Source organism: Pectobacterium wasabiae CFBP 3304, from assembly GCF_001742185.1.
GTDB lineage: Bacteria > Pseudomonadota > Gammaproteobacteria > Enterobacterales > Enterobacteriaceae > Pectobacterium > Pectobacterium wasabiae.
The window spans coordinates 1,727,423-2,650,168 of the sequence record NZ_CP015750.1; the positions used below are offsets into that span (position 1 = coordinate 1,727,423).

A 922,746-nucleotide genomic window follows, 5' to 3' on the forward strand; every position below is an offset into this window, starting at 1 on the left:
TGCGGTACGAATACCACCGGACAGTTTTTTCATGATCTTGGTCTGTGCTGCACCACCCACACGGGATACGGAGATCCCTGGGTTAACCGCAGGACGAATACCGGCGTTAAACAGGTTGGATTCCAGGAAGATCTGACCATCGGTAATCGAAATTACGTTGGTCGGAACGAACGCAGAAACGTCACCCGCTTGCGTTTCGATGATTGGCAGAGCCGTCAACGAACCGGTTTTCCCTTTCACTTCACCCTTGGTGAATGCTTCAACGTAATCGGCGTTAACACGCGATGCACGCTCCAGCAAACGGGAGTGGAGATAGAAAACGTCACCAGGATAAGCTTCACGACCTGGCGGACGACGGAGCAGCAGAGAAATCTGACGATAAGCAACGGCCTGTTTAGACAGGTCATCATAAATAATCAGCGCATCTTCACCACGGTCACGGAAGTACTCACCCATCGCACAACCGGCATACGGTGCCAGATATTGCAGAGCGGCAGACTCGGACGCAGTAGCGACGACGACAATGGTGTTTTCCAGTGCGCCATGCTCTTCCAGTTTACGCACCACGTTAGAAATCGTGGAGGCTTTCTGGCCGATAGCAACGTACACACATTTGATACCGGAATCACGCTGGTTGATGATGGCGTCGATGGCCAGTGCGGTTTTACCCGTCTGACGGTCACCGATAATCAGCTCACGCTGACCACGACCAATTGGAATCATGGCATCAACGGACTTATAGCCCGTTTGTACCGGCTCATCAACGGACTGACGTTCGATAACGCCAGGCGCTATCGCTTCAACCGCAGAGAAACCGTCATGATCCAGTGCGCCTTTACCGTCAATCGGTGCGCCCAGCGTGTTGACCACGCGACCCAACAGGCCACGGCCAACCGGAACTTCAAGAATACGGCCGGTGCATTTTACTTTCATGCCTTCAGCCAGATCCGCATACGGCCCCATGACTACCGCACCAACGGAGTCGCGCTCCAGGTTTAGTGCGATCGCATAACGGTTACCCGGCAGAGAGATCATCTCCCCCTGCATCACGTCTGCCAGACCGTGGACGCGGATGATTCCGTCACTGACGGAAACAATAGTACCTTCATTGTGAGCTTCGCTCACCACATTGAACTGAGCAATGCGCTGCTTGATCAGTTCGCTGATTTCGGTGGAATTCAGTTGCATGCTCCAGTCCCCTTAAGACTGCAAGACGTCTGCCAGACGTTCCAGACGACCGCGAATGCTGCCATCTATCACCATATCGCCCGCGCGAATAACCACGCCGGCCATGACAGACTTATCAATTTTGCAATTCAGCTTCACTTTGCGTGACAGACGTTTTTCCATAGCGACAGCGATTTTTGATAGCTGCTGCTCATTCAACGTGTTGGCAGAAATCACATCGACGTCAACCGTCGATTCTAGTGCTGCCCGCAGTTGAATAAATTGCTCCAGTACTTCAGTAAGCACCGGTAAACGTCCGTTCTCGGCCATCACCTTAATCAGGTTCTGACCGGCTTCATCAAGTTGATCACCACAAACGGCAATGAACGTTTTCGACAGCTCAATCGGTGCTACTGCACCAGAAAGCAATTCGGCAATTTGTTCATTGCGCGCTACTTCGGCCGAAAACGCCAGCATGTTCTGCCAGCGATCCAAGGCCTGATTCTCAACCGCAAAGTCAAAAGCTGCTTTGGCGTAGGGGCGAGCTACCGTGACAAATTCAGACATCAGCCCCTCCCTCCTTACAGTTCAGCGACCAGTTTATCAACGATGTCGCTGTTAGCAGCTTCATCCACGGAACGTTCAATAATTTTCTCGGCACCGGCAATCGCCAATACGGCAACTTGCTTACGCAACTCTTCACGAGCACGCTTACGTTCGGCTTCGATTTCAGCCTGCGCCTGCGCCACAATCTTGTTACGTTCAGCTTCCGCTTCAACTTTCGCCTCATCCAGGATCTGAGCACGGCGTTTGTTCGCCTGCTCAATGATAACCTGAGCATCCGCTTTGGCTTTTTTCAGTTGATCTGTCGCATTGGCCTGAGCCAAGTTCAAATCTTTTTTGGCACGTTCAGCAGAAGCAAGACCGTCAGCAATTTCTTTTTGACGTTTCTCGATGGCTGCCATCATCGGCGGCCATACAAACTTCATGCAGAACCAGACAAACAGGACGAACGCAATGGCCTGGCCGAGGATTGTTGCATTAATATTCACAGCACAATGCCTCTTTCAAAGTTAAATAAGTTGATGTTTTAACCTCAGCAGAAAACATTCCGCTTAGGCCACCGCAAACATCACATACAGCCCCAGACCAACAGCGATCATTGGGATGGCGTCAACCAGACCCATGACGATAAAGAACTGTGTACGCAGTAAAGGAATCAGGTCAGGCTGACGAGCAGCACCTTCCAAGAATTTACCACCCAGAATGCCGATACCGATCGCAGCACCGATTGCCGCCAAACCCATCATTAACGCGGCAGCCATGTACAGCAGATCCACACTCAGGTTTTCCATGACAGTCTCCAGTTTGTTTCAGTTAAAAACGTTATTTGTTGAAAGAAAATCAATGCTCTTCAGATGCCATCGAGAGATAAACAACCGTCAGAACCATGAAAATAAAAGCCTGAAGCGTAATAATCAAAATGTGGAAAATAGCCCAAGGCACATTTAACAACCATTGTGACCACCACGGCAACAGACCGGCAATCAGGATGAAGATCAACTCACCCGCATACATATTGCCAAACAGTCGCAAGCCTAAGGAAATAGGTTTGGACAGCAGGCTGACACCTTCAAGAATCAGGTTGATAGGAATAAATACTGGATGGTTGAACGGCTGCATGGTCAGTTCTTTAACAAAACCACCGAGACCTTTCATTTTGATGCTGTAGAACAACACCAGGATAAACACCCCAAGCGCCATAGACAACGTGATGTTCACGTCAGCCGTCGGCACTGCGCGCAGATAAGCATGCGCCGGATCGTATCCTAGCAGGCTGTAGACCCCAGCCCAGATTTGTGGCAACAGATCGATAGGCAGCAGATCCATCATATTCATCAGGAAAACCCAGACGAAAATGGTCAGTGCCAGAGGAGCAATCAGTTTGCTTTTGCCATGGAACATATCGCGCACGGTACCGTCAACGAAACCGATAACCAGTTCGACGGCCGTTTGCAGCTTACCTGGCACACCGCTGGTCGCACGTTTAGCTACGCGGTGGAAGATAACCAGAAAGAGGATCCCAAGAGTGATGGAGAAAAACATCGAATCGACGTTGATCGACCAAAAGCCCGTCCCTACCTGCAAATGGTGCAAGTGGTGACCGATATACTCTTGCGGAGTAGAGATTTCTCCAGCAGCCATGATGTCTCTTACCCTTTTGTTGTTAATTACGGTAACGATTAATTACGACGGGTGCCACGATCTGCATAACCAGCACCGATAAATAAGTCAGGCCAAGCGGAAAAAATGCCGCTTTAAACACGCCTAACGCCACCACTAACAGTGCAATGGTGATAAATACCTTAAGCGCCTCGCCAATCGCGAACGACCAAGCCACACGTCCATCAGCAGGTTTGTGTGATTGATGACGCAAGGCAAACAGCACAAACAAGACATTCGGTAACCAGGCTGCCAATCCTCCGCCTAATGCAGAAACGGCAGCGTTGACGCTATTGAGGCTGAAAACAGCACTCAACAAAGCAAAAGTCACTAACTGTAACAACAGCAGCCTTAAGGCCGCTTTTCCGCTGTAAAGGGATACAGGCATGACGTTTGCTCTCTCCGTACCTTTTCAGAGGTATACCGAATGACGTATAGAACTGCCTTTACACCACTGAGTCAAGCAGCAAAAAACGAGCAAATTATACGGGTCACACCTGCGAATTCAATCGATAAGTAGCCAAAAGGTGAACAATTATTTAAATTTCTTTCTGAAGCCCCATTTTTGCTAACAATCCCCCCAGTTCATCTCTGATGCAATTAATGCCTAAAGGCCTCTAATCTGTGATATGACTCACATAAAGGGATTTACGACCATTTATAACAGAACAGTTTTTTTTTTGTCTTTAGCAAAAAAAATCATTTATTTAATTTAACTTCAATAACTTACAAAGACATCTATTCAAAAAACGCAACAAACAAGCTTTAAACTATCTATTGACATTATTGATATCTTTTTTTTACTCAATTAACACAAAAATAACCAAATTTTGATGCCAATGATTTATTTTCTCTCGTTATTATTCAGTGCGAAAGTAAAAGGCCGACGCTGAAAAAACGAAGATGTAAAATTTCAGTGATCGCAATGCATTCTGGAATGATGCCACCGATAAACAAGGTGGCAACCTGACACGCAATATTTAGTTATAATTTTTTTGATAAAAAACAAAATTAGTTTGGTTTAAGCACGACCAAATGGCGCTCACCTTCCAGATCGGGGACAGATAAGCGAACGACCTGATCCAATAGGACACCTTGTGGCAATGATGACAATTCATCCTCTGGAAGTACGCCTTTCAGGGCATAAAACCGTCCTGTTGGTCTGGCGGGAAGATGACCACACCAGCTAATCATGTCCTGCAAAGAGGCAAATGCGCGGCTTATCACGCCATCAAAAGGCGGCTCTGCCGGAAATGCCTCAACGCGACTCTGCACTGGCGTGATGTTCTCAAGCTGTAGCTCATGCTGTACCTGACGCAGGAAGCGCACACGCTTACCGAGGCTATCCAGTAAGGTAAAATGCGACTCAGGGCGAACAATCGCTAGCGGGATCCCCGGTAATCCAGGGCCCGTCCCCACATCGATAAAACGTTGTCCGCTTAAATGTGGCTCAACCACGATACTGTCCATGATGTGGCGGACCAGCATTTGCTGCGGATCGCGTACAGACGTCAGGTTATAAGCTTTGTTCCACTTATTCAGCATGTCAACATACTGTATCAGAAGATTTTTTTGCTTGTCTGAAATCACAATGCCAGCCGCATTTAGCAGATTATCGAGTGTGTTGCGCACAATAAGATCCCGATGAAAAATATAAGGTTAATAATAAAAATAGCCGGATAACCGGCTATTTAGGGGATAAGTTTATCTTAAATCAGGCGCTGCGGCGCAGCAGACCCTGTTTTTTAAGCCAGATAAGCAGAATTGAGATCGCCGCTGGCGTAATGCCAGAAATACGCGAGGCTTGACCGATAGACGACGGTTTGTGATCGTTCAGCTTGGCAATAACCTCGTTGGATAATCCATTTACCTGCTTGTAATCCAGATCGACAGGTAGAAGCGCATTTTCATTGCGTAACTGTTTCTCAATTTCATCCTGCTGACGAGCAATATACCCTTCATATTTGACTTGGATTTCAACCTGTTCTGCAGCCTGCTCATCGGCTAACCCTGGGGCAAACAGCGGTAGCGCAGTGAGCTGAAGGTAATCCACTTCTGGGCGACGTAGCAGTTCTTCACCGTTCGCTTCACGCGACAACGGCGTTTTCAGCAACGAATTGATTTGGTCTAACTGCTCAGATTGAGGATGAACGTGAATGTCACGCAGGCGCTGGCGCTCTTTCTCAATACTTTCAAGCTTCTCGTTGAAATGTGCCCAGCGACGATCGTCGACCATCCCTAACTCACGACCTATTTCAGTCAAACGCAGATCGGCGTTATCTTCACGCAGCATCAGACGATATTCAGCGCGCGATGTAAACATACGGTAAGGTTCTTTGGTACCCAGCGTACAGAGATCGTCAACCAGCACGCCAAGATAGGCTTGATCGCGACGTGGTGACCAGCCTTCTTTATCGGCAGCTAATCGCGCTGCATTCAGCCCTGCCAGCATGCCCTGTGCCGCCGCTTCTTCATACCCTGTTGTCCCGTTGATTTGCCCTGCAAAGAACAGGCCATGGACGTGTTTATTTTCCAGCGTAGGCTTCAGATCGCGAGGATCAAAGAAATCGTACTCAATGGCATAGCCAGGACGAACGATGCGCGCATTTTCCATCCCTGTCATTGAGCGAACAATTTGCCACTGGACGTCAAACGGTAAACTGGTAGAGATCCCGTTGGGATAAATTTCGTTGCTCGTCAGCCCTTCAGGTTCAAGAAAGATCTGATGGGTGTTTCGATCGGCAAAACGCATGACTTTGTCTTCGATCGAGGGGCAATAGCGAGGACCGATCCCTTCGATGATCCCGGCATACATCGGGCTACGATCCAGATTATTACGGATCACATCATGGGTTTTCTCATTGGTATGCGTGATGTAACACGGCATTTGCGCTGGATGCTGGCTTGCGTTACCTAGGAATGAAAAAACCGGCATTGGGTTGTCACCGTGCTGTTGCGCCAGCACGCTAAAATCGATCGTTCTGGCGTCAATACGTGGTGGTGTACCGGTTTTCAGGCGGTTGACGCGCAGAGGTAGTTCACGCAAGCGGCGTGCAAGAGGAATAGACGGCGGATCGCCTGCTCGTCCACCGCTGTAGTTATCTAGTCCGATGTGGATCTTGCCGTCAAGGAAAGTACCTACGGTTAGTACCACGGCTTTCGCACGAAATTTTAGCCCCATCTGGGTAACCGCACCAACGACGCGATCGTTTTCGACAATCAGATCGTCAACAGCCTGCTGGAAGATCGTCAGGTTTGGCTGATTCTCCAGAGCGGTGCGAACCGCTTGACGATAGAGCACGCGATCCGCTTGTGCGCGCGTCGCTCTGACTGCTGGGCCTTTACTGCTGTTTAGTATCCTAAACTGTATACCTGCCTGGTCGACAGCACGCGCCATCAACCCTCCCATGGCATCGATCTCTTTAACCAGATGACCTTTTCCAATACCGCCGATCGCCGGGTTACAAGACATTTGTCCCAGCGTATCAATATTGTGTGTGAGTAAAAGCGTCTGTTGGCCCATTCGGGCAGAAGCCATCGCAGCTTCTGTTCCGGCATGACCGCCACCGATCACGATGACGTCAAATGGATCTGGATAAAACATGGTACTGCTCCTCGCATTATTGCGAATGATGAGTGGTGAACGATCGTTATTTGCCCTGGGGTGGAGGATTCTACTCAACTTTGAGCCAAGGACCAAGTCCGTTGGATCCTCGTTAATTAAAGAAAGATCTTTTTATTTAAAGATCTCTTTATTAGATCTCTTATTAGGATCGTCATGTTGTGTGGATAAGTGATTATTCATATTAAAGATCAAGAGAATGGCGATGATCCTTACCTGTGAATGATCGGTGATCCTAGCCAGTATAAGCTGGGATCTTAATGCGGGTTTATGCACAGGACAAAAAACATACTCGGGTTGTTATTGGGATAACTACTGCTTTTACACCTGAATTAAGCATAGTTATCCACATTCAACTGCTGAATATTTCATCTCATTTGAGTAAATTAACCCACGATCCTAGCCATTCTTCTGCTGGATCTTCTGGAATCTGATGCTGGGTGATGTCGATCTCGAGGATTTCACCGATCCGTTTAGCACCTAATTGAACGAGTACACGATCCGTCGTTTGGATCGCGCCACAAAAAGTATCGTACTCTTTACTACCGATCCCGACTGCACCAAAACTCACCTGAGAAAGATCGGGCTTTTGCTGTTCCAACTGTTCAAATAGTGGTTTCAGGTTGTCAGGGAACTCCCCTGCACCATGCGTAGACGTCACCACTAGCCATATACCGCTTTCAGGTAGTGCATCGAGCATAGGACCATGGAGAATTTCAGTGGAAAAATCATCCTTTTCCAGCAGTTCAGCCAAATGCTCTGCTACATATTCGGCGCTGCCAAGGGTACTGCCACTGATTAAGGTAATATCTGCCATAGCGATCCCATCCGATAAAAGACGGGACATTGTACGCTGTGATCTGGCTGGGATCTACCTGTGGATAATATGGGTATAGGAAAAAAATATTATGGTGCGATCGTCCGCATGATGGGGTTTTGCAAGGAGATGAGTGTTTCAGTGGACTGAATTTCATCAATTGTTTGGATCTTGTTGATAAGTACATGTTGCAGTGCTTCGATCGAACGACACATGACTTTAATAAAGATGCTGTAATGCCCAGTCGTGTAGTAGGCCTCGACCACTTCTTCCAGATTATTCAGTCTTTCCAGCGCTGAGGGATAGTCTTTAGCACTTTTTAGAATGATGCCGATAAAGCAACAGACGTCATAGCCCAGTTGTTTTGGATTCACGTCCAGACGTGTGCCGATAATGATGCCCGCCTGTTTCATTTTTTCGACCCTAACGTGGATCGTGCCCGGACTAACGGAAAACTGTTTTGCCAATTCTGCGTAAGGCGTGCGCGCATTTTCCATTAAAGCTGAAAGAATGCCGCGATCGAGATTATCGATCTGATAAATTTCTGCCACTTTGAGCCTCCTATTTTAGCGAATAATGATTTTATACCGCTATAAAATGACGGATTAAAAGCACAAGTGCAATTTATCCATAAGATTATTGAATGACTGGCGGTTTATATTGCTTAATGAATAACTAAATACGATAAATAAGAGACGCGGCAATGAAAAAGCAGTACATCGAAAAGCAGCAGCAAATCAGCTTCGTTAAATCTTTCTTCTCCAGCCAACTGGAGCAGCTTCTGGGATTGATTGAAGTCCAGGCACCGATTCTCAGCCGTATCGGCGATGGCACGCAGGATAACCTGTCTGGTACGGAAAAAGCAGTGCAGGTTAAGGTTAAAGCCCTGCCAGATGCCACATTTGAAGTGGTGCACTCGCTGGCGAAATGGAAACGTAAAACGCTGGGCGCGTATGATTTTAGCTTCGGGGAAGGCATTTATACCCACATGAAGGCGCTGCGCCCGGACGAAGATCGCCTGAGCCCGATCCATTCCGTTTATGTCGATCAATGGGATTGGGAGCGCGTGATGGGGGATGGTGAACGCAATGCCGAATATCTGAAATCGACGGTCACGCGTATTTATCAAGGCATTAAAGCGACTGAAGCGGCAGTACATCAGGCGTTTGGTATTCAACCTTTCCTGCCAGAGCAGATTCATTTTGTGCATACCGAAACGTTGCTGAAGCGCTATCCCGATCTGGATGCCAAAGGGCGTGAGCGAGCCATTGCTAAAGAGTTGGGTGCCGTCTTCTTGATTGGTATTGGCGGTAAGCTGTCCAGCGGACACTCTCACGATGTACGTGCGCCAGATTATGATGACTGGACGACACCAGGCGAGCAGGAATTGCCCGGTTTGAACGGCGATATCGTCGTGTGGAACCCGGTTCTGAATGATGCATTTGAGATTTCATCAATGGGGATCCGCGTGGATGCCGAGGCATTAACACGCCAGTTAGCGCTGACGCAGGATGAAGAACGTCTGAAGCTGGAATGGCATCAGGCGCTGCTGCGTGGTGAGATGCCACAAACGATTGGTGGGGGAATCGGTCAGTCTCGCTTGGTCATGCTGTTACTGCAATTGTCCCATATTGGTCAGGTTCAGTGCGGTGTGTGGCCACAGCCGTTGCGTGAATCGGTTTCCGGCCTGCTTTAATAAGCCTTATTGCTCTGCCAACGACGCATTAAGCGGCTTTTTAACCCGGTATCAAAGCGCCAGATATGGTCAAAGATGTGCATGATGCCGGGTTTGCCATGATCGGACATCGCTACAGCATGAAAACGATGCTGTAGCTGCTTCTGACGGCTTTTCACCTTATTCACTACTTCATCCGGTAACCGCTGGGCGATAAAATCCGAAATTACCACGGCATCGGCATCATGCCAGAGTGCATCGTCCATCTTATCCAACAACGCTGACAAGCAGGCGCTCATATCTGTGCCGCCGCGGAAGGACTGGCTGAGAAAGCGTATTGCCTGTTCTAATCCGTCTTCAGACGTCAGTTCATACTTCACCACGCCAGTGGAAAACAGCATGATGTAGCAACGGCGATTGTCGGCGAGTGCGATGCGCATCAGCGCCAGACAGAAAGCTTTGGCACAGCGTTCGTTAAAGCCGCCCATCGATCCTGAAGTATCAACGCAGACAATAAACGGACCACGCGGCTGCTGTTCATTTTGTTGATGGACAACAGGGCGCTCGGTGATTTTCTCGCGCCAGCTCTCACCTTGTAAGCGATAGGTCAGCAGCCGGTGTTCCAACAGACGACGATAAAATTCGTATTCCAGTTCACTGATGCCCAGCGTTGCCAACTCAGTGGGCATCAGACGCAAAATATCATCGCTCTGATGCACGCCGCTCACCTGCTCGGGCACGGTGGCCGGTTCTCGTACTCTTACTCGGAAGGCTTCTTGTGGCGCTTCCTGCGTAAGGATAGATTTGGTCTCCCGGCTGCGCCCCAGACGTTCCGCCAACTTCTGTAATGCTGGCTGGCGTTGCAGGAAAGCACCGAAATCCAGTAATGGACGGGGATCGGTGTGAATACGCTGTGCGGCGCTGAGATCCCAGAGCCGTCCGGCCGCGTTTTCATTTTCCGCCAAAATCGGTTCGAGTTTGCCGCTAAGGGTCAGACGTTGTTGCAATTCATCCAGCAGAATTTCCCGCTCCTGATCCATCAATTGCTGATGCAGTGAAATGGTTTGCAGTGTCAGACTCAGCCGCCAGCGCTGAAGAAAGAGCGCATGGAGCCCACTCGTTACCTTCTGCCCTAATGTTCTCTCTGGAGAGGTAATAAGCTGTGAGGCCTGCGTCAAAAACGGTGATTCCACGTTGTTCAGCGTATCCATAATCGCGGGCAGGCGTGTCTGAAAGGCCTGGTTGTCGATTGATTGTGAACGTTGGTAGCAGCTAAATTCTCTTTCCAGCTCTGGCGGCACCTGCGTGGTGCGCAAGCGCTGCTTTAAGGTTTCTTTCCAGTGAGGGAGATCGTTGAGTAACGCGGATTTCAGGCTGGGATACTTTTCAAAGAAGAAAGCGAACTGCGGTGTCGCCAGTAGTGTGACGACAAGATCGTCCAATAGCTCGTTTTCATCAATAGACAGCAGCATTTCCAGTGATTCCAGCGTGATCATCGGCGTTAGTCCTGCTGCTCTGATTGCTGGATTTGCTCGGCAACCTGTTGCAGGCTGGCTTCTATTTTAGCCAGCCACTCACTAGGGACGAACAGGCAAGGCTGATGTTGGCTGAACAAGCGACGCTGCTCGCGTAGTTGCATGTTCAGTTTTTCATACTCATCGGTAATTTCGGCAGGAAGTGTACAGTCGCGTTTTTCCGGCAGAGAAAGAATAGAGGATTGCAGGCTGATATCGCGGAGAGTCAGGTGCTGGCGATCGTCCACCAGCAGATCGAGACGTTGGGTAAAACCAATACCGTTGAGCTTACCCCGGATTTCGCCTCCTTTTTGCAGCCAGCCTTGTAGAGCATTCTTCTCGATGATCAGGTGGTTGACTTCAATATCGTGCAGGATCAGCGGGCGTTGTAGCACCAGATCCAATGTTTCAGCGACGATCGTGTCAGGTAAGGTGTAATGGAATTTTCGGCCCAGAAAGTGCCCCTGTTTCTCTACCGAAAATGCCTGTAATTCACTTTGTTCACGCTGGTACTGTTGACGCCTGGTATTCACCTGCTGAAGACGGAACAGCAGGCTTTTTTGTTGATAGGCGTGCTCGGTAATCAATAACTCAAGCTGGCGTTCGATGAGCGTCAGCGTGCTTTGGTCATGCCAGAGACAGTCCTTCAGCAGAATAATATCAACCGGTGTGATGGCATCCCGATCGCAGAAAAAAGCGCTGGCCTGAAGCAGGCGCAGGGCTTTCTTCCAGCGTCGATCGGAAATGTAGGGCGCTTGTTCCAGCGTATCTAACTGTTGACGCAGCGTGTAAATCAGTTCGAAACCCGCTTCCGGCAATGCGACGTGCTCAATGTCTTTCTGCCACTGTTGATATTCTTCATTGCTGACGCTGAGCGCTGGTGGTACGGGGTTATCGCGATCGCTGCCGGTATTCACGAGCAGCGCCCGGAAATTTTGCTTTTCCTGCACGCGATCGAGCCATAAACGGATGAGCATTCGATCGTAAAGCGCTTCCAAACCGCCATCTGCCTCCGGCAGTTCATTCGAGGCTGCGACCAGCAGGCGCATGGGGATAGTGTCTTCGCTGTTGCCATTACGGAAACGTCGTTCGTTAATGGCCGTCAGTAGGGTATTCAAAATAGCGGGGCCCGCTTTCCAGATTTCGTCCAGAAATACGATTTCAGCTTCTGGTAGATAACCCGCTGTCAGGCGCTGGTAGCGGCCTTCATCTTTTAGTGCCTGAATGGACAGGGGGCCAAATACTTCTTCCGGGGTGGAGAAGCGGGTCATCAGGTACTCAAATGCGTTCGCATGACGAAAAGCGAATTTAAGACGCCGGGCGATCATACTTTTGGCTATACCTGGTGGCCCCAGCAGAAAAACACTTTCTCCGCTTAGCGCGGCCAGCAGACAGAGGCGAATAGCGTGCTGTCTTTCGTATAGGCCGTGTTCTAGCGCATGGCTGAGACGAGAAATTCTTTCAGCTAATGCCGCAGCTTGACGCATAATTAATCCGTTAGTCCCATGATGTGATGTACTGAAATCGTTTATTTTTGAATCCGACTGCTTTATTGAAAGTGGATCATCAGAAAAACCCTACTTTCAGAAAGACAATAGTAATAATAAACGGCAGATCACAGATTTTTATTAGAATACTTTTACGGATTATTACACCCTAACGGGGTAGGTAAGCAATAAACGACCTTTTACAGGATGTTTCGTGTACGAGTGCTCGCACAATAAAAATGGGTTTTTACCCTGATTTGTGCATACTGTGCGCTTTTGGACGAGTTGCTGTGAATGACGCGCTTCGCGGACTGATTAATAACAGAAGATAGGTTTATGAGCTCAGAACATAAACGTTCGCTTCCGGCTGTCACGCTGGCGGCTATCGGGGTGGTTTATGGAGATATAGGAACCAGCCCTCTTTATACGTTAAGGGAATGTTTATCCGGGCAGTTTGGTTTTGGGGTCGAGCCTGATTCGGTCTTTGGCTTTCTTTCACTGATCTTTTGGCTGTTAGTCCTCGTGGTTTCGCTGAAATACCTGACCTATGTGATGCGTGCCGACAACGCGGGTGAGGGGGGTATTCTCACATTAATGTCGCTGGCCGGGCGTAATACCTCCGATCGCATGACGTCCGTGTTGGTCATTATGGGGTTGATTGGCGGCAGTTTCTTTTATGGTGAAGTGGTCATCACGCCAGCCATCTCGGTGATGTCGGCGATGGAAGGGCTGGAAATCGCCGCTCCGTCGATGGACAGTTATATCGTCCCGCTCTCGATTGTCGTTCTGACATTACTGTTTATCATTCAAAAACACGGTACGGGTAGCGTCGGTAAACTGTTTGCGCCCGTGATGCTGATTTGGTTTTTGACGCTCGGCGTACTGGGTACGCGCAGCATTATCGCTAACCCCGACGTTTTGCAGGCGTTGAATCCGATGTACGCCGTTCGCTTCTTTATCGAATATAAAGCGGTGTCGTTCTTCGCGCTGGGCGCGGTGGTGCTGGCGATTACTGGTGTCGAGGCGCTGTATGCCGATATGGGCCACTTTGGTAAATTCCCGATTCGTTTGGCCTGGTTTACGGTGGTGCTGCCATCGCTGGTATTAAATTACTTCGGGCAGGGCGCGTTGCTGCTAAAAAATCCTGAGGCGATCAAAAACCCATTCTTCCTGTTGGCACCTGATTGGGCGCTAATTCCACTAATGGTGCTGGCGACTCTGGCGACGATTATTGCCTCGCAGGCCGTGATTTCCGGCGTTTTTTCCCTGACGCGTCAGGCGGTGCGGTTGGGCTATTTGCCGCCGATGCGTATCGTACACACGTCAGATATGGAATCTGGTCAGATTTATATTCCTGCCATTAACTGGATGCTGTATATCGCGGTTGTCATCGTTATTGTTAGCTTTGAGCATTCGAGCAGCCTGGCTGCGGCTTACGGTATTGCGGTAACGGGCACGATGGTGATTACCAGCATTCTGTTCTGTACGGTCGCGGTGAAGAACTGGCTTTGGAACCGCTATCTGGCATGGGTTTTGTTGGCAGGTTTGCTGATGATCGACCTGCCAATGTTTTTGGCAAACGTGGTCAAGATCCTCTCCGGCGGCTGGTTGCCGCTGGCGCTGGGCATGGTGATGTTTATTATCATGACGACGTGGAAAAGTGAGCGTTTCAGGTTACTGCGCCGATTGCATGAGCATGGTAATTCGCTGGATGCCATGATTGCCTCGCTGGAGAAATCCCCACCGACGCGGGTTCCTGGTACGGCGGTGTATTTCTCACGTGCGACTCGCGTGATCCCGTTCGCGCTACTGCATAATCTCAAACACAACAAGATCCTGCACGAGCGCGTGGTGCTGTTGACCATGCGAACGGAGGATGCTCCTTATGTGCTGAATGCCCGCCGCGTGACGGTTGAACAGCTTTCGCCAACGTTCTGGCGGGTGATCGCCAGCTATGGTTGGCGTGAAACACCGGATGTAGAAGAGGTCTTTCAGCGCTGTTGGCAGGAAGGATTAACCTGCCAAATGATGGAAACGTCTTTCTTTATGTCCAATGAATCGCTGATTATCGGTGAACGACCGTGGTATCTGCGCTTGCGCGGTAAGCTGTTTATGATGCTTAGCCGTAATGCGCTACGGGCGGCAGATCAGTTTGAAATACCGCCGAACAGGCTGATTGAGCTGGGGATACAGGTCGAGATTTAAGTTATCCAATATAGGAAGTTATGTTGGGATGATATCGAGATATACGGTCGACCACGGGGCGAGGCGTCCCTGCGGGAACCTCATCCCCGTGTTTCCCTAATAACACGCAGCGAGTTGCTGCCGTTATGTTAACGATAGAGATTTACCAACTCACCGACACGATCAGCCCGCCTTCGGGCTGGTTGGTGAATGTAACCTGCATGTGATGCAGAGTAGCGATGTTGTTCACGATGGAAATCCCCAGACCGCTGCCGGATTTTTCCTGCCCTGGTGGGCGATAAAAACGCTCGCCGATTCTTGCCAACGCTTCATCGCTGATGCCCGGTCCGCTATCGGCTACCTTAAATCCACGTTCCGTCAGCGTCAGATTTACCGTTCCCCCTTCATGGCTGTAGCGAATAGCATTATCCAGCAGATTGCGTACCAGCAGAGTCAGCAGCAGTGGATGGCCCTGCCGGATAACGGGGGTATCCGGTAAGTCCAGTGTTAGTTCGATACCTGCGGTTTGTGCGATGTGGTACTGCGCGATCGCTGCTTGTTGCAGCAGTTCATTGAACTGAACGGGCTGCATCCCTTCGGGATGTGATTCTGCATCCAGTCGCGACAGCGTCAAGAGCTGATCCACCAGTCGGGTAGCGCGATCGATGCCTTTATCCAGATTCATTAATGCATGGCGACGCATGGCCTCATCGTCATGCGCTAACTGTGCGACTTCGGTTTGAACTTTCAGCGCCGCCAGCGGGCTACGCAGTTCGTGAGCGGCATCGGAGGTAAAGCGGCGCTCGCGAATCAACATATCACTGATACGGGAAAACAGGAGGTTCAACGCGTTGACCAGCGGGCGGACTTCCTGTGGAATGCGCTGTGTCGCCAGCGGTGTGCTGTCGTCGGGTGATCGCTGCTGAAGTTCGGCAGTAATGCGTTTTAGCGGTGAGAGCTCACGTGTCACCAGCCAGAAAAGCAGTGCCAGCATGATTGGCAGGGTGAACAGCCAGGGCATCAGGTTGGTTTTTACAATATCCAGCGTCATATCCTGACGGTATTCCCATTCCTGACCCACCGCAATCACGTAACGATCATCCTGCGTCGTCAGCCAGACGATACGCCACGCGTCGTTGTCATCGCGCAGTTTGCCGTCGGTGAAGCCGTTATGTTTATAGTCAAAAATGAAATCTTTGCCGTTCTCTCCATCGTTCAACACCATTTTCCCGTCGCGGGTAAAAATGGCGAAGGCCAGCGCATCATCATCCTGCTTGCCTCGGTTTTTATGTACCAGATTTTTGGTTTTAGGTAGAGAAGCTGACTGGATCCGCAATTCATCGGGATTCATGGTGGCCAGACGCTTGGCAAACAGCATTTGCTGGGTATCAAATAGTTCATTGATGTTATGGCGTGTTTGAGACCACGCAAGCAGACTGGCGGCACTCCAGCACATTACTGTCAGCAGCGCAAAACCTACAATCAGACGTAAACGCAGGCTGAGTCGGCTCATGGTGCGTCCCCCAGAATATAGCCAATGCCATGCACGGTACGGATAAACGCACTGCCTAGCTTTTTGCGCAGGTGGTGGATATGCACTTCGACAGCATTGCTGGAGACGTCATCGTCCCAGCCGTAGAGCTTTTCTTCCAACTGCGCACGTGTGAGCACGCGGTTTGGATTGAGTAAAAACAGTTCCAGCAGAGCCAGCTCGCGTGATTTTAGTATCAACGGTTCACCGTTAAGCGTGGCGATCCGCGAGCCCGGTTCAAGGGAAACCGCGCCGTGTATTAATGCAGGTTGGAGCTGACCATGACGGCGGCGAATTAGTGCCTGTAGGCGAGCAGCAACTTCTGTCAGCGCAAAGGGTTTACATAAATAATCATCGGCCCCCTGCTGCAATCCTTCCACGCGTTGTTCCAGTGCATCGCGGGCGGTCAGAATCAGCACCGGTTCGTCATGTCCAGCCTGACGCCACTGGCGCAGAATATCCATCCCATCCATACCCGGCAGGCTGAGATCGAGCACCACGGCGTCATAAGGGGCGGCCTTCAATGCGGTGGCACCCGCTTTACCTTCCGTAAACCAGTCAATAGTAAAGCCCAGTTTGGTCAACCCAGCTTTTAGACCATCACCGATCAGGCGATCGTCTTCGACTAACAATATTCTCATGGCCGCCTCGCAGGGAATGTACCGCTGTCGCATTTACGCCTTTCCCGGTTTTATACGAAATCGTGGGGTGATGTGTACAGGACAAATCGCTGAAACCGGGCGATTTCAGCAATATAAAAAAATAAAAATGTAAAGGATGACTCCTTAAGATTCTGTTAAGAACGGTTTGTTTTAATCCTTCCCGAAGACCGATTACTCCCGCAGGTTGACTGCGAAACAGTTAACTTTGAAAAAACAGGCAAAATAAGGAAGGAATACGATGAAAAAAGTCGCTGCGTTATTCGCTATTACCGCTCTGGTTTCTGCACCCGTATTTGCTGCACAAAGCGGCGGTGGTTTCGTCAACCCAGAAACGCCGGCGGTTGGCACACATAAAGGGGGATTTATCGATCCACAGAATTCCCTCACGACGGTAGCTAAGGCTAAAGATCTGCGTGATGATAGTTGGGTTACGCTGAGCGGTAATATTGAAAAACGGATCGGTGATGAGAACTACCTGTTCCGCGATGCGACGGGCACGATAGAAGTTGAAATCGATCACAAGCGTTGGAATGGCCAGATGGTTTCGCCCACGGATAAAGTGGAAATCCAGGGGGAGTTGGATAAAGACTTCAACTCTGTCGAACTGGATGTGAAGCAGATCCGTAAACTCTAATCCGTTATCTTCAATTCTCAAGTGGTGGGCTGTTGTCCGCCATTTCCCTATTTATCAATCATCTATACCTGTCATTTTTCACGTTGGCTATATTGATTCACCCAAGTAATCGACGTGATCAAGCTCACCAAGACGCCTTTCTTTGCCATCTTCCTGAAACTTGAATCATCTAGAGTCAGTAACCACATCATGTTGTCTTTATTTTTTGTTAGCGAAACGTTTCGATGGTGATCACATTTTTTTTATTTCTTCGTTGCCTTTCTCTCTTCTTTTTCTAGAATATTATCAGCGAAACGTTTCGCTGGTGGGGTGAGAGATGAAAAAAGCAGCACTATTGAATTCAGATATTTCTTCCGTGATTGCTCGACTGGGGCACACCGATAGCCTTGTTATTGGTGATGCTGGTTTACCAATTCCAGAAACGACGACTCGTATCGATCTGGCGCTGACGCACAATGTGCCGACGTTTTTGCAGGTGGTTAATATTGTCACCAGTGAAATGCAGGTCGAGGCCGCTATTCTGGCGGAAGAGATGATTGAAAAGAACCCCGCGGTCCATGACGCATTACTCGATCAATTGAAGCAACTTGAACAACATCAGGGAAACTCAATTGCATTGCACTATGTCAGCCATGAAGAATTTAAAACCCAAAGCGGCAAAAGCCGGGCCATCATTCGCAGCGGAGAGTGCTCCCCGTATGCCAATGTCATCCTTTGTGCTGGCGTAACGTTCTGAGGCATCAATGCAACCTTTACTGCAACTGCAAGGCATCATGAAATCTTTTCCCGGCGTTAAAGCGCTTTCCGGTGCGGCACTCAATGTCTATCCAGGAAAAGTGATGGCGCTGGTGGGCGAGAACGGTGCGGGCAAGTCCACCATGATGAAAGTCCTGACCGGGATCTATCGTAAAGATGCCGGCAGCATCCATTTTCTAGGGCAAGAGGTGGATTTCAATGGACCGAAAGCGTCTCAGGAAGCAGGTATCGGTATTATCCATCAGGAACTTAACCTGATTCCCCAGCTTACGATTGCCGAGAATATCTTCCTCGGTCGTGAATTTACCAATCGCTTCGGTCGTATTGATTGGAACAAGATGTATGCGGAAGCCGATAAGCTGCTGAAACGCCTTAATTTGCGCTACGACAGTCGCCGTATGGTGGGGGATTTATCGATTGGCGATCAGCAAATGGTGGAAATTGCCAAGGTTCTGAGCTTTGAATCGAAAGTCATCATCATGGATGAACCGACCGATGCCCTGACCGACACCGAAACTGCGTCGTTATTCAGTGTGATCAAAGAGCTGCAATCTCAGGGATGCGGCATCGTTTATATTTCCCACCGTTTGAAAGAAATCTTCGAAATCTGCGATGACATTACCGTTTTCCGCGATGGTCAGTTTATCGGCGAGCGTCCGGTAAGCGACTTACAGGAAGATACGCTGATTGAAATGATGGTGGGCCGCAAGCTGGAAGATCAGTACCCACGTTCGAATAAAGCGCCGGGAGAGGTTCGCCTTAAGGTGCAGAACCTGTCTGGGCCTGGTGTAGACAGCGTCAGCTTTACGGTACGGAAAGGTGAAATCCTGGGTGTCGCAGGGTTGATGGGCGCGGGCCGTACTGAACTTATGAAAATTATCTACGGCGCGCTGCCGCGTACTGGCGGCAATGTGACGCTGGATGGTCGAGACGTAGTGACCCGTAAACCGCAGGATGGTTTGGCCAACGGCATCGTTTATATCTCTGAAGATCGCAAGCGAGATGGTCTGGTGCTGGGCATGTCGGTAAAGGAAAATATGTCGTTAACCGCACTGCGCTATTTCAGCCATGCTGGCGGTCGTCTCAAACATGCTGAAGAACAGTTGGCGGTCGCTGACTTTATTCGCCTGTTCAACGTTAAAACGCCTTCTATGACGCAGCCTATCGGCCTGCTTTCCGGTGGTAATCAGCAAAAAGTGGCGATTGCCCGTGGCCTGATGACGCGCCCCAATGTCCTGATCCTTGATGAGCCGACGCGTGGCGTCGATGTGGGGGCGAAGAAAGAAATTTATCAGTTAATCAATCAATTCAAAGAAGAAGGGCTGAGCATCATATTGGTGTCATCCGAAATGCCTGAAGTCTTGGGAATGAGCGATCGCATCATTGTGATGCATGAGGGGCGCTTGAGCGGTGATTTCTCGATTGAGCAAGCAACCCAGGAAGTACTGATGGCTGCGGCCGTTGGTAAGCAATACGGCGCAAAGCAGGAGTAAGTCAGACATGAGTTCTCAATCTATCGCGGCAAAACGCTGGTTCAGCAAAGAGTGGTTACTGGAGCAGAAATCGCTGATCGCGCTCCTGATCCTGATTGCGGTTGTTTCTGCCATGAGCCCTAACTTTTTCACCCTGAATAACCTGTTCAATATTCTCCAGCAGACATCGGTTAACGCCATTATGGCCGTCGGTATGACGCTGGTGATTCTGACCTCGGGAATCGACTTATCGGTGGGTTCACTGTTGGCACTCACCGGTGCTGTCGCGGCTTCCATCGTTGGGCTTGAAGTGAATGCGCTGGTGGCAGTATTTGGTGCACTGGCACTGGGCGCGCTGATTGGCGCCGGCACGGGTGTCATCGTTTCCAAAGGCAAAGTGCAGGCATTTATCGCTACGCTGGTCATGATGCTGTTACTGCGTGGTGTAACGATGGTTTATACCAACGGTAGCCCGGTTAATACCGGTTTTTCCGATGTGGCAGATGCTTTTGGCTGGTTCGGTATCGGTCGCCCGTTGGGTATTCCGACGCCAATCTGGATCATGGCTATCGTCTTCGCTGCAACCTGGTACATGCTGCACCACACGCGCCTGGGGCGCTATATCTATGCGCTGGGCGGTAATGAATCCGCGACCCGTTTGTCCGGTATCAGCGTGGATAAAATCAAGATTATTGTCTATTCCCTGTGTGGGCTGCTGTCTGCTCTTGCGGGAATTATCGAAGTTGCACGTTTGTCCTCTGCACAGCCTACCGCGGGTACAGGGTATGAACTGGATGCCATCGCCGCGGTGGTATTGGGCGGCACCAGTCTGGCAGGAGGCAAGGGGCGTATTGTAGGCACGTTGATCGGCGCACTGATCCTTGGTTTCCTCAACAACGGACTGAATTTATTAGGTGTTTCTTCTTACTACCAAATGATCGTCAAAGCAGTCGTCATTTTGCTGGCGGTTCTGGTAGATAACAAAAGCAGTAAATAACCTTCATTCACACAGGAATTGAGTTATGAATATGAAAAAGCTGGCTACTCTGGTTTCCGCTGTTGCGCTGAGCGCGACTGTCAGTGCTAATGCCTTGGCCAAAGATACGGTTGCTCTGGTGGTTTCTACGCTGAATAACCCGTTCTTTGTTTCCATGAAAGAGGGGGCACAGAAAGAAGCTGACAAACTGGGCTATGAGTTGATTGTGCTGGATTCTCAGAATAACCCTGCGAAAGAACTGGCTAACGTTCAGGATTTAACGGTACGCGGCACCAAAGTGTTGCTGATCAACCCGACTGACTCTGATGCAGTAGGCAATGCAATCAAAATGGCCAATCAGGCCAAGATCCCGGTTATTACGCTGGACCGTGTCGCTAGCAGTGGTGAAGTTGTCAGCCACGTTGCTTCTGATAACGCTTTCGGCGGTAAAGTTGCCGGTGATTTCATTGCCAAAAAATTGGGTGAAGGTGCCAAGGTGATTCAGTTAGAAGGGATCGCAGGAACTTCTGCCGCACGTGAGCGTGGGGCGGGTTTCATGAAATCTGCTGAGAAAAATAAATTCGCTATGCTGGCAAGCCAACCGGCTGACTTCGATCGTACTAAAGGGTTGAACGTGATGCAGAACCTGCTGACTGCACACCCTGACGTTCAGGCGGTATTTGCACAGAACGACGAAATGGCGTTAGGCGCACTGCGTGCACTGCAAACCGCAGGCAAAACCGATGTGCTGGTTGTGGGCTTTGACGGTACTCAAGACGGCGTGAAAGCCGTTGAGTCAGGCAAGCTGGCTGCTACGGTGGCTCAGCGTCCAGACCAGATCGGTGTAATTGGTATCGAAACGGCTGCGAAAGTGCTGAAAGGTGAAAAAACGCAGGCCATCATTCCAGTTGACCTGAAGCTGGTAGCTAAATAAGTAGAAATATACCCTAAATAATTCGAGTTGCATGACAAAACGTTAAGCGTTTTGAACAACGCTCTGCGTTGACCCTTTAGGGCAAGGCCCATTTATGGCCTTGTAACGCGGTAACCGCACGACAAATCAGTCTTATAACGATTTGAACAGCGCTAGCGCTGGCCCGAAGGGTGAGGCTCATAAATGAGGCTCATTAATCCCCAGGAGCTTACACAAGTAAGTGACTGGGGTGAGTAAGGGCAAACAACGCACAAACAACTTGAAGTATGACGGGTATAAAGCAGGGCTCGCGCCACCCGTTTGTGGTGGCGCATTATTAACGTAGCGGGATTCGACATAATGAAAACGGGTAAGCTGGTGGTGCTGGGCAGTATTAATGCTGACCATATTCTCAATCTTGAGCAATTTCCCCGCCCGGGCGAAACGGTGATCGGTGAACAATATAGTGTCGCTTTCGGCGGGAAAGGGGCTAACCAGGCGGTTGCTGCTGGCCGAAGTGGTGCGGATATCGCTTTTATTGCCAGCGTAGGAAACGATGATATTGGTGCTCGCATTTGTCAGCAGCTATCCAAGGATAACATTGATGTTTCCGCCGTTGAGGCTATCTCTGGGGAAACGACTGGCGTTGCGCTGATTTTTGTTAACGCTGACGCTGAGAACATGATCGCAATTAACGCTGGCGCGAATGCGGCGGTGACGCCTGATTATCTTCATCGTCATCAGCAACACATTATTGATGCTTCTGCCTTGCTTATGCAGCTTGAATCGCCGTTGGAAACGGTTATCGAGGCAGCTAAACTGGCGCATGAACACCAAACTAAAGTGATTCTTAATCCCGCCCCTGCCCGTGAACTGCCTGATGAACTGTTATCGCTGGTCAATATGATCACGCCGAATGAAACTGAAGCACAGTTCCTGACTGGAATTACTATTGAGACGGAAGAGGACGCCGCTCGCGCAGCTCGAGTTCTGCATGAGAAAGGTATCGAAACGGTTCTCATCACGCTGGGTAGCCGCGGCGTATGGTTGAGTGAAGGTGGTCAAGGGCAGCGTATTCCGGGGTATCGCGTAAAAGCCGTGGATACTATTGCTGCCGGAGACACTTTTAATGGTGCGTTAGTTACCGCCTTACTGGAAAACCGACCAATGTCTTCTGCTGTGAAATTCGCTCATGCGGCGGCAGCGATTGCGGTAACTCGCCGGGGCGCTCAACCTTCTGTTCCATGGCGTGAAGAGATCGACGCATTTTTGCAAGCTCAGGAGTGATCTTTGGCCACCATGAAAGATGTCGCCCGTTTGGCGGGCGTTTCTACTTCTACTGTATCTCACGTCATTAATAACAATCGCTTTGTCAGCGATACCATCCGCGAAAAGGTGATGAAGGCCGTTGATGATCTCAACTATGCGCCGTCTGCGCTGGCCAGAAGTCTGAAAATAAACCAGACCCGCACCATCGGCATGTTGCTCACGGCCAGTAGTAACCCATTTTATGCTGAAGTCGTGCGTGGCGTTGAACGCTGTTGTTATGAGCGGGGCTATAGCCTGATTCTATGTAACACCGAAGGCGATCGCGACAGAATGAGTCATAGCCTCGAAACGCTGCTGCAAAAGCGGGTCGACGGCGTATTGCTGATGTGCACTGAAAGCCATCGCCCCTTGCCTGAAATGATGAGTCGCTATCCTTCCGTTCCTATGGTCATGATGGATTGGGCACCTTTTGAAGGTGTCATGGATGTCATTAAAGATAACTCTTTGCTCGGCGGAGAGATCGCGACCAATTACCTCATTTCTCGCGGATATAAAAAGATAGCCTGCATTGCGGGTCCGAAAGATAAAACGACAGCCTATAACCGACTGGAGGGCTATCGGCAGGCGATGCAACTCGCTGGGCTATCCGTTCCCGCGGATTATGAGATTTTTGGTGATTTTGAATTTGAAACGGGCTATCGCGCGATGCAACAATTATTAGCGCTGGAAGATAAACCCGACGCGGTGTTCACCAGTAACGATGCAATGGCGGTTGGTGTTTACCACGCACTTTATCAGGCTGGGCTTTCAATCCCTCAAGACATGGCGGTTATTGGTTACGATGATATTGAACTGGCCCGCTATATGTCTCCGCCTCTTACTACGGTTCACCAACCAAAGGGTGAACTCGGCGAATTAGCGATTGATACGCTGCTTTATCGTCTGGAACATCCAAATACTGAACCTAATGTGTTGGTGCTGACACCGGAATTAATGGTGCGTCAGTCTGTTCGATAATATTTTGGCTAATAAAACGCTGAAAAATCCCGCATAACGCCGTCTTTTACTGCGCTTTGCTGAAAAAATCCTCACTCGGAAATTATTTTGCATTTAGCGCTTGTCAGCCGCCGAGAAGTCCCTATAATGCGCCTCCACTGACACGGCAACAGCGACACGCGGTTGTAGTGACAGGAAAAAGATTTACTAAAGGCGGTCAGTAATGACTTGACTTTAAAGCGGATTAGCATAGTATATGCAGCCCGCGCCACCGAAGAAGTGGCACTGCTCTTTAACAATATAATCAGACAATCTGTGTGGGCACTCACAAGACCGTATCTTAACGATATAAAAAAGTCTTGAAGAGTGAACAACAGTAAATTCATTACGAATGAACAGTAACTAATTCTTTGAGCATCGCTGACGAGTTCAGCAAATCAAACAAATCTTAAATTGAAGAGTTTGATCATGGCTCAGATTGAACGCTGGCGGCAGGCCTAACACATGCAAGTCGAGCGGTAGCACAGGAGAGCTTGCTCTCTGGGTGACGAGCGGCGGACGGGTGAGTAATGTCTGGGAAACTGCCTGATGGAGGGGGATAACTACTGGAAACGGTAGCTAATACCGCATAACGTCTTCGGACCAAAGAGGGGGACCTTCGGGCCTCTTGCCATCGGATGTGCCCAGATGGGATTAGCTAGTAGGTGAGGTAATGGCTCACCTAGGCGACGATCCCTAGCTGGTCTGAGAGGATGACCAGCCACACTGGAACTGAGACACGGTCCAGACTCCTACGGGAGGCAGCAGTGGGGAATATTGCACAATGGGCGCAAGCCTGATGCAGCCATGCCGCGTGTGTGAAGAAGGCCTTCGGGTTGTAAAGCACTTTCAGCGGGGAGGAAGGCAGTAAGGTTAATAACCTTGCTGATTGACGTTACCCGCAGAAGAAGCACCGGCTAACTCCGTGCCAGCAGCCGCGGTAATACGGAGGGTGCAAGCGTTAATCGGAATGACTGGGCGTAAAGCGCACGCAGGCGGTCTGTTAAGTTGGATGTGAAATCCCCGGGCTTAACCTGGGAACTGCATTCAAAACTGACAGGCTAGAGTCTTGTAGAGGGGGGTAGAATTCCAGGTGTAGCGGTGAAATGCGTAGAGATCTGGAGGAATACCGGTGGCGAAGGCGGCCCCCTGGACAAAGACTGACGCTCAGGTGCGAAAGCGTGGGGAGCAAACAGGATTAGATACCCTGGTAGTCCACGCTGTAAACGATGTCGACTTGGAGGTTGTGCCCTTGAGGCGTGGCTTCCGGAGCTAACGCGTTAAGTCGACCGCCTGGGGAGTACGGCCGCAAGGTTAAAACTCAAATGAATTGACGGGGGCCCGCACAAGCGGTGGAGCATGTGGTTTAATTCGATGCAACGCGAAGAACCTTACCTACTCTTGACATCCACAGAATTCGGTAGAGATACCTTAGTGCCTTCGGGAACTGTGAGACAGGTGCTGCATGGCTGTCGTCAGCTCGTGTTGTGAAATGTTGGGTTAAGTCCCGCAACGAGCGCAACCCTTATCCTTTGTTGCCAGCACGTAATGGTGGGAACTCAAAGGAGACTGCCGGTGATAAACCGGAGGAAGGTGGGGATGACGTCAAGTCATCATGGCCCTTACGAGTAGGGCTACACACGTGCTACAATGGCGTATACAAAGAGAAGCGACCTCGCGAGAGCAAGCGGACCTCATAAAGTACGTCGTAGTCCGGATTGGAGTCTGCAACTCGACTCCATGAAGTCGGAATCGCTAGTAATCGTAGATCAGAATGCTACGGTGAATACGTTCCCGGGCCTTGTACACACCGCCCGTCACACCATGGGAGTGGGTTGCAAAAGAAGTAGGTAGCTTAACCTTCGGGAGGGCGCTTACCACTTTGTGATTCATGACTGGGGTGAAGTCGTAACAAGGTAACCGTAGGGGAACCTGCGGTTGGATCACCTCCTTACCAAAAAAGATGTGTGTTACGTGAAGTGCTCACACAGATTGTCTGATGAAAATACTGAGCAAGCGCACCTGTTGATGTCATGAGTGTAGACTCATGCTGACGCGATAGTACCGGATTTCTGATTCGGTACGGATTTATCGTGTCCCCATCGTCTAGAGGCCTAGGACACTGCCCTTTCACGGCTGTAACAGGGGTTCGAATCCCCTTGGGGACGCCAATCCGATAATGAGTGAAAGACATTATCACCGAATATCTTAAAGATGATTCTTCGGAGTCATGTTTACGATATTGCTCTTTAACAATCTGGAACAAGCTGAAAATTGAAACATGACAGCTGAACATACAGGACTGCCTTCGGGTAGGTCGTGATGCATCAGTCTGTCAATGAGTCTCTCAAATAATCGCAGCGCGATGGTGAATCGAAAGAAACATCTTCGGGTTGTGAGGTTAAGCGACTAAGCGTACACGGTGGATGCCTAGGCAGTCAGAGGCGATGAAGGGCGTGCTAATCTGCGATAAGCGTCGGTAAGCTGATATGAAGCGTTATACCCGACGATACCCGAATGGGGAAACCCAATGTGTTTCGACACATTATCATGACATGAATACATAGTGTCATGAGGCGAACCGGGGGAACTGAAACATCTCAGTACCCCGAGGAAAAGAAATCAACCGAGATTCCCCTAGTAGCGGCGAGCGAACGGGGAGGAGCCCAGAACCTGAATCAGTTTGTGTGTTAGTGGAAGCGTCTGGAAAGTCGCACAGTAAAGGGTGATAGTCCCGTACACAAAAATGCACAAGTTGTGAGTTCGATGAGTAGGGCGGGACACGTGACATCCTGTCTGAATATGGGGGGACCATCCTCCAAGGCTAAATACTCCTGACTGACCGATAGTGAACCAGTACCGTGAGGGAAAGGCGAAAAGAACCCCGGCGAGGGGAGTGAAATAGAACCTGAAACCGTGTACGTACAAGCAGTGGGAGCCTACTTGTTAGGTGACTGCGTACCTTTTGTATAATGGGTCAGCGACTTATATTCTGTAGCAAGGTTAACCGTATAGGGGAGCCGCAGGGAAACCGAGTCTTAACTGGGCGTTAAGTTGCAGGGTATAGACCCGAAACCCGGTGATCTAGCCATGGGCAGGTTGAAGGTTGGGTAACACTAACTGGAGGACCGAACCGACTAATGTTGAAAAATTAGCGGATGACTTGTGGCTGGGGGTGAAAGGCCAATCAAACCGGGAGATAGCTGGTTCTCCCCGAAAGCTATTTAGGTAGCGCCTCGTGAACTCATCTTCGGGGGTAGAGCACTGTTTCGGCTAGGGGGTCATCCCGACTTACCAACCCGATGCAAACTACGAATACCGAAGAATGTTATCACGGGAGACACACGGCGGGTGCTAACGTTCGTCGTGAAGAGGGAAACAACCCAGACCGCCAGCTAAGGTCCCAAAGTCATGGTTAAGTGGGAAACGATGTGGGAAGGCACAGACAGCCAGGATGTTGGCTTAGAAGCAGCCATCATTTAAAGAAAGCGTAATAGCTCACTGGTCGAGTCGGCCTGCGCGGAAGATGTAACGGGGCTAAACCATGCACCGAAGCTGCGGCAGCGACACTTAGGTGTTGTTGGGTAGGGGAGCGTTCTGTAAGCCGTCGAAGGTGGCCTGTGAGGGCTGCTGGAGGTATCAGAAGTGCGAATGCTGACATAAGTAACGATAATGCGGGTGAAAAACCCGCACGCCGGAAGACCAAGGGTTCCTGTCCAACGTTAATCGGGGCAGGGTGAGTCGACCCCTAAGGCGAGGCTGAAAAGCGTAGTCGATGGGAAACAGGTTAATATTCCTGTACTCGGTGTTACTGCGAAGGGGGGACGGAGAAAGCTAGGTTATCCGGGCGACGGTTGTCCCGGTTTAAGCGTGAAGGTGGGTGACTTAGGTAAATCCGGGTCATCGTTAACACTGAGGCGTGATGACGAGTCACTACGGTGATGAAGTAACCAATGCTACGCTTCCAGGAAAAGCCTCTAAGCTCCAGGTAACATCAAATCGTACCCCAAACCGACACAGGTGGTCAGGTAGAGAATACTCAGGCGCTTGAGAGAACTCGGGTGAAGGAACTAGGCAAAATGGTGCCGTAACTTCGGGAGAAGGCACGCTGGCGTGTAGGTGAAGTCCCTTGCGGATGGAGCTGAAGCCAGTCGCAGATACCAGCTGGCTGCAACTGTTTAATAAAAACACAGCACTGTGCAAACACGAAAGTGGACGTATACGGTGTGACGCCTGCCCGGTGCCGGAAGGTTAATTGATGGGGTCAGCCGCAAGGCGAAGCTCTTGATCGAAGCCCCGGTAAACGGCGGCCGTAACTATAACGGTCCTAAGGTAGCGAAATTCCTTGTCGGGTAAGTTCCGACCTGCACGAATGGCGTAATGATGGCCAGGCTGTCTCCACCCGAGACTCAGTGAAATTGAACTCGCTGTGAAGATGCAGTGTACCCGCGGCAAGACGGAAAGACCCCGTGAACCTTTACTATAGCTTGACACTGAACCTTGAGCCTTGATGTGTAGGATAGGTGGGAGGCTTTGAAGTGTGGACGCCAGTCTGCATGGAGCCAACCTTGAAATACCACCCTTTAATGTTTGATGTTCTAACGTAGGCCCGTAATCCGGGTTGCGGACAGTGTCTGGTGGGTAGTTTGACTGGGGCGGTCTCCTCCCAAAGCGTAACGGAGGAGCACGAAGGTTAGCTAATCCTGGTCGGACATCAGGAGGTTAGTGCAAAGGCATAAGCTAGCTTGACTGCGAGAGTGACAGCTCGAGCAGGTGCGAAAGCAGGTCTTAGTGATCCGGTGGTTCTGAATGGAAGGGCCATCGCTCAACGGATAAAAGGTACTCCGGGGATAACAGGCTGATACCGCCCAAGAGTTCATATCGACGGCGGTGTTTGGCACCTCGATGTCGGCTCATCACATCCTGGGGCTGAAGTAGGTCCCAAGGGTATGGCTGTTCGCCATTTAAAGTGGTACGCGAGCTGGGTTTAGAACGTCGTGAGACAGTTCGGTCCCTATCTGCCGTGGGCGTTGGAAGATTGAGAGGGGTTGCTCCTAGTACGAGAGGACCGGAGTGAACGCACCACTGGTGTACGGGTTGTGATGCCAATTGCATTGCCCGGTAGCTAAGTGCGGAAGAGATAACCGCTGAAAGCATCTAAGCGGGAAACTTGCCTCGAGATGAGTCTTCCCTGGACACTAGATGTCCCTGAAGGGCCGTTGAAGACGACGACGTAGATAGGCTGGGTGTGTAAGCGTAGCGATACGTTGAGCTAACCAGTACTAATGACCCGAGAGGCTTAACCTTACAACACCGAAGGTGTTTTGTGAGATGACTCATAAGAACGATATTCAGCTTGTTCAAAGATTGGTTCTGATGGTTGTGCGATACAAAAGAGTAAAGCATAACGGTTAGAATGAAACAGAATTTGCCTGGCGGCGATAGCGCGGTGGTCCCACCTGACCCCATGCCGAACTCAGAAGTGAAACGCCGTAGCGCCGATGGTAGTGTGGGGCTTCCCCATGTGAGAGTAGGGAACTGCCAGGCATCAACTACATGGAAAGCCTCTGTCGAAAGACAGGGGCTTTTTGCTATGGGAATTTTGGCAAAATTTAATGGCGGTAATCCTGTGGCTATCCGTATAGCATAGTGATTATGCAGCGCAGGGACGATCTTGGGGGGCAGAAATCCATTGTTTACCCGGAAGACCCACCATGTTGGTGTAAATGGCAGATTTCCCGGCGTTTATAGATGGCTATTTTGAAGCCATTGGTGGATAAAATTAACCACCAGCTCTGGTTGATTGATATCAAGCACTGGAAGTATGGTCTCTATCTCAGAATCTGCTGCAATCGCGATGACATATTCATCGATCAAATCATGCAACTCTCTGCCCAACGATTGACGAAATAGGGCTATTTTAGCGATTTTTTCGTGTTTAAAACCCTCAACCAGAACCAAATCGAGAGTTGATGCATCCATTTTTCCTGCCAGATCGTAAATATTGGGTTCTTCCTGGTTAGGTGTTTCCGTCATCAACGCCCACCTTTCGCTGCTGGCAACAATGGTTTGTGCCGCACCCGCCTTACGCAGTTCGTAACTATCTTTGCCCGGTGTATCAATATCCATCTGATGATGCGTATGTTTTATTAATCCGACTCGAATACCCTGATTAGCCAGCAGGGGGATGACGTGCTTAAGTAACGTTGTTTTACCTGTACCGCTATAGGCGACAATAGCGAGCAAGGGTAAATGATTAGAATTCACGGTGTTGATCCTCCCAGTTGGATAAATCTTCAGGCGAATTTAAATTGTGAAAGGTTTCAGGTTTATCGTTGAATAAAACAGCTTTTGCTCCGACCTGTTCCATAAATAGCATTAACTTACGGTTTCCGAGATGCAGATAAACTTCCAACGGCTCGATAAGGTTTTTATTGATTAAGAGTAATGTGGGATGTGAACGTTCTCCGTTTGTGGCATAAGCTGCACTTGCTTCCTCACGTTCTTGCCACAAGCGCTGTACCAGATCAAGGGGAAGTGCTGGAACATCGCAGGGGACGAATACGACCCATTCGGACGCAGATGCATGTAACCCACTTAGAATACCTGCCAACGGGCCTAAAAAATTAGTATCAAAGTCACTAATAATGCGGTACCCGCTTTGTGCATACACATCCTGGTTGCGGTTAGCGCTGATGATGACCTCGTCGACCTGTGTTTTAAGCCTAGATAAGACGTGCAGATATAGCGGCACACCGTTTAGCGCTATCAGACCTTTATCATGCCCGCCCATGCGTGTTGCACGCCCGCCCGCGAGAATAACGCCTGTAATTATTTCAATTGCCAATTATCTATGCCCACTTTTCTCTGTATCGAAAGTTTGTAAGGGAGAAACCATACATTATTCTCTGAAAACTTTCATAGAAGACCAAGTTCTTTCCTCATGTGCGCAAGGCTGTTATTTTTATCGCTATATGCTCAACATTGTTCAAGCTGTTTTCTACTTCTTGAAATTTATTGAGTACAAATCGTTTTTAAGGAGAAAAAAATGAAATGCCATCGTGTTAATGAGCTGATCGAGTTGCTGCATCCAGCCTGGCAAAAAGAGCCCGATTTAAACCTGGTACAATTTTTACAAAACCTTGCACAGGAGGCGGGGTTCGAGGGGCAGTTAAATGAACTGACTGATGATATCCTTATTTACCATCTGAAGATGCGTGATGCAGATAAAGAACAAGTCATTCCCGGTTTGAAGAAAGACTACGAGGAAGATTTCAAAACAGCATTGCTTCGTGCCCGTGGGGTTATTAAAGACTAGTGGAAAGGAATAACACGTTCATGATGCTAACTATTGCACGCCTATATCTTATGTCGCCTCTGACCATTTGTGGCCGCAATGAATAGTTCGGTATTTAATTTCCAGACACTATTCCCAGATCTGATCATGGATGCTTTGCTGGATGTTGGGTTGCGCGTTGATTCCGGCCTGACGGCATTAAACAGCTATGAAAACCGGGTGTATCAGTTTGCGGATGAAGATCGTAAACGATTTGTGGTGAAATTTTATCGCCCGGAACGGTGGAGCGCGGCGCAGATCCAGGAAGAGCATATTTTTGCCCAGCAATTAGCAGAAGATGAAGTTCCTATTGTCGCGCCCATTTTACTTAATAGGCAGACTCTGAACCTCTATGAAGGATTTCACTTTGCCGTATTCCCCAGTGTGGGTGGTCGGCAGTATGAAATGGATAATGAAGACCAGCTAGAGTGGGTCGGACGTTTTCTTGGACGAATTCATCAGACGGGGCAGAAATCGTTATTCTCCGAGCGCCCGACGATTGGGGTAAATGAATATTTGCATGAACCTTATCGTCTGTTGGAGACATGCTCGCTAATACCGAAAATACATCGACATGATTTTTTACAGGCAACCCGTCAACTGATTGATACAGTTGAGACTTATTGGCACAGCGACTGGCGTCCATTGCGTCTGCATGGGGATTGTCACTCAGGAAATATTTTGTGGCGTGACGGCCCGCTATTTGTGGATTTGGATGATGCTCGCAATGGCCCGGCAATACAGGATTTATGGATGCTGTTGCATGGCGATCGTCGTGAACAACGCATTCAACTGGATATCTTGTTAGAAGCCTATAGTGAATTTGCAGATTTTCAGGAGAAAGAGCTCGCGCTGATTGAGCCTCTTCGTGCGATGCGGCAGGTTTATTATCTGGCTTGGGTTGCGCGTCGTTGGGAAGACCCTGCTTTTCCGAAAAGCTTCCCTTGGATGACGGATGCCGATTTTTGGTTGAAGCAGACGGCAATATTTATTGGGCAAACTCGGCTGTTGCAGGAGCCTCCTCTACAGCTAATGCCAATGTACTGAAATTAAATGGAGAGAGTTAAATTTATGAAAAGATTATGGCTTGCGCTGATTGGCGTCGTTCTGGCATTTAGTGCTTCTGCTGCAGAATTTTCTGATGGTAAGCAATATGTAGAATTAGATAAACCAGCAACTCAAGAGCCTCAGGTTCTCGAGTTTTTCTCATTCTATTGCCCGCATTGTTATCAGTTTGAACAGGTTTATCACGTTCCGGATGCAGTAAAAAAAGCACTGCCAGAAGGGACGAAGATGACACGTTATCACGTGGACTTCTTGGGCCCATTGGGTAAAAACCTGACTCAGGCTTGGGCTGTTGCCATGGCGCTGGGTGTAGAAGATAAAGTTACTCCGCTGATGTTTGACGCTGTTCAGAAAACACAGACCGTACAAAAACCAGAAGATATTCGCGCAGTCTTTGTTAACGCCGGTGTGACTGCGGAAGAATTTGATAGTGCTCTGAATAGCTTTGTTGTGAAATCTCTGGTTGCTCAGCAGGAAAAAGCGGCGGCAGATTTACAATTACGCGGCGTTCCAGCGATGTTCGTTAATGGTAAATATATGATCAAGAACGATGGTCTTGATACTAGCTCAATGGACGCTTACGTAAAACAGTATGCTGATGTGGTGAAATTTCTCATTACTAAGAAGTAATCACTTATGAGCCATGCGGGTTAACCGCATGGCTTTATACCTTCAAGACGTTCACTCTCTTATCTTTTATATCTCACCGTCTACAATCTCTATTTATCTTTTTGTTTATATCCACAAACTGGATGACGGTTTATCATTCCTCAAAAATAAATGATTTATATTATAACCTAATGAAATTAATGAATATAAAATAAATCCATTAGATAAAAGGAGAAATTAATAATTACGCGAATAAAACTACTCACAAACTTATCCACAGGAAGATCTTGCGAAGATCCATGCAAAATCAACCAATATCTTACGTTAAGGATCGTCTCTTCCTTCGACCTATGGCATGCTTAGTGCTATGACAGACTAACAACGATCACGGCAGGTTATGGCTCAGATTGCAGAAAATCCCTTAATACTGGTAGACGGTTCATCTTATTTGTATCGCGCCTATCACGCTTTTCCACCGTTAACAAACAGTGCGGGGGAAGCAACCGGTGCAATGTATGGCGTATTGAATATGCTACGCAGTTTATTGCAGCAATATAGCCCCAGCCATGTTGCCGTTGTTTTTGATGCAAAAGGGAAAACGTTTCGCGATGAGTTGTTTGAAAACTATAAAGCTCACCGCCCACCTATGCCAGAGGATCTACGCGAACAGATAGAGCCTCTGCATAATATGGTGAAAGCGATGGGGCTACCGCTTCTGGCGGTTTCTGGCGTAGAAGCGGACGATGTGATTGGTACACTCGCAGTGCAGGCGGAAAAAGCGGGTAAGTCGGTGCTGATTAGCACCGGCGATAAAGATATGGCACAACTGGTGACACCGAGCGTGACGCTCATTAATACTATGAACAACACGATTCTTGGCCCACAGGAAGTGTGTGATAAATACGGTATTCCTCCAGAGCTGATTATCGATTTCCTCGCGCTGATGGGAGATGCCTCGGATAACATTCCTGGTGTACCTGGCGTTGGGGAGAAAACCGCCCAGGCGCTACTGCAAGGGCTCGGCGGGCTGGATTCGCTGTATGCAAATCTCGATAAAATTGCTGAGCTTTCTTTCCGTGGTGCGAAAACCATGGCGCCGAAGCTGGAACAGCATAAAGAAGTGGCGTACCTCTCTTATCAGCTTGCCACTATTAAAACGGATGTTGAGCTTGAACTCAGTTGCGATCAACTCACTGTTAACGAGCTGGATGTGGATGAACTGCATCGCCTCTTTTCCCGTTATGAATTTAAACGCTGGTTATCAGATATTGAGTCAGGCACCTGGATGCAGGGTAAAAAGAGCAACCAGCCTGTTCAGCCTGTGAGTAACGCTGCGGTCGAACAAGCTGATGAAGAAGATAACGCACCTACGCTTTTTGCCGATGGCTATGTCACGATCCTTGATGAAAAAACGCTGCTGGATTGGGTTGAACGTTTAAAACTAGCTGACGTTTTCGCTTTTGATACGGAAACCGACGGGCTGGATACGCTCACTGCCAATCTGATTGGTCTGTCATTCGCGATTAAGCCTGGTGAAGCGGCTTATTTACCGTTGGCGCATGATTATCTGGATGCGCCGGAGCAGTTGGATCGTGCCACGGTATTGGCCTTGTTCAAACCGCTGCTGGAAGATGAGACGCTGCTTAAGATTGGTCAGAATCTCAAGTTTGATAAAGGCGTGATGCAGCGGTATGACATCGATTTACGCGGCATCGCGTTTGATACCATGTTGGAATCTTACGTGCTCGACAGCGTGGCGGGTCGTCACGATATGGACAGCTTGGCCGAGCGCTATCTGAAACACAAAACCATTACCTTTGAGGAGATCGCGGGTAAAGGCAAAAATCAACTGACGTTCAATCAGGTTGCATTGGAACAGGCCGGGCCGTATGCGGCCGAGGATGCGGACGTTACGCTGCATTTGCACCAGACGCTGTGGGGGAAACTTCAGCCGCATGCCGATCTGTGTCAGGTCTTCCAAACTATCGATATGCCGCTGGTTCCGGTTTTATCCCGCATCGAGCGTACTGGCGTGCTGATCGATCCTGCAATTCTGGCGGAACACTCAAAAGAGCTAACAACCCGTCTGGCGGAGTTGGAAATACAAGCCTATGAGTTGGCGGGCGAAGAGTTCAATCTCTCATCGACCAAGCAGCTACAGGGAATTCTGTATGAAAAACAAAAGCTGCCGATTCTGAAAAAAACGCCAAAAGGTGCACCGTCAACCAATGAGGAAGTGCTGGCTGAGCTGGCGCTGGATTACCCTCTGCCGAAGCTGATCCTCGAATATCGGGGCTTGGCCAAGCTGAAATCGACTTACACCGATAAGTTGCCTCTGATGATCAATCCGGCGACGAAGCGTGTTCATACGTCTTATCATCAGGCTGTTACTGCAACCGGACGTTTGTCTTCCAGCGACCCTAACCTGCAAAATATCCCAGTGCGTAACGATGAAGGGCGTCGTATTCGTCAGGCATTCATTGCGCCTAAGGGCTATAGCATTGTTGCGGCTGACTACTCGCAAATTGAACTGCGTATTATGGCGCACCTATCGGGTGATGAAGGGCTGTTGAATGCATTTGCAAACGGGCTGGATATCCACCGGGCAACGGCGTCAGAAGTGTTCGGCATCGCGTTGGATAAGGTGACATCAGAACAGCGTCGTAGTGCGAAAGCGATCAACTTCGGTCTGATCTACGGCATGAGCGCGTTTGGTTTGTCGCGTCAGTTGAATATTCCCCGTAGCGAATCACAGAAATACATGAACCTGTATTTTGAGCGTTATCCTGGTGTGCAGGATTACATGGAGCGGACGCGTCAACAGGCCGCGGAGCATGGCTATGTGTCTACATTGGATGGTCGTCGTCTCTATCTGCCAGATATCCATTCGCGTAATGCCATGGCGCGTAAAGGCGCGGAACGTGCGGCGATTAACGCCCCGATGCAGGGCACCGCTGCTGATATTATTAAGAAAGCGATGATCGCGATTGACGATTGGCTACAGAAAGACGCGCCAAAGGTGAAGATGATCATGCAGGTTCACGATGAGTTGGTTTTCGAGATCCACGGCTCGGTTATTGAAGAATCCATTAGTAAAATCAAGATATTAATGGAAGGCTGTATGCAATTGAATGTACCGTTGCAGGTAGACATCGGTACAGGCATGAACTGGGATCAAGCACATTAATGGCCGATTCTTGCGCTATTTATGTAATTAAATAACAGTATTGTGTGACCTGGTTTAACTTTGTGTAATCGATAACCATTTTCTATGAAAGTAAACAACAAAAAAGCCTTTGTTCCCGTGAAAAAATAGGGTAGAGTTAAAGACGTAGGGTACAGAGGTAAGATGTTCTATCTTTCAGACCTTTTACTTCACGTAATCGGATTTGGCTGAATATTAGCCGCCCCGCTCAGTTTTGAGCGGGGCGTTTTTTATGGGCTTTATCCAGGATTTTCCCTCAAAACGCCAATAACTGCCTGATAGACGGCAGCGGGACAGCACGGTTTCGAGTGTGAAAAGAACATCTCTAGTGGGCGATCATTGCGGGAAAGTGGGTACGTGATGCGAGTCGTGACACTCTGCACCACGCGAAAGGATTATTCAGCGTCTTGCTCTTCTTCAACGTGTTGCAAGGTGTTGAACCAGTTATCTAATTTCTGCTGTAGTTTATCGACGCCAAGTTTTTTCAGTGATGAAAATGCCTCGACCTGAATGTCACCCATAAATGGCACGACAGCCTCGCGAACCATATGCAATTGTGTCTTACGTGCACCTGAAGCCAGCTTATCGGCTTTGGTCAGCAGTACTAAGACCGGAAGCTCGACATCGACAGCCCACTGAATCATTTGCTGATCGAGATCTTTCAGCGGATGACGAATATCCATCAGCACGACCAGACCCTTCAGGCTGTTACGCTTTTGCAGGTATTCACCGAGCGCACGTTGCCATTTGATCTTCATTTGCTCTGGTACTTCGGCATAACCATAGCCAGGGAGATCGACTAAACGCACGCCGTCTGCCACCTGGAACAGGTTAATCAACTGAGTACGGCCCGGCGTTTTACTGGTTCGTGCCAGGTTCTTCTGGTTGGTCAGCGTGTTTAGTGCGCTGGATTTTCCGGCGTTAGAACGCCCAGCAAAGGCCACTTCAATACCGCTATCTGTTTCTAGGTGGCGAATATCCGGGGCGCTGATGATAAAACGCGTCATGTGGTAGTTATATTGCTGGGTCACGATCGTTATCTCTGTCTGGATCTCTGTCTGGTTGGGGATTATACCTGTAACTGACAATAAAGGCGGTTTTATCTGCCTTAAAGTGCAGCAGACTGATATGAAAAGAAAAGCTCATCCGCCTGATGTGAGCGCTTTTTTATTACCCAGCTTTCTGCTAGATTCCGCCGCACTTCCCTTATATCTGTGTACCTGAGAACAACATTATGAACCAACCTGTCAAAGGGGCTGCCGATAAGGCAGGAAAACCTAAAGTAAAAAGAAAAACCCGCGAAGAACTGGAGCGCGAAGCGCGTGAGCGGAAAAGAGATAAAAAACGTCGTGGCCATGCAGCGGGTAGCCGAACGCAGGAAAAATCGTCTACTGACCAGAATTCTGGCCAACGTAAAGTCGCCGATCCGCGTATTGGTAGTAAAAAGCCTGTACAGCTTGGCGTGTTGGATAGCGCCATCGCTAAACCGAAGTCTAAGCCAAAGTCTTCTGAGCCCGTGGAGAAAGTCGTTGCTGCCAAGCCGACAATGTCTCCAGAAGAAGAACTGACAATGCTAGAAAATGATACGCGTCTGGATGCCTTGTTGGATCGTCTGGATAGCGGCGAAACGCTGAGCGCCAAAGATCAGTCATGGGTTGACGAAACACTAGATCGTATCGATATCCTGATGGAAGAGCTTGGAATTGAGCTGGGTGATGATGATGACGAAGAAGAGCAACAGGAAGACATGTTGCAGCTTTTAAAACGTAATAACCCGAAAGACGCGTTCTAATCAATGAAATGGCTGTTTCTGTTCCTGATATTGCTGGTTGCGTTTTATCTGCTCTGTCTGTTCAGTAAACTATGGTTATTGTCGAAGCGTAAGCATCGGTTGCATCGCGCCCTGTTTAACGGGCGCGTGAATCAGGTGCGACGTCCAAGACAAGAACATAGGAAACGTTTTTGAAGCCACCCTTTAGGGCTGCGAGTCATCGGGATGAGGCGAGTAGCAAAATGCGGGAGCGCTTTTGAACGCCGTTTTTTGGTGATCTGAAGGAGGGGAAGGATAACCCGCCGAGTAAAAACTGGAAGGAGTGAGCGAATATGTCGATACCGTCCGTTGACTGGGATCTGGCCCTGATTCAAAAATATAACTATTCTGGGCCGCGTTATACGTCTTATCCCACAGCGTTAGAATTCAGCGAAGCTTATGATGAGCCTGCGTTTCAGCATGCCATTGCCCGTTATCCGCAGCGGCCTCTGTCGCTGTATATTCACATCCCTTTTTGCCATCGGCTGTGCTATTTCTGTGGCTGTAATAAGCTGGTTACGCGTCAGCAGCATAAAGCGGATGAATACCTTGATGTGCTGGAACTGGAAATTCGCCAGCGTGCGCCGCTATTTGTCGGACGCACGGTGACGCAATTGCATTGGGGCGGCGGTACGCCGACCTACCTGAATAAAGTACAAATCAGCCGACTGATGTCGTTACTACGCGAACTGTTCTCTTTTTCCGAGCAGGCTGAGTTGTCGCTTGAAGTTGACCCGCGGGAAATTGAACTGGACGTTCTCGACCATCTGCGTGCTGAAGGGTTTAACCGCCTAAGCATGGGGGTGCAGGATTTTAATAAAGACGTTCAGAAGCTGGTCAATCGTGAGCAGGATGAAGACTTTATTTTTGCCCTTATTGAACGGGCAAAGGCGCTTGGCTTCACCTCAACCAATATTGATTTGATTTACGGCCTGCCGAAACAAACGCCGGAAAGTTTCGCTTTTACGCTACAGCGCGTTGCTGAATTAAGTCCACATCGACTTAGTGTTTTTAACTATGCGCATTTGCCTAGCCTATTCGCGGCACAGCGTAAAATTAAAGACGCGGATTTACCGAGCGCAGAACAAAAGCTGGATATTCTGCAACAGACGATTGGATCGTTGACGCAATCGGGTTACCAGTTTATCGGTATGGATCACTTTGCCCGCCCGGATGATGAGCTGGCAGTGGCGCAGCGGGAAGGGAAGTTACATCGCAATTTCCAGGGCTATACGACACAGGGCGATAGCGATCTGCTTGGTATGGGCGTTTCGGCGATTAGTATGATCGGTGATAGCTATGCCCAGAACCAGAAAGAGCTGAAACAGTATTATGCGCAGGTCAAAGACAAAGGAAATGGCCTGTGGCGTGGATTACAGCTGACGCGTGATGATTGTCTCCGCCGCGATGTGATTAAGACGCTGATCTGTAATTTCCAACTCAGCTATGCGCCGATTGAAGCGGAATACGCTATCGATTTTAAAACCTACTTTGAGCAGGATTTAGCGTTATTGGCACCGCTGGTGGCCGATGGGCTGGTCGATAGTCTGGAAGATGGGCTGGTGGTGACGCCGAAGGGACGTTTGCTGATCCGCAATATCTGTATGTGTTTTGATGTCTATTTACGTAGCAAGCTCAGGACACAGCAATTTTCCCGTGTGATTTAACCAAAAAAACAGCCAGTCGATGTTATCTTCGACTGGCTGTCCTCTAATTTTCGATGATCAACTAAAGAAGCTAATCAGTGCAGCACACAAAACGGCGGCAATAGCCGTCTGCGGTGAATGGCTTGCCACAGAACCAATTTCAGCGCTATGTGTCGCCGCAGAAATCAATGAGTCCAGCATGGTATTCCTCCCGAATCAGCGACACGATCATACTGCTGACTCAAGGCAAGTAAAGGACAAATTAGTGACAATTTCGTGCGCCAGATTGTATTTTTTATCACCAGATTGCTTATTAACAATTGAGTAATAAAAAAGCAATCTTGCTACTCCATTCCCAGCTCTTTTAATTTACGCGTCAGGGTATTTCTGCCCCATCCCAGCAATCTTGCCGCTTCCTGTTTATGCCCCTGAGTATGCCGCAGTGCCGTTGTCAGTAACGTTCTTTCCATTTCGGGTTGGGCTTCCGCCAGCAGATTCTGATGACCGGAACGCAGCGCGCGGTCGGCCCATTGTGCCAATAGCGTGGCCCAACTGTCTGGCAGAATATGCACGGTGGAATCGGGCGCGGTGGTCTCGAACAGTTCAGGCGGCAGATCTTGAATCAGCACTTCTTGACCCGCGGCCATGACCGTCAGCCAGCGGCAGGTATTTTCCAATTGGCGAACGTTGCCGGGCCATGGTAAACGAGTTAGCGCCGTTTCCGCTTCCTGGTGCAAATTCTTCGGCTCGACGCCCAACTCTTTGGCCGTGGCCTGCAAGAAATAACGTGCCAGACGGGGGATATCTTCCCGACGCTCACGCAGCGGCGGCAGATGAACGCGGATCACATTCAGGCGGTGAAACAGGTCATCACGGAATTTGCCTTCCTGCACGCGCTGTTCAAGATTTTGGTGCGTTGCCGCAATAATGCGGACATCCACTTTCACTGCTGCATAGCCGCCAACGCGATAAAATTGCCCGTCTGCCAATACGCGCAATAGGCGTGTTTGTACGTCTAGCGGCATATCGCCGATTTCATCCAGAAACAGTGTACCGCCATCGGCCTGCTCAAAGCGGCCCTGACGGATCTGGTTTGCACCTGTAAACGCGCCTTTTTCATGGCCGAATAGTTCTGATTCGATCAGATCTTTAGGAATAGCGGCCATATTCAGGGCGATAAAAGGGGCTTTGGTGCGCGGGCTATGGCGATGCAGGGCGTGCGCCACCAGCTCTTTACCCGTTCCTGATTCGCCGTTAATCAGCACGCTGATCGATGAGCGAGACAGACGACCGATAATGCGAAAGACATCCTGCATCGCAGGAGCTTCGCCGATAATGTCCGTTGTCGGGCCATTGATCGGTTGGTTGCGTACCGGCTGCTGCTGCTCAAGATAATGGCTGATTGCACGTTCAACTAGCGCAACGGCCTCATCAATATCAAACGGTTTCGGCAAATAGTCGAACGCACCTTGTTGATAAGCACTGACGGCGGCATCCAGATCGGAATGTGCCGTCATAATGATGACCGGGAGCATCGGGTGGCGCTGCTTGATTTGTTGTAAGAGCGCTAATCCATCCATCCCAGGCATGCGGATGTCGGACAGTAGCACGTCAGGCGTTTGTGTCGCCAGCGCATGCAGTACTTGGTTTCCGTTCTCAAATGTTGCGCAGGTTAAGCCCGCACCAGCAAGCGCGCGCTCAAGCACCCAACGGATGGAGCTATCGTCATCAACAATCCAGACTATCCCTCGTTGCATTGTGAACCTCACTGGCGAATGGGCAGGTAAACCGAAAATTCGGTGTGTCCCGGCCAACTGTTAAATTCAATTTTACCGGAGTGCTGATCGATAAGACTGCGGGCGATGGAAAGCCCTAAACCGGTTCCACCCTCGCGTCCGCTCACCATCGGGTAAAACAGGGTGTCCTGTAGTTGAGCAGGTACGCCGGGACCGTCATCTTCCACGTCAATACGGGCAGCGAGACGATAGCGCACGCCGTGCAAAGTGAGCTGAAAAGCTGTACGGGTGCGTATCGTAATGGTTCCGCCTTCCTCACCCAGCGCCTGTAGCGCATTGCGGGTAATATTCAGCAGTACCTGTTCAATCTGGTCGGGGTCGTGCGTTAACTCTGGCAGGCTGGGATCATAATCTTTTACCAGCGTCACGTTATCTGGCTTTTCCAGCGAGACAAGCTGGCAAACGCGTTCGGCGACCTGATGGATGCTTTGGGTAACGTGCAGGCCGGGCTGCTGTGGCCCGAGCAGGCGATCAACCAGATTACGCAGGCGATCCGCCTGTTCAATAATGACCTTGGTGTATTCCGTCAGCGCGGGATCGGGCAGTGCCTTGGCAAGCAGTTGTGCGGCTCCGCGCAATCCGCCAAGCGGATTTTTTATCTCATGCGCCAGACCTCGGACCAAATCACGAGCGGCCTGCTGTTGTGCATGTTGAAGCTGTTCCTGACTGAGACGGCGCTGGTTATCCATCGGCGCCATTTCCAGTAAGATAAAATCGTTCTGTACCCGCTGAGCTGTGAGCGACATGATGTGCGCTTTGCCATCCACGACGAGGGTGACTTCGTTATCTGTAAAACCTTGGCCTGAATCCAGACTTTCACGCAGTAAATCGATATTCAGAGAAAAATATCCCAGCAAATCGGGCAGCGGTGTGCCGGATAATTTACGCGAGCTTTGTGCCAGTAATTGCTGTGCTGCCGGGTTGGAATAGTGAATCGCCAGATCGTTATCCAGCAATAAGATGCTGTTTATCAGGGAATTTAGGATCTGCCCAGCATCGGGCAGCGTGCCTGTTGCCATAACGCAGACTCCCGCACCAGCATGGTGCATTTAGTGTGGATGATGGATGTTACGTCGCAACGGCCAATGCCGGTGGTGAAAAAAGCCCATCCGAAGATGGGCTGAAGCGTTTCCACGGCAACAAGAACAAACTTCTTAGTATTCTGTTGTTTATCGGTCATGGTTGGGTATCAGCACACCCAACCACACCGAGCTATACCCGTCATACTTCAAGCTGCTTGTGCGTTGGCAGCCCTTACTCACCCCAGTCACTTACTTGTGTAAGCTCCTGGGGATTCGTGCGGTTGCCACCTTCACGCAACTCGAATTATTTAGGGTATAAATATTAGATATTTTCGTTATTAAACGCTGTAGTACAGTTCGAACTCAACTGGGTGCGGCGTCATACGAACGCGGTCAAGCTCAGGTTTGCGCAGTTCGATATACGCTTCGATAGCGTCATCAGTGAACACGCCACCACGGGTCAGGAACTCACGATCTTCGTTCAGTGCTGCCAAGGCCTCGTCCAGAGAACCTGCAACTTTTGGAATCTCTGCCTCTTCTTCCGGCGGCAGGTCGTACAGGTTTTTGTCCATCGCATCGCCAGGATGGATTTTGTTGATGATGCCGTCGAGGCCAGCCATCAGCAGTGCAGCGAAGCACAGGTACGGGTTAGCTGCTGGGTCAGGGAAGCGCGCTTCGATACGACGAGCTTTCGGGCTAGCAACCACTGGGATACGGATTGAAGCAGAACGGTTACGGGCAGAATAAGCCAGCATAACTGGGGCTTCATAGCCTGGGACCAGACGCTTGTATGAGTTGGTGGTTGGGTTCGCCAAGGCGTTGATGGCTTTAGCGTGCTTGATAACACCGCCGATGTAGAACAGAGCCAGTTCAGACAGGCCGCCGTATTTGTCGCCAGCGAACAGGTTAGTACCGTCTTTAGACAGAGACATGTGGCAGTGCATACCAGAACCGTTATCACCGAACATAGGTTTTGGCATAAAGGTTGCTGTTTTACCGTAGGCGTGAGCCACGTTATGCACGACATATTTGTAGATCTGAATTTCGTCCGCTTTTTTGGTCATGGTGTTGAAGCGGGTAGCCACTTCGTTCTGACCAGCAGTAGCCACTTCGTGGTGGTGAGCTTCAACAACCAGACCCATCTGCTCCATGGTCAAACACATAGCAGAACGAATGTCCTGTGCTGAGTCGACAGGTGGAACTGGGAAGTAGCCGCCTTTCAGACCTGGACGGTGACCTTTGTTACCGCCTTCGTATTTTGTACCGGAGTTCCAGCAGGCTTCGATATCGTCGATAGCAACGTGGGAGCCGGACGTGCTGCTGCCGAAACGAATGTCATCAAACAGGAAGAACTCTGGCTCTGGCCCGAACAGTACGGTGTCGGCGATGCCTGAAGAACGCAGGAAATCTTCCGCACGTTTCGCGATAGAACGCGGGTCGCGGTCATAGCCTTGCATGGTGCCTGGCTCAAGGATGTCACAACGAATGATCAGCGTGGAATCTTCGAAGAACGGATCGATCATCGCGGTGCTGGCATCAGGCATCAGAACCATGTCTGACTCGTTAATACCTTTCCAGCCGCCAATCGAGGAACCATCAAACATTTTACCTTCTTCGAAGAAGTCGGCATTGACTTGATGAGCCGGAATGGTGACGTGCTGCTCTTTACCTTTGGTATCCGTGAAGCGTAAATCAACAAACTTCACTTCGTGCTCATTCAGCATCGTCAAAACATGTTCTGCGGACATACTTGGTTCTCCCGATTGGTCATTTATCGTCGTGGAACGAATATCGTTGTGGATTGATGTTGTTGCCGTGAGTAGACTAAAGCTAAAAGTGTGCCAACTTTTTAAATTCGTGCAATGTGTTGCCCCTTGGGGCTTTCTTACGTAAACCCACTGCACCATTATAGTCTAAAGCACCAAAATGGTGCTCCGTATGTGAATTATTGCACTTATTTGGTGCATTCATGTTCGCTTGTAGCGCTTTTGCACCGTGAAAGGGATCACAAAGCAGGCAGCTCTAGGTTGTTTATCATAGATGCTTGTGATCTTGTTTAGTCCCTCGATTAATACGTGTACAATAGCGCGCTATTTCTAAATGCCTGAGGCAAAGCTGTGATCGAAAATTTGCGTAACATCGCCATTATTGCGCACGTTGACCATGGGAAAACCACCCTGGTTGACAAGCTGTTGCAACAATCCGGAACGTTCGGTGAACGTGTCGAAGCAACTGAGCGTGTAATGGACTCCAACGATTTGGAGAAAGAGCGTGGAATTACCATCCTCGCAAAAAATACCGCCATTAATTGGAAAGACTACCGTATTAACATCGTAGATACCCCGGGACACGCCGACTTCGGCGGCGAGGTTGAGCGTGTAATGTCGATGGTTGACTCGGTACTGCTGGTTGTTGATGCGATGGATGGCCCGATGCCGCAAACGCGTTTCGTGACCAAAAAAGCATTTGCCAACGGTCTGAAACCAATTGTGGTTATCAACAAAGTTGACCGTCCTGGTGCGCGTCCTGACTGGGTTGTCGATCAGGTATTCGACCTGTTCGTGAACCTGGATGCGACCGACGAGCAACTGGATTTCCCGATCATTTATGCCTCTGCGCTGAATGGTATCGCGGGTCTTGACCATAACGAGATGGCGGAAGATATGACTCCGCTGTATCAAGCTATTGTCGATCACGTTTCTCCGCCTCAGGTTGAGATGGATGCGCCGTTCCAGATGCAGATTTCTCAACTGGACTACAACAACTATGTTGGCGTTATCGGTATCGGCCGTATCAAGCGCGGTAAAGTGAAGCCTAACCAACAAATCACTATTGTTGATAGCGAAGGCAAAACCCGTAACGGTAAAGTGGGTAAAGTTCTGACTCACCTGGGTCTGGAGCGTATCGACGCAACTGAAGCGGAAGCGGGCGATATCATCGCGATTACCGGTCTGGGCGAGTTGAACATTTCCGACACTATCTGCGATCCGCAGAATGTCGAAGCACTGCCAGCACTGAGCGTCGATGAACCTACCGTTACCATGTTCTTCAACGTCAATACTTCACCATTCTGCGGTAAAGAAGGTAAGTATGTGACCTCGCGCCAGATTCTGGAGCGTCTGAACAAAGAGCTGGTGCACAACGTTGCCCTGCGCGTTGACGAAACCGAAGACGCTGATGCGTTCCGCGTTTCTGGCCGTGGTGAATTGCACCTGTCAGTTCTGATCGAAAACATGCGTCGTGAAGGTTTTGAACTGGCCGTATCACGTCCGAAGGTTATTAACCGTGTTATCGACGGTCGTAACCAAGAGCCGTTTGAAAACGTGACGCTGGACATCGAAGAACAGCACCAAGGTTCAGTCATGCAAGCCATGGGTGAGCGTAAAGGTGATGTGAAAGACATGATCCCAGATGGCAAGGGTCGTATCCGTCTGGATTACCTGATCCCTGCTCGTGGTCTGATCGGTTTCCGTACCGAATTCATGACTATGACGTCTGGTACGGGTCTGCTGTACTCCACGTTCAGCCACTACGATGACGTGCGTCAGGGCGAAATCGGCCAGCGTCAGAACGGTGTACTGGTCTCTAACGGTCAGGGTAAAGCCGTTGCGTTTGCACTGTTCAGCCTGCAAGATCGCGGTAAGCTGTTCCTCGGACACGGTGCCGAAGTGTATGAAGGCCAGATCATCGGTATTCACTCACGTTCTAACGATCTGACCGTAAACTGTCTGACCGGTAAGAAACTGACCAACATGCGTGCATCAGGTACTGATGAAGCCACCACGCTGGTTCCAGCTATCAAAATGTCTCTGGAGCAAGCGCTGGAGTTCATTGATGATGACGAATTGGTTGAAGTTACGCCGCAGTCTGTTCGTATTCGTAAGCGTCACCTGACCGAAAACGATCGTAAGCGCGCGAGCCGCGGCAGCAAAGACGTCTAATTTCAGACCGATTTGTATTGTCACGCAACAGGGCACCTTCGGGTGCCCTGAATTTTATGCGCTTTCTTCCACTTTAACCTTTCCTTATATTTCCTCCCTGTTCAGTTTCTCCATTTCCCGCTACAGTGAAAATCCTACGATTACGTCAGGAGGTGGCTACCATGCTGTATATCTTTGATTTGGGTAATGTTGTCATTGATATTGATTTCAAAAGAGTATTGGGCGTCTGGAGTAATCTGAGCAGCGCGCCGCTCGCAACGTTGCAAGAGCGTTTTGTGATGGGTGAGGCGTTTGAACAGCATGAGCGGGGCGAAATTAGCGACGAGGAATTTGCCACCAGACTGTGTCAGGAAATGGGTATTGCACTGAGTTTCGAGCAATTCACCGCTGGCTGGCAGGCTATTTTTGTCGCACTGCGTCCTGAGGTTATCGACGTCATGCAGCGCCTGCGTCAGGAAGGCCACCGCGTGGTGATTCTGTCGAATACCAATCGCCTCCATTGTTCACACTGGCCTGCGTTATTTCCAGAAGTGGGAACGGCTGCCGACAGACTTTATTTGTCGCAAGACATTGGGCTACGTAAGCCTGAATTGGCGATTTATCAACATGTTCTGACGCAAGAAGGCGTTACGCCAGCGCAGGCCGTGTTTTTTGACGATAATGCCGCGAATGTCGATGCTGCGCAAAGCTTGGGAATTCACAGCATTCTGGTGACCGATCGTCAGGTGGTGCCAGACTTTTTCGCTATGCAGACAACGACGGCCAAAGCATGATTTATATCGCAGGGGCGGGTGCCGCCCCTATTGGGAATGATAACATCAGGAGTAGTTGGGTTTTATGATTGCGCTAATTCAGCGGGTTTCCAGCGCCAGCGTTACGGTAGAAGGCAATGTCATTGGGGAAATCGATAAGGGTTTGCTGATCTTGTTGGGCGTTGAGCAGGGTGATGACGAACAAAAAGCCACACGACTTTGCGAGCGCGTGTTGGGCTACCGGATATTCGGTGACGATGACGGGAAAATGAACCTCAATGTGCGTCAGGCTGGTGGTAATGTGCTGGTGGTTTCCCAGTTTACGCTGGTGGCCGATACGCAGCGTGGTATGCGACCTGGATTTTCTCGCGGTGCGCATCCCTCTGAGGCCGATCGCCTCTATCAGTATTTTGTCGAGCAGTGTCGTGAGCAAGGCGTTCACACAGAAACGGGGCAGTTTGCGGCGGATATGAAAGTCGCATTGGTGAATGACGGTCCAGTGACGTTTTGGCTACAGACATAACGCTGTCGTTCCGTTTATCCGTTTGTAGCCGTTTGAGATCTTATGAACCATGGTGCAATAAAGCATCATCGGCATAGAGGAAGAGCTATGTATCATCTGAGAGTACCTGAAAGCGCGGAAGAACTGGATGCGTACTATCAATTTCGCTGGGAAATGCTGCGTAAACCTCTACACCAACCGCTAGGTTCCGAGCGCGACGCCTATGATGCGCTGGCACATCACCAAACGGTGGTTGATGAACAGGGGAAGCTGGTCGCGATTGGGCGTCTTTCTATCAATGCGGATAATGAGGCAGCAATCCGCTTTCTAGCCGTTCATCCCGATCTGCGAGGGAAAGGGCTCGGTACGTTGCTTGCGATTACTCTGGAGTCTGTCGCGCGTCAGGAAGGTGTTAAACGCGTGGTGTGTAGCGCCCGTGAAGATGCAATGGGTTTCTTCTCCAAGCTAGGCTTTGCTAATCAGGGGGAGATCACTGCGCCACAAACGACGCCAGTTAGGCACTTCCTGATGATTAAGCCGGTGGCGACGCTGGATGATATTTTGCACCGTCCTGACTGGTGCGGGCAGTTGCAACAGGCTTGGTATGATCACATCCCTTTGAGTGAAAAAATGGGGGTGCGGATAAGTCAGTACACCGGGAAAAAATTTATCACCACCATGCCTGAAGCGGGTAACCAGAATCCGCATCACACGCTTTTTGCTGGCAGTATGTTTTCTCTCGCAACGCTCACTGGTTGGGGGCTGATCTGGCTATTGCTGCGAGAGCGGCACCTTGGCGGAACCATTATTCTGGCTGATGCGCATATTCGTTACAGTACACCAGTGAGTGGCCGACCGAGTGCCATTGCCGATTTAGGGTCACTGAGTGGCGATCTGGATCGTCTCGCGCGTGGGCGCAAAGCGCGCGTGCAGCTAAATGTTGAACTCTTCGGTGATGACAATAAAGGGGCGTTATTTGAAGGGGTGTATATCGTGCTGCCAGCTCAGCCTGATGCGCCATTGGAAGAGGGGGGCTCGGAAGTTGATTAACCCGCAGATGAGCATTATGACGTTCTTCCCATCCGTACATCATTCTTCGCGCTAACCCGCAGTACCCCGTGATTTTCACTGGGTTTACCCTAATACCGATCATTTAAGGATCGAGATACCGGGTGCTACCACGGTGCGAGGCATCCCTGCGGGAGCCTCATCACCGTGTTTCCCCCTAAAACTCTAGCATGAGGGGTTACCCTGTTCTCTCTGCACGCTATGACACTGTGGATGTTTTGCTCGTCCGTATTTCGAAAACGTAATATTTATGGCGTTTCCGTCACCGTTCCCTGATGCATTTGCTGCCTGATGGGATGGTCGTTGCTATCCACGCCTTGCAGCGTACCGCTTAGGGTCGGCTTCAACGGTGTATCAGCAGCAAGCCGCCCATTCAACTGCAATTGCAGATTCGTGTTGCCTGTCGGTGCCGTTGCAGGTTCTGGCCATCCCCAACGCGTCAGAACGTCCGGCGGTACGGCGCGTCCTGTCAGCGATAGGGAAAAGTTGCGTGCGGGTTGCTGATTGATGGTTGCTTTAGCATCCAGCATGCCATTTTGCGTAAATGCGCTGAGTTCGTTAATAGCGAGCTGGTTATCGTCAGCGACTAACGCCAGAGAAGGGCGGCGAACATCGACTTTATTGAACGTCGCGTCACTGGCATTAAGATTCAACGATCCTGTCCACATTCCCCACTGGTGGTTACGAGCCAGTAGTAAATCACTGCCGTAGCCATCCAATGCGGTTAGCTGGAAGGGGAAATCTGGGTTGATATCGATCAGCAGGTTGCGATTGGCCGTGAATTTTCTCACATTCACTTCTGCCAGCCATGATGGCAGCGTTGTTTGCCAGCGTTGACGCCAGTCACCGGGGAGCGTGTACTCCATCCCGGCAACAACAAATTCATTGAGCTGTAAACGGCGATTGCTCCGCTGCCAATTACCGTTGGTTCGCAATAAACCGCCTTCCCAGCGTGTAGAGAATTGCTTGATGTTAACGCCTGCTGGTGACAAATCCAGGTTCACAATCGGGTCAATAAGGTGCATGTTGCCGTTCACAATGTCTGTCGCATTGAACGACAGCGTTCCACCTTCACTCTGCCAGTCATTCTGCTTAAACGTGACATTTTGCAGGGCGACATCAAGGTCGATAAACGCCCATCCCGGCCCTTCAATCCGGGCATCAATTAGGTCAAAGCGGTTAACCGTAACAGAAGGCAGTTCGGTGACCGGCTGCCAGAAGGCTTCTGGCGTCCTTTGGGTTTGCAAACGGACATTACTGAGTCGCAGATTATCGATCTGCCAACTGCCGTCTTCCGCGCGGCTGGCATTGCCCGTTAGTTGCCCCTGAGCGACATCCGCACCGAAATTGTTCAAAATCAACTGGTGGTGATTGATTTCGCCCTGCACCAATACCTGACTGGCAGGAATATCGTTGAGTTCGAGCGAACGGGCACTGAGCTGGAACTGCCCCTGTTTACCCAATAGATAACCCGCTTCGGGCTGCCACGGCATAATTCCGCCGTTGATCTGTTGACCATTCAGACGCCAATCGCCGTCCTTTGCCTGCATTGCCATCGTGCGCAACTGTAATACATCTGCTTCGATAGGGAGTGTGGCTGCTTGTGGGGAAAGGTTCAGCGTACCGCCTTGCAATTCCAGACTGGCAAAATGACGCGGTTCGGTAATTTGGCGCACGCTAAACCCTGCGGAAACCTGCTTTGCAGTGAGGGTTGGTGGCTGGTTTTTCTGACCAAAACTGACGTCAGTGAGTTGGATATGATCGGCGGTTGACCAGTCATGATTAATTTTTCCCAGTGATAACTGGTAGTCGGTGTTCTGGTTTACCCAATTGCTCACCCAGCCTGCTGCCCAACTAGTTTGCAGTAATACATATACGACCACGAGCGCTAAAAAGGCTATCAGCAGTAGGGTCAGCAATAATTTCCCGATAAATTTCATCGTGTCAGTCCATGCCAATCGTCAGGGAGAACTGTTCTTATGCCGCAATTTCGCTGAAGGCTCAATAGGTAATGCTGTTACAGACAGTAAAAAGCGAGCGGTGTTGCATCACCGCTCGCTTTTACATGAACTGAACAGAAATTATTGCGTGCTGGCGCTATTTTTCTTCGTGTGGGAAGACCATATTCAGCACGATTGCCGTAATCCCGCCAGCGGCAATACCGGAAGACAGCAATGTTTTAATCCAGTCTGGTGCGAATTGTAGAATTAACGGCTGCTGCGATACACCAAGACCGACAGCCAGTGACAGTGCAATGATCATGATCGCACGGCGGTTCAGCGGCTCACGAGAGACAATGCGCACACCAGAGGCGGCGATCGTACCAAACATCACGATGGTTGCGCCGCCCAGAACCGGCTCCGGAATATGCTGTACAAATCCGCTAACAGCAGGGAATAGCCCTAGAGCGATCAGCATCAGTGAAACCACGAAACCGACATAGCGGCTGGCAACACCGGTAAGCTGGATGACACCGTTATTCTGGCCGAAGCACGAGTTAGGGAAGGTATTGAACACGGCGGAAAGGCATGAGTTCAGGCCGTTTGCCAGCACGCCGCCTTTCAAGCGTTTCATGTACAGTGGGCCTTTGACCGGCTGCTCTGAAACGTCGGAAGTCGCGGTGATGTCACCGATGGTTTCTAACGATGTCACCATGAAGACCAACATCAGCGGGATCAACAGATTCCAGTCAAAACCTAAACCGTAATACAGCGGCGTGGGCACCATGATGACCGTATCGTGTGGCGCTGGCGTGCTTTCCGGCAGCATGCCCATCAACCAGGCACCCAGATAACCTACCGCCATGGCAATCACCAGCGACGCGACGCGCAGGTAAGGGTTACGCTGGCGGTTAAGCAGAATAATCACCAGCAATACCACACCCGCTAATAATAAGTTTTTGGGCGCGCCGAAGGTGTTATTACCCATTGCGGCATAGCCGCCACCGATGGAGGTCAGGCCGACCTGGATCAGCGACAGACCAATGATCATCACCACAATGCCGGAAACCAGCGGGGTAATGATACGGCGGGTTAAATGCAGGAAGCGTGAAAGAATGATTTCGGTGAAGGAAGCAACCATCAACGTACCGAATAGTGCCGCCATCATGGTGGGAACGTCTGCCCCACCGTTCTTCAGCGCCAGCCCACCCATAATCAGCGGCGTTACGAAGTTAAAGCTGGTGCCCTGAATAGACAACAGACCAGAGCCGACAGGGCCCCAGGTTTTAATTTGTAGAATAGAGGCCAGACCGGAAGCGAAAAGCGACATGCTGATGATGCGCTGTGTGTCCTGAGCGGGTAAACCCAGTGCCTGACAGATCAGTAGCGCGGGGGTGATCACCGCAACAAACATGGCCAACAGATGCTGGCTGGCGGCGAACAGCGTTTGCGGCAGCGGCGGTCTGTCTTCAAGACGATAGATGAGTTCACTGCGCTGAGGTGCGGCAGCGGCTTCTGTTTGGGACGTTTCCGTGGTGGTAGTCATGATGTAAGTTGGCGTTCCTGAAACGACAAAGAGCGCATTTTAATGATCTCTTTGTCGAAAGCAAACGTTTGCCAACTCATCTTTTTGATATGAATTTCGTCTAATTCACAAAACTCTATTATTTAAGAGGATATTTTTTAGGGGAAATGAAGAATGCGCTGCTGCGATCAGGCGTTGGTGTAGCGTGCGCGCTCAGGTAGCCAGCGTTCAATTAGCGCGATGGCATGCTCGGGATAGTGCTCATGCAGATGACGAGCAACGCGGTGTACCTGCGGAATCAAATCCCGATCGCGCAGGAGATCGGCTACTTTGAACTCGGCATTACCCGTCTGCCGTGTACCTAACAATTCCCCCGGCCCACGAATTTCCAGATCGCGCTGGGCGATGACAAAGCCGTCATTGCTATCGCGTAGTACCTGGAGCCGTTTCTGTGCGGTTTTGCTCATCGGTGTTTTATAGAGTAGTACGCAGTGAGAAGCCACCGCACCACGCCCGACGCGCCCGCGCAATTGGTGCAGTTGCGCCAGACCCAGACGCTCCGGGTTCTCAATGATCATCAGGCTGGCATTGGGGACATCGACACCGACCTCGATAACGGTAGTTGCCACCAGCAGTTGCAACTCCCCCTGTTTAAAGGACTGCATCACCGCCTGCTTTTCCTGCGCTTTCATGCGGCCGTGAACCAATCCAACCTTGAGATTCGGCAAAGCAGCCTTCAGCTCTTCGCTGGTGGCTTCTGCTGCCTGTGCTTCCAAGAGGTCGGATTCTTCAATCAGCGTGCAGACCCAGTAAGCCTGTCGGCCTTCCTGCTGACAGGCACTATTCACCCGTTCGATGATGTCGCTGCGGCGTGAATCCGGTATAGCGACGGTGGTGACAGGGGTTCTGCCTGGTGGCAGTTCATCAATGACGGATGTATCCAGATCGGCATAGGCCGTCATCGCCAGCGTGCGGGGAATCGGTGTGGCGGTCATAATCAATTGATGGGGATGAAAACCCTGTTCTTCGCCTTTTTCCCACAGCGCAAGGCGTTGATGAACGCCAAAGCGATGCTGTTCATCAATGATCACTAATGCCAGCCCGTTGAATTTTACCTGTTGCTGGAAAATGGCGTGCGTCCCAACAACCATGGAAACCTGACCGCTGGCGATGGCATCCTGCTGTGCCTGACGCGCTTTTCCTTTTTGTTTGCCAGCCAGCCAGCCGACTTCAAGTCCTAATGGTTCAAACCACTGACGGAAGTTATGAGCGTGCTGTTCGGCCAATAGCTCTGTTGGTGCCATTAGCGCGACCTGTTTGCCGCTGGCAATTGCACGTAATGCGGCCAGCGCGGCGACCAGCGTTTTTCCTGAACCTACATCACCCTGTACCAGACGCATCATCGGAAAATCTTTCGCCATATCCGCTTCTATTTCAGCCACGACACGCTCTTGTGCCTGCGTGGGGGTGAACGGTAGGGCGGCAAGTAGTTGCTGTTTCAGGCTGTCTTTAATCGGTAGCGGTGAGGCTTTATGCCGCTGTTCCCCTGCCCGCACAGCGAGCATACTCAGGTTATGTGCCAGCAGCTCTTCCATAATCAGCCGCTGCTGCGCCGGGTGTTTCCCGTGCTCAAGCTCGCTGAGCTGCATATCCGGTGGGGGACGATGTAACGTGCGCAGCGCATCTGGCAGGCTAATTAGCGACTGACTCAGGGATTCAGGCAGTAGTTCATCGATGTGGTTTGCGGCGAGTAGCTCCAATGCCTGATCGGTAAGCTTGCGCAGGGTCGCCTGACGAACCCCCTCTGTAGAGGGGTAAACCGGGGTGAGCGACTCCTGTAGCTCAACCTGCGTATTATCCCCCTGAACACGATATTCAGGATGGATGATTTCCGCGCCAATTTTGCCACGCTTGATCTCGCCATAAGCGGTAACGCGCTGTCCCGGCGCGAGGCTGTTTTTCATCGCGGCGCTGAAATTGAAGAAGCGCATGGTTAGCATGCCGCTGCCGTCGCTGATTTGACAGGTCAACATACGACGGCTGCCAAAGGTGATGTCATTGCGTAGGATTTCACCTTCCACGGTGGCATACATACCGGGAAGGAGGTCGCCGATGGGGTACAGGTGTGTGCGGTCTTCATAGCGCAGGGGTAAGTGCAGCAGGAGATCCTGCACGGTTTCCAGCCCGAGTCGTGCGAGCTTAGCTGCCTGACTTGCACCCACGCCAGCGAGTGTGCTCAGCGGTTGGGTGTTTAGCAGGCGGCCTTTCATCAGCACTCCGACGATTGCATCGCGGCCCACCACGGGGTATCCGCTACAATCTGACCCTGATGGTCAATATAAGGGCGAGGCAACCCTTTACGTTTTGCGACGCGCGCCAGTACCGGATAGCCCCCTTCAAACAGCAGACGCTGCTGCTCTTCTTCATCCAACGGGCTGTCTTCACGCTGATACATGCCAGCGTTCTGGCGCTGGCGCTGTGCTTCATACAAGATCAACGCCGAGGCCACGGAGACATTCAGCGACTGTACCATGCCCGTCATCGGAATGATGATATCCCGATCGGCCAGTTTGAGCGCTTCGGCAGTAATTCCGGTTTTTTCTTGTCCGAGCAGAATACAGGTCGGTAGGGTGTAATCAATTTCCCGAAAATCGACCGCATGTTCAGACAAATTGGTCGCCAGAACCTGCATCCCCTCATCCTTCAGATGGCCGACTGCATCACGGATGGTGCGATGGGTTTTAACTTCGACCCAGCTATTACTGCCCGCAGCGGAGGAAACCAGCGTTTTCATTCGGCTGGTGGGCCAAATTGCATGAACCTGATGTACGCCGACAGCATCCGCCGTGCGGATCACGGCAGAAATATTATGCGGTTTATGCACCTGCTCCATGCAAATCGTCAGGTCGGGCTGACGACAGTTCAGCATTTCTTTTATGCGTGCATAACGTTGAGGAGTCATGACGATTAATTTCGGTTACGGTTAACTTTGATGACATCCGGCATTACGCGAATTTTACGCATAATATTGGCCAGATGAACGCGGTCAAGGGTGGTGAGGCGGATAAAGGCGCTGTATACGCGGCCGTCTCTCTCTTCCGTGTTGATGCTCTGAATATTGGAGTTCGCGGCGTTGATCGCTGCCGTCAGATTCGCTAGTGCGCCCTGATGGTTGAACATATCTACTTTGATTTCGGCGATGAACTCTTGTTCTGTCACCTTATCCCATTCTACCGCCATGAATTTTTCCGGTTCTTTCTGATAACCGCGTATGTTGCGACAGGATTCATGGTGGATGACCAGCCCTTTGCCAGGGCTGACGTGGGCAATGATCGGATCGCCGGGGATGGGGCGACAGCATTTGGCAAAGGAGAGCATTACGCCGTCTGCACCTTTGATCGGCAACTTGCGCAGCCCGGTGGTTCCCAGTTCAGATTGCTCGTTCAGCAGATTCCTCGCCACAACAACGCTCATGGCATTACCCATACCAACTTCTGCCATCAGATCGTCCAGCGTAGCGAGCTTCATGCGCTCAAGCTCCAACTGAATCGACTTTTCAGGGATATCGGAGAGTTTGCGGCCATTACCCAATGCGTGATTCAGTAAACGGCGACCGAGGCTCACAGAATCGTCACGCTTGAGGTTTTTCAGCATCTGACGGATTTTGGAACGCGCTCTGGAGCTAACTACAAAGTTAAGCCACGCGGCATTCGGTCTGGCACCCGGCGCGGTAATAATTTCAACGGTTTGGCCGCTGGAGAGTGACTGAGACAGCGGATAAGGCTGACGGTCAACGCGTGCGCCGACGCAGGCATGGCCGATATCGGTGTGTACTGCGTAGGCGAAATCGACGGGCGTCGCGCCAGCGGGAAGTTCCACAATGCGGCCTTCCGGCGTAAAGACGTACATCTCGTCAGGGAAGAGGTCGGATTTAACGCTTTCGATAAATTCGAATGAGCTACCGGCGCTTTGCTGGAGTTCCAGTAGACTTTGCATCCAGCGTTGGGCGCGTACCTGTGCCGTCGTGCTGCTCTCGCCTTCTTTATAGGCCCAATGCGCGGCGACACCCATTTCCGCCATTTGATCCATGTCATCGGTGCGAATTTGCACTTCGACCGGAACGCCATGCGGGCCAATCAGAGACGTATGCAGTGATTGATAGCCGTTAGCTTTGGGAATAGCGATATAATCTTTCACCCGGCCTGGGCGTGGCTTATACAGGCTGTGAACCTGACCGAGCACGCGATAGCACGTGTCCAACTCTTTGACGATGACCCGAAACGCGTAGATATCCATGATGGAGTGAAAACGCTGCTCTTTCAGATGCATTTTGCAGTAGATGGAGTACAGATGCTTTTCGCGACCGCTGACGCGGCAGGCAATCCCGGCTTCAGTCAAACGCCCTTCGATTTCCGACAGGATTTTCTGAATCATTTCCTTACGGTTACCGCGTGCGGCCTTAACGACCTCTTTAATTACGCGATAACGGTTTGGATACAGCGCCTCAAAACCCAGTTCTTCCAACTCGGTTTTGAGGTGATGAATACCCAGTCTATGTGCCAGCGGGCTGTATATTTCCAGCGTTTCGCGGGCAATGCGGCGGCGTTTGTCCGGGCGTAATGAGCCCAACGTGCGCATGTTATGGGTACGGTCTGCAAGCTTGATCAGGATGACGCGAATATCTTGCACCATCGCCATGATCATTTTGCGGAAGTTTTCAGCTTGCGCTTCTTTCTTATCGCGGAACTTCAGTTTGTCCAGCTTGGAAACGCCCTCTACCAGTTCAGCAACGCTTTTACCAAAAAGCTGTTCCATGTCCTGATAGGTGGCGGGGGTGTCCTCTATAACATCATGCAGCAGTGCTGCCATCAGCGTTTCGTAATCGAGACGCATCTCCGCCAGAATACAGGCGACGGCAACAGGGTGTGTGATATAGGGTTCACCGCTGGAGCGAGTCTGCCCCTCGTGAGCATCACGTGCAACCAAATAAGCCTGCTGTAAACGTTTGATCTGATCTTCGGGCAGATAACGTTGAATCAGCAGATTAAGGCTTTCAAAAATGTACAAGGGCGACTCGTGGTGTGATTAACGGCGGCCTTCAGCAATTGCGGTAACCGCTTGGATCTCTGCGGCTTCCTGCTCTTGCTGTTCCTGGCGGTCACGAACATCCAGAATCTGGTTGTTGATCAGACCTTCCTCGATCTCACGCAGTGCGATCACGGTGTACTTATCGTTTTCTTCAGGAACTAACGGATCTTTGCCGCCAGTCTGGATTTGACGGGCGCGACGAGCAGCGACCAACACCAGGTCAAAACGGTTACCAATTTTCTCTACAGCGTCTTGAACAGTTACGCGTGCCATAATGTGCTACTCCACAGGAAATAAAATGACTGGGCATCATACTGAAAGAGGCGTCAGTCTGCCAATAGTTTGGTGATTAATGCATCATGCCGAACCTGTTGTCTGCTCAAACGCAGACGTTCGGCGCGAATAATGGTTTTCAGATCGAGCAGCGCCAGATCGAAATCATCATTCACAATCAGGTAATCATACTCGCCGTAGTGCGTCATTTCAGCCACAGCTTGCGACATACGACGGGCAATGACCTCATCGCTGTCTTGTCCACGGCCTCGTAGGCGGCGAGCGAGTTCTTCTTTTGACGGCGGCAGAATGAAAATGCTGCGCGCGCGCGGCATTTGGGCGCGGATTTGCTTGGCACCTTGCCAGTCGATATCCAGAAATACATCAACGCCTGTTGCTAATACCTGCTCAATTGCCGGTCGGGATGTACCGTAGTAATTACCGAAGACTTCAGCGTGTTCCAGAAACTCGTTATCCTGAATCATACGCTTAAATTCATCGACTTCGACGAAGAAGTAGTGCTCGCCGTGGTTTTCTCCCGGCCGTTTTGCCCGCGTGGTATGCGAAATCGATACCTGCGTGTCGTAAAGCGGTTGAGTTTTTAATAGAGCCTGAATCAGGCTGGATTTCCCGGCTCCACTGGGAGCAGAAACGATATATAACGTGCCTTGAGCCATAATGAAGTTTATTTACGTTACGATGGTGGATGTTGATATGCAGCAGGAACATGCGCATATCCCCGCATTATACACGCCAATATGTCATCAGTCGCGCTGTGATAAATTCTCCACTGACTGTTTTTTCGTTATGCCATCGGGCAAATCTTTTGCCAACGTATCTTTTTTAGATTGCGACGCGCGTTCCTGTGTTTTTTACCGGTGTTGTAAACGATAAATTATCTTGCGGCACGTTTGGCATTTCCACTTTTTTCACTTCGTATTTTCCCCCTGATTGCTATGTACTGCGCTCATTCGCTACTGGATGGCAGGAGGGACTATGTGGCTCAGGATTTGCACTTTTTTGATCATCAGCGTTGTTGGGGGCATTAGTGGTTTTTCGGCTGCGGCCGAAGTCTGCCCCGACTGGGAGAACGCGCGTTCGAACAAAGAAATTGCTGCATTACGTCAGCAGCTAGAACGGTGGGATGACGTGTATTACACCGAAGGGAAAAGTCCGATAGAGGATGATGTTTATGATCAACTGCGAGAACAGTTAAACCAGTGGCTGGGCTGTTTTCAGCCCCAAAACGCAATTCCTGTCCGGTTACCTGATAATGGCAAGCTGGTTCACCCTGTTGCCCATACGGGGTTGAAAAAAGTGTCCGATCGCGGGCAGTTGGTGCAATGGATCGTACAGCGTGAGGATTTATGGATTCAGCCAAAAGTCGATGGTGTAGCCATCACGCTGGTCTATCAGCACGGTAAGCTTGTGTCTGCGGTGAGTAGAGGAAACGGTCTGCAAGGCGAAGATTGGACGGAAAAAGTCCGTCTGATTCCGGGAATTCCTCACCTATTAACCGGTGCACCTTCCTCATTAGTATTACAAGGGGAGCTTTTCCTGAAGATGACCGATCATCGGCAACATACTCAGGGCGGTGTTAATGCACGTTCGGTCGTGGCTGGCGAAATGCGTCGCCATCAGCCGTCTCCCGTGTTGTCGCAGATTGGCCTGTTTGTCTGGGAATGGCCGGATGGCCCAAAAGCGATGCCCGAACGTCTGGATAAATTGAAGAACATGGGGTTTGCCATGACGGCAGACTATACCCATGCGATTGGGTCATTCGCCGACGCCGAGAAATGGCGTCACCACTGGCATCACAGCCCGCTGCCCTTCGTGACAGATGGCGTGGTCATCCGCCAGACTAAAGAACCGCAGGGACGCTATTGGCGTAACACATCGGCTGACTGGGCGATTGCGTGGAAATATCCTCCCGTTCATCAAGTTGCAGAAGTGACGGATGTGGCGTTCTCTGTCGGGCGGACGGGTAAAATTGCTGTGGTGTTGAAGCTTAGTCCTTTGAAATTGGATGATAAATCGGTCAGTCGAGTGAATGTGGGTTCGCTGTCCCGTTGGAAACAATGGGACGTGCTGCCCGGCGATCGCGTGAGTGTCAGCCTAGCGGGACAAGGGATTCCGCGTCTGGATAATGTCGCATGGCGTGGGGCTGAACGGCCTGCTATCGTTCCACCCAATGAATATGATTTCCATGCTTTTAGCTGTTTTCGCTATAGCGCGGTGTGCCAGCAGCAATTTCTGGCGCGCTTAGTTTGGCTGAGTGGGGAGCACGGTTTAAATCTGGCGGGAATGCGTGACGGGATGTGGCTGCGCTTGATGCAACATGATTTACTGGGCGATGTGCTGGCATGGCTATCTCTGACCGAGGCACAGCTTAGCGCTGTTAATGGCATGGGCGATAAGCGGGCGCGAGATATCTATACGAGCTTGCAGTCGGCACGGCAGGTACCGTTATCTCGCTGGTTACTTGCATTAGGTATTCCTGTTCCCCGCTCAGCGAGTAGCGCATTGGATCATGTGGATTGGCTGGCATTACGGCAACGCACGGCGCAGCAGTGGCGACAGTTTTCGGGCATTGGGGAGAGGCGCGCAGAAGAAATTATGGCGTTCCTGAACCATCCCATCGTCGTGGAGTTTATTGCCCGATTAGAGCGCGAAGGGATACATTGATAAGCAGTGGTAATTTCTCAGAAAACGATGGAATTGCACTTGTTATTTTTTTACACGAATTCACTCACATAAAAGGACAATTTTTTCCTGTTTCCTTCACTTAATTATAAGTAAAATTTACTAATTAACGGTCTACGCCTATTGTGCTGTTTTGCGATATAAAAAACCTGAGCGTCTGATTATTTCTGTTGAACTCAGGCATAGGGATGTTGTCGTATAGCTTCAGATAATAAGAAAGGTTTGTTGGAGCACTTGTCATAATGAAGTTTGTAACATCTTTTTCGCAACCCAAGTTATCGTTTGTCCTGGCAGTTTATATTGGTCTTTTTCTCAATGTTTCAGTGTATTATCGTCGATTTGATTATTTTTCACTCTCTGCTGGTAGCCAAATTCCAACATTTATTCCCGCTCTTGTTGAATTGACCGCAAGTGTCTTATTCACCTTTTTCCTGATGAGAATTATTTCACTTGGGGGACGCCGTTTTTATCGGATTATCGCTTCTCTTTTGGTGTTGATTTCCGTTGCTGCTAGTTATTACATGACGTTTTTTAATGTCGTTATTGGCTATGGCATTATTGCAGCGGTCATGACCACCGATATTGATCTTTCTAAAGAAGTTATTGGTTTTCGTTTTTTCCTGTGGATGCTCGTGGTGAGTGCGCTGCCATTATTTTTGATTTGGAAAAACTCGCTGCGTCATACATTGATCGAACAGCTTAAATCGCCAGGGAAGCGTTTGATGCCTCTTTTGGTTCTTGCCGCTGTCGTCGCGCTGGTTTGGATGCCACTTCGCTATATGGATAAGGCTCAGTCGGTATCTGAACGAGAATCCAATGTGGATTTACCCAGCTATGGCGGTGTTGTGGCTCACTCGTATCTGCCTTCTAACTGGTTATCCGCATTAGGGTTATTTGCGTACACCAAGTATGACGAGAGCCAGGATTCCTCTAATCTTTTCGATCCCGCTCAGCATTTCACTTATGTCCCGCCGAAAGGCATTGACGATACCTACGTGGTTTTCATTATTGGTGAAACAACCCGCTGGGATCATATGGGGCTATTAGGTTACGAGAGAGATACGACGCCGAAGCTATCAAAAGAAAAGAATCTGGTCGCATTCCGTGGCCAATCGTGTGATACCTCAACCAAGCTTTCCATGCGCTGTATGTTTGTGCGAGAAGGCGGTACGGAAGACAACCCGCAGCGAACCCTGAAAGAACAGAATGTCTTTGCTGTAATGAAAGAATTGGGCTTCACCTCTGAGCTGTTTGCGATGCAAAGTGAGGTGTGGTTTTACAATAGCATTGAAGCGAACAACTATTCCTTCCGCGAAATGATTGCGTCAGAGAAGCACAATGATGGCAAATCAGTGCAGGATATGTTGCTGGTTAATGAGGTCAAGGAATCGCTTGAACGCTACCCTCAAGGTAAGCATCTGATTGTGCTGCATACTAAAGGCTCTCACTATCTGTATTCCATGCGGTATCCCCGCAGCTATGCGCGTTATCAGCCGGAGTGTATGGGTGTTGATGCCTCTTGTTCGCGTGAGCAGTTGATTAATGCTTTTGATAATAGCGTGCTCTATACCGATAGCTTTATTGATAGCGTGATCGATCAGGTTCGGGACAAGAAAGCGATCGTGTTTTATGCCTCCGATCATGGTGAGTCCATCGATGATAACTACCATTTGCACGGCACGCCGCGTCAGATGGCACCGCCTGAACAGTTCCGTTCGCCGATGATGGTGTGGACATCAGATAAATTTCTGGCTGATGCTGATAATTTACAGGCGTTTGAGCAGTTGAAAGCTCAGCAACTCGTTGGCAAAACACATCGCCATGAAGAGTTGTTTGACACGATCCTTGGATGTTTGGGATACACATCGCCTGACGGCGGCATTAACCCTAAAAACAACTGGTGTCAGAAACCTGCCATACCCTAAATAATTCGAGTTTCAGGCAAGCAGCGACCCCAACGGGGCGAGGTCCACGTGAGTGGGCCGAGTAGTGCCGCCAACGCACATGCAACTTGAAGTATGACGGATATAATTGACATGAATCACGGACAAGGACGTCGGTTTCAGGCTGTAAATACAAGGGATGGATACTTTAACGGCAGATGGAATCCTTTTGTTAAAAAGGGATTGACGCTTCAATAAGGTAGCAGTAATATGCGCCCGCATTCGGCGAGTAGCGCAGCTTGGTAGCGCAACTGGTTTGGGACCAGTGGGTCGGAGGTTCGAATCCTCTCTCGCCGACCACTTTATTTCCTCGTAGATCACTTTTCTGTTTTTTCCGTATTCCAACGCTTCCTAATCTCACCTTGTTTCTTTTTAAAAAATAGTTTTTCTATCAGCACTCTTTAGCATTGATAATTGCTTTATCTTCCTTGTTTTTAGTTCGGAATTTTCCCAAAAATAGAGCGAAAAAGCATGCGTTAATCTTCCTGAATAATATCTATCATTTTGTTTTTTAATGATTAAATCAAAAACCACTCCATGTGTTTAAAAATAATACAGACTTTACCTCGCCGTATTTAAATGTAAGTTTGTGTGCGGTCAGCATTCCGCGATAGTTATATATTCGCTTTGTTGAAACTGTCTTTTTATTCAAACATGGAAGATGTTTCTATCATGAAAAAAACAACACTGCTGCTTTCCACTCTGATTGCTTGCACCATGGGAATCACTGTTGCTCAGGCGACACAAACGGTATCACTGGGTTATGCTCAGGCGAAATTCGAAGATTTTAAAGATCTGAAAGGAATTACGGCCAAATACCATTATCAGGGAGATTCCTCTCTTGGCATTATCGGTTCTTTCACTTATGTGAGTGCAGAACAAACTGAGTATTATCAGAATGCAAGCAGTGATTTTTATAAACTAAAATACTATTCACTGATGGCTGGCCCATCTTACCGTTTTAATGAATATGTCAGTGTTTATGGTTTGGCTGGTATTGGTCACGGTAAATCCAGTTGGGAAAAAGGTGATGCTGTACGTGAATCTAGCAGTGGGAAAAAATCCAGTTTTGCTTACGGCGCAGGTATTCAAATCACACCGGTAGCAAACTGGGCGATTGATATTGGCTATGAAGGCACGAAACTTGATGATGAGCGTGTAGACGGTTTTAATATTGGCGTCGGTTATCGTTTCTGATTTGTTTAATATAGAAAACCGGTGGACGAGTTTCTGCCGGTTATTATTCTTTCCTCCCTTCTTTATTGTTAATCATAAAGCTCTCTATCGATTTATCACTATGATAGTGCAACCAGACCAGCAATGATTCATTGTCCATCGGTTTAGCATAAAGAAATCCCTGTATATATTTTACGCCATGCTGTTGTAAATACAGGAGTTGTTGCACGGTTTCCACGCCTTCTGCTATCGATTGAAGTTTGATGCGATGACTCAAATTAATAATGGCATCAAGAATGGGGGCTTCTTCATCCGGTGATGAAATCGCACTGACGAATCCCTGATCAATTTTCAGGCAGTCCAGCGGGAAATTTTGTAGATAGGAGAGTGAACAGTGGCCGGTGCCGAAGTCATCGATGGCGATCATAAAGCCATCTTCACGTAGTTGATGCAGGCGCTGTATGATTTCAGGGCCGTTGCTAATGAGGTTACGTTCAGTCAGCTCCAGCGTAATGCTTAATGAATGAGTGGCGACTTTTTCTGCGAAGCGGTGTACGTCTGAAACGAAACTTGGATGATGCAGGTGCTCGGCTGCAACGTTGAGGCTCAGGTGGAATCCGGGTTTTACCTGCCAACTGGCGATATCGTTTGCGACCAGATCAAATAAATGCCGGGTGATGGGAATAATCATACTCTCTGCTTCGGCAGCGGAGATAAATATATCAGGCCTGATCCACTGCCCATTGCTGCGTCGCCAGCGCAGTAAGGTTTCAACGCCGGTGCAGGATTGTGATTCTGCATCATAAATGGGCTGGTAATAGACGGAAAATTCGCCCTTAGCGATGCCTTTACGGAGCTCGTCGCGGAATAATAATTTACGTTTTTGCCAGTACCACACCGTCGCAAGGAAGAGCAGGGAGAGAATCATTGCCAGCGGCAAGAACGTAAAGAATGCCTGCTTCCAGTTTGCTACAGATTGAGAGGTTGGTGCAGTAACTGTGAGGGTTATCGGGAAATAGCTCGATTTTATTTCAAGCGTTGAGGTAGAAAATAAACCAGAGCGGTGCGTAATTGTTGGGCCAATTTGAATGAGATGACCGTCGCCCGCTTTCAGTGCGAGTTGATAGCCGCGGGTTTGGCTAATCGCAATCATAAGATCAATCAGGTATTGCGCATCAACCATAGTATAAGCGCCGTAACCCGTTAGGGGCATCTGGACGAAGATTATCGCTGGGCGTGCTTTTACGTTGTCTGAGCCTGCAATTGACAGGCTCCAGCGTTCAGAATAGGTATCCGGTAATGGCTGCTGAATAACGCGGCTTATCGGTGTCAATGCGTTGCCAAACGTTGAAGAGCAGTAGACGTTAGTATTATGGATAACACCGATCGCGCGAAAGTAAGGAAAAACGGAGCCGAGGCGTTTCAGTTCATCGCTGATGGTGTTGCAGGGTTGACCATGAAAGTGCTGGAGGCGATCCACCATCTTCCATGCCTGTATCGAAATGTTCTCAGCATGATTCATTGCGATTTGCGCAGTGGCTTCCAAATCGCGTTTTACCATTAATCTGGACTCTACAAACGTGAGCAGTAACCCCAGCAGCAGTGGCAGCATGCCTGCAACCAGTAACTGCAACATGTTGATTTTACGTTCACTACGTCTGGGGCTCATTCACATCTCCTTTCTGGCAGCAGAGGCCGATGTAGAGACGTCCTTTTCTCCATTAGCTAAAGGAGAGCGCTGAATAGAGGTTATTATAGTGCCTATTTGCTGAAAGGTAGCGCCTGCGCACAGGCCCATGCCGAACTCCATGCCCATTGGAAATTATAGCCGCCGAGCCAGCCGGTTACATCGACCACTTCACCGATGAAATATAGCCCTGGCACCGAATTGGCCTCCATGGTTTTGGAAGATAGCGCGCGGGTGTCAACGCCGCCGATGGTCACTTCGGCTGTGCGATAACCTTCGGTACCGTTTGGCTGTACGTGCCACTGTTGCAGGCTTTGTTCAATTTGTAGCTGCTGTGCGCTGTTGAGTTGTTTCAACGTCACATCCGGCAGTTGCCCGAGTGTTTGCAGGCATTCAACCAGTCGTTTAGGTAGCCACTGTGCCAACGTGTTTTTCAGGCTTTGGTTTGGATGGGCACTGCGTTCATCATTGATAAGCTGGGTGAGGTCGTGGCCGGGTAGCAGATTAATGGTGACAAATTCACCCGCTTGCCAGTAGCTGGAAATTTGCAAAATAGCGGGGCCAGAGAGCCCGCGGTGCGTGAACAGGATATTTTCACGGAATATCACGCCGTTTTCTGCGGTGACGACGGTAGGCACAGAGACGCCGGAGAGCGTTTGCAACTGTTCGAGCAGCGGCTTGTGCAGCGTAAAGGGTACCAGCGCGGCGCGGGTTGGGAGTACGTTAATTCCGAACTGTGCGGCGAGCTGATAGCCGAACGGCGTTGCGCCCAGACCAGGCATCGACAGGCCGCCGCAGGCAACGACCAGCGATGCGCTTTGGAACGATGTACCGCTGCTCAGGTGGACGGTGAACCGATCGTCTGACTTCTCCACCGCAGTGACTTCACTACGCAGACGGAGAATGACGTTAGCCTGCTCGCACTCTGTTACCAGCATATCCACGATTTGCTGTGCGGAATCATCGCAGAATAGCTGGCCGAGCGTTTTTTCGTGATAAGCGATGCGGTGGCTGTTGACCAGGCTAATGAAATCCCATTGGGTATAACGTGCCAGTGCCGATTTACAAAAGTGAGGGTTGTGGGACAGATACGCGGCCGGTTCCGCATACATATTGGTAAAGTTGCAGCGCCCTCCGCCGGACATCAATATTTTACGCCCTGCCTTCTTGCCGTTATCGAGCAGTAGAACACGCAGCCCGCGCTGTCCTGCCTGTGCGGCACAAAACATGCCTGCTGCACCAGCACCGATGATGACAACGTCAAACTGTTCCACAATGCATTTCTCCGATGAGTGAGTGATTGCCGCAGGCAAGTGAGCCATTGGGGCGGCAAATTGTAGTGTTGGTTTTTGTTCGATACCAGCGTAACAATTTGCATGTTTTAGTAAAAATATATAATTTATTGATTTATATTGATTAAGTGGTTTTCTTGTCGATGTCCGTCACATATTAAGTCAAAAAAATGTCATATTTTCCTTTTCCCCACCCCTGCTTGTCGCCGATAATGCGCCGCGTTCATGACCACTAAATGGCCTAACGTTTATGCTACATTTATTTGCCGGACTGGATTACTACACCGGCCTGATGTTGATATTGGCTTTGTTGTTTGTACTGATGTACGAAGCCATTAACGGTTTTCACGATACTGCGAATGCCGTTGCTACTGTTATTTATACCCGAGCCATGCGTGCAGAGTTTGCCGTTGTTATGGCCGGCGTCTTTAATTTCTTCGGTGTACTGCTGGGCGGCCTGAGCGTGGCCTATGCGATTGTTCACCTTCTCCCCACAGATTTATTGCTGAACGTGAGTTCGGCGCATGGTCTGGCGATGGTCTTTTCGATGCTGCTGGCCGCTATTATCTGGAATCTGGGTACCTGGTATTTTGGTATCCCTGCCTCCAGCTCCCACACGCTGATTGGCTCCATTATCGGTATTGGTTTGACCAACGCGCTGCTGACGAATAGCTCCGTCGTGGATGCGTTGAATGTGCCGAAAATGATCAGCATTTTCTTGTCACTACTGCTATCGCCGATTGTGGGGATGGTGCTTGCAGGCCTGCTGCTGCTGGTATTGCGTCGGTTCTGGAACAACAGTAAAAAACGTAAACGCGTGCATCTGACGCCCGTCGATCGCGAAAAGCAGGACGGCAAACGTAAGCCGCCGTTCTGGACGCGTACCGCGCTGATTCTATCGGCGATTGGGGTGAGTTTCTCTCACGGTGCAAACGACGGTCAGAAAGGTATCGGCTTGATTATGTTGGTGCTGATTGGTGTCGCGCCGGCTGGTTTTATTGTCAACATGAACGCGTCTGGCTATGACATCAGCCGGACCCGTGATGCCGTTGTCAATTTGCAGGAATATTACAAGCAGCACGGCGACGCGTTGACACACGTCATCGACCTGTCTCCGCCTGTGATCCCTGCGTCAGAAAACACCATTCCCGGTAACGGTCAGAAAGAGTTCCACTGTGACAGTTCACGCGTGATGATTGCGATTGAGCGCACACAGGGCTTGCTGAATAACCTGAAAAGCTATGACCAGTTGAACCCTGACGATCGTAGCAGAGTGCGCCGCCTGCTGATGTGCATCTCGGACACGATGGATCGGGTGGTCAAGCTGCCAGAAACGTCGGGCGAAGATAAGCGTTACCTGAGCAACCTGCGTAAAGACATGCTGCAGACGGTTGAATATGCGCCTCTTTGGATCATTGTTGCCGTCGCGCTGGCGCTGTCTTTGGGCACCATGGTGGGCTGGAAACGCGTTGCTGTCACCATCGGCGAGAAGATTGGCAAGAAAGGCATGACCTACGCACAGGGCGTTTCGGCGCAGGTGACGGCGGCCTTGTCGATTGGCGTTGCCAGCTACACCGGTATGCCGGTTTCCACTACGCACGTATTATCCTCGGCGGTTGCCGGGACGATGATTGCGGACGGTGGGGGCGTACAGGGCAAAACGATAAGAAGCATTCTGCTGGCCTGGGTATTGACGCTGCCTGTCTCAATGCTGATGTCTGGGGCGCTGTACTGGCTGGCTCTGAAGCTGATTTGATTTTGGTAACCGGTTAAGCATAAAAAAAGGCGATTCTGTGGGGAATCGCCTTTTTATTTTTTATCGACGTTCATTGCGTAAGTACCCGCGTATTAATACCACACCATCATGGCAATCAGGCTGATGACGATGAGGCCACACAAGGCGGTCGTGAGCAGAAATTGCCCTCGTACCCGCTCACAGCGGCGAATAAATTCAGGATCGTGATGATCAAGATAGCGTTGTGCGTAGATGTATCCTACCAGCCGGATTTGCTTGCTTGGCTGCCCGTGCGATGTGAAAAAACCTCCTCCGTCAACGTATTGGTAAAGCAGTGGATCACAGTCACGCAAAATCAGCAGTAACACGCGTAATGAAGAGTAATACCTCGCCATATTGATGATGCAGACGATACATAAAGCCCAGAAAAGCGCAAATGTACTAATCATGCTTCCCTCCCGGTCGTTCTATTCGTCAGAGGTGGTGGCGATACCTTCCCGTTTCCACCTGTGGTCGATGATAAGCGTAGCTATTTATCTACGACGTTTTTCTACGATATTTTTCTACGACGAATAGTTATGCCACGCGCTTACGCACGATTTTATTGTCATTTGGGTTAGCCAACAGCACCACGGCTAGCCCCCTTCTCGATCTCCATCCCAGAGCGCAGTGGATAGTCTCACCAGCCCCTACTTGTAGTGTAGAAGAAGAATGTTCGTTTGTGCCAGAGAGGTAGGTGCAATCGGCATGAAGGATGATTTTTGACGAGAGAATACGTTTTCTGAAAGGAGAAGCTACGCGATTTGACTGTGAAAAGGAGCAGTTTCTACTACACTTATCAATAGAATTAACAGATTTGAAAACGGGTTGTGATCGACTGAACAGTCCGATAGCGCCGACGAATGTTATTCTGTAATCCGCCGTTAAGTATCAGATTGGCAGGAGAAATAGCTGCTAACCCTTAATTAGTCTTTACGGAAGGAGTCTCATTATGGCTTACAAACACATCCTTATTGCTGTTGACCTTTCTCCAGAAAGCAAAGTGTTAGTGGAAAAAGCGGTATCAATGGCAAGACCGTACAATGCGAAAGTCTCGTTAATCCACGTCGATGTGAATTACTCCGATCTCTACACGGGGCTTATTGACGTCAATCTGGGTGACATGCAACAGCGTATCTCCGAAGAAACCCAGAATGCGTTGACTGAACTATCCCAAAATGCGGGCTATCCTATCAGCGAAACGCTGAGCGGCAGCGGCGATTTAGGGCAGGTTCTGGTGGATGCGATCAAAAAATACGACGCCGATCTCGTGCTGTGCGGGCACCATCAGGACTTCTGGAGCAAACTGATGTCTTCTGCACGTCAACTGATTAATACCGTCCATGTCGACATGCTCATCGTGCCGTTGCGTGATGAGGAAGACGAATAAAAATTAGCTTTTTTTGCATTTTTTTTCAGTGGCGAAAGGCACGGCTTCTTAGCTGTGCCTTTTGTTATATAACAAAAACTTATGTCTAATTTCCTTCCCAAAACATCCGAAAAACCCTTCCTATCTCATTGGATTGTAACGTTTATCTGAAAAGAAAACGCTTGCTTAAATATCCATCGCCAGTGTTATAGTCCAGAGGACACAACATCATTTTCACCGATCCCACAAGCTTCTGCGTGTCTAAAAATTAAAGAAGCAGAAGGGAACTTATTCGTTCAATCAGGAGCTGTTCATGGCACAAATCGTATCTCTGGCAAGTTTTCTTGACTCTGTTCAACAACGCGATCCGCATCAGCCTGAATTTCTACAGGCCGTTAATGAAGTGCTTTCCACGCTGTGGCCTTTTCTGGAGCAGAACCCTCACTATGCGGATTACAGCCTGCTGGAACGATTGGTTGAACCGGAACGTGTAATTCAGTTTCGCGTGGCGTGGACGGATGACAAAGGTCAGGTACAGGTAAACCGTGCTTGGCGCGTCCAGTTCAGCTCTGCGATCGGCCCGTACAAAGGTGGGATGCGCTTCCACCCATCCGTTAACCTGTCGATTCTAAAATTCCTTGGATTCGAGCAAACGTTCAAAAATGCGCTGACGACGCTGCCAATGGGCGGCGGTAAAGGTGGTTCGGACTTTAACCCGAAAGGGAAAAGTCAGGGGGAAGTCATGCGTTTCTGTCAGGCGCTGATGACGGAACTGTACCGTCATTTGGGCGCGGATACGGACGTTCCGGCGGGTGACATCGGTGTGGGTGGCCGCGAAGTTGGCTTCATGACCGGCATGATGAAGAAGTTGACCAACAACACTGCGTGCGTCTTCACTGGCAAAGGGCTGTCTTTCGGCGGTAGTCTGATTCGCCCTGAAGCGACGGGCTACGGCCTGGTTTACTTCACCGAAGCGATGCTGAAACGCCACGGTCTGGGTTTCGAAGGTATGCGCGTTGCGGTGTCCGGCTCCGGTAATGTGGCGCAGTACGCGATTGAAAAAGCGATGGAGTTGGGGGCTCGCGTGGTCACGGCATCCGATTCCAACGGCACGGTGGTGGATGAAGAAGGCTTTACTCCAGAGAAACTGGCGCTGCTGGAAGAGATCAAAAATAAACGCTATGGCCGCGTGGAAGATTACGCGCGTGAAGCGAAGCTGACCTATTTGGCAGGCAAGACGCCGTGGGACGTGCCGGTAGATATCGCGCTGCCGTGTGCGACGCAGAATGAGCTGGATCTGCCTGCGGCGCAGACGCTGATTGCTAGCGGTGTGAAAGCCGTGGCAGAAGGTGCCAATATGCCAACCACCATCCCAGCGACCGATGCGTTCCTCGATGCTGGCGTACTGTTTGCACCGGGTAAAGCGGCTAACGCAGGCGGCGTAGCGACATCCGGGCTGGAAATGGCGCAGAATGCGGCACGTTTGGGCTGGAAAGCAGAGAAAGTGGACGCGCGTTTGCATCACATCATGCTGGATATTCACAATGCGTGTGTGCAGTACGGTGGTGAAGATAGCCAGACGAACTATGTGCGCGGTGCCAACGTGGCGGGCTTTGTCAAAGTGGCCGACGCGATGCTGGCGCAGGGCGTTGTGTAACGGATGATTCCCCCTGAGCGCCTGTATTCGCAGGCGCTTTGATTTTTCACTTATTTATCTAAATCTTAGCGACATTTCTTGCTGGACACCGCTTCCTGCCTTTCTTTATCTTAATCCGTATTGCGTATCGTCGGTATTGTGCGCCTGCCTTCCGGTACAACCTGTTCTCTTCAAGGCTTACACCATTGTGGCCTTTTACGCCGGAACCCGGATTTTTCCGTTATATTGCCTTTTTGGTGTTATGATGCGTCTAAAAGGCCGTGTTTATTACACGGCACTTGACGCGGGGTATTTATGGCTAAAACACAACGAGCAACGCAAAGCGTTACCATGACCGTAGAACGATCCTTACTCAGCCGTGCGCGTGAGGCTGGAATTAATCTCAGTGCCACCCTGACCGCAGCCCTTGATGCTGAACTACGCCAGTACGAAGCGAAAAAGTGGCAGGAGGAAAATAGCGAAGCGCTGGAAGCGCTTAACCGGTTTCACGATGAACACGGTTGTTTCAGCGATGAGTACAGGACATTTTAAGAATGCAGTTCACTGTATACAGCAACACCGGGAAGAGCGCCGTCTATCCCCTGCTGCTTGATGTAACCAGCGATATTATCGGCCAACTGAACCGCAGGATTGTGATCCCCCTGCTGCCTGTTGAAAAGTACCCAGGCAGCACGCGTCCCGAGCGGTTGGTTCCGCTTGTCAGACTGACCGACGATAAAGAATATGCAGTTATGACGCATGAGATGGCGAGCATTCCCGTTTGTTCTCTGGGGGCGGTGTTCTGCGATGCGTCCCTTTATCGTACTCAGATCAAAGCCGCGATTGATTTTCTTCTCGACGGTATTTAATCCTTCTCCGAGGCTACCATTTTTGTTTTGGTCAGCCCCAAAATTTTTTCTATCCGCTTATTATCTACGATGGACTTCTGGTCAACGCAGGCCTGTTTGTCGAACGCCCGATACGACAGCGTCCTGTGGGCATATTTGAACGCAAGTGTGCAGTCTGGATAGTCAAAAACTTGATTAGCGATATGCAATCGCTCGGACAGGCAAACTACCTGCCGCCACGCCTTTTCCTGGATGTCGGCGTGAACGGCTACCTGACGAGCGAACGCTGGAAAGCCCGCAGCGAGAGATAACGCCTGTCAGTTAATCGCCGCGATAATCGTCAGTTGATCGTTCAGCCGCTGCTTGGTCAACGCATTGGTGGTGCTGTCGCGCTGTTGCGTCAGTTCCGCCACGCGCTTTTCCCTTTGCGCGGCATCCGGCAGCAGCAACGACTTCACGTTGATGGATTGCACGTTGCTGTAGCGACCATCGTCTGAGGTTGGTACGCTGATTTTCCCGCTGTTGAGCAGTGATTCGATAATTTTGCGTTCACGCTCATAGCCCTGCAATCCAGTCAGTTTCCAGCGCTGTGGTACGGTGCCCTCGTATTGGCCTTTTTTCACCTCAGTTAAATAGCGGATGGTCAGGTTACGAATCGTGCCTGCCTCTTCGCCATATTCTACTTTGGTATCCGACAGCACTGGGAACTGCATGCCTTCCAGCACGCCGCCTTTCTGCGTCAGGTGACCCATACGGTAGCTGTTCATGCCCAGACGGATCGGCATGTCGTCGGTAACTGGCGTTCCGTTATTCATTTTCAGGTCGGTTATGCGTTGCCCGGCGGATTTCGTGAGATCGATGGTGTACGTCACGCCGTCGAAGAAATCATTAGTAGAATACTTGGACGCGCGACGCTGAGGATTGAAACTGTAAGTCACATCGCCGTCTTGCAGTTGGTTGAAGTAATCCGCTGACCACTCCATGTATTTCTTCAGTTCTTTTCCGGTTAGCTGATAAACCGTGATTTCACCGCCAGCGTATTGGTAGTTAAAGGCAATGTCTTTTGCGGAAATGGTGCCGACGTTCAGCTTAGGTCGATCGTTATCAATTTGCAGCGCGATAACCTGCGCTTTGGGGGCGTAATGATGGCTGGCTTCCTGGAATAGGGCGCTGATGCCCGTGTCCTGCACGTGTACTTGAGGAATCCCTTTCACGGCATCTTGCGGTACCAGATCGTGCCCAAGAAGCTGTGCAATCGGACGGTTGGCGTTGGCGCGCAGGGTATTGTGATAAGGCTCGTAAATATCTTCCATCTTCCGGTCGGAATCTACGCCTTTAATCGAATAGGTATAGCTGTCTTTATTAATCAGCACGTATTTGCCGTTCTGCTGCTCAAACTGTAAATCAATGCGCGACAGCGCGCGGCCATACCTGTCCGGTTCGGTGACGATCACGCCATTAATCACCTCTTTATCCACTTTTACGTGCATATGACCCGCGACGATGGCGGCTAATTCTGGATTAGCGCGAGCAATATCACCCACGCCAGTACCCGGTCGTTGGTTTTCGTTATCGATCCCCATATGGGCGACTAACACGATGGCATCCACTTTGCCGTGGATTTGTTGGATAACGGTTTTTACCGCCCCGACGGGATCGATAAAGTTCAGCCCTTTCACGCGGTCAGTACCTTTGGCGAATTCAGCGGTCATCGGCGTATCCATGCCGATGATGCCAATCTTCACGCCTTGGCGTTCGACAATTTTATAGGCAGGTAGGTAAGGTTTACCGCTCTCCCAAAAAATGTTGCCCGCCAGCGCGGTGCCTTTGAACTGATTAAGCGAGGTGGAAAGCACGTTCAGTCCGAAATCAAACTCGTGGTTACCCATCACCCAGACGTCATAGTTCATGGCGTTGAAACCAAGCATCATTGGGCTTACTTTGTCATTCTTGAAGGTTTCGACAAAGTTGCCCTGAATGGTGTCGCCCGCATCAACCAGAATGACATTCGGCTGCTGTGCGCGAACTTTATGCACCTGCGTCGCGATCTGGCTCAGGCTGCCAGCCATGTTGGCGGTATCGGTAGCGTAATCCCAGGGAACAAAAGTGCCGTGCAGATCGGATGTCCCCAGAATCGTAATATTTATCGGATCTTGAGCGGCCATAGCAGAAGTACTCAAACAAAGCAGAAGTGACAAAAGCGTTTTTTTCATGATGTCATCTTAGTGTCATAAAAAGTGATAGCGTGAAATTATGCGATTTGCTTCTCATCTGTGCCACAGACTTTGCAAAAGCGGCATAGGAAATGCGAAGCAGGATGGGTTTTTAGCCGCCAACACGTTTATCGGTGCAGCGGCAAGGGATTCAAGCGGGAAGATAGAAGTCGAAGCGGTGGCTTTTGGTTTCCAACATGGACTGTGCTGGTACGCCCGCCAGCGGTGGTGCATAGTCAGGTCGCTTCACCACGACGCGTTTCTTTGCCAGCGCACGTGCGGGTTCCAGCAGCGCATCGGCATCATCATCCGCACCTACCAGCGACTGAAACACTCGCATCTCTTTCTTTACCAGCGCACTCTTTTGTTTGTGTGGAAACATCGGATCGAGATAAACCACATCCGGCGGCGGCGTGATGTCACGCAGCGCCGTCATGCTCGACGCGTGTAGCAGCGTGAGTCGTTCCCGCAGCCACGGGCCGATTTCTGCATCCTGATAGCCACGTTGCAACCCGTCATCCAGCAGTGCGGCAACGACCGGATTGCGTTCCACCATGCGTACCCGACAGCCTAATGCTGCCAGCACAAAGGCATCACGCCCCAGCCCGGCGGTCGCATCTACGACATCTGGCAGATAATCTTTTTTGATACCTACGGCTTTAGCAACGGCTTCACCGCGTCCGCCGCCAAAGCGACGACGGTGCGCCATCGTCCCGGCAACGAAATCGACGAAGATAGCGCCGAGTTTCGGCTCATCCTGCTTGCGCAGTTCCAGACGTTCCGCCGTTAGCACTAGCGCCATTACCGCATCAGGATCGGAAACCAACCCCCAGCGCTTGGCTAAAGAAGATAAGGCGCCACTATCGGCGCCTTCTTCTGCGATTAAGCAGATGCTCATCCTTTGATGCCGTAATGCGCGAGCATGGCATCAAGCTGAGGTTCACGACCACGGAAGCGTTTGAACAGCTCCATTGGCTCTTCGGAACCGCCACGGGTCAGGATGTTATCCAGGAATGACTGACCGGTTTCGCGGTTGAAGATCCCTTCTTCCTCAAAGCGAGAGTAGGCATCGGCTGCCAGCACGTCGGCCCAGAGGTAGCTGTAATAGCCTGCGGCATAGCCGCCCGCAAAGATGTGGCTGAATGCATGCGGGAAACGGCCCCAGCTTGGGCTTGGCACTACGGCTACCTGCGCTTTGATCTCCGCCAGCGTTGGCAGAATCTGTGCACCTTTTGCAGGATCGAACTCGGCATGCAGACGGAAATCGAACAGGCCAAACTCCAACTGACGCAGAATGAACAGCGCAGCCTGATAGTTCTTCGCCGCTAGCATTTTATCCAGCAGTGCCTGCGGCAGTGGTTCTCCGCTTTCGTAGTGGCCGGAAATAAAGGCCAGTGCTTCCGGTTCCCAGCACCAGTTTTCCATGAACTGGCTTGGCAGCTCGACCGCATCCCACGGTACACCGTTGATGCCCGCGACACCGGCGGTATCGATCTGGGTCAGCATATGGTGCAGGCCGTGACCGAACTCGTGGAATAGGGTGGTAACCTCGTCGTGGGTGAACAACGCCGGTTTGCCGTTGACTGGACGGTTGAAGTTACAGACCAGATAGGCGACGGGTTTTTGCAGCTCGCCGTTGCCTTTGCGTAGTTTACCTGCGCAGTCGTCCATCCAGGCTCCACCGCGTTTGTGTTCACGAGCGTATAAATCGAGGTAGAAGCTGCCGCGCAGTTCACCGCTTTCATCGAACAGATCGAAGAAGCGAACGTCCGGGTGCCACACATCGACATCTTTGCGCTCTTTGGCGGTGATGCCGTAGATGCGTTTAACCACCTCAAACAGGCCGTTTACCGCGCGGTTTTCCGGGAAGTACGGACGTAACTGCTCATCGCTGATGGAATACCGATGCTGCTTCTGTTGTTCGCTGTAGTAGGTGATATCCCAGGCCTGCAATTCCTCCACGCCGAAGTGTTCTTTGGCGAAGGCACGTAACTGGGCGAGTTCTTCTTCCGCCTGTGGACGGGCGCGTTTCGCCAAATCTGTCAGGAAATCGAGCACCTGCTGCGGGTTTTCCGCCATTTTGGTTGCCAGTGACTTGTGCGCGTAGCTGTCGAAACCCAGCAGTTGTGCCAGTTCGTGGCGCAGCGCTAGCTCTTCCGCCATAATTTCGCTGTTGTCCCACTTGCCCGCGTTGGGTCCCTGATCGGACGCGCGGGTGCCGAATGCGCGGTACATCTCTTCACGTAGTGCCTGATTGGTGCAGTAGGTCAGCACCGGCAGGTAACTCGGGATATCCAGCGTCAGCAGCCAGCCATCTTGCTCTTTGGCTTCCGCCTGCGCTTTGGCGGCTGCCAGCGCGCTTTCCGGCATACCATCCAGTTCGGCGACGTCGGTAATCAGTTTGCTCCAGCCCATCGTGGCGTCCAGCACGTTGTTGCTGTACTGCGAGCCGAGTTCAGACAGACGAGCGGAAATTTCGCCGTAGCGTTTCTGTTTTTCTGGCGACAGGCCAATACCGGACAGTTCAAAATCGCGCAGCGCGTTATCAACGGATTTCTTCTGCGCCAGACTCAGCGTGGTGTAGTGTTCGCCGTCACGCAGGCTGCGATAGGCCTGATACAGCCCGGCATGTTGGCCAACCCAGGTACTGTGTTCGGATAACAGCGGCAGACATTGTTCATAAGCACCGCGCAGCTCCGGGCTGTTTTTTACCGCATTCAGATGGCTAATGGGGGAAAAGATGCGGCTAAGGCGATCGTCGCTGTCTGCCAGCGTCTGACACAGATTATCCCACGTAAACGGCCCCGCTTGCGCGACCACACGCTCTACCGTCTCGCGGCATTCATCCAACGCGGATTTTACTGCCGGGACAATATCTTCCGTTTTAATGCTGGAGAACGGGGGCAGGGTAAATGAGGTCAGTAATGGATTCGTCATGGTGCCGTCCTGATAATTGTGGGTGATCTCGTTGCCAGTAAGTGGAATCTGTTGAAGAGAGACCAGCAAGGCGGATATCTACTGCGGATTAATTACTAAGATGAGGTCAAGTGCCGTGAAAATCAATGGTGGATTACCTACTCATAACGAAAGGGGATGTCAGTGGTTAATGCTTTGCCACACCCTGCTTTTTATCTGCCAGATAAAGATCGATATTTTTCTGTACCCCTTTCAACGGTAATTTCCCGTATTCAGTAATAAAAGCATTGATAAATGCAACCGCGCCTGCCCGGTGATAAGCGATGTGGTGTTTGGCTAATAATTGGACAATGGCCCAAGCTTTTTTATTATGCTTGGGCGGGGGCTGAAACAGATATCCCATGTCTGACGTTATTGCTTCACATGTCGGGCAGCGCACAGCCTGCTGCTGACTTTGGAAACGGACAAAAGCGGTACGGCAGTGAAAACAGGCCCATTTACTTCGATATTGTAAATGTTCAGGCTGCTCTTCTGCGATTTGCAAATGTTCATTCCATTCTTTGCGGATCATAAAATCAGATGCCTTTTACCCATTATTATTACGCGTTTTATTAAGGATGTTATGTCGTTTTTCATCATAGTAAAAAGGCAACTGCGGTGAATCAAAATCCCCGTTATCAAATTTTTCGTCAATATGTAACGGAAACATACCGCTCATTTTTTTATATACGGCAGTACTGAGTATCTGAAAGCCAGCATTGTCTTTATTCGACCCTAGAAACGCAATCACATCATCCAATGTTTGGTAATGTTCCGGTTGATGGAAAAAACGCATGTACTCCTGTAATACGCCGTAGACATACAGCAGGTCTTTTAGGTTTACCTCAGTTTTTTCATCTGGATCAATGGTTTCAAAACCATGAGTGATAATCTCTTCAAGATGGTGGGTATATTTTGCATCGGTCATAATCTGTTATTCCAGGTTTATACTCGTCGAACTTCAAGCGGTTAGCAGTATGACGAGTATAGGTAACCCTATCTTTGGTTAACACTGGATTATCGACGGTAGCATAGTGGGATCAACAGCGGTAACGCGCAGCTCGCCATCACGATCCCCATTAACTTCGATTTACGCGAAGCACACCGCTAACTGGCATCAACTAGCGCGGCGTGTGCGCATCATAGCCAGCATAAAAAAACCGAATCGCGTAAGGGTTGCCTTGTTCGGTAAAGAACTCAGCGACTCTCTCTCGTTCCAGACCGTAGCGGCGTGATAACAGCCCGGCTTCGAAGGCGGCCTGCTGGCGGTCGCCTTTGGTTTCCGCCAGATTGTGAGCATAGCCACAGATATAGCCACGCCGATAATCGTAGCAATAAGGATTAATGTCGTTGGTGGATTTTGGGTTAGCGGATCTCAGCCCCGCGAGGACGCCTCGCTCAAAATGGTTTCCCATGGTAATGCTCCGTGAATGATCGTTATATACTTAATGATATAACGCTTATTTATCACTCACCAGATCTGTTGAAAAATATTCCTGAATCCGTTGTGCGCGGTCTTTTCCTGACCAAGATGTATATACTATTGCCCTGCTTGCTGAACGGGCCAGTTGTTGGCGCCTGATAGGCACTCTGGGAATATGCAGTGTACGGAATAGTTAATTAAGGAATAACAGCATGACGCACCCGCAAGCCGCTTCTCTGGCCATTGGTATCGATCTGGGCACGACAAATAGCCTGATTAGCGTTTGGCAAAATGGTGAGGCCCGCCTGATACCGAATGCGCTGAATGACAACTTCACCCCCTCGGCCATCAGCATTGATGAAGACGGCAGTATTCTGGTGGGTAAACCTGCGATTTCCCGTTTGACGACGCATCCGCAGGTGTCGGCGTCGCTGTTTAAGCGCTACATGGGGAGCAAGAAAACCTTCAGACTCGGGGATAAAACATTCTCTCCCGCTGAGCTGTCGGCCATGGTGCTGAAATCGCTCAAGGCCGATGCAGAAAGTTACCTTGGGCATCCCATCAAAGATGTGGTGATCTCCGTGCCCGCCTATTTTAGCGATGAACAGCGTAAGCAGACGCGTTTTGCGGCGGAACTGGCAGAGTTGAATGCGGTTCGCTTAATCAATGAGCCCACTGCCGCCTCTATGGCCTACGGCTTACACACGCAGGAACTGGGGCGCACGCTGGTCTTCGACTTAGGTGGTGGTACTTTCGACGTCAGCGTGTTGGAATACGCCTTTCCGTTGATCGAAGTGCATAGCTCGGCGGGCGACAACTATCTGGGGGGCGAAGATTTCACACAGGCTGTGGTGAAAACCTGCCTGAACGCGTGGAAACTTGAAGATGCGGTGATTCCTGCGACCGATCTGGCGCGCCTTTACAGCCATGCTGAAGCGCTGAAATGTCAGCCCGGTTTTCCTTCTCAATCGAATGAACTGCTATGGCACTGGCGTGAAGAAGACTGGCGCATCGTGCTGGATAATGACGCGATTGAAGCCGCATGGCTGCCGTTGATGAACCGTATTCGCGCGCCGATAGAGCAGGCATTGCACGATGCTCGTCTGAAGCCAGAGCAGCTAGACCACGTGGTACTGGTCGGCGGGGCATCAAAGATGTCGATTATCCAGAAACTGGTGGTCAGGCTGTTTGGCAAATTGCCTTATCAGCATCTGGATGCGGATACCGTTGTTGCCAAAGGCGCGGCGGTACAGGCCGCCTGCCGGCTACGTGAGCAGGACATTGAAGAAGTGATCCTGACAGACGTTTGCCCGTACACCCTCGGTATTAAAACCGCCAACGATCGGCAAAACGGCCTGTTTTCCCCGATACTGGAGCGCAATACGGTGGTGCCGACCTCGCGGGTAGAAACATTTTCCACGGGTTCACCCGGACAGGACAATATCTGCATCGCGATCTATCAGGGGGAAAGCCCTTATGTCGATAACAACGTGTTTATCGATGAATTCACCATGCCGATAAAAGCGAAATCCTATAAGCAATCTATTGAGGTGCGTTTCAGCTATGACATCAATGGGTTGCTGGAAGTGGATGTTAACCTGCCGGACAGCGGTGATAATTTCACGAAAGTGATCGACCGTAGCCCGACGGGGCTCAGCGCCGAGCAACAGCAGAAAAGCCATCAGAAACTGCAAACGTTGAAGATCCACCCCAGAGACAATCTGATGAATCGTAATCTGCTGGCGCGACTGGAAAAAGCCTGGGCGCAGACGCGTCTGGAAGAACGGGAACAGATCGGCTTCTGGTTGCGTGACTTTGAACAGGTGCTGGCGGAGCAATACGCCCCAGCTATTGACGAAACACGGCAGCGTATTGAGCAATATCTAGATGAGGTTTCTCATTGATATTCTGGCGGCACGTGCAGTGCCGCCAGAATCATTTTCGTCAGGCAAGTGTGGTATCGGTGTCGGCTTTCTTGCCGTGCGGCGGTGGGCCGAATTTATTCCAGCGGTTAAGGCTCGGCGCCAGCAATGGGATCAGCAAACATATCGGTATGAGTATGCTGAAGAAACTCATACCCCATGGTGCACGAACGCCGACATCGTTATAGCGGCGACGCACGGCACTCAGTAAATTGCAGACCATTAGCACCATCAGTAGCCCTTCAATATACGGCGGTGGCGACCCTAGCCAGTCGCTTGCTCGGTAGAGACAATAACTCCCCAATCCACCTTGTATCAGGAAACCGATGCGACCAATGCGTGTGTTGGTGCGCCAAAATTGCCACCAGTTGCTTTTTCTGGCCTGCAGTAGGCTGAACTGACGTTCGCGCCGATCGGTGCATTGCAGCAACACTTTTGCGATCAATTTCAGCGTGATGTCTTCATGCGGATAGAACAGGTGCTCGGTTAAAAAGCGTTGATCGCTATTATCAAATAAGTATTCGTGATTCTTCGCGTAGCTTTGAATCAACTGGCCGACGAGCGTGATGCGTTTGTCGTCAGAGAGCTGTTTTAATGGTTTTTCCAGATCATCCGATTCTTCAATAAAGGCGGCACGAATATCATCTTCCTGCTGTGTTTCAACGGGCAGCGCTGCCAGCCGCTCACGGTGTTGCCCTGCTTGTTCTTCGTCTCCCGACAGGGTGTAAAACGCGTGGAAAAAGATCTGATAGATGAGGGGGGATTTCGCTAGCTCTGCTTGCCAGTGGTCATTGGTAAGATAAAAATGGCTGGCGGCGGACTCGCCATAAATTTCCCCGCTGGTGAGATATTCCTCGATAGAGACAGGGAAATTCATCCAACAGTGATAGTGCAGCGGGTCAGTGAGCACTAGCTGTTTTTTCAGCGGCGTGACCGCATCGCCATCGCGGCATTCCGCCTTGCGAAAGAGTCGAGAAAGTGAATGCGCTGGGTGGGTTAAAGCCAGTTCGGGCAGCACCGACTGGCGCGGTAAACCCAGACAGGATAGTGGATCGGTCATCATTAATGTAATCAGGATAGCCTGCCTCAGTTCCTCTCTGGCGCTGAGATCCTGTGGCTTATTTCTCCCTTGTGGTGTCAGAGAGGCATCACACGCGTAACGTGCGGACAGTTCGACCAGACAATCGTTGATCGGGTCGATTTCTTCCGTGTGGATGCTGCTGCTGTACAGCTTGTTAAGCTGGTTCAGCGACAGCGGGCGCCATTGCCGTAACCAGGTTTGCACTTGCAGCCAGGCGGACGATTTCTGATCGCTACACGCGCTCGGCAATTCTTCTTCTGACTCTGAATACAGCCATTGTGTGAAGGTGTGAATCGCCCCGGAGGTTTTCAGCCAGGATAAGCGCTGCCTCGCCTGAAACTGTAACCCCTGTAAGATCAACGCATACAGCGGTTCATCGGGTAACGGCTGCGCCAGAATATCCTGTAACAAGTGCTCATTACCCACGGTTAACATACAGGCGTGCCAGTACAGGCGATCCTGAATCGTGTCCCCGTTATGTAGCAGCAAGTGCTGATAGATGTTTCGCAGCTCCTGTTTTCCCAGCTTCCAGCGCGCGTAGCTTTCCGCCATGGGTGACAGCGGCAATTTCAGCGCTTCTCCCCAGCGAATCAGCATGTGGGTGTTGTGCTGTGAAATGAAGAAACGCTGGCGTGGATCGTCCAGCGCTAGCTCTGTCAGATCGGGCGCTGGGGTATCATTGAGCGACTGAATCAGCAAGGGAAGGGCGTCCGGCTGATGTTGCTGACACCAGCCGATCAGCCATTGTTCAGCCTGTGCGTGATGGGTTTGCTGATAAAGCGTCAACCACAGCGTGAAGGCCTGCTTGTCCTCTCCGGTAAGGGAACAGAGATTGGCGCTGAGTGCGAGCCATTCGGCGTCGTTCGGCGCTGCGTCCAACTGCTGTAGGCAGTAATCACGTAGTATGGCGCTGGGAACACCCGCGTGAGTGTGCCAGCGCGCGAGCTTTTGCATCAGCTCTGGGATGTCAGGCCAATAAATGGCTGTTGGATTACGCAGCAGCATGCTCAGCATAAATGCCGGGCGGTTCCAGTATGTGCTATTAGCCTGATGAAAATAGAAGATGGTTTCGAGCTGTGCGGGCAAGCTCAGGTGTGACAGTAAGGAAAAGTCGAACAGATCCTCATAACCGAGCGAGTCGAGGAAGTTATGGATTTCTTCCATGCCATCGCCAGATAGTTCTCCCTGCCGCTGCTGCCAGCGTAGGCGTTCGGCCAGTACGCGGACACAGTGGATTGAGATGCAAGATTCACGCATGAGGCGTTGGAGCAGCGGCCAGCGAATACGATCGATCACATCGAAAGCCTGCTGATTCAGCAACTGAATGTAACGTTCCCAATACAGCGGGACGACGCGTTCGGCTGGGTTGCTTAACAGCCGATCAAACGCGCTAACCAGTGCTTCTGCCTGGGGATCGGCGTTATCAGTAGCGGTATTCTCGGTTGGCGAGGCCGTGTCGCGCGATTCAGTATTAGCGTGTTCTTCATCACCCAACAGCACCGGTTTTTTTGCCAGCTTGCAGGCAGTATCATATGCCTCGCGCAACTGTTTAAAGCCATCGGGATCGGTTTCTGGGTGAAACTGCGGCACTTTCTGACGATAAGCCTGACGGATAACATCCAGATCTTGAGTCGGTTCAATGCCTAGCCGCTGCCAGCACAGTGTGTCCATTATATTTCCGCTTCTGGTAAGGACTCGGGCTTATCCATTTCTATTGGATCAACATCCCAGTCGAGGTCATGAATCGGGCAATCTGGATGGGTATAGAGCGTGCCGATTTGGTCGATGTAGTCAGGAATCTGGCTACAGTTGCTGAAAATGTAGCGCTGGCACTCTGGATCGTCTTCATCTGAGGCGAGCCAGTAAGTGCGGCCGATTAAGAATGCAGCGTAATAATTCTCCCAACTGCGGTAATAATAACGTGCTCTGCCAGCCAGTCGGGTGTGGATCCACAGGTTCTCTTTTTCGTTAATCCAGCCGTTGAGTAATCCGATGCGGCTCAGGAAACTCATGCGGCCCAGATCCCAGGCTCGGATCCCACCGGCACCGCATAGTGCAGCCGTTTCGGCTATCAGCGCGAGTGTACCCTGTGCTTCTTCAGATTGACTGGTGCAATGCCGCTGCCATTCGGATGCCGTCAGATGGTGCCAAAGATGATAGTCATACGCCAGGCGTTCGGCATGGCCGCCGTCTGTCATATCGTTAATCATTGAGATCAGCCCCTCTCGGGACGTAATGCCCCAACTGTTGCTCAGGCTGATGGTTTCACCGGGTTCATAAAAGGTCGGGTCGCTGAAGCGGGCGCCGTACTTGATATTGAGTGCGGCCATCGGGGCGGAAAGCGCCATCAGCCAGCGCTGATATTCAGGTTCCATCAGAATAACGTCCAATTCCATCATGGTTAGCGTGCGATCGTACTTTATGTGTCTGAATAGCGGTAGCTTTCAATCGAATGAAAAACGGTTATGTTTCACAATTTACTGATTTAAGACGATAAAAATGGCTGGTTTGCGGGGCCGTTCGCAAGGTGGGGCGTTGTTTCGGTATTGAAGGGATATTTTCCGCCGCAGACGGTTATACTGTCGGTTAATCGACGTTATTTATAAAAACTTCACCGGAAGCAAGCATGCTAAGTTACCGCCACAGTTTCCACATCCTGTTTTCATGCTTACCTCTGTTTTAATAAAATCATTATTTATCAATAAATTAATTAAAAATTCACCTGTATATTGTTCCAGTGTTTTTTGACGTTTGCGCGGTTATGCGGCAAACTGTGGGGTAATCCGTGGGGTAACAAAACAGGTTTTTTATGGCCACCTCGATCAATCGTCTGACAGATAAGAAGCTACGGGCAATGCTCGGCGTTCCCCGCGAGAAGTTAACAAAGCTGTCTGACGGTGCCGGGTTGATGGTGCGTATCACAAAAACAGGTTCTATCACCTGGCTGTACAAATACAGGTTGGGGGGACGTGAAACAGAAGCCACCCTTGCCACGCTGGGCAAATATCCCGATCTGACGTTGGCAAAAGCCCGTGAAATGCGTGACCAGTGCCGCCGATGGCTGGCAGAAGGGCGAGACCCACAAAGAATGATGAAACTGGATCGGGAAACGACGCTTAAACCGATTACAGTGAAGGACGCGATAGATTACTGGCTGGCTGAATACGTTGATGGCAACTTAGTTAATGATGCCAGGTATCGGGAACGGTTTAATAACCATGTGTTTCCGTTGATTGGCGATATGGCGCTATCAGACTGCGAAACACACCATTGGCTAACTTGCCTTACCAGAGCGAAAAAGAAAGCGCCTAGCGTCGCTGGGATGCTGCTGCAAATGTCACAACAAGCATTTAAATTTTGCCGTGTGCGCCGCTTTGCTGTGTGCCATGCTCTCGATGGTTTAACGATGCAGGATATCGGCGTTAAGATAAATAAACGTAAACGGGTTCTTTCAAACACGGAGCTAACGGAATTATTACAGGCGTTAAACAGTGATTTTTTCTCACCCTATTATGAGAACCTTATTTATCTGCTGGTGGTTTTTGGTTCGCGTACCGTAGAGGTTCGATTATCGAATGTTGATGAGTGGGATTTAAAATCGCGTTTATGGACTGTTCCCGAAAAGCACAGCAAGACGGGTGAAAAAATAATAAGGCCGATCCCTGATAGGATATATCCGCTTATTGAGAGACTGATAGAGCAGAATAAAAAAACGGGCTATTTGCTCGGTGAGTTAAAAGAGAATACGGCGGTGAGTTCCACTGGTGGCAGGGTTTGCCAACGATTAAAGCATTCTGAGCCGTGGACGCTTCACGATCTGCGCCGAACGTTCTCAACGGACATGAATGATTTGGGCATACCGCCCCACATTGTTGAACTGCTTCTTGGTCACTCGCTGGGTGGCGTCATGGCGGTATACAACCGCAGCCTATACCTACCGGAAAAGCTGGATGCACTGAATAAGTGGGTAGAGCGGCTGGATGTATTGGCTGGTGGACATGAGAATGTTGTTTTGCTTCCGGGGAGCAGAACGGCTTAAACTGATTAGGCAAGGCTAGGTCGGCCAACCGAAAAGCGGGAAACCCTACCCGCCTGCCTTGCTAACTTATTTAGGGGCGTTGAGGGTGACGACATGGGTATGCCATTACGCGAATATTATCCCGTTAAGCGTGCGGCTGAATTATTAGGTTGCGAAGTCGGCGATTTATTTCATTGGGCATCGATTGGCGCGATTAAGCTATATGTTTCTTTTGAAAATGGTACGGGCTTTGTTCGTTTTTTCGGTGATGGAATAAAAAATGAAGATAGAGATTTAGACCGGTTTACAGAAGAGCAATTTGAATCTGCGGCGATTTTGAAAAATGAGCTATGTACACGGGGTTTTGTATCTGATTCTTTTTCTCGTGTACTTGATTTATTTATTAAAGATGAAGAGGGTAATATAGATAACTCCATTGAAAAGGATGGTGGATATCCATGTTCTTTCAGTGGGTTATGGGCATTGCCGCACACGGCTTTTGGCGTTGGCGTATTATATGATTTTCAACCAAGTTTGTACGACCTTTTTTTATCGATAAATAATAAGATGTTTGTCTCTTTTGAGTTGGATGAATTTATTAATTTAGAACTTGACGGGATTTATGTAATTAAAAGTGATTTCTTAACTATAAAAAATTGCAGTGACGGGGAGGAACTTCCAAATTACATTAATGGTGGTAAGGAAAAAATAGTTCTGCCAAAAAATCCCGATCATACTTATCCTCTTTATGCAGATGATGCTCACTCAACAAAAACTATAAATCTGCGTACTCAGTTCATAAAATCGCTTTTGCGCATTCATTATGGAAACGAGGTGGCGGAAAAACCGCGCCGATTTCTTGATGGAAATGACAGTGATATAAGAAAAGATTTTAAAAATCTTAATATCATAGCCCCATCAGGAAAGACTGTTCAGGGATGGGTTAATGAGGTTGATATCCCTTTCTCTGTCGATGAGTGATCTCTGGAAATTCCGTTAACTTTCCGGAATATTCCAGACAAGTTTTTTTTGATTGATAACAATACCCTCCACAAACCTAGAAACAGTGGAGGCAGCATGAGCAATATTATCTTTACCCCACCTAACCCCGAGCAACGCCGTAACCTTCTTGAAGAGTACGGCTTCAAGTTTGATCGCCGGATTCGTGAAGATGAATGCGGTGAAATCACCAGCCTTTCCCGTTCCAGTCGCTGGAAGATGGAGCAAGAGGGGCGCTTCCCGCCTCGTTGCCATTTTGGCCGTAATAGTTGTGCCTGGCTTCTTAGTGATGTGCTCTGGTGGGTTCGCAATCCGCCATCTGTAGAGAACGTTAATAACCCATATAGCCGTAAATCGGCCTAACAGAATCAATATGCAATTACTCGCAAGATCGCCTGATCAGCGAAAAGAAAATTAATTGCGGTACATTGCGCTAAGTAAATTGCAGCATCCTTAACGCTGTCGCGGCGGCTCTGAATAACAACTTTTTGGAGCGATAGAAATGACTCAGAAAAAAATTACGGCCTTAACTGGCTGCGGCCAAACTCAGCCAGAAACCAGCCAAACGGGTAATTCCGGCAATAACTTTGCTGCGCGAATCCCTGTAACCATAAGCAATATCGGCGGGAAAGAAATTCAGTCAGTTCGTGGGCGAAAACTTCATGAGTTTTTAAAAGTTGGGCGTGACTTCACTAACTGGATTAAAGGCCGAATCAAGCAATACGGATTTGTTGAAGGGGTTGATTATGTAATTGTTGAAAATTTGACCTCGCCAAAACGGGCGAGTTCAAAATCTCGCCAGCGCATCGAACACGATTACATTCTCAGCCTGAATATGGCGAAAGAGCTTTCGATGGTCGAACGTAACGATCAGGGAAAGTTGGCTCGTCAGTATTTCATCGACTGCGAAGAACGTTTACGCCGTGTAGCACCGGAGGAACATCAAGCCGCCCTGCTGAACTGGCGAAAGAATCGCGTAGCGGCCTGTGAAGATCACAAAAGCATGGCCGACGCAATGAAGGGCTATATCGAGCGTACCGGAGACAAACAGCACGGCTTTGCCTACAGCAATGAATGTTCGTTCCTGAATGACCTTGTGTTGGGCGTACACCCGCGAATCTGGGCGAAACAGAAAGGTATCGCAGTTAAGCAGGTACGTGACCATATGAACGCTGATCAACTGGCGTTATTAGCTTATTTGGGAAACCGTGATTGTGCGTTGTTGGATTTGGATACGCCGACAATTGCCCGCAAGGCGAAATTAACTGAACTGGCTCAGCGCTGGCTGGCTAAACGTTTGCTGGGGGTATCTGATGCTAAATAAAACAAAAGCGGCCATGCCGGGCCGCTCGTGTCACTGCACAAAACTAAAGCATGTCCAGAATAACACGCTGATCGATCAGGTCAATTATTTACGCCTAATTCCAGCATATTGTGAACACGAACAATATTCGAGTTTGCCTGAACATAAACAGTATTTAGATTTACTTAACCAGCTCAAAATTGAGTCCGCTGATTTCATTCAATTTTTAGCTTTTGAGATAGCTAGTGTATTCTTGGTCGAAAATAACTTTTATTTCTTTGATGCTTTTATCAAGTCTTTCGGTGGTCTGGTATCCAATTATTGGTATTGTTGGGAGGTTGAGCCATGCAATTCCGTGCTCATCAAAGAAAACCCGTGTTCTGATCGCGATAGAATCATCTTCGATAAAATCTACACGAAACCCAACAAAAGCTTGGCGTATTTCTTCCATGGCTATTGCTTTGGTGATTTTCATAATTCGCCCTCATTGCTTGTATCTTTGGCTTTCTTGCGCTGGCGGCGTTTGATTTCTCCCTGCATTGCCATAACGATAAATTGTCCAGTGCTTTCCCCTGGTTCTTTCACTTCTTCCATCGCATCAACTACTTCATGTGGTGCGCGGGCCTGCACCTTTTGGGATTTTTCATTCTTTGTACCAGTTGCCATTACCGCCCCTCCTGTTATGTGGTGGAGTACAGTATACCGAAAGGAATATTTTTTAAAACACTTGATGTGGAGTCCACTTAATGATTATAGTGGAGTCCACCTTGATGGTTTTATATCTCAGGGGGAAGCGAAGCCCATAAGTGCTACCAACACCTACGGGCCTCTAACCACAAACGTTATGGAGACTAACGCTATGGCTATGCCGAAGTGTACCCAAACTCACCCTAAATTTACATGGCGCTTTCTTGCTCTTAACCGCCACGACAAGAAGGCCAAGCCTTGTCGCCTGTCTGTTGAGGCTGCAACTGAACGTGAAGCCCGCCTTATTCTGGCCCCTCACTTCATCCTCTCTTTTGCTGCACGCCTTCCATTGGTGGATATGGTGGAAATCGTCATGCCTACCTGTGTTGTTGAAACCGAAACGCAGGAGGTGCGCCATGTTTGATAACACGCCTTTGGAATTGGAAGAGGTTATCGATCAGTGCCGTGCTTTGGCCTATGCCATTGTTGAACTGAGTAACCCCGAAGCTAAAGAGATTTTAACTTTCGTGTTAGCGGAGCGGCTGAATAGCCTTCACCAAGCCTTCCATACATCGGAAACCACGGTTCAAGGGGAGGTTGGCCATGCTTAAGAAACACATCAATCATGCGGACGAGGCGCACACTCAAATTGTTCACGCCAAGGCCATTATTACGCTGATAGCGTCCCATGACATTAACAACCCCGCTGTAGAAAATGCACTTGAAGCCGTCGCTGAAATGCTGGAAAGGGCAGAAGCTGAGCTGGTGGAGGTGACACATGGTTAACTCTATCGCTCCGCATGTTGTCAGCGGGAAATTACTTTCCCCTGAAAAGACGCCACAAGAGGCGCTTACCACGTTACGCACTTACTTTGATGAACTGGCTAAACACCAAGAATTCATCGCAATGGCATGGTGTAAGCAGTACGACACCAGACGCGATCTGGAATGGATACGCGACCCTGTTAACGCCAGAATGCGCAGCGCCATGAGCCAGGTATCTGTAATGGTGATGCTGGTGGAAGACAACCTACAGGTGATTGAAAGCCACTTTAAGCCAACACCTTCTACTTCTACGGAGGTGCGTCATGCGTGAGCTAATTTCTGTGGGCGCTCGTTTCATCGAGAACAATAGTGAAGTGTCGGTGGTTATCCAGGAGCAAACAGTTGATCGCGTTGTGTTCTCCTATGAGCAATACCCGCAAGCCAGGCATCACTACCAGCGGGATGCGTTTATCCGTGACTTTTCTCCAGTAAAGGCGAACGAAATCAATCTGGATGCTTACTACGACGATCAGCGGCGTGTTAACGCCCTGATTGGCTCAACTTGTGCGCCAGTACCCGCTACGCCGGAAAACATATCGCGTAATCGTCTTTTACGCGCTCAGGTGGGATTACGGCACCTACTGACTGAGGTCATTCCCCAAATCACCGACGAACAGCAACGCCGTGAGGTTTATTTGTGGGTTGATGGCATTTACGCCATTACGTGCTTTGAGGAAGTAGATGCGGGGATTCAGCCATGAACAGACAACATCTTGAAGTCGTTACGTGCGTCGAACATGCCAATGCAATGAACAAGCAGGCCAGGGCGGTTCTCTCTATGTGGCTTGATTCCTTATCAAATGAGGAACGGGAAGAAGAGGACGCTAACCTTGTTGCCGCCGTTCTGTCGCTGGTAGCTGGTGCCATTAATCATCTTGATAAAGCGATGGAGGTACGCAATGCGCCAACCTCAACCAAATGATCTCTATCAGGACAAGAACGGCCAATGCGTCACTGTCAGAGCGACTGCCTTTAACCGCGTAACGTTTGTGCGTGATGGCTATTCAGCGGAGTGTGTTTATCCCGATAACCGCTTTCTTGCCGAGTTTGTTTTTATGGAAGGGGCCAAACATGATCAGCCAAGTAACGTTTAACGGATTGGTGAAGCGCGTAGAAGCGCTGGAGCTTGCCCTTGCAGCGATGCAGCAAAAAGGCAACGTACCGGACGGTATGGCTCCGCTAACGACGCTGGCGGCTGAAATGGGGCTATCCACCAATAAGGCGGAGGAACTGGCGCGTAACAGTGGCGTAATGATTGTGAAGCAGGGCAACGGCCACATCGTGCATGAAGAGAAATTCCGTAAAGCGGCTCTGATCGTTATCAAGGGTGCCAAACGTAAATATGGCAGTAAATACTGGTTCCACCCGTTGATCGGCAAGTTCCAGATGGTAGGGAGGCCACAGGTATGACGGCAGAGACAAAAGCACGGGAAACCATATCTGATGCGCTATTTTCCTGTCTGTATCGTTGGGTGAATGGTCATATCGTTGATCGGGCTGATACGGCCATAGCAGCTATACGCCACCCGGACGATGCAACCAGTTACGGAATGCTGGCTAAGGAGCTGAACCGGCTAGTGGATTCCAGCCAAACCACCTATGAGTGGCTATGTGATGAGGGACTGATAGCGACTGATCCAAAGAAACAGCGTGAAGCCCGTATGGTGCTGGTAGCAGGCATCATCGGTAAGGAGGACGTGAAAGCCCAGCTTTGTGACGATGAGCGGATTAATCGCGTGTTCCCGTTACCCCTACCAAAGAAGAAGACTCAGGATATAGGAGTAACTGACCTTTCCCGCATGGGAGCCAGCCAGCGCGGTGAAGTGTTACGGGCGCATTATGGTGGTGATTTAGCGGTTCATGGTGATTCTGACACCGTTCACCACTACAACGGCGTGATATGGGAGCCAGTGGCCGATAAGGATTTACAGCGGGAAATGGCCCAAATTTTTATCGAGGAGGAGATTGCCTACTCGCAGAACGCCATTAAATCCGCTGTGGAAACCATGAAGCTGAGTTTGCCTGTCATGGGGGCGACTGCCCGTAATCTTATCGGGTTCAGTAATGGAGTATTTGATACCCGTACCGGGCAATTCCGTGACCATAGTCAGGAAGATTGGTTACTGATAGCCAGTGAATTGCCATTCAGCGCCCCGGCAGAGGGGGAAACGCTGGCGACCCATGCGCCCAGCTTCTGGAAGTGGTTGAGCCGTTCCGTTGGCAACAATAAACGGAAAGCGGATCGTGTTCTGTCAGCGTTGTTTATGGTGCTGGCTAACCGCTATGACTGGCAGTTGTTCCTTGAAGTTACGGGACCAGGGGGAAGCGGTAAAAGCGTTTTTGCGGAAATCTGCACCATGCTGGCGGGTAAAGCCAATACCGTATCGGCCAGTATGAAGGCACTGGAAGACCCGCGAGATCGTGCGTTGGTGGTTGGCTATTCACTCATCATCATGCCGGATATGACCCGCTACGCTGGCGACGGCGCAGGGATTAAGGCGATAACGGGCGGGGATAAGGTATCCATCGACCCCAAACACAAAGCGCCTTACTCAACACGTATTCCTGCGGTGGTGCTGGCCGTGAACAACAACGCCATGACGTTCAGTGACCGAAGCGGCGGCATATCCCGGCGACGGGTAATTTTTAACTTCTCCGAAGTGGTGCCGGAAAACGAACGTGATCCAATGCTACCGGAAAAGATTGAAGGTGAACTGGCCGTCATCATGCGTCACCTGTTAAGCCGCTTTCCCAGCAATGACGGGGACGAGGCAAAACGTTTGTTGCATGAACAGCAGAAATCCGAAGAGGCGCTGGCTATCAAGCGTGAAGGGGATTCGCTGGTGGACTTCTGCGGCTATCTGATGGCGTTGGTAGAATGCGAGGGCATGATTGTGGGGAATGCCGAAATGGTTCCGTTTAGCCCACGGCGCTATTTGTATCACTCTTATCTTTCATATATGTCCGCACATGGCCTTGGCAGGCCCGTCTCGTTAACCCGGTTCGGTACGGATATGCCGGGGGCAATGGCGGAGTATGGGAAAGAGTACAAGCGCAAACAATGTACCAAAGGGGCGGATAAGGGACGGACGATATCAAATGTTCTGTTGGCTGAAGCTGCTGAGGGGTGGCTACCTGCGGCAATAGGCGTAACCGAAGGTGAAGGAAAAACTAAATAATTGATTTAAGTGTCTACCGTGTCTACTCGATTATAAATATATTTAATTATCAGTATTTTAATTGAGTAGACAGTTGGTAGACACTCAGGGTTAAACTGTCTACCGTGTCTACTTTTAAGGTGTTTTTTGCTCAAAAGTAGAGAGTCTGGTAGACAGTAGTAGACACTTTAAGGGGAGACTCTCTACCAGTTAACTAACTGAAAATGTTTATTAATTTATGCAGAGTAGACAGGTAGACAGTCTGAGCAGTAAATTTTAATTTTTATAACAGATGAGGTGAGTTGTGTTTCATTTTAACCGTATAGATGGTGTTGAGGTTGTCAGCATGATTGCAGCAAATCCCGGCTGGTATCTGCGGGTAAAAGAAAATGGCAGTGATGAGGAATGGTGGTATATGCCCGTCGCATGTTGGGCATTGTGCCGTTCAGAAGATGGCGACATGATGTTGCCTTGCGTTCCTGATGACAGAGGGACTTTGACCCCAAACGATCCAGACGCTAACCCTTGCGATTTGGTCTACCTTCCAGATGCAAAACCTGTAGAAAGCAAAAGATTTGGTGACTTAGGGTGCGATATTGTGCAGCCGGATATTGAATGATTTTAGCAAGGTGACTGAAGGGCGTTCCGGCGCGTTATCTTTTGGTGTTATCCAGTGTCTGGCCGTAGCAGTTTCTATCACCAAGCTGGATAAGGTTATGGGGCTTGAATTCTATCTGACGTTTACCGTCGCTGTGGTTGCGACTCTTGGATTTTTTCTATGCATTTTTAGTGTAGGTAAGGTGATCTGAGGTTTCCGCAGAGAGTAAAGTGAGGCAAATGTTGTTGTTCACGCTCCCACAATAATTAAGAGTGATATCTGTCTTACTCAAATTTGAGTTGTTCGTCACGCTTGATTTGAGATGTATATAAACATAATGTTTACTCAATGATATGTTATAAAACAGTTTTTACTGTTATTTTCGAGATATGATAAAACCACTGGTTAAGATAGGTTAACTTGATGCCACAATTTACACACTTTGATCTCGTGCTGCTCAATCCAAGCTTTGATTCTCCCTTAGTTGATGTCTTGACAGAGCTTGAGGTGTTACGACACCTACGGCTTGAAACGGAGGTTCATCCCTTGTTATTTGCTCAACTCAAAGATGTTTTCCATATGCTGGAAAGTTTGGGTTCAGCACGTATTGAAGGAAACCATACAACACTGGCTGACTACGTTGAAAGTAAGGTCGACGGCACGACATCATCCAGTGACCAGCTCAAAGAAATTGGTAACATCGAGAACGCAATGGGGTACATTGATGAGTGCCTGAAATCAGGGGATAGCATTACTGAGTATTTTGTCCGCGAGTTACATGCTATCGCTGTGGCTGGACTTGAGCGGGAAGGGGATCGAACGCCTGGTGCATATAGGGAACATGGTGTAAGTATTGCGCAATCAGAGCATTTACCGCCAGATTTTATTCATGTTGCTGGGTATATGCAGGAGTTGACTGAATTTATCAATCGACAGGATCGTCCCAAATACGACCTGATGAAGATAGCTCTTGCACATCATCGTTTTGGCTGGATTCACCCATTTGGCAATGGGAACGGCAGAACCGTACGACTTTTGACCTATGCACTACTGATTAAGTATGGCTTCAATGTTCAGGCTGGTGGCCGAGTGCTGAATCCTACCGCGGTGTTTTGCAATAATAGAGAGCAGTATTATGCGATGCTTGCAGAAGCGGATACAGGTACGGAGCAAGGTTTAGAAAATTGGTGTCTATATGTATTGGCGGGAATTTCATCTGAATTGAAGAAGGTTGACCAACTGACGAATCGTAATTTCTTGAATTCAAAAATCCTATATCCTGCTATCGATTTCTCGCAAGGTAGAGGACTTATCAATGAAGTTGAGACACAAATGTTAAAACGTACCGTCGGTATGGGAACTGTCAGAGCTGGTGATTTAAGAGAAACATTATCAGGTATGAAACCTGCTCAGATCACTTATCAAATCGGCAAGCTAGTTGATCGCGGACTTCTTCAACCTGTTGAGGCTGGGGCTCGAACGTATACAGCTAAATTCTCAAACTCTTATCTTATTCGTGGAGTGATAAATTCTCTAAAGCAAGAGGGATTCATACCTGAATTGTGATGACACTTGTGTAACTATAACAGCACCTGAATTTCAATTATTTGCTGTTATAGTTTTTTAACTTAAACGACTACGGATATAATTATTGGTTTTATATGGCGTGGCACGCTAACCCCCGGTGCAGATGATATATATTTCATTTGGGATGAATTTGGTAAGTTGATTGCTTCGTTTTTTCTGATTCTTACGTTTTCAGAGTTAACTATATTACTGTTAAATACAGTTGTATTCTGCTCTTCTGCAAACGTGCTTATAACAATTTCTTTTGGTGTGCCTTTCTCATAATAACTTCTCAGCGTGTAATTTAGTTTACAATCTTTGTTTTGGCTTAATTTAGAAAGCTTTTGACATGCGACTGTCGCTCTTTCTCTGTATTGCGATGCGTATGCTACATCTAACTCTTCAACTTTTTGTTTCATCTCCTCTGCTGCCCTATATGGTGATGCTCCAAACAGCCAATTTGTCACATAGTCAAAACTAAATGACTTAGCAACATTATCTGAGTCCTCTGAGAATAAACTACCAACCAATATATGGAAGTTGATTTCGCTTTCTATTTCTTGTGGGGAATTACCGTCCAGATTAATTAATTTAGTGCTGAATCCTGCATTTCTTACATTATCTATTGCTTGTTGTGCTAAAAATTCATTAGCCTCGATAGCTACAATAGAACAACCTTTTTTTAGCATTGCAATGCATCCTAACCCATTGCCACAACCTACGTCTAATATCATTGCATTATCGGGAATGAAACCTGCCATCCAGCTATAATCACTTAGCCTGTTATGTTTTTCACTTTCAATGCCCCAATGTTCTGCATATTGTTCATCAGTCATTGGTGTTCCTAAACTTTGAGCTTTATTCATTTTGATTTCCGTTCGAAACTAATAAGTTGTTAATAATTCTTTTTGTATTCATTTGGCTTTGACTACTATTTATAATACTGCAAATCGTCGGCAGTTTTATAGCAATATATACGTTATATTCCGAGTGGTAATTAGAACTATTTAGCAGTCCGAACATGTGAATAATTTTTTATCTTCTAAATAGCAGTATCAAATACCTCTACAACTATCATGTATTGGCATGTGGCAATTGCGTAATGCCAATACATCGCCAGCTCTGTGTAACGCAGTCAGGCAAAGAAAAGATCTTCAACACTTTGTCCCACAAGGTTAGTCAAAAGCGGGGAACTATTCCACGTAGCTAGTTAGCTTGAACCATTTTCTTAGACGCATTTCTTTGCCCTATTAGTCCCCTTTGCTGCAAAAAACATCTTCCCTGATTGCCTTTCCCGTTCTGGCAAGCGCCGTAAGTTGGCGTTTTGCATTGGAATGACGAGTCTAATTAAATCCCTTTATTTGCAATAATTGTTTGTATTGTTGCATTTATTGCAATATTATTTAACTGTATAAATAATCAGGTAAGGCCATCATATGAATCGTAAACCCAACACACAGGCTGTACTGCTTACACGGAAACAAGTGGAGGCACTACAACGTTTACGGGAGCAAGAGAGTAAGCGCTCTGAGCTTGGTATCACACCGTCAATCCATGAAGTTGCCCGCCGCCTGATGGACAAGGTGTTAAACAAAATAGTGGGGTAACGGCACAGCGCTTCTAATTTTTTGGTTTTTGGCGAATTCAGAGAGGCCATCAACGACCATCAACACGTTTCTACAGGAAAAGATATCCATGTTTAATTTTCAGCATCTTCTCGGTGGCTCCAAAGCCAAAGGCTCAAACGGCAATGATGTTATTCAATCTGACGATGAAAAAGAGCCGATTAAGGTTGCTCGTCCCAGTCAGCATAGCCGTGAACATAATGTCGCTATTTCTGATGAAGCTAAGGAAAACCCTATCCTTGCTATTCGTCTGCTGAAAGAGACTGATCTGTCATCCAAGAAAATCAAGGCGAAGCTGGTATCTGCACCACAGGCATTATCCGTATTTACCCAAAAGTTCATGGAAGAGAACGATCCCACCTGGGAATTTCAGGACGATGAAGAAAAGGCACGGACAGCGCTGACTTACTCTGTCCAGAACGGTGATAAAAACGGTTTTAGCGCGGCCCGTAACAGTGCCACAAAAGCGTTGAAGAAAATGGAAGAGCCTTTGACTGATGATGAGCTTCAGGCGCTGGCAGCACGCTCCACCCAAATGATAAATGATTCCGATCCTAACTCGATAGACAACCTTAATGCACGCCGTAAGGCCGATGAAGAGTACAAAGAGACGCTGGCTCAAGCAGCCGCACGTCGCAATCAGCAATTCCGAGCAACGGGTGCTGTTTTGCCCGGAGACAGTCGGTTAGTCAGCGGTAAAGCCGCCAATCCAGTGAACGAAGCTGCAAAGATTAAATCTCGACTGGATGCAGGATTGCCGATCATTGATATGCCGCCTCGTTAACTGGATGAATGCTTATGAGAACGTTCAGCCATTTAAATCTTGGGGTACAGGATAGCGGCTTAATAGCCAGAAGTGCGTTAAGCCTCTATTCTCCGGTACGGCATCGGGGTGGGGCTTTTGCTGGTGGTGAAGATCAGCAAATAGATGAACAGGAGAGGCAACCACAGCATTCCAACGCACATTGGATAGCGGTTAGCCAGGAAGCAAAAAGTAACCCCATATTCGCACTCAAGCTGATTAAACGGGGTAAGCCGTACCAGCAGGCTATCGATATTCTGTCAGTAAGCCATCGGCACCTCAGCCATTACACCAAACGTAAAATGATTGCGGCTTATCCTGGCTGGGAATGTCTGGATACGGAAGATCGTAATATGGCGGCGTTTATATACAGTTCTCTGAATAATGATGCCAATGGATATCGTGCTGGTTTTAACGCTGCGCTGGTGGCATTAGAGAAATGTGTCGAGCCACTCACCGCTGAGGATTTTATTTCAATATCATCTTTGAGACAGGGGCAGTAAGTGGGTAATTCCTTTGATTTTGAGCTTAAAGCTAATGAGCAGGTTAGCGCTTCTATCGCCCGCATTGAAGCGGCGGCCCGGCAATTAGAGCCAGTTCTTGATGATGCCCGCGATAAACTTAAGTTAGGTGGCGATACGTCACGGCAAGAGTTGGATGAACTTGGCGGTAAATTCGAGAAACTATCCCGTCACGCTAGAGACGGTGTTCAGTTTGTTGGCGATCTGGTCCCCCCACTGAAAATGGTGGGGGGGTTAACGCTTGGGCTGGGGGGGGCCGCTACGGTTATCAATGTTATTAAAAATAACCTGAAAGAGTTTGCAGATTACGGTTACCGGATTGATACCACCGCGAAGAATGTCAGTATGACTGCCCACGCCTTTCAGGAGCTTACCGGAGCCATGATTGAAAATGGCAGCACTCGTGAGGCATCCGAAGGGGCAATAAACGATTTATTCACAAAAGCAACTGATGGCTTATGGGGGGATAACAACGCTTTTAAGTCAAATTTGATGCAAATGGGCATTGACATACATAAAACAAAAGAGGGGCTAGCAGATGTAGGGCGCTTGGCAGATGATCTTAACCGAGTGCTGCAATCAATGCCCCCCGGACTTCAGGCGTTATATATCAATAAACTTGGGTTGTCTCCAGAACTATTAAGTTTATTCCGAAACTCAGCGGATGAGGTGCAGCGACTTAAAGATCAGGCGCAGCGTGATGGGCTAATTCTTAGTGATAAAGAAATCCAGAACGCCGTAGCGTTCAAGCAGCAACTTAACCAAATAGGTGCTCGGTTTGATGGGTTAATCCTCAAGTCTCAGGCTTTACTTGGCGGAAGTGGTGAATCACCCGCAGCAAAAGCACTAAAGGAAAGTAAAAAGTACGAAAAAGACAGTGAAAATAATTTTTATCATGGTGATAAGCAACAGGATATTTTACATCGAGCACGACGTGATGAGGAGTTTAAGAACTCCTTAACATTCAAAGAAGGGCTTGAATTAGCGCTCGGTAGGCCTGGGGATGTTTTACAGGACAAGTTAAACCGTAAATATTCTGAAAGTTGGCAGTCTCAACATGAAAAGATAATTAACCCAACAGATAGAGCGCTAGGAAATACACCAGAACAAAAACATCTTTCAACGTTGGAAGCTAAACACAAACTCCCTTCAGGTATTCTTGATAATGTGTGGGATGCTGAATCTTCTCGTGGAAAAAATCTGTTATCGCCCAAAGGCGCTCAAGGCCCATTCCAGTTTATGCCAGCTACTGGCAGAGATTATGGGCTTAATTCGTCAGGTGATCGAATGGATTTTCACAAATCGAGTGAGGCCGCAGCACGCTACTTGTCAGATTTACTCAAAATGTTCGATGGCGATGTGAAGAAGGCCCTTGCCGCATATAACTGGGGACCTGGGCGGGTTCGTGATTATGGCTTGGGGCGTGCGCCAAAGGAAACCAGAGATTATCTGCATAAAACAATGCCGGGCTTGCCATCATATTTCTATCAACAAGATGGTGATTTGGAAATGGATGGCAGCGTTAACCGAAATTCATCATCAATATTCAGTAATCAGTCCTCTCAAGGTAATAGTGATGTTGCTGATGCCAGTAAGGATTTGATCTCAGCGCTATCTACACTTAATCAAACTTTGCAAGATGGCCCAATGCAGATCGAAATATCAATGATTGATAACAAAACAGGAGAACGGCGAACGTTATCCAGTGGTAATGGCGGGAGAATAACAACACCGCTGCAATTTTCGTAAATACATAAATCATTATGGGTAATGACGAAATTTAATTACTTTTAGGTGGTGATATGTCTGGCTTGAAAGAGTTATCGGCTCAACTGCAAAGAATAAAGAAACAGATTCCATTCGCTACCGCTCAGGCATTGACGAGCGTTGCCCGAAAGATAGCGGACGCACAAAAAACGGCGATAAAGCGGAATTTAAACAACCCCACTCCATTCACTATTAACTCTGTGCGATCAACCGGCGCTCGAAAAAATAACCTCACAGCAAAGGTGCTCGTGATGGATACCGCAGCCAATTATATTGAGCCGTTTGAATTCGGTGGTAAGCATAAGTTAAATAGTCAGGCGTTGCTTAACCCTAAGAACATCAAACTGAATCAGTACGGAAACCTGCCGCGCAACAAAATGTCGCAACTCAAAGCCAAGCCTGATGTGTTCATTGGTGAAGTAACAACAAGGTATGGCGAAAAGGTTAATGGTGTCTGGCAACGAAAAAAAGCCCAAAAGCTCAAAAAGGGAAAGGTGAAGCGTCGTAAGCGCTCTGCTAACGGTACAAGGCAGGCGCGTCTACAGCAACGGTCACCGAAGTTATTAATTCGTTTTGGTGATGCTTTGTCGGTTAAACCTACGTTGGGTTACATGGACAGAGCTAACACGATGGCGGCAGCATTGATGCCGGGTGAGTTGAGTCGGGCGATAGCAGAAGCGATGAGGACGGCGAAATGATGGCATCAAATGACAACAGTTATCATCTAGAAAAAATGGGTCCTTCCTGGCACTTTTGTAAAGCACGGGCATTGCGCGCCGCGTTGTTTCACTAGCTATCAACTTTTGAATTTGATTCACACTTTACACTTCACAGTTTTGTTGATGGATTGTTGCAAGTCCTTGGTGGCAAGGCGTAGCGGGGAAATAGAACAGTATTTGCTTCACAGTTTGATTCACACTTTTCATTAAAAAGTGTGAATCCTTCACAGATTTTAGTGTGCACAAGTGTGAAGGGTTCACACTCTGCCTGTCAGAGGGAATATTTTTATGTTGATGTCAGTAAGCCAGTACGCCGAACATGCCGGGATGAGTCGCCGGGCATTCTATAACTGGGAGGGCAAAACGGGCTTTCCCGTGCGGGTTAGCGGTAAGGTTGATTCGGATGCCTGTGACGCTTATCTGTCTCGGTATCGTGACAGTCATGATCCGCGAGCACAGAACGCCAAGAGCAAGTCTGTGCTGGCCAGAAAGAAGAAAAAAGCAGGTAACGATCTGGTGGAAATGAGCGTCACTGAGATTAAGCGGCACCTGGCGGATTGTGTTGGTCAGGCGGTTGGCATGGATGGGCATGAACGTGCTGCACTGTCTGCTAAGGCTGTAGGCCTCTATTTGAGTGAAGGGCCGGATAACCCGCCTGTAACGTTCGGCGGCTATCGGCTGTCTATCGTCGAAACGCCGGCGTGTGAAATTGGGGAGATTATTGCTGGCGGCGCTTTTGGCCTGTCAGCTTACGATGTGGTTTACGAGTGCCGGGATTACACTCTGACTCTCATGAGCGATGAAATAGAGGCAACGGCGATACGTGAGGTAGTTCCTTCACTGCTTTATGTTTTGGCTGATGATAATTAGATAGTCATCAATACTTGTTCTCAAATTCCTTCATTGCTTGTTTGCTTTTCTTCAACTGAATAATACGGTGATGCCATCGTTTCTTTCGTACTTCACGGAGCACCTGAAACATACCATCCTTACGTTTCAGATCATCTGTATCTGGTAGTCCTGCAAGTCGTCGCAGACGGGCTGCAAGAATGAAGGCGTTCAGCCCCACGTTGTAGCCCCGGAGCTGTAATTCCCAAAAAACAGTCGGATAATCGGGGTGTTTTTCATTAGTTAATGATGACATCAGCGCTGCGTGAATTGTTTCAAGTGAACGAAGTTTGAAGATCAGCCCAACAGGCAAATTTCGCCAGTCACCAGTCGCGCTTGATAAGTCCAGTTCAGGAAGTGGTTTTCTGCCAGCATTCATATCTATCAGCAACTGTAGTGGTAAGGAAATAAAAGCTGATGCATAGAGTTCCAGCTTAAACGCCAGCTCAGTCGCTAGATAATGAAGCTCTTTTTTTCTCTTGTCTTCCGACGCTATTTTTTCACGGCGCAGAGTAAAATGGTGCGTAAGTGCAACACCCGCAATTGCAATACATCCAGTGATAAGGCCAGTGGCAACACTACCCCATATCCCCGGCCCGTTATTGAATACCTGCACCGTAACTGGGTGTGACGCCGTTGCCGCCACGCCGCTTGCAACCTGATTTGCCAGCATATTGACTTGTTCTTCCCTTCAGTTTGCTCTTCACATTACAGATTTAGAGTGCTCATCTGGAATAAATTTTCCCCCGATGAGTAACCCAAAACGTTAGACATTGCGAACAAGCGGAGCGTCATCGCCTTCATTCTCCCCCAGATCTTACCGGGATCATTTCGGATAGCAAGAACGTAGTCGTATTTGCTGGTAACGCTAAATTGTTTCTCATATTGATGCTTTATTTCTCATAGTATGTGGCCATAACTGGCGGGTGCAATCTCCAGTAACTGTAGCGTTAGTATGCAAAGCTAAGTCGATCGTAAAACTCTATGCCTGTCTTTTTCCACTTGCCCATTACTGGGGAGCCCTAAGCGCTCACGCGGCCTTTTTTGTTCGTGGCGTTTCTGCCGTATACTCTCCTTATCCGTTCCCCTGCTTTCATGTCTGTGCAAAAAGTGGTGGGGTAATCTGTGGGGTAATAAATGAATTTTCATATGTCTATCACAGGTTAAAATCATTATAAATCAATATGGTATGTGAAATATGCTAAGTTACCGCCACAGTTTCCATGCCGGCAATCACGCCGATGTGCTGAAACACACCGTTCAGAGCCTGATCATCACAGCCCTGAAAGAGAAAGAAAAACCTTTCCTGTATCTGGATACCCATGCAGGTGCCGGACGTTATCAGCTTAGCGGCCCACACGCCGAGCGCACAGGCGAGTATCTGGATGGCATCGCGAAGATCTGGCAGCGTGACGATATTCCGGCTGAACTCGAACCTTACATGCAGGCGGTGCACACCTATAACCACAACGGACAACTGCGCTATTACCCCGGTTCTCCGCTGATTGCGCGCCAGCTACTACGCGAGTATGACAAACTCCACCTGACCGAACTGCACCCCAGCGATTTCCCACTGCTGCGCAATGAATTTCAGAAAGATGCGCGTACCAAAGTGTTGCGTGACGATGGCTATCAGCAGTTGAAATCACAGTTGCCGCCGCTTTCTCGTCGCGGATTTGTGCTGATCGACCCGCCTTATGAGCTGAAGACGGACTATCAGGCCGTGGTCAAAGGCATTAAGGAAGGACATAAACGCTTTGGCACGGGCGTATTTGCACTGTGGTATCCCGTGGTGCTACGTCAGCATATCAAGCGCATGCTGAAAGAGCTGGAAGCCACGGGTATTCGCAACATTCTGCAAATTGAGCTGGCGGTGCTGCCGGACAGCGATCGCTACGGCATGACGGCGTCGGGCATGATTGTGATTAACCCGCCGTGGAAGCTGGCGGCGCAGATGAAGAGCGTGCTGCCGTGGCTGCATAGCGTGTTGGTGCCAGAAGGCACCGGACATACGCTGGTGGAGCAAATCGTCCCGGAATAATACGCGGCGATTGCTGTGGGCGACGCGGTCGGTTTTTCCTATTGTAACCATAGGTATAACCTTTATTGGTCACGTGGCTCTGGCGTTACACTCTAGGCAAATTTTATTCACTTAAGCATGGATACACTGATGACCAAACACTATGACTATCTTGCTATTGGCGGCGGCAGCGGCGGTATCGCGTCTATCAACCGCGCGGCGATGCATGGACAAAAATGTGCGTTGATCGAAGCGAAATATCTGGGCGGCACCTGCGTCAATGTCGGCTGTGTGCCGAAGAAAGTGATGTGGCATGCGGCACAGATTGCCGAAGCGATCCATCAGTACGGGCCGGATTATGGGTTCGATACCACGGTGAATCAGTTTAACTGGGGCACGCTGGTCAAGAACCGTAGCGCTTACATCGATCGCATTCACCAGTCCTACGATAACGTGCTAGGCAAGAATAAGGTTGATGTCATCCACGGTTTTGCCCGTTTTGTTGACGCGCACACGGTGGAAGTGAACGGCGAGAAAATTACGGCTGACCATATTCTGATTGCGACGGGCGGACGCCCGGTTCACCCTAACATTCCGGGTGCGGAATACGGTATTGATTCCGACGGCTTCTTTGAACTGGATGCGCTGCCGAAGCGCACCGCTATCGTCGGTGCAGGCTATATCGCAGTGGAGATTGCTGGCGTGCTGAACGGGTTGGGCTCTGAAACCCACCTGTTTGTGCGTAAACATGCACCGCTGCGCAGCTTTGATCCGCTGATTGTCGATACGCTGGTGGAAGTGATGAACACCGAAGGGCCGACGCTGCATACTGAGTCGATCCCGAAGGCAATTGTGAAGAATGCCGATGGTAGCCTGACGCTGGAACTGGAAAACGGGCAGTCACAAACCGTCGATTGCCTGATTTGGGCGATTGGTCGTGAACCGGCGACGGATAACCTGAACCTGAGCGTTACCGGTGTGGAACTGAACGACAAAGGCTACATCAATGTCGATAAATTCCAGAACACCACCGTTCCTGGCATTTACGCTGTCGGCGATAACACGGGAGCCGTCGAGCTAACGCCGGTTGCCGTTGCCGCGGGGCGTCGTTTGTCCGAGCGTCTGTTTAACAACAAGCCGGACGAGCATCTGGACTACAGCAACATCCCGACCGTCGTCTTCAGCCACCCACCGATTGGCACCGTCGGGCTGACCGAACCGCAGGCGCGTGAGCAGTATGGCGACGAACAGGTGAAAGTGTATAAATCTGCCTTCACCGCGATGTATACCGCCGTTACGCAGCACCGCCAGCCGTGCCGCATGAAGCTGGTCTGCGTGGGTAAAGAGGAAAGAATCGTCGGTATCCACGGTATCGGCTTTGGTATGGATGAGATGCTGCAAGGCTTCGCGGTTGCCGTCAAAATGGGCGCAACCAAGAAAGACTTCGACAACACCGTGGCTATCCACCCAACGGCGTCGGAAGAGTTTGTGACGATGCGGTAATCGTGCCTTACTGCTTTTCTGGAAGATGAAAATATGCTGGTTGAATAGTGAGCTATTTGGCCGGCATTTTTTATGAGGGTAATAACCTGGCCTAACTGATTTTTTCAAATGGTACGTGCTCCGTTAGCGCAGTGAGCCGATCCAATCCTCGATTTTTCGCCAATAAATAGAGGGTGAATCGTTTTGAAAGTAGTTGGATAGATGACAAATAGATGCAGGCAAAATAATTTATTTAATTATTTAATTTGGTGCTAATTAATATGTCTATCTTACAATGCTTATTGTATTTTTTTCCTCTGCGGAAATATGATGCCTTATCATTTTTTCTACTAATGGAGTCTATGGGTAGGTTGCTTGTCTTAAATCTGAAAATAATCTATAGCATGAATTGTTTCCCTATCGTTTGCGCGTTGTAAATGTGATGTCATCGAAATTACAGGAACAACACAAGGAATGGTTCTATGAGCTATAAAGAAAGTGCGGCACATAATGATTTTTTCTATGGGCTTGATATAAATAAATTACCTGATCAATTTCAGGAGTTAATTAATATCATGGGGTTGGAGGATGCCTATATTTTTTCAAAAATATTTGGTGGGCAATGTAAATATATCCCTAAATCACCGAAGTGTTTTTGCTCAGATATCAATGGGGATTCTGTAGCACGGTTATGCCAGGAATTTGGTGGTTTAAGTATCGATGTTCCCCATGCTAAAAATATTGATAGGCAGTTACGTAATCGTGAAATAATAAATTTATTAGATAGGGGGAAATCGCGGACGGAAGTTGCTAAAATATATAATCTCGGAGTAAGGCAAGTGGCTAATATCAAGAAGACCGTGTATAAATAAATCTTATGAATAGCATTGATAAATAAAAAGCATCCAAGACAACGTGGATGCTTTTTATTTGTTTATTTTTTAAATTGAAATGGTTTTACCGAATTTGAAATCTCCAGATTTTTGTCCAAAGTCGGTTAACAGGTAGGTTGTTGGTGTTATATGTTCTCCCATTGCGATCAGGTAATCACTTGTTTCGGTATGGTAGAAAAATATACTCACGCTTTTTTGACTATTACCAGAAGAGGCATGTAGCACAGGGTGGTCATCATAGGTGTAGCTGCCTGTCGCTTTCCCTCTTCCAGAGGTAACATCATTCATTGCTTGTTTCATGTTGGCGTAGCGATTTTTCTCAAGGTAGCCTGCTAATTCATTTTCTGCCTGCGTTTGGTTGAAAGGACCGCTTTGTACACCTTGATCAATGATATAAATATCAGACATATTATTTCTCCAAAAGAAAATATAGGGAATGAGGAAGGCAGGAACTCTCCTGCCTTCCGATTGCTGGATCAGGAAACCGTCCAGGTATTGTTTTGTTGCAGTGTAGCGGCAACGCTGTAAATGTTTGGTTCGAACACTAATTCAACGGCATCGCTGATTTGCTCAATATCCAAAATTTCACCTTCTTCATAGTTACCGAATACAATCCAGTAAGAAGGATGTGGGATAAACTCAATATGTAAATTTGGCTGTGCTGCCTGTACGAAAGTTCCTGCATTGCTCATTCCAATACCGACAGCAGCCTGCTTGAGTGGAACATTGCCGCTTTCATCAATATAGAGTGAACCCGCTTGGCCAGTGAATGATGTCGGGCCAAAGAGATACCCTCCATTGTAGTCCAATGTGATGGTATTTGCGGACTGAAGGTTGGCAGGAATTTCTTCCCCGCCTTCAAAAATGACACCAGGTTTAACTTCACCTGTATCTGACCAAACGAAAGAATAATCAATGTTCCAGCGGAAGGTTTCATGCACGTTCGGATTCACGAACTTGCTAAACCATGCCAGTGAGAAAATATTCCGTGCCTTCTGGTCCGGTGCTTTTTGAAAGATTGCTACATTGCCTGAATTACTTGATTTGTTGATAAACTCAACGCTGTATTGATTAGACATAGTGTATTCCTCTTTATTATGAACCCAATATTAGGTTCAAACACTATTATCCATATGCCTATATTAAAAATAATAGGGAAGTAAGTCCTGTTAATTATTATTATGGTTTTTTGGATCTGTAAGTGATTTTTTATTGATATAGTTAGATGGCTCAGTAGTTCCAGTGGGAGAAAATGAAAAATTAACAATTTTTATCGCACAGATATTTATTGTGAATAATTTAGCTTAATGTTAATTCCTTCGCCTTCTTGGGCATAGTGCATCGTAGAGTTAAAAACAGAATTTATAGGGTGATGTCAGATTGGCACGACTGGGAGCAACACTTTGCCTGTCTTGGGTTTCCTATTTTTCTATAATGTCTATGTGTTGCAGTATTTTGGGATGGCAGAGTGATAATGATTATCGTTAGTGTTTTGTTTATGATAAGTTGCGGTGAATGGGTTTTATCCCGCGGACTGATTTTTCTCTTACAAAACATATCGGCTTTCTCACTATGTCTTTAGCTAATCGCACGACGTCTTCAGCCTATCGGTTGTTCAATTTACGCTTAGAGAGCAAGACGTTGCTCTCACCTTCGCTTGTTCGCTGTGTGTTCACCGGCCCGGAAGTGCGCCAGATGAAACTGGACGCGCCGGATCAGCGCATCAAACTGCTGTTCGCCAGTGAAAGCGGGGAGCAGGTGCCTATGGCCGTGAGCGATACATGGTATCAGGACTATCTGGCGCTGCCGCGTGAGCACCGTCCTATTTTACGCACCTATACGCTGCGTTCTGTCTCACGTGAATCACAGCAGGCGGCGATCGATTTTGTGCTGCATGGTGATACCGGGCCAGCCTCAAGCTGGGCGAACCACGCCAAGCCAGGCGATGAGTTACAGATCGTTGCACCCAACGCGGAAGCCGATGGCGACAGCGGAGGCTATGAATGGGCTCCGCACGATGGTGTGGAGCAGGTGCTGTTGATTGCGGATGAAACGGCGCTGCCAGCAGTCATGGGAATTCTTGAACAACTGGCTGACCAACCTTCTCCGCCATCGGTACAGGCTTTTCTTGAAGTGCCGAAAGCGGCCGACTGCGTGACGTCGGGCGACTTCCCTTTTGCCGAGATTCACTGGCTGCCGCGTGAGGAAACTGGCAGCACAATATGGGGCGAACGCCTGCTAGCTGCGGTACAACAGGATGTGAAAATTCCCGCCGGCGCCTGCACAAACTATGATGAAACGGCACAGGAAACGCCGGAAGACGCGCTACTGTGGGAGCGGGCAACGGCGCATCGCCCGTTTTATGCCTGGGCGGCGGGAGAATCTTCTGCCATCAAACGGCTGCGCCGCTATCTGCTCGACGAATGCCATCTTGATAAAGCGACAATCAACTTTATGGCTTACTGGTCGCATCGCTGAGAAAAGTGTCTATGTGTCTGGCTGAAGAGATTTATTTGGTATAGCCAGACTCTGCCGTATATTACGTACAGTTTAATTAGGATAGCTTACTGGCTGCGTGGAGCGCTCATCTCATGAATACACCTTTCCCTTCTTTCCGTTATCACCCTAATCCGTTATCGACCGGGAGTATCAAAGCGGCTGATGATGTCTGCCTATGCTGCAATCAGGCGCGTGGCTATGTTTATACTGCCTCGTGCTATACCGCGCATAAGCTGCCTGAAAAGAAATTTTGCCCTTGGTGTATTGCAGATGGCAGTGCGGCAGCACGCTATGACATGAGCTTTTCTGACGAGTATCCACTGTGCAGTGAAGGTATAGCTGTGGAGATCATCGATGAGGTATGCAGCCGTACACCGGGTTATTCTTCCTGGCAACAGGAAATCTGGCTCTCGTGCTGCGACGATGCCTGTGCATTTGCGGGGGATGCCAGCCGCGAAGAGCTTGTCGCATTGGGGGCTGAGGCGTTAGCGGTGCAATTTGCGGATTTTTCGTGGCCGTTGGAAACGTGGAAGAACGTGGTTGAGTCCTATCAGCCCGGTGGCGAAACGGCGTTTTACCGTTTTGAATGCCTGCACTGTCAGAAGGTACATTACGGAATTGATTTCTCCTGAGTGTGGCGGTGCAGTGCTGACATCAGTAGGGATGCGGTGAAAACCGATGATTACGACGCATTAAATCTGTTTTGTAATAAGATTAAGATGGTGTCGATAGCGCCGTAGCGTCGTATCAATCGTGTCCGCAGGTGTAAAGGAACCCCGATAGGGTTGATTCAACGCACTCATGCAGGAACGTTCATAAATGGACTCTATGTTGTCATTTAATCCATTTATAGTCCGTGAAGTTTTCACTTTTAAGGAGAACTATCATGCCGTCATTTAATCAGCACGACCTGAGTCATTTTGTAGGGAAACATTTGGTATATACCTATGATAATGGCTGGAATTATGAGCTGTATGTCAAAAATGCCAACACAATAGACTACCGCATTCACAGTGGGATTGTGGGTAACCGTTGGGTGAAGGACCAGCAGGTGTATATCGTGCAGGTCGCCCGTGAGGTTTATAAGATTTCATGGACAGAGCCGACAGGAACGGACGTCAGCCTGATTGCGAATATTGCCGATAAGGTCTTCCACGGCACCATCTTCTTCCCGCGTTGGGTCATCAACAACCCAGAGAAAACAGTGTGTTTCCAGAACGAACATATAGCTGAAATGGAAGCATATCGCGATGCTGGCCCTGCGTACCCGACTGAAGTGATCGATGAGTTTGCCACCATCACGTTCATCCGAGACTGTGGTGAAAATGACCACGATGTCATCAATTGCCCTGCCAGCGAACTGCCTGCGGATTTCCCTGCTTACCTGAAAAAATAAAGAGTAACAGGCGACATGGATGTTGTGTCGCCTGATTCGCGATAGTAGATTCTTAGTGAATGTTTTTTTATTAATAAATTAATCAAGCCACTGTGACGCAGTTATAGAATAAGTGAAAAATTTTAATTTTAAATGATTCAGTTGCCATCAACACAGGTTTTGACAGGACCATGAAGCTCCAAAAGCCACCTTGTTTTAAATAAGATGGCCTTTTAACGGATATAATATATTGTGCGTATCAGTTAAGTTTATTCACTAACTGATGCAAATACCCTATCAATAGGTACGAATTTCCATTGCTGAGCGATTGATCCATTAAATTCAAATAGCTGAACACGCGTGCCCGCACCACCGCGAGTTTGATCGTCGATAACATAGGATTTATTCGCTTGGCTAAAAATAAATCCAGGTTTGCTCGCAAAATCCCACTTTTGAGTTGATTCATTCTGATTGGTTAACTGCAAAACGAGATCTGTACCGCTGGCAATATTTTTGTTTTTAATTGCCAGCGCTAGAGCCCCGTCACTTATCGATAGTGAAATTACTCCTGTTCTAGGATCCAAATTCCACAGGATTTTATCGAGAGAAGAGTCTGCGCGGAGAAGAACAGCTGTGGCGTCTTTTTGCTGGTCGGAGACACCCAATGCCAAGTCTTGATTTCCTGCATATTTTAAAATACCAATCATAATAATTTCCTTGCTATTAGTGTTAGTCGGTAGTTTCTGGCTGATTTAATTTTGCCAGTGATTAAACTGTAGTTGTGTTTATTTTTTTTGCCATTTACTTATTAGGGTTAAAATAACAAACCATTGGTTTTATATTTATTTAATAAGTATTTTTATTTTTCAATTAATTCTGTATTTAGTGTAAATTAAATATTAAGCATTTTAGGTTGTATAATGATTTTTTTAATTATGCGTGTGGTAATTGTTTTTATATTGGTATATTCTACGAAATAACATCTATTATTTAAAATAATCCAATCTATTCCGTTATTTAGGGTGCAAGAATGTCATCAAACTCGGATTTAATTCAGAATGGGAGCGATCTGTTCAAGATAATGAAACAGACCGCTTGAGGATTAATGCTCTGGCCAGAACGGTTCGCCTAGCGTGAGCATCAGTCGGTTGGCCCATGAGAAGAAGGCGGCTGACTGCACCACATCGACAATTTCCAGAGTATCCAATCCCTGTTCTTGTAGCTGTTTTACGTCATTTGCATTGACCTGTGCGGGCGTGGCGGAAAGGCGTGCTGAAAAATCGATAATTGCCTGCCAGCGTGGGCTTTGGCCGATACTTAAATCACCGCCGGGAACGACGTCCAGCAGTCGTTGCACGTCGCTATCCTGCTTGGAGAGCTGACTGGCTTTGCGTGCGTGCACTGAGGCGCAATAAATGCAGCCGTTGACCTTGCTGGTGACGGCGGCGATGAGTTCGCGTTCTTTGCGCGGCAGGCCGCCGGAGGTATAGAAAATCCCTTTATCTGTCAGCGTGCGCTGTTCCAGCACTGGGAGATTACGTCCTAACAAACGGAAATAGTCGGAATCGGTGTGGCCAAAGCGCGCCAGAATCGCCTGCTCATCCGCATTGAATGCTGCCAGCGGTTTGGAAGCAACCCACGGTTCCCAGCTTAGTTCCGCTTGGGTGAACGTTTGCGGTGCGGATTTGCCGCTGTACGTCTGCTGCTGGGTATGCCACTGACCCGCAACGGCGGCCTGTGAATGAGGCTGGCTAACACGATGACCCGCAATAAGGCGATAGCCGCGCAGCAAGCGACTTTGAAAATTCACAAACGCGATGAGCTGCGACAGCGTCACGATATCGTCTACCGACCAGCCCGCCTGCTCCAGCGCGCTGACGTGGGATGGTGCGGCCTGCGCGGGAGTCTTCGTCAGGCGCTCAGCGTGATCCAACGCTAACTGTAGCGCGGGTGTCAGCGTCGGTTCCGGGAAGTCCGCCAGTCGCTCGGCATAAAAATGCTGTAGCAGCTCATCCTGCTGCCAGCCGCTGATCTTTGTCGCAAACCAAAAGCGCAGCGATAACGGTAATGTCGCGTTGTCATGTGCCGCGGCGTTAAACAGCGCGTCGTAGCTACCTTGGGTGTGACGGGTTGCCGCTTCACGGGTTTTTCTGGCTTCTGCGAGGGCGGAATCCGGGCTGATGTCGGCCAGCGTATCCAATACGTCATGGGTGTGTAAGGTGTTAGCGTGCGTCATGCAATCTCCTGCCCTAGCGGGCTTTTCTGTTTGACGGCGGGCTTCCAGCCCAAAGCGGGAGCCACCTGAGTAGCAATCAATTCAAGTGAGCGAAGGATCAGCGCGTGTGGTGGGTCGATGGAATGCACCTGGAATGTCACATCCGTCGCCCGTTCTAGCGAACTGTCTGCCCGAAGTGATGCAATCACATCCTGTGCGGTGCCGACATGGCTATCGAAGGCGGCGATCAGTGCTTCTATCGAGTCGTGAGGGATCGCGCGGAACGTGCCGGAACGGGCGGCAGAACGATTAAGCCCTTTCTCTGCCAGACTCAGTGCCAGTTGACGATCGTCAGCCACGAAAACGCTGCGTGAGCTGAGGATACGCGGGGCGATGCCTGCGGGTAGAGCAGCCAGATAGGCGTCGATCATCGGGTTTTGCAAGTCGGCGAGCGTGGCGTCTGGAAAGTGTTCCGGGCGCGGCTGGGTGCGAGAGAGCATCAGGCCATCGCCCGCTTTGCCTGCTCGCTCTGCACCTTCGAGGGAAAACGTAGCCTGCCAGACGCGCTTGTCCAAATGCGGGGCGGCAGGGTAGAGCTGATTGCCGTCTTCACTCAATGCCTCTCCTCGCCACGCGGCGCGCAGTTTCTCTAGATGGCGTCCGAGGATCTGCCCGCGCTGCGCGCTGTCGTGACCGAATGCGGCAAATGAGGACGGCGTGCCGCCAGAACCCACGCCGACTTCCAGCCTGCCGTTGCTGAGTAAATCGAGTACGGCGGTGTCTTCCGCCACGCGCAGCGGTTCTTCCATTGGCAGCGTAATCACGCCGGTGCCGAGTTGGATACATTGGGTACGGGCGGCGACCAGCGCCAGAAACACCAGCGGTGACGGTAATCCGCCTTCATCTGCGTGAAAGTGGTGTTGTGCAACCCAGGCACTGTCGAATCCTAGTTGTTCGGCTTTGACGATTTGCTCCGTCGCCAGTCGGTAGCGCTGCTGAGCGGAAACGTCATCCAGCAACCGTGTGAAAAATCCCAGACGTTTCGTTGCCATTTTACAGTCCTTGGTTGAGTGCGAATGTGGGTTCAGTATGAATTGGCGGTTGGTGTGAACGGGCAAACGCCGGGTGTTGCTGTCCGGGGATAGCCTCGATGAGTTCACGGGTATAGCGATGTTTGGGCTGAGCGAAGATGTGCTCCACTGGGCCGGATTCAAGCTGCTTACCGTGGTACAGCACGGAAACGGTATCGGCGATCTGGCGTACTACCGCCAAATCGTGCGAGATGAACACGTATGTCAGCCCTAGCGACTCCTGTAACTCGGTCAGCAAACGCAGGATCTGTGCCTGCACGGTGACATCCAGTGCAGAAACGGCTTCGTCCAATACCAGCACCTGCGGTTCCAATACCAGCGCCCGAGCGATGGCGACGCGTTGGCGCTGGCCGCCGGACAGCTCACGTGGTTTGCGCGACAGCAGTGCTACCGGCAGGGCGACGCGCTCGAACATTTCATGAATTTTTCGCTCCCGCTGTGCGGAGGTATGGCGATTAAAATTACGCAGCGGCTCCTCGACGATGTCGTACAGCCGCTGCGACGGATCGAGTGAGCCAAAGGGATTTTGATACACCAACTGAATCTTTTGACGGAACTGGCGCAGCGCTTCGCCTTTCAGGTGGGTGATGTCGGTGCCATCGATCAGAATGCGTCCGGAACTGGGATGATGAAACCCGAGCAGGCTGCGCGCCGTGGTGGTTTTACCGGAGCCAGATTCGCCGACAATGGCGTGCGTTGTACCGCGTGCCACGCTGAAAGAAACGTCATCCACAGCGCGAAAATGCTCGTCTTTACGGCCCGACAGAGGAAAGGTCTGCACCAGATTTTCGACCGAAACAATAATCTCGGATGCATGGTTGCGCGGTGGGCGTGGTATCGGGTTGAGTGACGGGACATTCGCCAGCAGCGTGCGGGCATAGTGGCTTGAGGGGGAGCTGAGCACGTCAAGCGTCGGCCCTTGCTCCTGAATGTAGCCGTTCTGGAAAACCAGCAGACGATCGGCACGCTCGGCGGCGACGCCCAGATCGTGAGTGACGAATAGCACCGCCGTGCCATTTTCCCGCCGCAGTTCATCGAGCAGGTCGAGAATACGTTTCTGCACCGTGACATCCAGCGCGCTGGTGGGCTCATCGGCAATAATCAGCGCGGGTTTTAGCGCAATGGCAATTGCTATCAATACGCGCTGTTTCATGCCGCCGGACAGCTCGTGCGGGTACTGCTTCGCCCGCAGCTCTGGCTGATTTAGCCCAACGCGTTCCAGCAGCGCCAGCGTTTTCTGGCGGATAGTCTGGCGATCTTTCCGTTGATGAATACGCAGAATCTCGTCTACCTGCTCGCCGATAGTCTGTACGGGATTCAGGGAACTGGTGGGATCTTGTGGGATCAGGCTGATCTGTGCGCCGCGCACGCTGTCCAACCGCTTCTGCGACCAGCCGCTGATATCTACACCGTTTAGCCGAATAGCGCCGCGTGTGAGCCTACCATTCTCGGCCAGTAAGCCGATGACGGCCTGTGCGGTGGTGGTCTTGCCTGAACCGGATTCCCCTACCAGTGCGACGACTTCGCCGGGCTGAATATGGAAAGAGACGCCTTCCACGACGGTCTGCTCGCGATCGTCGCTGCGGTAGGCAATCGTGACATTTTCCAGGGCCAATACGGGGACTGCCGCGCTGGTTTGTAAGCTGGCTGACAGGCTCATCGTTCTGTTCTCCTGATCGACTGGCTGATGCGGTTGGCGGACAGCACAACAAGTACGACGATCAAGCCGGGGAAGGTGGTCAGCCACCAGGCGGTTGAGATGTAGTTGCGGCCTTCGGCGATGAGCAATCCCCATTCCGGCGTGGGCGGCGGTGCGCCGTAGCCGAGGAAGCTCAGCGTGGAGATAGCCAGAATCGCGCTGCCGAATTGCAGCGCGGCGAAAGCGAAAACGGTGGTCAGTGAATTCGGTAAAATGTGTCGCCACAGCACGCTGAAAAAGGTGCCACCGCTGCCATAGGCGGCTTCGACGTAGTCGCTGTGGCGCACGCGCAGCACTTCTGAACGCACCAGTCGGGTAAAGCTGGCGACGGAAGTGACGCCCACCGCAATTGCAGCGTTGACCGTGCCGAAACCCAGCAGAATGATGACACTCAGCGCCAGCAGCAGACCGGGGATTGCCAGCAAGACATCGATGCTGCGCATGATGACGCTATCCAGCCAGCCGCCAACGGCACCGGCCAAGAGGCCGAACAGGCTACCGAGTAACAGACCTACTCCGACGGCGATAAATGCGCCAGACAGCGAGTGCACTGCGCCATAAACGATGCGTGCGTAGAGATCGCGCCCAAGCTGGTCGGTGCCGAGCCAGTAGCCTGCGTCGGGTGCCAGTCGTTGTGCACCCGCGACGCCTTCTATCGGGCTATAGCTGGTAAACCAGCTAGGGAACAGTGCCCAGAGTGCGACAGTCAGTATGACCAGCCAGGCCAGCAGCAGCCCCGGCTGAAAGGCGTAACGACGCAGAAGCGGTCGCTTGCCCAGAAGGGGAAAGGTGATTTTTTCCAGTTGTACGGTAGTCATAGCGTGGCTCCTGGCGCTCTTTTCAGGCGCGGATCGAGCAGAGGATAGAGCAGGTCGACGGCCAGATTGACGACAACAAAGGCGGTGGCAGAAATCAGCACGATAGCCTGTAATACGCTGCTGTCCTGATAATTCACGGCTTCCTGCGTCAACTGGCCAAGCCCGTTACGGCCAAAAACGGTTTCGGTAATCAGCGCGCCCGCAATCAACTCACCCAGCAGCAAACCGGCGATGGTTAGCGTGGGCAGCATGGCGTTACGGGCGATATGTCGCCAGAGCACCCCGCTGCGGCTAGCCCCTTTCGCGCGGGCAACAGCAACAAACGGCTGGGTTTGCACCTGATCGATGCTACGCATCAGCACCTGAGCCAGTGGGGCGGAGATCGGCAGTGCCAGCGTGAGAACGGGCAAAATCAGCCCTTCCCATTCGCCGGGGTTAATGATGGGAATCAGTCCCAGACGGAAAGAGAAGATCTGAATTAGCACGATGCCCAGCCAGAATGTTGGCACGGAAATAAACAACGACGGCAGGGATTGCAGCACGGTTCGTAGCCACTGAAACGGCGTCAGCGTCGATAAGAACGCAAGGGCAAGCGCCAACAACCCCGCGGCGATGAAGCCCAGTACCGCGAGCAACAGCGTAGGTGGCAGATTCGCCGTGATGAGCTCGGTGACTGGCACGCCAGCCTGAATGGACAGGCCAAGATCGCCACGCAGTATCTGAGCTAGCGCATGAAAATATTGCGTAAGCACTGGTGTGTCGGCACCGTAGGATAAACGCAACTGTGCGATCTGCTCGGCACTGAGGCCGAGATCTGGGTTTTGAAACTTAATCAGTATGGCATCACCCGGCATCGCCTGAAGCAGAATAAAAGATAGGGTGAACGCAGCCCACAGTACGAGCAGTGCCTGGCCGACGCGCAGCACCAGATAGCGGTTCATGATGCTCTCCTCCCTTTTCTTCGGTGTTATTTATCTAGCCAGGTGTTGTAAAAGCTAGGGCGTCCCACGGCTTCAAACGCGATGCCTTTTGTTGTGGGCGCGCCTGCAAACACCTGCGGTTCTTCAAAAATGGGAATGACATAAGCCTGATCGATCAGGTAATTTTGCACCTCTCCCACTAGCGCTAGCCGTTTGTTATGGTCAGTTTCTGTGGCGATGCCATCCAGCAGCGTATTCAGATGGGGGTCAACAAACTCCTTCACCTTGTCGCTGGAGCCACCTTTTTGCAGCAGGACGTTACGCACGGTCGGGTAATACTGACTTTTCAGTACATCCGGGTCGGCGCGGCCGACCATCGACGGTGCGACTCCCGTTTTCAGCGGATCGAGGTTATCCACGGTTTTACTGCCGGCATCGCCCGCCAGTACCGTCAGTTTCACGCCCGCTTTTGCCCACTGTTGAGAAACCAGTTGCAGGGTTTCTTTGTTCTGAGGGTGCTGTACTGATTCATAGGCGGTCAGTTCCAGCGTTTTGCCGTCTTTCTGTCGTAACCCGTGGGGGCCGGTTTTCCAACCGGCTTCATCTAACAGCTTGTTGGCCTGTGCGGGATCGAAGGCTAATTTACTGGAAAGATCGGCATAGCCTGCGGCGGTTTTGGCCAGCGGTGACGTGGCTAACGGATAGTTGTCAGAAAATAGCGTATCAAGAATTTCTTTGGTGTTGGTGGCGTGCAGTAGTGCTTTACGCACGCGGATATCCGCTACCAGCGGGTTATCCGGGCGGAAGACCACGCTGTTATTGACACCGCGCGTGGGTGGGGCATAAAGGTTGAAGCCCTGACTTTGTACCCGCTTTTCATCATAGGCTTGGATCTGACGAATGAAATCCGCCTGACCGGAGACCAACGCGCCGATACGCACACTGTCTTCTGGAGTGACCAGATAAGTAATGCCGTCCAGATAGGCACGCCCCTGATGCTTCGATTTAACCGGAGCCCAGTTGTAATCCTTACGTGCGGTCAGTTTCAGTTCGCGTCCCAGCTTTTCGCTGCTGACCACGAATGGGCCGGAGCCAATAACATTTTTGGCATTACCTAATTGATTGAAGTTACGCTCAAGCGTACTGAGAGAGACCAAACCGGAACCAATTGCCGAGGTGCCTTGTAAAAAACCCGGTGAGGGTTTCTTAAAGTAAAATTTCACCGTCAGCGGGTCGATGACTTCACTACGCAGATAGTTATTGATGACTTCCGAAACCGGCTGGCTGAGCGCGGTGTTTCCTAAGCCATAAGTATCGAGATTTTTCGCTACCGCGTTGGCGTCCAGCGGGGTGCCGTCAGAAAAGCTGATACCGGGGCGGATCTTGAACGTGTATTCCGTGTTATCCGCGTTGATGGTCCAGGATTCTGCAACCCACGGTTCGATCTCCAGCGTTTCCGGGTTCTGGTACGTCAGTTTATCGGTAATCTGGTTGAGAATGCCGCCGTTCGGGTAAAACCCGCCTGCGGGCGTATAGAGATTGGTGTGTGCCTGTTGCTCCAGATAAATCAGCGTGCCGCCAATTTTTGGAGCGTCATTCGCGGCTTGTGCATTCAGTGCGCCGCCCATAAGGAGCAATGAGGAAAAAATAGTGAGTTTCTGATGAGGATGTAAAAAAGTCGCCACGATGATTGTCCCTACATGTGATTATTTTTATTAAATTTATTGGTTTATACCCCAAATAATTCGAGTTGCAGGAAGGCGGCAAGAGAGGGTCAAATTCGTCGGGAACGAATTTGACCAGCCAACGGCTGGCCTCCGGTGAGAGATAGGATGTCTCTCATTTCATCCCGATGAGCTTACCCAAGTAAGTGATTCGGGTGAGCGACAAATCTGCCAGAGGTAGATTTGAACGCTGCTTGCAGCGGCCCCATCGGGGCGAGGTCCACGTAAGTGGGCCGAGTAGCGCGCCAACGCACATGCAGCTTGAAGTATTACGGGTATATCAGGTGAATAGGCGGATCGATTACGTCCTGAAACGGGATAAAGCAGGAAACGTTAACCGCTCGTTAAGGCCGATATTTCCATAGGTGGTAGGAAACAGCAAAGAACAATACCGGTATTGGTTATCCAATTTTGGGTAGAAAGAAAGGGAATAACATTAATGTATTGGGATATATCTAAGCGTGATAAATATATTGATAGTGCTTTTTGAGCAGACCTTTTAATATCGGAAAAATTTAACGTCCGTCTCTTTAATTTAAGACATTTTTATTATGCGTTTACGCTTTCGACTTGTACTAAGTACGGCAGCATTATTGATGCTTTCAGGGTGTGGCGCATTATCAAACATGTCTATTGATGAATCGAATGCTGATGTTTCGCGGCTTGCCTGCTACCAAGATTTAACCGCTGAAGTCGATCGTCTGGCTGTCCCTTTTCTTAAACAAAAAGCGATACCGGGCCTTGTTGTTGGGGTGTTAACGGCTGACGGAAATAGGCGTAGTTGGGGATATGGCTTTACAGATAGCCATCACGGTTATCCTATTACGGGAGATACCCTGTTTGCCGTTGGGTCGGTGAGCAAAGGGTTTATGGCGGAAACCACGGGTATTCTGGTGAAACGAGGTATATTTCGCTGGGAAAATACGCTTGAAGAACTCCTGCCTCGTCAGATCCCCTTAAGTGATAGCGCAAAAAAGATCACGTTACTACAACTGGTTACTCATACTTCCGGTTTACCTCGTCAGATGATGGATATGCAGATGCTGGGGCTTTTTGCCGAGTATCTATTCACCGGAAATAATTTCTATACGCTATTGGATGACGATCGGGTATTGGATTATCTGGCTGACTTTACGGTGCCGGCCCATCCAACGCCGACGTATTCGAATCTTGGCTATGCCATTCTGGGGTATATCTTACAGTTGAAGACGGGGCAATCCATTGATCAGTTGGTGAATGAAACGATTATCGAGCCACTAAGACTGGAAAGTACCAGTTTTACCCCACAAAAATTAACGCGCTTTCCTTATCGAGCGATTGGCCACGCTGGCGATCAGCCCAAATTCATTATGCGTGGCAAGCCGATACCTGACTGGCACTTTTCTTCCAATATGGTAGGTGCAGCCAGTTTGTACACCAGTGCCAACGATCTGTTGAAATTTGCCCGTGCACATCTCTATCCGACAGGCCATCACGCGCTGGACGAAGCCATAAATGATTCAATGAAGACCTATTACAACCGTACCAAACAGGCTGCCAATATTGCTTGGATCACCGATGAGGTAGGCACACAATATATTACCTATCAGGTGGGGTACATCGGCGGCTATTCAAGTTATATCGGGTTAGATCGCCACAACCGCATTGCCGTCGTCGTACTGCAAAATAGCTTCAATTGGGACAATAACCTCGGACATACACTTATTTCGCGCATTGGACAGGCAATGCATTATCAGGGCGTGTGTAAGGTTTAAAAAATCACGTCGACCCCGCACGTCTCCAGCAATATAGCTGGAGCGTGACGGACGTTTTGCAAGCAAACGGTTATGCCATAGATGATTGAGGGCTATTTCAAAACCTGCGGATTCACGCAGTTTTCTTTTACCTGACCGCTCAGAGCGGCAATCAGGTTGTCAACGGCACAGGCGGCCATACCGTAACGGGTTTCATGCGTAGCAGAACCGATATGCGGCAGTGCCACCACATTGGGTAAATCCAGCAGTGGAGAATCGACAGGCAGCGGTTCTTTGACAAAAACGTCCAGACCTGCGCCCTGAATGGTTCCTTTTACCAATGCTTCCGTCAGTGCTTCTTCATCCACGACGGCACCCCGGCCGATATTAATCAAAATGGCGCTGGGTTTCATTTTTGCCAACTGCTCGCGCCCAATAAGATGATGAGTTTCCGCCGTTAGCGGTAGCGTGATACAGAGGAAATCAGATTCGGCCAATAGCGTATCGAGATCGCAGTGACGGGCGCTAAAGCGCTGCTCTGCTTCAGCATGATGGCGACGGGCGTTGTACAGCACCGGCATGCTGAAACCAAAGTGGGCGCGTTGTGCGACGGCCAGACCGATACGCCCCATCCCCAGAATACCGATGGTTTTATGGTGAACGTCGCTCCCAAACCAGTCGCTGCCGACCCCCCCTTTCCATTCTCCCGCTTTGACTCGCTCAGCCACTTCCACGACTCGACGTGCGCTGGCGAGCATGAGTGCCAGAACCGTATCCGCCACGGTTTCCGTTAGCACGGTTGGGGTGTGCATGAGAATGACCCCTTTTTCATTCAGCGCGTCGACGTTGAAGGTGTCGTAACCGACAGAAATGGTGGAGGCCGCACGTAAACGCGGTGCGTGTTGCAGGAAATCTTTATCGACTTTACCGCCGGAACCAATGATGCCTTCGGCTGTTGCCAGAGCAGGGTGGTCGAGGGCGGGAAAGGCGTCAAGTTCAGTGACCGTGAAGTGTTGGTCTAAACGAGCGCGTAGGTCGTCAGCAATTGTTTTATACAGGATAACGCTAGGTTTCATCACAAACTCCAGCAGATTAAGGAAGTTAACGTAGAAATCGCTCATCGAATAATCGCGTAGCTGGCGAGAGACTGCAAGTGATACCGCCCCCGCATTTGCCCAAGGTTAACCGCGATTAATGGGGGATTTGCACGATTTGCGCAAGAAGGGGTGGCATGACAGCCGCACCAAGCGTACAGAATGCGCCTACGGCATGAACGATGCATTAGCTGCATCGTTTTTGATTAAAATAATTCCTTTGTGATTGCTATCACTCATTTTCTTGTAAAGCATTGCTGCAAAAAACCGATAACTCTATTTACGGGTAGGGATGTTTTAGAAATGGTGCGGTTATTTAACACAGTGTTGTTAACGGGGGCATAAATGCATTTTTTTACCAGGATTATGAGTAATCTCAAGGTTTCTCATAAGCTGTATGGCGGGTTTGGTATTGTCCTGCTGTTAGTGATGATGGCGTCCGGCGTTGGCGCTATACGGTTTTTTATCATCCATGATCTGTATGTTAAAACGACCATTTTGAATGAAATGAATCATTACCTCGATCAGTCAAAAATGGCGAGAGTCAAATATTCATTCACCTTTGCAGATGACAATATCAAGAATCTTAATACCTACATCAATCAGGCAAGTCAGCAAAAAGAAAAAGCGAAAGCGCTAACATGGGAAGACGATTATCTCTCTGATTTTAATAAGCTTGATCAGGATTTCGTAGATTATGATACCGATCTGAATACCATGAAATCAGCCGCGAGCGCGGTGGTCGATACGGCAAAGAAAATCAACCAGATGAATGCCTCCGATGCGTTAACGGCATTTATGACCCAACTCTCTGTCGATGCGGATGAAAATACGCTGGCTGTGCAGAAGGAAGCCCTCTCACTGCAGTTTCTGAAACTGGTTAATAGCACCTATATCTTACAAAGAGAGAACAGCGAAGCTGCGTTTAATGTGCAGAAACAGGTCTATGCCGAATCGAAGGCATCTTATGATGCACTGGCATCATCGGTCAGTGACGATCGTCGTCGTGTCGTAGATTCTTTTTGGCAAATATTTGAAAAATATCATCAAACGGCAGAACAATATTACAAGCAACTGGGGCTACTGAAAACCACAGATGTCAAATTCCGGGCAACCGGAGACAAAATGACGAGCGATATCGGCAGCATTCTGCAAAAGCTCGGCGCGAGGAATGATGACATTATCAATAGCTCTGTACTGCAAACGCTGATTTTAGGGGCGATCGCCATCGTCTTTGGATTGCTGATTGCATGGTCTGTCACCCGACAAATCACTCGGCCTATTATCACCAACCTGAAGCTGGCGGAGCGGATAGCGGGCGGCGATCTCTCTGCAAATGTCACGGTGGAACGGCATGACGAGCTGGGGCAATTAACGACGGCGATGATGGTGATGACGGAGAAATTACGTCATTTAATGACTGATATTCGTCAGAGTGTGTACAGCGTTGAGAGTGCTTCTTCTGACATTGCATCAGGCAATAATGATTTGTCATCACGTACCGAGCAGCAATCGGCGGCGATTGTAGAAACGGCAGCCAGCATGGAAGAGTTAACGGCGACCGTGAAGAACAACGCCGATAATGCCCGACATGCCAGCCAGATTGCCGGAGAAGCGTCAACTAATGCCAATCGCGGCGGGGATATTATTAACCGCGTGATTAGTACCATGAGCGATATTTCAGGCAGTTCGAAGAAGATCTCTGATATCACGAGCGTTATTAACAGCATCGCTTTCCAGACCAATATTTTGGCATTGAATGCGGCAGTGGAAGCGGCGCGGGCCGGTGAACAAGGGCGGGGATTTGCAGTGGTCGCCAGCGAGGTTCGCAGTCTTGCTCAGCGCAGTTCACAGGCGGCAAAAGAGATCGAAAGCCTGATTTCAGAGTCGGTTTCTCGCGTGGATACAGGAACGGATCTGGTTTCTCAGGCGGGAGCGACGATGGATGACATTGTGGCTTCCGTAAGCCGCGTGAATGACATCATGGGGGAAATCGCCTCAGCATCGGATGAGCAGAGCCGTGGTATTGCACAAATTGGCAGTGCGGTGGCTGAAATGGATACCACTATCCAGCAGAATGCCTCAATGGTGAGCGAATCCTCCGTTGCGGCGAATTCGTTGCAGGAGCAGGCCTCGAAGTTGGCAAAAATAATGTCGGTTTTCCGCATATCCGATGCGGATGTCGCCAGGTTGCCAAGACTGCAAGGGGGTAACGCCGGTAATGGGCATTCGGGCAATCAGGCTACGGCTCGTCTATCGACGCTTGCGTCACGGGATAATGGTAACGATAACTGGACAACGTTCTGATATCTCGTTAAGCCGATGGCTCAGAGGTAACTGATTGAACTGGAGGGAGCGGTATTTACTGCTCCTTCACTCGTTCCACCCACTGCATGATCAGCGCTGTTGCCTGTGTATCCTGATTGACGTTTTCCTCAACAACGACAAACCCCTGCTTATGGTAGAACCGGCAGGCGCGAGTATTCTGCTGATACACTTCCAGACTGAGTAAGGGGAACCGCGCCTGAACATGCTGGATTAACGCTGCACCAACCTGTTTGCCATAATAGGCTTGTTCCACAAACAGCGCGCCGATAAACCGTGCTTCTAATACGCTGATAAAACCAATAAGGCTTCCTTGTTCTTCATAAACCCAGGTTTGCGATTGGGGAATATAGATCTCACGTACCGCACTGGCGCTTTCTCGCCAGTAATCTTCACGGATAAAGGGATGTGCCAGAATGGTGCTCGTTAGCCAAAGCGGCATCAGCAGCTCGAGATCGCGGTCGCAGTAAGGGCGGATCATGACGCGCTTTCCTGATGACAAAAACAGTCAACGACATGGTCGTTGACCAATCCACCCGCTTGCATGAAGGCATAGCAGATAGTCGAACCGATAAATTTGAAGCCGCGTTTCTTCAAAGCTTTGGACATGGCATCTGAAACGTCCGTTTTGGCGGGAACGTCTGCGAGTGAAACGGGATGATTGAGACGCGGCTGGTGTTCGACAAAAGACCAAATGAAATCCGCGAAGCTCTCTCCCTGACTCTCCATCGCCACCCACACTTTTGCATTGGTGATAATCGCTTCGATTTTCCCGCGATGGCGGATAATACCGCTGTCCTGCACTAACCGATCTACGTCATCCTGCGTCATTTTCGCCACTTTCTCAGGATGGAACTGGTGGAAGCAACGGCGATAGTTTTCGCGTTTCTTCAGGACAGTGATCCAGGAAAGGCCCGCCTGCTGGCCCTCCAGACACAGTAGTTCAAACAGTTTCTGGCTATCAGTGCAGGGTTTTCCCCACTCGTTATCGTGGTAATCCTGATATAAGGTGTCTTGTGTAACCCAGCCGCAGCGTTGCATTCCTCTCTCCTGATTCGGTTGTGCCGTTGGTGTTTGAACACACCGTTCATTGTAATGCGGTCTGCCGCAATGTGGGGCGATCATGACATTCATAATGCTGTATATGCAACCAGCATTTTGCGGGCGTGCTCGCAGATATGAAAGGTTGTGTGCGGATGGGGCGGAAAGTCGTCGTGGAATCGTGAATAATGCTTTGCCAACAGCTCAACGCTGTTCATTGAACATAAGAAAAACATAAACAGAGATAGGGGTACAGGGAATGGCAGTGGAGTGGGTAGCAGCCTATCTGGCACTAGGTGCGGTGGTTGGCTTTATGGCGGGATTATTAGGTATTGGGGGCGGCGGCATTATGGTGCCGGTGCTGACGGCGCTGTTTGCCGCACAGGGCGTGGATAATACACATCTGGTACATCTGGCATTGGGAACGTCAATGGCGGCGATTGTTGTTACGGCAATTTCCAGTCTGCGCACTCACCATCAGCATCAGGCGGTGCTTTGGCCTGTCGTGATGAGGATTACGCCTGCCATTCTGATCGGGACATTTACCGCTACCTGGCTGGCAACGCTGTTGCCGACGCGGACGCTGGCGATCTTTTTTTCCTGCTTTATGGCCTACGTTTCGCTGCAAATGGTGTTGAATATCAAGCCAAAACCGCAGCGCCAGTTACCTGGTACGGCCGGTGTTTCGTTCGCAGGGCTGGTGATTGGCAGTATTTCGGCGCTGGTGGCCATCGGCGGTGGGTCGCTTACGGTGCCGTTCCTGACGTGGTGCAATGTGCGTATCCAGCAGGCGATCGGTACATCGGCGGCAGTCGGGTTACCGATTGCCCTTTCCGGTGCGTTGGGCTACATGATCAACGGTTGGTCGGCAAACGGGCTGCCTGATTACAGCGTCGGTTATGTTTCTCTGCCTGCTGTTCTCTTGATTTCTGCCGTCAGCTTCTTCACTGCGCCTGTCGGCGCTCGTTTGGCGCACCGTCTGCCGGTTGCGACGCTGAAAAAGGCCTTTGCGGCATTGTTACTACTGCTGAGCCTGAAGATGTTGCAGACCGTTTTTTACGGCTGATCCCGGAATTTGAAAGATGATAACGGGGATTTGCACTTGTTGCCGCATTCTGGCTGTATATCTTGCGGTCAGAGGGTATACTGGCGCATTCCTTATAAATCCACTTGTATCGTGCGCGAATCCAACATGCAAAAGTTTGATACCAAGACCTTCCAGGGCCTGATCCTGACATTACAGGATTATTGGGCTCGCCAGGGCTGCACCATTGTTCAACCATTGGACATGGAAGTCGGCGCAGGCACTTCACATCCTATGACCTGCCTGCGGGCACTGGGGCCGGAGCCGATGGCAACCGCCTATGTGCAGCCTTCTCGTCGTCCGACTGACGGGCGCTATGGCGAGAACCCGAACCGCTTACAGCACTATTACCAGTTTCAGGTCGTCATTAAGCCATCACCGGAGAATATTCAGGAGCTGTACCTCGGTTCTCTGAAAGAGCTGGGTATGGATCCGACCATTCACGATATCCGCTTCGTGGAAGACAACTGGGAAAACCCAACGCTGGGCGCATGGGGCCTGGGCTGGGAAGTCTGGTTGAACGGTATGGAAGTGACGCAGTTTACCTACTTCCAGCAGGTTGGCGGCTTGGAATGTAAACCCGTGACCGGTGAGATTACCTACGGTCTGGAACGTCTGGCGATGTACATTCAGGGCGTGGATAGCGTTTACGATCTGGTGTGGAGCGATGGCCCGTTAGGTAAAACCACCTACGGCGACGTGTTCCATCAAAACGAAGTCGAGCAGTCGACTTACAACTTTGAACACGCTGATGTCGATTTCCTGTTCAGTTGTTTCGAGCAATATGAGAAAGAAGCGCAGCACCTGCTCGCGCTGGAAAAACCGCTGCCTTTGCCAGCTTACGAACGTATTCTGAAAGCGGCGCACAGCTTTAACCTGCTGGACGCGCGTAAAGCGATCTCGGTTACCGAGCGCCAGCGCTATATTCTGCGTATTCGTACCCTGACCAAAGCGGTTGCGGAAGCCTACTATGCCTCTCGTGAGGCGCTGGGTTTCCCCATGTGTCACAAAAACGTGTGCAATAAGAAAGAGAGCTAAGAGGCAGCCATGACTGACAAGACTTTTCTGGTGGAAATTGGCACGGAAGAGCTGCCGCCGAAGGCTCTCCGTAATCTGGCAGAATCCTTTGCCGCTAATTTCACGGCGGAGCTGGATGCCGCTAATCTGGTGCACGGGGACGTAAGCTGGTTTGCTGCGCCGCGCCGTCTGGCGCTGAAGGTTGCACGCTTAAACGCTTCTCAGCCCGATCGTGAAGTAGAAAAACGTGGCCCGGCGATTTCCCAAGCGTTTGATGCGGAAGGCAAGCCGACCAAAGCGGCAGAAGGCTGGGCGCGTGGCTGTGGTATCACCGTTGAGCAAGCTGAACGTTTGACGACCGACAAAGGCGAATGGCTGCTGTATCGTGCCCACGCTAAAGGTGAACAGGCGCAGGCGCTGCTGGCGGGTATGGTAAGCACCGCATTATCGAAGTTGCCGATCCCAAAATTGATGCGCTGGAGCGACAAAGAGACGCAGTTTGTGCGTCCGGTACACACCGTAACCATGCTGTTGGGTGAAGAATTGATCCCCGGTCAGGTATTGGGTATCGATTCCGCTCGTACTATTCGCGGCCACCGCTTTATGGGTGAAGCTGAATTTACGATCGACAATGCAGAGCAGTATCCACAGATTCTGCTGGAACGCGGTAAAGTCGTTGCCGACTACGATGCGCGTAAAGCCAAAATCAAAGCCGATGCGGAGGACGCCGCACGCAAGATTGGCGGTAATGCCGATCTGAGCGACAGCCTGCTGGAGGAAGTCACCTCGCTGGTGGAATGGCCGGTGGTACTGACCGCGAAATTTGAAGAAAAATTCCTTGCTGTGCCGTCCGAAGCGCTGGTTTACACCATGAAAGGTGACCAGAAGTATTTCCCGGTTTACGACAACAGCGGCAATCTGCTGCCGAACTTCATCTTTGTTGCCAATATCGAATCCAAAGATCCACAACAGATTATCTCCGGTAACGAAAAAGTGGTGCGCCCGCGCTTAGCTGACGCCGAATTCTTTTTTAATACCGACCGCAAGAAGCGTTTGGAAGATCACCTGCCGCGTCTGGAAACCGTGTTGTTCCAGCAACAGTTGGGTTCGTTGCGCGACAAAACTGACCGAATTCAGGCGCTGGCAGGCTGGATTGCTGGTCAAATTGGCGCTGACGTGAATCACGCAACGCGTGCGGGTCTGTTGTCCAAGTGTGACCTGATGACCAACATGGTGTTCGAATTCACCGACACGCAGGGCGTGATGGGAATGCACTATGCGCGTCATGATGGCGAAGCCGAAGATGTTGCGGTCGCGTTGAATGAGCAATATCAGCCGCGCTTTGCGGGTGATGAACTGCCGTCTTCTGCGGTGGCCTGTGCGCTGGCGATTGCTGACAAAATGGACTCGCTGGCAGGAATTTTTGGCATCGGTCAACATCCAAAAGGCGACAAAGACCCATTTGCGCTGCGTCGTGCCGCCCTCGGTGTGTTGCGCATCATCGTCGAAAAACGTCTGCCGCTCGATTTGCAGACGCTGACCGAAGAAGCGGTGCGCCTGTATGGCACCAAGCTGACTAATGCCAAGGTTGTGGATGACGTGATTGAGTTTATGCTCGGTCGCTTCCGCGCCTGGTATCAGGAAGAAGGTCACAGCGTGGATACCATTCAGGCGGTATTGGCGCGTCGTCCAACCCGTCCGGCCGATTTCGATGCCCGCGTGAAAGCGGTCAGCCACTTCCGCTCTCTGGATGCAGCAGCGGCGCTGGCAGCGGCTAACAAGCGTGTCTCCAACATTCTGGCGAAGTCTACCGACACGCTGAATGAGAGCGTTAATGCTGCCGTATTGAAAGACGCGGCAGAAATTACGTTGGCAACGCACCTTGTCGTGTTGCGTGACAAACTGACACCGCTGTTTGCTGAAGGTCGCTACCAGGAAGCGTTGGTTGAGCTGGCCTCACTGCGTGAACCGGTCGATGCATTCTTCGATCAGGTCATGGTTATGGCGGAAGATGAGCAGGTTCGAGTGAACCGCTTGACGCTGCTAAGCCAACTGCGTGAGTTGTTCTTGCAGGTTGCGGATATTTCCGTTCTGCAATAACGACAATAGCATTATCGTCATCTCAACCCCCGAATAGGTTCTCCTGTTCGGGGGTTCTTTTTTCCGCATTCCAGAACATCTCCATCCTACTGTTACGACCCGCATCGACGGACTACGCTGTGGGTAAAAACCCTGCGATCGTCCCGTGTATCTCAATGCTTAAACGATGGGTGTTAGTTGTCAGGTCTGGCCTTTTTCTACACAGCCAGCCTGATTCGACTATGCTTATATCGTAGAAAATCTTGTCATGGAAAGCGTGTTTTTATCTGAATAAAGCACGGCTGGCGGGGCAGTAAGCATAACAGGAGTAGGGAATGAGAAGGCTGATGACATACCGTTCACGCTGGCTGCTGCCAGTTCTGGTTATTCTGGCGGCATTGCAGCTTGCTGCCTGTGGTGACAGCGAAGCCGACCAGCGCAAGGCATTCATTGCGTTCCTGCAAAGTGTACAGTCGCAGCAGGATGGGAGATTGCCAGCCTTAACGGAGGAGCAGAAGAAGGATTTTGGTAATTTCACCAACGATTACGCCATTTTAACCACCTTTTCTCAGCAGTTTAATCAGGCGGTGTCCGTCAGTTTGACGCCGATGCTGGTGCAAATTTCCCGTATTCGCGTCCCTAAAGACTATCTGACGCAGCGTGATGCGCTAAGGCAATCTGTCGGAACCATGAGCCTGTTAGCGCAGCATGTTCAGGCGGCAAAAACACAGGCCGACAATGCCCACAGTACGTTAAAGCAGCCTGAAGAGGTGCAAATTCCTTATGAGCGGCTCTATGCGCGCACGGTAATACAGCCGACGAATGCGCTGCTACCTGCTATTCCGAATGCCACGTCGTTTGCACAAAGCCTGATCCAGGTTGGGGATTTCCTTCAGGCTCAGGGCGATCAGCCGATATTTAACGGCGCGTCGGTGCAATTCCGTACGCCACAGCAGGCTGCGCAATATAACAGTATGGTGGCGGCACTACCTGTGCAACAGCGGAATGTAATGAATGCACTCAGAGGGGTAAATGGCGTGAATTATCCCTAATAACCTCCTTTAGCGAGTCAATATGAGCGGGGCGGTATTCTGGATAAGATGAGTTTGGCAGGCGAGAGAGGAAAATAAATTGTGATACATATCACATAAATAAAACAAATGCCGACCTTTAAAGTGTGATTTAAATCACATTTAAGGTGCTGTATTTGTCTACAAATCTGTTTAGTTTTTCATTTTTAACGGTTTTTTGTGAAGTAAATCACCTATTTGTATCGTTGATGTAGGGTGGTTGTGTGATTTTTGTCACGTTGCTGCCATGAGGTTGCGGTATGAAAACAGCGTGTTAGAGTCCGCGCTGCATACAGTAATAATGACGGAAATATTCTTGTGGCAATCGGTGTTTTTATAGCCACGCCGTCTCACGATAATTACCACGCGCTCTTATTGTCAGCGCGTTTCAATAGGGGTGTGTTTTTATGCTTTCACCAGATATTAAGATCAAGGTGCAAAACTTTGGTCGCTTCCTGAGTAATATGGTGATGCCCAATATTGGCGCATTTATCGCCTGGGGTATCATTACCGCGCTGTTTATCCCAACGGGCTGGATTCCCAATGACACGTTGGCGAAGCTCGTTGGCCCGATGATCACGTATTTGCTGCCATTGCTGATTGGTTATACCGGCGGACGCTTGGTATTTGGTGAGCGTGGTGGTGTAGTGGGTGCAATTACGACGATGGGTGTGATCGTCGGGACCGATATCCCGATGTTCCTCGGCGCGATGATCGTCGGTCCGTTAGGCGGCTGGACGATCAAGCGTTTTGACCGCATGGTTGACGGTAAAATCAAAAGCGGCTTTGAAATGCTGGTCAACAACTTCTCTGCCGGTATTATCGGTATGTTGTTGGCAATTCTGTCGTTTTTGGCGATTGGCCCGCTGGTTGAAGTCTTCTCTCAGGTGCTGGCTTCCGGCGTTAACCTGATGGTACAGAACAACCTGCTGCCGTTTACGTCCATCTTCGTTGAACCCGCGAAAATTCTGTTCCTGAATAACGCCATCAACCACGGTATCTTCTCACCGCTGGGCATTCAACAGGCGACAGAAACCGGCAAATCTATTTTCTTCCTGATCGAAGCGAACCCAGGCCCGGGTATGGGCGTGCTGATGGCTTACATGTTCTTCGGTCGTGGTAATGCGAAAGAATCAGCTCCGGGCGCGGCAATTATTCACTTCCTAGGCGGGATCCACGAAATCTACTTCCCTTATGTATTGATGAATCCGCGCCTGATTATCGCGGTGATTCTGGGCGGGATGACTGGCGTATTTACGCTGAGCGTGTTGGGTGGCGGTTTGGTTTCTCCTGCCTCTCCGGGGTCTATTCTGGCCGTGTTAGCGATGACGCCAAAAGGCGCTTACTTCGCTAACCTCGCGGCCATCGCAGCCGCTTTCGCGGTGTCCTTCATTGTGTCAGCGATTTTGCTGAAAAGTACCAAGCAAAAAGAAGAAGACCTGGGCGACGCGACACGCCGCGTGCAGGAAATGAAAGCCTCTTCCAAAGGTGCGGCGACTAACACGGGTGTCAGCGGCGACATGAGCACCGTGCGTAAAATCATCGTAGCCTGTGACGCCGGTATGGGTTCCAGCGCGATGGGGGCTGGTGTGCTGCGTAAGAAAGTTCAGGATGCCGGGCTGACCAACATTTCGGTGACCAACAGCGCGATCAATAGCTTGCCGGACGATGTCGATCTGGTGATTACGCACCGCGACCTGACCGAACGGGCGATGCGCCATGCGCCGCAGGCACAGCACATTTCGCTGACCAACTTCCTTGATAGTGGCTTGTATAGTGACTTGGCAGCCCGTCTTGTTGCAGCGCAGGGTGCTGCGAAACCTGAAACGGTAGCGACACCAGCACCAGCCGTAGCCGATGCGCAGACGAACCTGTTCCAACTGGGTGCGGGTAATGTCTTCCTGAATCAGCATGCGACACATAAAGAGCAGGCAATCCGTTTTGCCGGTGAGCAACTGGTAAAAGGCGGTTACGTCGAGCCTGAGTATGTTGAAGCGATGCTGGAGCGCGAAAAGCTGACTTCTACCTATCTGGGCGAATCAATTGCCGTACCACACGGTACGATTGAAGCGAAAGACCGCGTGCTGAAAACGGGCGTTGTCTTCTGCCAATATCCTGAAGGTGTTCGCTTTGGCGATGAAGAAGACGAGGTGGCGCGCCTGGTTATCGGTATTGCTGCCCGTAACAACGAACATATTCAGGTCATCACCAGCCTGACTAACGCGCTGGATGATGATGCCGTCATTGAACGTCTGGCGCATACCCAAGATGTTCAGGAAGTACTCGACTTACTCTCTGGTAAAAAGAGTGCCTAATTGATGTGGCTAGTGCCGCCTTCGGGCGGCCTCTTTTTATGTCTTTTTAAGGTTATGTCTCATGAAAGCATTACATTTTGGCGCAGGTAACATTGGCCGTGGATTTATTGGTAAATTGCTGGCGGATGCCAACGTCGAACTGACATTCGCTGACGTCAATCAGCCGCTGTTGGATGCACTCAACAGCCGTAAAAGCTATTCCGTACGGATTGTTGGTGATAACACTCAGGTCGATACCGTCAGTAACGTCAGCGCCGTTCACAGCGGCAGTCAGGATGCCGTTGCGCTTATTGCCGTCGCCGATCTGGTGACGACCGCTGTGGGGCCGCAGATTCTGGAAAAAATCGCCGGAACTATCGCTCAGGGGCTGGTTAAACGTCATGACGACGGTAATACCCGGCCGTTGAACATTATCGCCTGTGAAAATATGGTGCGTGGCACCAGCCAGTTAAAACAGCATGTGCTGAAACTGCTGCCGGAAGGTCATCAGGAATGGGTGGTCGAGCATGTGGGATTCGTGGATTCCGCTGTGGACCGTATCGTGCCGCCTTCCGAAGCGGGCAGCGATGATGTGCTGGCGGTGACGGTAGAAACCTTCAGCGAATGGATCGTCGATAAAACCCAGTTCTGTGGCGAGTTGCCAGCGATCCCCGGTATGGAACTGACCGACAACCTGATGGCGTTCGTTGAGCGTAAGCTGTTCACACTCAATACCGGCCATGCGATTACGGCTTACCTCGGCCAGCAGGCACGCCATCAAACGATCCGCGATGCGATTCTTGACCCGAAAGTTAGAGCCGTGGTCAAAGGCGCAATGGAAGAGAGCGGTGCAGTACTCATCAAACGCTATGGTTTTGATGCAGATAAACACGCCGCCTATATTAACAAGATTCTCAGCCGCTTTGAAAACCCCCATCTGCATGATGATGTAGAGCGCGTTGGCCGTCAGCCGCTGCGCAAGCTGAGTGCTGGTGACCGTCTAATCAAGCCGCTGCTCGGAACACTGGAATACCATTTGCCGCATGACAACCTGATTACCGGCATTGCTGCCGCGATGCATTATCGCAGTGAACAAGATCCGCAAGTGCTGGAGCTGGCCGAGTTAATCCACACACAGGGTGTGCAGGCGGCGCTGGTGCAGATTTCTGGCCTGGATGCTGACAGCGAGGTTGTCGCGCAAGCAGTGAATGTGTATAACGCCATGCAGTAATCGGCGCGTCTCGTCACCAGGCAGGTGTGGTCTTTTCGACACGGTGTAAAGGTATACGGGCGACGTCGGGAATGCGATGTCGCCACACCTGCCGGTAAGCATGCTACCGAGATGGGTATGCTGTGTGCGGGTTTAAAGGGTCGAGAAGTGACGATGGAAGAAACACAGGCGTTTGAAAACCGGGTTCTGGAAGCGCTGAACTCAGGGAAGACCGTGCGCGATTTTATGCTCTGCGCCGTTGAATTGCTGGCTGAAGCGGCTAGCATCCTGATGTTGCAGGTGTTCCGTAAAGATGACTATGCGGTGAAATATGCCGTTGAACCCCTGATGACGGGAACGGGGCCACTGGGCGACCTTTCCGTGCGCCTGAAACTGATTTATGGCCTGGGGATGATCAGCCGTAAAGAGTATGAAGATGCGGAATTATTAATGGCGCTGGGCGAAGAGCTAGCACATGACGATCGGCACTATCGTTTTACCGATGATGAAATTCTGGGGCCTATCGGCGAGTTGCACTGCGTTGCGGCATTGCCCGCAGAGCCGGCTTTGCCTCTGGGGGCTGATGCCGATCCGCTTCTGGTGAGTATGCAACAGCAGCGTTATCAGCAGATGGTGCGTTCCACGCTGGTTTTATCCTTAACCACATTGATTGCGCAAATCAGTCTGAAAAAGGCGTTTTAACCCCATTCTGCAACATTACCCTACTACGCCGTCAGGCGTTTATACTCGTCATACTTCACGCTGTTTGTGCGTTGGCTACTCTTCCAACAACTCGAATTATTTAGCGTATAGTGTATGCTGTGCCCCGCATTATTCTCCCGTTATATAGGTTATCTTTTATGAAAGAGCAGGAAAAAGCAGAGATCAAACGCCTTAGCGACCAATTGGATAAGCTGACGCATAAGCAGACCACGCTGCTGGCACAAGGTGATGCCGAAGCAATCGCCCTCAATCTGGAAGCCTGCGAGAAGCTAACGGCTGAGATTGAGCGCCTGCGTAACGTGAGAGAACAAAAACTTAGCAAAGAAGCGCAGAAACTGGCGGACCTACCTTTCAACCGTGCGATTACGAAAAAAGAGCAGGCTGATATGGGGACGTTGAAGAAGAGCGTTCGCGGTTTGGTGATTGTGCACCCGATGACCGCACTCGGGCGCGAAATGGGCTTAAAAGAGATGACAGGCTACGCGCCGAAATCGTTCTGAAGCTTTTTCTCTGCGTAGACAGAGGATAAGTGATGGATGCTTGATAGTACTGATTAACTGACAAAGCCCCTAATTAAATAGGGGCTTTGTCATTTTTGCCGTTTTTGATTTTAGCTCGGCGCGTGCAGACGATGCGTTTGGTTGTTAAACGCGATACCGGCGGGGGTATCATCATGCTGTGCGTTGGCCAGACGGAAGACGGAAACGGCCTGCTTCAACAGTCTCGCCTGCTCTTCCAGCGAGTCGGCGGCGGCAGAGGATTGTTCGACCAGTGCGGCGTTCTGCTGCGTGGTGCTATCCATCTCAACAATCGCCTGGCTAACCTGAGTAATGCCCCGGCTTTGTTCATCCGATGCGGTGGCAATTTCCCCCATAATGTCATGCACCTGCGTGATGGAAGTGACGATATCGTTCATCGTTTTGCCCGCATTGCCGACCAGCGTCGCACCGTGTGATACCTGACTAACGGATTCAGAGATCAGGCCTTCAATTTCCTTCGCAGCCTGAGAACTACGCTGAGCAAGACTACGGACTTCGCTGGCGACAACAGCAAAGCCACGGCCTTGCTCACCAGCGCGGGCGGCTTCTACAGCGGCGTTCAATGCCAGAATGTTAGTCTGGAAAGCGATACTGTTGATGACGGATGTGATTTCCGCGATACGTTTGGAGCTGTTCTCAATCGCGGTCATGGTTTGCACCACGTTATTCACCTGCTCGCCACCCTGTTTTGCGGTTTGGGACGCGCTAATAGCCAACTTGTTGGCATGGTGTGCGTTGTCTGCGTTTTGCTTAACCGTTGCGGTGAGCTGCTCCATGCTGGCGGCGGTTTGTTCAACGGCAGCGGCCTGTTGCTCGGTACGTGAAGATAAGTCTGTGTTGCCTGCTACGATTTCGCCAGACGCGTTAGAAATCTGGCTGACGCCGACGCGAATGTCATCGATCATATTGTGTAGGTTGTCATTCATTTTCGACATCGCACTCATCAACTGGCCCAGTTCATCTTTACGGGTGGTATTGATGGACATGGTGAGGTCGCCTGTTGCAATTTTTTCAGCCATGCTCAATGTGCTACCCAGTGGCGTGGTGATTTGACGCGAAATAAACCAGGAGATTAGCAGGCCAAGCAGTAGCGTAACCAGTGCCGCGATGCTCATTTGTAGCGTGGCGTTGTAAATATCGGCCTGTGAGGCGGCAAGCTGATCGCTGGCGAGGGATTTGATAACGACATTCAACTGATCGGCAACAACTCGCATTTGCCCGGCCTGTGCCATTTCGTCCTGATAGGCTGGCATATAGGCCAAGATCTGCTCTTCATAGTTGTTCACGATCGTCATAACTGGCGCCAGTGTGTCACGCTGTTCGGCAGACAGACTCTGATAAAGGAAAGTCAGTGACGTTTGTGCGGCGTTGATAGCATCCGTCAACTTTTCTTCGGATTCTTTATCCGTTGAGAGTAATAAACCGCGAACATGGTAACGAACGGAAATCAGCTTTTGATTTAAGTCAGAAAGTAATAATTGAAGATTAGCACTATTGTTGTCTATCTTTAATTGGTCGTTGAGCTGTTCCAGAGGTTTTTCCGTTGTTGAAATATTCCAACTTTTTCTAACGGCATCTTTGGTGTTCACTGCATTAATATAATTTTTTTGTTTTTCCTGATAACTGGCAATTAATGTAGGAATACTGACTATTTTCTCTGCATCATTTTCCGGCCAGCTAAACATTTTTGCTTTTTCGGCGAGTGTACTGATGTTTGAAATATGCTCAATGTTCTTTTTTATATCATCAGGATTATAATTGGCCCCGTATAATGCGCGATAATACTTAGCCTGGTTGATCTCATCATTGATATTGTTGCTTAAATTAACTTTATCAATACTGTCTTTTAGCGAGCCTATATGCATAATGCCGGCACCAGCAATTACCATGGTCATCAGCAGGATCAGGAAAAAGCCCAATCCTAATTTTTTACCGACTTTTAGATTGTCAAAATTTATAGCCATCACATTTCACCACTATCTCGTATTGAGCCAAATTCATTATCCTGATGCACACTTGATTAGCGGTGTTAGCATCTCGGATTACCACGCGCCAAGCCAATCCTGCAAAACAGCATGATAAAAACCCGCAGTAGATATCGGCACTCTACTCTGAAACTTTACGCGTTGCCTTTTTTTCGGGCTTGAAGCCTATGCACTAACAGGGATGCGTAAACTGTGCGAGATCGTGGCGATTGGGTTGTGTGTGGCGGTGGGGAATTGTGAGGAAAGCCAGGGTATATGTGGTTTGAAGTATGAAAGGGATAATAAAAAGCTGGAATAACACGTTGTTATCCCAGCCTTGATTCAAACGCAGAAGTCACCTGATCGTATCAGGCATCCAGCGGTTTTATTTTTTCGCGCCAGCGAAGCGAGCAGATGCTTCGTCCCAGTTCAGCACGTTCCAGAATGCTTTAGCGTAATCTGGGCGACGGTTCTGGTATTTCAGGTAGTAAGCGTGTTCCCACACATCCAGACCGACGATCGGGTAGCCAGATGCGCCAGAAACCGCTTCACCCATCAGTGGGCTGTCTTGGTTTGCGGTAGAAACCACAGCCAGCTTGCCGTCGTCTTTCAGAACCAGCCAGGCCCAGCCAGAACCGAAACGGGTTGCTGCTGCCTGCTCAAATTTCTCTTTAAACGCATCAACGCTGCCGAAATCACGTTCGATTGCTGCTTTCAGATCGCCAGTCAGCGTAGTGCCTAATTTCAGGCCTTTCCAGAACAGGCTGTGGTTAGCGTGGCCGCCGGCGTTGTTACGCAGTGCTGCTTTTTTCTCAGCAGGGACCTTATCCAGTTGAGCAATCAGCTCTTCAACCGATAATTTAGCCAGCTCAGGCAGGGATTCCAGCGCGGCATTAGCATTATTGACGTAAGCCTGATGGTGTTTGGAATGGTGAATTTCCATCGTTTCTTTGTCGAAATGCGGTTCCAGTGCGTCATAAGCATAAGGCAGCGATGGCAGTGAATAACTCATGTTTAGCATCTCCATGGTAAAAAAAATGTTACGGCACTGTTCTGTTAGTACCGCGTAAGCAATACGTTCATTATAGTTAATTAAATGATATTGAAAATGATTATTCTCGATCTGGTGCGATGAACCATATTGCTTTACCTCATGATAACAAACGGTTATGTCGTTATTGCATTATGTAAAAACAAATTAATCTATACCGTCATGCTTCAAATAGCTTGTGTGCCTGTGGAGAGCTATCGTGATTCTGACGGCAATAGCTTACTCGCTCAGGCGTTGCGGATGCGTGTAAATTGTCGCATGTCCTGGTCGACAAAAACCCACCAGCGTCAGGTTGCAGCGCTGTGCAACGTCAACGGCCAGCGAAGTGGCTGCCGAGACAGCAAACAGGATTTCCACGCCACACATGGCAGATTTTTGTACCATTTCATAGCTGGCTCGGCTGGAAACCAGTGCCGCCCCTTGCTGCCACCCTTGCTTTGCTCGAGTGCCAAGCAATTTATCCAGCGCGACATGGCGGCCGACATCTTCACTCCCCCCGCACAGCGTGCCGTCTGGTGCTACCCAGCTTGCGGCATGAGTGCAACCGGTCATCTGGCCGATCTTCTGCACATCGCGCAGTCGCGCCAGCGCATTTTCAAGTTTGCTGAGGGAAAATGTCTGAGTGAAAGGCAGAGGCACCACCGGTTTGCCGATTTCCGCAAGCTGCTCTACGCCACATACGCCGCAGCCTGTGCGCCCATCCATCGATCTGCGTCGTTCTTTTAGCCCGGCAAAGCGTCGGCTAGAAAGCTCAATATGAACTTCAATACCGTTACAGGCGGGTTGCACATCAATACCGTAGATATCTGCTGGTGATTGGATAATACCTTCAGATAAGGAAAATCCGAGAGCGAATGGTTCCAACTCTTTCGGTGAAGCCATCATCACAACATGTGAGATGCCGTTATAAACCAGCGCCACGGGCACCTCTTCCGCCAGCCAGTCAGACTGTGGCTGATGCAGCGAATCGGGATGATAGACCGAATGTTGCGTTGCGCCTTCAAGGGCGGCATCTGCTCGTAAATGAACCTCTTCCACCTGAAATACCTGCATGTTAGTAACCCTGGAAATTAAAAGTATTATTTCACCGAGCCTGAAGGGATGCGAATTTTTCTCCAGGAACAGCGAGTGTGCTCGCATAGCAATGTGTATTTTTCCTGCAACAGGAAAGAAACTGTGCGTCAACTCGAAGAGTTGCCTTCTTCTCTGGCCGAATCCTGTCGCTAACGTCATACCCCGTATAGGCTTTATGTAGCGGCTTACTGCTTGCCTCTTTTTTTCACTGCGGCATGGCCGCTCACCCGGAAATGAAAAGGAGACTGAAATGGCGCACGATAATCTCGAAGGCCGATCTGCATCTGGTGATGTCGGCTCTCTTAATCTGAAAAAACGCTATGACAATTTTATCGGCGGAGCTTGGGTTCCACCTGATGCGGGTCAGTATTTTGTCAATTTGACGCCAGTAACGGGTCAACCTATGTGTGAAGTAGCCAGTTCGACAACGCGAGATATTGACCATGCGTTGGATGCGGCTCATAACGCAAAAGCGAAATGGGGTGGTCTGTCGGTGCAGGAGCGGGCGCTGGTGCTTAATCGTATTGCCGACCGGATGGAACAAAACCTTGAACGGCTGGCGCAGGTGGAAACCTGGGATAACGGTAAACCGATACGTGAAACCAGCGGGGCGGATGTGCCGCTGGCGATTGACCACTTCCGCTATTTCGCGGCCTGTATCCGTGCGCAAGAGGGGGCGATTAGCGAAATTGACGGCGATACCGTGGCCTATCATTTTCATGAGCCTCTCGGCGTTGTTGCGCAGATTATTCCCTGGAACTTCCCGCTGCTGATGGCCTGTTGGAAGATGGCACCAGCACTGGCTGCCGGTAACTGTATTGTGCTGAAGCCTGCCAAGCTGACGCCGATGTCGGTGCTAATTTTGATGGAGTTGATTCAGGATCTACTCCCCGCGGGGGTCATTAATGTCGTCAATGGGTCGGGGAGCGAGATTGGCGAGTATCTGGCAACATCGAAACGCGTTGCGAAAGTCGCGTTCACCGGGTCGACCGAAGTGGGCCAGCAGATCATGAGCTATGCGGCGCAGAACGTGACGCCAGTGACGCTGGAGTTGGGCGGAAAATCGCCGAACATCTTCTTTGCCGATGTGATGGATAAGGAAGACAGCTTCTTTGACAAAGCACTCGAAGGTTTCACGCTGTTTGCCTTCAATCAGGGAGAGGTTTGTACCTGCCCGAGCCGCGCGCTGGTGCAGGAATCGATCTACGATCGCTTTATGGAGCGGGCAATCAAGCGCGTTGAGGCTATCCGTACCGGTAACCCGCTGGACAGCAAAACCATGATGGGCGCACAGGTGTCAGCCGGCCAGCTTGACACCATCCTTAACTATATTGATATCGGTAAGAAAGAGGGCGCGCGGGTGCTCACGGGCGGCCAGCGTAAGGCGATGCCTGGTGGGCTGGCAGAAGGTTACTATCTGGAGCCAACGATATTGTTCGGTAAAAACAGTATGCGCGTCTTCCAGGAGGAAATTTTCGGCCCGGTGCTGGCGGTAACGACGTTCAAGACGATGGAAGATGCGCTGGAGATTGCCAACGATACAGAATACGGCCTGGGCGCTGGCGTGTGGAGCCGTAACGGCAACATCGCTTACCGAATGGGGCGCGGCATTCAGGCTGGTCGAGTCTGGACCAACTGCTATCACGCCTACCCGGCGCATGCGGCATTTGGGGGCTACAAGCAGTCTGGTATCGGGCGTGAAAACCATAAAATGATGTTGGAACACTATCAACAAACCAAATGCCTGCTGGTGAGTTACTCTGATAAGCCGATGGGATTGTTCTAACAGCATACTTCCTTAAAACCCTGCGCGCCTGCCACTGCGGGTGGGTGCGCATGCGTAGCCTAAATCGATGTGGATTTTCTGCGTTAATTCGTCCTAAGCACTCAGATTTGCCCGATGGTTAGTCGCTGATCGTTGATAGTAGATTGTGTCAGCGCTTAACAACGGCTACGCTGTTTTGAATAGCGCTTTGCTTTCAAGAGGTTGTGCATGACAGATAAGATCGGCTGGATTGATAACCTGCGGGCGCTGGCCTGCATGATGGTCGTTCTGATTCATAGCACAACCTACTATATTACTGCGGGCGGCATACCGGGCGACGGGCACTGGGATGTGGCGAATGTCCTGAACTCTGCTTCACGCGTCTGCGTCCCGCTGTTTTTCATGATCTCGGGCTACTTATTTTTTGGTGAGCGTAGTGCGGGGAAAAAACATTTTCTGCGTATCGGCTTATGTCTGCTTTTTTATAGTACGGTCGCGCTGATCTATATTGCGACACTCACACCGATTAATGGCCTGAATTCATTGCACCATGCGCTACAAAAACCGGTCTTTTATCACTTATGGTTTTTCTACGCCATTGTAGTGATTTATCTGCTCTCTCCACTTATTACAATCAAGCCAGTATCGGGCAAATATTTGGCGGTCTTGATTATCTTATTAGCTGTTGTCGCCAACCCCAATACGGGGCGAGTGGGGTTTGAAGGGTTTAAATTACTACCCGTTAATCTCTATATTTACGGCGATACGTTTTACTACGTGCTGTATGCCGCGCTGGGGCGAGCGTTGGGCATGTTGGACGTGCCAAAGAAAGTCGTGCTGGCCGCTATCCCTTTCTTCATTGCGTGTGTCGCGCTGATTGCGATGGGGACGAAGCATCACACATTATTGAATGACACGTTCACTCAGACGTTTTATATCTACTGTGGCCCGTTAGTTTTCCTGGCTGCGGTCAGCCTGTTGATCGTGTTTAAGCAGTATTTTAGCCAGCGGGTTCTACCCGGTTTTGCTATCATTTCGCGCCATTCGCTGGCGATTTACGGTTTCCATGCGTTGATTATTCACTATCTGCGAACGCATGATGTCGCGTTACCATCTCACCCGGTTCTCGATATTTTTTATGTTTTTTCCATCGCGCTGGCGGGTAGCCTGCTGCTTTCGATGGCGCTACAGAAGATTGATGCGCGGCGCTGGGTGAGTTGATGAACTGTCCAGTACATTGGACGAACAGTGTTACATCAACGGACTAAGCTGTTGGTAGAGCGCTTTAAATGTGCGCCGCCGTTCGGCATAGTCGGCATGACGCTGAGGATCCGGCTGATGAACCTGTTCCAGCGGTAGCGGTGGTAAGATCTCCGCCAGTGGCGTATGGGGATGCATAGCGATTTGTGCCAGACGTGCAGCACCTAGCGCTGGGCCGACATCCCCTCCTGTACGGTACTTCAGCGTTTGACCACTGATATCCGCCAGCATTTGCCGCCAGTAGGCGCTGCGCGCACCACCACCAATCAGCGTGATGCTATCGGGTTTGAGCCCCGTCATATGCAGTGCATCCATCCCGTCAGCAAGCGCAAACCCCACGCCTTCCAGTACCGCTTTTGCCAGTTCTGGGCGGCCGTGTTGATGGGTAAGTCCCCAGAATGCCCCTTTGGCATCGGGATTATTGTGCGGTGTGCGTTCACCGGATAAATAGGGCAAGAACCACACCGGTGTGATGGCATTATCGGCTGGCGTTGAGGCGACCTCCTGCAACAGTGCAGATACGCTCTCGGCGTGTGTCAGGCGGGCGACCCAATCCAGGCAGGATGCTGCGCTTAACATCACGGACATCAGGTGCCAGGTATTTGGCAGTGCATGGCAGAAACTGTGGACGGCATGCTGTGGATTGCTGAGAAAGCCGTCACTGACGGCGAAGTAAACGCCGGATGTGCCGAGAGACAGCATTGCCTGACCGGTTTGATACAGCCCGACGCCAATCGCGCCGGCTGCGTTATCTCCACCGCCAGCAATAACAGGGATGGTATCCATACCCCAGCGACTGGCAATGTCCGGTCGCAGATAACCGGTAATTTGGCTGCCTTCATACAGTGTGGGCATGTGTTCACGGGTCAGCGAACAGGCTTCCAGCAGAGCGTCGCTCCAGTCCCGTTTGGCGACGTCTAGCCAAAGGGTTCCGGCCGCATCGGACATATCACTGGCGAATTCCCCTGTCAGACGCCAGCGGAGGTAGTCTTTTGGCAGCAGAACCTTGTCGATTTGACGAAAGATAGCGTTTTCATTTTCCTGCACCCATTTTAGTTTGGGGGCGGTAAAGCCTGGCATCATCAGGTTGCCAGTAATCTGGCGTGATGTAGGTACTAACTGTTCCAGCGTTCGACATTGCGCTGCGCTACGTCCGTCATTCCAGAGAATCGCAGGGCGCAGCACGTTCTGGCGGGCGTCCAATAAGGTGGCTCCGTGCATTTGTCCTGTCAGCCCTAGCGCCTTCACCGCACGGAGGCTATGCGTTGCCGCCAGCGCCTGTAGTGTCTGGTCGGTTGCCTGCCACCAGTCTTCAGGCGCTTGTTCCGACCAGAGCGGGTGCGGACGCGAAATGCTCAACGCGGCGCTATGGCTGGCAATCACCTCTCCAGCTTCATCCAGCAGGATGGCTTTAACGCCAGACGTACCCAGATCAATACCGATATACATAGTGGCTCCTGATAACCTCGTGTTACGGCAGTTTTTTAACCTGCCGTAGCAGGCAAGCGTACCGCTCTAGCCAAATATACCCGTCATACTTCAAGTTGCATGTGCGTTGGCTACGTCCAAATACTCGGCCCGTCGTGGCCTCGCCCTGAAGGGCCGCTGCAAGCAGCGTTCAAATCTGCTCCCGGCAGATTTGTCACCCGAATCACTTACCTGAGTAAGCTCATCGGGATACCTTCGCTTGCCATGTTACGATGCTCATTGATGAGCATCGCCCTAAAGGGCTAACGCTTCGCGTTATTCAAAACGAATACGTTTTGTCCTGAAACTCGAATTATTTAGGGTATAGGTGGCGGTTAACCAGATTTTCCAGCAATTCTTGCTGGCCGCTCTGGTGCTGTGGTGCCAGTTGGTGGTTTTCCGCGTAGTGGGCGAGCGATTCCAGCGATGAATTACCCTGTAGAATTTGCTGACCCAGTTCTCCGTTCCAGCCCGCATAGCGCTTGGCGACCAGTTGATTGAGCTTATCATCTTCAATCATTCTGGCAGCAGCCTTGAGCGCCAGCGCCATCGTATCCATCGCGCCGATATGCGCATGGAAAAGGTCATAGCGATCGGTGCTCTGGCGACGAACTTTGGCGTCAAAGTTCAGGCCACCCGTCGTAAAGCCGCCCGCTTTGAGAATCTCATACATGATCAGCGCGTTCTCTTCCACGCTGTTAGGGAACTGATCGGTGTCCCAGCCAAGCTGCGGGTCGCCGCGATTCGCATCGACCGATCCGAAAACGCCCAGCGCGACAGCGGTGGCGATTTCATGGTGGAACGAGTGGCCAGCCAGTGTCGCGTGGTTGGCTTCCACGTTAACTTTAATCTCTTTTTCCAGCCCAAACTGTTTGAGGAAGCCATAAACGGTGGCGACATCGTAATCGTACTGGTGTTTGGTCGGTTCCTGCGGCTTTGGCTCGATGAGCAGTGTGCCCTGAAAACCGATTTTGTGTTTATGCTCGACAACCATCTGCATGAAGCGGCCGATCTGTTCACGTTCCTGACGCAGATCGGTATTGAGCAGCGTTTCATATCCTTCACGCCCGCCCCACAGTACATAGTTTTCACCGCCCAGTTTTTGGGTTGCGTTCATCGCGGTGAACACCTGTGTTGCCGCCCAGGCAAACACATCAGGGTCAGGGTTGGTGGCTGCACCAGCGCCATAACGGGGATTGGTGAAGCAGTTGGCGGTGCCCCACAGCAGCTTTACACCGCTAGCCTGCTGCTTTTCCGCCAGCACATCGGTGATCACGGCAAAGTTGTGTAAATACTCTTTCAGTGAGTTCCCTTCTGGAGCGACATCGACGTCATGAAAGCAGTAGTAAGGCACGCTCAGTTTTTGAAAGAATTCGAATGCGATGTCCGCCTTGCGCTTCGCTAACTCCAGTGCCTCTCCCGACTGCTGCCACGGACGGGCAAAGGAGCCGACGCCAAACATGTCCGCTCCGTTCCAGCAGAATGTGTGCCAATAAGCGACGGCAAAACGCAAATGGTCCGCCATACGTTTACCGAGAATTTCCTGATCGGGATTGTAGTGACGAAAGGCGAAGGGATTGTTGCTTTGGCTACCTTCATAACGGACTTTTTCGATCTGTTCAAAATAGGCTTGCATCGTTGACTCCTTAGAAACCACCCAGACGGAAGAGACGGTAATGCGATTAATTTTCGGAGCGGATGAGCATTTCCTCAATTACGTTATTTCACACTGAAATTCAGAGAATTATTAAATGTGTGCTGTGTCGCAAAAATGACGGTATTTTAATCTGAATACGCTCCGCAATAAGTAACAACATGAATATGTCGTTCAACAATAAAATATGACCCGTATCAAAAAACGGAAATTAAACCAAAAAACATAATTGGAGGATAAAAATCTGTAATTGATGGGGGGGTATTTAGCGACAATACTCATCTGGCTATTGGAGTCCTCAGCCCTGCATTTTAAATAAAAAGGTACGCTATGATGAAAGTTAAACATTTTTTACTCTCAGCTTGTGCCGTATTCACTTTAGCCTGTCAGCCCGGCTTCGCGAAGGATGTTAAAATAGGCATGGCGATTGATGATTTACGTCTTGAACGCTGGCAGAAAGATCGCGATCTTTTTGTTGAACAAGCCAAAAAACAGGGCGCGGATGTTTTTGTCCAATCGGCAAACGGCAATGAAGCCACGCAAATTTCTCAAATAGAAAACATGATCAATCGCGGTGTCGATGTATTAGTTATTATTCCTTATAACGGACAGGTGCTTGGCAATGTTATTGCAGAAGCAAAACGTGAGGGAATAAAAGTGCTTGCTTACGATCGCATGATTAATAATGCGGATGTGGATTTTTATATTTCATTTGATAATGAAAAGGTTGGCGAGCTACAGGCGAAATATCTCGTCGATAAGGTGCCAGGCGGGAACTACTTCTTAATGGGCGGTTCACCAGTCGATAATAACGCGAAGCTGTTTCGTCAGGGGCAAATGAAAGTGCTCACGCCGTTGATCGAGAGTGGGAAGATCAAGGTGGTTGGCGATCAGTGGGTCGATGCCTGGCTACCGGAGAACGCGCTGAAAATTATGGAAAATGCGCTAACGGCGAACAGCAATAAGATTGATGCTGTCGTCGCGTCGAATGATGCCACGGCGGGTGGGGCGATTCAGGCGCTGGCCGCACAGGGATTAGCGGGGAAAGTGGCTATTTCCGGTCAGGATGCCGATCTGGCGGCGATCAAACGTATTGTCGCTGGGACACAGACCATGACGGTCTATAAACCGATCAGCAAACTGGCGAAAGATGCCGCAGATATCGCAGTGGCACTGGGGTCAGGTAAAGCGCCGGAGTCTAACGCTAAACTAAACAATGGGTTGAAAGATATCCCTTCCTTCTTACTGACGCCGATTCCCGTCGATAAGTCCAATATCGATTCCACCATCATTGTCGATGGCTTCCACAAAAAGGCGGATGTGTATTAACACATTTCGCGGCCAATAGATTTCAGGATGTAGGAAAGAGGTTACCGGGCCACGACATGAGGTTGTGGCTCGCCACTGTCGCTGACGTTAGGTCTGATACACCTGAATCATGGAGGTCATGATGCCGCATCTGTTAGAAATGAAAAACATCACGAAGGCGTTTGGTACGGTGAAAGCCGTCGATAACGTCAGCCTGATGCTGGAGGCCGGTCAGGTTTTGTCGCTGTGCGGTGAGAATGGCTCAGGGAAATCGACCTTAATGAAGGTGCTGTGTGCCATCTACCCACATGGCAGCTATGACGGGCAGATTATCTTCTCCGGTGATGAACTGCGTGCCAACCATATCCGCGATACGGAGCAAAAAGGCATCGCGATTATTCATCAGGAGCTGGCGCTGGTGAAAGAGATGACGGTGCTGGAGAACATGTTCCTGGGCAATGAGTGGACGCGTTTTGGCGTGATGGATTACGACAATATGTATCTACGCTGCCAGCGCATGTTGGAACAGGTCAAGCTGGCTGTCGACCCGAATACCAAAGTGGGAGAACTCGGATTAGGTCAGCAGCAACTGGTGGAAATCGCCAAGGCGCTCAACAAGCAGGTGCGTCTGCTGGTGCTGGATGAACCTACCGCCTCATTGACTGAACGGGAAACGGGCATCCTGCTTGAGATCATTCAGGATCTGCGCGATCACGGTATCGCCTGCATCTATATTTCGCACAAGCTCAACGAAGTTAAAGCCATTTCTGATGTGATTTGCGTCATTCGCGATGGGAAGCATATCGGCACGCGTCCGGCGGCTGAGCTGAGTGAGGATCAGATCATTGCCATGATGGTGGGGCGAGAACTGACAGAGCTTTACCCCAATGAACCGCATGTCATTGGTGAAGAAGTGCTGCGTGTAGAACACCTTACCGCCTGGCACCCGGTCAATCGCCACATTCGCCGGGTGGATGATGTCTCGTTCTCGCTACATCGGGGAGAAATTCTGGGTATCGCTGGGCTGGTCGGGTCAGGGCGGACAGAGACGGTGCAGTGCCTGTTCGGTGCCTATCACGGCCGCTGGCAGGGCAACGTAGTTATCGACGGCAAGCGGGTGACTATCAGCAACTGCCAGCAGGCTATGGCACAAGGCATTGCAATGGTGCCAGAGGATCGTAAGAAGGACGGCATCGTCCCAGTGATGAGCGTAGCGCAGAATATGACGCTGGCGGCGCTCGATCAATTCACAGGGGCACTTTCCACGCTGGATGATGCGCGTGAGCAGGACATCATCCGGCAGTCGCTAGTAAATCTGAAAGTGAAAACCTCCAGCCCAGAACTGGCGATCGCCCGCTTAAGCGGCGGTAACCAGCAAAAAGCGGTGTTGGCGAAATGCCTGCTGCTGAATCCTCGTATTCTCATCCTTGATGAACCCACGCGTGGCATCGATATCGGTGCCAAATATGAAATCTATAAACTCATTAATGCGCTGGTAAAACAGCACATTGCCGTCATTGTCATTTCTTCCGAACTGCCCGAAGTGCTGGGGTTGAGCGATCGGGTGCTGGTGATGCATCAGGGGCGTATCAAAGCGGATTTGATCAATCGTGATTTAACCCAGGAACAGGTTATGGAAGCTGCATTAAGGAGTGAACACCGTGCTGAAAACATCGCAGTCTGAACAACAACATATCGCCGGATCTGTCTCGATGCTGCAACGGCTGAAAAGCATCAACCTTCAGGTCTACGTGATGATTGCCGCCATCATCGCCATCATGCTCTTTTTCACCTACATGACCGATGGGGCGTACCTTAGTGCGCGCAATCTCTCCAACCTGCTGAGGCAAACGGCGATCACCGGCATTCTGGCGGTCGGTATGGTGTTCGTCATTATCTCTGCTGAGATTGACCTGTCGGTTGGCTCGATGATGGGGCTATTAGGGGGCGCGGCGGCTATTTTTGATGTTTGGTTTGGCTGGCCTTTGCCGTTGACCATCGTTGTGACACTTGCGCTGGGATTATTGCTTGGTGCCTGGAACGGCTGGTGGATCGCCTACCGGAAAGTCCCTTCTTTTATCGTGACGCTGGCGGGAATGCTGGCTTTTCGCGGCATTCTGATCGGCATTACCAATGGGACGACGGTTTCCCCGACCAGTGAGGCAATGTCGCAGATCGGACAGAGCTATCTGCCTTCCGGCATCGGTTTTATGTTCGGTGCCATCGGGCTGATGGTGTTTATTGGCTGGCAGTGGCGCCGGCGCAGTCGCCGTGCTCGGTTAGGATTACCGATAAATCCACCTTCTGGCGACATTGGCCGTCAGACAGTGACGGCACTGGTCGTACTGGGGGCCATCTATCTGCTAAATGACTACCGTGGCGTGCCAACGCCGGTTCTGGTGCTGACGCTGTTGATGTTGGGCGGTATTTTTCTGGCGACGCGAACCGCGTTTGGTCGCCGTATCTATGCGGTGGGCGGGAACATCGATGCTGCACGTTTATCGGGAGTGAATGTCGAACGCACCAAAATGGCGGTGTTTGCGATTAACGGCCTGATGGTCGCGGTCGCTGGGTTGATTCTCAGTTCACGATTGGGGGCGGGGTCGCCATCCGCCGGGAATATTGCCGAGCTGGATGCGATTGCGGCCTGCGTGATTGGCGGAACCAGTCTGGCGGGCGGTATTGGCAGCGTGGCGGGTGCGGTGATGGGGGCATTTATCATGGCGTCGCTGGATAATGGGATGAGCATGCTGGATGTGCCGACGTTCTGGCAATACGTCGTGAAAGGCGGGATCCTGCTGCTGGCGGTGTGGATGGATACTGCCACAAAACGGCGAGTATGATGTGATGCGGGGTCTGTGGAGGAAACACGTGGCGGCTCGCAATAATCAGCAAATTATTTTGGCCTCTGGGGGCGCTGTGCTATTCAAGAAAGAGGGTTTTATTCAAGGAACTTGCGATTAATGAGCACCAATAACCATGTTTGAAAAACGCTATCGCATCACGCTGCTGTTTAATGCCAACAAAGTGTATGACCGTCAGGTGGTTGAGGGAGTTGGCGAATATTTACAGGCTTCTCAGTGTGATTGGGACATCTTCATTGAAGAGGACTTCCGTTGCCGTATTGATAACATCAAAGAATGGCTAGGCGATGGCGTGATTGCTGATTTTGACGATAGCCAGATCAAACAGCTATTACAGGATGTGAACGTGCCATTGGTGGGAGTTGGTGGTTCCTACCATCAGCCCGAGGATTACCCACCAGTGCATTACATCGCTACAGATAATTATGCACTGGTGGAAAGCGCGTTTATGCATCTCAAAGAGAAAGGGCTGAACCGCTTTGCTTTTTATGGCCTGCCAGCATCGGGTGGGAAAGGCTGGGCACAGGAGCGGGAGCATGCTTTCCGGCAGTTGGTGGCGGCAGAAAAGTATCAGGGCGTGGTGTATCAGGGAATGGAAACCTCACCGGATAACTGGCAATACGCACAAAATCGGCTGGCCGACTGGGTACAAGGGCTGCCGCCGCAGACGGGAATTATCGCGGTGACGGATTCCCGCGCGCGCCACCTGTTACAGGTCTGCGAGCATTTGAATATTGCCGTACCAGAAAAGCTGTGCGTCATCGGGATCGATAACGAAGATCTGATTCGCTATCTTTCACGCGTGGCGTTGTCATCAGTGGCGCAAGGTACGCGCCAAATGGGATATCGTGCTGCGAAACTGCTGCATCAGCTATTGCTGAATCAGGCCGATTTGCCGCTGCAACGTATTCTGGTGCCGCCGGTTCGAGTGGTCGAGCGTCGCTCTACGGACTATCGCTCCGTGCACGATCCTGCCGTTATTCAGGCGATGCACTTTATCCGCTATCACGCCTGTAAAGGCATTAAGGTCGAGCAGGTGCTGGATGCGGTAGGGATTTCCCGCTCAAATTTAGAAAAGCGCTTCAAAGATGAGGTTGGTCAGACGATCCACGGTGTGATTCACGCGGAGAAGTTGGATCGGGCGCGAAATTTGCTGATCTCGACCTCGCTCTCGATTAGTGAGATCTCGTTGATGTGTGGCTACCCTTCATTGCCTTACTTTTACGCTGTCTTTAAGAAAGGGTATGACATCACGCCGAAAGAGTACCGAGAGCGCTATGGGGAAGGCTATTAAGACTATTCAGTTTATTCAAGTAGGAAGGTCAAGCAGGAAGGCGCGATGGTGCGCGCCTTATCATTAGGCTGGTGAACGGTTACGCTGGCACGCGCCAGTAATCGTAATCGATGTGCTCAACCTGGAAGTTGGCGTCTTCCTTGTCACCGGTCAGACGGGTGGCGATGGTAAAGGCAAAATCAAATGACACGCCCAGCCCTTTGCCGCTGATCAGATTGCCGTCTTCCACGACTTTCTCGTTGACATAAACGCCATCGGTCACGTCTTGCCATAAATCCCCGGAGCAGACGTAGCGACGGCCTTTAAGCAGTTTGTTGCCACCCAGTACGCGTGCGGCTGCGGAGCACAGTGGGCAGATCAGCTTGCCCGCCTCGTCATGGCGGCGGATGAACTCGACAACCATCGGGTTTGCGGCCAGGTTCACTGTACCCTGCGGGCCGCCAGGAATAACCACGGCATCAAACAGCGTGTCCTGGTTTCTTTCCAGCAGCGCATCGGCAAACATGCGAATATTGTGATAACTGTGTAACTCCAGTCTGTCATAGCATGACAGCATGGTGACTTCTATCTTCATACGGTGCAGTACATCAATCACCATAATCGCTTCCGCTTCTTCAAACCCAGGGGCTAGCAGAACGGCGACTTTCTTAGACATAGCATCTCCAGCAATATGCAAGGGAAGGTGTTAACCGCCAGAGGATAGCAAAGAAATGTCGTAAAAATGAAACGATGTTTTATTAGTGTCGAGTGAGTCGCGTAAACGATTTTTGCTGCTTAGCCTAAAGAGAAGATGGCGCTATACTCGCTAACTTGGTCGTGAATTAGCCACGAATTTTTTTGCACGAAAGCATGACTCTTCTCTTCCTGTCCCGCCAAAAAGATGTTTAAATTATCACTCACTTATTTTGCATAAATATGCATTTGTGAGCGTGTCAATTTTGGTCATCGACCGGCCCGTTTGGTGTAGTGATGTACACAGGGCATGAACGCTCAGGAATGTATGGCGTAACATAATGGTGTGAGCGACTACGCTTCTATCCATAGATCTTTCGAGCAGGGATTACATTTATGACAACGATTCTCAAGCATCTTCCGGTTGGTCAGCGTATTGGTATTGCGTTCTCGGGTGGTCTGGATACCAGCGCTGCGCTGCTTTGGATGCGTCAAAAGGGCGCGGTTCCTTATGCGTATACCGCAAATCTGGGACAGCCAGACGAGGATGACTACGAGGAAATCCCACGTCGGGCTATGGAATATGGCGCAGAAAATGCTCGCCTTATCGATTGCCGTAAACAGTTGGTCGCCGAAGGTATCGCTGCCATTCAGTGTGGCGCATTCCATAACACAACGGCAGGCGTGACCTATTTCAACACCACACCGCTGGGCCGTGCCGTGACCGGTACGATGCTGGTTGCCGCGATGAAAGAAGACGGCGTGAACATCTGGGGCGACGGCAGTACTTACAAAGGAAACGATATTGAGCGTTTCTATCGCTACGGCCTGCTGACCAATGCTGAACTGAAGATTTACAAGCCGTGGCTGGATACCGATTTTATTGATGAGTTGGGCGGCCGTCAGGAAATGTCCGAGTTTATGTCACAGGCAGGGTTCGGCTATAAAATGTCGGCTGAAAAAGCCTATTCGACTGACTCCAACATTCTGGGTGCGACGCACGAAGCGAAGGATCTGGAATTCCTGAATTCCAGCGTCAAAATCGTTAACCCGATTATGGGCGTGAAATTCTGGGATGAGAACGTCAAAGTCCCGGCAGAAGAAGTGACCATCCGCTTTGAGCGTGGCCATCCGGTTGCGCTGAACGGCAAGACCTTTACCGATGATGTTGAACTGATGCTGGAAGCGAACCGCATCGGCGGTCGTCACGGTCTGGGCATGAGCGACCAGATCGAAAACCGGATCATCGAAGCAAAAAGCCGCGGCATCTATGAAGCGCCGGGAATGGCACTGCTGCACATTGCCTATGAGCGTCTGGTTACTGGTATCCACAACGAAGACACCATCGAGCAATATCACGCGAATGGCCGTCAACTGGGTCGTTTCCTGTATCAGGGGCGCTGGTTTGACTCTCAGGCGTTGATGCTGCGTGATTCTTCTCAGCGTTGGATTGCCAGTGCTATCACTGGCGAAGTGACGCTGGAACTGCGTCGTGGCAATGATTACTCCATCATGAACACGGTGTCTGACAATCTGACCTATAAACCAGAACGTCTGACGATGGAGAAAGGCGACTCGGTCTTCTCACCGGATGACCGTATTGGTCAGTTGACCATGCGCAATCTGGATATCACGGACACGCGTGAAAAACTGTTTAACTATGCTGAGACAGGTTTGCTTTCTTCTTCTGCCAGCACTGGTTTGCCGCAAGTCGGGCAGTTGCAGGATAAAACAGAGAAGTAACGCACAGATTAGATTATATAAAAATCCGGAACCGCCTCGCGTTCCGGATTTTTTTTATCTGTTTACCCTATGTTTATGTTTGATTTTCTCGCAATGTTTTTTCGTGTGTGAACTCTTGCTGACAATGCAGGTTGCATCTGTACAACTATCGTGGAAAGCGACAGAATACAATAACAATAAGCCTAGGTTTTTGTTAAAAGGCGAAAGAGTCTATTGGATGGTCTATCTGTTTTTTTGATGTCTAGCTGCAAATTTTTAATGGAGGAAAAATGTTAGAAATATTCGATGTAAGCTACACACTACTGTCGGAAAAAAAATCGGAAGAATTGTTTACGCTTAGGAAAGAAACGTTCAAGGATAGGCTGAATTGGGCGGTAAAATGTATTAACGGGATGGAGTTCGATCAGTATGATGATGATAATGCGACTTATCTTTTCGGCGTAGAGGATGATCAGGTTATTTGCAGTTCTCGGCTAATTGAAACGAAATATCCTAATATGATCACCGGAACATTTTTTCCGTATTTTGAAAAAATAGATATTCCAGAGGGAAAATATATTGAGTCGAGTCGGTTTTTTGTAGATAAAGCGCGGTCGAAAACTATTCTAGGAAATTCTTATCCCGTTAGTACGATGTTCTTCTTGGCAACGGTGAATTACTCAAAGAGTAAAGGATATGATGGTGTTTACACGATTGTCAGCCATCCTATGCTTACAATACTGAAACGTTCTGGTTGGAAAATTTCGATTGTTGAACAGGGTATGTCAGAAAAACACGAAAGGGTTTATCTACTTTTTTTACCTGTCGATAATGAAAGCCAGGATGTGCTAGTTCGCCGTATAAATCACAATCAGGAATTTGTTGAAAGTAAGTTGCGAGAGTGGCCACTGTCTTTCGAGCCTATGACTGAACCGGTCGGATGAGTTGTAGCTCGATGCCAAGTCTGATTGCATGTTTGGCATTTAATACGCCGAGTTTTTTCACAACATTGCCGATGTGAAATTTAACGGTGCCTGTTTTAATATCTAATATCAGTGCTATCTCCTGATAGGTTTTACCCATGCTGGCCCAATAAAGAATTTCATTTTCCCGTTGAGAAAAAATATCTTTATCATTTGATCTCTCATCTTCCTTGTTTCTAATCATCTCTCTGTAAAGAGAGATGGTTTCTGCATGAATAGTCATCAACGTCATTTGTAACTTATCTTTATTACTCTCGATTACGTCATCGATGTTATTCACATTAGATTCATCAATCATGATTGACAGCATAACCAGATTGTTATTGTGGTCATGAAGAACAAAAGTGTAACCGTTGGTGATGTTATGCTCTCTGGATAAGTTAAATATCTTTGACATCTTCAGTTGTGAACTAACCAGTAAGTCTTCATCCCAGGGGAAAGGTGTGATTTTATTAAGGGCTGCAATGACCACAGGATCAATGTGTTGGTAGTTATTTGCTCGGTATATCTCTCGCCATTCGTCATGGTGATTGGAAATGATCAAAATCTCTGTTGGCTTCTTTTTATTTAACACCATGTAGGCATATTTGATATCACCGTAGTGGCTTAATGCCATATCGAATTGACTTTTTATTATCCTGCTTATAGTTTCATTGTCGTAGAATAATTGCGACATCTCATGACCTCTGCCTGAAAATTCAACATCCTGTAATAGAAAAAGTATATACCCATCCCTATACGTATATCCATAGTAACCTATATAGACAGCCGTAACTATACTTTAGTATAGCTTTTCTTTGAGGTGAAAAAACATAAAATCTTACGACATTGTTAAGGGCGTAAAGCAAAAGAAATAAACATCGCTCAGGATAAGCGTGATGATTGGCTGACATCAGGGAATGCTAATTAAGCGAGATTTATCAGTAATATAATAAAAAATAATTTTTCTTTTCTATGGCCTGTATTGTTTTACAGGCCGATCAAATTCCAATGGCATGAGTTATATCAATGTGGTGTTTTCACGAGCCGCATCCACCTTGAATATTATGTCCTCCTTCGCTGCGCATCACACCTCATCGATATTGTTGTATTCCCACAGTCGATTGAAGTGTACATCGTCCAGATTGCGGGCTGAATCCGCGTTACCAGCAAAGGGTCGCGCGGTAGTTGCCGCGGCTCCCCAAGGTTGTTCTCTGTCATAGCTGGCGTCAATCGTGCTGTCGCGAATGACTAGTTGGCCGTTTGCCGTCTGGCCGGGCTGGTATCCTGTCTGCCTTGCCCCCTGATCCCAGGCGCGGCCTAGTTTGGCCTTTCTTTCTCCATTGAAGCCTTCGTCTCCCGTAAAGCGGCAACTTACCGCCAGAAAACCGTATTGCGTCCACGGTATGCTGTCAGGTGCGAAGACATGAATATCTTTCGCCTCACGGCTTGAGACCGTGTGAAAGTGGACGCGATCGAAGACTGCGGTCGCCCGTCCAAAAACATAATCGACATCACCTTCAATGTAGCTGTCTTTAATGTAGGCGCGGCTGTAGCGGTCTGTGACGTACTCGTTGCGGAGGTTACTGGTATTGACGAAAAACGTATCCTGACGCCCGATCAGACGAACCCTTTCAAGCTGCATTTTGTCACCGTCGGTGCGTAGTGCCACGGCCTGATGTGCTCGGCCATCGACTGAATCCAGCAATGAATTGACCACCGTCAGGTTTTTTATCTGGAAATTGTCGCTCTGCGACCAGACCACGGCGGCACAGATAGTATCAATCGTCGCGTTCTGCTTTGACGCACAGAGATCGTACATGTACCAGGCTGGATCGCCGGGCTGATACTCGCCGTGCGGGTTCACCGTTTCTCGGTAGGTTGCTGGTGAGAACATCGAATCCAGCGTGAGTTGAATCACCACATCATCCGGCTGTTTTCCTGCCCCAAATAGCGTGAGCGGTGGTGCATCGGCGGGGAGGTAGACCGTGCCGGTATAGGTGCCTGGCAGCAATTTAATATCAATACGCGCTCGATCCTGCTGCGTTCGCAGCGCGGCGTTGACCGCTTGTTGCACCGTACCGTGCGTTGCGCCGTCTACCCCGACCTGTGGTCCGACAATCCAGGGCGTCGTCGGATCTATCTCAATCGGCGTAGGTTGCCAAACGTCAGTGTCAGAATGACCATTGTGCCTACGCAACGTAAAATAGTGCGATAGCGTGAAGCGATCCGCTTCTTGCTCAGAGAGAATGGGGCGGTAAGCGGTGCCGGGGTACGTCGTTTTTGTCATTGCGCTACCTTAATAAAAGAAGTCAGAAGCTAATTTCCCTGATACCACGTCCAGATTTTGATCAGCAGTGCCGCTGATACACTCCAGCATACGACCGCCGCGAGCAGCGCCTGTGGCAACTTCATCCATGCGGTAAAGTAATAAAGTGAGATGAGATAAGCCAGATAAGGAATGACGGACCAGATGCCAAACAGGATTGTGGTGCGTAGCGCGTCCAGCCCGCGTTCACTGCCAACAATGTAATGGGCGATCAGGGCGAACGTGGGGAATAGCGGCACGAGCCCGGCAATGTAATAGTTTCGGCTTTTCGCCAATACGCTGATGAGCAATACGATCAGCGCGCCAATAACAGATTTGATAAACAATGACATAAGTATGACTTCTGGCTTAATAACGCAGCGAATAAATAGAGAATACTGAAAAAAAAGCGGTAGGGAAGCGTGGGAGTACATAGGTAAAGATTTAAATTTGTGGTGATTTCGTTATTCTTAGCAGCAGAATGAATAAATACTGTACGGTATGACATGATCCGTACAGATAAAACGCTAATAAATCTGAAAAGGATTGATGTTGAAGACGCAAAGTCATGCATTTACTCAGGGATTGGTTCCACTCAAGATTATTTCTACCGGCAGCGCGCTTCCTGCGCAGCGGGTGACCTCGGCTGAATTAGATGTGCGGTTTAATAAACCCGCAGGCTATGTCGAAAGCCGTTCAGGCATTATCTATCGTCACCATGCGGATAATCATGCCAGCCAGGCTGAACTTGGTGTGGCGGCGTTAAATGACGCGCTGACTCGGAGTGTTATTCCACCCGCATCCATCGATCTACTGTTGTTTGCTTCCGCGATCCCGATTCAGGCGCTGCCTTATAGCGCCAGTCATTTATTAAAAGTATCGTCCCTGCCGAAAGGGACGGCCTGTTTTGATATTAACAGCAGTTGCGTCAGCTTTATTTCTGCCCTTCAGGTAGCCGCAGGGTTGTTAAATACCGGTGCCTATCGGCGCATTGCCATTGTCTCTACCGAATTGGCCTCACGCGGTATTGACTGGGATGACGAAGAATCGTCGCTGATTTTTGGTGATGGTGCCGCTTGTGCCATTGTTGAACGTGGTGATGGTCGCAGCGGGATTGCGGCGTGTCTGCTGGAAACCTACCCGAAGGGCAATGAGCTGTGTCAGATCCGCGCAGGCGGTACGTTGCGTAATCCGCGAGCGGGGATGGAACTGCATGATTTTCTGTTCCATATGCAGGGAAAACGGTTGTTCAGGCAGGCTTCTGCCTTGATTGAGGGTTATCTGCAACGGTTGCTGGATGCCAGTGGCTTCACGCTTGAGCAGATGGCGGCAGTGGTTCCGCATCAGGCCAGCCACCTGTCGCTGGAGCATATGCGTAAGAGGCTGGCGATCCCGACAGACAGATTGATTGATATTTACCGTTACCACGGTAATCAGGTGGCGGCCTCGATTCCGACAGCGCTGCACCATGCCATCGTGACGCAACGCCTGCCAGAAGGTGAACCCGCGATGCTGGTCGGTACGGCAGCCGGGTTGACGCTGGGCGGAATGGTACTGATTCCATGAAGGTCTTCGTCACTGGCGCCACCAGCGGGTTGGGGCGTAACGCGGTGGAATGGTTGCTTCAGGCTGGGCATCAGGTGTTGGCCTGTGGGCGCGATCGCACGGTGGGGCAACAGCTTGAAGCACTGGGTGTACAGTTTGCCTATATTGATTTGGTCGAAACGTCGCTAGAGCAGTATCGATCGCTGATGAAAGGCTGCGATGCCGTCTGGCACTGTGCGGCGAAGTCGTCGCCGTGGGGTCAATATGATGACTTCTATCAGAATAATACCGAGGTAACGGCGCGGCTGGCCGATGCGGCTGGCCAGTTGGGTATCCCGCGCTTTGTCCATATCTCTACGCCAGCGATTTACTTCGATTATCAGCATCACCTGAACATTGACGAAAGCTACCGCGCGACGCGTTTTGCCAATCATTATGCGCAGACCAAATTTCTGGCGGAAGAACGGCTTCGTGTGCTGACGTCGCGTTATCCGCAAACGACTTATGTGATCCTGCGTCCGCGTGGTCTGTTCGGCCCGCACGACCGTGTGATCCTGCCGCGCATTCTGGAACAGATCGCGGTAGGCGGCGGCGTGCTGCGCCTTCCGCGCGGCGGCGAGGCGCTGCTGGATCTGACGTTTGTCGGCAACGTAGTAGAAGCGATGGCGCTTGCCAGCCAGCGAACGGGATTAGTTTCTGGCTCGACGTACAACATCACCAACCATGAGCCCGCACGCCTTGCAGACATGCTTGCTCAACTGCTGGCGGGGCAACTGGGGATGAATTATCGCATTAAGGCGGTGCCGTATCCGTTGCTGCATGCGGTGGCGGGTGGGATGGAGCTGTTCTCGTGGTGTAGCCGGAAAGAGCCGCTGCTGACGCGCTACAGCGCGGGCGCGGTGAATTTCGATATGACGCTCAGCGCCGAAAAAGCGCAGCAAGAGCTGGGCTATCAGCCGCGTTTCTCCCTTCAACAGGGCATCGAATTAACCGGTAACTGGTTCAACGCACAGCTTGCGCAGCGGAGTACTGACGGACATGGCTAATATTTCGACGTTTGAAGTAGGGTACTGCCTGCATCCGGGCTGCATGGCGCTGCGCGGTGCGGGGTGGAAGGTGTGCCGTTTTCCGGCGCGAGTCTGGATGCTGGAAAGCCAGGGCAAGCGCTGGCTGTGGGATACCGGTTATGCGCAGCATTTCACCGATGCCACGCGATCCGGCCTGTTTCAACTGTACCGTAGAATGACGCCGGTGCATTTCGAGACGAAAGACGCGCTGATTCACCAGCTACACGGGCAGGGGATTCAACCTGCGGACATCGACGGCCTGATTATCTCCCATTTTCACGGTGACCATATCGCAGGGCTGCGGGATTTTCCCGCCGTGCCATTTATCTGTTCTGCGCTGGGCTGGCAACAGACGCGGAATCTGCGTGGTTTCGCGGCGTTGAAGCGGGCGTTTGTGCCTGCGCTGATACCTGAACATTTTGAGCAGGCACTCCAGTTTGTCGAAAATTTCCCGCTTACCGACCTGCCTGCTGAGCTGGCACCGTTTACGCAAGGCTATGCGTTGCCGGGTAGCGATAAAGAGATCGTGCTGGTGCCGTTGCCCGGACACGCAGTCGGACACCTCGGCGCGTTTGTGTTGACGGAAAACGGCTGGGTGCTGCTGGCAAGCGATGCCGCCTGGTCGCCGCACAGCTATCGCGAAGGTCGCGGGCCGTCGCGCTTGGCGAATCTGGTGATGGACGATCCAACAGCCTATTACCAAACGTTAGACCAACTGCATCGGTTGCATCTGAACGGGCAGGTTGAGATTCGGCTGTGTCACGAGGGCGACCTATGATTCCGCTGATGACGATCTGGCATTATTTGCGTGCCAGACGCCTGAGTTTTTCCACTCGTCAGGCGCTTGAACGCCATCAGCAGCGCCAGCTTTCTCGTTTTGCGCGGCGGGTATTGGCGCGTAGTCCTTATTTTCAACCTTACTGTCAGCTACCGATCGCGTTCTGGCCGATGATGGATAAAGCCGTGATGATGGCCGAATTCGATCGGATGAATACCGCCGGGCTTAAGCGGGACGACCTGCTCGCCTGTGCACGTCGCAGTGAGGACGATCGCGACTTCACGCCAAATGTGAATGGGTTTAGCGTCGGGTTGTCGTCCGGCACCTCGGGTCAACGCGGTCTGTTTGTCGTCAGCCCACGCGAACAGCAGATTTGGGCCGGAGGCATGCTGGCAAAAATGCTGCCGGACGGCTTACGCGCGGGTGAACGGGTGGCGCTGTTCCTGCGGGCGGATAACAATCTCTATCACAGCGTCGATAACCGCTGGCTCAGCCTGTCGTTCTACGATCTCTTCGCGCCGTTTACTGAACATTTTTCGCGTCTGGAAATGTGGTCACCGTCGATTATTGTCGCACCCGCGCAGGTGCTGCGCGAGCTGGCGCTGGCGGTACAGCGCGGTGAACTGCGTCTGTCTGTCAAGAAGGTGATTTCCGTGGCTGAGGTGCTGGAGCCGCAGGATAAGCAACTGTTGCAGCAGGTGTTCGGGCAGGTTGGGGAAGTGTATCAGGCGACGGAAGGCTTTCTGGCATCGACCTGTGAGCAGGGTACGTTACACCTCAACGAAGAATTTATTCACATCGAGCCGCAGTGGCTGGATGATGAACGCTTTACGCCCATCATTACCGATTTCACCCGCAGCACGCAGCCAATTGTGCGCTATCGACTGGATGATGTGTTGGTGAAGCACAAAGCGCCTTGCGCCTGTGGTCGGGTGACGATGGCGATAGCCCGTATTGAAGGGCGCAGCGATGACAGCCTACGTCTGCCGGACAGCAGCGGTGAACCTCAAACCGTGTTTGCGGATCTCTGTAGCCGGGTGATTGCCAATGCGTTGCCGCTACATGCCGACTATCGGTTGGTACAGCAGGGAGACGCGACGCTGCATTTATCCGCCGCGTGTAGCCTGCCGGAGCTGGAAGCCTGTCGGGACAGTCTGTCGCAGCAGTTTGCATTGCAGGGCATTGAGGCATCGCGGCTACGGTGGCAGTTAACCGTCGGAGAGATCGCACCAGAATTCACGCAAAAGCGCAGACGCATTACCCGCCTGAAGGAGGAAGCATGATGCGACTTCCTCAAACAACGATGCTATTGCGGCTGAAAGCGCTGCTCTTCGGCTGGGGATCGGTTGGGGTCGTGTATCAACTGAGCGCACAGTTTCAGGGACAGGGAACGGTGTTACCCCCCTCGATTGTTGATGAATGGATTCCTTTTAGCGCCTCGGCTATCTGGCTGTATCTCTCCTTTTTCATCATCATTCCACTGTCTTACTTATCCTGCCCGATTACGCGCTTGGCTGGATTACGTCGGGCAACGCAGCTTACGGCGTTGGTTGCGGGCGCGGTGTACCTGATTTTTCCAACCACGATGACTTATCCGCAGGTCATCGGGGACGATCTCCCTGCCCGTCTGCTACAGCTTTTGCAGCGTATCGATTCGCCGCAAAACTGCCTGCCGTCGCTGCACATTGCGCTAACGGTGCTGGCGGTGTGGGCGATGAGCGATAGTCAGCAGAAAGTGAAAACGGGCTTGTATCTTCTATGGGGGGCGGCGATTGCCTTTTCCATCCTGCAACTGCGCCGACACCTGTTCATCGATCTGGTGACCGGGGCGATGCTGGCGGGGATCGTCGGATGGGTCTTTCTGCGTAGTCGGGAGGCGGTGAAGACTATTGCCCCAACGGCTACGTTACACAACGATAAGCGCCATCAGGAATGACATCATGATCGATTTGGCATTACCAATCGTCTTTATGCTGGTTGTGGTGATTGGCGAAGCGCTGGTTTTACAGTGGATGCAGCGCGAGAAGGTGAACTGGCATGACGTCGTGTTCAACCTGAATTCAGGGCATATCATGCTGTGGCTCTTTCGCAGCGTGGAAATTTTTTGCTATGGCTATGTCGCGGCGCACTTCAGTTTGGGCTGGGTAGAAAGCTGGCCGACAGTGCTGATATGGCTGTTCGCGATACTCGCCTGGGATTTCGGTTTCTATTGGCTACATCGCCTGCACCATACTTTTGGCGTACTGTGGGCGGTGCATGTGGTTCATCATCAGGGTGAACATTTCAATCTGTCGCTGGGCGTGCGTAACTCGTGGTATTCCTCGCTGACCTCAATTCCGTTCTTCCTGATTCTGGCGCTGCTTGGCGTTCCGCTGTATGTGTTCGTTACCGTTTCTATCCTGCATTACAGCGTCCAACTCTTTAACCATAACGCGATGACGCCCAAACTGGGCTGGCTTGAAAAGGTGTTGGTAACGCCAGCACACCATCGGGTACACCACGTGAACGACCGCGCTTACGCCGATAAGAACTTCGGCGGCACCTTTATTTTTTGGGACAAACTGTTCGGCAGCTTTTGCCCACAACTGCCCGATACGCCTTTCCGCTATGGCGCAGGCAGAGAAATACCATCGGAAAACCCGTTTTGGGCCAGTAACCTGCCTTTTATGTCGTACCTGAAATTGCCGGTGCGTCGCACGCGTCAGGCGACGTTTCACTGTACGCCGATAGCATTGATTGCTGGGGCGATGCTGCTATTTGCACTCGTGGTGGGCTATGTTTACCTGTATGGCTACGGTTATGACTCCGCCAACGTGTCGCAGGTGGCTCTCTTCCTGCTGCTAGTGGCAGGTGCGGTTGCGCTGGGCGGCATTTCCGAAGGTCGGCGGTGGGGCATTTACGTCTGGCTGCTGGTGGTGTTGCTATTCCCTGCCGTGTTTCTTGTCTATCTGGGCTGGGAAGCGCTCTATTGGAAGATAGCCATGCTGGCACTAGCGCTGCACGGGCTGGCGATGGCGGTCGGCTGGGGTCGACGCTCCCTTACAGAGGAGCATGGAAATGGCTAATGTGCTTCCCGCCAAGCGGTATCCTGCGAGGGGCGAACAGGCTTTTCATCGGGCATTACAGCGAGAAACGTCGGCCTATCTCCGTGCTAACCACGATCATCGCTTTGCCGATGGCGGCCAGTTTATTAAGGCTGGATTACTCTTGTTATGCTGCATTGCCTGTTATGCCTTGTGCCTGATGCAGCAGACGTCATGGGCGTTCTTCCTGAGCTATTTTTCTTTCATCATGCTGTCGATGGTATTGAACATCATCGTTAATCATGACGCGTCCCATAATACGTTTTTCCGCAACCGAACGCTCAATCGCGTGGTCGGGCGCATAGTGACGCTGCCATTAGGCATCGATCCTGACTATTGGCGTTTGCGTCACGTGGACTTCCACCATCTTTATCCGAATGTGGAGCATTACGATCTGGATACGGAAGAGAACGGTGTTTTCCGCCAAACGCCTTTTCAGCGCCACCGTTCCTACATGCGCTATCAGCATCTTTACTGGCCGCTGGTGGCTGCGTTCTCGCTCCCCTATATCGCCTGGATCTTCGATTGGGCCGATCGTTTGGGTAAAACTCCCGTCAACGCCCGCTCAGCGCAATCAGGCCGTGATGGATGGTTGATTTTTATCGCCAGTAAAATCGGTCATCTCCTGCTGTTACTGGTGATTCCCATCATGGTGGGATCGGCACACGGCATTAGCCCCGGCATCGTGCTGCTAAGCTATTTACTAGGCCAGATGTTGGCCTCGCTGCTGGTGGTATTTTTACTGCTGGGTACGCACTGGGCAGAGGCTGAGTTCTATGCCGTTACTGAAGCTGAGGCGATGCCTCAAGGCTGGTATCAGCATAACTTTGCGACCGCCTGTGACTGGTTGCCGACGCCGCGCTGGCTTGAGCACTGGACGGGAGGGCTGCATTTACACCTGACGCATCATCTTTTCCCAGGATGGCATCATCGGCACTACCCCGCGCTCGCCGCTATTTTACGCCGCGTTGCCGCCGAGCATGGTATGAACTACCGCTGCATTACCTATCGTGAGCTATTGGCTAGCCAGCGTCGGTTTTTAAAATCGATGGGTGAAGGTCACGATCGGCATCCTGTGCCACATACCGTAGAACATAAATCAGAGGAAGAATGATGCTCGCACCGTTGAAACCTCTACGTTATGAACAAGGACGCGATCTGGCGTTGCATCGGGCGCTGATGAAGGCCGCGAATGCGTATCTGGCAGAGACGGGCGACCACCGTTTTGCCAACGCGGGGTTTATCGGCAAGATGCTGTTTCTGGTGGCGCTGTGCCTGACGTTTTATGGTTTCAGCCTCCAGCAAACGACGCTGTTGGGTTTTGCTAGCTGCTACTTTGCCTTTATTTTTACCGCCATGTTTCTGGCGGTGAACGTGGTGCATGATGCCTCCCATAACGTCTTTTTCCGGCGGCCGTGGGCGAATCGCCTGCTCAATATTGTGGTGAGTATTCCGCTTGGCATGGATTCTGACTGTTGGCGAGTGCGGCATGTAATTTTTCATCATGCGCACGTGAATGTGCAGCACTACGATCTGGATATCGAAGAAAACGGCGTCTTGCGGCAGTCGCCCTACCATCGGTTTCGTTTTTTTATGCGCGCTCAGCGCTACTACTGGCCAATGGTGGCGTCGCTGACATTTCCCTGCATCATCTGGTTTTTTGACTGGCTCGATCGGGCGGGGAAAACGCAGGTGACGCGCAATATGACGCTTCAGGGTGCTAAAGGCTGGGGTGTGTTCCTGCTATCAAAAGCGCTGCATGCCATGCTGGCGCTGGCGATCCCCTATTGGCTGTTGTCGCCGACCATCATTAGCGTTGGATCGCTGTTGCTGGTTTATTTGCTGAGCCAGATGCTATCGTCGCTGATTTTTGTTGTGCTGATTCTGGGGTCGCATTGGGCAAAAGGGACGTTCTATCAGGCACCGGAAGACGGCCTATTCAAGCATGGTCGCTACCAGCACGTTTTTTCCACCACGGTAGATTGGACTACCCATCCCGAATGGCTGGGTTACTGGTTGGGGCAGCTCAATATGCACCTGACCCACCATATTTTCCCCAACTGGAATCATCGACACTATCCCGCGCTATCAAAAATTATTGCGGACGTTGCCCCGCGTCACGGCATTGATTATCAGTGCATTACGCTGAAAGTGATTTTGGCTGAGCAGCAGCGCTTTCTTAAAAAGATGGGAAAAGGTCGCTAAAAACAGTTTGTTCTCCATTTTTATCAATATTTTAGGTTTTTATCTGTATTCAAGGAGCGATACTTCATGCGTTATTTATCTCTGGTCGTTTCATCCCTGCTGTTCTTTTTCACCTCGTCCGTCTGGGCGATGGATTGCAGCAAGGCCAGCACAGACACCGAGAAAATGATTTGCGCCAGCATCCGCCTACAGCAGCTCGATGCAGTATTAAATCAGGCGTCTCAGGGTTACGTGAAAAAGGCAGACAAAGCACAGACGCGCCAAGAGCAGAGCGCCTGGCTGGCCGAACGTGACCGCTGTAAGGATGACATTTGTCTGGGAAATGTGATGGTTTCTCGTATTCAGGCGCTGTCCAGTAGTGAGAATATCTCCCTGATTACACAGGCATCAGACCAGTGGGACTTCGTTCTCAGCGTGGCGACGTGCACGCTCGACCCTTCTTATTCAACCTGCGAAGGCCCCGGCACGCTGGATATTTTTAAGAAAGGACGTGGCGATCTGTTCCAGCGTATCACGATGGAAAATATGTTTATCTTACTGAACACGAAGGGCGAAGTGACGGCGAATCTGGTTGAAGCCGGCGGTGAAAACAACAGCGGGCTGATGATTGATGACGCTAACTTCGATCATCATGCGGATATCCTGTTGCGCACTGGTATTAACGAGGCTTCTGGCGGGTCGTCTTACGATGTGTACCTGTTTGATGTGGAAAAGCAGCAGTTCGCCCTGAATGCACCGCTGACCGAGTTAGCCAGTTCCGATCTCAGCCTGTTCGATATCGATGAGAAAAGTAAGACCATCACGACGGTTGCCAAAAGCCCCTGCTGCTGGTTCCAGTCGTTTACCTACCAGGTGGTCAATAATAAGCCTGTCCTGATTGTCGAAACCACGGAAGCCTACTCTGAAGAGAAGCAGGCGACGGTAGTCACCACTCGCGAGCTGGTGGGCGGCAAATGGAAAGTGACGGAAGAGGTCGCGGAAAGCGACGAACCGTAATATTTCCCTGCTTTACAGACAGACGCCGTAGCTGAATGCGGCGTCTGTCACTACCTCGTTCATCCCCACACTGCCGTTATTCCCCGTCGTTCTCCGATACTTTGCAAAAGTGTTACGTCAGGCATTCTCTGCATGACTTTTTTGCCACTTGCTAGACTGAGATGGCAGCCATGAAAAGGTAAATGCAGCGCAGAACGCGCAGCATGGCAAAACTTCACAAAAAAGACGTGTTTTTTTAACAACTCGTTTATGCGTTGTATTCCCTTACCCTACTTTGGAGACGCCTTGTATGAGCACTACCCAAAAACATATGTATATCAACGGTGAGTTTGTTGAAAACAGAAGCGGGAAGTGGATTGATGTGGTGAACCCGGCCACAGAACAGGTCATTTCGCAGATCCCTGAAGGCTCCGCTGAAGATGCGAAGAGAGCGATTGATGCAGCAGAAGCCGCACAGCCGGGCTGGGAAGCGCTGCCCGCAGTTGAGCGCGGCGTCTGGTTACACAAAATAGCCGCCGGTATTCGCGAGCGAGAAGCCGAACTGACCGATACCATCATTGCGGAAGGCGGTAAAACCCACGGTCTGGCGCAGACGGAGGTGCTGTTCACCGCCGACTATCTCGACTATATGGCAGAGTGGGCACGCCGTTACGAAGGCGAAATCATTCAGAGCGACCGCCCGAATGAAAATATCTTCGTTTTCCGTAAAGCGATTGGCGTCACGACCGGCATTCTGCCGTGGAATTTCCCCTTCTTCCTGATTGCGCGTAAGGCAGCCCCCGCGCTGATTACCGGCAATACCATCGTCATCAAACCGAGCGAGATCACACCGAATAATGCGGTGATTTTCGCCGAAATCATTCACAAAATTGGTCTGCCGAAAGGCGTCATCAATTTCGTTACCGGCTACGGCCCGACGGTCGGGCAAGAGCTGGCCGCTAACCCAAAAGTCGGCATGGTCAGCCTGACCGGCAGCGTGGCGGCGGGGATTGCCACCATGACGGCAGCGGCGCAAAACGTGACCAAAGTGTCATTGGAGCTGGGTGGTAAAGCGCCTGCCATCGTGATGGATGACGCCGACCTCGATCTGGCCGTTAAAGCGATTGTCAGCTCTCGCATCATCAACAGCGGGCAGGTATGTAACTGCGCCGAGCGCGTTTATGTGCAGAAAGGCATTTACGATGACTTTATCACGCGTATTAAAGCCGCGATGGAGCAGGTGACCTTCGGCAATACGGCAGAGAAAAAAGCGCTGGATATGGGGCCGTTGATCAGTGCAGCGGCGCTACAACGTGTGGAAGACAAAGTTGCCAAAGCGGTGTCGCAGGGCGCGAAAGTGCTGCTCGGCGGTAAGCCTGAAAGCGGTACGGGCTATTTCTACCCGCCAACGCTGCTGGTGGACGTCAAACAGGAGATGCCGATCATGCACGAAGAAGTGTTTGGTCCGGTGCTGCCGGTAGCAACCTTCGACACGTTAGAAGAGGCAATTGCGATGGCGAACGACAGCGAATATGGCCTGACGTCGTCGATCTATACTCAAAACATCAACACGGCGATGAAAGCGCTGAAAGGGCTGAAGTTCGGCGAAACCTACATCAACCGCGAAAACTTCGAAGCGATGCAGGGCTTCCATGCGGGCTGGCGTAAATCCGGTGTGGGTGGGGCGGATGGCAAGCACGGCTTGCAGGAATATCTGCAAACGCATGTCGCGTACCTGCAATTTCATTAACAGGCAATGATGCTTGCCTAAGTATGGATTTACTCGCCCAGTTCCTGTGCTCGCCCTTACGGGCTGCCACAAGTGGCATTTAAAATGCGTTTGCATTTTATAGGGGGAAACACGGTGATGAGGTTCCCGCAGGGATACCTCGCACCGTGGTAGCCCCCGGTATCTCGCTCTTTAAACGATCAACATTAGCTCCAGTGACGGTTATTCCACTTACCGTGACAGCGGCACCAACAAGAAGAAGGATGGGGAAGGACGATGATCATCTCTGCTTCAACGGACTACCGAGCGGCGGCGCAGCGCAGGCTGCCGCCGTTTCTTTTTCACTATATTGACGGTGGGGCGTACAACGAGCACACGCTCAGGCGTAATACTGCCGATCTGGCAGATATCGCGCTGCGTCAGCGCATTCTGAAAAATATGTCCGATCTGAGTCTGGAAACGCAGCTGTTCGGTGAAAAGCTGGCGATGCCGGTGGTGCTGGCACCCGTTGGCCTGACCGGTATGTATGCCAGACGCGGTGAGGTACAGGCTGCTCGTGCGGCAGCACAGAAAGGGATTCCGTTTACCTTATCCACGGTTTCAGTCTGCCCGATTGAGGAAGTGGCTCCTGCCATCGATCGCCCGATGTGGTTTCAGCTCTACGTGCTAAAAGATCGTGGTTTCATGCGTAATGCGTTGGAGCGTGCGCAGGCGGCGGGGGTGAAGACGCTGGTGTTTACCGTGGATATGCCGACGCCGGGCGCACGCTATCGTGATGCGCATTCTGGCATGAGTGGGCCGAATGCGGCGGCACGTCGTATGTTACAGGCCGTAACTCATCCACAATGGGCGTGGGATGTCGGCCTGAACGGTAAGCCGCACGATTTGGGGAATGTTTCTGCCTATCGCGGTACGCCGACGACGCTGGAAAACTATATCGGTTGGCTGGCGGAGAATTTCGATCCCTCTATTTCGTGGCAGGACTTGGCGTGGATCCGCGAGATGTGGAAAGGGTCGATGATCATCAAAGGCATCCTCGACCCGGAAGATGCTAAAGAGGCAGTGAGGTTCGGCGCAGACGGGATTGTGGTTTCCAATCACGGCGGTCGCCAGTTGGATGGCGTGTTGTCGACGGCACGTGCGCTGCCAGCGATAGCCGATGCGGTGAAAGGCGATATCACCATTCTGGCGGATTCCGGTATTCGTACCGGGCTAGATGTGGTGCGCATGATTGCACTGGGCGCGGATGGCGTGATGCTCGGGCGTGCGTTTGTCTACGCACTGGCGGCGGCAGGTGAAGTGGGCGTGGTTAACCTGCTGAACCTGATCGAAAAAGAGATGCGTGTGGCGATGACGCTCACTGGGGCCAAATCCATTGCCGATATTACCGCAGATTCGTTGGTGCAGGCCGATTGAATGGCCTGTAAGCGCTAATCAGCGCGGCGAGAATCATACTCTCGCCGCGTTTCCTGATGGCTTTTGAACCTTCCCCTAAACGTTGATAACCTTTACGCGATAAGACCGTGTTGGGGATACGCGAATGAGTGAACGAACCATAGCCGTGGTGGATTACGATCCACATTGGGCGACGAATTACGCAACGGCGGCGAGGGCGTTAACGCAGGCGCTCGACGAGGTTGCGGTGAGAGTGCATCACATCGGCAGTACGGCCGTGCCGGGGCTACCCGCTAAGCCAGTGATTGATATGCTGCTGGAAGTGGTTTCGCTGTCCGATTTGGACCGGTTGGATCAGGTCATGGTCGATTTGGGCTATCGTCCGCGCGGAGAAAATGGGATAGCAGGACGTCGTTACTACACCAAAGGTGGCGACGAGCGTACTCACCATCTTCACGCTTTTGTGGTGGGTGACGCGCATGTTCAGCGGCACCTGGTTTTTCGTGATTATCTACGGGCAAACCCTTCCGTATGTGCGGAATACGCGGCAATAAAGCGTGCCGCGGCACTGACGTGTGACAACGATGCTACTGTGTATAGTCAGTTAAAAAATGACTTTATTGCAACTCATGAGGCGCGTGCATAGCTATTTCCTCAGCACTATGCGCTTTTTCCTGTATGGCAAATGTCCGACTTCGTTCTATATTTCGGGGATAGATTGAACGAAGGGGAAATCGTTGTGAATATTAAAGGGCTTACGAAGGGATTCTTCATCCTGATCCTATTTGCCGTCACGCTGGCGTTTTTTGACGTACTCGCGCCGTATTATTCCGCCATTTTATGGGCGGCAGTGTTGGCCATTATCTTCCATCCGCTGAAAAGCAAGATTCGGCAAAAACTGAATGACCGCAACGGCATTGCCTCGCTGCTGACCGTCCTGATTATCTTCCTGATCGTCTTTATTCCATTAGGGATCATTGTTTCTTCGCTGGTGGTGGAAATTAATGGGGTTTACACCCGATTGCAGGGTAGCAATACGCAATTTCCTGTTGTGCTGGCGGAGTTGTTTCAGCATCTGCCCAAATGGGCACGACATTTCCTGACGGAACACAATCTGGATAATGCTGCCAAAATACAGCAAGAGCTTTCTCAGGTGGCGCTGAAAGGGGGGCAATATCTGGCGGGGAGCGTGCTCCTGATCGGCAAAGGGACATTCACCTTCTTCATTGGCTTTGGGGTGATGCTCTACCTGCTCTTTTTCCTTCTGAAAGATGGTTCCTATCTGGTGAACCTGATTCTGGAATCGTTGCCGCTTTCCACCCATGTTAAACACCACCTGCTGGTAAAATTTGCTGCGGTATCGCGGGCGACGGTGAAAGGCACGGCCGTTGTGGCGATTGTGCAGGGAACGCTAGGCGGTATTGCGTTCTCCATCGCAGGAATAGAGGGTAGCCTGCTGTGGGGGTCGTTGATGGCGTTTCTGTCTCTGATTCCTGCCGTGGGTTCGGCGATTATCTGGGTACCTGCCGCTGTCTTCCTGTTCGCTACAGGTATGCTTTGGCAAGCCATCTTCATTGTTGCATTCTTTGTGCTGGTGATTGGTCTGGTAGACAACATTCTGCGTCCGCTGCTGGTGGGGAAAGACACCAAAATGCCGGATTACCTGATTCTGATCGCTACGCTGGGCGGCATGGAAATCTACGGTATCAACGGTTTTGTGATTGGTCCGCTGATTGCTGCGTTGTTCATCGCCTGTTGGAATATTCTGTCTGGACGTGATAATCAGGAAAATATTGAAGGTATCGATGAAGATTTTATCGAAGAAGGGCGTCAGCACCCGAATGTGGCAAAACCGGAAGAGAGCGAGGTGCTAGAAGGTCAGGCCGCTGAACGTAAGACCACGGAGTAAGCGCGCTGTTCTGAGCGTGAGTCGGAGGGATTGGCTCTTAGAGTTGATCCCTCTTACGTCCAACCCGTATGCGCCGAGCGCGATAGCGTCGTAGAGGCCGTTGTCGTCCATATTCGCTTCCCTCTTCAGCATGCTTTGCCAGAGACACGGGCTTCAGCGCGTTGGGCTGTAAGCTTTTGCCTCGGCGTCCCACGGTATGCTGTGATCCTCAATGGTGACGCGCCACTCACAGTGAGTCAGGGCGGTGCGTATCTCGGATAAGCACTGGCACCAGTACTGCACGCCAATCCAGGACGCGTTTTCATCGCTATCGGGGAGTTGAGTCGAGCCAGAGAGCACGATCCCCTTCCTAAAAACATTACCGGTTTTCACGTTGAGGCTGAAATCAAATGACGCCCAATTCAGACCTTCACCGGTCATCAGATATTTCTCAATTTGTTCATTAACGGAATAGCGTTGGACAATATGCTGCACGGCAGATATCTCTTTTTGATCCAGGTTTTTTTTGCGTCGTGCGGTGTAATAGAGAGAAATTGCCACGTTGCCTCTTAGCGTTATAGTGTTAAGGTAAAGATATATTCGCTTTTATTCTTGAATAAAAAATGCAGTAAAATAATCAGGAAGTTCTGATTTTATAAACGTAAGGGATGGTTATGTTGGGGAAAATTCTTCTGATTGGGGTGAGTGCAGTATTACTCAGTGGGTGCTCGGTCGCAACGTACAGCAATAAGCTGGAGGACTACCAGGGAACGGATCGCGTTGGCATGACGTTTGATAACCGTAACCTCGACTATATTCGCGTTTATCCGAATACTGATCGATGTATTAATATCGATGCGCCAGAAAATGGCTACACCAATAACGCGATTGGGTTCCAAACTAAACTCAATAATAAAGAACTCGGCTTCCCTGAAATTCCCGAAACGCCAACGATGATTCGTGAGTTTTGGGTCAGTGCGAAAAACAATATCGCGGTCAGAATGATTGCAGGTAATGGCGGGTTTAGAACCGTGACGTTTAAGCCCGTGGTCGGGAATTACTACTATATCACTGGTGAGTTTGCCGGACCTTATTCGGCACGACGCCTTGAAGTCTATGAAGTGTTCAAGACCGAAAAAGGCTACTACGACCGCCGACTTGTCAAAGATTTGATGCTGAAAAACTGCGGCCAATTTTCTTCCAGAATGCAGAAATTTTAATTATTAGGTTGCGGCCAGATACCCATGTTATCTGGCCGCTTCTACCGCATTTACGTCAGTTGCTTTCCTGAGAACGTACCGGCATACCAGGCATCCATCACTGATAGCAGATTTTTCACTTCTTCGACGGTCAGGCCGTAAGAATTCGCATTTTCATGAGGTTTAACGACGAGCAGCGGAGCATCGGCACGCGTGTGCAGATAATCGAACTGATATTCCACCTCCGTGTTGTAAAACAGACTTCCGCCAACGTTTCCGGCCTTACGTAATTGCTTGATCTGCTTGTCTTGCGCATTCGGATTTTCCGCCCAGATCAGGAAATCACGCAGCGGCTGCGTCTGGCGCGAAAAATCATCACGCGTGAAGCCGAAATAGGCGTATTCGGTTCTTACCACTAACGCAATTTTGCTCTTATCGTCAGTAATTCTGACGTTAAACGATCGCTTATCCACAGTACAGTCACGAAACTGCGGTTTGTAATCACAGGCAGAAAGGTTGTCGGTTTCATAGACTTCGTAGAGACGCATCGTGGCGTATTTATCGAAGGTGGTGATCGCCTGACAGCCTGTTAGCGTGAGGAGGAGGGGGAGAATGAAGTAACGCATGTCTGTTTTTCCCTGTTTTGCAGCAAGTGAGGATGTGTTGGAAAGGATGTTGAGAAGCGTTGTTCCGATTAAAGACTCGCCGTTTATTTGGAATCAGGCAGTTATGAAAACATTGGTTTTGAAAAAATTCAACTGTGTTGGAAAGCATCAATGATTGGGCCACCGATGTGGCCCCGCGATATGTTAGAACGACGTCCAGTCCTGTGAATCATTTTTTGGCTTTGCTGAAGATGCGATCGCTAGCTTGCCCGCTGCTTCGAAGGCCAACTCTGGCTGTAGAGACAGCCGCCTCACGGTCGCCTGCCGTTATCGCAGAGATAATTTTATTGCTTGAATCGATGAAATCGTTTTTTATCAATAGCATGTCAGACATGATTGTGCTGAGATTGGGATCGTTAGTCTCCAGAGTGTCCTGATCGATCTTTTTTAATAAGACTCCACCATTCTTACGAATATCCTCGATGGTGTTTAGTACATCACGTAACTGTTTCTCGTCGGAAGCCAGTAATAAACCTTCATAGGCAATCACGATTTTATTAACGTTATATTTTTTGGATCGCTAAATTGGCATTAAGCGTGGATGAATGGTGCTGTTAGCAGTGGTAGATCATCATTTTTTGAGAACCGAACGAAATGATAAAGACATTTTTTAACAATGCGATAGGCCATTTTACTTGCTACATTAATAGCATCGATTTTTTACCATCGATACACTAACCTTGTCACCGCATGGATTATCGGACAGTGAAATAAAATCTTCATCAAATTGATCGTTTATAGCATTTAAAAAATAATGAAAAGGCGAGCTCTGTTAATATAAAACATCGATCGTTAAAATAAACTGAAGTGTAAAAATAGTAGCTTAACGATTTATTAAAATAAGAAACGGAAACTTTACAATGTAAGAATATAATTAATGTTGCTCTTTTTTTAAGAAAAATGAAACGATACTATTAAATTTAATTCTAAAAAATATTTTATAAACTGCAATTAATTTGCAAAAAAATAAGCATAAAACAATAACAGCTACGCTGTGCTTCTTCATTTTAATCACATCATGGTATTGGATAGCGCGATCTTATCCTGCCAGAATGGATGTAGTCTAAGCTCGGCACTATCTCTCAAACAGTGGCTTTCTGAGGACAGGCACACGATGGTTAGCGGTTAAGGGAAACTAACGCACATGCGCCTGGGATATGGCAGGAATCTATCTTATATCGTACTTACCACCAACCAAAGTGGCTACCTAAGCCGACGATGACGGCAACGACGATAAAAACAACCGTTGGTTTACTCATTTTCACTCCATTTGGCGTTATATCAGGCTTAAAAGCGGTTAATTGGGCTGCGCGTGAGAATAAGGCAAATAGCGGGAGTGGTCTACTGGCATCCATCGCGCAGGCTTTTTGGCTCTGTAAATCTTGAGTAACTTCTTAACAGCTTTGTTGCCGCTCTATGCTTGCCAGTCTATGTCGGACTGATTCTGCTCCCGGAACTGATGCAGGACATGGAGAGCATGGCACCGATGGTGACGTTGGGCCTTCCCAAGAATGGTAAAGGAAAGACCACATCAATACGAAAAGGCCTGGAAAAAAACAGCCAGTCAATTAAGAAATTGACTGGCGTTAGCCGGATATACAGGTTTTGTTTTATTGCCCCTTTTTTTAAAACCATGGTTCAAGATCTTAAAATGGAGAATAATTCCCACTTAAAACCAGTATGTAACACCCACAGGAACAGACCTGTCACGATTCAAGCGGTTACGTATCTCTTCTTCAGGCCCGCCAAATAGGGATTCCTCTCCGCTTCTGATAACACAGTTGCTTAATGGATAAGCTGAGCACAATAATATGAAATCCTGTTTTTGTTCCTCTGTTAGAAACGAGGCGTCACTTTGATCAACTTTCCCCCAAATGCGTAATGCTACGCATGAGGAACATGAGCCGGCTCTGCATGAATAGGGTGAATCAATTCCTGCATTTTCGGCGGCATCCAGTATATAAGTATCATCAGTACATTCAAATTCAACATTAGTAGTTAAATCTTTTATTATATATGTAGCCATAGTGGTTTTCCTTTATTATTGAAGTGAGATTGTTTATCGAACGCAATAACAATTCTTTCTATTGCACCCCTTTTCCCTTTTGACGCTATCGACAGGGGTATTTACAGATTCAATTTTTTTTTCATTTACACTTTCTTTTTTAGTGTCCTGCGGTAACTGAACGTTTTTATCTTTTTTTTCTGACATATTTACTTCCCCTTTTTATAAGAACATCGCTACTGCGAGGTCTGGTTTAATTTTGTTTTTCGTATGCCACCCAATTGCTTATTAACCTTTGCAACCACCGGCACGCGCTGGCGGCCAACTGGAGTGCATTTGACAATTATCCTGTAAACGATCGGTTTTTAATTTAAATTCACTTTAGTATTGATGCTGTGCTGATTGACCTGATGAGCAATACCATCGACGAGCCATAAATTCTGGCACCTGTCGCGGCGTGGTAATATTTTATTTCTCAATTTAGAACGTGCGATATCCAATATGGCATACATCGGTTTGAGGTGATTTTCAGTGGTTAATTCGGCAATGTTATTACTGAAAATATTTCTCAGACTATTTTCAAGGTGAGCGCCTTCCTAGCCGTTAAGACCATTATTTTTTGAAGTTATAAAGTTAGATTCCGTTAGTTGGCGGCATAATCCGGGTGTGGATCCATTCCAACTGGGTAGGCGATTGGTGGTCGTTAATGTCTACGCTGTTATTTATGAGTAGGATTGCGTGGGGAATATCATTACGTTTAGCAAACCGATATCTGGACATTTACTAATTAGGTGTACTTAAATCGCCGAGCAATGGGTACACCTAGGTGTACACGATAATCATGCGCTTTGTTGCTTCTCTATGATAGCCAATAAAAAAATAACGCCCTGAAACAAGGCGTTATGTGAGTAATTTAAGCGATTCGAAAATCACTCAATATTTTGAATCTGTTCCCGCATTTGCTCAATCAGCACCTTCAACTCAATGGCTGACGCGGTGACGTCGGCGTTGATGGATTTCGAGGCCAGCGTGTTCGATTCGCGGTTGAATTCCTGCATCATGAAGTCGAGGCGGCGGCCGACGGCTTCTTCTTTTTTCAGGATTTTATAGGTTTCTTTGACGTGTGCGTCGAGGCGATCGAGTTCTTCAGCAACATCGACACGCTGCGCCATCAGCACCAGTTCCTGTTCCAGGCGGTTATTTTCCAACTGTACCTGCGCATCTTCCAGCTTGCTTTGCAGGCGCTCGCGCTGCCATAGCAGGACGTTCGGCATCTGGGCACGGACTTTGATGACCTCAGCGCTGACGCCTGCCAGACGCTGTTCGATCAGGGCTTTCAATGCATTACCTTCGCTTTCACGGGCAATAATGAAGTCATCCAGCGCACCTTCCAATGCTTTCAGCAGTTCGGTGCTGATGGCGTCCAGATCCTGCTCTTCTGCCGACATCACGCCCGGCCAGCGCAAAATATCGACTGGGTTGATTTCGCCCTCGTCGCTCTGCATTTTGACCCAGTTGGCAGCATTAACTAGCTGCTTCGCCAGCTTTTCGTTCAGGATCAGCGCACTTTGCGCACTAGGGTCGAGTTCAAACCGCAGGTTGCATTCGATTTTTCCACGAGTTAAACGGGCGCGGATACGCTCGCGAGCCACGGGTTCGAGGCTGCGGAACTGTTCCGGTAAACGAAGATAGGTTTCCAGATAGCGCTGGTTAACGGAACGGAGTTCCCAGGCTGCGCTTCCCCAGTTGCCCTTGATTTCTCGGCGGGCGTAAGCGGTCATGCTGCGAATCATTGGTGCATACCTGTAAAGCAAATGATGGGAAGGATTATAGCGTTGAGTCCCTCGCAGGGGATAGGAAAAACCGTCCGTGGCGTGGCGTCTGTCGAGAATCAGACGGTGTAAAGCAGAGTCTCGTGCTGTCTGGCGATGTCGCGACAGCGGTTTTTCATCATCTGTTTCAACTGTAGCGTTGCCTGCGATTGCGGGTTGTCACGGCGACTAATCAGCGTGACTTCAAAGGGCAGAGGCTGGTCGATGGGAACGATTTTGAGTTGGTCGGCATAGCGGCAGGCGGTGAAGAGATCGACGATGCCCGCGCCGCCACCCGCCAGCACAATATCGGCAATTACCGAGTAAGTCTTGATGTAGAGCGAAGCCGTCGGCTGTAGCGCCTTGTCGCGCAGTGCACGGTGTACCACCTGACCGAGCGGGTCCTGATGCTGCATCATCAGCAGGTTATTGTTGCACAGCCATTCCAGTGATACCGGGCCGTTCACTGGGCTGTTTTTCGGCAAAAGGGCGACCATCGTGGACTGGAACAGCGGCTCTGCCAGCAGCTCGGACGGTACCTGTTGGCCAAAGATCAGCGCGAAATCGAGCTGATTTTGCAGGATGTTCTGGCACAACGTACTGAAGTGCTCGGTCACCAACTCGACGTTAACCGAGGCTGCCTGCTTATGAAATTCGACCAGCGTTGGTGCGACGATCATCTGCCCGAACGCGTGTGCCGCGCCCAGCCGCACGGAGTGTGCTTTGCTGGTTTTGATTTGTTCGGTGAGTGAACTGATGCTTTGCAGGTGACTGAAAAGCTCCTGCACTTTCGGGATCAACCGCAGCCCCTCTTCGGTGGCGACCATCCCCTGTGTGCGCCGCTCAAACAAGGAAAATCCAAGCTGTTGTTCCGCATGATTCAATACCCGGCTGACATTGGGCTGCGAGACGTTGAGCAAACGGGCCGCGCCACTGATGGTGCCTGCTTGAACAATGGCCTGGAAGATTTCAATATGGCGTAATCGCATGAATGCAGGCTCCGGCTGACGCTTTCTGATGAACGTCGTATGAGTAATAACCAAAATGCCTGCAAGTATTACGCCAGGTTATAAGGCCGTGATTAATGGCACATCAACCCTTGATGAGAACAATTTTTGCACTATTTTGACGCACAACATTGGTGCAGTGCACCAATGTTGTGCGTTTTATCCCGTTAGCGACGGCCAACTTAACGATAGATATCGGCGACGGGTTCTTCTCCCACGTAGCCATAGCCGCGGTACATTCCTTCACTGTTGAACGGCAGGGCGATGTTGCCCGCTTTGTCGACGGCAATCATCCCGCCGCTGCCGTCCATCCGCAGTAATTTTTCCATCACTACTCGGTCGCTGGCTTGTTGTAGCGTCAACCCGGCGTATTCCATCAGCGCCGAGACATCATAAGCAGCGACGGCGCGCATAAAGACTTCGCCCGTACCCGTGCAGGAAACCGCGACCGTCTGGTTATTGGCGTAGCAGCCTGCGCCGATGATTGGGCTATCGCCTACGCGCCCAGCCTGTTTGTTGGTCATGCCGCCCGTCGAGGTGGCCGCAGCGAGATTACCTGCACTGTCGAGAGCGACTGCGCCTACGGTGCCGAACTTACGGTCAGGATCGATAGGGTCGCTCTGGCCGTCATGATCGAGGATGACGCGGCCTGATCCTGCCTGCGCATTATGGAGTTGCTGGCGGCGTTCGTCGGTGGAGAAGAACGCGGGATCAACCCTTTCCAGTCCGTGCTGCTGGGCAAACGCTTCCGCACCATCGGCGGTAAACATCACATGCGGACTGGCTTCGAGTACGGTACGCGCTGCCAGAATTGGGTTACGGATATGGCTGACGCAACTGACGGCTCCGGCATCCAACGAGCGTCCATCCATAATGCTGGCATCAAGTTCGTGGGTTTCCGCGTGGGTGAAGACTGAGCCGTGTCCGGCATTGAACAACGGGCACTCTTCCAGCAGACGGACGGCTTCCGTCACGGCATCCAGCGCGCTGCCGTTTTCAGCGAGAATGCGTTGTCCACTGGCGACAATCTCAGACAACGCTGCCAGATAGCGTTGCTCTTTTTCAGCGCTCATGGCTGAGCGGGTCAGCGCGCCTGCGCCACCGTGGATCACAATCACGGGTTTCGTCATGCGATAAATTCTCTTTTCAATCGGTTTTCGCGCCGCGAATAGACCGGAATCAGTTTTGCGTTGTCGCCAGATAGGAAAATGCACCCAGCAGGCTGGTGATTTCGCGCATGCTTTGCGCCGTATAACCTACGGTTATGGCATCCAAACGTTCAACGTTCGGCAGCAGACAGAATAGATCGGCCAGCACCGGCCTTGCCACCATCAGTTCGAGACGGTAAGGAGCCTGAATTCGCGAATTCAGTGTACGGTGTGCTTTTTCCACGGCTGCCTTTGCTGCATCACGAATCACCTTGCGCGCCTGTTCGGTGCTGAGGGATTCCGCCGCGTGCTGTGAGATAGCGCGTTTGACACAGGCGTAGTCAGTGGCGGGGTAGTAGCGGGCAATCCAACTCTGGAGCGTGTCGTCGCCGCTGACCAGCCAGAGCGGTGTCTTTTGTTCCACGCCCGCAGCGGCGTAGATGTCGCTTTCGCCCATGATTTCACCGTTGATGCGCACGCGGTAGAAGGCGCGGCCGTTGATGGTGTGCGACAGTACGCCGAACTCACCCGCTGCGCTGTGGTAACCGATAAACATCAGGCCGTCGAACTGCTGCTGCTCCAGTCCTTCGACCATTGAGTAGCCGCGCGGCTTGCCCTGTACCAGTCGGGCGCGGGCGTCGATATTCTCAGCGCGCAGGTTAACCATTGCGGCATGGCTGTCGGCGACCACCACTTCTGTTGCACCACCCGCGAATGCGCCGTCAATGGCGGCATTCACTTCCTGTTCCATCAGGCCGCGTGCCAGTTGGTATTCCGCAGTGCCGGGGCTGCACTGCTCTGGGCGCATTACGCCTGCGATCCCTTCAATATCGGCGGAGATAAAAATTTTCATGATCAATTTCCTACGGGAGAATGTCCTACGGAAGAGAGAGCTGCGGCTAGCTTATCCAACGCCTGTGACAGCGTCGGGCGATGATGGCCGCGAAAACCGGTAACGGCGTCAGCCTGAAGCATGGCGTCGAGCACCGCGTGTTCGGTCGCGTCGGCGGCAGCGCTTAGCAGCGGTTCAAGCTGTGCGTCCTCCGGCGGTTGTGGTTGTGGGCAGGTGGAGAACGCCACGGCGATGTCGCCGGAACCGTGCCCCCAGTAGCTGCCGAGTCTTCCCAGCCCCGCACCCGCACGTTTAGCGATGCGTTTGAGCTGGCGAGCATCGAGCGGTGCATCCGTCGCCATGATAATGATGATCGATCCGGCGTCCTGCTGTGGTGCGAGCCCCGGCAGAAGGGGCTCGATGGCGTCTCCCATCTGCACGCCGTCCAGCGTCAGCGCGGAAAGCGTGCCGAAGTTTGCCAGCACCAGTACGCCGAGCGTGGCATTCAATTCAGGGATCAGGCGCGATGCGGTGCCGATGCCACCTTTCAGGCTAAAGCAGCTCATGCCGCGTCCTGCACCGACGCTGCCGCGTGCAAAGCTATCAGATGCACTCTCCAGCGCGTGCTGCGCCATCGGTTCCGTCACCGCCAGCGCCTGAATATCGTTCAGCCAGCCGTCGTTGCACTCCAGCGCCAGCGGGTTAACCGTCGGCAGTGTGCGACCTAGTTCGGGATTGCGGGAAATAGCGTCGCGCACCAGTGCGGTAAACAGCGTACCCGTTGCCAGCGTGTTGCTGAGTAAGATAGGCGTTTGCAGCAGCCCCAACTCCTCAATCTGCACCAGTCCAACAGGTTTGGCGAAGCCGTTCAGCACCGCCGCGCCGCAGGGCAGGGGTTGGGTGAATAGGTTCTCGCCGGGCGGCACAATCGCGGTCACGCCAGTTTGCACTTCCCCCGCTGCCAGCGTGCAGTGGCCGACGCGCACGCCTGCCACATCGCTAATGCTGTTATACGGTCCACTGGCCGAGCGCGGCGTACCCAACTGCCGCGCCGTTTTCCAGCGTTGTAGCAACAGCGCTTGCTGCTGCTGGTGATAGTCGTTCATCTGATGATCGCCGTGCATCGCCTTCCTCAGCTTTTCAGTTTGGGATCGAGCGTATCACGCAGCGCATCCCCCAGCAGGTTAAACGCCAGCACGGTGAAGAAAATCGCCAGACCAGGGAACACGCTAACGTGCCACGCGCCTGCCATCATTAAGCTACGGCTCATCGCCAGAATATTGCCCCATTCCGGCACGTCCGGCTCTGGGCCAAGGCCGATGAAGCTCAGCCCCGCTGCGGTCAGGATGCTGGTGCCGATACGCATAGTGAAATAGACGATCACGTTAGGCAGCGTGCCGGGCAAGATGTGGCGCATGAGTATGATGCGATCCGGCGCACCAGCACAGCGTACCGCTTCTACATAGGCCGCCTGTTTCAGCGATAGCGTGGAGGCGCGCACGATACGGGCGAAGACTGGCACGCTGAAGACTGCCACGGCGATAATCACGTTATTCAGGCCGGGGCCGAGGATCGCGACGACCGCAATCGCCAGCAGCATGCCGGGGAACGCAAATAGCACGTCGGAACCGCGCATGATCAGCGTATCCACCCAACGGCCGTAGTACCCTGCCAATAGGCCGAGCACGATGCCAGCTAGCATCCCCAGCGTGACGGAGAAAATGCCGATGTATAACGAGATACGTGCGCCGTAGATGATACGGCTCATCACATCGCGCCCCAGATCGTCGGTGCCCATCCAGTGTGCTGCCGAAGGGGGGGACGCCAGCTCTGCCCAGTCGGGCTCCATCGGGTTCCACGGCGCTAGCCAAGGGGCGAAAATGGCGACCAGCACCAGCAGCAGGACGAAGCCGCTGGAAACCAGCGCCATCGGGTTACGGATAAAGACCTGAACGAAATCGCGCCACGGCGAACGTATCGTTTCTTCATCAAGCGTGGCAACGGCCACGACGGGGTCGGAAGGGAGGTTCATCGTGTCTCCTAACGTAGGCGAATCGCCGGATTGACCACCGCGTACAGCAGGTCCACCAACAGATTAATGACAATAAATTCAAACACGAACAGCATCACGAGTGCCTGAATGACCGGCTGATCCTGCGTCTTGATTGACTCAATCAATAGCCAGCCCAGTCCCGGCCAGCTAAACACGCTTTCGACCACGATGGAGCCACCGAGCAGGAAGCCGAATTGCAGCCCAAGCATGGTGATGACTGGGATCAATGCGTTACGCATCACATGCTTCCAGGTGACCAACCGATTGCGTAGTCCCTTGGAACGCGCGGTGCGCACGTAATCTTCCTGTGCGACTTCCAGAAACGCGGATCGGGTAAAGCGCGCCATCACAGCGGCTACTGATGCCCCGAGCGTCAGCGCCGGCAGAATGATATCGCTGGGCTGATTAAAGCCGCTGACGGAAAAGACGCCGAACGGCATGGCCACAAACTGAATCAGCAACAGGCCGAGCCAGAACGGCGGCATGGAAATCCCACCGACCGCGAAACTCATTAATGTCCAGTCCTGCCATTTCCCCCGCTTGAGCGCGGAAACCACGCCGATCAGCAGGCCAAGCAGCACCGACCAGACAAAACCCGCCAGCGCCAGCCACATGGTGGGCATAAAGCTCTTGCTGATGACGTCGATGACCGGCTGCTGCGTGCGGTATGTCACCCCCAGATCGCCGCTGAACAAGCCGCCGAGCCAGCGGACATACTGCTGTGGCAGCGGATCGTTCAACCCTAGCTGCTGACGGGCGGCTTCCACCGCCTCAATGGTCGCGTCAGCGCCAGCGTAAATACGTGCCGGGTCACCCGGCAGCAGTTTGATAAAACCGAACACTAACAGGGAGACCACCAGCAGAACCGGGATCATTTCCAGCAAACGTCGGACGATATAAGCAAACATGGCGTTCTCCCTGACCGATTACTTAAATTCAGCTTGATCGAAGATCAGTGAGCCATCAGCCAGCATGTACACGCCGTCGAGGTTCTTGGTTTTACCGACGATATTGTCCGGTGAACCCAGGAAGACCACAGGCGCATCCTGCCAAATCTGACGCTGGGCATCAGCATAAGCAGCGGCACGTTTGTCGGTATCGGCAGTCGCTAATCCAGCAGTAATTGCTTTATCCGTGACCGGATTGCTGTAGTAGGAGACGTTATAAGCAACTGGAACCCAGGATTCAGTCGCAAACAGTGGACGTAGCGCCCAGTCGGCATCACCGGTAGATGGAGACCAACCGTTGTAGAACAGGTCAAATTCGGCCTCTTTCGGGTCTTTTACGCCAAACAGTTTGGCGTTACGCATCCCTGAATCCATCGGGGTGACGGTGACTTTGATGCCGACCTGCTCTAACTGCTGTTTGAAAAACTGTGCGCTGCGGATGTAGTCGGTGCGGTTCGTCGTCCACAGTTTCAAGCTCAGGCCGTTGGCGTAGCCCGCTTCTTTCAGCAGTGCCTTGGCTTTTTCTGGGTTATAGGTGTAGTTCGGCGAGGTCTGGCGTGCGAAGAACTGTACGTCCGGTGCCATCGCAGAGGAGGCAGGAACGCCCATGCCAGCAAAGCCCACTTTCAGCCAGATGTCGCGGTTGATGGCGTAGTTGAGCGCCTGACGCACGCGGATATCGTTAAGTGGCGGACGCAGGTTATTCATCGCCAGCCAGAACTGATAAATACTTGGGTCGCGCTGAATCGCCAGCTTGCTGTCGTTTTGTACGGTGCTAATCAGGTCAGAAGGCAACGGATAGATCGCATCGACCTGGCCAGATTTCAGTGATGCTACGCGGGTGGAATCTTCCGGCGTAGGGTAGAAGGTGACGCTGTCGACTTTCGGCCAGCCTTTCTGCCAGTAGTTGTCGAATTTCACCAGCTTCACGTCTTTACCCTGCTGCCATTCGGTGAATTTGAATGGGCCAGTCCCGACTGGGTGTACGCGCAACTGTGCTTCATCTGGATATTTCTTCAGCGCTTCCGGGCTGTGCATCACGGCAGACGGGTGCGCCAGCGTGTTCACAAAGGCACCGAAGGATTTGTTCAGCTCGATTTTAACCTGCGTTGGCGACAGCACGGTGACAGTTTGCACCATGTTAAACAGGCTGTTGCGCTTTAAGCCCTTGCTCTGATCCGCCAGACGGTCGAGGTTGGCTTTAACGGCATCGGCGTTGAACGGTGCGCCGTCCTGGAAGGTGATGCCTTCGCGCAGCGTCACGACAAACTCGGTGGCGGTATCGTTGCTGGTATAGCCCGTCGCCAGACGTGGTACCAGCTTCATTTTATTATCGAACTGGAACAGACGCTCGAAGATGCCACTCTGAATGGAGTAGCTCAGCGTGTCTGAGGTGTCGTGCGGGTCAAGTCCGGTGATATCGGCATAAATGGAAATACGAAGGTCTTGCGCCTGGGCAACAGCCGCCAGACACAGTGAGAGCCCGAGGGCAACGGCAGAGCGGCGAACGAATGGCTTCATGGTTATCTCTCCTGGTCAGCAATGAACGTGTGTTGTGTTTTATTAATACGTTGTGTTTTATGGCTATTTTTTGTCGCTATTTTTTGTAACTACATCGTGTTTCAGGCCGCCGATTCGTTGTCGGCAACCCAGTGCTGCGGCGCAACCTCGCGGTAGCGCGTTTTGGCGACGACCTCACCTGCTTTACGCAAGGGGGAGGGGATTTCGCTGTCGTCAAACTGGCGTGTACCACGACGGGTTGGGTCGGCAATCGGGACCGAGGCCAACAGGCGGCGGGTATACGGATGTTGTGGATCGTTAAATACCGACTGGCGCGGGCCGATCTCCACAATTTGGCCGAGGTACATCACCGCGACGCGGTTGGCGATGCGTTCGACCACCGCCATATCGTGTGAGATGAAAATCCACGACACGCCGGTTTTCTTCTGGAGATCCATCATCAGGTTGACAACCTGCGCCTGAATTGACACATCGAGCGCCGAAACGGCTTCATCAGCGATGATGACCTGCGGCTGTAGCGCCATCGCGCGGGCAATCGCGATACGCTGGCGCTGTCCGCCGGAAAATTCGTGTGGATAGCGGCGAGCGTGCTCAGGCAGCAGACCGACGCTTTTGAGCAGCGCCTGCACCTGCGGCGTCGCCTCTTCCAGCGATTTCACCAACCCGTGCAGCAGCAGCGGTTCGGCGATGGTGAAACCGACCGTCAGGCGCGGGTTGAGCGAGGCATACGGGTCTTGAAACACCATCTGCATTTCCCGGCGTAGCGGCTGGAAATCACGCTCTTTCATCTGAGAAATTTCGTTGCCCTGAAAATGAATGCTCTCGGCTTTGCTCTGTACCAGACGCAGCAAGGCACGTCCGGTGGTGGATTTGCCACAGCCACTTTCGCCGACGATCGCCAGCGTTTCGCCCGGCCAGACGTTGAAATCGATCTGCTCTACCGCGTGAACGTGGTGGGTCACCTTAGATAATATCCCGCTGCGTATCGGGTAATAGACGCGCAGCCCGCGAATATCTAACAGCGGCTCGGCATCATAGCGGGCGGTGACCTGTTCAATATTGTCTGGGTCGGCGGCCTGCCCCAACAGTGGGAAGCGTTTCGGCCACAGGCTCTCGCGCATGTCGCCCAGTTTGGGTACGGCGGCCAGCAGCGATTGGGTGTATGGGTGCTGCGGTGCAGCGAAAATCTGTTCGACAGTGCCTTGCTCTACGATTTCGCCACGATACATCACCACGACGCGGTCAGCGATTTCTGCGACTACGCCCATATCGTGGGTAATAAACAGTACTGCCATGTCGCTCTGTTGTTGCAGGTCGCGCAGGATTTGCAGAATGCGTGCCTGCACGGTGACATCCAATGCGGTGGTCGGTTCATCAGCTATCAACAGTTGCGGATCGCAGGCCAGCGCCTGTGCAATCATCACGCGCTGGCGCATCCCGCCGGACAGCGAGTGCGGGTAGCTTTTCATCACGCGATCGACGTCTGCAATGCGCACTTTACGCAGCAGTTCACGGGCTTTTTTGTCTGCACTGGCGGCATCGCAAATTTTGTGATCAAGCAGGGCTTCGGTGAGCTGGTCGCCGACTTTCAGTACCGGATTCAGTGAGGTCATCGGTTCCTGAAAAATCATGGCGAGATCGCGGCCACGCAGCTTACGGCGCGCTTCTGCTTTCATGCTTAACAGGTCATGCTGTTGGCCGTCGTGTGCGGTAAAACGGATTGCACCGCGCTCGATGTTGGCAGAATCGGCTAGCAATCCCATCACAGTGAGTGATGTCACGGACTTGCCTGAACCACTTTCACCCACCACGGCGACCACTTCACCTTTATTGACGGTAAAGGAAATGCCTTTTAATGCCTGATGCGTGCCGGAACGGCCGCTAAAGCTAACGTTCAGATCGTCGATTTCCAGTACAGGCCTGGGGGCGTTACCGGGTGCTGTGGCGGCACCCGCGTGCATGATATCCGTCATGGTCACTCCGGTTGAGGGTTTTAGGGTTGCTTTAGTTGAGAGCGTCATAGCCAGATTCGGCCAAGGTTATAGGTCAGATAAGGTGAGCTATCGGCAGCCAGCCAGATTGGGCCATCGAGATCGACATGGTCGGCGTCCGCCGCGATCGGCAGCGCGGCTTCCATTGCCATTGACGAGCCCAACATGCAGCCGACCATAATGCGCAGGCCGTGGAATCTTGCTTCGCGTACCATCGCCAGCGCCTCAGTCAGTCCGCCACACTTGTCCAGCTTGATGTTGATCATGTCATAACGACGGCGCAGCCCGACGATGTCACCGCTGTGGCGGCAGCTTTCATCCGCGCAGATGGGAATCGGATGGGCAAAGCGCTGTAAATCGTCGTCCTTGCCGACAGGAAGCGGTTGTTCGATCATCGCAACCTGATAAGGCAGCAGAGCCTTGGATAGGCTGTGTAAATCCAGCCCGCTCCAGCTTGCTCTCGCGTCAATAATCAATCTGGCATCAGGCGCGGCGGCACGAATGGCTGCAACCCGCTCCAGAATCAGCTCACGATCCAACTTGATTTTCAGCAGCAGTGCGCCGTGGGAAATAGCATTTGAGGCCGCGGCGGCCATTCTTTCCACGCTGTCGAGCGCCAACGTTTGCGCACAGACCACGGATGCGGGTGGACGAATGTCGAGGTGTTGCCACAGCGTCTGTTTTTTCAATGCGGTGTTGAGCCGCCACAGCGCACAGTCCAGTGCATTTCTGGCCGCGCCTGCCGATAACGCCTGCTGGAGTTGTTCAATGGTGAGGCCGTTTTCTATCGCCTCACGGATCGCAGAAAGTTGGTGGCATACGCTGTCGGCAGACTCGCCATAATAGGCGGCAGGCGTGCATTCGCCTTGTCCAATAAATCCTTTTTCTTCCAGCGAGACGCGGATAACGCTGACTACATGACGCGTGCCGTTATCGGCCGTGATGGGACGGGCCAGTGGCAGATTGACGGTTTCAATGTGCATATGCCGCATCATGATTTTTTCTCATTCACGCTCAAGGGATGAACGGACTATTTCATGATGCATCATCACTGACGAATACTTGTTTATGAGTAGGGTATAACCTCAGGTTATACCATAAGGATAAGGTATGACTGATGAAGAATTAACCGCTAATCTTGCAAATTTATCGGTGCTGGCGCAGGGTAAGATTAGGCAGCGCGTCACGAAAACCGTATATACTCGTCATACTTCAAGCTGCATGTGCGTTGGCTTCTCTTACTCACCCCAGTCACTTACTCATGTAAGCTCCTGGGGACTCGTGCGATTGCCATCTTCCTGCAACTCGAATTATTTAGTGTATAATGCGCGCCAGTTTTCATTGACCCACCGGAGATGAGCCATGCGCCCAACAGGCCGAAGTGCACAGCAAGTACGCCCCCTTACATTCACCCGTCATTACACGAAACACGCCGAAGGTTCCGTTTTGGTCGAGTTTGGCGACACCAAAGTGTTATGCAATGCCACGGTAGAAGAGGGTGTTCCGCGCTTTCTGAAAGGTCAGGGCCAAGGATGGGTCACTGCCGAATACGGTATGCTGCCACGTGCTACGCACAGCCGTAACGCACGTGAAGCCGCTAAAGGCAAGCAGGGTGGGCGGACGCTGGAAATTCAGCGCCTGATCGCACGTTCCCTGCGTGCGGCTATCGACCTGAAAGTGCTCGGTGAATACACCATTACGCTCGACTGTGATGTGTTGCAAGCGGATGGCGGCACACGTACGGCGTCTATCACCGGTGCTTGTGTGGCGTTGGCTGATGCGTTGAACCAGATGGTCGCCAACGGCAAGCTGAAAAAGAACCCGATGAAAGGCATGGTCGCAGCAGTTTCCGTCGGCATCGTTAACGGCGAAGCGCTGTGCGATTTGGAATACGTGGAAGATTCTGCTGCCGAAACCGATATGAATGTGGTCATGACTGAAGATGGCCGTATGGTTGAAGTGCAGGGAACGGCCGAAGGCGAGCCGTTCAGCCACGAAGAATTACTTACCCTGCTGGCACTAGCCCGAGGGGGAATCGATACCATCGTTCAGGCGCAGAAAGCTGCCTTAATCGATTGATTTTTAAAGCGACCAATTGGTCGCTTTTTTATACCCGTCATACTTCAAGCTGCATGTGCGTTGGCTTTCCTCGCTCACCCCAGTCACTTACTTGTGTAAGCTCCTGGGGACTCACTGCGTCGCCGCCTTCCTGCAACTCGAATTATTTAGGGTATATATAAATTACTCAATAACATGATTAATCCGTAAGACGAGGAGATGCAGTAATGAAAGCCTACCAGCGCCAGTTTATTGAGTTTGCACTCAGCAAGCAGGTATTGAAGTTCGGCGAGTTTACGCTGAAATCCGGGCGTATCAGTCCCTATTTCTTTAACGCCGGGCTGTTTAATACCGGGCGCGATTTGGCCTTACTGGGGCGTTTTTATGCCGAAGCTTTGGTTGATTCTGGTGTGGAGTTCGATCTGCTGTTCGGGCCGGCTTACAAAGGTATTCCTATTGCCACCACCGCAGCGGTAGCGCTGGCAGAACACCACGATCGCGACCTGCCTTACTGCTTTAATCGCAAAGAAGCCAAAGACCACGGTGAGGGCGGCAGCCTGGTCGGTAGCCCGTTGCAGGGGCGCGTGATGTTGGTGGATGACGTGATTACAGCAGGTACAGCGATTCGTGAATCGATGGAAATCATCGGTGCGCACGGTGCGACGCTGGCGGGTGTGATGATTGCGCTGGATCGTCAGGAGCGCGGTCGTGCCGATCTGTCTGCGATTCAGGAAGTTGAGCGTGACTATCAGTGCAAGGTGATTTCGATTATTACGCTGACGGATTTGATCACCTATCTGGCAGAAAAACCAGAGATGGCGGCGCATCTGGATGCGGTGAAAGCTTATCGTGAGCAGTACGGAATTTAATGTTGTGAGTCAGGAGCCCGCCAGAGATGTCTGGCGGGTTCTTAATCGCGGCGTTTAGTTCAATTGTGCGGCTAACAGCGGCCAGCGAGTATCGAATTCCTGCGTCGGACGATAGCGGAATTCAGAGCGAATAAAGCGCGACAGCATCCCTTCGCAAAACGCTAATAGCTGGCTAGCCAGCAGCGTTTCATCATGTTGGAAACCTTTGCCATCGCGTAGCTTATGTTCGCGCAATACCTGACGCAACTGCGATTCAATACGTTCAAACAGTTGGTTAATGCGCCCCTGTAAGCGATCCTGCTCAAACATCAGCGCGTGACCTGTCATGATACGAGTCAGACCAGGATTCCGTTCCGCAAACCCTAAAATCAGCAGCAAAATCAGACGAAGACGATTAAACGTTTCTTTTTCGTCTTGCAGAATCAGGTTAATGCGGGTGGTCAGGCTATCCTCAATAAATTCAATCAGGCTATCAAACATCCGCGTTTTACTGGGGAAATGCCGGTAGAGCGCCGCTTCGGACACGCCAACGTTCGCAGCCAGTTTTGCCGTGGTGATGCGTTGGCTACCGTCGCTGGATTCCAGCATTTGCGCCAGCGCCTGCAAAATTTCCTCGCGGCGATTCCTTTTCGTATTTTCTTTTTCTGCCATGTCTGAAAAGACCCTTGCTAAATATTTGACTGACAAGCACCCAGTAGCGCCACAGTCGCCATTTCCTTTTGGATAGGCGCTGTGGCTTATATGAATTTTTTACACTATGGGGTGGCTAGAGCGCGTTAGCTACGGCCGGAGTGGCCGAAGCCGCCTTCTCCACGTTCGCTGCCGACGAAATCTTCGACCAGATTGAATTCAGCCTGAACGACGGGCACAAAAACCATCTGCGCGATGCGCTCGCCCGGTTCAACCGTAAACGATTGTTGACCCCGGTTCCAGACGGAAACCATCAGTTGTCCCTGATAGTCTGAATCGATCAGACCAACCAGATTCCCTAGCACTACGCCGTGCTTATGGCCCAGCCCGGAGCGAGGTAGGATAACGGCTGCCAACCCGGTATCGGCAATGTGAATCGCCAGCCCGGTTGGAATCAGAGTGGTTTCTCCGGCTTTGAGTTCAATCGCTTGATCCAGACAGGCACGCAGATCGAGCCCGGCAGAACCCGGTGTGGCATAGGTTGGTAACGGAAATTGCTGCCCAACGCGTGGGTCAACAATCTTAACGTCGATTTTTTTCATCATAACGGCTGATAATCTCGTCGATTAATTTTTGGCCAAGAAGACGCTTGTCGCACTGCGGCAACGGCGTGTTTCCACCTTGCCAGAAAAGGTGTAACGCATTGGTTTCACTGTTAAAACCATGCCCGGAAAGAGAGACGTTGTTCGCGCAAATCAGGTCCAGTTTTTTACGCGCCAGTTTCTGCCGGGCGTATTCTTCCACATTCTGGGTTTCGGCAGCAAACCCGACAACATAAGGACGATTTTTCGTCATCGCGGCGACACCAGCGATAATATCTGGATTTTTGACCAGAGTGAGAGTCATTTCATCACCCTGCTGATTCTGTTTTTTAATCTTCTCATCGGCGATATGTTTGGCACGATAGTCTGCAACGGCAGCACAACCGATAACAATGTGCTGCTGCGCTGCGTGCTCCATCACCGCGTGTTCCATCTCCAGCGCGCTGCCGACATCAATACGCGTGACGCCGTGCGGTGTAGCAAGCGAAACTGGGCCGCTCACCAGTGTGACGTTAGCGCCACGAGCGGCAGCAGCCTGTGCGATAGCAAAGCCCATTTTTCCAGAGCTGTGATTGGTGATAAAGCGAACCGGATCCAGCGCCTCTCTTGTCGGCCCAGCGGTGACCAGAATGCTCAGATGTTGCAGATCGTTGATGGCAGAAAAATGACGCTGCGCCAGCCCAACAATGTCCATCGGGTCGATCATGCGACCCGGCCCAACATCGCCACACGCCTGACTGCCGCTATCTGGCCCCCAGATCGGCAAGCCTCGTGCGGCTAGCGTGCGCAGGTTGTCCTGCGTGGGCTCTGCGCGATACATCTGCTGATTCATCGCAGGGACAACGGCGATAGGTGCAGATGTTGCCAGACAAATAGTGGTCAGGAGGTCGTTCGCCATACCAGCGGCGACGCGGGCAATCAGGTCGGCGGTGGCTGGGGCAAGAATGACTAAATCAGCCCATTTCCCTAACTCGATGTGGCCCATTGAGGCTTCCGCTGCGGGGTCGAGCAGGTCGTCTGATACGGGATAACCAGAGACGGCTTGTAGCGTCAGTGGAGTGATGAAAGCTTTAGCGGCAGAGGTCATGACAACCCGAACGTCGGCCCCGCCATCGCGCAGGCGTCGTACCAGTTCCGGGCACTTATAAGCAGCAATGCCGCCGCTGATACCCAGCACGATTCGTTTGCCGGAGAGTGCGTTCAGGCTGGAAAATTCCGTCATCATCATGGTCCGATTAAAAGTCCGAAGATACGCCATTTTACCATAACCTTGCGATCAGATAAGAATCTTAAGGTCGTTGTCAGGGGTTTCCTAAGAAGATTGCGAGGCGCTTCGCAGCCTTTTATCAGCGATATCGTCCTGTTTTTGCCAGCGTGACATGATGTTGTCGAGCGGTACAGGGAGAGGCTGATGGGTTGGGAAAAGGGGTTGGCACCGCGTGAAAAACTGGTGCGTTTAGGTGCGGAATCGCTGACGGATGCCGAACTGCTGGCGATTTTTCTACGCACAGGGCTACCCGGTGTGCATGTGATGCAGTTGGCAGAGGGATTACTGGCGCAGTTTGGGTCGCTCTATCAACTGATGATGGCCGATCAGTCTGCGTTTCACAGCGCCAGAGGTGTAGGAATATCAAAATATACGCAGCTTAAGGCGATCGCAGAGCTGTCGCGGCGGTTGTTTTTCTCTCGCTTGGCGAAAGAGGATGCGATGCTAAACCCAGAAGCGACCGGTCAATATTTGCAGTTGCTACTGTCACGACGTGAGCGCGAAGTTTTTTTAGTCCTGTTTTTGGATAATCAGCATCATGTTATTCGCCATCAGGAGATGTTTGTTGGTACGATTAGCAGCGTGGAAGTACACCCGCGTGAAATTGTGCGTGAAGCGCTAAAGGCGAATGCCGCCGCGCTGATTTTGGCGCATAATCACCCGTCGGGAAAAGCGGAGCCGAGTCAGGCTGACCGTGCGATAACCGAACAGATTGTCAAAGCGTGCCTGTTAATGGAGATCCGCGTGCTCGATCATTTAGTCATTGGGCATGGTGAATACGTTTCTTTTGCCGAGCGTGGCTGGATTTAACAGATATTTCCACGATCCAGTGGGATCTTTAGCTGTTCGGGACTTGAGCACTTACGCTTCAGAGCGTATACTACGCCACCTTTGAGAATCTTGGGTGTGGCGTTAAGAGCCTATCTCAGCAGGTTTATCCTGATGACAGAGTCTTTTCAGTGAAGTTGCTGAGATGGGCTCTAAAGCCTGACGAGGCGGCCAAACCCTATACGAAGCTCGAGCTGATTTGATTTTTGGAGAATAGACATGTCCCGAGTCTGCCAAGTTACTGGCAAGCGTCCGGTGGCCGGGAACAACCGTTCCCACGCACTGAATGCGACCAAACGCCGTTTTCTGCCGAACCTGCATTCACACCGTTTTTGGGTTGAAGGCGAGAAGCGCTTTGTAACACTGCGTGTATCTGCTAAAGGTATGCGTGTTATTGACAAGAAGGGTATTGAGACGGTTTTGGCCGATCTGCGTGCCCGTGGTGAAAAGTATTAAGGAACTGAATCATGGCTAAGGGTGTTCGCGAGAAGATCAAGCTTGTTTCTTCTGCTGGTACTGGTCACTTCTATACCACTACGAAGAACAAACGTACTAAGCCGGAAAAATTGGAACTGAAGAAATTCGATCCAGTTGTCCGTCAACACGTTCTGTACAAAGAAGCTAAAATTAAGTAATTTTTGCTCCTTTATAAAAAACCCAGCTAAGGCTGGGTTTTTTTTTGGCAGTTGCCTGTCAGGCACGTGTCGACTTGTCTTCACTGATTTGTTTTAACTGCTGTGGGTAAAATATGTCAGTGGTGGCTTTGTTTCCCGCCACACCCTCTGTCTTGCGGGTCGTCACTGATGATATCCTGTTGTTTATGCGAATGTAGCCACCTTTATCAGGAGACACACATGCCTGAATTGCCTGAGGTTGAAACCAGTCGTCGGGGAATTTCACCGTATCTTGTCGGTCACGCCATTCTTTATGCGGAAGTGAGGAACGCGCGCCTGCGCTGGCCGGTATCGGCTGAGATCCTCTCACTGAGCGATGAGCCAGTGCTCAGTGTGCGTCGGCGGGCAAAATATCTGCTGATTGAACTCACGCGTGGCTGGATTATCGTGCACCTCGGTATGTCTGGCAGCCTGCGGGTGTTGCCAGAATATGCCGAACCTGAAAAGCACGATCATGTTGATTTGGTGATGGATAGCGGCAAGGTATTGCGTTACACCGATCCCCGGCGTTTTGGCGCTTGGCTGTGGACGGATAATCTAGAAACCTGCTCGGTATTGGCGCATCTGGGGCCCGAGCCGTTAGAGGCGGAATTCTCTGCAGATTATCTCTATCAGGCGTCACGCGGTAAAAAAACAGCAATCAAGCAGTGGATTATGGATAACAAAGTGGTGGTTGGCGTAGGTAATATTTACGCGAGTGAATCGCTGTTCGCTGCTGGCATCCATCCTGACAGAACCGCCGGATCGTTAAATGAAAACGATGCAGCCGTATTGGTTCGTGTGATTAAGCAGGTGTTACAGCTTTCGATTGAGCAGGGTGGTACGACGCTGCGTGACTTTTTGCAATCAGATGGCAAGCCAGGTTATTTCGCGCAGGAGTTACGGGTCTATGGCCGCAGCGGTGAACCTTGCCGGACCTGTGGGACACCAATAGAAACCGCGAAACATGGGCAGCGTAGCACGTTCTTTTGCCGCCGTTGTCAGAAGTGATTTTGGATAAAAATAACGCCAGACTTGCCGTTTTAAGGGCGAATCTGGAAAAGCATCAACAAGATTACAAAACTGAGGATTTTATCGGTGAACCATAAGTACTCTACTGCTGCACGGTATTCGCTTGATAAGCAGCATATAAAGTTAACCTACGTTACGCACTTTTACTGCAATCAGGACAATATGGATTCCGTATTTTCATTGCTGCGGCTGTATGAGCAGTTGCCGGAAGATATCAGAACTGCGGTAGAGTTCGTGATTGTCGATGACGGTTCACCGATTAAGTACGACATTGGCTCGTTTGATCTGAACATCACCTGGCTGCGTATTAATGAAGATATTCCATGGAATCAGGCTGGTGCGCGCAATTTAGGGGTGACCTACGCCAAGTCTGACAAAATATTCATCACCGATCTTGACCACGAGTTGCCGGAGTCCTCATTCCGCTATCTGATCAATTGCCGTAACCCTAGCCGTAATTTCTACAAAATCTATCGGGAAAGTCGTGAAAACGGCATCAAAAAACGCGGGAAAGTGTGTAACGTTGGCGACAGGTATTATGGTCATCCGAACACGTTCTTTATGTCGCGTGCACGCTTTATGCGTTTCTTTGGCTACGATGAGGAATTTTCCGGAAATTATGGCTCAGAAGATTTCCGCTTCGTTAAGTACCAAAAGTACCAGGGTTCGCGCCAACATTATTTACCGAAGAGCATCCGTTGTTTTGAACGGGAAGTGGATCGGGAAGAGAGTTACCATACGTTACAGCGCGACCTTTCCGCCAATACGCCGATTGATAAGCGTAAGAAGCAAGAGTGTAGCTTGTTCGGTTATGAGTATGGGCAGAGCCGTATTTTCCTCAACTTTACCTGGGAAATTAAATACCGTAACAACGTAATGCCAGCGACATTGCCTCCACTAAATACATGGTGGCGTCCACTGTGGTGGTTTCGTTATCTATGCGGTACATTGGCGCGTTAATCACACTGCTTTTTCCGGCGGAGGAACGTTACCCATCCGCCGGATTATCGATTACTTACCCTGCGCCAGTTTTTGCTTAAGCGCCGAGCCAACCGCATCGGGAAGAAAATGCGATACGTCACCACCGTGACGAGCCACTTCTTTGACCAGAGAAGATGAAATAAACGACCACTCTTCTGATGGCATCAGGAACACGCTTTCGAGAGTAGGCATCAGGTGGTGATTCATTTTTGCGAGCTGGAGTTCATATTCGAAATCGGCAACGGCTCGCAAACCACGCACAAGAATATTGGCTTTTTGCTGTTGTGCGAAGTGCACCATAAGATCGCTGAAACCGACTACGTCGACGCTGGATAAATGCTGCGTCGCACCCTTTGCCAGCGCCACGCGTTCATCCAGAGTGAAAAGTGTATGTTTGCTCGGGCTGGCAGCGATGGCCAGCACCACATGGTCGAACAGTCGTGATGCACGCGTCAGCAGATCCAAATGACCATTGGTTAGCGGATCGAACGTTCCGGGATAAATCGCTTTGGTTGTCATCATATCAGCCCTTTATTCACAATCTCGATAACGGCTTCACTGTGTCCGCTGGGGCAAATAAGGCTCCAATAGCGTTAGCAGCATCTGTAGTGCACCCTGATTTTGGTGTAATACTTCTACGGCGTGTCGACCATAGTAGAGGCGATAATCTTCGTCAGCGAGCAGTTTTCCTACTTCTTTTCCAAGTGAGTCTGCATCGGTGACGGTAATCAGCCCGTCAGCCTGGTCTAGTTTGTTGCAGATATCTTTGAAATTGAACGTGTGTGGCCCCATTAATACCGGGATAGCATGCGCTGCCGCCTCTAACGGATTATGCCCGCCTCGCTCAACCAAACTTCCACCGACAAAAGCCAGATCGGCGATGCCGTACAACAGCATCAGTTCGCCCATTGTGTCACCAATTACCACTTGAGTGTTCGCCGGAGGCTGTTCACCACTGCTGCGCAGCGTGTAGGTGAATCCCAAATTTTCTGCTAACACCTGTGTGGTAGAGAAACGTTCCGGGTGGCGAGGAACAAGAATCAGTAATAAGTCGGGGTAAGTGCCAAGCAACTGTCGGTGAGCGGCCAGAACGATTTCTTCTTCACCTTCATGTGTACTGGTCGCTATCCATACTGGACGGTGTGGTGCCCATTGTCGGCGTAATGTAACCGCTCTAGCAGCCAATTCCGGCGTAACAGAGATATCAAACTTGAGACTTCCGGTCACTTTCAGGCTGGAGCGTTTCAGCCCAAGATCGATAAATCGATTCCCATCTTCCTGATTCTGTGCAGCGACGAGTGTGATTCGCTGCAAAATATGGCGCATGAGCTTGCCGATCTTTTTGTAACCCGTCGCAGAGCGTTCTGATAACCGAGCATTTGCAATGACCAGGGGAATTTCGCGTTTATGCAGTTCCGCGATCAAATTTGGCCATAGTTCGGTTTCCATAATGATGACGATTTTCGGACGAACCTGATTAAAAAAACGCTTTAGGGCACAGGGTAAATCATAAGGCAGATAAACATGATAGACCGTATCGCCAAAAGCGGAACGCACACGCTCAGAGCCAGTAGGTGTCATTGTTGTTACTGTGATCGGTAGATTGGGATAGCGATGACGCAGCGCTCTAACTAAAGGAATAGCGGCCAACGTTTCACCCACCGAGACCGAATGCAGCATGATACCGTCTGGTTTGACCTTCTCAGCACAAAAACCGTAGCGTTCACCCCAACGCCGACGATAAGCAGGCGCTTTGCGGCCACGAAGCCACAGGCGAAGCCAAATCAACGGCTGGATGAGGTACAGGATAATGGTGTAGAGAGTTTGTAACATAATACCTACTATTATTGATCTCTGGAGTAATTTTGTCGAGTTCATGGAGGTAAGATTATAAGTAATAACCATAACTATCCAATTAAATAGAAAGGTATAGGCCTTTTCTATTTAACTACTTCAAGATTAGAGTTTTTTTGGATAGAACGTTAATTTATTAAGATTGTTATAAAAATCATTTATTATTAATGAGGGTCATGTACTCATTATTTAATATGTGTAAGTGCTCTTTCAGTGAAATAGGTGTAAGTGAGTTTTCAAAGTAATTTAAATCAATATTATTGAAGTTGGAAAGCAAAAATATTAATTTTTCGTTGAAAGAGGATGCATCCCCAGAACGAAACGTAAAATATTTATTTCTATTATGTAATTCACTTGCTCCGCCAAGATCACTCGTCAATATTGGAATGTGACGACAATGCATTTCTATTGCAACTTGTGGTAAGTTATCTTCCCAAATAGGAGGAACTATTCCGAGATCAACATTTTTTAAAATATCAGACAGATTGTCATGAGTGTAACCATCGTGGTATTCAATTTTATTAAATGACTTAGCTACTTCATAGAGCATTGGTAAATATTCATTATCCTTTTTTGCAGCGATGACCAAGTTAATGTTTTTAGCAATACGCTGATCAAGTTTCCCTAAAGCTTCTAAAAGAAAAGGGAAACCTTTAGATTTCCTCATGTATCCTAAATAACATAAGGTAATCTTCTTGTTTTTTGAAAAATCAAGAAAAGCTCTTTCTTTACTGTTATTGAAAAAACTACTATGTGCTGTCCCGATGTAAATGACTTTACTTTTTTTTCCGTTAATTCCGTGCCTTATAAATATCTCTTCTACTCTTTTAGAAACAGGAATGATAAGATCAACGTATTTATTTATAGAGTCTATGAAGTAATCTCTACGTTGAGAATTCATTTCATTTTCTGTAATTCCTCTCTCGTTTCTTACTTTTTTCTTGAATAATGTGCTTACTGTTTTTCTTGTGATTTTATGTATTATTCGGGATGCAATATCATTTTCCTTAATGTTGAATTTATCTAATACCCCCCCTACATAATAATGACTTTTTACTAATGTGGCGCTTTTTCGTTTGGCGCACTTAAGGCATCTTTTTCCGTTATCGTAATTAATACAATTTTGATCGTTAGCAAAAAAGAGGTCTACTTGAGGGCAGAGAGTATAATAGTTATGTAAGGATAATACGATTTTTATTTTTGGGAATTTTTCTTTTATTATTTTTAGCGTTCTAACAGGAATGCCTTCTAGGTTGTTAAAGTGTAAAATATCAATTTTTCCAAAAGAGGCTAAGGTAGAAATAAATACCTTCTCTGTGTCTGGTGCTTCAAGTTGTTCCGGAGAAGCGAAAGCGAAAGATGCTGGCGCAATAGTATTTGAATTATAAATTACTGCACAGTTTCCATCCTTGACGAAAAAAGGTTTTTTAAAAGGGGGGGTGAATGAGCACCCTGAGGAAATAAAAAAAACCTCACCATCAATTAATGATGAATTCTTGAGGATATTTCTTTGGTAAACATCTACTCCACCACCACGAATGTTTCTTTCTCTGACGTTGCTCCAGTTGTAATAACAAATATTCATAATATATATAAAACATCCTGATAAATGGTAATTGCTTTTTGTAAAAAATAGTTATAGATAAATAACTGCGCCGAATAGCATTACACTTTTTCCTTTCCATGGCTGGAGTCGGGAAAGGGATTTACTGTTCCTATAAAATGGCGAATTTTGTCCAGTAACTACCACATGAAACGGCTGATCCTACCCACGTAATGTGGACACAGCCCTAAGCGAGGTTCTGGTTTTCAAATTGTTCCGGGCTGAGACTGCCACAAGCACTGTGACGTCGCCACCGATTGTAATCGCTCTCGATATAATTAAACACTGTTGTTCGCATTATTTCCCGGCTGATAAAGCGTTCCCCGTGGATGCATTCCACTTTCAGTGAATGGAAAAAACTTTCCACACAGGAGTTATCGTAGCAACAACCCTTTGCACTCATGCTGCCATGCAGATTATGCCGTTTCAGCAGGATCTGGTAATCCGCTGAACAGTACTGTCCGCCACAGTCGGTATGGACAATAACGTTTTTCGGTCGCTTACGACGCCAGAGCGCCATCTGTAACGCAACTGGCCAATAGCGGCTCGTGACCACAGGTCAATGACCACCGCGAGATACAGCCAGCCCTCATCCGTGCGAAGATACGTGATATCACCTGCCCACTTCTGGTTCGAGCCGCTGGCGATGAAGTCCTGCTTCAGCAGGTTTTCCGATACCGGCAGGCCATGTTCACGGTAGCTGACCGGACTGAATTTACGGCTGGCTTTCGCCCGCAACCCCTGACGGCGCAGGCTCGCAGCAATGGTTTTGATGCTGAACTCTGCCTGATGCTTTTCGATAAAGATATACTTTATTTCAGGCGCTTCGCGAAGTATGTCGCGGCCTTTTTGGAGACTAGCCAGTTCTTCATCGCGCTCCTCCAGTTGGCGCTTCAGGCGCGCATTTTCGGCAGCCAGTTCATTCTCGCGCAGTGATGAGTTCATCTGCTGGTGTTGTTTACTCCGTCAGTTGTAGAGTTGGGATTCATACAGGCTGAGTTCACGGGCAGCAGCAGCGATTCCAATACGCTCAGCCAATTTAAGGGCTTCATCGCGGAATTCGGGCGTGTACTGTTTACGGGGCGTTTTACTGATTGGTACTGGTTTTGTCATGAGTAATCACCTCTGATTGAGAGTTTACTCACTTAGCCGCGTGTCCACTATTGCTGGGTAGGATCAGTTTTTGACGATTGATCAGATCGCAAAAATAGAACTGAGTTTCTTTCAAAGTGATCTACTATTCAACGCAGTTATTTATATAAAACTTATTCCACTACTATATTAGTATGTATTCTGTAAAGAGCGGCAGCAATGACTTGATGCATGTCATAATACTTATATTCAGCTAATCGGCCACCAAAAATTACTTTTTCTTCCTTTTTAGATAATTCTCTATATTTTTTAAAAATTTCCATGTTCATTTCATCATTCACAGGGTAGTAGGGTATATCCTTAGGTGTACATTCAGAAGGAAATTCTTTAGTAATTATCGTGTGTTTAGTATTGACTCCATCAAAATGCTTATGTTCGATAATTCGAGTAAATTTTACAGAGTCATCAGTATAGTTGATTACCGCATTACCTTGAAAGTTCTCTTTATTATGATTTTCATGTTGAAAATGAAGTGTACGGTATGCCAATCTACCATATTGGTAATTATAATATTCATCTATAGGACCAGTATAGATGATTTTTTTTGCTATATTAATGTAATGTTCTTTTTCTTTAAGGAAATCTGTATTAAGTACTACTTTTGAATTGGCCAGCATTTTTTCTATGATAGAGGTATAACCCCCAATAGGAATTCCCTGGTACCGATCAGAAAAGTAGTTATTATCATAAGTGAATCTAACAGGTAAGCGATTGATTATGAATGCAGGAAGCTCTTTTGCACTACGACCCCATTGTTTTTCTGTGTATGATTTTATGAGAATCTCATAGATATCTCTACCGACCAAAGATATTGCTTGTTCTTCGAGGTTTTTAGGTTCGATATGAGAAATTTCTTTCCTTTGTTGTTCTATTTTATTTTTTGCTTCTTCTGGTGTAATTGTGCCCCAAATTTGATAAAAAGTATTCATGTTAAAAGGGAGGTTATACAATTTCCCTTTATATGAAGCGAGCGGTGAATTAGTGAAACGATTGAATTCTGCGAATTGATTTATATAATCCCAAATCTTTTTTTCATTAGTATGAAAGATATGTGCTCCGTATTTATGGATGTTTATCCCATTATTTTGTTCAGTATAAATATTCCCTCCCAAATGTTGTCTTTTTTCTAAAACAAGTACTTTTTTACCTAACTTTGTTAGTTCATAAGCACAAACTGCACCATAAAGTCCAGAACCAACAATTAAATAGTCATATTCATAGTCGATTTTCTTCACTTTTTAACCTCCGATTTTATATTCCAAATTTTATTTTTATTTTCAAATTTCTATCAATGATGGAAATTTCATTGATTAAATTATTTTATGCGGTTAGCAATCGAATTTATATTATTTATCAACCTAGAAATCATTCATGGTCTCCAGCGTGGATTATATATTTCATCGATTCCTTTTTTGTTTTCTTGCACGGAATATAGAACTGATTTTAATAATTCTTTCTCATGTGAAATATTTGATTTACTTATTCTTTTTCTCAATTGGAATAGCATTTTTAGGTAGGTGAGGTAAGCATGTTTCTTGTACATGAAAAGTTTATTCCGTTCGCCATAAAATGTTTTCCATGTGATTTCGTTAGTTAGGTTCGGAGTGTCGTGATATATTTTTGCTTTAGGTATGCATATTATTTTCCCTATTTTACTTAATCGCCATGAATGCTCCGTATCATCATTCCAGATAAAGTAATCTTTATCTGTTAGGCCTGCTTTTTTTATTTTATCTGCATTAATAACAGTACCTACGTAGGAAAACAGATCTAATTCAAATTCTGGTTTATTATACTCAATGAGTGGAACACTCCTCTCTTTTTTGAATATAACCTTATGGTTTAGAATTCTTCTTCTATGTGCTTTATCAATATATCCATTGTTGATAACGGAACAACATATAGCGGAATAATTATCAATTTTAATTTTTTTAATTTTATCTCTAATTAATGAGAAACAATTTTTATCTGGAAATGCGTCATCATCAGATAACCAGATCCATTCCGCATTCAAATTTAATGCATACTTAATCCCTTCATAAAAACCACCGCTCCCACCTATATTTTCACTTAAATTAATATGGTGTACATTAGTATATTTTGTTTTTTTATTCCAAGTTTTTATTACATCCTCTGTTCCATCTGTAGAGTTGTTGTTTACTATAATAATACTTTCAGGTGGAGATGTTAATTCATCAAAGTATTGTAATGTTTTAATTAATGATTCTTTTCTGTTATAGGTGACAATAACTGCAGAAATATTCATTAATTCAATCCTTGAAATTGCTGGAAATACTTTTTTCATTAGCAATATGGAACCGTGTTCTTGGATGTTTCTTCGTTATGGCACATTGAATTAACTTTATAAAACCTAAGAGACTTATTTTATACTTAATCTTTAAATTGATGCAGTATATAATATTTTTTAAAAGTATTTTTTTTCTATTGTAGATCCGTGATAATAATTTATCATATCCTACTTCTAATTTTTTTGATTCATGCATCTTCTGCGGGTCATCTTTTTCAGAAAGATGGTGTAGAGTCTTACCAACACAAATTCCCTTGAGTGAATTAAATTTCTTTATGTTATTAAAAAATTCGGTATCTACACGATAAAAAGCATATCTTTCATCAAAACATTTAGTTCCTGTAGATTTTATTAATGAAACTAAATGAGATGAGAATGATATACATGAACCTATAGCATAACAGTCTCCTAAATTAAATTCTCCATAATGAAAAGGCTTGTGGTCAGGATATGAAGGGCTTTTTATTTTCGTTTCATCATTGGGTGAATAAATTAATGGTAATATCACATGGTAATTTTTATTATCATAAATATTTTTGAAAAAATCTTTGCTTATCAGTGTATCTTGATCAAATATTGTATAATAATCATTGTCAGGATTGTTTTCTATAAAAAAGTTGTAAATCATACTTAGTGAAATATTTCGGCAGTCTTGATATATTTCACTTTTTATATTCTGCTCTTTACATCTTTCAAGATACTGTTGTATATCTTCTTTTTCCAATGTTGATGGGCCGTTATTCCATATTACTATGGTCAGTTCAATATCATTTTTTAGTGATTTAAATAAATTTGTTATTGTCTCGGAATTAAGAATTTTTGAATTATAGAGAACTACAACAGCAGCAATTTTCAATTATATTTCCTTGTCATTTTACTACGATTGATACCAGTTTCTTATAAAAATATTTTATTATTTTTATAAGAAATAAGGAATATTTTTTTTTCTTTAAATAATGTTTTGCACTATATCTTAGTTGACTAGGTGTGGTTGGCTTCTCAAGAGAAATGGAATCCCAAGGAGAACATTCTTTAGCAAGATAGAAAAACTTGGTACTAGGATATTCAGCCCATTCATGCCATGGCTTTGTTGGGCCAATATAATGAATGAAAACTGTATTATCCGTTATAGGATGAGGATAGTGTTCACCAAATTTACATTTTAACTCGTAATTAATGCTGAATTGAGTGTTGTATTTTTTATCAAGAAAAAGAATATGACCTGGTAGTAATATATTAAGAATATCCTGATCTGGGTAAGAGATCTTTCCTGTGATGTCTTTATCCATCAGCATAGTTATCGTTTTTGTTGTGATATTATTTTGGTGCCAGTTTTTTAAATTGATCAATAAGAAGCCTGAATTGAAATAACCATTCTTGATGGCCGGTGTTCCCAAGCGGTCGGCACACTTTTTCCACCAAAGATTGTCGCCTTCCGCTACGGCGGCGACAATGTGCTGGCTGATATCTAGTGCGGCAAGTTCTTGCAGCGAACCGTTACACACAATGTCTGAATCAAGGTAGATGATCTTATCAAGTTGTTGATAAAAATAGTCAGTAACGAGAAAGCGAAAATAAATAGCGTATGACCAATTCTTAGTACTAGGCAGGCGTTTGAGCCATTCACAGTTAACGTTATATAAGGTAATGGTGGTGTGGTATTGCTCGGCGAGTGTTTGAAAACGTTTTTTGCTATCTTCGTTTAATGTGTCGGTAAATATGTGAAATGCCAGCGACTGCTCTGGGTTTTTAAGCAGTATTGAAGTAATCGCAATCGCACAACCAAATAGAAAATTTTTATCGGTGCCAAATGCAATATTCAACGGATTTTTATCGGGGGCCACCGGAATATATGAGAAACAGAGTGTTTCCGTTATGACATCTTCTTTTTTGAAATACATAAGAAATCCAGTAGGTGATTATTCCATCACTTGGTGGTGAATGGCGGCATTGATAACTGCTTTCAGTTCTTTGTAATAGGTTTCACCATAGAAACGGTGAATGGATACTGAAATTTGTTTCGCATCCAGTAAAAGCTGCTGATCGACCACGTCCTGCAAACCACTCCTTAGTGCAGCCGTATCTCCGGGTGGGTAAAGCTGTCCATTTACGCCATTCTTAATAATATCCTCAGGCCCCGATGGACAATCACTGCTAACACAGTAAATTCCATAAGACATTGCTTCGAGCAACGTCATCGGCAGCCCCTCAAAAGCAGAGCTCATAACAAAAGCCGAGACATGTTTGATTTTATCCTGAATATATTCCCACGGCTTTTCTTGCCAGCCGTGCCAGTGCAAATGATCCGTAATACCCAGTTGTTGCGCGTAGGACTGGCACACTTTTGCGTCAGAGCCATCACCGATAAAATGGCATTCCCAGTTACCTTCGAGCCCAGAAAAAGCATCTAGCATATCTTTGAGACGCTTTTGTCCTTCAAACTTAAGCCGCCCTACATAGATAAAGACGGTTTTATTTGCCGGACGCGGGATGACGATGCTCTGTGGCGTGACCGGATTAAAAATGACAGAGATTCGTTCGGAAGGTACGCCACGCTTTATTAATTGCTGCTTGATACCTGAACTGATGGCTAAGTGATAATCCGCAACCAGTACCTGCTCGGCATGTTTTTTATGATCGAGGGAGTAATGCAACCATGAAATCAGAGGCAGCGTTTTTTTACTATAACGGATCGCTTGTGCTGCAACTCGACAGGATGGTGCATCAAAAGCAATAACAGCATCGGGTTGGTTTTGCTTAATGAAACGAGTGAGCGCACAGGAGTGATTCATTCGACGCAGAAACGAGATCTTAATGCTGGAGCGATGGCAAACAAACCGCTTCCCTGCCAGCCACGCTTTATCCATACGATCGTCGCGGCACAGAAAGTACAGGGTGTAGTCGTTTTTTGTCTCGACGTCATTTTCAAGAAAGCTGGTCACTTTTTTCAGCACGGTTTCTATACCGCCGAACCCGGAAGTGGCCTCACCAACAAAGAGTATATTCATAAGTTTTATCAGATTAAGGCGTTACAATGCCTTGCGCTCCGTTCGCACGCGAATCTTTTCTGCCTTTACACGTGCTTGTTGAAATAGAGACTGCTCGTGTTGCAATGTGCTGTGCAACGTTTGTCGATCAAAGTAGATCTTTAAAAACCACAGTAAATCTTTTTTTGTTAGCCCAATGCCAAGCGATGAAAAATAGAGGCCGATAATATCTTTATTACGCCAGCGCAGAGGTACACGATCGCGAATTTGTGCTCGGTGTAGGTCAATAACTGAAATTTTAAATTGTGTATCCGTTGGTTGATACGGCAAATGCAGTAAGAAATGGCAAATATAACAATCTCTATGATTAACGCCGCCAGCATGCATCTTTCTAACCATCTCTGCGAGCCGTTGGATTAGGCGTCGCTTCTCTTTTACGGAGGGTGGGGATTCCTGCCAAGTGGCGCAGTAGTCTTCCAAACTGATGGTTGGGTTTAGATCTTCAGTGATAATGAAGGAATGCCGGTTTAGCGGATTGATGCCACGTTGCCCAAACCCAACTCCTTTCATTGTATCCACCCCTTGTTCCGTGAGGCGGTGGATCGCTTGCCATTCCCGATCGGCACCAAGTACTGGCAACCTGAATGATACCAAATTCTTTAGCGCTTCTTTGAGTGCCGTACCACGATGTATTTTAATAAAATATGAGTTTTCTTTTAGCGTAAAACGCAGTGTTCGACGACTCTCCAGTGCACGAAATACTTCACCGTCTAATTTTTCAACTTCGACAAAGGGATCTTTGTGTTTCCATAACGAGGCGAAAGGTTCGCATAGTTCAATCATCTTTATTCACCCGTAATCAGTGCGGCGGCTTTTTCCGGCAAACTGTAAATGTCTTCAGTATCCGCGAAATTGCGAGCATTTCTTGCCCAACGCGGTAATGTTTCGGGCTTGTTCAGAGCGTCATGTAAGGCGCTATTCAGTGAAGCCTGATGGTAAGGTGAGGAGATAACAGCCCCTGCCTGAGCCCTATCGATATAGAAGGCGTAGCCACATACATCGGTAACTATTATTGGTAATCCGGCCGCAATAGCCTCAAGCAATACAATGCCAGCCGCTTCCTGATAAGCCGGGTGCATCAGTAGGTCGGCTGCCGCCATGAAATATGGAATGTCGTCGCGGCCTGCAAAGAAATGTACGTTATCTCCGATGCCCAACTGGTTGGCCAATGACTGGTAGCGCCTAGGCTTATCTTGCCCGACGACGAGAAAAATGACTTTTTGGCGTAGGGCATCAGGTAGGTTGGCAATAGCTCGAATACTGCGTTCCACACCCTTGCGTTTAAAGTCTGAGCCGACCTGAAGCAAAACGATGGCATTGTCATCAATGCCTTGTGCGCGACGAAAGGTCTTTCGAATATCGGATGCTTGACGATCGTATTTCCGGTCAGGCGTAATGCCCGGTGGCAGTATGTAGAAACGCTCGTCTTGTGTGCTGTAATGCTTTTTGAAATCCGCGATTTGGCGCTGCGTCAACATCAGCATTTTTGTGCGGCTATCGCGTTTAAACACTGCTTTTTCAAAGGCTGCATAATGCCTGTAACGTGGCATTAAGCGGTAGATAATCCCTTTCTCTTGCTCGACTTTCTCTGCATAACAGACATCGGCAGCATAGTAGAAATCCAGTCCTGGCATTTTGTTAAAACCAACTACTCGATCGACAGGATGTTGTTGGAGATGATGCTGAACCCACTCACTATAACGTTGATTACGAAGGTTATTGCTCATGCCAACAGCAGGTACAAGGATAATCTCAAGGTTATCTGGTCTTTCACCTTGCCATGATAAAACATAGACGCGAACATGGTGGCCTAGCTTTACACAAGCCTGGGCAATACTGTAAAAATCGCGTTGCAGTCCGCCGAAAGGGAAATACTTATACAGGCAGATGGCAATATTCATTGCGCTTTCTCGTTTGTAGAACGACCCGCCAATAGGTTATCCGTTGCGTGAATGACATCTTGCGCAGGGATGCAGGAAAGGTATTTCTGATTTCTATCGAGATTTTTCCTTTCCGGCATCGGTTGATAGTCTCCGGCCCAAATAACAACGCTGTTGCCAGACCATGGTCGCCATTTTTTATGATCTGTCGGCCCAAACAAGCATACTAGCGGGGTATCGAGTGCGGCGGCCATGTGCATCGGCGCAGAATCGACACCAATGTAAAGCGCAGCGTTATCGATCAGCGCAGCCAGTTCTAAAAAGCTGGTTTTACCGGCTAATAAGGTATTCGGCTTATGGATGCATTGAGCATGAATATCTTGCACAACACAAAGATCCTCCGGAGAGGGGCCACAGGTCAGGACAACCTCTAACCCTTTCTCTTTCAAATAATCAATGACGGCTGCAAATTTATCGTTGTCCCAGCACTTGAAATCCTGCCTTGCTGTCGGTTGGATGACGATGTAGGCCTGTTCGCGTAGTCGTGGGGCAAGGCTGAACACGCGTTTTGTATCCTCAGTTTTATAATAGAGTGACATGCGATCTTTTGGCTGAGGTATTGATAGATGAAGTGGTGAAAGTACAGAGCGATTTTGCTCAACAATATGCGTGCCTATTGGCGGAACGCAATCACTGAAAAATGAACGCCACATCTTTCCTTTCAGGTCATTGCCCCGATCGAGAGCAATACTGCGACATCCCAATGATTTGGCCAATAGGGCAATGGGCCACTGGTCAGCCAGATTGACGATCAGATCGTAATTATTCTGCTTAAGCGCCTGTCTGATTTCTGTGAAATTCCGGACTTTTTCCAAAAGTGTGCTGGTCTTTCTTTTGAGCCCATAAAGCTGATGTATCTCTGGGTTTGCGGAGAGAATCGGCATCGTATCCTGATACAGTAATACGTCGATTTTAGCGTCAGGATAATTTGCTTTCAGCGTGCTGATGAGCGGAGTGGTCAGCAGCATATCGCCATGATATCTGAGCTTTACCACAAGAATCCGGTGATAAGGGATGATGCGTTGACTCACTCGTTTTCCTTCATATAATCAAAAGGGTATTGTTTTATTGTGGGCACGCTACCGCCCCTGGCTCGACAGCTACCAGTTAACTGAGATGATCCAAAATTTCACGGCGATTTGCAGTACGCAAATGTATCGCGCTATGTTGCTACAGCACATATTCTGCTAAACCACCATATGGTACTAGAACCCACATTCCTCTCACAGTAGTAATTAAGAGTATACCGTTATCTTGAAGCTGCGCAGATGTGGCCTGAACCTGTTGCTTCTACAACTTCTCTATTTTCTCAACGTGTTTAGGGCCTATTTCACTGGGATTGGTTTTCTTGCGCACTCATTAAAAGAGATCGTCAATAGGGACTAAGAGCCCGATATCGTTTGTCGAAATAGGTCTGACGCAGTAAACTGACCATGTTATCAACTCACTTGTACAATTTAATTGATATCAATTTAAAGCTGCTTAAAGGAGTTGCTTATGTTAACCCTGACTTTCTCTGATGTGCGGCAGAAATTTGCTAGTGTACTGGACACTGCCGTCAAGCAACCCGTGACGATTACCCGCCGTTCAGCGCCGGATATGGTAGTCATTACCGCGGAACAATTCGCGGAGTTGCAGCAGGCTAAATTTGAGGCTTCTCTTGCCAAGGTAATGAGTAAGCCAAAGAATCAGGCGTTGTTCAAGGAACTTGCTGATAAATGATCTTCTTCTTAACAGTTGAGCAGGTCATAGCAATTCACGACTGTCAGTTAGAAATATATGGTGGTTTGGCAGGGTTTAGGGATATTGGTCTGGTGGAGGGCATGGTTGCTCGCGTTGAGAATCTTCACACATACCAGGATGAGAATGATCTGTATGTGCTTGCCGCATCTCTGTTGCTTTCGATAGCGCGTGGTCATGGTTTTAATGATGCCAACAAAAGGACTTCAGCCGCGTCGGCTATGGTGTTTCTCGATATGAATGGCGCGTCAATCACGCCATCAGAAGATTTTGCTGATTTTGTGGTCATGGCGGCACAAGGTCTTCACGACGTGCATTCCGTCGCAGAAAAATTGAAAAAGCTCGCCGATTAGAACCCGCAGGTAGCTCTGCGAATTTTTACCATCATTGCGGCGGCTTTAGCCATTTTCCAGTCAGCGTTGTGCCGAGGCAAAACGTCATTAGCCATGCAATGAGCATATCCCGTGAATAAAGGATGACATCGCTAAGCCCATACATAATCAGGGCAAAAAGCAGTGCGGCGGAGAGGTGGCTGCGTAGAACAAAAAATGAAAAATAAAATAAGGAGGCATAGAGCAATATTAGCAATATTGCTCCTGGTAACCCTTTAAGAGAAAAGGCATCAACCACTTCGTTATGTAGATGAACATTCAGAAACCCGACTGCACCGGCTAAGCTCGGTTTTTGTTCCGCTTGTGCAATGATCCGAGCGGCGCGCTGTTCGGCAGATTGCCCCAATAATGCGTCTTCCCCTGCTTCGACACCAGATTGGTACATGGCGATTCGTGCACCCACTGATGTTTTGCTGTTATTCATGTTGTAGCTGTGTACGTCATTGAATAGGTCGTTGACGCGTTGATGAATCGTATCCTGAAACAGGAATAAGCACAGAAGCAGCGTTGCCGCTGAACCGACGAATGCCTTTATGAACAAACGTTTATTGTGCCTGACTTCTGACAGTAAAATGGTCGCGCCAACAATAGGATAGACAAATATGGCTGCCCGGGTTTCTGTCAGTAGAATGGCTACAGTGACTAACAGAAAATGCCCCAAATAGAGATAATACTTATAGGTTGAATCGAGCTTCAGCAGCGCCTGTGCGCTTAACGCACCAATAAAAGTAAGAAAATAGGCGGCGCTGGTTGCTGTACCAAATGCCAACCCAATGCGATGCATTCCACTGAACAGTGACTGATAGAACGCATAACTCAGCGCTAACATACAGATTGCTATGATGTAGAAGAGCGACTGTTTTTGCTGTTGTTGCGCGATATGTAGGGCCGTCAGCAGGATAAATGCGCCCAAAATACCTGCATGTGCAGATGTCCTGTAGGCGTTATACACATAAGAGAAAAGGCTGTCGGGCTGATAATAGTGGTAGTACCAAATGAGATTGGTTATGCCGATAGCCAGCAGGCACAGTGGAATCAGTAAGCGTCGTTTAGCGACTATGACGGTTCTTAGGTGTGTCACGACATAGAAAACGGATAGCGAACCCGTGAGATAAAAAAGCCATCCGGCAAGAATGCTACTAAATGGCATAATGGCTAATGTAAGTAAACAGCCGGGGAAGACGGCGTTAAGTGCGACAGCCGAACTTATACTGGGCGTTTTGCCCAGTTCGTACCTTAATTCATTAAGCATGTATTTGTTCACAGTCGGGAGCGATATCACTCGCCTGATACAGGTAATACTATCAGCTTCTCTAATTTCTGATGGACGAGGCTAGCGGGAATTGTCACCATTTTCTGGCTTTCAGACATTTCCACCACCTGATTCATCCCGTAGCCGCCAATCAGCCCTGGATCGGTTGGTCCATATAGCGTGATATTTGGGCGATCCAGTGCCGCCGTCAGGTGGCTAAGCCCGGTATCAACGGAGACGACAGCGTTAGCGCCCGCGAGCACCTCGGCGACCTGTTGCAGCGTCAGGCGTGGTAAGACCTCTACGTGTGGAAAGCCTTCCGCCAGCCGTAGTGCGCGCTGGTGCTCATGCTCCGCTCCCCAGGGGAGTTTGATGCGCAGCCCACTCGGAGCCAATAGGGCAATCAGTTCACGCCAGTGTGCTTCCGGCCAATGCTTTTCATCACGCGTTGTAGCATGGAGAAACACCAGATAGCGGTTGGCATCTACGGGTAATTGGGCGAGGAAGCGCTGGGCAATCGCATAATCACCGCGTTCGGTCGGTTTCTTATAGCCCAGACTGGAGGCCAGTAGCTCCCGCACGCGTTCTACGGCATGTTGTTGACGGCTTATCGGGTGGCGATAGTTATAAAACCAGCTTGCCAGCGGCTCACGCGCACTCTTGCAATCCAATCCGTGTTTCTTCCCGTTGGCGAGCCGCGTCACCAGCAGTGCGCTTTTAATCAGCCCCTGTGCGTCGATAACCGCATCGTAGCGGTATTGGCGTAATTGGCGTGTAAACTCTGCACGTTCCTGACGTATCGGGGCACTGAACCAACTTTTGCGCCAGCGGCGTATCGCCACCGGAATAACACGGGAAACCGCAGGGTGCCAACTGGGAATTTGTGCAAAGCCTTCTTCAACCACCCAGTCGAACTGGATACCGGGAATAGCCTGCATCGCGTCGGTCAAGGCTGGCAACGTATGCAGCACATCACCCATCGACGACGTTTTTACGATCAGCACTCTCATGCATTTGCTCCCGGAATGAGACTTCCTTCCGAAATGAGATACTTATCCAGCGCGCTGAGCACGCGTTCGGGCTGAATGTCGATCAAACTCTGATGATAACCTTGTTCGGCATCCCCTTTACGCACTCGGTGATAACCGGTAATCAGGCGAATCACCTCGGCTTGATGAGATAACGGCGGGGTGAAGTCGGGGCTACTCGGGCCATAAAGCGCGACAAGTGGGCGATGGAGCGCGGCGGCAACGTGCATGAGCCCTGAATCATTGCTGACAACGGCATGGCAGGCGGCAATGAGCACCACCGCCTGTTCCAGCGAGGTTTTCCCCGCCAGATTGGCGCAATGCTGCCGGGCGTCTTCCGTCAGCCCTTGAAGGATGTCGTCACAGGCTGCACGATCGTTGGCCGAACCGAACAACGTTATCTGGTAGCCGCGTTCAATCAGCGCTTGCGCCAATGCTGCATAGTGATAATGCGGCCAGCGTTTGGCGGGTCCGAACTCGGCACCGGGGCAAAAACCGATGATGGGGCGCGTATCGCTGAGATCAAAGGCTTGCGTCATGTCCGCAATTTCGGCCTGATTGACCTGTAGCTGTGGCCAAAGCAGCGGCTGCGGTAGGTCCTCAGCACGACGGATACGGCTACGATCATAGGCTAATGCGGTGTAGCGCTGGACCATCAGCGGAAAGGCGGCTTTATCCAGCACGCGTAAGTCGTTCAACAGCCCGTAACGCATTTCGCCGCGCCAGCCTGTGCGCTGCGGAATGTTGGCAAAGAACGGCACCAGCGCAGACTTAAAGGAGTTGGGCAGCACGTAAGCGCGATCATAGCCCGCATCACGCAGCGATACGCCAAGACGGCGACGTTCGCCCAGTTCAAGTGCGCCGTGACCTAGCGGCATGGCTAACGCCTGATTGACTTCCGGCATCCGTGCCAGCAGCGGACGGCACCAGGCTGGTGCCATCACGTCAATGACCGCTTCCGGGTGTTCAGCCTTCAATGTGCGATAAAGGCTGTGCGACATCATCATATCGCCGACCCAGGAAGGGCCGATGACCAAAATTTTCATACCGCTTATGAATCCTTATCCGATTAAACGGTACGGTTCAGCCAGGCCATATATTCCGCTACGCCTTCGGCGACGGTTTTGAACGGCTTATCGTAGCCCGCAGCACGTAAGTTAGTGAGGTCGGCCTGCGTATAGGCTTGATAACGGCCTTTCAGCTTCTCAGGGAATTCGATGTATTCCACGTTGCCTTTGTTATGGAAGGCCAGTGTGGCGTCAGCGACAGCCTGGAAGGATTCGGCACGACCCGTACCGCAGTTGAAGATGCCGGAAACACCATTTTGCCAGAACCACAGGTTGACGGCGGCGACATCACCGACGTAAATGAAGTCACGCTTGAAACTCTCACTACCGGAGAACAGCTTCGGATTTTCACCCTGATTAATCTGGTTGTTCAGGTGGAACGCGACGCTCGCCATGTTGCCTTTGTGGCCTTCACGCGGTCCGTAGACGTTGAAATAGCGGAAACCGCAGATCTGAGATTCCGCTTCCGGCAGAATCTCACGCACGTACTGATCGAACAGAAATTTGGAGTAGCCATAGACGTTCAGCGGCTGTTCGTATTGACGGTCTTCGATGAAGTTATCGTTGCGGCCGCCGTAAGTCGCAGCAGAAGAGGCATACAGGAACGGAATACTGCGATCGAGACAGTAGTGCAGCACGTCTTTGGAATACTGATAATTGTTATCCATCATGTATTTGCCATCCCACTCGGTGGTGGAAGAGCAAGCACCTTCATGGAATACGGCATCGATATCGCCCAGATCGTCACCCGCTACGATGCTGGCGATGAAATCTTCTTTATCCACGTAATCTGCGATGTCCAGATCGACCAGATTGACGAACTTGGTGCCGTCTTTCAGGTTATCGACAACCAGAATGTCTCGGTAGCCGATGTTATTCAGAGCTTTTACGATATTGCTGCCGATAAAACCGGCTCCGCCAGTAACGATAATCATGGACGCGACCTTTGTTAATCTTGCCAGTGAGGCACCGCGCCCCACGCTGTTTATGACCGCTATAATAGCATTTCATTTTACTGCTAGCAGCCAGAGGTTAATTTATCCCGTGTTGCTCCCGTTTTTTTAAGATGATTCAGGCCGTGACGACGCCAGCATTTTCAGACTGTTTACCCCGCATTTCTGCCCATATCCGCTAGCTTAAAAACCATAAAGCGATCTTTTTATGGGAGAGTGACGCGATGCCTGCTGCCTTTTATCAACGACTTACTGCACAAATCATGGCTGCACGTACCGAGGGTGTATTCAAGGAAGAACGCATCATTACCTCTGCGCAGCGAGCTGAAATCGAGGTGATGGACAGTGACCGCCTGCTCAATTTCTGTGCCAATAATTATCTTGGCCTGGCGGACAGCCCCGAGCTGATTACCGCCGCAAAAGCGGGATTGGACAGCCACGGCTTCGGCATGGCATCGGTGCGCTTTATCTGTGGAACGCAGGATATCCACAAACAACTGGAGCGTAAGCTGGCGGATTTTCTGGGAATGGAGGACGTGATTCTCTATTCCTCCTGCTTTGATGCCAATGGCGGGCTGTTTGAAACGCTGGTGGGCCCGGAGGATGCGATTATTTCCGATGCGCTTAACCATGCCTCGATCATTGACGGTGTTCGGCTATCGAAGGCGCGACGCTACCGTTACGCCAATAACGATATGAACCAACTGGAAGCACAACTGCAACTAGCCAGAGCGGAAGGGGCGAAACACATCATGATTGCCACCGACGGCGTTTTCTCAATGGATGGCGTGATTGCGGATTTGCAGGGGATTTGCGATCTGGCCGATCGTTATGATGCGCTCGTGATGGTTGATGATTCCCATGCCGTGGGATTTGTCGGTGAACATGGGCGCGGGACGCATGAACATCGTGGGGTAATGGGCCGCGTCGATATTATCACCGGCACGTTAGGCAAGGCATTGGGCGGTGCATCGGGCGGTTATACGGCGGGCAAACGCGAGGTGATCGACTGGCTGCGCCAGCGTTCTCGTCCCTATCTGTTTTCCAACTCGCTCGCGCCTGCCATTGTCACCGCATCACTCAAGGTGCTGGATCTGCTGGAACATGGCGGAGAGCGACGTGGGCGCCTGTGGGCAAACGCCTGTTTGTTCCGTGAAAAGATGACCGCCGCGGGGTTCACGCTGGCGGGAGCCGATCACGCCATTATTCCCGTAATGCTAGGCGAGGCGCAGTTGGCACAGAATTTTGCGCAGGCGCTACAGCGGGAAGGTGTTTATGTCGCGGGTTTTTTCTATCCTGTTGTTCCCCTTGGTCAGGCGCGTATTCGTACTCAAATGTCGGCTGCTCATACACCGCAGCAAATCCAATTCGCCGTCGAGGCTTTTATCCGCGTGGGCAAGCGCTTGGGTGTGATCATCTGAGGATACCGTCATGAAAGCATTGGCAAAATTGCGGCCGGAAGAAGGTATCTGGATGATGGATGCCCCCACGCCGGAGCTTGGACATAACGATATTATGATTAAAATCCGCAAAAGCGCGATATGCGGAACGGATGTGCATATCTATAACTGGGATGAGTGGTCGCAGAAGACTATTCCGGTTCCGATGGTTGTCGGGCATGAGTACGTGGGCGAAATCGTTGCTATCGGTCAGGAAGTTAACGGTTTTCATATTGGCGATCGGGTTTCTGGTGAGGGGCATATTACCTGTGGCTACTGCCGTAACTGCCGTGCCGGGCGGCGTCATTTATGCCGTAATGCGATTGGCGTCGGGGTAAACCGCCCCGGTTCATTCGCGGAGTATCTGGTGATCCCTGCCTACAACGCGTTTCGCATTCCCGACAATATTTCTGATGAGCTGGCCGCCATTTTCGATCCCTTCGGCAACGCGGTGCATACCGCACTGTCCTTCGATTTAGTGGGGGAAGATGTGTTGATTGCCGGAGCGGGGCCGATTGGCATGATGGCGGCGGCGGTGTGCTGTCACGTTGGTGCAAGGAATGTCGTGATTACCGATGTGAATGCGTATCGTCTGGAGTTGGCTAGTAAAATGGGGGCAACGCGCGCCGTCAATGTGGCTCAGGAAAATCTGGCTGATGTGATGATAGAACTGGGCATGACCGAGGGGTTTGATATTGGGTTGGAGATGTCGGGCGCGCCATCGGCTTTTCGTGCGATGTTGAAAGCGATGAATCACGGTGGGCGTATCGCCATGCTGGGTATTCCGCACGAACCAATGTCGATTGACTGGGGAGAGGTGATTTTTAAAGGGCTGTTCATCAAAGGGATCTACGGACGGGAAATGTTCGAAACCTGGTACAAAATGTCGGCACTGATTCAGTCTGGGCTGGATTTGTCCCCGATTATCACCCACCGCTTTCATATTGATGAGTTTCAGAAAGGGTTCGATGCCATGCGCTCGGGTCAATCGGGCAAGGTGATTCTCAATTGGGATGAGACATAACCCTGCCGTGGATAACCCGTGCGAACACGCGTCTGACGTTACGGTTGCCTGTGCGTTTCGGCGTTGGTGGGAGCAATCCAGGTCTGCCAGCGGTGCTTGATAAACAGCACGGGGGCGCTTTCCCGAATGCTGCTACTCACCAACCTGAAGAACACATCGTTCTTCACCGGTTCCGGTGGCTGTTTGACCTGACACTGCGGTATGCCACGGAACGGATTACGCGGTTTGGCTGGCGGCTGTGGCTGAGACTCATATTGCCGCGTTGGTTCATTCAGCAACTGGCTAGGACGCACTAAGACAATATCGGCATCCAGCGTGGGCAGCATCTGCTGTAAGACACGGATGGTTGAAGGATGAGGATGCCCAATCGCGATAGCGGAACCGCTACGACGAGCGATTTGCACCGCACGGGTAAACTGTTTACGAATCTCGGCTTCGTTTTGCGAATCATCCAGAAAGACTTTGCGTTTGATGACTTTGACGCCGGTTCCTGCTGCGGCCTGGCTCGATTGGCTACTGCCAATGGTCATGCTATCGAGGAAATAGAGCTGATAGGCGCTCAACGCCTGCATGACTTTTTGCATGCCGGGCAGGCTGGCGGTCATCGCGCTGCCCATATGGTTATTCAACCCCACAGCGTAAGGCACGTTATTGACCGATTGGCGAATAATGCGCTGAATTTCATCACTGCTCATGTCTGGGCGTAACGTGTCACGCTCCAGCGGTTGCTTGCTCATCGGTGCCATCGGTAGATGGATTAGCACTTCGCGCCCTTGCTGGTGGGCTTTGGTTGCCATTTCACGGGCATAGGGCGCATTAGGTAATACTGCGACGGAAATCGCCGTAGGCATCGCCAGAATCTGGTTCTCATTATGCGGCCGATAGCCGAAATCATCGATGACGATAGAAAGTTTTCCGGCCAGTGCCAAAGGAGAAAGCGCGAACAGACTCAATGCTAATAACGGTGCTTTGGTTAAATAAGACAAGACTATCTTCCCAGCCAAGGTTGTGGATTGACCGCCTGACCCTGGCGACGGATTTCAAAATACAGTCCAGGCTGGCTCTGCCCGCCGCTGGTGCCGACCAATGCGATGGGTTGACCAGCCTTGACCTGAGCACCAACGGAGACCAATGCGCTTTGGTTATAGCCGTACAGGCTCATATCACCTTTACCATGTTGCACAACCACCACCAGTCCGTAGCCCTGTAGCCAGTCAGCCATCAACACCGTACCATCAGCGATGGCTTTCACTTCAGTCCCCTCTGGTGCGGTAATCACCAGACCTTTCCAGCGTAGCTCACCCTGTAGCGGCTCGCCGAAACGGTGCTCAATACGTCCGTTAACCGGCCAGATGGCTTGACCGGAAGGTCGCCCTAAACCGCCGGTGCGCGCCATAAGTGAGCGTTCACCTTCAGTCGGTTTGTAGCTGCTACCGCTGCGTTTGGCCTGCTCTTCTTTGGCGCGAACTTTAGCGGCTTCACGCGCTTCTCGTTCGGCGCGGGCTTTCGCTTCCCGCTCGGCGCGTGCGATTTGATCGCGCAATCGGGTTTCATTCTGGCGCAGCTCCGTCAACTGCTGCTGATCTTTTTCCAACGAGCTTTCCAGCGTTGATAGCGTTTTCTTCCGGTCGGACTGCGCCTGCTCCAGTGTCTGCTGTTGCTGCTGTTGGTCACTTAACAGCGTTTTTTGCTGCGTCTGTTTTTGTTCCAACTGACGTTTTTGGTTAGCCAGTTCCACGCGGGTTTGCTGCAAGTCGTTGATGGATTTCTGTCGCGCTTCATTCAGGTAGCCGAAGTAAGCGAGAATGCGCTCATTGCGCTGGCTTTCCTCTCCGCTCAGCATGAGTTGCAGCGCGCTGTGCTGGCCTTGTCGAAAGGCGGCATCCAACTGGCGGGAGAGGAGCGTTTGTTGCTTATTCTGCTGAGATTGCAGTTTTGCGATAGAGGCACTGAGGCTGGTTAATTCTTTATTGAGCGTAGACAGCGTATTGCGTGTTTCATGCAGTTGGCGACTGGCCTGAGAGATGGACTGCTCCTGCTTTTTCAACTGCTGAACTAAGGTACTGCGCTGTTGCTGCTGCTGCTGGACGCTTTTTTCTTTCGCGGCGATATCTTGTTGCAGGGTTTTAAGCTGTGCCTGATTATCTTCCGCCTGGCCGAGCGCGGGCAACAGCAAAACGCCAACGCAGAGCGCGCTGGCGCAGCGGGTGAGTAGCCTGTGTAATGCGGATAACTGGCGATCGGCGCTACATGCTACTCGACTCTGTACAAATAACGCGTTTTTACTCATATCGATAAATTATTCCACGATGAACAGCGGCTTACCAGTTGTCTCTTGTCTGATTTCTATTTCCAGACGTGACAAGCATGGCACAAAGGCGCGTGTCTATGCGTATCAATAATAGATAAATGGAAAGCGCGCCGCAGATTCGATACGCTATATTGGCTTACTGGCTGTAATTGCCGTATCGCGCAGGTATACTCAGGAACCTTATATTTTTGTTGCTTAACTGATCCGGGAGCCGTTACACCCCATGCAAGAGATTATGCCATTCGTTAGCAAGAACCCTATTTTGAGCATCGCCTGGGTTGCGTTGTTGGTTGCGGTAATTGTACTTACTGTGAAGAGTAAATTGTCGAACGTGAAAGACGTAGTTCGCGGTGAAGCGATCCGACTGATTAATAAAGAAGATGCTGTCATTGTTGATATCCGTAACCGTGACGACTATCGCCGTGGCCATATTGCCAGCGCATTTAACCTGTTGCCGAACGACATTAAAAACGGCAGCGTGGGTGAACTTGAAAAACATAAGTCGCAGCCGATTATCGTAGTCTGCGCCAACGGCCTCTCTTCACGCGAAGCGGCCGAGAATTTGCACAAAGCCGGTTTTGAGCGTGTGCAGGTACTGAAAGATGGTTTGGCTGGCTGGACCGGTGAGAATCTGCCTTTAGTCCGCGGCAAATAAAACGGTTTGTGGTAAAACTATCCGCATCGTGCCATGAGTATCAGCCGTACACAGCGAAAATGGCAACGACTTGGCAGGATAACTGACAGGCTGATTGCAGTACGATAATGACAGAAATGTGCTGACGTCCGCCCACTTATGACGACGGAAGACGTCAAGAAAATCTAACAAAAGGGTATTACTTAACATGTCTGAACAAAACAACACAGAAATGGCTTTCCAAATCCAGCGTATCTACACTAAAGATATCTCTTTTGAAGCGCCGAATGCGCCTCAGGTGTTTCAGCAGGAATGGCAGCCAGAAGTAAAACTGGATCTGGATACAGCTTCTAGCCAACTGGCTGATGACATCTATGAAGTTGTACTGCGCGTGACCGTAACAGCTTCTCTGGGTGAAGAAACTGCGTTTCTGTGTGAAGTTCAGCAAGGTGGTATCTTTACCGTTGGCGGTATCGAAGGAACCCAACTGGCGCACTGCCTGGGTGCATACTGCCCGAACATTCTGTTCCCTTATGCGCGTGAGTGCATCACCAGCCTGGTTTCTCGCGGTACTTTCCCGCAATTGAACCTGGCACCGGTTAACTTCGATGCGCTGTTCATGAATTACCTGCAGCAGCAAACCGAGGGTGAAGGTGAAGGCGCTGTGCAGCATCAGGATGCCTGATGAACGCGTCTGACGCTTCCATGACTGTCATCGGTGCCGGTTCATACGGCACCGCATTAGCCATTACGCTGGCGCGTAATGGCCATCGAGTTGTGCTGTGGGGCCACAACTCTACGCACATTCAGGCGTTACAGGCTGCTCGCTGTAATCAGGCATTCCTGCCTGATGTGCCTTTCCCTGATTCGCTACAGTTGGAAACTAATTTGGCGCAAGCGCTCGCTGCCAGCAGAAATGTGTTGGTTGTCGTGCCGAGCCATGTGTTTGGTGATGTCTTACGTCAGTTGAAACCTCATTTGCGCGCCGATGCGCGTATCGTGTGGGCGACCAAAGGGCTGGAAGCGGAAACAGGGCGTCTGTTGCAGGATGTCGCACGCGAAGCGTTGGGTGAAACCATCCCGCTTGCGGTGGTGTCCGGCCCGACATTTGCCAAAGAATTAGCCGCTGGCATGCCGACGGCGATTGCGCTGGCATCAACGGACAGTGAGTTTGCTGACGATCTACAACGACTGCTGCATTGTGGGAAGAGCTTCCGTGTTTACAGCAACCCGGATTTTATCGGTGTACAGTTGGGCGGTGCGGTGAAAAACGTCATTGCTATCGGTGCCGGTATGTCTGACGGCATTGGGTTTGGTGCTAACGCACGAACCGCCTTGATCACTCGCGGATTGGCGGAAATGACCCGGCTTGGCGCGGCACTGGGGGCGGACCCTACCACCTTTATGGGGATGGCTGGACTTGGCGATCTGGTGCTGACCTGTACTGATAATCAGTCCCGTAACCGACGCTTTGGCATGATGCTGGGGCAGGGAATGGATGTGCAGAGCGCGCAGGATAGCATTGGTCAGGTTGTTGAAGGATACCGCAATACGAAAGAGGTTCTGGCATTAGCGCAGCGCTACGGCGTTGAAATGCCGATTACCGAACAACTCTGGCAGGTTCTGTATTGTGGGAAAGACGCCCGAGAGGCAGCGCTGAGCCTGTTGGGGCGCACGCGTAAAGACGAAACCGCCAAATTGTAAAACACGTCGTTCTATGCTCTAACTCATTCGAGTTTCAGGACAAAACGTTAACGTTTTGGGCAACGTAAAGCGTTGACTCTTTGGGTAAGGCATGTGTAGGTGTGCCGCGTAGCGCAGCCAGCGCACATGCAACTTGAAGAAGTATGGCAAGTCTATGCTGGGCTTCCTAATCCTGGAAGCTCATAGTATCTTCATTTTCTTGTATACGAACGATGGGCTATAAGCCTGTCGTTTGAGAACAGATATACGTTGTGGTGTGTGGTATCTCGGAGAGTAAGGCAATGTCAACAGAAGAACTGAAACTGGTCTGGGCCAATATCAAAACAGAAGCGCGTAATCTTGCGGACTGTGAACCGATGCTGGCCAGCTTTTTTCATGCCACATTGCTGAAGCACGAGAATTTAGGTAGCGCACTGAGCTACATGTTGGCGAACAAGCTCGCCAATTCGATTATGCCCGCGATTGCGATCCGTGAGGTGGTGGAAGAGGCGTACCACGCCGAGCCGCAGATGATCGTTTCTGCCGCGCGTGATATTCAGGCCGTCTGCCTGCGCGATCCGGCGGTGGACAAATACTCGACACCACTGCTTTACCTGAAAGGGTTTCATGCATTACAGGCTTACCGCATTGGTCACTGGCTTTGGTCGCAGGATCGTAAAGCGCTGGCGGTCTATTTCCAGAACCAGATCTCGGTTTCTTTCGGCGTTGATATCCACCCGGCGGCGAGAATCGGCTGTGGGATCATGCTCGATCATGCAACAGGTATTGTGATCGGTGAAACGGCCGTGGTTGAAAATGATGTCTCTATTCTGCAATCTGTGACGCTGGGTGGTACGGGTAAAACCAGCGGCGATCGTCACCCTAAAATTCGTGAAGGTGTGATGATTGGCGCAGGCGCTAAAATTCTGGGGAACATTGAGGTCGGCTGTGGCGCAAAAATTGGTGCCGGCTCTGTCGTGCTGCAATCCGTTCCTCCACACACGACGGCGGCAGGGGTTCCGGCTCGCATCGTCGGTCGCCCGGAAAGCGATAAACCTGCGATGGATATGGATCAGTATTTCAACGGTATCAACCGTGGCTTTGAATACGGCGACGGCATCTAACCCTGCTACGTCAGTGGTTCTATCCAATCTGAGATTGATGCTGCGTTTTACCTCCATCAGAATATAAACCACCGACAAATAAGGTGGTTTCTTGTTATTGCAGCTAAGAAACGTCTGAAACCCACTCTTAGTTCACTATCTATTTAAGCACAATTGCTGTTTATCCCTTCATAATAGGCTGTTTTAGTTTTCCTCTTATCTTATATAGGCAGATTACGTAAGTTGAACTATATATTTTGGTAACGATCAGAATAGCTTTGTTGGGATCACCTTTGTTTGAATGGAATCGTGACGCTGTTACAGAGAACCTTATATGCATTTGAAGCGAACTTTAATCACGTTGAGTTTGATTACACTACCCATCATCCCTTTTTCGAGTTACGCAGTAGAAAGCATAAATAATACGGGCAGCATGGAAAACCCTGCGTCCGTCGCGGTGGATTCTACGTCGAATAAGCAGGATGAAAGTTGGTGGCAGAGAAGTAAAAATAACCTGTCTACGACCTGGAATGCGCCGCAGAGTCACGATATTTATGTCCCTGCTATCACCTGGCATAACCGCTGGACGTACGACAAAGAAAAGACTGACAGATATAATGAAAGGCCGTGGGGCGCAGGTTATGGGGTTTCCCGCTTGGATCAGGATGGGGATTGGCACGGGCTTTATCTCATGGCATTCAAAGACTCCTATAATAAATGGGAGCCTATTGGTGGCTACGGTTATGAAAAGCGCTGGCGGCCGACCCGCGATCAGGATTTTCAACTGGGTCTGGGATTTACGGCGGGTTTCACGATGCGTGATAATTGGAACTATATCCCGATCCCTGTATTGTTGCCTTTGGCGTCAATAAGTTATAGCAAACTTTCTTTCCAGGCGACGTATATTCCCGGAACGTATAATAACGGTAATGTTTTCTTTGCCTGGTTCAGATGGCAGATTTAATTATTAAGTTAGCGAGCCTCTTTTTTCACAAAACGAGGCTCTATTTATTCAGTAGCGTGCGGTATTGATGAAATATATTGAACCGTGTGTGTTATCTGGATAAGGGTATTTAACGTCACATCTTTTCTTCGCTGAGCTTATTTTTCAATTGATTGTTATTTGCTCTGATGTAAACCACTTTGCCTGAAATCCATTCAGCCATCTCCGCTACAATGGCGATACTTTTTTCTCAGTGGATGCTGTCGTGCCATTACTTATTATCACCACGATCTTGTGGGCATTTTCATTCAGCCTGATTGGCGAATATCTGGCGGGTCAGGTCGATAGCTGGTTTTCTGCGATGTTCCGCCTGACGGCGGCGGCGGTAGTCTTTTTGCCATTCTTACGTTGGCGGGGCTACACGCCGCGCGTTATTTTTTTGTATATGTTAGTGGGTGCTTGCCAACTTGGTATCATGTACCTGTTCGTGTTCCAGGCTTACCTGTACCTGACCGTACCTGAGTTTTTACTCTTCACAGTGATGACGCCGTTGTACGTCACGCTAATTTACGATCTGCTTGCTCGGCAGCGCTTGCGCTGGGGCTATGCGATGAGTGCGCTGCTGGCAGTATTCGGCGCAGCCGTGATCCACTATCACGGTGTGAGTGAGCATTTCTGGTGGGGATTCCTGCTGGTGCAGGTGGCTAACGTGTGTTTTGCCGCAGGCCAAGTTGGCTATAAGCGCCTGATGGAGATTCATCCTGTGCCGCAGCACTGCGCGTTTTCCTGGTTTTATCTGGGAGCGGCAATCGTGACGATAGTCGCGTGGCTGCTCTTCGGCAATATGGCTAAGCTACCCACCACAACCTTGCAGTGGGGTGTACTGGCCTGGCTGGGGATTGGCGCTTCAGGCCTGGGTTATTTTATGTGGAACTATGGCGCAACCCAGGTGGATGCCGGAACGCTCAGCATAATGAATAACTTTCACGTGCCGGCTGGGCTACTGGTCAACTTCGCCATCTGGCACAAAACGCCAGACTGGCTGAGCTTTATCGTGGGGACAGCAATCATTACGTCCTCGCTGTGGGTACACCAGCATTGGGTCGTGAAGCGTCCTTCACGAACGGTAAATGATCACAAGCGTGCTGACGCGCCGAACGAATAAATGCATCAAGCACTGGTTGGCGCTGTTCTCCATCGCGGACGGCGGCGTACAACCGGCTCCAAAGCCCATCACCCAGCGATTTGGTCACAATGAGTCCTTGGCGTTCAAAACTTTCCACCACCCAGTGCGGTAGCGCGGCGATGCCCATACGGGCGGCGACCATCTGAATCAACAGCAGTGTGTTATCCACGCTTTTCAGCGCAGGGCTGACGCCGGCTGGCTGTAAAAAGTGACGCCAGACGTCCAACCGCTGCCGCTGTACCGGATAGATCATCAGAGTTTCTGTGCTGAAATCCTCCGGTTCGATCTTCTCTTTTTTTGCCAGTGGATGCTCGGGAGCAAGCACCAGCCTGACCTCAAAATCAAACAGAGGCGAATAGTGCAGGCCGCTGCGCGGCATGATGTCGGAGGTCATGACCAGATCCAATTCGCCTTGCTGGAGCGCTGGCTGAGGGTCGAATGTCACACCCGATTTAAAATCCATTACGACCTGCGGCCAGTGCTGATGAAACTCGTCTAGCGCAGGCGTCAGCCACTGAATACAGCTATGACACTCGATGGCCAGACGCAGTGTGGTTTGGTGCGGCTCGTGGCAGGCCTGCAATGCCTGCTGGATCTGCGGTAACACCTGCTCTGCCAACTGCAACAGAATTTCTCCCTGAGGCGTAAAACGTAGCGGCTGGCTTTTACGCACGAATAGCCTGAACCCAAGGCGTTGTTCCAGATCGCTGAACTGGTGGGACAACGCCGATTGGGTTTGGTGAAGTGCAGCGGCAGCGGCGGCTAACGATCCGGTATTGCGCAGTGCTTGCAGCGTTCGCAGGTGTTTGAATTCGATCATGAGAGTCCTTCACAGTGACAGTGAATAAATTGCGCTTGTGCTTACTACACTACCTGCGGATTATGGATGTGTAAACATCTGGACGGCTAAATGAGGAATTAACGATGGCGATTGTGAATCACACACTGGGTTTTCCGCGCGTTGGACTACGCCGTGAACTGAAAAAAGCGCAGGAAAGCTACTGGGCAGGTAACGCGACACAGGAAGAGTTGCTGACCGTCGGACGTGAGCTGCGTGCGCGTCATTGGCAACAACAGAAGGATGCTGGCGTTGATCTGCTGCCGGTGGGTGATTTCGCCTGGTACGACCATGTGCTGACCACGAGTCTGCTGCTGGGTAACGTACCTGCGCGTCATCAGAATGAAGACGGCTCGGTCGATCTGGACACGCTGTTCCGTATTGGTCGTGGACGTGCGCCAACCGGTCAGCCTGCCGCTGCGGCAGAAATGACCAAATGGTTTAACACGAACTATCACTACATGGTGCCAGAATTCACTCAGGGGCAGCAGTTTAAGTTGACCTGGACGCAACTGCTGGATGAGGTGGATGAAGCATTGGCGTTGGGCCATAAAGTGAAGCCTGTTCTGCTAGGCCCGGTGACCTACCTGTGGCTGGGCAAAGTGAAAGGCGAACAGTTTGACCGCCTGTCGCTGCTGCAAGACATTCTGCCGGTTTACCAGCAGGTGCTGGCTGAATTGGCGAAGCGCGGCATTGAGTGGGTGCAGATCGATGAGCCTGCACTGGCGCTGGAACTGCCGCAAGAGTGGCTGGCCGCGTTTAAACCGGCTTACGATGCGCTGCAAGGTCAGGTGAAATTGCTGCTGACGACCTATTTCGATAGCGTTAGCCAGAATCTGGAAACGATCAAAGCGCTGCCGGTTCAGGGGCTGCATATCGATCTGGTTCACGGTAAGGACGATGCGGCTACGCTGAGCGCCCAACTGCCTGCTAATTGGGTGCTGTCTCTGGGGGTGATTAACGGCCGTAACGTATGGCGTGCTGACCTGAGTAGCTGGTTTGAGCGCCTGCAACCGCTGGTGGGGACGCGTGATCTGTGGCTGGGCAGTTCATGCTCTTTGCTGCATAGCCCTATCGACCTGAGTGTTGAAGTGCGTCTGGATGATGAAGTGAAGAGCTGGTTTGCCTTTGCGATTCAGAAATGTGCGGAATTGTCACTGCTGTCTCAGGCGCTGAACAGCGGGAACGGTCAGGCACTGGAAGCCTACAGCGCGCCGATTCGCGCTCGCCGCACTTCTACCCGTGTGAATAACGCCGCTGTTGCGCAGCGTCTGGCGGCCATCACCGCACAGGACAGCCAGCGTCAGAATGTGTATTCCGTGCGTGCCGATGCTCAGCGCGAGCGCTTTAATCTGCCAGCATGGCCGACTACTACGATTGGTTCTTTCCCACAAACCACCGAAATTCGCGGCCTGCGTCTGGATTTCAAACAGGGTCGTTTGGACGGGAATAACTACCGCACTGGTATTGCCGAGCACATCAAGCAAGCTGTGGTTGAGCAAGAGCGTCTGGGTCTAGACGTACTGGTGCACGGTGAAGCCGAGCGTAACGACATGGTCGAGTATTTCGGTGAGCATCTGGATGGCTTTGTCTTTACCCAGAACGGCTGGGTGCAGAGCTACGGTTCTCGCTGCGTGAAGCCGCCGGTCATCATTGGTGATGTGAGTCGTCCAGAAGCAATCACCGTTGAATGGGCGAAATACGCACAGTCTCTGACTGACAAGCCGATGAAAGGCATGCTGACAGGTCCGGTGACGATCCTGTGCTGGTCTTTCCCGCGTGAAGACGTCACACGTGAAACCATCGCTAAGCAGATTGCGCTGGCGCTGCGTGATGAAGTCGCCGATTTGGAAGCCGCAGGCATTGGCATCATCCAGATTGACGAACCGGCGCTGCGTGAAGGTCTGCCGCTGCACCGCTCGGATTGGGATGCTTATCTGACCTGGGCTGTGGATGCCTTCCGTCTGAATGCTGCGGTGGCGAAAGACGATACGCAGATCCATACCCACATGTGTTATTGCGAGTTCAACGACATCATGGATTCCATTGCCGCGCTGGATGCGGACGTGATTACCATTGAAACCTCTCGCTCCGATATGGAGTTGTTGGAATCGTTTGAAGAGTTCGAATACCCGAATGAAATCGGTCCAGGCGTCTACGATATTCACTCTCCAAACGTACCGAGCGTGGAATGGATGGAAGCTCTGCTGAAGAAAGCGGCACAGCGTATTCCTGCTGAACGCCTGTGGGTGAACCCGGATTGTGGTCTGAAAACCCGTGGCTGGCCGGAAACACGTCAGGCTCTGGCAAATATGGTTCAGGCAGCACAGCGTCTGCGTGAAGCTCAATAAGCGTTAATTATCGATGATATCAGGGAGTCTATTGGCTCCCTGATTTTTCATGTATAAGTGGTAAATAAAATACATGTTTTGTTTTTTAATTCTACGTAAAATTGCTATTTCCTTCTTCGGTTTTTTCCCTTCTTCATATTAAATATAGTGTTTTTACTTTAATAAAATTGCCACGCGATCGCGCTTTATTTTTTGTTTTTGATGGGATTTTATTCGTGATAAATGAATATTTTTTCGCTGAATTAACCTGTCTTGTTTTGAATATTTAAATGACCTAATCATAAAGCTAAGAAATCTTGTGCCGATAAGGTAAACGGCATAGATGCAGGTCAGGATGCACGAACAAGGAGGGGTTGTTTATATTTTTGATAGATTGGTTATGTTGAAAATATACCGCCAATTATACTTTATAGGTAGCAACTATATACCTATAAAGAGAGTTTATTTTTCCGAAAAGCCATTATTTTCCATCCTGCAACATTATTAGGCAATAACTCTGCGTCATCGACATTATTATACTTTACCTAAAAGGAGTGAGATGTGAATTTAGCGAATTGGCGTATCGGCTATCGATTGGGAGGCGGGTTTGCCGTCCTGATTCTGATGTTATTTGCTGTGAGTCTATTTTCTCTGTCTAAACTATCCGGTTTTCAGGATGGTGCCAGAGACATCGTCAAAGAGGTTTATCCACAAACGGTAGATGCTAATGAGCTCATCGATAACGTGAATGGGCATTTTGTCGCTTATTTGCAGATGATGCTGGTATCCGGTCAGGAACAGCGTCAGGGATATGTCGATCGGATTATGGCGTACCGCAAGGAAATTAGCCGTCTGCTTGATAATCTGGAAAGCAATGCCTCAGGAGAGCGTTCCCGCAAGCAGGTGGGGGTTGTCCGCGGGTTTCGTGCCGAGTTCATCAAGTCCGGCGATAAAATAATCAGTGATGCGTTGGCGGGTAATAACGACGTCGCCATAGCGGAATTCAATGACACCCTGAACGTGATTCAGCGCAATTACCGTGACTCGGTGAAACAGTTGGTGAATTACCAGGATGAGGCGATGAATACGTCTGTCGAAACCATGGCAGACGTATACAGCAGTACGCGTCTCATTTTACTGCTTATTTTGGTGCTCGGCGCGGCTGCTGGCGCACTGATTGCCTGGTTGATCACCCGTAGCGTTACCCGTCCGATAGAGCAGGCTTTACACGTTGCAGACCGAGTGGCACAGGGCGATCTGACCTCACACATCACGGTGACCAGCAAGGATGAAACTGGGCTGCTGCTACAATCGTTGGATCGTATGAATACTAGCCTGAGCTCGATTGTCGGCCAGGTCCGTGACGGCGCGGAAACGATTTCGACGGCGGCGTCGCAAATCACGGCAGGGAATCAGGATCTGTCATCGCGTACAGAGGAACAGGCCAGCTCGCTGGAAGAAACGGCAGCCTCAATGGAGCAACTGGCATCCACCATTAAAAATACCGCGGAAAACACCCAACAGGCGACGGAGATTGCGAATAAAGCCACGGGTGCGGCGAAACAAAGCGGTGAGGTGATGCTTTCCGTGACGCAGAAAATGCGTGGGATACACGATTCATCCCAGCGTATGGCAGAGATCATCGGTGTGATCGACGGCATTGCGTTCCAGACCAACATTCTGGCGCTGAACGCGGCGGTTGAAGCGGCGCGTGCCGGTGAGCAGGGGCGCGGCTTTGCGGTGGTGGCAGGAGAAGTTCGCTCGCTGGCGCAGCGCAGTGCGACAGCAGCACGAGAAATCAAGGCTCTAATTGATGATTCCGTGGGCAAAATCCGTGAAGGTATGGGGCTTGTCGATACCGCTGAAGAGACAATGGGGGGATTAACGGCTCACGTCAGAGATGTACACGACATTATCAGTGAGATTTCACAGGCCAGTCGCGAACAGAGTGATGGCATTAACCAGATGAATCTGGCAATTGGACAAATTGATACCACGACACAACAGAACGCGGCCCTGGTTGAAGAATCGGCTTCTGCGGCACAGTCCCTGCAATCACAGGCAACAGTGCTGGCGGAAGCGGTGAGTGCGTTTAAAATACAGTCGCATAGCCGCGGTAATGCCGAGTCTTATGCAGCGAGGCCGATGAGCACACCTATGCTGGCGCTGGCAAATAAAGAGTAAATTTACCGCCATAATTTGCCCGCGTTGCATCGCGACGTCTGCTTCATCAGGGGGGTAATGGCCTCCCTGATTCCGTTATCTCGCGATACCCGTCATACTTCAAGTTGCATGTGCGTTGGCTGCGCTACTCGGTACACTTACGTGCACCTCGCCCCGTTGGGGCCGCTGCCAGCAGCGTTCAAATCTGCCTTTGGCAGATTTGTCACTCACCCGAATCACTTACCCGAGTAAGCTCATCGGGATGAAATGAGAGACATCCTGTCTCTCACCGGATGCCAGCCGTTGGCTGGTCAAATTCGTTCCCGACGAATTTGTCCTTCCCTTGCCGCGTTATTCGGCCTTATGGCCTCACCCCTTCGGGGTCAGCGCAAGCGCTGCTCAAAAACGCCTTGCCGTTTTTGTCCTGAAACTCGAATTATTTAGGGTATATAGAGTAAATACGTTTTTTTCCCCTGCTTATTCAGTTTGTTGTCCTTTTTTAAGAAATATTCCATCTATTTATTTTTAATATCAAATATGTCTGACTATCATTTGATGTGGTTGAGGCGTTATTTTTGTTAATTATTGTTGAATTAACCTGTGATTTTTCCGATCGAAACTTAATTTTTGATAGTTACAATCTATTTATTGTCTGTTTTTGAATGATTTAAACGATCAATTTGTAAAGTTCAGAAACAAGTTGCCGATAAAACGAATAACACAGGAACGGCTATGGATGCACGAATACGGAGAGGGAAGGTCATCATTTCACCTCGATAACGTCTCCGCGGTCTTATCAACCGTATTTGTACCACTGTTAGATTTATTGCCACTTTTGCACCTCAACACCTGAGGAAAACTATTTGATTTTCGATCGCGCCTCTCATGCTGAGAACGTGCGTAAAAATGCCTGCCTCAAGGTATCTCTGGTATATCAGAAGGAAACCGCTTTTTCCTTCGGACAGCCAGCCATTCTCCGCCCTGTGGTCTATCACGCTGCGACATGTGCGCAACTGACCTTGCTATGCATTACCTAAAAGGAGTGAGACATGAATTTAGCAAACTGGCGTATTGGTTATCGATTGGGGGCTGGATTTTCCATCCTGATTCTGATGTTGTTTGCCGTAAGTATTTTTTCCCTGTCTAAGTTATCCGGCTTTCAGGACGGTGCCAGAGGCATTGTCAAAGACGTCTATCCACAAACGATGGATGCTAATAATCTCATCGACAATGTCACGAGTATTCTGGTGGCGTATCAGCGGCTGATGCTGGTTTCGGGTGAGGAACAGATCCAGACAAACGTGACTCGCGTGAATGAATTCCGTCAGGAAATTGGTCGTCTACTGGACAAGCTAGAAAGTCAAACTGTTGAAGAACGTTCGGTCACCCAGCTACGTGCGATTCGCGCGATTCGTACTGAGTTTCTGAAGTCTGGCGATAAAATCATTAGCGAAGTAGTCGCGGGCAATAGGGAAGCGGCGATCGAGGAGTTCAACAACAACCTGAACGTGGTTCAACGCCAATACCGTGATGCGGTGAAGCAATTAGTGAACTACCAGGATGATGCGATGGACACCTCTATTGAAGCCATGGCTGAGGTATACAGCGAGACACGTATTATTCTGCTGCTCATTCTGGCGTTAGGTGCCGTATTTGGGGCATTGATTGCCTGGTCGATCACGCGCAGCGTAACCCGGCCGATACAGCAGGCTTTGCAAGTAGCAGACAGAGTAGCGCAGGGCGACCTGACCTCACGCATCACTGTTACCAGCAAAGATGAAACGGGATTGCTGCTGCAATCGTTGGATCACATGAACACCAGCCTGAGCACGATTGTCGGACAGGTACGTGACGGAGCGGAAACGATCTCGACGGCGGCTTCACAGATTGCCGCAGGTAATCAGGATCTGTCATCGCGCACTGAAGAGCAGGCCAGCTCACTGGAAGAAACGGCGGCCTCGATGGAACAACTGACCTCCACCATTAAAAATACGGCGGAAAACACCCAACAGGCGACAGACATTGCGAATAAAGCCTCTGGTGCCGCCAAACAAAGCGGTGATGTCATGGTGTCCGTGACGCAGAAAATGCGCGGTATTCGTGATTCATCCCAACGTATGGCCGAGATTATTGGTGTGATCGACGGCATTGCCTTCCAGACCAATATTCTGGCACTGAACGCGGCGGTTGAAGCGGCGCGTGCGGGTGAGCAAGGACGTGGCTTTGCGGTGGTGGCAGGCGAAGTACGTTCTCTGGCACAGCGCAGTGCGACGGCCGCGCGTGAGATTAAGGACTTGATCGACGATTCTGTGAACAAAATTCAGGAAGGTATGTCGCTGGTGGATACTGCTGAAGAAACCATGGGCGGATTAACCGGCTATGTTCGGGATGTGAATGAGATCATCAGCGAAATCTCACAGGCCAGTCGTGAACAGAGCGACGGGATTAACCAGATGAATCTGGCGGTGGGACAAATTGATACCACGACTCAGCAGAATGCGGCTCTGGTTGAAGAATCTGCCTCTGCGGCACTTTCCCTGCAAGCACAGGCTTCCGTTCTGGCGGAAGCGGTGAGCGCGTTTAAACTGCTGCCGTATGGCAATGGCAAAGCCGCTTCTTATGCATCGACCCCAACACGAACCCCAACGCTGTCTTTAGCACCCGTGACGCCTGCGAAAGATCAAGGCAACAATGGTGACTGGACGACGTTCTAAGGTTGCTGGTGTAAAACGCTGAAACACAAACGCCGCCGTTGTTCGGTGGCGTTTTAGATCGTAGGTAAGAACATACGTGTGATGGTGCTACGCTACACCGTTTTTCTGGAACCATGCCAGCATCCGTTGCCAGCCGTCGCGTGCGGATTCTTCATGATAGCTAGGGCGATAATCGGCATGAAAAGCATGCCCGGCATCGGGGTAGACGATGATTTCTGCCGTCGCGTTCGCAGCGCGTAGCGCCTGTCGCATGATATCCACTTTTTCCAGCGGAATACTCTCGTCTTTCGCTCCGTATAATCCCAACACGGGCGCTTCCAATTCCGTTGCAATATCGACCGGATGTTTGGGGCTATTCAGCGTTTTCTCACCGGTGAATTTGCCGTACCAGGCTACGGCCGCTTTGAGTTGTGGATTGTGCGCGGCGTAGAGCCAGGTGATGCGTCCGCCCCAACAGAACCCCGTTATTGCTAGCTTGCTGGCATCGCCGCCCTGCTTAATCGCCCAGTTGGCGCTGTGATCGAGATCGGACAGCACCTGTGAATCGGGAACCTTATGCACCAGCTCAGTCAGGATTTGTTGAATGTCGTTATATTGGCTGGGGTCGCCCTGACGGAAATACAGCTCTGGGGCGATGGCCATATAGCCCTGTTTAGCCAGCCTGCGACAAACATCCTGAATGTGTTGATGAACGCCGAAAATTTCCTGCACCACCAGAACGATAGGGAGTGGTCCATCATGGTTCGTTGGCTTGGCGATATAGGCGGGTAGCTGCTCACCCTGAGAAGGGATGGTGGTTTCACTGGCAACGATACCGACAGAATCCGTGGTAATGATGGAGAAGCCCTGCGGTTTTACCGCCGGGGATAACCCTTGAGGAAGATGTTTGAAGGTCGTCTGTTCATCAGTCTTCATTACGCGCTCTCCTGTTATCGGTCTGCCGGGTTTCATGTGAAAGAGGGATGTCATGATAAATACTATCAATGATTAAAGAATCTACACTAGAAGACAATTAATCGGCAAAAATGAATTCCTTACCCAATAAAAAGTGATTTATGTCACGTTTTTTATGTATGTTGACTATTGTTTCTTTTTTATAGGTGACTGGCGTCACTCAAAAAGACGTAATGATGCGCTAAAGTCTTTTATTAGACGGATGCTTACAGACTGCGACAAGCGGGTTCGATGAGGCATTCGGCGCGATTTCTCTGAATACCCAATTGATTGCCCGGGAGGCAGTTATGTCTACATCTGATGTGTTCCATCTTGGTCTGGTCAAGAACGATTTACAGGGCGCGACGCTGGCTATCGTGCCCGGCGATCCTGAACGTGTCGAAAAAATTGCTCGCCTGATGGATAACCCGGTACATCTGGCATCACACCGTGAATTTACCTCCTGGCGTGCAGAGCTGGACGGTAAGGCAATCATTGTCTGCTCGACCGGTATCGGTGGGCCGTCAACGTCAATCGCGGTAGAAGAGCTGGCGCAGCTCGGCATCCGCACTTTCCTGCGCGTCGGTACAACGGGGGCGATTCAACCCGGTATCAATGTCGGTGATGTTCTGGTCACTACCGCCGCTGTTCGTCTTGATGGCGCGAGTCTGCACTTCGCACCAATGGAATTCCCCGCCGTCGCTGATTTCGGCTGTACCACGGCGCTGGTGGATGCGGCGAAGGCGTCAGGTATCGCGTTGCACGTGGGCATTACGGCGTCTTCCGATACGTTCTATCCCGGCCAGGAACGCTATGACACGTTCTCTGGACGTGTGGTGCGTCGCTTCCGTGGATCGATGGAAGAGTGGCAGAGCATGGGGGTGCTGAACTATGAAATGGAATCCGCCACGCTGCTGACTATGTGTGCCAGTCAGGGGCTAAAAGCCGGTATGATCGCTGGGATTATCGTGAATCGTACCCAACAGGAAATTCCTGATGTTGCCACCATGAAGCTGGCCGAGACGAATGTGATCAAGGTGCTGTTGGATGCGACACGCCGTTTGTTAGCGGCTGAATAAACACAAAAGTTGATGTTATTTTGGGCTGGTCATCGCAGAGGCCAGCCTTTATCTTAATAACTTGTTCTGGTTTATTGGGTTAACCTGCGACGCGCTCTGTGTGTGTAATACGGTTGCCTTGCTCGCCTTTCAACCTCGCAAGGAGATGTATGACCGAATCAACGTTGCTTCATCCCTCTTTATTACCGCTGGACGGCGGGATCAACTTCCGTGATTTAGGTGGTAACCGGGCTGCTGACGGGCGGCTTATCCGACACGGTAAACTTTTTCGCTCCGGTTCGCTGGATCTGCTGAGTCCGGCGGATTGTGAACACCTTGCTGGTGTGCCGATTTCTCACGTGGTGGACTATCGAGATACCGATGAAATTGCGCAGAAACCCGATGTACTGTGGACTGGGGCCAATTATCACGCTTATCCGGCCAATCCATTACGCCACGAGGTGACGGCCAACCTGGATTCGTTGGGGTCCGATGTACTGGCGGCATTTGATTCCCGCGCGTTTATGTTAGAACTCTACCGCCGTTTGCCCTTCAATAATTCCGCCTATAAGCAACTGGTGTCGCTACTATTACGGCCAGATGAGGGCGGGCTGGTACAGCACTGCGCGGTGGGGAAAGATCGCACAGGTATCGGTTCGGCACTGGTGATGTTTGCATTGGGAGCCGATGAACAGACCGTGATGGAAGATTACCTGCTCACAGATACCACGCTGACGCCATTCCGTCAGCAGTTGCTGGCGCATTTATCGGAAACGCTGAATGAGAAAGCGCTAGGGCAGTTCTCTTATGTGCTCTCCGTGCAGGAAGAGTTCATCGTGACGGCGTTGCAGGCGATCTATGAACGACATGGTTCGATCGATAGCTGGCTTGAAGTGGAATATGGGCTGGATAATCGTGCGAGGAATTATTTGCAGGATAAGTATTTGGCGTAGGGTATGTGTTTTAGGCCGGTCAACTGACCGGCCTTTATTTTTGCTTCTGTATAGCTTTTACTGCCGGGGTGATTAACCCGTATTACGCATACCCGCTGCGACACCCGCGATGGTGACCATCAACGCCAGTTCCAGATCGGCGTCCGGTTGTTCCTGTCGACGTGAACGATGCAGCAGTTCTGCCTGCAACACGTTCAGGGGATCGGTGTAGACGTTACGCAGTGCGATGGATTCAGCGATCCACGGTAGGTCTGCCATCAGGTGATCGTCGTTGGAGATCGCCAGCACAATGCTGATATCGGCGGCCAACTGATCGCGTAGTTGCTTCCCTAATGGCCATAGCTTTTCTTCTACCAGACGCTGATCGTAATACTCCGCCAGCCACAGGTCGGCTTTGGCAAACACCATCTCCAGCATGCCGATACGCGTCGAGAAGAACGGCCAGTTGCGGCACATTTCTTCCAACTGCCCCTGCTTGCCGTCATCCACCACTTTCTGCAACGCGGCACCTGCACCGAGCCATGCGGGCAGCATCAGACGGTTCTGCGTCCAGGCGAAAATCCACGGGATCGCGCGCAGGCTTTCCACTCCGCCGTTCGGACGACGTTTGGCCGGGCGTGAGCCCAACGGCAGTTTACCCAGCTCCAGCTCCGGCGTAGCGGCGCGGAAGTACGGAACGAAATCTGGGTTTTCGCGCACGTAGCCACGGTACATATCGCAGGACACGCGGGACAGTTCGTCCATTACCTGATGCCATTCTTGTTTTGGCTCCGGCGGTGGCAGCAGGTTCGCTTCCAGAATCGCACCGGTATACAGCGCCAGGCTGCTGATGGTGACTTCTGGCAGGCCGTATTTAAAGCGGATCATCTCGCCCTGTTCCGTCACGCGCAGGCCGCCTTTCAGGCTACCCGGCGGTTGTGACAACAGCGCGGCATGAGCTGGCGCACCACCGCGACCGATGGAACCCCCGCGTCCGTGGAATAGCGTCAGGGCGATGCCCGCTTTCTCACAGGTTTTGATCAGCGCGTCTTGCGCACGGTACTGCGCCCAGGATGCGGCCATCACGCCTGCGTCTTTCGCAGAGTCGGAATAGCCGATCATGACCATCTGCTTGCCTTGAATAAAGCCGCGATACCAGTCAATGCTTAGCAACTGCGTCATGACATCGTCGGCGTTGTTCAGGTCATCCAGTGTTTCAAACAGCGGCGCGACGGGCAGAGCAAACGGGCAGCCGGCTTCTTTGAGCAGCAGTTGAACGGCCAGCACGTCGGAAGGCGTGCGCGCCATTGAAATAACGTAAGCAGCAATAGAACCCTGTGGCGCTTTCGCGATCACCCGGCAGGTATCCAGCACTTCTTTGGTATCTGCACTGGGTTCCCAGTAGCGCGGCAGCAGCGGACGCTTGGAGCTGAGTTCGCGGATCAGGAAGGCTTGCTTATCGGATTCTGACCAGCTTTCATAATCGCCCAGACCCAGATAGCGGGTAATTTCGGCCAGTGCGTCGGTGTGGCGAGTACTCTCCTGACGGACATCAATGCGCACCAACGGTACACCGAAGCAGCGCACGCGGCGCAGCGTATCCAGCAGGCGACCATCGGCGATGATACCCATGCCGCAGGTTTTCAGAGACTGATAGCAGGCGTGGAGCGGTTCCCATAGCTGCTCGTTGGTAACTAGCAGGTCTTTAGGGGGCAGACGTTCTTCACCCGTCAGGCGTGCTTCGAGATAGCTCAGCGTGCTGCTCAACTGCGAACGCAGTGACTTCATGATGGCGCGGTACGGCTCCTGTACCTCGCTGCCACCGGCCAGCTCTAACAGATCTGGTGTACATTCGGACATCGACAGCTCGGAAACCAGTACCTGAATATCACGCAGGAACAGATCGGCGGCTTTCCAGCGGCTGAGTAACAGCACATGACGCGTCACTTCTGCTGTGACGTTCGGGTTACCGTCGCGGTCGCCGCCCATCCAGGAGGTAAAGCGTACCGGTACGGCGTCAACTGGCAGACGGTAGCCGAAAGCCTGTTCCAACTGCTCATCGAGCTCACGTAAAAATGCAGGTACGCCTTCCCACAGACTGTTTTCCACTACGGCGAAACCCCATTTGGCTTCATCTACCGGGGTAGGGCGAATTTTGCGGATCTCATCGGTATGCCAGGACTGTGCGATCAACTGGCGCAGACGGCGCATGATCTGATTGCGCTCATAATCAGCCAAATCGTTGTGGTCGAGCTGCTTAAGGCAGGTGTTCACTTCTACCAGTTTGTGGATCAGCGTCCGGCGGGTGATCTCGGTCGGGTGTGCGGTCAGTACCAGCTCGATCGACAGCGATTCTACCGCGTCGCGGATATCGCGTTCGGTCAGATCTTTATTTTCTTTTAGACGCTCAAAGGCGTTGGAAAGCTGCGCTGGGTTACTCGCTGCTTCGCCGTGTGGTGAAATCGTATGATATTGCTCAGCGGTATTGGTCAGGTTAAGGAACTGGCTAAATGCGCGGGCCACGGGCAACAGCTCATCGTTAGACAGGTTTTGCAGTGTAGTCAGCAGTTCCTGACGATGTTTTTCATTACCTGCACGGGATGACTTTGACAACTTGCGGATTGTTTCGACTTTATCAAGGATGTTTTCACCCAGTGCTTCCTTGATAGTATCGCCGAGTAGTTTGCCGAGCATACTGACGTTACTGCGCATTGCGGAATATTGTTCGTTCATAGTTACCCTGACCCACCCCTACCATTTTTGTAAGTTTATTTCACTTGACATATTTTTACGCACTGCCTCCATCTAGCCACGATAAGGCGTGTTCGTCAATTGACGATTCTTTCTTCTCCCTATTCTTTGTACTTGCATTGATGCGGACTTGGCAATTTGTGAAATTTAATTACAGCGGCGCGGATATTAGGTGAACTTATACACTCGCCATCCTTACGCGTAGCGTCGGCGTTGACAGCCTTTGGTCGCCTGAGGGAACTGGCAGTGTTTGTCTCTGTACCGCAACGAACTGAGGCTGGCGTAAGCAAAAAACCAGAGGCAATCTTATGATCCTTCCGATTTTTATTTATAAGCAAGACCAAAAAAACTTATCTTCACTTCCGACTAACCCCTCTACATCAGTAGGGTTTACTTTATTTAAAAACGTGGTTCCGACACCTCTAAAGAAAAAACAAAAATCAAAAGAGATGGGTTTAATGTTATTTAAGTCGGATTCATTTGTAATCGCATAAATACGACCAGAATCTACTTCCAATAAAATAGAATAAGGATCGTTATAGGCAACAAGAAGTAAGTTTTTAGGGCGGTCAGCCTTCCCCCACCACTGAACTAAATCATTTTTACTATTTAATTCAAAAAGCTTATCAAGATAATTACCACCATCCCCAAACATAAAACTACCTAGGGAAAAATCATCCAGACTGTAATTTAAGACAAATTTTTTAAATTCATCATGTAATTTAATATCTAACCGTTTTTCTAACGCATGAACTTCATCAATAGAAAAACCACCTTTTTTCATCATTAGATCATCCATCTCCCCTTCAAAAATAGAAAATTTCTCATGCAGCTTAGATTCTATTTCCGTTAACTCCAGTAACATAATAACCTCGTTTTTAAGGGCTTTATAATGAACATATTCCAAAAAACTAAATATCACTCCAAAAAATCAATTAACCTCACTATTTTTTGATATTCAGCGTTATCAAACTCCCCATGAGCTAAATATCCGCAAAAATTTCTATGTAAACTCTTTAATTCGGATTTTTTTGAATTTTCACTTCTCAATACACGCATGGCGGATTTATAAAAATCAATACCTTGCTCTCGATTATTGTGTTCTGAATCAGTTATGATGTCAGCTAATAGAACCATCGCACTATCTATATTCATATTGCTATATTCATATTGGCCTTAGACCTTTACGCTATCAGATCCTCTGCATCATAGTAACGATGCCGGTGACCGTTACGGTAGAGTGGGGCAGGAACATTATTAAAACCGAGGTCAATGTGTAGTGACTAATCAATGGAATAAATCACAACATTTCTTTTAATTTTATTAGATCTTCTCTTTCTAGATTTTTATACTCATCATCGAAATCAGTATGACAAATAAAAATTTTATCACTACCAACTGCCGCGTATACCCCTTCGGACATTTCATTCGGATCAAACAACCCCGGCGGCTCTGAAAAACAACCGTCTAACCCACACCAACTCACTACTGACAGATTTTCAATAAAATATAATAATGTTTTCTCTGTGTTATCAAGCCAGTCATGCGGATGAGCGTTGAATTTAACATCCCACAACCATACAACCCAATCGTCACCAACTATTTTTTGAGATTTTAACTCCACATCGTGCCAAATAGCTGAAGGGAATTCTGGTGGAGAATAATTCACATCATTAGAATATGAATAAAAAGTTTGCCCATTAACATCGCCAGTCATACTGTCCCAGTAAACACCTAATACTTCCTTGAGTTTCATCATTTCAATCTCTAATTAGCACCTTGTTGCACACCTGTAACTATCTGTGTAGCTATTTCCCCTTGGTTTTGACCTGTTTTATTGACCATATAAGTAACCCGTTTTTCATCCATAATCCTTTCGATTTAATTAAGCGGTTAATTTAATATTGCAGTCACCTCTGTGGGATTTGAAATTTTAACTTCCAACCACATTCCTGTAGTTAAACCAAATCCGCGTAAAAAAACATCATCATCAATCAATAGCTCACAGACATCCTTTAATACCTCTCCCACGATGTCATCCACCCATTTTCCTTCTTCATGATAATATCGGCTAATTTTTATCTCATTAGGGGATGCTATGATTAACTCGCAACACCTAAAGATATCTTTCACCTCCTTCATAGAAAAAAGAGTAGCACCATCAGTATGTAAAACAACAGTTTTGCGATCCTCTGATAACGTCATGCTTGAAATAGAATAATCAGAGAGAGACAAATTACATAGCTCTGTTTTCGTTAACTTAATCATTATACTCATCAATGGAAAAATAATTATACCGTAATATATTAAAATCAATGTCAGTCCACTCTACCTTAGGAGGTCATTGAATTTCTTGAATGACTTTATTATTTCGGCTATGTCAGAAAGTTCCGCTCTTTCATTTATAATGTATTTTTCCGTGTCAATAGTCATGATTTCCAACATACATGATTTATCATCCCATACCGTAAATTTGGCGATCTTATTTTCACCTTCGAAATCAACGACCAAGCTACTCGTGTACTCATTTCTATTAATTTCAACGTGGTGGGTAGTGTTAGATAGGATCCAGTCCTTTATTTCACTTAACATTTTCCTCTCTTTCTTTTGTCTATGTTTTTTAATCCAATAAAAATTCCATTCCAATCATATTTCCATTACTATCAAAGTCTAAATATATTTCTGGTCCCTGATAATTTTCTATTATTGTTCGCAAAGCAATATGTTTAACAGCTACTCCGGCCTTTCCCTTCCCCGGATGATTTGGTAGAACGAGGTAAGCCATATCGCCATCACCACTGACTTCTAAATTAATTTTATTTTTTTTCATGTCATGTTCTACAGTTAATTTTATGCTTATTTATAATGACTTTAAGACGTTAGTCAAACGCTTTGAATATATTACATTATCAGCTTTATTTACAACCTCGACAACATAATCATCAGTGATATTGAATTTATTAAGATGGTAATAAAAAACAAAATCATTGGGGTGATCCGTTACGACGTTTTCTTCATAGACAACCTTGTCTTCATTAATAATTTGGAAGTCCATGAAAAAATTATCTAAAGTTAATCGGCATTTAAGCAAACCTGTCAATTTATAACCTTTTAATTTCTTTCGCTTAAAAACCCACTCATTTATAAAACCCGAACTTTCAAACTCATCGATCGCATTAACGATAAGATCCTTGGGCAAAGAGTATCGACCATCAACCTTATCTAGCCCATTAATGACAAGCTTAGCGAAATATTTATTTAATTCACTCTTTAATGTATGGCGATATTCATTTTCATCAATAAATATCTCAACACCAAGGACATTACATGAATTAACGTATGATTCACCAATCGGATCTTTTTTACCAATAAAACAGACCCTATTAAATCCAGCAGTGTCATATTTAGCTTGTTTTACCCTTCTGCCAAGATAATTACATAATGATCTGGTTAACTCTTTGAACGGATATGTTAATTCCTCTCCGTAATCCAAAACCTCTGGATAAAGATATATGTCTTTTAATATCATGACACGTTATACCTCATAGGGTCTACTCTTCATCTCTATTTATTCCTACATCGTTACTATATTTCCCGTATCGATAATCTCATCTTGTCGCCTAATCAGTGAATTATTAATACAGATTAAATTTAAAAACATCCTCTTTAAATTCAGAGAATTCATCTATTCTATTAAAGACCGACAACAATCTTACAAATTCATCTGGGTAATTTTTCTTAAAAACAGAACTATTACGCCATTCTACTATTAAGGGTTTATCTTCATGATCTATGGGGATCATAAAATCATATAAAGCATCTGAATTTCTTCCAAAGTAGGGGCCAAAGTCAAATTTCTGTGAAAAATAATCATAAATATCAGTTGGCGTTTTTTGTTTCTCGCCATCGAGAGTAATTAACTTCATGTTATTAACCTTTGCATTTATTTCTGCGGTGTACCGTTGTCCCTGATAGCGTAACTCGCTGTTCGCTTCCCCACTTGCCTAATCCCCAGATAACGCTGTGGTAGGATAGGGTATGGTTCTTCGCGATGGTCTACCAATTAGTATATTTTCTCTATATATTCAATTTTTTATAATATAAATTTATAACGTTTTTAATTGAGAGTTGATCATCTTAATAAGATCACTCAGCATATTTTCTTCATAATAAGAAAAGTTGGCGTATTGAGCCATTGCTCTACACCGCGACAGTTCTTCCATTGTTTTTATCTTATTGTTAAGTGATAAATTCATATCTTTTAATTTAACTAATTTATCGATAAAAAAACTGGCGTTTTCATTTTTCCCATTATTATTTAATTCAATTATCAAATTTTCAAAAGATATAATTAATTCGTTAGATATTTTCACCAATTAACCCTCGTTGTTTTTATTATCCATGGTTGAGGTAAGTTTGAAGGAAAATAGCCGGAATGGTCGTTTCGGTTGCTTCTGGCCGACCATATTAAAATATTTCTTTATCTTCCACTTCCCCTAAAAATATATCCTGTAAATCACCCTGTATCTCATCTTCATCCGAAATAAGTTTGAAATCATTATCAATACCAGGAGGGAAGTGAGTGCCATCAATAGTACCCAATATTAAAGATGCTGTATCTATAGATACTATTTTAAAAAAATCAAACACGGATTTTTTTTCTTCTTCATCAAGGGATGACAATGTTATACTTATTTTTCTATATGCATCGTTACCATTGCTTTTATTTTCACTTATCGTTTTTTCATAGCGAGGTAAATTGTCATTAAATATTTCTTCGAATATTCCGTTAACGAATTTTTCGTCCTTTTTCATTCTATTCATCATCTTGTTTTGGCTCATTTCCCTGTTCCTTACGTGGGGGGGATAACGAGGAACTGACATCGACGGGCGATCGACTGACGTAAAGCAGGTTAACTTGTCAGTCGCTAATACTGGGTAATATCACCATTCAGACAGAACGTGGGAATATGCTGGTTGCATAAAATAAAAAATTTGAAGGGTTGTTGCGATCGCTTTAGGCTTTTTTTATAAAAATGCTATCTCTGAACTTCCTATTTTTTTAACTGATAGACCTGAGAATTTAATACCTATTCCGTGCTCTGTATCGCCACGCCATCTAAATAAAAAACCAAATTCATTTTCAATGTCAGGATAAATATAAATCTTCATCAATTTAAACGATACATCCTTATTTTTGTAAATGCTATAAACATATGAAGCTATTTTTTCTTCTGATAATTTAAAAAATGCATCTTGATTTTTTAGTATGAAATTAATGTCACTTACCATTTTTTCATCACTAGAATTTGATTCTAGATAAATCACTGTAACCTTATTTTCATTAAAAATGTCAAAAACGATATTTGCTGAGATACCCTCATCATCTTCATAAAAATCAAAAACCTCACTGTCCATTTAAACCTCTCTGTTTCTGTTTATAAATCTTAGGTAGTTTAGATCTATTTATTCTTCCCTTATATTATATTCTGTGCGACTTATCCAAGATATAACTTTGTATTTTCCAGAATAAACGCCATTACACTTATAATAAGCCATAACCTCTGAAGGATACCAACCATATCCGAATGAAAATAAAGCATCCATCTTAACCAATTCACTTATGATGGTTATTTTTTCTTTTTCATCCACAACTGTTTTTACCATAAGCTCTTTAAAACAGGTAAAACCAAGTGATTTTAAATTTTCTTTTAGATTATCCCCAGATACTTTAATTTTCAATGTGTTGTTTGAAATGTCAATAACAACAATAGCGTTGTTTGGCATTACGTTCATAATATATTTTTCTTCAAGAAGGAGTGTTTATATAGTAAGAGATTAAAATAATCCACTTATGAAGAATCGCATTCAATTATTACCTTACAATAAAATCCCTTCATTTTTTCATTGGCGGTGATTAATTCATAAATAATCTTGTCATCAATAACATTGTTTATATAACAGGTTAGGTACGAATATTGAATGAAATTGACAAATGAAAAAATCATGTTGTTATAAGATTTTCTATCGCCTTCTCCCTTCAATAAAACATTATATCTATCTTCAATGATGTTTATTTCACAGGCAGAGATAGTGTCTTGTGAAAGAAAAAAGTCTCTTATTTCAAAATAAATTCCTGAATCAACAATCAACGTTACGTCATTTAATTTCTCATAAAACATAACTCACCTTAATTTAGGCTTATAGGTACTACTGCTAGCACTCTTAGGATGAGAATAGACAGTGACGATTGGTTCGGCGACGGTTCTGCTGCTGGCGTAATCACACTGATTGTTCAATGTTTATATACTCTCTGTTTTTCTTATCAAAAAACACATATAGAAATGAAACGTCATTTTTTAAATTAGAGATATCAATCTGGCCAATAAATAACAACGGACTGTTGTTATTTATTGGCCAATCAGGAGATTGCAACCATTTTGGTTTTGTCTTTAGAAATTTAAAGGATGAGTGTATTTCATTTTTCAATAATCCCTCTAATTCCCTTCCTTGAACACCTTTGAATTTATCGACAAGATGTTTTAAATAATTGCCACTAATATTAATCCATGATGGCTTCGTTTTCAGAATAGCATCGTATATTTTTTCATGTTCCTCATTGAATTTAAAATCAACCCCTTTGATCTTAAGGAACTGTGAAAGCAAATCTTTTGCATTTATTTCACCAGATAGTGATAATAAATCAACTTCAAGAAGATAAATATATATGCTTCCAGAAGTGGTATATGGAGGTATGTTTATTTCTTCAGATAAAACTAACTCAATATCTTTATTGTAATAAATCTCATTTTTAAAATCTTTTGATGAAATATTTCCTTCAAGATAATTTTTGATGATGTCAAATTCACTCATTTCATTCCTCTTATAAATGCCGATACGGTTCGAGAACCGTATGTTGTTCTCGAGTTACTTTCTTAAAATTAATTGAGTTGTCAACATTATCACCTTCATTTCGCTGAGAAATATGATGGCGTCATTCATATGATTTTTCATTTGAATCAAGAGGGGAGTTTTCGTTTTTTATCTGTTCTAAATTCTTGTCGGTAAATCCACCAGAGCCCTTAGGATCATAGGTGTGATCCCAGTGCTGTCGAGCCTTTTATCGTGCTCTTCTATTGGATACACGGCCTTTTTAGGAAGCATTTTCGGCCTGTTTAGTACGTCCGTAACCCGAACATCCCGCCGCCCCCTTTTGCCCTTGGACACGCTACCGCCGCGCTATGACTTCCTTGTCTGCCTGTCCCGTATCATAGCAGCGGCGATAGTTGCTGGCATTATCGTTTTGCTGCTATGGCAAGCCCAACCGCCCTCTGTTATCAATCTTAGACGCCGCTGTGGCTTTATTACCGGCATGCCAGTGATTGTCACTAACTACGGCGTTATTAGATAGCGAGGTGCCTGGAACAACTCAATTTTTACGGATATTCCCACCTATCAGGCCTGATGCAGTGCTTGGCTGACCGCTTGCCGTTGTTCCAATAACGCGGTGCTGGTTCGGTCGCGGGGATAAGCCAAATTGACTGGCAGAATCGCGCTAATTCGACCGGGTCGGGGTGACATCACCACCACCCTGTCGGCCAGAAAAACGGCTTCTTCCACGTCATGCGTCACCAGCAATATTGTCAAATCCGTTTGTCGGCGAATCTCCGCCAGACGTTCCTGCAACTGCTGTTTGGTCAGTGCATCCAGCGCGCCGAAAGGTTCATCCAGCAAGAGAATTCGTGGCGTCGACACCAGCCCACGAGCGATCGCTACGCGCTGCGCCATCCCGCCTGATAGCTGATGCGGCCATGCGTCGGCAAAGCCTTCCAGCCCCATCATCTGAAGATAGTGAGTAATACGTTGTGTAGCGTCCGCAGAGGAAAGGTTGAGGTTAAGCATGCCGAGGCGAATATTGTCCGTCACGGTGAGCCACGGAAACAGGCGCGGCTCCTGAAACACCAGGCTGACATCGTCGGGAATTCCGCGCACAGACCGATCGCCAATCAGAATACGCCCACGCTCGGTGGTATCAATCCCGGCGGCCAAACGCAGCAGCGTCGATTTACCGCAGCCGCTGGCCCCGATGACTGCAACCAGTTCGCCCGTGAGCAGCGACAGATCGATGTCCTGTAACACCGTCAGCGGTGCGCCGTTGACGGTAAAATACTTGGTAATATGCTGAAAATGCAGGGACATAGAGCCTCCGTTAACGGTCACGCAAAGCGCCAGCGGGTCAACCGCCGTTCAGATAAGGTCATCAAGCGGGAAAAGAGCGCGGCCACGATCGCAATCAGTACGACCCCGGCCATGATGCGATCGGATTCAAGTAACTGCTGTGCACGGATCATCATGCCGCCCAGTCCTTCTCCCGACGGCATGAAATACTCTGCGCCAATGGCTCCGGTCCACGCATGCATTAAGGCCAGCCGTAAACCGGAAAACAGTGGTGGCAATACGCTGGGAAACACCAGCGTGCGCAGCGTCTGCGTGGAGGTAAGGCGCAGAACCTGCGCGACTTCCAACAGCGCGGGGGGAAGCTGGGCAATGCCCTGACGGGTTGCCAGCATCACGGGAAAGAACGCGGCCACGGCGATAAATACGATTTTGGCGCTCTCCCCTAAACCGAACCAGGCCGTGATCAGCGGCAGCCAAGCGAATAGTGCCACGCAGCGCAGTGCAGATAGCGCCGGATTAAACAGCCTGTCGGCGATGCGCCAGTTGCCGAGTAATGCCCCCACCAGCGCACCGATCCCGCTCCCCAGCAGAAAGCCCTGTAACGCACGCAGCAGGCTGGCATTCAGGTCGGCCAGCAGCCCACCCTGAACCAGCCCTGACCACAGCGCACCAATCACATCACTCGGCGCAGGAAGAAAAGCCACATTCACCCACTCGCGTGTGCCGCTAACCTGCCACAGCGCAACCAGAACCAATGGCGCAAGCCAAGGCGTCAGCGACAAACTCGGTAGCGCAGAGCTCAGGCTATCGCGCCCCAGTACCGGTGCAGGCCAGTGAATCCAACGACGCTCAAGCTTCAGCAGCACGCGTTCCCCGGCAAACCCTAGTATCCCGATGATCAAAATGCAGACAAACACCAGATCCAACATGAACAGTTGGCGGCTTTGTACCAGCAGGTAGCCCAGCCCTTCGCTGGATGCCAGCAACTCAACTGCAATCAGCGCCACCCATCCGGTGGAAAACGCCAGCCGAACCCCCGTCATGACATACGGCAGCATTGCGGGCAGGATCAGGTAACGCAGAAAGGCGATAGGCGGTAAACGCAGGCTACGCGCCATTTCATGCAACTTTTGTGGCGTCTGTTGAATACCGGCGCAGGTGTAAAGCGTCACCGGCACCGTCACTGATTTCACCAATACCACCAGTTTCAGCGCTTCACCAATACCGAGTGACAGCATCAAAAGCGGTATCCAGGCTAACGTTGGAATCTGTGCGATGACGGTGAAGAGTGGCATAAACAGCGCATTCAGGCGTCGATTCAGGCCGAACAGACTACCAAGCACCAGACCCAGCGCGATGCCGCCGCTAAAACCAATCGCAAGCCGCATCAGACTAATTGGCAACTGGTGAATCAGTTCTTCGGGAACAAAATCCCGCGCACTGTCGATGACCGCCAGCGGCGAAGGCAATATCTGCTCAGACATCCACCCGTGCCGACTGGCAAGCCACCATCCGGCTAATACCAGCACTGGCACGAGCAGTGACGTGATCAACGACGTGGCCAGCGCAGAATATCCCGCCGATAGCGCACCCGTGGACAGCGAAGCATCAGAAGCGGAACGTATTCGCAGTGTGTATTTGGGCATCATGAGCGTCAGTATCCGGCTAGGTTATTTCTGCGTCAGCAGAGATAAACGCGTAATCCCCGCCTGCTCAACATCGGCTAGCAGCGCCGCTACCGTGCCGTAGTTGGCCTCTTTGTCCGCTTGTACCTGCACCACCAAATCGGTGTTACCCGCTTTCGCCTGCTGCAAGCGTGGCACCAGTTGCTCGCGTGCCAGGTTTTCTTTATTGATGAAGACGCGCTGCTCGGCATCAATACTAATAACAATCGGATCGGCGCGATCGACCGGAGCCACCGCTGCTGTTTTCGGTAGCTGAATAGGAATGGCATTGGTCAGCATCGGCGCAGTAACAATGAACACCACCAGCAATACCAGCATGACATCCACGAGCGGTGTGATATTCATTTCACTCATGACATCGTCATCATTACGCGAGGTAAACGCCATCTCACACTACCTCTCTCAGATTCTTTACCGAGAAAGCCGCAGAGGATGGCTCCTCGCTAGCCTGAAATGTACTGACGTGAAAATCGTTCGCCTGCATCACGCTGTAGACGTCATGGGCGAAGTCATCCATATCTGCGACGGCCAGCTTGAGACGACGTAAAAAGTAGTTGTAGATCAGCACCGCAGGCACCGCGACCGCAATCCCGATCCCGGTGGCGATCAGCGCGTTGCCAATCGGCCCCGCCACAGTGTCGAGACTGGCAGAACCAGAAAGCCCGATCTCCTGCAACGCCGCCATAATGCCCCAAACGGTGCCAAACAGGCCGATAAACGGCGACGTACTGCCGATACTCGCCAACACCGCCAGCCCGCTTTCCAGCGAGCGGCGTTCGCGCTGAATCTGCTGTTGCAGTGCGCGTTCGACCCGATCGGGAAGATGAATATTCAAAGCAAGCTGGCCGCTAATCCGCTCCGGCGCTTTAACGGCGGCCAGTGCCAAATTAGCCAGTGAGCCGGGCTGTTTCGCGCTAGTTTCTGGCGTTTGGCTCACGTCATCCTGCTGCCAGAAAGCTGCACGGAAACGCCGATCGCGTCGCTGCGACAGCCGGTATTGAATGAACTTCAGCAACCCCAGTCCCCAGGTGACGAGAGAAAACAGCAGCAGTAACAGAACCACTGCGCCTTCAGCAGAAAAGAGTTCAATGTGTCCGAGCGTCATAACCAATACCTCATGAGTTCAGCGAAAAATCGACAGGAACCACCACCCAACCGCTAACTGGCTGATTGCCGCGCCGCGCTGGAACGAAAGACCAACGCACCACGGTGTCTCTGGCAGCCTCGTCCAGCGACGGATAGCCGCTTGATTGATGAATCCGAATGGTTTGTACCTTGCCGTCAGCACGGACCTGCACATTTAGCAGCACCGTGCCTTCATAGCCGCGGCTAATCGCCACGTCGGGATAAGATGGCGAAGGGTTATGCAGGTAGTCGGCATTGGCCAGCGGCGGCGTTAGCGGCGCGTCGACGGGTTGTACCGCCGCCTTTTGCGCTACTGGCGCAGGCGTTATCGGTGCCACTGCCGATGCAGTTTCCGTCTGGGGCTGCGGCGTCGGTTTAGGCGCGGGCGTGCTCTTTTTCACCGGCGTCTTTTTCAGTACAGGTTCAGGTTTTTTCTCCGGCATTTTTTTCTCCGGGGCAGGGGGCAGCAATGCACTTTCATCCACCAGCGGCTCGGTTATCGTTGGCTCTTCCTGCGGTTGTGGCGTCGGCGTCTCAGGTTCGGCAACCGGAACGACCTCTTGCTGCACGGGCTCTGCAACCATCGAAACCAGTTCAACGCTGACAGGCTGCGGCCGAGCGGGCACCGTAACCGGCGGTGTCGCCGCGCCGTTGAACAACGCCAGCACCGCCGCATGCAATAGCAACGTCGCCATCACCGCCAGCCAGCGCTCCGGCCGGGATGAAACCGCTGTATTTAGCTGTGATAAGCGCTGCTGCACTACGCCGTTCACTTGCTTAGCGTTGGCATGCGGCGTTGGCTCCGGTGAATAGGACTGAGGTATCGGCGCGGCTCCCGCATAGAGTAATTCCGTCATGATGGGTTGCTCCTGACAATATATCTTTATCGCCCTATTTTACGTTGCAGGCGTCAATGACTATTTCACCTGAAATAGCGATTGGGATAATCAATTTTTCCCAACCATTTAATAAAGTCAACGTATGTATCTGCATATCGATATTCATTCCATTCTTTATTTAATAAGGCGATGGCGTTAATAATCGATACCCAGACTAAAGGAGAAAATTGCTGTCAGGCTAATGCATAGTTGGAATAGTTTTTTTTCGTTCGCTGCATAGCGGTGAAATAGACGATGGATACTGATTTAGCTATTTATTAAGAATAATAATGCTTTTTTTGTATTAGTCAGTTTATTGCCAAGCCTTTAAATGTGGTTCTGCAACGATATGACGCCGTTCGAAACAGGCGCAATAACACAATTTCTATTCATCGATTTCATTACTGGCGGGTAAAAATAATGACGACATCAGGACGAAAATGGTTAGTGACCAGCATATTGGCAATGGGTATGGCCTGGTCAGGTATCGCGTCAGCGATCACTGAAATTCGTATTGCCGCGCCAGACATTGGCGCGGGCACAAAACCCAGCGGCGGTGGCCTGCTCGACGTCATCCACAGTCAGAAACTGCTGGAGCGCGAGTTTAGCAAAGATGGGATCAACGTGCGTTGGACGTTCATCAAAGGTGCCGGCCCCGTCATCAACGAGGCGTTTGGTAACCATCAGGTCGATGTGGCCTATCTGGGTGATTTGGCCAGCATTATCGGCCGTTCACGCGGTCTGGATACCCGGGTGATCGCCGTGGCGTCACGCGGTATCAATCACTATCTGGCCGTGGCAAAAGGCTCTGGTATCGAGAAAATTGCCGACCTAAAAGGCAAACGCATCGGGATCTTTCGTGGAACGGCAGGTGAACTTTCCTTTGTCAGCGCGCTTGATTCACAAGGCCTGAAACCGTCTGACGTTAAGCTGATCAATCTCGATTTCGCAGCAGCCAGCGCGGCGTTAGCTGCCGGGCAAATTGATGCCACCTGGGGCGGTAGCAATACGCTTTCATTGCGGGATAAAGGGCTGGCCGATATTCCACTCTCCAGTCGCGATTTGAACGGGGCAGGCCAACTCAGCGGCTTCCTGCTGGTGGATGAGAAATTTGCCAAAGGCAACGAGGATATTCTACGACGCTTAGTCAAAGTTCAGCGAGAAGCAGCAAATTGGGCTAGCGATAATAAGAATAAAGATGAATTTATTCGCTTATTAGCGACTCAATCAGGTTACCCGGAAAATATATTACGCGTCGAATGGGATACATTACCGCCATTAACTGAGCGCCTTTCACCCGAATTGGATGCTGCTTTCGTGGCAAAATTAAAACGCGCGGTCACATTGGCCGACGAATCGCGTCTTATTCGGCAGCCGTTTGATGTCGATAAATGGCTGGATGATTCTTATCTAAAAGCAACGCAGTAATTTATTTCCCCTAAAAATTATAACCCACGTATTGCCGTGACATTCACGGCAATCGGCAGCATATTGACGACATTCGGAAGAAGCCATGTATTTAAAAAAGCACCAACAGTATTTAAAAAAACATCAGCACAAAATAACGTCAGGCATTTTAATGAGCTGCGTTTTAACGCTCCCCGTCACGACGCAAGCAGCCGATCCGCAAACCGCAACGGATAATGTTCCTCGAACCGAGGCGACAACCGCTGCCCCCGTCCAACTAAAACGCGTGAAAGTGAACGCCCAGCGCGCCCCCATTCAGCCACCGACCACGCTGGCATCGGTAATCGACGGCAAAACGCTCGAAGAAGAGCGGATATATCGCTTTGAGGAGCTGTCACAGCTAGTGACGGGGCTGGATGTCGATACCGTCGATGTGATGGACACTACCGTGACCATTCGTGGGATTGGCGATGGTGGCGAGAGCGGCACCAACATCGGTATGTCGGGCAGCGTGGGCCTGTTTGTTGATGGTGTCTATTTGTCCCGCCCCGGCGTTATCTCTAACGATTTGCTGGATATTGACAGCACCCGCGTATTGAAAGGTCCGCAGGGCGCAGCCTATGGCTTTAATACCACTGGCGGTGCGATTGATATTCGCACCCGCAAACCGACGTTCACCCCCGAATACTCACTGGAGCAATCGTTCGGACAACGCGGCTATCTGCAATCCAAACTGATGGCATCCGGGCCGCTCAGCGACCACTGGGCGGGGCGCATCAACCTGTCACGAACCGAACGCGGCGGAAACGTCACGAATATCGAAAACGGCCATAAGCTCGGTGGCAGCACCAATAACGGCGTGCGCGGCCAGTTACTGTATCAGCCCAATGACAGCTTTAACCTCAGAATCACTGGCGACTATAGCGATTCCACCCAGCGCCCCGTTTCGGTTCTGGTGAGTGCAACCGACGCCTTTCGCACTCGCGCAGAACAAACCGGCCTCAAGGTCGTCGGTGGTCGTCAGGTCGCTATGGATGACGAGAACGTCATTCGTGTCGCACAAGGTGGCGGCTCGGTAGAAGCCAACTGGAGACTGAAGAGTGGATTTAGCCTGAATTCTCTCTCCTCGTTGCGCTATTTCCGTGTCTTGCCCAGTACGGCGGATAACTGGAACATTCCGCTCTATCACGACAGCGGTGCCGATGTACGCGATCGCGTCTGGTCGCAAAGCTTTTGGCTGGATTCGCCCAAAGGCAATAAGGTCGATTACTCACTCGGCGTCGATTACTGGGGAGAGAATCTCGATACCGAGGCAAACAGTCGCTACTACAACGACAATCGCGTGCGAACGTGGGTAGGGAATGGCTATCAGGGCATTAACGTTCAGCGCTTTGGTACGTTAGATGACACCGTTTATTCCGTCTATGGTCGTGGAACCTGGCACGCTGCCGATAAGCTGGACGTCATTGTCGGCCTGCGCCACACCTACGAGAAAAAAGAGGGAACGTTTGTCCGCAGGAACCGTGCGACCTTCGACTCTGGTCCACTCTCGCAAACCAACCACCTGCCTTCGGGCTCCATTAGCCTGAACTGGTTTGCCGCACCCAACGCCACCCCTTACCTCACGCTGGGCTACGGGGAAAAGTCCGGCGGCCTGAATGTGTCATCCGGGGCTGCAAGGCAACTGGGGATCGACTCGCTGTACGTCGATCCAGAGAAAACCCGCTCGGCGGAGTTGGGGATCAAAACACACTGGCTACAGCGCAAAGTGGAATGGAATACTGCGCTGTTCTGGAGTGTCGTCGAAGATTTCCAGAATAACGCCTATGACGAAGAAACGGATACCAGCTACCTGATTAATGCCGGGAAATTCCGCTCACGCGGCGGGGAATCTCAGTTGACGCTGCGCCCGCTTGATGGCCTGAGCATCAGTCTGGCCGGTACGCTGCTGGATGCCAGCTATCTGAATTTCCCTAACGCCCGCTGCCCGGCAGAAATCTCCGCCGTCTCGTGCGATATGTCAGGAAAACGCGTCTTCAAATCCCCCACGCTGAGTTACAACACGCGTGTGCGTTATCAGTGGGATACGCCAAACAATCTGCAAGCCTCGGTTTCCGGGCAATGGTCATGGCGGAGTTGGGCCTATGGCACGCTCGATGATTCCGAGAGCAATCGTATTCCGGCCTATGGTGTCCTGAACCTGTCTAGCGGGCTGAGCGGCAAGCAGGGCGACAACCGTTGGAACGTGTCGCTGTGGGTGAAAAACGCGCTGGATAAGAACTACTACCGCTCCGTCAGAGGCTCCAGCGCCACAACGGGCGTGATTGGCGAACCGCGCATGGTCGGAATATCGGTCGGTTACGACTTCAAGGGGTAATGTCATGAAGCAGATGACGTATTCACGCCGACGCTTCCTGCGTGACAGTACACTGCTGGCGCTGTCGGCACCGTTCTGGACCTCTGCCGCTGCGCCTCTGGCGGAGGCTTCCAACCGCACTGACGAGGCCGCACCGCAGGCCAGCCTGCGCTGGTTGGACGGGCAGATCCCCCGCTCGTTTACGGGCGTCACCTGGGGCGTTCCCTGGCCGCAGGGGGCGGTGCGCAGCGATAGCGATTTCCAGTTACACGGCACTCAGCAGCAGGTTTACGACCTACAAAGCTGGCCGCTCGCCCGTTGGCCAGACGGTTCGATTAAATGGTCGGCACATGCCCTGGGCGGCGATACCGCGCCAGAAAACGACCTGACGCTGCGGCCGACCCTTGCTAAGGATGTGCCGACGGGCTCAGAGATGGTTAGCGAGCATGAGCGCGGCTGGACAATCGATACTGGTTCTATTCGTTGCGTGATTCCACGCTCAGGCGCTCGCCTGATCGAAGAAATTTGGCGAGATGGTCGGCTAGCGTTAACCAACGGCAGGCTGGTGCTGCGCATGCAGCGCGGCGCCGAAACGGACAGTACGCTGACGCAGGACGCGTATCAGGGGGTGATCGACACGGTCACCGTAGAACAAAGCGGGCCGCAGCGAACGGTGATTGCGCTACGTGGCACGCATCACGCCGAACCACAGGGGGTTACGCACATCCCCTTTATTATCCGGCTGTATAGCTATGCGAATACCGATTCGCTGCGCGTGGTACACACCCTCCTCTATGACAACGATGACGATCAGCTTAGCCTGAAAGGACTTGGGCTGGCGTTCGACGTTCCGCTACAGGGAGAGCTACACGATCGCCATGTACGCTTTGCCTCGGATCAGGGGGGGCTCTTTCGTGAAGCGGTACGCGGCCTGAGTGGATTACGTCGCGATCCCGGTGCAGCCGTTATCGCAGCGCAGCTAGCCGGGCAGGGCACGCCACCGATCGCAGATTTTTCACCGGAGGTCGGCAAACGGCTGGATTACATCCCCGCGTTTGGCAGTTACCGCCTGACCCAGCACCATCCCGACGGTTTCCAGATCCACAAACGCACAGCGGCCGGACAGGGTTGGCTGCTGTCCGCCACGGGTGAACGGGCGGCAGGTGTCGGCTATCTCGGCACGCCAACAGGCGGCGTGGCGTTCGGCCTGCGCAATTTCTGGCAGAGTTACCCCGCCTGTCTGGAAATCGACAAGGCTCACACCGACGTGGCAACCGTCACGCTCTGGCTATGGTCACCGTTGGCGGAACCGATGGATATGCGTTTTTATCATGATGGCTTGGGTCAGGATACCCATGACAAACAGCGTGAAGGGCTGGCAATCACCTATGAGGATTACGAACCGGGCTTCGGCTCCGCAGTTGGCGTAGCGCGCACCAGCGAACTGTTTATCGATGTGCTGCCCGCGACGCCCGACGCGGAAAATCTGGTGAATCGGGCACGGCGTATGCAGCAACCACCGCTGCTGGTGGCGAACTCACAGGATTTGTACCGCGCACAGGCGTTTGGATCGATGTGGTCTCCTGCCTCTGCCGCAACACCTGCCCGTACCAGTCTAGAGAAGCAGTTGGGGGCGTATTTCGACGCCTACCAGCAGGAAGTTGAACAGCGAAAATGGTACGGCTTCTGGGATTTCGGCGATGTCATGCACACCTATGACAGCGACCGTCACGTCTGGCGCTACGATGTGGGCGGCTATGCGTGGGATAACTCAGAACTGAGCACCGATCTGTGGCTCTGGTATTACTTCCTGCACAGCGGACGCGCCGACGTGTTTCGTATGGCGGAAGCCATGACGCGCCACACTGGTGAAGTTGACGTGCATCATCTGGGGCGCTTTAGTCCGCTAGGCTCCCGGCACAATGTCCGCCACTGGGGCGACAGCGCCAAACAGTTGCGGATTTCTACCGTCGCCAACCGCCGTTTTCTCTACTACCTCACTGCCGATGAACGCATCGGTGAACTGATGGATGAACAGGTTGAGGCGCTGCGCACGCTAAGCGCGGTGCTGCCTGGCCGCAAAATCGGCCAGACGCATCCCGACAGCCCCAATCATATCAGTCTGGGTTTCGGCACCGACTGGGGGGCGGTCGCAGCCGCCTGGCTCACCGCCTGGGAACGCCACGGCAATCCGGCAATGCGCGAACGCTTGCTCAACAGCATGCAAACGCTGGCGGCCCAGCCACACGGTTTTTTCACCGGTAGCGCCGCCATCGACCCCGATACCGGCAGATTCCTTCCCGCACCTGCGGATCAGGTAGAAATTTCTCATTTGAGTGCAGTCTTTGGTCTGACAGAAATCTGTAGCGAGTTGGTTGAGGTGCTGCCCGATCCGGCCTTTACGCGCGCGTGGCTCGACTACTGTCGGCTGTATAACGATCCGGTCGCGTTAAGCGCACGGGTTGGCAAGACGGTGAAAAAGCTCAATCTGGCTCAAGGGCATGCCCGGCTGACCGCTTTTGCCGCACGGCAACTGAATGACCGCGCGTTGGCGCAGCGCGCGTGGGCAGAATTTACCGCTGGCAGCGGCGGCATTGCCAACCCGACGCTCACGCAGCGACGCCTTACGCCCCCTGACGTGCTCTACTCCATCAACGAACCGGTGATCAATTCCACCATTGATAAACAGTCCGGCAGTACCGCGACAACCAATCTGGCGACCAACGCCGTCGCCCAATGGGGATTAACCGCCATCGCCCTGCTGGCCTTGCTGGATGACATTCCCGCTTCTTCTTAATGCTGCCACTCGGCGGCACGTTACAGGACATCATCATGATTGACCCTAGCTGTACTGAAAACACGCTCTTCCTGTCGCCGCAGACAAGCGACACACATGACATTATTGCTTCGCTCCACCGTTCAGCGCTTATCTGGTCCACCGATTCAGAGGGGCAGCCGCTACGCTGGCAGGTAGAGCAGGAAGATCCCGATCGCACGGCGATCCAGAGTACGTCCGAACGTCTAACGTTGGAGAGCGCTGCCGGGTTGACGATCTGGCTGGATGCGCCGCTCTCAGGCACCTATCGCATCGCCTTCACGCGGGAGGTTCTGGTCGCGGATCGTCCTTACGACCGCGTGTCTGACCTTAACCAATTTTGGGCCGCGCGCGACCTGCATAATCCGAAGCTGTTTACCCGGCACGGCAAACTCAACGAATACGACAGCTTGAACCTGTACTATGTCGGCATAGGCGGCAATTGGAACAGTACTACGCGTTTTCGTTACTACGACGGTCACGGCGAGCGCCTGCTACTTGGCGAATACACGGATGCCGCGCATTTACTGCGTCCTAATCATCGCTATCGCATCGTGATTGACGTGGATCGGCGAGAAACGCGTCTCTGGGTCGATGATGTGCTCTATTTCCGCGCCAGCTACCCGAACACGCCCGCTCCGGGCTATTTCGGCTTTAGGACGGTATTTTCACGTCAAGAAATCAGCGAGTTCAGCATCACACCGCTGTAAGCGCCGCTGGCGTACCATGCAGGTCGCTATCGACCTGCACGAAAGCGTCGATCAGTTTACGCGCCAGCAGAGACAGACGGGCGTCCGCCAAATAAATGATGCCGTAGTGGGTATAAAATTCATCGGTATTGTCGTCTAAGCCTGCAATCTTCAACATATGAATGCCGTGCCGATCGGGCTCATTGAAATGATTGGTCGTCCCGATAGCATCTGAATGGCGTACCACGTCCAGCAGACTGTAGCCATTTTCACACTCAATATTGGTGCGGATATCCAGCTTACCGCTCAGTTGCACCAGCGCACGGTGCAGGTTGGGTGGACGAATCGTTGCCGCCAGCGGGTAGGAAAAGAATTGCTCGACGGTAATCGCTTCCTGCGCCGCCAACGGGTGCCCGCTGCGGCAGCAAAATCCCCAACGATGCTGGCTCAGCGGCTGTACCCGATAGCGGGTATCGAATTCAAAATTACGCATATCTGCCACAATGAAATCCAGTTCTTCGGCCATGAGTCGATGGCCCAGCGCCTGCCAGTTATCAACGCGAAAGACCATCCGCACTTTAGGGTACAGCCGGGAGAACGCCCCAATCACCTGTGGCATCAGCCAGGCGGCGGGTGCTGGGCCGCAGCCAAAATTTACTTCGCCCGCTTCTTTCTCATTAAATTGCTGAATATCGTTAAATAGATCGTGCGTCTGATTAATCAGGCGGCGCGCATGTTCCAGCACCACCAACCCTTTCGGTGTGGGTTCCAACTGGTTCATGCGATCGATCAGACGGGTGCCGATGGTTTGTTCCAGCGATTGGATGCTGCGGCTAAAGGCAGATTGGGACAGTTTCATCGCCTGTGCCGCCGACGTAAAATTGCGATGCTCAATCAGGGCAATAAAGTGACGCAGTTGGCGAAGATCGATATTCATAGCGCGGCGTGTAATCAGGACGGGAGGAGTTTTCAGGCTAACAGGTCTGGCCGTGAAGAAAAAAGAATAAAACCGTTTTTTATATGCTCGGTAGTTATATGTACAAGGGCGCTGGCTGGAAGCATCGAGCTTTATGACTGGAATGCCAGCGATCGTCACGGTGGAACGCGGCAGGCTGATTATTGAGACCGAGATTACTCTGTAGTGACTAACCAGAGCATAGAGTAAAAAGGTAGAAGGATCGTTGTCATCGCTTCCGGCTATTTTTAGCGTGGTCCCGTTAGCTTTTATCACTTTTTATCAATGCGATTCCTTTGGGATTACTCCAATCTAAACTTTCTTTTATAATCGAGAGTGCATCTGTATTATTATCAATGTTATAAAATTCATCAAATTTATCACAATCAATTAAAGTTAACGCCACCCAATAATTTATTTGGTTTAAAAAATCATTAAATAATAAATGAATTGGATTGTTAGTTGTATCCATGTGTTTGTTGATGCACCATTCAAAATCAGAAATGGCGCTCCCCTTCAAAACGTATGCAGAATAGCTATTCAAACAGATATGCTTACCTAGTAATCTTTCATAAGATTGAATGTTCTTATCTAATTCAAATGAAATTAAATCATTCCATTTATATAACTGAGGATCCTGAGAGTATTTTTCCTCACCCCATTCAATATAAACCTCCTTCCAGTTAAGAATATTAATATCTATATTATTTGGCAAAAAAATTGCAAATGAAACATCCATAAAATCACCTATCTGAATTTCCATTAGTGGGATGAAAAATGACTGAATTCATCGCTTATTCTCTGCTGACAAACCGCTTTGCTGTCCCACAGGTAAGCTGCGGAACGGCAAAGCGCCACGATAAACCCCGGTTCAGCAACAAACGAGTACTGGCAGCGGCGTCAGTCGCTGCTATGATATGGTGCAGGCAGACAGGGACGTCACAGCATGGCGGTAGCGTGTCTGGGTGCAAACATGCGCGTCGGAAGTTGTGGGTTATAACGTTGTTTAATAGGCCGAAAGCGCAGCCAGAAAAGGCAATGATTTCAATAGCAAGGCACTAAAACTAAAAATGGCGGAGTAAACTTCTCCAGGCAATAAAAGTACTAAACAGTGATATGTTCATATTTATAATCGGAAATATCAACTATGAATAACGATGCAAAAATAAACTTTAACTTTGATTGTTCTCAACTTGTTTCTTTCAAATTTAGTGATGTAGATAGGAATCAACTCAAAGGATTAACGTTGATTGAAAATATGGGGTTCAAGGTGTTAATTGATCATAATATTAAAGAGGTAAAGAAAGAATATTTTAGATCTAGTGATGATGAGTTTTTTATTGAATTTGAAGATAAAGAGTTTGTTGGTGATATTGAGGATTGGAGTGATTTCGATAATCCTCCTGAACGAATTGTAGATTTTGCAAACAATATATTGAAACTAAAGGAATTAAATGGATTGCGAAGTGTTAGTATATTCATTTCTATTTTTTCTGAATTGGGTAAAACATCCAATTGCATTATTGATATAAGTCCAGAGGAACTGATGAAAACTCTCTATTTTATGTCAAGAAGCAATTTTGATGTTTGGGTTGATAATTTAACCATGCATTTAATTGACTAGCCTTTATTTCACTTTCGCTCTGACCTCAAATTAATACAAAAATCATAAAATGATGGGGATATAATTACCACATTATTAGGATTGTCATCGCTTTCCCATCTAATATACTTAACGAAACCGTTTTTAATATCAATCCAGTAATCATTATCACCGGCATCGGCTGCAAAAGGAAAGTGAGACAAACAAAAGTCATTTATTTCATTAGAGTATTTCCTTCTACGTTTCCAGACATCAATCAAAGATAAAATATAAGGGCTGTCATCATCAAGATGCTGGGGGATGAAATTAAATCCCTCAACTTCCATTAAGTTATGATCACCATCATGAATGTGATAAAAAACATCTCTGTAATAAAATGCCCCACCTTCAAGGTAGCCGCCGTTATTAGTCATGTAAAAATCAACAAAAAAATCTTTACCGGGAAAAGAATAAGGGACTAAAGAGTTAATGGTTTGTTCTGATAGTCCATTCAAACAGTATTTAAGTTTTATATTTGGATCAGAAAAAAAATTAATATTAGACATATTACCCCCTGTTTTTTAACTTCACATATATCGAACCGATAGATTCTTTTTGCAGATTCATTTATAGCCTCTTGATATCCATATGTAACCCAGTATCAGTCTCAAATTTGTGCGTACCACCTACATGCGGGTAACGGTGATATTCGGGATTAACAAGCTGTATGGTCATTTCATTCGTTTGAGGATTTTTCCCTCAGATACGTTACCGGCCATTATCTTAATATCACTCAGATAAAATTAACCTAGATATATCATCAATCATTTTACTCTTAAAGAAATCATCGTTATATAATAACTTAAGATATGATAAATCAAAAAAAAGGTTTATAATATTAATACCATTTCTTTCTAAGAAAACAATCATTTCCGAGAAAAGAAATGCATTGTCAGAATCTAAATCAAGAGCACCATCTATATTAATTTTATCAAAACCAGGTATTTTATTTAATCTAAACGAAATTCCACATGCATAATACGTTAATTTATCAATATCTCTTGATTGATCAACGCAAATCCCAACTTCAAAGGTAAAGTTATTACTATATCTCGATTTTTGCAATGCAATTATTATTGCAACATCCTTTTCACTCTTTCGCCAGGAATTTCCTTTTTTAATAAAACCATTACGTTTAAAAATTAAGTTAATCTCTGAAATTACACTCTTCCTGTCCATCATTTTCGCCACTAGTTAATATTTATGGATTATAATTATCTAATGTTCCAGCCCATCCATTGTTATGGTTTTTATAAATATTTACTAATTTATCTTCAATCTAAAAAATATGTTATCTGGTTCACTATGTAATTTTGTTGTTACTATCACCTCACTATTATTTATAAGAATATCTTTAAATTTATAATGATATGATAATTCATCAGGTGGAGTAATTAATATAACCTCATTAAAAATGATATCATCTGCACGCATGATTTTTAATGAAAGCTGAAAATCCTCAATCGAATGATTACAAACAAGAGAACACGTTATATTCTGCTTTTTAAAAAACCTCTTTTTATGCACCCATTCATTTACATATCCGCTGTTCTCAAATTCATGAAGAGCAGAAGTTATTTCAGTAATTGGCAATATGTCTCCACATTTACTCAACCCTGATTTGATAATTTCAATAAAATAACTATTTAAATAATCAATGCTTGTGATTTTATATCTATTCTCATCGATATAAACATCAATATTAAGAACATTTGATGAATTTACAAAAACATCTTTAGATGGATGTTTTTTACCCACAAAGCAAACTGCTCTAAATCCTTCGGAACTGTATTTTAAATCCTTTATTTTCCTTTCAAGAAAATTACATATAGACCTACTCTGTTCCTTAAAAGAATATGTTATTTCCTTTCCATAGTCGTCTAATTCAGGAAAAAGATAAATATGCTTCAATATCATGGTCTATGATGTTTCCTTTGATATAACATACTGCTATGTTTATCAGCATTTTTAAGTTCCCAATCCAATGTTTTTTCCTGGCTCCTGGATCACTGCTTCCTGATGAACAACGCTGACATTATACTTCTTTCTTCCTACTTCGATAATCTCATAACCATGTTGGGCTTTCTGCTAATTATTAGGGCTACCATGCAGTGTCTCCCCCTCATAGCGGTTGCGTAAATAAAAGTGATGATGCTTTGTTAGCGATCATTTTTAAGGCGTTGTCAGGTTTTTTTGCATTACCTGCGATCTCTCGATAATATTAATGGCTCTCAAGACAAATTTAAATAAGAATTTAACTTATTCCAAAAATAAAAATCAAACGTGCTTTTTTTATTTAAACCAAGAAGAATTCCAATTCTTATATACTGTGGGATATCGATATTATCAGGATTGAAACCTATAAGCATGAGATCTATAAACATTCCTTCATACGCCATTTCATATTCACCATGCGCTAAGAAATGATTAACAGAATTAATGGTTTCCGCGTCAAGATCTTTTCCATAAGTATCAATCAGTTTTGAAATTGAGTTCTTTACTTCGATGTAAAATGTCATCTCATCATTAATTTTCATATCACATTATGGTTTTTAGGGGGAGGTGGAACATTGGTTGGATACGTCGTTGATATTTTCCCTGAAAGTGTCAGATGCGTTGAAGGGTAGAAATCCACTCTAATTTTTATCCCAGACCTCATTTCTGTTACATACGGTGAGTCCCATTTACTTACATCAGAAGTTGATGAGGGATCAGTAGCAATGTTTGATACGTGATGCAATATATCATCATTGCTCCAATGAGAAGGAAATTCTGTTTTATCTGGTTTATTTTCTTCGTTATGATGTATGCTTAGTATATGCGCTTTTCCATATTTGGTTAAATCAGCCTTGCCTCCTTTCTCTGCTGTATCTTTTACCTTTCTTATTTTTTTTCGCATCTTCTGGCTTTGCCAACCCCCTGCGGGTTATGTACGTATCTCTGCGGCCTCAACCCACCAAGTAATCCTACCGGATCATAAGAACAACGTTGGTGCAGTCGTACTTCTTAGTGTACTCACCTATTGAAATAACCGGCTTTTTAGTTAATGTTTTCGCCCAGTTTAACAGGCCTGTAACCCAGGCCCCCCGACGCGCGCTTTTGCCTCGGGCACGCTACCGCATGCTGTGACGTCCCTGTCTGCCTGTGTCACATCATAGCAGCAGCGTCAGTCGCTGCCATTACTCGTTTTGTTGCTGAACCGGCGTTTATCGTGGCGCTCGCCGATAAAACTAACTATTTAGAAGAGACGTTACTTTTATAGAGATTAATGGCTTCCACATAATTTCTATCTTTGTATTTAGATCCGAGGAAACAACCTCAATAAAAATATATTCACCGCTCTTATCCTTTCTTAATAAAATATCAGTAACACCCTCTGTCAGATATTGATTTATTACGTGCTCACCAGAGAATAACTTTACTTGAACCCAACCTTCCGTAACATTATATGAAAACTCAACAGTTGTTCCATGGTTAGAGACCGTATAAGCGACACATTGCAAGTCAGAAGATATGTATGATTGTTCCGATTCAAAAAATGATAAAAAATCAATATCATCAGGGTAGTTAACTATATGTCTCACAATCCACCTCATGATTTAGGAATAGTAGTAAGAAAATGCCGTGCACCACTAAGTGATCGCTTCTGGATTTTTATATATCCACAAAAAAATCAAATCAGCGATTCTTTTATTTCACTCAATAAAAAATCTACAAAATTTTGTGCAACCACTACTTTAGTATTATCTCTCTTGAATGAAAGAGGGGTTTCTACAACGACCGCTTCTCCCGTATCACCCAATATCGACGTATCTATGGAAAAAACTGGGCCATAGCCAGATGATTTTATTTGCACCATGTTATTATCAATATCACCTAGCTTTCTGGCCTCTATCGTCACGTATCTCACATCGGGTGCGGAAGTAGCTGAAAGCCCTTTTTTTGATATTCCGTAAAAAGATTCTCCATTAAATGTTAATGTGCCGTATTTTCTAAGAAAAACCTTATACGACTCGGGAAATGAAATCCTCAATTCCGATTCATAGTTAATAATATCCTCTTCCGAAGCAGGACCACTACCATAGTAAGATTCTTCGCTATTAACCATTACTTTTTCAATTTTAAAAAATAATTCATCAATCATCGATTTCTCCTTAAAAATAAAATAATATTTTTTTAATATTATTTTTTCCATCTTTTAAAAGATCTTAACTCATAGGTAGAGGAGCATTATTATATATTCGCCTTACTCCCTCAGCCGTTAATCATTTACTATTTACACGTAACAACAGTTTTTTCCAACCTTCTAGATATATTTTAAATCCCTCAATTGAGGATATATTTATTTCCTCTTCTGTATACTCATTGTATATGCTAACTTCAGCGATATTAATGGTGACTGTATGAGCATTTCCAGTGCCTTCCCATTTAGGTATTTTCCCTGAAATAACATCATCACAAACAGAAATATATTCATTCACACCATACAAGCTACTTTGGACATCAGACTGTAAAAAATCAGCAATAACATGGAAATTATGTTCAATTTCAAGAGCAGGATACCCATCAGTATCATAGTAATATTTCATAAACTCCCACCTAATATTTTTTATAGGCTGTATTAATATCCTAAAACCTATCCAATTATCCTTCAATTTTCACTCTACTAGGAGAAAAATCTAACCATTTATCCCCTAGAGAAACGGCACCGATATTATAAGTCCATCTTATTTCTGATATAACTTTCTTTCTATTCCAAGAATTAGGGAAGAACGATAAGTCACGATCTTTAGTACCCAAGTGCCAGATGATTTATCGGACACGCTACCGCCATGCTGTGACTTCCCTGTCTGCCTGTGCCACATCATAGCAGCAGTGTCAGTCGCTGGCATTACTCGTTTTGTTGCTGAACCGCGGTTTATCATGGGCGCGAGTCGTTCTGCAGTTTGCCTGTGGGACGGAGGCGTTTGCCGGGCGCAGGTTGGCGAGATCCGCAAGACAAGATGTTAAGCAGGGAGACCCCGGGTGGGTTGCGCAGGACGGAGATGGCGAGCAGAGTTGGGAAATGTGCTGGCGTAATAGTACCAACAGCTAAAAATAAAAAACCGGAAGGATCGTGTGATCGCTTCCGGCTATTATTTAAAAATCAAATTTGTTCTATTGCTTCTTCTATTTGATTAAGGAAAAAATCGCCGAAATTATCTGCAATAATAGTTTTTTCACCATACATTTTAAAAGCCAGAGATGTTTCTACTACTACAGGTTCACCTATGTTTCCCGTAATATCGGTATCTATAGAATAAGAAGGGCCATAGCCCGATGATTTTATCTTTATCATCGAGCTACTGATATCGCCTTGCTCCCTTGCATCTGTTGTTGAAAAATAAACACAAGGAACTTCATTCGCATCTTTACCATCTTGGGTGATTCCATAATATGTATCACCACAAAACGATAATGCCCCATATTTTTTCAAAAAAAGCTTATAACTTTCAGGAACGCAAACATTAAGCAAAACTTCAAACTCTTTTATTTTTTCCTCGCCAACACCGCCAGTAAACCGAGTTCGTTCACCGCTCTCTTTCATTTTTTCTTCTGCCTCATCAATAAAATTCATGTATTCCTCCTGAAAATAAAGCGATCTTTTTTCCTGTATTGTTTTTCCCTTTATTAAAAGGAACATGATTCATTGACGGAGGATAACTATTATTGTTTCGCCTTACTCCGTCAGAATAAACCCAATTTTTATCCCACTGATTTGAATACATGTGAAGGGCTCGATCATTTTTACTATGGAAAGTACTTGATACTTCGATCATAGGCTCTGGCTCATCTTATGTAAGGTAGTGCAAGTTTATTTTTTACTGTCATGTCCCATTGGGGCATTATCCTGCCGCATATCTTTCGATATTACTATATCAAAATTTGTTGACACGGTCTGGATCAAAAAGATCATCGTGCTGATAAAATTTTCGGCCATTAAAATAATCACTTTTTGTAGATTTAAAGAATTCATGTAATCACATGAAATTTTCTATTTCCACTAATAGAACTTAAAAAAGACTGACAGAAAGTATCATCTTCATCAAAAGATATTATACCAAATCCGAGATCGTTATGAGGGTATATAGCCAGGTTTAATTTTAAATTAATCATGAAAAAAACCTGACCTAAGACACCTCCGTGCCCCATGATTAATTTACAAATGTCCATAAATCTATTATTATAAAAATGTAGACTTAGAGAAGAAACTGGCAATGAAGTATCACCGTATAAATAACTTTCAAAATCATTGTTAAGTGGCTTTAAATAATTGTTATCTTTAGCGTAATTATATATCTCATCATATTTATTTATTATGACCTCATCAATTTCCCTTTCATCATCAAAGGATAAAGCTGACAGAGCAAAAAAATCTTCCCAATACGGAGAAAAAAAACTACTCACTATCTCTATTGATTCATCAATTAATGATGGCGTGAATGGTATGCTTTTTTCAAAATAACCAACCCATTTACTTGATGAGCTAAAAGAATCAAAGTTAATTTTTTCAAAATGAAAAGAATTATTTGTCAATTTTAATAGTTTTTCCATCACTCATTCCCACTGTAATTTTTTTATTCAGGGTAGGAGCATCCCAACCTTCCACTCCCTAGTTTATCACTATCAGTTGTATTATTTTTACGATATATCTCCTGTATTTTTATAATCGCCTCCCCTTATCTTTGTAAGCTTGTCAGGATGTGGTGATGGAGTTCGCACCATATCGCCAACCTCAGCGGATTAACCCACGTCAGCGGACAAAAACTGTCCGGCTCGCATACCCATTGCACTTCCTGCGTTGCCGACCCGTCCGGCAGGCTCAACCCGCACTAACCGGTCCTGCACGTCCCAGCCAAAGTGCGTTTTCTGCGGCCTGAACCTAAAAGAAGCCGGATTTACCACTGGGCAATCGCTCAAGCTGCGCATTATGCCAGGCTGCATTGTCATTACCACGTTGGATATCCATGAACTCTGGGGCCACCTGCAAGCCCTGAGCGTCGCGCCGTTTGATGAACGCGCCGCGACCTACTGGCTGAACCACTTTCCCGGCGGGCTGGATGTGGAGGGGGCCGATGAGTATCCGATACGCTTTCCAGTGCGATGACCTGCCGAAACTGACTCTGACGGGTGACAGGCTGACGCAGGGCGGGTTATTCGGCTAGCCGTTAATCATTGACGTGTTGATGGTAAAATCACGATTCGGGCAGAGTAGTATGCTGGCGTAATAATACCAATAGCTAAAATAAAAAACGGAAGGATCTCAGCGATCATTTCCAGATTTTATTTAAAATTAATTAATCAGGAAATAACCCATAATCTTTCAACTTAGTTAATTTAAATTTAACTAGCTCGTCATTGACTGTATTATGAAGTTTATTAATATCCATTTGTGATCTTACATCTTGCTCCCAAGCATCATCCCCATTAAAACGCCGCTTAGCTTCATTAGGCCAAGATTTAATAATCTCTTTATAACGTAAAATAAGTTGCTGACTCTTTTCTGTATATCCGAACCAGAATGCCAGTAATACATGTTCTTTCATAGTATGAGCTGGATATATCACAGAAGTATTAACATCATCTTCGTAAAGCTTATCAAACTGACTGAAGGATAACTCACCACAGAATGCGATAGGGCATTGTTCTCTAAAATTATCGATCAGTTCTTGTAAATTCCCTTTATGTCTTTTAAAACTAATAGATTCACCAACACCTTTCTTATTCAATAAACTATGTGATGTACATATGGTCACCGCAGGGAAAATGCTCAATATTGAGTGAGTATGAAAGACTGGGATATAATGTTCACCACCGTATACAGGTTTCAAATAAACACCACATAAAACGGGGCCATTTCGCTTAATTAAATATAGCGTTTTATATTTATAATAAACACCTAGAGCATTTTTCCAATCATTAAAAATACTCTTCTTTTCAGTTGTAGTTAATGCTTTCATATCATTATCTCGAGTGTATTTCAGTTTGCTACTGACCTTAGTGAAATTATTAATATTATGTTGCTGTTGTCGCTGCCATTACTCGTTTTGTTGCTGAATCGGGGACGAGCACTTCTGCAGCTTGCTTGTGGGACGGTGAAGCATCTGCCGGGCGCTGAGCGGGTTATTCGGCTAGCCATTAATCATTGACGTGCTGCTGGTAAAATCACGATTCTGGCAGAGTAGTTTGCTGGCGTAAAAATAAAATAGCCGGAAGGATCGTGTGATCGATTTCGGCTATTTATTATTTAATAAAATATGCTAGACGCTCACCTGGTTTTAAATCTTCTCTTTTATAATAGAAAACAGTATCAAAGTTAATGGATATATATTTCCCTATTGCCTTAAATGTAAATTCATCATCCGAATAGAACTCAATAATAAATTCATCTTCTAAATGGTTTTTAGATATTTTAATAAAGTTATGATTCACATCACATGGCCAGTCCAATATTCCTTGAACAAATGATGGTAATTCAATAATTATTTCCAACGTATGGTAGTATGATAAATCTTCACTCCCAACAATAATTAGACGTTCTCGGTCATATAAAAAAACAGAGAAATCTAACCAGCTTTGCTTCCAATCATGCTCTTTTATAGCAGATACTAAATCTTGTTCTTCCATGGAATTACTCCATTAGGTAAAGGAATATGCGTGCTATTTGCCACGACAGAATCCTCATTTGGATTGGGAAATTTCTGATTTGTTATTCAAAACAAAAGTATGGTACCACGTACCATCAGATGATGCATATTTCCATCCATGGCATTGATTAGTAGAAGGATTCATACCACTTTGGCTTCTACCTATCCGATATGTAGGGCTATTTGCGGAATTACTTCCTAACGGAGCATTAGGAATTATATCATGGACCCTTACTTCGTATTTATAATTTCCCGCTGAGAATTTCTCTTTAAAAGTGGTCGGATAATGTTGTCCCAACAAACCTTGTCTGTGTAATGAATAATCAAGGATTTTCTGAGGTGACGTATTCTTAATTGCGGCATGGGCCTCAGATGCATTCATTCCTTTACACCACCTACACCACCCGCGCGACGTCCCAGCCAAAGTGTATTTCCTTCGGCCTGAACCCTGGACGCGTTTCCCGTTTTACCGCCAGTCGCCCGCAGTTGTCATACTGATATTGCGTATGACCTTACCCCACTACGCGGCTGGCTGCATCATACCGTGCCGACGATTGCACTACCGCGTCCTGCACCTTCAGCGTCTCAGCGAGGTCCGGTGCTATCTGTGACATCTCGCATAGATTCTGTTCGCCCCAGTGGCTGTCGCTGATACCTGTTAGACGTTCCAGCACGTCATAAGTCAGGCGTCACCGTTAATAAAGCAACCAAAATAGAACGTTACTACATCGTGGGATACGCTTCGCACAACGGCAAGTCCAACCGGTTCTCGGCCATCAACCTGAAAGGCCATCGGCTGGAAAAGTGTGGCTTTATTAACAGGATGCCCGTTACCGTTACCGTTACCGTTACCGTTACCGTTACCGTTACCGTTACCGTGACGGTGGCGCGGGCAGGGCAGGGCAGGGTTATTATTGAGACGCAGATTAATCTGTAGCGGTTAACCAACAGCTAAAAATAAAAAAGCTGAAAGGATCGTGTGATTGCTTCCGGCCATTAAAATTAGATATTAATTTGGAAGTAGTATTTCTTCTGCAACGACTTCTATAACATCACCTGATTGAATTTCAATTTTCATTCTTTCAAACCCATCGGAATTTCTATCTAACCCAATAAGCTCATTAACACTTACACTCTCTCCCCATTCATCACCTTTAGGTATATTAATCAACTTAACACCATTAGCTTTTATGACAACTGGTTCAGAGTTACTGTTCAATAATTTGATAATAAGTGCCCCTTTTCCCCAATCAATTAATAAAGAAAGCAATATCCAATCGTGCATATTTATATTCATCATAGATCCATATCTAAGAGTAAATTAGCTTCAGGAGGAACTAAATTTCCATTCTCTCCTTCTGGATTATTAACATGCCAATGAGGGCCACAAGATGCATCAGGATGAATTGTGACAGGATCTAAATAAGCCCCTTTGCCCTCTATTGGATTTGACCCTTTAGGCCGAAGACCTGCATCTCTTGCTACTTTATCTGTTTCAGCAGGTTTTTTACCCGTTACATCGTTAGGATCGATATAGGGAGAAGTTGGCTCTTTGGCTATATCCAGCTTCGGCGATAAATACTGCCCGCTCGCCGCATCATAGTAACGATGCTGGCAGACCCAATCCGTCCCCCTCCATCAACCATAAAGGCCGCTGGCTGGAAGAGTGCGGCTTTATCTCCGAGATGCCTGTCATCGTGACGGTGGAGCGAGGCAAGATTATTATTGAGACGTAGATTAATTTATAGCGGCTAACCAGCATATAAAATAAAAATCGGGAAGGATCGTGAGATCGTTTCCTGCTTTTATTTATTTTTTCGTTCTGGATGATATGTCGATATCGAGAAGGCTTTATCTATTGCAGTGCCTATATCATCGATCGTTGCATCAATAGGAAGAGCGATAATGTCATCATTCATCATACTTTCCCACGCTTTGATATTATGATTATCAAAAGGAATGATTTTTATTTTTTCCTCGTCAAAATTTTTATAAAGGAGGACGATCCGGCAGTTTTTTATTAACCCCGTATAAGATCTTGCTCCTACCCATCCACAAAGCTGTTTCCGTAACTCTTTAAGCTCCCACGGTTTATAGGCAGGATCGACTACACCATAATTATCTATCGCCGTCAGCGCTTCGTTACCCAACGTAGTGATATCAGTGTTTATCGGCAATGCGGCGGCCAATGCGACATTCTCACTTGGACTCTCTGCTTGACGTTTATCTTGCTTCGAACGTTGAACAATAAAATATTTATCACCAAACTCATAAATAATCGAACTATGCTTTTGCATATAAACCTCTATAAATCACTAATGCTTGACGGGTCTATTCTTTGAACATTTTTCGGAGAAAGTATGGTTCCTTTCATTGAACCACTTTCTATAATCCCACTGTGCTGCTCGATAAGCGGATAACTTTTCTTCTAGTTTTTGGTAAAGCCTGCTGTCGATGGTGTGTTGGCATCAACCAGTTTTAGGGAGTCGTCGAGGGTTTTTATTGCATTGTTCACGAACACTCGATAATCCGCAGACTTACTCGATGCATTTTCCATTAATAAAAATAGATAATTACTATATTTTTTGGATACGGTTTGAATAATGGCAGGTTCAACCGGCTCTCGGCCATCAACCTGAAAGGCCACCAACTGAAAAAGTGTGGCTTTATCACCAGGGTACCCGTTACCGTGACGGTGGAGTGGAACTGGATTATTATTGAGACACAAATTAATTTGTAGCAACTGACCAGACCATAAAATAAAAATCTGGAAGGATCGCGTGATCTCTTTCGGATTTTATTAAAGATGTTCTTTTATTATTTTTTTATCACCACCAACATTTACTATGATGGAGCCATAAAACTCAGAAAAACTATCGGACAATTTATAAACATTCCCTTCTTCGCCCGTTTCTTGATAGTCAAAGTTATTATCAAAATGTATATGTGTTCTATCCCAATAATAAACAGCACTATCGCTTTTTTCACAATTAATCAAAAATGGATTACCACCAGGATCAGCACCAATGATAAATGGATTATCAAGAACCACTACTTCATTTCTAATTTCATTAGCCCTAAGCAAATCGAATGAAGGATTTATGGCATTAATCCCATACATTTCCTGAAAATCTATCTCTCCATCATCCACTTTTGAGAAAGGTATAGTGCAATAAGATCCTGTACCGATATAAATACCATTATATTTCTTTAAAAAATCAATATAGCCAGAAGGTAAAATAATCCCATATTTATATTCAACACTCTTTACATCCAAGTGGTCAATACCAATTGATAATTTTATTGCCATTTATCCTCTCCTGAATTAACCACATTTATTATTTATAATATTAGATGCGCCTTCCTTGTGGATGAACTCTGAGTGAACATCTTTCGGTACTTCTTACATCGTGGTGCCATTCTGATGATGGTGTCATGTATTCTTAGCATAATCAGCAGCCCCATTTGGAGTTGACGCATCTGCTTTTCCGAAGTATCCAGAAGGTCCTCGCCCATGGTTCACTTTAAGGTCAGGTTCATCAATTTTCTGAATTTCATAAGGATAAAAGTTGGGATATCCATTTGGATAACGAACTGTTGTACCGGATGAATTCTGATACACCCATGTACCATCAAGTTTATTCCAGACTGTCCCTTCTTTATTAACCCATTTGGTCGGGTCTGGTGAGTTGAGTGGTTTTGTAAGCACACCTGTTTTAGTTCCACACAATTTTTGAGATTTCCGGTTTTTCAGTCATCAGCAGGTATTCTTCCGGCGTCAGGTTATTCAGGGATTCATGAGGCCGCTGGCTGGAAGAGTCCGGCTTTATCACCGGGATGCCCGTTACCGTCACGGTGGAGCGGGGCTAGATTATTATTGAGGCGCAGATTAATTTATAGTGACTAAAAAACATATAAAATAAAAATTTGGAAGGATCGTGAGATCGTTTCCTGCTTTTAAAAATTCAAGGGAATGTCAATTTAAAATGATCTGGTTGGAATGCTTTATCTATAACAAAATCGAAAAATTTTTTTTCCATAGATATCGGTGATTCATTCGATGAAGAATCATAAAAATAAACATTGTTTGAATAGCGACCATTATCTTTTAAAAATCCATAATATCCCCCAGTCTCATCGTCACTGAAAGATAAAAAGCATTCAGGAATAGACTGATATTCTCTATTTTTAATTAAAATGTACCATTCGCTGTTTGGACTTAATGAATATATATTTAAGAAGGCAAAATATCCGGCTTTATATTTCAATGAGAAAAATACAAACTCATTAGGAAGAGAGCCATTAACCTCTCTCTCAACCACTATAACATCTTCTTTTTTAGCCAAAAAATCATCTTCCGTCAAAAACCAATTAGGCTTTTTGTTTCTGACGTAATCAACTGTTTTTACAAATTTTTCAGTATTCATATAAACTCCCGCCGCATATAATAATATGTCAGATCTGGATATATTTGATCAGCACCTTGCTCCCTTTTACGATACAACCAATGAAATTTTCTATCAGCGTCTCGTATAGCAGGAGTAACATTTTGATTAAATTTATTTGGATGTAATGCAGTGTTTCCTCTATGAGAACCAGGTAGGATTTCATGAATACCAGCCCCTTGCGTTTGTCCTGCATGGTGAAGGTCAGGTGAACCTAATTCTTTAGGGCTTCTGCCATGTAGTCCGTTATATATCTTGTTTACTCCAATCCACCTGAAGTCTTACAGGTTTGTCATTAACTCTATATCCAATACCTGTTTTAGGCTCTGGCATTTTAGATAATTTTGCAGCCTCTTCCGCTGAGTGTCCCTGCGAGCGATAGTCCTTATATCTTTCATACCGAGCCTGACAAACAGAATCTGCCAATCCTAGCGGATCATGCACATAACCCTGTGGCTTTATCCAGACAGCCCTATCGGCCCGGCGATAAATATTGCCCGTTCTCTGCATCATAGTAACGATGCTGGTTGTAGTAAAGCCTCGTTTCTGCATCGTACAACTGACCCTAATAGCGTAGTTCGCAGTACACCTTCTCGTTTGCCACATCCCCCAGATAACGCAACAGCGGGATAGGGCTGCGCTCTTCGTGGTGCGCGTGCCACAGACCCTGTCCTTCGCGCACCTTGTTGATTCTTCGGCTAAATGCATCGTAACCAAACTGTGTCTCGCTGCCGTTTTCTTGAAAATAAACGACCAAGACAGAGTGTTACTACACTGTGGGATACGCCTCGCATAATGGCAGGCCAAACCAGCCCTCGACAATTATCCTGAAAGGCCGTCGGCTGGAAGCGTCGGGCTTTATCTCCGGGATGCCCGTCACCGTGACGGTGGAACGGGACAGAACTATTATTGAGGCTGAGATTAATCTGTAGCGGATAATCAGACTATAAAACAATAGCCGGAAGGATCTTTGCGATCACTTCCGGATTTTATTTATTTCTCTTCAATATTGTAATGGTTTGAATTTGACCACCATATAACTTTATACTTACCTATATAAGCATCTTTTTCTTTATAAAAATCCATAACCTCTGATGGATACCATCCATAACCAAATGCAAACAAGGCATCAATTTTAACTAAGTATTTAATGAGATCTAATTTCTCACTTTCATCTTTTATAGTTTTAATCATGTACTGTTCAGAAGCCGAAAAACCAATATTTTCTACTTCCTTCACTGAATTATCGCCTTTAACTCTGAGCTTTACTGTATTAGTTGCAATATCACTTACAACGATAGAGTTATCAGGAATTACGTTCATAATATACTCACCCTTAACATAACTGGAGCTGATGTAGGAACAGAGTTTATAACCATTTCGGGTGATCCTCCAGACAGACGCTGTCCCGGATCAAGGGAGTATTCATTCCCACCTAATTAGCCTCGGGGCTGCATATTTGTTATCCATTATATTTTCCTGACATTAAATCGATCTTTCAAAGATCCAGGGTTTAACCCCATATCTTTTTCAATCCTTTCCGACATAGATCTGGAAATAGAAGTTTCACTTCCTTGAACACCGTAAAAATATTTCAGTGCACCTTCTTTATCCGTAATGAAAGTTCCATCTCTTCCTATTGAAGGATGTTGCTCCCAACTTATCGGACTAATATCATCCTCTAACATCTTAGATCGCCGAACTCTCGCATTATTAATTCTTGACGAGCTTTTTTTCGGTGTCAACCCTAAATAGCTTCGCCAAATAGTAGATCACTTGAAGGGAACTCAGTCCGAGTTATGCGATCTGATCAATCGCCAAATCAAAACAAATCACCAACCGGACTGAGCGATGCCGATCATAGCAGCAATCCCTGATGAAGAACGACGACTAATGCGTAAAGAAGCCCAGCAGACTCGCGATAAAAACCATTCCAGACGACTCATCGCCATACTGATGCTGCATCGGGGAATGACCGTCACCGACGTCGCAAGACTGCTCTGTGCCGCTCGCTCATCCGTCGGAAGATGGATAAATTGGTTTACTTTACATGGCGTTGAAGGATTAAAGAGCCTCAGGTCTGGACGAGAACCACGTTGGCCAGTCGCGGATATCCTGCATATTTTGCCGCTTCTGGTTCAGCGTTCCCCTCAGGACTTTGGCTGGCTGCGTTCCCGCTGGAGCACTGAGTTATTGGCACTTATCGTTAATCGGCTTTTTAATGTAGCGCTTCATCCCGCCACGTTGCACCGCTACCTGAGACGAGCGGGTATTGTCTGGCGCAGAGCCGCACCGACACTGAAAATCAAAGACCCGCACTATGAGGAAAAGCGACTCGCTATCGAACACGCTGTCGCCCGGAAGCAGACAGACCATCCGGTATTCTATCAGGATGAAGTCGATATCGACCTGAACCCGAAAATCGGCGCGGACTGGATGCTCAAAGGACAACAGAAGCGTATTACTACGCCGGGACATAACCAAAAACATTATCTGGCAGGTGCACTGCATTCGGACACGGGGCGAGTCCATTATGTCGGCGGTAACAGCAAGTGCACTGATTTATTTATCAACCTGTTAGAGGCATTACGGCGCACATACCGGCGAGCAAAAACGCTCACGATAGTGGTAGATAACTACATTATCCATAAAAGCCACAAGGTGGAGCGCTGGCTGGAGAAAAATAAGAAGTTCCGGTTGTTGTTCCTGCCAACGTATTCGCCGTGGCTGAATCCAATAGAATTGCTGTGGCTGTCGTTGCACGAAACCATAACGCGTAACCATCAGTGCCGATATATGTGGCAATTGCTGGGTCGGGTAAATCAATTTATGAATGCGGCCTCACCGTTCCCCGGCAATCATCATGGTCTGGCTAAAGTGGAGCGATAATATGCAAAGTTATTTAGAGGATCTACCCAACTGAGCAGATTTTTTACATAACCATATACCCTTCTACCACCCAGCCCTATCGGGTCGGGCGATAAATACTGTCCGCTTTCTGTATCATAGTAACGATGCTGGCAGATCCAACCCGCCCTCCGCCATCAACCTTAACGGCTGCTGGCTGGAAGAGTGTGGCTTTATCACCGGGATGCCTGTCACCGTCGCGGTGGAGCGGGGTAGGATTATTATTGAGACGCAGATTAATCTGTAGTTGCTGACTAACAGCTAAAAATAAAATAGCAAGAAGGATCGTGAGATCGCTTCCGGTCTTTCATTAAAAATAAATCACGCATTAAATGGAGTTAATATTGTTTTATCAGGAGACGAATAAAACATTACGAAACATCCAACGCTAACATCCTCAATACCGAAAACTTCAATAAATATGACGTTTTTACCTAACTGTATAGTAACTACATCTTCTTCAATAGCGATAATTTTAGAGAAGACTTTATTCATTCCATTCTCAAAGGAAATTTTTTCACATAGGCGGTCAGAGTAAAGAATATTTACCCCCCATATATATTCAGAGTCAAAATCAATTTCAACATCATAATACTCTGATATACAAAATTCGCCTCCATACCATTTAGCGACTCCATTACCAAATGAAGTAGAAAATGCAATTTTATCAACAACCTCTTCAATCAGTTTAATTTTCATAAAATTTATTTCTTAAATGGCACTCTGACCACAAGGTTATCAACGTTCATGACATTGTTCTCAGTATCATGAGTCCATGTCTCTTCATGATAATGATGTTTTGTGGATTTGCTTCCCATTTCATGATTTCCATATCTTATGCTCCGCTTTCCATCTGCAGAAACTATTCTGTCTGGATCTGGTTCACCAGTACGAGGATGTATATTTGTATGTGGGCCTGGTCCTAAAAAGTCACCCCATTTATCAACAGCATCCTCAGGTTTAACCGGTTTCGGTGCATAGGTTTCATTATGATAACCACGCTCTGGAATTTCTTTTCCATCTTTTTCCGTCAGCCCCAGCGGATCAACCCACTCCAATGGATTATGCACATAACCCTGCGGCCTTATCCCTCCCGCCAGCCCTATCGGGTCATAGGGACAACTCCGGTGCAGTCGTACTTTTTAACGCACTTAATTAATTGAATTTAATTCCTTTTTGTGTGGTCTTCGACTTGTTTAACAACACCGTAACCCGAGCACCCCGACGCGCACTTTTACCCTCAGACACGCTACCGCCATGCTGTGACGTCCCTGTCTGCCTGCGCAACATCATAGCAGTGGCGTCAGCCGCTGCCATTACTCGTTTTGTTGTTGAACCGAGGTTTATCGTGGCGCGAGCCGTTCCGCAGCTTGCCTGTGGGACGGTGAAACGTCTGCCGGGCGTGGACTGGGTGGGTGACAACGGAGCACTGACGCTGGCAGGGGACTGGCTGATGCAGAGCGAGTTACTTGGCCAGCCGTTAATGATTGAGGTGCTGTCCGGTAAAATAACCATTCGGGCAGAACAGGGAAGTATGCTGGCGTAATAACACCGACCGCTAAAAATAAAAAGCCGGAAGAACCATGAAGATCGCTTCCGGCTTTATTTGACAAAAAATGACTACCTAACTAATTTTCGCGCCTCACAAAAACCCACCCCTTATAAGGGTTTAATGTCCCAATGGGGTCACATGATTTAACCAAATTTATTTCTTGGTATTCTAAATTAGGACATGAAGACATTATTTCGCTTATAGCTATATCGATAGCTTCATAATCGTCATCATCAGGTTCCGCATCCAAATACCCGTATATAATTATTTTATTATGATAATAATCATACGCTAATGACCTAACCTTCTTATTAACATTTCCGAGCAACGAGTTAAATATTATCAATTTAAGGTTTTGCATATTCATTTGACGATTAACCTAAAGAGTATCGGGTATAGCTGGAACAATGTGAGCGCCATTTTTCCCACAATGAATGATCCCCCATGATGTGGGCGTACCTGTCCCATTCATATCTTTATGAGTACCGGTCACGTCACCAAAATCTACTTTTAATTTATTATCATTAATTACCCTAGTCGTATTAATATTTCCGGAATGATAATTGTCTAACAACTCCTGAGGTTTAGCATTTATAACACTCTTACCATCAACATAGTTACTATGACCAGGTATATGTTTACCTTGTGCGCCATCGTGAATTTTTGTCGAAATATGAGGATTTTTAACTACTGGTTTTTGGCTATTTTCTGGTAAATTACCATTTGGATCCTTTGTAGTAAACCCCTGCGGGTCAACCCATTCCAGCGGATTCGTTACATAACCCTGCGGTCTAAAGCCGCCGTGTAACCCTATCGGATCGGGCGATAAATACTGTCAGCTTTCCGCATCATAGTAACGATGCCGGTAGGCCCAACTCGCCCTCGGCCATCAACCTTAAAGGCCGCTGGCTGGACGAGTGTGGCTTTATCACACCGTCACGGTGGAGCGGGGCAGGATTATTATTGAGACACAGATCAATTTATAGCAACTGACTACTAATAAAATAAAAAAGCCGGAAGGATCTTTGCGATCGACTCCGGCTTTTTATTATTTAATAAAATATGCTAAGCGCTCACCGGGCTTCAAATCCTCTCTCTTATAATAGAAAACAGTATCAAAGTTAATAGATATATCTTTTCCTATCACCTTAAAAGTAAATTCATTATCAGAATAGAATTCAACAATAAATTCATCTTCTAAATGGCTTTTAGATACTTTAATAAATTCATCATTCACATCACATGACCAATCCATCACCCCGCTAATAAAAGATGGTGACGTTATGATTATTTCAAAATTATGATAATACGATAGATCATGGCTACCAGATATGATCAAACTGTCTCGTTCATATAAAAAGACAGAGAAATCCAACCAACTTTGGTTCCAATCATGCTCTCTTATGCCAGATACTACATCTTGTTCTTTCATGGGATTATTCCATTAGGTAAAGGAATATGGGTGCTATTTGCTGCGGCAGGATTATATGTTGCACTGGTCGGTTTTAGGACAGATGTATGATACCAATTACCGTCAGGTGAAGCATATTCCCAACCATATCCTTGGTTATTCTTAGGGTTCACACCACTTTGACTTCTTCCGACCCTATATATAGAGCCACTTGCAGAATTACTTCCTGAAGGTGCAGTAGAGTCAGAACCATGAGCCCTCACTTCGTATTTATAATTTCCTGCTGTAAATTTTTCTTTAAAATTAGCTGGGTAATTTTACCCTGACAAACCTTGTCTATGTAATGAATAATCAAATATTTCCTGAGGTGATGCGTTCTTAATTGCCGCATGAGCCTCAGATGCATTCATGCCTTTAGAACGATTGTATTTATACCAATCATATAAATCGGGGCAAGCAGCTAAACCCAGCGGATCAACCCATTCTAATGGGTTGTGTACATATCCCTGCGGCCTTATTCCCCCACCCAGCCCTATCGGGTCCGGCGACAGATACTGTCCGCTCTCTGCATCATAGTAACGATGCCGGTTGTAGTAAAGCCCCGTTTCCGCATCGTACAACTGCCCCTGATAGCGCAGTTCGCAGTAGACTTCCTTGTTCGCCGCGCCAGTGAACGTCGCCTTCCTCGCGATTGTCTTCATGGGAATAAATCCACCAAAACAGAGCGTTACTACATCGTGGGATACGCCCCGCACAAACCTGTTATAAACAGGTTTGAACAGCTTTAGCTGGCCCGCAGGGCGAGCCTCAAAATGAGACGAGTAAAATGGTAAATCCAATCCGCCCTCCGCCATCAACCTTAAAGGCCGCTGGCTGGAAGAGTGCGGCTTTATCACCGGGATGCCCGTCACCGTCACGGTGGAAAGAGGCAGGATTGTTATCGAGACGCAGATTAATTTATAGCGGCTGACCAGACTATAAAATAAAATAGCCGGAAGGATCGCGAGATCGCTTCCGGCTTTTATTTTTTAATTATTTTTACTTAACAACAGTTCTTTCCAATCTTCTAAATATTTTCTAAACTCATCAGTCGAAGATATATCGATTTCCTCTTCAGAGTATTCGTTATATATATTCACCCCAGTTTTTCTAACAGTAAGAGTATGTGCATTACCAGTAGTTTCCCAGACAGGAATTTTTCCTGAAATGACATCATCACAGGCTAATATACACTCATTAACTCCAGGCAAACTACTTTGTATATCTCCTTGAAGAAAGTCAGAAATAACATGTAAATCCCATTCGGTTTCACATACAGGATACCCGTCACTGCCATAGTAATATTTCATATACTCTCACTCATGAATAGGATATGCGGTATTAATATTCCCGGTTTTATCCAACCATCCCTCTATTTTCACGCCACTAGGAGAAATTCCAGACCATTTACCATCTGATGAAACAGTACCATTATTATAAGCTCCTCTTATTTCCGACATAACTTTCTGTCTATTCCAAGAATCAGGGAAAAACGATGAGTCTCGACCTTTAGCTACCCAAGTACCAGAGGATTTATCGAACACTTCAACCTTAGCTGTATACACACCATGTTGATTCGGAGCATTAGTTATTTTACCTATTCTAGCTTTTCCTTCATGTCCAATACTAAATAACTTTGCATATTATCGCTCCACTTTAGCCAGACCATGATGATTGCCGGGGAACGGTGAGGCCGCATTCATAAATTGATTTACCCGACCCAGCAATTGCCACATATATCGGCACTGATGGTTACGCGTTATGGTTTCGTGCAACGACAGCCACAGCAATTCTATTGGATTCAGCCACGGCGAATACGTTGGCAGGAACAACAACCGGAACTTCTTATTTTTCTCCAGCCAGCGCTCCACCTTGTGGCTTTTATGGATAATGTAGTTATCTACCACTATCGTGAGCGTTTTTGCTCGCCGGTATGTGCGCCGTAATGCCTCTAACAGGTTGATAAATAAATCAGTGCACTTGCTGTTACCGCCGACATAATGGACTCGCCCCGTGTCCGAATGCAGTGCACCTGCCAGATAATGTTTTTGGTTATGTCCCGGCGTAGTAATACGCTTCTGTTGTCCTTTGAGCATCCAGTCCGCGCCGATTTTCGGGTTCAGGTCGATATCGACTTCATCCTGATAGAATACCGGATGGTCTGTCTGCTTCCGGGCGACAGCGTGTTCGATAGCGAGTCGCTTTTCCTCATAGTGCGGGTCTTTGATTTTCAGTGTCGGTGCGGCTCTGCGCCAGACAATACCCGCTCGTCTCAGGTAGCGGTGCAACGTGGCGGGATGAAGCGCTACATTAAAAAGCCGATTAACGATAAGTGCCAATAACTCAGTGCTCCAGCGGGAACGCAGCCAGCCAAAGTCCTGAGGGGAACGCTGAACCAGAAGCGGCAAAATATGCAGGATATCCGCGACTGGCCAACGTGGTTCTCGTCCAGACCTGAGGCTCTTTAATCCTTCAACGCCATGTAAAGTAAACCAATTTATCCATCTTCCGACGGATGAGCGAGCGGCACAGAGCAGTCTTGCGACGTCGGTGACGGTCATTCCCCGATGCAGCATCAGTATGGCGATGAGTCGTCTGGAATGGTTTTTATCGCGAGTCTGCTGGGCTTCTTTACGCATTAGTCGTCGTTCTTCATCAGGGATTGCTGCTATGATCGGCATCGCTCAGTCCGGTTGGTGATTTGTTTTGATTTGGCGATTGATCAGATCGCATAACTCGGACTGAGTTCCCTTCAAGTGATCTACTATTTGGCGAAGCTATTTAGCTCGGTGATGAAAACCTACGGCTTTACGATTCTTATTTATTTCACCATGAAACACATGTTCCGCATTGATTTTAGGATCACGCTTATCCAGCCCCAGCGGATCAACCCACTCCAATGGATTATGCACATAACCCTGCGGCCTTATCCCCCCACCCAGTCCTATCGGGTCATAGGGACAACTCCGGTGCAGTCGTACTTTTTAGCGCACTCAACCTATTGAAGCAACAGCCTTTTTAAGTCACGTTTTTTGCCAGCTTAACAACGTTTTAACCCCAACACCCCGACGCGCACTTTTGCCCGCAGACACGCTACCGCCACGCTGTGACGCCCCTGTCTGCCTGCGTCACATCATGGCAGCGGCGTCAGCCGCTGCCATTAGTCGTTTCCTGTTGAACCGGGGTTTATCGCGGCGCTTCCCCGTTCCGCAGCTTGCTGTGGGACGGGGAAGCGTCTGCCGGGTGCGGGCTGGCGAGGCCCGCAAGACAAGCCGTTAAGCAGGGTTGGGGCGGGGGCGAGGTGAAACCCTTCAGCGGAGGCCGTCAGGCCGACAACCCCTTGTTCTGTTGACGTTGATGTTTGCTGAAGGCTGACGCCGGAACCAATGCCGCTAGGGAGGGCGGCCACACCGTGGGAGCCAGGGAAGGAACACCAGGGCTGACAGCAGAGGGCGCAGCCCTGTGCGCCACACCGCACCACAGAGCTGAACCCCGGCGGCCAGCCGTTAAGCATTGAGGTGCTGCCCGGTAGGATAACTATTCGGGCAGAGCAGGGAAGTATGCTGGCGTAATAATACCAACAGCTAAAAACAAAAATAGCCGGAAGGATCTTTTCGATCACTTCCGGCTATAATTTATTTTACTTTACCAATAACAATTGCATTAATTTGATCATATATATATTCGCAGGCTTCATCTTCTGTCGGGAAACTTACCATCCCAGTTCTAATCCCTCTTTCTGAGTAATAAACAATCCAACAGCCATTTTCATGATCGAGACATAACTTTTCACTTGGTAAACGGCCATCCAAAGAATATAACGTTCTCGATACTTTCTCTTTGATAAGTCTTTCTTTCAGCTCTTTTTTATTCATAAATATCACCGTCTCTTTAACGAACCATCCTCCACCAGATTTATTATCTTATCTGGTAAGTCGTACTGAGTTCCGCCACCCTCATATCCGAACCAACCTTTAATATCGCCGACATCAACAGTAATCGGTCTAGTGACTTCATAAACACTATAAGGTCTACCATCCGACCCCGGTTTCAAGGCTCTATCTCTATACGGAACTCCTTCAGGAGAGGCGAATGTTCCATATTCAGTACCATACCTATCAATTGTAGAACCGGGTAATAATGTAAATTTAGATGAGTCGCCATCGAAGCCTCTATTTGGCGGCCACTCATTACGAGTTGAATAATCTAAGAAATTAGATGATTCCCTGGCTCTCCGGCTTGCCTCAATATTATCAAGCACTCTCTGCCGCTGTTCACATGCAGATTCAGCCAACCCCATCGGATCTACACGGGTCAGAGGATTATGAACATAGGCTTGCGGCCTTATTCCTCCCAGCAGCCCTATCGGGTCATAGGACAACTCCGGTGCAGTCGTACTTTTTAGCGCACTCAACTTATTGAAGCAACAGCCTTTTTAAGTCACGTTTTTTGCCAGCTTAACAACGTTTTAACCCCAACACCCCGACGCGCACTTTTGCCCGCAGACACGCTACCGCCACGCTGTGACTTCCCTGTCTGCATAAGCCACATTATGGCAGCGGCGTCAGCCGCTGCCATTACTCGTTTTGTTGCTGAACCGGGGTTTATCGTGGCGCGAGCCGTTCCTCAGCTTGCCTGTGGGACGGTAAAGCGTCTGCCGGGCGCAGCCAGTGCAGCGGGGTTGGGGCAGGGGGGTTATGGGTGGTGCACGATGAGTATTCATTACACATTCCAGCGCGGCGACCTGCCGGAACTCACGCTGACGGGCCACGCACTGCAACAGGCGGGATTTGTCGCCGGGACGTTGTTTCGTATTAACCTCTACCGTAACGGCTTAATACTGACGCGACTGGATGAGGACACCGATATTGCGGCGCTGATGGCTGAACTGGACGGCAGCGAGACCGAAGGCGCGGACTGGGTGGGTGATGACGGGGAACTGACGCTGGCAGGGGACTGGCTGACGCAGAGTGGGTTACTCAGCCAGCCGTTAATGATTGACGTGCAACCCGGTGAGATAACTATTCGGGCTGAGCAGGGGACTATGCTGGCGTAATAACACCAACCGCTAAAAATAAAAGCCGGAAGGATCGTGAGATCGCTTCCGGCTTCATTTCAATAGAATAATTTAATATCTAGACATATTTATCAAGAGTACTCATTATTTTAACCAAGAAGCTTTTTTTATTCGTAATTTCATAATCAAAAACAAAATCTACCTGATTAAATACATCCTCGAAATCACTATTATTAATCGCTAGTTCTAAGGATTGAATCACCTTACGTTTAGCCTCAATGGTATAGGATTGAAACCAAGGAACAACAATTAATTCTATTATATCCTCTTGTTCAAGAACGTCATTAATATTTCTATTTTTTATTAACTCATAATTCTCATCGGTAACAACATTGTCATCAAGTGATGACAGCAACCCGACTAGAGCTGCATATTTTAAATTAATATTACTCATTATCTCCCCCATTGAGGAAAAACAGTTATTGGTTGTCCGTTAGGATTTAATATCACTTTTGAGGTAGTAGACGTCCCATATGCTAAGCTACCTTTTTTATATCCTTCACCAATAATTTTTCCATGCTCTACTTCAGCCTTGAGGATGGAACCTCCTGACTGCCTATATACCGTCTGAGCCCTCTGAATCGCATTTAATTGATCTCTGTGACTATAAAAACGAGTTGCTGCTGGCGGTATACGTTGTCGAGCACCTGTTGTTGGATTCGTACCATTCGTTGCTCGTTCAAGCTGTGATTCTAAGGATGTTTGAGCTCCGTGTCTTTCTAGGAAATGTCCATCAGGCGTTGCATTTTCTATTTCCTGTAATCGTCGGTGTGCATTTGCTTCAGCAAGCTCATTAATTCTTGCCTGCCGTTCTGCCCTCGACATTTTCTTCGGATCAGTCTTACATCCAGATTCAGCTAATCCTAGCGGGTCAACATATGTTAGCGGATTGTGAACATACCCCTGCGGTCTTATCCCGCCGTGTAACCCTATCGGGTCCGGCGACAGATATTGCCCGCTCTCCGCATCATAGTAACGATGGCGGTTGTAGTAAAGTCCTGTTTCTGCATCGTACAACTGGCCCTGATAGCGTAGTTCGCAGTATACCTCCTCGTTTGCCGCATCCCCGAGATAGCGCCTTAGCGGGATAGGGCGGCGCTCTTCGCGGTGCGCCCCCCACAGACCCTGTTCGCCGCGCCAGCGAACTTCCCCCTCCTCGCTGCACAACTCTCTGGCGGTTCCTGTCAGGTCGGTGACGATGTAGTGCAGTTGCGTGCTGCCGCTCTGTGCCTCGACCTGTGCCAGTGGCCGGAAGCTGCCCGGCTCGTACACCCATTGCACTTCCCGTGCCGCTGACCCGTCCGCCCGGTACTGCTGCTGGCCGATAAGTTGGTCACCATCCCAGCGGTACGCCACCCGTGCTACCGCCTGCGCCGACGGGGTCTGCCCCTCGCGCACCTTGTTGATCCTGCGACCAAATGCATCGTAACGATAGCGCCATCGCGCGCCGTCCGGCAGGCTTACTCGCACCAGCCGGTCCTGCACGTCCCAGTCAAAGTGCGTTTCCTTCGGCCTGAACCCCGGACGCGTTTCCCGTTTTATCGCCAGTCGCCCGCAGTCGTCATACTGGTACTGCGTATGGCCACGCTCTACCACGCGGCCGGCCGCATCATACCGTGCCGACGATTGCACTACCGCGTCCTGCACCTTCAGCGTCTCAGCCAGACCCGGCGCTATCTGTGACACTTCACACAGGTTCTGTTCGCTGTCGTAGCCAAACAGGCGGGCCTGACGCCGACGGCCTTCATCACGGCGTTCCGCCGTCACTTGTCCCGCCCCGTTCAGCCGGAAGGCCTGCTCACCCCAGTGACTGTCACTGATACCGGTCAGACGGTCCAGCACATCGTACTGGTAGCGGCGCTCCAGTACGTCATTGACCCGGCCATCGGCCCCTTCCAGCGCCTGACGCTGCAGCAACCCCGTCGGGCTCCATTCATGGCGTAATGCAAACCCGCTGCCGTTGCTGCGCAGGTGCTCTTCGCCCGCTGCCGTGTGGCTGAATTGCAACGGCTGGTGTGAACCGATACCCAGCGACGACAGGCGTCCCGACTGCCACGCCAACTGCAGCGGTGCCAGAATTCCCTCCACGACTGCACGCTGGCCACTGGCATCGTAACCGCTTTGTACCGCCTCGCCGTTGACCGTTTCTGATGTCACCTGACCGGCCCGGTTATAGGCGTATTCCACCACCGCATCGGGGCTGGCGGCTTTGGTGAGCCGTCCCGCGACGTCATAGGCCAACTCGGTGATGCCGTCCGTTTCCCCGTCGGCTTGTCGTGCGGTGATACACGAGATGCGTCCCGCCGCATCATGTTCGTACTGCAGTGTGCTGCCATCCGGCGCGGTGCGCTGTACCAGACGGTCTGCCACATCGTAGTAATAGCGGTACACCCGGCCGTCGTAATGCCGCTCCTCACTCAGTCGTCCGCAGTGGTCAAAGCTGTACGTCCAGTCCCGTCCCTGGCTGTTTGTTACGCCAGCGAACTCGGCTTCCGCATTGTAGTGGTAGTGTACCGTGGCCCCCAGTGGGTCGGTTGCTTCCAGCAGGTTATCGAACGCGCCATAGCGGAACTGGTAGCGCTGCCCCAGCGCATCCGTCACGGCCGTCAGGTTGCCTTCCACATCGTAACCAAACCGTGTCTCGCTGCCGTCTTCATACACCACTGTCGACGGTGACTCGCGCACGCCATCATACTCCCAGCGTCGGACCTGCACGCCCGCCTCATGCCCAATGTGCCGCTCCGTCAGACGGTCAAGATCGTCGTACCGGAACGTCACGGGTGGTGCATTATCCCGCTCAAGGCTACTCAGCAGGCCACGGCGGTTGTAGTGATAACGCTGCAATACGCCGTCCGGCGCTATCACGGTCGACAGTTGCCCCGTTTCGCCATAACGGTACAGCCACTCGCGTCCTTCCGGATCGTTCACTTCGATAACCTGACCGGCTTCGTTACGGTGGTAACGCCATTCGCTGCCGAGTGGGTCGGTATAGGCCAGCAGTTGCCCGTTGTCGTCATACGTATATTGATGTGTGGCCCCATCAGGCAGAGCTACCTCGGTCATCTGCCCCCAGTCATTGCGCTGGTATACCGTGCGGCCACCCAGCGGGTCAGTCTCCGCCACCAGTTGGTTGTTGACCCACTCAAACCGGGTCTCACCCCCGTCAGGCGCGCGTTTGAGCAGAATATTGTTGCGTTCGTCGCGCACATAGCTGAATACCCCGCCAAACCCGCTGTGGTAATGGCTGGTCAGGGTATCATCGTCATATTCAAAGTGACCCGGCCAGTAGCCTTCCGAGGTTCTGTCCCGGATTGCACGGCCTTTTTTATCGTAATCGTGCTCAACCCTGGTCGAGCCTAAATCTGACCAGCGCAGCAGCCAGCCTTCCGGCGAATAGCGATAATCGAAGTTACGGCCATCATCTGCACGCACGCTTAGCAAATGTCCGTGGTCATCATAGGTATAGTTGGCCAGCGTTTTTAATGGCTGACGCTGCGACGTACACAGCGTGAGTGCCGTAATTCTTCGGTGTTCTGTGGTGACATGAATCAAGCGCCCGTCCGACAGCGTAACCCAGCGCAGCTCGCCCAGTACCCATTCGAAAGCCACCCGATTGCCCGCCGCATATAGCTACGAAATAGTGCTCTTGTACCGTCAGGCCAGAGACAGAAAATGCGTTGCTGCCAAAAATCAGTCATTTGCTGTAATGTCAGTTCGCCATGTATGAGGATCACGCTACCGTGTCGCTCTGGCTGTGTATCGGTCAGCCAATGCAGCAATGTTTCTCCTGGCTTGCCTTCTTCTACTTTCACCACAATAGGGGCCCACATCTGCCAGTTTTTGGCATCCTTGCCAAAATGCAACTGTTGCCATATATCCGCCGCCGCAGGTTGAAAAACCTGCCAATATTCAGGTAGTTTGGGATAACTCAGCGGTGAAATAATCGCATACAAAGGCGCATCAAACTGGCTGATTTCAAACAGAGTATAACCGTTTGTCATCATCGTTATTTGCCTGTAAATAAATGAGATAATTTTAATTAAATGAACGTGTGTTAAGCTCCACAGCAACGAGCAGATAATCAGCCTGATTATCTGCTCGGGATTTTTATGACGTGAAACGAATAATAAAAACCGTACATCGAAAGGATATTACAACGGTAGCCCTTTTTCCCAACGCGCCCTAACTTCAGCAGGCTGCAACGGTGGGAATTTAACGTTGCGATCTAGCAATTGCTGTTTTACTTTCAGCGCCCAGGGATAATGAGGAGATTTAGGAGACATAATCGATAAACTGTCTTCAACGGTAAAAGCGAGATTACTACCCGTCTCATCATAAATATGGATATCTGCGCCTTGTTCTATCAGCCAATAGGTAATCTCATATTTATTCAGATAAGCAGCATAGTGGGCACTATTTCTTTTGGGACCATCGACTAAATTCAAATCAGCCCCTCGTTCTACGAGCAATTTTATATCAGCCCAACGTTCCTCACCAATAGCGCTAAATATTGCTGGCTGACCACGACGGTCAATCGCATTCGGATCGCCCCCTGCATCCAGAATAATGCGAAGCCAGTCTGGATCTTTAGCTCCAGCGACTGAATTGACCGCACTGTCACCAAAGCCGTCTTTATAGTTCGGATCGACACCCAGTTTAAGCGCCAGCCTGACCGCTTTTTTATCCTGCGTTTCATAAATTAGCCACAGCAGCGGTGTTACACCTTCTTTTCCCTGAATATTCAGGTTAAGGCCTTGTGACAGTTGATGACGGGCCGCTGTTTCATCGCCTTTCTGAATGCTTTGCAATACTGCCACCACTGCTGGTTCAAAAAGTTCACTCGCCCGCATACCGTGTCCTCCTGCCTGACAAGCGGTAAATAGTGGCAGGCACGCAAACAGCCAATACCACCATTTCAAAGAAGTTCTCCTTTTTCCCAATGCTCCCGAACTTCAGTAGGCGACAGCGGTGGGAATTTAACGCCGCGATCCAGCAATTGCTGTTTTACCTTCAGCGCCCAAGGGTAATGAGGAGATTTAGGCGACATGATCGATAGGCTGTCATGTACTCGCCACGCCAAGCTACTTCCGGTAGCCGAATACGTATCGAATTTTGCACCTTGTTCAATCAACCAATAAACGATTTCGTATTCGTTTACATAAGCCGCATAAAGGGCGCTATTTCTTTTATTTTGATCGGCTAAATTCAGATCCGCACCTTTCTCAACGAGTAATTTAATATCAGCCCACCGTTTTTCATTAATGGCACTAAATATCGCGGGCTGACCGCGACGGCCAATCGCATTCGGATCGCCCCCTGCATCCAGAATAATGCGAAGCCAGTCTGGATCTTTAGCTCCAGCGACGGAATTGACCGCACTGTCGCCAAAGCCGTCTTTATAGTTCGGATCGACACCCAGTTTAAGTGCCAGTCTGACCGCTTTTTTATCCTGCGTTTCATAAATTAGCCACAGCAGCGGTGTTACGCCTTCTTTTCCCTGAATATTCAGATTAAGGCCTTGTGACAACTGATAACGAGCTGCTGTTTCATCGCCTTTCTGAATGCTCTGCAATACCGCCACGACAGATGGCTCAAAAACCTCACTCGCCCGCATACTGTGTCCTCCTGCCTGACAAGCGGTTAACAGTGGCAGGCAGGCAAGCAGCCAATACCACCATTTCAAAGAGGTAGTCCTTTTTCCCAACGTTCCCTCACTTCAGCAGGCTGCAACGGTGGGAATTCGACACCGCGATCCAGCAATAGCTGTTTTACTTTCAGCGCCCAAGGATGATGAGGCGATTTAGGTGACATGATGGATAAGCTGTCTTCAACACTCCAGGCTAAGCTAGCCCCCGTAGCCGAATAGGTATTAACATTAGCGCCTTGCTCAATCAGCCAATATGAGATTTCATACTGGTTAAGATAAGCAGCATAGTGAGCGCTATGGGTTTTTTGCCCGTCAGTTAAATTTACGTCAGCCCCACGTGCCACCAGTAATTTTATGTTGGCCCAGCGTTCTTCGTTAATGGCGCTAAATATTGCTGGTTGCTCAAGGCGTCCAATGGCATTCGGATCGCCTCCCGCATCCAGAATAATACGAAGCCAGTCAGGATCTTTAACACCAGATACTCGGTTCACCGCACTATCACCAGATCCATCTTTATAATTTGGATCGATACCCAGTTTAAGCGCCAGTGTGACCGCTTTTTTATCCTGTGTTTCATAAATCAGCCATAACAGTGGCGTCACGCCTTCTTTTCCCTGAATATTCAGGTTAACACCCTGCGACAACTGATAACGAGCTGCTGTTTCATCGCCTTTCCGAATGTCCTGCAATACTGCCACCACCGGTGGCTCAAAAAATTCGCTCGCCCGCATACTGTGCCCTCCTGCCTGACAAGCGGTTAATAGTGGCAGGCACGCAAGCAGCCAATACCACCATCTCAAAGAGGTTCTCCTTTTTCCCTACGTTCCCTCACTTCAGCAGGCTGCAGCGGTGGGAATTTAACGCCGCGATCCAGCAGTTGCTGTTTTACCTTCAGCGCCCAAGGATGATGAGGAGATTTAGGGGACATGAGCGATAGGCTGTCTTCAACAGTAAAAGCGAGATTACTACCCGTCTCATCGTAAATATGGATATCTGCACCTTGTTCTATCAGCCAATAGGTCACCTCATATTTGTTCAGATAAGCAGCATAGTGGGCGCTGTTTACCTTGGTGCCATCAACGAGATTCAAATCAGCGCCTCTCTCAACGAGCAATTTAATATCGGCCCAACGTTCCTCACCGATAGCACTAAATATTGCTGGCTGACCACGACGCCCAATGGCATTCGGATTGCCTCCTGCATCCAGAATAATGCGAAGCCAGTCCGGGTCTTTAGCTCCAGCGACTGAATTGACCGCACTGTCACCAAAGCCATCTTTATAATTTGGATCGACACCCAGTTTAAGCGCTAACGTGACGGCTTTTTTATCCTGCGTTTCGTAAATCAGCCATAATAGCGGTGTTACACCTTCTTTTCCCTGAATATTCAGGTTAACACCCTGTGACAGTTGATAACGTGCCGCTGTTTCATCACCTTGTTGAATACTCTGTAATACTGCCACGACAGATGGCTCAAAAAGCTCACTCGCCCGCATACTGTGTCCTCCTGCCTGACAAGCGGTTAATAATCCCAGAATAATGACGCTCAACCATTTTATACGTGCCAACCATCGCATTATATTCCCCTGAATGTATTGGTTATCTTCCCGATATCTTCCTTTTTCTGGCTTTCAATACCTGCAATCACTTGATCCATACCGTGGCGAGCAATCGGCGAGCCTCCTACTGCAGGAAGTGCCATCATATCACCGCTTGCTTTTGGTAGACCCCCCTCTAACAGTTTTGCTACGCCGACAATGCCACCCAGTGCCGCACCAGCGACTCCGCCAATCAATGCTCCCGCACCGGATAGCAAGCCGGGAATCAAGGCTTTACCATAAGTTTGTGCCATGGTTAACACTTCGCCATCCACCGCCTGCGTCTTTATTAATGACGCTGTTTTCGCCAGGTCAGCGCCACCAACGCGCTCCACAGTATTGGTATGCAAGCCAGCAGCGTTAAAGGTATAACCTGGTAACCCAGTCACACCGACGCCAGCGGATGCTAAACCACCACCTAATGAATGCCCTACGATGACAGGAGGGGGAGAGAGGACGTTTTTTACCCGCTTTGCCAAATACATCGCTTGATTATATTGATCCGTCTCCAATCCCATACCTTGCCCGGCATTAGTCAACCAATCTTTAACCCCCGTTACCGCATTATTCGTTCCCCGATAGGTCAACATTGTTTCGCCATTAATAGCTGACTTGAACAAGGCAGAGCCAAATCCTGTTTTCTTATCCATAAAATCATTGTCTGTTAGGCCTGGAAGCTGATTCGTATCCAGAAGTTCAAGGCCAACCGGTGCTTTCGGCAACTTATCGAGCACGCCTCGTCGGAATTCATCGACCGAATAAACATACTGGGCTGCCTCGGCGCGTAAGATGCTGTCGTTGTTAAACGCCAACCGTTTTGCCGCATCGGCTAACCCTGGCAGCGTTGCCGCTTCGGTTGCCAATTTTGCACGCGCCAGATAGCGATCTTTACGTTGGGCGATAGTGAGCAGGTCATCAAGAATGGGTAACTCGGCGACCGAAGCCCATTCGATTAACGTCGGCAACAACATCGGCGCCAATGCTAGTAGGGGAGCGCGGCTTTTCGCCGATTGTTCGGCACATGCTTTCACCGGGGACTGATAGGGGGTATCACCAATGATCACGTTCCCACTGCCTGCGGCGACCGAGCCGCCACAGCCAATTGCATCACCGATACGCGCTGCCAGCTTCCCATTGATGATGACCGTACCGGAACCTGCGGATATCGCCCGATCGTGTATACCGTGAGGCATATTCGGACAAGGGCAGGCATGGAGTAAAACGCCATCGCCTTTACGGGCCGCCGGTTTGCCATTGATGATGACATCACCGCTGCCTTCAATAATTGGGGTAGCAGGGAAACAACCGTGACCCGCGCAACTGTCCCCTAAACGTGCAGCACCTGGCATAGTTCCTCCTTATCGTCTGTCTGGCGCATCGGGCAGGGTGGGCTTCGTGGGATCTTCTGGCGTAACCGACACGGGCGCTGTCCCCACGCCAGCCGCACCGCCATCGTTGATTTTCACAATCGTCCCGGAAATTGTGACACCCGCGCTATCAATCTTGATAAAACCGCCAGGCGCTTTAATCGTCAGCGCTTGTCCCGCTTCCAGCACAATGTCTGCGGCTTTCAGGTAGCTGTCCGTATTCACCAGAACATGCTGGTGTGCGCCGATCAGTGTCTCTTCAGACCCGGACATCGTGGTCTGACGGCTCCCTTCGATTTGGGTAACTTCTCCCCCGCCGATGAAGCGCTTGAACGAAGAACCTATCTTCTGAATAAAACTCCGACCAATTTCCTGATGATGATCCTGACCGATGTTTTCAAAATCATCCTTGCCTATCGTGCGGTGACGGTGGCGTTCTACGCGTTGGAACTGATCCTGAGCCACGGTGAGATGCTGATCGCGCCCTACGCTCTGTCGGTGGATGTTGTTGATGACACCATCCATATCTTTCTGCGCGTGGTAATAAATTTGTTCGCGCGTCGCCTCATCTTCAAAGCGCAGTTCGTTGAAACCGCTGCCTTTATGCGTATCGGTACGAAGTGTTGTACGCGTTTTATGTGCCGGTAAAACATACGGCGTTGGATTAGTCGCATGAAAGGTCCTGCCGGTGACAATCGGCTGGTCCGGGTCGCCTTCGAGGAAGCTGACAATCACCTCATGGCCGATGCGCGGGATGGCTATCATGCCGTACTGGCCGCCGGCCCAGCCCTGACTCACTCGTACCCAGCAGGAGCTTTGGTCATCACTTGCGCCGTAGCGGTCCCACGGGAATTGCAGTTTGATCCTGCCATACTGGTCGCAGTAGATTTCTTCACCGGCCGGCCCTACCACCGTTGCAATCTGCGGGCCATCCACCATGGGTTTGTACGGCATGACGGCTCGCCAGTTTTTTTTCGCACTGATAACTTCAAAACTGTTGCTCATCGTCGTCGGTTCGCCACCGCTTTCCTCTTCCAACGCCTGTGGCTGCTGCCCGATATGCGTCACGCTCACCGTTTGCCACACCGTATTCAGCGTCGCATTCGGATGTTCGGTTAACGTGAAACGACGGCCCGGCATCAGCCCCGCGCAGTTTGATTCGCCTTCGCTCGTTACCGCCTCTGAACGCAGTGCATCCAACCGGTAGCTGCTGAACGCTTTGCCGCTCGGATCTTGTTTATAACGCCCTGGATAGTCGTAATGCTGATAGCTTTCACGTTGGTGTTCCAGTTCGCTGCTCATCTTCTTGTGTGACAGCCCGTAAGCCGGCGTCTTGAAGCTGTAATCCTTCAACTCCACTTCTGCCGTACTCACCCGCTCCGCATAGTGGAAACGCCGGACATATTCGCCTTCACTCAGCCCCTGCGTCGCCAGATTGAAGAACAGTTCGGGGCCTTTCGCCAGAGCCCCGGCATCATCGGCAAAGACCACCCGGTGTTTGCCTTCCTCAAACTCATGGAAGAAGTACAGCCCTTCCTCGGCTGCTAGTCGGGTGACAAACGCCAAATCACTTTCGCGGTACTGCACGCAGTACTCACGCGGGGAATGGTCATGGCGTAACGAGAAGGCGTAGTCGGTAATCCCGGCTTCTTCCAGCAGGGTGCTGATAATGGCGTCTGGCTTCTGCGCCTGAAAGATGCGGGCGTTGGTGCGTAAACCCAGCCGCCACAGCGCCGGACGCACTTCTGCCCGATAGCGGGTGCGGCGAAAACCGGTGTCGCCCTGTGTGAAACCACTGATAATCCCGCTGACCCGGCGTTTTAGCTCGCCCTCATACCAAATCATCAGCTCGCACGGCTGGTCCAGCACCGCGCCAAAATCCACATCCGACGATGCGCTCGCCAAACTCAGCGATAGGCTGAAAGGCCGGTTAAGCGCCTCGCTGAGCTGAAAATCCACCACTGCAAAGGTGCTTTCCGGCAACGCGCCGACCTTTACAGTGAACTGCAATCCTGTACTGTTGGCCATCCGTTCTCTCCTCCATCCTTCGCTGCCGACATGGCTACCGCACGCACTGGATCTCCCCAGAGCGGCACGTCGCTATTGTGATTGCTGAAATACCCGATTACTGAAATACCTGAGTGGGGGTCTGCGTCTGCCCACACCGCCGCTCAGGCAAAAAACCCGGCACGGTGGCCGGGTTGGAGACAGAACGATTAAGCTTCGACCGGCGCGCGCCAGTCGTCGGAACCAGAGGTTCCCGCGACGGTGTGCTCCCAGTCGATTTTGCGGTAGGCCAGCGAGACTTCAATCAGTTGGGTGTAGTCCAGCTTGGCCGGGTCCTGGCAGTGTGGCATCTGGCAGTTAACATCCACGATGGTGGCATCGGTCAGCACGGTAGAGAAGAAGTGCTCCTGTTTGCCTTCCACCGAGGTGCGATACCACTTCAGGGTGACGGTTGGCAGCATTTCACCGGAGGCGAGGGCGTTGTACATCAGCGGCACCGCTTTGTTCAGTGCGACGGTGAATTTAAACGGCTTGTGTACACGCTGACCGGATGGCTGACCGGACTGCGGGTCGGTTGGTACGGTAACGACGTGCTTGAATTCCTGCACCAGCATTTCGTCTTCGTGGCCTTCCACGTAGATGTTGCCGACAGAGTCAGAGGTGAAAGCACCCGCAGTAATGTTGCCCTGAGTTTTTCCTTCGATGCTGATATAGCATGGAGTTGGCATGGTATTGCTCCTTGTTGTTGAACGAGTTGAATAACTTCACGTTCTGTATAGCAATTCGCATGCCAATTTTTATCCTGTTGTTTTTGCTGATGAATCACTTAAGTCATGTTTTCCTTAAGCCAAATTTGAGCAAGAAGTTGCGCAGAATGCGCAGTGATGCTGAAAGTTTCCCTTAGTGCTGAATTAATCAAAGGAATAACCAATTTAAATGTGTCGTATTGATAGGTTAATGACAAATAAGGTGATAATTTGTACACCTTTGTGATGGGTGTAAGTAAGTGATTACTAACATTGATTATGCAAAATATGCATGAGAAAACTTAAATGCCCGTAACACGAGCAAAAAACGGGTACTGCTATCACGCAACACCCGTCTGTTTTATTGCCATGTGGATCAGGGCATTGCGGCCTGTCTGGAGGCTCTGACAACCAGAATGTAGGTCAGAGTAAAGGAAAGCACGACGGCGATAGCCATACCGGAGATGGCATAGCTAAAGTACGGGCCGATATAAGCTGGCAGGCTGAAAATACTCGACAGAATGTAGCCATACAGCCGGACACCAAAGTACGCGATAAAAGCCGAGGCGATGGAGCTGGCAACGGTGGCGGAGATAAACGCTTTTTTATACTTGGTCAGCACGCCGAAGAGCGCGGGCTCCGTAATACCGAGTAGCGCAGAAACCCCAGCAGACAGCACGACCGATTTGTCCTGACGGGTTTTGGCATGGAAGTAGATGGCAAACGTCGCACCTGCAATGGCCATATTCGCCATACACATCATTGGCATCAGCATATCGAAACCTTGATTGCTGAAGTTTTGCAGCGCAATCGGCGTCATCGCGTGATGCATTCCCGTCAGGATCGCGACAGGTCGAATCGCACCGACCACGAAACCCGCAAAGATAGACGACACATCGAACAGGCTCTGAATAAACAGTGCCAGCAGTTTACCGAGATAGATCCCGAATGGCCCGATAATCGTGAGGGACACCAGTGCGGCGATAAACAGCGTCAGCGTTGGCGTAAATACGGTTTTCAGGATCGAAGGCATGATACGGTCGACCCAACGATGGATATAGCTCAACGCCAGCACGGAGAAAATCACTGGAATGACGCTAGCCGCATAGTTGAACACGGGGATGGGGAGTACGCCCATGAAGTAAAAGGCGCTGACCGCATTAGGGCTATTGCTGGCGAGTGCCTTCGCCGCTTCTATCAACGACGGGTACATCAGGCAGGCGGCGACAGCCGCTGCCAGATATTCGCTGGTTTTAAATATCCTGGCTGCGGAGATGGCGAGGAAGAAAGGTAAGAAATAGAACACACCGCTGGCGATCAGGTCGAGAACGATAACGGTATCGGTTTTGGCAGAGACCACTTTCAAGGCAATCAGCCCAGCCAGCAGCCCTTTGATCATCCCGGCACCTGCGATAGCAGGTACGATCGGACCAAATACGCCAGAAACCGTATCCATGAACAGTGAAATCAGCCCTTTTTTCTGCTTTTTCGCGTCTGGCTGCGCCGTGGCGGTAGGAGAAAGCTGCGCGTTCAACAGTTCGTAGTATTCATTGACCTGTGGCCCGATAATAATCTGAAATTGTTCACTCTGGTGTTGTGCACCTAATATCCCAGGCAGGTTTTTTATTGCGTCGGTTTGTACTTTACTTTCATCAATTAAATCAAACCGAAGCCGCGTCATACAGTGCCAGGCTTTATTTATATTATCGTTTCCGCCAACCAGTTTAATGATTGACTGAATAACCTCATTTTTTCCCATGGAATAAACTCCCCAAATCGCCTTATGTTATTTCTGGCCGAATTATTTCCTAAGATAGTAGGAAATTAAAAAATAAAAAACAAACCAATAAAACATGAGATTCATCACATGATTAGCCTTAAAGGGGGTGTTTGTTGTTGTTATTCTGTAATTGGTCTGGTTTTTTAATAAATTTAGCCAGTTTTCCAAACCAAAATAATTCTTTTAAAGAATAGGTTTACAATAAAAGAAAAAATAAGTAGAAAACAAAAAAAGAAACTGATTTTAGACTGTGTTTTTTACCGGATATGGCTATTTCGGTAAGCGCACCGGAGGATATTTTTGTGTTGCCGACAATCATCACTGACATTGAATGTCTCGTTACCCGCCCCGACCGTCATAATTTAGTGACGGTGGTGGTTCATACGGATAAAGGCGTTACGGGTTATGGGTGTGCGACTTTCCAGCAACGTCCGCTAGCCGTAAAGGCGATGGTGGACGAGTACCTCAAGCCGCTTTTAGTGGGAAGAGATGCTAACCATATCGAAGATCTGTGGCACATGATGATGGTCAACGCCTATTGGCGTAATGGGCCGGTTATCAACAATGCCGTTGCAGGCGTTGATATGGCGCTGTGGGACATCAAGGGTAAGCTGGCGGATATGCCGCTCTATCATCTGTTTGGTGGGAAATCTCGCGATGCGATTGCCGCTTACAGCCATGCTGCCAGCGATACGCTGGACGTACTGTATCAGGAAGTAGAGCGGCTTTATGCGCAGGGCTATCGCCATATCCGCTGCCAGTTAGGGTTCTATGGCGGTAATCCCGATACGCTGCACAGCACGCGGCAGCCAACGGAGGGAGCCTATTACGACCAGGATCAGTACATGGCTAACACGCTCGCCATGTTCCGTGCCTTACGGGAGAAATACAGCGATCGTTTTCACATCCTACATGATGTTCATGAGCGCTTGTTCCCGAATCAGGCCGTGCAGTTCGCCAAAGCAGTAGAAGTTTATCGTCCCTATTTTATCGAAGATATTTTGCCGCCTGCACAAAACGAGTGGCTGGCGCAGATCCGCAGTCAGAGCGCGGTGCCGCTGGCTACGGGAGAGCTGTTTAACAACCCGGCCGAGTGGCAAAATCTGGTGATTAACCGCCAGGTTGATTTCATTCGCTGTCATGTCTCACAGATTGGCGGGATTACGCCAGCGCTGAAACTGGGCGCGTTCTGTCAGAACTTTGGCGTTCGGCTGGCGTGGCATTGCCCACCGGATATGACGCCTATCGGCGCGGCGGTCAATATTCACCTCAATATCCACCTGCATAACGCCGCGATTCAGGAGTTTGTCGCTTACCCGGAAAACACCCGCAAGGTTTTCCCGCAGGCGGTGGAACCAGAGAATGGTTATCTGTATCCGATTGAACGCCCCGGTATCGGCGTTGGGATCGATCTGGACGCGGCACGGCAGTTCCCCGTCGTCTATCGTCCGCACGAGTGGACGCAAAGCCGCCTGCCGGATGGCACGATGCATACGCCTTGAGTCTTACGGTGACTGGCGGAAGGTCAGGTTATCGCGGTTGAAGGGGATGACGTAGGTACAGGCGTAGTTAATGTCGATGATGTCGCTCGATTCGTACACGCGACCACCCTGTAAAATACCGCGATTAAGGATATGCATCGCTGCCGTACCTTTCTTGCAACCCAGTAGCTCAGCCTGTGCTTTGGTGATGTTAACCGCCTGATAATGTGTCAGATAGTGTGAAATCGCATAGCCCTTGCTGAGCACATACTGCTGAATAGAACCTTCAATAATCTTCTGACTCATCTCCGGGAAGTCTGCGGCAGGCATTTTCGAGATCTCGATCTGTACTTTGCGGTTATCGACATAACGTAACCGACTGAATTCCCAGATGAACGAATTTTCGCCGATAGCAAATACCTGCTGCTCCTCTCGGTTCGGTAGCCGTTTATGTAGGCTAAGCAGGCGAGATGAAATCTGAGTAAATTTCTTTTCGGTAATCGAGTTATAAACCAGCGGGTTACTGCGCACGCCCTGATTAATAAAGTTACCCGATCCTTGCACCATATGGATCGCGCCGATACTGGCAAGCTTTTCCAGCGCCTGACGAATAGTGAAGCGCGACACGCCGTATTCTTCCGCTAACTGGCGCTCCGGCGGTAACTTTTCTGGCAGCGGATCGGTGTGCTGATAGATTTTGCTCAGTAAATCCTGCGCAATGAAATCTTTCTTTTTCATGTGCTGTCTCAAAATAGCCCTACCAGCGTGACTGACAGGGCCGTTTGCGTCGGATCAGTGGTGGCAGAAGTGATGAATAACCTGCGAAATCAGTTCCCGTGTCGGTTTGATAAACGCGGTATCAATATATTCATCCGGCTGGTGCGCCTGCTCGATCGAGCCCGGCCCCAGGACCAGTGTCGGACATAGCGTCTGAATAAACGGTGCTTCGGTGCAGTAGTTCACAATCTCCGTTTTCGTTCCCAACAGATTCTCCACGACTGATATCAGACGGTGATCGGGCGGACACTCATAGCCAGGGATCGGCGGATGCAGTTCGCTGACGGTCAACCGACCCGGCCAGCGCTGGCTAACAGGCTCAAGCGCTTCAGACAGCAGTCCATCGAGATCGTTAAGCGTAATACCCGGCAGCGGACGAATATCCATATGCAGTTCACAGCAGCCACAGATACGGTTGGCGGCATCGCCACCGTGAATATGACCAAGGTTCATCGTGGGATAAGGAATGTGGAAAATTGGATTGTGATAGCGTTCCTGTAGCGTGTTACGCAACACCAGCAAGTGAGAAATCGCCTCGTGCATCAGCTCAATGGCGTTCACGCCGCGCGAAGGATCGCTGGAGTGGCCGGACTGTCCCTGAATACGGATCGCGTTGGACATGTGGCCTTTGTGCGCCCGCACCGGTTGCAGCGAGGTCGGTTCGCCGATGATGGCGCAGTCTGGGCGAATCTGCGTGGATTCGGAGAAATACTTTGCGCCTGCCATGGTCGTCTCTTCATCGGCGGTTGCCAGCACATAGAGCGGCTTCGTGAGCTTGGTGGGATCGATATCGCGCAAGGCATCCAGAATAAAGGCAAAGAAGCCTTTCATATCCGCTGTACCTAAACCGTACAGCTTGTTGTCGTGCTCGGTCAGTGTGAATGGGTCGCGCGTCCAGCGGCCATCGTCGAACGGGACGGTGTCGGTGTGCCCTGTCAACAACAGGCCACCTTTTCCTTCACCAATCCGCGCCAGCATATTAAATTTATTGAGGGTGCCGGGGACCGGTTGGACTTCTACGTGGAAGCCGAGATCGCCGAACCAGCCTGCCAGCAGGTTGATTAAGGTATGATTACTTTGATCGAGCGCGCTGTCGGTGGCACTGATGGACGGTGTGGCGATCAATGCCCGATATAGCTCAATAAAAGGGGGTAAATTCATCTTCACTGTTGACAGCCTCTGGTTAGGATAGTATCAATATTCATGCATTTATTTTGAATAAAAATACAATATTGCTCGGCGAAAGGAAACCCAAAGGTGCGGCGATGACGATTCGTCACTTTCACTGAGTTTCTCGGGTGAACAGCGTATCGACGCTGGTGAACCCTGTTACCTGTTCCATAGATAAATAAGAAGGTATACGGATCCCATGCTGAATACGCTGATTGTTGGTGCAAGTGGTTATACCGGCGCTGAGCTTGCGCTCTACCTGAACCGTCACCCACAGATGAACATAACCGCTTTGATGGTTTCTGCGCAAAGTGTCGATGCAGGAAAATTGATTTCTGATTTACATCCGCAGCTCAAAGGCATCATCGATGTACCGGTAAAACCGCTGACCGATGTTGAAGAAGCGGCGAAAGGCGTGGATGTCGTTTTTCTGGCGACCGACCATAAAGTCAGCCACGATCTGGCCCCGGTTTTTCTGGCGGCAGGCTGTACTGTTTTTGATTTATCCGGCGCGTTCCGCGTACAGGATGCCGAATTTTATCGCCGCTATTATGGCTTTGAACATCAGCACACTGACTGGCTGGCAAAAGCGGTTTACGGGCTGGCCGAATGGCGCGCTGAAAGCGTAAAACAGGCACAACTGATTGCCGTGCCGGGTTGTTATCCAACGGCTGCACAGTTGGCGCTGAAACCACTGCTGGATGCGCAACTGTTGAATCCGGCCCAGTGGCCAGTGATTAATGCCGTCAGCGGCGTGAGTGGGGCAGGACGTAAAGCATCGATGACCAACAGTTTCTGTGAAGTCAGCCTGCAACCATACGGTATTTTCAACCACCGTCATGAGCCTGAAATTTCAACGCACCTCGGCACGCCAGTGATCTTCACGCCACATTTGGGCAACTTTGCCCGCGGCATTCTGGAAACTATCACCTGTCGCCTGCAACCGGGCATCACCCAGCAGGATGTCGCCGAAGCCTATCACAATGCTTATCACGATAAGCCGCTGGTTCGTTTGTATGATAAGGGCGTCCCGGCGCTGAAATCCGTTGTTGGCCTGCCGTTCTGCGATATTGGCTTCTCGGTTGACGGTGAGCACCTCATCGTCGTGGCAACCGAAGATAACTTATTGAAAGGCGCGGCGGCACAGGCTGTGCAATGCATGAACATTCGTTTTGGTTTCCCTGAAACCCAATCGTTAATTTAATCACTACTGGTCCCGACATTTCGAGGCGTGAAGCATAATGAATCCGTTAATTATCAAGTTAGGTGGCGTTTTACTGGATAGCGAAGAAGCACTGGAGCGTCTGTTCACCGCGCTGGTGGCTTACCGTCAGGAGCATCAGCGCCCGCTGGTGATTGTGCACGGTGGTGGCTGCCTGGTGGATGACCTAATGAAGAAACTGTCGCTGCCTGTCGTGAAGAAAAACGGCCTGCGCGTCACGCCAGCCGATCAGATCGACATCATCACCGGGGCGTTGGCCGGTTCTGCCAACAAAACCCTGCTGTCATGGGCGAAGAAGCACGATATCAACGCAGTGGGCTTGTGCCTGGGCGACGGTGGTAGTACGACGGTAACGCAGTTAGATGAGTCCCTGGGCTTTGTCGGTAAAGCGGAAGCGGGATCGCCTGCGTTACTGAATACGCTGCTCTCCGCGGGCTATCTGCCCGTCGTCAGCTCCATCGGTATTACGGCGCAGGGTGATCTGATGAACGTCAACGCCGATCAGGCGGCGACGGCGCTGGCGCAAACGCTGGGCGCGGATTTAATCCTGCTGTCTGACGTGAGCGGCATTCTGGACGGTAAAGGCCAGCGTATTGCCGAAATGACGGCAGAGAAAGCCGAGCAGTTGATTGCTCAAGGCATCATCACCGATGGCATGATTGTTAAGGTCAATGCCGCGCTGGATGCTGCTCGTGCGCTGGGTCGTCCGGTTGATATCGCTAGCTGGCGTCATGCGGAGCAACTGCCTGCGCTGTTTAACGGCGTGGCGATTGGTACACGTATTCTGGCGTAAGTCGTTTCTGGGTATGGCATGATGCCATACCAACATGAATTAAATTTTTGGGAGTAAGGGTTATGGCTTTGTGGGGCGGTCGGTTTAGTCAGGCAGCAGATCAGCGTTTTAAACAATTTAATGACTCACTGCGGTTTGATTACCGTCTGGCGGAACAGGACATCGTTGGCTCGATCGGCTGGTCGAAAGCGCTGGTGACGGTCAATGTGCTCAGCGAGCAGGAACAGCAACAACTGGAACAGGCGCTGAATGCGCTGCTAGTTGAGGTACAAGCCGATCCTGAGATCATCCTGCAAAGCGATGCAGAAGACATTCACAGTTGGGTTGAGCTGCGCCTGATTGAGAAAGTCGGTGATTTGGGTAAAAAACTGCATACCGGCCGTAGCCGTAACGATCAGGTCGCAACCGACCTGAAGCTGTGGTGCAAGGCGCAGGTTGCAGAGCTGCTGCTGTCAGTACGCCAGTTGCGTCAGGCGCTGGTCACGACGGCAGAAGCGAATCAAGATGCCGTAATGCCGGGTTACACCCACTTGCAGCGTGCACAGCCGGTGACGTTTGCACACTGGTGTCTGGCTTATCATGAAATGCTGGTGCGCGATGAAAGCCGTCTGGAAGATACGCTGAAGCGTCTGGATGTCAGCCCGCTGGGCTGTGGCGCGCTGGCAGGAACGGCCTATCCGATTGACCGTGAACAGTTGGCAGGCTGGCTGGGATTCGCCTCGGCGACGCGCAACAGTCTGGATACGGTTTCCGATCGCGATCATGTACTGGAACTGCTGTCCGACGCCTCGATCGGCATGATCCATCTGTCACGTTTTGCCGAAGATCTGATCTTCTTCAACAGCGGTGAAGCGGCGTTCGTCGAGCTGTCTGACCGTGTGACATCGGGTTCCTCCCTGATGCCACAGAAGAAAAACCCAGATGCGCTGGAGCTGATTCGCGGTAAATGTGGCCGCGTACAGGGGGCATTGACCGGCATGATGATGACGCTCAAAGGCCTGCCGCTGGCGTATAACAAAGACATGCAGGAAGACAAAGAAGGGCTGTTTGACGCGCTGGATACCTGGCACGGTTGCCTGATGATGGCGGGTCTGGTGCTGGAAGGCATTCAGGTTAAACGTCCGCGCTGCAAAGAGGCGGCTGAGCAAGGCTACGCCAACTCGACAGAGCTGGCTGACTATCTGGTCGCGAAAGGCGTTCCGTTCCGTGAAGCGCACCATATCGTGGGTGAAGCGGTAGTTGAAGCCATTCGTCAGGGCAAAGCGTTGGAAGCACTGCCGCTGGCAGACCTGCAAAAATTCAGCGCCGTGATTGGCGATGATGTGTACCCGATTCTGGCGTTGCAATCCTGTCTGGATAAGCGTGCTGCACAAGGTGGCGTATCACCACAGCAGGTTGCCAAAGCCATTAGCGATGCGAAGCAGCGCTTAGGCTAAATACTACTGGAGTAGGTCTAGCTATACCTTAAGTTCCCTCAACGTTGGTGCTTCGCGTTGGGGGATTTCTTTGTTACCGCCCTGATTCTTCTGCAAATTATCGTATGCTCATATTCATATGGAATGCGGCTCGCATTTTTCTGCTCAGCCTACTCCCCGGCAAAATTGTTTCTGGACATCCATACAGTATCATTTTACCTTGGCCGACAGCGTGAAAGGCCTGCGGAGGCACAGTGGATATCAGCATATTTTATGGTTTAGGCGGCGGTGTAGTGGGTCTTCTGGTCGGGTGGTTGATTGTCAGCCTGATTCATCAGCAGAAGCTGTCGCAGCATGACACCGAACAGCGGTTATTGGCACAGACATTACAGCAGGCTCAACAGTCGCTCAGCGAACAACAGCAGGTAAAGCAGCAGGATGAACAACGGCTGCGGCAAAACGAGCTGGAATTGCGCACGGTTCACGTACAACTCTCTGCCAGCCATGAAAAGCTGCAACAGCTTGGTGAACTTCGCACTGAGTGTGCGCAGTTAAATCAGGAACTGCGGGCGTTGCGTGAAATCAATAGTGCGCAGGAGGCCGAGCTGCGTGAAGTCACCATTCGGCTGGAAGAAACCCGGATGGCGGCGGAAGAGAAACAGCGGCTGCTGGCAAGCAGCGAACAGCGGTTGACGACGCAATTTGAGAATCTGGCGAACCGCATTTTCGAACACAGCGGCCGCAAGGTGGACGAGCAAAATAAACAGAGTCTGGATAAGCTGTTGATGCCGCTGCGTGAGCAACTTGATGGATTTCGCCGTCAGGTGCAGGACAGCTTTGGCGCGGAAGCGCGTGAGCGCCACACGCTGGCGCACGAGATCCGCAATCTGCAACAACTGAACGCGCAGATGGCACACGAGGCCATCAACCTGACGAAAGCGCTGAAAGGCGATAATAAGACGCAGGGTAACTGGGGCGAAGTGGTGTTAAGCCGCGTGCTGGAAGCCTCTGGCCTGCGAGAAGGGTATGAGTATCAAACTCAGGTCAGTGTGCAAACGGGGACAAATAGCCGTTTGCAACCGGATGTCATCGTGCGTTTACCGCAGGGCAAAGATGTCGTGATCGATGCCAAGATGTCGTTGGTGGCCTACGAGCGCTATTTCAATAGTGACGATGACGTAGAGCGTAGTACGGCGCTGAACGAACATTTGCTCTCGGTGCGCAGCCATATTCGGCAGTTGAGCAGCAAAGATTACCAACAGCTTCCGGGGTTGCGTTCGTTAGACTACGTGCTGATGTTTATTCCCGTCGAGCCCGCCTTTCTGGTCGCTATCGACCGCCAGCCCGAGTTGATCAATGAGGCGTTAAAGCACAATATTATGCTGGTCAGCCCGACCACGCTGCTGGTGGCATTGCGCACCATCAACAATTTATGGCGCTATGAGCAACAGAGCCGCAATGCACAGCAGATCGCCGAAAAAGCCTCACGGCTATACGATAAACTGCGGCTGTTTGTCGATGATATGGAATCTCTGGGGCAGAGTCTGGATAAAGCGCAGGGCACTTATCGTCAGGCGATGAATAAACTTTCTTCTGGGCGTGGTAACCTTATTGGTCAGGCTGAAGGGTTCCGCGCGCTGGGTGTAGAAATTAAACGCACGATCAGCCCGTCATTGGCAGAAAAAGCAATGGCTCATGAGCACACTGATCACGATGAATTATTGGGCTCCGCCGCGCCTGACTCTGGCTCTCCAACCGTAAAAACGGAAGGTGAAGAAGGGCCGCCAACGCACAAGCAGCTTGAAATATGACAGCATAAATAGGTATGAATTTCGCGGGTTTGGCACTCATGCTATGTGAAATTAGTGCAGTGGGGTTTTTATCCGGGTCTGGTACACTCTCACCATTAATGGGTAGACCCGAAATTTGACTGAAATAGTAGGCGGATAAGATGGCAAGTGAGCAGGAGAATACGGCCGACTTTGGTTTCCGGACTGTCGCCAGGGATGAAAAAGAAGTCATGGTGGCTGAGGTTTTTCATTCTGTAGCAGCAAAGTATGACCTGATGAATGACCTGATGTCCTTTGGTATCCACCGTATTTGGAAGCGTTTCACCATTGAATGCAGTGGGGTAAGACGTAACCAGCGCGTTCTGGATCTTGCCGGGGGAACTGGGGATTTAACCGCCAAATTCTCTCGCATGGTGGGCGAAGGGGGTGAGGTTATTCTGGCGGATATCAACGCATCAATGCTGAAAGTGGGCCGCGAAAAACTGCGTAACAAAGGCATTATCGACAACATCAACTACGTGCAGGCAAATGCAGAAGCGCTGCCGTTCCCCGATGATTTCTTCGACTGCATTACTATCTCCTTTGGTCTGCGCAACGTGACGGACAAAAACAAAGCGCTGCGCTCCATGTACCGTGTTCTAAAGCCGGGGGGGCGGTTACTGGTGTTGGAGTTTTCCAAACCGGTGATTAAACAGTTGAGTACCGTTTACGATGCGTATTCATTCCATATCCTACCGAGAATTGGCGAAGCTGTGGCAAGTGATGCCGGGAGCTACCGCTATCTGGCGGAATCCATCCGCATGCACCCCGATCAGGAAACGCTGAAAGGGATGATGAGTGATGCCGGTTTTGACAGCGTTAACTATTTCAACCTCACCGGTGGAATCGTTGCGCTGCATCGTGGATTTAAATTCTGATTGGAAACGCCAATGCTGATAACGTCTTTTCTGACTGCTACGCTGGAAACCGCGCTGAATCAGCTGCTTTTTCACGACACGGTTTCTTGTGATCGGAGCATGAAGTCAGCCCGTCAGCGCTTACAGGGAAAAACACTCCAGATCGTGCTGGCTGAACTGGATGTTCCTTTGGTGCTGGTGTTTAACGAACAGCGGCTGGACGTTGTTAGCCAGTGGGGCGAATTGGCTGACTGTCGTCTGAATACACGCGTTCCGGTTCTGATGAAATTACGCGATCGTCAACAGCTATCGTCACTGATGCGTAGCGGTGAACTGGTTATTGAAGGTGATATTCAAGTCGTTCAACAGTTCATCGTGCTGTGCGATCTGGCGGAGTTCGATCCGGCGGAATGGCTATCCCCTTATCTGGGCGATATCGTTGCTCAGGGCCTTAGCCAGACGGCGCAGAAAACACTGGGGTTCCTGAAACGGTCATTACATCAGCAGCAACATTTTCTTTCCGAGACGTTAACGGAAGAGTGGCGACTGGCACCGGGAAAACTGGAAAACGCCTGGTTCCTCGAGGAAATTGTTGCGCTGGATAAATCCGTTGATGTGTTGTCCGAACGGCTGGCGAAACTGGAGACCTTACGATGACGCCCAGTGAATTACGCCGCCTTTACAGCATTGTGCGTGTGTTGTTGAGCTATGGTCTGGACGAACTCATTCCTAAAATGCGTCTGACGTTTCCACTGCGCGCGGGCCGTCGCTTGCTGTTCTGGTTACCTAATCGCCACCGCAACATGCCTTTAGGGGAACGTCTGCGTTTAGCGCTTCAGGAACTGGGGCCGGTGTGGATTAAGTTCGGGCAAATGATGTCGACGCGCCGCGATCTGTTCCCACCCGCTATCGCCGATCAGTTAGCAATGTTGCAGGATAAGGTTGAGCCGTTTGATGGCAAACTGGCGCGTGAGCAGATTGAGCTGTCAATGGGGGGATCCCTCTTGAAGAGTGGTTTGACGATTTTGATATCAAACCGTTGGCTTCTGCTTCGATTGCACAGGTTCATACCGCCCGGCTGAAAAGTACGGGAAAAGAGATTGTTATCAAGGTGATCCGCCCGGATATTTTACCTGTCATCAGGGCAGATATGCGCCTGATGAAACGGCTGGCTGGCTGGTTGCCTCGCTTGTTGCCGGATGGTCGCCGTCTGCGCCCGCGCGAAGTGGTGCTGGAATATGAAAAAACACTGCTCGATGAGCTGAACTTGCTGCGAGAAGCGGCAAATGCCATCCAACTGCGGCGTAACTTTGAGAACAGCCCGATGCTGTATGTGCCGGAAATTTATTCGGACTATTGCAGAGAAAGCATGTTGGTCATGGAACGTATCTACGGCATTCCTGTTTCTGATGTTGACGCGCTGCAAGCCAATGGAACGGATATGAAATTGCTGGCAGAGCGCGGTGTTCAGGTTTTCTTTACGCAGGTATTTCGCGATAGTTTCTTCCATGCGGACATGCATCCCGGCAATATCTTTATCAGCTATGATCACCCGGAAGACCCGCAATATATTGGAATTGATTGCGGTATCGTCGGTTCGTTGAATAAAGAAGACAAACGCTATCTGGCCGAGAATTTCATCGCTTTTTTCAACCGTGATTATCGCAAAGTTGCCGAACTGCATGTAGATTCGGGCTGGGTGCCCGCAGATACCAACGTTGCAGATTTTGAGTTTGCTATTCGTACTGTCTGTGAGCCGATTTTCGAGAAGCCGTTGGCGGAAATTTCGTTCGGCCATGTATTGTTGAATTTGTTTAATACGGCGCGTCGCTTCAATATGGAAGTACAGCCTCAGTTGGTGTTACTGCAAAAAACGCTGCTGTATATTGAAGGTGTTGGTCGGCAGCTTTATCCGCAGCTCGATCTGTGGAAAACCGCTAAGCCTTTCCTGGAGAGCTGGCTGAAGCAACAGGTCGGTTTACCTGCGGTTTTCCGGGCGCTAAAAGAAAAGGCGCCGTTCTGGGCAGAGAAACTGCCGGAGCTTCCTGAACTCTTTTATGATGGGCTGCGTCAACATAAGATGTTAAAGCAAAGCGTCGATAAGCTGGCACATGAGCTGAAAACGCAGCAGGCTCGTCAAGGACAGTCGCGATATCTTTTGGGTATTGGCGCAACCCTGCTAATCAGTGGTACGGTGTTACTGGTCAGCCGTGTTGAAGCTGATATGATTCCCGCAGGGTTGATGGCAGCAGGAATTGTTGCCTGGATTATCGGTTGGCGTCGAACTCGTTGAAGCAGATCATGATGCACGCCAGAATTACCCGATATAATAACGAAAATTCTGTCGTTCCCCTTTTTGAAAAGAGGTAAATGTTATGGGTGGTATTAGTCTCTGGAACCTGTTGATTATCGCAGTTATCGTCATTTTACTTTTCGGAACCAACAAGTTGAGAACGTTGGGTTCTGATTTGGGTGCGTCAATCAAAGGCTTTAAGAAAGCCATGGGTGACGAACAGCCGTCCACGAGCGCAGACAAAACGCCGCCAGATGCTGATTTCTCTACCAAGTCTATTGCTGATAACCAGGCAGACGTCAAGCAGGGCGATACGAAGAGCCAGCATAAAGAGCAGGTGTAATCTGTGTTCGATATCGGTTTTGGTGAATTGCTATTGGTGATGGTTCTCGGCCTGATTGTTCTCGGGCCGGAGCGTCTCCCCGTGGCAGTCAGAACGGTTGCAAGTTGGATCAGGACGCTGCGTTCGCTGGCGTCTACGGTTCAGAATGAACTGGCTCAGGAACTGAAACTCCAGGAGTTTCAGGAAAGCTTGAAGAAAGTCGAAAATGCCAGTTTGCAGAATCTGTCGCCTGAGTTGAAAGCCTCAATGGATGAACTCAAAGAGGCGGCAGAGGCGATGAAACGTGGCTATACCGGAACATCGTTACCGCAAACGTCAGAGGGTCTCGTAAAATCAGATGATCCCAAAAAATCAGACGTTCACAGTGCGGCGATGGAACCGCAGCGCCACATCCCACTGAGCGATCCCGAAGCCGCTTACGATGGGGTGATTGAAACGGAAACCACGGTACGTTCGGCAGTCAGCCAGCCTGAGCCTGAAAACAGTGTTGCTTCTGAACATCACCATGATGGCCGTAACGCTACACGTGATGAAGTTGTCGGCAACGATAATGTCAAACCTGAGCAGTCCCAGTCTTCTGCTGTCTCTGCCCGCCAACCGAGCGATAGTCTTTAGTTTATGGCCGATGAAGATACTCAACCGCTAATTAGCCACCTTATTGAGCTACGTAAGCGACTACTCAACAGCATTATCTGTGTGCTGGCGGTATTTATTGCGCTGGTGTACTTTGCCAATGACATTTACCAACTGGTTTCTGCACCACTCATCGAGCAATTGCCTGCCGGCGCCAATATGATCGCGACTGATGTTGCTTCACCGTTCTTCGCGCCGATAAAGCTGACGGTAATTGTCTCTGTGTTTATTGCCGCGCCACTGGTGCTGTATCAGGTGTGGGCGTTTGTCGCTCCTGCCCTGTATAAACACGAACGTCGCTTAATGATGCCGTTGCTGGTATCCAGCAGCCTGCTATTTTATTCGGGTATGGCGTTTGCGTACTTTGTGGTGTTCCCGCTAGCGTTTGGTTTTTTTGCGAAAACTGCGCCTGTTGGCGTGGTGATTGCAACAGACATCAATAACTACCTCGATTTTGTTATGGCGCTGTTCATGGCGTTCGGCGTATCGTTTGAGGTGCCAGTTGCCATTGTGTTGCTCTGCTGGAGTGGTGTGGTGACGCCAGAAGATCTGAAGAAAAAGCGCCCTTATATTTTGGTGGGTGCATTTGTTGTCGGGATGCTGCTAACGCCGCCGGACGTTTTCTCACAGACACTGTTGGCTATTCCGATGTACCTGCTGTTTGAAATCGGCGTCTTCTTCGCGCGGTTTTATGTTGGTAAAGGCCGAAGAACCGAAACCGAAGAGCTATCGTAGTCACTCACGGTTACCTGCGGTAGGACGGTAAAATGGCCTCTCTTTGAGAGGTCTTATTTTTTTATTCGCCAGAGTGAAAGTCATGTTTGATATTGGTGTCAACTTAACCAGTTCCCAGTTTGAAAAAGACAGGGAACAGGTCGTCATCCGGGCACAGCAAGCGGGTGTCAGTGGCATCTTGATCACGGGAACCAATGCCCAGGAAAGCCATCAGGCAATGTTACTGGCGCAAGCTTATCCCGATTATTGCTGGTCAACGGCGGGTGTTCATCCGCATGATGCAAGCCAGTGGAATGGTGATATCGCCGAACAGATTCATCACATGGCAAATGCTGCCTGTGTGGTTGCCATTGGCGAATGCGGGTTGGATTTCAACCGTAACTTTTCGACGCCAGAAGAACAGGAGCGGGCGTTCAGCGCACAATTGGCGATTGCTGCTGAGCTGTCCATGCCAGTTTTCCTTCACTGCCGCGACGCACATCCCCGTTTTATCTCTCTGCTGACGCCGTGGTTGAATCAGTTACCTGCTGCTGTGGTTCACTGCTTTACTGGTAATCGCCAAGAGTTGGATGCGTGTCTGGCGGCGGGTTTGACGATTGGCATTACCGGCTGGGTTTGTGATGAGCGTCGTGGGCTTGAACTACGCGCTTTACTGCCACATATCCCTGCCGATCGGCTGTTGGTGGAAACCGACGCACCTTATCTGTTACCCCGGGATTTACGCCCTAAACCAGCATCCCGCCGTAACGAACCCTGTTATCTGCCCCATATTATTCGCCAGATTGCGGAGTGGCGTGGAGAAGATGCCACATGGTTGGGGCAGATTACAGATGAAAATGCCCGCCGGATTTTCCGGCTGGCCTGATTCAGGAGAATAATGACATGAGCAATGCTTTTCCCGGCACGTTTCCTGGCCGACGTATGCGTCGTATCCGCCGCCATGATTTCAGCCGTCGTCTTGTTGCTGAAAATCAACTGACGGTGAATGATTTGATTTATCCCGTTTTCGTGATGGAAGGGACAAATCATCGTCAGGAAGTTCCCTCAATGCCGGGGGTATACCGGATGACTGTCGACGTGCTTCTGAAAGAAGCCGAAGAGATCGCTAAGCTTGGCGTCCCGGTGCTGTCACTGTTTCCCGTTGTTGAAGCGGATAAAAAATCACTCTATGCCGAAGAGGCCTATAACCCGAATGGCTTGGTTCCGCGCACGATCCGCGCGTTGAAAGATGCTGTCCCTGAACTAGGTTTGCTGACGGATGTGGCGCTCGATCCCTATACCACACATGGGCAGGATGGAATTATTGATGAAGAGGGGTATGTGATTAATGACGTCACCAAAGAGATTTTGGTGCGTCAGGCGTTGTCTCACGCCGAGGCTGGAGCCGAAATTATTGCCCCTAGCGACATGATGGATGGTCGTATCGGTGCTATCCGCGACACCCTTGAAGCGCAAAACCTGATCAATACCCAGATCATGGCGTATTCAGCTAAATATGCATCGTGTTATTACGGGCCTTTCCGTGATGCCGTGGGTTCAGCGAGTAATTTGAAAGGCGGCAACAAGAAAACCTACCAGATGGACCCGGCCAATAGCGATGAAGCCTTGCAGGAAATTGCACAGGATTTGCAGGAAGGCGCGGATATGGTGATGGTCAAACCGGGGATGCCTTACCTAGATGTGGTTCGTCGCGTCAAGGAGACGTTCGGCGTGCCGACGTTTGCTTATCAAGTCTCTGGTGAGTATGCAATGCACATGGCAGCGATTCAGAACGGTTGGTTGCAGGAGCAGCCGGTGGTGATGGAGTCTCTGTTGTGCTTTAAACGCGCGGGTGCAGATGGTGTGCTGACCTATTTCGCTAAGCGTGTCGCACAGTGGCTGCACGATCAGCATATGCAACGCTAAGCCTGTTCTCACCCGGCGTAGTACAAACGCGCCGGGTAGAGCGAAGAAGGTGGCGTGCTGGACTAGGTTTTACGAAATTCTCGGTTATCTATGCTGTGTTTGACCTGCTTGTTTAGCATACACAGCAATAACATTGAGCGGGCTTCACCATCAGGTTCGGTGTAGATAGCCTGAAGACCAGAGAAGACACCATCGGTGATCACTACGTTATCACCGGGCTGTGGCGTCAACGGGTCGATGATCTTCTGTATGGGGCGAAGTGATAGTTCATCAATAACCTGCTGCGGAATGGTCGCTGGCAGTGCACCAAATCGCACAAAGCTGTTCACCCCACGCGTCGCGCTGATGGTGGTGGTGTGGATGCGCTCGGGGTCGAATTCCACAAACAGATAGTTCGGGAATAGCGGCTCACATACTTCCGTTCGCTTACCACGAACAATTTTGTCTAGCGTGATCATCGGACTCACGCAGGTGACATCCTGACGTTCCAGATGCTCTTTCGCTCGCAGCAGTTGACCACGTTTACAATACAGTAAGTACCAAGCTTCCATAATTTCGCAGACTTATGATTCCGACGTGCAAGCATAACAAAAGCGAGCAAGGATAAAAAATTTTCGGTAGATATTTTTGTTATCACACGATGGCGAGCGGATTCTTGATGGTGATTGGATTCTTGACATAAATAGGCATTGCGGGAAGCGACAGGCTGGCTAAGAGACTTTATAATAGCCAGAACGATAGACTGCCCCCGATGAATAGCATGAAATACCGTGACTTACGCGAATTCCTCTCACTGCTGGAAGAGAGAGGGGAGTTGAAACGCATTACCCAGCCCATCGATCCCTACCTTGAAATGACGGAAATTGCCGACCGGACGCTGCGTGCGGAAGGTCCAGCCCTCCTGTTTGAGAACCCCAAAGGCTATGACATGCCGGTGCTGTGCAATTTATTTGGCACGCCGAAGCGTGTTGCATTGGGAATGGGGCAGGAAGAGGTCAGCGCATTGCGAGACGTTGGCAGGCTGCTGGCATTTTTGAAAGAGCCTGAGCCGCCTAAGGGGTTCCGCGATCTGGTCGATAAAATGCCGAAATTCCGTCAGGTACTGAATATGCCGACAAAACGGCTGTCTTCTGCGCCGTGTCAGGAGCAGGTCTGGAAAGGCGATGATGTTGATCTGCGACGCATTCCAGTGATGCAGTGCTGGCCGGAAGATGCCGCGCCGCTTATTACCTGGGGACTCACCGTGACGCGCGGGCCGCATAAAGAACGGCAGAACCTGGGGATCTATCGCCAGCAGGTGCTGGGTAAAAACAAACTGATCATGCGCTGGCTATCTCATCGCGGCGGCGCACTGGATTTTCAGGAGTGGTGTCAGGAAAATCCGGGGCAACGTTTTCCAGTCGCTGTCGCGCTGGGGGCTGACCCAGCGACGATCCTCGGTGCTGTGACGCCAGTGCCTGACACGTTGTCAGAATATGCCTTTGCGGGCTTATTACGTGGGCATAAGACGGAAGTGGTTAAATGTCTGTCGAGCGATTTGGAAGTCCCTGCCAGTGCGGAAATTGTTCTTGAAGGCTATATTGAGCCCGGGGAAATGGCGGCAGAAGGGCCGTATGGTGACCATACCGGCTATTACAATGAAGTCGATCACTTTCCGGTCTTTACCGTTACGCATATTACTCAACGCCAGAATGCTATTTATCACTCGACTTACACGGGGCGGCCGCCGGATGAGCCTGCGGTACTGGGCGTGGCGTTGAATGAAGTTTTCGTACCGATCCTGCAAAAGCAGTTTCCTGAGATTGTCGATTTTTATTTGCCGCCGGAGGGTTGCTCTTACCGTCTGGCGGTCGTTACCATGAAGAAACAGTACGCGGGCCATGCCAAACGCGTCATGATGGGCGTCTGGTCTTTTTTACGCCAGTTCATGTATACGAAATTTGTCATTGTCTGCGATGATGACGTCAACGCGCGTGATTGGAAAGACGTGATATGGGCGATTACCACGCGTATGGATCCGGCTCGCGATACGGTATTAGTGGAAAATACGCCGATAGACTATCTCGATTTCGCTTCTCCGGTTTCTGGTCTGGGCTCAAAAATGGGTCTGGATGCGACCAATAAATGGCCTGGTGAAACGCAGCGTGAATGGGGACACCCCATCAAGAAAGACCCGCAGGTTTGCGCCCGTATTGATGAAATATGGGACGAATTGGCCATTTTTAGTGACAGAGAGCCTCGGCGCTAACGGCTGCTGCTCTGTTCTCAGTTTTGCTTTTATGACCCTATAGAGGGAATGCATGACAACATTGAGCTGTAAAGTGACTTCGGTCGAAGCCATAACCGATACGGTTTATCGCGTTCGTTTGTTACCTGAAGCGCCTTTTTCCTTTCGGGCTGGCCAATATTTGATGGTAGTGATGGGCGATCGAGATAAACGTCCTTTCTCACTGGCATCGACCCCGATGGATAAAGGTTTTATTGAGTTGCATATTGGGGCGTCCGAACTGAACCTTTACGCGATGGCCGTGATGGAACGCATTCACAAGGAAAAAAACCTGACGGTAGATATCCCGCATGGCGAGGCCTGGCTGCGAGAAGAGAGTACGCGCCCGCTGGTGTTGATTGCGGGTGGAACCGGATTTTCGTATGTGCGTTCTATCCTGCTGACCGCACTAGCGCAGCAACCCGATCGCAATATCTCCATTTACTGGGGGGGACGTGAATCCCAGCATCTGTACGATTTAACAGAGCTTGAAGGTTTTGTGGCCAAGCACCCTAATCTGCGTGTAGTGCCCGTCGTCGAGCAGCCAGAAGAAGGGTGGACTGGTAGAACGGGCACGGTTCTGAGCGCGGTCTTGCAGGATTACGGTTCACTGGCGGAACAGGATATTTATATCGCAGGGCGTTTTGAGATGGCGAAAATTGCGCGTGAGCGTTTTTGTAACGAGCGCGGTGCGCTGGCAGCTCATATGTTCAGCGATGCATTTTCGTTTATTTGACGGATTGGTATTTACTGCCTGCTCGTGTTTTTTATTCACTCTTGAGCGGAAGTGAAGGTCGCTGCCATCCTTATCGATGGCAGCGTGGTTTATCTGTTTTGTTTCTATGTAATATCTCTTCTGTTAATGTTATCAATAACTTAATGTCATATCGGCTGTGGATGGTTTCTTTGCTTTATTCATCCTCTGCCAATGGCATTCTGTTGTGTTTTATATCAAAAGGAAATTGAGTTGAACGTAAAAATAATAAGTAATCTATTCTTAACTATCAGTTTTTTGGGGGGGATGGGAGCAGCATTCGGCTACCCTTTAAGTGATAAAGATTTATCTGAAGCCCGTAAAGGATTTCACACGCAGTTAGTGATGGATACGTTGGAGCCTGATGGAAAAGCGGATGTTCCGCCGAAGGAGATCTTCAATACCGTTCACTACCCTTCTGCGGTCGGCCCACTCGTTGCCTATATTTCTCCCGATCCTAAGGATGAGAAGCGCCATCCCGCAGTTGTCTGGGCACATGGTGGGTATGGTGGTATCGGTGATTTTTTCTGGGAGCCTCAGGATGAGGATAACGATCAAAGTGCGCGAGCCTTTCGGGAAGCGGGAATTATTATGATGGTCCCGAGTTGGCGCGGTGAGAATGATAACCCCGGCAAGTTTGAAATGTTTTATGGGGAAGTTGACGATCTGCACGCTGCGCGGGAATATCTGGCTAAACTGCCTTATGTCGACCCTAAACGTATTTATGTTGCGGGTCACAGCACGGGTGGAACCATGGCCTTATTAGCTAATGAATATCGTTCCGGTTTCCGAGCCGCTTTTTCATTGGGAGGTATTCCTGATTTGAAAGTACGACTCGATGCGGGTCCGACAGCGGTTGGTCCTTCATTTAATACACGTAACCCTCAAGAATTCTATTTACGCTCGCCGCGAACCTTTATTACCCATATAAAATCCCCAACCTTTTATTTTGAAGGCGAAGAATCTTATTGGGATGAAGAATTAGAGACGATGCAGGATAATGCGTCAGGTGCACACGTTCCTTTTTATGCCCACAGCATACCTTATGGCGATCACTTTACTATTATATTGCCGATTACCCGCCTGATTGCTCAGAAAATTTTGCAGGATACGGGTGAGAGCGTGAGTATTGGTTTTAGTCAGAGTGAGATTAAAAAAATCGGTCAGGATATAAAGTTGTAAAATAGCGAGAGCGATAGAATGTTCTATCGCTCTTGTTTATAGACGATGCAGTGTCACCGTCAGTCGGTTGCGTTGTGAAATTCCTATGGATTACCGTGGTATCGTTAGCAATTAATTTGCTCAAATGCGTTCAAACACGGTTGCAATACCTTGCCCCAACCCGATGCACATCGTCGCTACGCCAAACTGAACGTCACGGTTTTCCATCAGATTAATCAACGTGGTGGAGATACGCGCCCCCGAGCAGCCGAGCGGGTGACCCAGCGCGATGGCTCCACCGTTTAGGTTGACCTTTTCATCGAGCTGTTCCAGTAGACCCAGATCTTTAATGCAGGGCAGCGTTTGGGCGGCGAATGCCTCATTCAGTTCAAAGATGCCAATATCAGCCAGACTCAAGCCTGCTCGTTTCAGCGCCAGTTTGGTGGCAGGGACGGGACCGTACCCCATAATTGAAGGATCGCAGCCCACCACGGCCATAGCCCGAATACGTGCCCGCACCGGTAAGCCTAACGATGCGGCGCGGGATTCGCTCATGATCAACATGGCCGATGCGCCATCGGATAAGGCGGAGGACGACCCGGCTGTCACCGTGCCGTTAACCGGATCGAATGCCGGCTTGAGTGCGGCAAGGCTATCGACGGTAGTCTCCGGGCGAATCACTTCATCATAATCGAAACGTTGCAGTGCACCGTCTGCATCATGGCCTGCCGTGGGGACGATTTCATGACGAAATGCACCAGATTGGGTGGCGTTGTAAGCTCGCTGGTGTGAGCGGGCGGCGAATTGATCCTGCATCTGACGACTAATATTGTGCATACGTGCTAGCATTTCTGCCGTCAGCCCCATCATTCCCGCTGCTTTAGCGATAGTGCGGCTCAATCCCGGATGAAAATCGACGCCATGATTCATCGGCACATGCCCCATATGCTCAACGCCGCCGATTAAACAGACGTTCGCATCGCCAACCATAATCGCACGGGCGGCATCGTGGAGCGCCTGCATAGAAGAACCACAGAGTCGGTTAACGGTCGTAGCGGGTACGCTCACAGGGATTTCAGCCAACAAAGCCGCGTTGCGAGCCACGTTGAAACCTTGTTCGAGCGTTTGCTGCACACATCCCCAATAGATATCGTCGATCTCATGGGCGTCTAGCGCGGCGTTACGGCTCAATAGGCTACGCATCAGGTGCGCGGACAGATCTTCGGCTCTCACCTGACGGAAAGCGCCGCCTTTGGAGCGGCCCATCGGTGTACGAACGGCATCAACAATCACTACCTTTTCCATATTTCCTGCCCTCATACCGGTTGACCGTAAGAAACGTCCGCGTGCGGCGCGACCGATGGATAATAGCCTTCATTGCTTCTGGCTTTTTGCTGCAAGCCATCAGGCACCTGATAGATTGCGCCGAGGTGTGCCAGTTGCTGCGCCATCGCGACATAACGTTCGCTACCTAATGTATCCAGATAGCGGCACGCTCCGCCGTGGAAGGGAGGGAAACCTAAGCCGTATACCAGCGCCATGTCCGCTTCAGCAGGGCTGGCGACAATACCTTCTTCCAGACAACGCGCGACTTCATTAATCATCGGGATCATCATCCGAGCGATAATCTCTTCTGCGCTGAACGCTTTTTTCGGTTGGCTGATGTCTTTAAGGAGTGCATCTACGGCGTCATCCTGTTCTTTACGCTGTTTCCCTTTGCTATCGGTTTGATAACGATAGAAGCCCTGACCATTTTTCTGCCCAAAGCGTTGATGTTCAAACAACACGTCGATCGCATCGCGATAGTCTTTTGCCATCCGTTGTGGAAAGCCTTCTGCCATAACGGCTTGAGCATGGTGAGCGGTATCAATGCCGACAACGTCCAGCAGATAAGCCGGGCCCATCGGCCAACCGAATTTCTTTTCCATGGCATTATCGATCTCGCGGAAATCGGCCCCGTCTCTGAGCAGTAAGCTGAATGCTGCAAAGTAGGGGAACAGGACGCGATTCACGAAGAATCCTGGGCAGTCGTTCACGACGATCGGTGTCTTGCCCATTTTGCTGGCGTAAGCCACCACGCTAGCGATGGTGCTGTCACTGGTTTTAGGGCCACGAATAATTTCGACCAGCGGCATGCGGTGTACTGGGTTAAAGAAGTGCATACCGCAGAAATTTTGCGGTCGTTTTAACGTCGCAGCCAGCACAGCAATTGGAATCGTTGAGGTATTCGAAGCCAGAATCGTACTCTCACTAATGTGCGATTCGGTTTCTGCTAGTACGCTGGCTTTGATTTTCGGGTTTTCTACCACGGCTTCAACGACGATATCGGTACGCTCGAACCCAGCGTAATCCAGCGTTGGGTGAATACTGGCCAGAATCGCCGCCATTTTCATCCCGTCCAGTTTCCCTCGTTCCATCTGTTTATTCAGGAGTTTGGCTGCCTCATTCATCCCCAGCGCGAGCGGTTTCTCGTTGATGTCTTTCATCCGAATTGGCACGCCCTTGAACGCGGATTGATAGGCAATCCCGCCGCCCATAATGCCCGCACCTAGTACGGCGGCTTGTTGTGGCACAGGCGTATCGCCAATCAGCTTCTTCGCTTTTCCTTTAACATATTGATCGTTGAGGAAAATGCCGACAAGTGCGCGCGCTTCATTTGAGCGTGCCAGTTGGACGAAGTGCTGCGTTTCGAGCTGCAATGCCTCATCACGCGTCATGGTCGCGGCGGCTTCGATGGTTTTTACCGCTAGCATCGGTGCTGGGTAATGCTTCCCAGCGGTTTGTAGCACCATCGCTTTGGCGGTGGTGAAGCTCATCATGGCTTCAATTTTATTGAGTTTCAGCGCCTCAAATTTTGGGCGTCGATAACCCTGCCAGTCCAGTTCGCCCTTTATGGCCTGTTTTAGCATTTTGATTGCGGCGGGAATCAGCTTTTCGTTGGCGACAACGGCCTGTACCAGCCCCACTTTTAAAGCATCGGCTGCGCTGACATCTTTACCGGCGGCGATAATCTCCAGCGCGCTGTCAGCACCCAGCAGGCGCGGTAGCCTGACCGTGCCACCAAAACCCGGCATGATCCCGAGTTTAGTCTCAGGCAACCCGATTCGAGCATCTGGTGTGGCTAAGCGAAAATCAGTTGCCAGCACGCATTCACATCCGCCACCCAACGCATAGCTATTAATCGCGGACAGCGTGGGAACGGATAAATCTTCAAGACGGTTGAAAATACGGTTGGCGAAGACCAGCCACTCATGCAGCTTTTCTGCCGGTGCGGCAAAAAGAGAAAGGAATTCCGTGATATCGGCGCCGACAATAAATGCAGGTTTGTCCGAACGTAGCAGTAAGCCTTTCAGGTTCGGCTGTTCTGCCAGAACGTCGAGCGCTTTACCTAGGCTGGCAACCGTGCGGGTATCTAGCGTATTTACGGAGCCAGGGGCTGAAAATACCAGCTCGGCAATGCCGTCCTCAAGCCAGTTAAGGTAGAGGGATTCACCTTGATAAAGCATGTTTATCTCCGCTGTTTATGTGAGTGATCTGGTATGACCAGATAATCGAATTGTGGTTTTAATGTTAATTTTTTGCAAACGATAGATTAATTTTTTGCCGAATCGATCACAAAGCGCGGACGCTGCCCTTGGGGAATGCCTGTGTTAAAATGGAGGGATCATGTCGTGACGTACAAGGATACTCATGGAAAAGCTGGCTTCTTTATATCATCACCATCTGGCTACGCTGCAAACGCGTGCTCAGGCGGTTTTAGCGCGCCATCAGCTTGACGCATTACTGATTCACTCTGGTGAGCTGTTGACCGTTTTTTTGGACGATCACGACTATCCTTTTAAAGTTAACCCGCAGTTTAAAGCGTGGGTGCCGGTCACGCAGGTGCCGAACTGCTGGCTATGGGTTGACGGCGTTAATCCGCCTAAACTGTGGTTCTATTCGCCGGTTGATTACTGGCATAACGTAGCGCCGGTTCCTGAGAGCTTCTGGACCGAAGAGATTGAGATTACCGTATTGCGGAATGCCGATGATATCGGACAATTACTTCCATCGCAGCGTGAGCGTGTTGCCTATATCGGCTATGCGCCACAACGTGCGCAGGATTTGGGTATTCGCGCGGACAATATCAATCCTCAGGGCGTGTTGGATTATCTGCACTATTATCGCGCTTACAAAACAGACTACGAGCTGGCCTGCATGCGTGAAGCACAGAAGACAGCAGTTATCGGCCATCGTGCAGCGCATGAAGCATTTCTTTCCGGCATGAGCGAATTCGATATTAATCTGGCGTATCTGACGGCAACGGGTCATCGGGATATCGATGTGCCTTACGGCAATATCATCGCGCTCAATGAACATGCGGCGGTGTTGCACTATACCCAGCTCGATCATCAGGTGCCATCCGATGTTCGCAGCTTCCTGATTGATGCAGGGGCTGAATATAACGGATATGCCGCTGACCTCACGCGAACCTATTCTGCACAGAGCGATGGGGCTTTTACTCAACTGATTAAAGGCCTCAATCAGGAAATGCTTGCGCTGATTGATACCGTTCAGGCGGGAGTGCGCTATACCGATTACCATCTTCAGATGCATCAGCGAATTGCGAAACTACTGAAATCACATCAACTGGTGCGGGACATCAGCGAAGAAGCGATGGTGGAGCAGGGGCTTACGTCGCTTTTCCTGCCGCACGGTCTTGGTCATCCGCTGGGTTTGCAGGTGCATGATGTCGCTGGGTTTATGCAAGACGATCGCGGTACACATCTGGCAGCGCCTGCGCAGCATCCTTATCTGCGTTGTACCCGTGTGCTCGAACCTGGCATGGTCATGACGATCGAACCGGGCATCTATTTCATCGAATCCTTGCTTGCTCCGTGGCGTGAGGGCGAATTGAGTCAACACGTTGACTGGCAAAAAATCGATGCGCTGAAACCGTTTGGTGGTATTCGTATTGAGGATAATATTGTCATTCATGACGGTCGTGTGGAGAACATGACGCGCGACTTGAATCTGGCCTGATGCAAGCGTATCCCATTCCTACTGCGCCCGTGAGCTTCAGTGAGGAAATCAAGAAAAGCCGCTTTACTACGATCCTGGCGGCAACGCCGGGAATCGACGCGGCAAAAGCGTTTATCCAGCATGTCAGGGAAGAACATGCCTCGGCGGGGCACCACTGCTGGGCGTTTGTTGCGGGTGCGCCTGACGATTCTCAGCAGCTTGGCTTTTCTGACGATGGTGAGCCATCCGGCACCGCGGGTAAACCGATGCTGTCGCAACTGATGGGAAGCGGTATCGGTGAGATTACCGCCGTGGTGGTACGTTACTATGGCGGAATCCCGCTAGGCACTGGCGGGTTAGTAAAGGCTTATGGCGGTGGCGTCCAGCAAGCGCTGAAGCTGGTATCGCAGCAAGAGAAAGTCTTGCAAAAAGAGTATGGCTTACAGTGTGACTATGCGCTGTTGCCCCAGGTGGAATCACTGATCTTTCAACTTGGCGGAAAAGTGCTGCATAGCGAGTATGGCGTGGACGTCGTATTGCGGTTCTCTCTCCCTATCAGGGAAACCGAGGAAGCGGCAACGAAATTGCGTGATTTAAGTCGCGGTGCGTTGCATTTATTGCCGATTCTATAATAATCCCAGCGCTTTTTTATGAATCATTAAGGAATTCCCTGCGATGCACTTGCGCGCCATAACCCGTATTGTCGGCCAGTTGGTTATCCTTTTTTCCGGGACGATGGTTATTCCCGGGCTGGTGGCGTTAATTTACCGTGATGGCGCAGGCCGGGCATTTACGCAGACATTTATTGTCGCGTTGGCAATCGGCATCATGCTATGGCTACCAAACCGGAAACAGAAGCATGAGCTGAAGTCTCGAGAAGGGTTCTTGATTGTTGTCCTCTTCTGGACGGTGCTGGGAAGCGTTGGGGCACTGCCTTTCCTGTTTGCTGAACATCCTAATCTGGGCGTAACGGATGCTTTTTTTGAATCGTTTTCAGGGTTAACGACAACGGGAGCAACCACGCTGGTTGGGCTGGATTCATTGCCTAAAGCCATCCTGTTTTATCGGCAAATGCTGCAATGGTTTGGTGGGATGGGGATCATCGTACTCGCGGTTGCTATCCTGCCGATTCTTGGTGTCGGTGGGATGCAGCTTTATCGTGCGGAAATGCCGGGGCCGTTGAAGGAAAACAAAATGCGCCCGCGTATTGCCGATACGGCGAAAACGCTGTGGTTGATTTACCTCTTACTCACGATTGCCTGTGCAGTTGCGTTGTGGCTGGCTGGCATGCCGATATTTGATGCAATTGGGCACAGCTTCTCTACGGTATCGGTCGGCGGGTTCTCTACCCACGATGCGAGCATTGGCTACTTCAACAGCCCAACGATTAACACCATCATCGCGATATTCTTGCTGATTTCCGGCTGTAACTTTGGTTTGCACTTTGCTCTGCTGAGCGGCCGTAGCCTGAAGGTATACTGGCGTGATCCAGAATTCCGCATGTTCATTTTTGTTCAACTGTCGCTGGTGGCCGTGTGTACGATCGTTCTGTGGTTCCACCATGTTTATGACAGCGGAATGCAGACGATCAATCAGGCATTTTTTCAGGTTGTCTCCATGGCGACAACGGCAGGGTTTACGACGGATAGCATTGCATCATGGCCACTTTTCCTGCCGGTTTTGCTCCTGTGCTCCGCGTTTATTGGCGGGTGTGCAGGCTCAACTGGGGGCGGCTTGAAAGTGATTCGTATCCTGCTGCTTTTCCTACAAGGGTCACGTGAGCTTAAACGGTTGGTGCATCCGAATGCGGTTTATACGATTAAGCTGGGTCATCGGGCGTTGCCTGAACGCATCCTTGAGGCCGTGTGGGGATTCTTCTCCGCGTATGCGCTGGTTTTTATTGTCAGCATGCTGGCCGTCATTGCGACAGGCGTTGATGATTTCTCTGCGTTTGCTGCGGTTGCTGCCACATTAAATAATCTGGGGCCGGGCCTGGGCGTCGTCGCTGAGAATTTTACGTCAATGAATGATACGGCGAAATGGATTCTGATACTGACAATGCTGTTTGGTCGTTTGGAAGTCTTCACGCTTTTAGTGCTGTTTACGCCAACCTTCTGGCGGGAATAGCCCCCATAAGGATAAAGAACAATGAAAGCTTTGATCGTGTTTTCGAGTCGGGATGGGCAAACCAGAGCGATTGCCTCCTCTATTGCGAATACGCTGAAAGGGATTCTGGAGTGTGATGTTGTTAATGTACTCAATGCGAATGATATCGATCTGGGCGCATACGATCAGGTCCTGATTGGGGCGTCGATCCGGTACGGGCGCTTTCATCCAGCGGTAAATCAGTTTATCCATAAGCATCTGACTTCTCTGCAACAGATGCCCAGCGCATTCTTCTCAGTAAACCTGACTGCACGTAAACCAGAAAAGCGCACAATACAAACCAATGCCTATACGCGTAAGTTCCTGCTGAATTCCCCTTGGCAGCCAGATCTGTGTTGTGTGTTCGCGGGTGCTCTGCGTTATCCGCGTTATCGTTGGTTCGATCGGGTAATGATTCAACTCATTATGCGTATGACGGGCGGCGAAACGGATAGCACGAAAGAAATTGAATATACGGACTGGCAGCAGGTTGCCCGTTTCGCGCAGGATTTCGCTCAGTTAGCGGCGAAAAATCCCGCATAACGCCGTCTTTTACTGCGCTTTGCTGAAAAAATCCTCACTCGGAAATTATTTTGCATTTAGCGCTTGTCAGCCGCCGAGAAGTCCCTATAATGCGCCTCCACTGACACGGCAACAGCGACACGCGGTTGTAGTGACAGGAAAAAGATTTACTAAAGGCGGTCAGTAATGACTTGACTTTAAAGCGGATTAGCATAGTATATGCAGCCCGCGCCACCGAAGAAGTGGCACTGCTCTTTAACAATATAATCAGACAATCTGTGTGGGCACTCACAAGACCGTATCTTAATGATATAAAAAGTCTTGAAGAGTGAACAACAGTAAATTCATTACGAATGAACAGTAACTAATTCTTTGAGCATCGCTGACGAGTTCAGCAAATCAAACAAATCTTAAATTGAAGAGTTTGATCATGGCTCAGATTGAACGCTGGCGGCAGGCCTAACACATGCAAGTCGAGCGGTAGCACAGGAGAGCTTGCTCTCTGGGTGACGAGCGGCGGACGGGTGAGTAATGTCTGGGAAACTGCCTGATGGAGGGGGATAACTACTGGAAACGGTAGCTAATACCGCATAACGTCTTCGGACCAAAGAGGGGGACCTTCGGGCCTCTTGCCATCGGATGTGCCCAGATGGGATTAGCTAGTAGGTGAGGTAATGGCTCACCTAGGCGACGATCCCTAGCTGGTCTGAGAGGATGACCAGCCACACTGGAACTGAGACACGGTCCAGACTCCTACGGGAGGCAGCAGTGGGGAATATTGCACAATGGGCGCAAGCCTGATGCAGCCATGCCGCGTGTGTGAAGAAGGCCTTCGGGTTGTAAAGCACTTTCAGCGGGGAGGAAGGCAGTAAGGTTAATAACCTTGCTGATTGACGTTACCCGCAGAAGAAGCACCGGCTAACTCCGTGCCAGCAGCCGCGGTAATACGGAGGGTGCAAGCGTTAATCGGAATGACTGGGCGTAAAGCGCACGCAGGCGGTCTGTTAAGTTGGATGTGAAATCCCCGGGCTTAACCTGGGAACTGCATTCAAAACTGACAGGCTAGAGTCTTGTAGAGGGGGGTAGAATTCCAGGTGTAGCGGTGAAATGCGTAGAGATCTGGAGGAATACCGGTGGCGAAGGCGGCCCCCTGGACAAAGACTGACGCTCAGGTGCGAAAGCGTGGGGAGCAAACAGGATTAGATACCCTGGTAGTCCACGCTGTAAACGATGTCGACTTGGAGGTTGTGCCCTTGAGGCGTGGCTTCCGGAGCTAACGCGTTAAGTCGACCGCCTGGGGAGTACGGCCGCAAGGTTAAAACTCAAATGAATTGACGGGGGCCCGCACAAGCGGTGGAGCATGTGGTTTAATTCGATGCAACGCGAAGAACCTTACCTACTCTTGACATCCACAGAATTCGGTAGAGATACCTTAGTGCCTTCGGGAACTGTGAGACAGGTGCTGCATGGCTGTCGTCAGCTCGTGTTGTGAAATGTTGGGTTAAGTCCCGCAACGAGCGCAACCCTTATCCTTTGTTGCCAGCGAGTAATGTCGGGAACTCAAAGGAGACTGCCGGTGATAAACCGGAGGAAGGTGGGGATGACGTCAAGTCATCATGGCCCTTACGAGTAGGGCTACACACGTGCTACAATGGCGTATACAAAGAGAAGCGACCTCGCGAGAGCAAGCGGACCTCATAAAGTACGTCGTAGTCCGGATTGGAGTCTGCAACTCGACTCCATGAAGTCGGAATCGCTAGTAATCGTAGATCAGAATGCTACGGTGAATACGTTCCCGGGCCTTGTACACACCGCCCGTCACACCATGGGAGTGGGTTGCAAAAGAAGTAGGTAGCTTAACCTTCGGGAGGGCGCTTACCACTTTGTGATTCATGACTGGGGTGAAGTCGTAACAAGGTAACCGTAGGGGAACCTGCGGTTGGATCACCTCCTTACCAAAAAAGATGTGTGTTGAGTGAAGTGCTCACACAGATTGTCTGATGAAAATAACGAGCAGAAATACCTTAATAGGCTTGTAGCTCAGGTGGTTAGAGCGCACCCCTGATAAGGGTGAGGTCGGTGGTTCAAGTCCACTCAGGCCTACCAACTCTTCCATGAGTGGTATCTAAGGTAACTGTAAGTAGAGACGGGGTTATAGCTCAGCTGGGAGAGCGCCTGCCTTGCACGCAGGAGGTCTGCGGTTCGATCCCGCATAGCTCCACCATCACTACTCGTTATGATAAAAAACATCAGAGTGTACCTGTATGGGTGCACTGCGATGTTTTGCTCTTTAACAATCTGGAACAAGCTGAAAATTGAAACATGACGGCTGAACATGCAGGACTGCCTTCGGGTAGGTCGTGATGCGTCAGTCTGTCAATGAGTCTCTCAAATAATCGCAGCGCGATGATGAATCGAAAGAAACATCTTCGGGTTGTGAGGTTAAGCGACTAAGCGTACACGGTGGATGCCTAGGCAGTCAGAGGCGATGAAGGGCGTGCTAATCTGCGATAAGCGTCGGTAAGGTGATATGAACCGTTATACCCGACGATACCCGAATGGGGAAACCCAATGTGTTTCGACACATTATCATGACATGAATACATAGTGTCATGAGGCGAACCGGGGGAACTGAAACATCTCAGTACCCCGAGGAAAAGAAATCAACCGAGATTCCCCTAGTAGCGGCGAGCGAACGGGGAGGAGCCCAGAACCTGAATCAGTTTGTGTGTTAGTGGAAGCGTCTGGAAAGTCGCACAGTAAAGGGTGATAGTCCCGTACACAAAAATGCACAAGTTGTGAGTTCGATGAGTAGGGCGGGACACGTGACATCCTGTCTGAATATGGGGGGACCATCCTCCAAGGCTAAATACTCCTGACTGACCGATAGTGAACCAGTACCGTGAGGGAAAGGCGAAAAGAACCCCGGCGAGGGGAGTGAAATAGAACCTGAAACCGTGTACGTACAAGCAGTGGGAGCCTACTTGTTAGGTGACTGCGTACCTTTTGTATAATGGGTCAGCGACTTATATTCTGTAGCAAGGTTAACCGTATAGGGGAGCCGCAGGGAAACCGAGTCTTAACTGGGCGTTAAGTTGCAGGGTATAGACCCGAAACCCGGTGATCTAGCCATGGGCAGGTTGAAGGTTGGGTAACACTAACTGGAGGACCGAACCGACTAATGTTGAAAAATTAGCGGATGACTTGTGGCTGGGGGTGAAAGGCCAATCAAACCGGGAGATAGCTGGTTCTCCCCGAAAGCTATTTAGGTAGCGCCTCGTGAACTCATCTTCGGGGGTAGAGCACTGTTTCGGCTAGGGGGTCATCCCGACTTACCAACCCGATGCAAACTACGAATACCGAAGAATGTTATCACGGGAGACACACGGCGGGTGCTAACGTTCGTCGTGAAGAGGGAAACAACCCAGACCGCCAGCTAAGGTCCCAAAGTCATGGTTAAGTGGGAAACGATGTGGGAAGGCACAGACAGCCAGGATGTTGGCTTAGAAGCAGCCATCATTTAAAGAAAGCGTAATAGCTCACTGGTCGAGTCGGCCTGCGCGGAAGATGTAACGGGGCTAAACCATGCACCGAAGCTGCGGCAGCGACACTTAGGTGTTGTTGGGTAGGGGAGCGTTCTGTAAGCCGTCGAAGGTGGCCTGTGAGGGCTGCTGGAGGTATCAGAAGTGCGAATGCTGACATAAGTAACGATAATGCGGGTGAAAAACCCGCACGCCGGAAGACCAAGGGTTCCTGTCCAACGTTAATCGGGGCAGGGTGAGTCGACCCCTAAGGCGAGGCTGAAAAGCGTAGTCGATGGGAAACAGGTTAATATTCCTGTACTCGGTGTTACTGCGAAGGGGGGACGGAGAAAGCTAGGTTATCCGGGCGACGGTTGTCCCGGTTTAAGCGTGAAGGTGGGTGACTTAGGTAAATCCGGGTCATCGTTAACACTGAGGCGTGATGACGAGTCACTACGGTGATGAAGTAACCAATGCTACGCTTCCAGGAAAAGCCTCTAAGCTCCAGGTAACATCAAATCGTACCCCAAACCGACACAGGTGGTCAGGTAGAGAATACTCAGGCGCTTGAGAGAACTCGGGTGAAGGAACTAGGCAAAATGGTGCCGTAACTTCGGGAGAAGGCACGCTGGCGTGTAGGTGAAGTCCCTTGCGGATGGAGCTGAAGCCAGTCGCAGATACCAGCTGGCTGCAACTGTTTAATAAAAACACAGCACTGTGCAAACACGAAAGTGGACGTATACGGTGTGACGCCTGCCCGGTGCCGGAAGGTTAATTGATGGGGTCAGCCGCAAGGCGAAGCTCTTGATCGAAGCCCCGGTAAACGGCGGCCGTAACTATAACGGTCCTAAGGTAGCGAAATTCCTTGTCGGGTAAGTTCCGACCTGCACGAATGGCGTAATGATGGCCAGGCTGTCTCCACCCGAGACTCAGTGAAATTGAACTCGCTGTGAAGATGCAGTGTACCCGCGGCAAGACGGAAAGACCCCGTGAACCTTTACTATAGCTTGACACTGAACCTTGAGCCTTGATGTGTAGGATAGGTGGGAGGCTTTGAAGTGTGGACGCCAGTCTGCATGGAGCCAACCTTGAAATACCACCCTTTAATGTTTGATGTTCTAACGTAGGCCCGTAATCCGGGTTGCGGACAGTGTCTGGTGGGTAGTTTGACTGGGGCGGTCTCCTCCCAAAGCGTAACGGAGGAGCACGAAGGTTAGCTAATCCTGGTCGGACATCAGGAGGTTAGTGCAAAGGCATAAGCTAGCTTGACTGCGAGAGTGACAGCTCGAGCAGGTGCGAAAGCAGGTCTTAGTGATCCGGTGGTTCTGAATGGAAGGGCCATCGCTCAACGGATAAAAGGTACTCCGGGGATAACAGGCTGATACCGCCCAAGAGTTCATATCGACGGCGGTGTTTGGCACCTCGATGTCGGCTCATCACATCCTGGGGCTGAAGTAGGTCCCAAGGGTATGGCTGTTCGCCATTTAAAGTGGTACGCGAGCTGGGTTTAGAACGTCGTGAGACAGTTCGGTCCCTATCTGCCGTGGGCGTTGGAAGATTGAGAGGGGTTGCTCCTAGTACGAGAGGACCGGAGTGAACGCACCACTGGTGTACGGGTTGTGATGCCAATTGCATTGCCCGGTAGCTAAGTGCGGAAGAGATAACCGCTGAAAGCATCTAAGCGGGAAACTTGCCTCGAGATGAGTCTTCCCTGGACACTAGATGTCCCTGAAGGGCCGTTGAAGACGACGACGTAGATAGGCTGGGTGTGTAAGCGTAGCGATACGTTGAGCTAACCAGTACTAATGACCCGAGAGGCTTAACCTTACAACACCGAAGGTGTTTTGTGGGCGACTCATAGATTTTGATAGTCAGCTTGTTCAAAGATTGGTTCTGATGGTTGTGCGATACAAAAGAGTAAAGCATAACGGTTGGAATGAAACAGAATTTGCCTGGCGGCGATAGCGCGGTGGTCCCACCTGACCCCATGCCGAACTCAGAAGTGAAACGCCGTAGCGCCGATGGTAGTGTGGGGCTTCCCCATGTGAGAGTAGGGAACTGCCAGGCATCAACTGCGTGGAAAGCCCCTGTCGAAAGACAGGGGCTTTTTGCTATGGGAATTTTGGGGTGTTATTGGCGCGTACTTGGTAGCTGTCCGTTGGTAGCAGGGTGATTACGACTATGCAATGACGGCTCTTGGGGGCGCGGAAATTGTCTTCTGCCCGACATTACTCAATGATTTGGTATGAATGATCGTCTGCTCCGCGCAGTGTGAGCCGTGAGAACCATCATAATTGCGATGCAGGAGAAAGCCTGCGCAGATACGCAGGCTGATGGTTCTGGATTAGTGCAGGATTTGTGAAAGAAATGCCTGCGTGCGCTCTGAGCGAGGGCTAGAAAAGAAGATATCCGGTGGTGCTTGTTCTACGATCTCACCCTGATCGATAAAGATCACTCGGTCAGCGACGGTTTTCGCGAACCCCATTTCGTGCGTTACGCACAACATCGTCATTCCATCTTGTGCCAGCCCCAGCATGGTATCCAGCACTTCTTTCACCATTTCAGGATCCAGTGCGGACGTCGGTTCGTCGAACAGCATAATCTTGGGCTTCATACACAGTGAACGCGCGATGGCTACGCGTTGCTGTTGGCCGCCAGATAGCTGTCCTGGAAACTTATGAGCATGTGCGGCGATGCGTACACGTTCCAGATAGTGCATTGCCAATTCTTCTGCTTCTTTTTTCGGTGTGTGACGTACCCAGCATGGTGCCAGCGTGCAGTTCTGCAATACAGTTAAGTGCGGGAAAAGATTGAAGTGCTGAAACACCATGCCAACTTCAGTACGAACTTTTTCGATGTTGCGTAAATCGTTATTCAATTCAATACCGTCAACAACAATCCGCCCCTGTTGATGTTCTTCGAGATGATTAATGCAGCGTATGGTGGTCGATTTACCTGAGCCGGACGGGCCACAGAGCACAATTCGTTCCCCTTGCCTGACCTGCAAATTGATGTCTTTCAGTACATGAAATTGTCCGTACCACTTATTCACATTCTCTAAGGTAATCATGTGATCGGTTGATTGAGTTAATACAGTCTGATTCATGGATGGCCTCAGTGTGACTTGTATCCGGTGTTAAAACGATTTTCCAGATGTTGGCTATAGCGCGACATGCTGAAACAGAAAATCCAGTAAACCATAGCGGCAAAAACGTAACCTTCTGTCGACATACCCAGCCAGGTGGGGTCGACGGTTGCCTGCTGGATACTGCTGAAGAGATCGAAAAGGCCGATGATGATGACCAGACTCGTGTCTTTAAAGAGAGAAATGATGGTATTCACTAGGCCTGGGATAACCATTTTCAGCGCTTGGGGAAGGATGACCAGCCCCTGCATGCGCCAATAGCCTAAGCCCAGTGATTCAGCGGCTTCATACTGTCCTTTAGGAAGTGCCTGCAGGCCACCGCGAACCACCTCGGCGACATAAGCGGATTGGAATAAAATCACGCCAACTAATGCCCTTAGCAGTTTGTCGATAGTGGTGCCTTCCGTTAAAAACAGCGGCAGCATCACGGATGACATAAAAAGCACGGTGATGAGCGGTACGCCACGCCAAAATTCGATGAACACGACGGACAGCATACGGACAATCGGCAGCGTGGAGCGGCGGCCTAATGCGAGCAAGATGCCAAGTGGCAGCGCCCCAGCGATACCCACAGCAGCAATAATCAGCGTTAACGTTAATCCGCCCCACTGATAGGTTTCCACTCGACTGAGCCCGCCAAAACCACCGTAAAGCAGCCACCAGGCGATGAGTGGGTAAGCCACTGTCCAGACGGCAATGTAACGTCCGCGATTGGGAATGGTTTTCAGGAACATCGGCAGGATACTGAGCAGCCCGATAGCGAGTGCAAAGTTAATGCGCCAGACTTCTGTTGCTGGATACAGCCCATACATGAAATGACCAAATCTGGCATGAATGAAGACCCAGCAGGCACCATCACGCGTACAGTCATTACGAGTTGTGCCAATCCAGTTAGCCTGAAAAATTGCCCAGTTGAGCAGCGGCGGTATGGCAACCCACAATAGCCAGAGGCAAAACAGTGTTAACAGGCTATTGCCAATACTTGAGAAAAGATTACGCCGCGCCCACTGCATGGCTCTGAACAGAGGCGACTGACGGCCTTGCGTATAATGATTCATCGTCATGACGTCCTCTTAGCGTTCGACTAACGCGATTCTTCGGTTATACAGATTCATCAACAGCGAGATTAGCAGGCTGATAATGAGGTAGACCGACATGGTTATCGCGATGGTTTCGATGGCCTGACCCGTCTGATTCAACACGGTTCCCGCGAATAGTGACACCATATCGGGGTAGCCAATGGCAGCCGCCAATGATGAATTTTTCACGATGTTGAGGTACTGGCTGGTCAGCGGGGGAATGATGACGCGTAACGCTTGCGGGAGGATGACTTTACGTAGCGTAACGGGATTGGGTAAGCCGAGAGAACGCGCGGCCTCATGTTGGCCGTGAGAAACTGATTGGATACCAGAACGAATAATCTCGGCGATAAACGATGAGGTGTAGACCGAGAGCGCAACAGTCAATGCGGCTAGTTCAGGGATCAACACCATACCGCCGCGGAAATTGAATCCTTTTAATTCCGGCACATCCCAGTGAAAAGCGGGGCCAAAAATCAGATGGCTGAGTGTACACAGGACAAGCAACAAACCCAACGTCATCGGCCAGGTTCTACGCATCTGACCAGTTAACGCGTGATAGCGCTGATTACGCCGAAAGACAACCCATGTCACCACCAGCGTGATCAGTAGAGAAAGAAAAAACGCAGCGGTGCCTGGCCCCATCTCTGGGGATGGCAGATAAAAGCCTCGGTTGCTGAGGAACGCGATATCAAATGCACTGATGGACTGGCGCGGGCCAGGCAGATTTCGCAATACGGCAAAATACCAGAAGAAGATCTGCAATAACGGCGGAATGTTACGGAATATCTCGATGTAAATGTTGGATATTTTCCGTAATAGCCAGTTGTCGGATAGCCGAGCAAGACCGATGGTAAAGCCGAGAATAGAAGCAAACACGATGCACAATGCTGAAACCAGCAGTGTGTTGAATAGCCCAACAAGAAACACGCGGGCGTAGGTGTCACCCTGTTGATAGTCAATCAGGTGTTGGACGATGCCAAAGCCAGCGCTTTTATTCAGAAAATCGAAGCCAGAGGTAATGCCCCTTTGTGCCAGATTGGTCACAGTGTTGTGCAACAGGTAGGCTGCGATAGACAATACAGCGATAACAACGACAATTTGATACAGCCAGGCGCGCACCGCTGGATTCGTCAGTGATAAATCACCTTTTACGGTTGGGCGTTGTAGCATGCTGGAACCTCGATACGGGGGCACTGAGGGGCGCAGCAATGCACTGCGCCCAGTTTGTTCTGATAATTAACGTACCGCTGGTGCGTACTGGATCCCGCCTTTGTTCCACAGTTCGTTCAGGCCACGCTTAATTTTCAGCTCGCTGCCCATACCGACATTACGTTCAAAGATTTCGCCGTAGTTACCGACCTGTTTGATGATTTTGAATGCCCAATCATTCGGTAATTTGAGATCTTTGCCGTAGCTGCCTTCGTGACCCAGCAGGTGGGACATATCTGGCGTAGTCGGTTTTGCTGCCAGTTGATCGACGTTTTTCGAGGTTACGCCCATCTCTTCGGCATTCAGCATAGCGAACAGCGTCCAGCGTACGATCGAGAACCACTCTTCATCACCACGGCGTACCACTGGACCTAGCGGCTCCTTGGAAATCACCTCTGGCAGAACGATGAATTCAGCAGGTTTGCTCAGCTTGATACGCAGTGCATACAGCTGTGACTGGTCTGATGCCAGCGTATCGCAACGGCCAGACTCCAGCGCTTTGGCACTTTCATCAGAGCGGTCGAACGTGACGGGGGTGTACTGCATTTTATGCGTTTTGAAGTAGTCCGCGACGTTCAGCTCGGTATCGGTTCCGGCCTGAATACAAACGGTTGCGCCATCCAACTCTTTTGCGCTGGTTAAGCCCGCTTTGTTATGCGTCAGGAAGCCAATGCCGTCGTAGTAGGTTACGCCAGTAAAGAGCATACCCATTCCGCCGTCACGAGAGGAGGTCCAGGTGGTGTTGCGCGACAGCACATCAACTTCGCCGGATTGTAGTGCGGTGAAGCGCTCTTTTGCCGTCAGCGGCGTGTATTTGACTTTATTGGCATCACCGAATACGGCAGCAGCAAGACCGCGGCACACGTCAACGTCAATACCGGAGTATTTGCCACTGGCGTCTGCATAGGAAAAGCCGGGTAAGCCATCACTGATACCACATTGCACAAATCCTTTCTTCTGAATGGCGTCCAGCGTTGCACCAGCATGGGCTTGGTTGATGGCGGCAAAGAGTGACGCGCCAGCAACCAGAGTAGAAATCACTATTCTTTTCATAATCATCCTAGCGTCTAGAGTTATCTGCTGTTGTTGCAGTACACAGTTGTGTTGCGGCGCACAATAAGGTGCACCATACCTGTCTGTCGGTATGCCGACGTAAGCAGAGCAAAGCAAATAAAATGCCAGTTTTCTATTTGCTTGATAATGAAGACGAAATGGAATGGTTATTGATCTAAGTGGGTAATTCTAATTAGGTACGCGCGCACCGTAATAAATGCAAAGAGGCCGGAGCGCCCTCTTTTAGTGCGTCAAAATGGAGATCGTGAAGCGTCTTCAGGTTTGCCTGTTGAGCAGGGAGAGTCTGGGAACACGGTAATGTCATCAGCCCAGCGGATGGCGTGGGCTGATGCGGGAGGTGTTAGTGCGTGATGTGGCGCTGATAATACTTTTCGAGCTTAACCTGTAATTGGCTTAGCACCGTGCTGAACATCAGATAAATCAGTGCAGCCTCGACATACAGAATCAGAGGCTCATAGGTAACGGAAACGATACGCTGAGCGGATAGAAACATTTCCGGCACGGTGATGACGGCGGCCAGCGACGTATCCTTGATTAAGGAAATAAACGTATTGGAGAGCGGCGGTAGCGAAACGAAAACGGATTGAGGAAAGATGACCCAACGAATCGCCTGCCTGCCATTCATGCCGAGAGAATAGGCGGCACTCCATTGGCCTTTCGGGACAGATAAGATGGCCCCACGGACGATCTCAGAGCTATAGGCTCCCACACTGACGGTGAAACCAATAAGTGCCGCCGGAAAGGCATCCAGAGTAATGCCCGCGCTGGGCAGCCCATAAAAAATCAGGAAAAGCTGCACCAGCAGCGGTGTGCCACGAATGACCCAAACGTAGAAATCACCCAGCCATTTCAGCGGCTTTGGGCCATAGAGGCGAACCAGCGCGATGAGAATGCCGAGAGCTAGGCCAAAGATGAAAGACAGGATAGCCAGAGGGACGGTAAATTTCAGTCCCGCAGATAGCAGACTCCAGAAAGAGTCTGCCATGAGTTGTAGCCAAGGCGGCATGAAAACGAGCTCCGATAACGATAGGCGCTAATCACAGCGCGCGCTGGTGACCATCATATTGATGACAGCGCGCTCTGGTAACAGTGCGATTATTGAGAAACATCCTCCCCGAAGTATCGCACAGATATCGTTTTATAGGTGCCGTCCGCTTTGATTTCATCCAGAGCTTTATTCAATGCTTCCACCAGTGGAGCCTGATCTTTACGCACCAGAATAGCGGAAGGCTCACCGTCCTTTGAGGTCGCGGCAATCTTCACGTTGGCATCCGGCTTATGCTTTTTAAAATCCAGGAATGACAGATTATCGTTCAATGTGGCGTCGGCGCGGCCGCTAAGAACCAGATCCAGCGACTGGTTAAAGCCGTCCGTTGGTACAATTTCCGCACCGTAGCTGGTGGCTTGTTTGGAGTAATTACTGGTCAGGCTTTGGGCCGATTTTTTGCCTTTCAGATCGCTGAAGTCCTTGATGGCGGTGTTATCACCACGGACAACCAGCACGGCTTTGGAGTCGATATAAGGCTTGGAGAAATCATACTTGACCTGACGTTCTTTGGTTACGCCAACCTGATTGATGACCGCATCGTAGCGCTTGGCATCAATACCGGCGATTAAACCGTCCCAGCGCCCTTCAATAAATTGTGCTTTCACGCCGAGCTTTTCTGCCACCGCACGGCCAACGTCCACATCGAAACCAACCAGTTGCCCTGATTTATCATGATAGGTGTAAGGCGCGTAGGTGCCTTCCGTACCGAACTTGATAACCCCTGCGGACTTGATGGCGCTAAGGTCATCTGCATGAGCGAATACGCTGGTAGCAAGCAGGGCGCTGGTCAGTAAAGCAAAACGTATTTTTTTCATTATGAATTCCTGTGAGTGGTGTGCAGCGATGTGCTTATAACTTTTGTTAATAATGAATCTACGCGACAACACATCTGTTTATAAATCACGTTGTGTGATGATTTATATCAGAAGTGAATATAGTCCTGAACGTCGTTTGCCGTGAATTGTAGTGAATATAGTGCGCCTGCCCAGCTTTAACCATCTTGTGCGAAAGAACGATAGAAAAAGTCTGCTGCTGCCGTAATGTTACCCAACTGTCACAATCGGCTTCTATTCTCAAAGGACATCATTGCTTTTGCCACTATCCAGCAGGAGACAACAATGAAGATCCGTATCGCCAGCTATAACGTTGAGAACCTATTTCATCGCACTGCGATTCTTAACCTCCCCGATTCCCAGCAGATCGATGCCTTATTGGAACAGGTCAGGCAGCTCCAGCAGCTTCTCGAACAGCCCCGATACGATGATGCCTTGAAGGATCAGGTGTTCCGTCTTTCTATCGCACTCCGTCCTTATATTGATATCCGTACCGATGCGGGCACGTTGGGGAGATGGAAAAAGGAGGAGGCTGGTACGGGATTCAGGATCAATAAAAGCTGCCGTGGTCGTGGAGATTGGATAGGTGAAATCGTGTTCAAATCGCAGGAATTCAGCAGCCAACAGCGCAAGAACACGGGCAAGATTATTAACCTGCTTAACGCCGACATCCTGTGCGCCGTTGAAGTTGAAAACATGGATGTATTACGTGACTTCAACAGTCAGGTACTCGGGAAAAAGAAATTCAGCCAGTTCGTGATGATCGACAGCCCGAATGACCCACGCGGCATTGATGTTGCCTGCTTGACGCGTTATCGAATCGCCCAGCTACGCACCCATATTTTTGACGCCGGAAAGCAGTTTGACCCCGTATTTAGCCGTGATTGTCTCGAAGTCACGTTGGATGCTGGCCTCAAACAGCCAATTTATATCCTGTGCAACCATTTCAAAAGCCAAAGCGGCCAAACAGAGCAAGAACGACAGCGTGGGGCGCAGAAGCGCCGTGACCAATCCGAACGTGTCGCAGAGATTGTCAAACAGACTTACGATCTCAAGAAGGATTACGTGGTGATTCTTGGCGATTTGAACGAGGATTCGTCAAACCCCTGGCAAAGTTTGGCTCCGCTGTTTTCTCTGTCGGATTTGCATCCCGTTATTGACCCTGAGCGCCCAGAAAAAGAGCGTTATACCTACTATTTTGCTGGTGGCAAGAAAGGTGCTCGGTTAAATCAACTGGACTACATATTCTTGTCCGCGCCGTTGCATCAGGCGGTGGTGGGTTGGGGCGTCGAGCGTCGAGGCATTTATAATATCGACAAGATTGCTGCCAAAGAGGGCGCAGAACCCGTTACGCCGCTACCCGAAGTCACTTCATGGGACACAGCTGCGTCCGACCATGCGGCACTCTGGGTGGAAGTGGATATTACCTGATGGCCTCTTTACGGCTATGATGGTGTGAGAAAACAGAGCAATCATAGCCTTATATGAGGAAGCTGATGAGGCATAAACAAGGATTGGAAAACTACCCAGATGCGCTGCGCTGGTCGTTCGGCGACAGCCCCGAGCTGGCGGATGAATTGCTGCAACTGGTACTGGAAGGGCATAAAACCGCAACCTGTAGCTCGTATCACTCGTTCAAAAATGAGGAAACGCCACAGGTCGGCGATTACAACATTGTTCTGGACGGTGCAGGACAACCCTCATGCGTGATTCGGACACGCTCGTTAACGCTGGTGCGTTACTGCGACGTCACCGCTGAAATGGCGGCGAAAGAGGGCGAAGGAGATGAAAGCTTGGCTTTCTGGCGCGAAGGCCATCAGCGGTATTTTGAAAGAGAAGGCAGCTTCGCCCCAGATATGCTGCTGGTGTTTGAAGAGTTTGAGCTAATTGAGGTGTTTTGATAGTGGGTTAGCGACTGATAAGCCCGACTGTGTTTGGTCGTCGGGAGCGACTGAATTTAGCAATCGGGTACTTGCATGAGCCGACGTTAACCATTTCAGCTCATAGTCACAATAATGTCTTTTGAGATGTCTATCAAAGCCGTAGTGACTCAGTTGGAGTTTGTAGCTCGTGATACACTTTCCTCCCATAGTGGAGGATAAAATGTTTAGCAAGATCGGCTTATTGTGTTTGTCTGCGTTAATACCATTTACGTCGTATGCAGAAAAAGGGACGTTTGAATTTTCGGTTGGAACCCAAAATCATATCTTCGATTCTCCGTGCATAGAGTCCATTCAGTATGTGAAACGTGATGAAACGGGCTCAGATAGCTTGGGTATTCACCTTACTGATAGATGTGGGGATAGATTGGGGAAAATTACTCATGAGAACATGGGAAGAAAATTAACTATCTCATATTTGGGTAACGAACTCTCCACAGCAATGATCGTGCAGCGACTGAAAAGTAACTTCAGAATTAGTACAAAAGACACACCAAGAGTGGTTTTAATGCGAGTTATCGATGACTACAACGTATCTCTTGAGTGATTTGAATGCCGCAACAATGGGTCAGAAAGGATAAATTTAATCTTTCTGCGACTGATGTGACGTATAGGTAGGTCCTCAAGTTGATCGTGGCTATCCTGATATTGGCGCAGAATACGTCTGGGGTGAGTAGTTGAAATACAAGAAAAGCATATTCCGATGAAAACAATCGAAGAACTGAGGGCGGAACTCCTTAAAATAGGCCAACAGCTTGGCGGTGGGGTAAGGCCAAATTATTACTTCTTTATCCCTGATAAACCTGATGGTCTTGCTACTCCGTATCTGGAGATTCATGGTGAGGAATACCATTTTATCGTCAGTGAAAGAGGTATAGAAAGGGAGCGTAATGTGACTCTCAGTGATGAAGACATCCTTTATTGGTTCACTGACTGCGGTGTCCGTGGTATGGCTTCAAGCTATGCGGCTTTGAATAGTTCCCCAGACAGAACGTTCAGGGATGTATATTTCCGAAGACAGTATCATTTAATGTTTTCCATCAAGCCCGAATGGGCTACAAGAAAGCACAAGGAATTTGCGGCGATCCTCAAGTTATAACGGTTAAAATTTATTCCCATATGCATTTGGATTATTAATGCTCATTAATTATTTCTTGCCCATCTGTCCTGATCCCTCGATAAGCAACATGCCATAAATTTACAGTAATGTCCGCTTCTGAATGCTGAACTGGCTGTTAGAGTAAGTTTAAGTCAGCACTTACGCTACCTGTAACACCAGTCAGCCTTTGGATTCTTCTTTGGGCTGTTTGTTTTCGCCCCATCTCGCAGATACCACAGCTCAGGCTGCTGCCTAAATAGAAGGCAAAGAAAAAGGCGCTTAACCCAAGAGGTAAAGCGCCTTTTTTCAAATGCTTAACTGATTAGTATCAGTTCATGCCGTATTTTTTCAATTTCTTACGCAGAGTACCACGGTTGATGCCCATCATCAGGGCTGCGCGGGTTTGGTTACCGCGGGTGTATTGCATCACCATGTCCAACAGTGGCTGTTCAACTTCAGCCAGTACCAGCTCATACAGGTCACTTACATCCTGACCGTTCAATTGAGCAAAATAGTTCTTCAGTGCCTGTTTAACCGAGTCGCGCAGGGGTTTTTGGGTTACCTGAGCCTGAGAGTTTACAGTGGAAACGGTCAGTACGTCAGAATTCACGCGTTGTTCGAACATAGTTCTGTCAGCTCTTTTTCTGTTTACGCAAGATTTTCAAAATATGCCTTCAACGCCTCCAGCTGCTCGCTGGCATCCTCAATGGCGTTGAATGTGCGCCTAAACTGGTCGTTTGGGGCGTGCTCCTGGAGATACCAAGATACGTGCTTACGAGCGATACGAAATCCCTTGCCTGGACCATAAAAGTCGTGCAATTCCCGTATGTGCTCGATCAACAAGCGCTTGACCTCTACCAAAGGCAGTGGTGCCAGCAACTCCCCTGTGTCCAGATAATGCTGGATTTCCCGAAAGATCCAGGGTCTTCCCTGAGCGGCTCGTCCTATCATCAGGGCGTCAGCCCCAGTGTAGTCAAGAACCGCCCTGGCTTTATGCGGGTCTGTAATGTCGCCATTCGCAATAATAGGAATGGAAACGGCCTGCTTAACTGCCCGAATGCTGTCGTATTCGGCGAAACCATTGAACAGGCACGCACGAGTGCGTCCGTGAATAGTTAACGCCTGAATGCCACAGTCTTCAGCCAATTTGGCAATTTCTACACAGTTGCGGTGCTCTGGTGCCCAACCGGTACGGATCTTCAGTGTTACCGGTACGTCTACCGCTTTCACTACCGTAGAGAGGATCTGTTTGACCAAATCCGGATACTGCAACAACGCAGATCCTGCCATCTTGCGGTTCACCTTCTTCGCCGGGCAGCCCATATTGATGTCAATGATCTGCGCGCCGGAATCAGCGTTGATTCTCGCTGCCGCCGCCATCTCATCGGGGTCACAACCGGCAATCTGCACGGCCCTGATACCCGGTTCATCACTATGTACCATTCGCAAACGCGACTTGTCTGAACGCCACACTTCCGGATTGGAAGACAGCATTTCAGACACGGTCATTCCAGCGCCCATCGCATGACAGAGTGCTCTAAATGGGCGATCGCTAATACCAGCCATTGGGGCTGCTATCAAACGATTGGTAAGCTGAAATTGTCCAATGTGCATAGACAAAAATTGACCATACTGTGCCTGCAAGGGCGCGTATATTACGCATTTTTTACGTCAGATGAAAGGCCAAACTTTGACCAATTTACGGCTATCGATCAATGAAAATGCAGTTCGTAGCGGCATATGAAAATATTATTCATATTTAACAATATGTTATGTTTTTGTGTCGATTTTTTGCTCTGTAAAATATTCATCTGCTTACAGAATTTTATCTGTAAGCGTGGTCGTTTTTACTGGAGATACAACAGGCTAGCAATGTTTTATCAGTGAAATGCGTTGGTTAATGTGGCAAAAAAGGGCACCAATTTAGCTGAGGCTGGTTGGCAAATGCTCTGACCAGCCTCGCGGAGTGGCTTAATGGATGATGATTCGACCATTAAGCGGCTGTATGGGGCGATTATTAGCGTGGTGCATGACCGCGCTGAACTGGCTTATTTGTTCAGCAGAGGCGGTAACGGGATGATCCAGCACCAGCCAGCGGATGCCTTCTGAGCACGGTGGCGTAGTGAGTGACCCACTGAATCGATAGTAGTTTAATGACGTCGGTAACAAAGCCTGAATGGCAATCGGCGTGCGTACGTCCTCCGCCTGATCGACGCGAGCCGGAATCTGCTGCCATGCCGTGGCTAGCTGTGGATTGGCTGCTCCCTCCTGAAACATCAGCGCAATAACGGTGAGCGCGCCATCCGCGTTTTTATAGACAAAGTGGCCTTCCAATGGAAATTGTTTACCATCAATTTCATTTTCACTCGGTGCGTGAAAGTGGAATTGCTGCAAGGCGAATGTCTCGTTATCCAGCAGCAGCGTATTTCCTGAACTGACGTTAACCTGAATGGTATGTCCGTTGTTGATAATCTGCTGTGTCCCAGACTGGAAAGCCAACTGTAAGGGCTCATGCTGGGTGCTTAGTGCTTGCCGGATATTGACTGGAGATTGATTTTTCCCCGTTTCACACAGCGAGAAGTCCGGGGAGAGTTTTCCCCAGTGCGCCGGATCGCCGTCGCCTTCGTAGCCCCAGTGAACCGAATCTGCCGCCGATGCGGAAAAGCAGACCGACAGCATAAATGCGATAGAGAGTTTACCTTTCATTTTTCATCCCTTAAAAATAATGATACGGCATCGTTGAGTGCTGAGCGTAGGTGATGCGCTCGGTCACTTGCCAGCCAGCATAATACGTCAGCTTATCGGGATAAATCATGAGGTATAACAAGAAGGAGCTCCGCCCGCCGTTGCGTACACGGTGGGCGGGACTAGCGGGATAACGTTATTACGATGCGCGGCGTTGGCCGGTAATACGACACCATTCTTCGCGTTCAGCGACGGGATCGAGCGTGAACTTGTCTGCGTAGGCTTCTGCGACGCCATCGGCCTGTGTGGACAGTACGCCGGACAGGCCGAGGTGACCGCCAGCTTTTGGCAGATCGCTAATCAGCGGTGCCAGTTCGCGCAGTGGGCCAGCGAGGATGTTGGCGACGACGACATCGGCAGACAGGTCAGCAGGTTGGTCTTTCGGCAGATAAAGCTCAAGACGCTCAGAAACGCCGTTGCGTTGTGCGTTGTCGCGGCTGGCCTGAATCGCCTGTGGATCGATATCAATCCCGATGGCGCGTGCTGCACCCAGTTTCAGGGCGGCAATCGCCAGAATGCCGGAGCCGCAGCCGAAATCGATGATGGTTTTCCCTTCCAGATCCAGCCCATCGAGCCATTGCAGGCACAGTGACGTCGTTGGGTGGGTGCCAGTACCGAACGCCAGGCCGGGATCGAGCATGACGTTGACGGCGTTCGGGTCAGGAATTTCACGCCAACTTGGGCAAATCCATAGACGTTTTCCGAACTGCATCGGGTGGAAGTTATCCATCCACTCGCGTTCCCAGTCTTTGTCTTCCAACTGTTCGATCTTGTGCTTAAATCCCACGCCCAGCAGCGGATCTTGCTCCAATATGGCGATAACCGCGTCCATGTCGGTTTCAGCATCGTACAGCGCAATCGCGTCGGTATCGCCCCATAGGCGGGTCTCGCCCGGCAGCGGTTCAAACACGGGAGTATCGTGCGTATCCTGAAACGTAACGGATATCGCACCGCTTTCTATCATGGTGTCACCCAGTTGTTCAGCAACCTTTCCTGAGGTGTTTATTTTCAGTTGAATCCACGGCATAGCAGTCTCTATTACATTTAAAGTGAAGATGAAGCGGCAACCGGCGCTGGTGGATTATGACCAAAGCGATTGCCAATAATAAACGCCATCAGGCTGAGCAACAGCGATGGCACAATAGGGTGGTATCCAGCCAACTGAAGATTGAAGCTGGCTAGTAAGGTATAGCAAATCGCCCCGGTGAACATGGCGCTAAGTGCACCCGCAGCGTTCGCGCGTTCCCAATACAGGCCCAGCACCAGCGGCCATAGGAACACCGCTTCCAGCCCGCCAAACGCCAGCAGATTCAGCCAGATGATCATCTCCGGCGGCCGTAAGGAGGCTAGCAGCACCAACAGGCCCAATAGCAAGGTTGTCATGCTGGACAGGATCTTGATGCGACGTTCGTTATGGATCTGCTCTGGGCGGACGCTGAGATAGAGATCCTTGACGATCGTGGCAGAGGCCTGAAGCAAATGCGCATTAATGTTGGACATGATAGCGGCCATTGGCGCGGCGAGAAAGATCCCTGCAGCCAGTGGCGGCAGCACGGTGACCATCAACGCGGGTAGAACCTGATCGGGGATCGTCAGATTTGGCATAACGGCGCGCCCTAGCGCACCAGCCAGATGCATGCCGAGCATCAGAATACCGATGACGATCGTACCGATAATAATTCCACGGTGTAACGCTTTGCTGTCACGATAAGAGATACAGCGAACGGCGGTGTTCGGCAGCCCGATGACGCCGAAGCAGACCAGCACCCAGAATGAGGCCATAAACGGCATCGACAGAATGCCGCCGCTGCCCTGTGGCGATACCAGCATCGGGTCGATCTGTTGCAACTTATCCACCGCGCTGTGCAAACCACCAGCGGCATAAATCACGCCGATCAGCAGGATGACGGTACCAATCAACATCACGATGCCCTGCATAGCATCATTGAGCACGCTGGCGCGGAAGCCGCCAAATGTGGTGTACAGCGCGATGGTAACGCCGAAAATCAGCAGGCCGATGTCGTAAGGAATGTTCGCGGCGGTTTCGAGCAGACGCGCGCCGCCGATGAACTGCACGGCCATGGCACCGATAAACGCGACCAGCAGGCTGATGCTGGCGAACCACACCAGCAGCGGGCTGTTATAGCGGGCATACAACATGTCATTCAACGTGATGGCGTTGTAGCGCCGAGCCAGAATAGCGAACTTTTTCCCCAGAATGCCGAGCGACAGCAGCATTGTGGGAAGCTGGATCATCGAAAGCAGCACCCAGCCCAGTCCATATTTATAGGCAGCGCCCGGCCCACCGATAAAAGAACTGGCGCTAACGTAGGTGCCGATCAACGTCATCGCTAGCACAAACCCGCCCATTGAGCGGCCACCAAGGAAATACTCGTTCAAAAAATTACCCGCTTGACGGCGGCGATACGCGTAGACCGACAGCCCGAAGACCAGCAGTAAATAGCCAATCAGCGGCAATAAAATTTCAATTTGCATCGTCACTCTCCAGTGAGATATCGCGGAAAATAACGCGCACCATCAGCCAGCACAGCAGCGTAAACACGAGCGGTAGCAGCAGGCAGGCCATCTCAAACCAGTGTGGAAGACCCGTTATCCCTTGTGTGTTGTCAGGCAAATAGGCGGCAAGCGCCCAGGCCACTAAATAAACCAGCGTCAGGCCAAAAGCCCAGCGGGCCTCTTTATGCGCCTGAGGAAAGCGTGTATCCATGTTTTTCTCCACCGTAAATGGGAGCATAGGTATTGTTATTAGCGTCGTGACGACGAAAGCGGGAATTTTACGGCATGTGTGCCAATTGACTAGTAAGAATTACGTCATAAGTGCAAAAGCCAGCAGCAGGGTACTCAGTAGTTGGTGAAAAAAACGCTTTGTCAGGGTGTGTCAAAAAGCCGTGTGACGTGGCACATCGTCGTTTAAGCATCGAGATACACGGGGCGGCCACATAGGATTCACCAGCCCAACGGGAACCTCCTCCTGTGTTTCCCCTAACAACGGACTTAAGTGACAAATATTAGGCATGCCACTTCCTTATTTCGACAACATCATCGATCGATATGGGCGAATATAGGAAATATCTCGCCATGAAATAACTCTAATTGGGTATGTGATTTGTTAATGTTGAGGTAATTGGCGAATGATGGAAGTCGCATCGCATAATTTTCTCGGGGAAAAGCATACTATGCCGCTATTATTTCACCCTCTGATACGACAACGCCGAATATTGATGATGCGCAAGCGAAATAATAGTGGTGTCAACCCTATTGACGGTGTCGCGCATCATGTTGCTTATGTATCGGTGGATATAAAAATCCGACAATTCATCACATCGTGGCTTTCCGCTATCTGTGTGATGTCGCGTCTACTGCCTATGTTAAAGATGAACCAAAAGGAGTCGTTATGTCAGTTTCAGCAAGAAATCAGCTTTCGGGTGTTGTGTCTTCTATTATTGAGGGCGCGGTAAACAATGAGGTCGAATTGACCCTGGAGAGCGGGGATAAGTTAACGACAGTCATTACGCGAACTAGCTGTAATTCTATGGCGTTGGCTGTCGGCAAGCCTGCCATCGCGCTGGTGAAAGCACCTTGGGTGATTTTGGCATCGGCCGAATGTGGTTTGAATTTTTCTGCCCGCAACCAGTTTCACGGCAAGGTGAGTTCCGTCACTAAAGGTGCCGTAAACTCGACGGTGCAACTGGTTACTGTCGGTGGATTGACGCTGACATCAACCATCACCAATGAAAGCACGGAAGATATGCAGATTGAGGTAGGCAATGAATTGATTGCATTGGTGAAGGCTTCCAGCATTATTCTGGCTACCCGGAAATAATTGCCGCTTTCTTGCGAAAATCATATCACGCTTAGCCGATAAACTACCGACGGATACGGGTTTATCGGCTTATTCTTTTCCGCAGATTATTTCCCCCTTCTTTCCCATTCCCTTTATGAATTGATAAAACGCATCGCATTTATTGTTCTGATTATCAACATCGGGTATCACCGGAAATGTGATCCGAGTGATTGACCCCGAAATTTGTGTGTGGATAATAACGATATATAAAAAAATATATAGCGTTATTATTTAACTCTGGGATCACCATGGGAATGAACAGACGGGCATTTTTGTCGTATCTGGCGGCACTTTCTGCTTTACCTCTTTTACCCGCTTCTTTTGCGTATGCATTTGACCGGATTGCTGGGCGGTTTGGCCAGATTCCTGCACCTTCTGATATTCGGCGTGTGATCAGCGCGGGGCCCCCTGCGGATATGCTGCTACTGGCGCTGGCACCGGAAAAGCTGCTGGGTTTTTCATCATTTGATCTGTCGGGTGAGTCGGGGGCGCTATTTTCTGAAACCGTCCGCCGATTGCCGCGTTTAGGACGCTTATCGGGCCGAGCGAGTACGTTATCGCTGGAAAAACTACTGGCGCTGAACCCCGATATCATCATTGATTGCGGAAGTGCTGATGAAACCTATCGCTCATTGGCGCAGAGAACCTCGCAGCAGACTGGCGTGCCTTACGTGCTGGTGGATGGCGGCCTTCAGGATACGCCTGCGCAACTCAGGCAGGTGGGGCAACTATTGAATGTCACGACGCGTGCGGAGCAGCAGGCGCAGTTTGCCGAGTCTATTTTGCAGCGTGCGAACGCTTATCGTGTTAACGCTCAGGCTGAGAAACCGCGCTTTTATTTCGCTCGTGGCGCGCTGGGGTTGGAAACGGGATTGCGTGGCTCGCTTCATACCGAAGCGGTAGAACTGCTGGGTTTTGAGAATGCCGCGACGGCTGGGGAATTAAACACGCTGACTCAGGTGTCGATGGAGCACATTCTGACGTGGAACCCGGAGGTTATCATTACGCAGGATGTGCAGAGCTATCAGCACATTACGCGTTCGGAGCAGTGGCAAGGCGTAGACGCGGTGGCGCGGCAGCGCGTTATCCTGATGTCTGGTCTGCCGTTTGGCTGGCTGGATGCGCCGCCTGGCCTAAACCGGCTGCTGGGGTTATGTCGTTTACAAAGCCATTTTGACCCTGCTACCGCTCAGCAACTCAAAAGTGATACCCGAGCATTTTTCCACCTGTTTTACCATACCGATCTGAATGATGCGCAGCTTGAGCAACTGTTGAGAGTGGCATGAAAATTCATACCTTCATCCTGTTACTGGGGATCCTGCTTATCAGTAGTGCGTTGCTTGCGTTAGTGGTCGGTCACTATTCCCTCTCAGTGCATGAAATCCTACAGATTATCGCTGCACCGCAGGGAACGGCATCGATCGAACCCCGCAAAGCGACCGTGTTTTGGAACATCCGCGTGCCGCGTATGCTGGCGGCGATGCTTATCGGTGCTGGGTTAGCCGCCGCTGGTGCGGCCTATCAGGGCATGTTCCGTAACCCGTTGGTCTCGCCGGATATTCTTGGCGTCTCTGCGGGGGCCGGCGTGGGGGCGACATTCGGGATTTTCCTCGGCTTACCTATGCTGTTTATTCAGCTTCTGGCGTTTGCTGGCGGGTTGGGGGCGGTGACGCTGGTTTGCCTGATTGCTCGTATGGCGAAGCGGCACGATCCCGTATTAGCATTGGTGTTGGTCGGCATGGCGATCGGTGCATTAGGCGGCGCGGCGATCGCGCTGATCAAGATCCTGGCCGATCCCTATACTCAATTACCATCGATTACCTTCTGGCTATTGGGCGGACTCTCCGCCACTACCGTTCAAGACTTAAAGGTTGCCGCGATACTGATTGTGCTTGGCCTGATGCCACTCATTCTGTTGCGCTGGCGTATGAATCTGTTGAGCCTGCCGGATGAAGAAGCCCGCACGCTGGGAGTGAATATTCGTTATACCCGGCTGCTATTCATTTTGGCGGCGACGTTAATTACCGCCAGTGCCGTGTCGATCGCGGGGATCATTGGATGGATCGGGCTGGTGGTGCCGCACATTTGTCGCCTGATTGTTGGCGACAACTTCAATCGGCTATTGCCCGTTTCTATTGCCGTCGGGGCGCTGCTGTTGTTACTCACCGATACGCTAGCACGCACGCTGGCTGCAATTGAACTGCCGCTAGGTATTCTGACGTCATCCATCGGTGCGCCCTTCTTTCTGCTACTGCTGTTGAGAGGGGAAAAGGCATGACGGACACCCGTATCGCCACGCTTCAGGCTGTTAGCGTCGGATATGGCCGGACTGTTGTGAACCACGACATCTCGTTTTCACTGCCATCCGGGCAGATCACCTGTTTGCTCGGCGCGAATGGCAGCGGTAAAACGACGCTGATGCGCACCCTGCTGGGCTTAATCCCTGCCTTTTCCGGCCAGATACAGATAGCCGAAAAACCCATTACCGCTTGGTCTGCCAAGGCGCTCGCGCAGGTTGCCGCTTATGTGCCTCAGGCGCATGACTCTCCGTTTGCTTTCCGCGTGTTGGATATGGTGCTGATGGGATGTCACCCCCGTTTGTCGCTTTTTTCCACACCGGGAAAACGTGAAATCGCGTGTGCTGAAGCGGTGTTATCTCAGCTTGGGATTCTGCCACTGAGCCAGCGCTCATACGCGACGTTGAGCGGGGGAGAGCGGCAGCGCGTGCTCATTGCTCGCGCATTGGTACAACAACCGATGCTGATGGTGATGGATGAACCCGCAGCCAGTCTGGATTTTGGCAACCAAATTCGATTACTGGCACACATCAAGTGGCTCAAAGAAAGCGGTATCGCGGTGCTGATGTCTACGCACCATCCCCAGCACGCGCGGGCCGTGGCGGATAACGTGGTCTTGCTGCACCCTGGTGCGGGTACGGAACAGGGAAGCCCGGACGTGCTGCTGACACCCGCGAGGCTCGCGGCGCTGTACGACGTAAAAGAAGCGGATATTCACGCGCATTTCCGCACCTGATTCCCTGCTTGTGCAGGCGAGTAGGCAGCTAACAAAAAGAACGATCGGGAAGAAAATATGATTATCGATGAGATTGATTTTTCAGCACTTTACCAGGCACATATGGCACGCGCCGCCAGAACGGCTAAAACCTCGGAACATTGGGATAAGCGTGCAGAAAACATGGCAATAGAATGCGCGGGGCCACGCGATCCGTATCTGGAGCAGTTTATTGGCAACATGGATTTTTCGGGAGCCAAAACGCTGCTGGATGTGGGATGTGGACCGGGTTCGGTGTGTTTGAATCTCGCGTCGCAGCTTGAACAGGTCTACGGCATGGATTACAGCGAGGGCATGCTGGACGTGGCACGTCGTCGAGCCGATGCGATGGGGATCGCGAATGCAACGTTTGCTCACCGCGCTTGGGAAGATGATTGGGCGGACTTGCCTGACTGCGACATTGTGGTGGCGTCGCGATCGACGCTGGTTATGGATTTGGCGGCCGCGCTCTACAAGCTGAATCAGAAAGCTCGCCTGCGGGTGTATACCACTCACACGGTTTCTCCTACGTTTGTCGATCCACGTATTTCGGCGGCTATCGGGCGGACGTCGACATCGTTACCGAACTATATCTATGCCGTGAATATCCTTTATCGCATGGGGATCCACGCCAACGTGAGCTTTATTCGCGGGCAGAATTGCCAAAGACATGCCGAAACATTTGAACGTTTTGCGGAAGGCGTGGCCTGGTCATTAGGCAAGCTGAATGAGGAAGAAAAGCAGCGCCTGAGAGCCTATTACGATATGCATCAGAATGATGATATTCCACTCGTTTCGCCGACGCGGGATTGGGCGTTTGTCTACTGGGATGTGGTGCCACACGCGAAGTTCACGCGATGATGTATATCCCGGATGCGTACCTTGACCAACTCCTGCTGGAAGATATTCAGTACGGTGATATCACCACCCGAGCGCTGGGAATTGGCCAAGGGGAAGGGGAAATCACCTTTTTCCATCGTCAGGGGGGATGCGTCAGCGGGCTGCCGGTGGCGGAACGTTTGTTGCAGCGGTTGGGATTACGAGTGACGTATAGCGTTCAGGAAGGTGAGCGCGTGCAACCCGATGAGGCGATACTTTCTGCCACAGGAAAGGTTGCCGCGTTACATCAAGGCTGGAAGGTCACGCAGAACGTTCTGGAGTGGTGCTGTGGCGTCAGCGAATATCTGTATCAAATGAAGGCCATTTATACTCGCGAGGTTCCATCCGGGCAGATTGCCTGTACGCGTAAAATTATTCCCGGCACGAAACCGCTCTCGGTACTGGCTGTGCTGGCTGGTGGTGGCATTGTGCATCGCTTAGGGTGTGCCGAAACTATTCTGCTATTTACGAATCATCGCCGTTTTTTGCCGCATCAGGATGATTGGGCCTCTCATATTGCTCAGTTGCGCCACGCTGCGCCGGAGAAAGCCGTCATCGTAGAGGTGGATCATCCCGATGAGGCGATACAGGCGCTCAACGCTGGGCCAGATATTCTACAGCTTGATAAATTTACGCCTGAGCAGGTGGCCTCCACACTGGCTTATGCTGCCCGATATGCGCCTGCGTGTAAGGTGTCTGCTGCGGGGGGAATCAACCTGAAAACGGTCCAACGTTATGCCGAAACGGGGGTGTCGCTGCTGGTCACGTCTGCGCCTTACCATGCGCCATCTGCCGATGTTCGCGTCGTTTTAACACCTATATTTTAACCTCGCTTTCCCGAACGTTCGGATCGGGAGAAGCGATGACACCTATCGTTATATAAAAATTTATACAGCAATGTGTTTTTTTAAGGGAACAATGTCATGCAAATAAAAAAATTAAGTTGGTTGTTGTCCGTCAGTTTATTACCTGCCTCTTGTGCGTATGCCGCTTCTGGTGAAGGGAGTGAGAATACGAAGGATAAGGATGTGATGACGGTGTGGAGCAGTCCGGTCGCGGCAACCAACGATGTGGTCAATCAAGAAACCATTAATCGATTAAATCGACACAACGTGGCTGAAGCACTGAATATCGTGCCGGGCGTGATGTTACAAAAATCAGGTGGGCGCAGCGAACAGCAGGTGAAAGTCCGCGGCTTTGATAGCCGACAGGTGCCGGTTTTTCTCGACGGCGTACCGATTTATGTTCCCTATGATGGGAACTTGGATCTTGGCCGTTTCCAGGCTTCCGATTTAGCTGCGGTTGAAGTGTCTAAAGGGTATACCTCGCTGCTGCAAGGCCCGAATCAAATGGGCGGCTCGATTAACCTTACGACGCTACGGCCGAAAAAAGAGCTGGAAGCCAATGTGCGTGTGAATCAGGGCTGGTCACGCGGGCGCGACAATGCCCATAACATGGATGCGTCGTTTGGCGGGAAAAGCGATCTTGGGTTCTTTCAGATTAGCGGTAGCCGTCAGAAGCAACGGTTTACCGGGTTGCCCCATGGGGTTGATAACCCGACCGCCGGTAGTGAAGGCCAGCGGATGAATTCTGCCAACGATGATAAGCGTGGCATGCTGAAGGTTGGGTTCACACCACGAGAGTCAGATGAATATACGTTTACCTACATCAATCAGGAAGGTGAAAAGAATACGCCGCCTTATGCGGGTAACAGCAGTCAGTCGGCACGCTATTGGCAATGGCCGGACTACAACAAGGAAAGTTATTACTATCAGGGTACGACAAAGTTAAGTGACAGAGTGACGTTAAAAAGCCGCTTCTATCACGATGAATTTGAAAATACCTTGCTGATGTATAAAACGCTGGCGGATTTCAAAAGCAAGAGTGGGAACTATAGCCACTATGCGGACTTTAGTAACGGCGCGGGGCTGCAACTAGGGATTGATATGCGTGAACTGGATCAGTTGTCGTTTGCCCTACACTGGAAAGATGACGTTCATCGTGAAAAAGGGGCATTGGATGCACCTTACGATCGTTACAAGGATCGTACCTGGTCGATGGCAAGCGAATACCAGTGGAATCTGTCTGACAAGCTAGATGCGGTATTTGGCGTGAGCTACGACTGGCGCGACAGCAAGCAGGGCATGAAGCATGAAAAGAATGGTGCGCTAACGACGTATGACCAAAATAATCAGGATGCGTTTAACTGGCAGATGATGACGAAGTATCGCTTCGATAATCGCGACGAACTGCAATTCTCGCTGTCTGAACGCAGCCGTTTCCCTACGCTGAAAGAACGCTACACCACGTCTAAACCTGCCAAAAATCAGACCGCATTGGTTAACCCTAATTTGAAACCAGAACGTGCGCAAAACCTTGAGCTGAACTATCGCGGTGGCCTTACCGAGGGCTGGGGTTACGATGCCAGCGTGTACTATAACCGCGTATCAGATGCGATTCTGGCGCATAACATTACTCCAAGTCTGATCCAAAACCGTAACAGTGGACGGGTAGATTATTACGGCATGGATCTGGGCATTCACGGTGATGTCAAAGACTGGTTAACGGTTGGGGTTAACTACGGGCTGATTCATAGTGATGTAAAACGCAAAGACGTTGGCAACATTGTGGATTTGCCGAAACATAAGGTATTTGCCTGGGCAACGATCACGCCTTTTGAACCGGTCAGCATTACGGTGATGGAAGAAGCGCGTAGCTGGGGATTCAATAATTCAGATAATAATGATAAAACCCACGGATTTGCGATGACCAATGTGCGGGTGGATTATCGTTTGGGAGCGGGTTTCAGCGTGAATGCATCGGTCAATAACCTGTTCGATACGGCTTACGCTTATCAGGAAGGCTATGTCGAGGAAGGGCGTAACTACTGGTTAGGCGTTGCTTACCAATACTAATATACCTGTCATATTACGCATAAATAACAAAAGGCCAGCATGTGCTGGCCTTTTGACTCAATTGTGCAGCGTTTACTGCAAGCCGAGTTTCTTCTCCAGATAGTGGATGTTAGTGCCACCTCTCTGGAAGTTTTCGTCGCTCATGATCTTCATCTGAAGTTCGATGTTGGTTTTGATGCCATCGATGATCAGTTCAGCCAGCGCGTTCTTCATACGGGAAATCGCGATTTCGCGGGTTTCGCCGTAGGTGATCAGCTTGCCGATCATGGAATCGTAATACGGCGGTACGGTATAACCAGCGTAAATATGCGATTCCCAACGGACACCAAAGCCGCCCGGCGCGTGGAAACGCGTAATTTTACCCGGGCTTGGCAGGAACGTGTTCGGATCTTCTGCGTTGATACGGCATTCCACCGCATGGCCGCGAACCTTGACGTCTTTCTGCTTGATGGACAGCGGCTGACCGGCAGCAATACGCAACTGCTCTTTGATCAGATCCACACCGGTAATCATCTCGGTGACTGGATGCTCCACCTGAATACGGGTGTTCATTTCGATGAAATAGAACTCACCGTTTTCGTACAGGAACTCGAACGTACCCGCACCACGATAGTTGATATCGATACAGGCTTTGGCGCAGCGCTCACCGATATTGCGACGCAGTTCATCCGTAATGCCCGGTGCTGGCGCTTCTTCCACCACTTTCTGGTGGCGACGCTGCATGGAGCAGTCACGTTCGGCCAGATAGACGGCGTGGCCCTGACCATCAGCCAGAATCTGAATTTCCACGTGACGTGGATTTTCCAGATATTTTTCCATGTAGACCATGTCGTTGTTGAAAGCCGCTTTGGCTTCCGCACGGGTCATGTTGATGGATTGTTCCAACTCTTTGTCGCTGCGCACCACGCGCATACCACGACCACCGCCGCCGCCAGAGGCTTTGATGATGACCGGATAGCCGATGCGTTTTGCATGAACACGGTTAGCGTCCATATCGTCGGTCAAAGGGCCATCAGAGCCTGGTACGGTTGGAACACCTGCTTTTTTCATTGCGGTGATGGCAGACACTTTATCGCCCATCAGGCGAATGGTTTCTGCGCGTGGGCCGATGAAAATAAAGCCAGAGCGTTCAACCTGCTCAGCAAAATCCGCGTTCTCGGACAGGAAACCGTAGCCAGGGTGGATTGCGACGGAACCGGTGATTTCCGCAGCGGAAATAATCGCTGGGATATTCAGATAGCTTTTTGTTGACGGTGCTGGGCCGATACACACGGTTTCGTCCGCCAGCAATACGTGTTTCAAATCGCGATCCGCACTGGAGTGAACGGCGACGGTTTTGATGCCCAGCTCTTTACAGGCACGCAAAATACGCAGCGCAATCTCTCCGCGGTTAGCGATAACGATTTTATCTAGCATGATAAGCCTCGTTATTCGATGACAACCAGTGGCTCGTCAAATTCAACCGGTTGACCGTTTTCGACCAGGATGGCTTTAACCACGCCCGCTTTGTCGGCTTCGATCTGGTTCATCATTTTCATGGCTTCGACGATGCACAGGGTATCGCCAACGTTGACGTGCTGACCCACTTCCACGAAAGATTTAGCATCCGGGCTTGGGGTGCGGTAGAAGGTTCCAACCATTGGAGAACGAACGATGTGCCCACTGATGGCAGCCGGTGCGGCTGCAGTTTCCACTGGCGCTGGTGCAACGGCGGCGGCCAGTGCAGGCTGTGGCTGCATCATTGGCGTTGCGTAGGCCTGTTGCATCATCGGGTAGTTAACCGCGGCTGGGGCACGACTGATACGTACTGATTCTTCACCTTCAGAAATTTCCAGTTCGGCGATGCCGGACTCTTCAACCAGTTCGATCAGTTTTTTGATTTTACGAATATCCATGGATGTGGTTCCGTACTCTTTTGTTTAATTGGAAGTTGACAGGCGTTTTACCGCCGTCTGTAAAGCATACTGATAACCATCTGCCCCCAGGCCGCATATCACGCCTACCGCAACATCAGAAAGATAGGAGTGATGACGAAAAGGCTCACGTGCGTGCACGTTGGACAGATGAATTTCGATAAACGGAATGGCGACCGCCAGCAGAGCATCCCGCAGCGCAACGCTGGTGTGGGTAAATGCCGCCGGGTTAATCAGAATGAAGTCTGTGTTTCCTCTGGCCTGATGGATCGTGTCTATCAAGACATGTTCCGCATTGGATTGCAGATGGGAAAACTTCACGTTCAATGCCTGCGCCTGTGTTTCCAGCCCGCTGACAATGTCTGCTAACGTCGTCTTACCGTATTTGTCTGGCTCCCGGGTACCTAGCAGATTCAGGTTTGGACCATTCAAGAGCAAAATGTGAAAATTTTCTGCCATTGTGCTGCTATCTCCCGCGATTGACCAAGATTGGCAAAACCGTGTCGCACAAAATAGCGCGAAGCTATTCGTTTGTCACCTTTCGTGGCGAAAATTGTCCGACCCGAGAAGGTAAAGTCGAGCATTATAACCATATCGTGGCAATTCGCAGCTAAATACTGGTCTTATCTGCGGAGATATTCCTGCGCCAGGTCGTGGGAAGACGTAGATCTTGTGGTGGTTAGCAACCGGCTTTTCCTGTGTTAACACCGCGCTTAGCGCCACCATTGGCGGAATTTCTTATAGCGGAACAGCAGTAATATCAGCGCCGCTAACGCATACAAAATGGGCTGTGGGGATAGCGTTTTAACTGACCAAAGATAGTGGATAGGTGCGAGGATGGCGACTAAATAGACGAAATTATGCAGTTTTTGCCATTGAGATCCCAACTTACGCATCATGGCTTGTGGTGAGGTTATCGCCAGCGCCAGCAAAATCAGCCAGCCTATGATTCCCAGCGTTAAATACGGGCGGGATATCAGCTCTTTACCCAACAGATCCAGATGGTCCAGACCCAGTTCCAGCAGCGAATAACTCACCAGATGTAACGTCGCCCAGAAAAAACACCATAGCCCGAGAAGACGTCGGCAGCGAATTAATAGTGGCTGTTTGCCGTAGCGCGCCAGCGGTGTGACCAACAGCGTCGCCAGCAACAACTTTAGCGCCATTCGGCCAGTAAAGTGCTGGATATCTTTGGCGGGATCGGCACTAAACCACCCCTGATCGACCGATAATATCAGCCATAGCAGAGGGAGAAAACCCGCCAGATGGAGCAGCACCTTTAGCCAGTTAATATGTTGTAAAGTCAGTCTCATGCTGATGTGAATTCCTATCCTGACAGGACGTGATGGCTAAAAATTGTCGCGCAGATTCAGGCCGCGATACAGCGAGGCGACCTGTTCTGCGTAGCCGTTAAATAGCAGTGTAGGCTGGCGCTCAACGTTAAGCAGGCCACCTGAACCGATGACGCGCTCTGTGGCCTGCGACCAGCGCGGGTGATCCACATGTGGGTTAACGTTGGCATAGAAACCATATTCGTCCGAGGCCGCCAGATTCCATGTGCAAGGGGGGCGCTCACGGGTAAACCGGATATGGACGATGGATTTGATGTTCTTGAATCCGTATTTCCACGGTGTGACTAAGCGGATAGGGGCACCGTTCTGCGGCGGCAGGGTCTTGCCATACACCCCAACGGCCAGCAGCGCCAAGGGGTTCATGGCTTCATCCAGCCGCAGCCCTTCTACATAGGGATAGTTCAGCCCGCCGCCCATGAAGCGATCTTTTTGTCCCGGCATCTGCTCTGGGTCATAAAGCGTCTGAAATGCTACATAGCGCGCGTTGCTGGTGGGTTCGGCGAATTTAATCAGCTTAGCCAGTTCAAACCCGACCCACGGAATGACCATCGACCACGCCTCGACGCAGCGGAAACGGTAGATCCGTTCTTCCAGCGGAAAGCGTTTTAGCAAATCGTCGATATCCAACGTGAGCGGTTTAGCGACATCCCCGTCGATTTTGATGGTCCAACCTTCAGTTTTTAATCCACCTGCATTGGCTGCCGGATCGGCTTTATCCAAGCCGAATTCATAGAAATTGTTATAGCCCGTGACCTTATCTTCCGGCGTGAGCGGAAGATCGAGTTTCCAGTCCGCAGGTTGGCTAAACGTGAGCGGTTTACCTAGCGGGGCTTTGGGTTTATCGCTACCTTTAAACCAGGCCAGCAGGTCGGCCTGTGCGGAAAGCGGCAATGAGAGTGCCGCCACAGAAATCCCCAGCGCTTTTAAGACGCGCCGACGCTGATAAAAGAGGGCTTCCGGCGTAACGTCGGCTTCAGTGGGTTTGCGATGTTTATACATGTGAACTCCCGCCAGTTATTATTGTTGACGTAGGGTGGCGTTTTTACTGCTTACCGTTCACTTAGTTATAGATGAATTGCGGTAGAAGAGATGAAATACTTTTTTGCAGGGTGTAACCGCCAGGCACACCATATGAATGTTCACTCATTAATCATTGATGCGAATCCAGCCTGTAAGCTGACATACAGGATCCAATGCCCCTGAATGTCCCCGTGTATTTGCCCTGCTTACTTGGTATTTAAGACTTTCGAACTGATGTAGTTGCGGTACTCCCACTCGGTAGCTTACCTTTTTTATCCGAAAATATTTCATCTCTTAAGCAAACGTGCATCTACCAGTATAAATTACAACTCATCTTCTGATGTTGGCATACTTAGAAATTCCTTCAATGAGTGAGCAATCAATCCCAATCCCTCGCCCATAATTAAATTATCAGCATAATATCGCCAGTGAAATACATTTTTATATGTAATGGAATCAGGTCTTACATCATAAATCAGGCAGGCATCACCAGCATCATCATACGTTGAACCAATAACAATCAATCCATTGGGTAACAAAAATCGCTTGTCATAAACAGATTCTTGAGACAGTTTTGTGTATTCCACTATATAATTACTGCTATAGATGATTTCTATATCAATAATTATTGTTTTATCGTTGTATTTAGCCAAAACACTGTCAATATCCTCTGCTGGCCCCACTGGTTTATCATTTGTCAAAAACATTAGTTTTTGCATTTCGTTAGGAACCACTATTTTCAACTCATTCTGAATGAATGTTATAGATGAATTTATTTTATTCACATCTGGAATGAAATTAGGTTCATCCATATCCCATTTATCAAGATCAGTTTTCTCAATTGTCATTTAATATCCCTCCCTGCGGCACACCGGATGCCCACTACGTGTTGATTCTAAGTTATATGCTTCTGTCTGTACCGATGATACCTTTCTATACTACAACGCATCTACCGCTGTTGGTGTGCTGAGAAAGGCCTTCAAAGAATGAGCAAGCAGTCCCAGGCCTGCGCTCACAACTACATTATCAACATAATACCGCCAGTTAAAAATATGTAAATATGTTGGCGAATTAGGTCTAACATCGTAGATGATACAAGAATCAGAATCACCATCATAGTTCGAACCGATCACTATCAGACCAGTAGGTAACAAATATCGTTCATCGTATATCGACTCTTGAGATAGTTTGGTATGCTCGATGACTTGCTCTGATGGAAATAAAACAGATGTGCGTACAGGTCTAACGCCTTGAGCATATTTAGCAAGGCAATACTCTTTTTTTCTAATAGGTGCGATGGCCTCGTCATTTGTTAATGTTAAATAATCATTAAATTCGATTGGTAACTTTACCATTAGTTCATTTTCAATAAGGCTTATTGCACTTTTCACCTTATTTAAATCGGAGTCGAAATTTGAGCCATTCATTCTCCAACCAACAAAATCCTTTTCAACTATTCTCATAATTAAAGCTCCGTCTCTCCCTACATTGAATTCTCACCAGAGTCAGGTATTCCAAGTTCTCACCATAACTACATTGCGTCAGTTAAAACAGGTAAGTATGTCGGTGAGTGAAGTACGACATCGTAGATGATACAAGAGTCAGAATCACCATCATAGTTCGAACCGATAACTATCAGTCGCTTACTGATTAAAGTGCATCGAGCGATGATAATGGATAGATCGTAAAGACGCTTTACTCTCTATTCCATTATCATCGTTTTCGTTCCGCAAATCGGCACGTCAACGAAAGGCGTTAGCTGATTTTCACCAGCGTGCGGCCAGTGACTTTGTTTTCCAGTAGCGCGGCGGCAGTGGCAGGTACGTCTTCCAACCCGATTTCCTGCGTCACCTGCTGGTAGAACGACTCCGGCAGGATGGCAGCCAGACGATCCCACGCTTGCTGGCGGCGAGCCAGCGGTGTCATGACGGAATCCACACCTTGCAGACGAACATTGCGTAAAATAAAGGGCATCACGGTTGTTGGCAGTGCAATACCGCCAGCCAGACCGCACGCGGCGACCGTCGAGTTGTAATCCATCTGCGCCAACAGCGTCGCCAGCACGTTATCGCCGACGGTATCAACCGCACCAGCCCAACGTTGTTTCTCCAACGGACGAGGACTCCCGCTGAATTCGCTGCGATCCAGCACCTGTTTGGCACCCAGCTTTTTCAGATAATCCGTGTTACCAGCACGGCCGCTGACGGCGGTAACCTGATAGCCCAGCTCTGCAAGCAGGGCGACGGCCGTGCTGCCGACGCCGCCGCTGGCACCCGTTACAATAATGTCGCCGCTTTCCGGCGTCACGCCGCCGTCTTCCAGTGCCATTACGCACAGCATCGCGGTAAAGCCTGCCGTACCAAGGATCATCGCGTTACGCGCATCCAGCGATGCAGGGAGCGGCACCAGCCAATCGCTCTTCACGCGAGCCTGCTGTGCCAAACCGCCCCAATGGTTTTCACCTACACCCCAACCGGTCAGGATAACGGGCTGGCCGACGCTAAACCGATCGCTGTCGCTGTGGCCTACCGTACCGACAAAATCGATTCCTGGAACCATCGGGAAATTACGAATAATTTTGCCTTTGCCCGTAATGGCAAGCGCATCTTTATAATTAATGCTGGACCAACTGATATCGACTATCACATCCCCGGCGGGAAGCTGCTTTGCGTCAATCTCGCGAATCTGAGCATGGGTCAGTCCGTCTGACTGTTCAAGAACTAAAGCCTGCATGGGCTATCTCCTGTAGCAGGATTAAAATGGGGAAGTCATTAACGACTATATATCTGTCATTCTTCAAGCAGCATGTGCGTTGGCTGCTCAAAATGAATACGTTTTGTCCTGAAACTCGAATTATTTAGGTTATAGTTATTACAGGTACTATTTGTTAATAAAGGTACTATGTTGCTGGCCTATGCGAACTGATAAAAAACAACAAACTCGCAGAAACGACAATTATTTGGAATAGGACGCAGGGATGGGATTTACGACCAGATTCTCGATACTCGTGATATTGCTGACGGCAATCGCTATTTTCCTCATGTTTTTCAGTAGCATATTTAGTCTCTGTTATTATAGCCAGTCGCGAACGGCGCAACAGTTGCATGAGGTCACGGCCAGTATCGATCAGGCGTTATTAGTGCAATCACCTGAAAATATCCGGTATTGGCTGCCGGGGATGATGAAAACGGCGGGCATTGTCGCGCTGGAGATCCAGGATAACGATGCGGCCCTCTATGCAATACAACTGCCCGAGGCCAGTTGGGAACGCACGCATCTCTATCATGAAGTCGAATTCCCGCTGATGCATCATCTGAACATGACGATCGCCTTAAAGTATGTCGATCCGCTGATCGGTTTACCGCGCTTTGTGGTGTCGACGCTGTCGGTGTTACTGGCCGCGAGCCTGATGCTCCTGATGCTTTACTTCTCCATTCGCTGGCTACGCCGTCAGACGGCCGGACAGGAAGAGTTGGAAAAGCGAGCACAGCGTATTCTCAAAGGTGAACGTGAATCGGTGATGCAGGGGGCGGTACATGAATGGCCCGTCAATACCAGTGGGGCACTTGACCAACTGTTGTCTGATTTAGTGGAAGCGCGTGAGGAACGCGGGCGGGTTGATACCTTAATCCGTGCCTTTGCCGCGCAGGATGCTGAAACCGGGCTGAACAATCGTCTGTTTTTTGATAATCAACTGGCCACGCAGTTGGAAGATGGTGAAGAGGTGGGGACACACGGCATCGTTATGATGATCCGCGTGCCTGATTTTGAAACGTTGCAAGAAACGCATGGTGATAGCACTCTTCTGCAGGAATACCGTTTTACGCTCGTCAACCTGCTGTCGACGTTTGTCATGCGCTACCCCTCTGCGCTGCTGGCGCGCTATTTCAGCAGCGATTTCACCGTATTACTCCCCCACAGTACGCTAAAGGAAGCCAATGCGATTGCCACGCAGTTGGTGAAAGCCATCGATATTCTCCCTGCCTGTGCGCTTATCGATCGTGAGGAGGTGCTCCACATTGGTATTTGCGCCTATCGCGGCGGACAAAGCGCTGAGCAGGTTATGGAAAGCGTAGAGGACGCGACGCGTAATGCGGTATTGCAGGGAGGTAACAGTTGGTGCGTGTTTGACAGGCAGGTGCCGGATAAAGGGCGTGGCAGCGTGAAATGGCGGACCTTGCTGGAACAAACGTTGGCGCGTGGCGGGCCGCGACTGTACCAGAAGCCCGCTGTCACCAAAGAGGGCGTTGTGCATCATCGTGAAATGATGAGCCGGATTTACGACGGAGAACAGGAGTTGCTCGCCGCAGAGTATATGCCTCTGGTTCAACAGTTGGGGTTGGCGGCTAGCTATGATCGCCAACTGGTCGCTCGAATTGTTGATTTGTCAGCGAACTGGCCCGGAGAAACTCTGGCTCTCCCAGTAAGTGTGGACTCACTTTTGCAAAAACCTTTCTTGCGCTGGTTGAACGAAATATTGCTGCAATGTCCGAAAACACAGCGGCAGTGCATTTTATTTGAACTTGCAGAGGCTGATGTTTGTCAATATATCGGTCGCTTGCGCCCGGTTCTTAATGTGATCCTGGAGTTAGGCTGTCGCTTGGCGGTAACGCAGGCGGGTTTGACACTGGTCAGCACGACGTATATCAAGTCGCTTCCCGTGGAGGTCATCAAGCTTCACCCCGGTTTGGTGCGCAGTCTTGAACGCCGCCCGGAAAATCAGCTTTTTGTGCAAAGTTTGACCGAAGCCTGTAAAGGTACGCAAACTCGGGTGTTTGCCGCTGGTGTGCGTACCAAAGAGGAGTGGCGGATGCTGTTAGGTAAGGGGGTTTATGGCGGGCAAGGTGATTTTTTTGCCGCATCAATCCCTGTAACGGATGAGCTGAAAAAATATTCACCGCAGCATCGTGTTTAGTATAAACGTCCTGTTCAAATTGACGTAGAATGAGGCGGTTGTTAAATCGGTTAGTGTGTGCTTACGTTAGCGCCAATCCGATTAAATGTTAGATTTTATGTCCTGTGTTAGCGCAATTCCGTCGGGTGGATAGGGGTAAAATGCCTTGCTGCCTGAGGAGAAGGCATTCTGTGCCTACATCCCCGATGTCGACGTGCGCAACTCAGACTTATTTTTCACCGAAGCAGAGCCTTTTCGTGCCTTGTCGCTGCTTCGTGTGGTTGGTAAAGTAGGCGGATTTATTTTTCGCCCCCAGCTTGCAGGATTATCCTTTAGTTATGTTTAAGAAATTTCGTGGCATGTTTTCCAACGACTTGTCCATCGACCTGGGTACCGCCAATACCCTGATTTATGTTAAAGGGCAGGGCATCATACTTAATGAACCCTCTGTGGTTGCGATCCGTCAGGATCGTACTGGTTCCCAAAAAAGCGTGGCAGCAGTAGGCCATGACGCCAAGCAGATGCTGGGCAGAACACCTGGGAATATTGTGGCGATTCGCCCGATGAAAGATGGCGTTATTGCCGATTTCCAGGTCACGGAAAAAATGTTGCAGCACTTCATCAAGCAAGTGCATAACGACAGCTTTATGCGTCCGAGCCCGCGTGTGCTGGTGTGTGTGCCAGTCGGTGCTACGCAGGTTGAACGCCGTGCCATTCGCGAATCTGCACTCGGTGCGGGTGCCCGCGAAGTGTTCCTGATCGAAGAGCCGATGGCGGCAGCGATCGGTGCGGGCATGCCGGTATCTGAAGCGACGGGTTCCATGGTCGTGGACATTGGTGGTGGTACGACAGAAGTCGCGGTAATCTCGCTGAACGGCGTGGTGTACTCCTCTTCGGTACGTATTGGCGGTGACCGCTTTGATGAAGCGATCATCAACTATGTTCGCCGTAACTATGGCTCACTGATTGGTGAAGCGACGGCAGAACGTATTAAGCATGAAATTGGCTCCGCTTATCCGGGCGATGAAGTGCTTGAGATTGAAGTGCGTGGCCGTAACCTTGCTGAAGGTGTGCCGCGTGGGTTCACGCTGAACTCCAACGAAATTCTGGAAGCGTTGCAAGAGCCGTTGACGGGTATCGTCAGCGCAGTCATGGCGGCGTTGGAACAGTGTCCACCGGAGCTGGCCTCCGATATTTCCGAGCGCGGTATGGTGTTAACCGGCGGCGGTGCGCTGCTGCGTAACCTAGATCGTTTGCTGATGGAAGAAACCGGTATTCCGGTTGTGGTGGCTGAAGATCCGCTGACCTGTGTCGCCCGTGGTGGTGGCAAGGCGCTGGAAATGATCGACATGCACGGTGGCGATTTGTTCAGCGAGGAGTAATCCTGTCTGGAAAAAGGGGGGACCGGATGGATGAACGCCTGCGTTTTTCATCTCTCGTGGTTACCCCTTTTTTATTTGCCTGTAGCCCTACGGGGTGCTGCTTTGTGACGTTAAAAATCGCCAGGAGCGATTTGAGGTTGCTGTCGAGGAATACGCAAACTTTATGAAGCCGCTTTTTAGCAGGGGGCCTTCCCTGCAATTACGACTTTTTCTTACTGTCGTTACCGCGATTGTTGTGATCGTTGCGGACAGTCGGCTCGGTTCGTTCGTTAAAATCAGAACGTACATGGATACTGCCGTCAGCCCATTCTATTTTCTGGCCAATGGGCCGCGTCAGGCGCTGGACAACATGTCCGCCTCACTGGCAACCCGTGAGCAATTAGGCCTTGAAAATACCGCGCTGCGTCAGGAACTGTTGATGAAAAACAGTGACCTTTTGCTGCTAGGTCAGCTCAAGCAGGAAAATGCGCGGTTACGCGAACTGCTGGGTTCTCCACTGCGTCAGGATGAGCAGAAGATGGTCACGCAGGTGATGTCCGCTGGAACGGATCCTTACAGCGATCAGGTGGTGATTGACAAGGGTCAGGCGAACGGCGTGTATGAAGGGCAACCGGTCATCAGCGATAAAGGCGTGGTGGGTCAGGTTGTGGCGGTTGGCCAGTTTACCAGCCGGGTTTTGTTGATTTGTGATGTTTCCCATGCGTTGCCGATTCAGGTGCTACGCAATGATATCCGCGTGATTGCCGCCGGTAATGGCTGTACCGACGATCTGCAACTGGAGCATCTGCCTAATAATACCGATATCCGAGTGGGTGATGTGTTGGTCACATCGGGTCTGGGTGGGCGTTTCCCTGAAGGGTATCCGGTCGGGGTGGTGTCATCGGTCAAAGCAGATACGCAGCGAGCCTATACGATTATTCAGGCGCGCCCGACGGCGGGGCTACAGCGCCTACGCTATCTGTTGTTGCTGTGGGGCGTGGAAAATAATGCCAATACGTCGCTGCCGCCAGCGGAAGTGCATCGGGTTGCCAATGAGCGCCTGATGCAGATGATGCCGCAGGTGTTACCTTCACCTGATGAAATGGGGCCGCCGCTTCCACCTAATGCCCCTGCGCCCACCGCTGAGCCGCAGAGAGGCCGTCAATGAACCGTTATCGCAGGCATGGCAACTGGATTATCTGGCTTTCTTTTCTGATCGCTATGGTGTTGCAGATTATGCCGTGGCCGGACGAGATCTACATGTTTCGCCCCTCCTGGCTGACACTGTTTCTTATTTACTGGGTGATGGCCTTGCCACATCGGGTAAATGTCGGTACCGGATTTATATTGGGTCTGATTATGGATCTGATCCTTGGGTCTACACTGGGCGTGCGGGCGCTGGCGTTGAGCATTGTTGCTTATCTGGTGGCGTTTAAATTTCAGTTGTTCCGGAATATGGCGTTATGGCAGCAGGCATTAATCGTCATGGTTTTGTCACTGTTGATGGATCTCACGGTGTTCTGGGCGGAATTTTTAGTTATTAATGTCTCTTTCCGACCGGAAACGCTCTGGAACAGCGTCGTTGATGGAGTACTCTGGCCGTGGCTGTTCCTGCTGATGCGTAAAATTCGTCGTCAGTTTACTGTGCAATAAGGTGATACATGACCCTGCTTTATCTGGCTTCCGCTTCTCCCCGTCGCCGCGAACTGCTCACACAGCTCGATATTCCTTTTTCTGTGTTGAATGCGGCGGTGGAAGAACAGCGTTTACCGGATGAAGCGGCGGACGTTTACGTCCGGCGTCTGGCGCATGAAAAAGCGACCGCAGGCGTCGCGGTTGCACCGTTGGATTTGCCCGTTCTGGGGGCCGATACCATCGTGGTACTGAACGGACAAGTATTGGAAAAACCGCAGGACGAAGCCCATGCGGCAGAGATGCTGAGCCAACTGTCCGGGAAGCAACATCAGGTGATGACCGCCGTCGCGTTGGCGGATAAAGACGATATGTTGAGCTGCCTAGTGATAACCGATGTCCTCTTCCGTCCGCTTTCGCCGCAGGATATCGAGCGCTACATTGTCAGCGGCGAGCCGATGGATAAAGCCGGGGCTTACGGTATTCAGGGCAAAGGTGGGTGCTTTGTCCGGTCGCTTAACGGGAGCTATTACGCGGTGGTTGGACTACCGTTGGTAGAAACTCACGAACTATTCAGTAATTTTGCTGCGTTGCGGAGTGCAAGAGGAAAACATGACTGCTGAGTTACTGGTAAACGTTACACCGTCAGAAACGCGCGTTGCCTATATCGACGGCGGTATTCTGCAAGAAATTCACATTGAGCGTGATGCGAAACGTGGCATTGTCGGTAACATTTATAAAGGCCGCGTGAGTCGCGTTCTGCCAGGCATGCAGGCGGCGTTTGTGGATATCGGACTGGATAAAGCGGCATTCCTGCACGCATCCGATATTATGCCGCACACCGAATGTGTGGCCGGTGACGAACAGAAGAATTTTCACGTCCGTGATATCGCCGAACTGGTGCGTCAGGGGCAGGATCTTATGGTTCAGGTGGTTAAAGATCCGCTGGGAACCAAAGGCGCGCGTCTGACGACCGATATCACGCTGCCCTCGCGCTATCTGGTGTTTATGCCCGGTGCCTCGCACGTTGGGGTTTCACAGCGTATTGAGAGCGAAGCGGAACGTGAGCGCTTAAAGAAAACGGTCGCGGAGTATTGCGATGATGACGGTGGTTTCATTATTCGTACCGCTGCGGAAGGGATCGGCGAAGAAGAGCTTTCGCAGGATGCCGCGTTCCTGAAGCGCCTGTGGGGTAAGGTCATGGAGCGCAAAAAACGCAACCAGACCAAATGTAAGCTCTACGGCGAAGTGGCGCTCGCACAGCGAATTTTGCGTGATTTCGCCGGGGCGGCGCTGGATCGTATTCGGATTGACTCCCGACTGACGTATGAAGCGCTGCTGGAGTTTACCTCCGAATATATCCCGGAGATGACGCGTAAACTTGAACACTATGCGGGCAAACAGCCGATTTTTGACCTGTTTGATGTGGAAAATGAGATTCAGCGTTCGCTGGACAGAAAAGTTGAATTGAAGTCTGGTGGCTATTTGATTATCGACCAGACTGAAGCGATGACGACCGTCGACATCAACACGGGGGCCTTCGTTGGTCACCGTAATCTGGATGAAACCATTTTCAATACCAATACGGAAGCGACACAGGCGATTGCGCGACAACTGCGCCTGCGCAACCTCGGCGGCATCATCATTATCGATTTCATCGATATGAATAACGAAGATCATCGTCGGCGGGTGCTGCATTCACTGGAGCAGGCGCTGAGTAAAGATCGGGTCAAAACCAGTATTAACGGCTTCTCTCAACTAGGATTAGTCGAGATGACGCGTAAACGCACGCGTGAGAGTATCGAGCACGTGCTGTGTCATGAATGCCCGACGTGCCATGGTCGCGGCACGGTGAAGACGGTGGAAAGCGTCTGCTATGAAATCATGCGTGAAATCGTGCGCGTCCACCACGCTTATGATACCGACCGTTTCCTGGTCTATGCTTCACCGGCCGTCGGGGAAGCGCTGAGAAGCGAAGAGTCGCACGCGTTAGCTGAAGTTGAAATTTTCGTCGGCAAGCAGGTCAAAGTACAAATCGAACCCCTGTATAGCCAAGAGCAGTTCGACGTCGTCATGATGTAAATTCGTGCGCTCGTCGTCGGCGACGAAAGAAGGAGAAATTAGTGAGGCGACTGCCCGGAATAGTAGTCATCACGGGTGCCACTCTTGTCGTGATGGTTGCGCTGTTAGTCAGCGGCTTAAGACTAGTGCTGCCACAACTCGACCATTTTCGGCCACAGTTGGTGGCCTGGGCGCAGTCCGCTGCTGGTGTCCCGTTAGAAATCGGCTCAATGACCGGGCGTTGGGAGTCCTTTGGCCCTACGCTGGAAATTGAAAAATTTCGCACCTCTCTGCCGGAATCGGACTGGCAGGTTGAACGCATTACGCTGGCACTGGACGTGTGGCAATCGCTGTTGCACGGGCGCTGGCAGTTTCGTGATCTCACATTTCATCAGCTAAAGCTCGATCTTAATAGCCAATTTAACGGGCAACAGCAGGATAGCAAACTGATGGAGTCAGGAAAGGTCAGCGATCTTTTCCTGCGCCAGTTTGACCACTTTGACCTGCGTGATAGCCAGATTACCTTTCTTACCCCTTCCGGTTCCCGAGCGGAACTCAGCGTTCCTCAACTGACCTGGCTGAATTCTGACAAACGCCATCGTGCTGAAGGTTTGATTAGCCTGTCGAGTTTTAACGGCCAGCACGGCGTGGTGCAGATGCGTATGGATTTGCGCGATGAACAGGGGTTGCTTGGCAACGGCATGTTCTACCTGCAAGCCGACAACATTGATATGAAGCCTTGGCTTAGCCGCTGGATGAAAAACAATACCGGGCTGGAAAACGCTGATTTTAGTCTGGCGGCGTGGCTCAACGTCCGTGATGGTGATATCCACAGTGGCGATGTGCTCCTCAATCAGGGGACGGCGAGTTGGGGTGAAGGCCATGATGCGCACCGCCTGAATGTGGATGATATGACGCTACATGTCAGCCGTCAGGAAAATGGCTGGCAGGTGGAGGTTCCTGAGTTGAATCTGGCAACGGATGGCGTTGCCTGGCCGAAAGGTCGACTCTCTGCCCTATGGCTGCCAAAAAACGAGCACATGCTGGGGCCCGATAGACAGGAAGAGCTACGCGTTCGAGCCAGCAATCTGGCGCTGGAGCGCGTAAGCACGCTGCTTCCGCTGTTGTCCAGCACGACGCCAGCCTTGAAAGCGCGCTGGGATGAGCTGCAACCGACTGGCACCTTGAATACCGTTGCTGTCGATATCCCTCTGCAACAGCCGGAGAGAAGCCGTTTTCACGCCAACTGGCAGGATGTGAGCTGGAAGCAGTGGAAATTGCTGCCGGGAGTCGATCATTTCTCCGGTTCTGCGCACGGTAGCGCCGAACGTGGTCAGGTCAGCGTCGCGTTACAACAGAGCACGCTGCCCTATGTGGATATGTTCCGTGCGCCGCTGGAAATCAAGCAGGCCAGCGGCACGATTGACTGGCGTAATGATGCGCAAGGTCTGTCACTCTGGAGTCATGGACTGGACGTGCAGGCGAAGTCGTTATGGGCTAATGGTGATTTTCGCTATGAGCAGCCCGCCAAGCAGGAACCGAAACTGGATATTTTGGCGGGTATCCGGCTGACCGATGCGGCGGATGCTTGGCGCTATTATCCTGAACTGTTTATGGGCACTGAGCTGGTGGATTATCTGAGCGGCGCGCTGAAAGGCGGCCGCGTTGATAATGCGACGCTGATCTTTGCTGGTAATCCGCAGCATTTCCCGTTTACGCATAACGAAGGCCAATTTGAAGTCTGGGTGCCAGTGAAAGAGGCGACTTTCGAGTTTCAGCCGGGCTGGCCTGCGCTGACGCCGCTGGATATCGATCTGGATTTTGCTAACAACGGCTTGTGGATGTTTGCGCCGCAAACCTGGCTGGGTAAGGTTGAAGGCAAAAATATTAGCGCGGTTATTCCCGATTATGAAAAAGAGATGCTGCTCGTTGATGGTGAGCTAGACGGTCCAGGAGCTGAGGTGGGCAACTATTTCCATCAGACGCCGCTGAAATCCTCGGTGGGTGCGGCGCTGGATGAACTAAAAATCGGCGGATCGGTGAAAGGCACGCTGCATCTGGATATCCCACTTGTTGGTGATGATGTCCGCGCCAGTGGTGACATTGCGCTGAATAATAACACCCTGTACATCAAGCCGTTGGATACCACGATTAAGGATCTCACGGGTAAGTTCCGCTATGAAAACGGCAACTTGCGCAGTGAGACGCTTCAGGCAAATTGGCTGAATCAGCCGATGGCGGTCAATTTCACGACGGAAGAGCAGGCGAAGGCTTTTTTGGTTAATGTGGGCTTGCAGGGCGACTGGCAGCCTGCACTATTGCCTGGTTTACCGGCATCGGTAAGTAAAGTTCTGTCCGGTGCGGCAGGCTGGAAGAGTACGGTCGCCATCAATCTGCCGCACTCGGGTAAAACAACCTATAATGTTGATGTACAAGCTGATTTAAACAAAGTAAGTAGTCACTTACCTAACCCGTTAAATAAGCCTGCTGGCGAGAATTTGCCGCTGGAGGTCAAAGCCAGCGGTGACCTGAATGGTTTCACGATGCAGGGGCGAGTGGGCAAGGATAACCGCTTTAATAGCCAATGGCTGCTGAAGGGCGATACCGTGACGCTGGCACGGGCAAGTTGGCAGAATGCGGCAACGGTGGCACCGGCATTGCCAGAAGATTTCGCATTGGTGCTCGATCTTCCGCCATTGGATGCTGAAAGCTGGCTGGGACTTTTGCCTTCGCTGCGTGCCTCGACGCCGGTGGAAGGGAAAAAAGCGCATAGCTCTCTTCGTTTCCCTGATGCGGTGACGCTGCGAACGCCTGAATTGCAACTGTTGGGACAACAGTGGCACGATCTGGAAATTACGCGCAAAAATACGCTCGGCGGCAGTGAAGTGCAGGCGAAAGGGCGCGAAATTGATGGAACGGTAGCGATCCCCCATCGTGGTATGTGGCGCAGCGACATTAATTATCTTTACTACAATCCTCAATGGAAAGGTAATGAAGCGACCAATCCAGTGGCATTAGCGGAGAAAAAATCGCCGTTGAACGACCCGAGTATCAGCTTTGAAGACTGGCCGTCGCTGACGGTTAACTGTCGCCAGTGTTGGATTCTCGGGCAGAATATGGGGCGTATTCAGGGAGCGATGGTGCCAGAGAAGGAAAAATTGACGCTGGCGGACGGTATCATTGATACAGGCAAGGCTCGCCTGACGGTAAACGGATCCTGGCAGGAAAATGCAGAAGGCGTGCGGACGGCGCTAAAAGGCCGTCTGACGGGAGAAAGTCTGGAACAGAATGCTAACTGGTTTGGGGTAGCTTCACCGTTGAAGGCCGGTTCTTTCGATGTGGATTACGATCTGTATTGGCGTGGGACGCCTTGGGCGCCGGATATTGCTAGCCTGAGCGGAATATTGCACACGCGCATTGGCAAAGGTGAAATTGCCGAAGTCGGTGCCGGTCAGGCTGGGCAGTTGCTGCGTTTATTGAGCTTCGATGCGCTGATGCGTAAGCTGCGGTTCGATTTTAGTGATACGTTTGGCCGTGGGTTTTACTTCGACTCGATTAGCAGCACCGCATGGATTAAAGATGGTGTGCTGCATACTGATGATATGTTGATCGACGGGTTGGAGGCGGATATCGCGATGAAAGGCGATCTCGACCTCGCTCAGCGACAGGTCAATATGGAAGCGGTTATTGCTCCGGAAATTTCTGCAACGGTAGGCGTAGCGACCGCATTTGCCGTCAATCCGGTTGTGGGAGCCGCGGTGTTTGCTGCCAGCAAAGTTCTGGCACCGCTATGGAACAAGATTTCGCTGATTCGCTACCAGATTTCCGGTAGCCTCGATCAGCCAAAGATTCAGGAAGTGCTGCGTGAGCCGAACAAAAAGAAAGGCGAATAATGCCGTTAGGGCGGCGCAGCGTACTCAGCCAATTATCTGATAAAGAGTGAAAAACTATGAGCCTTTCGTTTGTCAGTGAGCAATTACTCACCGCCAACAAATTGAATCTTGACGATCTCGCCGCTGTGCTAGGGTCGCTTAATGAACGTCGGCTGGACTATGCTGACCTCTATTTCCAATCCAGCTACCATGAATCCTGGGTTCTGGAAGATCGCATCATTAAAGACGGTTCCTATAACATCGATCAGGGCGTGGGTATCCGTGCGATTGATGGTGAAAAGACCGGGTTTGCGTATGCCGATCAGATCACGCTGAATGCGTTGCATCAGAGTGCGCAGGCTGCGCGCAGCATTGTGCGGGAACAAGGTACGGGTACGGCGCGCACGCTGGGTGAAGTGTCGCATCGTGCGCTCTATCCAACGTTGAATCCGTTGGATAGCCTGACGCGTGAAGATAAAATTGCGTTGTTGCAACGTGCTGATACGGTCGCACGTGCTGCCGATGCGCGGGTGCAGGAGGTGTCAGCCAGCCTGACCGGCGTGTATGAGCTGGTACTGGTGGCCGCGACGGATGGCACACTGGCGGCAGATGTGCGTCCACTGGTGCGTCTGTCGATCAGCGTGCTGGTTGAAGCCGAAGGCAAACGTGAGCGCGGCTCCAGCGGTGGCGGCACACGTGGCGGCTATGAGTATTTCTGGGAAGTGACGGACGGTGAACCTCGCGTCGATGCGTGGGCGAAAGAAGCGGTACGCATGGCGCTGGTTAACCTGTCTGCGGTGGCTGCACCCGCCGGGCCAATGCCTGTGGTGCTGGGTGCAGGCTGGCCGGGCGTGCTGCTGCATGAAGCGGTCGGTCACGGTCTGGAAGGCGATTTTAACCGTCGTGGTACGTCAGTGTTCAGCGGACAGATGGGTAAACTCGTCGCGTCAGAGCTGTGTACGGTGGTGGATGACGGCACATTGAGCGGACGTCGCGGTTCCCTCTCGATGGACGATGAAGGCGTTCCGGGACAATACAACGTTCTGATCGAAAACGGTATTCTGAAAGGTTACATGCAGGACAAACTGAATGCTCGTCTGATGGGGGTTGCACCGACGGGCAACGGTCGCCGTGAGTCTTATGCGCATCTGCCGATGCCGCGTATGACCAACACCTACATGCTGGCTGGCAAATCGACGCCGGAAGAGATTATCTCCAGCGTTGAATATGGCCTGTATGCGCCAAACTTTGGCGGCGGCCAGGTGGATATCACCTCTGGCAAATTCGTCTTCTCGACATCCGAAGCCTATCTGATCGAAAAAGGGCGCATCACCACGCCAGTCAAAGGTGCGACGCTGATTGGTTCCGGCATTGAAGCGATGCAGCAGATCTCTATGGTCGGCAACGATCTGGCGCTGGATAAAGGCGTCGGCGTGTGCGGCAAAGAAGGGCAAAGCCTGCCCGTTGGCGTGGGGCAGCCTACGCTGAAGCTGGAAAGCCTGACCGTCGGCGGGACCGCGTAATTTATTCTGATACCTAGAGTCCCTTTGAAACCGCGCTTTATGAGCGCGGTTTTTTTTCCTCCCCATGATCCTGCCGATAGGCTTGATAGGTTAGCGCGACGTTTTTGAAGTATTCCGTCATATAATTAATGCAGACCTGTACTTTCAGCGGCAGGTTATCTTTGCGGGTATAGAGCGCATAGACTGGACGCGGATCGGAATGGTAACGGTTGAACAGAATCTCGATTTCGCCACGGTTGATTTCGTCCACGATCCACATGAGTGGAACATATGCGATGCCTGCTCCTGCCTTGAGCCAGCGTACCAATGTTTGTGGGTCGTTGGTGACAAAGCGCCCCTGTGGTGTGACACGGGTCGAAATGCCTTCCGGTGCGATTAGCTCGAATTCACTGTCGGGTCGCACGCTGTATTCCAACCAGGAAAAATTCACCATATCTGCTGGCTTATCCGGCGTGCCGTGCTGCGCCAGATAGCTTTTCGCGGCACAGACCACCATCGGCATCGAGCCTAAGCGTTTCGAAAACAGGCTGGAATCCTGTAGTGCGCCGACGCGGATAACGATATCCAGTCCATCGGCGATCAGGTCGGGAGCCGGAATTCCGGTAACCAGATTGACGGATAAACCGGGATATTCCTTCAGCATCGCCGCCGTCATGGTGGACAACACGTTCTGCGCCATGGTGGACGAACTACCAATGCGCAGCGTGCCGATCGGCGTATTGTTGAAAGCATAAAGCTGTTCGTGTACCTCATGCGCTTCATGCAACATTCGACGGCAGCCGTGATAATAAATTTTTCCCGCTTCCGTCAGACCAATGCTGCGCGTACTGCGGTTCAGCAGCTTAATCTGTAGCTCATCCTCAAGCTTGCTGACGGTCTGGCTGACGGCGGATACGCTCATCTGTAACTGGCGGGCGGCGGCGGTAAAAGAACCAAATTCCACCACGCGGGCAAACACCGACATACTCTTTAGTCTTTCCATTATTCACTCTGGCTTAAAAGTGATTTAGATCACACTATGTAGATAAGGTGATAATAAGCATCCATAATATAGCCTATCCGGTGGTTCTGGGCAGAACAGAGCCATTCAATGATTGTGTTTATTTACCCAATTAGAGTAATACGCTGATTTCCCATCGTTAGTCAGTCCCTGCTGACATCGCTATTCATCAGTTTACCGCTATCCAATTCGTTGGCTGCCAGCCTGCGGGATGAAGCGCTTTTGTCGATGCTGAACGCCAGCACAACGCTGTGCTACTGCACGACATAATTTACCATCCGGTAGCACACCTGCTCGCTACCGCTACCTAATAGAAAAAAGGAAAAGAGGATGAGTTCACTCCCGGTTATGGTGCTGTTCGGGCTGTCATTTCCCCCCGTTTTTTTTGTCTTACTGGTGTCGTTGACCCTGTTTTTTGTCGTGAACCGTCTGCTGCAACCGACGGGTATCTATGACTTCGTTTGGCATCCAGCGCTGTTTAACAGTGCGCTGTTCTGCTGCTTGTTCTATTTACTGTTCCGTTACGGTCTGTGAGGTGTCTGTGAAAGGTTTCTTTTTAACACTGTTTAGGCAGCAGGCCGGACTGATCAAAAAATGGAGTCGTGTGGTCATCACGCTGGTGATTGTGCTGTGTGCGATTGTGGCAATCTTCCGTGTCTGGGCGTTTTATACCGAATCGCCCTGGACGCGTGATGCTAAATTTACGGCGGATGTAGTGGCAATCGCGCCGGACGTTAGCGGGTTACTGACCGATGTTCGCGTTACGGACAATCAACTGGTGAACAAAGGTGATGTACTGTTTGTCATCGACCAGCCACGTTATCACCAGGCCGTGGCGCAGGCGGAAGCCGATGTCGCCTACTATCAGGCGCTGGTGACCGAAAAACGCCGGGAGTCAGGTCGCCGAGCACGACTGGGTGTCAGTGCGATGTCGCAGGAGAATATCGATCAGTCCAGCAATGCGTTAGAAACCGCAACGCACCAGTTTGCTAAAGCGCAGGCGGTATTGTCGCTGGCAAAACTGGAGTTGGAGCGCACCGTGGTGCGCGCGCCTGCCGACGGTTGGGTGACTAACCTGCATGTGCAGAGCGGCGAATTTATCGAACGCGGTAATACGGCAGTGGCACTGGTAAAGAAAGATTCGTTTTACCTGCTCGCGTACATGGAAGAGACCAAGCTTGAAGGCGTTCGTCGTGGCTATCGTGCGGAAATCACCCCGCTGGGTAGCGAAAAGATATTTTACGGCACGGTGGATAGTGTGGCGGCTGGGGTAAATAACAGTAGCAACAGTGCAAACACTAAAGGCCTGGCTAACGTGGATTCCAATCTGGAGTGGGTGCGTTTAGCGCAGCGCGTACCGGTAAAAATCCGCCTCGATCGGCAAATGGGTGACCTTTACCCGGCTGGCACGACCGCGACCGTGGTGATCACTGGCGAGCAAATCAATAATGACAAAAAACCGTCGCCGCTCATTCGCCTGCTTTATCGCCTGCGTGAGTTTGGTTAAGTGAGGCGATGATGAAAACCTCGTCGTTGGCTGTCTCTATGTTCTTTACGACACCGAAATTTGCGCGCCTTCGCTTCGCTTTTAAACTGAGCTTTGCGATTGTGCTGTCCCTGTTTCTGGGTTTTCACCTACAGTTGGAAACCCCGCGCTGGTCAGTGCTCACTGCGGCAATTGTTGCTGCCGGCCCTGCATTTGCCGCAGGCGGTGAACCCTTTTCCGGTGCAATTCGCCATCGCGGTGTTTTACGTATTATCGGGACTTTTATCGGTTGTATTGGTGCGCTTGTCATCATTATTGCTACCGTTCGTGCGCCAGTGGTAATGCTGATGCTGTGCTGCATTTGGGCCGGCCTCTGCACCTGGGTTTCCTCGCTGGTTAAAGTCGAAAATGCCTATATATTCGGGCTGGCGGGCTATACCGCGCTGATCATTATTGTCTCTACGCAGGGGACACCGCTGCTGACGCCACAGTTCGCCGTGGAGCGCTGTAGCGAGATTGTGCTGGGTATCGTCTGTGCCATTCTGGCCGATTTGCTGTTCTCACCCCGATCGATCAAGCAGGATGTTGACCGCAGCATCGGCGAACTGCTGGTGGATCAGTATCGGTTACTGCAACTCAGCATGAGTGGGGCGGAGAAAGAAGCGATAGATGCGGCATGGCACGCACTGGTGCGCAAAACGACCGCGCTAAGCGGCATGCGCAGCAGCCTGATGCTGGAGTCTTCACGCTGGCAGAACAGCAATCGCCGTTTAACGTCGTTGCATACGCAATCGCTCACGATGATCACTCAGGCGTGTGAAACTTACCTGATTTTGCAGGATGTGCCGACCCCTGTAAAAAGCAGTCTGATGCAGGTGTTGAATCAGCCTGTTGAGTCGTTCCGTGATGTGCATTGTCGTGTGAAAGCATTGCGCCACCTGGTTGCGGCTGACAGCCGTGACGTGCCGCCTACGCTGATCGACTGGATTGGTGCGGCGACGCGTTATCTGCTGATGGCGAAGGGTGTGCAGACTAACGGACGCATCAATATGATAGAAGCTGACGTGCTGAACAGTGATGTAGAAATTAAAGCGCCCTCAGCCGAAACCCACCATGCCATGATCAACGGTTTACGCACCGGTGTGGCGACAGCGCTGGGCTGCCTGTTCTGGCTTAGTACTGGTTGGACGTCCGGCAGTGTGTGTATGGTGATGATTGCGGTAGTGACGTCGCTTGCTATGCGTTTACCGAATCCACAGATGATAGCGAAAGATTTTCTGTTTGGGACGATCTACGCGCTGCCGCTGGGGGCGCTGATGTATATGTTTATCATGCCATCAACGCAGCAAAGTATGCTGCTGCTGTGCCTGAGCTTAGGGGCGATGGCTTTCTTTCTTGGTCTTGAAGTACAAAAGCGTCGGCTGGGTTCGCTGGGTGCATTGGCCAGTACGATCAATATCCTGGTGTTGGATAACCCGATGGCATTCGACATCAGTCAGTTTCTGGACAGCGCGATCGGTCAGATCATCGGCTGCTTTCTGGCGCTGATGGTGATCCTACTGATCCGAGATAACACCAAAGCGCATACGGGGAGAACGTTGTTGAACCGTTTTGTTTATGGTGCGGTTTCGGCGCTGACCACTAACAGGGCGCGGCGAAAAGAAAATCATCTACCAGCGCTGTACCAACAATTGTTCCTGCTGCTGAACCGCTTCCCTGACGACATCGCTAAGTATCGCCTTGCCTTGTGGATGATCATCATGCATCAACGTCTGAGAACGCTGGATATTCCGCAAAACGCGGTGCTGTCTGCCTTTCATCGTCAGATTCGTGCGACGGCGGAGCAGGTGATTCTGGCCCGTCGCGATACTACGCGCAGTCGCTATTTCACGCAGTTGTTGGAGGAGCTTGAACGCTATCAACAGATACTGACAGAACAGCAACTTCCCCCGAACGTGACGGCGCCTGTGGGACGGTTGAGTGGGATTCTGCGTGATTATCAGCATGCGCTGAGCAACTAATATTGATAAAGCACGGGATGAGTGAATCATGCTCCTCATCCCGCTATCGCCATTATTCTGTGGTTTCAGCTAGCTCGCGCAGATACTGGAAGATCTGACGGGTGGCTTTCGGCGGTTTGTTTGCTGCTTTCTCTTTCTGCGCATTGCGTACCAGAGAACGCAGTTGCTGACGGTCGGCATGTGGATATAGCGCCAGAATCTCTGGAACCACATCGTCTCCTTCGGTAATCAGGCGGTCGCGCAACTGTTCCAGTTTGTGGAATAACGCCACCTGCTGATTATGACGGTTGTTCAGCTTATCCAGCGCGGTTTGGATCGGCTCTGGATCGCGGGCGCGCAGCATCTTACCAATGAGCTGTAGCTGACGGCGGCGGCCTTCTTTCTTGATCCGCTGCGCCAGTTCCACTGCGGCACGCAGATCGTCGTCCAACGGGATCTTCTCCAGCGCGTTTTTGCCCAGATCGACCAGTTCCGCGCCGAGATCTTTCAGCGCTTCGGCATCGCGCTTTATTTCGCTTTTGCTGACCCAGATAATTTCATCATCTTCGTCGTCTTCTTGATTGTCTGAAGCGTCGTTCAGCCAGTCTTCGTACTTTTGCTTCATGGTTGGCTCCTAAAAAGTGTCCAGGAGCAATGCCTAACGCGATGCGCGGTGGCTCCGGGATGGTGAACAGCGTGCCCACCAGAAAAAAGAGGCTGATACTAACAGGTTTGGGCTTTGTGCGAAATTGTCCGTAGATCCTGTTAGACTAGAAAGCATTATGCTACACCATTTTATGCTCGTCATACTTCAAGTTGCATGTGCGTTGGCTGCGTTTAGCCACCCGAATCACTTACTTGAGTAAGCTCATCGGGACTCCTTCGCTTGCCGCCTACCTGAAACTTGAATTATTTAGAGCATATTTCTCTACTACCCATACGGTTCGAGTGAGAATAATGGTGAGCTTTCTTCCACTCATTATGGCAGAACAATGACGATAACTACTCAGGTTGCAGAGCAGCGTAAAGCGCTGGAACTCGCGGTTGCTCAGGCGTTGGAACTGGCGCGTGCCGGTTCTGATGCGGCAGAAGTCGCGGTGTCAAAAACGACGGGCATTAGCGTCAGTACCCGTTATGGTGATGTTGAAAATGTTGAATTCAACAGTGATGGTGCGTTGGGCATCACGGTTTATCATCAACAGCGTAAAGGCAGCGCATCATCTACCGATCTCAGCCCGGATGCGATAGCCCGTACCGTACAGGCCGCGCTGGATATCGCACGTTATACCTCTGTCGATCCGTTTGCTGGCCCGGCGGATCGCGATCTTCTCGCATTTGATGCGCCGGATCTGGATCTGTTCCACCCGACCGAGCTGGATGCGGATCGTGGCATTGAGTTAGCCGCTCGCGCAGAGCAGGCTGCATTACAAGCTGACAAGCGTATCACCAACACCGAAGGTGGCAGTTTTAACAGCCACTACGGCGTTAAGGTGTTCGGCAATAGCCATGGCCTGCTGAAAAGCTACTGCTCCAGCCGTCATTCCATGTCCAGTTGCGTGATTGCCGAAGTGAATGGCGATATGGAACGGGATTATGCTTACACCGTCGGCCGTGCGCTGGAAGATTTACTTAGCCCTGAATGGGTGGGTGAAGAGTGCGCGCGTCGGACGTTATCTCGTCTGTCCCCGCGTAAATTGCCAACCATGCAGGCACCCGTGATGTTTTCTGCGGAAGTGGCGACGGGTCTGTTTGGTCATTTGGTTGGTGCCATCAGCGGCGGTAGCGTTTATCGCAAGTCCACTTTCCTGTTGGATAAACTGGGTCAGCAGATTCTGCCGGAGTGGCTGACGATTGAGGAATTGCCGCACTTGTTGAAAGGGCTGGCTTCTACGCCGTTCGATAGCGAAGGTGTGCGGACGCAGGCGCGTGAAATTGTGACGGCGGGCGTGTTGCAGACGTGGCTGATGACGAGCTACTCCGCGCGTAAGCTGGGGATGCAGAGCACTGGCCATGCGGGGGGGATTCATAACTGGCGGATTGCCGGACAAGGTTTGGATTTCAACGGTATGTTGAAACAGATGGGCAAAGGCCTGCTGGTGACCGAACTGATGGGGCAGGGCGTGAGCGGTGTGACGGGGGATTATTCTCGTGGCGCATCTGGCTTTTGGGTCGAAAACGGCGAGATTCAGTATCCGGTCAGCGAGATTACGATCGCGGGTAACTTGAAAGATATGCTGCGTAATATTGTGACGGTGGGGAACGATATCGAAACCCGGAGCAATATCCAGTGTGGTTCCGTGTTGCTGCCTGAAATGAAGATCGCAGGGGAATAAGTTTGCGCTGTGTGGGTAACCGTCGCCGTCGGCTGTGTCCGACGGCTGTTACTCTATAGCATTTATCTGGCTTAGCGGTGGTACTCGCCTGCGGCTTCTGGCTGATAGAGTAGTTCTAGTACTTCAATTCGCGCTTCTTCACCGTTTGGCAACTGCCAGGTGATAGCGTTTCCCACATGCATTCCCAATAGTGCTGCGCCCAGCGGAGCCATCACCGACAGCGGTTCTTTACTGTCTTTCACGGCAGCGGGATAAACCAGCGTGCGGATATGCTCTTCGTGGGTATTCAGATCGCGGAAACGCACCCGACTATTCATGGTGACGACATGTGAGGGAATCGATGCTGAAGGCAGAATTTCTGCCCGATCCAGTTCTTCATTCAACGCCTGTGCGATATCGCTGTCCGCAAAGGCGGGCTGCTCCAATAACTTATCCAGACGTTCTGCATCTAATTCACTGATTGTCAGGTTAGGTTTCGTCATACTCCTCTCCAGTTGGTATTTTCAGATGATATAAAAATAACCCCCGCGGATTAACGCAGGGGGTATAAGAAAATATGATATATGTGGATAGTAGGGGGTTCGGAGGGGAAAGTGAAGCACTAAGGTGTACAGATAGCCAGCTAAGGAAATGGCTAGTCTTCGTCGAACCCGGCTTCAAACAGCCCGATGACGGCAGCAAGCGCCTGTTCTTCATCTGGACCAGCGGCTTCGACCTCAATGAGACGTCCTTTAGCCGAGTCCAGCATCAGCATAGCAATCACGCTACTGGCTTCGGCTTCGGTGCCGCTGTCATTACGCAGTATCACTTCTGCATCAAAGCTCTGCACCAGCTCGAACAGCTTCATCGCTGGGCGAGCATGCATCCCGAGCTTATTTTTGATTTCAACCGTTTGCCGGACTGTCATGGGTCACCTGGCTATACTGGCTTGCTGAATATTACGTGGGTTTACGTTTTTCCAGTGTACGGTGGCGCGACTGTACGTTCTTACCGCGCGAGCGGAAGTAGTCTGCCAACTGCTCAGCGACGTATACCGAGCGGTGCTTACCGCCAGTGCAGCCAATGGCGACGGTCAGGTAGCTACGGTTATTGGTTTCCAGCATCGGTAGCCACAGTTCGAGATAGCTACGAGTCTGGTAGATGAAATTGTGAACTTCGGTATGTCTATCGAGGAAGGACGCTACGGGCTTATCCAGACCTGTCATCGGGCGCAATTTTGGATCCCAGTGCGGGTTCGGCAGGAAACGCACGTCAAAGACGTAATCCGCATCGATAGGAATACCGTGCTTGAAGCCGAACGATTCGAACACCATCGTAAGCTCGCGTTCCCGCTTGCCGAGCAGTCGTGTACGCAGCATTTCGGCGAGTTCGTGCACCGACATCTCTGAGGTGTCGATAATCAGATCGGCGCGTGAACGCAGCGGCTCCAGCAGATCGCTTTCTTCATCAATCGCACTTTCCAACGACAGATTCTTGCTGGACAGCGGATGCAGGCGACGGGTATCGCTGTAGCGGCGGATCAACGTATTGCGATCGGCATCCAGAAACAGCAGTTGGGGCGAGAAGCTGGATGGCAGTTGCTCCATGGCATGCTCGAAGATCTCTGGAGATTCCGGCATATTGCGCACGTCAATGCTGACCGCTGCGGAAATATTACGAGCCGCAAGCGTATTCGCCAGTTCTGGCAGCAGAACCACTGGTAGATTATCTACGCAGTAGAACCCCATATCTTCCAATGCGCGCAGGGCGACAGATTTTCCTGAACCTGAGCGACCGCTGACAATCATCAGTACCATCTGACGACTCCCCTCTGGCAACGTGATGGCGAATTTTCATTGCCATGATTTTTATGATGTATCGCTAAAAAATGACGGCTTAGCGCATGGATTGCAAGCATTCTCTCGTTCTACCGCGAATAGCCCGTCATCGTGAGTATGACTATCATCTAGCTTAATCCGCTTCCGTCATAATCTGGTACAGCTCTTCATCGCTTTGCGCCGCCCGCAGGCGTCGGCAAACTGTTTTATCCGCCAGCCGCTTGGCAACAAGCGACAGGGTATGCAAATGGGTTTTACATTGTTCAGCCGGAACCAGCAAGGCAAAAAGCAGATCAACGGCCTGATTATCAATCGCATCGAAAGCGATCGGTTGCTCTAGCTGGATGAAAACACCGATGGCACCCAGCGCATTATCGTCTTCCAGCTTACCGTGAGGAATGGCAATGCCGCCGCCGATTCCCGTGCTGCCCATCCGCTCCCGGGTCAGGATGGCATCAAAGATAATCTGCGAGGGAATGTTAAGCTGCCTAGCGGCCAGCTCGCTGATAATTTCCAATGCCCGTTTTTTACTCTGGCAATGGACGGTGCTTCGGGTGCACTCAGGACGTAATACGGTGCTGAGTTGCAATACGGGATCGTGGCTCATTTTATTTTCACTTCTGGTGATCCCGCCCTATCCATTGGATGGGGCGGGTTTGTTCCTTTGCCAAATGGCAAAGGAGAAAATTAGTGCTGCTTGAGTTTATCTTTATGCTTATTGAGCTGTCTTGCCAGCTTATCAATCAATAAATCTATCGCGGCGTACATATCTGCCGCTTCGGAGGTTGCATGCAGCTCCCCACCATTAACATGGAGCGTGGCCTCGGCAATTTGCTGAACTTTTTCCACTCTCAATACCACATTGACCTGATTAATCCGGTCAAAATACTGCTCTAATTTGGCAAATTTTCCATTTACAAAATCACGCAGTGGTTCAGTGATCTCGATGTGGTGTCCGGTAATGTTGAGCTGCATAGTGTCTTCCTTCTCTGTTGAGATCAAACCAGTTGTTTACGCTGATTTGATGGTGGGATAGATAAAGACTCTCGGTATTTTGCGACGGTACGGCGCGCCACGATGATGCCCTGCTCGGAGAGCAGTGTGGTGAGCTTGCTGTCGCTTAATGGCTTCGCAGGGTTTTCCGCTGCGATAAGCTTTTTCACCAGTGCACGGATAGCCGTTGACGAAGCTTCTCCGCCGCTATCGGTATTAACGTGGCTGGAGAAGAAATATTTTAGCTCAAAAATGCCGCGTGGGCTGTGTAGGAATTTCTGTGTCGTCACGCGTGAGATGGTGGATTCATGCATATCTACCGCTTGGGCGATGTCTGCCAATACCATGGGCTTCATGAATTCTTCACCCTGCTCGAAGAAATCCTGCTGCTGCTCGACGATGCAGCGGGTTACTTTTAGCAGCGTATCGTTGCGACTCTCCAGACTTTTGATGAGCCAGCGTGCCTCTTGCAGGTTACTGCGGATGAATTGCCCGTCGCTGTCGTTGCGCGCGCTGTTACCCAGCGCTGCATATTGTTGGTTAATCTGCAAACGGGGAACGCTGTCGGTGTTCAATTCAACGACCCACACTCCCTGCACCTTGCGCACCAGCACATCAGGGATCACATATTCGGATTCACCCGTGTTAATTGACTGCCCCGGACGTGGGTCGAGCGATTGGATCAGCGCCAACGCTTCTTTCAGCACTTCCTCTTTCAGGCGGGTCACGCGGATCAGGCTACGGAAATCGTGGTTAGCTAACAGATCAAGATGATCGCTGACGATCAGGCGAGCTTCGAGCAAGCGCGGCGTACGGTTGTCAAACTGGGAAAGTTGTACCAGCAGGCAATCGCGTAGATCGCGAGCAGCGACGCCAACAGGATCAAAGCGCTGCACGCGTTTAAGTACGGCTTCGACCTCTTCCAGCGTCACGTCGTCGTCACCGATGCTGTCAAGAATGTCTTCCAGCGGCACGGTCAGGTAGCCAGTGTTGTCCACCGCATCCACAATCGACGTTGCGATGGCCGCATCAGTATCCGAAAACGGCGTCAGCTCAACCTGCCACATCAGGTAATCCTGAAGCGTTTGCGTGGTTTCGCCTTGATAAATAGGCAGTTCTTCGTCGCGATAGTCAGAACCCGTGCCCGACGGTGTGCCTGCGGAATAAATCTCATCCCAGGTGGCGTCGAGCGGCAATTCTTCCGGCATGTCCCGTTGTTCAAGGGCTTCACCGGTATCCAGTGAATCGCTGTCTGCCTTTTCGAATGACTCGATTTCGTCGTGCTGATCCGTTTGTTCGAGCAACGGATTGCTTTCCAGCGCCAGTTGAATCTCCTGTTGCAATTCAAGCGTGGACAACTGCAACAGCCGAATTGCCTGTTGGAGCTGTGGAGTCATGGCCAGTTGCTGGCTAAGCCTGAGTTGCAAACCTTGCTTCATAAATCGCGCTAACGTCCCATAAGTACTGCAAAGAGAAAATATTACCCTATCAGAGTCGGAAGCCTTCGCCCAGATAGACGCGTTTCACCTGTTCATCGGCCAGAATATCGTTCGGTGAACCGTGGGCGATCAGGTTGCCCTGACTCACGATGTAGGCTCGTTCACAGACATCAAGCGTTTCGCGGACGTTATGATCGGTAATCAACACGCCAAGCCCGCTGTCACGCAGATGCTCAATGATTTTTTTAATATCCAGTACGGAGATCGGGTCTACGCCCGCAAACGGTTCATCCAGCAGGATGAATTTGGGATTTGCTGCCAGCGCACGCGCAATCTCTACGCGGCGTCTTTCCCCACCGGACAGCGATTGTCCCAGACTATCGCGCAAATGAATAATATGGAATTCTTCCATTAGTTCATTGGCACGATCTTCCTGCTGCTCGGTGGTCAGATCTTTACGGATCTGTAATACCGCCATCAGGTTGTCATAGACGCTTAAGCGACGGAAAATAGAGGCTTCCTGCGGCAGATAGCCGATGCCACGCAAGGCACGTTCGTGCAGAGGGAGCAGGCTGATATCGTCGTCGTCGATGACGATGCGCCCTTCATCGCGCGGGACGATGCCGACGACCATATAGAACGTGGTGGTCTTCCCGGCCCCGTTCGGCCCGAGTAGGCCGACGATTTCACCGGAATTCACGGTAAGGCTGACGTTTTCCACGACTTTACGGCCTTTGTACGCCTTGGCCAAATTTTCTGCGGTTAATGTTGCCATAGCTTATTCAGTAACCCGTGGTTGCGATTGTTGAGAACGAGAAGGCTGGCTCTTTTTCTCTTTTTCCTGAAGCTGAGAGGGGACTAACACCGTCGTCACACGTTTGCCTTTATCGCTGGTCGCTTCCATCTGCTGCTGTTTCACCAGATAGGTGATGCGATCGCCTTTTACATTGCTGTCCTGCTGTTCCAGATAGGCATTGCCTGTCAGTACCAGAAAATCAGTAGCCAGCTCGTAGCGGATTTTTTGCGCGTGGCCTTTTACGGGTTTGCCGTTGTCCTGCATCTGGTAGAACGTCACGGGGTTACCGTAACCTTCCACCACTTCACTGCCTTGCGTACCCTGTGGGCGCGTCACGACAACCTTGTCGGCTTTCACTTCGATCGTTCCTTGCTTCACGACAACATTGCCCGTGAACGTCACTGTGTTGCCCTGCATATCCAGAGATTGCTGTGCTGAATCAATGCGAATCGGTTGGTTGCTATCGCCCGTGACAGCAAAGGTGGAAACGCTGACGGCGAACAGCGAGCTGGCGATCAGGGTGTTACGCATCAGGTTATTGGTTTTGGATTTCATAAGAGGTTTTTACCTTTTCGATCAACTCGGCCGTTTTATTACGCAGATTTCCGCGCATTTTCATTCCGCTTGAGGTAAAGCTGGTGCCGTACAGGGTGACTTCATCATCGGAAGAGACGTCCTGCGTGACCAGATTCACTTGGGCATTATTCGTTGTGATACGCTGAAGCTGCGCGTCCTTCGTCAGGCTATTCACCTCAACGTGGCCGTACAGATAGAGCATCTTGTCTTTTGTCAGCTTGGCGCGATCGGCACGTACTGACCAGGTTGCAATGCCCTGTTCATTGAACAGCGTGGCAACGGGGGTCGTAAACCAACTCAATTGCTCGTTGTTGAAATACTCCGCCTTTTCCGAAATGAGTCTGTAGCTCAGCTTGCCCGCAGGGCTGTATACCTGAGTGTTGGTCTTTTCGCTGGTATAGACTGGCACCGTAGGGTCATTTGCATTCGGTGCCGGTACGGTGTCGTCATCCGCAATATTCCAACCGATGAGGACCAGTACCAACAGAGCCAGGAAAGCGGTCAGCCAACGCTTGGTGTTACTCATATTGACAACCCTTTGGCATGCTCCAGCTTATTCTGCGAGAACAGAATCAAATCACACAGCTCACGCACGGCACCACGGCCACCCGCAATGCGAGTGACATAATCCGCACGTGGTAACAGCAACGGGTGGGCGTCTGCCACGGCAACGCTCAGACCAACCTGTGCCATCACTGGCCAGTCGATCATGTCGTCGCCGATATAGGCCACTTGATCTGCTGTTACCGATAGTTTATCCAACAGATCGTTGAAGGCCAAAACCTTATCTGATTGCCCCTGATAAAGGTGGTTAATGCCCAGCGTTTTACACCGATCGACCAGTAGTTTTGCGGAACGCCCAGTAATGATGGCAACCTCAATACCAGACGTCAGCAGGCAGCGAATTCCATAACCGTCACGGACGTTAAACGCTTTCAGCTCTTCGCCGTGGTTACCCATGTAAATCAGACCATCGGACATCACGCCGTCAACGTCGCAGATTAACAGGCGAACTTCACGGGCTTTATCCAGTACCTGTTGATCGACCGGCCCATAACAGGTAGCGGTTTGCGCCCTGGTTTCACTCATTCACAATTATCCTTTCTTTTTAAACCACGCCAGCCCGCAACATATCGTGCATATGGACAATACCGACCAGACGATCGTTTTCTGCCACCAGCACTGAGGTGATGTGGCGCGACTGCATCAGGTTAAGTGCATCTACCGCCAGCATCTGCGGCGCGACCCGGATGCCGCCCGCGGTCATCACATCAGCAATACGCGCGCTGTTCAAGTCAATATTCATGTCGAAGATGCGGCGCAGGTCACCATCGGTGAAGATACCCTGAATTTTCATATCCGCTTCGCAGATTACCGTCATACCCAGATTTTTGCGCGTAATTTCCACCAGCGCATCACGCAGCGAGGCATTGTGTGGGACATGGGGGATCTCGTCGCCTGAATGCATAATATCGCTGATACGCAGTAAAAGTTTGCGGCCAAGTGCGCCACCGGGGTGAGATAGGGCGAAATCTTCGGCAGTAAAACCGCGCGCCTGTAGCAAAGCCACGGCGAGTGCGTCGCCCATGACCAGCGTTGCGGTGGTGCTGGTGGTGGGTGCCAGACCGAGCGGGCAGGCTTCCTGCGGAACGTTGACGCACAGGTGTATATCCGCCGCTTTACCCATCGTGCTTTCTGGTGCGCTGGTCATGCAGATCAGGAACACTTTCTGGCGTTTCAGAACAGGGATCAGCGACAGGATTTCATGGGATTCGCCAGAGTTGGAAATCGCGATCACGATATCGTGCGGCGTCACCATGCCGAGGTCACCGTGGCTGGCTTCACCCGGATGAACGAAAAAAGCGGGTGTACCGGTGCTGGCGAAGGTTGCGGCAATTTTGCAACCGATGTGGCCGGATTTGCCCATTCCCATCACCACCACTTTGCCCTGGCAGTGAAAGATCTTTTTGCAGGCGAGGGTAAAATTGTCGTCAATATACTGATCTAATTGCGCAAGCCCATCGCGTTCTATACTCAGTACCTGCTTGCCCGCCTGCTGGAAATCGAAATCGGGTTGTAGCCTATGTTCGGATAGTGCACGGTCAGACTGCTGTTTTAGGTGAGCGTCTTGTTCAAACGGTGACATACCAATAGTCCTGATTATGGTTAAAAACGGAACAGCATAATTATGAAAAACAGAACAACACCGTAAGGTAGGCGATAAACGCGCAGCATAATAATACGCCTGCGCCCTGTCCTATACGGCGTTTTTTGCTGAGGCACAGTGCAGTTAACAGCACGCTCGCCGCCAGCATGACCCAATAGTCGCGCTGAAAAACTTGAGGATTCAGTGCGCCTGGCGAGAGTAGTGCGGGTACGCCCAGTACAATCGCAATATTAAAAATATTCGAGCCAATCAGGTTGCCCAGCGCGATATCATCTTCTTTTTTCAATGTCCCGACGATGGCCGTAGCGAGTTCAGGCAGGCTGGTGCCGATCGCCAATATGGTCAGCCCGATGGTCAATTCGCTGACATCGAAGTAGCGTGCAATGACGGTCGCGTTATCCACGACCATACGGGCGGCCATGGGTAAAATAATCATACCGAGAATCAGCCACAGCACGGCAGCCATCTGATTGCTGTCGTCTTGCGGAAGCTCTGCCAATTGCTCACGCGTCAGGCTGTCGCCGCCTTCCTGCTGCGCCTGTTGTGCCATACGCAGTATTAACGCCAGACACAGAATAGCGGCAAAGAGCAGCATCATGCCGTCGGCACGGCTCAGGTAGCTATCATGCAGTAAAACGCCACACAATAAAGTGACGGACACCATGAGCGGCAATTCCCGGCGCAACAGGGCCGAATGTACGGTTAGTGGGCGAATGAGCGCTGCGCTGCCAAGAATGAGTAAGATATTGGTGATATTGGAGCCAATCACATTACCGACGGCCATGTCGTTCTGATCGTTTAAAGCTGCGGTAACAGAAACGATCAGCTCAGGTAGCGACGTGCCGAAGCCGACAATGGTGATGCCGATGACGAAAGGCGGTAAGCCGAGAGAACGCGCAAGCACAGCCGCGCCATAGATAAGACGATCGGCACCGTAAACCAGCAGTAGCAAGCCAACGAACAAGAGTAGTGTTGCAAAAAGCATGCAGCGTCCTTTAATAGGATATATACCCGTCATACTTCAAGCTGCATGTGCGTTGGCTTTTCTCTCTCACTCCAGTCACTTACTGCTGTAAGCTCCTGGGGACTCACTGCGCCGCCGCCTTCCTGCAACTCGAATTATTTAGTGTATAATCACTGGCTTGTTGTCGAATAAGTCAGTATTTCTGGACGATTTTCGCACAAAAAGCATTTTTCTGTGATGAGCGCTAATTCTGACGGTGCTTGGCGAAAAAGTAAAACCTGTCGCGATAAGTAAAATCAGGTAACGGTTTATGCCGCCATTTTGGACAAGAACTTACGGTAAGTTTTTGTAAAACTCTCACTCTGATGAAAGTCAGCCGTTAGGCTAATGCCGATCGTTTAAGAGCCGAGATACACGGAGCGACCACGGGGCGAGGTGTCCCTACGGGAACCTCATCCCCGTGTTTCTCCTAAAATGAGACTTAAGTGACCAGCATTAATCCGTTAGGCTGGAGTGAAAGACGCTCTATAAGCGTACTGGCGTACTGATTGGTAAGGAATGGAAATAATGAACCATGAGGCAACTAATCTGGTCGAAATCCGTGGTCTTAGCTTTCGGCGCGGAGAGCGAGAGATTTTCACAGACATCACGCTGAATGTCCCTAAAGGCAAGGTCACGGCAATCATGGGGCCTTCCGGTATCGGTAAAACCACGTTGCTGCGTTTGATCGGCGGGCAACTATCGCCGGACAGCGGTGAAATCTGGTTTGATGGTGAGAATATTCCGGCGCTGTCGCGTAGCGAACTGTACAACGCGCGCAAGAAAATGAGCATGTTGTTTCAGTCAGGGGCGTTATTCACCGATTTGAGCGTGTTTGATAATGTCGCCTGGCCGCTGCGTGAGCATACCCAACTGCCAGAATCCTTACTGCGTAGCATTGTCATGATGAAGCTGGAAGCGGTGGGGTTGCGTGGGGCTGCCGAACTGATGCCAGCGGAACTTTCTGGCGGCATGGCGCGGCGCGCGGCACTGGCGCGAGCCATTGCGCTCGACCCGCAGATGATTATGTTTGATGAGCCTTTTGTTGGGCAAGATCCGATCACGTTGGGGACGCTGGTGAAGCTCATTGATGAGTTAAACCATGCATTGGGCGTGACCTGTGTTGTCGTTTCTCACGATGTACCGGAGGTGATGAGCATCGCCGATTATGCCTATATCGTGGCCGACAAACGGGTGATAGCAGAAGGGACGGCGGATCAACTGAGGGCGAACGATGACCCGCAGGTTCGTCAGTTCCTGGATGGCATCGCCGACGGGCCAGTGCCTTTCCGTTTTCCTGCCGGTGACTATAAAACGTCGCTGCTAGGCTCAGGGGGTTAACGCAGTCATGTTATTACGGTCGTTGGCGTCGCTAGGGCGTCAGGGGATCTCCGCCAGTGCTGCGTTTGGGCGCGCTGGGCTGATGCTGTTTAATGCGCTGGTGGGTAAGCCCGAATTCAGAAAACAGTGGCCGCTGTTGGTGAAACAACTTTACAGCGTTGGCGTGCAGTCACTGCTTATCATCATGGTTTCTGGCCTGTTTATCGGCATGGTGCTGGGGTTACAGGGCTATATCATCCTGACGACGTACAGCGCTGAGGCCAGTTTGGGCATGATGGTGGCGCTGTCGCTGCTGCGTGAACTTGGCCCGGTGGTAACGGCGCTGCTGTTCGCTGGACGTGCGGGTTCCGCGCTGACGGCGGAAATCGGGCTGATGAAGGCAACCGAGCAACTCTCCAGTATGGAGATGATGGCGGTCGATCCGCTGCGCCGCGTTGTCGCGCCGCGTTTCTGGGCCGGGTTAATCAGCATGCCGCTGCTGGCGGTGATTTTTGTCGCCGTGGGGATCTGGGGGGGCGCGTTGGTCGGTGTGGACTGGAAAGGTATCGACAGCGGGTTCTTCTGGTCTGCCATGCAGGGCGCGGTTGACTGGCGTCAGGATGTGCTGAACTGCGTGATTAAAAGTATCGTATTTGCGATTACTGTGACCTGGATTGCACTGTTTAACGGCTATGACGCGATCCCGACGTCTGAGGGGATCAGCCGTGCAACGACGCGAACCGTCGTGCACTCGTCGTTAGCGGTACTGGGATTGGATTTTGTGCTGACAGCACTGATGTTTGGGAACTGAGTCGATGCAAACAAAGAAAACTGAAGTCTGGGTTGGTGTGTTTATGTTGATCGCGCTGGCTGGCATTCTCTTTTTATGCCTGAAAGTGGCCGATCTCAAATCGATCGGTAGTGAGCCGACGTACCGTTTGTACGCGACGTTTGACAACATTGGCGGGTTGAAAGCGCGTTCTCCGATCAGAATTGGCGGTGTGGTTATTGGTCGTGTAGCGGATATCTCGCTGGATGAAAAAACGTATCTGCCGCGTGTGGCGATGGATATTCAGCAGCGTTACGATCATATTCCCGATACCAGCTCTCTGGCCATTCGTACCTCTGGCTTGCTGGGCGAACAGTATCTGGCACTGAACATGGGGTTTGAAGATGAAGAGATGGGCACGACGATCCTGAAGGAGGGTGGTGTGATTCAGGATACCAAGTCGGCTATGGTGCTTGAAGATCTCATCGGTCAATTCCTATATAAGAGCGGCGGCAATAGCGAGGATAATGCCGGTCAATCGGGTACGGAGCCGGGTGCCGATCCTGCGGCAACCCCTGAGCACAGCAACGAACCTGTTCCTTCACATCCATAAGAGGATATCTGCATGTTTAAACGCTTACTGATGGTGGCTTTACTGGTGGTCGCGCCATTAGCCAACGCGGCGGATCAAATGAACCCTTATCATTTAATGAATGAAACGGCGGAAAAAACGTTTGACCGTTTAAAGAACGAGCAGCCAAAAATTAAGCAAAACCCTGACTATTTGCGTACTGTCGTGCGTGAAGAGCTGTTGCCGTATGTTCAGGTGAGATACGCCGGTGCGCTGGTTCTCGGTCGTTACTACAAAGATTCGACACCCGCTCAGCGTGATGCCTATTTCAAAGCGTTTGAAGCCTATCTGGAGCAGGCTTACGGCCAGGCTCTGGCGATGTATAGCGGGCAAAGCTATCAAATCGCCCCTGAACAGCCGCTGGGCAATGCTGATATCGTTTCCATTCGTGTCACCATCGTTGATAACGGCGGACGTCCTCCGATACGTCTGGATTTCCAATGGCGTAAAAACAGTAAAACCGGTAACTGGCAGGCGTATGACATGATTGCCGAAGGTGTCAGCATGATCACCACTAAGCAGAACGAGTGGGCGGCAATACTGCGTCAGAAAGGTGTTGATGGCCTGACTCAACAGTTAGAATCCTCGGCGAAGCAGACAATCACGTTGGATCAGAAAAAGTAATTTGGGTACGAATATGGCGAACGCATTGAACTGGCAGGCGCAGGAATCAACGCTGGCATTAACCGGCGATCTCGATCGCGAAACGCTGCTACCGTTCTGGCAGCAGCGTGAATCGTTGCTCGCGGGTAAAACCATGCTGGATGTGTCTGGCTTAAACCGTGTCGATTCTGCCGGGCTGGCATTGCTGATGCACGTTTATCAGCAACCGTGTTCAGGCGATGAGATCACGATTGTCGGTGCCAGCGATCGGCTAAAAACGCTCATTGCGCTCTATAATCTGAATGAAATCATCCCAGTGTCTTAAACCGTCTCGCCGATGCCTCATTTCTCCTTCAGGCATCGGCGCATTCTTTGTTTAAGATAGCGCCATATTCATCTAAGATACCTCCCTGTAAATCACTCCCCCTGACATAGAAATCGAGAGCGATGGAAAATAACGAAATTAAAGATGTGCTGATGAACGCATTAGCACTGGAAGAAGCCCATGTTTCTGGTGATGGTAGCCATTTTCAAGTCATCGCGGTGGGCGCACTTTTTGCTGGAATGAGCCGAGTCAAAAAACAGCAGGCTGTTTATGCGCCGCTGACGGAGTACATCGCGGATAACCGTATTCATGCATTGTCGATTAAGGCCTATACGCCGGAAGAGTGGCAACGCGACCGTAAACTGAACGGCTTCTAAGTATTCCCCGAGCGAGCGGGAAGAGAATGCCTATATCAGTGTGACGAAATATTGAATTAAGACATTGAGATACAACGACTATGGATAAATTTCGTGTTCAGGGGCCAACCCGCTTAGCGGGGGAAGTGACCATTTCCGGCGCCAAGAATGCTGCGTTGCCCATCTTGTTCGCTGCGCTACTTGCAGAAGAACCAGTAGAGATTCAGAACGTACCGAAACTGCGCGATATCGACACCACCATGAAGCTGCTTAGTCAGTTGGGGGCGCGTGTTGAACGCAATGGTTCCGTTCATGTGGATGCCAGTGAAGTGAACGTGTTCTGCGCGCCGTATGATCTGGTGAAAACCATGCGTGCCTCTATCTGGGCTTTAGGGCCGCTGGTGGCGCGTTTTGGGCAAGGACAAGTATCGCTACCCGGCGGCTGTGCGATTGGCGCGCGTCCGGTAGATTTGCATATTTATGGCCTTGAGCAGCTTGGTGCGCAGATCGTCCTGGAAGAAGGCTATGTGAAAGCCACGGTTGATGGTCGTCTGAAAGGCGCACACATTGTGATGGACAAAGTGAGCGTGGGTGCCACGGTAACCATCATGAGTGCGGCAACGCTGGCGGAAGGCACCACGATTATTGAGAACGCGGCGCGTGAGCCGGAGATTGTCGATACGGCAAACTTCTTGAATACGCTGGGTGCGAAAATCAGCGGTGCAGGTAGCGATAAAATCACCATCGAAGGCGTCGCGCGTTTGGGCGGCGGTGTGTATCGCGTTGTGCCTGACCGCATTGAAACCGGGACATTTCTGGTTGCGGCCGCGGTATCTCGCGGTCAGATTATCTGCCGTAATACCCGTCCTGATACGCTGGATGCGGTATTGGCAAAGCTGCGTGAAGCGGGCGCGGATATTGAAATTGGAGAAGACTGGATCAGTCTGGATATGCACGGTAAGCGCCCGAAAGCGGTTACGGTTCGCACGTCGCCGCATCCGGGGTTTCCGACCGATATGCAGGCGCAGTTCAGCCTGTTGAATCTGGTCGCAGAAGGGACGGGTGTGATTACCGAAACCATCTTCGAAAACCGCTTCATGCATGTGCCTGAGCTTATCCGTATGGGTGCACAGGCGGAGATCGAGAGCAATACGGTGATTTGCCACGGCGTTGATAAGCTGTCGGGTGCTCAGGTGATGGCGACTGACTTGCGTGCGTCAGCCAGTCTGGTGTTAGCGGGTTGCATCGCGGAAGGCGTGACGACGGTAGACCGTATTTATCATATCGATCGTGGTTACGACCGTATCGAAGATAAGCTGCGTGCGCTAGGCGCGAATATCGAACGCGTTAAAGAACACGAATAAGCACTTCACCCGTTTGCTCTTCAAATGATGTACGCCAGCCGGGTGGGTTCCCCACCCGGTTTCTTATTTACCTGCCGATAGTGTTTTATCAACGAGCCTTGGATGCCGTCATTGGGTAGGGAATTCCTGTATCGTCATTTGTAGCGTAATTTGTTTATTATCGCGCTCAATCGTGACGGGAATAACGGTACCGGGGTGTATTTCTGAAACCTGTTCCATAGTTTCGATAATCGAGCGTGCGGGCTTATTGTTCACGCTAACAATGACGTCTTCAATACGGATACCCGCTTTATCCGCCGGTCCACTGGGATCGATAGTCTGGACGAGAATACCGGTCAACCGACCCTGAGCACCACGATTGTTGGCTAACGTGCTGTTTTCAATATTTTCTAGCTGTACGCCGTTGATGCCAATATAGCCGCGAACCACACGACCATCGCGAATCAGTTTACCCATCACTTTGGTTGCCAATGCTACGGGGATGGCGAAGCTAATGCCTTCTGGCGTCTCGCCATTGCTGCTTTTATCAAAAGAAAGGGTATTAATACCAACCAGTTCACCGAGCGTGTTGACCAGCGCACCACCAGAGTTTCCGTGGTTAATTGACGCATCGGTTTGCAGCAGATTTTGGCGTCCTACCTGGCTTTTTTGCTGACCGTAAGTGCTAAGGCTAACGCGGCCGGTGGCGCTGATAACGCCCTGGGTGACGGTTTGCCCCAGGTTATAAGGATTGCCAATCGCCATCACGACATCGCCGACGTGCGGGATACGATCTGGATTCATGGGAATGACGGGCAGATTAACGCCATCAATTTGCAACACTGCCAGGTCGGTTAGGGTATCGGAGCCGATCACGCGGGCCTCGTACAGCCGGCCGTCTGACAGCTCAATCTGGATCTGCTGCACATTATTAATCACATGCTTATTAGTTAAAATATACCCTTTGTCATTCATGATGACGCCAGAACCCAGAGGATGAATGGCGACTTCATTGGGTTTTTCCGTATTGGCAACCCGATTATAAATATTAACCACAGCAGGAGCCGCACGGTTGACGCCCTGATGGTAGCTTACGGGCGAGCCATCAGTATTTCTGTCATTGCTTTTCAGAAACGACGTGCCAGATCCGATAAACGGCAGTACGGCCAGAATAATTCCGGCGACAAGGGCACCAAATAGTGCTGAACGTAATAATTTAGCAAGCATGGCCGCGATTTACTGTGGAAAGGGAGATAAAGGGAGGATATCACGAGAAGTTCGGACACCGCATGACTCGGTGTCCGATTTTTTATGGCGCGCGATCCTTGGCCGATTAGACTATCGTAAAAAACGACAAGCGATTAACGCAGCAGCAGATAGATCGTTTCTTCGCCTCGGACGATATTCAGCGCCAGAACGGAAGGTTTCGCTTCCAGCAGCTTGCGCAGTTGCGTGATGTTTTCAATACGTTCACGGTTTACGCCGATGATGATATCGCCTTTTTGCAGGCCAACCTGCGCTGCTGGTGTGTCCTTGGCGACGTTATCAATCTGCACCCCTTTGCTGCCGTCTTTCAGTTGACCATTAGTCAGGGAGGCGCCCTGTAATGAGGGTGAAAGCGTTTCGGCACTAGTCGATGCCGATGTGCTGTTATCCAACACGACGGACACTTCCTGCGGTTTGCCATCACGCAGCAGGCCGATTTTCACGGTTTTACCTGGCGCAGTGGTGCCGACTTTGGCCCGCAGTTCGGCAAAGCTGCTGATTGGTTTGCCATCCAGCGTAGTCAATACGTCGCCCGCCTTAATTCCGGCTTTGGCCGCGGCAGATTTCGGTAAGACTTCGCTGACGAAAGCACCGCGCTGGGCATCGACGTTGAAGGCTTTCGCCATTTCTGACGTCATCTCGCTGCCTTTAATACCCAGTAGCCCGCGCTTAACTTCGCCGAATTCAACCAACTGCTGCGCCAGATTCTGGGCCATGTTGCTGGGGATAGCGAAACCGATACCGATATTCCCGCCGCCTGGAGCCAGGATCGCGGTGTTAATACCGATCAGATCGCCGTTGAGGTTCACCAGCGCGCCGCCGGAGTTGCCGCGGTTGATAGAAGCATCGGTCTGGATGAAGTTTTCTAACCCTTCAAGATTCAGACCGCTACGTCCCAGTGCGGAGATAATGCCGGACGTTGCCGTCTGGCCAAGGCCGAACGGGTTACCAACAGCAACGGCAAAATCGCCGACGCGCAACTGATCGGAATCTGCCATTTTCACGGAGACCAGGTTTTTGGCACCATTCAACTGGAGCAGGGCGATATCGGTCTGTTCGTCACGACCGATCAACTTCGCATCATATTCACGTCCGTCATTAAGCTGGACGCGGATTTTGTCGGCGTTATTGATAACGTGATTGTTGGTGAGCACGTAGCCTTTTGCGGCATCAATAATCACGCCGGAACCCAGCCCTTCAAACGGACGAGAATTTTGTTTGTCCGTCGGGAAGTTCGGGCCAAAGAAGAACTTGAACTCTTCCGGTACGCGCTGGCGCTGTACCTGTGTACCTTCAACATGCACGCTGACGACGGCTGGTAAGACTTTTTCCAGCATCGGGGCCAGGCTTGGCGTCTGTTGCCCTTGAACCACGGCAGGCAGCGCAGCATTCGCTGCGGGAAGCGTGGACAGGGTCAAACCTATGCTTATTGCCAGTGCACTAAATAATAATGATGTTTTTTTCATTGTTATTAACTCTCTTGCGGCCTGCGGATGAATAAAACGATGATATATAAACTTAAAGACACGGTGAAGAGTCAGACTGACGATCAATGTGTAAAGTTCACTGCTGTTTCGTCAGCAGATTGTAACTATCGCTTTTTAATGGTGTGTGATCGGACGATGACAGCGCGCGGTGCACGTTTTAATAAGCGTAGAACAAGGGAGGGAAAGCGTGAGGCCAGAAAGCCTCACGTTTAGGGTATAATTAGTTGATATTATTTACGAATTGGGCGTTCGCCCCGCAACAAGCCTGACGCACCATCGGAATAATCGCGTGGTGGCATGTTCACCGGTGCCTGATCGTTATCCGCTTCTGACTCGGTCAGACGGTATTTAAACGGATTATCCTGGCCGGGAACGTTAGGTAACAGGTTATTGGAGCTTTTCGCCATGTGCTGATAAAGCTGACGATAGTCATCCGCCATGTTATCCAACAGTTCCGCACTGCGGGCAAAGTGTCCAACCAATTCCTGACGATAGTCTTCCAGTTCGGTTTTGCTTTTCTCCAGCTCATTTTGCAATACCTGCTGTTGCCGCAGCTTACGGTTACCAAAGCGCATGGCGACAGCACCAATAATAATACCGACGACTAAACCTATCAGCGCATACTCCCAAGTCATAATAGCTCCTATTTTGACGTTGTTGTCCCGTAGGGTTTTTCACTTAATAATAGTCACTATAACCGTTAACCTTGCCTGAGTGGAATCCTGATGCTCGATGACTGAGGGGAATGTTGACCTACCGCAGACATCAAGGTTGTTAACTGCGACGATTACGGCTTAAATCGACGGCAACACACAGCAAAACACGACTAACTTTTTTCTCAGGGATTGCGATGGCTACTCCACAGACAACACCGCAGCAAACAACCCCCTTGGCGCTTTACCAGCAGGCGCTTTCCGCTGGTGAATATCAACCGGACGAGGTACAGCAGCAAACCGTTGAGCGTCTGGAGGCAATACATCAGGCACTATGCGAACGTGCAACGGATGACGGAGTGGGAGCCCCCGGTCGTGCAGGGAAATGGCGTAACTGGCTGGGACTGCGCGATAAACGCGAACCTGCCCCGGTTCAAGGGCTGTACATGTGGGGCGGCGTCGGGCGTGGTAAAACCTGGCTGATGGATATGTTTTTCCATAGCCTGCCCGCCGAGCGCAAGATGCGCCTGCATTTCCATCGCTTTATGCTACGCGTGCATGAAGAACTGAACCAGTTTCAGGGGCAGGAAAATCCGCTGGAGAAAGTGGCTGATGGCTTCAAAGCCGAAACGGACGTGCTGTGTTTCGATGAGTTTTTCGTCTCTGACATTACGGATGCGATGCTGCTGGCCGAACTGCTGCGAGCGCTGTTTGCCCGTGGTATTGCACTGGTGGCGACGTCGAATATCCCACCAGACGATCTCTACCGCAATGGATTACAACGTGCACGTTTTCTTCCTGCGATTGCGTTGATTAAACAGCATTGTGAAGTGCGTAATGTCGATGCCGGTATCGATTATCGTCTGCGTACGCTGACACAGGCACACCTTTATCTCTCGCCGCTGAATGAAGAAACGAATACGGCAATGCAGCAGATGTTTACGCGCTTGACCGGGAAGAAATGGCAAACGCCGGGACCAGTGCTGGAGATCAATCATCGTCCGTTAACGACGCTTAGCGTGAGTGACGGCGTGCTGGCGGTCGATTTCCACACGTTGTGTACGGAAGCACGGAGCCAGAATGATTACATCGCGCTGTCGCGCCTCTACCATACGATGCTGTTGCACAATGTAACGGTGATGGAGACAAAGGAAGAGAACACCGCCCGCCGCTTTCTGGCGCTGGTGGATGAGTGTTACGATCGTCGCATTAAGCTCATTATCTCTGCGCAGGCACCGATGTTTGCTATCTACCAGGGAGAGCACCTGAAATTTGAATATCAGCGCTGTTTATCCCGTTTGCAGGAAATGCAAAGCGAAGAGTACCTACGGCAGCCGCATTTGGCGTAACACTGGCTGTGGTTTTTCGTGATTTTCGTGTGAAAAAAGGTCGATTTTTGAGAATGACTTCTCTATAATCTTGCGACCCCACGTTACAACAAAGTTTTTTTCCCAAAAACTTTATAGTGCCGGCAATGGCTATTCGAAGGGGTAGGTTTGCTGGACTTGATGGTCGTGTGAGCCTCAACTGTTTTCGAGCGTTAGGGTGTTCACCAACGTGTAACTAATTATTGGGTAAGCTTTTAATGAAAACTTTTACAGCTAAACCAGAGACCGTAAAACGTGACTGGTACGTTGTTGATGCGAACGGTAAAACTTTAGGCCGTCTCGCTACTGAACTGGCTCGTCGTCTGCGCGGCAAGCATAAAGCGGAATACACCCCGCACGTTGATACGGGTGATTACATCATCGTCCTGAACGCTGACAAAGTTGCTGTAACTGGCAACAAGCGTACTGACAAGATTTATTATCATCACACCGGTCACATCGGTGGTATTAAACAAGCGACCTTTGAAGAGATGATTGCCCGCCGTCCTGAGCGTGTGATTGAAATCGCGGTTAAAGGCATGCTGCCGAAGGGCCCGTTGGGTCGTGCTATGTTCCGTAAACTGAAAGTTTACGCGGGCACCGAGCACAATCACGCGGCACAGCAACCGCAAGTTCTGGACATTTAATCGGGATTATAGGCAATGGCTGAAAATCAATACTACGGCACTGGTCGCCGCAAAAGCTCCGCCGCTCGCGTGTTCATCAAACCGGGCAACGGTAATATCGTTATCAACCAGCGTAGTCTGGAACAGTACTTCGGTCGTGAAACTGCCCGCATGGTAGTTCGTCAGCCGCTTGAACTGGTCGACATGGTTGGTAAATTTGATCTCTACATCACCGTTAAAGGTGGTGGTATCTCTGGTCAGGCTGGTGCGATCCGTCACGGTATCACCCGCGCTCTGATGGAGTATGATGAGTCTCTTCGTGGCGAACTGCGTAAAGCAGGTTTCGTTACTCGTGATGCTCGTCAGGTTGAACGTAAGAAAGTCGGCCTGCGTAAAGCACGTCGTCGTCCTCAGTTCTCCAAGCGTTAATTTCTGGCTGCTTTGCAGCGAAATCAATGCGAAAAACCCGGTGCTTGTCACCGGGTTTTTTTTATATGTATGCTTCATCATTAACGCACGGTTTTTCTCTTTGCCGTAGTTATGTCTATTGTTCCGTTGCGTTTCTCACATCGTGCAGGTCGCGATCTTTGACTTCTGGCATCAAGAAGGCGGATAGCAGACCAATGCAGGAGTAGCAAATTAGCATCACAACGATGGGATACCACGACCCCGTTATTTGGCAAAAGATACCAGCCAACAACGGTCCCAGGCCCGTAGCGAACAGCCCCCCGATTTCTTTGGAGATCGCCATCTGGGAGAATCGGTTTTTTGAACCAAACATCTCCGCCATCGTAATCCCTTCGATAGCTGCTTGTCCCAGCACTGCGATATTATGAATAAGAATTAAACATACCGTAATCGTGGCGACGGCTTGCTCTTTGTTCACGATGATTGAGAGCATCGGGTAGGCGAGAAGAATCGAACCGAATGTCAGAAAGATATAGGGAATTCGCCGCCCAATTTTATCAGATAACCAGCCTATTAACGGAATCGTCATAAAGCCAATGGCTGAACTTATCATGATGGCGTCGGTTGGAACTGCTTTACTGAATAGAAGTGTCTGTACCATGTAGCCGGCAAGGAAAGTTTGGATAATGCCCGAATTCCCTGCCTGACCGAATCGTAGACCTGTCGCGATCCAGAATGATTTCCCTTTCAGTAAAGACCAGAAAGGCGTGTGCTCTTGCGGTTTATGCGTAACCTCTTTTGCTCCCTGTACCCCTTCAAATACCGGGCTTTCTTTCAGGTTCAACCGTAACCAGATGGCAAATCCCATGACAAGGAAGCTGGCAAGGAAAGGAAGACGCCACGCCCAGGAAATAACCTCTTCATTGCTAAAAAAGTAAAACATCGCCGCCCAGATAGCCGTTGCACTCAACGTACCGCAGTTGGTTCCCATTGCAACCAATGAGGCAATAATGCCTTTTTTACCCGCTGGCGCATACTCTGCCAGCATGGTGCTGGCACCAGAAATTTCTGCGCCCGCTCCAAGCCCTTGAATAACTCTAAGCGCGACCAATAGAATAGGAGCTAAAATGCCAACTTGCTGATAAGTTGGGAGTGCGCCGATTAATGTAGTACAGACCCCCATTAACGCAATAGTAATGAACAGCACTTTTTTTCTGCCTACTTTATCTCCCATTTTTCCGAAGAAGACGGCACCCACAATACGGGCAATGTACCCTGCGCCATAGGTACCCATGGCAAGAATTAATGCCATTGCCGCAGATTGCTCAGGAAAGAATATTTCATGAAAAACGAGTGCGGCACCAAGAGAATATAACTGAAAGTCCATGAATTCTAATGTTGTGCCAAGCCAACCAGAAACAGATGCCCTGGCAAGGTCGGATGAACTTCTTTTCACTTTAATTGAGGACTGACTCATTGTATCACCATATGATTATTGAATTTAATTTAAGATGTGGTGAGGTATAGATATGTTGTGTTGTATGCGATTTATTTCCCAGGGTAATATATGGGAGTGAATCGGCAGTTAAATAAAAACACACCGTATCCAAATTTTTTTGGTCAAGAAATTATTGTTAGCATTCCCTTGCTACATCTTCCTGGTAATACATTAAAATTTAACTAAGACTTTTGACGAAATGTTTTTATCGCTTGCGGTAATTAATGCTTTTTCTATATCTTGATAGGCGTATTCGGCCGATATAATTGGCTGCGGATTAATAATTCCTTTCTCCAGCCATTTAACAGCGGTGGCAAATTCGTTAATGAAGCGGAATGAGCCTTTCCAGGACAATTCTTTCACCAGCATTTGTGCAACGGGGTACTGCACAGGGCTTGGCCCCATACCAATCTGTACAATTAGCCCGTTAGGGCGTGTCATGAGTACCGATGAAGCAATGGCCGCAGGGGCACCGCTAGCCTCGAATACGACATCAAAATAGCCTTTATTTTGGCAATATAGCGCTATTGAATGTTCATCAAGCGGGTTCACCGCGCTATCGGCCCCCATCTCCAGCGCGATATCTCTGCATCTTTCGCTGATATCGGAGGCAACAACTTCTACCGCGCCCGAAGCCTTGGCGGAGGCAATCGTTAACGCGCCAATTGGACCAGCACCGATGACTAGTACCTTTTTCCCGACTAGGCTTCCGGCTATATTGATGGCATGAATGACGACGGCTGTTGGTTCAGCGAGTGACATAATCTGTGAAGGGATTTTCTCATCATAGGGATAACACTGTGATTCAGAAACCGTGACGTATTGGGCGAATCCACCGTTTACGTGTGGATTGAACTGTGCGCTACCCATAAACCGCATAGTGGAACATTCGTTCTGTTTGCCTTCCAGACAATAATCACATTGATTACAAGGTTGGGAAGGGTTAATCGCAACGCTTTGTCCAACTTTTAATTGGCTATTTTCTGATGCCTTATAAATTTTCCCGACGAATTCATGTCCGATAACCATCGGGTGTTTTATTACAGATAAACCAGCGTGACCTTCATGGTAATAATGGATGTCTGATCCACAAATACCGCCACATTCAACCTTAACCACAATATCACTATCGGTATAAACCAGTTCACGGTCTTCTACTTTTACATCCTTTTTTCCGTGAACAATACACGCTTCAAATTTAAGTGTATCTTTTTTCATTTTTGGTGCCTCTGAATATATAATCACATGGTTTTTATTTATCTAGTATGAATAGATATAAAACCAGTTTTATTCATGAAATTTTATTTTCTGGTTACGCTAATTTTTTATGAAATTTAAAGAACGGCTAACCATCCGCCATCAACATAAATGACCTGGCCATTGATGTAATTAGATGCATTGGCAGATAAGAAAATAGCTGTACCGATCAGCTCTTCTGTTTTCCCCCAACGTTTAGTTGGGTTGCTGCTTTTTACCCACTTATCGAATTCGACATCTTTAATTAAGGCTTTGTTCATGTCGGTAAGGATATAGCCGGGGCCGATCGCATTAGCCTGGATGTTATACTCTGCCCATTCGGCGGACATGGATCGCGTCAACATCTTGATACCCCCTTTGGCTGCGGTATAAGGTGCGACGGTAGGTCGCGCTTGTTCGCTGGTCAATGAGCAAATATTGATAAATTTCCCACCACGGTTGCGTTTTATCATGCGTACAGCCGCCTCACGTGACACAAGGAATGTTCCCGTCAGGTGAATATCCATCACGCGTTGCCAGTCTTGCAGCGCGAGTTCGACTAAGGGTTGGCGATGTTGAATTCCAGCGTTATTAATGACAATATCGATTTCTATACTGGCAGCATCCATCAGGTTGAATGCATTGACGATTTGATCTTCTTTTGAAACATCAATTACATAGCCTTTAGCGTTATAGCCCTTTGCTGTTAGTTTCTGAACGGCTTCATTCAGCGTTTCTTCCCTGATATCGCTGAGGATAATGGAGGCACCCGCCGAAGCCAGCCCTTCCGCGTAGGAAAAGCCGAGGCCTCTGGCGGAACCGGTGATTAGTGCTGTTTTTCCTGATAAATCAAATAGTTTTGCGGCATCCATCGTTAACTCCTTACGATTGTTGAGCAGTAGAACATCGTTATTTGAAGAGATAGTGTTGTCATACATCATGTTGTAATACAACACATGAGTGGAACTGATGGTGTCGCTTTGTTATACTTCAATCAACAATCAAAGCGTTTTTTTGTGATCATGATTCCAATAATTGATTTGAGGCATTATGGACAATATAGAGTCAATACCAAGAAATAACATTGCCGAAGCGGTTTACCAGAAAATGCAGAAAAAAATACTCAGCGGGGAATGGAAACAGGGCGAAAAGCTACCGTCTGAGTTTGAGCTAAGTGAGGCTTTTGATGTAAGTCGAACCAGTATTCGCAGTGCGGTTCAAAAGCTGAGAAACTTAGGGATAATTTATACTAAGCATGGTAGAGGCTCTTTTGTTTCGAATGAAATTGATAGCTTTCGTATGCAGGCGAATGACAAGCCTATCCTTCACCTAACGAAAGGTGAATTTATGGATATGATGGTTTTTCGGCAAACCGTGGAGTTTAAGTGTATCGAATTGGCTGCTAAAAATGCGACAGACGAAGATATTTATCTTATAGAAGATGCACTTAACAGAATGCTTATCAACAAGAATGACTATAAAAAATATTCTCAGGCCGATTTGGATTTTCATCTGGCGATCATTAACGCGGCGCATAACAAAGTGTTTTCACATGCCATTAAGTATGTGAAGGGTATGTATTATTTTTATCTGGAAGAGTTGAACCGTGTTTTAGGTATAACGCTGGATAGCATTGATGCACATATCAAAATTTTTATGGCGATAAAGAATCATGATATTGAAACGGCCAAGCTATGTCTGGATCAGGCAATGGAATGCAATATTGTCATGATTAATAATCTTGAGAATAGCTAGCGCGTAAATATCATTGCGTTTTCCAGGCCGAACGCCTTTCTTATTTCAGAATCCCCGTAACGGCCTGCTGATGTTTTCCTCTTGATGTCACCGTCAGAAACCGTGTTATTTTACCGTGTTTTTTGTATCTGAAATGTGTCTATAGTGGGGCATTATTTGTTTAATTCATTAATTTCATTGAATTTAATAATATACCCCGTTTTTTGTGCTTTTCTGGTTTTCCTTCGATATCAGTTGCTTTTATTTTTCCCTTTTGATAGTAATACCACTAAGATATATGATGTCATACAACGTGTGGTATCTACCTGATTTTGATTGTGGCTATCAAAGGAGTTTTTTGCATGATAAAGGTAACAAACGTAAAGACCATTCTAACGTCACCCGGCGGCATTGATCTGGTTGTGGTTAAGGTCGAAACCAATCAGGCCGGTTTATACGGTTTGGGATGCGCGACTTTTACCCAACGTATTTTCGCAGTTGAAGCGGCCATTAATGAGTACATGAAGCCTTTCCTGATAGGGAAAGATCCGTCACGCATTGAAGATATCTGGCAGTCTGCCGTCGTGAGTGGCTACTGGCGCAATGGACCGGTGATGAACAACGCGATCTCGGCTATCGATATGGCGCTGTGGGATATCAAGGGTAAAGTGGCTAACTTACCGGTCTATGAATTGCTGGGCGGCAAATGCCGCGATGGTATTCCGCTTTATCGCCATTGTGATGGTGCGGATGCGGTTGCGGCGGAAGATAACATCCGTGCGGCAATGGAAGAAGGGTACCAATATGTTCGCTGCCAGATGGGGATGTACGGCGGTGCGGGGACGGAAGACCTCAAGTTGATCGCCACCCAGTTGGATAAAGCTAACATTACGCCAAAGCGTTCACCGAGAACGAAAACGCCTGGCATCTATTTCGATCCTGATGCTTATGCCAGAAGTATTCCGGCATTTTTTGATCATCTGCGTAATAAGATCGGTTTTGATGTTGAATTTATTCATGATGTCCATGAGCGTGTGTCACCCGTTACCGCTCTGCAAATGGCGAAATCTCTGGAAGACTACAAACTCTTTTACCTTGAAGATCCGGTGGCACCGGAGAATGTTGATTTCCTTAGTGTGATGCGCCAGCAAACATCTACCCCAATAGCGATGGGTGAGTTATTTGTTCATGTCGCTGAGTACAAACACCTCATTACCAATCATCTTATCGATTTTATTCGTTGTCATATTAGTATGATAGGTGGGATTACCCCAGCCAGAAAACTGGCCGCGTTAGCCGAATTACACGGTGTGAGAACCGCCTGGCATGGCCCGGGTGATATTTCTCCTGTCGGTGTGGTTGCGAATATGCACATTGATATGAGTATTACCAATCTGGGTATTCAAGAATATACGCCAATGAACGAGGCACTCAGGGACGTGTTCCCCGGCTGCCCAGACATTGAAGGTGGATACGCTTACCTGAATGATAAACCAGGGCTGGGGATCGATATTGATGAAAACAAAGCAAAACAGTTCCCTGTTGAAGGGGGATTGCCGTCATGGACGAATGCCCGCTTGCCGGATGGCACTGCGGCGCGCCCTTAATCAGAAACTTAGTGGCGTCAATTCGTTTTAATGTTGCTTTAAAAGCCGGCAGCTATCGTCGGCTTTTATGCGATTGATGGATTAATAAAGACCAAGGCGAGGTATAGATCCCTTCCAGTCGGGTTGTTTGGACTTCGTTATTGCAGGTGAAATATTTGCATTTAATAAAAATAATGTTATTTATCATTTATATGAATAAGATTTCCTGCCTATCCCCCCACAAAACGAACAAAATCTGATAAGCTATTCGCCGATTTTATGCCCGTGTGTCAACTGTCGTCGCTGTTTGAAACGACGTATTTTTTCAGGTGATGTTTACACATTGGCGAGCAAAATTTCGAATAGCGGTTTGCAGATTACCCATTGCACGGCTATTCGCCGTATTTTCTCGATAAACTTGGAGGTTTTCATGGCTGTCGCTGCCAACAAACGTTCGGTAATGACGCTGTTTTCTGGTCCATCCGACATTTTTAGCCATCAGGTCCGCATCGTATTGGCGGAAAAGGGTGTGAGTGTCGAGATTGAACAGGTGGACATGGATAATCTGCCTCAGGATCTTATTGACCTCAATCCTTACGGTTCCGTGCCGACGCTGGTCGATCGCGAACTGACGCTCTATGAATCACGAATTATCATGGAGTATCTGGATGAACGTTTTCCTCATCCGCCGTTAATGCCCGTCTATCCGGTTGCGCGCGGTAACAGCCGCCTGATGATGCATCGCATTGAGAGCGACTGGTATTCTTTACTGAAAAAAATTACGCATGGCAGCGCTCAGGAAGCGGATGCGGCGCGTAAGCAATTGCGTGAAGAACTGCTGGCTATTGCCCCGGTGTTCAATGAAGCGCCTTATTTCATGAGTGAAGAGTTCAGCCTGGTAGATTGCTACCTGGCTCCGCTGCTGTGGCGTCTGCCGCAGTTAGGTATTGAACTGAGTGGGTCGGGCGCGAAGGAGCTGAAAGGCTACATGACACGCGTCTTTGAGCGTGATGCGTTCCTGGCTTCCCTGACGGAAGTGGAACGTGAAATGCGTTTGCAAACCCGAGGTTAAACTGTATGGCGTTGTCTCAACTGTCTCCGCGTCGTCCGTATTTATTACGGGCTTTTTATGATTGGTTGCTGGATAACCAATTAACGCCTCATCTGGTAGTCGATGTCACTTTGCCGGATGTTATGGTGCCGATGGAGTTTGCCCGTGACGGCCAGATCGTGCTGAATATCGCACCGCGTGCTGTTGGTGGCCTTGAGTTAGCTGATGACAGCGTTCGTTTCAATGCCCGTTTTGGCGGCGTACCGCGTCAGGTTCATGTGCCGATGGCGGCCGTAATGGCGATTTACGCGCGTGAGAATGGGGCTGGAACGATGTTTGAGTCCGAACCTGCTTACGAAGGCGCAGGCGAATATGAAGACTTTCAGGAAGGCGCACCCGCTTCAGGGACGGTCATGTCGATTGTCGATAGCTCGCCTGATTCTGAAGCACCTGAGGATGGCTCAGGTTCTGATGACGAACCGCCACAGCCGCCTAAAGGTGGCAGACCCTCGTTGCGGGTCGTTAAATAAATTCGTTCCCAAGGGCACCTCTACGGTGCCCTTTCTTATACCCGTCATACTTCAAGCTACAGGTGCGTTGGTTACGTTCATTCACCCGAATCACTTACCTAAGTAAGCTCATCGGGATTCTCTCTCTTGCCGCCTTCCTGTAACTCGAATTATTTAGGGTATATCGTTAGAATTACTATGACTCAAGTGCGCAAAGCACATGTTCCTTTTGGGTTCGCAACGTATCGTTAATTGAACACCATTCCGCCATCAATGAGTAACGACTGTCCTGTCATATAGTCTGAATCGTGGCTGGCCAGATAGGAGACGCAGGCGGCGACATCTTCTGGTTCGGACAGACGACCCAGCGTGATGCGTTTGGCAAACTCTTCCGTTGCATACCCACGTGGTTTTCCTGCTGACTCAGAAATTTTCCGATCGATTTCATCCCACATTGGCGTTTTTACGATACCCGGGCAGTAACCATTGACCGTAATGCCCAGCGGGGCTAAATCGCGCGCGGCAGTTTGCGTTAAGCCGCGAACCGCAAATTTACTCGAACTGTAGACGGCGAGTTCAGGGTTGCCCACATGCCCCGCCTGTGAACAGGCATTGATGATTTTGCCACCGTGCCCCAGAGATTTGAAGGCATCGAGAGCCGCCTGAATACCCCAGATAACGCCTTTGACGTTGATGTTATAAACGCGATCGACAACTTCTGGCGTGATATCTTCAATCAGGGTTGAGGGAGCCACTCCGGCGTTATTGACGATGACGTTAAAGTCACCAAAGCGTTTTTTGGTTTCTGCGACGGCAGTGAACACTGCCTCACGATCTGCGACGTCGGCCTGTAATGCGATGGCCTGTCCGCCGGATTTTTCGATTTCTTGCGCCACACTGCGCGCGGTTTCTTGGTTATAGTCCACGATGGCGACGGCAAACCCGTCCTTCGCCAATCTGAGAGCAATAGCGCGGCCAATACCTTGACCAGCCCCTGTTACCAGTGCCACTTCGGTTGTCATATTTACTCCTTAATGAAATCCAATCTCAATAAAGACAAGTAAATGCCGAAGATAAGTGTACGCCTTTATCGTGATGCTGAAGGATTTATTACGAAAAGTTCTTTAAAACGAAGTGGAAAGATGAAGGGTTTATGAGCTTATCTGGTGTGAAATTCTAAAAAAGAGAGTGGATTGTTGCCATCGGTTGCTAACAGGCGCTTCAGATACAGCCGGAAAAGAAAAGGGCAGCTAGCGCTGCCCTTAAGAGACGTGATGCGTTTCTACACTTCCAGATAGTTCATGATGCCGTCAGCGGCTTTACGACCTTCTGCGATGGCGGTAACCACCAGATCGGAACCGCGAACCGCGTCGCCGCCCGCAAAAATTTTCGGGTTGCTGGTTTGGAAAGCGTTGTCACAGCTTTCTGGTGCAACAATGCGCCCTTGATCGTCCAGTTTGACGTCATGCTCTGCCAGCCACGCCATTTTGTGCGGACGGAAGCCGAACGCCATGATGACCGCATCGGCTTCCAGAACGTGCTCGGAACCCTCTACGATTTCAGGACGACGACGCCCGTTGGCATCCGGCGCACCCAGCGCGGTACGCGCCATTTTCACACCGCACACTTTGCCTGAGCCGTTAACCTCGACGCTCAGCGGTTGCAGGTTGAATTTGAACTCGACGCCTTCTTCACGCGCGTTTTTCACTTCGCGCTTGGAACCCGGCATGTTCTCTTCATCACGGCGATAGGCACAGGTCACGTGCGTTGCGCCCTGACGAATAGAGGTACGCACGCAGTCCATCGCGGTGTCACCACCGCCCAGCACCACAACGCGTTTAGCTTGCATGCTGACGTAAGGCTCGTCTGCTGCGGCTTCAAAGCCCATCAACTGCTTGGTGTTAGCGATCAGGAACGGCAGCGCATCGTAGACACCCTGAGCGTCTTCATTGTCCAATCCGCCACGCATAGACTGATAGGTGCCGACGCCGAGGAAGACCGCATCGTACTCATCCAGCAGCGCTTTCATCTGCACGTCTTTACCAACTTCGGTATTCAGACGGAATTCGATGCCCATCTCGGTGAAGATCTCACGACGTTTCACCATCACTTCTTTTTCGAGCTTGAAAGAAGGGATGCCGAAGGTCAGCAAGCCACCGATCTCAGGATGACGATCGAAAACAACAGCCTGTACGCCACTGCGTGCCAGCACGTCGGCACAGGCCAGCCCGGCAGGGCCAGCGCCAATGATAGCGACGCGTTTGCCGGTCGGTTTGACGTTGGCAACGCTCGGCTTCCAGCCCATCTCTATCGCTTTATCATTGATATAGCGTTCGATGTTACCGATGGTGACCGCGCCGAATTCATCATTCAGCGTACAAGACCCTTCACACAGACGATCCTGCGGACACACGCGGCCGCAGACTTCCGGCAGGCTGTTGGTCTGGTGCGATAACTCAGCCGCTTCGATAATGCGGCCTTCGTTCGCCAGCTTCAGCCAGTTCGGGATGTAGTTATGTACCGGACATTTCCACTCACAGTAAGGGTTGCCACACGCCAGGCAGCGATCTGCCTGTGCTTTGGACTGGCTTTCTGAGAACGGTTCGTAGATCTCAACAAATTCAATTTTACGAATCTTCAGCGGTTTTTTGGGCGGATCAACGCGCTGTAAGTCGATAAACTGGTAAACATTCTGACTCATGATGACCTCTTACTGCGCCTGAACCCGCAGCTCGGCTGCGGAACGACTACGGTGACCCAACAATGCCTTCACATCACTTGACTTCGGTTTCACCAGAGCAAATTTCGGTGCCCAGGTCGGCCAGTTAGCGAGGATCTCTTCTCCGCGGTGTGAACCGGTCTGCTGCACATGCTCGGTGATCAGGCCACGCAGATGCTCTTCATGAATAGCCAATTCTTCAACATCCAGCACTTCTACCAGCTCTGGATTTACGCGTTTACGGAATTCACCGTCTTCATCCAGCACGTAGGCGAACCCACCCGTCATACCTGCGCCAAAGTTCACGCCAGTACGACCCAGCACGCAGACGATACCGCCCGTCATGTATTCACAGCCGTTATCGCCGATACCTTCTACCACGGTGATACAGCCGGAGTTACGCACGGCGAAACGTTCGCCAGCGCGGCCTGCGGCAAACAGCTTACCGCCGGTAGCGCCGTAGAGGCAGGTATTACCGATGATGCTGGCTTCGTGGCTACGGAAGGCTGAACCCACCGGAGGACGCACGGAGATACTACCGCCCGCCATACCTTTGCCCACGTAGTCGTTGGCATCGCCCGTTAATTTCAGTTCAAGGCCGCCTGCGTTCCAGACACCAAAGCTCTGTCCTGCGGTACCGGAGAAGTGAGCTTTAATCGGATCGCCAGCCAGCCCTTGATCGCCATGCTTCTCGGCAATTGCGCCAGACAGCGTCGCGCCGACGGAGCGATCGGTGTTGCGGATATCGAAGTAGAGTGCTTTGCCCTGTTTCGCATCGATGTGCGGCTGTGCTTGTGCCAGCAGCTCTTTGTTCAACAAGCCTTTATCGAACGACAGATTGCTTTCAGTACAGTACAGCGCTTTGCCTGGCTGAGGCTGTGCGGCGTGCAGCAGTGGCGACAGGTCCAGTTTGTTCTGCTTAGCGCTGAAACCGTCTAGCTCAACCAGCAAGTCAGTACGACCAATCAGATCCACCAGACGGCTGACGCCCAATTCTGCCATCAGCACGCGGGTTTCATGTGCGATGAAGTGGAAGTAGTTGGTTACGCGCTCAGGCAAGCCGTGGTAGTGATCGCGACGCAGCTTCTCATCCTGCGTTGCAACACCCGTTGCACAGTTATTCAGGTGGCAGATACGCAGGTATTTACAGCCCAGCGCCACCATTGGCCCGGTGCCGAAGCCGAAGCTTTCTGCACCCAGAATCGCCGCTTTGACGATATCCAGACCGGTTTTCAGACCACCGTCCACTTGAAGGCGGATTTTGTGGCGCAGTCCGTTGGATACCAGAGCCTGCTGTGTTTCAACCAGCCCCAGCTCCCACGGGCAGCCCGCGTATTTCACGGAGGACAACGGGCTGGCACCTGTGCCGCCGTCGTAACCGGCGATGGTGATTAGGTCAGCATAAGCCTTGGCAACGCCGGTAGCGATCGTACCAACCCCCGGCTCGGACACCAGTTTCACCGAAATCATCGCTTTCGGGTTGACCTGTTTCAGATCGAAAATCAACTGTGCCAGATCTTCGATAGAGTAAATATCGTGGTGTGGCGGTGGTGAAATCAGCGTCACGCCCGGTACGGAATAGCGCAGACGGGCAATGTACGGCGTGACTTTATCACCCGGTAACTGGCCGCCTTCGCCCGGCTTCGCGCCCTGCGCCACTTTAATCTGAATGACATCGGCGTTGACCAGATAGGCTGGTGTGACACCAAAGCGACCAGAAGCAACCTGCTTGATACGTGAAACTTTATTGGTGCCGTAACGCGCTGGATCTTCACCACCCTCACCGGAGTTGGAGAAACCACCCAGTCCGTTCATCGCTTCTGCCAGCGATTCATGGGCTTCGGGGCTGAGTGCGCCGATAGACATGGCTGCGGTATCGAAACGTTTGAACATTTCAGTGGCTGGTTCAACGCTGTCGATAGCGATGGCCGCACCTTCTTGCGGTTTCAGCGCCAGCAGGTCGCGTAATGTTGCGGCCGGACGCTCGTTAACCAGTTTGGCGTATTGCTCATAATCGCTGTACTCCCCGGTTTTCACCGCGGTTTGCAGCGTGGTGACGACATCCGGGTTGTAGGCATGGTATTCGCCGCCGTGAACAAACTTCAGCAGGCCGCCTTGTTCCAGCGTTTTGCGCTTCAGCCAGGCACGCTTGGACAGGTTCAGCAGATCCTGTTCGAAGTCGCTGTAGTTTGCCCCGCCGATGCGGCTGACTACGCCCAGGAAGCATTCCGTCGACACATCTTTATGCAGACCCACGGCTTCAAACAGCTTGGAGCAGCGATAAGACGCAATCGTCGAGATGCCCATTTTGGACATAATCTTGTACAGGCCTTTATTGATGCCGTTACGGTAGTTCAACATCACGGCCCGATAAGGTTTGTCGATGGTGTGGTTATCCACCATCCGCGCCAGCGTTTCGTAGGCGAGGTAAGGGTAGATAGCCGTCGCACCAAAGCCTAACAGTACGGCAAAGTGGTGCGGGTCGCGTGCACTGGCGGTTTCCACAATGATGTTGGCATCGCAGCGCAGGCTCTTTTCCACCAAACGGCGCTGAACGGCACCCACGGCCATTGGTGCAGGGACAGGCAGACGAGATTCACTGATGCCGCGGTCGGACAGCACCAGCAGAACGGCGCCGTCTCTGACTTTGCTTTCTGCTTCGTCACACAGTTTTTCGATGGTCTGTTGCAGTGATTGCTGCGACGGATCAAACGTCAGATCCAGTGTGTCGGCGCGATAGTGCAGCTCATCCTGCGACGTCAACTGTGTGAAGTCGGAGTAAAGCAGGATCGGCGATTTAAAGCTTAGACGGTGGGCCTGACCTTCCGCTTCGCAGAAGACGTTCATTTCACGACCAATGCTGGTCGCTAGCGACATCACATGTGCTTCGCGTAGTGGATCGATCGGCGGGTTGGTGACCTGCGCGAACTGTTGACGGAAGTAGTCATAAATGATGCGTGGACGGCTCGACAGCACGGCGAACGGTGTATCGTCACCCATGGAACCGGTCGCTTCCTGACCATTTTCACCTAGTACGCGGATAACCTGATCCAGCTCTTCGCTGCTGTAGCCGTACTGTTTCTGGTAGGTTTCCAGCAGCTCGTTGTTGAATTCACGGCTACCGACCTGATCGTCTGGCAACTCTTCAAACGGCACCAGACGCTTAACGTTTTTCTCCATCCACTCTTTGTAAGGATGGCGGCTTTTCAGATCGTTATCGGTTTCGGCAGAGTGCAGAATGCGACCGCTGCGGGTGTCGATTACCATCAGCTCGCCCGGACCGACGCGGCCTTTTTCAACCACTTCATCCGGCTGATAATCCCAGATACCGACTTCAGACGCGCAGGTGATCAGTTTGTCTTTGGTGATGACATAGCGCGCGGGGCGCAGGCCGTTACGATCCAGGTTACAGGCTGCATAGCGCCCGTCGGACATCACGATACCGGCTGGGCCATCCCACGGCTCCATGTGCATGGAGTTAAAGTCGAAGAATGAGCGCAGTTCAGGATCCATATCCGGGTTGTTCTGCCAGGCTGGCGGAACCAGCAGGCGCATGGCGCGGATGATATCCATCCCGCCGCTCAGGAACAGTTCCAGCATGTTGTCCAGCGAGCTGGAGTCGGAGCCGGTTTCGTTAACGAACGGTGCGGCATCCTGCAAATCTGGAATCAGCGGGGTTTTGAATTTGTAAGCACGTGCGCGCGCCCATTGGCGGTTACCGGCAATCGTGTTGATTTCACCGTTGTGCGCCAGATAGCGGAACGGCTGCGCCAGTGGCCAGCGCGGTACGGTGTTGGTTGAGAAGCGCTGGTGGAACAGGCAAATTGCTGACTCCATACGCAGATCGGCCAGATCGAGGTAGAAACGTGGCAGATCCGCTGGCATGCACAGACCTTTATAGATCGTCACCAGATTGGAGAAACTACACACGTAGAACTCTTTGTCTTCGATGCGCTTTTCAATACGGCGACGCGCCATAAACAGGCGGCGTTCCATATCTCGTTGACGCCAGCCTGCCGGGGCGTTAACGAAAATCTGCTCAATACGTGGCATAGATGACAGGGCAATTTCACCCAGTACATCTGGGTTGGTCGGAACTTCACGCCAGCCTAGTACGGACAGCGTTTCATTCTGCAACTCTTCTTCTACAATCCGACGCGTAGCGCGAGCCAGCTCTTCGTCCTGATTGAGAAACATCATGCCAACGGCGTAATTTTTGGCTAAGCGCCAGCCGTGCTCTTCTGCCACCAGGCGAAAGAAACGATCGGGCTTCTGAAGTAATAAACCGCAGCCGTCGCCAGTCTTGCCGTCAGCAAGGATTGCGCCACGGTGCTGCATGCGTGCGAGTGCGTGAATAGCGGTACGCACTACTTTATGGCTCGGCTCACCTTCTATATGGGCGATTAGTCCGAAACCACAGTTATCTCTCTCTTGGGATGCATCGTACAACATATTAGTGAACCTCCCCAGGCTCTGTGTGACTCTCACAACCTACTGCGAGAAAGCACCGTGGCGTTGAGCGGCTAGTATTACGCTCTCTTCTTCGGCCTCTCGTGACGGTCTCACAAGTGGTAAATGACTTGTTTTTAGAGGGAGTCTTCATTTACTGCATAAATATGACGAATCATGGACCCGTCAGGAAAGCTTCCAGCGGATCCCCAAATTAGCGAGAAACCCTGTTCAGGTCAAATACCAGTGCAAAATGTGCTGATAAGCGATAATTTTTAGTTATATCTATGAAAGATAATGATTTTTTTAGAAAAATCATCTCGGTGGATGGATATGGGATTACATTGAAATGTGAGCTGTATCACTATACAAAAGCATAAGAACCCTTATCCATGCTAGGTTCTTTCTGCGTTGTAGAATATTCTGCTGCATATGGCTACTTTTAGATTTTATGAAACTATTTTTAAGTATTGCTTCATCTTCTCATCAGGTGTGTCGACGAGATAAGAAAAATTAATTGGCACGGACGTGAGTTTATTTTCACTAAAAGCGAATAAAAATGCATTTCATTGGCATGTGTGTGATTGATCGCGGTCATCGCGAAGGGGGCAAGAGAGAGGTAGTCTGCTGTTCCTTAAGGGAGCAGGCTAGAATATGCAATTGCAAAAATTAATCAATATGTTTGGCGGAAATCTTCAACGTCGCTATGGCGAGAAGATCCACAAGCTGACACTGCACGGCGGGTTTAATTGCCCCAACCGCGATGGCACGCTGGGGCGAGGTGGTTGCACGTTCTGTAATGTCGCCTCGTTTGCCGATGAACAGATGCAGCAACGCAGTATTGCGCAGCAGTTGGAAGCACAGGCGGGAAAGGTGAATAGGGCCAAGCGCTATCTGGCCTATTTTCAGGCGTATACCAGTACCTATGCCGAAGTTCAGGTACTGGAGAGTATGTATCAGGAAGCGTTGAAGCAGGCCGAGATGGTGGGGCTTTGCGTGGGGACTCGTCCCGACTGCGTGCCAGATGCCGTACTGGATTTATTGTCCCGTTACCACGATCGCGGCTATGAAGTTTGGCTGGAGCTTGGGTTGCAAAGTGCCTGTGACAAAACGCTGCACCGTATTAATCGTGGGCATGATTTCGCCTGCTATCAGGAAACCACCCGCCGCGCGCGTGAACGCGGTTTGAAGGTGTGCAGCCATCTGATTGTCGGTTTACCGAGAGAAGACGCACAGCGCTGTTTAACGACGCTGGAGCAGGTCGTTGAGACCGGGGTGGAAGGTATTAAGCTTCACCCACTCCATATCGTGGAGGGCAGCACGATGGCTAAGGCCTGGCGAGCCGGAAGGTTGCCCGAATTGGCCTTGGATCGCTACGTCGAGACGGCGGGAGAGATGATTCGCCATACGCCGCCTGACGTGATCTACCACCGCATTTCCGCCAGCGCCCGACGTCCGACCCTGCTGGCCCCGCTCTGGTGTGAAAATCGCTGGACGGGCATGGTAGAGCTGGACCGCTATCTGCAAACGCATGGTGTACAGGGTTCAGCACTCGGCACACCTTACCAGTACGATGGCGTCTGATACGTCAAAAGACACGGGCGGTGGACGCCGACATTTCATGTCGTGAATCTACGGTGCAGCCCGTATAAGCCGCTATTTTGCGTTATGATGCGTGGGTTGGTGACTAAGGGAAATCGCTATGAAGCAAATTCGTCTGTTGGCTCAGTACTATGTTGATTTAATGGTAAAACTGGGGCTTGTCCGTTTTTCACTGCTGCTGGCCTCGGTATTGGTGCTGCTGGCGATGGTGGTGCAAATGGCGGTCACCCTGTTGCTCAGCGGGGAGGTCGAGAATATCGATGTCGTCCGCTCTATTTTCTTCGGGCTGCTGATTACGCCCTGGGCTGTTTATTTTCTCTCTGTGGTGGTGGAACAGCTTGAAGAGTCGCGCCAGCGGCTATCGAAGCTGGTGGCGAAGCTGGAAGAGATGCGCCATCGGGATCTGGAGCTGAATGTGCAGCTTCAGGAGAACATCGCGCAGCTCAATCAGGAAATTGCCGACCGTATCAAAGCGGAAGAGGCTCGTGTGCTGGTGATGAGCCGACTCAAAGAAGAGATGTCCCGCCGCGAACAGGCACAAATTGAGCTGGAGCAGCAATCTGCGCTGCTGCGTTCGTTCCTCGATGCCTCGCCAGATCTGGTTTACTACCGTAACGAAGAAAAAGAATTCTCCGGCTGCAACCGCGCAATGGAGCTGCTGGTAGGCAAAAGCCAGAAGCAACTGATTGGTTTGACGCCGCAGGATGTTTACGCCCCTGATATTGCCGAGAAAGTGATGGAGACGGACGAAAAAGTGTTCCGTCATAACGTTTCTCTGACCTACGAACAATGGCTGGTTTATCCCGATGGGCGCAAAGCCTGTTTTGAGCTGCGTAAAGTGCCGTTTTATGACCGGATGGGCAAACGTCACGGGCTGATGGGATTCGGACGCGATATAACGGAGCGTAAGCGTTACCAGGACGCGTTAGAGAACGCGAGTAGGGAGAAGACCACTTTTATCTCAACAATCAGCCACGAGCTTCGTACGCCGCTTAATGGCATTGTCGGGTTAAGTCGCATCCTGCTGGATACGCAACTTGACCCTGAGCAGCAAAAATACCTGAAAACCATCCACGTCAGCGCGATTACGCTGGGCAATATCTTTAACGACGTGATTGAGATGGACAAACAGGAGCGTCGCAAGGTGCAACTGGATAATCAGCCGATCGATTTCACCGGTTTTCTGGTGGATCTGGAAAACCTCGGTGGCCTGCTGGCGGAGCCGAAAGGCTTGAAGCTGATTATGGACCAGCACCAGCCTCTGCCGCAGAAAGTGGTGACCGACGGCACGCGCCTGCGGCAGATTCTATGGAACCTGCTCAGTAACGCGGTGAAATTCACACCGAAGGGTGAGAAAGGCGAAAAGGGCGAAATTGTGGTGCGCGTCTGGCATGAAAAAGGCGACCGCCTGCGCTTCGAGGTTGAAGATTCTGGGATGGGTATCCCGGCGGATGAATTGGAAAAAATCTTTGCTATGTATTATCAGGTCAAAGACCAGCACGGTGGGAAACCGGCAACGGGCTCGGGAATTGGTCTGGCGGTGTCGAAGCGTCTGGCGCAGAACATGGGAGGCGATATCCAGGTTTCCAGCATGCAAGGTAAGGGCTCCTGCTTCACCCTGACGGTGATTGCGCCGAGCGTCGATGAAGCGGGAAGCGGTCTGGAAGACGATGATGACATGCCGCTACCTGCGCTACACGTTCTGCTGGTGGAAGATATCGAATTGAACGTGGTGGTTGCGCGTTCGGTTCTGGAGAAACTGGGGAATAGCGTAGACGTCGCCATGACCGGACAGGACGCGCTAGATATGTTCGATCCCGATGAGTTCGATCTGGTGTTACTTGATATTCAACTGCCGGATATGACCGGGCTCGATGTGGCGCGTCAGCTACGTTCGCGTTATGCCAACCGCAATATGCCGCCGCTGGTGGCGCTGACGGCGAATGTGCTGAAAGATAAACGCGAATATCTGGATGCGGGTATGGATGACGTGCTCAGCAAACCGCTGTCGGTGCCTGCGCTGACGGCCGTCATTAAACAATATTGGGATAATCACACGGTGTGGGCGGAAGAACCTGTGGCTGAGGACGGTGATGAAATGGCAAAAGCAAAAGAAGATCTGCTGGATATCCCGATGCTGGAGCAGTATCTGGATTTGGTGGGGCCGAAATTGATTCATCAGAGCCTGGAGATGTTTGAGCAGATGATGCCGGGCTATCTGGCGATTCTGGATTCCAACATGACGGCACGCGATCAGAAAGGCATTACGGAAGAAGGTCACAAAATTAAAGGGGCGGCGGGTTCCGTTGGGTTGCGGCATCTGCAACAGATTGCTCAGCAGATTCAGACTTCATCGCTACCAGCATGGTGGGATAACGTACAGGAATGGGTCGATGAGCTTAAGCACGACTGGCGTCATGACGTTCAGGTACTGCGTGATTGGGTAGCAAAAGCAGAAAAAGAGTCCTGATTTGGTATTTGGGCTGATTCAGTGTGCTGCGGCCACAAGGATGTGGCGAGTAACGCGGTTAGAAATTTTTTTTCGTATCACATGACATCATGTAAAAAATGCAGAACGGCGTCAGATTGAGTGGTGTTTACGATGAAGAGGGATGGGGAATGCGAGGGCTTTGCACGTTTCCATACGGTAGAACAAAATGACCCCGGCCGAAGCCGGGGTGCGCGAATTATGCGCCAACACCAGGGAAAACATGCACCTGCATTTAGATCTCAGGGTTTGTAAACTCGCAAGTGCGGATATTCGTGTCTTTAACGTGTCTTAACTACAACAACTTACAACAGTAACTAAAGAACTTACAACAACAAGTAAAGCCCAAGTACTGTACATCTTCATCAAGCAACAAAATAGCAAATGTGGAAATCTTTGTTACAAGAATCATTAAAATGTGTGATGTAGATTAGTGTTTGTCAATTAAAAAATCAATTAGTTGATGTAATGAAATGAAGGAAAAGATGATGAAACGAGTCGGCATTGTCCTCAGTGGCTGTGGTGTTTATGACGGTTCAGAGATTCATGAAGCCGTGTTGACGTTACTCGCGCTGGATCGCGCGGGCGCACAGGCGGTTTGCTTTGCGCCAGATAAGCCGCAATTACAGGTGGTTAATCATCTGACGGGTGACGTAACTGGCGAGAATCGCAACGTTTTAGCAGAATCAGCACGGATCGCCAGAGGAAATGTCCAGCCGCTTTCTGCTGCGAATGCACAAGATTTAGACGCGCTGATTGTGCCGGGTGGTTTTGGCGCTGTGAAAAATTTAAGCGACTTTTTTACGCAGGGTTCGGCCTGTCAGATCGATGAAATGCTGCAATTGCTCACACGGGAAATTTATAAGCAAAGTAAACCAATTGGTTTGCTTTGCATCTCGCCCGTGTTGCTGCCGAAGATTCTGGGTGTACCTGTTCGCGTAACCATTGGTAACGATATCGATACCGCTGAGGCCGTCGAAGAGATGGGTGGTATCCACGTCGTTTGTCCGGTCGATGATATCGTGGTGGATGAGGAACATAAAATCGTGACGACACCGGCCTATATGTTGGCTAACTCCATCAGCGAAGCAGCACAAGGCATTGATAAGCTCGTTGCCCGCGTATTGGATCTCACCGAATGAGGTGGAACCGAAGGCGTGGAGGCTTACTCACGTGGCTGAAGCGTCTGGTTGTTAGAAGTGTATTGGCTGTCGTCGGTGCGTGGCTAGCTGGCATCCTGCTGTTTTCCTTTCTGCCCGTACCGTTTTCTGCGGTAATGGCCGACAGGCAGGTCAGTGCGTGGCTGAACGGCGAGTTTTCCTATGTTGCCCATTCAGACTGGGTGGCAATGGACGATATCGCACCGGAAATGGCGCTGGCGGTGATGGCGGCAGAAGACCAAAAATTTCCCCAGCATTGGGGCTTCGATATTGATGCGATTGGTCGGGCACTGAAACACAACGAGCGCAACACGCAGCGGGTTCGCGGTGCGTCTACGCTGTCACAGCAGATGGTGAAGAATCTGTTCTTGTGGGATGGGCGCAGTTGGGTGCGTAAGGGGCTTGAGGCGGGTATTACCACTGGGGTGGAGCTGGTCTGGACAAAACGGCGGATTCTTACCGTGTATCTTAATATCGCTGAATTTGGCCCCGGGATTTTTGGCGTGGAAGCGGCCGCCAGACGTTATTTCAACAAACCTGCCAGCAGGCTGACTGCAAGCGAGGCTGCTTTGCTGGCGGCGGTGCTGCCTAACCCCATTCGTTTTCGCGTCAATGCGCCCTCCAGCTATGTCATTCAACGTCAGCAGTGGATTTTGCGCCAGATGCGGCAGATGGGTGGCGAGGCGTTTTTGCGAGATAACAACCTGAATTAATCAGCCTTACACGTTTAGTATACCGAGAATTTTTTGCGTTAACGGTCGTGTTTTCGACATCAGGAGAAAGTATGCGGTTACGTTATTGGTCAGGTTTACTGGTTGTCTTGTGTTGTGTGACCTCTGGTGTCCGTGCGGACGCGGAGCCTAACGTGTCATCCCCCGATAATCCCTACGCCTTCTTACAGTCGTCTCAGCTATCCGCAGTAAAGCAGCAACTTCAGCAGAAAACGGAAAAACCGCAGACGCGAATGGCGTATGAGCAGCTTATTTCGGAAGCCGACCGTGCGCTGAAAAGTGATAACCCTAGCGTGACGGAAAAGAAAACCACGCCACCCAGTGGTTCAAAGCATGATTATTTGAGCCTCAGCGCCTACTGGTGGCCCGATCTCGACAAAGCTGATGGTTTGCCTTGGATCCGTCGTGATGGGCAGGTAAACCCTGCCAGCAAGGATGAGGAGACGGATGGGGTAAGGCTGGCAAAATTTACTGCCCAAACGCAGGCGTTGACGCTGGCGTGGTATTTCTCTGGAAAACAGGCGTATGCCGATAAGGCCATGTCGATGATTCGTAGCTGGTTTATCGACCCTGATACGCGGATGAACCCTAATCTCGATTTTGCGCAGGGTGTACCTGGTATTGCTCCAGGCAGGGGATCGGGCGTGCTGGACGGACGCTATTTCTCCACCCGTATTGTCGATTCTCTGATTATGCTGCGTCAGGCACCAGGCTGGACGACGCAGGATGAGCAGCCGATGCAGAAATGGATGAGTGATTATCTACACTGGTTGCAAACCAGTAAATTGGGGAAAAAAGAGGCAACAGCCAAGAATAACCACGGTAGCTGGTATACCGTACAGGTTGCTGGCATCGCCTGGTATCTGGGAAAAATCGACGTGGTGAAATCCATGGCGCAATTGCAGCGAGAGAAATTGGATCATCAACTGCAACCGGATGGTTCTCAGCCAGAGGAACTGGCGCGTACTCGTTCTTTCCATTACAGCTACTTCAATCTTCAGGCGATAACAGATATGGCTATTCTGGCTTCCCGTATCGGGGAGAATATCTGGCAGTACCAAACGCCGAAGGGAAGCAGTGTGATAAAAGCGCTGGATTTTATGGCCCCGTATCTGGATGAAAACAAAGCATGGCCGCGCAAGACGATGGACAGGCAAAGCAGCCGCCTTATCCCGCTGTTATCGCAGGCGGAGCGGAGTTTGAAAACGCCACGTTACCAGTTGCAAATCAAGCAGGCGGGCTTTGCTGAATTGCTTACCGGCGAGGCGAGTGCGCGCGATAAAGAACCGAGTCATATTAGCGTTGAAACGCGCCGTGCACTCTGGCTGCTTAATTCTGTAAGAGGTTGATTATATTAAGTTATGGTTCTGGCGGGGAAAATGCGCTTTCGTCGCACAGAGCTAAAAAAACCGCTGATAGAGACATCAGCGGTTTTTGTTCGTAAAAGCGTCGTATTATTGCAGGTAGGTAAAGGCTGTCGTCACGTGCTTAACACCGCCAACCTTACTGGCAATTTCTGCGGCGGAAGTGCCTTCACGCGGTGTCACCAAACCTAACAGGAAGACTTCGCTGTTTTCCGTGGTGACTTTTACGTTAGAGGACTTAACCGTGTCGCTTGCCAGAATCTGTGAGCGAACTTTGGTGGTGATCCAGGTATCCAGAGAGGCGGTTCCCATTGAAACCGGGGTGCCTTGACGTATTTCGTTGTAGACTTCGACTGCACCTTCCACGCCGAGGGCGATTTGTTTAGCCCGGCTTGCCATCTCTGTGCTTGGAGCCTGCCCCGTTAACAGAACTTTCCCCTGATAAGCCGTCGCAACGATACGGGCATCTTTTTTCAACTGCTCGTCTTTGCTGATTGCATTCGTCACGCGGACTTCCAGTGTGCCATCGTCAACCTGCGTGCCGACGGTACGCGGGTCGGTAGCCGTTTTGGTCGCCACAGCACTGCCAACCGCGACAACCCCGACACAGCCTTGTAGCAGCAGGGCGATAGACAGCACGGCAAATGCAAAACTTATCCTCATGTAGTGCTCCTTCAATCGTTCTGGTGTGGAAAAAGTGTGTTATCAATCAAATCGCACAGGCAATTTACTGTCAACATGTGCATTTCCTGAATACGGGCGCTGCGGTGTGACGGGATGCGAATTTCCACATCCTGCGGCCCGAGCAACCCGGCCAGTTCTCCGCCATCGTAGCCGGTCAAGGCGACAATCGTCATGTCACGGGTAACGGCAGATTCTACGGCTTTAACAATATCGCGGCTGTTGCCACGGGTTGAAATTGCCAGTAGTACGTCGCCTGCCTGACCTAACGCTCTGACTTGTTTGGCATAGACTTCTTCATGCAAGCGGTCATTGGCTATCGCAGTTAAGACCACATTATCTGCATTTAGTGCGATGGCGGGTAAGCTGGGGCGCTCTGCTTCAAAGCGGTTAATCATGCTGGCGGCAAAGTGCTGTGAATTGGCTGCCGATGTTCCGTTACCGCAGCACAAAATTTTGTTGCCGTTTAGCAGAGATTGCACCATTGCAATCGCGCCACGGGAAATAGCGTCAGGCAAGGCTTCTGCCGCTGCAATCTGCGTTTGAATACTCTCGGTAAAACAAACTTTTATTCTATCCAGCACGTTGAGTTAACCTACGTAAATTGAAATCCATCAAGGATGTATTATCCCTGTGCAGCAAAGGCATTGGGGAGCCAGTTGAACTCTTTGCCCGTAATAGCCAGCACGTCAAAACGGCAATCTACCGTGTCAAAACTGGCGCCTCGCTGCGCTAACCACACGGCAGCGGCATGCAGCAACCGCTGCTGTTTGCGTCGGGTGATGCTGGCTGCCGCATCGCCAAAATGCGCGTTGCGCCGATAGCGTACTTCGACAAACACCCAGATATGGCGATCGCGCATGATCAAATCCAGTTCACCGCCGCGTAGCGTAACATTCGCGGCGGTGAAGGTCAGGCCCGCGCGTTCAAGATAGCGCCGAGCTTGCTGTTCGTAAACTGCGCCAGCGGCTCGCTGATTCAGAGAACGGGTACCAACTGGCCCTGACGGTATTGCTGCCAGGTTAACTGCCGATTGATCGTGCAATCCGGCCCTGCGCTTAACATTCCTGTTGCACCAGGAATCTGGTGGCCTGGAATTTGGCGCATTTCACCAAAGTGGCTGGCGAGCGTCCAAGCATCCATCCCCATGGCATACAGGCGGACTAACGAGTAATCATTTTTAAACTGGCTGCTGACCTGTTGCATCAGCGCCGGGTTTGCGCCGGCTAACAGCGGGATATCACTGAACTGTAAACCTTCCATTTCGAGGCGGAAGTCAGGGCCTAATCCAGCCTGGAAGCTGCGTGAGCTGGCGTAGAGCGCAGGACGAGCGCGTGACGTGGTACGCATATCGATCATCGGCTTAATTAGTGCCAACTCATCCGGTGTGGCGATGATATAGACCGCATCGACATTACCGCTGACGGACGAACTGGCCGTTGGTTGAACCTGTGATGGGATAGTCAGCCCACCGATGGTGGTACCCGCCTGTGTCTGCTGCTGCGATAGGTTAACGGGCTGGCCGTTCAGGCTTAAACCTGCGCCGCTATTGATGGCTTGTTTTAACTCTGCCGAATTACCAAAGCGTTGTTGCAGAGAGCTGGTACCGCTTTGCTGGTTCCAGGCCTGCGCGAAGGCGTTGATGATACGGTCACCCAGCGCACCACGAGGGGCTAAGACCAGAGGCTGCTGTTTACCCTGCTGGTGGATAAATTTTGCCGCGTCTCTGGCCTCATCTTCTGGCGAGAGCGCGAAATAGCAGATGTTAGGGCTATTTTCGACGCGTTCCGGCTGGTTCAGTGCCAAAATATTCAGCGGCGACTGGCTGCTCGCCAACTGATCCACTTCATTTTTCAGCAGTGGACCGATAACCAGCGATGCGCCATCCTGTTGTGCCTGTGTGAGAATATTGGCCAGCGGTTGTGAAGAGGTGTCATATACTTTTACCGGGAGCGAGCTGGACAGCCCGGCGCCAGTGGCCTGTGTTGCAGGTGCTGGCACCGCCTGATCGCTGTATGGCGCGGGTGATTGAGCGTTCTGACCATCTGATGGTGAGGTTACCTGTCCGGCTTGTGCGGTATCCGTTGGCGGTGCGACGGGCGCAGAGACGGACATGGTGGCTATCTGACCATTCTTTGCTGCGTTAAAACCTTGCTGGATAGCATTAGCGAAAACCTGTGCCTGGCCGTTAAGCGGTAACAGCAGCGCGATGCTATTTACAGCCGATGGCTGATAATTGACGACCTGATTTAACTGCATAGGCAGGTTTTTCGCGGCAGGATGATGTGGATAACGGGTTTTCCAGTCCTGAATCGCGCTCTGTAATTGGTCAGGAGACTCGCGGTTGTTCTGGTAGTTATTCAGCAAATCCACCCAGCCCTGAAGCACGTTTTCATCCGCGTTAATCAGCAGCGCCCCAGACTCCTGTGGTGACATTTGCGTCAATGCCAGCCAGGTCTGATCGAGATTCATCTGGTGCTCGTCGCCTTTCAGTAGCGGCTCCTGCGCGATGTAGGCCCGCAGCAGCTCAATGGAAGGACGCCCTTGTGCCGTTTTGATTTGTGTCTGGTAGTAACGCTGCTTCTGCTGGTCGGAAAGCGCACTCACATCAAGCTGGCTCAGCGCTGCCTTGGCCGCATCCATATTGTTTTGGGCGGCGGACAGTTCCGCACTGAGTAACTGCTGTTCTTGCTTTTGCGCCGCGCTCAGTTTTTCTGGCAGGGTGCTGAACTGCTGGCTTGCCTGCGGGGCTTTTCCTTCCTGTAACAGGGAACGAATAGCAAGTAATTGCCAGTCAGCCTTGTTATTATCGCTACTTTGCTGCATCTGTTGCAGATAATAATCGGATGATGCGTCAGCTTTGCCCTGAACCTCGGGTGGCGGGCTCTGCGGTGCATGGCTTGGACAGCCTGCGAGAAACAGTGCCGCTAACAAAACAGGGATAACACGCCCTGCCTGGGTACGGACTAAATGAAAGGGAAGCATACTGTATCCAGTGGTTTCTTTTAAAGATGCTCAATATTAAATCGGCAACCCGGATGAAACAATGAATCAAGACCAACAAGCAAACATTTCTGCATCTACCCTCTATATTGTCCCCACACCAATCGGCAATCTGGGCGACATCACGCAGCGTGCGCTGGCGGTATTGGCAAGCGTTGATCTGATCGCCGCAGAGGATACCCGCCATACCGGTTTGCTGTTACAACATTTTGCGATTAATGCGCGACTGTTCGCATTACACGATCACAACGAACAACAAAAAGCGGATGTGCTACTGGCTAAATTGCAGTCAGGGCAAAGCATCGCGCTGGTTTCAGATGCGGGCACACCGTTGATTAACGACCCCGGTTACCATTTGGTTCGGCGCTGCCGCGAAGCGGGCGTGCGCGTGGTGCCACTGCCGGGCGCTTGTGCAGCGATAACGGCGCTCTCCGCGTCCGGTCTGGCGTCTGACCGTTTTTGCTATGAAGGTTTTTTGCCCGCTAAAACCAAAGGGCGTAAAGATAAGCTGCGTGAGCTAGGGGAAGAAACCCGCACGCTGATTTTCTACGAATCCACACATCGTCTTTTGGACAGCTTGCAGGATATCAGCGAGGTGCTGGGGGCTGAGCGCTATGTGGTGCTAGCACGCGAGATCACCAAAACCTGGGAGTCGATTCACGGTGCACCTGTAGGCGAATTGCTTGCCTGGGTGAAAGAAGATGAGAATCGCCGCAAAGGGGAGATGGTGCTGATTGTCGAAGGGCATCAGATTGATGATAGTGCGCTCTCTTCTGAGGCACTGCGCACGCTAGCGCTATTGCGTGCCGAACTGCCGCTGAAGAAAGCGGCGGCGCTGGCGGCTGAAATTCACGGCGTGAAGAAAAACGCGCTTTACCGCTATGGGCTGGAACAAGAAGGCGATAGTGGTGAATCGGGGGATGACAAGTAGGGCAATTTACCCTATTATCCGCGCCGGAGTTGACCAGACAGTCGCCGCTTCACTGCCGTCCCTTTCGGGGGAGACAGGTGGAGGGGAGGAAAGTCCGGGCTCCATAGGGCAGGGTGCCAGGTAACGCCTGGGAGGCGCAAGCCTACGACTAGTGCAACAGAGAGCAAACCGCCGATGGCCCACGCAAGTGGGATCAGGTAAGGGTGAAAGGGTGCGGTAAGAGCGCACCGCGCGACTGGCAACAGTTCGTGGCACGGTAAACTCCACCCGGAGCAAGGCCAAATAGGGGTTCACATGGTACGGCCCGTACTGAACCCGGGTAGGCTGCTTGAGCCAGTGAGTGATTGCTGGCCTAGATGAATGACTGTCCACGACAGAACCCGGCTTAACGGTCAACTCCCTTCATCATAAAACCCCGCTTCGGCGGGGTTTTGCTTTATGTGGGTAGGCAAGATGAATGACTGTCCACGACGCTTTTTATGAAAGAAAGCGGCTTAGCGGTCAATAGGAAGTACTGGCTGAAAAACACTATGGTGGGTATTTTTAAAGGTGCTATTATTAGTATCTTTAAGCGGTCTTTAGCTAACCTGATTGAGAGATGGAGATTATGGCTTTCAACATCCTAACTAATACAGCAGCCAGTATCACTGAGTTGAAACGTGATCCAATGGGGACGGTGCGGTCTGCTGAAGGTGAAACTATCGCTATACTGAACCGCAATGAGCCTGCGTTCTATTGCGTGCCTCCTGCCGTATTCGCTTACTTGATGGAACTCGCTGAAGATGCAGAATTGGGGCATACCGTCGATGAGCGGATGTCAGAGATAGTTGATGCGAAAGAGATTTCGCTCGATGACTTATAAGTTGAAATTTGTTCCTTCTGCAATGAAGGAATGGAAAAAGTTAGGGCATCCTGTTCGGGAACAATTCAAGAAGAAGTTGGCCGAGCGCCTAGAGAATCCTCGTGTTCCTTCGGCTCAGCTTCATGGTCGCAAAGATCAGTATAAAATTAAACTGAAGTCTGCTGGCTACAGACTGGTGTATTTAGTTCAGGATGACACCATTACTGTAATGGTTATGGGGGTTGGAAGGCGTGAAGGAAACCAGATTTATTCTGATACTAAAGATCGGTCTATTTAACTCTGCCTTTTACGCTTTATGCTTCTTCCTCGGTGGTTTTTTCTTACTGCGTTATTCCTTTCAAATTAATTGATGTTCTCCATCACATAACTCTGACTTTTTCTGTGTCATAAAGCGCGTAAAGTAACGTCATCGCGTGCTGCGGCACGTTCGCTGACATCTTTCAGAGGATATGACTATGAACAACACTTCCCGGATGCCCGCACTGTTCCTCGGCCACGGTAGCCCGATGAACGTGTTGGAAAACAATGCGTATACTCAGGCGTGGCAAACGCTGGGTGAGACGCTACCACGTCCGAAGGCGATTATTGCGGTTTCTGCTCACTGGTATACCCGTGGTACGGCGGTGACGGCGATGGAAAATCCGCGCACCATTCATGATTTTGGTGGCTTCCCGCAGGCGCTGTTTGATACGAAGTACCCAGCACCCGGTTCACCTGAATTGGCGGCGAGGATCCAGCAGGCGCTGGCTCCGTATCCCGTTACCGCCGATCAAAGCCAATGGGGATTGGATCATGGTTCTTGGGGCGTGCTGATAAAGATGTACCCCGACGCGGATATTCCCGTTGTGCAACTGAGCGTCGATGGCACGCAACCTGCCGCGTATCACTACGAATTAGGGCGCAAGTTGGCGGCACTGCGTGATGAAGGCATTATGATTGTCGCGAGCGGCAACGTGGTACATAACCTACGAATGGTGAAATGGGACGGCGATGCAGACGCGTACCCGTGGGCGATATCATTCAATCAATTTGTGCGTGATAACCTAGCCTATCAGGGCAACGACCATCCGTTGGTTAATTTTATGCAGCATGATGGTGCGGCATTGTCTAACCCGACACCCGACCACTATTTCCCGCTGCTTTATGTGCTGGGAAGCTGGGACGGCAAAGAAGCGATGAGTATTCCGGTCGATGGGCTTGAGATGGGATCGCTGAGCATGCTGTCGGTGCTGGTGGGATAACCCACACTTTGCTTTAGAAATGAGAAGGCACGGTGAAAACCGTGCCTTGTTACTTTCAATTTTGCTGCTTAATCCAGAATGGTGTGTGGATAAAAGCGCGAGAGATCCTGAGTGATCAGGGCGCGATCTTCACGTACACCGATACCACAGGGCAGATCGTTCACCAGCCAACTACCAATCAGCGTGTAGCTGTCGCCGAACTTCGGCAATTGATGGTATTGCTGGACGATCATGCCTTCCTCGCCGTAAGGGCCATCGGCTGACGCTATCTCTTTGCCATTTTCGACGATCTGGATGTTTGCCCCTTCGCGTGAAAACAGCGGCTTAATGACGTAGCTGTCTAGCTCAGGGTGTTCATCTTCCGCGAAATAGGCAGGAAGTAGATTGGGGTGATTGGGGAACATTTCCCACAGCATCGGCAGCAGCGCTTTATTGGAAATGATACTTTTCCAGGCTGGCTCCAGCCAACGCACACCTGCATCCTCCAGCTTGGTGGAAAACACCTCACGCAGCATGAATTCCCATGGATACAGCTTGAATAGGTTACTAATTACCTGATTTTCAGGATCGGTAAACTGACCTTTCTCACCGAGGCCGATTTCCTCGATGTACAGAAATTCGCTCGGCAGACCCGCTTCCAGCGCGCAATCCTGGAGATATTGCACCGTACCGCGATCTTCTTCCGTATCCTGACAGCAGGCAAAGTGCAGCAAGCCAAAGCCGTGATTCAGCTTCAGTTCCTCAAAGCGTTCAATCAGCTTTTCCTGAATGCTGTTGTACTGGTCAGAATTCTGCGGCAGCTTCCCGGCGTTGATTTGATCTTCCAGCCACAGCCATTGGAAAAAAGCGGCTTCGTACAGCGACGTCGGCGTATCCGCATTGTTTTCCAGCAGTTTGGCTGGGGATTTGCCGTCATACGCCAAATCGAGGCGTGAATACAGCGAAGGCTGATGGGTGCGCCATGAGTGCCTGACGAATTCCCAGGTGTGCTTGGGAATGCGGAATTTGGTGAGCAGTGCGTCGCTGCTGACGACTTTTTCCACCACCTGCAGACACATCTGGTGCAGTTCTGCCGTGGTTTCTTCCAGCTCTTCGATCTGGGCAAGCGTGAACTGATAGTATGCCTCTTCGCTCCAGTAGGGTTCGCCGTACATGGTGTGAAAACGAAAACCAAACTCGGTGGCTTTTTCCTGCCAGTCAGGACGTGCTGTAATATCTATCCGCTTCATTCGATACGTCCTCAGCCGCCCATACTACGGGAAGAGCTGGAACTTGAACTGGCGCTGCTACGCTGCATGCTGGTTTGTTTGGCGACGGTTTCACCAAAGCCGCCGCGCGTAATGGTGGATGTCGTTGCAGGCTTCGGTGCCAGTGCAGTTTTAGGCACTGTCATCGTGCGGCCTGTCGTCGCGTTGCCGTAGTTTTTGCCGGTAGCATCGACGAATTTGCCGTTAGCCGGGCTGGTGGGGGATTTTGAACTGAACAACGGCTGCTGTGTGAAACCGGCCCCGCCACTCATCATGCGGCCCATCATGTAACCGGCCATCAGCGGCATCCAGGACATGCCACCGCCCTGTTGCGATTCTGCTGCCATACCTGCCTGCGCGGGGACTTGAGTACACTGTGCTTCGCCAAATTCCGCTACGCAATCTTCTTTTGTCGCGTATTTTGGTGCCGTTTTTTCCGCTTCTTTTAATGCATTATTGTACGCGGTGGTGCATTGGGCAGCCATTGACGGGTTAGCTGACGAACAGTCATCCGCATTCTGGTAAAGGGAGACGGTTTCATCGGTTTGTTCGCAGCCCGCGAGGAAAAATACCGCGCTGACGGCTAAGGCAACGGGTGCCAGGCGATACGTTCTCCATTCTTTGCGGAACGTTTCCTGATTAATATTTTTTGTACGTTTCATTGTGTTTATCCCAGAGCAAAGTGTCATGATTAATGACAAATATGTGTCGCTAAGAATAGGGGAACGTTGCCTGAATTTAAAGCGCCAATGGGACTAATGGTCGTAACGAACGGACTCTTTACGTTGTTATACACTCTGTTGTGCGACATTTCGCGTTATGGAGCACGTAACCGTTTCGGCATTTTGGCGCAGCCACATTCTTCTGTGGAAAGAGTGTAGGTATGAAAAAGGGGGAACGGTGGTTCCCCCTGTATCGGGCGTTGGTTTAAAAATCGCTACGGATTAACGCTGCGCCGAGGCGGTCGTCGTCTGCGGAGCGCTGTCGTCCGTTATGGTCGGCGTGGTTGACACCGGTTGACCCAGCGACGCATTCAGCGCTTGCAGATCGCTTTCATTCAGCGTTCCCTGCGCGGATTTAATGTTTAACTGGTTGATCAGATAATCATAACGTGCGCTGGAGAGCTGCTGTTTGGCGTTATACAACGTGGTGGTAGCATCCAGCACGTCAACGATGGTACGCGTTCCGACCTGATAACCCGCTTCCATTGCATCCAGAGAGCTTTGTGCAGACACTTCAGCCTGCTTGTAAGCGTTGATGCTGCTGATGGAAGCAGAGATGTTGTTGAACGATGAACGGACTACTTGGATCACTGAACGGTGCGCACTTTCTAGCTGCTCACTGGCGCTGACATAGCTGTGCTGTGCCTGCTTGACCTGAGAGTTGGTGATACCGCCGTTGTACAGTGGGAGCGTAAAGTTGATGCCAACTCTGTGTTGCCCTGCGTCGGTGTCGTTGAAGTTGCCGCTATTCGTCCGTGAGCCGGAATAACGGGTATCGCTTACGCCCGTCGATGCGGTGAGTCCTAGCGTTGGCATATAGCCGGTTTCGGATGAGCGAATTTGCTCACGGGCCAAATCCTGACTCAAACGTGCGGACAACAGGTTCAGGTTGCGGTTTTCCGCTTCTTTTAACAGATTGTTGACGGCTTCGGGTTTCTGAGTAGAAAAATGAGTGATATTCAGGCCAGCGAGCTGCGGGTAGAAATTGCCGGTAATCTGGCGCAGTGATTCCAGCGCATTGTCCAGCGTATTACGCGTCAGAACTTCATTTGCCAGCACGCTGTCATACTGTGCCCGGGCGTTCTGGACGTCGGTAATCGCAACCAGACCCACGTTGAAGCGCTGTGTCGTCTGGTCTAACTGACGATAAATTGCCTGTTTCTGAGCGCTGATATAGGACAACGAGTCAATCGCGCGCAGCACATTGAAATAGGCGGTCGCTGTGTTCAGCATCAGATTTTGCTGTGCCGTCTGGTACACAACATCTTCGATACCGGCTTGTTTTTCCTGCAGCGTCAGCGCACGCCATCTGGACATGTCGAACAGCGTCTGGGTTAGTTGTAATGACGCGCTTTTCTCATTGTTATTGACGCCGTTACTGTCACGGTAACCCTTGTTATAGGTATACCCTGCGTTGATCCCCAACTGCGGCAGTAACGTGCTGCGTGCTTCGTTGATTTTTTCAAACGCGGCGTCGCGTGTTGCCGCAGAGCTGCGTAAATCAGGGTTGGTGCTTTTTGCCTGCTGGTAGACCTGTAACAGGTTTTCCGCCTGGCTCATGGCGCTAAAACCGCCCAGGCTCAGACCAATAAGAAGAGGGAGCAATTTCTTCATTTGCATTCCTTGTTGTGCAGCAATCTCGCTATGGTAGCGCTGTCTGTAGACGAATAATTGTCGATTCTATCAGAATCTGCCAATAGGATAAGGTAGCTGAACGTGCCATCTTTCAGCGAAATACGTTCGAAGAGTCAGGTAAATTGACCTTTCGGGTGATTCAGTGTGACGCGTTGTTGTTCAGTAAGATACCGAAAAGCAATGCGGTGTGTGGGTATAACCCTCGGTTTCGCTGACGTCACGCCTAATAAATGCTCAAAAACAATGATGAGTATAATGACAGTGGGTTCCGCCCTACAATACTGGATTCCATTAATACTTGTTACAGGAGTGCAGCCGTGGTGTCTTCCGTGTCCGGTCCCGTTACTTTCACCAAAGATGATGTAGAAATTATTGCACGTGAAAAACTGTATGACGGTTTTTTTGCGCTGGAGCGTTATCGCTTCCGCCATCGTCTGTTTAATGGCGGTATGAGCGGCGAAGTCAGCCGTGAGATCCTGGAGCGTGGCCACGCTGTCGTGCTGCTGCCTTACGATCCGGTACGGGATGAAGTGGTGCTGATAGAACAGATTCGTATCGCCGCCTATGACACCAGCGCGTCTCCCTGGCTGTTTGAACTGGTGGCTGGCATGATTGAGCCAGGAGAAAGCCACGAAGAGGTGGCGCGGCGTGAAGCAGAGGAAGAAGCCGGATTAAGGGTTGGCCGCTGTCGACCGATAATCAACTATCTTGCCAGCCCCGGCGGCACCAGCGAACGTCTGGCGGTGATGGTGGGCGAGGTGGACACGCGTTCGGCGCAAGGGATCCACGGCCTGGCGGAAGAAAACGAAGATATTCGCGTGCATGTGGTGAGCCGAGAACAAAGTTATCAATGGGTTGAGGAAGGCATCGTTGATAACGCCGCCTCTGTCATTGCCTTGCAATGGTTAGCGTTGCACCATGAAGAACTGAAACGTGCGTGGGTGGATTGAATTGATGAAACGTTATACCCCGGATTTCCCAGCCATGATGAGGTTATGTGAAACTAACTTCATGCAATTACGGCGTTTGCTGCCAAAAATTGATGAAGTTGGTGAAATCGCGGTTTATCACGTCAATAATGCGGTCTATCAACTGACGATCCTTGAATCTACTCGCTATACGTCATTGGTTGAGATTAAGCAGACGGCACCTGCTGTCAGCTATTGGAGTCTGCCAATGATGAGCGTTAGGTTGTATCATGACGCGTTGGTTGCGGAAGTGTGTGCCAGCCAGCAGATCTTTCGCTTCAAAGCACGTTATGATTATCCTAATAAGAAGTTACATCAACGTGACGAAAAGCATCAAATTAATCAGTTTCTTGCTGATTGGCTAAAATATTGTTTGGCGTATGGTTCGATGTCGATACCGGTTTTTGATACCCAATAGATTTCAATGTGCAGGAAAGTGGCCGCCGAGCCACAAGGGAAACCAACGTATACCCTAAATAATTCGAGTTGCAGGACAAAACGTTAACGTTTTGAACAACGCGAAGCGTTAGCCCTTTAGGGCGATGCTCAGCGATGAGCATCGTAACGCGGCGACACAGTGACAAATTCGTCAAAGGCGAATTTGAGCAGCCAAAGGCTGACCTCTGGTGAGAGACAATATGTCTCTCATTCATCCCCGGGAGCTTACATCAGTAAGTGACTGGGGTGAGCGAGGAAAGCCAACGCACATGCAGCTTGAAGTATGATGGGTATATTCTGCAATTTGAAAGATGACGGGTAGAGACAGATTTACGTAACCAAGGACACCATTTGGAAAGCCTGTTGACACTGCCTGTGGCGAGTGGCGCCAGAGTCAGAATTTTACAAATAACAGATACCCATCTTTTTGCGGGCGAGCATGAAACCTTGCTGGGTATCAACACCTATCGTAGCTATCACGCTGTGCTGAATGCCATCAAGGTTCGGCAGGAGGCGTTTGATTTGATTGTCGCGACGGGCGATCTGGCGCAGGATCATACGCTGCAAGCCTATCACCATTTTTCGAGTGGGATTGCACAGATCCCAGCTCCTTGCGTATGGCTTCCGGGTAACCACGATTTCCAACCCGCGATGGTCGATGCGCTGGCTGACGCCGGTATTGCGCCATCCAAACACGTGCTGCTGGGTGATAAATGGCAGATCATTCTATTGGACAGCCAGGTGTTCGGCGTGCCACACGGTGAACTGAGTGAATACCAGCTTGAATGGTTGGAGCGTAGCCTGCAAGGCCAGCCCGACCGTTTTACCTTGCTGTTGCTGCACCATCATCCGCATCCTTCCGGCTGTACCTGGCTCGATCAACACAGCCTGCGCAATGCGCATAATTTGTCTGCGGTACTGGATCGCTATCCGAAGGTGAACACCGTGCTGTGTGGGCATATTCATCAGGAGATGGATTTTGACTGGCATGGTCGCCGCTTGCTGGCAACGCCGTCAACCTGTGTGCAGTTCAAACCGCACTGTACCAATTTCACCATTGATGACGTGGCACCGGGATGGCGCTATTTGGACCTGCTGCCGGATGGCTGCCTGGAAACGGAGGTCTATCGTCTGTCGGGCAGCGAGTTCCTGCCTGACATGAATTCGGACGGTTACTAATGCCTACGCTTCTTTATTTGCACGGTTTCAACAGTACGCCACAGTCGGCGAAAGCGACCGCGTTAAAAGCGTGGCTGGCAGAACAGCACCCTGAAATTGACATGGTGATCCCACAGCTTCCACCGTATCCGTCGGAGGCGGCTGAGATGATGGAATCGTTGATTATGGCTCGGGCGGGTCGTCCAGTGGGGATTGTTGGCTCTTCCCTCGGTGGTTATTATGCCACCTGGTTATCTCAGTGTTTTATGCTGCCTGCCGTGGTGGTGAATCCTGCTGTGAAGCCGTTTGAACTGCTGCTGGACCATCTGGGAGAATATCAGAACCCCTACACCGGTGAACAATATGTGCTAGAGTCTCGGCACGTTTACGATCTAAAGGTCATGCAGGTTGACCGACTGGAATCGCCGGATTTGCTCTGGCTGCTGTTGCAGACGGGGGATGAGGTTCTGGACTATCGTCAGGCAGTCGCGTATTACACGGCCTGCCGTCAAACGGTGGAGTCAGGGGGCAGTCATGCCTTTGTCGGATTTGAGCACTTCTTCACACCGATCGTGAATTTCTTAGGGCTTACGACAGACTGAACCGCCGCATATGCATTGAAAAACGAATCGCTGAAAGCGGTTCGTTAAACACCATTCACTGAACTCAAAGAATTAACGCAAACTATGGCTCAATCAAGTTATAACGCTGATGCGATTGAAGTACTCAGCGGGCTGGAACCGGTGCGCCGTCGTCCGGGAATGTACACCGATACCACGCGTCCTAACCATCTGGGACAAGAGGTCATAGATAACAGCGTTGATGAAGCGCTGGCGGGTCATGCACGCCGTATTGATGTGATTTTGCACGCCGATCAATCGCTGGAAGTGATTGATGATGGTCGTGGGATGCCGGTAGATATCCACCCGGAAGAGGGTGTCCCCGCCGTTGAGCTGATCTTGTGCCGTCTGCATGCGGGCGGCAAATTTTCTGGTAAGAATTACCAATTCTCAGGGGGCTTGCACGGTGTAGGGATTTCCGTGGTGAACGCCCTGTCTACCCGTGTTGAAGTCACCGTGCGTCGTGACGGTCAGGTGTATGACATCGCCTTCGAAAACGGCGATAAAGTGCAGGAACTCACCGTAACCGGCACCTGTGGTCGTCGTAATACCGGGACACGCGTGCATTTCTGGCCGGATGAGACATTCTTCGACAGCGCCCGTTTTTCGGTCTCTCGTTTGACGCATCTGCTGAAGGCCAAAGCGGTCTTATGCCCCGGTGTAGAAATCATCTTCAAAGATAAAGTGAACAACACCGAGCAGCGATGGTGCTATCAGGATGGCCTGAATGACTATCTGTGTGAGGCGATAAATGGCCTGATCACGCTGCCAGAAAAACCGTTTTTGGGATCGATTACTGGTGAGACTGAAGCCGTAGATTGGGCGCTGCTCTGGCTGCCGGAAGGCGGTGACCTGCTGACGGAAAGCTACGTTAACCTTATTCCGACGCCGATGGGCGGGACGCACGTTAACGGCCTGCGTCAAGGGTTGCTGGATGCGATGCGTGAATTCTGCGAATTCCGCAATATTTTGCCGCGCGGCGTGAAGCTGAGCGCAGATGATATCTGGGAACGCTGTGCCTATGTGCTGTCGGTAAAAATGCAGGAACCACAGTTTGCTGGGCAGACCAAAGAACGCCTGTCTTCACGGCAGTGTGCTGCGTTTGTGTCCGGCGTGGTGAAAGACGCGTTCAGCCTGTGGCTGAATCAGAACGTGCAGGCTGCGGAACAACTGGCGGAGCTGGCAATTTCCAGCGCTCAGCGCCGTATGCGCGCCGCCAAAAAAGTGGTGCGTAAAAAGCTGACCAGCGGACCGGCGTTGCCTGGCAAACTGGCGGATTGTACCTCGCAGGATCTGAGCCGGACGGAACTGTTTCTGGTGGAAGGGGATTCGGCGGGCGGATCGGCGAAGCAGGCGCGCGAGCGAGAGTTCCAGGCGATCATGCCATTGAAAGGTAAGATCCTGAATACCTGGGAAGTCTCGTCTGACGAAGTGCTGGCGTCGCAGGAAGTACATGATATTTCTGTCGCGATCGGTATCGATCCTGACAGCGCCGATCTCAGCCAACTGCGTTACGGCAAGATCTGTATTTTGGCGGATGCGGACTCCGATGGCTTGCACATTGCGACGCTGCTGTGTGCGCTGTTTGTCCGTCATTTCCGGGCACTGGTTCAAGGTGGACACGTTTATGTCGCGATGCCGCCGTTGTACCGTATCGATCTGGGCAAAGAGGTTTACTACGCGCTGGACGAAGAGGAAAAAGCGGGCGTGCTGGAACAGCTTAAGCGCAAGAGAGGCAAGCCGAACGTACAGCGCTTTAAAGGTCTGGGTGAAATGAACCCGCCACAACTGCGCGAAACCACGCTGGATCCCAATACTCGCCGTCTGGTGCAACTGACCATCAACGACGAGGAGATGGATCAGACGATGGCGATGATGGATATGCTGCTGGCGAAGAAACGCTCGGAAGATCGTCGCAACTGGCTGCAAGAGAAAGGCGATAAGGTGGAGCTCGAAGTATAACGCCTTGATCGGATACCTCATCGATGGCAGGTATATTCGCTTATGAAAGTCACGCTTGAGGAACTTCAGGCTTTTGTCGTCGTGATTGAGACGGGTTCGATCACGGCGGCGGCGGAACAGCTTGGGCAAACCACGTCTGGCATCAGCCGGGCGTTGCGGCGTCTGGAGGACAAGCTGGGGACGACCCTGCTGCACCGTACCACGCGACGTCTCTCGCTTTCCGAAGAGGGCACGATGTTTCTTGAGCATGCCCGTAGTGTGATTCATGCTGTGGAATATGCCGAAGAACAGGTGTTATTGCGGCACGAGCAACCGAGCGGACGGCTGCGGATCAACTCGGGTTCGGCGTTTATGCAGCATGTGATTGTGCCTCTGGTGCCGGAGTTTCGCCGCCGTTATCCTAAGATCGTTCTTGAACTCAATACCGATGATTTCATTATTGATTTGCTAGAGCAGCATACCGATATTGCGATTCGTATCGGCACACTCAAAGACTCCACTATCCATGCGCGGCCGCTTGGCGCAAGCAAGCTGCATATTGTTGCCAGCCCTGATTATTTACAGCAGCACGGTACTCCCACGACGGTCGAAGCATTGGCCGATCATCTTTGCCTGGGATTTACTCAAGCGGAGTCGCTGAATCGCTGGCCGCTGCGGCACGAGCTTCATGACTTCTATCCCATCACACCTGTACTATCCGCATCAAACGGTGAGATATTGCGTCAGTTGGCGCTAAAAGGTGAAGGGATTATGCAAATGTCTCACTTCCTGATCCGCGACGATTTGGCAGCGGGACGACTGGTGCCAATCCTTGTCGAGGAGACGGTGGAGGCCCGCCTGCCAGTTTACGCGGTGTATTATCGCAATAGCCAACTGGCGGCGCGCATTAGCTGTTTTCTTGATTTTATGAGCGAGAAGCTCACGGAAAATCCGCTGTGAGATGTGGCCCACCGCGGTGGAAAGCTACCTAAAACGCCAATCAGGCAACATGTTCGTCCAGATGCTGGCGGTAATTTGCAAGATAAGTAGGGACATCCGGTTCTTTCATCACATCATTGCAGATGAAGGTCGGCAGTGGGGATAACCCGATAAACTGATTCGCTTTATGGAACGGCAGATAAACCCCATCCACCCCCACACCGTGAAAGAACTGGTCGGGATCGTTGAAGGCCTCCAGCGGTGCATTCCACGTCAGAGACAGCATGTATTTCCGGCCCTGCAACAACCCACCAGAACCGTATTTCTTGCTGGCATCCGAACGGCTGCGGCCATCGCTGGCATAAAGAGAACCGTGGCCGGCGGTAAACACCTCATCAATGTATTTCTTCAGGATCCACGGCGTATCCATCCACCAACCCGGCATCTGGTAAATGATGGTGTCCGCCCACAGGTAGTTCTGAATTTCCTGTTCAATATCATAGCCGTTGTCCACGACTGTCACGCGGATATCGTGGCCTTTATCGCGCAGGAAACTGGCGGCGACATCGGTAAGGGTATGGTTCAGTTCACCTTTGGAATGGGCGAACGATTTGCCTGCGTTAATCAGCAAAATATTCTGCATAGGTCTGTTCTCGAATGAGTTATCAACGAAGAGGTTGGGCGTAGTCTAGGGGAGCGAGCGATGAAGAAAAATGGGGGATGGTGCATAACACTGTTGACTGAATATCAACAATAAGAAAAAGAATGACGCTATGCTGAAATAATACGTAGAAGATAAAAGGCAAGAGAATCTTCCCCTTGCCTTGTTCCGATCGTGTGGCGTATCTATCGATATAAATCGGCTTTTCCTGTTGAGCCGAAGAGCGCCATTTTGTAGCGGATCACCTCTTTTGCCGCGTTAATCGGTTCTGGGTAGATGGCATTAGGATCCCACCAGGTTTCACGGCTGAGTATTTCCCGCGCTTTTTGGAAATAGGCGAATTTCATATCGCTGGAGATATTGATTTTGCCCACGCCCAGCGTCACCGCTTCGGCAATTTCGGCGTCCGGGTTCGCTGAACCGCCGTGCAGGACGAGCGGGATCGATACCCGCTGCGAGATATCCCGCAGGATATGCATTTGCAGCTCTGGCTTCAGATCTTTGGGGTAGATACCGTGTGCGGTGCCGATGGCAACGGCTAATGTATCGACACCCGTCCGGTTGACGAAATCTTCCGCCTGCTCGGGGTCGGTATAGATCACTTTGCTGACGCCGCCTTCTATCGTGGTGCCCGTATCACCAATCGTGCCTAATTCCCCTTCCACGGAAACGCCAACGGCATGCGCGAGTTTCACCACTTCAGTGGTGAGCGCGACGTTCTCTTCATAAGGCAGGAGCGATCCGTCGATCATCACGGAGGTAAACCCGCATTGGATAGCGCGCAGAACATGCGCAATCGAGGCACCATGATCGAGGTGGATGACAAATGGCACCGGACTGCGCAGCGTTCTTTCTCGCACGTAAGCGAAGAACTCATCGGTGACGAAGGCCAACTCGCTCGGATGGATAGAGATAATGGCGGGGGTATTCGTTGCTTCGGCTTCTTCCACCACAGCGCGGATAAAGCAGCTATCGGCTACGTTAAACGCCCCGATAGCGAAGCGGTGCTCACGCGTGGGTTGAAGCATATCAGTCATAGAAATCAACATGTTATTTCTCTCCTGTGTCGGATAAAGAGCAAAGCATTCCTGTACCAGTGGATAACCACTGATGGCGAAAGTCGGTAAAGAGCGAACGGTCAGGCTTTGTTAGTTGAACCAGACCAACTGAGATAATCGACGACCACGTCGCGGCAGGCAGTCTCCATCGTCGCTAGCAGGTCAGATAGTTCCATCGTTGGGTGCTGATGTAGCGCCTGCTGCAATGCCGTTTTCCCTGCCTCAAAGACGGCTGCGCCGACGTTGATTTTGGCGACGCCGTGACGGCTGACGCGACGGATGTCGTCGGCTTTAGTGCCGCTACCGCCGTGTAGCGCCAGTGGCACCGTGGATTCCCGGTGCAGCGCTTCCAGACGCTCAAAATCAATCTGTGGCGTTACCTCAGCAGGGTAAATACCGTGGGCGGTGCCGACCGATACGGCAAGCAGGTCGATACCGGTTTGGTTGATAAAGGGAACGACATCTTCCACCTGCGTCATTTTCACCGTGGCATCCTCAAGGTCGTAGACGGGGCATCGGCGATATGCCCAAGCTCACCTTCCACGCAGACGCCAGCGGTCGCGGCTATCTTCACCACCTGATGCGTGCGCAGGATGTTTTCCGCCAGCGGGTGGCTGGAAGCATCGATCATCAATCCGGTAAACCCTGCGCGGAACGCCTGCCCAATCAGGTTAAATGCCTTGCCATGATCCAGACTGAGCGCCACAGGAATGGTTGCCTGTTCAGCCAATGCCTTGACCAGCGGCACCGCGAGAGGCGGTGGAAAGTGCGCACTGTGCCCTTGGTACACATTCAAGATCAGCGGCGCACGCTGTTGCTCGGCGGCGGTAATGGCCGCACGCGCAGTTTCCAGATTGAAACAGTTGATGGCGAGCACGGCATATTGCTGTTGATACGCGTCATCAATGAGGGTTTTCATTGCGGCATACATGGCGGCTCCTGTTATTCGAGAGTGAATTTAATGTCTTCGTCACGCACGCGACTGTCGTCAACATCGTCGAACTCTTCATCAGCCTGCGTGACGCGCTTTTTAATCAGCGACAGCATCACGCCGCAGATTACTGTGCCAATACCGAGTGCCAGACAGAACATCAGCGGCTTGGTAAACAAGGGAACAACAAACATGCCGCCGTGTGGCACGGGAGCCTCCACACCCCAGACCATGATCAGCCCGCCCGCAATGGCGGAGGCGACGACGCAACTGGCAACGACCCTGAACAAATCGCGTGCGGCAATCGGGATTACCCCTTCGGTGATCATGCAGATCCCCATCGGGAAGGCGGCTTTCAGCGCTTCTTTTTCTGCACGGGTGTATTTGTAGCGGGTCAATAGGAAAGAAAGCGTGATGCCGAAAGGTGGAATGATTGAACCGACAAATTTGACGGCTTCCGGCCCGTAAATGCCATCGACCAGCATGCCGTCCGCGAAGAGCGACATCGTCTTGTTCACCGGTCCGCCGAAATCGAAGGTCGCCATCGCCCCCAAAATCGCGCCCATCAGGAATTTCGACCCCCCTTGCATGGATTCCAGCAGATGAATCAGCGCTTTTTGCAGCCAGACGATGGGTTGACCGATAAACGTCATCATCAGAAGCCCGGCGATAATGGTGCTGAGCAACGGCAGGATCATGACGGGCATCAGCCCCTGCATCGACGTGGGGAGTTTGATGTAGCGGCGCAGCAGCAGCACGGTGTAGCCGACCAGAAAGCCACCGAGAATACCGCCGATAAACCCGGTTTGAATCTGGCCACAGATAAAGCCCACAATCAGGCCGGGTGCGAAGCCGGGGCGGTCGGCAATGGAGTAAGCGATCGCCGCGCTGATCAGTGGCACAATCAGGCCCATTCCCCAGCCGCCGATCTGATTAAGCATCCATGCGATGCTGCCGGTTTGCTTACCGACATCCGGGCCACCGATGACCTGACCGAGTGCAATGCAGATCCCGGCTGCAACAATCAGCGGGATCATCCAGGAAATACCGGTAAGAAGATGCCGTTTTATTTCCTGTCCAACAGTGATTTTTCTGGTGTTCATAATGATTACCCCGAAATGGATATATTCAGGCACCCGCTAAAGAGCTAGCGACTTTTTCCAGAAACTTGATGGGAGATTTAATAACGACCTCCGTTTTTACCCGAACGATAGGTTTGCCTTTAAATCGCTCCTCTCCTGTTATTTTGATATCGATAGCCAGAATAACGACATCGGCAGCGGCTATTTCGTCGTGGGTTAATTCATTCTCCGTACCAATGGTGCCTTGGGTTTCCACTTTTATCGCGTAATTTAACGCGTTGGCACCTTTAATCAGTTTCTCGCGTGCGATATAGGTATGCGCGATACCCGCCGTGCAGGCGGCAACACAAACAATATTCATTTTGAGCCTCGTCTTATGTCGGAGTGACAGGCGCTGTTTCTGCATACTGACTAAACAGCCGAATAATTTTATGGGGATCGGATTCGTCCAACAGTTGAGCAATCACCTCATCGTCGGCCAGTGCACTGGCAACCTGAGACAGCAGGCGAATGTGTGTCGTGTTCTGATCTTCCAGACGCACGGCAAAGAGAATAATGCAGCGAACCTGGCTGCCGTCGAGTGTTTCCCAGGGAATATCCTGACGGGTTCGGCCAATCGCGAGCGTGGTTTGTTTTACGGCGGATGATTTCCCATGAGGGATCGCAATATGGTTTTCAAAACCGGTCGACCCTTCGGCTTCACGTAACCAGACATCGTGAATAAAATCCTGTTTGTTGATAATGGCACCATCGGCATACAACAGATCGGCTAATTCATTAATCGCTTCATCTTTATTGGTCGCGGACATGTTTAATTTTACGCGGTTGGCATTCAGTATTTTATTGATATCCATTTATCACACCTCATCTATAAATTTAAAAAATTAACGTTCGGCCAATAATCAATGGAGGACGACCTGATGCAGTTGATTAGCGATAACTTTTTCGGTAACGCGTTTAATGTCATCGTCATTAAAAAAGGCAGAGACATAAACAACAGGGATCTGTTGCTCTTCCAGATGAATCGTAGAAATAATCAGTTCAATATTTTCCTGTTGGCAAAATATCTGCATATTACTGGCTGAAATAACGCCAACAATAATCCAGTCAGGAAACGCACGCAGAATACGATTTTTTAGCAAATGTGACGTACCTACACCGCTGGAGCACACCACCAGAATACGTTTGTGAGCAATTTGGCGTTCCAGCGCGGCTTGAAAATGAATGGTCAGATAGCCGACTTCATCTTCAGCGACCGGTTTTAATTGAAATCGCAGACAGACTTCATTCATGGCTTGCTGAGTCATTTCATAAATATCGATAAATTCGCTTTTGATATCGTCTAATAATGGATTGCGAATGTGTATTTGATACTTTAATCGGTTAAGTAATGGCTTGATATGAATGAGCAATCCTTCATGTAATAACTTATCTGTGCGCAAGTCGACATTGATTAAATCAGAAAATACCTGCGTTAATGCACGCGTAATTCTGCGCGATTCACTATTAGAAAATTGATAGTGGAGCAACTGATTATCTGCACGCTCTTCCATCACAATGCCTGAAGAAATAATATATTGGTAAATAAACCAGACTTCATCAGAAGGTAGCGTGCTCTCGACGCGTTGCTCTATTTGGGTCACCATATTTTGAGCAATGGAGAATATACGATTATCAACCTGCTGATGCACCGATTCTTCCGCCATGATGAGCGCTTTTCCCTGCGCAATGCGGTGCATCATAATTAAGGTATGGGTGAAAATATTGATGTAATAAGGCTCGCCGAGTGGATAAGAAAGCTGCTTCTCCATGTCCTGTAACAGTGCTTCAACGAAGGAAACGTCTTTTTCGCCGAAATAATTGATCAATGCCTTATAGCTACTGGGGTCGAGACGAGAGTGGTTAAGCGGGCCGGGTTCTTTATGGTGCATAACGTCATTAATCAGTGATGCCATCGCCTGGCGCACCTGATTCTCACTGCCTTCAATGTGCGTGCCGCTCTGGCTGCGCACCAGCGATAATCCCAGTGGGTGTAGCCAGCTTTCGATGATTTTCAGATCGTTAACGATAGAGGCGCTGCTGATGAAATAGCGTTCAGACAGCTTGCTGATGGAGGTTTCGTGAGGCGTGTCGCTTAACAACTGTGAGGCGATTTTGACGCGCCTAGCATTATTGATCAGGGCGTCGGTATCTCCATCATCTACGACAAGTTGCTGTTCCAGTAACGTGAGGTGTCGATCGTCATCCGTTGTTAACATGATCCCCGCACCGACCTTTTTGTCTGGATAAATATTCCAGACAGAAAGGAAGGCTTCAACAAATTGCATATCGCGATAGACGGTTTTTTCTGACACATCCAGGTAATGTGCAATATCTTTAACTGTTACATATCCCTGGTGTTGTAACAGATATTTCAATAAACGGCTCTGGCGGGCGGTGAGTGGCTGCATCATATTACCCTCTGTGATTCGTTAGATTTTCTGATGCTTATCGGATTGATAATTTTTTCTGAATAATTTCCTGTTTTATTTTCCCTGTGCGTTTATTTAAATAGGGTGTGGTAATGATTAATCTAGTCGTGATAGTCGATAGGGACAATACTAAATGCTGTCCGCTGAATAGGACAAAATAAAAACATAGCGATGATTGAATATTAATTGAGATCGCGATCACGTTACTATGGGTAATAATTGTGATCTCATCTGCATATTAATTGTTTCGTTAAACAATGCAGTGAAAATAAGAATATGGGCAAGCCAGAATTCGGGGGAATAAAAAGGCAAGAAAGCCGTACTGCGCATTCTTGCCTGATTAAAGAAGCGATGCCTGAGCTGAACATCGCCTTCTTTTAGTGAATCAGCGTGTTATACCGATTAGAAATCGACATTCACACCAAGCTGGAAGGAACGGCCGGGCGCGGTAGACAGCGCGCGATCGTATTGCCCTTGTCGGTCATCGGTTTCGATCTGACGGCTGCTCAGGTAGTCCCAGTATTTACGGTCAGTCAGGTTATACACGCCACCGCTGATTTTCACGTCTTTGGTCACGCGATAGTAGGCGGTCAGATCCACCATGCCATAGCCAGGGATCCGCATATATTCGGCAGTCGAAGCGGTGATTGCTGTGCCAGCATTGGTGTAGTTTTGACGATTGGTATCCTGCGCCTGCTTCCCTTTCTGGAAGGTTGATGTCAGAGCAGCGCCGTAGCGTTGGGAAGGATCGTCATAGGCGATGCCAACAACCGCTTTCATCGGCGCGACGCTGTCGAGATCGACATAGCGGTCGCCAAGGTAGCGCGACTGCGATTGACCTTTGGTATAGCCAAACGCCAGCGTGGTGCTGAGCCCATCAACCGCTGGGAACCAGGTGCCTAGCTGTATTTTGCTGCTGACTTCGCCGCCATAAATGTAGGCTTTATCGCGGTTTTCCGCCTGGTATATCGTACTGATATTGCTCGGAACGTTGGTGAATCTATCTGGATTAGCGCTACGACGGTAGCGGGTATTGGCGATAAAATTCTTATAGGTGTTGTAGAACAGTGCTGTCCGGAATGTGACTCCCTCCGTTGCTTCGCCTTTTAAGCCCCATTCTACGTTGTTGCTGGTTTCTGTCTTGAGGTCGCTATTGCCGATAAAGGCATACTGAAACGGCCCGGCATAGTTGGCGTCAAGATTTGTGCTGCCATAAAGCTGGCTGGCATCGGGGAACTGTGCGCCGCGGCGATACTGCAAATAGGTGGTTAGCGTTGGAGTGATGTCGTAGAGGAAGCTCAGTGAAGGCAGGATTTGTGTATCACTGTTGGCTTTACCGTACAGTCTGTTGACATCGGATCCACTGATGACACTGCCGTTGCCGCTCAGGCTAACCGCGTTGGTCGCTTTGGTTCGTTGATGAACAGCGCGCACGGCAGGGACGACCGAGAAGGCGTGCCCAGCCAGATCCCAAGAGACGGTATCCTGCACGAAGCCGCCGACGGTGTAGCTGTCACTGTCGGCTTCTGGCTGCATGATGTTATTCGCACCCGTTTGATTAGGCGATTGTCTGAACGGACGCTCTGTCTTGGTTTGGCTGGCATTGAGGCCCCAGCTAAACTCGTGACGATCCCAGCTTTTCACCAGATGGGTATCGAAGCCGTACGTTTTTACATTGTAATCAGAATAGACACGATGGCTATCGGCGGCTGCCATTCCCGTGGTTGCAGGTAGCCAGGTGTTGTCATGTGATTCACTGTTTTGGAAGTAAATGCGGCTATCAACTAAATCAACCAGCGTGTTGTTGGCGGGCGTCCAGCGGTCTTTCAGGCTGGCGCTCCAGCGGCGAGTCTCGCTGCTTTGTTGTGCGGTGCCATAAATCGTATTATTGTTGCTTGGCAGGCTCCCCCAGTAATCGTAGTGGGTGTGGTTGGTTTTATGATAATAATCTAGCGTACCGGTGAGCTGGTGTTCATCATTCGGTTGCCAGATGGCCGATGCCAGAATGGCGTTAGAGTGCCAGTTTGCTGGGTAAGCGGCGATCTCGTCGCTGTTGTTACGCGTTTGCTGGCCGTCACGACGGCTGAGCACGACAATGCCGCGCAGTTCGGCATCCCCGCCTGCGGCGGTGATGCCGTTATGCCAACCATGGTTGGCAGAGTCATAATCACTCTGGAAGCCGACATACTCCTGTTTATTTGCGCTTAAATAATCATCTGCTGATTTGGGACGGAACGAAACACTTCCGCCTAGCGCATTGATCGCATTTTCCGCTGAGGTCACACCGGATTCGATATTCACCCGTCCATAGAGATAAGGGTCGACATAGTCACGCCCCATGCCAAACGTATTAAACCCAGCTCGGCTGGCATAACTGCGCCCTGTTGCATTAGGCAGAGCGATCCCGTCGGTATCAATGGCGACGCGATTGCTTTCTATCCCGCGAATGTTGTAGCCCGTGTAGCCGCCGCGATCGAAGCCACTTTTCCCTGTATTACTGCCGCCGCTGGAGCCCGTGGCGCTGATTAACGGCTGGTAACGCATAATGGTGCCAAAATCGTTACCGCCATTCTTCTGCATATCATTGGCTGTGATTGAAACGGAGGAGCCTGCTTTTTTCTCAACTTCAGGTGCGTGTACGGTCATGACGTCACCCGTCTGTTCCGTTTTAGCCGCCGTGTTGTCTTCATTCTTACCGTTGAGTGCGCTATTGCCCGTGGTGCTATCCGCTGCCATGCTGTTCAGCGCGACGCTAGTCAAGATGCCGGTGAGAAGAATTTTATTTAAATTCTTGTTAATTAACATAATGATACTCTGCTATAAGGTGGTTCTGACCAGCGGCGTTGAGGAAACATGGCGTGCTGGTAGCTAACGTCTGCAAGGGAAATGCAAAACGGCGAATAACATTAATTATCATGTGGTAATGATAATTATTATCAATATGTTAATCATTATCGTTTGTCGCGGCAATGAAGATGAATAATTCTTAATGAAACGGTCTGTTTGCCATCAAGGTGCCGAACGCTGTCGAATGAAATAACGGAGTCTCGCCCCGAGTGATGATTTTCTGAGACGACATCATTTCCTGTGGTGTGGTTCTCTACGAATGGCTTCCTGCGAATGGTTCCTTGTGACATCACCTCATCAGATAAGGTACTATTCCCGCCAAACATACCGCCGCTATGGCGTGTCGGAAAGCGTAACAATCGCGCCGCGATGTGAGGAAAGTGAGATAAATGAGTGAGATGACTCATGACGGCGCAGAAAGCCTTGCGCTGCGCACGTTTACCGAAAATGCATACCTGAATTATTCCATGTACGTCATCATGGACAGGGCATTGCCGTTCATTGGCGATGGCCTGAAGCCTGTGCAGCGTCGCATTGTGTATGCGATGTCCGAGCTGGGACTGAATGCCAGCGCCAAATTTAAAAAATCCGCCCGTACCGTGGGTGACGTGCTGGGTAAATACCATCCGCACGGCGACAGCGCCTGCTATGAAGCGATGGTGCTGATGGCGCAGCCGTTCTCTTACCGCTACCCGCTGGTGGATGGTCAGGGAAACTGGGGGGCGCCGGACGATCCGAAATCGTTTGCCGCTATGCGTTATACCGAATCGCGGTTGTCCAAATACGCGGAAGTGCTGCTGTCAGAGTTAGGGCAGGGCACGGTCGATTACACCCCGAATTTTGACGGCACGATGCAAGAGCCGAAGATGCTGCCTGCGCGCTTGCCGAATATTCTGTTGAACGGCACCACCGGGATCGCCGTCGGCATGGCAACGGATATTCCGCCGCACAATGTGCGTGAAATCGCTGCGGCAGCCGTCATGCTGCTGGAAAACCCAAAAGCCTCGCTGGACGATCTGCTCCAGCATGTGCAGGGGCCGGATTTCCCGACGGAAGCCGAAATCATCACGCCGCGTGATGAAGTGCGCAAACTCTACCAGAACGGTCGTGGTTCGGTGCGGATGCGCGCGGTCTGGAAGAAAGAAGACGGCGATGTGGTGATTACTGCGCTGCCACATCAGGTTTCCGGTGCCAAAGTGCTGGAGCAGATTGCCAGCCAGATGCGTGCGAAAAAGCTGCCGATGGTGGAAGACCTGCGTGATGAATCCGATCACGAGAACCCAACCCGTCTGGTGCTGGTGCCGCGCTCGAACCGTATCGATATGGACCAGGTGATGAACCATCTGTTCGCCACTACCGATCTGGAAAAGAGCTATCGCGTTAACATGAACATGATCGGTCTGGATGGTCGTCCCAGCGTGAAAGGGCTGGTCGAGATCCTGAGCGAGTGGCTGGTATTCCGTCGTGACACCGTGTGCCGCCGACTGAACTACCGTCTGGAAAAAGTGCTCAAGCGTCTGCATATTCTTGAAGGCTTGCTGATTGCGTTCCTGAACATTGATGAAGTGATTCATATCATCCGCACGGAAGACGAGCCAAAGCCCGTTCTGATGCGCCAATTCAGCCTGAGTGAAACACAGGCTGAAGCGATCCTGGAGCTGAAATTACGTCATTTGGCCAAGCTGGAAGAGATGAAAATCCGCGGTGAGCAGGATGATTTGGCCAAAGAGCGCGATCAGTTGCAAGCGCTGCTGGCGTCAGAGCGTAAGCTCAGCAATCTGATCAAGAAAGAAATTCAGTCAGATGCGCAAGCCTATGGTGACGATCGTCGTTCGCCGCTGCATGAGCGCAGTGAATCAAAAGCGATGAGTGAACACGACTTTGTGCCGTCTGAACCGGTCACCATTGTGCTGTCGGAAATGGGCTGGGTACGCAGCGCCAAAGGGCATGATATCGATCCTACCGGGTTGAGCTATAAAGCGGGCGATAGTTTCCGCGCGGTAGCGAAAGGCAAGAGCAACCAGCCCGTGGTGTTCATTGACTCCACCGGCCGCAGCTACGCGCTGGATCCGATCTCGCTGCCTTCTGCGCGCGGTCAGGGCGAACCACTAACGGGCAAACTCACGCCGCCGCCGGGTGCGACGATTGAACAAGTGCTGATGGCCGCAGACGATCAGCCGTTGCTTATGGCATCGGATGCAGGCTATGGATTTGTCTGTACCTTCAACGATCTGGTGGCGCGTAACCGTGCGGGTAAAGCGATTATTACGCTGCCGGATAATGCGAAAGCGCTGACGCCGATCGAGATCAAGGGCGAGGATAATCTGCTAATGGCGATCACTGCCGCGGGCAGAATGCTGCTGTTCCCTGTCTCTGATTTGCCACAGTTGTCGAAAGGCAAGGGTAACAAGATCGTGTCCATCTCCTCGACTGACTTTGCGGAAGGTAAAGACCGTCTGACCTGGCTGTATCTGCTGCCACCACAGGCTTCCGTCACGCTGTATTTCGGTAAGCGTAAGCTGGTGCTGCGTCCGAACGAGCTGCAGAAATATCAGGGTGAGCGCGGACGGAAAGGCACGTTGCTGCGTGGGCTACAGCGTATCGACCGCATTGAGGTGGATGCACCGCAGCAGGTTAATACTGGCAGCAGCGAAGAATAAATCCTCTGTATATAAAAGAGTGCAAAGGCGGTGTTATACCGCCTTTCTTTGATGTCTGGTTGCTATCCCGCAGCAAATTGAATCACCGTGTGTTTTAGCGCGAAATCGCTATACTAGCGGCGGCTGTTGGTTAATGAGGTTGCTATGTTATCCATTTTGCGTTTTTTTGTTGTTGTTATATTTTCGATTTTGATCTGTATTTTCGGCTTGTTTTACTGCCTGTTCAGCCCTAGAAATCCCCGCCATGTGGCGACCTTCGGCCATCTGTTTGGTCGCTTATCCGTGGTGTTTGGCCTGAAAGTCGACATGCGGATACCGGAAGACGCGGCGCATTACGGCAACTGTATCTATATCGCGAATCATCAGAACAACTACGATATGGTCACGGTATCCAGCGCGGTTCAGCCTCGCACCGTTACCGTGGGTAAGAAAAGCCTGCTGTGGATCCCGTTCTTCGGCCCGCTATACTGGCTGACGGGTAATTTGCTGATTGACCGTGAAAACCGAACCAAAGCGCATGGCACCATCGCTCAGGTGGTGAAACACATTAAAGAGCGTAATACTTCCATCTGGATGTTCCCCGAAGGTACACGTAGCCGTGGGCGCGGTCTGATGCCATTCAAAACGGGTGCGTTCCATGCGGCGATTAGCGCAAACGTGCCGATCGTGCCGATTTGTGTTTCTACTACCAGTAATAAGGTGAAATTGAACCGCTGGAATAACGGCCTCGTTATCGTAGAAATGCTGCCACCCATTGATACCCGTGCGTATACCAAAGATCAGGTCCGTGAACTGGCTGCACATTGCCATGATGTGATGGCTGCCAAGATTGCTGAACTGGATGCGGAAGTCGCGGCGCGCGAAGCGGCAGACAAAAAATAAGTTTACCCCATCAGGTTCTACCCTAAATCATTCGAGCGGCAGGAGGCCAACGCACTGGCTGCTTGAGGGATGGCGGGTATCTAGGATTATTTCTTCCGAATACCTAATCGGAAGTTAAACTTTGCTTACGGTTTATTGGATTTACGGAGTCATTATGTCACTCAGCCGACGTCAGTTTATTCAGGCATCGGGCCTTGCGTTATGTGCGGGTATGACGCCACTGGCAGCGAAAGCCAGCGGGAATCCCACTGCATTACCTATACCGCCATTACTGGAGTCGCGCCGAGGCCAGCCTCTTTTTCTGACGATGCAGCGTGCTCATTGGGCATTTTCTAGCGATCGTAAGACGCCCATTTGGGGCATTAATGGCCGTTATTTGGGGCCGACGGTGCGAGTCTATGACGGCGATGACATTAAACTAATTTACAGCAATCGCCTGAATGAGCCTGTCGCGATGACGATTGGCGGGTTACAGGTGCCGGGGCCGCTAATGGGCGGCGCAGCCCGCATCATTTCACCGGGGAGCGACTGGTCGCCGGTATTACCGGTTCGTCAGCCGTCGGCGACCTGCTGGTATCATGCGAATACGCCGAACCGCATGGCACCCCATATCTATAACGGATTGGCAGGGCTGTGGCTGGTGGAAGACAGCATCAGTAAATCCCTGCCGTTGCCCAATCATTACGGTGTCGATGATTTCCCGTTGATTATTCAGGATAAACGGCTGGATAACTTTGGCGTCCCTCTCTATAACCCGCCTTCTAACGGTGGGTTCGTGGGGGACTCGCTGTTAGTCAATGGCGTCCAAAATCCCTTTGTTGAAGTTTCTCGCGGCTGGGTTCGCCTGAGATTGTTGAATGCGTCGAACGCCCGGCGTTACGTAATGCGGCTGAGCGATGGCCGAGCGATGCATGTGATCGCCAGCGATCAAGGACTGTTACCGGCACCGATGGCGGTGAACCAACTGTCGCTCGCGCCAGGAGAACGACGCGAAATATTGGTCGATATGTCGCAAGGCGAAGAGGTTACGCTGACGGCCGGCGAGTCTGCTGGAATTATGGATCGCCTGCGGGGCTTATTTGAGCCTTCCAGCATCCTGATTTCCACCCAAATCGTTACGCTTAAACCGACGGGGCTGTTGCCATTGGTAACGGACAATCTACCGATGCGTTTGCTGGCTGACAACATCATTGAAGGCAGTATTAGCCGCACGCGTGAATTCCGTTTGGGTGATAGTCTGCCCGGTATCAACGGTGCGATGTGGGACATGACGCGTGCTGATGTGCAAACCCAGCTTGGTCGTTGTGAACGCTGGATTATCCACGCCGATACGCCGCAGGCTTTCCACATTCAGGGCGTTAAGTTTCTGGTGCGCAGCGTGAACGGTGGCCCACCGGCAGTAGAAGACAGCGGCTGGAAAGATACGGTATGGGTGAATAACGATGTCGAGCTGCTGGTGTATTTCATGCAGCCTTCTTCAATGGCGTTCCCTTTCCTCTATTACAGCCAGACGCTGGAATTGGCCGATCGCGGCTCGACGGGACAGCTCATCGTACAGACTGCGATGTAAATCTCTATCCTGCCTGCAACCCTCCGCCGTTATGGAAGTAACGGCAGTGTTTCCCATCTCCGCTTGCTTCTTAATGTGATCCACCTCTATTCAGACAAACCAAAATTAAAGATGCGGAGCCGCACGGACGATACCTTATAGAGAGAGGTTGCTCTGGACTAAGGGAATATTGCGGCTTGGATACTGGGTTTAATGCGTTATAAAAATATTTTTTATTACAACAAATTCAGAGTCCGAGTGTTTCGTGGCGCCATGGAATCAGGTTCACTTCTGTTTTAACTCGTTCGCAGCCAGAACGCTGCGTCACTGAAAAGGTTGCACTATGCGGGAATTACTGCTTTGGGTCAGGGAGCAACTGACCGGGATGCCGTCGGCGCCTCGCTATATGCAGCTCGCGTCGTTGCTTGAATCAGAAATCGGCCGTCGGAAGACATTGTCAGGCCAGTTCTTACCTGCGGAAAGATTGATTGCACAACAGTTGGGATTATCGAGAGTAACTGTTTCCCGATCCTTGTCGTTGCTGGAAGAGAAGGGTCTGATTGTTCGTCAGCAGGGGGTAGGAACTCGCGTTGCCCAACGGCTTAATTATGCGTTGAGTGCGGAAGATGAAGGGTTCACCGCACTGGTGTTGAAGCAAGGCGGTGTTGCCGGCAGCCTCTGGCTGGAGAAGGCAATACAGGTTCCACCTACGGCTATTGCTGAAAAAATGTCTCAACTGGAAGATGAAACCGTCACCTACCTGCGGCGCGTTCGGCTCAGCAATAGTGAGCCGGTCTCGCTGGAAACGACCTGGATCCCGCAAAAATTTTTACCCGATCCAGAAACGCTCGAACAGTCCCTCTATCAATATTGGATGGCACGTGGGATCACGCCGGACAAAAAACGCTATCGTTTTAAAGCGATGTCCTGTGTGGAAGAGGTTGCCGAACTTCTTGGTATTGTCGCAGGGGCTCCCATATTGTATTGCCAACTGCATGTTTATAACGAACAGGGCGAACTGCTGGAATACAGTGAGGCACACTGCCGTAGCGATGTGTATGAGATTCAGTTTGCTGATTAGAGAAAAAAATGCCAGCAGGGAGAATGCTGGCATCTAAGGTGGGTTAATCGTTTCTCGGCTCGTCTGGGTCCGATCCCAGACGTTTTCCGCAGTCCAGCTTGGCAATTTCACCTAGTTCGTCTTTATCCAGACGGAAATCGAATACCTCGAAGTTTTCCTTGATGCGCGAAGGTGTCACCGATTTAGGGATCACCACCAGCCCGCTGTCCAGATGCCAGCGGATCGCAATCTGGGCGGGTGTTTTCCCATATTTCATCGCCAGTTTACGGATAATAGGGTGGTCGAAGACCCCTTCGCCCCCCTGTGCCAGCGGGCTCCAGGATTCCGTCTGGATATGGTGTGTGGCATTCCAGGCGTGGAGCTGTTTTTGCTGGAGAAGCGGGTGCAGTTCGACCTGATCGATGACCGGTAAGACGCCCGTTTCTTCTTTTAACCGCTGTAAATGATGAATATGGAAATTACTGACACCGATGCTTTTCGCCAGGCCTTGTTCCTGAAGTTTGATTAGCCCACGCCAGGCATCCACAAAGGTATTCTGTTGCGGCAATGGCCAGTGAATCAAGTAGAGATCGACGTAGTCTAGCCGAAGCTTGCGCAGACTCTCTTCCAGTGCTTTCTGAGGATCGGTGTGATCGCCATTCCAGAGCTTGGTGGTGATGAACACTTCTTCACGCGGTAGATTCGCGGAGCTCAGCGCCTGACCGACCGCTTCCTCGTTCTTATAAATCGCGGCGGTGTCGATCGCCCGATAGCCGATGGACAAGGCTTCGGACACGGCGATCACCGTGTCCTCACTGCTTGCTCGCCAGACCCCAAGGCCCAACTGGGGCATGATATTGCCGTCCGCCAGCTTAACTTTCGGTTGCGTCATCTCATTCTCCTTTTATATCCGTTAATCCATAAACGTATCATAGGGTTAACCGGATGGGCGACCTGTTCATATCACGGACAGAGAGGAACGTGATCCCTCGCAGGAACAGGCATATGATTTCAGTCTAGTAGAAAAATGCGTCGGCTATGTGTTACCTGATGAAATCAAACTTATGCCTATTTTGCATAATAAATGTAAGTAACCGCTTACTCACACCCTTCGCAAACGTGCGCAAATTATCACCTTATTTGTCATTAACCTATCAAAACACCGTGTTTAAATTGGTTATTCCTTTGATTAATTTATCACTAAGGAAAACTTTCAGCATTACTGCGCATTCTGCGCAACTTCTTGCTCACTTTCTGGTGTAAATCACTGTTTGCGCAATGGATGCCGTTTTTTCGCGAGGTCTGCGCAACTTTTTGCTCAAATTTGGCTTAAGGAAAATATGACTTAAGTGATTCATCAGCAAAAACAACAGGATAAAAATTGGCATGCGAATTGCTATACAGAGCGTGAAGTTATTCAACTCGTTCAACAACAAGGAGCAATACCATGCCAACTCCATGCTATATCAGCATCGAAGGAAAAACTCAGGGCAACATTACCGCGGGTGCTTTCACCTCTGACTCTGTCGGCAACATCTACGTGGAAGGCCACGAAGACGAAATGCTGGTGCAGGAATTCAAACACGTCGTTACCGTACCAACCGACCCGCAATCCGGTCAGCCATCCGGTCAGCGCGTACACAAGCCGTTCAAATTCACCGTCGCACTGAACAAAGCGGTGCCGCTGATGTACAACGCCCTCGCCTCCGGTGAAATGCTGCCAACCGTCACCCTGAAGTGGTATCGCACCTCGGTGGAAGGCAAACAGGAGCACTTCTTCTCTACCGTGCTGACCGATGCCACCATCGTGGATGTTAACTGCCAGATGCCACACTGCCAGGACCCGGCCAAGCTGGACTACACCCAACTGATTGAAGTCTCACTGGCCTACCGCAAAATCGACTGGGAGCACACCGTCGCTGGAACCTCTGGTTCCGACGACTGGCGCGCGCCGGTCGAAGCTTAATCGTTCTGTCTCCAACCCGGCCACCGTGCCGGGTTTTTCGCCTGAGCGGCGGTGTGGGCAGACGCAGACCCCCACTCAGGTATTGCAGTAATCGGGTATTTCAGCAATCACAATAGCGACGTGCCGCTCTGGGGAGATCCAGTGCGTGCGGTAGCCATGTCAGCGGTGAAGGGTAAAGGAGAGGACGGATGGCCAACAGTACAGGATTACAGTTCACCGTGAAGGTCGGCGCGTTGCCGGAAAGCACTTTTGCGGTGGTGGATTTTCAGCTCAGCGAGGTGCTTAACCAGCCGTTTGCCCTGTCCCTCAATCTGGCCAGTGCCTTGCCGGATGTGGGTTTTGGTGCCGTGCTGGACCAGCCGTGTGAGCTGATGATGTGGTACGACGGTGAGCTGAAGCGTCGGGTAGGCGGGATAATCAGCGCCTTTGCCCAGGGCGACACCGGCTTTCGCCGCACCCGCTATCAGGCGGAGGTGCGTCCGGCGCTGTGGCGACTCGGGTTGCGTACCAACGCCCGCATCTTTCAGGCGCAGAAGCCGGAAGTGATTATCGGCACCCTGCTGGAAGAAGCCGGGATTACCGACTACGCCTTCTCGTTACGCCATGACCATGCCCCGCGTGAGTACTGCGTGCAGTACCGCGAAAGTGATTTGGCGTTTGTCACCCGACTGGCAGCCGAGGAAGGGCTGTACTTCTTCCATGAGTTTGAGGAAGGCAAACACCGGGTGGTTTTTGCCGACGATGCCGGGGCGCTGGCGAAAGGCCCCGAGCTGTTCTTCAACCTTGCCACGCAGGGATTGAGCGAAGGCGAGTACGTCCACCGTTTCCGCTACGCCGAGCGGGTCAGCACGGCTGAAGTGGCGCTCAAGGACTACAGCTTCAAAACCCCGGCTTATGGCCTGCTGCACAAGAAGATGAGCAGCGAACTGGACCATCAGCGCGAAAGCTATCAGCACTTCGACTACCCCGGGCGCTTCAAAAAGGACCCGAGCGGCAAGGCGTTCAGCCGCTACCGGCTGGAGGCGTTACGGGCGAATGCCATCACCGGCGCGGGTGATTCCAACGCGGCGATGCTGATGCCGGGCAGCAGTTTTACCCTCACCGAGCACCCCAACCTGCCCCTCAACACCGGCTGGCAACTGGTGGCCATCACCCACAGCGGGCAGCAACCGCAGGCGCTGGAAGAAGAAAGCGGCGGTGAACCCACAACTTACAGCAACAGCTTCGAGGTTATCAGCGCCAACACCACCTGGCGAGCCGACCTGCCGTACAAGCCGATGGTGGACGGCCCGCAGATTGCGACGGTGGTGGGGCCGGCCGGTGAAGAAATCTACTGTGACGAGTACGGTCGAATCAAACTGCAATTTCCGTGGGACCGCTACGGGGCGAGTGACGACCAGAGCTCCTGCTGGGTGCGGGTGAGTCAGGGCTGGGCGGGCGGCCAGTACGGGCTGATAGCCATCCCGCGCATCGGCCATGAGGTAATTGTCAGCTTCCTTGAAGGCGACCCAGACCAGCCGATAGTGACCGGCAGAACCTTTCATGCCACCAACCCGTCGCCGTACCCGTTACCGGTAAATAAGACGCGTACCGTTCTTCGTTCGAAAACGCACAAGGGAAAAGGCTTTAACGAACTGAGCTTTGAGGACGCGACCGATAATGAAGAGATCTTTTTACATGCGCAGAAAAATATGGCGGTACGGGTACGCAATTCCAAAGATGAACGCGTGGACTATAACCGCACGACGAGTATCGGGCATGATGAAGAACTGGTGATCGCCAATGATCGTAAGGTCACGGTGGAAGGCAATCAAGATCACAAAATCACAGGCAACAATTTATCGCTGACGGAAGGTGATCGAGGTATACAAGTCAAAGGCGATTTGGCACAGAAAATCAGTGGTATATTTAGCGTGGACAGCAACGGAGATTTGACGTTGCAAAGTGGTAGCAAACTCACGCTTAGAGTGGGGGGCAGCTTTGTTGTTGTGCATGCGGGGGGCGTCGATATTAAAGGCCCCGCGATTAACCTTAATTCCGGCGGTAGCCCAGGCGATTTGGCCTTGCCAGCAGATCCGGCGATTCTAAAGGCTGCAGCGGCCGCAGGGACGATGTTTGTGGCACATTGCCCGGCTAAGGATAAGCAAAGTGAGTAAATTAACACAGTGGGCGATTGTCGATGCTGCCGTAGAACCTGAATTATTTTCGATGCTGGAGCAATTAGATCCACCCCATGCCAGTTTATACGCGGAGCCGATACCTGAAGATATTGGACGTTTGGCTCCGCATCTGGTGCAGGTAGATGATAGGGTCTCCCAGTGGCTGAAACGAAGGAAAACGCCTTGGGGAATTCTGTTGGAAAGCAAGGCTGAAATGAAAATGTTACGGCAACATTTACGCAAATATTTGCATGTACAGATCCCTAATGAAGAAAAACCCGTATTTTTCCGTTTTTATGATCCGAGAAATATCTGGTCTTTGTGTGATGTTCTGACTGAGTGGGAACTGTTCTGCTTCATGGGGCCCATTGAGAAAGTTGTGACTGACTATAATGGAACGATACGAGAAGAAAATTTTAATTCTGTTCGTACACAGTTTCCTTTGATGGCTAAGAGTAGGTTGAAATTTTTAAAATTTAGCTCGTCACAATTTGATGTACTTAATAAATTGGCTGAAATTAGATATGTTGATGAGCTAGTTTCTAAAACGCTAATTAAATATAAAGAAAAAATACATCACGTTTATAATAGTAGTAATCAAGATGACCCGAATCAGGATTTTTATTTTTATCAAGACGCTTTGGAATATCCTACAACTTTTTCGGTAAAATATTTTGTTAGCGAGAGTTATTCTTTTTGCAAAGAAAATGGCATTGACGATGATCACTCGATTTGTGGATTAATTCATTTGTTTATAGAAAAGGATTGTTATTCATTAGAACAACTCCCTGAGTCTTGGCGCGATATGTTAAGTCGTGAAGAATTACCGGGTTATTATCGCGTTGATAATTTGTTAAAAGATGTTTTGGGAACATACCCCTCTTGAAAAGGATAGATATCTGAAGTGTTGAATGCACTCTCTGCGGAGTGGCGTGTTACGTGAAGTAATTAGGTAATTAGGTAATTAGGTAAGTGGTTCGGGGGCTGACAAATCAGCCAAAGGCAGACTTGAACGCACCTTGCCGCGGCCTCTACGTGGCGAGGTATACACCTGTGTGCTGAGTAATGCAGCCAACGCACATGTAACTTAAAGTATGACGGGTATACCTTAAGGTTAAATATGTTTGGAGTATTTAAATAAATTGGCTATTCTAACAACACGAATGTGAATGTATGCTTTTAACATGGAGTCGTTAAAGAATGAAATCAATACTTTTGATAGTCGGTGTTTTACTAGGGATGGGGTCGGCATGGCTATACCAGTGGATGAAACCACCTTCTGATGATCCTTATTTTTTCTTAACCCCGAAGGCGACAATCATTAACGACGAATACTATTCAATAGATAAGCCTATAAAATTACATAAGAAAGGAGAGATTGTTGATTTTTATTTTTGGAATGTGCCTCAACCACAACCTAAGCTATTTTATTTATTTCCAGTAAATACTCCATCACCAGAAATTTCAATATTATTGAAACGCAAGAAAAGTGAAGAATATAACGCAGTGGTTGATTTGTTATTCGAAGATAATCATTCAGTAAAAAATAGCGACCCATTTTTAACGGTCGTTATTTATAAGATAAATAACGATTTGACAGAGTCGGTTTTTTTTAAAAAAGAAATATCATCACTTAAGATATCGTCTGGTAGTGGAGAGGGGATTTTATTCGATATAAAAGAATTTGGCTATGAATATGGTCAGTATAGGGCGGTTTTTGAGGTGCTATCAGACAATGATAAGATAAAAAATGATGATGTGGATTTCTACGTTCATATATATCAATATTCAATTAAATAAAATGGATTTTTTATGGAACCGATAAATAGAACTGAAAAGTTACTCGAACATATAATTAATAAAGATGACATCACTGCTGAACAAAAAAAACAAGAAATTGAACAGTTTGCATACCCTGATCAAGAGGGAAACTATAATGCAGGCCAAGCTTGTGCTACATGTCCGCCACCCTATGCGAGAAAAGAGTTTGTAGACAACGTTATTGATTCTTTAGAGTACAGATATACTGTTACTATTTATACTGCATACCCAGGAACTCCCTTAAACGAAGATAACGGACTGCCGAAATATAAAAAGGGAAAGAGAAAGACATCGCTAGCCGGTCATATGTGGCTTCAAATTAAAATATATAATAAGAGTAATATATTGACTGATTATCATTCGTATGGATTTGCTCCTATTGAATCAGGAGCTCTTGGGAGAGGACAAGTAACGAAAAATGATACCATTCATTATGAAAAGCCATATTATAATAGAGAGTTTGAAATAGCTAAAAAACAGTATGGTAAAATAGATGAGTTTGGTCGTTTAGCTATAAAACATGATGAAACTTATTTTAATCTCTATTATAATGGTGTGGCAAATAGCTGCATCGATTTCACTTGGCAAGCACTCCGCCATGCAGGGATAATTCCAACGGATATATCGAATGACTCGATGCATGATAATAAAGAAACGAAAAAAACAGATGAATTTGACGGCGAACTTAAGGTAATTGATAACATCCCTCATATAAAATCAATTCCAGCACCATTTCCTGATAGCGAATTAAATTCAGAGAAATATAACGAAATTCCAGATAGAGATTTTTTAGAACGGGCTTTTTCTAAAAATAATAATAACCCGAATGATGCTGGTGTTGAAATTGCAAACAGGCAACATGATGGTGCGCTCGGTAGCGTTTGAACGCTACCGATAGGGTGAAAAATAATACAGGGTCTGAATGAGCGAATCGTATTTGCAACGGAAGACACCAATACGGAGGATAATGATATGGGCAACGCCGTTAAATTAGGAGATAGCGACACTGGGCACGGTAGCCACCCGCCGACGCCAGTGATTGCTGGCTCATCAACAGTTAAGGTCGATGGTTTACCTTTGGCACGCCAGGGCGATCCTCTGGCCCCTCACGGCCACAGTCGGAACATTAGTAGCGGTTCATCCAGTGTGTTTATTGATGGTAAACCTGCTGCGCGTTCTGGTGATGGGGTGAGTTGCGGTGGCGTGTTGATTGGTGGGGGAACGGTAAACATTGGATGATATTTTATCGACAACAGGTGTGGTGAGTATTTGATTCCACTGTGGCACTGCCTATCCGTTACTTCCAGATAGGCAGTGGCGTAGCTAAATACGAAGTACCTTAACGTGCCGCTTCATAAATCTTCTGGCTTTCTTCCAGCGTAATATCGTGGTGCTCGCCTAATGCGGTCAGGCCGTGTTCACTGAGTTTGGCGACCAGCGTCGGAATGGAGCTGCCGTCCAACTGATAGTCAGACAGGCGGGTCGGTACGCCCATTTTCTCGAAGAAATCACGCGTAGCGGCAATTGCGCCGTCGATGCGCTTGTCTTCGTTACCGTCACGCAGATTCCAGACGCGTTCGGCGTATTGCAGCAGCTTGTCGCGTTTCTGAGCTTTTCTTGCCGTCAACATGGCGGGCAGGACGATAGCCAGCGTTTGGGCATGGTCGAGGCCGTGTAGCGCCGTTAACTCGTGTCCCAGCATATGAGTTGACCAGTCCTGCGGCACGCCTGCGCCAATCAGTCCGTTCAGCGCCATGGTCGCGCTCCACATTACATTGGCTCTGACCTTGTAGTTTTCCGGTTCAGCCAGTGCGCGTGGGCCTTCTTCAACCAGCGTCAGCAGTAAACCTTCCGCAAAACGATCCTGTACTTTGGCATCGACGGAATACGTCAGGTACTGCTCCACCGTATGAACGAAGGCGTCGACCACGCCGTTTGCGATCTGGCGAGCAGGCAGAGTGTAAGTCACGACCGGATCGAGCACGGCGAAAAGCGGCTGTGTGTGTGGTGAACGGAAGGCGAGCTTATCGTTGGTGGATTTACGGGTGATGACCGCACCGTTGTTGGATTCCGAACCGGTTGCTGGCAGAGTGAGTACCGCTGCGAGTGCGACGCCGCGATCGATTTCTGCTCCGCCAGTTTGCAGAATATGCCACGGATCCTGTGCCGCCTGATAATCTGCGGCGGCAGCGATAAATTTCGTGCCATCAACCACCGAGCCCCCGCCAACCGCCAGCAGGAAATCAATCTTCTCTGCACGGACGACTTCGACGGCTTTCATCAGCGTTTCATACGTCGGGTTAGGCTCAATGCCAGAAAACTCGTGTACGTTGCGGCCTTCCAGTGCGCGATAGACCTGATCCAGCACGCCATTGTGTTTCACGCTGCCGCCGCCGTAGGTGATGAGAATACGGGCATCGGCAGGAATTTCTTTGCCTAATTCAGCAATCTGGCCTTCGCCAAACAAAATCTTGGTAGGGGTATGAAGTGTGAAATTTAGCATAGGTTATTTGTCCAGTTTAAAGCCCTGTTGAAGGATCGCGGGTAAGACTTTAGGGAAGTAGATGTGTTGGTAATAGCTGGCGGTGTTATCACCCCAGTTGTCACCGTCTGCGCGGCCAGTTTGTTGCCAGTGCGCCACCAGCGTGTGGTTATATTGTTCAATCGCCGCAGGCAGAGCGTCCTGATGATAGGTTTCATCATGGCGGAATGAACTCAGCGGCAGGCGCGGTTTCTGATGCGCAGGGGCATCGACGTAGCCGATAGCAACGCCGGCGACAGGGAACGTCAGTTCAGGAAGTTCCAGAAAGTCGATCATCGCCTGCGGTTCACGACGGATGCCGCCAATCGGGACGATACCCAGGCCAAATGAACGTGCGGCGGCCATCAATGTGCCGAGCGCGATGCCGACATCCGTTGTGCCAGCGATCAGGCTTTCGAGACTTTCATGCGCGTGTTGCTGTTTGCCGCTCATGGCAATCCCAACCTGCGTTTTATGCATATCCAGCACGACGGTGATGAATACAGGCGCTTTGGCAATCCACGGTTGGCCACCGGCCAGTTCAGCAATGCGTGCTTTGTGCGCGGGGTCGCGGGTGACGATGAGTGAAACCTGCTGAGAGTTCACGGACGTCGGTGCCAAATGTGCGGACTGAATAATGGCATCCAGTACATCATCGGGAATCGGTTTATCAAGATAGCTACGTTCGCTGCGATGTGACGTAAACAGTTCAATCGTTTTATTCATGTCTTTTCCCGAATGGATAGTGGGCAAATGTATGCTCAGTATTGTCATCAACCGAGGGGAGAGGTTCAATGCACATTTCTGTTTGGTTATTGCCTATTTCTACAAAATGTAGGAGAAAAGGGTGATAATAATTCGCAGGTATGCCATTTTGCTTCTCCTGTCAGGAGAAAGGCTTCAGGCAGGAAAAATAACGAGTAGTGAGATAACACTATGTTGATTGAAGACCAAGGCGTGTTGACGAAAGGCCAGGACATGTCGACGGAAATCCAATGTGAGCGGCTTGTTCAGGGACAAACAGTTCAGAAACAAACAGAACAGCAATCCACTGTGCGGCAACACATCGTGCAGCAGGCAATACGCTGTTCAACCAAAAGCTGGGTCACGCCTTCGCTCATGCCGCAGGTTCGAATTCTGTATACGGAACAGCATCATCCGCGAGTGCCAGTGATGTATGAGCCGACGATCGTCATCATTCTCCAGGGCAAAAAGATTGGCTATTTGGGCGGAAAAACGTTCCTGTATGACCCGGAAAATTATCTGTTGATGACCGTTCCGCTGCCGTTCGAATGTGAAACGATAGCCAGCGTTGAGAACCCGCTAGTGGGGATTGCTATCAGCATCGATATCCCGATGCTTCAGGATTTACTGATCGACATCGGTGATGATGACAGCGCGATCCGCCCCTGCTCCTGCACGTGCGGGGTGAATAGCGCACCGCTGAACGATGAGATTCTGTGTGCCGTCGAGCGACTGCTGGATGCGATGAATAACCCGCGCGATGCCCGTGTGCTAGGCCCGGCGATTGTGCGCGAGATTATCTATCATATGCTTTGTGGCGAACGTGGTGCGGCATTACAGGCGTTGGTGAATCGGCACACGCACTTCAGCCAAATCACCAAAGCGCTGCGACGCATTGAGAGTCACTACGCCGATAGCCTGAATGTGGAACAGTTGGCCGCCGAGGTGAATATGAGTGTCTCCGCGTTTCATCATAACTTCAAGGCGGTCACTAACACATCGCCATTGCAATACCTGAAGTCCTACCGCTTACATAAAGCGCGCGTGATGATGCTCAATGATGGCCTGAGAGCCGGTGTTGCAGCGGCTCGTGTCGGGTATGAGAGTGCGTCGCAGTTTAGCCGGGAATTTAAGCGCTATTTTGGTGCGACGCCAGGTGACGAAGTCACGAGATTAAAGGCCAACAATATGGCGGTTGAGGAAGGCTGATTGCGGCAATAAATCGAACGGTTGACCGATTAGGCGACCGTCCGTTTTTTACGCCACACCACAACAGCCATACCAATAAGACCGCTGACCAGTAAAATGATAGGCAGCAGGATCAACGCGGTCATCACCTGATCTTCATAGCGTTTGACCAGCGGAATGTGGCTAAGCGCATAGCCGAGCGTGACAATCCCGCCGACCCACAGCAGCCCGCTAAGCCAGTTGAAAATTTGAAAACGCGTATTATTTAACCCAGAAATCCCCGCCATCGTTGGCAGCAACGTGCGGATAAAGGCTAAAAACCGACCCACCAGCAGCGCCGTCAGGCCGTGGCGATGGAACAGGTGATGGGCGCGTTGGTGGTAATGTGCAGGAAGTTGCAACAGCCAGCCTTTTACCAATCGGGTATCGCTCAGCCAGCGCCCTTGGAGGTAACTGAGCCAACAGCCGAGACTGGCGGCGATGGTAAGTAGAATCATTGTGGGGAAAAAGCTCATCACGCCTTTGGCAATCATAGCTCCGGTGAGCAGCAGTAGGCTATCGCCGGGCAGAAAAGAGGCCGGTAGCAGGCCGTTCTCCAGAAACAGCGTTGTGAACAGAATGCCGTAAATTACCCAAATGACGTGGGGATCGGCCAGTGCACTAAAATCCTGCTGCCAGAGCGCCTGAATAATGTCGTGAACCATACTCATATTACTTCCCGCCAGTGACGATATTCATTATTTCTCAGGCAGCGGAGGTAGAGCGCTGGGTTACCTGAAATCTATTGCCTATCAAGCCCTAAAATCGGTATGGGGCAAACGCCTTGTCGCATCGTGATAATACGACAGGGCTTAATGCTACATTTTGGTTAAGGTAACGCCGTTTTTTTGGTAAGCGTTGACTCACGATTATCATAACGCATTACCCACTGCGCCGCAGGGGAAATCAAGACGCGGCGCTTTTATGGTCGTCACACTTTCTGTATTTTGTTTTCCTGCTGTTGGCCTGAGCACCTGCTTGCTGACGCCTTGTTAGGCGCTCAGTCTGCTGAAACCTGCGGCCAGATCGTCGATCAGATCGTCACTGTCTTCAAGTCCAATATGTAACCGAATAAGTGTACCGGTAAAATCCACGCCGCTCACAGGGCGAATGGTCGCGAGTTCTTCTGGCTGGTTCGCCAGAATCAGGGACTCAAAGCCACCCCAGGAATATGCCATACTGAAATGCTCAAAATGGTCCAGATAATGCGCCAAGGTTTCTTTGCTTAATTTCTCTTTCAGCACAAAGGAGAACAAGCCGTTGCAGCCGTTAAAATCGCGCTTGTAGAATTCATGTCCTTTGCATCCTGGTAACGCGGGGTGGTTAACGACCGCCACTTCTGGCCGTTCCGCCAGCCACTTCGCAATGCGGATGCTGCTTTCCTGATGCTGTTTGAGTCTGACGCCCAATGTGCGCAGGCCGCGGCTGGCGACATAAGCGGTATCAGCATCCACCATTTGCCCCATCAGGTAAGAGTGTTCACGTAGCTGTACCCAGCAGCGTTCGTTAGCGACTGCCGTGCCGAGCATGGCATCGGAATGGCCGACGATATATTTCGTACCGGCCTGAATTGAGATATCAATATCGAAGTCGAACGCCTTGAATAAGATGCCCGCAGCCCAGGTATTATCAATCATGATAACGATCTCGGGATTGATACGGCGCACGGCTTGGACGATGGCCGGCACATCGTGGACTTCCATGGTGATAGAGCCCGGTGATTCAAGAAAGACCACTTTGGTATTCGGCTGGATTAGCTCAGCAATCCCGGCACCAATGAGCGGATTGAAATAGGTGGTGCTGACGTTTAGCTTGCTAAGTACTTTCGTGCAGAAATCTTGCGTAGGTTCGTAGGCTGATTCCGTTACCAGAATATGATCGCCTGCCGCAACGAAAGAGAGGATGGCGTTAGAGATGGCCGCCGCCCCACAAGGGTACAGTGCGCAGCCTGCGCCGCCTTCCAGTTCCACCATCGCTTCCTGAAACGAGAAATGGGTCAATGTGCCACGGCGGCCGTAGAACAGCGCACCGTTGGCCCGGTTAATCGTGGCATGTTTCTTGTCCTGCACGGTATCGAATACCAGAGAAGAAGCGCGTTGAATAACGGGGTTTACGGAGCCGTGGGTGAATTTCTTACTGCGTCCTGCGGCGACTAACGCGGTTGCCGTTTTTTTGCTTGTCATAACCACTATCACCTTTTCTGTTCAGTCTTGCCGAATGACTCACTACGCTGACTATTTCCGACGGTGAGCGCGGTGGGAATGCGGGGCATGATTAGATTTATGAGCGTTCGATTTATGAGGTCTACGTTATCACGGCTTGGGCGGCGTGTGGGCTTAAGTAGGATAAGATGGGAGGTAGATGAAAACATTTCAGGAAGAACGCAAGAAGCGCCATGTTATTCGCGACAATTCAAAAAACATAGCGCAATGCCGATCGTTTAAAGATCGAGATACCGGGGGCTACCACGGTGCGAGGTATCCCTGCGGGAACCTCATCACCGTGTTTCCCCCTAAATACAGACTTAGTCACCAAGATGGCGCAATTGGGCGTGCGTTAACCCGTGTGGACGCCAAAGAATTTCGGCAACCAGAGCGAGATAGCCGGAATATAAGTGACCAACATCAGTACAAAGAAGAGCCCACAGTAGAAGGGCAGCATCGCTTTAACGACCTGCTCTATCTTCTGTTTACTCACCGCACTGGCGACGAAAAGCACTGACCCTACTGGCGGTGTAATCAGGCCGATCCCAAGGTTAACCAGCATGATCATACCGAAATGTACCGGATCGATGCCGAGCGAGTGGGCGACAGGTAGCAGAACGGGGGTCAGGATCAGGATCAACGGAGCCATGTCCATCAGCGTACCGACCAGTAGCAGCATGATGTTAATCCACATCAGGATGACGTACTTGTTATCCGAAATGGAGGTGAAGAACTCGGTAATGCGGGCGGGCAACTGCATGTAGGTCATGATGGCACCGAATGCGGCGGCGAAGCCGATCAGGATCATGACGATCGTGACGGTTTTTACCGTGCGGTACATCAGCTTGGGCAGCTCAGACCACTTATAATCTTTGTAGATAAACATGGTCACGAAGAAGGACCACAGGCAGGCGATGGCCGCAGACTCCGTTGCGGTAAAAATGCCAGACAGAATCCCGCCCATGATGATAACAACCGTCATCAATCCCCACAGGGTATCGACGAAGATTTTCAAGGCCTGACGGAACGGTACGCGTTCGCCTTTTGGGTAGCCCCGTCGATGTGCGAAACCCACGCACATCACCATCAATGTCAGGCTGAGCAGCAGGCCGGGCAGGATCCCGGCGATAAACAACGAGGCGATCGAAACTGTGCCGCCGGTTGCCAGCGAGTAGATTACAGAGTTGTGGCTCGGTGGTGTCAGAATTGCCTGCACGGAGCCGCTGGCGGTGACAGCAGCGGAGAAGTCGCGTGGGTAGCCCTTCTTCTCCATCTCCGGGATCATCACTGAGCCGATTGAAGCCGTATCTGCCACAGAAGAGCCGGATATCGCCCCGAAAAATGTCGATGCGACGATGTTAACGAGTGATAAACCGCCGCGAATAAAGCCGACAAAAATATACGCGAAGCTGACCAGCCTGCGCGCGATGCCGCCTTCGGCCATAATGGCCCCAGCCAGAATAAAGAAGGGGATCGCCAGTAGCGAAAATTTGTTCACGCCGTTGGTAATCTGAATCATGACCGCCTCAAGCGGCAAATCGATCCATAAGGCACCAACAATCGCGCTCAGCCCTACCGCGTAGGCGACGGGAACGCCGACCGCCAGCAGCACTGCCAGCGTGGCAACAAGAATAAATGCATCCATGGTATTGGCTCCGAATTAAGAACTGCCAAGCATGACCACAGGGCGTTGATCCTGCGGGCCGAAAAATATTTTTTCGATGATAAAGAGCACGGTAATTAACGAGCCGATAGGCAGCGGCAAATAACTTTCACCCGCAGTTAATAATGGAAATTCCGCGACGGGTTGTTCCCATAATTCCATGCAGAGCACAGTGCTGTAATAGAGAATAAACAGGCTGATTAAGAGCATCAGGAGATTTGACAGATGAACGCAAATCTTCTTACCGGATTCTGGCAATCTGTCGGTCAACATGCTGACAGCAATATGTGAATTAGAACGATAGCTGACTGCTGCACCTACAAAAGTAAACGTCACCATACAAATAATCGAAATGGGTTCTGGCCAGGATAATGCCGCGTTTAAAACATAGCGTGCGAATATGCCGATAGGAATTATTAGCGTCATAATTAATAACGCCAGACCAGAAACCCACATGGCAATACGATAAAGTACATCCATACTTGAGTGATAAGACTGTGCCATAGTGTCACCTATATTCACTCAGTTGAGTGATAAGCGAAGGATAATTGTTTGTATCAGGCCATTAAGGATGGCGGATAAATAGCGACTATTTATCCGCTAAGATGAGATATTGATTATTGGACGTCGGCGACGGCTTTAATCAGATCCTGATATTTGGCACCAAATTGATCGCGTACAGGTTGTGTCGCTTTGAAATAGTACTCGTTATCGACTTCATGGAACTGAACGCCACCGGCTTTCATTTTATCCAGGGATTGCTGAGTATATTCATTCCATAGTACACGCTGCTCTTGCTGTGCTTCTTTCGCCAGTTTCAGGATAAGATCCTGATCTTCTTTGGAAAGCTTATCCCATTTGGTTTTGGAGTACAGGAATAGCTCAGGAATAATGAAGTGGCGACTCCAGGTGAAATTCTTGGCAACAGGCATGTAGTTATGTGCCACATAAGTTGGTGGATTATTTTCGGTGCCGTCAATCACGCCGGTTTGCATGCCGCTGAAGACTTCGCTGGTGCCCATAGCGATGGCGTTAGCGCCCATGGCTTTCAGCGTTGCGAGAGCAACCTGGCTGGTTTGAACGCGAATTTTCATACCCTTGAGGTCTTCTGGTTTCGCCACCGGTTGCTTGGTGATTAAATTACGCGTTCCCGCGTCCATCCAGCCTAGGAAAACCAATTTTGATTTACTGCTATGGGTAATTTTGTCACCAATTTCCTGACCGATTTTTCCATCCAGCACTTTATGCAGATGATCTTCATCACGGAAAATATAGGGCAGGGTGAAGACTTCGATTTCCGGTAAAATAGCGGCAACGGGCGTCATTGAAACACGGATAATATCAATCGCACCGAGCTGTGCCTGTTCAATCATTTGCTTCTCATCCCCTAATACACCGCCGGGGAAGGTTTTAATTTCCAGCCTGCCATTTGTAGCAGCTTTTAATTTTTCTCCCATTTTCTGTACGGCGACGACATTAGGATAACCTTCAGGGTGAACATCAGAGGCTTTAATTTGTTGTGCCTGAATCGCTTGGCTCATCAGGAATGCAGTAGAACCCAGACAAATGCCGATCAATGTTTTCGACAGCTTCATTGAATTATCTCCAGAGGTAGGGGTGACATTATCGATAATAAAATGGTGATTAAAAAATCTAACCCATGAAAAATAGAATAATTTATGGTGGTGCATCGATGAGAAGACGGCATCCTTGTATAGCTATTATCGTGGCGCGCGTCGGGATTCTCTGTGGGTTAAGCTAACCTATTATACAACTTCGTAGAATGACTCGTGTCACAAAAGAAAAAGCTAATATGAAATGCTGTTTTATAGGGTTTTTATTCCCGATTTCTCAATCTAAATGTGCATAACACGATGTTTTCATTTGTCTTATTGTGTATTTATGTTTCCATTCGTTTCATCGAACTTATCGCCAGCCACCATGAAATGGTGTGATAACTTAATGTCGATCACAAAAACCTCACAGTATCATGCTGTGTTTTAGGCGAGTACCTGCCGCTATCGCCTGCCAGATATATTCCTAGATGCAATTCTTCATGCTTCTTTATGCATTTTCCGTCGAAATACAGGTAATACCCCTAAAAACCCTGTCAGAACGCAAGAAAAAGTGTGTTATCTGACGTAAATAATAATGAGAACGACTATCAATTCGTTCAGGGTTTGGTATCATTTCAGGCTGCGTTATTGCGGCATAGTACCTGCGGGTGTGTGCGCGTTATTGTACAGAACGAATGGTGGAGGCACAGCGTGAAAACGGCTGTCAGTAATACAACTCAACAGGTGTTATCAACCTGGCAAAAAAAACGTGGTGCGTTCAGCGCATTTTCCCGTAGCGTGCTGGTTATCCTGCTGTGTACGGCGGGACTAAGTGGAAATGCGTTTGCGGCTCCGGCAACGACGCCGTTATCGACAGAGAATGCGGCACCAACTGCGGCATCCTCTCCTGCACCTGTGACAGCCGAAGCATCCGCGCCGACGTCAGCGCTTACGCTTCCGGCCAGTGCGGTGCCGGGTACGAATAACCTGATGAAAACCGATTTGTCCGTCTGGGGTATGTACCAGCACGCTGATGCTGTAGTGAAAACGGTGATGATCGGTTTGCTGCTGGCTTCCGTGATTACCTGGGCGATTTTCTTCAGTAAAAGCGTCGAAATGTCTGGCGCGAAACGTCGCCTGCGTCGTGAGTATCTGGCGCTGGAGCAGGTGAAAACGCTGGACGATGCGCTGGAGGCGGCGGATGCGTTCAAAGCTGGCAGCGTAGCGCAGCAATTGGTTATGGATGCGCAGAACGAACTGGAACTTTCTGCACGTTCAGATGATAACAACGGGATTAAAGAGCGCACCGCGTTTCGTCTGGAGCGTCGTGTGGCGGCTACCGGGCGTCATATGGGGCGTGGTAATGGCTACCTGGCAACGGTCGGCGCAGTTGCACCGTTCGTAGGGCTGTTCGGTACGGTATGGGGCATCATGAACAGCTTCATCGGTATCGCACAGACGCAAACGACTAACCTGGCGGTAGTTGCCCCGGGGATTGCAGAAGCTCTGCTGGCGACGGCGATTGGTCTGGTCGCGGCGATCCCTGCGGTTGTTATCTATAACGTTTTTGCGCGCTCGATTGCTGGTTACAAAGCGACGGTCGGTGATGTGGCGGCACAAGTGCTGCTGCTGCAAAGCCGCGATCTCGACGTGGCCGCCAGCAACGATAACCGGGCGTCTTCAGCAGCGCATAAACTGCGGGTGGGTTAAGTCATGGCGATGCATTTGAAGGAGGACGTAGGTGATGACGGTGAAATGCATGACATCAACGTCACGCCGTTCATTGACGTCATGCTGGTTCTGCTGATCATCTTCATGGTGGCAGCTCCGCTGGCAACGGTGGATATTCGTGTCGATCTGCCAGCATCATCAGCCGTGCCGCAGCCGCGTCCAGAGAAGCCGCTTTATCTGACAGTAAAAGCGGATAAGCAAATGTTTCTGGGGGAAGAGGCGATTAACGAGCAGTCTCTGGCTCAGGTATTGGATGCGAAAACCAGTGCCAACAAAGAAACAACTATCTTCTTTCAGGCGGATAAAAGCGTCGATTATGAAACCATCATGAGCGTGATGGATTCACTGCGTAAAGCGGGTTACCTCAAGGTTGGTTTGGTTGGTGCGGAAACCGCTGCCGCTAAATAACAGTTGAGAGTGGTGTTTTAAGAAGGAATGCGGGGTGAAGATCCAAACCGCATTCCTTTTTTTATTTCGACGTGAACTCCAGTGCCGCATGAATGCGGGAAAGCGCCGCTAGCCCAGCGCTCAGAAAGGCAACCAAGGCACCATTTCCCGCAGCCTTTATCAAGCGTGCAACAGGGTTAACTCGTCGCGCGGTTGTCTTTCTATGCAACGTGGCTGCGTGAATCAGCGCATGCGGTTGCTGCTTTCTATCAGAGAGTTGTAGTTCTTGATGAGTTTGTCGGCGCTGCCACTTACCATCCAGCCAGAGCCATTAGACAGCAGCATGCGATCACCTTGGCTGTAGGACGTCTTGTCGCGCACGCGGCGCAGGCGCTCTTTGGCGGATATGCGGTAATTTTCCAATGGTGAATTCATCACGGACCACGTCCTGGGTTTCACGGTGTCGGGCTGCTTGGCCAGTTCGATCAGTGCGTCGGCGTTGTCTTCATAGGCTTTAAGCCGCGCAGTGGCGGTATTGATGTCGAAGTCATCCTGCGTCAGCATGTTCACCAGTTGTTTGGCGCTGAGCATGGTAGCCATATACCAGTAATTGAACTGACGACCTTCGCTCTTCTCAATTTCTGCCAGTTGCTTCAGTTGGCGCTCGTCGTTGGCTTCTTCCAGGGCTTGATTGAATTGACGACTGGCTGTGTTGAATGCCGCATAGTGCTTGACGATGTCGCCGTGCATCGCCTTGCCGCGTGCCATTGCGTCATCTTTATAGTTCTCGCGACTGTAGTAAGTATCGGCTTCCTGCAGCGTCTGCCCCCAGGCGGTGACTGCTGTGGAGTAGTCCTTGGCTGCCGTGTCCAGCGCTGGCATGGCGGGCTCGCTTTGGGCCGCGTTGACAACGGGCTCGCTACAGTCTTTCAGGCTGGATTCCGATACCGAGTAGATGCCGTAAATGACGCGCTCCTTGCCCGTAGGACCAGCTTTCATGTCTTTTACCCAAGATGCGTACCGCTCCATCGCTTTGTTGGCGGAAACATGGGTGGCGTTGAAGCATTGGATGTAGATATTGAGCTTCTGGTTAGCATCCACCTGAGGTTTCGCTGCGGGTGCGGGTGCGGGTGCTGTTGTGGCGGTGGCAGAAGCGGGCTGGTCTGGTGCTGCTGCTACGTCGGGCTTGTCTTCGCAGGCCGTTAAGCCGATGGTGGCGGCAACGAGCGCGGCCAGCCTAACGGGTGTCCGGATAGTGCGAACGTTCATGTGAATCTCCCTTTTCTTTGGTCGTGATATATGATGGTTATGCCGTCACATCAGGGCTACCGTTAGACGCCCTTGGGTGATGCGCTACATGTGGTGATGCCTGTTTTTGAAGCGGTTATGCCCTCTTCGAGCACAAATATCAGCTCTTCGCGGCGTTAAACTATGCCCGCTTAGGCGGTGGATATGGATGAAATTGCAATTTTCTTTGAACGCAGGGTGACTGAGGAACGCGCCGTGGGTTGACTGGCTGATCTCAGTATCTAGGTTGGCAGGAGTGGAAAGCTCGTGCAGTTTACGGATGTGCGCTGAGCTTGACTCACGCATGTAGAAGCTCGTGAGGCCGGCTTCATGCTTTTTCTCGAAGCCATGGGCAATCCGTGTCTTATTAATTACCTTATTTATCATTCAGGTGAACCTAGCGTCTTCCTTGACCATCATGCTTAGACAAAATGATTCCGCATTATTGCTATCAATGCAACCCTTAACTTTCCGATCGGTCAAGCCGTCGGGACGGGGTTATTCGGCATTAATAACAAAAGACGCCATAGACCTGCTAGCAATGAGGTGATTGTAGCGAATAGCCGCTTGAGAACCGTTTTGAACTATGCCCGTGAGTCAGGGTGACGCCAATGAATACGCGTCGGGATATAGCGCCGATCTTCTTCAAGCGGCTGTTGCGCAATCAAACTTGTAATCATTTCAAAGCTGTTGCGCGCCAGATTTTCACAGTCCTGTGCCACGGTATCGATCTTCAGCGGTAAACAATCGAACAGATAGTGATCGTCAAAGCAGCACAGCCGGATACCGCTTCCCATCAGGTTATGCTGGTTCATATAGCGCAGCACGCCTTCCATCAGGCCGCAGGCGGCTACAAACAGCGCTTTTGGCGGACGCCCCAGCGTCGCACACAGTTGAGCAAACATTTCATAACCCGCACTGGGGTGATAGCTGCCGTGAAGGATCCACTCTGGCTGGCAGTCGATACCAGCACGCGTCAGCCCAAGCTGGAAGCCTTCCAGACGATGGCGAGTCGGAGAAATACGAGGCTGGCCGCCAAGGAAATAGAACTCATCACGGTGCTGACGGGCGATACGCTCGACCATTTCCGCCGTGGATTCTACCGCTTCGGAAATCACCATCGGCAGCGTGGAATCACCAATAACCCGGTCAAATTGTACAACGGGCAGTTGCTGATTAATTTTTTGATACTCGACATCGCTCAACAGGCTGGAAGCGACGATCAAGCCATCGACCTGACGCTGTACCAGACTGTTGACTGCCATCATCTCCTGACTGGCATTCTCGTCGGTACAGGCAATCAGTAACTGTAACCCTGCTTCACGGCACCGCATCTCCAGTTCGCGGGAAATCACGGCGAAGCCGTAGTTGGTCATTTCCGGCACCACCAGCCCTAGCGTATTGCTGCGTGAAGAACGCAGCGAACGTGCGTGAATGCTTGGTTGATAACGCTGCTCGTGCGCGACGGCCAAAATACGATCGCGGGTTTCATCAGAAACGCGAAACTCTTTGCTGCGGCCGTTAAGCACCAGACTGGCGGTGGATTTTGATACACCGGCCAGTGCGGCGATGTCACTGATCGTTATGCGTTTAGTCGGTTTCACCGCGTGGTCTGCTGTCAGAAAAAAGGGACGTTATTCTATCACGCATGGCGCTAACAGCCAGTGTTGTAGCGTTAATCGTCCAGAGCCGCTGAACATGATGGTTGCCTCGCTTTCCGGGAAGTAGCGTGCAGACATCACGGCCTCGCCATCGTTGATAAAAATCTCAATGCTGGAGCGATCGCACAATATCTGCAATTGATGCAGATCGCCACGCCAATAGCGATGTTCGGGTTCGCCAGTGCGACGGTTGCGTCGGCTCATCGTGACGCGTTCACCGTCCCAACAGAGAACGATCTGCGAGGCAAGGTTGAACTGGAACTCTCCCTGAGCGGTGATGAGCACTTCCGCGCGGCTAATGGCGAGCGGCGGCGCGTAGTCTGCAGCACCCTGCCAGATATCATGCTGCCTGCGCAACTGTTGCAATTCGCGTGCAGGACGTTGATAAACGCGATCGCCATGCTGTGTGAGTTCACGCGGGCAGGTCATGGTATGGATCCAGCCATGTTCGATCGTCGGTTCAAAAAACTCATTGTCATCAGGAATCGACATCCAGCCGAACAGCAGACGTCGTCCGTCTTCACTTAGCGCAGTTTGCGGTGCGTAAAACTCGAAGCCGAGATCCAGTTCGTGGAACCCCTGATGTGGATAAGTACCGCTTTCGTAGTCGAGTGAGCCAATAAAATAACCGGCCTGAAAGGTATTCAGGTAGCGTTCCTCTTCGGCGGGAATACCCTGTGGGCAGCAAATCAGTACATCTTTGCCATCCAGCGGGAACAGGTCTGGACACTCCCACATATAGCCAAAATCACCGAGTCCACCTAAACGGGAACCAGCGATCTCACCGATCTTGTCCCATGCCAGCAGATCGGCAGAACGATAGAGCAGTACTTTTCCCTGAAGATCGAGATCTTGTGCACCGAGCACCATGTACCAATGATCGTCATGACGCCACACTTTCGGATCGCGGACGTGGCCGGTGTAGCCGTCGGGGAGCGTCAGCACTGCTCCTAGCTTGTCATATTCACCGTTGGGGTTTTCGCGGGCGAGGCACTGAAACGCGGTACGTGAGCCATCGTCGTATTTCACGTTACCCGTATACATCAGCATAATCGCACCCTGATCTACCACGGCAGAACCGGAGTAGCAGCCGTGGCTTTCATAGCTTTCGCTTGGCACCAGCGCCACGGGTTCATGCTTCCAATTCACCAGATCGGCGGAACTCCAGTGCCCCCAGAATTTTGCTCCGTGGGCACAGGCCAAAGGATTCCACTGATAAAACAGATGGTAACGCCCGTTGTGATGAATAAATCCATTTGGATCGTTAAGCAGGCCAACGCTCGGGGAAAGGTGCCATTCTGGGCGATAAGGATCGTCTTGTTTCCGTGAGTGGCCTGACATCAGGGCGTGCGCCATGCGCTTGAGTAAGTGGATTTCCTTCATTATTCGCTATCCGTTTTGTATTTCAGCAGTAAGGAAATAACAAAGGCGGCGCCGAATGCAATCAACATCCCAATCAGGTAGTTAAGCATCGATCCCCCTTGCACAATCGCTAGCCCCGGAAAGCCCGTCAGCCCGACGGCCGTCATATTGACGTGATTGAAGACCACCCATGCACCACCAAGCGCCCCGCCTGCCAGCGCTGCCAGAAACGGTTTGATGAAGCGCAGGTTGATACCAAAGATCGCGGCTTCGGTGATACCTAGCAGACAGGAAAGCCCCGCCGGAACGGCAATCGCTCTGGTTTTGGCATCACGCGTTTTGAAATAGACCGCCAGACATGCACCGCCCTGCGCCACGTTTGCCATCGCCCAAATCGGCAGCAGGAAGTTGACACCGATAGTCGGGTTGCCAAGCAGCCCAGCTTCAATCGCATGGAAGCTATGATGAACACCAGTGATCACAATGACGGAATAGAGACCGCCGAACAGCAAACCCGCTAACCAACCTGCGTGAGCAATCAAGGTACTGAGGACGAGAGAAATGCCATCTCCCAATGCACGCCCAGCCGGACCGATGATCAGCATGGCGACAAAGCCGGAAATGATGACCGTCAGGAACGGCGTGACGATGATGTCCAGCGCATCAGGTACAATTTTACGCAGACGTTTTTCCACGATGCTCATGAACCAAACGGCTAGCAGTACCGGGAATACGGTGCCCTGATAGCCAATCATGGCGATGTCCATGCCGAAGAAATGCATGGTCTGGAAGCCCCCCGCGACGCCCCAGGCGTTGGTCAGTGCCGGGTGGGTCAGAATGCCGCCCAGCGTTGCGCCCAGATAGGGGTTACCGCCGAATTCCCGTGCGGCGGTAAAGCCGATCAGCACAGGCAGGATAATAAAGGCTGCGGAACTGAACATATCGAGCATCACGAAGATCGCGCTGCTGGCATCGACCCAGCCGTAGGTCTTGATCATGCCGAGCAGCCCCATCAATAGGCCAGAAGCGATAATCGCTGGCATGATCGGGACGAAAATATTCGATAGCAGACGCGCCAGTCGTTGCAGCGGGTTCAGCTTCCTCGCCGCGATTGAGGCGGCTTCGGATTTGCTTGATTCACTGATGCCAGCGGCTTTAATGAACTCAGCGTAGACCTTGTTCACCAGACCGGTGCCGAAGATAATTTGCATTTGTCCGGCGTTCTGGAAGCACCCTTTAACGCCATCCACGTTCTCAATGGCTTTCTTGTCTGCCAGACTGTCGTCGTTCAGCACCAAACGCAGGCGAGTGGCGCAGTGGGCAGCGCTGGCGATGTTTTCTTTCCCTCCGAGAAGGGGGATGAGCGAGGCGGCAGTTGCGTTGATATCCATGTTATTCCTCTGTGTATACCGTTTTTTTAACGTCGATCACGGTGTAATCGACGCCAAGGCTAGCCAATGATCAGAACCAGGTTTCCATCTGGATGCCAAAGTTCCATTCGCCGCCTGCTTTAAAGCCGGTGGAGCCGAACGTGTCATCGTTGGAGTACTTATCCAGCCGCTTATCCCAGTCCATGTAGCTGGCAAACACGCGTAGCTCAGGGCGGCTAAAGAAGTTACCGATATCGCCGACCTTGAACGTCGGCGCGAAGGTCAGTTTGTAGAAGCCGCCGCTAACCTGATTCAGGCTCCGATAACCGCGCGGATCGAGGTCCATGTATTGATAGCTGCCTTCATAGGCCAGTGCAAAATTTTCGGTGATTTCCTGAATCAGGCGCGCATTAAAGGTCACCCATTCGTAGCTGTCGCCGTTGACGTAACGGTCTTTGCTGGTTTGCGCCAGAATGGACGGCGCGAAGCTCCAGGTCTTGTTCAGCGCCGTTGTGCCGTAGGTCGCAAACCGCCAGGTGTTGGCGTCATCGGTCAGGTTGCCGTCGGCACCGATGTTCTTCACTTCACCGCCCAGACCATGGCCGTAGAGGATCGCGGTTTTTGATGTCCCGTCGCGTAAGCCGTAGAAGCTGTCGCCGTGGTATGCCACCATCGCGTGATAGCCTTTATCACCCGCATTAGGGTTACTGACCCACGTAGAATAATCGCGATCGGTACCTGCCCTTGCGATATCACTGGCTCTGGCTGAGTCGATATCGTTATTTTTTGCTTTCATGCCGCTCAGCATGAACTGGAATGGCCCGACATAGTTGTTGGCGGTAAAGACGTAGTTTTTGATGTCGTTGTCCAGCGCGGTAATTTCGCCAAGGCTGCGACCATACAGCGAGAAGTTGCTCTTGGCGCTATCCGCCCATTTCACGTCATAGATCCCGCCACCGGTGCCCGCAAGGAACACCACATCGCTATCGAGCCAGTGGATATCGAAGTTATCGCGATCGAAGCGTTTGCCCGCCCACAGCGTGGTGTCTTTAAACGCGCCAGTGAAGGTCGGCAGCGAGCCCAGCTCGACGAAAGCTTCGCGGACGTTCAGGTCGCTGGTGGCTGCTGTCCAGTCGTTATAGCTGCGTTGGCCGTCCGCCATCATTACCTTGAAACGCGTGGTCGCGCCGTTATCCAGCTTTTGTTTGTGCTCCAGTTTGATCTCAACGTAGGTGTCGTCTTCATTCCCCAGGCGACCAATATGTCCACCCGTCTGGCCAGCAGGGGACATACCCGGCCCGATATCGGTTTTGGCACTGGTAGCGGAATCATTGATTGACAGACCAGAGCGCGCGTAGCCGTGGAATTCAAATCCGTCGGCGAACGATTTCTGCTTGGTCAGTGCCGTCGTGCGCTGTTCCACCTGCTGGGTTTTCTGTTCGGTTTGCGTGGTGCGGGTGGCGAGTTGCTGGGTTTGCTTCTCGGCGGCAGTGGCTCTGGCCTCGGCGGCTTGAGCACGGGCTTCCGCCAGTTGTAAACGCTGTTCCATTGCGTTCAGACGTTCTTCGATACTGTCGGTGTTGGCAGCAGAAACATAAAGTGGGGAGGAGAGTAATAATCCTATCGTCACAGCAAGGTGGCTTGGTTTCATTTTTTCGTTCTCGTCGTGATGGAGATTTATTGTTTTTGTATTTTTCATGTTTAGCTAAATTGCTAAACCGGTTTTTCATGAGGAAAATAAAAGCCGGACGAAGGGTTAGCAAGAAATTTCACTCGCCCGGTTCTGTAACTGTGATCCTGACTACAAAACCGGGCGGCAGCGGCATGAAACGGAGGGATTAGGGTTTGATTACGGGGAGGGCGTGCAGCGCTTGGGCGTGGGGGAGTGCGGTCATTGCGCCTTTTGCCGTGGTGGCTAGCGCACCACACCGCTGTGCCTGCTCGATAATCGGGTCCCAGCTCAGCGGCTGTGATAAATCATCATATTCCGCCAGACCGTGCAGCAAACCCGCAACGAAGGCATCCCCTGCACCGGTGGTATCGACAGGCGTCACCGATGGCGCAGCAAAGTGCCGTAGCTGGTGGCGATCGTGCAGCCAGACGCCTTCACTGCCCAGCGTCACCAGTAACAATCGAGTAGGGTAGCGCCGTATGAACTGCTGGATACCTTCTTCAACGTCCGGTGTTGAACAGAGAAAAGCCAGTTCTTCGCGCGACAGTTTCACCACATCGGCCAGCATGAGCGCCTGTGTCAGGTAGTCGCGCAGCTCTTGCTCGCTTTGCCAGAGATCGTCACGGATATTGGGATCGAAACAGACCCGCCCTAGCGCAGCTTTTATCTGCCGCATTGCCTTAAATGCGGTACTGCGCGACGGTTCCTGCGATAGCGCGATGGAACAAAGGTGCAGCCACTCTTTCCGATTAAACACCGGTAGATCTTCCGGCTGTAAAAATAGGTCAGCGCTGGGGCGCACCATAAACGTGAAGGTGCGTTCCCCTGTCTCATCGAGGCTTACGACCACAGTTGATGTCCGGTGCTGCCTGTCGTGCGCCATGTAGTGGGTATCGACGTTTTCCTGTTCCAGCACCGTTTTTAGAAAATGCCCAAACACATCGTCACCGACGCGACCAATAAAAGCGCTGTTTCCCCCCAGTCTGGCAATGCCGACCGCGACGTTGGCTGGCGCACCGCCAGGGCATTTCAGATAGCGTTCCGTACCTTCCGGGATGAGATCGACAACGGCATCGCCCATGACCCAAATTCTGTTTGCCATAAAGTTACTCTTATCAACGGTAGTTAGATTGTTTGCTAAAATAGAAGAATCGGTTTAGCTAAGCAATCCTCTTCACTGCGGAGATGCACTTACATCAAGAAAATTTATATTTCCCCATCGCATTGGTGAAAATTTATGCGATAGTCATCACGCGCTACGGTCGCCGGGCTAAATAAAAAGGCTGACTATCCGATATCTATGGGGCGTGGCCGGATGAAACCGAAAATTAAGCCGCAAAAAAGGACGAATGGAGAAGGATATGTATTACCCCACCTCTTTCTGGGTTTATCCCGGTGCGTAATTACAACCTGCTTTGGGGAATATGGGCGATATGGGCGATATTGGTTGTCGCCTGGCTTGTTGATATTTACAGCGAATACCCCCTTCGCTATTACGGTCAGGGAGTGGCAGTCGTGCTGGTCACGAGTGCTGTGATTGCATTTTTCTATACTGTTAAAAGGAATAACACCATGTTTTCATTTGATAAAAATAAAAAAGACCTAAAAGAGCCGCAAGGGCGCAGTGAAATAAATAATTCTCCCGCCATCAGCCCATCGAATGAGTTGATTAATTCAGTGAACCCTGTGCGCGTGAAAAAAGACACCTTCATTTCTCAGGGCGCGCGTATGACGGGCTCTCTGAGCGTTGATGGCAACATCACTGTAGAAGGTCAGGTAGAAGGTGATGTGCAGTGTGATAACACCATTAAAGTGGAGCACACCGGTCAGGTGAACGGTGAAATGAAATCGCAGCAGATCGTCATTAACGGCCGTGTGGAAGGACGCGTGGTCGCCAGCGTTGTGGCGATCTTGGCGCAGGGAAAAGTGTTCGGCGATATTTTTACTGATGAACTCTCTATCGAAAAAGGCGGCATCTTTACTGGCCAATCCCACCCGTTAACCCCGCCAACGCAGAATCAGGAAAAACTGACCTACGTGGAAAAGAAAAAAGAGAAAACCAGTAAAGCGCCAGCAGATCAAGAAAACGTCGTCGCACTAGCGAGTAATGCGCCGACGGCATAAGGGAGAGAGATTCTGACAGATAACGCTTATGGACAAGGAAAGTATCATCGACCAGCGCTATTTCCACTATTGGGGCAAAGCGAATAGATCAACGGATGCGCTGGCGGGTGACGATTACCACCTACTGCCTTATCACTGTTTAGATGTGGCGGCCTGTGGTTATTTCTTGTTAAAGGGAAATTATTTTCAGGCTAGCCATGTACTGCGCGAACTGGCATCTGGCGGTGATGATGCCGCTGCGTGGTTTGCGTATTTTCTCGCCTGGCACGATATCGGGAAATTTGCCCGTGGTTTCCAGCGTAAATATATCAACCTGGATTCCCCGTTGGTTCAGGCTTCAGGGCAGGTCGATACGGCGCGGCATGACGCGCTAGGTTTCTGGCTTTGGCAAGAGCGTGATGATTTTCCCGATCTATTGCCTTTCTCTGCGGATATGCTCACCTCTGACTTTCAAAAGACGCTTGATATCTGGCTGAACATCGTTACGGGGCACCACGGCAAGCCGCCGGAGGTGGTGAAAAAAGGCAGCCTTGCCTTTCATCGTGACGATTATCGGGCGGTACAAGCTTACCTGCATGATTTGGCAACATGCTTTCCTGAGTCTGCCGTGTTCCCCGCGTGTTTTGCTGATAAGGTCTGGCGAAACAGGCTGAAACAGCAAAGCTGGGCACTGGCTGGCTTGACTGTACTGGCAGACTGGCTGGGCTCGCGCCAGCAGGACTTCTGTTATTGCAGCACGCCAATGCCGCTCGAAACCTACTGGCGTGAGCATGCGCTACCGATAGCGGAAAAGGTTGTCTCGCGTTTGCCGCGTACTCCGTCTCCCGCCTCTTTTCATTCTATCCAACGGCTCTTTCCCTTTATTCAGCAACCGACGCCGCTACAACAGGAAGCGTTGGAGGCCGACATCTCTGCCGATGGTCCACAGCTTTTTATTCTGGAAGATGTGACAGGTGCAGGGAAAACGGAAGCGGCAATGATACTGGCGCATCGACTGATGGCGCAGCAAAAAGCGAGCGGCATTTATGTCGGCTTGCCGACGATGGCGACGGCAAATGCCATGTACAAACGGCTGGCGCAAGCCTATCGCGCATTATATTCACCGGATCACCATCCTTCGCTGATGCTGGCTCACGGCGCACGACATATGTCATCCGCCTTTATGCAATCGCTGTGGGAAGGCGACAGCCAGGGGCAGTCGCAGTACGACAAGGAAGAAAATGCTGCCAGCAAAGACTGCAACATCTGGTTTGCGGACTCGCGCAAAAAAGCACTGCTGGCGGATATCGGCGTGGGCACCCTCGATCAGGCGCTGATGGCCGTGATGCCGTTTCGCCACCAGTCGCTACGGGTGCTGGGACTACAGAATAAGCTGCTGATTCTGGATGAAGTGCATGCGTATGACGCCTACATGAGCAAACTGATCGAGCTGTTGGTTGGTTTTCATGCACAGCAGGGTGGCTGTGTGATTATTCTCACCGCGACGCTGCCGCTCAGCCTGCGGGAAAAACTGACACGGGCGTTTGCGCAAGGCATAGCGTGTGAAGCCGAACCGCCCAACCCTGATGCACATTATCCGTGGTTGACGCAGTTAACGTGCGAAGGGCTGCGGGAAACGAAACTGGAAACGCGGGTGGAAGTGAAGCGTGAGGTCAAGATTGGCTGGCTGACTGAGCGGTTGCAGGGCATTGACTGCGTTAAGGCTGCTGTGGCGGCAGGGCAATCGATCGCTTGGATTAGGAATACGGTGGATGATGCCATCGCGGTTTACCGCCAACTGCTTGAGGCGGGTGTCGCAGAGGACAATATGTTGCTGTTCCACAGCCGTTTTGCCTTTTGCGATCGTATGGCGATTGAAGAGCGGGCGTTGGCGTGGTTTGGCAAAGACAGTATGCCGGATGAGCGTGCTGGTAAGGTGCTGATTGCCACACAGGTGGTTGAGCAATCGCTGGATATTGATGTCGATAACATGATTAGCGACCTTGCGCCCATCGATCTGCTGATTCAACGTGCAGGGCGGCTACAGCGACATATTCGGTTTCTCGATGGGCGTCGTAAAACTGAGGCGGACGCTGCACCGCTAACGGATGAGCGCCCAGCAGCGGTGCTGCATATCATGGCTCCGGCCTGGCAGCCGGAAGCGGAGGCTGACTGGCTGGGAGACGAATTGCGTAACAGCGGTTACGTTTACCCCGATCATGCTGCGCTGTGGCGCACGCAGGCGATATTACGCGAGTGTGGTGCGATCAACATGCCGGAAGCGGCGCGTCTGCTGATTAACAGCGTGTATGAAGAACAGATCGCGGTGCCTCTGGCATTGGAGGCAATAGCCAATAAGGTACTGGGCGAGCGATATGGCCAGCGTTCAGTGGCGAGCCAGTCGTCGTTAGCGCTTGTCCACGGTTATTGTGCTCAATCCAGCGAAGCAGGCTGGAGCGATGCAGTGGACATTTCCACCCGTCTGGGAGAGGAAACGCTGGATCTGTATCTGGCGTGGAAGCCAGAAAACGATGGTGAGCTACCGCAGCCTTATGCCACATCGGACACTTTCGCCTGGGAACAGAGCCGCGTGCAGGTACGAGTTAGCTGGTGGCAGAAACGTAAAACCGGATTACCGATACTGGAAGGTGAGGCACTGGAGCGGTTTCGGCAGCAGTTACACCACCCACAGGCGGAAGTGCTGCTGTTGAATCGAGGGGAAAACCACGCATTTTATAGCGAACGGGTGGGGTTGATGCTATTGGGCTCGTGATGTATTTATTGCGGATCAATAAGGTTGATTAACTTAATAATCACATCCTGTATGAGGACATCCTCCGCGACGGTTTCAAATGTTGCTCCGCGTGCAATAAGATCTATCGCCTGAGCCTGATGGCATAGCACCACACCCCGTAAATCCCCGCGTTCTGTATCCACTGGCGTGACTACGACGGTGACGCCCGAAGAACGTGCTGCTTCTGCTTTGGTTGAAATAGGGCAGCAAATGGCGACGCCTAGTGCTGCATTCAATGCACCTTCGGTGACGACAATCCCATAGTGATCGCCTTGCAACTCGCGACCGAAAACGGGGTCAGGGCTAAAATGCCAAATGTCACCTTTTTGCGGAATACGTGTTGCTGACATTACCAATATTCCTTGCCTGTTGGTACGGCATCGGTGAAGACTTTCACGTCTTCATTGAGTGCTGCAATCTCTTCACTATCGATTTGAGTGAGTAGCTCTGCAACGCTGAATTTACCACGTGGTTTTCTTTTGGTCGGTTGTAAACTGATCCCTTCACCACTGCGTTCTACCGCGATTTCTGTCCCTATATCCCACCCCAGTTCTTTACCGTAGTCTCGGGGGATAGTGACGATCAATGCTCCACCTTGCTGACGAATCTTTACTGTTTGCATCATATCATCCTCTTTCAGTGCTACTTTGTGGAACAGGGTAACACGCTGTGATTGCCTGTCAATTAATCAACAAGCATGTTTATTGAGCGATGAAATGCGTTTTTTGGTGACCTGACTCGCTATTTTTCTTCTCGCGGTTTGTCCCCGCTGGCGCGGGGAACGCAAGAAAGATCTGCGGTGTTCAGGCACAGGGCACGGAACACGCATTTAATGGGCTGGTTGGCACCTTTATCCTACAAATCAAACCACGCCAGAAGGAATATGAATATTGATCATTATTCCCGTTATCACTATTCACCAAACCAAAGCGGATGCATCGCCGCCGCATCCCACCTGTATTGTCCCGTCTCTCAACCACAAACGTGAGCCATCTCTCTGGCGTCGCGGCTTGAATGCGTTAAAAAAGAGACTGTAGAACCAGCCATAATCGGCTTGCCGCAGGGATGCGGCACACACAGGAGGTACGATGTTTTCATTGATTGAAGAACCTTGGTTGCCCGCCGTCTTTGCGGATGGTCGGATGGGTAACATTTCCCCGCAGCAGCTCCCCGACGACAATGTTATCGATCTCGCCTGGCCGCGTGCCGATTTGCAGGGGGCGTGCTATCAGCTTCTTATCGGCCTGCTGCAAACCGCCTATGCGCCTGCCGATGACGATGACTGGAGCGAGATCTGGGAAGAAGGACTTAGCTCCGACTTTTCGCAAGCGTTAGCCACGCTGGCACCAGCGATGCAGTTTGGCGCACAGAAACCCGCGTTTATGCAGGATTTTGCCACGCTCGACAGCGCCCCGACACCGATTTCCGGCCTGCTGATTGATGCCCCCGGCGGCAATACGCTCAAGCTGAATAAAGATCATTTCATCAAGCGCGGCACGGTCAACGCGGTGTGTCCGTACTGTGCGGCAATGGCGCTATTCACGCTGCAAACCAATGCGCCATCTGGTGGGCAGGGGCATCGCACCGGAATGCGCGGCGGTGGGCCGATCACCACGCTGCTTATGCCGGAAGACGCCAGACTGCCGCTGTGGAAAAAGCTTTGGATGAACGTGCTGACGCAGAAGGTGATGCCCAAGGACAAGCCCGATGCCACGGTGTTCCCGTGGTTAGCCGCCACGCCCACCAGCGATGGCGCTCACCCGCCCGTGACGCCGGAAAATTCGCATCAGCTACAGGCTTATTGGGGCATGCCGCGTCGTATCGAGCTGGATTTCACTACATTACAGGCGGGGGAATGCGATCTGTGCGGCACGGCGTCTAGCGCATTGCTCACGCAGTATCGCACCAAAAACTACGGCATTCAGTACGACAGTTGGCGGCATCCGCTTACCCCCTATCGTCGGGCGCTGAAAGGTGAGGATGCCCCGTTTCTATCGGTGAAAGGGCAGCCGGGCGGGCTGGCGTACCGCGACTGGCTAGGATTGCTGGTGGCGGTGGAAGATAAACTCAATCACACGTATCCCGCCGCAGTTGTGCAGCACAATGCTGGCAAGCGGGCGCTGCGCAATACGGGGCTATGGTGTTTTGGCTACGACATGGACAACATGAAGGCGCGTTGTTGGTATGAACACCACGTTCCGCTGCTGTTCTCCCCGGCTCGCTTCCAGAGCGATACGCTTGCGTTGCGGGAATATAAAGATCGCTTACAACTGGCGGTGGAGCTGGCGCGGGACAGCGCCACGCTGCTGCGTCAGATGATTAAGGAAGCCTGGTTCTCGCGTCCAAAAGACGCAAAAGGGGATTTCAGCGCCATTGATGTCGCGTTCTGGCAGGAAACGCAGCCCGATTTTATGCGGCTGTGCCAGTCGTTGGCGCAGGGTGATACACCCGCTACGGCGCTGAATATCTGGAAAAAGTCGCTCTATCGCTACCTGTTGAATAACTACGATGCCCGGGTGTTTAGCAACCCGGATGAACACCGCGATTTGGCCAAAGCGGCGGAAACGCGGAAAAAACTGAGCGTGTTTTTCTATAAACAAAAAGCGGCAGAAACCATTAAACAAATGCAGGAGGCAGTGGATGGCAAACACGGCTGATTTTTTGGTCATCAACAAGGATAACGCGAAAAAGATTAGTGACTGGTTCGACGATCTACAAAATCGCCACACTTCCCTCGGTAATGGCCGTGCGCGGCGGGCAGAGCTGCGCCGCGCGACTCCGCCTTATGGCGTGCTGACCTGTCCGGGATATCACGATCTGGCGGGAAAGCTGGCAGCGCTACTGGAAAAGGAACACCGCATCGTGGCGCTGGCGATTTTTGTTTCTGTCGCGGCACATGCGGAGAAAAACATGTTGAAGACCAGCTTCGCCGCGCAGCTAGGTGAAAAGCAGGGCGGCGATCGTCCTTTTCTTTCCCCTTTGCGCTTTGAACGGCTCCAGCGGGCGCAAACGCCGGAAGAACTGCATCGCCAGCTTTTTCGCGCGGTGCAAATACGCGGTGAGGCAGGGGTAAACCTCCCTTCACTGGCGGACGGTATTTTCCTGTGGATGGAAGAGTGGCAGGCGCGGCAGGAAAACCGTGCGCCGACGCTTCACCCTTTACGGCGCAACGCCGTGCGCTGGGCGTGCGAGTATGCGCAGGCGTCACAAAACATCACCGCCGATGAGCCAGACACGACAGCAATGTTAACGACAGAAACGTCAACGACAGCTTCAGACAAGGAATAACTGATGACCACTTTTATCCAGCTTCATTTTTTAACCGCTTATCCGTCTTCTAACCTGAACCGTGATGATACGGGTCGTCCGAAAACTGCAATCGTCGGCGGCGTCGAGCGTTTGCGGGTGTCTTCGCAAAGCCTGAAACGCGCATGGCGTACTTCTGAAGTGTTTGAGTCCGCAATGGACGGCCATATCGGCACCCGCAGTCGTCGCATTGGGCGTGATATTTACACCGCGCTGATTGCCGGCGGTATGAGTGAAAAGCTGGCCGATGAGGCGGCGAAGAGCATTGCTGAGCAGTTCGGTAAACCGAAAAAAGAAGAAAAAGGCAGTAAAGATCCGCTGGAAAAATACGACATCGAACAGCTTGCTCACTTCAGCGTGGGGGAAAGGGCGTTGATCGATCAACTGGTTGCTCGTTTGATCGCAGAATCGCGTGAGCCAAATAGCGAAGAGCTGAAATTGTTGCGCAAAGATGCCGCCAGTGTCGATATCGCGCTGTTTGGTCGTATGCTGGCTTCCAGCCCGGAGTTCAATATTGAAGCGGCGTGTCAGGTCGCGCATGCGCTGGGTGTGAGTGCCGTTACCATCGAAGACGACTTCTTTACCGCAGTGGATGACTTGAATACGGCTGCCGATAGTGGGTCGGCGCATATGGGCGAACAGAGCTTCGCCTCTGCGCTGTTCTACCAGTACCTCTGCATTAACCGCGACCTGCTGCTGGAAAACTTGAATAACGATGAAGATCTGGTGGTGCGAACCCTGCGTGCGCTGACGGAAACGGCGTTAACCGTGTCGCCGGGCGGCAAGCAGAATAGCTTTGCCAGCCGAGCGCTGGCAACCTATGCGCTGGCAGAGAAAGGAACCGATCAGCCGCGTACCTTGTCCGTTGCATTTTTCAAACCGATCGGCAGTACCGATCAAATCAATTGTGCTATCACGCTGCTGCGCGCGCAAAAAGCCAAGTTTGACCGGGTTTATGCCTCTGGGGGTAGTGTTCCTTCCTATGAACTGAACGTGGAAGCCGACACTGAAGGTGGTTCGCTGCATGGGTTACTGGATTTCATCAGCCAGTAGGAGCGCGCTATGGATAACTATCTGGTCTTCCAGATTTACGCCCCTCTGGTGTCATGGGGGGAAGCGGCGGTCGGTGAAGTGCGCCATACCTCGACGGTGCCCAGCCGTTCGGCCCTGTTAGGGCTGCTGGCTGCGGCGTTGGGGATCCGGCGTGACGATCGGGCCGCGCTGACGGTTTTCAATCGGCATTACTACGTTGCCGTGCGGCCGCTGTCCGATCGTGAAACCTGGCTGAATGACTACCATACGGTACAGATGCCGAAAGAAAACCGCAAAGTGCCGCGCTATACAAGGCGTGATGAACTGCGGCCGGAGGCGGGGCAATCACTCGAAACCATGCTGACTTCACGCGAATACCGCTGTGATGCCTATTATCACATCGCCATTAGCGTCACGCCGGATGCGCCTTATTCGCTAACTGCGCTGCGTGATGCGCTGTTATCTCCAGTGTTCGCGCTCTATTTCGGGCGTAAAAGCTGTCCGCCCGCTCTGCCGCTGGCACCGCACCTATTTTCAGGCACGCTGGCTGAGGTGTGGCAACAGGCAAGGCAGACGCCAGCACTGAACGATTCCACGTTGCAGGCGATTGGCCGTGCTGAGGGTCTGTGCTACTGGGAGCAAGAAAACGATACGGGGTTAACACCGCAATACCGCGTCGTGCGCAACGATCAGCCTGCCGATCGACGGCGCTGGCAGTTCACTTCCCGCGTGCAATACGTCGGTAGTGGGAGGGGAGATAAATAATGTATTTTTCCAGAATAACGCTGAACCTTAGTGCGTTACCGCATGCTATGGCGACAAAGCGATTACACGCCGGAGGCTATGCCAGCCACCAATGGCTCTGGCAATTATTTCCCGACCAGCCACAGCGGTCGTTCCTTTTTCGCGAAGAGGAGCAAGAGACAAAGAGCGTGTTTTATCTGCTCTCCGAACAGGCACCGCAGGTTGACCATAATCTGTTCCGAGTGGAAACCAAACCGTACCAACCGCAGTGGCGTGCTGGTATGGCGCTGGCATTTTCGCTGCGTGCTAATCCGGTGGTCACGCGGGATGGCAAACGTAGTGATGTGCTGATGGATGCGCGGCATCAGGCGAAAGCCGATGGGCACTCCGGTGTGGCATTGTGGCAACACCAGCAACAGCGTGCTCACGACTGGTTAGTGCGTCAGGGGGAAAACTCGGGCTTTGCGGTGTCGTCGTGTCGGGTCGATGGCTATCAACGCCACCGCCTGAACAAGCCCGGGCAGTCGGCTGCGATTATGTTCAGCAGCGTGGATTATGATGGGGTGCTCCACATCACGGATACCGAACGGTTTGCGGCATCTGTCCGGCAGGGGTTAGGAAAAAGCAAAGCATTGGGGTGCGGCCTGCTGCTATTGAGACGGGCGTAGCGCACCCAGTTACAGGGAGAGTTGACGATGTATGTTCCGCTCAACCCGATCCCTCTTAAGGATCGGGTTTCACTGATCTTTCTGCAATACGGGCAGATTGATGTTATCGACGGTGCGTTTGTGCTGGTGGATAAAACCGGCGTGCGCACGCATATTCCTGTTGGCTCGGTGGCCTGCATTATGCTGGAACCGGGTACGCGGGTTTCTCATGCTGCTGTGCGACTGGCGGCAACGGTTGGCACATTGCTGGTGTGGGTCGGCGAAGCGGGCGTGCGGCTGTACGCGTCTGGGCAGCCCGGTGGTGCCCGGTCGGACAAATTACTCTATCAGGCCAAGCTGGCGTTGGATGAGGAGCTGCGCCTGAAAGTGGTGCGCAAAATGTTTGAGCTACGTTTTGGTGAGCCTGCGCCTAGCCGTCGTTCGGTTGATCAGCTCAGGGGAATTGAGGGTGCCCGTGTGCGCCAAACCTATACGCTGTTGGCACAGCAGTACGGCGTGAAATGGAATGGCCGTCGTTACGATCCGAAAGACTGGGAGCGAGGCGACAAGGTTAACCAGTGCATCAGTGCGGCGACGTCCTGCCTGTACGGTATTACGGAAGCGGCCGTGCTAGCGGCGGGCTATGCGCCAGCGATCGGGTTTGTCCACAGCGGCAAACCGCTCTCTTTTGTTTACGACATTGCTGACATCATCAAATTCGAGGGCGTGGTGGCGAAAGCTTTTGAAATTGCTGCCCGTAACCCTGCTGAGCCGGATCGTGAAGTGCGGCTTGCCTGCCGTGATATTTTTCGCAGCCAGAAAACGCTGAGCAAACTGATTCCCCTGATTGAAGAGGTGCTGTCTGCGGGTGGCATTACGCCGCCGCTACCGCCGGACAATGCACAGCCACCTGCAATCCCTGAGCCGAAACCGTTTGGTGACAGCGGCCACCGAGGACAGGGTTAAATGAGTATGCTGGTTGTTGTAACGGAAAATGTTCCACCACGCCTACGCGGCAGGCTAGCGGTATGGTTGCTGGAGGTTCGCGCGGGCGTGTATGTGGGTGACACCTCGCAGCGAGTGAGGGAGATGGTCTGGCAGCAGATTATCGAACTGGCGGAACAGGGCAACGTAGTGATGGCATGGGCGACCAATACGGAGTCCGGTTTTGAGTTCCAAACCTGGGGTGAAAACCGCCGAATGCCGGTAGATCTGGACGGACTCCGGTTAGTCTCTTTTTCACCTATTGAAAATCAATAAGTTAGCGATCTTTAACAACATGGAAAAATCGGTGGGATTTCTTCTTCCGAAAAAAGTGTTATAAAACAAATCTCTACTTTTAGAGTGTTCCCCGCGCCAGCGGGGATAAACCGTATGACAAATCCAAGTCCAAAGGCGTGGATTCATGTTCCCCGCGCCAGCGGGGATAAACCGAAATAATGCTGTCTACGGATTTTTGGTGTGGAGTGTTCCCCGCGCCAGCGGGGATAAACCGAAATACCATTCTTCGGTGGTGGTGCGTACAGTGTGTTCCCCGCGCCAGCGGGGATAAACCGGGGAGACGGGCTATACTCCGGAAGGGAGATCAGTGTTCCCCGCGCCAGCGGGGATAAACCGATTAGCCGGGTCAGCTAATTCCGTAATTGGGAGTGTTCCCCGCGCCAGCGGGGATAAACCGAACGCTGACGACACGCTGCTGGAAATCATCAAGTGTTCCCCGCGCCAGCGGGGATAAACCGTACAATCTGGCGGCGCAATAAAAAGCGACTTGGTGTTCCCCGCGCCAGCGGGGATAAACCGTGACTGACGGGTAGTAATTCTGCTTTACGTATGTGTTCCCCGCGCCAGCGGGGATAAACCGAAGATCAGTTAGCTGACGCTATGGATGACCAAGTGTTCCCCGCGCCAGCGGGGATAAACCGTGCTCGGATACGTGTTCTGGTACTCCGTAATCGTGTTCCCCGCGCCAGCGGGGATAAACCGAAGTTGCAGCTAATCGGCATTCTGCCGAATATGTGTTCCCCGCGTCAGCGGGGGTAAATAATTGAGGGCTGGAACAGCTAAAGGATTAGCTGTTCTGGCTCGCAGTGGTACAGCTTAGCCAGCTTTTCTCGGGTGCGCTTCTGCGGCTTTGAGTCTGGGGATTCAAGCTGGGAGACGGCTGCTTGGGTCATGCCAAGCGCGGTTGCAACCTCTTGCTGAGAGAAGCCTCTGAAAATTCTCCAGGCTGTCTGTAAGCTGACGTCTTGATCAATGTGAATGCTAACCACTTTATGAGGAATAGATACGTCATCCTCTGCGCTACGATCGTAGGGAATACTCTCATAGAGGGCGGGGTCGTCAGCGTTTTCAATAAGTTTCTGATATAACTCATATGGAACAACAGCATATTCAGGTTTACCGCTTTTATCCCGAATGACTTGTATGCTCATAGTGTATTGCTCCAATATTTTCTTTTGATGGGTGAAAATCAGTTGTGGTGTCAAGAAGGACGCGTTTTCCTTCTCAATATGTCGTTGTTGTCCTGCGTTTGACTTCAAGTATCTTGCACACTTGTGGTACATCGTTGATTAGCTAAAAGATAATGCGGTAATCCCCTACCCGTAGCCGATATTGTTTACCAGAGGATTCGAGTTTTTTCAGATCCAGGTTCACATCTGGAAATGTACTCAGCTCGCCCACTTTTTCTTTGATGCGTTTTCAATATCTGGTGTCAATGGTGCCGAGTTGTTTTAATGCCCGTTTTGACCAACTAACCTTAAGCATGAATCCCTCAAACGAAAGCCTTCCCTGATATAAGTTAATTATAAGACAATTTAAGCATTATTTTTATTTTTCTTATTTTTTAGTTGATGGTTACGCTGTTCTTTCAGGGATAAACCGTGGCGTCGCAACGCGGTGAAGAGCGGCAATATAAAGTTTTCCCCGGACTCGCGGGGATAAACGGGATGTAAATTATCGATGTTTCCTTATTGTCAACTCGAACCGTTTACGGCATAGTGTTTCCAATTTGGAAACAAAAGGGAATGAACTAGGATGCATGTTATTTCGCGGGCACCTTTTGACACTGCGATCGCCCAGTTCCCGAATCAGGCGGCAGCACTGGCTGACTTATATCGGGTTATCAAACGCGAAATGTATGCAACGCCGGACGATATGAAAAAACGCTTCCCCAGCTTAGACAGGATGAAGTACAGGGAAAAGTGGTGGGTTATTGATATTGGTGGTGGGCATCTTCGGGTGATGTTTTTCGCTGATTTTGAGCGAGGGAAAATTTTCATTAAGCACATCACATCTCATGCTGAGTACGACAGTCTGACAGAGTATTACCGGAGGAATAAAGAATGATGTATGCAGACGCCATCAAGGCCGCTAACAACCTGACGAGTATTGTACCGTTCCTCGGGGGGAGCACCTCTCGTAAAGATTATGAGGATGCGCTGAAACTTACCGAATACTTGATCGAGAGCGAACCTGATAGCCCGCTAATCGATATGCTGACGGCTAAAATTGACAAATATGAAGAGGATGCGCCGGAGTTCGCAGTCTTCAATGAACGTATTAAAGCGCTCCCTGCTGGCATCGCTTTACTGCGTGTACTTATGGATCAGCATGAGCTAACGCAGAGTGATTTTGAAACTGAGATCGGTAAAAAGTCTCTGGTATCTCGCATTCTAAATGGTGAGCGTACACTAACGCTTGATCACATGAGAGCACTTGCCAAACGATTTGATATTCCCGTGAGTGCTTTTATTGATTAGTACGATTCTTGCCAAGCACAGCATGATGCGCCATGTAATAAAGACTGCCTTGCTGGACGGTTATCTGAATAATCCCTGCGTTATCAGGGATTACGTTATGACTGAGATGCATTGTAAGAAATCATAGAAAGGAATACCGGTAGATCTGGATGGCCTGCGGTTAGTCTCTTTTTCATCTATTGAAAATCAATAAGTTGGCGATATTTAACAACATGGAAAAATCGGTGGGATTTTTTATGCCGAAAAAAGTGTTATAAAACAGCTCTCTACTTTTAGAGTGTTCCCCGCGCCAGCGGGGATAAACCGCGCTTGTCGACAGCTTCTCTGTTGTCGACAGGGTGTTCCCCGCGCCAGCGGGGATAAACCGTGGAGTCCTCGTCGTGGAAGACTATCGTAATTGTGTTCCCCGCGCCAGCGGGGATAAACCGCAATACTCCTAAACCCAAAGGTGCATTGCAGGGTGTTCCCCGCGCCAGCGGGGATAAACCGATGCACGCGGCGGCGGCGCATTTAAGAACCTGGTGTTCCCCGCGCCAGCGGGGATAAACCGCCAGTAATCGTGGGAGAAAAAGACGTGCAACTGTGTTCCCCGCGCCAGCGGGGATAAACCGGACTTCCAGCAGACGGACGGGACGTGGAATAAGTGTTCCCCGCGCCAGCGGGGATAAACCAGACAATTGCTTTGTAGGTTGCCCGACTGGCGGTGTGTTCCATGCGTTAGCGGGGATAAACCGTATCTCAAGACTGGCGCGTTCTTCGCTCAGAAGTATTCCTCGCGCCAGCGGGGATAAACCGTTTGTGACCGTGCAGGGTCACTCGATGGCTATGTATTCCCCGCGTCAGCGGGGCCAAATCCCGTTTCTGGCTGGCGCGATGGCAAATTGCGTGTCAGTATTACAGAACGCTGTTTTTGTGCTCACCGTACTGGTGCGGCACGATACCCATAATTTTTTGTCTTCCATACGTTACCCGTAAGGAGGTGATATGAAAGTTGAAGCCGCAGAGTCGTCCGTTTTTGCCAACCAGCAGGTGATGGCGAAGCGTTCCACAGAACATGCGGAGAAAGTGGCGCTGTCCGAACAGCTTCAGCCTTATCAGGCGGGCAGCGGTGCCGTTCCTGCCGGTCAGACGACACGCTATGATTTTACCCGCATCAGCCCTGCCGAACTGTATGAAACGGTAGAAGGCCTTGTCAGCAGCGGACAACTGGGGCGCGAAGAAGGCTCCGCGCTGCTGGGTTTTATTTCGTCGCCGCGAGAGAATATCGGTAGTGTGCCGCCTTCTAATGTGTTCCAGCCAATTAATGTTTTCGACACCATCCAGCAAGGTGCTGCGGGTGCATCATCCCGTAGCGAAGTACAAAATACCGAAAGCCTGCAACGTGCGGCAGAGGCGCTGAATCGCTTTCAGGGGCAAGTCTCCAGCATTAGCGTTTACGTCTAGCGCATCGGTACGCAATGGCCTGATGACGTCCGTCCTTTCTCTTCTCCCCGTGTTTGCGGGGAGCGTTGTTTTACGTTGCGATCAGCGTTGAGTCTGAGCTTTGATTTCCATCAGCAGCGTGATGAGCGCCTGCACGTTGTCGTCCTGTGTGCGCCAGGATGACACGCTGATACGCAATGCCGGACGCCCTTGCCAGACGCTGCCGCCAAACCATGCCTTGCCCGAAGCCTGTAACGCCTCCCGTATTGCTGTCGTTTGACCGTCGGTTTCCCCACGCAGCAGAACCTGATTGAGTACCACCCGATTTAATACTTCAAAACCCGCACGGCGCAGGCCGTCGGCGATCAACGTTGCCTGTCGGCAGTGCCGTTCGATCATCTCAGCCACACCGTCACGCCCCAGCGTGCGTAGCACCGCCCACACGGGGATCCCACGTGGGCGACGGGAAAATTCGAGCGTTAGATTCTTCTGGGCATCGCGGGCTGCACTTGAGTAAACCGCATCAGCGTTCATCGCCTCGGCTAACGCGTCCGCACGGCGGCAAATTGCCATCGCACAGTCGTAGGGCGTGTTCAGCCATTTATGCGCGTCCGTTGTCCAACTGTCTGCCAGCTCGATACCCTCAGTGAGCGCTGAGTAGGATGAAGCTCTGGCCCAGAGCCCGAACGCGCCATCAACGTGAACCCAGGCACCCGCTGCTTTAGCGGTTGGAATGATCTGCGCAAAATCATCGAACTCGCCCGTGTTTACCTCACCGGCCTGCAAACAAAGAATCATGCGATCGTTGAGCGGAGGAAGCTGTGCCACATCGATCTGTCCAAACGTATTAACAGGCGCGACGATGATATGGCGTAGTCCAAAGCCGAGTACGCGTAGCGCTTTCTTCACTGTGATGTGCGTCAGTTCCGAAATTACGACCTTAATTTCAGGTGCGCCGATCAGCCCATCGTTGTCAAAATCCCAGCCCTGTTTTGCCAACATCGCGCGGCGTGCGGCGACCAGACAAGAAAGGGTGCAGGCGGTGGCGCTGGTGCCGAATCCAACAGCACTTTCTTTCGGTAAATTCAGGATATCAAGCACCCAGCGGCTGGCGAGGCGTTCCAGCGTGGCGGATATCGGTGAATTATCAAAGGTGGAGGCGCACTGATCCCAGGCGATCATCAATCGCTCGGAGGCGGCGGCAACCGGCAATGTTGCACCGATAACAAAGCCGAAATAGTTTGGGCCATTGGACGCAGTGGTGGCCGGTGAACCGACCTCATCCAGCAGCATCAGGGTGTTTTCAGCCGAGAAGCCCTGTTGAGGCAATGCTTCATCAAAACGTGCCAGCGCCGCGAGGGCGTCTGCATCGGGGAAAACCCGACGCTGTGCATTCTCTACCAAATAACGTCGACCGCGCTCATCGGCATCAGCCAGTAATGTCAGTTCGCTCATGGTTTCTCCTTCATCAATAATCATTTTCTGTTATCACGATGGCGTGGATGCTGTCGGTGACGGGGCTGAAATGTGTAGCGTCATTTTCCAGAAGAGTAACGCCAGCAGACTGATGGTGGCACCAAGAAAGCATACGCCTGACCAACCGGCAGAGTCATAGGCTACTGTTGTTGCCATCGCGCCAAGCCCGCTGCCGATGCTATAAAACAGCATATAGCAGCCAACCAGACGGCTGTGTGCATCAGGATGCGTCTTGAAAATTATGCTTTGGTTGGCCACGTGAATGGCCTGTCCGCTCAGATCGAGGGCGATGATGCCGACGACTAATGCGAAGAGAGAATAAGGGGCTAGCCACAGCGGCAGCCACGATGCCAGAAGCAATAATAGGGCGATACCGCTGACCCACTGTTCGCGGCCTTTATCGGCCTGAGAGCCCGCTTTCACTGCCGCCAGTGCGCCGAGAATGCCCACCAGACCAAACGCACCGATAACCGTATGAGAAAAGAAATAGGGTTCGCGACTCAGCGGCAGAACCAGTGCGCTCCAGAAAATGCTCAGGGCAGCAAACATCAGTAAAGCGATGATGCCGCGTATTTGCAACATGCGTTCTTTACGCAGCAGGGTCAGCATCGAAAGCAGCAGCGTGGAATAGTGCGGGCGCTGTTGGGCTGACGGCTGATGTGGCAGTGCGCGCCATAAAAGTGCGGCAAGCAGGAGCATCCACAGTGCGGAAAAGAAGTACACGCTGCGCCAGCCTGCCATATCAGCGATGAAACCGGACAGTACGCGAGCCAGCAAAAGCCCAATCACCACGCCGCCCTGCACGGCTCCCACAACGCGCCCACGCTCCTGCGGTGTGGCAGCCGTCGCGGCATAAGCAATCAGGCCCTGAGTCATGGCTGTGCCGAACATGCCCACAGCCAGCATAGCGATCAATAAATACAGGGATGTGGTGGCTAGCCCAACGGCAATCAGCGCCACGATGAGCGCACTCAACTGGGCTAACATCAACTTGCGTCGATTGAGGATGTCACCCAGCGGCACCAGCAGAATTAACGCCAGCGCACAGCCAAGCTGTGTTGCCGTCATCACGCCGCCAACGGCAGCGATAGTGATATTAAAATCTATCGATAATGCATCCAGCAGCGGCTGTGCGTAATAAACATTGGCGACGCTAAGCGCACTTGCACAGGCAAACAGCAACACTAACGCGCGCGGTAATTCCGTCTGCGTGGGCAGTGTAGTGCTGTAAAGATCATATTCGGTGACGGATGACGTGGTATGAATAGGGCTATTTTTCATAATATTGGCTTTTATCATTTTACTTGATTTCAAAATAAAACCAGTTGAAGCATGGACGATCTGGTTTTACTCTGCAACCAAAAAATGTGCGGTCAGTTTTTCAGCTTGTGCATAAGGCAGATAGGATGAACAGGAAAAAGGGGAGGAGATAATCATGGTGAAGCGCAAAAGTTTGAAAGAGGATGTGTGTCCCGTCGCGCGCGCGCTGGATGTGGTTGGCGATCGTTGGACATTGCTGATTGTCCGCGATGCTTTCGATAATCGCCGCCGTTTCAGCGATTTTCAGCGCAGTTTGGGCGTTGCTAAAAATATTCTTACCGACCGTCTGCGTACCCTGGTTGATGAGGGCATTTTGTCCGTTCAGCCCGTTTCCGAAAGCTCGGCCTATCAGGAATATGTTCTGACGCCAAAAGGTGAACAGCTCTTCCCGCTCGTCGTGGCGCTACGTCAGTGGGGTGAACAGCAGCTATTTGCGGAAGGGGAACCTCACTCCCTGCTATTGGATAAGCACACCAGCCAGCCTCTGCAAGCCATGCTGCCGCATTCTGCACAAGGGCAACGGTTGGATGGGCAAGATACGTTCGTTCAGAAAATCGATTGAGGGGCCGTGATGCAGACAGAATCGAGAGAAACAGGCAGCGATCTTGAGGCAATCTCCCGCTATCTGAAGAAGTTGCACGTACTGACGCTATGCGTGGGTGAAAATTCGGAATTATGGTGTGCGAGTTGCTTCTATACTTATGAGGAGCAACAAATAGCCTTCTATCTAATGACGGAGTTGCAGACGCGCCACGGTGAAATCATGGCAAGGTTGCCGCAGGTCGCTGGTACGGTCAGCGGCCAGCCGAAGAGCGTCATGTTGATTAAAGGCGTGCAGTTTCGGGCGCAGGCGGTGCAGTTGGAGGGGGATGACGCGCAGCAGGCCAGAGCGCGGTACAACGCACGTTTTCCTATTGCACGAGCATCAAAAGCGCCGATCTGGCGGCTCGATCTGACAGAAGTCAAAATGACGGACAATACGCTGGGCTTTGGTAAGAAACGTTACTGGCAGCGTGAAGAACAGATGGGCCAGAAAGAACACCATAAGCATGAAAAGATGGGATAGTAAAAGTTGCAGAGCAAGGGGGAAAACCGATGAGCCGGGTACTGTTATTAGGTGCAACGGGGTTAGTGGGACACGAACTGTTAGAACTGCTGAAAGCCAATAACCGGGTAGAGACGGTCTATGCACCAACCCGTAAACCGCTGATGCCTTCGGATAAAGTGGTCAACCCACACGATCCCGATCTGTCTGCTGCGCTGGCGCAGTTGACCGCTCCTGTCGATATTGCCTTTTGTTGTCTGGGGTCGACGCTCAAGACGGCAGGCAGTAAGCAGGCTTTCCGCTATGTGGATTACACGCTGGTCGTGGAAGGATCAAAAGTAGCGTTAGCGCTGGGCGCGACGCATCTTTTGGTGGTTAGTTCACTGAGCGCGAATGCAACGTCGCCTTTCTTCTACTCGCGAGTGAAGGGGGAAACGGAAAAATCGCTGCGTCAGCAGGGCTGGCAGCATTTGACATTGGCACAGCCGTCGATGCTGCTGGGGGAAAGAGAGGACAGTCGCACACTGGAGAGCCTTGCCGCACCGCTGTTTCGCCTGTTTCCGGCGAAGTGGCGGGCGATTGAGGGGAAAACCGTGGCGCAGGCGTTGTTGAATCAAGCCTTCTCGCCAGAGCCAAAAGCGCGGGTAACGGTACTGGAATCCGATCAATTACGTTCGCTGGGTCAGTGGCAACCGCTTCAGTAGCTCCTTATCGATCAACGCAGGCGGTGGACAACCTGATTGCTGCTGCCGCGCCAAATCAGTGCGGGATCTTTCAGATCTTGCACAAATTTTCCATCGACTAACACGTTGATGAGATCGACCACTCGCTGTTGTTCCGGTGTGATATCCGCCAGCACGTAGCCTGTCCAAACCCAGATATCTTTGCCTGGGCATTCCGCACGGATACGTTCGACCAGCCGCAGAATATCAGGCACGTTCTGTGGGTGAAGTGGATCGCCGCCAGACAGCGAAATTCCCTGTCGTGGAACTTCTGTATCCTGAAGATCGGCGATGATCTGGTCTTCCTGTTCCTGCGTAAATGGCTGACCGGAGTTCAGTCGCCAGGTGCTTTTGTTGTAGCACCCAACGCATTCATGCACGCAGCCAGCGACAAACAGCGTGCAGCGGGTGCCGGGGCCGTTGACGACATCGACGGGATAATATTGGTGGTAATTCATACGGTAGAGCTCATGTTATGACGCGGGTGTGTGTTGACGATGCCGCGAAAGGTGGGCCGCATTGTTGCGGCCCAGAAGGGATCAGCCCAGTTGACCGTTGCCCAGATGCTTAATCCGGCGTTTAACTTCTTCCTGCTTACCGGCGTTGAACGGGCGAGCGTCCGGGCTACCGAGGTAGCCGCACACGCGACGTGTCACGGAAACGCGCGCCGAATCGTGGTTACCGCATTTTGGGCAGGTGAAGCCTTTACTGGTGCACTCGAATTCACCGGTGAAGCCACACTCATAGCATTCGTCGATCGGCGTGTTGGTGCCGTAGTAAGGCACGCGCGTGTAGCTGTAATCCCACACGTCTTCCAGCGCTTTGAGGTTGTGTTGCAGGTTCGGATATTCGCCGTAGCAAATGAACCCACCGTTAGCCAGCGGCGGATAGGGCAGCTCGAAGTCGATTTTCTGGTAAGGATTCACCTTCTTCTCCACATCGAGGTGGAAGCTGTTGGTGTAATAACCTTTGTCCGTCACGCCCTGTACGACGCCAAACTCGGCGGTATCCAGACGACAGAAGCGATCGCACAGATTCTCGCTCGGTGTGCTGTACAGGCTGAAGCCATAACCCGTTTCATCTTTCCATTGCTCGGTGGCGGCTTTCAGACGGGCGATGACGGCTACGGCTTTGGCTCGCAGCGCTTCATCATCAAACACATGCGTTTGGTTACCGAAGAGCGCATTGATGGTTTCATGTAGGCCAATATAGCCCAGCGAAATCGAGGCGCGTCCATTCTTGAAGATGTCCGCGATGCTGTCGTCCGCGTTTAAGCGCACGCCACAGGCACCTTCCATATACAGGATTGGCGCGACGCGTGCTTTCACACTTTCCAGCCGCGCAATGCGTGTCATCAGCGCTTTCTTCGCTAACGTCAGGCGTTGATCCAGCAGTGTCCAGAAGCGGTCTTCATTGCCTTCGGCTTCTAGCGCAATCCGCGGCAGGTTCAGGCTGATGACGCCCAGATTATTGCGTCCGTCGTGAATCTGCTGGCCGTTTTCTTCATAGATACCGAGGAAGCTGCGGCAGCCCATTGGCGTTTTGAACGAACCGGTGACGTTCACGACCTGATCGTAATTCAGGATATCCGGGTACATGCGTTTGCTAGCGCACTCTAGCGCGAGTTGTTTGATATCGTAATTCGCATCGCCTGCCTTATGGTTCAGACCGTCACGGATAGCGAAGACCAGTTTCGGGAACACTGCGGTTTTGTGGTTTTTACCCAGCCCGGCAATGCGATTGCGCAGGATGGATTCCTGAATCAGACGCGATTCCCAGCAGGTGCCAAGCCCGAAGCCAAAGGTGACGAACGGCGTCTGGCCGTTAGCGGTGTGCAGCGTGTTGACTTCGTATTCCAGTGACTGAAAGGCGTCGTAGCACTCTTTTTCCGTGCGGGTTCTGGCATAGTTTTCTGCATCTGGGATCTTCCACTCTTCCGCCACGGCTTTGTGTTTCGCATGGCTGGCGGTGACGAACGGCGCCAGAATTTCATCAATACGGTTAATCGTGGTGCCGCCATAAATGTGGCTGGCGACCTGCGCGATAATCTGCGCGGTGACGGCGGTAGCGGTTGAGATAGATTTCGGCGGCTCAATTTCCGCATTGCCCATTTTGAAGCCGTTGGTCAGCATGCCGTTCAGGTCGATCAGCATGCAGTTAAACATCGGGAAGAACGGCGAGTAGTCGAGGTCGTGATAGTGAATCTCACCACGTTCATGCGCCAGCACCACATCACGCGGCAGGATGTACTGTTTGGCGTAATGCTTGGCGACGATGCCTGCCAGCAGATCGCGCTGGGTGGGAATCACTTTACTGTCTTTGTTGGCGTTCTCGTTCAGCAGCGCCATGTTGCTCTGCTCGACCAGACCGCGAATTTCTTGATTCAGGCGACCGTGGCGTTCACGCGCAATATCTCGGTCATGGCGGTATTCGATGTAGGTACGTGCCAGCTTCTTGTAATTGCCGGACATCAGCAGGTTTTCGACTGCGTCCTGAATATCGCGGATATCCACGCGCGATTTATCCTGCATTTGTTGAGCGACCGCACAGGCCACCGTTGCACAGTAGTCTGCATCATTGACATCGGCTGCACGTGCCGCGCGTTCGACCGCCTCTTTGATACGAACTTCATCAAAAGGCACCTGGCAACCGTCCCGTTTAATCACAACTGGTTTCACGTTTTCTTCCTCTAGAAAGGTTATCCACAGGCGAAAGCCCTAGCCGACAAGGGTTGATGAGGGCTGTGGATGACACTGTGGATAAACACTATATATGGGTCGTGTTTATAGGATAGGCACTATATATTGAAATTGCGTAGGGGGGTTGCGCTTTTATCGCTGCAAAATTGATGTAGAGCAAAGAAATCATCATGTCGGAGTGAATTTGAACCTGAACAAAAAATAGTCAAAAAAGACGATTGAAGCGTGAAGGCTTGCTACGCGCGGGTTGGCAGAAATTCGTCTTTTTTTTGACCGTGATATGAGTCTGGGATGTCCATAATCTTGTTGTGGTGAAAGAAAAAGCAGAAAAAAGCGCACCGATTACTGTGCGCTTTTTGGGGATTGTGCTGCTGATTGTTAGCGACGAACGGCGATCGCTTCGATCTCGATTTTCACATCTTTCGGCAGGCGGGCGACTTCAACGCAAGAGCGAGCCGGGAACGGTGCATCATGTTCCTTGAAGAAGGCTTCATACGCGGTGTTCACGAGGGTGAAGTCGTGCAGGTCTTTCACGAACACGGTCATTTTCACGATATCGGAAACTTTCAGGCCAGCAGCTTCCACGATCGCCTGAACGTTTTCCAGTGACTGGCGCGTCTGAGCGGTGATGTTGTCAGCGACCAGACCACTTTTCGGGTTCACGGGGATCTGACCAGAAGTGAAGATCATGCTGCCAAGGTCTACGCCCTGAACATAAGGGCCGATGGCGGCTGGGGCGTGCTCAGTGCTGATAATGCGTGACATGGTATCTCCTTGATGGGGGCGTAAAAGGAACGCGGACGCAGCCATTATTCAAAAAAGCCCCGTGACAGGCAATGTCCATTACGGGGCAAAGCAGAAAACTAGCGATCTTGCAGCACAGCCTGACGCTCAAACTCTTTCTCACAGTACTTACACTTCAGGTGAACGTCGCCGTCGCGTTGTTTAACGTTGAACGACGATGACACTGGTTCGCTGCGGCTGATGCAGTTGCTGTTCGGGCACGTGAGCACACCGGTAATGTGATCTGGCAGCGTCGGCACCAGCTTGCGCACCACGTCATACTCGTCGATCTGATTGACGGTCGCTTGTGGTGCGTAGATCGCCAACTGATTCGCCTGCTGCTCAGTCAGAAATACGTTTTCGATCTTGATCAGATCTTTGCGCCCAAGATGGTTGGACGGCAAATTCAGGCCGATGGTGATGCGCTGGTCTGTCGCAGTCAGTTTAAACAGCGTCAGCAGCTTAAAGCCCACCTGTGCGGGAATGTGGTCGATCACCGTGCCACGCTTGATCGCTTCAACCTGTAATTTATTATCGTGTGTCATGATGGTGTCTTCCTCTTACAGAACCAGTTCGCGATTCAGGACCAGCGCCAGCAGCGCCTGACGGGCGTAAATACCGTTGCCCGCCTGTTGGAAATAATAGGCGTAGGGCGTGGTATCGACATCAATGGTGATCTCATCGACGCGCGGCAGCGGGTGCAGCACTTTCAAATTCTGGCGGGCGCTGTCCAGGTCGGCAGCGCGCAGGACAAATTGGGATTTGATGTTGATGTATTCGGACGGATCCAGACGTTCTTTCTGAACGCGCGTCATATACAGAATATCCAACTCGCCGACGACGTCGTCGATGCTGTTGTGCAGGCTGTAAGCAATATTCTTCTCTTTCAGCATGCTCAGAATGTAGTCGGGCATGGCCAGTGCGTCTGGAGCGATGAAGTAGAAGCGGTTGCCTTCGAACTTCGCCAGCGCTTGCGTAAGTGAATGCACGGTGCGGCCATATTTCAAATCACCGACCATCGCGATGTTGATGTTGTTCAGCCGGCCTTGCGTTTCCTGAATGGTGAACAGATCGAGCAGCGTTTGCGTCGGGTGCTGGTTCGCACCGTCTCCGGCGTTCAGTACCGGAATACCGCCGGAAAACTCGGTGGCAAGGCGGGACGCACCTTCCTGTGGATGGCGCATCACGATGGCATCAACATATTGGCTAATGACGGAGATCGTGTCGGCCAGCGTTTCGCCCTTTTTCCCCAGCGACGTGTTGTTGCTGTCGGCGAAACCGACGACGGAGGCACCGAGACGATGCATCGCGGTTTCAAAGGATAGACGCGTCCGGGTGGAGGCTTCGAAGAAGCAACTGGCAATCACTTTATGTTTTAACAGCTCAGGTTGAGGTTTGGCTTTCAGGCTGGCAGCAACATTCAGCGCCAGCTCTAAATCTTCCCGACTGAGGTCGTTAATCGAAATAATATGTTTTTGATAGAGCGGATTGACCATGTTGTCTTTCTCCTAACGAGTAAACAGGAAATGTCGTATCTGGCGGCCCGGACGATGGGCAAAAAAAAGCCCCTCATTGAGGGGCTTTCTTAACTGATCGATTGAGCAACGGAAAGGAAAACGCTGGCTTGCTGCCGGATGGCAGTTGTGGTTGAGAACCAACATAAGCAGCGGATTTTTTGGTGTAACAGTGCATGACCCCTCCCGGCAAACTGTCGGGAATTATACGCGCCGACTAGGCTATTTCAAGCATAAAATGTGGTTTTTTACGCACTGCAATCGGTTGCGGAGCGAATGCTCTCTGCATGATGACCGTAGACGAGAGAAGGCTGGCCGAGAAGAGTGATGAGCAGTTCACTTTTTTGGATTAACGTGCTGGCGGGTGGCACATTTGCAGAGTATAAGGTTTGTAAAACGGGGTTTCATTTTTTATATCGATGAGGTTTTTATGATTACTGGCAACGTCCACCACCTTGAACTGGTTCCTTATCTGCCTGCCAAATTGCGTGAAGCGATTGAGTATGTGAAGCAAAACATCACGGCGGATACCCCGCTGGGCAAGCATGATATCGAGGGTAACAGCGTATTCGTGCTGATTTCCAACGACAGCACCGATCTGCTGGAAAAGCGCCGCGCTGAGTATCACGCCAAATATCTGGATATTCAGATTGTGCTGTCTGGCGTAGAAGGGATGACGTTCAGCAACCTGCCTGCGGGCAAGCCGGATACCGATTGGCTGGCGGATAAAGACATTGCTTTCCTGCCTGCTGGCGAGCAAGAAAAGCTGTTTGTGATGCAGGAAGGGGACTTTGTCGTCTTCTTCCCTGGGGAAGTACATAAACCACTGTGTGCCGTGGGTGAACCGGCGCACGTGTGCAAAGCCGTGGTGAAAATCGACGCATCGCTGGTGTAGGATTTCTGTGAACAAGGAACGTTCAACTATAAAATGGAAGGCAATAATGGCAATAATTCCTTAGATGTCTCCCAGTGTTTTTCCCCTTCTGCAGAGCAGTAAAGGAAAAACCACGTCAATACCGCAAGGCCTAGAAAAAAACAGCCAGTCAGTTGCTTAACTGACTGGCATTATTCAGAAAATGATTTTCTTGCTAGAAAACCTCATGACCTTTCTATTATAGATATGTTATTACTTTAAATTATGTGGGATGTTTTCTCTGGTATTGGCCTGTCACAGACTTTTTATTCTCTTTTAGTTTTTATAAACAGGTACATATCAGGTACGGCATATTTTATGTAGGGTAATTTTAATGTAGGGATGCACTGATGAAACAAATTACATTACCTGACAGATTAATCGCCATGTTCGAAGGCGATCCTCTCGTCGGTTGGGCAGTAAAAGACACAAGCTCCCGTTTTATTTATGTCAATAACACCTTTAAAACCTGGCAAACCATATCAACGCGTTATGATTATGAAGGCTTGAATATTAAGGATATCCCTGTTCCTGTAGCCGAATTTTCAGACATTTTTAACCAGCAGGAACGAGAGATAGAGCGTACAGGTAAGGCGGTGAGAGCCATTACAACGCATATTCAAGGCGCGGAAAAAATAATGCAGCCTGCCTACAATATTCAGGAGCCACTCTATGATGAACACCGTAACTGTGTAGGCACGGTTATCAGCGTCAGACATGTCAGGATTATCACGCCGACCTCGTTGCTGAATGGAACAATAATGCAACACTCTACCTTCGAGCCCCCTTCTAAGATATTTACCGAGAAGGAATGGGAGGTTATTTACCTGCTGGTCTGTGGGATGATGCTTAAAGATATAAGCAGCATCCTCTCAATCACCGTCGATGCCGTTAACAGCAGACTCCGAAGCTGCTACAGAAAAACAGGCTTGAATTCACTATCAGGCCTAAAGGAATACTGTAGAGATAACCGATTTGATAACTACATCCCGCTGTTCTTTCTGAAAAAAGGACATATCATTATCAGAGGCTAACCTGATGGATCCAGATTTGACTCCTGTTGAGTATTACTTTGATAACTCTTTGTTTGGCTGGGCAATAAAGGACTGCAACTCTCAGTATGTTTATGGCAATAAGACGGTATGTCAGTATTTCGGCGTAACAGAAAATAAACTGTTAGGCAGTCTCGACACTGACTTAATACCCGATGTCAGCGAACACTACGACCATATACTTTATGACGACCAAAAAATATTGACCACAAATGAAATGAGTATCGTCCTCAAAACATTTGATTACGGAAGACGGAATAGACTCAGATCTTTTCTGGTGGAGAAGCGTCCTTGGCGGCTCAATGATGGCACTGACGGTATTGTTTGCACTTACATAGAAATCACCAATGTTTACTTTTCAACCTTTCTTATGCCATGTGAAAGGAAGCCTGTTGTGTTCACCCGACCAGCAAATATTTTTACAGACAAAGAGTGGGAGGTCGTTCTTTTGCTGCAAAGCGGGGTGAAGCAGAACCGTATCCCGGACATACTCGGTATAAGTTCTTCAACGCTTCGTAACAGGATAACGCGTTGCTGTGATAAAACAGGTGTGACAAACAGCGCCACCTTGATCGAGCACTGCAACCAAAAAGGATGGGATAACTACATTCCCCCTTTTTTTCTGATAAAAGGGCATGTGTCGATTACCTGAGAGCCTGCCCACCTCTGATCTGTTTTTAAAACACATCAAAGGCAGGCTAAACCTTAATCCTGTGCAAGCGTAGCGACCATCACGGCTTTGATGGTGTGCATACGGTTTTCCGCCTGATCGAACACGGTACTGTGCGCGGATTCAAAGACCTCGTCCGTGACTTCCATTCCACCGTGCAGGCCATACTGTTCTGCCATTTGCTGACCCATGGTTGTTTGGTCATCATGGAACGCTGGCAGGCAGTGTAGGAACTTCACCTGCGGATTGCCCGTTGCGGCGATCATCGCCATGTTCACCTGATACGGTTTTAGCAGCGCGATACGCTCTTTCCACGTTTCTTTCGGTTCACCCATAGAAACCCAAACGTCGGTATAAATGAAGTCTGCGCCCGCGACGCCTGCGGCGATATCTTCTGTCAGCGTGATGCTGCCGCCCGTTTGCTCTGCTGCTGCTTGACACTCAGCCACCAAACCGGCATCCGGCCAGCAGGCTTTTGGCGCAACAAGGCGTAAATCCAGCCCGGTCAGCGCCGCCGCTTCCAGCATGGTGTTGCCCATGTTGTTACGCGCATCGCCAGCGTAGACGAGCGTCATGTCTGACAACGCTTTACCCGGCAAATGTTCCTGCATTGTCAGCAGATCGGCCAACAACTGCGTGGGGTGGAATTCGTTTGTCAGTCCGTTCCACACTGGAACACCTGCATATTGCGCCAGCGTTTCAACAATGTGCTGGCCGTAGCCGCGATATTGAATGCCGTCGTACATTCTTCCCAGAACGCGGGCGGTGTCCTTGATGGATTCTTTATGACCAATTTGGCTACCGCTTGGGCCGAGATAGGTCACTTGCGCGCCCTGATCGTATGCAGCAACTTCGAAAGAGCAGCGAGTACGAGTCGAATCTTTTTCGAAGATGAGTGCGATGTTTTTACCTTGCAGGCGGCGAGTTTCGGTTCCGCTTTTTTTATCGGCCTTCAGTTTCGTCGACAAAGCTAAAAGATGGGCAATTTCTGCGGGTGTAAAATCCATTAACCTTAAAAAGTGACGCTTATAGAACGGTTGCATGATGTATCTCTCCATGTGGCTCAACACTATCCCCGTCATACTTCAAGCTGCATGTGCGTTGGCTTCTCTTACTCACCCCAGTCACTTACTTGAGTAAGCTCCTGAGGATTCGTGCGATTGCCGCCTTCCTGCAACTCGAATTATCTAGGGTATATCTATCGGATTAAAAGCTATTCATTGAATTAAAATTCACTTTATATGTGTAATTATTCAAATTCAAGTGGTGATATCAAACTTTGTGGTGGAGCAAGCCGCAGGGCTGTGGGACAATAAGCAATATTACGTCGATTAATGAGGACTGAGGCATGGCAAATCGCGAATTACTGGAAGAGCAACGGGAAGAGACACGCCTGATCATTGAAGAACTGCTGGATGATGGCAGCGATCCTGACGCGCTCTATACCATTGAACACCATTTCTCTGCTGAGAAGTTTGAAGTGTTGGAGAAAGTTGCTGTAGAAGCCTTCAAGCTGGGCTATGAAGTGACGGATGCGGAAGAACTGGAAGTGGAAGATGGCGTGTTGCTGATGTGCTGTGATGCGATCAGTGAAGTCGCGCTGAATGCGGAACTGATCGACGCGCAGGTAGAACAGCTACTGGCGCTGGCAGAACGCCACGGTGTGAATTACGACGGGTGGGGTACTTACTTCGAAGATCCGGATGGTGAAGGCGAAGAAGGGGATGATGAAGATTTTTATGACGAAGATGATGACGGTAAGCGCCATTAACCATTGAGCTTCAACCCTGCCTCACAGAATGCCGCGGGAATACCCTGCGGCGTTTTTATTTGGTTTTTACGCGATCGTTATGTCGATCGCTTAAATGCGGATACCGTATTTCCCTCGGAATCTCGATCCTGCAACAATCGGTATGGCTGTCTACAGCACTTTCAGCATCGTCACTTCACAATCGGTGTGGCCCGTGTTGCCCATTGAATGGGGAATCGCATCGAAGCCCAGCGAGGCATATAGCCGAATTGCGCTGGTCAAGTGACCCGTCGTTTCCAGATAACAGCGGCGAAAGCCATGCTGACGAGCAAAATCAAGCGCTTGTATTGCTAACTGACGTGCCAGACCTTTGCCCCGCACAACGGGTAAGAAATACATTTTCTGTAATTCACAGACATCTTCTTCACCCGCAACCAGCGGCGCAACCCCACCCCCGCCAACCACGCGGCCTTCATATTCAATAACCCAATAGGCGCTTTTCGGCTGGTTATACAGGGCAAACAACGCATCCAGATTAGGGTCGGAGACGGTGTAACCTTTATCGGCCGTTAAACCAAATTCGGCAGAAACCTGACGGATGACCTGTGCAATAGCGGCATCGTCCTGCGCAGTGATTAGGCGTACCTGAAGATTCGTGGAGGTCGCAGTTGTCATAATACATACTCTTGTTCTTACGGTTTACGAGGGTAATGATCTTGACCGATTGTAATACCATTTCAGACCACCTCGATGCAACGTCTATACCTGTCATCGTTCAAGTGGCAGCACGTCAGTTTCTCTATGAATTACCCTATCTCTAATAATTAATCAGTATATAAATTTGTTTAATTGCTGTTAACTTTTATTGTTGTCGTTAACAGGACATGCTTAAATAAGCCGCTTTTTGTATGCCGATAGCGTGTCCAATAAAGCGTTTATGAAGTTTATTTCTTTTAGGATGAAAGGGTTATGACTACCAATACTTCAAAAAATAACACGCAGCATCGCGTGCAGTTTCATGGTAAGGCTGGGGAATATTTTGCAATTTGGCTGGTGAATGCGTTATTAACGGCAATCACCTTGGGGATTTATTCTGCATGGGCGACAGTGCGCCGCCGCCGTTATTTCTACGGCAATACGGAAATTAATGGTGACCGTTTTGACTATCACGCCCAGCCTATTCAGATCTTAAAAGGACGTTTGCTGGTTATTGCCGGTATTATTCTGTTTTATGCCGTAATGGCCGCATCACCGACGCTTGGCATACTGCTCGCGTTGGCATTTTCGGCCCTCATTCCGATTATTGTCATCCGTAACTGGCGTTATAACGCCATTATGTCCAGCTATCGTGGTATCCGTTTTAATTATCATTGCCAGACAGGCCGCGCATATTGGGTATTACTGCTTTGTCCTATTTTGCTGCTTCTGGCTTTGTATGCCGCGCTGGTTGTTGTGATGGTTATTGGTATGCAGAGCAATAGCCCGATTCTGGCTGTATTCATCGCCCTGGCGCTTGCTACTCCGGGTTTTGCTGCGGTGAATGGCATCATGAAAATGATGCAGCTTGATTTCTATGTGAATAACCTGTTTTTCGGTAAAACGGCGTTTAACGCAGAATTGACGAAAGCAGCATTCATTAAAATTGGCCTGATTGGCGTACTGATTATTATTCCTTTCGTGATCGTAGGATTGTCATTCATGAGTTCGGCCTTCTTAACCTCATTCCAGACCGCGATAATGGGTGGCAGAAATGAAGATGAGGTGCTCAGTATGATGGCGAGCAATACTCTTAATCTGATGATCACGCTGCTTGTGGTGCTGCTGGGGGTGCTGGTTTCCACTTGCTACCAACTGGTCGCACAGCGTAATTACCTGTTCAACCAGACATCGCTGAGCGGTGGTGTGAAATTGCACTCTTCCATGAAAACGCTGTCTTACATATGGCTGCTGATAACCAATAGCCTGATTACGGTCTTTTCTTTCGGTTGGGCTGCACCGGTGGCAGAGATTCGTCATGCACGCTATCTCGCGAATGCGACGATGGTTGAAGGCGATCTGGCGCTGCTGCACGTTCAGGCACATCAGGACACGGCAAACAGTGCACTGGCCGAAGAAGCCGTACAAGCCCTCGATTTGGGTGTCGGCCTGTAAGTTATAAGGCAGGAATATGAATATTGAGGGGCATTATCAATACCCCGGATTGGCGGCCCGCGTGGCCGCTTCTCTTCATTTAACGGACAATGGTTCGATGATGGTGCTGAGCACGGAGTCATCGAATACGACATTTACATTGGAGCAGGTCGAGGTTTCCGATGCGCTGGGATCTATTCCCCTGACGTTAACGTTTCCTGACGGCGGTCGCTTTGTTCCTTCCGACGATCCTACATTTCGTGCGTGGTATTCCGCGCGCCGTCGCCCTGGGCTGGTCCATCGTCTGGAACGCCATAAGCGTGGCGTGATTCTCACGTTATTTGCCACGCTATTCATTGTCATAAACTATGTCTATGTGGTGTTGCCGTGGGCGAGCTCCGCGTTGGCGCTACACATTCCTACCGCCATCGAACAGCAATTAGGGCAACATACGCTAACGCTGTTACGGCACAGCGATTTTAAACCTTCAAAACTGCCTATTGCTCGCCAACAGGCGATGCAAACGCTGTTTCAACAGGTTATGCCCGCTGACATGCGGGAAGACAAAACGCCGCTGCGCCTGGAGATTATGTCGGCGCCTATTGGGCCGAATGCCTTTATGTTGGCAGATGGCACGCTGATTATCAGTGACGATCTGGTAACGCTGGCGAAAAGTGATAACGAGCTGGCTGCGGTGATGTTGCATGAAATGGGACACCACGCCTACCGCCATCCAATGCGCATGGTCGTGCGTTCATCGCTGGTGTCGCTGACGTTCATGTGGATGACGGGGGATGTCAGTGGAGTGGGGGATATCGTGTTGCAGTCTGCCGCTTTTATCAACGAGATGCAGTTTTCTCGCGATATGGAGCGGGAAGCCGATGCATGGGCAATAGCAAAAATGCAACAGCAAGGGCGTTCGCTTCAGTCCATGCAGGCAATGTATCAGGCCCTGATCAATCACGACCGCAGCGAGGATGACGTTGAATCGCTGGATTTACCTGACTGGTTGAGCACACATCCAGATATGGACGAGCGGCTGAGAACGATTGAAAGAGAAATGAATAAACACTGATCCTCAACGCTGATTTTAACTCCTGCCTAATGCCGATAGTGTGCGGATATCACTGCGTACTATCGGCATTCTTATTCGTGATGTGAACAACTTCCCCCTGCTTTTGCTGTTTTTATGGGCATTAATGTCGAGTGGAAAGGACGAGCGGCGTAGTCAGCCGATTAACAGGAATGCGTTAAATATCATTCTATTGAAAATTTCTTATAGAATCGTTCGCTATAAATAAAAAATCCAGATAATAATATGTTTTTATTATTAGCTCACTTATGGTTATTGGGATTTTTCCTAATAGACATTAAAATCGCGGCTTCACGACGTCATGATTACCGAAGAGCTATTTATGGTTAACCGAATACTATCAGGGGTGGTGGGTGCATTTCTGTTAATGCTGTCACCATTAACGCATGCACAGACAAATTTTTCAGCACCGCAAGAAGGCGACTGGATCGCGCCTGAATTTACCTTCAACAGTGGCGAAAAATTAAAAGATCTACGCATTCACTATTATACGATCGGTGATAAAACCAAACCTGCTGTCTTATTGCTACATGGAACGAACCAGCCGATTAAGGCGCTGTTAGCAAATGGTTTTGGCGGGGAGTTGTTCGGGCCGGGGCAGGCTCTGGATAGCAGCAAATACTTTATTATCATGCCGGAAAGTATTGGTTCTGGAAAATCGTCCAAACCGTCAGACGGCTTACGGATGGCATTTCCCCAATACGATTATAACGATATGGTGCAAGCCCAATATCGCTTAATCAAAGAAGGGCTGGGTATTAACCACCTGCGTTTGGTGATGGGATATTCCATGGGCGGGATGCAGACCTGGCTCTGGGGGGAAAAATACCCGGACATGATGGATGCATTGGTGCCAATGGCGTCGCTGCCAAATGAGTTGTCTGGTCGTAACTGGATGATGCGTCGCATCTTGATTGAGTCCATCAAGAACGATCCGGCCTGGAATAATGGCGATTACACGCAGCAACCGCCAACGCTCAAAACGGCCAGCATTATGTTCAGTATCGCCACTACTGGCGGAACGCTGGCCTATCAGAGCAAAGCGCCGACGCGAGCACAGGCGGACAAACTGGTAGAAGATCGCCTTGCTGCGCCGTCAAGCAGCGATGCCAATGACTTTATTTATATCTGGGGGTCGTCTGCAAATTATAATGCTGCCCCGGATCTGAATAAAATTAAAGCCCCTGTTCTGGTGATTAACTCTGCGGATGATGAGCGTAATCCTGTTGAAACAGGCATCCTGGATAATGAGCTTAAGAAGATTAAGCAGGCGACGGTGTTCCTTATTCCCGCCAGTAACGAAACCAGCGGGCATGGCACGATGATGTCAGCAAAATTTTATAAAGATGAGTTGCAACGTTTCTTAGACAAGAATCAGTCGCAGAAAAAGAATAAAAAATAAATTTTAATGGCCGACAGGAAATAGGTTTTCTGTCGGCCATTATCTTCTTTATTTGTTCCTTTATTTTATTACGATTTTATAACGGATTTATTTCAGTTCGTGGGATTAACACGTCTGGAAATTGAAATATAACGACTATTACGTAAATAACTGAACGGCTCTGCTCTGGAGCTGGCACTCACCCTTCCTTATTTTCAGACTACAGGGATAATTTATGTTTCGTAAGATAAAGATCCGTACTGCCCTCAGCATGATGGTGTTTTCGTTAGCGGCGCTACTGCTTTTTGTCGGCGTTTTAGGGTTGGTTGCAGTTCAGTCGGGGAATAAATCATTTGCCCGTGTCGATATGGAAGTGTTGCCAGGGTTGGTCGCGTTGAATGACAGTTCCGAACTGCTGTTGCGTGGCCGGTTAGATTTACGTCTGTACGAATCATTAATGGGCAAAGGGGACGTCGAGGCAGCGAAAGTCGCACTGGGACGCGCCAGAGGTAAGGTCGATGGTGCCAGCGAGAAATGGCAGAACTACCTGAAATATCCACAGTCCGCAGAAGAAAAAATCATTTCTGCGGACATGGCTGAGAAACGTAATACGCTGATGCAGGAGTTTATCGATCCGGCATTTGCGGCGCTTAACGCAGGGAATCTGGATGAATATCGCCAGCGTGCCGGGAAATCGACGGTGCTGTATGCCGCGTTTGATAAATCGTCTAAAGCGCTGGTTGCCTTCAAGCTGAAGAGCATTGATGAAGCCTACGCGGATTCGAATGGGCGTGTGGAGTTGATGGAAACCATCTTGTACGCCGCGATTGCCTGTGCGTTGCTGTTGGCTGCACTGGCGTGGTCTGTGATGACCAACCTTATTGTGAAACCGTTGAATCAGGCTATTTCCGTCTTTGACCGTATCGCGGAAGGCGACCTGCGTGCGCAGATTGATAGCAGCGGGAAAAATGAAATTGCACAGTTGTTCGCCGCGGTTCAGCGCATGCGTGACGGGCTGGAAAATATGGTGCGTGTGGTGCGTAACGGTACTGATGCGATCAGCGTTGGCGTTGAGGAAATCGCATCCGGCAATATCGATCTCTCTAGCCGTACCGAGCAGCAGGCGGCCTCGTTGGATGAAACGGCTTCAAGCATGGAACAGATCATGTCAACGGTGAAAAACAACGAAGACAACACGCGTAAAGCCAACGATCTGGCGTTGAAAGCCTCGGATTCTGCCTCTCGCGGCGGGAATGTTGTGACCGAAGTGGTTGATACCATGCGTTCTATTAAGCAGAGTTCTGCCAAAATTTCCGACATTGTTGGAGTGATCGACGGCATCGCTTTCCAGACCAACCTGCTGGCACTGAACGCTGCGGTGGAATCTGCCCGTGCGGGTCAATATGGTAAAGGCTTTGCGGTGGTTGCCTCTGAAGTACGGATGTTGGCGGCGCGTAGTGCGACGGCAGCGAAAGAGATTGGCACCATGATTGATGCCTCCCTTAGCCGTATTGAAAAGGGCGCAGGGCTGGTTGAACTGGCGGGTAATACCATGGATGAAGTGCTGATGGATGTGAAAAAAGTGGTTGATATCATGGATGAAATCACACTGGCTTCCAGCGAACAGAGTCGAGGTATTTCGCAGATTAATATCGCCATCAATCAGATGGACGGTGTGACGCAGCAGAATGCGTCATTGGTATCAGAAGTGGCGACCTCTGCGAATGCGCTTCAGGAACAGGTGATTAACCTGCAACAGTCCGTTTCCCGTTTCCAGATCGCAAGAGAAAGCGTGGGAATGAACGGTATTCTGCCCGGCTTGCGTCAGAACATTGCACTGGCCGATGCTCGCTAATCGTTAAATTCTCCACCGTCTGTTTTCGCCAGTGTTATTTTGGCGGCGAAAACAGGCGACTGATACGCGTATTCATTCCGCTATAAACGGCACTTGAACCGTCAAGGTTAGCCAGACGCCGTTATCCGCCTGATAAAAGATAAACCCCTGTTGATGCATCTCTAACGCCTTTACTTTTAGTACCACGGGCTTGCCATGCCGCTGGCCGACTTTTATCGCCGTTGCTTCATCAGCGGATAAATGCACATACTGACGCGAGCCGGGAAGCAAACCCTGCTGATTTATTGAGTCGAGAAATCGGGTTGCCGTGCCGTGGTAAAGCCACTCGGGCGGTGTTTTAGGCTCGTAACGCAGATCGACCTGTGATGATGAGTGCCCCTGCGCTGCCCGGATCGATAAGCCATCCGCCGAAATAGAAAAGCGCTTTTTGTCACTGTTATCAACGACAGACTGAATCACTTCTCTGGTAAGAAGGCGTCCGTCTCTTGCCGCGCCGCTAATCAGTTCAGCAATGTCTGCCCATCCTTCACTGTTCAGCGTGAGCCCAATGGCTTCGGGTTTGTGCCGTAACACGTAGCTAAGAAACTTGCTGATATCATCATGATTTGTGTTGCTCATTGTGTTCTCCATCCATGCATGGTGCGAAGCGAATAGATTGTAATTAAAATACTTTTTACGCGAATAAAAAATAAAAAGCCTCGTTTTTCAACGAGGCTTTCGTACCACCACTTCTGTGCTACCGCTGAAAACGGGTAGTTACAGCGCCGCGATGACCGCTTGCTGCTCCAGCAGTTTGGTTTTGTCTACGGCGTAGCCGTCCAGCTTCTCACGCTCTTTGGCAACGACTGCTTCCGGTGCTCGTGCTACAAAGCCTTCGTTGGACAGCTTGCTCGCGATGCGCTCAATCTCTGCTTCGATTTTCGCCACTTCTTTCGCCAGACGATCCAGCTCTGCCGCTTTGTCGATCAGGCCGGCCATTGGAATCAATAGCTCGGCACCATCGATGAGCTTAGTGACGGAAACCGGTCCTTTGTCGCCCGCTGGCAGCAGCGTAATGCTTTCCAGACGCGCCAGCGTTTGGATAAAGCTGCGGTTTTCTTCTACGCGACGCAGTGCTTCGGTAGTGGCATCGCGCAGTAAGACTTCCAGCGGTTTGCCCGGTGCGATATTCATTTCTGCACGGATATTACGCACGGCGATGATCGCCTGCTTGATCCACTCCAGATCGTTCAGCGCCAGCGTGTCTTCCTGCGCGGCATCAAACTCTGGGAATGGCTGCAACATGATCGTGTCGTCGTTAATGCCTTTCAGCGCTTTGACGCGTAGCCAGATGGTTTCGGTAATGAACGGAATGATCGGATGTGCCAGACGCAGCAGCGCTTCCAGTACGGTAACCAGCGTATGACGCGTACCGCGCAGTTCCGCTTCCGTACCACCGTTCATTACGGGCTTCGTCAGTTCCAGATACCAGTCGCAGAACTGGTTCCAGGTGAATTCGTACAGAATGTTGGCGGCAATATCAAAGCGATAACCGTCCAGCGCATCGCGATAAGCTTTCACTGTGCGGTTGAATTCCGCCAGAATCCAGCGGTCAGCCAGCGACAGCACTTTTTCACCTGCACCAAAACCGCAATCCTGACCTTCGGTGTTCATCAGCACAAAACGGCTGGCGTTCCACAGTTTGTTACAGAAGTTGCGGTAACCTTCCAGACGCTTCATGTCCCAGTTGATGTCGCGGCCAGTAGAGGCGAGCGCCGCCAGCGTGAAGCGCAGAGCATCCGTGCCGTGAGGCTCGATGCCGTTCGGGAATTGCTTCTCGGTGCGCTTGCGGATTTTTTCCGCTAGCTGTGGCTGCATCATGTTGCCGGTACGTTTTTCCAGCAGCGCTTCCAGCGAGATACCGTCCACCATATCCAGCGGGTCGATCACGTTCCCTTTGGATTTGGACATCTTCTGGCCTTCTTCATCACGGATCAGGCCGGTCATATAGACGGTGTGGAATGGCACCTGCGGTTTGCCGTCTTCATCTTTGATGAAGTGCATGGTCAGCATGATCATGCGGGCAATCCAGAAGAAGATGATGTCGAAACCACTGACCATCACGCTGCTTGGGTGGAACGCTTTCAGATCGGGCGTTTGCTCCGGCCAACCCAGCGTAGAGAACGTCCACAGCCCGGATGAGAACCAGGTATCCAGCACGTCTTCGTCCTGATTCAGAACGACATCGTCAGCGAGGTTGTTTTCACTGCGTACTTCCGCTTCGGTGCGACCCACATAGACGTTACCGTTGGCATCGTACCAGGCCGGGATACGATGGCCCCACCACAGTTGACGGGAGATACACCAGTCCTGAATGTCACGCATCCAACTGAAGTACATGTTTTCGTACTGTTTTGGCACGAACTGGATGCGGCCATCTTCCACGGCTTCCACCGCAGGCTTAGCCAGCACGGCAGCACGCACGTACCACTGGTCGGTCAGCATCGGTTCAATAACGACGCCGCCACGGTCGCCGTAAGGAACGGTCAGATCGTGCGCTTTGATCTCTTCCAGCAGGCCGAGTTCATCGAATGCGGCGACGAGCGCTTTACGCGCGGCAAAACGTTCCAGACCCTGGAAGGCTTCTGGGATTTCGCTGCTGTAAGCGGTACTGGCTTCGCCATTAGTATCAAAAATTTCGGCGCTCTGGCGGATATCTCCGTCGAACGTCAGGATGTTTACCATCGGCAACTGATGGCGTTTACCCACTTCGTAGTCGTTGAAGTCGTGGGCTGGCGTGATCTTCACGCAGCCGGTGCCTTTTTCCATGTCGGCATGTTCGTCGCCAACGATCGGAATACGACGGCCAATCAGCGGCAGGATCACTTCTTTGCCGATGAGATCTTTATAACGCGGATCTTCTGGGTTAACGGCGACGCCAGTATCACCCAGCATCGTTTCCGGGCGAGTCGTAGCGACGACCAGATAGTCTTTTCCTTCGGCCGTTTTCACGCCATCGGCCAGCGGATAACGCAGGTGCCACATCGACCCTTTCACGTCGCGGTTTTCTACTTCCAGATCGGAAATCGCCGTGCGCAGCTTAGGGTCCCAGTTCACCAGGCGTTTGCCGCGGTAAATCAGGTCCTCTTTATACAGGCGGACGAAAACTTCTTTCACCGCGTTGGACAGGCCTTCATCCATGGTGAAGCGCTCGCGCTCCCAGTCAACGGAGTTGCCCAGACGGCGCATCTGATTGGTAATGTTGCCGCCGGATTCGCCTTTCCACTGCCAGATTTTGTCGATGAACGCTTCACGGCCGTAATCGTGGCGAGTTTTGCCTTCTTCTGCGGCGATCTTGCGCTCAACGACCATCTGCGTGGCGATACCAGCGTGGTCAGTACCTGCCTGCCACAGGGTGTTTTTGCCCTGCATACGCTGATAGCGGATCAACGTATCCATAATGGTTTGCTGGAAAGCATGACCCATATGCAAGCTGCCGGTGACGTTGGGCGGCGGGATCATAATGCTGAAGCTTTCTTTACTCGTGTCGCCGTGCGGCTTGAAGTAGCCTTGCTTTTCCCAGTGTTCGTAGAGCGGCTGTTCGATATCTTGCGGGTTATATTTCGTTTCCATTATGCTCAAAATTCAGTGAGTTGGCGGCGTAGCCGTGGTCAATTGGAAGCCGACGCTGCGATAGGTTTTATAGCGGTCGCGCGCCAACTGTTTTAAGGATTCTTCGTAAGGGACAAAGTCTATCACTTCATGGAAAGCGGTGGCAAAATCTGCGAACTGCGGCAATAGGCTGATCAGCAGGTCACGTGGTGCATTACCACGTCGCTGTGGCCACGCCAGTTCGACCGGTGCGCCGTGACGGGGTCCTTCGCCTGCCAGATTATGTGGCACGAACGCGTTGGGATCGCGCTGCCATAATGCTTCATCCAGCCTAATAGCCTGCTGCTCGTCTTCGCAGGCAATCAACACGCGCTTTCCTGCTCGCCAACGTTCTGCCGCCAGATCGCATGCCAGTGCCTCATGGGCGCTGAGCTCACCGCTTTTGCTGTCGTGTTCGAGAAGATAGAACGTTGCGTTTTTCATTGTTTACACTATTGATTGCTAAGAGCCAGAAAGTGATAAGGGCCGGTAGTCCGGCCCATAAGACGACAATGACATGATAAGGCCATTGCCCTGACGCGAAAGTCTTATTCTACGTCGTTCTGTCCGGCGCGGTTAAGCAGGAACTGTGATAACAGTGCGACCGGACGACCCGTTGCGCCTTTGGCCTTGCCAGAGCGCCATGCAGTGCCCGCGATATCCAGATGCGCCCAACTGTACTTACGCGTAAAGCGCGACAGGAAGCAGCCTGCGGTAATGGCGCCGCCCGGACGACCACCAATATTCGCCATATCGGCAAAATTGGACTCCAACTGCTCCTGGAATTCGTCGGTCAGCGGCAGACGCCATGCGCGGTCACCAGATTGCTCGGACGCACTCAATAATTCGTGCGCCAGCGGATTGTGGTTTGCCATCAGCCCGGTGATGTGGTGTCCCAGCGCAATCACGCATGCACCCGTCAGCGTCGCGACGTCAATGACGACATCCGGCTCATAGCGTTCAACGTAGGTCAGTGTATCACACAAGACCAGCCGGCCTTCCGCATCGGTGTTCAGCACTTCTACCGTTTGACCGGACATCGTCGTCAGCACATCGCCGGGACGGTATGCGCGTCCGTCGACCATATTTTCACAACCTGCCAGTACGCCGACGATATTCAACGGCAGCGCCAGCTCGGCTGCCATGCGCATCACGCCGTAGACCGTTGCCGCGCCGCACATGTCGTATTTCATTTCGTCCATACTGTCGGCAGGTTTGATGGAGATGCCGCCGGAATCGAACGTCAGCCCTTTACCGACCAGTACAATTGGGCGAGTTTCCGGGTTCGGATCGCCTTTGTATTCGATCACGGACATCAGCGATTCATTCTGTGAGCCCTGGCCTACGGCCAGATAGGCATTCATGCCCAGCTCTTTCATCTGCTGTTCACCAATCACGCGCGTGATGATGTTCTGGCTGTAGGTGTCAGCCAGTTGACGCGCTTGCGATGCCAGATAGGCGGCATTACAGATGTTCGGCGGCATATTGCCGAGATCTTTCGCGGCCTTGATACCTGCGGCAATCGCCAGACCGTGCTGGATGGCGCGTTCACCGCTGGTCAGTTCACGGCGCGTCGGCACGTTGAATACCATCTTGCGTAGCGGACGGCGCAGCTCGACCTTATTACTCTTAAGCTGATCGAAGGTATACAGCGTCTCTTTCGCGGTTTCGACCGCCTGACGCACTTTCCAGTACGTGTTACGGCCTTTCACGTGCAGCTCGGTCAAGAAGCAGACCGCTTCCATCGAACCAGTTTCGTTCAGGGCGTTGATGGTTTTCTGAATCACCTGTTTGTACTGGCGTTCATCAAGCTCACGCTCTTTACCGCAGCCAATCAGCAAAATGCGCTCAGAAAGAATGTTAGGTACATGGTGCAAGAGCAGTGATTGCCCCACTTTGCCTTCTAATTCACCACGGCGAAGCAACGCGCTAATATAGCCGTCGCTGATTTTATCGAGTTGTTCGGCAATAGGGGACAGACGACGCGGTTCAAACACGCCGACGACAATGCAGGCACTGCGTTGTTTTTCCGGGCTACCGCTTTTTACGCTGAACTCCATGTACTCTCCTGAATCTTAAAGACAAAGGCGGGGGCAACGGCTAGAATATGATACTCCGTAATACTTTCCCGCCGTTGCGTTAACATAACCTGTGTTAATCTTAACGACGTAACGAACCTGTTTTGGTGACTATAAGCAGGTTCTGATACAACAGCTCAAACGCAGTGTGTTGTAATATACTCATCATACTTCAAGCTGCATGTGCGTTGGCTTTCCTCGTTCACCCCAGTCACTTACTGGTGTAAGCTCCTGAGGATTCACTGTGTCGCCGCCTTCCTGCAACTCGAATTATTTAGGGTAGAGTTTGACTAAGAGGGCTGCCAAAAATGAGTATAAATGGCGCGTTAGCGAAGAAACTATCGATTTTCCTGCAAAAAGACAAGTTTTCACAGGCGTAATTAAGCGTGATCATCATTCGATATCTGGTACGGGAAACCTTTAAGAGCCAACTGGCCATCCTTTTCATTCTGCTACTGATTTTCTTTTGCCAGAAATTAGTGCGGATATTGGGTGCAGCCGTTGATGGTGAAATCCCGACAAATTTGGTTATCTCCCTGCTGGGATTGGGCGTACCTGAGATGGTGCAGCTCATCCTGCCATTAAGTCTGTTTCTTGGCGTATTGATGACGTTTGGCCGTCTCTATGCGGAAAGCGAGATCACCGTCATGCACGCCTGCGGGTTGGGCAAACGCGTGTTGTTGAAAGCCGCGCTGGTCTTGGCGGTGTTCACTGGCATCATCGCAACCATTAACGTCATGTGGCTCAGCCCGTGGTCGTCCCGACACCAGGAAGAAGTGCTGGCGGAAGCGAAGGCGAACCCTGGTATGGCTGCGCTGGTCGAAGGACAGTTCCAGTCCGCACAGGGCGGCAACGCGGTGCTGTTTGTCGGCAATGTTAAAGGGTCAGAGTTTCAGAACGTCTTTCTGGCGCAACTGCGCCCCAGCGGTAACGCACGGCCTTCTGTCGTTGTGGCCGATCGTGGTCATATTACCAACGAAGAGGGTGCGCAGGTCGTGACATTGGACAACGGCTCGCGTTACGAAGGCACCGCGCTGTTGCGTGACTTCCGTATTACGGATTTCACTAACTATCAGGCTGTGATTGGCCACCAGGCGGTGACGCTAAATAATAGCGATGTACAGCAAATGGATATGCGTACCCTGTGGCACTCAGAGGCGCACGATGCACGAGCAGAGTTTCACTGGCGGCTGACGTTGATTCTTTCCGTGCTGATTATGGCGCTGATGGTGGTGCCGCTGAGCGTGGTGAATCCACGGCAGGGCCGGGTGTTGAGCATGCTGCCTGCGATGCTGCTGTACCTGATTTTCTTCCTGCTGCAAAGTTCGCTACGTTCTAACGCCAGCAAAGGCAAAATCGATCCAATGGTGTGGATCTGGCTGACCAACCTGATGTACTTCGGCATTGCGGTGATGCTTAACCTATGGGATACCGTGCCGATGCGAAAAATGCGCGCTCGCCTTAAGCCTCGTAGGCTTAAAACACAAGGAGCGGCTTGATGTTTGGTGTATTAGACCGCTATATCGGCAAAACGATTTTCACTACCATCATCACGACATTGTTCATGTTGGTATCGCTCTCCGGCATCATCAAGTTTGTTGACCAGTTGCGTAAAGTCGGGCAGGGCGAGTATTCGGCGCTGGGCGCGGGGCTGTATACGCTGCTTAGTGTCCCAAAAGACATTGAGACTTTCTTTCCTATGGCCGCGCTGCTCGGTGCGCTGCTGGGGCTGGGCCAGCTTGCGACCCGCAGCGAGCTAGTGGTGATGCAGGCTTCTGGTTTTACCCGCCTGCAGATTGCGACTGCCGTGATGAAAACTGCGATCCCGCTGGTATTGCTGACGATGGCGATTGGTGAGTGGGTCTCTCCGCAAGGGGAGCAGATGGCGCGTAACTACCGTTCTCAGATGATCTCCGGTGGGTCGATGATCTCTACGCAGGGCGGATTGTGGGCAAAAGATGGCAATGACTTTATCTATATTGAACGGATAGTTGGCGATAAAGAACTGTCTGGCGTCAATATCTATCACTTTGACGATCGGAACAAGCTGCTGTCTGTACGCTACGCGGCCTCCGCTGAGTTTGACAAGGACAGGAATGTTTGGAATCTCTCGCAGGTTGATGAATCCAATCTGAGTGATGGCAAACAAATTGGCGGCAGCCAGACGCTTAGCGGCGAATGGAAAACCAACCTGACGCCGGATAAGCTGGGCGTGGTGGCGCTGGAGCCTAATGCGTTGTCGATCCGTGGGCTGCATGATTACGCCAAATACCTGAAACAAAGTGGCCAGGAATCAGGCCGCTACCAGCTCAATATGTGGAGCAAAATCTTTGCACCGGTCTCGGTGGCGGTGATGATGCTCATGGCCGTCTCTTTCATCTTCGGCCCGCTGCGTAGTGTGTCAGCGGGTTCACGTATCGTGATAGGGATCAGTTTCGGCTTTTTCTTCTATTTGTTGAATGAGATTTTCCGTCCGCTTAGCCTGGTCTATGGCATTCCTCCGATATTAGGCGCGATTTTGCCTAGCTCGGTGTTTTTGTTCATCAGCGTGGTGTTGCTGCTGAAACGGCGATAATGCTAAACGAGTATGAAAAAGCGTCGAGCGGATAAACCCTCGGCGCTTTTTTGTTGCTCACAACAACGTTCGCACCACATCATATTGACGGCAAAGTAGCCATAACGCGTTGCTAAAGATGATTTTTTCAGCACTTAACCGAGTGTGGAGTGGATTAACGTTGCGCATGGGCCGTCAAACGGTATAATGCCCACGTTTTCCGCATACTACTTCTGTGCCGAAGTGGCGAAATCGGTAGACGCAGTTGATTCAAAATCAACCGTAGAAATACGTGCCGGTTCGAGTCCGGCCTTCGGCACCATTTAGTAGTTCGAGAACGTCCGTAACAGTCCGTAAGTTACTAAAAAGAAAGCCGAAAGGCTTTTTTTTTGTCCTCAAGAGTCCGAGCACCTCCGTTGCAATCCAGACCCCACAGGGGGCATAATTGGGGGCATCCCCACTTCGATTAGAAATGTGCCCCCAAAATGAAGCTCAACGCCCGCCAAGTCGAGACTGCCAAGCCAAAAGATAAAACCTATAAGATGGCGGACGGTGGCGGCTTGTATCTTGAAATCACCACTCGGGGATCGAAATACTGGCGGATGAAGTACCGCCGCCCAATCGATAAGAAAGAGGATAGGTTAGCCTTTGGCGTCTGGCCGACGGTTACCCTTGCTGATGCTCGCGCTAAACGTGATGAAGCCAAAAAGTTGCTGGTTCAGGGTATTGATCCTAAAGCCGAGCAAAAAGAAGTACAGGCAGAATCCGCGGGGGCATATACCTTTGAAACGGTCGCCCGTCAGTGGCACGCCAGTAACAAACGCTGGGGGGATTATCATCGATCGCGGGTTATCCGGTATTTGGAAATGTACATTTTCCCCGAAATCGGCGCATCTGATATCCGTAAGCTGAAAACCAGCCACCTTTTGGCACCGATCAAAGCCGTGGATGCATCTGGTAAACATGACGTCGCCCAACGGCTGCAACAGCGCATCACGGCGATTATGCGTTACGCCGTCCAGAATGATTACATTGAGTCTAACCCAGCTGGCGATATGGCTGGGGCACTGACTACGACCAAAGCTCGTCACTATCCCGCTTTACCTCCCGCACTATTCCCTGAATTTCTTTCGCGTCTGACGGCCTACCGTGGCCGATTACTTACCCGCTGTGCGGTGGAGTTAATGCTGCTGACGTTTGTCCGTTCCAGTGAACTGCGTTTCGCTAGGTGGCGTGAGTTTGATTTTGAGAGCGCTGAATGGCGTATTCCCGCACAACGAGAAGAAATTGAAGGTGTGAGGTATTCCTATCGGGGCATGAAAATGAAAGAAGAGCATGTTGTGCCGCTGAGCAATCAGGCGCTTGCGGTACTGGAAAAACTGCATGCTTTGAGCGGTGACAATCCTCGGCTTTTCCCCAGCGATCACAATCCTGAAAAGGTGATGAGCGAAAACACGGTCAATAGCGCGTTGCGTACGATGGGTTATGACACCAAGACGGAAGTGTGCGGCCACGGTTTCAGAACGATGGCACGTGGTGCGTTGGGGGAGTCTGGCTTATGGAGTGATGACGCGATAGAACGCCAGCTAAGCCACTCAGAGCGCAATACTGTCCGTGCGGCATACATTCACACCTCTGAGTATCTTGACGAACGCCGCTTGATGGTGCAATGGTGGGCTGATTATTTGGATGCGAACCGGGAGCGGTATGTTAAGCCGTATGATTTTGCTAAGAAATTTTAAGAAAGGCAGTAAAATAATTACTGCCTACATTCTTAAACATATATAATTCTTATTAGTTCATTAAAATCAAAATCTTCACCACCATTATTAATGGATATTAGTCCTAATTTTGACATCTCAAAAGATATCTTTTTCTCATTATAATGCATCTGACCCTTGATTTTATCTATTATATACTTAGAACCGTTTGCATAAGCTTCTACTTCTTTAACCGCATTCCCTTTTGATGTTATATCAATGCAAGCTGTCGAAGTATCGTTAAGCTTTAATCCGCTGGCCTTAAGTTTATTTATGTGAAGTAATTGTATGCGCTGATTGGAAAGTAATTTATGAATGATCTCATTTAAATTAAGATCTATCATGCTGAATGTTACTTCATAATCGAATGAAGAACTAAGTCGGTCAATAAATTTTTTAATGGACTTTGGCGGATTGCAAATGGAAAGTAGAGATATACCTTTATCTAAATTTGTAATGCTGAATTCGAAAACATTATAACTTACAATTGTCTGTTCATATCTTTCACCAAGCGGGTCGATATAATCCTGATGGACTTTTTCCATTTCTACATATGTAGATTTAATTTCATCAAACTGAGAGTTAACATCTAGGAATCCATATTCGGAGCCTACAGAGAAGCTCTTCTTATGGAAAAATTCATAAAAATCATTCAGACTCTTCCGAGTCTTTATCCTTATTAATTTAACACGTCGAGTCATTTTATTATTCCCCTTGTGCCTGTGCTTCTAAATCTATTATAATTGAATAAGCAGCACTTTCAATTAATTTAAGGAATTTATTCTCCTCTGACTTTGTTAGAGATACGAAATTTTTATTATATTTTCCAGACCCTTTGTATTTTTTCACGCTTTTAGCTGAATATGAAAAATCTTTAAATTTCTCTTGATTACTGAATTGTGCTTCGAATTCATAAATGTCTGGGTCTGGAACATTTTCTTTTGCAACCCATTTTATCTTCCAAATATAAAAACCTCTTTCATAAAGTGAACTTAGTTCTTCAGACTTTAAGACTCCCTCTCCCTTAAGCGATGCTCTACTTACATGCACACCTGTATCAGTATTTCCATCTTCCTCTTCTAGGCGCTCAGGTTTTGGATGGTATACATAAGCATCCGTTACATCTTCTAAAATTAATCCTTCTAGACTCGTTATCAACTTAGTAAAGAATATTGTTCTCATATCTGGGTCAGTCAGATCTTCCATACTTATTTCTTTAATACTTAATGGAGGGATTTCCTCTTCAACTTCACCCTCACTATTATTTTTTTGAATTTCTTTTTCTATATTAGCTAATAAGTTTGCTTCATAATTTTCAACCTGCTCATTGTCTGGCCTTCTTATCACATAAGAGTTTTTCTGGCGTTCTACTTCTATTAAAGCCTCTTTCTTAATTACTTGTTTGAAATCACTTCGCCCGTAATTTGTAGATAGATAGGTAATGCTTACATATATCTTTCCATTGCTCTTATAAACTTGGCAAAGATCATTTTCTTTCTCTATGTTGGCCTTTAATTCATCAGCAGCAGCCAAAATAACGTCATCGTTTATCTCAGATTCAATTATTTTAGATGTAGAACGCTCCTTTCGAGTTCCGCCACCTAAATAAGATGCTATTTTTTGGTGGTCGTAATAATCATGATTGAATTTGGAAAAGTTTTTAGCAAGATCCTTCCTAGGTGTTCTCTTCGATATAATAATTCCTCTATCTAAAAAAAGGTCGCTCATTTCCCCCATGCTAATTTGGGACTGATTAAGGGCATCATAAAGAGCTTTATCAGTAACACAATGTATGTTATTCATTTTTAATAATCCCATGATATTTCTTGTGTCGAGTAAAATTCTTTCGCTATAGGCACTAAATGTAACTCTATTTTGAATAAATTTTGTTTTGCGGTGTCATCAAAACCCCATTCATGAGCATACTTTTCCAGTGCCCTATTAAAACTTGAGCGGATAGAATCACTACGATCTTTTGATGCAACTCTTATTCGTATATTATTTTCAAGATTAAGTATTTGATAGCTTGATAGTAAGTCTAATAAATACATGAATTCTAATTCACTTGCTCCAGTGCGATTGTAGTAAACAACGTAACCATTAGGATATGTTTCGATTGATGTTTGCGAGTTATAATCTATATTGATTGCTTTATCATGCTTAATTATTAAGAAAGGTGCAGTAAGTAGTTCTATGGTTGCAGGTAGATAAATATCATTTACAAGTACTTTGTGATAAGTTAGTTGAGGATAGAAAAATCCATAGCGTTGCCCTTGCGGAAAAGTACCTTCAGCAATCATTTCATTCATGTCTGCAATTATTGACATTAGATAATTAATGATTTTTGGTTCAATTATATGTATTTGCTGATTAGGTTGAATACTGATTTTATCCATGTTGACTGATGCAGGTCTTCTTTTCGCTCCATCAGGTTTTTTGGGGTTGAAATATTCATAAAAATTATGAGAGAAATCATTATCATGATTATATACAAATAGCATCCCTCTTATTTCGCTAGTGCCAACTTCAGTATCATATTTCTCTTTCCAGTCATCACTGTGCCGGGCGCAATCAATAGTATCTGCAAGGGATGATAAAGCACCTTCAATTTTTGAGGGATTTATAGAACCTTTTTTATAACTTTTTAAATCAGTGTTTAAATATATGGTTTTATTTAGATAGGGGTCTTTATAGCTAAAGACCACATCAACGGGATGTGTGTGCTTTTGCTCTTTACCTACTGGTTTGTGTTTTTCTTCTTTTTCACATGAAAAGTCTTGGTCACATGGACCTACTTGTTTCCATAAAAATTTATCAAAAATTTTATTTGAAATTATTTTTGCCAATTCCTCAATCGGCCCGTTCTCTGCCATGTGCTTAGCTCCAAATTTGATCCACTAGTTGCAGAATAAAACATAAGGCTTAGACATTCATGATGCAAGTCTGCGCTTGTGACGGTGTGCGGTGAGACGGCATAATCTGTACCAAGCAATAGGCTTTATGTTTCCTTAAGTTAAAATGAGTGAAGGGACTAAATGTGGTCACCAAAATAAATATGTACTTTATTACTGGCGCGCAATGCTATCCCCGCCACGCCTGCCCGCTTTATGTAGCGCTTTTCATGCAGTTGCATGGAAGCGCTCAGGCCGCGCCAGTACTGGCGCTGTAGGGTAGATTCGGGGATAAGTATTGCATGCAATTCCATGCACCGTATGCATGCACGGTCAAAAAATCGCTAGCCAGAGAAAAAAGCTCGCAAAAAAGCCCGCGCAATGGCGGGCGACATTCTGATATTGGAAATAATGAAATTATAATCTGGCTAATTAATTACGCAGGGATGAGGCCGGATAACCTTTATATTTTTTCTGCATGACTGGTGATAACGGAATATCCGGCACTGGCAGATCTTTTCGGTTGGATGGCTGAATAATTTCCTCTATCGATTCCAGTGTCCGAAAGGTTGCGGAGCATTCAATATTCCGGCACTGGTGATAACGCTGCTTCACGTTCTCCGATAACGAACGGCTGGTGCGTGCATGGGCAGCGTGGCCGCAGAACGGGCAGTGCATCATGCTTTTTGGCTCCGTGTTTTTAATGCGTCTTCTTTTTCTTTTAATTCACGGAAAAATATCGTTCGTTTTGCTGGGCTGGATACCGGTGCAAAATCGGCATGCGGCAGTGAAGGGGAATTCAGCCCCAGCGATGACAGCACTGGCTCGTTGCTCATATCAAAACGGTAGTTATTCGTTTCTATCGTCAGCTTTTCAACAATCAAATCCATGACTATTTTCTCAGGCTTCTGATAGGCGATCCCTTGTTTATATTCAGAGGTGGTGATATCCAGCATATGCCGCTTTAACTTGATCGCCCGGATCAGGGTTGTACTGATGTTACTTAACGCCTGGTTAAATTCCCGTTCTGCATAGTCTCGCAGGGCGCTGGCGTGAGCATCACAACAATCTTTTGCTGAGGCGTAGCATTTCGCTTTCTGTCTGAGTTGCTCAATTTCCAACTGTGCCAGCAAGCCGTCATACTCCTGCGCCAGTTCACGCTGTGCCAGCCGTTGTAACTGCTGATTTTTCAGTTCTTCCGTCATTTCGCCACGTGCGGCAAGAAAACGTGCACGCCAGTCGGTATCGGAAAGCTGATTTTCCGCTTCCGTGTTGGCTTTCTGCTCTTTGGCACGCGCAATGGCGGTATCGATGTTATCCAGCTCACCCGCATTAACGGTGTGCGCTTCCCGCATTCTCAGGTAATAGTCAGTCGCTCTTTTCAGCGTATCCGGCAGCGGACTAACGGGTTTCGTTTCTGGTGTCGTTGTCTGGCTCATTGTCATTTCTCTGCATGGGGTGAGTGTCTGGTGGCTATTGTGCAATTCACCACACAACTCCCGCTATCTGAGCCGGTTGTGCCACTTCCTACACAAAACAATCTCTAACACAGGCTGTTTCCCCAATTGAGAACTAACTTTTTTATAAAACTATTCACTACTCTTCATCTGAGAAAAAATAATAGATAAATCAATAAATAAAGGGGTGAAGAGTTGATAAATAACTCTTCATCGAGTGTTCACACTGTTCACCCGCTTTTTTGAGCCTTTTTTCTGGCGAGCAGTTTTTACGATGTTATTTCCTATAAATAACGTAGTGATTAATAGCCATAAACATGTAGACCTTTCTCGAATGGCAAACAAAGGAAAACTAATGGTAACTATTGGCAAACGTTGGCAATTTGGGGCTGTTTTTTGCCCATCGATAGCACAACTTCCCCTTGTTGCGGTCTCCGAAAATATTCACATAATAGCGAGCTACCAGAGAAATCCAGCGCCATCCGGCCAGAGCCGGGCGGACATTAACGAGGTAGCGCCACATGTTGTCAGCCACACCCCCAACTCCCATTCCTGCTATACCCCCGATGCCACAGCATCCGGTCAGAGAGCGCTTAATGCGTCTGCCGGAAGTGCTGCACGTCACCGGTATTTCCCGCTCGACGCTGTACGATCTGAGCAGCCGCAAAGCCTTTCCCGCCAACGTTTCACTGGGTGGGAAAAGTGTCGCGTGGGTTGAGTCCGAAATTCATCACTGGGTGGCCGAGCGTATCGCCGCCCGCCAACAGGAGAACCACGCATGATCACCTTAACTATCGCCGGGCAGTCGGTCACACTCGATGAACGGGAAGCCCTCAGTCTGTGCGATCAACTGCTGCCCGCCATTCGTAACCCCGCCACTATTGCCGCTCGTGAACAACGTTTCGGCGCGTTGCTGCTGAGCATTGCACCAACGCCCGCCGCCTCTGACTCCCCTCGGCGTTACTGTGCATCCCGTGCCGGTGATGCGCTGACCAACTGCTGAGATTGCCTATGACTGCGCAATTTATCCGTTTCCCCGGCTTGCCTGCCGGGGCTTTTTGGCGTTATAGTTCTGTCGCTGCCGCAAAATCGGTAGCCGGGATTTGCAGCCCGTGTAATCTGAAGGCGACACCAGACGCGCCTAGCGTCTTTTTTTGTGTCGTAGCCTTAGTACATCAGTACGTTGTACAGCGGTTAGCTATTGCCCGCTGTAGCATTCGAACAATGGTGGCTCAGGCGGGGCAGCCTTTGGGCTGGCCGGTATCCTTCAGAGCCGGTACTGCAAACCCCGTCTGGGCTACCACCAATAATGGGATTTGCAGCTCTGGTGGTAGCAAGCATTGCTATCTGAAGGAGACTGCCACATGGCTACGACCCCAACCTCGTCACACCCGCAATTTACCTTTCTGTTTCTGGCCGTGCGTCGCGCTGAATTACGCGCCTTACCGCACCGTGAAGCCGTTATCGCCCCGGATGAAATCAGCGCCCGCCGTTTACTGGCACGTGACTATGTACTGGCTTTTGCTGGCCGTCTGCCTGTTCAGGGGGCTAGCCATGTTTGATTCTACCCCGCTGACCCTTGATGAAATCGCCGACCAGTGCCGCGCCCTGACGCATGCCGTGATTGAGCTGGATAATCCGGTAGCTAAAGAAGTGCTGACGTTTGTACTGGCTGAACGGCTGGAGCTGCTGGCCGTGACGCTGCAAAGCCCGGAAGCGCCGGAAACCGACAACGGGGTGAGCGCATGAATACCTTAGCCGCCCGTCTCAATAATCAGGATACCTATCCCATTTCCCACGCTGACTACCTGCGCCTGTCTCATGCGCACCGTGTCGGTGTGATGTTTCTCGATATGCTGGACGCTCAGCAATGCGGCATGACCGCCGCCAAACCTAATACGTTACCGGCCGATGATATGGCCGCACTGGTGGCGCTGCTGACTGACCAGATAGGCCACGTCATGACCCACTGTGAAGCCCACCTTTTCACCGCACGGGAGACCGCACAATGAACATCAATAATCAGTCCTGCATTCCTCTGGAAGTGCGTACTGCCGTGTATCGCCGCGCCGTGGCACAGGCCTATCTGGATAACTGCCGGGAAACCGGCATTGCCCTGAACTGCAACCTGACCGAACTGGAAATCGCCATTGCGCTGGAGCTGGAGGGCGCACACGTGCGTGAGCACGGTACCGCCACCGGGATGGAAATCGCCTGTGCCATGCTGGGCGATATGGTGCTGCCGACGTTACTGACCGATAAACCCCGGCTAACCGTGCTGGGGCACATCATCATGGGGGAGCTGTGCCAGTGCGCGACAGCGGCGACCCCGACCACCACACTGCATTAAGGGGCAATGCATGGCACACCTTACCGTGACACAGGCAGTGAAACGCGCCAGCGGCCACTGGCCGCAACTGCTCCCCGCAGTGGGTATTCGCATTGATGCCACCGGGCAGCATACCGCCTGCCCGATGTGCGAGGGCAAAGACCGTTTCCGCTTCGATAACAAAGAGGGGCGCGGCACATGGTTCTGCAACCAGTGCGGCGCGGGTGACGGCCTCAATCTGGTTGAGAAAGCCCTGAACCTGACGCCGACAGAAGCCGCCCTGAAAGTAGGCGCATGGCTGGGCGACCTGCCGGACAGCCCGGCAGCGCCAACATCTGACGACGCAGACAGCGAAGCCGCCCGGCAACGGGCGGCGGTTCAGGCACAGGCGAAACTGAAAGAGGCGGTGACACAGTCCGGCAACGCCTACCTGAGCGCCAAAGGCTGGCTGGACGTGACCGTGCCAACCCTTACAGGTAAGCCGCTGCGCGTAGGCGGTATCACCTATCAGCCCGGCGATGTACTGGTGCCGCTGACCACACCGGACGGCGAGGTGGTGAATCTCCAGCTTATCAACGCACAGGGCGACAAACGCACGTTAAAAGGTGGACAGGTGAAAGGCACCTTTCACTGTTTCAGCGGCAAACAGACCAGCGTTATCTGGCTGGTCGAGGGCTACGCCACCGGCTTAACGCTGCATCAGTTAACCGGTGATGCGGTGTATGTCGCGCTCAGCGCGAACAACCTGCCGTCCCTTGCCCGTGAGCTGAAAACCCGCCACCCGGCGGTCATGCTGCTGATAGCCGCTGACCGGGACGAGAACGGCACCGGGCAGACCAAAGCTGAACAGGCCGCCGTTGCTGTCAATGGCCGTGTCGCGCTGCCGCCGGCATTTGGTGACTGGAATGATGTGTATCTTGCCGAGGGTGCCGACGCGACCCGACGGCATCTGAATGCCTTTACTCAGCCGGAAAAGGTCAGCCCGTTTGAGTCGCTGGGCGAGGCCGAATTCAAGGCCATGAGTGCCAGCGAGAAAGCGGAGAAGATACGCGAGCACTACCGCGATACACTGGCGATTGACGCTTTTGGGGAAACGTTCTTCCAGTACAAGAGCGGCGCGTGGAAAGTCCTGCCCTATCGCCTGTTAAGCCGGGATATCGCGGCACTGTTTCAGAAGATACAGGCACCCTTTACCGCGTCCGGGATTGGCAGCGTGTTGGATACCCTGAAACTGATTATCCCGATGCAGGAGAAGCCCCAGCGTCGGTTAATCGGTTTTCGTAACGGGGTGTTTGATACCGCCAGCGGTGAATTTAAACCCCATCGCCGGGAGCACTGGCTTAATACCGTCAATGATGTGGATTACACGCCGTTTAAGGCCGGGGAAAACCTTGCCGACAATGCCCCGCACTTCTGGCGCTGGCTGACCCGTGCTGCGGGGAACAACACGGATAAGCAGGAGCGTATTTTAGCCGCACTATTTATGGTGCTGGCGAACTGCTACGACTGGCAACTGTTCCTTGAAGTCACCGGCCCCGGTGGTAGCGGAAAGAGTATTCTGGCCGAAATCGCCATCATGCTGGCCGGGGACGATAACGCCACGGCGGCGACCATCAACACCATTGAATCATCCCGTGAGCGCTCGTCGATTATTGGCTTCTCACTCATCGTACTGCCTGACCAAGAAAAATGGAGCGGTGACGGTGCAGGCATCAAGGCGATTACGGGCGGCGATGCAGTGATGGTTGACCCGAAATACCGTGACGCCTACTCGACCCGGATACCGGCGGTGATTCTGGCCGTCAATAACTCGCCGATGCGCTTTAGCGACCGCAGCGGCGGCGTGTCCCGCCGTCGGGTGATTATCCACTTCGGCGAAACCATCCCGGCCAGCGAACGCGACCCCAAGCTGAAAGAGAAAATCCGCGCTGAACTGGCGGTGATTGTGCGTCACCTGATGAAACGCTTTGAAGAGCCAAACGACGCCCGGGCGCTGTTACAGGCACAGCAACACTCCGCTGAGGCGCTGGAAATCAAGCGACAGGCTGACCCGCTGGTTGATTTTTGCGGCTACCTGCTGGCGCACGGCGACACCACCGGGCTGTATATGGGTAACGCCAACATTACGCCGCGCAACCCGCGTAAATACCTGTACCACGCTTACCTGTCCTTTATGGAGTCGCACGGCCACCAGAAGCCGATCAGCCTAACGGCCTTTGGTAAGGTGCTGCCTAACATGATGTCGGAATACGGGCAGAGTTACCTCAAGGGCAGAACCAAGCAGGGCATACAGACTAACCTTGAGCTGAAAGACGAATCAGACGCCGACTGGCTGCCAAAATGTGAATCGGCGAGGTAGACGCCAACAACGACGAAACCGGCTCCGGCCGGTTTTTTAATGGATAGAGAAAGTTACCAGAGTGGTAGAAGCAATGTGTTAGGCTGGATTTCCGAGGACGTAAAGCCCCAATGCAGATAAAAATCTTTTGCGTCCTCAGACAGCGCATGAACTAATAACGCTTTCGTTCCCACCTGTTCAGCAACCTGCCGGGAACGCAAGATCGCATCTTTTAATAGTCCCGCGCCAATCCCCTGACGGTGATAACGTTCATCTACCGCCAGACGACCCAAGACTAATACGGGCAGCGGATCAGGCATATTGCGTCGTAACGCACCCGATACGGATTGGCGCTGTACGCTGCCGGTTGCCAGCGCGTAAAAGCCAATAACCTGATTAGCACTCGATTCACACACGACAAAAGTGCGTGATGCGCCCATGGTTTGATTCTTGAGCGCCTTACGCTTCAGCCAGTCATCCAGTGACGGTTCTGAACTTCGGAAATCAACCACGGCATGCTGAGGTAATAATAATTCAGGTGCCGTTATTCCCACGGTGATTTCCTGTCTAATAACGCCTGTAACCGCTCATTGGTGGCGACAGGTTTTTCTAACGCGGTAATAAAGGCATCAAATTGTGATTCATCAACCAGAAACAGGCGTTGATCCAATAGCACCTCTTCCGCCTCACGACATGCAGCCTCAAGGATAAAATCAGTACGTGACTTTGAAAGCATTTTCGCGGCAACGTCTATCAGTTCCCGTTGTGATGATTTCGCCCTAATGTTGATCGGTGCCTCTTTTGCCTCTGTTCTCATAAAGGACTCCTGTATAGCTAATCGTTATACGGAAATCATAATCAATTGTGTAGCAAATAGCTACACATAGATTAAATATCATTATAGGGTGACGAGTGACTCATCACCTGTTCACCAACTCATCACCCATTAATCTATTGATTATTAAAAATAAGAAAACCTAGGTGAAGAGGGTGAACAGTTTTGTACAAAATCTTTTTATTTGGCATTACGTTTATACCGTGATGTTGCTGCTTTTTTGATTAAGTGCTAAGTTCAGTATCAAATTTCATACTGAAAAGAGGCTGGTTATGTCCGTACAACCTATCCTTGCGAATGCTGCCGTAAGTATCAGCGACTTTAAAAAATCGCCCAATGCCGCGCTTAAAGAAGCTAACGGCGAGCCTGTAGCCGTGCTCACCAATGGCCGTATCTCTGGCTATTATGTTTCCCCGGAAACATGGGAAGCGCTGGCCGATTATCAGGAAGATATCGAACTTGCCAAAATCGCCCGTTCCCGGATGAAGGGGAAACGTGTGAAGGTCGATCTGGATGAGTTATAAGCTGGAGTTTGAAGAGCACGCGCTGAAAGAATTTAAGAAGCTGGGTGCGCCCGTGCGGGAGCAGTTCACCAAAAAGTTGAAAGAGGTTTTACAAAATCCCCACGTTCCCGCCAACCGACTTCATGGAATGGCTGACTGCTACAAAATCAAACTTCGTTCCGCTGGCTATCGGTTAGTGTATCAAGTACTTGAGCATGAGATCGTGGTGCTGGTTTTAGCTGTGGGCAAACGGGAACGCTCAGAAGTTTATAAAACAGCGAAAGACCGACTATAAACGCGGATGTCTTAAACTCGCGGCTTCCTTGCTATGCAGCATACCTACCATCAAGGTGATGAGTAACTCGTCACCTGTTCACCAACTCATCACCCATTAATCTATTGATTATTAAAAATAAAAAACTCTGGTGAAGAGGGTGAACAGTTTTGTGAAAAATCTTTTTATTTTGGCTGAGTCGTTATCATTAAGTGTGTTCGGTTAGGATCCGTTGCACGGAATCGAATCCGAGCGGATGATAATAGATCTCATTTATAGGGTTTTGTCTGTATCTATCTGATATATAGCTAAAAACCACATGGGGGCACAAAAGGGGGCATAAATTATTTATATAATAATATTATCCTTTATATTCATTATGTTATTTTAATACATGAGTCCGGCCTTCGCACCATCGTATGAAAATCAAGTCACCTTAGGGTGGCTTTTTTTATGTCCGTAATCGTCCAGTAATGTCCATATCTATCTGTAAAATAACGATTTTAATTTCATTCCACACTCTGCAATTTTGTCGATTTTATCCACAGTGGTCTTTTCCCGTCCATTGACATCCAGATGATTTGGGGGTCAAGATAAGGGTCAATTCACTTCGATTATGAGTTGACCCCCAAATTATGGCACTGACCGACGTTGTTGCCCGTACCGCAAAGCCCCGCGAGAAAGCCTATAAGCTCGCGGACGCGCACGGCTTGTATCTTTTGGTGAGTCCTAACGGCTCTAAGCGCTGGTATCTCAAGTACCGCTTTGAAGGTAAGGAAAGCCGGATTGCGTTCGGTGCCTATCCGCTAGTCTCGCTGGCGAAGGCCAGAGAAAAGCGTGACGAGGTGCGATTGCTGCTGTTGGAGGGCATCCACCCCACGGAAAAGCGCGAAGAAGAAAAAGAGCAGGCGCAAGAGGCGTTGAATACTTTTGCGAAGGTCGCGCAGGACTGGCACCGGAACATTAGCCAAAACCGCTGGTCAGAAACACACGCCGGACGGGTATGGCGCGATATGGAACGAAATCTGCTGCCTGCTATCGGGCATCGCCATATTGCCGACCTGAAAACTAAAGACCTGCTGGAGCCGCTGAAAGTCGTCGAACAGAACGGTCATCTTGATTTGGCGTCACGGCTACGTCAGCGCGTCACCGATATTATGCGTTATGCGGTGCAGAACGATCTGATAGAGCGTAACCCCGCGCAAGACCTCTCTGGCGCGATAGCTGCGCCCAAGGCCACTCACCGACCAGCCCTGAAACTGAATAAACTGCCGGATTTTCTGGCACGTATAGAACGCCATAAAGGGCGAGCGTTAACCAGACTGGCCTTAAAACTCACGCTGTGCGTTTTTATCCGCTCCAGTGAGCTACGTTTTGCCCGCTGGCCGGAAATCGATTTTAAACGTGCCATGTGGACGATACCGGCTGAACGTGAAGCCATTCTCGGCGTGAAGCATTCGCAGCGCGGCGCAAAGATGCGTTCTGAACATCTGGTGCCGTTATCCCGACAGGCTTTAGCGCTGCTGGAAGAGATTAAGGCCATCAGTGGTGCTCATGAACTGCTCTTTCCCGGCGATCACCGACCAACCAAACCGATGAGTGAAAACACCGTCAACAACGCATTACGAACAATGGGCTATGACACCACCACAGAGGTTTGCGGACACGGCTTTCGCACCATGGCCTGTAGCGCACTGGTGGAATCCGGCCAGTGGTCACGGGATGCGGTAGAACGGCAAATGAGTCATCAGGAACGCAACGGCGTCCGTGCTGCCTATATCCACAAAGCGGAGCATCTGGATGAGCGCAGGCTAATGCTGCAATGGTGGGCGGATTATCTGGATGCCAATCGGGATGAGTATGTGGTGCCGTATGAGTTCAAGAAGTGATGTATTGATATATGATCCTACCCACGTAATGTGGACACAGCCCTAAGCGAGGTTCTGGTTTTCAAATTGTTCCGGGCTGAGACCGCCACAAGCACTGTGGCGTCGCCACCGATTGTAATCACACTCGATATAATTAAACACTGTTGTTCGCATTATTTCCCGGCTGATAAAGCGTTCCCCGTGGATGCATTCCACTTTCAGTGAATGGAAAAAGCTTTCCACACAGGCATTATCGTAGCAACACCCCTTTGCACTCATGCTGCCATGCAGATTATGCCGTTTCAGCAGAGTCTGGTAATCCGCTGAACAGTACTGTCCGCCACGGTCGGTATGGACAATAACGTTTTTCGGTCGCTTACGACGCCAGAGCGCCATCTGTAACGCATCGCAGGCCAGTTGCGCCGTCATTCGTGACGACATCGACCAGCCAATAACGGCCCGTGACCACAGGTCAATCACCACCGCGAGATACAGCCAGCCCTCGTCCGTGCGAAGATACGTGATATCGCCTGCCCACTTCTGGTTCGGGCCGCTGGCGATGAAGTCCTGCTTCAGCAGGTTTTCCGATACCGGCAGGCCATGTTCACGGTAGCTGACCGGACTGAATTTACGGCTGGCTTTCGCCCGCAACCCCTGACGGCGCAGGCTCGCAGCGATGGTTTTGATGTTGTACTCCGGCAACTCATCAGCAAGACGTGGCGCACCATAACGCTGTTTTGCCCCAGCGAATGCCTTACGGACAGCCTCATCGCAAATGAGCCGGAAATGCTGGCGCGGGGTTGTCTGACAACGACGCCTGCGCCAGACATACCAGCCGCTGCGGGCAACCTGAAGCACCCGACACATGGCTTTGATGCTGAACTCTGCCCGATGCTTTTCGATAAAGACATACTTCATTTCAGGCGCTTCGCGAAGTATGTCGCGGCCTTTTGGAGAATAGCCAGTTCTTCGTCGCGCTCCGCCAGTTGGCGCTTCAGACGCGCATTTTCGGCAGCCAGTTCATTCTCGCGCTCTGATGAGTTCATCTGCTGGCGTTGTTTACACCGCCAGTTGTAGAGCTGGGATTCATACAAGCTGAGTTCACGGGCAGCAGCAGCGATTCCAATACGCTCAGCCAGTTTAAGGGCTTCATCGCGAAATTCGGGCGTGTACTGTTTGCGGGGCGTTTTGCTGGTTGGTACTGGTTTTGTCATGAGTAATCACCTCTGGTTGAGAGTTTACTCACTTAGTCGCGTGTCCACTATTGCTGGGTAGGATCAATACTCCATTATTATGGTATTTAATCATTTCATTGATTTTAAATAGATTGTTAGCCTTGTTCAGAGAGATATATATGGAAGGAATCAAAGAGAGCGAGTTAACCTCTTTTTTTAATAATGCTAAAAAATGTTTTCTTTATGCACTGAAAGTTTCACCTATATGCATCCTACTCTCCATAATTGTTGTTTGGGGATATTTAGGGCATTTTTCACGTCTTGACCTATTGATTGGTACTATTGATAATAAAACAACACTTCTTTCAATATTTGGCTCATTTATATTCATTTCTGTATTAATGTCATTTGTATTTGTACTTCCAAGTTTTAATCTAATGCTTTTTTCATCTTTTGTTAATGAAAGTTATATTGCTAATACAAAAAAGATGCCATATATTACTTTGATAATGATAATATCTATGTTGGTTTCTATTTTGATATTATCATCGGATGGTTTTTATGAATTTTCTAAAAAGTATGTATACATAGGGAAAATTTTATTATATATAGATGAACCATTTCGTTCTTTACTCATATCTTTTATTGTTTCTACAATTTTTACTGTGTTTCCATTTAAAGTAAAAAACACTCACGCCTATCGCGATAGCGGGTTTAAAAAGTTTATTAAAATAACTGGCTCTATTATTGCCACCTTGTTTATATGCTTTTTAGCCTCAATATCAATAAGTTTGTCTATTTCTTTGCTTTTGATGAATATGGATGGGCATACTTTTTATGGGTTTGTTTATGCTTTCTTTTTTTTATCGTTTTACTCAGTGTTATCATTATTTCCAGCAATGATCTTTTATTCAAGAAATTTTTCGTTTAATAATAATGGGGTTTTTAATTTTGAAGTGGCAAAAGAAACGATTTTTTCTGTGTTAGCCTCATTATTTTTGGTTTTTTTCTTTTGGCCTAATGGCTTTTTATTTATTAGCTCGAATACATTAAGTACAATCGGAGTGTTAGATAAAAGAACTCATTATTACCATGTTACATCTGATAAGTACTATAAAGAATTATTTCCTAATTCAATATGGGATACGAAATATTTAAAAGATAGAAATGATTTCTTCATTAAGGCTGTTAATATGTTCTCGCTTGATGGGAAAAATCTAATTTGCCCTGAATATGTAGAGAGTCTGAGAAGAAAAACATTGATTTCAAGTTTCGATCATTTCCCTCCAAAGCAAGATAAAAACCTTACTGAAAATTTTAAATCTATGGCAAAAGGTTGTGTAGTTCTTAGTAGTGACGAATTTAAACAGTGGGATACTATTATGAATGCGGAAGGAAAATTTAAAATTTGAGACATATTATCCACCACGCCAGCCCCTTTTTTGGGAGGGGCTGGCGCTCATTTTTCTTATGTGGATGATTTTCCAGCTACTCATCATACCTAAGTATCATTTCCGCCAGATCGTTTTCCACCTTATAGAAGTAGCAAGCCGGAACCTGTAGTACTGATGCTAACCGGCAAACCAGTGCAAAATCCGGCTTATAAATACCGCGCGAATCTTAACCCAGTGACAGCTTAAGCTGCATACCGCAAGCAGCAGCATACCGTTGTAAGGTTGAGATACTCGCACTGGAAACATTTCTCTCAAGGCGGCTCACCGCAGGTTGGCTTACACCCATGCGAGCGGCAATTTCTGTACTTGTCAGACCTGACTTGGACTTCATTTCGATCAGAACAGCGCGAAGCGCTTCTTCTTGAGTTTCGTCCTCATACGCTTTTTTAACTTCAGGATTAGAAAGCGCTTTCGCTTTAACTTCAGAGAAGTTGATACCTTTAACTGCCATCTTTCAATTCCTCCCATCTTGACTTTGCCAGCGCTATTTCAGCTTTCGGGGTCTTAGGGGTTTTCTTTACGAATGTCCTTAAAATATAGATCTTACGTCCTTTTGCGTAAGCAAAAAACGTTCTGCTTATGTCTTTTCTACCAACCCGTAGCTCAAATAACCCACCTTCGATGATGTCCGTATCTGGATATCTTAGCTCGGGCCCTTTAGCTTCAAGTTTTTCAAGCCCTTTAAGCGCTTTTGCCTGCATAACAGGTTCGAGGTCATAAATTTCGCTTGCAGCTTCGGGGTGAAAAATCAATTCATACATGTCAGTCCCCTTGTTATTGGGGAATATAACTCATAAGCTATAATAACTCAAATGTTATATCTGGCGTGTATTGGCAGAGTAAAATATTAGCAAACCATCCCCCACCTTTCCCCCACTTACTCAGGGATCACGGCTTCCCCCACCTGATTTTTATAACTCTAATAAAAGTGTTTACTTATTATCTAGTTAAGTTATTCCCCCACTTCGCGTCTATATATGCGTGGGAAGTGGGGGAAAATGCCGGATAAGAGACTCATTATCCGTTCGCCCCCCACTTTCCCCCGTTTAATCCCCCACCTTATTCCGTTGCGATAGCGGCGTAATCCGCTCCCCCTCAAAGGCGATCAGGCCATCCTTTTCCAGTTTGTCCAACCAACGGGTGAACTTCTTGTTCACATCAAAGCCCATAGCTCGCATGTCGTCACGCACTAATGAACGGGTACAGCCTTCACCGTTGGCCGTGCGTGAGCGAATGGCCTGCCATAGCGCAGAATGATTTTCCGTCAGCCGAGATATACTGGCTAAATCGGGATCGCTGGCAGCAGCATCCTCTCTGACTTCACGGCCTTCATCGTTCAGCACCAGCGAGGTGATCTGGTCGCCATCGTCATCCACGTACAGATCGATGGCATTCAGGTCATAGGCGCGACGCGGCGGCTCTTCCGCATCCTTCATTTTGGTGCAACTGAGGATCAACGCGCCGCCTTCACCTTCACGCCTGACGTTAAATTCCACGTCCAGAGCAGCACGGAAGGCGCTGGAGCCACGCGCCCCTTTGTCCTGATCTTTACCTGAATGATGAATAACCAGCACCGTGGCCTGTGTCGCCGCTTTAATCGCATCACATCCCTGAATGAATGCACCCATGTCTTTAGCCGCGTTCTCATCTGAACCGCCAAAACAGCGGGCGAGCGTATCCAGAATAATCAGGCGAACCGGCATACCGGAGGCGACTTTCACATCGCGTGCGGCGCGTATCACCTGCTGCACGCTCTCCGGGCTGGCCGGAAAAATCGGGCAATCGACGCGATAAAGCGCATCAATCGGGCTACCGCCGTTAAGCGTCTGCTCCCATGCCCGGATACGGCGAGGAACGCCAATCCCGCCTTCGCCGACAACGTAAATCACCGCACCCTGTGTCACCGGCCTGCCTGCCCACGGTTTGCCGGTGGCGATGTGGCATCCCCACGATACCGCCAGAAACGACTTATACGAGCCGCTGGCACCGTAAGCACTGGCGACGGAGGAACTCGGCAGATAGCCTTTAATCAGGTAGTCCTGCCGCGTATCAAAACCGTCAGAGCCTTTGCGCAGGGGTAATGCGGTGTTGAAGGCCGGTGTAGCAGAATCGGTGCGGACTAACGGGGTATACATCGTGTCAGGCTGATAGCGTTGTTTATTGAAGGCAGATTTAGTGGCCTCAAGCCCATATTGCTGACGGTAACCATCCCAGTCACAGAGCGTTGTGGTGGGCGGTAACGACACCCAGCCGTCCACTGCCAACGCGGTTTTTTCAGCCTGCTCCTTACCGATATTGGTTGAACCATCGGCATGCAGGTCATGATCGCCCGCCAGAATGATAGTGGCATTGGGATACCAGCCCCGCAGGGCTTGTGCGACGTTTATCAGGTTATTGGCCGACACTGCCGCAACCACTGCCGCCGTGGTGATCTGGCTGATGGTCAGGCCGGTGGCATACCCTTCGGTGATCACGATGGTGTCCGGCTCTTTCGGGTAATGTACCGCGATGAAGGAGCCTTTCAACTGTGAACCGGGCAACAGGCGTTTTTCTCCATCGTCGTTAATCAACTGTGCACCGATCAGTTCACCGGAAACGCGGTGCAGCTTCAGCAGCAGGCTCCCCTCATCAAACAGTACGCCACCGATGTGCATTTTTTGCTGTGCAGTCAGACGGGCATGAACGATAGAAAATCCTTTGGCTTTCAGGTAAGCGCTTTCGCCGTTCCTCGAATGGATCAGCATCTGCTTGATTTTATCGGTCAGCGGCGGGCGCTCAGCAGCTTTTTCCCTGGCTGGCGCGGTTGAGGCGGGGAGTGTCAGGGCGGCCACCTGTTTTGCGGCGTCTGACAGGTCGCAGTTTTTCACCTGTGCGACGAGATCAAGGCCATCGCCATGACCACACTGATTGCAAAACCACGTTCCCCGTCCTTCTTTGTCGTCAAAGCGGAAGCGATCTTTGCCGCCGCAGGCAGGACAAGCGCCATGTTTACCACCGGAAGGCACCGGAATAGCCAGCGCGGACAGAATGGCACGCCAGCGGTGGCGCGACTGTGCGGTAATGTCTGAAACGAATTTACTCATCGTTAGCCACCTCCGCTTGCAACGCGTCATTCAACTGGTTCAGACGCTCCCACAGGATAAAGATCAGCAGCTCTTTTGCGAGCGCGTTGTCCAGTTCAATGATGGCGTAGGCCAGCGCCCGACAGTGATCGACGAGTTCTTCTAACGTCAGGGGAGTGGGGTCATACATGATGTACCCCCGCAGAAAAAAAGAAAGATTGCGGGTAGAGAAAAGGAAGGATCGTAGCCATAAGGCAGCCTCCAGACTGTAGCTTCTTAGACAGCTACCACCAGAGACGCCAACCTCATGGGTGGTAGCCCGTACGGGGTTGGCGTTACCGGACAGTCTGGCTACCGGCGCTCCTTGCGGAGCCCCCGCACGAGCCACCATTGCAGGTACGGCTCGATGCGTGCCTGAACAGCAATGCGCATGACGCGCATATTCAGGCACCAGACTTTTGTTCGGAACGCCAATTCCGGCTGCGGATTTTGCCGCAGCATCAGCAGTATATCGTAAATTGCCCGCCAGAAAAAAATAACAATGCATCATGGTTTAACCTCCCCGCGCTGGCTGATACGCGCCGCGATCCAGTCATTCACCTCACTTTCCACCCACGCTACCGAGCGAGCGCCGATTTTGACCGTCTGAGGGAATTCCCCCTGCTTCATCAACAGGTAAATCCATGATTTCCTGAGGCCAGTCTTTTTCATCACACCCGATAAGCGAATCAACGTGTTATCCGTCATGTTCAATCCTCCTTCCGGGTGTAAACCCGCTCGACATAGCGCCCCCGACCATCACCGTGGCCGAGATCCATAGAGGTTAATGCTCTAGCTTCACTGCGGGAAAAGCCCTGTGACAGGTAATAACGCATGGCATCCTGCGCCCATGCGTAACGCAGGCTGTGCGGGGAATAGTGGCCGGTCAGCCCTAAGCGGGTGGTCTGCGTGCGCCAGAAATTCATAGCGGTTTTCAGGTCGGGTTTATCGATCAACCTGCCATTACGCGCTTCAGCCACCTTTAGCGCTTCTTTTACTGCCCGTTGAATCGCTTCGCGATCGATAATCCGGGTTTCACGTGGCCTGCCGCCTTTGGTGCCAAATACTACGGTCAGCGTCTGTTGATGGCGTTCAAGTTGCTTTTCCCATGTCTTCAGCGAACTGGCGCACTGCACCGCTTCCTGAGAGCGCAGCCCCAACAATCGGGCAAGCTGAAGTGCGCAGGCCAGCCCTTTATCACGCTGTTGCGCTGCAAGCAGAACGGCCTGATAGCGCTCATCCGGGATAGCGAATTTTGTCCCGGCCCGGCTTGCCCCGCTCAGCCCCAGCGCGTTATTGGTCAGGCGATCAGAAACGGCGAGCTTTTCCCGTCCTCCCTGCTTAAACACCGTGCGCAGCGCCGACATTTCGTTGTGCAGGGTACGAAGGGCAATCCGCTGTGACAGGCGTTCGGTGACATAACTTTCGATATGTCTGGCTTTGAGATACTTAAGGTCACGCACCTGAATATTCAGCGCCAGCAGGTGACGGCACAGCTTGTCCATGATGCGGATACGATCATGAACCGTCTTGTAGCTCCCGCCAGCCTGTTTCGCCAGCGTGGTCATTTCACGACTTAATTTACTCATGCAACTTACCTCTCATAATTCAACTGGATGCTTTTCTCTGGCGCATGGGAAAGGGCAGAAACAATCGCGATTGACCTGCCTTGAACGATACCTGTGCGCCAGAGCGGACAGCAGTTGAGGTCTTGGGAGGTGTCGGCTATGCACTCGGTGCGGCCGCCTGCGGTTGCAGGATTTCCTCTCAGGCCGTTAGGCCTGCCTCGGTATCGGTTCAATCTCCTGTAAAAAAGCGATCAGTCCGGCACAAACGGGTGTGTCAGATTCATGACGCGGCGGTTGAGGTGCATGTCTCAGGGGCTGATAGGGTCTTCGGCTGCGGCGTCACTTTCATCCGTTAACACGGAAAAAGTGACGCCGGTGCAGACGTTGCCGGCAGGCGCGTAGCAGATGCCTGACGGCATAGCAACGCGCAGCCAGCACGTTCACACGCGCAGACACAAATCATTGAGACGAGTAAAATCGAAGTCGCGTGATAACGCGAACTTACGAGGATAAGCGCTGTTTAAGCCGCCTGTGAAGTGAAATCACCACAACGATAAACGTTGCAGCTACGGCCAGTCTCCTACGGTATGGAAGACGCTCTCTGGCTGGGTATAGTAAGCCCACGGCAATGTTGGGCTTGAGTAAAGTAGTCAAAACGAACCTTCATCACCACGCTCGCAACGGCGTTCAAACTACCCGGTGATATCTGCTTTCAAAGGCTGGCAGATTTACCACACGCAACTGAGCGTGTTCTTCCTTGCAGGCTACGAAAGTGTTTGTGGTCGCCCGAAGGCGTCAGTCTCAGACCACGCTCCATTCCTTATGACATTTGGCAATGTGACCACCCGAAGGCGCTTCTCACAGGTCACTCGCATCATCCCGATACTGGAAACATTGGTGGCTGTCATCAACAGCAGGTTTTCATGGTCAAAAATACGACAGAGCTTTACAAGTTTCAAGCACTTTGACTCTGCCAGAAAAAAGAGTAACCTAGCACTAGGTGCTATAGTTAAGGTGACAGGATGTTGACCTGATGCGTGTATTCAAAACCAAATGGTTCACGAAGGCGGTTAAATCCCACGCCATCAAGGATAGTGAGTTATGTGAGGCTATTAGGCGGTGATGCAAGGGAAAGCTGACGATCTCGGCGGCGGCGTTTATAAGAAACGGCTGAACCAGAATCGCGATCGCGCCATCATACTGGCGAAAGGTGGACAGCATTGGTTTTACACGTTCCTGTATGCCAAGCAGGATATGGCGAACATCGATAATCGCGAACTGGCCGGATTTCTCGAGTTGGCGAAGTACTATGCTGCCCTTGCCGATGAAAAGATTACGGCGCTGATTAAGAGTAAAGAACTGGTGGAGATTTGCCATGACCGCAAAAAGTAAATTCAAGAGTCCTGCATTTGAGGCTATCCACAGCGCGGCTTCTGGATTATTCAGCGTCGACGCTGTCCCTCAGGAAACCATGCGCAACTTTGACAAAGCGTGCCTCAACAGCGTGGACGATCTTCAACCTCTTGAGATTAAGGCGCTACGTGAGAAGCTGAACGTCAGCCAGCCAGTTTTCGCAAGCTACCTGAACACCAGTGTTTCGACGGTGCAGAAATGGGAAAGCGGTGTAAAACGCCCCAGCGGGTTATCGTTGAAATTGCTTACCGTGGTGCAGAAACATGGGTTGAAGGTATTGGTTTGATGTTTTTTAATTATCCTGCCATGCTGGCTTTTAAGCCATATACAGCTTTGGTAGTATCATATTGGTGTCAAAAATGAATTATACTGATCTTGCTAACTATAAACAAAGTAGGGAGTTTTATGAGTAGAATAGATTATAGTTCTTGGCCACGATTGTCATTATCTGTATCAAATTTACGACTTGACAAAGAAAATCCAAGAATTCCAAGTTACATTACAATTAGAACAACAAAAGATATACTAAATTATTTATTCCAAAATGAACGAATTGAAAGGCTTGCACATAAAATTGTAGAAAAGGGGTTTATATCACACGATCCTATATATGTAGTTAAAGAGGGTGAAAACTACGTAGTGGTAGAAGGAAACCGCCGAGTGTCTGCGCTGAAATGTTTGATTGATCCAGAATTAGTTCCTTCACCAGCTAAACGACGAAAAATCGAATTATATAAAAATCGCCTAGGCTCCGATTTGATAGAAAAAATAGATGTATTTGTTGCTCCATCAAGAAGAGCCGTTGAAAATGTTCTTTTTGAATTACATGCAGAAGGAAAGCTTCAGTGGAGTAGACAGCAAAAAAATAAATTTATTGCTAGTATTGGTATTGACAGTGGTGAGTCAATTCAGGATATTGCAGAAAGATTTAATGTTAAAGTTATAGAAATACAAGACTCAGTCCAAGAGTACCTTTTAGAGAGATATTTTACAGAGCTAGAGTTACCTACTGATATTGAAGATAAAGCGTTAATGTCAAAATTTAATATTAGTACTATATCTAGGTTGGTGAATTCAAAAATATTTAAAGAAAAAACAGGTTTTAGAATCGAAGAAAATAGATTAAAAACAGATGCTTCTAAATCGTATTTCAACGCATTGCTGAGACAGTTTGTAATTGATATTGTTACAAAGAAAATTGATTCTCGTAAGTTAAATACAAGTAAGCAAATAGATGCTTATATTGAAAGCGAGATGGAGAAGATACCTGTAGGAATACATGATGGAAGTGTGGATTTTACTCCAGATAATAGTAATACGAAGGTCTCATCGGATGATGTTGAGATTAGTAAGCCTCGAAGAAAACCTAAGGAAACCTTAATTCCCAAGGGAGTGAGTTATATTACTGGAAGCGATAAGTTAGATATATTGATTCAAGAAGCACAAGGCATGCTTATTGATACGTATAAAAATGCGGCTGCTTTATTGTTACGTTCAATTGTTGAAATATCAGTAGTAAGAATTTTTGAAATTCATGGGAAAAAAGATCAGTGTCTGAACGGTAATGGAAGAGTTAAAAATCTTTCTGATAACATTAATGCTCTCGTGAAGAGAGATGTATGGTTTACTAATAAGGCTTATCTGGCCGACTTAACAAGATTTATATCTAAAGATAGTGCTAACTGGAATTCTTTAGACTCATTGAATCGTTATGCGCATGGTGAATATACCCTACCAGATAGGGATATGCTAAAATCAGTTTGGTTAATTGCAAAACCATTAGTTACAATTTGTGTTGAACATCAATCTAAGCCAAAGAATATATAAATAGTGGTTTTTATTACGAATAATATTGTATAATACAAAAAGTACATGTTATTTTTAGGTGAGCTATGCCAGTAACTTATTCCCCTCTTCGCTACCCTGGAGGTAAAACAGCCATCTATCCGATGGTTTCAAATATAATCCAGAATAATTCACTAAATAAATGTAAATATGCCGAGCCATATGCTGGTGGTGGTGGGCTTGCGCTAGCTCTTCTTTTTGGTGGGTTTGCTGAAGAGATTCATTTGAATGATCTAGATCGTTCAATTTGGGCTATCTGGCATTCTATTCTTAATGATACAGAAGCGTTTATAGATAGAATAGAAAATACCGAGATAACTATCGATGAATGGTATAAACAAAGAAATATTCAAAATAATAAGAATAGCGCTAATGTACTAGATTTAGGATTCTCATCATTTTTCCTCAATAGGACGAATAGATCTGGAATTATTTTAAAAGCTGGTGTAATTGGCGGGCTAAAACAAGAAGGTGATTACAAACTGAACTGTAGATTTAATAAAGATGATTTAATAAAAAAAATAGTAAAAATAAAAAAACATAAAGATTCTATAAAAATTTATAATGAGGATGCAGTAGATTTTATAAAAAAAATAGATGATCGCAGCGGAAATGATTTTTTCATGTATATAGATCCTCCATATTTTGAGAAGGGGGCTAGTTTATATACGAATTTTTACAATGAAAATGATCATGCCGCTTTATCTAAAGTTATCTCATCTATTAGAGTTCCTTGGATATTAACTTATGATAACGCATTAAAAATAAAAGAAATTTATAAAATAAATAATATGTATGAATTCTATTTAAATTATAGTGCCGCAAAGAAGCGTATCGGTACTGAGTTGTTAATTGTTTGCAATGACATCAATATCCCTGAGAATCTCATAGGTGATAAACTTATCAAGTTATCTTAGTGATTTTTTAATTATAGCTAAATGGTTTTTATTTTATAGACAATGTTAAATAATTAAATGGCAGTGTTATTCAAGTATTTTATGTGGAAAAATAGCTCATTTATTATTTCTATCATTAGTATGGTTTTAAAACCCTTATTGTATAAAAGGGGTCAATATGGTGGTCATTAAATCCATTTGTTTATCTTAAGTAGCTATTAATCAATGTATTAAATTGAGTTGCGAGTCCGGCCTTCGCACCAACAGTATGTAAATAGACCTCAACTGAGATCTTTTTTTATGCCTAAAATCCGCGTCACACAAGGCTTCGCCCGAATTTTATGTCAACGGATGTCAATCTGACTCCACCCACATCAATCTGCTTGTGAGTATAGAACCGAGTATATATGCTGGTTCGATGTTGCTTGTACACTCACAGCAGATTATGGAAGGATAACCATCATGACCCTGACAGATACCAAAGTACGTTCTGCTAAACCCGAGGAAAAAGAGTATTCGCTGGTTGATGGGTATGTTTTTGCTGATCCATCCCAACGGCTCAAAATACTGGCGCTTTCGTTTTCGCTTCGGCGGTAAACAGCACCTGATTGCGTTTGGCGTCTATCCCTAAGTTTCTTGGCTAGTGCAAGACAAAAGCGAGAAGCTGCCAGGAAGTTGGTCGCTGCTGGTATGATTCGAGTGACCCTGTTAGCGCCTATTTTTGATGTTTCCCATCAGGTTTTTTTATTGTCACCGATCGATGTAGCCGATCGAAGCGATTTGCTATGCCGTCATTTCTCCCCGCTATAAAATCGACGCTTTACTCTGAGAATTGTTTACTTCTACTAATCAATTACATGTTAATGTAACGTGTATGCATCTGGAGGACTACGATGCCCTTATTACTCTTTGGAGTGGACTGGCAACTGTGCTGAGGTGCGTAGCATTCAGTCGCGGTCACTCATTCTGGGGTTGGTTCATTTTGGGGATGATCATTAGCCCATAACTGGCTGGTTGCTGTATTACCTGATTTGCAGGGGGAAATAATATACGAACGCTGTTGAGGCTCTGCCGCTTTATGCGTTGGTATATCACGCTGGTGATTTTTATGTCCTACCTGCTTTGTATCATCAATACCGTTGACGGATGGACCGGTTTTTGATTCGAATGAAAAGGATTGATGCAATGAAAAATAAATTACTGATTACCGGACTGCTGACGGCATCGTTAATACCCAGTCTCGTTCAAGCCTTTGGTAACCGGAATGAGTGGGTGAGCGGATGGGGCAGGGGGGGCCGAATATAGTATTTTAGGTAAAGAAAAATCGAGATTATACTTAGCTTGTGATGATTCAGGTTATCGCCCAGAAGTACTCATATTTACTGATATGGATGGTCATTTTGTGAGCACGGATACAAATGAAATCATAGAAGTAAAAATTGATGATGATGACGCGTTTAGTGTTAGCGAAACCTCGAGTCGAGTAGGAGAAAATAATTTTTCCTGGATGTGGGACAAATTACGTACAGGAAAACGCGTTATTGTCTTTGGCAGTGGAGTTAAACCAGCGGCTTTCACCTTAAATGGCGCTAAAAGCGTCTTACCTGAATATAGTAAGACAGGGTGTACGCCAAGTACCTCCTGATTTCGTTCTATTATTATTTTATTACCGAGTTATTATTAATTATTAGGAAACCAACATGTCTGATATCTCCGATCTCAAACTGCGTCTTGATACTAAAACGCTCAACTTTTTTTTATTAACCATGGTTACGTGCGGCGTGTGGCCTATAGTATGGCTTTTCAAAAAACAAAATATAATTAGTGAAGTAACTAAATATCCATTTTCCAATGAGCTATTTGTTCTTTGGATTGCGATATGTTTCGGAATGTCTCGTCAACTGGCTTCAATGGTGTCGCCGGATATTTATGGATACGACCCAACCAGCGATACTCTGCTGGCATTGAGTGGGATTCTGTCATTGGCTTCTGCAGTACTCTATGTTGTTTGGGCTTTTAAAGCACGGACGGCGTTACGACATTATGCATTGATGGAATTCAAATTTGATCTGAAAATGAATGTGTTTTATACCATTGTGTTTAACGTTTATTATATTACATACTGCATCAACGCTATGCCGGACGCTTTGGCAAAACATAAAATCATTTATGGTTCTTCTTCATTTGTGGGAGATCAGCCAAAACAAACACCACCCACGCAGCAATGACAATCTGAATTTTTAACGCTCGCTTATATAAGCGAGCGTTTTCATTTTTGGTAGATAGAAGTATTTTATTCAGCGAAGCCAATATCCTCAGTACCTTTGAACCTCTTCACCAGAGCAAGCAAGAAATATTCGTGTGTGGGGAGATTAACGTATTTAAAGGGCTACTTTGGGATTACACGCTCCCTTCCTTGTTACTTTGTCAGAAAAAGATCTGCCCGTGCTTGCATAGGGTCGGTGTCCATATAGCTATTTAGGCTGATAACCGATTCTAATCCTAGCAATTTTCTAACTATCATCGCACGATGGATCCAGGGGCAAATGGGGGTCCATAATAAACGGTAGCGATCGGCCTCCATCGGTAATTCACCGCGGCCATCACCGAAAGAGGTAGTAAAGCGATTATCGCTGTGCCTTATGACCGTTTTAATCAGATTCGGACGTAGTGTGGCGCTGGATTGAAGGATGTGTGGGAATAATTCCAGGGAAAGGCAGGCCCGCTGACCTGATGGCCTGCGGGCATGTGGTTTATTGCGGTTCCAACATTTTTTGAAGTCCAGTGAGCTGCCCTTGCAATTTCTGCAGTTCCATCTGCTTTTGCATTTCTGATTCGGAAGGGCGGTTTTGTGCTTCTTTCATGCTTTTTTCTAGAGCGGCGATCTCTTTTTGTGCATCTGCGCGTCCCGCACTCTTTTTCTTCAGTTGTGCCACCAGATTATTCATCGAACGCTGCAATTCTTGCTGCGACTTACGTTTAGCGGTAACACTGGCATTGCTTTGCGTCTTCTCTTGTTCGATAGCCGCATATACGGCATTGAACTCTTTATTCAACGCTTGCTCATGTTGCAGTGTTTGCTGTTTCTCTGTAACCCGTTGATCCCAGGTTCCAGAATAGTTGCAGTTAAATTTAGTGACGATATTGACGTCGCCGGTCGTTGGGTCACAGCTCTGCGGATTGGTCACGCATCCAGCGAGCAGGAGTGCGGTGAACACTGGTAATAAAGCGCGCATGGAACCCTCCTTAGCTCACTTTCAGGGCGGTACGTTGGTTATAGAGGCTATCCAGCTCGCTCTGTAATGAACCGATCTTGTCACGCATCTGGGCAATTTCCGTATCTAATTTTTTGGTATTGTCGCCAGATTTTTGCATATCAGCGGAGACATCCTGCCACTGTTTCTCATGTTTTTTCATATCGGTAATCGTATTACGTAAATAGGCGATGTTGGCATCTACCCCTTTGATCTGCTTTTGCATTTCCTCTTTTTTTACCGATTTTGTGGCGATCTCTTTTTCTATTTTGGCCAGCGTTTGCTTATCGCTGGCGATAACTGATTTCGCTACACTCGCTGCGCCCTGAATTCGGGTGTTTTCAGCCTGTATATCTTTAATCGATGCATTGAGTTGTTCTTCCTGAGTGGCGTATTTTTTGCGCTGATTATCCAGATAAGCATTGGTGCCAATACCGATGCCACAGCCAGCCACGGCTGCTGCTGCCATACATACTGTTTTATTTTTAGCATCGGCTACCGCACAAGCGAGTATCCCTATCGCCGCCCCGGCAGCACAAGCCTGTAGCCCTGATTTGTTAAAGAACTCGATGTCTTGGCTCTTCGAAAGACGTGGATCGATGTCACTGCCGCCTAAACGTGATGAATTCTGACAGCCAGCCAGAAGTACTATTAATCCCACAATTGTCGCTGTGCGTAATGCTTTAAAGGTTACCATTACCTACTCTCTCCTGATTATTACTTAGTTATTGTTTTTGCATGCGTTAAGCCACGCATCCCGTGCCACTTTGCCATCCTTCCAGTACCCCTGAAGATTTTTCCAGTAGGTATCCAGATATCCGTTTAGATTGGTTTTGCCGCGTGCCGCCATCAGTTGTTGTACGATGGTGATTTGTGATTCGATAAGCGATTTGTTATAGGTTGAGCCCATATCCACCAGCGTGTCGGCGTAATAGCTAGTGATAAAGTCTAGGGCTTTCTGATGCTGTCCTAACTGTTCCTGGCGACGTGAGCAGTTATCATCTAGCTGATTACCCGCTGCACAGGTTTTCGCATTGAGCTGGTTGAGACGATCAAAGAACTCGCCGTCATCTTTCATCTTTGTGCACAAAAACGCCCCTAGCTGCAGCGACGTTCTTATCGCCTGATCGCGCTGTTCATCGCGTAATTGGCTATTGGCTCGTAGCTCACCGCGCAGTTGTTCCAATTGTTTCTTTAGCGTCTCGTCTTGTACTTTGGCGGAAATTTCATTGAGGTTTTGCAACGAGCCTGTAGCTGGCCCTGCACTCGCCGTATTTTTTTCCGTGCCGAGGGCTTGCCATTCCTTCTCAATTTCTTTGACACGATCGCGGGATGTGAGTGTTGTTGATACCAAAACCAGCCTCATACCCGTAGTTTTACTGCCGTTTTCTCCCTTAGCATTGTAATAGGGTTCTTCACCACGCAGAGAACTGCGAATATCGCTCTGCACTGTCATAATGCTTCCCCCGCGCACGATATAGCCCCCTGCTTTACCATGTAGGCGATCAAGCTTGTTAAGGCGAAACGGTTCGAACATTATCTCGGCAGCGTTACCGAGCATATCGTGTAAGCCGAGTGGGTTGGGCTGTAGCAAGCCTGTTGGATTAAGTTTCCCGTTTGCGGACTGCGCGCCAGCAAACCAGGCATAACTATTCATGCCCTCTGGCATTGGGAAATGTTGGTCGCGGAATTCTGATGATGACACCGATTGTCCGCCCCGGGCGGCAAATTCCCACTCGGTTTCGGTAGGCAAGCGAAGAAAGCCAGGTTGGCCGTCATCTTTAGGCAAACTTGCCAGTTGCTCTTTCCGCAACCAGAGGTTGTAGCGGTTAGCAAAGGCCATCGCATCCATCCAGCCAATATTCACTTTTGGCAGGCGGCCTTTTATATCCGGCGTTGGGCAGTCGCCAGAAAGTGACAGAAACTGTAAATCGCTAAGCTCATACTTAGCCATCAGGTAATAGCGACTCTGTCCTTTTTTCTCAGGGAAGCTGCCTGAGATATGCTCCTGCCGCGCTTGCTCCACATATCCCCATTCATCACCTTCCTGCCCGACCACAATGCCGTAGTCATCTAGCAGGTTATTTTGCGGAATAATCACTTTCCTAAACGCCATCGCGCCATCACAGGGCAGAGGGAGGATGACATCATCTGCCAGCGGTTTTGGGTTCCAGAATTTTTCATCCCAGGTTGCATGTGCGGCGCAGGTATACCCCATTCCAGCTATAAGCAGGCTCAGGACCAATTTATATTTCACGTAGACTCTCCGCAGGTTCGATTTTCAGCGCCCGTAGCGCACCAATGGCGGCAACGCTGAATGCCACCGCCAGTACGCACAGAAGTGCAGTAACAAAATGAATGGGTTCGAGATGGCAAACGAACCGGTGATCGGGAAGGGATGTGCCGAATAGGCGATTAAATAATTCGCTTCCCAATAGATAGATCGCCAACGCGACACTGAATGCCACACCCGTGAGACAAAGCGCCTGGATCACGATAAATAGGGTAACCGCCCGACGACGAAAGCCGAGAAGACGGAGTACGGCCATGTCAGTACGTTTACGGTCGATGTTGGCGATAAAAGCGCCGATCAGTGAGGCAATACAGCCGGAGGCCGAAATCCATGCGATGACCGCAAAAATGAGGCCAAGCACGCGATCAATGGCACGCACAGATTCTATCTGCGCCGCCTGGGTGACGGATTCTATATGCTGTGCCTCCAGCCAACTGGCCAGTGGCGCGACATCATCTAACGTGCTGGCATAAAGTCGTGCTCGGGCAAAGCGCATACGCGGCCGTGACGGTTCCCCCTCGCTGACCCCGAGTAGCGAAACCTGAAAACCATCACGGTAATCTTCCAGTGCGACCAGAAGCGGCAAGGAAATAAATGCGGCGGGACGAGAGAATTTGGCCTCATCAAGTACCCCACTGACGGAGAGCTCAATCGTTGCGCGCTGGTTCTGTCCTTCAAGATTGCGGTTAACCCGCAGATGGAAACTGTCCCCGGTTTGGACATCAAGACGGCGTGCCGCACTGGCGCTTAATACCACCTGCGTGTCTTGCTGTAGCGGAGGAATGCCCTGAAGTAATGGGTCACTTTCTCCGGTGGGGATCACCTCAGCATTCGCGGCAAAATGTTGGCTGTCTCGTACCAAATCCGCCTGTGTATTCAACGATCGGGTGAGAGGGATCGTGAAACCGACTTCCGGGCGCTGTGCTAACTGCTCCAGCCAGGTGAGGTCATAGTTGCCATTACCTGTCATACGCACTTCCCGCGTGCGCGGATCGTCCAGCAGGTCGTGGCGTAGTTGGCTGACGATGCCGTTCTTCAGGCCAAACAGCAATAATAGCGGTGCGATTACTGCAATCAGCGAAAAAACAATACACAGCGTGACTTTGCGATCGTGCAATAAATCGCGCAGCGCCATACGTAGCAGAAGCGTATGTTTTGGTTGAAGTTCAGGCAGGGAGGAAGACACTTTGCCCCTCCGCCACAGATGCCTTGTAACAACGCAGGCCCAAATCTGAGACTCTCTGCCAGTCGTGGCTGACAATGATGACCGCCATGTCCAAGGTCCGCACCATTTCAATCATCAGCGCAAAGAGTCGTTCTGCATTGTCGGGATCCAGCGCGGCCGTTGGCTCATCGGCCAGCAGTAAACGCGGCTGGTGGGCAATGGCTCGAATAAACGCCACCCGCTGGCGCTCGCCGATGGAGAGTTGGGAAGGCATTTTGCCGAGTAATGAACGGATGCCTAATCGATCGATGGCGTCATCCAGCCACTCTTGATGGGTTGTCATCCCCACCAATTGCCGAGTCAGGTGGATGTTTTCCGTAACGGAAAGCCACGGTAACAGCCCGCCATGCTGGAGCATAAACCCTAACGCACGCGCCCGGATAGTGGACAACTGGGCTTCATCTTCTGCCAATAGCGGCGTAGCGATATCCAGCTCGCCCAGTCGGTACTCTTTGAGCCGTGCTGGACGTAGCAGCGTCCCCATCATTTCCAGCAGCGTGCTTTTTCCACATCCACTGGGCCCGACAAGGGCTGCTATATCGCCACGGGACAGCACGAACTCAGGCAATGATACCCGGTAGCCACTGACCCCGCCTCGGCGGATATCCATATCGCAGATCCGTATCATTAGGGTAAATTTTCTAGAGGAACCGGGTAGACGTTATCCCGAGGGTCGCTGTCTGGCGCTAAAGCGATCCAACGATCAACATCCTGATTGTAACGCTGATAGTAGCTGAGCTTGGTATTCAGGCGACGAATAAACCGTTCCTGTTCCAAGCCATCCCAGCTTTTCCAGGTTTCTTCATCCAGGCTTAATACCTCACTGAGGTAGGGGAGGCTGTCGATGTATTCTCCCAGAAGCCCCATCTCACCAAGACGGGTGGCACTCTTGCTTTTTGCCTGGTTCGGATCATTCCCCATCGTCGCGGCGAGTGAACGCAGGCTGGCAAACATGTCATCCGGTGAAATCATCCCTTCGTTAGCCGCGTTGATGATTTTTTTCATCACATCGCTTAAATCGCTCAGTTCACTCTTGGTGAGCAGCACCCGGACTTCTGTGGCTGGAATATTTTGCTTCACCAGATCGCGGTCGCTAATCCATGATTTAAACACCGGCGGCACCTGTGTACCCTGCTTTTCGCCAAGATAGGCAAGGCGCATCGCGTTACTCAATTTCTCGGCATCGCTTAATAATGGGTTGGTTTGTTTTCCGGCATATTCTGGGCTGGCACCGAGCGCACTGCCCACCGTATTCTCACCGCTCCAGGCTGTTTTTATCTGCCCGGTAATGGCGTTAGCCAGCCCATCGACCATTTTGCCAAAGTTGTTCACGTCTCCAGAATCGATCGGGTAGTACAGGGGTTTATGCAGAAAGGGGTTCAGCGTCAGATCCTGATACTGAGCTTCCGCCGAGGCGTGGTTTTTCTTGCCATTTGGGGCTTTGAGGTGCATGGCGTAAAGTGCCACACCACGGTAAGCCGCTTCCTGGCGCACCTGAGCTGCATCTAGCGACGTTGAGGATAGGCTGTCAGATCCCTCCAGTGCTCCGGCATCGGTAATGAGTACGACATAGCGGGCACCAAACTGGGTCCAGTCGACTTTATCCAGCGCCATCATTACGCCACCGTAAGCATCTTCGTCCATTTTGCTGCTTGATACTGTGGCCTGTTTAAGATCGTGCACTTTGGCGAGAAAATCTTTACCGCTTTTCACCGTGTTGGGATCAACATACATCTTGCTGTCGTATTCCAGACCTGGCACAACTTTGACGCTGGAACGGTACGCGACCAAACCAAACTTCACCTTGTCCTGTAGCTGTTCTTTCTCAATGCGCTGATAAATTTTATCGATAGCTTCTTTGGTACGTTCAATATAAGGCCCCATGGAAATGGTGGAATCGATCACGAACACCACCGACGCGGAGAAGCCTTTCATCATATTTTTTTCGTTCTGCCCGGTTTGTTCGTCCGAAGTTGAACCTCCGACGCCTGCTGTGGCATTGGCTTTTTCACTAACCGATGCAACATTCAGGACGCGAACCTGAAAGCCGGTGTCGGTGAAAATATCGTCTGAGCCAAGTACTGGCAGAAGATAGAAATTTTTAAGCTGATCAACCATGTAATCTGGCTCTCTGGCCAGTACTTGCGGTACAGGCTGTTTATTCTTCAGACGAGTCAGAAGCGGATCCAACATGGCAGAGGGTTTCTTACTATTGAGAATGGATTCAACGTCACTCTTATCACGGAAGAACAGCATCGGATGGCGGCCTGCCGGGTTGGTAAACGCCAGCGTCAGTTGCATTTTCCAGTCCACGGTACAAGACGATTTCATCCAACCGGCAACACGGCCTAGGCTATCCGGCCCTACTTGTAGCCATTCATCTTGCCCGTGCTGGCTGCGTTGATAAACGTAGAAACGGCTAAACGCAGGCTGCTCTTTACCTGCGTCGCCCATGTTACTCGCCAACTCACAGCCCGGATAAGTCAGTACGCGCTGGTACAGCGTGTGCTTTCCTTCCTGAAGGAGCGGCTTTTGATCGGCTGAGAGCGCCGGGAAGCTAAAGGCGGCGGCGCAAAATAGGCCACTGAACCAGTGAGCGTAATTCATTTTCTTATCCTATTTTTTTAGCGCGGTTAATCGAGCTTTAGCGTCGTTATTTTGCGGATCGTTATTGACGATGGTCTCGTACCAGTAGACTGCCGTTTGTGCATCTGGGCTGAAACAGCCGCCAGATTGCGCCGTTTTGGGATCGTATTCCTGGGCATAACGCATTGCCATTTGTGTATCTCCTGACTGCGCTTTGTAGGCATATAAACGTTGAGCAATGTCGCAATGCTTCTCTGCTTTGGCTTTACTAATCACATCAAGCAACTGAGCACTGCTTGGCTGGCTACGCAGGCAACCTTTGACGAACTCCAGTTCGTTGCTGTTTTTCATCTGATCATCGCCGCAAGGTCCGCTGACCTTGGCTACGGGGGGCACGGTAGAGGTTGTTACCGCTGGGGCTGGGCTGCGGGTAAACCACCATGCCGCAGCGGCAAGTAATATCAGGATGAGAAGAGCGATGGCGATCAGCACACCCGTTTTACCGGACTTGGGCTTATCGTTGGCTGCATCGGTTCGTACCTGAGGTTGCGGTACTGGCGCAGGACGCTCTGGCTCAGGTTCAGGTTGCGGTTCTGGGATGGACGTTTCCTGTATCGGCTCTTCTTCCACTGGGCGGACATTCGCTAATGGATTATTTTCACCGCTAGCCTGGGAACTCAGCAGACCATCGGTGATGGTTAACACGCCAACATCACTCGTGGCGATGTCCTTAACCGTAATCCGGTACGCGGCTTGCCGGTTTGCCAGCAGTGGGTCGAGAAAATCAGGGCCAACCTGTACGCCAGGGACATCATCGTAAGATGCCAGAGGCGACAGGGTTAAAAACACTTCACCGCTGCTCCATTGCCCGCTGTCGTTGAGATAAAGATGGTCCTGATTACGTAACACCGAGATCGTGACGCCTTCCTCGCCCCCTTTCCATGCCCGTAACAGAAGTCGTGCGTAGCCCGGCTGGACGGGGGTTAAGGGTTTTAGCTCTGGTTTGATCACGTCAGGTTACTCCTGTGCAGTTTTAATACGGTGAATGATTGCGCCGAGCTTTTCATTTTGCGCCACGCTGATTTCCCGTCCAGCGGAATGACCAGCGTTCTCAGCGATCAAGGCTTCCAGACCGATCAGCCAATCGATAATAAAAATGGCGCTGTAGTTAAGCTGTTGCGGGGTTAGGCGTGTAAGACGCTCGTCATCCATCCACTGTACGCTGTCGCACTGCATTGGGCGGGTGAAAATGGCTTGATCCTGCATGTTGGGGCGAACGGGGCGTTTTGTCTCAGGGACAGTCAAATAACCAAGCCAGGTGACAAAATTGCTCATTACGTGCAGTACGCGTGATACCTGACGTTCGACCATACGCTCGCGGCGGACACCCGCTTGCTCGGTGTTGGTCATTACGCTAACCAGCGCATCTTCTAGCTTCAGCCGTAACAAACCGGTGATCAGTTCATCCACCAGCAGCGCGATGACCGGCCTTGGCAGATTGATATAGTTCAGCATTGCCGGTGTTTCTGGCAGGTCACGCAGATGGTTAATCCAAAGCTGCAATGCCTGACGGGCAAAGGCAGTTTCATGGCTATGCGTCGCCGCGGCTGGGGCATCGATACCAAATGCATCGTCAACGCCGATATCAAAAAAATCGGCCTCTTCTTCAGTCGCTTCCTCTGGTTCCACCGAGATTTGCTGTAGGTAAAGCTCCTGTAGGGAACGTCGGGTGGGCACAAGCCGCGCTAACAGTTCGCCATGCATGCCGTTGCGTTTTTTCAGTGCGGCAAGAATCTCTTGAGCGATGAGATTTTTTTTCGCAACTTCTTCTTCACCTTCAGGCTGATACCATTTTCCCAATCCACCCTCTACCAGTTCACCGCGCATATCCTGTAGCTGTTCTGCAATACGCTCCAGCTTCACTTCCGGCCGGGCGACCTGGCTCAGGTAGTCGGCCATTCGACGCATACCGCCGTCATTCAAGTTGAGCATGGCGTCCCAGGCGGCGTCCGGGGTGGCGATATAACGAGTAACGGCACTATCTTCCAGGAAGGTTTTTCGCATCAGCGCTAACTGTGCTTTGCTTTCTTCGCGGATGGCGTCTTCTTTCTCGTTCTCTATGCGGATGAAAGGGGTTATCTGACCGGGTTTACGTACCAGAAAGGTATTGTTGAATGCTTGCCCCTGCTGCCACTCCTGCATCCATTTAAATTTACCAAAACGTTCCGTCATCGCCATTTTGATCATTCCGCCAAGGCCCCAAGACTGACGAAGAATGGCTTCGTCATGGGATAATCCTTGGCTGATGCGTAGATCAAACATGGTGAGCGCCCAGATTAAGCCGGGCAGTCGTCGTCCGCGTGCCTCTGTGTCTGCGCCTTGGGTGTAGTTGATCCACTCATTCAGTACATCACCAACCTCTTTTACATCAGATTGCTTAGTCGATGCCGTGCATACAACCAGTACGTTCATTTCCTGGTTTTCGGTATATCGCTCAAAGAGATAGGCGACTTTTCCGCGAAGGATCAACTGCGCTAACGGATTGCTCTCTTCACTTTTCACTTCCCGACGTATGTCATCCATCGATTCAACGCCCAGACGACCTCGATAACCAGGGAAATCGAGCAGATCTACCGATTCAAAGAGAGGTTCACGGGGGGGCGTTAGCAGTGGAATGTGCAGCTCAACGGTCAGAGCAGCCAATTCGGCCAGAGAAATCTCAACTGGCGCACCCGCCTGACCATCCTGTATCGGCGTGACGTCAATGCGTACATCGGGTTCTTTATTCAGACGTTCCAGCATATCAACGTTCATAATGCTGTCGTGTTGAACCAATAAGCCGTCCTTTTCCTGTACCAGCGTGTGTAGCGGAGCCCTGACTTCTGGTGCTCCACCCAAGCGTTGCAACGTCTGCGCAAACTGGGTGTAGGCTTCTGTGAGTTCCGGCACGTCACCCCATAGAACAGAAAAAAGCACCCCGCGATCCTTCGGCGTCAGCCAAGGAGCCAGCGCAATCGCCTGAGGCCAATAGTGCAATGCCAAACGGCTCTGGCTCTTTCCTGCATGACGGCTGAGATAGTCCCATAGTGATACCACGTCATCTTCTGTGACGCCCGGAACCCGAGAGGCGTTGCGGCGCTTCGCCAGTGCCATTAGCAGGTTATGGGTTCGCTTCTCATCGTACTGCCAGTTAAATTTTTCCTGATTAAAATCATGAATAAAGGCGTTCGCGAGGATTTTCCCTATCTCCACTTCGCTGAAGAGTAGCAGAGAAACCTGTTGATGCTCACGGGTGCTCGCGCTGCGTCGGCTGAAACGGGTGACTAACCCAGTGGCTTCTTTCCCTCCACCGGGAGGGTTGATGTGCTTCAGAAAATCAAGTTGTTTACCGGCAAGTTGTGTCTCCAAATTACCGTTTTCTCCTGCTGCGAGAGCGGAGATCAAATACGATTTACCGGCCTGTGATAAACCAAAGAAGCCTACCGTCATCGGTTTCGCCGCCGCCTGCGCTAATCTGCGGGCTTTGTTACGGCTGCGACGTAGGTTAATGGTGAGGTGATCGGCTTCCCTATCCAGGTGCGGGGCATCCTCACGAACGGTCGCGATCCAGTCAATCGCCTGTCCTGCGCCAGCCTCAATATTTTGCCAGCCCTGAATAATCTGCTCAGAATTGATAGTGCTCATTAGCTTTTAACGCTCCCGCTGTCCAGCCAGTAATGGGTTTCTCCCATGCCATTACCGACCATAGTGTTCAATTGGAATGCAACATCTTTGCGGCCGTAGTTACGGCGTGCATTCTCCATTTCCAACGATTCAATGCGGAATCGCTCTGGGCTGACGGCTTCTTCACCATTGCGGGGGCGTCCCTGCTCGGCTAGCAGTTGCAAACGCATAACGGCATCGCCTGCAAGTTCACTGGCAAGGTTGGGGTTGGTTATCTTCAAGGTGTACAGTGCCGATGCGGGCCAGCGCTCATTGTCAAGCTGCCGGAAACCAATGCGGACTTCGCCACGGGACTCAAACCCTTGCGCCTGATCAAGCTGGAAGTTCTCGGCATCCAGATCGATATCCCGATAAAATACGTTACTGTCTTTGATGATATTGTTGCCGTCCAGCATGCCCAGATAGCGAATGGTGGAATAGGGCACAAAGTTTGCCGTGCGGAAGTAAAAGTTATTCAGCCTAGAGTTTTCTGCCAGCAGGCAGAGCATGGCCCCGACGACAGCGGTAGACTTGGGATCGTCAATACATCCCTTTTTGTTAAACGGATACCAGCCGCCGGTTTCATATCCATGTAACGGCAGCACGCGTGACGGTGGTACAGGCTGCAACTGGCGGATCAGCGCTTGAATACCGGGCAAACGCGATGGACGACCCGTCAGCAACAAAATATCGCAGTTGTAATGCCACAGGACTTCGCACAGCGCCCGCAGGCTGTGGCAAATATTCATCCGGCCGCTACGCGGATTGATAAATTCATTATGTAATTGGGATAAATCGACCTCTAACGGAACATCAAGGATCGAGAACGGAACACTGCCGCTGTCCTGCCCAGGACGAACGGCGTCGTTCACATAGTCCTGTACTTTTTGCGTCGGTACATTGATCTCCAATAGCTCACGAAACGTGTAACTAAGAAGTTCACGCCCCTCATCGGGCTGGTACTCTTCGTAGCGGTGCAAAATCGCTAATGCCAGCGGCGCGAAGATTTGCAGCGTCAATTGCTGACGCAATACTTGTTTGCCAGCCTCAATCGATTCGCTGCCAAACAGTTGTGACATTATCGACTCGGACGCAACATCGCTGTGTCCCACGTTCATCATCGCGGCTTTTACCGCTGGCTGTAGATAAAGGCGGATGACATCAAGCAGAATATCGTCTCCCGCCACTTTGAACCCTTCGCGGAATAGCTGTTTCGGGATGATGCGTACATTAATACCCTGGCCTTCATCCAGGGTATAGCGGGAAATAACCAGATCTGTCGTGCCTCCGCCAATATCGATTGAGGCTACTTTCAGGCTGCGTTTTTCCGTTCCTGCCATCTGATTATCTGGGCGGCGGGTGGCGGAAAAAAATTCGTCGGTGCGTCCGCCAAAATAATTTTGCGTCTCGTTATACAGGTAGACAAGCTGACCACAGGTCGCTTCATCCCATTTGACATGTACGCCTGGGTGGGGATGCTTCAACTGCTGCGTATCACTACCTTCATATTCCATCGCTTCCCAGCCGAGAGATTTCCACACCAGACGAATTGCATCGTGCATGCTTTGTTCGAAAATGGCGCGTTCAGGCTTCGGCATGGCGGGTGGCACAGTCATAATGACATTACGCAAACGACGCGGCGTGCTGGCATGGTTCATCTTCAACCGTTGTGCCGGGCTGTTAATTTGCATTAGCGCCTGACTCAACACTTCTGACAACATCATGGTCATTAGCGAGCTGCGGCTGTAAATCGGTGAAAAGACGGGCATCCGCTCATCTTCGGGCAGGCGTATCAATAATTTGCCCTGATCGTTAAGCATATAGAGCAAGGGGGCCGCCGTCGCCAGCGGCTCACGATCTGATTTCACGAAGGCCTGACTGAATCGCCAGCCGGGTGAATAGGATTGATCGTCCCAGAGGTATCGTTTCGGACTGGAAATGCCCGTTGAGCCTTCAGTACCAAGGCGTTGGGCTGCCATGCGGAAGGCTTCACCGCCAACTCGGCCGATTGTCGGCCACGTAAAGGCGTCGCTGCGCCCGCTCTTGAGCGAAAAATCCTGCTTACCAAACTCTGCCTGAGCAAATTCCAACCGGCTGTCGAATGGTTCATTATAGACATATTGCGGTTGGCTCAGATCGCGCAACTGTAGCTGGTAGAGTTGTGATAATCCTTTATTATCATCACGATGCTCTTCAATAAGAATACCGCAGCTTCGCGAGTTGCCAATATCTAGCACCAGATCGACAGGGATTGCCGTATCGCGAATTTTTACGTCGTTAACCTGTACTTCTGGGACGTGAATGGTGTCGCCCAGCACACTGAGAAGGTTCAGGTAATGCGCCTGATGTTCTTTAAGCACAAGCTTTTCTTCATTATCTTCATAGTGCTGGCGTAATCGCTCGCGTGCTTGAGTGGTGTAGACATCCTTCAGCCATTCCTCTACCCAGTGTTGGGAAAGAAAATCGCCCATTTCGTGTACGTGTTTGGCTAGCGCAAAGCCTGCACCAGAACGAACGTCATCCTCACTGGGAGCCAGATACTGGGTGTTTTCACGATCGGGAAAAATTTTAGTATCGAAAATCAGGGTGGCGCGCCAGGTGTTACCCTTATCGTCCGGTTCGGTTAACTCATGAAATTGAACACGAGCCCAGTTGGCTGGGCCTTGTGAAAAGGCGCGTGGCGGGTTGAAGCGGAAATAGGGGAGGGGAAACCAGACTCCCTGATACAGCCGTAATGAGTCTTCAATTGCCAGAGAATACTCTGACTCGACGGAACGTGGTGTTTCGTTATCGTGCGCTGGAATGTGGTATTTGTCTTCGCGCTCGTTATAGACCAGTCGTAGAACAGGGCCATCACCTTGCTGGCGTAGAAATTCACCGTACTCTTTACGCGCAGGTAACGTAAACGCAAAATCAAGAAATTGGATCCCGCTGTCACGAATGAGTTTGACCTGTTTTTTAAAATCAGTGAGTTCAGCCAGCATTTAGTTACTTGCCTCCTGCTTCATCGAGATAGGGAAAAGAGTATTGGCATCGTAACGGCCTTTACAATCCGCGATATTTTTTGCGCCAGGCATACAGATAATTTCCGGCATTTGATAAACCGAGCCATCGGTACACTGAGCTTCACCTTGGTTATTAATGGTGAGCTGCCCTGAACGAGTCTGTGCATTAACGGCTCCCTTGCAAGAGACGCCATCGCCACGCACCATCTGTACTTCACCTTCTCCACCTTTGATCTGGTAACTCAGGCTCAGAGGTTTACCCGTGCGCTGATCTTGAATACCCGCACCGGCATGCCAGAGTCCGTTCAGAAAAGCCGTACTTCCTTGTGCCAGCGCTTCTGGCGGTAGGCTTAGCGGCGTTCGGGTTCCCGTGGCCGAAGTGACTGCCTCGGAAGCCGTTGAAAGAGAGGGGGCTGGTGCGCTTGTCGGATCCGGGATCGGAGACGAGCCTTCCGGTAAGGACGTTCCCAACAGGGGGAGATCTGACTTCTCTGACCCCGTATTCGCGGATATCGCTGTAGATAGACTGCCACTGGCTGAACTGACACTGGATTCCGTAACGGTCAGGCTTGTGCCCTCCGTAACCGATGAAACCAGTGGCAGTTCTGGTGTATTCAGGTTTATTGCTGGTAATTCGGCTCCCTTCATGCTGAAACCGGGGATGGGAATGGTGATCCCCGGTACACAGCCACGCAGAAGCAGCAGTGCCAGTAACAGAAGCAACAGCAAGGGGAGCAACCAGCACAGCCAAGTGGGGAGGAACCGCCGTGCACCGCGCGGAGCGGGGGCGTTAATGCTGCTGGCATCCGTTGTCGCAGAGGGAGCGCTCGTCGTAGCCGTGGTGGTGACGGTTGGGATCAATGGTGCCACGGGGCGTAAGCAGTCCAGCGGGTCAAGCCTAACCTGATGCTGAGCATTCACGAATCCCCAGAAACTGATGATAGGTTTTCCACCGACGAGCCAGACGTGCTGCTGATCGGGAAACTGTAGCGCTTTTTCCAATAATTGACCGAATAACCGCTGTTCCGGCTGAGTATTTCGGCGCTGTTCTTCGCTTAGCTGGCGTAATGCTGCCTGACTGACTTCGAGCTGGTTTAGCGCTGATTGGCGTTCACTGTCGGTAGCGGCAGACCATGGGATGATGTCGCCAGAAAATGGCGCATACCAATCGATGCGGTTGCCATGTTCATTGATTTGGGGGATGGCAAGGGTATCCGCGATAGCGTGCTGTTTTCGCAAACGTAGTGTTTCACGAAGTTGCAGTGCTGAAATATGTACAGCTTGCCCGTTTTCGCCCATGGACTGATACTTATCGAGCTTATCACTGCACAGAAACATCTCTTTCACGTTTGCAGGCCTTTGCTGTGTTAATAAAGAAGTAAAAAGACGCAATATACCCGTCATACTTCAAGTTGCATGTGCGTTGGCCGCGTTCAGTCACCCGAATCACTTACCTGAGTAAGCTCATCGGGATTCCTTCTCTTGCCGCCTGCCTGAAACTCGAATTATTTAGGGTATATACTATTTTCGCTATCGTTAAAAATGTCGTGTACGAGCCATTTGATTAGTCTCTACGCGATAATAAATATTCTCGATATTCCTCTGGCATCATTCAGGGTTAACACACACTATTCCTTCGATTGGAATATACCGCATACTTTAAATTGCCTGTGTGTTGGCTTCCCTTATCACCCCAGTCACTGACTCGTGTCAGTGACTGGGGACTCGTGCGGTTACTGCCGCCATGCAACTCGAATTATTTCGGGTATAGATATGTTTTCTAGGTACTACATTGTTTTCTTTACGACGACGCTTCAGTCTCCATGAAAACCCTGCCCCATTATTGACATCCTTCAGGGATATATTCTTTCATGGCTTTATTCATGATATTGCTGAATTCCTGAGTATTGTTAACGGCAAAAACGCTACCGCCAGTATTGCTGGCAATGCAATTGCCCGCGCCTGTATTCAGGATATCAACTACATTTATTTGTAACCGAGGCTTGCTCTTTTTAAGCTTGCTAGCGACCTCACAGGGATCGCCGCCACAGGTTTCATCACCATCGGTAACCAGCAGGATAATTGCATCGCGTTCGACACCATCCACCAGCTTGCCTGCCTGTTCTAATGCTTCCGCCAAGGCCGTTTTGCCTATCGGCTCAATACGATTGATCTGGTTTTTTAATACTGTACGCTTCGACGGCGGGAACGGCGTTGAGGCGGTAACCTTACGGCAATCCGCTGCTGCCACCAGGCTGATATTCATATCCTTGGGCAATTTATCAATAATATTACTTGTTGACTGGCGTGCCAGACTGATTCGACGCGGTTCACGTTCAATGTCCCTGACTAACTCATCCCCTTCCAACCAACGTTCTAGTTCATCTGGTGTGGCATCCATACTGAGTGCCATTGAACCGGATGCATCAAGGATAATCACTACCTCTGGAGCCTGCTGAACGGTCCGCTGTGCCGGACAAAGCGCCTTAGTCACTGGCGGTGGTACAGGTTTTGGTGGTTTTATGGGCGTGGCGGGTTCTGTTGGTTGTACCGGTTTTTCGGGTGTAATGGGTTCTGCCGGTGTTACTGGCTCTGTTGGTGTTACTGACTCCGGCGGCTGTGCAGGCTCTGTTGGTGCCACAGGCAGACAGCCGCGTAATAGGAATAGCGCCAGAACAGCCAGCAATAACAGCAACAATAGCCACGGCCACCAGATACGTCGAGGCGCGATGACGGGGGTTACCGCTATTATCGGAGGGGGAGACAGCTCCGTAATTACAGGTTGGTCACCAATCACCCAAATGCTTGAATCGGCAGGCTGTTGGCTGGCAAGTGTTAGTATCCGCAACACATCTTCGGAAACACTACTGTTTTGCGCTAATTTATTCTTTAACTCACTGATTATGTGCTGTTTCTGCGTTAGCAGCGCTTCTGCTCGCATCCTTTCCGATGTAGGCAGGTCCGTCAACCGTATAGGCTGACCATTGATCTCGCTATACCATTCGATTGCACCATCATTTGCCTGCACGGGTTGTGCAAAGATATTTCTGTGGGCCAGAGATAAATGTGGCTCAATGGCGGAAAGCATCGCGGGATAGCAGGTGAGCTGCCATTGCAAGCTCGATGATGGTTCAACAGTCCTTGTTATTCTTATCATTTAGGCAGCAACGCTATCGACGTAGATTGATATGATTGAGAATGAAAGCCAATATAGCTTATATAAAGGATGTTAATAAGATTAATCTTATTTGGCAACCCCTGAAATTTGAGAAAAGTCAGTCTAATACACCGTTGTTTGCTCAAGCTCACCAACGCTGTTGTATCGGATTATTCCCTAATAGATTCTCCGGTAGCCACGGCTGCTGAAGCGGTCAATACCAGATCGCAATCACTCTACTTTTCACCTCACTGAATACCAGCCCATTGACCAATGACAAGGTAGTTCAGGCATCACCTTATTTATAATCAGGCCCGTTTGTCTTCTCACTGGTGTGAATGTATGGCTTATCAACTTAATCTTAATTGGCCCGAATTCTTAGAAAAGTACTGGCAAAAAAAACCTGTTGTATTGAAGAATGCTTTCCCTAATTTCGTCGATCCGATTACGCCGGACGAGCTGGCAGGTCTGGCGATGGAGGCTGAAGTTGATAGCCGTCTGGTCAGCCATAAAAATGGTCAGTGGCAGGCCAGTAACGGGCCGTTTGAGCATTTTGATAACCTGGGTGAAACCGGCTGGTCGCTGCTGGCTCAGGCGGTGAACCACTGGCATGCGCCATCTGCTGAACTTGTGCGCCCGTTCCGCGTGTTGCCGGACTGGCGTTTAGACGACCTGATGATCTCCTTTTCTGTACCGGGCGGCGGCGTTGGCCCGCATATCGATCAGTACGATGTCTTTATCATTCAGGGGATGGGCAGCCGCCGCTGGCGCGTGGGCGACAAACTGCCGATGCGTCAGTTTTGCTCGCATCCTGCGCTGCTGCATGTCGATCCGTTCCCGCCAATCATTGATGAAGATCTTGAGCCGGGCGACATTCTCTATATTCCGCCAGGCTTCCCACACGATGGCTTCACGCACGAAACCGCACTTAACTACTCCGTAGGGTTCCGTGGGCCGAACGGTAGAGACTTAATCAGCAGTTTTGCTGACTACGTGCTGGAGAACGATCTCGGCGGTGAGCACTATAGCGACCCTGATTTGACCTGTCGGGAACATCCGGGGCGGGTTGAAGCCTATGAATTTGACCGTCTGCGCGAGATGATGATCGACGTGATTAATCAGCCAGAAGCGCTCAAAGCGTGGTTTGGGCGCTTTGTGACAACGCCGCGCCACGAGTTGGATATCGCCCCGGCGGAACCGCCTTATGAGCAGGATGAGATTGTCGGTGCACTGATGGACGGCAGCGTGTTGACGCGTCTGAGTGGGCTGCGAGTGCTGGAAGTGGGCGGTGACTACTTCATCAACAGCGAACGGCTGGACACGGTCGATCCGAAAGCGGCCGATGCGTTGTGCCGCTACACCCTTCTTGGTAAAAAAGAGCTAGGCGAGGCACTAGAGAATCCGGCATTCGTGGCTGAATTGACCGCGCTGGTTAATCAGGGCTACTGGTTCTTCGACGAATAAATTCCCTTATCTTTAGCGGCTTTCGAGCACGTCTTGCATGACGTGATTTGAGAGCCGCGTATTATCATTTGAATGGTTCGCGGTACAAAAACGTATAGGTTCACCCTGTGAATATTCGGCTATCAACTCGGTGTTGTTAACATCAATGTAAATATCGTTATAACGTTAACTTACCTTGGCTAAATATTATCTACCTATTGAATTTATTGATAAAAAAATCCTCCGCCGCGTCACTTAATCAATAACTGAACTATCTTTAGAGCGATACCCAATTAAATAACTCTGGAGAAATGTCATGTTTCATGTGCCTACACTCAAGCAAAAACCCTTAGCGTTACTTCTCGCCGTCTCTGTCGGTATGATGGCTCCGCTTACTTTCGCTGAGACGAAAACGCCGGGCACCCTGATAGAAAAGACGACGTTGGATGCGAAAGATGGCCTCATGGAGGCAGGGGAACAATATCGGATCCAGTATTATTCGAAGAGCGGGGTCGATGGCAAAAGCCTACGGGAAGACACTGGCGCGGTTTTCATCCCCAAAGGTGAGGCGCCAAAAGAGGGCTGGCCAGTCGTGGTATGGACACATGGGACGATTGGCGTGGGCACATCCTGCGCACCGTCTCTCAATCCGCGCTCCGCTCGGGATGCTCAGTATCTGAATACTTGGCTGTCGCTGGGGTTTGCCATTGTGGCACCGGACTATGCGGGGCTTGGATCTGCTGGCTTGCATCACTACCTCAATTCGCGTGGTGAGGCATGGAGCGTGTTGGATAGCGTCAAAGCATCACTGACCACATTCCCGCTGAACAATCAGTTGACTATCGTCGGCCAGTCGCAGGGGGCACACGCGGCCTTTGCGAGTACGGGCTACCAGCCAGATTATGCGCCGAATCTGAATATCGCATCGACCGTATTGACTGGCACGCCCTATTTTGATGATAAAACCTCGGCGAAAAAGATTTTTGACGTGGACGTAAAGGGCGGCGATCCTAAAATCCCTTATGTGATGTATATCTATCTGTCAGCAACCGATATGAAGCCAGGGTTTAAGGTCGAGGATTATTTCGAGCCGAAAGCCGCTAAGCTTGTAGAAGACGCACGTACAATGTGTATCGGTGAGTTGACGCAAAAAGTGATGGACGAAAAGCTGAATGCGGAAAATAGCCTGAAACCTGCGATTTATGACTTACTGGATGACCAAATGGTGCATTTTCGCTACAACACACTCAATGTTATCCCTCCCGTCTTTATCGGGATTGGAACCAATGACATCAACGTGCCTACCAAAATGCAGGTTCACTTTGCGGAAGATGTCGTGAGTGCAGGGACGTCAGCCGATGTGCATCAATATAAAGGCATGGACCACAGCGAAACGGTTAACGTTTCACTGCGTAATTCTGTTCCTTTCGTGTTGGGAAAATAGTTAGACAATACGGCAAAATCGTAAACCTCTTGTCCCGGCGTGTCCGCTGGGACAGTATTCCCGCTATCGACGCGCGGCCTGATTTTCTCGACGATGTTGTCGTTGTCGATACCCTAGCATACCCCACGCCAGTAGGCCGTACAGTGCGGCCAGCATCCACAGATGCCACCAAAATTCGCCGATCTGAGTGAAATTCGCCCCCATCTGATTAAGACGCAAGACTCCCTGAATCGTGAAAACAGCAGGAATCCACTGTGCCAGCCAGTTCAGAGGGGCGGGGATCATTTCTACGGGCCAGATGAAGCCAGCAAGAAAGACAATCGGAATGGAAGACAGTAGCACTGCCTGACTGGGGAGATCTTTGCGCGTGAAAGCGGCTCCGAGCACCACGCCGAGCCACAGCGTCGAGAGTAGAAAAGGCAGCGTAAACAGCAGCAGTTGGCTCATGCTAGCCTCACGTGCAATGCCATAGGCATCAAGGCAAAAACCGAGCATGTAGAGCAGTGAGAGCAGGTAGGCACTGCCAACGACCAGCGTGCGTGCCAGCAGCAAACGCCACGGCGCGGCATATTGCCAGTAGCGAACGTCGCCAGATCGCGTGCGCTGATTTTGTCCGGCACCGAGCAGACCGCATCCCATCAGCAAAATCTGGTGCAGTATCAACATGAAGACACCGGGAACCACGTAATCGACATAGCCCATCGTCGGGTTGAATACCGGTACGGCATTCAGCGAAGTGGCCTGCCATTGTGAGCTGGCGGCGGGTATCCCTTCCCCCTGAGCCAGCAGCCGGGCGACTTTAACCTGTGCACCAGCAGTGCCGCCGACTGTCGCCAGAGACTGTGCGATCGCGCCGTAGATCAGAAAGTAGCTGGCATCGGCTGAATAGCTTACCGTGACGCTTTTTCCCTGCATGATATCGCGATAGAAATGGCGTGGAATGTAGAGAATCCCCTTCGCTTCGCCTTGCAGAAGCTGCGTTTTGGCTTCATCTAGCGTATTGCGCTGCGCCACCAGTCGTATCTCCGGCGTGGCATCAGCCATAAAGGCCAGACGGCGCGAAAGCTGGGTTCCATCTTCATCAACCAGCACCACCGGTAGTTCGCGCGGCGTCTGGGCGAGGTAAGGGCGCGGATAGAGAAAGGAATAGAGCAGAATCCCGCCGAACAGGGTGAGCAAAATGGTCGGATCGCGCAGTAAGCTACGTAGCTCAAACCGAATGAGGGTAGTGAGGGTCAGCATGCTACCTCCTTGTCACTGAGTCGGTAGCACCAAAGGGTGAGCGGGAGCAGTAACCAAAAGCAGGCGAGCGCGGCCAACGCGGGTGCGATCTGCATGATTCCGGCACCGTAGCTGGTGATGGCAATCGCGATGTCGCCATAGTGGGCGACGGGCAGCAACTGTCGCCAGAATGTGGCGAATGTCTCCATCGCCGCAGCGGGAAAAGTGATGCCCATGAACGCCAGCCCGGGGGCCATTAACGCCCCGACAATAGAGACGGCGCGTGCCGGGTCGCGAATCAGCGCATAGAAGGCCATGCCTAGTGCGACGCAGGCACCGGCGGCCGCGCCGATCGAGATAAATAACAGCAGCGCTGAACCGTTGAGTGGGTAATCAAGCAGGCTATACAGCGCATAGCTCCAGATGCCGCCCCATGCCCAACCGATCAGCCAGTGTGTCAGGAATTTAGCACCGATAGCGGTAGTCGGGTTCTCTGGCATCCAGCGAAGTCCATGACGGTCCTCCCGTGCCAGCGTATTCATGCCGTATAGCGCGAGCAGAATCGACCAGATCGAGGGGATGATCGCGTTCAGCAAAAACTGGGCGTAGTTGGAATTTTGGTTAAACAGCGCGGTAATCTGCCCGCCAATGGGTACCGCCAGTCCTTTGGCTTCAGGAACGGCTGCTCCTTGAGCCAGCGCCTGCACCACGGCAATCTGCCCGTTGAACGTCCCTGCGACCAGCGCCAGCGAGCTGTTGATGACTTTGGCAATCAGGACGAACTGCCCATTATTCCAGGCAGTAATCGTCGGTAATGTTTTTAGACGAATATCACGCTCAAAGTGGCGGGGGATAACCACCAGCGCATAGATCTCGCCACCGCGCAACGAGGCCGAGCCTTCTGCTATCGATGAAAATTGATGGTTTAGATCGAAGGAGGATGAAGCATGCAACTCTCTGGCGAACTGGCGCGACAGCGTGCTGTTATCCAGATCAATCAGGCCGATGGGAAGTTCGCGAACAATCGCGCCAGATAGCGTCCACCAGACCATCAGCATCGTGATAAGCGGCAACCAAAGCGCTAACGCCATCCCCCAGCGGTCACGCCACAGCGCCCTCCATTCGCGCATCATCACATTTCTACCAGTGCGCTCATACCAACGCGTAGCCCGCTAATCGGCTGCACTGGGCGCGCTTCCACTTCGAACGTTCGCATATCAAACCCTTGTCGGGTATCCGTCGCTCGCCATGTCGCGAAGTCTCCCATGACGGAAACGTAAGACACCTTAAACCGGAATGTCTGGTTATTGAGTGCTTGGATACGTGCTTCAAACTCGGTGCCCATCGCAAAGCGCTCAAGCAGATCTTCTCGCACTGCCAGTTGGATCCAAACGTCACTCATGTCCAGCAACGTGACCACGGGAAAACCCTGCGGCGCAATTTCGCCGCTGCGTAGCAGCACATTGCTGACTTCTCCCGTGTGTGGGCTGACGACGCGTGCCTCTGCCAGATAGGCCTCCACTTCTGCGACGGAACCCGCAGCCATACGGGCTTTTTCCTCTGCGGCAACCTGGGTTTCTTTGCGTGTGCCTTCCTGCGCCATTTGGTATTCCTGCCAGGCCATTCCTTCGGTGTAGCGTGCCGCATCCCACGAGGCTTTGGCTTCATCCCGTTTTTGTAGCGGCAGTACACCTTCCTGATAGAGATTTTGCACACGCAGATAGGTTTTATGGCTTAGCTCGGAACCGGCTTTGGCTTTTTGCCACTGATCTTTTGCAGCGGCGATCTGCTGCTCACGTGCGCCTTTTTTTGCCTCCAGCGCCACTGCGCCAGCCGCGGCTTCACCCGCTTTTGCCTGTTCCAGCTTGGCATCGAGTTCCGGTGTCAGGAGCGTGAAGACGAGATCGCCAACGTCAAGCTGCTGGCCTTTTTCTACCCGCACATCAGCAATACGTCCTGGCACTTTTGAAGAGACTGAATACTGCTGCGCTTCGATTTGCCCCTGTAGCCGTATAGGTTCGGGCTGGTAGGCAAGCCAGAAGCGATACGCTATCCAGACCACCACAATCACCAGGATGGCCTGAAGGATCCATTTGCGTTTCGAACGCGAAGAAGAGGGGGATTGTGTCATGGCGTCACCTGTATGGCGTACTGAGTCTGGTAGTCAGAGAAGCGGTTCAACTGGCTGGAGATGGCCATTAATCTGGCGATGGAAACCACGTAACGATAGGCCGCGGAGGCGCGTTGTGTCTTGGCTCCGGCTAACTGATTCAGCGCATCGACCACGTCCAGCGAGGTAGACATTCCCTGCATAAAGGCTTTGTTGCGTAGCTGAACATTCTCTTCCGCCAGTTTTTGCGTGGAGGATAATGAATTGAATTCCTCCAGCGCCTGTCGAGCTTCTCGCCATGTGGTTTCGACCAAAATCTCAAGGTTTTGCCGCATATCGGCTTCCAGATAGTTAACCTGCATTTCTGCACTTTTTGCGGCGGCAATATTGTCGGAACGGCCGTCACGGCTGATGAGCGGGACGGAAACGCCGACGCCGACCATCCAGTCCGGCGTCGTTCTGGCTGCCAGCGTGTCCTGTTCGTAAAGCTGATAGTTGCCAAACAGAAACACGTCGGGGGCATATTTGGCGCGTTCAATACGGATAAGATCCTTAGCCTGATCGCGCTTGGCTGAGAGCACTTTTAAACCGGGGTGGGTATTGAGCGTTTGTTTCACCAACGCAGGCAGTTCGGGAAGCGCTTTGTTGATGAACAGCGAAGAAGAGGGCGTTGCGCCTTCCGTCTTGATCAGCTTCGCGAAGACAATCTCAGTCGTTTCCAAACTGCGACGCGCCTTTTGTGTTTCGATTCGCGCCATATCATAAGCAGACTGTGCGGACAGCACCTCGACTCTGGCAATTTGCCCCTGAGCCTCCAGCTTGCGAGCGTGGTCATAATGTTGCGCCATGCCTTTTTCAATATCTTGACGCGTTTTTATCACCTGATGTGCCATGACCACGCCGTAATAAGCCTGCGCGAGTGCTTCAAACTGCGCTAGCGTGCGGATGATCAGCATTTGTTCTGCCTCATTCACCTGTGCTGCCCGAATCGACTGAGCGGCATCAATCCGACCTCCAGTGAATAGCGGCCAGACGACCTGAACGGAGCTGGTTACCACGTTTTGTTCTGTGAAACGGGTGACGAAAGGATTGCCATTGATATTAATTAACTGATTGAGCGCAGTGAAAATATCTCGGTGATTTGCCAGCGGATTGAGGTCACGGGCGTCTAGTTCGACAGGTTTATCAAGGCGTGTATAGCTTGCACCCACGTTGACCTGTGGCCAGTAAAGACCTTTGGCTGATTCTCGCAGGGACTGTGCCCGATCGACTCCGGCGCGTTCGGCAGCAATGCTGTCATCACTTTGCAGAAGACGAACCCAGGCCTGATTAAACGAGATAGTTTGTCCGAAAACCGTGGACGACCAGCACAGCAGCAGTGCTACGGGGAAATAGGCCAGAAGCCGGGTTTTATCGTGTGTTATTCGAGGCATGCTAGGTGAAATCATCCTTTTCCCCAAATACTGCCAAAGTGATAGGGATAAGCCCGCTGAAAAAGCACGAGGCTTGTTCGTGTGCAGATTGGATAATGGCTGTAAAACACATCTGGCGGCAGGTAAACAAACCGCATATTGCGTCTGATGTGTTCCGTATTATTTTCCAGGATGATTTAGTGTTGGTCTAAATTCCCAATTATTCAAATAATAGAAGGGATTGAATGGGAAAATTATTTGAAGAGAAATAAAACGAATGGGATAGGTTTGTATTATGCAGATAAGACTCATTATTCATTGATAAATAATGAACAGGAAAAAGCCCGAAGTTTCCTCCGGGTACATATTACATGGCGTGATTCGCCGATCCACAAGACGCGGATTTTATCCGGCCACGTCATCACCTTTATCTTCTCCATACTGATATTGCTCCCGCTGCAATTTCAGCAGTGAGTAATATTCGCCACGTGCTTGCTCTAAATCTGCAGGTGTACCTCGTTCGACAATTTCTCCCTGTTTGAGAACAATAAGGTTGCTGGCATGCTTCACTACACCCAGACGATGAGTGACCATGACAGCGGTTTTGCCGTGAACAAGGGCAGAGAATTGACGGAATATTTCTGCCTCAACGCGGGGGTCCATAGCGCTTGTTGGCTCATCCAGAATAATGAGTTCGCCGGGGGTATACAGGGCACGGGCGAGGGCCAGACGCTGCCATTGCCCCCCGACAGTTCTGTGCCGGCATATTCTTTGCCGATCAAAGTATCTGGCGCAATACCCTTGTCCAGAGCAAACTGGGCTTTTGCACAGGCCTCCAGAAAGCCCCGTTCTGTTTCCGGGGTGGAGAGATGGGTGAACGTCACGTTTTCTTTTATATTGAGATTGTAGTGACCAAAATCCTGGAATATGGCGCTCAGTTGGCGGCGCCACTGATGAATATCTATCCTGGCGATATCTGTGCCATTACAGGTTATGCGCCCGGATGTGGGATGATAGAGCCTGCAAAGTAGCTTTATCAGCGTGCTTTTACCTGCGCCGTTTTCTCCCACTATCGCAAGATGGTCACCAGCACGAAGCGTCAGGTTGATGTTTTTCAGTACAAAATTATCATCCTGATAGGCAAACGACACGTTCTCAAACCGGATCTCATGCAGCGGACCTGACCACGACTCCGCAGGGTGATCCTGAGGGACTGCTGCCACGGCTTCCAACGCTTTCAGCCGGGCAAAGAAGCCGAAACAGATGCCCACGTTGGCAAATGAATACACCATCCACTGGCAGGACAGGCCAAAGAAGGAGATGGACTGGATCGTTCCCAGCAGCCCACCCACGGAGATTTTCCCGGTAGAAAGGTAATCGACAAACCAGAACATGACGCTCAGTGAGCACAGCAGATAAAGCAGGTTCCAGGGCTGGGGACGCATCAACTGCTTTCTTCGTACCTGATTGAGCTCATCTTCAAGATCGTTAAAAGACTGTTGGTGTTTATCGAGGAAAAAACCAGAGAGATTGAACAGCCGGATTTCTTTTGCGAGCTTTACATCAAGCAGTACGGAGAGAAAATACTTTATCCTTCTTGCCGGCATCCCTTTCCCAAGCATTGCTTTGAAGATATCTATTTGCGAATACGCGACAGCAAACGTCACCGGAACCAGCGGGAGCAGAAACGCCAGCGGTAGCCACCATACCACCGATGCCAGGACCAGAGACAAGCTGAGCAACGTCAGAGTTCCTCTGAAAATATCGATCAGATTGACCAGTAGGTTAAGAGGGCGGTGTGCTGCCTCTCGTGACAAGACCTCCAGATCGTCATGAAGATCTGGCGATTCGATCAGCATCAGGTCATCAATCCGACAGGCGGCCTCCATTATTTTTCTTTGCGTCAGGAACGTGGCTTTAGCATTCAGTATGCTCTGTAGCGTACTGATCACCGGAGCTAAAACCCCTGGGATAACGAAGGTCAGCGCCCATAGTATGGCAACGGTTGTGAGCCCACTATGGTCTGTACTGCTGATGATGTTCCCAAGATGTATGCTTGCCATCACGCTCATCGTCGGCAAGAGCCCCTGTAGCGTGATTAATATCAGAAAAAAGCAGGACAACGCCGGCGAAGAACGAAGTAAAAGCGAGACTGAATACTGGATAAGCTGTAGTTTTTCCTTGGCCTTACCCATGAGAACTCTCCACGGTGATAGGGGAACCCGAAGGGGATACGAGCACTTCATTATGATGCCGAAAATATCCACATTTTGCTGCGGATCTATCAGGATGTGTTCCGTATGGTTTCTCGGGGTGGCGGCGTAGGATTACTCACGGTATATCTGCCACGTCAGCACTCGGCGGATAAAAATAATACCGCCATACTGTAAAAAATGAATAAGAAAAAGCCCGAAGTTTCCTTCGGGCCTGTATAACAGCAGTCAAAAATAGTGACAGAAAACGATAATTAAACGGCTTCGTTTTCGTCGGTGTAGCGTTTGGCTTTGTAGGCCGGGTGCATCAGGTTCTGGATGGAGAAAATGTCGTCCAGTTGCTCCTCGGTGAGCAGACCGCGCTCCAGTACCACTTCACGCACGCTCTTACCGGTTTCGGCACAGATTTTCCCAACGATATCGCCGTTGTGGTGACCAATGAACGGGTTCAGGTAGGTTACGATACCGATAGAGTTGAAGACATAAGCTTCACACACGTCTTTGTTGGCGGTGATGCCGTTGACGCATTTTTCCAGCAGGTTGTAGCAAGCGCTAGACAGAATCTGGATGGACTCGAACATTGCCTGCCCGATAACCGGCTCCATCACGTTCAACTGCAACTGGCCTGCTTCTGCCGCCATGGTGACGCAGGTATCGTTGCCGATCACTTTGAAGCACACCTGATTCACGACTTCTGGTACAACTGGGTTAACTTTGGCTGGCATGATGGACGAGCCCGCCTGCAATTCCGGCAGGTTGATTTCGTTCAGGCCAGTACGCGGACCGGAAGACAGCAGGCGCAGGTCGTTACAGATTTTCGACATTTTCACTGCCACGCGCTTCAGGGCGCTGTGCATCATGACGTAAGCACCGCAGTCGGAGGTCGCTTCGATCAGGTCTTCAGCCGGTACGCAAGGCAGACCGCTGACTTTTGCCAGATGCTGAACCGCCAGCTTCTGATACTCATCCGGCGTGTTCAGACGTGTACCGATGGCGGTGGCGCCCAGATTGACTTCCAGCAGCAGCTCGGCGGTACGAAGCAGGTTACGATTTTCTTCTTTCAGCAGTACGTTGAACGCGTGGAATTCCTGGCCGAGGGTCATCGGTACGGCATCCTGCAACTGGGTACGGCCCATTTTCAGGATGTTTTCGAACTCTTTCGCTTTGCGCTCAAAGCCATCGCTCAACTGGGTAATCGCTTCGACCAGTTTCAGGATGGACGTGTACACCGCGATACGGAAGCCCGTCGGGTAGGCATCGTTGGTGGACTGGCATTTGTTCAGGTGGTCGTTCGGGTTCAGATACTGGTATTCACCTTTCTGATGCCCCATCAGTTCCAGACCGATATTCGCCAACACTTCGTTGGTGTTCATGTTGACTGACGTACCCGCGCCGCCCTGATACACATCGACAGGGAACTGATCCAGACACTTGCCGTTATTCAGCACTTCATCACAGGCTTGCAGAATAGTATCGGCAATTTTACGCGGAATGGTTTGCAGTTCTTTATTCGCCAGCGCGGCGGCTTTTTTTACCATCACCATGGCGCGGACAAATTCTGGAATATCGCTGATGGTGCTATTACTGATATAAAAATTCTCAATCGCACGCAGCGTATGGATACCATAATAGGCATCAGCAGGAACTTCACGGGTACCTAACAGGTCTTCTTCAATACGGATATTGGTTGACATGGGTCTTCTTCCTTTTTCTTGTTCGATGTACATAGCATCGTTTTCAATATTAAGATTATGATTTTTATGGGTTGTTTATCCTGATTATCTTGTTTTCAGCTAACACAAACCCATCACGATTTTGATAAAATCATGGCTAAAAAAGAGTTCTCGGGGAGACGAACATTGAATAAGCATCGTTAAATGGCTATTGGTGGATATATTCCTCCATTTCTGTTCCGTCTCCCAATCGTGAATAGTTATACCTAACTGTTATTCCGAATTATCTGGGTTAATCTCAACCAGCTTTTCTATTCCGCGGTTTAGCGTTTTCAATTTCGGAATAAATACAGTTTTGATAATGTCATGCGTGACATCGCACGCTTCTTCAAAGAACGCACTGTATTCATCGCGATGACCAACAATATAAAGCGAACGCTTGATATTTAGCTGTTCCGGCATATGTGTCAGCACTTCTCGTGAGTGCGCAACGGATTGCAGGAAGCTAAGCGGGGTGGTCACCGCCCAACCGATACCGGCTGCCACCATCGATGTTAAGGTATCCGCATTATCAAATTCGAGCATGTTCGGTACGCGGATATCGATGCGGCGTAGGTAGCGCTCAATCTGCATCCCAATCTGCGAGTTCCGGTTAAAGCGCACCAGCGGCAGTGCGGCGGAAAGCTCGCGGATGTCCTCAACCGTTTTGATGCGCTTACGGTAATCCGGCGGCGTGATAATAAAATAGCCTTCGGAAAACAACTGATGGCGCACCACGCTATCGCTGTCGATCAACGGGTCGCTGGTGACGATTAAATCCAGCTCGCGACGCATTAGCGCTTCACCCTGCTGTGGGCTGAGCCCGGTACGAATCAGCAACTGCGACGAACTCTTCATCAAACTCTTGGTAAACACCGAACCACAGGTGATGGCAAATGAATCCACCAGGCCGATACGTAAGTCGGGCTTGATGCCTTTTCCCGCTTCCAGCACCTGTGCCTTGAGGTTCGCAATCTCCTCCGTCAGGATTTCTCCCCGGTTTTTCAACGCAATGCCGTAGGGCGTTAGGACAAAGGGGCGACGAGCCCGATTAACCAATTTGACGCCGAAATCTTCTTCCAACAACCGGATCGTTTGCGAAATGGCAGAAGGAGTCAGGCCTAACCGCGCAGCGGCTGCCGTCATGCTTCCTGCTTCCGCCATCGTCACAAAAACATAGACGGCGTACATATCGATCGATTTATTGGCGGACACTGTGCGTTTAACCATGTGAGTTTGCCTACGCTGCAAGGTGAATGTCGTCGAAATATGAAGCGTTAGTCTATCTCATCTCGCTGACTACGACCTCGCTAACTGCTGTCAGAATAGTCGGCTAACTTCAGAAAAAATACAGGTTGCATCACTGATTAATTTTTTCTTATTTCTAGCTTTAGCGGATCTGAAGATGAAATGAATGACACGGTATGGCTGCTAGAGTACCGATTGTATTTCTCCCCTTGTTAGTGCTGTTTTTATACATAAATACAAGGGGATTGTGGGTTTTGCTGTTATCAGGCGTAAAAAATTATGCTGAGGAGATAGCTGGCTTCGGATGAGCCGCAGGACGCGGCGAAAGCTTGCGCCACGTAGGGAACGTGTCGCAAGCGGTCCGCTAAGTCAGATACCGACGAAGGTACCGCGTCAGCGGCATAATTTCCGCCGAAAGCTTGGGGTCACGGGGCGAGCGGCGTTTGAGCCGTCCCGTGTCGGGCGCGTGCTACGAAGTCGCATGAAAATGACGTCATTATCGCGCACGAAACTACCTCAACGGCAGCATAAAAATGTGGCTAAGACCAACCTGATTAGTCATAACATATTGTTTTTACTGTGTGGTAAGAGGTGCGCGACTCACTGTCGTGACTGTTCGTACATGACGTTCCGCCTGCTCACACATTTCCAGCAGTGCCGGAATCAGGTGCGCGGTGGCATTGAGGCACGCGCCGAGCTGACTGAGGCTTTCTTGCGGCAGTTCAACGTCATTTTGCAGCGTGTCGCCGAGGTAATGCAGGCCGTGGCACAGGCCTTCAACCGATTCGGCGGCAATCGCGCCGAGGTCGCAGAGCTGAACGTCATCTAACTGCGCGAAAGGCAGGCTGGCGATCAGATCGCGGAAAATGGTAATGGTGCTGTCATCGAGTGTGGCGTGAGTGTCCGTCATGGTCATTTTTTCCTTGAGATAATTAAGTCCGCCACCACACAAGGTTCCAAACTTGGGGGTGACACAGACAGGATTGGAACCCCGGCTCTCAAGAAGACCGGTCAACCTTGCGGTTGCCCTGCCTGCGTCACCGTAAAGAGTGTGCACGCAGCCCCTGAAAAAACAAAGTGTTTTTCAGTCTTGAGAAGTTCGGGGTTCCAAGCCCGGCTGCGGATGTTGCCGCAGCACAGAGACTCTATTCCAACGGCGAAAAACGTGAAATAGGGTGGATGGATTTACAGTGGAGTTACAGCGTGTTTTGGAATGAAGTTCGCAGAAATGGGCGGAAAGCCTCGTCGCTGGCAAACCGCGATACACGGGGCGACCACAGGGGGTGAGGCCTCCCTGCGGGAACCTCCCCCTGTGTTTCCCCTAAAATGAGGCTAGCTAGGGCTGCTTGTGGGCACGAGGAATCTTACACGCATTATTGATGAACAGGGGAGGGCGGCATTAAAAGCGTTGATCGTAAAGCTAAGGAGGTGGCCGAACAGCGGCTAAAAGCACTTATGGCTGATGTCAGGGAGGCTGAACGCTGTAAAAAACGTTAGCCTGCTGATTCGATTTCAGTGATGGCGATTGATGCCTGATGCAGGCTTGGCATCGACATCTTCGCTCGGAAACCGAGTGCATCCAGCATGTCGAACATGGCATCAATGGTGAAAAGTTCAATCTTGGCATTTTTGAGTTCTGAAACGCGCGACTGGCTGATACCCAGTTTTTCTGCCGCTTCTTTTTGTGTCCAGCCTTTCTCTTTGATTAAATTAGTAATCATGATCGATAAATCCATTTTCATTGCCATCTTGCTGGCAATCTCAGCGTCATGCGTTACATGAAACGGACTTTCGTAGAATTTTAACGCCATAATGCTTACCTCCTTATCTCAGTAAATAAAATATCTAATATTTTAGATATTTCGTCAAGTTTACTGGATAGAAGGTGTTCTGTTTACTTTGTGTTACTTGTCCCTCTCAACCCCTCCCAGCTCAGCCCAAAACGTGCCAGATATTTACGCAGACGGTCGGCGTCGTTGGGTTTTTGTTTTTGCTGGCGGGAAACGGCGAACAGCAAACGGCCCGCGTCGGAGAGCGAGTTAGCGGTGCGGCAGACGTCGAGCACGGTTTCAAGCTGGCGCTGTTCAAACAGATCGATGTTGGCGAGTTCGGGCGGTAGCGCGGTTGCTGGCGCATCACTTCCCCAACTGGCTTTCAGCCGGATAATTTCTTCTTCTACCAGTGCAACGGTGATGCGACCTTGCTCTGCCAGCGTCGCCATGCGTGCGATAGAAGAACCGAGTTCGCGGAAGTTGCCGTGCCATGCGGCCTGCGGCGAGCAGGCAAAGGAGAGGTAGCGTTGTCGGGCGTCTTTATCGAAGCGAATCTGCGTTTGGTGATCGCGAGCAAAGCGCTGGAGTTCGTATTCGATGTTGGGTTCGATGTCTTCCCGCCGCTCTGCCAGCCCCGGTAGGGGGAAGGTCCACATATTGATACGCGCATAGAGGTCTTCACGAAATTTGCCTTGTGCGATCCACTCGCGTAGGTTGCGGTGCGTGCCAGCAATTAACTGAAAATCGCTGCTGACTTCTTTATCTGAACCAAATGGGAAAAAACTTTTTTCTTCAATGGCCTTGAGCAGCATAGCCTGTTCATCCAACCCCAGTTCGGCAATTTCATCCAGAAATAGCATGCCGCCGTCCGCTTCACGTAGCAGCCCAGTTCTGGCCTGCAATGCGCCAGTAAATGCGCCTTTCACATGGCCAAACAGCGTTGACATCGCATTGTCGCCGCGCAGCGTGGCGCAGTTAACCGCGACAAAGCGGCCGCTGACCAGATGGCGAGACTGTCGCAACTGGTAGATGCGCTGCGCCAGAAAGGATTTCCCCGCACCCGTCGGGCCAGTTAGCAGCATCGGCGCGGTGGAGCGTAGCGCGACGCGTTCAATCTGGTCGATCAATGCATTGAATGTGGTATTGCGCGTCTCGATGCCGGATTTCAGGAATGAGACGGAACGTTCCTGCTCGTGCTGAAAGCGGCTGGTAAGCGTGGCATAGCGGCTGAGATCCAGATCGATGACGGCGTAGATGCCTTGCGGTGCGGGACGATCTGCTTTCTCTCCTGGTGCGGTTTGCAGTAGCTTCGCGGGCAGATAACGAGCTTCGGTCAGCAGGAACCAGCAAATCTGCACAACATGGGTGCCAGTGGTGATGTGGACGAAATACTCTTCGTTTTCGGTGTCGAACGGGTAGCGGCTCGCAAAATCCAGAAAGGCGCTGTAGACCTCTTCGAGATTCCACGGATCGCGCAGCTCAACGGCCTGAAGCGTGACCCGCGTCGCGGGTGACACCACAGCGATATCCTCCGCTACCTGCTGCGCCATTCCCTCGTTGCGCGCTTGATGCAGCAGTTCCAGACGATCGACCGGAAAATCGGGCTGTTGGCACAGGCCGACGGTAGGACGCCATTTCGTCCATCGATTCTCTCGTTTACCCCGTTTATCCAGCGTGGTGCCCAGCACACCAATGACGACTCGGCGTTTCATGCTATACCTTTGTATAAAATATTATCCTATGGGATAAATTTACCTGTTCTTTTACTTTGTTGCTAGTTCGTGTGGCGAGTTTTTTATTTATTAATTATCAATTAATTAGGTTTTTATTTTGTCTGTTTCAAAAACCTGGCACGTCTTTCGCTATATCTCAGGTGAATAATGACAAACAAAGAGAAGAAAAAATGGAAGAAATGAAAACGCAGGATTACGACATGATGTCGCCAGTGAATAGCGCGCCGGTAAAAATGTGGACACAGGGCGTGCCTGTGGAACCGGAAGCCCGCGACCAATTGCTGAATACGGCCAAAATGCCGTTCATTTTTAAACATCTGGCGGTGATGCCGGATGTGCACCTGGGAAAAGGATCGACGATTGGTAGCGTGATCCCCACGCGTGGGGCGATTATCCCCGCCGCAGTAGGCGTGGATATCGGTTGTGGGATGATCGCGGTGCGTACATCGCTGGTTGCCAGCGACTTGCCGGATAACCTACTGGGGCTACGTAGCGCAATTGAACAGGCGGTGCCGCACGGACGTAGCGTCACGCGTTCTAAACGCGATGTCGGTTCTTGGCAAAATCCACCGCAAACGGTGGATATGCATTGGTCACTGCTGGAACCACGTTTTAAACGTTTGACGGATAAATACCCGCAGTTGCTGAAAACCAACAACTACCAGCACTTGGGAACGTTAGGGACGGGTAACCACTTTATCGAAATCTGTCTGGATGAAGTCGATCGCGTGTGGGTGATGTTGCACAGCGGGTCGCGTGGTGTAGGGAACGCGATTGGATCGCTGTTCATCAAGCTGGCGCAGGAAGATATGCAGCAGCACATTGCAAATCTGCCGGACCGTAATTTGGCGTATTTCGAGGAAGGAAGCCTGCACTTTGAGGATTACATGGAAGCGGTTGAGTGGGCGCAGGATTTTGCTCGTCATAACCGTGAAGTGATGATGTCGCATACGCTGGCGGCGCTGTCCCGTATTGTGACTAAGCCGTTTACCACTCAGCAGGAAGGCGTGAACTGCCACCATAACTACGTGCAGCGCGAAACGCACTTTGGTGAATCGGTGCTGATTACCCGTAAAGGGGCAGTGTCGGCGCAGAAAGGTCAGATGGGGATCATTCCGGGATCGATGGGAGCGAAGAGCTTCATCGTGCGCGGATTGGGGAACGAAGACAGTTTCTGTTCCTGTAGCCACGGCGCGGGAAGAACCATGAGCCGTACCGCGGCGAAAAAACGCTTCACTGTCGAAGATCAGATCCGCGCGACCGCGCACGTTGAGTGTAGAAAAGACAGCAACGTTATCGATGAAATTCCGATGGCGTATAAAGATATCGATAAGGTGATGGCGGCACAGTCATCGCTGGTGGAAATCGTGTATACGCTGCGTCAGGTGGTGTGTGTAAAAGGATAAGATCATGATGGAACAAGATTATCGCGTCGATGCGGCCATGCGGACGCGGATAAAATTAGTCTTACAGGATGTGGAGGAACGTTATCAGGTAAAGGTACTTTATGCCTGTGAATCGGGGAGCCGTGGCTGGGGATTTGCGTCCCCAGATAGCGACTACGATGTGCGTTTTCTCTACGTGCATCGGCCCGAATGGTATTTGCGTGTTGAAGCGCAGCGCGATGTGATAGAGCTGCCTATCGACGATGAGCTGGATGTCTGTGGTTGGGAATGGCGCAAAGCCCTCGGCCTGCTCAAGCGGGCCAACCCGACACTGATTGAATGGCTGGATTCGCCCGTGGTCTATCAGGAAGATCGGGAAGCCACGTCCGAACTGCGGGCGACGGTGCCGACGTGGTTCTCGCCGTCCAAGGCACGCTGGCACTATCTGTCGATGGCACGTAAAAACTTTCGTGGTTATCTGCAAGACGAAACGGTACGCCTCAAAAAGTATTTCTACGTCCTGCGCCCGCTGCTGGCCGTGCGCTGGATAGAGGCAGGCAAAGGTATGCCGCCGATGCGTTTTTCACAGTTGCTTGCAGGAACGGTAGACGATCCGCGACTGTTGGCTGAAGTTCATCAACTGCTGGAGATAAAGCAACGGTCGGGTGAGGCGGAATACGGCCCACGTCGGGAAGCGATCCACGCGTTCATCACGCAGATGCTGAACGAGGCTGATAGCCCCGTTGTGTTACCAGACAGTAAGACCGTTGACGACACAATGCTGGATGCACTGCTGTATCGGACGGTGATGGCGTAAGACGTCTGTGGATAAACGGAAAAAGAAGAGGACAGGGAATATGGCATCTTTCGATTTACTACTGCAACAGTTGGAAAAACTCGTCGCTTCACCAGACAACTATTATCGGCCCGCGCAGGCTGGCTTGCTAGATTCGGCGTCACGCCTGATAACGCTTACGCATCACTATAACGGGCATATTCGGCAGCGCGCGGTGCTGTGTCTGGGCTTCATGGATGAGGTATCTGCATTGCCAGCGCTGATTGAACGGGTGAACGATTGGGCCGAGCCAGTACGCCGTGCGGCTAAACAGAGCGTGCGGTTGCTGTTAACGCCGGATAATACCGTGCATTTTGTCGCCAAGTTGCCAGAGATTTTCTGGCTGCTGCACTGCCAGCGGGAAAACCATCAGCCGCTGGTGGATGAGATCGTTAGTTTTTTGACCGAGAAGGTACACGCATCGTCGCTACTGGCGGGGCTGTCTTCGGAAGACAAAACCGTCGCCAGACTGTCACTGGATATTCTGGCTGAGCGTGAGCTGTTTCCTCTGAAGCAGGTTTTTAGCCAGGCGATGTTGCATCGCGATCCGTTAGTGAGGGCTAACGCGGCGCGGTATCTGCTAAGCACGGAGCGGGATATCGATCATGAAATGATGACGATTCTGCTGAAAGAGTCGTTTGCACCGATCAAGCAGGCAGCATTGCAGTACGTGATGGATAGCGCGTTCCCTGTGCCCACGCCTCTGCTGATTGCTTTACTGTTTGATAAGAACGCATTAGTGCGCCAGCGTGCTTCAGGGCTACTGCGTGAGCAAAACGACGATCCGGTTGCCCATTATCTTGCGGCGCTGGATCGGGCGACGATGACGGTCACAATGCGTAAAATCACGCTGTGGGGACTCGATGAGCATCGCTACGACGGCATTGTGGCGCTGGCGGAACGCTATCTGGATGAGCGCTACCCCAGTCTTTATCACAGCGCCTTGCGTATTCTTATTCTGCGTACCGATGACGACGCTCGTGAACGACTGTTTGTCGCTTTGCGCCACCCCTCGCTTGCTATTGTGAAGGGGGCGTGGAGGCTGTTTTACCAGCAGAAGATTTCTTTGTCGCTGCCTGAACTCCAGCGCTGTCTGGAAGAGGCACCTTCTAGAGAACACGTTGAGGTGTACTACTTTTTAACGCACAAGTTGAATAAATGGGACTGGCTGATTTTCCTATTGGATAACGCGCAATCAGAAAATGCGGCGCTAACGCAGGCTAGCGTGACGTATTGGATACTGCGATTTAACCATTCGGGCATCTTACCAAATACACGGCAGCAGGCGCGTCTGCGGGACTTGTTAGATAAAAGCCCACACGTTATCTCGCGCAAAAGTCCGTATATCGCTCTGTTTTTGCAGTGATGATGCTACCCCCGTACCAAAAAAATATGCTCACGATGGTATGCCATCTGTGACAGGTCGGGCGGATAAGCGTCTGGCAGGTGGATTTGTTTGCCTTCGTACTGGGCGAAGTTGACGTCGCTGATGGTGCTTTTCAGCTTTTTAATGCGCGGAGAGAGTATCATTTCCAGCGAGTCGTTGAAGCTGATCAGCCCCATATCAAAGGCTTTGTCGTGCAGGCTGGATAGGCAGAGGCCGTTGCTGGGGTTGAGGCGGTGTTCTGCTGCCGTTTTCCACGGGCGAATATGGCTGGCTACCAGCAGCGTGGGTTCTTCCAGCCCGGTGACACAGCAACGTTCGCCATAGTTGCTGAGCACGCGCTTGCGAAATAGCTGTTGCCCAATGCGCGTTTTCACCTGTGCGAGGCGCTCGCCGCCGTGGTAATTCGGGATGTCGCTCTCGTTGGCTTGGAACAGTGATGGCGATGCTGTCGTTTCCGCCGCTCCGGTTTCGAGCGATACCATCGCCTGCTGGCACTGCAGTTCAAATAACTCAGGGTTGCTGTCCATCTCCTGCCATAGTGCGCGGTCGGCGTTGGAGGCCCCACGCAAGCCAGTGCGACCAGAATCGATAATAAACGGATCGAGGCTGGCGAGGTTAACCAACTTCATCGCTAGTGCAGAAGGTGTGCGGTTAAGCAACGCCGCGTAGCGAATGATGTCGGGGTTACGCGAATGCAATCTGCCAAACGGCAACTGACTGTAAAGGGTGAAGGCGATCAGCAACTGATCTCGCGTCCAATGGTTGGTAGCAGCCATGCGTGTGTCGTCCGTTCGTTAGCGCATTCGGTTAGTGATAACGCCAACTATGCCAGGACAGCGCGTAAAATGCATGTACTCACCTTGGCTGGATAATTGGTTCGGGCTGCGTTAACGTTCTGACAGCCTTCTTATCATGATGCCGAGAAACTATGCCCTGTTCTTATGTGTCCTTGTTCCGTCCCTTGTGTGTGCTGGCTCTGTTAGTGCTGGCGGGCTGTGCCAGCAAAACCGCGACGACACCGGAATCACGGCCTGCGGATGTTCGCACGCAGTTGCTCAAACTGTTGCCGGACAACGTGAAAGATCGTCAGGGCTGGGCAACCGACATCGCGACGGCATTTACTGTGCAGGGGCTCGATCCCAGTAATGAAAACCTGTGTTCGGTATTGGCTGTAACTGAGCAGGAATCAACGTTTAGCGCCGATCCGCAGGTGCCGAATTTGTCGAAGATCGCCTGGCAGGAGATTGACCGCCGTGCGGAGAACGTTCATGTTCCTGCATTTCTGGTGCGCACCGCGCTACTCATCAAATCACCTAACGGCAAAAGCTACAGCGAGCGGCTCGATAAGGTACGCACGGAAAAAGAGCTCAGCGCGATCTTTGATGATTTCATCGACATGGTGCCGATGGGGCAGCAACTGTTTGGTCGCCTGAATCCGGTACATACCGGTGGGCCGATGCAGGTGAGCATCGCCTTTGCCGAAGCCAACGCAAGGGGCTATCCGTATACCGTGGATGGATCTCTTCGTCGAGAAGTCTTCAGCCGCCGGGGAGGAATGTATTTTGGCATCAAGCACCTGCTGGGCTATCCGGCGAATTATCCGCAGTCTATTTATCGGTTCGCAGATTTCAATGCGGGTTGGTATGCCAGTCGGAATGCGGCGTTCCAGCGGGCTGTCAGCCGCCTGACGGGGGTTAAGCTGGCGCTGGACGGGGATTTAATCAACTACAGTTCGGATAAAGCCAGCGCCACGGAACTGGCGGTGCGTGCGTTGGGGAAACGGTTAGATATGGGCGAGAGCGCGATTCGTCGTGCGCTGGAGAAAGGCAATAGCCTCGATTTTGAAGACACCAGCCTGTATGAGCGTGTCTTTGCGCTGGCAGATAAATCGGGGACGAAAGCGCCGCGTGCTATTCTGCCGGGAATTACGCTGGAAAGCCCAAAAATCACCCGTAAGCTCACCACGGCATGGTTTGCTCAGCGCGTCGATGAACGCCGCCAGCGGTGTTTAGCGAGAACCAAATAGCTTACGCCCTCAGTGAGGGCGTAAGTATCACAATGCTGAAAGAGCAAACCAGCCATTGGGGGCGTCTGCGCTCCTCGAACGGTATCGTCTCCGCTACCTTGATAACAGCGCGTGCTGTAAAGGCTGCGATGGTGCGCTGTCGTCAACCTTAAAGCGGCTGACCAACGATTCCATTTCAATCGCTTGTTCATCCAGTAATTGGCTGGCAACGGAAGCCTGCGAAACCAGTGTCGCATTCTGCTGTGTGACCATCTCCAATTGGCTGAGCGCTTCGTTAATTTGCGCGATGCCCAGCGACTGCTCATCAGCAGCGACCGCGATTTCATTCACCAGATCGCGCACTTTACGTGTGCCGGCGACAATGTTGTTAATCTCTCGGTTTGATTGGTTAACTAGTTTCGTCCCTTCACTGACGCTGGCAATGCTATCGGCGATGAGTGCGCGGATTTTTCCTGCTTCGTCTGCACTACGCTGCGAAAGTTGACGAACTTCCGCTGCAACAACGGAGAACCCTCGGCCATGCTGTCCCGCCCGCGCAGCTTCAACCGCGGCGTTCAGCGCCAGCAGGTTGGTTTGAAAGGCAATGGCATCAATGGCGGCAACCACTGCATTCACGCGCTGGCTGGTATCCTGAATTCTTTCCATCGCACTGCTGGCCGATTGGGTGATCGTTCCGATACGGTGAGCCTGATCGTCTACCTCTGTCGTCAACTGACGCGTCTGTCCGGCAAAGTCGGCGGTTTGTTTTACCGTGACGGTTATTTCTTCCATGCTGCTGGCGGTTTGCACCAGCGAAGCGGATTGCTCTTCGGTACGCTGCGCCAGATCCTGATTGCCGTTGGCGATCTCGCTGCTGGCTCGCCCGATAGTCTGTGAACTGCGCTTAATACTGACTACCATATCAGCAATGTTTTCCAGTGAGGCGTTATATGCCTGATTCAACTGCGAAAGTTCATCGGTTCCTGGTACACGCAGACGGCGCGTAAGATCCCCACCCATCTCGCGAATGGTCGTCAGCGTTTGCTGAAGTTGCTCGTTGATGCTGCGCATAATCATTAAGGCCAGACCGATCGCCATCAGCAGAGAAACCAGCGCGCCCGCTAAATAGCTAATCCAAGACTGGCGAGCATCGGTAGCTAATGTATTAACCTGTGTGGCCAGATCGTGGGTGGCGAGCTGTTCAACCTTTTTCAACTCATCAATTTTTGCCGTTTGTTGGTTAAACCACTGGCTGGCATCAATCGCAAAATTACCGCCAGGGGAAGCGATAGCCTTATTGCGCATTTGCAGCGCGCTCTGGGCTGAAGGGTTGTTAAGAGCTTGTTCGAAAGCCTTACGCTGTTCGGCATTGGCGAACATGTTATAGGCAGTGATATACGCCTCTCCCTTACCCACCATCTGGTTCAGACGTTCGAACATCCCGGCGGCAAAGTTATCGGCAGAGAAGGTGTTGGAGAGCACGGCGCGTTCAAGCCCGGCCTGTTCTTTGACGTTCAGTAAGTTGTAATAGGCCGCCAGCCGTTGGGCAATACCGCCGTCGCTGACCAGATGGGTCATATCCCCGACAATATTCAGCAGATAGGTAACGGAATCGGAATAGTAGCCGAGCGCCTGGGCGACAGGGATCGAGATGTTATCGACATTACGGCGATGCTCGCCGATTTGTTGTGTTTTCTGCGCAATTTTATCAAGCTCCGCGCTAACGGAAGAACCCAGCTCGTCCTGACTCAGATTCGCGGTGGTTTGCTCCAGCACCTGTTGTGCCCGATCGGTCGCTTGCCGCTGCGTCGTGAGTTCCGCACCAAAATTTTTCCCCTGACTGCCAAAATAGCCCGCACTCAAACCGCGCTCACGTTGGAGCTGGTGGGCGAACTCGCCTGCATCGCGCGCCAGAGTGATCAGTTTCGCCATGCGGATCATTTCATTTTCCGTGCTGCGCCGTTCCACCACGCCGGAAAAACTGAACCACAGTAGGGCAAGGATTGGCGGTAGGAGAGCCAAAATGAACTTACTACGGATCGATATGTGATGTAGGGATTTCATAGATATGCTCCATTGCCTGCAATCCGTCCGTTTCTGACATGTGCAGTGTGCAAAAGTAGACGAGGGTTTATTTTAGTTTCGGCGTAACGGAGCAATGGTTTAGCACTGATTTCATCATTCCCTTAAAAAAATCACGCCTATTTTGTTTACCACCATGTTGATGGAAATATATTTATTATTATTTAATATGTTATGTTGTTTTTTGCAATAAGATATTTAATTTATTGTACAGCTAAAGTGGTATCTGTTTTTTGCCTCTGGATCGCTATTTTTACGATCTGAATGATGGCGATACGGCGGGTAATCGCGTACCCGCCGTGAAGATGTGATGACAGGATCAGAACCATTGGCCGAAGCGGCGGATGTAGGCGCGTTTGACCAGTTGTGCGACGGTGCAGTAGCCAATCAGCGTAGCAGCCAGCCAAGGAAAATATTCCCACGGTAGCGGTTGCAAACCCACCAGCGGCCCTGCCGGAGAGAACGGCAGATAGATGCCCAGTGCCATCACCAGTCCGGTCATCAACATCACCGGCAGCGCTGCCGTACTCTGAATGAACGGGATTTTCTGGGTACGCAGCATGTGCACCACCAGCGTTTGTGACAACAACCCTTCAACGAACCAGCCGGACTGGAACAGCGCCTGATGCTCAACGCTGTTGGCGGCAAACACGAACCACATCAGCGCGTAAGTGGTGATGTCAAAAATCGATGACGTTGGCCCGATACACAGCATGAAGCGCCCGATGTTTTTAGCATCCCATTTACGAGGTTTGCGCAGGAACTCCTTATCCATTTTATCCCATGGTAGCGATAACTGAGAGATGTCGTACATCAGGTTCTGAATCAGCAGATGGATCGCTAACATTGGCAGGAAAGGAATGAAGGCGCTGGCGATGAGTACCGAAAACACGTTACCGAAGTTGGAACTGGCGGTCATGTTCAGGTATTTGATGATATTACCGAACGTCTCACGACCTTTGATAACGCCGGCTTCCAGCACCATCAGGTTCTTTTCTAAGAGAATGATATCGGCTGACTCTTTGGCGATATCCGTGCCGGTATCGACGGAAATGCCGATATCGGCATCGCGCAGAGCGGGCGCATCGTTGATGCCGTCGCCCAGAAAGCCGACCGTATGGTTATTACTTTGTAATGCTTTCAGTACGCGGGATTTTTGTAGCGGCGTCAGCCGGGCAAAAATGGTGCGTTGTTCTACCAGCACGCCGAGCTGTTCATCGCTGAGCGCATCGATATCATTCCCCTCTAGCACCTCACCCGGCTCCAGCCCGACATCGCGGCAGATCTTGCTGGTAATAATCGCGTTGTCTCCGGTCAGAACTTTCACCGTCACGCCGTTTTCATGCAGGGCGCGAATCGCGGCAGAGGTGCTTTCTTTTGGCGGATCGAGGAACGTCAGCAGGCCGCAGATAGTCAGATCGCGTTCATCCTCAGCGCTGAGCGGCATCGTGCTGCCCACCGGACTCAGTTCACGCGTACCGATCATCAGCACGCGGAATCCTTGTTGGTTATAGCTTTCTGCTAATTTTTTCAGTGTGTTGCGGCGCTCATCGTCCAATTCGTGTCGCTGCCCGTTTTCACTGATATACGTCGCGACAGCCAGCATCTCTTCTACCGCGCCTTTGCAAATCAGGCGTTGCTGGTTGTGCTCATCGGCAACAATGATGGACAGGCGACGGCGAATAAAATCAAACGGCAGTTCATCGATTTTACGATAGCGACCCAACGCGGCGATGGCGGGATTATGGCGACCAAAATGCATGATGGCCTGATCCATCAGGTTTTTCATGCCGCTCTGGTGCGCGCTATTGAGCCAGGCGAGTTGCAGCACGCTTTCATCGACCTGACCCTGCGTATTGAGGTGATGCTCAAGGATGATGCGGTCCTGCGTGAGCGTGCCGGTTTTATCGGTGCACAGCACATCCATCGCACCAAAGTTCTGAATCGCGTTTAGCCGTTTGACCACCACTTTATGCCGCGCCATGGCAATCGCACCTTTTGCCAGGTTGGAAGAGACAATCATCGGCAGCATTTCCGGCGTCAGGCCGACCGCAACGGCTAGCGCAAACAGGCTGGCTTCCATCCAGTCACCTTTGGTGAAGCCATTAATCAGCAGTACGACAGGCACCATCACGATCATAAAGCGGATCAGCAGCCAACTTACGCTGTTAACGCCTCGATCAAAGGCGGTTTGGGAACGGGTGCCGACGATGGATTTTGCCAACGAACCGAAATAGGTGTGGCCGCCGGTTGCCACCACAACCGCCGTTGCCGTGCCGCTGGAAATATTGGTTCCCATTAGGCAAATGTTGGATAACGCCAACAGATCGCTTTCTCCGCCACCGCCTGCGGGCTGACAGCCTTTGGCGCTGATATCGCTGAACACGTCGTATTTTTCTATCGGCAGTGATTCACCGGTTAGCACTGCCTGGCTGACGAACAGATCGTGTGATTCCACCAATCGGACATCCGCAGGCACCATATCACCGGCGGAGAGAAGCAGAATATCGCCGGGAACCAGTTGCTGAAGCGGGATTTCCTGCATGACGGCGGTGGCGCAGGCGTGAGGGCGACGCAGTACGGTAGTCGTTGTCCGTACCATGGATTTCAGCGCTTCTGCGGCCTTATTGGTGCGAAACTCTTGCCAGAAGCGCAGCAGGCCGCTCAGGCTAACCATCACCAGAATGATGACAACGCCAGTGAGTGACGCCTCTTCGTGACTACGCAACGGTAGCCAGTAATCGGTAAAAAAGCTGATAGCAGCCAGTGCCATCAGCACGTAAATAAACGGGTTATTAAATGCGCTAGCCAACTGCACCAGCGCATGCGGTGCTTTTTCATGGGCGACGCGGTTTTCGCCATAGGTTTGCTGGCGTTCAATGACGTCATCATGGCTTAAGCCGTGCAGATGCGTATTCAGGTTAGCCAACGTTTGATCGAGGCTATTTTGTGCCTCGCGGGCAATCGCAAAGGTAGCCGTGGATGTTTTACGGGCGCGGCGATACCCCGTTTGCGTGATCATATCGGTCATGATGCTGCTCTCTTAATGTTGCCTGTCCGCCGCGCACGATCGCGCATCCCGGATAAAGGGACGTAAGGCGGAAAAAAATTAAGGTATTAAGGGAGGTAAACGGCGCAGACGGAGAGAACAGAGAGGTCGGGGAAGAAGACGGTCCTTATTCTAACAGATGCGGTTTACCGGGCCATCTAGGGTGTTCGTCCATGTTGTCTCCTTATCGCCGTGTGGCGAAATAGCAAAATAGTTGTTGGCTGGCGAAACAAGGTACGTAGAAACAAAGTATGTAGAAACAGGGTTCGTATAAACAGAGTACATAGTTTAGTGGTGCAACCATAACTCAGTTTCCCTAAACCGGACGTCAACGTTCACTCATGAGTGATATCAGGTGGGCTTGTTGCCTATCAGCAGGTGTTGCTGCGACGTATTGCACGGCGGAGAGAGGTTGGAAAACAAATGAATTAGAAACGAATGAATTGGGAACAAATGAATTGGAAACAAATGGTCGCCCCGCCGGGTAGCCGACGGGGCTGATGAGAATTAATGAATTCTCAGCATGTGATCCTGATTAACTTTGAAGAAACGAACAGCATCGCGCAGTTGTTCGCCCTGTTCTGTCATCGCGTGTGCGGCTGTAGCAGATTCTTCCACCAACGCGGCGTTCTGCTGGGTGACGCGATCCATTTGTTCTACCGCGACGCTGATCTCTTTGATGCCGATATGCTGCTCGTTGGAAGCCTGAGAAATTTCCGCCACGATGTCCGTCACTTTTTTCACCGACTGTACAATTTCCGACATCGCCTGGCTGGCTTTGTCTGCTCGCGCGGAGCCGTCGGTGATCTTCTCAACGGTGCCTTCGATCAGCGTTTTGATCTCTTTAGCGGCGTTAGCACTCTTCTGTGCCAGCGTCCGTACTTCGCCAGCGACAACGGCAAAGCCTTTCCCTTCGCTTCCTGCTCTGGCTGCTTCTACCGCGGCGTTCAGTGCCAGGATATTGGTCTGGAAGGCAATCCCTTCGATCACGGCGATAATATCGACGATCTTCTGTGAACTGTCGGAGATTTCGTGCATGCGTTTAAGCATGTCATCCACGATAAGCCCGCCTTGAGACGCCGTTTCCGAGGTTTGCTGCGCTAACTGGCTAGCTTCTTTAGCGTTATCCGCGTTCTGTCGCACTGTGTGCGTCAGTTGCTGCATGTTAGCCGATGCCTGAATCAGCGACGCCGCCTGCTCTTCGGTACGCTGTGACAAGTCACTGTTACCTTGAGCAATCTCGCTTGACGCCAGCGAGATGGATTCGCTGCCGTTCATGATGGTATGCACGATGTTCATCAACTGTTGGTTCATGTGGTTGATTGAAGCGAGCAGACTTGAGTTGTCGCCCTGGCGCAGTTGGATTTCTGCTGTCAGATTACCAGATGCGATCTCGGTCATGATTTCTTGTGCGTAGTGAGGATCGCCGCCGAGTTGGCGAGAAATATTACGTGAGATGATGGTAGCGATAGCAATCGTTGCCAGCAGGGCCAACATCATTAGCCCCCACACATAGTATTGTGAGGTGCGGTATGTCGCTTCGGCGCTGTCTACGATGTCTTTTGTGGTCGCTACTTCCATGTCGACCAGTTTCGCCAGATCTTTCATCAACTGGCTGCGATACTTGCCGGAGCTTGCGCCGCTGATCTTGCTGGCTTCTGCCAGATCGCCCCGATTTACGATATCAATCAGTGTGGCATTAACTGAATTGAAAGCAGTGAAATTTTCACCAATCACTTTGATCAGCGCTTTTTTATCCTCAGTGCTGGCAACCGCTTGATAGTTCTTAAATGCCGCAAGGAAAGCATCGGCGTTTTGCAATAATTCCTTGCGGTGACCTTCACGCTCCTCAGGGGTTTTTGAGTCAATATACTGTACTTGCTGTAAACGTGTTTCAGACAGCACACCGCGCATTTCCAGGCTATATCGCACGCCAGGTAAGCTGCTGCTGCTTAATTCATCAATACGACTATTATTAACGCTAAGCTGTAGTAGTGAAACCACACCTAATAGCAACATCATCGCTATCAGCACGGAAAAACCGAGTAACAGCTTGGAAAGTACTGTGAGTTGAGAAAGTTTCATCGCTATTCTTATTGATTATATAGAGAAGGTAGTAGTAATAACGGCAAAGAAAATAAGATCTTTATAATACGGAATTCGATAAATTGGCTTTAATGAATGAATGGAGTTTAAAATCAAACAATATTATTTTATCGATATTAAATTCCAGAAAATAATCATTTGGTGGTATTTTGTATTGAAGTGGTAATAATGAACATTATTTTAATAAATGCTTATATTATTGACGCTAAGGGGGCTACTCACAAATAGGATAAATAAAATATGACTTTCATCAACAATCTCTAGTTATTTATATCTTTAAAAATAACAATTATCTGTAACAGAATTTATTAGTTAAATGACAACTCATTTCTTTTCATTTCTTTATTCATCAAGTTACGGAGGTAATATATTTATTATATTATCTCCGTGGGATTATTCTTAGCTCAAAGAATTCCTCAGTCCAGATAGAATACAGGTTTCAGCGTAGCGCTGACCGGGCTGTTATCGAGGTTGGAGGGCATCACGTCGCCCATGTGTTTCCACCAGCGTTGGCAGACTTCCGTTTGCGCAATCGCCTCCCAGCGCGCTTCAGATTCTACTTCTACATAACCGAAGAGCAGATTGCGTTGCTCGTCCAGAAAAATGCTGTAGTGGTGCGCCCCGTGGCTTTTCAGTACCTCGGCCAGTTCCGGCCAGATCGGGTTATGACGACGCTGATATTCGTCGTGGTAGTCAGGAAAAACCGACATCACAAAAGCTTTACGCAACATGGCTGCGTCCTCCATCATCGTTGGCATAACAGAACGCCACGACGTTATGTCGCGGCGGTTTGAGGTTGAAGGCCGTTATATGAACTACACGCGCAGCGCGGCTTCCAGTGGCGTGACGCCAAAACGTTTGCCCAGTGCGATCAGTTCTTCGGTAGAGATTGTCTGTTTCTTACCGCCCATCGATCTCACTTTCACCATGACTTCGGCGGACTTCTCGGCAGTATCGATCAGGCCAAAGGCGTCATCCAGCGTTGGACCAGTGCCGAAGATGCCGTGAAATGGCCACAGTACCAGCGAATGGCGCTTCATTTGCTCGGAGGTGGCATCGCCAATGGCATCGGTGCCCGGCACCATCCACGGCACAATGCCTACGCCGTCGGGGAAGACGACCAGACACTCCGTGCTACCTTCCCACAGTTCACGGGTGAACGTAGCGGTATCCAGCTCCAACACATAGCTCAGAGCAATCAGGTTGGTCGCGTGGCAGTGCATGATGACGCGGTCGTGCCCGTGGGTAACGCCCATACGCACGATGTGTGACTGAAAATGCGAGGCCAGTTCAGAGGTTGGCAAGCCGCCGTTGGTCAGCCCCCAGAAGATGCGATAGCCTTTGCCATCGCTATCGACCTGCAATACTACCAGTGAATCTGCCGGGTCCAGCTGAACGTTGCGGAAGAACTTGCCGGAGCCCGTAACGATAAACCAGCAGTCCGCCAGTTCTGGCATCGGCTGCGATAGTGCTTCATGACGCGGCTGCGGGTAGAAATCGCTTTCATAAGGCGTCACATCCTCAGCCGTCAGGCGCAGGCTGACGTTACCGCCGTTACGTTCGTCCCAGCCTTTGAGCCACATGTCGCTGGTGGCTTTAATCATTCCCTGTACAAACCAGGAAGAGAGAATTGCTTGCATAGTCTTACCCTTGACGTTGAGTGAGGATGGTTTCTTCATACTGACGTACCTGTTGCAGCCAGTCGCTGCCCGGTATGACGTCATGGCGCTGGCAGTAGTGTTCCCATACGGCCTGCCATGGCAGCGATTTTTGCTCTTCCAGCAGGGCCAGACGCGCGGTGTAATCGCCGTTTTGTTCCAGTGTGCGCAGCGTTTCCGTGGGTTCCAGCAGCGCGCGCAGCAGGGCTTTCTTCATATTGCGCGTGCCGATGACCCAGGCCGCGATGCGGTTGATTGAGGCATCAAAGAAATCGAGCCCGATATGGACGCGGTTAAGTAATTTATGGCGCACGATCTCGTGAGCAATCGCCTGCGTTTCGTCATCCAGCAGTACCACATGATCGCTGTCCCAGCGTACCGGGCGGCTGACGTGTAGCAGCAGGCGTGGGACGTACAGAATCGCGCTGGAAATTTTGTCGGAAATCACTTCGGTCGGGTGGAAGTGTCCAGCATCCAGACAGAGCGCGGTGCCGCGGCTGGCCGCGTAGCCGAGGCAGAATTCGCTGGAGCCGACGGTGAAACTTTCCGCGCCGATCCCGAACAGCTTACTTTCCACCGCGTCGATATGGTGTGACGGATCGAGCGGTTCGGCGATGACTTCATCCAGCGCGCTGAGCAGTCGCTGACGGAACGCCAGACGATCGATGGTCAAATCTTTCATGCCGTCCGGCACCCAGATGTTCATGACTGACGGCGTACCGAGTTCGCGACCAAAGTAGGCGGAAATCCGGCGGCTCGCCTGGCAGTGTTCAATCCAGAAACGGCGCACTTTTTCGTCCGGGTGCGACAGCGTAAAGCCGTCTGCACTCAGCGGATGAGAGAAGCAGGTTGGGTTAAAGTCTAGCCCAAGCTGGTGACGTTTGGCCCACGCGACCCAGGAACTGAAATGTTCAGGGGCAATCTCGTTGCGGGCGACAGGCTGTGCGGATTCCAGATAGATGGCGTGCAGATTCAGCCGCTTGGGGCCGGGGATCAGTGCAAATGCCTGTTCCAGATCGGCACGCAGTTCATCCGGCGTACTTGCCTTACCGGGGTAGTTGCCAGTGGCCTGAATACCGCCGGTTAACGGCCCACCAGTATTCTCGAATCCGGCAACATCGTCACCCTGCCAACAATGCATTGATACCGGAATCTGGTCGAGCTGTTCCAACGCGGCCTCTACGTCAATATTCAGGCTGGCATAACGCGCTTTTGCCAACTGCCATGCGGTTTCAATTGGTGTGCTCATTGCGTAGTCTCCTTTTTGCCCTGTGGGGCGGTTTCTGGCTGGCTGAGCGCCTGAAAGCGACGCCAGTGCCCGGCAAAATCACTCTCCGCACGCGGGGTATAGCGATGCAGAGGGAAGTTATGAGTCAGCATGTGACGGAATGCGGTCAGGTCGGTGACGGCACCTAGCGCCATCAGTTGGCAGCCGATATTGCCAAGCGTAGAAGCTTCGACCGGTCCGGCGAGAACCGGGATCTGGCATACATCCGCGCACAGTTGGTTCAGAAACGCGTTCTGGCTGCCGCCGCCGACAATATGCAACTGGCGGATCGGTGCGTGACGCAACTCACCCAATTCCAGTACGACCTGCCGGTAGAGCAAGGCGAGGCTGTCGAAAATGCAGCGTGTCAGTTCGGCATCGCTCTGGGGAATGGGTTGGCCGTGCTCACGGCAATAGTCACGGATCGCCTGATGCATGGACGGCGGATTGATAAAGCGATCGTCATTAGGATTAATCAGGCTAACGAAAGCGGGCAGGGCGGCGGCGGACTGAATCAGCGCCGCTAAATCCTTGATGCCACGCTCCTGACAGACGCGCTGTAGCAGCCACAGACCCATGATGTTTTTCAGCACCCGATAAGTGCCGTCTACGCCGCCTTCATTGGTGATATTGGCTGCCAGCGCACGCGGACAGTTAAACGGGGTGTCGCTCTCGATGCCCATCAGCGACCAGGTGCCGGAGCTGAGGTAGGCGCTATCACGGTTCTGTAACGGCGCACCGACTACCGCACTAGCGGTATCGTGCGTTGCGACGGCGGTGACGGGGATCTGGCGTCCACTCGGTGCGATCCAGTTTCCGACCGTGTGCCCCGGCTGCACCGGATTGCTCAACCAGCGGCGTGGTACGCCCAGATAGTCCAGCAGTTCTCCGTCCCAGGTTTTCTGCTCCAGATTAAGCAGTTGGGTTGTGCTGGCGTTGGTGTATTCGCAAACCCGTTGACCCGTGAGACGATAGTGAAAATAGTCGGGGATCATCAGCAAATGTTCTACTTGCTCCAGATCGTCGGAAGGCATGTCGCACAGCGCTTTGAGCTGGTACAGCGTATTAAATGGCAGAAACTGAATGCCAGTACGCTGATAAATGGCCTCACGGCTCAGTTCAGCGGTGACGGCAGCCATCACGCCGTCGGTGCGGTGGTCGCGATAAGAATAGGGTAGGCCGACGCGCTGCCCATTTTTATCGAGTAGTACATAGTCCACGCCCCAACTGTCGATCCCAATGCTATCGGGGGCGAGACCCATCGCATCAATTTGGTGTAATCCGGTAAGGATGTCGCATTCCAGCGCAGTCAGATCCCACTGGTGATGACCGTCCTGAAAAACCAGCGTGTTGTTGAAACGGTGAATTTCTTTCAGCGTCAGATGCTGCGTTGCGGTATGGAACGTCGCTAGCATCACCCGACCGCTGGATGCGCCCAAATCCACCGCCACGATATTCTTCACCGCCATAGCCGCCACTCCTTATCGTTGAATGTGTTGCAGTGTAAGGAGCGGTAACAGAAGCCACCTTCCGGTGAGTGCCACCTGTAACAGGCGATTGGCAAAATGACAAAGCTGACCGTGAAAGGGCTCACAATCTGGGAAAATATTCAGAAAATAACCATGAAAAAGTAAGGGAAAAAGCCGTGTGATCCTTGCCACACTTCACTCAATTAGGCGGGGCGATCTTAAAAAAAGTGCAGCCAGACGGCGCATGGGTGACGGTATTTGAAGGCTGGTTTTGTGGCTTATGACTACTCTTTTTCAAAGGTCGTGTTTTGCCAAAGGCTGAATGGAGAACTGAAATGACGTTACTTCGTGGTGATGATTTTTTTACTTCGCGTGCCGTGACGGTCGCGGTAGAGCCGCGTACCCCACAGACGGCCTTTCCTGAGCACTATCATGATTTCTGGGAAATTGTGCTGGTGGAACAGGGCGCTGGCGTCCATGTGTTTAACGATCAGCCCTACGCACTGTGTAGCGGGACGGTGTTCTTTGTTCGCGATAACGATCGACATCTGTTCGAAGATGTCGAAGGTCTGTGCCTGACCAACATGCTGTACCGTTCGCCGCGTGGGTTTCGCTTCCTGTCTGATATCGCCGCATTTTTGCCGTATGGTCCGAACGGCGAGTGGCAAGGGCAGTGGCAGGTGAATGCGGCAGGAATGCAACAGTTGAAGCAGTCGCTAAACAGTCTGGCGGAGCTGGCGCAGAGCGATGCGCCGGAAGCGATTGCCGCTAGCGAGAGCCTGTTTCTGCAAATTCTGGTGCAGTTGCGTCAGCACTGTTTCCAAACGCAGGGTAACGGTTCCGAGCGTCAGGGTGTGCAGGCGCTGTTGGGCTGGCTGCAAAACAACTACAGTGAAGAGGTTAACTGGGGCGGTCTGGCCGATCAATTCTCGCTGCCGCTGCGTACACTGCACCGTCAGCTAAAACAACATACGGGTATGACACCACAACGCTATCTGAATCGGTTAAGATTACTGGAGGCGCGTCGGCGGTTGCAGCAAAGTGATGACTCGATCACCACCATTGCGCACGCCTGTGGATTTAGCGACAGCAATCACTTCTCGACGCAATTCCGCAAGGCATTCTCGCAGGCGCCTAAGTCACTACGCCATCAGGCGTTTTCTCGTGAAGAGTAGGCAATAGCAACTGCGGGTGAGGGAATGGCGACAGCAATACGGGGTTTGAAATTACAGACTGAAGACTATTTCCTCACTGACAAGAATGCCGTGATGGTTGCCGAGCGGCACCCACAGCCGGTGTTCCCGTTGCATCATCATGATTTTGACGAACTGGTCATTGTCTGGCGTGGCAATGGTCTGCACCTCTGGAACGATGTGCCTTACCGCATCACCCGCGGCGATATGTTCTATGTTTCCGCGCACGATCGCCACAGCTATGAATCCGTCCACGAGCTTGAGCTGGACAACATTCTCTATATCCGCAATCGTCTGACGTTATCCGCCGACTGGCAAACTTTACTGCCGGGCGGAGAGCTTCCACAAAGCCAGCGCCACTGGTGTTTAGGCTCGGAAGGCATGGATACCATCCGCGAAAAGGTGGATGCGCTGACGCAGGAGTGTATGAAATCGGATGCGCTGTCGCTGCAACTGAGTGAGGCGCTACTGTTGCAGATCGCGCTGTTGGCGGCGCGTTATCGCCATTCGCCGGATAGTCCACAGTTGGCGGACGCGCACCAGTTGGATATGTTGATGAATGCGCTACGCGCCAGCATTGCTGCCCCGTTTCGCTTTGAAGCCTTTTGCGAACAGCACCACTTCAGCGCTCGCACGTTACGCTCGCGCTTTAAAGAGCAAACCGGCATGAGCGTGCCGCATTACTTGCGCCAACTGAGGCTATGTAAGGCGATGGAGCTGTTGCGCTACGATCTGCAAACCATTGGCGATGTTGCCGCGCTGTGTGGCTTTGAAGACAGCAATTACTTTTCCGTGGTGTTCCATCAGGCGTTCGGCGTCTCGCCCAGCGCCTACCGCCAGCGCTTCCTGAATGTGGAGTGATTGCGCTTTTTTAGTATTGATAGTGATGAGTTAATGGAGGGTTAATAGTGGTAGCGGCAAGCAGCGATCATCATGGCGTCATCGGTGATGGCATAGACCAGACGATGTTCTTCGGTGATACGGCGTGACCAGAAACCAGCAAGATTATGTTTAAGCGGCTCTGGTTTTCCTTTTCCCTCAAAAGGCGTTCTGCGCGTTTCTTTTATTAATTCATTGATTTTTTTGACTATCCGCTTATCGATATCCTGCCAGTACAGGTGGTCTTCCCATGCTTCTTCTGACCAGATTAGCTTCACTCAATGATATCTCTTTCTTCGCCATTACCAGCCTTAAGGCCCTCGATTGCATTCATCAGTCTTTTAGCATTCGCTGGCGAGCGCAGTAAATACGCGGTTTCTTCTAGAGAGTTATACTCTTCCAGAGACATCAGCACACAGGCTTCACCATTCTGTCGGGTGATAAGAATGGGAGCACGGTCTTCGACCGTTTTCATCATGGTTGCTGATAGATTTTGTCGGGCTTCGCTGTAGCTAATTGTACGCATGTGTACCTCCTATATGTACTTATCATTGTACAATGCTGTTGCGTTTTTAACCATTCAATCTTTCGTCAACCTCGCTATTCCGCCACCGTTGAGAGCAATAAACGCGTGTAAGGATGCTGCGGCTGGTTGAAGATTTGCTCCACTGGCCCAGTTTCTACAATATCCCCGTCTTTCATCACCGCGATACGGTGGCTCATGTGCTGCACGACGCCCAAATCGTGGGAGATGAACAGCATTGTCAGCCCTAACTGGCGCTGCAACGCGACCAGTAAATCCAGCACTTGTGCCTGTGTGGTGACATCCAACGCCGATACTGGCTCATCGCAGATCAGAATTTCTGGCTCCGAAGCCAGCGCCTGTGCGATGGAAACGCGCTGACGTTGCCCGCCAGATAACGCTGTCGGGCGTCGGGTTAGCAGGTCGGGTGTTAGCCCGACATATTTCAGCAGTGTCAGAATGCGGCGCTGTTTCTCATCCTCGCTCAGATCGCGACGCAAGCGCAGCGGCTGGCGCAAAATCTGGGCGACGGTAAATTGCGGATCGAAGGAGCTGAGTGGATCCTGCGTGATCGTCTGAATACGGGCGCGCAGCGGTCGGCGCTCGCGTTCAGTCAGTGTGCTCCAGGCGCTGTCTGCTAATCGGACGTCGCCGCTATCTGGCTTTTGTAGCGCCAGAATGACTTTCCCCAACGTGGTTTTACCTGAACCGGATTCCCCGACGATGCCCAGTGTTTCACCGCGTTTGATCTGGAGAGAAACCTGATTCACCGCCTGCATCCGGCTACCGTCTGGACGCTTGAATGACACGGCAATCCGATCTGCTGTCAGCGCTATCGTGTCGGTATTGATGTGATCCGTTGTCAGCGATGGCGCAATACTGCCCTGTAATGGATCGGCACCGGCCAGCCATTTGCCACGGGTGGAGGCCGTTGGGATCGCCGCCAGCAGTTTGCGGGTATAGGGATGTGTCGGCGCTGACAGGATCTGCCGTGCCTCACCACTTTCTACCAGCGCTCCTTGCTGCATGACGATGACGCGATCCGCCACGTCAGCGACGACGGCAAGATCGTGGGTGATCAGCAAAACACCATGACCTGCCTGCGCCAATGCGGTGAAGACTTTTAGCACCTGCTTCTGCACCGTAGCATCCAGCGCGGTGGTCGGTTCATCGGCAATCAGCAACTGTGGACCCGCTGCCAACGCGGAAGCGATCAACGCACGTTGACGCAGACCGCCGGAAAGCTCATGTGGGTACTGTGCAGCCCGATTCTCTGGGTCGGGGATGCCCGCCTGCGCCAGGAGGTCGGCGACGCGTTGGGCAACCTGCTGGCGAGGCAATAAGCGGTGAGTCAGAATCGGCTCGGCGACTTCTTGCCCGATCTTGCGCAGCGGGTCGAGAGACACCAGTGCATCCTGCAAAATAAAACCAATTTCGCGGCCGCGAATCGCCCGCCAATCGCGATCGGTCAGATAGCGTAAATCGCACCGGCTGCCGTCATGGCGCTTGAGTTCAATCGTCTTTGCCTGAACATCGACACCTTCACCGGATAACCCCACCAGCGTGCGCGCGGTGACGGATTTCCCTGAACCCGATTCGCCAACCAACGCCAGAATTTCTCCCGCATTGACCTGAAAAGAGAGGTTTTTAACCGAACGAATCGGACCGAAGGGGCTGGGAAACGTAACGCTCAAACTGTCTACGCGCAGCAGTGGTGTTTTCGCGGGTGTATCTGAAGAGAGGTGAGAAGGTGTTGTGTTCAGGCTCATCGGGCCTCTCCTTTTGCCAAAATAGCCTGTAAACGGCGACCGAGCACGGTAATGGAAATCACCGACAGCGCGACGACGCTGGCGGGCAGCAAGCTGACCCACGGTGCGATATCAAGGAAATTACGTCCGTCGGCAAGTAGCGCGCCCCATTCTGCGGTAGGAGGGACGACGCCCAGCCCCAGAAAGCTTAGCGCCGAGGCGGACAGTACGGCATGACCGACGCCAATGGTGGCGACAATCAACAGCGGGCGCAGCGTATTGGGGATGATATGGCGGAAGACGATATATAACGGGTGTTCGCCCAGCGCAATCGCATGTTCAACATAGCCGGATAACCTGACTTGCAGTACCTGAGAACGAATCAGGCGGGCATAGCCAGCAATGCCTGCCAAGCCGACGGCCAACATGGTGTTTTCCGGCCCGCGCCCCAGTACGGCGATCACCAAGAGCGCCAGCAGCAGATCGGGAAATGCCAGCATGATGTCCAGCAGGCGCACCAAAACCTGACGAATACGCCGCGGGGCGAGTACCGACAGCGTACCAAACAGTACGCCGCCGACGCAGGCGATGAGCATCGCCCCGACGCCAATACCTAGCGACAGCGATGTGCCGTGAACGATGCGGGCAAAAATGTCGCGTCCCAACTGATCGGTGCCGAACCAATAGGTGGCATTCGGTGACTGAAATACCGCGCCCATATCCATTTCATCTGCGGTGCGACTGGTAAACAGTGACGGAAAAAAGACCGCCAGCGCCAGCAGGAAAACAATAGCGGCGGGCAGCAGCGTCGCTGTGGACAGCCATGGGCTGCGGTAATGTTTTCTTGATGGTGTCTGCGTGTAGGGCATCGGTTCACTACTCATGGGCGCTCGCCTTCTTGCGTAAGCGGGGATCGATGATGAGGTATAGCGCATCCACCAGCAAATTTATGACGACGAACAGGAACGCGGACAGCATAACGACACCCAGCACCAGCGGCATGTCGCGGTTTTCAATCGCGCTCAGCGTGACCTGTCCGATACCCGCGCGACCAAACACGGTTTCAGTCAGCACGGAACCCCCGAGCACGCTTGCCAGTAACGTACCGGTCAGCGTTGAAGCGGCCAGTGACGCATGGCGTAAACCGTGGCGGAAACGCAGTCGGATTTCGCTGACACCACGAGTACGAACGGTTAACGAGAACGGCTGGGATAACGCATCTTCCAGACCGTCGCGCAGTACTTGACTCAGAATAGCGGCAATCGGCAGGCTCAGTGTGATCACCGGTAATACCAACGACATAAAACTGTCGTTGCCGGTGACAGGGAACCATTGCAGGCGAAAACTGAACAGGCTGAGTAGCACAATACCGATCCAGTAGACCGGCGTGCTAAGCAGCGTCAGTTCCAGCCACGATACGGCACTGCGTAACACGCCGTAGCGACCTGCGGTGAGTAAAGCACTGACGATAGCGAGGAACAGTGCCAATACCAAACCGCCGAATGCCAGTGGCAGCGTTTGATGCATGGCATCGGCGATGACGCCACCGACAGGTTGGCGATAGAGATAGCTGACGCCAAAATCACCCTGTAGCGCCTGCCCACAGTAGCGCAGATATTGCACCCACAGCGGTTGATCCAGTCCAAACTGTTTAATGAGCACCGCGCGATAGGCTGCATCCACCACGTTTTCGCCGCCGCTGAGAATGGCAACCGGATCGCCAGGGATCAGTTTGACGGCAATAAACGTCAATGTGGCTGCGCCCCAGAGCACAGCCAGAATGGTGAAAAGACGCTTGCCTAGCGCGAGCAGGTTAACGTTTAATCCAGACATCATAGAAGTTCGGTTTTGCGTTGGTGGCCCAGCTTACGCCCTGTACCTGTTTGGACAAGCCGAGTTGATAAGCAGGAACGTACAGAGGAACGACATACGCCTGATCGATAACTTCGCGCTGTATTTCGCTATAGAGCTGTTTACGCTCTGCGTCGCCTGCGCCGATGGCTTTTCTCAGTTTGTCGTCCAGCACGCTGATACGGGTAAAGCCGTTGCCGTTCGGTGGCGCATAGGCCGAATCAAAGACGGTACGCAGAATATCTGGCTCTGCACGCACGAAGAAGTTAGACGCGATGTCGTATTCGTTAGCGTTGGTACGTGTGGTGAATTCACCCGCGTCGACTGGCGTCAACTGGACGTCAAAGCCCGCCTGTTTCACCTGGAATTGCACGGCCTGGAACAGGGCGACATCCGCCGCTTCAACGTTGGTTGACGCATAGACAAAGCTGACGCTCAGGCGTTTGCCGTCTTTGGTTCGGAATCCTGCGCTGTCTTTCTGTTTCCAGCCTGCGTTATCCAGCAGGTCGTTGGCTTTTTTCACATCAAAGCCCCAGCGTGACGCGACGCTCGGATCGTAGTACAGCGTGGCCGGGCCGAGTACGTTATCGGCGGCTTTCAGCGTACCGAAGAAGGCGACTTTCACTGCTGCGTTGCTGTCTACTGCGCTCTGGAATGCTTTACGCACTGCGACGTCCTGGAAAGGACCTTTGGTGGTGTTGAGATAGAGAACGCGGTTAACGCCTGGGTTTTCATAGGTGATGACTTCCAACTTTGGATTACGCTTCACCGTTGGAAAATTGGCAGGTGGTACGGCATCAATCGCCTGAATCTGTCCGCTGCTCAGTGCGCCAAGACGAACCGACGCTTCCGGCAGATATTTGAATACCAGACCATCCAGATAAGCAGGGCCGGTATGTTTTGCATAGCCCGGTCCCCAATTGTAATCAGGGCGTTTCGTCAGTTTGCTGCCGCTGCCTTTTACAAAGGAGTCGAGAATAAATGGCCCTGAACCCACCACGGTATTGCTGGTGTTCGGCGTTTTCTTCAGGTAAGTCGGTGACTGAATACCCAGATACGGTAGACTCAGTCCTTGTAACAGCGCCGCAAACGGTGAACTGTAGTGAAGCACAACCGTATAGTCATCTGGCGTTGAGATTTTGTCGATCGGACCTAACAGCGATTTGGCGTAGCTGGAGGTGGTTTTTGGATCGAGAATACGCTCGATGTTGTATTTCACCGCTTCTGCATCCAGCTTGGTGCCGTCGCTGAACGTGACATCTTTGCGCAGATGGAAGGTGTATTCGGTATTGTTATCGTTGATCTTCCAGCTTTCCGCCAGCCAAGGCGTAAAGCGGTTGTCCTCAGCCTGCCCAACCAGTGAATCAACCACGTTGCGGGAAATCAGCGCGGCCACGCCGTAGGCGGTAATGTGTGGGTCGATAACAGGAGTATCGCTGCCCAGACCGACATTCAGAATACCGCCGGATACCGGTTTTTCAGTACTTTGTGCCGCGTAAGCGCCGGGGTTGAGTGCGAAGAGTAATGAGAGTAATCCTGCGGCAAGAGTCGTAACCTGCGGGTGATTTTTTTCCATTCCCAGTGTCCTTTACCAATGTCATGAGGCCATACACGGCGGTCTTTTCGCTACTCTAGAGGGCCGTCTTATGCATGTAAAAGAATAAAAATGGATTTTCAATTCCATAAAAATATATATGAGGGAAGGGCCTGGTAGAAATGCTTTTGCTTCGCTGATGTGGTTTGGCTAGCTACGTGGAGGGGCGTTCTTTGTCACTAAGTTGTGTGTGATGAAAAGGTGAGAGTGTGAGTTACTGAACTGTTATTATTTCACAAATAAATAACTAGGCTATTTATTATTTACGCGTTATTGATGAGTTATTATTCGTTTCTCTCTCTGTAAATATACATTTCGTCTACGTTATTGAATCTGGGTTTTCAATTATTGAATAAAAGTTTCACAAAAACTCAACGCTTAATTTATTTTTGTTATTTTATAAAATTTAAAATCGCATTCCTAATAACAAAATAACCTAGAGAGATTGTTAAATATATCAATTAACCTCTTTATCAGTACATGATACTTATGTAAGACTATAACCTTTAATGGTTAGATTGGTAAAAAAATGAACTTTTTTGAACAAACCCCTCCGTCCCGCAGACGTTATGGGTTAGCTGCTTTTATTGGTTTGATTGCGGGTATTGTTTCTTCTTTTGTAAAGTGGGGCGCAGAAAATCCGCTTCCTCCGCGTAGCCCTACGGATATATTTAGTGGTGCTTGCGTACCTGAATCACTGATTAGAGCCGCCGAGCAAATTGATTGCTCTCGTAATTTTCTCAACCCTCCCTACATTTTTTTACGCGATTGGCTTGGGGTCGTTGATCCTAATGCGGCCGTTTATACCTTCGCCGGCCACGTATTCAATTGGGTTGGCGTGACACATATTATTTTCTCTATTGTTTTCGCTTTAGGTTACTGCGTTGTCGCCGAAGTATTTCCTAAAATAAAATTATGGCAAGGTTTGCTGGCTGGTGCGCTGGCTCAACTATTTGTCCATATGATTTCATTCCCATTGATGGGGCTGACGCCTTCTCTATTTGTTCTCCCTTGGTATGAACATGTATCAGAAATCGTGGGTCATCTCATTTGGTTCTGGTCTATTGAGATTATTCGTCGTGATTTGCGTAATCGTATGACTCACGAACCTGACCCAGAGATTCCGTTGGGTGCTTCACGATAAATCGTGATTTTATTTTAGAGATATATAATTATTGTGATGCTTATTATTTCCCGCTTCATAGTAAAAATAATCTTGCAGTAAAAATTGAAAGCTATTCCAGAACGCCTTGAAACTTTCTCAGGGCGTTTTTACTTTCTTGGTTATAAAGCGCGCGAACCATTGCCACTTACACTGTACATCATAGAAAAGACGATCGAACGAGCATAAAGTATTACGTCAGTTTGTGTTTTTTATGCATTCCGAAATTGAGAAACACAGTATTTTAATTGAGTGGTCAATCTGTGCCTGTGTGACCTTAGCTATCCAGCCACCAATATAGAAGCGTCTCGTCTTCATCGTCGTCAATGTTCTTATAAATATTCGAAAAGTACCATTCGATACCCGCTTTTTCGCGAAAAGCGTCGAAAATATCGGCAATCTTATCCATCCCACTCCTTGCAGGAACGGCCAATGTCAAATTTCCCTCAAATATGCCGTCTAAGGTTCCATTCAGTTGGCTTAGCACCTCATTCTCTAAACAGGTGATATCTTCAGGGGGAAGTTCATCGGCATAAATATGAATGCAAAAATTGCCGCCTCTTTTTAGCACTTCTGGGTGTGCGTGCTTGTCTTTAATGCGGAAGATATCTCCGCGTGCCAAATTTAGTGCCAGGCCTGGAGAAGACAGCAGTTCGTAAGTATCTTTCTCGATTTCTCGGACGGGGAGTTGTTCAAACACCGGACCATCATCGTTATTTGCTACATAGATATGAACTAACATAGGCGGGTATTACCAATATTTGAGTCAGTAACGTAAAATGATGTCCCGATGGTAGCCTAAAAATATACTTTCGTATCTTGTTTTCCATTTGGCTGTTTTTTGTACGGCGAATCGCTACAATGATCGAGAGACGTTTGTTGGTGTCTCGGTAAATATCTGCCGAAGTGAGGCGTCAATTTCGTCAATAGTTCCCAACTCAGGCGTGAGTCCTATCTCAATCGTTTTTATCGTTTTGCACCAGTTTGTGGTGTTTGAGCATGTAAAAATGATTTTGTTTGTCGCGACCAAAACATCATCGATCCCGCCATACCCAGCCATGCCCGGATTGCCGATCTCAACATAATAAGTATCTTGGCCCAGTTCTTCATCTTGTTCGTCAGGTTCTTCTGCCCGTTGCAAAATCAGAAAATGCTGCGGGTTATCTTCATTGTCGGCAAATCCAACCGTCAAAACAGCCTCGTCAGTCGACGAATCATAGTAGGCTGCCGAAAATTTAACGCTCATGACTTTCTCCTGTGTCTTACCCGTGAAAATTTACAATTTATCTGTCGTAAACGTTATATCTGTCAATCCTGACTACTCCTTCACCGGTATCCACCCGTAATCTCTCAAGAATTTCAACGGGCGCTTTCCTGTTAGCTGCAATTGCCACTCGCACTGTGCGACTTGTATCGCGAGAAAGGCGATCGAACAAGGCGTGTGACAGCTTTCTTTTACTCGCGACACACGCTCTCGTCATTTCATCAAACTCACACATCGCGTTCGATGATTGCCCGGGGCACCGAACGCGATGATGAAACGCTTACACGGCCATGCCTAATCCCACAATATTCGCCGCCAGAATAATCACCACGCAGCCCAGAACCAGCATGCGCACGGGCTTCTGCCCCACGGCTTTCCACTCTTTAAATAGCAAGCCGACGATACCACCGCACAGCACGTAGAAGCTCATGTGTAGCATCCAACTGATATAGGTGTAGTCTGCCGGGATGTTGGCGTGCCCCCAGGCATAGAAGAAAAACTGCAAATACCACATGACGCCACCCAGAATGGCGAAGAGCGCATTGGCGATCAGCAACGGTTTAGCCTGCGCCAGATCGGCTTTCAATGAGATTCCCTTGCACGTAGCCAAACGGATGAAACAGAAACCCAGATTGACGATGGCACCGCCCCCCATAATTACCACATAGCTGGGGAGGGCGACATACAGTGCGTTGATCCCCAGCGCCTGTGCCGCGGTATGCATCGGCTTGGCGGCATCCATCGCAAAGGACATGCCAGCGGAGAAGATCCCGCACAGGACAGCCAGAATCAGCCCTTTTTTCAGGTTGAATTCTTCGGCGCGAATACCAAGTGCACGTTCTTTCAACAAGCCCGCGTAGCTGACAATTGCGACGCCGATGACCGCAACCAGCACGCCCAGTAGCGTCATTTGGCCACCTGCTGAGCCAAACAGAACCGAGAATTTACCTTGCAGGACGGGCGTCATCAGCGTGCCGATAATCAGTGTCACGCCAATAGCGATACCGATGCCCATCGACATGCCAAGATAGCGCATCGTCAGCCCGTAGTTGATATTGCCGATCCCCCACATGGCACCGAAGAGGAAGATCGGTAACAGGGTGGCGATATCGAACGAACCGTAATAACGCCAAAAATCAGGCAGTAGCCACCAACTGATGCTCCAGGGCAGGATAATCCACGAGAAAAATCCGCCGAGTGACCACATGGTTTCCCACGACCAATTTTTGACCTGCTTAAACGGTGCATAGAAGCAGGCCGCACTGGCCGCGCCGATGAAGTGCCAGAAAATACCAAGAAGGATAGGATTGCTCATGCGTAACCCCTTGTTTTTACTTTGTGATGAGCCTGTAGTCGGCTCTGTATGTAGAGTACGGTGTATGATTGTTGCCAGATTGATTGGCGCTAAACAGTGTAAAAAGGTGAAAAAATGCGCACCTTCAGATGCGTGCCAACAGGGGGAAAAGAGCGGCATCGGTTTGAAGGTGGATGTAGGCAGGATCACAAAACGCGGAATTCATCTCTGAAGGCGCGATAGGGCAGACCATTCCGCAAATGGCGTATTCTGCTCAAGAATTGATTACCACCGCGGCAGAATTTTTCGCTATTATTTCCCTCTTTTTTCACCTGCATATAGTGAGTTATGGAACGTTTTATTGAGAATCTGATGTACTCATCGCGCTGGCTACTTGCCCCTGTTTATCTCGGGCTGTCGTTGGGGCTGCTGGCGTTGGCGATCAAGTTTTTTCAGGAGGTGATCCACGTCCTGCCCAATATCTTAGATATTGCGGAAGCGGATCTGGTATTGGTTCTGCTATCGCTGATCGACATGACGCTGGTCGGCGGGTTGCTGGTGATGGTGATGTTGTCCGGTTACGAAAATTTTGTGTCGGCATTGGATATCACTGAAGGCCGAGAAAAGCTGAGCTGGCTGGGTAAAATGGACTCTGGCTCGCTGAAAAACAAAGTGGCTGCCTCGATTGTCGCTATCTCGTCTATCCATCTGCTGCGCGTGTTTATGGATGCGCGTAATATCCCAGACAACAAGCTGATGTGGTATGTGATTATCCATTTGACGTTTGTGCTTTCTGCGCTTGTCATGGGGTATCTGGATCGTATGTCGCGTTACGAAAAAAGCAAAACAGCATAATCAACGCCGCACGGTTTGCGTAGCCAGAAGAAAGAACAGATCCTATTGTTAACGAAGTGATTTTATCAACGCGCTTTGTCTAATGGAGGATATTATGCCGCAAACCGATCGTATTAACCGCCGTGTGGTTCTGGCCCAACGCCCGCACGGCGCACCGACACAAGATAATTTTCGTCTGGAACAGCAGGCTGTCCCGTTAGTAGAAACAGGGCAGGTGTTGTTGCGTACCGTATTTCTTTCCCTCGATCCTTACATGCGTGGCCGTATGAGCGACGCGCCCTCTTATGCTAAACCCGTCGAGCTGAATGACGTGATGGTCGGTGGCACCATCAGTCGTGTGGCTGAATCAACGCATCCAGATTATCAGGTTGGTGACTGGGTATTGTCCTACAGCGGTTGGCAGGATTATGTGCTTTCCGATGGTAAAGGATTAACCAATCTGGGGCAGTCGCCCACCAATCCTTCTTATGCGCTGGGTGTTCTCGGTATGCCGGGCTTTACGGCGTATATGGGGCTGACGGATATCGGCCAGCCGAAAGCGGGCGAAACGCTGGTGGTTGCCGCTGCGACCGGGCCGGTAGGCGCGACGGTCGGCCAGGTCGGGAAACTGAAAGGCTGCCGGGTCGTTGGCGTAGCGGGTGGGGAGGAGAAGTGTCGCTACGTGGTTGAGGTGCTAGGGTTTGATGTGTGTCTCGACCACCGAGCGGATGATTTTGCCGAACAACTGAAACAGGCTTGCCCACAGGGCATCGATATCTATTTTGAAAACGTCGGCGGGAAAGTTTTTGACGCGGTGCTGCCGCTGCTGAACGCCTCGGCGCGTATTCCGGTGTGCGGATTAGTCTCTGGCTACAATGCGACAGGGCTGCCTGATGGACCTGACCGCTTATCACTGCTGGCAGGGACTATCCTGAAAAAACGCATTCGCATGCAGGGCTTCATTATCTTTGATGATTATGGCCATCGCTTTGACGAATTCTGGAAAGCGGTGTCGCCGTGGGTTGCGCAAGGCAAGATCAAGTATCGGGAAGAAATTGTCGACGGTCTGGAAAACGCCCCAGAGGCCTTTATCGGCCTGCTACACGGTCGCAACTTTGGCAAATTAGTGGTCAGAGTCGGGCCGGATGCATAGCAACAAATGCGCACTGGCGTTGACGGAAAACGAGTTGGCGTAAAAATTGCCTGATCCCCTGCGTCATTGTTGCGGGGGAGAAGGTCAATGCATCCTGATTCTGCGTCATTTCGCGTGCGGCCATTGCAGCCGTGGTTTGTCATCAACGCGGCGGAAGATTACCTGAAGAAAAACGTCAGCCAGTCGCCGATTGCCCATTTTTACAGTTTTACGGTCGATCGCGCCGAATCGATGACGCTGGCTGTGCCGGATGGCAGCGTCGATCTGTTGTTGCACTGCTGTCCTGATGCACCAAGTGGGCGCGTTTGCGGCAGTACCGCATCGGCGCAGATTACCCGCCTGATGCCGGGAGAGCGCTATTTTGGCGTGCGCTTTATGCCGGGGATTATGCCCGCGTTTCTCGACCTGTCGCCGGGGGAGCTGGCGGGGCAGGAGATCCCTTTTGATGAGGTTGCACCTGATACCCCGCGCTTGCTGAGACGGCTGGTGAACAGCCATGATTTTAACGAACAGGTCAGCTTGTTTCTGCACTACTTTTCCTACTGGACGAACCGCTCGGCACCGCCGCTATTGCTGCAAATCATCGATCTGATTATGGCCCACGACGGTAAAATCAGAGTCGATGAACTGGAGCGAAAAACGCTCTATTCTGCTCGTTATATTCACCGTTTATTTCATGATAACTGCGGTATGTCGCCCAAAACGTTCTGCCGCACGATTCGTTTTCAGCGGGCGCTTGCGTTGCTCAATCAGGGCAATATCGACAACCTAACCACGCTGGCTCAGCGCCTTGAATACGCCGATCAATCGCATTTCTTCCGTGAATTCAAAGCATTTACCTCCTGTTCGCCGCAGCACTATCTGGCACGGTTACAGGCTGTGCGCTATCAGTATCGTATCCGCCAGTGCTGAATCCGCTGTGATGACGCCAGCGCGAAGATACCTCCTATCCTATGCCGCTTTTTTTGGGGCAATCTGCACCAAAAAGAGGCTATTACTGCACCGTAGCATGTGCCGATTTATTCTATTTTCCCCGCCTTACCCCTTGCTATAAACGTTTCACACCGTGCGCTATCGCACATTTCTCTTGTGAACGTTGTGAGGTTTTTTATGGCACAGGCAAAAGACATCGTACCGGGTTTTTACACCATTGATGACGCGATCGCACTGGATGGCGAGACCACCCGCGCGCTGCAATTAACCCACCTGAACCGCATGCGCTCTCTGGACGGTCATGCCAAATACTTTGTTCGAGCAGAAGGTAGCACCTTCATTGATGACAAAGGTGAAAAGCATCTGGACATGATTGGTGCGGTCGGGGTGGTGACGGTCGGCAACAACAATGAGTTCGTGTGGTCCTGTTTGCAGAAGTGTTTCGATAACCGCCTCTTCATGATGGGCGCGATTTCCTATCACAACGTGGCGGCAGCGCTGGCGCATAACATGGCGCTGCTCTCGCCACAGGGAAAACTGACCAAAATGGGTACGGCGACTGGAGGTGCAGAGGCGATCGAGGGAATGATCAAACTGGTCAAGCTCGGCACTCGACATAAAGCCCACAAGACTCACCTGCTGGCGACGCTGGGCGCGTTCCACGGTAAGACGTCTGGCGCGGTATCACTCGGTGGCAAGGATAAATGGCGTGCAGGGCAGCAGCCGACGTTAGACAATATCGATCATGTGACTTATGGATCGGTTACGGCGCTGGAAAGTGCGCTGGCGACAGGAAAATATAAGGCGTTTGTGGTGGAACCGATCCAGGGCGAAGGCGGCATTATCGTGCCGCCAGCGGGTTATCTGAAAGCCGCACGCGAGCTGTGCGATCGCTATGACACCCTGCTGGTGCTGGATGAGATTCAGTGTGGCGCGGCGCGTACGGGCAAATTCTGGTGCTGTGAACACGATGACGTCGTACCGGACTGTATCGTCTTCGCTAAAGGCTTATCTGGTGGGCTGGTGCCATTCGGCGGCTATCTCTGTACAGAAACCTTGTATGAAGCCGCTTATGGCACCATCGAAACCTGCTATCACCACACGGCTACCTATCAGGAAAATACCCTGAGTGCGGCGGCCGCACTGGGTTCCTTACAGTTCATCATCGAACACGATCTTTGCGGCATGGCGGAGCGTAAAGGCGCGTTAATGATGCAGCGATTATATGAAATTCAGGCTCGCCACCCGCAAGTGATCAAAGAAGTACGCGGCAAAGGGCTGATGATTGGTATTGAGTTTGGCCGTTTGCCGGAGGCTCTGCAAGCCAGTATGGGCGAATACTACTCTATGGCGATAGCGGGTCTGCTGGTAGAGAAATGGCGGATTCAGGTGAATTTCACCATCAATAATCTGGCGGTATTCCGCTTCCTACCGGCGCTGACGATTAGCGAAGAAGAACTCGACTATGCGCTGAACGCGTTTGAAGCGGCACTGAACAGCGTGGTTGAACAGGCTGAGCAGGCCAATACCTCTGTCATGACGGCATGAGGTGGCGACGATGACATTTACGTATTCACAACCGGTAAAACTGTGTGTCGGCAGAGGTGAGGTTGGCCGAGTTGGCGAAGAGGTGGCGCTGCTGGGGAACCGCGTGCTGTTGGTGACGGGGAAAACTAGCTGTCGCCAAACGGGGTTGCTGACGCGTCTGACCGACCTATTAACGCAGAACGGTGTGCGCTGGGTGCTATTCGACAGCATTGAAGCGAATCCGCTTACCACAACGATAGATGACGGTGCAACGCTAGCGCGTGAACAGCAGTGTGATGTGGTGCTTGGCGTAGGGGGCGGCAGCGTGATGGATGCCGCTAAAGGCATCGCGTTTATGGCATGTAATGCGGGGAAACTGCTGGACTACCTGTCTCAACCAGCGGCACCTGCCACGACGTTACCGCTGGTGCTGGTGACCACGACGGCAGGAACGGGGAGCGAGGGCAACTGCGTTGCTGTTTTCACCAATCCTGAAACCCACGATAAACCGGCATTTTTCTCACCGGCACTGTACGCCCGGACAGCCATTGTCGATCCGACGCTGATGGTTACGCAGTCACCACGTATGGTGGCGGCAACGGGGTTTGACGCACTCAGCCATAACATTGAGGCGCGGGTGGGTAAATTCTGCAATCCGATGACGGAAATCATGACCGAACGCGCCATTCGGCTGTTGACTACATTTTTACCACGCGTCTGTCGGGATGTGACCGATCTGGATGCCTGGGATCGGGTGTGCTGGGCGAACACGCTCGGCGGCATGGCTATCGGGATGTCGGCCTGCGGCCTGCCACATGCGATGGAGCACCCGCTGAGCGGGCTGTACAACATCACGCACGGCGAAGGGCTGGCGGCGTTATATCCCGAATTAATGCGTTTTTCCTGTGCTGAAAATGTCGCGGGTTTCGCTGCCGTTACCTGTGCGATGAGCGATAGCGTAACGCATCTTAATGACACCGAGCGGGCGAGGCACAGCGTCTATTTGGTACAGCGTTTTTTGGAAAATATCGGGCTGACGTTTACGCTGCGCGATCTCGGCGTGCGTGAGCAAGATATTCCCTGGCTGGCGGACAACTGCGTGCAGACGATGGGCGTGAGCTTGGAACAGAACCCGCGCTGGGCCTCACGTCAGGACATTGAAGCGCTGTATCGCACCTGCCTGTAAGGTGGCGCGGCGGCAAGGGATTTACCATCGACCCGATTGCGCGACATTACGCTATTGGGTTCGTTTTGTGTATCCGGGGGCAAGATGAATACGCATCAATTGAAAAAGAACAGCCTGGGGCTGTGGTCGTTGGTCTTCTTTGTTGTTGCCGCTGCTTCGCCGCTCACCGGCGTGGTCGGCGGTTTGCCGGTGGCGATCTCCGCAGGCAACGGGGCAGGTATTCCTGCTGTGTACCTGATGGCGGGCGGCATACTGCTGATTTTCTCTTTTGGCTACATCGCCATGAGCCGCTATGTGACCAATGCTGGCGCATTTTACAGTTACATCACGCTGGGATTGGGGCGTCGTGCGGGGTTTAGTGCTTTATCCGTCGCGCTGCTGGCCTATTTCGCTATTCAGATCGCGGTGGTCGCGATGTTTGGTTTCTTCAGCAGCATGTATCTACAGGAGCACCTTGGTATCGATCTGCCGTGGTGGCTCTATAGCGTAGCGATGTTGTTGCTGATGTGCTTATTGGGGATTGAGAGTGTGGAGGTCGGCGGGCGGGTGCTCGGCGTACTGATGTTGATGGAAGTGGGCATCATGCTGGTGGTGGATATTGCGGTGCTGCTGTCCCACGACACTCCCTCGCTCACGTTAGAGGCGTTTTCGCCAAGCGTGATTAATCAGGGCAGCCTTGGCATTGCGCTAATTTTTAGTATCGCTGCTTTTATCGGGTTTGAATCCACGGCGATCTACGGTGAAGAGTGCCGCAACCCTGAGAAAACCATTCCCCGTGCGACGCTGGCCGCGGTGATATTAATTATGCTGTTCTTTGCCTTCACCAGTTGGATGATGGTGCAAGCCTACGGGGTGGATCAGGTTCGGCAGCAGGCGATTAACGATCCTGGACGCTTTATTTTTAACGTATCGAACGCGCTGGTGGGGAAATGGTCTGAGCAGATGATATCGCTGCTGTTGATCACCAGCCTGTTTGCAGCGGCTCAGGCGTTTCACAATAACATCTCACGTTATCTGTTTAGCATTGGGAGAGATGGTGTGCTGTCCCCCAAATTGGCGCAGGTGAGTAAAAATAAAGGCACGCCCTACGTGGCAAGCATCGTGCAGACGATCGTTGTGTTGGGCGTACTGTGTATGATGGTGGTGGCGGATCTCGATCCGATGATGCAGATCTTCGCGTTAGGATCGGCGATCGCGACGATGGCGATCCTGCTGCTTCAGGTCGGTGTGTCGCTGGCCGTTATTCGCTTCTTCCAACGTGAAACGCAGCATCCGGTCCCGGCATGGAGCCGTCTGTGGGCACCGATTATCTCGACGGTAGCGATGCTCTCGGCGCTGATTATGGTCGTCAGAAACGTTGATGTTCTGAGCGGTTCATCATCCCAGATCGTTTCGCTGCTGCCCTGGGGCGTGTTCGGTATTGCCGTATTGGGCTATCTGTCCGCTAGTCGTATCCGCATTCCATCGCCGCAGGAAAATATGCTGTAGATTCTTCTACCATAATCAACCGGGCTGGTGATGATGAGATGGACCCGGTTTTATTGGTGGATTGCTCTTGTTAGTGATGTCATGGGCAGAACTTAAGAAATAATGTATCTACGTTTTTATGGTATTTTACTTGTACGGACAGATGCTAATTCGCGTATAAAAGCTACCTGAGTAATACAGTAAAATAGCAAGGTAAGTAATGATTTTTGGTGGAGTCCGTTTAACCAAAATAAAAGGGATGGATAAAGGAATAATGATGAAATTTAAAAAAGCATCAGCACCATTTCTTGGCGTTTCGCAGAACGTCTCAAGCGAAGTGTTGCCAAACATCCATCCAGGTTTTGTTGAGGAGAACGCATCAATTAAAAAAACACACAATAGGGAATAAGCATAAAAGTAGATATTGTAGGTATAGTTTTTTTTCAACATATTATGTCTCCTTATTAATAAGCGATTTGACAGAGGCTAATTCGTGTATAGAAACGGTATGAATGATATATAAGGATAGCAAGATAAGTAATGATTCTTGGCGGCGTTCGTTTGACCAGAAGAAAAGGAATAGATAAAGGAACAATGATAATGCTGAAGAAACCATCGGCATCAGCCTTTGGCACTTCACAGAGGTCTTCAATTGAGTCGCCATCTATCATCCATTCATATTCGATGGTAGAAAAAGCATTGATTAAAAAAATGCATAAGGAAGCATATGTATAAAAATATATATTATAAATAAAACTGTTTTTTCTTAACATTATATCGAGCACCTCATTTAATCTGTGGGTTGTGATGATTTTAGTGAAGGAAATCATCCTTTAATAAATGAGATGTCAATTGTTTTTTCTTTATCATCTTGTATTAGATTAACCTCATCATGTTCTTTTATCCATGCTTCACTTATATTTCCGTAACTCCATGGGAAGCTTTTTATTTTTTTAAATCCAAGTGTCTCTATATATTTTACTAATTCAGCTTTACGCTCAGGTATGGGATTATAAAAAACTACGCCATTAGTTAATCTCTGCGTGCCATCTTGTGAGTAATAATAAATTTCATAATTGTCAGAAATAACAGGTATGTCCTTTACTTCATCGAGGGTTAAAATATGATAGGTAAAATAATCATTTTTTTTGTAGTAGTAGCTTTCTTCGTAGAATAAGCCTGCGGAAATAATAAATATGCCAATTGAGAGAAATAGCAAAAATATTGCTTTTATGAAGTCGCTGTATTTGAATTTTAACACAACGTGGTACTCCAAATGTATATGGTTTTTCATCTCCTGATCTTACCACGTAAAATATTCTCACTCCATCCCTGTGGGGAAATAAATAATGACGACACCATTGCCAATTGGGCTCATCATGATTAAATGAATCAAGCCTAATGGCTAAGTGATTTTTTAATTATTAGCAAAAATTAAATCGAATAAAAAAACTCCATAAATAATAAAATAGAATAATAATATAAGTCATTGTTCTGGCTATGCTCCTTTTTAAAAAGAAGAATGGGATAGATAATGGGATAATGATAAATGCAAAGAACCCATCAGAATCTCCTTCTGGTATCTCACAGAGATTTCTTATTTCTACCCCATCGACCATCCCTTCGTAATCTCTTATTGATGTGATCAATATGATCATAGCGCAGAGAAATGAGTAAAGATAAAATGTAATGTTGTAAGTGGTTTTGCTATAGCTTGGCATGTAAGCATTCTCGTGATTTTAATTACTGCCGTCATTTTTAGGATGGGGTGGTAACGTCATAAAGACGTTTTGTTATTCCTTCTCGATGATTTAGCATCGATCTGCCGTATGACGTCCAGTCCCTCTCTTCTTTCGCACTTTTTTCTGCATTTCTTAATTCGCTGGAATTCTTTTCAAAAATTTCGACAACCACCCTAATTTGCACGGCATCAATGCCGATTGATGTTTTCTCTGGTGACGGTATAAAAGTATTAGTAGATTAAATACCGAGGTCAGTGGTTAAAATTACTGATTTAATTAAAAATATCGTTATTGATAACTCGCCGCTTAGGCGGCGAGATTGATGACCTATTCCAATTTTATTATTTTCCGGCACTGAGCCAGTCTGGCAGATCGTGTAATCCCATCGCCTGACGGACCAGCGTCGGTTTAATGCCGGGCAGTTTGTCCGCGAGCACCAGTCCGACGTCACGCAGCAGCTTTTTCGCCGGATTGTCGCCGTCAAACAATTCACGGAACCCTTGCATGCTGGCGAGCATCACGGCGGCGCTGTGTTTGCGGCGGCGTTCATAGCGCCGCAGATAAAGATGCTGACCGATATCTTTGCCCTGAGCCTGTAAACGCTTCAGTTCTGCAATCAGTTCAGCGACATCCATGAAGCCCAGATTGACGCCTTGGCCTGCCAGCGGGTGAATGGTGTGCGCCGCATCGCCGACCAGCACTAGCCGATGTGCGGCGAAGCTGCGCGCGTAGCGCCCTATCAGCGGGAAAGTCTGGCGCTCGCTTTCCAGTTCACATAGCCCCAATCGCATATCAAACGCCATCGCCACCTGACGGTTGAATTCCTCCACGGGCAAACTCTGCATCGCCTGTGCCTGCTCGGGTGAAAGCGACCAGACAATCGAGCAGAGGTGCGGATCGTCGAGCGGCAGGAATGCCAGAATGCCATCACCGTGGAACGCCTGACGCGCGACGGACTGATGCGGATGTTCAGTACGAATATTGGCGACCAGCGCGTGGTGTCCGTAGTCCCAAAAAGTCAGCGGAATATCCGCATGTTGACGCAGCCATGAATGGGCACCGTCTGCGCCAACTACCAGTCGGGCGGTCAACATGCTGTCATCCTGCAACGTAATAAAGGCTTCATTCTCCCCCCAGGCGACCTGTTTTAATGATGCGGGGGAGAGCAGGGTGATGTCGCTTAACTGGGAAGCCCGTTGCCACAGCACCTGCTGAATCACGGGGTTTTCAATGATATGGCCAAGATGAGAAAAACCGAATTCTTCACCGCTAAAGCTGATTTTGCCGAAGCTGTCTTTGTCCCAGACCTGCATGTCGTTGTAAGGGCTGACGCGCTGTGCCACGAGGTTTTCCCAAACGCCGATATGGCGCAGGAGACACTCACTGGCGGCATTAATGGCGGAGACGCGCAGGGCATGGTTCTTCCCGAGCGGTTGGGGTTCTGCCGTCTGCTTTTCCAGCACGGCGATGCGCAGGCCACTACCCTGTAGGCCGCAGGCCAGCGCCAAACCGACCATACCGCCACCGGCAATAACCACGTCGAATGATTGCATTTCCGTATTTTCCTGTTGGCGAGCTTAATTAACGTTTTACCCAACCCAGCGTGCGACGGGCAAACGCATCGCGCATCAGCGGCAGGTTATTCATAGCGATCAGGCCCAGATTGCGGCCGACGGCCAGTGCGGTATAGCGGTTAGCGAACAGTCTGACCAGACCATCGGTAATCGCCACGGTGGCATGTTGGTCGGGCTCGCGGCGTTGCTGATAACGGCTGAGTACACTGTACTGGCCGATATCCTGCTGGTTTTTCGCAGCATCGACGAGCGTTTCCGCTAGCGACATGACATCGCGAATCCCCAGATTAAAGCCTTGTCCGGCAATGGGGTGCAGCGTTTGTGCCGCATTGCCTACCAGCGCCAGCCGATGACTGATGTGTTGGTTGGCAGTAAGCAAGCGCAGCGGGTAGCTGTGGCGTTCGCCGATATGGGTGAACTGCCCCAGACGCCAGCCAAAATCCTGCTGTAACTGCTGGCGAAATTCGGTTTCGCTCCACCCATCGATCTCAGCTTGGCGATGTTTATCATGACACCAGACGAGCGAACAGCGACCGTTATTCATCGGTAAGAGCGCCAGCGGGCCGTGTGGGGTAAATCGCTCAAATGCCCGCCCACGATGGGGTTCGGTGGTGGTCACGTTGGCAATGACCGCGACCTGATCATACTCATGCTGCTGCCAGTGAATCCCGCAGGATTGCGACAGCATAGAGTGTGATCCATCGGCAGCAACCAGTAGTTGACCCGTTAGCTCCGTGCCATTGTCTAGCGTTAGCGTCGCGTTCTCTTGCGACCGTTTGACGGCAACCACTTTGGCGGGACAGTGCAGGCGCACGCCGGGGGCTTGTTGCAGCAGAGAAAACAGGCGTTGCCCGATGTCGTGCAGTTCAACCACATGGCCCAATGCCTGAACGTGGTAGTCCGACGCGTGCAGATTCACCGCGCTGGCATGGCCGCGTTCGCTGACATGAATGTCGGTAATCGCAGTCGCATGGCTCGACAAGGCTTGCCAGATGCCCAGCGCCGCCAACTGCTGGCGTGTGCCATCGGACAGCGCAATCGCGCGGGCGTCAAAACCTGGATGTTCCCTATCGAGCGGGGAATAGGCTTCAACCAGCTCGACCGGGATCGTACCTTGCGAGAGCCGCGATATCGCCAGCGCTAGCGTCGCGCCTGCCATTCCGCCACCGACAATCATGACCGCCATGTTTTAGTCCTGTTGAAAAAGCTATTTATGAGTGTTTGTCATGCTGCTGTGCCATCAGCGCTTCGATGGCATCGGCGTCTTTGACCACGCTAGCCGTCAGGTTTTCATTACCGTTTTCGGTGATGACGATGTTGTCTTCGATACGCACGCCAATTCCCCGGTACTGCTGTGGCACTTTGGCATCGGGCGCGATGTAAAGACCTGGCTCGATAGTCAGTACCATTCCGGGTTCAAGCGGACGGCCTCGGTCGGTTGTGCCGTAGTTGCCGACGTCGTGCACGTCCAGACCTAGCCAGTGGCTGAGGCCGTGCATAAAGAACTGACGATGTGCCTGTTCGGCAATCAGCTCTTCTACTTCACCCTTCATCACGCCGAGTTTGATGAGCCCGTTAACCATGATGCGCACCACCTCTTCGTTTACGTCGCGGATGCTGCGACCCGGCCCGAACAGCTCCAGTGCCCTCAGTTGTGAGCGCAGTACGATGTCATAAATGGCCCGCTGTGGCGCGGTAAACTTACCGTTGACGGGGAAGGTACGGGTAATATCGCCGGCATAACTTTTGTATTCACAGCCCGCGTCAATTAGCACCAGATCGCCGTCGCGCATTTGTGTTTCGTTTTCGGTGTAATGCAGGATACAGGCATTGTCACCGCTGCCAACAATGGTGTTGTAAGACGGGTAGCGCGCGCCGTGCCGAGTAAATTCGTGGTGAATCTCGCCTTCAAGCTGGTATTCATACATGCCGGGACGACACTTCTGCATGGCACGCGTATGGGCCTGCGCGGTAATTTCGCAGGCGCGACGCATTACGCTGATTTCTTCAGGCGATTTGAACAGACGCATCTCATGTACCCACGGGCGCCAGTCGGTCAGCGTCGCGGGGGCGACAAACCCCTGCCGGGTGCCGTTGCGCAAGGTATCCAGCGCGGTGAAGACCAGTTTGTCGGCGTAATCGTACTGCCCCTGCGCGTGGTACACGACGTCCAATCCATTCAATAACAAATGCAGTTGTGCGCTGATTTCGCCAAACGGCAGGGCGCGGTCAACGCCGAGTTTGGCGGGTGCCGCTTCCTGACCAAGACGACGGCCAAACCAGATTTCAGCGGTCAGGTCGCGCACGCGGTTGAAGATGACGCTGTGATGATGTTTGGCATCGCTTTTTACCAGCAGTAGAACGGCTTCTGGTTCGTTGAATCCTGTGAAATACCAAAAATCGCTATTTTGACGATAAGGATAGTCACTGTCGGCATTGCGCTGCGCTTCCGGCGCGGCAAAAATAATCGCCGCGCTGCCCGGTGCCATTTTTTCCAACAGACCCTGACGACGACGAAGAAATTCTTGTGGATTCATCACCTGCTCCTGAAAGTAGTCCGTGCGGTTGCTTTTCCCTTCCGCCTTGCGTAATTCGGTATTAGTGCAATGTTGGTTTTTGCTGTTCGGGTGCCGTCACAACGTGCTGGCTGGTAAATTCGGTATGGCACAAAATGGCAGAAACGCGAACATACTCAATCACTTCTTCCAGTGATTGTTCCAATTCTTCCTGATCTTCATCTTCGTCGTAGCCAAGCTGTGCGATGTTGCGTAAATCGTCGATGGCTTCTTTCAACTCGCCCTTAGCCTTGTTCAACTTTGGCTGAACGACGCCCAGGCCAAGCAGGAAGTGGTTGACCCAACCTGCCAGCGCATCGGCGCGATCGAAGACGCTCACTTCGTCCTGCGAGTCATCAGGCAGGAAAAGCTGAAACAGAAAACCATCATCTTCCAGCGCTTCACGCGTAGCCTGATACAGATCCTGAAGCGGTTGCGACAGCGTTTGAGTAAACGCCATACCTTCATTAGTCAGTTCAAAAACCAGCGTTCTCCAACTGTCGTCATGGTTTCCACCACACAGCATTCCGCTGATCAAGCCGTGCATTTCTGCCGCAGTCAGCGCGACTTGCTGTTGGTGAAGCAGTTGGTTGAGGCCTTCATAGGCGGGAAACGTATTCTCTATAGACATGCGGATTCGTCATCGTTGGCTGGATTGGTTCGTGCTATGCTACCACCAAGCTCCCTTTGGATTCCAGAAAGGGCTTGTATCTTAGATCTCGGCTATATATAGTTGCGCCCGCTTTAACGAACCCGATGTAACGGGTAATGCTCATGCTATGCGACACGCTGGCGCAAGAACGAAAAAAGGCAGGAAGGTGGTATGTCTGCACAACCAGTAGATATTCAAATTTTTGGCCGTTCGTTAAGAGTGAATTGTCCGCCAGAACAACAGGAAGCGTTGAATCAGGCAGCGGAAGATCTTAACCAGCGGTTGCAAGATCTGAAAGTTCGCACTAGAGTCACCAACACCGAGCAACTGGTGTTTATTGCCGCGCTGAATGTGTGTCATGAACTGGCGCAGGAACGGGGCAAAACGCGTGATTATGCGTCGAATATGGAACAGCGTATTCGTATGTTGCAGCAGACCATCGAGCAGGCGTTGCTGGAACAGGGCAAGATCACGGAGCGTCAGGGTACACAATTTGAATAACGTCGTATTTTGACAAAAGTACGGTGTTTTTACGCGATAAGACGTGCTAAGGTTTATCGCGAGTAACGAATAAAATTTCTCTGAGATGTTCGTCAGCGGGCCAGTCCCCTGAGCCGATATTTCATACCAAACAGAATGTAATGCTCTGCGGTTGGTGAGCACGCTCGGTTCGTCCGAGAAGCCTTAAGACTGCGACGTTATGTTCACCTTGAACCAAGGGTTCAAGGGTTACAGCCTGCGGCGGCATCTCGGAGATTCCCTTTCTTTTATCACTCTTGACCCGTGGCGAATACAGCCCATGTCATCTTCTGATTCGTCAATTCTTCCCGATAGTTCATTCTCTTCTACAGCAGCATTACGCCAGCAGATCCGTCAGGCTGTACGCCAGCGGCGGCGCTTATTGACGCCGGAACAGCAGGCACTATTTGCACAACAGGTATGTGAACGCGTCGTGGCGCACCCGAAAGTTATACAAGCAAATAGCGTGGCGGTCTTTCTGTCGTTTGACGGCGAGCTAGATACTGCCCCGCTGATTCAACAACTATGGCAGCAGGGGAAGCGCGTTTACTTGCCAGTTCTGCATCCGTTTCGCGCCGGACATCTGCTGTTCCTGCGCTATGCGCCGGACACCGAGCTGGTACGCAATCGGCTGAAGATTATGGAACCGCATCTGGATGTGCGTCAGGTGCTGCCGTTACCACAGTTAGACGTCCTGCTGACGCCGCTGGTCGCGTTTGACGACCGCGGGCAGCGACTGGGCATGGGCGGCGGTTTTTACGACCGTACATTGCAGTATCGCAGTCATACGGACAGCGGACCTTATCCGATAGGGTTGGCCCACGATTGTCAGCAGGTTGACGCATTGCCGGTGGAAAGTTGGGACATTCCGCTGCCGGAAATGATTACCCCCTCCCACCATTGGCAGTGGAACACGCGCTAGCTTTTTATCTGTTCAGGCGACCGATCGTGACCCAACATCTGCTGTACCAATTCCACACAGTGCAGGAAACGCGAATCGTAGTCCGACTCTTTGATATAAACGTATGGGATATTATTTTTAGCCAGCATTGTTTTCAGCAGGTTCTGGAATTCCGAACGGGCGGTGGTACTGCCTAAACTGCGTAGTCCGTCAGCTACCCACGGCGTGTTATTCTCCAGCAAAATCACCAGATCGAAGCGGTATTCGTCGACCAGCGCCTGAACGAATGGGTGTTCACGCCCCTCATATTTCTTGCAGAATGCCTGCGTGGTGACAAAGTCGGTGTCGATAAAGGCCACTTTATTGGCATATTTAACCGCAAAATCAATGTACTGCGCCTGACCCAGCGCGATCTTGTCGTAGTCGGAATATTGCAACGCCATCTCGTCGCCACCCAGATGGGAGAACACGTAATCGCGGCCATATTCCCAGGCGCTGGTGGTGTTGAAGATATTGGCCAGCTTGTTCACCAGCGTGGATTTACCGCTGGATTCCCCGCCAAGAATGGCAACGGTACGCACAAAGAACGGCTTCACTTCGGTCGGAATATAGTCCCAGTAGCGGAAAGGATCGTGACGGATCTGCGAACCGCTGATGTTCATGAACGATCGCTGCGGGTCGATCAAGACGGCCTCAATCCCCAGATGCTCGCGATATTGCTGGGCATCCTGTTCTTCGCTGGTGTAGACAAAATTGGGCGTGATGCTTTTTTCCTGCATGAACGCCTGAATCCCTTTACTCCACACATCCCAGCCGTGCGGGTAGGGCTCCATTCCTTGCTCATTAAAGGCGTGAATATGAATATTTTTCTGATATTTAAAGGTTTGCAACAGCCAGCGCAGACGGTCGCTGACGGTGGGCTGTTGTGACATCGAACTGTTCTCAAACAGCAGACGGTCGCGCGGCTCGTCGTAGCCTAAAATCACATGCAGTTCATCGACCTGACTACAGGCGCGCTGAATCAGATAAATATGGCCGGTGTGTAGTGGATAGAACTTGCCGAAGACAATACCAATATTCTTTTCGTAGCGGGGGAATTCCAGCTCAAGAAAACGATGCAGTGCTTCCAGCTTCTGTGCGCTAGGGCTTTTGATTTTGGCATTAAGTAATTGACTGAGATAGCCTTTGGTCATATCGGTTGCGTCGGCAACCTGCTGTAGGGTGCAACCCTTCTGGCGGATAGCGGATTTCAGGTAATCAAATGATGACATGGTGCAACACTCTTGTTTAGCTTACTAAACAACATACCACAGAATACCGCTTTCTGTGGTTTGTTTAGAGATCGTCGAGGATCGCCAGCGCATCGGCCAGCTTTTTCACGCCGAACACTTGCATGCTGGCTGGGGCTTTCTTCGGCATATTGGCATGAGGAACGATGGCGCGTTTAAAGCCGTGCTTGGCGGCTTCGGTAATTCTCTCTTGTCCGCTGGGAACCGGGCGTATTTCGCCCGCTAGGCCGACTTCACCGAAGATGACCAGATCCTGCGGCAGCGGGCGGTCGCGGAAGCTGGAAACCAGCGATAGCAGCAGCGCCAGATCGGCGCTGGTTTCGGTGACTTTGACGCCGCCGACGACATTCACGAACACATCTTGATCCGACATCTGCAAGCCGCCGTGGCGATGCAGTACCGCCAGTAGGATCGCTAATCGGTTTTGCTCCAGCCCGACCGCAACGCGACGCGGGTTGGCCATCATTGATTGATCCACCAGTGCCTGAATCTCGACCAACAGCGGGCGCGTGCCTTCCCACACTACCATGACCGAACTACCGGACGTCACTTCATCCCCGCGACTGAGGAAAATGGCCGATGGATTGCTGATCTCACGCAGCCCTTGTTCCGTCATGGCGAACACTCCCAATTCATTGACGGCCCCGAAACGGTTTTTATGGCTGCGCAGCGTGCGGAAGCGTGAATCGGCATCGCCATCCAGCAGCACGGAGCAATCGATGCAGTGTTCCAAGACTTTCGGCCCAGCGAGTGAACCGTCTTTGGTGACGTGGCCGACCATCACGATAGCGACGCCGCGCGTTTTGGCGAAGCGCGTCAGGTAGGCGGCGGTTTCACGCACCTGTGCAACGCTGCCGGGGGACGACTGAATGTCAGCAAGATGCATCACCTGAATGGAGTCGATCACCATCAGCTTCGGTTGTTCCTGCTCGGCAATCAGGCAAATCTGTTCAATACTGGTTTCCGACAGCATGTTGAGATTCTGGGTCGGCAGATTAAGACGGTGTGCCCGCATCGCCACCTGTTGCAAGGATTCTTCCCCGGTGACGTACAGGGTTTTCATATTTTCTGACAGCTTGCAGAGCGTTTGCAGTAGCAGGGTACTTTTACCTGCGCCGGGGTTGCCGCCGATCAGGATCGCGCTGCCCGGAACGACGCCACCGCCCAAAACGCGGTCAAACTCCTGAAAGCCGGTAGAAAAACGAGGCAGGGCTTCGAGGCTGATTTCCGAGAGCTTTTGCACTCGACTGACGCCAGCACTCTCACCCGCATAGCCGGTGAGGCGGTCGGAGCGTGATACGGATGCCGACGCAAGGCGAACTTCAGTAATGGTATTCCAGGCGTGGCAGGCGCTGCACTGCCCCTGCCAGCGCGGGTAATCAGCCCCGCATTCATTACATACAAACGCCCGTTTGACGGCTTTTGCCACGGTTCACCTCCTACTAATTAACGCTTTTCGTGTCTCATGCTGCCGCTGAGAATGCAGAGCACGCCAGTCAGATCGGCATGACGGATAGTCACCGCAGCCTGCTCATTGACCTTGGGTTTGGCGTGATAGGCAATGCCTAAACTGGCGGTCTTGATCATCGGTAGATCATTCGCGCCGTCGCCGATGGCAACGGTCTGATGCATGGGAATCTCCAGCTTTTCCGCCAACTGTTGCAGCGTAGTGGCTTTATATTTTGCATCGACAATCGTACCGATGACTTCACCCGTCAGTTTACCGTCTTGCATGCCTAATTCGTTGGCAACGGCGGCGACCAGACCTAGCTCGTCACGCAAGTAATCAGCAAAGTAGGTAAACCCGCCCGATGCAATCGCAATGTGCCAACCCGCTTCCTGAAGCTGACTAACCATATGAGTTAGGCCCGGCATCAGCGGCAGGGTTTTACGTACCGTCTGTAAAATAGTGGCGTCGGCACCTTTTAATGTCCCTACGCGCTGACGCAGGCTGGCGGCGAAATCTAACTCGCCGCGCATCGCGCGTTCGGTGACTTCCGCCACCAGCTCGCCTGTGCCTGCCAGTTTGGCGATTTCATCAATACATTCGATCTGAATCGCAGTGGAATCCATGTCCATCACCAGTAAACCCGGCGACCGCAGCGTCGGTGCGTTGCGCATGGCTGCGACATCGATACCCAACTCGTGGGCCAGCTTGGTTGCGCGTGGCGTCAGCGTACCCGCCAAACGGACGACCTGATAATCGCCGACGTTCCAGGCGCTCACAATCACCATGGCGCTCCCCAGCTTACGCTGGTAGCGGGAAATCAGGTTTTTATCGAGAACGTCACTATAAATCAGCCAGCCAGTGTCGCCAGCGCGGTAGTCAAGTGGCATCACTTCATCGCCGCTTAGTGATAATGGCAGTCCCGGCCAACAGTTGATCTCATCTGGAAGATCACAATAGGTCAGACTATTCGACATGGGGAAAATCCTCTGCTGGCAGTAGTGCGATAAAGTCGTGCGATAAAAAGGGATGCGGCGTCGACCAAACATATCCCTTCAAAAACTGGGCAACAAGCTATCCTATCGCTGGCGCTTCTGGCAACATGAAAGTATCCAAATCGTGTAAGGATTATCATGGTTCGCGCCCGGGTGAAATTTCGTCTACACCGCACGGCAATTGTGCTGATTTGCCTCGCCCTGCTGGTGGTATTAATGCAAGGTGCGTCCTATTTCAGTTTAAGCCACCAGATGGCGCGCTCTGAACAGGTCGAAGATCTGTCGCGCACGCTGTCCAGACAGGTGGCTTACAGCCTTTCGCCGCTGATGAGCAGCGTGGATGACAATGGTCAAAAGATTACGACCATCCTCAAACAGCTTACCGATCATAGCCGCATTCTGGATGCTGGCGTGTATCAGCAGGACGGTTCGCTGGTGGCGCATGTGGGCGAACAGGTACAACTGCGAGACCGGTTGGCGCTGGACGGTAATCGGGTCGGTAGTTACTTTAACCATCAACTGGTACAGCCCATTGAGGGAAAAGAAGGGCCTATCGGCTTCCTGCGCATTACGCTGGATACGCATGTGCTGGCGACCGAAGCGAGACAGGTGGATAACACTACCAATATTCTGCGTCTGATGATCTTACTTTCACTGGCTATCGGCATCATCCTGACCCGAACGCTGTTGCAGAATCGTCGTACTCGTTGGCAACAGTCTCCTTATCTTCTTACTGCGAGCACGCCAGTGAAAGAAGAAGAGGAGGAGAGTGACACGCAACCGGATGGCGGCGCGGTAGTGAAAAAAGACGGAGAAGAGAAAAGCCTCTGATGCTTACCCCGAACCCATGCCCTGTTTGTTCGTGGGGTGAGACTCGTGTAAAGAAGGCCGCGCTGTTTATGCCATCACCGATTGTGTCTGCACGTTAAATCAGGGAAAATGCTCGGCTACAGTTTATTTCCGCTTTGCCTGACGATCTCATCGGTGTGTTGTTGACTTGATGCTGACGCCGGGTGGCTAACAAAAGAAACCTGAAAATCATGTCTCCAAGTGAATACGCCCGCGAAGTCTCTAAAAGAAGAACGTTCGCTATCATTTCTCACCCCGATGCCGGTAAAACGACGATTACCGAAAAGGTCCTGCTGTTCGGACAGGCGATTCAGACTGCCGGTACGGTAAAAGGGCGTGGTTCCAATCAGCATGCGAAATCCGACTGGATGGAGATGGAAAAGCAGCGTGGTATCTCGATCACCACGTCTGTGATGCAGTTTCCCTATCGTGAATGTTTGGTTAACCTGCTGGATACCCCAGGGCACGAAGATTTCTCCGAAGATACCTACCGTACACTGACGGCGGTGGACTGCTGCCTGATGGTGATCGACGCCGCAAAAGGGGTCGAAGATCGTACTCGTAAACTGATGGAAGTCACTCGCCTGCGCGACACGCCGATTTTGACGTTTATGAACAAACTTGACCGTGACATCCGCGATCCGATGGAAGTGCTGGATGAAGTCGAGAGCGAACTTAAAATTGCCTGTGCGCCGATCACCTGGCCTATTGGCTGTGGCAAATTGTTCAAAGGCGTGTACCACCTTTATAAAGACGAAACCTACCTGTATCAGACCGGTAAAGGCCATACGATTCAGGAAGTGCGCATCGTTAAAGGGCTGGATAACCCGGATCTGGATACCGCTGTTGGTGAAGAGCTGGCTGCGCAACTGCGTGAAGAGCTGGAGCTGGTGCAAGGAGCCTCGCACGAGTTTGAGCTGGATGCGTTTCTGGCCGGTGAACTGACGCCAGTCTTCTTTGGTACGGCATTGGGTAACTTTGGCGTTGACCACATGTTAGACGGGTTAATCGCCTGGGCACCTACGCCGATGCCGCGTAAAACGGATACCCGTGAAGTCACGGCGGCGGAAGAGAAATTCACCGGTTTTGTGTTCAAGATCCAGGCCAATATGGATCCAAAACACCGTGACCGCGTGGCGTTTATGCGCGTCGTGTCTGGGACATATGAAAAAAGTATGAAGCTGCGTCAGGTTCGCACGGGCAAAGACGTGGTGATTTCCGACGCGCTGACCTTCATGGCTGGTGACCGTTCCCACATTGAAGAAGCCTACCCAGGCGATATCATCGGGTTACACAACCACGGCACGATCCAGATTGGCGATACGTTTACGCAGGGTGAAGACATGAAATTCACCGGTATCCCCAACTTTGCGCCGGAACTGTTCCGTCGTATCCGCCTGCGCGATCCGCTCAAGCAGAAACAACTGCTGAAAGGGTTGGTACAGTTGTCCGAGGAAGGTGCCGTACAGGTATTCCGTCCGTTGACCAACAACGACCTTATTGTTGGTGCTGTTGGGGTGTTGCAGTTTGATGTGGTGGTTGCCCGTCTGAAAACGGAATACAACGTTGAGGCGATTTACGAGTCCGTTAACGTTTCAACCGCGCGTTGGGTTGAGTGCAGCGACGTGAAGAAATTCGAAGAATTTAAGCGTAAGAACGAGCTGCATCTGGCGCTGGATGGTGGGGATAACCTGGCCTATATCGCCCCGACGATGGTGAACCTGAACCTGACGCGGGAACGTTATCCTGAAGTCATGTTCCACCAAACGCGCGAACATTAATCGCTTATAACAACATTGGTTTTGATTGATGATGCCACGGCTTCACGAAGAAACAGTAACTGTGGCGTTTAATTCGTGACCATGTTGTTAAAATAATCATCACCCGGTTATGTTTGGTTTTAGGCCAAAAATACCGGGTGTTTTTATTTTAAAATTAATTAGAAATCAATTGGTTATATTTTAATTTTCCTTCTCGCTGTCTCTCATCTCGGTGCAGCAGACAAATCTGAATTGCCGTGCATGTCCCTTCGTTCCCCTGTGATTTCTCATTCTGTGGGCTATAGTTAACAGCGTGTTAACTTATTTGGCTAGTTAAACTGTTAACATAATTTAATTTGGTTCATTGTTTTTATTTTTTTCGCCTTTGCAATTCAATGCTCTGATTTTTTATGCGGAAATAGGGAGTTATTAGAGCATTGGTAACGTCATTATCGCCTTGATTTGCTGATGATGGTGCGGGCGTTAACGTGACCCTGATAGGTTATTTCGGGTTTATAGAAAAGCATTAAGAAGGAAGACATCGATGAAAAAAACCACATTGACACAATCGCTGATCGTCGTTGCCCTTGGTTCGATTCTGGCTGGCGGTGCTATGGCTGAAGAAACGTTAGGGCAGAAGGTAGATCGTATCGCGGACACAACGGGTGCAAAAATCGATAGTTCCGCGAATAAAGCGTCTGGCTACATGAACGACAGCGCTATTACGGCAAAAGTGAAGAGTGCATTACTGGAAGACAAATCGATTACTAGCAGCGACATTTCAGTTGAAACGTCAAACGGTGTCGTCACGTTGAGCGGCTTTGTCGGCAGCCAGGCACTCAGCACTCGAGCAGTGGAAATTGCCACGCAGATTGATGGCGTCCAATCCGTTAGCGACAAACTACAGGTTAAGGATAATCCATCACAATCGGTTGGCGCTTACGCTGATGATGCCGTGGTGACGAGTACGATTAAGGCTAAACTGTTGGCGGATGACATTGTTCCGTCTCGTAAAGTGAAAGTCGAAACTCAGGAAGGCGTTGTGCTACTGAGCGGTGAAGTGGACAACAAAGCACAGTCCGATCGTGCTGAAAGTATTGCGAAAGCCGTTGAGGGTGTGAAAAGCGTCAAAAACGACCTGACAGTCAAATAACTGTCGCCATTTCGCACTGGGCTATCCGTCATCGCGTATAGCCCTACTTAATCGTCATAATAAAACACCACCCGTGGATACGCAGTCAGGACGCACGACGCGCGTCAGGATGACCACCATGATTTTTCATTTTGTCTGGTAAGGAGAGCGTATGTTTCGTTGGGGCATTATATTCTTAGTTATCGCACTGATCGCGGCAGCACTGGGTTTTGGCGGGTTAGCCGGTACGGCAGCCGGTGCGGCGAAAATTGTCTTTGTGGTCGGTATTATTCTGTTTCTGGTTAGCTTGTTTACCGGTCGAAAACGGCCGTAGCACAGCGCATTATTTTATCTAAATAATTGTCATACAGAGCACACAGCCGCGCCACGCGGCTGTCACATTTTACCGGCACACTGTCCGTGTATTTGCTGCATTTCGACAGTTTATCAGGAGGTTTATGATGAATAGCGATATCGTTGTTGGCAAATGGAAACAGTGGAGAGGGAACTTTCTGGCGCTGTGGGCCGATTGGTTTGACAGCGACTGCGCCTGGCTGGAAGGAAGTAACGATTACTTGTCCGGCGTCTTGCAAGAGGGTTACGGAAAAGCGCACGAAGAGGTATCCTCAGAGAAAACCACGTTACACTGAGGCTTCACCGCAACGACAAGTCCGATTCTGCCATGATGCTTTGGCAGGATATTGCTTGTGCGTCGATTAGGTTGCCTCATCTTGACGGGCTTAATCTTAGCGGAGAGAAGCGACGTGCCTTCTGAACGACACCGTTTTATCGATACCCACTGCCATTTCGATTTCCCCCTATTCTACGATGATGCGCCAGAAAGTTTACGTCTGGCGCAAGACGCTGGGGTGGAACGCATCATTATTCCCGCTGTTGCTTCTCAGCACTTTGAGCGTGTGTTGACGCTCGCTCGCATCTACTCCCCGCTTTACGCCGCACTTGGTCTTCATCCGCTTTATATTGCTGAACATAAGGAAAGCGATCTGCTCCGTCTGGAAGATGAACTCAGCCAATTGCCCGCAAAGCTGGTGGCGATAGGTGAGATTGGGTTGGATCTTTATATGCCGGAACCGCAGTTCGAGCGGCAACTTACCTTCCTGGAGGCGCAGCTTCGGCTGGCGAAAAAATACGATCTCCCGGTGATCCTGCATTCGCGACGCAGTCATGACAGGCTGGCACAATTACTCCGGCGTATTGAGGTGCCACGTACTGGCGTGGTTCACGGGTTTGCGGGCAGCCTGGCACAGGCGCAGGCCTTTATCCGGCTGGGTTATTACATTGGCGTAGGGGGAACGATTACCTATGACCGAGCGAATAAAACCCGTCAGGCAATCGCGCAACTGCCGTTAGAACGGCTGCTGCTGGAAACGGATGCCCCCGATATGCCGATGAGTGGCTATCAGGGTCAGCCAAATCGACCTGAGCGTATTCCTTGTGCGTTTCAAACGCTGTGTGAGCTGCGTACTGAACCGCCAGAGGAGATTGCCGAGGCGCTCTGGCAGAATTCGCTCAGACTATTTGGACGGTGCACCCCGGCATAGCGCGGCTACCGTTGCGCTACGATCATTCCCCTAAGCGGAAGGCGGTGCGGCTTCCGCTTTTCTGTTATTTCTGTGCGACAACAGGCAGAACAGGCATTTCGATTTCATATACCAACCATTAAATTGTGATGAAGATCATCTTTTGGTGTTTTAGACTGTTTGGCCTTGTATATATTTGTGACATAAATTAGCGGCCTTCACGGGCCTGTCTTTATACTCGGTTCGCCAGCGCGTGTTGACCGTTCTGGCGAAATGACTTTTTATTATGCACTCACTTTTTTCACGCGTTATAGGGAACTACACATGCAACTCGTTATGAGTCTCATCGGCATGATTGTTCTGATACTGTGCGCGGTTATGCTGTCCAATAACCGTAAAGCTATCAGATTACGCACCGTAGCCGGTGCTTTCATTCTTCAGATCGGTATTGGTGCATTGGTGCTGTATGTACCCATCGGGCGTAAGATTCTGGAGGGATTGACGGGTGGTGTAGCAAACGTTATCGCTTACGGAAATCAAGGCGTGTCGTTCATGTTTGGTGGTCTGGTTTCCGACAAAATGTTCGAGGTATTTGGCGGTGGTGGGTTTGTTTTTGCACTCCGCGTCTTGCCGATTATCGTCTTTTTCTCTTCCCTGATCGCCGTGTTGTACTACATGGGTGTTATGCAATTGGTCATCAAGGTACTCGGTGGTGGATTGCAGAAACTGTTGGGAACCTCTCGTACTGAATCGCTCTCTGCGACTGCCAATATCTTTGTCGGACAAACGGAAGCCCCGCTGGTGGTGCGTCCGTATATTGCCAACATGACGCAATCAGAGCTGTTTGCCGTTATGTGTGGCGGATTGGCATCGATTGCTGGTGCTGTGATGGCAGGCTATGCCCAGATGGGTGTGCCGTTGGAATACCTGATTGCGGCATCCTTCATGGCGGCACCGGGCGGATTACTGTTTGCCAAATTGATGGTGCCGGAAACGGAAAAAACGCACGACCATGATAAAATGGTTGGCTTTGTTGATGAAGACGATCGTCCGGCTAACGTTATTGATGCGGCGGCAAGTGGTGCAGCTTCCGGTATGCAGTTGGCGCTGAATGTGGGCGCGATGCTGCTGGCATTTATCGCCTTGATCGCCGTGCTGAACGGCATTCTTGGCGGGATTGGTGGCTGGTTTGACTACCCGCAACTGTCGATGGAACTGATTTTGGGCTGGTGTTTTGCGCCCGTTGCGTTCCTGCTCGGTATTCCCTGGAATGAAGCGACCGTTGCTGGTTCGTTCATTGGGCAAAAGCTGATCGTCAACGAGTTCGTCGCTTACATGAATTTCAGTGAATATCTGAAAGCCGATGACGTAGTACAGGCCGCTGGTTTGCAGGTTCTGTCGGCTCACACCAAAGCGGTGATTTCATTCGCGCTGTGTGGCTTTGCTAACCTTTCGTCTATTGCTATTCTTATTGGAGGTTTGGGCAGTATGGCACCGACTCGGCGTCAGGATATTGCCCGCTTTGGTTTGAAAGCGGTTGCGGCAGGTACGCTTTCTAACCTGATGAGCGCCTGCATCGCAGGGTTCTTTTTGGCTCTGTAAATGTAACCAGACATTCTTGCAGTAGCGAGATGATGGGCGGCGAAAGTCGTCCATTGTTCGTTTTAAACCCTATGTTTTTCAGGGTTTAAGCGTGATCTACGCGATGTTTACTGAATGCGGGCGCGATTGCTTGCCTGAGTGGAGTGACATGCTTTCTGCTTTTATTGATGATGTTGAATGGATTACTTTTCCACGGGCAACGGACGGTGCCGCCTACCCAGGTATTACTGCTCGCTGCCATTTCCATTCTTCTGCCTATGATGATGCGCTTTTTGCTGAAGCGAACATTCCTTTTTCCGATGCGCTAGAGCGCGCCGTGCCTAAACGACGCGCTGAATTTCTTGCTGGGCGTTATCTTGCCAGACATGTATTGAACAAGCTGGATCACCCCGATTTTATTCTGCATAGCGGGGAGGATCGCTCGCCGCAGTGGCCGGAAAACATCGCCGGTTCGCTGAGCCATAATAAAGACAGCGTTCTTTGTGCTGCGCATGTGCGTAATGGCGAGCTGTCGTGCGTGGGGGTTGATATCGAAGGATTTATATCCGACGAACGTGCACAGTCGCTGTGGCCCGGTATCATTGGTGACGAAGAGTTCCAGTGGTTTCTGGGGAGAGAAGAGTCGTTCTGCTGCCTGCTGACGGTAAGCTTCTCGGCAAAAGAGAGCCTGTTCAAGGCGCTTTACCCGCAGGTTCGGCACTACTTTGATTTTCTGGATGCCAGACTGGTGGCGCTGGATATCACCAAGCGCGAGTTTGAGCTGGAGTTACTGACCGATCTGACGCCAACGTTTTACGCCGGACGCCGCTTTAAAGGCGCATACCTGCTGAGAGAGTACGACGTCACCACCTTCCTCTGCTGCTAAAAAAGCCCGCGCTAGCGGGCCTTGAGTCATTCATCAGCGCGTATAAGTATCAGAACTTGTAGCTAACCCCACCGTACACCGTCCGTCCAGACAGGAAGTAGTCGTTGTTGGTCGCGACGTAATCCCGTTTTTCGTTGGTCAGGTTAGTGAGTCCCAATTTCAGATCCACATTTTTAATCGGCGTATAGGTCGCACCAATATCCACCGTGTTAAAGCCACGTGTCCTATACTTATAGTCTTCTTTATCACGCAAATATTGGTTGCCTGTGTATTGGTAAGATATGTAGGTAGAAAGGTTATCCAGCGCCTGCCAATTCAACTGCGTGTTAAGCGTATTTTTCGGCGTTTGTTTCAGACGCTTTCTGGTGGTGCGGTCTTCGGCATCAACGATAGTCCAGTTGGTGGTCCAGTTTAGATCCTTTGTCAGATCGATCCAGAATGAGGTTTCAATCCCCTGGATACGAGCTTTATCTACGTTGTAATAAGGACGATTGACTATTATAGACGTGTTGCCATTCCAAGCCTCAGATTGGATCATGTCCTTGATATCATTATTAAACAGAGTGACACCTCCGCCGAAGCGTTCAGCCTCATAGGCGGTACCGATTTCATAGCTGATGGAGGTTTCGGCTTTGAGATCAGGGTTACCGACGAGATAGCAGAATCCGCGACATGCTGCTTTCATATAGCCGGGGGTAAATTGAGCGAGGGTTGGCGCTTTAAATGCCTTATTGACACCGCCTTTGATCACCCAATTGTCAGTCAAGCTATAAGTGGCGTAGGCGCGTGGACTGAATTCTGTTCCATAGACTTCATGGTGGTCGACGCGACCACCAAAGGTGAGGGCTAAATCCGCAATCTTGAATTCATCTTGCAGGAAAAGAGCACTCTGATTGACGTCTATTTTGCCACCTTTCATGTTCATGCTGTGTTCTAAGGATGTTATGCGGTATTCGCCGCCGCCGGTCAGCAGATGATCGCCCAGATAACCAGAGATCTGCCCGTCAATCGTATGATTATTCTGGGTAATGTCGGCTATGCCTTTATTCAACTGAGAGTTGTCCATTAAATCGATGTTTTCGTAGTAATAACGTAGCCGCGTATCAACATTGTCCCAGCTACCGTTATGCGTTAGTCCCAGACCGAGGCGATCAATTTTTTGTGTATTATGAGCCGTGGTTCCTGAGTTATTCCAGTCAACGAAGCGGTCATCTTTGGTATACGTTGCATCAAAATCCAAACTCTGCTGTGAATCGATCAACCACGTCAGGTTACCCAGCACGCTATAGTTATCACGTTTTTCCAGCGCATCTGAGTTGCGATTCTTAGATTGTTCGGTACGCCAGGCGTCACGTTTACCGCCGTCGACAATCAAACTGCCCTGCAACGTATTTTCTATTAATGGTCCACTGACGTAGCCATTCAAACGATTATGGTCGCCACCGGAACCTTCGGTTGGTGCCTGAAAGTTATAGCCGAGTTCACCGGCAACTTTCTCACCCGGCTGGCGCAGTATTACGTTTACCACACCGCCCAGCGCATCGGCACCGTACAGCGAAGACATCGGGCCACGAATCACTTCGATACGTTCAATCGCCGACATAGGAATGGAACTCAGATCGAAATCATTCCCCATATCGGTTGCGAGTGATTCTTGGGAGTTGATTCGACGACCGTTCACCAGCAGCAGCGTGTAATCAGCCCGCATACCGCGGATCTTAATTTCGTTACGACCATAGGTAGATGACGGATTGATGTTAATGCCCGGCAGCTTTTTTACCGCGTCGGAAACGTTATTCACCGACATCTTTTCTAGCTCGGTGCGGGTGATAACAGAGACGCTGGCGGGGGCGCTCAGCGTGGTGTGCTTCGTCTGTGTTGCGGTCACAACGATTTTTTCATCTGCCGCGCTTTCTGCCTGTGCGAGTGCAGGCAGTGCCAGTAACCCGGTCACTAGCAGGGCGTGGTACACCTTGCTGTGTGGGAAATGATGATGTGAAAAACGACTTTCTGGTTTTAGCTGCATGTCAAAGATCCCTGTCAAAGAGTAGAAAAAAACATCCCCGTAAGTAACGCACGGTGTTGCGTGTATTGCCGACCCACTCGTTGCGTGAGCCGATCGGTTTATTGCCTTGTATGCCCGTCATACTTCAAGTTGCATGTGCGTTGGTTGCACTACTCGGCGCCACTGGCGCGCTGCTATTTTTCGGCCGCGTTTAGCCAACTGTGGAATCAAGCGCATGGGCAACAGCATCGCCGCCAGAATAAGCAGCCGCAAAAGGTGGGTTTGGCTAGTGGTAAACATGCAGGCAACTGTCAGGCCAAAGCACGACATCAGTAAGGCGAGCAGGGCATGTTTACGGTTAAATTTGTCCAGATAAGGTGCTGCGAGGAAACTGACGATGGCTGAGGCAAACGTTGATCCGCCGATATTCTTGGCATCCACGGACAGTACACTGATGAAACCGAGGTCTAACAACATCACCAGGCTACCGAGGGAAAGCATGTTGATGAGTAACGCCAGATGCACAATGGAACGAGTGTGCTGGCGATACATGCTTTCATCCATGACAGGCTCACATTTAGACACAGTTAGTAAAATATTGGCGCAGTTTAACGCAGCTTAATTTCATTGACAATGAATGATAATTGTTTCCATTATCATTTGTGATGTAGGTTTTATAATCAATACATTCCTATTGTTAATCATTAACAGTTATGAAAGATGAACAATAAAATTGATTAACATCAATATAACCCCTACTTAGATAGAGGCGATAACCTGTCTATGGAAGGATTGACCAAACGTGTGACTTCATTGTAACTTAACTGCGCTTAATATAAATGGTAATGATTTTAATAATCATTGGTATTTAACTTGCGAGCTCAGGAGTTGCCTTATGGATACACTGATTACAGAAACTGAAACATTTAGCGGGCTAACCTATTCGGAACAGACTGCTTTTTTATATGCATCGGAACACCGAAGCCTTTCTACTTCCGGCTTATTTGAACGTATTTCGTCCCCTGTTTGTGTTCCTGACTCGCATGATGACAGGCTTAGCCCTGCAATCGCGCAGGCGTTTCAGCGGGCGCGTCAGGCAGGGCAGTCGCTGCCTATTGTGGTGGGGGCGATCCCCTTTGATACCACGCAGCCGTCTTGTCTCTATATCCCTGATAATTATACCGTTACGACGAAGTCTGAACTCGTCAGCCGTGCCCGGAAGCACAGGACAGCATCACCCACTGCATTAACGCTAAACAGCGTTCCAGACGAACGGCAGTTCAAGTCCATTGTTGCACAGGCCGTTGAGCGCTTCCGTCGTGGAGAACTGAGCAAAGCGGTGCTGTCACGTATTCTGGACATTGAGCTGGCGGGGCCCGTTAAGGCGCAGACGATCCTCAGTAACCTGATGGTACAGAATTCGGGTGGATATCACTTCTCGCTGCCGCTGCCAGATGGGTCCGTATTACTGGGTGCCAGCCCAGAGTTGCTGTTGCGTAAGCAGGGAAATGTGATTGTCTCTAATCCACTGGCGGGTTCGGCTCGACGGATGAACGATGAACATCTGGACTATCTGAACAGCCAACATTTGTTGAAATCGGGTAAAGACAAGCACGAGCATAAGCTGGTGGTGGACGACATCCGTCAGCGCTTGATGCCGCTGTGCACGTCGTTAACCATTCCATCGGCCCCCTCGCTGATGAGTACCGCTTCCATGTGGCACTTGTCCACGGCGATCCGCGGTGAACTGGCGAACCCGGATATGACAGCACTTCAGGTCGCTTGTCAGCTACATCCGACCCCTGCATTGTGTGGTTTCCCCACGCAGGAAGCGCGTCAGTTGATCGCCGAACTGGAACCGCACGATCGTGGCGTATTCAGCGGCATTGTCGGCTGGTGTGATGCCAACGGCGATGGCGAATGGGCGGTAGCCATTCGTTGCGGCACCATCAAACACAATAAAGTCCGCCTGTTTGCGGGGGCGGGTATTGTTGAGGCATCCGTCCCTGAGGATGAATGGGCCGAAACTGCCGCCAAATTAAACACGATGCTGAATGCGTTTGGGCTTAACTCAGGTGTGGATGGATTATGAGCATTGAATTTACGCCTTGGCCAGAGGAACTGGCACAGCGTTATCGTGACAAGGGGTACTGGGTCGGCTTGCCGCTAACGGATGCCTGGGAGCGCCATCTGACGACACAGCCGGATGCGGTTGCCGTCGTTTGTGGCGAACGTCAGTGGAGCTATCGAGAGCTGGATCGACAGTCTTCCGCGCTGGCATCGCGCCTGACGGAAAGCGGGCTACGCTGCGGTGACACTGCGCTGGTACAACTGCCAAACGTCGGCGAATTTTATCTGACCTTTTTTGCGTTGCTGAAAATGGGCGTCGCGCCGGTTAATGCGCTGTTCAGCCATAACAAGCTGGAACTGCTGTCGTATGCCACGCAGATCGAACCGCGTTTGCTGATCGCATCAGCCGAGCATCCACTGTTTGGCAACGGTGAATTTCTGGATCGGCTACAAACGCAGGTTCCTGGCCTGCAAACGGTGGTGATGCTTGGTGACAGCCCGCTGGGACACAGTCTGTCTGACTGGTTGCAACTACCAGCTTCAACCAGCCAATATCAGCCTTCTGAATCGGGACAGGTCGCCTTCTTCCAGCTTTCCGGCGGCAGTACCGGTACGCCGAAGCTGATTCCCCGTACCCATGATGATTACTACTACAGCGTGCGCCGCAGCGTGGAAATCTGTGAGCTAACGCCACAAACCCGCTACCTGTGCGCGTTGCCGGCACCGCATAACTTCCCGCTAAGCTCACCTGGTTCGCTCGGCGTGTTTTATGCCGGTGGACGCGTGGTGCTGGCTCCAGATCCGGGGGCGATGACCTGCTTCCCGCTGATCGAACGCCATCAGATCGATATTACCTCGCTGGTGCCGCCCGCCGCCGCGCTGTGGATCCAGGCGGCCGAACAGTTTGGTGCGGCGCTGTGTAGCCTGAAGGTCTTGCAGGTGGGGGGGGCAAAGTTAAGTGAAACCGTCGCCCGACGCATCCCGGCGGTCTTGGGCTGCCAGCTACAGCAGGTGCTTGGGATGGCGGAAGGGCTGGTGAACTATACCCGACTGGATGACAGCGATGAACATACCTTCACCACGCAAGGCTACCCGATGAGCCCGGACGATGAAGTGAAGGTGCTAGACATAGAAGGTAATCCGGTGCCGAGAGGCGAAGCGGGGCTGCTGGCGACACGTGGCCCGTATACCTTCCGTGGTTATTACCGCAGCCCGGAACACAATGCCCGTGCCTTCGACAGTGAAGGTTTCTATCACTCGGGCGATGTGGTGCAGATGACCGAAGAGGGCTATTTGCGCGTGGTCGGGCGGGAGAAAGATCAGATTAACCGGGGTGGGGAAAAGATCGCTGCCGAAGAGATCGAAAACCTGCTGCTCAAGCATGACGGCATTCTCCATGCTGCGCTGGTATCCATGCCAGATCCGGTCATGGGTGAAAAGAGCTGCGCTTTTCTGGTGGTCAGCGATCCCTCTCTGAAAGCCATCGCGTTAAGAAAATATCTTCGTAATCAGGGGATTGCTGAGTTCAAACTGCCGGATCGCTTCGAGATGATCGACAGCTTACCCGTTACGCCAGTCGGCAAGATTGATAAGAAATTACTCCGTCAGCGCATTCAGGCGCAACTGAGCATTCAAGACCCAACGTAGTATTCAAAACCGATAAGGATGTTGTGATGGCAATTCCTTCTATCCGTCAGTATCAAGGTGTTCGATCGCCGGTCTGCCGTGACAGCCTGTCACCGGATGAAAGCAGCGTGGAAATGGTGTGGTAGGGAAAATGATGAATAAGGTACAACCTCTTCAGTTTGATTTCAGCGGGAAAACCGTCTGGGTAACCGGTGCGGCGAGCGGCATTGGCGAAAGTATTGCCCGCCAGTTTGTCGCGCTGGGCGCGAGCGTGATCGGTTTCGACCGCGAATTCCGACATCAGGCCTCCCCGGATAAAGATCGCCCATTTTCCTGCGTGACGTTGGATATCAGCGAGCCGGACAGCGTGGCAGCCGTGTGTCGCCAGCAACTGGCTGAAACGGGGCTCGACGTTCTGGTCAACGCCGCTGGCATTTTGCGTCTGGGTGACATCGATACGCTGAGCGTGGATGACTGGCACCAGTGTCTTAACGTCAATGCTTCTGGCACATTTTACCTGCTGAACGCACTGGTGCCGCATTTTAAGCGGCAGCGCCGTGGCGCGATTGTCTGCGTCGGCTCCAATGCCGCACATGTTCCTCGTATGCAAATGGCGGCGTACTGTGCCTCGAAAGCGGCGCTCACCAGCCTGTCTCACTGTGCCGGGTTGGAACTGGCACCTTACGGCGTGCGCTGTAATGTGGTGTCACCAGGATCGACGGATACGCCGATGCAACGCGGCATGTGGCACAGCGCCGATGCGGAACAGCGTACTATCGCGGGCTTTCCTGACCAGTACAAGCTGGGGATCCCGCTGAGTAAGATTGCGCAGCCGGAAGAGATCGGCAATACCGTAGTTTTTCTGGCTTCCGATCTAGCCAGCCACATCACTATGCAGGACGTGGTGGTGGATGGTGGGGCAACGCTGACGGCCTGATTTACGAAGAGAGAGGGCAGCGTGGCTGCCCTCTCTCTACTGCGTAAAAATGGCGTTCTCTGACGCGGCAACGATGCCTATCAGAACGATTGTAATGTACTGATTTTACCCTGCTGCCAGTTGATGTCAGATTGACGCAGTGACTGGCTGATATCCACAAGGCTATTGGATGGCAATGATTTCGGTAGCAAATCTAGTCCGATCGTCGAGAATATCTGGCCGTAGGTATTGCGTAGCTCTGCATAGGCCAGATCCTGACGTAGGCTGGCGTTGAGGGCGTTTAGCTCACCTTGAATCAACTGCAATTCGCCGATGCTGTTGGCCTTATAGCGGTTTCGTAGCTGTTCGACGATTTGGGTATCGAGATCGCGCAATTCTGCACTGGTTTTATACTGTCGCTGTGCCTCATTGAAGTTGGCTCGGGCGATGTATAGCTGCGCCATAATCGCCAGCGACATTGCCTGACGCTGTACTTCCGACACGGATTCGTTAGCCTGCGCCACTTTACGCGCGGCCGGGCCGGATAGCAGGTTAAACAGGTTCCAGGTCGCTTTCACGCCGACGTCAGCCCAACTGTTGTTAACCAGGAAGGAGTTGCTGTCATAGTGGCCGCCTGCGCTAATTTCCACGCCGGGTAGCATGCGCAGCAGCGCCTTACGGGTTTCAGCGGCATGAATTCTTACCTGATAATCCTGTTCGCGCAATTCCGGGCGGCTGACCAGCGCGGTCTCTTCCAGCACCCTTACATCGACATTCAATTGCGGTACGACTTCATCGCCGCTCTGTGGCAACGCGAGCTTGTAGGCCGTATCCAGCGGCAGATTCATCAAGGTTGCCAACTCCGTCTTGGCTAGCGACAGCGCACGGCGCTGCTCTTCCAACTGGCGCGTGGCGTCGATCAGCGCGCGCCGGTAGCTTAGTGCTTCAATCGGATCGCCAATCTGCTGCGATGACATGCGTTCGCTCGCGTCACGTGCAGCGTTAACACGGGCGATCAGGCTGTCAATCTGCCCCAACAAGCGTTCGGCGGCTACAGCGCGCCAGTAGGCGGAGCGCACGTCTTGCAGGATGGTATGCACCACCTTGCGTTTACGCTCTTCGGCTATCCAGCGTTGATCCGATTTCTGCTGGGCAGTAACGTAGCTGACGCCAAAGTCGAGCACGTTCCACACCATGGTCAGATCGGCCACCTCGCGGTCGCGATCTTGTGAGGTGGATGGCTCCAGAGAGGTGCGTCCCGTTTCTACGCTGCGACTACTGGAGGCGCTCATATTGTTACGCCCCACGTAGCCCGCCGATGCCGCCAGCTTCGGCAGCATATCGTAACGTGCCAGCTCCACCTGTTGCTGGCTCAGCGCATATTCCATCACCTTTAAGCGTGATTCGAGGTTGTATTTCAGCGCGCGCGCCATAGCATCATACAGCGTGATTGGTGCCGTGACCGGCTCCTGCTGGCTGAACATGGCGATTCGGTCCTGCTGGCTGCGCTGCCCGCTTTCGACCTTGCTGATCGGCTGGGTGGTCACGGCACAGCCGCTGGCGGCTAGCACGATGGCGCTAAGGCTAAATAGTTTCCGACCCTTTAACACGATTCCGCTCCTCGTCATTATCATCATTACTAATGTTATTCTTGTGATGGTTCTGGTTGCTCTTGCGATCGTCTTGCGTATCGCTGCACTGTCGCGCAGGGTTACCCTTGCTGCTGACCACTTTCCTGCAATGCTTGCTCAATGGCTGCCAGGCGTTGCAGTTCCGAATCACCTATCTGTTGTAATTGCTGATGCAGCGAGGGCGTAAATGCCATGGAACGCCCAGTGCCGTCATCGGCGCTATTCATTGCGCTACTCGCCCCATCGAATGGAACGTCCTTCCAACTGCCGCCGGAAAAAACCTCCATTGGCGTCAGCGAAGGCAGATAGATCCCCGAGAATGCGCTAGCCAGCGATGAGGTGCCGCCTAGCGCGGGATCTTTGCTGAAGCTGGGGAAGGAGCCTAGGGTGCTGTCAAAATTAACGCCAATACCGCTGGCTACGCCAGGTCCGAAAGTGCCCGCCACCTGGCTGACTGGGAGGGAGCCTCCCTCGGTGTTCTGGCGTCCGGTAGCGAAAATGGCAGACATCACTGACCTTGGTGCGCCGTCGTTACCCACGGTGAAACTGCCGAGCGACGGATTGGCAATCAGGTTATCCACCGTCGATGGTGCTGTCGTGACATCCTGCGTAGACAGTTGGCGCGTATCGCTGGATGACGCTGTTCTGCCGATACCGTCATTGGCTTTGAACTGCGGATCTCCGCCTACAAGGCTGCGTGTTACCGTCAGGCCAAAGCTGGTGCTGATGGACGTACTGCTGCCATCGGTGGCCGTTACCCGGATCACCAACGTACCGATATCACCATTGCCCGGCGTGCCGGAGAAGGTGCCGATAGTGGGATCGAAGCGCAGCCAGCTCGGCAGCGGTGACCCGTTGGCGAGGGTAGCGCTTAGCGTCAGGGCGTCGCCATCCGGATCGCTAAAGGTGCCGTTCGGAATGGTGAAGTTGAGGCTACCATCCTGCGCTACGCTTTGCGGCGGGATCGGGGTGGACACCACTGGCGTATCGTTAACATTGGTCACCGTCAGGCCAAAGCTGGTGCTAATTGAGGTGTTGCTGTCGTCGGTGGCCGTTACCCGGATCACCAACGTACCCACATCGCCATTGCCCGGCGTGCCGGAGAAGGTGCCGATGGTGGGATCGAAGCGCAGCCAGCTCGGCAGCGGTGACCCGTCTGCCCGTGTGGCACTAAGTGTCAGGGTATCGCCATCCGGGTCAGTAAACGTGCCTGCGGGTACGGTAAAGTTAAAGCCACCATCCTGTGCCACGCTTTGCGGTGGAATAGGGGTGGATACTACCGGGGCATCGTTGACGTTAGTGACCGTCAAGCCAAAGCTGGTGCTAATTGAGGTGTTGCTGCCGTCGGTGGCCGTTACCCGGATCACCAACGTACCCACATCGCCATTGCCCGGCGTGCCGGAGAAGGTACCGATAGTGGGATCGAAGTGCAGCCAGCTCGGCAGCGGTGAACCGTCTGCCCGTGTAGCACTGAGCGTCAGAGTATCGCCATCCGGGTCAGTAAATGTGCCTGCGGGTACGGTAAAGTTAAAGCCACCATCCTGTGCCACGCTTTGCGGTGGGATTGGGGTGGACACCACTGGCGCATCGTTAACATTGGTTACCGTCAGGCCAAAGCTGGTACTGACGGATGTGCTGCTGCCGTCCGTGGCCGTTACCCTGATCACCAGCATCCCGACATCGCCATTGCCCGGCGTGCCGGAGAAGGTGCCGATGGTGGGATCGAAGTGCAGCCAGCTCGGCAGCGGTGACCCGTCTGCCCGTGTGGCACTGAGCGTCAGGGTATCCCCATCCGGATCGCTAAAGGTGCCTGTCGGTACGGTAAAGTTAAAGCCACCACCCTGCGCCACGTTTTGCGCGGGAATGGTGGCTGAGACCACCGGTGCATCGTTGATGTTGGTGACCGTCAGGCTAAAGGTGGTGCTGACTGAGGCATCACCGTCGTTGGCGGTGATCTTTATCGTCAGATTGCCGACATCGGCGTTGCCCGGTGTACCAGAGAAGGTGCCGGTGGTCGTGTTAAAGGTCAACCAACTTGGCAGCGGCGAACCGTCTGCCCGTGTAGCGCTCAGGGTTAGCGTATCGCCATCGGGATCGCTAAAGGTGCCTGCTGGGACGGTGAAGTTCAGGCTGCCACCTTGTGCCACGCTCTGCGGCGGAATGGTGCCGGAGACCACGGGGGCATCGTTAACGTTAGTGACGGTCAGGCTGAAAGTGGTGCTGACCGAGGCATCACCGTCGTTGGCGGTGATCTTGATCGTCAGATCGCCGACATCGGTGTTGCCCGGCGTGCCTGAGAAGGTGCGGGTGGCGGGATTAAAGCTCAGCCAGCTAGGCAGCGGTGAGCCATTCGCCAGCGTGGCGCTCAATGTCAGGGTATCGCCATCGGGGTCAGTAAAGGTGCCAGCAGGCACAGTGAAACTCAGGCTACCATCCTGCGCCACGCTTTGCGCCGGTATCGGTGTCGCGACCACTGGCGCATGATTGACATCAGTCACGGTCAGATTGAAGGTGGTGCTCACTGAGGCATCGCCATCGTTAGCAGTGACCTTGATGCTTAAGATGCCGATATCGCTGCCGCTTGGCGTCCCCGTAAAGGTGCCGGTGGCGGGATTAAAGCTCAGCCAGCTCGGCAGTGGTGAGCCGTCGGCGAGGGTGGCACTGAGCGTCAGGGTGTCGCCATCCGGATCGCTAAAGGTGCCCGCAGGCATGGTAAAGTTGAACCCACCATCCTGTGCCACGGTTTGTGGCGGGATCGGGGTGCCTACCTCCGGCGCATCATTAACGTTGGTAACGGTTAGGCTAAAGGTAGTACTGACTGACGCATTACCATCGTTAGCGGTCACCTTGATGCTCAGGCTGCCGACATCACCATTGGCCGGGATACCGGAGAAGGTGCGGGTAGCGGCATTAAAGGTCAGCCAACTGGGCAATGCGGTGCCATTCGCCAGGGTAGCGGTAAATGTCAGGGTATCACCATCGGGATCGGTAAAGGTTCCAGCGGGAACGGTGTAACTCAGCGCGCTATCCTGTGCCACGCTTTGCGCCGGAATGGTAGCGGACACCACCGGTGCGTCGTTAACATTGGTAACGGTCAGGCTAAAACTGGTACTGACCGAGGCATCACCGTCATTAGCTGTCACTTTGATGCTCAGGCTACCCACATCGCCATTGCCCGGCGTACCGGAGAAGGTGCGGGTAGCGGGATTAAACGTCAGCCAGCTCGGCAGCGGTGAGCCATTCGCCAGCGTGGCCGTCAATGTCAGGGTATCGCCATCGGGATCGCTAAAGGTGCCCGCCGGAACGGTGAAATTCAGGCTGCCATCCTGCGCCACGCTTTGTGCCGGAATGGTGGCAGAGACCACCGGTGCATCGTTGACGTTGGTGACTGTCAGGCTAAAGCTGGTGCTGATCGCGGCATTGCTGCCGTCGGTAGCGGTGACTTTGATGCTCAGGCTGCCGACATGACTATTGGCCGGGGTACCGGAAAAGGTGCCGGTCGCCGGATCGAAACTCAGCCAGCCTGGCAGCGGCGACCCATCGCTCAGGGTGGCGCTCAGGGTGAGCGTATCGCCGACATCTGCATCGGTAAAGGTGCCCGCAGGCACGGTGAAACTCAGGCTGTCATCCTGTGCGACACTTTGTGCGGGGATCGGTGTGGCGACGACAGGCGCATCGTTGACGTTGGTGACCGTCAGGCTAAAGCTGGTGCTGATCGCGGCATTGCTGCCGTCGGTAGCGGTGACTTTGATGCTCAGGCTGCCGACATCACCATTGGCCGGGGTGCCGGAGAAGGTGCCGGTCGCCGGATCGAAACTCAGCCAGCCTGGCAGCGGCGACCCATCGCTCAGGGTGGCGCTCAGGGTGAGCGTATCGCCGACATCTGCATCGGTAAAGGTGCCCGCAGGCACGGTGAAACTCAGGCTGTCATCCTGTACGACACTTTGTGCGGGGATGGGCGTCGCCACCACCGGCGGATTGTTGACCACCACCGTCAGCGTTGAAGTCGCACTGCGGCTGGCATCGTCGTTCGCGGTGACGGTAATGGTGCGCACACCACCGGTCGGCGCGACCGCAGCATTAACATACACTATCGCGCGCAGCGCGGTCTGGAAGGCTTCCGTTGTGGCACCGCCAGTCAGCGTCACTGTCTGGCTACCGTTGCCGGACACGTTAATTCCCGCAGCATGTGCGGCTAACAGTGCTTCACGCGATAACGTGAGGTTCTCGCCACTGCCATCGATGGCGCCCGCCAGAGAAAGGTTCAATGTCCAGATACGCGTATCGCCATCTGTTTGGATCAGGCTTGCTAACGCGTCACTAATGGCGACGCCGTTATTCAGCGGCGTCGATACGGTCGCCGCATAATCCGTGCCGCTCCCCGCGCCATTCAAATCCAACTGCGGGCTAACGCCAGATGCAAACTGTGACTCATAGGCTCCGATATCAACGCTGTTCTGCCGCACACGATCCATGCCGCGAACATCTGTGTCGCCAGTCACATAAAAACGATCGCCCTGATTAATGGCATTGCTGGCGTTGACCGCCAGACGCGGATCGGTTGCCGAAACCAGATTGACGCTGCCGCCAATAATATTATTGGCGCCGTTCAGGGTGTAGGTCCCGGTGGAGCCGTTGTTGTACGTGACGAGATCCAGGGTATTGCCCGCAATGACGCTGTTATGTACGGAGGCTGTCCACCGGGTGGTGTTGTTGATAAATTCAAACACGATGCCCGCATCCTGCCCGGTGAAGGTGACATTCATCAGGCTGATGTTGGTCGCGGTCGGGTTGGACGAATTGGCAATCACATGGAGGGCGGCGGCACCGTATTGGTTCACGGTACCTCCAGGTTCTTTGTTGTTATAGATGGCCGAATTGGTGAGCGACAGTGAGACGGTCTGTTGGGTGCCGGACACGTAAAGCTTAATAACTCCATCGACAGACCCGGAGCCAGACAGGATGTTGTCGTGAATATTGACCCGATCCAGATCGACGATGTAGGTGCCCACATTGAGATTGTAGAGGTCGATCAGTCCGTTGCCCCAGCCGTTGTCGGTGTTTCCTGACATCGTGACATTGTAGAGACGGAAGTTAACATCCGTCGCGAAGCCGCTAATGCCCAGCACGCCGCCAGAATCCATGTTATCAGACGTTGTAAAATCGGTTAACGTCAGGTTCTGGATAGCAAAGGTCATCGTTGATGCCATAATCTGAAAACCTGAATAGCCGCCGCCATTCAAGGTAAAACTCTGCCCGTCGATCAGCAGGGTTTGCGTTGGTGACAGAATACTACTGTTTAGCGTAACGTCGGTTTGGAACACAATGCGATCGATGCCCGCCGTGACGTTGGCCCAGTGCAGCGCTTCACGCAGGCTCAAACCGCCGCCGTCACTCATATCCTCTGCCAGTGAACTGCCGAATACCGCATCAACGCCGGTATCGGCTCCGGACGTGACGTACAAGGCACCATTGCTATTCTGTACGTTGACCGACGCCTTGATGTTGAGTGCTGCTGTGTTATTGCTGCTGCCGCTGTCTCTGATACTGCTGAGTGTCACGTCACGCGTGGCGGTGGTGACGGTGCTGCTGCTGTTGCCGTAGCGCATGCCATCCACTAACCCCGCGACCTGACTGGCGTTGGCACTCATGGCACTCAGTTGCACGGTGACGAGGTTACCGGCGCGCGTCACGCTATAGTTACCGATACCGTCGAGCGAGCCGCTGTTGTTGGTCGCCAGACTGATGTTCTTGCCCGCAATATTGATAAACTCGCCGCCGTCGCTCACGTTGCTGACGGTGAGTGTCAGGCCGGAGAACGTCTGACCGCTGTCGTTGGTATTAGCGCTGACGTTGCTGAACAGGTCGATAGCGCCCGCCATTCCGCTGATAAACACCGGGTTACTGGCGCTGGCGCTCAGGGTCGGTGCCTGACTCGGTGCGGTGGTGGTGGCATCGAGTTTGACCACGCTGGCGGTCAGATTGCCTGCGCTGTCTTTGGCGACCATATACACATCGTACGCCGTTGCCGCCGCCAGGCCAGTCAGGGTAAAGGTGCGGCTGTAGGGCGCACTGTTGACGATGGTACTGCCTGAGGCGAATGCCAGACTGCCCGCAGCGTTCTGCCCGTTGACGATTTGGGTGGCGCTCGGCGCGGTGGCACCGTCTGGCAGCACCACATAATAGATGCTGCCTGCTTCGTTAAGGCTGCTGCTGAGGTCGAATCCGCTGCTGGTGGCATTCGACACCGCGGGGGCGATATCAAAGGTTGGCGCGACGTTATCTACCACCGTCAGCGTAAAGGTTTTTTCATAGGTATCGCTACCGTCGGAAACCTGTAGACGAATGGAGTAGGTGCCTGCCGCCATGGCAGCGGCATCCACCGCACGTAGTGAGTTGCCGACCAGCGTGAAGCGGGCGTTATCGGTGCTGCCGACGCCGCTGACCAACGAGTAAGTAAAGGTGGTGGAATCGACATCCGTGGCTGTCAGCGTACCGACCGTGCCGTTGCTGCCGATCGATTGGCCGAAGCTGCTTGATGAGAGCGTGATATCTGTCGGTGCATCGTTGACCGCAACCACGGCCACGGTGCTGGTGATATTGCCGGGGCTGTAGCTGTTGTTGCTGGCACCAGAATCGGTGACCTGAGTCAGGGTCACGACCCGCGCGGTGGTATGGGGATTCTCGCTGCTGTTGCCGTAGGTCATGCCAGATAGCAAGGTGCCCATATCGGCATTGCTCAGCGTTGCTCCGCTTAGGCTGATGGTGGCCGTGCCAGCGCTGAGGGAGACACTGGCTGAACCGTAACCGCTGCCGAGCGAGACGCTATTGCCATTGATCAGTGATACCTTGACGCCATTGATATTCAGGTATTCGGTACTGTCTGCTACGTTGGTTACGGTAAAGGTGGCGCCGGTAAAGGTTTGTCCACTGTCGTTGGTATCGGCGGTAATACCAGTGAATAAGCCGACGGCGGCACCGTTTTCGGTGTAGGTCGGATTGGTGCCGCTACCGCTGACGCTTGGTAGGGTATCACTGCTACCGCCAAGATTGGTCGACGTGAAGTGCCACACTAAAACCCCATCGCCTTTTGTACCGTCTTTGTCGATATGAAAGGTAATGGTTTTGTCGGTGCCGATAACGCTGGCTGAAAGCTCCGCCACACTGGTGGTTGCGCTGTTATCTTTGGTGATCGACGTGATAGCGAGCAATGTACCGTTAGTGAGGTTATTGAACACCAGGTCAAACGACTCAAGCCCCACAAACGGCCCCTGACCGTTGAGTATGGTCATGGTGATGGTCGAGGTGGCCGGGTCGATATCAATGTACCATTCGGAACTGGCTGCATCCCTTAAATCCAGGAATACTTCGCTGCCCGGCCCCACTGGGTTGGTGCTATAATCTAAACCATCGATCCACAGTGTCACCTCAGTATCGTTGACGTGCAGGGTATGCTGGTAGCTGTCCATCTGTAGCGTGGCGGCTTCAATCGCGCCGGTCTGTACTTCGAGTTCCCAGTTGCCACCCAAGCCGGTGTTGTCGGTTGAGGCAGCGATATCCGCGCCAGTGATCTGCCCCAGCAGAGAGACAAAGCTTTGCCCAGAATCCTGGGCAACTTCGCAGCCGTAAAGCAGTAAATCTCCTGATTCCGTCAGCGCTGCGCCCAGCGTGGCTAAATCGGCGGCGCGTGCGTCGGCCGTCTTGCTGTCCAGCGTTAACGAACCCAGTTGCAGTTCGCCCTCACCACCGTGGCTAAGTACATGAATTGCGTCATAGCCGCTGTGAGTTTTTGCCCATTCAGTCAGTTGGCTCAGACCATCTTTGCTGCCATCCAGCAATATCACTTCTACGCCTGACGGTACATTGTCCACCAGAGTTTGGTAATCGGTTAATGAGGTATCAATAAACACCACTTCTTTGCGCGAACCTTCACCAGCCACGGCGACATCGCTAGTGCCGTTATCTTGGGTCACCGCATGATCGCCTTGCCCATTATCGGTCTGATTGTTGTTGTGGGTCTGGGAGTCATCCTTGGCTGCGTTTGCGGGCTGTGCGGCCTCGCTAGCGTTTTGTGTAGCATCGGCCTGTGTGACGGTGGCCGCGACGGCGCCATCAAACATCATACGTGCTTCCAGTGCGTATCCGAGTGGTTGCGGCAAGGCTGCACTCGTCGTAGCGGCACGGTTGCGGGTTTTGCCTGTTTGTGTGAGAAGGCGCCAAAGCATAGGTTTACTCCCGGTCATCATTTTGGTGCAACGCTGTTTATCGGATAACAGCCGGATTTGCATTGCTGGGAGACGGAAAACCCCATGTAGTACTAAATGTAAAACAAATAATTGCTACATGATTGTTCTGTTGTCTTAATGTAAATTTAAGTGAAATATTAAAACTTGTGAATATAAATTTCCTAAAAGTAAGACAAATCTCTATTGATTTTTTTTGTTTTCAGAATTCATATTTTTAATGGTGAAATTTTCTTACGATAATTAATCCGTAACTCGATGATATTAATATTTAAGTCCTTGAATAAGGAAAGTGCCGGGAGAATTCCCGGCACGCTTAATTTTTCAAAAAATCAGCATGTCAAAACCCGGCTAGTTTGGATTGATTGGGTAGATACCTTGCACGGCAATACAGGCGGTCAACCCCATCGCGGGATCGCGCACCGAGAATGGCATTCCCCCCCGGTATTATTACCCACCACGGTTTCCGGCACTTTGACGGTGAACGACGGTAAGCTGGCTACCCCCGTCACGGTCACATCGGCGGGCAACGTCGATCCGCTGCCCGGTTTGGCTGCCTGATACGGCCCTTTAAAGCTGGCATTCTGAGTTGCTGCACCGACCGGTACGGTGGCACTGATCGCCGTCAGGAAGTTTGCACCTGCCGTCGGCGTGGCACCGCCCGTAGCGGGCGTAGCAGCGGCGAGCGGTAGCGCGGCCGTAACATTGAGATTGCCCGTGGTGGCAGGCACTAGCACATTAAAGGTGTTGGTGAGTGATTGCGTGGTGGGGTGGGTGTGAGGTGCGATATTGCTTGCCGCTAGAGTGGCGGTTTCGGCACCCAGCGATTGGCCGCGTGTTATCAGGCTGAGCCCCGCACCTTGCCCTGAGCCAACGAGGCTTCTACCGCGCAGGTCGGGCAACGTAAAATTGCCGGTTTGCTGCGAGCCGCCCCATAAATTGCCGATCAACGAATAGAGTGCCTGATAGCCGTTGATCGAGAGTGATTGCCCTGCTGCGGGCAGATAACCGCTCGGACAGTAACTGGTGACCATATAACATACCGAGCCGATATAGGGTTCATCGCCTGCACAGGCGGAGGCGTCTTCTGCATGAAACATCATAACGGCCAACGATGCCGCAAGGGCAGACTTGGCATAGAATCGTTTAGTTAACTTCATCATGAATCCCCTTGATAGAATGACTGTTTTTTTGTTGGTTTTACTCGGGTAAAGAGCGTGTTGATTAGCTGTCTTATTATTTTGTTGTTATCATATTGACTTATTTTTTAGTCACTTATGAACCATAGCTTAAGCGCGACTTTTTGTTGGTTACCGGCAGAAAAAAATAGCAATATTTTGAAAAATACCGCTTCACAGTAAATAGGCTGATGAGGGGAAATAGGTTGGCTGCGGGCTTAAAGGTGAAGTATTGCCCGCAAGGGTTGATTAGGGTCAAACAGAGGGATTAGGGTCGATCAAAAACCGCTTTCGCGGATGCCTAAGGCGGCGACGCGACGCCAGACCGCACCCAGTAGTGATTCTTTCTCTCCCGCCACGACTACGCTACCGCGCAGAGGCTGTTGTGGTAACTGCGCCTGAGAGGACAGGGTGAACTGCACGCGGTATTGTGCTTGTACTGGCTGCGGATTACGTTCGTTATCGCGCCGCACGGCAATCGGGCCGTGGCGATCGGAAGCGAGCATCTCTTGTTGTAGATAAGCGCTGCCTGTGGGAGCGATCTCATGAAGCGTGACGTCCAGACGGGGAAACGCGGGATCATCGGCAAGGAAGACGCCGTGCATGCCTTCTTGAGTGCGCCTGAGTGATTCCTCGGGGATATAGCCAACCACTCGGCCTTGTGCGGGTTCCACCACCCGAAGTAATGGCGTATCCGCCGTTAGCCAGCGCCCTGCCGTCATGTCACGTGCCAGATCGCGTACCATGCCCGTTTGCGGCGCCCGAATCGTCAGGCGTTGACGCTGTGCTGCTAACCCACGATAACGTGCTAACGCCTCCGCTAACTGCCGATCCATAACCTGGATTTCGCTGGCGGTTTCTTGTCGTGCAGCTCCACGTTGTCGCTGCTGTTGTAATTGGGCGATGCGTTGACGCTCAATATTGAGGCGGTAATCCAGATCGACCGAGGTCAGCTCCAGCAGAATGTCCCCGGTATTAACCCGCTGACCATCGGTGACGTGTAGCTGATTAACCTGTGCTGGTACCGGACTGTAAAGGGTACTGACCTTGTCCGCCTCTAACACGGCGGGAATGCGGATACTGCCACCCCACGGATAGAGCAGAATCAACAATAGCGTCAGGCAGATCAGTGCACTGCGCAAAAAAGCGGTAGGGTGTATTGATTTACGCATTGACCACCAGGCATAAGCTTCTTTCACTATCGGAAGCGCGATAAACCAAACGATCTCAACCAGCATTAACCCAATGCCGATTACCTTGATAAAAAAGTGGTAAACCACCAGCGCGATGCCAAAGAACAGGAAAAAGCGCCATATCCAGGAGGCATAACCCCACACCAGCAGTTTGCGCTGCAGCGATGGGGATAAGTTTTCCGGCGCTGGGTGACCATGACCAAACAGACTTTCCCGCAACCGCCAGCGGCAGAGCGCATAGGCACGTTCTTGCAAGTTTTCTACTCGCCAGAAATCGCTCAGTAAAAAGTAGCCATCGAAGCGCATCAAGGGGTTAAGGTTGACGACCAGCGTGGTCAGCCACGTCGCGCTGGAAAGCATAAACGCCGCCGTGCGTGCCGGGCCATCGGGCAGTAATGCCCAGACCAAGAGCGCAATCACCGCCAACATCAGTTCGGCCAGAATGCCGCCTGCGCCGATCAGCAAACGCGCCTGACGATCCTTCAGTTTCCAGGCATCGGTGGTGTCAGTATAAAACAAGGGAAATAATACGATAAAGGCAACGCCCATGCTTTGCACGCGGCAGCCTGCTCGTTTCGCCATAAAGGCGTGGCCTAGTTCATGGATAAATTTGGCGAATACCAGAGATATACCGAACACAGCCATGCCAGACAGGCTGAACAGATGCGGAAACGAATGGGTGTAACGTACCCAGTCTCGACTGACCAAAAATAAACCCAGCAGCAGGATTAATGGAAATATCCAGATCAGAAAGGGCGCACCATAGCGCTGTAGCCACGGCCAGCAGCGGTTGAGTACCGGATCGGGTCGCCACAAAGGAATACGGAAAAACAGATACTGGTGCAGCACGCTTTTCCACAAGCTGGTGCGCATCGCCTGGGCTTTGCCCAGATAGCGCTGACGTTGTTCAGGATCGCTTGCTGCGACCAGATCGTGCTGGCGCAGGAACTGCATCAGTTGCTCCAACTCTTTCACTCGCAGTGGCAGGCCAGGCTCACTGTTGGCGGCAGCCAGGATTTGCTGTGGCTGGCGCAACGACCAATGACGCAGCAGGCGGATAGCCGAGGGGGTCAGGGTAAAATAACGTCCGGTTATCGGATCGGACAGCACCCACTGCGGGGCTCCGTTGATGCCAGGGGCTGATTCTGCCAATTGAAGATCGGCGCGTAGGGGAGGCAGTTGCGGATTCATAGCCCAATTGCCTGACGGATCACTGCCAGCGGTCGACGGAACAGATAAACGGCAAGGGGAACATAGTCGCCGGAAATTTTTGCCGTGCCGCGCAGGCCGATACGTGGTGGTGTGTCAGTAAAGCGTGCATCCAGACGATAGGCCAGATTGCCGGCTGGCGTCAGTTCAGACTCATAGGCGATACGTTCTAACAATGCGGCGTGCGGCGTCAGTGGATCACTGTCCAAAAACAGGGTAATGGGTGCCTCTTGCTGCAACCGGATGGCGTCGCCCACGTCCAACTCGATGCGTAACGCGGTGAGTGCGGGGTCTGCTAACTCCATCAAACGTTCGCCGGTGCGTACCGGCTTACCCATCCAGCGTGTGGCGTCGGCGAACACCGCAATGCCATCCCGTTCGGCACGGACCTCTGAACGACTCAGCAAGGCATTGGCGTAATCGCGTTCCGCTCGTTTTTGTGCCACCTGAGCAGCGAGAAAGTCGAGCCGCGCTTTGGAGTCTGCATCCTGAAACGCGCGTTGGGAACTCGCACGGTGTTCCGCTTCGGCGACATTCAGCGCACGTTCGGCCACATCCGCCTGGGCTTTCAGGCTTGTACTGTCAAAGCGAACCAACACCTCCCCTTGACGCACACTCTGGTTCGGTAACACGGTGAAAGATTGGATCACGCCGTCCAGCGGGGCGGCGACGACACGGCCTTGATGAGGAATAACTTCGGCGGGTGCCAACACGGACTGGCGCACCGGAATAAACAGACAAGCGAGCAGTAGCAGCACAGGCACGGCGATCTTCCATCGAGCCTGTCGGCGACGCCAGAGGGTCGTTTGCGGTTCGAGTGCCAGCCAGGCGTGGCTAAAAGCGCCGCTGAGTTGTTCCGCCAGCACCTGATCGGTACTCTGCCACGGCTGTTCTCGTGCATACCAAATGGCACCGAAGGGTTTCCCCTGACGATCGTCGAGGGGCGACCATAGTGCCTCTGGGGCAGACAGCGCCTGCCAATCTTTACGGCTTTGTTCATCAAGCTGTGAGGCTTCAATCACTGTACATTGGGCCAACGTTTGCTCATCGGCAGATGACAACTGGGTGCAGGCACGTTCAACAAAAGCGACAAAGGGCGCATGGGGCGCGGGTTGGGTGACGCCGGTTACGGCGCGCACTCGACCATTGATGATCAAGGCGGCATGGCGAAAACCGAACAGCGGCTGGCTGTCGTTGACGATGCAGTAAGCCAGCTCTTCGGTGCTGTTGGCTGCCCGCGCTTGCCGTTCAACGTCAAGGAAACGGGCAAACGTGGCGGTGCTGGCAGACGTTGGCATAGTGCTCACCGGGCCTCCGAAAACTGGGCCGTTCCGCTCATCCCTGCCATCAAGGTATCGTCCGCGTGAGCCAGCGTACCCGTCAGGCCGAGGGTTTGACTGCTTTCATCAATGCGTGCGCCAAGTCGTGTGACTTTGGCTTGTAATGGCTTACCGGTTTCATCGGGGGTGAAGGTAAAGGTTAATCCGGGTTTTAGTACCGACAACAGACGTGATGGCACCAGCAAGTTGATCTCCAGATGGTGATTATTGACGATATCCAGAACCGGCGCGCCAATACCAACGCTTTCGTATGTTTGGGAGCGGCGTTTTACCACTTGTCCATCGAACGGGGCCAGAAGGCGGCAGCGGTTGACCTGGATTTGATAGACCTGGCTTTCCGCCTGAGCCTGTGCAAAGTGCGCTGCGGATAACGATACCGCGTGTCTCCCTACCGATTTCATCTGTGCCAGTTGCTGATTTTGGCTCAGTTCCGCTTCTGCGGCTCGCGTGGCAGCAGAGGCTGCGGCCAATTGGGCCTGATAAATCGAACAGTCAAACCGCACTAAAAGATCGCCTTTCTTGAAGGATTCTCCTTCTCGAAACGGTATTTCTACAATACGCCCAGCCAAATCGCTGGACAGCGTGGCTTGATCGACGGCGATCAGGATCCCTCGCGCCTGATTGTCTGCGGGTGCAGCGGTTTGATTATCATGAGAAGGCATCGCCAAGAGTGGGTCGCTCGTTTGGGCATGAGCGCTAAACGCCAATAGGCAAAATGCCAGCGGCGTAAAAGCGCGACGAAGTGCTGAGTTATTGAAACTATTCACACTGACCTGCCTTAATTTGTTGAGGTGTGTGCCACGTCAGAAAAGGTAAAGAAACTTTCTGAATTTCACTTCATTAGCGGTGCTTATTTTGGAAGATATCATGGTACAGAATGGGTCAAACTGACAACACCAATAAAGCGTCGTTGAACAATTCCTGTTCATGTCTCTGTGCATCACTGCGATTGTGATGAAAGGCTTGATGATGAGGGCAGAGGGCTGCCCTACGACATGATAGCGACACTATTCCACCACGATGGGAAGAAAAAGAGTCACAGGGTGCAACTTACTGGTGTTCCCGATCGGTGTTATCACCAAACGTGATTGCACGACTACGTGCGTCAATACGCGCTTTATCGCGGTTGAAACCCATCTTCGCTCGGACGCCACCCAGCATATCGCTCCGTTGATAGATTTCGTTCGCACGGTCGTGGTTGTACTGGCTACTGGAGGGGGAACGGCACGCGTTGTCCTTTTGACATTTGCTATCGCAAAAATACATCGAATTATTCAGGGTAAAGGTGAGCTTATCTTTTCATGGTAATTATTTTCCTATGAATGATATATGTAGCAGTGGATATGCATAAAAGTAGTATTTCCTTTCTTGATCTTCCATTTCAGATGGAAATTGAAGCAAAAAACCAAAAATATCCGTTTTTTTGATTTTTTAACATGAATAATTGTGTGTGTCTGACGTTATATTCTATTTTTTTGGGTTTTTTTGTTGTTTAAATTGATGCTATTTCAATAAGGTAGGTGAAATAAAAAAATAAACGAAAAATTTTCACCCCTATTGCAGTGTTTTTTCCAATGAATAGAATTGCTCCGTTGGTATATTTAATTGAAATAAATATAAAGTCGCGTGGTCTTTTGATTGTTGCACTTGGTTTACTAGGGAAAGTTTACCCCCAACTCTATGGTACATAGGAGATAACCATGTCTATCATTTTACCTCATCATGCCCCAACGGATTCCTATAAGGGGTGTACGCCAGGCTCACGCCGCAGTGCGCTCCGTGAATTATTGCAGCAGCAAAAAGGCATTCGTGTGATGGAGGCTCACAGTCCGCTTTCTGCCTTATTAATCGAGCAAGCTGCTTATGAAGATGGCGATATTCATTATCAATTTGATGCGTTTTGGTCTAGCTCGCTCACCGATTCCACTTTGCGCGGAAAACCCGATACGGAGTTAGTGGACATCAGCCATCGTTTTCATGCGATTACGGAAATATTTGATGTTACTACCCGTCCATTAATTTTTGACGGTGATACTGGCGGGCAAACGGAACATTTATCCCACCGTATTCGTGCTGCCGAAAATCTGGGTATTTCCGCCATGATTATCGAAGATAAAACCGGCCTGAAAAAGAACTCTTTATTTGGTAATGATGTAAAACAAACGCAGGCTTCTGTAGCGGATTTTTGCGAAAAAATTACGACTGCCAAAAAAGCACAACTGACGCCCGAGTTTATGCTAATCGCGCGTATTGAGAGCCTGATCCTCGACGTCGGTATGGAAGATGCGATAAACCGTGCCTTGCATTATGCTGATGCCGGTGCCGATGGCATTATGATCCACAGTCGACATAAGAACCCCTCTGAGATTTTAGCTTTCGCTAAACAATTCCGCGATCATTATCCACATTTACCTTTGGTTTGTGTCCCTACCAGTTTTAACGATATTACTTTCGATCAGTTGATTGATGGTGGATTCAATATTGTTATTTACGCAAACCATATGTTACGTGCGGCTTATCCTGCGATGAAATCAATTTTACCAGAAATCCTCAAGCATGGTCGAACGCTGGAAGTTGAGGATCAATGCATGTCGATAAAAGATATTCTGGATCTTATACCCGGCACGCGATAGCGAAATATTTTGGGGCGTCAGTATAATTATTATCATCACGCTATTAATTGGCGTGGTAGGCGTGTTGTTATTATTTAACGCCATGGCGTTGCCCAAATTATCCACACCACATAATGATAAAATCAAGGCGTCATCATTGTTGTTAATGACAACATGGAGCGACAGGATGATGCAAAGGGAAGGTTTATTATGATTGACCCTAATAAGCTTATCGAATTTCTGGTTCAACGCGGCGTGCATTTTTTCAGTGGCGTCCCTGATTCATTATTAAAAGCGTTTTGTCTGGCGATCGGAAGTAATAACGGTGGGCTTGCGCACCGTATCGCGAGTAATGAAGGTTGTGCGATGGGGATGGCGATTGGGCATTACCTGTCTACGCGAACGCTACCCGTGGTCTATATGCAAAATTCAGGGTTAGGCAATGCGATCAACCCCCTTTGCTCCCTGGCTACGCCGGATGTGTATGGTATTCCGCTATTACTGATTATCGGCTGGCGTGGCGAAGTCGATGCTAGCGGTAAGCAACTGCACGATGAGCCGCAGCATGTTATGCAGGGGCGAGTCACATTGCCTCAACTCAATGTGTTGGATATTCCGCATATCGTGCTGGATAGCCATAATCCCCCCTGTGGGATGATATTCAGGCTTTGCTCCAGTGTGCGCATGATGAACACCGTCCTGTGGCGCTGGTGGTGAGAAAAAATACCTTTTCCTCGGCAGCCACGCCTGACCATCCAGTCGCTGAGCAGGCGCTGATGCGGCGAGAAGCCATTGTCGCTGCATGCCTGAACGTGCTGCCGTCCCATCTCCCTATCGTCAGCACCACGGGCATGTTGTCGCGTGAGCTTTATGAATTACGCGAACAGCGTGGTGAAGGGCATCAGCGAGATTTTTTGACCGTCGGTGGCATGGGGCTTGCCAGCCAGATCGCACTGGGTCTGTGCGATGCACAGCCACAGAGAAAAGTCGTTTGTCTGGATGGCGATGGAGCGCTGTTGATGCACATGGGCGGGCTGACGAACACCGCCCAGGCCAACAACCTGATACATATCGTCATCAATAACGGCGCGCATGACTCCGTCGGAGGGCAGCCCACGGCGGCCTCACGCTTGCCGCTAGCGCCTATCGCGGCTGCCAGCGGCTATGGCACAACGTACTACGTTGAAACGGAAGAAGCCTTACAAACTGCGCTGCAACAGGCACTACAGGCACAAAGTAGTCAATTCATTGAGGTGAGATGCCGAGTGGGTCATCGCAGCGATCTGGGGCGGCCAGCGACGTCCCCCGCGCAGAACCGCGATGCATTTATGCAGTTTCTTAATCCCCCTTCTCAGGCTTCTTGAAGGCCCGTCCCCTAGCGACAAGGATTGCCGATATGACTCATTCTGTTTCTTTAGTTGGCGTTGGTGTATTAGGAAAAGCTATCTCGCTCAGACTATTACAGCGCCATTTTTCGCTCAGCGTGTTCAACCGGACTCACCGTAAAGCGAGCGAGGTTGCCGACGAAGGTGCGCAAGCCGTCCCTGAATTGCATCAACTGTTCACACAGGAAAAACAAGTTGTGCTTATCTGCCTGAAGGATGCGGAGGCGATACGTGAGGTTTTTCAGGCGGAGGAGGTTACACAGAAACTGACCCGCTATCGCCCTCTTTTACTCAATATCAGCACGATAGGGCCGGAAGAGAGCCGCTGGATGGAAACCTTTTTTCACCAGCACGGTGCGCATTATGTGGAGTGCCCCGTCTCGGGCGGACCAGAAGGTGCGCGGCAGGGCAAACTTGCCGCCTGGGTAGGACCTTGTGCGGATGGCTTTGCCGACGCGATTAACGATGTCATCACCAGCCTGTCAGATCGCTATGTACTGATGGCGAGTAACCACAGTGCGCAGACCATGAAGGTGATTAATAACTATTGTGAGGCGGTGCATCTGCTGGTGGCGGCGGAAGCGCTATTGCTGGCGGAGGCTCATGATATCGCCCCAGACGTGCTGGCAAATGCGCTAACGCTGGGGCGCGGACGCTCGACCTACATGGAGGTCATGCTGGATCGCTACCTGAACCCGCGTGAAACCGTGTCGGTTCCTTTATCGATCCGCCTGAAAGATCTCGACTTGGCCAATACGCTTTTTCAGCGCTCTGCGATCCACAGCGAATTCTTTGATACGGCGCGTCAGCGTTATCAAAACACGGCCGATCTCTCGAACGATCCTCAGGATCAAACCGCCTGCTTTTCTTATCTTTCACGTACCTTGCTGACGGGGAGGGAGTAGATGCCTGAGCTAACACAGCGACAACGTTGGATGTCTATTCTCGCTCATAGCGACCCTACTGAGCTGGTAGAACACTGGGACACGCTGCACTTTTCCGCACATTACCAGCTTTTACGCCCGACGCAGATTGGTTTGATCCAGTTGCAGGGGAGAATGGAAGTTGATGGTCCGCGTTTTATTGTGGGTGACATGACGGTGACCCGCGCGGCGGTACAACTGGAGGATGGGACATGTGGCTACAGCTATATCGCAGGCAGAAACAAGCCGCATGCCGAGCTCTGTGCCTGGATCGATGCGCTCCTGCAAACCCGATCCTATTTCCATGAAATATGGGAGCGAATCATCACACCGTTAGCAGACCAACAGCGTGTTCACCGGGAACAGCAACAGCAGGAAGTGGCTGCCAGCCGGGTGAATTTCTTTACTTTGGTCAGGGGAGAATGATTTGTCATGACAACGATGACGGGCTTCGCCCACCCCGTATTTGGCACACAGCTCTGCTTTCGCAAAATCGTGAAGGCAATGAGTGAGCCGGGTTCTCTGGTTACGGTTCCCAATGTTTCTGGTCTGGAAGCGATGTCGTCTGCAACCGCCGCCACGCTGCTTACGCTGACCAGCCACACCACACCGCTGTTTATCGATCCCAAGATCGGTAATCCACTGCTGCTGCGCACGCTGTGCCTGCATACGAATGTGCCGATCGCCACGACGTTCGAAGAGGCTTATTTTGTGCTGTTGAGTGGAAACCGCTTTTCTTATGACCTGATGGCGCTCTCCTGCGGCAGCGAAGTCGAACCAGAAAAATCCACCACCGTTATTTTAGAAGTCGAAGGTATGCACGATGGGCCGTGTTTGAAGCTGACCGGGCCGGGCATCAAGACGCATCGCATTATTTCTCCCCGTCTGCCCGGTAGTATCCGGCACTACCTGTGCAACCGTCCCCATGCCTTCCCTACCGGATTGGATTTTCTCTTTACCTCTGGGAAAAAGCTCTTTGCAATCCCCAGAAGTACCCACGTGGAGGAATGCTAATGTATGTTGCCGTCAAAGGTGGGGAGAAGGCCATAGAGGCCGCCCACCAGCTACAAGCCTGCCGCCGCCGCGGGTGTACGGATATACCAGAACTAGACTGTTCACAGATAGAACAGCAGCTTAATTTAGCCGTCGATCGGGTCATGACTGAAGGCAATATTTATGACCGCCAACTTGCCGCGCTGGCCATCAAGCAGGCCAGTGGCGATCTGGTGGAAAGTATCTTTCTTTTACGAGCCTACCGTTCCACGCTGCCACGCTGGGGAATCAGTCAGCCGCTTAATACGCCCAACATGCGCCTTGAACGCCGTGTTTCGGCTATTTTCAAAGATTTACCGGGCGGGCAGTTACTGGGTCCGACCTATGACTATACCCATCGCCTGCTGGATTTCTCTTTGCTGGCCGACGGTGAGGATCCTGTCGCTCCGCCACCTGGCGCTGTTGATGAGGATGAAGGAACTCGTGAACACATTCCCCATGCGTTTCAGTTCCTTTCTCAACAACACCTCGTCCCTGAACGGAATATCAGCGACGATAGCGATCCGCCTGATATCACGATGGAACCCCCAAGTTACCCCGGCACGCGGGCATCGCGTCTCCAGCAACTGTTTCGCGGTGACGAAGGGTTTCTTCTCTCGCTCGGGTATTCCACCCAGCGCGGCTATGGGCGTAATCATCCGTTTGTTGGAGAGATCCGCACGGGATACATCACCGTCAGTATCGTCGCCGAAGAGGTGGGATTTGCCATCGATATAGGGGAAATCCTGCTCACCGAGTGTGAAACCGTGAACGGCTTTGTGAAACCCGTCAGCGACGCACCGCATTTTACCCGTGGCTATGGGCTAGCATTCGGCCGCTCGGAACGTAAGGCCATCACGGTGGCATTAGCCGATCGCGCACTTCAGGCCGCTGACTATCAAGAAGAGGTACGCGGCCCGGCTCAGGATGAGGAGTTTGTCCTCTCTCATGCTGACAATGTCGAGGCTGCGGGTTTTGTCTCACATCTGAAGCTCCCACATTACGTCGATTTCCAGTCAGAGCTTGAGCTATTAAAACGACTGCGTGAGGAACACCTCGCTGCCGCGCCAAGGAGAAAAGAGTGATAAATCAGACGGCGACCTCCCGCCAGAAAGACAGCCCGCCAGAAACGGAATGCAACGATTCAGAAACGGAATACAACTACGCCTATCTGGATGAAAGCACGAAGGGCATGATACGGCGCGCGATCCTGAAAGCGATTGCTATCCCCGGCCATCAGGTGCCGTTTGGCAGCCGGGAAATGCCCATGCCCTACGGCTGGGGCACTGGCGGTATTCAAATCACCGCCAGTATTATCGGGCCGGACGATACGCTTAAAGTGATCGATCAAGGTTCTGACGATACGACCAATGCGGTGTCGATCCGCGCTTTTTTCCGCAAGGTGACAAACGTGCCGACGACGGAAAAAACCAGCGACGCGACGCTGATTCAAACACGACACCGTATTCCTGAAACCTCGCTTAAGGAGGATCAGATCCTGGTTTTTCAGGTTCCGATTCCTGAGCCTTTGCGCTTTATTGAACCGCGCGAAACCGAGACGTGCAAAATGCATGCGCTGGAAGAATACGGCGTCATGCAGGTGAAACTCTACGAAGATATCGCCCGGTTTGGGCACATCGCCACGACCTATGCCTACCCGGTGAAAGTCAATCATCGCTATGTCATGGATCCTTCGCCGATCCCGAAATTCGATAACCCGAAGATGAATATGATGCCCGCGCTGCAACTGTTTGGTGCCGGGCGCGAAAAGCGGGTCTATGCCGTTCCACCGTATACCGTGGTGGAAAGCCTCGATTTTGACGATCACCCTTTCACAATACAGCAGTGGGACAAACCCTGTGAGCTGTGTGGTGCGCGCGACAGTTTCCTTGATGAAGTGGTAATGGATGATGACGGTACACGCATGTTCGTCTGCTCTGACACCGACTATTGCCAGCAGCGTCAAAGCCAGGGAGGAGAACCATCATGACGACGGACTATCACGCATCCGATGCCCCTCTGCTCGATGTGCAACACCTCACACATCTGTACGCGCCGGAAAAAGGCTTTCGCGATGTGTCGTTTCAACTGTGGCCGGGAGAGGTGTTAGGGATTGTTGGCGAATCGGGTTCAGGGAAGACGACGCTGCTGAATGCGATCTCTGCCCGTCTGGCACCGCAGGAAGGTGAGGTGATCTATCGCAACGCCGAGCAGCAGAGGCTCTCGATCTATGACATCAGCGAACGGCAACGGCGAGCGCTGGTGCGAACTGAATGGGGAATTGTCTGGCAGCACCCGCTGGCAGGGTTACGCCCCACTGTATCGGCGGGCGGCAATATCGGCGAACGGCTTATGGCCATCGGTCATCGGCACTATGGCGATATCCGCAGTAAAGCGGTGCAGTGGATGGAGAACGTGGAACTACCCGAAAACCGTCTGGACGATCTTCCAACCACCTTTTCCGGTGGGATGCAGCAACGCCTTCAGATTGCACGCAATCTGGTTACCGCACCGCGGCTGATATTTATGGATGAACCGACCGGTGGGTTAGACGTGTCGGTACAGGCGCGACTGCTCGATCTACTCAGGACGCTGGTTGTAGAGATGCAGCTTTCTGTCGTCATCGTGACGCACGATCTCGGGGTTGCCCGTCTGCTGTCACATCGCTTGCTGGTGATGCAACGCGGGCGGGTAGTCGAACAGGGGTTAACGGACAGGGTGCTCGACGATCCGAGTCATCCTTACACCCAGTTGCTCGTTTCTTCCATTCTGTAAATCCAGCCAAAAGGACGCTTGATGGATACTCAATTGCGCATCGAGAACGTTGATAAAACGTTCGTGTTATATAACCAGCAGGGCACGCGACTGCCGGTTTTCCACGATATCAGTCTGTCCGTGAAAGAGGGGGAATGCGTGGCGCTGCACGGGCATTCCGGGAGTGGGAAATCCACGCTGCTACGTTCGCTGTACGGTAACTATAAGCCCGACGGTGGCCATATCTGGGTACGCCATCGCGAACGTTGGGTGGATATCGTCAATGCGGACGCTCGCCATGTGTTGGAAATCCGTCGTGAAACGGTGGGCTGGGTAAGCCAGTTTCTGCGCGTTATTCCGCGTATTAGCACACTGAACGTGGTCATCCAGCCGTTACTGGAACGCGGCATGTCGCGTCAGGAAAGCGAGATACGCGCTGGCGAATTACTGACGCATCTGAACGTCCCTGAGCGGCTTTGGTCGCTCGCACCCGCCACCTTTTCTGGCGGTGAACAGCAGCGTATCAATATTGCTCGCGGATTTATTGGCGATTACCCGATTCTGTTGTTGGACGAACCAACGGCCTCGCTGGATGCTAAAAATCGACTGGCCGTCACACAGCTCATCGATGATGCAAAAAGCAAGGGGTGTGCTGTCGTCGGCATTTTTCACGATGATGAAGTGCGCCAACATGTCGCCGATCGCCTTTATACGATGACAATGACTTCCCGCACTCAGGAGAACGTAAATGATCATTAATAACGTCAATATGGTGCTCTCACAGGAAATCATTCATGGCTCATTGGAAGTGCGCAACGGCATCATTCACCACATCAGCGATAGGCCCAGCCGTCATCCCGGTGCGCTGGATGGTGAACAGGCCTGGCTTCTGCCGGGGCTTGTCGAGCTACATACGGATAATCTTGATAAATGTTTTACCCCGCGCCCCGGCGTTAACTGGCCCTCTGAGGCGGCGATGCGCAATCACGACGCGTTGATTATCTCCAGCGGGATCACTACCGTTCTGGATGCCGTTGCGGTTGGAGATGTACGCGATGGTGGGCATCGGCTTGAGAATCTGCTGCGTATGACGGATGCGGTGCTGTACAGCCAGCAACATGGCATCAATCGGGCCGATCATCATTTGCATCTGCGCTGCGAGCTACCGCATCAGGATACATTTCCCCTCTTTGAACAACTTGCGGGTATTCCACTGGTCGCGCTGGCATCATTAATGGATCACTCTCCGGGGCAGCGGCAATTTTCTTCCCAGGAGAAATATCATCAGTATTACAAAGGCAAGTATCACCTGAATGATGAACAAATGGCGGCGTTTGAAGAGGAGCAACTCGCTGGATCGCGCCGCTGGTCGCAGCCCAATCGGGAAGCGGTTGTCCATCTTTGTCACGAGAAAGGCATCACGCTAGCCAGCCATGACGATGCGACACCGGAACATATCGCCGAGTCCCACCAGCATCGTGTCGCTATTGCCGAATTCCCCACCACGGAGATCGCCGCACAGCAGGCGCATCGCGTCGGAATGAACGTACTGATGGGAGCGCCGAATGTCATCTGCGGCGGTTCTCATTCTGGCAATGTATCGGCACATCATCTGGCTACGCTTGGTGTGCTTCACATCCTGTCTTCGGACTATTATCCGGCCAGCCTGCTGGAGGCGGCGTTTATGATCGCAGAGGATGAGCGTAATGATTACGATCTGCCGCACGCGATTGCTCTTGTCAGTGGCAATCCGGCTCAGGTGCTGAAATTCAACGATCGTGGCTGTATTGAAGAAGGACGGCGAGCCGACCTGCTACTCGTCAAACGGAACGCGCCGCAAATGAAGCTGATGCGGGTGTGGCGTCAGGGTGTTCGGGTATTCTGATTATGACGAAACTCATCTACCTGATTGGCCCTTCCGGTGCAGGCAAAGACAGCCTGCTGCGGGCGATCCGCCAGTTGTCGCTGCCGCGCCTGCTGGTGGCGCACCGCTACATTACCCGCCCCGCAGAGATACAAGGAGAGAACCACATTGCACTCACCCCGGAGGAGTTTGCGAACCGCCAGCAGCTTGGCCTCTTCGCTCTCAGTTGGCAGGCGCATCAGTGCTATTACGGCATCGGGATAGAGATTGATGACTGGCTACAGCGGGGGAATGACGTCATCGTTAACGGTTCACGCGCTTACTTGGCTCAGGCGCGTGAACGCTACGGCAGTACGCTGTTTCCGATATGCCTGACCGTCTCCGAATCTGCACTGCGGCAGCGGCTACGCGCCAGAGGGCGAGAAAGTGAACAGCAAATTGCCACGCGCTTGCAGCGTGCCCAAGAAGAGCAGAGCCGCTTACAAAGCGATTGTGTTCTATTGAACAACGACGGCGATCTGCAACACACCTTATCTGTCTTTCAGTCGCTGCTGCCGCTCGGCCGAGCTTGCGCAGCACATCGCGAATAATAGTGCCGAATAGCAGGAGAAAGCCGATGGTAGTGAATAATGACGGGATTGTTTTTCACTTTCTGGGAACCGGCGGCGCGCAGCAGGTTCCCGCATTTGGCTGTGAATGTGAGATTTGCCAGCAGGCGCAACGCGATGAAAGCAAACGGCGTCGAGCCTGCTGCGCGGCAATCACAACCAAAGACAGCGTCATCCTGATTGATGCCGGGTTGCCTGAGCTATCGCCTTATCTGCTCCCCTATCCGCAACGACATATCCTGCTGACCCACTATCACATGGATCACGTTCAGGGATTATTTCCCCTGCGCTGGGGCTGCGGTAAGCCCATTCCGGTCTTTGGTCCACCTGATGAGGCGGGCTGCGACGACCTCTTTAAGCATCCGGGGATCCTACATTTTCAAAAGCCTCTGATGGTTTTCCAGCCCTTTGAACTGGACGGTATCAGGATCACGCCGGTTCCCTTAATCCATTCTAAATTGACTTACGGCTACCTCATCCAGACACCGACGCATACGCTGGCCTACCTGACCGACACCATCGGTCTACCGCCTGAAACTACTCAGTTTCTCTCAGCGCACTCGCTGGATTATGCGGTTGTCGATTGCAGCCATTCTCCCCAGACGACGCCTCCACGTAACCACAATGATGTCACTCGCACATTGGAGATCTTTACCCAACTTAATCCTAAACAACTGTATCTGACCCACATCGGCCACGAACTGGATCGCTGGCTCCAAACGCAAACGCTGCTGCCTGAGAATGTTCATGCTGCTTGTGATGGGGCTGAGTTGGGGTTGTAAGGATGGGGTCACCTATAACGCTCATTGCTCCACATATCGCGGCGCTAAAATCTGACATGCCGATTGCCTTGCACTGCTGAGACCCGCGCGACGGGTGCATGTGGGTGTCGGATCGTCATGGCCTGCGCTTTATCCTGAACGGCGAAATTTCACTCTTTATTCACTACATTGAAATAATTATCTAATGAAAATATTTAAAATCAAATAATAATAAAATAAATATTTTGAGAAAATTACTGACGTGAAAATTTATATTTTATAAGTTAATGAACATGGCTAGTGGACACTAGCAGTTTGTGCGCTTTGCTAAAAAAAACTTGAGATTGATCTGATTGTTATTTTAAATTTTGTTTAAGTGATATATCATCCGGCACGGAAAAGCGGCAATAATAAAAAACTTAATGGATTATGATTAAAAAGTGTCTACTAATCAGATAAACATTTCCTATGGGAATGACTTTTTTGTTATTAAATTGATGGACTTTTTATCAATTAATTTAGCATTAATAGTCAGCGCTAGGCTATTTTTGATGGGCGATTTCGATGATGTAATTATAATTAGCCTGCTATTCTCAACCTCTTTTTTACTTATTGGAGAATATACCGGGCTATATCACCATAGTCTTAAAAATATGCAGCCTGGTGGGCGGCGAAGACTGTGGGGATCCGCATTATTGTCGGTCATCTTTGTGGAGGCGGTCAGGAATTATACCGGTGCGCTGTATTCGCTGGGTCTATTGCATCAACTCGATAATATATATTTTTCCGCAATGCTGTACTGGTATATTCTTTCGCTATGTAGTCTCTATATTACGCGTTTAATTACGTTTAAATTTACGACTAAAAAGCGGATGCGAATTGCTATTGTGGGATTAACGCCCGGTGGGTTAGCGGCGGAAAAAGCATTGCTTAAAGAGTATGCCAACATGCAGTTAGAATTGGCTTTTTACGACGATCGTAGCCCATCCCGTTGTGGCTATCTGTATAAGAGCCAATTTAAAGGCAAAGTGAGCGAGCTGGTTGAAGACGCTAAAGCGGGCAGAGTGGATGAGATTTATATTGCGCTGCCAATGGTTGCGCTACAACGCATTCGTTATTTTCTGTCGATGATGTCCGATACGACGGTAGATACCTACATCATTCCCGATCTTTATTCCTACAGCTCATACGTATCGCAGTTTCGCTCTATCAATAATATTCAGACTATCAGTATTTTCAGATCGCCGTTTGATGGTATTGGCTCGGTGATTAAGCGCGTTGAGGATTTAGTGATTGGCGGCGTTATTACGCTGATGATTTCGCCATTGCTGCTGGTGATTGCTATTGGTATCAAACTGACGTCACGGGGGCCGGTGTTATTCAAGCAGGATCGTTACGGCCTGAGTGGCAACAAAATCAAAGTGTGGAAATTCCGCTCGATGCATGTGATGGAAAACGCCGGCGTTGTGACGCAGGCGACTAAAAACGATCCGCGCGTTACGCGTTTTGGCGCATTTTTACGCCGCACGTCGCTGGATGAACTGCCGCAATTTTTCAATGTATTACAAGGGACGATGTCGATTATTGGCCCGCGTCCTCATGCCGTCGTACATAACGAGCAGTATCGCCAGCTCGTCGAAAATTACATGATTCGCCATAAAGTGAAGCCTGGAATTTCAGGCTTGGCGCAGGTTAATGGTTATCGCGGCGAAGTGGATACCCTCGATAAAATGGAAAAACGGGTTCACTACGATATTGCCTATATTCAGAGCTGGTCCTTTTGGTTGGATATCAAAATTATCTTTAGAACCATTTTCAAAGGCTTTATCGGTGAAAATGCGTACTAAATTGATCATTGCCGCCGGAATGATCATCCCCCATCCCTCTTGGGCTGACCTGATACCAAAATCGCATATCGGCGTCGCCGGTATTGATTTTCAAAGCCAGGTGGGTCTGGACTATGGGCATGAGAATAACGTGACCTATCAGGCTGACGATCAGGATACGGTGAGTTCTAATTTTCAGAGCATCAGGCCAATAATTAAGGCCATTGGCGCGCGTTATCAGGATCAATATCTGTTGATGTATTCCGGTGATTATCGTCGTTACTACAGCGATCCGGCGGATAATTACACCGACCATGTCTTTCGCTTTAATGGCGCATGGCGCTACGGGTTGAGGCATGGATTAACGCTCAGTCTTGAGGAGGCGCTTGGGCATGAAGTGCGCGGGCGCGGTATTACCGAAGGTTTTCGACCACAACAGTTCAGCGATTTCGGTATCCATTCGCCGCTGAGTACCGCACTTTTCAACAGTGAATTACGTTATAGCTATGGCGCGCTGAAAGGGCGCGGTAAAGCTGACGTCGCGCTGCTGTTTAGAAAACTGCGGTTAGGCCGAACGGAGAATATTAAAAATACCAATATTGATTTTTATAACTATGTTCTTGGGCAGGAATGGCACGAGAACGGTTTGATCGCCGAATTATCTGATCAATACACGTCGGCAACGCGTTTTCGCTACCGTTTTATTGGTAATCAGCGGCGTTATGAAATCGATCCGCAAAAAGATAATGATGAATATTATCTGGAATACGGCATTAAATCGCAGCTTACGGGAAAAACCGGTATTGATGCCAATGTGTCCTGGCTATACAAGACATTCGATAATAACCCGAACGCCAGGAATTTTAGCGGGGTAAACTGGGATATTCAGACGGAGTGGAAACCACTTAAACAATCCGTTTTTACCGTACATACGTCGCAGCATATCAAAGACCCGTCAGAAATCGGCGGCTATATCCTGGCTTCTCAATACGGCATCTCTTATCAGCATTTTTGGCTCGTCGATCGTTTCTCCACCACGTTTGACTATTCATACCTGACGGACGTTTACAAGAATTACCCGCGAGATCGTAAAGACAGAAACAGGGGGGTCACATTCGCCATGAGTTATAACTTCAGGCCCTCTATTAACGTTGAATTAAAGTATCAACTGAACACGCTACGTTCCAATCAAGATAGCGATTCTTTTTTTATTGGCCCTAACGGCGATCGCCAGGTCGTTAGAATGCTGGGCCGTGATAACTCTCTGATTATGTTTACGGCTAAGGTACAGATCTAACGTGAAAATAATAAAACTGTGCATTTTTCTGTGCCTCAGCGTCTGGCTGGTGGGATGCTCCCTGTCGAGCCAACGGCAAATGGACAACCCTGAAAGCGAAACCACCGGTTATCAGTTAGATGAAGGCGATGCTGTAAATATTCTGGTGTACGGCGAGCCGGAGATGACGATGAAGTTCATGCTGGATAAAAGCGGCGCGATTACCTTCCCCTACATTGGTCAACTGGTGCTGAAAGGGAAAACACCAGAGCAGGTGGGTGAGGAGTTGGCTAATCGCCTGCGCGGCGACTATCTGCAAAATCCGATGGTGACGGTCAGCGTCGCCGAGTTCCGGAAATTCTATATCACCGGTGAAGTCGAGAAACCGAACGGGTATGCCTACGAGCCGGGCTTAACCGTTGAAAAAGCGCTGGCGTTAGCCGGCGGGTTTACCGATCGCGCAGACCGCAAGGATGTAGGTATTCGTCTGTCGAATAGCAATCAACTGATTGAAAATGTTGATGTAAGGCGCGTCGTTCATCCGGGCGACACCGTGATTGTCGGTATGAGCTTTTTCTGACCATGAGTTTATCTATCGTGGAAAATGGCAGAAAACTGGAAAGCACCATCGATTTCTCCAGGTTTGCCCAAGAGATCAAACAGAACGGCTGGAAGATCATGCTGGCTTGCCTGATTGTGGCGGTAGTGGCTTACCCGCTGATTAGCATGATCACGCCCAAATATGTGTCGACCGCAACGGTACTGCTTAAAGCGCAACAGGATAACGTTTCGCCTTTGCCGCAGGTCGATGGTTATGATTCCACCCGTAGCGGCTATTACGAAACCCAGTATGCGTTGATGCAGTCGCGTATTGTGCTGGAACAAGCCGTGCGGGACATCAAGCTGGATCAAAACCCGGCGTTTAACGGCGATACAGACAAAAACGCGGATCACCGTGGCGATGAGCAACAGCGGGTCGATCACGCGCTGGATACGATAGTGAAAAATCTCACTATCACCGGTGTTCGCACCACGCACCTCGCCACTATCTCATATGAATCGGCGTCGCCTGAGCTGGCGGCCAACATCGCTAACGGCGCGGCGCAGGCATTTATTGACTATACGGCCAGGCAAAAGCACCTCAAGACACTGAAAGCCAAAGCGTTGAATCAAAAACAGATGGAAGAGGTGTGGCAGCAAGTCGTCGAGCAACAGGCCGCTATCGACCAGTTTCTTAAGAAAGAAGGGCTGCTGACTTTCCGCGGTGTAGATGGCTTCGAAACTGAACAACTGGGGATCGTCACCACCAAGTTAGCGGATGCCACCCAGCGTCGTATCAGGGCGGAAACGAACTACAACAGCGTGCGTTTGAACGTGGGTACGTCGCTGGAAAACATCATTTCTTTGCCTGATATTTCTAATCATGCCCAAATTCAGGATTTGCGCATTGCGCTGATTCAGACTCGGCGTTCTTTATACGAGTTACGGAAACGCTACGGGCTGAAGCATACCAAAATTTTAGAAGCCGAAGCCCAGGTTCAGGCGATTGAAGAGCAGACCCACACCGTGTTACTTGAACTGAAAACGGGGCTGAATAAGCAGTATCAGGCGGCGTTGAGGGATGAAACATATTATCAGCAACTGCTGGAGCAACAGAAAGCGGATTTCCAAACGCTGGCGTCTAAACGTGATGAATACAACAACCTGACCACCGCGCTGGATAAAACAAAAGAGCTGTATAAGGCGCTCTATCAGCGCACCAAAGAGCAGACGCTGGCGGGTAACTATTTAGAGCCGGACGCGATACTTTACGACCCTGCCGTGCTGGCTGACCACCCGTCGAAACCCAATAAAGCGATGCTGCTGGTGATGGTTGTCATGCTAACCCTGATTTTTTCGGTGGTTTACTTCATCGTGAGAGCCGCGCTGGATAATTCAATCAACAGTATCAGCCAGATGAAAAAGCGCTTGAATGTGGTGCCGGTGGGGGAAATTCGCACCCTCGCCAGTGGCGTGGAGCGCTCAAAGGTTGTGCGTTTGATCACTACAGCGCCGCTGGACGCCGATATTGTCCATAGCATGCGAACCCACATTTTGTTATCGCATCCATCCTGCCAGGCTATTGCCATCAATTCGGCAGAGCATGGCGAAGGGCGATCGTTGCTGGCGCATTTGCTGGCGACATCTTTCAGCACTGACCAAAAAACGCTGCTTATCGACCTGGATTTCTTTAACGACGACGGGCTGACGCAAGACCTGGCATCCCCTTCCGCTATTGGTGTGGCGGACCTGCTGCAAGGGCAATCACCGTTGGATGCTGCACTGGTGACAATCAGTGAAAATTTAAGCTTCCTGCCGCGTGGCAATGCCGTGATGTCTTCTTTGCTGATGCTGTCGTCCGAGCATGTCGTGACGTTGATGGCCGAGCTGAGAACACGCTATCAGCGAATTATCGTTGACGTAGCCGCAGTGAATCAAACGCAGGATAGTCAACTCATTAGCCGGGTAATCGACGGGGTGGTTTTTGTGCTGAAAGCCGGCGAGTGGCGTGCGGGCGATGTGCTTAATGCCATTGAGAAAGTTAAACAGCACCGCGCGGTGCTGATTGGCGCGGTAATGAATCGGGTTGCGGATAAAAACCTCGAAACCAAAGAGGGGATACGTTCCCTGAACCATCGCATGAATGCGCTAATCAACAGTACCGGTCACCTGTGAGTGTATTTGAAAGATGAGTTTACTAAAAAGCGTTTCTACCATTGCGGGTTCATCGGTGGTTTCACAACTGATTGGCGCGCTGTCTATCTGGCTGATTTCGCATAAATACAACATGGCCGAGGTGGGGATCTACGCGCTGAGTTACAGCATCGTGTTGGTGGGGGCGCAGGTCTGTACCTTTGCCTCGCAACTGCTGATTCCGAAACAGCAAGACAGTGAACTGGCGCAGAGTGTGGTGTTCAGCACACTGCAAAGTCTGCTTACCGCAGTGCCCTATGCGATGTTGACCGCATGGCTGTTTCAGAGAAATGTATTCTTTCTCTACCTACTCACGCTATCCTATGCGCTGGTGCTGATCTCGGAGAATTTGTCGCTGCGCGAGGGTAACTACCGTTTTCTCGCCTTTCAGCGACTCGCCGTCTCGGTGGTGGTCGTGCTTTCGCTGGTGTTCACTTCACATACCACCGCATTTTATTGGTCCTGGGCCTGCGCCATGATAGTGCTGGTTAGCGGCTGTATTCTGTTCTCGTTCAATATTCACACCATTACGCTTGGACATTTTAGTCCGCAACGTAATAGGGCTTTCTTTCATCAGCATGCTCATCACCTCACCCGTGTTGGCAGCGCCGAAGTGCTGGCGATGGTTAATAGTAATCTGCCGGTTATGTTGATTAATTTTTGGTTTTCCGCGTTGACGGCGGGGTATTTTTCGGTGGTGAGCCGTTTTTGTTTGTCTCCGGTGGTGATTATCGGCAATGCGGTGCGTCATTCTGTTTTTTCAACCTGGTCTGCCGATTTTAGAAATAAACGTTTCAACTATGATGAGTTCAAAAAAATTCGTCTGGTATTATTGATGGCGGGGGTGGTTTGCACATTAGGGGTGTTTATTTTCTATCCGTTGGTGATGCATCTGTTTTTTAGCGAGGAGTGGATTAATTCCATTCCAACCTCTCGCTATATGTTGCCTTATTTATTTCCAGCGCTGGCGGTGTGTCCGCTGACGGTGATTGAGTTAATATTTGGCTCTCATCGCTATTTTTTGCGTATTCAATTAGAGCAATTGAGTGTGGTATTAATCGCATTTGTGATTGTGCCTTATTTTTATAATCACTATGCCGCATCAATGATTCTTTTTTCTGTGCTGACGTTTGTACGCTACGCGTTTATTTATCTCAAAGTAAACAAACGTGCTAATGGGCTGAAAAATATGATGTCAGAACCATGAGCTTGAATACCGGGCTTTACCTACAGGTTTATGTTGTTATCACGTTGGTATTCTGCGGACTGACGCAGTATTTCACCGGTTTGCTGGCGGTGCTGTGGTTGCCATTTATTTTGGCGCTGAACATGGTGGGGTTGCTGATTATGCAGACTCGCTACGATAGATTGCATTTGGATACGCAGGAATTGATGGTTCTCACGCTTTACCTCTCTTTTCTGGCGATGGCGGGATTATCTACCCTGCTACAGGGCGGAATAACTGTCGCTATCGTTGGGTTTAAAAATGAGATTGCATTGTCGCTGATGATGTTTTGCCTGCTGCTAGGTTTTTGCCGCGAATCACAGATTTATCGCGTGACCCGCAGTTTGTATTGGGTGTTCTACGCGCAGTTCCCGGTGGTGATTTATCAGGTGTTGTTTGTTTTGCCGCGGCGGGTGGCATTGCGGGGAGAAGACGAAAAATGGGACTCGGTAGTCGGCACTTTCGGCGGCGACCCGATGGGCGGGGGAAATACTGCGGCGATGGGGTTGTTCTGTCTGTTGATTATGCTGCTGAAAGTCTCGGAATTTAAACATGGATTGACGTCGTTTAAATCCACGGTGCTACATATCGTTTTAGGGTTTAGCTTGTGTATCCTAGGAGAAGTGAAATTTGTGATCCTGGTTTCACCGTTATTATTGGCCTGGGTTTGGTTAATGCCGAGCTACATCAAAGGTATGAATAACGTAAACCTGAAAGCGATTTTGCTGATTTTCACCGGCATGGCGTTATTGATTACCGTGGCGATTACCATTTTAGCCTCGGGCTACTCCTCGGCGTTTGGCGGCGATCCGACGAAAAGCGCGATGAGCGTATTTCTGGATTCATTGAATTATATTTTTGATACCAACTACATTATGGAGTCCGGTGAGCTTGGGCGTCTTACTACGCTATTTTTCTGGCTGAAAAATCACGATATGTGGGGGATCTCCGGCACATTGTTTGGCTATGGATTAAATGCGACAAATAGCGGCAGCGCTGTCTCTCCCGGTTTTTTGAATATCATCTATAACCTGATCATCGATTCAACCTCATTAAGTGTGCTGCTATGGGAAGTCGGTGTGGTTGGAACGCTATTTTTTATCGGGTTAATTATTTATATCTTAATCATTGCGCAGCCAAAGCCGGTACTAGATCGTAATAAAATAGACCAACAGGACCTGCAACTGCTGAGTTTTTCTCCGGCCTTTAACGTTTTTGCAGTTGGGTGCCTGTTGAGTCTGCCTTATAGCCAGATCCTGATGATTATTCCCATGCTGCAATTCCTGTTTTATTTATCTCTGGGCTCAAGTCTGGTGATTCGCCATTCTGTCTGTCGTTATATCGGAAAACCGTATGAGTGATAAACCTTTTATTTCAGTGAGTATTAAGACATTCAATGAGGCGGAATGCATCGAAAAAACCATCGACAGTATTCGTCGCCATATTGTGGATTACCCCCATAAAATCATTGTTGCCGATAGCTTATCAACCGACAACACGCAGCAGCTTGCCAGCGCCAAAGGCGTTACCGTGGTGGCGCTGACTGAACCATCCGAACGCTGCTGCGGTGTGGGGCATCAGCTTGGCTATCTGTACAGCCAGGGGGATTATTTGCTGCTGATGGACGGCGATATGGAACTGGAAGATGGCTTTATTGAGCAGGGCATCGCATTTTTAACCGCACACCCTGATTACGCCGGCGTAGCGGGAACGGTAGAGATGGATGGCGCGGCGAACTATGAGTTTACATCACGTAAACAGCGCCTTCATAAAATATATCCGTTGGGCGACTGCGGTCATTTAGGCGGTGGGGGCTTATATCGCCGCTCGGCAATTGAAAAAATAGGTTATCTCACCAACCGCAGCTTGCATGGGTATGAAGAGGCTGAATTAGGCATTCGTCTGCGCTATGCCCAATATAAATTACATCGACTTAATGTGCCTTATTTCCGTCACACGTCGTACACCATGCCAACATATAAAATGCTGCAATATCGTTGGCGGAACGGTTTTCTCTGGGCACCGGGCGAACTTTTACGCAGCGCATGGGGGATGCCTTATTTCCGTGAGGCATTGCATATCGTTAAAAACGAGGCGGTATTTGCGGTTTATCTGCTGGCGCTGTTGATGAGTTTATTGACGTTTAACGCCGCGCTTATTGGTGCCGCGTTGCTGCCGTTACTTGCTTTTGTGGCATTAAAAACGATTAAGAACCGTTCACTGTTGAGCGGGGTACAGAGTGTGATGAATCTGGCTGTATTTTCTGCGGGATTAATAAAAGGGTTAACCAGACCCGTGCGCGACCCTATGACACCACCAAATAGCAAGGTTATTCATGAATAGGCAGGTATGATGAAAGTCTTATTGGTCAATAAATTTTTCTATATTAAGGGCGGCGCTGAAACGGTTTATTTTCAAGAGATTGATATGTTGAAAAAGGCTGGCGTTGACGTTATCGCTTTCTCTATGCAGCATGAAAATAACTTCCCGTCAGACTACGCACCCTATTTTGTCGGCAATGTGGATTATCATCAAAACAGCAGCGCGATTGGGGCAATTAAAACCGCGGTTAACTTTATCCATAATGCTGAGGCATGTAAGAAATTGCTGGTGTTACTGCGTAAAGAAAAGCCGGATATTGTTCATTTTCACAATATCTACCACCAGCTCACGCCGTCGTTGATTAAAATTGCCCGTCAGTTTGGGTGTAAAACTGTGCTAACGGCTCATGACTACAAGATTATCTGCCCTTCGTACACCATGCTGCGCGATGGCAAAGTCTGTGATGCCTGTTTAACCGGTTCGGTATTTAACGCTTTTAAATATCGCTGCCAGCAAGGTTCTGCATCGAAAAGTTTGCTGCTTTCGTTAGAAGGTGCCTGGCAGAATGTTGCCAAAAACTATCAGGCGCTGGATGTGATCGTTTCGCCTAGCGAATTTCTGCGTAACCAATTAATGCGCAAGCTGCCGAATGTTCGTATTGATGTGATTGTGAACGGCATTAATGACAGCCTGCCGACGGAGGAGGTTAAAGACGACGGTTATTTGCTGTTTATTGGTCGCCTGAGTCGGGAGAAAGGCGTTGCTACGCTTGCCAGAGCGCATCAGCAAATGCGGAATAAAATTCCGTTAAAAATTGCGGGTAACGGGCCATTGTATAACGATTTGGTCGCGCAATTTCCGCATGCGGAATTCCTGGGCTATAAACAGCAGGGCGAAGAACTTAACCGGCTGATTAAATACGCACGCGCGGTGGTGGTTCCTTCCGAATACTATGAAAACTGTTCAATGTCGGTACTGGAGTCGATGGCATTCGCTAAACCGGTGGTAGGCGGGCGTATTGGCGGTATACCTGAACAAATTCGCGATAAGGTAGACGGCATTTTATTCGAACCCGGTAATGTGCAGGCATTAGCCGATGTGCTGGATGACCTGGCGTTGAATCCGCAAAAAGCCAGAGAAATGGGATTAAATGCGCGTCAACGTCTTTGCGAAAAATATTCATTGCGTAAACACACCGAATCTCTCTTGGCGCTTTATCAGGAAATATTAATCAAAAAATAATATGACTACGAAAATTACCGTTCTGGGAACACGTGGTATTCCAAACGTGTTGGGGGGCGTGGAAACACATTGCCAAAATTTATATCCGACGATTAAACAGCAATTCGACGTAGATATTTGTGTTCTCGCACGTTCACCTTATGTTAATTATAAAAAATCACAATATCGAGGCGTGATGACTCGCGCTTTATTTGCGCCGAAAAAGCGTTCATTAGAGGCTATCGTTCATTCGGTGCTGGCGGCATTTATCACCTGTTTTGATCAGTCCACGGTGGTGCATGTTCACGCCATTGGCCCAGGACTGGTGGTGCCGCTTTTGCGTTTGCTGGGTAAAAAAGTAGTTTTTACTCATCATGGCCCGGATTATGACCGCCAGAAATGGGGGGGGCTGGCAAAGAAAATTTTATTGCTGGGTGAAAAGGTTGCAGTGAAATATGCCAATGAAGTGATTGTGATCTCCGAAGTAATTAATAATATGATCAAGCAGAAATATAGCCGCGATGATGCCCATCTTATCTATAACGGTGTGAATCTACCCCAGCGACTCACTGCGGACGTTATCAATCAAACATTGGTGCGTTTTTCTCTTCAGCCACAACACTATTTGGTTGCGGTTGGCCGCTTCGTGGAAGAAAAAGGCCTGCATGATCTTATTGCGGCCTATCAGCAATCGGGCGTCACGATGCCGCTGGTTCTAGTTGGCGATGCCGATCACCCCACTGCGTATAGCATGCGATTAAAGCAGTTAGCCCATGAAACCCCAAATGTGATCCTGACCGGATTTTTAACCGGCCAGGAACTACAAACTGTTTTTTCACAGGCTAAACTCTTTGTGATGTCTTCATATCATGAAGGGTTACCCATTGCGTTGCTGGAGGCCATGTCATTCTCATTGCCTGTCGTAGTCAGCAATATTCCAGCCAATCTGGAGGTGAAATTAGCGCCAGAAACGTATTTCAATGTAGGAGATGTGGCGGATTTATCCGAAAAAATTACATTGCGCTCTAAATCGTTATCTGTTGATTACTCTGAATATTTACAAAGGTATAATTGGCAACACATCGCGCAACAAACGATGGCCGTTTACACCGCAGTAAATAAATCAATAGGTTAATAGTGAACGAATCGAATAAACGCCCGTTAGTCATTGAGCGCTTCTATGAAGCTCTTGATGGAAAAACCGATACAGAACTTACCTCGGAACAGCGGCTGGCCGTTGAGCAAGCGGTGCTGTCGATTACGGCATCTTCAATGCATTGGGTCGACGTGCGTAAGAGTTTCCCTTTTTTGAACAGGCGCTATTACTTCGTTTTTTTGTTCGGTCTGGATCACCGCAAGCGTCCACGCAAAGAGTCAACGCTATTTCGTATACTGCTGACCGCGTTGATCCTGCTTATCGGCTTGTTCTGCACGTTTGCGACGCTATTGACGCTATACATGATTAAGTCTGCCTTGGGTATTGATATTTTCCCACAGTTCCACTTAGGAATTTGGGATTGGTGGCTCAGCCTGAAGGATCACTGACCTCCGGTTTCTACTGATGTGGAAATAAGGAGTCATAAGTGGATTTTAAAATTATCGCTGTAGGAGGTTTGCTATTTTCTGTATTGGGTGTGGCCAATGGCGCGATGACGACCGTCACCCCCAGAGGATTAACTGGCCCGCTAACGAACCCGGGCAATGGCGTTGCCAGCTTTAACAAAGGTAATGGCACGACGTTGCCACGGGCGAATTATCCGGATACCGGCATTGAATATGACCGCTTTTACTGGAGCGAACTGGAACCGGTAGAAGGCCAATATAATTTTCAAGCCGTGGACGCTATTTTCGAACTGGCTAGCCAGCACCAATCGCCGATGAACGTGGGGTTGCGCTTTATGACGCTTGATGAGCCAGCCAGTGGTTCGAAGATCCCTGACTGGCTGATCCAAAAAGGCATCAAGGGTGAGTGGACGCCGGACAAAAAAACCTTTGTGCCGGATCTGGACGACCCGGTATTTATCGAATACAGCCAGCGTTTGCTTAATGCTTTTGGGCAGCGCTATGACGGTAATTCGAATTTGGCTTATATCGATATTGGGCTGGTGGGGTCGTGGGGCGAGTGGCACAACACCAATTTCCCAACCATTAAGCCGCTACTTGAACGCTACACATCAGCCCAGTTGGATAAGTACGTGAAAATGTATTTTGCCGAGTTTCCCAACAGCCCAAAAATTATGCTCATTAGCGGTGGTGATGCTTTGGTCAGCGCAGTGAAGCAAGGTGCAGGATGGCGCGCAGATTGTTGGGGGGACTGGCATAATTTTTCGACCACGTGGAGTCACATGCAAGATGATTATCCTCAGCGGCTGCAAAATGCGGAGGCGCTTTATCCAAATTTTAGCTCCGCATGGCAACGCGCGCCGGTGAGTCTGGAAATCTGTGGTTATATGTCGGAGTGGCAGAGCGTGCAGCACTATACTCGTGCGCAAGTGCAGGCGGCCTTTGACTGGGCGCTGGCACAGCATGCCAGCACGATTAATCTGAAATCGCGCAGCGTGCCGATGGAATATCGGGACATTGTAGATAACGCGCTGACCAAACTCGGCTATCGTTTCCGCTTGGCCTCGTTAACTCATGAGTCTGAACTGGCACAAGGGCAGAGCCTGACGTTAAACCAGCAGTGGTTTAACGACGGTGTTGCGCCTATTTATCTGAAATATGATGTGGCCTATCGGGTGGTGGATGATGCCAAGACCGTAATGAGTATGGGAAAAGCGGCTTATGACATCCGCACTTGGTTGCCGGGGCAGCATACCTCCGTCTACCAATTGGCGATGCCGAAAGCGCTGCCAGCCGGGCAGTATAATATTGAAATGGCGATGCTGGACGCAAAGGGAGTATCGCGAATTAATCTCGCCAACGAGGGCAAGCAGGCCGACGGTTGGTATCGAATTTCCACGGTAACGGTGCGCTGAGCACGGAATTAAGAATAGATATTCATATGCTGAAAAATATCGGTCATGTATGGTGTGAAATAAAAGCGGCGGGCAGCATTAAAGCTAAACTGGTAATACTGTTATTTCGCCTTTCAACCATTTACCAGTCATCAAATACGTTGCTGAAGATTATCAGCGTTCCTTTTGTTGTCCTAAATAAAGTGATTAATGAATGGCTGTTTTGTGTGGAAATTCCGCATAGAACTCAAATCGGTTTTGGGCTGAAAATATATCATCCGCACTGTATTGTGGTGAATTACGATGTCATCATCGGGGCGAACTGTACATTACGGCAGGGGGTCACCATTGGTAGCGTGATAAACCGTGAAGGTCATATCACCAAAAGCCCTGTGTTGGGCAATCAGGTGGAGCTTGGCGCCAATGCTATTCTGCTAGGCGATATTACATTAGGTGATAATGTAAAAGTTGGTGCCGGAACCGTGGTAACAAAAAGCCTTGCTGCCGGAAAGGTGGTCGTGGGGTATGGTGTCAGGGAATTGAATTGAGTGTGTATGCTCATTTCTGTGCGAATGTCATGTGGTAGCGTGTTGCCATTCGTGCTGTCTACTAAAATGATGGGATACATGCGATAAATAAATACTCGGTTCGTTCCCTCGGTTCGATTTTCTGCGATGTCGATAAATCGTAATGACTATTAGCGTTACGTTATCTGTATGATTAATATTCAAAGCGTATGCCAGAGGATAACATCATGCCAGCCACGAACAGTGTTTCTGTGAAACGCGAAACATTGAATTTACGTATCAAGCCTGCCGAACGCGACCTTATCGATCGAGCTGCGAAGGTCAGAGGAAAAAATCGCACTGATTTTGTGCTGGAAGCCGCACGCGCCGCCGCAGAGGAAGTGTTGATCGATCAGCGCATCATCATGGCTGATTCTGACGCTTATCAGGAGTTCCTCGCCCGCTTAGATCAGGCTCCTTCACCGAATGCCGCGCTGCGCAAAACCATGCAAACGCCTGCTCCATGGGAATTGAAAAAATGATCTCCGCCCCGAGCTACTTCATGCCGAGCATGAACTTTCCGCGTTCTGCTGTGGTGTGGAGTCTAGCTACTATGCTGTCAATGTGCTGGCGTATTACAGATCAACAATGAATTACACGATCACCAGTGTCTGTTTTCATCAGAAAAAGAACCATTCTTTGCGATAAATCGGGCGACGTCTTCCATCCCTTCGCGGTTTTCCTTCTTCCATTCCTCAGCTTTGATGCGCTGGGCTTCTTTGTCTATGACATCATTCACCAGATCAGAAATAGGTATCTCGGCAGCATTGGGAATCTGACTATCATCTTTGTCCACAGCCTTGCTAATAAGGTGTTTCATTGCCATATTCCTCTTTAACCAAGCGCTTTATATTTTGTAGGGATCTTAGCAATAATGCTGGCGGGGTCTAGAGAAAGTAAACGGGCGATATGGATAAATTCTACGATGTCTAACCTTCTTTCTCCATTCTCAACTTTGGCGATAAACGATTGGGGGCGATCCAGCGCTAGAGTCAGGTTTGCCTGTGTGATCCCTTTGGCAATGCGTGCTTCACGTAATGCCTTGATAACGATTGGATATTCATCAGAGTAAACAGAAGCCATCGATTCAACCCCATAAAATTTGGGATCAAATATCAGTCGCTCACTACTTTATCCCAAAATGGGATAAGTGAATCAATTCATCATAGGGAGAGGTCGATAAATGGATAAGTACGGTTGGCATCCGGCAGACATTATTGCTGGCTTAAGGAAGATAGGAACAACGTTGGCGGCGGTATCAAGGGCATCAGGATTAGCGTCTTCAACACTCGCGAACGCACTAACAAGACATTGGCCCAAAGGTGAAAGGTTAATTGCTTGCGCATTAGGAAAGCAGCCGGAGGAGATCTGGCCGCCACGCTATCAGGGCATGAACTCGAATCATGGGGAAGGGGAGGCGAAATAATATGTTCATAGAGAAGCAAACGCAGTTCAGAACCCATCCTCCAAAAGCAAAAAACCAGCCGCTAGGCTGGTTTCTTTAAATTAGTGGTGCCGGACTCGGAATCATACTCACGATTAACTTGCTGTTAATTATCTATTTTGTTGATATTTATTGTAAACAGCGCCCCCATGAAAGCCCCCATAAAAAATCGCTTTGTTTTTGTGATGGTTATCACGAAAAATCGTTTTTTTAGCGAATGAGGCTTCGTTATGTGTGGGATTAGGTCCACATATAACGGCGTGAGAAACATACCACCTCACTCGTAGTGATGTTGATCCGTCACCCCTACATTGAGCTTTTAGTTGATATGTTGGATTAGGTTTTTTTAGATAATATTTTACGGTATTAATTATTATTTATTGAATTACATAAATATTTTAATCTATTTTTGAGATATGGCTCTGAGTAAGTCGAGATAACCGAACATCATGGCTCAATTCAATCTCTCAGAACCAGAGCTAAAAATACTGCACCAGAGTCCCCTCTCATTTGCTTACCGCCGCCGCATACTTGGTCGGATTCTGATCATTCAGTACTGCTAGGTGACACAGCTTCCTGCGGGTAGTTGGGAGGCCATGAACCTCTGAGGAGCGATACAACGACTAGTCTGAGCATCTTTGTTTGTATATGAGTAAGAAACGGCAATTTATTCAATTTATCTTCACTGAGTTCATGATTATTTCATTTTTAGAGCATATTTTTCATATATTGATGATTATCTTCACTTGGTCTATCATGTGTTCATGCTTCGACAATCAGATGAATCAAATACATGCAACATACATTAGAAATACTAAAAGTTATTGAAGGGGCATTGAGTAATAATTTGACGCAAGTCACTGCTTATTCAGAGCTTCTTGCATCTAAACTGGAGAAGGCAGGGGATGCTAGAACAGCTCAAAGCATTAGAAAAAAGCTAGATAGTTCGGGGACTAACTACTCTACTGCTGGGATTAGTGGTCGGCCAGAACCAATTGTCCCGGTAGACAAAGATAGTCGTCTAACGTTAGGTGATGTGTTGTACCCAACTGTAGATGAAACTCGTATCCAGTTACCCGCAGCGGTACAAGAGAATGTCGATGAGTTTCTGTCTTTCATCAGTAAGGCACACCTCTTGTCGGAGGCGGGAGTTGGTATCTCCCCATCTATGATGTTATACGGTCCTCCGGGGTGTGGAAAGACGCAATTAGCCCATCATATTGCTGCGAGGCTCGAGTTACCCTTAATAACCGCTCGTTGTGATACGCTGATTTCTTCATTTTTAGGATCTACGGCTAAAAATCTTCGTAGCTTATTTGATCATGCAGCAAGTAGGCCCTGCGTTTTGTTTCTGGATGAGTTTGATGCTTTTGCTAAAGCAAGGGATGACCAGCATGAATTGGGAGAGCTTAAACGAGTTGTTGTAAGCTTATTGCAAAATATTGATGTATTGCCTGAGAATACAATTCTTCTTGCTGCCACTAATCATCATGGGTTACTTGATCCTGCTGTATGGCGAAGGTTTGCATATCGGTTAAAAATAACGCTTCCAAATAAAGAACTGAGATGCGACTTGATAGAACAATTTTTAGGGGATTTCAGTCCTAAAAGTGTAAAGAGGATCGCTGAAGCTACGGAAGGAATGAGTGGTGCGATGATACAGCAAGCCTGCAAAACGGCGATCCGAAATGCGATACTCTCAGGACAAGAGCACATTGATATCGATAAGTTAATCATTGGGTTAGCTATGGATCAGTATCAAGATATTCTGAGCCACTCAGAACTCAGTGATGAAGATAAGATCATTAAACTCCGAATGCTCAATGGTAAGGTTTTTACTATTGAGCGATTGGCTGCAATTTTTGGTCTCTCGACGGGTAAGATTTCGACTCTGACCTCAAAGAAGGATTCTAATTAATCATGGAAAAACAAAACAACCCAGTCCAGATTGTTCGGATCAGTGATAGTGATCACAAAAAAATTAACTACGAGGGCTTTGGGCCACAGACAGTGTTTGGAGACGGTGCAACTCAAGAGGTGAGAACACGCCTTGCCCAGCAAACAGGGAAGTCTATAGATTATTTTGCTGAACAGTTTAAGAATTGGCCAGGTTTGGCTGGAATTGTGAAGGTTACTCTTAAAGAAGAGGCGCTAGCTAAAAGTCATCGTCCTTTAAACTTGTTTTCTCCACAGACATGTCCAATAGTCGGTTCTCTGGATTTTGGAGAATTATTGGTCAGTGCAACGGCAACAGGCCTTAATAAACTGAAATCTAAATAACTTTGCATATTATCGCTCCACTTTAGCCAGACCATGATGATTGCCGGGGAACGGTGAGGCCGCATTCATAAATTGATTTACCCGACCCAGCAATTGCCACATATATCGGCACTGATGGTTACGCGTTATGGTTTCGTGCAACGACAGCCACAGCAATTCTATTGGATTCAGCCACGGCGAATACGTTGGCAGGAACAACAACCGGAACTTCTTATTTTTCTCCAGCCAGCGCTCCACCTTGTGGCTTTTATGGATAATGTAGTTATCTACCACTATCGTGAGCGTTTTTGCTCGCCGGTATGTGCGCCGTAATGCCTCTAACAGGTTGATAAATAAATCAGTGCACTTGCTGTTACCGCCGACATAATGGACTCGCCCCGTGTCCGAATGCAGTGCACCTGCCAGATAATGTTTTTGGTTATGTCCCGGCGTAGTAATACGCTTCTGTTGTCCTTTGAGCATCCAGTCCGCGCCGATTTTCGGGTTCAGGTCGATATCGACTTCATCCTGATAGAATACCGGATGGTCTGTCTGCTTCCGGGCGACAGCGTGTTCGATAGCGAGTCGCTTTTCCTCATAGTGCGGGTCTTTGATTTTCAGTGTCGGTGCGGCTCTGCGCCAGACAATACCCGCTCGTCTCAGGTAGCGGTGCAACGTGGCGGGATGAAGCGCTACATTAAAAAGCCGATTAACGATAAGTGCCAATAACTCAGTGCTCCAGCGGGAACGCAGCCAGCCAAAGTCCTGAGGGGAACGCTGAACCAGAAGCGGCAAAATATGCAGGATATCCGCGACTGGCCAACGTGGTTCTCGTCCAGACCTGAGGCTCTTTAATCCTTCAACGCCATGTAAAGTAAACCAATTTATCCATCTTCCGACGGATGAGCGAGCGGCACAGAGCAGTCTTGCGACGTCGGTGACGGTCATTCCCCGATGCAGCATCAGTATGGCGATGAGTCGTCTGGAATGGTTTTTATCGCGAGTCTGCTGGGCTTCTTTACGCATTAGTCGTCGTTCTTCATCAGGGATTGCTGCTATGATCGGCATCGCTCAGTCCGGTTGGTGATTTGTTTTGATTTGGCGATTGATCAGATCGCATAACTCGGACTGAGTTCCCTTCAAGTGATCTACTATTTGGCGAAGCTATTTAGATTGCTTGATGGAAAAAGTAAGAAAATAATTGCTAATATATCGGCTATTGAAAAGATAGAACCTTTTTCTTCTGATGATCGGTTAAGTGGTCGTGATTTAGACTATATATTATCTACCTCGGAAAAAGGTGGAAGGTTAAAAATCAGGTTGTTTGATCACCAAAATGAAGAAAAAAATAATAGTCTTAAATTGGCACTTGATAAATTTGCTAATGACAATAATATCCAGCTAAAAAACCTAAACTATGGTAGTAGCCGCGATCTTATTTCTGCGACAACTGAAAACAAATATACTGTAAAAAAACTAGTCAATTTTATTGGATTACGTTCGATTTCTACCATCCCTGTTTTTAAAGTAAGTGATCTATATTTACAAACTACGCCAGTGGGAGTCGCTGATGAACAGCTATTTCCTGCACCACAAATAGATGTTGATTATCCAATAGTAGGTGTTATTGACTCTGGTATTTGCCCGAATAGTTCGCTAATTTCCCCGTGGGTTATTGCACGAGAAAGCTACGTTCCTGATGGTTTCGAAGATTATAGTCACGGCACAATGGTTGCTGCGTTAATCGTGAATAGTCAAAGCTTAAATCATCAGGATGCGCGTTTTCCCAGTACACATGCCAGAATTGTCGATGTAAATGTGTTTCCTAAGGGAGGAATGACAACCGAAGACGAGTTGGTTGCCATTATTGAGGATGTTGTTCCTAAATATCCGCAAGTTAAAGTCTGGAATCTCTCGTTGGGGGGCAATGATCCTGTTCATAATACTGATTTTTCTGATTTTGCTCATTTCTTGGATGAAATGCATGATAAGTATGGATGCCTGTTTGTTGTAGCCGCCGGAAATCAGAATAATTACGAACAGTGGCCAACAGCGCGTGGTCATGCTGGTATTAATCGAATTTCTTCTCCGGGTGATTCAATCAGAGCGTTGACAATAGGCAGTTTGGCTCATAAAGAAACCCCATTATCATTGAGCCGGATAGATGAGGCATCGCCATTCTCCCGCATTGGCCCCGGTCCTAGTTGTATACCAAAACCAGAGATTACTCATTATGGTGGGAATGTTACAGCTAAAGGTGCATTTGCTCAAATAGGCATATTATCTCTAGGGCCGAATAATATGCTTTGTGAAACGATTGGGACCAGTTTTGCTACGCCAATTGCATCAAGTATTGCTGCACATTTACATCATTTCTTATCTCAGGGTGGGAGGGTAGAAGTTCCAACGGAACGCATTAAAGCACTAATGGTACATTCCAGCTTATTAGGTGGTAAGGTTACAACAGATACTATTAATCATAAGGGCTTTGGTCGGCCCGGAGACATTATTGATCATTTATATTGCGATCCAAATTGTATGACGATGGTTTTCGAAACAGATGTTCGTCACGGTGGTTTTGAGTTTGAACGGTTCCCTTTTCCTATTCCTGACTGCCTGAATACAGATGATGGAAAATATAAGGGAGAGGTCTTGATGACATTAGTCTATTCCCCTGAGATAGATAAAAATTACTCATCAGAGTATTGCAGAACTAATGTTGATGTAGGTATGGGAAGTTATAACCGTGATGAAGAGGGCATTCGTAGATTTAACTCGATGATCCCCGCTGCACCAAAAGATATTAAAGATTTATATGAAAGATCTCGAGTCGAAAATGGTTTCAAATGGTCTCCTGTAAAGGCATACCATAAGATATCCACTCGTGGAATCAATGTAGGCGATTGGCGACTTAAGCTTAGTGTTTTACGAAGAGCCGAAATGGCTATGCCGGAGAGACCACAACGGGCGACTCTCGTATTAAGTTTAAGAGGATTAGAACCTAATCAACCGGTCTACAACGAAACTATTCAAAAAATTAATCAGTTAGGATGGATAACCGTTGATATTGATCAGCATGTCAGAATTCGGACATGAGTGGATAATCATCGAACGACAAAACATTGCTCTGAATGGTTTCTTTCCAATTAGTATTATTTTTTGTGAGTTAGTATATTAACTAATATACGGTGGCAGTGAAAATTATTTCTATTCCTATATATCTTAGCACCTGAAAAATTCAGGTGCTAAGATTAATCTCTTGAAGATATATCCTACTGGTGATACATGATGCGCTTTGCGTTCTTTGTGTCGTTTATTTGGTTGCGTTTCAATGGTTGGCGGGACAATCCGCTAGTGCCCAGTAAGGTAGATAAGACCAAATTCGCCCGGTTTCAGCACTCGTAAGATTGCCCTTTTCGGTGGTATCATTTGCTATATGATTAATTTAATTTTCAAAATTATTATATGGATCGATTTATTTTTTCCATTGAACCATTTCACCATTATGTAATTTTAAAATTATTTCAGCAAAATCATCATCAACCGTATAAAAATAACACTCTGGCACATTAAGCACCTTAGCAAACGCGCACATCATCTCAAATGTTGGGCGATGTATACCGCTTTCATATTGGGATATGCGTGATCGTGCAGTGGCTTCCTCAATGCCAGCCAGTACGCCTAGCTTTTCTTGAGTGAGATTGGTTTGTAAACGAGCCGTTTTAAGGCGAATGGGCAACATGATGGCACCATCAATAAGGATATTGATAGCATGTTTAGCACTACTTTACATGTAGGTTGCTTAGACTTCCTGAACAATAGGGGGGGGATTTATTTGCATTCGTTAAGAATGACTCTGATGTTTAAGGTAAAGCTCCAGAACCATCTCAGCAAAATCATCGTTAACGGTGTAAAAGTAGCATTCCGGCACATTAAGTACCTTTGCAAATGCGCACATCATTTCAAACGTCGGACGATGTATTCCTCCTTCATACTGAGATACGCGGGAACGTGCAGTTTCTTCTTCAATGCCAGCAAGAACTCCCAATTTTTCCTGAGTTAGATTAGCCCGTAGTCGGGCAGCTTTGAGACGAGTAGGTAGCATTCATTACACCATCAATGATCATACATTGACTTAGTGTTTAGCATTACTTAACATCGTAGTTGTTTAGACTATCTGAACAAATGATGTTTAATGTGAGGCCACAAAATAAGGATCATGGAGATGATTGATAAGGATTGGCACCCGGCAGATATCATCGCCGGGTTAAGAAAGAAGGGAACAACATTGGCGGCCGTTTCCCGAGAAGCGGGGTTAGCGTCTTCCACGCTGGCAAACGCGTTAACAAAACACTGGCCGAAAGGGGAAAAGCTGATTGCGGAAGCGCTGGGGGTTTCACCTGCGGAAATCTGGCCTTCCCGTTACCGCAAATCAGAAGATCGTTAAAGTAAAACAGGATCTCCCGAACCGTTATCGAACTAGGTCGGTAACGGTTCGGGAGAAGGCAAGCGAAGCGCGACAGTTTACTTTTGTTGTTCGCCCCATGCTCTCACCTCATGACTTCGCCCTATGGTATGGGGCGAATGTATGCGGCGAGCGCGTGAGGCGAATGCGGTGGTAGCCATTCAGCCCTGTGCCGGGAAATGTATTTTCCGGCACAAAGCGGCGTGCGCCAGTTCATGCGGGCTGGACGCCCTTATTGCCTGTCGCATGGGGGTAATGTCGTGGCTGGACGCCACGTCAAAATCCCCAGGGTCAACAGCGGCACACCGTCGCGCGCTACGCGCGACCAACCCCTTTAAGACGCGCGTTTTAGCCTGTTATTTCTCTTTCTCGCAGGCTCGGTGCGAAATAACGGGAAACGCTGCTTTAAATGGGTTGGTCGCGCCTCGCTACCGGCTTGTGGCCGGAGACTTAGCGGCGACGGTGTGCGGGGCAAGCCCCCCAAATAAACCGACGCGTGGGCGCGTCTTTTTGCTCGCTGGGGCGGCAAAATTTATTCGGCTCCCCCCGGCCTGCTCGGTTTCCCTTGGGGGAAACGCTCGCGGGTGGGTTCGGGCGACGCAAATTAGCCATTTCTGCGAAATGGAATTTACTCGCCTCACGCCACTTTTTAATTTCTGCTGCTCGCATCCATTAAAAAGCCATACAAGGGCGGCCTGTCATATCGTTTGTCCCTGTAAACACGGGTAATTGCGATGGTGAAAAATCCGCTGTTGTATCAGGGATGTTCGGTGCTCGCTCTGCTGCGCTCCGCCTCAGCCCTGATACAACAGCGGCGTAGAGAAACAAGATAAGCCGCCTCTGTTCGATTAGAAGCGACTTATTCCATAGGTATATCAGTCTGGCTCAGGCAACTTTAATCGACTTCTCAAAGCGATAAGCCGGGATGAACTGATGCTGGCAGGCATCGAGATAATCCGACCACCACTGCATCATTTCGATTCTGGCTTCCAGATGTTCCGCTTTATGCACATAAGCCGCCCGCACGCCGTTGCGCTCTTTGTGGCTCATCTGTCGCTCAATGGCATCCTTTGACCAGCGTCCGGACTCGTTCAGGGCGCTACAGGCCATGGTTCTGAAGCCGTGGCCGCAGATTTCGGTTTTGGTGTCATAGCCAATTACGCGTAGCGCCTTGTTGATGGTATTTTCACTCATCGGCTTGTTCAGGGTATGGGCACCGGGAAAAACGAAGACCGATTCGCCGGAAATCGCCTGAATCTGTTTCAGTAGGGCGACCGCCTGCCGTGACAGCGGCACCAGATGTTCATCCTTCATCTTTGCGCCACGCTCTGAGAACCTCACGCCGTTTACCGCTTCACGCTGGGCGGGTACGCTCCAAATATGGGCTTTCAGGTTGAATTCATCCCAGCGGGCAAAACGGAGTTCGCTGGAGCGCAGAAAAACATGCAGATTCAGCTCCAGCGCCAGACGGGTCAGCATCCGGCCTTTGTAGTTCTCCATCTTCGCCAGCAGTTCAGGCAGGCGTTTCAGCGGCAGGGCGGGGTGATGTTGGGTCACGACCGGGGTCACGACACCGTCCAAATCGTAAGCCGGATTATATTTGATGACGCCCTGCTGTACGGCATGGCGCATGATTTTGGTCAGATGCTGGCGCACCCGTCCGGCGACGTCGTGCACGCCTTTATCGTCAATCGCCTTAACCAACTGCGCCAGATGGCGGGTTTCAACCTGAGCGATATCCATCGCGCCAATGGTGGGGAAAACGTAGCGTTTCAGGCAGGTGAGGATTTTATCGGCGTGCACGTCTGACCAAAGCTTGAGGCTGCTGGTGTGCCATGCTGTCGCGACATACTGAAAGGTGTGGGATTCATCAACGGCGGGATTGTTCGTTTTGCGAAGTTGGGAAGGGCTGATGCCGGATGCCAATAGCTTACGTGCCGCATCGCGCTTTTCGCGGGCCTCTGCCAGCGTGGTTTGAGGGTAGGGGCCAAAGGCCAGACGGTTCTCTTTACCGCCGAGGCGATAGCGAAAGTACCATAGCTTAGCGCCGCTGGTGGATACCGTGAGGTACAGGCCTTGCGAGTCAGTGAGCTTATAAGATTTTGCGAGAGGTTTCGCGGATCGGACTTTACTGTCAGTTAACATATGAGGGTCACTCCCGTTCATCGAACTGAATGACCCGCAATCTGACCCACAAATTCCCCGATACGAAGGGATAAATCAAAACGCATCGGAAAAGATTTTTACGCCAACTTATTGAATCGCAATAACATAGGGATTGATAAGGAGGCATAAAAAAGGAAAGGTGGTGCCCGGACTCGGAATCGAACCAAGGACACGAGGATTTTCAATCCTCTGCTCTACCGACTGAGCTATCCGGGCAACGGGGCGCATTAAACCTTAATCCCGTATGATCGTCAACCCTATTTAGGGAAAAGCTGTTCAACTGCTTAACTTTACGGCAATCTGATGGCAGGGTGTCGATTTTGCACAAATCTTCCAGATTGATGCGTATGAAGTGGCAATGCTGATAGCGAAAAGAGGGGAGCAATATGGCGAACGACTGGCTTGAGCTACGTCAGCATGCAGATACGGGGATTGAAACGATCAAGGCGCATTTTGAGGGGCACGCCTACGATCCACATTGGCACGACAGCTACCTCGTGGGGGTGACACTTTCCGGTACACAGCAGTTTCACTGCCGCCGTGAGCGATATCATAGTCGTCCAGGAGACGCATTTTTGCTGGAGCCGGGTGAAATTCACGACGGTGATGCGCCAGTCGACGGTGGGTTTACCTATCTGACGTTTTATCTTGATGAGCAGTGGCTGACCAATGCGCTGCACGGCTTGCATGAGTCCACTCCCGGGAGTTACTCACTCCATTTTGCGCAAACACTCACGCGTGAGCCACAGTTGGTTCGTTCGATTAGTGATACGTTCGCCACGCTTCACAACGATGAGATGAAAATTGTGCAGCAGAGCGCCATGGATAATCTGCTCTTGCAGATCACTGCGCATTGCCACTGGCGAAAAAAGCTACCATCGCAGTTGCAAAGTACAGCCGTGGCCCATCGCGCACGCGATTATCTTTATGCACATGTGGGCGAAAATATCGGCCTGTCTGACCTTGCTCGGGAGACGGGCACCGATCGCTTCACGCTGACGCGTTGTTTTAAACGTGAATTTCATTTGGCTCCGCACGCCTGGCTTATCCAACTTCGTTTGGCGAAAGCACGGCAGTTACTGGCATATGGCGATCAGCCTGCTGATGTGGCTGCGGCCTTGGGTTTCTCCGATCAAAGCCATCTTGGTCGCTGGTTTCAGCGGGCATACCGGATCTCGCCTGCCCATTACCGTCGGTTATGCACAAACCTTCCAGACGTTTCCAGAAGATAGCGGCACAGTCAGGGCTCTTAAAAAAGGAGTGACCTGTGAATTTGATGCCGTTTCTGCTATTTGCGTTTGTCGCCTCGATAACGCCGGGACCAACTAATATCCTGATTCTAACCAACAGCCAGCGCTATGGTGTGAGAAACACGCTACCCGCGGTGGTCGGTGCCTGTGTGGCAGCAAGCGCTATTGTACTGATTTCAGGTGCTGGCGCGGGGGAGATGCTGCGTCAGTATCCAGTCATACGTCAGGTGATGAGCTGGGCGGGTGTGCTGTGGTTAAGCTGGATGAGCTGGCAGCTATTCAGGGCGCCAGCAGCTAATCTCTCTGGCGAATCGCACAACCGTTTTACGGCGCGCGCTGCGGCATTGTTACAGGTGATTAACCCGAAAACGTGGATGATGGCATTGGCCGTCGTCAGCCTGTTCGCCCCTGCGGGGGATCGCGTGTTGCGGGATGTATCGATAATGGCTCTGTGGTTCTTGATTATCTCTATCGCGTGTTTGGTGTGCTGGGCATGGCTGGGGAGGGCCGTGAACAGGGTGTTTCGCACCACCGTTGCAATGGTGCGCTTTCAGCGCCTGATGGCGCTGTGTCTGTTCGTTTCAGCCTGGGTAGGAATGCTCGCTTAGGTCAACGCCCCACCCTTGCGGCACAGCGCGAAGCGTAATACATCTTCTGCCAGCCGTTGGGCGGTGGCGATGCTGGCGGCCTGATGCTTGACCAGCAGGTTGCTTAGGCAGCCTTCCAGAATCAGTTCCATCTGTTGTGCTACCATCTCGGGATCGTCGGTTTCCAGCTCTTCCAGTAAATCGCGGGTGTAGCGGTAAGAAGCCTGCTTCTGCTGTTCTGCAATTTGGTGGATAGGATGATTGATGTCAGGGAAGAAGCTGCACGCGGCGATAAACAAGCAGCCAGGATAACGCTGTTTGTTCACCGACTCATGCAGTACCTGATAGCGCGCCAGCAGCTTTTGCTCAATGCTTTTCTCGTCGTCCAATAGCAACTGACGCCGCCAGGTATCGACCTGCTGGCTATGATGACGTAGGCCGTCATACAGCAGCGCCTCCCGATCCGGCCAGAATGGCGTCAGTTCCTCTACGGGAACCCCTAGTTTCTCCGCCAGCATATCCAGCGTCGTCATGGCAAATCCGTGCTGCTCCAGTAGAGTAAGCGCATGTTCAAGAACATCTTCCCGTTGCATTAGGTCTCCTCCAGAAGCACAAAATCGAATAGAAAGTGTCGTTTATGGGCTGAATTTCTGCAAATGTGCCTGAAATTGTTCAGCGTCCATAAAACCAGTGACGCGTGAGCCGGGGATCTCTTTCCCCTGGATGTCAAAAAACACGATGGTTGGCAACCCTAGAACCTGTAGCTTTTTCAGCAGCGCGTTCTGTTCTTCGCGATTAGCGGTAACATCAGCCTGTAGTAGCGTGATGCGCGACAGATGGCCCTGCACCGCCGGGTCGCTGAACGTGTATTTCTCAAACTCTTTGCAGGCCACGCACCAGTCAGCGTAAAGGTCGAGCATAACAGGCTGAGTGCTCTTTGCCAGTGCGCTGTTGAGCTCTGCAACATTGGCGACAGGGGCAAAGTTCAGCGCCGATGCGTGGGTTTGCGTCATGCCAGTAGGGGGGAATACCCAGTCTTGCAGCGGCTTGGCGCTGATCACTACGCCTGCCAGTAGCAGCAATTGTACGCCGCGCATCCAGCCTTTACTGCTGCGCAGCGTCAGCATGAGCGCCCAGCCGAAGAAGGCGATACCCAGTGCGCTCCACAGCCGCATTCCCCACGTCTCACCGAGAATACGTTCCAACAGGAAGACAGGCAGCGCCAGAATGATGAAGCCAAAGGCTTCCTTAACGTACTGCATCCACGGGCCGCTGCGTGGTAGCAGTTTATTGCCAAACAGCGTGACCAGAATGAGTGGTAAGCCCATGCCCAGAGCGTAGAGATAAAGCGTCCCGCCGCCCGCCAGCATGTTGCCGCTTTGAGCGATGTAAAGCAGGATGGCGCTAAGCGGAGCCGTGGTGCAGGGGGAGCAAATTAGCCCTGCCAGTGCGCCCATACAGAATACGCCAGTGACTGAGCCACCCTGCTGACGGTTACTCCACTCGGTCAGCCGGGTTTGTACCGATGATGGGAGTTGGAGCGTATAGAGACCAAACATGGACAGCGCCAGTGCGACAAATATCACCGATAGGCCAATCAGGATAGCTGGATGCTGGAGCGCCGCCTGGAAGCGTAATCCGGCGGCGGCGACAACCAGTCCGAGCAGCGTGTAAGTTAGCGCCATACCTTGAACATAGGTCATCGACAGCAGCAGCGTGCGGCGCGGTGTTAGCTGCTCTTTTCTGCCCAGCACCAAACTGGCAATCAGCGGGTACATCGGCAGGACACAGGGGGTAAAGGCGACGCCGATGCCAATCAACAGCGCCCACCACGGCGAGAACGGCATGGGCGTGGTCTGCGGCGGTATGGTCTGGCCTGATGCGGTATTCAATGTATCTGTGACTGAGTTAGCCAGCACCTGACTGAGAGGAACGATGCGTGTTTCCGGCGGGTAGCAGAAACCCGCATCGGCGCAGCCTTGATAGGTCACTTTGACCGTTGCACCGCCCTCAGTTTGTTCAATCGGAACCGCTAGCACCAGCCGATCCCGCAGAATAAAGACCTGACCGAAAAACTCGTCGTTATGGCTTTCACCCTGTGGCAATTCTACCTTGCCAAGCGTGGCACCGTTTCCTTCGATCTTGATTTGTGCACGGTACAGGTAGTAATCGGGATGGATGTCCCAGCGCAGATTGAGCAGATTTCCCTGCTGCTGAAACTCAAAGGCGAAAGCCCCATCGACCGGCAGAAACCGTGACGTCGTGCTGTTGCCAAATAGTTTCTGACCGAAAGAAGAGGCGGCCACATTGGATGTGCCGACAGCCGTCCATAACAGGAAAATCAGCGTAAAGATGCGTTGAGCCATGTCAGATAATCGCTATCGCCCCCAGATACCGGCAGGACGAGTAGCTCTGGCGTATCATAAGGGTGTTGTTGTTTCAGATGAGTCAGCAGCGCTTGCTGATGTGAGATATCGCTTTTTATCAGCATTTGTACTTCTGATTGCTGTTCGAGCTTGCCGTCCCAATAGTAGAGCGAACGTGCTCCGGGCAGCAGCGTGACGCAGGCGGCAAGCCGCGTTTCCAGTAGCGAGTTGGCAAGCTGTTGCGCACAGGCGTCGTCAGGTGCGGTACATAATATGACGACGGCATCGCAAAGCGGGCGGTCAGACATCATATCCTCCGTGTCAGATGAACAAATCCCAGACAACCAGAGCCACACTATACCTTGCTTTATTTGCGTGAGGAAATGATACGGATCGACGTGTCAGGTCGATCCGCAGGGAACCGTCCGAAGGGCAACCTTTAGATCAGGATGCTGCCGAGGATAAAGCCAAATAGCACCGACAGCGTAATAGCTATCACGCCGGGGATCAGGAAGGAGTGGTTAAACACAAACTTGCCGATGCGTGTTGAGCCGGTGTCGTCCATCTCTACCGCCGCCAGCAGGGTCGGGTAGGTCGGTAGAACGAACAGGGCGGAAACGGCAGCAAAGGACGCCACTGCCGTGACTGGAGAGACGCCCAGCAGAAGCGCCGCGGGCATCAGTGCTTTCGCCGTTGCTGCCTGAGAGTAGAGCAGCGTGGCAGCGAAGAACAGCACGACAGCCAGCATCCACGGGTAGCTTTGCAGCAGTGCGCCTGCGGTGTCCTGAATATCGGAAATATGCGCTTTAACAAAAGTATCACCCAGCCAGGCCACGCCCATCACGCAGATACAGGCGCTCATGCCGGACTTAAACGTGCTGGCGGAGAGGATGCGTGAGGTGTCGATTTTGCAGGTGATACAAATCAGCGTAGCGATGGTCAGCATGAAAACCACAATCGCTTCGTTACGTGGCAGAACCGGGTTCTGAATCAGCCCGACAGTGCCGCTGATTGCCGTCGCATACAGCACGACCGCGACGATGCCAATCAGAAACAGAACCACGGACAGCTTGGCCCCCGGTTTGATCTCATGTTGGCTATTGCCGCGCAGCGTAGTTTCGCCTTTTTTCAGACGTTCCTGATAAATAGGATCGTCTTTTAGCTCTTTGCCCAAGAAGTTAGTCACAATCGCTGTCAGCATAATCGCTGCCAGCGTGGTAGGAATACAGATCCCCAGCAACAATAGATAGCTAACCCCGTGCGGTTCAAGAATACCGGCGACAAACACCACCGCCGCAGAGATTGGTGAGGCGGTAATCGCGATTTGTGAGGCGACAACGGCGATGGAGAGCGGGCGAGAAGGGCGAATCCCCTGCTCTTTGGCGACCTCGGCGATAACGGGCAGGGTGGAAAACGCGGTGTGTCCGGTTCCCGCCAGGATCGTCATGAAGTAGGTGACCAGCGGCGCGAGGAAGGTGACGTATTTCGGGTGCTTACGTAGCAGTTTTTCCGCCAGGCTGACCAGATAATCCATTCCGCCCGCCACCTGCATGGCAGCGATGGCGGCGATAACGGCCATGATAATTTCAATGACATCAAAAGGGATTACGCCGGGCTTTATCTGAAACCCTAGCGTAAGTACCAGCACCCCTAGACCACCGGCGAAACCAATGCCGATGCCTCCTAGCCGTGCTCCCAAATAGATGGCGAGCAGAACAATGAGTAACTCAAGACCAAGCATGACTATGCTCCTTAATTAATAAAAAATTCGGTCTACTCGTCATACTTCAAGTTGCATGTGCGTTGGCCTCGCTCTAGCGGGCCAACGCTTTGCGTCGTTCAAAACGTTATCGTTTTGTCCTGAAACTCGAATTATGTAGAGTCCATAACTTATTCTTATGGCTGTATGCAGCAAAAAATAAAGGCACGCTGTTCTTCGTGAACGGACGTGCCTGAGAAAAATTAAATGTCGGTGTTAAGGAAGCTCGTTTTCATCGGTATAGCGTTTGGCTTTGTACGCCGGATGCATCAAGTTCTGGATGGAGAAAATGTCATCCAGTTCGGCTTCTGTCAGCAGACCACGCTCCAGTACGACTTCACGCACGCTTTTCCCCGTTTCCGCACAGATTCTGCCGACGATATCGCCGTTGTGGTGGCCGATAAACGGGTTCAGGTATGTCACAATTCCGATAGAATTGAAGACGTAGGCTTCGCAGACGCTCTTATTCGCGGTGATGCCGTTGACGCATTTCTCTAGTAGGTTGTAGCAGGCATTGGTCAGGATGTGGGTCGATTCAAACATCGCCTGACCGATAACCGGTTCCATCACGTTTAACTGCAATTGCCCAGCCTCCGACGCCATGGTGACACAGGTGTCGTTGCCGATGACCTTGAAGCACACCTGATTGACCACTTCCGGCACCACGGGGTTAACCTTGGCAGGCATGATCGAGGAGCCAGCCTGCAACTCCGGCAGGTTGATTTCATTCAGGCCAGCGCGAGGGCCGGAAGAGAGCAGACGCAGGTCATTGCAGATCTTCGATAGTTTCACGGCCAGGCGCTTCAACGAACTGTGCACCATGACATAGGCGCCACAGTCTGACGTGGCTTCGATCAAATCTTCTGCTGGCACACACGGCAGGCCGCTGACTTCCGCCAGACGTTGTACCGCCAGTTGCTGGTAGCCGTCCGGCGTATTCAGGCGTGTACCGATCGCGGTAGCTCCCAGATTGACTTCAAGCAGCAGTTCGGCCGTGCGCAGCAGGTTTTTAATCTCTTCCTGTAACAGCACGTTAAACGCATGAAATTCCTGACCGAGCGTCATCGGTACGGCATCTTGTAACTGGGTTCGACCCATTTTCAGAACATCTTCAAATTCGTTGGCTTTGCGCTCAAAGCCCTCGCTCAATTTCGCTATTGCATCGGTCAATTTCAGTATGGCCGCGTAGACCGCGATACGGAATCCGGTGGGGTAGGCGTCATTGGTGGACTGACATTTATTCAGGTGATCGTTAGGGTTCAGATACTGGTATTCGCCTTTCTGGTGGCCCATCAGCTCCAGACCAATATTGGCTAATACTTCGTTGGTATTCATGTTGACCGACGTACCCGCGCCCCCTTGATAGACATCTACCGGGAATTGATCCATGCATTTGCCGTTATTCAGCACGTCATCACAGGCGCGGATAATGATGTCGGCGATTTTTTTCGGGATCGTTTGCAGCTCTTTGTTCGCAAGCGCAGCGGCTTTCTTCACCATGACCATGCCGCGCACGAACTCAGGAATGTCACTGATTTTATTATTACTAATATAGAAATTTTCGACGGCTCGTAGCGTGTGAACGCCATAATACGCGTCTGCGGGAACTTCTCGGGTGCCTAACAGGTCTTCTTCAATACGGATGTTTTCTGACATGAGAGTGCCTATCCTGTTGTGCGACTAGTGATGTGACTAGACGTTGTGGACTGGTTTTTCGGATGGTCTTACTTCGGAAAACGCCTTACTTAGGAAAACAGCGCGACTACGGATAAACCGCCTCATCTCGGCAGTAGTATCGGGATGTTTGACCAACCAGATATCCATTGCCGTGAGGATATGTCGTTACGACAGCGAAAAACAGGTGTTTAGATCACTATACTGGCGTTCTCTACCGCTACGGTAAATGAACTGTGATTGTAGTCACGAGTCATTATTTTAGAACAATAATCGTGAGGTGGCGGCTTGAAAATAGGCAAAGGCGCACCCATTTAACTAAATCATGATGTGCCGGATCGCAGAACAGAGCGTGTACTTTGCCTAATCCATTGGGAGTAAAACGTATCTGGATTTGCAATCGCGATGGCTTAACACGTTTTCATTAATACATGTGCTGATTAACGACAGACAGTACGCGTAAAAAAACACAGGAGAACCGGGTGCGCTGGTTACCGTTATTACTGATTTTTCTTTTAGCTTACATCGAGATATCGCTGTTTATTCACGTGGCTGACGTGCTGGGTGTCGCCATGACCTTGCTGCTGGTGGTTTTCACGTCCTGCTTGGGCGTCTCGCTGGTGCGCAATCAGGGGATGAAAACGCTGGTGCAGATGCAGCAGAAAATGGCGGCAGGCGAAAGCCCTGCGGCTGAAATGGTAAAAAGCGTGTCACTGGTGCTGGCAGGTTTCCTGCTCTTGATCCCTGGCTTCCTGACTGACTTTCTGGGGCTGTTGCTATTACTGCCGCCCGTGCAGAAAAGCCTGACGCTTAAACTGATGCCTCACTTACACATCTGGGGTTCCGGCTCTAATGCACCGCCTTCCGGAGGGAACACCTTCGAAGGTGAATACCAGCGTAAGGATGGCGGGCGCGGAAATATTGAACACCGGGACGATCGAGATGACCGCTAACATCGCGACAGTCTGAAAAACCGCTAAGGATTATCATGTTGATAATCCTTATTTTTTATCTGCTATCGGTAATACATAGCTGCCTAACGCAAAAAAAATGAATTGTCTCCCTTGAAGGGCGATGAAACGCCCCCACTTAGAAAACCACAAGGCCGATTATGAAAAGCATAATCGTTATGAAAACATCGTCGGCGTTTATCCTAAACCGATATGGACTTTCTCAAAGGAGAGCTATCAATGAATATTCGTCCATTGCATGACCGCGTGATCGTCAAGCGCAAAGAAGTCGAGTCAAAATCTGCTGGCGGTATCGTACTGACTGGTTCCGCTGCAGGTAAATCTACCCGTGGTGAAGTTCTGGCCGTAGGTCACGGACGTATCCTGGAAAATGGCGAAGTGAAGCCGCTGGATGTGAAAGTAGGCGACATCGTTATTTTCAATGATGGCTATGGCGTGAAAGCAGAGAAGATCGATAACGAAGAAGTGTTGATCATGTCTGAAAGTGACATTCTGGCAATTGTTGAAGCGTAATCGCGCGTAATCATCTGAACTGAACGAATTTAAGGGAAATACACCATGGCAGCTAAAGACGTAAAATTCGGTAATGACGCTCGCGTAAAAATGCTGCGCGGCGTGAATGTACTGGCTGATGCAGTGAAGGTTACCCTGGGCCCGAAAGGCCGTAACGTGGTTTTGGATAAATCCTTCGGTGCACCGACCATTACTAAAGACGGCGTATCTGTTGCGCGTGAAATCGAGCTGGAAGACAAGTTCGAGAACATGGGCGCACAGATGGTGAAAGAAGTTGCCTCTAAAGCGAATGACGCAGCAGGCGACGGCACCACGACCGCAACCGTATTGGCGCAGGCTATCATCACTGAAGGCCTGAAAGCTGTTGCTGCGGGCATGAACCCGATGGATCTGAAGCGCGGTATCGATAAAGCCGTTATCGCTGCTGTTGAAGAGCTGAAAACACTGTCTGTACCGTGCTCTGACTCTAAAGCTATCGCTCAGGTTGGTACCATCTCTGCTAACTCCGACGAAACCGTAGGCAAAATGATTGCCGAAGCCATGGACAAAGTCGGTAAAGAAGGTGTTATCACCGTTGAAGAAGGTACAGGTCTGCAAGACGAGCTGGACGTGGTTGAAGGTATGCAGTTCGACCGTGGCTACCTGTCTCCGTACTTCATCAACAAGCCAGAAACTGGCGCTGTAGAACTGGAAAGCCCGTTCATCTTGCTGGCTGACAAAAAAATCTCCAACATCCGCGAAATGCTGCCAGTACTGGAAGCCGTAGCGAAAGCGGGCAAACCGCTGGTTATCGTGGCTGAAGACGTTGAAGGCGAAGCGCTGGCAACGCTGGTGGTTAACACCATGCGTGGTATCGTGAAAGTGGCTGCGGTGAAAGCACCGGGCTTCGGCGACCGTCGTAAAGCAATGCTGCAAGACATCGCTACGCTGACTGGCGGTACCGTTATCTCTGAAGAGATCGGTCTGGAGCTGGAAAAAGCGACGCTGGAAGATCTGGGTCAGGCAAAACGCGTTGTTATCAACAAAGACACCACCACCATCATCGATGGTACGGGTGAAGAAGCTGCGATCCAGGGCCGTGTTGCTCAGATCCGTCAGCAGGTTGAAGAAGCAACCTCAGATTATGACAAAGAGAAACTGCAAGAGCGTGTGGCTAAACTGGCTGGCGGCGTAGCCGTTATCAAAGTTGGCGCAGCAACTGAAGTTGAAATGAAAGAGAAGAAAGCACGCGTTGAAGATGCCCTGGCTGCGACTCGCGCTGCGGTAGAAGAAGGCGTGGTTGCTGGTGGTGGTGTGGCGCTGGTTCGCGTTGCGGCCAAACTGGCTTCTCTGACTGCTCAGAACGAAGATCAGAATGTGGGTATCAAAGTTGCGCTGCGCGCGATGGAAGCTCCACTGCGTCAGATCGTTTCCAACGCTGGTGAAGAGCCATCTGTGGTTGCGAATACTGTTAAAGCTGGCGAAGGTAATTACGGTTACAACGCAGCGACTGAAGAATACGGCAACATGATCGATTTCGGTATCCTGGATCCGACCAAAGTTACCCGTTCTGCGCTGCAATTCGCGGCTTCCGTTGCTGGTCTGATGATCACCACCGAATGTATGGTGACCGACCTGCCTAAAGGCGATGCGCCTGACTTAGGTGCTGCTGGTGGTATGGGCGGTATGGGTGGTATGGGCGGCATGATGTAATGTGACCCCCTTGTCGCCGGAAGCCGTTTTCCGGTGGCGGGAAGTCAGGTTACAGAAGCTCGTCTTTCTGTCCTTTAAAGAGCACTATCCGGTCGCGATACCGGGTGGTGCTTTTTTTTTATGCGTTACACATTTCGCCCCATTGCTGAAATGTTGCCGTATCGTTGATGAATGCGTTTATAGCGTGTTATCGAGGGAACCATTCTGCGCTACAATAGGGACGCTTACTTTATTTACGAATGCTTTATTGATAAGCAACCCTGTCTGGAGTAGGGACAATGTCTGACGATGTGTCAACGCTTCTGCGCACCATATCCTGGTTTACTGAACCCCCTTCGGTATTGCCTGAACACATTGGTGACTGGCTGATGGAAACCAGTTCCATGACGCAGCGGCTTGAAAAATACTGCGTTCAACTGAGGGTCACGCTTTGTCGTGAGGGGTTCATTACGCCACAGTCGTTGGGCGAAGAGCGCGATCAACTCCCGCTTGATGAACGTTACTGGCTGCGTGAAGTTGTGCTGTATGGTGACGATCGCCCCTGGCTTTTCGGCCGAACGATTGTCCCACAACAGACACTTGACGGTTCTGGTGCGGCTTTGGTGAAAATAGGCAATCAACCGTTGGGTCGTTATCTGTTTGAGCAAAAATCGCTGACGCGTGATTACATTCATACCGGATGCTGCGAAGGTTTATGGGCGCGGCGTTCCCGCCTGTGTCTTTCTGGGCATCCGTTACTGTTGACTGAGCTTTTCTTACCGGAATCACCGGTTTATTACACACCCAGTGATGAAGGTTGGCAGGTAATTTGAGGAGATAAATCCTTGGAAAGAAGTGTTACAGCAGGGAAATGGCTGGCTTATTGTCGCTTGATGCGAATTGATAAACCGATAGGTTCCCTGTTGCTGCTGTGGCCAACACTATGGGCACTGTGGCTGGCGGGAGGGAAAACACCTGCACCGTGGACGCTCTTTGTTTTTGTCGCAGGCGTTTTCCTTATGCGTGCGGCGGGCTGCGTCATCAATGATTATGCTGACCGTCATTTTGACGGCCATGTAAAACGCACCGCTTCTCGCCCATTGCCCAGCGGCGAGGTGAGCGAGCAATCTGCCAAAGTTCTGTTTGTGGTTCTGGTCTTGCTGGCATTTGGTCTGGTGTTGACGCTGAATAAGATGACGATCCTGCTGTCTGTCGCCGGGCTGGCTCTGGCGTGGATTTATCCGTTTATGAAACGGGTCAGCCATCTGCCGCAGTTTGTGCTGGGGGCGGCATTCGGTTGGTCGATCCCCATGGCCTACGCGGCAGTCAGTGAAAGCCTGCCGGTAACCTGCTGGATGATGTTTTTGGCATATATTTGCTGGACGGTGGCTTACGATACGCAATATGCGATGGTGGATCGTGATGATGACCTGAAGATCGGCGTGAAATCCACGGCGATCTTATTTGGTCGTTTTGACAATGTCATCATCGGGTTATTGCAGCTTAGTATGCTGGCGTTGTTATTGGCTTTGGGATACATCACCGGACTGGGAACCCCCTACACTATTTCTCTGCTGGTGGCTGGTGGGATGTTTGTCTATCAGCAAATACTGACTGCTGGGCGTGAACGTGATGCCTGCTTTAAGGCATTCCACAATAATAAATATGCAGGTATGGCGATATTTATTGGTGTGCTGTTCGGCCTGTAAGGTAGATGGTAGAGACAAAAAAGCAGCGATTTCTCGCTGCTTTTTTATGACGGAATGTTTTGTGATACGTTTATTATGCTAAACGCATCCACGGCTTGATGGCGGCGTGTTATCCGCCATTTTCCCGTTACTCCGGTCAGGCTATTCCTGCTTTGCTTCTTCCACCGTCTGACTGGCTGTTTCCATTTCGGTGGGTGAGCTGGCGCTTTCGATAGTCAACCGAACTTCTGGAGTGATCAGATCGCCAAGGATGCTGTAGATTGCCACAATATCGCCTTGCGCCGCTTCCGCACTGTCGGTGATATACCCGGCTGTGCGTAACGTGGCGACCAGCGTTGAGAACACTGCTTTATCGAAAAACTCCGGTGCATTAATACCGTGTAAAACGGACAGACGCTGTGCCATATTCCGACTTTCTTTCTCCAGCGTTCCACGGTTGATTTCTGGATTTGCACACAGTAAAGACAGCGTAATCGCATAACGTTGTAGCGTTTCACGCACGCCAGCAGACAGCAGTTGTAGTGTACGGATGCGTGGTGGATTGATGGCTAATTCGCCATCACGGCTGCACAGTAACTGTTGTCGAATCAGTTCATTAGCTAGTGTTTCCAGTACGTCCGGTAATTGCTCTTTGGAATAATGCAGGAACAACTCGGCTTGCAGCAGCGGATAGATTAGCGTGATTTGTTGCACAACGTCGGCAAGCGTAATCCGACGATGATGAATGACGATGCTGGCGATCAACGACGGTAACACCAACAGATGCTGGATGTTATTACGATAATACGTCATCAGAACTGCCTGTTCGCGTGGCAGAATGATGATATCGCCAATGCTGTCCTTCTCCACTTCGAATTTGTTCATGCCCAGCGCGTGTTCCAGCAATTCATTCGCTGTCTTTTTGGGAGCCGTAATATCCTTGTGGTAAGGCGTTTGACGCAGCAGTTGCAGGTAGCAATCGAGCTGTTCGTGCATTTGCTCACGCGTCAGTGAACGCTGGCGCGATGCTAATAACGCTGTGGAGCACAAGTTCATCGCGTTTGCTGCCGCAGAGTTATTGATGCGCACCATGATATCCATAGAGATATCTTGCACCGTCGGCGTTAGCCAGCTTGGGCGCTGTGCCTCAATGGGATCAATCGCATCACGCCACTGCGGTACATGCTGGTTCAGATAGGTTGTTAGCGGGAGCGGTTCACCGAAGTTCACATAGCCCTGACCTAAATTACGCAGCTTGCGCAAACCGCGCACCATCTGCATAAAGCCTTCTTTTTCCTTCACTGCGCCGCGTAGCTCTTTCGCATAGGTACCGACTTCCATCACATGCTCGTAACCGACATAAATCGGCACCAGTGTGATAGGACGCGTGCCGCCTCTGAGCATGGCCTGAATGGTCATGGCCAGCGTACCGGTTTTGGGATCAAGAAGACGCCCCGTGCGCGAGCGTCCGCCTTCCATAAAGTATTCAACGGAATAACCACGGGCAAACAACTCGCCCAGGTATTCGCGGAAAATCGTGGAATAGAGTTTGTTGCCTTTGAAGGTTCGACGAATAAAGAACGCGCCAAGACGGCGGAAGATCGGGCCTGCCGGCCAGAAATTAAGGTTGATGCCTGCGGCGATGTGCGGCGGGACTAAGCCTTGATGGTACAGGACGTAGGACAGCAGCAGGTAATCCATATGGCTGCGGTGGCAAGGCACATAGACAATGCCGTGACCATCCTGCGCCAGTTGACGAACGCGTTCGGCGTTATGGACGTTGATCCCCTGATAAAGGCGGTTCCACGTCCAGCTCAATACGCGATCCGACAGGCGCACCGCTTCGTAGGAGAAATCGGCGGCGATTTCTTCCATCAGCGCAATCGCATTTTGCTGCGCTTTCTCATGAGAAATCTTCTTACTGCGTGCCTCATCGTCTACGGCTTTCTTGATCGCTTTGGAATCCAGTAACTTGTTAAACAGATCCTGACGCACCGGTAAACGTGGGCCAACTGCCGCCAAACGCTGGCGAGAGAAGTGCATACGCGCGACACGCGCCAGTTTGTGGGCTATGGTTTTGTCAGTGCCATGCTCAGTCGCCATATAGCGCAGCGACACCGGGCTGGAGAAGCGGACAAAGCTGTCACGGCCTAGCCACAGTACGGCAAAGAATTTTTCGATGCCGTTGAGTAACCGCAGGTGTGGCGTGGCCTGAGAATGGCCTTCTCGACCTGGAGAGCGCCCAAACATCACGGAAACCGGCACCATCTGCACGTCTAGATCTGGATTGGCTCGGTGCAGATCCAGATAGTCGTGGAACAGCTTGACAGATTTCTGTTTGGGAACGTAATAGCGGAAGACGCGCGGCCCGTCATTAATAAATACGTGGCTGGGGAGTTCGACGCCATTGAATTCGAACGACTGCGAGGGATCGGGTAACCCCAATGCCAGGCATTTCGCGCGTAGCGTCAGTAGATCCGCCTGGGAATTATAAGGCAGAACATAGAGTATAGGACGTGAGGGATCTAACCTCAACTCGACCACCGGATCTGTAGGAATAACTTTGCTTTTCACCAACAGTTTCAGTGGGAGATTCAATAGTTTATAGTAAATTTTACGCCAACCTGACATAACAACGTAGAGCCTCTTGTTAGCAATGCGCCGCAAGGATACCAGAAACTGCGCCGGAGATCTGTGGTGATGAGACAACGTAGGTGCGTTAAAATGCGAACTATTTTGCGTATACTCGTCATACTTCAAGTTGCATGTGCGTTGGCAGCGTTTAAATACTCGGCCCGTCGTGGGCCTCGCCCTGAAGGGCCGCTGCAAGCAGCGTTCAAATCTGCTCCCGGCAGATTTGTCACCCGAATCACTTACTTGAGTAAGCTCATCGGGATTCCCTCTCTTGCCGCCTGCCTGGAACTCGAATTATTTAGAGTCTAAAAATGGAGGATAAATGAATAAAGCAACGGGGATGACCCGGATTATTAAGGCGACCGGTTATTCCTTGAAGGGGTTGAAGCAGGCGTGGCAGCATGAGGCGGCATTCCGTCAGGAAACGATACTGACGATTGTCGGCGTTATTATCGCGTGTTTGCTGCCGGTGACGCTGGTTGAAAAACTGCTGCTTATCGGGTCTGTGGTATTGATTATGTTATTTGAGTTGGCTAACAGCGCCATTGAAGCTGTCGTCGATCGCATTGGCCTTGAGCACCACGAATTATCCGGTCGGGCGAAAGATATCGGGTCGGCGGCTGTCTTTGTTGCCATCTTGCTAGCCGCTGCCGTGTGGGGCAGCATTCTCTGGCAACATTTTGCCTGACGGCACGCATAAATGAATAAAAGTCAGGGGCTTTGCCTATATCTCGATTCCCAATTGTGCCTTACCTGTATATACTCACAGCAAGACTGTATAAACAACCAGGGGGCGGAATGAAAGTATTAACAGCAAGGCAGCAGCAGGTTTATGACCTGATCCGCGATCACATTGCGCAAACCGGAATGCCGCCAACGCGGGCGGAAATTGCCCAACAACTGGGGTTCCGCTCTCCGAATGCGGCTGAAGAACATCTGAAAGCGCTGGCACGTAAAGGCGTGATTGAAATTGTCTCGGGGGCATCTCGTGGTATTCGCCTACTGATGGAAGAAGAGACGGGTATTCCTCTGGTTGGGCGCGTGGCCGCAGGTGAACCGCTGCTGGCACAGGAACATATCGAATGCCGCTATCAGGTTGACCCTGCTATGTTCAAACCCAGCGCTGATTTTTTGCTGCGAGTGAGCGGTATGTCGATGAAAAACATTGGTATTATGGATGGTGATTTGCTGGCCGTACATAAAACAGAAGATGTGCGCAACGGTCAGATTGTGGTGGCGCGTATTGACGATGAAGTGACAGTGAAGCGCTTGAAGAAGCAGGGTAATACGGTGCATCTTCTCGCTGAAAATGAAGAGTTCGCCCCTATCGTTGTCGACCTGCGTCAGCAAAGTTTTTCGATAGAAGGTTTAGCGGTTGGCGTTATTCGTAATAGCGACTGGAGCTAACCGTTAGCAAAAAATGATAGCCCTCGGGGCTATCGTTTTTTAATCGGAACAGTATGGTCGTGATCGCAATGATCCGGCTGCTTGCATGATGCCACTTCCTGGCAGTCTCCACATAACCCATGTGCTTCCACAACGCTGTGACGCAGCGTAAATCCTGACTGCTGCGCCAAGTTGCGTAGTGTTTCTTCCACACCCTCGGTTTGACGTTCCGTGACTTGTCCGCAGCGATCGCAGATGAAAAGGGCAGACGTATGGCTGTGGTCTTCGATGTGGTGACACAGCACATAGCTGTTGTTTGATTCAACGCGATGAATGAAGCCTTGTTCCAGCAAAAAATCCAGTGCGCGGTACACGGTAGGCGGTTTAGCCTGAGGTTCAGTGAGGCGCAGAAGATCCAGCAGGTCATACGCGCTGATAGCGCCCGCCTGTTGTGCCATAAGGCGTAAAACCTCCAACCGCTGTGGCGTTAGACGCACCGCGCGCTGCTGACAAATCTGTTCAGCCTGGGCAAGAAGTTTGTCCTGTTTGGTTGAATCCATTGTCATATCACCCTGACACATTGAGGAACAAGACGGATATCTTACCACGACTGAATAAAAACGCCGAGTGAGTGGCGTTTTCCTGCGAAGACGACGGAAAGAAGAACTACACGACCAGATCGATGAGCAGTGCCCGCAAAGGAGTGTCTGCCTGTAGCGTCAACGTCGTTTCTTCCTTGATGAAGGCTCCATCGCCGCAGTGTAATGCTTCACTGTGCTGGCCACCTTTCACCGCCATTGAACCGTGAATCAGTTGGAGATACGCCTGATTTCCCTGTAGCACTATCGTGCTTTGCTCATTTGGTTGGAGATCGACATGGTGGATCCAAACCTGTTGGCGCAGTTGCAGGCTATCTTGCTCGCCTTCCGGTGAGGCAAGCAGAGTATGACTTGATGAATTGAGTCCCATGCGCTGCAATGGGCTGTTCTCTCTGGTCTGGCAGGCATTCAGCCATAATTGCAGACGCGTCAACGGCTTGCTGGTGTTGGTATTATGTTCGCTGTAGCTGACGTTTGGCTGAGTGGCGAGCAACAAAACATCACCAGCTTTAGCCTGAATATGGCCGCCGTTGCTGTCACGGTATTCCGCCTCGCCCTGAAGAATAATGTTCAGGATATCAACCCGTGGGTAGGTTCGCGGCTGGAATGATGCCCCTGGTGCCAGTACTTCCTGATTGAGCACGCGAAGAGAAGCATAGCCCAGCAACTGTGGGTCAAAATAGTGACCGAAAGAGAAAGTATAGCGTGCCTGCAACCAGCCATAATCGGCTTGGCCGCATTGCCCCGCTGCTCTTCGTGTGATCATAATTTTTATCCCCCAGATAATTATTTCTTAAACCGATAGTAATTGTGTGGACGTTGGATTGTTAGCTAGTTAATCTGGTCGGTATGTTCAAAATTCCTGAATGAGTACGAAGATGGCGAGAGAACGAGCATTGACGCTGGAAGCCCTGAGGGTGATGGATGCGATCGATCGTCGTGGCAGCTTTGCCGCTGCGGCAGACGAGCTGGGTAGGGTGCCTTCGGCACTGAGCTATACCATGCAAAAATTGGAAGAAGAGTTAGATGTGGTGTTGTTCGATCGTTCCGGGCATCGTACTAAATTCACGAATGTTGGACGAATGCTGTTGGAGCGCGGGCGTATCTTGCTGGAAGCCGCAGATAAGCTCACCACGGATGCGGAAGCGCTGGCTCGCGGTTGGGAAACGCACCTGACGATTGTGACGGAAGCCCTGATTCCAACTCAGCGGATTTTTCCCTTGATCGATAAACTGGCGCTCAAAGCGAATACGCAGGTATCGATTCTGACGGAAGTACTGGCAGGGGCGTGGGAGCGTCTTGAACAAGGGCGCGCTGATATCGTGATCGCGCCAGACATGCATTTTCGTGCGTCTTCTGAAATGAATACCCGCAAACTGTACACGATGAATAACGTTTATGTCGCTAGCCCAGAGCATCCCATTCATCAGGAGCCTGAGCCGCTATCGGATGCGACTCGTGTGAAATACCGCGGAATTGCAGTCGCGGATACCGCGCGTGAACGTCCGGTGCTGACGGTGCAATTATTGGATAAGCAGCAGCGTCTGACGGTAAGCTCGCTAGATGATAAACGGCGTGCATTGCTGGCTGGATTAGGTGTTGCAACCATGCCTTATCCGATGGTGGCGCAGGATATTGCCGAAGGGCGTTTACTGGTGATTGGGCCAGAGCATCAGATGGAAAGTCAGATTATTATGGCGTGGCGACGAGACAGCATGGGCGAGGCGAAATCCTGGTTCCTGCGCGAAATTCCCAAATTGCTGAACCAACCCTAAATTCCACGCTTTCCTGCGGCAAGGTGTGGCGGTCACACCTTGCCTCAGCACTTCATGCTTTACGTAAAACGTTAGTATAAATCGACAAACGTTTTATCACGCTGGTGAGGCTGGTTCAGGTCTTGCTCTGGCCCCAGAGAAATCACGCCGTGCGGATTAATCGTGCCGTGGCTGCAATAATAGTGATGACGAATGTGCGCCATATCGACGGTATCAGCGATGCCGGGCATCTGATAAATATCCCGCAGAAAGCCGAACAGATTGGGATAATCGCTCAGGCGATACTTATCGCATTTGAAATGCGTGTGATAGACCGGATCGAAACGGATCAGTGTTGTCCATAGCCGCAAATCGGCTTCGGTTAACTGCTCACCAGTGAGATAACGCTGCTTTGCCAGAATGGCTTCCAGATCGGAAAGCGCGGCGAACACGGTCGTTGCAGCTTCATCATAGGCTGACTGAGTCGTCGCAAAACCGGCTTTGTAAACACCGTTGTTGACCTTGTCGTAAATCCAGCCGTTCAATTCGTCAATCTGAGTGCGTAGCGCTTCTGGGTAGTAATCTCCGGCTGCTGCGCCCATACCATCAAAAGCGCTGTTCAGCATGCGGATGATATCCGCCGATTCATTACTGACAATAGTGTGCTGTTCAGTGTCCCACAGGACGGGCACGGTTACCCGACCGCTGTAGCCTGGTTTGGCATGCAGGTAGAGCTGGTAGAGAAATTCGTGCTGATAGAGCGAGTCACCCGTTGCGGCCTCAAAATCGGTACCGAACGTCCAGCCACGATCGAGCATGAGTGGATGAACCACCGAAACGGCGATGTGATCGTCTAACCCTTTCAATTGCCGCATTAACAGCGTGCGATGCGCCCACGGGCAGGCCAGCGAAACATAGAGATGATAACGGCCGGACTGGGCAGAAAAGCCGCCTTTTCCAGTGAGTCCGGGAGCACCATCAGGCGTTACCCAATTGCGGAACACGGATTCTGAACGCTTAAAGTGACCGCCGGTAGATTTGGTTTCATACCAGGTATCGTGCCATACGCCGTCAACCAGTTGTCCCATAAATCCTCCCGTTAGTGAGTGATGATAAAACGACGGCAAGCCTTGTGTGCTTGCCGCCGCTATTTTGAGTGTATGCGTTATTCGACTATTAAGTGTAGTACAGGCCGGAAAAGGCTCGTCTTACCACTTTTTGCCCAGCAGGCGGTCGATACTGAATGCGCCTGGGCCAGCTACCGCTAGCAGGAGGTAGCCGCCAGCGATGGTCAGGTTTTTCATGAACATCAGTTGGTTCATGCCTTCCGCAAAGTTAGAGTGGAAAAGCAGCGCGGTCAGCAGCGTAAAGCCCGCGGTGAACAGCGCGACGGTACGAGTCAGCAGGCCAAACAGAACCGCCAGACCACCACCCAGTTCCAGCAAAATTGTCAGTGGCAGCAGGAAGGTCGGTACGCCCATCGCCTGCATGTATTGTTGTGTGCCTGCATAGGCATCGCCCAACTTACCGTAACCTGCAACGATAAACAGAATTGGCATTAAGATACGTGCAACCAGCAGTGCAGTACTTTCTAAATTTTTCATCATCTCTCCAATTAATTTTGTTGTGGGCTACACGGCCCTATTGTGTTTGTTGTCGCAGGTGTTGTCTGAACGTTTGACCCGCTATCAGGTTATGGGCAGATAGTATAGGGAGATGATTTATGCTACCAGCGAGTATAATTGTTGTTTTATTTCAGAAAAATTGATGTTCGGTTAAGTCTGCAAGAACGCGCTGCAATGACGTGAGCGCGTTAGGCAAGAGTGAGATGAAATGTGTTGAATATGACAGGCAGATAATCGATGCGATAGAGGGCGTTACGGACGTTGATCAAACGTTTTTCGCACGAGTCTGAATGTTCCCCACAGCCCGACGAGGCGGCGTCCCCAGCGGATCATACGGCTAGGGTGGCGCGCACCATAGAGTGCCACGAGGCTGGAGCCAACGATCCAGTATTTACGCCACTGCATCAGGCTTTGCCAGCCACGATCGTAACGGACTGTGGTATCTAGCCAGTGTTTCTTGCCTGCCGCTAAATCCAACCGCTGCTGCTGTATCTGGCGCAGTAGTTGGGCTTTTTCTCTATCTTGCCGTTGGCGCTGGTTCACTTGGCATCTTCCTCCAGCAGAGATCTGTCGGTCGCCAACTCCTTACGCGTCGCTTTGAGTAAGGTAGAACGGCGTACTTTCAGGAGCGTCCATATGCCGCCTATCAGCGCCAGTCCAAGCAATGTGGCAGTAATACATCCTAGCGCAAAGAGGCGATATTGCGGGTCGATGCCCCAGATGATCAGCGCTATCAGGCTCATAATGCCAAAAGCGGCAAAAAGCAGCGTCAGGCCAACCATAATCAGTAACTGAATCAGATTGGCTTTCTCTTCCTCTAATTCAATCACGGCCAATCGGACGCGGCTTTCCACCATGCTGACAATAATGGAGATGATGCGCTGAGCAGAAGCCATGACCCCGCTGGCGGGGCCTTGTTGTGATTTATCCGTCATAGTAATCGGCTAATTAGCGACGAGACAGCAGGACGCCAAGCACGACGCCGACTGCTGCGCCAATGCCGACACCCGTCCACGGGTTCTGGCGCACATAGTCATCCGCTGATTCAACGGCTTCTTTGGTTTGGGATGCGATGCGCTCACCGGTATCGCTCAAGCGACTGCGGGTTTCTTTCAGCGCGCTCTCTGCCTTATTACGCAACTTGTCCAGTTCCGCTTTAGATTTATCGCTGGAGGTGCTTAATACTTCTTCCAGCGTGTCCGCCAGTGATTTTAATTCGGCGCGCAGGTACTCAGAATTTTGATCTTTAGCCATATTAATAACCCTTCATGTTATAAACCTGAACGTTAACTATAGCTGAAGCTGAGATTTATGCCGCCCCAGACTGGTACGGAAAATTCTGATAACTCGCTGTAAATTTTAGTGATTTGGTTTTCGAGGGCAAAATGAATCGTTGGCGTGTGTTTTGTATGGGCAATGCTTTGTAGGATCAGCGTAGTGATACGTTATTGCTATGCGGCGCTTTCCGCCGTGTGCAATTCCTGCCCAGCCTCAGCCCATTTTTTCAGGTCGAGGCGTTTATCTACGTCATCCCAATTTGGATTGTTTCTGTGTCAGTTTCTGCTGCCAGAATGGTGTCGGAGCTGTCGCCTGCTGCGCGGTAACACTGACTTTAGGTAAAGACAAACGCAGGACATCTCTGGCTGCGATGCTCTGTTCTGGTGAGGCAAGACGGACGATCAGGCTATCTTGCTCTGGCGTAATGCTTTTGATCGCAATCCCTTTTTCATTGAGACGCTGATACACGTAAAAGCCATCTGGCAACGCGGCACCCTCGTAGGGTTTGATATGTAGCATCGCATCGTCTTGGGAATGGCGTAGTGATTGGGATTGCGTCAAGGCAATAAGTGGCAGAGCAAGCAAGAGCAGTATGCGTCCTACTTTTTTGGGGGAAAGCTTCGGGAATAGCCCGCGAATTGACACAGTTAGCGTCCTTTTTCTGCATTATTGGCGTTAGCATCACGTTTTTTACGCCAAAGTACAAAGAGCGATCCAAACAGACCGACAAACAGCAGTACCAGTGGCAGCATCATCAGGCAGAACATGAGTTCGTCTTCATATTTCAGGAAGATCGTCGTTTTTCCTAAAGCGAAGCCCAGCGTAACCAGAATAAAAACCCACAGGAACCCGCTCATCCAGTTGAAGAACTGAAAGCGAGCGTTATTGAGGCCTGACAAACCTGCGATGGTAGGTAACAGCGTTCTCACAAAAGCCAGAAAGCGGCCAACTAACAGTGCGGACAGACCGTGACGGTGGAAGAGCTGGTGGGCGCGTTGGTGATAGTGCGCAGGCAAATGTGATAGCCAGCCCTGAACAATGCCCGTATTGCCAAGCCATTTCCCTTGAATATAGCTGGCCCAGCAGCCGAGGCTAGCGGCCGTTGTCAGTAGAAATATCGTAAAAGGGTAATTCATTGTGCCTTTGGCGACGAGAACGCCGACCAAAATAAGCAGGCTATCGCCGGGCAAGAACGCGGCGGGAAGCAGACCGTTTTCCAGAAAAATAATCAGAAACAACAAGATATAGATGGTCCACACCAGCTTGGGGTCGGCTAAAATATCGAAATCCTGATGCCAGAGTGCGTTTAACAGTTCTTTGATTAATTCCATCCGGTATTCCTAATACTGCTGTTTCATTTTAGCCTTGGCGACAATCACGCTTCTGGACATGATAAGAGTGAATACAGTTATACCCGTCATATTTCACGTTATTTAGGGTATATCCGGGCACAGGATTATGATTTTTTTGATGATCTCTGCTTTCTTCTGCCCGATAGCGGCGCTGGTGTCTGACTTAATGCTCGCTTTTCGCCGCGAACCCGATAAACAGGTAGCTTAGGGATTGTTTGGTCTTGGCAGACTTTATGTCCGAAGCGATGGGTTAAGCGTAAGAAAGACACGTTAACTGTAACAAAATAGGTGTTACTGAGACAGGGAAATATTACGACAACCGAGGGGATTTAGGGGGATTTTTCGAAGAAGAGTTGAGGTTTCTGCGATATTTTACACTCGCTGACAGAAATCAACGTTTTCTGACCTTTTCCGTGCGTTCAAAAATGTCACCCCTCGTTCAAAAACAAGGGGCAAAAAGCGTTTTAGGGTTTACCTGCGTGTATCTGGTCGAGATGAACGACGGGGTTCTCGGCGAACATATAGCGATCGACGTTAAATTCAAAATCATCCGTTGTAGCGCGAAATAGCATCTGTTTGGTATTTTCCAGATGTTGCCACATTGCCAGTTTGGCGGCGTAAGGATCTTTGCGAATCAGCGCCTTAAGGATGCGGTCATGCTCTTCACACCAGCTTTCAATGGACTTGTCGTCAATGTGCTCATGCAGTTTGCGCCAGTAGGGATTGTGGATCCGTTGGCTCCACATTTTCTCTACGATGGTTGCCATCGCGGAATTTTGCGTTGCCAACGCGACCTGAACGTGGAATTTAAGATCCCACTGAGAATCACGGAAGCGATCTTCCTGACGCGCATATTCCTGAATTTCCATCAGTTGGATGATGTCCTGACGGGTCACCTGCGTGGCCGCAAATTCAGCAATGTTGCTTTCAATGAGTTGACGAGCCTGAAGTAGCTCAAACGGACCAGCGGCGACGAATTCAATATCGCCGCTACTAACGAACGGGTTCTTTTGCTGGTTGGAAATAACGTGAATGCCTGAACCCTTGCGCACTTCAACGTACCCTTCGACTTCCAGCATAATGATGGCTTCACGCACCACAGTGCGACTGACGTTCATTTCTTCAGAAATATAGCGTTCTGCCGGTAGTTTTTCGCCGACTTGGTACATACCGCTTTCGATACGCTGTTTTAATTCTGCGGCTAACTGCTGGTATAGCCGTCTGGGTTCAGTGAGTGCCATAGTGATGTCTACTCTCGATAGATGACGGTCCGTGTGCCACGTCAGGGCCTGAGTGTCTATCTCGTTAATCTTTGAGGGATGATTTGTTATACCACTTAATAACAGCAGCAACCAATGTTGTGGTCACAGTTATTACAATGTGTTACTGGGGAGGTGGCTCACCCGGTATCAGATCATACCGGATGAGCCAGGATAATGCAGGGATTATCAGTGCTGCTTGGCTTCTTTCAATGTTTCAGTAGCGGCGGCGACTTCTGAGGCTGGTTGGTTTTTCAACACCGTCCAGATCACAACGGCACCTAACAGGTCAAAGACCGCCAGTGCAGCAAACAGCGGGCTGAAGCCCATCGTATCGGCCAATGCACCGACTACCAATGCAAACATGGTGCTCGCCATCCAGGCAGCCATACCAGTCAAGCCATTTGCCGTCGCGACTTCATTACGGCCAAATACGTCAGATGACAGGGTAATCAGTGCGCCAGACAGCGACTGGTGCGCGAAGCCACCGACGCACAGCAGTGCGATAGCAACGTAAGGACTGGAGAACAGCCCGATCATACCGGGGCCAATCATCAGCACCGCACCCATGGTCACCACCAGCTTACGGGAAACGATTAGGTTCACTTTGAAGTGCTTTTGGAACAGCATTGGCAAGTAGCCACCGAGGATGCAGCCGATATCGGCGAACAGCATTGGCATCCAGGCGAACATGGCGATTTCTTTCAGGTTAAAGCCGTAGGCCTTAAACATGAACAGCGGGATCCAGGCGTTGAACGTTCCCCACGCAGGCTCAGCCAGAAAACGCGGCAGGGCGATACCCCAGAATTGACGGTTACGCAGGATCTGCCAGGCAGACATTTTTTTCGCGTTATTGGTTTGGTGCTGTGCTTCCTGCCCGTTAAGAATGTAGTCGCGCTCTTCGTCGCTGAGTTTTTTCTGATCTTTCGGGTGCTTGTAGAAAATGAGCCAGCAGATTGCCCAGACCATACTGAGTGCACCAGTAATGATAAAGGCCATTTCCCAACTGTGCGCCACAATGGCCCATACCACTAATGGTGGGGCGATCATTGCGCCGATGGATGATCCCACGTTGAAGTAACCGACGGCGACTGAACGCTCTTTTGCCGGGAACCACTCGCTGCTGGCTTTCAGACCCGCAGGGATCATTGCCGCTTCCGCCATACCGACCGCGCCGCGGGCGATAGCCAGACCACCCCAACTGTTTGCCAATGCGGTGCCCATGCAGCAGATAGCCCACATAATAGCAAACATGGCATAGCCGACTTTGGTGCCAAGCAAATCCAGTACATAGCCGGCGATGGGTTGCATAATGGTATAACAAGCTGAATAGGCAGCCACGATGTAAGAATACTGCTGTGTGGTGATGTGCAGTTGATCTTGTAGCGTCGGTGCGGCGACGGAAATTGCATTACGCGTCAGATATCCCAGCACGGTGCCAATGGTCACCAGGCCGATCATATACCAGCGTAATCCTTTGATTTTACGCATTTAACTTTCTCTCCGAGTCAATAAAAAACACAGTGGTGGCTCTTGAGTAGCGTCACGGTGTGAAGTGTCTTGTGATGTAATGCGACACGTTTTTTTGTTGTGCTGAACAGGAAAACCCTTCTCTTTGTGAGATAGCGATTGAATCCCAGCTCAAGGCAGCGCTACAATAATTTGTCATACAACTTTAAAAGTTGAGTGACATCACAAAACCATTATTTTTATACGGAATAATGAATTATTTGCTTAAATAGTGAAGAGCCAGCCATAAAGGGCCATGAATGCTGAGTTATTGTACTGCTTTGTTACATTTTTGCGATCATGACCTCACAAATGCTGTGAGATATTGCGCATAATTGGTGTGATATCTTTTAACGACCAACCCATTTGGTGCACAAGAAGCACGGTAAGTAAGGAAGAAAACATGCCCCAGTTTCTGAGTGAAGATTTTCTGTTAGACACTGAGTTTGCCCGTCGCCTTTATCATGAATATGCCGTCGATCAACCGATATTTGATTATCACTGCCATTTACCACCTGAGCAGATCGCGGAAAACTATCGCTTTAAAAATCTGTATGACATCTGGTTGAAGGGCGATCACTACAAGTGGCGTGCGATGCGCACTAACGGCGTGCCTGAACGTTTGTGTACGGGCGATGCCGGTGATTGGGAAAAATTTGAAGCTTGGGCTGCTACCGTGCCGCATACCATCGGCAACCCGCTTTACCACTGGACACACCTGGAGCTGCGCCGTCCATTTGGCGTAACCGGTACGCTGCTGTCACCAAGTACGGCAAAAGATATTTGGGATCGTTGTAATGCCATGCTGGAACGCGATGATTTTACCGCGCGCGGCATCATGCAGCAGATGAACGTGAAAATGGTGGGTACGACAGACGATCCGATTGACGATCTGCGCCACCACAAAGCCGTTGCTCAGGATTCAAGCTTCTCCATCAAGGTGCTGCCGAGCTGGCGTCCAGATAAAGCGTTCAACATTGAGTTAGCGACCTTCAACGACTATATGGCGAAGCTGGGTGAAGTTTCTGACACCGACATTCGTCGCTTTAGCGATCTGCAAACGGCACTGACCAAGCGTCTGGATCACTTCGCGGCACACGGTTGCAAAGTTTCCGACCATGCGCTGGATGTGGTGCTGTTTGCCGAAGCGGATGACGCAACGCTGGATAAAATTCTGGCGCGCCGTCTTGCTGGCGAAACGCTGAGCGAACATGAAGTGGCACAGTTCAAAACCGGTGTTCTGGTTTGGCTGGGTGCGGAATATGCCCGTCGCGGTTGGGTTCAGCAGTATCACATTGGCGCACTGCGCAACAATAACTTGCGTCAGTTCAAGCTGCTGGGGCCGGATGTCGGCTTCGACTCCATCAACGACCGTCCGCTGGCTCAGGAACTGTCTCGCCTGCTCAGTAAGCAGAATGAAGAAAACCTGCTGCCGAAAACCATCCTTTACTGCCTGAACCCGCGTGATAACGAAGTGCTCGGCACCATGATCGGCAACTTCCAGGGCGAAGGGATGCCGGGCAAGATGCAGTTCGGTTCTGGCTGGTGGTTCAACGATCAGAAGGACGGTATGCAACGCCAGATGACACAGCTAGCGCAGCTTGGTTTGCTGAGCCGCTTTGTCGGTATGCTGACCGATAGCCGTAGCTTCCTGTCTTATACCCGTCATGAATATTTCCGCCGCATTCTGTGCCAGATGATTGGCCGCTGGGTGGAAGATGGCGAAGCGCCAGCCGATCTGCCGCTGCTGGGCGAAATGGTGAAAAACATCAGTTTCGATAACGCTAAAAACTATTTTGCCATCGAGCTGTAATTCTACCGCGTTGTCGGGTGTGAATTGCACGGGATCGCGGCAGTAAGATTCCCAAAGGGGCTTACGCCGCGACTCTCTGTGTCTCGGTCTTTTGTCATCAGCACCTGTGGTGATTGGGTGCTGGTGAATATGAATATAGGGCAAGGATGACGGTTTATCGGTCGTGCCCTGAATATAAGATTCGTCCTGAGGTAGCCTGTTAATGCAAACGTTAAATCGTCGTAATTTCCCCGGTCGTCAACACCCGGATCGTGTTATCCAGTTTGGTGAAGGTAACTTCCTGCGCGCCTTTGTTGACTGGCAGTTGGATTTGCTGAATGAGCACACCGATTTAGATGCGGGTATTGTCATTGTTCGCCCGATCGATTCCGATTTCCCGCCCGCACTGGACACTCAGGATGGGTTGTACACCACGATTATCCGTGGCCTGAATGAACAGGGTGAAGCCGTTCGCGAACCACGCCTGATCCGTTCAGTAAACCGTGAAATCAACGTGTACCGTCAGTTTGATGACTATCTGGCTCTGGCGCACGATCCGAACATCCGTTTCGTGTTTTCAAATACCACCGAAGCGGGTATCAGCTATCACGCGGAGGACCGCCTGAGTGATGCGCCGCCAGTCAGCTTCCCAGCGAAATTAACGCGCCTGCTGTATGAGCGCTTCTGTCACTTTGACGGCGCGGCAGATAAAGGCTGGGTGCTGTTACCGTGTGAACTGATTGATTACAACGGCGTGGCGCTGAAAGAACTGGTGCTGCGCTATGCGGCACAGTGGGAATTGACGCCAACGTTTACCGCCTGGTTGAACGATCACAACACCTTCTGCTCGACGCTGGTGGACCGCATTGTTACGGGTTACCCGCGTGCCGAAGTTGAGGCGCTCCAGCAGGAAATGGGCTATCAGGATACCTTCTGGGATACGGCGGAACACTTCTATCTGTTCGTTATTCAGGGGCCACAGTGGCTGGCGGAAGAATTACGTCTGAACAAGCTGGATCTGAACGTTCGTATCGTTGATGACATCAAACCATATAAAGAACGCAAAGTGGCGATCCTCAACGGTGCGCATACCGCGCTGGTGCCGGTCGCATTCCTGTCGGGTTTGGATACCGTTGGCGAATCGATGGATGATGCCCTGATTGGCGCATTCGTGGAAAAAACCATTGCCGAAGAGATTGTCCCGGTATTGGATTTACCACATGACGAACTGACTTCATTTGCTCAGGCCGTACTAAGCCGCTTCCGTAACCCATTCATTCAGCATCAACTGTTATCTATCTCGCTGAATGGCATGACCAAATTCCGTACCCGCATTCTGCCGCAGTTGCTGACTTATCGTGAGCGTCACGGTGAATTGCCTGCTCGCTTGACGTTTGCGCTGGCGGCTCTGATTGCATTCTATCGCGGCGAGCGCAGCGGTGAAGGCGATGCGCTGCAAACCTATCCGTTGCAGGACGACGCTCATTGGCTAGAGCGTTATTCCTCGCTATGGGCGGGCGTAAAAGAAAACACCGTCAGTCTGGCTGAACTGGTGAATGTAGTGCTGCGTGATGCAGACCATTGGGAACAGGATTTAACGCAGGTTCCTGGACTTGCTGCGCAGGTGACAAAACAGTTACAAACCATCGTTGATCGCGGTATGCGCGCAGCCGTGGAAGGTTATTGCTAATCAGCAAGAAGGGTTATCCATGCAAAGTATTATAAAAATTCATTCTCTGGACAATGTGGCTGTCGCCTTGCGTGATGTTGATCAAGGCGAAACGGTGTCGGTGGATAGCTATACGGTGACACTTCAGCAACCTGTCGTGCGCGGACATAAGTTCGCGCTGGAAACCATCGCACCGGGAGAAATGATTACCAAGTATGGCCTGCCGATCGGCCATGCGCTGGTTTCTATTGCTCCCGGAGAACATATTCACTCCCAGAATGCGAAGACTAATCTGAGCGATTTGGATGAATACCAGTACCAACCTGAATTTCTCGAACTGCCTGCACAGATGGGCGATCGGGAGGTGCAACTCTACCGTCGCAAAAATGGCGATGTTGGTATCCGTAATGAGTTATGGATCCTGCCAACCGTCGGCTGTGTAAACGGTATTGCTCGCCAGATTCAGCAGCGTTTCCTGAAAGAAACCAACGATGCGGAAGGTATCGACGGCGTTTACCTGTTCAGCCATACCTTCGGCTGTTCACAGCTCGGTCAGGATCATGAAAACACCCGCACGATGCTGCAAAACATGGTGCGTCACCCGAATGCGGGCGCGGTGCTCGTGATCGGTCTGGGTTGTGAGAACAATCAGGTTGATGCATTCCGCAGTACGTTGGGGGGCTTTGACTCTGACCGCGTCACGTTCATGGTATGCCAGCAGCAGGACGATGAAGTTGAAGCGGGTCTGGAGCGTCTGCACACGCTGTATGAAGCGATGCGTCATGACAAGCGTGAACCAGGCAAGCTGAGTGAGCTGAAGTTCGGTCTGGAATGTGGTGGCTCCGATGGGTTGTCTGGTATTACGGCCAACCCGCTGCTAGGCCGTTTCTCCGACTATCTGATTGCTAACGGTGGTACCACGGTGCTGACCGAAGTGCCGGAGATGTTCGGTGCGGAACGCATTCTGATGAGCCGTTGCCGTGATGAAGCGACGTTTGAGAAAACGGTGCACATGGTGAATGACTTTAAACAGTACTTCATCGCGCATAACCAGCCGATTTACGAGAACCCATCACCGGGTAACAAAGCGGGTGGGATCACCACGCTGGAAGAGAAATCGCTGGGCTGTACGCAAAAAGCCGGGCAGAGCAAAGTGGTGGACGTGCTGAAATATGGTGAGCGCTTACATACTCCAGGGCTTAACCTGCTCAGCGCACCGGGAAATGATGCCGTAGCAACCAGCGCACTGGCGGGGGCAGGGTGTCATATGGTGCTGTTCAGCACCGGGCGCGGCACGCCTTACGGCGGGTTTGTTCCTACCGTAAAACTGGCGACCAACAGTGAACTGGCGAAGAAGAAACCGCACTGGATTGATTTTGATGCGGGACGTCTGATCCACGACATGCCGATGGATGAACTGCTGAGCCAGTTTGTGGAGCTGATCGTCGAGACTGCTGACGGTAAGCGCACGAAGAATGAAGTGAACGACTTCCGCGAATTGGCCATATTTAAGAGCGGCGTGACGTTGTAAATTCTATTTATTCCAATTAAAATAAAACGGCGTTTCATTTTTATAATGACGCCGTTTTTTTTCGCCACAACTTTTTAGAGGCAGGGATCATGACACACTATTGGGTTGCCCAGTCTGTTGGTGTATTGGCTTTTCTGGTCGGTATCACCATGTTTTTCAACCGTAACGATAAAAAATTCAAAATACAGCTCTCGGCATACAGCGCGGTGATTGGCCTGCATTTCTTCCTGATGGGGGCAAATGCGGCGGGTGCCAGCGCCTTGTTGAATTCGGCACGCACGCTAATCTCACTCAAAACACACAACATCATCGTGATGTTTGTCTTTATTGCATTAACGCTCGTATTTGGTTTGTCGGGTATGCACCATGCGATGGAACTGCTGCCGATAGCGGGGACGGTCGCCAGTACCTGGGCGCTGTTCCGCACCTCTGGGTTAACGACGCGCTGCGTGATGTGGTGCTCAACGGCCTGCTGGGTTGCGCATAATATCTGGCTGGGCTCGATTGGCGGATCGCTGATCGAAGGCAGTTTCCTGCTGATGAACGGCTTTAACATCATCCGCTTCTGGCGCATGCAGAAACGTGGTATCGATCCGTTTAGTGTAGAGAAGAAAGTGTAATGTCAGGCGATGCTAGCGCCGTGCGTTTTTACGCGAACGGCGCTAGAGGAAGAGGTACGAAGAAATTACAGCAGATTTAAGCGCTCTTTTTCCGCCAGTTTGGCATCTTCCGCGTGACACACGGCGGCGATGAACATCACGTCCGTTGAGGAGTTCACTGCAGTTTCTGCCGAGTCCTGCAAGACGCCGATGATGAAACCAACGGCAACGACCTGCATGGCGATATCGTTGGAAATACCGAACATGCTACATGCCAGCGGAATCAGCAACAGTGAACCACCTGCTACGCCCGATGCGCCACAGGCACACAGCGACGCCACGACGCTGAGCAGCAGCGCAGTCGGTACGTCAACCTGAATTCCCAGCGTATGCGCGGCGGCTAGCGTGAGTACCGTAATGGTAATCGCAGCGCCTGCCATATTGATGGTGGCACCCAGTGGGATGGCGACGGAGTAGGTGTCTTCATCCAGATTCAGCTTACGGCACAGCTCCATATTCACCGGAATGTTGGCCGCTGAGCTACGGGTAAAGAAGGCAGTCACACCGCTCTCCCGCAGGCAGCGCAGTACCAGCGGATAAGGGTTGCTGCGAATCTTCCAGTAGACGATCAATGGATTGACCACCAGCGCGACCAGCAACATACCGCCGATCAGCACCATCAGCAGATGGGCGTAGCCCCACAGTGCGTCGAAGCCGGTTTCCGCCAGCGTTGATGCTACCAGACCGAAAATCCCCAGCGGTGCGAAACGAATCACCACGCGCACAATCATGGTCACCGCGTTGGATGCATCGCTAATCATGCTCTTTGTGCTGTCCGAACCATGGCGGAACGCAATGCCTAGCCCAACGGCCCAGACCAAAATACCAATGTAATTCGCATTCAGTAGTGCATGGATTGGGTTGGCGATGATGCTCATCAGCAAGCCTTTTAGCACTTCGACAATACCTGAAGGGGGCGTGATGTCCGCGGCCTGTGCACTCAGTGCCAGCGTAGAAGGGAAAATGACGCTTAGCACCACGGCAATCAGCGCGGCGGAGAAAGTACCGATGAGATAAAGAAACAAGATCGGGCGAATATTGGTTTTCTGCCCCTGCTGGTGGTTGGCGATAGAGGCCATGACCAGCACCAATACCAGAATGGGCGCGACGGCTTTTAAGGCACCGACGAACAGCGTGCCAAGTAAACCGGCAGCCAACGCGGCCTGCGTGGATAACGAAGCCAGAATGATACCGGTTACAAGCCCCAGAAGGATCTGTTGAACCAGACTACCGCGAGTAATGTACTGCAAAAAACGAGACTGTTGAGTTTCCATATTTTTGACGGTGTAACCGTTCCGCTAAGTGGTTGTGTGCACGGACTGACACCTCTGACATGTGTCGGGTGGCTTTTTCTTTCCGTAACTAAATGTGTTTGCGTGTATCAGTATATAAAAATTTGCTTTTGAGAAAAGCGCTGATGTGCCTTTTTATGACGGACATCCTTGTCCGTCACCCTGCGGGCCGTTGCTGCGCAACGTTGAAAAACGCTCCCGACGTTTTTTTATGACGGACATCCGTGCCCGTCACTCTGCTGAGAGAGAGGATTAGCGCTCCGCGCGTTTGTTCACCCAGGCGTTGATCAGCATAGTGATGACCAGAATGCTGGCGACGACGCCCAGAGAAATGGCTACCGGAATATGGAAAATGTCGATGAGCAGCATCTTGATACCGATGAAAATCAGGATGACGGCCAAACCATACTTCAGCAGCGAGAAGCGTTCAGCCACGCCAGCCAGCAGGAAGTACATGGCACGCAGGCCCAAAATGGCAAACAGGTTCGACGTCAGCACAATAAAGGGATCGGTTGTCACAGCGAAAATCGCCGGGATACTGTCGACGGCGAAAATAACGTCACTGATTTCCACCATAATCAGCACCAGAAACAGCGGCGTGGCATACAGCAGGCCGTTACGACGCACGAAGAATCGTTCATTCTCAATGCTGTCCGTCATGCGCAGATGGCTACGCAGCCAGCGCACTAGCGGCTTGTCGCCGATCGCCCCATCACCTTCTTTAGCCAGCGCCATTTTAATGCCGGTAAACAGCAGAAACGCGCCAAATACATAGAGTAGCCACTGGAATTGCGTGACCAGCCAACTGCCGCCAAACACCATGAGCGTTCTGAGAACGATGGCACCTAACACGCCGTAAATCAGTACGCGACGTTGGTATTGTGCAGGAACGGCGAAGTAGCCGAAGAGCATCAGCCAGACGAAGACGTTATCGACGGCAAGGGCTTTCTCGATTAAATAACCCGTCAGGAAGGCCAGCGATTGCGCATTAGCGACTTCGCGACCCAACGTGCCATCCAGATACCACCAGAAACCGGCGTTGAACAGCAGAGAGAGCGTGACCCAGACGATCGACCAGACGGCTGCCTGTTTGAACGTCATGACCGTCGACCCTTTACGTCCTTGGTAGAGCAGGTCGATGGCCAGCATCACAATAACAATGGCAGCGAAGCTGCCCCATAACCAGGGAGTGCCAATGGTGTGCATAGCAAGATCCTTAAATAGAAACAAAAACGGCCAACATCGGAAGGACGCTGGCCGCTCATGATTAAAGCTGCAAATGCACCTCGCCTTCCGGCAAGGTCTCACTTACAACGTTAATGAAGCTGTTTCATCAAGAATCAAGCTTTTCATCAAGGTTGCCCAGTAACCGGATGCGATAACCCTTCATCTTTCGCGCCGCAGGTGTGTTGGCTGCTCTTACTCACCCGAATCACTTACTTATGTAAGCTCATCGGGACTCGCTCGTTTGCCGCCTTCCTGCAACGTGAAATCTATTGGGTATATAAACATCGTAATGACGATTAGCTGGCGGAAAAGTTACTCCCCTTTGCCTGACAGAAGATAGGTGAAAAGATGATCCTGGTCAAATAATTACCACCGTCTTACTTTGCATTCCCCGGCGTAGCGGCATCGGCAGGAAACACGACACCGGTTTGGCGGCGAATTTCTGTCAGCAGTCCAGCGACGGTGCGTGAGCGTGCCAGTTCAGCATGGTTAATATCGTTGTTGTTCACCAATGCGGCAAAGACCTCTGCTTCGTACAGCATGCTGTTGATATGCTGCGGCTGGCTGAGATCTAACTGCTTGCCTTCACGCGGGATGAATTTCACGTTATGGCATTCGGAGACTTTTTCAATCACCAGCGATCCGTCTTCCCCCTGAATTTCACTGGGAATGGCGGAGTGACTGACTTTGGAATGAATGATGGTCACATCGAAATCGCCGTAATTCAGAGTAATGCTGCCATGCGCATCCACGCCGCTTTCCAACAACGTCGCGCTAGCTTGCGTTGTGCACGGTTCTCCCCACAGCGCCACGGCGAAGGCCAGACAGTAGTAGCCGATATCCATGATGGAACCGTTGGAAAACGCCGGATTGAATGTGTTCGGGTTCTCGCCTGCCAGATAGCGTGGGTAGCGTGAAGAATATTGGCAGTAATTCAGCACCACTTTACGCAATCTACCGACTTTCGGCAGTGACTGCTGTATCACGCTGAAGTTGGGTAGGCTGGCGGTTTTGAACGCTTCAAAGAGCACGACCTGATTTTCTCTGGCACAGGCGATCATTTGTTCGACTTCATAGCGGTTGGAAGCCAGCGGCTTTTCGCAGATGACGTGTTTGCCGTGGCTCAGGAAAAGCAGGGCCTGTTCGCAGTGCAGTGAGTTCGGACTCGCCAGATACACGGCGTCGATAAGGTCGGATTTCGCCATCGCTTCCAGTGAATCAAATAGCGTATCCACCATGTAATCAGCTTGAAACGGCTGCGCTTTTTCTGCCGTCCGTGAATAGATGGCGGCGAGCTTCAACTGACCGGTTTCATGGGCGGCATCCACAAACTGACGGGTGATCCAACTGGTTCCTACAATAGCGAAGCGAATCATAAGCGTTTTGGTATCCTGGGAGCATCGATGATGAATAGGCAGATTATCACGGTGAAATGACAAGGCAACGTCAATCATTTCCCTTTCTGGCAGAGAAAAGCATTTACTGATGGGCTATTTTAAGGGATAAACAGCGCAAATTTTATGATGCAGGAGAGGCTAATGAGCCAACTCGAATTGGAAACGTGCAACCTGACGTTGGTGCGTTATCCTCAGGTCGCTGAAAACTCGGCGCTACAGGCGTGGGATGCCGCAGATGAATACCTGCTGCGTGAACTCGCCACCATGGAAATTGCGCCGGGCCCGCGCCTGATTTTCAATGATACGTTTGGTGCACTGGCCTGCGGTTTGCAAGCGCAATCGCCCGTCAGTATCAGCGACTCTTATCTCAGCCAACTGGCGACGCGGCATAATCTGGAACTGAACGGTTATGATGCCGATGCGGTAACGCTGCTGGATAGCATGGCGGAACTACCCGATGCGCCTGCGCTGGTGGTGATAAAAATCCCCAAAACGATCGCGCTGCTGGAACATCAGTTAAGAATGTTGCGTAAGGTCGTCACGCCGCAAACGCGCATCATTGCCGGGGCGAAAGCGCGGGATATTCATACTTCTACGCTGCAATTGTTTGAGCGCGTAATGGGGCCGACGAAAACCTCGCTGGCCTGGAAAAAGGCGCGTCTGGTTCACTGTGAGTGGGCAGAGCTAAAAGTCAGTGAGCAGTCACTTACTACTGAGTGGGAGCTGGATGGTTACGGCTATCGTATTCAAAACCATGCTAACGTGTATTCACGTAATGGGTTGGATATCGGCGCACGTTTCTTTATGCAGCATTTGCCGGAACAGATAGACGGGAAGATTATCGATCTCGGTTGCGGCAACGGTGTCATTGGGCTGGCCGCGCTGAAAGCCAACCCGGACGCCACCGTCGGCTTCTTTGATGAATCCTACATGGCGGTGACCTCGAGCCAGATTAACGTTGAGGTTAACTGCCCGCAGGATGTCGAGCGCTGTAGTTTCGTGGTGAACAACGGATTGTCCCGCGTTAGGCGCGATACGTTACAGGCCGTGCTGTGTAATCCACCATTTCACCAGCAGCAGGCAGTGACCGATGAAATCGCCTGGCAGATGTTCATGGATGCTCGTCGCTGCCTTCAGGTTGGCGGAGAACTACGCATTGTGGGCAATCGCCATCTGGATTATTTTCACAAACTGAAGCGCCTGTTCGGCAACTGTGAAACCATTGCCAGCAACACCAAGTTCGCTGTGCTGCGCGCGGTTAAAACGAATTCGTCCCGATAGGTAAGTGATTCGGGTGATTGAGCGCAGCCAACGCACATGCAACTTGAAGTATGACGGGTATAAGCTACAACGTTAACGCCAGCCGGGTGGCCTGATCGATTGCCCGGCGAGCGTCTAATTCCTGTGCCACATCGGCACCACCAATCAGATGAACATGACACCCGGCAGCCAGTAAGGGGTCATACAGTTTTCGGTTGGGTTCCTGACCGGCACAAATAATGATGTTATCCACCGGCAGACAGCGTATTTGCTGGTCGTGGATAATATGCAGCCCTTTATCATCAATATGGTGATATTCCACACCACCCAGCATCGTCACACCGTGGCGCAGCAGCGTGGTGCGGTGTATCCAGCCTGTCGTTTTCCCCAGATTTTCGCCGGGCTTTCCCGCCTTCCGCTGTAATAAAGTAATGTCCCGCTGGTGAGGAAGCTCGCCAGATTGATGAGGCAGCAGACCGCCCCGGTGTTGTAGCTGTTTATCAATCCCCCATTCCGCATAAAAATCATTGTGTTCCGGCTGAGAAGAAGGGGAATTAAGGTGATGATGGCTGCTGAGAAGGTGCTTTTCAGTCAAAAGATAGTGCGCGGTATCAAAACCGATGCCGCCTGCGCCGATAATCGCCACGCGTTTGCCGACTGGCTTTTTATCACGCAGTACGTCCAGATAGCTCAGCACGCTTGGGTGATCGATGCCTGCAATCGCGGGGATACGCGGCACAATGCCAGAGGCCAGAATCACATCATCAAAACCGAGCAAATCGGTGGGCGTTGCCTGCGTGCTCAGGCGAAGCGTGACGCCGCGCAGTGCTAACTGACGACGGTAGTAGCGCAGTGTTTCATAAAACTCTGCTTTACCGGGGATCTGTTTGGCAATATTGAACTGTCCGCCGATATAGGAAGAGGCTTCAAACAGCGTGACGTGATGGCCGCGTGCGGCGGCGTTGACGGCAAAAGCTATGCCTGCTGGGCCTGCGCCCACCACCGCAAAGCGTTTACTGACTCGCGCAAGCTGGATGGGCAGCTCGGTTTCGTGACAGGCACGTGGGTTGACCAGACAAGAGGTGACCTTGCCCGCGAAAATCTGATCGAGGCAGGCCTGATTGCAGCCGATACAGGTATTGATTTCATCGGCACGTCCTGACTGCGCTTTTGCCACCAGTTCAGCATCGGCGAGAAAAGGGCGCGCCATCGATATCATGTCGGCACAGCCTTCGGTCAGTAGCTGTTCCGCCACGCCGGGATCGTTGATGCGGTTGGTGGTAATCAGCGGGATACGGACTTTCCCCATCAGCTTCTTCGTTACCCAGCCGAATGCGCCGCGTGGCACCAGCGTGGCGATAGTTGGAATGCGCGCTTCATGCCAGCCAATGCCGGTGTTGATGAGCGTGGCCCCTGCCTGCTCAATTGCCTGCGCCAGTTGTACGATTTCCTGCCAGCTTGAGCCTTCTTCTATCAGGTCTAGCATGGACAAGCGGTAGATCAGGATGAAGTCAGGCCCGGTTCGCTCTCGCACGGCGCGGACAATCTCAAGTGCAAAACGGCAGCGGCGCTGAAAATCACCGCCCCATTCATCGTCGCGGTGATTGGTGTGCGTCACCAAAAACTGGTTAATCAGATAGCCTTCCGAGCCCATGATTTCCACTCCATCGTAACCTGCCCGCTGTGCCAGCGCGGCGCAACGAGCAAAGTCGTCGATGGTTTGTATAATATCTGACGTACTCATCGCCCGTGGCGCAAAGCGATTAATCGGTGCTTGAATGGCGGACGGCGCGACCGGATCGGGCTGATAGCTGTAGCGCCCGGCGTGGAGAATTTGCAGCGCAATTTTTCCGTCAGCGTCGTGTACCGCCTGCGTGAGTATCTGATGATGCGCCACCTGTGCCTCGTCATGTAGGGTTGCTCCTCCTTTGGCGACGGCTCCTTCGGCATTTGGCGCAATACCGCCTGTAACAATCAAACCCACGCCGCCCAGCGCCCGCTCACGGTAAAATGCTGCCAGCCTTTCTGCGCCGTCCGGGTGTTCTTCCAAACCGGTATGCATGGAACCCATGATTACGCGATTTTTTAACGTGGTGAAGCCAAGATCGAGTGGAGCAAGCAGCATGGGGTAGGCAGTCATTGCACTCTCCGGTGAAGTTAACTGGTCTGATGAGTCATGGCGTTCAATTTAGCGGTAATTGAGCGAGTTGTGAAATTTATGTTTGTTTATTGTGAGTTAAGTCATTGCTGATCGTAGGGATAAGCGAGAGTAGGTAAGGGATCGTGTACCGGAGTGTTTGTTGTCGGGGGCGTGTGACATTATAATCCGCGGGTTTATTGGGCAAAGGTATCGTTATGCGGGTGGAAGAGTTGGAATATCGGCTGGATAGCGCGCTTCGGGCGTTGGAACAAAGCGTTCAGCGCCAGCAGCAGACGTGGCGACAGGAGCATCAGTCCCTTCAGCAGCAGTTGCTTCAGGCGAAAGAGCGTGACGCTTACCTTTGCACGCAGATTGAACGACTCTCTGCGCAGTTGAGCGCGATGGATAGCTCGCCGGAGCGAAATCCGCTGATTCAGAAAATGAAAGTCATTCATGCCCATCTTGATGTGTTGGCACAAGAGGCCACGGCCTTTAGACGCTCACTTCGGTAATCTTTCGGCTGGTGTTCGCTTTCTTACACAATTCCTCCTCATTCTCCATAATTGCCGCAAATGTGGAGCTGACACTTGCAGAGATTTACCCTTGCTCTAATTAACTGAAGGTGTCGAGCCTATACTTTCTCTCGTAGCACGGCACTCGCCGTCGATAAGTTAATTCAGAGAGAGGAATAGAATATGCGTAAACTCACTGCAATGCTGGTTGCTTCTTCTTTGGCATTGGGCGCGGCAGGCCTCGCGCATGCTAATGACGCACCGAAAGGGCCAGCATCAGAACACAAGATGATGATGAAAGAGGGCCGGGAACACCGTGGCATGATGGGGCCGGATGCGATGTTTAAGGAGCTGAATTTGACGGAAGCGCAGAAGCAGCAAATTAAAGACATCATGAAAGATTCACGCGAGAAAATGCACAAAGCCATGCAGGACGATCGTCGTGATATGCATAGCCTGGTCGCATCAGACACTTTTGATGCCGCAAAAGCGCAGGCGCAATTGGATAAAGCTGACGCCGCACACAAGGCCAGAATGCTTAATGGGCTGGAAACCAAAAACAAAATTTACAACGTTCTGACGCCAGAACAGAAGAAGCAGTATAACGACAGCTTTGAAAAGCGGCTGACTCAAGCGCAAAAGCCGGATGGCAAGCCAACGCCCGCGGAATAATACATTATTCATGAGTCCGCGTTAGTCCTGAAATAAATAAGCCAAGACCACCGGACTGATGGGCTGCCAACAAGCAGTACATCAGTTCGGTGGTTTTTTTATTTTTTCCCTTAAGCATCGTGCTGAGTAGAGAAATGATTAATGTTATTCTCACGTAGATGAAATGAGTGGACCTATCGGGTAGCGGGCGGTAAAGGGCAGATGAATAACGATTGGATGTTGAAGACTAAAAAATTCATGCTGTTTTTATTTGTGACCACCCTCATTGTGAGCTGTATGGGATTCCAGTTTCGCGTGCTGGATGAGTTGTCGCTGTTTTGGCCCGCCAATATTCTGGTTTTTTGTCTCATGGTGAGTTTCAGGGACAGAAAAGGGACGATAAAAGATAAGACACTCTCTATCTGCATGGGGTTTGTGGTGAGTTATGCGGCGATGCTGTCGGCGGCGCTACTAATGGACAATAACTCACCGTTAAGAACCAAGGTGCTGTTGTGCTTGTGTAATATGGTCTTCGTGGTAACTGCTTGGTGCGCCTTTTGCCTGATGTGTCGGTTTACCGGAAAGTGGTCGACATTTGAAAAATTCAGCAAATATTACGTCTATATTATTTTCGCCTCGACGTTTTTAGGCGCTTTCTCATCCGGGGTGGCATATGGGTTTTATGCCTACGTCTACGATACGGGGAACCGCTATGACGAGTTTATGGACTGGTTCAGTGAGCAATTGGGAACCGGCATTATCCTCGCGTTCTTTTTTCTGCGAGGTAAAGATATTCTGCGGGCGATACGGAATATTTCGCTTTGTCCTAAGCACATCAGAGAAAATATTTTTCCCTTTCTGGTTTTTATTATTTTCTTATTAGTTAGCCTATTTTTTCTGGATGCCAGCCTGATTGCGCTGTCCGTTATTCCGCTCACGCTGTGTGCATTTAATTACTCTTTCCCGGTTATGTCGTTGCTCTGTGCGATTACGGGCGTAATACTAAATTATCTCTATATTAATCAAGTCGGTATGCTCATCAATTCAAATTCTGAAGCGTACATTAATTCGTTTCTTACCACGGCACGGCTTAATATCGCGATGTTAATTATGGCGATGTTAAGCGTCTCTCATTTTGTCTCGATGAACCGGCGATTGATTAAAATCATCGAAAGCAACAGCCTGAAGGATGCGCTCACCAATACCTTCAATCGTCGGGCTTTCCTCAGCATGCTGAATGGGAAACAGAACGTGCCGGTGTATAAGAAAAAGCGCCAATTAACGCTGCTATTTCTGGATATCGATTATTTTAAGCAGGTTAATGATACCTACGGCCATGCCTGCGGTGATGAATTGATCGTCAGTTTTGCCCGTATGCTGAGCGCCAATATTCGGCCGAGCGACATTCTTTGCCGCTGGGGCGGAGAAGAGTTCATTATTGCGGCTTATGACCTGACGGTTGAGCAATCCGAAGCCGTTGCCGAAGCGTTACGGCGTCTGACGGAGTCGACTCCGCTTACGTTGCACGATGGTCGGGAAATCCATTTTACGACCAGTATTGGTGTTGCCATTTTTTCCCAGTATGAAGGCGGCAACATTTACGATCTGATCGGGCTGGCGGACGAGCAGTTGTATAAGGCGAAGACGCAGGGGCGTAATCGCGTCTGTGTGCGCTCGGCTGAGGGGCTGTGATGAAGAACGCCCATTTGTTTTTACTGCGTCGTGGGGTAGGTCGCTTCGTCTGATTGGCAAAAATTTAGTGACTGTTTTCACAGAATAAAACGTAGAGATAGCTTTTCCTGCGTTAACTTGTTAGAACACAGGAAAGGACGTCACCAGAATTTTCTGGGCGAGACCTGGATAAAGCAGCGTATACCGCACGCTGCTTTATCCAGGTTTTTTTTTGCGTGTTTTCCGGCTGGCCAGTGGATAACAAGCGGGATGATGTGTATTGGGCAGTTGCAGCCATTGACGAAACGGGAAGTCATTATGAATAGCAAAGTGCTAGCTGAAAATATTTTGAGGTTGGTCGGGGGAGAGGCGAATGTCTCCACTCTGGTTCATTGTGCAACACGCTTGCGCTTTAAGATCGTTGATCACAGCAAAGTGGACATAGAAGCGCTGGAGGCAGAGGACGGTGTCATTACAGTTCTGAACGCTTCAGGGCAGTTGCAGGTCGTTATTGGGAATCGGGTGCCGGAAGTGTACCGTGCCTTTGGTTTCATCTCTGGTTTACTGGAAGATGGTGCTAATAAACAGAAGCCAGTAGAAAATGAAAAATCGGTTTCTGTGATGGGACGACTGATTGATCTGGTCGCGGGCATTTTCACCCCGCTGCTAGGGGCAATGGCGGCAGCGGGGGTACTGAAAGGTGCACTGGCGATTGTTATTGCCTGTGGGTGGTTAGGTCCAAAAGAAAGTACTTATGTGATACTGCATGCGGCCTCTGACAGCTTGTTCTACTTCCTACCTATGCTGTTGGCGATTACCTCCGCGCGTAAATTTGACACTAATATTTTCGTGGCCGTATCGATTGCGGGAGCGCTGGTTTATCCCTCAATACAAGGGCTATTTGAGGCGGGTCAGCCTGTAACATTCTTAGGCTTGCCGGTCGTGATGATGAAATACACTTCCTCGGTGCTCCCGATTATTTTCAGCATATGGCTGATGTCCTATCTTGAGCGTTTCCTGAATCGTCATATTCACGAAAGCGTGCGTAATATTTTAACGCCGTTCTTCCTATTGACGCTGATGGTGCCGCTAACGCTGATGACCATCGGGCCGATTGGTATCACGGCCAGTAAACTCGTCGCTTCACTGTTTGTCAGCATCTATAGCTTTAACCCAATCATTGCTGGTGCGCTGATTGCGGCTTCATGGCAGATCTTGGTGATTTTCGGTATTCACTGGGGTTTTGTGACCGTCTTTATCAATGATATTTCCGTTATGGGGCACAGTTACCTTAAAGCGGCGTCTAGCCCGTCCGTCTTTGCTCAATCCGGTGCGTTATTAGGCGTTATGGTGCGTACCAAAGATAAGAAGCTCAAAGCGTTGGCGGGGAGTTCGTTCATTGCATCACTGTTTGGTATCACCGAACCGGGTGTCTACGGCGTAACGCTGAAGCTGAAAAAACCGTTTATCTGTGCGGTGATCGCCGCGGCAATGGGTGGCGCTGTCGCAGGCTATGCGAAAAGCTCGGCAATTTCCATGGGGATGCCTGGATTGCTGACGCTGCCGATTTTCTACGGTGAAGGCTTTATCGGGTTCCTCATTGGTTGTGCTATCGCATTTGTTGCAAGTTTTGTGCTGACTATTGTGGTCGGGTTTGATGATCCAACCCCGCCAGCCGGGAAAGAGCCAGCACCTGTCACTGAGCCTGCTGCGACCTCCACTTCAACGACCACATCCACGACATCCAGTGCATCGACAACCTCGGCTTCTGCCGCGAACGTGATGCCATCGACAATACCGTTGGCAGAGGTTCCCGCCACGGCAGAGCAACTGGGCTCGCCCGCAAAAGGTGAACTCATTCCATTGGAAGAAGTAAACGACAAGGTGTTCTCCTCTGGTATTGTTGGACAAGGTGTTGCTATTGTGCCGAATGAAGGCCGTATTTATTCACCGGTGGATGGTGTGATTGCCAGCACATTTGCCAGTGGTCACGCCGTCGGCATTCGCTCGCAAAACGGGGCGGAGATCCTGATCCATGTCGGTATCAATACGGTTCAACTGGAAGGGCTGCACTATCAAATGCGTGTTGAAGAAGGTGATGAAGTGAAGAAAGGTCAACTGCTGCTAGAATTCGATCTGGAAGCGATCAAGAAAGCAGGTTACGACATAGCGACGCCGGTGATTGTAACAAATCCGGAAAACTATCGCGTATTTGGCCTGAGTTCTGTTCGTCACCCGCAGGCTGGCGACACGATCATCGCGCTGGCGTAATACGCGAATGGCGGATTGACCATTCGCTTGGCGGTACAACCATACGGGCGTAGTGATGAAAATAATAAGAATATTAAGTAATAATGCGGTCTTGGCAGTGACTGATAAGGGGGAAGAGTGCGTCGCACTGGGGCGGGGCATTGGATTTGGCAAAAAGGATGGTGACAGCGTAAACGAAGATCAGATAGACAGTCGATTTCTCAAAACCAGTAATGGGCTGAATGCGTTCTTTGCTGAAATACTGGCGGATATTCCGCCTGTTTATCTGAGTATTACCGAGAAAATTATTATGCTTGCGCGGGAAGTGCTGGGTATCGAATTACAGGATACGTTATTTTTGGCATTGAATGATCACATTAATTTTTCGGTAAAGCGCCATAATGAAGGGATAAAGATAAATAACCAGCTACTTTGGGAGGTTAAGCTTTTCTATCCGAAGGAGTTTTCAGTCGGGTTAAAAGCACTTGATATTATTGAAGAGAAATTGCAAGTGCGTTTGCCTGAAGATGAAGCGGGTTTTATTGCTTTCCATTTAGCGAATGCAGCAAACAATAGCAATATGGAAAGCACGATGCAAAGTGCTACGCTTATTAAGGATATTTTGACGATTGTAAAATATGACCTTAATATTAACTATGATGAAAATTCGATTGATTATCAGCGTTTTATCACGCATTTAAAGTTCTTTGCATTGCGCTTATTCAATCGAACATCCGTGAGCCATGCTGATGATAGCATTTATGACGGCATCAAAGAGTTAATGCAAGTTGCTTATGCTTGTGCTATGCGCGTTTTTTATTATGTCGAGAAACATTATCAATATAAATTAACGACAGATGAAATCATGTTTTTAACGATTCACATTAATCGTCTTAACCATAAACCTAAATGAATTTAACCGAATTCCTTCAGGTGATGTTGCTCACGTTTCTAAATTGTAAAAATTGAAATGATGATATGAATTAATTATACTGATTTCTAATTAGGACGTAACTGATTAAATTCAGGCGAAACCTGTCTTGCCAGATGAGTGTTTTTCATCTGGCTGGATGGGTTTTTTTTTGACCTAATAAAAAGGGGGAATGGAAAACCTACAGATGACTTGAAGGATAATCAGTTAAAAAGTGACTACTTCGCCACGCCAGGGTTATATCACGGTGACGCTTACTCTGTGATAGCAGTCAAAAAAATGAGGAATAACATGATAAATAATAAAAAAATGAGAAATAAAAGGCTGACATTCAAAAAAAAAGCCGCTGTATTAATGTTGTTATCTTGTTACGGGTTGGTACCGGACGCGATGGCACAAAAATTAACGCTTGAACAACGTATGGAGTTACTGGAAACACAATTAAAACAAACGCAGGAAAAGCTACAAGCTTATGAAGATAAAGAAAAAAAACAAAATTCATTAGTTGGTTTATCCCCTGTAAATACGGTTGCTGGGCATGAAGGCGTGGCGCAACCAGCGGTAGCATTACAAGCCAAATCCACGACTGCGGAGAGCGATCCGGTATTATCAGAATCGGCACTGAAAAAAATTAGCAAATATGTTCAGGAAGACACTGGATTTAAATATTCCGGTTATTTCCGTACTGGCTACGCATCAACGACGAATGGTGGTCCTAAATCCTGGGCCGCAGGTTCGCTGGGACGTTTAGGTAATGAATATGATGGTTGGTATAACCTATCATTTAAAAAACGAGCCTGGCAGGAAGGCAATAAATCAATTTGGGCTAACGTACAGTTTGAAGGCGATTTAGGATTATCTCAGAGTGATGAATCCTTTGAGAAAGGCATGGCTGGCGGTGGAATGGGAAAACTCAGCAAGTTATTTGTTGAAACGAAGGGCTTCCTACCCTTTGCACCAGAAGCGACATTCTGGATCGGTAAACACACACTGCCACAATATGAAATCCAAATGCTGGATTGGAAAGCTAGTCGGACACTTTCTGGTGCAGGTCTGGGGATTGAAAACTGGAAAATGCCTGTTGGATCGTTAAGCATGGCATTGACGCGCAATGATATTGATAATTACAGCACGACCTGTACAACGGCAACATGTAGTAAAACTACTCAAGTTAATGTGAATATTGCTGAAGTTAGGTATAAAGATATTCCATTGAGCAAAGACTTGTCTCTTGAAGTGGGGGCGAAACATGCTTTTGCTAACCAGACTGATGAGCAAAAAGCGGCGCAATCTGCCGGTAATGACTATAAAGTTAAATCTGCCTGGTTAGGTCAGGCTATTTTACGTCACCCGGTGTTAGGCGGCTTTAATGAATTAACCGCGCAAGTTGCTAATAATTCTTTTGCTAGCCAGTTTATGAATATTTCTGGCCCAAATCCCGATTTTGACTATAGGAGCGCTTATTATGGCATTCACAGTGAAGGAATTGGCTGGAGATTAATAAACCAAGGTGAGATATACCTGCGTGATAATGTCATCATGGCGCATTCCCTGGTATATGGCCGTGGTAACGATCTTTACTCGATCAATAACGGTGCACACACGGATTTTGAGACCATACGTGCAGTGATCCGTCCATCCTATATTTGGGACAAAACGAACCAGACCGCGATAGAGCTTGGTTATTTTGTGCAGGAAAATACCGCCAAAAATAGTAGTTATGATGAATCCGGTTATAAGGTGACTCTGGCTCATATCCTCAAAGTGGATACCAGCCTTCTAAAATCTCGACCAGAAATTCGTTTCTACACCAGTTATCTTAAAGCGCTGGATAATGAGATTGATAAACACAGCTTTAACGATAATAAAGATTATCAAATCAGTTTTGGTGTTCAGGCTGAAGTCGTTTTCTGATGAGGAATAACTATGTTTTTATCGACGAAAGGCATTAAATCGATTTCGCTAAGCGTTTGTTTAGCAACGGCCTGTGTTCCGGTATTCGCGATTGCTGCGACTTCTTCCACGTCAGGAGAGAGCGTTGAGCAGAAAAACACCGTCAGCACAGAGAAAACGCGCATCTTGATTCTGAGCGACATAGGCAATGAGCCGGATGACTCACAATCGCTGGTCCGGTTTTTACTGTATAGCAATGAGTTTGATGTTGAAGGGATTGTGGCGACAACCTCAACCTGGCTGCGCGACAAGGTCAATACTCCCATGATCCATGAACGTATTGACGCTTATGAACGTGTTCTGCCTAATCTGCAAAAGCATGCACAAGGTTATCCTTCCGCTAAAGCATTACGTGATGTCGTTCGCAGTGGGCGGGCAGGCTTCGGGATGGCGCATGTTGGCGAAGGGAAATCCACCGACGCATCGAAATTGATTATTCAGGCCGTTGATAAACGCGACGATCGCCCATTGTGGATTACCTTATGGGGCGGTGGGGTGGATTTAGCTCAGGCTCTGCATGATGTGAAAGCAGAGAGGACACCACAAGAAGTGGATGCGTTCATTAGTAAAATCCGTGTTTATGCTATTTCCGATCAAGATAATACGGGCGCCTGGATTCGAGGAAATTTCCCACAATTGCGTTATATCACCAGTATTCACGCCTGGAATGAGTATTTTCTCTCTACGTGGATTGGCATGTCTTCATCACGCGCGGTCGGCGGGGATATGAGTAAGGTGAATAATGAGTGGCTGGCAGAAAACATCCGGCGCAAAGGCCCGTTGGGTGCAGTCTATCCTCCTTTGGAATACTCCATGGAAGGCGATTCTCCGTCATTCTTATATTTGCTCCGTACTGGTCTGGGCGATCCTGAGCATCCAGAGTATGGCAACTGGGGCGGGCGTTATGGCGAGATTTCGCCAGGGAGTGAACTTGGGTTGCGTGTCAGCACGTCGGATGAAGTCGTCGGTATCGATGGTAAGAAATATCGCACCGCACCAGCAACTATCTGGCGGTGGCGTGATGCATATCAGAACGACTTCGCCGCGCGTATGGACTGGACGCTGACAGGGGATGTGAAGAAAACGAATCATAACCCGCATTTGGTGCTGAATGGTAAGCCGGGGACGGAGATCGTGTCCTGGCAGGTAAAAGCGGGTGAATCGGTCACGCTATCGGCGCATGGTTCAGGCGATGTTGATGGTCACGCGGTGACCTATCGCTGGTGGCAATATAAAGAGCCAACAGCGACGGCGATGGGCGTGCACTTTGGCCCTGGTATTACGCTATCTCAGCCTGAGGGGGGAAAAACCAGCTTTATCGCGCCAGCCGTTAAGGTCCCGACACCGTTCCACATTATTCTGGAAGGAACAGATAACGGATCGCCCGCATTAACGTCTTACCGACGTGCGATTGTGACGGTTGTCCCTTCAGAAAAGTGATAGCGTTTTTTAGGCGCGGCTATTTCATTTGATGGCGTGATGAAAGGGCTGGAGGCGCTGTGAATGATGGTGCATTGCCGCCATATAACGCGTGGCGGCGTGCGGATCAAGAGGTCTGAGGAAGCAGAAATGATGATGAAGAAAGCCCCTCTGGTGGCAGCCATGCTGGCTGCATTTTCGCTGTCTGGTCAGGCAATGAGTGCCGATTTTTCTGCCCAGATCGCCAGCCCGCGTCCGAACGTGGTGTTGATTGTCGCGGAGGACATGAATCCGCGTCTAGGCGCATACGGTGATGCGCAGGCGCGAACGCCGAATCTGGATGCGCTGGCAAAAGAGTCCGTTGTCTTTACGCAAGCTTTCACGATGGCAGGGGTATCCGCGCCGTCACGGGCGGGATTAATTACCGGCGTATTTCAACATGCCACCGGATTGCAGCACATGCGCACGGCGACCCGACCCGCTGGTGGTTATTTAGGCGTGCCGCCTTCTTATGTGAAAGGCTATCCCGAACTGCTGCGCCGCAGCGGCTACTTTACCTATAACGACACCAAGACGGATTACCAGTTTACCAAAGGCCACGCTGATGTCGGCCCCTTCACTCTGTGGACGCGCCACGGGGAATACAGCAGCATGGACGATCTGCATATTCAACTGGCCTGGCGTAATTACGATCTGAAGGGCAAGCCGTTCTTCATGAATTTCAACCCGCAGATTACACACGAATCGGCGCTCTTTACGGCGCAAAACCACCCAGCGGGCCAATCGCGCTTTGTTAAGCAGTGGGATACCTTCCGCCAACAATACCGTTATACGCCAACGGATCCGCAAAGCTTGAAGTTGGAGCCTTATCTGCGGGATACGCCGCAAACCCGACAGGAACTGGCGCAGCATTACGACAATATCCATATTATGGATATGCAGGTTGGTAAGCTGTTGGACGGGCTGAAAAAGGACGGGCTGTGGGATAACACCATCGTTATTTTTACGGCGGATAACGGTGATGGCATTCCGCGTCATAAGCGTGAGGGCTATGACTCCGGCACCCATGTCCCACTGATCGTTCATATTCCAGAGAAATATCGTCCGGCAGGCTGGTCGTTGGAGGGGAGTAAGAATGAACGGCTGGTGTCGTTCGAGGATCTGGCACCGACCATTCTAGGATTCGCCGATATCAAACAGCCTGAGTATATGCGCGGCATCAGCCTGGCACAGGATTTTGCGCCACAGCGTCAGTTTGTCTACGGCGTGCGTGGGCGGATGGATGAATATGACATGCGCGCCTATTTTGTTCGGAACCGTGACTATCAGTATGTCCGCAATTTGGCGACTACGCCGGGGGGCATCGGTATCGCGTTCCGCAACGCGCTCGGGTCAATGAAAGATTTGAATGCGGCACATGATCAGCATCAGTTAAGCGCGGATCAGCAAAACTGGTTTGCCGATCGTCCGGCGGAAGAGCTTTACGATCTGCAACGCGATCCTTTGCAGTTGCATAATTTGGCGGCCGATCCTGCCCAAAACGCCGTACTGGTGCGGATGCGTGAGGAGATGGATCGCTGGCGTAACGGTGCGAACGATATGAATTTGATCGCGGAAGATCAGATGGTTGCAGATTTGTTGGATGAGCAGGGCAAGCAGCGTGCAACGTTGACGCCAGTGGCGCAGTGGGATGCGGTCAGCCACAAAATTTATCTGGCTAACCGCACACAGGATGCTTCCATCGGCTATAGCTGGGATGGCAAAGAGTGGGAACTGTACACGGGCAGTATCACGCCGCTGAAGAGTGCATCGCAACTGCAATTCAAGGCTATTCGCTATGGCTGGCAGGAAAGCCCGGTCGGTACGTTGCCCATTCAGCCGTGAAAATGGGGGAATCTGTTCGCTTTCTCTGGGACGGAAATAGTGTGTTGTCGGTAAGGTAAATCGAGGTGCCAATGAGTCAATCCATTGCTAATTTTCAGTTGATGGCCAAGCCTTCAGGGTCTGTGTGCAATATCGATTGCTCATACTGTTTTTATCTGGAGAAGGAACACCTTTATCCAGAGCGGAAAAGCCGCTGGAAGATGGATGGCGATACGCTGGAAAACTATGTACGCAAGAACATCAGTAGCCAGCAGGCACCTGTTGTTGATTTCCCATGGCAAGGTGGTGAACCGACGCTACTGGGCATCGATTTCTTCCGCGAAGCGGTGCGGTTGCAGAACAAATACCGTGGCACAAAGCAGATCAATAATTTCTTTCAGACCAACGGCACCAACATTGACGATGATTGGGCGCGTTTTCTGAAAGAGAACCAATTTCTGGTGGGGTTGTCGATTGACGGTGACCGTATCAGCAATGATGCACATCGGCTCACGCGGGCGGGGAAAAGCACCTTTGATGACGTGATGAAAGGGCTGGAGGCACTGAAGCGTCACAAGGTTGAGTTTAATACCCTGACGGTGGTGAATGCGGAAAACGTGAAACGTCCGATGGATGTTTACCAGTTTCTTAAGCGCATTGGCAGTCGCTATATACAGTTCATCCCGCTGGTGGAGCGCCGTGCCGCTCAACCGGACGACAACGGACTCGTCCTGATTCAGCCGGATTTTTCGGGTCAGTGCAGCGTGACGGAATGGTCAGTACCCGCAAAAGCCTATGGTCGTTTCCTGAATACGATTTTTGACTATTGGGTTCAGCACGATCTGGGCAATGTGTTTGTCATGAACTTCGAGCAAACGCTGACCAAAATGGCCGGACAGCTTAGTGCCTGCGTCATTAATGAAACCTGTGGTGGCAACCTGATTGTTGAAGCAAATGGTGACGTGTATTCCTGCGACCATTTTGTTTATCCCGAAAATAAGCTTGGCAATATTAATCAGGACGATCTGGCATCGCTGGTGAATTCACCGCAAAACCTCGCCTTTGGCGAAAATAAGCGGAAGAACATCAGCAAAGATTGCCTGAACTGTGAAGTGAAAGCGGTTTGTCATGGCGGTTGCCCGAAGCATCGGTTCGACATCTCCAGCGATGGGCGGCCGAATAAAAACTATTTCTGCGATGGATTTAAAACACACCTATTCCATGTTTTACCTCGCATGAATGCCTTGCTCTCTCAATTGGGACGCAAGGAATCGATGAAGAAAATTAGAAGGAATATAAAAGCAGAATTTTATTAATGAATGCCACATAGCCTCAGGAGACTGTGGGAATACTGGCATAAAAAGGGAACAATGATGAAAAGAAACAGACTGTTGGCCGCAATTACTCTGGCCTGTATGCAAGCTGCGGGGGCACAAGCCGCCGCGACGGCTTCCCCTTCAGCTACGGTGCCGTCAACTGATGGAAAGCAGCCGAACGTGGTTTATATCATTCTGGACGATCAGCGTTACGATGCGTTCGGCTTCCTGAATTCAGCTATTCACACGCCAAATATGGATAGCATCGCCAAAGAAGGGACGTATTTTAAGAATGCGTTCGTGACTACTTCGCTGTGCTCCCCCAGCCGTGCCAGTATTCTGACGGGGATGTACGTGCATAATCATGGAGTGTCGGATAATAATCCATCCGATCTCTCTCATCTAAACTATTTCCCTGAGCTGCTGCGTGACAAAGGCTATCAGACCGGTTTCTTTGGCAAATGGCACTTTGGCGGCGCAGATAAAACGGCCACCAAAGGCTTCGCTGGCTTCGATCGCTGGGTAGGGCTGCTGGGGCAGGGCAGCTATTATCCGATTGATAACTATGGCAAGCCGACCATGCTCAATATTGATGGCAAGATGGTGCCGCAAAAAGGCTACATCACCGATGAGCTGACGGATTACGCCGTAGATTGGCTGAACACGCTCGATAAGAAAAAGCCGTTCATGATGTATCTGTCGCATAAAGGTGTGCACTCTGATTTCCTGCCCGCCAAGCGCCATCGTGGCAGCATGAAAGAAGTGACCTTCCCGCTGCCGGATACCTATGCCGATACGCCGGAAAACTATGTCGGCAAACCGATGTGGGTGAAGAACCAACGCAATAGCTGGCACGGCGTGGATTATCCCTATAACACGGATATGGATCTTCAACAGTATCAACGTGACTACTATGAAACGCTGCGCTCGGTGGATGACAGCGTGGGGCGCGTGCGTGACTGGCTGCAAAAACAGGGGCTGGATAAGAACACGATTATCATGGTGATGGGGGATAACGGCTTTATGTTCGGCGAACATGGGCTGATTGATAAGCGTAACGCTTATGAAGAGTCGATTCGCGTGCCATTGATTGCCTCCGGACCAGGCTTTGCCAAAGATAAAGTCGTGGAAGATATTGTCAGAAACATCGACGTTGCCCCAACGATCCTGGAAGCCGCAGGTGTTGCCGCACCGAAACATTATGATGGGCAGAGCTTCTGGCGTCTGGGGCTGGATGGTTATAACACGCCGAAGCGTAGCGATTACTTCGTCTATGAATATTTCTGGGAATACAGCTTCCCGCAGACGCCAACCACGTTTGCGATTCGGACGCCGGAATACAAATATATTCAATATTACGGCGTGTGGGATAAAGAAGAACTGTACGATATGAAGAACGATCGAGAAGAGAAGCACAACCTGATCGATTCTACCGACGAGAAGATCGTCAATACCAAAATCGCGTTACGTAAAAAGCTGTATGAAGAGCTGAGCAATCGGCAGGGTAAAAACGTGATCCCGTATAACCAACGTACTGGGCAAGGGCAGGTTTATCGCCATGAAGGTGCCGGTGAGCAGCTAGCTCCGTTCCCGCGTGAATGGCTGAAAGGGTACAACCACGAGGAGATTCTTGCTGGATTTATCCCCGATCAGGTCGGTAAAGAAGCGAAGGTGAAAGCCTCGAATGAAGCCGTGAAGAAGAGCGCGCCGCAGTTAAAAGAACTGATGGATAAATAATCCACTGCAATAAACCAGACGGAGACGTGCTTGTGCGCCGTCTGGTTTTCTCGATCGTTACAACGATTCCCCGTTGCTGTTAATCACATCCTGATACCAGTAGAAGCTGTCTTTACGCCGACGTTCCAGCGTGCCTTTGCCTTCATCATCGCGATCGACATGAATAAAACCGTAGCGTTTTGACATCTGTGCTGTGCCTGCGCTGACCAGATCGATTGGCCCCCAACTGGTGTAGCCCAGCAGTTCGACACCATCATCGATAGCTTCACGTACCTGAATCAGATGACGACGCAGGTAATCAATGCGGTAGCTGTCGTGAATGCTGCCATCCTCTTCCACCACGTCACGGGTACGTCATTCACGTCGGAATGGTAGGGTTATCAGCCCATCGGCCTCTGATTACGCATCTTGTTTTTTCCTTTCATGAAGCCGGTAGAACGCGCAGCAATGACATACCGGCTTTTCCTCAAGTTTAAAATAAATATTTAAAACGAATACGTGCGCCGTAACGCTCTTTATCTTTACTTTCTAATGATGTCATTTCTCCCCGGCCATTCATGTAAGAGTAGTAGGCACCAAGATAGGTTTTAAAATTATCTATTTCTAAAACATTTGGCAACTCGTAGGATGTAAATAGGGTGTGGATATCGTATTTCCCTGGGCGTAGTACTTCATTTTGATCTATGTTGATATCGTTGCCACGTTGGTAGGATTTAATATCATTATGTGCATAAATGTAGCCAACCTGCAATTTACGCCATAATATATTGCCGCCCGCAGAGAAATCACTTTCTTGTTTTGCGTCTAAATATGCTGTGCTCAAATTGGCAATAATGCCATTTTCGCCTTTATCTTTTAAATTATCCCATTTCAGCGTGAGGCCATAACCGGTACGGCGTGATTGATCTTCAAATTTCCCATCCGCATTATTGAAGCCGTAGGCATTACGAACGATATTGGCATCAATCGCACCAGCAATGGTGAAATTATCTTTTTTCCATGCGACAACAGGACGAACATAAACCACATTTTTGCGATTATCTAACTTACGACCATGGTATTGTTCATTTTTAAACACCTTACTGCCATCTTCAACTAAGGTGTTTACCTCGAAGTACCAATCGTTATAGGTACTGCTTAGATTCATTGCACCACCATTATTACTTCTTCCGCGACCCTCTTTCATCATATAGACGTAGCCGAATCCATCTGAATATAAATCGTTGGCGCTGTTCCCTGAGTGTTCAACAAAGGTATCTTGGTTCAGGGGGAACATATCATAGGCTTCGTATCGGCCGATCTTGTAATTCCACTTATTATTTTTACCGAAATAGAAAACCGCATCATCAAGCCCCATATTGCCAGACATGTTAGCTAACGGCTGCACCTTAAATCCAGCATAGTTGCCATTAGTGAGTGAGCGTTCACCATCTAAACCAATCAAAATACGTCCGTTTAGGTCCCAGCGTTCCTTATCGTTATTATTTTTTTTCCCAGCCTGGGTATGCATTGATGTAATCTGACCTTTTCGGCTTGCTGCATCAATATTATATTCAACATCTCCATAGAGTTTTAATTTTCCCCAGCCACTATTATTCACAACAAAACTATTAGATTTAACGGCAACCTTTTGTTGTTGCTCTAAGTCATTTACCTTTCTCTCTGCGAGAATAGCATTTGCTTGTGCTTGGTCAGAATTTTTTTCAAGAGTAGAAATGCGTTGCTCGATATTCACACTATTGGCATTTTTTACCGATGTGCTTCCCTTTGTCATTAATTGTTCAAGTCGTACCACTTTCTGTTCTGCAGAAGTTGCTCGATACTCAGCCTCTACTGCTCGTTTTTCAAGGGCATTTAAACGTGCTTCTATGCTATTTAACGAACTATCAGCGTTGACTAACAAGGGAAAAACGCTAAGGGAAATCCCTATAGCTAAACTTATTTTTTTTAATGTCACTGTTTATTCCTCTTCATTAAAGTAGATTTTTATCAGTAAATTATTAATATGTGTATCAGGAGGGGGAATTAATTTTCATTTCTGTTTTTTTCGTCGTAATAATATTTCTGGAGATATGTTATCAAGTGAAGGTAGCACTAGGTCTGCCCCAATGAGACTCTCGGGTTTCATTGCGATACCTACTGAAAATATTTTTGCTGCGTTTAAGGCAGCAATTCCGGCTTGTGCATCTTCAAACCCCACTGCATTTTGAGGTTCGACGCCGATAAATTGCGCTGCCTTTAAAAATATTTCTGGATCAGGCTTTCCTTTTTTTAAAGCGCTTGGATCAACGATATATTGGAAGTAATCGACAATTCTGAGTTTTTCTAATATGAACTTTGCATTTTGTGATGCTGATGCAACTGCGCATGGAATTCCAAGTTCTTTTGCGCTTTTAATAAATAAAAGAACACCGGGAAGAATGTCATGTTCAGTTAATTTATTGAGTAAGGTGACATAGTCATCATTTTTTTCTTTCGACAATATTTCCTTTTCATTATTATCGAAATCATTAAATTTCCCACCGTGTTCAAGTATTTTATTCAGAGACTCCCCACGGCTAATGCCTTTTAGTGTTTGATTAAAATCCTCATCGATATCTATGCCAATTTTATTGGCTAGATTCTTCCAGGCGATGAAATGGTAATGTGCTGTATCGACAATTACGCCATCTAAATCAAAAATAAAACCATTACTCATTGTTGAAATCCTTCATTGTAGTCATAAGATAACCGTGTTCCAGACATGACTAAATGTTTTCTGTTATTAATCTCTATCTGCGTATCTTCACTGACTGAAACAATTACTTCTTTAGGTGTGATGATAAAATAATACAGGATGCCAGTATGCTGTAAGTTAAAACGAATACATTCCCATTCCGCGGGAAGTGAAGGTGCAATGCGCAGATATGGATGGCGAATATCTATCCCCGCATAAGTCATTATTGTTGTGTTTAACGTAGCCGCCATAACGCCGGTATGGATACCCTCAGACGTTGTGCCATTTTGAATGTCTTGGTAATCTGAATACAGTGCCTCGCGGTATAGTGTCCACGATAAATCAGATAAATTAATGTCGTTGGCGAGTTGAGAATGCACTATACGTGATAGTGTGGAACCATGAGATGTACGCGCTAAATAATAATTTAAGTTATTTTTTACATAATTTTCCCCAAGGTGATATCCCATGTTGTTTAATATTTCAGTTACGCCATCCTCAGAGAAGTTGTTGAATATCATTAAAGCGTCAGCTTGTTTGGCAACCTTATATTTATCTGCGCTTTTCCCTTCTGCACGTAATATTCTATCCATGCGGTAAATATTTTGGTATTTTTCTCGATAATGTTTCCAATCAATTTCTTTTAAATCAAAATACCCGTCGAATTGTGAGATAATGTCATTGTCGATAATTAACGATAGATTTTTACTTACATGATTAATCTCAGCCCAAAATTTCTGATTAATATTAATCAGTTGGCTAATCGTATCGATAGCGTTCTCATCGAATTGTTGGCGTAATTCATTTAACTTTGAGAATAGCCATGATACCATCAAGTTAGTATAGGCATTATCTTTAAGCCCACCCGCATCATTACCGACAGAGTGTTCATGAAATTCATCAGGCCCCATCACGCTGCCAATAGAATAGCGCTGGGTTGTTTCATCCCACTGGGATTTACTTAACCAGAAATGGGCAATTTCTAGCAACATCTCGATTCCATAAGACACCATGAACTCAGTATCTTTGGTATTTACCCAATACAGCCAGATGTTATAAGCAATGGCTAACGATACATGTCGCTGTAAACGGCTATAATCTGGATCCCACTGACCATTTAGTGGATTAAGGTGTACCATTTGCGTTTGTTCACTACCGTCATGGCCTGATTGCCATGGGAACATTGCCCCTTGATAACCTTCTTCTCTCGCCGCCTGACGCGCCATGGGGAGACGATGATATCGGTACATCAGTAATTGGCGAGCGGTTTGAGGGAAATGCCTGATATAGAAAGGCAAGATGAAAATTTCATCCCAGAAAATATGCCCCCTATAGGCTTCTCCATGCAATCCTCTTGCGGTTACCGACACATCAAGTTGATAGTTTTCATTGCTGAAAGGTGAGCAGGAACAAATCAAATGATAAGTATGTAAACGCAGGAGTTTTTGAGACATTAAATCGCCATCAATAGCGATATCTGCTTTTTCCCACAACAACTCCCACGCTTGTTCGGTCGATTTTAATTGAGTCGAAAAATCAACTAATACAGATTCATCTGCAATGTGCCAATCACTGGGAAATACCGTCGATAGTCGAATATTGACACTTTTTTCAAACTGGTAAGTTTTTCCTTGTATCACCGGACATGTGATCGATTGGCTAACCTTATTTGGCTCTTCCTGAATGCGAATATCATCTTCCGCGAAGAAGTTTCCTCGTATTGTTGAGGAGAATCCCATCCCGATTTCTGACTGAAGTGTCTTCGCATTTAGATAGGCATTTTTACCGCAGGCACCGCGTGATAATACTTGATAGTGATTTGACGTGAGGCTGCGATAACGTGCCACGCCATAGTTATACGTCTCCCCATCAATATGCGTGCAGATGGTGAGACTGCCATCAAAATTAAGTGGCGTGAAGCAATACTCAATAGCGAAACGGGTAGGATGCGACATATCCGCAAGCATCCGGCTACGGATTTGCACCTGACGGTTCTGCTCGTCTTCCACCAGCCAGTTTTGTTCCAGCACACCATTTTTCAGAGAAAGGTTGCGGTAAAGCGCAATATTCTTACTTGTATCAGGTGTTAGCCAATCACCGTTACCGATTTTAATTCGGATCGCGCGCGCGTCCGGCGCATTGACAAAATCCTCATTGGTAACAGTGTGGCCAGCAATATTTGATTGGGCCTGGTTATAACATCCTGCGAGGTAAGTCGCAGGGTAAGTTGCATCATTTGCCTGCATATCCGGCATCGTGCCACGTACACCTAGATAACCATTTGCTACGGTTAACAGTGATTCAATAGCATACTCTTTTTTTCCTGCGCTAAACCCGCAGTAATCTATGCCCCAACTGAGCGTATCATATTGCTGCTTGATAGCGTCCTTCAGATTATCCGGGGATAGCGTGCCTGCATTTTTTTTGGCAATAAATGGCACATTAAATATTTCCGAAAATGCCTTTTCTAAATTAATTACCTCTTGACCAGCTAATTCCATGCAAAATAGCGGGTAATGTGAGAGTTTATCCCCAATGATTACCCCCCCATTTACCTGGGGGAAATCGGATTTTATCTCCCGTAATACGGATAAACATGCTTCAGTTGATAAATCATTCCATTCCAAAGCATAGTGGTGATCCTTATTCTCTAAGGAAAAATTAAGTCCATTTTTGCTTACTAAAATAGTTAGATAACGCATGCTAAACTCTTTTAAATAACAGAAATTACAGAGAAGTTATCAGTATGCCTTTACGCTGCTGATAACGATAAATAGCCATCGTCAATACGATAGGAATGACTATTGCTACAACCATAGCAACAAAGTAAATACCCCAAAATGCAGGCTGAATTGAAAGAATACCGGGTATCCCTCCAACACCGATCCCGTTAGAAAGCACACGAGCATAGCCACAAATCAGTCCCGCTAACGCCGCGCCGATCATCGCGCACAGCATTGGGAAGCGGTAACGCAAGTTAACTCCGTACATGGCAGGTTCAGTTACACCTAAATAAGCGGAAATAGCGGCAGGAATGGTGATTTCACGTTCATTTTGTTTATTACTAATCAAGATGATGCCGACAACTGCAGAGGCTTGTGCGATGTTTGAGAGTGCAATGATTGGCCAGATGGGTGTCCCCCCCACGTTTTGCGTCAATTGCATATCAATTGCCAGAGTGGTGTGATGCAGGCCAGTGATGACTAAAGGTGAGTAGAAAAAGCCAAATATCATCGAGCCTATGGGGGCAAAATCACCCAACATTAAATAGCGGACCCCGTCTGAAATGCTATTACCGATCAGACGACCAAGCGGTCCAAGAATGGCATGGGCAACGGCAACTGAAACCAATATCGTGACGACAGGTACGATGACTAATGTTAGGTAATTAGGAATGTATTTACGTAATCTAACTTCAAACCAACCTAAGAATAGCCCTGCTAAAATTGAAGGAATAACCTGAGCCTGATAGCCGACTTTTTGAATTGAGAATATGCCAAAATCCCAGACATCAGGGTTTTGGCTTCCTATATCATAGGCATTCATTAATTGCGGTGAAACCAGAGTAATGCCTAATACAATACCAAGTATGGGAGATCCGCCCATTTTCTTTACCGTGGACCAACAGATTGCTACGGGTAAGAAGTGAAAGATCGCTTCACATGGTAACCATAAAAAGCCATATAATGGCTGAAGCCATGGGAGTATGGTTGTTAGTGTTTTATCATTATATACTGGCATTTCACCAATGACGTTACGTAGTCCAAGTAATAAACCACCACATATTAACGCAGGTAATAAAGGCACAAATATTTCAGCTAAGTTAGAAATTAATCGTTCCCAGAATTTCATGTTTTTTCGAGCGGAAATTTTTGCTTCTTCTTTGCTACTTTCGGTGATTTTTAGTTTTTCTATTAATTTTTTATAGTAAAGGTCGACATCAGTTCCTATTATTATTTGAAATTGACCTGCATTATTGAAGCATCCTTTTACTGCAGGGATTTCTTTAATTCCTTCAATGTCAGCTATATCGGGGTTATTTAATACGAAACGCAAGCGAGTCAAGCAGTGAGAAACGGTTATGACATTTTCTTCGCCACCTACTAATTTAATTATCTGATCTACCACATCAAGATTGATTATTCCTGTCATGTTTTCGTCTCTAGTTTTCGCATCCTAATTTTAAGATACGTTGAGACTCATTGGCTCTCAATGGGAACGTTCCCAAAAAATGACAAATATCACAAAATTTCTTATTGCGATAATAAAAAACAAGTTAAATCATGGTGATGTAATTATGTGCGTTTTTGGTGAAAATTTATTGTTAATAATGTTAATTAATAAGCTGGCGGCAAGTTCACCGCTTTCTCGGAAGCCTAAACGACAGGTCTTCGTGTCAGGGAATAAAAATGTCAGCAAGTCATTACGGCCGATGCAAGCAACAAAAACATCATTAATAGTTTGAGTTTTTAAGTATTTTTGCACCCCAAACGCCAAGGAGTCTGTTGCGCATAAAATGGCTTGAGGCCCCTTGGAAACCACCTTTTGTGCGAGTTGATAACCACTTTGATAATTCAGCTTTCCTAACTCGGCGTTAATTGTTAGCTGATGTTGATGGCAATAATTCTCATAGGCTTGGAATCGTAGCAACCCTGTGGTTTCATCTTGTAAATCAATGCCAACGTAACCAATTTCACTGAATTTTTTTTCTTGATGTAAAAATTCCATTAGATGATTAACCGCGCCGGTATCGTCGTTACAAACACAGGTATAACCGTCAAATGAGCGGGCGATGATGACGATACGTTGCTGCCATGAAGCCAATTGTTCACTGGTCATGCCGGTGAATGCGAATAATATAACGCCGTCAATCTTTCTCCGTTCAAGCATTGTTAAATGTTCATCAACTTTTTTGGGGTCGAACTGGCTTTCCAGAATAATAGGGTCAATGCCGTTGGCATAAAAAAGGGGTAAAATTGCGCTAACCGTTTGGTTTTCTGCATATGAATCAAGACGGGTTACGATGATCCCAAAGGTTCGATTCGCTAATCCACGCATGGCCCTGGCTGATTTTGAAGGTGTGAATTGGTACCGCTCTATCACCGTCAGCACTTTTTGGCGTGTAACTTCGTTAACATTTTTATCGTTATTTATTACACGAGAAACGGTCGACTTTCCTACATTACAAAGAGCCGCTATATCTTTGATTGTTAATTTATGCACTGTCTCTGTATTCCAATATAATAAGTCTCTAAGACTTATGATGTTAATATAGTTATTGATACATAACAATTACAGGTCCGTAGCCCCGCAGAAGTTCAGTACCACCGATATGAACATCGGTAAAGTCCAATGCTCCATGAGCGTCTTGAGGATTATCTCTATCGAGAAGGAGGGCCGTGCTATCGTAGCCGCTCTTAAGGTCGCGACGTTATTTCACATTATTTTGAAAGAAGCAGATAACGGTTCCCGGCGTTAACGTCTTACCGATGAGCGATTGTTGCAGCATTGACTACGAAAGAAAGGGCGGATAGATAATCCACCCAATACACCAGAGGGGACACGAGTATGCCGCACTCTGGTTTTCTGCACGGTTACAACGATTCTCCGTTGCTGTTAATTACATCCTGATACCAGTAGAAGCTGTCTTTACGCCGACGTTCCAGCGTGCCTTTGCCTTCATCATCGCGATCGACATGAATAAAACCGTAGCGTTTTGACATCTGCGCCGTGCCTGCGCTGACCAGATCGATTGGCCCCCAACTGGTGTAGCCCAGCAGTTCGACACCATCATCGATAGCCTCACGTACCTGAACCAGATGACGACGCAGATAATCAATGCGGTAGCTGTCGTGAATGCTGCCATCCTCTTCCACCACGTCACGTGCGCCCAGCCCGTTTTCCACGATGAACAGCGGTTTCTGATAGCGGTCATACAGCTCGTTCAGCAGGAAACGCAGACCTTCAGGGTCGATCTGCCAGCCCCATTCGGACGCCTCAAGGTGCGGGTTGGGGATCAGGCGGATGATGTTGCCACGTGAAGACTGGTATTTTTCCGGTTCGAAGGTCGCACAGCCGCTCATGTAATAGCTGAATGAAACGAAGTCTACGGTGTGGCTCAGATCGTTTTTGTCCTGTGCGGTAATGGTGAGTTCGACGGCATTTTCCCGGAAATAGCGCTGAATCCAGGCTGGATAGGTGCCGCGCACCTGTACATCACCGAAGAACAGCCACTCCCGATTCTTGTTCTGCGCTTCCAGCACATCTTTCGGATGGCAGGTCATGGGGTAGCGCACCGCGCCCAGCAGCATGTTGCCGATTTTGGCATCCGGGATGATCTCGTGACAGGCTTTCACCGCGCGTGCGCTGGCGACCAGTTGGTGGTGGATGGCCTGATAAATATCCTGTTTCGACGGTTCGCCGCTTAGCCCGATGCCCGTAAAGGGCGAGTGCAGCGCCATGTTGATTTCATTGAAGGTCAGCCAGTGCTTCACCTTGTCTTGGTAGCGGCTAAAAACGGTACGTGCATATTTCTCAAAATGGTCGATGACGGCGCGGTTGCCCCAGCCTCCCAGTTTTTTCACCAGACCGTAAGGCATTTCATAATGCGACAGCGTAATCAGCGGCTGAATCTGATGTTTTGCCATTTCGTCAAACAGGCGATCGTAGAAAGCCAGACCGGCTTCACAAGGTTCCGCTTCATCGCCTTCGGGGTAAATACGCGTCCAGGCGATGGAGGTACGCAACACCTTGAATCCCATTTCGGCGAATAACTGGATATCCTGCGGGTACTGATGATAAAAATCGATTGCCCGATCTTTGATACAGCTAATGTTCTCATCGCGTTCTGTCACCGGGCCATGCACGCCTTTTAGCTGAAGATCGGAGGTCGACACGCCTTTACCGTCTTCATTCCATGCCCCTTCGACCTGGTTTGCTGCGACTGAACCACCCCATAAAAATCCTTCGGGGAATGCTTTCATGGTATTTCTCCTCATCGTTTTTTACATCATTACGCAGTGTCGGCTTGTGGCTCCGCGCGCTCGTGCAGGGAACCGCTGGATGACAGGCAAAAAAAAACTTGGGCAGAAGAGAGTATCACTACTCACCTCTGCCCAAGTCTCGCCCGCCAGTGGCGGTAACGTCTTAGCTGAACACTATACAATCCTGAATCTCCGGGGCAATGTCCCCGTTTGGTTATGTGACTCCGATCACGGCATCACTATTGATGCTACTTAGGGTTGCCAGGCGTTAGGGGCTTTTCCCCTAACGCCGTGGTGTTATGTCGTTACTAGGCCTTCGCTTGCAGGGCCTTGACGACAGCTTCTCCCAGCGCTTTAGCGGATGCTGGGTTTTGGCCGGTGATCAGTCGTCCGTCAACGACGACTTTATTTTCAAAGATCGGCGCTTCTTCGAATGTTGCGCCATCCTTTTTCAGCGCGGCCTCAAGTTCAAAAGGAACAATCTTGTCGTAGTGACGGAAAGCCTCTTCCTCTGCGGTAAATCCGGTAAGGTGACGCCCTTTAATTAACAGCTCGCCGTTGCTGAGTTTCACATTCAGCAATCCCGCCGGGCCGTGGCAGACTGCGCTGATGATCTTATTGTTCTCATACATCGTACGTACAATATTGATCAACTGAGGATTGTTTGCGAAATCCCACATCGGCCCATGTCCACCGACGAGCAAGATCGCGGTGTACTTAGCAGGATCAACCTTGGCGAGCGGGATTGAATTAGCCAGTTTGTTACGGTGTTCTGGGTTAGTCCAGAAATCCAGACTCGCCTGATCTTTGAGATCAAACCCGTCGAAGGGCGGTAATCCTCCTTTGGGGCTGGCGATATCATAATCCAGCCCAGCTTTATCAAAGACTTCAACCGGATGAGTGAGTTCTGGAAACCAGAAACCGCCCACAAGTTCTGGCGTCTTTTTATCCAGACTGGAAACGACGATTAAGACTTTCTCTTCTTTCTGAGTATTCTGGGCAAAAACGGGGGAGGCTGCGGCAAATACAGCAATCGCGGCGATAAGACCTGTACAACGCTTTATTATTGACATAGAAAATTCCTTCAGCAGGTGGTGTCTGCCGACTATATCTGTGATAACTGTTTGAAAATAGACGGTAAAAACGGAACGCATTGTTTAATAAATTGATGTAATAGTTTTGTATTGGCGTGAGAAACTGTCGTAAAGTATGTTTGATGATCCCTGTATAGCATGACGATAAGGAAGCCTGATGGGGCAATCCGATAGCTTTGATGGACTTGCAGAATTTCTGGCGATAGCGAAACGGCTGAGCATTCGTAAAGCAGCACTCGATCTCGGTAAGACGCCTGGCTCGATGAGCTTGTCGCTCCAGCGATTGGAGCATCGCCTCGGCGTGCTACTTTTCCACCGGACGACGCGCAAGATGGCATTGACGGAAGCAGGGGAAGATCTGCTGCTGAGAGTCGGCCCTGCGGCACTGGCCATCGTGACGGGTTTTGAAGATGTGGCGCAGTCGGCAAAAAAGCCATCGGGGACGTTGAAGCTGATCGTCGAACGTTTGGCATTACCTCATGTTATCGAGCCGCTCATACCCGCATTTCGTCAGGCGTGGCCGAATTTGAATGTCGATATCACGGTGAGTAATCGCCACGATAACTTTGTCTCTGAAGGTTATGACGCTGGTATCATGATCGGTTCCTACATTGAGCAGGATATGATTGCGATACGGCTCTCCCCACCATTTCAGTGGGCGGTATTTGGATCGCCGGACTATTTTAAAACGCATGGCAAGCCTAAGGTCACGAGCGATCTGGTGCATCACGAATGTATTCGCTTTCGTCGCCCTGAAAAGGGGGATATTTATCGCTGGGAGTTTATCGAAGACAAAGAAAGTGTGAGGCTTGAACCAATGGGCACGGTCACCGTCAACGATGGGGAACTGATGCGTAGCCTTGCGGTTAGGGGCGTCGGGCTTATTTATTCATCCACTTTCCATACCTCACGCGAATTGGCAGATGGCACATTGGAAGCGGCGTTACTCGATCTCTCGCCGGGAAACGACGGCCTCTTCTTGTATTTCTCAAGAGCCGCGAGGAACCAACCCAAATTGCGTGCGTTTATTGATGTGTGTTCACAGTTGATTAAAACGTGACGGTTTTTTCCTGAAAAACGGAACGCTGGGCCTGTCATTTACATTGTTTAATTGCCTGTTTTTAGTCGGCTTATTCCAACCGCGAAGACAGGCACATAGGGATGAAAAATAATGTCAGCCCCCGCGACCAAGTTGGCTAACAGCGTCCAAACCGGAGGTCAGCAAGCGCCGCTGAACGTGCGATTGGCGAAATCATGACAACGATGATTAAGGCCGCTCCGAGTTTTGTCTCAATGGGAAAAGTTGGGTATTGATAATCGCAATATTCACTTCACAAGGGGTTCCATCGTCCAGAAAGACGGTTTCATTGATCTCCATAACGGCATCATTTTCCGATAAATTCAGTAAAGCCAAAATGTCAGGATCGGTTAATTTTTTTGCCGTTAAGTTTTGATCCCTACGCTGGACTTTTTTACCAGTAATTTGCTCGATGTAGGCGTATTTTGATATTTCTAATTTGGCGAACTCCATACTGCTAAACATGCTTACCGGAAGATGTATGTGCTCCAGCGCCACAGGGATATTATCGAAGCACATCAGACGTAATATTTTATACACTTTGTCGCTATTCTTAATGCGCAACGCCTGTGCCATATCCGGTGATGGGACTTTTATTATGCTGGCAGATACAATTTTTCTGACCCCTTTGTGACCGTGTTTTTGGGCCTGATAATCAAAAGGAGAAAGTACGTGAAACCTCCCAGAGTGGTTGCTTATCCCGATTGAACCAACAAACAGCCCAGACCCTTTTACCCGGTAAATTCTCTGTTGCTCAATCAGGATACGTGTCGCTTCGCGAACGGTGGCACGGGTAATTCCTATGTTTTTGGCGATAGCGATTTCAGTATCAAGCTTATCCCCAGGCAAGAGGCTATCATCCTTGATTTTCTTAAGGATGTAATCGACCACCTCTTTCTGTTTTTCTGTAATGCCATCGGCCATCTACTTTATTCCTGATAAGGGTGAAGGACCGGCTCCCCTGAGCCCTGTTTGCACGTGCCTGTCTTACTTTCCAGACAATGCTTCTGTTACATAGAGATGTGATCAAGATAACGAATTTGCATTTAGAACTAACATGTCCAGATATATTTTAACTTTACATGTTGTATCTGTACACATCTAGGTTCATTATCAAGATGACTATACATCTAAAACATGTCTATACGTAATAAATTAAACTGAAATCATTCAAACTATATCTATACGAATTCATTGGGTTTTTAATTTCAACTTGCTGTTTTAATTAATTATGCCTCACCAGGGAATCAAACATAAAGAGACCGTTTTTACAGACTGAATGATGAAATGTGATGGAAGGGGGCAGTGAGTTTCAGGATGTTTCCCAAAAATCTGACTGTACATACAGAGTATCTGGATACCACCGGTAAATTCAGGGCAAGCCTTATCCCTGAAGAATTCTGAGTTTAAGAGAGATGATTTATGAGCAATAGAGCGTTAGCGAATGCCATTAGGTTCCTGAGCATTGATGCTATTCAGAAAGCCAATTCAGGCCATCCCGGAGCCCCTATGGGGATGGCAGATATCGCCGAGGTGATCTGGCGTCGCCATCTTTGCCACAACCCGAAGAATCCTCAATGGTCTAACCGCGATCGTTATGTCCAGTCCAACGGGCATGGTTCTATGCTGCTCTACGCTCTCCTGCACCTGACTGGCTATGACGTGTCAATGGATGATATCCGTGAGTTTCGTCAATTACATGCGCGCACCCCTGGGCATCCTGAATATGGGTATACACCCGGCGTCGAAACGACGACCGGCCCATTGGGACAAGGGATCGCCAATGCGGTTGGAATGGCGATTGCAGAAAAGGCGCTAGCGGCTGAGTTTAACAAACCTGGTTTTGATATTGTCGATCACCATACATGGCTGTTTATGGGTGATGGTTGTTTGATGGAAGGTATCTCTCACGAGGCTTGCAGTCTGGCCGGGACATTACAGCTAGGAAAACTTATTGCCGTCTGGGACGATAATGGTATTTCCATTGACGGCCATGTTGATGGATGGTTCTCAGAAGATACCGCAGCACGTTTTCGGGCTTATGGTTGGCATGTCATCGATGGCATTGATGGACATAACCCACAGGCGGTGGATGCTGCGGTACGGGAAGCTAAAGCCGTGACCGACAAACCCAGCCTTTTATGCTGTAAAACGGTGATTGGTTTCGGTTCACCCAATAAAGCTAACAGCCATGATTGCCATGGTTCAGCCCTTGGTGTGGATGAAGTGGCTCTGGTACGTAAAGAACTTAACTGGCCTTACAAACCTTTTGAAATCCCTGATGATATCTACAAAGCATGGGATGCAACCGAACAAGGGGCCAGCAATGAGAAAAAATGGAATCAGAGATTTGCTGATTATCAGCAAGCATGGCCTGAGCTAGCCAGTGAGTTTAGCCGCCGCATGAGCGGTGAGCTGCCAGCGTGCTGGGCTGAAGATATTCATCAATATATTGAGGCGTTACAGGCTAACCCTGCAAGCTTGGCAACCCGTCAGGTCAGCCAGAAATGCTTGAATCATTTTTCTGATCTGCTTCCTGAACTCATGGGGGGTCAGCAGACCTTTCACCTTCTAATCTGACGCGCCATGTAAAATCTGTCGATTTCACCGCTGACTACCCACAAGGGAATTATATTTCCTATGGTGTCCGTGAATTCGGTATGTCAGCCATTATGAATGGGCTGGCATTACATGGCGGTTTTATTCCGTATGGTGGCACATTCCTGATGTTTATGGAGTATGCCCGCAATGCAGTACGCATGGCCGCGTTGATGAAGATCCGCTCTGTATTTGTGTACACACATGACACCATCGGGTTAGGAGAAGATGGCCCCACGCATCAACCAGTGGAACAATTAGCTTCTTTGCGATTGACGCCCAATATGGAAACCTGGCGTGGATGCGATCAGGTGGAAGTCGCCGTTTCCTGGCAGCAGGCTATAGAGCGTAAAGATGGGCCAACTGCCTTGATCCTCACGCGACAACCTCTGGAACAACAACCGCGAACGCCTACCCAGCTTGCAAATATTGCTCGCGGAGGCTATGTGCTGATTGACTGTGACGGGCAACCTGAAATATTACTGATATCCTCCGGTTCAGAGGTTGAGTTGGTTGTCGCAGCGGCGGTAGCGCTGCAAGGGGAAGGCCATCAAGTCCGTGTAGTTTCAATGCCTTGTACTGAACGTTTTGATAAGCAAGATGCACATTATAAGGAATCGGTGCTCCCGAGTGATGTCCGCAATCGTCTCGCGGTAGAGGCGAGTATTGAAGGATTTTGGCAGCGTTATACCGGTCTGGACGGGAAGGTTATCGGCATGACGTCATTCGGCGAATCGGCCCCGGCAGCCATACTTTTCAGGCACTTTGGGTTCACGAAAGAAAACGTACTTGATGTGGCTCGAAGCATGCTGAAGTCATGAGAATAAAATTGGACCGCTCGTTTTTAAATCAGGAAAAAGACTATGTCACATCTGGCGAATTGGTTGAATAACGAAAGAATTCAGTATGTTGAGAACGTTGCTGGCTGGAAGGAAGCCGTCCAGATTGCCGGGCTTCCTCTGCTCAATGAGGGGGCAATATCGCAGGAGTATATTGATACCATCATCCGGCAAAAAGAAGATATTGGGCCCTACTTTGTGATCGCTCCCCGGATTGCAATGCCCCACGCGCGTCCAGAGCAAGGGGCAAAAGCACTGGGATTATCTATCGTAAAACTGGCTAACGCAGTGAAGTTTGATGCTGATGAGAATGATCCGGTAGACGCTATTTTCATGTTCTCAGCACCAGACAGCAATAGCCATATTGAAATGATTTCCCAACTGGCTGAAGTGCTTTCTGATGAAAATACAATGGAAAGGTTCTTCAATGCACGCAGTAAAGAAGAGCTTAATACGATTTTATTAGCCGATAATGCTGTCAGCTAATAATCCAATATTGATTAACGGTTCATGAGGTGTGATATGAAAATTATGGCGGTTTGTGGTTCTGGCCTGGGAAGCAGCTTCATGATGGAAATGAACATCAAGAAAGTGCTGAAAAATATCAATGTTGTTGCTGACGTTGACCATTCCGATCTCGGGTCTGTCACCCCCGATCTGGCGGATGTTTTTGTTATGGCTAAAGATATTGCCTACAGCGCCAACCTTCCTGCAGAGAAGGTCATTATCATTAATAACATTATCGATCTGAAAGAAGTTGAACAAAAAATACGTGAGTATTTTGATAAAAACTAATTCGTATACATAGATAAACACCTTACCGTAGAGGTTAATATGTTTACCCAAAACCTTTTGCAGTTTGTCGTCGACGTGTTGAAAGTGCCATCTATTTTGGTTGGACTGGTGGCATTATTCGGGCTTGTTGCGCAGAAAAAGCCTCTCCCTGATATTATTAAGGGGACAGTGAAAACAATCCTGGGCTTTTTGGTGCTGGCTGGTGGGGCGACGGTGCTGGTTGGCTCTCTGTCACCTCTGGGTGATATTTTCAAACAAGCATTTGATGTTCAAGGGATCATCCCTAACAACGAAGCGATGGTTTCTATCGCTCTGGCTAAGTACGGCGCTCCGACCACGCTAATTATGGCGTTCGGCATGGTCGCTAACATCATTGTCGCCAGATTTACCCGCCTGAAATATATTTATCTTTCAGGGCACGTCACCTTCTATATGGCCTGCATGGTGGCGATTATTCTGTCGGTAGCCGGTTTTGAAGGTGCTCAGCTTATTTACACCGGGTCTCTGGCTTTGGGGATGCTGATGGCTGCGTTCCCTGCATTGGCACAGCCATATATGCGTAAAATCGTGGGCGGCGACCAGGTAGCTTTAGCGCATACAGGAACGATTGGCTATGTTTTATCCGGTTGGATAGGATCCGTAGTAGGCAAAGGATCCAAATCTACCGAAGAAATGAATATGCCAAAAAACCTGAGCTTTCTGCGTGATAGCACAATATCAATCTCTCTGACGATGATGATTATTTATTTAATCCTGTCGATTTCTGCTGGGAAAGAGTATGTAGAAAGCCATTTCAGTCATGGCCAAAATTACCTGGTCTATTCGTTTATTCAGGCCATTACCTTTGCCGCAGGTGTGTTTATTATTCTCCAGGGCGTTCGCTTAATATTGGCTGAAATTGTCCCTGCTTTTACCGGTTTTTCTGAAAAACTGGTGCCTAACGCAAAACCTGCGCTGGATTGTCCTATCGTCTTCCCATATGCGCCAAATGCGGTTCTGGTTGGTTTTATTTCAAGCTTTATTGGTGGACTGGTAGGGTTGTTTATCCTCGGCCAACTTCATTGGGTATTGATTCTACCAGGTGTGGTTCCTCACTTTTTCTGTGGTGCTACGGCCGGTGTTTTTGGCAATGCCACCGGCGGTAGGCGTGGTGCCATCCTGGGAGCCTTTGCTCATGGTATCTTAATCACCTTCCTGCCTGTTGCTTTGCTGCCCGTACTCGGCGCGATTGGGTTAACAAATACCACCTTCTCCGATACTGACTTTGGCGTAGTGGGGATTGTTCTTGGAAATATGGCCCGCTTTATGGATAAAGGGACCATCACCATGGTTATTACCGGTATTTTTGCGCTGATGGTTATCTATAATTTTACGGCGAAGAAGAAAGTACTCTCGGAAGATAATGCTGAATAATCATGCCGTTAATTGCAACCAGAGAGGCATACTCTCTGGTTGCGCCAACGTTGATAAAACGGAAACCGCACAAAGACGGTGAAAAACCATCGCCGCCTTATTGCCATTCTGAATTTAGATAACAAAAAAGCCACCATGCAAATGGTGGCTTTTTTGTATGATTTTAAAGCTAAAATTTGGTGGCCCCTGCTGGACTTGAACCAGCGACCAAGCGATTATATGTAGTGGTCAATACCCACCTTACAAGTTTACAGCCGGCTTTAATCCGCTTTGGGGGCGCTATCTCTCAGCTTCCCTGTACCGGCACTGCGCTTGTTTAGGTGGTTCGCTCCAAGCTGGGCCATCTGCACGAACTTCCTGTTTAGCCCGACTATCACTCCTATTCAGGTAACTACTCTCTTGAATCCAACCCTGGCAGACACGTAAAAACGCCACTAGCGATAGCCTTTGGTTACAGGGTGGAAAGAAATTTTTTGCTGAAATCCTTGAAGTGTCGCCTCGATTACGGCTAAGCTCCCTGTGTTTATCTTTCATGGAAGTAAGGTTAATAGCGGTGAAAATGATTTTATTTATAATTGGCTTGTTCGTCGGTGGGGGTGGGGTATTCTTGTACCTGTGGGTTAAGCCAGTTACTAATGACCCATATTCCTTTTTATCGCCAAAAATAGCAGAAGGTCATCCCATAAATGTACCAATAAAATTGTATAAAAAAGGTGGTTCTATTAATTTTATTTTTTGGAGAACTCCATTACCAGAACCTAAGTTATTATATTTATTCCCCATATCTCCTCCATCATCCCATATAGTCTTAAACATAGATAAAGACCCAAATAAAAATATAAATTTTTATCCATCTCAAATATTTAATGGTGATGGTCCAATAAAAAAAATAGGGGATACGCCCATATTTAAAGTTAGGTTATATAAAATAAATAATGATATGACCGAACGTTTAATCTTAGATAAAACCCATAAAAACAATAGCGTTCGTAGCTCTGATGCATTTTCTATAGCCTCCATCCCATCAGAATACGGTCAATATAGATTAGAGATAACGGTTCTTGGTGATTGGCCAGAACTAGAAATAGATGGATTGAATTACTTCGTAACAATAGAAACCTATGTTAATAAATAATATAAACAAAGATGTGAAAAATGAAATCTGAAAATAAAACAGAAGAATTACTTGAATACATCGCAAATCGCAGCGCTCAAACAGTAGAAACAAAAGTAAAAGACATACAGCATTTCGCCTATCCCGATCAAGAAGCGAACTGGAATGTAGGTCAGGCTTGTGCTACCTGCCCACCACCTCACGCACGGAAAGAGTATGTTGATGATTTGATTGATGCTGTAGAGTCTCGATATACGGTGACAATTTATACAGCATACCCAGGAACACCACTAAATAACGAATATGGCGCACCTCATTTTGATAAGGATGGAAATCTAGCTGTATCAGGAGCAGGTCATATGTGGTTGCAGATAATAAAAATAAACAAAGATGGAACTAAAACAAATAATGATTCTTATGGATTTGCACCTATCGAAACAGGGGCTATTGGAAATGGTATAGTAACAAAAACTGATACTATTCATTACGAAAGCCCGCATTACAGCCGAACTATCGAAATAACTAAGCAGCAATATGATAAAATCTATGAATTTGGTGAAGTTGCCTTTTCTAAATCAGATAAGTATTTTGATCTTTATTATAATGGCCTAACAAACAGTTGCATTGATTTCACTTGGAAAGCATTACGTCATGCTGGAATAACTCCAACTAAAGCATGGAATGACCTAAGCAGCTATAACAAAGAACAGAAAAAAGCCGGTAAGTTTGATGGTGATTTAAAAGTAATAAATAATATCCCACATATAAAATCGATTCCTACTCCCTTTCCTAATAGCGAATTAAATACCCAAAAATACAATAAAATACCACCTAGAACACGTAAACAATGGGTTCTATCTAAAAATGAAAACAAACCACACGATGATAATATTGAGTTAGCAAGTAGATAACCATTGATACACCTAAGACCCATTATGTTAAACGGGCGAGTTTGCCACTTAAAACCGCCCGTTAGACACCATCAGAACGCCTCAGCATGATTTTAAGCACCGAACATGCCCCATACACCCAAATCTATCCTGAAAGTTTATAACGGTTTCTGTGGCGTTTGAGGGCGTCTTCAACATCCCGTTTTTTCGTCTGGTTTTCATCGGTTTTATCCATTAAAAACCGATACTAAACTCACGATCCCGTTTTAGTTGTAAGTAGACCGCTTTTAGTTCCGCGCATTTTTTGAGATTTCCGATTTTTCAGCCATCAGTCTATATTCTTCCGGCGTCAGGTTATTCAGCGATTCATGAGGCCGCTCACTGTTGTATTCATTCAGCCAGCGCTCCGTTATTTCCCGTGCTTCATTCAGGGTTCTGAACAGATAAAATCCAGTACCTCTGTCCGGTACGTTCGGTTAAACCGTTCAATAAATGCGTTTTGCGTCGGTTTGCCTGGCTTGATAAATTCCAGCATCACACCATGCTCTTCGGCCCATTGTGCCAGAGCCAGTGATATCAGTTCCGGTCCGTTATCCATCCGCATCTTCACTGGATATCCATGGTTTGCCACTATCCTGTCCAGCACCCGGACGACATGTTGTGCTGGGATATTCAGGCCAATTTCGATAGCCAGAGCTTCACGGTTAAAATCATCGACGACATTGAAAGTCCGAAAACGTCGACCACATGTCAGGCGTCGTGCATAAAATCAATCGACCAGCTTTGGTTGAGTGCTTCCGGCGTTGCCAGAGGAACCGGATTGCGCACCGGCAGGCGTTGTTTACCCTTACGACGAAAATTCAGTTTTAACAGACAGTAAATTCGGTGTACACGCTTGTGGTTCCAGACGTGTCCCTGCCTGCGCAGCACCTGAAATAGCTTCTTAAAGCCGTAACGGGGATAGCGTTCAGCCACCTCCGCCAGAGCCTGGATCACCGGTTCATCACGGCGGGTATCCGGCTGATAAAAATACACCGTCCTGCTCAGCGACAATGTCCTGCATGCCTGGCGTATGCTCATCGCAAACTGCGCGGTCAGGTAACTGACGAGTTCACGCTTTATCGCTGGTTTTAAAGTTTTTTTTCGATGATATCTTTCATAGCACGACACTCGAGACCCAGCTCGGCAAACATCTGTTTGAGACGACGATTTTCGTCCTCCAGATCTTTCATCTTTTTGATATCAGAGGCTTCCATACCGCCAAACTTCGCTTTCCAGTTGTAGTACGAGGCCTCGGATATCTCCGCTTCGCGACAGACATCCTTGACGGTACGTCCAGCTTCGACAGACTTCAAAACGGCAATGATCTGGTGTTCAGTGAATCGGGCTTTATACATGACGATCTCCTCAGGGAACATACTCAGTATGTCGGAAGATCTCCAAAAGTGAATGGTTCGGTTGACCGGGATACTTACACTCGTATCCATGCCCCACATTTAGGGCATTCGGGGCGTTTTTTATGTCGTTCCATACAGTGTTCCATCGTGTAACTGAATATTTAAACAGTATAACGGAAAGGATCATTAGGACGATGAATAAAATTGGAAAGCGTGATTTATAATTATATGAAAAATATTAACTTTTTATCTATTTAGTTCATTGTGAATTGAATAACGTGAACTAAAATCCTATAGGTATCCTAGAAAAAACAAAGGAGTTACGCTATTAACGTAACTCCTTGATATATCTGGTGGCCCCTGCTGGACTTGAACCAGCGACCAAGCGATTATGAGTTTTGAGTCACTTAAATCACTGTTTTTACTTGATATAGAAAAATCAGTAATTTATCGCTTACTCATCCCCTCCAATATGCCCTAATATTACCCATAATTACCTATGTGAAATATCCCCGGCATATCCCCGGCATATCCCCGGGGTTGGGGAGTAGATGGAAACCTTAAGGTTCACCAAGGCCGCTCTTATTGCGATCGAACCCGACCAGAACAAGCGTTTGGAATTCGCAGACAGTGTTGTGCAGGGCTTGCGCCTACGGGTTACGCCAACGGGCGTAAAGTCTTTCTGTGTAGCGCGGTACCGAGATAATAAATTCATCCGGGTGACGCTGGGACGCTTTCCCGATCTGGCCGTCGATAGTGCCAGAACCAAAGCGCTGGAATTACTTGGTGAGGTGGCGGCGAACGGTAAGAACCCAAATGTGTTAAAGCGTGCAAAGAACAAAGGCACGGTAACGCTGGAAGAGAGGCCATCAATACTTATATTCATAACCGTGGACACAGGCTTAAAGCGACAACAGAACATCAATATAGAGCAACGCTCAATAACTTCTCCGGTGACTGGATGAAGCAGCCAATGGCGAATATTAGCCGCGAGCGAGTAGAAAACCGACACAAAGCCATTACAGAAGGCACTGTATGGTTTGGGGTCGATAAAAGCACTCTGCGTTCTGGTGTAGGCTCCGGCAGTAAAGCACAGGCAAATTTATGGGCGAGAGCTTTACGCGCTGTTTATCGATTCTCCTACGATCATTACCGAGATGATGAAGGGAAAACCTTGCTCCCCGAACCGCCTACGATGGTGCTGAGCACTAAACGCCAGTGGCATGGAACGGTCAGAAAAACGGAGCGTATCCGAACCCATGATTTAGGGCGATGGTTAAAAGCCGTTGATGCCGTTAGAGAAAAAGCCACCGAAATCCGGGATGATGTTGCTGTATCCATGTGTGATGCGATCGATACCGCCTTATTTACTGGCTTACGCCGTTCGGAGGTTTTCGGGCTGACGTGGGATAGGGTGAATATGGGAGGTCGCTATTTTTGGATTGATACCACTAAAAATGGCGATCCGCTGGAATTACCCATTACCGAAACCTTACTGAAAATATTCCGGCGTCGTCTCCAGGTAAAGGGAGCAACAGATACGCAGGTTTTCCCTGGTCGGAATGGTGGCGTTATCCGGGAACCACGCAGAGTGATTGCTCGCATCGTTGCGGCCACGGTATCAGAGCCTAATCCTGATGCTTTACCAGCAATCGAGTTCAAATGTCACGATGCCCGTAGAACGTTTGGCACGGTGGCGGAGCTGGCTGGCGTTGGTTCTTATATCCTTAAACGCCTCATGAACCATAGAACGCTGCGTAGCGCTGATGTAACGCAGGGGTATCTTCATTTCGGTGCTGATGAATTGCAGGGGCCGGCCAGAAAGATAGAGCAGGCCATTCTTGAATATGCCGGACTGGTGGAAAAGGCCGCTAATCTTGATTCTCAACTATTGGCCGTAATGGGAGCAATGACGGATGAGGATAAGAGGAAGGTGTTGTTTCAATTTCTTAATAGCCCAATAGATGGAAAGAAAGCATGAAAACTTATTCAGAGCTTGAATCAAGTCCAACTACATATGAATTTATTGATGCTTGTTGTTTCTGGGTTGATTTTGATAGCAACGTCAAAAAAAGAGCAGAAGAAAGGGCGAGATCTCATAAGTTTACCTTTGTAAGCAATATTACACGTGAGCCTTTATCTAAGGAAAGGGCGCTTGAGTGCATGTTGGATGATCGGTTTGTATTTGAGCATGATAAGCGTGATTCGCCATGTCCGGATGCTGATGACATTTTTAAAGCAGCGGGTGTACTCCATCTTTATGGGCAGGATGAATTGAGTAATAAGTTACTTATTCATGCATATCAGAAATTAATTGATTGCCAATTAGCCCATGTCAAACTTAGCGGCATCGAAGATGTGATCAAGTCATCAAGGCAAAAAACGATATCGTCTAAGCCCCGTAAACCTCAATATCAAAAAGAAGCGCTGCGCATAGCTAGGCTGACATGGGAGAAATATCCTGGGGCTAGCAAAAAACGTATGTGTGAAAAAATACGGGATCATTTTGACGGCAGGGTGAGCCTTAAAAGTCTTGATAATTGGATAAAGAAGGAAAAAATACAACCACCTCCACCGAAAGAATACGTAATTTTTCGTTTAATTTTATCATAGCTATTAGAAATAGCCGGTTATTGCTTACCCAATAGCCGGATACTGGGCTACCCGACACACCTTATTTCGCCCATAGTTTCACCGTTGTTACCTAACTGACACGGTGAAGCGTTATGAATGTTATTGAGGCAAACCCTACTAAATTTACCCGACCAGAAGCAGCCGATTATATTGGTGTGAGCCCGCGAACGCTGGCGAATTGGCATAGCTCTGGGCGTGTGAAAATTCCCTTCTACAAAGTTGGTCGCAAGAAAACGATCTATCTGAAATCGGATTTAGATGCCTATCTGGCTTCAGTTCGGCAGTGTGCGTGAGGTGGCGAATGGATGAAATGAAAAACGCCCGTGCTACCGAGCGTCAACATGAACAAATAAAACCTGCTGCGCAACCTAATATTGCTGGTGGACATAATAGCCAGCCAGAGCGGATAAGGCCAGTCCCTAAGAAGCATCGCGCACGGGTTTTCATGTTGCGTTCCGGTGCTGGCGGCTTTACTGAGAATGATATTCTCCGTCATTGCCGCCTTTCCTCTGGCCGGAATTACGCTACCGAATTAGAACGCCTGCTTGATATCCAGTTAGAGCGGATTGACGAGCCAAACACAGACGGGATCGGCAGTCACTATCGTTATCGGTTTGCAAAGCGAGATGATATTTCCCGTGTCATTCGACTGGTAAATACCAACTCCGATATTAACGGCCACCAGCCGCTTACCCAGCAAGAAATTAACCATATCCTGAGTCTGTACCCAGATTACGCCGCCAGCTAACGGAGCCTGATAATGACATCAAAAAATAATGACCTTAACGGTCAGGGATTCGCTCACCCTGAAAACAGCCAGAGCGATATTTTCAAAGCCAGCGAACAGGATATTTCTGTTATCAATTTTGAGGGTATGAAGGTGCGGATCGTGAATATTCATGGTGAGCCGTGGTTTATTGCAAAAGATGTTTGCGACTCACTGGAGGTAGTCAACTCACGGGATGCTTTGACAGCGTTAGATCCTGATGAAAAGAATACTGTAGCTTTAACCTACGGTATTCGAGGCAACCCTAACCGCGGGGCTGTTTCCGAGTCCGGCTTCTACAAACTGATTGCCCGCAGTCGGAAAGCCACCACACCCGGCACGTTCGCCCATCGGTTTAGTAATTGGGTATTCCGTGAGGTTATACCGTCCATTCGTAAAACCGGCTCTTACGGTGTGCCGTGGGCATTCCTGCATGACTTCACGCGTCGTAAGCAATCCTATCTGAAGCAAGCCAGTAAGAAAGGCCGCGATCTGCAAGCCTGCAAACAGCAGAAACGGCACTTAAGCACGGAAGAAGAACAATTATGGCGTGAGTATCAACCAGCCTTACCACTGGCGGGAGGTAGCGATCATGATTAATTGCCAATATCCCACCGGTACTACACACACTGAATGCGAAATGCGCCCGCACCGTTTAGCCAACGCAATTATGCGTTCGCTGGCTGGCTATTCTTTTGATTTCTTGCGTTGCCGGTATTTCACTTCACGCTGTAAAGCTGAAACAACGAATTGCCCAGTTGTTTCACCCTCTTCCTTTAGTGCCTCAACCTCTTTAACTACTTCGTGTGGGACACGGGCGGCAATAGTTTGCGACCGGCCATTGACTGCTTTCGTTGCCATATCAGCGTTTCTCCGTTTTAGGTGTTCAACAGTATGGCATGAAAAAAGTGATTGTAAATGCTTGACGTGTTCAACACCTTGCAATAGGCTGGTGTTCAACACCTTATCCACAGGTGTTACACAAATAACGAAGCCCAGCAGTGCGGGAACACTTACTGGGCTTCTCACCACACCGTTATTAGGAGTAACGCTATGGCTGATTCACAGTCTACCCAAACTCACACCAAATTTATATGGCGCTTTCTGGCGCTGGGCATGTCGTCTCGCCGCATTATTCGCATTGTTGCCACTACCGAGCACGAAGCACGGGAAAAATCCCCAGCTGGCTGTGTCATGGTTTTCGCTGGTCGCCTGCCCGTTCAGGAGGTGCGCTATGTTCGATAACACCCCGTTAGAACTGGAAGAAATTATCGATCAATGTCGCGCACTGGCCTACGCCGCGGTTAATACCGATGAACCTCAAGCGCGTGAAATTCTGCTGTTTGTCCTGCAAGAACGTATCGATCACCTGTACCGCACCAGCCAGGCAGAACCAGCACAAGCGGAGGTGTCCCATGTTGCGTGACGCTGCGTTGTCTCAGGCTGCGCATCAGGCCGATCAGTTGTGCGTTCTGCTGCTGTTACTGGAACAAACTCATGAGCAATTAAGTGAAGTCGATATGGCGACAGCGTTAGGGCTTGCCCGTGATCTATCGGCCACCCCTGCTTTATGGCTGCTGGATGAGCAACAGAAGAAAAACCGATGCTGTGAAGGTGATACCCCTGAAAAGACGGAGGTGTCCCGTGACTAATAACGCGCAAAACGCGGCCGCTAACCCGTTCAAAGGCATGGCGATGAATGCCGAGGATGCGATCAACAATATTGCCGGATTGTTGAATGCGGGCATGTTCCTGATGAACACCGATCGCCACCGTAGCGTGGGCATTGAGTTAATTGATATCGCCCATGATTACGCCTGTGAAGTTTCTAAAGGGGGTAATCATGCCTAATCAAACGCCAACCATTACCGCCACGTTACAGGTTACCCCTGATTTCACTGGGCGCATGCTGGTGTACGTGAAGGACGGCAGAGCCACCAGTGACCGTCGATTATTCGATGATGAGCTGGTGGCCGGACTCGATACTTTTCTGGAGCTGGCAACCCGTGCGGGTTATCAGGTGATTTCACCGGACACAGGAGCGGCAGCATGAGCAGACAGGTTTATGAAATCCAGTGCCAGGTTGAGGAAGCGTTACACCACGTCAAAAAATCGAAAGAGATCCTTGATATGTGGCTGAATCTCATCCCAAACGATGAAGCCCGCGAGGGTGAATCTATCCGTGTCGCTATCGTGATGGATCAGGTTATCGAAGCCATTTCCTGTCTGAATAAGGCAGAAGCGATGGGCAGCAACAAAACAGGAGAGGCGCGATAGTGCGTAATATCGATTTTATCCGCAAGGTATCCACTGCTGCTGCGGGGCGCTGGCCTGATGTGCTTTCTCAATTGGGGATTGAGGTTCCCCGTCACCCAACGACGCTTACCCCTTGCCCGGCGTGTGGCGGTACCGATCGCTTTCAGTTCGACAATCTGGAGGGGCGCGGGACATGGCATTGCCGCCACTGTAAGCCGGAAGCCGGTGACGGGCTGGCGCTGGTGATGAACGTTCGCCAGTGTGCCGCAATGGACGCCGCGCAAAGGGTGGCGGAGGTGTTGGGTATCGATGCCCGGACGCTGGAACAGGCCACCAGCCAGAGCGACGCCCGGCAACCGCCAGCGGAAAATAACGGGCGTTCTTCTTCCGTTGACGAAAAAGCCCAACGCTTTACCCCGCGTCTGGCGAAGCTAACCACGCAGGCACAGCCGGGAGAATCTGCATATCTGGCCGGAAAAGGGTTAACCGGCTTTTCGTATCCGCTGCTGTCTGATGGCACGCTGCTGCTGACGCTACAGGACGCGAACGGTACCACCACCGCCGCACAGACGATAAAACCCGATGGCAGCAAGCGACTGGTGACCGATTCCGCTAAGCGTGGGGCGTATCACGCGGTTAACGCCCCTGAACAGCCCGACACGGTGATTATCGGCGAAGGACTGGCGACGGCGTTAAGCGTTCACCTGATGCGCCCTGAGGCGTTGACCATCGCGGCTATCGATGCGGGCAATATGGTGCCGGTGGCAAAAGCGATGCGCACGCAGTATGCCCACGCGCAAATCATCCTTGCTGCGGATAACGACATCGTGGCAGGTAAGCCGAACGCGGGAAAAGACTGGGCAGAGAAAGCCGCCCGTGAGGTGAACGGCTGGGTAACGCTACCGCCCACCAGCGAAAAGGCTGACTGGGATGATTACCGCCAGCAATTCGGATTGGATGCCGCGATACAGGCGTTTGCCGAATCGCTCTATGCGGTATCAGGTGGCAATAAGCCCGCGCATGACGACCCGCTAAGACCACGCGTGGAGGGCCGCAGCGATGGCGTTTTCTGGCTGGCCCCAAAAGTGGATAAAGACAGCGGCGAGGTGATCAACAACGAAAGCTGGCTATGCTCCGCGCTGAACGTGGTGGGCATTGGGCGGGATGAAAAAGACCAGTATCTGATACTGCGCTGGCGGGCAATCGGTGCGAACGCGGATACCACGCAGGCTATCCCACTGGCTGATATCGGTGAGCGTGAAGGCTGGCGAACGCTGAAAAACGGCGGCGTGAACGTCACCACCAAAAACAGCCTGAGGGCGATACTGGCCGACTGGCTCCAGCGCAGCGCCGTGCATGAGATTTGGCATATCGGCCATGCGACAGGCTGGCAGTGCGGTGCCTACATCATGCCGGACGGTGAAATTATCGGACAACCCGACAGGCCGGTACTGTTCAACGGTCGCAGCTCCGCGGCGGCGGGCTACACCGTCAAAGGCACAGCTGAAAGCTGGCGTCACAGCATTGCGCGGCTGGTGGACGGCAACTATTCCATGATGACCGGCATAGCGGCGGCGTTATCCGCTCCGCTTATTGGGCTATCTGGTTCGGACGGATTCGGTATCCATTTCTATGAGCAATCCAGTGCCGGTAAGACCACGGCGGCGAATGTCTCCACCAGTCTGTACGGCAATCCTGATTTACTGCGCCTGACGTGGTACGGCACCGCGCTGGGGCTGGCGAACGAAGCCGCCGCCCACAATGACGGCCTGATGCCGCTGGATGAAGTCGGGCAAGGCGCTGACCCGGTGAGTGTGGCGCAAGCCGCCTATGCCCTGTTTAACGGCGTGGGCAAGTTACAGGGAGCCAAAGAAGGCGGTAACCGGGATTTAAAACGCTGGCGCACGGTGGCGATCAGTACCGGCGAAATGGATTTGGAAACCTTCATTGCCAGCGTGGGCAGAAAAACCAAAGCCGGCCAACTGGTACGCCTGCTGAATATCCCGTTAAGCAAGGCGATACGCTTCCATGAGTACAGCAACGGCAAGCAGCACGCCGATGCGCTGAAAGATGCTTACCAGCGGCACTACGGCGCAGCCGGGCGGGCATGGATTAAGTACCTTGCCGACCACCAGCAACAGGCTATCGAGGCCGTGAGAGCCGCCGAAATACGCTGGCGCGGGCTTATCCCCGCTGACTATGGCGAACAGGTTCACCGCGTGGCCGCACGCTTTGCGGTGATGGAAGCGGCGCTATCGCTGGGCAAGGTTATCACCGGCTGGGATGAGCAGACGAGCCGTGACGCGATACAACACAGCTTTAATGCCTGGGTGCGTGAATTCGGTACCGGCAACAAAGAGCATCAGCAGATTATCGAGCAGTGCGAAGCGTTCCTGAATGCGTGTGGGTTAAGCCGGTTCGCGCCGCTGCCCTACGACCGCGCCAGCCTGCCTATTCGGGATTTGGCCGGATACCGTAACCGGGGCGAACACGACGATGCGCCGATGGTGTTCTACACCTTCCCCGCCACCTTTGAAGGCGAGATTGCCAAAGGGTTTAACGCCAAGCAGTTTGCCGAAATCCTGCGCGGTGCGGGTATGTTGACCCCGCCCACCAGCGGGCGCGGCTATCAGCGTAAGTCTCCGCGTATCGATGGGCGGCAGATAAACGTCTACGTCCTTCAGTATCGTCCGGAGGACAGCCAGCCAGAATAGGATTTATTCACACACGTAGAAAGTGTGTTGGTTCAGTCAGTTCAGTTGGTTCAATGTGTAAATGTGATTGTTATGTAAGGAAAATATTTTCCATGTTGAACCAACACTGAACCAACAACGGGGCATTTTGAACCAACAGCGATAAACGGCTGAGGGGAGGAAAACAACCATGACAGCACAGATTTCCGCTTATGGCCGCCTGGTGGTGGATGTACAGAGCCGCACCACCAGCAACGGTAACACCATGAGTTTCACCCGTATGGCGGTACCGTTGCCCTGTCAGAAGGCAGAGAACGGCGAAGCTACTTTCTGGCTGGCGGTGACGGCCTTTGGCAAACATGCGGACGCGCTGGCGAAACACCAGAAAGGCGACATGGTGAGCGTATCGGGCAACCTGCAAATCACCCAGTGGACAGACGGCCACGGTAACGCACAAACCGGCTACCAGGTGATTGCCGACAGTGTCGTGAGCGCCCGAACGGTACGGCCCGGAGGCCGCAAGGGTGCCGCAGGCCAACCGACTGACGCATTGCGCCGCGCACACGAACAGAGCGCACAAGGTAATAGCCACAACGTACCCGATTTTAGCGATGACGCGCCATTTTGAGGAACGCCACGATGACCGAGAACACACGCACGGTATTACGTCTGAAACGCGCCACAGTGAGCAAGGCAACGACGCCGGGACATGTCGCAGCCGACACCTCACGGGCGACGGAAAAAACAGGCAATAAGCAGCACCGTAAGAACCAGAAAAAGCTCGAACGGCTGGTTTCACTCTGGCCGGACGCCTTCAATCTGGAAAATCCCCGCCCGCTGGCAATCGGGATCGATAAGGCGCTGGCGGCAGATATTGAACGTCGCCAATTATCCGGCGCGGGTTCGCTGCGCTTTTCGCTGGGGTTGTATGTCCACCGTTCTGCTTACGTCAAAGCACTGGCCGCTGGTGGACAACGTTACGGCCTGAACGGCAAGCATCAGGGGGAAGTCACTGCCGAACAGCAGGAACGCGCCAAACAAACGCTTAAAGAAGGGAGAAAAAACCATGTCTAAAAACTGGATGCGCCATTTTGAAATACAGGTACTGGACAAGGCAGGTGAAGGCATCCGCCTCAGTGACTTCAAAGTAATTTTTAACATCGAATGGAATGATAACAAGTGGCCCAGCGTAGCAACGGTGAAGATCTACAACCTATCGCCGGAAACCCAAAACCGCATCATGGGTAAAGAGTTTTCCAGAATAAAAATCATCGCCGGTTATGACGGTATGGCACCGGATGTAAAAGCCTCTGATGTGGGAAAGGTTCGTCTCGTTGAACCCGGTCAAGAGGGACAGAATGACGGGCTAAACCATGGATTGATATATCACGGAGATATACGATTCACCGTCACAGGGAAGGATAATTTAACAGATTCATGGATCAGGATTCAGGCGTGTGATTCTCTTGAGGCTTTTACTATGGCGATGATCAGCACAACGCTGGAAAAGGGTTATACCCTGAAAGATGTCTATGAGTTGCTGATGCGCTCACTGGAGCCTTATGGTATCAGTCGCGGTGCCGTTCCTGAGTTTCCGCCCACAGTATACCCGCGAGGTAAGGTGTTTCACGGTATGGTGCGTGACTACCTTGATAATGTTGCCGAACAATGCGGCGCCAAGTGGCAATTTGCCTACGGCAAGCTCGATATGCTGACCAAAGACACGGCACTGCGTGCGGCAATCGTATTAAATGCCAATACCGGGCTAATTGGGATGCCCCAACAAACCATTGGTGGCGGGGTTAATGTGCGTTGCCTGATTAATCCCAATATTCGCCTTAATGGACTCATTAACTTAGATCAGACTTCAATATATCGCGCCTCACTTTCTGAGCAGGATGTTTCCCGATTGCCGGGACGTATTAGTGAACAGGAAAATAACGGATACCGACAGTTAGAGGGGATACCCCGGAAGGAACAGCCCGCCAGCATAGCCACTGATGGCGTATATATCGTGCGCTACATTGCATATAGCGGGGATACTCGCGGTCAGGCGTGGTATATGGATTTGATTTGTGAAGCAGCCGGTTCGGCAGATGTTTATTCACCGGAAGCACAACAAAAGGTTTATTCGTAATGAAAAAATCATATTTAGCGAATTCTTTCTTGATCGGCCTAATATTCGTAAGTGCAGGTGCGAACGCTGATTTGGCTTGTGGGAATTTCATACTTCATGCGGCAAGTGATGGGTGGACTAGGGTAAATAACGAAAAAGTAACTTCTCAAAAAATAACATTCCTTTCCCGTAAAAATGATTGGGATAACGTCAAAACAGATATGACCCTCATGCCAGCTCGTGATGGTTTCATGTATGGCTTTGAGTTTATTAAACGGGACGGAAAAGCGTTTCTGAATGTGGAATTGATTCGGGGTAATGTCGATTCTCCGCGCTTTATCGGGTCATTTGATTGCAAGAAAATACCGGGTTAAGGGGGAGATTATGGCAAATGTAAGACCAGTTGATGATGCTGAGGTACTTGCTGCTACAGCCAGTAGTATTAAGTCGCAAATGCGATCAGCTATACCGGGGGTTATTCAGTCCTTTGACCCTGAAACCGTAACCTGTGTCGTGTTAATCGGTGTGAGGTCAACGAATGCGCGTAGCTATGATGATGTGAGTAAGAATAATGAGGCGTTAGATTATCCCCTACTGGTAGATGTTCCCGTTGTATTCCCACGCGGCGGCGGTTGCACGTTGACGTTTCCGGTTAAGCCAGGTGATGAATGCCTAGTTATCTTTGCCGATCGATGTATCGATTTCTGGTGGCAGTCTGGTGACGTGCAATCAAGGGTAGACGGCAGGATGCACGATTTATCGGATGCGTTTGTTATCGCGGGCCCTCAGTCGCAGGCGAAAAAGATAAGCGGCATCAGCACCAGTGCCGCGCAGTTGCGAACTGATGACGGTACGGCGTTCGTCGAAGTGGCGGCTGCTGGTGATATCACAGCGACAACTACTGGCAGTATGACAATCAATGCGCCAGTAATCACACTCAACGGCAATGTCACAATTAACGGTAATTTGTCTCAGGGCATGGGTGACGGTGGCGGAACGGCAACGATGAACGGTCCGGTAAACGTCACAAACGATGTTACTGCGGGTGGCAAGAGCTTAATGACGCACACGCACGGCGGCGTACAGCCGGGCAATGGAAACACAGGAGAACCACAGTGAGCAAAATAGAAAACGTTAAACCAGTAGAAACCAGAGTCTTGGATGAAAGTCACCCTGTCCGTACTTTTCTGGACGATCTGAAAAATCAGCCTGAAGCCACCAGCAATAGCATTCATGCTGAACGGGCAACCAGTGACGAAGCGATAATCACACAGTCGAATCAGGCCGGAATTGGTTGATAGTCTGTCACGGTGGGCGGGGTTTCCTGCCCACTTACTGATATCAGCCAGCAGAACGCGAGGAAATGATCATGTTAATGAGTAAGGCAGAATATGCACGGCATTGCGGTGTAAGCCGTCAAACGGTGTATGACTGGGTGAAAAAAGGTGAGGTGGTTCTTTCTGGCGCGAAAATCGATGTCACAGCGACCGATTCCAAACGTAATGGTGATGGAAGCGCTTATATATCCCCAAAAGCTGTAGAAGAGCCACTTGGTGATGAAACCCAAGAAACAGAGCCAAAGTACCAGACCTTCTCGGCTTCAGACCAAGAGGCCGCTGATATCGTGCTGACATTCGATGATATCTACCCGCCTGCATCCACATACGAAGAACTGCAAACACGAATATTAGACGCAGCGGAAGCCCTTAATCTGGAAGTTCGTTTGCTGGAGGTGGACGACGAACATATTCGCGGCATTGAATTGTATGACGCCGATCAAGATTGTGTTGCCCGTCGCTGCGATTCGCACATTTTTGAACTGGAAGCGCTAACGTTTTTGAGATGGCTTGTTGTGGAAAAGAAGTTAGGCCGATTAGATACGGTCACGAAAGCAGGCCTAGCCGCGTTATCCGAACCTTTCATTACCAATGCAAAGGCTGTTTACGGCGACAGGATGGTCGAATAAATCGCATAAGGATCGGCCAAGACTTGACGCTTTTGTACTAAGTGTAAAGCCGGGATGCATAAAAGTGTCAGATTTGCCGTGATAGCGTCAAGTTCCCCCTCAATGTGTAAAGCACCTGATATATAGATTTATATAGGTTATCAGCAGGATGAATCTAACTTAACCAGCCCGTTATCAGGTACGTTCACATCATTGATGAGCGTCAGACTCCCGACCATTGGCCTGTAAAGTACGCGCAGCCTGATGCTAAGATTTGATAAGGTTATTCGCCTGATGTATCGGAATGTATCGGCTTTGCTGGTGGATGTGTAAAGCGCGAACATCACTAATCCTTACGTTCGACCAAAAACGAAACGGATACGGGTTTACATCTTCTGGACACATCCATATAAGCCCAGTTAGTCGTGAGTGCGTGCCTGATGATGTCGCTATTGGTCTGCTCGACTACACGTACCGTTTACGTACCACTGCCAGCGGAACTGACACAGCCCGTACTGGTGCCACTACCACCGGCTGCCGATTGACGTATGCGCAGGCTGTTTACTGTATTGACCCGTTACTGACTGCGATTGACCAGGCTAATAGCCAGTTGGCAGGAATCAGGTAAATAGAAAAATCCTGAAAGAACACCCGACAAGATTAGATAGCTCTCTCGTAACGTAAGTGATCATCAGCACCTTGGCCTATTTTGGAATCCATTAAAAGCGGCTAAAAGATTTAATTAATGTACTTATTTAAAGCCTTGGCGTAAGCCAAGGCTTTGTTTTATTGGGCATTCAACGCTATGAGTTATATATAAGTTGCCGTTCAAAAAAGATTAAAAGGTTTTTTTTCCAGTTCTTTAATGAAAGCTTCTTTGATTGCATCATAGCTGGTAAACCCTTTACTTAAAGGCCCTGTACCGTTAGGCAAGACCTCACCTTCTGAACCGTGTATCAGTACTGTAAAGGTATGCGCGATTTCTGCCTGTATGCTTACAGTGTCTCCCCATAACATAGGGTTACGGTTGTTTTCGGTTATGGCGTCAAAGACTAACGCGATCAAATCAGCAAGGTTTTTTTCATCAAATTGTTCATTTTCTGACATACAAAACGAGACTACTTCATCTGCTCTATAGGGTGCCGCGTACTGTCTTAGCCCGTTATTATATTCTTTATATATAAGTTGAATCATGGCATTAATTTCCCCCTGAACTGGGGCAATACCGTTTTGATTCACCCTATCTTGCTCTTTATAAATCGATAAACAAAAATCAGACAGTTTCATTGCGAAAAGCTCCTAAGTATAAAAACGTAATTCACCAAGCGTCTGCATAACTACTGAGAACGCTCATGGTAAATGAATGCTTGGAGCGTTTTTTTCAACTCTATAAAAACATTTCCATGACATTTCATAACTTTTTGTGACTAAAATTTGTTTAATATTGATATGCCAGCAAGAATACCTCGTGCATGTCGTAAACACGGCTGCGGTCACACAGCAACAGACCGCTCTGGCTACTGTGAGTATTGAATCAATTATTTCCTTTGGTATGATGTAGTTGTTAACCCACGGAAAGTTCAAGGAGGTCTTTTTGACCCAGTTTTTGGACTTCCCCGTAAGCATCCGCTAAGGGCGACTTAGGGTTCCTGAGCCAGGGGTAACAGAAAAATAGAAAGGATAATGAGCAGGGGGAAATACCGAGGCGAGTCATGGCTTACATGACTTTGATTTTTATGCCATTAGGCAATACTGCGGTGTCTATCCCGCCTTATTTGTCGCCCAAATAAGGTTAATACATGAAAAGCCAAGGGGCTCAGGTGACGCTGGTGTTTTCCCCATGCAGGCGGTGCCTGTTGGAATACTCTTAAATACCAGTAATTCGCATTTAGCTTGGCCTGTCTTTCACCTAATAACCGCCTACGGGCGGTTTTTTGTTGCCATCACACCATTCATTCCCAAACGAGTGAATAGCGTAATGGTTTTATCAGGGGGGATAAAAATGGCAGAACCGGACTGGGAGGCCATCGAAACGGCCTACTGTGCCGGAGTGTTGTCCCTCCGTGAAATAGCAGAACTCTATGGCGACGGTATAACCGAGGGAGCCATACGTAAACGGGCCGCTAAACTGGGCTGGGTACGCAATAAAAAAGGCGGTACGCAAAAAGGTACGCAAGTACGCAAAAGCGGTACGCAAAAAAATAGCGTGCGTACCACTCAAAGCCCCGTTAAATCTGGCGATGGCGAAAAGTACGCAGAAGGGAAAGACGAACACCTTCAGAAAACGAAACCTATTCGCGGATCGCGTACCGCATCACCCGTTAACCCATTTCAACACGGCAACCAGCACGCTCTTAAACATGGCGGATACGCTCGCCGCTTATTGCTATTCGCGCTGCTGCCTCTCGAATGTATGCAAATGTTAACGTTCAGGTGCTTTTAAAATCTGTTCAAGGTGAGGCTGTGAACGACGCCGTCATGACGTATGAAAAAGCTATCAAACGACTAACCGCGATGTCGCGATCGTGCGGAACGTGCGGAACGTGATTATTGAAATTGGCGTGAAATTTTGGAATAGGTTGGAAGGATTGGGGTAACGAAAAACGGGTAATGCCTTATCTGGCAAGCAACGCAGGCCAATCGCTACAAATCCGCGTCCAAAAAAGCCGAGATAGTTTTATTTACTTTTACATAACTGAGCATGAATTTTTAGCCTAGCCCGCGCCATTACTGGCTTTGACGGCAATTTGCACACATGGGGTGTAAAACAAGAAAGCGCTGATCGCCATATCCTTTTTCTACGAACTGACGCTAACTATATGCAGAAAAATAGGAAGAAATAGTAAGGTATTGACCTATCGCCATTGCGACAAATTGCGACAAATTGCGACGTTTAAGCCGAATTGCAGGCGCAATTGCGAGTCAGTAATCCTGACGCACAAATTTCGAACAAGGCCAGATGCGTTACTGATTCAGGAACATGCTGATAAAGGGCTTTGTACCCGCTCAAACAGTAATGACAGCAGCGGCTCATGATGTTGGTTCAATCAGGGGTTAGTATTGGTTCAAAACGCCCCTATGTCGGTTCAGCTTTTTGAAAAATAACCAGTGAAAACAATCATCTTTACAAATCGAACCAACTGAACCGACTGAACTAACATACTTTTGCTTATATATGCGTTTTCAGAAAGTGAATTGTAGATCTGGTTATTGGGGGGAATACCGCTGATTCTTACGGCATCCAGAATAGGGCTGTTAAATGAACATAAAACAGTCAATCATCACTATGATTACCCCTGTAAAATATCCCCGGCATATCCCCGAAAAAACAAAGGAGTCACGCTATTAACGTAACTCCTTGATATATTTGGTGGCCCCTGCTGGACTTGAACCAGCGACCAAGCGATTATGAGTCGCCTGCTCTAACCACTGAGCTAAGGGGCCGAATGGGCGGTGATTATACGGTAATGTGTAGGGAAAGGTCTATAGTCTATCTGCCGGGTGGCGGTTTTATACTCAAGATAGCTTGTTGTTATCCTTATCAGAATTTACGATGGGCATAGTCAACGGCAGTAGGAAAAGACATGATTACCGATATTCTGGCAATAAATCTTCAGGTTGTTTTCTGCGGTATTAACCCTGGGCTGTCGACAGCCCATCACGGTTACCATTTTGCTAATCCCAGTAATCGCTTCTGGAAAGTGATTCACCAGGCGGGCTTTACCGAACGTTTGCTGGCACCTACAGAAGAGCAGCATCTGCTGGATACCGGATGCGGCATTACCATGCTGGTGGAGCGCCCAACGGTTGAAGCCACCGAACTGGGGCGGGATGAGCTACTGCAAGGCGGAAATGCGATTGTTGAGAAGATGACGCGCTATCAGCCGCGTGCGCTGGCCGTGCTGGGGAAGCAGGCGTTCAGTCAGGCGTTTGGTATCAAGAAGGTTTCGTGGGGGCGTCAGGAGCAGCGTATTGGCGAGACGCAGGTTTGGGTACTGCCGAACCCTAGCGGGCTGAACCGTGCGACGCTGGAGTCGCTGGTGGCGTCGTATCAGGAGCTACATCAGACATTGCAGGATAGAGCGTAAATCTAGACTAAGCATTCTAACTAACAGGCAAAAAATAACCCCAGCGGCCCGGGGTTATTTAGAGAGGAAGCTATCTAGCGTGGATTAACTGAGAGATAAATTAATCATCCAGGAAGCTACGCAGTACTTCAGAACGGCTTGGATGGCGCAGTTTACGCAGCGCTTTCGCTTCGATCTGACGAATACGCTCACGCGTAACGTCAAACTGTTTACCGACTTCTTCCAGAGTATGATCGGTGTTCATATCGATACCGAAACGCATACGCAGGACTTTCGCTTCACGCGCAGTCAGGCCAGCTAGCACGTCGTGTGTTGCTGAACGCAGGCTTTCCGACGTGGCGGAATCCAGCGGCAGCTCCAACGTCGTATCTTCGATGAAATCGCCCAAGTGTGAATCTTCATCATCACCAATTGGGGTTTCCATTGAAATCGGCTCTTTCGCGATTTTCAGCACTTTACGGATCTTGTCTTCCGGCATCAGCATACGTTCAGCCAGTTCTTCCGGCGTCGGCTCGCGACCCATTTCCTGCAACATCTGACGAGAGATACGGTTCAGCTTGTTGATCGTCTCAATCATGTGTACCGGAATACGGATGGTACGCGCCTGATCGGCGATAGAACGGGTAATCGCCTGACGAATCCACCAAGTCGCATAGGTCGAGAATTTGTAACCGCGGCGATATTCGAACTTATCTACCGCTTTCATCAGGCCGATGTTGCCTTCCTGAATCAGGTCGAGGAACTGCAAACCACGGTTGGTGTATTTCTTCGCGATAGAAATAACCAGACGCAGGTTGGCTTCCACCATTTCTTTCTTGGCACGACGTGCTTTTGCTTCACCAATCGACATACGGCGGTTGATGTCTTTAACTTGCTCGATCGTCAGACCGGTTTCTTCTTCGATCTGTTGCAGTTTCTGTAGGCTGCGGGTGACGTCTTCTTCAACATCATTCAGCTTTTCAGACCAGGGTTTGCCCATTGCTACCGCTGCGGCAAACCAACTGTTGTTGGTTTCATTGCCAGTGAACATGGTGACGAAGTTTTTCTTCGGCATTTTGCATTGTTCAACGCACAATTTGATGATCAAACGCTCCTGAGTACGAACGCGATCCATCATGGAACGCATGCTGTTAACCAGGAAATCAAACTGTTTCGGCACCAGACGGAACTGCTTGAAGACTTCAGACAGGTTCAGAATTTCCTGTGCGGCCAACGCATGACTACGACCGTGGGCTTTGATCACCTGACGGGTCGTTTCATATTGCTCACGCAGTTCAGTGAACTTCTCACGTGCCAGCTCAGGATCGATGCTATTGTCGTCTTCTTCCTCGTCTTCGTCTTCTTCCTCGTCATCATCGCTTATTTCTTCGCTCGAAAGCTCGGAACCAACGTGAGTCGCGGTAGGGGCAATGTCTTCTTCCGCATTAGGATCGACGAAACCGATGATCAGATCGGACAGGCGGCTTTCGCCCGCTTCGACGCGATCGTATTGTTCCAGCAGGTAGGTAATGGCTTCAGGATACTCGGCGACAGAGCACTGAACCTGGTTGATACCGTCTTCAATACGCTTGGCGATATCGATCTCGCCTTCACGCGTCAACAGCTCAACCGTACCCATTTCACGCATGTACATGCGAACCGGATCGGTAGTACGACCAATTTCCGATTCAACACTGGATAGAACCTGCGCAGCAGCCTCTGCCGCATCTTCATCGGCATCATTGGTGTTTTCGGCCAGCAGCAGATCGTCTGCATCAGGCGCTTCTTCCATCACCTGGATGCCCATGTCGTTAATCATCTGGATGATATCTTCGATCTGATCCGAGTCGATGATATCTTCCGGCAGATGGTCATTGACCTCAGCATAGGTCAGGTAGCCTTGCTCCTTACCACGGGTGACAAGCAGTTTCAGCTGTGACTGCGGGTTTTGCTCCATAAGACGGTATCCACACTTCAGAGTATTTGGGTTGGTGTCGGTCAGCGTAGTTCGCTAACAATAGCATTAGGGGTATTTTTATTATCGCCGCAGCCCCTGTAGCGGCTCTTTGCAGGGCTCAACCCTGCTATTTATCGGCAATTAAGCCTCTGTATCAGTGTTTTCTGGTCAACGCCAGTTGCAACGACCAAAGCTCTTTTTTTTCTTTGGCGTTGAGCCCGTGTGTTCTGTCACGAGCTATCAATGTTTCTTGTCGCTGTTTCAATAGCTGATCGTAGAGCTCTGCCAGACTGATTCTGAACTTCTCGTCGAGCTCTTCCTCTACGATCATATGGTTCCACGAAGCCATGGTTTCAAGCTGCTTCCGGTATTTGCTGTCGCGATATTTTTCCAACAGCAGACCCATATTCATTCCTGGGCTGGCGTTGCAGGTTTTCACCAAGTCCTGAAACAGCGATAAACCCGCCACTTTGTCTTCTTCAATACCTTCCAGTGCGAGGTCAGGAACCTCTGCCGCCAGTCTCGGGTTTTGTACTAAAAGCCCTACAAGTATACGCATAGTTGTGACTTTTAGTTGCGGCGGCTGGTAGGATTGAGCCTGCTCAGCCACTTTGGGTAGCAGTCTGTCTAACTGGCTGTCGTCTAAAATACCTAGCTTGTTGCCGAGCTGCTGGCGTAAATACAGCCGCAACGTCTCTCCCGGCACCTGGCCTATCAGCGGCAGTACCAGCGTGCTGAGCTTGGTTCGGCCGTCAGGCGAACTCATATCCACCTGCTGTTGCAACGTCTCAAACAGGAACTGCGACAGCGGCAGAGCGTGTTCCATGCGCTGCTCAAATACTGCTTTGCCTTCTTTACGTACCAGCGTGTCGGGGTCTTCACCGTCCGGCAGGAACATAAAGCGTAGCTGACGACCATCGTTCAAATAGGGTAGCGCAGTTTCCAGCGCGCGCCATGCCGCTTCGCGTCCGGCACGGTCTCCGTCGTAACAACACACCACCAGGTCTGTAGCACGAAATAGTAACTGAATGTGATCGGCGGTCGTGGAAGTCCCCAACGAGGCCACCGCATAATCAATACCAAACTGCGCCAGCGCCACTACATCCATGTAGCCCTCAACAACCAAGAGTCGTTTGAGTTCAGTATGGTTTTGCTGCGCTTCATACAGGCCGTACAGTTGGCGACCTTTATGAAAAATCTCTGTTTCCGGCGAGTTAAGATACTTTGGTGTACCGTCGCCTAATACGCGTCCGCCAAAGGCAATCACTCGACCCCGTTTGTCGCGGATAGGAAACATCACACGCTCACGGAAGCGATCATACGTTCGGCCTTGATCGTTAGTCACCAGCATGCCGGCATCGTTCAATGTGCTGCGATCGTCATTATTTCGGCCAAAGCGTTTTAAAACGTTATCCCAGCCGGGCGGGGCGAAGCCAATCGCAAAATGGCTGATGACGTCTGCGCTTAAACCGCGCTGTTGCAGATACTGTAACGCTGGCGTACCCACCGACTGAGTGAGCGCTTGCTGATAAAACCCGCTGAGCTGACCCATCAATTCGTACAGGCTTTGCCGCTGGTGGCGCTCTAACTGGGTTGGGCCTGTGCCCGTTTCATAAGGCACTTCGAGGCCATATTGCGTGGCAAGTTCTTCAATGGTTTCAACGAATTCGAGACGATCGTAATTCATCAAAAAGTCAATGGCGTTGCCGTGCGCGCCACAGCCAAAACAGTGATAGAACTGTTTGTCACCGTTTACGGTGAATGAGGGGGTTTTTTCGTGATGGAACGGACAACACGCATGGTAGTTCTTGCCCTGCTTTTTCAGTTTGACGCGCGCGTCAATGAGATCGACGATGTCGGTGCGAGCCAGCAGGTCATTAATAAATACGCGTGGGATTCGTCCAGCCATAAGCCCCTGGTGTATACCTTATGTAACGTAGTCACATTGGATATAGCTTATAAACGACAACAAGCCGCGCTCCCTTTCGGAAAGCACGGCCTTCGTATGCAACTGCTAAGTCTGCGGATTAATCACGCGTAGGAGGGAGAACCCTCCTGAAAATTAATACAGACGAGTGCGGCGTGCGTTTTCTCGAGCCAATTTCTTCGCGTGACGTTTCACTGCAGAAGCTTTAGCGCGCTTACGTTCGGTCGTTGGTTTTTCATAAAACTCACGACGACGAACTTCAGCCAGAACGCCTGCTTTTTCACAGGAACGTTTGAAGCGACGCAGAGCTACGTCGAACGGCTCGTTTTCACGTACTTTAATTACCGGCATGTGCCTCTCACCTCAATAAATTCGGTTTGCCGCTGGCCTTGTGCCAGCCTTTTCAAAATGGTGCGGAATTCTACTGCAAACGTGACGCCTTTGTAAAGCATTGCGGTGATCATAAAACGCGCAACCGAGGCCAGCACAGAAATCAGGCCGCTTATGGTAGACTATCCACAGTTTGAAGCAAGCTGCATTTACCGCGTGCTTGTATCGTCATCAAGGTAGGAACAGTAATGCGTGTATTGGGTATCGAAACATCCTGTGATGAAACTGGCGTGGCCATTTATGACACAGTAACCGGTTTGCTCGCTAATCAATTATACAGCCAGGTCAAATTGCATGCTGACTACGGTGGCGTAGTGCCTGAGCTTGCCTCACGTGACCACGTGCGTAAAACGGTGCCGTTGATTCAGGCTGCGCTGTGTGAAGCTGGGTTACAGGCAGGTGACATCGATGGTGTGGCTTATACCGCTGGGCCTGGTTTAGTTGGCGCGTTATTGGTGGGCGCGACTGTCGGTCGTGCTTTGGCGTTTGCCTGGGGGGTGCCAGCGATACCTGTGCACCACATGGAAGGGCATTTGTTGGCACCAATGCTGGAAGATAATCCGCCAGCGTTTCCCTTCGTTGCGCTGCTGGTTTCTGGTGGCCACACGCAGCTCATCAGCGTGACGGGCATTGGTGAATACCGTTTGCTGGGTGAGTCGGTTGACGATGCGGCGGGTGAAGCATTTGATAAAACCGCCAAGTTACTGGGTTTGGATTATCCAGGTGGCCCAATGTTGTCGAAAATGGCGCAGGCAGGTGATCCTCATCGCTTTACATTTCCACGCCCGATGACCGATCGGCCGGGGCTGGATTTCAGTTTCTCTGGGCTAAAAACGTTTGCTGCTAATACGATTCGTAGTAATGGCAATGACGATCAAACGCGCGCCGACATTGCACGTTCATTTGAAGACGCTGTCGTGGATACGCTGGCTATCAAGTGTCGTCGTGCGCTGGATGAAACAGGTTTTAAACGACTGGTCATGGCAGGGGGCGTGAGCGCCAACCGGACGTTGCGCCAGCGTTTAGGTGAGGTGATGGCAAAACGCGGTGGTGAAGTATTTTATGCGCGCCCCGAATTCTGCACGGATAACGGCGCGATGATTGCCTACGCGGGCAGCGTTCGTCTGGTTCATGGTGCGAGCCAGACGCTTGGTGTATCTGTTCGACCACGCTGGCCATTGGCTGAATTGCCCGCAGTGTAAGCATTCGAGTGATCATCGCTACGTGTAGCAGATTCTACACGTAGCAAAAAGCGGCAGCGGACGAGCTAATTACAACTCTTGTTCGAATAACACCAAAATTGCTTCGTAAAGCTGTTTGACACTGAAGCCTCTTGCTGGCGTGGTGAAGATGGTGTCATCACCCGCGATGGTGCCCAGAATGCCTTCAGATTTTCCTAGTGAGTCTAGCAGGCGGGCTATGAGCTGCGCGGCACCTGGGCTGGTATGAATTACGATAACAGCGTCATTGTGGTCTACGTCCAACACCAGATTCTTTAGCGGGCTGGACGTGGTCGGGACACCGAGTTCGGCAGGGAGACAATACACCATCTCCATTTTGGCATTGCGTGTGCGCACTGCACCAAATTTCGTTAGCATGCGTGACACTTTGGATTGGTTGATGTTTTCAAACCCTTCGTCTTGCAATGCTTGAACAATTTCACTTTGGGAACTGAACTTCTCTTCCTTTAACAGCGCTTTGAACGCTTTAACGAGGTCTTCTTGTTTTGTCGAATTTCGCATTCTGCACCGGATTAATTGTTATGGTTAATCTTCTTATTATGCAGTTGTGTGAATTTTTATGCAATTAAATTGCGTATAATTCCAGTCTATTTCCCCAGATATGCGCTAGCTGCTGTTTTCAAAAAAATTCAGTCTCTCGGCAGTCCGAAAAATGCGCCCTGCGTCACATAAAAGTAAATCAAATGTTATCAGAATGATGTTGTTTGGACGTCGTTGATCGGTGTAATGTAGCGCACTGGTTAAACGCACGTGAATTAACACCACGTTATAGCTCAATAGCTTATTAACTTTACTTACCTTTCGAACGAATGGCTGTTTTTGATTTATTATTAGAGACATAGCGTATTTTTATCTCTCATGTTATTTGCAGAAAGATAAGTAAACTGATTTTACCTTTATTTTTTATATTCTGTTTATAACCAAATGAATTCACGGCACTTTTTTATTTTACGATAATAAGGAGTTTAGGATGAAAGTTGCAGTTCTCGGAGCAGCAGGTGGTATCGGTCAGGCACTCGCACTCCTCCTCAAAACCCAGCTTCCTTCAGGTTCAGAACTATCCCTTTACGATATTGCTCCGGTAACGCCGGGTGTTGCTGTCGATCTGAGCCATATTCCTACCGCAGTGAAGATCAAAGGCTATAGCGGTGAAGATGCTAAACCAGCGCTTGCTGGTGCGGATATCGTACTGATTTCTGCCGGTGTGGCACGTAAACCTGGTATGGATCGTTCCGATCTGTTCAACGTCAACGCAGGTATTGTGCGTAACCTGGTTGAGCAAATTGCGGTGACCTGCCCGAAAGCCTGCATCGGTATCATCACTAACCCAGTGAACACGACCGTCGCTATCGCAGCCGAAGTGCTGAAAAAAGCCGGCGTATACGACAAAAACAAACTGTTTGGCGTAACCACGTTGGATATCATCCGTTCCAACACGTTTGTTGCTGAGTTAAAAGGCAAACAGCCGCAGGATATTAACGTGCCGGTTATCGGTGGACACTCAGGTGTGACGATTCTGCCTCTGCTGTCTCAGGTTCCTGGCATCAGCTTCAGCGAGCAGGAAGTGGCTGATCTGACCAAGCGTATTCAAAATGCAGGTACTGAGGTTGTTGAAGCCAAAGCAGGTGGCGGATCGGCAACGCTGTCTATGGGACAGGCTGCTGCGCGTTTTGGTTTGTCTCTGGTCCGCGCACTGCAAGGCGAAAGCGGTGTGGTGGAATGTGCTTACGTTGAAAGCGATGGTAAACATGCCCGCTTCTTCGCTCAGCCGATTCTGTTAGGTAAAGATGGCGTCGCTGAACGTAAAGACATTGGCGCATTAAGTGCGTTTGAGCAAAATGCACTTAACAGTATGCTGGATACGCTTAAGCAGGATATTGAGTTAGGCGAGACCTTCATCAAGAACTAATCATTGCGATTGTTAATAATACGCAGAATAAAAAGCCGGAGATCGACATCTCCGGCTTTTCTTTTTTAATCGGGGCGGATGAGTTTTTTTCTGTCGATAAGCTCATTGGTTTCTGGATTGTAATATCGGCTGGGCCAAATCTCTGATGGGTGAATACTCAGCGCATCGGCGATAAGCCATTCCCCCTTGGGCCAAGGTCGTGAGAGCGCGTTAGCTAACGTAGATGAGCTTAATCCGGCTGCTCGCGATACTGCCGCCAGCGTTGTATTTTTCTTGCGCAGTGCAGCAATGATATCAGCGGGATGCCAGTCTTGTTTCCTTAAAATCATAATCCTTCCCTTATTTGCTATAAGACGACTGTAGATTAGTGGTATAAATAACGGATGTTAGTTATATGCCGAGCTAACATGACATTATTATTTGGAAATAATATAGCATTAATTTTCCTTAAAATTCTCAATATATTTCCAAAATAAACGCGTTTTTGTTAGGGATGGCACTATCAGGATGAAAGGCAATGAAAAAAGAGTGGTTTGCTACCAGCGAATTGGTTGGAGTCGGCGGCCTTCCGAAATCAAGACAAGGATTGAATAAGCGCGCCCGTGAGGATGGATGGGAGAAACGCCGCCGCAAAGGCGTCCAGGGACGGGGAGTGGAGTATTCAATTCACAGCTTGCCGGAGACGGTAAAACAATCCCTATTACTCGACATCGAGCCTTCCGCCTACTCGGCGAGACAGCCTGCGGCATTAGCCGTATGGATGCAGATCTATCAGCAACTATCTGAAAAAGAAAGAGATGAGCTAATCGCTTATATTCTACGGGTCGGGGTGTCTACTACGCTGAGCCAGTTGGGTATTACTCCTTCAGGTGGGGACGTTGCCTCATCAATGGAGATTGGCTGATTTGCCACTGATACGTGCTCTGGTCGTTAATCTTAGCGATAGAGAGGAACCTGTATTGTCTTTTGCTTTGTAGCCGTGTTCTGGCTGCGATGTTTGGGCATCGCGCTGGATTTAATCATTTCTTCTATTACTTAGATGTGTCGGTAACGCGTAAAAGTTAGCGGTTTAGGTAATTATAGTCTACTATATGGAAACTTTTGGGCGAGTTGACGTAATGCCTGTTCAAAACAAACAAGGGAGTGACGAATATGGACAAAGAATGGTTTGCAACAAGTGAGCTGGTTGGCGTAGGTGGGTTGCCTAAGTCACCGCAGGGACTGAACAAACGGGCGCGAGACGACGGTTGGGAAAAGCGCAGGCGTAAAGGCGTTCAAGGGCGTGGCGTCGAATACTCTATTCGTAGTTTGCCGAATGAAGTCAGGAATTCTTTGCTAGTGAAAGAGAATCCGCCAGCAGAGTATTATCGCATTGATAACGAACCGACCCTGTTGTCATCATGGGTGCATATTTTCCATCAGCTATCCGTTGATGAGCGTGCCCAACTGATTAATTTCATCTTGCGTGAAGGAACAATAGCGATGTTGTCTCGGTTGGATGATGTCACCATCGATCAGACTGCCTAGTCTGTCGAACGAGTAGCGCTGCAAGGCAGCGCTACTTAGGTTGAATAAACGTGCTTGCCAGATAAAATCGTACACCACGTTAGAAATCGCGCTGTACGGCTAAGTGGGCGAGGCCTTCAAGTGCCATACGGTACGGCGTTTCCGGTAAAAGTTGTAGTGCGCTGATCGCCTTATCCGCCTCTTCTTCGGCGCGTTGGCGCGTATAATCAAGCGAACCGCATTGCTGCATCGCGGCAAGAACCGGTTCCAGCAGGTGACGTCCATTTCCTTCTTCAATCGCATTGCGAATCAGCGTGCTCTGTTCCGCATTGCCATGACGCATGGCGTGCAGCAATGGTAGCGTTGGTTTACCTTCATTAAGGTCATCGCCCGTGTTTTTGCCCAGCGTTTTACCGTCTGCGCTGTAGTCCAGCAGATCGTCAATTAACTGGAATGCGGTGCCTAGGTAGCGACCATAGTCCTGAAGCGCTTTTTCTTGCTCTGGCGTCGCACCGGCAAGGATAGAGGATGACTGCGCTGCCGCTTCAAATAAACGCGCCGTTTTGCTGTAAATGACGCGCATATAGCTTTCTTCCGTGATATCAGGGTCGTTGCAATTCATTAACTGCAAGACTTCACCTTCAGCAATCACGTTTACCGCTTCTGACATCAGAGCCAGCACGCGTAATGATTCAAGGCTGGTCATCATCTGGAAGGCACGGGTATAGATGAAATCTCCAACCAGCACGCTCGCCGCGTTGCCAAAGGCCGCATTCGCTGTCGCTTTACCTCGGCGCATGTCGGATTCGTCTACCACATCATCATGCAGCAGCGTTGCTGTATGGATAAATTCGATCAGGGCGGCGACAGTGACATGCTTATCCCCGTCATAGGCCAGGGCTCTGGCTGCAAGCACAGCAATCATCGGGCGTATCCGTTTTCCGCCACCGCTGATTATGTAATGCCCAAGTTGGTTGATCAAAACGACGTCGGAATTCAGTTGTTCAAGAATGACTTTGTTAACAGCAGCCATATCCTGTGTAGTTAGTTTTGTAATTTGTTCTAGATTCATGGTTTGTGCCAACGTATGTCTTCAACACTGCCGTAAGATTGCTGTTGCATATCGGCAAGACGGAACTTATTAGGCCGATTGTACTTGAAAAATGAGAGAGATAAACGGCAGTTCATACGTTGTATTCTTTTTCTTCACATCCGTTGATTATGCACTTGTCATCCTCAGTATTTTTGCGTAGAATTCGCGCCCTATTATGAATATTTATAGCGCGCTCTGAAACCTATTAACGGGTGCGCGGAAAGCGGAGTTTTATATGTACGCAGTTTTCCAAAGTGGTGGTAAACAACACCGAGTAAGCGAAGGGCAAACCGTTCGCTTGGAAAAGCTGGACATCGCAACTGGTGAAGCCGTTGAGTTTGACCAAGTTCTGATGGTTGCTAATGGTGAAGAGATCAAAATCGGCGTTCCTTACGTTGATGGCGGTAAAATCAAAGCTGAAGTTGTTGCTCATGGTCGTGGCGAGAAAGTGAAGATCGTTAAGTTCCGTCGCCGTAAACACTACCGTAAGCAAGCAGGCCACCGTCAGTGGTTCACTGACGTGAAAATTACCGGCATCAGCGCTTAAGATTAGGAGAGCGGACAAATGGCACACAAGAAAGCTGGCGGTTCAACCCGTAACGGTCGTGATTCTAACGCACAACGTCTGGGCGTAAAACGTTTTGGCGGCGAAAGTGTACTGGCTGGCAACATCATCGTTCGTCAACGTGGTACCAAATTCCACGCAGGAACTAACGTCGGTTGCGGCAAAGATCATACTCTGTTTGCTTTGACTGATGGTAAAGTTCAGTTTGAAGTTAAAGGCCCGAAAAACCGTAAATTTATCAGCATCGTTGCTGAATAATTTTTCGCGTTAGGTCTTACGGATTTGAGCCCCGCAATTCTTTGCGGGGCTTTTTACATTCTGATTCTGAGTAAACCACCTGGATAAGTATGAATACTAAACAGCAGACAGGTATCGGTCTTTGTCTGGCGCTTACCACGGCTGTTTGTTGGGGGGCGTTGCCGATAGCCATGAAACAGGTTCTGGTGGTTATGGAACCTTATACAATTGTTTGGTATCGCTTTCTTATCGCATCGATTGGGCTCGGCATTATTCTGTCATCCCGTAAGAAATTACCGCCAATACGGGTTTTCCGTCATCGACGTTGGTGGGTTTTGCTGCTGATTGCGACGGCGGGGCTGTTAGGCAATTTTGTTTTCTTTAGCTCGTCCCTACAATATCTGAGCCCGACGGCGTCTCAGGTTATTGGGCAACTTTCCCCGGTTGGAATGATGTTCGCCAGCGTACTTATCCTAAAAGAAAAGATGCGTGGTACGCAGATCATTGGGGCGATCATGCTGATCTGTGGCTTGCTCCTGTTCTTTAATACCAGCCTGATTGAGATTTTTACCCGGTTAACGGATTACACGCTGGGCGTACTGTTGGGTGTTTGCGCCTCGGCAGTATGGGTATCCTATGGTGTGGCGCAGAAAGTCCTGTTACGGCGTCTGACATCACAGCAGATTCTGTTTCTGCTGTATGTTCTGTGTGTTGTCTTTATCACGCCTTTTGCTAAGCCTGATGTTATTTTTCAGCTTAGTGGGTGGCAGCTTATCTGCCTGCTATTCTGCGGTGCGAATACATTAATTGGATATGGTGCGCTTGCGGAGGCGATGGCACGTTGGCAGGCATCGCAGGTTAGTGCGGTCATTACGTTAACGCCGCTGTTTACGCTGCTGTTTTCCGATCTGCTGGCGTTAGGGTGGCCGACTTTCTTTGTGGTACCCGTACTGAATTGGGTTGGCTATGTAGGAGCCTTTGTTGTGGTGGCTGGCGCTATGTTTTCCGCTATCGGGCATCGCTTCCTCCCTGGAAAAAAAGAGCCTATGCCATCGTTGATGGCGAAAAAATAGATTAAGAAAGGCGTATTGTGGTAGGCCACTGGTATTTTTTGACAGTCTGTATGCGCTGTTTATTTTTAATACAGATGAAATTATTGGAGCAGGCAGGTACAATCCTGCTCCTTTGCTGGAATGCGTTCTGGTGCGTCAGTTTTTTAATGGTGAGTAGAAATATACTACCTGCCGTAAAATCAAAAAGTTACGCCAAAGAGAACCAATAACAAGCCTAAAACACGTAGATATTCTCTATTGGTTTTTTGCGGAGAGAATCAATGAAGTTTGTAGATGAAGCCACAATTCTTGTTGTGGCGGGCGATGGCGGTAACGGTTGTGTTAGCTTTCGCCGTGAAAAATATATTCCTAACGGTGGCCCAGACGGCGGTGACGGCGGTGATGGCGGTGACGTTTATCTGCTGGCTGACGAAAACCTGAACACGCTGATCGACTATCGTTTTGAAAAATCCTTCCGCGCTGAGCGTGGACAAAACGGACAAAGTCGCGACTGTACCGGTAAACGCGGTAAAGACATTACGATTAAAGTCCCTGTTGGTACCCGTGTTCTGGATCAGGGTACTGGTGAAGTGCTGGGTGATATGACGCGCCATCAGCAGAATCTGATGGTGGCGAAAGGCGGCTGGCACGGTTTAGGTAACACGCGTTTTAAATCGTCCGTCAACCGTGCTCCTCGCCAGAAGACCAGCGGCACGAAGGGCGAAGAACGTGAACTGACTCTGGAGTTGCTGCTGCTGGCTGATGTGGGCATGCTTGGCCTGCCTAATGCAGGTAAGTCGACCTTTATCCGTGCAGTATCAGCAGCTAAGCCGAAAGTGGCGGATTATCCGTTTACCACGCTAGTACCGAGCTTGGGCGTGGTCCGTATGGATAGCGAGCAGAGCTTTGTTGTGGCGGATATTCCTGGGCTGATCGAAGGGGCATCCGACGGTGCCGGGCTGGGGATTCGTTTCCTGAAGCACCTTGAACGTTGCCGCGTACTGCTACATTTGGTTGATCTGGCGCCGATCGATGAGTCAGATCCGGTTGAAAATGCCAAAATCATTATCAACGAGTTAGAGCAGTATGGAGCTGGTTTGGCAGAAAAACCGCGCTGGCTGGTTTTCAACAAGGTTGATTTGATCGACAAGACTGAAGCTGAAAAACGTGCCAAAGAGATTGCGGCCGCGCTTGGTTGGGATGACAAATACTACCTTATTTCTGCGGCAAACCGTGAAGGCGTTACCCCACTTTGCTGGGATGTGATGAGCTTCCTGAAAGCCAATCCGAAAATAGCGGCGATTGCCGAAAGTGCGCCGGAAAAAGTTGAATTCATGTGGGATGATTATCACCGTGAACAACTGGCTGAAGTAGAAAAAGAAGCCGAAGAAGAGTGGGATGATGACTGGGACGATGAAGATGATGAAGGCGTTGAGATTATCTATCAAAAATAATGCGTTCTTCTGCTAGTCAATCCTCGCTTATCGCGGCTTTATCCTATCAGGGTAAGGCCGCGTTGTTATTATTTTAGTTACTCTGATAAATGTCTTTGTAGAGGCGGCTTTCAAATCTCACCAGAGGGACGCGACGTGCGCTCTGATCTTCTGGTGGTACGGCATAGCCGGACAGGAACTGCACGAATGCCATGCGCTGACCGCTTGCAGTGGTAATGAAACCTGCCAGATTGTATACGCCCTGTAAGGCCCCAGTTTTAGCCGAAACCTTGCCATCAACGCCAGCTTCATGCAGGCCGCCACGGTAACGCAATGTGCCGTCATAGCCTGAAAGTGGAAGCATCGTGATGTAATTTAGCTGATTATCGTGCTGTGCGATGTACTGTAATACCTGCATCATCGTTTCCGGCGAAATCAGGTTGTGTCGTGACAGGCCTGAACCGTCAACAACAATACTATTTCCTAAATCTACACCTGCCTTCTGACGAAGAATCTGACGCACGGCATCGGCCCCTGCGCGCCACGTTCCTGGTACGCTAAAGCGTTCATGCCCAATGGTGCGAAAAACCGTATCGGCAATCATGTTGTCGGACTTTTTCAGCATGATAGTGAGAAGATCATGCAGTGGCGCTGATTGTGTCTGGGCAAGCACGCTTCCTGCTGCACTTGGTTGTGTCTGTCGGCGTAAGCTGCCTTTAATGCGGATATCTGCCTGCTGCAGTTCATCTTTAACGATTGCACCGGCGTAGCTGGCTCCATCTTGAATCGCGAACGCCAGCGGAAGTGGTTCGGTGCGCTGAGTCAGGCAGCCAGTGAGCGTAAAGCGATTCAATTCTCCGGGGACCACATCCAGTTCGCAGTATTGCGCATCGGAAGATCCTTTAGCCAGCGTGCGCACTTCGCTGAACATTTGCACCGGATAATAGGAGGCGACGCGAATGAATGCGTTATCACCTGCTTTAGGTGCGCTGTAGAGCGAAACGGAAAAACAGTTGCGATCGACAATGGCGGCACCCGGCGGGGCGCTGAAACACTGTGTCATATCGTTCCATGGCCAGCCCGGCGCTTTGTCGTGACTGGCAAACACAGAAGTATCGATCAACACATCACCTGCGATTTCCTGTATTCCTCGTTTCCTTAATTCCTGCACCATATTTCGTATTTGCTGGCGTTTCAGGGTTGGATCACCGCTAAACCGCACAATCAGGTTACCGTTCAGAATTCCGCTGGAGACAGGGCCGTGGCTTTCCATCGTGGTGATGAATCGATAGTCTGGGCCCAATTGTAGTAATGCAGCTAATGCGGTTATCACCTTTTGTGTACTGGCAGGAAGCGCCATTTGCTGGCTATTGAAGGCCATACTGGGTGTTGTTGCGCCAACTTTTTGTACCAATAACGCCAAATTGGCACCATCAGGTAAATATTGACGATGATCCTCAACAGAAGCTGCATTGGCATGCAGAACAAAAGCGCAGGCAAGTCCGGTAACAATCGATGAAAAACGCATAATCTCAGCTAAGAACGGGGTAACGTGTGGTCATACTACGGCGCAATAAGGTCTAAAGTAAACGATGACCCTCATTGAACTCTGGGGTAAAATACGTATCAAAATGCAAAACCGCTGCTAGCCTGGAAATTTTGTTCCGGGGCTGGTCGCTTTTGTTTTATGTCCAGTAAGGGCTGGCACGTTGCAGAGACTCCGTCGCCTTTGATTTTTAGCGCGTCAGGATGACGATTATTTGAGTCTTACAGACTTTTTTAGAGGTATAGATAATATGAAACAATTTCCGATGACGTTGCGCGGTGCTGAAAAATTGCGCGAAGAACTTGATCACCTGAAATCAGTGCGCCGTCCTGAAATTATAGCGGCGATTGCCGAAGCGCGTGAGCACGGCGATCTGAAAGAAAATGCAGAATATCATGCTGCACGCGAGCAGCAGGGCTTTTGTGAAGGGCGTATTCAAGACATTGAAGCCAAACTGTCCAACGCACAGGTTATTGACGTGACAAAAATGGCCGCGAACAACGGGCGTGTTATTTTTGGCGCTACCGTGACGGTGATGAATCTGGATAACGATGAAGAGCAAACCTACCGAATTGTTGGCGATGACGAAGCGGATTTTAAGCAAAATCTGATTTCTGTTAACTCCCCGATCGCGCGTGGTCTGATTGGCAAAGAACAAGACGATGTGGTGGTCATTCGTACACCGGGCGGCGACGTGGAATACGAAGTCCTGAAGGTCGAATATCTATAAATTTACCATTTTGTTGATTAAAACAGCAAAAATTGTAAAGAAAAGAAAAAGGCCGCTTGCGGCCTTTTCTCTAACCGATAGGCATGGCACCTTTCCGTTAAAACCGAGTATCCTGAAATAAAAAGTGTTATCGTGGTAACACAATTTTACGTTCTTTTGCAGGCCGGTAGAGCACGAGCGTATGGCCGATAACTTGAACGTTAGCGGCACCTGTTTCACGAACAATCGCTTCAACAATCAAGGTTTTGGTTTCACGATCTTCTGTCGCTACTTTTATCTTGATCAGTTCGTGATGCGATAATGCTTGTTCGATCTCAGCCAGAACACCTTCGGTGAGACCGTTATTGCCTAGCATGACAACCGGTTTTAGCGGGTGTGCCAAGCCTTTCAGGTGTTGTTTTTGTTTATTACTTAGATTCATTGTCTTTTTTACTTAGGTTGGGATTGAAAACGGGTCATTCTACCGCCATCTCATGATTATAACCAATTTGACTGTTCTGATTGGTAATATGTGAGAAGTTTCTCCCCACCACGAGCGTGTTACTGAGAATAGTTGGAAAATCGATGGCGAATAAAAAGCGTTCTGCAAGCTCCAGTCGCTGGTTGCAGGAACACTTTAGCGATAAATATGTGCAGCAGGCCCAGAAAAAAGGGCTGCGATCACGTGCTTGGTTTAAACTTGACGAAATACAGCAGGGCGACAAACTGTTTAAACCCGGTATGACGGTTGTGGATTTAGGCGCTGCACCTGGCGGTTGGTCACAATATGTGGTTACGCAAATTGGTGGAAATGGTCGAATTATCGCGTGTGATATTTTACCGATGGATCCGATTGTTGGTGTCGATTTCCTGCAAGGGGACTTTCGTGATGAACTGGTCCTCAAAGCCTTGCTCGAAAGGGTTGGCGATAGCAAAGTTCAGGTGGTGATGTCTGACATGGCCCTAACATGAGTGGTACACCAGCCGTTGATATTCCGAAGTCGATGTATCTGGTTGAATTAGCGCTTGGTATGTGTCGGGATGTATTAGCGCCAGGTGGAAGTTTCCTGGTGAAAGTGTTTCAGGGAGAAGGTTTTGATGAATACCTGCGGGAAATTCGCTCCCTGTTTACGAAGGTAAAAATTCGTAAACCAGACGCCTCACGTGCCCGGTCTCGTGAAGTGTATATTGTAGCGACAGGGCGCAAACTGTAGTACCCTAACGCTGTTTTTTAACACAGTTGTAATATGAGGTTAATCCCTTGAGTGACATGGCGAAAAACCTAATTCTTTGGTTAGTCATCGCAGTTGTGCTGATGTCTGTTTTCCAGAGCTTTGGGCCCAGCGAGTCGAATGGCCGTAGGGTGGATTATTCAACCTTCTTGACTGAAGTGAATCAGGATCAGGTCCGTGAAGCACGTATTAACGGGCGTGAGATCAGTGTTATCAAAAAAGACAGCAACAGATACACGACCTACATTCCAGTCAATGACCCCAAGCTACTGGATAACCTGCTAACGAAGAGTGTGAAAGTCGTTGGTGAGCCACCGGAAGAGCAGAGCCTGCTGGCTTCTATTTTTATTTCCTGGTTCCCTATGCTGTTGCTGATTGGCGTTTGGATCTTCTTCATGCGTCAAATGCAAGGCGGCGGTGGTAAAGGTGCCATGTCCTTCGGCAAGAGCAAAGCGCGTATGTTGACTGAAGATCAGATCAAGACGACGTTTGCTGATGTAGCCGGTTGCGACGAAGCGAAGGAAGAGGTTAGCGAACTGGTCGAGTACCTGCGTGAACCTAGCCGTTTTCAGAAATTGGGCGGTAAAATTCCGAAAGGTATTCTGATGGTCGGCCCGCCGGGAACGGGTAAAACGCTGCTGGCTAAAGCCATTGCCGGCGAAGCGAAAGTGCCTTTCTTTACGATTTCTGGTTCTGACTTCGTTGAAATGTTTGTCGGGGTTGGTGCTTCTCGTGTTCGTGACATGTTCGAACAGGCGAAGAAAGCCGCACCTTGTATCATCTTTATCGATGAAATCGACGCCGTTGGCCGTCAGCGTGGCGCTGGTTTAGGTGGTGGTCACGATGAACGTGAACAAACGCTGAACCAAATGCTGGTTGAGATGGACGGCTTTGAAGGCAACGAAGGTATTATTGTTATTGCGGCGACTAACCGTCCCGATGTTCTTGACCCTGCTTTGCTGCGTCCAGGTCGTTTTGACCGTCAGGTTGTGGTTGGCCTGCCGGATGTTCGCGGTCGTGAACAAATTTTGAAAGTTCATATGCGTCGCGTACCGTTGTCTCCAGATATCGATGCGTCAGTTATCGCGCGTGGTACACCTGGTTTCTCCGGTGCGGATTTGGCTAACCTGGTTAACGAAGCTGCATTGTTCGCCGCTCGTGGCAACAAACGTGTTGTTTCGATGGTCGAGTTTGAGAAAGCTAAAGACAAAATCATGATGGGTGCTGAGCGCCGTTCCATGGTGATGACCGAAGCGCAGAAAGAATCGACGGCGTATCATGAAGCAGGGCACGCTATCGTTGGGTCGCTCGTTCCTGGGTATGATCCGGTGCATAAAGTCACGATCATCCCACGTGGCCGCGCGTTGGGCGTCGCTTTCTTCTTGCCGGTAGGCGATGAAATCAGCGCAAGCCGCCAAAAGCTCGAAAGCCGCATTTCGGTGGCCTACGGTGGACGCCTGGCGGAAGAAATTATCTATGGTTCTGACTACGTTTCTACAGGCGCATCGCAAGATATCAAAATGGCGACCAGCGTTGCACGCAACATGGTGACGCAATGGGGCTTCTCTGAAAAACTCGGCCCTCTGCTTTATGCGGAAGAGGAAGGAGAGGTGTTTCTCGGCCGTTCTGTAGCAAAAGCTAAGCATATGTCCGATGACACTGCACGTATCATCGATCAGGAAGTTAGGCGTTTGGTTGATACGAACTACGAACGCGCTCGCCGCATGTTAATGGAAAATATGGATATCCTCCATGCCATGAAAGATGCGTTGATGAAGTATGAGACGATTGATTCGCCGCAGATCAGTGATTTAATGGCTCGCCGCGAAGTTCGTCCGCCTGCTGGTTGGGAAGAATCAGGTTCAGGTAATAACACGGGTAACGGCGGTGCACCTAAAGCGCCTACGCCAGTGGATGAGCCGCAGACGCCTAATCCAGGTAGCAATTCTGGTAACACAATGTCTGAGCAAGTGGACGACAAATAATTCGTCCGTGATAGGCATTTGTAACATTACGAAACCCCAGCCCAGGCTGGGGTTTTTTACTGGGAATGCTCTTGAATCACATTTCACGCTAACTACACCAGAATGCGGAGGTAAATCATGCAACTGGTCGCCAGAGATTCAACGCTGGATCTTTCCTGCCCACACGTCATGGGTATTCTTAACGTCACGCCGGATTCTTTTTCCGATGGTGGCAAACACAATAAGCTTGATGCGGCACTACTTCATGTCCAGAACATGATGACCGCTGGCGCGACTCTGATCGATATTGGCGGTGAGTCAACGCGTCCCGGGGCGGCTGAGGTCAGTACGGAAGAAGAACTGGAACGTGTCGTGCCTGTGGTTGAAGCCATTGCTAAACGCTTTGACGTATGGATCTCAGTCGATACCTCAAAGCCGGAAGTAATGACAGCGTCAGCGTTGGCGGGCGCACACCTGATTAATGATATTCGTGCTTTGCAAGAGCCGGGTGCTCTGGAGGCAGCGGCGGCAACAGGTTTACCGGTGTGCCTGATGCATATGCAGGGTATGCCGAGAACCATGCAGCACAAGCCGCATTATGATGACCTGCTGCAGGATATCGGAAATTTCTTGCAACAACAGATAGAACGCTGTGTGAACGCCAATATTCCGAAAAGTAAGCTATTGCTGGATCCTGGGTTTGGATTCGGTAAGAATCTTGCTCATAATTATGCGCTTCTGGCTCGTTTGAGCGAGTTGCATCGCTTTGAACTGCCTCTCTTGGTTGGTATGTCGAGGAAATCCATGATTGGACAACTCCTTAATGTGCCGCCTGCGCAGCGTGTTCATGGCAGCGTCGCTTGTGCAGTTATAGCGGCGATGCAAGGAGCACAGATTATTCGCGTTCACGATGTTAAAGAAACGGCTGATGCTATGCGCATTGTTGAGGCTACCCTTTCTGCGAAGGAATAAAAACAAGATGAGTAACCGCAAATATTTTGGTACCGATGGTATACGTGGCAAGGTTGGTGATACGCCGATTACACCTGATTTTGTACTTAAACTGGGCTGGGCTGCTGGGAAAGTACTTGCACGACATGGTTCGCGTAAAATTATTATCGGCAAAGATACCCGCATTTCTGGCTATATGCTGGAATCCGCGCTAGAAGCCGGGCTCGCAGCAGCGGGATTATCGGCTTCTTTTACCGGCCCGATGCCTACGCCTGCTGTTGCTTATCTTACCCGAACATTCCGAGCTGAAGCCGGTATCGTTATTTCTGCTTCTCATAACCCTTATTACGATAACGGTATTAAATTTTTCTCGATTGATGGCACCAAATTGCCGGATGAAGTAGAGGAAGCGATAGAAGCTGAACTGGAAAAGCCACTGACGTGTGTTGAGTCCGCAGAGTTAGGCAAAGCCAGCCGTATTGTTGATGCTGCTGGACGCTACATCGAATTTTGTAAGGGAACTTTCCCGAGTGAACTGAGCCTCAATGGCTTAAAGATTGTTGTCGATTGCGCCAATGGTGCTACCTATCATATCGCCCCAAGCGTATTGCGTGAGCTTGGGGCTAAAGTCATCGCGATTGGCTGTGAACCGGATGGGATGAATATCAATGAAGAATGCGGAGCGACGGACGTTAGGCAGCTACAGGCACGTGTGCTGGCTGAGAAAGCGGATGTTGGGCTGGCATTTGACGGCGATGGCGATCGGCTCATTATGGTCGACCATTTGGGCAATAAGGTCGATGGCGATCAGATTCTGTATATCATCGCCCGTGAAGGTCTACGCCAAGGGCAACTACGCGGCGGCGCAGTAGGTACCCTGATGAGCAACATGGGGCTTGAGGTTGCGTTAAAGCAACTGGGTATCCCGTTTGCTCGTGCTAAGGTGGGGGACCGCTATGTGCTAGAAATGCTGCAGGCAAAAGGGTGGCGCATTGGTGCGGAAAATTCCGGTCATGTAATTCTATTGGATAAAACCACGACGGGAGACGGTGTGATTGCTGGTTTGCAAGTACTTACCGCGATAGTGAAAAACCATATGAGCCTGCATGATCTATGCAGTGGTATGAAGTTATTTCCGCAGATCCTGGTCAATGTACGGTTTACGGGTGAAAACGATCCGCTGGAAGACAACAATGTGCAGCAGATTACGCAGGATGTGGAAAAAGAATTAGCCGGACGTGGGCGAGTATTGTTGCGAAAATCTGGTACTGAGCCACTTATTCGAGTCATGGTTGAGGGCGAACACGAAGAGACGGTGATTGCGTTGGCGAATCGTATTGCAGATGCCGTGAAAGCTGTCGGCTGAACGCTTTTTTGATTCATCAATCAGGTAGATAAGGCTTTTGATATGCATTTGGTGTCGAAAGCCGCTGTTTTTTTCTGCAATCAACTCGTGGCGACCAAATTACCCTTGCGTACTCTACATCCTTTGGTTAGTATTCAGACCCGCTTGATAAGGGATGTGCTCTACATCCAGCTTAGCGGAATGACACGCGGTTTACCGCCAGAATATAGCATCTCCATGAATCATGGGGAAAACGGTTAACGGGTACGACTATGTACGAAGTTCTATTAGTGATTTTCCTGTTAGTATCGATCGGGCTGGTTGCCTTGATCATGCTTCAGCAGGGTAAAGGTGCTGATATGGGAGCCTCGTTCGGAGCAGGTGCTTCTGCCACTTTGTTCGGTTCGAGCGGCTCTGGTAATTTCATGACCCGCATGACGGCGATACTGGCGACCCTGTTCTTCATTATCAGTCTCATTCTGGGGAACTTAAGTTCGCTGCAGAAGAGAGGCGGTACATGGGATAACCTGAGCCAGCCAGAAAAAGCGGAACAGACAACAGCGCCTGTTACGCCTTCAGCGCCGGCGAGTGACATTCCGAAGTAAGCGTATTAAAGCAGTAATTGTGATGCCGTGGTGGTGGAATTGGTAGACACGCTACCTTGAGGTGGTAGTGCCCGATTGGGCTTACGGGTTCAAGTCCCGTCCTCGGTACCAACATAAAAAATAGACGCTAATAAGCGTCTATTTTTTTGTCTCTAATTTATCGCATTAGCCTTACAGGTGCACCAGTTACTTGCCAATGTGTTTGCTGTCTAATCAGTCGATAAAGGCTTGAGGCGCGTTTTCTATTCTCTCAATAATATACTTCACTATCTTATACTGTCCTTTTTTCATGGTATCCAGCAGTCGGTGGAGCACCGGATGAGATAGATTTATCTATGCTTTTAGTTCGTTAGGGTACTACTGTGGCTGGTTACGCATGTCAGTCGAACTTAGTCTATTGTCATTGAGGTAAGGCTTGGTGCCTCTGATGCAGCGAGTGAGTCATCAAAGCGTCTGCACTCAGGTGTGGAGTGTAAAATGTGACGTGAGGGATAGCCTCGCACGTTGGCCCAACACTCGGGAGGTCAACGTTATTGCTTCTCTGAACGATGACCGTAGGTATCTGCTCCTGTCGTTCAAATCGAGTAAATCTGCTAGGTTGCTATCCTTTCCATCACGAAATAAATATAAAAAACTTTGAGGAAATAATATAACTATTCTGTAATATTTATTGGATGGTGTGAATATATAAATTTTTATGATGTAGAATTATGCGTTACTTTTCATGAGTTTTACAATTCATTGCGCTAAATATTTATTAATGATAATTGATTTCTAATTTATCTCATGTGTTTTGTTTTTACTTAAATAATTATGGTTAATAATATTTTATGTCGATAGTATAATAATTTAATCTGAAGTTATTTTGCTTTAACTAAATGAAATTATTGTGTAATTTAATTTGTTGTTGAGTTTTTGCAACACAGGGAATGGAATCCATTTTTCATTTATGGTTTATTTTTTTTTGGGGGGGGATGCGGCGTGCTAATTTTTTTATTATAAAATGGGTTTCTTATAGGTGTGGCAGTGTTTTTTGTTAAATTGTAATAAATAAATTTGAGAGTGTGATTTTTTGAAGTGCTGTATAAGAAATATTGATGTTGGCGTGATTATTGTGATTATTGTGATTATTGTGATTGATGTTATTGTTAGAAAAAGAATGAAGATAAATTTCATTTAGTTATTATTTTATTTAAACATTCCTACAATGCCATCTCTTCCGCACCTCCTTGGCATCTGATCCTTTCTGCGACAGTTTGCCTACTTTACGACTAGGGTGACGGAACACGATCGGTTTGGAATCCCTGGTGCTGTGATTGACGCTCCAAACGAGCGGTTGTTATTGACAAATGGGCCTATTCCACGTATAAACATCGCCTTCGAACCAGTCCTATGGATGACTTGCATTTTTGCGGTTGTCAGCGTAGTATTTGCCACGTTTTCGGACGCGGGGTGGAGCAGCTTGGTAGCTCGTCGGGCTCATAACCCGAAGGTCGTCGGTTCAAATCCGGCCCCCGCAACCACTTACTTCCAGTAAAGTGTTTTTTCAAATACGTTCTTCACTCAATTTCTATCTCTTTTTGCAGTGATTTTTGAAAAAATCCTTTACCGAAGTTATGCCGCGTTGGTTCGCGGTATTAGGGTCCAGTTGCATAAAGCCCCGATTTTTCGGGGTTTTTTGTTATTTGGCAACAAACAACTGGGCTATTAGGCCCTTTTTTTATGTCTTGGGGGTGGACTTGTCCACATTAGAGCAAAAATTAACAGAGATGATTTCAGCGCCCGTGGCCGCATTAGGCTACGAATTAGTTGGGATTGAGTTCATCCGTAGCCGCCAATCGACGCTGCGTATCTATATTGATAGTGAAGATGGGATCACTGTTGATGATTGTGCTGATGTCAGCCACCAGGTCAGTGCGGTATTGGACGTAGAAGACCCAATCACTGTCGCTTATAACCTGGAAGTTTCGTCTCCAGGGCTCGAACGTCCCTTATTCACAGCAGAACACTATCTGCATTTCATCGGTGAAGAGGTGACAGTGGTGCTGCGTATGGCAGTCCAGAATCGCCGTAAATGGTTGGGTGTGATCAACGCTGTTGACGGCGAAATGATCACCATAACAGTGGAAGGCAAAGATGAAGTATTCGCGCTGAGCAACATTCAGAAAGCGAATCTTGTACCCCACTTTTAAAGTTTGGATGAGGCAACTAGGATGAACAAAGAGATTCTGGCTGTTGTTGAAGCAGTTTCCAATGAGAAATCCCTTCCGCGCGAGAAGATTTTTGAGGCGTTGGAAACCGCACTGGCGACAGCAACCAAGAAAAAATACGAGCAGGAAATTGATGTTCGCGTCAGTATCGATCGTAAAACCGGCGATTTTGATACCTTTCGTCGTTGGTTGGTGGTGAATGAAGTCACTCTGCCAACTCGTGAAATTACGCTTGATGCCGCGCAGTTTGAAGATCCTTCTCTTGATGTTGGCGGTTATGTTGAAGATCAAATCGAATCCGTAACCTTTGACCGTATTACTACGCAAACGGCAAAACAGGTTATCGTACAGAAAGTTCGTGAAGCTGAACGTGCGATGGTTGTCGATCAGTTCCGTGAGCAAGAAGGCGAAATTATCACCGGTGTCGTGAAGAAGGTGAACCGTGATAATATTTCACTTGAAGTCAGACCGATTGATGGTTCCAACACCGGTGCAGAAGCCGTCATTGGCCGTGAAGACATGCTGCCTCGTGAAAATTTCCGCCCTGGCGACCGTATTCGTGGCGTGCTGTACTCTGTTCGTCCAGAAGCTCGCGGTGCTCAACTGTTTGTCAGCCGTTCCCGTCCGGAAATGCTGGTTGAACTCTTCCGCATTGAAGTGCCAGAAATCGGTGAAGAAATTATCGAAATTAAGGCAGCGGCCCGCGATCCGGGTTCACGTGCGAAAATTGCAGTGAAGACGAATGACAAGCGTATCGATCCTGTTGGTGCTTGTGTTGGTATGCGTGGTGCACGTGTACAGGCCGTCTCCAGTGAACTGGGCGGCGAGCGTATTGATATCATTCTGTGGGATGACAATCCTGCACAGTTTGTGATCAATGCCATGGCACCTGCCGATGTGGTATCGATCGTCGTTGATGAAGATACCTGCACGATGGATATCGCCGTTGAGTCGAGTAATCTGGCTCAGGCGATTGGTCGCAACGGGCAGAACGTCCGTCTGGCTTCCCAACTGTTGAAACAGCATCGTTCTGACGATCGTTGGGAACTGAACGTGATGACAGTGGAAGATCTTCAAGCCAAGCATCAGGCCGAAGCACATGCTGCAATCGACGTCTTTACCAAGCACCTTGATATTGATGAAGAATTTGCCACTGTGCTGGTTGAAGAAGGTTTCTCCTCACTTGAAGAATTGGCCTACGTACCAATCAAGGAACTGTTGGCTATCGAAGGCTTCGATGAAGAAACCGTTGAAGCATTGCGTGAGCGTGCTAAAGCTGCATTAACAACGCTGGCACTGGCGCATGAAGAAAGCCTTGGTGACGGTCAACCTGCTGAAGACTTGCTTAGCTTGCCTGGGCTGTCGCGCGAGTTGGCGTTCAAGCTTGCTGCGATCGGTGTTTGTACGCTGGAAGATCTTGCTGAACAGGGCGTTGACGACCTGACAGATATTGAAGAGCTCAATGATGAGCAAGCGGGCGAATTGATTATGGCCGCACGTAATATCTGTTGGTTTGGCGACGACAACGAATAACGAACTGTAGCAGGAAAGGAACAGCATGACAGATGTAACCGTAAAATCGCTGGCCGCAGAGATTCAAACTCCGGTGGACCGCCTGGTACAGCAGTTTGCTGATGCGGGAATGACCAAGTCTGAATCGGACTCTGTGACCCAGCATGAAAAAGAAACGTTATTAGCGCATCTGAACCGCGATCGCGGTAATGCGCCGAGTAAATTAACGCTGCAGCGCAAAACACGTAGCACGTTAAATGTCCCTAGCACCGGTGGTAAAAGTAAGTCGGTGCAGATCGAAGTCCGCAAGACACGCACTTATGTAAAACGCGATCCGATTGATGCCCAACGGGCTGAAGAGGAAGAGCAGGCACGGCGTGAAGCGGAAGAACAGGCACAACGTGCCGCTGAAGAGCAGGCTAAACGCGAGGCCGATCTGCGCGAAACTGCTGAGAAAGCGAAGCGTGCTGCCGACGAGCAAGCCAAACGTGAAGCCGCTGAAAAAGCTAAGCGTGATGTAGCGGAAAAAGAAAAAGTGACGAACCAACAAAACGAAAATATGACCAAGCCAGCTCAGTCTGAGAAAGCGAAACGTGAAGCGGAAGCTGCCGAACTTAAACGTAAAGCAGAAGAAACTGCGCGTCTTAAAGTTGAAGAAGAAGCGCGTCGTATTGCTGAAGAAGCTCGCCGTATGGCTGAAGAAAACGCCGGACGCTGGGAAGCGGAAAGTGCGACTAAACCTGAAGAATCTGCCGATTATCACGTGACAACGTCTCATCATGCCCGTGAAGCAGAAGATGAAAACGACCGTCAGGTTGAGGGTGAACGCCGTACCCGTACCCGCGCCGCTAAAGTCACCAAGCAGAAGAAAGGCAATCGCCAGTCTGAGTCCAAAGCTGACCGTGAAGAAGCGCGTGCCGTTACCCGTGGCGGTAAAGGCAAGCGTAAGCCAAGTTCACTGCAACAGAGCTTCAATAAACCTGCTCAGGCGGTGAACCGTGATGTTGTGATCGGTGAAACCGTTACCGTTGCTGAACTGGCTAACAAAATGGCAGTTAAAGGCTCTCAGGTCATCAAAACGATGATGAAGCTGGGTGCGATGGCAACCATCAACCAGGTCATCGATCAGGAAACTGCACAACTCGTCGCGGAAGAGATGGGCCATAAGGTCATCCTGCGTCGTGAGAACGAACTGGAAGAAGCAGTAATGAGCGACCGTGATATGGGTGTCGCAGCGGAATCTCGTGCGCCGGTCGTGACCATCATGGGCCACGTTGACCACGGTAAAACCTCTCTGCTTGACTATATCCGTTCAACCAAGGTAGCAGCAGGTGAGGCGGGTGGTATTACCCAGCACATCGGTGCTTACCACGTTGAAACTGACAACGGTATGATTACGTTCCTGGATACACCGGGACACGCCGCGTTTACCGCAATGCGTGCTCGTGGTGCTCAGGCTACGGATATCGTGGTACTGGTTGTGGCGGCGGACGATGGCGTGATGCCTCAGACAATTGAAGCTATCCAGCATGCGAAAGCGGCTCAGGTTCCGGTTGTTGTCGCAGTAAACAAAATCGATAAGCCAGACGCCGATCCGGACCGTGTGAAAACCGAACTGTCTCAGTACGGTATCATGCCGGAAGAGTGGGGCGGTGAATCTCAGTTTGTCCACGTGTCTGCTAAAGCCGGTACGGGTATCGATGAACTGCTGGATGCGATTCTGTTGCAAGCCGAAGTTCTGGAGCTAAAAGCGGTTCGCAGCGGCATGGCAAACGGCGTAGTGATCGAATCCTTCCTGGATAAAGGTCGTGGCCCGGTTGCAACCGTACTGGTACGTGAAGGTACGCTGAATAAAGGCGACATCGTTCTGTGCGGCTTTGAATATGGCCGTGTTCGTGCGATGCGTGATGAGTTAGGCCGTGAAATTACGTTCGCAGGTCCTTCTATTCCGGTAGAAATTCTCGGTATGTCTGGTGTGCCTGCCGCAGGTGATGAAGCTACGGTGGTTCGTGACGAGAAGAAAGCGCGTGAAGTTGCCTTGTATCGTCAGGGTAAATTCCGTGAAGTTAAACTGGCTCGTCAGCAGAAATCTAAACTGGAAAACATGTTTGCCAACATGACAGAAGGTGAAGTTTCTGAACTGAACATCGTTCTGAAATCTGACGTACAGGGTTCTTGTGAAGCGATTTCCGATTCACTGCAGAAACTGTCTACTGATGAAGTGAAAGTGAAGATCGTCGGTTCCGGTGTGGGCGGTATCACGGAAACTGACGCTACGCTGGCAGCCGCATCGAATGCGATTATCCTTGGCTTTAACGTTCGTGCCGATGCATCAGCACGCCGTGTCGTTGAAGCGGAAAGCTTGGATCTACGTTATTACTCCGTCATCTATGATTTGATCGACGAAGTGAAACAGGCGATGAGCGGTATGCTGGCGCCGGAATATAAGCAAGAGATCATCGGCTTGGCCGAAGTGCGTGACGTCTTTAAATCACCGAAATTTGGCGCTATTGCTGGCTGTATGGTGACGGAAGGTATCGTTAAGCGTCACAACAAGATCCGTGTATTGCGTGACAACGTGGTGATCTACGAAGGCGAGCTGGAATCTCTGCGCCGCTTCAAAGATGACGTTAACGAAGTCCGTAACGGCATGGAATGTGGTATCGGCGTGAAGAACTACAACGACGTTCGCCCTGGCGATATGATCGAAGTCTTTGAAACGATTGAGATCAAACGTACGATCGCGTAATCCGTTTTCAGCGACGACGTAAGTGATTTGTAAGGGGGGGCCTAGTGCCCCCCGATTTTTACTGGAGGATTTATCATGGCAAAAGAATTCAGCCGCACCCAGCGCGTTGCGCAGGAAATGCAAAAAGAAATCGCCATTATCATTCAACGTGAAGTGAAAGATCCGCGCATTGGCATGGCGACCGTATCCGGAGTGGAAGTTTCTCGCGATCTGGCCTATGCCAAGGTTTTTGTGACCTTCCTGAATGATAACGAGCCAGAGCAAGTTAAAATCGCGGTGAAAGCACTGCAAGATGCGTCTGGCTTTATCCGTATGATGATTGGCAAGGCAATGCGCTTGCGTGTTGTTCCAGAATTAACCTTCTCCTATGACAACTCATTGGTTGAAGGGATGAGAATGTCCAATCTGGTGACTAATGTGGTCAGAAATGATACGGAACGACGTTCTGTTACGGGCGAAGATCAGGAGGATTAATGAGTCGTCCTCGTCGCCGTGGCCGTGATGTACACGGCGTATTGTTATTAGATAAGCCGCAAGGCGTGTCGTCTAATGATGTTTTGCAGAAAGTAAAACGGATTTTTAACGCTAACAGAGCGGGCCATACGGGGGCGTTGGATCCATTAGCAACCGGTATGCTGCCGATTTGTCTTGGGGAAGCGACAAAGTTTTCCCAATATTTGCTGGATTCTGATAAACGCTACCGTGTCATTGCTCGCCTTGGGCAACGTACCGATACCTCTGATGCCGATGGCAACGTGATTGAAGAACGTGCGATTGGTTTTTCTGCTACGGATCTGGAGCAGGCGTTGGAGAGCTTTCGCGGCACCACGCAGCAAGTGCCATCCATGTACTCGGCGCTGAAATATCAGGGGCGCAAGCTGTATGAGTACGCACGTCAGGGGCTGACGGTTCCGCGTGAAGCACGTGAAATCACCGTTTATGAACTTCAGTTTATTCGCTGGGAAGGCGATGAGCTGGAGCTAGAGATTCACTGCTCGAAAGGGACGTACATTCGCACCATTATTGACGATCTAGGTGAAAAGCTGGGATGTGGCGCGCATGTGATTTACCTGCGTCGCTTGCAGGTTGCCAAGTACCCTACTGAAAGAATGGTGACGCTGGAGCAGCTATCGGCGTTGGTCGAGCAGGCTCAGACGCAAGAACATGCACTTTCTCTGACCCTTGACCCGCTACTGATGCCGATGGAAAGCCCGGTTATTGATTTCCCTGAAGTGAATTTGCCGCCCGTTGTTGCAGGCTATTTGAAGCTGGGGCAAGCCGTTCAGGCAGCGAATGCGCCGTTGAACGGCATGGTGAGAATCACCGAGGGCGACGCGCACAAATTTATCGGAATGGGTGAAATTGACGACGAGGGTCGCGTTGCGCCACGGCGTTTGGTCGTTGAGTTTCCGGTGTAAACCCGCCTGTTGCTGCCTTGCTATCGCAGTACGCTGAGGGTAGAATAGCGCGGCTTGACTATTGGGTGGCTGAATTAGAGATCGGCGCCTGTTTTTTTATCTATAATGTTGGAGTATTACAATGTCTCTAAGTGTTGAAGCTAAAGCTAAAATCGTAGCAGACTTCGGTCGTGGCACTAACGATAGTGGTTCTACTGAAGTTCAGGTTGCTTTGCTGACTGCGCAGATCAACCATCTGCAAGGCCACTTTTCTGAGCACAAAAAAGATCACCACAGCCGTCGTGGTCTGCTGCGTATGGTTTCTCAGCGTCGTAAGCTGCTGGACTACCTGAAGCGTAAAGATGTAGCACGTTACACCAGCCTGATTGCACGTCTGGGTCTGCGTCGCTAAGTCTTCTGAGTTTCAGTGGGAAGGGGCCTCTTTTGGCCCCTTTCTTCTAGGAAGCATCAGCAAAACAGAGTAATGTATTGTTGTTAATAGGATCTTGCATTACAGAGGTTCGCGCGGCTAATGAGAGGCTTTATCTGCATAAGCAAGATAAGGGTTGTCATTAGTCGTGAGAATGTAGTGTAAAGGTCGGGAGTTCACTGGTGCGTTTATCTTGAATACGTGTAACGTGCCCCAGCTAAGGATATTATTTTGCTGAATCCGATCGTTCGTAAGTTTCAATATGGTCAGCATACCGTCACGTTAGAGACCGGTATGATGGCACGCCAGGCTACCGCCGCTGTGATGGTAAGCATGGATGATACAGCGGTATTCGTTACCGTTGTCGGCGCTAAAAGCGCTAAACCCGGACAAAGTTTCTTCCCGTTGACGGTTAACTATCAGGAGCGTACCTACGCTGCTGGGCGTTTCCCTGGTGGTTTTTTCCGCCGTGAAGGTCGTCCAAGCGAAGGTGAAACGCTGACCTCTCGTCTGATTGACCGCCCAATTCGCCCGCTGTTCCCAGAAGGTTTCCTGAATGAAGTTCAGGTGATTGCGACCGTCGTTTCCGTTAACCCACAGGTTAACCCTGACATCGTTGCCATGATTGGTGCCTCTGCGGCGCTGAGCCTGTCTGGTATTCCATTCAACGGCCCTATCGGTGTTGCACGTGTCGGTTACCTGAATGACCAATATGTCCTGAACCCAACGATGGATGAGCTGAAAGAAAGCCGTCTGGATCTGGTGGTTGCAGGTACAGAAGGCGCGGTTCTGATGGTGGAATCCGAAGCTGAAGTGCTGAGTGAAGATCAGATGCTGGGTGCGGTAGTGTTTGGTCACGAGCAACAGCAGATCGTTATCCAGAACATCAACTCACTGGTTGCTGAAGCAGGCAAACCGAAGTGGGAATGGCATGCGCCAGAAGTTAACGTTTCTTTAGAGCAGCGTGTACAGGCTTTGTCTGAAGCACGTCTGGGTGACGCTTACCGCATCACTGAAAAACAGGAGCGTTATGCACAAGTTAACGTCATCAAATCTGATGTTGTTGCTGCGCTGCAAGCCGAAGACGAAACGCTGAATGCGGGTGATATCCAGGAAATCCTGGGTAACGTTGAGAAAAACGTCGTGCGTAGCCGCGTACTGGCTGGCGAACCGCGTATCGATGGCCGTGAAAAAGATATGATTCGCGGTCTGGATGTGCGTACTGGCGTACTGCCGCGCACCCACGGTTCTGCACTGTTCACCCGTGGCGAAACGCAGGCGTTGGTCACTGCAACGTTGGGGACTGAGCGTGATGCGCAGAATATTGACGAACTGACCGGTGAACGTACCGATCGCTTCCTGCTGCACTACAACTTCCCTCCGTACTCTGTCGGTGAAACCGGTATGGTCGGTTCGCCTAAACGTCGTGAAATTGGTCACGGTCGTCTGGCTAAGCGCGGCGTACTGGCAGTTATGCCGAAGGCAAACGAATTCCCGTACACCGTGCGTGTGGTCTCTGAAATCACGGAGTCCAATGGTTCTTCTTCCATGGCGTCTGTCTGCGGTGCTTCTCTGGCACTGATGGATGCAGGTGTACCGATCAAATCAGCCGTTGCGGGTATCGCGATGGGTCTGGTGAAAGAAGGCGACAACTTTGTTGTTCTGTCCGACATTCTGGGTGACGAAGACCACCTGGGTGATATGGACTTTAAAGTTGCTGGTAGCCGTGAAGGTATCACCGCGCTGCAAATGGATATCAAGATCGAAGGGATTACCCGTGAGATCATGCAGGTTGCTTTGAATCAAGCCAAAGGTGCGCGTTTGCACATTCTGGGTGTGATGGAGCTGGCAATCAGCACACCGCGTGGCGATATCTCCGAATTTGCACCGCGTATTCACACCATCAAAATCAGTACCGATAAGATCAAAGACGTGATCGGTAAAGGTGGTTCTGTGATCCGTGCGCTGACTGAAGAGACGGGCACGACTATTGAAATTGAAGACGATGGTACTGTGAAGATCGCTTCAACCGACGGCGAAAAAGCGAAACATGCAATTCGTCGTATTGAAGAGATCACTGCCGAAATCGAAGTCGGCCGCGTGTATCAGGGTAAAGTGACCCGCATCGTTGATTTTGGTGCTTTCGTCGCTATTGGCGGCGGCAAAGAAGGCCTGGTGCATATTTCTCAGATCGCTGACAAGCGCGTAGAGAAAGTAACTGACTATCTGCAGATGGGTCAGGAAGTGCCGGTCAAGGTTCTGGAAGTTGATCGTCAGGGCCGCGTGCGCTTAAGTATCAAAGAAGCCAATGTGCAAACTCAGGAAGCGGCAGCTCCGTCTTCTGAGGAATAACGACTGTTAGAAAACGGTCTTATGGCACCTTGCCTGATTATGGCAAGGTGCCGTGTATATCGTAAGGGTATGGATGTCCTTGCGTTGAGCGGTCCGGGACAGGATGTTCATCCAATGTTTGTCTTCGGGAGTGGGAAATGAAGCCTTTCTTGCGCTGGTGTTATGTTGCAACAGCACTCATGCTGGTAGGATGCAGCAACACGGATTGGCGTAAAGACGCAGTATTGGCGATTCCGTTACAGCCGACTTTGCAGCAGGAAGTGATCCTGGCACGCATGGAACAAATCCTTGCAAGCCGGGCATTAACCGATGATGAGCGAGCACAGCTATTATATGAGCGCGGAGTGCTGTATGATAGTCTCGGGTTACGGGCATTGGCGCGGAATGATTTTTCACAAGCGCTGACGATCCGCCCTGATATTCCAGAAGTTTTTAACTACTTGGGTATCTATTTAACGCAGGCAGGCAATTTTGATGCTGCCTATGAAGCGTTTGATTCTGTACTAGAGCTTGATCCAACTTACAATTACGCGCGTTTAAACCGTGGCATCGCTTTGTATTATGGCGGTCGCTATCTGTTAGCGCAGGATGATCTGCTGGCGTTTTATCGAGACGATCCGAATGATCCTTTCCGTTCGTTGTGGCTGTATCTTGTGGAGCGAGAAATCAATCCAGAGGCGGCCAAGATTGCGTTGAAGAAACGCTATGACGACGTAAAGAAAGGGCCTTGGGGATGGAATATTGTCGAATTCTACCTGGGTAGTATCAGTGAAAAAACACTGATGCAGCGGTTACAGGAAGAAGCTACGAATAACACTTCGCTCGCTGAGCATCTCAGTGAAACTGACTTCTATTTAGGTAAGCACTACCTAAGTCTGGGGGACAAGAACACCGCCTTGGCGCTGTTCAAGCTGACGGTTGCCAACAATGTCCATAACTTTGTTGAGCACCGCTATGCATTGTTGGAATTGGCGCTATTAGGCCAAGAGCAAGACGACCTATCAGGATCGGACCAGCAATAGCTGACGAACACGTAATCAGCCTGAAAAACTTCGGTTATCACCTTCACGGGTGAGGGCTTTTTTGTTCGCTTTTTAATCCAATTTGAGCCGGTTCACACTTTTCAATGAAAATGACTGAAAATTTTCACGACGAGTTATGTAGACTGGCCGCCATATTTAATGAGGCACGTGTACATGACTGATTTACTTATTTCTTTTTCTGATTTGGGGCTGTCTGCTCCTATTATTAATGCCCTGACCGATCTGGGCTATGAAAAACCATCGCCGATTCAGGCTGAATGTATTCCTCACCTGCTGAACGGTCGTGATGTGCTAGGTATGGCACAGACCGGCAGTGGTAAAACTGCGGCTTTTGCTCTGCCATTACTCAATAATTTAAAACCTGAGTTAAAAGCACCGCAGATGCTGGTGTTGGCTCCAACCCGTGAGCTGGCCGTTCAGGTTGCTGAAGCCTGTAATGATTTTGCTAAACATATGCACGGCGTTAACGTTGTTGCCCTGTACGGCGGCCAGCGTTATGACGTTCAACTGCGCGCTTTGCGTGGTGGGGCACAGATCGTTGTTGGTACTCCTGGTCGTCTGCTGGATCACCTGAAACGCGGTACGCTGGATCTGTCCAACCTGAGTGGTTTGGTACTGGACGAAGCAGATGAAATGCTGCGTATGGGCTTCATCGAAGATGTTGAAAACATCATGGCTCAGATCCCTGCTACGCATCAGACTGCGCTGTTCTCTGCAACCATGCCGGAAGCGATTCGCCGTATTACGCGCCGTTTCATGAAAGATCCACAGGAAGTTCGTATCCAATCAAGCGTGACTACGCGTCCAGACATCAGCCAGAGCTACTGGACGGTGCAGGGTATGCGTAAAAATGAAGCGTTGGTACGTTTCCTGGAAGCAGAAGATTTTGATGCGGCGATTATTTTCGTTCGTACCAAGAACGCAACGCTGGAAGTGGCTGAAGCGCTGGAACGCAGTGGTTACAATAGTGCAGCGCTGAACGGTGACATGAATCAGGCACTGCGTGAGCAAACGCTGGAGCGTCTGAAAGATGGTCGTCTGGATATCCTGATTGCGACCGACGTTGCGGCACGTGGTCTGGACGTTGAGCGTATCAGTCTGGTAGTGAACTACGATATCCCGATGGATGCCGAGTCTTACGTCCACCGTATTGGCCGTACCGGTCGTGCTGGTCGTGCAGGTCGTGCACTGCTGTTTGTAGAAAACCGCGAGCGTCGCCTGTTGCGCAACGTTGAACGTACAATGAAGCTGACAATTCCTGAAGTGGAATTGCCAAATGCGGAATTACTGGGACAACGTCGCTTGGCTAAGTTTGCCGCTAAAGTACAGCAGCAACTGGAAAGCAGCGATCTGGACATGTACCGCGCGCTGTTGACGAAGCTGCAACCGCAGGAAGAGCTGGATATCGAAACTCTGGCTGCCGCGCTGTTGAAAATGGCACAGGGCGAACGTCCTCTGATTCTGCCACCGGATCCAGCATTCCGCCCTCGCCGCGAATTCCGCGATCGTGATGAGTCTCGTAGTGATTCACGTGGCGATCGTCGCCGCGATCCGCGTGATTCTCGCGAAAGCCGTGACGGTGACCGTCCACAGCGTCGTGAGCGTCGTGAGTCGGGTGAGATGGAACTGTATCGTATCGAAGTGGGTCGCGATGACGGTGTTGAAGTTCGCCACATTGTTGGTGCTATCGCCAACGAAGGGGATATCAGCAGCCGCTACATTGGTAACATCAAGCTGTTCGGGTCTCACTCAACGATCGAACTGCCGAAAGGTATGCCGGGCGACCTGTTATCACACTTTACCCGCACGCGTATTCTGAACAAACCAATGAATATGCAATTGCTGGGTGATGCAGTCGCACAGCCAGAACGTCGTGGCGGTGGCCGTCCTGCTGGCGCGGGTGGCGAGCGTCGTGATGGCGCAGCTCCACGTCGCTCTTTCGGCGGTGGTGAACGCCGTGAAGGCAATGGTAATGGCGGTGAGCGTCGCGAACGTTCTTTCAATCGTGATGCTGCCCCACGTGCTCCACGTCGTCGTCCTGCTGACGCGTAAGCATATTGTTACAACAAGAAATAAAATATCGTTGTTGAGATATTTATCAACTTGACCTTTTTTGTTATAAAAACGACCCATTAATGGGTCGTTTTTTTTGCTGTAAAATATCTTTTTTTCTTCTTAAGTCATTATTAATGATGTCAGTGTATTCTTGATTAAATTTAATGAAGTAAGTTTTACTCAGCGTGGACAATGATAATTCCTATATGGTGACCTCGCTGCTGAATTCTTCGAAACGTCTAATCAATATCTTTTTACTTAAGGGATAATTTAAGTGGTTGAATATTCAAGAAATAATAAATTTAGCTGGAGTGCGCTCATTTCCTTACTGCTCTTTTTATGGTCTTTCTCTTGCGCGCTGCAATTATGGATTGTATTAAGTGGACACAGTGGGACTACGGGGTTACGAGACTCTCTACTATATAGTCTACTTTGGTTGGTCCCTTTGCTTTTCTTTCCTCAGTATACGCGCAGGATTGCTGCTGTTTTAGGTATCGTGCTATGGGTTCCTTCCGCGATCGCTATCTGTTATTACTCAATCTATAAACAGGAATTTTCACAGAGTGTCCTGTTTGTTATTTTTGAATCTAACACAACAGAAGCCACTGAGTTCCTGAGTCAGTATTTCAGTTTAAAGATGATTGCTGTGTTAGTTGCTTATACGGCAATAGTTTTTCTACTGTGGAAAAAATTACGTCCTGTTTATGTCACTACAGCAGCCAAAATAGTGGCATCTTTGCTGATTTTTTCAGTATTGTTTGCCGTACCTGTATATAAGAAATTATTTACTCAGAAAATATCTATCGAGGATACTACGGGCTACATTGCAGGTCGCATGGCAACTACCGCTCCTTGGCAATTTCTATCCAGCTATATTGAGTACCAACAGCAGTTAGAAAGCATGACCGAGATGCTACAGCAGAATGCAGCTCTCCCTCCGTTAGAGAATCTAAAAGACGTAAATGGTGATACACCACGCACCTTAGTACTGGTTATTGGTGAGTCAACCACGAGTAGCCGTATGAGCCTTTATGGTTATTCTCGCCCGACAACACCTCGCTTGGATGCATTGCATAAGACTGATCCGAATCTCATTGTGTTCAATGATGTCGTGACATCTCGGCCTTATACTATCGAAATCCTGCAACAGTCCCTGACCTTTGCGGACGAACAAAATCCGGATTTATATCTCAGTAAACCTTCAATGATGAATATGATGAAGCAAGCGGGATATAAAACATTTTGGATCACCAATCAGCAGACGATGACTAAGCGTAATACCATGTTAACGGTGTTTTCGCAGCAAACGGACAAACAGTTTTATTTGAATAACCAACGCACACAAAGTGTAAGACAATATGACGATGTCGTATTATCTCCTTTTCAAGAAGTGCTTGCGGATCCTGCTTCGAAAAAATTTATTGTCGTTCATTTATTGGGAACACATATGAACTACAAATACCGTTACCCAGATGATTTTGACAAATTCAATGGCCGTGATGGTACGCCTGCTGGTCTGACCGACAGTGAAGTCGAAGTATATAATCATTATGATAATGCAGAGTTATATAACGATTACATTGTTGATACACTGATTAAAACATTTGAAAAAAGTAAGCCAAATGGTTTTCTTGTCTATTTCTCCGATCATGGTGAAGACGTTTATGAAACACCGCCTCATAGTGTGTTAGGGCGTAACGAAGCGGCACCGACACGTGCAATGTACACTATTCCATTTATGGTTTGGATGTCACCGGAATGGCGTAAAAACCATACTACCGACTACTCTAAGTATGTTGATCGTAAGTACAGCAATGCGCACCTTATCCATACTTGGTCTGACTTGTCTGGGTTAAGCTACAATATCTTTGAGCCTGCAAAAAGTATAGTAAACCCAGATTTTAAAGAGGCGGAACGTTGGATTGGGAACCCTTATGATAAGAAAGGCTTGAGAACATTTGATAGCCTACCTACGACCGTCGATGGGAAATAAGCCATCATCCATAATTAGCTAATTTTTCTAAACACAACGTCCGGTGAAAGCCGGACGTTGTGTTTACAACGTTTCATCACAGCGTCTTCTGCACATCCATCGCTATTTCAAACGATTGCAATCGTGCCTGATGGTCAAAGATTTGACCATTGATCATCACTTCATCCGCCTGTGTTTCACGCAAAAGACTCTGTAATCCATGACGTACCTTGGCGCTATCACCGACAATCGACAGCCGTAGGGCTTGCTCTGCGCCAAATTGTTCAGCAGGTGACCCAACTGTATCGATGTTTTCTACCGGCGCGGGTAACGGCCCCGGTGTGCCACGGCGCAGGTTGATGAACTGTTGCTGCATCGAGGTGAAGAGGAAGCGTGCATCCCGATCGCTATCGGCTGCTACCACATTGACGCACACCATCGCGTAGGGCTTGGCGTGAGTGGCCGAAGGAATAAAGTTTTCGCGGTAGAGGCGGAATGCTTCCAGCAGCATATCGGGGGCGAAATGGGCGGCGAAGGCGAAAGGTAAACCCAATCTTGCCGCTAGCTGTGCGCTGTACAGACTTGATCCCAATAGCCAAATCGGAACGTGTAGACCTTGTCCCGGGACGGCCTGCACCGCCTGACCCGGCTGTGTATCAGCGAAGTAACGTTGCAGTTCCTGCACATCGCGTGGGAAATCGTCAATATCGGCATTAAGGTGACGGCGCAGCGCCATCATAGTGCGTTGATCGGTGCCGGGCGCGCGGCCTAATCCTAAATCGATACGGCCGGGATACAGTGATTCCAGCGTACCGAACTGCTCGGCGATAACGAGCGGTGAGTGGTTCGGTAACATTACGCCACCAGAACCGAGACGGATGCGCTGCGTGCCCGAGGCAAGATAGCCGAGGAGCACTGATGTCGCTGCGCTGGCGATACCGGTCATACTGTGGTGTTCCGCCAGCCAATAGCGGTGATAGCCCCATTTTTCTGTATGTTGCGCCAGATCCAGCGAACGGTGGAAGGCTTCACGCGCTGTCGCGCCTTGCGGAATCGGTGCAAGATCGAGGACGGAAAATACAGCGGATTGAGAAGATGTGGACATAATATGGCTCACTTTGTTGTTCACTGACTCCACCCATGTGGTGGATGCTAACGCCGTCAGTCAATGATGAAAGTCAGAGCAGTATGCGGGAATGTTGCAGCGCTATGTAATTCAAAAGGTGCGTTTAGCAAGGAAAGGGCGGTTGGCCGCCCTGATTGAATGTGAATTATTGAACGAGTTCTAGGCCAGCGACGCGACGCCAATAGCCGTTGCAATCAGCCTGATTTTCCAGCGTTAATGGTGCATTGCCTTGTTCGTTGGCACGAAATTTATCCAGCATTGCTGGCGTGGTGATGTCGTTTGGGGATAGCCGGACAATATCGACCAGATCCCGCATTGATGTCAGTTCGTTGCCGAGGTTGTAGCAATAGCCGCTTTGCGTCTGGATACCGTTGAGGACAAAGACCTGCTGATTTTCCTGCGACAGCATTTTCCGGCCTTGCGGATAGTTAAGGCAGCAGGTTTCGCATTCATCTTTTGGCCGATCTTCTGAACGGGCGGTGAAGCAGCGTGCGGAATAGGCTAACGGCAGATGGCCGTAGCTGAGTACTTCCACTTCAAACTGATGGCGAAAGCCAAGCTCTTCACATTGGTTCAGCAGGTTTTGCAACCAGTCACGCGAAAGCTCAACTGGCATGCACCAGCGCACCATACCTTGTTTATGCAGCACTCGTAGAGTGTACGCGTTATAGCAATTGAGCGCGTGCCCTGCGACAAAAGGCAATCCACGTTCGGCGGCGATGTTGACTGCACCCAGATCGTTTGCTTCCAGCAAGAACTCGCCATTTTCCACATAGCGCCGAAGTTCCGTCAGTTCAGACGGAGCTTGCAACAGCGCCAGCGTTGAGATGACCACCTGTTTGCCGCTGTTGGCGACCTCGCGGGCAACGTTGAACCAGTCCGCCACCTTCATCAAACGGCGCTTACTGCACACCGTTTCACCGAGATAAACGATATCGGCGCTGCTGTTTATCGTGGCTTGATAAAACGCCTCAACATCCTCTTTCGGCCAATAGTAGAGGATATTCCCTAATGCGTATTTCATGTGTCCTCCCGCTACTGCCATTTACGGTGATACGCGCCGAGCGTGGTCTGCGTGCCTTCTGCCACTGCACCTAATGCATCCATCCAGGCTTGCGTGGGTACGAATGTCTCAGGATTGGCACGGCAGCGATCGATAGCCTGTCGCCACACTTGTGTAATTTGGCTGACGTAGGCTGGGCTGCGTTGGCGACCCTCTATCTTCACGGAAGCAATATTGGCAGCCATCAGTTCAGGCAGAAGCTCCAGTGTGTTCAGGCTGGTTGGCTCTTCCAGTGCATGGTAGCGCTGCCCATCGACTAAATAGCGGCCTTTACACAACGTGGGGTAACCCGCGTTTTCATCGTCCTGATAGCGGTCGATCAGGATATTGTTCAAACGCGATTCCATGCCGTTTTCCGTCTGCTGCCAGCGTACAAACCGCGCGGGCGAGCAAGCACCCACGGTATTGGGTGATTCACCGGTCAGATAAGAAGAGAGATAACAGCGCCCTTCCGCCATGATGCACAGGCTACCGAAGGCGAAAACTTCGAGCGGCACCGGGCTGGTGCGGGCGATTTGCTTCACCTGATGAATGGATAGCACGCGCGGCAGCACGATGCGTGAAACATCGAAATGGCGATGATAGAAGCGGATTGCTTCGGTGTTTGTCGCGGAGGCTTGAACCGACACATGGCGTTCGATGTTGGGATAGCGCTCGGCGGCATACTCCAGCATCGCGAGATCGGCGAGGATCAGTACGTCGGCACCGATCTGCGCGGCCATGTCTACGGCGCGTTGCCAGCGCTGATAGCCGTCCGGGTGCGCAAACGTATTGATGGCAATATGCAGCTTACGCCGATGGCGGTGCACGTACTCACGCGCTTCTTGTAGTTTCTTATCGGTAAAATTCAGTCCGGCAAAATGACGTGCATTGGTGTCATCTTTCAGGCCGATATAGACCGCATCTGCGCCATTATCGATGGCAGCTTTCAGTGCTGGCAGATTGCCAGCGGGGCAAAGCAGTTCCATACACAATCCTTCATTAATCCTGTCGGGGCCGTAGCTGCTCGGTACGATCAATGATGTTCAGACTGATACCGTTTTTATGACGGGCGTTTTGCCAGCCACCTTGCGGGTCGTCGTAAGCGATTTTTTATCAGTCGATGAATGTTGTTAACGATTGGGAATATTAATTAACCTATCAGGTAAGGACTTTGATTTAAGGCAGTTTATGGTGCTAATCGTCGCGCAAGGACAAAATCTGTTGGGCATAATCGGATAAGCGACTAAATTATTGACATAGACCTCTGCCGCTTGCGGTGGATGTGGCAAAATGTTTGCAGATTATCTGAACAGTCAGATTGCTTTAAGAGGAGTATGCCAGTGTTGGAAAAACTACGAGCGCAGATTGTGCGTCAGGGGCCGAGCTTGTTAGGTAAGCCACTCAAGTTCACTCCCTTTGCGCTACAGCGTCAGGTTTTGGAACAGATGTTGGGCTGGCAGTTCCGTCAGGCGCTGGAAGAGGGCGATCTGGCATTTCTCGAAAGCCGCTGGCTGAAAATTGAGGTGCGTGATGTCGGCTTGCAGTGGTTTATGACGCTATGTGAGGGTCGTCTGGTGGTGAGCCACGATGAGACGGCGGATGTCAGCTTCAGTGCGGGTGCGAACGATCTGATTTTGATCGCCGCGCGTAAAGAAGATCCCGATACGCTGTTTTTCCAGCGTCGTCTGCGCATTGAGGGCGACACCGAGTTAGGTTTGTATGTGAAGAACCTGATGGATGCCATTGAACTGGAAGCTATGCCTGCGCCGCTGCGTATTGGCCTGCTGCAATTGGCGAATTTTGTTGAAGCTGGGTTACAGGAGGGCGTGGTGCAAACAACGAATCACGCGCCAGTATCATGCTAATTCGGGTCGAAATCCCCGTTGATGCCGCAGGGATCGACAGCTTATTACGTCGCTCTTTTCCTACGGGTACGGAAGCGGATCTGGTGCATCAACTGCGTGAAGATGGTTTATTAACGCTTGGTGTCGTGGCAACCGATGATGAAGGTGGCGTGGTGGGCTATGCTGCATTTAGTCCGGTACTGATCGAAGGTGAGGATCGGCAGTGGGTGGCGCTTGCGCCGGTGGTGGTAGACGACAGTCTGCGCCGACAAGGCGTGGGGGAAAAGCTGGTCTACGAAGGGCTGGATGCGCTGAATGAGTTTGGCTACACCGCTGTCGTTGTGTTGGGTGAGCCTGCGTACTACTCCCGCTTTGGTTTCGTTCCGGCGACAGAGCACCAGTTGCATTGTCGCTGGCCGGACAGCGAATCGACTTTCCAGGTCTATCCACTGGCGGATAATCAGGTTGCCGATGAAGAGTCGTCTGAAGACAAAAACGGATTTGAAGATGCGATCGGTCTGGTTGAATATGCTGAGCCGTTTAGCCGCTTTCTCTAACCGATAGCGTATCACTACAAATCGTCTGAGGCTGGTCTTGTACCAGCCTTTCTTTTTGTTTTTTGCTTAACTGCTTAATGCGATATTCTAGTTTGAGTGCATTTGAACGATCGCCCACCAGACAGTGAAACACCAGCGTCAACTCTCCTTTCCCTCGTAGCGCTTTTGCCCCTTTTCCAGCCTGATGTTGATTCAGGCGGCGGCTGACATCCGTCGTGATACCCGTGTACAGCGCCCCATTGACCGTGCGTAGCATGTACAGATACCAGTGGGAATGTTCAGCGTGTTCAGTCATGGTTTTGTCTGCGGTTTCTCAGAAACAGTCTTGTTAGCGGTCAGTTTAGGGGGCTTATCTTGTTACGTGAAGTAGCACACTGCTGTTATTGGCAGATTGTAACCTTCTGCAGGGAAATAATTTTCCTACGGCTTTTCCCTGTGCCTAGGGAGAAGCCGCTATGCTTACTCTATGAACTGAGCCAGAGGCATCGTGCGGTCTTTATCCGTCTGTCACGCAGGTGTTATAGCATTTCCATATATTCACCTGATGAATTCTCCCAATAGGACAGTTTATGTGATTAAAATCACATATAATAATTATCTATTGCATTTCTCTTACATCAAGTGTGAATGAATGCACAAAATAGTCAGACACAGCATGTTCAAATATCTGGTGTGTTCACCGTTTCTTTCCGTCTTGTTCTTTCGGTGTTGAAGTCATCGCAGGATGAACGGTAAAGGAAAGCTGATTGCGGTGAGAAGGAGCTCGGTGCCGCTACAGGTTGTATCTCCTGAGCGCTATCTTCAAGGAACCACGTCCGCTCGCCAGATGTGCTGGTTTTGCACTAATGTTCAGGGGGGTTTGCTGACAACGCCCGAACACGCAGCTTCTGCTTAGCATAGCCGCGACTCATTATGCGCATACGGCGCACGATTTATGCGTGATGGCATGTTGTTCATGACAGCATGGGTTCACGACTGCAAATGTGCTCGTGGCGGTAGGCTGCTGAGCCATATCAGAATTCATCAGGAGTACAGACCTTGTTTCTGATTCAAGAAATTATTCGTAAGAAGCGTGATGGAAAAGCTCTGAGTGAAGAGGAGATCCGCTTCTTTATCAACGGTATTCGTGACAATACCGTCTCTGAAGGTCAGATCGCCGCTCTGGCGATGACCATTTATTTTCACGATATGTCGATGGACGAACGGGTGGCGCTGACGTTGGCGATGCGTGACTCTGGCACGGTGCTGGACTGGAAGAGCCTGAACCTGAACGGCCCGCTGGTGGACAAACATTCTACCGGCGGCGTGGGAGATGTGACTTCGCTGATGCTGGGGCCAATGGTCGCCGCCTGCGGGGGCTATGTTCCGATGATCTCTGGGCGCGGCTTAGGGCATACCGGCGGCACGTTGGATAAGCTAGAAGCGATACCGGGACTGGATATTTTCCCGAACGATGACCATTTTCGTCGCATCATCCAGCAGGTTGGCGTCGCGATTATTGGGCAGACCTCATCGCTGGCTCCGGCGGATAAACGCTTTTACGCCACGCGTGACATTACCGCCACGGTTGATTCGATCCCGCTGATTACCGCGTCGATTCTGGCGAAGAAGTTGGCCGAAGGGCTGGACGCGTTAGTGATGGATGTCAAAGTGGGTTCCGGGGCGTTTATGCCGACCTATGAACTGTCCGAACAGTTGGCGCAGGCGATTGTTGGCGTGGCGAATAATGCGGGATGCCGCACCAGCGCCTTGCTGACGGACATGAATCAGGTGCTGGCCTCCAGCGCGGGTAATGCGTTGGAAGTGCGAGAGGCTGTGCGTTTCCTGACGGGAGAGCACCGTAATCCGCGTCTGTATGATGTTACTATGGCGCTATGTGGAGAGATGCTGCTAGCGGGTGGGCTGGCAAGCTCAGCGGATGACGCGCATTCACGTTTGCAGTCCGTGTTGGATAACGGTAAAGCCGCTGATGTCTTTGGTCGCATGGTTGCCGCACAGCGTGGACCGGGCGATTTTGTCGAACACTACGATCGTTATCTGCCAGTGGCGACGTTAAGTAAGCCGGTGTTTGCAACGCGTGAAGGCATCGTGACCGCGATGGATACCCGTGCGTTGGGCATGGCGGTCGTGTCGTTGGGCGGTGGACGCCGTCAGGCTACCGATATGATCGATTACAGTGTCGGTCTGGATAGCATGATTAGCCTGGGTGAGCGCGTTGACGCACAGCGCCCGCTGGCGGTGATCCACGCGAATACGGAAGCGCAATGGCAGCAGGCAGCGAATGAAGTTCGAGCTGCGATCCAACTGGGCGACGCGGCACCCGAAAAGACCCCGATGGTCTATCGTCGGGTGAGTGCGGAAGCGTGATTGCGTGGGGCTTGCGATAGGTTGTCTTGAATTGATTTTCCCCGGCCGATAGGCAGGGCGTTAGCGCATCGCTGCGCAGGAGAAAAGAATGAAACGTGCATATATTATGGTTCTCGACTCGTTTGGCATCGGCAGCAGTGCGGATGCAGAACGTTTTGGTGATGTGGGGTCGGATACGCTGGGCCATATCGCTCAGGCCTGCGCGGCGGGAACGGCGAATAAAGGGCGTAGCGGTACGCTGCATTTGCCAAATCTGAGCCGTCTGGGTTTGGGTAAAGCCGCCGAAGCCTCAACGGGAACGTTTCCGGTAGGCTTGGATGAAAATGCCGACATCATCGGTGCTTACGCGCACGCCAGTGAAATTTCTTCGGGTAAAGATACACCGTCTGGCCACTGGGAAATTGCCGGTGTGCCTGTCCTGTTCGACTGGGGCTATTTTAAAGATGAAGAAAACAGTTTCCCGCAGGCGTTGCTGGATAAACTGGTAAAACGTGCCAATCTGCCGGGCTATCTGGGCAACTGTCACTCTTCCGGTACGGTGATTCTGGATCAGTTGGCTGAAGAACACATGAAAACCGGCAAGCCGATTTTCTACACCTCTGCGGATTCGGTGTTCCAGATCGCCTGCCATGAAGAGACGTTCGGACTGGATAAGCTGTATGAGCTGTGTGAGATTGCCCGCGAAGAGTTGACCGAAGGGGATTACAACATCGGGCGAGTGATTGCGCGTCCGTTTATTGGTGATAAACCTGGCAACTTCGAGCGTACTGGCAACCGTCACGATCTGGCCGTTGAGCCGCCAGCGCCGACCATTCTGAAAAAGCTGGTGGATGAAAAAGGCGGTGAAGTGGTTTCCGTTGGTAAAATTGCGGATATCTACGCGCAGGTCGGTATCACCAAAAAGGTGAAGGCTACCGGCATTGATGCATTGTTTGACGCCACGCTGAAAGAGATGGATAGCGCGGGCGATAACACGATCGTGTTTACCAACTTTGTTGATTTCGACTCTGCCTACGGCCACCGCCGCGATATTCCGGGCTATGCCGCCGCGCTGGAGCTGTTTGATCGCCGCCTGCCTGAGTTGATGTCCCGCGTGACGGGGGATGACATCCTGATTCTGACGGCCGACCACGGCTGTGATCCGAGCTGGCACGGCACCGATCATACCCGCGAGAATGTACCGGTGTTGATCTATGGGCCGAAAGTGAAGCCGGGGTCATACGGTCACCGTGAAACCTTCGCCGACATTGGACAGACGGTCGCGACCTACTTTGGCCTGTCGCCTATGGACTACGGCAAATCGATACTGTAAAACACGTCGTTTTTACGTGAACTTGATTAATTAAGGAATAAACGCATGGCTACGCCACATATTAATGCAGAAATGGGTGATTTTGCGGACGTTGTACTGATGCCGGGTGACCCGCTGCGTGCTAAGTACATTGCAGAAACCTTTCTGGAAAATGCTCGCGAAGTGAACAACGTGCGTGGCATGTTAGGGTTCACGGGGACGTATAAAGGCCGTAAAATTTCAGTCATGGGTCACGGTATGGGCATTCCATCCTGCTCGATTTATGCAAAAGAGCTGATCACCGAATTTGGCGTGAAGAAGATTATTCGTGTGGGTTCCTGCGGTGCGGTACGTGAAGACGTCAAACTGCGCGACGTGGTGATCGGTATGGGCGCTTGTACGGATTCCAAAGTGAACCGCATGCGTTTCAAAGATCACGACTATGCGGCGATTGCCGATTTCGACATGGTGCGTAATGCCGTTGATGCCGCTAAAGCACGCGATGTTTCCGTGCGCGTAGGTAACATCTTCTCCGCCGATCTGTTCTACACGCCAGACCCGCAGATGTTCGACGTGATGGAAAAATACGGCATTCTGGGTGTGGAAATGGAAGCGGCCGGTATCTACGGCGTTGCGGCAGAGTTCGGTGCGAAAGCGCTGGCAATCTGTACCGTTTCTGACCATATTCGTACCGGTGCACAAACCACGTCAGAAGAGCGTCAGACCACGTTCAATGAAATGATCGAAATCGCGTTGGAATCCGTTCTGCTGGGCGATAACGAGTAATATCACTGTGACACCCGGCGAGAACAGCCTGGCTGGGTGTTATTTCCTTAATGCATTCACCTTTAATATCTCCCTTCCGGGCATTTACGCCGCTTGCAAAAAAAATCGATAGTCGCATAATTAACAAAGATAATAATTATCATTTCTATTTAATCGGAAAAAATATGCTTGAGTCATTGATATCATCACGCCCATCCTTGCGTGCCGGGCTTCGTTCGCCAAATTTACTGGCGTTGTTTATTGGTTCCATATGCAGCGGCATGGCCATGCCGCTGTTGGCTGCACAGCAGCCAACAGCAACACAGGCAACTGCTTTAGAAAAAGTACCGGCAGCTACCGATAATAAGGATACGATTACCGTTGTCGCAAAACCGGGAAATACTTTCCGTGCTGGTGGCGACGATCTGGTTCCTGCCTATCTGGATGGTCAGATTGCTAACGGTGGGCGTGTTGGTTTTCTGGGGCAACAAAACGCGCGTGATGTGCCGTTTAACGTGATTAGTTATACCGACAAAATGATCCTCTCACAGCAGGCGGAAACGCTGGCTGATGTCGTTAAAAACGATGCTTCTATTCAAACGTTGAAAGGTTTTGGTAACTTTGCGGAAACGTATCGTATCCGAGGCTTCCTGCTGGATGGAGACGACATCACCTTTGGTGGATTGTATGGTGTGATGCCTCGTCAAATGGTGTCGACCAATATGGTCGAACGTGTGGAGGTTTTCAAAGGAGCTAATGCCTTCGCCAACGGTGTTTCTGGGAGCGGAACTGGCAGTGGGGTGGGCGGATCGGTTAACGTTGAACCGAAGCATGCTACTGACGACCCTCTGACGCGAATGACCGTAGATTATGAATCCAAGAATAAAGTGGGCGGTGCATTAGACGTTGGTCGTCGCTTCGGTGATGACAATCAGTTTGGTGTGCGCGTCAACGTTCTGCATCGGGAAGGCGAAAGTGCCATTCATGATCAAAAAGATCGCATGTCGATGGCTTCTGTTGGCCTTGATTACCGCGGCGATCGCTTCCGCTCCTCGCTGGATACAGGCTACCAGCACCAGTCCGTGCACGGTGGACGCATTGGAATAGGGATTGGGAGCGCCACTGTGGTCCCTTCAGTGCCCGATGCAACGTTGAATTATAGCCCTAATTGGGTGTCAACCGATCTGAAAACCACCTTCGGTATGTGGCGTAGCGAATATGATTTTGCTGACTCGTGGACAGTGTATTCAGGAATTGGTAGTAGTCGAACCGATGAATCAGGAAACTACGGAGTGCCAAAGCTTACGGATAACAACGGCAATGCCTCGATATCGCGTATGGGGGTTCCTTTTGTTCGTGATACGTTTTCCGGTCTGTTAGGTGTCCGTGGGCAGTTTGATACGGGTTTTGTCACTCATAAAGTTAACCTTGGATATTCAGGTATTTATGCGAAGAACCGTTCAGCCTATGACATGTCAAGCGCTGTTTCGACCAATATCTACAACCCTAGCCAGATAGACTACCTGTCGGCACAGTTCCATGGCGGAGATATGAACAATCCAAAGGTTCGTATCCGAATCAGAAGTAGTGGTTTAGCCGTGTCAGATACGCTCTCCGCATGGGATGATAAAGTTGCGTTAACGCTGGGCCTGCGTCGCCAGGAGGTCATGGTGCGTAATTATTCTTATGCGGGTGTAGAAGAGCCGAACAGTGCCTTTAATCGCACCAAAGTGACGCCAGCGTATGGTTTGGTCGTGAAGCCATGGGAAAATGTTTCGCTGTATGCTAACCACATTGAGGCGCTTTCTCCGGGTAAAACCGCGCCAACTAAGTTTGATGGTGTAGCTGTTACCAATGGCGGAAATGTTACCGGTGTCTATGTCGCAAAACAAAACGAAGTTGGCGTGAAGTTTGATTATGAACGAGTTGGGGGATCGTTGGCTTTGTTTGAAATTGAGCGCCCATACGAAACCGTGAACCGTTCGACGATGGTTTACGGTCTTTACGGCGAACGCCGCCATCGCGGTATGGAACTCAATGTGTTTGGTGAACCCGTATTCGGTCTGCGACTGAACGGAAGCGCAACATGGATTGCTGCGCAGCAGATGAAAACGCAAGATGGTAGCAGTGATGGTAACGATGTTCCCGGCGTGCCCCGTTATCAACTGGTGTTTGGGTCGGAATATGATATCAAACAGGTGGAAGGCTTAACGCTGGCCGGCACGGTGATCCGTTCGGGGTCGCAGTATGTCAACACCGACAATTCCCTGAAGTTGAAGCCTTGGACGCGTCTGGACCTAGGGGTACGCTATAGCACACCGATGAACGATCATACGCTGGTATGGCGCGCTAATGTGGAAAATGTCACTAATGAAAAATATTGGTCGTCAGTAAACGATACGGGTGTTTACCTTTATCAGGGCGACCCGCGTTCACTGAAGCTATCTATGTCAATTGACTTCTAACGTTTGTAACCGTTCCTATTAGGCACGTACAGAAAACCCACCTCAGGTGGGTTTTCGTGTGTTTGGGCGGTCGAAATTTTTTGGAAGGGTTACTTAATCGCTTGAGCAGGAACCTGCGCAGCGCTGTTAAAGCTGATCTCGTTGATAGCGCTCCATTTGTTCACATCGGTGCCAAACGTATCCAGCTTGAAGAATTTTGCTTTAACGGCTGAGAAGGTGAATTTTTCACCGTCTTTGGCATTGTTGGAGGTCACCAGATTATCGGCGAGCTTTTTCCAGGTTTTACCGTCGGTAGAGTAGGAGACAGAGAACTTCAGTTTGCGCTCGTCTGCTTTGAAAGGAACCAGAACAAAGTTCTCAACCGATTGTTCTTTATCCAGTTCTAACTGAACCCAGCTCTCACCATTTGCCGCCCAGCGCGTTTTTACATCACCATCGGCAATGTTGGCAGGTTTGTGGCCCTTGTCTGAATCGTATGCGGAGGCTGTCACCGCCGTGACTTGTACCGCGTAAGCGGAAAGAGAGAATAAGCCGCACAGGAGCGTCGTAGCCAGAGTGTATTTTTTCATAGTAGTCCTCGTAGATAACGGATAAACCATGGCATGCCTGCAAACCAGAAACATGAAATGGAACCTTATTGTGATAAAAAAGAAACGAGGTTTTATTTGTAGCGATCACGTTGCAGGGATTTTTCTGTCAGGAAAAAAAGCAGAGCGGGACGGGGCGCACATTATGGCACCCGTCTTGCCGCGAGGAGTATAGATAAAGAGGTTAGCCGAGTGGCAGCGCCATAAGAATGGCGTCTTCCCGGCCTTGTGCCGTGGGATAATAATCGCGACGCACCGAGACTTCGTTAAAACCCAGACTTTCATACAGCGCGATGGCTCGTGCGTTTGATTCGCGCACTTCCAGCCACAGCGTTAAAATGCCGCGCCGCTCCATCTCGTCGATCAGGTGTTCCAATAGTTGACGACCGAAGCCCTGACGTTGATGGTCGGGGTGCACGGCAATATTGAATAACGTCGCTTCATCCAGCACCACTTGTGTGATGGCGTAAGCGGCAAGCTGCCCGTCATGGTTCAGTTTCAGGTTGAAATAACGTTCACCCTGATTGCTGGCAAACGTTTTTTCCGTCCAGGGAAAGGCGTGGCTGGCTTGTTCAATTTTAAAGGCTTGTGCCAGGTCGGCTGGCGTCAGAGAAGATATCGTGTTCATGTTCACAGATCTGTTGCCATAACGCCCGTTTGGCGTCGGCATTTTGATGAAGTTCGGAAAGCAGAGGGCTGGAAAGCTGTACGCCCTGTAGCGCAATGGGCTCCGCGATGCCCAACCGCCAACTGTGGCAGTGTGCGTTGGCGGGCAACATTTCTATCTGCTGTGGCGTCAGGCGGTAGGCTTGCGCGGGCGTCAGCGCCAGACTGTGCAGAACGTCTGCCAGCAGCGGTTCATCATCAGCCAGCGGCTCGGCGGAGACGATCACCAGACGCACCTGATCGGGCAGACTGACGGCAATTTCGCCTTGCAGCACCGTCGGGCGACGCAGCGTCCACTGCGTAATCCCCAGTTGCTGTAGCAGCCTGTCACGTCTTGATTCCATGCGTTGTCCTGTCTGGCGTGCGAGAAAATAATTCGTGCCTATGCTAACAAACCCCGCCGTGCTGCGCCAACGTCGGTGCGGTTATTTCCTCTCCGCTCTGCAACTTCGGGGACGAAGCGTATATAATCCCCCGTTCAATGATTAAGGAGCCGTAGCCTGATGTCCGCATTAACCCCCGCCAGTGAAGTCATACTGCGCCATAGTGACGAATTTCTTTCACGCCGAGTTCTGTTTGCCGGTGATTTGCAGGATACCCTGCCCGCACAATTTGAGGCGGCGTCGGTACGTGTCCATTGCAACCAATATCACCACTGGCAACAGATGGCAAAGCCACTTGGGGATAATGCTCAATATAGTCTGGTAGCGGATGCTGAGCTGGTGGCGGATAGCGATACGCTGATTTATTACTGGCCAAAGAGCAAACAAGAAGCGGAATTCCAACTGTGTAATCTGCTGTCTTTGTTGCCCGTCGGTGCGGAGATCTTCGTGGTTGGGGAAAACCGCAGCGGTGTACGCAGCGCCGAAACCGTGCTGTCCGACTTCGTTGAGCTGGTAAAAATCGATAGCGCGCGGCGCTGCGGGCTTTACCACGGTCGAATTGATAAGCAGGCCGACTTCACGCTGGATGAGTGGTGGGACGAGTATGTGACAGAAGGCGGCGTGACGGTTAAAACGCTTCCGGGCGTCTTCAGCCGTGATGACTTAGATCCGGGTAGCCGACTGTTGCTGTCTACGTTTGAACCGCATATGAAAGGCAAAGTGCTGGATATCGCCTGTGGTGCGGGCGTGCTGGCATCGGTGCTGGCGAAACAGTCGCCAAAAATCCGCCTGACGCTGAGCGATGTCAGCGCCGCAGCGGTGGAGTCCAGCAAAGCTACGCTGGCGGCGAATGCGCTGGAAGGCAGTGTGATTGCGAGTAACGTCTATTCAGATATCGACGGCCGCTTCGATGTGATCGTGTCCAACCCGCCGTTCCATGATGGCTTGCAGACTAGCCTGCAAGCCGCGGAAATGCTGATTCGTGGTGCGGTGACCCATTTACCGATTGGCGGGCAGCTACGCATCGTCGCTAACGCCTTCCTGCCTTATCCGGCGCTGTTAGATGCTGCGTTTGGTAGCCATGAAGTGCTGGCGCAGACCGGGCGCTTCAAGGTTTATCAGGCTACCGTGGGGCGTCCTCCGCGCACCGGCAAAGGTCGCCGCCGGTAATCATAATTTCCCTACTGATTAAGCGTCGCCATACTCTCCTTGCCGTAGCGTTCACCTGCTGCGGCATCGGGCGGGAAGATGGCATCAATGGCGGCCAACTCCTCCTTCGTCAGTGTGACATCCAGCGCCGCAACGTTTTCTTCCAGATAGCGACGGCGTTTGGTGCCCGGAATCGGCACGATATGTTCGCCTTGCGCCAGTACCCACGCCAGCGCTAGCTGTGATGGCATGACCTGTTTTTCCTGCGCCAGTTGGTTAATTTTCTCTACCAGTTGCAGGTTTTTTCCGAAGTTTTCCCCCGAGAAGCGTGGATTGATGCGACGAAAATCGTCGGTAGCCAGATCGTCCGGGCTGCGAATTGCGCCAGTCAGAAAGCCACGACCGAGCGGACTATAAGGCACAAAACCGATGCCCAAACGCTCACAGGTAGGCAGAATCTCGGCCTCCATATCGCGCGTCCACAGTGAATATTCGCTCTGTAACGCCGTAATCGGATGCACGCGATGTGCACGCTCCAGCGTGGTGACAGAGGCTTCACTCAGGCCGATGTAGCGGATCTTGCCTTCTTTAACCAGCTCGGCCAGCGCGCCGACCGTCTCTTCAATCGGAACCGTCGGGTCGATACGGTGCTGATAGTAAAGATCGATAACGTCCGTACCGAGCCGCGCCAGGCTGCCTTCTACCGCTCGACGGATATAATCGGGTTTACCACAGACGCCGCGCGCGTTGGGATTCGCCGGATCGCGCACGATGCCAAATTTGGTTGCCAGAAAAATCTGCTCGCGTTTGCCTTTTATCGCTTTGCCCAGCAGAAGTTCATTGGTGTGAGGGCCATACATATCGGCGGTATCCAGCAAGGTGACGCCCAGCTCCAGTGCGCGATGCAACGTGGCGATGGACTCTTTTTCATCCTGCGCGGTGGAGTAAAAATCACTCATTCCCATGCAGCCTAGCCCAATCGCTGAAACCTGCGGGCCGTTCGCTCCTAATTTGCGCTGTTGCATTGTCATCTTCCTCATCTCATTGGCAGTGAGAGCAGTCTGGTTGTTTATCCAAAAAAGATAAATACTGCTTTTTATGCAACACTATTCAAAAATAACCAACAATGGTGGCGGCGATGGATCATATTCAGGCGATGCGGGTTTTTGTGCGAATTGTCGAACTGGGCAGCTTCAGCCGTGCGGCGGAGCGGCTGGCTCTGCCGCGTGCGACGGTGAGCAACACCATCAAACAGCTTGAAGGGCGGCTGGGGGTACGTTTACTGCAACGCACGACCCGTCAGGTACAGATCACCGATGAAGGGCGCGTTTATTATGAGCGTTGTCTGCAATTGCTCGCGGAAATTGAAGAGATCGACACGTTGTTCACGCAGCAAAAGCAGCAGCCGGTTGGTAAAGTGCGGGTGGATATGCCGCACTCGCTAGCGCGGGAGATTGTGGTGCCGGCGTTGGGGGAGTTCTATGCGCGTTATCCGCAGGTGACGCTGATGCTGAGCGCCAATGATGCGGCGATTAACGTACTGCGTGAAGGTGTTGACTGCGTGCTACGTGCCTGGCAGACGGATGACGAGACGCTGGCGACCCGTCATTTGCCGTCGATGCCGCAGGTCACCTGTGCGTCGGCTGACTATCTGGCGCGCTACGGCGTGCCGCACTCGCTTGATGAGCTATCGGGGCATCACATGGTGGGCTATTTCTCTCTGCGTACCGAATACCTTTATCCGTTGGAATTTATGTCGGGCGACGAGCGGATTACGCGTATGCTTCCCTGCACGTTGCAGATAAACGGAGCCGATGCCTACATCGCAGGCGCACGAGCAGGATTGGGCATTATTCAGGCACCGCGTCGCGGTTTGACCTCACTTCTGGAAAGCGGGGAATTGGTGGAGATCTTGCCGGAGACGCCGCCGCCCGCAATGCCGCTCTACGTGATGTATACGCCCGGTCGCTTTCTGGCGCCACGGATTCGGGTGTTTATAGAATGGCTCGATGAACTCTTTACGCGCAACGCCGCAGTGAGATGATGATTTTTACAGCAAACCCCGTATTCCAGAGGAAATAATCATTGACGTGAACGCGAAAACCTCTAGAATTCGCCCCCGTAGTGATATTGCGTAAAGCAGTGTTGCGAAGGTGGCGGAATTGGTAGACGCGCTAGCTTCAGGTGTTAGTGTTCTTACGGACGTGAGGGTTCAAGTCCCTCTCTTCGCACCAACATCACTACGGCGGTTCTGGTTTGTCGAACCGAAGCAGTAAATCAGTATCTAGTAAAAATTGCATGACAGCGTTGCGAAGGTGGCGGAATTGGTAGACGCGCTAGCTTCAGGTGTTAGTGTTCTTACGGACGTGAGGGTTCAAGTCCCTCTCTTCGCACCATGTCGTGATTAGGTTTACTGAATAAAACGATTACTGCATAAGACAAGCAACGTTCTCAGTGCGAAGGTGGCGGAATTGGTAGACGCGCTAGCTTCAGGTGTTAGTGTCCTTACGGACGTGAGGGTTCAAGTCCCTCTCTTCGCACCACCGAACGCCTCAGTATCCCTCTGGTTTTCTTTCCTGTTTATTCTCTTTTATTCATTTCTAGCTATAGCGCTTTTCTGCGTTTATTTACCATTCATACTTTTATAGCGTCGTTAGATTAAATATAACTGACAGTGCCGCCAAACCGCCAGCCAGCGCAATGCAGGATGGTAGCAGTAAATAGTGACGCAGACGTTGATGAAACAGCATGACAAGCGTCGCCAATAGGGCGGTGGCGATAATCACTTTCAGGTGCGTCAGGTTCAGATTGAGCAGTGCCAGTAGCGGCATGATGGCACAAGGCAACAGCACGCCCCAGGCACTAGACAGATGTTTCCCCATACACCAGCTCACGCCCCATAGCCCACAGGCTGTGATCATTGCTGTCAGCATTTTTCCACCCGCCAAAAATGATAATGATAACTAATATCATATAAGAATTTATATCAATTACTAGCTTTTTGACGGGGAGATGGCCGGAATTTTCTACATAACCGCATTAATCGGGATGCTGGTTGTTCAGATGTTGGCGTATTTGGTGGATTAGGTTCACGATCACTGCCGATCGTTCATGTTTACGCCAGATAGCCGCAATTTGTGTATGGACTTCGGGCATGCCGATATCATGATAGGTCACATTATCGGCCTTAATGCAGGTGAGCGACTCTGGTACAAGCGTAATGCCGAAGCCCGCTGCGACCATCCCAATGGCGGCCGTCAACTGTGGGGCAAAGGGACTGGGTCTTGGACCATAGCCTGATAGGTAGCAGGTACGAATAATCATATCGTGCAGCCCCGGACACACCTCGCGCGGGAAAATAATCAGCGGTTCCTGACGCAATTCGCTCAGCGAAACCTGCGTTTTATGGCTGAGCGCATGTTCAGCGGGCAACACTAATTTCATTGGCTCTTCTGCCAATATTTCCCCGTTTATATCGTCGCTGAGATCGCAAGGTAAGCGCAGAAATGCGATGTCGATATGGCGTTCTTGCAATGAGGCGATAAGCGCTGCTGGGTTTTCTCCCTTCGGTAGCGGTTGCACGTGTGGATGTTGTTGGCAGTAATGATGTAGCAGCCCAAGCACGGTAGGATGGAACATGGCTGATGGCGAGAAGCCTATGTTCAGGCTCCCTGTCTCACCCCGCGCAATGCTTCTTGTCCGCGCGATCGCTGAATCGGTGAGTTGCAGAATTCGGCGGGCATCCTCATATAGCGCTTGTCCCGCCTCCGTCATTTCTACGCCGCGCGTCAGTCGTTTGAACAGCGGTGTACCAATCTCCTGCTCGAATTTCTTGATCAACTGACTGAGGGGCGGTTGTGACATCCCCAGATTTTCTGCCGCACGTGTGAAATGTCGTGCTTGTGCAACGGCGACAAAATAGCGCAGGTAACGTAGTTCCATTCACGTAACTCCATATCTTTCCGATCTTGAAATGACCTTTATTGCATATTGGAATTTTGTTCTCTTCCGCGTCAATCTTTATCTAAATATTAGTAATGTTTAAGTAATTCGTGCGGTGAGAAGGAATTTATGAAAACGAGTATTGGTGAACAATCCTGTGAAGAAGCCTTTGTTAGCTACGCTTATAATTTTCAGCGTCAGCATGCAGACTGCGTTATTTATCAGACTTCATTAATGAGTGGGCTAATAAATGGTGTATATGAAGGTAGCCGAACGATGGCTGAATTATTGGAACATGGTGATTTTGGATTAGGAACATTTAATAGTTTGGATGGGGAACTGGTTGCATTAAATAGCCAGATTTTCCAGCTATTATCCGACGGTAGCGCACGGGCGGCGAAGCCAGAGCAGAAAACGCCATTCGCGGTAATGACGTTCTTTCGCCCAACGGAAACGATCCGTTTTCATCGCTGGACCTCGCGTGAAGAAGTACACCGCCAGACCGATGAGATCGTGGGAACGGATAATCTGTTCTGCGCTTTGCGGATTGATGGGAATTTTCGCTGCGTTGAAACGCGGACTGTTCCCCGCCAGTGTCGGCCTTATAAACCGATGCAAGAGGCCATTGAAGGGCAACCGACGTTTCATTTTGAACACCGTAGCGGCAGCGTTATTGGCTTTCGCAGCCCGGCCTATACCCAGGGAATTAATGTCGCAGGTTACCACGAACACTTCATCACTGACGATCGCCAAGGTGGTGGACATGTTCTGAATTATGACGTTGAAAACGGCACGCTGACGTTTGGTGTGATCGCCAAATTGATCATCGACCTGCCTCAGGATCGGGAGTTTCTCAATACCGATCTGTCCTCAGAAAACCTCAATAGCGTCATCCAGTCAGTAGAGAGCTAGTCATTTCATCGGAGTTATGTCATGGAAAAGTCCACCGAACAGCAAAGCTGGAGTTGCGGAGCCGAGCTGATTGTAAAACATCTGGAAGCGCAGGGCGTGAAGCATATTTTTGGTATTCCCGGCGCAAAAATCGATCGCGTGTTTGATGAGTTGGAAGACTCGACGATTCAAACGATCCCGGTACGGCATGAGGCGAACGGCGCATTTATGGCAGCGGCGATAGGCCGTCTGACAGGGAAAGCTGGCGTGACGCTGGTGACATCCGGCCCCGGCTGTTCCAATCTGGTGACGGGATTGGCGACGGCAACCGCCGAGGGCGATGCCGTTGTGGCGCTAGGCGGGGCGGTCAAGCGGGCAGATAAGCTTAAGCTGACGCACCAGAGTCTGGACACCGTCAGCCTGTTTCAGCCAGTCAGTAAATTCAGTGCGGAAATTACCGCATCCAGTGCGATCTCTGAAGTGTTGGCGAATGCTTTTCGGGCGGCGGAAAGTGGGCGTCCGGGGGCGGCGTTTGTCAGCCTGCCGCAGGATATCGTTAATGAACCGGTGACGAGTCCAGTGCTGGCCTGTCCGAACTTGCCGTTGTTAAACGGCGCGCCACAGAGTGACATTGCCGAAGCAGCCAAACGGCTACGGCAGGCTAAAAACCCGGTGCTGCTACTCGGATTAATGGCCAGCCAGCAGGAAAATACGCAGGCACTGCGTCGTTTTCTGCACCATAGCCAGTTACCAGTGACCAGCACGTATCAGGCTGCTGGCGTGATCGACCAGCAACAGTTCAATCATTTTGCCGGACGTGTCGGACTATTCAACAATCAGGCTGGAGATAAGCTGCTGCAACAGGCTGACGTGATTGTCACCGTGGGTTACAGCCCAATTGAGTATGATCCATCGTTGTGGAACAACGGTAAGGCGACGCTGATCCACATCGATGTGCTGCGAGCGGAGATCGACAGCGCCTATCGCCCTGATATCGAGCTGCTCGGGAATATCGCGATGACGGTGGACACGCTGAACGCCTGTATCAGTGAGCCCTTTCTCTTGTCTGCTGATACACAGTCTGTATTGCAGGATCGTCAGCGTCAGCGCCACGATCTCAGCATGCATGCTATCAACATGGCAGGATTTGCGATCCATCCTCTGCGTTTGGTGCGTGCGATGCAGGATATCGTGAATGAGGATGTCACGTTGTGTGTGGATATGGGGAGTTTCCATATCTGGCTGGCGCGATACCTGTATAGCTTCCGTGCGCGACAGATTCTGATGACCAACGGTCAGCAGACCATGGGCGTGGCATTACCGTGGGCGATTGCCGCATCGCTGGTACAACCCGGCAAGAAAGTGGTGTCCGTTTCCGGTGACGGCGGTTTTATGCAATCCAGTATGGAACTGGAAACGGCAGTGCGCCTGAAAAGCAATCTCCTGCATATCATCTGGGTGGATAACGGCTACAACATGGTGGAAATCCAGCAGTTGCACAAATACCATCGCCCAGCGGGCGTAGCATTCGGGCCGATTGATTTTAAAGCCTATGCGGAAGCGTTTGGTGCGAAAGGGTTTGCGGTGGAATCTGCTGATGAACTGGTCAGCAAACTCCGTCAGGCAATGGACGTTGATGGCCCTGCGGTGATTGCCATTCCGGTTGATTATTCCGACAACCACTGGCTGATGGAGAATCTGAATATCAGTGTGCTGGTGTAGAAGGTATCAATGTTGTGCCCGCATAGTAACGATCGCGGGCACAACGTCGAGCCTTGTTGTCATGCGCTAATAAGCGGTTGTAACCCCTTAATAAATAGACTGATACAGCGCTTTGATGTCGTCGATGTTGGTATCGCGTGGGTTACCGCCGGTACAAACATCGTCGAAGGCGGCCTGTGCCAGCGCGGGAATGTCCTCTTCTCTCACCCCGACATCGCGCAGTCTCGGTGGAATATCTACATCGTGAGAAAGCTGCCTAACCGCGTTAATCGCCGCTTCTCGCGCCTGAGTGATTGGCATGTCTGCCGCGCCTTTTACCCCCATCGCAACGGCAATATCCCGGAATTTTTCACCGGTGTAATCAGCGTTGTAGGCCATGATATGCGGCAGCAGGATAGCGTTAGCGACACCGTGCGGGGTGTTGTAGAACGCGCCGAGTGGGTGTGCCATGCCGTGTACCAGCCCAAGCCCGACGTTCGAGAACCCCATACCGGCGATGTATTGCCCCAGCGCCATCTCTTCCACGCCTTTCGCCTTCCCGGCAACGGAATCACGCAGTGAACGGCTGATAATTTCAATGGCTTTCAGGTGTAACGTATCGGTCAGTTCCCAGGCGGCTTTGGTGGTGAAGCCTTCAATGGCGTGCGTCAGCGCGTCAATCCCCGTGGCGGCTTTCAGTGAAGCTGGCATGCTCATCATCATGTCGGGATCGACGATGGCGACAATCGGAATGTCATGAGGATCGACGCACACGAATTTGCGGCGTTTTTCTTCGTCGGTGATCACGTAGTTGATGGTCACTTCTGCGGCTGTACCGGAGGTGGTCGGGATAGCGATAATTGGCACGGCAGGGCGTCGGGTGGCGGCAACGCCTTCGAGGCTGCGGACATCAGCGAATTCAGGGTTATTGATAATAATTCCGATGGCTTTGCAGGTATCCTGCGGTGAGCCACCGCCAATAGCGATCAGGTAATCGGCCTGCGATGCCTTGAAGCGTTCGATGCCTTTTTCCACCACGCTGATGGTCGGATTAGGAATCACCTCATCGTAAATATCGTAGGGCAACCCTGCCGCATCCAGCTTCGCCGTAACCTTGGCAGCGACGCCAAATTTAACCAAATCCTTGTCCGTCACCAACAGGGCTTTCCTGAATCCCCGCCGTTTTACTTCATCGGCAATCTGAGCGATAGCGCCTGCGCCAAAGTAGGATGTTTCATTAAGAATCATTCTGTTAGCCATTGTATGCTCCTGTTTAACGTTGATTTTGATAAATCGAAAAATAGATGTTACGCAATTCCTTGCTATTAGTATGGATAAGAGGGGCTACGAGCGCCTTCCGTCAGTTGCCATGTCATCTTGTCCGCTGGCACTGAAGTAAAGAGGCTTGAGAAGTGGCTCACAGAATCGTGATGATGCCAGTGTAAAGAAGGGGATAAGGCCGAGATTTGTTGCTGGCTTTTGATTGAAAAAATCTAATTTAAGCCTGTTTTTATCATTACATTATCTAATCCGAAATGTGTTTTTATTTGGGTGTCATTAGCTAAGTTATCCAGTTTTAATATCATTAATCTGCGTTATTCTCCCAATTAAATAATTTACGTGCTTATTTTTTTCAATAATCAAGCATATTACGCTGTGTTGTTTTTTGTGAGTGGTTCACCTTTCTTCACTTTCTATATAGTTTATCTTATGACTAAGTGTGTGGTTTAACCTGCACTTCGGTGGTAAGTTCAGTCAGAAGATATCGTTTGCGCAGTGTGTTTTATCGCTTAAATGCTATGCGCTGAAGAGGGATGAGGAATGGCAAAGCAGACCCCGCTGTACCAACAACATCTGGCCGATGGCGCCAAAATGGTGGATTTTCATGGCTGGATGATGCCGCTGCATTACGGCTCCCAACTGGACGAGCACCACATTGTGCGTCGGGAAGCCGGCATTTTTGATGTTTCCCACATGACTATCGTCGATTTGCACGGTGTGAGAACGCGTGAGTTTCTGCGTTATCTGCTGGCGAACGATGTCGCCAAACTCACCCAGCCAGGCAAAGCACTTTATACCGGCATGCTGAATGCTTCCGGTGGCGTGATTGACGATCTGATCGTTTATTTTCTGACGGAAGATGATTTCCGTCTGGTGGTGAACTCCGCGACACGCGAAAAAGACCTTGCCTGGATCGAGCAGCACGCTGCACCGTTCGGTGTCGAAATCAATGAGCGCGAGGATCTGGCGCTGGTCGCGGTACAAGGCCCGCAGGCACAGGAAAAAGTTCAAGCGATCCTGAAGGCAAAAGGCCTGAGCGATGCAGATGTGACAGCAGTTGCCAGCATGAAGCCATTTTTTGGCAAGCAGGCAGGAGACTTCTTCGTTGCCACGACGGGGTATACGGGCGAAGCCGGTTATGAAATTGCTTTGCCGAATGAGCAGGTGGTTGATTTCTGGCAGCGACTGTTGGCGGTTGGTGTGAAGCCCTGCGGGCTGGGCGCGCGCGATACGCTGCGGCTGGAAGCGGGGATGAACCTGTACGGTCAGGATATGGATGAGGGCATTTCGCCGCTGGCGGCCAATATGGGCTGGACAATCGCCTGGCAGCCGGAGGATCGCCAGTTTATCGGGCGTGAGGCGTTAACGCATCAGCGTGAAAAAGGTACTGAGCAATTGGTTGGTTTGGTACTGACGGAAAAAGGCGTATTGCGCAATGATTTACCTGTGCGCTTTACTGATAGTGATGGCGTGATGCGCGAAGGAACGATCACCAGCGGATCGTTCTCGCCGACGCTGGGCGTGAGTATTGCGCTGGCGCGTGTTCCGGCAGGAATTGGTGAACAGGCTATTGTGCAGATTCGTCACCGCGAGCTGCCTGTGCGTGTGACCAAACCTGGTTTTGTTCGTGCCGGAAAAGCCATCGTTCAGTATTAATAGCCGCGTGCTTATCAAAATAAGCCCATATGGATTAACGACTTTAGATAGGGGATGCAATGAGCAATGTACCAGCAGAATTAAAATACGCCACGTCACACGAATGGGTGCTGCACGAAGGCGAAGGTATCTATAGCGTGGGGATTACCGAACACGCACAGGAGCTTCTGGGCGACATGGTGTTTATCGATTTACCGGAAGTGGGCACGGTCGTCGCGGCAGGCGATGACTGCGCGGTGGCGGAATCGGTAAAAGCGGCGTCGGATATTTATGCGCCCATCAGCGGTGAGATCGTGGAAATTAACGAGGATCTGGAAAGCGCCCCTGAGCTGGTCAACAGCGCGCCTTATACCGACGGTTGGCTGTTCCGTATCAAAATTTCTGACGAGTCTGATTTGGATGAACTGCTTGATGCCGAAGGCTATCAGGCGTCGTTAGAAGAAGACGAGTAGTGAATGCGCCCCGGCTTTTGTGCTGGGGCGTTTTATTTTATTCGTCCGCGCCGTATTTCAGCGCGGCAACGATCTATCACGATTGATGCAGGAAATTGTTGTAATGACCCAGACACTCAGTCAACTCGAACATGACGGCGCGTTTATCGAGCGCCATATCGGTCCTTCCGTTAGCCAGCAGCAGCACATGCTGTCGGTGGTGGGGGCGACGTCGCTGGATGCGCTGATTCGCCAGATTGTCCCGGCGGACATTCAACTGCCTAGCCCGCCAGCGGTGGGGGAAGCCGTGACGGAGCATGAGGCGTTAGCTGAGCTGAAGGCCATTGCAGGACGCAATCAACGTTATAAGAGTTATATCGGCATGGGCTACAGCGCGGTGCTGATGCCGCCGGTGATTTTACGCAACGTGCTGGAGAACCCAGGTTGGTACACCGCCTATACGCCGTACCAGCCGGAAGTCTCTCAAGGGCGTCTTGAAGCGCTGCTGAATTTCCAGCAGGTCACACAGGATTTAACCGGGTTGGATCTGGCCTCCGCTTCGCTGCTGGATGAAGCCACTGCCGCGGCGGAAGCGATGGCGATGGCAAAACGCATCAGTAAACTCAAGCAGGCTGAGCGTTTCTTTGTTGCTGATGATGTACACCCGCAAATGCTGGACGTAGTGCGTACCCGTGCGGAAACCTTCGGTTTTGAGATTGTGATCGGTAAGGCCGAAGAGGCGCTGAGGGACGATGCTGTCTTCGGCGTCCTACTGCAACAGGCTGGAACCACGGGTGAACTGCACGATTACAGCGATCTGATGGCCGCACTGAAAGCGCGTAAGGTCGTCAGTTGCGTAGCGTCTGACATGATGGCGTTGGTACTGTTGACCGCACCGGGCAAGCAGGGGGCGGATATTGTTTTCGGTTCTGCACAGCGTTTTGGCGTGCCGATGGGCTACGGCGGCCCACATGCGGCGTTCTTTGCCTGTCGTGATGAACATAAACGTGCGATGCCAGGCCGTATTATCGGCGTGTCACGCGATGCGGCGGGCAATACCGCGCTGCGCATGGCGATGCAGACGCGTGAACAGCATATTCGCCGCGAGAAGGCGAACTCCAATATTTGTACTTCGCAGGTGTTGCTGGCCAACATGGCGGGGATGTATGCGGTATTCCACGGCCCGGAAGGGCTCAAACGTATTGCGGGGCGCATCCATCGTCTGACCGATATTCTGGCGGCAGGGTTAGCGCAGAGCGGGCTGTTGCTGCGCCATCGTAGCTGGTTCGATACGCTGACGATTGAGGTTGCGGATAAAGACGCGGTGCTGAGCCGCGCATTAAGTTTTGGCATCAACCTGCGCAGCGATTTGGCGAGTGCCGTGGGCATCACGCTGGATGAAGCGACCACGCGTGAAGACGTGCTGGCGTTGTTCGCGGTGCTGTTAGGTGACGATCACGGGCTGGATATTGACGCGCTTGATGCGGCTATCGGTCAACAGGCCGCGACGATCCCGGCTGGGTTGCTGCGTCATGATGCGATCCTGTCGCATCCGGTTTTCAACCGCTATCACAGCGAAACCGAGATGATGCGCTATCTGCACCGTCTGGCGCGTAAGGATCTGGCGCTGAATCAGGCGATGATCCCGCTCGGTTCTTGCACCATGAAGCTTAACGCGGCGGCAGAAATGCTGCCGATTACCTGGCCTGAATTTGCCGAACTGCACCCATTCTGCCCGCCGGAACAGGCGCTGGGCTATCGTCAGATGATCGAGCACTTATCGGGCTGGCTGGTGCAATTGACGGGTTATGATGCGGTTTGCATGCAGCCCAACTCGGGCGCACAGGGTGAATATGCGGGGCTTCTGGCGATCCGTCGCTATCATGAAAGTCGCAATGAAGCAGGCCGTCATCTCTGCCTGATCCCTAGCTCCGCGCACGGCACTAATCCAGCATCGGCGCAGATGGCGGGGATGGCGGTGGTGGTGGTGGCCTGTGACAAACAGGGCAATATCGACCTGCACGATCTGCGTGAGAAGGCACAGGCTGCGGGCGAACAGCTTTCCTGCATCATGGTGACCTATCCGTCTACCCACGGCGTCTATGAAGAGACGATTCGCGAAGTGTGCCAGATCGTGCATCAATACGGCGGTCAGGTGTATCTGGATGGCGCGAACATGAATGCACAGGTCGGCATTACGACGCCGGGCTACATCGGTGCGGACGTATCGCACCTGAACCTGCATAAAACTTTCTGTATTCCGCACGGCGGTGGCGGGCCGGGCATGGGGCCGATTGGTGTGAAAGCGCATCTGGCCCCGTTTGTGCCTGGTCACCAGGTGGTCAAAATCGAGGGTGTGCTGACGGAACAAGGGGCTGTCTCTGCGGCACCGTTCGGCAGCGCCTCGATTCTACCGATTAGCTGGATGTACATCCGCATGATGGGCGCGGAAGGGCTTAAACAGGCCAGCCAGATGGCGATCCTGAACGCTAACTATATCGCGGTGCGTTTGCAGCAGGCCTATCCAGTGCTTTACACCGGCCGTGACGGTCGTGTTGCGCACGAGTGCATTCTGGATATTCGTCCGCTTAAAGAGAGCACGGGTATCAGCGAAATGGATATCGCCAAGCGTCTGATTGATTACGGTTTCCATGCGCCAACCATGTCGTTCCCAGTGGCGGGTACGTTGATGGTCGAGCCGACGGAATCAGAAAGTCAGGTGGAGATTGACCGCTTTATTGATGCGATGCTGGCGATCCGTGCCGAAATCAACCGCGTTGCGCAGGGCGAATGGCCGCTGGACGACAACCCGCTGGTCAATGCGCCGCACACGCAAGCGGAGTTGGTGGCCGACTGGGTGCATCCGTACAGCCGCGAGCTGGCGGTATTCCCGGCTGGTAGCGAACACAAATATTGGCCGAGCGTGAAGCGTCTGGATGATGTTTACGGCGACCGTAACCTGTTCTGTTCATGTGTACCGATGAGCGACTATGCGTAATTAACCGCACTGGCAGTCATTTACAACGTCGGTAGCGTTGTTGCTCATTGTTCTTTAAAGCCTCCACTCTACATAGGAGGCTTTAATTTATTGATTTTGTTATTTTTATCTATTCCCTTATGGCAGCACGATACCGAATCGGCATCGTGTGTTTAGCCGTCATCAGCCAATGTTTTGCCATGTACCCTCATCCAGTCGGCCAGTGAATCCAGCGTTGGCTGGAGCGATTTTCCCAGTGGAGTGATCTGATACTCCACTCGCGGTGGTACTTCGGCATACACCTTACGTTGCACCAGTTTACGTTGTTCGAACAGGCGCAGTTGGCGCGTCAGTTCCTTCTGAGTGATAGGGGCAATGGCGCGTTGTAGTGCACTGAAGCGCACGGGGTCGCCGATCACGATCAGGCGGTACAGTATGGGAATCGCCCATTTTCCAGCGATGAGATTGACGAAATTTACCATTGGGCACGGTTCTGCCATGTCAGATGGCGTATTTGCTGATGGGCCGTGAACAGACATAGGGTTCCACTATCCTCCTTAGTATCCAATTGGTGCCTACTTACAAAAGGATACTATTGATGAAATACTGCCGTTTTTCAAGCAATGCGACAGGACACATCATGATGAAACGGCTGCAAGATAAGTTTGCTTTGATCACCGGCGGCACCAGCGGCATTGGGATAGAAACTGCACGTCAGTTTCTGGCCGAAGGGGCGACGGTCGCGATTACTGGACGCGATGAGAACGCGCTAGCACGTGCGCAAGCTGAGTTAGGCCATGCTACGCTGGCGATCCGTTGCGATGCCGGAGATGTCCACGCCCAGCATGGTTTGGTCGACGTGCTGGCACAGCAATGGCCGCGTCTGGACGTGTTGTATGCCAATGCAGGCGATGTCACCCATCGTCCGCTGGAAGGCTGGGATGAAGCTGCCTGGGATCGACTCATGGCGACCAACCTTAAAGGGCCATTCTTTCTGGTTCAGGCACTATTGCCGTTGCTGAACAACCCGGCCTCGGTGATCCTGTGTGGATCGACCAGTGCTCACATCGGCCTACCGCAGAGCAGCGTCTACGCCGCGAGTAAAGCGGGATTACTCTCGCTGGCGCGCACGTTGTCGGCTGAGCTGGTGACGCACGGCATTCGGGTTAACGTCCTGAGTCCAGGCCCAACCGAAACCCCTGCTCTCGATAAATTGGGTCTCTCTCCCGAACAGCAACGTGCTATGCAGGAACAAATTCGACAGTTGGTGCCGATTGGTCGCATGGGTACGCCGTGGGAGCTGGCGAAGGCGGCCGTTTTCCTTGCTTCTGACGAGTCTCGTTTTGTTGTTGGAACGGAACTGTTGGTCGACGGTGGCGTTGCTAATTTGTAGAAGATGGGCCTGCGAAATCATTTGCAGGCATATTTTCGCAATCGGAAAACAAACTGTCATTAAACTGACGCCTCAGTGACACGCTAGCGCTCTAGGGTAAGGCCTCTGTGTTTCACACTGAGCGACCCTAGAGTTATGCGTGCAAAATATTTTCCCTACCTTGTGCTGTTGCCGACGCTGGTTTTTTTGCTTGCCTTCACCTATTTCCCTCTGCTGCGTTCGGTCATCGACAGCCTGTATGACACCCGGCTAAATGCTGATACGCCGCTGTTCGTCGGGTTGGATAATTTTGCACGTCTGGTGCAGGACGCGGTGTTCTGGCAGGCGTTGCTGAACAACGTGTTGTATATCCTGATGACGGTGGTGCCCGGCGTGCTGTTGGCGTTGTTGCTGGCGGTGCTGTTGTGGGAAAACACACGCGTGAATCGCTGGCTGCGTACTGCCTTTTTCTTTCCGATGATTATTCCGCTAGTGAGCGCCGCGACGCTGTGGCTGTTCATCTTTATGCCGGGGTTGGGGCTGCTGGATTACTATCTGGCGAAAGTGTTTGGCCCGATGAACAACAACTATCTTGGTATGAGTGACAGTGCGTTGGTGGCGGTGAGCGTCATCGGCATCTGGAAATTTGCGGGATACTACATGCTGTTTTTTCTCGCCGGTCTGCAAGCTATTTCTAGCTCTGCCCGTGAGGCGGCGCTGATGGAAGGGGCTTCACGGCGTCAGGTGTTTTTCTATGTCACGCTGCCGCTGCTGCGGCCAACCATCGCCTTTGTGGTCACCATCGCTTTTATCTACGCCATTACCCAGATCGACCATGTTGCCGTGATGACGCGCGGCGGACCGAATAACGCGACGACCGTGCTGCTCTATTACATTCAGGATCTGGCGAATGATACGCACGATCTGGGCAAAGCCTCCGCGGCCACTTTCCTGACGCTGGCGCTGCTGTTTGCCTTTTCCATTATGAATCTGAAGGTGCTGGAGAAGGGGGCACATTATGAGCGCTGAAAATCAGATCGTTGACATTCGGAGCGTAAATAGTCAGCGCGCTGAAAGCCGAAACGTCACTAATCCTCTTCGTATCACGACGCGGCTTACGCTGCCGCTGCTGCTGATTTGCGCCGCGCTGCTGTGGATCAGTCCGTTTATCTGGATGCTGTCGTCTTCTATCAGTACCAGCAGCTTTGGCGTGGATATGGCCTCGCTGCTGCCGCGTTTCCCGCTGACGTTCGATAATTTCCGCGATGCGTGGGACAGCGCCGACTGGCTGCGGCTCTACACCAACACGCTGATCTTTGCGGTCGGCACGTTTCTGGTACAACTGGTTACGATCACCACGGCGGGCTACATCTTCGCCTACCACGAATTCCGTGGCAAAACGCTGCTGTTCTATCTGCTACTGATTCAAATGATGATCATGCCCGTCGTCATGATGGTGCCAAACATGATGACGCTAAAACAGCTTGGCCTGCTCAATACCCTGACTGGCGTGATGATGCCGTATTTCGCCTCAGCATTTGGCGTGTTTCTGATGCGTCAGGCGTTTCTCAATATCGCTAAAGAGATCGAAGAAGCCGCGTTGATGGAAGGCTGCCGCTGGTGGCAGGTGGTGTTTCACGTCCTGATCCCCATGACCTGGCCGTCGATCCTGGCCTTCGCCACGGTCAGCATTACCTACCACTGGAACGAATATCTCTGGCCGCTGATGGTGCTCAACGACCCGGACAAACAGGTGCTGACCATCGGGCTGGTGTCGTTTGCGATGGGCGCTGAGTCCGGCGGACAGTGGGGATTGATCTGCGCGGGTACGCTGCTGGTGTGCCTGCCGCTGATGGTGGCCTTCGTGGTGTTCCAGAAGCAGTTCCTGAGCAGCTTCGGCTTCTCAGGCATTAAGTGAATCGCTGATAAGGCCATGCGGGTAATACTGGTTACTTAAGCCCGTTGTTAGGGGAAACACAGAGGGAGGTTCCCGTAGGGATGCCTCACCCCTGTGGTCGCCCCGTGTATCTCGATGCTTAAGCGATCGGCGTTAGGTCATGTGGGTTGCTTAATTCTATTTATCAGGAGCGACATGCTCCGTGTATCTCGATCCTTAAGCGATCGGTGTTCGCCAACGGGCGAAATAATGATAGAGGTGGTTGTTATGTTGTTGGCTCAGATTTCCGACCTGCATTTTCGCAGTGAGGGACGCAAGCTCTATGAATTTATTGATATTAACGGGGAAAACGCGCAAGTCATCAACCAGTTAAACGCGTTACGTGAGCGGCCAGATGCCGTCGTGATTAGCGGCGACATTGTTAACTGCGGGCGTCCGCAGGAGTATCAGGTCGCCCAGCGCGTGTTGCAAATGCTGGATTATCCGCTGTATGTGATTCCGGGCAATCATGACGACAAGCAGCATTTCCTCAATGCGATGCGCCCGCTATGTCCGCAACTGGGTGATGACCCGGAAAATATTCGCTATGCAGTGGATGATTTCCCGATGCGTTTGTTGTTCATCGACACCAGTCTGGCGGGGCAATCAAAAGGCTGGTTGACGCCCTCCACGCTGGCTTGGCTGGAGCAACAATTGCAGGATCATTCGACGCGTGAAACGGCGATCTTCATGCACCACCCGCCGCTGCCGCTGGGATCGGCACAGATGGATCGTATCGCCTGCGAAAACGGACATGAACTGCTGATGCTGATCGAACGTTTCCCGCAGCTCACTCGCGTATTTTGCGGCCATACGCATCGTCTGATTATGACGCAATATAGGCAGGCGATTATTGCCACCGTACCGGGAACCGTCCATCAGGTGCCGTATTTCTACGAAGACGATGCGCCGTATTACAACCTGGAGCCCGCTAGCGTGGTGATGCACCGCTATGTGCCGGTGACCGGACTGGTGAGCTATTGCCAGTCGATTGCGTCCTACCCCGGCCCTTATCTCTATGACCCTCGAATCAGTTGCCCGGTGGATGCGTAATGGCCGTGATTCAGCTACGTAATATCAGTAAACGCTTCGAACACATGCAGGCGCTGGCATCGCTATCCTTGGATATCGCCGACGGCGAGTTTTTGGTGCTGGTTGGGCCATCCGGCTGCGGCAAGAGTACGCTGCTGCGTATGCTGGCCGGTTTGGAAGACGTGAGCGATGGGCAAATCCTGTTGGGCGACGACGACATCACGACGTGGAGCCCGAAGCAGCGTAATTTCTCGATGATCTTCCAGAACTACGCGCTGTTTCCGCACCTGACGGTCGAGCAGAACATCACTTTTGGCATGCGGATGCGCGGTGAGCCGAAGGCGGACTATCCACAGCGGGTACAGCGTGTTGCCAGCCTGCTTCAGCTTGAGCCGTTGCTTAAACGCAAACCGGGAAAACTATCCGGTGGTCAACGTCAACGCGTGGCAATGGCGCGGGCGATCGTGCGCGATCCACGTTTGTTTCTGATGGATGAACCGCTGTCGAATCTGGATGCCCGCCTGCGCAGCGACGTGCGTGACGGCATTATGGATCTACATCGGCAGTTGAAAACCACCACGGTTTACGTCACGCACGATCAGATCGAGGCGATGACGATGGCGGATAGGATCGCCGTGCTGGATCGTGGCGTGCTGCAACAGGTTGGTACGCCAGAGCAGTTGTATTCTCACCCGGCTAACGTCTTTGTCGCTGGATTTATCGGTACGCCCGCGATGAACATGCTGACGCTACCCTGTGCCGATGGTCACGCGATTTTACCGGCATTGTCCGTGGCGCTGCCTGCCAGTGAAGAGACGGGTTCATTAACCCGCGTGCTGCTAGGGGTTCGCCCTGAGCATCTTACCGAACACGCCGCATCAGACGGCGATTTATCGTTATCGGGAACGGTGAAGCAACGGGAATTGTTTGGTGCCGAGTATCTGATTCATGTGGATACGCCGTTGGGTAATATTCGCTATCGTCGGCCAAATCGCGATGGTGTGCCGAACATCGGTACGTCCGTGGTACTTCATTTTTCACCGCAGGATTGTCATTGGTTTTCCGGGCAAACCGCCCGTAATTTATCCCAGGAGAAAAGAAATGCGTAAGCCTCGTATGATGGCGCTGGCGATAGCCTTGCTGATGTCCGGCTCGGCGTTAGCAAAAGAGAATATCGATTTTATGTTCCCCGCGCCGGTTGATGGCAAGTTGACGATGGAAATGACACGCATCATCAAGGAGTACAACCAATCGCAGGATCAGGTTGAAGTGCGTGGGATCTTCACCGGCGGTTATGACACGACGAAAGTGAAAGCGGAAGCCGCCGCTAAAGCGGGCGATCCGCCCGCGCTGGTAATTATGTCTGCAAACTTCACCGCCGATCTGGTCATCAAAGATGAAATCCTGCCGATGGACGAACTGTTCAAATACGGCAACGAAAAGGCCACGCCTTTCCTGACCAAAAACTTCTGGCCTGCGCTGCATCAGAACGCGCAGGTGATGGGGGTGACTTACGCGATCCCGTTCCACAACTCGACGCCGATCCTCTATTACAACGAAGACATGCTGAAGAAGGCAGGTTTTAATGAACCGCCAAAAAATTGGGATGAAGTGGCTGCGGTCGCCAAGAAACTGACCGATCCGGCGAAAGGGCAGTGGGGCATCATGATTCCATCCACGAACGATGACTACGGCGGTTGGATGCTGTCTGCGCTGACGCGTGCCAACGGCGGAGCGTATTACAATGCCGATTATCCAGGCGAAGTCTATTACAACACGGCATCAACCAAAGGTGCGCTCCAGTTCTGGCGCGATCTGGTGTATCGCGACAAAGCCATGCCAGCCGGCGTATTGAATTCCAAGCAAATCAGCGCTGCGTTTTTCTCTGGCAAATTGGGTATGGCGATGCTGAGCACCGGTGCGCTGGGCTTTATGCGTGAAAACACCAAAGATTTCTCGCTCGGTGTAGCGATGATGCCGGAAAAAGAGCGTCGTGGTGTGACTATCGGCGGGGCGAGTCTGGTGAGCTTCAAGGGGATCTCCGAAGAGCAGAAGAAAGCGGCCTGGCAGTTTATGAACTATCTGATCAGCCCAGAGGTCAGCGGAAGCTGGAGTCGTTTTACCGGCTACTTCGCTCCGCGTATGGCAGCCTACGATCTGCCGGAAATGAAAGACTATCTGGCGAAAGATCCGCGAGCCGCGATTGCGCTGTCACAACTGCAATATGCTCATCCGTGGTATGCAACCTATGAAACGGTCGCGGTACGCAAAGCGATGGAGAATCAACTGGCGGCGCTGTTAAACGATCCAGCGAAAAAGGTTGATGACGCTGCTGCCGCTGCACAAAAAGAGGCCGATAGCATCATGAAGCCTTACGTGGATAAAACCGCGTTAAGTTTGCCAAAATAACCAGAAGGCAACCCGTTCCGTTTTATGCTCGGGTTGCCTTTTCACTTTCAGCTCGCTTAGCCAATACATGTCAAAAGTCAGTTTTTAACTCGTTGATCATTTGCTTTTTTTGAATGTTAAATGTTCAGAAGAGATTGACTGTCGATCTACCCCTTCATAAAAAGACATACATCAAGTCTAGTTGCCATTTTTTGTGATAATGTTCTCATCTCATTATGATAATGAATATCATTATTGTTCGCGTTCGTGTTCGTCTTTTCGAGGTTTGATACAGAAATTCGTTCCAAACAGACTGAACCCATGAAACGTGATATTGCGCTAATTTCACTTATCCCAAAAAAGGAAAAACTATGTCCCTCCAGGATGGGAAAAATAGTGCCGATGCATTTACAACATCAGGCACAAAAATAACATTTTCCATTTCATTATTGGCATTGGCCATTACGGTGACGTTCCATCCGACATCGCTTTATGCAGCACAGGCCGCCGTATCAGATGCATCATCCGCACAGGACACATCGCAGGAGATGGTCGTGGTGGCCAGAGAAGCTGATGTAAGCGTTGGAAAGTACGATTACAGCGCAAAAACGACGCGGGCAGGTACCAAGATGCTGATGACTCAGCGTGATATCCCGCAGTCTGTCAGTATCATGACCGAGCAGCGCATACAGGACCAAAACCTACAATCAGTGGGCGAAGTATTGCGTAACACGACGGGCGTTTCTGCCAGCCTTTTTGACGAACGCTCCAGCTTCTATTCCCGCGGTTTTGCCATCAACAACTACCTCTTTGATGATATTCCGACCTCCGTCAGTGAAGCCTGGAACTTTGGTGATGCTGATGACGATACGGCGATTTTTGATCGTATTGAAGTGGTGCGCGGTGCAACTGGCCTGATGACTGGTGCAGGCAACCCGTCGGCATCGGTCAATATGGTGCGTAAGCATGCTGATAGCCGTGAATTTTCTGGTAATGTCAGTGCCAGTTACGGTTCGTGGGACAAACAGCGCTACGTAGCGGATCTCTCTGCGCCATTGAATGAAAGTGGCAGCGTGCGCGGTCGCGTTGTGGCCGGCTATCAGGATCAGAATAGCTGGTTAGATCGTTACCAAAGAGACAAAAAGTTCCTTTACGGCGTGGTGGATGCGGATATCACCGACAACACGACGTTATCGCTTGGTTACAGCTATCAGACGATCCACACCGATGGGGCAACCTGGGGTGGCGTGACACCGTGGTTTAGCAACGGTGCGCGCACGCACTTCAATCGCAGCATGAACCCCGCTGCGGAATGGACCTACTTTGAGACCGAATCGAAAAAAGTCTTTGCGAATCTTAGACAGGATTTTGACAACGGCTGGACGTTCCGCGTTAACGGCACCCATGCCGAATCGAATATGAATGGCAAGCTGCTGTATGTCACCGGTTTTCCCGACCAAACGACGGGGATTGGCACGATCGGCTATGGCACTAACTACACGGGCGAACGTAAACAGTTGTCTGTTGATAGCTATGCCAATGGGCCTTTTGAACTGCTGGGTCGCCAGCACGAACTGGTGACAGGTGTCAGCTACAGCCGTCAGCACAATAGCTATTACGGTTCTCCTCTGGCGTTTCCGAATATTGGCAGCCTTTACCATTGGAACGGTAGTGTTCAAGAGCCCACCTGGGGGGAAAAGTCGCTGACGTCGGATGATACTGTACGGCAGAAAGCAGCCTACAGTGTGGCACGGTTCTCGTTGGCCGATCCGTTGCATCTTATCCTTGGGGCGCGCTATACGCAGTGGCAAACCAATGGTAGCAGCGCCGATATGAAGAAAAGCAATATCACACCTTATGGCGGCTTGATTTATGACATTAACGATACGGTATCGGCTTATACCAGCTATACCTCGATCTTCCAGCCACAAAGTCGTCGCGATAGCAGTGGCAGCTATCTGGCACCTATTACCGGTAAAAACTACGAGACAGGCCTGAAAGCGGACTGGTTCAATGGGCGCTTAACGTCGACGCTGGCTGTGTTCCGTATTGAGCAGGATAATGTGGGGCAGGTGGACGGAAATAAATCTGTCAATGGCACTGCCGAACGAGCTTACTATGCGACACAGGGCGCGGTGAGCAAGGGCGTTGAGTTTGAGCTAAATGGGGCGGTGACCGATAACTTGCAGCTAACCTTTGGCGCTTCACGTTATGTGGCACGCGATACCAAGGGCCGCTTCAATAGCAATATGCCACAAACGCAGGTCAAACTGTTCACCCGCTATCAACTGCCCGCGCTACCAGAGCTGACGGTTGGCGGCGGTGTAAACTGGCAAAACCGTACGTTCCAGGAAGGGGCAGGACCGTTGGGGACCACGCGTATTTATCAGTCGAGTTATCCGCTGGTTGATCTGTTTGCCCGTTATCAGGTGACAAAACAGCTTGCTGTGCAGGCTAACGTCAAAAACCTGTTTGACCGCAGCTATTACACGTGGCTCAGCAACGATTCTGGTACTTATGGCGAGCCGTTAAACTATTCACTCAATATGTCATACGCATTTTGATCTAACATCCCCCGGCCGTAAGGCCGGGGAAATGGCGTTTCAGCCGAATTATAGCAACCACCCTTTGGCTTTGGCGTCTTCCAGATGCTGTTTCAGGTATTGCCACAGTTCCGGGTTGATAGCGGCGATGAACTCGGCGCGGTCGAGAACCTGTTCCAAACGGATGCTGTTTTCTACCCAGCTTTGACCACCGTTGTACAGATTCATCAGCATCGGCATGACGCGATCGAGCATCAGAGCGAACTGGGCGCTGGGGGTTTCATTCGCTTCATATTCTTCCCACAGATCGTGGAATTGCTGACGCTGTGGCTCAGGCAGCAGGCCGAAAATACGGGCAGCGGCAGCGACTTCCTGATCGTGAATTGCAAGACGCGCGGAAAGATCGTAAACGAGCACATCACCCGCATCGATTTCGACGATGTCGTGAATCAGCGCCATTTGGATTACGCGCTGAATATCGACACCTTCACCTGCGTAAGGGGCCAGCGCCATCGCGGCGACGGCAAAATGCCAACTGTGTTCGGCAGAATCTTCGTGGCGTTCGCTGGCGATAATCTTGGTGCGGCGCTGTACGCTTTTTAATTTATCGATTTCTATCAGAAAGCCAAACACATCGGTCATGGAACCGAAATTCAGAGTAGATGGGGAAGATGACATGAAAAGCGTACCTCTTGCAGTGAAAACGATGCGTGACAAAGTCGTGCATGACAAAGTTATGCAATAAGACCAGAGGAAGGCGCTGTGGGCGTCAGAACCGGATAACCGTTAACGCGAATAACCGGTAAGAACGGCAGAGCCCTTCAAAAAACAGGGGAATATCGAAGTCGGTCATTGTAGGGGATGTTGCCTGAGATTGACATGCGTGATTGCACGTTAAGTCAGAGAGAAGGTGAAAGGGGGGGGAGGATAATTATTTTAGCTTACACGTGTACACTGAAACTATTCTCAGTTAATCTGCTCAAAGGTTAAACACCTATGCCTGTGTCATTCCGCTCAACAGCGGGAAAGGCAGGACGGATACTGTCAGCACACACTCTCTATTGCGAAATACTGCGGAACCTATCGATGTCAAAAAATGCCCAGATGCCGGACTACTCGCTGGCAGAGGAAATTGCGAACAGCATCAGCCATGGAATCGGTGTGATTTTCGGGATTGTTGGTCTGATTTTGCTGCTGGTGCAGGCGGTCAACAATGATGCCGGGAGCGTGGCGATTGCCAGCTACAGCCTCTATGGCGGCAGTATTATCCTGCTATTTTTGGCCTCGACGCTGTATCACGCGATCCCTTCTCAGCGCATTAAACCGTGGTTGAAAAAGTTCGATCACTGCGCCATCTATCTGTTGATTGCTGGAACCTATACGCCTTTTTTGCTGGTGGGGCTGGATTCACCGCTGGCGCATGGTTTGATGGTCGTCATCTGGAGCATGGCGCTGTTGGGCGTGCTCTTCAAACTGGCGTTTGCCCACCGTTTTGAAGTGCTGTCGTTAATTACCTATCTGGTCATGGGCTGGCTGTCGCTGGTGGTGATTTATCAGATGGTGATGAAGCTGTCGGCGGGGAGTGTGACGCTGTTAGCGGTGGGTGGTGTGGTGTATACGCTGGGGGTGATTTTCTACGCCAGTAAGCGTATTCCTTACAATCACGCAATTTGGCACGGGTTTGTGTTAGGCGGCAGCGTCTGCCACTTTCTGGCGATTTATCTTTATATTTAAGTTCGTCTAAAACGCATGAGCGCATGAGCCTCACTGACTCGGCTCATGCGTGATGCCACTCGTCGGATTAATCCGTTATTTCATACGGCAGAGGCTGAACCGTGAGCTGGCTTTCGGCATCGTCGCGCACGCGTAGAACGTTCTCCGCGTTCAGATCGTTATTCAACACGGCCTGTACCCAAACGTCACCGTTCTGCAATTGGCTGGCTGCCAATACGGTCCCGGTACGACGCCAGTTCTCGCCGAGCTGCAGTTCGAGATCGTCTCCCGCCTGCGGCACCCGGTTCGCTTTACCCGCCAGCCAGTAGAGTGCGCGCTTATTCGCCCCACGATATTTTGCCCGAGCAACCATTTCCTGACCGGTATAGCACCCTTTGCTGAAGCTAATTCCATTTAATGCCTGTAAATTAGTCGCTTGCGGGATGAACTGCGCACTGTTTGCGCTGTCAATGATGGGCTGACCGGCCTCAATATCCAACGTCAGCCATTGGCGGCTGTCATTCAGGCTGACTTTATCGTCGAGCTGTTCAAGCAACGAAGCGCTTTGCTCAGAAGACAGCACCAGCAGGAAACGCTCTGCGGGATGAGTGAAATGCAGTAAGGTGGCACCTTCGTGCTGCACGACAGGATGCTCAGCGTCTGGAAGTTGATTAAATACCGAGGCCAACTGTTCGCGGATGCCCGCTCCTGCTGCACCCAGAAGTACGGCGCTGTCGTCTGGCGCGATGGTGGTTTTCGAAAAAACGGCGTATTTTTTCAGTTCGCTAAGCTGGGCGTCGCGCAGATTACGCCGCTCAATGAAAGCAAACCCCTCGCCGTGATGGAACAGGCGCAGGTTGCTCCACATTTTTCCTTTCGCGTCGCAGTGGGCGCAAAGAATGTGCCGATCGTCAGCCAGTGCACCGACATCCGCGGTGACCTGTCCCTGAAGATATTTGACGGTATCCGGCCCGACCAGCGTGGCTAGTGCCCAATCATCCAGTGAGATGAGCGTGGCGGCGAGCTGAGCGGAAGCAAGGGGAGGGTGTGAGGCAAAAGGGCGTTGATGAGCCGTATGTTGGTTAACCATAGAGTACAATCCTGCGCTAAGGGCGATGGCCTAATGGTAAAAGAGCGCTCAGGGTTTGCAAGTGGTTATTCACGCCGCGCTACGACATAGCACATCCTGATGCTGATGAGCGTACTCGGAGCGGTGTATGCCGGTAAGTTATGTCAAAATGTTACTATTAGTTGATGTCCGCTACCGGAATCAGAGTACACTAGCGGCAAGCAGCGATAACAAGGTGGACATGAAATATGGAAATCGATAACAAATCACGTATTCATTGGGCATGCCGCCGTGGTATGCGCGAACTGGATATCGCCATCATGCCGTTTTTTGAGCATGACTATGACACATTAAACGATACAGATAAGCGCACGTTTGTACGTCTGCTACAAAGCGACGATCCCGATTTATTCAACTGGCTAATGAACCACGGTGAGCCAGAAGACGGAGAGCTAAAACGCATGATTTCCCTTATCCAGACGCGAAATAAAGATCGTGGCCCAGTGGCAATGTGACCTTCGCGTGTCCTGGCGCATGCAACTGCTGTCATTGGTTGTGCATGGCCTATTAGTGTTGCTCATTCTGCTGGCACCGTGGCCGGACGGCTATGCGTGGCTGTGGCTGTGTTTGGTTACAATGGTGATGTTTGGTTTCATCCGTAGCCAAAGGAATATCAAATCGCGGCAAGGGTGCATCACCCTGCTCAGCGAAACGACCCTAAACTGGCGGCAGCAGGAGTGGCAGATTGTCAAACGACCGTGGTTGCTGAAAAATGGCGTGTTATTGGCATTGCAATCGGCTGATGGGAAAGACAAGCAACAACTATGGCTGGCATCGGACAGCATGGGCGATGACGAATGGCGTCATCTGCGCCAGCTTCTTTTGCAGCAAAAACACTGGGCGAGATGACGGCGTATTTTGCGTAGGTATCGCGCCCAGTGTGTAGAAACATCACCACGGTGATTTACGGAAATAATCGCAGCAGGTATCTTACGCCGCTATCGTGAGGATAGGATATTTGCTGCTCCCGTCACGGGAATGTCGGCTTTCCTTTCTTTTCCCCGTGCTATTCGGGAAAATGTTCTTATTCGGCCACCGTCTGGCCGTGCCTTGAAATTTATTGGGTATAACTGATGACTAAGCCCGCAGTGCAAAAAAGTGGTCTGCATCCTCGCAATCGCCATCGTGACCGTTATGATTTTCCCGCGCTCAAGCAGAGCTATCCTGCGCTGATCCCGTTTGTAAAGGTGAATGCCTACGGGGATGAGTCAGTGGATTTTGCCAATCCCGAGGCGGTGAAAACGCTGAATCAGGCATTGTTACAGCATTTTTATCAGATTGCGCACTGGACGATCCCTGACGGCTTTCTGTGCCCACCGATCCCCGGTCGCGCCGATTACATCCACCATCTGGCCGATTTGCTGGCGGAAGATAACCGCTCGGTAGTGCCGCGCGATGCTTCCGTGCTGGATGTCGGTTGCGGTGCCAACTGTGTCTACCCGCTGATTGGCCATCGCGAGTACGGCTGGCGTTTTACCGGCAGCGAGATTAATCCGCTGGCGATGAAAGCGGCGAACGAGACGATTGAAGCGAACCCCGGTTTGAATCGATCGATTCGCCTGCGCCGTCAGAAAAACAGTAAAGCGATACTGGCAGGTATTATTCACAAGAACGACACGTTTGATGCCGTCATGTGTAATCCTCCGTTCCATGCTTCCGCTGAGGATGCCCGCGAGGGATCGCAGCGTAAATTGCATAATCTGGGATTGGATAAACGCTCACCGCTGAATTTTGGCGGCCAGCAGGATGAGCTGTGGTGTGAGGGCGGCGAGTCAGCTTTCATTAGCCAGATGATTAAAGAGAGCGCCGGTTTTGCCCGTCAGTGCCTGTGGTTTACGTCGCTGGTGTCGCGCAAAGAGAACCTGCCGGAGATTTATCGTGCGTTGGAAGCGGTTGACGCGGAAAAGGTCAGAACGATAGACATGGCGCAAGGCCAGAAGCAAAGCCGCTTTGTCGCGTGGAGCTTTCTGGATACCGCCGCGCGGACCCGCTGGTTGCAAAAGCGCTAAGCTGATTTAACCGTCACGGATACCTGTCACACAGGTATCCGTGAACATGTTATTCAACAGTCACCGTATCCGATTCCTGTTCGGTCACCTTCAACGATGTACCCTGAATTGCCATAAATACCGCTTCCCGCCTCGTTAGGTAGCCTTTTACAGGATGCGGTTTAACCGCGCCAGTCAGGGTGGTATCGGTAATGATGCCGCAGCCTGTCGCGTGCGCGATTTGCTGTGCCGTCTCATCAAATCTTGAGAAATCGATATCGTAATATTGTGGCACATCGCATTTCCCGCCCAGATTTTTGGCGTATTCTCCTGTGCCTGTTTGCGCACAACCCGTGAGTAACAATCCTGTGACCGCTATGAGTAACATCTTCATCGTGTTTACTCCTGTTGACGCGTACTGTTTACAGCAGTGACGCCATTTCCTGCAGGATCTGTTCGCACCACTGCTCCAGCCGTTCATCGCTGAGATCGTATTGGTTCACTTCGTCCAGTGCCAGACCGACAAAGTGTTTACCGTCAGTGCTCAGTGGTTTCGGGCTGGTGAAATCGTAGCCATCTATTGGCCAGTAGCCAATGAAGGTGACACCCAGCGGCAGCAGTTGTTCATGCAGCATGCCCAGCGCATCAAGGAACCATTCGCTATAGCCCAGTTGGTCGCCCATACCGTAAAGCGCTACCACTTTTCCTTTGAGGTTTAGCGTTGCTAATTGACCCCAAATGTTCTCCCAGTCTTCCTGAATCTCACCGAAATCCCAGGTTGGGATGCCGAGGATCAGCGTACTGTAGTCTTCCATTCGCTGAGGTTCGATGTCCTTAACGTTGTGCAGATCCACCAGTTCTTCGCCCAATATGTCGCGAATTTTTTCCGCCGCCATCTCGGTGTAGCAGGTGCTTGAGCCGTAAAACAGACCGATTTTCATATGTCATAAGAGAATTTTTGTGACTAATGTCAGCGAGGATACCACAAGTCATGTGCCGTGCAGAGGGCAACACGGGCTGATGCGTGAACGAGGCTGCCAGCATGGCTCCTCGCTCGGAACGGCGCGTCTGTTTATAAGAGAATGTAGGATTTAAATATATCTAAATGGAATAATCAAAGATTTATTTATTCTTTATGCCTATATTAACTCCCGTTACGATACGATCATCTGGCTATAGATTGTTGCTCTGATGACCTCTGTCCTCTTTCTGAGCTGAAGTGAAGTCATCAAGAGAAAGCGGCAAGGGCTATAAGGACCTGTTTCGTTATGATCGTTCTTTCGAACGTAGGCAAGACTTTTGACAGCGCACATGGCCGCATTGTCGCAGTAGATGACGTGAGTCTTACGGTCGAGTTGGGGCAAATTTACGGCATTATTGGCTACAGCGGTGCGGGGAAAAGCACGCTGATCCGCCTGCTGAATGGATTGGAAACGCCGACCAGCGGGAGCATCGTCGTCAACGGGGCTGATATTGCTCAAGCCAATGCGGAAGACCTGCGTCGCGCACGGCTGAAAATTAGCATGGTGTTCCAGCACTTTAATCTACTGTGGTCGCGTACCGTCAGTCAGAATATCGCTTTTGCCTTGCAAATTGCGGGTGCGCCAAAAGCCGAAATTAAACAACGCGTTGCTGACCTGATCACACTAGTGGGGCTGGAAGGGCGAGATCACGCCTATCCTTCCCAACTGAGCGGGGGCCAGAAGCAGCGGGTCGGTATTGCCCGTGCGCTAGCAAACAATCCCAGCATCTTGCTGTGTGATGAAGCGACCTCGGCGTTGGATCCGCAGACCACTGATGCAATCCTCGAACTGCTGCTGGATATCAACCGTAAATTGAATCTCACCCTTGTTCTCATTACTCACGAAATGCATGTGGTACGAAAAATCTGCCATCGTGTCGCGGTGATGGAAAATGGTCGGATTGTGGAGGAAGGCTCGGTACTGGATATTTTTGTTCGCCCGCAGCAGGCGATTACTCGCCAGTTCGTGAAGCAGTATCAGAAAATGGAAGACAGTTTCAACCCACTCCTGACAGAGCACCTGGCGGGCGCTGTGCTTAAATTGACATTCGTCGGTCAGCAAACGCATCAGGCCATTATTTCCGAAGTGATTCAGACCTATCACCTGACGATAAATATTCTGCACGGCCAAATTAGCCATACGCTGAACGGATCGTTTGGTGAGTTATATATTCATGTTGAAGGCAGCGAACAGGAAACGGACCGCGTATTAACTTTCCTGCAGGAACGTGCGATTGCTGTTGAGGTGATTAAACATGCTTGAGTCTTTATTCCCTCACCTGAACGTTGAACAGTTGCTAGATGCCACGTGGGAAACGCTGTATATGACCAGCGTTGCTGGCGTGGCGACGCTGATTGTGGGGATTATTTTGGGCGTGACGCTCTTCCTGACGTCCAAAGGACAACTGCTCCAGAATCGTCCAGTTTATCTGTTGATTTCAGCCTTGGTGAATATCTTCCGTTCTATCCCCTTCATTATCTTGATCGTTTTACTGATCCCGTTTACCAAAACGCTGGTTGGCACCATTTTGGGCGCAAATGCCGCGCTGCCAGCGCTAATTGTCGGTGCCGCACCGTTCTATGCACGTCTGGTCGAAATTGGCCTGCGCGAGGTTGATAAAGGCGTGATCGAAGCGGCGCGTTCTATGGGGGCGAAAACTCACACGCTAATCTTTCGTGTTTTATTACCAGAATCATCCCCCGCACTCACCTCTGGGATTACCGTCACGCTGATCGCCTTGGTCAGCTATACCGCGATGGCCGGTGTGATTGGTGCTGGCGGACTAGGGAATTTGGCTTATCTGGAAGGCTTTCAACGAAACCACGGCGACGTGACGCTGGTTGCGACACTGATGATCCTTGTGATTGTGTTTGTCATCCAGTTTATAGGCGATCTGATTACTACCACATTTGATAAACGTTAAGGGCAGGAAGAACGATGATGAAAAAACAACTTATGATGATAGCCTTCGCCTCGCTCACTGCGCTGGCGTCGGTAAGTGCAGTCGCGGATACCAAACTCGTGGTGGGGGCGTCCAATGTGCCCCATGCCGAGATTTTGGAAGTGGCGAAGCCCATTCTGAAAACAGAAGGGATCGATTTGGAAATCAAACGGTTTCAGGATTACATTCTGCCGAATACTGCGCTTGCCAGTAAGGATATCGATGCCAACTACTTCCAGCATATTCCGTACCTGGAGTCGGTATTGAAAGATCATGCGGGCGATAAAACTTACGATTTTGTCAGCGCGGGAGCGATTCATATCGAGCCAATTGGCATCTACTCCAAAAAGTACAAAAGCCTGAAAGATCTGCCAGAAGGTGGCCGTATTATCATGCGTGATGCTGTGGCGGAAGAAGGCCGAATTCTTGCCATTTTTGAACGTGAAGGGGTGATTAAGCTAAAACCCAGCGTCAACAAGGTTAAGGCCCGTATCTCGGATATTGTAGAAAACCCGAAAAAACTGAAGTTCCTGGCGAATGTCGAAGGTGCGCTGTTGCCGCAGATGTACAATAACGACGAAGGCGATGCGGTGGTGATCAACGCTAACTATGCTATTGATGCTGGTCTGAACCCGACCAAAGACCCGATCGCGGTGGAAAGCGGTGAAAATAACCCGTATGCCAATATCATCACTGTACATAAAGGTGATGAAAACAAAACAGAAATTGTGGCGCTGGTAAAGGTGCTGCATTCCAAACCGATTCAGGATTTCATCCGCGAGAAGTATAAGGGCGCGGTCATCCCAGTCGATAAATAAAAATATACTGGCATCGTACATGAAAAAAGAACCGCCGAAATGGCGGTTCTTAGCTTGCTGACAACGTATGGCGAGCGGCGTTCAACGGTGTTCCTGATGCAGATGCTTTACTCTTCTACCTCACTCTCACCGTCTTTGTTCCGTAATGATTTATCCCAGTGACTGATGACGCGTTTCTTTGGTTAGCAGCAGTGCAATCAGCGTCAGTGACGCCATGGCTGCCAGATAAACGCCAACATAGAACAGACCATAGTTAGCCGTCAGCCACGCCGCGATATACGGTGCAACCGATGCGCCCAAAATCGACGAAACGTTATAAGAGAATGACGCGCCGGTATAGCGCACTTCCGTCGGGAACAGTTCCGGCAGCAGGGCACCCATCGGGCCGAATGTTAATCCCATCAGGCTCAGACCCAGCACCAAAAAGCCCATCACCAGCGCTTGATTACCTGAACCGAGCAAATAAGGGAACAGCATGGAGAAGACCAGCATGATGCAGGTGACGGTAATCATGGTCTTGCGGCGACCAAAGGCATCTGCCAGATAGCCTGCTACTGGCACCATCAGACCAAAGCCGATTACCGCGACCATCAGCATCAGCAGGAAACTGTTGCGCGAGAAACCAAGCCCCTTAGGTGCAGGTGTCGTGCCGTAGGTCATGGAATACACGGTCATGATGTAGAACAGTGTGTAAGTTGCCAGCATGATGAACGTGCCGAGGATCGTCACTTTCATATGCTTACTGAGCAGCGTTCCCAGCGGCATACGCACCTGCTTACCGGCTTTGACCGCTTTGGTAAAGACGGGCGCTTCGTGCAGAGAGATACGAACATACAGGCCGACCAGCACCAGCACAGCAGACGCAACGAACGGTACGCGCCAGCCCCAGTTCATGAACTGTTCTTCCGTCAGCAGCCAGGACAACAGCAAGAAGGTGCCGTTAGCGAAGAAGAAGCCAATCGGTGCGCCAAGCTGGGGGAACGACCCATACAGCGCACGTTTATTGGATGGGGCATTTTCGGTCGCCAGCAGCGCCGCACCACCCCATTCCCCACCCAGACCCAAGCCCTGACCGAAGCGAGCCAGAGCCAGCAGGATCGGTGCAAGAATACCGATAGTTTCGTAGGTCGGTAACAGCCCGATGAGAACGGTTGAAACCCCCATGGTCAGCAGAGAAGCGACCAGGGTGACTTTACGCCCGACGCGATCGCCAAAGTGACCAAATAGTGCTGAGCCAATAGGGCGGGCGATAAAGGCAATGGCAAACGTTGCCAGGGACTGTAGCGTAGCAGCAGTCGGATCGCCCTGCGGGAAGAAAATGTGCGGGAAAATCAGCACCGCGGCAGTGGCATAGATATAAAAATCGAAAAATTCGATTGCGGTGCCAATCAGTGACGCAACAATGACCTTATTGCGTGAGTTTACGGGTGGTGCTTCCGCTTCGGCATCGAGAGTGGGAGTGATGGTGGCTTGCATAATGTTTCTTTATTTTAACAACACGAACAGCCATTCTACGCATAGAAAAATCGGCTTTTCAACGTTGATTAAGTAAGGTCAATACCAGTAGACATGCAGCTATAAGGCACCTGTTCCGATATATTGGCGATACATAAAATATAATGTGCCATGGCCTTATTTTTGCCGGAGAATGTTATGGTGATGTTGATGTTCACGGAATATGTGAGATCGCACACAATTCTGCTTGCGAGAGAATATCGCTCTGAAGGCGTAAAGTCGGTGCCTCTCCGGCATAATATTGCCAATCAGTGAAGAAGGACACGGCGATGCAAGAACACGATCAGGCACTTATCGAACAGTTTCTCGATGCGCTGTGGCTGGAAAGAAACCTGGCCGAGAATACGCTGGCGTCTTATCGGTTGGATCTGCGAACGCTCGCGGAGTGGCTTGCACATCATGATAACGATCTGCTACAGGTACAGGCGCTCGATCTCCAGGCGTTTCTCGCTGATAGAGTTGATGGGGGTTACAAAGCGACCAGCTCTGCACGTTTGCTGAGTGCGATGCGCCGCTTCTTTCAGTACCTTTATCGCGAAAAGCAGCGTAGCGACGATCCGAGTGCGGTGCTGTCGTCTCCGAAACTGCCGCAGCGTCTACCTAAAGATTTGAGCGAGGCGCAGGTTGGTGCGTTACTCAACGCCCCGAGCATTGAACAACCGCTGGAATTACGCGATAAGGCCATGCTTGAGGTATTGTATGCGACAGGACTACGCGTTTCCGAACTGGTTGGTTTGACGATGAGTGATGTCAGTCTGCGGCAAGGCGTGGTGCGTGTGCTGGGGAAAGGTAATAAAGAACGGCTAGTGCCGCTGGGTGAAGAAGCGGTGTATTGGATCGAGTATTATCTGGAACACGGCCGCCCGTGGTTGCTGAATGGGCAGACACTGGATGTGCTATTTCCCAGCAATCGCGCACGGCAAATGACGCGCCAGACGTTCTGGCATCGCATCAAGCATTATGCGGTGCTGGCGTCCATCGACAGCGAAAAGCTCTCGCCGCACGTTTTACGTCACGCGTTTGCGACCCATTTATTGAATCACGGTGCAGATTTACGGGTCGTACAGATGCTCTTGGGGCACAGCGATCTTTCCACGACGCAGATTTACACCCATGTGGCGACGGAGCGGTTGAAGCAGCTTCATCAGCAGCACCATCCGCGTGCCTAGGCATGCGTAACAGAATAACAGGATGTTATCTGACTGGCGGGTGATCCCGTCGACTATCACGGCGTATTGCTACAAGCTATATCGCTGCAGGCAATGTTGCAAAAAACAGGATTGATGAAATGAAAAAAGGGTTATTACTGCTTTCTTTGCTGGTGGCGACGGCGACCAATTTTGCTCACGCCGATGATGCTGCCATCAAACAGACGCTGACGCGTCTGGATATGCAGGGGGCGGAAATCCTGCCTTCACCGATGGCGGGCATGAAAACCGTCATTACCGAGAGCGGTGTGCTGTACATCAGCGAAGACGGCAAGCATTTGCTGCAAGGCCCGCTTTATGATGTGAGCGGCACCATGCCGGTCAACACCACCAATAAAATCCTGATCGGCAAGCTGGATGCGCTACAGGAGCAGATGATTGTTTATAAAGCCGCGCAGGAAAAACACGTGATTACCGTTTTCACCGACATCACCTGCGGCTACTGCCACAAGCTGCATGAGCAGATGAAGGATTACAATGCGTTGGGCATCACCGTGCGCTATCTGGCCTTCCCGCGTCAGGGCATGAAATCTCCGGCAGCGAAAGATATGCAGTCCATCTGGTGCGTGGCCGATCGCAATAAAGCGTTTGATAACGCGATGAAGAGCGAAGCGATCTCGCCAGCAACGTGCAAAACCGATATCGCCGCACATTACCAACTGGGTGTCCAGTTTGGCGTGCAGGGCACCCCCGCCATCGTGTTGCAAGACGGTATGGTTGTGCCGGGATATCAAGGGCCGAAAGAGATGTTGGCAATGCTGGAGGCACACAAAGCCTCGAAAAAAACCGGCGGTTGATGCTACGTGAACATGATTACCCAACTCCGCCGGCGTCCGCTGGTGGAGGATATTGATTTACCTGACACCGTTCCGCCTTTACTGCGTCGCCTCTACGCGCAACGTGGCGTTAAAGGCGCTCAGGAGCTGGAACGTAGCCTGAGTGGTTTACTCAATTACCGTTTACTCAGCGGCATTGATAAAGCGATCGATCTGCTGCAACTCGCGCTGGCAGAGAAGCGCTGCATCGTGATTGTGGGCGACTTTGATGCTGATGGTGCCACCAGCACCACGCTTGCCGTACTGGCGTTGCGCAGCATGGGCGGCACGAACGTAAAATATCTGGTGCCGAACCGCTTTGAAGATGGTTATGGGCTAAGCCCCGCGGTGGTGGCGCAGGCTGCTGCGTTGGGAGCGGAGCTGATTGTTACTGTGGATAACGGAATCTCTTCCCATGCGGGCGTTGAGGATGCACATCGGCGCGGTATCTCGGTGCTGGTGACCGATCACCACCTGCCGGGCGAAGCCCTGCCTGACGCCGATGCGATGATTAACCCCAATCTGTCAGATTGTGCATTCCCCTCTAAGGCGTTGGCTGGCGTGGGGGTGGCGTTCTATCTGATGATGGCGCTGTTTGTACGCCTGCGTGACAGCGACTGGTTTACGCAGCAGGGGCTGGCGAAGCCGAATCTTACCGAATTACTGGATCTGGTGGCGCTGGGCACGGTGGCTGATGTGGTGCCGCTGGATGCCAACAACCGGATTCTGGTGGCTCAGGGGCTGAATCGCATTCGGGCTGGAGAATGTCGTCCGGGCATTCGAGCGCTGCTGGAAGTGGCTAACCGCGATGCCAGTCAGCTAGTCGCCAGCGATTTAGGTTTTGCCATCGGGCCTCGACTCAATGCAGCCGGGCGACTGGATGATATGACGGTCGGGGTCGAACTGTTATTGAGTAACGATATTACTCAGGCGCGCATGCTGGCTAACGATTTAGATGGGTTGAATCAGGATCGGCGCGAAATCGAACAGGGAATGCAGGTCGAAGCCTTGCGCCTGTGCGAATCGCTGGAACGTACCCGCACTGAATTACCTTACGGTCTGGCGATGTATCACCCAGAATGGCATCAGGGCGTTGTGGGTATTCTGGCTTCACGCATTAAAGAGCGTTTTCATCGTCCGGTGATTGCTTTTGCGCCTGCGGGCGACGGCATGCTGAAAGGGTCGGGACGTTCTATTGCCGGTCTGCATCTGCGTGATGCGCTGGAAAGATTAGATACGCTGTATCCCGGCATGATGGACAAGTTCGGCGGACACGCGATGGCGGCAGGACTATCGCTGCATGAAACGCAGTTCGAGGATTTCCGTCAGCGCTTCGGCGAACTGGTGGGCGAGTGGCTCGATCCGTCTCAGCTTGAAGGCGTCGTTTGGTCTGATGGCGAACTGGCATTGCCGGAGCTGAATTTGCTCTCAACGGCAGAGATGCTGCGTTATGCGGGGCCGTGGGGACAAGCGTTCCCTGAACCGACGTTCGATGGTTGCTTCCGCATTCTGCAACCCCGTTTGCTCAAAGAACGCCATTTGAAAGCGATGTTTGAACCGATCGGTGTAACAGGAACCGTGCCGCTGTTAGATGGCATCGCGTTTAATATTGATACCACCATCTGGCCCGATCCGAGCATTAAAGAAGTGGAAATGGCGTACCGGCTGGATATTAACGAGTTTCGTGGTAAACGCTCGGTGCAATTGTTGATTCAACATCTGTGGCCGCGCGCATGAACCGAATACGGCGGGCGGAAAGCCTATAAAATGCTTCTTTTATCCGCTAGAATGGCGGGTTACATCATTCCGTTGTCAACGACTTAACGTAAGAATATAAAAAATCATGTTTGAAATTAATCCGGTAAAAAACCGCATTCAGGATCTGTCTGAACGTAGCGCCGTTCTTCGGGGGTATCTTTGACTATGATGCCAAGAAAGAACGCCTTGAAGAAGTAAACGCCGAACTGGAACAGCCTGATGTCTGGAATGAGCCTGAACGCGCTCAGGCATTGGGAAAAGAACGTTCCTCGCTGGAAGCCATCGTAGACACCATCGATCAACTGGCTCAGGGGCTGGAAGATGTGGTCGGTCTGCTTGAACTCGCGGTGGAAGAAGACGACGAAGACACCTTTAATGAAACCTCGCTAGAACTGGACGCGCTGGAAAATAAATTAGGCCAGCTTGAATTCCGTCGCATGTTCTCCGGCCAGTACGACAGTGCAGACTGTTATCTGGATATCCAGGCGGGTTCTGGCGGTACGGAAGCGCAGGACTGGGCCAGCATGCTGGTGCGTATGTACCTGCGTTGGGCGGAAGCCAAAGGGTTTAAAACCGAAATTATTGAAGAATCAGACGGTGACGTGGCTGGTACGAAATCGGCCACCATCAAAATCATCGGTGACTACGCGTTTGGTTGGCTGCGTACTGAAACCGGTGTACACCGCCTGGTGCGTAAGAGCCCGTTCGATTCCGGCGGCCGCCGCCACACCTCATTCAGCTCCGCGTTTATCTACCCGGAAGTGGATGACGATATCGATATCGAAATCAATCCGGCCGACCTGCGTATTGACGTTTACCGCGCATCCGGTGCGGGTGGTCAGCACGTTAACCGGACAGAATCCGCGGTGCGTATTACCCACATTCCGACCAACATTGTTACGCAGTGTCAGAATGACCGTTCCCAGCATAAAAACAAAGATCAGGCGATGAAACAGTTGAAAGCCAAGCTGTACGAGTTTGAGATGCAAAAGAAAAATGCTGAGAAACAGGCGATGGAAGACAACAAATCGGACATCGGCTGGGGCAGTCAGATTCGTTCCTATGTTCTGGATGATTCGCGCATCAAAGATTTACGTACCGGAGTGGAAACACGTAACACTCAGGCCGTACTGGATGGCGATCTGGACAAATTTATTGAAGCAAGTTTAAAAGCGGGGTTATAAGAATTCACATGGCTGAATCACAATCACAGGGTGCCGATCAGGCGCAAGATCTGAATAATGAATTAAAAACGCGTCGTGAAAAGCTGGTGACGCTGCGTGAAAACGGGATCGCGTTCCCGAATGATTTCCGCCGTGACAGCACCTCCGATCATCTGCACGCAGAGTTCGATGCCAAAGAGAATGAAGAGCTGGAAGAATTGGGCATCGAAGTGACCGTTGCAGGCCGTATGATGACTCGCCGTATCATGGGTAAAGCCTCTTTCGTGACCTTGCAGGACGTCGGTGGCCGTATCCAACTGTATGTTTCCCGCGACGATCTGGCGGAAGGCATCTATAACGAACAGTTCAAGAAGTGGGATCTGGGCGATATTCTGGGGGCACGTGGCAAGCTGTTCAAAACCAAAACGGGCGAACTGTCGATTCACTGTACCGAACTGCGCCTGCTGACCAAAGCGCTGCGTCCGCTGCCGGATAAATTCCACGGTTTGGCCGATCAGGAAACGCGTTATCGTCAGCGCTATTTGGATCTGATCGCTAACGACGAATCCCGCAACACCTTCCGCATTCGTTCTAACGTGATGGCGGCTATCCGCCGCTTCATGGTAGATCACGGCTTTATGGAAGTGGAAACGCCGATGATGCAGGTGATCCCCGGCGGCGCGTCTGCCCGTCCGTTCATCACCCACCATAATGCGCTGGACATCGACATGTACCTGCGTATCGCGCCAGAACTGTATCTGAAGCGTCTGGTTGTCGGTGGTTTTGAGCGCGTGTTCGAGATCAACCGTAACTTCCGTAACGAAGGCGTTTCCCCGCGTCACAACCCTGAATTCACCATGATGGAACTTTATATGGCGTATGCCGATTATAAAGACCTGATTGTGTTGACGGAAAACCTGTTCCGCACGCTGACGCAGGACGTGCTGGGCTCGACAACAGTGGTGTACGGCGATCAGACATTCGACTTCGGTAAGCCGTTTGAAAAACTGACGATGCGCGAAGCGATCTGCAAATACCGTCCTGAAACCAACGTTGCCGATCTGGACGATCTGGAGAAAGCGACTGCAATCGCACAGTCTCTGGGCATCAAGATCGAGAAAAGCTGGGGATTGGGTCGCATCGTTACCGAGATCTTCGAAGAGACGGCAGAAAGCAGCCTGATCCAACCGACCTTCATCACCGAATATCCGGCGGAAGTGTCGCCGCTGGCGCGTCGTAACGATCAGAACCCGGAAATTACCGATCGCTTTGAGTTCTTCATCGGCGGCCGTGAAATTGGTAACGGCTTCTCCGAGCTGAATGATGCCGAAGATCAGGCTGAGCGTTTTGCCCAGCAGGTTAACGCTAAAGATGCGGGCGATGACGAAGCAATGTTCTACGATGAAGACTACGTGACAGCGTTGGAGCACGGTCTGCCGCCGACGGCGGGTCTGGGTATTGGTATCGACCGTATGGTGATGTTGTTCACGAACAGCCACACCATCCGCGACGTCATCCTATTCCCGGCGATGCGTCCGCAGAAATAAGCTCGTTTTAGCTGAACCTTCGAAACCGGTGCAACTGCGCCGGTTTTTTTATTATCGACAATGTTAAATTTTAGGGGAAACTCGGGGATGAGGTTCCCGTAGGGACACCTAGCACCGTGGTAACCCCGAGTATCTCGATCTCACCTCGATAGTACTTCTCTTGTTTTATCTCTGTATTCTTGTCGTCATTCTGTGATTGTCGCCCGACGGGGGAAGATGCTATTTTCAGGAATTCATTCACTGCCGGAACGCCCTCATGATGACTTACCGCGATGCCTGGTTTGAGCTGGCGCTGTTAACCAACGGCCGCAGCTTTCCACGTCATACGCACGATGAGTTCGTCATCAGCGCTAATCTCAGTGGGTTGGAAACGGTCTGGCTGGATGGAGAGACCTTTGTTGCCACCAACGATATGGTGACGACCTACAATCCTAATCAGTTACAGGGCAGCGATAATGCGTTTGACCGCTGGCAGTGCGTATCGCTGTACGTTCACCCGAAGGCATTCGAGCATTATTTCCATCAAACGTTTCTATTCTCACAGGGCTGGAATCCATCGGCGCAGTTGGCGTCTGAGCTAAAACAGCTCGTCATCTCTGATTTGGACGACAGCTCCCGTCAGGAGCGCATTATCCTGCTGCTGGCAGGATTGATGGAAGGTCAGCACCGAATGCTGCCTCAAAGTCAGGCCAAAGAGGCCGAGCGGATCACGCGGATCAAAGAGGGGCTACTGAACGATCTCAGCGATGTCCCCACACTTGACCAGCTCGCGCAGCAGGAGAACCTGTCAGTTGCGCATCTGGTTCGTTCGTTTAATCAGGCGGTCGGCCTGCCACCACTGGCGTGGCTAATGCAACGGCGTATGTGCAAAGCACGAGAACTACTGCGGCAGGGCATTGCGATCAGTCAGGTCGCAGGCGATGTCGGGTTTGCCGATCAGGCGCATTTCACTAAAGCCTTCAATCGCTATAACGCTATGACACCGGGACAGTTCCGTCGTATCAATTTTTGACAATACAGCGTTTCCCTTGGGTTCTACACTCGCCTTATTGCTTAACGCTCTAAGGGAATATCATGCTGTTAGTTGTCTTCACGGGGATGCTGCTATCTCTGTCGCTGTGTCTCGATCTGGGGATGGTCAATACCGCAATTATTAACCGTGGGCTGCGACACGGGGCGCGTTCGGCGTTTTATATCGGGCTGGGTTCCTGTTTCGGCGATCTGTTTTATGCCACGCTGTCGGTACTGGGGCTGGCGGTGGTGTTTAACCTTACGCCAGTACGCTGGGTGTTATGGATTGGCGGTGGGCTGATTCTGATCTGGATGACGATCAGCATGGCGCGTGCGGCATGGCGTGACTATCGGGTTAAACGCTTCGCCGATCTCTCTACAACAGCGAATGTTATGGATTCCAGCACGCCACCTGCCCGGTACACTGAATTTTTCAGCGGTGTCGGCATGGCATTGGCGTCACCAACGGCGCTGCTATGGTTTGCGGCGATTGGCGGCACCATTATCGCGCAGTCTACCGATGGCACTGCTTTCATGATCGGCCTGTTTCTGTTGGGCTTTTTCGTTGGCGGTGTGCTGTGGACGTTCTTCCTCGCAGTGCTAGTGAAGTACGGTCAGCGCCTGCTGAAAGAACGTATCTCATTCTATTGCAGCCTGATCTCTGCTCTGCTTTTTGCCTACTTTGCCTGGCACGTCATTTCCAATGGCTATGAGACGTTGTTCCTACCGCTATCCACGGCTGCATGACCGGTCAAAACAACAGCACTTTGCCGGGTTTTTTACTTGCTCGGCAACGGCATAGCGCTATAATGCCACTCGCTTCTCCGTGCGAGTGTAGTTCAATGGTAGAACGGCAGCTTCCCAAGCTGCATACGAGGGTTCGATTCCCTTCACTCGCTCCAAGTTCTCTTCTCTCAATGTCTACCCAAGTCCAAAAAATCCAGTTACCACAAGACTTTCCACGATTTTTCTGTCGTTCAGGGAAAACCCACACCTATCTAAATCTATGCCTCACTGTGTATAGTTATGTGTATAGGACGTGATGACATCTGAAATCCTATACTTAGCCGCAGGGAAGTGCGTCATTCATGAATGGGAGCATATTATTGCGCGGATAAGCGCTGGTAGACTTAGGCAGTGTGCGGTCTACTGATATGATTAAATACCAATTTATTTTTGGCCTGATTTTTTTGAAAAAAATTTGATATCAACATAAACAACAATAACTATGGACAGAATAGTTAATTTTCCCGAGTGTTCAGGAATAAATTCGTAGAAAAAAATCCCCAAACCTATCATTAATACTATCGTGATATATGTGCTAATAAATTCTTTAACTGCATAAGATATTATTTTACTTAAGCTCATTTTTTACTATTTCGTTTGTGGTTTTAATTTAGTTATATGTTGGATTTGAGGCCGACGAGTGGCCCCAATCTCTTTCATTTTCCCGGTTTAATCACGGTCGCAGTCCAGTAGGGTAAATCCCAGGTGCCGCCGAAGCGGATCATGCGGCATGAACCTGTGGTTGATGCTCGGCTTTGCTGGAATGCGTTGCCATCCCATACCCAGGCACTATCGCTCATGCAGTCCGCGAGCCTGCGCCCTTCTTGTACCGCGATAATCTCACCGTTTTCGTAGCCTACTCCGATTGTGGTCACAAGCTGGGGCTGAGTTTGCATGGCGCTATCAATCACCCAGTAAGCGTAGCCTTTGTTGTAAGCGGCGCGCCAACAGAGGGCGCTGAGTAGCGACGTACTGTCATTGAGTGGCGTGAGTATCATCGGTTCTGCCTTTTGATAATCCTGCGATGGGAAATTATAGCAATCATATCCCTTGAGCGTTTTAAGCAGTTTTTCCTGTATAGCCGCCTGTTCCGCATCCGTTAGATCTCGTGATGGTTCCTGTTTGGTTACCGCCGCGTAGATAACGGGGGCTTTTACGGCAGATAACGCGCTGCTTTTGTCGCCTTTTTTGGTGATAGCGTCTGTTGCACCAATACGGCCTTGCCTCTCATCCATTTTTAACAGTACGGCGTAGGCACCTGTCCCAGACAGTTCGGAAACCACGCCATCGTGCAGAAAAGTGACTTTCCCGCTGCCTTTTAGCGCCTGTAATACGACAGGAATTTGTTTCTCATTGAGTTGCCAGAGATTGTCTCCGGTTGAAGTGAGTTGGCCTTTATCCACATCGTCAACGGTTAGCGTAAGTTTGGTGCCTTTCGGAATCTCTTTTTCCACCTCTGCGAGCCTGACTTCGGCTGTTATTGGCGTATTTTTCCCGGCATGACGTGTGATGAGCAGTGAGACGTCCTGGGTTTCCCTATTTTCTCCGGCGCCTTTCTCCTCTGCTGAGTAGCCTGCTGCCCGACAGGTTAGTGTGTTATCGCAGACGACTTCCCAGTTTTTATGGAAGAAAGTGCTATCGTCGAACGATGTGGCAAACGTCAGGGTTGGGATAGCCGCGATGAGAATACTGAGTATATTGACGCGGTAAGGGAGAGAAAAAGTCATTTTCCATCAAATCCTTGGTGATATTACGGCTTACCCTCTGCCTATTTGTGACACAAGAACGCCGTCGCTTTTTTGACATAGGCTAGGATGTTAGCTTTAGACCGCGTGATATGGCGAATATTTCTTGTTCGGCTACTCCTTTATTAAGGACGAATCGGGTATGATGCCGCTACCGTCAGCCGTTCATCGGTTGCTCAACATCTCCTCTGCGTTATCAGCATGTTTATCCTGCTTTTTAACCTCATGCGTGATAACGGTTAGACATCAGTTTCCCATACAGTTGAAACGATCCCTATAAATAAGTGTCATGATAGATGTAGCGCGATGAGAACGACTCTTTATGCGGTACGCTGTTAATCACTTAAAGATGAGTATCATGAAGATTAAGCAAACATTTACCAGGGCATTACTTCACCCACGCTATTGGGCGACTTGGTTCGGTCTTGGCGTGCTGTTTTTATTAGTCCAACTTCCTTACCCGCTGTTGATGAAACTTGGAAGCAGCGCAGGTCGTTTATCCCGCGTCTTTCTTAAACGGCGGGTGTCGATTGCTCGGCGCAATCTTGAGTTGTGCTTCCCCGCGATCTCCGACAGCGAACGAGAAGCGATGATCGATAGCAACTTTGCGTCGCTTGGCATGGCATTGATCGAAACTGGCATGGCCTGGTTCTGGTCCGATCGTCGTGTGCGCCAATGGTTTGATGTCTCAGGGCTGGAGCATTTGCAGCACGCTACCGCCAAAGGGCAGGGCGTGATGGTGATTGGTATTCACTTTATGTCGCTGGAACTGGGCGGCAGGGCGATGGGGCTGTGTCGACCGATGATGGCGATGTACCGTCCGCACAATAATAAAGCGATGGAAATGGTGCAAACGTGGGGCCGTTCACGTTCGAACAAGGCGATGATCGACCGTAAAGATCTGCGCGGTATGGTGCAGGCATTAAAACGTGGCGAAGCGGTATGGTTCGCGCCCGATCAAGATTACGGCCCGAAAGGCAGCGTCTTTGCGCCGTTCTTTGCCGTGAAAAATGCCGCGACCACCAACGGCACCTACACCATCAGTCGTCTGGCAAAACCCGCGATGATGACGACGGTGCTGATCCGTAAACCGAATGCCTTGGGTTATCAGCTAGTGATTCAGCCTGAATTACAGGATTATCCTTATCACGATGAACAGGCCGCGGCGTGTTACATGAATAAGGTGATTGAGAAAGAAATCATGCGCGCGCCTGAACAGTATCTCTGGCTGCATCGCCGGTTTAAAACTCGCCCGGCAGGCGAAGTATCACTCTACGCTTGATGGTTGGGTGACGTAAAATCGTGTGAAATGGGGCGGCGCTTTAGCACCATCCTGTCAGGAAGGAAGACAGTTGTTATCTTGGTACAGAAACAAAAATGGCCGCCGGATGGCAGCCATTTTAGGGTGGTTAACGTACCGAGTACGATTAACGGAAGATAGCGTGGGGGTTAACACCGCGATAGGTTTTGCCCAACGCTTTTAATATTTGATTGATTTTGCGGACAACGCGCATCTTTTTTATCCCCACGATTCTTAAATAATTATTGGTTGAAAGTACCAAAGTTGATGTGGATGTTTTCAAACATAGCGATGATTTTGTTCAGCAGTTTCATGGTCAATTCCTCGTTGTTAGTTAATTTGTTTTCTGTGATGCTGTTCACGTTTTTAAGAATACTCGCACTGATACGACTGGTCAACTTTTTTGTGACGCTAATCACAAAAAAATGAACGATCAGTTTGTGAGGAGTAAACCGCTGTTTTGATTTCCGTCTAAAAATCTTTTCTGTTTTTTCTTCATACTGGCGCGCTTTCAGCGAGTTGCCTGATTGCACGGTACGTGTACCGACTGCGCATTTCCTTAACGGAAAGATGAAATGAGATAGGTAAATTGTCTCGATTAGCAGTTGAAATAAGCGCAGGGGAAGCGGGATAATCGTGCGCTTCGCATTACCTGGCGCTGTTCATCCGGTGATGTTTTACTTCCGCTTGTTTTATACAGCATTGTTTTGATACCGCTTGTTTTGCTAGAGCAACGTTTTCCGGTTTTGCATCCAGCGAGTTAATCGTTTGCGTGCGGAGCCATAAGGTTCATGGCGCGTTATGTTCATTGCTAATTCGTGTGCTGATGCGCTCGCGGGGCAAGGCCGCGAGAACCGTTCAGAATTGATCGTAAATAATAATGGCATTTCAGGGGATTCCACTATGTCAAACACCACCCGTCAGGCAGAGAATGCGGCGCGTCCGCAAGGCGCGCTTGACGCTTTTTTCAAAATTACACAGCGTGGCAGTAACACGCGTCAGGAAGTGTTAGCTGGTCTAACGACGTTCCTGGCAATGGTTTATTCGGTGATAGTCGTACCGAGTATGCTGGGCAAAGCCGGGTTCCCGCCAACTGCCGTGTTCGTTGCAACCTGTTTGGTTGCCGGGCTGGGGTCGTTGCTGATGGGATTGTGGGCTAATCTGCCGATGGCAATTGGCTGTGCAATTTCTCTGACGGCGTTCACCGCCTTTAGTCTGGTGCTGGGGCAACAAATCAGTATTCCCGTGGCGCTGGGGGCGATCTTCCTGATGGGGGTACTGTTTACCATCATTTCTGTTACGGGCATCCGCTCCTGGATCTTGCGTAATCTGCCGCTGGGCGTAGCGCATGGCACAGGGATTGGTATCGGTCTGTTCCTGCTGATTATTGCCGCCAACGGTGTTGGGCTGGTCGTAAAAAACCCGATTGACGGCCTGCCGGTCGCGCTGGGTAATTTTACCTCTTTCCCCGTTGTGATGTCCCTGTTGGGATTAGCGGCGACCATTGGTTTAGAAAAACGTCGCGTACCGGGCGGTATTTTGCTGGTTATCGTCGTGATCTCTATTCTAGGGCTGATTTTTGATCCGAATGTAAAATATGCTGGCTTCTTTGCATTGCCGAGCCTGACAGCAACTGACGGCTCGTCGCTGATCTTCAGTCTGGATATCATGGGCGCGTTGCAGCCTTTGGTTCTGCCGAGCGTGCTGGCGTTGGTAATGACAGCGGTGTTCGATGCTACGGGAACCATTCGTGCGGTAGCCGGGCAGGCGAACCTGCTGGATAAAGACGGGCAAATCATCAACGGCGGTAAAGCATTGACCGCAGATTCCGTGAGCAGCATTTTCTCCAGCCTGGTTGGGACGTCACCGGCGGCGGTCTACATCGAGTCCGCAGCGGGTACAGCGGCTGGCGGTAAAACAGGCTTAACCGCGACTGTCGTGGGCGTGCTGTTCCTGTTGTTGCTGTTCGTGTCTCCGTTAGCGTATTTGGTTCCTGGTTATGCTACTGCCCCTGCGCTGATGTACGTCGGCCTGCTGATGTTGGGTAACGTCTCCAAACTGGATTTTGATGACTTTGTGGATGCCATGTCCGGTCTGGTCTGTGCCGTATTTATCGTACTGACCTGTAACATCGTGACTGGCATCATGCTGGGCTTTGGTGCGCTGGTATTAGGCCGCATCTGTTCCGGCGAATGGCGCAAACTGAACATCGGTACCGTGGTTATCGCTGTGGCACTGGTGGTGTTCTACGCTGGTGGTTGGGCACTGTAAGTTGTTTTTTCTGTAGACCTTCGGGCTTCGCCCGGAGGTTTGTTCCTCGCGTTTTCCTTTCTTCTCTCCCTGCCTCGTGATATTTCTCCCAAATGGGTGTTTATGTGCCTTTTTATTGGCTTTGGGTTTACGTTTTTTGTGTGATAATCAACCTTGTTATTAATCTCGGTTTTTCGACTAAAAATCCATTTTCATACCGAGCTAAATGCGTTAAATATGGAAGGGTAGTTCGCTCGCTAACAGGCAGAATTTTTTGATTTAGGAGTACGTCTAAGGAAAGCATGGAAATATTTTTTACGATTCTTATTTTAACCCTGGTTGTCTCCCTATCCGGGGTGGTTACCCGCATTTTACCTTTTCAAATTCCTCTGCCTTTAATGCAAATTGCATTGGGTGCCATTCTTGCCTGGCCCCAGTTCGGTTTGCATGTTGATTTCAATCCTGAGCTGTTTATGGTGCTTTTCATTCCGCCTCTGCTGTTTGCCGATGGCTGGAAAACGCCCACGCGTGAGTTCCTAAAACACGGTCGGGAAATTATTGGGTTGGCGCTGGTACTGGTACTAATTACTGTGGCGGGTATTGGCTATTTTATCTACTGGATGGTACCAGGGATGCCGCTAATTGCCGCTTTCGCGCTGGCTGCCGTGCTGTCGCCGACCGATGCCGTCGCGCTGTCTGGCATTGTGGGTGAAGGTCGTATTCCGAAAAAACTGATGGGTATTTTGCAGGGCGAAGCGTTGATGAACGATGCGTCCGGCCTGGTGTCATTGAAGTTTGCGGTCGCGATTGCGATGGGCACCATGGTGTTTACGGTGTCCGGTGCGACGCTGGAATTTATTCAGGTGGCGCTAGGTGGGCTGTTGGCGGGCGTTGGGGTGACCTGGATATTCGGTAAATCGCTGCGCGTGATTAGTCGCTGGAGCGGCGATGATGCGGCAACGCAGATTGTGTTGCTGCTACTGTTGCCTTTTGCCTCGTATCTGATTGCAGAACACATCGGCGTGTCGGGTATCTTGGCGGCGGTGGCCGCAGGGATGACCATCGGCCAGTCGGGTGTGATCCGTAGCGCCCCGCTAACGATGCGGATGCGTGCTAACGGCGTGTGGTCGATGCTGGAGTTTGTGTTCAACGGTATGGTATTCATCATGCTGGGCCTGCAATTGCCGGACATTCTGGAAACCTCGGTTACGCAGGCGGAGCTGGATCCAACGGTTGAAACCTGGATGCTGTTTACCGATATCGCGATCATCTATGGTGCTCTGCTATTGCTACGTTTCTGCTGGCTGTGGATGATGAAAACATACAGCCTACACATCCAGAAAAAGCGCCCGATGATCTTCGCCGAATTTTCCACGCGTGAGCTATGGATCGCTTCCTTTGCTGGCGTGCGGGGAGCGATTACGTTGGCGGGTGTGCTGTCTATCCCGCTGTTGCTGACTGATGGCACTGCGTTTCCGTCACGCTATCAGTTGGTGTTTATCGCCACGGGCGTTATTTTATTTTCTCTGCTTTGTGGCGTATTGGCGCTACCGTTTCTGTTGCGCGGCGTGGTGGTGGCGGACAAAGCGGCACATGCCAAAGAAATCCGCATGGCGCGTATGGCCGTGGCGGAAGTGGCGATTAAAAGCATGCACAAAATGGAGGAGCGTCTGGCAGCCGATAGAGAGGAAAACATTGACGAGCAGGTGCTAAAAGAAGTCAGCGCGCGCGTTATTGGTAACCTACGCCGACGGCTCATTAATAAAGACGATCCTGAAAACGGTATGTTGATTGAGGATCTGGAGCGGCGTTTCCGCCTGACGGCGTTGAATTCCGAGCGTGCGGAGTTGTATCACTTGCGTGCTATTCAGCAGATCAGCAATGAGACGTTGCAAAAAATGCTGCGCGATCTCGATCTAATGGAAGCGCTCCTGATCGAAAATGAGTAATACGTAGCGAGGTGCTCCCCGCTACTACGTTGATTTCTTTCCCCTCTCTTTCTTTCCTCTACATCCCCCTTGCGTAAGCGATGGGGATGTTTTTTATACGCCGGTTCTAAGAACTCCGTCGGCGATTGTAAACTGCTTGTCATTAAATGATAATGATTGTTATTATCCGTAGGACTTTTCTTAGAAGTAAAAAGCGGCCCGCGTGGTATCAAAACCGTGTGGGGAGAATGGCTGTTTGAAAGACCAGATAAAAAATAAACGCGTATTAACCCTATATTAACGAGGGAATAAGCCGTGTTTATAGGGGAGTATTATGCGTGTATTAGTGGTTGATGATGATTCTGTGCTGTGCCATTGGCTGGGGTCTAAATTACATTCCCACGGCCATTCTTGTCGGATGGTTCACGATGGTGCACACGCATTAAAAGCGATCAAAGATGAAGTTTATGATGTCGTTCTACTGGACAGAATGCTACCTATCATGGATGGATTTACGGTATTACGTGAATTACAAGGGTCGCGTCATCCGCCTATTATGCTGCTTTCGGCTCTGGATCGTGATGTTGATCGCGTCATGGGATTAGAACTTGGCGCGGAAGATTATCTCGGTAAACCTTTCAACTTTAATGAGCTGAGATTACGTCTGGATATTATGGCGCGGCGTGGTAAACGTCATGCGGATAATCCTTCGATCCTGACTTTTGAAGATCTGCAACTTGACCGCATGCAGCGTGTGGCATGGCGCGGTAGCAAACGTATCGATCTGACCGATAAAGAGATCAAGTTACTGATTATATTGATGGAAAATCCGGGGCAAGCGATTACGCGCACGATGTTGCTAGAACGAGTATGGGGCTATAATTTTGATCCGCAGACCAATCTGATCGACGTTCATATGTCAAAGCTGCGGGCGAAAATTGATAAAGGATTCCCTCGTCCATTAATTAAAACGCTGAGAGCAATGGGCTATGCATTAGGCGCGGTAGATAAGGGCAAAACCGATGTTGGCAGCCACGCTGAATAAAATAAAAATAAAGAGGCTGGGGCAGCGCTGGCAGATAAAAATAACACACTGGCAATTACTTGGGGCAAGCCAATATCCTGGTTTTTTATGCACCTCTAATTTTCGCCAGGCAATAACCATTGTTTTTCTGTTCTTATTGATGATGCTGATGTGTATTGTTGGCTTCAGTTCATTAAGTGAAACATTGATTAGAACGCATGTTCGCGAAGTTATTCTGGGTAATATTTACGATTACTCAATGCAGTCGCATTTAACAAATGCTGATAGCTTGATTACGCAATTGCGGCAGGATAACCGAGCGAAAGGTGACGAGTTACCGCTGTTTCTGGTGATGGATAAATACGGTGATATTCTGTATCACAATCATTCGTTAAAGACGCATCCATTAACACCCCATCCTGCAAGTATGCATCCTCTGGAAATGCGGCAACATACTGATTGCCAGATGGACGTCAGTTGTCTCAAGGCCGAAATTTCCAGTCCAGACGATCCCAATCTGATTGGTTTGTCCGTCATGTTGGATGACGGAGGCGTATTGTTTACTGCGTACAACATTCGGCCCATGTTGGAACGGGTGAGAACGATTCCGCTGGTTGCGGGGGCTGGGCTATTTATTGTTCTGCTCTTCTGCCTGTTTGTTAGTCGGCATTTCAGCTTACGCAGTTTACGTAGTGTGGAGAAAATCCGCACGGCCTTGCATCGCTACAGCAGCGGTGAGCAGCAGGTGCGTATGCCGCTGTCGCCTTACGACGATGATTTTGACAGCCTGAGCGCGGATATTAACCAGAATCTGGAGCGTATCGAGCGCCTGATGGAGCAGGTACGTAACACATCGAGCCATGTCGCGCACGAACTGCGGACGCCGTTGACGCATTTGCAAAACCGCCTGTTCAACCTGACGGAACGTACAGGGCTAGATAACGACATTCGCGATGAATTGAATTTGGCCGTGGACGAGGTGCATAAAATCCTCGGGCTGTTCCGGACCGTGATGCGCATCGGTGAAATTGAAAGTGGGCGCTGCGTGCATCAATTTGAACATATTGAAGCGCGCCAACTGCTGGAAGAAATTGCTGAATATTATCAACCGCTGGCGGAAGCGCGCGATTGCCAACTGAAGATTGAAATCAAGGCCGGTATCCAACTCTTTGGCGATCGGGCGCTGCTGTTTCAGGCACTGGCGAATCTGGTGGAGAACGCGCTGAAATACGCCGCCCAGGGGAAATATATCACGTTGAGTGTGACGCTTTATCGCGGCTGGATCGCTCTGAGCGTCGCCGATCGGGGGCCGGGTATCCCGCCAGCACTTCATGCTAAAGCATTACAGCGTTTTCAACGGCTGGATACCTGGTTTCAGTCTGGTTATGGTCTGGGACTCTCTTTGGTTCAGGCGATTACCGACCTGCATGGTGGAAAGCTTTATCTGGATTCCTCCGAGCCCGGCTTGAACGTCTACCTTTGCCTTAACCGCAGTTAGTCCGTCTATTGGTTAATAGCGCTGCGGGTTAACATCTTGCGGGGTAAATGGTCACATATTGCTCGCTACGGTGTTTCTCTCCTCGATTTTTTATGAATATCCCTGCAAAAAACATGAATATTTATTGATTTTATTCGTAAGGCTGAAGTGTGTTACTTATTGATTTATATTGATAATTATTTGTATGGAAAGATTAACGAATATTAATGTTCTACTGCTTGCGGCGCTTGATAATAAGTCTCATTATTAATCTTATTATCATCATGGCTCCCCCGATTTCCAAGTAGGCCATGATTTCTTTGGCTGCGGATAGAGAATCTTTCCATGAAAAACATGAAAACAAAATTACGTTCTTTCCTGCGTGACGAAAGCGGTGTAACGGCAATCGAATACGGCATTCTTGCGGCGGCAATGGCGGCGGCCATTGGTGCTATTTTCGGCGGTGACGGTATCTTCGTGAAAGCGCTGAATGAAAAATTCACCCAAATCGCCGATCAGATTACCGGCACCGGTACGACGGGCGGTGGTTCATCTGGCGCTGCGAAATAACGCACGCAAGATGACGGATTACACGCACTGGCCGCAGATAGCACTACTGGTAGGGTGCTTGCTGTGGTGTATCAGCACCGATCTGTTAGTACGAAAAATTACCAATCAGGCGGTGTTGATTTTATTGCTGGGCTGGCTGTTCTTCAGCGCTTTACATGTCCTGCAATCCGGTGCGTTAGATATGGCGGCATTACGGAAAATGCTATGGGCGTTGCCCGGTGCGGCGGCTGTTCTGGTTGTGGGATTTTTACTTTTCCTCACGGGCAGATTAGGTGCCGGGGATGTGAAGTTGATGAGTGTGCTGTGCCTGTGGGTTGGGCAAGGGCACCAGATCGTTTTCATCATGGTAACTGCGCTGGCTGGCGGTGTTTTGGCGCTCAGTCTGCCGCTGCTTAATACCGTACCCACAGCGGTTGCGCTGGGCGTGCAAACCACTAACCGGATATTCAAGAGTCGGTTGCCTATGCCACCCGCGTTGCCCGCCGATCTTTCTCAAGGCATACCTTACGGTGTCGCGATTGCATTTGGCGCGATATATGTCCTGATTTTTCCTTTGTTTTAATTCTGTCGCAGCTTTAAGACACACACGCTAGGGTAGGCCAGTTGAAATGAAAGTGAACTCTACATACGTACTGTCAGGCGCGCTCGTTCTGGCAGGTATTGTTGCGTTGGTGGTACGCAGCCATCTCTCTTCCGCTCCCCCTCCGCCACCTCCGGTTGTTGTTCAGGCACCGGAAAAAACGGCCATTCTGGTGGCGGCGAAAGATCTGCATCCCGGTGACTTCATTGACCCCGCATCACTACGCTGGGACGAGACGGATAAACCGGTTTCCCGCACGTTCAATTTTGTGCGCGGTAAGGACAGCCAATCATTGCTATTCGGTGCGACGCTGCGTGAAACCGTGGCAGAAGGCTCCGCGCTGACGAGTAACGTGCTGGTGAGGCAGAATGAACCGGGCTTTGTCGCGGCTGTGTTGGGCAAAGGCAAGCGCGCTATTTCGGTGCCGACCAGCGCTGTTGCCAGCAACGCCGGGTTAGTCTCGCCAAACGATCGTGTTGATGTGATCCTCAGTATCAAAAAGGATGAGCAGCCCGAATTGATGCGTGAACAAACACGACCTTCATGGGTAGTGTCTCCTTCGACGGCTACGATATCTGTAGCTAAGCCTTTATTAGCATCAGAGTCTATTGTCTGCAATCTAAGAGTATTGGCCCTGAATAACCAAACCGATTCGGATATTCGTCCACGTCAAGATGTTATTGCGGAAGATAATCTTGATTCTACGGAAAAGAGTCGTGTCCCGGCCACGACATCGTCCCGCCAACGCCCCATCAGTTTCCAAACTGTCACGCTCGAAGTGACGCCGAAACAGGCTGAAATTCTAGCTGTGGCAAAGGAAGTGGGCATGTTGCATTTAGCCATACGTAGCACCACGCCTGATGATACGGATAAAACATGTAACCGAGCAGATAATACGCTGTTGTCCGCGCTATCAAGGCACTCCAGCGTAACGTCGCTATCCCAAAGTACGGATATTTATAACAGTATGTCCGGTATTACTGTTGGGCGCCAAGTCAAGACGTATCGCGCTGAACAAAAAGACGTGGTGGCGTTCCCTGCCCGATAGAACGAACACGTAATCTGACAGCCTGCGGAGAGCCGTGTGCTGATCGTAGAAAAATGAAGCCCATTACGGAAATTAAGTAAATGACGATGTTTTCGCTGTTTTTGAAATCGGACGCTCGGGGAACGTGCAAACGGTTGCTGGTTGCCAGCCTATTTAATGCGGTACTGCCTGCCATGCTGATGTTGCCTGCCACCACGCAGGCTGCCGGGGTATCTGTAGCACCTGTCACCGATGAGGTACGCCTGACGGTGCATCAGGGGCGCTTACTCCACCTTGATGCGTTGCCAGACAGCGTGCTGGTGGCCGATCCGAATATTGCCAGTTTTGAACTGCCTTCGCCGGGTAATCTGTTTGTTTACGCCAAAAATGTCGGGACTACCACGCTCTATGCGATGGATGAAAATGGCAATGTCATCAACGCCATTCGCCTAGTGTCTGAGCATGATTTGAAAGCACTGAGTGAACGCATGAAGCGTGAATTCCCCGGTGCGGATATCCAACTGGAAGCCTCGATCCCCAGCGGCGTGATTGTGCGCGGTAGTGTGGATACACCACAGGATGCCAAGCGCGTCATCGACAGCATTCAGACGTACATCAACGCCTCTTCAAACGGTGCACAAGGTGGCGGCGGGGGCGGTGACCAATTGCCAAGTTCCAGCGAATCCTCCGGCAAAGTGGTCAATCAGCTCAAAATCAAAACGCCTTCGCAAATCAATATTCAGGTACGCGTGGTGGAAGTGTCTCGCAAGTTGACCAGCGAGCTGGGGTTCAACTGGGCGGCATCGCTGAGCACTGGTAGTGGCAATATGAGTGCGGGCAGTGGTTCGCGTCTTAATCTGTTCAACGCCACAACGGGTAGATTTGCTAACCCAACGGATTCTGGTTTTCTGAATTTTGGTCGCTCCAGATTGAGTGGGCTATTAACCGCCATGAACCAGCAGGGTATGGCAACCGTGTTAGCCGAACCCAACCTGACGGCGATGTCAGGGGAAACGGCTGCGTTTGCCGCTGGCGGGGAAGTGCCGATCGTTCTGATCACCAATAACAGTGTCAGCATTGATTACAAATCCTACGGTGTGATCCTGCGTATGACGCCGACGCTGCTGTCTGCCAACCGCATCAGTCTGCACATTGCGCCAGAAGTCAGTGAACTTACCGATGTGGGTTCCGTACAGTTGGAAGGCGGTTCGCGTATTCCGGCATTAACGGTACGCCGTGCGGATACTACGGTAGAACTGGCCAGCGGACAAAGCTTTGCGCTGGCAGGTATGTTGCGCAGTGCCGGTAGTCAAACGATAAACGGCGTGCCGGGGCTAAGTGGTATCCCGATGTTTGGTCGCCTGTTTGAAAGCGAATCCACCAGCCACGAAGAAACGGAACTGGTGATCATTGCGACCGCCTACGTCGTCGAACCGGTTAACGCGGGCGACCTTCAGACGCCGGGACAAGGCATAAAAACGCTGGATTCGTCCATGCCACGTTCTGCATCTATCGGCTATCTCTATTGAGTCCGTGAGGGGCAATCAACTATGAAAACAATTAATAAAAATCACCCTCCTCTTCGCCGACTACACATCAGTGCGGCGGTGCTTACTGCAGTCTTTCTGCTATCAGGGTGTGGGTGGAATAAACCGATTAACAGCGTGCGTATGCAGCGCTTTGATCAGCCCGCGCTTCAACCGGTTGCTGTCCAACCTTCATCGGTGTCAGTGCCGCTATTGGTCGCGCCGAACGGACGGGGGTTCCTCCCTGAATCCTTACGACAGCTCAATATCATGTTGAAAGATCAGGGACGTTTGTCCGCGCAGACGCTGACGTTGATCCCGCACAGTGCGAGCGGTGAGCAGATGGCCGGGCGACTGGCGACCGTGCTGAAAAACGCCGGTGCCGATGCACGGAACGTCAAGCAGATGCGCCGTTCTACGGCGAGTGGTCAGACTGGCGATCTGGAAGTGATCTCCGAGGCGCTGGTGGTCAAAACTACCCGCTGCACGATCAACGATCCAAACCAACTGATGGTGAAGCCGTTTGATGGCGTCGGCTATCTGGGCTGCGCCACACAAAACAATCTGGCGATGATGGTCGCTGAACCTCGCGATCTGATCCAGGCGAAAGCGCTGGATAATGCGGATGGCGTGGCGGCGGTCAATAGCATCGAACGCTATCACAAAGGTGAAGTGAAAGAGCTCATCGACATTAACTTTGAAGAAGATTAAGGGCGTGACATTCCATGAGTGAAATTACCCCTAACGATGGTGACGAACTGGCGTTACCGCTGGTCGCGTTCGCCAATGATGTGCGCGATGTGGCTGATATCAGCGATCTTTTCACGCGTCTGAAACAACCGGATGTCCCGGTGATGCCCGGCGGTATTGCTGCCGCTCGCCAGTGGTGTGAACTGAATGTACCGCCCCACGTTTTACTGGTGGATCTGGAAGGCACGCACTGGCCACTTCCGGCACTGGAAGAGTTGCTGAGCGTCTGCGGCCCCACCAGTCAGGTGATTGCTACGGGCAAAGAGCAGGATGTTGGTCTGTACCGCGCCTTGCTTCAGGCGGGCGTGGTGGATTATCTGGTGAAGCCGTTCACGCTGGATCTGCTGGCGGCAACGCTGGCGAAGTGTGAAGGCCAGCAGGCGGGGCCGGAATATGCCCGCACTGGCAGGACGATTGCTGTTGTCAGCGCCAGCGGCGGAAGCGGCGGAAGTACAGTGGCGATGGGACTGAGCCGTCTGCTGTCTGGCGAACGCCACCTACCCGTAGCGCTGGTGGATTTTGACCGCCGTAACGGTGACCAACTGCTGTTGCAGGGGCAAACCGATGATGCGGGGCTGGCTGCTGTGTTGGGGACTCAGGAACTGGATACCCGACTGCTTCAGCGCGCCATGCTGCGTGTCGATACGCGTCTGCACCTGCTAGCACAGAAGCCAGAACTGGGTGAACTGAGCCCGGTTGACGTAGATAACGTACTGAATCTCGGTGGTGCGCTGTGCCGCATGTTCAATCAGGTCATTTGGGATCTACCCAGCAGCTACCCGACCGGGGCGCTGGATGTGCTGACCTATGCGGATCTGCGCATCATCGTGACGGAATTGACGCTTCAGGATGCGCGTAATGTGCGGCGCGTGCTGAATGAGATCGGCGATGAAAGTGAAGGGCAGCGTCTGCTGCTGGTGCATAACCAGAGCCGCTTTGCCACGACTGCGCCGCTAAGTCGCGATCAGTTTGAACAATTTATCGGCCGGAAGATTGATGTCGTGCTGCCTAATGCCGGCCATGCGCTGTCGCAGAGCCTCGCTCTCGGCGCATTAAATCTCGCGGCAGCGCCTGCTTTCCAACAGGGATTACGCCAACTGGTCGATTTGGCCTGCGGCGTGCGCGCCAGACAGGCGGAAAAACGCTGGTTCTCGCGTTGGTTAAAGCGAGCTTGATGATGTTCAGCGTTCGGCGTTTCTCAAAGGGTGAACCGACTATTTTAGGGTTACGAACTGTTTTTGGGGTTAAGGATTATGTTGATTCGCAAGAATAACCTGCAAAAAAGTGAAGCAGGAAAAAGCACACCTCAGCCTGCGCCTGCCGCTAATGTGGCGGAACTGAAAACGCGTCCGGCTGCGGAGAACCGCACGCAGCCAGCGGCGAATACGTCTTCAGGATCTGCTGTACCCGCAGCCCGCCAGACGGACAACCGGACTAGCCAACGCCGTATTATCCGCGCACAGCTCTACGATCAGATCGACGCCGGTAAAGCGGCGATGATGGGGCGTGACAAACTGCTGGTACAGATCGAAACGGTGATCCGCCGCATCTGTGATGAGCAGCGTTTGCAGCTTTCTCGACAGGAAGAGGAAGCCATCGCCACCGAAATGCTGGATGAGATGACGGGGATCGGGCCGATCCAGCCTCTGCTGTCGGATGACACGGTCAACGATATTCTGGTTAACGGGGCTGGTCAGGTGTTTGTCGAACGTTTTGGCAAGCTGGAGCTGTCGCCGATTACCTTCATTGATGAAGAGCACGTATTTAACACCGCGCAGCGTATTGCGGCGGCGGTCGGGCGGCGTATCGATGAAGCCAGCCCGATGGTGGATGCGCGTCTGCCGGACGGTAGCCGCGTTAACGTTATTACCTATCCGCTGGCGATCGACGGTACGACGATCTCGATCCGTAAGTTCATGCGCCGCAACCTGTCGCTGGAAATGCTGGCAGAGCGTCGCTGCATGTCCTATGCCATGGCGGATGTTCTGAACAAGGCCATGCAGGCACGCGTTAACGTGATCGTTTCTGGCGGTACGGGGGCAGGTAAAACCACCTTGCTGAATGCGCTATCGCAGAAGATCGGTAGCACCGATCGCATCATCACCATTGAAGATGCCGCCGAACTGCAATTGCAACAAGAGCATGTTGTGAGGCTGGAAACCCGTCCTGTCAGCGCAGAAGGCACGGGACGTATCGATCAGCGCGATCTGATGCGTAATGCGCTGCGTATGCGCCCTGACCGCATCATTTTGGGTGAGGTGCGCGGTGGCGAGAGCTTTGACATGTTGCAGGCGATGAACACCGGTCACGATGGGTCGCTGTGTACGGTGCACGCCAATACCTCGCGTGATGCGATACAGCGTCTGGAAAACATGGTGATGATGGCCAACATGCAGTTGCCGCTGATGGCGATTCGCCGTCAGATCGCCAGCGCCGTTCACCTGATCGTGCAGATCGAACGTATGCGTGACGGCATGCGCCGTGTCGTGTCGATTACCGAAGTGTGCGGCATGGAAAATGAAGTGATCCAGCTTCAGGATCTGTTCAGCTTCAATATTCAGGGCATGGATGGACAGGGCTTGTTGACGGGGGAATATGTTCAGCACATGCAGCGTCCGCAGTTCTACAGCGATAAAGCGCATTTGTTTGATGCGCAGTGATGGGCTGAGGAGACGCCGATGAGTGATTTACGCCTGAACCTGATTACGCTGCTGGTGTTTTGCAGCGTGCTGATGATGCTTTTGGCGGTCAACGCCTGGAGAAAGTCACGCCAGCAACGCATACAGCGTGAACAACGCTGGCTGCAGATTTTGAACGAGGTTAGCCCATCGGTAGCCGCAGCAGAGTCTGATTCTATCCTGCGTGACGAGATCAGAACGCCGCTGATGGGGATCCCTGTTATCGGGCGCTGGTTAGCTATCCTCTGGGCGCAGATGGCGTTCATCGGCTGGAAAAAGAACCTGCTTCAGCGTTCCCTCTCGCTGGCAGCGGCCAGCCTGATACTCGGCATGATCCTGGGGCAACGTACCCTGCTGCCGCTTACGATGGGACTGATATTTACACTGCTGTTGTTTGTCAGTATCGGCATGCTGATGTTCCGCTCGACGTTGCAAAAACACCTGAAAGCGCTGCGTGAGAGCCTGCCGGAAGCGATTGATGCCATTACGCGCAGTTGCCGGGCGGGCGTGCCTGTCGCGAATACGTTCTCGATTGTCGCCGAGCACCTGACCGGGCCGCTGGCGAATGAATTCAAGACGATCGATCACTGGCTGCGGCTCGGTATCCCGCTGCGTCAGGTGATTCAGGCCTCGGCGACGCGAGTGCCGATGGCCGAGTACCGTTTCTTCGTGGTGATCCTGATCATCAATCAGGAAGCGGGTGGACGACTAGGAGAAACGCTTGAGCGTTTGTCCGCTACGCTGCGCGACCGCCGGGAACTGCAACTTAAAGTGCAGTCCAAAACCTCTGAGGCACGCGCATCAGCCAAGATTGTCGCCGCACTGTTCCCCGGTTGTCTGGCCTATCTGTATATGAAATCGCCGGAGGATTTCAGTTTCTTGTTCTCCGATCCGGTGGGAACGTCGGTACTGATTTATGCCTTGTGCAGCGTTTCAGTCGGCATGCTGGTGACACACGTTATGGTTAAACGGATAGGGTAAAGGGTGAGCCACTCATGACTGTTTTTGACGATCCTTTACTGCTGCTGGCGCTCGTGCTGATGGTGGCAGGCATTTATCTGGCCCGTGCACACCATAAAACGCAGCAATACAAGCAGTTGGAAATTCGCATGCGCGGGCACTTGCCCACGGCCTCTATAGAGGCGGCCTCTCAGGAGAACATCCTGAGAGGCCAGGGAACTGCATTATCCCCCCTGTTGGAAAAGCTGTTGCAGCCCCTTGCTATACAGGGCGAGCGCTTGTCGGGATCGGATCGCGATCGCCGCAATCTGCGCCGTCTGCTTGATCTGGCCGGTCTCCGCCGTAATGAAGCGGTGGGCTTGCTAGTGATGGGGAAATTTGCTGCCGGGGCGCTGCTCGCTATCGCTCTGGTGTGGGGATGGCTACCGCCTGCTGACCGTGCTGGCCTGACGGGTGTCGCGGCGGGGCTCATTGGCTTCTTTGTTGGCTCCATGGTGCCGGAGTGGTGGCTAAAGTGGCGTGCGGCAAGCCGGGGTGAAAAACTGGCGCGTGCGGTACCGGATGCACTGGATCTGATGGTGGTCTGCGCCGAAGCTGGTCTGCCTATCGGACGCGTGTTGCAGGTGGTGTCAAAGGAGTTGGGGCTATCGTCGCCGGAAATGGCGGATGAACTGCACTACACCGCAGCCGAATTGCAGATCCTGTCAGATCGTACACTGGCGATGAGGCATCTGGCTGAACGTACCCGAGTCAGCGAGATCGAAAGTATGGTGGCGACGCTGATTCAGGCGGAACGCTACGGTACGCCGCTGTCTCAGGCGCTGCGTACTATTGCGGATGAAAGCCGCAAGACGCTGATTTTAGGGCTGGAAGAGAAGGCGGGAAAATTACCTGCGCAACTGAGCGTGCCGTTGATGGCGCTGATCTTGCCACCGATTATCGCCATTATGGCATCGCCTGCACTGGTGCGAGTGATCCGCCTGCTGGCGCAATAGCATTTTATTTACAACACATTGATTTTAAAAACATCGATTCCCGATATATACCCTAAATAATTCGAGTTTCAGGAAGGCGGCAAGGGAAGGAATCCCGATGAGCTTACACAGGTAAGTGATTCGGGTGAGTGACAAATCTGCCAGAGGCAGGTTTGAACGCTGCTTGCAGCGGCCCCAACGGGGCGAGGTCCACGTAAGTGGACCGAGTAGCGCAGCCAACGCACATGCAACTTGAAGTATGACGGGTATGCGCCGGAAATCACAATGGTTACAACCGATGGAGTTATCGAAAATGGTCGATCTGGTAGCAAAACTCAAGCGCGGCGCGCCCATGCTGGCACTGCTGATCGTTAGTACCGTGCTGGTGGGATGCAGCAGCTCGACGGCGATTAAAGGCAGTAAGGATGAAGGCCTGCGTTTGGCACGCCTGCTGCGCGATCAAGGGCGTGTTGAAGCGGCGACGGAAGTGTATGCGCGTCTCGACAGCCGTGATGCGCTGAAAGGGGCAGAGATGCTGGAGTATGCCAGCGTGGCTGCGTTAGCGCGTTCGCCACAGCAAACGCTGGAATTGTACGGACGAGCACGGCAGGCGCTGGGCGGTGATACCAACAGAATGACGCCGGAAGAAGCGCTGGCGGTGTGTCTGGGGATGGGGCGTGCGCAGTTGGCGTTGGGACGTAATACGATGGCGCAAAATGACTTTTCTTGTGCGCTGAAAGCACAGCCGAATGACGCAGGCGCACTCAATGGTATGGGCGTGGTGATGGATGCATCAGGTAAGCATGCAGAGGCGCGTCAACTGTTTGAAAAAGCGCTACAGGTGAACCCGGCAGATATCGCGGCGCTCAACAACCTGGCGCTCTCATGGCTGGCAAGTGGCAATGCGGACAAAGCGATTTCCCTGCTGCGTTCAGTGGATGGCAGCAACGCAACGGGTAGGCTGAATCTGGCGCTGGCCTACCTCTCTGGCGGCAGAAATGATGAGGCTCGTGCGGCATTGGAGACCATTGCCCAGCCGCAGCGTATTGATGGACTGATCGATGAGTTGAACCAGCGTTTACTGCAGATGCAGCAGGATAAATCTCGTGGCGAAGCGCTGCTGTTATCCAGCCGTCAACGCCTGCAATTGAGTTCGCCTGAGTAATGGCGTGGCTTCAGCGTCGTTCCCCGTGGCGTGATGCAGGCATAGTCCGAGGCGTAGTTCGAGGAATAGTGCCGCGCCATGATCGCAACTGGCGTAGCACATGCGGCGTGATCGCGACGGAAGTGGCGTTTCTGGTGCCAGTGGTGCTGGTCGGCGTGATGATGCTGTTCGAACTGGCGCGTATCGGGCTGGTGATCGCTGTCGGCAGCGCCGCGCTGGATAAAGCCGTGCAGACCTTCCGTCTTGATAATCTTGTATCGGACAGTGCGGAACAGATGGGAACACGGCTGAAGGCGCGCATGGTTGAGGCTGGCTACGGCTACCTCAAGGAAGACGATTTAACTGTTAGCGTGTTGCACTTCGACAATCTGACTCAGCTTGGCGGGTTAACAAACGGAAATAGCAGCCAGGACGATCCCGATGGTGAGGAAACCACGACGCTACCCGTGTGGTCCGTAACGGTGCAGATCAAAAAGGCATTTATTACGCCGCTGCCGGAGGTGCTCACGCTGGGTGATACCTTCCGCTATCAGTACAAACATGTGTTCGGAACGGAACTGCGTAATGACTGAGCACTTATTGAAACTCCATCGTTGGTTGAACATCAACCGCTGCCTGAGCCGACTCCGCTGCTTCTGGTTTTCTCGCCGCGCTTCTACTGCGGTAGAAACGGCGCTGGCATTTCCGATTGTGCTGGCGATAGGTTCTCTGTGTGCGGATATCTATACCGTTGGGCTGGAGCGGACGCGAATGGAACAGCGTACAGGGGCCATTGCATCAATATTAGCGATGCAGCAGAGGCTGGATGAACAAGGTCTACAGGGCTTGCTCGATACGGTGTTACCAACGGAAGGGATGGGTAATTACCAGTTGTTAATCAGCAATGTGCGTCAGACCGGCGAACTGTACTGGCAATTGAGCCGAGGGACGGCGGAAGCGCTCTGTGCTGAAAGCGAAACGCTGCCCGGTGAAGAATATACGCCTGAATTGCCGGAAAGAGATCGGGAAGAAGGCAATAAGAACATCTCTATGCTGGTAGTCGAAATCTGCCGCGAGGGGAAAGATGTTGGGTTGTTGGGGGGCCTGTCGCTGGGCGGCATGTTGCATGCCTCCTCCATCAACCGAGTGGCTATTGGCGTGGTGACGCTGGATGAGACACTCAGAAAAGAAGCCGGACTGGAAGAGGATGAACGGAATCCGTAATCCAAAGCTGGAATAATAACGCTATCACTATGAGCAATGTCGTTTTTATTTTCCCGTTTTATGGGCGGGATGAGTACGCGCTGAATCCAGGTAGACAGGATAGGAATGCATGAAAAAAAACCTACAGAACAGAAGAGTAAAAAAAGACGATACCGGACTCGCTCTGTTCTGGCGTGAGCGCTTGTCTGCGTTTATTCATCAGGAAAAGGGCGCGGGCACCGCATTCTATGCGCTGGGAGCGATGGCGCTGCTAGTGACGGCGGCCTTCATTGTGGATACCTCAACGGCAACGGGTGATGCGACGCAGATTAAGCGGGCGACGGATGCCGCCGCGTTGGCCGTCGGGCATCAGGCCACCATTAATGGTGAAGAATACAGTCAGGGAGACACCAATACGCTGGCGTATGAATACGTCAAAAGCAATCTGGGGATGAATAAGACCCTGAGTGAAAAACTGGTGGCGGGCGATGTGTCTGTCACGGAAGGGCGCAATAGCGCGACGCGTAAAACCTATACCGTGACCGTTGCCTTTGAAACCAAGCCCAGTTTGCTGAGTTTGGGCGCGAAGAAGCAGGAAGTGTATTCGACCTCGGAAGTCATCAACCGCCCAACGGAAGTGGCCTTTGTGATGCCGGTGACGGGGGATATGAGCGCGGGAGATATTCGCTCGCTGAAAAGTGTTAGCCGTTCGTTTGTTGAACGCCTGCTCAGCAGCGGGGACGCTAAGCGCGACAACCTGTGGCTGTCGCTGGTGCCGTACAGCCAGTCGGTAAATGTGTACGATGCGGAAGACGCGAATCGCATTCGGCGCTGGGCTGCACCGGGTGCGCTGAACCCGCCAGAGCTGCGTTCGCTGTTTGCTAGTGGTGTGGTGAGTAGCCTGGCCGATCGCCGTTTCCCCGATCGGCGTGCCAATCTTTTGTGCATGTACCGTGGGCTAGGGAGAGAGGAAAACTTCTTCTGGGATGAACCGCCCGTCGGCCAATTCCGCATTTACTATCGCCACGATTTGCCACAAAACGGTAGCCCTGGTGCACCACCGATCAGTTGGCGTGGCCCGAACCCCGATTTTGACGATTCTGACGCGGTGGATACTCGCTGGATCGTGGCGGATAAAGGATGCCCGAATGCGGCACTGATGCCACTGACCAATGACGCTGACAAATTGGATGCGCGTATTGATCAATTTTCTGCCCGTTTCAACGTGAACTACGCCATCGGCATGTCGTGGGCGGGGGCGGCGCTGTCGCCAAATATGCGCGGCTCAGACGGCTGGGGTGATGCCAAGCTGCCGCTGGATTTCAATCTGGACGGCAACGGTGACGGGCAAAAAGTGATTGTGATGATGGCTAACACCATCGGCAACTGGTTTGACACCGACAGCTACAACTTCAATCGCAACGAATTTCGGGGGGGACTGGAACGGATCTTGCCCGTTTTTTTGCCGCACAGCGTTTCCGCGATCTGTGCTCTAGCTTCCGCGCACGCAACATCAAATTCTATTTTGTCGGCATTCGCCCCGGCGATCCTGAAGACTTTGGTCGCAACCTGTTTGATCAGGAAGCGACGCCGGGCCTGCTGGTTTGCACTGAGGGTGAAAAACGCATGAGCTTTATCGATGGTTCAGGCTTCGGCGCAGAGGGTGTTGAGGATCAATTGATTCGGCGGTTGGATCGTATTGCCAGCCAGATCGAAACCGAGGGCGGCTATGTTCGGCTGGTTGAATGACCGCTGAAGGTAGCCAGGAATAACGCGATTTGCCCCTTTCATTACAGGACATGACACGATGACTTTTTCCCGCTCAAAATCTGGTTCAGCCTTAACGCGCGCTCCGCGCCAGGCGTGGGTATTGGAACCGCGCATGATGTTTGATGCTGCTGCTGTGGTCACTGCGGCGGATGTGATTGCGCACGTCGCCGTTGCGCCAACGGATACGGCACCCGGCGTTGATGCCACGCCGGTTAAGGCGACGGTCACCATTACCGATTCTAGCGACAGCTTTGTACCAGTCGATCTGTTCAGCGGCGTTAGCGTGTCAGCGGATAAAAGCGGGCAGGAACTGAAAGATTTGGTGATTACCGTTAACCGCACGGGCGCGAATCAGGCATTGATGATTGATGGGAAAAGCATTGCGCTGGAAGCGGGAAGTGGCACAACACGGGCGGATGATGATGGGTTCGCGTATCGTGTGGCAGTGAGCGGTGATACGACGACGATTACCGTTAATATCGACGGTTTTACCGATCGGCTTGCGGATACAGAAGCGCTGATCGACGGTATTGCCTATAAGCCACTCAATAACACCGTGGCAGGCGGCGATGTGGTTGTGACGCTGAAAAGCCTGAGCGATGAGGGCGGCACGAGCGCTGACACTGCCGAACTCAATATCCACTCGACCATCACTATCGATAGCAAAATTAACGTGGCACCCGTGGTGTCTGGCGAAACCTTATTGGAAGCCGAGTCATTAACGACTGGGACGGACGTTGCCTATTCCTCCGATGGTAAACAAGCTTACGTTGCTGGTTCGGATAACACGCTGACCATCTTTACCGTAGGCGAATCTGGTCATTTGACGCAAAAACAGAGCCTGACAGTTGAAAACCTAGGGCATGTTAATCATATGGTGGTTAGCGCAGATGGTAAGTCGCTCTATACCATATCGAGCAATGGCAACCTGATGCAATTTAGCCTACAGAACGGCACGCCCAGCCATACTGCGACGATTTCTGTCGGAGCCGGATCGAACGGTGGGTTAGCGATAGCTGATGACGGCTCGCAGATTTATGTAGATGCCAGTAGCAGCTATGGTCGTGAAGTGTTTGTCTATCAGCGCAATACTGAAACGGGCGAGTTAACCCGTACCGATTCGCTCCGTCACCGTAATGGTGTGATCGCGACAGCGGGCGAGTATGTCTACATTGCGCACAGCGGGGCGATAGTCAACGACAACCATGAGTTGCAAGTCTACCAGCGTGATAGCGCCGGTAAATTGACTCTGCTGGGGAGTATTTCACTTGTAATAAAGGGACAAGATCCCGTTGATTACGCGATGGCGGTATCGGCCGATGGGAAATCTATTTATATCGCGAATCCAAAAACCAACGATATCACGCTCTACCGCGTTGGGGTTGATAATGAGCTGACGCTGGTTAATACCTTCAGCACCCCTCCTGTAGGCAGTTTGGTACTCAATGCTGAGGGAACGCGGTTATATGCTGCGGCAACAGACGGCATGGTTTCTGTTTACGCTGTTTCATCAACGGGTGCTTTGACATTGGTGGGCCAGGCGGAAGGGAGTACCACTGGCGGAGATATCGCGTTATCGCAGGATGGTCGCTCTTTACTCGTTGCGGGTGAGGGTGTCAGCCGTTATTCAACGTTATTGACGCAAATCCGTGGCTCGGATGCGGCGATCGCCTCCGGGATAACCTTGTCGGATGCCAATTTCGATGCTCTGAATGCGGGGAATGGAAACTATGGCGGTATGCAACTGATCGTTTCCCGCGACGGTGGTGCGTCTGACAAGGATGTGTTTAATTTCAGTGCGGCGAACGATTTGCAATTTAAAAACGGGCAAATCTTTCAGGGCGATCGCGCGGTTGCCACGTTCAGCCAGAGCGGGGGTATTCTGACGATCGCGTTTCTGTCTGGAACAAGCCGGACGGAGGCAAATGCGGTTTTACATCAGGTCACTTACCTGAATACCGATACAGTGGCGGATGGTTCCGTGGTGGCGCTGTCTCTGCGGGCGAATGATGGTAAAGTCGATAGCCTGCCCGTGACGCTGGCTGTGCTGGTGACAACCAATACCGCACCGATACTGGCAGTGGAAGCTGCGCCGCTCTCAAACTACGACACGACGGCAACAGTGGTCAATGTATTCACCAATACGCAGATTACAGCGGGTGAAGCAGGACAAAAAATACTCGATATCACGCTAAAGGTTGGTGGGTTAGAGCAGGCTGCTAACGAATTTTTGGTGATTGATGGTACGCGCATTGACCTCACTAAGTCTGGCGAGGGCACAACGGCAAGCGGCTATACCTACACCTATGCATTTAATGATGGCAGTGGGACGCTGGAGATTCATCATGCAACTGGCATGACGATGGCAGCGGCTCAGGCATTAATCAACGATGTTGCCTACACCAACGAGACGACACAGGCGACGGCGGGTACCCGTACCGTGACGCTTGTCAGTGTACGTGATGACGGCGGCGCAGCAGGACAAGGCGAGGATACCGCTACCCTCAATGTTGTCGCGACACTGACGTTAGCCATTAACAACGCACCGACCATCCAGACCGATATCCCGGTCGATCCTAATTTGTATTACTCCGACGGATTGCTTACCGGTTATGACAGTCATGTCAGCAGTATTGTGCTGTCCGATGATGGTCGCACTCTACTGGTGATTGGCACAACAGCCGCCAATTATGGTGGCGATGCGCGGGCCAGCCTCTACCAGCGCGACCCCGATACGGGGAAATTAACGTTATTACAGCGCCTCGTTCCGGGAACGGATGATGGTGATGCGAGCAATGGGACGGAGATCAGTGGGCTTATCGGACGTTCTGCCGTTTTTTCCAGTGATGGTTCCACCGTTTATCTGAGCGCTAATTCGGAAGTTCTGGTGTTCAGCAAAGATGCCAACACGGGCATGTTAAGCCTGACTGCGCGCGTTGACGGGCTGGCAGGCAATGTGCTGAAGATGGCCCGTTCGGATGATGGAAAAGGCTTATATGCGCTCACGGCGGGCACGTTGTACCACTACACCATTGGTGATAGCGGCGTACTGAGCAATTCCGCGACGTTTACTCAGGTTGATGGCACAACACCTATTGGCTTGTCTGTTGATGCCAACGGCACCGTTTATGTATTGGGTAACAGCGGCAAGATAACGATTTACACGACGGCGGCAAATGGTGCGGTGAGCTATGCTGGCCAACTGGCGCGTGGTAGTGACGGGGTTACGCTGACCTATACCGACAGTGAGGGGAACCAGAAAAGCGCCGGAACGTTAGCTACCAGTAATGAACTTAATCATGCTAATTCCGCTTTTACCGTGACGGATGAAGGGTATATCTACGTGGTCACCAGCAACGTGGGTAACCGACTCACTGTGCTGCATTACGATAGCTCGACGAACGCTGTCAGCCGGGTTGAGGCCCTGACGTTTAGCAATCCCTGGGGCGTGACTGCTTCTGCAGACGGTAAGGTACTGTATGTCGGCAGCAATAACGGTGCCGTGACCGTTTACGCGATTGGTTCGGATGGTAAGCTCACGCAAACTGGGATGCTGGCGGCAGGGCGTCCTGTCACGACGTTGACGTTATCGGAAGATGGCAAATCGTTGTATACCGGCGCGCGTTTCTTTAATACGGGGGTGATGGTATCCAGTGCATTGGCTTATGCCCCTTATAGCGCGGTATCTGCCAGCACACCTTTTGCTCAGGGGATTGCGTTTTCTGATGTCGACATGGATGGCCGGAGTAATTATCAAGGGATTACCTTCACGATTGCGCGTTCTGGCGGGGTCTCTGCCGACGATGTATTTGGGCTGGCGGAAGGCCAAGATTTGACGCTGAAAGACGGTTCTCTCCTGCTGAATGGCAACAAAATTGCTGACGTGAAGATCGCAGAAGGAACGATCACTGTTAGCGTAACAGCATCTATCTCTAAGACTGTTGCCAATCAAATTTTGCAGCAGGTGACGTACCGTAATAGTGCTGAGACTGTACCGACACGCATCGATATGGTCATTGAAATCGGTGATGGCAATAAATCTGCCACGTTAAGCATGGGGCTGATCCTTAACAACGCACCGGAAGCAACGGATACAGAACTGACGTTAGGAAATGCGCAGGTGGGCACACATTATGAGGTGAAGCTACCCGATGCGTTGTTTAGTGACAAAGAGAATGATCCCTTCGTGTTATCGGTTGAGGGATTGCCGGAAGGGCTGCGTTTTGATGCCGCCAGTCACACCATCAGCGGTATGCTGGAAAACGGTCAGGCAGGGCAATATGAGCTGACAGTAAAAGCTGCCGATACCAACGGTGGCAGCGCGGAGCGTCATGTCACGCTGACGGTGGATGGCGATCCTACACAAGTGCCGACGATTGGCGGTGAATCCAGTTCTCTTAAAAATGATTACGCCCTTGATGGCTACGATCCCGATAGTTCAGTTGATGTGTTGGGTGGGGTCAAAGACAGCCAACTGTCTGCGGATGGCAAAACCCTCTATGTCGTGAGTTCACCAGAGAGTGGTTCTGCGGTGCTGAGCGTGTTTGTCCGTAACGAGGAAGGCAAATTCACCCTATCGCAGACCTTCTTTAATTACCACTCCGTTTACAACAATGAGACGGAGCAAAACGATAAGATTGTGGATAATGCCGGATTGGCCGGCGCGTCAGATGTGATTCTGGCCGCCGATGGGCGTTATCTGTATGTGGTAGGCAGTGAAGACAATACGGTGACCATTTTCAGCGTTGGCAGCGACGGTCAACTAACGCAAGCAGGTGTCCTTGATTCGGCTGCTCTGGGGGACGTTCGTTGGATGTGCGTTCCCATATTGTTTCGCAGGGCGATTATCTCTTTATAACGGCGGCACAGCCCAATGGCGAGAATGACGAGCGCAGCGTGCTGGTGTTTAAGCGCGGAACGGACGGCAAACTGACATCGGTTTCTCAGGTCGATAATTTGATCGGTGCGAGCCGTCTTGTGCTTGATCCGGCGGAGCGTTACCTGTTCGTATCCGGCTCCGGCGGTACTGTTGGTGTCACTGCCTTCAGCATTGACGCGCAAGGCGCTTTATCGCAGGTCGGCCAGATTAGCGGTGCGAGCGAGTATTACATCAACGAGCTTGCGCTATCGTCCGATGGCAAGACGCTGTATGCGATTAATGCCGATGGCGTTCAGTACACGCTTAATACGATAACGGTGGGGGCCAATGGTGCGCTCTCGCTTACGGATACAACGTCAATCACCGATGATGGGGGCGATACCGGTGAAGGGTTGGCAACCGGTTTGGTGGTTTCTGCCGATGGAACGGCGCTGTTTGTGATCGGTAAGAACATCACCGTCTTCTCCCGTGCCGAAGATGGCAGCCTAACGTTGAAGGACACGATTAGCGGCAGTTGGGATAGCCCGATCGATCTTTTCTTTTCGGATCTGCAAAACGTGGAGCTGAGCGCTGATGGCAAGCAGTTGTACCTGATTGGCGGCGATAAGATCCATGTGTTGGATATTGGTACGGCTGGTGCCACCTATACCGAAGGTAATGATGCAACGGTGCTGCTGCCCTCTGGTCGTTTGTCCGATCCACAGCTCGATGTGTTAAATGAAGGAAAGGGCGACTATCGTGGCGCGAGTATCACAGTGGGCCGACAAACGGGTGGGTTACAGGAAGACACCTTTGACTTTAAGGCAGATAACGGCCTAACGCTGGATGGTGACAACATCGTCAAAAATGGCACCGCGATAGCCACCTTTACGCAGGTTAATGGCGTCTTGACCATTAAATTCATTGGTGCGACAACGAAAGCCGATGCGCAGAATGTGCTGCGTCAGATCACCTATCTCAACAGCAGCAAAGATCCTGAACAAGCAGGATCGACGCCGACATTCACGTTTAGCATTAATGATGGCGACAACAATGTCGCAACGATAGACGTGGCCGTCACTCTTATTGGCGTAAACGATCCGGCTGTATTGACAACCACGGTACTGAACCCACAAATTCCGAGCAACGGCGAGTTCGTCAAACTGTTTAAAGATACTCACGTCGACACTATCGAGAGTGGGCAAACCATCTGGCAGGTGGTGCTGACGTTTGATAAGTCTGGGCCGAATGAAGCCATTAACGTGGAAGGCAATACGATTGTACTTGTTCCTTCTACCGGAGCTCCGCGAACAGCCAACGATATGCAGTATAGCGTGTCCGTAGACAGCGAAGGTAAAGCGACGGTAATACTCTATGCTGCGCGGGGGGGCACTGAGACAGCCGCACTGATTGACAGCATCAGTTACAACTATTTTGGGAATGATACCAGCGGGGAACGCCACGTTACCCTGATGGTTATGGAAAATAACTATAGCGGTAGCGCCCCAGAAACCACATTGGAGCAGGCGATTACGCTGACGCTGGTGCCTGCCCTAGAAGCTAATACCGCACCGGTCATCACGGTTCCGGTTACGACGCCGACGTATACCGAACGTGCCGATCCTATTGCGTTGGTGCCTGATGCAACGGTGTCCGATGGGCAGATGGATAAACTCAACGGCGGTAAAGGTAACTATGACGGTGCGACGCTGAAGGTGACGTTGGGCGACGGCAAAACTGCACTCGATAAGCTTGGCTTCGATGCGGGTAATGGCCTGACGTTATCGGGGGATTCGCTCCAGAAAGACGGCGTGACCATTGGTCAGGTGACTAACCAGGATGGCGTGCTGACGATCCGCTTCAACGCGGATGCGGGCACAATTCCGACCACAGAAGACGTGCAGAACGCGCTGCGTCAGATTACCTATGCTAGCGACAGCCATACGCCTGCCGCACAGGTGGCAGTGACAGTGACGCTGGCGGATCGCTATCTGGTGTCTCAGGTTACGGCTTTAACCATAGACATCACACAGATTAATGATGTTCCAGCCGTCAATACCGATCCTGTTCTGTCATTCGGTGATTTAGATCGGCTCCAGACGCTGGAATTGTCGGCATTTGGGCTAACAGGTTCAACGAACAGCGCAGTGTCTGCTGACGGTAGCCGTGTATATATTGCTGACCAGCAAGGTCATGTTGCGCTGTTTAGCCGTAATGTTGATGGCACCTTGACGCACGTGCGCACCACCGCTATTGCCAGCGGCGTCATTCAACTTCAAATGACGTCTGATGGTACAAATTTATACGCCCTGCAAAGAAATGGCAGCGAAGGCGTTATTGTTACTTTCACTCTCGATAGTGAAGGCAATCTGACAGAGCAAAGCTCTCTTAAACAGATCTGGGATGCGGCGCAGATTACGCTGTCGGATGATGGTAAAAACCTTTATCTGATGAATCGGGAGACGGTTATCGTTTATGGGCGAGATACCGCTACCGGTACACTTACCCGTCTCCAAGCGCTCGATAATGATATGTCAACACCGCCTTATCTCTGGGCACCGACGGAAGTCATCACGCAGGGGGATAAAGTGTATGTGGTCACTGACCCCAGCAACGGTTCATCACTCATTGTTTATCAACGTAATAGTGAAACAGGTCAACTGACCCCGCTGGCGTATCTCCATTCAGGGGAAACGGATAGCACTGGTAAGGTCGTTAATCTGGACTATGTGCAACATTTATCTGTCAGTGCTGATGGGCAAACGATCTTTATCGCGAATAGCCGTACCAGTTCCTTTAACGGATGGACAGGGGAAATGATGGTCAGCAACCACCCGTTGAAGATAGATGCTTTCCGCCTCAACGCTGCCGGGACGTTAACGCATTTGGGCACCATCAATGGCACCGCGACGGTGGAAGACATTTCACTGTCAGCGGATGATAAAACGCTGTATGTCGCCTTATCCGATGGTTCCCTGGCTTATTATTCGGCGGACACGTTGGAACGTATTGATGCCCAGAATAATCTGGCGGATGCCCAGAAAATTGCGGTATCACCACGAGGTGAGCTCATTATTCTTGCCGATGCGCTGGTGGTTATGCGCCAGACTCCGCTAAGTGCTTTCTATACCAATGGCGGATCTGCGGTAGCGGCAGTGCCGACATTGACACTCAGCGATGCGGAATTAGATGCCGCAAACGGCGGTGCAGGGGATTACCGCGGCGCATCGGTTGTGTTTCAGCGTAGTGAATCTCCTTCATCAAACGATCGTTTTGAGATGATTGCTGGCAACGGTTTTACCGTCTTGGGTAACGTTATCAGTAAAGATGGGCAACCGGTGGCAACGTTGAGTCAGGCTGATGGCCGGGCTTCTGTGACGTTTACCGCCAGCCTTTCCCGTGATGAAGCGACTGCTCTTGTGCGCCAGATGGGTTGGCGTAGCACGGTAGTGGTTAATGAGAGTTCTGTGGCACTCCGCGTGGTGCTGAATGATGGAGAGCAGGACTCCACACCTTACGAGGCGACGGTAACGATTTCCGATCGTGTGAATCAAGCGCCTGTGGGGAATAGTGATGCCTTTACCCCGCCTGTCGCACAGGTTGGCACCCGTTGGAGTTATACCTTACCGGATTCGCTGTTTACCGATCCTGAAAATGACGCACTGACGTTTACCGTTGACGATACGCGATTGCCTAACGGTGTGAGCTTCGATAGCGCAACTCGTACTCTTAGCGGTACTCCATCAACGGCGGGAACGTTCAACCTGACGATTACCGCCAGAGACAGCGCGGGCAACGCGACGGCGCTGAATGTTGCGTTGACGATCAATGCAGCCTCAACGCCGGTTGACCCTGGAACGCCGACGGAACCTGCCAATCCTGATAACACCGCAGCACCCGTGATTCTGGTACATCAGGGCGTGAGCCTGCCCGCTGATGCGAATGAAAGAGAACGCGAGCAGCCGCTGGGGGCGATTGTCGCCGATCTGTCTCGCTCAGAAACACCACAGTCACCGACTAACACCATCATCGATGCGGTGCGCCAGCGCGATGCTGATACGGTACGCCAGTCGGATGCGCCTTGGGTGCTCGATCCTGTGATGTCACAACTGATGCCGACGCTGGAGCAGGTCAACTTCTCTTCTCGTGCTAACACTGCCGCGCGCGACGGCGCGACAGTCTCCTCGGCGGATTCCAACTTGTTCCTGAGTGTACGCGGTCAGGCAACCGCATTGGAATCGGCGTTCAGTAGCGTGCAGGGCGCATTACAACCCGATGCCTCCGGTGCGCTCACTTTTAGCTTGCCGCAGCGCATGTTCAGCGTGCGTGAAGGTAATGCCATGCTGACGCTGCAATTGGCGAACGGGCGTTCGCTACCTGCGTGGGTACAGTTTGATGCCCGCAGTGGCGTGGTGCGCATTACCGATGCCAGCACAGTGCAGGTAAATCAGATCCAACTGGTGCTGAAAGCCCAAGCCGCAGACGGCACCAGCCGGACGGTGCCGATCACGTTGCAAACTGGACTGGGCGATGGTGCAGCGATGGCGACGGACAGTGGTGCGATGCAACTACCTTCACACGCCGCTGAAAATGAGGATGTGGAGCCGTTAGCGCCAGCGGGGAAAACCGCCTTTACCGAGCAACTGCGTCAGCATCAGCCGGAACAGGATGCGTTGCTGGCAGCGCTCTGTGAATTGAGCAGCCTGCGTGCGTAGCGCATTGCAGGCTGCATTTGAGACGAAATTTTATTTACTTAACCACTAACCCAGGCGCTTGCAGGCGGTAATCAATCCACCGCCTGCAAGATGAAGGGAACAGACAAATAGAAGATGGGGAGAACCCGGGTGAATCAGCACATAGCGCATTTCTGGGATAGCCAGCAACACGACAGTCAGCAACAAAATGTTCAACACGAGGCTACACCACGCACCGCAGGTTCTCGGGTATTACGGATCGCGGTGACCCTCGCCTGTCTGGGGTTGGCCGGCTGTGCCGTTAAACCAGAGCCCGTCACGGTCGAGCAGCAGGCTGCACAGGCATTGAGTGACAGAACGCAGATGTTTGCCAATCAGGAACCGGTGCGCGGCACGATTACGCTGGATGAAGCGATTGCCCGTGCGCTGAAATATAACCTGCAACAGCGGGTCGCCCTGATGGAACAGGCGATGGAAGATGACCTGTTAGGCGTGCAGAATCTGGACATGTTGTTACCTAAACTGACCGCCCGCGCCGGGCTGCAAACTCGCGATAATGTGGCAGGTTCTAGCAGCCAGTCGGTCACAACAGGTCGGCAATCGCTGGAATCCTCCACCAGTCAGGATCAGACCATGCGCACCGCCGATCTGACGATGAGCTGGAATGTGCTGGATTTCGGCATCAGCTATTTCAACGCCAAAATGCAGGCGAACAAATCGCTGGCAGCGGAAGAACGCCGTCGTCGTGTGGTGGCGGATATTACCCGTCAGGTGCGGACGGCCTATTGGGAAGCGGCAACGGCACAACGCTTGCAGCCGGAAGTGACTACCGCGCTGACGCAGGCGCGTCAGGCGCTGGAATATGCGCGTCAGACCGAACAGCAGCGTTTGCTGGCACCGGTTGAGGCGCTGCGTTTCCAGAAAAATATGCTAGAGATGGTGCGTCAGTTGGAAATCGTCGATAGCGATCTGGTCGTAGCGAAATCTCGTCTGGCGGCGTTGATGAACCTGCCGCCGTCCAGCAAATATGATGTCGTCGTGCCCAATGAAAGTAGTTTGATTGCGCCAAAGATGGCCTACTCGCTCGACGATCTGGAAAACTTCTCGATGGTGAAACGTCCGGAAGTGCGCGAAGAGAGCTATCTGGCTCGCAATAGCGTATTGGAAACCCGTAAATCGCTGCTGCGTCTGCTACCGGGCGTATCGTTGTTTGCCGGTATCAACGGCGACAGCAACAGCTATCTGGTCAATAGCCAGTGGGCGAGCGCGGGTGTTCAGGTCAGCGGTAATCTGCTGAACGTGTTGTCATGGTCATCGGTGAAACGTGCCGGGCAGGCGAATGAAGACTTGGCGGAAGTTCGTCGTCAGGCGCTGCGTATGGCGGTGTTGACGCAGGTGAATGTCGCCTGGCAGGAATATCAGCAGAGTACGCAGATGTTCAGTCGTTATCAGGAACTGGCGCGGATTCAGCGCGGTATCCTCAACCAGACCACGCTCAGCGTACAACATCGTGCCGAAACACAGATGGAACAGGTGCGCGTTAGCACGGAAACCATTCTGACCACGCGCGCACGCGATCGCAGCTTTGCCGATGTGCAGAACGCATTGGGCGCAGTGTATCAGGCCGCAGGTCTGGACGTGCTGCCAGATAACGTGAACGATGTCAGTCTGGCGGCGTTAAGCAACTCGATAGCCCGCACCACGGGGAATCTTGAAAAAGGCGGTGTTGCGGTGCCGCGTCTGTCTCTGCCAACACCGGCGGTGCCTGCCACCACGACGGCGTCCACCAAGGCTATTTCTACCGCGCCAGTATCGTCAACCGCTGCGCCAGTGACGAAACCTCTCGTGCCTGCTGCTGTTACGCCTGCCGCTAACGCCGGGAAACCTTACCGCGTGGTGAATACCGATATGTGGGATAACCTGCAATCCTTACAGGCGGGAGGCTCGCGTTAATGGCTGTCGGCATGATGCGTCCGCTGCTACTGGTGAGTGCGTTAAGTCTGCCCCTATGGGGGCAGGCGGCGACGCAGGGAGACATTCGCGTGCAGCTTAGCGCGCAGCGCTATACTGTGTTATCCAGCGAAATTGCCGGAAAAGTGACGGATATTGCAGTAAAAGAAGGCGAACACTTCAAACAGGGCGATACGCTGCTCACGTTTGACTGCACCGTGCTGCGTGAAAAACTGAACTACTCAAACGCGGCAGAGAATGCCGCGCGTAAGAAACTGGCGATTGCCGATCGGTTGGATAAGCTCAATTCGATCAGCCTGTCGGATGTCGATCAGGCACGATCGTCGGTGTCGATGGCGCAAGCGGAAAGCGGCGTCAATCGCGCGATGCTGCAACGCTGTGCCATTAAAGCGCCGTTCTCTGGTCGCGTAACGGAAACCAAGGTCAAGCGCTGGGAATCGGTGCCGGAAGGCAAAGAGCTGCTGGCGATCTATGATGACAGCGCGTTCGAGTTGGAAATGATCGTGCCGTCGCGCTGGCTGGTGTGGTTAAAGCAGGGCAGTGCTTTTCAGGTCACGCTGGATGAAACCGGCCTGAGCTATCCGGCTGAAATCAGCCGCCTCTCGTCGGCTATCGACCCAGTTAGCCAATCGGTGAAGGTCTTTGGTCGGATTACGCAATCCACCGCTGGATTACTACCGGGCATGAGCGGCGTGGCGCAAATTGTGCCACCAGATGCAGGCAGCGTAACGCCATGATCGATCGGAACACGACGGCAGCAGTACCAACCGAACAGGATACCCGGCTGGCGCTGCTGGCCGAGCTATTGCAGTTGCAAAGCCGTGCCAGAGCGCGTGAAACGCTGGATGAACTGGCGTTTTTCATCGTCAATGAAACGCACAATCTGGTGAAATATCGTCAGGCGCTGCTGTGGGATAGCGATAAACGGCGTTTGCAGGCCGCGTCCGGGCTGGCCTCGCTCGATCACAACGCGCCGTTTTGCACCGAATTTAGCCGCCTGTGCCGCCAGTGGCAGGAAGAAGGACGTCAAACACAGGCGCTCAGTTTTCGGGATTTGCCCACGGACGATCGCCAACTGTGGCAGGAGCATTTGCCCGAATTTTTACTCTGGTTACCGCTGCGGGTGGCGCAGGGTGAGACACCGCTGGTATTGGTATTAGCACGGGACAGCGCGTGGCTACCAGCGGAGATCGTCCTGCTGGAAAAGCTGGCAGATGCCTACGCACATGCATGGTTAAGCCTGTGTAAAGTGCGCCGTCGTCAGGTTAAAACCAGTCCGAAAAAACGCCGTTTGATCGTGGCTGCCGTGGTCGCGCTGGTGCTGATCTTATTGATCCCGGTTCGCCAGTCGGTGCTGGCTCCGGCGGAGATCGTCGCCCATCGTCCGGTGATGGTGCGCGCTCCTGTCGCGGGCGTGGTGGATGACATTCTGGTTCGCCCTAATCAAACCGTTAGCGCTAACCAACCGCTGGTGCGGCTGGACGTGCGCGAACTGGAAAATCGGCTGGAATCGGCTCGGCAGGCTTTTGCGACAGCCGATGCTCAGTACCGCCAGGCACAGCAACAGGCATTGTTTGATGCCAACAGCAAGGCCAGTTTGGCCGTGCTGCAAAGTCGCCGCGAGCAGGCGCAGAGCGACATGGATTTTCTGCAACGTCAGCAGGAACGTATGCAACTCATTTCCCCGCGTGACGGCGTGGCGATCCTTGATGATGCCAGTGACTGGATTGGCCGCTCGGTCGCGGTAGGCGAACGTATCATGATGATCGCCGATCCACACGATGTGGAGCTAGAGATCCAATTGCCTGCGGCGGATGCCATTGCGCTGGAAAATGGTGCGGATGTACGCCTGTTCCTCAATGTGGCACCGAATTCGGCACAAGAGGCGCGGCTTGAACAGATCGGCTATCGCGCCGCGCCGACGCCGGATAATGTAATGGCCTATCGGCTACGGGCACGTTTTACGCAGGATGATCCACAGCTTCGAGTGGGGCTGAAGGGCACGGCTAAGCTGTACGGAAAACGCACGGTGCTGTTCGTTTATCTATTGCGTAAACCGCTGGCATCCCTGCGCGTTTGGCTGGGTGTGTAACGATGGCCGGAGGCGCGATGCCTGCTGCTGGGCTTAGCCCGCTGCGCGATGAACTAATTTTGCACGCGGGACCGGCTAACCGTGATGGATCGCCCAGTTGGACATTGGAAGATCCGCTGCGCGGTCTCTATTTTCGTATCGGCTGGGCAGAAATGGCGATGCTATCGCGCTGGTCAATGGGGAACGCTGCGCAGATCGTCGCCGAGGTTAACCAGACTTCTGCGCTGACGCTCGATGACAGCGATGTGCAGTATTTCAACCGTTTCTTACAGGCCAACAGCCTGACGCGCGTTTCCGGCGATGACGCGCTGGCGCAGTTTGCTCGTCAGATGGAGCAATCACGTGTCTCGATTTGGCGTAAGCTACTAAAGAATTATCTGTTCTTCCGTATTCCCTTATGGCACCCGGATCGTTTTCTGGGGGCGACACTGCCGTGGATTGAACCCTTTTTCAGCCGTACTTTTCTCAAACTGACGCTGCTGGTGGCCGCGCTGGGGCTATTCCTCGCCGGACGCCAGTGGGAAACGTTCAAGCATACGTTTTTGCACTTCTTCACGCTGGAAGGCGCGGCGCTAGCGGGGCTGACGCTGTGCGTGACCAAAATTTTGCATGAGTTCGGCCACGCCTACACCTGCAAGCGCTTTGGTGCGCGGGTCGCTACTATGGGCGTCGCGTTTCTGGTGATGATGCCAGTGCTGTACACCGATACGTCCGGCTCATGGAAGCTCACCCGTCGTCGGCAGCGGATGGCGATTGGTGCAGCGGGTATGATGACCGAACTGGCGCTGGCGGCATGGGCAACGTTGGCATGGAGCTTCTTGCCGGATGGTATGCTGCGTAGCGCTGCATTTATGCTGGCAACCACCACCTGGATCATGACGTTGGCGATTAACCTCAGCCCGCTGATGCGCTTCGACGGCTATTTCCTGCTTTCTGATGGGTTACAGATGCCGAATCTGCAAAACCGAGGTTTTGCTGTTGGCCGTTGGAAGATGCGGGAATGGCTGTTTGGCTTAGGCGATGCGCCGCCGGAGCATTTTCCCCGTTGGCTACAACGCACATTGGTGGGTTATGCCTTTGCGGTGTGGGTATACCGTTTCTTTCTGTTTACTGGTATCGCGATTCTGGTTTACCACATGGCGTTCAAGTTATTAGGAATGCTGCTTTTCGCGATTGAAATCGGCTACTTCGTGGTGATGCCCGTGGTGAATGAAGTGCGCGAATGGAGTAAACGCCGTAAGGATTATCGTATGAACCGTAATATGACGACAACGCTGGCTGTGAGCGCCGTGGTTCTGCTCTTGCTGATGATTCCCTGGCAGCGCAGCGTATACGCGCCAGCGCTGCTGCGGGCGGAACAGCAAAGCAGCCTGTATATGCCCGTGCCCGCGATGATCCAGCGCATTGACGTGCAGGTCGGTCAGCCTGTGCATGCCGGACAAACGCTGTTTACGCTGTCGTCTGACGCATTGGCGCATGAACGGCAGCAGTTGGAACGCCAGATTGCCACATTGAACTGGCAAAGCACTTTTCAGGTATTCAATAAGGAAGCGGCTGGCGATCACCAACGGGTGAAGCAGGAGCACGAAGCCGCGCTGCAAAAGTTGCAGGTGTTGCAGCGCCAATCTGAGCAGTTGACGGTGCGTGCGCCGATAGACGGCGTAGTGGCAGATATGGCGACACCGCTGGAAGCGGGCGAATGGCTGGGGCAGGGTGAGTGGCTGGCGGTGGTGACCAAACCAACCGGTGGACTGGTGGAAGCTTTTGTGTCGGAGAAAGACTGGCAGCGGCTCAGCACTGGCGCAAAAGGCACGTTTTATTTACAGGATGTCAGTCGTTCGTCGCTGCCGCTCACGATTGTGGAAATCGCCAGTACGGCAACCCGCGACCTGAATGCGGCACCGGAACTGGCCTCGGTTTATGGCGGTGATATTGCCACGCTGAGCGATTCACAGCGCAAGCTGCATCCTGAGCAGGCGGTGTATCGCGTGCTGCTTAGTCTGCCTGACGATTATCGTGCTCAACCGCAGGTACTGCGTGGCACGGTGGTGATGGACGGTGAGGCGCAAAGCCTGTTGATTCGCGGCTGGAAAGTGGTATCCGCCGTACTGATCCGCGAACTATCATTCTGATCAATTTTAATTTCTGCGATGTCGATCCTGACTTTCTTCCCGCTAGTGCCAGCTTGTTATTTTTTCTGGCAGTGGCGTGAAGGAGGGCGCTTAACGCCTCGATTATGTTGTTCCTGATGTTTCTATCCTATCTATTTAAAATGGCAGAAATTTTTTAGGTATCTCAGGCTATATCTCATGTTGGATATTAGGGGAAACACGGTGATGAGGTTCCCGCAGGGACACCTCACACCGTGGTAGCCCCGTGTATCTCGATATTGAAGCGGTAATAGCCTGAAACACTGAGATGACAATTCTTGTCTAACCAATGGAACACAAGAGGGCTGACTGTGAAGCGATCTGTCTTGCTGTTGGTGGGCGCCATGCTGGCACCCTATGGCTATAGTGCACAGGATAATGCCGTGTCGTTATCCGTTTCGGGCTTGAATACCGTGCTGGATAATGGCTTGCTGAAAGTCACATTCGGGGAGGATGGCAGCGCGGTGAGTATGGTGACGGGGGACAAAAATATTGTCACCAACCTGTCCGGTGCGGTGCGCGATCCGAGCAAAACCCGTAGCGCTTACCTCGATTACTATGTCAATAATGGCAGTGTTAAAGGCGTCAAAGATTTTACCCCTGAGCGCGTAGAGGTGCTACGTAACGATCGTGAGATGGCGCATGTCGCCTATATCGACGATCGCGGCGGGCTGCTAAAACTCGAATACCACCTGATTATGCGGCGCGGCGTTAGCGGTCTTTATAGCTATGTGGTGGCCGAAAATAGCGGGAATCAGAATGTTAACGTCAGTGAACTACGTAACGTTTACCGCTTCGATCCTGCGCGATTAGACCATCTCTACAGTGGCGTTCGTCAGGGCAAACCGCTGCTCTATCGTCAGCTTGAGGCCTCGCCAAAGGTGCAGGATGAAACCTGGCGACTGCCGGATGGCAGTATCTATTCTAAATATGATTTTGCTGGCTACATGCGTGCCGCCCCTTTCTGGGGCGTCTTCGGTAACGGTGTGGGTGCATGGTTGATTCACGGCAATCGGGAGTATTTCTCCGGCGATGCGCTCAAGCAGGATTTACTGGTGCATCAGGATGCGATCATTCTGAACTATATGACGGGGTCGCACTTTGGCACGCCGGATATGAAAGCCCCGCCGGGCTGGAAAAAATTCTACGGGCCGTGGCTGCTGTACATTAACCAGGGCGATACCGAACAGATGCTGGCGGATGCACAGCGTCAGGCGCTGACGGAAACGGTCAGTTGGCCGTATCAATGGGTGAACGATCCCCGCTATGCGTTTGAACGCACGCAGGTTAGCGGACGCGTTGCTAGCCAGCAGCCCGTCACCGTCGTGCTTTCATCATCATTGGATGAGCCGTTTGATGTGCAAACCCGTGGCTATTCGTATCAGGCAACGACAGACTCGCAGGGAAGTTTTGCCATTTCTCATGTCCGTCCGGGTAATTACCATCTGGCCGTGTACGCCAACGGCGGTACGCAGCCGGGAGTATTGGCAGAGCAAACGCTGTCCGTTTCTGGTGATAAGAAAATGCTGCCGATGATAACGCTGCCGAAAGCTGAACCGATTGTCTGGGCTATTGGACAGGCAAATCGTCAGGCGAGCGAATTCCGCTTTGGTAACGAGGCGCGCAACACCCGCTGGCAGCATGAGGTTCCGGCTGATTTGACGTTTGATATTGGCCGTAGCGACTATCAGCGTGACTGGTACTACGCACAAACCAAACCGGGAAAATGGGATATCCGTTTTGCTCTACAACCTGAAAAGAAAACCTATTTCCTGAACATCGCTCTGGCGGCAGCCAGCAACAGCGGTATGAGTGAACCGACTACGCCGCAGTTGGCGGTAATGGTAAACGGCACTACGCTGGAAACGCTGACTTACGACAACGATAAAGCCATCTATCGCGGTGCGCTGCAGAGTGGTCGCTATCACGTTGCGCGTATCCCCGTGTCATCCGGTTTCCTGAAAAACGGTAACAACACCATCACACTGCAATTAAAAGGCGGCAGCGTGATGTATGACGTGGTGACGTTAAGCGAGGAATAAACTCAGTTTCAATAACGTGAAGGGGCGTGGGCAGGGATAGCCCACGATAAAAAAGAGCAGGAGCGATTTTCAACAACGCGAAGCGTTGGCCCGAAGGGGCGTGGGCAGGGATAGCCCACGATAAAAAAGAGCAGGAGCGATTTTCAACAACGCGAAGCGTTGGCCCGAAGGGGCGTGGGCAGGGATAGCCCACGATAAAAAATCATTTCTGCTCACTGAGAAGCAGTTGTGCCATCTCTTCATCGGACAATTGTGTGACGTGCTGAACCAGTTCCTGCTCCATCTTGCTTTGCAGCAACTGGCGGGCAATATTTAACGCACTAGCTTTCATCCCTTCCTGCATACCTTGTTCAAATCCCCTTTGATGTAATTGCTGTGCAATGGTCATTGTGTCTTCCTTATGTATTGACAGGGGCTCAGCCACTGAATCAATGAATCTGTCTATGTCAGAGGTATTGCCCACTTTCGCGACGTACAGTAACAATGCGTGCCGCAGTGGTAAAGACAGGTTCCAGTGCTCAAATAATAGCCCGATATCGTATGCCAATTCCAGCATATCCCGTGTGCGAATATGAAAGAGGTTAACTCTCTTTGAACGGGTCTCAGTCCTCTGACAAACCTCGATATTTGAGTTCTAATCAGATTGTTTTTTCGCAGACACAACCTATTTCTTGGTCGTATCTTATGCAGTTTAAGAGACTGTTTCGTGCGCCACACTGACGTTATTCATATGCTAAATCGTATACGCGCCCGACGCAGGGCGCTCAATCGCCGCCGCCCTGCGAACCCTGGCTTCCGGCTAAATTATGCCGCTGCGCGGTACCATCGGTGTTCATTACCGCTAATCGAGCCGCCAGTGACGCGTTTACTCGCCCATAAATGGGACTCGCCCTTCGGGCCAGCACAAGTGCTGTTCAAAACGTCGTTGACGTTTTTGTCCGACGCGACACTGGCTTTCGCGACGTCCTGTCGCTCACTCGGCGTTCATGAATACCTCTGCATAATTTTTTATGCCGGATAGAGACAAAATCCACCATCAGCTGTGGAGTTTATATATAAAAATTTTGGTAGGTGGGTAATCAGCAATATCAGGGAGTTAAATCCTCCCCAGTGAAGGGGAGGATGAGGTAGGTATTAGTGGGAACTGCCTTTTGACGCGCCGACGCCGGTTTGTGAGCGGACAAACTGTGCATGGAAGCGGGCGCGTTCCTGCTGCCCGGTTTCGGAACGGTCGGTGATGGAGAAGAACCAGATACCGATAAACGCGACCAGCATGGAGAAGAGCGCTGGATAATCGTAAGGATAAATCGGTGTGGCGTGACCGAGTATTTTCACCCAGATCGTCGGCCCCAGCACCATCAGAATGACGGCCGTTAATAGCCCTGCCCAACCGCCAATCATGGCACCGCGTGTCGTCAGCTTCGACCAGTACATCGAGATGATAATGATGGGGAAGTTACAACTGGCGGCGATGGAGAACGCCAGCCCAACCATGAAGGCGATATTCTGGTTCTCAAATAGGATACCGAGCGAAATCGCCACGACGCCCAGCACCAGTACGGTGATTTTCGAGACTTTCAGCTCATCGCGCTCTGTCGCTTTTCCTTTCTTAATCACGTTGGAGTAGAGATCGTGAGAGACCGCAGACGCGCCCGCTAGCGTCAGCCCAGCGACGACGGCCAGAATGGTGGCAAAGGCTACGGCGGAGATGAAGCCGAGGAAGAAGTTGCCGCCGACCGCATCAGCCAAATGCACTGCCGCCATGTTATTCCCGCCGATGAGTGCGCCCGTCGCATCCTTAAACGCAGGGTTGCCACTTACCAACAGGATGGCTCCAAAGCCGATGATGAAGGTCAGGAAGTAGAAATAGCCCATAAACCCCGTGGCGTAGAACACACTTTTCCGGGCTTCTTTGGCATCGCTGACGGTGAAAAAACGCATCAGAATGTGCGGCAGACCGGCCGTACCAAACATCAGCCCCAACCCGAGAGACAATGCCGATATCGGGTCAGAAACCAGTCCGCCAGGACTCATGATTGCCGCGCCTTTCGGGTGAACCGCCATCGCCTGTTTGAACAGCGCATCAAAGCTAAATCCTACGGATTTCATCACCATGACGGCCATGAAGGTGGCGCCGAATAGCAGCAGGACGGCTTTAATAATCTGTACCCATGTGGTGGCGAGCATGCCACCAAACATCACGTACATCACCATCAGAATGCCAACCAGTACCACAGCTACATGGTAGTTGAGACCGAACAGCAGTTCGATGAGTTTCCCAGCGCCCACCATCTGTGCGATGAGGTACAATGCCACGACCACCAGAGAACCACAGGCGGAAAGGCTACGGATTGGACGCTGTTGCAAACGGTATGATGCGACATCAGCAAAGGTGTAGCGCCCGAGGTTGCGTAGTCTCTCTGCGATCAGAAACAGGATAATTGGCCAACCGACCAAAAAGCCGAGCGAGTAGATTAGGCCGTCGTAGCCGGAGGTGTAGACCAGTGCGGAAATACCGAGGAAGGAGGCGGCTGACATGTAGTCACCCGCAATCGCCAGCCCGTTCTGGAAACCGGTGATATTGCCGCCAGCCGTATAATAATCGCTACGTGAGCGGGTTTTCTTCGACGCCCAGTAGGTAATATACAGCGTACCGCCGACGAACAGCAGAAACATCACGATGGCCTGAATATTCAACGGCTGGCGCTGGACATCCCCTGTGAGTGCATCTGCTGCCCATGCAAGCACTGGCAGTGCTAAGAGTCCGAACAGCATCATAAAGCGTATTTTCATTGCTTTACCTCATCCAGTAACTGCTTGGTCAGACGATCAAATTCACCGTTAGCGCGATACACATAGACGCCTGTTAGAATGAAGGAAATCGCAATCAATCCTACCCCGATCGGAATACCACGGGTAATACTGGAGCCCGGAGCGATAGGGGTGCCTAACCAGCTTGGCGCAAAAGCGATCAATAGAATAAAACCGACATAAAGCACCAGCATGATCAGTGAAAGAAAAGCGGCAAAACGCTGTCGCTTGTTGACCAGTTCTCTGAATAAGGGGTTACTTTCAATCCGTTGATAAATGGCATCATTCATCGTAAGTCTCCAGTAATTTGTAGGGTTTAGTCTTACCGCGAGTCACCGCCTGATTTATCGCCAGCCACATCCCCGCAAGCCACGTCATGGCTTACGGGAATGGAGAGAGCGGTGGGTCAGGTAGCTATTGAGAGGCGGTACTCATGGCCTGCTTTTCTTCGAGCAGTTTTTCGACGACGCCAGGATCGGCCAGCGTTGAGGTGTCCCCCAGATTGCTGGTGTCACCGGCGGCGATCTTACGCAAAATACGACGCATAATTTTGCCGGATCGCGTTTTCGGTAAGGAGTCAGTCCAGTGCAGGATGTCCGGTGTGGCAATGGGGCCGATTTCCTTACGCACCCAGTTGCGCACTTCCGTATACAGTTCGCTGGACGGCTCTTCGCCGTGGTTTAGTGTGATATAGGCGTAAATGGCCTGCCCTTTCATATGGTGCGGGATACCGACTACGGCCGCTTCGGCAATCTTAGGATGGGCAACGAGCGCAGACTCGATTTCTGCCGTCCCCAGACGGTGGCCGGAAACGTTCAGCACATCGTCAACACGACCCGTGATCCAGTAATAGCCATCCTCGTCACGGCGCGCGCCGTCGCCGCTGAAATACATGCCTTTGAAAGTGGAAAAGTAGGTTTGCTCAAAGCGATCGTGATCGCCAAACAGCGTCCTTGCCTGACCTGGCCAGGAATCCACAATCACCAGATTGCCTTCGTTGGTGCCTTCCTGTGGATTGCCGAGATTGTCGACTAGCGCAGGTTGTACACCGAAGAATGGACGCGTTGCGGAACCGGCTTTCGCTTCGATTGCAC

At 50.5% G+C, this 922,746-nt stretch carries 835 protein-coding genes, 13 tRNA genes, 6 rRNA genes, 2 other RNA genes, 28 pseudogenes and 2 CRISPR repeat arrays (2 of these 886 only partly in view); of the genes and pseudogenes, 471 read left to right on the plus strand and 413 right to left on the minus strand.

Annotated elements, in window-relative coordinates:
* The 10 genes from atpA to asnC form a co-directional block, all read right to left on the minus strand.
* A protein-coding gene (atpA, locus tag A7983_RS07730) for a F0F1 ATP synthase subunit alpha (protein WP_005976551.1) crosses the window boundary here: on the minus strand, window positions 1-1,188 show its 5' portion. It extends 354 nt beyond the left edge of the window; the window shows 1,188 of its 1,542 coding nt (coding positions 1-1,188); its start codon is at window positions 1,186-1,188; its stop codon lies off the left edge, out of view.
* A gap of 12 nt (window positions 1,189-1,200) precedes the next feature.
* Entirely contained in the window at window positions 1,201-1,734 is a 534-nt protein-coding gene (gene atpH / locus A7983_RS07735) for a F0F1 ATP synthase subunit delta (protein ID WP_005976548.1), read from the minus strand.
* A gap of 14 nt (window positions 1,735-1,748) precedes the next feature.
* Window positions 1,749-2,219 carry a F0F1 ATP synthase subunit B gene (atpF, locus tag A7983_RS07740; RefSeq protein WP_005976547.1) on the minus strand — a complete coding sequence of 157 codons (471 nt, stop codon included), beginning with the start codon at window positions 2,217-2,219 and terminating at the stop codon, window positions 1,749-1,751.
* A 63-nt stretch (window positions 2,220-2,282) separates the two neighbouring features.
* Complete coding sequence (gene atpE, locus A7983_RS07745) at window positions 2,283-2,522, minus strand: F0F1 ATP synthase subunit C (protein WP_005976545.1); 240 nt, start codon at window positions 2,520-2,522, stop codon at window positions 2,283-2,285.
* A 49-nt stretch (window positions 2,523-2,571) separates the two neighbouring features.
* Window positions 2,572-3,372 (minus strand): F0F1 ATP synthase subunit A, encoded by an 801-nt coding sequence (gene atpB / locus A7983_RS07750; RefSeq protein WP_005976541.1) that lies wholly within the window; start codon window positions 3,370-3,372, stop codon window positions 2,572-2,574.
* A 22-nt stretch (window positions 3,373-3,394) separates the two neighbouring features.
* Entirely contained in the window at window positions 3,395-3,778 is a 384-nt protein-coding gene (gene atpI / locus A7983_RS07755; protein WP_005976539.1) for a F0F1 ATP synthase subunit I, read from the minus strand.
* A gap of 623 nt (window positions 3,779-4,401) precedes the next feature.
* Window positions 4,402-5,022, minus strand: a complete 621-nt coding sequence (gene rsmG, locus A7983_RS07760; RefSeq protein WP_005976537.1) for a 16S rRNA (guanine(527)-N(7))-methyltransferase RsmG — start codon at window positions 5,020-5,022, stop codon at window positions 4,402-4,404.
* Window positions 5,023-5,104: 82 nt separating this feature from the next.
* The gene (gene mnmG, locus A7983_RS07765) at window positions 5,105-6,994 is read right to left on the minus strand and encodes a tRNA uridine-5-carboxymethylaminomethyl(34) synthesis enzyme MnmG (protein WP_005976535.1); all 1,890 of its coding nucleotides are present in this window, start codon (window positions 6,992-6,994) and stop codon (window positions 5,105-5,107) included.
* 391 nt (window positions 6,995-7,385) lie between these two features.
* Window positions 7,386-7,829 carry an FMN-binding protein MioC gene (gene mioC / locus A7983_RS07770; RefSeq protein ID WP_005976533.1) on the minus strand — a complete coding sequence of 148 codons (444 nt, stop codon included), beginning with the start codon at window positions 7,827-7,829 and terminating at the stop codon, window positions 7,386-7,388.
* 89 nt (window positions 7,830-7,918) lie between these two features.
* Entirely contained in the window at window positions 7,919-8,380 is a 462-nt protein-coding gene (asnC, locus tag A7983_RS07775) for a transcriptional regulator AsnC (RefSeq protein ID WP_005976531.1), read from the minus strand.
* Window positions 8,381-8,532: 152 nt separating this feature from the next.
* Between asnC and asnA the strand changes: the two genes are divergently transcribed.
* Window positions 8,533-9,525, plus strand: coding sequence for an aspartate--ammonia ligase (gene asnA, locus A7983_RS07780; protein ID WP_005976528.1), 993 nt, complete (start codon window positions 8,533-8,535; stop codon window positions 9,523-9,525).
* Here the strand turns inward: asnA and viaA are convergent.
* Together viaA and ravA are read right to left on the minus strand one after the other, a co-directional pair.
* The gene (gene viaA / locus A7983_RS07785; protein ID WP_005976526.1) at window positions 9,522-11,000 is read right to left on the minus strand and encodes an ATPase RavA stimulator ViaA; all 1,479 of its coding nucleotides are present in this window, start codon (window positions 10,998-11,000) and stop codon (window positions 9,522-9,524) included. The genes asnA and viaA overlap by 4 nt on opposite strands.
* A gap of 5 nt (window positions 11,001-11,005) precedes the next feature.
* Window positions 11,006-12,505, minus strand: a complete 1,500-nt coding sequence (gene ravA / locus A7983_RS07790; protein ID WP_005976524.1) for an ATPase RavA — start codon at window positions 12,503-12,505, stop codon at window positions 11,006-11,008.
* Window positions 12,506-12,841: 336 nt separating this feature from the next.
* Here ravA and kup point away from each other — a divergent pair, with 336 nt between their 5' ends.
* A complete protein-coding gene (kup, locus tag A7983_RS07795) occupies window positions 12,842-14,710 on the plus strand; it encodes a low affinity potassium transporter Kup (RefSeq protein ID WP_005976522.1) in 1,869 nt (622 codons plus the stop codon).
* 142 nt (window positions 14,711-14,852) lie between these two features.
* Here kup and qseC read toward each other — a convergent pair whose 3' ends face one another.
* On the minus strand, window positions 14,853-16,202 hold the full coding sequence (gene qseC, locus A7983_RS07800) for a quorum sensing histidine kinase QseC (RefSeq protein WP_005976520.1): 1,350 nt from the start codon (window positions 16,200-16,202) through the stop codon (window positions 14,853-14,855).
* On the minus strand, window positions 16,199-16,861 hold the full coding sequence (gene qseB, locus A7983_RS07805) for a quorum sensing response regulator transcription factor QseB (protein ID WP_005976518.1): 663 nt from the start codon (window positions 16,859-16,861) through the stop codon (window positions 16,199-16,201). Before qseB ends, qseC begins: the two co-directional genes overlap by 4 nt.
* A gap of 259 nt (window positions 16,862-17,120) precedes the next feature.
* Between qseB and A7983_RS07810 the strand changes: the two genes are divergently transcribed.
* The 11 genes from A7983_RS07810 to rrf (A7983_RS07860) all read left to right on the plus strand — a co-directional run bounded on the left by A7983_RS07810 (window position 17,121) and on the right by rrf (A7983_RS07860) (window position 29,484).
* Window positions 17,121-17,516: a YgiW/YdeI family stress tolerance OB fold protein gene (locus tag A7983_RS07810; protein ID WP_005976516.1), complete on the plus strand. Its 396-nt coding sequence runs from the start codon at window positions 17,121-17,123 to the stop codon at window positions 17,514-17,516.
* A 316-nt stretch (window positions 17,517-17,832) separates the two neighbouring features.
* Window positions 17,833-18,252, plus strand: a complete 420-nt coding sequence (gene rbsD, locus A7983_RS07815; RefSeq protein WP_005976515.1) for a D-ribose pyranase — start codon at window positions 17,833-17,835, stop codon at window positions 18,250-18,252.
* Window positions 18,253-18,259: 7 nt separating this feature from the next.
* Complete coding sequence (rbsA, locus tag A7983_RS07820) at window positions 18,260-19,765, plus strand: ribose ABC transporter ATP-binding protein RbsA (RefSeq protein ID WP_005976513.1); 1,506 nt, start codon at window positions 18,260-18,262, stop codon at window positions 19,763-19,765.
* A gap of 7 nt (window positions 19,766-19,772) precedes the next feature.
* Window positions 19,773-20,741 carry a ribose ABC transporter permease gene (gene rbsC, locus A7983_RS07825; RefSeq protein ID WP_005976511.1) on the plus strand — a complete coding sequence of 323 codons (969 nt, stop codon included), beginning with the start codon at window positions 19,773-19,775 and terminating at the stop codon, window positions 20,739-20,741.
* Between the two features lie 25 nt (window positions 20,742-20,766).
* Window positions 20,767-21,654: a ribose ABC transporter substrate-binding protein RbsB gene (gene rbsB, locus A7983_RS07830; RefSeq protein ID WP_005976509.1), complete on the plus strand. Its 888-nt coding sequence runs from the start codon at window positions 20,767-20,769 to the stop codon at window positions 21,652-21,654.
* A 339-nt stretch (window positions 21,655-21,993) separates the two neighbouring features.
* The gene (gene rbsK / locus A7983_RS07835; protein WP_005976507.1) at window positions 21,994-22,920 is read left to right on the plus strand and encodes a ribokinase; all 927 of its coding nucleotides are present in this window, start codon (window positions 21,994-21,996) and stop codon (window positions 22,918-22,920) included.
* Between the two features lie 3 nt (window positions 22,921-22,923).
* The gene (gene rbsR / locus A7983_RS07840) at window positions 22,924-23,919 is read left to right on the plus strand and encodes a ribose operon transcriptional repressor RbsR (protein WP_005976504.1); all 996 of its coding nucleotides are present in this window, start codon (window positions 22,924-22,926) and stop codon (window positions 23,917-23,919) included.
* A gap of 429 nt (window positions 23,920-24,348) precedes the next feature.
* Window positions 24,349-25,891, plus strand: a 16S ribosomal RNA gene (locus A7983_RS07845).
* A 141-nt stretch (window positions 25,892-26,032) separates the two neighbouring features.
* Window positions 26,033-26,108, plus strand: a tRNA-Glu gene (locus A7983_RS07850).
* A 228-nt stretch (window positions 26,109-26,336) separates the two neighbouring features.
* Window positions 26,337-29,244: ribosomal RNA gene (locus tag A7983_RS07855) — 23S ribosomal RNA — on the plus strand.
* A gap of 124 nt (window positions 29,245-29,368) precedes the next feature.
* Window positions 29,369-29,484: ribosomal RNA gene (gene rrf, locus A7983_RS07860) — 5S ribosomal RNA — on the plus strand.
* The 16S, 23S and 5S rRNA genes sit together here with 1 tRNA gene alongside, the layout of an rRNA operon.
* 198 nt (window positions 29,485-29,682) lie before the next feature.
* On the opposite strand, the gene mobB is transcribed toward rrf (A7983_RS07860), so the two are convergent.
* Window positions 29,683-30,204, minus strand: coding sequence for a molybdopterin-guanine dinucleotide biosynthesis protein MobB (mobB, locus tag A7983_RS07865; protein WP_005968267.1), 522 nt, complete (start codon window positions 30,202-30,204; stop codon window positions 29,683-29,685).
* The gene (gene mobA / locus A7983_RS07870) at window positions 30,194-30,772 is read right to left on the minus strand and encodes a molybdenum cofactor guanylyltransferase MobA (protein ID WP_039478920.1); all 579 of its coding nucleotides are present in this window, start codon (window positions 30,770-30,772) and stop codon (window positions 30,194-30,196) included. The genes mobB and mobA overlap by 11 nt, the downstream gene beginning before the upstream one ends.
* A gap of 213 nt (window positions 30,773-30,985) precedes the next feature.
* Here mobA and A7983_RS07875 point away from each other — a divergent pair, with 213 nt between their 5' ends.
* The 5 genes from A7983_RS07875 (at window position 30,986) to A7983_RS24925 (ending at window position 36,344) form a co-directional block, all read left to right on the plus strand.
* Window positions 30,986-31,255: a YihD family protein gene (locus A7983_RS07875; protein ID WP_005968263.1), complete on the plus strand. Its 270-nt coding sequence runs from the start codon at window positions 30,986-30,988 to the stop codon at window positions 31,253-31,255.
* A 78-nt stretch (window positions 31,256-31,333) separates the two neighbouring features.
* Window positions 31,334-32,320, plus strand: a complete 987-nt coding sequence (locus A7983_RS07880) for a serine/threonine protein kinase (RefSeq protein WP_005968261.1) — start codon at window positions 31,334-31,336, stop codon at window positions 32,318-32,320.
* A 24-nt stretch (window positions 32,321-32,344) separates the two neighbouring features.
* On the plus strand, window positions 32,345-32,968 hold the full coding sequence (gene dsbA / locus A7983_RS07885; protein WP_005968259.1) for a thiol:disulfide interchange protein DsbA: 624 nt from the start codon (window positions 32,345-32,347) through the stop codon (window positions 32,966-32,968).
* Window positions 32,969-33,344: 376 nt separating this feature from the next.
* Window positions 33,345-36,134 carry a DNA polymerase I gene (gene polA, locus A7983_RS07890; RefSeq protein WP_005968256.1) on the plus strand — a complete coding sequence of 930 codons (2,790 nt, stop codon included), beginning with the start codon at window positions 33,345-33,347 and terminating at the stop codon, window positions 36,132-36,134.
* A gap of 162 nt (window positions 36,135-36,296) precedes the next feature.
* Window positions 36,297-36,344 carry a spot 42 RNA, inhibition of DNA synthesis gene (locus tag A7983_RS24925; protein WP_071892919.1) on the plus strand — a complete coding sequence of 16 codons (48 nt, stop codon included), beginning with the start codon at window positions 36,297-36,299 and terminating at the stop codon, window positions 36,342-36,344.
* A gap of 203 nt (window positions 36,345-36,547) precedes the next feature.
* Here the strand turns inward: A7983_RS24925 and yihA are convergent, their stop codons facing one another.
* Window positions 36,548-37,183, minus strand: a complete 636-nt coding sequence (gene yihA / locus A7983_RS07895; RefSeq protein WP_005968254.1) for a ribosome biogenesis GTP-binding protein YihA/YsxC — start codon at window positions 37,181-37,183, stop codon at window positions 36,548-36,550.
* 203 nt (window positions 37,184-37,386) lie between these two features.
* Here yihA and yihI point away from each other — a divergent pair, with 203 nt between their 5' ends.
* Window positions 37,387-37,944, plus strand: a complete 558-nt coding sequence (gene yihI / locus A7983_RS07900; RefSeq protein WP_005968252.1) for a Der GTPase-activating protein YihI — start codon at window positions 37,387-37,389, stop codon at window positions 37,942-37,944.
* Between the two features lie 311 nt (window positions 37,945-38,255).
* Window positions 38,256-39,629: an oxygen-independent coproporphyrinogen III oxidase gene (gene hemN / locus A7983_RS07905; RefSeq protein WP_005968250.1), complete on the plus strand. Its 1,374-nt coding sequence runs from the start codon at window positions 38,256-38,258 to the stop codon at window positions 39,627-39,629.
* Window positions 39,630-39,686: 57 nt separating this feature from the next.
* On the opposite strand, the gene A7983_RS23860 is transcribed toward hemN, so the two are convergent.
* The 4 genes from A7983_RS23860 to glnA form a co-directional block, all read right to left on the minus strand.
* On the minus strand, window positions 39,687-39,809 hold the full coding sequence (locus A7983_RS23860; RefSeq protein ID WP_005968249.1) for a YshB family small membrane protein: 123 nt from the start codon (window positions 39,807-39,809) through the stop codon (window positions 39,687-39,689).
* 143 nt (window positions 39,810-39,952) lie between these two features.
* Window positions 39,953-41,365, minus strand: a complete 1,413-nt coding sequence (gene glnG / locus A7983_RS07910; protein ID WP_005968248.1) for a nitrogen regulation protein NR(I) — start codon at window positions 41,363-41,365, stop codon at window positions 39,953-39,955.
* 8 nt (window positions 41,366-41,373) lie between these two features.
* The gene (gene glnL, locus A7983_RS07915) at window positions 41,374-42,423 is read right to left on the minus strand and encodes a nitrogen regulation protein NR(II) (RefSeq protein ID WP_005968247.1); all 1,050 of its coding nucleotides are present in this window, start codon (window positions 42,421-42,423) and stop codon (window positions 41,374-41,376) included.
* Window positions 42,424-42,764: 341 nt separating this feature from the next.
* Window positions 42,765-44,174 carry a glutamate--ammonia ligase gene (gene glnA, locus A7983_RS07920; protein ID WP_005968244.1) on the minus strand — a complete coding sequence of 470 codons (1,410 nt, stop codon included), beginning with the start codon at window positions 44,172-44,174 and terminating at the stop codon, window positions 42,765-42,767.
* Between the two features lie 369 nt (window positions 44,175-44,543).
* Here glnA and typA point away from each other — a divergent pair, with 369 nt between their 5' ends.
* From typA to fabY, 4 genes are all read left to right on the plus strand, one after another.
* Window positions 44,544-46,367, plus strand: a complete 1,824-nt coding sequence (gene typA / locus A7983_RS07925; RefSeq protein WP_005968243.1) for a ribosome-dependent GTPase TypA — start codon at window positions 44,544-44,546, stop codon at window positions 46,365-46,367.
* Window positions 46,368-46,528: 161 nt separating this feature from the next.
* Window positions 46,529-47,140: a glucose-1-phosphatase gene (gene yihX, locus A7983_RS07930; protein WP_005968242.1), complete on the plus strand. Its 612-nt coding sequence runs from the start codon at window positions 46,529-46,531 to the stop codon at window positions 47,138-47,140.
* Window positions 47,141-47,204: 64 nt separating this feature from the next.
* Window positions 47,205-47,642: a D-aminoacyl-tRNA deacylase gene (gene dtd, locus A7983_RS07935; protein ID WP_005968241.1), complete on the plus strand. Its 438-nt coding sequence runs from the start codon at window positions 47,205-47,207 to the stop codon at window positions 47,640-47,642.
* Window positions 47,643-47,729: 87 nt separating this feature from the next.
* Window positions 47,730-48,671 carry a fatty acid biosynthesis protein FabY gene (fabY, locus tag A7983_RS07940; RefSeq protein ID WP_005968240.1) on the plus strand — a complete coding sequence of 314 codons (942 nt, stop codon included), beginning with the start codon at window positions 47,730-47,732 and terminating at the stop codon, window positions 48,669-48,671.
* A gap of 266 nt (window positions 48,672-48,937) precedes the next feature.
* On the opposite strand, the gene A7983_RS07945 is transcribed toward fabY, so the two are convergent.
* From A7983_RS07945 to gmk, 7 genes are all read right to left on the minus strand, one after another.
* On the minus strand, window positions 48,938-50,629 hold the full coding sequence (locus A7983_RS07945; RefSeq protein ID WP_005968239.1) for an AsmA family protein: 1,692 nt from the start codon (window positions 50,627-50,629) through the stop codon (window positions 48,938-48,940).
* Between the two features lie 157 nt (window positions 50,630-50,786).
* Window positions 50,787-52,175 carry a nucleobase:cation symporter-2 family protein gene (locus A7983_RS07950; RefSeq protein ID WP_005968238.1) on the minus strand — a complete coding sequence of 463 codons (1,389 nt, stop codon included), beginning with the start codon at window positions 52,173-52,175 and terminating at the stop codon, window positions 50,787-50,789.
* 167 nt (window positions 52,176-52,342) lie between these two features.
* Entirely contained in the window at window positions 52,343-54,424 is a 2,082-nt protein-coding gene (recG, locus tag A7983_RS07955; protein ID WP_005968237.1) for an ATP-dependent DNA helicase RecG, read from the minus strand.
* Window positions 54,424-55,116: a tRNA (guanosine(18)-2'-O)-methyltransferase TrmH gene (gene trmH / locus A7983_RS07960; protein ID WP_005968235.1), complete on the minus strand. Its 693-nt coding sequence runs from the start codon at window positions 55,114-55,116 to the stop codon at window positions 54,424-54,426. Before trmH ends, recG begins: the two co-directional genes overlap by 1 nt.
* A gap of 5 nt (window positions 55,117-55,121) precedes the next feature.
* Complete coding sequence (gene spoT, locus A7983_RS07965; RefSeq protein WP_005968232.1) at window positions 55,122-57,221, minus strand: bifunctional GTP diphosphokinase/guanosine-3',5'-bis pyrophosphate 3'-pyrophosphohydrolase; 2,100 nt, start codon at window positions 57,219-57,221, stop codon at window positions 55,122-55,124.
* An 18-nt stretch (window positions 57,222-57,239) separates the two neighbouring features.
* The gene (rpoZ, locus tag A7983_RS07970) at window positions 57,240-57,515 is read right to left on the minus strand and encodes a DNA-directed RNA polymerase subunit omega (RefSeq protein ID WP_005968230.1); all 276 of its coding nucleotides are present in this window, start codon (window positions 57,513-57,515) and stop codon (window positions 57,240-57,242) included.
* A gap of 53 nt (window positions 57,516-57,568) precedes the next feature.
* Entirely contained in the window at window positions 57,569-58,192 is a 624-nt protein-coding gene (gene gmk, locus A7983_RS07975; protein WP_005968226.1) for a guanylate kinase, read from the minus strand.
* A 319-nt stretch (window positions 58,193-58,511) separates the two neighbouring features.
* Between gmk and ligB the strand changes: the two genes are divergently transcribed.
* From ligB to A7983_RS07995, 4 genes are all read left to right on the plus strand, one after another.
* Window positions 58,512-60,200 carry an NAD-dependent DNA ligase LigB gene (ligB, locus tag A7983_RS07980; RefSeq protein ID WP_005968224.1) on the plus strand — a complete coding sequence of 563 codons (1,689 nt, stop codon included), beginning with the start codon at window positions 58,512-58,514 and terminating at the stop codon, window positions 60,198-60,200.
* 260 nt (window positions 60,201-60,460) lie between these two features.
* Window positions 60,461-62,143, plus strand: coding sequence for a kdo(2)-lipid A phosphoethanolamine 7''-transferase (eptB, locus tag A7983_RS07985; protein WP_005968222.1), 1,683 nt, complete (start codon window positions 60,461-60,463; stop codon window positions 62,141-62,143).
* 241 nt (window positions 62,144-62,384) lie between these two features.
* Window positions 62,385-62,461: transfer RNA gene (locus A7983_RS07990), tRNA-Pro, on the plus strand.
* A gap of 372 nt (window positions 62,462-62,833) precedes the next feature.
* The gene (locus A7983_RS07995; RefSeq protein ID WP_039478893.1) at window positions 62,834-63,358 is read left to right on the plus strand and encodes an Ail/Lom family outer membrane beta-barrel protein; all 525 of its coding nucleotides are present in this window, start codon (window positions 62,834-62,836) and stop codon (window positions 63,356-63,358) included.
* A 43-nt stretch (window positions 63,359-63,401) separates the two neighbouring features.
* Here the strand turns inward: A7983_RS07995 and A7983_RS08000 are convergent, their stop codons facing one another.
* Window positions 63,402-65,006, minus strand: coding sequence for an EAL domain-containing protein (locus tag A7983_RS08000; protein ID WP_005968218.1), 1,605 nt, complete (start codon window positions 65,004-65,006; stop codon window positions 63,402-63,404).
* A gap of 92 nt (window positions 65,007-65,098) precedes the next feature.
* On the minus strand, window positions 65,099-66,298 hold the full coding sequence (locus A7983_RS08005; protein WP_005968216.1) for a BaiN/RdsA family NAD(P)/FAD-dependent oxidoreductase: 1,200 nt from the start codon (window positions 66,296-66,298) through the stop codon (window positions 65,099-65,101).
* 268 nt (window positions 66,299-66,566) lie between these two features.
* On the opposite strand from A7983_RS08005, the gene pitA reads away from it, so the two are divergent.
* Window positions 66,567-68,072 (plus strand): inorganic phosphate transporter PitA, encoded by a 1,506-nt coding sequence (gene pitA / locus A7983_RS08010; RefSeq protein WP_005968214.1) that lies wholly within the window; start codon window positions 66,567-66,569, stop codon window positions 68,070-68,072.
* Between the two features lie 92 nt (window positions 68,073-68,164).
* On the opposite strand, the gene uspB is transcribed toward pitA, so the two are convergent.
* Entirely contained in the window at window positions 68,165-68,500 is a 336-nt protein-coding gene (gene uspB / locus A7983_RS08015; RefSeq protein WP_005968212.1) for a universal stress protein UspB, read from the minus strand.
* A gap of 542 nt (window positions 68,501-69,042) precedes the next feature.
* On the opposite strand from uspB, the gene uspA reads away from it, so the two are divergent.
* From uspA to A7983_RS08035, 4 genes are all read left to right on the plus strand, one after another.
* Complete coding sequence (gene uspA, locus A7983_RS08020) at window positions 69,043-69,480, plus strand: universal stress protein UspA (protein ID WP_005968210.1); 438 nt, start codon at window positions 69,043-69,045, stop codon at window positions 69,478-69,480.
* 292 nt (window positions 69,481-69,772) lie between these two features.
* Window positions 69,773-71,116, plus strand: coding sequence for an NADP-specific glutamate dehydrogenase (gene gdhA, locus A7983_RS08025; protein WP_005968208.1), 1,344 nt, complete (start codon window positions 69,773-69,775; stop codon window positions 71,114-71,116).
* A 294-nt stretch (window positions 71,117-71,410) separates the two neighbouring features.
* Window positions 71,411-71,647: a type II toxin-antitoxin system CcdA family antitoxin gene (locus A7983_RS08030; protein WP_005968207.1), complete on the plus strand. Its 237-nt coding sequence runs from the start codon at window positions 71,411-71,413 to the stop codon at window positions 71,645-71,647.
* Window positions 71,648-71,649: 2 nt separating this feature from the next.
* Window positions 71,650-71,964, plus strand: coding sequence for a CcdB family protein (locus A7983_RS08035; protein ID WP_005968205.1), 315 nt, complete (start codon window positions 71,650-71,652; stop codon window positions 71,962-71,964).
* Between the two features lie 296 nt (window positions 71,965-72,260).
* Here the strand turns inward: A7983_RS08035 and A7983_RS08045 are convergent, their stop codons facing one another.
* The 6 genes from A7983_RS08045 to A7983_RS08070 all read right to left on the minus strand — a co-directional run bounded on the left by A7983_RS08045 (window position 72,261) and on the right by A7983_RS08070 (window position 78,526).
* Window positions 72,261-74,156 carry a bifunctional metallophosphatase/5'-nucleotidase gene (locus A7983_RS08045; RefSeq protein WP_039478889.1) on the minus strand — a complete coding sequence of 632 codons (1,896 nt, stop codon included), beginning with the start codon at window positions 74,154-74,156 and terminating at the stop codon, window positions 72,261-72,263.
* Window positions 74,157-74,307: 151 nt separating this feature from the next.
* The gene (rsmJ, locus tag A7983_RS08050; protein ID WP_005968201.1) at window positions 74,308-75,054 is read right to left on the minus strand and encodes a 16S rRNA (guanine(1516)-N(2))-methyltransferase RsmJ; all 747 of its coding nucleotides are present in this window, start codon (window positions 75,052-75,054) and stop codon (window positions 74,308-74,310) included.
* Window positions 75,051-77,093: an oligopeptidase A gene (gene prlC, locus A7983_RS08055; RefSeq protein ID WP_005968199.1), complete on the minus strand. Its 2,043-nt coding sequence runs from the start codon at window positions 77,091-77,093 to the stop codon at window positions 75,051-75,053. The genes rsmJ and prlC overlap by 4 nt, the downstream gene beginning before the upstream one ends.
* A 166-nt stretch (window positions 77,094-77,259) precedes the next feature.
* Window positions 77,260-77,643: a hypothetical protein gene (locus tag A7983_RS08060; RefSeq protein WP_005968198.1), complete on the minus strand. Its 384-nt coding sequence runs from the start codon at window positions 77,641-77,643 to the stop codon at window positions 77,260-77,262.
* A gap of 15 nt (window positions 77,644-77,658) precedes the next feature.
* Window positions 77,659-78,039, minus strand: coding sequence for a hypothetical protein (locus tag A7983_RS08065; RefSeq protein WP_005968197.1), 381 nt, complete (start codon window positions 78,037-78,039; stop codon window positions 77,659-77,661).
* A gap of 193 nt (window positions 78,040-78,232) precedes the next feature.
* Window positions 78,233-78,526, minus strand: a complete 294-nt coding sequence (locus tag A7983_RS08070; RefSeq protein ID WP_005968196.1) for a DUF2623 domain-containing protein — start codon at window positions 78,524-78,526, stop codon at window positions 78,233-78,235.
* Between the two features lie 220 nt (window positions 78,527-78,746).
* Between A7983_RS08070 and A7983_RS08075 the strand changes: the two genes are divergently transcribed.
* The gene (locus A7983_RS08075; protein WP_005968193.1) at window positions 78,747-80,438 is read left to right on the plus strand and encodes a molecular chaperone HscC; all 1,692 of its coding nucleotides are present in this window, start codon (window positions 78,747-78,749) and stop codon (window positions 80,436-80,438) included.
* A 40-nt stretch (window positions 80,439-80,478) separates the two neighbouring features.
* Here A7983_RS08075 and A7983_RS08080 read toward each other — a convergent pair whose 3' ends face one another.
* Together A7983_RS08080 and A7983_RS08085 are read right to left on the minus strand one after the other, a co-directional pair.
* Window positions 80,479-83,208 carry a hypothetical protein gene (locus A7983_RS08080; RefSeq protein ID WP_005968191.1) on the minus strand — a complete coding sequence of 910 codons (2,730 nt, stop codon included), beginning with the start codon at window positions 83,206-83,208 and terminating at the stop codon, window positions 80,479-80,481.
* Window positions 83,208-83,936: a DUF1266 domain-containing protein gene (locus A7983_RS08085; protein WP_005968190.1), complete on the minus strand. Its 729-nt coding sequence runs from the start codon at window positions 83,934-83,936 to the stop codon at window positions 83,208-83,210. The genes A7983_RS08080 and A7983_RS08085 overlap by 1 nt, the downstream gene beginning before the upstream one ends.
* A 410-nt stretch (window positions 83,937-84,346) precedes the next feature.
* Here A7983_RS08085 and A7983_RS08090 point away from each other — a divergent pair, with 410 nt between their 5' ends.
* The 4 genes from A7983_RS08090 to A7983_RS08105 all read left to right on the plus strand — a co-directional run bounded on the left by A7983_RS08090 (window position 84,347) and on the right by A7983_RS08105 (window position 87,878).
* Window positions 84,347-85,576: a tyrosine-type recombinase/integrase gene (locus tag A7983_RS08090; RefSeq protein WP_005968189.1), complete on the plus strand. Its 1,230-nt coding sequence runs from the start codon at window positions 84,347-84,349 to the stop codon at window positions 85,574-85,576.
* 93 nt (window positions 85,577-85,669) lie between these two features.
* On the plus strand, window positions 85,670-86,536 hold the full coding sequence (locus tag A7983_RS08095; RefSeq protein WP_005968188.1) for a hypothetical protein: 867 nt from the start codon (window positions 85,670-85,672) through the stop codon (window positions 86,534-86,536).
* 96 nt (window positions 86,537-86,632) lie between these two features.
* On the plus strand, window positions 86,633-86,917 hold the full coding sequence (locus A7983_RS23205) for a helix-turn-helix transcriptional regulator (RefSeq protein WP_005968187.1): 285 nt from the start codon (window positions 86,633-86,635) through the stop codon (window positions 86,915-86,917).
* 139 nt (window positions 86,918-87,056) lie between these two features.
* Window positions 87,057-87,878: a phage antirepressor Ant gene (locus A7983_RS08105; RefSeq protein WP_005968186.1), complete on the plus strand. Its 822-nt coding sequence runs from the start codon at window positions 87,057-87,059 to the stop codon at window positions 87,876-87,878.
* Between the two features lie 205 nt (window positions 87,879-88,083).
* Here A7983_RS08105 and A7983_RS08110 read toward each other — a convergent pair whose 3' ends face one another.
* Window positions 88,084-88,332 (minus strand): hypothetical protein, encoded by a 249-nt coding sequence (locus A7983_RS08110; RefSeq protein WP_005968185.1) that lies wholly within the window; start codon window positions 88,330-88,332, stop codon window positions 88,084-88,086.
* Window positions 88,329-88,523: a YlcI/YnfO family protein gene (locus A7983_RS24135; RefSeq protein ID WP_005968182.1), complete on the minus strand. Its 195-nt coding sequence runs from the start codon at window positions 88,521-88,523 to the stop codon at window positions 88,329-88,331. Before A7983_RS24135 ends, A7983_RS08110 begins: the two co-directional genes overlap by 4 nt.
* A gap of 193 nt (window positions 88,524-88,716) precedes the next feature.
* Here A7983_RS24135 and A7983_RS24140 point away from each other — a divergent pair, with 193 nt between their 5' ends.
* From A7983_RS24140 to A7983_RS08170, 11 genes are all read left to right on the plus strand, one after another.
* Window positions 88,717-88,968, plus strand: coding sequence for a host cell division inhibitor Icd-like protein (locus tag A7983_RS24140; RefSeq protein WP_005968179.1), 252 nt, complete (start codon window positions 88,717-88,719; stop codon window positions 88,966-88,968).
* Entirely contained in the window at window positions 88,961-89,155 is a 195-nt protein-coding gene (locus A7983_RS08125) for a hypothetical protein (RefSeq protein WP_005968176.1), read from the plus strand. Before A7983_RS24140 ends, A7983_RS08125 begins: the two co-directional genes overlap by 8 nt.
* Window positions 89,148-89,330, plus strand: a complete 183-nt coding sequence (locus A7983_RS08130; protein WP_005968174.1) for a hypothetical protein — start codon at window positions 89,148-89,150, stop codon at window positions 89,328-89,330. Before A7983_RS08125 ends, A7983_RS08130 begins: the two co-directional genes overlap by 8 nt.
* On the plus strand, window positions 89,323-89,640 hold the full coding sequence (locus A7983_RS08135; protein WP_005968171.1) for a hypothetical protein: 318 nt from the start codon (window positions 89,323-89,325) through the stop codon (window positions 89,638-89,640). Before A7983_RS08130 ends, A7983_RS08135 begins: the two co-directional genes overlap by 8 nt.
* Window positions 89,633-90,070 carry a hypothetical protein gene (locus A7983_RS08140; protein WP_005968168.1) on the plus strand — a complete coding sequence of 146 codons (438 nt, stop codon included), beginning with the start codon at window positions 89,633-89,635 and terminating at the stop codon, window positions 90,068-90,070. Before A7983_RS08135 ends, A7983_RS08140 begins: the two co-directional genes overlap by 8 nt.
* The gene (locus tag A7983_RS08145; RefSeq protein WP_005968166.1) at window positions 90,067-90,291 is read left to right on the plus strand and encodes a hypothetical protein; all 225 of its coding nucleotides are present in this window, start codon (window positions 90,067-90,069) and stop codon (window positions 90,289-90,291) included. The genes A7983_RS08140 and A7983_RS08145 overlap by 4 nt, the downstream gene beginning before the upstream one ends.
* Window positions 90,269-90,463 (plus strand): DUF4222 domain-containing protein, encoded by a 195-nt coding sequence (locus A7983_RS23215; protein WP_005968165.1) that lies wholly within the window; start codon window positions 90,269-90,271, stop codon window positions 90,461-90,463. Before A7983_RS08145 ends, A7983_RS23215 begins: the two co-directional genes overlap by 23 nt.
* A complete protein-coding gene (locus A7983_RS08150) occupies window positions 90,441-90,779 on the plus strand; it encodes a hypothetical protein (protein ID WP_005968163.1) in 339 nt (112 codons plus the stop codon). Before A7983_RS23215 ends, A7983_RS08150 begins: the two co-directional genes overlap by 23 nt.
* Window positions 90,776-92,548, plus strand: coding sequence for a DNA primase family protein (locus tag A7983_RS08155; RefSeq protein WP_005968161.1), 1,773 nt, complete (start codon window positions 90,776-90,778; stop codon window positions 92,546-92,548). The genes A7983_RS08150 and A7983_RS08155 overlap by 4 nt, the downstream gene beginning before the upstream one ends.
* 325 nt (window positions 92,549-92,873) lie before the next feature.
* On the plus strand, window positions 92,874-93,146 hold the full coding sequence (locus A7983_RS08160; RefSeq protein ID WP_152413522.1) for a hypothetical protein: 273 nt from the start codon (window positions 92,874-92,876) through the stop codon (window positions 93,144-93,146).
* A 402-nt stretch (window positions 93,147-93,548) separates the two neighbouring features.
* Window positions 93,549-94,691: a Fic family protein gene (locus A7983_RS08170; protein WP_005968157.1), complete on the plus strand. Its 1,143-nt coding sequence runs from the start codon at window positions 93,549-93,551 to the stop codon at window positions 94,689-94,691.
* A gap of 62 nt (window positions 94,692-94,753) precedes the next feature.
* Here A7983_RS08170 and A7983_RS08175 read toward each other — a convergent pair whose 3' ends face one another.
* Entirely contained in the window at window positions 94,754-95,557 is an 804-nt protein-coding gene (locus A7983_RS08175; RefSeq protein WP_152413521.1) for a class I SAM-dependent methyltransferase, read from the minus strand.
* A 570-nt stretch (window positions 95,558-96,127) separates the two neighbouring features.
* Between A7983_RS08175 and A7983_RS24145 the strand changes: the two genes are divergently transcribed.
* The 6 genes from A7983_RS24145 (at window position 96,128) to A7983_RS08200 (ending at window position 100,995) form a co-directional block, all read left to right on the plus strand.
* Window positions 96,128-96,298 (plus strand): hypothetical protein, encoded by a 171-nt coding sequence (locus tag A7983_RS24145; protein WP_005968153.1) that lies wholly within the window; start codon window positions 96,128-96,130, stop codon window positions 96,296-96,298.
* 88 nt (window positions 96,299-96,386) lie between these two features.
* On the plus strand, window positions 96,387-97,100 hold the full coding sequence (locus tag A7983_RS08180; RefSeq protein WP_005968150.1) for a hypothetical protein: 714 nt from the start codon (window positions 96,387-96,389) through the stop codon (window positions 97,098-97,100).
* Window positions 97,101-97,114: 14 nt separating this feature from the next.
* Window positions 97,115-97,621, plus strand: coding sequence for a hypothetical protein (locus tag A7983_RS08185; RefSeq protein WP_005968147.1), 507 nt, complete (start codon window positions 97,115-97,117; stop codon window positions 97,619-97,621).
* Window positions 97,622-99,388, plus strand: a complete 1,767-nt coding sequence (locus A7983_RS08190; protein ID WP_005968145.1) for a lytic transglycosylase domain-containing protein — start codon at window positions 97,622-97,624, stop codon at window positions 99,386-99,388. It abuts the gene before it with no gap.
* 53 nt (window positions 99,389-99,441) lie between these two features.
* A complete protein-coding gene (locus A7983_RS08195) occupies window positions 99,442-100,104 on the plus strand; it encodes a hypothetical protein (protein ID WP_005968143.1) in 663 nt (220 codons plus the stop codon).
* A gap of 309 nt (window positions 100,105-100,413) precedes the next feature.
* Window positions 100,414-100,995, plus strand: coding sequence for a hypothetical protein (locus A7983_RS08200; protein ID WP_005968141.1), 582 nt, complete (start codon window positions 100,414-100,416; stop codon window positions 100,993-100,995).
* 7 nt (window positions 100,996-101,002) lie between these two features.
* On the opposite strand, the gene A7983_RS08205 is transcribed toward A7983_RS08200, so the two are convergent.
* Window positions 101,003-101,686 carry a hypothetical protein gene (locus A7983_RS08205; RefSeq protein ID WP_005968140.1) on the minus strand — a complete coding sequence of 228 codons (684 nt, stop codon included), beginning with the start codon at window positions 101,684-101,686 and terminating at the stop codon, window positions 101,003-101,005.
* 525 nt (window positions 101,687-102,211) lie between these two features.
* On the opposite strand from A7983_RS08205, the gene A7983_RS08210 reads away from it, so the two are divergent.
* The 3 genes from A7983_RS08210 (at window position 102,212) to A7983_RS08220 (ending at window position 105,387) form a co-directional block, all read left to right on the plus strand.
* Window positions 102,212-103,054, plus strand: a complete 843-nt coding sequence (locus A7983_RS08210) for a 23S rRNA (adenine(2030)-N(6))-methyltransferase RlmJ (RefSeq protein ID WP_005968139.1) — start codon at window positions 102,212-102,214, stop codon at window positions 103,052-103,054.
* Between the two features lie 129 nt (window positions 103,055-103,183).
* Window positions 103,184-104,536, plus strand: coding sequence for a glutathione-disulfide reductase (gene gorA, locus A7983_RS08215; protein ID WP_005968138.1), 1,353 nt, complete (start codon window positions 103,184-103,186; stop codon window positions 104,534-104,536).
* A gap of 461 nt (window positions 104,537-104,997) precedes the next feature.
* The gene (locus A7983_RS08220) at window positions 104,998-105,387 is read left to right on the plus strand and encodes a Mor transcription activator family protein (protein WP_005968137.1); all 390 of its coding nucleotides are present in this window, start codon (window positions 104,998-105,000) and stop codon (window positions 105,385-105,387) included.
* Window positions 105,388-105,456: 69 nt separating this feature from the next.
* Here A7983_RS08220 and A7983_RS08225 read toward each other — a convergent pair whose 3' ends face one another.
* Both A7983_RS08225 and A7983_RS08230 read right to left on the minus strand, forming a co-directional pair.
* A complete protein-coding gene (locus tag A7983_RS08225; RefSeq protein WP_005968136.1) occupies window positions 105,457-105,816 on the minus strand; it encodes a hypothetical protein in 360 nt (119 codons plus the stop codon).
* 68 nt (window positions 105,817-105,884) lie between these two features.
* A complete protein-coding gene (locus A7983_RS08230) occupies window positions 105,885-106,487 on the minus strand; it encodes a hypothetical protein (RefSeq protein WP_005968135.1) in 603 nt (200 codons plus the stop codon).
* 493 nt (window positions 106,488-106,980) lie between these two features.
* Here A7983_RS08230 and A7983_RS08235 point away from each other — a divergent pair, with 493 nt between their 5' ends.
* The 3 genes from A7983_RS08235 to A7983_RS08245 all read left to right on the plus strand — a co-directional run bounded on the left by A7983_RS08235 (window position 106,981) and on the right by A7983_RS08245 (window position 109,303).
* A complete protein-coding gene (locus A7983_RS08235) occupies window positions 106,981-107,886 on the plus strand; it encodes a siderophore-interacting protein (protein ID WP_005968134.1) in 906 nt (301 codons plus the stop codon).
* Between the two features lie 113 nt (window positions 107,887-107,999).
* Window positions 108,000-108,539, plus strand: coding sequence for a CbrC family protein (locus A7983_RS08240; protein ID WP_005968133.1), 540 nt, complete (start codon window positions 108,000-108,002; stop codon window positions 108,537-108,539).
* A gap of 254 nt (window positions 108,540-108,793) precedes the next feature.
* A complete protein-coding gene (locus tag A7983_RS08245; RefSeq protein WP_005968131.1) occupies window positions 108,794-109,303 on the plus strand; it encodes a phenolic acid decarboxylase in 510 nt (169 codons plus the stop codon).
* 248 nt (window positions 109,304-109,551) lie between these two features.
* Here the strand turns inward: A7983_RS08245 and A7983_RS08250 are convergent, their stop codons facing one another.
* The 7 genes from A7983_RS08250 to A7983_RS08280 all read right to left on the minus strand — a co-directional run bounded on the left by A7983_RS08250 (window position 109,552) and on the right by A7983_RS08280 (window position 117,710).
* Entirely contained in the window at window positions 109,552-109,989 is a 438-nt protein-coding gene (locus A7983_RS08250) for an RICIN domain-containing protein (RefSeq protein WP_005968129.1), read from the minus strand.
* Between the two features lie 395 nt (window positions 109,990-110,384).
* Entirely contained in the window at window positions 110,385-111,518 is a 1,134-nt protein-coding gene (locus A7983_RS08255) for an alkylhydroperoxidase domain protein (RefSeq protein ID WP_005968126.1), read from the minus strand.
* The gene (locus A7983_RS08260) at window positions 111,515-112,549 is read right to left on the minus strand and encodes a putative FMN-dependent luciferase-like monooxygenase (protein ID WP_005968122.1); all 1,035 of its coding nucleotides are present in this window, start codon (window positions 112,547-112,549) and stop codon (window positions 111,515-111,517) included. The genes A7983_RS08255 and A7983_RS08260 overlap by 4 nt, the downstream gene beginning before the upstream one ends.
* A gap of 1 nt (window position 112,550) precedes the next feature.
* Window positions 112,551-114,248 carry a dipeptide ABC transporter ATP-binding protein gene (locus A7983_RS08265; protein WP_005968119.1) on the minus strand — a complete coding sequence of 566 codons (1,698 nt, stop codon included), beginning with the start codon at window positions 114,246-114,248 and terminating at the stop codon, window positions 112,551-112,553.
* On the minus strand, window positions 114,245-115,105 hold the full coding sequence (locus tag A7983_RS08270; protein WP_005968117.1) for an ABC transporter permease: 861 nt from the start codon (window positions 115,103-115,105) through the stop codon (window positions 114,245-114,247). Before A7983_RS08270 ends, A7983_RS08265 begins: the two co-directional genes overlap by 4 nt.
* The gene (locus A7983_RS08275) at window positions 115,102-116,046 is read right to left on the minus strand and encodes an ABC transporter permease (RefSeq protein ID WP_005968115.1); all 945 of its coding nucleotides are present in this window, start codon (window positions 116,044-116,046) and stop codon (window positions 115,102-115,104) included. The genes A7983_RS08270 and A7983_RS08275 overlap by 4 nt, the downstream gene beginning before the upstream one ends.
* A 26-nt stretch (window positions 116,047-116,072) precedes the next feature.
* The gene (locus A7983_RS08280; protein ID WP_005968112.1) at window positions 116,073-117,710 is read right to left on the minus strand and encodes a TIGR04028 family ABC transporter substrate-binding protein; all 1,638 of its coding nucleotides are present in this window, start codon (window positions 117,708-117,710) and stop codon (window positions 116,073-116,075) included.
* A 590-nt stretch (window positions 117,711-118,300) separates the two neighbouring features.
* On the opposite strand from A7983_RS08280, the gene A7983_RS08285 reads away from it, so the two are divergent.
* The gene (locus A7983_RS08285) at window positions 118,301-119,503 is read left to right on the plus strand and encodes a serine hydrolase domain-containing protein (RefSeq protein WP_005968110.1); all 1,203 of its coding nucleotides are present in this window, start codon (window positions 118,301-118,303) and stop codon (window positions 119,501-119,503) included.
* A gap of 92 nt (window positions 119,504-119,595) precedes the next feature.
* Here A7983_RS08285 and ghrB read toward each other — a convergent pair whose 3' ends face one another.
* Window positions 119,596-120,558: a glyoxylate/hydroxypyruvate reductase GhrB gene (ghrB, locus tag A7983_RS08290; protein WP_005968108.1), complete on the minus strand. Its 963-nt coding sequence runs from the start codon at window positions 120,556-120,558 to the stop codon at window positions 119,596-119,598.
* A gap of 363 nt (window positions 120,559-120,921) precedes the next feature.
* Here ghrB and A7983_RS08295 point away from each other — a divergent pair, with 363 nt between their 5' ends.
* Window positions 120,922-122,883, plus strand: a complete 1,962-nt coding sequence (locus A7983_RS08295; RefSeq protein WP_005968106.1) for a methyl-accepting chemotaxis protein — start codon at window positions 120,922-120,924, stop codon at window positions 122,881-122,883.
* Between the two features lie 55 nt (window positions 122,884-122,938).
* Here A7983_RS08295 and A7983_RS08300 read toward each other — a convergent pair whose 3' ends face one another.
* Both A7983_RS08300 and A7983_RS08305 read right to left on the minus strand, forming a co-directional pair.
* On the minus strand, window positions 122,939-123,382 hold the full coding sequence (locus tag A7983_RS08300; RefSeq protein ID WP_005968104.1) for an N-acetyltransferase: 444 nt from the start codon (window positions 123,380-123,382) through the stop codon (window positions 122,939-122,941).
* Complete coding sequence (locus A7983_RS08305) at window positions 123,379-123,942, minus strand: DNA-3-methyladenine glycosylase I (protein WP_005968102.1); 564 nt, start codon at window positions 123,940-123,942, stop codon at window positions 123,379-123,381. Before A7983_RS08305 ends, A7983_RS08300 begins: the two co-directional genes overlap by 4 nt.
* 259 nt (window positions 123,943-124,201) lie before the next feature.
* Between A7983_RS08305 and A7983_RS08310 the strand changes: the two genes are divergently transcribed.
* The 8 genes from A7983_RS08310 (at window position 124,202) to A7983_RS08345 (ending at window position 133,919) form a co-directional block, all read left to right on the plus strand.
* Window positions 124,202-125,008, plus strand: coding sequence for a sulfite exporter TauE/SafE family protein (locus tag A7983_RS08310; RefSeq protein WP_005968100.1), 807 nt, complete (start codon window positions 124,202-124,204; stop codon window positions 125,006-125,008).
* Between the two features lie 126 nt (window positions 125,009-125,134).
* Window positions 125,135-126,064: a glycine--tRNA ligase subunit alpha gene (gene glyQ / locus A7983_RS08315; RefSeq protein ID WP_005968098.1), complete on the plus strand. Its 930-nt coding sequence runs from the start codon at window positions 125,135-125,137 to the stop codon at window positions 126,062-126,064.
* A 9-nt stretch (window positions 126,065-126,073) separates the two neighbouring features.
* Entirely contained in the window at window positions 126,074-128,143 is a 2,070-nt protein-coding gene (glyS, locus tag A7983_RS08320) for a glycine--tRNA ligase subunit beta (protein ID WP_005968096.1), read from the plus strand.
* 326 nt (window positions 128,144-128,469) lie between these two features.
* The gene (locus A7983_RS08325; RefSeq protein ID WP_167354026.1) at window positions 128,470-129,174 is read left to right on the plus strand and encodes a DUF3053 domain-containing protein; all 705 of its coding nucleotides are present in this window, start codon (window positions 128,470-128,472) and stop codon (window positions 129,172-129,174) included.
* A gap of 425 nt (window positions 129,175-129,599) precedes the next feature.
* Window positions 129,600-131,507, plus strand: a complete 1,908-nt coding sequence (locus tag A7983_RS08330; protein ID WP_005968092.1) for a PTS mannitol transporter subunit IICBA — start codon at window positions 129,600-129,602, stop codon at window positions 131,505-131,507.
* A 61-nt stretch (window positions 131,508-131,568) separates the two neighbouring features.
* Window positions 131,569-132,717: a mannitol-1-phosphate 5-dehydrogenase gene (locus tag A7983_RS08335; RefSeq protein WP_005968090.1), complete on the plus strand. Its 1,149-nt coding sequence runs from the start codon at window positions 131,569-131,571 to the stop codon at window positions 132,715-132,717.
* Window positions 132,718-132,834: 117 nt separating this feature from the next.
* The gene (locus A7983_RS08340) at window positions 132,835-133,398 is read left to right on the plus strand and encodes an MltR family transcriptional regulator (protein ID WP_005968088.1); all 564 of its coding nucleotides are present in this window, start codon (window positions 132,835-132,837) and stop codon (window positions 133,396-133,398) included.
* A 158-nt stretch (window positions 133,399-133,556) separates the two neighbouring features.
* Window positions 133,557-133,919, plus strand: a complete 363-nt coding sequence (locus A7983_RS08345) for a YibL family ribosome-associated protein (RefSeq protein WP_005968086.1) — start codon at window positions 133,557-133,559, stop codon at window positions 133,917-133,919.
* A gap of 110 nt (window positions 133,920-134,029) precedes the next feature.
* Here A7983_RS08345 and A7983_RS08350 read toward each other — a convergent pair whose 3' ends face one another.
* From A7983_RS08350 to fdhD, 3 genes are all read right to left on the minus strand, one after another.
* Window positions 134,030-135,922, minus strand: coding sequence for a methyl-accepting chemotaxis protein (locus tag A7983_RS08350; RefSeq protein WP_005968084.1), 1,893 nt, complete (start codon window positions 135,920-135,922; stop codon window positions 134,030-134,032).
* Window positions 135,923-136,307: 385 nt separating this feature from the next.
* Window positions 136,308-136,934, minus strand: coding sequence for a superoxide dismutase [Mn] (sodA, locus tag A7983_RS08355; protein ID WP_005968082.1), 627 nt, complete (start codon window positions 136,932-136,934; stop codon window positions 136,308-136,310).
* 258 nt (window positions 136,935-137,192) lie between these two features.
* Window positions 137,193-138,026 (minus strand): formate dehydrogenase accessory sulfurtransferase FdhD, encoded by an 834-nt coding sequence (gene fdhD, locus A7983_RS08360; RefSeq protein WP_005968080.1) that lies wholly within the window; start codon window positions 138,024-138,026, stop codon window positions 137,193-137,195.
* Window positions 138,027-138,297: 271 nt separating this feature from the next.
* Here fdhD and exaC point away from each other — a divergent pair, with 271 nt between their 5' ends.
* Both exaC and A7983_RS08370 read left to right on the plus strand, forming a co-directional pair.
* A complete protein-coding gene (gene exaC, locus A7983_RS08365) occupies window positions 138,298-139,833 on the plus strand; it encodes an acetaldehyde dehydrogenase ExaC (RefSeq protein ID WP_005968077.1) in 1,536 nt (511 codons plus the stop codon).
* Window positions 139,834-140,040: 207 nt separating this feature from the next.
* Window positions 140,041-141,033 carry an acyltransferase gene (locus A7983_RS08370; RefSeq protein ID WP_005968074.1) on the plus strand — a complete coding sequence of 331 codons (993 nt, stop codon included), beginning with the start codon at window positions 140,041-140,043 and terminating at the stop codon, window positions 141,031-141,033.
* Window positions 141,034-141,063: 30 nt separating this feature from the next.
* Here the strand turns inward: A7983_RS08370 and xylB are convergent, their stop codons facing one another.
* Window positions 141,064-142,521 carry a xylulokinase gene (gene xylB / locus A7983_RS08375; protein WP_005968072.1) on the minus strand — a complete coding sequence of 486 codons (1,458 nt, stop codon included), beginning with the start codon at window positions 142,519-142,521 and terminating at the stop codon, window positions 141,064-141,066.
* A gap of 331 nt (window positions 142,522-142,852) precedes the next feature.
* A complete protein-coding gene (xylA, locus tag A7983_RS08380) occupies window positions 142,853-144,175 on the minus strand; it encodes a xylose isomerase (RefSeq protein ID WP_005968070.1) in 1,323 nt (440 codons plus the stop codon).
* A 351-nt stretch (window positions 144,176-144,526) separates the two neighbouring features.
* Between xylA and xylF the strand changes: the two genes are divergently transcribed.
* The 4 genes from xylF (at window position 144,527) to xylR (ending at window position 149,659) form a co-directional block, all read left to right on the plus strand.
* Complete coding sequence (xylF, locus tag A7983_RS08385) at window positions 144,527-145,522, plus strand: D-xylose ABC transporter substrate-binding protein (RefSeq protein WP_039478875.1); 996 nt, start codon at window positions 144,527-144,529, stop codon at window positions 145,520-145,522.
* Window positions 145,523-145,643: 121 nt separating this feature from the next.
* Window positions 145,644-147,185, plus strand: coding sequence for a xylose ABC transporter ATP-binding protein (locus A7983_RS08390; protein ID WP_005968066.1), 1,542 nt, complete (start codon window positions 145,644-145,646; stop codon window positions 147,183-147,185).
* A 28-nt stretch (window positions 147,186-147,213) separates the two neighbouring features.
* Window positions 147,214-148,344 (plus strand): xylose ABC transporter permease XylH, encoded by a 1,131-nt coding sequence (gene xylH / locus A7983_RS08395; RefSeq protein WP_081503801.1) that lies wholly within the window; start codon window positions 147,214-147,216, stop codon window positions 148,342-148,344.
* 136 nt (window positions 148,345-148,480) lie between these two features.
* Entirely contained in the window at window positions 148,481-149,659 is a 1,179-nt protein-coding gene (xylR, locus tag A7983_RS08400; protein WP_005968062.1) for a D-xylose utilization transcriptional activator XylR, read from the plus strand.
* Window positions 149,660-149,738: 79 nt separating this feature from the next.
* Here xylR and A7983_RS08405 read toward each other — a convergent pair whose 3' ends face one another.
* A complete protein-coding gene (locus A7983_RS08405) occupies window positions 149,739-150,314 on the minus strand; it encodes a DJ-1/PfpI family protein (protein WP_005968059.1) in 576 nt (191 codons plus the stop codon).
* A 413-nt stretch (window positions 150,315-150,727) separates the two neighbouring features.
* Here A7983_RS08405 and argG point away from each other — a divergent pair, with 413 nt between their 5' ends.
* Together argG and A7983_RS08415 are read left to right on the plus strand one after the other, a co-directional pair.
* Complete coding sequence (argG, locus tag A7983_RS08410) at window positions 150,728-152,074, plus strand: argininosuccinate synthase (RefSeq protein WP_005968056.1); 1,347 nt, start codon at window positions 150,728-150,730, stop codon at window positions 152,072-152,074.
* Between the two features lie 269 nt (window positions 152,075-152,343).
* On the plus strand, window positions 152,344-152,997 hold the full coding sequence (locus tag A7983_RS08415; protein WP_005968053.1) for an acyl-homoserine-lactone synthase: 654 nt from the start codon (window positions 152,344-152,346) through the stop codon (window positions 152,995-152,997).
* On the opposite strand, the gene A7983_RS08420 is transcribed toward A7983_RS08415, so the two are convergent.
* From A7983_RS08420 to A7983_RS08430, 3 genes are all read right to left on the minus strand, one after another.
* Window positions 152,975-153,712 (minus strand): LuxR family transcriptional regulator, encoded by a 738-nt coding sequence (locus A7983_RS08420; protein WP_005968051.1) that lies wholly within the window; start codon window positions 153,710-153,712, stop codon window positions 152,975-152,977. The two genes, A7983_RS08415 and A7983_RS08420, sit on opposite strands and share 23 nt — an antisense overlap.
* Before the next feature lie 390 nt (window positions 153,713-154,102).
* Window positions 154,103-155,305 (minus strand): pectinesterase PemB, encoded by a 1,203-nt coding sequence (gene pemB, locus A7983_RS08425; RefSeq protein WP_005968049.1) that lies wholly within the window; start codon window positions 155,303-155,305, stop codon window positions 154,103-154,105.
* Window positions 155,306-155,334: 29 nt separating this feature from the next.
* Window positions 155,335-155,676, minus strand: a complete 342-nt coding sequence (locus A7983_RS08430) for a GlpM family protein (RefSeq protein WP_005968046.1) — start codon at window positions 155,674-155,676, stop codon at window positions 155,335-155,337.
* 196 nt (window positions 155,677-155,872) lie between these two features.
* Here A7983_RS08430 and A7983_RS08435 point away from each other — a divergent pair, with 196 nt between their 5' ends.
* From A7983_RS08435 to A7983_RS08495, 13 genes are all read left to right on the plus strand, one after another.
* Complete coding sequence (locus A7983_RS08435; RefSeq protein ID WP_043885409.1) at window positions 155,873-156,889, plus strand: 3-oxoacyl-[acyl-carrier-protein] synthase III C-terminal domain-containing protein; 1,017 nt, start codon at window positions 155,873-155,875, stop codon at window positions 156,887-156,889.
* Window positions 156,886-157,914, plus strand: a complete 1,029-nt coding sequence (locus A7983_RS08440) for an NAD-dependent epimerase/dehydratase family protein (RefSeq protein WP_005968042.1) — start codon at window positions 156,886-156,888, stop codon at window positions 157,912-157,914. The genes A7983_RS08435 and A7983_RS08440 overlap by 4 nt, the downstream gene beginning before the upstream one ends.
* Entirely contained in the window at window positions 157,907-158,713 is an 807-nt protein-coding gene (locus tag A7983_RS08445; RefSeq protein WP_005968040.1) for an MBL fold metallo-hydrolase, read from the plus strand. Before A7983_RS08440 ends, A7983_RS08445 begins: the two co-directional genes overlap by 8 nt.
* Window positions 158,710-159,996: a F390 synthetase-related protein gene (locus A7983_RS08450; protein WP_005968038.1), complete on the plus strand. Its 1,287-nt coding sequence runs from the start codon at window positions 158,710-158,712 to the stop codon at window positions 159,994-159,996. The genes A7983_RS08445 and A7983_RS08450 overlap by 4 nt, the downstream gene beginning before the upstream one ends.
* Window positions 159,996-160,649, plus strand: coding sequence for a phosphatase PAP2 family protein (locus A7983_RS08455; RefSeq protein ID WP_039478909.1), 654 nt, complete (start codon window positions 159,996-159,998; stop codon window positions 160,647-160,649). Before A7983_RS08450 ends, A7983_RS08455 begins: the two co-directional genes overlap by 1 nt.
* Window positions 160,650-160,653: 4 nt before the next feature.
* Window positions 160,654-161,778: a sterol desaturase family protein gene (locus tag A7983_RS08460; protein WP_005968034.1), complete on the plus strand. Its 1,125-nt coding sequence runs from the start codon at window positions 160,654-160,656 to the stop codon at window positions 161,776-161,778.
* Complete coding sequence (locus A7983_RS08465) at window positions 161,771-162,910, plus strand: fatty acid desaturase family protein (RefSeq protein WP_039478873.1); 1,140 nt, start codon at window positions 161,771-161,773, stop codon at window positions 162,908-162,910. The genes A7983_RS08460 and A7983_RS08465 overlap by 8 nt, the downstream gene beginning before the upstream one ends.
* On the plus strand, window positions 162,910-164,001 hold the full coding sequence (locus tag A7983_RS08470) for a fatty acid desaturase family protein (protein WP_005968032.1): 1,092 nt from the start codon (window positions 162,910-162,912) through the stop codon (window positions 163,999-164,001). Before A7983_RS08465 ends, A7983_RS08470 begins: the two co-directional genes overlap by 1 nt.
* A 66-nt stretch (window positions 164,002-164,067) precedes the next feature.
* On the plus strand, window positions 164,068-164,997 hold the full coding sequence (locus A7983_RS08475; protein WP_005968030.1) for a lysozyme inhibitor LprI family protein: 930 nt from the start codon (window positions 164,068-164,070) through the stop codon (window positions 164,995-164,997).
* A gap of 289 nt (window positions 164,998-165,286) precedes the next feature.
* Complete coding sequence (aldA, locus tag A7983_RS08480) at window positions 165,287-166,726, plus strand: aldehyde dehydrogenase (protein WP_005968028.1); 1,440 nt, start codon at window positions 165,287-165,289, stop codon at window positions 166,724-166,726.
* A 255-nt stretch (window positions 166,727-166,981) separates the two neighbouring features.
* On the plus strand, window positions 166,982-168,121 hold the full coding sequence (gene lldD / locus A7983_RS08485; RefSeq protein ID WP_005968026.1) for an FMN-dependent L-lactate dehydrogenase LldD: 1,140 nt from the start codon (window positions 166,982-166,984) through the stop codon (window positions 168,119-168,121).
* Between the two features lie 124 nt (window positions 168,122-168,245).
* Window positions 168,246-168,746: a GrpB family protein gene (locus A7983_RS08490; protein ID WP_005968024.1), complete on the plus strand. Its 501-nt coding sequence runs from the start codon at window positions 168,246-168,248 to the stop codon at window positions 168,744-168,746.
* A 93-nt stretch (window positions 168,747-168,839) separates the two neighbouring features.
* Entirely contained in the window at window positions 168,840-170,009 is a 1,170-nt protein-coding gene (locus A7983_RS08495) for an AI-2E family transporter (protein WP_039478872.1), read from the plus strand.
* Window positions 170,010-170,162: 153 nt separating this feature from the next.
* Here A7983_RS08495 and A7983_RS08500 read toward each other — a convergent pair whose 3' ends face one another.
* The gene (locus A7983_RS08500) at window positions 170,163-170,549 is read right to left on the minus strand and encodes a hypothetical protein (RefSeq protein WP_005968017.1); all 387 of its coding nucleotides are present in this window, start codon (window positions 170,547-170,549) and stop codon (window positions 170,163-170,165) included.
* Window positions 170,550-170,662: 113 nt separating this feature from the next.
* On the opposite strand from A7983_RS08500, the gene A7983_RS08505 reads away from it, so the two are divergent.
* Complete coding sequence (locus A7983_RS08505) at window positions 170,663-171,208, plus strand: hypothetical protein (protein WP_005968016.1); 546 nt, start codon at window positions 170,663-170,665, stop codon at window positions 171,206-171,208.
* Window positions 171,209-171,258: 50 nt separating this feature from the next.
* On the opposite strand, the gene A7983_RS08510 is transcribed toward A7983_RS08505, so the two are convergent.
* The 13 genes from A7983_RS08510 to ycjG form a co-directional block, all read right to left on the minus strand.
* Window positions 171,259-171,813 carry a hypothetical protein gene (locus A7983_RS08510; protein ID WP_005968013.1) on the minus strand — a complete coding sequence of 185 codons (555 nt, stop codon included), beginning with the start codon at window positions 171,811-171,813 and terminating at the stop codon, window positions 171,259-171,261.
* Window positions 171,814-172,021: 208 nt separating this feature from the next.
* Entirely contained in the window at window positions 172,022-172,342 is a 321-nt protein-coding gene (locus A7983_RS08515) for a hypothetical protein (RefSeq protein WP_005968011.1), read from the minus strand.
* Between the two features lie 1,179 nt (window positions 172,343-173,521).
* Window positions 173,522-173,878, minus strand: a complete 357-nt coding sequence (locus A7983_RS23225) for a 2Fe-2S iron-sulfur cluster-binding protein (protein WP_005968009.1) — start codon at window positions 173,876-173,878, stop codon at window positions 173,522-173,524.
* A 908-nt stretch (window positions 173,879-174,786) separates the two neighbouring features.
* Window positions 174,787-175,650 (minus strand): YicC/YloC family endoribonuclease, encoded by an 864-nt coding sequence (locus A7983_RS08525; RefSeq protein WP_005968006.1) that lies wholly within the window; start codon window positions 175,648-175,650, stop codon window positions 174,787-174,789.
* Between the two features lie 98 nt (window positions 175,651-175,748).
* Entirely contained in the window at window positions 175,749-176,657 is a 909-nt protein-coding gene (locus A7983_RS08530) for a LysR family transcriptional regulator (protein ID WP_005968004.1), read from the minus strand.
* 200 nt (window positions 176,658-176,857) lie between these two features.
* The gene (locus tag A7983_RS08535; protein ID WP_005968002.1) at window positions 176,858-177,805 is read right to left on the minus strand and encodes an isoaspartyl peptidase/L-asparaginase family protein; all 948 of its coding nucleotides are present in this window, start codon (window positions 177,803-177,805) and stop codon (window positions 176,858-176,860) included.
* A 49-nt stretch (window positions 177,806-177,854) separates the two neighbouring features.
* Window positions 177,855-178,676, minus strand: a complete 822-nt coding sequence (locus A7983_RS08540) for a M55 family metallopeptidase (RefSeq protein WP_005967999.1) — start codon at window positions 178,674-178,676, stop codon at window positions 177,855-177,857.
* A 2-nt stretch (window positions 178,677-178,678) separates the two neighbouring features.
* Window positions 178,679-179,779, minus strand: coding sequence for a DmpA family aminopeptidase (locus tag A7983_RS08545; RefSeq protein ID WP_005967997.1), 1,101 nt, complete (start codon window positions 179,777-179,779; stop codon window positions 178,679-178,681).
* Between the two features lie 8 nt (window positions 179,780-179,787).
* Window positions 179,788-180,687 (minus strand): ABC transporter permease subunit, encoded by a 900-nt coding sequence (locus tag A7983_RS08550; RefSeq protein ID WP_005967996.1) that lies wholly within the window; start codon window positions 180,685-180,687, stop codon window positions 179,788-179,790.
* Window positions 180,688-180,695: 8 nt separating this feature from the next.
* The gene (locus A7983_RS08555; RefSeq protein WP_005967994.1) at window positions 180,696-181,616 is read right to left on the minus strand and encodes an ABC transporter permease; all 921 of its coding nucleotides are present in this window, start codon (window positions 181,614-181,616) and stop codon (window positions 180,696-180,698) included.
* 18 nt (window positions 181,617-181,634) lie between these two features.
* Window positions 181,635-183,176 (minus strand): glutathione ABC transporter substrate-binding protein, encoded by a 1,542-nt coding sequence (locus tag A7983_RS08560; protein ID WP_005967990.1) that lies wholly within the window; start codon window positions 183,174-183,176, stop codon window positions 181,635-181,637.
* 101 nt (window positions 183,177-183,277) lie between these two features.
* Window positions 183,278-185,149, minus strand: a complete 1,872-nt coding sequence (locus A7983_RS08565) for an ABC transporter ATP-binding protein (protein WP_005967987.1) — start codon at window positions 185,147-185,149, stop codon at window positions 183,278-183,280.
* Window positions 185,150-185,193: 44 nt separating this feature from the next.
* The gene (gene ycjG / locus A7983_RS08570; RefSeq protein WP_005967985.1) at window positions 185,194-186,162 is read right to left on the minus strand and encodes an L-Ala-D/L-Glu epimerase; all 969 of its coding nucleotides are present in this window, start codon (window positions 186,160-186,162) and stop codon (window positions 185,194-185,196) included.
* A gap of 367 nt (window positions 186,163-186,529) precedes the next feature.
* On the opposite strand from ycjG, the gene rph reads away from it, so the two are divergent.
* Together rph and pyrE are read left to right on the plus strand one after the other, a co-directional pair.
* Window positions 186,530-187,246, plus strand: a complete 717-nt coding sequence (rph, locus tag A7983_RS08575; protein ID WP_005967981.1) for a ribonuclease PH — start codon at window positions 186,530-186,532, stop codon at window positions 187,244-187,246.
* A 206-nt stretch (window positions 187,247-187,452) separates the two neighbouring features.
* Window positions 187,453-188,094 carry an orotate phosphoribosyltransferase gene (gene pyrE, locus A7983_RS08580; RefSeq protein ID WP_005967979.1) on the plus strand — a complete coding sequence of 214 codons (642 nt, stop codon included), beginning with the start codon at window positions 187,453-187,455 and terminating at the stop codon, window positions 188,092-188,094.
* Between the two features lie 54 nt (window positions 188,095-188,148).
* Here the strand turns inward: pyrE and slmA are convergent, their stop codons facing one another.
* The 3 genes from slmA to coaBC all read right to left on the minus strand — a co-directional run bounded on the left by slmA (window position 188,149) and on the right by coaBC (window position 190,584).
* On the minus strand, window positions 188,149-188,745 hold the full coding sequence (gene slmA / locus A7983_RS08585; protein WP_005967978.1) for a nucleoid occlusion factor SlmA: 597 nt from the start codon (window positions 188,743-188,745) through the stop codon (window positions 188,149-188,151).
* A 125-nt stretch (window positions 188,746-188,870) separates the two neighbouring features.
* Window positions 188,871-189,329, minus strand: a complete 459-nt coding sequence (dut, locus tag A7983_RS08590) for a dUTP diphosphatase (RefSeq protein ID WP_005967975.1) — start codon at window positions 189,327-189,329, stop codon at window positions 188,871-188,873.
* Entirely contained in the window at window positions 189,307-190,584 is a 1,278-nt protein-coding gene (coaBC, locus tag A7983_RS08595) for a bifunctional phosphopantothenoylcysteine decarboxylase/phosphopantothenate--cysteine ligase CoaBC (RefSeq protein ID WP_407670491.1), read from the minus strand. Before coaBC ends, dut begins: the two co-directional genes overlap by 23 nt.
* A gap of 153 nt (window positions 190,585-190,737) precedes the next feature.
* On the opposite strand from coaBC, the gene radC reads away from it, so the two are divergent.
* The 5 genes from radC (at window position 190,738) to A7983_RS08620 (ending at window position 194,066) form a co-directional block, all read left to right on the plus strand.
* Window positions 190,738-191,403 carry a RadC family protein gene (gene radC / locus A7983_RS08600; RefSeq protein WP_005967971.1) on the plus strand — a complete coding sequence of 222 codons (666 nt, stop codon included), beginning with the start codon at window positions 190,738-190,740 and terminating at the stop codon, window positions 191,401-191,403.
* A 237-nt stretch (window positions 191,404-191,640) separates the two neighbouring features.
* On the plus strand, window positions 191,641-191,877 hold the full coding sequence (gene rpmB / locus A7983_RS08605; protein WP_005967968.1) for a 50S ribosomal protein L28: 237 nt from the start codon (window positions 191,641-191,643) through the stop codon (window positions 191,875-191,877).
* An 11-nt stretch (window positions 191,878-191,888) separates the two neighbouring features.
* Window positions 191,889-192,056 carry a 50S ribosomal protein L33 gene (gene rpmG, locus A7983_RS08610; RefSeq protein WP_002208990.1) on the plus strand — a complete coding sequence of 56 codons (168 nt, stop codon included), beginning with the start codon at window positions 191,889-191,891 and terminating at the stop codon, window positions 192,054-192,056.
* 219 nt (window positions 192,057-192,275) lie between these two features.
* Window positions 192,276-193,085: a bifunctional DNA-formamidopyrimidine glycosylase/DNA-(apurinic or apyrimidinic site) lyase gene (gene mutM, locus A7983_RS08615; protein WP_005967911.1), complete on the plus strand. Its 810-nt coding sequence runs from the start codon at window positions 192,276-192,278 to the stop codon at window positions 193,083-193,085.
* Between the two features lie 183 nt (window positions 193,086-193,268).
* On the plus strand, window positions 193,269-194,066 hold the full coding sequence (locus tag A7983_RS08620; protein ID WP_005967908.1) for a glycosyltransferase family A protein: 798 nt from the start codon (window positions 193,269-193,271) through the stop codon (window positions 194,064-194,066).
* 51 nt (window positions 194,067-194,117) lie between these two features.
* On the opposite strand, the gene coaD is transcribed toward A7983_RS08620, so the two are convergent.
* The 12 genes and pseudogenes from coaD to rfaQ all read right to left on the minus strand — a co-directional run bounded on the left by coaD (window position 194,118) and on the right by rfaQ (window position 207,022).
* A complete protein-coding gene (coaD, locus tag A7983_RS08625; RefSeq protein ID WP_005967905.1) occupies window positions 194,118-194,606 on the minus strand; it encodes a pantetheine-phosphate adenylyltransferase in 489 nt (162 codons plus the stop codon).
* Between the two features lie 36 nt (window positions 194,607-194,642).
* Entirely contained in the window at window positions 194,643-195,920 is a 1,278-nt protein-coding gene (waaA, locus tag A7983_RS08630; RefSeq protein ID WP_039478864.1) for a lipid IV(A) 3-deoxy-D-manno-octulosonic acid transferase, read from the minus strand.
* A 175-nt stretch (window positions 195,921-196,095) separates the two neighbouring features.
* Window positions 196,096-197,526 carry a glycosyltransferase gene (locus tag A7983_RS08635; protein WP_005967901.1) on the minus strand — a complete coding sequence of 477 codons (1,431 nt, stop codon included), beginning with the start codon at window positions 197,524-197,526 and terminating at the stop codon, window positions 196,096-196,098.
* 205 nt (window positions 197,527-197,731) lie between these two features.
* Window positions 197,732-198,657: pseudogene (locus A7983_RS23230) on the minus strand (IS3 family transposase).
* Between the two features lie 152 nt (window positions 198,658-198,809).
* Window positions 198,810-199,931 carry a UDP-galactopyranose mutase gene (gene glf / locus A7983_RS08650; protein WP_005968312.1) on the minus strand — a complete coding sequence of 374 codons (1,122 nt, stop codon included), beginning with the start codon at window positions 199,929-199,931 and terminating at the stop codon, window positions 198,810-198,812.
* A 134-nt stretch (window positions 199,932-200,065) separates the two neighbouring features.
* The gene (locus tag A7983_RS08655; RefSeq protein WP_005968314.1) at window positions 200,066-200,962 is read right to left on the minus strand and encodes a glycosyltransferase; all 897 of its coding nucleotides are present in this window, start codon (window positions 200,960-200,962) and stop codon (window positions 200,066-200,068) included.
* A gap of 4 nt (window positions 200,963-200,966) precedes the next feature.
* The gene (locus A7983_RS08660) at window positions 200,967-201,860 is read right to left on the minus strand and encodes a glycosyltransferase family 2 protein (protein WP_005968316.1); all 894 of its coding nucleotides are present in this window, start codon (window positions 201,858-201,860) and stop codon (window positions 200,967-200,969) included.
* Between the two features lie 13 nt (window positions 201,861-201,873).
* On the minus strand, window positions 201,874-202,905 hold the full coding sequence (gene waaO / locus A7983_RS08665; RefSeq protein ID WP_005968318.1) for a lipopolysaccharide 3-alpha-galactosyltransferase: 1,032 nt from the start codon (window positions 202,903-202,905) through the stop codon (window positions 201,874-201,876).
* 18 nt (window positions 202,906-202,923) lie between these two features.
* Window positions 202,924-204,012 carry a lipopolysaccharide 1,6-galactosyltransferase gene (gene waaB, locus A7983_RS08670; protein ID WP_005968320.1) on the minus strand — a complete coding sequence of 363 codons (1,089 nt, stop codon included), beginning with the start codon at window positions 204,010-204,012 and terminating at the stop codon, window positions 202,924-202,926.
* A 21-nt stretch (window positions 204,013-204,033) separates the two neighbouring features.
* A complete protein-coding gene (rfaP, locus tag A7983_RS08675; RefSeq protein WP_005968322.1) occupies window positions 204,034-204,834 on the minus strand; it encodes a lipopolysaccharide core heptose(I) kinase RfaP in 801 nt (266 codons plus the stop codon).
* A gap of 2 nt (window positions 204,835-204,836) precedes the next feature.
* A complete protein-coding gene (locus tag A7983_RS08680) occupies window positions 204,837-205,952 on the minus strand; it encodes a glycosyltransferase family 4 protein (protein WP_005968324.1) in 1,116 nt (371 codons plus the stop codon).
* A complete protein-coding gene (gene rfaQ, locus A7983_RS08685; protein WP_005968326.1) occupies window positions 205,949-207,022 on the minus strand; it encodes a lipopolysaccharide core heptosyltransferase RfaQ in 1,074 nt (357 codons plus the stop codon). Before rfaQ ends, A7983_RS08680 begins: the two co-directional genes overlap by 4 nt.
* 466 nt (window positions 207,023-207,488) lie before the next feature.
* On the opposite strand from rfaQ, the gene A7983_RS08690 reads away from it, so the two are divergent.
* Both A7983_RS08690 and A7983_RS08695 read left to right on the plus strand, forming a co-directional pair.
* Window positions 207,489-207,713, plus strand: a complete 225-nt coding sequence (locus A7983_RS08690) for a type II toxin-antitoxin system Phd/YefM family antitoxin (protein WP_005968328.1) — start codon at window positions 207,489-207,491, stop codon at window positions 207,711-207,713.
* Window positions 207,710-208,084, plus strand: a complete 375-nt coding sequence (locus A7983_RS08695; RefSeq protein WP_005968330.1) for a type II toxin-antitoxin system death-on-curing family toxin — start codon at window positions 207,710-207,712, stop codon at window positions 208,082-208,084. The genes A7983_RS08690 and A7983_RS08695 overlap by 4 nt, the downstream gene beginning before the upstream one ends.
* 31 nt (window positions 208,085-208,115) lie before the next feature.
* Here A7983_RS08695 and A7983_RS08700 read toward each other — a convergent pair whose 3' ends face one another.
* From A7983_RS08700 to rfaD, 4 genes are read right to left on the minus strand one after another with little or no spacing between them, the layout of a single operon-like run.
* Window positions 208,116-209,375 (minus strand): O-antigen ligase family protein, encoded by a 1,260-nt coding sequence (locus A7983_RS08700; RefSeq protein ID WP_235778055.1) that lies wholly within the window; start codon window positions 209,373-209,375, stop codon window positions 208,116-208,118.
* Window positions 209,376-209,401: 26 nt separating this feature from the next.
* Window positions 209,402-210,385: a lipopolysaccharide heptosyltransferase RfaC gene (rfaC, locus tag A7983_RS08705; RefSeq protein ID WP_005968334.1), complete on the minus strand. Its 984-nt coding sequence runs from the start codon at window positions 210,383-210,385 to the stop codon at window positions 209,402-209,404.
* A complete protein-coding gene (gene rfaF / locus A7983_RS08710) occupies window positions 210,382-211,449 on the minus strand; it encodes an ADP-heptose--LPS heptosyltransferase RfaF (RefSeq protein ID WP_005968336.1) in 1,068 nt (355 codons plus the stop codon). The genes rfaC and rfaF overlap by 4 nt, the downstream gene beginning before the upstream one ends.
* Before the next feature lie 23 nt (window positions 211,450-211,472).
* The gene (gene rfaD, locus A7983_RS08715; RefSeq protein ID WP_005968338.1) at window positions 211,473-212,405 is read right to left on the minus strand and encodes an ADP-glyceromanno-heptose 6-epimerase; all 933 of its coding nucleotides are present in this window, start codon (window positions 212,403-212,405) and stop codon (window positions 211,473-211,475) included.
* Between the two features lie 242 nt (window positions 212,406-212,647).
* On the opposite strand from rfaD, the gene A7983_RS08720 reads away from it, so the two are divergent.
* Both A7983_RS08720 and tdh read left to right on the plus strand, forming a co-directional pair.
* Complete coding sequence (locus A7983_RS08720) at window positions 212,648-213,844, plus strand: glycine C-acetyltransferase (protein ID WP_005968340.1); 1,197 nt, start codon at window positions 212,648-212,650, stop codon at window positions 213,842-213,844.
* 10 nt (window positions 213,845-213,854) lie between these two features.
* Window positions 213,855-214,886 (plus strand): L-threonine 3-dehydrogenase, encoded by a 1,032-nt coding sequence (gene tdh / locus A7983_RS08725; protein ID WP_005968342.1) that lies wholly within the window; start codon window positions 213,855-213,857, stop codon window positions 214,884-214,886.
* Between the two features lie 38 nt (window positions 214,887-214,924).
* On the opposite strand, the gene A7983_RS08730 is transcribed toward tdh, so the two are convergent.
* Together A7983_RS08730 and envC are read right to left on the minus strand one after the other, a co-directional pair.
* Window positions 214,925-215,872 (minus strand): divergent polysaccharide deacetylase family protein, encoded by a 948-nt coding sequence (locus A7983_RS08730; RefSeq protein WP_005968343.1) that lies wholly within the window; start codon window positions 215,870-215,872, stop codon window positions 214,925-214,927.
* 2 nt (window positions 215,873-215,874) lie between these two features.
* The gene (gene envC, locus A7983_RS08735) at window positions 215,875-217,176 is read right to left on the minus strand and encodes a murein hydrolase activator EnvC (RefSeq protein ID WP_005968344.1); all 1,302 of its coding nucleotides are present in this window, start codon (window positions 217,174-217,176) and stop codon (window positions 215,875-215,877) included.
* A 244-nt stretch (window positions 217,177-217,420) separates the two neighbouring features.
* Between envC and A7983_RS08740 the strand changes: the two genes are divergently transcribed.
* From A7983_RS08740 to A7983_RS08765, 6 genes are all read left to right on the plus strand, one after another.
* The gene (locus A7983_RS08740) at window positions 217,421-217,852 is read left to right on the plus strand and encodes a rhodanese-like domain-containing protein (RefSeq protein ID WP_005968345.1); all 432 of its coding nucleotides are present in this window, start codon (window positions 217,421-217,423) and stop codon (window positions 217,850-217,852) included.
* Window positions 217,853-218,039: 187 nt separating this feature from the next.
* Window positions 218,040-218,516, plus strand: a complete 477-nt coding sequence (gene secB, locus A7983_RS08745; RefSeq protein ID WP_005968346.1) for a protein-export chaperone SecB — start codon at window positions 218,040-218,042, stop codon at window positions 218,514-218,516.
* Entirely contained in the window at window positions 218,516-219,535 is a 1,020-nt protein-coding gene (gene gpsA, locus A7983_RS08750; RefSeq protein WP_005968348.1) for an NAD(P)H-dependent glycerol-3-phosphate dehydrogenase, read from the plus strand. The genes secB and gpsA overlap by 1 nt, the downstream gene beginning before the upstream one ends.
* A gap of 281 nt (window positions 219,536-219,816) precedes the next feature.
* Window positions 219,817-220,638: a serine O-acetyltransferase gene (gene cysE, locus A7983_RS08755; RefSeq protein ID WP_005968350.1), complete on the plus strand. Its 822-nt coding sequence runs from the start codon at window positions 219,817-219,819 to the stop codon at window positions 220,636-220,638.
* 313 nt (window positions 220,639-220,951) lie between these two features.
* Window positions 220,952-221,581, plus strand: coding sequence for a lipid IV(A) palmitoyltransferase PagP (gene pagP, locus A7983_RS08760; protein ID WP_005968351.1), 630 nt, complete (start codon window positions 220,952-220,954; stop codon window positions 221,579-221,581).
* Between the two features lie 244 nt (window positions 221,582-221,825).
* Window positions 221,826-222,725, plus strand: a complete 900-nt coding sequence (locus A7983_RS08765) for a carboxylate/amino acid/amine transporter (RefSeq protein ID WP_005968352.1) — start codon at window positions 221,826-221,828, stop codon at window positions 222,723-222,725.
* Here A7983_RS08765 and metR read toward each other — a convergent pair.
* Window positions 222,631-223,566 (minus strand): HTH-type transcriptional regulator MetR, encoded by a 936-nt coding sequence (metR, locus tag A7983_RS08770; protein ID WP_005968353.1) that lies wholly within the window; start codon window positions 223,564-223,566, stop codon window positions 222,631-222,633. The two genes, A7983_RS08765 and metR, sit on opposite strands and share 95 nt — an antisense overlap.
* Before the next feature lie 104 nt (window positions 223,567-223,670).
* Here metR and metE point away from each other — a divergent pair, with 104 nt between their 5' ends.
* The 3 genes from metE to A7983_RS08785 all read left to right on the plus strand — a co-directional run bounded on the left by metE (window position 223,671) and on the right by A7983_RS08785 (window position 230,791).
* Window positions 223,671-225,935, plus strand: coding sequence for a 5-methyltetrahydropteroyltriglutamate--homocysteine S-methyltransferase (gene metE / locus A7983_RS08775; protein ID WP_005968354.1), 2,265 nt, complete (start codon window positions 223,671-223,673; stop codon window positions 225,933-225,935).
* 540 nt (window positions 225,936-226,475) lie between these two features.
* On the plus strand, window positions 226,476-228,098 hold the full coding sequence (locus A7983_RS08780; RefSeq protein WP_005968356.1) for a methyl-accepting chemotaxis protein: 1,623 nt from the start codon (window positions 226,476-226,478) through the stop codon (window positions 228,096-228,098).
* 1,028 nt (window positions 228,099-229,126) lie between these two features.
* Complete coding sequence (locus tag A7983_RS08785; RefSeq protein ID WP_005968358.1) at window positions 229,127-230,791, plus strand: methyl-accepting chemotaxis protein; 1,665 nt, start codon at window positions 229,127-229,129, stop codon at window positions 230,789-230,791.
* Between the two features lie 87 nt (window positions 230,792-230,878).
* On the opposite strand, the gene A7983_RS08790 is transcribed toward A7983_RS08785, so the two are convergent.
* Window positions 230,879-231,706 carry a dienelactone hydrolase family protein gene (locus tag A7983_RS08790; protein WP_005968360.1) on the minus strand — a complete coding sequence of 276 codons (828 nt, stop codon included), beginning with the start codon at window positions 231,704-231,706 and terminating at the stop codon, window positions 230,879-230,881.
* A gap of 326 nt (window positions 231,707-232,032) precedes the next feature.
* Between A7983_RS08790 and udp the strand changes: the two genes are divergently transcribed.
* Together udp and A7983_RS08800 are read left to right on the plus strand one after the other, a co-directional pair.
* Window positions 232,033-232,803, plus strand: a complete 771-nt coding sequence (udp, locus tag A7983_RS08795; protein WP_005968362.1) for a uridine phosphorylase — start codon at window positions 232,033-232,035, stop codon at window positions 232,801-232,803.
* Between the two features lie 149 nt (window positions 232,804-232,952).
* Window positions 232,953-233,735 carry a tyrosine-protein phosphatase gene (locus A7983_RS08800; RefSeq protein WP_005968364.1) on the plus strand — a complete coding sequence of 261 codons (783 nt, stop codon included), beginning with the start codon at window positions 232,953-232,955 and terminating at the stop codon, window positions 233,733-233,735.
* 72 nt (window positions 233,736-233,807) lie between these two features.
* Here A7983_RS08800 and ppc read toward each other — a convergent pair whose 3' ends face one another.
* From ppc to A7983_RS08900, 20 genes are all read right to left on the minus strand, one after another.
* Window positions 233,808-236,447 (minus strand): phosphoenolpyruvate carboxylase, encoded by a 2,640-nt coding sequence (gene ppc, locus A7983_RS08805; RefSeq protein WP_005968367.1) that lies wholly within the window; start codon window positions 236,445-236,447, stop codon window positions 233,808-233,810.
* A gap of 346 nt (window positions 236,448-236,793) precedes the next feature.
* Window positions 236,794-237,330 (minus strand): hypothetical protein, encoded by a 537-nt coding sequence (locus A7983_RS08810; protein WP_005968369.1) that lies wholly within the window; start codon window positions 237,328-237,330, stop codon window positions 236,794-236,796.
* Between the two features lie 53 nt (window positions 237,331-237,383).
* Window positions 237,384-237,620, minus strand: coding sequence for a hypothetical protein (locus tag A7983_RS08815; protein ID WP_039478859.1), 237 nt, complete (start codon window positions 237,618-237,620; stop codon window positions 237,384-237,386).
* A 145-nt stretch (window positions 237,621-237,765) separates the two neighbouring features.
* Complete coding sequence (locus A7983_RS08820; RefSeq protein ID WP_039478857.1) at window positions 237,766-238,224, minus strand: hypothetical protein; 459 nt, start codon at window positions 238,222-238,224, stop codon at window positions 237,766-237,768.
* Between the two features lie 134 nt (window positions 238,225-238,358).
* A complete protein-coding gene (locus A7983_RS08825; RefSeq protein WP_005968373.1) occupies window positions 238,359-238,733 on the minus strand; it encodes a hypothetical protein in 375 nt (124 codons plus the stop codon).
* A 60-nt stretch (window positions 238,734-238,793) separates the two neighbouring features.
* Window positions 238,794-239,057: an immunity protein TriTu family protein gene (locus tag A7983_RS24930; RefSeq protein WP_005968376.1), complete on the minus strand. Its 264-nt coding sequence runs from the start codon at window positions 239,055-239,057 to the stop codon at window positions 238,794-238,796.
* A gap of 28 nt (window positions 239,058-239,085) precedes the next feature.
* Window positions 239,086-239,295 carry a DUF2283 domain-containing protein gene (locus A7983_RS08835; protein ID WP_005968378.1) on the minus strand — a complete coding sequence of 70 codons (210 nt, stop codon included), beginning with the start codon at window positions 239,293-239,295 and terminating at the stop codon, window positions 239,086-239,088.
* A gap of 30 nt (window positions 239,296-239,325) precedes the next feature.
* The gene (locus A7983_RS08840; RefSeq protein WP_005968380.1) at window positions 239,326-239,994 is read right to left on the minus strand and encodes a hypothetical protein; all 669 of its coding nucleotides are present in this window, start codon (window positions 239,992-239,994) and stop codon (window positions 239,326-239,328) included.
* A 106-nt stretch (window positions 239,995-240,100) separates the two neighbouring features.
* Entirely contained in the window at window positions 240,101-240,391 is a 291-nt protein-coding gene (locus tag A7983_RS08845; protein WP_005968382.1) for a barstar family protein, read from the minus strand.
* A gap of 180 nt (window positions 240,392-240,571) precedes the next feature.
* A complete protein-coding gene (locus A7983_RS08850; RefSeq protein ID WP_005968384.1) occupies window positions 240,572-240,838 on the minus strand; it encodes a hypothetical protein in 267 nt (88 codons plus the stop codon).
* 94 nt (window positions 240,839-240,932) lie between these two features.
* Window positions 240,933-241,307, minus strand: coding sequence for a hypothetical protein (locus A7983_RS08855; RefSeq protein WP_005968386.1), 375 nt, complete (start codon window positions 241,305-241,307; stop codon window positions 240,933-240,935).
* 186 nt (window positions 241,308-241,493) lie between these two features.
* Window positions 241,494-241,883 carry a hypothetical protein gene (locus A7983_RS08860; RefSeq protein WP_005968388.1) on the minus strand — a complete coding sequence of 130 codons (390 nt, stop codon included), beginning with the start codon at window positions 241,881-241,883 and terminating at the stop codon, window positions 241,494-241,496.
* Window positions 241,884-241,931: 48 nt separating this feature from the next.
* The gene (locus A7983_RS08865; RefSeq protein WP_039478855.1) at window positions 241,932-242,261 is read right to left on the minus strand and encodes a hypothetical protein; all 330 of its coding nucleotides are present in this window, start codon (window positions 242,259-242,261) and stop codon (window positions 241,932-241,934) included.
* A 56-nt stretch (window positions 242,262-242,317) separates the two neighbouring features.
* Window positions 242,318-242,647 carry a hypothetical protein gene (locus A7983_RS08870; RefSeq protein WP_005968391.1) on the minus strand — a complete coding sequence of 110 codons (330 nt, stop codon included), beginning with the start codon at window positions 242,645-242,647 and terminating at the stop codon, window positions 242,318-242,320.
* 100 nt (window positions 242,648-242,747) lie between these two features.
* Complete coding sequence (locus A7983_RS08875; RefSeq protein ID WP_005968393.1) at window positions 242,748-243,338, minus strand: hypothetical protein; 591 nt, start codon at window positions 243,336-243,338, stop codon at window positions 242,748-242,750.
* A gap of 582 nt (window positions 243,339-243,920) precedes the next feature.
* Complete coding sequence (locus tag A7983_RS08880; protein ID WP_005968395.1) at window positions 243,921-244,664, minus strand: ABC transporter ATP-binding protein; 744 nt, start codon at window positions 244,662-244,664, stop codon at window positions 243,921-243,923.
* A gap of 17 nt (window positions 244,665-244,681) precedes the next feature.
* Window positions 244,682-246,292: an ABC transporter permease gene (locus A7983_RS08885; protein WP_005968397.1), complete on the minus strand. Its 1,611-nt coding sequence runs from the start codon at window positions 246,290-246,292 to the stop codon at window positions 244,682-244,684.
* 21 nt (window positions 246,293-246,313) lie between these two features.
* On the minus strand, window positions 246,314-246,715 hold the full coding sequence (locus tag A7983_RS08890; protein ID WP_005968399.1) for an ExbD/TolR family protein: 402 nt from the start codon (window positions 246,713-246,715) through the stop codon (window positions 246,314-246,316).
* Window position 246,716: 1 nt separating this feature from the next.
* A complete protein-coding gene (locus A7983_RS08895) occupies window positions 246,717-247,433 on the minus strand; it encodes a MotA/TolQ/ExbB proton channel family protein (RefSeq protein ID WP_005968401.1) in 717 nt (238 codons plus the stop codon).
* 10 nt (window positions 247,434-247,443) lie between these two features.
* Entirely contained in the window at window positions 247,444-248,310 is an 867-nt protein-coding gene (locus tag A7983_RS08900) for an energy transducer TonB (RefSeq protein WP_005968403.1), read from the minus strand.
* A 441-nt stretch (window positions 248,311-248,751) separates the two neighbouring features.
* Here A7983_RS08900 and A7983_RS08905 point away from each other — a divergent pair, with 441 nt between their 5' ends.
* The 4 genes from A7983_RS08905 (at window position 248,752) to A7983_RS08920 (ending at window position 255,619) form a co-directional block, all read left to right on the plus strand.
* Window positions 248,752-249,759: an ABC transporter substrate-binding protein gene (locus tag A7983_RS08905; protein ID WP_005968404.1), complete on the plus strand. Its 1,008-nt coding sequence runs from the start codon at window positions 248,752-248,754 to the stop codon at window positions 249,757-249,759.
* A gap of 85 nt (window positions 249,760-249,844) precedes the next feature.
* Complete coding sequence (locus A7983_RS08910; RefSeq protein ID WP_039478852.1) at window positions 249,845-252,115, plus strand: TonB-dependent receptor; 2,271 nt, start codon at window positions 249,845-249,847, stop codon at window positions 252,113-252,115.
* 4 nt (window positions 252,116-252,119) lie between these two features.
* Window positions 252,120-254,891 (plus strand): exo-rhamnogalacturonan lyase family protein, encoded by a 2,772-nt coding sequence (locus A7983_RS08915; RefSeq protein ID WP_005968407.1) that lies wholly within the window; start codon window positions 252,120-252,122, stop codon window positions 254,889-254,891.
* Window positions 254,891-255,619 carry a DUF6250 domain-containing protein gene (locus A7983_RS08920; RefSeq protein WP_005968408.1) on the plus strand — a complete coding sequence of 243 codons (729 nt, stop codon included), beginning with the start codon at window positions 254,891-254,893 and terminating at the stop codon, window positions 255,617-255,619. The genes A7983_RS08915 and A7983_RS08920 overlap by 1 nt, the downstream gene beginning before the upstream one ends.
* Here A7983_RS08920 and A7983_RS08925 read toward each other — a convergent pair.
* Window positions 255,606-256,535, minus strand: a complete 930-nt coding sequence (locus A7983_RS08925) for a LysR family transcriptional regulator (RefSeq protein WP_039478849.1) — start codon at window positions 256,533-256,535, stop codon at window positions 255,606-255,608. The genes A7983_RS08920 and A7983_RS08925 overlap by 14 nt on opposite strands.
* Window positions 256,536-256,647: 112 nt before the next feature.
* On the opposite strand from A7983_RS08925, the pseudogene A7983_RS23235 reads away from it, so the two are divergent.
* A pseudogene (locus A7983_RS23235) lies at window positions 256,648-256,740 on the plus strand (SymE family type I addiction module toxin); the annotation flags it as partial.
* Window positions 256,741-256,815: 75 nt separating this feature from the next.
* Here the strand turns inward: A7983_RS23235 and A7983_RS08930 are convergent.
* On the minus strand, window positions 256,816-257,292 hold the full coding sequence (locus tag A7983_RS08930; protein ID WP_005968411.1) for a hypothetical protein: 477 nt from the start codon (window positions 257,290-257,292) through the stop codon (window positions 256,816-256,818).
* 408 nt (window positions 257,293-257,700) lie between these two features.
* Here A7983_RS08930 and A7983_RS08935 point away from each other — a divergent pair, with 408 nt between their 5' ends.
* On the plus strand, window positions 257,701-258,177 hold the full coding sequence (locus A7983_RS08935; protein WP_005968412.1) for a hypothetical protein: 477 nt from the start codon (window positions 257,701-257,703) through the stop codon (window positions 258,175-258,177).
* A gap of 8 nt (window positions 258,178-258,185) precedes the next feature.
* Here A7983_RS08935 and A7983_RS08940 read toward each other — a convergent pair whose 3' ends face one another.
* From A7983_RS08940 to A7983_RS08980, 10 genes are all read right to left on the minus strand, one after another.
* Window positions 258,186-258,701: an SMI1/KNR4 family protein gene (locus A7983_RS08940; RefSeq protein ID WP_005968413.1), complete on the minus strand. Its 516-nt coding sequence runs from the start codon at window positions 258,699-258,701 to the stop codon at window positions 258,186-258,188.
* A gap of 223 nt (window positions 258,702-258,924) precedes the next feature.
* Window positions 258,925-259,377 (minus strand): DUF4304 domain-containing protein, encoded by a 453-nt coding sequence (locus tag A7983_RS08945; protein WP_005968414.1) that lies wholly within the window; start codon window positions 259,375-259,377, stop codon window positions 258,925-258,927.
* A gap of 81 nt (window positions 259,378-259,458) precedes the next feature.
* Window positions 259,459-260,112, minus strand: a complete 654-nt coding sequence (locus A7983_RS08950; RefSeq protein ID WP_005968415.1) for a hypothetical protein — start codon at window positions 260,110-260,112, stop codon at window positions 259,459-259,461.
* 314 nt (window positions 260,113-260,426) lie between these two features.
* Window positions 260,427-260,732 (minus strand): hypothetical protein, encoded by a 306-nt coding sequence (locus A7983_RS08955; RefSeq protein WP_005968416.1) that lies wholly within the window; start codon window positions 260,730-260,732, stop codon window positions 260,427-260,429.
* A complete protein-coding gene (locus tag A7983_RS23245; protein WP_071531095.1) occupies window positions 260,729-261,094 on the minus strand; it encodes an EndoU domain-containing protein in 366 nt (121 codons plus the stop codon). The genes A7983_RS08955 and A7983_RS23245 overlap by 4 nt, the downstream gene beginning before the upstream one ends.
* A gap of 331 nt (window positions 261,095-261,425) precedes the next feature.
* Complete coding sequence (locus A7983_RS08960; RefSeq protein ID WP_005968418.1) at window positions 261,426-261,779, minus strand: hypothetical protein; 354 nt, start codon at window positions 261,777-261,779, stop codon at window positions 261,426-261,428.
* An 89-nt stretch (window positions 261,780-261,868) separates the two neighbouring features.
* Window positions 261,869-262,339: an SMI1/KNR4 family protein gene (locus tag A7983_RS08965; protein WP_005968419.1), complete on the minus strand. Its 471-nt coding sequence runs from the start codon at window positions 262,337-262,339 to the stop codon at window positions 261,869-261,871.
* A gap of 121 nt (window positions 262,340-262,460) precedes the next feature.
* Complete coding sequence (locus A7983_RS08970; RefSeq protein WP_005968420.1) at window positions 262,461-262,784, minus strand: hypothetical protein; 324 nt, start codon at window positions 262,782-262,784, stop codon at window positions 262,461-262,463.
* 557 nt (window positions 262,785-263,341) lie between these two features.
* A complete protein-coding gene (locus A7983_RS08975; RefSeq protein WP_005968421.1) occupies window positions 263,342-263,812 on the minus strand; it encodes an SMI1/KNR4 family protein in 471 nt (156 codons plus the stop codon).
* A 395-nt stretch (window positions 263,813-264,207) separates the two neighbouring features.
* A complete protein-coding gene (locus A7983_RS08980; RefSeq protein WP_005968423.1) occupies window positions 264,208-264,789 on the minus strand; it encodes a hypothetical protein in 582 nt (193 codons plus the stop codon).
* Window positions 264,790-265,036: 247 nt separating this feature from the next.
* On the opposite strand from A7983_RS08980, the gene A7983_RS23250 reads away from it, so the two are divergent.
* Window positions 265,037-265,342: a SymE family type I addiction module toxin gene (locus A7983_RS23250; RefSeq protein ID WP_237028213.1), complete on the plus strand. Its 306-nt coding sequence runs from the start codon at window positions 265,037-265,039 to the stop codon at window positions 265,340-265,342.
* 190 nt (window positions 265,343-265,532) lie between these two features.
* Here the strand turns inward: A7983_RS23250 and A7983_RS08985 are convergent, their stop codons facing one another.
* The 3 genes and pseudogenes from A7983_RS08985 to A7983_RS24815 all read right to left on the minus strand — a co-directional run.
* Window positions 265,533-266,195, minus strand: a complete 663-nt coding sequence (locus tag A7983_RS08985) for a hypothetical protein (RefSeq protein ID WP_005968428.1) — start codon at window positions 266,193-266,195, stop codon at window positions 265,533-265,535.
* A gap of 283 nt (window positions 266,196-266,478) precedes the next feature.
* The gene (locus A7983_RS08990; protein ID WP_005968430.1) at window positions 266,479-266,862 is read right to left on the minus strand and encodes a hypothetical protein; all 384 of its coding nucleotides are present in this window, start codon (window positions 266,860-266,862) and stop codon (window positions 266,479-266,481) included.
* Between the two features lie 430 nt (window positions 266,863-267,292).
* Window positions 267,293-267,571: pseudogene (locus tag A7983_RS24815) on the minus strand (type IV secretion protein Rhs); the annotation flags it as partial.
* 41 nt (window positions 267,572-267,612) lie between these two features.
* Here A7983_RS24815 and A7983_RS23255 point away from each other — a divergent pair.
* Complete coding sequence (locus A7983_RS23255; RefSeq protein WP_235778053.1) at window positions 267,613-267,819, plus strand: type I toxin-antitoxin system SymE family toxin; 207 nt, start codon at window positions 267,613-267,615, stop codon at window positions 267,817-267,819.
* A 72-nt stretch (window positions 267,820-267,891) separates the two neighbouring features.
* Here A7983_RS23255 and A7983_RS08995 read toward each other — a convergent pair whose 3' ends face one another.
* Window positions 267,892-268,182 carry a hypothetical protein gene (locus A7983_RS08995; RefSeq protein WP_235778052.1) on the minus strand — a complete coding sequence of 97 codons (291 nt, stop codon included), beginning with the start codon at window positions 268,180-268,182 and terminating at the stop codon, window positions 267,892-267,894.
* A 244-nt stretch (window positions 268,183-268,426) separates the two neighbouring features.
* On the opposite strand from A7983_RS08995, the gene A7983_RS23260 reads away from it, so the two are divergent.
* Window positions 268,427-268,618 (plus strand): SymE family type I addiction module toxin, encoded by a 192-nt coding sequence (locus A7983_RS23260; protein ID WP_071531098.1) that lies wholly within the window; start codon window positions 268,427-268,429, stop codon window positions 268,616-268,618.
* Between the two features lie 69 nt (window positions 268,619-268,687).
* On the opposite strand, the gene A7983_RS09000 is transcribed toward A7983_RS23260, so the two are convergent.
* The 8 genes and pseudogenes from A7983_RS09000 to A7983_RS24370 form a co-directional block, all read right to left on the minus strand.
* Window positions 268,688-269,179 carry a contact-dependent growth inhibition system immunity protein gene (locus tag A7983_RS09000; RefSeq protein ID WP_039478841.1) on the minus strand — a complete coding sequence of 164 codons (492 nt, stop codon included), beginning with the start codon at window positions 269,177-269,179 and terminating at the stop codon, window positions 268,688-268,690.
* A gap of 131 nt (window positions 269,180-269,310) precedes the next feature.
* Window positions 269,311-269,625: a hypothetical protein gene (locus A7983_RS24935; RefSeq protein ID WP_161601944.1), complete on the minus strand. Its 315-nt coding sequence runs from the start codon at window positions 269,623-269,625 to the stop codon at window positions 269,311-269,313.
* A 57-nt stretch (window positions 269,626-269,682) separates the two neighbouring features.
* Window positions 269,683-270,192 (minus strand): SMI1/KNR4 family protein, encoded by a 510-nt coding sequence (locus A7983_RS09005; protein ID WP_005968435.1) that lies wholly within the window; start codon window positions 270,190-270,192, stop codon window positions 269,683-269,685.
* A gap of 123 nt (window positions 270,193-270,315) precedes the next feature.
* The gene (locus A7983_RS23880) at window positions 270,316-270,591 is read right to left on the minus strand and encodes a hypothetical protein (protein WP_152413526.1); all 276 of its coding nucleotides are present in this window, start codon (window positions 270,589-270,591) and stop codon (window positions 270,316-270,318) included.
* Between the two features lie 7 nt (window positions 270,592-270,598).
* Window positions 270,599-270,697 (minus strand): annotated as a pseudogene (locus A7983_RS24735) (integrase); the annotation flags it as partial.
* A gap of 150 nt (window positions 270,698-270,847) precedes the next feature.
* Window positions 270,848-271,309, minus strand: coding sequence for an SMI1/KNR4 family protein (locus A7983_RS09010; protein WP_005968437.1), 462 nt, complete (start codon window positions 271,307-271,309; stop codon window positions 270,848-270,850).
* A gap of 264 nt (window positions 271,310-271,573) precedes the next feature.
* Window positions 271,574-271,840, minus strand: coding sequence for a hypothetical protein (locus A7983_RS24155; RefSeq protein ID WP_162181130.1), 267 nt, complete (start codon window positions 271,838-271,840; stop codon window positions 271,574-271,576).
* 52 nt (window positions 271,841-271,892) lie between these two features.
* Window positions 271,893-272,084, minus strand: coding sequence for a hypothetical protein (locus A7983_RS24370; protein WP_039478834.1), 192 nt, complete (start codon window positions 272,082-272,084; stop codon window positions 271,893-271,895).
* A 19-nt stretch (window positions 272,085-272,103) separates the two neighbouring features.
* On the opposite strand from A7983_RS24370, the gene A7983_RS23275 reads away from it, so the two are divergent.
* A complete protein-coding gene (locus tag A7983_RS23275) occupies window positions 272,104-272,259 on the plus strand; it encodes a SymE family type I addiction module toxin (RefSeq protein WP_071531100.1) in 156 nt (51 codons plus the stop codon).
* 61 nt (window positions 272,260-272,320) lie between these two features.
* Here the strand turns inward: A7983_RS23275 and A7983_RS09030 are convergent, their stop codons facing one another.
* Together A7983_RS09030 and A7983_RS24375 are read right to left on the minus strand one after the other, a co-directional pair.
* Window positions 272,321-272,650, minus strand: coding sequence for a hypothetical protein (locus tag A7983_RS09030; RefSeq protein WP_005968443.1), 330 nt, complete (start codon window positions 272,648-272,650; stop codon window positions 272,321-272,323).
* 146 nt (window positions 272,651-272,796) lie between these two features.
* Window positions 272,797-273,015, minus strand: a complete 219-nt coding sequence (locus A7983_RS24375; RefSeq protein WP_235778051.1) for a hypothetical protein — start codon at window positions 273,013-273,015, stop codon at window positions 272,797-272,799.
* A gap of 163 nt (window positions 273,016-273,178) precedes the next feature.
* Between A7983_RS24375 and A7983_RS09035 the strand changes: the two genes are divergently transcribed.
* Window positions 273,179-274,216, plus strand: coding sequence for an IS630 family transposase (locus A7983_RS09035; protein WP_005968447.1), 1,038 nt, complete (start codon window positions 273,179-273,181; stop codon window positions 274,214-274,216).
* Here A7983_RS09035 and A7983_RS24380 read toward each other — a convergent pair.
* Window positions 274,189-274,353, minus strand: coding sequence for an RHS repeat-associated core domain-containing protein (locus A7983_RS24380; RefSeq protein WP_081503813.1), 165 nt, complete (start codon window positions 274,351-274,353; stop codon window positions 274,189-274,191). The genes A7983_RS09035 and A7983_RS24380 overlap by 28 nt on opposite strands.
* A 38-nt stretch (window positions 274,354-274,391) precedes the next feature.
* Between A7983_RS24380 and A7983_RS24385 the strand changes: the two genes are divergently transcribed.
* A complete protein-coding gene (locus tag A7983_RS24385) occupies window positions 274,392-274,481 on the plus strand; it encodes a SymE family type I addiction module toxin (RefSeq protein ID WP_235778073.1) in 90 nt (29 codons plus the stop codon).
* A gap of 74 nt (window positions 274,482-274,555) precedes the next feature.
* Here A7983_RS24385 and A7983_RS09040 read toward each other — a convergent pair whose 3' ends face one another.
* Together A7983_RS09040 and A7983_RS24825 are read right to left on the minus strand one after the other, a co-directional pair.
* Window positions 274,556-274,933, minus strand: a complete 378-nt coding sequence (locus tag A7983_RS09040) for a hypothetical protein (protein ID WP_005971252.1) — start codon at window positions 274,931-274,933, stop codon at window positions 274,556-274,558.
* Between the two features lie 311 nt (window positions 274,934-275,244).
* A pseudogene (locus A7983_RS24825) lies at window positions 275,245-275,346 on the minus strand (type IV secretion protein Rhs); the annotation flags it as partial.
* A 236-nt stretch (window positions 275,347-275,582) separates the two neighbouring features.
* On the opposite strand from A7983_RS24825, the gene A7983_RS24395 reads away from it, so the two are divergent.
* Window positions 275,583-275,780 carry a SymE family type I addiction module toxin gene (locus A7983_RS24395; protein WP_005971255.1) on the plus strand — a complete coding sequence of 66 codons (198 nt, stop codon included), beginning with the start codon at window positions 275,583-275,585 and terminating at the stop codon, window positions 275,778-275,780.
* Window positions 275,781-276,165: 385 nt separating this feature from the next.
* Here the strand turns inward: A7983_RS24395 and A7983_RS24830 are convergent, their stop codons facing one another.
* From A7983_RS24830 to A7983_RS24845, 5 genes and pseudogenes are all read right to left on the minus strand, one after another.
* Window positions 276,166-276,459 (minus strand): polymorphic toxin type 50 domain-containing protein, encoded by a 294-nt coding sequence (locus tag A7983_RS24830; RefSeq protein WP_407670500.1) that lies wholly within the window; start codon window positions 276,457-276,459, stop codon window positions 276,166-276,168.
* A 60-nt stretch (window positions 276,460-276,519) separates the two neighbouring features.
* Window positions 276,520-276,651, minus strand: a pseudogene (locus tag A7983_RS24835) (RHS repeat-associated core domain-containing protein); the annotation flags it as partial.
* Between the two features lie 183 nt (window positions 276,652-276,834).
* Complete coding sequence (locus A7983_RS09055; protein WP_005971257.1) at window positions 276,835-277,218, minus strand: hypothetical protein; 384 nt, start codon at window positions 277,216-277,218, stop codon at window positions 276,835-276,837.
* A pseudogene (locus A7983_RS24840) lies at window positions 277,215-277,481 on the minus strand (polymorphic toxin type 30 domain-containing protein); the annotation flags it as partial. The pseudogene A7983_RS24840 and the gene A7983_RS09055, both read right to left, overlap by 4 nt.
* A 165-nt stretch (window positions 277,482-277,646) precedes the next feature.
* Window positions 277,647-277,862, minus strand: a pseudogene (locus A7983_RS24845) (RHS repeat-associated core domain-containing protein); the annotation flags it as partial.
* Between the two features lie 69 nt (window positions 277,863-277,931).
* Here A7983_RS24845 and A7983_RS24850 point away from each other — a divergent pair.
* Window positions 277,932-278,160, plus strand: a pseudogene (locus tag A7983_RS24850) (SymE family type I addiction module toxin).
* A 65-nt stretch (window positions 278,161-278,225) separates the two neighbouring features.
* Here A7983_RS24850 and A7983_RS09065 read toward each other — a convergent pair.
* From A7983_RS09065 to A7983_RS23330, 7 genes and pseudogenes are all read right to left on the minus strand, one after another.
* A complete protein-coding gene (locus tag A7983_RS09065; protein ID WP_005971263.1) occupies window positions 278,226-278,546 on the minus strand; it encodes a hypothetical protein in 321 nt (106 codons plus the stop codon).
* Window positions 278,547-278,552: 6 nt separating this feature from the next.
* Window positions 278,553-278,861 carry an EndoU domain-containing protein gene (locus tag A7983_RS23320; RefSeq protein ID WP_081503812.1) on the minus strand — a complete coding sequence of 103 codons (309 nt, stop codon included), beginning with the start codon at window positions 278,859-278,861 and terminating at the stop codon, window positions 278,553-278,555.
* An 18-nt stretch (window positions 278,862-278,879) separates the two neighbouring features.
* Window positions 278,880-279,917: an IS630 family transposase gene (locus A7983_RS09070; RefSeq protein WP_005968447.1), complete on the minus strand. Its 1,038-nt coding sequence runs from the start codon at window positions 279,915-279,917 to the stop codon at window positions 278,880-278,882.
* 192 nt (window positions 279,918-280,109) lie between these two features.
* Window positions 280,110-280,190, minus strand: a pseudogene (locus A7983_RS24855) (type IV secretion protein Rhs); the annotation flags it as partial.
* Window positions 280,191-280,396: 206 nt separating this feature from the next.
* Window positions 280,397-280,750, minus strand: coding sequence for a hypothetical protein (locus A7983_RS23895; RefSeq protein ID WP_152413549.1), 354 nt, complete (start codon window positions 280,748-280,750; stop codon window positions 280,397-280,399).
* Between the two features lie 121 nt (window positions 280,751-280,871).
* A complete protein-coding gene (locus tag A7983_RS09075; protein ID WP_005972594.1) occupies window positions 280,872-281,111 on the minus strand; it encodes a hypothetical protein in 240 nt (79 codons plus the stop codon).
* 5 nt (window positions 281,112-281,116) lie between these two features.
* Window positions 281,117-281,497 carry a TNT domain-containing protein gene (locus A7983_RS23330; protein ID WP_161601949.1) on the minus strand — a complete coding sequence of 127 codons (381 nt, stop codon included), beginning with the start codon at window positions 281,495-281,497 and terminating at the stop codon, window positions 281,117-281,119.
* A gap of 450 nt (window positions 281,498-281,947) precedes the next feature.
* Between A7983_RS23330 and A7983_RS09080 the strand changes: the two genes are divergently transcribed.
* Complete coding sequence (locus tag A7983_RS09080; RefSeq protein ID WP_039479428.1) at window positions 281,948-282,292, plus strand: SymE family type I addiction module toxin; 345 nt, start codon at window positions 281,948-281,950, stop codon at window positions 282,290-282,292.
* A 79-nt stretch (window positions 282,293-282,371) separates the two neighbouring features.
* Here A7983_RS09080 and A7983_RS09085 read toward each other — a convergent pair whose 3' ends face one another.
* From A7983_RS09085 to A7983_RS09135, 11 genes and pseudogenes are all read right to left on the minus strand, one after another.
* Complete coding sequence (locus A7983_RS09085; protein WP_005972597.1) at window positions 282,372-282,707, minus strand: hypothetical protein; 336 nt, start codon at window positions 282,705-282,707, stop codon at window positions 282,372-282,374.
* A gap of 458 nt (window positions 282,708-283,165) precedes the next feature.
* Window positions 283,166-285,904, minus strand: a pseudogene (locus tag A7983_RS09090) (RHS repeat-associated core domain-containing protein); the annotation flags it as partial.
* Window positions 285,862-286,317: a DUF4123 domain-containing protein gene (locus A7983_RS09095; protein ID WP_005972599.1), complete on the minus strand. Its 456-nt coding sequence runs from the start codon at window positions 286,315-286,317 to the stop codon at window positions 285,862-285,864. The pseudogene A7983_RS09090 and the gene A7983_RS09095, both read right to left, overlap by 43 nt.
* 147 nt (window positions 286,318-286,464) lie before the next feature.
* On the minus strand, window positions 286,465-287,163 hold the full coding sequence (locus A7983_RS09100) for an ankyrin repeat domain-containing protein (RefSeq protein ID WP_005972600.1): 699 nt from the start codon (window positions 287,161-287,163) through the stop codon (window positions 286,465-286,467).
* Between the two features lie 65 nt (window positions 287,164-287,228).
* Window positions 287,229-287,927 (minus strand): ankyrin repeat domain-containing protein, encoded by a 699-nt coding sequence (locus A7983_RS09105; RefSeq protein ID WP_005972602.1) that lies wholly within the window; start codon window positions 287,925-287,927, stop codon window positions 287,229-287,231.
* Window positions 287,928-287,992: 65 nt separating this feature from the next.
* Entirely contained in the window at window positions 287,993-288,691 is a 699-nt protein-coding gene (locus tag A7983_RS09110) for an ankyrin repeat domain-containing protein (RefSeq protein WP_005972604.1), read from the minus strand.
* A 65-nt stretch (window positions 288,692-288,756) separates the two neighbouring features.
* Window positions 288,757-289,455, minus strand: coding sequence for an ankyrin repeat domain-containing protein (locus A7983_RS09115; protein WP_005972606.1), 699 nt, complete (start codon window positions 289,453-289,455; stop codon window positions 288,757-288,759).
* Between the two features lie 80 nt (window positions 289,456-289,535).
* Window positions 289,536-290,906 carry a PAAR domain-containing protein gene (locus A7983_RS09120; RefSeq protein ID WP_005972608.1) on the minus strand — a complete coding sequence of 457 codons (1,371 nt, stop codon included), beginning with the start codon at window positions 290,904-290,906 and terminating at the stop codon, window positions 289,536-289,538.
* A 9-nt stretch (window positions 290,907-290,915) separates the two neighbouring features.
* Window positions 290,916-292,952: a type VI secretion system Vgr family protein gene (locus A7983_RS09125; RefSeq protein WP_039479422.1), complete on the minus strand. Its 2,037-nt coding sequence runs from the start codon at window positions 292,950-292,952 to the stop codon at window positions 290,916-290,918.
* A 188-nt stretch (window positions 292,953-293,140) separates the two neighbouring features.
* A complete protein-coding gene (locus tag A7983_RS09130; RefSeq protein WP_014700322.1) occupies window positions 293,141-293,659 on the minus strand; it encodes an Hcp family type VI secretion system effector in 519 nt (172 codons plus the stop codon).
* Window positions 293,660-294,053: 394 nt separating this feature from the next.
* Window positions 294,054-295,436 carry a PTS transporter subunit EIIC gene (locus tag A7983_RS09135; RefSeq protein WP_005973409.1) on the minus strand — a complete coding sequence of 461 codons (1,383 nt, stop codon included), beginning with the start codon at window positions 295,434-295,436 and terminating at the stop codon, window positions 294,054-294,056.
* Between the two features lie 323 nt (window positions 295,437-295,759).
* On the opposite strand from A7983_RS09135, the gene A7983_RS09140 reads away from it, so the two are divergent.
* The gene (locus A7983_RS09140) at window positions 295,760-296,959 is read left to right on the plus strand and encodes a starvation-sensing protein RspA (protein WP_005973412.1); all 1,200 of its coding nucleotides are present in this window, start codon (window positions 295,760-295,762) and stop codon (window positions 296,957-296,959) included.
* 3 nt (window positions 296,960-296,962) lie between these two features.
* Here A7983_RS09140 and A7983_RS09145 read toward each other — a convergent pair whose 3' ends face one another.
* Together A7983_RS09145 and argE are read right to left on the minus strand one after the other, a co-directional pair.
* Window positions 296,963-297,676, minus strand: a complete 714-nt coding sequence (locus A7983_RS09145; protein WP_005973414.1) for a GntR family transcriptional regulator — start codon at window positions 297,674-297,676, stop codon at window positions 296,963-296,965.
* A gap of 54 nt (window positions 297,677-297,730) precedes the next feature.
* Window positions 297,731-298,882: an acetylornithine deacetylase gene (gene argE / locus A7983_RS09150; RefSeq protein WP_005973416.1), complete on the minus strand. Its 1,152-nt coding sequence runs from the start codon at window positions 298,880-298,882 to the stop codon at window positions 297,731-297,733.
* Window positions 298,883-299,084: 202 nt separating this feature from the next.
* On the opposite strand from argE, the gene argC reads away from it, so the two are divergent.
* The 12 genes and pseudogenes from argC to hemB all read left to right on the plus strand — a co-directional run bounded on the left by argC (window position 299,085) and on the right by hemB (window position 310,910).
* Entirely contained in the window at window positions 299,085-300,089 is a 1,005-nt protein-coding gene (gene argC, locus A7983_RS09155; RefSeq protein ID WP_005973417.1) for an N-acetyl-gamma-glutamyl-phosphate reductase, read from the plus strand.
* 37 nt (window positions 300,090-300,126) lie between these two features.
* A complete protein-coding gene (gene argB / locus A7983_RS09160) occupies window positions 300,127-300,900 on the plus strand; it encodes an acetylglutamate kinase (RefSeq protein ID WP_005973420.1) in 774 nt (257 codons plus the stop codon).
* 62 nt (window positions 300,901-300,962) lie between these two features.
* Window positions 300,963-302,336: an argininosuccinate lyase gene (argH, locus tag A7983_RS09165; RefSeq protein ID WP_005973422.1), complete on the plus strand. Its 1,374-nt coding sequence runs from the start codon at window positions 300,963-300,965 to the stop codon at window positions 302,334-302,336.
* A gap of 233 nt (window positions 302,337-302,569) precedes the next feature.
* A complete protein-coding gene (gene rmuC, locus A7983_RS09170; protein ID WP_005973425.1) occupies window positions 302,570-304,126 on the plus strand; it encodes a DNA recombination protein RmuC in 1,557 nt (518 codons plus the stop codon).
* A 140-nt stretch (window positions 304,127-304,266) separates the two neighbouring features.
* Complete coding sequence (gene ubiE, locus A7983_RS09175; RefSeq protein WP_005973427.1) at window positions 304,267-305,022, plus strand: bifunctional demethylmenaquinone methyltransferase/2-methoxy-6-polyprenyl-1,4-benzoquinol methylase UbiE; 756 nt, start codon at window positions 304,267-304,269, stop codon at window positions 305,020-305,022.
* A 12-nt stretch (window positions 305,023-305,034) separates the two neighbouring features.
* Window positions 305,035-305,658: a ubiquinone biosynthesis protein UbiJ gene (ubiJ, locus tag A7983_RS09180; RefSeq protein ID WP_005973429.1), complete on the plus strand. Its 624-nt coding sequence runs from the start codon at window positions 305,035-305,037 to the stop codon at window positions 305,656-305,658.
* Window positions 305,655-307,294 (plus strand): annotated as a pseudogene (ubiB, locus tag A7983_RS09185) (ubiquinone biosynthesis regulatory protein kinase UbiB). The gene ubiJ and the pseudogene ubiB overlap by 4 nt, the downstream one beginning before the upstream one ends.
* An 82-nt stretch (window positions 307,295-307,376) precedes the next feature.
* On the plus strand, window positions 307,377-307,637 hold the full coding sequence (gene tatA, locus A7983_RS09190; RefSeq protein ID WP_005973433.1) for a Sec-independent protein translocase subunit TatA: 261 nt from the start codon (window positions 307,377-307,379) through the stop codon (window positions 307,635-307,637).
* A gap of 3 nt (window positions 307,638-307,640) precedes the next feature.
* Window positions 307,641-308,252, plus strand: coding sequence for a Sec-independent protein translocase protein TatB (gene tatB, locus A7983_RS09195; RefSeq protein ID WP_005973435.1), 612 nt, complete (start codon window positions 307,641-307,643; stop codon window positions 308,250-308,252).
* Between the two features lie 3 nt (window positions 308,253-308,255).
* Entirely contained in the window at window positions 308,256-309,005 is a 750-nt protein-coding gene (gene tatC / locus A7983_RS09200) for a Sec-independent protein translocase subunit TatC (RefSeq protein ID WP_005973437.1), read from the plus strand.
* A gap of 82 nt (window positions 309,006-309,087) precedes the next feature.
* Entirely contained in the window at window positions 309,088-309,870 is a 783-nt protein-coding gene (tatD, locus tag A7983_RS09205; RefSeq protein WP_005973439.1) for a 3'-5' ssDNA/RNA exonuclease TatD, read from the plus strand.
* A 17-nt stretch (window positions 309,871-309,887) separates the two neighbouring features.
* On the plus strand, window positions 309,888-310,910 hold the full coding sequence (gene hemB, locus A7983_RS09210) for a porphobilinogen synthase (RefSeq protein ID WP_005973440.1): 1,023 nt from the start codon (window positions 309,888-309,890) through the stop codon (window positions 310,908-310,910).
* Window positions 310,911-310,972: 62 nt separating this feature from the next.
* On the opposite strand, the gene rfaH is transcribed toward hemB, so the two are convergent.
* Complete coding sequence (gene rfaH, locus A7983_RS09215) at window positions 310,973-311,461, minus strand: transcription/translation regulatory transformer protein RfaH (RefSeq protein ID WP_005973442.1); 489 nt, start codon at window positions 311,459-311,461, stop codon at window positions 310,973-310,975.
* A gap of 200 nt (window positions 311,462-311,661) precedes the next feature.
* Between rfaH and ubiD the strand changes: the two genes are divergently transcribed.
* The 3 genes from ubiD to A7983_RS09230 all read left to right on the plus strand — a co-directional run bounded on the left by ubiD (window position 311,662) and on the right by A7983_RS09230 (window position 315,112).
* Window positions 311,662-313,158: a 4-hydroxy-3-polyprenylbenzoate decarboxylase gene (gene ubiD / locus A7983_RS09220; protein WP_005973444.1), complete on the plus strand. Its 1,497-nt coding sequence runs from the start codon at window positions 311,662-311,664 to the stop codon at window positions 313,156-313,158.
* 52 nt (window positions 313,159-313,210) lie between these two features.
* A complete protein-coding gene (gene fre / locus A7983_RS09225) occupies window positions 313,211-313,912 on the plus strand; it encodes an NAD(P)H-flavin reductase (protein WP_005973445.1) in 702 nt (233 codons plus the stop codon).
* A 231-nt stretch (window positions 313,913-314,143) separates the two neighbouring features.
* Complete coding sequence (locus A7983_RS09230) at window positions 314,144-315,112, plus strand: alpha/beta hydrolase family protein (protein WP_005973447.1); 969 nt, start codon at window positions 314,144-314,146, stop codon at window positions 315,110-315,112.
* Window positions 315,113-315,232: 120 nt separating this feature from the next.
* Here the strand turns inward: A7983_RS09230 and fadA are convergent, their stop codons facing one another.
* Window positions 315,233-316,396: an acetyl-CoA C-acyltransferase FadA gene (fadA, locus tag A7983_RS09235; RefSeq protein ID WP_005973449.1), complete on the minus strand. Its 1,164-nt coding sequence runs from the start codon at window positions 316,394-316,396 to the stop codon at window positions 315,233-315,235.
* An 11-nt stretch (window positions 316,397-316,407) separates the two neighbouring features.
* Complete coding sequence (fadB, locus tag A7983_RS09240; protein ID WP_005973451.1) at window positions 316,408-318,597, minus strand: fatty acid oxidation complex subunit alpha FadB; 2,190 nt, start codon at window positions 318,595-318,597, stop codon at window positions 316,408-316,410.
* Between the two features lie 184 nt (window positions 318,598-318,781).
* Between fadB and pepQ the strand changes: the two genes are divergently transcribed.
* From pepQ to rrf (A7983_RS09285), 9 genes are all read left to right on the plus strand, one after another.
* Complete coding sequence (gene pepQ, locus A7983_RS09245) at window positions 318,782-320,113, plus strand: Xaa-Pro dipeptidase (RefSeq protein ID WP_005973453.1); 1,332 nt, start codon at window positions 318,782-318,784, stop codon at window positions 320,111-320,113.
* Entirely contained in the window at window positions 320,113-320,724 is a 612-nt protein-coding gene (locus A7983_RS09250; RefSeq protein WP_005973455.1) for an IMPACT family protein, read from the plus strand. Before pepQ ends, A7983_RS09250 begins: the two co-directional genes overlap by 1 nt.
* Before the next feature lie 43 nt (window positions 320,725-320,767).
* Complete coding sequence (trkH, locus tag A7983_RS09255; RefSeq protein ID WP_005973457.1) at window positions 320,768-322,219, plus strand: Trk system potassium transporter TrkH; 1,452 nt, start codon at window positions 320,768-320,770, stop codon at window positions 322,217-322,219.
* A gap of 21 nt (window positions 322,220-322,240) precedes the next feature.
* The gene (gene hemG, locus A7983_RS09260; RefSeq protein WP_005973459.1) at window positions 322,241-322,780 is read left to right on the plus strand and encodes a menaquinone-dependent protoporphyrinogen IX dehydrogenase; all 540 of its coding nucleotides are present in this window, start codon (window positions 322,241-322,243) and stop codon (window positions 322,778-322,780) included.
* Window positions 322,781-323,171: 391 nt separating this feature from the next.
* Window positions 323,172-324,714: ribosomal RNA gene (locus tag A7983_RS09265) — 16S ribosomal RNA — on the plus strand.
* Window positions 324,715-324,788: 74 nt separating this feature from the next.
* Window positions 324,789-324,865 (plus strand) — tRNA-Ile (locus A7983_RS09270).
* Window positions 324,866-324,907: 42 nt separating this feature from the next.
* Window positions 324,908-324,983 (plus strand) — tRNA-Ala (locus A7983_RS09275).
* A gap of 216 nt (window positions 324,984-325,199) precedes the next feature.
* Window positions 325,200-328,107: ribosomal RNA gene (locus tag A7983_RS09280) — 23S ribosomal RNA — on the plus strand.
* A 124-nt stretch (window positions 328,108-328,231) separates the two neighbouring features.
* A 5S ribosomal RNA gene (gene rrf, locus A7983_RS09285) occupies window positions 328,232-328,347 on the plus strand.
* Between the two features lie 277 nt (window positions 328,348-328,624).
* On the opposite strand, the gene A7983_RS09290 is transcribed toward rrf (A7983_RS09285), so the two are convergent.
* The 6 genes from A7983_RS09290 to A7983_RS09315 form a co-directional block, all read right to left on the minus strand.
* A complete protein-coding gene (locus A7983_RS09290; RefSeq protein WP_005975315.1) occupies window positions 328,625-329,386 on the minus strand; it encodes an amino acid ABC transporter ATP-binding protein in 762 nt (253 codons plus the stop codon).
* A gap of 8 nt (window positions 329,387-329,394) precedes the next feature.
* The gene (locus A7983_RS09295; protein ID WP_005975318.1) at window positions 329,395-330,489 is read right to left on the minus strand and encodes an amino acid ABC transporter permease; all 1,095 of its coding nucleotides are present in this window, start codon (window positions 330,487-330,489) and stop codon (window positions 329,395-329,397) included.
* A gap of 9 nt (window positions 330,490-330,498) precedes the next feature.
* Entirely contained in the window at window positions 330,499-331,677 is a 1,179-nt protein-coding gene (locus A7983_RS09300) for an amino acid ABC transporter permease (protein WP_005975321.1), read from the minus strand.
* A gap of 66 nt (window positions 331,678-331,743) precedes the next feature.
* Window positions 331,744-332,769: an amino acid ABC transporter substrate-binding protein gene (locus tag A7983_RS09305; protein ID WP_005975324.1), complete on the minus strand. Its 1,026-nt coding sequence runs from the start codon at window positions 332,767-332,769 to the stop codon at window positions 331,744-331,746.
* 361 nt (window positions 332,770-333,130) lie between these two features.
* A complete protein-coding gene (locus tag A7983_RS09310; protein WP_005975327.1) occupies window positions 333,131-333,796 on the minus strand; it encodes an amino acid ABC transporter permease in 666 nt (221 codons plus the stop codon).
* 89 nt (window positions 333,797-333,885) lie between these two features.
* Entirely contained in the window at window positions 333,886-334,653 is a 768-nt protein-coding gene (locus tag A7983_RS09315; protein WP_005975330.1) for an amino acid ABC transporter substrate-binding protein, read from the minus strand.
* 303 nt (window positions 334,654-334,956) lie between these two features.
* Here A7983_RS09315 and A7983_RS09320 point away from each other — a divergent pair, with 303 nt between their 5' ends.
* The 4 genes from A7983_RS09320 to A7983_RS09335 all read left to right on the plus strand — a co-directional run bounded on the left by A7983_RS09320 (window position 334,957) and on the right by A7983_RS09335 (window position 337,710).
* Entirely contained in the window at window positions 334,957-336,102 is a 1,146-nt protein-coding gene (locus tag A7983_RS09320) for an endonuclease/exonuclease/phosphatase family protein (RefSeq protein WP_005975332.1), read from the plus strand.
* A gap of 65 nt (window positions 336,103-336,167) precedes the next feature.
* Window positions 336,168-336,572: an ASCH domain-containing protein gene (locus A7983_RS09325; RefSeq protein WP_005975335.1), complete on the plus strand. Its 405-nt coding sequence runs from the start codon at window positions 336,168-336,170 to the stop codon at window positions 336,570-336,572.
* Window positions 336,573-336,774: 202 nt separating this feature from the next.
* Window positions 336,775-337,158, plus strand: coding sequence for a hypothetical protein (locus A7983_RS09330; protein WP_005975337.1), 384 nt, complete (start codon window positions 336,775-336,777; stop codon window positions 337,156-337,158).
* Window positions 337,159-337,314: 156 nt separating this feature from the next.
* On the plus strand, window positions 337,315-337,710 hold the full coding sequence (locus A7983_RS09335) for an Imm63 family immunity protein (protein ID WP_005975339.1): 396 nt from the start codon (window positions 337,315-337,317) through the stop codon (window positions 337,708-337,710).
* A 328-nt stretch (window positions 337,711-338,038) separates the two neighbouring features.
* On the opposite strand, the gene fis is transcribed toward A7983_RS09335, so the two are convergent.
* From fis to A7983_RS09365, 6 genes are all read right to left on the minus strand, one after another.
* Window positions 338,039-338,335, minus strand: coding sequence for a DNA-binding transcriptional regulator Fis (fis, locus tag A7983_RS09340; protein ID WP_005975342.1), 297 nt, complete (start codon window positions 338,333-338,335; stop codon window positions 338,039-338,041).
* 23 nt (window positions 338,336-338,358) lie between these two features.
* Entirely contained in the window at window positions 338,359-339,324 is a 966-nt protein-coding gene (gene dusB, locus A7983_RS09345) for a tRNA dihydrouridine synthase DusB (RefSeq protein WP_012822055.1), read from the minus strand.
* A 357-nt stretch (window positions 339,325-339,681) separates the two neighbouring features.
* Entirely contained in the window at window positions 339,682-340,416 is a 735-nt protein-coding gene (locus tag A7983_RS09350) for a carbonic anhydrase (protein ID WP_005975347.1), read from the minus strand.
* Between the two features lie 178 nt (window positions 340,417-340,594).
* Entirely contained in the window at window positions 340,595-341,482 is an 888-nt protein-coding gene (gene prmA, locus A7983_RS09355; RefSeq protein ID WP_005975349.1) for a 50S ribosomal protein L11 methyltransferase, read from the minus strand.
* A 17-nt stretch (window positions 341,483-341,499) separates the two neighbouring features.
* The gene (gene panF, locus A7983_RS09360; RefSeq protein WP_005975352.1) at window positions 341,500-342,951 is read right to left on the minus strand and encodes a sodium/pantothenate symporter; all 1,452 of its coding nucleotides are present in this window, start codon (window positions 342,949-342,951) and stop codon (window positions 341,500-341,502) included.
* Window positions 342,941-343,183, minus strand: a complete 243-nt coding sequence (locus A7983_RS09365) for a YhdT family protein (RefSeq protein WP_005975355.1) — start codon at window positions 343,181-343,183, stop codon at window positions 342,941-342,943. Before A7983_RS09365 ends, panF begins: the two co-directional genes overlap by 11 nt.
* 687 nt (window positions 343,184-343,870) lie before the next feature.
* On the opposite strand from A7983_RS09365, the gene A7983_RS09370 reads away from it, so the two are divergent.
* The 7 genes from A7983_RS09370 (at window position 343,871) to A7983_RS09400 (ending at window position 351,165) form a co-directional block, all read left to right on the plus strand.
* The gene (locus A7983_RS09370; RefSeq protein ID WP_005975360.1) at window positions 343,871-344,299 is read left to right on the plus strand and encodes a TOBE domain-containing protein; all 429 of its coding nucleotides are present in this window, start codon (window positions 343,871-343,873) and stop codon (window positions 344,297-344,299) included.
* Between the two features lie 269 nt (window positions 344,300-344,568).
* Window positions 344,569-345,606, plus strand: a complete 1,038-nt coding sequence (locus A7983_RS09375; RefSeq protein WP_005975363.1) for an iron ABC transporter substrate-binding protein — start codon at window positions 344,569-344,571, stop codon at window positions 345,604-345,606.
* Complete coding sequence (locus tag A7983_RS09380) at window positions 345,603-346,598, plus strand: FecCD family ABC transporter permease (RefSeq protein ID WP_005975365.1); 996 nt, start codon at window positions 345,603-345,605, stop codon at window positions 346,596-346,598. The genes A7983_RS09375 and A7983_RS09380 overlap by 4 nt, the downstream gene beginning before the upstream one ends.
* Complete coding sequence (locus tag A7983_RS09385; RefSeq protein WP_005975367.1) at window positions 346,595-347,353, plus strand: ABC transporter ATP-binding protein; 759 nt, start codon at window positions 346,595-346,597, stop codon at window positions 347,351-347,353. Before A7983_RS09380 ends, A7983_RS09385 begins: the two co-directional genes overlap by 4 nt.
* A gap of 57 nt (window positions 347,354-347,410) precedes the next feature.
* Window positions 347,411-348,232, plus strand: coding sequence for a class I SAM-dependent methyltransferase (locus A7983_RS09390; protein ID WP_005975370.1), 822 nt, complete (start codon window positions 347,411-347,413; stop codon window positions 348,230-348,232).
* A complete protein-coding gene (gene modD / locus A7983_RS09395; protein WP_005975373.1) occupies window positions 348,229-349,077 on the plus strand; it encodes a ModD protein in 849 nt (282 codons plus the stop codon). The genes A7983_RS09390 and modD overlap by 4 nt, the downstream gene beginning before the upstream one ends.
* Before the next feature lie 96 nt (window positions 349,078-349,173).
* The gene (locus A7983_RS09400) at window positions 349,174-351,165 is read left to right on the plus strand and encodes a TonB-dependent receptor plug domain-containing protein (protein WP_005975375.1); all 1,992 of its coding nucleotides are present in this window, start codon (window positions 349,174-349,176) and stop codon (window positions 351,163-351,165) included.
* 72 nt (window positions 351,166-351,237) lie between these two features.
* Here A7983_RS09400 and accC read toward each other — a convergent pair whose 3' ends face one another.
* The 8 genes from accC to acuI form a co-directional block, all read right to left on the minus strand.
* Window positions 351,238-352,581, minus strand: a complete 1,344-nt coding sequence (gene accC, locus A7983_RS09405) for an acetyl-CoA carboxylase biotin carboxylase subunit (RefSeq protein ID WP_005975377.1) — start codon at window positions 352,579-352,581, stop codon at window positions 351,238-351,240.
* An 11-nt stretch (window positions 352,582-352,592) separates the two neighbouring features.
* Window positions 352,593-353,060 (minus strand): acetyl-CoA carboxylase biotin carboxyl carrier protein, encoded by a 468-nt coding sequence (accB, locus tag A7983_RS09410; protein WP_005975380.1) that lies wholly within the window; start codon window positions 353,058-353,060, stop codon window positions 352,593-352,595.
* 24 nt (window positions 353,061-353,084) lie between these two features.
* Complete coding sequence (gene aroQ, locus A7983_RS09415) at window positions 353,085-353,537, minus strand: type II 3-dehydroquinate dehydratase (RefSeq protein WP_005975383.1); 453 nt, start codon at window positions 353,535-353,537, stop codon at window positions 353,085-353,087.
* Between the two features lie 254 nt (window positions 353,538-353,791).
* Window positions 353,792-354,391 carry a protein-methionine-sulfoxide reductase heme-binding subunit MsrQ gene (msrQ, locus tag A7983_RS09420; protein ID WP_005975385.1) on the minus strand — a complete coding sequence of 200 codons (600 nt, stop codon included), beginning with the start codon at window positions 354,389-354,391 and terminating at the stop codon, window positions 353,792-353,794.
* Window positions 354,392-354,427: 36 nt separating this feature from the next.
* Complete coding sequence (msrP, locus tag A7983_RS09425) at window positions 354,428-355,429, minus strand: protein-methionine-sulfoxide reductase catalytic subunit MsrP (protein ID WP_005975388.1); 1,002 nt, start codon at window positions 355,427-355,429, stop codon at window positions 354,428-354,430.
* A 344-nt stretch (window positions 355,430-355,773) separates the two neighbouring features.
* Window positions 355,774-356,298, minus strand: coding sequence for an SMI1/KNR4 family protein (locus A7983_RS09430; protein ID WP_005975391.1), 525 nt, complete (start codon window positions 356,296-356,298; stop codon window positions 355,774-355,776).
* Window positions 356,299-356,388: 90 nt separating this feature from the next.
* A complete protein-coding gene (locus A7983_RS09435) occupies window positions 356,389-356,913 on the minus strand; it encodes an SMI1/KNR4 family protein (protein ID WP_005975393.1) in 525 nt (174 codons plus the stop codon).
* Window positions 356,914-357,205: 292 nt separating this feature from the next.
* Complete coding sequence (acuI, locus tag A7983_RS09440) at window positions 357,206-358,183, minus strand: acrylyl-CoA reductase (NADPH) (RefSeq protein ID WP_005975396.1); 978 nt, start codon at window positions 358,181-358,183, stop codon at window positions 357,206-357,208.
* Between the two features lie 244 nt (window positions 358,184-358,427).
* Here acuI and csrD point away from each other — a divergent pair, with 244 nt between their 5' ends.
* The 8 genes from csrD to tldD all read left to right on the plus strand — a co-directional run bounded on the left by csrD (window position 358,428) and on the right by tldD (window position 370,793).
* A complete protein-coding gene (gene csrD, locus A7983_RS09445) occupies window positions 358,428-360,365 on the plus strand; it encodes an RNase E specificity factor CsrD (protein ID WP_005975399.1) in 1,938 nt (645 codons plus the stop codon).
* Window positions 360,366-360,682: 317 nt separating this feature from the next.
* The gene (gene mreB / locus A7983_RS09450; protein ID WP_005975401.1) at window positions 360,683-361,726 is read left to right on the plus strand and encodes a rod shape-determining protein MreB; all 1,044 of its coding nucleotides are present in this window, start codon (window positions 360,683-360,685) and stop codon (window positions 361,724-361,726) included.
* A gap of 163 nt (window positions 361,727-361,889) precedes the next feature.
* Window positions 361,890-362,873: a rod shape-determining protein MreC gene (gene mreC / locus A7983_RS09455; RefSeq protein ID WP_005975404.1), complete on the plus strand. Its 984-nt coding sequence runs from the start codon at window positions 361,890-361,892 to the stop codon at window positions 362,871-362,873.
* Window positions 362,870-363,358, plus strand: a complete 489-nt coding sequence (gene mreD / locus A7983_RS09460) for a rod shape-determining protein MreD (RefSeq protein ID WP_005975407.1) — start codon at window positions 362,870-362,872, stop codon at window positions 363,356-363,358. Before mreC ends, mreD begins: the two co-directional genes overlap by 4 nt.
* 8 nt (window positions 363,359-363,366) lie before the next feature.
* Window positions 363,367-363,960, plus strand: a complete 594-nt coding sequence (locus A7983_RS09465) for a Maf family protein (RefSeq protein ID WP_005975409.1) — start codon at window positions 363,367-363,369, stop codon at window positions 363,958-363,960.
* On the plus strand, window positions 363,950-365,419 hold the full coding sequence (gene rng, locus A7983_RS09470; RefSeq protein WP_005975412.1) for a ribonuclease G: 1,470 nt from the start codon (window positions 363,950-363,952) through the stop codon (window positions 365,417-365,419). Before A7983_RS09465 ends, rng begins: the two co-directional genes overlap by 11 nt.
* A gap of 41 nt (window positions 365,420-365,460) precedes the next feature.
* The gene (yhdP, locus tag A7983_RS09475; protein ID WP_005975414.1) at window positions 365,461-369,291 is read left to right on the plus strand and encodes an AsmA2 domain-containing protein YhdP; all 3,831 of its coding nucleotides are present in this window, start codon (window positions 365,461-365,463) and stop codon (window positions 369,289-369,291) included.
* A 56-nt stretch (window positions 369,292-369,347) separates the two neighbouring features.
* Window positions 369,348-370,793 carry a metalloprotease TldD gene (gene tldD, locus A7983_RS09480; RefSeq protein WP_005975417.1) on the plus strand — a complete coding sequence of 482 codons (1,446 nt, stop codon included), beginning with the start codon at window positions 369,348-369,350 and terminating at the stop codon, window positions 370,791-370,793.
* Window positions 370,794-370,830: 37 nt separating this feature from the next.
* Here the strand turns inward: tldD and aaeR are convergent, their stop codons facing one another.
* Window positions 370,831-371,775: an HTH-type transcriptional activator AaeR gene (gene aaeR, locus A7983_RS09485; protein WP_005975420.1), complete on the minus strand. Its 945-nt coding sequence runs from the start codon at window positions 371,773-371,775 to the stop codon at window positions 370,831-370,833.
* A gap of 348 nt (window positions 371,776-372,123) precedes the next feature.
* Between aaeR and aaeX the strand changes: the two genes are divergently transcribed.
* Genes aaeX through aaeB form a run of 3 tightly spaced genes read left to right on the plus strand, consistent with a single transcriptional unit; the run spans window position 372,124 to window position 375,300 of the window.
* Window positions 372,124-372,327, plus strand: coding sequence for a p-hydroxybenzoic acid efflux pump operon protein AaeX (aaeX, locus tag A7983_RS09490; protein ID WP_005975424.1), 204 nt, complete (start codon window positions 372,124-372,126; stop codon window positions 372,325-372,327).
* Window positions 372,328-372,334: 7 nt separating this feature from the next.
* The gene (aaeA, locus tag A7983_RS09495) at window positions 372,335-373,300 is read left to right on the plus strand and encodes a p-hydroxybenzoic acid efflux pump subunit AaeA (protein ID WP_005975428.1); all 966 of its coding nucleotides are present in this window, start codon (window positions 372,335-372,337) and stop codon (window positions 373,298-373,300) included.
* A gap of 38 nt (window positions 373,301-373,338) precedes the next feature.
* Window positions 373,339-375,300 (plus strand): p-hydroxybenzoic acid efflux pump subunit AaeB, encoded by a 1,962-nt coding sequence (gene aaeB, locus A7983_RS09500; RefSeq protein ID WP_407670501.1) that lies wholly within the window; start codon window positions 373,339-373,341, stop codon window positions 375,298-375,300.
* A gap of 52 nt (window positions 375,301-375,352) precedes the next feature.
* Here the strand turns inward: aaeB and yjgA are convergent, their stop codons facing one another.
* Window positions 375,353-375,904 (minus strand): ribosome biogenesis factor YjgA, encoded by a 552-nt coding sequence (gene yjgA, locus A7983_RS09505; RefSeq protein WP_005975433.1) that lies wholly within the window; start codon window positions 375,902-375,904, stop codon window positions 375,353-375,355.
* Window positions 375,905-376,271: 367 nt separating this feature from the next.
* Here yjgA and pmbA point away from each other — a divergent pair, with 367 nt between their 5' ends.
* Window positions 376,272-377,612: a metalloprotease PmbA gene (gene pmbA / locus A7983_RS09510; RefSeq protein WP_005975435.1), complete on the plus strand. Its 1,341-nt coding sequence runs from the start codon at window positions 376,272-376,274 to the stop codon at window positions 377,610-377,612.
* Between the two features lie 71 nt (window positions 377,613-377,683).
* Here the strand turns inward: pmbA and rnk are convergent, their stop codons facing one another.
* The 12 genes from rnk to A7983_RS09570 form a co-directional block, all read right to left on the minus strand.
* Window positions 377,684-378,094 (minus strand): nucleoside diphosphate kinase regulator, encoded by a 411-nt coding sequence (rnk, locus tag A7983_RS09515; RefSeq protein WP_005975438.1) that lies wholly within the window; start codon window positions 378,092-378,094, stop codon window positions 377,684-377,686.
* Between the two features lie 152 nt (window positions 378,095-378,246).
* Window positions 378,247-378,519 carry a PTS phosphocarrier protein NPr gene (npr, locus tag A7983_RS09520; RefSeq protein ID WP_005975441.1) on the minus strand — a complete coding sequence of 91 codons (273 nt, stop codon included), beginning with the start codon at window positions 378,517-378,519 and terminating at the stop codon, window positions 378,247-378,249.
* A gap of 31 nt (window positions 378,520-378,550) precedes the next feature.
* Entirely contained in the window at window positions 378,551-379,408 is an 858-nt protein-coding gene (gene rapZ / locus A7983_RS09525; RefSeq protein ID WP_005975443.1) for an RNase adapter RapZ, read from the minus strand.
* A 154-nt stretch (window positions 379,409-379,562) separates the two neighbouring features.
* Window positions 379,563-380,036, minus strand: a complete 474-nt coding sequence (gene ptsN, locus A7983_RS09530) for a PTS IIA-like nitrogen regulatory protein PtsN (protein WP_005975445.1) — start codon at window positions 380,034-380,036, stop codon at window positions 379,563-379,565.
* Window positions 380,037-380,116: 80 nt separating this feature from the next.
* A complete protein-coding gene (gene hpf / locus A7983_RS09535) occupies window positions 380,117-380,404 on the minus strand; it encodes a ribosome hibernation promoting factor (protein ID WP_005975449.1) in 288 nt (95 codons plus the stop codon).
* A 23-nt stretch (window positions 380,405-380,427) separates the two neighbouring features.
* Window positions 380,428-381,861, minus strand: a complete 1,434-nt coding sequence (rpoN, locus tag A7983_RS09540; RefSeq protein ID WP_005975452.1) for an RNA polymerase factor sigma-54 — start codon at window positions 381,859-381,861, stop codon at window positions 380,428-380,430.
* Window positions 381,862-381,910: 49 nt separating this feature from the next.
* Window positions 381,911-382,636, minus strand: coding sequence for an LPS export ABC transporter ATP-binding protein (gene lptB, locus A7983_RS09545; RefSeq protein ID WP_005975455.1), 726 nt, complete (start codon window positions 382,634-382,636; stop codon window positions 381,911-381,913).
* Window positions 382,637-382,639: 3 nt separating this feature from the next.
* Window positions 382,640-383,212, minus strand: a complete 573-nt coding sequence (lptA, locus tag A7983_RS09550; RefSeq protein ID WP_005975458.1) for a lipopolysaccharide ABC transporter substrate-binding protein LptA — start codon at window positions 383,210-383,212, stop codon at window positions 382,640-382,642.
* The gene (gene lptC / locus A7983_RS09555) at window positions 383,193-383,759 is read right to left on the minus strand and encodes an LPS export ABC transporter periplasmic protein LptC (RefSeq protein ID WP_005975461.1); all 567 of its coding nucleotides are present in this window, start codon (window positions 383,757-383,759) and stop codon (window positions 383,193-383,195) included. Before lptC ends, lptA begins: the two co-directional genes overlap by 20 nt.
* Complete coding sequence (gene kdsC, locus A7983_RS09560; RefSeq protein WP_005975463.1) at window positions 383,756-384,322, minus strand: 3-deoxy-manno-octulosonate-8-phosphatase KdsC; 567 nt, start codon at window positions 384,320-384,322, stop codon at window positions 383,756-383,758. The genes lptC and kdsC overlap by 4 nt, the downstream gene beginning before the upstream one ends.
* A 19-nt stretch (window positions 384,323-384,341) precedes the next feature.
* Window positions 384,342-385,379 carry an arabinose-5-phosphate isomerase KdsD gene (gene kdsD, locus A7983_RS09565; RefSeq protein WP_005975466.1) on the minus strand — a complete coding sequence of 346 codons (1,038 nt, stop codon included), beginning with the start codon at window positions 385,377-385,379 and terminating at the stop codon, window positions 384,342-384,344.
* Window positions 385,380-385,419: 40 nt separating this feature from the next.
* Window positions 385,420-386,385: a calcium/sodium antiporter gene (locus A7983_RS09570; protein WP_005975469.1), complete on the minus strand. Its 966-nt coding sequence runs from the start codon at window positions 386,383-386,385 to the stop codon at window positions 385,420-385,422.
* Window positions 386,386-386,931: 546 nt separating this feature from the next.
* Here A7983_RS09570 and mlaF point away from each other — a divergent pair.
* The 7 genes from mlaF (at window position 386,932) to murA (ending at window position 391,771) form a co-directional block, all read left to right on the plus strand.
* Window positions 386,932-387,744 carry a phospholipid ABC transporter ATP-binding protein MlaF gene (gene mlaF, locus A7983_RS09575; RefSeq protein WP_005975471.1) on the plus strand — a complete coding sequence of 271 codons (813 nt, stop codon included), beginning with the start codon at window positions 386,932-386,934 and terminating at the stop codon, window positions 387,742-387,744.
* Window positions 387,745-387,751: 7 nt separating this feature from the next.
* Entirely contained in the window at window positions 387,752-388,534 is a 783-nt protein-coding gene (mlaE, locus tag A7983_RS09580; protein WP_005975473.1) for a lipid asymmetry maintenance ABC transporter permease subunit MlaE, read from the plus strand.
* Window positions 388,535-388,538: 4 nt separating this feature from the next.
* Window positions 388,539-389,105 carry an outer membrane lipid asymmetry maintenance protein MlaD gene (gene mlaD / locus A7983_RS09585; protein WP_005975474.1) on the plus strand — a complete coding sequence of 189 codons (567 nt, stop codon included), beginning with the start codon at window positions 388,539-388,541 and terminating at the stop codon, window positions 389,103-389,105.
* Between the two features lie 12 nt (window positions 389,106-389,117).
* Window positions 389,118-389,747 carry a phospholipid-binding protein MlaC gene (gene mlaC / locus A7983_RS09590; RefSeq protein WP_005975476.1) on the plus strand — a complete coding sequence of 210 codons (630 nt, stop codon included), beginning with the start codon at window positions 389,118-389,120 and terminating at the stop codon, window positions 389,745-389,747.
* A gap of 13 nt (window positions 389,748-389,760) precedes the next feature.
* Entirely contained in the window at window positions 389,761-390,051 is a 291-nt protein-coding gene (gene mlaB, locus A7983_RS09595; RefSeq protein WP_005975478.1) for a lipid asymmetry maintenance protein MlaB, read from the plus strand.
* A 122-nt stretch (window positions 390,052-390,173) separates the two neighbouring features.
* Window positions 390,174-390,428, plus strand: coding sequence for a BolA family iron metabolism protein IbaG (gene ibaG, locus A7983_RS09600; protein ID WP_005975480.1), 255 nt, complete (start codon window positions 390,174-390,176; stop codon window positions 390,426-390,428).
* Between the two features lie 80 nt (window positions 390,429-390,508).
* Window positions 390,509-391,771 carry a UDP-N-acetylglucosamine 1-carboxyvinyltransferase gene (murA, locus tag A7983_RS09605; RefSeq protein WP_005975482.1) on the plus strand — a complete coding sequence of 421 codons (1,263 nt, stop codon included), beginning with the start codon at window positions 390,509-390,511 and terminating at the stop codon, window positions 391,769-391,771.
* A gap of 108 nt (window positions 391,772-391,879) precedes the next feature.
* Here the strand turns inward: murA and degS are convergent, their stop codons facing one another.
* The 3 genes from degS to zapG form a co-directional block, all read right to left on the minus strand.
* Window positions 391,880-392,977, minus strand: coding sequence for an outer membrane-stress sensor serine endopeptidase DegS (degS, locus tag A7983_RS09610; RefSeq protein WP_005975483.1), 1,098 nt, complete (start codon window positions 392,975-392,977; stop codon window positions 391,880-391,882).
* A gap of 134 nt (window positions 392,978-393,111) precedes the next feature.
* Window positions 393,112-394,482, minus strand: a complete 1,371-nt coding sequence (gene degQ, locus A7983_RS09615) for a serine endoprotease DegQ (protein WP_005975484.1) — start codon at window positions 394,480-394,482, stop codon at window positions 393,112-393,114.
* Between the two features lie 251 nt (window positions 394,483-394,733).
* Window positions 394,734-395,138, minus strand: coding sequence for a Z-ring associated protein ZapG (zapG, locus tag A7983_RS09620; protein WP_005975485.1), 405 nt, complete (start codon window positions 395,136-395,138; stop codon window positions 394,734-394,736).
* A gap of 215 nt (window positions 395,139-395,353) precedes the next feature.
* Between zapG and zapE the strand changes: the two genes are divergently transcribed.
* From zapE to rpsI, 3 genes are all read left to right on the plus strand, one after another.
* Window positions 395,354-396,505, plus strand: coding sequence for a cell division protein ZapE (gene zapE / locus A7983_RS09625; RefSeq protein WP_005975486.1), 1,152 nt, complete (start codon window positions 395,354-395,356; stop codon window positions 396,503-396,505).
* 236 nt (window positions 396,506-396,741) lie between these two features.
* Window positions 396,742-397,170, plus strand: coding sequence for a 50S ribosomal protein L13 (gene rplM / locus A7983_RS09630; protein ID WP_005975488.1), 429 nt, complete (start codon window positions 396,742-396,744; stop codon window positions 397,168-397,170).
* A gap of 15 nt (window positions 397,171-397,185) precedes the next feature.
* Window positions 397,186-397,578 (plus strand): 30S ribosomal protein S9, encoded by a 393-nt coding sequence (gene rpsI / locus A7983_RS09635; protein WP_005975490.1) that lies wholly within the window; start codon window positions 397,186-397,188, stop codon window positions 397,576-397,578.
* A 115-nt stretch (window positions 397,579-397,693) separates the two neighbouring features.
* On the opposite strand, the gene A7983_RS09640 is transcribed toward rpsI, so the two are convergent.
* The 3 genes from A7983_RS09640 to A7983_RS09650 all read right to left on the minus strand — a co-directional run bounded on the left by A7983_RS09640 (window position 397,694) and on the right by A7983_RS09650 (window position 401,163).
* The gene (locus A7983_RS09640; protein WP_005975492.1) at window positions 397,694-399,034 is read right to left on the minus strand and encodes an MFS transporter; all 1,341 of its coding nucleotides are present in this window, start codon (window positions 399,032-399,034) and stop codon (window positions 397,694-397,696) included.
* A gap of 192 nt (window positions 399,035-399,226) precedes the next feature.
* The gene (gene idnD, locus A7983_RS09645; protein ID WP_005975496.1) at window positions 399,227-400,273 is read right to left on the minus strand and encodes an L-idonate 5-dehydrogenase; all 1,047 of its coding nucleotides are present in this window, start codon (window positions 400,271-400,273) and stop codon (window positions 399,227-399,229) included.
* Between the two features lie 116 nt (window positions 400,274-400,389).
* Complete coding sequence (locus A7983_RS09650) at window positions 400,390-401,163, minus strand: SDR family oxidoreductase (protein ID WP_005975498.1); 774 nt, start codon at window positions 401,161-401,163, stop codon at window positions 400,390-400,392.
* A 178-nt stretch (window positions 401,164-401,341) separates the two neighbouring features.
* Between A7983_RS09650 and A7983_RS09655 the strand changes: the two genes are divergently transcribed.
* The 4 genes from A7983_RS09655 to sspB all read left to right on the plus strand — a co-directional run bounded on the left by A7983_RS09655 (window position 401,342) and on the right by sspB (window position 405,192).
* Complete coding sequence (locus A7983_RS09655) at window positions 401,342-402,046, plus strand: FadR/GntR family transcriptional regulator (protein ID WP_005975500.1); 705 nt, start codon at window positions 401,342-401,344, stop codon at window positions 402,044-402,046.
* Window positions 402,047-402,387: 341 nt separating this feature from the next.
* Window positions 402,388-403,632, plus strand: a complete 1,245-nt coding sequence (locus tag A7983_RS09660) for an enolase C-terminal domain-like protein (protein ID WP_005975501.1) — start codon at window positions 402,388-402,390, stop codon at window positions 403,630-403,632.
* Window positions 403,633-404,041: 409 nt separating this feature from the next.
* The gene (sspA, locus tag A7983_RS09665; RefSeq protein ID WP_005975503.1) at window positions 404,042-404,683 is read left to right on the plus strand and encodes a stringent starvation protein SspA; all 642 of its coding nucleotides are present in this window, start codon (window positions 404,042-404,044) and stop codon (window positions 404,681-404,683) included.
* 5 nt (window positions 404,684-404,688) lie between these two features.
* On the plus strand, window positions 404,689-405,192 hold the full coding sequence (sspB, locus tag A7983_RS09670; RefSeq protein WP_005975505.1) for a ClpXP protease specificity-enhancing factor: 504 nt from the start codon (window positions 404,689-404,691) through the stop codon (window positions 405,190-405,192).
* Window positions 405,193-405,419: 227 nt separating this feature from the next.
* Here the strand turns inward: sspB and A7983_RS09675 are convergent, their stop codons facing one another.
* The 3 genes from A7983_RS09675 to gltB all read right to left on the minus strand — a co-directional run bounded on the left by A7983_RS09675 (window position 405,420) and on the right by gltB (window position 412,342).
* Window positions 405,420-406,193 carry a (S)-acetoin forming diacetyl reductase gene (locus A7983_RS09675; protein ID WP_005975507.1) on the minus strand — a complete coding sequence of 258 codons (774 nt, stop codon included), beginning with the start codon at window positions 406,191-406,193 and terminating at the stop codon, window positions 405,420-405,422.
* Between the two features lie 260 nt (window positions 406,194-406,453).
* Window positions 406,454-407,872, minus strand: a complete 1,419-nt coding sequence (locus A7983_RS09680) for a glutamate synthase small subunit (protein ID WP_005975508.1) — start codon at window positions 407,870-407,872, stop codon at window positions 406,454-406,456.
* 9 nt (window positions 407,873-407,881) lie between these two features.
* The gene (gene gltB, locus A7983_RS09685) at window positions 407,882-412,342 is read right to left on the minus strand and encodes a glutamate synthase large subunit (protein ID WP_005975510.1); all 4,461 of its coding nucleotides are present in this window, start codon (window positions 412,340-412,342) and stop codon (window positions 407,882-407,884) included.
* Window positions 412,343-412,993: 651 nt separating this feature from the next.
* Here gltB and A7983_RS09690 point away from each other — a divergent pair.
* From A7983_RS09690 to A7983_RS09710, 5 genes are all read left to right on the plus strand, one after another.
* Complete coding sequence (locus A7983_RS09690; RefSeq protein WP_005975512.1) at window positions 412,994-413,923, plus strand: TIGR01212 family radical SAM protein; 930 nt, start codon at window positions 412,994-412,996, stop codon at window positions 413,921-413,923.
* A gap of 118 nt (window positions 413,924-414,041) precedes the next feature.
* Complete coding sequence (gene arcB, locus A7983_RS09695; protein ID WP_005975514.1) at window positions 414,042-416,411, plus strand: aerobic respiration two-component sensor histidine kinase ArcB; 2,370 nt, start codon at window positions 414,042-414,044, stop codon at window positions 416,409-416,411.
* Window positions 416,412-416,917: 506 nt separating this feature from the next.
* Window positions 416,918-417,571 carry an isoprenoid biosynthesis glyoxalase ElbB gene (gene elbB, locus A7983_RS09700; protein WP_005975516.1) on the plus strand — a complete coding sequence of 218 codons (654 nt, stop codon included), beginning with the start codon at window positions 416,918-416,920 and terminating at the stop codon, window positions 417,569-417,571.
* On the plus strand, window positions 417,568-418,302 hold the full coding sequence (mtgA, locus tag A7983_RS09705) for a monofunctional biosynthetic peptidoglycan transglycosylase (protein ID WP_005975519.1): 735 nt from the start codon (window positions 417,568-417,570) through the stop codon (window positions 418,300-418,302). Before elbB ends, mtgA begins: the two co-directional genes overlap by 4 nt.
* Before the next feature lie 71 nt (window positions 418,303-418,373).
* On the plus strand, window positions 418,374-419,669 hold the full coding sequence (locus A7983_RS09710) for an alginate lyase family protein (protein WP_005975521.1): 1,296 nt from the start codon (window positions 418,374-418,376) through the stop codon (window positions 419,667-419,669).
* A gap of 105 nt (window positions 419,670-419,774) precedes the next feature.
* Here A7983_RS09710 and dolP read toward each other — a convergent pair whose 3' ends face one another.
* Genes dolP through A7983_RS09730 form a run of 4 tightly spaced genes read right to left on the minus strand, consistent with a single transcriptional unit; the run spans window position 419,775 to window position 423,350 of the window.
* Window positions 419,775-420,347 (minus strand): division/outer membrane stress-associated lipid-binding lipoprotein, encoded by a 573-nt coding sequence (gene dolP, locus A7983_RS09715; protein WP_005975523.1) that lies wholly within the window; start codon window positions 420,345-420,347, stop codon window positions 419,775-419,777.
* A gap of 11 nt (window positions 420,348-420,358) precedes the next feature.
* Entirely contained in the window at window positions 420,359-420,949 is a 591-nt protein-coding gene (gene diaA / locus A7983_RS09720; protein WP_005975525.1) for a DnaA initiator-associating protein DiaA, read from the minus strand.
* Between the two features lie 41 nt (window positions 420,950-420,990).
* On the minus strand, window positions 420,991-421,347 hold the full coding sequence (locus tag A7983_RS09725; RefSeq protein ID WP_172645151.1) for a YraN family protein: 357 nt from the start codon (window positions 421,345-421,347) through the stop codon (window positions 420,991-420,993).
* Entirely contained in the window at window positions 421,344-423,350 is a 2,007-nt protein-coding gene (locus tag A7983_RS09730) for a penicillin-binding protein activator (protein WP_005975529.1), read from the minus strand. Before A7983_RS09730 ends, A7983_RS09725 begins: the two co-directional genes overlap by 4 nt.
* A 61-nt stretch (window positions 423,351-423,411) precedes the next feature.
* Between A7983_RS09730 and rsmI the strand changes: the two genes are divergently transcribed.
* The 5 genes from rsmI to ygiD all read left to right on the plus strand — a co-directional run bounded on the left by rsmI (window position 423,412) and on the right by ygiD (window position 426,402).
* Window positions 423,412-424,299, plus strand: coding sequence for a 16S rRNA (cytidine(1402)-2'-O)-methyltransferase (gene rsmI, locus A7983_RS09735; protein ID WP_005975531.1), 888 nt, complete (start codon window positions 423,412-423,414; stop codon window positions 424,297-424,299).
* Between the two features lie 25 nt (window positions 424,300-424,324).
* Window positions 424,325-424,703: RNase P RNA component class A (rnpB, locus tag A7983_RS09740), an RNA gene on the plus strand.
* A gap of 203 nt (window positions 424,704-424,906) precedes the next feature.
* Window positions 424,907-425,161 carry a type II toxin-antitoxin system Phd/YefM family antitoxin gene (locus A7983_RS09745; RefSeq protein WP_005975532.1) on the plus strand — a complete coding sequence of 85 codons (255 nt, stop codon included), beginning with the start codon at window positions 424,907-424,909 and terminating at the stop codon, window positions 425,159-425,161.
* Window positions 425,151-425,438: a type II toxin-antitoxin system RelE family toxin gene (locus tag A7983_RS09750; RefSeq protein ID WP_005975534.1), complete on the plus strand. Its 288-nt coding sequence runs from the start codon at window positions 425,151-425,153 to the stop codon at window positions 425,436-425,438. Before A7983_RS09745 ends, A7983_RS09750 begins: the two co-directional genes overlap by 11 nt.
* A gap of 178 nt (window positions 425,439-425,616) precedes the next feature.
* Window positions 425,617-426,402: a 4,5-DOPA-extradiol-dioxygenase gene (gene ygiD / locus A7983_RS09755; protein ID WP_005975536.1), complete on the plus strand. Its 786-nt coding sequence runs from the start codon at window positions 425,617-425,619 to the stop codon at window positions 426,400-426,402.
* A gap of 68 nt (window positions 426,403-426,470) precedes the next feature.
* Here the strand turns inward: ygiD and A7983_RS09760 are convergent, their stop codons facing one another.
* The 3 genes from A7983_RS09760 to tolC all read right to left on the minus strand — a co-directional run bounded on the left by A7983_RS09760 (window position 426,471) and on the right by tolC (window position 429,985).
* A complete protein-coding gene (locus A7983_RS09760; RefSeq protein WP_005975538.1) occupies window positions 426,471-427,631 on the minus strand; it encodes a glutathionylspermidine synthase family protein in 1,161 nt (386 codons plus the stop codon).
* Window positions 427,632-427,642: 11 nt separating this feature from the next.
* A complete protein-coding gene (locus tag A7983_RS09765; protein WP_005975541.1) occupies window positions 427,643-428,311 on the minus strand; it encodes a DUF1190 family protein in 669 nt (222 codons plus the stop codon).
* Window positions 428,312-428,593: 282 nt separating this feature from the next.
* Window positions 428,594-429,985, minus strand: a complete 1,392-nt coding sequence (tolC, locus tag A7983_RS09770) for an outer membrane channel protein TolC (protein ID WP_005975544.1) — start codon at window positions 429,983-429,985, stop codon at window positions 428,594-428,596.
* Window positions 429,986-430,323: 338 nt separating this feature from the next.
* On the opposite strand from tolC, the gene nudF reads away from it, so the two are divergent.
* The 6 genes from nudF (at window position 430,324) to A7983_RS09800 (ending at window position 436,091) form a co-directional block, all read left to right on the plus strand.
* Window positions 430,324-430,956, plus strand: a complete 633-nt coding sequence (gene nudF, locus A7983_RS09775; protein WP_005975546.1) for an ADP-ribose diphosphatase — start codon at window positions 430,324-430,326, stop codon at window positions 430,954-430,956.
* Between the two features lies 1 nt (window position 430,957).
* Window positions 430,958-431,392 carry a DUF1249 family protein gene (locus A7983_RS09780; protein WP_069704158.1) on the plus strand — a complete coding sequence of 145 codons (435 nt, stop codon included), beginning with the start codon at window positions 430,958-430,960 and terminating at the stop codon, window positions 431,390-431,392.
* 371 nt (window positions 431,393-431,763) lie between these two features.
* The gene (cpdA, locus tag A7983_RS09785) at window positions 431,764-432,591 is read left to right on the plus strand and encodes a 3',5'-cyclic-AMP phosphodiesterase (protein ID WP_005975549.1); all 828 of its coding nucleotides are present in this window, start codon (window positions 431,764-431,766) and stop codon (window positions 432,589-432,591) included.
* The gene (gene yqiA / locus A7983_RS09790; protein WP_005975551.1) at window positions 432,591-433,172 is read left to right on the plus strand and encodes an esterase YqiA; all 582 of its coding nucleotides are present in this window, start codon (window positions 432,591-432,593) and stop codon (window positions 433,170-433,172) included. Before cpdA ends, yqiA begins: the two co-directional genes overlap by 1 nt.
* A gap of 84 nt (window positions 433,173-433,256) precedes the next feature.
* Window positions 433,257-435,152 (plus strand): DNA topoisomerase IV subunit B, encoded by a 1,896-nt coding sequence (gene parE, locus A7983_RS09795; protein ID WP_005975553.1) that lies wholly within the window; start codon window positions 433,257-433,259, stop codon window positions 435,150-435,152.
* A 42-nt stretch (window positions 435,153-435,194) separates the two neighbouring features.
* A complete protein-coding gene (locus A7983_RS09800) occupies window positions 435,195-436,091 on the plus strand; it encodes a LysR family transcriptional regulator (RefSeq protein ID WP_005975555.1) in 897 nt (298 codons plus the stop codon).
* Window positions 436,092-436,131: 40 nt separating this feature from the next.
* On the opposite strand, the gene A7983_RS09805 is transcribed toward A7983_RS09800, so the two are convergent.
* The 8 genes and pseudogenes from A7983_RS09805 to A7983_RS09840 all read right to left on the minus strand — a co-directional run bounded on the left by A7983_RS09805 (window position 436,132) and on the right by A7983_RS09840 (window position 445,078).
* Window positions 436,132-436,713 (minus strand): NAD(P)H-dependent oxidoreductase, encoded by a 582-nt coding sequence (locus A7983_RS09805; protein WP_005975557.1) that lies wholly within the window; start codon window positions 436,711-436,713, stop codon window positions 436,132-436,134.
* Window positions 436,714-436,916: 203 nt separating this feature from the next.
* The gene (locus tag A7983_RS09810; protein ID WP_005975559.1) at window positions 436,917-437,780 is read right to left on the minus strand and encodes a ketose-bisphosphate aldolase; all 864 of its coding nucleotides are present in this window, start codon (window positions 437,778-437,780) and stop codon (window positions 436,917-436,919) included.
* An 89-nt stretch (window positions 437,781-437,869) separates the two neighbouring features.
* A pseudogene (locus tag A7983_RS09815) lies at window positions 437,870-438,720 on the minus strand (class II fructose-bisphosphate aldolase).
* An 11-nt stretch (window positions 438,721-438,731) separates the two neighbouring features.
* The gene (locus A7983_RS09820; RefSeq protein ID WP_005975565.1) at window positions 438,732-439,823 is read right to left on the minus strand and encodes a PTS fructose transporter subunit IIC; all 1,092 of its coding nucleotides are present in this window, start codon (window positions 439,821-439,823) and stop codon (window positions 438,732-438,734) included.
* A gap of 25 nt (window positions 439,824-439,848) precedes the next feature.
* The gene (locus A7983_RS09825; protein WP_005975566.1) at window positions 439,849-440,163 is read right to left on the minus strand and encodes a PTS fructose transporter subunit IIB; all 315 of its coding nucleotides are present in this window, start codon (window positions 440,161-440,163) and stop codon (window positions 439,849-439,851) included.
* Between the two features lie 13 nt (window positions 440,164-440,176).
* Window positions 440,177-440,656: a PTS sugar transporter subunit IIA gene (locus A7983_RS09830; RefSeq protein ID WP_005975568.1), complete on the minus strand. Its 480-nt coding sequence runs from the start codon at window positions 440,654-440,656 to the stop codon at window positions 440,177-440,179.
* Window positions 440,657-440,704: 48 nt separating this feature from the next.
* A complete protein-coding gene (locus A7983_RS09835) occupies window positions 440,705-442,255 on the minus strand; it encodes a BglG family transcription antiterminator (protein WP_005975570.1) in 1,551 nt (516 codons plus the stop codon).
* Window positions 442,256-442,675: 420 nt separating this feature from the next.
* Complete coding sequence (locus tag A7983_RS09840) at window positions 442,676-445,078, minus strand: TonB-dependent receptor domain-containing protein (RefSeq protein ID WP_005975572.1); 2,403 nt, start codon at window positions 445,076-445,078, stop codon at window positions 442,676-442,678.
* A 431-nt stretch (window positions 445,079-445,509) separates the two neighbouring features.
* Here A7983_RS09840 and parC point away from each other — a divergent pair, with 431 nt between their 5' ends.
* The 4 genes from parC to A7983_RS09860 all read left to right on the plus strand — a co-directional run bounded on the left by parC (window position 445,510) and on the right by A7983_RS09860 (window position 451,292).
* On the plus strand, window positions 445,510-447,780 hold the full coding sequence (parC, locus tag A7983_RS09845; RefSeq protein WP_005975574.1) for a DNA topoisomerase IV subunit A: 2,271 nt from the start codon (window positions 445,510-445,512) through the stop codon (window positions 447,778-447,780).
* 144 nt (window positions 447,781-447,924) lie between these two features.
* Window positions 447,925-448,662 (plus strand): 1-acylglycerol-3-phosphate O-acyltransferase, encoded by a 738-nt coding sequence (locus A7983_RS09850; protein ID WP_005975576.1) that lies wholly within the window; start codon window positions 447,925-447,927, stop codon window positions 448,660-448,662.
* A gap of 154 nt (window positions 448,663-448,816) precedes the next feature.
* Window positions 448,817-450,232 (plus strand): cell division protein FtsP, encoded by a 1,416-nt coding sequence (gene ftsP / locus A7983_RS09855; RefSeq protein WP_005975578.1) that lies wholly within the window; start codon window positions 448,817-448,819, stop codon window positions 450,230-450,232.
* 322 nt (window positions 450,233-450,554) lie between these two features.
* Window positions 450,555-451,292, plus strand: coding sequence for a GntR family transcriptional regulator (locus tag A7983_RS09860; protein WP_005975580.1), 738 nt, complete (start codon window positions 450,555-450,557; stop codon window positions 451,290-451,292).
* 43 nt (window positions 451,293-451,335) lie between these two features.
* Here the strand turns inward: A7983_RS09860 and dkgA are convergent, their stop codons facing one another.
* Entirely contained in the window at window positions 451,336-452,163 is an 828-nt protein-coding gene (dkgA, locus tag A7983_RS09865; RefSeq protein WP_005975582.1) for a 2,5-didehydrogluconate reductase DkgA, read from the minus strand.
* A gap of 555 nt (window positions 452,164-452,718) precedes the next feature.
* Here dkgA and A7983_RS09870 point away from each other — a divergent pair.
* The 6 genes from A7983_RS09870 (at window position 452,719) to A7983_RS09895 (ending at window position 458,456) form a co-directional block, all read left to right on the plus strand.
* The gene (locus A7983_RS09870; protein WP_014700322.1) at window positions 452,719-453,237 is read left to right on the plus strand and encodes an Hcp family type VI secretion system effector; all 519 of its coding nucleotides are present in this window, start codon (window positions 452,719-452,721) and stop codon (window positions 453,235-453,237) included.
* Between the two features lie 188 nt (window positions 453,238-453,425).
* Entirely contained in the window at window positions 453,426-455,393 is a 1,968-nt protein-coding gene (gene tssI, locus A7983_RS09875; RefSeq protein WP_069704145.1) for a type VI secretion system Vgr family protein, read from the plus strand.
* Window positions 455,386-456,282 carry a DUF4123 domain-containing protein gene (locus A7983_RS09880; protein ID WP_005973790.1) on the plus strand — a complete coding sequence of 299 codons (897 nt, stop codon included), beginning with the start codon at window positions 455,386-455,388 and terminating at the stop codon, window positions 456,280-456,282. The genes tssI and A7983_RS09880 overlap by 8 nt, the downstream gene beginning before the upstream one ends.
* A gap of 314 nt (window positions 456,283-456,596) precedes the next feature.
* Window positions 456,597-457,196, plus strand: a complete 600-nt coding sequence (locus tag A7983_RS09885) for a hypothetical protein (RefSeq protein WP_005973788.1) — start codon at window positions 456,597-456,599, stop codon at window positions 457,194-457,196.
* Between the two features lie 12 nt (window positions 457,197-457,208).
* Window positions 457,209-458,102, plus strand: coding sequence for a hypothetical protein (locus tag A7983_RS09890; RefSeq protein ID WP_005973786.1), 894 nt, complete (start codon window positions 457,209-457,211; stop codon window positions 458,100-458,102).
* Between the two features lie 87 nt (window positions 458,103-458,189).
* Window positions 458,190-458,456, plus strand: coding sequence for a type VI secretion system PAAR protein (locus tag A7983_RS09895; RefSeq protein ID WP_005973785.1), 267 nt, complete (start codon window positions 458,190-458,192; stop codon window positions 458,454-458,456).
* Window positions 458,457-458,556: 100 nt separating this feature from the next.
* Here A7983_RS09895 and yqhD read toward each other — a convergent pair whose 3' ends face one another.
* Window positions 458,557-459,720 (minus strand): alcohol dehydrogenase, encoded by a 1,164-nt coding sequence (gene yqhD / locus A7983_RS09900; RefSeq protein ID WP_005973783.1) that lies wholly within the window; start codon window positions 459,718-459,720, stop codon window positions 458,557-458,559.
* A 3-nt stretch (window positions 459,721-459,723) separates the two neighbouring features.
* Window positions 459,724-460,464 carry an NADPH-dependent oxidoreductase gene (locus A7983_RS09905; protein WP_005973781.1) on the minus strand — a complete coding sequence of 247 codons (741 nt, stop codon included), beginning with the start codon at window positions 460,462-460,464 and terminating at the stop codon, window positions 459,724-459,726.
* Window positions 460,465-460,674: 210 nt separating this feature from the next.
* On the opposite strand from A7983_RS09905, the gene A7983_RS09910 reads away from it, so the two are divergent.
* Window positions 460,675-461,691, plus strand: a complete 1,017-nt coding sequence (locus tag A7983_RS09910; protein ID WP_005973779.1) for an AraC family transcriptional regulator — start codon at window positions 460,675-460,677, stop codon at window positions 461,689-461,691.
* Window positions 461,692-461,720: 29 nt separating this feature from the next.
* Here A7983_RS09910 and A7983_RS09915 read toward each other — a convergent pair whose 3' ends face one another.
* From A7983_RS09915 to A7983_RS09935, 5 genes are all read right to left on the minus strand, one after another.
* Window positions 461,721-462,380, minus strand: a complete 660-nt coding sequence (locus A7983_RS09915) for a DedA family protein (protein ID WP_005973777.1) — start codon at window positions 462,378-462,380, stop codon at window positions 461,721-461,723.
* 321 nt (window positions 462,381-462,701) lie between these two features.
* The gene (gene metC / locus A7983_RS09920; RefSeq protein WP_005973775.1) at window positions 462,702-463,892 is read right to left on the minus strand and encodes a cystathionine beta-lyase; all 1,191 of its coding nucleotides are present in this window, start codon (window positions 463,890-463,892) and stop codon (window positions 462,702-462,704) included.
* Between the two features lie 373 nt (window positions 463,893-464,265).
* On the minus strand, window positions 464,266-465,558 hold the full coding sequence (locus A7983_RS09925) for a TRAP transporter large permease (RefSeq protein ID WP_005973772.1): 1,293 nt from the start codon (window positions 465,556-465,558) through the stop codon (window positions 464,266-464,268).
* Window positions 465,559-465,573: 15 nt separating this feature from the next.
* Window positions 465,574-466,080 (minus strand): TRAP transporter small permease, encoded by a 507-nt coding sequence (locus tag A7983_RS09930; protein ID WP_005973770.1) that lies wholly within the window; start codon window positions 466,078-466,080, stop codon window positions 465,574-465,576.
* A gap of 113 nt (window positions 466,081-466,193) precedes the next feature.
* Window positions 466,194-467,171, minus strand: a complete 978-nt coding sequence (locus tag A7983_RS09935; RefSeq protein ID WP_005973768.1) for a TRAP transporter substrate-binding protein — start codon at window positions 467,169-467,171, stop codon at window positions 466,194-466,196.
* A gap of 672 nt (window positions 467,172-467,843) precedes the next feature.
* On the opposite strand from A7983_RS09935, the gene exbB reads away from it, so the two are divergent.
* Both exbB and exbD read left to right on the plus strand, forming a co-directional pair.
* Window positions 467,844-468,842 (plus strand): tol-pal system-associated acyl-CoA thioesterase, encoded by a 999-nt coding sequence (exbB, locus tag A7983_RS09940; protein ID WP_005973766.1) that lies wholly within the window; start codon window positions 467,844-467,846, stop codon window positions 468,840-468,842.
* A 3-nt stretch (window positions 468,843-468,845) separates the two neighbouring features.
* Entirely contained in the window at window positions 468,846-469,271 is a 426-nt protein-coding gene (gene exbD, locus A7983_RS09945; RefSeq protein WP_005973764.1) for a TonB system transport protein ExbD, read from the plus strand.
* A 222-nt stretch (window positions 469,272-469,493) separates the two neighbouring features.
* Here exbD and A7983_RS09950 read toward each other — a convergent pair whose 3' ends face one another.
* The 6 genes from A7983_RS09950 to A7983_RS09980 form a co-directional block, all read right to left on the minus strand.
* Window positions 469,494-470,519, minus strand: coding sequence for a YiiG family protein (locus A7983_RS09950; protein ID WP_005973761.1), 1,026 nt, complete (start codon window positions 470,517-470,519; stop codon window positions 469,494-469,496).
* A gap of 602 nt (window positions 470,520-471,121) precedes the next feature.
* On the minus strand, window positions 471,122-472,141 hold the full coding sequence (locus A7983_RS09960) for a substrate-binding domain-containing protein (protein WP_005973759.1): 1,020 nt from the start codon (window positions 472,139-472,141) through the stop codon (window positions 471,122-471,124).
* Window positions 472,142-472,171: 30 nt separating this feature from the next.
* The gene (locus A7983_RS09965; protein WP_005973757.1) at window positions 472,172-473,581 is read right to left on the minus strand and encodes a glycoside hydrolase family 32 protein; all 1,410 of its coding nucleotides are present in this window, start codon (window positions 473,579-473,581) and stop codon (window positions 472,172-472,174) included.
* Window positions 473,581-474,951 carry a sucrose-specific PTS transporter subunit IIBC gene (locus A7983_RS09970; RefSeq protein ID WP_005973755.1) on the minus strand — a complete coding sequence of 457 codons (1,371 nt, stop codon included), beginning with the start codon at window positions 474,949-474,951 and terminating at the stop codon, window positions 473,581-473,583. Before A7983_RS09970 ends, A7983_RS09965 begins: the two co-directional genes overlap by 1 nt.
* 70 nt (window positions 474,952-475,021) lie before the next feature.
* Entirely contained in the window at window positions 475,022-476,581 is a 1,560-nt protein-coding gene (locus A7983_RS09975; protein WP_005973753.1) for a carbohydrate porin, read from the minus strand.
* Window positions 476,582-476,768: 187 nt separating this feature from the next.
* Entirely contained in the window at window positions 476,769-477,704 is a 936-nt protein-coding gene (locus tag A7983_RS09980) for an aminoimidazole riboside kinase (protein ID WP_005973751.1), read from the minus strand.
* 470 nt (window positions 477,705-478,174) lie between these two features.
* On the opposite strand from A7983_RS09980, the gene A7983_RS09985 reads away from it, so the two are divergent.
* Together A7983_RS09985 and A7983_RS09990 are read left to right on the plus strand one after the other, a co-directional pair.
* The gene (locus A7983_RS09985) at window positions 478,175-478,726 is read left to right on the plus strand and encodes a bactofilin family protein (RefSeq protein WP_005973749.1); all 552 of its coding nucleotides are present in this window, start codon (window positions 478,175-478,177) and stop codon (window positions 478,724-478,726) included.
* 28 nt (window positions 478,727-478,754) lie between these two features.
* Window positions 478,755-481,478: a CRISPR-associated helicase/endonuclease Cas3 gene (locus A7983_RS09990; protein ID WP_005973747.1), complete on the plus strand. Its 2,724-nt coding sequence runs from the start codon at window positions 478,755-478,757 to the stop codon at window positions 481,476-481,478.
* Window positions 481,479-481,483: 5 nt separating this feature from the next.
* Here the strand turns inward: A7983_RS09990 and A7983_RS09995 are convergent, their stop codons facing one another.
* Both A7983_RS09995 and A7983_RS10000 read right to left on the minus strand, forming a co-directional pair.
* Window positions 481,484-481,849, minus strand: a complete 366-nt coding sequence (locus A7983_RS09995; RefSeq protein ID WP_005973745.1) for a type II toxin-antitoxin system PemK/MazF family toxin — start codon at window positions 481,847-481,849, stop codon at window positions 481,484-481,486.
* The gene (locus tag A7983_RS10000) at window positions 481,849-482,124 is read right to left on the minus strand and encodes an AbrB/MazE/SpoVT family DNA-binding domain-containing protein (RefSeq protein ID WP_005973743.1); all 276 of its coding nucleotides are present in this window, start codon (window positions 482,122-482,124) and stop codon (window positions 481,849-481,851) included. The genes A7983_RS09995 and A7983_RS10000 overlap by 1 nt, the downstream gene beginning before the upstream one ends.
* Before the next feature lie 463 nt (window positions 482,125-482,587).
* Between A7983_RS10000 and casA the strand changes: the two genes are divergently transcribed.
* From casA to cas2e, 7 genes are read left to right on the plus strand one after another with little or no spacing between them, the layout of a single operon-like run.
* A complete protein-coding gene (gene casA / locus A7983_RS10005) occupies window positions 482,588-484,156 on the plus strand; it encodes a type I-E CRISPR-associated protein Cse1/CasA (RefSeq protein WP_005973741.1) in 1,569 nt (522 codons plus the stop codon).
* Window positions 484,140-484,787, plus strand: coding sequence for a type I-E CRISPR-associated protein Cse2/CasB (gene casB / locus A7983_RS10010; RefSeq protein WP_005973739.1), 648 nt, complete (start codon window positions 484,140-484,142; stop codon window positions 484,785-484,787). The genes casA and casB overlap by 17 nt, the downstream gene beginning before the upstream one ends.
* A 3-nt stretch (window positions 484,788-484,790) precedes the next feature.
* Window positions 484,791-485,858 carry a type I-E CRISPR-associated protein Cas7/Cse4/CasC gene (gene cas7e, locus A7983_RS10015; protein WP_005973738.1) on the plus strand — a complete coding sequence of 356 codons (1,068 nt, stop codon included), beginning with the start codon at window positions 484,791-484,793 and terminating at the stop codon, window positions 485,856-485,858.
* A gap of 9 nt (window positions 485,859-485,867) precedes the next feature.
* Window positions 485,868-486,602 (plus strand): type I-E CRISPR-associated protein Cas5/CasD, encoded by a 735-nt coding sequence (gene cas5e, locus A7983_RS10020; RefSeq protein WP_005973736.1) that lies wholly within the window; start codon window positions 485,868-485,870, stop codon window positions 486,600-486,602.
* A complete protein-coding gene (gene cas6e, locus A7983_RS10025) occupies window positions 486,602-487,249 on the plus strand; it encodes a type I-E CRISPR-associated protein Cas6/Cse3/CasE (protein ID WP_005973734.1) in 648 nt (215 codons plus the stop codon). The genes cas5e and cas6e overlap by 1 nt, the downstream gene beginning before the upstream one ends.
* 27 nt (window positions 487,250-487,276) lie before the next feature.
* Entirely contained in the window at window positions 487,277-488,194 is a 918-nt protein-coding gene (gene cas1e, locus A7983_RS10030) for a type I-E CRISPR-associated endonuclease Cas1e (protein WP_005973732.1), read from the plus strand.
* Complete coding sequence (gene cas2e, locus A7983_RS10035; protein ID WP_005973730.1) at window positions 488,195-488,488, plus strand: type I-E CRISPR-associated endoribonuclease Cas2e; 294 nt, start codon at window positions 488,195-488,197, stop codon at window positions 488,486-488,488. It abuts the gene before it with no gap.
* Window positions 488,489-488,572: 84 nt separating this feature from the next.
* Window positions 488,573-489,272: direct repeats of the CRISPR family, unit length 29 nt; unit sequence GTGTTCCCCGCGCCAGCGGGGATAAACCG.
* A 16-nt stretch (window positions 489,273-489,288) separates the two neighbouring features.
* Here the strand turns inward: cas2e and A7983_RS10040 are convergent.
* Both A7983_RS10040 and A7983_RS24415 read right to left on the minus strand, forming a co-directional pair.
* Window positions 489,289-489,660, minus strand: a complete 372-nt coding sequence (locus A7983_RS10040) for a helix-turn-helix domain-containing protein (RefSeq protein ID WP_005973728.1) — start codon at window positions 489,658-489,660, stop codon at window positions 489,289-489,291.
* Window positions 489,661-489,733: 73 nt separating this feature from the next.
* A pseudogene (locus A7983_RS24415) lies at window positions 489,734-489,994 on the minus strand (type II toxin-antitoxin system RelE family toxin).
* Between the two features lie 270 nt (window positions 489,995-490,264).
* Between A7983_RS24415 and A7983_RS10045 the strand changes: the two are divergent.
* From A7983_RS10045 to A7983_RS10055, 3 genes are all read left to right on the plus strand, one after another.
* Window positions 490,265-490,576, plus strand: a complete 312-nt coding sequence (locus tag A7983_RS10045; protein WP_005973726.1) for a type II toxin-antitoxin system HigB family toxin — start codon at window positions 490,265-490,267, stop codon at window positions 490,574-490,576.
* Window positions 490,573-490,989 (plus strand): helix-turn-helix domain-containing protein, encoded by a 417-nt coding sequence (locus A7983_RS10050; RefSeq protein WP_005973724.1) that lies wholly within the window; start codon window positions 490,573-490,575, stop codon window positions 490,987-490,989. Before A7983_RS10045 ends, A7983_RS10050 begins: the two co-directional genes overlap by 4 nt.
* Window positions 490,990-491,266: 277 nt before the next feature.
* A CRISPR array of direct repeats spans window positions 491,267-491,784; the repeat unit is 29 nt; unit sequence GTGTTCCCCGCGCCAGCGGGGATAAACCG.
* A 189-nt stretch (window positions 491,785-491,973) separates the two neighbouring features.
* On the plus strand, window positions 491,974-492,432 hold the full coding sequence (locus A7983_RS10055) for a hypothetical protein (RefSeq protein WP_005973722.1): 459 nt from the start codon (window positions 491,974-491,976) through the stop codon (window positions 492,430-492,432).
* A gap of 81 nt (window positions 492,433-492,513) precedes the next feature.
* On the opposite strand, the gene A7983_RS10060 is transcribed toward A7983_RS10055, so the two are convergent.
* Window positions 492,514-493,866 carry a pyridoxal phosphate-dependent decarboxylase family protein gene (locus A7983_RS10060; RefSeq protein ID WP_005973720.1) on the minus strand — a complete coding sequence of 451 codons (1,353 nt, stop codon included), beginning with the start codon at window positions 493,864-493,866 and terminating at the stop codon, window positions 492,514-492,516.
* Between the two features lie 33 nt (window positions 493,867-493,899).
* Entirely contained in the window at window positions 493,900-495,168 is a 1,269-nt protein-coding gene (locus tag A7983_RS10065; protein ID WP_039479226.1) for an MFS transporter, read from the minus strand.
* A gap of 154 nt (window positions 495,169-495,322) precedes the next feature.
* On the opposite strand from A7983_RS10065, the gene A7983_RS10070 reads away from it, so the two are divergent.
* From A7983_RS10070 to A7983_RS10080, 3 genes are read left to right on the plus strand one after another with little or no spacing between them, the layout of a single operon-like run.
* Entirely contained in the window at window positions 495,323-495,769 is a 447-nt protein-coding gene (locus A7983_RS10070; protein ID WP_005973716.1) for a winged helix-turn-helix transcriptional regulator, read from the plus strand.
* A 9-nt stretch (window positions 495,770-495,778) separates the two neighbouring features.
* Entirely contained in the window at window positions 495,779-496,273 is a 495-nt protein-coding gene (locus A7983_RS10075) for a YhbP family protein (protein WP_005973714.1), read from the plus strand.
* Between the two features lie 29 nt (window positions 496,274-496,302).
* A complete protein-coding gene (locus A7983_RS10080) occupies window positions 496,303-496,956 on the plus strand; it encodes a Rossmann-fold NAD(P)-binding domain-containing protein (protein WP_005973711.1) in 654 nt (217 codons plus the stop codon).
* A gap of 11 nt (window positions 496,957-496,967) precedes the next feature.
* Here the strand turns inward: A7983_RS10080 and nrdG are convergent, their stop codons facing one another.
* The 5 genes from nrdG to pyrB form a co-directional block, all read right to left on the minus strand.
* Window positions 496,968-497,432, minus strand: coding sequence for an anaerobic ribonucleoside-triphosphate reductase-activating protein (nrdG, locus tag A7983_RS10085; RefSeq protein ID WP_005973709.1), 465 nt, complete (start codon window positions 497,430-497,432; stop codon window positions 496,968-496,970).
* 81 nt (window positions 497,433-497,513) lie between these two features.
* Window positions 497,514-499,652, minus strand: coding sequence for an anaerobic ribonucleoside-triphosphate reductase (gene nrdD, locus A7983_RS10090; protein ID WP_005973707.1), 2,139 nt, complete (start codon window positions 499,650-499,652; stop codon window positions 497,514-497,516).
* 399 nt (window positions 499,653-500,051) lie between these two features.
* Window positions 500,052-500,438, minus strand: a complete 387-nt coding sequence (ridA, locus tag A7983_RS10095; RefSeq protein WP_005973705.1) for a 2-iminobutanoate/2-iminopropanoate deaminase — start codon at window positions 500,436-500,438, stop codon at window positions 500,052-500,054.
* Between the two features lie 98 nt (window positions 500,439-500,536).
* The gene (gene pyrI / locus A7983_RS10100) at window positions 500,537-501,001 is read right to left on the minus strand and encodes an aspartate carbamoyltransferase regulatory subunit (protein ID WP_005973701.1); all 465 of its coding nucleotides are present in this window, start codon (window positions 500,999-501,001) and stop codon (window positions 500,537-500,539) included.
* Window positions 501,002-501,016: 15 nt separating this feature from the next.
* Window positions 501,017-501,952, minus strand: a complete 936-nt coding sequence (gene pyrB / locus A7983_RS10105) for an aspartate carbamoyltransferase (protein WP_005973699.1) — start codon at window positions 501,950-501,952, stop codon at window positions 501,017-501,019.
* Between the two features lie 448 nt (window positions 501,953-502,400).
* Between pyrB and A7983_RS10110 the strand changes: the two genes are divergently transcribed.
* From A7983_RS10110 to A7983_RS10120, 3 genes are all read left to right on the plus strand, one after another.
* Window positions 502,401-502,865: a YhcH/YjgK/YiaL family protein gene (locus A7983_RS10110; protein ID WP_005973696.1), complete on the plus strand. Its 465-nt coding sequence runs from the start codon at window positions 502,401-502,403 to the stop codon at window positions 502,863-502,865.
* Between the two features lie 368 nt (window positions 502,866-503,233).
* Window positions 503,234-503,917, plus strand: coding sequence for a helix-turn-helix transcriptional regulator (locus tag A7983_RS10115; RefSeq protein ID WP_005973693.1), 684 nt, complete (start codon window positions 503,234-503,236; stop codon window positions 503,915-503,917).
* Between the two features lie 4 nt (window positions 503,918-503,921).
* Entirely contained in the window at window positions 503,922-504,587 is a 666-nt protein-coding gene (locus A7983_RS10120; RefSeq protein ID WP_005973689.1) for a PAS domain-containing protein, read from the plus strand.
* Between the two features lie 53 nt (window positions 504,588-504,640).
* Here A7983_RS10120 and argF read toward each other — a convergent pair whose 3' ends face one another.
* The gene (gene argF, locus A7983_RS10125) at window positions 504,641-505,648 is read right to left on the minus strand and encodes an ornithine carbamoyltransferase (RefSeq protein WP_005973687.1); all 1,008 of its coding nucleotides are present in this window, start codon (window positions 505,646-505,648) and stop codon (window positions 504,641-504,643) included.
* Between the two features lie 305 nt (window positions 505,649-505,953).
* On the opposite strand from argF, the gene rraB reads away from it, so the two are divergent.
* Entirely contained in the window at window positions 505,954-506,376 is a 423-nt protein-coding gene (gene rraB, locus A7983_RS10130) for a ribonuclease E inhibitor RraB (RefSeq protein ID WP_005973685.1), read from the plus strand.
* A gap of 150 nt (window positions 506,377-506,526) precedes the next feature.
* On the opposite strand, the gene A7983_RS10135 is transcribed toward rraB, so the two are convergent.
* Complete coding sequence (locus A7983_RS10135; RefSeq protein WP_005973683.1) at window positions 506,527-507,030, minus strand: GNAT family N-acetyltransferase; 504 nt, start codon at window positions 507,028-507,030, stop codon at window positions 506,527-506,529.
* A 294-nt stretch (window positions 507,031-507,324) separates the two neighbouring features.
* On the opposite strand from A7983_RS10135, the gene A7983_RS10140 reads away from it, so the two are divergent.
* The 4 genes from A7983_RS10140 (at window position 507,325) to A7983_RS10155 (ending at window position 512,814) form a co-directional block, all read left to right on the plus strand.
* Entirely contained in the window at window positions 507,325-508,506 is a 1,182-nt protein-coding gene (locus tag A7983_RS10140) for a YjgN family protein (RefSeq protein ID WP_005973680.1), read from the plus strand.
* A 16-nt stretch (window positions 508,507-508,522) separates the two neighbouring features.
* On the plus strand, window positions 508,523-509,560 hold the full coding sequence (locus A7983_RS10145) for a M48 family metallopeptidase (RefSeq protein WP_005973677.1): 1,038 nt from the start codon (window positions 508,523-508,525) through the stop codon (window positions 509,558-509,560).
* Window positions 509,561-509,900: 340 nt separating this feature from the next.
* Window positions 509,901-510,980 carry an alpha/beta fold hydrolase gene (locus A7983_RS10150; protein WP_039479230.1) on the plus strand — a complete coding sequence of 360 codons (1,080 nt, stop codon included), beginning with the start codon at window positions 509,901-509,903 and terminating at the stop codon, window positions 510,978-510,980.
* Between the two features lie 214 nt (window positions 510,981-511,194).
* Window positions 511,195-512,814 carry a methyl-accepting chemotaxis protein gene (locus A7983_RS10155; protein WP_005973672.1) on the plus strand — a complete coding sequence of 540 codons (1,620 nt, stop codon included), beginning with the start codon at window positions 511,195-511,197 and terminating at the stop codon, window positions 512,812-512,814.
* A 72-nt stretch (window positions 512,815-512,886) separates the two neighbouring features.
* On the opposite strand, the gene A7983_RS10160 is transcribed toward A7983_RS10155, so the two are convergent.
* The 4 genes from A7983_RS10160 to pepA form a co-directional block, all read right to left on the minus strand.
* Window positions 512,887-513,432 carry an RNA 2'-phosphotransferase gene (locus A7983_RS10160; RefSeq protein ID WP_005973669.1) on the minus strand — a complete coding sequence of 182 codons (546 nt, stop codon included), beginning with the start codon at window positions 513,430-513,432 and terminating at the stop codon, window positions 512,887-512,889.
* A 138-nt stretch (window positions 513,433-513,570) separates the two neighbouring features.
* A complete protein-coding gene (locus tag A7983_RS10165; protein WP_005973667.1) occupies window positions 513,571-516,426 on the minus strand; it encodes a valine--tRNA ligase in 2,856 nt (951 codons plus the stop codon).
* Window positions 516,427-516,438: 12 nt separating this feature from the next.
* Window positions 516,439-516,888: a DNA polymerase III subunit chi gene (locus A7983_RS10170; RefSeq protein ID WP_005973664.1), complete on the minus strand. Its 450-nt coding sequence runs from the start codon at window positions 516,886-516,888 to the stop codon at window positions 516,439-516,441.
* 104 nt (window positions 516,889-516,992) lie between these two features.
* On the minus strand, window positions 516,993-518,504 hold the full coding sequence (gene pepA / locus A7983_RS10175) for a leucyl aminopeptidase (RefSeq protein ID WP_005973662.1): 1,512 nt from the start codon (window positions 518,502-518,504) through the stop codon (window positions 516,993-516,995).
* Window positions 518,505-518,908: 404 nt separating this feature from the next.
* On the opposite strand from pepA, the gene lptF reads away from it, so the two are divergent.
* The 4 genes from lptF (at window position 518,909) to A7983_RS10195 (ending at window position 522,818) form a co-directional block, all read left to right on the plus strand.
* Window positions 518,909-520,021 (plus strand): LPS export ABC transporter permease LptF, encoded by a 1,113-nt coding sequence (gene lptF / locus A7983_RS10180; RefSeq protein WP_005973659.1) that lies wholly within the window; start codon window positions 518,909-518,911, stop codon window positions 520,019-520,021.
* Window positions 520,021-521,097 carry an LPS export ABC transporter permease LptG gene (lptG, locus tag A7983_RS10185; protein WP_005973656.1) on the plus strand — a complete coding sequence of 359 codons (1,077 nt, stop codon included), beginning with the start codon at window positions 520,021-520,023 and terminating at the stop codon, window positions 521,095-521,097. The genes lptF and lptG overlap by 1 nt, the downstream gene beginning before the upstream one ends.
* Before the next feature lie 216 nt (window positions 521,098-521,313).
* A tRNA-Leu gene (locus tag A7983_RS10190) sits at window positions 521,314-521,398 on the plus strand.
* Between the two features lie 163 nt (window positions 521,399-521,561).
* Complete coding sequence (locus tag A7983_RS10195) at window positions 521,562-522,818, plus strand: tyrosine-type recombinase/integrase (protein WP_005973653.1); 1,257 nt, start codon at window positions 521,562-521,564, stop codon at window positions 522,816-522,818.
* A 32-nt stretch (window positions 522,819-522,850) separates the two neighbouring features.
* On the opposite strand, the gene A7983_RS10200 is transcribed toward A7983_RS10195, so the two are convergent.
* The 6 genes from A7983_RS10200 to A7983_RS10220 form a co-directional block, all read right to left on the minus strand.
* Entirely contained in the window at window positions 522,851-523,537 is a 687-nt protein-coding gene (locus tag A7983_RS10200) for a hypothetical protein (protein ID WP_005973650.1), read from the minus strand.
* Window positions 523,538-523,541: 4 nt separating this feature from the next.
* A complete protein-coding gene (locus A7983_RS10205) occupies window positions 523,542-524,654 on the minus strand; it encodes a hypothetical protein (RefSeq protein ID WP_235778058.1) in 1,113 nt (370 codons plus the stop codon).
* Window positions 524,642-525,709, minus strand: coding sequence for a hypothetical protein (locus tag A7983_RS10210; protein ID WP_005973645.1), 1,068 nt, complete (start codon window positions 525,707-525,709; stop codon window positions 524,642-524,644). The genes A7983_RS10205 and A7983_RS10210 overlap by 13 nt, the downstream gene beginning before the upstream one ends.
* A 158-nt stretch (window positions 525,710-525,867) precedes the next feature.
* Window positions 525,868-526,041, minus strand: coding sequence for a hypothetical protein (locus A7983_RS24160; RefSeq protein WP_167354027.1), 174 nt, complete (start codon window positions 526,039-526,041; stop codon window positions 525,868-525,870).
* Between the two features lie 118 nt (window positions 526,042-526,159).
* Window positions 526,160-526,408 carry an ogr/Delta-like zinc finger family protein gene (locus A7983_RS10215; protein ID WP_005973642.1) on the minus strand — a complete coding sequence of 83 codons (249 nt, stop codon included), beginning with the start codon at window positions 526,406-526,408 and terminating at the stop codon, window positions 526,160-526,162.
* A complete protein-coding gene (locus A7983_RS10220) occupies window positions 526,405-527,166 on the minus strand; it encodes a hypothetical protein (protein WP_005973640.1) in 762 nt (253 codons plus the stop codon). The genes A7983_RS10215 and A7983_RS10220 overlap by 4 nt, the downstream gene beginning before the upstream one ends.
* A 539-nt stretch (window positions 527,167-527,705) precedes the next feature.
* Here A7983_RS10220 and A7983_RS10225 point away from each other — a divergent pair.
* The 8 genes and pseudogenes from A7983_RS10225 (at window position 527,706) to A7983_RS10255 (ending at window position 531,872) form a co-directional block, all read left to right on the plus strand.
* Window positions 527,706-527,966, plus strand: a complete 261-nt coding sequence (locus A7983_RS10225) for a helix-turn-helix transcriptional regulator (RefSeq protein ID WP_005973638.1) — start codon at window positions 527,706-527,708, stop codon at window positions 527,964-527,966.
* Window positions 527,963-528,187, plus strand: coding sequence for a hypothetical protein (locus A7983_RS10230; RefSeq protein WP_005973635.1), 225 nt, complete (start codon window positions 527,963-527,965; stop codon window positions 528,185-528,187). Before A7983_RS10225 ends, A7983_RS10230 begins: the two co-directional genes overlap by 4 nt.
* Window positions 528,188-528,195: 8 nt before the next feature.
* Window positions 528,196-528,501: pseudogene (locus A7983_RS23900) on the plus strand (ash family protein); the annotation flags it as partial.
* Window positions 528,502-528,548: 47 nt separating this feature from the next.
* Entirely contained in the window at window positions 528,549-528,746 is a 198-nt protein-coding gene (locus tag A7983_RS23905; protein ID WP_005973632.1) for a host cell division inhibitor Icd-like protein, read from the plus strand.
* Window positions 528,739-528,933 (plus strand): hypothetical protein, encoded by a 195-nt coding sequence (locus A7983_RS10240; RefSeq protein WP_005973630.1) that lies wholly within the window; start codon window positions 528,739-528,741, stop codon window positions 528,931-528,933. Before A7983_RS23905 ends, A7983_RS10240 begins: the two co-directional genes overlap by 8 nt.
* Window positions 528,930-529,196: a hypothetical protein gene (locus A7983_RS10245; protein WP_005973627.1), complete on the plus strand. Its 267-nt coding sequence runs from the start codon at window positions 528,930-528,932 to the stop codon at window positions 529,194-529,196. Before A7983_RS10240 ends, A7983_RS10245 begins: the two co-directional genes overlap by 4 nt.
* Window positions 529,193-529,534, plus strand: a complete 342-nt coding sequence (locus A7983_RS10250; RefSeq protein WP_005973624.1) for a DUF5375 family protein — start codon at window positions 529,193-529,195, stop codon at window positions 529,532-529,534. The genes A7983_RS10245 and A7983_RS10250 overlap by 4 nt, the downstream gene beginning before the upstream one ends.
* Window positions 529,535-529,544: 10 nt before the next feature.
* Window positions 529,545-531,872, plus strand: a complete 2,328-nt coding sequence (locus tag A7983_RS10255; protein WP_005973622.1) for a phage/plasmid primase, P4 family — start codon at window positions 529,545-529,547, stop codon at window positions 531,870-531,872.
* Window positions 531,873-531,925: 53 nt separating this feature from the next.
* Here the strand turns inward: A7983_RS10255 and A7983_RS10260 are convergent, their stop codons facing one another.
* The gene (locus A7983_RS10260) at window positions 531,926-532,405 is read right to left on the minus strand and encodes a GNAT family N-acetyltransferase (RefSeq protein WP_005973620.1); all 480 of its coding nucleotides are present in this window, start codon (window positions 532,403-532,405) and stop codon (window positions 531,926-531,928) included.
* Window positions 532,396-532,668: a type II toxin-antitoxin system TacA family antitoxin gene (locus A7983_RS10265; RefSeq protein ID WP_005973618.1), complete on the minus strand. Its 273-nt coding sequence runs from the start codon at window positions 532,666-532,668 to the stop codon at window positions 532,396-532,398. Before A7983_RS10265 ends, A7983_RS10260 begins: the two co-directional genes overlap by 10 nt.
* A 290-nt stretch (window positions 532,669-532,958) precedes the next feature.
* Here A7983_RS10265 and A7983_RS10270 point away from each other — a divergent pair, with 290 nt between their 5' ends.
* From A7983_RS10270 to A7983_RS10280, 3 genes are all read left to right on the plus strand, one after another.
* Entirely contained in the window at window positions 532,959-533,210 is a 252-nt protein-coding gene (locus A7983_RS10270) for a type II toxin-antitoxin system Phd/YefM family antitoxin (protein WP_005973616.1), read from the plus strand.
* Complete coding sequence (locus tag A7983_RS10275) at window positions 533,200-533,484, plus strand: type II toxin-antitoxin system RelE family toxin (RefSeq protein WP_005973612.1); 285 nt, start codon at window positions 533,200-533,202, stop codon at window positions 533,482-533,484. Before A7983_RS10270 ends, A7983_RS10275 begins: the two co-directional genes overlap by 11 nt.
* A 614-nt stretch (window positions 533,485-534,098) precedes the next feature.
* Window positions 534,099-535,352, plus strand: coding sequence for a tyrosine-type recombinase/integrase (locus A7983_RS10280; RefSeq protein WP_005973610.1), 1,254 nt, complete (start codon window positions 534,099-534,101; stop codon window positions 535,350-535,352).
* A 42-nt stretch (window positions 535,353-535,394) separates the two neighbouring features.
* On the opposite strand, the gene A7983_RS10285 is transcribed toward A7983_RS10280, so the two are convergent.
* Window positions 535,395-536,545, minus strand: a protein-coding gene (locus A7983_RS10285) for an IS3 family transposase (RefSeq protein ID WP_156781736.1) whose coding sequence is annotated in 2 segments (ribosomal slippage) — window positions 535,395-536,287 and window positions 536,287-536,545 — 1,152 coding nt in all. Because the reading frame shifts where the segments join, the coding sequence is not laid out codon by codon here.
* Window positions 536,546-536,685: 140 nt separating this feature from the next.
* On the opposite strand from A7983_RS10285, the gene A7983_RS10295 reads away from it, so the two are divergent.
* Complete coding sequence (locus A7983_RS10295) at window positions 536,686-537,918, plus strand: hypothetical protein (protein ID WP_005971243.1); 1,233 nt, start codon at window positions 536,686-536,688, stop codon at window positions 537,916-537,918.
* Window positions 537,919-538,126: 208 nt separating this feature from the next.
* Here the strand turns inward: A7983_RS10295 and A7983_RS10300 are convergent, their stop codons facing one another.
* The 7 genes and pseudogenes from A7983_RS10300 to A7983_RS10325 all read right to left on the minus strand — a co-directional run bounded on the left by A7983_RS10300 (window position 538,127) and on the right by A7983_RS10325 (window position 542,650).
* Window positions 538,127-538,411, minus strand: a complete 285-nt coding sequence (locus A7983_RS10300; RefSeq protein WP_005971242.1) for a helix-turn-helix domain-containing protein — start codon at window positions 538,409-538,411, stop codon at window positions 538,127-538,129.
* Window positions 538,401-538,721, minus strand: coding sequence for a type II toxin-antitoxin system RelE/ParE family toxin (locus A7983_RS10305; RefSeq protein WP_005971241.1), 321 nt, complete (start codon window positions 538,719-538,721; stop codon window positions 538,401-538,403). The genes A7983_RS10300 and A7983_RS10305 overlap by 11 nt, the downstream gene beginning before the upstream one ends.
* A gap of 285 nt (window positions 538,722-539,006) precedes the next feature.
* Window positions 539,007-540,095 (minus strand): helicase RepA family protein, encoded by a 1,089-nt coding sequence (locus tag A7983_RS24425; RefSeq protein ID WP_235778064.1) that lies wholly within the window; start codon window positions 540,093-540,095, stop codon window positions 539,007-539,009.
* 63 nt (window positions 540,096-540,158) lie between these two features.
* Window positions 540,159-541,073, minus strand: a pseudogene (locus A7983_RS24430) (primase-helicase zinc-binding domain-containing protein); the annotation flags it as partial.
* A complete protein-coding gene (locus tag A7983_RS10315; RefSeq protein ID WP_005971239.1) occupies window positions 541,036-541,572 on the minus strand; it encodes an ash family protein in 537 nt (178 codons plus the stop codon). The pseudogene A7983_RS24430 and the gene A7983_RS10315, both read right to left, overlap by 38 nt.
* Window positions 541,569-541,769, minus strand: coding sequence for a helix-turn-helix transcriptional regulator (locus tag A7983_RS10320; RefSeq protein ID WP_005971237.1), 201 nt, complete (start codon window positions 541,767-541,769; stop codon window positions 541,569-541,571). Before A7983_RS10320 ends, A7983_RS10315 begins: the two co-directional genes overlap by 4 nt.
* A 2-nt stretch (window positions 541,770-541,771) precedes the next feature.
* Window positions 541,772-542,650 (minus strand): integrase domain-containing protein, encoded by an 879-nt coding sequence (locus A7983_RS10325; RefSeq protein WP_005971234.1) that lies wholly within the window; start codon window positions 542,648-542,650, stop codon window positions 541,772-541,774.
* Window positions 542,651-543,662: 1,012 nt separating this feature from the next.
* Here A7983_RS10325 and A7983_RS10330 point away from each other — a divergent pair.
* The 8 genes and pseudogenes from A7983_RS10330 to A7983_RS24435 form a co-directional block, all read left to right on the plus strand.
* Window positions 543,663-544,021 (plus strand): annotated as a pseudogene (locus A7983_RS10330) (type II toxin-antitoxin system RelE/ParE family toxin).
* Window positions 544,005-544,328 carry a helix-turn-helix domain-containing protein gene (locus A7983_RS10335; protein WP_005971230.1) on the plus strand — a complete coding sequence of 108 codons (324 nt, stop codon included), beginning with the start codon at window positions 544,005-544,007 and terminating at the stop codon, window positions 544,326-544,328. The pseudogene A7983_RS10330 and the gene A7983_RS10335 overlap by 17 nt, the downstream one beginning before the upstream one ends.
* A gap of 119 nt (window positions 544,329-544,447) precedes the next feature.
* Complete coding sequence (locus A7983_RS10340; RefSeq protein ID WP_005971228.1) at window positions 544,448-545,869, plus strand: ParB N-terminal domain-containing protein; 1,422 nt, start codon at window positions 544,448-544,450, stop codon at window positions 545,867-545,869.
* Window positions 545,870-545,934: 65 nt separating this feature from the next.
* Window positions 545,935-546,804, plus strand: a complete 870-nt coding sequence (locus tag A7983_RS10345; RefSeq protein ID WP_005971226.1) for a DNA adenine methylase — start codon at window positions 545,935-545,937, stop codon at window positions 546,802-546,804.
* 441 nt (window positions 546,805-547,245) lie between these two features.
* A pseudogene (locus tag A7983_RS23910) lies at window positions 547,246-547,476 on the plus strand (Arm DNA-binding domain-containing protein); the annotation flags it as partial.
* A 709-nt stretch (window positions 547,477-548,185) separates the two neighbouring features.
* Window positions 548,186-548,428, plus strand: a complete 243-nt coding sequence (locus A7983_RS24740) for a hypothetical protein (protein ID WP_005971221.1) — start codon at window positions 548,186-548,188, stop codon at window positions 548,426-548,428.
* 55 nt (window positions 548,429-548,483) lie between these two features.
* On the plus strand, window positions 548,484-549,011 hold the full coding sequence (locus A7983_RS10350) for a DUF4234 domain-containing protein (protein WP_005971220.1): 528 nt from the start codon (window positions 548,484-548,486) through the stop codon (window positions 549,009-549,011).
* A 71-nt stretch (window positions 549,012-549,082) separates the two neighbouring features.
* Window positions 549,083-549,232, plus strand: a pseudogene (locus A7983_RS24435) (DUF4942 domain-containing protein); the annotation flags it as partial.
* 304 nt (window positions 549,233-549,536) lie between these two features.
* On the opposite strand, the gene A7983_RS10355 reads toward A7983_RS24435, so the two are convergent.
* From A7983_RS10355 to A7983_RS24695, 11 genes are all read right to left on the minus strand, one after another.
* A complete protein-coding gene (locus tag A7983_RS10355) occupies window positions 549,537-550,019 on the minus strand; it encodes a coiled-coil domain-containing protein (RefSeq protein WP_005971218.1) in 483 nt (160 codons plus the stop codon).
* Window positions 550,020-550,029: 10 nt separating this feature from the next.
* On the minus strand, window positions 550,030-550,734 hold the full coding sequence (locus tag A7983_RS10360; protein ID WP_005971216.1) for a coiled-coil domain-containing protein: 705 nt from the start codon (window positions 550,732-550,734) through the stop codon (window positions 550,030-550,032).
* A gap of 24 nt (window positions 550,735-550,758) precedes the next feature.
* Window positions 550,759-552,294, minus strand: coding sequence for an SUMF1/EgtB/PvdO family nonheme iron enzyme (locus tag A7983_RS10365; RefSeq protein WP_005971214.1), 1,536 nt, complete (start codon window positions 552,292-552,294; stop codon window positions 550,759-550,761).
* Window positions 552,284-553,516, minus strand: a complete 1,233-nt coding sequence (locus A7983_RS10370; RefSeq protein ID WP_005971212.1) for an ABC transporter permease — start codon at window positions 553,514-553,516, stop codon at window positions 552,284-552,286. The genes A7983_RS10365 and A7983_RS10370 overlap by 11 nt, the downstream gene beginning before the upstream one ends.
* The gene (locus A7983_RS10375; protein WP_005971210.1) at window positions 553,497-554,165 is read right to left on the minus strand and encodes an ABC transporter ATP-binding protein; all 669 of its coding nucleotides are present in this window, start codon (window positions 554,163-554,165) and stop codon (window positions 553,497-553,499) included. Before A7983_RS10375 ends, A7983_RS10370 begins: the two co-directional genes overlap by 20 nt.
* Before the next feature lie 17 nt (window positions 554,166-554,182).
* Window positions 554,183-556,162 (minus strand): vWA domain-containing protein, encoded by a 1,980-nt coding sequence (locus A7983_RS10380; RefSeq protein ID WP_005971208.1) that lies wholly within the window; start codon window positions 556,160-556,162, stop codon window positions 554,183-554,185.
* 9 nt (window positions 556,163-556,171) lie between these two features.
* Window positions 556,172-557,152, minus strand: a complete 981-nt coding sequence (locus A7983_RS10385; RefSeq protein WP_005971206.1) for a hypothetical protein — start codon at window positions 557,150-557,152, stop codon at window positions 556,172-556,174.
* Between the two features lie 6 nt (window positions 557,153-557,158).
* Window positions 557,159-559,825, minus strand: coding sequence for a putative virulence factor (locus tag A7983_RS10390; protein WP_005971204.1), 2,667 nt, complete (start codon window positions 559,823-559,825; stop codon window positions 557,159-557,161).
* Window positions 559,825-562,827 carry a virulence factor SrfB gene (locus tag A7983_RS10395; RefSeq protein WP_005971202.1) on the minus strand — a complete coding sequence of 1,001 codons (3,003 nt, stop codon included), beginning with the start codon at window positions 562,825-562,827 and terminating at the stop codon, window positions 559,825-559,827. The genes A7983_RS10390 and A7983_RS10395 overlap by 1 nt, the downstream gene beginning before the upstream one ends.
* Window positions 562,828-564,186 carry an SrfA family protein gene (locus tag A7983_RS10400; protein WP_039479067.1) on the minus strand — a complete coding sequence of 453 codons (1,359 nt, stop codon included), beginning with the start codon at window positions 564,184-564,186 and terminating at the stop codon, window positions 562,828-562,830.
* Window positions 564,187-564,688: 502 nt separating this feature from the next.
* Window positions 564,689-565,966, minus strand: coding sequence for a vWA domain-containing protein (locus A7983_RS24695; RefSeq protein WP_261340659.1), 1,278 nt, complete (start codon window positions 565,964-565,966; stop codon window positions 564,689-564,691).
* Between the two features lie 381 nt (window positions 565,967-566,347).
* Between A7983_RS24695 and A7983_RS10410 the strand changes: the two genes are divergently transcribed.
* Both A7983_RS10410 and A7983_RS10415 read left to right on the plus strand, forming a co-directional pair.
* Window positions 566,348-567,469 (plus strand): ribosomal protein uL16 3-hydroxylase, encoded by a 1,122-nt coding sequence (locus A7983_RS10410; RefSeq protein ID WP_005971197.1) that lies wholly within the window; start codon window positions 566,348-566,350, stop codon window positions 567,467-567,469.
* 295 nt (window positions 567,470-567,764) lie between these two features.
* The gene (locus A7983_RS10415) at window positions 567,765-568,892 is read left to right on the plus strand and encodes a lipase family protein (protein WP_005971195.1); all 1,128 of its coding nucleotides are present in this window, start codon (window positions 567,765-567,767) and stop codon (window positions 568,890-568,892) included.
* A 63-nt stretch (window positions 568,893-568,955) separates the two neighbouring features.
* Here the strand turns inward: A7983_RS10415 and A7983_RS10420 are convergent, their stop codons facing one another.
* The 11 genes and pseudogenes from A7983_RS10420 to rtcR form a co-directional block, all read right to left on the minus strand.
* Window positions 568,956-570,134, minus strand: coding sequence for an ABC transporter permease (locus A7983_RS10420; protein ID WP_005971193.1), 1,179 nt, complete (start codon window positions 570,132-570,134; stop codon window positions 568,956-568,958).
* Complete coding sequence (locus A7983_RS10425) at window positions 570,128-571,246, minus strand: ABC transporter permease (protein ID WP_005971189.1); 1,119 nt, start codon at window positions 571,244-571,246, stop codon at window positions 570,128-570,130. Before A7983_RS10425 ends, A7983_RS10420 begins: the two co-directional genes overlap by 7 nt.
* On the minus strand, window positions 571,246-572,244 hold the full coding sequence (locus A7983_RS10430; RefSeq protein ID WP_005971187.1) for an HlyD family secretion protein: 999 nt from the start codon (window positions 572,242-572,244) through the stop codon (window positions 571,246-571,248). The genes A7983_RS10425 and A7983_RS10430 overlap by 1 nt, the downstream gene beginning before the upstream one ends.
* A complete protein-coding gene (locus A7983_RS10435) occupies window positions 572,241-573,656 on the minus strand; it encodes a TolC family protein (RefSeq protein WP_039479071.1) in 1,416 nt (471 codons plus the stop codon). Before A7983_RS10435 ends, A7983_RS10430 begins: the two co-directional genes overlap by 4 nt.
* Before the next feature lie 384 nt (window positions 573,657-574,040).
* Window positions 574,041-574,229: a hypothetical protein gene (locus A7983_RS24445; RefSeq protein ID WP_237028229.1), complete on the minus strand. Its 189-nt coding sequence runs from the start codon at window positions 574,227-574,229 to the stop codon at window positions 574,041-574,043.
* A 132-nt stretch (window positions 574,230-574,361) separates the two neighbouring features.
* A pseudogene (locus A7983_RS24745) lies at window positions 574,362-575,881 on the minus strand (ATP-binding cassette domain-containing protein); the annotation flags it as partial.
* 221 nt (window positions 575,882-576,102) lie between these two features.
* On the minus strand, window positions 576,103-577,542 hold the full coding sequence (aspA, locus tag A7983_RS10445; RefSeq protein WP_005971181.1) for an aspartate ammonia-lyase: 1,440 nt from the start codon (window positions 577,540-577,542) through the stop codon (window positions 576,103-576,105).
* Window positions 577,543-577,794: 252 nt separating this feature from the next.
* On the minus strand, window positions 577,795-578,790 hold the full coding sequence (locus A7983_RS10450) for a LysR family transcriptional regulator (protein ID WP_005971179.1): 996 nt from the start codon (window positions 578,788-578,790) through the stop codon (window positions 577,795-577,797).
* A 592-nt stretch (window positions 578,791-579,382) separates the two neighbouring features.
* Window positions 579,383-579,718 carry a hypothetical protein gene (locus A7983_RS10455; RefSeq protein ID WP_005971178.1) on the minus strand — a complete coding sequence of 112 codons (336 nt, stop codon included), beginning with the start codon at window positions 579,716-579,718 and terminating at the stop codon, window positions 579,383-579,385.
* 583 nt (window positions 579,719-580,301) lie between these two features.
* Entirely contained in the window at window positions 580,302-580,619 is a 318-nt protein-coding gene (locus A7983_RS10460; protein WP_005971176.1) for a helix-turn-helix domain-containing protein, read from the minus strand.
* 83 nt (window positions 580,620-580,702) lie between these two features.
* Complete coding sequence (rtcR, locus tag A7983_RS10465; protein ID WP_005971174.1) at window positions 580,703-582,292, minus strand: RNA repair transcriptional activator RtcR; 1,590 nt, start codon at window positions 582,290-582,292, stop codon at window positions 580,703-580,705.
* 191 nt (window positions 582,293-582,483) lie between these two features.
* Here rtcR and A7983_RS10470 point away from each other — a divergent pair, with 191 nt between their 5' ends.
* From A7983_RS10470 to A7983_RS10480, 3 genes are read left to right on the plus strand one after another with little or no spacing between them, the layout of a single operon-like run.
* Complete coding sequence (locus A7983_RS10470) at window positions 582,484-583,719, plus strand: RtcB family protein (RefSeq protein WP_005971172.1); 1,236 nt, start codon at window positions 582,484-582,486, stop codon at window positions 583,717-583,719.
* A 4-nt stretch (window positions 583,720-583,723) separates the two neighbouring features.
* Complete coding sequence (locus A7983_RS10475; RefSeq protein WP_039479073.1) at window positions 583,724-584,515, plus strand: nucleotidyltransferase domain-containing protein; 792 nt, start codon at window positions 583,724-583,726, stop codon at window positions 584,513-584,515.
* Window positions 584,516-584,555: 40 nt separating this feature from the next.
* Window positions 584,556-585,899 carry a HEAT repeat domain-containing protein gene (locus A7983_RS10480; protein ID WP_005971168.1) on the plus strand — a complete coding sequence of 448 codons (1,344 nt, stop codon included), beginning with the start codon at window positions 584,556-584,558 and terminating at the stop codon, window positions 585,897-585,899.
* Window positions 585,900-585,904: 5 nt separating this feature from the next.
* Here the strand turns inward: A7983_RS10480 and A7983_RS10485 are convergent, their stop codons facing one another.
* Entirely contained in the window at window positions 585,905-586,696 is a 792-nt protein-coding gene (locus tag A7983_RS10485) for an HNH endonuclease (protein WP_005971166.1), read from the minus strand.
* A 152-nt stretch (window positions 586,697-586,848) separates the two neighbouring features.
* Between A7983_RS10485 and A7983_RS10490 the strand changes: the two genes are divergently transcribed.
* Window positions 586,849-587,946: a DUF1615 domain-containing protein gene (locus A7983_RS10490; protein ID WP_005971164.1), complete on the plus strand. Its 1,098-nt coding sequence runs from the start codon at window positions 586,849-586,851 to the stop codon at window positions 587,944-587,946.
* 93 nt (window positions 587,947-588,039) lie between these two features.
* Here the strand turns inward: A7983_RS10490 and A7983_RS10495 are convergent, their stop codons facing one another.
* The 7 genes from A7983_RS10495 to rhaB form a co-directional block, all read right to left on the minus strand.
* Window positions 588,040-589,989: a methyl-accepting chemotaxis protein gene (locus tag A7983_RS10495; RefSeq protein WP_005971162.1), complete on the minus strand. Its 1,950-nt coding sequence runs from the start codon at window positions 589,987-589,989 to the stop codon at window positions 588,040-588,042.
* 337 nt (window positions 589,990-590,326) lie between these two features.
* Window positions 590,327-593,038, minus strand: coding sequence for a magnesium-translocating P-type ATPase (mgtA, locus tag A7983_RS10500; RefSeq protein ID WP_005971159.1), 2,712 nt, complete (start codon window positions 593,036-593,038; stop codon window positions 590,327-590,329).
* A 525-nt stretch (window positions 593,039-593,563) separates the two neighbouring features.
* Window positions 593,564-595,141: a methyl-accepting chemotaxis protein gene (locus A7983_RS10505; protein ID WP_005971157.1), complete on the minus strand. Its 1,578-nt coding sequence runs from the start codon at window positions 595,139-595,141 to the stop codon at window positions 593,564-593,566.
* A gap of 437 nt (window positions 595,142-595,578) precedes the next feature.
* Window positions 595,579-595,893: an L-rhamnose mutarotase gene (rhaM, locus tag A7983_RS10510; protein ID WP_005971155.1), complete on the minus strand. Its 315-nt coding sequence runs from the start codon at window positions 595,891-595,893 to the stop codon at window positions 595,579-595,581.
* A gap of 84 nt (window positions 595,894-595,977) precedes the next feature.
* Entirely contained in the window at window positions 595,978-596,802 is an 825-nt protein-coding gene (gene rhaD, locus A7983_RS10515) for a rhamnulose-1-phosphate aldolase (protein WP_005971153.1), read from the minus strand.
* Window positions 596,803-596,806: 4 nt separating this feature from the next.
* A complete protein-coding gene (locus tag A7983_RS10520; RefSeq protein ID WP_005971149.1) occupies window positions 596,807-598,069 on the minus strand; it encodes an L-rhamnose isomerase in 1,263 nt (420 codons plus the stop codon).
* A complete protein-coding gene (rhaB, locus tag A7983_RS10525) occupies window positions 598,066-599,556 on the minus strand; it encodes a rhamnulokinase (RefSeq protein WP_005971148.1) in 1,491 nt (496 codons plus the stop codon). Before rhaB ends, A7983_RS10520 begins: the two co-directional genes overlap by 4 nt.
* A gap of 335 nt (window positions 599,557-599,891) precedes the next feature.
* On the opposite strand from rhaB, the gene rhaS reads away from it, so the two are divergent.
* Both rhaS and A7983_RS10535 read left to right on the plus strand, forming a co-directional pair.
* Window positions 599,892-600,731, plus strand: coding sequence for an HTH-type transcriptional activator RhaS (rhaS, locus tag A7983_RS10530; protein ID WP_005971146.1), 840 nt, complete (start codon window positions 599,892-599,894; stop codon window positions 600,729-600,731).
* A 24-nt stretch (window positions 600,732-600,755) separates the two neighbouring features.
* Window positions 600,756-601,610 carry a helix-turn-helix domain-containing protein gene (locus tag A7983_RS10535; protein ID WP_005971143.1) on the plus strand — a complete coding sequence of 285 codons (855 nt, stop codon included), beginning with the start codon at window positions 600,756-600,758 and terminating at the stop codon, window positions 601,608-601,610.
* A gap of 41 nt (window positions 601,611-601,651) precedes the next feature.
* On the opposite strand, the gene A7983_RS10540 is transcribed toward A7983_RS10535, so the two are convergent.
* The 6 genes from A7983_RS10540 to A7983_RS10565 all read right to left on the minus strand — a co-directional run bounded on the left by A7983_RS10540 (window position 601,652) and on the right by A7983_RS10565 (window position 607,326).
* A complete protein-coding gene (locus A7983_RS10540; RefSeq protein WP_005971141.1) occupies window positions 601,652-601,906 on the minus strand; it encodes a Txe/YoeB family addiction module toxin in 255 nt (84 codons plus the stop codon).
* Window positions 601,903-602,154, minus strand: a complete 252-nt coding sequence (gene yefM, locus A7983_RS10545) for a YoeB-YefM toxin-antitoxin system antitoxin YefM (protein WP_005971140.1) — start codon at window positions 602,152-602,154, stop codon at window positions 601,903-601,905. The genes A7983_RS10540 and yefM overlap by 4 nt, the downstream gene beginning before the upstream one ends.
* A 74-nt stretch (window positions 602,155-602,228) precedes the next feature.
* On the minus strand, window positions 602,229-603,920 hold the full coding sequence (locus A7983_RS10550; RefSeq protein ID WP_005971138.1) for a dipeptide ABC transporter ATP-binding protein: 1,692 nt from the start codon (window positions 603,918-603,920) through the stop codon (window positions 602,229-602,231).
* Window positions 603,917-604,783: an ABC transporter permease gene (locus tag A7983_RS10555; RefSeq protein ID WP_005971136.1), complete on the minus strand. Its 867-nt coding sequence runs from the start codon at window positions 604,781-604,783 to the stop codon at window positions 603,917-603,919. The genes A7983_RS10550 and A7983_RS10555 overlap by 4 nt, the downstream gene beginning before the upstream one ends.
* The gene (locus tag A7983_RS10560) at window positions 604,776-605,735 is read right to left on the minus strand and encodes an ABC transporter permease (RefSeq protein ID WP_039479078.1); all 960 of its coding nucleotides are present in this window, start codon (window positions 605,733-605,735) and stop codon (window positions 604,776-604,778) included. The genes A7983_RS10555 and A7983_RS10560 overlap by 8 nt, the downstream gene beginning before the upstream one ends.
* The gene (locus A7983_RS10565) at window positions 605,713-607,326 is read right to left on the minus strand and encodes an ABC transporter substrate-binding protein (protein ID WP_005971131.1); all 1,614 of its coding nucleotides are present in this window, start codon (window positions 607,324-607,326) and stop codon (window positions 605,713-605,715) included. The genes A7983_RS10560 and A7983_RS10565 overlap by 23 nt, the downstream gene beginning before the upstream one ends.
* Before the next feature lie 547 nt (window positions 607,327-607,873).
* Here A7983_RS10565 and A7983_RS10570 point away from each other — a divergent pair.
* On the plus strand, window positions 607,874-608,488 hold the full coding sequence (locus A7983_RS10570) for a YagU family protein (RefSeq protein ID WP_005971129.1): 615 nt from the start codon (window positions 607,874-607,876) through the stop codon (window positions 608,486-608,488).
* A 295-nt stretch (window positions 608,489-608,783) separates the two neighbouring features.
* Here the strand turns inward: A7983_RS10570 and A7983_RS10575 are convergent, their stop codons facing one another.
* The 3 genes from A7983_RS10575 to rhaT all read right to left on the minus strand — a co-directional run bounded on the left by A7983_RS10575 (window position 608,784) and on the right by rhaT (window position 611,085).
* A complete protein-coding gene (locus A7983_RS10575; protein ID WP_005971127.1) occupies window positions 608,784-609,248 on the minus strand; it encodes a DUF4265 domain-containing protein in 465 nt (154 codons plus the stop codon).
* Window positions 609,249-609,362: 114 nt separating this feature from the next.
* Window positions 609,363-609,752, minus strand: a complete 390-nt coding sequence (locus A7983_RS10580; RefSeq protein ID WP_005971125.1) for an Imm10 family immunity protein — start codon at window positions 609,750-609,752, stop codon at window positions 609,363-609,365.
* A gap of 298 nt (window positions 609,753-610,050) precedes the next feature.
* Complete coding sequence (rhaT, locus tag A7983_RS10585) at window positions 610,051-611,085, minus strand: L-rhamnose/proton symporter RhaT (protein ID WP_005971123.1); 1,035 nt, start codon at window positions 611,083-611,085, stop codon at window positions 610,051-610,053.
* Window positions 611,086-611,412: 327 nt separating this feature from the next.
* Here rhaT and A7983_RS10595 point away from each other — a divergent pair, with 327 nt between their 5' ends.
* The 6 genes from A7983_RS10595 (at window position 611,413) to A7983_RS10620 (ending at window position 618,185) form a co-directional block, all read left to right on the plus strand.
* Window positions 611,413-611,919: a TIGR00645 family protein gene (locus A7983_RS10595; RefSeq protein WP_005971121.1), complete on the plus strand. Its 507-nt coding sequence runs from the start codon at window positions 611,413-611,415 to the stop codon at window positions 611,917-611,919.
* Between the two features lie 94 nt (window positions 611,920-612,013).
* Entirely contained in the window at window positions 612,014-613,051 is a 1,038-nt protein-coding gene (locus A7983_RS10600; protein WP_005971118.1) for an NADP-dependent oxidoreductase, read from the plus strand.
* A gap of 87 nt (window positions 613,052-613,138) precedes the next feature.
* The gene (locus A7983_RS10605; protein ID WP_005971115.1) at window positions 613,139-613,963 is read left to right on the plus strand and encodes a helix-turn-helix domain-containing protein; all 825 of its coding nucleotides are present in this window, start codon (window positions 613,139-613,141) and stop codon (window positions 613,961-613,963) included.
* A 198-nt stretch (window positions 613,964-614,161) separates the two neighbouring features.
* On the plus strand, window positions 614,162-615,532 hold the full coding sequence (locus tag A7983_RS10610; RefSeq protein ID WP_005971113.1) for an aspartate aminotransferase family protein: 1,371 nt from the start codon (window positions 614,162-614,164) through the stop codon (window positions 615,530-615,532).
* Window positions 615,533-615,542: 10 nt separating this feature from the next.
* Window positions 615,543-616,697, plus strand: a complete 1,155-nt coding sequence (locus A7983_RS10615; RefSeq protein ID WP_005971112.1) for an iron-containing alcohol dehydrogenase — start codon at window positions 615,543-615,545, stop codon at window positions 616,695-616,697.
* A gap of 84 nt (window positions 616,698-616,781) precedes the next feature.
* Window positions 616,782-618,185, plus strand: coding sequence for an APC family permease (locus A7983_RS10620; protein ID WP_005971110.1), 1,404 nt, complete (start codon window positions 616,782-616,784; stop codon window positions 618,183-618,185).
* A 126-nt stretch (window positions 618,186-618,311) separates the two neighbouring features.
* On the opposite strand, the gene A7983_RS10625 is transcribed toward A7983_RS10620, so the two are convergent.
* From A7983_RS10625 to A7983_RS10655, 8 genes are all read right to left on the minus strand, one after another.
* Window positions 618,312-618,614: a DUF2645 family protein gene (locus A7983_RS10625; protein ID WP_005971108.1), complete on the minus strand. Its 303-nt coding sequence runs from the start codon at window positions 618,612-618,614 to the stop codon at window positions 618,312-618,314.
* 14 nt (window positions 618,615-618,628) lie between these two features.
* Window positions 618,629-618,937, minus strand: a complete 309-nt coding sequence (locus A7983_RS10630; RefSeq protein WP_005971106.1) for a DUF2645 family protein — start codon at window positions 618,935-618,937, stop codon at window positions 618,629-618,631.
* 53 nt (window positions 618,938-618,990) lie between these two features.
* Window positions 618,991-619,425 carry a hypothetical protein gene (locus A7983_RS10635; protein ID WP_005971104.1) on the minus strand — a complete coding sequence of 145 codons (435 nt, stop codon included), beginning with the start codon at window positions 619,423-619,425 and terminating at the stop codon, window positions 618,991-618,993.
* 163 nt (window positions 619,426-619,588) lie between these two features.
* Window positions 619,589-619,885: a DUF2645 family protein gene (locus A7983_RS23390; protein ID WP_005971102.1), complete on the minus strand. Its 297-nt coding sequence runs from the start codon at window positions 619,883-619,885 to the stop codon at window positions 619,589-619,591.
* A 362-nt stretch (window positions 619,886-620,247) separates the two neighbouring features.
* Window positions 620,248-621,459 (minus strand): FAD-dependent 2-octaprenylphenol hydroxylase, encoded by a 1,212-nt coding sequence (gene ubiI, locus A7983_RS10640; protein WP_005971100.1) that lies wholly within the window; start codon window positions 621,457-621,459, stop codon window positions 620,248-620,250.
* A gap of 28 nt (window positions 621,460-621,487) precedes the next feature.
* Window positions 621,488-622,666 (minus strand): 2-octaprenyl-6-methoxyphenyl hydroxylase, encoded by a 1,179-nt coding sequence (ubiH, locus tag A7983_RS10645; RefSeq protein ID WP_005971098.1) that lies wholly within the window; start codon window positions 622,664-622,666, stop codon window positions 621,488-621,490.
* Window positions 622,667-622,691: 25 nt separating this feature from the next.
* Window positions 622,692-624,017 (minus strand): Xaa-Pro aminopeptidase, encoded by a 1,326-nt coding sequence (gene pepP / locus A7983_RS10650; RefSeq protein WP_005971096.1) that lies wholly within the window; start codon window positions 624,015-624,017, stop codon window positions 622,692-622,694.
* A gap of 61 nt (window positions 624,018-624,078) precedes the next feature.
* Window positions 624,079-624,666: a YecA/YgfB family protein gene (locus tag A7983_RS10655; RefSeq protein ID WP_005971094.1), complete on the minus strand. Its 588-nt coding sequence runs from the start codon at window positions 624,664-624,666 to the stop codon at window positions 624,079-624,081.
* 192 nt (window positions 624,667-624,858) lie between these two features.
* On the opposite strand from A7983_RS10655, the gene zapA reads away from it, so the two are divergent.
* The 3 genes from zapA (at window position 624,859) to A7983_RS10670 (ending at window position 626,128) form a co-directional block, all read left to right on the plus strand.
* Window positions 624,859-625,188: a cell division protein ZapA gene (gene zapA / locus A7983_RS10660; protein ID WP_005971092.1), complete on the plus strand. Its 330-nt coding sequence runs from the start codon at window positions 624,859-624,861 to the stop codon at window positions 625,186-625,188.
* Between the two features lie 74 nt (window positions 625,189-625,262).
* Window positions 625,263-625,447, plus strand: a non-coding RNA gene (gene ssrS / locus A7983_RS10665) — 6S RNA.
* Between the two features lie 39 nt (window positions 625,448-625,486).
* On the plus strand, window positions 625,487-626,128 hold the full coding sequence (locus A7983_RS10670) for a 5-formyltetrahydrofolate cyclo-ligase (protein WP_005971090.1): 642 nt from the start codon (window positions 625,487-625,489) through the stop codon (window positions 626,126-626,128).
* On the opposite strand, the gene nadR is transcribed toward A7983_RS10670, so the two are convergent.
* From nadR to serB, 3 genes are all read right to left on the minus strand, one after another.
* Window positions 626,125-627,378, minus strand: a complete 1,254-nt coding sequence (nadR, locus tag A7983_RS10675; protein WP_005971088.1) for a multifunctional transcriptional regulator/nicotinamide-nucleotide adenylyltransferase/ribosylnicotinamide kinase NadR — start codon at window positions 627,376-627,378, stop codon at window positions 626,125-626,127. The genes A7983_RS10670 and nadR overlap by 4 nt on opposite strands.
* 64 nt (window positions 627,379-627,442) lie before the next feature.
* Window positions 627,443-628,825, minus strand: coding sequence for a DNA repair protein RadA (gene radA, locus A7983_RS10680; RefSeq protein WP_005971086.1), 1,383 nt, complete (start codon window positions 628,823-628,825; stop codon window positions 627,443-627,445).
* Window positions 628,826-628,842: 17 nt separating this feature from the next.
* Window positions 628,843-629,820, minus strand: coding sequence for a phosphoserine phosphatase (gene serB, locus A7983_RS10685; protein WP_005971084.1), 978 nt, complete (start codon window positions 629,818-629,820; stop codon window positions 628,843-628,845).
* 156 nt (window positions 629,821-629,976) lie between these two features.
* On the opposite strand from serB, the gene A7983_RS10690 reads away from it, so the two are divergent.
* From A7983_RS10690 to A7983_RS10725, 8 genes are all read left to right on the plus strand, one after another.
* Window positions 629,977-630,669 (plus strand): YtjB family periplasmic protein, encoded by a 693-nt coding sequence (locus tag A7983_RS10690; RefSeq protein WP_005971081.1) that lies wholly within the window; start codon window positions 629,977-629,979, stop codon window positions 630,667-630,669.
* A gap of 209 nt (window positions 630,670-630,878) precedes the next feature.
* Window positions 630,879-632,468 carry a peptide chain release factor 3 gene (prfC, locus tag A7983_RS10695; protein ID WP_005971078.1) on the plus strand — a complete coding sequence of 530 codons (1,590 nt, stop codon included), beginning with the start codon at window positions 630,879-630,881 and terminating at the stop codon, window positions 632,466-632,468.
* Between the two features lie 523 nt (window positions 632,469-632,991).
* A complete protein-coding gene (gene osmY, locus A7983_RS10700; protein WP_005971075.1) occupies window positions 632,992-633,600 on the plus strand; it encodes a molecular chaperone OsmY in 609 nt (202 codons plus the stop codon).
* Between the two features lie 151 nt (window positions 633,601-633,751).
* A complete protein-coding gene (locus A7983_RS10705) occupies window positions 633,752-633,913 on the plus strand; it encodes a DUF1328 domain-containing protein (RefSeq protein WP_003019081.1) in 162 nt (53 codons plus the stop codon).
* A gap of 127 nt (window positions 633,914-634,040) precedes the next feature.
* Complete coding sequence (locus A7983_RS10710) at window positions 634,041-634,229, plus strand: CsbD family protein (RefSeq protein ID WP_005971067.1); 189 nt, start codon at window positions 634,041-634,043, stop codon at window positions 634,227-634,229.
* A 114-nt stretch (window positions 634,230-634,343) separates the two neighbouring features.
* Window positions 634,344-635,141 (plus strand): TatD family hydrolase, encoded by a 798-nt coding sequence (locus A7983_RS10715; RefSeq protein WP_039479087.1) that lies wholly within the window; start codon window positions 634,344-634,346, stop codon window positions 635,139-635,141.
* A gap of 303 nt (window positions 635,142-635,444) precedes the next feature.
* Complete coding sequence (locus A7983_RS10720) at window positions 635,445-636,722, plus strand: NupC/NupG family nucleoside CNT transporter (RefSeq protein WP_005971063.1); 1,278 nt, start codon at window positions 635,445-635,447, stop codon at window positions 636,720-636,722.
* A 148-nt stretch (window positions 636,723-636,870) separates the two neighbouring features.
* Window positions 636,871-637,587, plus strand: coding sequence for a 4'-phosphopantetheinyl transferase family protein (locus A7983_RS10725; RefSeq protein ID WP_005971061.1), 717 nt, complete (start codon window positions 636,871-636,873; stop codon window positions 637,585-637,587).
* Window positions 637,588-637,636: 49 nt separating this feature from the next.
* Here A7983_RS10725 and A7983_RS10730 read toward each other — a convergent pair whose 3' ends face one another.
* Window positions 637,637-639,613 (minus strand): TonB-dependent receptor domain-containing protein, encoded by a 1,977-nt coding sequence (locus A7983_RS10730; RefSeq protein WP_005971056.1) that lies wholly within the window; start codon window positions 639,611-639,613, stop codon window positions 637,637-637,639.
* Between the two features lie 117 nt (window positions 639,614-639,730).
* Window positions 639,731-640,156 (minus strand): hypothetical protein, encoded by a 426-nt coding sequence (locus A7983_RS10735; RefSeq protein WP_005971054.1) that lies wholly within the window; start codon window positions 640,154-640,156, stop codon window positions 639,731-639,733.
* A 331-nt stretch (window positions 640,157-640,487) separates the two neighbouring features.
* Between A7983_RS10735 and A7983_RS10740 the strand changes: the two genes are divergently transcribed.
* From A7983_RS10740 to dhbA, 3 genes are all read left to right on the plus strand, one after another.
* Window positions 640,488-641,684 carry an isochorismate synthase gene (locus tag A7983_RS10740; protein WP_005971052.1) on the plus strand — a complete coding sequence of 399 codons (1,197 nt, stop codon included), beginning with the start codon at window positions 640,488-640,490 and terminating at the stop codon, window positions 641,682-641,684.
* Window positions 641,681-643,309: a (2,3-dihydroxybenzoyl)adenylate synthase gene (locus A7983_RS10745; protein WP_005971050.1), complete on the plus strand. Its 1,629-nt coding sequence runs from the start codon at window positions 641,681-641,683 to the stop codon at window positions 643,307-643,309. Before A7983_RS10740 ends, A7983_RS10745 begins: the two co-directional genes overlap by 4 nt.
* Before the next feature lie 130 nt (window positions 643,310-643,439).
* The gene (gene dhbA, locus A7983_RS10750; protein WP_039479089.1) at window positions 643,440-644,225 is read left to right on the plus strand and encodes a 2,3-dihydro-2,3-dihydroxybenzoate dehydrogenase; all 786 of its coding nucleotides are present in this window, start codon (window positions 643,440-643,442) and stop codon (window positions 644,223-644,225) included.
* A gap of 80 nt (window positions 644,226-644,305) precedes the next feature.
* Here dhbA and A7983_RS10755 read toward each other — a convergent pair whose 3' ends face one another.
* The 6 genes from A7983_RS10755 to A7983_RS10780 form a co-directional block, all read right to left on the minus strand.
* Window positions 644,306-645,814: a TolC family protein gene (locus A7983_RS10755; protein WP_005971038.1), complete on the minus strand. Its 1,509-nt coding sequence runs from the start codon at window positions 645,812-645,814 to the stop codon at window positions 644,306-644,308.
* Between the two features lie 101 nt (window positions 645,815-645,915).
* Window positions 645,916-654,060 carry a putative Ig domain-containing protein gene (locus A7983_RS10760; RefSeq protein WP_069704159.1) on the minus strand — a complete coding sequence of 2,715 codons (8,145 nt, stop codon included), beginning with the start codon at window positions 654,058-654,060 and terminating at the stop codon, window positions 645,916-645,918.
* 416 nt (window positions 654,061-654,476) lie between these two features.
* Complete coding sequence (locus A7983_RS10765) at window positions 654,477-655,241, minus strand: phage tail protein (RefSeq protein WP_237028214.1); 765 nt, start codon at window positions 655,239-655,241, stop codon at window positions 654,477-654,479.
* A 293-nt stretch (window positions 655,242-655,534) separates the two neighbouring features.
* Entirely contained in the window at window positions 655,535-657,640 is a 2,106-nt protein-coding gene (locus A7983_RS10770; RefSeq protein ID WP_005971032.1) for an HlyD family efflux transporter periplasmic adaptor subunit, read from the minus strand.
* Window positions 657,637-658,956 (minus strand): efflux RND transporter periplasmic adaptor subunit, encoded by a 1,320-nt coding sequence (locus A7983_RS10775; protein WP_167354032.1) that lies wholly within the window; start codon window positions 658,954-658,956, stop codon window positions 657,637-657,639. The genes A7983_RS10770 and A7983_RS10775 overlap by 4 nt, the downstream gene beginning before the upstream one ends.
* A gap of 5 nt (window positions 658,957-658,961) precedes the next feature.
* On the minus strand, window positions 658,962-659,765 hold the full coding sequence (locus A7983_RS10780) for an efflux RND transporter periplasmic adaptor subunit (protein WP_005971028.1): 804 nt from the start codon (window positions 659,763-659,765) through the stop codon (window positions 658,962-658,964).
* A 933-nt stretch (window positions 659,766-660,698) separates the two neighbouring features.
* On the opposite strand from A7983_RS10780, the gene aepX reads away from it, so the two are divergent.
* The 26 genes from aepX to A7983_RS10905 all read left to right on the plus strand — a co-directional run bounded on the left by aepX (window position 660,699) and on the right by A7983_RS10905 (window position 685,545).
* Window positions 660,699-661,631, plus strand: a complete 933-nt coding sequence (gene aepX, locus A7983_RS10785) for a phosphoenolpyruvate mutase (RefSeq protein WP_005971024.1) — start codon at window positions 660,699-660,701, stop codon at window positions 661,629-661,631.
* 189 nt (window positions 661,632-661,820) lie between these two features.
* Window positions 661,821-662,327, plus strand: a complete 507-nt coding sequence (locus tag A7983_RS24460) for a thiamine pyrophosphate-binding protein (protein WP_237028215.1) — start codon at window positions 661,821-661,823, stop codon at window positions 662,325-662,327.
* The gene (locus A7983_RS24465) at window positions 662,321-662,974 is read left to right on the plus strand and encodes a thiamine pyrophosphate-dependent enzyme (RefSeq protein ID WP_322788154.1); all 654 of its coding nucleotides are present in this window, start codon (window positions 662,321-662,323) and stop codon (window positions 662,972-662,974) included. The genes A7983_RS24460 and A7983_RS24465 overlap by 7 nt, the downstream gene beginning before the upstream one ends.
* Before the next feature lie 32 nt (window positions 662,975-663,006).
* On the plus strand, window positions 663,007-663,900 hold the full coding sequence (locus A7983_RS10795; RefSeq protein ID WP_005971022.1) for an NAD(P)-dependent oxidoreductase: 894 nt from the start codon (window positions 663,007-663,009) through the stop codon (window positions 663,898-663,900).
* Window positions 663,901-664,344, plus strand: a complete 444-nt coding sequence (phnG, locus tag A7983_RS10800) for a phosphonate C-P lyase system protein PhnG (RefSeq protein ID WP_005971021.1) — start codon at window positions 663,901-663,903, stop codon at window positions 664,342-664,344.
* Window positions 664,345-664,350: 6 nt separating this feature from the next.
* A complete protein-coding gene (phnH, locus tag A7983_RS10805; protein WP_005971020.1) occupies window positions 664,351-664,932 on the plus strand; it encodes a phosphonate C-P lyase system protein PhnH in 582 nt (193 codons plus the stop codon).
* Window positions 664,932-666,035, plus strand: a complete 1,104-nt coding sequence (locus A7983_RS10810) for a carbon-phosphorus lyase complex subunit PhnI (RefSeq protein ID WP_005971018.1) — start codon at window positions 664,932-664,934, stop codon at window positions 666,033-666,035. The genes phnH and A7983_RS10810 overlap by 1 nt, the downstream gene beginning before the upstream one ends.
* 107 nt (window positions 666,036-666,142) lie before the next feature.
* Entirely contained in the window at window positions 666,143-666,940 is a 798-nt protein-coding gene (locus A7983_RS10815) for an alpha-D-ribose 1-methylphosphonate 5-phosphate C-P-lyase PhnJ (protein WP_043885433.1), read from the plus strand.
* On the plus strand, window positions 666,937-667,725 hold the full coding sequence (gene phnK / locus A7983_RS10820) for a phosphonate C-P lyase system protein PhnK (protein ID WP_005971014.1): 789 nt from the start codon (window positions 666,937-666,939) through the stop codon (window positions 667,723-667,725). The genes A7983_RS10815 and phnK overlap by 4 nt, the downstream gene beginning before the upstream one ends.
* Before the next feature lie 21 nt (window positions 667,726-667,746).
* Entirely contained in the window at window positions 667,747-668,463 is a 717-nt protein-coding gene (gene phnL / locus A7983_RS10825; RefSeq protein WP_005971012.1) for a phosphonate C-P lyase system protein PhnL, read from the plus strand.
* Window positions 668,453-669,589 (plus strand): alpha-D-ribose 1-methylphosphonate 5-triphosphate diphosphatase, encoded by a 1,137-nt coding sequence (phnM, locus tag A7983_RS10830; RefSeq protein WP_005971010.1) that lies wholly within the window; start codon window positions 668,453-668,455, stop codon window positions 669,587-669,589. Before phnL ends, phnM begins: the two co-directional genes overlap by 11 nt.
* Window positions 669,590-669,591: 2 nt before the next feature.
* Complete coding sequence (phnN, locus tag A7983_RS10835; protein WP_005971008.1) at window positions 669,592-670,158, plus strand: ribose 1,5-bisphosphokinase; 567 nt, start codon at window positions 669,592-669,594, stop codon at window positions 670,156-670,158.
* Window positions 670,159-670,184: 26 nt separating this feature from the next.
* Window positions 670,185-670,958: a phosphonate metabolism protein PhnP gene (phnP, locus tag A7983_RS10840; protein ID WP_005971006.1), complete on the plus strand. Its 774-nt coding sequence runs from the start codon at window positions 670,185-670,187 to the stop codon at window positions 670,956-670,958.
* A 419-nt stretch (window positions 670,959-671,377) separates the two neighbouring features.
* A complete protein-coding gene (locus A7983_RS10845; protein ID WP_081503810.1) occupies window positions 671,378-672,784 on the plus strand; it encodes an undecaprenyl-phosphate glucose phosphotransferase in 1,407 nt (468 codons plus the stop codon).
* Window positions 672,774-674,060, plus strand: coding sequence for an outer membrane beta-barrel protein (locus A7983_RS10850; protein ID WP_005971002.1), 1,287 nt, complete (start codon window positions 672,774-672,776; stop codon window positions 674,058-674,060). Before A7983_RS10845 ends, A7983_RS10850 begins: the two co-directional genes overlap by 11 nt.
* 1 nt (window position 674,061) lies before the next feature.
* Window positions 674,062-674,619, plus strand: a complete 558-nt coding sequence (locus tag A7983_RS10855; protein WP_039479093.1) for a polysaccharide biosynthesis/export family protein — start codon at window positions 674,062-674,064, stop codon at window positions 674,617-674,619.
* A 2-nt stretch (window positions 674,620-674,621) separates the two neighbouring features.
* Window positions 674,622-676,754 (plus strand): GumC family protein, encoded by a 2,133-nt coding sequence (locus A7983_RS10860; RefSeq protein ID WP_005970998.1) that lies wholly within the window; start codon window positions 674,622-674,624, stop codon window positions 676,752-676,754.
* A 13-nt stretch (window positions 676,755-676,767) separates the two neighbouring features.
* A complete protein-coding gene (locus A7983_RS10865; protein ID WP_039479095.1) occupies window positions 676,768-677,979 on the plus strand; it encodes a lipopolysaccharide biosynthesis protein in 1,212 nt (403 codons plus the stop codon).
* Entirely contained in the window at window positions 677,976-679,358 is a 1,383-nt protein-coding gene (locus tag A7983_RS10870; protein ID WP_005970997.1) for a hypothetical protein, read from the plus strand. The genes A7983_RS10865 and A7983_RS10870 overlap by 4 nt, the downstream gene beginning before the upstream one ends.
* On the plus strand, window positions 679,351-680,340 hold the full coding sequence (locus tag A7983_RS10875) for a glycosyltransferase family 2 protein (protein ID WP_005970996.1): 990 nt from the start codon (window positions 679,351-679,353) through the stop codon (window positions 680,338-680,340). The genes A7983_RS10870 and A7983_RS10875 overlap by 8 nt, the downstream gene beginning before the upstream one ends.
* A 9-nt stretch (window positions 680,341-680,349) precedes the next feature.
* Window positions 680,350-681,561: a glycosyltransferase family 4 protein gene (locus A7983_RS10880; RefSeq protein WP_005970994.1), complete on the plus strand. Its 1,212-nt coding sequence runs from the start codon at window positions 680,350-680,352 to the stop codon at window positions 681,559-681,561.
* Window position 681,562: 1 nt separating this feature from the next.
* Window positions 681,563-682,675, plus strand: a complete 1,113-nt coding sequence (locus A7983_RS10885; protein ID WP_005970993.1) for a glycosyltransferase family 4 protein — start codon at window positions 681,563-681,565, stop codon at window positions 682,673-682,675.
* A gap of 2 nt (window positions 682,676-682,677) precedes the next feature.
* Window positions 682,678-683,085, plus strand: a complete 408-nt coding sequence (locus A7983_RS10890) for a hypothetical protein (RefSeq protein ID WP_005970992.1) — start codon at window positions 682,678-682,680, stop codon at window positions 683,083-683,085.
* 38 nt (window positions 683,086-683,123) lie between these two features.
* Window positions 683,124-684,518 carry a DUF4832 domain-containing protein gene (locus A7983_RS10895; RefSeq protein ID WP_005970991.1) on the plus strand — a complete coding sequence of 465 codons (1,395 nt, stop codon included), beginning with the start codon at window positions 683,124-683,126 and terminating at the stop codon, window positions 684,516-684,518.
* 26 nt (window positions 684,519-684,544) lie between these two features.
* Window positions 684,545-685,045 (plus strand): serine acetyltransferase, encoded by a 501-nt coding sequence (locus tag A7983_RS10900; RefSeq protein WP_039479100.1) that lies wholly within the window; start codon window positions 684,545-684,547, stop codon window positions 685,043-685,045.
* Window positions 685,046-685,251: 206 nt separating this feature from the next.
* Complete coding sequence (locus tag A7983_RS10905) at window positions 685,252-685,545, plus strand: type II toxin-antitoxin system TacA family antitoxin (protein WP_005970988.1); 294 nt, start codon at window positions 685,252-685,254, stop codon at window positions 685,543-685,545.
* A 119-nt stretch (window positions 685,546-685,664) separates the two neighbouring features.
* Here the strand turns inward: A7983_RS10905 and ccdA are convergent, their stop codons facing one another.
* Window positions 685,665-685,883 carry a type II toxin-antitoxin system antitoxin CcdA gene (ccdA, locus tag A7983_RS10910; protein WP_005970986.1) on the minus strand — a complete coding sequence of 73 codons (219 nt, stop codon included), beginning with the start codon at window positions 685,881-685,883 and terminating at the stop codon, window positions 685,665-685,667.
* 14 nt (window positions 685,884-685,897) lie between these two features.
* The gene (locus tag A7983_RS10915; protein WP_005970984.1) at window positions 685,898-686,146 is read right to left on the minus strand and encodes a helix-turn-helix domain-containing protein; all 249 of its coding nucleotides are present in this window, start codon (window positions 686,144-686,146) and stop codon (window positions 685,898-685,900) included.
* Between the two features lie 100 nt (window positions 686,147-686,246).
* On the opposite strand from A7983_RS10915, the gene A7983_RS10920 reads away from it, so the two are divergent.
* From A7983_RS10920 to A7983_RS10930, 3 genes are all read left to right on the plus strand, one after another.
* Window positions 686,247-686,489 (plus strand): helix-turn-helix domain-containing protein, encoded by a 243-nt coding sequence (locus A7983_RS10920; protein WP_005970982.1) that lies wholly within the window; start codon window positions 686,247-686,249, stop codon window positions 686,487-686,489.
* A gap of 811 nt (window positions 686,490-687,300) precedes the next feature.
* Window positions 687,301-688,425 (plus strand): anti-phage ATPase IteA, encoded by a 1,125-nt coding sequence (gene iteA, locus A7983_RS10925; protein WP_005970980.1) that lies wholly within the window; start codon window positions 687,301-687,303, stop codon window positions 688,423-688,425.
* Window positions 688,426-688,427: 2 nt separating this feature from the next.
* Complete coding sequence (locus tag A7983_RS10930) at window positions 688,428-688,787, plus strand: hypothetical protein (protein ID WP_005970979.1); 360 nt, start codon at window positions 688,428-688,430, stop codon at window positions 688,785-688,787.
* A gap of 9 nt (window positions 688,788-688,796) precedes the next feature.
* On the opposite strand, the gene A7983_RS10935 is transcribed toward A7983_RS10930, so the two are convergent.
* On the minus strand, window positions 688,797-689,834 hold the full coding sequence (locus A7983_RS10935; protein ID WP_005968447.1) for an IS630 family transposase: 1,038 nt from the start codon (window positions 689,832-689,834) through the stop codon (window positions 688,797-688,799).
* A 105-nt stretch (window positions 689,835-689,939) separates the two neighbouring features.
* On the opposite strand from A7983_RS10935, the gene A7983_RS10940 reads away from it, so the two are divergent.
* Window positions 689,940-691,862 (plus strand): S8 family peptidase, encoded by a 1,923-nt coding sequence (locus A7983_RS10940; RefSeq protein WP_237028217.1) that lies wholly within the window; start codon window positions 689,940-689,942, stop codon window positions 691,860-691,862.
* Between the two features lie 379 nt (window positions 691,863-692,241).
* On the opposite strand, the gene A7983_RS10945 is transcribed toward A7983_RS10940, so the two are convergent.
* Together A7983_RS10945 and A7983_RS23405 are read right to left on the minus strand one after the other, a co-directional pair.
* On the minus strand, window positions 692,242-692,508 hold the full coding sequence (locus A7983_RS10945) for a helix-turn-helix domain-containing protein (protein ID WP_039477839.1): 267 nt from the start codon (window positions 692,506-692,508) through the stop codon (window positions 692,242-692,244).
* Between the two features lie 102 nt (window positions 692,509-692,610).
* Window positions 692,611-692,871, minus strand: coding sequence for a helix-turn-helix domain-containing protein (locus A7983_RS23405; RefSeq protein ID WP_039477842.1), 261 nt, complete (start codon window positions 692,869-692,871; stop codon window positions 692,611-692,613).
* A 120-nt stretch (window positions 692,872-692,991) separates the two neighbouring features.
* On the opposite strand from A7983_RS23405, the gene A7983_RS10955 reads away from it, so the two are divergent.
* A complete protein-coding gene (locus A7983_RS10955; protein WP_010301503.1) occupies window positions 692,992-693,213 on the plus strand; it encodes a helix-turn-helix domain-containing protein in 222 nt (73 codons plus the stop codon).
* A gap of 903 nt (window positions 693,214-694,116) precedes the next feature.
* Here the strand turns inward: A7983_RS10955 and A7983_RS10960 are convergent.
* The gene (locus tag A7983_RS10960; RefSeq protein ID WP_039477846.1) at window positions 694,117-695,376 is read right to left on the minus strand and encodes a tyrosine-type recombinase/integrase; all 1,260 of its coding nucleotides are present in this window, start codon (window positions 695,374-695,376) and stop codon (window positions 694,117-694,119) included.
* 161 nt (window positions 695,377-695,537) lie between these two features.
* Window positions 695,538-695,613 (minus strand) — tRNA-Phe (locus A7983_RS10965).
* Between the two features lie 170 nt (window positions 695,614-695,783).
* Between A7983_RS10965 and A7983_RS10970 the strand changes: the two genes are divergently transcribed.
* Window positions 695,784-696,629, plus strand: coding sequence for an AraC family transcriptional regulator (locus A7983_RS10970; protein ID WP_005971274.1), 846 nt, complete (start codon window positions 695,784-695,786; stop codon window positions 696,627-696,629).
* Between the two features lie 35 nt (window positions 696,630-696,664).
* A complete protein-coding gene (locus tag A7983_RS10975) occupies window positions 696,665-697,255 on the plus strand; it encodes a LysE family translocator (protein ID WP_005971276.1) in 591 nt (196 codons plus the stop codon).
* Here the strand turns inward: A7983_RS10975 and A7983_RS10980 are convergent.
* The 5 genes from A7983_RS10980 to aspA (A7983_RS11000) form a co-directional block, all read right to left on the minus strand.
* Window positions 697,252-697,827, minus strand: a complete 576-nt coding sequence (locus A7983_RS10980; RefSeq protein ID WP_005971279.1) for a transcriptional regulator — start codon at window positions 697,825-697,827, stop codon at window positions 697,252-697,254. The genes A7983_RS10975 and A7983_RS10980 overlap by 4 nt on opposite strands.
* 42 nt (window positions 697,828-697,869) lie before the next feature.
* Complete coding sequence (locus tag A7983_RS10985) at window positions 697,870-699,600, minus strand: protein-disulfide reductase DsbD (RefSeq protein WP_005971281.1); 1,731 nt, start codon at window positions 699,598-699,600, stop codon at window positions 697,870-697,872.
* Window positions 699,576-699,908 (minus strand): divalent cation tolerance protein CutA, encoded by a 333-nt coding sequence (gene cutA / locus A7983_RS10990; protein ID WP_005971284.1) that lies wholly within the window; start codon window positions 699,906-699,908, stop codon window positions 699,576-699,578. Before cutA ends, A7983_RS10985 begins: the two co-directional genes overlap by 25 nt.
* A gap of 131 nt (window positions 699,909-700,039) precedes the next feature.
* Window positions 700,040-701,341, minus strand: coding sequence for an anaerobic C4-dicarboxylate transporter (locus tag A7983_RS10995; RefSeq protein WP_005971286.1), 1,302 nt, complete (start codon window positions 701,339-701,341; stop codon window positions 700,040-700,042).
* Window positions 701,342-701,575: 234 nt separating this feature from the next.
* Window positions 701,576-703,015, minus strand: coding sequence for an aspartate ammonia-lyase (gene aspA / locus A7983_RS11000; protein WP_005971288.1), 1,440 nt, complete (start codon window positions 703,013-703,015; stop codon window positions 701,576-701,578).
* Between the two features lie 500 nt (window positions 703,016-703,515).
* On the opposite strand from aspA (A7983_RS11000), the gene A7983_RS11005 reads away from it, so the two are divergent.
* The 5 genes from A7983_RS11005 (at window position 703,516) to ubiA (ending at window position 707,897) form a co-directional block, all read left to right on the plus strand.
* On the plus strand, window positions 703,516-703,986 hold the full coding sequence (locus A7983_RS11005; RefSeq protein ID WP_005971291.1) for an FxsA family protein: 471 nt from the start codon (window positions 703,516-703,518) through the stop codon (window positions 703,984-703,986).
* Between the two features lie 237 nt (window positions 703,987-704,223).
* Window positions 704,224-704,517 carry a co-chaperone GroES gene (locus tag A7983_RS11010; protein ID WP_005971295.1) on the plus strand — a complete coding sequence of 98 codons (294 nt, stop codon included), beginning with the start codon at window positions 704,224-704,226 and terminating at the stop codon, window positions 704,515-704,517.
* Between the two features lie 45 nt (window positions 704,518-704,562).
* Window positions 704,563-706,209 carry a chaperonin GroEL gene (gene groL / locus A7983_RS11015; RefSeq protein WP_005971297.1) on the plus strand — a complete coding sequence of 549 codons (1,647 nt, stop codon included), beginning with the start codon at window positions 704,563-704,565 and terminating at the stop codon, window positions 706,207-706,209.
* Window positions 706,210-706,487: 278 nt separating this feature from the next.
* Complete coding sequence (gene ubiC, locus A7983_RS11020) at window positions 706,488-707,021, plus strand: chorismate lyase (RefSeq protein WP_005971300.1); 534 nt, start codon at window positions 706,488-706,490, stop codon at window positions 707,019-707,021.
* A gap of 12 nt (window positions 707,022-707,033) precedes the next feature.
* Complete coding sequence (gene ubiA / locus A7983_RS11025) at window positions 707,034-707,897, plus strand: 4-hydroxybenzoate octaprenyltransferase (protein ID WP_005971302.1); 864 nt, start codon at window positions 707,034-707,036, stop codon at window positions 707,895-707,897.
* Window positions 707,898-708,038: 141 nt separating this feature from the next.
* Here the strand turns inward: ubiA and plsB are convergent, their stop codons facing one another.
* Window positions 708,039-710,507, minus strand: a complete 2,469-nt coding sequence (gene plsB / locus A7983_RS11030) for a glycerol-3-phosphate 1-O-acyltransferase PlsB (protein WP_005971304.1) — start codon at window positions 710,505-710,507, stop codon at window positions 708,039-708,041.
* Between the two features lie 325 nt (window positions 710,508-710,832).
* Here plsB and A7983_RS11035 point away from each other — a divergent pair, with 325 nt between their 5' ends.
* Window positions 710,833-711,198, plus strand: a complete 366-nt coding sequence (locus A7983_RS11035; RefSeq protein WP_005971308.1) for a diacylglycerol kinase — start codon at window positions 710,833-710,835, stop codon at window positions 711,196-711,198.
* A 110-nt stretch (window positions 711,199-711,308) separates the two neighbouring features.
* Window positions 711,309-711,917 carry a transcriptional repressor LexA gene (gene lexA, locus A7983_RS11040; RefSeq protein WP_005971310.1) on the plus strand — a complete coding sequence of 203 codons (609 nt, stop codon included), beginning with the start codon at window positions 711,309-711,311 and terminating at the stop codon, window positions 711,915-711,917.
* A gap of 29 nt (window positions 711,918-711,946) precedes the next feature.
* On the opposite strand, the gene zur is transcribed toward lexA, so the two are convergent.
* Complete coding sequence (gene zur, locus A7983_RS11045) at window positions 711,947-712,456, minus strand: zinc uptake transcriptional repressor Zur (RefSeq protein WP_033070876.1); 510 nt, start codon at window positions 712,454-712,456, stop codon at window positions 711,947-711,949.
* 106 nt (window positions 712,457-712,562) lie between these two features.
* Entirely contained in the window at window positions 712,563-713,261 is a 699-nt protein-coding gene (locus tag A7983_RS11050; protein ID WP_005971315.1) for a pirin family protein, read from the minus strand.
* 112 nt (window positions 713,262-713,373) lie between these two features.
* Between A7983_RS11050 and A7983_RS11055 the strand changes: the two genes are divergently transcribed.
* The gene (locus A7983_RS11055; RefSeq protein WP_005971317.1) at window positions 713,374-714,270 is read left to right on the plus strand and encodes a LysR family transcriptional regulator; all 897 of its coding nucleotides are present in this window, start codon (window positions 713,374-713,376) and stop codon (window positions 714,268-714,270) included.
* 71 nt (window positions 714,271-714,341) lie between these two features.
* On the opposite strand, the gene A7983_RS11060 is transcribed toward A7983_RS11055, so the two are convergent.
* From A7983_RS11060 to A7983_RS11100, 9 genes are all read right to left on the minus strand, one after another.
* Window positions 714,342-715,337: a glutathione S-transferase family protein gene (locus A7983_RS11060; protein ID WP_005971318.1), complete on the minus strand. Its 996-nt coding sequence runs from the start codon at window positions 715,335-715,337 to the stop codon at window positions 714,342-714,344.
* A 120-nt stretch (window positions 715,338-715,457) separates the two neighbouring features.
* Complete coding sequence (locus A7983_RS11065) at window positions 715,458-715,853, minus strand: DoxX family protein (protein WP_005971320.1); 396 nt, start codon at window positions 715,851-715,853, stop codon at window positions 715,458-715,460.
* Window positions 715,854-716,126: 273 nt separating this feature from the next.
* Window positions 716,127-716,417: a YqjK-like family protein gene (locus A7983_RS11070; RefSeq protein WP_005971322.1), complete on the minus strand. Its 291-nt coding sequence runs from the start codon at window positions 716,415-716,417 to the stop codon at window positions 716,127-716,129.
* A complete protein-coding gene (locus tag A7983_RS11075; RefSeq protein WP_005971324.1) occupies window positions 716,414-716,809 on the minus strand; it encodes a phage holin family protein in 396 nt (131 codons plus the stop codon). Before A7983_RS11075 ends, A7983_RS11070 begins: the two co-directional genes overlap by 4 nt.
* A 13-nt stretch (window positions 716,810-716,822) precedes the next feature.
* Window positions 716,823-717,128, minus strand: coding sequence for a DUF883 family protein (locus tag A7983_RS11080; RefSeq protein WP_005971326.1), 306 nt, complete (start codon window positions 717,126-717,128; stop codon window positions 716,823-716,825).
* Window positions 717,129-717,401: 273 nt separating this feature from the next.
* The gene (gene mzrA, locus A7983_RS11085) at window positions 717,402-717,797 is read right to left on the minus strand and encodes an EnvZ/OmpR regulon moderator MzrA (protein ID WP_005971329.1); all 396 of its coding nucleotides are present in this window, start codon (window positions 717,795-717,797) and stop codon (window positions 717,402-717,404) included.
* Window positions 717,798-717,799: 2 nt separating this feature from the next.
* A complete protein-coding gene (locus tag A7983_RS11090) occupies window positions 717,800-718,483 on the minus strand; it encodes a DedA family protein (protein ID WP_005971331.1) in 684 nt (227 codons plus the stop codon).
* 485 nt (window positions 718,484-718,968) lie between these two features.
* Complete coding sequence (exuR, locus tag A7983_RS11095; protein ID WP_005971335.1) at window positions 718,969-719,745, minus strand: transcriptional regulator ExuR; 777 nt, start codon at window positions 719,743-719,745, stop codon at window positions 718,969-718,971.
* A 207-nt stretch (window positions 719,746-719,952) separates the two neighbouring features.
* Complete coding sequence (locus tag A7983_RS11100) at window positions 719,953-721,254, minus strand: MFS transporter (RefSeq protein ID WP_005971337.1); 1,302 nt, start codon at window positions 721,252-721,254, stop codon at window positions 719,953-719,955.
* A 421-nt stretch (window positions 721,255-721,675) separates the two neighbouring features.
* On the opposite strand from A7983_RS11100, the gene uxaC reads away from it, so the two are divergent.
* The 4 genes from uxaC (at window position 721,676) to A7983_RS11120 (ending at window position 726,884) form a co-directional block, all read left to right on the plus strand.
* Window positions 721,676-723,085 carry a glucuronate isomerase gene (uxaC, locus tag A7983_RS11105; protein WP_005971338.1) on the plus strand — a complete coding sequence of 470 codons (1,410 nt, stop codon included), beginning with the start codon at window positions 721,676-721,678 and terminating at the stop codon, window positions 723,083-723,085.
* Between the two features lie 202 nt (window positions 723,086-723,287).
* Window positions 723,288-724,754, plus strand: coding sequence for a tagaturonate reductase (locus A7983_RS11110; protein WP_005971340.1), 1,467 nt, complete (start codon window positions 723,288-723,290; stop codon window positions 724,752-724,754).
* 19 nt (window positions 724,755-724,773) lie between these two features.
* Complete coding sequence (locus tag A7983_RS11115; protein WP_005971342.1) at window positions 724,774-726,264, plus strand: UxaA family hydrolase; 1,491 nt, start codon at window positions 724,774-724,776, stop codon at window positions 726,262-726,264.
* A gap of 89 nt (window positions 726,265-726,353) precedes the next feature.
* A complete protein-coding gene (locus A7983_RS11120) occupies window positions 726,354-726,884 on the plus strand; it encodes a YgjV family protein (RefSeq protein WP_005971344.1) in 531 nt (176 codons plus the stop codon).
* 65 nt (window positions 726,885-726,949) lie between these two features.
* On the opposite strand, the gene sstT is transcribed toward A7983_RS11120, so the two are convergent.
* The 3 genes from sstT to A7983_RS11135 all read right to left on the minus strand — a co-directional run bounded on the left by sstT (window position 726,950) and on the right by A7983_RS11135 (window position 730,818).
* The gene (gene sstT, locus A7983_RS11125) at window positions 726,950-728,197 is read right to left on the minus strand and encodes a serine/threonine transporter SstT (protein WP_005971346.1); all 1,248 of its coding nucleotides are present in this window, start codon (window positions 728,195-728,197) and stop codon (window positions 726,950-726,952) included.
* 270 nt (window positions 728,198-728,467) lie between these two features.
* A complete protein-coding gene (locus tag A7983_RS11130; RefSeq protein WP_005971347.1) occupies window positions 728,468-729,421 on the minus strand; it encodes a TerC family protein in 954 nt (317 codons plus the stop codon).
* Between the two features lie 398 nt (window positions 729,422-729,819).
* The gene (locus A7983_RS11135) at window positions 729,820-730,818 is read right to left on the minus strand and encodes a Gfo/Idh/MocA family protein (protein ID WP_005971349.1); all 999 of its coding nucleotides are present in this window, start codon (window positions 730,816-730,818) and stop codon (window positions 729,820-729,822) included.
* Between the two features lie 162 nt (window positions 730,819-730,980).
* On the opposite strand from A7983_RS11135, the gene rlmG reads away from it, so the two are divergent.
* Window positions 730,981-732,120 carry a 23S rRNA (guanine(1835)-N(2))-methyltransferase RlmG gene (gene rlmG / locus A7983_RS11140; RefSeq protein ID WP_005971351.1) on the plus strand — a complete coding sequence of 380 codons (1,140 nt, stop codon included), beginning with the start codon at window positions 730,981-730,983 and terminating at the stop codon, window positions 732,118-732,120.
* Window positions 732,121-732,184: 64 nt separating this feature from the next.
* Here rlmG and A7983_RS11145 read toward each other — a convergent pair whose 3' ends face one another.
* Window positions 732,185-734,239: an NADPH-dependent 2,4-dienoyl-CoA reductase gene (locus A7983_RS11145; protein WP_005971353.1), complete on the minus strand. Its 2,055-nt coding sequence runs from the start codon at window positions 734,237-734,239 to the stop codon at window positions 732,185-732,187.
* A 215-nt stretch (window positions 734,240-734,454) separates the two neighbouring features.
* Between A7983_RS11145 and A7983_RS11150 the strand changes: the two genes are divergently transcribed.
* The 10 genes from A7983_RS11150 to A7983_RS11195 all read left to right on the plus strand — a co-directional run bounded on the left by A7983_RS11150 (window position 734,455) and on the right by A7983_RS11195 (window position 748,542).
* Window positions 734,455-734,751: a hypothetical protein gene (locus A7983_RS11150; protein WP_005971354.1), complete on the plus strand. Its 297-nt coding sequence runs from the start codon at window positions 734,455-734,457 to the stop codon at window positions 734,749-734,751.
* Between the two features lie 183 nt (window positions 734,752-734,934).
* Window positions 734,935-735,423 (plus strand): ATP-independent periplasmic protein-refolding chaperone Spy, encoded by a 489-nt coding sequence (spy, locus tag A7983_RS11155; protein ID WP_005971357.1) that lies wholly within the window; start codon window positions 734,935-734,937, stop codon window positions 735,421-735,423.
* Window positions 735,424-735,624: 201 nt separating this feature from the next.
* A complete protein-coding gene (locus tag A7983_RS11160) occupies window positions 735,625-737,094 on the plus strand; it encodes a GGDEF domain-containing protein (protein WP_005971359.1) in 1,470 nt (489 codons plus the stop codon).
* 297 nt (window positions 737,095-737,391) lie between these two features.
* Window positions 737,392-739,344, plus strand: a complete 1,953-nt coding sequence (locus A7983_RS11165; RefSeq protein ID WP_039477985.1) for a beta-glucoside-specific PTS transporter subunit IIABC — start codon at window positions 737,392-737,394, stop codon at window positions 739,342-739,344.
* Window positions 739,345-739,399: 55 nt separating this feature from the next.
* On the plus strand, window positions 739,400-740,236 hold the full coding sequence (licT, locus tag A7983_RS11170; protein ID WP_005971363.1) for a BglG family transcription antiterminator LicT: 837 nt from the start codon (window positions 739,400-739,402) through the stop codon (window positions 740,234-740,236).
* A 309-nt stretch (window positions 740,237-740,545) separates the two neighbouring features.
* Window positions 740,546-742,168: a carbohydrate porin gene (locus tag A7983_RS11175; protein WP_005971365.1), complete on the plus strand. Its 1,623-nt coding sequence runs from the start codon at window positions 740,546-740,548 to the stop codon at window positions 742,166-742,168.
* A 12-nt stretch (window positions 742,169-742,180) separates the two neighbouring features.
* Window positions 742,181-743,647, plus strand: a complete 1,467-nt coding sequence (locus A7983_RS11180; RefSeq protein ID WP_005971367.1) for a DUF1593 domain-containing protein — start codon at window positions 742,181-742,183, stop codon at window positions 743,645-743,647.
* A gap of 129 nt (window positions 743,648-743,776) precedes the next feature.
* Complete coding sequence (locus tag A7983_RS11185) at window positions 743,777-745,510, plus strand: sulfatase family protein (RefSeq protein WP_235778034.1); 1,734 nt, start codon at window positions 743,777-743,779, stop codon at window positions 745,508-745,510.
* Window positions 745,511-745,581: 71 nt separating this feature from the next.
* Window positions 745,582-746,805 (plus strand): anaerobic sulfatase maturase, encoded by a 1,224-nt coding sequence (locus A7983_RS11190; protein WP_005971371.1) that lies wholly within the window; start codon window positions 745,582-745,584, stop codon window positions 746,803-746,805.
* A gap of 54 nt (window positions 746,806-746,859) precedes the next feature.
* The gene (locus A7983_RS11195; protein ID WP_237028219.1) at window positions 746,860-748,542 is read left to right on the plus strand and encodes a sulfatase family protein; all 1,683 of its coding nucleotides are present in this window, start codon (window positions 746,860-746,862) and stop codon (window positions 748,540-748,542) included.
* 57 nt (window positions 748,543-748,599) lie between these two features.
* Here A7983_RS11195 and A7983_RS11200 read toward each other — a convergent pair.
* The 8 genes and pseudogenes from A7983_RS11200 to A7983_RS11240 all read right to left on the minus strand — a co-directional run.
* Window positions 748,600-748,890 (minus strand): annotated as a pseudogene (locus A7983_RS11200) (family 1 glycosylhydrolase); the annotation flags it as partial.
* A 124-nt stretch (window positions 748,891-749,014) separates the two neighbouring features.
* Window positions 749,015-750,499 (minus strand): carbohydrate porin, encoded by a 1,485-nt coding sequence (locus A7983_RS11205; RefSeq protein ID WP_005971377.1) that lies wholly within the window; start codon window positions 750,497-750,499, stop codon window positions 749,015-749,017.
* Between the two features lie 75 nt (window positions 750,500-750,574).
* Window positions 750,575-751,240, minus strand: a complete 666-nt coding sequence (gene pgmB, locus A7983_RS11210; RefSeq protein WP_005971380.1) for a beta-phosphoglucomutase — start codon at window positions 751,238-751,240, stop codon at window positions 750,575-750,577.
* Window positions 751,237-753,960: a glycoside hydrolase family 65 protein gene (locus A7983_RS11215; protein ID WP_005971382.1), complete on the minus strand. Its 2,724-nt coding sequence runs from the start codon at window positions 753,958-753,960 to the stop codon at window positions 751,237-751,239. The genes pgmB and A7983_RS11215 overlap by 4 nt, the downstream gene beginning before the upstream one ends.
* Before the next feature lie 25 nt (window positions 753,961-753,985).
* Entirely contained in the window at window positions 753,986-755,410 is a 1,425-nt protein-coding gene (gene treB, locus A7983_RS11220) for a PTS trehalose transporter subunit IIBC (protein WP_005971384.1), read from the minus strand.
* A 129-nt stretch (window positions 755,411-755,539) separates the two neighbouring features.
* Window positions 755,540-756,481 (minus strand): trehalose operon repressor TreR, encoded by a 942-nt coding sequence (treR, locus tag A7983_RS11225; protein ID WP_005971387.1) that lies wholly within the window; start codon window positions 756,479-756,481, stop codon window positions 755,540-755,542.
* Window positions 756,482-756,852: 371 nt separating this feature from the next.
* The gene (locus tag A7983_RS11230; RefSeq protein ID WP_005971389.1) at window positions 756,853-758,241 is read right to left on the minus strand and encodes a glycoside hydrolase family 1 protein; all 1,389 of its coding nucleotides are present in this window, start codon (window positions 758,239-758,241) and stop codon (window positions 756,853-756,855) included.
* A 308-nt stretch (window positions 758,242-758,549) separates the two neighbouring features.
* Window positions 758,550-759,314: a type 1 glutamine amidotransferase domain-containing protein gene (locus tag A7983_RS11240; protein WP_005971391.1), complete on the minus strand. Its 765-nt coding sequence runs from the start codon at window positions 759,312-759,314 to the stop codon at window positions 758,550-758,552.
* Between the two features lie 178 nt (window positions 759,315-759,492).
* Between A7983_RS11240 and A7983_RS11245 the strand changes: the two genes are divergently transcribed.
* Window positions 759,493-760,395: a LysR family transcriptional regulator gene (locus A7983_RS11245; RefSeq protein WP_005971393.1), complete on the plus strand. Its 903-nt coding sequence runs from the start codon at window positions 759,493-759,495 to the stop codon at window positions 760,393-760,395.
* A 207-nt stretch (window positions 760,396-760,602) separates the two neighbouring features.
* Here A7983_RS11245 and A7983_RS11250 read toward each other — a convergent pair whose 3' ends face one another.
* Window positions 760,603-761,337, minus strand: coding sequence for a GntR family transcriptional regulator (locus A7983_RS11250; RefSeq protein WP_005971395.1), 735 nt, complete (start codon window positions 761,335-761,337; stop codon window positions 760,603-760,605).
* Between the two features lie 498 nt (window positions 761,338-761,835).
* Between A7983_RS11250 and tkt the strand changes: the two are divergent.
* The 6 genes and pseudogenes from tkt (at window position 761,836) to A7983_RS11280 (ending at window position 768,083) form a co-directional block, all read left to right on the plus strand.
* A pseudogene (gene tkt / locus A7983_RS11255) lies at window positions 761,836-763,832 on the plus strand (transketolase).
* Between the two features lie 42 nt (window positions 763,833-763,874).
* Complete coding sequence (locus A7983_RS11260) at window positions 763,875-764,336, plus strand: PTS sugar transporter subunit IIA (RefSeq protein ID WP_005971399.1); 462 nt, start codon at window positions 763,875-763,877, stop codon at window positions 764,334-764,336.
* Window positions 764,337-764,372: 36 nt separating this feature from the next.
* Window positions 764,373-764,645, plus strand: a complete 273-nt coding sequence (locus A7983_RS11265; RefSeq protein WP_005971402.1) for a PTS sugar transporter subunit IIB — start codon at window positions 764,373-764,375, stop codon at window positions 764,643-764,645.
* A gap of 39 nt (window positions 764,646-764,684) precedes the next feature.
* Window positions 764,685-766,058: a PTS ascorbate transporter subunit IIC gene (locus A7983_RS11270; protein WP_005971405.1), complete on the plus strand. Its 1,374-nt coding sequence runs from the start codon at window positions 764,685-764,687 to the stop codon at window positions 766,056-766,058.
* 559 nt (window positions 766,059-766,617) lie between these two features.
* Entirely contained in the window at window positions 766,618-767,193 is a 576-nt protein-coding gene (locus A7983_RS11275) for a hypothetical protein (protein ID WP_005971406.1), read from the plus strand.
* A 20-nt stretch (window positions 767,194-767,213) separates the two neighbouring features.
* A complete protein-coding gene (locus A7983_RS11280; protein WP_005971409.1) occupies window positions 767,214-768,083 on the plus strand; it encodes a hypothetical protein in 870 nt (289 codons plus the stop codon).
* A gap of 266 nt (window positions 768,084-768,349) precedes the next feature.
* Here the strand turns inward: A7983_RS11280 and A7983_RS11285 are convergent.
* Window positions 768,350-769,459 (minus strand): annotated as a pseudogene (locus A7983_RS11285) (IS3 family transposase).
* Between the two features lie 551 nt (window positions 769,460-770,010).
* Here A7983_RS11285 and A7983_RS11295 point away from each other — a divergent pair.
* The 5 genes and pseudogenes from A7983_RS11295 to A7983_RS11315 all read left to right on the plus strand — a co-directional run bounded on the left by A7983_RS11295 (window position 770,011) and on the right by A7983_RS11315 (window position 773,459).
* Window positions 770,011-771,440: pseudogene (locus A7983_RS11295) on the plus strand (integrase arm-type DNA-binding domain-containing protein).
* On the plus strand, window positions 771,437-772,072 hold the full coding sequence (locus A7983_RS11300) for a hypothetical protein (RefSeq protein ID WP_005971423.1): 636 nt from the start codon (window positions 771,437-771,439) through the stop codon (window positions 772,070-772,072). The pseudogene A7983_RS11295 and the gene A7983_RS11300 overlap by 4 nt, the downstream one beginning before the upstream one ends.
* A gap of 113 nt (window positions 772,073-772,185) precedes the next feature.
* The gene (locus tag A7983_RS11305; RefSeq protein ID WP_005971425.1) at window positions 772,186-772,386 is read left to right on the plus strand and encodes a helix-turn-helix domain-containing protein; all 201 of its coding nucleotides are present in this window, start codon (window positions 772,186-772,188) and stop codon (window positions 772,384-772,386) included.
* An 8-nt stretch (window positions 772,387-772,394) separates the two neighbouring features.
* The gene (locus tag A7983_RS11310) at window positions 772,395-772,841 is read left to right on the plus strand and encodes a hypothetical protein (protein ID WP_005971427.1); all 447 of its coding nucleotides are present in this window, start codon (window positions 772,395-772,397) and stop codon (window positions 772,839-772,841) included.
* A 12-nt stretch (window positions 772,842-772,853) separates the two neighbouring features.
* Window positions 772,854-773,459, plus strand: a complete 606-nt coding sequence (locus A7983_RS11315) for a BRO-N domain-containing protein (protein ID WP_005971431.1) — start codon at window positions 772,854-772,856, stop codon at window positions 773,457-773,459.
* A gap of 87 nt (window positions 773,460-773,546) precedes the next feature.
* Here A7983_RS11315 and A7983_RS24165 read toward each other — a convergent pair whose 3' ends face one another.
* Entirely contained in the window at window positions 773,547-773,720 is a 174-nt protein-coding gene (locus A7983_RS24165) for a YlcI/YnfO family protein (RefSeq protein ID WP_005971433.1), read from the minus strand.
* A 192-nt stretch (window positions 773,721-773,912) separates the two neighbouring features.
* Here A7983_RS24165 and A7983_RS11320 point away from each other — a divergent pair, with 192 nt between their 5' ends.
* The 15 genes from A7983_RS11320 to A7983_RS23435 all read left to right on the plus strand — a co-directional run bounded on the left by A7983_RS11320 (window position 773,913) and on the right by A7983_RS23435 (window position 782,497).
* Window positions 773,913-774,104 carry a host cell division inhibitor Icd-like protein gene (locus A7983_RS11320; protein WP_005971436.1) on the plus strand — a complete coding sequence of 64 codons (192 nt, stop codon included), beginning with the start codon at window positions 773,913-773,915 and terminating at the stop codon, window positions 774,102-774,104.
* Window positions 774,094-774,285, plus strand: coding sequence for a hypothetical protein (locus tag A7983_RS11325; RefSeq protein ID WP_005971438.1), 192 nt, complete (start codon window positions 774,094-774,096; stop codon window positions 774,283-774,285). The genes A7983_RS11320 and A7983_RS11325 overlap by 11 nt, the downstream gene beginning before the upstream one ends.
* Window positions 774,275-774,511: a hypothetical protein gene (locus tag A7983_RS11330; RefSeq protein WP_005971441.1), complete on the plus strand. Its 237-nt coding sequence runs from the start codon at window positions 774,275-774,277 to the stop codon at window positions 774,509-774,511. The genes A7983_RS11325 and A7983_RS11330 overlap by 11 nt, the downstream gene beginning before the upstream one ends.
* Window positions 774,504-774,710: a hypothetical protein gene (locus A7983_RS11335; protein ID WP_005971443.1), complete on the plus strand. Its 207-nt coding sequence runs from the start codon at window positions 774,504-774,506 to the stop codon at window positions 774,708-774,710. Before A7983_RS11330 ends, A7983_RS11335 begins: the two co-directional genes overlap by 8 nt.
* Window positions 774,703-774,912, plus strand: a complete 210-nt coding sequence (locus A7983_RS11340) for a hypothetical protein (protein ID WP_005971445.1) — start codon at window positions 774,703-774,705, stop codon at window positions 774,910-774,912. The genes A7983_RS11335 and A7983_RS11340 overlap by 8 nt, the downstream gene beginning before the upstream one ends.
* Window positions 774,909-775,136 carry a hypothetical protein gene (locus A7983_RS11345; protein WP_005971447.1) on the plus strand — a complete coding sequence of 76 codons (228 nt, stop codon included), beginning with the start codon at window positions 774,909-774,911 and terminating at the stop codon, window positions 775,134-775,136. Before A7983_RS11340 ends, A7983_RS11345 begins: the two co-directional genes overlap by 4 nt.
* Entirely contained in the window at window positions 775,136-777,829 is a 2,694-nt protein-coding gene (locus tag A7983_RS11350) for a TOPRIM and DUF927 domain-containing protein (protein ID WP_005971449.1), read from the plus strand. Before A7983_RS11345 ends, A7983_RS11350 begins: the two co-directional genes overlap by 1 nt.
* Window positions 777,830-777,998: 169 nt before the next feature.
* Window positions 777,999-778,436, plus strand: a complete 438-nt coding sequence (locus A7983_RS11355; protein WP_005971451.1) for a single-stranded DNA-binding protein — start codon at window positions 777,999-778,001, stop codon at window positions 778,434-778,436.
* A gap of 11 nt (window positions 778,437-778,447) precedes the next feature.
* Complete coding sequence (locus tag A7983_RS11360; RefSeq protein WP_005971453.1) at window positions 778,448-778,882, plus strand: ProQ/FINO family protein; 435 nt, start codon at window positions 778,448-778,450, stop codon at window positions 778,880-778,882.
* Window positions 778,875-779,945, plus strand: a complete 1,071-nt coding sequence (locus tag A7983_RS11365) for a hypothetical protein (RefSeq protein WP_005971455.1) — start codon at window positions 778,875-778,877, stop codon at window positions 779,943-779,945. The genes A7983_RS11360 and A7983_RS11365 overlap by 8 nt, the downstream gene beginning before the upstream one ends.
* Entirely contained in the window at window positions 779,945-780,298 is a 354-nt protein-coding gene (locus A7983_RS11370) for a hypothetical protein (protein ID WP_005971457.1), read from the plus strand. The genes A7983_RS11365 and A7983_RS11370 overlap by 1 nt, the downstream gene beginning before the upstream one ends.
* A gap of 10 nt (window positions 780,299-780,308) precedes the next feature.
* Window positions 780,309-781,043, plus strand: a complete 735-nt coding sequence (locus A7983_RS11375) for a Gp138 family membrane-puncturing spike protein (protein WP_005971459.1) — start codon at window positions 780,309-780,311, stop codon at window positions 781,041-781,043.
* A complete protein-coding gene (locus A7983_RS11380) occupies window positions 781,040-781,222 on the plus strand; it encodes a hypothetical protein (RefSeq protein WP_005971462.1) in 183 nt (60 codons plus the stop codon). The genes A7983_RS11375 and A7983_RS11380 overlap by 4 nt, the downstream gene beginning before the upstream one ends.
* 71 nt (window positions 781,223-781,293) lie before the next feature.
* A complete protein-coding gene (locus tag A7983_RS24475) occupies window positions 781,294-781,890 on the plus strand; it encodes a helix-turn-helix transcriptional regulator (RefSeq protein WP_005971464.1) in 597 nt (198 codons plus the stop codon).
* Between the two features lie 412 nt (window positions 781,891-782,302).
* Window positions 782,303-782,497 (plus strand): hypothetical protein, encoded by a 195-nt coding sequence (locus A7983_RS23435; protein WP_174549430.1) that lies wholly within the window; start codon window positions 782,303-782,305, stop codon window positions 782,495-782,497.
* 200 nt (window positions 782,498-782,697) lie between these two features.
* On the opposite strand, the gene A7983_RS11390 is transcribed toward A7983_RS23435, so the two are convergent.
* Window positions 782,698-783,156, minus strand: coding sequence for a hypothetical protein (locus tag A7983_RS11390; protein ID WP_005971467.1), 459 nt, complete (start codon window positions 783,154-783,156; stop codon window positions 782,698-782,700).
* Window positions 783,157-783,871: 715 nt separating this feature from the next.
* On the opposite strand from A7983_RS11390, the pseudogene A7983_RS24485 reads away from it, so the two are divergent.
* Window positions 783,872-784,258 (plus strand): annotated as a pseudogene (locus tag A7983_RS24485) (hypothetical protein); the annotation flags it as partial.
* 979 nt (window positions 784,259-785,237) lie between these two features.
* Here the strand turns inward: A7983_RS24485 and A7983_RS11400 are convergent.
* Window positions 785,238-785,313, minus strand: a tRNA-Ile gene (locus A7983_RS11400).
* A gap of 140 nt (window positions 785,314-785,453) precedes the next feature.
* Here A7983_RS11400 and mug point away from each other — a divergent pair.
* A complete protein-coding gene (mug, locus tag A7983_RS11405) occupies window positions 785,454-785,957 on the plus strand; it encodes a G/U mismatch-specific DNA glycosylase (protein WP_005971472.1) in 504 nt (167 codons plus the stop codon).
* 100 nt (window positions 785,958-786,057) lie between these two features.
* On the opposite strand, the gene rpoD is transcribed toward mug, so the two are convergent.
* The 3 genes from rpoD to rpsU all read right to left on the minus strand — a co-directional run bounded on the left by rpoD (window position 786,058) and on the right by rpsU (window position 790,171).
* A complete protein-coding gene (gene rpoD / locus A7983_RS11410; RefSeq protein WP_005971474.1) occupies window positions 786,058-787,893 on the minus strand; it encodes an RNA polymerase sigma factor RpoD in 1,836 nt (611 codons plus the stop codon).
* 154 nt (window positions 787,894-788,047) lie between these two features.
* Window positions 788,048-789,802, minus strand: a complete 1,755-nt coding sequence (gene dnaG / locus A7983_RS11415) for a DNA primase (protein WP_005971476.1) — start codon at window positions 789,800-789,802, stop codon at window positions 788,048-788,050.
* 153 nt (window positions 789,803-789,955) lie between these two features.
* Window positions 789,956-790,171: a 30S ribosomal protein S21 gene (rpsU, locus tag A7983_RS11420; protein WP_001144069.1), complete on the minus strand. Its 216-nt coding sequence runs from the start codon at window positions 790,169-790,171 to the stop codon at window positions 789,956-789,958.
* Window positions 790,172-790,398: 227 nt separating this feature from the next.
* Here rpsU and tsaD point away from each other — a divergent pair, with 227 nt between their 5' ends.
* Window positions 790,399-791,412, plus strand: a complete 1,014-nt coding sequence (gene tsaD, locus A7983_RS11425; RefSeq protein ID WP_005971479.1) for a tRNA (adenosine(37)-N6)-threonylcarbamoyltransferase complex transferase subunit TsaD — start codon at window positions 790,399-790,401, stop codon at window positions 791,410-791,412.
* 69 nt (window positions 791,413-791,481) lie between these two features.
* Here tsaD and argR read toward each other — a convergent pair whose 3' ends face one another.
* Window positions 791,482-791,952, minus strand: coding sequence for a transcriptional regulator ArgR (gene argR, locus A7983_RS11430; protein WP_005971482.1), 471 nt, complete (start codon window positions 791,950-791,952; stop codon window positions 791,482-791,484).
* A gap of 469 nt (window positions 791,953-792,421) precedes the next feature.
* Here argR and mdh point away from each other — a divergent pair, with 469 nt between their 5' ends.
* Window positions 792,422-793,360, plus strand: coding sequence for a malate dehydrogenase (mdh, locus tag A7983_RS11435; protein ID WP_005971486.1), 939 nt, complete (start codon window positions 792,422-792,424; stop codon window positions 793,358-793,360).
* Window positions 793,361-793,425: 65 nt separating this feature from the next.
* On the opposite strand, the gene A7983_RS11440 is transcribed toward mdh, so the two are convergent.
* Window positions 793,426-793,689, minus strand: a complete 264-nt coding sequence (locus tag A7983_RS11440; RefSeq protein ID WP_005971488.1) for a helix-turn-helix domain-containing protein — start codon at window positions 793,687-793,689, stop codon at window positions 793,426-793,428.
* 188 nt (window positions 793,690-793,877) lie between these two features.
* Between A7983_RS11440 and A7983_RS11445 the strand changes: the two genes are divergently transcribed.
* Both A7983_RS11445 and A7983_RS11450 read left to right on the plus strand, forming a co-directional pair.
* Window positions 793,878-794,264 (plus strand): DNA-binding protein, encoded by a 387-nt coding sequence (locus tag A7983_RS11445; RefSeq protein ID WP_005971490.1) that lies wholly within the window; start codon window positions 793,878-793,880, stop codon window positions 794,262-794,264.
* 248 nt (window positions 794,265-794,512) lie between these two features.
* Window positions 794,513-794,887, plus strand: a complete 375-nt coding sequence (locus tag A7983_RS11450) for a DNA-binding protein (protein WP_005971492.1) — start codon at window positions 794,513-794,515, stop codon at window positions 794,885-794,887.
* A gap of 79 nt (window positions 794,888-794,966) precedes the next feature.
* On the opposite strand, the gene ispB is transcribed toward A7983_RS11450, so the two are convergent.
* Entirely contained in the window at window positions 794,967-795,938 is a 972-nt protein-coding gene (gene ispB / locus A7983_RS11455; RefSeq protein ID WP_005971494.1) for an octaprenyl diphosphate synthase, read from the minus strand.
* Window positions 795,939-796,194: 256 nt separating this feature from the next.
* Here ispB and rplU point away from each other — a divergent pair, with 256 nt between their 5' ends.
* The 4 genes from rplU to cgtA all read left to right on the plus strand — a co-directional run bounded on the left by rplU (window position 796,195) and on the right by cgtA (window position 799,267).
* Complete coding sequence (gene rplU / locus A7983_RS11460; protein ID WP_005971496.1) at window positions 796,195-796,506, plus strand: 50S ribosomal protein L21; 312 nt, start codon at window positions 796,195-796,197, stop codon at window positions 796,504-796,506.
* An 18-nt stretch (window positions 796,507-796,524) separates the two neighbouring features.
* Window positions 796,525-796,782, plus strand: a complete 258-nt coding sequence (rpmA, locus tag A7983_RS11465; protein WP_005971498.1) for a 50S ribosomal protein L27 — start codon at window positions 796,525-796,527, stop codon at window positions 796,780-796,782.
* An 89-nt stretch (window positions 796,783-796,871) separates the two neighbouring features.
* Window positions 796,872-797,834: a DMT family transporter gene (locus A7983_RS11470; protein ID WP_005971500.1), complete on the plus strand. Its 963-nt coding sequence runs from the start codon at window positions 796,872-796,874 to the stop codon at window positions 797,832-797,834.
* A gap of 260 nt (window positions 797,835-798,094) precedes the next feature.
* Window positions 798,095-799,267 (plus strand): Obg family GTPase CgtA, encoded by a 1,173-nt coding sequence (gene cgtA, locus A7983_RS11475; protein WP_005971502.1) that lies wholly within the window; start codon window positions 798,095-798,097, stop codon window positions 799,265-799,267.
* 73 nt (window positions 799,268-799,340) lie between these two features.
* On the opposite strand, the gene dacB is transcribed toward cgtA, so the two are convergent.
* Window positions 799,341-800,774 (minus strand): serine-type D-Ala-D-Ala carboxypeptidase, encoded by a 1,434-nt coding sequence (gene dacB / locus A7983_RS11480; RefSeq protein ID WP_005971504.1) that lies wholly within the window; start codon window positions 800,772-800,774, stop codon window positions 799,341-799,343.
* A gap of 268 nt (window positions 800,775-801,042) precedes the next feature.
* Here dacB and greA point away from each other — a divergent pair, with 268 nt between their 5' ends.
* Entirely contained in the window at window positions 801,043-801,522 is a 480-nt protein-coding gene (gene greA / locus A7983_RS11485) for a transcription elongation factor GreA (RefSeq protein ID WP_005971506.1), read from the plus strand.
* 127 nt (window positions 801,523-801,649) lie between these two features.
* Here the strand turns inward: greA and yhbY are convergent, their stop codons facing one another.
* Complete coding sequence (yhbY, locus tag A7983_RS11490) at window positions 801,650-801,943, minus strand: ribosome assembly RNA-binding protein YhbY (protein WP_005971508.1); 294 nt, start codon at window positions 801,941-801,943, stop codon at window positions 801,650-801,652.
* 143 nt (window positions 801,944-802,086) lie between these two features.
* Between yhbY and rlmE the strand changes: the two are divergent.
* The 18 genes and pseudogenes from rlmE (at window position 802,087) to cptA (ending at window position 823,339) form a co-directional block, all read left to right on the plus strand.
* Window positions 802,087-802,715, plus strand: a pseudogene (gene rlmE / locus A7983_RS11495) (23S rRNA (uridine(2552)-2'-O)-methyltransferase RlmE).
* Window positions 802,716-802,762: 47 nt separating this feature from the next.
* Window positions 802,763-804,718, plus strand: a complete 1,956-nt coding sequence (gene ftsH, locus A7983_RS11500) for an ATP-dependent zinc metalloprotease FtsH (protein ID WP_005971512.1) — start codon at window positions 802,763-802,765, stop codon at window positions 804,716-804,718.
* 117 nt (window positions 804,719-804,835) lie between these two features.
* Window positions 804,836-805,669, plus strand: coding sequence for a dihydropteroate synthase (folP, locus tag A7983_RS11505; protein ID WP_005971514.1), 834 nt, complete (start codon window positions 804,836-804,838; stop codon window positions 805,667-805,669).
* Window positions 805,670-805,676: 7 nt separating this feature from the next.
* Complete coding sequence (gene glmM / locus A7983_RS11510; protein WP_005971516.1) at window positions 805,677-807,014, plus strand: phosphoglucosamine mutase; 1,338 nt, start codon at window positions 805,677-805,679, stop codon at window positions 807,012-807,014.
* 251 nt (window positions 807,015-807,265) lie between these two features.
* Complete coding sequence (secG, locus tag A7983_RS11515) at window positions 807,266-807,598, plus strand: preprotein translocase subunit SecG (RefSeq protein WP_005971520.1); 333 nt, start codon at window positions 807,266-807,268, stop codon at window positions 807,596-807,598.
* A gap of 24 nt (window positions 807,599-807,622) precedes the next feature.
* Window positions 807,623-807,709 (plus strand) — tRNA-Leu (locus tag A7983_RS11520).
* Window positions 807,710-809,044: 1,335 nt separating this feature from the next.
* Window positions 809,045-809,121 (plus strand) — tRNA-Met (locus A7983_RS11525).
* 216 nt (window positions 809,122-809,337) lie between these two features.
* Window positions 809,338-809,790: a ribosome maturation factor RimP gene (rimP, locus tag A7983_RS11530; protein WP_025919808.1), complete on the plus strand. Its 453-nt coding sequence runs from the start codon at window positions 809,338-809,340 to the stop codon at window positions 809,788-809,790.
* 21 nt (window positions 809,791-809,811) lie between these two features.
* Window positions 809,812-811,341, plus strand: a complete 1,530-nt coding sequence (gene nusA, locus A7983_RS11535; protein WP_005971524.1) for a transcription termination factor NusA — start codon at window positions 809,812-809,814, stop codon at window positions 811,339-811,341.
* A gap of 25 nt (window positions 811,342-811,366) precedes the next feature.
* Window positions 811,367-814,069 (plus strand): translation initiation factor IF-2, encoded by a 2,703-nt coding sequence (gene infB, locus A7983_RS11540; protein WP_005971527.1) that lies wholly within the window; start codon window positions 811,367-811,369, stop codon window positions 814,067-814,069.
* Between the two features lie 75 nt (window positions 814,070-814,144).
* Window positions 814,145-814,543 (plus strand): 30S ribosome-binding factor RbfA, encoded by a 399-nt coding sequence (gene rbfA / locus A7983_RS11545; protein ID WP_005971529.1) that lies wholly within the window; start codon window positions 814,145-814,147, stop codon window positions 814,541-814,543.
* A complete protein-coding gene (gene truB / locus A7983_RS11550; RefSeq protein WP_005971530.1) occupies window positions 814,543-815,487 on the plus strand; it encodes a tRNA pseudouridine(55) synthase TruB in 945 nt (314 codons plus the stop codon). Before rbfA ends, truB begins: the two co-directional genes overlap by 1 nt.
* 121 nt (window positions 815,488-815,608) lie before the next feature.
* The gene (gene rpsO / locus A7983_RS11555) at window positions 815,609-815,878 is read left to right on the plus strand and encodes a 30S ribosomal protein S15 (RefSeq protein WP_005971532.1); all 270 of its coding nucleotides are present in this window, start codon (window positions 815,609-815,611) and stop codon (window positions 815,876-815,878) included.
* Between the two features lie 249 nt (window positions 815,879-816,127).
* A complete protein-coding gene (gene pnp / locus A7983_RS11560) occupies window positions 816,128-818,248 on the plus strand; it encodes a polyribonucleotide nucleotidyltransferase (protein WP_005971534.1) in 2,121 nt (706 codons plus the stop codon).
* A gap of 137 nt (window positions 818,249-818,385) precedes the next feature.
* Entirely contained in the window at window positions 818,386-819,270 is an 885-nt protein-coding gene (gene nlpI / locus A7983_RS11565) for a lipoprotein NlpI (RefSeq protein ID WP_005971537.1), read from the plus strand.
* A 110-nt stretch (window positions 819,271-819,380) separates the two neighbouring features.
* On the plus strand, window positions 819,381-819,452 hold the full coding sequence (gene yrbN, locus A7983_RS24860) for a protein YrbN (RefSeq protein ID WP_368858887.1): 72 nt from the start codon (window positions 819,381-819,383) through the stop codon (window positions 819,450-819,452).
* Window positions 819,445-821,343: a DEAD/DEAH family ATP-dependent RNA helicase gene (locus tag A7983_RS11570; RefSeq protein WP_005971539.1), complete on the plus strand. Its 1,899-nt coding sequence runs from the start codon at window positions 819,445-819,447 to the stop codon at window positions 821,341-821,343. Before yrbN ends, A7983_RS11570 begins: the two co-directional genes overlap by 8 nt.
* Window positions 821,344-821,620: 277 nt before the next feature.
* Entirely contained in the window at window positions 821,621-823,339 is a 1,719-nt protein-coding gene (gene cptA, locus A7983_RS11575; RefSeq protein ID WP_005971542.1) for a phosphoethanolamine transferase CptA, read from the plus strand.
* Between the two features lie 76 nt (window positions 823,340-823,415).
* Here the strand turns inward: cptA and A7983_RS11580 are convergent, their stop codons facing one another.
* The 3 genes from A7983_RS11580 to ubiU all read right to left on the minus strand — a co-directional run bounded on the left by A7983_RS11580 (window position 823,416) and on the right by ubiU (window position 826,475).
* Window positions 823,416-824,423, minus strand: coding sequence for a luciferase-like monooxygenase (locus A7983_RS11580; protein ID WP_005971544.1), 1,008 nt, complete (start codon window positions 824,421-824,423; stop codon window positions 823,416-823,418).
* Window positions 824,424-824,589: 166 nt separating this feature from the next.
* Window positions 824,590-825,468, minus strand: coding sequence for a U32 family peptidase (locus A7983_RS11585; RefSeq protein ID WP_005971546.1), 879 nt, complete (start codon window positions 825,466-825,468; stop codon window positions 824,590-824,592).
* Window positions 825,469-825,479: 11 nt separating this feature from the next.
* Window positions 825,480-826,475, minus strand: a complete 996-nt coding sequence (gene ubiU, locus A7983_RS11590) for a ubiquinone anaerobic biosynthesis protein UbiU (RefSeq protein ID WP_005971548.1) — start codon at window positions 826,473-826,475, stop codon at window positions 825,480-825,482.
* Window positions 826,476-826,829: 354 nt separating this feature from the next.
* Between ubiU and ubiT the strand changes: the two genes are divergently transcribed.
* Together ubiT and A7983_RS11600 are read left to right on the plus strand one after the other, a co-directional pair.
* Entirely contained in the window at window positions 826,830-827,354 is a 525-nt protein-coding gene (gene ubiT, locus A7983_RS11595; RefSeq protein WP_005971551.1) for a ubiquinone anaerobic biosynthesis accessory factor UbiT, read from the plus strand.
* Window positions 827,348-827,890 carry a GNAT family N-acetyltransferase gene (locus tag A7983_RS11600; RefSeq protein WP_005971554.1) on the plus strand — a complete coding sequence of 181 codons (543 nt, stop codon included), beginning with the start codon at window positions 827,348-827,350 and terminating at the stop codon, window positions 827,888-827,890. Before ubiT ends, A7983_RS11600 begins: the two co-directional genes overlap by 7 nt.
* Here A7983_RS11600 and A7983_RS11605 read toward each other — a convergent pair.
* Complete coding sequence (locus A7983_RS11605) at window positions 827,874-828,185, minus strand: GIY-YIG nuclease family protein (protein WP_005971557.1); 312 nt, start codon at window positions 828,183-828,185, stop codon at window positions 827,874-827,876. The genes A7983_RS11600 and A7983_RS11605 overlap by 17 nt on opposite strands.
* A 743-nt stretch (window positions 828,186-828,928) precedes the next feature.
* On the opposite strand from A7983_RS11605, the gene deoA reads away from it, so the two are divergent.
* The 4 genes from deoA (at window position 828,929) to A7983_RS11625 (ending at window position 834,778) form a co-directional block, all read left to right on the plus strand.
* The gene (gene deoA / locus A7983_RS11610; RefSeq protein WP_005971559.1) at window positions 828,929-830,257 is read left to right on the plus strand and encodes a thymidine phosphorylase; all 1,329 of its coding nucleotides are present in this window, start codon (window positions 828,929-828,931) and stop codon (window positions 830,255-830,257) included.
* A gap of 88 nt (window positions 830,258-830,345) precedes the next feature.
* Window positions 830,346-831,569, plus strand: a complete 1,224-nt coding sequence (deoB, locus tag A7983_RS11615) for a phosphopentomutase (protein ID WP_005971561.1) — start codon at window positions 830,346-830,348, stop codon at window positions 831,567-831,569.
* Window positions 831,570-831,614: 45 nt separating this feature from the next.
* Window positions 831,615-832,334: a purine-nucleoside phosphorylase gene (deoD, locus tag A7983_RS11620; protein WP_005971563.1), complete on the plus strand. Its 720-nt coding sequence runs from the start codon at window positions 831,615-831,617 to the stop codon at window positions 832,332-832,334.
* A 164-nt stretch (window positions 832,335-832,498) separates the two neighbouring features.
* Window positions 832,499-834,778: a TonB-dependent receptor gene (locus tag A7983_RS11625; RefSeq protein ID WP_005971566.1), complete on the plus strand. Its 2,280-nt coding sequence runs from the start codon at window positions 832,499-832,501 to the stop codon at window positions 834,776-834,778.
* Between the two features lie 89 nt (window positions 834,779-834,867).
* Here the strand turns inward: A7983_RS11625 and A7983_RS11630 are convergent, their stop codons facing one another.
* The 3 genes from A7983_RS11630 to A7983_RS11640 all read right to left on the minus strand — a co-directional run bounded on the left by A7983_RS11630 (window position 834,868) and on the right by A7983_RS11640 (window position 836,375).
* Entirely contained in the window at window positions 834,868-835,347 is a 480-nt protein-coding gene (locus A7983_RS11630; protein WP_005971568.1) for a discoidin domain-containing protein, read from the minus strand.
* Window positions 835,348-835,549: 202 nt separating this feature from the next.
* On the minus strand, window positions 835,550-835,993 hold the full coding sequence (gene rimI, locus A7983_RS11635) for a ribosomal protein S18-alanine N-acetyltransferase (RefSeq protein WP_005971570.1): 444 nt from the start codon (window positions 835,991-835,993) through the stop codon (window positions 835,550-835,552).
* A complete protein-coding gene (locus A7983_RS11640) occupies window positions 835,944-836,375 on the minus strand; it encodes a DNA polymerase III subunit psi (RefSeq protein WP_005971573.1) in 432 nt (143 codons plus the stop codon). The genes rimI and A7983_RS11640 overlap by 50 nt, the downstream gene beginning before the upstream one ends.
* 159 nt (window positions 836,376-836,534) lie before the next feature.
* On the opposite strand from A7983_RS11640, the gene rsmC reads away from it, so the two are divergent.
* A complete protein-coding gene (rsmC, locus tag A7983_RS11645; protein ID WP_005971575.1) occupies window positions 836,535-837,584 on the plus strand; it encodes a 16S rRNA (guanine(1207)-N(2))-methyltransferase RsmC in 1,050 nt (349 codons plus the stop codon).
* A gap of 11 nt (window positions 837,585-837,595) precedes the next feature.
* Here rsmC and A7983_RS11650 read toward each other — a convergent pair whose 3' ends face one another.
* The gene (locus A7983_RS11650; RefSeq protein WP_005971577.1) at window positions 837,596-838,588 is read right to left on the minus strand and encodes an aldo/keto reductase; all 993 of its coding nucleotides are present in this window, start codon (window positions 838,586-838,588) and stop codon (window positions 837,596-837,598) included.
* A 113-nt stretch (window positions 838,589-838,701) separates the two neighbouring features.
* Here A7983_RS11650 and A7983_RS11655 point away from each other — a divergent pair, with 113 nt between their 5' ends.
* From A7983_RS11655 to A7983_RS11670, 4 genes are all read left to right on the plus strand, one after another.
* Window positions 838,702-839,607, plus strand: a complete 906-nt coding sequence (locus tag A7983_RS11655; protein WP_005971579.1) for a LysR family transcriptional regulator — start codon at window positions 838,702-838,704, stop codon at window positions 839,605-839,607.
* A 103-nt stretch (window positions 839,608-839,710) separates the two neighbouring features.
* Window positions 839,711-839,797 (plus strand) — tRNA-Leu (locus A7983_RS11660).
* Window positions 839,798-839,872: 75 nt separating this feature from the next.
* Window positions 839,873-839,959, plus strand: a tRNA-Leu gene (locus A7983_RS11665).
* Between the two features lie 60 nt (window positions 839,960-840,019).
* Window positions 840,020-840,106: transfer RNA gene (locus A7983_RS11670), tRNA-Leu, on the plus strand.
* A gap of 99 nt (window positions 840,107-840,205) precedes the next feature.
* On the opposite strand, the gene A7983_RS11675 is transcribed toward A7983_RS11670, so the two are convergent.
* Both A7983_RS11675 and A7983_RS11680 read right to left on the minus strand, forming a co-directional pair.
* Window positions 840,206-840,496 (minus strand): DUF1435 domain-containing protein, encoded by a 291-nt coding sequence (locus A7983_RS11675; RefSeq protein ID WP_005971581.1) that lies wholly within the window; start codon window positions 840,494-840,496, stop codon window positions 840,206-840,208.
* Window positions 840,497-840,602: 106 nt separating this feature from the next.
* Complete coding sequence (locus A7983_RS11680; protein WP_005971583.1) at window positions 840,603-841,505, minus strand: LysR family transcriptional regulator; 903 nt, start codon at window positions 841,503-841,505, stop codon at window positions 840,603-840,605.
* Window positions 841,506-841,634: 129 nt separating this feature from the next.
* Here A7983_RS11680 and budA point away from each other — a divergent pair, with 129 nt between their 5' ends.
* Together budA and alsS are read left to right on the plus strand one after the other, a co-directional pair.
* Window positions 841,635-842,417: an acetolactate decarboxylase gene (gene budA / locus A7983_RS11685; RefSeq protein WP_005971585.1), complete on the plus strand. Its 783-nt coding sequence runs from the start codon at window positions 841,635-841,637 to the stop codon at window positions 842,415-842,417.
* A 21-nt stretch (window positions 842,418-842,438) separates the two neighbouring features.
* Complete coding sequence (alsS, locus tag A7983_RS11690; protein WP_005971588.1) at window positions 842,439-844,118, plus strand: acetolactate synthase AlsS; 1,680 nt, start codon at window positions 842,439-842,441, stop codon at window positions 844,116-844,118.
* Window positions 844,119-844,205: 87 nt separating this feature from the next.
* Here alsS and fucO read toward each other — a convergent pair whose 3' ends face one another.
* Window positions 844,206-845,357: a lactaldehyde reductase gene (gene fucO, locus A7983_RS11695; protein WP_005971590.1), complete on the minus strand. Its 1,152-nt coding sequence runs from the start codon at window positions 845,355-845,357 to the stop codon at window positions 844,206-844,208.
* A 561-nt stretch (window positions 845,358-845,918) separates the two neighbouring features.
* Here fucO and gcvT point away from each other — a divergent pair.
* The 3 genes from gcvT (at window position 845,919) to gcvP (ending at window position 850,463) form a co-directional block, all read left to right on the plus strand.
* Window positions 845,919-847,034 (plus strand): glycine cleavage system aminomethyltransferase GcvT, encoded by a 1,116-nt coding sequence (gene gcvT, locus A7983_RS11700; protein ID WP_005971592.1) that lies wholly within the window; start codon window positions 845,919-845,921, stop codon window positions 847,032-847,034.
* Window positions 847,035-847,093: 59 nt separating this feature from the next.
* Window positions 847,094-847,486: a glycine cleavage system protein GcvH gene (gene gcvH, locus A7983_RS11705; protein ID WP_005971594.1), complete on the plus strand. Its 393-nt coding sequence runs from the start codon at window positions 847,094-847,096 to the stop codon at window positions 847,484-847,486.
* 103 nt (window positions 847,487-847,589) lie between these two features.
* Window positions 847,590-850,463 carry an aminomethyl-transferring glycine dehydrogenase gene (gene gcvP, locus A7983_RS11710; protein ID WP_039478001.1) on the plus strand — a complete coding sequence of 958 codons (2,874 nt, stop codon included), beginning with the start codon at window positions 847,590-847,592 and terminating at the stop codon, window positions 850,461-850,463.
* A 152-nt stretch (window positions 850,464-850,615) separates the two neighbouring features.
* Here the strand turns inward: gcvP and A7983_RS11715 are convergent, their stop codons facing one another.
* Window positions 850,616-850,981, minus strand: coding sequence for a winged helix-turn-helix transcriptional regulator (locus A7983_RS11715; RefSeq protein ID WP_005971596.1), 366 nt, complete (start codon window positions 850,979-850,981; stop codon window positions 850,616-850,618).
* Window positions 850,982-851,085: 104 nt separating this feature from the next.
* Between A7983_RS11715 and A7983_RS11720 the strand changes: the two genes are divergently transcribed.
* From A7983_RS11720 to fhuE, 7 genes are all read left to right on the plus strand, one after another.
* Window positions 851,086-851,835, plus strand: coding sequence for an SDR family oxidoreductase (locus A7983_RS11720; protein WP_039478004.1), 750 nt, complete (start codon window positions 851,086-851,088; stop codon window positions 851,833-851,835).
* Between the two features lie 135 nt (window positions 851,836-851,970).
* Complete coding sequence (locus A7983_RS11725; protein WP_005971600.1) at window positions 851,971-852,843, plus strand: carbohydrate ABC transporter permease; 873 nt, start codon at window positions 851,971-851,973, stop codon at window positions 852,841-852,843.
* Window positions 852,833-853,732 (plus strand): carbohydrate ABC transporter permease, encoded by a 900-nt coding sequence (locus A7983_RS11730; protein ID WP_005971602.1) that lies wholly within the window; start codon window positions 852,833-852,835, stop codon window positions 853,730-853,732. The genes A7983_RS11725 and A7983_RS11730 overlap by 11 nt, the downstream gene beginning before the upstream one ends.
* Window positions 853,733-853,978: 246 nt before the next feature.
* On the plus strand, window positions 853,979-854,803 hold the full coding sequence (locus A7983_RS11735) for a phosphodiesterase (protein ID WP_039477896.1): 825 nt from the start codon (window positions 853,979-853,981) through the stop codon (window positions 854,801-854,803).
* Window positions 854,803-855,891, plus strand: a complete 1,089-nt coding sequence (locus tag A7983_RS11740) for an ABC transporter ATP-binding protein (RefSeq protein WP_005971607.1) — start codon at window positions 854,803-854,805, stop codon at window positions 855,889-855,891. The genes A7983_RS11735 and A7983_RS11740 overlap by 1 nt, the downstream gene beginning before the upstream one ends.
* Window positions 855,884-857,191, plus strand: a complete 1,308-nt coding sequence (locus A7983_RS11745) for an ABC transporter substrate-binding protein (protein ID WP_005971610.1) — start codon at window positions 855,884-855,886, stop codon at window positions 857,189-857,191. The genes A7983_RS11740 and A7983_RS11745 overlap by 8 nt, the downstream gene beginning before the upstream one ends.
* Before the next feature lie 350 nt (window positions 857,192-857,541).
* Window positions 857,542-859,734, plus strand: a complete 2,193-nt coding sequence (gene fhuE / locus A7983_RS11750) for a ferric-rhodotorulic acid/ferric-coprogen receptor FhuE (protein ID WP_005971612.1) — start codon at window positions 857,542-857,544, stop codon at window positions 859,732-859,734.
* 48 nt (window positions 859,735-859,782) lie between these two features.
* Here fhuE and A7983_RS11755 read toward each other — a convergent pair whose 3' ends face one another.
* The gene (locus tag A7983_RS11755) at window positions 859,783-860,391 is read right to left on the minus strand and encodes an HD domain-containing protein (protein ID WP_005971614.1); all 609 of its coding nucleotides are present in this window, start codon (window positions 860,389-860,391) and stop codon (window positions 859,783-859,785) included.
* Window positions 860,392-860,799: 408 nt separating this feature from the next.
* Here A7983_RS11755 and trhA point away from each other — a divergent pair, with 408 nt between their 5' ends.
* Window positions 860,800-861,447, plus strand: coding sequence for a PAQR family membrane homeostasis protein TrhA (trhA, locus tag A7983_RS11760; protein ID WP_005971615.1), 648 nt, complete (start codon window positions 860,800-860,802; stop codon window positions 861,445-861,447).
* A 67-nt stretch (window positions 861,448-861,514) separates the two neighbouring features.
* Here the strand turns inward: trhA and ygfZ are convergent, their stop codons facing one another.
* Window positions 861,515-862,516, minus strand: a complete 1,002-nt coding sequence (ygfZ, locus tag A7983_RS11765; RefSeq protein WP_005971619.1) for a tRNA-modifying protein YgfZ — start codon at window positions 862,514-862,516, stop codon at window positions 861,515-861,517.
* A 227-nt stretch (window positions 862,517-862,743) separates the two neighbouring features.
* Between ygfZ and sdhE the strand changes: the two genes are divergently transcribed.
* The 3 genes from sdhE (at window position 862,744) to rlmF (ending at window position 864,564) form a co-directional block, all read left to right on the plus strand.
* On the plus strand, window positions 862,744-863,010 hold the full coding sequence (gene sdhE / locus A7983_RS11770; RefSeq protein ID WP_005971623.1) for an FAD assembly factor SdhE: 267 nt from the start codon (window positions 862,744-862,746) through the stop codon (window positions 863,008-863,010).
* A 19-nt stretch (window positions 863,011-863,029) separates the two neighbouring features.
* The gene (locus A7983_RS11775; RefSeq protein WP_005971626.1) at window positions 863,030-863,404 is read left to right on the plus strand and encodes a protein YgfX; all 375 of its coding nucleotides are present in this window, start codon (window positions 863,030-863,032) and stop codon (window positions 863,402-863,404) included.
* Window positions 863,405-863,628: 224 nt separating this feature from the next.
* Window positions 863,629-864,564 carry a 23S rRNA (adenine(1618)-N(6))-methyltransferase RlmF gene (gene rlmF / locus A7983_RS11780; RefSeq protein WP_005971629.1) on the plus strand — a complete coding sequence of 312 codons (936 nt, stop codon included), beginning with the start codon at window positions 863,629-863,631 and terminating at the stop codon, window positions 864,562-864,564.
* A 49-nt stretch (window positions 864,565-864,613) separates the two neighbouring features.
* Here the strand turns inward: rlmF and A7983_RS11785 are convergent, their stop codons facing one another.
* Together A7983_RS11785 and fldB are read right to left on the minus strand one after the other, a co-directional pair.
* Window positions 864,614-864,937, minus strand: a complete 324-nt coding sequence (locus A7983_RS11785) for a hypothetical protein (RefSeq protein ID WP_005971631.1) — start codon at window positions 864,935-864,937, stop codon at window positions 864,614-864,616.
* Window positions 864,938-864,965: 28 nt separating this feature from the next.
* Window positions 864,966-865,484: a flavodoxin FldB gene (fldB, locus tag A7983_RS11790; protein ID WP_005971633.1), complete on the minus strand. Its 519-nt coding sequence runs from the start codon at window positions 865,482-865,484 to the stop codon at window positions 864,966-864,968.
* Window positions 865,485-865,811: 327 nt separating this feature from the next.
* Here fldB and A7983_RS11795 point away from each other — a divergent pair, with 327 nt between their 5' ends.
* The 3 genes from A7983_RS11795 to A7983_RS11805 are packed head-to-tail and all read left to right on the plus strand — an operon-like array spanning window position 865,812 to window position 868,325.
* Window positions 865,812-866,828: a methionine ABC transporter ATP-binding protein gene (locus A7983_RS11795; protein WP_005971635.1), complete on the plus strand. Its 1,017-nt coding sequence runs from the start codon at window positions 865,812-865,814 to the stop codon at window positions 866,826-866,828.
* Window positions 866,821-867,489: a methionine ABC transporter permease gene (locus A7983_RS11800; RefSeq protein WP_005971637.1), complete on the plus strand. Its 669-nt coding sequence runs from the start codon at window positions 866,821-866,823 to the stop codon at window positions 867,487-867,489. Before A7983_RS11795 ends, A7983_RS11800 begins: the two co-directional genes overlap by 8 nt.
* A 17-nt stretch (window positions 867,490-867,506) precedes the next feature.
* Window positions 867,507-868,325 (plus strand): MetQ/NlpA family ABC transporter substrate-binding protein, encoded by an 819-nt coding sequence (locus A7983_RS11805; protein WP_039478006.1) that lies wholly within the window; start codon window positions 867,507-867,509, stop codon window positions 868,323-868,325.
* Between the two features lie 150 nt (window positions 868,326-868,475).
* Here A7983_RS11805 and A7983_RS11810 read toward each other — a convergent pair whose 3' ends face one another.
* On the minus strand, window positions 868,476-869,801 hold the full coding sequence (locus A7983_RS11810; RefSeq protein ID WP_005971641.1) for an MFS transporter: 1,326 nt from the start codon (window positions 869,799-869,801) through the stop codon (window positions 868,476-868,478).
* A 308-nt stretch (window positions 869,802-870,109) separates the two neighbouring features.
* Between A7983_RS11810 and xerD the strand changes: the two genes are divergently transcribed.
* The 8 genes from xerD (at window position 870,110) to A7983_RS11850 (ending at window position 878,244) form a co-directional block, all read left to right on the plus strand.
* Complete coding sequence (gene xerD, locus A7983_RS11815) at window positions 870,110-871,009, plus strand: site-specific tyrosine recombinase XerD (RefSeq protein WP_005971643.1); 900 nt, start codon at window positions 870,110-870,112, stop codon at window positions 871,007-871,009.
* 119 nt (window positions 871,010-871,128) lie between these two features.
* Complete coding sequence (gene dsbC, locus A7983_RS11820; RefSeq protein WP_005971645.1) at window positions 871,129-871,845, plus strand: bifunctional protein-disulfide isomerase/oxidoreductase DsbC; 717 nt, start codon at window positions 871,129-871,131, stop codon at window positions 871,843-871,845.
* 6 nt (window positions 871,846-871,851) lie between these two features.
* Complete coding sequence (gene recJ / locus A7983_RS11825; RefSeq protein ID WP_172645131.1) at window positions 871,852-873,600, plus strand: single-stranded-DNA-specific exonuclease RecJ; 1,749 nt, start codon at window positions 871,852-871,854, stop codon at window positions 873,598-873,600.
* A 106-nt stretch (window positions 873,601-873,706) separates the two neighbouring features.
* Window positions 873,707-874,805, plus strand: a protein-coding gene (gene prfB, locus A7983_RS11830) for a peptide chain release factor 2 (protein WP_152413544.1) whose coding sequence is annotated in 2 segments (ribosomal slippage) — window positions 873,707-873,781 and window positions 873,783-874,805 — 1,098 coding nt in all. Because the reading frame shifts where the segments join, the coding sequence is not laid out codon by codon here.
* A gap of 8 nt (window positions 874,806-874,813) precedes the next feature.
* A complete protein-coding gene (lysS, locus tag A7983_RS11835) occupies window positions 874,814-876,331 on the plus strand; it encodes a lysine--tRNA ligase (RefSeq protein WP_005971652.1) in 1,518 nt (505 codons plus the stop codon).
* 256 nt (window positions 876,332-876,587) lie between these two features.
* Window positions 876,588-877,343, plus strand: coding sequence for an AraC family transcriptional regulator (locus tag A7983_RS11840; protein ID WP_005971654.1), 756 nt, complete (start codon window positions 876,588-876,590; stop codon window positions 877,341-877,343).
* A 62-nt stretch (window positions 877,344-877,405) separates the two neighbouring features.
* On the plus strand, window positions 877,406-878,089 hold the full coding sequence (locus tag A7983_RS11845) for a LysE family translocator (RefSeq protein ID WP_005971659.1): 684 nt from the start codon (window positions 877,406-877,408) through the stop codon (window positions 878,087-878,089).
* 81 nt (window positions 878,090-878,170) lie between these two features.
* Window positions 878,171-878,244 (plus strand) — tRNA-Gly (locus tag A7983_RS11850).
* Between the two features lie 540 nt (window positions 878,245-878,784).
* Here A7983_RS11850 and A7983_RS11860 read toward each other — a convergent pair.
* Complete coding sequence (locus tag A7983_RS11860) at window positions 878,785-879,855, minus strand: DUF1176 domain-containing protein (protein ID WP_005971662.1); 1,071 nt, start codon at window positions 879,853-879,855, stop codon at window positions 878,785-878,787.
* Window positions 879,856-880,231: 376 nt separating this feature from the next.
* Here A7983_RS11860 and lpxP point away from each other — a divergent pair, with 376 nt between their 5' ends.
* Entirely contained in the window at window positions 880,232-881,155 is a 924-nt protein-coding gene (gene lpxP / locus A7983_RS11865; RefSeq protein ID WP_039477907.1) for a kdo(2)-lipid IV(A) palmitoleoyltransferase, read from the plus strand.
* A 260-nt stretch (window positions 881,156-881,415) separates the two neighbouring features.
* On the opposite strand, the gene A7983_RS11870 is transcribed toward lpxP, so the two are convergent.
* Window positions 881,416-881,706 carry a hypothetical protein gene (locus A7983_RS11870; RefSeq protein WP_005971667.1) on the minus strand — a complete coding sequence of 97 codons (291 nt, stop codon included), beginning with the start codon at window positions 881,704-881,706 and terminating at the stop codon, window positions 881,416-881,418.
* A 370-nt stretch (window positions 881,707-882,076) separates the two neighbouring features.
* Here A7983_RS11870 and A7983_RS11875 point away from each other — a divergent pair, with 370 nt between their 5' ends.
* From A7983_RS11875 to A7983_RS11985, 23 genes and pseudogenes are all read left to right on the plus strand, one after another.
* A complete protein-coding gene (locus A7983_RS11875) occupies window positions 882,077-883,444 on the plus strand; it encodes an NCS2 family permease (protein WP_039478009.1) in 1,368 nt (455 codons plus the stop codon).
* 281 nt (window positions 883,445-883,725) lie between these two features.
* Window positions 883,726-885,372, plus strand: coding sequence for a Na+/H+ antiporter (locus A7983_RS11880; RefSeq protein WP_005971672.1), 1,647 nt, complete (start codon window positions 883,726-883,728; stop codon window positions 885,370-885,372).
* Window positions 885,373-885,685: 313 nt separating this feature from the next.
* Entirely contained in the window at window positions 885,686-886,396 is a 711-nt protein-coding gene (locus A7983_RS11885) for a response regulator transcription factor (protein WP_005971674.1), read from the plus strand.
* Window positions 886,374-887,873 (plus strand): sensor histidine kinase, encoded by a 1,500-nt coding sequence (locus A7983_RS11890; protein WP_005971676.1) that lies wholly within the window; start codon window positions 886,374-886,376, stop codon window positions 887,871-887,873. The genes A7983_RS11885 and A7983_RS11890 overlap by 23 nt, the downstream gene beginning before the upstream one ends.
* Before the next feature lie 324 nt (window positions 887,874-888,197).
* The gene (locus A7983_RS11895; RefSeq protein WP_005971678.1) at window positions 888,198-888,422 is read left to right on the plus strand and encodes a Flp family type IVb pilin; all 225 of its coding nucleotides are present in this window, start codon (window positions 888,198-888,200) and stop codon (window positions 888,420-888,422) included.
* 10 nt (window positions 888,423-888,432) lie between these two features.
* On the plus strand, window positions 888,433-888,984 hold the full coding sequence (locus tag A7983_RS11900) for an A24 family peptidase (protein ID WP_005971680.1): 552 nt from the start codon (window positions 888,433-888,435) through the stop codon (window positions 888,982-888,984).
* Between the two features lie 46 nt (window positions 888,985-889,030).
* Window positions 889,031-890,050 (plus strand): Flp pilus assembly protein CpaB, encoded by a 1,020-nt coding sequence (gene cpaB, locus A7983_RS11905; protein ID WP_005971682.1) that lies wholly within the window; start codon window positions 889,031-889,033, stop codon window positions 890,048-890,050.
* Between the two features lie 80 nt (window positions 890,051-890,130).
* Entirely contained in the window at window positions 890,131-891,558 is a 1,428-nt protein-coding gene (locus A7983_RS11910; protein ID WP_005971684.1) for a type II and III secretion system protein family protein, read from the plus strand.
* Window positions 891,559-891,579: 21 nt separating this feature from the next.
* Window positions 891,580-892,266 (plus strand): CpaD family pilus assembly protein, encoded by a 687-nt coding sequence (locus tag A7983_RS11915; RefSeq protein WP_005971687.1) that lies wholly within the window; start codon window positions 891,580-891,582, stop codon window positions 892,264-892,266.
* A gap of 14 nt (window positions 892,267-892,280) precedes the next feature.
* Complete coding sequence (locus A7983_RS11920; RefSeq protein WP_005971690.1) at window positions 892,281-893,480, plus strand: hypothetical protein; 1,200 nt, start codon at window positions 892,281-892,283, stop codon at window positions 893,478-893,480.
* A gap of 78 nt (window positions 893,481-893,558) precedes the next feature.
* Complete coding sequence (locus A7983_RS11925) at window positions 893,559-894,965, plus strand: CpaF family protein (protein ID WP_039477914.1); 1,407 nt, start codon at window positions 893,559-893,561, stop codon at window positions 894,963-894,965.
* Between the two features lie 18 nt (window positions 894,966-894,983).
* Complete coding sequence (locus tag A7983_RS11930; protein WP_005971695.1) at window positions 894,984-895,964, plus strand: type II secretion system F family protein; 981 nt, start codon at window positions 894,984-894,986, stop codon at window positions 895,962-895,964.
* 14 nt (window positions 895,965-895,978) lie between these two features.
* The gene (locus A7983_RS11935) at window positions 895,979-896,938 is read left to right on the plus strand and encodes a type II secretion system F family protein (RefSeq protein ID WP_005971698.1); all 960 of its coding nucleotides are present in this window, start codon (window positions 895,979-895,981) and stop codon (window positions 896,936-896,938) included.
* Between the two features lie 292 nt (window positions 896,939-897,230).
* Window positions 897,231-898,082, plus strand: a complete 852-nt coding sequence (locus tag A7983_RS11940; protein ID WP_005971700.1) for a tetratricopeptide repeat protein — start codon at window positions 897,231-897,233, stop codon at window positions 898,080-898,082.
* Window positions 898,082-898,654, plus strand: a complete 573-nt coding sequence (locus tag A7983_RS11945) for a hypothetical protein (RefSeq protein WP_005971703.1) — start codon at window positions 898,082-898,084, stop codon at window positions 898,652-898,654. The genes A7983_RS11940 and A7983_RS11945 overlap by 1 nt, the downstream gene beginning before the upstream one ends.
* The gene (locus A7983_RS11950; RefSeq protein WP_005971706.1) at window positions 898,647-899,285 is read left to right on the plus strand and encodes a TadE/TadG family type IV pilus assembly protein; all 639 of its coding nucleotides are present in this window, start codon (window positions 898,647-898,649) and stop codon (window positions 899,283-899,285) included. The genes A7983_RS11945 and A7983_RS11950 overlap by 8 nt, the downstream gene beginning before the upstream one ends.
* 109 nt (window positions 899,286-899,394) lie before the next feature.
* Window positions 899,395-901,013, plus strand: a pseudogene (locus tag A7983_RS11955) (Tad domain-containing protein).
* A 58-nt stretch (window positions 901,014-901,071) separates the two neighbouring features.
* Window positions 901,072-910,607: pseudogene (locus A7983_RS24865) on the plus strand (beta-propeller fold lactonase family protein).
* 129 nt (window positions 910,608-910,736) lie between these two features.
* Window positions 910,737-912,539, plus strand: a complete 1,803-nt coding sequence (locus A7983_RS11965; RefSeq protein WP_005971712.1) for a TolC family protein — start codon at window positions 910,737-910,739, stop codon at window positions 912,537-912,539.
* Window positions 912,539-913,294, plus strand: coding sequence for an efflux RND transporter periplasmic adaptor subunit (locus A7983_RS11970; protein ID WP_005971714.1), 756 nt, complete (start codon window positions 912,539-912,541; stop codon window positions 913,292-913,294). The genes A7983_RS11965 and A7983_RS11970 overlap by 1 nt, the downstream gene beginning before the upstream one ends.
* Window positions 913,291-914,649, plus strand: a complete 1,359-nt coding sequence (locus A7983_RS11975) for an efflux RND transporter periplasmic adaptor subunit (RefSeq protein WP_005971716.1) — start codon at window positions 913,291-913,293, stop codon at window positions 914,647-914,649. The genes A7983_RS11970 and A7983_RS11975 overlap by 4 nt, the downstream gene beginning before the upstream one ends.
* Window positions 914,650-914,651: 2 nt before the next feature.
* Entirely contained in the window at window positions 914,652-916,781 is a 2,130-nt protein-coding gene (locus A7983_RS11980) for an HlyD family efflux transporter periplasmic adaptor subunit (protein ID WP_039477919.1), read from the plus strand.
* Window positions 916,782-917,110: 329 nt separating this feature from the next.
* On the plus strand, window positions 917,111-918,841 hold the full coding sequence (locus tag A7983_RS11985; RefSeq protein ID WP_005971721.1) for a polysaccharide lyase family protein: 1,731 nt from the start codon (window positions 917,111-917,113) through the stop codon (window positions 918,839-918,841).
* 202 nt (window positions 918,842-919,043) lie between these two features.
* Here the strand turns inward: A7983_RS11985 and A7983_RS24870 are convergent, their stop codons facing one another.
* The 4 genes from A7983_RS24870 to acs form a co-directional block, all read right to left on the minus strand.
* Window positions 919,044-919,229 carry a hypothetical protein gene (locus A7983_RS24870; RefSeq protein WP_235778035.1) on the minus strand — a complete coding sequence of 62 codons (186 nt, stop codon included), beginning with the start codon at window positions 919,227-919,229 and terminating at the stop codon, window positions 919,044-919,046.
* 746 nt (window positions 919,230-919,975) lie between these two features.
* On the minus strand, window positions 919,976-921,634 hold the full coding sequence (actP, locus tag A7983_RS11995; RefSeq protein ID WP_005971726.1) for a cation/acetate symporter ActP: 1,659 nt from the start codon (window positions 921,632-921,634) through the stop codon (window positions 919,976-919,978).
* Window positions 921,631-921,942 (minus strand): DUF485 domain-containing protein, encoded by a 312-nt coding sequence (locus tag A7983_RS12000; protein WP_005971729.1) that lies wholly within the window; start codon window positions 921,940-921,942, stop codon window positions 921,631-921,633. Before A7983_RS12000 ends, actP begins: the two co-directional genes overlap by 4 nt.
* A gap of 124 nt (window positions 921,943-922,066) precedes the next feature.
* Window positions 922,067-922,746, minus strand: the final stretch of a protein-coding gene (gene acs / locus A7983_RS12005; protein ID WP_005971731.1) for an acetate--CoA ligase. 1,282 nt of this gene lie beyond the right edge of the window; 680 of the gene's 1,962 nt are visible here — the last part of the coding sequence; its start codon lies beyond the right edge, outside the window; it ends in the stop codon at window positions 922,067-922,069.

Excerpts from the sequence above, each read along its gene's own strand:
- ubiI (WP_005971100.1), bottom strand. The coding sequence starts at position 621,459 with ATGCAATCATTCGACGTGGTTATTGCCGGTGGCGGTATGGTCGGTTTG.
- gorA (WP_005968138.1), top strand. The coding sequence starts at position 103,184 with ATGACCAAACACTATGACTATCTTGCTATTGGCGGCGGCAGCGGCGGT.
- A7983_RS09805 (WP_005975557.1), bottom strand. The coding sequence starts at position 436,713 with ATGCAGAATATTTTGCTGATTAACGCAGGCAAATCGTTCGCCCATTCC.
- A7983_RS08885 (WP_005968397.1), bottom strand. The coding sequence starts at position 246,292 with ATGATGCCCAAATACACACTGCGAATACGTTCCGCTTCTGATGCTTCG.
- A7983_RS10295 (WP_005971243.1), top strand. The coding sequence starts at position 536,686 with ATGGAAGGAATCAAAGAGAGCGAGTTAACCTCTTTTTTTAATAATGCT.
- A7983_RS23245 (WP_071531095.1), bottom strand. The coding sequence starts at position 261,094 with ATGCGAAAAAAAATAAGAAAGGTAAAAGATACAGCAGAGAAAGGAGGC.
- A7983_RS08510 (WP_005968013.1), bottom strand. The coding sequence starts at position 171,813 with ATGCGTTACTTCATTCTCCCCCTCCTCCTCACGCTAACAGGCTGTCAG.
- A7983_RS10565 (WP_005971131.1), bottom strand. The coding sequence starts at position 607,326 with ATGGAAAAAAATCACCCGCAGGTTACGACTCTTGCCGCAGGATTACTC.
- rhaB (WP_005971148.1), bottom strand. The coding sequence starts at position 599,556 with ATGGCGGTGAAGAATATCGTGGCGGTGGATTTGGGCGCATCCAGCGGT.
- A7983_RS11165 (WP_039477985.1), top strand. The coding sequence starts at position 737,392 with ATGAATAGCAAAGTGCTAGCTGAAAATATTTTGAGGTTGGTCGGGGGA.
- A7983_RS08435 (WP_043885409.1), top strand. The coding sequence starts at position 155,873 with ATGTTGAAGACGCAAAGTCATGCATTTACTCAGGGATTGGTTCCACTC.
- rpmG (WP_002208990.1), top strand. The coding sequence starts at position 191,889 with ATGGCTAAGGGTGTTCGCGAGAAGATCAAGCTTGTTTCTTCTGCTGGT.
- murA (WP_005975482.1), top strand. The coding sequence starts at position 390,509 with ATGGATAAATTTCGTGTTCAGGGGCCAACCCGCTTAGCGGGGGAAGTG.
- A7983_RS11895 (WP_005971678.1), top strand. The coding sequence starts at position 888,198 with ATGAAAAACATGAAAACAAAATTACGTTCTTTCCTGCGTGACGAAAGC.
- polA (WP_005968256.1), top strand. The coding sequence starts at position 33,345 with ATGGCTCAGATTGCAGAAAATCCCTTAATACTGGTAGACGGTTCATCT.
- A7983_RS09870 (WP_014700322.1), top strand. The coding sequence starts at position 452,719 with ATGCCAACTCCATGCTATATCAGCATCGAAGGAAAAACTCAGGGCAAC.
- A7983_RS09765 (WP_005975541.1), bottom strand. The coding sequence starts at position 428,311 with ATGAAACGTACAAAAAATATTAATCAGGAAACGTTCCGCAAAGAATGG.
- A7983_RS11090 (WP_005971331.1), bottom strand. The coding sequence starts at position 718,483 with ATGGAATTAATCAAAGAACTGTTAAACGCACTCTGGCATCAGGATTTC.
- uspA (WP_005968210.1), top strand. The coding sequence starts at position 69,043 with ATGGCTTACAAACACATCCTTATTGCTGTTGACCTTTCTCCAGAAAGC.
- A7983_RS08870 (WP_005968391.1), bottom strand. The coding sequence starts at position 242,647 with ATGTTTTATGAGAAATTAAATGACGTAACGTTGATTGTTGATTCAGGA.
- A7983_RS11580 (WP_005971544.1), bottom strand. The coding sequence starts at position 824,423 with ATGTCCACATCTTCTCAATCCGCTGTATTTTCCGTCCTCGATCTTGCA.
- rng (WP_005975412.1), top strand. The coding sequence starts at position 363,950 with ATGACTGCTGAGTTACTGGTAAACGTTACACCGTCAGAAACGCGCGTT.
- atpE (WP_005976545.1), bottom strand. The coding sequence starts at position 2,522 with ATGGAAAACCTGAGTGTGGATCTGCTGTACATGGCTGCCGCGTTAATG.
- A7983_RS10230 (WP_005973635.1), top strand. The coding sequence starts at position 527,963 with ATGATCACCTTAACTATCGCCGGGCAGTCGGTCACACTCGATGAACGG.
- A7983_RS08160 (WP_152413522.1), top strand. The coding sequence starts at position 92,874 with ATGATTGCAGCAAATCCCGGCTGGTATCTGCGGGTAAAAGAAAATGGC.
- npr (WP_005975441.1), bottom strand. The coding sequence starts at position 378,519 with ATGACAGTCCGGCAAACGGTTGAAATCAAAAATAAGCTCGGGATGCAT.
- ubiD (WP_005973444.1), top strand. The coding sequence starts at position 311,662 with ATGAATAGCATGAAATACCGTGACTTACGCGAATTCCTCTCACTGCTG.
- A7983_RS24425 (WP_235778064.1), bottom strand. The coding sequence starts at position 540,095 with ATGTATACCCCGTTAGTCCGCACCGATTCTGCTACACCGGCCTTCAAC.
- eptB (WP_005968222.1), top strand. The coding sequence starts at position 60,461 with ATGAAGTTTGTAACATCTTTTTCGCAACCCAAGTTATCGTTTGTCCTG.
- msrQ (WP_005975385.1), bottom strand. The coding sequence starts at position 354,391 with ATGAGACTGACTTTACAACATATTAACTGGCTAAAGGTGCTGCTCCAT.
- A7983_RS24445 (WP_237028229.1), bottom strand. The coding sequence starts at position 574,229 with ATGGTCACTCATCGTCTGGGTGTAGTGAAGCATGCCAGCAACCTTATT.
- deoB (WP_005971561.1), top strand. The coding sequence starts at position 830,346 with ATGAAACGTGCATATATTATGGTTCTCGACTCGTTTGGCATCGGCAGC.
- A7983_RS11625 (WP_005971566.1), top strand. The coding sequence starts at position 832,499 with ATGCTTGAGTCATTGATATCATCACGCCCATCCTTGCGTGCCGGGCTT.
- A7983_RS09305 (WP_005975324.1), bottom strand. The coding sequence starts at position 332,769 with ATGAAAAGAATAGTGATTTCTACTCTGGTTGCTGGCGCGTCACTCTTT.
- rpoZ (WP_005968230.1), bottom strand. The coding sequence starts at position 57,515 with ATGGCACGCGTAACTGTTCAAGACGCTGTAGAGAAAATTGGTAACCGT.
- tatA (WP_005973433.1), top strand. The coding sequence starts at position 307,377 with ATGGGTGGTATTAGTCTCTGGAACCTGTTGATTATCGCAGTTATCGTC.
- A7983_RS10625 (WP_005971108.1), bottom strand. The coding sequence starts at position 618,614 with ATGTTGAAAAAAAACTATACCTACAATATCTACTTTTATGCTTATTCC.
- A7983_RS11275 (WP_005971406.1), top strand. The coding sequence starts at position 766,618 with ATGATTTTATTTATAATTGGCTTGTTCGTCGGTGGGGGTGGGGTATTC.
- A7983_RS09030 (WP_005968443.1), bottom strand. The coding sequence starts at position 272,650 with ATGAACGTAATTCCTGATAACTCTATCGTTGTAAGTGATATTGCAACT.
- A7983_RS11680 (WP_005971583.1), bottom strand. The coding sequence starts at position 841,505 with ATGGAACTACGTTACCTGCGCTATTTTGTCGCCGTTGCACAAGCACGA.
- A7983_RS09930 (WP_005973770.1), bottom strand. The coding sequence starts at position 466,080 with ATGGCACAGTCTTATCACTCAAGTATGGATGTACTTTATCGTATTGCC.
- A7983_RS11845 (WP_005971659.1), top strand. The coding sequence starts at position 877,406 with ATGCTGTTAGTTGTCTTCACGGGGATGCTGCTATCTCTGTCGCTGTGT.
- rph (WP_005967981.1), top strand. The coding sequence starts at position 186,530 with ATGCGCCCAACAGGCCGAAGTGCACAGCAAGTACGCCCCCTTACATTC.
- A7983_RS08895 (WP_005968401.1), bottom strand. The coding sequence starts at position 247,433 with ATGACGCTCGGACACATTGAACTCTTTTCTGCTGAAGGCGCAGTGGTT.
- A7983_RS08250 (WP_005968129.1), bottom strand. The coding sequence starts at position 109,989 with ATGATTGGTATTTTAAAATATGCAGGAAATCAAGACTTGGCATTGGGT.
- A7983_RS08035 (WP_005968205.1), top strand. The coding sequence starts at position 71,650 with ATGCAGTTCACTGTATACAGCAACACCGGGAAGAGCGCCGTCTATCCC.
- A7983_RS10420 (WP_005971193.1), bottom strand. The coding sequence starts at position 570,134 with ATGCTGACCCTCACTACCCTCATTCGGTTTGAGCTACGTAGCTTACTG.
- rhaM (WP_005971155.1), bottom strand. The coding sequence starts at position 595,893 with ATGTTGCGTAAAGCTTTTGTGATGTCGGTTTTTCCTGACTACCACGAC.
- A7983_RS10470 (WP_005971172.1), top strand. The coding sequence starts at position 582,484 with ATGGAAGAAATGAAAACGCAGGATTACGACATGATGTCGCCAGTGAAT.
- xylF (WP_039478875.1), top strand. The coding sequence starts at position 144,527 with ATGAAAGTTAAACATTTTTTACTCTCAGCTTGTGCCGTATTCACTTTA.
- aaeX (WP_005975424.1), top strand. The coding sequence starts at position 372,124 with ATGAGTTCACTCCCGGTTATGGTGCTGTTCGGGCTGTCATTTCCCCCC.
- A7983_RS11910 (WP_005971684.1), top strand. The coding sequence starts at position 890,131 with ATGACGATGTTTTCGCTGTTTTTGAAATCGGACGCTCGGGGAACGTGC.
- A7983_RS08370 (WP_005968074.1), top strand. The coding sequence starts at position 140,041 with ATGACAGATAAGATCGGCTGGATTGATAACCTGCGGGCGCTGGCCTGC.
- aspA (WP_005971288.1), bottom strand. The coding sequence starts at position 703,015 with ATGTCAGAAAACATCCGTATTGAAGAAGACCTGTTAGGCACCCGAGAA.
- pyrB (WP_005973699.1), bottom strand. The coding sequence starts at position 501,952 with ATGGTCAATCCGCTCTATCAAAAACATATTATTTCGATTAACGACCTC.
- A7983_RS24135 (WP_005968182.1), bottom strand. The coding sequence starts at position 88,523 with ATGGCAACTGGTACAAAGAATGAAAAATCCCAAAAGGTGCAGGCCCGC.
- A7983_RS11260 (WP_005971399.1), top strand. The coding sequence starts at position 763,875 with ATGTCACATCTGGCGAATTGGTTGAATAACGAAAGAATTCAGTATGTT.
- argC (WP_005973417.1), top strand. The coding sequence starts at position 299,085 with ATGCTGAATACGCTGATTGTTGGTGCAAGTGGTTATACCGGCGCTGAG.
- kdsD (WP_005975466.1), bottom strand. The coding sequence starts at position 385,379 with ATGTCACCGTTTGAACAAGACGCTCACCTAAAACAGCAGTCTGACCGT.
- A7983_RS08980 (WP_005968423.1), bottom strand. The coding sequence starts at position 264,789 with ATGGAAAAACTATTAAAATTGACAAATAATTCTTTTCATTTTGAAAAA.
- A7983_RS10920 (WP_005970982.1), top strand. The coding sequence starts at position 686,247 with ATGGATAAGTACGGTTGGCATCCGGCAGACATTATTGCTGGCTTAAGG.
- A7983_RS11940 (WP_005971700.1), top strand. The coding sequence starts at position 897,231 with ATGGTCGATCTGGTAGCAAAACTCAAGCGCGGCGCGCCCATGCTGGCA.
- A7983_RS11340 (WP_005971445.1), top strand. The coding sequence starts at position 774,703 with ATGCCTAATCAAACGCCAACCATTACCGCCACGTTACAGGTTACCCCT.
- A7983_RS08920 (WP_005968408.1), top strand. The coding sequence starts at position 254,891 with ATGCTGCCACTCGGCGGCACGTTACAGGACATCATCATGATTGACCCT.
- ptsN (WP_005975445.1), bottom strand. The coding sequence starts at position 380,036 with ATGAGCCACGATCCCGTATTGCAACTCAGCACCGTATTACGTCCTGAG.
- A7983_RS09055 (WP_005971257.1), bottom strand. The coding sequence starts at position 277,218 with ATGAAAGAACAAGATGTAGTATCTGGCATAAGAGAGCATGATTGGAAC.
- A7983_RS10605 (WP_005971115.1), top strand. The coding sequence starts at position 613,139 with ATGCATCCTGATTCTGCGTCATTTCGCGTGCGGCCATTGCAGCCGTGG.
- A7983_RS09380 (WP_005975365.1), top strand. The coding sequence starts at position 345,603 with ATGAAAATTCATACCTTCATCCTGTTACTGGGGATCCTGCTTATCAGT.
- tsaD (WP_005971479.1), top strand. The coding sequence starts at position 790,399 with ATGCGTGTATTGGGTATCGAAACATCCTGTGATGAAACTGGCGTGGCC.
- A7983_RS09570 (WP_005975469.1), bottom strand. The coding sequence starts at position 386,385 with ATGCTTTTTGCAACACTACTCTTGTTCGTTGGCTTGCTACTGCTGGTT.
- hemG (WP_005973459.1), top strand. The coding sequence starts at position 322,241 with ATGAAAGCTTTGATCGTGTTTTCGAGTCGGGATGGGCAAACCAGAGCG.
- degS (WP_005975483.1), bottom strand. The coding sequence starts at position 392,977 with ATGCTTGCTAAATTATTACGTTCAGCACTATTTGGTGCCCTTGTCGCC.
- A7983_RS09820 (WP_005975565.1), bottom strand. The coding sequence starts at position 439,823 with ATGAACACCAGAAAAATCACTGTTGGACAGGAAATAAAACGGCATCTT.
- A7983_RS08095 (WP_005968188.1), top strand. The coding sequence starts at position 85,670 with ATGGGTATGCCATTACGCGAATATTATCCCGTTAAGCGTGCGGCTGAA.
- A7983_RS10360 (WP_005971216.1), bottom strand. The coding sequence starts at position 550,734 with ATGGTAACCTTTAAAGCATTACGCACAGCGACAATTGTGGGATTAATA.
- A7983_RS08700 (WP_235778055.1), bottom strand. The coding sequence starts at position 209,375 with ATGCTTAATGAATTAAGGTACGAACTGGGCAAAACGCCCAGTATAAGT.
- A7983_RS10275 (WP_005973612.1), top strand. The coding sequence starts at position 533,200 with ATGAGTTATAAGCTGGAGTTTGAAGAGCACGCGCTGAAAGAATTTAAG.
- pyrE (WP_005967979.1), top strand. The coding sequence starts at position 187,453 with ATGAAAGCCTACCAGCGCCAGTTTATTGAGTTTGCACTCAGCAAGCAG.
- dolP (WP_005975523.1), bottom strand. The coding sequence starts at position 420,347 with ATGAGGATAAGTTTTGCATTTGCCGTGCTGTCTATCGCCCTGCTGCTA.
- osmY (WP_005971075.1), top strand. The coding sequence starts at position 632,992 with ATGAAAAAAACCACATTGACACAATCGCTGATCGTCGTTGCCCTTGGT.
- A7983_RS09325 (WP_005975335.1), top strand. The coding sequence starts at position 336,168 with ATGAGGCATAAACAAGGATTGGAAAACTACCCAGATGCGCTGCGCTGG.
- A7983_RS08285 (WP_005968110.1), top strand. The coding sequence starts at position 118,301 with ATGCGTTTACGCTTTCGACTTGTACTAAGTACGGCAGCATTATTGATG.
- A7983_RS09385 (WP_005975367.1), top strand. The coding sequence starts at position 346,595 with ATGACGGACACCCGTATCGCCACGCTTCAGGCTGTTAGCGTCGGATAT.
- A7983_RS10220 (WP_005973640.1), bottom strand. The coding sequence starts at position 527,166 with ATGAGCCAGACAACGACACCAGAAACGAAACCCGTTAGTCCGCTGCCG.
- panF (WP_005975352.1), bottom strand. The coding sequence starts at position 342,951 with ATGCAAATTGAAATTTTATTGCCGCTGATTGGCTATTTACTGCTGGTC.
- A7983_RS08135 (WP_005968171.1), top strand. The coding sequence starts at position 89,323 with ATGGTTAACTCTATCGCTCCGCATGTTGTCAGCGGGAAATTACTTTCC.
- A7983_RS23895 (WP_152413549.1), bottom strand. The coding sequence starts at position 280,750 with ATGCTTAACGGCTGGCCGCCGGGGTTCAGCTCTGTGGTGCGGTGTGGC.
- exaC (WP_005968077.1), top strand. The coding sequence starts at position 138,298 with ATGGCGCACGATAATCTCGAAGGCCGATCTGCATCTGGTGATGTCGGC.
- prfC (WP_005971078.1), top strand. The coding sequence starts at position 630,879 with ATGTCTCCAAGTGAATACGCCCGCGAAGTCTCTAAAAGAAGAACGTTC.
- A7983_RS09370 (WP_005975360.1), top strand. The coding sequence starts at position 343,871 with ATGTCAGTTTCAGCAAGAAATCAGCTTTCGGGTGTTGTGTCTTCTATT.
- A7983_RS11725 (WP_005971600.1), top strand. The coding sequence starts at position 851,971 with ATGCGTGCAAAATATTTTCCCTACCTTGTGCTGTTGCCGACGCTGGTT.
- phnP (WP_005971006.1), top strand. The coding sequence starts at position 670,185 with ATGGTAGTGAATAATGACGGGATTGTTTTTCACTTTCTGGGAACCGGC.
- rpsI (WP_005975490.1), top strand. The coding sequence starts at position 397,186 with ATGGCTGAAAATCAATACTACGGCACTGGTCGCCGCAAAAGCTCCGCC.
- ubiC (WP_005971300.1), top strand. The coding sequence starts at position 706,488 with ATGTCTGACGATGTGTCAACGCTTCTGCGCACCATATCCTGGTTTACT.
- A7983_RS08695 (WP_005968330.1), top strand. The coding sequence starts at position 207,710 with ATGATCTTCTTCTTAACAGTTGAGCAGGTCATAGCAATTCACGACTGT.
- A7983_RS09110 (WP_005972604.1), bottom strand. The coding sequence starts at position 288,691 with ATGCGGGCGAGCGAATTTTTTGAGCCACCGGTGGTGGCAGTATTGCAG.
- dsbA (WP_005968259.1), top strand. The coding sequence starts at position 32,345 with ATGAAAAGATTATGGCTTGCGCTGATTGGCGTCGTTCTGGCATTTAGT.
- A7983_RS08865 (WP_039478855.1), bottom strand. The coding sequence starts at position 242,261 with ATGAACGTAATGCCAAACAACGCTATTGTTGTTATTGACATTTCAAAC.
- A7983_RS08300 (WP_005968104.1), bottom strand. The coding sequence starts at position 123,382 with ATGATCCGCCCTTACTGCGACCGCGATCTCGAGCTGCTGATGCCGCTT.
- A7983_RS24460 (WP_237028215.1), top strand. The coding sequence starts at position 661,821 with ATGATTGACCCTAATAAGCTTATCGAATTTCTGGTTCAACGCGGCGTG.
- A7983_RS10495 (WP_005971162.1), bottom strand. The coding sequence starts at position 589,989 with ATGAAATCCCTACATCACATATCGATCCGTAGTAAGTTCATTTTGGCT.
- A7983_RS10850 (WP_005971002.1), top strand. The coding sequence starts at position 672,774 with ATGCGTACTAAATTGATCATTGCCGCCGGAATGATCATCCCCCATCCC.
- A7983_RS11190 (WP_005971371.1), top strand. The coding sequence starts at position 745,582 with ATGAGTCAATCCATTGCTAATTTTCAGTTGATGGCCAAGCCTTCAGGG.
- A7983_RS09840 (WP_005975572.1), bottom strand. The coding sequence starts at position 445,078 with ATGTTAATTAACAAGAATTTAAATAAAATTCTTCTCACCGGCATCTTG.
- A7983_RS10225 (WP_005973638.1), top strand. The coding sequence starts at position 527,706 with ATGTTGTCAGCCACACCCCCAACTCCCATTCCTGCTATACCCCCGATG.
- xerD (WP_005971643.1), top strand. The coding sequence starts at position 870,110 with ATGCAAGAACACGATCAGGCACTTATCGAACAGTTTCTCGATGCGCTG.
- A7983_RS24140 (WP_005968179.1), top strand. The coding sequence starts at position 88,717 with ATGGCTATGCCGAAGTGTACCCAAACTCACCCTAAATTTACATGGCGC.
- casB (WP_005973739.1), top strand. The coding sequence starts at position 484,140 with ATGGCAAACACGGCTGATTTTTTGGTCATCAACAAGGATAACGCGAAA.
- A7983_RS10955 (WP_010301503.1), top strand. The coding sequence starts at position 692,992 with ATGATTGATAAGGATTGGCACCCGGCAGATATCATCGCCGGGTTAAGA.
- msrP (WP_005975388.1), bottom strand. The coding sequence starts at position 355,429 with ATGTATAAACATCGCAAACCCACTGAAGCCGACGTTACGCCGGAAGCC.
- phnN (WP_005971008.1), top strand. The coding sequence starts at position 669,592 with ATGACGAAACTCATCTACCTGATTGGCCCTTCCGGTGCAGGCAAAGAC.
- A7983_RS10265 (WP_005973618.1), bottom strand. The coding sequence starts at position 532,668 with ATGAGAACAGAGGCAAAAGAGGCACCGATCAACATTAGGGCGAAATCA.
- A7983_RS11375 (WP_005971459.1), top strand. The coding sequence starts at position 780,309 with ATGGCAAATGTAAGACCAGTTGATGATGCTGAGGTACTTGCTGCTACA.
- A7983_RS23405 (WP_039477842.1), bottom strand. The coding sequence starts at position 692,871 with ATGCTACCTACTCGTCTCAAAGCTGCCCGACTACGGGCTAATCTAACT.
- A7983_RS07995 (WP_039478893.1), top strand. The coding sequence starts at position 62,834 with ATGAAAAAAACAACACTGCTGCTTTCCACTCTGATTGCTTGCACCATG.
- A7983_RS09710 (WP_005975521.1), top strand. The coding sequence starts at position 418,374 with ATGCGGTTACGTTATTGGTCAGGTTTACTGGTTGTCTTGTGTTGTGTG.
- A7983_RS11390 (WP_005971467.1), bottom strand. The coding sequence starts at position 783,156 with ATGAAACTGTCTGATTTTTGTTTATCGATTTATAAAGAGCAAGATAGG.
- serB (WP_005971084.1), bottom strand. The coding sequence starts at position 629,820 with ATGTCGAATAGTCTGACCTATTGTGATCTTCCAGATGAGATCAACTGT.
- ftsP (WP_005975578.1), top strand. The coding sequence starts at position 448,817 with ATGTCACTCAGCCGACGTCAGTTTATTCAGGCATCGGGCCTTGCGTTA.
- zur (WP_033070876.1), bottom strand. The coding sequence starts at position 712,456 with ATGGATTCAACCAAACAGGACAAACTTCTTGCCCAGGCTGAACAGATT.
- A7983_RS08405 (WP_005968059.1), bottom strand. The coding sequence starts at position 150,314 with ATGTCTAAGAAAGTCGCCGTTCTGCTAGCCCCTGGGTTTGAAGAAGCG.
- mlaD (WP_005975474.1), top strand. The coding sequence starts at position 388,539 with ATGCAAACAAAGAAAACTGAAGTCTGGGTTGGTGTGTTTATGTTGATC.
- A7983_RS10875 (WP_005970996.1), top strand. The coding sequence starts at position 679,351 with ATGAGTGATAAACCTTTTATTTCAGTGAGTATTAAGACATTCAATGAG.
- xylH (WP_081503801.1), top strand. The coding sequence starts at position 147,214 with ATGCTGCAACGGCTGAAAAGCATCAACCTTCAGGTCTACGTGATGATT.
- A7983_RS08835 (WP_005968378.1), bottom strand. The coding sequence starts at position 239,295 with ATGAAAAAAAATAAAATTAATTTAGAAGTCAGTGGTGATGGCGATATG.
- A7983_RS10395 (WP_005971202.1), bottom strand. The coding sequence starts at position 562,827 with ATGCTGGCTGAACTCACTGATTTTAAAAAACAGGTCAAACTCATTCGT.
- yihX (WP_005968242.1), top strand. The coding sequence starts at position 46,529 with ATGCTGTATATCTTTGATTTGGGTAATGTTGTCATTGATATTGATTTC.
- A7983_RS08265 (WP_005968119.1), bottom strand. The coding sequence starts at position 114,248 with ATGAGCCTGTCAGCCAGCTTACAAACCAGCGCGGCAGTCCCCGTATTG.
- A7983_RS09975 (WP_005973753.1), bottom strand. The coding sequence starts at position 476,581 with ATGAAACCAAGCCACCTTGCTGTGACGATAGGATTATTACTCTCCTCC.
- dsbC (WP_005971645.1), top strand. The coding sequence starts at position 871,129 with ATGAAAAAAGGGTTATTACTGCTTTCTTTGCTGGTGGCGACGGCGACC.
- A7983_RS11055 (WP_005971317.1), top strand. The coding sequence starts at position 713,374 with ATGGCGAGAGAACGAGCATTGACGCTGGAAGCCCTGAGGGTGATGGAT.
- A7983_RS24165 (WP_005971433.1), bottom strand. The coding sequence starts at position 773,720 with ATGGCAACGAAAGCAGTCAATGGCCGGTCGCAAACTATTGCCGCCCGT.
- A7983_RS11470 (WP_005971500.1), top strand. The coding sequence starts at position 796,872 with ATGAATACTAAACAGCAGACAGGTATCGGTCTTTGTCTGGCGCTTACC.
- A7983_RS10195 (WP_005973653.1), top strand. The coding sequence starts at position 521,562 with ATGAAGCTCAACGCCCGCCAAGTCGAGACTGCCAAGCCAAAAGATAAA.
- coaBC (WP_407670491.1), bottom strand. The coding sequence starts at position 190,584 with ATGGCGTATCTTCGGACTTTTAATCGGACCATGATGATGACGGAATTT.
- yefM (WP_005971140.1), bottom strand. The coding sequence starts at position 602,154 with ATGCGTACAATTAGCTACAGCGAAGCCCGACAAAATCTATCAGCAACC.
- mreD (WP_005975407.1), top strand. The coding sequence starts at position 362,870 with ATGAACCGTTATCGCAGGCATGGCAACTGGATTATCTGGCTTTCTTTT.
- trkH (WP_005973457.1), top strand. The coding sequence starts at position 320,768 with ATGCACTTGCGCGCCATAACCCGTATTGTCGGCCAGTTGGTTATCCTT.
- A7983_RS11115 (WP_005971342.1), top strand. The coding sequence starts at position 724,774 with ATGCAAAGTATTATAAAAATTCATTCTCTGGACAATGTGGCTGTCGCC.
- A7983_RS08415 (WP_005968053.1), top strand. The coding sequence starts at position 152,344 with ATGTTAGAAATATTCGATGTAAGCTACACACTACTGTCGGAAAAAAAA.
- A7983_RS09350 (WP_005975347.1), bottom strand. The coding sequence starts at position 340,416 with ATGAAAGGTAAACTCTCTATCGCATTTATGCTGTCGGTCTGCTTTTCC.
- A7983_RS10740 (WP_005971052.1), top strand. The coding sequence starts at position 640,488 with ATGGATACACTGATTACAGAAACTGAAACATTTAGCGGGCTAACCTAT.
- A7983_RS10055 (WP_005973722.1), top strand. The coding sequence starts at position 491,974 with ATGAAAGTTGAAGCCGCAGAGTCGTCCGTTTTTGCCAACCAGCAGGTG.
- rbsC (WP_005976511.1), top strand. The coding sequence starts at position 19,773 with ATGAGTTCTCAATCTATCGCGGCAAAACGCTGGTTCAGCAAAGAGTGG.
- cas6e (WP_005973734.1), top strand. The coding sequence starts at position 486,602 with ATGTATTTTTCCAGAATAACGCTGAACCTTAGTGCGTTACCGCATGCT.
- A7983_RS11735 (WP_039477896.1), top strand. The coding sequence starts at position 853,979 with ATGTTGTTGGCTCAGATTTCCGACCTGCATTTTCGCAGTGAGGGACGC.
- A7983_RS11675 (WP_005971581.1), bottom strand. The coding sequence starts at position 840,496 with ATGCTGACAGCAATGATCACAGCCTGTGGGCTATGGGGCGTGAGCTGG.
- fhuE (WP_005971612.1), top strand. The coding sequence starts at position 857,542 with ATGTCCCTCCAGGATGGGAAAAATAGTGCCGATGCATTTACAACATCA.
- A7983_RS09005 (WP_005968435.1), bottom strand. The coding sequence starts at position 270,192 with ATGGCAATAAAATTATCAATTGGTATTGACCACTTGGATGTAAAGAGT.
- A7983_RS10140 (WP_005973680.1), top strand. The coding sequence starts at position 507,325 with ATGACTACCAATACTTCAAAAAATAACACGCAGCATCGCGTGCAGTTT.
- yjgA (WP_005975433.1), bottom strand. The coding sequence starts at position 375,904 with ATGAAGCAAAAGTACGAAGACTGGCTGAACGACGCTTCAGACAATCAA.
- A7983_RS11655 (WP_005971579.1), top strand. The coding sequence starts at position 838,702 with ATGGATCATATTCAGGCGATGCGGGTTTTTGTGCGAATTGTCGAACTG.
- rlmF (WP_005971629.1), top strand. The coding sequence starts at position 863,629 with ATGACTAAGCCCGCAGTGCAAAAAAGTGGTCTGCATCCTCGCAATCGC.
- cgtA (WP_005971502.1), top strand. The coding sequence starts at position 798,095 with ATGAAGTTTGTAGATGAAGCCACAATTCTTGTTGTGGCGGGCGATGGC.
- rsmC (WP_005971575.1), top strand. The coding sequence starts at position 836,535 with ATGTCCGCATTAACCCCCGCCAGTGAAGTCATACTGCGCCATAGTGAC.
- A7983_RS08990 (WP_005968430.1), bottom strand. The coding sequence starts at position 266,862 with ATGGAAGAACAAGATTTAGTATCTGCTATAAAAGAGCATGATTGGAAG.
- sspA (WP_005975503.1), top strand. The coding sequence starts at position 404,042 with ATGGCTGTCGCTGCCAACAAACGTTCGGTAATGACGCTGTTTTCTGGT.
- A7983_RS11315 (WP_005971431.1), top strand. The coding sequence starts at position 772,854 with ATGACATCAAAAAATAATGACCTTAACGGTCAGGGATTCGCTCACCCT.
- mioC (WP_005976533.1), bottom strand. The coding sequence starts at position 7,829 with ATGGCAGATATTACCTTAATCAGTGGCAGTACCCTTGGCAGCGCCGAA.
- A7983_RS09675 (WP_005975507.1), bottom strand. The coding sequence starts at position 406,193 with ATGACAACCGAAGTGGCACTGGTAACAGGGGCTGGTCAAGGTATTGGC.
- rfaD (WP_005968338.1), bottom strand. The coding sequence starts at position 212,405 with ATGATTATCGTTACTGGCGGAGCCGGTTTTATCGGCAGCAATATCGTA.
- A7983_RS23860 (WP_005968249.1), bottom strand. The coding sequence starts at position 39,809 with ATGCTGGACTCATTGATTTCTGCGGCGACACATAGCGCTGAAATTGGT.
- A7983_RS11195 (WP_237028219.1), top strand. The coding sequence starts at position 746,860 with ATGATGAAAAGAAACAGACTGTTGGCCGCAATTACTCTGGCCTGTATG.
- A7983_RS11450 (WP_005971492.1), top strand. The coding sequence starts at position 794,513 with ATGGACAAAGAATGGTTTGCAACAAGTGAGCTGGTTGGCGTAGGTGGG.
- A7983_RS09800 (WP_005975555.1), top strand. The coding sequence starts at position 435,195 with ATGAAAGTCACGCTTGAGGAACTTCAGGCTTTTGTCGTCGTGATTGAG.
- A7983_RS07945 (WP_005968239.1), bottom strand. The coding sequence starts at position 50,629 with ATGAAATTTATCGGGAAATTATTGCTGACCCTACTGCTGATAGCCTTT.
- csrD (WP_005975399.1), top strand. The coding sequence starts at position 358,428 with ATGGGATTTACGACCAGATTCTCGATACTCGTGATATTGCTGACGGCA.
- A7983_RS08465 (WP_039478873.1), top strand. The coding sequence starts at position 161,771 with ATGGCTAATGTGCTTCCCGCCAAGCGGTATCCTGCGAGGGGCGAACAG.
- A7983_RS10555 (WP_005971136.1), bottom strand. The coding sequence starts at position 604,783 with ATGAGTAGTGAACCGATGCCCTACACGCAGACACCATCAAGAAAACAT.
- casA (WP_005973741.1), top strand. The coding sequence starts at position 482,588 with ATGTTTTCATTGATTGAAGAACCTTGGTTGCCCGCCGTCTTTGCGGAT.
- dnaG (WP_005971476.1), bottom strand. The coding sequence starts at position 789,802 with ATGGCTGGACGAATCCCACGCGTATTTATTAATGACCTGCTGGCTCGC.
- A7983_RS11630 (WP_005971568.1), bottom strand. The coding sequence starts at position 835,347 with ATGAAAAAATACACTCTGGCTACGACGCTCCTGTGCGGCTTATTCTCT.
- A7983_RS08855 (WP_005968386.1), bottom strand. The coding sequence starts at position 241,307 with ATGAGCCAAAACAAGATGATGAATAGAATGAAAAAGGACGAAAAATTC.
- A7983_RS10305 (WP_005971241.1), bottom strand. The coding sequence starts at position 538,721 with ATGTATGAATTGATTTTTCACCCCGAAGCTGCAAGCGAAATTTATGAC.
- cas5e (WP_005973736.1), top strand. The coding sequence starts at position 485,868 with ATGGATAACTATCTGGTCTTCCAGATTTACGCCCCTCTGGTGTCATGG.
- A7983_RS11355 (WP_005971451.1), top strand. The coding sequence starts at position 777,999 with ATGACAGCACAGATTTCCGCTTATGGCCGCCTGGTGGTGGATGTACAG.
- rfaC (WP_005968334.1), bottom strand. The coding sequence starts at position 210,385 with ATGAGAGTGCTGATCGTAAAAACGTCGTCGATGGGTGATGTGCTGCAT.
- secG (WP_005971520.1), top strand. The coding sequence starts at position 807,266 with ATGTACGAAGTTCTATTAGTGATTTTCCTGTTAGTATCGATCGGGCTG.
- A7983_RS08310 (WP_005968100.1), top strand. The coding sequence starts at position 124,202 with ATGGCAGTGGAGTGGGTAGCAGCCTATCTGGCACTAGGTGCGGTGGTT.
- A7983_RS10170 (WP_005973664.1), bottom strand. The coding sequence starts at position 516,888 with ATGAAAAACGCAACGTTCTATCTTCTCGAACACGACAGCAAAAGCGGT.
- A7983_RS11065 (WP_005971320.1), bottom strand. The coding sequence starts at position 715,853 with ATGAAAAATTTAGAAAGTACTGCACTGCTGGTTGCACGTATCTTAATG.
- A7983_RS08235 (WP_005968134.1), top strand. The coding sequence starts at position 106,981 with ATGTCTTTAGCTAATCGCACGACGTCTTCAGCCTATCGGTTGTTCAAT.
- dusB (WP_012822055.1), bottom strand. The coding sequence starts at position 339,324 with ATGCACATTGGACAATTTCAGCTTACCAATCGTTTGATAGCAGCCCCA.
- A7983_RS09885 (WP_005973788.1), top strand. The coding sequence starts at position 456,597 with ATGAAATCAATACTTTTGATAGTCGGTGTTTTACTAGGGATGGGGTCG.
- modD (WP_005975373.1), top strand. The coding sequence starts at position 348,229 with ATGATGTATATCCCGGATGCGTACCTTGACCAACTCCTGCTGGAAGAT.
- A7983_RS08815 (WP_039478859.1), bottom strand. The coding sequence starts at position 237,620 with ATGAATATAGATAGTGCGATGGTTCTATTAGCTGACATCATAACTGAT.
- ubiJ (WP_005973429.1), top strand. The coding sequence starts at position 305,035 with ATGCTGATAACGTCTTTTCTGACTGCTACGCTGGAAACCGCGCTGAAT.
- dut (WP_005967975.1), bottom strand. The coding sequence starts at position 189,329 with ATGATGAAAAAAATCGACGTTAAGATTGTTGACCCACGCGTTGGGCAG.
- A7983_RS08935 (WP_005968412.1), top strand. The coding sequence starts at position 257,701 with ATGAATAACGATGCAAAAATAAACTTTAACTTTGATTGTTCTCAACTT.
- ubiE (WP_005973427.1), top strand. The coding sequence starts at position 304,267 with ATGGCAAGTGAGCAGGAGAATACGGCCGACTTTGGTTTCCGGACTGTC.
- metR (WP_005968353.1), bottom strand. The coding sequence starts at position 223,566 with ATGATCGAATTCAAACACCTGCGAACGCTGCAAGCACTGCGCAATACC.
- A7983_RS11585 (WP_005971546.1), bottom strand. The coding sequence starts at position 825,468 with ATGAAATACGCATTAGGGAATATCCTCTACTATTGGCCGAAAGAGGAT.
- A7983_RS11715 (WP_005971596.1), bottom strand. The coding sequence starts at position 850,981 with ATGTCTGTTCACGGCCCATCAGCAAATACGCCATCTGACATGGCAGAA.
- mutM (WP_005967911.1), top strand. The coding sequence starts at position 192,276 with ATGCCTGAATTGCCTGAGGTTGAAACCAGTCGTCGGGGAATTTCACCG.
- A7983_RS11600 (WP_005971554.1), top strand. The coding sequence starts at position 827,348 with ATGCTAATTCGGGTCGAAATCCCCGTTGATGCCGCAGGGATCGACAGC.
- A7983_RS10340 (WP_005971228.1), top strand. The coding sequence starts at position 544,448 with ATGAGTAGAATAGATTATAGTTCTTGGCCACGATTGTCATTATCTGTA.
- A7983_RS10425 (WP_005971189.1), bottom strand. The coding sequence starts at position 571,246 with ATGATGCGCGAATGGAGGGCGCTGTGGCGTGACCGCTGGGGGATGGCG.
- A7983_RS09980 (WP_005973751.1), bottom strand. The coding sequence starts at position 477,704 with ATGGCAAACAGAATTTGGGTCATGGGCGATGCCGTTGTCGATCTCATC.
- udp (WP_005968362.1), top strand. The coding sequence starts at position 232,033 with ATGTCTACATCTGATGTGTTCCATCTTGGTCTGGTCAAGAACGATTTA.
- A7983_RS10570 (WP_005971129.1), top strand. The coding sequence starts at position 607,874 with ATGAACTTTTTTGAACAAACCCCTCCGTCCCGCAGACGTTATGGGTTA.
- A7983_RS08295 (WP_005968106.1), top strand. The coding sequence starts at position 120,922 with ATGCATTTTTTTACCAGGATTATGAGTAATCTCAAGGTTTCTCATAAG.
- A7983_RS08880 (WP_005968395.1), bottom strand. The coding sequence starts at position 244,664 with ATGTCCCTGCATTTTCAGCATATTACCAAGTATTTTACCGTCAACGGC.
- A7983_RS09250 (WP_005973455.1), top strand. The coding sequence starts at position 320,113 with ATGCAAGCGTATCCCATTCCTACTGCGCCCGTGAGCTTCAGTGAGGAA.
- A7983_RS10215 (WP_005973642.1), bottom strand. The coding sequence starts at position 526,408 with ATGATGCACTGCCCGTTCTGCGGCCACGCTGCCCATGCACGCACCAGC.
- A7983_RS08070 (WP_005968196.1), bottom strand. The coding sequence starts at position 78,526 with ATGGGAAACCATTTTGAGCGAGGCGTCCTCGCGGGGCTGAGATCCGCT.
- A7983_RS09750 (WP_005975534.1), top strand. The coding sequence starts at position 425,151 with ATGACTTATAAGTTGAAATTTGTTCCTTCTGCAATGAAGGAATGGAAA.
- lptA (WP_005975458.1), bottom strand. The coding sequence starts at position 383,212 with ATGAAATCCAAAACCAATAACCTGATGCGTAACACCCTGATCGCCAGC.
- A7983_RS09075 (WP_005972594.1), bottom strand. The coding sequence starts at position 281,111 with ATGAATAAAAAAGAGCTGAAAGAAAGACTTATCAAAGAGAAAGTATCG.
- nadR (WP_005971088.1), bottom strand. The coding sequence starts at position 627,378 with ATGTCATCATTTGATTACCTGAAATCCGCTATCCGCCAGAAGGGTTGC.
- A7983_RS10485 (WP_005971166.1), bottom strand. The coding sequence starts at position 586,696 with ATGGCTGCTACCAACCATTGGACGCGAGATCAGTTGCTGATCGCCTTC.
- A7983_RS11145 (WP_005971353.1), bottom strand. The coding sequence starts at position 734,239 with ATGACTGCCTACCCCATGCTGCTTGCTCCACTCGATCTTGGCTTCACC.
- A7983_RS11900 (WP_005971680.1), top strand. The coding sequence starts at position 888,433 with ATGACGGATTACACGCACTGGCCGCAGATAGCACTACTGGTAGGGTGC.
- fadA (WP_005973449.1), bottom strand. The coding sequence starts at position 316,396 with ATGGAAAAGGTAGTGATTGTTGATGCCGTTCGTACACCGATGGGCCGC.
- prmA (WP_005975349.1), bottom strand. The coding sequence starts at position 341,482 with ATGCCGTGGATTCAACTGAAAATAAACACCTCAGGAAAGGTTGCTGAA.
- A7983_RS11175 (WP_005971365.1), top strand. The coding sequence starts at position 740,546 with ATGATAAATAATAAAAAAATGAGAAATAAAAGGCTGACATTCAAAAAA.
- pyrI (WP_005973701.1), bottom strand. The coding sequence starts at position 501,001 with ATGACACACGATAATAAATTACAGGTTGAAGCGATCAAGCGTGGCACG.
- recG (WP_005968237.1), bottom strand. The coding sequence starts at position 54,424 with ATGAAAGGCCGCCTGCTAAACACCCAACCGCTGAGCACACTCGCTGGC.
- A7983_RS24375 (WP_235778051.1), bottom strand. The coding sequence starts at position 273,015 with ATGTTAGAGGATGATATTAGTCCGATAAGTTGGGAGCAACATCCTTCA.
- pagP (WP_005968351.1), top strand. The coding sequence starts at position 220,952 with ATGCATTTGAAGCGAACTTTAATCACGTTGAGTTTGATTACACTACCC.
- A7983_RS11925 (WP_039477914.1), top strand. The coding sequence starts at position 893,559 with ATGTTGATTCGCAAGAATAACCTGCAAAAAAGTGAAGCAGGAAAAAGC.
- A7983_RS09995 (WP_005973745.1), bottom strand. The coding sequence starts at position 481,849 with ATGTCAGCAACACGTATTCCGCAAAAAGGTGACATTTGGCATTTTAGC.
- kdsC (WP_005975463.1), bottom strand. The coding sequence starts at position 384,322 with ATGAGTGAAACCAGGGCGCAAACCGCTACCTGTTATGGGCCGGTCGAT.
- rfaH (WP_005973442.1), bottom strand. The coding sequence starts at position 311,461 with ATGGAAGCTTGGTACTTACTGTATTGTAAACGTGGTCAACTGCTGCGA.
- rpmB (WP_005967968.1), top strand. The coding sequence starts at position 191,641 with ATGTCCCGAGTCTGCCAAGTTACTGGCAAGCGTCCGGTGGCCGGGAAC.
- rbfA (WP_005971529.1), top strand. The coding sequence starts at position 814,145 with ATGGCAAAAGAATTCAGCCGCACCCAGCGCGTTGCGCAGGAAATGCAA.
- A7983_RS11840 (WP_005971654.1), top strand. The coding sequence starts at position 876,588 with ATGATGACTTACCGCGATGCCTGGTTTGAGCTGGCGCTGTTAACCAAC.
- rpmA (WP_005971498.1), top strand. The coding sequence starts at position 796,525 with ATGGCACACAAGAAAGCTGGCGGTTCAACCCGTAACGGTCGTGATTCT.
- A7983_RS09925 (WP_005973772.1), bottom strand. The coding sequence starts at position 465,558 with ATGGATGCATTTATTCTTGTTGCCACGCTGGCAGTGCTGCTGGCGGTC.
- A7983_RS10760 (WP_069704159.1), bottom strand. The coding sequence starts at position 654,060 with ATGCTTTGGCGCCTTCTCACACAAACAGGCAAAACCCGCAACCGTGCC.
- plsB (WP_005971304.1), bottom strand. The coding sequence starts at position 710,507 with ATGTCAGGTTGGCGTAAAATTTACTATAAACTATTGAATCTCCCACTG.
- A7983_RS11440 (WP_005971488.1), bottom strand. The coding sequence starts at position 793,689 with ATGATTTTAAGGAAACAAGACTGGCATCCCGCTGATATCATTGCTGCA.
- yqiA (WP_005975551.1), top strand. The coding sequence starts at position 432,591 with ATGCCTACGCTTCTTTATTTGCACGGTTTCAACAGTACGCCACAGTCG.
- tdh (WP_005968342.1), top strand. The coding sequence starts at position 213,855 with ATGAAAGCATTGGCAAAATTGCGGCCGGAAGAAGGTATCTGGATGATG.
- degQ (WP_005975484.1), bottom strand. The coding sequence starts at position 394,482 with ATGAAAAAAACATCATTATTATTTAGTGCACTGGCAATAAGCATAGGT.
- A7983_RS08105 (WP_005968186.1), top strand. The coding sequence starts at position 87,057 with ATGACTCAGAAAAAAATTACGGCCTTAACTGGCTGCGGCCAAACTCAG.
- A7983_RS11945 (WP_005971703.1), top strand. The coding sequence starts at position 898,082 with ATGGCGTGGCTTCAGCGTCGTTCCCCGTGGCGTGATGCAGGCATAGTC.
- folP (WP_005971514.1), top strand. The coding sequence starts at position 804,836 with ATGCAACTGGTCGCCAGAGATTCAACGCTGGATCTTTCCTGCCCACAC.
- A7983_RS09895 (WP_005973785.1), top strand. The coding sequence starts at position 458,190 with ATGGGCAACGCCGTTAAATTAGGAGATAGCGACACTGGGCACGGTAGC.
- A7983_RS10345 (WP_005971226.1), top strand. The coding sequence starts at position 545,935 with ATGCCAGTAACTTATTCCCCTCTTCGCTACCCTGGAGGTAAAACAGCC.
- rbsD (WP_005976515.1), top strand. The coding sequence starts at position 17,833 with ATGAAAAAAGCAGCACTATTGAATTCAGATATTTCTTCCGTGATTGCT.
- sspB (WP_005975505.1), top strand. The coding sequence starts at position 404,689 with ATGGCGTTGTCTCAACTGTCTCCGCGTCGTCCGTATTTATTACGGGCT.
- xylA (WP_005968070.1), bottom strand. The coding sequence starts at position 144,175 with ATGCAAGCCTATTTTGAACAGATCGAAAAAGTCCGTTATGAAGGTAGC.
- glmM (WP_005971516.1), top strand. The coding sequence starts at position 805,677 with ATGAGTAACCGCAAATATTTTGGTACCGATGGTATACGTGGCAAGGTT.
- A7983_RS11330 (WP_005971441.1), top strand. The coding sequence starts at position 774,275 with ATGTTGCGTGACGCTGCGTTGTCTCAGGCTGCGCATCAGGCCGATCAG.
- A7983_RS08925 (WP_039478849.1), bottom strand. The coding sequence starts at position 256,535 with ATGAATATCGATCTTCGCCAACTGCGTCACTTTATTGCCCTGATTGAG.
- A7983_RS08940 (WP_005968413.1), bottom strand. The coding sequence starts at position 258,701 with ATGTCTAATATTAATTTTTTTTCTGATCCAAATATAAAACTTAAATAC.
- A7983_RS11730 (WP_005971602.1), top strand. The coding sequence starts at position 852,833 with ATGAGCGCTGAAAATCAGATCGTTGACATTCGGAGCGTAAATAGTCAG.
- A7983_RS09990 (WP_005973747.1), top strand. The coding sequence starts at position 478,755 with ATGGACAAGGAAAGTATCATCGACCAGCGCTATTTCCACTATTGGGGC.
- A7983_RS10115 (WP_005973693.1), top strand. The coding sequence starts at position 503,234 with ATGAAACAAATTACATTACCTGACAGATTAATCGCCATGTTCGAAGGC.
- A7983_RS24475 (WP_005971464.1), top strand. The coding sequence starts at position 781,294 with ATGTTAATGAGTAAGGCAGAATATGCACGGCATTGCGGTGTAAGCCGT.
- A7983_RS10600 (WP_005971118.1), top strand. The coding sequence starts at position 612,014 with ATGCCGCAAACCGATCGTATTAACCGCCGTGTGGTTCTGGCCCAACGC.
- A7983_RS11980 (WP_039477919.1), top strand. The coding sequence starts at position 914,652 with ATGGCCGGAGGCGCGATGCCTGCTGCTGGGCTTAGCCCGCTGCGCGAT.
- A7983_RS08335 (WP_005968090.1), top strand. The coding sequence starts at position 131,569 with ATGAAAGCATTACATTTTGGCGCAGGTAACATTGGCCGTGGATTTATT.
- elbB (WP_005975516.1), top strand. The coding sequence starts at position 416,918 with ATGAAACGAGTCGGCATTGTCCTCAGTGGCTGTGGTGTTTATGACGGT.
- qseB (WP_005976518.1), bottom strand. The coding sequence starts at position 16,861 with ATGAGAATATTGTTAGTCGAAGACGATCGCCTGATCGGTGATGGTCTA.
- rsmJ (WP_005968201.1), bottom strand. The coding sequence starts at position 75,054 with ATGAGCATCTGCTTAATCGCAGAAGAAGGCGCCGATAGTGGCGCCTTA.
- A7983_RS10960 (WP_039477846.1), bottom strand. The coding sequence starts at position 695,376 with ATGTTAACTGACAGTAAAGTCCGATCCGCGAAACCTCTCGCAAAATCT.
- pepP (WP_005971096.1), bottom strand. The coding sequence starts at position 624,017 with ATGAATCCACAAGAATTTCTTCGTCGTCGTCAGGGTCTGTTGGAAAAA.
- A7983_RS11150 (WP_005971354.1), top strand. The coding sequence starts at position 734,455 with ATGCGGGTGGAAGAGTTGGAATATCGGCTGGATAGCGCGCTTCGGGCG.
- fldB (WP_005971633.1), bottom strand. The coding sequence starts at position 865,484 with ATGAAAATCGGTCTGTTTTACGGCTCAAGCACCTGCTACACCGAGATG.
- A7983_RS09135 (WP_005973409.1), bottom strand. The coding sequence starts at position 295,436 with ATGGGAAAAAATGAGGTTATTCAGTCAATCATTAAACTGGTTGGCGGA.
- fucO (WP_005971590.1), bottom strand. The coding sequence starts at position 845,357 with ATGGCTAACAGAATGATTCTTAATGAAACATCCTACTTTGGCGCAGGC.
- A7983_RS11720 (WP_039478004.1), top strand. The coding sequence starts at position 851,086 with ATGAAACGGCTGCAAGATAAGTTTGCTTTGATCACCGGCGGCACCAGC.
- A7983_RS09120 (WP_005972608.1), bottom strand. The coding sequence starts at position 290,906 with ATGCCAGGTGCTGCACGTTTAGGGGACAGTTGCGCGGGTCACGGTTGT.
- A7983_RS23390 (WP_005971102.1), bottom strand. The coding sequence starts at position 619,885 with ATGCCAAGCTATAGCAAAACCACTTACAACATTACATTTTATCTTTAC.
- arcB (WP_005975514.1), top strand. The coding sequence starts at position 414,042 with ATGAAGCAAATTCGTCTGTTGGCTCAGTACTATGTTGATTTAATGGTA.
- A7983_RS10915 (WP_005970984.1), bottom strand. The coding sequence starts at position 686,146 with ATGGCTTCTGTTTACTCTGATGAATATCCAATCGTTATCAAGGCATTA.
- licT (WP_005971363.1), top strand. The coding sequence starts at position 739,400 with ATGAAAATAATAAGAATATTAAGTAATAATGCGGTCTTGGCAGTGACT.
- yihI (WP_005968252.1), top strand. The coding sequence starts at position 37,387 with ATGAACCAACCTGTCAAAGGGGCTGCCGATAAGGCAGGAAAACCTAAA.
- A7983_RS09320 (WP_005975332.1), top strand. The coding sequence starts at position 334,957 with ATGAAGATCCGTATCGCCAGCTATAACGTTGAGAACCTATTTCATCGC.
- A7983_RS09910 (WP_005973779.1), top strand. The coding sequence starts at position 460,675 with ATGTTGATTGAAGACCAAGGCGTGTTGACGAAAGGCCAGGACATGTCG.
- A7983_RS11100 (WP_005971337.1), bottom strand. The coding sequence starts at position 721,254 with ATGCGTAAAATCAAAGGATTACGCTGGTATATGATCGGCCTGGTGACC.
- A7983_RS10620 (WP_005971110.1), top strand. The coding sequence starts at position 616,782 with ATGAATACGCATCAATTGAAAAAGAACAGCCTGGGGCTGTGGTCGTTG.
- A7983_RS08810 (WP_005968369.1), bottom strand. The coding sequence starts at position 237,330 with ATGTTACTGGAGTTAACGGAAATAGAATCTAAGCTGCATGAGAAATTT.
- A7983_RS10250 (WP_005973624.1), top strand. The coding sequence starts at position 529,193 with ATGAACATCAATAATCAGTCCTGCATTCCTCTGGAAGTGCGTACTGCC.
- acuI (WP_005975396.1), bottom strand. The coding sequence starts at position 358,183 with ATGCAGGCTTTAGTTCTTGAACAGTCAGACGGACTGACCCATGCTCAG.
- A7983_RS09100 (WP_005972600.1), bottom strand. The coding sequence starts at position 287,163 with ATGCGGGCGAGTGAACTTTTTGAACCAGCAGTGGTGGCAGTATTGCAA.
- A7983_RS08860 (WP_005968388.1), bottom strand. The coding sequence starts at position 241,883 with ATGGACAGTGAGGTTTTTGATTTTTATGAAGATGATGAGGGTATCTCA.
- A7983_RS11080 (WP_005971326.1), bottom strand. The coding sequence starts at position 717,128 with ATGGCTAAAGATCAAAATTCTGAGTACCTGCGCGCCGAATTAAAATCA.
- A7983_RS10355 (WP_005971218.1), bottom strand. The coding sequence starts at position 550,019 with ATGCGCGCTTTATTACCAGTGTTCACCGCACTCCTGCTCGCTGGATGC.
- A7983_RS10430 (WP_005971187.1), bottom strand. The coding sequence starts at position 572,244 with ATGACACAATCCCCCTCTTCTTCGCGTTCGAAACGCAAATGGATCCTT.
- A7983_RS10745 (WP_005971050.1), top strand. The coding sequence starts at position 641,681 with ATGAGCATTGAATTTACGCCTTGGCCAGAGGAACTGGCACAGCGTTAT.
- A7983_RS08505 (WP_005968016.1), top strand. The coding sequence starts at position 170,663 with ATGTTGGGGAAAATTCTTCTGATTGGGGTGAGTGCAGTATTACTCAGT.
- yqhD (WP_005973783.1), bottom strand. The coding sequence starts at position 459,720 with ATGCTAAATTTCACACTTCATACCCCTACCAAGATTTTGTTTGGCGAA.
- A7983_RS11360 (WP_005971453.1), top strand. The coding sequence starts at position 778,448 with ATGACCGAGAACACACGCACGGTATTACGTCTGAAACGCGCCACAGTG.
- A7983_RS11075 (WP_005971324.1), bottom strand. The coding sequence starts at position 716,809 with ATGACGGATAAATCACAACAAGGCCCCGCCAGCGGGGTCATGGCTTCT.
- A7983_RS09935 (WP_005973768.1), bottom strand. The coding sequence starts at position 467,171 with ATGAAGCTGTCGAAAACATTGATCGGCATTTGTCTGGGTTCTACTGCA.
- A7983_RS10210 (WP_005973645.1), bottom strand. The coding sequence starts at position 525,709 with ATGGCAGAGAACGGGCCGATTGAGGAATTGGCAAAAATAATTTCAAAT.
- A7983_RS11215 (WP_005971382.1), bottom strand. The coding sequence starts at position 753,960 with ATGCGTTATCTAACTATTTTAGTAAGCAAAAATGGACTTAATTTTTCC.
- A7983_RS09310 (WP_005975327.1), bottom strand. The coding sequence starts at position 333,796 with ATGCCGCCTTGGCTACAACTCATGGCAGACTCTTTCTGGAGTCTGCTA.
- A7983_RS08045 (WP_039478889.1), bottom strand. The coding sequence starts at position 74,156 with ATGAAAAAAACGCTTTTGTCACTTCTGCTTTGTTTGAGTACTTCTGCT.
- A7983_RS11300 (WP_005971423.1), top strand. The coding sequence starts at position 771,437 with ATGAAAACTTATTCAGAGCTTGAATCAAGTCCAACTACATATGAATTT.
- A7983_RS08910 (WP_039478852.1), top strand. The coding sequence starts at position 249,845 with ATGTATTTAAAAAAGCACCAACAGTATTTAAAAAAACATCAGCACAAA.
- A7983_RS09000 (WP_039478841.1), bottom strand. The coding sequence starts at position 269,179 with ATGCAAAAGCATAGTTCGATTATTTATGAGTTTGGTGATAAATATTTT.
- A7983_RS11035 (WP_005971308.1), top strand. The coding sequence starts at position 710,833 with ATGAATAAAGCAACGGGGATGACCCGGATTATTAAGGCGACCGGTTAT.
- A7983_RS11890 (WP_005971676.1), top strand. The coding sequence starts at position 886,374 with ATGTTGGCAGCCACGCTGAATAAAATAAAAATAAAGAGGCTGGGGCAG.
- A7983_RS10860 (WP_005970998.1), top strand. The coding sequence starts at position 674,622 with ATGAGTTTATCTATCGTGGAAAATGGCAGAAAACTGGAAAGCACCATC.
- argB (WP_005973420.1), top strand. The coding sequence starts at position 300,127 with ATGAATCCGTTAATTATCAAGTTAGGTGGCGTTTTACTGGATAGCGAA.
- actP (WP_005971726.1), bottom strand. The coding sequence starts at position 921,634 with ATGAAAATACGCTTTATGATGCTGTTCGGACTCTTAGCACTGCCAGTG.
- A7983_RS08690 (WP_005968328.1), top strand. The coding sequence starts at position 207,489 with ATGTTAACCCTGACTTTCTCTGATGTGCGGCAGAAATTTGCTAGTGTA.
- A7983_RS10610 (WP_005971113.1), top strand. The coding sequence starts at position 614,162 with ATGGCACAGGCAAAAGACATCGTACCGGGTTTTTACACCATTGATGAC.
- A7983_RS10720 (WP_005971063.1), top strand. The coding sequence starts at position 635,445 with ATGCAACTCGTTATGAGTCTCATCGGCATGATTGTTCTGATACTGTGC.
- A7983_RS09950 (WP_005973761.1), bottom strand. The coding sequence starts at position 470,519 with ATGAACGTTCGCACTATCCGGACACCCGTTAGGCTGGCCGCGCTCGTT.
- A7983_RS10200 (WP_005973650.1), bottom strand. The coding sequence starts at position 523,537 with ATGACTCGACGTGTTAAATTAATAAGGATAAAGACTCGGAAGAGTCTG.
- A7983_RS10630 (WP_005971106.1), bottom strand. The coding sequence starts at position 618,937 with ATGTTAAGAAAAAACAGTTTTATTTATAATATATATTTTTATACATAT.
- A7983_RS10080 (WP_005973711.1), top strand. The coding sequence starts at position 496,303 with ATGAGCCGGGTACTGTTATTAGGTGCAACGGGGTTAGTGGGACACGAA.
- A7983_RS09145 (WP_005973414.1), bottom strand. The coding sequence starts at position 297,676 with ATGAAAAAGAAAGATTTCATTGCGCAGGATTTACTGAGCAAAATCTAT.
- A7983_RS11950 (WP_005971706.1), top strand. The coding sequence starts at position 898,647 with ATGACTGAGCACTTATTGAAACTCCATCGTTGGTTGAACATCAACCGC.
- A7983_RS10505 (WP_005971157.1), bottom strand. The coding sequence starts at position 595,141 with ATGAAACTTTCTCAACTCACAGTACTTTCCAAGCTGTTACTCGGTTTT.
- A7983_RS08680 (WP_005968324.1), bottom strand. The coding sequence starts at position 205,952 with ATGAATATTGCCATCTGCCTGTATAAGTATTTCCCTTTCGGCGGACTG.
- aspA (WP_005971181.1), bottom strand. The coding sequence starts at position 577,542 with ATGTCAACCAATATCCGTATTGAAGAAGACCTGTTAGGTACCCGTGAA.
- A7983_RS10300 (WP_005971242.1), bottom strand. The coding sequence starts at position 538,411 with ATGGCAGTTAAAGGTATCAACTTCTCTGAAGTTAAAGCGAAAGCGCTT.
- A7983_RS10770 (WP_005971032.1), bottom strand. The coding sequence starts at position 657,640 with ATGAATCCGCAACTGCCTCCCCTACGCGCCGATCTTCAATTGGCAGAA.
- A7983_RS08205 (WP_005968140.1), bottom strand. The coding sequence starts at position 101,686 with ATGCTGGCAAATCAGGTTGCAAGCGGCGTGGCGGCAACGGCGTCACAC.
- A7983_RS08110 (WP_005968185.1), bottom strand. The coding sequence starts at position 88,332 with ATGAAAATCACCAAAGCAATAGCCATGGAAGAAATACGCCAAGCTTTT.
- tldD (WP_005975417.1), top strand. The coding sequence starts at position 369,348 with ATGAGCCTTTCGTTTGTCAGTGAGCAATTACTCACCGCCAACAAATTG.
- rhaD (WP_005971153.1), bottom strand. The coding sequence starts at position 596,802 with ATGCAAGCAATTCTCTCTTCCTGGTTTGTACAGGGAATGATTAAAGCC.
- A7983_RS08740 (WP_005968345.1), top strand. The coding sequence starts at position 217,421 with ATGCAAGAGATTATGCCATTCGTTAGCAAGAACCCTATTTTGAGCATC.
- A7983_RS08080 (WP_005968191.1), bottom strand. The coding sequence starts at position 83,208 with ATGGACACACTGTGCTGGCAGCGGCTAGGCATTGAACCGACTCAAGAT.
- lexA (WP_005971310.1), top strand. The coding sequence starts at position 711,309 with ATGAAAGTATTAACAGCAAGGCAGCAGCAGGTTTATGACCTGATCCGC.
- A7983_RS08245 (WP_005968131.1), top strand. The coding sequence starts at position 108,794 with ATGCCGTCATTTAATCAGCACGACCTGAGTCATTTTGTAGGGAAACAT.
- tatD (WP_005973439.1), top strand. The coding sequence starts at position 309,088 with ATGTTTGATATTGGTGTCAACTTAACCAGTTCCCAGTTTGAAAAAGAC.
- A7983_RS10000 (WP_005973743.1), bottom strand. The coding sequence starts at position 482,124 with ATGATGCAAACAGTAAAGATTCGTCAGCAAGGTGGAGCATTGATCGTC.
- argG (WP_005968056.1), top strand. The coding sequence starts at position 150,728 with ATGACAACGATTCTCAAGCATCTTCCGGTTGGTCAGCGTATTGGTATT.
- rplU (WP_005971496.1), top strand. The coding sequence starts at position 796,195 with ATGTACGCAGTTTTCCAAAGTGGTGGTAAACAACACCGAGTAAGCGAA.
- cysE (WP_005968350.1), top strand. The coding sequence starts at position 219,817 with ATGTCAACAGAAGAACTGAAACTGGTCTGGGCCAATATCAAAACAGAA.
- A7983_RS23225 (WP_005968009.1), bottom strand. The coding sequence starts at position 173,878 with ATGGCTACATATATAATAAAAGATTTAACTACTAATGTTGAATTTGAA.
- A7983_RS10995 (WP_005971286.1), bottom strand. The coding sequence starts at position 701,341 with ATGCTTGGTCTTGAGTTACTCATTGTTCTGCTCGCCATCTATTTGGGA.
- glnA (WP_005968244.1), bottom strand. The coding sequence starts at position 44,174 with ATGTCCGCAGAACATGTTTTGACGATGCTGAATGAGCACGAAGTGAAG.
- A7983_RS08930 (WP_005968411.1), bottom strand. The coding sequence starts at position 257,292 with ATGGATGTTTCATTTGCAATTTTTTTGCCAAATAATATAGATATTAAT.
- A7983_RS09010 (WP_005968437.1), bottom strand. The coding sequence starts at position 271,309 with ATGAATACTGAAAAATTTGTAAAAACAGTTGATTACGTCAGAAACAAA.
- A7983_RS08550 (WP_005967996.1), bottom strand. The coding sequence starts at position 180,687 with ATGAACCTCCCTTCCGACCCCGTCGTGGCCGTTGCCACGCTTGATGAA.
- aldA (WP_005968028.1), top strand. The coding sequence starts at position 165,287 with ATGAGCACTACCCAAAAACATATGTATATCAACGGTGAGTTTGTTGAA.
- parC (WP_005975574.1), top strand. The coding sequence starts at position 445,510 with ATGAGTGAGATGACTCATGACGGCGCAGAAAGCCTTGCGCTGCGCACG.
- glyS (WP_005968096.1), top strand. The coding sequence starts at position 126,074 with ATGACTGACAAGACTTTTCTGGTGGAAATTGGCACGGAAGAGCTGCCG.
- viaA (WP_005976526.1), bottom strand. The coding sequence starts at position 11,000 with ATGATCACGCTGGAATCACTGGAAATGCTGCTGTCTATTGATGAAAAC.
- A7983_RS11885 (WP_005971674.1), top strand. The coding sequence starts at position 885,686 with ATGCGTGTATTAGTGGTTGATGATGATTCTGTGCTGTGCCATTGGCTG.
- A7983_RS08460 (WP_005968034.1), top strand. The coding sequence starts at position 160,654 with ATGATCGATTTGGCATTACCAATCGTCTTTATGCTGGTTGTGGTGATT.
- A7983_RS10145 (WP_005973677.1), top strand. The coding sequence starts at position 508,523 with ATGAATATTGAGGGGCATTATCAATACCCCGGATTGGCGGCCCGCGTG.
- A7983_RS11250 (WP_005971395.1), bottom strand. The coding sequence starts at position 761,337 with ATGGCCGATGGCATTACAGAAAAACAGAAAGAGGTGGTCGATTACATC.
- mlaC (WP_005975476.1), top strand. The coding sequence starts at position 389,118 with ATGTTTAAACGCTTACTGATGGTGGCTTTACTGGTGGTCGCGCCATTA.
- A7983_RS10795 (WP_005971022.1), top strand. The coding sequence starts at position 663,007 with ATGACTCATTCTGTTTCTTTAGTTGGCGTTGGTGTATTAGGAAAAGCT.
- groL (WP_005971297.1), top strand. The coding sequence starts at position 704,563 with ATGGCAGCTAAAGACGTAAAATTCGGTAATGACGCTCGCGTAAAAATG.
- A7983_RS10885 (WP_005970993.1), top strand. The coding sequence starts at position 681,563 with ATGACTACGAAAATTACCGTTCTGGGAACACGTGGTATTCCAAACGTG.
- A7983_RS09810 (WP_005975559.1), bottom strand. The coding sequence starts at position 437,780 with ATGTTGATTTCTATGACTGATATGCTTCAACCCACGCGTGAGCACCGC.
- A7983_RS10060 (WP_005973720.1), bottom strand. The coding sequence starts at position 493,866 with ATGAGCGAACTGACATTACTGGCTGATGCCGATGAGCGCGGTCGACGT.
- ccdA (WP_005970986.1), bottom strand. The coding sequence starts at position 685,883 with ATGAAACACCTTATTAGCAAGGCTGTGGACAAAGATGATAGTCAGATT.
- nrdG (WP_005973709.1), bottom strand. The coding sequence starts at position 497,432 with ATGAATTACCACCAATATTATCCCGTCGATGTCGTCAACGGCCCCGGC.
- A7983_RS10735 (WP_005971054.1), bottom strand. The coding sequence starts at position 640,156 with ATGGATGAAAGCATGTATCGCCAGCACACTCGTTCCATTGTGCATCTG.
- A7983_RS10730 (WP_005971056.1), bottom strand. The coding sequence starts at position 639,613 with ATGCAGCTAAAACCAGAAAGTCGTTTTTCACATCATCATTTCCCACAC.
- A7983_RS11880 (WP_005971672.1), top strand. The coding sequence starts at position 883,726 with ATGGAAATATTTTTTACGATTCTTATTTTAACCCTGGTTGTCTCCCTA.
- glnL (WP_005968247.1), bottom strand. The coding sequence starts at position 42,423 with ATGGCAACAGGCACGCTGCCCGATGCTGGGCAGATCCTAAATTCCCTG.
- A7983_RS24145 (WP_005968153.1), top strand. The coding sequence starts at position 96,128 with ATGAATCGTAAACCCAACACACAGGCTGTACTGCTTACACGGAAACAA.
- A7983_RS09040 (WP_005971252.1), bottom strand. The coding sequence starts at position 274,933 with ATGAAAATTAAACTGATTGAAGAGGTTGTTGATAAAATTGCATTTTCT.
- A7983_RS09465 (WP_005975409.1), top strand. The coding sequence starts at position 363,367 with ATGACCCTGCTTTATCTGGCTTCCGCTTCTCCCCGTCGCCGCGAACTG.
- A7983_RS09125 (WP_039479422.1), bottom strand. The coding sequence starts at position 292,952 with ATGGCCAACAGTACAGGATTGCAGTTCACTGTAAAGGTCGGCGCGTTG.
- A7983_RS10595 (WP_005971121.1), top strand. The coding sequence starts at position 611,413 with ATGGAACGTTTTATTGAGAATCTGATGTACTCATCGCGCTGGCTACTT.
- lptG (WP_005973656.1), top strand. The coding sequence starts at position 520,021 with ATGTTTGGTGTATTAGACCGCTATATCGGCAAAACGATTTTCACTACC.
- A7983_RS11305 (WP_005971425.1), top strand. The coding sequence starts at position 772,186 with ATGAATGTTATTGAGGCAAACCCTACTAAATTTACCCGACCAGAAGCA.
- A7983_RS09070 (WP_005968447.1), bottom strand. The coding sequence starts at position 279,917 with ATGCCGATCATAGCAGCAATCCCTGATGAAGAACGACGACTAATGCGT.
- A7983_RS10075 (WP_005973714.1), top strand. The coding sequence starts at position 495,779 with ATGCAGACAGAATCGAGAGAAACAGGCAGCGATCTTGAGGCAATCTCC.
- exbD (WP_005973764.1), top strand. The coding sequence starts at position 468,846 with ATGGCGATGCATTTGAAGGAGGACGTAGGTGATGACGGTGAAATGCAT.
- sstT (WP_005971346.1), bottom strand. The coding sequence starts at position 728,197 with ATGGAAACTCAACAGTCTCGTTTTTTGCAGTACATTACTCGCGGTAGT.
- A7983_RS10205 (WP_235778058.1), bottom strand. The coding sequence starts at position 524,654 with ATGGGATTATTAAAAATGAATAACATACATTGTGTTACTGATAAAGCT.
- A7983_RS10930 (WP_005970979.1), top strand. The coding sequence starts at position 688,428 with ATGGAAAAACAAAACAACCCAGTCCAGATTGTTCGGATCAGTGATAGT.
- mnmG (WP_005976535.1), bottom strand. The coding sequence starts at position 6,994 with ATGTTTTATCCAGATCCATTTGACGTCATCGTGATCGGTGGCGGTCAT.
- A7983_RS10375 (WP_005971210.1), bottom strand. The coding sequence starts at position 554,165 with ATGGATATCCGCCGAGGCGGGGTCAGTGGCTACCGGGTATCATTGCCT.
- A7983_RS09290 (WP_005975315.1), bottom strand. The coding sequence starts at position 329,386 with ATGAATCAGACTGTATTAACTCAATCAACCGATCACATGATTACCTTA.
- A7983_RS11860 (WP_005971662.1), bottom strand. The coding sequence starts at position 879,855 with ATGACTTTTTCTCTCCCTTACCGCGTCAATATACTCAGTATTCTCATC.
- A7983_RS10110 (WP_005973696.1), top strand. The coding sequence starts at position 502,401 with ATGATTACTGGCAACGTCCACCACCTTGAACTGGTTCCTTATCTGCCT.
- rsmI (WP_005975531.1), top strand. The coding sequence starts at position 423,412 with ATGAATCAAGACCAACAAGCAAACATTTCTGCATCTACCCTCTATATT.
- A7983_RS11240 (WP_005971391.1), bottom strand. The coding sequence starts at position 759,314 with ATGTCAATAATAAAGCGTTGTACAGGTCTTATCGCCGCGATTGCTGTA.
- waaO (WP_005968318.1), bottom strand. The coding sequence starts at position 202,905 with ATGTATTTCAAAAAAGAAGATGTCATAACGGAAACACTCTGTTTCTCA.
- nlpI (WP_005971537.1), top strand. The coding sequence starts at position 818,386 with ATGAAGCCTTTCTTGCGCTGGTGTTATGTTGCAACAGCACTCATGCTG.
- hpf (WP_005975449.1), bottom strand. The coding sequence starts at position 380,404 with ATGCAGCTCAACATTACCGGACACCACATCGAGATCACTGAACCACTG.
- A7983_RS10135 (WP_005973683.1), bottom strand. The coding sequence starts at position 507,030 with ATGACAACTGCGACCTCCACGAATCTTCAGGTACGCCTAATCACTGCG.
- A7983_RS23215 (WP_005968165.1), top strand. The coding sequence starts at position 90,269 with ATGCGCCAACCTCAACCAAATGATCTCTATCAGGACAAGAACGGCCAA.
- ppc (WP_005968367.1), bottom strand. The coding sequence starts at position 236,447 with ATGAACGAACAATATTCCGCAATGCGCAGTAACGTCAGTATGCTCGGC.
- A7983_RS11280 (WP_005971409.1), top strand. The coding sequence starts at position 767,214 with ATGAAATCTGAAAATAAAACAGAAGAATTACTTGAATACATCGCAAAT.
- A7983_RS07810 (WP_005976516.1), top strand. The coding sequence starts at position 17,121 with ATGAAAAAAGTCGCTGCGTTATTCGCTATTACCGCTCTGGTTTCTGCA.
- alsS (WP_005971588.1), top strand. The coding sequence starts at position 842,439 with ATGGAAAAGTCCACCGAACAGCAAAGCTGGAGTTGCGGAGCCGAGCTG.
- A7983_RS10550 (WP_005971138.1), bottom strand. The coding sequence starts at position 603,920 with ATGAGCCTGAACACAACACCTTCTCACCTCTCTTCAGATACACCCGCG.
- A7983_RS08970 (WP_005968420.1), bottom strand. The coding sequence starts at position 262,784 with ATGAAATATTACTATGATACTGATGGGTATCCTGCTCTTGAAATTGAA.
- mlaF (WP_005975471.1), top strand. The coding sequence starts at position 386,932 with ATGAACCATGAGGCAACTAATCTGGTCGAAATCCGTGGTCTTAGCTTT.
- A7983_RS08720 (WP_005968340.1), top strand. The coding sequence starts at position 212,648 with ATGCCTGCTGCCTTTTATCAACGACTTACTGCACAAATCATGGCTGCA.
- A7983_RS08065 (WP_005968197.1), bottom strand. The coding sequence starts at position 78,039 with ATGACCGATGCAAAATATACCCACCATCTTGAAGAGATTATCACTCAT.
- rpoD (WP_005971474.1), bottom strand. The coding sequence starts at position 787,893 with ATGGAGCAAAACCCGCAGTCACAGCTGAAACTGCTTGTCACCCGTGGT.
- A7983_RS10945 (WP_039477839.1), bottom strand. The coding sequence starts at position 692,508 with ATGTTGCCCATTCGCCTTAAAACGGCTCGTTTACAAACCAATCTCACT.
- lysS (WP_005971652.1), top strand. The coding sequence starts at position 874,814 with ATGGCTGAATCACAATCACAGGGTGCCGATCAGGCGCAAGATCTGAAT.
- A7983_RS07950 (WP_005968238.1), bottom strand. The coding sequence starts at position 52,175 with ATGACTACCACCACGGAAACGTCCCAAACAGAAGCCGCTGCCGCACCT.
- secB (WP_005968346.1), top strand. The coding sequence starts at position 218,040 with ATGTCTGAACAAAACAACACAGAAATGGCTTTCCAAATCCAGCGTATC.
- A7983_RS09085 (WP_005972597.1), bottom strand. The coding sequence starts at position 282,707 with ATGAGTAATATTAATTTAAAATATGCAGCTCTAGTCGGGTTGCTGTCA.
- xylR (WP_005968062.1), top strand. The coding sequence starts at position 148,481 with ATGTTTGAAAAACGCTATCGCATCACGCTGCTGTTTAATGCCAACAAA.
- A7983_RS11650 (WP_005971577.1), bottom strand. The coding sequence starts at position 838,588 with ATGCAACAGCGCAAATTAGGAGCGAACGGCCCGCAGGTTTCAGCGATT.
- uspB (WP_005968212.1), bottom strand. The coding sequence starts at position 68,500 with ATGATTAGTACATTTGCGCTTTTCTGGGCTTTATGTATCGTCTGCATC.
- zapA (WP_005971092.1), top strand. The coding sequence starts at position 624,859 with ATGTCTGCACAACCAGTAGATATTCAAATTTTTGGCCGTTCGTTAAGA.
- A7983_RS07875 (WP_005968263.1), top strand. The coding sequence starts at position 30,986 with ATGAAATGCCATCGTGTTAATGAGCTGATCGAGTTGCTGCATCCAGCC.
- A7983_RS11755 (WP_005971614.1), bottom strand. The coding sequence starts at position 860,391 with ATGTCATCTTCCCCATCTACTCTGAATTTCGGTTCCATGACCGATGTG.
- A7983_RS08085 (WP_005968190.1), bottom strand. The coding sequence starts at position 83,936 with ATGATGGAATTGGACGTTATTCTGATGGAACCTGAATATCAGCGCTGG.
- A7983_RS10580 (WP_005971125.1), bottom strand. The coding sequence starts at position 609,752 with ATGAGCGTTAAATTTTCGGCAGCCTACTATGATTCGTCGACTGACGAG.
- rimI (WP_005971570.1), bottom strand. The coding sequence starts at position 835,993 with ATGAACACGATATCTTCTCTGACGCCAGCCGACCTGGCACAAGCCTTT.
- mug (WP_005971472.1), top strand. The coding sequence starts at position 785,454 with ATGATTACCGATATTCTGGCAATAAATCTTCAGGTTGTTTTCTGCGGT.
- A7983_RS08620 (WP_005967908.1), top strand. The coding sequence starts at position 193,269 with ATGGATTCCGTATTTTCATTGCTGCGGCTGTATGAGCAGTTGCCGGAA.
- A7983_RS10980 (WP_005971279.1), bottom strand. The coding sequence starts at position 697,827 with ATGCAACGGGAAGATGTTCTTGAACATGCGCTTACTCTACTGGAGCAG.
- pepQ (WP_005973453.1), top strand. The coding sequence starts at position 318,782 with ATGGAAAAGCTGGCTTCTTTATATCATCACCATCTGGCTACGCTGCAA.
- A7983_RS08200 (WP_005968141.1), top strand. The coding sequence starts at position 100,414 with ATGTTGATGTCAGTAAGCCAGTACGCCGAACATGCCGGGATGAGTCGC.
- A7983_RS11745 (WP_005971610.1), top strand. The coding sequence starts at position 855,884 with ATGCGTAAGCCTCGTATGATGGCGCTGGCGATAGCCTTGCTGATGTCC.
- A7983_RS08155 (WP_005968161.1), top strand. The coding sequence starts at position 90,776 with ATGACGGCAGAGACAAAAGCACGGGAAACCATATCTGATGCGCTATTT.
- A7983_RS08450 (WP_005968038.1), top strand. The coding sequence starts at position 158,710 with ATGATTCCGCTGATGACGATCTGGCATTATTTGCGTGCCAGACGCCTG.
- A7983_RS24930 (WP_005968376.1), bottom strand. The coding sequence starts at position 239,057 with ATGTTAAGTGAAATAAAGGACTGGATCCTATCTAACACTACCCACCAC.
- rplM (WP_005975488.1), top strand. The coding sequence starts at position 396,742 with ATGAAAACTTTTACAGCTAAACCAGAGACCGTAAAACGTGACTGGTAC.
- deoD (WP_005971563.1), top strand. The coding sequence starts at position 831,615 with ATGGCTACGCCACATATTAATGCAGAAATGGGTGATTTTGCGGACGTT.
- A7983_RS09680 (WP_005975508.1), bottom strand. The coding sequence starts at position 407,872 with ATGAGTCAGAATGTTTACCAGTTTATCGACTTACAGCGCGTTGATCCG.
- A7983_RS08965 (WP_005968419.1), bottom strand. The coding sequence starts at position 262,339 with ATGATTGATGAATTATTTTTTAAAATTGAAAAAGTAATGGTTAATAGC.
- A7983_RS10065 (WP_039479226.1), bottom strand. The coding sequence starts at position 495,168 with ATGAAAAATAGCCCTATTCATACCACGTCATCCGTCACCGAATATGAT.
- A7983_RS10615 (WP_005971112.1), top strand. The coding sequence starts at position 615,543 with ATGACATTTACGTATTCACAACCGGTAAAACTGTGTGTCGGCAGAGGT.
- argR (WP_005971482.1), bottom strand. The coding sequence starts at position 791,952 with ATGCGAAATTCGACAAAACAAGAAGACCTCGTTAAAGCGTTCAAAGCG.
- phnK (WP_005971014.1), top strand. The coding sequence starts at position 666,937 with ATGACGACGGACTATCACGCATCCGATGCCCCTCTGCTCGATGTGCAA.
- pemB (WP_005968049.1), bottom strand. The coding sequence starts at position 155,305 with ATGACAAAAACGACGTACCCCGGCACCGCTTACCGCCCCATTCTCTCT.
- A7983_RS08275 (WP_005968115.1), bottom strand. The coding sequence starts at position 116,046 with ATGAACCGCTATCTGGTGCTGCGCGTCGGCCAGGCACTGCTCGTACTG.
- A7983_RS10315 (WP_005971239.1), bottom strand. The coding sequence starts at position 541,572 with ATGATGCATTGTTATTTTTTTCTGGCGGGCAATTTACGATATACTGCT.
- asnA (WP_005976528.1), top strand. The coding sequence starts at position 8,533 with ATGAAAAAGCAGTACATCGAAAAGCAGCAGCAAATCAGCTTCGTTAAA.
- gltB (WP_005975510.1), bottom strand. The coding sequence starts at position 412,342 with ATGTTGTACGATGCATCCCAAGAGAGAGATAACTGTGGTTTCGGACTA.
- A7983_RS24160 (WP_167354027.1), bottom strand. The coding sequence starts at position 526,041 with ATGGAATTGCATGCAATACTTATCCCCGAATCTACCCTACAGCGCCAG.
- lptC (WP_005975461.1), bottom strand. The coding sequence starts at position 383,759 with ATGAGTAACACCAAGCGTTGGCTGACCGCTTTCCTGGCTCTGTTGGTA.
- A7983_RS08350 (WP_005968084.1), bottom strand. The coding sequence starts at position 135,922 with ATGGCTATAAATTTTGACAATCTAAAAGTCGGTAAAAAATTAGGATTG.
- A7983_RS11975 (WP_005971716.1), top strand. The coding sequence starts at position 913,291 with ATGATCGATCGGAACACGACGGCAGCAGTACCAACCGAACAGGATACC.
- A7983_RS08445 (WP_005968040.1), top strand. The coding sequence starts at position 157,907 with ATGGCTAATATTTCGACGTTTGAAGTAGGGTACTGCCTGCATCCGGGC.
- A7983_RS08345 (WP_005968086.1), top strand. The coding sequence starts at position 133,557 with ATGAAAGAGCAGGAAAAAGCAGAGATCAAACGCCTTAGCGACCAATTG.
- aaeR (WP_005975420.1), bottom strand. The coding sequence starts at position 371,775 with ATGGAAAGACTAAAGAGTATGTCGGTGTTTGCCCGCGTGGTGGAATTT.
- metC (WP_005973775.1), bottom strand. The coding sequence starts at position 463,892 with ATGACAAGCAAAAAAACGGCAACCGCGTTAGTCGCCGCAGGACGCAGT.
- A7983_RS11265 (WP_005971402.1), top strand. The coding sequence starts at position 764,373 with ATGAAAATTATGGCGGTTTGTGGTTCTGGCCTGGGAAGCAGCTTCATG.
- A7983_RS08555 (WP_005967994.1), bottom strand. The coding sequence starts at position 181,616 with ATGTTTGCTTATATCGTCCGACGTTTGCTGGAAATGATCCCGGTTCTG.
- A7983_RS08790 (WP_005968360.1), bottom strand. The coding sequence starts at position 231,706 with ATGAAGACTGATGAACAGACGACCTTCAAACATCTTCCTCAAGGGTTA.
- A7983_RS11970 (WP_005971714.1), top strand. The coding sequence starts at position 912,539 with ATGGCTGTCGGCATGATGCGTCCGCTGCTACTGGTGAGTGCGTTAAGT.
- qseC (WP_005976520.1), bottom strand. The coding sequence starts at position 16,202 with ATGAGCCGACTCAGCCTGCGTTTACGTCTGATTGTAGGTTTTGCGCTG.
- A7983_RS11930 (WP_005971695.1), top strand. The coding sequence starts at position 894,984 with ATGAGTGATTTACGCCTGAACCTGATTACGCTGCTGGTGTTTTGCAGC.
- A7983_RS10575 (WP_005971127.1), bottom strand. The coding sequence starts at position 609,248 with ATGTTAGTTCATATCTATGTAGCAAATAACGATGATGGTCCGGTGTTT.
- A7983_RS09330 (WP_005975337.1), top strand. The coding sequence starts at position 336,775 with ATGTTTAGCAAGATCGGCTTATTGTGTTTGTCTGCGTTAATACCATTT.
- A7983_RS10490 (WP_005971164.1), top strand. The coding sequence starts at position 586,849 with ATGCCCTGTTCTTATGTGTCCTTGTTCCGTCCCTTGTGTGTGCTGGCT.
- A7983_RS09745 (WP_005975532.1), top strand. The coding sequence starts at position 424,907 with ATGGCTTTCAACATCCTAACTAATACAGCAGCCAGTATCACTGAGTTG.
- accB (WP_005975380.1), bottom strand. The coding sequence starts at position 353,060 with ATGGATATTCGTAAAATCAAAAAACTGATCGAACTGGTTGAAGAGTCC.
- A7983_RS11270 (WP_005971405.1), top strand. The coding sequence starts at position 764,685 with ATGTTTACCCAAAACCTTTTGCAGTTTGTCGTCGACGTGTTGAAAGTG.
- A7983_RS08260 (WP_005968122.1), bottom strand. The coding sequence starts at position 112,549 with ATGGCAACGAAACGTCTGGGATTTTTCACACGGTTGCTGGATGACGTT.
- pitA (WP_005968214.1), top strand. The coding sequence starts at position 66,567 with ATGCTACATTTATTTGCCGGACTGGATTACTACACCGGCCTGATGTTG.
- A7983_RS08785 (WP_005968358.1), top strand. The coding sequence starts at position 229,127 with ATGAATTTAGCAAACTGGCGTATTGGTTATCGATTGGGGGCTGGATTT.
- A7983_RS08340 (WP_005968088.1), top strand. The coding sequence starts at position 132,835 with ATGCTGTGTGCGGGTTTAAAGGGTCGAGAAGTGACGATGGAAGAAACA.
- rbsB (WP_005976509.1), top strand. The coding sequence starts at position 20,767 with ATGAATATGAAAAAGCTGGCTACTCTGGTTTCCGCTGTTGCGCTGAGC.
- A7983_RS08170 (WP_005968157.1), top strand. The coding sequence starts at position 93,549 with ATGCCACAATTTACACACTTTGATCTCGTGCTGCTCAATCCAAGCTTT.
- glyQ (WP_005968098.1), top strand. The coding sequence starts at position 125,135 with ATGCAAAAGTTTGATACCAAGACCTTCCAGGGCCTGATCCTGACATTA.
- A7983_RS08845 (WP_005968382.1), bottom strand. The coding sequence starts at position 240,391 with ATGAAGTTAATTACTCTCGATGGCGAGAAACAAAAAACGCCAACTGAT.
- A7983_RS08890 (WP_005968399.1), bottom strand. The coding sequence starts at position 246,715 with ATGGCGTTTACCTCGCGTAATGATGACGATGTCATGAGTGAAATGAAT.
- A7983_RS10415 (WP_005971195.1), top strand. The coding sequence starts at position 567,765 with ATGTTTCATGTGCCTACACTCAAGCAAAAACCCTTAGCGTTACTTCTC.
- fis (WP_005975342.1), bottom strand. The coding sequence starts at position 338,335 with ATGTTCGAACAACGCGTGAATTCTGACGTACTGACCGTTTCCACTGTA.
- cpaB (WP_005971682.1), top strand. The coding sequence starts at position 889,031 with ATGAAAGTGAACTCTACATACGTACTGTCAGGCGCGCTCGTTCTGGCA.
- ibaG (WP_005975480.1), top strand. The coding sequence starts at position 390,174 with ATGGAAAATAACGAAATTAAAGATGTGCTGATGAACGCATTAGCACTG.
- dacB (WP_005971504.1), bottom strand. The coding sequence starts at position 800,774 with ATGCGTTTTTCATCGATTGTTACCGGACTTGCCTGCGCTTTTGTTCTG.
- A7983_RS08090 (WP_005968189.1), top strand. The coding sequence starts at position 84,347 with ATGGCCACCTCGATCAATCGTCTGACAGATAAGAAGCTACGGGCAATG.
- A7983_RS09830 (WP_005975568.1), bottom strand. The coding sequence starts at position 440,656 with ATGGATATCAATAAAATACTGAATGCCAACCGCGTAAAATTAAACATG.
- A7983_RS10475 (WP_039479073.1), top strand. The coding sequence starts at position 583,724 with ATGATGGAACAAGATTATCGCGTCGATGCGGCCATGCGGACGCGGATA.
- A7983_RS08240 (WP_005968133.1), top strand. The coding sequence starts at position 108,000 with ATGAATACACCTTTCCCTTCTTTCCGTTATCACCCTAATCCGTTATCG.
- rhaS (WP_005971146.1), top strand. The coding sequence starts at position 599,892 with ATGACGTTACTTCGTGGTGATGATTTTTTTACTTCGCGTGCCGTGACG.
- A7983_RS08975 (WP_005968421.1), bottom strand. The coding sequence starts at position 263,812 with ATGAATTTTATTGATGAGGCAGAAGAAAAAATGAAAGAGAGCGGTGAA.
- A7983_RS08900 (WP_005968403.1), bottom strand. The coding sequence starts at position 248,310 with ATGACGGAATTACTCTATGCGGGAGCCGCGCCGATACCTCAGTCCTAT.
- ygfZ (WP_005971619.1), bottom strand. The coding sequence starts at position 862,516 with ATGGTTAACCAACATACGGCTCATCAACGCCCTTTTGCCTCACACCCT.
- parE (WP_005975553.1), top strand. The coding sequence starts at position 433,257 with ATGGCTCAATCAAGTTATAACGCTGATGCGATTGAAGTACTCAGCGGG.
- A7983_RS09690 (WP_005975512.1), top strand. The coding sequence starts at position 412,994 with ATGCAATTGCAAAAATTAATCAATATGTTTGGCGGAAATCTTCAACGT.
- A7983_RS11130 (WP_005971347.1), bottom strand. The coding sequence starts at position 729,421 with ATGCACACCATTGGCACTCCCTGGTTATGGGGCAGCTTCGCTGCCATT.
- A7983_RS09400 (WP_005975375.1), top strand. The coding sequence starts at position 349,174 with ATGCAAATAAAAAAATTAAGTTGGTTGTTGTCCGTCAGTTTATTACCT.
- A7983_RS08420 (WP_005968051.1), bottom strand. The coding sequence starts at position 153,712 with ATGTCGCAATTATTCTACGACAATGAAACTATAAGCAGGATAATAAAA.
- A7983_RS08145 (WP_005968166.1), top strand. The coding sequence starts at position 90,067 with ATGAACAGACAACATCTTGAAGTCGTTACGTGCGTCGAACATGCCAAT.
- atpB (WP_005976541.1), bottom strand. The coding sequence starts at position 3,372 with ATGGCTGCTGGAGAAATCTCTACTCCGCAAGAGTATATCGGTCACCAC.
- A7983_RS11785 (WP_005971631.1), bottom strand. The coding sequence starts at position 864,937 with ATGAAGATGTTACTCATAGCGGTCACAGGATTGTTACTCACGGGTTGT.
- A7983_RS08655 (WP_005968314.1), bottom strand. The coding sequence starts at position 200,962 with ATGAATATTTCTGCAGTTATTGTCACCTATAACAGAAAAGAATCATTA.
- fdhD (WP_005968080.1), bottom strand. The coding sequence starts at position 138,026 with ATGCAGGTATTTCAGGTGGAAGAGGTTCATTTACGAGCAGATGCCGCC.
- trmH (WP_005968235.1), bottom strand. The coding sequence starts at position 55,116 with ATGACTCCTCAACGTTATGCACGCATAAAAGAAATGCTGAACTGTCGT.
- A7983_RS09905 (WP_005973781.1), bottom strand. The coding sequence starts at position 460,464 with ATGAATAAAACGATTGAACTGTTTACGTCACATCGCAGCGAACGTAGC.
- rapZ (WP_005975443.1), bottom strand. The coding sequence starts at position 379,408 with ATGGTACTGATGATTGTCAGCGGTCGCTCAGGTTCAGGAAAATCTGTC.
- A7983_RS10410 (WP_005971197.1), top strand. The coding sequence starts at position 566,348 with ATGGCTTATCAACTTAATCTTAATTGGCCCGAATTCTTAGAAAAGTAC.
- A7983_RS11325 (WP_005971438.1), top strand. The coding sequence starts at position 774,094 with ATGTTCGATAACACCCCGTTAGAACTGGAAGAAATTATCGATCAATGT.
- A7983_RS24870 (WP_235778035.1), bottom strand. The coding sequence starts at position 919,229 with ATGACCATTGCACAGCAATTACATCAAAGGGGATTTGAACAAGGTATG.
- A7983_RS08950 (WP_005968415.1), bottom strand. The coding sequence starts at position 260,112 with ATGATATTGAAGCATATTTATCTTTTTCCTGAATTAGACGACTATGGA.
- A7983_RS10270 (WP_005973616.1), top strand. The coding sequence starts at position 532,959 with ATGTCCGTACAACCTATCCTTGCGAATGCTGCCGTAAGTATCAGCGAC.
- argH (WP_005973422.1), top strand. The coding sequence starts at position 300,963 with ATGGCTTTGTGGGGCGGTCGGTTTAGTCAGGCAGCAGATCAGCGTTTT.
- A7983_RS11050 (WP_005971315.1), bottom strand. The coding sequence starts at position 713,261 with ATGATCACACGAAGAGCAGCGGGGCAATGCGGCCAAGCCGATTATGGC.
- A7983_RS09655 (WP_005975500.1), top strand. The coding sequence starts at position 401,342 with ATGGACAATATAGAGTCAATACCAAGAAATAACATTGCCGAAGCGGTT.
- A7983_RS11345 (WP_005971447.1), top strand. The coding sequence starts at position 774,909 with ATGAGCAGACAGGTTTATGAAATCCAGTGCCAGGTTGAGGAAGCGTTA.
- A7983_RS08985 (WP_005968428.1), bottom strand. The coding sequence starts at position 266,195 with ATGAAAGCATTAACTACAACTGAAAAGAAGAGTATTTTTAATGATTGG.
- ridA (WP_005973705.1), bottom strand. The coding sequence starts at position 500,438 with ATGTCACGCATTATCAGCACTGAGCACGCCCCAGCCGCCATCGGCCCT.
- tolC (WP_005975544.1), bottom strand. The coding sequence starts at position 429,985 with ATGAAGAAATTGCTCCCTCTTCTTATTGGTCTGAGCCTGGGCGGTTTT.
- A7983_RS08220 (WP_005968137.1), top strand. The coding sequence starts at position 104,998 with ATGAGCTATAAAGAAAGTGCGGCACATAATGATTTTTTCTATGGGCTT.
- A7983_RS10810 (WP_005971018.1), top strand. The coding sequence starts at position 664,932 with ATGTATGTTGCCGTCAAAGGTGGGGAGAAGGCCATAGAGGCCGCCCAC.
- A7983_RS11320 (WP_005971436.1), top strand. The coding sequence starts at position 773,913 with ATGGCTGATTCACAGTCTACCCAAACTCACACCAAATTTATATGGCGC.
- xylB (WP_005968072.1), bottom strand. The coding sequence starts at position 142,521 with ATGTATATCGGTATTGATCTGGGTACGTCTGGCGTTAAAGCCATCCTG.
- A7983_RS09825 (WP_005975566.1), bottom strand. The coding sequence starts at position 440,163 with ATGAATATTGTTTGTGTTGCCGCCTGCACGGCGGGTATCGCGCATACC.
- pmbA (WP_005975435.1), top strand. The coding sequence starts at position 376,272 with ATGACGATAACTACTCAGGTTGCAGAGCAGCGTAAAGCGCTGGAACTC.
- A7983_RS11445 (WP_005971490.1), top strand. The coding sequence starts at position 793,878 with ATGAAAAAAGAGTGGTTTGCTACCAGCGAATTGGTTGGAGTCGGCGGC.
- A7983_RS11120 (WP_005971344.1), top strand. The coding sequence starts at position 726,354 with ATGACACACTATTGGGTTGCCCAGTCTGTTGGTGTATTGGCTTTTCTG.
- A7983_RS08635 (WP_005967901.1), bottom strand. The coding sequence starts at position 197,526 with ATGAATATTTGTTATTACAACTGGAGCAACGTCAGAGAAAGAAACATT.
- A7983_RS08175 (WP_152413521.1), bottom strand. The coding sequence starts at position 95,557 with ATGAATAAAGCTCAAAGTTTAGGAACACCAATGACTGATGAACAATAT.
- A7983_RS08195 (WP_005968143.1), top strand. The coding sequence starts at position 99,442 with ATGTCTGGCTTGAAAGAGTTATCGGCTCAACTGCAAAGAATAAAGAAA.
- exuR (WP_005971335.1), bottom strand. The coding sequence starts at position 719,745 with ATGGCACTCACTGAACCCAGACGGCTATACCAGCAGTTAGCCGCAGAA.
- ravA (WP_005976524.1), bottom strand. The coding sequence starts at position 12,505 with ATGCGTCAAGCTGCGGCATTAGCTGAAAGAATTTCTCGTCTCAGCCAT.
- kup (WP_005976522.1), top strand. The coding sequence starts at position 12,842 with ATGAGCTCAGAACATAAACGTTCGCTTCCGGCTGTCACGCTGGCGGCT.
- A7983_RS08875 (WP_005968393.1), bottom strand. The coding sequence starts at position 243,338 with ATGAGTGAATTTGACATCATCAAAAATTATCTTGAAGGAAATATTTCA.
- A7983_RS09115 (WP_005972606.1), bottom strand. The coding sequence starts at position 289,455 with ATGCGGGCGAGTGAGCTTTTTGAGCCATCTGTCGTGGCAGTATTACAG.
- waaB (WP_005968320.1), bottom strand. The coding sequence starts at position 204,012 with ATGAATATACTCTTTGTTGGTGAGGCCACTTCCGGGTTCGGCGGTATA.
- A7983_RS11810 (WP_005971641.1), bottom strand. The coding sequence starts at position 869,801 with ATGCAAGCCACCATCACTCCCACTCTCGATGCCGAAGCGGAAGCACCA.
- A7983_RS10335 (WP_005971230.1), top strand. The coding sequence starts at position 544,005 with ATGACCGCAAAAAGTAAATTCAAGAGTCCTGCATTTGAGGCTATCCAC.
- A7983_RS09295 (WP_005975318.1), bottom strand. The coding sequence starts at position 330,489 with ATGACGATGAATCATTATACGCAAGGCCGTCAGTCGCCTCTGTTCAGA.
- A7983_RS09300 (WP_005975321.1), bottom strand. The coding sequence starts at position 331,677 with ATGCTACAACGCCCAACCGTAAAAGGTGATTTATCACTGACGAATCCA.
- rnk (WP_005975438.1), bottom strand. The coding sequence starts at position 378,094 with ATGACGAAACCTAACCTGACAATCAGTGAATTAGATGCAGAACGTCTG.
- A7983_RS08540 (WP_005967999.1), bottom strand. The coding sequence starts at position 178,676 with ATGAAAATTTTTATCTCCGCCGATATTGAAGGGATCGCAGGCGTAATG.
- A7983_RS08230 (WP_005968135.1), bottom strand. The coding sequence starts at position 106,487 with ATGTCTAATCAATACAGCGTTGAGTTTATCAACAAATCAAGTAATTCA.
- A7983_RS10865 (WP_039479095.1), top strand. The coding sequence starts at position 676,768 with ATGAGTTTACTAAAAAGCGTTTCTACCATTGCGGGTTCATCGGTGGTT.
- A7983_RS10905 (WP_005970988.1), top strand. The coding sequence starts at position 685,252 with ATGCCAGCCACGAACAGTGTTTCTGTGAAACGCGAAACATTGAATTTA.
- argF (WP_005973687.1), bottom strand. The coding sequence starts at position 505,648 with ATGCAACCGTTCTATAAGCGTCACTTTTTAAGGTTAATGGATTTTACA.
- A7983_RS08125 (WP_005968176.1), top strand. The coding sequence starts at position 88,961 with ATGTTTGATAACACGCCTTTGGAATTGGAAGAGGTTATCGATCAGTGC.
- A7983_RS11365 (WP_005971455.1), top strand. The coding sequence starts at position 778,875 with ATGTCTAAAAACTGGATGCGCCATTTTGAAATACAGGTACTGGACAAG.
- idnD (WP_005975496.1), bottom strand. The coding sequence starts at position 400,273 with ATGAAAAAAGATACACTTAAATTTGAAGCGTGTATTGTTCACGGAAAA.
- A7983_RS11605 (WP_005971557.1), bottom strand. The coding sequence starts at position 828,185 with ATGACTGAACACGCTGAACATTCCCACTGGTATCTGTACATGCTACGC.
- trhA (WP_005971615.1), top strand. The coding sequence starts at position 860,800 with ATGTCAAAAAATGCCCAGATGCCGGACTACTCGCTGGCAGAGGAAATT.
- lldD (WP_005968026.1), top strand. The coding sequence starts at position 166,982 with ATGATCATCTCTGCTTCAACGGACTACCGAGCGGCGGCGCAGCGCAGG.
- A7983_RS10120 (WP_005973689.1), top strand. The coding sequence starts at position 503,922 with ATGGATCCAGATTTGACTCCTGTTGAGTATTACTTTGATAACTCTTTG.
- ghrB (WP_005968108.1), bottom strand. The coding sequence starts at position 120,558 with ATGAAACCTAGCGTTATCCTGTATAAAACAATTGCTGACGACCTACGC.
- rtcR (WP_005971174.1), bottom strand. The coding sequence starts at position 582,292 with ATGAAACGCCGAGTCGTCATTGGTGTGCTGGGCACCACGCTGGATAAA.
- cas7e (WP_005973738.1), top strand. The coding sequence starts at position 484,791 with ATGACCACTTTTATCCAGCTTCATTTTTTAACCGCTTATCCGTCTTCT.
- greA (WP_005971506.1), top strand. The coding sequence starts at position 801,043 with ATGAAACAATTTCCGATGACGTTGCGCGGTGCTGAAAAATTGCGCGAA.
- gdhA (WP_005968208.1), top strand. The coding sequence starts at position 69,773 with ATGGCACAAATCGTATCTCTGGCAAGTTTTCTTGACTCTGTTCAACAA.
- A7983_RS24155 (WP_162181130.1), bottom strand. The coding sequence starts at position 271,840 with ATGATGCAGAGAACGGGCAATATTTATCGCCGGGCCGATAGGGCTGTC.
- hemB (WP_005973440.1), top strand. The coding sequence starts at position 309,888 with ATGAGCAATGCTTTTCCCGGCACGTTTCCTGGCCGACGTATGCGTCGT.
- A7983_RS09650 (WP_005975498.1), bottom strand. The coding sequence starts at position 401,163 with ATGGATGCCGCAAAACTATTTGATTTATCAGGAAAAACAGCACTAATC.
- A7983_RS10935 (WP_005968447.1), bottom strand. The coding sequence starts at position 689,834 with ATGCCGATCATAGCAGCAATCCCTGATGAAGAACGACGACTAATGCGT.
- A7983_RS10710 (WP_005971067.1), top strand. The coding sequence starts at position 634,041 with ATGAATAGCGATATCGTTGTTGGCAAATGGAAACAGTGGAGAGGGAAC.
- uxaC (WP_005971338.1), top strand. The coding sequence starts at position 721,676 with ATGCCCCAGTTTCTGAGTGAAGATTTTCTGTTAGACACTGAGTTTGCC.
- rbsA (WP_005976513.1), top strand. The coding sequence starts at position 18,260 with ATGCAACCTTTACTGCAACTGCAAGGCATCATGAAATCTTTTCCCGGC.
- truB (WP_005971530.1), top strand. The coding sequence starts at position 814,543 with ATGAGTCGTCCTCGTCGCCGTGGCCGTGATGTACACGGCGTATTGTTA.
- A7983_RS10690 (WP_005971081.1), top strand. The coding sequence starts at position 629,977 with ATGGTTCGCGCCCGGGTGAAATTTCGTCTACACCGCACGGCAATTGTG.
- A7983_RS10900 (WP_039479100.1), top strand. The coding sequence starts at position 684,545 with ATGCTGAAAAATATCGGTCATGTATGGTGTGAAATAAAAGCGGCGGGC.
- rraB (WP_005973685.1), top strand. The coding sequence starts at position 505,954 with ATGGCAAATCGCGAATTACTGGAAGAGCAACGGGAAGAGACACGCCTG.
- A7983_RS08185 (WP_005968147.1), top strand. The coding sequence starts at position 97,115 with ATGAGAACGTTCAGCCATTTAAATCTTGGGGTACAGGATAGCGGCTTA.
- dkgA (WP_005975582.1), bottom strand. The coding sequence starts at position 452,163 with ATGACGCAACCGAAAGTTAAGCTGGCGGACGGCAATATCATGCCCCAG.
- hemN (WP_005968250.1), top strand. The coding sequence starts at position 38,256 with ATGTCGATACCGTCCGTTGACTGGGATCTGGCCCTGATTCAAAAATAT.
- A7983_RS08945 (WP_005968414.1), bottom strand. The coding sequence starts at position 259,377 with ATGATGGACAGGAAGAGTGTAATTTCAGAGATTAACTTAATTTTTAAA.
- A7983_RS11180 (WP_005971367.1), top strand. The coding sequence starts at position 742,181 with ATGTTTTTATCGACGAAAGGCATTAAATCGATTTCGCTAAGCGTTTGT.
- A7983_RS10040 (WP_005973728.1), bottom strand. The coding sequence starts at position 489,660 with ATGAGCATACAAGTCATTCGGGATAAAAGCGGTAAACCTGAATATGCT.
- mlaB (WP_005975478.1), top strand. The coding sequence starts at position 389,761 with ATGGCGAACGCATTGAACTGGCAGGCGCAGGAATCAACGCTGGCATTA.
- nusA (WP_005971524.1), top strand. The coding sequence starts at position 809,812 with ATGAACAAAGAGATTCTGGCTGTTGTTGAAGCAGTTTCCAATGAGAAA.
- A7983_RS08800 (WP_005968364.1), top strand. The coding sequence starts at position 232,953 with ATGACCGAATCAACGTTGCTTCATCCCTCTTTATTACCGCTGGACGGC.
- fre (WP_005973445.1), top strand. The coding sequence starts at position 313,211 with ATGACAACATTGAGCTGTAAAGTGACTTCGGTCGAAGCCATAACCGAT.
- A7983_RS09970 (WP_005973755.1), bottom strand. The coding sequence starts at position 474,951 with ATGGATATCAACGCAACTGCCGCCTCGCTCATCCCCCTTCTCGGAGGG.
- aepX (WP_005971024.1), top strand. The coding sequence starts at position 660,699 with ATGTCTATCATTTTACCTCATCATGCCCCAACGGATTCCTATAAGGGG.
- A7983_RS09850 (WP_005975576.1), top strand. The coding sequence starts at position 447,925 with ATGTTATCCATTTTGCGTTTTTTTGTTGTTGTTATATTTTCGATTTTG.
- tatC (WP_005973437.1), top strand. The coding sequence starts at position 308,256 with ATGGCCGATGAAGATACTCAACCGCTAATTAGCCACCTTATTGAGCTA.
- A7983_RS08130 (WP_005968174.1), top strand. The coding sequence starts at position 89,148 with ATGCTTAAGAAACACATCAATCATGCGGACGAGGCGCACACTCAAATT.
- A7983_RS09430 (WP_005975391.1), bottom strand. The coding sequence starts at position 356,298 with ATGACAATTGAGAAAACTGATCTTGATAAATGGGATATGGATGAACCT.
- cas1e (WP_005973732.1), top strand. The coding sequence starts at position 487,277 with ATGTATGTTCCGCTCAACCCGATCCCTCTTAAGGATCGGGTTTCACTG.
- A7983_RS09730 (WP_005975529.1), bottom strand. The coding sequence starts at position 423,350 with ATGCTTCCCTTTCATTTAGTCCGTACCCAGGCAGGGCGTGTTATCCCT.
- dhbA (WP_039479089.1), top strand. The coding sequence starts at position 643,440 with ATGATGAATAAGGTACAACCTCTTCAGTTTGATTTCAGCGGGAAAACC.
- dtd (WP_005968241.1), top strand. The coding sequence starts at position 47,205 with ATGATTGCGCTAATTCAGCGGGTTTCCAGCGCCAGCGTTACGGTAGAA.
- A7983_RS10325 (WP_005971234.1), bottom strand. The coding sequence starts at position 542,650 with ATGAGTAAATTAAGTCGTGAAATGACCACGCTGGCGAAACAGGCTGGC.
- A7983_RS11135 (WP_005971349.1), bottom strand. The coding sequence starts at position 730,818 with ATGATTCGCTTCGCTATTGTAGGAACCAGTTGGATCACCCGTCAGTTT.
- pgmB (WP_005971380.1), bottom strand. The coding sequence starts at position 751,240 with ATGAGTAATGGTTTTATTTTTGATTTAGATGGCGTAATTGTCGATACA.
- A7983_RS09915 (WP_005973777.1), bottom strand. The coding sequence starts at position 462,380 with ATGAGTATGGTTCACGACATTATTCAGGCGCTCTGGCAGCAGGATTTT.
- A7983_RS10705 (WP_003019081.1), top strand. The coding sequence starts at position 633,752 with ATGTTTCGTTGGGGCATTATATTCTTAGTTATCGCACTGATCGCGGCA.
- A7983_RS08225 (WP_005968136.1), bottom strand. The coding sequence starts at position 105,816 with ATGTCTGATATTTATATCATTGATCAAGGTGTACAAAGCGGTCCTTTC.
- A7983_RS11805 (WP_039478006.1), top strand. The coding sequence starts at position 867,507 with ATGAAAAAACAACTTATGATGATAGCCTTCGCCTCGCTCACTGCGCTG.
- A7983_RS08535 (WP_005968002.1), bottom strand. The coding sequence starts at position 177,805 with ATGACGAAACCCGTGATTGTGATCCACGGTGGCGCAGGCGCGCTGACC.
- A7983_RS23205 (WP_005968187.1), top strand. The coding sequence starts at position 86,633 with ATGAGCAATATTATCTTTACCCCACCTAACCCCGAGCAACGCCGTAAC.
- A7983_RS08390 (WP_005968066.1), top strand. The coding sequence starts at position 145,644 with ATGCCGCATCTGTTAGAAATGAAAAACATCACGAAGGCGTTTGGTACG.
- slmA (WP_005967978.1), bottom strand. The coding sequence starts at position 188,745 with ATGGCAGAAAAAGAAAATACGAAAAGGAATCGCCGCGAGGAAATTTTG.
- A7983_RS10870 (WP_005970997.1), top strand. The coding sequence starts at position 677,976 with ATGAGCTTGAATACCGGGCTTTACCTACAGGTTTATGTTGTTATCACG.
- A7983_RS11775 (WP_005971626.1), top strand. The coding sequence starts at position 863,030 with ATGCAACTGCTGTCATTGGTTGTGCATGGCCTATTAGTGTTGCTCATT.
- A7983_RS10535 (WP_005971143.1), top strand. The coding sequence starts at position 600,756 with ATGGCGACAGCAATACGGGGTTTGAAATTACAGACTGAAGACTATTTC.
- ygiD (WP_005975536.1), top strand. The coding sequence starts at position 425,617 with ATGAACAACACTTCCCGGATGCCCGCACTGTTCCTCGGCCACGGTAGC.
- envC (WP_005968344.1), bottom strand. The coding sequence starts at position 217,176 with ATGAGTAAAAACGCGTTATTTGTACAGAGTCGAGTAGCATGTAGCGCC.
- A7983_RS08820 (WP_039478857.1), bottom strand. The coding sequence starts at position 238,224 with ATGATGAAACTCAAGGAAGTATTAGGTGTTTACTGGGACAGTATGACT.
- A7983_RS11640 (WP_005971573.1), bottom strand. The coding sequence starts at position 836,375 with ATGGAATCAAGACGTGACAGGCTGCTACAGCAACTGGGGATTACGCAG.
- fadB (WP_005973451.1), bottom strand. The coding sequence starts at position 318,597 with ATGCTTTATCAAGGTGAATCCCTCTACCTTAACTGGCTTGAGGACGGC.
- A7983_RS10160 (WP_005973669.1), bottom strand. The coding sequence starts at position 513,432 with ATGAGCAACACAAATCATGATGATATCAGCAAGTTTCTTAGCTACGTG.
- A7983_RS11935 (WP_005971698.1), top strand. The coding sequence starts at position 895,979 with ATGACTGTTTTTGACGATCCTTTACTGCTGCTGGCGCTCGTGCTGATG.
- rlmG (WP_005971351.1), top strand. The coding sequence starts at position 730,981 with ATGAGCCAACTCGAATTGGAAACGTGCAACCTGACGTTGGTGCGTTAT.
- A7983_RS09640 (WP_005975492.1), bottom strand. The coding sequence starts at position 399,034 with ATGAGTCAGTCCTCAATTAAAGTGAAAAGAAGTTCATCCGACCTTGCC.
- A7983_RS08430 (WP_005968046.1), bottom strand. The coding sequence starts at position 155,676 with ATGTCATTGTTTATCAAATCTGTTATTGGCGCGCTGATCGTATTGCTC.
- A7983_RS11010 (WP_005971295.1), top strand. The coding sequence starts at position 704,224 with ATGAATATTCGTCCATTGCATGACCGCGTGATCGTCAAGCGCAAAGAA.
- A7983_RS10670 (WP_005971090.1), top strand. The coding sequence starts at position 625,487 with ATGTCATCTTCTGATTCGTCAATTCTTCCCGATAGTTCATTCTCTTCT.
- A7983_RS10765 (WP_237028214.1), bottom strand. The coding sequence starts at position 655,241 with ATGATGAAGTTAACTAAACGATTCTATGCCAAGTCTGCCCTTGCGGCA.
- A7983_RS11370 (WP_005971457.1), top strand. The coding sequence starts at position 779,945 with ATGAAAAAATCATATTTAGCGAATTCTTTCTTGATCGGCCTAATATTC.
- A7983_RS08180 (WP_005968150.1), top strand. The coding sequence starts at position 96,387 with ATGTTTAATTTTCAGCATCTTCTCGGTGGCTCCAAAGCCAAAGGCTCA.
- A7983_RS09315 (WP_005975330.1), bottom strand. The coding sequence starts at position 334,653 with ATGAAAAAAATACGTTTTGCTTTACTGACCAGCGCCCTGCTTGCTACC.
- A7983_RS10970 (WP_005971274.1), top strand. The coding sequence starts at position 695,784 with ATGGCGAACGACTGGCTTGAGCTACGTCAGCATGCAGATACGGGGATT.
- iteA (WP_005970980.1), top strand. The coding sequence starts at position 687,301 with ATGCAACATACATTAGAAATACTAAAAGTTATTGAAGGGGCATTGAGT.
- mreC (WP_005975404.1), top strand. The coding sequence starts at position 361,890 with ATGAAGCCGCTTTTTAGCAGGGGGCCTTCCCTGCAATTACGACTTTTT.
- A7983_RS10045 (WP_005973726.1), top strand. The coding sequence starts at position 490,265 with ATGCATGTTATTTCGCGGGCACCTTTTGACACTGCGATCGCCCAGTTC.
- infB (WP_005971527.1), top strand. The coding sequence starts at position 811,367 with ATGACAGATGTAACCGTAAAATCGCTGGCCGCAGAGATTCAAACTCCG.
- A7983_RS08525 (WP_005968006.1), bottom strand. The coding sequence starts at position 175,650 with ATGATTCGCAGCATGACCGCTTACGCCCGCCGAGAAATCAAGGGCAAC.
- pepA (WP_005973662.1), bottom strand. The coding sequence starts at position 518,504 with ATGGAGTTCAGCGTAAAAAGCGGTAGCCCGGAAAAACAACGCAGTGCC.
- ubiU (WP_005971548.1), bottom strand. The coding sequence starts at position 826,475 with ATGGAACTGCTTTGCCCCGCTGGCAATCTGCCAGCACTGAAAGCTGCC.
- A7983_RS08470 (WP_005968032.1), top strand. The coding sequence starts at position 162,910 with ATGCTCGCACCGTTGAAACCTCTACGTTATGAACAAGGACGCGATCTG.
- A7983_RS11795 (WP_005971635.1), top strand. The coding sequence starts at position 865,812 with ATGATCGTTCTTTCGAACGTAGGCAAGACTTTTGACAGCGCACATGGC.
- A7983_RS10985 (WP_005971281.1), bottom strand. The coding sequence starts at position 699,600 with ATGGCTCAACGCATCTTTACGCTGATTTTCCTGTTATGGACGGCTGTC.
- glnG (WP_005968248.1), bottom strand. The coding sequence starts at position 41,365 with ATGCAACGAGGGATAGTCTGGATTGTTGATGACGATAGCTCCATCCGT.
- A7983_RS10655 (WP_005971094.1), bottom strand. The coding sequence starts at position 624,666 with ATGTCTATAGAGAATACGTTTCCCGCCTATGAAGGCCTCAACCAACTG.
- A7983_RS11060 (WP_005971318.1), bottom strand. The coding sequence starts at position 715,337 with ATGGGACAACTGGTTGACGGCGTATGGCACGATACCTGGTATGAAACC.
- phnL (WP_005971012.1), top strand. The coding sequence starts at position 667,747 with ATGGATACTCAATTGCGCATCGAGAACGTTGATAAAACGTTCGTGTTA.
- coaD (WP_005967905.1), bottom strand. The coding sequence starts at position 194,606 with ATGACAACCAAAGCGATTTATCCCGGAACGTTCGATCCGCTAACCAAT.
- A7983_RS23905 (WP_005973632.1), top strand. The coding sequence starts at position 528,549 with ATGGCTACGACCCCAACCTCGTCACACCCGCAATTTACCTTTCTGTTT.
- A7983_RS10280 (WP_005973610.1), top strand. The coding sequence starts at position 534,099 with ATGGCACTGACCGACGTTGTTGCCCGTACCGCAAAGCCCCGCGAGAAA.
- A7983_RS09375 (WP_005975363.1), top strand. The coding sequence starts at position 344,569 with ATGGGAATGAACAGACGGGCATTTTTGTCGTATCTGGCGGCACTTTCT.
- aroQ (WP_005975383.1), bottom strand. The coding sequence starts at position 353,537 with ATGGCAGAAAATTTTCACATTTTGCTCTTGAATGGTCCAAACCTGAAT.
- A7983_RS08330 (WP_005968092.1), top strand. The coding sequence starts at position 129,600 with ATGCTTTCACCAGATATTAAGATCAAGGTGCAAAACTTTGGTCGCTTC.
- zapG (WP_005975485.1), bottom strand. The coding sequence starts at position 395,138 with ATGACTTGGGAGTATGCGCTGATAGGTTTAGTCGTCGGTATTATTATT.
- rpoN (WP_005975452.1), bottom strand. The coding sequence starts at position 381,861 with ATGAAGCAAGGTTTGCAACTCAGGCTTAGCCAGCAACTGGCCATGACT.
- yhbY (WP_005971508.1), bottom strand. The coding sequence starts at position 801,943 with ATGAATCTAAGTAATAAACAAAAACAACACCTGAAAGGCTTGGCACAC.
- lpxP (WP_039477907.1), top strand. The coding sequence starts at position 880,232 with ATGAAGATTAAGCAAACATTTACCAGGGCATTACTTCACCCACGCTAT.
- A7983_RS09105 (WP_005972602.1), bottom strand. The coding sequence starts at position 287,927 with ATGCGGGCGAGTGAGGTTTTTGAGCCATCTGTCGTGGCGGTATTGCAG.
- A7983_RS10460 (WP_005971176.1), bottom strand. The coding sequence starts at position 580,619 with ATGGCGTTAAAATTCTACGAAAGTCCGTTTCATGTAACGCATGACGCT.
- mgtA (WP_005971159.1), bottom strand. The coding sequence starts at position 593,038 with ATGACCGATATGATCACGCAAACGGGGTATCGCCGCGCCCGTAAAACA.
- mdh (WP_005971486.1), top strand. The coding sequence starts at position 792,422 with ATGAAAGTTGCAGTTCTCGGAGCAGCAGGTGGTATCGGTCAGGCACTC.
- mlaE (WP_005975473.1), top strand. The coding sequence starts at position 387,752 with ATGTTATTACGGTCGTTGGCGTCGCTAGGGCGTCAGGGGATCTCCGCC.
- A7983_RS10165 (WP_005973667.1), bottom strand. The coding sequence starts at position 516,426 with ATGGAAACGAAATATAACCCGCAAGATATCGAACAGCCGCTCTACGAA.
- A7983_RS10320 (WP_005971237.1), bottom strand. The coding sequence starts at position 541,769 with ATGACGGATAACACGTTGATTCGCTTATCGGGTGTGATGAAAAAGACT.
- ubiH (WP_005971098.1), bottom strand. The coding sequence starts at position 622,666 with ATGGCGGTCATGATTGTCGGTGGCGGAATGGCAGGCGCGACGCTAGCG.
- A7983_RS08255 (WP_005968126.1), bottom strand. The coding sequence starts at position 111,518 with ATGACGCACGCTAACACCTTACACACCCATGACGTATTGGATACGCTG.
- spy (WP_005971357.1), top strand. The coding sequence starts at position 734,935 with ATGCGTAAACTCACTGCAATGCTGGTTGCTTCTTCTTTGGCATTGGGC.
- A7983_RS10725 (WP_005971061.1), top strand. The coding sequence starts at position 636,871 with ATGCTTTCTGCTTTTATTGATGATGTTGAATGGATTACTTTTCCACGG.
- A7983_RS08475 (WP_005968030.1), top strand. The coding sequence starts at position 164,068 with ATGCGTTATTTATCTCTGGTCGTTTCATCCCTGCTGTTCTTTTTCACC.
- A7983_RS09835 (WP_005975570.1), bottom strand. The coding sequence starts at position 442,255 with ATGATGCAGCCACTCACCGCCCGCCAGAGCCGTTTATTGAAATATCTG.
- A7983_RS08905 (WP_005968404.1), top strand. The coding sequence starts at position 248,752 with ATGACGACATCAGGACGAAAATGGTTAGTGACCAGCATATTGGCAATG.
- A7983_RS08955 (WP_005968416.1), bottom strand. The coding sequence starts at position 260,732 with ATGAAAATTAATGATGAGATGACATTTTACATCGAAGTAAAGAACTCA.
- atpI (WP_005976539.1), bottom strand. The coding sequence starts at position 3,778 with ATGCCTGTATCCCTTTACAGCGGAAAAGCGGCCTTAAGGCTGCTGTTG.
- radC (WP_005967971.1), top strand. The coding sequence starts at position 190,738 with ATGGGTTGGGAAAAGGGGTTGGCACCGCGTGAAAAACTGGTGCGTTTA.
- A7983_RS09035 (WP_005968447.1), top strand. The coding sequence starts at position 273,179 with ATGCCGATCATAGCAGCAATCCCTGATGAAGAACGACGACTAATGCGT.
- A7983_RS11230 (WP_005971389.1), bottom strand. The coding sequence starts at position 758,241 with ATGAAAGCATTCCCCGAAGGATTTTTATGGGGTGGTTCAGTCGCAGCA.
- A7983_RS08455 (WP_039478909.1), top strand. The coding sequence starts at position 159,996 with ATGCGACTTCCTCAAACAACGATGCTATTGCGGCTGAAAGCGCTGCTC.
- A7983_RS11920 (WP_005971690.1), top strand. The coding sequence starts at position 892,281 with ATGAGTGAAATTACCCCTAACGATGGTGACGAACTGGCGTTACCGCTG.
- rbsK (WP_005976507.1), top strand. The coding sequence starts at position 21,994 with ATGAAAACGGGTAAGCTGGTGGTGCTGGGCAGTATTAATGCTGACCAT.
- A7983_RS10480 (WP_005971168.1), top strand. The coding sequence starts at position 584,556 with ATGGCATCTTTCGATTTACTACTGCAACAGTTGGAAAAACTCGTCGCT.
- ispB (WP_005971494.1), bottom strand. The coding sequence starts at position 795,938 with ATGAATCTAGAACAAATTACAAAACTAACTACACAGGATATGGCTGCT.
- lptB (WP_005975455.1), bottom strand. The coding sequence starts at position 382,636 with ATGGCAACATTAACCGCAGAAAATTTGGCCAAGGCGTACAAAGGCCGT.
- A7983_RS10240 (WP_005973630.1), top strand. The coding sequence starts at position 528,739 with ATGTTTGATTCTACCCCGCTGACCCTTGATGAAATCGCCGACCAGTGC.
- waaA (WP_039478864.1), bottom strand. The coding sequence starts at position 195,920 with ATGTTACAAACTCTCTACACCATTATCCTGTACCTCATCCAGCCGTTG.
- A7983_RS10880 (WP_005970994.1), top strand. The coding sequence starts at position 680,350 with ATGAAAGTCTTATTGGTCAATAAATTTTTCTATATTAAGGGCGGCGCT.
- A7983_RS09435 (WP_005975393.1), bottom strand. The coding sequence starts at position 356,913 with ATGAGAATAGTTGAAAAGGATTTTGTTGGTTGGAGAATGAATGGCTCA.
- A7983_RS10245 (WP_005973627.1), top strand. The coding sequence starts at position 528,930 with ATGAATACCTTAGCCGCCCGTCTCAATAATCAGGATACCTATCCCATT.
- A7983_RS08995 (WP_235778052.1), bottom strand. The coding sequence starts at position 268,182 with ATGATGAATATAAATATGCACGATTGGATATTGCTTTCTTTATTAATT.
- mtgA (WP_005975519.1), top strand. The coding sequence starts at position 417,568 with ATGAGGTGGAACCGAAGGCGTGGAGGCTTACTCACGTGGCTGAAGCGT.
- phnG (WP_005971021.1), top strand. The coding sequence starts at position 663,901 with ATGCCTGAGCTAACACAGCGACAACGTTGGATGTCTATTCTCGCTCAT.
- A7983_RS11915 (WP_005971687.1), top strand. The coding sequence starts at position 891,580 with ATGAAAACAATTAATAAAAATCACCCTCCTCTTCGCCGACTACACATC.
- A7983_RS08150 (WP_005968163.1), top strand. The coding sequence starts at position 90,441 with ATGATCAGCCAAGTAACGTTTAACGGATTGGTGAAGCGCGTAGAAGCG.
- A7983_RS10050 (WP_005973724.1), top strand. The coding sequence starts at position 490,573 with ATGATGTATGCAGACGCCATCAAGGCCGCTAACAACCTGACGAGTATT.
- A7983_RS08325 (WP_167354026.1), top strand. The coding sequence starts at position 128,470 with ATGACATACCGTTCACGCTGGCTGCTGCCAGTTCTGGTTATTCTGGCG.
- A7983_RS08030 (WP_005968207.1), top strand. The coding sequence starts at position 71,411 with ATGGCTAAAACACAACGAGCAACGCAAAGCGTTACCATGACCGTAGAA.
- A7983_RS08075 (WP_005968193.1), top strand. The coding sequence starts at position 78,747 with ATGACGCACCCGCAAGCCGCTTCTCTGGCCATTGGTATCGATCTGGGC.
- cas2e (WP_005973730.1), top strand. The coding sequence starts at position 488,195 with ATGAGTATGCTGGTTGTTGTAACGGAAAATGTTCCACCACGCCTACGC.
- A7983_RS09095 (WP_005972599.1), bottom strand. The coding sequence starts at position 286,317 with ATGATGACAAACGGTTATACTCTGTTTGAAATCAGCCAGTTTGATGCG.
- A7983_RS08530 (WP_005968004.1), bottom strand. The coding sequence starts at position 176,657 with ATGCGATTACGCCATATTGAAATCTTCCAGGCCATTGTTCAAGCAGGC.
- rfaP (WP_005968322.1), bottom strand. The coding sequence starts at position 204,834 with ATGATTGAACTATGCGAACCTTTCGCCTCGTTATGGAAACACAAAGAT.
- ycjG (WP_005967985.1), bottom strand. The coding sequence starts at position 186,162 with ATGATGCGGCATATGCACATTGAAACCGTCAATCTGCCACTGGCCCGT.
- A7983_RS09760 (WP_005975538.1), bottom strand. The coding sequence starts at position 427,631 with ATGAAGCGGATAGATATTACAGCACGTCCTGACTGGCAGGAAAAAGCC.
- A7983_RS09065 (WP_005971263.1), bottom strand. The coding sequence starts at position 278,546 with ATGAAATATTACTATGGCAGTGACGGGTATCCTGTATGTGAAACCGAA.
- A7983_RS08000 (WP_005968218.1), bottom strand. The coding sequence starts at position 65,006 with ATGAGCCCCAGACGTAGTGAACGTAAAATCAACATGTTGCAGTTACTG.
- A7983_RS08440 (WP_005968042.1), top strand. The coding sequence starts at position 156,886 with ATGAAGGTCTTCGTCACTGGCGCCACCAGCGGGTTGGGGCGTAACGCG.
- A7983_RS11110 (WP_005971340.1), top strand. The coding sequence starts at position 723,288 with ATGCAAACGTTAAATCGTCGTAATTTCCCCGGTCGTCAACACCCGGAT.
- A7983_RS08490 (WP_005968024.1), top strand. The coding sequence starts at position 168,246 with ATGAGTGAACGAACCATAGCCGTGGTGGATTACGATCCACATTGGGCG.
- phnM (WP_005971010.1), top strand. The coding sequence starts at position 668,453 with ATGATCATTAATAACGTCAATATGGTGCTCTCACAGGAAATCATTCAT.
- A7983_RS08140 (WP_005968168.1), top strand. The coding sequence starts at position 89,633 with ATGCGTGAGCTAATTTCTGTGGGCGCTCGTTTCATCGAGAACAATAGT.
- A7983_RS09080 (WP_039479428.1), top strand. The coding sequence starts at position 281,948 with ATGAGTATTCATTACACATTCCAGCGCGGCGACCTGCCGGAACTCACG.
- A7983_RS11185 (WP_235778034.1), top strand. The coding sequence starts at position 743,777 with ATGATGATGAAGAAAGCCCCTCTGGTGGCAGCCATGCTGGCTGCATTT.
- A7983_RS08270 (WP_005968117.1), bottom strand. The coding sequence starts at position 115,105 with ATGACTACCGTACAACTGGAAAAAATCACCTTTCCCCTTCTGGGCAAG.
- A7983_RS07880 (WP_005968261.1), top strand. The coding sequence starts at position 31,334 with ATGAATAGTTCGGTATTTAATTTCCAGACACTATTCCCAGATCTGATC.
- tssI (WP_069704145.1), top strand. The coding sequence starts at position 453,426 with ATGGCCAACAGTACAGGATTACAGTTCACCGTGAAGGTCGGCGCGTTG.
- A7983_RS10815 (WP_043885433.1), top strand. The coding sequence starts at position 666,143 with ATGATACGGCGCGCGATCCTGAAAGCGATTGCTATCCCCGGCCATCAG.
- prlC (WP_005968199.1), bottom strand. The coding sequence starts at position 77,093 with ATGACGAATCCATTACTGACCTCATTTACCCTGCCCCCGTTCTCCAGC.
- A7983_RS08210 (WP_005968139.1), top strand. The coding sequence starts at position 102,212 with ATGCTAAGTTACCGCCACAGTTTCCATGCCGGCAATCACGCCGATGTG.
- A7983_RS09860 (WP_005975580.1), top strand. The coding sequence starts at position 450,555 with ATGCGGGAATTACTGCTTTGGGTCAGGGAGCAACTGACCGGGATGCCG.
- A7983_RS08565 (WP_005967987.1), bottom strand. The coding sequence starts at position 185,149 with ATGACGGATATCATGCACGCGGGTGCCGCCACAGCACCCGGTAACGCC.
- A7983_RS11160 (WP_005971359.1), top strand. The coding sequence starts at position 735,625 with ATGAATAACGATTGGATGTTGAAGACTAAAAAATTCATGCTGTTTTTA.
- phnH (WP_005971020.1), top strand. The coding sequence starts at position 664,351 with ATGACAACGATGACGGGCTTCGCCCACCCCGTATTTGGCACACAGCTC.
- A7983_RS10400 (WP_039479067.1), bottom strand. The coding sequence starts at position 564,186 with ATGTTTCTGTGCAGTGATAAGCTCGATAAGTATCAGTCCATGGGCGAA.
- gcvT (WP_005971592.1), top strand. The coding sequence starts at position 845,919 with ATGGCAAAGCAGACCCCGCTGTACCAACAACATCTGGCCGATGGCGCC.
- A7983_RS10455 (WP_005971178.1), bottom strand. The coding sequence starts at position 579,718 with ATGACGGACACTCACGCCACACTCGATGACAGCACCATTACCATTTTC.
- A7983_RS08545 (WP_005967997.1), bottom strand. The coding sequence starts at position 179,779 with ATGCACGGCGATCATCAGATGAACGACTATCACCAGCAGCAGCAAGCG.
- A7983_RS10775 (WP_167354032.1), bottom strand. The coding sequence starts at position 658,956 with ATGCCAACGTCTGCCAGCACCGCCACGTTTGCCCGTTTCCTTGACGTT.
- A7983_RS10560 (WP_039479078.1), bottom strand. The coding sequence starts at position 605,735 with ATGATGTCTGGATTAAACGTTAACCTGCTCGCGCTAGGCAAGCGTCTT.
- gmk (WP_005968226.1), bottom strand. The coding sequence starts at position 58,192 with ATGGCTCAAGGCACGTTATATATCGTTTCTGCTCCCAGTGGAGCCGGG.
- A7983_RS08825 (WP_005968373.1), bottom strand. The coding sequence starts at position 238,733 with ATGATTAAGTTAACGAAAACAGAGCTATGTAATTTGTCTCTCTCTGAT.
- gcvP (WP_039478001.1), top strand. The coding sequence starts at position 847,590 with ATGACCCAGACACTCAGTCAACTCGAACATGACGGCGCGTTTATCGAG.
- A7983_RS10435 (WP_039479071.1), bottom strand. The coding sequence starts at position 573,656 with ATGCCTCGAATAACACACGATAAAACCCGGCTTCTGGCCTATTTCCCC.
- gpsA (WP_005968348.1), top strand. The coding sequence starts at position 218,516 with ATGAACGCGTCTGACGCTTCCATGACTGTCATCGGTGCCGGTTCATAC.
- A7983_RS10155 (WP_005973672.1), top strand. The coding sequence starts at position 511,195 with ATGTTTCGTAAGATAAAGATCCGTACTGCCCTCAGCATGATGGTGTTT.
- fabY (WP_005968240.1), top strand. The coding sequence starts at position 47,730 with ATGTATCATCTGAGAGTACCTGAAAGCGCGGAAGAACTGGATGCGTAC.
- A7983_RS11310 (WP_005971427.1), top strand. The coding sequence starts at position 772,395 with ATGGATGAAATGAAAAACGCCCGTGCTACCGAGCGTCAACATGAACAA.
- A7983_RS10380 (WP_005971208.1), bottom strand. The coding sequence starts at position 556,162 with ATGAATTACGCTCACTGGTTCAGTGGCCTATTTTGCGCCGCCGCCTTT.
- accC (WP_005975377.1), bottom strand. The coding sequence starts at position 352,581 with ATGCTAGATAAAATCGTTATCGCTAACCGCGGAGAGATTGCGCTGCGT.
- A7983_RS10150 (WP_039479230.1), top strand. The coding sequence starts at position 509,901 with ATGGTTAACCGAATACTATCAGGGGTGGTGGGTGCATTTCTGTTAATG.
- A7983_RS08840 (WP_005968380.1), bottom strand. The coding sequence starts at position 239,994 with ATGATATTAAAAGACATATATCTTTATCCAGAGGTTTTGGATTACGGA.
- aaeB (WP_407670501.1), top strand. The coding sequence starts at position 373,339 with ATGTTCTTTACGACACCGAAATTTGCGCGCCTTCGCTTCGCTTTTAAA.
- A7983_RS08560 (WP_005967990.1), bottom strand. The coding sequence starts at position 183,176 with ATGAAGCCATTCGTTCGCCGCTCTGCCGTTGCCCTCGGGCTCTCACTG.
- A7983_RS10255 (WP_005973622.1), top strand. The coding sequence starts at position 529,545 with ATGGCACACCTTACCGTGACACAGGCAGTGAAACGCGCCAGCGGCCAC.
- sodA (WP_005968082.1), bottom strand. The coding sequence starts at position 136,934 with ATGAGTTATTCACTGCCATCGCTGCCTTATGCTTATGACGCACTGGAA.
- A7983_RS11800 (WP_005971637.1), top strand. The coding sequence starts at position 866,821 with ATGCTTGAGTCTTTATTCCCTCACCTGAACGTTGAACAGTTGCTAGAT.
- A7983_RS10390 (WP_005971204.1), bottom strand. The coding sequence starts at position 559,825 with ATGAGCACTATCAATTCTGAGCAGATTATTCAGGGCTGGCAAAATATT.
- A7983_RS09365 (WP_005975355.1), bottom strand. The coding sequence starts at position 343,183 with ATGGATACACGCTTTCCTCAGGCGCATAAAGAGGCCCGCTGGGCTTTT.
- A7983_RS10350 (WP_005971220.1), top strand. The coding sequence starts at position 548,484 with ATGTCTGATATCTCCGATCTCAAACTGCGTCTTGATACTAAAACGCTC.
- A7983_RS09965 (WP_005973757.1), bottom strand. The coding sequence starts at position 473,581 with ATGAAGGAAATCCACTTACTCAAGCGCATGGCGCACGCCCTGATGTCA.
- A7983_RS08305 (WP_005968102.1), bottom strand. The coding sequence starts at position 123,942 with ATGCAACGCTGCGGCTGGGTTACACAAGACACCTTATATCAGGATTAC.
- A7983_RS08060 (WP_005968198.1), bottom strand. The coding sequence starts at position 77,643 with ATGATCCGCAAAGAATGGAATGAACATTTGCAAATCGCAGAAGAGCAG.
- A7983_RS11740 (WP_005971607.1), top strand. The coding sequence starts at position 854,803 with ATGGCCGTGATTCAGCTACGTAATATCAGTAAACGCTTCGAACACATG.
- A7983_RS11570 (WP_005971539.1), top strand. The coding sequence starts at position 819,445 with ATGACTGATTTACTTATTTCTTTTTCTGATTTGGGGCTGTCTGCTCCT.
- sdhE (WP_005971623.1), top strand. The coding sequence starts at position 862,744 with ATGGAAATCGATAACAAATCACGTATTCATTGGGCATGCCGCCGTGGT.
- ligB (WP_005968224.1), top strand. The coding sequence starts at position 58,512 with ATGTGGCTCAGGATTTGCACTTTTTTGATCATCAGCGTTGTTGGGGGC.
- cutA (WP_005971284.1), bottom strand. The coding sequence starts at position 699,908 with ATGTCTGACCGCCCGCTTTGCGATGCCGTCGTCATATTATGTACCGCA.
- budA (WP_005971585.1), top strand. The coding sequence starts at position 841,635 with ATGAAAACGAGTATTGGTGAACAATCCTGTGAAGAAGCCTTTGTTAGC.
- A7983_RS12000 (WP_005971729.1), bottom strand. The coding sequence starts at position 921,942 with ATGAATGATGCCATTTATCAACGGATTGAAAGTAACCCCTTATTCAGA.
- rpsO (WP_005971532.1), top strand. The coding sequence starts at position 815,609 with ATGTCTCTAAGTGTTGAAGCTAAAGCTAAAATCGTAGCAGACTTCGGT.
- A7983_RS09335 (WP_005975339.1), top strand. The coding sequence starts at position 337,315 with ATGAAAACAATCGAAGAACTGAGGGCGGAACTCCTTAAAATAGGCCAA.
- metE (WP_005968354.1), top strand. The coding sequence starts at position 223,671 with ATGGCGATTGTGAATCACACACTGGGTTTTCCGCGCGTTGGACTACGC.
- mreB (WP_005975401.1), top strand. The coding sequence starts at position 360,683 with ATGTTTAAGAAATTTCGTGGCATGTTTTCCAACGACTTGTCCATCGAC.
- A7983_RS08915 (WP_005968407.1), top strand. The coding sequence starts at position 252,120 with ATGAAGCAGATGACGTATTCACGCCGACGCTTCCTGCGTGACAGTACA.
- A7983_RS11875 (WP_039478009.1), top strand. The coding sequence starts at position 882,077 with ATGTCAAACACCACCCGTCAGGCAGAGAATGCGGCGCGTCCGCAAGGC.
- gcvH (WP_005971594.1), top strand. The coding sequence starts at position 847,094 with ATGAGCAATGTACCAGCAGAATTAAAATACGCCACGTCACACGAATGG.
- A7983_RS09130 (WP_014700322.1), bottom strand. The coding sequence starts at position 293,659 with ATGCCAACTCCATGCTATATCAGCATCGAAGGAAAAACTCAGGGCAAC.
- A7983_RS11245 (WP_005971393.1), top strand. The coding sequence starts at position 759,493 with ATGGGGCAATCCGATAGCTTTGATGGACTTGCAGAATTTCTGGCGATA.
- treB (WP_005971384.1), bottom strand. The coding sequence starts at position 755,410 with ATGACAGGAATAATCAATCTTGATGTGGTAGATCAGATAATTAAATTA.
- A7983_RS09985 (WP_005973749.1), top strand. The coding sequence starts at position 478,175 with ATGTTTTCATTTGATAAAAATAAAAAAGACCTAAAAGAGCCGCAAGGG.
- zapE (WP_005975486.1), top strand. The coding sequence starts at position 395,354 with ATGGCTACTCCACAGACAACACCGCAGCAAACAACCCCCTTGGCGCTT.
- A7983_RS09390 (WP_005975370.1), top strand. The coding sequence starts at position 347,411 with ATGATTATCGATGAGATTGATTTTTCAGCACTTTACCAGGCACATATG.
- rhaT (WP_005971123.1), bottom strand. The coding sequence starts at position 611,085 with ATGAGCAATCCTATCCTTCTTGGTATTTTCTGGCACTTCATCGGCGCG.
- rfaF (WP_005968336.1), bottom strand. The coding sequence starts at position 211,449 with ATGAAAATTTTGGTCATCGGCCCTTCCTGGGTCGGCGATATGATGATG.
- rpsU (WP_001144069.1), bottom strand. The coding sequence starts at position 790,171 with ATGCCGGTAATTAAAGTACGTGAAAACGAGCCGTTCGACGTAGCTCTG.
- A7983_RS10520 (WP_005971149.1), bottom strand. The coding sequence starts at position 598,069 with ATGAGCACACCAATTGAAACCGCATGGCAGTTGGCAAAAGCGCGTTAT.
- A7983_RS09890 (WP_005973786.1), top strand. The coding sequence starts at position 457,209 with ATGGAACCGATAAATAGAACTGAAAAGTTACTCGAACATATAATTAAT.
- A7983_RS10070 (WP_005973716.1), top strand. The coding sequence starts at position 495,323 with ATGGTGAAGCGCAAAAGTTTGAAAGAGGATGTGTGTCCCGTCGCGCGC.
- atpH (WP_005976548.1), bottom strand. The coding sequence starts at position 1,734 with ATGTCTGAATTTGTCACGGTAGCTCGCCCCTACGCCAAAGCAGCTTTT.
- A7983_RS09660 (WP_005975501.1), top strand. The coding sequence starts at position 402,388 with ATGATAAAGGTAACAAACGTAAAGACCATTCTAACGTCACCCGGCGGC.
- A7983_RS10450 (WP_005971179.1), bottom strand. The coding sequence starts at position 578,790 with ATGGTTAAACGCACAGTGTCCGCCAATAAATCGATCGATATGTACGCC.